Source organism: Geodermatophilaceae bacterium NBWT11, from assembly GCA_014218215.1.
Lineage (GTDB): Bacteria > Actinomycetota > Actinomycetes > Mycobacteriales > Geodermatophilaceae > Klenkia.
Map to the genome: position 1 here is coordinate 2,867,574 of CP043652.1, position 914,382 is coordinate 3,781,955.

General features: G+C 73.9%; 884 protein-coding genes, 16 tRNA genes, 2 other RNA genes and 22 pseudogenes (2 of these 924 running past the window's edge). 518 read left to right on the forward strand and 406 right to left on the reverse strand.

Annotation, left to right across the window (positions count from 1 at the left end):
• A protein-coding gene (locus tag F1C76_13775) for a serine acetyltransferase (protein ID QNG39242.1) crosses the window boundary here: on the forward strand, positions 1–364 show its 3' portion. 125 nt of this gene lie to the left of the window's left edge; only the last 364 of its 489 coding nucleotides appear in the window; its start codon lies beyond the left edge, outside the window; it ends in the stop codon at positions 362–364.
• 107 nt (positions 365–471) lie between these two features.
• Here the strand turns inward: F1C76_13775 and F1C76_13780 are convergent, their stop codons facing one another.
• The 4 genes from F1C76_13780 to F1C76_13795 all read right to left on the reverse strand — a co-directional run bounded on the left by F1C76_13780 (position 472) and on the right by F1C76_13795 (position 8,090).
• Positions 472–2,253, reverse strand: a complete 1,782-nt coding sequence (locus F1C76_13780; protein ID QNG37510.1) for a DEAD/DEAH box helicase — start codon at positions 2,251–2,253, stop codon at positions 472–474.
• 468 nt (positions 2,254–2,721) lie between these two features.
• A complete protein-coding gene (locus tag F1C76_13785) occupies positions 2,722–4,407 on the reverse strand; it encodes a DEAD/DEAH box helicase (protein ID QNG37511.1) in 1,686 nt (561 codons plus the stop codon).
• Positions 4,408–4,471: 64 nt separating this feature from the next.
• Positions 4,472–5,755, reverse strand: a complete 1,284-nt coding sequence (locus tag F1C76_13790; GenBank protein QNG37512.1) for a class I SAM-dependent methyltransferase — start codon at positions 5,753–5,755, stop codon at positions 4,472–4,474.
• 73 nt (positions 5,756–5,828) lie between these two features.
• The gene (locus F1C76_13795; protein QNG37513.1) at positions 5,829–8,090 is read right to left on the reverse strand and encodes a WYL domain-containing protein; all 2,262 of its coding nucleotides are present in this window, start codon (positions 8,088–8,090) and stop codon (positions 5,829–5,831) included.
• Between the two features lie 44 nt (positions 8,091–8,134).
• Between F1C76_13795 and F1C76_13800 the strand changes: the two genes are divergently transcribed.
• On the forward strand, positions 8,135–8,632 hold the full coding sequence (locus F1C76_13800) for a hypothetical protein (protein QNG37514.1): 498 nt from the start codon (positions 8,135–8,137) through the stop codon (positions 8,630–8,632).
• The gene (locus F1C76_13805) at positions 8,629–9,051 is read left to right on the forward strand and encodes a hypothetical protein (GenBank protein ID QNG37515.1); all 423 of its coding nucleotides are present in this window, start codon (positions 8,629–8,631) and stop codon (positions 9,049–9,051) included. The genes F1C76_13800 and F1C76_13805 overlap by 4 nt, the downstream gene beginning before the upstream one ends.
• 95 nt (positions 9,052–9,146) lie before the next feature.
• On the opposite strand, the gene F1C76_13810 is transcribed toward F1C76_13805, so the two are convergent.
• The gene (locus F1C76_13810; GenBank protein QNG37516.1) at positions 9,147–9,722 is read right to left on the reverse strand and encodes a dihydrofolate reductase; all 576 of its coding nucleotides are present in this window, start codon (positions 9,720–9,722) and stop codon (positions 9,147–9,149) included.
• 80 nt (positions 9,723–9,802) lie between these two features.
• On the opposite strand from F1C76_13810, the gene F1C76_13815 reads away from it, so the two are divergent.
• Complete coding sequence (locus F1C76_13815; GenBank protein ID QNG37517.1) at positions 9,803–10,048, forward strand: hypothetical protein; 246 nt, start codon at positions 9,803–9,805, stop codon at positions 10,046–10,048.
• A 1-nt stretch (position 10,049) separates the two neighbouring features.
• Here F1C76_13815 and F1C76_13820 read toward each other — a convergent pair whose 3' ends face one another.
• Complete coding sequence (locus F1C76_13820) at positions 10,050–11,279, reverse strand: MFS transporter (protein QNG37518.1); 1,230 nt, start codon at positions 11,277–11,279, stop codon at positions 10,050–10,052.
• Positions 11,280–11,334: 55 nt separating this feature from the next.
• On the opposite strand from F1C76_13820, the gene F1C76_13825 reads away from it, so the two are divergent.
• From F1C76_13825 to F1C76_13835, 3 genes are all read left to right on the forward strand, one after another.
• Positions 11,335–11,682, forward strand: coding sequence for a DoxX family protein (locus F1C76_13825; GenBank protein QNG37519.1), 348 nt, complete (start codon positions 11,335–11,337; stop codon positions 11,680–11,682).
• A gap of 173 nt (positions 11,683–11,855) precedes the next feature.
• The gene (locus tag F1C76_13830) at positions 11,856–12,083 is read left to right on the forward strand and encodes a hypothetical protein (protein ID QNG37520.1); all 228 of its coding nucleotides are present in this window, start codon (positions 11,856–11,858) and stop codon (positions 12,081–12,083) included.
• Entirely contained in the window at positions 12,080–13,726 is a 1,647-nt protein-coding gene (locus tag F1C76_13835) for an AMP-binding protein (GenBank protein ID QNG37521.1), read from the forward strand. Before F1C76_13830 ends, F1C76_13835 begins: the two co-directional genes overlap by 4 nt.
• Here F1C76_13835 and F1C76_13840 read toward each other — a convergent pair.
• Genes F1C76_13840 through F1C76_13850 form a run of 3 tightly spaced genes read right to left on the reverse strand, consistent with a single transcriptional unit; the run spans position 13,723 to position 14,751 of the window.
• Positions 13,723–14,028 carry a hypothetical protein gene (locus F1C76_13840; protein ID QNG37522.1) on the reverse strand — a complete coding sequence of 102 codons (306 nt, stop codon included), beginning with the start codon at positions 14,026–14,028 and terminating at the stop codon, positions 13,723–13,725. The two genes, F1C76_13835 and F1C76_13840, sit on opposite strands and share 4 nt — an antisense overlap.
• A 34-nt stretch (positions 14,029–14,062) precedes the next feature.
• The gene (locus F1C76_13845) at positions 14,063–14,482 is read right to left on the reverse strand and encodes a DUF202 domain-containing protein (protein QNG39243.1); all 420 of its coding nucleotides are present in this window, start codon (positions 14,480–14,482) and stop codon (positions 14,063–14,065) included.
• Positions 14,410–14,751 (reverse strand): DUF202 domain-containing protein, encoded by a 342-nt coding sequence (locus F1C76_13850; protein QNG37523.1) that lies wholly within the window; start codon positions 14,749–14,751, stop codon positions 14,410–14,412. The genes F1C76_13845 and F1C76_13850 overlap by 73 nt, the downstream gene beginning before the upstream one ends.
• Before the next feature lie 145 nt (positions 14,752–14,896).
• Here F1C76_13850 and F1C76_13855 point away from each other — a divergent pair, with 145 nt between their 5' ends.
• Positions 14,897–15,283, forward strand: a complete 387-nt coding sequence (locus tag F1C76_13855) for a cold-shock protein (protein QNG37524.1) — start codon at positions 14,897–14,899, stop codon at positions 15,281–15,283.
• A gap of 2 nt (positions 15,284–15,285) precedes the next feature.
• Here the strand turns inward: F1C76_13855 and F1C76_13860 are convergent, their stop codons facing one another.
• Both F1C76_13860 and F1C76_13865 read right to left on the reverse strand, forming a co-directional pair.
• Positions 15,286–15,765, reverse strand: a complete 480-nt coding sequence (locus F1C76_13860) for a DUF2771 family protein (protein ID QNG37525.1) — start codon at positions 15,763–15,765, stop codon at positions 15,286–15,288.
• A complete protein-coding gene (locus tag F1C76_13865; protein QNG37526.1) occupies positions 15,762–17,513 on the reverse strand; it encodes an MFS transporter in 1,752 nt (583 codons plus the stop codon). The genes F1C76_13860 and F1C76_13865 overlap by 4 nt, the downstream gene beginning before the upstream one ends.
• Between F1C76_13865 and F1C76_13870 the strand changes: the two genes are divergently transcribed.
• Positions 17,512–18,324, forward strand: a complete 813-nt coding sequence (locus F1C76_13870; protein ID QNG37527.1) for a DUF3027 domain-containing protein — start codon at positions 17,512–17,514, stop codon at positions 18,322–18,324. The genes F1C76_13865 and F1C76_13870 overlap by 2 nt on opposite strands.
• Positions 18,325–18,327: 3 nt before the next feature.
• Here F1C76_13870 and F1C76_13875 read toward each other — a convergent pair whose 3' ends face one another.
• Entirely contained in the window at positions 18,328–18,537 is a 210-nt protein-coding gene (locus tag F1C76_13875; GenBank protein QNG37528.1) for a DUF2530 domain-containing protein, read from the reverse strand.
• A gap of 101 nt (positions 18,538–18,638) precedes the next feature.
• On the opposite strand from F1C76_13875, the gene F1C76_13880 reads away from it, so the two are divergent.
• From F1C76_13880 to thpR, 5 genes are read left to right on the forward strand one after another with little or no spacing between them, the layout of a single operon-like run.
• On the forward strand, positions 18,639–20,153 hold the full coding sequence (locus F1C76_13880) for an NCS2 family permease (GenBank protein QNG37529.1): 1,515 nt from the start codon (positions 18,639–18,641) through the stop codon (positions 20,151–20,153).
• Between the two features lie 41 nt (positions 20,154–20,194).
• Positions 20,195–20,629 carry a MarR family transcriptional regulator gene (locus F1C76_13885; protein ID QNG37530.1) on the forward strand — a complete coding sequence of 145 codons (435 nt, stop codon included), beginning with the start codon at positions 20,195–20,197 and terminating at the stop codon, positions 20,627–20,629.
• A gap of 54 nt (positions 20,630–20,683) precedes the next feature.
• Positions 20,684–22,009, forward strand: a complete 1,326-nt coding sequence (locus F1C76_13890) for an MFS transporter (protein QNG37531.1) — start codon at positions 20,684–20,686, stop codon at positions 22,007–22,009.
• Positions 22,010–22,044: 35 nt separating this feature from the next.
• On the forward strand, positions 22,045–22,503 hold the full coding sequence (locus F1C76_13895) for a hypothetical protein (GenBank protein ID QNG37532.1): 459 nt from the start codon (positions 22,045–22,047) through the stop codon (positions 22,501–22,503).
• Positions 22,500–23,054, forward strand: a complete 555-nt coding sequence (gene thpR, locus F1C76_13900; GenBank protein ID QNG39244.1) for an RNA 2',3'-cyclic phosphodiesterase — start codon at positions 22,500–22,502, stop codon at positions 23,052–23,054. Before F1C76_13895 ends, thpR begins: the two co-directional genes overlap by 4 nt.
• Here thpR and F1C76_13905 read toward each other — a convergent pair.
• Positions 23,042–24,010, reverse strand: coding sequence for an aldo/keto reductase (locus F1C76_13905; GenBank protein QNG37533.1), 969 nt, complete (start codon positions 24,008–24,010; stop codon positions 23,042–23,044). The two genes, thpR and F1C76_13905, sit on opposite strands and share 13 nt — an antisense overlap.
• An 18-nt stretch (positions 24,011–24,028) precedes the next feature.
• On the opposite strand from F1C76_13905, the gene F1C76_13910 reads away from it, so the two are divergent.
• Positions 24,029–24,862, forward strand: a complete 834-nt coding sequence (locus tag F1C76_13910) for a thioesterase family protein (protein ID QNG39245.1) — start codon at positions 24,029–24,031, stop codon at positions 24,860–24,862.
• 79 nt (positions 24,863–24,941) lie between these two features.
• Here F1C76_13910 and F1C76_13915 read toward each other — a convergent pair whose 3' ends face one another.
• Genes F1C76_13915 through F1C76_13930 form a run of 4 tightly spaced genes read right to left on the reverse strand, consistent with a single transcriptional unit; the run spans position 24,942 to position 29,991 of the window.
• A complete protein-coding gene (locus F1C76_13915; GenBank protein ID QNG37534.1) occupies positions 24,942–27,605 on the reverse strand; it encodes an FtsX-like permease family protein in 2,664 nt (887 codons plus the stop codon).
• Positions 27,602–28,237, reverse strand: a complete 636-nt coding sequence (locus tag F1C76_13920) for an ATP-binding cassette domain-containing protein (protein QNG39246.1) — start codon at positions 28,235–28,237, stop codon at positions 27,602–27,604. The genes F1C76_13915 and F1C76_13920 overlap by 4 nt, the downstream gene beginning before the upstream one ends.
• Positions 28,238–28,257: 20 nt before the next feature.
• Entirely contained in the window at positions 28,258–28,995 is a 738-nt protein-coding gene (locus tag F1C76_13925) for an ATP-binding cassette domain-containing protein (protein ID QNG37535.1), read from the reverse strand.
• 30 nt (positions 28,996–29,025) lie between these two features.
• A complete protein-coding gene (locus F1C76_13930) occupies positions 29,026–29,991 on the reverse strand; it encodes an FAD-dependent oxidoreductase (protein ID QNG37536.1) in 966 nt (321 codons plus the stop codon).
• On the opposite strand from F1C76_13930, the gene F1C76_13935 reads away from it, so the two are divergent.
• On the forward strand, positions 29,966–30,859 hold the full coding sequence (locus tag F1C76_13935) for an RNA methyltransferase (protein ID QNG37537.1): 894 nt from the start codon (positions 29,966–29,968) through the stop codon (positions 30,857–30,859). The genes F1C76_13930 and F1C76_13935 overlap by 26 nt on opposite strands.
• Positions 30,860–30,939: 80 nt before the next feature.
• Here the strand turns inward: F1C76_13935 and F1C76_13940 are convergent, their stop codons facing one another.
• The 4 genes from F1C76_13940 to F1C76_13955 form a co-directional block, all read right to left on the reverse strand.
• On the reverse strand, positions 30,940–31,398 hold the full coding sequence (locus F1C76_13940; GenBank protein QNG39247.1) for a hypothetical protein: 459 nt from the start codon (positions 31,396–31,398) through the stop codon (positions 30,940–30,942).
• Between the two features lie 140 nt (positions 31,399–31,538).
• Positions 31,539–33,386, reverse strand: a complete 1,848-nt coding sequence (locus F1C76_13945) for an ABC transporter ATP-binding protein (GenBank protein ID QNG37538.1) — start codon at positions 33,384–33,386, stop codon at positions 31,539–31,541.
• Positions 33,383–35,170 carry an ABC transporter ATP-binding protein gene (locus tag F1C76_13950; protein QNG37539.1) on the reverse strand — a complete coding sequence of 596 codons (1,788 nt, stop codon included), beginning with the start codon at positions 35,168–35,170 and terminating at the stop codon, positions 33,383–33,385. Before F1C76_13950 ends, F1C76_13945 begins: the two co-directional genes overlap by 4 nt.
• Positions 35,171–35,210: 40 nt before the next feature.
• Positions 35,211–36,146, reverse strand: a complete 936-nt coding sequence (locus tag F1C76_13955) for a DUF3071 domain-containing protein (protein ID QNG37540.1) — start codon at positions 36,144–36,146, stop codon at positions 35,211–35,213.
• Between the two features lie 261 nt (positions 36,147–36,407).
• Between F1C76_13955 and F1C76_13960 the strand changes: the two genes are divergently transcribed.
• The 4 genes from F1C76_13960 to F1C76_13975 all read left to right on the forward strand — a co-directional run bounded on the left by F1C76_13960 (position 36,408) and on the right by F1C76_13975 (position 42,867).
• Positions 36,408–38,192, forward strand: a complete 1,785-nt coding sequence (locus F1C76_13960; protein ID QNG37541.1) for an N-acetylglutaminylglutamine amidotransferase — start codon at positions 36,408–36,410, stop codon at positions 38,190–38,192.
• A gap of 74 nt (positions 38,193–38,266) precedes the next feature.
• Complete coding sequence (locus F1C76_13965) at positions 38,267–40,111, forward strand: S9 family peptidase (protein QNG37542.1); 1,845 nt, start codon at positions 38,267–38,269, stop codon at positions 40,109–40,111.
• Between the two features lie 7 nt (positions 40,112–40,118).
• Entirely contained in the window at positions 40,119–41,603 is a 1,485-nt protein-coding gene (locus F1C76_13970) for a circularly permuted type 2 ATP-grasp protein (GenBank protein ID QNG37543.1), read from the forward strand.
• Between the two features lie 79 nt (positions 41,604–41,682).
• Positions 41,683–42,867: a Fic family protein gene (locus F1C76_13975; GenBank protein QNG37544.1), complete on the forward strand. Its 1,185-nt coding sequence runs from the start codon at positions 41,683–41,685 to the stop codon at positions 42,865–42,867.
• Positions 42,868–42,949: 82 nt separating this feature from the next.
• Here F1C76_13975 and F1C76_13980 read toward each other — a convergent pair whose 3' ends face one another.
• Together F1C76_13980 and F1C76_13985 are read right to left on the reverse strand one after the other, a co-directional pair.
• The gene (locus F1C76_13980; protein QNG37545.1) at positions 42,950–44,065 is read right to left on the reverse strand and encodes a phosphoserine transaminase; all 1,116 of its coding nucleotides are present in this window, start codon (positions 44,063–44,065) and stop codon (positions 42,950–42,952) included.
• The gene (locus F1C76_13985; GenBank protein ID QNG37546.1) at positions 44,065–45,189 is read right to left on the reverse strand and encodes a citrate synthase 2; all 1,125 of its coding nucleotides are present in this window, start codon (positions 45,187–45,189) and stop codon (positions 44,065–44,067) included. Before F1C76_13985 ends, F1C76_13980 begins: the two co-directional genes overlap by 1 nt.
• 164 nt (positions 45,190–45,353) lie before the next feature.
• Here F1C76_13985 and pdxH point away from each other — a divergent pair, with 164 nt between their 5' ends.
• The 3 genes from pdxH to F1C76_14000 are packed head-to-tail and all read left to right on the forward strand — an operon-like array spanning position 45,354 to position 48,485.
• Entirely contained in the window at positions 45,354–45,992 is a 639-nt protein-coding gene (pdxH, locus tag F1C76_13990; GenBank protein QNG37547.1) for a pyridoxamine 5'-phosphate oxidase, read from the forward strand.
• Positions 45,989–47,290 carry an MFS transporter gene (locus tag F1C76_13995; GenBank protein ID QNG37548.1) on the forward strand — a complete coding sequence of 434 codons (1,302 nt, stop codon included), beginning with the start codon at positions 45,989–45,991 and terminating at the stop codon, positions 47,288–47,290. The genes pdxH and F1C76_13995 overlap by 4 nt, the downstream gene beginning before the upstream one ends.
• Positions 47,291–47,312: 22 nt before the next feature.
• Complete coding sequence (locus F1C76_14000; protein ID QNG37549.1) at positions 47,313–48,485, forward strand: NTP transferase domain-containing protein; 1,173 nt, start codon at positions 47,313–47,315, stop codon at positions 48,483–48,485.
• A gap of 4 nt (positions 48,486–48,489) precedes the next feature.
• On the opposite strand, the gene F1C76_14005 is transcribed toward F1C76_14000, so the two are convergent.
• Positions 48,490–49,146: a UdgX family uracil-DNA binding protein gene (locus F1C76_14005; GenBank protein ID QNG37550.1), complete on the reverse strand. Its 657-nt coding sequence runs from the start codon at positions 49,144–49,146 to the stop codon at positions 48,490–48,492.
• A gap of 91 nt (positions 49,147–49,237) precedes the next feature.
• Between F1C76_14005 and F1C76_14010 the strand changes: the two genes are divergently transcribed.
• From F1C76_14010 to F1C76_14025, 4 genes are read left to right on the forward strand one after another with little or no spacing between them, the layout of a single operon-like run.
• Positions 49,238–50,143: an ABC transporter ATP-binding protein gene (locus F1C76_14010; GenBank protein QNG37551.1), complete on the forward strand. Its 906-nt coding sequence runs from the start codon at positions 49,238–49,240 to the stop codon at positions 50,141–50,143.
• Between the two features lie 38 nt (positions 50,144–50,181).
• Positions 50,182–51,312, forward strand: a complete 1,131-nt coding sequence (locus F1C76_14015; protein ID QNG39248.1) for an ABC transporter permease — start codon at positions 50,182–50,184, stop codon at positions 51,310–51,312.
• 31 nt (positions 51,313–51,343) lie between these two features.
• A complete protein-coding gene (locus tag F1C76_14020; GenBank protein QNG37552.1) occupies positions 51,344–52,324 on the forward strand; it encodes a TIGR03557 family F420-dependent LLM class oxidoreductase in 981 nt (326 codons plus the stop codon).
• Positions 52,325–52,341: 17 nt separating this feature from the next.
• A complete protein-coding gene (locus F1C76_14025) occupies positions 52,342–53,220 on the forward strand; it encodes an SDR family oxidoreductase (GenBank protein ID QNG37553.1) in 879 nt (292 codons plus the stop codon).
• 56 nt (positions 53,221–53,276) lie between these two features.
• On the opposite strand, the gene F1C76_14030 is transcribed toward F1C76_14025, so the two are convergent.
• Positions 53,277–54,206: an SMP-30/gluconolactonase/LRE family protein gene (locus F1C76_14030; protein ID QNG37554.1), complete on the reverse strand. Its 930-nt coding sequence runs from the start codon at positions 54,204–54,206 to the stop codon at positions 53,277–53,279.
• Between the two features lie 55 nt (positions 54,207–54,261).
• Between F1C76_14030 and F1C76_14035 the strand changes: the two genes are divergently transcribed.
• Both F1C76_14035 and F1C76_14040 read left to right on the forward strand, forming a co-directional pair.
• Positions 54,262–57,060: a phosphoenolpyruvate carboxylase gene (locus F1C76_14035; protein ID QNG37555.1), complete on the forward strand. Its 2,799-nt coding sequence runs from the start codon at positions 54,262–54,264 to the stop codon at positions 57,058–57,060.
• Between the two features lie 137 nt (positions 57,061–57,197).
• Positions 57,198–64,670, forward strand: coding sequence for a hypothetical protein (locus F1C76_14040; GenBank protein QNG37556.1), 7,473 nt, complete (start codon positions 57,198–57,200; stop codon positions 64,668–64,670).
• Between the two features lie 170 nt (positions 64,671–64,840).
• Here the strand turns inward: F1C76_14040 and F1C76_14045 are convergent, their stop codons facing one another.
• Positions 64,841–66,223: an NADP oxidoreductase gene (locus F1C76_14045; GenBank protein QNG37557.1), complete on the reverse strand. Its 1,383-nt coding sequence runs from the start codon at positions 66,221–66,223 to the stop codon at positions 64,841–64,843.
• A 60-nt stretch (positions 66,224–66,283) separates the two neighbouring features.
• Between F1C76_14045 and F1C76_14050 the strand changes: the two genes are divergently transcribed.
• Positions 66,284–66,595, forward strand: coding sequence for an antibiotic biosynthesis monooxygenase (locus tag F1C76_14050; GenBank protein ID QNG37558.1), 312 nt, complete (start codon positions 66,284–66,286; stop codon positions 66,593–66,595).
• Between the two features lie 4 nt (positions 66,596–66,599).
• On the opposite strand, the gene F1C76_14055 is transcribed toward F1C76_14050, so the two are convergent.
• Entirely contained in the window at positions 66,600–67,406 is an 807-nt protein-coding gene (locus F1C76_14055; GenBank protein QNG37559.1) for an Fpg/Nei family DNA glycosylase, read from the reverse strand.
• A gap of 55 nt (positions 67,407–67,461) precedes the next feature.
• Between F1C76_14055 and F1C76_14060 the strand changes: the two genes are divergently transcribed.
• The 3 genes from F1C76_14060 (at position 67,462) to F1C76_14070 (ending at position 69,853) form a co-directional block, all read left to right on the forward strand.
• Positions 67,462–68,298: a hypothetical protein gene (locus F1C76_14060; GenBank protein ID QNG37560.1), complete on the forward strand. Its 837-nt coding sequence runs from the start codon at positions 67,462–67,464 to the stop codon at positions 68,296–68,298.
• A 93-nt stretch (positions 68,299–68,391) separates the two neighbouring features.
• On the forward strand, positions 68,392–68,853 hold the full coding sequence (locus tag F1C76_14065; GenBank protein ID QNG37561.1) for a CBS domain-containing protein: 462 nt from the start codon (positions 68,392–68,394) through the stop codon (positions 68,851–68,853).
• 55 nt (positions 68,854–68,908) lie between these two features.
• Positions 68,909–69,853: a helix-turn-helix domain-containing protein gene (locus tag F1C76_14070; protein QNG37562.1), complete on the forward strand. Its 945-nt coding sequence runs from the start codon at positions 68,909–68,911 to the stop codon at positions 69,851–69,853.
• A 14-nt stretch (positions 69,854–69,867) separates the two neighbouring features.
• On the opposite strand, the gene F1C76_14075 is transcribed toward F1C76_14070, so the two are convergent.
• From F1C76_14075 to F1C76_14090, 4 genes are all read right to left on the reverse strand, one after another.
• Positions 69,868–71,559: an AMP-binding protein gene (locus F1C76_14075; protein ID QNG37563.1), complete on the reverse strand. Its 1,692-nt coding sequence runs from the start codon at positions 71,557–71,559 to the stop codon at positions 69,868–69,870.
• Between the two features lie 66 nt (positions 71,560–71,625).
• Positions 71,626–73,785 carry a molybdopterin-dependent oxidoreductase gene (locus F1C76_14080; GenBank protein QNG37564.1) on the reverse strand — a complete coding sequence of 720 codons (2,160 nt, stop codon included), beginning with the start codon at positions 73,783–73,785 and terminating at the stop codon, positions 71,626–71,628.
• A gap of 115 nt (positions 73,786–73,900) precedes the next feature.
• Positions 73,901–75,256 carry a deoxyribodipyrimidine photo-lyase gene (locus F1C76_14085; GenBank protein ID QNG37565.1) on the reverse strand — a complete coding sequence of 452 codons (1,356 nt, stop codon included), beginning with the start codon at positions 75,254–75,256 and terminating at the stop codon, positions 73,901–73,903.
• Positions 75,257–75,293: 37 nt separating this feature from the next.
• The gene (locus F1C76_14090) at positions 75,294–75,629 is read right to left on the reverse strand and encodes an N-acetyltransferase (protein QNG37566.1); all 336 of its coding nucleotides are present in this window, start codon (positions 75,627–75,629) and stop codon (positions 75,294–75,296) included.
• Between the two features lie 161 nt (positions 75,630–75,790).
• On the opposite strand from F1C76_14090, the gene F1C76_14095 reads away from it, so the two are divergent.
• The 8 genes from F1C76_14095 to F1C76_14130 all read left to right on the forward strand — a co-directional run bounded on the left by F1C76_14095 (position 75,791) and on the right by F1C76_14130 (position 82,161).
• Positions 75,791–75,863 (forward strand) — tRNA-Arg (locus F1C76_14095).
• Between the two features lie 72 nt (positions 75,864–75,935).
• On the forward strand, positions 75,936–76,550 hold the full coding sequence (locus F1C76_14100; protein ID QNG37567.1) for a deaminase: 615 nt from the start codon (positions 75,936–75,938) through the stop codon (positions 76,548–76,550).
• 190 nt (positions 76,551–76,740) lie between these two features.
• Entirely contained in the window at positions 76,741–78,840 is a 2,100-nt protein-coding gene (locus tag F1C76_14105; protein QNG39249.1) for a phosphate acetyltransferase, read from the forward strand.
• A complete protein-coding gene (locus F1C76_14110; protein QNG37568.1) occupies positions 78,837–80,003 on the forward strand; it encodes an acetate kinase in 1,167 nt (388 codons plus the stop codon). The genes F1C76_14105 and F1C76_14110 overlap by 4 nt, the downstream gene beginning before the upstream one ends.
• A 95-nt stretch (positions 80,004–80,098) precedes the next feature.
• Positions 80,099–80,488: a DUF2695 domain-containing protein gene (locus F1C76_14115; GenBank protein QNG37569.1), complete on the forward strand. Its 390-nt coding sequence runs from the start codon at positions 80,099–80,101 to the stop codon at positions 80,486–80,488.
• A 21-nt stretch (positions 80,489–80,509) separates the two neighbouring features.
• Positions 80,510–80,953 (forward strand): SRPBCC family protein, encoded by a 444-nt coding sequence (locus F1C76_14120; protein ID QNG37570.1) that lies wholly within the window; start codon positions 80,510–80,512, stop codon positions 80,951–80,953.
• 27 nt (positions 80,954–80,980) lie between these two features.
• On the forward strand, positions 80,981–81,853 hold the full coding sequence (locus tag F1C76_14125; protein QNG37571.1) for an NAD-dependent protein deacetylase: 873 nt from the start codon (positions 80,981–80,983) through the stop codon (positions 81,851–81,853).
• Entirely contained in the window at positions 81,850–82,161 is a 312-nt protein-coding gene (locus F1C76_14130) for a biopolymer transporter Tol (GenBank protein QNG37572.1), read from the forward strand. The genes F1C76_14125 and F1C76_14130 overlap by 4 nt, the downstream gene beginning before the upstream one ends.
• A 1-nt stretch (position 82,162) precedes the next feature.
• Here the strand turns inward: F1C76_14130 and F1C76_14135 are convergent, their stop codons facing one another.
• The 3 genes from F1C76_14135 to F1C76_14145 are packed head-to-tail and all read right to left on the reverse strand — an operon-like array spanning position 82,163 to position 83,834.
• Entirely contained in the window at positions 82,163–83,035 is an 873-nt protein-coding gene (locus F1C76_14135) for a phosphotransferase (GenBank protein QNG37573.1), read from the reverse strand.
• Positions 83,032–83,439 carry a PaaI family thioesterase gene (locus F1C76_14140; GenBank protein QNG37574.1) on the reverse strand — a complete coding sequence of 136 codons (408 nt, stop codon included), beginning with the start codon at positions 83,437–83,439 and terminating at the stop codon, positions 83,032–83,034. The genes F1C76_14135 and F1C76_14140 overlap by 4 nt, the downstream gene beginning before the upstream one ends.
• Entirely contained in the window at positions 83,436–83,834 is a 399-nt protein-coding gene (locus F1C76_14145) for a VOC family protein (GenBank protein ID QNG37575.1), read from the reverse strand. The genes F1C76_14140 and F1C76_14145 overlap by 4 nt, the downstream gene beginning before the upstream one ends.
• A gap of 47 nt (positions 83,835–83,881) precedes the next feature.
• On the opposite strand from F1C76_14145, the gene F1C76_14150 reads away from it, so the two are divergent.
• Positions 83,882–84,559: a hypothetical protein gene (locus tag F1C76_14150; GenBank protein QNG37576.1), complete on the forward strand. Its 678-nt coding sequence runs from the start codon at positions 83,882–83,884 to the stop codon at positions 84,557–84,559.
• A 148-nt stretch (positions 84,560–84,707) separates the two neighbouring features.
• On the opposite strand, the gene mscL is transcribed toward F1C76_14150, so the two are convergent.
• The 3 genes from mscL to F1C76_14165 all read right to left on the reverse strand — a co-directional run bounded on the left by mscL (position 84,708) and on the right by F1C76_14165 (position 86,392).
• On the reverse strand, positions 84,708–85,145 hold the full coding sequence (gene mscL / locus F1C76_14155) for a large conductance mechanosensitive channel protein MscL (GenBank protein ID QNG37577.1): 438 nt from the start codon (positions 85,143–85,145) through the stop codon (positions 84,708–84,710).
• 56 nt (positions 85,146–85,201) lie between these two features.
• Complete coding sequence (gene cpaB / locus F1C76_14160; GenBank protein QNG39250.1) at positions 85,202–85,846, reverse strand: Flp pilus assembly protein CpaB; 645 nt, start codon at positions 85,844–85,846, stop codon at positions 85,202–85,204.
• A gap of 165 nt (positions 85,847–86,011) precedes the next feature.
• Positions 86,012–86,392 carry an FmdB family transcriptional regulator gene (locus F1C76_14165; protein QNG37578.1) on the reverse strand — a complete coding sequence of 127 codons (381 nt, stop codon included), beginning with the start codon at positions 86,390–86,392 and terminating at the stop codon, positions 86,012–86,014.
• A gap of 132 nt (positions 86,393–86,524) precedes the next feature.
• Between F1C76_14165 and F1C76_14170 the strand changes: the two genes are divergently transcribed.
• Positions 86,525–87,001 carry a MarR family transcriptional regulator gene (locus tag F1C76_14170; GenBank protein QNG37579.1) on the forward strand — a complete coding sequence of 159 codons (477 nt, stop codon included), beginning with the start codon at positions 86,525–86,527 and terminating at the stop codon, positions 86,999–87,001.
• A gap of 4 nt (positions 87,002–87,005) precedes the next feature.
• Here the strand turns inward: F1C76_14170 and F1C76_14175 are convergent, their stop codons facing one another.
• From F1C76_14175 to F1C76_14190, 4 genes are read right to left on the reverse strand one after another with little or no spacing between them, the layout of a single operon-like run.
• Positions 87,006–87,746, reverse strand: a complete 741-nt coding sequence (locus F1C76_14175; protein QNG37580.1) for an AAA family ATPase — start codon at positions 87,744–87,746, stop codon at positions 87,006–87,008.
• Positions 87,743–89,278: an acetyl-CoA carboxyl transferase gene (locus F1C76_14180; protein ID QNG37581.1), complete on the reverse strand. Its 1,536-nt coding sequence runs from the start codon at positions 89,276–89,278 to the stop codon at positions 87,743–87,745. Before F1C76_14180 ends, F1C76_14175 begins: the two co-directional genes overlap by 4 nt.
• Positions 89,275–90,528, reverse strand: a complete 1,254-nt coding sequence (locus F1C76_14185; GenBank protein ID QNG37582.1) for a CoA transferase — start codon at positions 90,526–90,528, stop codon at positions 89,275–89,277. The genes F1C76_14180 and F1C76_14185 overlap by 4 nt, the downstream gene beginning before the upstream one ends.
• Positions 90,528–91,856 carry a hypothetical protein gene (locus F1C76_14190; protein QNG37583.1) on the reverse strand — a complete coding sequence of 443 codons (1,329 nt, stop codon included), beginning with the start codon at positions 91,854–91,856 and terminating at the stop codon, positions 90,528–90,530. The genes F1C76_14185 and F1C76_14190 overlap by 1 nt, the downstream gene beginning before the upstream one ends.
• Positions 91,857–91,966: 110 nt before the next feature.
• Between F1C76_14190 and F1C76_14195 the strand changes: the two genes are divergently transcribed.
• A complete protein-coding gene (locus F1C76_14195; protein QNG37584.1) occupies positions 91,967–92,659 on the forward strand; it encodes a FadR family transcriptional regulator in 693 nt (230 codons plus the stop codon).
• Here the strand turns inward: F1C76_14195 and F1C76_14200 are convergent.
• Positions 92,656–93,234, reverse strand: a complete 579-nt coding sequence (locus tag F1C76_14200) for a 5-formyltetrahydrofolate cyclo-ligase (GenBank protein ID QNG37585.1) — start codon at positions 93,232–93,234, stop codon at positions 92,656–92,658. The genes F1C76_14195 and F1C76_14200 overlap by 4 nt on opposite strands.
• Positions 93,235–93,261: 27 nt before the next feature.
• Between F1C76_14200 and F1C76_14205 the strand changes: the two genes are divergently transcribed.
• From F1C76_14205 to F1C76_14225, 5 genes are all read left to right on the forward strand, one after another.
• On the forward strand, positions 93,262–94,194 hold the full coding sequence (locus F1C76_14205) for a UTP--glucose-1-phosphate uridylyltransferase (protein QNG37586.1): 933 nt from the start codon (positions 93,262–93,264) through the stop codon (positions 94,192–94,194).
• Positions 94,195–94,553: 359 nt separating this feature from the next.
• Positions 94,554–95,786, forward strand: a complete 1,233-nt coding sequence (locus tag F1C76_14210; protein ID QNG39251.1) for a molybdopterin molybdotransferase MoeA — start codon at positions 94,554–94,556, stop codon at positions 95,784–95,786.
• Positions 95,787–95,803: 17 nt separating this feature from the next.
• A complete protein-coding gene (locus F1C76_14215) occupies positions 95,804–96,427 on the forward strand; it encodes a GNAT family N-acetyltransferase (GenBank protein QNG39252.1) in 624 nt (207 codons plus the stop codon).
• Positions 96,428–96,620: 193 nt separating this feature from the next.
• On the forward strand, positions 96,621–97,310 hold the full coding sequence (locus tag F1C76_14220) for a hypothetical protein (GenBank protein QNG37587.1): 690 nt from the start codon (positions 96,621–96,623) through the stop codon (positions 97,308–97,310).
• A 55-nt stretch (positions 97,311–97,365) separates the two neighbouring features.
• Positions 97,366–97,439 (forward strand) — tRNA-Ala (locus F1C76_14225).
• Positions 97,440–97,490: 51 nt separating this feature from the next.
• Here F1C76_14225 and F1C76_14230 read toward each other — a convergent pair.
• The 4 genes from F1C76_14230 to F1C76_14245 all read right to left on the reverse strand — a co-directional run bounded on the left by F1C76_14230 (position 97,491) and on the right by F1C76_14245 (position 101,621).
• Complete coding sequence (locus F1C76_14230) at positions 97,491–98,279, reverse strand: enoyl-CoA hydratase (GenBank protein ID QNG37588.1); 789 nt, start codon at positions 98,277–98,279, stop codon at positions 97,491–97,493.
• Positions 98,280–98,299: 20 nt separating this feature from the next.
• A complete protein-coding gene (locus F1C76_14235) occupies positions 98,300–99,583 on the reverse strand; it encodes an MFS transporter (protein ID QNG39253.1) in 1,284 nt (427 codons plus the stop codon).
• Positions 99,584–99,633: 50 nt separating this feature from the next.
• Complete coding sequence (locus F1C76_14240) at positions 99,634–99,996, reverse strand: MarR family transcriptional regulator (GenBank protein QNG39254.1); 363 nt, start codon at positions 99,994–99,996, stop codon at positions 99,634–99,636.
• Positions 99,997–100,094: 98 nt separating this feature from the next.
• Positions 100,095–101,621, reverse strand: coding sequence for a phospholipid carrier-dependent glycosyltransferase (locus F1C76_14245; protein QNG37589.1), 1,527 nt, complete (start codon positions 101,619–101,621; stop codon positions 100,095–100,097).
• Between the two features lie 52 nt (positions 101,622–101,673).
• Here F1C76_14245 and rsmI point away from each other — a divergent pair, with 52 nt between their 5' ends.
• Entirely contained in the window at positions 101,674–102,522 is an 849-nt protein-coding gene (rsmI, locus tag F1C76_14250; protein ID QNG37590.1) for a 16S rRNA (cytidine(1402)-2'-O)-methyltransferase, read from the forward strand.
• A gap of 81 nt (positions 102,523–102,603) precedes the next feature.
• On the opposite strand, the gene F1C76_14255 is transcribed toward rsmI, so the two are convergent.
• Positions 102,604–103,497 (reverse strand): DUF559 domain-containing protein, encoded by an 894-nt coding sequence (locus F1C76_14255; protein QNG39255.1) that lies wholly within the window; start codon positions 103,495–103,497, stop codon positions 102,604–102,606.
• 200 nt (positions 103,498–103,697) lie between these two features.
• Positions 103,698–104,786 (reverse strand): magnesium/cobalt transporter CorA, encoded by a 1,089-nt coding sequence (gene corA / locus F1C76_14260; GenBank protein QNG37591.1) that lies wholly within the window; start codon positions 104,784–104,786, stop codon positions 103,698–103,700.
• Positions 104,787–104,893: 107 nt separating this feature from the next.
• Between corA and F1C76_14265 the strand changes: the two genes are divergently transcribed.
• From F1C76_14265 to F1C76_14345, 17 genes and pseudogenes are all read left to right on the forward strand, one after another.
• On the forward strand, positions 104,894–106,417 hold the full coding sequence (locus F1C76_14265) for an amino acid permease (protein ID QNG37592.1): 1,524 nt from the start codon (positions 104,894–104,896) through the stop codon (positions 106,415–106,417).
• A 125-nt stretch (positions 106,418–106,542) separates the two neighbouring features.
• Complete coding sequence (locus F1C76_14270) at positions 106,543–107,190, forward strand: hypothetical protein (GenBank protein ID QNG37593.1); 648 nt, start codon at positions 106,543–106,545, stop codon at positions 107,188–107,190.
• A 9-nt stretch (positions 107,191–107,199) separates the two neighbouring features.
• Positions 107,200–108,993 (forward strand): methionine--tRNA ligase, encoded by a 1,794-nt coding sequence (locus F1C76_14275; GenBank protein QNG37594.1) that lies wholly within the window; start codon positions 107,200–107,202, stop codon positions 108,991–108,993.
• On the forward strand, positions 108,990–109,856 hold the full coding sequence (locus tag F1C76_14280) for a TatD family deoxyribonuclease (GenBank protein QNG37595.1): 867 nt from the start codon (positions 108,990–108,992) through the stop codon (positions 109,854–109,856). The genes F1C76_14275 and F1C76_14280 overlap by 4 nt, the downstream gene beginning before the upstream one ends.
• A gap of 48 nt (positions 109,857–109,904) precedes the next feature.
• Entirely contained in the window at positions 109,905–110,744 is an 840-nt protein-coding gene (locus tag F1C76_14285) for a hypothetical protein (GenBank protein QNG37596.1), read from the forward strand.
• Positions 110,745–111,083: 339 nt separating this feature from the next.
• Complete coding sequence (locus F1C76_14290; GenBank protein QNG37597.1) at positions 111,084–112,238, forward strand: DUF348 domain-containing protein; 1,155 nt, start codon at positions 111,084–111,086, stop codon at positions 112,236–112,238.
• 10 nt (positions 112,239–112,248) lie between these two features.
• The gene (rsmA, locus tag F1C76_14295; protein ID QNG39256.1) at positions 112,249–113,118 is read left to right on the forward strand and encodes a 16S rRNA (adenine(1518)-N(6)/adenine(1519)-N(6))-dimethyltransferase RsmA; all 870 of its coding nucleotides are present in this window, start codon (positions 112,249–112,251) and stop codon (positions 113,116–113,118) included.
• Between the two features lie 5 nt (positions 113,119–113,123).
• Entirely contained in the window at positions 113,124–114,077 is a 954-nt protein-coding gene (locus F1C76_14300; GenBank protein QNG37598.1) for a 4-(cytidine 5'-diphospho)-2-C-methyl-D-erythritol kinase, read from the forward strand.
• A gap of 76 nt (positions 114,078–114,153) precedes the next feature.
• Positions 114,154–114,226 (forward strand) — tRNA-Gln (locus F1C76_14305).
• A gap of 37 nt (positions 114,227–114,263) precedes the next feature.
• Positions 114,264–115,751, forward strand: coding sequence for a bifunctional UDP-N-acetylglucosamine diphosphorylase/glucosamine-1-phosphate N-acetyltransferase GlmU (gene glmU / locus F1C76_14310; GenBank protein ID QNG37599.1), 1,488 nt, complete (start codon positions 114,264–114,266; stop codon positions 115,749–115,751).
• Complete coding sequence (locus F1C76_14315) at positions 115,748–116,728, forward strand: ribose-phosphate diphosphokinase (GenBank protein ID QNG37600.1); 981 nt, start codon at positions 115,748–115,750, stop codon at positions 116,726–116,728. Before glmU ends, F1C76_14315 begins: the two co-directional genes overlap by 4 nt.
• 184 nt (positions 116,729–116,912) lie before the next feature.
• The gene (locus F1C76_14320) at positions 116,913–117,608 is read left to right on the forward strand and encodes a 50S ribosomal protein L25/general stress protein Ctc (protein QNG37601.1); all 696 of its coding nucleotides are present in this window, start codon (positions 116,913–116,915) and stop codon (positions 117,606–117,608) included.
• Positions 117,609–117,616: 8 nt separating this feature from the next.
• Positions 117,617–118,270 (forward strand): aminoacyl-tRNA hydrolase, encoded by a 654-nt coding sequence (locus tag F1C76_14325; protein QNG37602.1) that lies wholly within the window; start codon positions 117,617–117,619, stop codon positions 118,268–118,270.
• A gap of 128 nt (positions 118,271–118,398) precedes the next feature.
• Positions 118,399–121,947: a transcription-repair coupling factor gene (gene mfd, locus F1C76_14330; GenBank protein QNG37603.1), complete on the forward strand. Its 3,549-nt coding sequence runs from the start codon at positions 118,399–118,401 to the stop codon at positions 121,945–121,947.
• Positions 121,944–122,390: pseudogene (locus F1C76_14335) on the forward strand (hypothetical protein). The gene mfd and the pseudogene F1C76_14335 overlap by 4 nt, the downstream one beginning before the upstream one ends.
• 568 nt (positions 122,391–122,958) lie before the next feature.
• Positions 122,959–123,873 carry a MazG family protein gene (locus F1C76_14340; GenBank protein ID QNG37604.1) on the forward strand — a complete coding sequence of 305 codons (915 nt, stop codon included), beginning with the start codon at positions 122,959–122,961 and terminating at the stop codon, positions 123,871–123,873.
• Between the two features lie 211 nt (positions 123,874–124,084).
• On the forward strand, positions 124,085–125,263 hold the full coding sequence (locus tag F1C76_14345) for a mechanosensitive ion channel (protein ID QNG37605.1): 1,179 nt from the start codon (positions 124,085–124,087) through the stop codon (positions 125,261–125,263).
• Positions 125,264–125,271: 8 nt separating this feature from the next.
• On the opposite strand, the gene F1C76_14350 is transcribed toward F1C76_14345, so the two are convergent.
• A complete protein-coding gene (locus F1C76_14350; GenBank protein QNG37606.1) occupies positions 125,272–125,544 on the reverse strand; it encodes a hypothetical protein in 273 nt (90 codons plus the stop codon).
• Positions 125,545–126,302: 758 nt separating this feature from the next.
• Between F1C76_14350 and F1C76_14355 the strand changes: the two genes are divergently transcribed.
• The 4 genes from F1C76_14355 to F1C76_14370 are packed head-to-tail and all read left to right on the forward strand — an operon-like array spanning position 126,303 to position 129,622.
• Entirely contained in the window at positions 126,303–127,586 is a 1,284-nt protein-coding gene (locus F1C76_14355; GenBank protein QNG37607.1) for a phosphopyruvate hydratase, read from the forward strand.
• 10 nt (positions 127,587–127,596) lie between these two features.
• A complete protein-coding gene (locus tag F1C76_14360) occupies positions 127,597–128,130 on the forward strand; it encodes a septum formation initiator family protein (protein ID QNG37608.1) in 534 nt (177 codons plus the stop codon).
• A 23-nt stretch (positions 128,131–128,153) separates the two neighbouring features.
• Positions 128,154–128,678, forward strand: a complete 525-nt coding sequence (locus tag F1C76_14365; GenBank protein ID QNG37609.1) for a DUF501 domain-containing protein — start codon at positions 128,154–128,156, stop codon at positions 128,676–128,678.
• On the forward strand, positions 128,675–129,622 hold the full coding sequence (locus tag F1C76_14370; protein ID QNG37610.1) for a Ppx/GppA family phosphatase: 948 nt from the start codon (positions 128,675–128,677) through the stop codon (positions 129,620–129,622). The genes F1C76_14365 and F1C76_14370 overlap by 4 nt, the downstream gene beginning before the upstream one ends.
• Before the next feature lie 31 nt (positions 129,623–129,653).
• On the opposite strand, the gene F1C76_14375 is transcribed toward F1C76_14370, so the two are convergent.
• Positions 129,654–129,959: a DUF4235 domain-containing protein gene (locus F1C76_14375; GenBank protein QNG37611.1), complete on the reverse strand. Its 306-nt coding sequence runs from the start codon at positions 129,957–129,959 to the stop codon at positions 129,654–129,656.
• A gap of 9 nt (positions 129,960–129,968) precedes the next feature.
• On the opposite strand from F1C76_14375, the gene F1C76_14380 reads away from it, so the two are divergent.
• From F1C76_14380 to F1C76_14395, 4 genes are all read left to right on the forward strand, one after another.
• Complete coding sequence (locus F1C76_14380; protein ID QNG37612.1) at positions 129,969–130,778, forward strand: uracil-DNA glycosylase; 810 nt, start codon at positions 129,969–129,971, stop codon at positions 130,776–130,778.
• A gap of 20 nt (positions 130,779–130,798) precedes the next feature.
• Positions 130,799–130,872: transfer RNA gene (locus tag F1C76_14385), tRNA-Leu, on the forward strand.
• 126 nt (positions 130,873–130,998) lie between these two features.
• Complete coding sequence (locus F1C76_14390; protein ID QNG37613.1) at positions 130,999–132,630, forward strand: M20/M25/M40 family metallo-hydrolase; 1,632 nt, start codon at positions 130,999–131,001, stop codon at positions 132,628–132,630.
• Between the two features lie 212 nt (positions 132,631–132,842).
• Positions 132,843–133,652: a Bax inhibitor-1/YccA family protein gene (locus F1C76_14395; GenBank protein ID QNG37614.1), complete on the forward strand. Its 810-nt coding sequence runs from the start codon at positions 132,843–132,845 to the stop codon at positions 133,650–133,652.
• A gap of 115 nt (positions 133,653–133,767) precedes the next feature.
• On the opposite strand, the gene F1C76_14400 is transcribed toward F1C76_14395, so the two are convergent.
• Both F1C76_14400 and F1C76_14405 read right to left on the reverse strand, forming a co-directional pair.
• Positions 133,768–134,988 (reverse strand): acetyl-CoA C-acetyltransferase, encoded by a 1,221-nt coding sequence (locus F1C76_14400; GenBank protein ID QNG37615.1) that lies wholly within the window; start codon positions 134,986–134,988, stop codon positions 133,768–133,770.
• Between the two features lie 82 nt (positions 134,989–135,070).
• The gene (locus tag F1C76_14405) at positions 135,071–136,099 is read right to left on the reverse strand and encodes an SGNH/GDSL hydrolase family protein (GenBank protein ID QNG37616.1); all 1,029 of its coding nucleotides are present in this window, start codon (positions 136,097–136,099) and stop codon (positions 135,071–135,073) included.
• A gap of 167 nt (positions 136,100–136,266) precedes the next feature.
• On the opposite strand from F1C76_14405, the gene F1C76_14410 reads away from it, so the two are divergent.
• A complete protein-coding gene (locus F1C76_14410) occupies positions 136,267–137,532 on the forward strand; it encodes a DUF2252 domain-containing protein (protein QNG39257.1) in 1,266 nt (421 codons plus the stop codon).
• On the opposite strand, the gene F1C76_14415 is transcribed toward F1C76_14410, so the two are convergent.
• From F1C76_14415 to F1C76_14425, 3 genes are read right to left on the reverse strand one after another with little or no spacing between them, the layout of a single operon-like run.
• Positions 137,525–137,974 (reverse strand): GNAT family N-acetyltransferase, encoded by a 450-nt coding sequence (locus F1C76_14415; protein ID QNG37617.1) that lies wholly within the window; start codon positions 137,972–137,974, stop codon positions 137,525–137,527. The two genes, F1C76_14410 and F1C76_14415, sit on opposite strands and share 8 nt — an antisense overlap.
• Complete coding sequence (locus F1C76_14420; protein ID QNG37618.1) at positions 137,971–139,965, reverse strand: hypothetical protein; 1,995 nt, start codon at positions 139,963–139,965, stop codon at positions 137,971–137,973. Before F1C76_14420 ends, F1C76_14415 begins: the two co-directional genes overlap by 4 nt.
• 2 nt (positions 139,966–139,967) lie before the next feature.
• A complete protein-coding gene (locus F1C76_14425) occupies positions 139,968–141,449 on the reverse strand; it encodes a magnesium chelatase (GenBank protein QNG37619.1) in 1,482 nt (493 codons plus the stop codon).
• A gap of 42 nt (positions 141,450–141,491) precedes the next feature.
• On the opposite strand from F1C76_14425, the gene F1C76_14430 reads away from it, so the two are divergent.
• The 4 genes from F1C76_14430 to F1C76_14445 all read left to right on the forward strand — a co-directional run bounded on the left by F1C76_14430 (position 141,492) and on the right by F1C76_14445 (position 146,752).
• Positions 141,492–142,715, forward strand: coding sequence for a threonine ammonia-lyase (locus tag F1C76_14430; protein QNG37620.1), 1,224 nt, complete (start codon positions 141,492–141,494; stop codon positions 142,713–142,715).
• A gap of 131 nt (positions 142,716–142,846) precedes the next feature.
• Positions 142,847–143,842 (forward strand): ATP-binding cassette domain-containing protein, encoded by a 996-nt coding sequence (locus F1C76_14435; GenBank protein ID QNG37621.1) that lies wholly within the window; start codon positions 142,847–142,849, stop codon positions 143,840–143,842.
• Entirely contained in the window at positions 143,839–144,645 is an 807-nt protein-coding gene (locus F1C76_14440) for an ABC transporter permease (GenBank protein ID QNG37622.1), read from the forward strand. The genes F1C76_14435 and F1C76_14440 overlap by 4 nt, the downstream gene beginning before the upstream one ends.
• Positions 144,646–144,676: 31 nt before the next feature.
• The gene (locus F1C76_14445) at positions 144,677–146,752 is read left to right on the forward strand and encodes a M3 family metallopeptidase (protein QNG37623.1); all 2,076 of its coding nucleotides are present in this window, start codon (positions 144,677–144,679) and stop codon (positions 146,750–146,752) included.
• Positions 146,753–146,786: 34 nt separating this feature from the next.
• Here F1C76_14445 and F1C76_14450 read toward each other — a convergent pair whose 3' ends face one another.
• The gene (locus F1C76_14450) at positions 146,787–147,119 is read right to left on the reverse strand and encodes an RNHCP domain-containing protein (GenBank protein ID QNG37624.1); all 333 of its coding nucleotides are present in this window, start codon (positions 147,117–147,119) and stop codon (positions 146,787–146,789) included.
• 5 nt (positions 147,120–147,124) lie between these two features.
• Positions 147,125–147,631, reverse strand: a complete 507-nt coding sequence (gene greA / locus F1C76_14455) for a transcription elongation factor GreA (GenBank protein ID QNG37625.1) — start codon at positions 147,629–147,631, stop codon at positions 147,125–147,127.
• Between the two features lie 182 nt (positions 147,632–147,813).
• Here greA and mca point away from each other — a divergent pair, with 182 nt between their 5' ends.
• From mca to F1C76_14495, 8 genes are all read left to right on the forward strand, one after another.
• Positions 147,814–148,701 carry a mycothiol conjugate amidase Mca gene (mca, locus tag F1C76_14460; protein ID QNG37626.1) on the forward strand — a complete coding sequence of 296 codons (888 nt, stop codon included), beginning with the start codon at positions 147,814–147,816 and terminating at the stop codon, positions 148,699–148,701.
• A complete protein-coding gene (locus tag F1C76_14465; protein QNG37627.1) occupies positions 148,698–149,021 on the forward strand; it encodes a hypothetical protein in 324 nt (107 codons plus the stop codon). The genes mca and F1C76_14465 overlap by 4 nt, the downstream gene beginning before the upstream one ends.
• A gap of 34 nt (positions 149,022–149,055) precedes the next feature.
• Positions 149,056–149,592, forward strand: coding sequence for a hypothetical protein (locus F1C76_14470; GenBank protein ID QNG37628.1), 537 nt, complete (start codon positions 149,056–149,058; stop codon positions 149,590–149,592).
• Positions 149,593–149,700: 108 nt separating this feature from the next.
• On the forward strand, positions 149,701–150,267 hold the full coding sequence (locus F1C76_14475; GenBank protein ID QNG37629.1) for a hypothetical protein: 567 nt from the start codon (positions 149,701–149,703) through the stop codon (positions 150,265–150,267).
• Positions 150,268–150,314: 47 nt separating this feature from the next.
• Positions 150,315–150,836, forward strand: a complete 522-nt coding sequence (locus F1C76_14480; protein QNG39258.1) for a hypothetical protein — start codon at positions 150,315–150,317, stop codon at positions 150,834–150,836.
• Positions 150,837–150,865: 29 nt separating this feature from the next.
• Positions 150,866–152,122 carry a geranylgeranyl reductase family protein gene (locus F1C76_14485; protein ID QNG37630.1) on the forward strand — a complete coding sequence of 419 codons (1,257 nt, stop codon included), beginning with the start codon at positions 150,866–150,868 and terminating at the stop codon, positions 152,120–152,122.
• Between the two features lie 60 nt (positions 152,123–152,182).
• A complete protein-coding gene (locus F1C76_14490) occupies positions 152,183–152,512 on the forward strand; it encodes a PadR family transcriptional regulator (GenBank protein QNG37631.1) in 330 nt (109 codons plus the stop codon).
• Positions 152,509–153,435: a hypothetical protein gene (locus F1C76_14495; protein QNG37632.1), complete on the forward strand. Its 927-nt coding sequence runs from the start codon at positions 152,509–152,511 to the stop codon at positions 153,433–153,435. The genes F1C76_14490 and F1C76_14495 overlap by 4 nt, the downstream gene beginning before the upstream one ends.
• On the opposite strand, the gene F1C76_14500 is transcribed toward F1C76_14495, so the two are convergent.
• Positions 153,432–154,262, reverse strand: a complete 831-nt coding sequence (locus tag F1C76_14500; GenBank protein ID QNG37633.1) for a hemolysin III family protein — start codon at positions 154,260–154,262, stop codon at positions 153,432–153,434. The two genes, F1C76_14495 and F1C76_14500, sit on opposite strands and share 4 nt — an antisense overlap.
• Positions 154,263–154,378: 116 nt before the next feature.
• On the opposite strand from F1C76_14500, the gene F1C76_14505 reads away from it, so the two are divergent.
• From F1C76_14505 to F1C76_14530, 6 genes are all read left to right on the forward strand, one after another.
• Positions 154,379–155,158, forward strand: coding sequence for an isoprenyl transferase (locus F1C76_14505; protein QNG37634.1), 780 nt, complete (start codon positions 154,379–154,381; stop codon positions 155,156–155,158).
• 25 nt (positions 155,159–155,183) lie between these two features.
• On the forward strand, positions 155,184–156,410 hold the full coding sequence (locus tag F1C76_14510; GenBank protein ID QNG37635.1) for a DUF885 domain-containing protein: 1,227 nt from the start codon (positions 155,184–155,186) through the stop codon (positions 156,408–156,410).
• A complete protein-coding gene (locus F1C76_14515) occupies positions 156,407–156,595 on the forward strand; it encodes a hypothetical protein (protein QNG37636.1) in 189 nt (62 codons plus the stop codon). The genes F1C76_14510 and F1C76_14515 overlap by 4 nt, the downstream gene beginning before the upstream one ends.
• Positions 156,596–156,619: 24 nt before the next feature.
• Entirely contained in the window at positions 156,620–157,624 is a 1,005-nt protein-coding gene (locus F1C76_14520) for an ATP-binding cassette domain-containing protein (protein ID QNG37637.1), read from the forward strand.
• The gene (locus tag F1C76_14525; GenBank protein ID QNG37638.1) at positions 157,621–158,379 is read left to right on the forward strand and encodes an ABC transporter permease; all 759 of its coding nucleotides are present in this window, start codon (positions 157,621–157,623) and stop codon (positions 158,377–158,379) included. Before F1C76_14520 ends, F1C76_14525 begins: the two co-directional genes overlap by 4 nt.
• A gap of 204 nt (positions 158,380–158,583) precedes the next feature.
• Positions 158,584–159,879, forward strand: coding sequence for a PhoH family protein (locus F1C76_14530; protein ID QNG37639.1), 1,296 nt, complete (start codon positions 158,584–158,586; stop codon positions 159,877–159,879).
• Between the two features lie 25 nt (positions 159,880–159,904).
• Here F1C76_14530 and F1C76_14535 read toward each other — a convergent pair whose 3' ends face one another.
• From F1C76_14535 to F1C76_14685, 31 genes are all read right to left on the reverse strand, one after another.
• On the reverse strand, positions 159,905–160,156 hold the full coding sequence (locus tag F1C76_14535) for a hypothetical protein (GenBank protein QNG37640.1): 252 nt from the start codon (positions 160,154–160,156) through the stop codon (positions 159,905–159,907).
• Positions 160,153–162,588, reverse strand: coding sequence for a hypothetical protein (locus F1C76_14540; protein QNG37641.1), 2,436 nt, complete (start codon positions 162,586–162,588; stop codon positions 160,153–160,155). Before F1C76_14540 ends, F1C76_14535 begins: the two co-directional genes overlap by 4 nt.
• A complete protein-coding gene (gene flhA / locus F1C76_14545) occupies positions 162,569–164,608 on the reverse strand; it encodes a flagellar biosynthesis protein FlhA (GenBank protein QNG37642.1) in 2,040 nt (679 codons plus the stop codon). Before flhA ends, F1C76_14540 begins: the two co-directional genes overlap by 20 nt.
• A 39-nt stretch (positions 164,609–164,647) precedes the next feature.
• On the reverse strand, positions 164,648–165,787 hold the full coding sequence (locus F1C76_14550) for an EscU/YscU/HrcU family type III secretion system export apparatus switch protein (protein ID QNG37643.1): 1,140 nt from the start codon (positions 165,785–165,787) through the stop codon (positions 164,648–164,650).
• A 4-nt stretch (positions 165,788–165,791) separates the two neighbouring features.
• On the reverse strand, positions 165,792–166,553 hold the full coding sequence (gene fliR, locus F1C76_14555; GenBank protein ID QNG37644.1) for a flagellar biosynthetic protein FliR: 762 nt from the start codon (positions 166,551–166,553) through the stop codon (positions 165,792–165,794).
• A gap of 5 nt (positions 166,554–166,558) precedes the next feature.
• A complete protein-coding gene (fliQ, locus tag F1C76_14560; GenBank protein QNG37645.1) occupies positions 166,559–166,834 on the reverse strand; it encodes a flagellar biosynthesis protein FliQ in 276 nt (91 codons plus the stop codon).
• The gene (fliP, locus tag F1C76_14565; GenBank protein ID QNG37646.1) at positions 166,834–167,664 is read right to left on the reverse strand and encodes a flagellar type III secretion system pore protein FliP; all 831 of its coding nucleotides are present in this window, start codon (positions 167,662–167,664) and stop codon (positions 166,834–166,836) included. Before fliP ends, fliQ begins: the two co-directional genes overlap by 1 nt.
• A complete protein-coding gene (locus tag F1C76_14570) occupies positions 167,661–168,215 on the reverse strand; it encodes a FliO/MopB family protein (protein ID QNG37647.1) in 555 nt (184 codons plus the stop codon). Before F1C76_14570 ends, fliP begins: the two co-directional genes overlap by 4 nt.
• Complete coding sequence (gene fliN / locus F1C76_14575; protein ID QNG37648.1) at positions 168,212–168,949, reverse strand: flagellar motor switch protein FliN; 738 nt, start codon at positions 168,947–168,949, stop codon at positions 168,212–168,214. Before fliN ends, F1C76_14570 begins: the two co-directional genes overlap by 4 nt.
• Entirely contained in the window at positions 168,946–169,866 is a 921-nt protein-coding gene (locus tag F1C76_14580) for a flagellar motor switch protein FliM (protein QNG39259.1), read from the reverse strand. The genes fliN and F1C76_14580 overlap by 4 nt, the downstream gene beginning before the upstream one ends.
• A 183-nt stretch (positions 169,867–170,049) precedes the next feature.
• On the reverse strand, positions 170,050–170,523 hold the full coding sequence (locus F1C76_14585) for a flagellar basal body protein FliL (GenBank protein QNG37649.1): 474 nt from the start codon (positions 170,521–170,523) through the stop codon (positions 170,050–170,052).
• Positions 170,520–171,482 (reverse strand): OmpA family protein, encoded by a 963-nt coding sequence (locus tag F1C76_14590; GenBank protein ID QNG37650.1) that lies wholly within the window; start codon positions 171,480–171,482, stop codon positions 170,520–170,522. The genes F1C76_14585 and F1C76_14590 overlap by 4 nt, the downstream gene beginning before the upstream one ends.
• On the reverse strand, positions 171,479–172,255 hold the full coding sequence (locus F1C76_14595; protein QNG37651.1) for a flagellar motor protein: 777 nt from the start codon (positions 172,253–172,255) through the stop codon (positions 171,479–171,481). Before F1C76_14595 ends, F1C76_14590 begins: the two co-directional genes overlap by 4 nt.
• Before the next feature lies 1 nt (position 172,256).
• Positions 172,257–172,547, reverse strand: coding sequence for a flagellar FlbD family protein (locus tag F1C76_14600; GenBank protein QNG37652.1), 291 nt, complete (start codon positions 172,545–172,547; stop codon positions 172,257–172,259).
• A gap of 140 nt (positions 172,548–172,687) precedes the next feature.
• A complete protein-coding gene (locus tag F1C76_14605; protein QNG37653.1) occupies positions 172,688–173,941 on the reverse strand; it encodes a flagellar hook protein FlgE in 1,254 nt (417 codons plus the stop codon).
• Positions 173,942–173,984: 43 nt separating this feature from the next.
• Positions 173,985–174,326 carry a flagellar hook capping protein gene (locus F1C76_14610; GenBank protein QNG39260.1) on the reverse strand — a complete coding sequence of 114 codons (342 nt, stop codon included), beginning with the start codon at positions 174,324–174,326 and terminating at the stop codon, positions 173,985–173,987.
• A 96-nt stretch (positions 174,327–174,422) separates the two neighbouring features.
• Positions 174,423–175,379 carry a flagellar hook-length control protein FliK gene (locus tag F1C76_14615; GenBank protein ID QNG37654.1) on the reverse strand — a complete coding sequence of 319 codons (957 nt, stop codon included), beginning with the start codon at positions 175,377–175,379 and terminating at the stop codon, positions 174,423–174,425.
• A 434-nt stretch (positions 175,380–175,813) separates the two neighbouring features.
• The gene (locus F1C76_14620; protein QNG39261.1) at positions 175,814–176,719 is read right to left on the reverse strand and encodes a transglycosylase SLT domain-containing protein; all 906 of its coding nucleotides are present in this window, start codon (positions 176,717–176,719) and stop codon (positions 175,814–175,816) included.
• Positions 176,720–176,757: 38 nt separating this feature from the next.
• Positions 176,758–177,204 (reverse strand): flagellar export protein FliJ, encoded by a 447-nt coding sequence (locus F1C76_14625; GenBank protein ID QNG37655.1) that lies wholly within the window; start codon positions 177,202–177,204, stop codon positions 176,758–176,760.
• Positions 177,201–178,508 (reverse strand): FliI/YscN family ATPase, encoded by a 1,308-nt coding sequence (locus F1C76_14630; protein QNG37656.1) that lies wholly within the window; start codon positions 178,506–178,508, stop codon positions 177,201–177,203. Before F1C76_14630 ends, F1C76_14625 begins: the two co-directional genes overlap by 4 nt.
• A complete protein-coding gene (locus F1C76_14635) occupies positions 178,505–179,341 on the reverse strand; it encodes a flagellar assembly protein FliH (GenBank protein QNG37657.1) in 837 nt (278 codons plus the stop codon). The genes F1C76_14630 and F1C76_14635 overlap by 4 nt, the downstream gene beginning before the upstream one ends.
• Positions 179,319–180,377, reverse strand: coding sequence for a flagellar motor switch protein FliG (fliG, locus tag F1C76_14640; protein ID QNG39262.1), 1,059 nt, complete (start codon positions 180,375–180,377; stop codon positions 179,319–179,321). Before fliG ends, F1C76_14635 begins: the two co-directional genes overlap by 23 nt.
• Before the next feature lie 20 nt (positions 180,378–180,397).
• Positions 180,398–181,972 carry a flagellar M-ring protein FliF gene (fliF, locus tag F1C76_14645; GenBank protein QNG37658.1) on the reverse strand — a complete coding sequence of 525 codons (1,575 nt, stop codon included), beginning with the start codon at positions 181,970–181,972 and terminating at the stop codon, positions 180,398–180,400.
• Positions 181,972–182,268, reverse strand: coding sequence for a flagellar hook-basal body complex protein FliE (gene fliE / locus F1C76_14650; GenBank protein QNG39263.1), 297 nt, complete (start codon positions 182,266–182,268; stop codon positions 181,972–181,974). Before fliE ends, fliF begins: the two co-directional genes overlap by 1 nt.
• A 101-nt stretch (positions 182,269–182,369) precedes the next feature.
• On the reverse strand, positions 182,370–182,777 hold the full coding sequence (locus F1C76_14655; GenBank protein ID QNG37659.1) for a flagellar basal-body rod protein FlgC: 408 nt from the start codon (positions 182,775–182,777) through the stop codon (positions 182,370–182,372).
• The gene (locus F1C76_14660; GenBank protein ID QNG37660.1) at positions 182,777–183,124 is read right to left on the reverse strand and encodes a flagellar biosynthesis protein FlgB; all 348 of its coding nucleotides are present in this window, start codon (positions 183,122–183,124) and stop codon (positions 182,777–182,779) included. The genes F1C76_14655 and F1C76_14660 overlap by 1 nt, the downstream gene beginning before the upstream one ends.
• A 136-nt stretch (positions 183,125–183,260) precedes the next feature.
• Positions 183,261–183,554, reverse strand: coding sequence for a hypothetical protein (locus tag F1C76_14665; protein QNG39264.1), 294 nt, complete (start codon positions 183,552–183,554; stop codon positions 183,261–183,263).
• Positions 183,555–183,670: 116 nt separating this feature from the next.
• Entirely contained in the window at positions 183,671–184,054 is a 384-nt protein-coding gene (fliS, locus tag F1C76_14670) for a flagellar export chaperone FliS (protein QNG37661.1), read from the reverse strand.
• Positions 184,055–184,088: 34 nt separating this feature from the next.
• A complete protein-coding gene (gene fliD, locus F1C76_14675; protein QNG37662.1) occupies positions 184,089–185,453 on the reverse strand; it encodes a flagellar filament capping protein FliD in 1,365 nt (454 codons plus the stop codon).
• 196 nt (positions 185,454–185,649) lie between these two features.
• Positions 185,650–186,777, reverse strand: a complete 1,128-nt coding sequence (locus F1C76_14680; GenBank protein ID QNG37663.1) for a flagellin — start codon at positions 186,775–186,777, stop codon at positions 185,650–185,652.
• 136 nt (positions 186,778–186,913) lie between these two features.
• Positions 186,914–187,864: a sigma-70 family RNA polymerase sigma factor gene (locus F1C76_14685; GenBank protein ID QNG37664.1), complete on the reverse strand. Its 951-nt coding sequence runs from the start codon at positions 187,862–187,864 to the stop codon at positions 186,914–186,916.
• A gap of 101 nt (positions 187,865–187,965) precedes the next feature.
• Here F1C76_14685 and F1C76_14690 point away from each other — a divergent pair, with 101 nt between their 5' ends.
• From F1C76_14690 to F1C76_14725, 8 genes and pseudogenes are all read left to right on the forward strand, one after another.
• The gene (locus F1C76_14690; protein QNG37665.1) at positions 187,966–188,451 is read left to right on the forward strand and encodes a flagellar protein FlgN; all 486 of its coding nucleotides are present in this window, start codon (positions 187,966–187,968) and stop codon (positions 188,449–188,451) included.
• Positions 188,448–189,866, forward strand: coding sequence for a flagellar hook-associated protein FlgK (gene flgK, locus F1C76_14695; protein ID QNG37666.1), 1,419 nt, complete (start codon positions 188,448–188,450; stop codon positions 189,864–189,866). Before F1C76_14690 ends, flgK begins: the two co-directional genes overlap by 4 nt.
• A 4-nt stretch (positions 189,867–189,870) precedes the next feature.
• Entirely contained in the window at positions 189,871–190,752 is an 882-nt protein-coding gene (flgL, locus tag F1C76_14700; protein ID QNG37667.1) for a flagellar hook-associated protein 3, read from the forward strand.
• A gap of 141 nt (positions 190,753–190,893) precedes the next feature.
• On the forward strand, positions 190,894–191,190 hold the full coding sequence (csrA, locus tag F1C76_14705) for a carbon storage regulator CsrA (GenBank protein ID QNG37668.1): 297 nt from the start codon (positions 190,894–190,896) through the stop codon (positions 191,188–191,190).
• Positions 191,191–191,348: 158 nt separating this feature from the next.
• Positions 191,349–191,624: pseudogene (locus F1C76_14710) on the forward strand (hypothetical protein).
• A 194-nt stretch (positions 191,625–191,818) separates the two neighbouring features.
• A complete protein-coding gene (locus F1C76_14715; GenBank protein ID QNG39265.1) occupies positions 191,819–192,916 on the forward strand; it encodes a flagellar biosynthesis protein FliA in 1,098 nt (365 codons plus the stop codon).
• A gap of 92 nt (positions 192,917–193,008) precedes the next feature.
• Positions 193,009–193,353: a hypothetical protein gene (locus tag F1C76_14720; GenBank protein ID QNG37669.1), complete on the forward strand. Its 345-nt coding sequence runs from the start codon at positions 193,009–193,011 to the stop codon at positions 193,351–193,353.
• Complete coding sequence (locus F1C76_14725; GenBank protein QNG37670.1) at positions 193,350–194,090, forward strand: hypothetical protein; 741 nt, start codon at positions 193,350–193,352, stop codon at positions 194,088–194,090. The genes F1C76_14720 and F1C76_14725 overlap by 4 nt, the downstream gene beginning before the upstream one ends.
• Position 194,091: 1 nt before the next feature.
• Here the strand turns inward: F1C76_14725 and F1C76_14730 are convergent, their stop codons facing one another.
• From F1C76_14730 to F1C76_14745, 4 genes are all read right to left on the reverse strand, one after another.
• On the reverse strand, positions 194,092–195,630 hold the full coding sequence (locus F1C76_14730) for a hydrolase (GenBank protein QNG37671.1): 1,539 nt from the start codon (positions 195,628–195,630) through the stop codon (positions 194,092–194,094).
• Entirely contained in the window at positions 195,627–195,827 is a 201-nt protein-coding gene (locus F1C76_14735) for a hypothetical protein (protein QNG37672.1), read from the reverse strand. The genes F1C76_14730 and F1C76_14735 overlap by 4 nt, the downstream gene beginning before the upstream one ends.
• Positions 195,828–195,923: 96 nt before the next feature.
• The gene (locus F1C76_14740) at positions 195,924–197,213 is read right to left on the reverse strand and encodes a citrate synthase (protein QNG37673.1); all 1,290 of its coding nucleotides are present in this window, start codon (positions 197,211–197,213) and stop codon (positions 195,924–195,926) included.
• A gap of 18 nt (positions 197,214–197,231) precedes the next feature.
• Positions 197,232–198,626, reverse strand: coding sequence for a class II fumarate hydratase (locus F1C76_14745; GenBank protein QNG37674.1), 1,395 nt, complete (start codon positions 198,624–198,626; stop codon positions 197,232–197,234).
• A 155-nt stretch (positions 198,627–198,781) separates the two neighbouring features.
• On the opposite strand from F1C76_14745, the gene F1C76_14750 reads away from it, so the two are divergent.
• The 3 genes and pseudogenes from F1C76_14750 (at position 198,782) to F1C76_14760 (ending at position 200,680) form a co-directional block, all read left to right on the forward strand.
• Entirely contained in the window at positions 198,782–199,570 is a 789-nt protein-coding gene (locus F1C76_14750) for a hypothetical protein (GenBank protein QNG37675.1), read from the forward strand.
• Between the two features lie 114 nt (positions 199,571–199,684).
• Positions 199,685–199,807, forward strand: a pseudogene (locus tag F1C76_14755) (CD225/dispanin family protein).
• Between the two features lie 642 nt (positions 199,808–200,449).
• A pseudogene (locus tag F1C76_14760) lies at positions 200,450–200,680 on the forward strand (hypothetical protein).
• Positions 200,681–201,244: 564 nt separating this feature from the next.
• Here F1C76_14760 and glpX read toward each other — a convergent pair.
• The gene (gene glpX, locus F1C76_14765; protein ID QNG37676.1) at positions 201,245–202,303 is read right to left on the reverse strand and encodes a class II fructose-bisphosphatase; all 1,059 of its coding nucleotides are present in this window, start codon (positions 202,301–202,303) and stop codon (positions 201,245–201,247) included.
• A 72-nt stretch (positions 202,304–202,375) separates the two neighbouring features.
• Between glpX and F1C76_14770 the strand changes: the two genes are divergently transcribed.
• Positions 202,376–202,993, forward strand: a complete 618-nt coding sequence (locus F1C76_14770) for a DUF4245 domain-containing protein (GenBank protein ID QNG37677.1) — start codon at positions 202,376–202,378, stop codon at positions 202,991–202,993.
• Here the strand turns inward: F1C76_14770 and F1C76_14775 are convergent.
• Together F1C76_14775 and F1C76_14780 are read right to left on the reverse strand one after the other, a co-directional pair.
• Positions 202,978–203,199 carry an exodeoxyribonuclease VII small subunit gene (locus F1C76_14775; protein QNG37678.1) on the reverse strand — a complete coding sequence of 74 codons (222 nt, stop codon included), beginning with the start codon at positions 203,197–203,199 and terminating at the stop codon, positions 202,978–202,980. The two genes, F1C76_14770 and F1C76_14775, sit on opposite strands and share 16 nt — an antisense overlap.
• Positions 203,196–204,416 (reverse strand): exodeoxyribonuclease VII large subunit, encoded by a 1,221-nt coding sequence (locus tag F1C76_14780; GenBank protein ID QNG37679.1) that lies wholly within the window; start codon positions 204,414–204,416, stop codon positions 203,196–203,198. Before F1C76_14780 ends, F1C76_14775 begins: the two co-directional genes overlap by 4 nt.
• Before the next feature lie 63 nt (positions 204,417–204,479).
• Here F1C76_14780 and F1C76_14785 point away from each other — a divergent pair, with 63 nt between their 5' ends.
• Positions 204,480–206,540 carry a penicillin-binding protein gene (locus F1C76_14785; GenBank protein QNG37680.1) on the forward strand — a complete coding sequence of 687 codons (2,061 nt, stop codon included), beginning with the start codon at positions 204,480–204,482 and terminating at the stop codon, positions 206,538–206,540.
• A 16-nt stretch (positions 206,541–206,556) separates the two neighbouring features.
• Here F1C76_14785 and F1C76_14790 read toward each other — a convergent pair whose 3' ends face one another.
• Both F1C76_14790 and F1C76_14795 read right to left on the reverse strand, forming a co-directional pair.
• Positions 206,557–207,951: a LytR family transcriptional regulator gene (locus F1C76_14790; GenBank protein ID QNG37681.1), complete on the reverse strand. Its 1,395-nt coding sequence runs from the start codon at positions 207,949–207,951 to the stop codon at positions 206,557–206,559.
• A 78-nt stretch (positions 207,952–208,029) separates the two neighbouring features.
• Positions 208,030–208,884: a lipid droplet-associated protein gene (locus F1C76_14795; protein QNG37682.1), complete on the reverse strand. Its 855-nt coding sequence runs from the start codon at positions 208,882–208,884 to the stop codon at positions 208,030–208,032.
• An 89-nt stretch (positions 208,885–208,973) separates the two neighbouring features.
• Here F1C76_14795 and F1C76_14800 point away from each other — a divergent pair, with 89 nt between their 5' ends.
• On the forward strand, positions 208,974–209,951 hold the full coding sequence (locus tag F1C76_14800) for a 4-hydroxy-3-methylbut-2-enyl diphosphate reductase (GenBank protein ID QNG37683.1): 978 nt from the start codon (positions 208,974–208,976) through the stop codon (positions 209,949–209,951).
• 33 nt (positions 209,952–209,984) lie between these two features.
• Here the strand turns inward: F1C76_14800 and F1C76_14805 are convergent, their stop codons facing one another.
• From F1C76_14805 to F1C76_14820, 4 genes are all read right to left on the reverse strand, one after another.
• The gene (locus F1C76_14805) at positions 209,985–210,590 is read right to left on the reverse strand and encodes a hypothetical protein (protein QNG37684.1); all 606 of its coding nucleotides are present in this window, start codon (positions 210,588–210,590) and stop codon (positions 209,985–209,987) included.
• A 165-nt stretch (positions 210,591–210,755) separates the two neighbouring features.
• Positions 210,756–211,820 (reverse strand): DNA recombination protein RmuC, encoded by a 1,065-nt coding sequence (locus F1C76_14810; GenBank protein QNG37685.1) that lies wholly within the window; start codon positions 211,818–211,820, stop codon positions 210,756–210,758.
• Positions 211,821–211,855: 35 nt separating this feature from the next.
• Positions 211,856–212,365, reverse strand: coding sequence for a methylated-DNA--[protein]-cysteine S-methyltransferase (locus F1C76_14815; protein QNG37686.1), 510 nt, complete (start codon positions 212,363–212,365; stop codon positions 211,856–211,858).
• A complete protein-coding gene (locus F1C76_14820; protein ID QNG37687.1) occupies positions 212,362–213,870 on the reverse strand; it encodes a DNA-3-methyladenine glycosylase 2 family protein in 1,509 nt (502 codons plus the stop codon). The genes F1C76_14815 and F1C76_14820 overlap by 4 nt, the downstream gene beginning before the upstream one ends.
• 76 nt (positions 213,871–213,946) lie before the next feature.
• Here F1C76_14820 and ychF point away from each other — a divergent pair, with 76 nt between their 5' ends.
• On the forward strand, positions 213,947–215,020 hold the full coding sequence (gene ychF, locus F1C76_14825; protein QNG37688.1) for a redox-regulated ATPase YchF: 1,074 nt from the start codon (positions 213,947–213,949) through the stop codon (positions 215,018–215,020).
• 36 nt (positions 215,021–215,056) lie between these two features.
• Here the strand turns inward: ychF and F1C76_14830 are convergent, their stop codons facing one another.
• From F1C76_14830 to F1C76_14840, 3 genes are all read right to left on the reverse strand, one after another.
• On the reverse strand, positions 215,057–216,160 hold the full coding sequence (locus F1C76_14830) for a site-specific integrase (GenBank protein QNG37689.1): 1,104 nt from the start codon (positions 216,158–216,160) through the stop codon (positions 215,057–215,059).
• A 99-nt stretch (positions 216,161–216,259) separates the two neighbouring features.
• Positions 216,260–216,457, reverse strand: a complete 198-nt coding sequence (locus F1C76_14835) for a helix-turn-helix domain-containing protein (protein ID QNG37690.1) — start codon at positions 216,455–216,457, stop codon at positions 216,260–216,262.
• A 361-nt stretch (positions 216,458–216,818) separates the two neighbouring features.
• On the reverse strand, positions 216,819–217,007 hold the full coding sequence (locus F1C76_14840; GenBank protein QNG39266.1) for a hypothetical protein: 189 nt from the start codon (positions 217,005–217,007) through the stop codon (positions 216,819–216,821).
• 741 nt (positions 217,008–217,748) lie between these two features.
• Here F1C76_14840 and F1C76_14845 point away from each other — a divergent pair.
• From F1C76_14845 to F1C76_14860, 4 genes are all read left to right on the forward strand, one after another.
• Positions 217,749–218,048: a hypothetical protein gene (locus F1C76_14845; protein QNG37691.1), complete on the forward strand. Its 300-nt coding sequence runs from the start codon at positions 217,749–217,751 to the stop codon at positions 218,046–218,048.
• Positions 218,049–218,180: 132 nt separating this feature from the next.
• Positions 218,181–218,693 (forward strand): hypothetical protein, encoded by a 513-nt coding sequence (locus F1C76_14850; GenBank protein QNG37692.1) that lies wholly within the window; start codon positions 218,181–218,183, stop codon positions 218,691–218,693.
• A 13-nt stretch (positions 218,694–218,706) separates the two neighbouring features.
• Entirely contained in the window at positions 218,707–218,955 is a 249-nt protein-coding gene (locus tag F1C76_14855) for a helix-turn-helix domain-containing protein (protein QNG37693.1), read from the forward strand.
• Positions 218,952–219,263, forward strand: a complete 312-nt coding sequence (locus F1C76_14860) for a hypothetical protein (GenBank protein ID QNG37694.1) — start codon at positions 218,952–218,954, stop codon at positions 219,261–219,263. The genes F1C76_14855 and F1C76_14860 overlap by 4 nt, the downstream gene beginning before the upstream one ends.
• Positions 219,264–219,852: 589 nt before the next feature.
• On the opposite strand, the gene F1C76_14865 is transcribed toward F1C76_14860, so the two are convergent.
• The 6 genes from F1C76_14865 to F1C76_14890 all read right to left on the reverse strand — a co-directional run bounded on the left by F1C76_14865 (position 219,853) and on the right by F1C76_14890 (position 225,146).
• On the reverse strand, positions 219,853–220,515 hold the full coding sequence (locus F1C76_14865; protein QNG37695.1) for a DUF4396 domain-containing protein: 663 nt from the start codon (positions 220,513–220,515) through the stop codon (positions 219,853–219,855).
• Between the two features lie 237 nt (positions 220,516–220,752).
• Positions 220,753–221,322, reverse strand: coding sequence for a DUF305 domain-containing protein (locus F1C76_14870; GenBank protein QNG37696.1), 570 nt, complete (start codon positions 221,320–221,322; stop codon positions 220,753–220,755).
• 172 nt (positions 221,323–221,494) lie between these two features.
• Complete coding sequence (locus F1C76_14875; GenBank protein ID QNG37697.1) at positions 221,495–221,953, reverse strand: hypothetical protein; 459 nt, start codon at positions 221,951–221,953, stop codon at positions 221,495–221,497.
• A 175-nt stretch (positions 221,954–222,128) separates the two neighbouring features.
• The gene (gene lspA, locus F1C76_14880) at positions 222,129–222,614 is read right to left on the reverse strand and encodes a signal peptidase II (protein ID QNG39267.1); all 486 of its coding nucleotides are present in this window, start codon (positions 222,612–222,614) and stop codon (positions 222,129–222,131) included.
• Between the two features lie 41 nt (positions 222,615–222,655).
• Positions 222,656–224,755: a cadmium-translocating P-type ATPase gene (gene cadA / locus F1C76_14885; GenBank protein QNG37698.1), complete on the reverse strand. Its 2,100-nt coding sequence runs from the start codon at positions 224,753–224,755 to the stop codon at positions 222,656–222,658.
• Positions 224,748–225,146 (reverse strand): winged helix-turn-helix transcriptional regulator, encoded by a 399-nt coding sequence (locus F1C76_14890; protein ID QNG37699.1) that lies wholly within the window; start codon positions 225,144–225,146, stop codon positions 224,748–224,750. The genes cadA and F1C76_14890 overlap by 8 nt, the downstream gene beginning before the upstream one ends.
• A gap of 177 nt (positions 225,147–225,323) precedes the next feature.
• Between F1C76_14890 and F1C76_14895 the strand changes: the two genes are divergently transcribed.
• From F1C76_14895 to F1C76_14910, 4 genes are read left to right on the forward strand one after another with little or no spacing between them, the layout of a single operon-like run.
• Positions 225,324–225,974, forward strand: coding sequence for a thioredoxin domain-containing protein (locus F1C76_14895; protein ID QNG37700.1), 651 nt, complete (start codon positions 225,324–225,326; stop codon positions 225,972–225,974).
• Positions 225,975–225,976: 2 nt separating this feature from the next.
• Positions 225,977–226,672 carry a vitamin K epoxide reductase family protein gene (locus tag F1C76_14900; protein QNG37701.1) on the forward strand — a complete coding sequence of 232 codons (696 nt, stop codon included), beginning with the start codon at positions 225,977–225,979 and terminating at the stop codon, positions 226,670–226,672.
• 13 nt (positions 226,673–226,685) lie between these two features.
• On the forward strand, positions 226,686–227,363 hold the full coding sequence (locus F1C76_14905; GenBank protein ID QNG39268.1) for a TlpA family protein disulfide reductase: 678 nt from the start codon (positions 226,686–226,688) through the stop codon (positions 227,361–227,363).
• Positions 227,356–228,219 (forward strand): cytochrome c biogenesis protein CcdA, encoded by an 864-nt coding sequence (locus F1C76_14910; GenBank protein ID QNG37702.1) that lies wholly within the window; start codon positions 227,356–227,358, stop codon positions 228,217–228,219. The genes F1C76_14905 and F1C76_14910 overlap by 8 nt, the downstream gene beginning before the upstream one ends.
• 391 nt (positions 228,220–228,610) lie before the next feature.
• Here F1C76_14910 and ccsB read toward each other — a convergent pair whose 3' ends face one another.
• The 3 genes from ccsB to F1C76_14925 all read right to left on the reverse strand — a co-directional run bounded on the left by ccsB (position 228,611) and on the right by F1C76_14925 (position 232,313).
• Positions 228,611–229,630, reverse strand: a complete 1,020-nt coding sequence (gene ccsB / locus F1C76_14915) for a c-type cytochrome biogenesis protein CcsB (GenBank protein QNG37703.1) — start codon at positions 229,628–229,630, stop codon at positions 228,611–228,613.
• Positions 229,627–231,162 (reverse strand): apolipoprotein N-acyltransferase, encoded by a 1,536-nt coding sequence (gene lnt, locus F1C76_14920; GenBank protein ID QNG39269.1) that lies wholly within the window; start codon positions 231,160–231,162, stop codon positions 229,627–229,629. Before lnt ends, ccsB begins: the two co-directional genes overlap by 4 nt.
• A gap of 182 nt (positions 231,163–231,344) precedes the next feature.
• The gene (locus F1C76_14925; protein QNG37704.1) at positions 231,345–232,313 is read right to left on the reverse strand and encodes a cytochrome c oxidase assembly protein; all 969 of its coding nucleotides are present in this window, start codon (positions 232,311–232,313) and stop codon (positions 231,345–231,347) included.
• 247 nt (positions 232,314–232,560) lie between these two features.
• On the opposite strand from F1C76_14925, the gene F1C76_14930 reads away from it, so the two are divergent.
• Both F1C76_14930 and F1C76_14935 read left to right on the forward strand, forming a co-directional pair.
• Entirely contained in the window at positions 232,561–233,250 is a 690-nt protein-coding gene (locus F1C76_14930) for a M23 family metallopeptidase (protein QNG39270.1), read from the forward strand.
• 43 nt (positions 233,251–233,293) lie between these two features.
• The gene (locus tag F1C76_14935; protein QNG37705.1) at positions 233,294–234,070 is read left to right on the forward strand and encodes a motility protein A; all 777 of its coding nucleotides are present in this window, start codon (positions 233,294–233,296) and stop codon (positions 234,068–234,070) included.
• 32 nt (positions 234,071–234,102) lie between these two features.
• Here the strand turns inward: F1C76_14935 and F1C76_14940 are convergent, their stop codons facing one another.
• From F1C76_14940 to F1C76_14950, 3 genes are all read right to left on the reverse strand, one after another.
• Positions 234,103–234,603, reverse strand: a complete 501-nt coding sequence (locus tag F1C76_14940) for a hypothetical protein (protein ID QNG37706.1) — start codon at positions 234,601–234,603, stop codon at positions 234,103–234,105.
• A gap of 70 nt (positions 234,604–234,673) precedes the next feature.
• On the reverse strand, positions 234,674–235,633 hold the full coding sequence (locus F1C76_14945; GenBank protein QNG37707.1) for a M56 family metallopeptidase: 960 nt from the start codon (positions 235,631–235,633) through the stop codon (positions 234,674–234,676).
• The gene (locus F1C76_14950) at positions 235,630–236,004 is read right to left on the reverse strand and encodes a BlaI/MecI/CopY family transcriptional regulator (protein ID QNG37708.1); all 375 of its coding nucleotides are present in this window, start codon (positions 236,002–236,004) and stop codon (positions 235,630–235,632) included. The genes F1C76_14945 and F1C76_14950 overlap by 4 nt, the downstream gene beginning before the upstream one ends.
• 293 nt (positions 236,005–236,297) lie before the next feature.
• Here F1C76_14950 and ctaD (F1C76_14955) point away from each other — a divergent pair, with 293 nt between their 5' ends.
• From ctaD (F1C76_14955) to F1C76_14980, 6 genes are all read left to right on the forward strand, one after another.
• Positions 236,298–238,004 carry a cytochrome c oxidase subunit I gene (gene ctaD / locus F1C76_14955; protein QNG39271.1) on the forward strand — a complete coding sequence of 569 codons (1,707 nt, stop codon included), beginning with the start codon at positions 236,298–236,300 and terminating at the stop codon, positions 238,002–238,004.
• Between the two features lie 51 nt (positions 238,005–238,055).
• Positions 238,056–238,805 (forward strand): copper resistance protein CopC, encoded by a 750-nt coding sequence (locus F1C76_14960; GenBank protein QNG37709.1) that lies wholly within the window; start codon positions 238,056–238,058, stop codon positions 238,803–238,805.
• A 125-nt stretch (positions 238,806–238,930) separates the two neighbouring features.
• Entirely contained in the window at positions 238,931–240,910 is a 1,980-nt protein-coding gene (locus tag F1C76_14965; protein QNG37710.1) for a cytochrome c oxidase assembly protein, read from the forward strand.
• Between the two features lie 461 nt (positions 240,911–241,371).
• Positions 241,372–242,484 carry a M23 family metallopeptidase gene (locus tag F1C76_14970; GenBank protein QNG39272.1) on the forward strand — a complete coding sequence of 371 codons (1,113 nt, stop codon included), beginning with the start codon at positions 241,372–241,374 and terminating at the stop codon, positions 242,482–242,484.
• A 557-nt stretch (positions 242,485–243,041) separates the two neighbouring features.
• Positions 243,042–244,001, forward strand: a complete 960-nt coding sequence (locus F1C76_14975) for a M23 family metallopeptidase (protein ID QNG39273.1) — start codon at positions 243,042–243,044, stop codon at positions 243,999–244,001.
• 73 nt (positions 244,002–244,074) lie between these two features.
• Complete coding sequence (locus F1C76_14980) at positions 244,075–245,001, forward strand: cation transporter (GenBank protein QNG37711.1); 927 nt, start codon at positions 244,075–244,077, stop codon at positions 244,999–245,001.
• Positions 245,002–245,364: 363 nt separating this feature from the next.
• On the opposite strand, the gene F1C76_14985 is transcribed toward F1C76_14980, so the two are convergent.
• Positions 245,365–245,664, reverse strand: coding sequence for a thioredoxin family protein (locus F1C76_14985; protein QNG39274.1), 300 nt, complete (start codon positions 245,662–245,664; stop codon positions 245,365–245,367).
• 220 nt (positions 245,665–245,884) lie between these two features.
• Here F1C76_14985 and F1C76_14990 point away from each other — a divergent pair, with 220 nt between their 5' ends.
• The 5 genes from F1C76_14990 (at position 245,885) to F1C76_15010 (ending at position 249,484) form a co-directional block, all read left to right on the forward strand.
• The gene (locus tag F1C76_14990) at positions 245,885–246,151 is read left to right on the forward strand and encodes a metal-sensitive transcriptional regulator (GenBank protein QNG37712.1); all 267 of its coding nucleotides are present in this window, start codon (positions 245,885–245,887) and stop codon (positions 246,149–246,151) included.
• Positions 246,152–246,180: 29 nt separating this feature from the next.
• Positions 246,181–246,480: a rhodanese-like domain-containing protein gene (locus tag F1C76_14995; GenBank protein ID QNG39275.1), complete on the forward strand. Its 300-nt coding sequence runs from the start codon at positions 246,181–246,183 to the stop codon at positions 246,478–246,480.
• 25 nt (positions 246,481–246,505) lie between these two features.
• Entirely contained in the window at positions 246,506–247,942 is a 1,437-nt protein-coding gene (locus F1C76_15000) for an MBL fold metallo-hydrolase (protein QNG39276.1), read from the forward strand.
• Positions 247,943–248,141: 199 nt separating this feature from the next.
• A complete protein-coding gene (locus tag F1C76_15005; GenBank protein QNG37713.1) occupies positions 248,142–248,711 on the forward strand; it encodes a rhodanese-like domain-containing protein in 570 nt (189 codons plus the stop codon).
• Entirely contained in the window at positions 248,711–249,484 is a 774-nt protein-coding gene (locus tag F1C76_15010; protein ID QNG39277.1) for a sulfite exporter TauE/SafE family protein, read from the forward strand. Before F1C76_15005 ends, F1C76_15010 begins: the two co-directional genes overlap by 1 nt.
• 192 nt (positions 249,485–249,676) lie before the next feature.
• Here the strand turns inward: F1C76_15010 and F1C76_15015 are convergent, their stop codons facing one another.
• Positions 249,677–250,183 (reverse strand): N-acetyltransferase, encoded by a 507-nt coding sequence (locus tag F1C76_15015; GenBank protein ID QNG39278.1) that lies wholly within the window; start codon positions 250,181–250,183, stop codon positions 249,677–249,679.
• A gap of 354 nt (positions 250,184–250,537) precedes the next feature.
• The gene (locus tag F1C76_15020; protein ID QNG37714.1) at positions 250,538–251,656 is read right to left on the reverse strand and encodes a TDT family transporter; all 1,119 of its coding nucleotides are present in this window, start codon (positions 251,654–251,656) and stop codon (positions 250,538–250,540) included.
• 17 nt (positions 251,657–251,673) lie between these two features.
• Between F1C76_15020 and F1C76_15025 the strand changes: the two genes are divergently transcribed.
• Both F1C76_15025 and F1C76_15030 read left to right on the forward strand, forming a co-directional pair.
• Complete coding sequence (locus F1C76_15025) at positions 251,674–252,375, forward strand: uracil-DNA glycosylase (protein QNG37715.1); 702 nt, start codon at positions 251,674–251,676, stop codon at positions 252,373–252,375.
• Entirely contained in the window at positions 252,345–253,340 is a 996-nt protein-coding gene (locus F1C76_15030; GenBank protein QNG37716.1) for a LysR family transcriptional regulator, read from the forward strand. Before F1C76_15025 ends, F1C76_15030 begins: the two co-directional genes overlap by 31 nt.
• Positions 253,341–253,823: 483 nt before the next feature.
• On the opposite strand, the gene F1C76_15035 is transcribed toward F1C76_15030, so the two are convergent.
• Complete coding sequence (locus tag F1C76_15035; protein QNG39279.1) at positions 253,824–254,330, reverse strand: N-acetyltransferase; 507 nt, start codon at positions 254,328–254,330, stop codon at positions 253,824–253,826.
• A gap of 72 nt (positions 254,331–254,402) precedes the next feature.
• Positions 254,403–255,554, reverse strand: a complete 1,152-nt coding sequence (locus F1C76_15040; protein ID QNG37717.1) for an IS30 family transposase — start codon at positions 255,552–255,554, stop codon at positions 254,403–254,405.
• A gap of 224 nt (positions 255,555–255,778) precedes the next feature.
• On the opposite strand from F1C76_15040, the gene F1C76_15045 reads away from it, so the two are divergent.
• The 3 genes from F1C76_15045 to F1C76_15055 all read left to right on the forward strand — a co-directional run bounded on the left by F1C76_15045 (position 255,779) and on the right by F1C76_15055 (position 258,215).
• Positions 255,779–256,342, forward strand: a complete 564-nt coding sequence (locus F1C76_15045) for a recombinase family protein (protein QNG37718.1) — start codon at positions 255,779–255,781, stop codon at positions 256,340–256,342.
• Between the two features lie 191 nt (positions 256,343–256,533).
• On the forward strand, positions 256,534–257,049 hold the full coding sequence (locus tag F1C76_15050; protein ID QNG37719.1) for a hypothetical protein: 516 nt from the start codon (positions 256,534–256,536) through the stop codon (positions 257,047–257,049).
• A 959-nt stretch (positions 257,050–258,008) separates the two neighbouring features.
• Positions 258,009–258,215: a hypothetical protein gene (locus F1C76_15055; protein QNG37720.1), complete on the forward strand. Its 207-nt coding sequence runs from the start codon at positions 258,009–258,011 to the stop codon at positions 258,213–258,215.
• A gap of 435 nt (positions 258,216–258,650) precedes the next feature.
• Here F1C76_15055 and F1C76_15060 read toward each other — a convergent pair whose 3' ends face one another.
• A complete protein-coding gene (locus tag F1C76_15060) occupies positions 258,651–259,112 on the reverse strand; it encodes a hypothetical protein (GenBank protein ID QNG37721.1) in 462 nt (153 codons plus the stop codon).
• Positions 259,113–260,012: 900 nt separating this feature from the next.
• On the opposite strand from F1C76_15060, the gene F1C76_15065 reads away from it, so the two are divergent.
• From F1C76_15065 to F1C76_15080, 4 genes are all read left to right on the forward strand, one after another.
• A complete protein-coding gene (locus F1C76_15065; GenBank protein QNG37722.1) occupies positions 260,013–260,267 on the forward strand; it encodes a hypothetical protein in 255 nt (84 codons plus the stop codon).
• A gap of 103 nt (positions 260,268–260,370) precedes the next feature.
• The gene (locus F1C76_15070) at positions 260,371–260,724 is read left to right on the forward strand and encodes an Lsr2 family protein (GenBank protein QNG37723.1); all 354 of its coding nucleotides are present in this window, start codon (positions 260,371–260,373) and stop codon (positions 260,722–260,724) included.
• A gap of 399 nt (positions 260,725–261,123) precedes the next feature.
• Positions 261,124–261,999: a DUF3800 domain-containing protein gene (locus F1C76_15075; GenBank protein ID QNG37724.1), complete on the forward strand. Its 876-nt coding sequence runs from the start codon at positions 261,124–261,126 to the stop codon at positions 261,997–261,999.
• Positions 262,000–262,242: 243 nt separating this feature from the next.
• On the forward strand, positions 262,243–262,863 hold the full coding sequence (locus F1C76_15080; protein ID QNG37725.1) for a hypothetical protein: 621 nt from the start codon (positions 262,243–262,245) through the stop codon (positions 262,861–262,863).
• Between the two features lie 606 nt (positions 262,864–263,469).
• On the opposite strand, the gene F1C76_15085 is transcribed toward F1C76_15080, so the two are convergent.
• From F1C76_15085 to F1C76_15115, 7 genes are all read right to left on the reverse strand, one after another.
• Entirely contained in the window at positions 263,470–264,216 is a 747-nt protein-coding gene (locus tag F1C76_15085; GenBank protein QNG37726.1) for an alpha/beta hydrolase, read from the reverse strand.
• Between the two features lie 77 nt (positions 264,217–264,293).
• On the reverse strand, positions 264,294–265,964 hold the full coding sequence (locus F1C76_15090; GenBank protein ID QNG37727.1) for a GAF domain-containing protein: 1,671 nt from the start codon (positions 265,962–265,964) through the stop codon (positions 264,294–264,296).
• Between the two features lie 40 nt (positions 265,965–266,004).
• Entirely contained in the window at positions 266,005–267,291 is a 1,287-nt protein-coding gene (locus tag F1C76_15095) for an MFS transporter (GenBank protein QNG37728.1), read from the reverse strand.
• Positions 267,292–267,430: 139 nt separating this feature from the next.
• Complete coding sequence (locus tag F1C76_15100; GenBank protein QNG37729.1) at positions 267,431–268,318, reverse strand: alpha/beta fold hydrolase; 888 nt, start codon at positions 268,316–268,318, stop codon at positions 267,431–267,433.
• Positions 268,315–269,787, reverse strand: a complete 1,473-nt coding sequence (locus tag F1C76_15105) for an FAD-binding protein (protein QNG37730.1) — start codon at positions 269,785–269,787, stop codon at positions 268,315–268,317. Before F1C76_15105 ends, F1C76_15100 begins: the two co-directional genes overlap by 4 nt.
• Before the next feature lie 95 nt (positions 269,788–269,882).
• Positions 269,883–270,512, reverse strand: coding sequence for a methyltransferase domain-containing protein (locus tag F1C76_15110; protein QNG37731.1), 630 nt, complete (start codon positions 270,510–270,512; stop codon positions 269,883–269,885).
• Positions 270,509–271,483, reverse strand: coding sequence for an SDR family NAD(P)-dependent oxidoreductase (locus F1C76_15115; protein ID QNG37732.1), 975 nt, complete (start codon positions 271,481–271,483; stop codon positions 270,509–270,511). Before F1C76_15115 ends, F1C76_15110 begins: the two co-directional genes overlap by 4 nt.
• A gap of 150 nt (positions 271,484–271,633) precedes the next feature.
• Here F1C76_15115 and F1C76_15120 point away from each other — a divergent pair, with 150 nt between their 5' ends.
• Both F1C76_15120 and F1C76_15125 read left to right on the forward strand, forming a co-directional pair.
• On the forward strand, positions 271,634–272,467 hold the full coding sequence (locus tag F1C76_15120; protein ID QNG37733.1) for a helix-turn-helix domain-containing protein: 834 nt from the start codon (positions 271,634–271,636) through the stop codon (positions 272,465–272,467).
• Positions 272,468–272,823: 356 nt separating this feature from the next.
• Positions 272,824–273,024, forward strand: a complete 201-nt coding sequence (locus F1C76_15125) for a hypothetical protein (protein QNG37734.1) — start codon at positions 272,824–272,826, stop codon at positions 273,022–273,024.
• A 4-nt stretch (positions 273,025–273,028) separates the two neighbouring features.
• Here the strand turns inward: F1C76_15125 and F1C76_15130 are convergent, their stop codons facing one another.
• The 5 genes from F1C76_15130 to F1C76_15150 form a co-directional block, all read right to left on the reverse strand.
• On the reverse strand, positions 273,029–273,985 hold the full coding sequence (locus F1C76_15130; GenBank protein QNG37735.1) for a DUF808 domain-containing protein: 957 nt from the start codon (positions 273,983–273,985) through the stop codon (positions 273,029–273,031).
• Between the two features lie 51 nt (positions 273,986–274,036).
• Positions 274,037–274,444, reverse strand: a complete 408-nt coding sequence (locus tag F1C76_15135) for a dihydroxyacetone kinase (protein ID QNG37736.1) — start codon at positions 274,442–274,444, stop codon at positions 274,037–274,039.
• On the reverse strand, positions 274,441–275,019 hold the full coding sequence (gene dhaL / locus F1C76_15140) for a dihydroxyacetone kinase subunit L (protein QNG37737.1): 579 nt from the start codon (positions 275,017–275,019) through the stop codon (positions 274,441–274,443). Before dhaL ends, F1C76_15135 begins: the two co-directional genes overlap by 4 nt.
• On the reverse strand, positions 275,019–276,014 hold the full coding sequence (dhaK, locus tag F1C76_15145) for a dihydroxyacetone kinase subunit DhaK (protein ID QNG37738.1): 996 nt from the start codon (positions 276,012–276,014) through the stop codon (positions 275,019–275,021). Before dhaK ends, dhaL begins: the two co-directional genes overlap by 1 nt.
• A 99-nt stretch (positions 276,015–276,113) precedes the next feature.
• Positions 276,114–277,112: an aquaporin family protein gene (locus tag F1C76_15150; GenBank protein ID QNG39280.1), complete on the reverse strand. Its 999-nt coding sequence runs from the start codon at positions 277,110–277,112 to the stop codon at positions 276,114–276,116.
• Positions 277,113–277,191: 79 nt separating this feature from the next.
• Between F1C76_15150 and fdhA the strand changes: the two genes are divergently transcribed.
• On the forward strand, positions 277,192–278,406 hold the full coding sequence (gene fdhA, locus F1C76_15155) for a formaldehyde dehydrogenase, glutathione-independent (GenBank protein QNG37739.1): 1,215 nt from the start codon (positions 277,192–277,194) through the stop codon (positions 278,404–278,406).
• On the opposite strand, the gene F1C76_15160 is transcribed toward fdhA, so the two are convergent.
• The 5 genes from F1C76_15160 to F1C76_15180 all read right to left on the reverse strand — a co-directional run bounded on the left by F1C76_15160 (position 278,396) and on the right by F1C76_15180 (position 283,789).
• The gene (locus F1C76_15160; GenBank protein ID QNG37740.1) at positions 278,396–278,866 is read right to left on the reverse strand and encodes a GNAT family N-acetyltransferase; all 471 of its coding nucleotides are present in this window, start codon (positions 278,864–278,866) and stop codon (positions 278,396–278,398) included. The genes fdhA and F1C76_15160 overlap by 11 nt on opposite strands.
• On the reverse strand, positions 278,863–280,209 hold the full coding sequence (gene gabT / locus F1C76_15165; protein ID QNG37741.1) for a 4-aminobutyrate--2-oxoglutarate transaminase: 1,347 nt from the start codon (positions 280,207–280,209) through the stop codon (positions 278,863–278,865). The genes F1C76_15160 and gabT overlap by 4 nt, the downstream gene beginning before the upstream one ends.
• Positions 280,210–280,327: 118 nt before the next feature.
• Positions 280,328–281,083 (reverse strand): succinate dehydrogenase/fumarate reductase iron-sulfur subunit, encoded by a 756-nt coding sequence (locus F1C76_15170; GenBank protein QNG37742.1) that lies wholly within the window; start codon positions 281,081–281,083, stop codon positions 280,328–280,330.
• A 13-nt stretch (positions 281,084–281,096) separates the two neighbouring features.
• Complete coding sequence (locus F1C76_15175; protein QNG37743.1) at positions 281,097–283,043, reverse strand: fumarate reductase/succinate dehydrogenase flavoprotein subunit; 1,947 nt, start codon at positions 283,041–283,043, stop codon at positions 281,097–281,099.
• A gap of 17 nt (positions 283,044–283,060) precedes the next feature.
• Positions 283,061–283,789 (reverse strand): succinate dehydrogenase cytochrome b subunit, encoded by a 729-nt coding sequence (locus F1C76_15180; protein ID QNG37744.1) that lies wholly within the window; start codon positions 283,787–283,789, stop codon positions 283,061–283,063.
• Between the two features lie 111 nt (positions 283,790–283,900).
• Between F1C76_15180 and F1C76_15185 the strand changes: the two genes are divergently transcribed.
• Entirely contained in the window at positions 283,901–284,512 is a 612-nt protein-coding gene (locus tag F1C76_15185) for a sulfite oxidase-like oxidoreductase (GenBank protein ID QNG37745.1), read from the forward strand.
• Positions 284,513–284,585: 73 nt separating this feature from the next.
• Positions 284,586–285,215: an oxidoreductase gene (locus F1C76_15190; GenBank protein QNG39281.1), complete on the forward strand. Its 630-nt coding sequence runs from the start codon at positions 284,586–284,588 to the stop codon at positions 285,213–285,215.
• A 21-nt stretch (positions 285,216–285,236) separates the two neighbouring features.
• Here F1C76_15190 and F1C76_15195 read toward each other — a convergent pair whose 3' ends face one another.
• Entirely contained in the window at positions 285,237–287,342 is a 2,106-nt protein-coding gene (locus F1C76_15195) for a catalase (protein ID QNG37746.1), read from the reverse strand.
• Positions 287,343–287,449: 107 nt separating this feature from the next.
• Positions 287,450–287,980 carry a DUF1990 domain-containing protein gene (locus tag F1C76_15200; GenBank protein ID QNG37747.1) on the reverse strand — a complete coding sequence of 177 codons (531 nt, stop codon included), beginning with the start codon at positions 287,978–287,980 and terminating at the stop codon, positions 287,450–287,452.
• A 37-nt stretch (positions 287,981–288,017) separates the two neighbouring features.
• On the opposite strand from F1C76_15200, the gene F1C76_15205 reads away from it, so the two are divergent.
• A complete protein-coding gene (locus F1C76_15205) occupies positions 288,018–288,875 on the forward strand; it encodes an aminotransferase class I and II (protein ID QNG37748.1) in 858 nt (285 codons plus the stop codon).
• Positions 288,833–289,258, forward strand: a complete 426-nt coding sequence (locus F1C76_15210) for a DUF3037 domain-containing protein (GenBank protein QNG37749.1) — start codon at positions 288,833–288,835, stop codon at positions 289,256–289,258. The genes F1C76_15205 and F1C76_15210 overlap by 43 nt, the downstream gene beginning before the upstream one ends.
• Position 289,259: 1 nt before the next feature.
• Here F1C76_15210 and F1C76_15215 read toward each other — a convergent pair whose 3' ends face one another.
• From F1C76_15215 to F1C76_15235, 5 genes are all read right to left on the reverse strand, one after another.
• Positions 289,260–289,565: a 4a-hydroxytetrahydrobiopterin dehydratase gene (locus F1C76_15215; GenBank protein ID QNG37750.1), complete on the reverse strand. Its 306-nt coding sequence runs from the start codon at positions 289,563–289,565 to the stop codon at positions 289,260–289,262.
• Between the two features lie 16 nt (positions 289,566–289,581).
• Positions 289,582–290,301 (reverse strand): phosphoadenylyl-sulfate reductase, encoded by a 720-nt coding sequence (locus tag F1C76_15220; GenBank protein ID QNG39282.1) that lies wholly within the window; start codon positions 290,299–290,301, stop codon positions 289,582–289,584.
• Positions 290,302–290,473: 172 nt separating this feature from the next.
• Positions 290,474–292,111: a nitrite/sulfite reductase gene (locus F1C76_15225; protein ID QNG37751.1), complete on the reverse strand. Its 1,638-nt coding sequence runs from the start codon at positions 292,109–292,111 to the stop codon at positions 290,474–290,476.
• A 137-nt stretch (positions 292,112–292,248) separates the two neighbouring features.
• Positions 292,249–292,785, reverse strand: coding sequence for an adenylyl-sulfate kinase (cysC, locus tag F1C76_15230; GenBank protein ID QNG37752.1), 537 nt, complete (start codon positions 292,783–292,785; stop codon positions 292,249–292,251).
• Between the two features lie 13 nt (positions 292,786–292,798).
• Positions 292,799–293,281: an Rrf2 family transcriptional regulator gene (locus F1C76_15235; protein QNG37753.1), complete on the reverse strand. Its 483-nt coding sequence runs from the start codon at positions 293,279–293,281 to the stop codon at positions 292,799–292,801.
• 26 nt (positions 293,282–293,307) lie between these two features.
• On the opposite strand from F1C76_15235, the gene F1C76_15240 reads away from it, so the two are divergent.
• Complete coding sequence (locus F1C76_15240) at positions 293,308–294,066, forward strand: NUDIX domain-containing protein (protein QNG37754.1); 759 nt, start codon at positions 293,308–293,310, stop codon at positions 294,064–294,066.
• A gap of 52 nt (positions 294,067–294,118) precedes the next feature.
• Here the strand turns inward: F1C76_15240 and F1C76_15245 are convergent, their stop codons facing one another.
• Entirely contained in the window at positions 294,119–294,289 is a 171-nt protein-coding gene (locus F1C76_15245; protein QNG37755.1) for a CsbD family protein, read from the reverse strand.
• Positions 294,290–294,728: 439 nt separating this feature from the next.
• Between F1C76_15245 and F1C76_15250 the strand changes: the two genes are divergently transcribed.
• The 7 genes from F1C76_15250 (at position 294,729) to F1C76_15280 (ending at position 302,221) form a co-directional block, all read left to right on the forward strand.
• Positions 294,729–296,459 (forward strand): ABC transporter family substrate-binding protein, encoded by a 1,731-nt coding sequence (locus F1C76_15250; GenBank protein ID QNG37756.1) that lies wholly within the window; start codon positions 294,729–294,731, stop codon positions 296,457–296,459.
• Positions 296,460–296,635: 176 nt separating this feature from the next.
• Entirely contained in the window at positions 296,636–297,625 is a 990-nt protein-coding gene (locus tag F1C76_15255) for an ABC transporter permease (protein QNG37757.1), read from the forward strand.
• A gap of 20 nt (positions 297,626–297,645) precedes the next feature.
• Positions 297,646–298,602 carry an ABC transporter permease gene (locus F1C76_15260; protein QNG37758.1) on the forward strand — a complete coding sequence of 319 codons (957 nt, stop codon included), beginning with the start codon at positions 297,646–297,648 and terminating at the stop codon, positions 298,600–298,602.
• Positions 298,603–298,648: 46 nt separating this feature from the next.
• Complete coding sequence (locus F1C76_15265; protein QNG39283.1) at positions 298,649–299,887, forward strand: ABC transporter ATP-binding protein; 1,239 nt, start codon at positions 298,649–298,651, stop codon at positions 299,885–299,887.
• The gene (locus tag F1C76_15270) at positions 299,884–300,915 is read left to right on the forward strand and encodes an ATP-binding cassette domain-containing protein (GenBank protein ID QNG37759.1); all 1,032 of its coding nucleotides are present in this window, start codon (positions 299,884–299,886) and stop codon (positions 300,913–300,915) included. The genes F1C76_15265 and F1C76_15270 overlap by 4 nt, the downstream gene beginning before the upstream one ends.
• Before the next feature lie 23 nt (positions 300,916–300,938).
• Complete coding sequence (gene mshB, locus F1C76_15275; GenBank protein ID QNG37760.1) at positions 300,939–301,820, forward strand: N-acetyl-1-D-myo-inositol-2-amino-2-deoxy-alpha-D-glucopyranoside deacetylase; 882 nt, start codon at positions 300,939–300,941, stop codon at positions 301,818–301,820.
• Complete coding sequence (locus F1C76_15280) at positions 301,817–302,221, forward strand: hypothetical protein (protein QNG37761.1); 405 nt, start codon at positions 301,817–301,819, stop codon at positions 302,219–302,221. The genes mshB and F1C76_15280 overlap by 4 nt, the downstream gene beginning before the upstream one ends.
• Here the strand turns inward: F1C76_15280 and F1C76_15285 are convergent.
• Positions 302,175–302,924 carry a GNAT family N-acetyltransferase gene (locus F1C76_15285; protein ID QNG37762.1) on the reverse strand — a complete coding sequence of 250 codons (750 nt, stop codon included), beginning with the start codon at positions 302,922–302,924 and terminating at the stop codon, positions 302,175–302,177. The genes F1C76_15280 and F1C76_15285 overlap by 47 nt on opposite strands.
• 116 nt (positions 302,925–303,040) lie before the next feature.
• Here F1C76_15285 and F1C76_15290 point away from each other — a divergent pair, with 116 nt between their 5' ends.
• Complete coding sequence (locus F1C76_15290) at positions 303,041–303,361, forward strand: ferredoxin (GenBank protein QNG37763.1); 321 nt, start codon at positions 303,041–303,043, stop codon at positions 303,359–303,361.
• On the forward strand, positions 303,232–304,458 hold the full coding sequence (gene dapC, locus F1C76_15295; protein QNG37764.1) for a succinyldiaminopimelate transaminase: 1,227 nt from the start codon (positions 303,232–303,234) through the stop codon (positions 304,456–304,458). The genes F1C76_15290 and dapC overlap by 130 nt, the downstream gene beginning before the upstream one ends.
• Here dapC and F1C76_15300 read toward each other — a convergent pair.
• On the reverse strand, positions 304,455–305,222 hold the full coding sequence (locus F1C76_15300; GenBank protein ID QNG37765.1) for a hypothetical protein: 768 nt from the start codon (positions 305,220–305,222) through the stop codon (positions 304,455–304,457). The genes dapC and F1C76_15300 overlap by 4 nt on opposite strands.
• On the opposite strand from F1C76_15300, the gene F1C76_15305 reads away from it, so the two are divergent.
• Positions 305,146–306,459: an alpha/beta hydrolase gene (locus F1C76_15305; protein ID QNG37766.1), complete on the forward strand. Its 1,314-nt coding sequence runs from the start codon at positions 305,146–305,148 to the stop codon at positions 306,457–306,459. The two genes, F1C76_15300 and F1C76_15305, sit on opposite strands and share 77 nt — an antisense overlap.
• Position 306,460: 1 nt before the next feature.
• Here the strand turns inward: F1C76_15305 and dapD are convergent, their stop codons facing one another.
• The gene (dapD, locus tag F1C76_15310) at positions 306,461–307,429 is read right to left on the reverse strand and encodes a 2,3,4,5-tetrahydropyridine-2,6-dicarboxylate N-succinyltransferase (protein QNG37767.1); all 969 of its coding nucleotides are present in this window, start codon (positions 307,427–307,429) and stop codon (positions 306,461–306,463) included.
• Positions 307,430–307,485: 56 nt separating this feature from the next.
• Between dapD and F1C76_15315 the strand changes: the two genes are divergently transcribed.
• Genes F1C76_15315 through F1C76_15330 form a run of 4 tightly spaced genes read left to right on the forward strand, consistent with a single transcriptional unit; the run spans position 307,486 to position 310,258 of the window.
• Positions 307,486–308,601 carry a succinyl-diaminopimelate desuccinylase gene (locus F1C76_15315; protein ID QNG39284.1) on the forward strand — a complete coding sequence of 372 codons (1,116 nt, stop codon included), beginning with the start codon at positions 307,486–307,488 and terminating at the stop codon, positions 308,599–308,601.
• Positions 308,598–309,398: a TIGR00730 family Rossman fold protein gene (locus F1C76_15320; GenBank protein ID QNG37768.1), complete on the forward strand. Its 801-nt coding sequence runs from the start codon at positions 308,598–308,600 to the stop codon at positions 309,396–309,398. Before F1C76_15315 ends, F1C76_15320 begins: the two co-directional genes overlap by 4 nt.
• 7 nt (positions 309,399–309,405) lie before the next feature.
• Positions 309,406–309,795, forward strand: a complete 390-nt coding sequence (locus F1C76_15325) for a DivIVA domain-containing protein (GenBank protein ID QNG37769.1) — start codon at positions 309,406–309,408, stop codon at positions 309,793–309,795.
• The gene (locus tag F1C76_15330; protein QNG37770.1) at positions 309,788–310,258 is read left to right on the forward strand and encodes an SRPBCC family protein; all 471 of its coding nucleotides are present in this window, start codon (positions 309,788–309,790) and stop codon (positions 310,256–310,258) included. The genes F1C76_15325 and F1C76_15330 overlap by 8 nt, the downstream gene beginning before the upstream one ends.
• On the opposite strand, the gene F1C76_15335 is transcribed toward F1C76_15330, so the two are convergent.
• The 4 genes from F1C76_15335 to F1C76_15350 all read right to left on the reverse strand — a co-directional run bounded on the left by F1C76_15335 (position 310,170) and on the right by F1C76_15350 (position 313,328).
• Positions 310,170–310,670 carry a hypothetical protein gene (locus tag F1C76_15335; GenBank protein ID QNG37771.1) on the reverse strand — a complete coding sequence of 167 codons (501 nt, stop codon included), beginning with the start codon at positions 310,668–310,670 and terminating at the stop codon, positions 310,170–310,172. The genes F1C76_15330 and F1C76_15335 overlap by 89 nt on opposite strands.
• Positions 310,667–311,923 carry a molybdopterin-dependent oxidoreductase gene (locus F1C76_15340; GenBank protein QNG37772.1) on the reverse strand — a complete coding sequence of 419 codons (1,257 nt, stop codon included), beginning with the start codon at positions 311,921–311,923 and terminating at the stop codon, positions 310,667–310,669. The genes F1C76_15335 and F1C76_15340 overlap by 4 nt, the downstream gene beginning before the upstream one ends.
• A 98-nt stretch (positions 311,924–312,021) precedes the next feature.
• The gene (locus F1C76_15345; protein ID QNG37773.1) at positions 312,022–312,678 is read right to left on the reverse strand and encodes a DUF2064 domain-containing protein; all 657 of its coding nucleotides are present in this window, start codon (positions 312,676–312,678) and stop codon (positions 312,022–312,024) included.
• Positions 312,675–313,328 carry a glycosyltransferase family 2 protein gene (locus F1C76_15350; GenBank protein ID QNG37774.1) on the reverse strand — a complete coding sequence of 218 codons (654 nt, stop codon included), beginning with the start codon at positions 313,326–313,328 and terminating at the stop codon, positions 312,675–312,677. Before F1C76_15350 ends, F1C76_15345 begins: the two co-directional genes overlap by 4 nt.
• Positions 313,329–313,378: 50 nt before the next feature.
• Between F1C76_15350 and F1C76_15355 the strand changes: the two genes are divergently transcribed.
• Together F1C76_15355 and F1C76_15360 are read left to right on the forward strand one after the other, a co-directional pair.
• Positions 313,379–314,728: a hypothetical protein gene (locus F1C76_15355; protein QNG37775.1), complete on the forward strand. Its 1,350-nt coding sequence runs from the start codon at positions 313,379–313,381 to the stop codon at positions 314,726–314,728.
• Between the two features lie 34 nt (positions 314,729–314,762).
• The gene (locus tag F1C76_15360; protein QNG39285.1) at positions 314,763–315,650 is read left to right on the forward strand and encodes a DMT family transporter; all 888 of its coding nucleotides are present in this window, start codon (positions 314,763–314,765) and stop codon (positions 315,648–315,650) included.
• Positions 315,651–315,657: 7 nt separating this feature from the next.
• Here F1C76_15360 and F1C76_15365 read toward each other — a convergent pair whose 3' ends face one another.
• On the reverse strand, positions 315,658–317,214 hold the full coding sequence (locus F1C76_15365; GenBank protein QNG37776.1) for a DUF222 domain-containing protein: 1,557 nt from the start codon (positions 317,212–317,214) through the stop codon (positions 315,658–315,660).
• Positions 317,215–317,312: 98 nt separating this feature from the next.
• On the reverse strand, positions 317,313–318,380 hold the full coding sequence (locus F1C76_15370) for an NAD-dependent epimerase/dehydratase family protein (protein ID QNG37777.1): 1,068 nt from the start codon (positions 318,378–318,380) through the stop codon (positions 317,313–317,315).
• Between F1C76_15370 and F1C76_15375 the strand changes: the two genes are divergently transcribed.
• The 5 genes from F1C76_15375 to F1C76_15395 all read left to right on the forward strand — a co-directional run bounded on the left by F1C76_15375 (position 318,373) and on the right by F1C76_15395 (position 323,393).
• The gene (locus F1C76_15375; GenBank protein ID QNG37778.1) at positions 318,373–318,966 is read left to right on the forward strand and encodes a DNA-3-methyladenine glycosylase I; all 594 of its coding nucleotides are present in this window, start codon (positions 318,373–318,375) and stop codon (positions 318,964–318,966) included. The two genes, F1C76_15370 and F1C76_15375, sit on opposite strands and share 8 nt — an antisense overlap.
• Positions 318,967–319,088: 122 nt before the next feature.
• A complete protein-coding gene (locus F1C76_15380) occupies positions 319,089–319,256 on the forward strand; it encodes a DUF3117 domain-containing protein (protein ID QNG37779.1) in 168 nt (55 codons plus the stop codon).
• Between the two features lie 77 nt (positions 319,257–319,333).
• Positions 319,334–320,827 carry a leucyl aminopeptidase family protein gene (locus F1C76_15385; GenBank protein QNG37780.1) on the forward strand — a complete coding sequence of 498 codons (1,494 nt, stop codon included), beginning with the start codon at positions 319,334–319,336 and terminating at the stop codon, positions 320,825–320,827.
• Positions 320,824–322,269, forward strand: a complete 1,446-nt coding sequence (locus tag F1C76_15390; GenBank protein QNG37781.1) for a hypothetical protein — start codon at positions 320,824–320,826, stop codon at positions 322,267–322,269. Before F1C76_15385 ends, F1C76_15390 begins: the two co-directional genes overlap by 4 nt.
• 146 nt (positions 322,270–322,415) lie before the next feature.
• Positions 322,416–323,393 (forward strand): GGDEF domain-containing protein, encoded by a 978-nt coding sequence (locus F1C76_15395; GenBank protein QNG39286.1) that lies wholly within the window; start codon positions 322,416–322,418, stop codon positions 323,391–323,393.
• Positions 323,394–323,397: 4 nt separating this feature from the next.
• Here F1C76_15395 and crtI (F1C76_15400) read toward each other — a convergent pair whose 3' ends face one another.
• Positions 323,398–324,858, reverse strand: a complete 1,461-nt coding sequence (crtI, locus tag F1C76_15400) for a phytoene desaturase (GenBank protein ID QNG37782.1) — start codon at positions 324,856–324,858, stop codon at positions 323,398–323,400.
• A gap of 41 nt (positions 324,859–324,899) precedes the next feature.
• On the opposite strand from crtI (F1C76_15400), the gene F1C76_15405 reads away from it, so the two are divergent.
• The gene (locus F1C76_15405; protein QNG37783.1) at positions 324,900–325,658 is read left to right on the forward strand and encodes an alpha/beta hydrolase; all 759 of its coding nucleotides are present in this window, start codon (positions 324,900–324,902) and stop codon (positions 325,656–325,658) included.
• On the forward strand, positions 325,655–326,632 hold the full coding sequence (locus tag F1C76_15410; GenBank protein ID QNG37784.1) for a DUF2183 domain-containing protein: 978 nt from the start codon (positions 325,655–325,657) through the stop codon (positions 326,630–326,632). Before F1C76_15405 ends, F1C76_15410 begins: the two co-directional genes overlap by 4 nt.
• On the opposite strand, the gene F1C76_15415 is transcribed toward F1C76_15410, so the two are convergent.
• A complete protein-coding gene (locus F1C76_15415; protein QNG37785.1) occupies positions 326,601–327,581 on the reverse strand; it encodes an MsnO8 family LLM class oxidoreductase in 981 nt (326 codons plus the stop codon). The genes F1C76_15410 and F1C76_15415 overlap by 32 nt on opposite strands.
• Positions 327,582–327,638: 57 nt before the next feature.
• Here F1C76_15415 and F1C76_15420 point away from each other — a divergent pair, with 57 nt between their 5' ends.
• The 3 genes from F1C76_15420 to F1C76_15430 are packed head-to-tail and all read left to right on the forward strand — an operon-like array spanning position 327,639 to position 328,770.
• Positions 327,639–327,920: a nitrile hydratase subunit beta gene (locus F1C76_15420; protein QNG37786.1), complete on the forward strand. Its 282-nt coding sequence runs from the start codon at positions 327,639–327,641 to the stop codon at positions 327,918–327,920.
• Positions 327,917–328,183: a nitrile hydratase subunit beta gene (locus tag F1C76_15425; protein QNG37787.1), complete on the forward strand. Its 267-nt coding sequence runs from the start codon at positions 327,917–327,919 to the stop codon at positions 328,181–328,183. The genes F1C76_15420 and F1C76_15425 overlap by 4 nt, the downstream gene beginning before the upstream one ends.
• Positions 328,180–328,770 carry a nitrile hydratase subunit alpha gene (locus tag F1C76_15430; protein ID QNG37788.1) on the forward strand — a complete coding sequence of 197 codons (591 nt, stop codon included), beginning with the start codon at positions 328,180–328,182 and terminating at the stop codon, positions 328,768–328,770. Before F1C76_15425 ends, F1C76_15430 begins: the two co-directional genes overlap by 4 nt.
• On the opposite strand, the gene glgA is transcribed toward F1C76_15430, so the two are convergent.
• Complete coding sequence (glgA, locus tag F1C76_15435; protein QNG37789.1) at positions 328,767–329,939, reverse strand: glycogen synthase; 1,173 nt, start codon at positions 329,937–329,939, stop codon at positions 328,767–328,769. The two genes, F1C76_15430 and glgA, sit on opposite strands and share 4 nt — an antisense overlap.
• A gap of 95 nt (positions 329,940–330,034) precedes the next feature.
• Between glgA and glgC the strand changes: the two genes are divergently transcribed.
• Positions 330,035–331,255 (forward strand): glucose-1-phosphate adenylyltransferase, encoded by a 1,221-nt coding sequence (glgC, locus tag F1C76_15440; protein QNG37790.1) that lies wholly within the window; start codon positions 330,035–330,037, stop codon positions 331,253–331,255.
• Positions 331,252–331,749, forward strand: a complete 498-nt coding sequence (locus F1C76_15445) for a 2'-5' RNA ligase family protein (GenBank protein QNG37791.1) — start codon at positions 331,252–331,254, stop codon at positions 331,747–331,749. Before glgC ends, F1C76_15445 begins: the two co-directional genes overlap by 4 nt.
• Here F1C76_15445 and F1C76_15450 read toward each other — a convergent pair.
• Positions 331,746–332,423, reverse strand: a complete 678-nt coding sequence (locus tag F1C76_15450) for a methyltransferase (GenBank protein QNG37792.1) — start codon at positions 332,421–332,423, stop codon at positions 331,746–331,748. The genes F1C76_15445 and F1C76_15450 overlap by 4 nt on opposite strands.
• Positions 332,424–332,618: 195 nt before the next feature.
• On the opposite strand from F1C76_15450, the gene sigE reads away from it, so the two are divergent.
• The 4 genes from sigE to F1C76_15470 are packed head-to-tail and all read left to right on the forward strand — an operon-like array spanning position 332,619 to position 335,715.
• A complete protein-coding gene (sigE, locus tag F1C76_15455; GenBank protein QNG37793.1) occupies positions 332,619–333,182 on the forward strand; it encodes an RNA polymerase sigma factor SigE in 564 nt (187 codons plus the stop codon).
• On the forward strand, positions 333,179–333,751 hold the full coding sequence (locus F1C76_15460; GenBank protein ID QNG37794.1) for a hypothetical protein: 573 nt from the start codon (positions 333,179–333,181) through the stop codon (positions 333,749–333,751). Before sigE ends, F1C76_15460 begins: the two co-directional genes overlap by 4 nt.
• The gene (locus tag F1C76_15465; protein ID QNG39287.1) at positions 333,748–335,283 is read left to right on the forward strand and encodes a PDZ domain-containing protein; all 1,536 of its coding nucleotides are present in this window, start codon (positions 333,748–333,750) and stop codon (positions 335,281–335,283) included. Before F1C76_15460 ends, F1C76_15465 begins: the two co-directional genes overlap by 4 nt.
• 60 nt (positions 335,284–335,343) lie before the next feature.
• On the forward strand, positions 335,344–335,715 hold the full coding sequence (locus F1C76_15470; protein ID QNG37795.1) for a translocase: 372 nt from the start codon (positions 335,344–335,346) through the stop codon (positions 335,713–335,715).
• 1 nt (position 335,716) lies between these two features.
• On the opposite strand, the gene F1C76_15475 is transcribed toward F1C76_15470, so the two are convergent.
• Positions 335,717–336,877, reverse strand: coding sequence for an Mrp/NBP35 family ATP-binding protein (locus tag F1C76_15475; GenBank protein QNG37796.1), 1,161 nt, complete (start codon positions 336,875–336,877; stop codon positions 335,717–335,719).
• Between F1C76_15475 and F1C76_15480 the strand changes: the two genes are divergently transcribed.
• From F1C76_15480 to F1C76_15495, 4 genes are all read left to right on the forward strand, one after another.
• A complete protein-coding gene (locus tag F1C76_15480; protein QNG37797.1) occupies positions 336,876–337,610 on the forward strand; it encodes a branched-chain amino acid ABC transporter permease in 735 nt (244 codons plus the stop codon). The genes F1C76_15475 and F1C76_15480 overlap by 2 nt on opposite strands.
• Positions 337,607–337,921, forward strand: a complete 315-nt coding sequence (locus F1C76_15485; GenBank protein ID QNG37798.1) for an AzlD domain-containing protein — start codon at positions 337,607–337,609, stop codon at positions 337,919–337,921. Before F1C76_15480 ends, F1C76_15485 begins: the two co-directional genes overlap by 4 nt.
• A gap of 36 nt (positions 337,922–337,957) precedes the next feature.
• Complete coding sequence (locus tag F1C76_15490; GenBank protein ID QNG39288.1) at positions 337,958–338,464, forward strand: SRPBCC family protein; 507 nt, start codon at positions 337,958–337,960, stop codon at positions 338,462–338,464.
• Between the two features lie 83 nt (positions 338,465–338,547).
• Entirely contained in the window at positions 338,548–339,810 is a 1,263-nt protein-coding gene (locus F1C76_15495; GenBank protein QNG37799.1) for a hypothetical protein, read from the forward strand.
• A gap of 9 nt (positions 339,811–339,819) precedes the next feature.
• Here F1C76_15495 and F1C76_15500 read toward each other — a convergent pair whose 3' ends face one another.
• Both F1C76_15500 and F1C76_15505 read right to left on the reverse strand, forming a co-directional pair.
• A complete protein-coding gene (locus tag F1C76_15500; GenBank protein QNG37800.1) occupies positions 339,820–340,377 on the reverse strand; it encodes a DUF1003 domain-containing protein in 558 nt (185 codons plus the stop codon).
• Positions 340,370–341,608 (reverse strand): CBS domain-containing protein, encoded by a 1,239-nt coding sequence (locus F1C76_15505; protein ID QNG37801.1) that lies wholly within the window; start codon positions 341,606–341,608, stop codon positions 340,370–340,372. The genes F1C76_15500 and F1C76_15505 overlap by 8 nt, the downstream gene beginning before the upstream one ends.
• Before the next feature lie 122 nt (positions 341,609–341,730).
• Here F1C76_15505 and F1C76_15510 point away from each other — a divergent pair, with 122 nt between their 5' ends.
• From F1C76_15510 to F1C76_15520, 3 genes are all read left to right on the forward strand, one after another.
• Positions 341,731–342,579, forward strand: coding sequence for a PhzF family phenazine biosynthesis protein (locus tag F1C76_15510; GenBank protein QNG39289.1), 849 nt, complete (start codon positions 341,731–341,733; stop codon positions 342,577–342,579).
• Positions 342,580–342,647: 68 nt separating this feature from the next.
• On the forward strand, positions 342,648–343,508 hold the full coding sequence (locus F1C76_15515) for an EamA family transporter (protein ID QNG39290.1): 861 nt from the start codon (positions 342,648–342,650) through the stop codon (positions 343,506–343,508).
• 52 nt (positions 343,509–343,560) lie between these two features.
• Positions 343,561–344,514 (forward strand): CoA ester lyase, encoded by a 954-nt coding sequence (locus tag F1C76_15520; protein ID QNG37802.1) that lies wholly within the window; start codon positions 343,561–343,563, stop codon positions 344,512–344,514.
• Positions 344,515–344,561: 47 nt separating this feature from the next.
• On the opposite strand, the gene F1C76_15525 is transcribed toward F1C76_15520, so the two are convergent.
• Both F1C76_15525 and F1C76_15530 read right to left on the reverse strand, forming a co-directional pair.
• Entirely contained in the window at positions 344,562–345,080 is a 519-nt protein-coding gene (locus F1C76_15525; GenBank protein ID QNG37803.1) for a DUF4190 domain-containing protein, read from the reverse strand.
• Positions 345,007–345,729, reverse strand: coding sequence for a hypothetical protein (locus tag F1C76_15530; protein ID QNG37804.1), 723 nt, complete (start codon positions 345,727–345,729; stop codon positions 345,007–345,009). The genes F1C76_15525 and F1C76_15530 overlap by 74 nt, the downstream gene beginning before the upstream one ends.
• Before the next feature lie 112 nt (positions 345,730–345,841).
• Between F1C76_15530 and F1C76_15535 the strand changes: the two genes are divergently transcribed.
• A complete protein-coding gene (locus F1C76_15535; protein ID QNG37805.1) occupies positions 345,842–347,041 on the forward strand; it encodes an acyl-CoA dehydrogenase in 1,200 nt (399 codons plus the stop codon).
• A gap of 20 nt (positions 347,042–347,061) precedes the next feature.
• Positions 347,062–347,622: a hypothetical protein gene (locus F1C76_15540; GenBank protein ID QNG37806.1), complete on the forward strand. Its 561-nt coding sequence runs from the start codon at positions 347,062–347,064 to the stop codon at positions 347,620–347,622.
• Positions 347,623–347,632: 10 nt separating this feature from the next.
• On the opposite strand, the gene F1C76_15545 is transcribed toward F1C76_15540, so the two are convergent.
• Complete coding sequence (locus F1C76_15545) at positions 347,633–348,574, reverse strand: L,D-transpeptidase (protein QNG37807.1); 942 nt, start codon at positions 348,572–348,574, stop codon at positions 347,633–347,635.
• 29 nt (positions 348,575–348,603) lie between these two features.
• Here F1C76_15545 and F1C76_15550 point away from each other — a divergent pair, with 29 nt between their 5' ends.
• Together F1C76_15550 and F1C76_15555 are read left to right on the forward strand one after the other, a co-directional pair.
• A complete protein-coding gene (locus tag F1C76_15550; protein QNG37808.1) occupies positions 348,604–351,000 on the forward strand; it encodes a hypothetical protein in 2,397 nt (798 codons plus the stop codon).
• 73 nt (positions 351,001–351,073) lie between these two features.
• The gene (locus tag F1C76_15555; protein ID QNG37809.1) at positions 351,074–351,667 is read left to right on the forward strand and encodes a hypothetical protein; all 594 of its coding nucleotides are present in this window, start codon (positions 351,074–351,076) and stop codon (positions 351,665–351,667) included.
• Between the two features lie 3 nt (positions 351,668–351,670).
• On the opposite strand, the gene F1C76_15560 is transcribed toward F1C76_15555, so the two are convergent.
• Entirely contained in the window at positions 351,671–353,629 is a 1,959-nt protein-coding gene (locus F1C76_15560) for a glycosyltransferase family 39 protein (protein QNG37810.1), read from the reverse strand.
• Complete coding sequence (locus tag F1C76_15565) at positions 353,626–354,930, reverse strand: glycosyltransferase (GenBank protein ID QNG37811.1); 1,305 nt, start codon at positions 354,928–354,930, stop codon at positions 353,626–353,628. The genes F1C76_15560 and F1C76_15565 overlap by 4 nt, the downstream gene beginning before the upstream one ends.
• Positions 354,931–355,025: 95 nt before the next feature.
• On the opposite strand from F1C76_15565, the gene F1C76_15570 reads away from it, so the two are divergent.
• The 17 genes from F1C76_15570 (at position 355,026) to F1C76_15650 (ending at position 369,958) form a co-directional block, all read left to right on the forward strand.
• Positions 355,026–355,985 carry an NADP-dependent oxidoreductase gene (locus tag F1C76_15570; protein QNG37812.1) on the forward strand — a complete coding sequence of 320 codons (960 nt, stop codon included), beginning with the start codon at positions 355,026–355,028 and terminating at the stop codon, positions 355,983–355,985.
• Positions 355,986–356,285: 300 nt separating this feature from the next.
• Positions 356,286–357,524 carry a CpaF family protein gene (locus F1C76_15575; GenBank protein QNG37813.1) on the forward strand — a complete coding sequence of 413 codons (1,239 nt, stop codon included), beginning with the start codon at positions 356,286–356,288 and terminating at the stop codon, positions 357,522–357,524.
• A 2-nt stretch (positions 357,525–357,526) separates the two neighbouring features.
• Positions 357,527–358,384, forward strand: a complete 858-nt coding sequence (locus tag F1C76_15580) for a type II secretion system protein F (GenBank protein ID QNG39291.1) — start codon at positions 357,527–357,529, stop codon at positions 358,382–358,384.
• Entirely contained in the window at positions 358,381–359,322 is a 942-nt protein-coding gene (locus F1C76_15585; GenBank protein QNG37814.1) for a pilus assembly protein TadB, read from the forward strand. Before F1C76_15580 ends, F1C76_15585 begins: the two co-directional genes overlap by 4 nt.
• Positions 359,323–359,353: 31 nt before the next feature.
• A complete protein-coding gene (locus F1C76_15590; GenBank protein ID QNG37815.1) occupies positions 359,354–359,554 on the forward strand; it encodes a hypothetical protein in 201 nt (66 codons plus the stop codon).
• Positions 359,547–359,945 (forward strand): pilus assembly protein, encoded by a 399-nt coding sequence (locus tag F1C76_15595; protein ID QNG37816.1) that lies wholly within the window; start codon positions 359,547–359,549, stop codon positions 359,943–359,945. Before F1C76_15590 ends, F1C76_15595 begins: the two co-directional genes overlap by 8 nt.
• Complete coding sequence (locus F1C76_15600; GenBank protein QNG37817.1) at positions 359,942–360,391, forward strand: hypothetical protein; 450 nt, start codon at positions 359,942–359,944, stop codon at positions 360,389–360,391. Before F1C76_15595 ends, F1C76_15600 begins: the two co-directional genes overlap by 4 nt.
• Before the next feature lie 143 nt (positions 360,392–360,534).
• On the forward strand, positions 360,535–362,283 hold the full coding sequence (locus F1C76_15605; protein QNG39292.1) for an EAL domain-containing protein: 1,749 nt from the start codon (positions 360,535–360,537) through the stop codon (positions 362,281–362,283).
• A 59-nt stretch (positions 362,284–362,342) separates the two neighbouring features.
• On the forward strand, positions 362,343–363,455 hold the full coding sequence (gene prfB / locus F1C76_15610) for a peptide chain release factor 2 (protein QNG37818.1): 1,113 nt from the start codon (positions 362,343–362,345) through the stop codon (positions 363,453–363,455).
• A 62-nt stretch (positions 363,456–363,517) separates the two neighbouring features.
• Entirely contained in the window at positions 363,518–364,207 is a 690-nt protein-coding gene (ftsE, locus tag F1C76_15615) for a cell division ATP-binding protein FtsE (protein QNG37819.1), read from the forward strand.
• A gap of 33 nt (positions 364,208–364,240) precedes the next feature.
• The gene (locus F1C76_15620; protein ID QNG37820.1) at positions 364,241–365,125 is read left to right on the forward strand and encodes an ABC transporter permease; all 885 of its coding nucleotides are present in this window, start codon (positions 364,241–364,243) and stop codon (positions 365,123–365,125) included.
• Between the two features lie 69 nt (positions 365,126–365,194).
• Positions 365,195–365,677, forward strand: a complete 483-nt coding sequence (gene smpB, locus F1C76_15625; protein ID QNG37821.1) for an SsrA-binding protein SmpB — start codon at positions 365,195–365,197, stop codon at positions 365,675–365,677.
• Positions 365,674–366,597, forward strand: coding sequence for an NADP-dependent oxidoreductase (locus F1C76_15630; protein QNG37822.1), 924 nt, complete (start codon positions 365,674–365,676; stop codon positions 366,595–366,597). The genes smpB and F1C76_15630 overlap by 4 nt, the downstream gene beginning before the upstream one ends.
• Positions 366,594–367,487: an amidohydrolase gene (locus F1C76_15635; GenBank protein ID QNG37823.1), complete on the forward strand. Its 894-nt coding sequence runs from the start codon at positions 366,594–366,596 to the stop codon at positions 367,485–367,487. Before F1C76_15630 ends, F1C76_15635 begins: the two co-directional genes overlap by 4 nt.
• Positions 367,488–367,498: 11 nt before the next feature.
• Entirely contained in the window at positions 367,499–368,476 is a 978-nt protein-coding gene (locus F1C76_15640; GenBank protein ID QNG37824.1) for a GNAT family N-acetyltransferase, read from the forward strand.
• Positions 368,477–368,504: 28 nt separating this feature from the next.
• Entirely contained in the window at positions 368,505–369,398 is an 894-nt protein-coding gene (locus F1C76_15645; GenBank protein ID QNG37825.1) for a hypothetical protein, read from the forward strand.
• Between the two features lie 83 nt (positions 369,399–369,481).
• The gene (locus F1C76_15650; GenBank protein ID QNG39293.1) at positions 369,482–369,958 is read left to right on the forward strand and encodes a carboxymuconolactone decarboxylase family protein; all 477 of its coding nucleotides are present in this window, start codon (positions 369,482–369,484) and stop codon (positions 369,956–369,958) included.
• On the opposite strand, the gene F1C76_15655 is transcribed toward F1C76_15650, so the two are convergent.
• Entirely contained in the window at positions 369,900–370,571 is a 672-nt protein-coding gene (locus tag F1C76_15655; GenBank protein QNG39294.1) for a hypothetical protein, read from the reverse strand. The genes F1C76_15650 and F1C76_15655 overlap by 59 nt on opposite strands.
• A gap of 346 nt (positions 370,572–370,917) precedes the next feature.
• Between F1C76_15655 and F1C76_15660 the strand changes: the two genes are divergently transcribed.
• Complete coding sequence (locus F1C76_15660; GenBank protein QNG37826.1) at positions 370,918–372,069, forward strand: magnesium and cobalt transport protein CorA; 1,152 nt, start codon at positions 370,918–370,920, stop codon at positions 372,067–372,069.
• A 91-nt stretch (positions 372,070–372,160) separates the two neighbouring features.
• Positions 372,161–372,537, forward strand: a transfer-messenger RNA (tmRNA) gene (gene ssrA / locus F1C76_15665).
• A gap of 73 nt (positions 372,538–372,610) precedes the next feature.
• Here ssrA and F1C76_15670 read toward each other — a convergent pair.
• Entirely contained in the window at positions 372,611–373,645 is a 1,035-nt protein-coding gene (locus F1C76_15670; protein QNG37827.1) for a 5-methyltetrahydropteroyltriglutamate--homocysteine methyltransferase, read from the reverse strand.
• A 101-nt stretch (positions 373,646–373,746) separates the two neighbouring features.
• Between F1C76_15670 and F1C76_15675 the strand changes: the two genes are divergently transcribed.
• Genes F1C76_15675 through F1C76_15685 form a run of 3 tightly spaced genes read left to right on the forward strand, consistent with a single transcriptional unit; the run spans position 373,747 to position 375,991 of the window.
• Positions 373,747–374,817 (forward strand): alpha/beta fold hydrolase, encoded by a 1,071-nt coding sequence (locus F1C76_15675; GenBank protein ID QNG37828.1) that lies wholly within the window; start codon positions 373,747–373,749, stop codon positions 374,815–374,817.
• Positions 374,818–374,858: 41 nt separating this feature from the next.
• Positions 374,859–375,758, forward strand: a complete 900-nt coding sequence (locus F1C76_15680; protein ID QNG37829.1) for an alpha/beta hydrolase — start codon at positions 374,859–374,861, stop codon at positions 375,756–375,758.
• Entirely contained in the window at positions 375,755–375,991 is a 237-nt protein-coding gene (locus tag F1C76_15685; GenBank protein QNG37830.1) for a DUF1059 domain-containing protein, read from the forward strand. Before F1C76_15680 ends, F1C76_15685 begins: the two co-directional genes overlap by 4 nt.
• Before the next feature lie 5 nt (positions 375,992–375,996).
• Here the strand turns inward: F1C76_15685 and F1C76_15690 are convergent, their stop codons facing one another.
• Together F1C76_15690 and F1C76_15695 are read right to left on the reverse strand one after the other, a co-directional pair.
• Positions 375,997–376,794, reverse strand: a complete 798-nt coding sequence (locus F1C76_15690) for a DUF4240 domain-containing protein (protein ID QNG37831.1) — start codon at positions 376,792–376,794, stop codon at positions 375,997–375,999.
• Entirely contained in the window at positions 376,479–377,930 is a 1,452-nt protein-coding gene (locus F1C76_15695) for a glycogen debranching protein (protein QNG37832.1), read from the reverse strand. The genes F1C76_15690 and F1C76_15695 overlap by 316 nt, the downstream gene beginning before the upstream one ends.
• A gap of 135 nt (positions 377,931–378,065) precedes the next feature.
• Here F1C76_15695 and F1C76_15700 point away from each other — a divergent pair, with 135 nt between their 5' ends.
• Positions 378,066–379,544, forward strand: coding sequence for an adenylate/guanylate cyclase domain-containing protein (locus tag F1C76_15700; GenBank protein ID QNG39295.1), 1,479 nt, complete (start codon positions 378,066–378,068; stop codon positions 379,542–379,544).
• A 1-nt stretch (position 379,545) separates the two neighbouring features.
• Here the strand turns inward: F1C76_15700 and F1C76_15705 are convergent, their stop codons facing one another.
• Positions 379,546–380,550, reverse strand: coding sequence for a potassium channel family protein (locus tag F1C76_15705; GenBank protein ID QNG37833.1), 1,005 nt, complete (start codon positions 380,548–380,550; stop codon positions 379,546–379,548).
• 79 nt (positions 380,551–380,629) lie between these two features.
• Positions 380,630–382,363, reverse strand: coding sequence for a long-chain fatty acid--CoA ligase (locus F1C76_15710; protein ID QNG37834.1), 1,734 nt, complete (start codon positions 382,361–382,363; stop codon positions 380,630–380,632).
• A 64-nt stretch (positions 382,364–382,427) separates the two neighbouring features.
• Between F1C76_15710 and F1C76_15715 the strand changes: the two genes are divergently transcribed.
• The 4 genes from F1C76_15715 (at position 382,428) to F1C76_15730 (ending at position 387,067) form a co-directional block, all read left to right on the forward strand.
• The gene (locus F1C76_15715; protein ID QNG37835.1) at positions 382,428–383,282 is read left to right on the forward strand and encodes a patatin-like phospholipase family protein; all 855 of its coding nucleotides are present in this window, start codon (positions 382,428–382,430) and stop codon (positions 383,280–383,282) included.
• 725 nt (positions 383,283–384,007) lie between these two features.
• A complete protein-coding gene (locus F1C76_15720; GenBank protein QNG37836.1) occupies positions 384,008–384,745 on the forward strand; it encodes a hypothetical protein in 738 nt (245 codons plus the stop codon).
• Positions 384,746–384,883: 138 nt separating this feature from the next.
• Positions 384,884–386,257 (forward strand): sugar porter family MFS transporter, encoded by a 1,374-nt coding sequence (locus F1C76_15725; protein ID QNG37837.1) that lies wholly within the window; start codon positions 384,884–384,886, stop codon positions 386,255–386,257.
• Between the two features lie 45 nt (positions 386,258–386,302).
• The gene (locus tag F1C76_15730) at positions 386,303–387,067 is read left to right on the forward strand and encodes a crotonase/enoyl-CoA hydratase family protein (GenBank protein ID QNG37838.1); all 765 of its coding nucleotides are present in this window, start codon (positions 386,303–386,305) and stop codon (positions 387,065–387,067) included.
• A 50-nt stretch (positions 387,068–387,117) separates the two neighbouring features.
• Here the strand turns inward: F1C76_15730 and F1C76_15735 are convergent, their stop codons facing one another.
• Positions 387,118–387,861 (reverse strand): DUF559 domain-containing protein, encoded by a 744-nt coding sequence (locus F1C76_15735; protein ID QNG37839.1) that lies wholly within the window; start codon positions 387,859–387,861, stop codon positions 387,118–387,120.
• A 116-nt stretch (positions 387,862–387,977) separates the two neighbouring features.
• The gene (locus F1C76_15740) at positions 387,978–389,540 is read right to left on the reverse strand and encodes a long-chain-fatty-acid--CoA ligase (GenBank protein ID QNG37840.1); all 1,563 of its coding nucleotides are present in this window, start codon (positions 389,538–389,540) and stop codon (positions 387,978–387,980) included.
• Between the two features lie 104 nt (positions 389,541–389,644).
• Here F1C76_15740 and F1C76_15745 point away from each other — a divergent pair, with 104 nt between their 5' ends.
• On the forward strand, positions 389,645–390,400 hold the full coding sequence (locus F1C76_15745) for a 3-hydroxyacyl-CoA dehydrogenase (protein QNG37841.1): 756 nt from the start codon (positions 389,645–389,647) through the stop codon (positions 390,398–390,400).
• Here the strand turns inward: F1C76_15745 and F1C76_15750 are convergent.
• Positions 390,397–391,005: a TetR/AcrR family transcriptional regulator gene (locus F1C76_15750; protein QNG37842.1), complete on the reverse strand. Its 609-nt coding sequence runs from the start codon at positions 391,003–391,005 to the stop codon at positions 390,397–390,399. The two genes, F1C76_15745 and F1C76_15750, sit on opposite strands and share 4 nt — an antisense overlap.
• Positions 391,006–391,071: 66 nt before the next feature.
• On the opposite strand from F1C76_15750, the gene F1C76_15755 reads away from it, so the two are divergent.
• The 6 genes from F1C76_15755 to F1C76_15780 are packed head-to-tail and all read left to right on the forward strand — an operon-like array spanning position 391,072 to position 397,813.
• Complete coding sequence (locus F1C76_15755) at positions 391,072–392,316, forward strand: acyl-CoA dehydrogenase (GenBank protein QNG37843.1); 1,245 nt, start codon at positions 391,072–391,074, stop codon at positions 392,314–392,316.
• A complete protein-coding gene (locus F1C76_15760) occupies positions 392,313–393,290 on the forward strand; it encodes an acyl-CoA dehydrogenase (GenBank protein ID QNG37844.1) in 978 nt (325 codons plus the stop codon). Before F1C76_15755 ends, F1C76_15760 begins: the two co-directional genes overlap by 4 nt.
• Entirely contained in the window at positions 393,287–394,147 is an 861-nt protein-coding gene (locus tag F1C76_15765; protein QNG37845.1) for an enoyl-CoA hydratase, read from the forward strand. Before F1C76_15760 ends, F1C76_15765 begins: the two co-directional genes overlap by 4 nt.
• Positions 394,148–394,203: 56 nt before the next feature.
• A complete protein-coding gene (locus F1C76_15770; protein QNG37846.1) occupies positions 394,204–394,725 on the forward strand; it encodes a 2Fe-2S iron-sulfur cluster binding domain-containing protein in 522 nt (173 codons plus the stop codon).
• The gene (locus F1C76_15775; GenBank protein ID QNG37847.1) at positions 394,722–395,747 is read left to right on the forward strand and encodes a xanthine dehydrogenase family protein subunit M; all 1,026 of its coding nucleotides are present in this window, start codon (positions 394,722–394,724) and stop codon (positions 395,745–395,747) included. Before F1C76_15770 ends, F1C76_15775 begins: the two co-directional genes overlap by 4 nt.
• Positions 395,744–397,813, forward strand: a complete 2,070-nt coding sequence (locus tag F1C76_15780; GenBank protein ID QNG37848.1) for a xanthine dehydrogenase family protein molybdopterin-binding subunit — start codon at positions 395,744–395,746, stop codon at positions 397,811–397,813. Before F1C76_15775 ends, F1C76_15780 begins: the two co-directional genes overlap by 4 nt.
• Before the next feature lie 33 nt (positions 397,814–397,846).
• Here F1C76_15780 and F1C76_15785 read toward each other — a convergent pair whose 3' ends face one another.
• Entirely contained in the window at positions 397,847–398,344 is a 498-nt protein-coding gene (locus F1C76_15785; protein QNG37849.1) for a MarR family transcriptional regulator, read from the reverse strand.
• An 87-nt stretch (positions 398,345–398,431) separates the two neighbouring features.
• Here F1C76_15785 and F1C76_15790 point away from each other — a divergent pair, with 87 nt between their 5' ends.
• The 6 genes from F1C76_15790 to F1C76_15815 all read left to right on the forward strand — a co-directional run bounded on the left by F1C76_15790 (position 398,432) and on the right by F1C76_15815 (position 403,428).
• Positions 398,432–398,989 (forward strand): YceI family protein, encoded by a 558-nt coding sequence (locus tag F1C76_15790; GenBank protein ID QNG37850.1) that lies wholly within the window; start codon positions 398,432–398,434, stop codon positions 398,987–398,989.
• A 167-nt stretch (positions 398,990–399,156) separates the two neighbouring features.
• The gene (locus tag F1C76_15795) at positions 399,157–399,633 is read left to right on the forward strand and encodes a DoxX family membrane protein (protein ID QNG37851.1); all 477 of its coding nucleotides are present in this window, start codon (positions 399,157–399,159) and stop codon (positions 399,631–399,633) included.
• A complete protein-coding gene (locus tag F1C76_15800) occupies positions 399,623–400,396 on the forward strand; it encodes a thioredoxin domain-containing protein (GenBank protein ID QNG37852.1) in 774 nt (257 codons plus the stop codon). The genes F1C76_15795 and F1C76_15800 overlap by 11 nt, the downstream gene beginning before the upstream one ends.
• 20 nt (positions 400,397–400,416) lie before the next feature.
• Positions 400,417–400,761 (forward strand): hypothetical protein, encoded by a 345-nt coding sequence (locus F1C76_15805; protein QNG37853.1) that lies wholly within the window; start codon positions 400,417–400,419, stop codon positions 400,759–400,761.
• Positions 400,762–400,868: 107 nt separating this feature from the next.
• Positions 400,869–402,761, forward strand: coding sequence for a translational GTPase TypA (gene typA / locus F1C76_15810; GenBank protein QNG37854.1), 1,893 nt, complete (start codon positions 400,869–400,871; stop codon positions 402,759–402,761).
• 169 nt (positions 402,762–402,930) lie between these two features.
• Positions 402,931–403,428, forward strand: a complete 498-nt coding sequence (locus tag F1C76_15815; protein ID QNG37855.1) for a hypothetical protein — start codon at positions 402,931–402,933, stop codon at positions 403,426–403,428.
• Between the two features lie 10 nt (positions 403,429–403,438).
• On the opposite strand, the gene F1C76_15820 is transcribed toward F1C76_15815, so the two are convergent.
• The 6 genes from F1C76_15820 to F1C76_15845 form a co-directional block, all read right to left on the reverse strand.
• Positions 403,439–404,110, reverse strand: coding sequence for an SDR family NAD(P)-dependent oxidoreductase (locus F1C76_15820; GenBank protein QNG37856.1), 672 nt, complete (start codon positions 404,108–404,110; stop codon positions 403,439–403,441).
• A gap of 93 nt (positions 404,111–404,203) precedes the next feature.
• Positions 404,204–405,181 carry a sulfite exporter TauE/SafE family protein gene (locus F1C76_15825; GenBank protein QNG37857.1) on the reverse strand — a complete coding sequence of 326 codons (978 nt, stop codon included), beginning with the start codon at positions 405,179–405,181 and terminating at the stop codon, positions 404,204–404,206.
• Positions 405,182–405,416: 235 nt separating this feature from the next.
• The gene (locus F1C76_15830; protein QNG39296.1) at positions 405,417–406,742 is read right to left on the reverse strand and encodes an MFS transporter; all 1,326 of its coding nucleotides are present in this window, start codon (positions 406,740–406,742) and stop codon (positions 405,417–405,419) included.
• Positions 406,743–406,884: 142 nt separating this feature from the next.
• A complete protein-coding gene (locus tag F1C76_15835; GenBank protein ID QNG37858.1) occupies positions 406,885–407,886 on the reverse strand; it encodes an inorganic phosphate transporter in 1,002 nt (333 codons plus the stop codon).
• 6 nt (positions 407,887–407,892) lie between these two features.
• A complete protein-coding gene (locus F1C76_15840) occupies positions 407,893–408,510 on the reverse strand; it encodes a DUF47 domain-containing protein (GenBank protein ID QNG37859.1) in 618 nt (205 codons plus the stop codon).
• Between the two features lie 95 nt (positions 408,511–408,605).
• Positions 408,606–409,265, reverse strand: a complete 660-nt coding sequence (locus F1C76_15845) for a sigma-70 family RNA polymerase sigma factor (GenBank protein ID QNG37860.1) — start codon at positions 409,263–409,265, stop codon at positions 408,606–408,608.
• Between F1C76_15845 and F1C76_15850 the strand changes: the two genes are divergently transcribed.
• From F1C76_15850 to F1C76_15895, 10 genes are all read left to right on the forward strand, one after another.
• The gene (locus tag F1C76_15850; GenBank protein QNG37861.1) at positions 409,264–409,902 is read left to right on the forward strand and encodes a hypothetical protein; all 639 of its coding nucleotides are present in this window, start codon (positions 409,264–409,266) and stop codon (positions 409,900–409,902) included. The genes F1C76_15845 and F1C76_15850 overlap by 2 nt on opposite strands.
• Complete coding sequence (locus F1C76_15855) at positions 409,899–411,629, forward strand: copper resistance protein CopC (protein ID QNG37862.1); 1,731 nt, start codon at positions 409,899–409,901, stop codon at positions 411,627–411,629. The genes F1C76_15850 and F1C76_15855 overlap by 4 nt, the downstream gene beginning before the upstream one ends.
• A gap of 29 nt (positions 411,630–411,658) precedes the next feature.
• On the forward strand, positions 411,659–412,396 hold the full coding sequence (locus F1C76_15860) for a YcnI family protein (protein QNG37863.1): 738 nt from the start codon (positions 411,659–411,661) through the stop codon (positions 412,394–412,396).
• A complete protein-coding gene (locus tag F1C76_15865; protein ID QNG37864.1) occupies positions 412,393–413,067 on the forward strand; it encodes an SCO family protein in 675 nt (224 codons plus the stop codon). The genes F1C76_15860 and F1C76_15865 overlap by 4 nt, the downstream gene beginning before the upstream one ends.
• A gap of 16 nt (positions 413,068–413,083) precedes the next feature.
• Positions 413,084–414,142 carry a hypothetical protein gene (locus F1C76_15870; protein ID QNG37865.1) on the forward strand — a complete coding sequence of 353 codons (1,059 nt, stop codon included), beginning with the start codon at positions 413,084–413,086 and terminating at the stop codon, positions 414,140–414,142.
• 58 nt (positions 414,143–414,200) lie between these two features.
• On the forward strand, positions 414,201–414,662 hold the full coding sequence (locus F1C76_15875) for a copper chaperone PCu(A)C (protein QNG37866.1): 462 nt from the start codon (positions 414,201–414,203) through the stop codon (positions 414,660–414,662).
• Positions 414,663–414,711: 49 nt separating this feature from the next.
• A complete protein-coding gene (locus F1C76_15880) occupies positions 414,712–415,719 on the forward strand; it encodes a hypothetical protein (GenBank protein ID QNG37867.1) in 1,008 nt (335 codons plus the stop codon).
• A 105-nt stretch (positions 415,720–415,824) separates the two neighbouring features.
• Positions 415,825–416,568, forward strand: a complete 744-nt coding sequence (locus tag F1C76_15885; protein QNG37868.1) for a M23 family metallopeptidase — start codon at positions 415,825–415,827, stop codon at positions 416,566–416,568.
• Between the two features lie 94 nt (positions 416,569–416,662).
• Positions 416,663–417,844, forward strand: a complete 1,182-nt coding sequence (locus F1C76_15890) for a DUF3494 domain-containing protein (protein ID QNG37869.1) — start codon at positions 416,663–416,665, stop codon at positions 417,842–417,844.
• The gene (locus F1C76_15895; GenBank protein ID QNG37870.1) at positions 417,841–418,437 is read left to right on the forward strand and encodes a class F sortase; all 597 of its coding nucleotides are present in this window, start codon (positions 417,841–417,843) and stop codon (positions 418,435–418,437) included. The genes F1C76_15890 and F1C76_15895 overlap by 4 nt, the downstream gene beginning before the upstream one ends.
• A gap of 255 nt (positions 418,438–418,692) precedes the next feature.
• Here the strand turns inward: F1C76_15895 and F1C76_15900 are convergent.
• Positions 418,693–418,779, reverse strand: a pseudogene (locus tag F1C76_15900) (mismatch-specific DNA-glycosylase).
• A 396-nt stretch (positions 418,780–419,175) separates the two neighbouring features.
• Here F1C76_15900 and F1C76_15905 point away from each other — a divergent pair.
• Positions 419,176–419,248 (forward strand) — tRNA-Ala (locus tag F1C76_15905).
• A 137-nt stretch (positions 419,249–419,385) separates the two neighbouring features.
• Here the strand turns inward: F1C76_15905 and F1C76_15910 are convergent.
• The 13 genes and pseudogenes from F1C76_15910 to F1C76_15970 all read right to left on the reverse strand — a co-directional run bounded on the left by F1C76_15910 (position 419,386) and on the right by F1C76_15970 (position 433,822).
• Positions 419,386–420,213, reverse strand: a pseudogene (locus F1C76_15910) (site-specific integrase).
• Positions 420,214–420,502: 289 nt separating this feature from the next.
• On the reverse strand, positions 420,503–420,763 hold the full coding sequence (locus F1C76_15915) for a helix-turn-helix domain-containing protein (GenBank protein QNG39297.1): 261 nt from the start codon (positions 420,761–420,763) through the stop codon (positions 420,503–420,505).
• A 375-nt stretch (positions 420,764–421,138) separates the two neighbouring features.
• The gene (locus F1C76_15920) at positions 421,139–421,327 is read right to left on the reverse strand and encodes a hypothetical protein (protein QNG39298.1); all 189 of its coding nucleotides are present in this window, start codon (positions 421,325–421,327) and stop codon (positions 421,139–421,141) included.
• Between the two features lie 699 nt (positions 421,328–422,026).
• Positions 422,027–423,775, reverse strand: a complete 1,749-nt coding sequence (locus tag F1C76_15925; protein ID QNG37871.1) for a CocE/NonD family hydrolase — start codon at positions 423,773–423,775, stop codon at positions 422,027–422,029.
• A complete protein-coding gene (locus F1C76_15930) occupies positions 423,772–424,650 on the reverse strand; it encodes a fumarylacetoacetate hydrolase family protein (protein ID QNG37872.1) in 879 nt (292 codons plus the stop codon). The genes F1C76_15925 and F1C76_15930 overlap by 4 nt, the downstream gene beginning before the upstream one ends.
• Positions 424,650–425,765: a DUF3500 domain-containing protein gene (locus F1C76_15935; GenBank protein QNG37873.1), complete on the reverse strand. Its 1,116-nt coding sequence runs from the start codon at positions 425,763–425,765 to the stop codon at positions 424,650–424,652. Before F1C76_15935 ends, F1C76_15930 begins: the two co-directional genes overlap by 1 nt.
• Positions 425,762–426,100, reverse strand: coding sequence for a cupin domain-containing protein (locus tag F1C76_15940; protein ID QNG39299.1), 339 nt, complete (start codon positions 426,098–426,100; stop codon positions 425,762–425,764). Before F1C76_15940 ends, F1C76_15935 begins: the two co-directional genes overlap by 4 nt.
• 10 nt (positions 426,101–426,110) lie before the next feature.
• Positions 426,111–427,259: a flavin reductase gene (locus F1C76_15945; GenBank protein QNG37874.1), complete on the reverse strand. Its 1,149-nt coding sequence runs from the start codon at positions 427,257–427,259 to the stop codon at positions 426,111–426,113.
• The gene (locus tag F1C76_15950) at positions 427,256–428,959 is read right to left on the reverse strand and encodes a bifunctional 3-(3-hydroxy-phenyl)propionate/3-hydroxycinnamic acid hydroxylase (GenBank protein ID QNG39300.1); all 1,704 of its coding nucleotides are present in this window, start codon (positions 428,957–428,959) and stop codon (positions 427,256–427,258) included. Before F1C76_15950 ends, F1C76_15945 begins: the two co-directional genes overlap by 4 nt.
• Entirely contained in the window at positions 428,803–429,735 is a 933-nt protein-coding gene (locus F1C76_15955) for a zinc-binding alcohol dehydrogenase family protein (protein QNG37875.1), read from the reverse strand. Before F1C76_15955 ends, F1C76_15950 begins: the two co-directional genes overlap by 157 nt.
• Positions 429,736–429,804: 69 nt before the next feature.
• Positions 429,805–431,094: a hypothetical protein gene (locus F1C76_15960; protein QNG37876.1), complete on the reverse strand. Its 1,290-nt coding sequence runs from the start codon at positions 431,092–431,094 to the stop codon at positions 429,805–429,807.
• Complete coding sequence (locus F1C76_15965) at positions 431,091–433,295, reverse strand: CocE/NonD family hydrolase (protein ID QNG37877.1); 2,205 nt, start codon at positions 433,293–433,295, stop codon at positions 431,091–431,093. The genes F1C76_15960 and F1C76_15965 overlap by 4 nt, the downstream gene beginning before the upstream one ends.
• A gap of 2 nt (positions 433,296–433,297) precedes the next feature.
• Positions 433,298–433,822 carry a nuclear transport factor 2 family protein gene (locus F1C76_15970; GenBank protein QNG37878.1) on the reverse strand — a complete coding sequence of 175 codons (525 nt, stop codon included), beginning with the start codon at positions 433,820–433,822 and terminating at the stop codon, positions 433,298–433,300.
• On the opposite strand from F1C76_15970, the gene F1C76_15975 reads away from it, so the two are divergent.
• Positions 433,791–434,645: a GntR family transcriptional regulator gene (locus tag F1C76_15975; GenBank protein ID QNG37879.1), complete on the forward strand. Its 855-nt coding sequence runs from the start codon at positions 433,791–433,793 to the stop codon at positions 434,643–434,645. The genes F1C76_15970 and F1C76_15975 overlap by 32 nt on opposite strands.
• Before the next feature lie 151 nt (positions 434,646–434,796).
• On the opposite strand, the gene F1C76_15980 is transcribed toward F1C76_15975, so the two are convergent.
• Positions 434,797–435,507 (reverse strand): TetR/AcrR family transcriptional regulator, encoded by a 711-nt coding sequence (locus F1C76_15980; protein ID QNG37880.1) that lies wholly within the window; start codon positions 435,505–435,507, stop codon positions 434,797–434,799.
• An 81-nt stretch (positions 435,508–435,588) separates the two neighbouring features.
• Here F1C76_15980 and F1C76_15985 point away from each other — a divergent pair, with 81 nt between their 5' ends.
• Positions 435,589–437,046 carry an MFS transporter gene (locus F1C76_15985; GenBank protein QNG37881.1) on the forward strand — a complete coding sequence of 486 codons (1,458 nt, stop codon included), beginning with the start codon at positions 435,589–435,591 and terminating at the stop codon, positions 437,044–437,046.
• A 362-nt stretch (positions 437,047–437,408) separates the two neighbouring features.
• Here the strand turns inward: F1C76_15985 and F1C76_15990 are convergent, their stop codons facing one another.
• The 3 genes from F1C76_15990 to F1C76_16000 form a co-directional block, all read right to left on the reverse strand.
• A complete protein-coding gene (locus F1C76_15990; protein ID QNG37882.1) occupies positions 437,409–438,305 on the reverse strand; it encodes a hypothetical protein in 897 nt (298 codons plus the stop codon).
• A 130-nt stretch (positions 438,306–438,435) separates the two neighbouring features.
• Entirely contained in the window at positions 438,436–439,701 is a 1,266-nt protein-coding gene (locus tag F1C76_15995) for an ATP-binding protein (protein QNG37883.1), read from the reverse strand.
• Between the two features lie 1,179 nt (positions 439,702–440,880).
• Positions 440,881–441,078 (reverse strand): hypothetical protein, encoded by a 198-nt coding sequence (locus F1C76_16000; GenBank protein ID QNG37884.1) that lies wholly within the window; start codon positions 441,076–441,078, stop codon positions 440,881–440,883.
• Positions 441,079–441,140: 62 nt separating this feature from the next.
• Between F1C76_16000 and F1C76_16005 the strand changes: the two genes are divergently transcribed.
• The 3 genes and pseudogenes from F1C76_16005 (at position 441,141) to F1C76_16015 (ending at position 444,179) form a co-directional block, all read left to right on the forward strand.
• Positions 441,141–442,238 (forward strand): SDR family oxidoreductase, encoded by a 1,098-nt coding sequence (locus tag F1C76_16005; GenBank protein QNG37885.1) that lies wholly within the window; start codon positions 441,141–441,143, stop codon positions 442,236–442,238.
• Between the two features lie 119 nt (positions 442,239–442,357).
• On the forward strand, positions 442,358–443,560 hold the full coding sequence (locus F1C76_16010; GenBank protein ID QNG37886.1) for a DUF222 domain-containing protein: 1,203 nt from the start codon (positions 442,358–442,360) through the stop codon (positions 443,558–443,560).
• 184 nt (positions 443,561–443,744) lie between these two features.
• A pseudogene (locus tag F1C76_16015) lies at positions 443,745–444,179 on the forward strand (RNA methyltransferase).
• 4 nt (positions 444,180–444,183) lie between these two features.
• Here the strand turns inward: F1C76_16015 and F1C76_16020 are convergent.
• A complete protein-coding gene (locus tag F1C76_16020; protein QNG37887.1) occupies positions 444,184–444,594 on the reverse strand; it encodes a hypothetical protein in 411 nt (136 codons plus the stop codon).
• A gap of 123 nt (positions 444,595–444,717) precedes the next feature.
• Here F1C76_16020 and F1C76_16025 point away from each other — a divergent pair, with 123 nt between their 5' ends.
• Positions 444,718–445,509: a hypothetical protein gene (locus F1C76_16025; GenBank protein QNG37888.1), complete on the forward strand. Its 792-nt coding sequence runs from the start codon at positions 444,718–444,720 to the stop codon at positions 445,507–445,509.
• A gap of 15 nt (positions 445,510–445,524) precedes the next feature.
• Here F1C76_16025 and F1C76_16030 read toward each other — a convergent pair whose 3' ends face one another.
• Positions 445,525–445,923 carry a TIGR03618 family F420-dependent PPOX class oxidoreductase gene (locus F1C76_16030; protein QNG37889.1) on the reverse strand — a complete coding sequence of 133 codons (399 nt, stop codon included), beginning with the start codon at positions 445,921–445,923 and terminating at the stop codon, positions 445,525–445,527.
• A gap of 30 nt (positions 445,924–445,953) precedes the next feature.
• Between F1C76_16030 and F1C76_16035 the strand changes: the two genes are divergently transcribed.
• On the forward strand, positions 445,954–446,850 hold the full coding sequence (locus tag F1C76_16035; protein QNG37890.1) for an ABC transporter substrate-binding protein: 897 nt from the start codon (positions 445,954–445,956) through the stop codon (positions 446,848–446,850).
• Here the strand turns inward: F1C76_16035 and F1C76_16040 are convergent.
• The 3 genes from F1C76_16040 to F1C76_16050 all read right to left on the reverse strand — a co-directional run bounded on the left by F1C76_16040 (position 446,833) and on the right by F1C76_16050 (position 449,887).
• Positions 446,833–448,074, reverse strand: a complete 1,242-nt coding sequence (locus tag F1C76_16040) for a DUF2786 domain-containing protein (GenBank protein ID QNG37891.1) — start codon at positions 448,072–448,074, stop codon at positions 446,833–446,835. The two genes, F1C76_16035 and F1C76_16040, sit on opposite strands and share 18 nt — an antisense overlap.
• A gap of 101 nt (positions 448,075–448,175) precedes the next feature.
• Entirely contained in the window at positions 448,176–449,030 is an 855-nt protein-coding gene (locus tag F1C76_16045; protein QNG37892.1) for a mycofactocin-coupled SDR family oxidoreductase, read from the reverse strand.
• 29 nt (positions 449,031–449,059) lie between these two features.
• Complete coding sequence (locus tag F1C76_16050) at positions 449,060–449,887, reverse strand: mycofactocin-coupled SDR family oxidoreductase (protein ID QNG37893.1); 828 nt, start codon at positions 449,885–449,887, stop codon at positions 449,060–449,062.
• A 40-nt stretch (positions 449,888–449,927) separates the two neighbouring features.
• Between F1C76_16050 and F1C76_16055 the strand changes: the two genes are divergently transcribed.
• On the forward strand, positions 449,928–450,572 hold the full coding sequence (locus tag F1C76_16055; GenBank protein QNG37894.1) for a TetR family transcriptional regulator: 645 nt from the start codon (positions 449,928–449,930) through the stop codon (positions 450,570–450,572).
• Between the two features lie 55 nt (positions 450,573–450,627).
• Positions 450,628–451,707, forward strand: a complete 1,080-nt coding sequence (locus F1C76_16060) for a winged helix DNA-binding domain-containing protein (GenBank protein QNG37895.1) — start codon at positions 450,628–450,630, stop codon at positions 451,705–451,707.
• On the opposite strand, the gene purT is transcribed toward F1C76_16060, so the two are convergent.
• Complete coding sequence (gene purT, locus F1C76_16065; protein ID QNG37896.1) at positions 451,708–452,898, reverse strand: formate-dependent phosphoribosylglycinamide formyltransferase; 1,191 nt, start codon at positions 452,896–452,898, stop codon at positions 451,708–451,710.
• Positions 452,899–453,316: 418 nt separating this feature from the next.
• On the opposite strand from purT, the gene F1C76_16070 reads away from it, so the two are divergent.
• Positions 453,317–454,495: an acyl-CoA dehydrogenase gene (locus tag F1C76_16070; GenBank protein QNG37897.1), complete on the forward strand. Its 1,179-nt coding sequence runs from the start codon at positions 453,317–453,319 to the stop codon at positions 454,493–454,495.
• Between the two features lie 4 nt (positions 454,496–454,499).
• Here F1C76_16070 and F1C76_16075 read toward each other — a convergent pair whose 3' ends face one another.
• From F1C76_16075 to F1C76_16115, 9 genes are read right to left on the reverse strand one after another with little or no spacing between them, the layout of a single operon-like run.
• The gene (locus tag F1C76_16075; protein ID QNG37898.1) at positions 454,500–455,168 is read right to left on the reverse strand and encodes an SDR family oxidoreductase; all 669 of its coding nucleotides are present in this window, start codon (positions 455,166–455,168) and stop codon (positions 454,500–454,502) included.
• On the reverse strand, positions 455,168–456,346 hold the full coding sequence (locus tag F1C76_16080; GenBank protein QNG37899.1) for a glycosyl hydrolase: 1,179 nt from the start codon (positions 456,344–456,346) through the stop codon (positions 455,168–455,170). Before F1C76_16080 ends, F1C76_16075 begins: the two co-directional genes overlap by 1 nt.
• Positions 456,346–457,146, reverse strand: a complete 801-nt coding sequence (locus F1C76_16085) for an aldolase (GenBank protein ID QNG37900.1) — start codon at positions 457,144–457,146, stop codon at positions 456,346–456,348. Before F1C76_16085 ends, F1C76_16080 begins: the two co-directional genes overlap by 1 nt.
• A gap of 15 nt (positions 457,147–457,161) precedes the next feature.
• Entirely contained in the window at positions 457,162–458,136 is a 975-nt protein-coding gene (locus F1C76_16090) for an aldo/keto reductase (protein QNG37901.1), read from the reverse strand.
• Positions 458,133–458,939, reverse strand: a complete 807-nt coding sequence (locus tag F1C76_16095) for an ABC transporter ATP-binding protein (protein ID QNG37902.1) — start codon at positions 458,937–458,939, stop codon at positions 458,133–458,135. Before F1C76_16095 ends, F1C76_16090 begins: the two co-directional genes overlap by 4 nt.
• Positions 458,936–459,763: an ABC transporter ATP-binding protein gene (locus F1C76_16100; protein QNG39301.1), complete on the reverse strand. Its 828-nt coding sequence runs from the start codon at positions 459,761–459,763 to the stop codon at positions 458,936–458,938. Before F1C76_16100 ends, F1C76_16095 begins: the two co-directional genes overlap by 4 nt.
• Before the next feature lie 17 nt (positions 459,764–459,780).
• A complete protein-coding gene (locus F1C76_16105) occupies positions 459,781–460,746 on the reverse strand; it encodes an ABC transporter permease (protein QNG37903.1) in 966 nt (321 codons plus the stop codon).
• Positions 460,743–461,717: an ABC transporter permease gene (locus tag F1C76_16110; GenBank protein QNG37904.1), complete on the reverse strand. Its 975-nt coding sequence runs from the start codon at positions 461,715–461,717 to the stop codon at positions 460,743–460,745. Before F1C76_16110 ends, F1C76_16105 begins: the two co-directional genes overlap by 4 nt.
• Positions 461,714–463,312: an ABC transporter substrate-binding protein gene (locus F1C76_16115; protein ID QNG37905.1), complete on the reverse strand. Its 1,599-nt coding sequence runs from the start codon at positions 463,310–463,312 to the stop codon at positions 461,714–461,716. The genes F1C76_16110 and F1C76_16115 overlap by 4 nt, the downstream gene beginning before the upstream one ends.
• A gap of 188 nt (positions 463,313–463,500) precedes the next feature.
• Between F1C76_16115 and pdxA the strand changes: the two genes are divergently transcribed.
• From pdxA to F1C76_16130, 3 genes are all read left to right on the forward strand, one after another.
• Positions 463,501–465,762, forward strand: a complete 2,262-nt coding sequence (gene pdxA / locus F1C76_16120; protein ID QNG37906.1) for a 4-hydroxythreonine-4-phosphate dehydrogenase PdxA — start codon at positions 463,501–463,503, stop codon at positions 465,760–465,762.
• Positions 465,763–465,826: 64 nt separating this feature from the next.
• Entirely contained in the window at positions 465,827–466,612 is a 786-nt protein-coding gene (locus F1C76_16125) for a DeoR/GlpR transcriptional regulator (GenBank protein QNG39302.1), read from the forward strand.
• A gap of 67 nt (positions 466,613–466,679) precedes the next feature.
• Entirely contained in the window at positions 466,680–467,480 is an 801-nt protein-coding gene (locus tag F1C76_16130) for a siderophore-interacting protein (protein ID QNG39303.1), read from the forward strand.
• Between the two features lie 46 nt (positions 467,481–467,526).
• Here the strand turns inward: F1C76_16130 and F1C76_16135 are convergent, their stop codons facing one another.
• From F1C76_16135 to F1C76_16160, 6 genes are all read right to left on the reverse strand, one after another.
• Positions 467,527–468,192: an NADP oxidoreductase gene (locus tag F1C76_16135; protein ID QNG37907.1), complete on the reverse strand. Its 666-nt coding sequence runs from the start codon at positions 468,190–468,192 to the stop codon at positions 467,527–467,529.
• A gap of 17 nt (positions 468,193–468,209) precedes the next feature.
• Positions 468,210–468,998 carry an enoyl-CoA hydratase/isomerase family protein gene (locus F1C76_16140; protein ID QNG37908.1) on the reverse strand — a complete coding sequence of 263 codons (789 nt, stop codon included), beginning with the start codon at positions 468,996–468,998 and terminating at the stop codon, positions 468,210–468,212.
• Positions 468,995–469,924 (reverse strand): hypothetical protein, encoded by a 930-nt coding sequence (locus F1C76_16145; protein QNG37909.1) that lies wholly within the window; start codon positions 469,922–469,924, stop codon positions 468,995–468,997. Before F1C76_16145 ends, F1C76_16140 begins: the two co-directional genes overlap by 4 nt.
• Entirely contained in the window at positions 469,921–470,583 is a 663-nt protein-coding gene (locus F1C76_16150; protein QNG37910.1) for a DUF541 domain-containing protein, read from the reverse strand. The genes F1C76_16145 and F1C76_16150 overlap by 4 nt, the downstream gene beginning before the upstream one ends.
• A 347-nt stretch (positions 470,584–470,930) precedes the next feature.
• Complete coding sequence (locus F1C76_16155; GenBank protein ID QNG37911.1) at positions 470,931–472,571, reverse strand: DUF853 family protein; 1,641 nt, start codon at positions 472,569–472,571, stop codon at positions 470,931–470,933.
• Between the two features lie 37 nt (positions 472,572–472,608).
• Positions 472,609–473,061 (reverse strand): antitoxin, encoded by a 453-nt coding sequence (locus tag F1C76_16160; GenBank protein QNG37912.1) that lies wholly within the window; start codon positions 473,059–473,061, stop codon positions 472,609–472,611.
• Positions 473,062–473,176: 115 nt separating this feature from the next.
• Between F1C76_16160 and F1C76_16165 the strand changes: the two genes are divergently transcribed.
• Entirely contained in the window at positions 473,177–473,401 is a 225-nt protein-coding gene (locus F1C76_16165; protein ID QNG37913.1) for a DUF4287 domain-containing protein, read from the forward strand.
• On the forward strand, positions 473,382–474,128 hold the full coding sequence (locus tag F1C76_16170) for a DUF4184 family protein (GenBank protein ID QNG37914.1): 747 nt from the start codon (positions 473,382–473,384) through the stop codon (positions 474,126–474,128). The genes F1C76_16165 and F1C76_16170 overlap by 20 nt, the downstream gene beginning before the upstream one ends.
• Here F1C76_16170 and F1C76_16175 read toward each other — a convergent pair.
• The 4 genes from F1C76_16175 to F1C76_16190 are packed head-to-tail and all read right to left on the reverse strand — an operon-like array spanning position 474,115 to position 475,495.
• Positions 474,115–474,471 carry a hypothetical protein gene (locus F1C76_16175; protein QNG37915.1) on the reverse strand — a complete coding sequence of 119 codons (357 nt, stop codon included), beginning with the start codon at positions 474,469–474,471 and terminating at the stop codon, positions 474,115–474,117. The genes F1C76_16170 and F1C76_16175 overlap by 14 nt on opposite strands.
• Complete coding sequence (locus F1C76_16180; protein ID QNG37916.1) at positions 474,468–474,845, reverse strand: helix-turn-helix transcriptional regulator; 378 nt, start codon at positions 474,843–474,845, stop codon at positions 474,468–474,470. Before F1C76_16180 ends, F1C76_16175 begins: the two co-directional genes overlap by 4 nt.
• 9 nt (positions 474,846–474,854) lie before the next feature.
• Positions 474,855–475,082, reverse strand: coding sequence for a helix-turn-helix transcriptional regulator (locus F1C76_16185; GenBank protein QNG37917.1), 228 nt, complete (start codon positions 475,080–475,082; stop codon positions 474,855–474,857).
• Positions 475,079–475,495 (reverse strand): hypothetical protein, encoded by a 417-nt coding sequence (locus F1C76_16190; protein ID QNG37918.1) that lies wholly within the window; start codon positions 475,493–475,495, stop codon positions 475,079–475,081. The genes F1C76_16185 and F1C76_16190 overlap by 4 nt, the downstream gene beginning before the upstream one ends.
• A gap of 81 nt (positions 475,496–475,576) precedes the next feature.
• Between F1C76_16190 and F1C76_16195 the strand changes: the two genes are divergently transcribed.
• From F1C76_16195 to F1C76_16220, 6 genes are all read left to right on the forward strand, one after another.
• Complete coding sequence (locus F1C76_16195) at positions 475,577–476,023, forward strand: nitroreductase family deazaflavin-dependent oxidoreductase (GenBank protein QNG37919.1); 447 nt, start codon at positions 475,577–475,579, stop codon at positions 476,021–476,023.
• Complete coding sequence (locus tag F1C76_16200) at positions 476,020–476,856, forward strand: SDR family NAD(P)-dependent oxidoreductase (GenBank protein ID QNG39304.1); 837 nt, start codon at positions 476,020–476,022, stop codon at positions 476,854–476,856. Before F1C76_16195 ends, F1C76_16200 begins: the two co-directional genes overlap by 4 nt.
• A 41-nt stretch (positions 476,857–476,897) precedes the next feature.
• On the forward strand, positions 476,898–477,860 hold the full coding sequence (locus F1C76_16205) for an ATP-dependent DNA ligase (protein ID QNG37920.1): 963 nt from the start codon (positions 476,898–476,900) through the stop codon (positions 477,858–477,860).
• Positions 477,860–478,612, forward strand: coding sequence for a LamB/YcsF family protein (locus F1C76_16210; GenBank protein ID QNG37921.1), 753 nt, complete (start codon positions 477,860–477,862; stop codon positions 478,610–478,612). The genes F1C76_16205 and F1C76_16210 overlap by 1 nt, the downstream gene beginning before the upstream one ends.
• 337 nt (positions 478,613–478,949) lie before the next feature.
• Positions 478,950–480,062 (forward strand): biotin-dependent carboxyltransferase family protein, encoded by a 1,113-nt coding sequence (locus tag F1C76_16215; GenBank protein ID QNG37922.1) that lies wholly within the window; start codon positions 478,950–478,952, stop codon positions 480,060–480,062.
• Positions 480,063–480,115: 53 nt separating this feature from the next.
• Complete coding sequence (locus tag F1C76_16220; GenBank protein QNG37923.1) at positions 480,116–480,457, forward strand: hypothetical protein; 342 nt, start codon at positions 480,116–480,118, stop codon at positions 480,455–480,457.
• On the opposite strand, the gene F1C76_16225 is transcribed toward F1C76_16220, so the two are convergent.
• Together F1C76_16225 and F1C76_16230 are read right to left on the reverse strand one after the other, a co-directional pair.
• Positions 480,438–481,970, reverse strand: a complete 1,533-nt coding sequence (locus F1C76_16225; GenBank protein QNG37924.1) for a hypothetical protein — start codon at positions 481,968–481,970, stop codon at positions 480,438–480,440. The genes F1C76_16220 and F1C76_16225 overlap by 20 nt on opposite strands.
• 85 nt (positions 481,971–482,055) lie before the next feature.
• Positions 482,056–482,814, reverse strand: a complete 759-nt coding sequence (locus tag F1C76_16230) for an SDR family oxidoreductase (GenBank protein ID QNG37925.1) — start codon at positions 482,812–482,814, stop codon at positions 482,056–482,058.
• A 108-nt stretch (positions 482,815–482,922) separates the two neighbouring features.
• Here F1C76_16230 and F1C76_16235 point away from each other — a divergent pair, with 108 nt between their 5' ends.
• The 3 genes from F1C76_16235 to F1C76_16245 all read left to right on the forward strand — a co-directional run bounded on the left by F1C76_16235 (position 482,923) and on the right by F1C76_16245 (position 486,585).
• Complete coding sequence (locus F1C76_16235; GenBank protein ID QNG39305.1) at positions 482,923–483,507, forward strand: class I SAM-dependent methyltransferase; 585 nt, start codon at positions 482,923–482,925, stop codon at positions 483,505–483,507.
• A gap of 165 nt (positions 483,508–483,672) precedes the next feature.
• The gene (gene sfnG, locus F1C76_16240) at positions 483,673–484,839 is read left to right on the forward strand and encodes a dimethyl sulfone monooxygenase SfnG (protein ID QNG37926.1); all 1,167 of its coding nucleotides are present in this window, start codon (positions 483,673–483,675) and stop codon (positions 484,837–484,839) included.
• A 126-nt stretch (positions 484,840–484,965) separates the two neighbouring features.
• The gene (locus F1C76_16245) at positions 484,966–486,585 is read left to right on the forward strand and encodes an ABC-F family ATP-binding cassette domain-containing protein (GenBank protein QNG37927.1); all 1,620 of its coding nucleotides are present in this window, start codon (positions 484,966–484,968) and stop codon (positions 486,583–486,585) included.
• Between the two features lie 2 nt (positions 486,586–486,587).
• Here F1C76_16245 and F1C76_16250 read toward each other — a convergent pair whose 3' ends face one another.
• The gene (locus F1C76_16250) at positions 486,588–488,423 is read right to left on the reverse strand and encodes a sugar phosphate isomerase/epimerase and 4-hydroxyphenylpyruvate domain-containing protein (GenBank protein ID QNG37928.1); all 1,836 of its coding nucleotides are present in this window, start codon (positions 488,421–488,423) and stop codon (positions 486,588–486,590) included.
• Entirely contained in the window at positions 488,416–489,300 is an 885-nt protein-coding gene (locus F1C76_16255; protein ID QNG37929.1) for a shikimate dehydrogenase, read from the reverse strand. The genes F1C76_16250 and F1C76_16255 overlap by 8 nt, the downstream gene beginning before the upstream one ends.
• A 95-nt stretch (positions 489,301–489,395) precedes the next feature.
• On the opposite strand from F1C76_16255, the gene F1C76_16260 reads away from it, so the two are divergent.
• Both F1C76_16260 and F1C76_16265 read left to right on the forward strand, forming a co-directional pair.
• On the forward strand, positions 489,396–490,028 hold the full coding sequence (locus F1C76_16260) for a TetR/AcrR family transcriptional regulator (GenBank protein ID QNG37930.1): 633 nt from the start codon (positions 489,396–489,398) through the stop codon (positions 490,026–490,028).
• A gap of 138 nt (positions 490,029–490,166) precedes the next feature.
• The gene (locus tag F1C76_16265) at positions 490,167–491,570 is read left to right on the forward strand and encodes an MHS family MFS transporter (GenBank protein ID QNG37931.1); all 1,404 of its coding nucleotides are present in this window, start codon (positions 490,167–490,169) and stop codon (positions 491,568–491,570) included.
• 49 nt (positions 491,571–491,619) lie between these two features.
• Here the strand turns inward: F1C76_16265 and F1C76_16270 are convergent, their stop codons facing one another.
• From F1C76_16270 to F1C76_16280, 3 genes are all read right to left on the reverse strand, one after another.
• Positions 491,620–492,486, reverse strand: coding sequence for an oxidoreductase (locus tag F1C76_16270; GenBank protein QNG37932.1), 867 nt, complete (start codon positions 492,484–492,486; stop codon positions 491,620–491,622).
• A gap of 26 nt (positions 492,487–492,512) precedes the next feature.
• Complete coding sequence (locus F1C76_16275; protein QNG37933.1) at positions 492,513–493,730, reverse strand: MFS transporter; 1,218 nt, start codon at positions 493,728–493,730, stop codon at positions 492,513–492,515.
• Between the two features lie 112 nt (positions 493,731–493,842).
• The gene (locus F1C76_16280; GenBank protein QNG37934.1) at positions 493,843–495,021 is read right to left on the reverse strand and encodes an alcohol dehydrogenase catalytic domain-containing protein; all 1,179 of its coding nucleotides are present in this window, start codon (positions 495,019–495,021) and stop codon (positions 493,843–493,845) included.
• A gap of 764 nt (positions 495,022–495,785) precedes the next feature.
• Between F1C76_16280 and F1C76_16285 the strand changes: the two are divergent.
• The 3 genes and pseudogenes from F1C76_16285 (at position 495,786) to F1C76_16295 (ending at position 498,549) form a co-directional block, all read left to right on the forward strand.
• Positions 495,786–496,507: pseudogene (locus tag F1C76_16285) on the forward strand (M23 family metallopeptidase).
• Positions 496,508–496,559: 52 nt separating this feature from the next.
• Positions 496,560–497,495, forward strand: a complete 936-nt coding sequence (locus F1C76_16290) for a cation transporter (GenBank protein QNG37935.1) — start codon at positions 496,560–496,562, stop codon at positions 497,493–497,495.
• Positions 497,496–497,610: 115 nt separating this feature from the next.
• A complete protein-coding gene (locus F1C76_16295; protein ID QNG39307.1) occupies positions 497,611–498,549 on the forward strand; it encodes a cytochrome c oxidase assembly protein in 939 nt (312 codons plus the stop codon).
• A gap of 21 nt (positions 498,550–498,570) precedes the next feature.
• On the opposite strand, the gene F1C76_16300 is transcribed toward F1C76_16295, so the two are convergent.
• Positions 498,571–500,019 carry an MFS transporter gene (locus tag F1C76_16300; protein ID QNG39306.1) on the reverse strand — a complete coding sequence of 483 codons (1,449 nt, stop codon included), beginning with the start codon at positions 500,017–500,019 and terminating at the stop codon, positions 498,571–498,573.
• Positions 500,020–500,175: 156 nt separating this feature from the next.
• Between F1C76_16300 and F1C76_16305 the strand changes: the two genes are divergently transcribed.
• Together F1C76_16305 and F1C76_16310 are read left to right on the forward strand one after the other, a co-directional pair.
• Complete coding sequence (locus F1C76_16305; GenBank protein QNG39308.1) at positions 500,176–500,664, forward strand: metallophosphoesterase; 489 nt, start codon at positions 500,176–500,178, stop codon at positions 500,662–500,664.
• 29 nt (positions 500,665–500,693) lie between these two features.
• Complete coding sequence (locus F1C76_16310; GenBank protein QNG39309.1) at positions 500,694–501,506, forward strand: 23S rRNA methyltransferase; 813 nt, start codon at positions 500,694–500,696, stop codon at positions 501,504–501,506.
• A gap of 124 nt (positions 501,507–501,630) precedes the next feature.
• Here the strand turns inward: F1C76_16310 and F1C76_16315 are convergent, their stop codons facing one another.
• A complete protein-coding gene (locus F1C76_16315) occupies positions 501,631–501,900 on the reverse strand; it encodes a GlsB/YeaQ/YmgE family stress response membrane protein (GenBank protein QNG37936.1) in 270 nt (89 codons plus the stop codon).
• 381 nt (positions 501,901–502,281) lie between these two features.
• Between F1C76_16315 and ctaD (F1C76_16320) the strand changes: the two genes are divergently transcribed.
• Together ctaD (F1C76_16320) and serB are read left to right on the forward strand one after the other, a co-directional pair.
• Complete coding sequence (gene ctaD / locus F1C76_16320) at positions 502,282–503,958, forward strand: cytochrome c oxidase subunit I (protein ID QNG39310.1); 1,677 nt, start codon at positions 502,282–502,284, stop codon at positions 503,956–503,958.
• A 102-nt stretch (positions 503,959–504,060) separates the two neighbouring features.
• Positions 504,061–505,302 (forward strand): phosphoserine phosphatase SerB, encoded by a 1,242-nt coding sequence (gene serB, locus F1C76_16325; protein QNG37937.1) that lies wholly within the window; start codon positions 504,061–504,063, stop codon positions 505,300–505,302.
• A 3-nt stretch (positions 505,303–505,305) separates the two neighbouring features.
• Here serB and F1C76_16330 read toward each other — a convergent pair whose 3' ends face one another.
• On the reverse strand, positions 505,306–505,884 hold the full coding sequence (locus F1C76_16330) for an isochorismatase family protein (protein ID QNG37938.1): 579 nt from the start codon (positions 505,882–505,884) through the stop codon (positions 505,306–505,308).
• A gap of 19 nt (positions 505,885–505,903) precedes the next feature.
• Positions 505,904–507,187 (reverse strand): nicotinate phosphoribosyltransferase, encoded by a 1,284-nt coding sequence (locus F1C76_16335; GenBank protein ID QNG37939.1) that lies wholly within the window; start codon positions 507,185–507,187, stop codon positions 505,904–505,906.
• Between the two features lie 36 nt (positions 507,188–507,223).
• Here F1C76_16335 and clpS point away from each other — a divergent pair, with 36 nt between their 5' ends.
• Both clpS and F1C76_16345 read left to right on the forward strand, forming a co-directional pair.
• Positions 507,224–507,520 (forward strand): ATP-dependent Clp protease adapter ClpS, encoded by a 297-nt coding sequence (clpS, locus tag F1C76_16340; protein QNG37940.1) that lies wholly within the window; start codon positions 507,224–507,226, stop codon positions 507,518–507,520.
• A complete protein-coding gene (locus F1C76_16345; GenBank protein ID QNG37941.1) occupies positions 507,517–507,999 on the forward strand; it encodes a DUF2017 family protein in 483 nt (160 codons plus the stop codon). Before clpS ends, F1C76_16345 begins: the two co-directional genes overlap by 4 nt.
• On the opposite strand, the gene F1C76_16350 is transcribed toward F1C76_16345, so the two are convergent.
• Positions 507,938–508,294, reverse strand: a complete 357-nt coding sequence (locus tag F1C76_16350; GenBank protein QNG37942.1) for a hypothetical protein — start codon at positions 508,292–508,294, stop codon at positions 507,938–507,940. The genes F1C76_16345 and F1C76_16350 overlap by 62 nt on opposite strands.
• Positions 508,295–508,397: 103 nt before the next feature.
• On the opposite strand from F1C76_16350, the gene F1C76_16355 reads away from it, so the two are divergent.
• From F1C76_16355 to F1C76_16385, 7 genes are all read left to right on the forward strand, one after another.
• On the forward strand, positions 508,398–508,844 hold the full coding sequence (locus F1C76_16355; GenBank protein QNG37943.1) for a M67 family metallopeptidase: 447 nt from the start codon (positions 508,398–508,400) through the stop codon (positions 508,842–508,844).
• Positions 508,845–508,922: 78 nt separating this feature from the next.
• Positions 508,923–509,198, forward strand: coding sequence for a MoaD/ThiS family protein (locus tag F1C76_16360; protein ID QNG37944.1), 276 nt, complete (start codon positions 508,923–508,925; stop codon positions 509,196–509,198).
• A gap of 4 nt (positions 509,199–509,202) precedes the next feature.
• Positions 509,203–510,153: a cysteine synthase gene (locus tag F1C76_16365; protein ID QNG37945.1), complete on the forward strand. Its 951-nt coding sequence runs from the start codon at positions 509,203–509,205 to the stop codon at positions 510,151–510,153.
• 26 nt (positions 510,154–510,179) lie between these two features.
• Positions 510,180–510,848, forward strand: coding sequence for an HAD-IA family hydrolase (locus F1C76_16370; GenBank protein QNG39311.1), 669 nt, complete (start codon positions 510,180–510,182; stop codon positions 510,846–510,848).
• 4 nt (positions 510,849–510,852) lie between these two features.
• Positions 510,853–511,656, forward strand: a complete 804-nt coding sequence (locus F1C76_16375) for a glutamate racemase (GenBank protein ID QNG37946.1) — start codon at positions 510,853–510,855, stop codon at positions 511,654–511,656.
• On the forward strand, positions 511,653–512,393 hold the full coding sequence (locus tag F1C76_16380) for an MBL fold metallo-hydrolase (protein QNG37947.1): 741 nt from the start codon (positions 511,653–511,655) through the stop codon (positions 512,391–512,393). Before F1C76_16375 ends, F1C76_16380 begins: the two co-directional genes overlap by 4 nt.
• Before the next feature lie 41 nt (positions 512,394–512,434).
• On the forward strand, positions 512,435–513,373 hold the full coding sequence (locus F1C76_16385) for an ATP-dependent DNA ligase (GenBank protein ID QNG37948.1): 939 nt from the start codon (positions 512,435–512,437) through the stop codon (positions 513,371–513,373).
• A 57-nt stretch (positions 513,374–513,430) separates the two neighbouring features.
• Here F1C76_16385 and gndA read toward each other — a convergent pair whose 3' ends face one another.
• From gndA to F1C76_16400, 3 genes are read right to left on the reverse strand one after another with little or no spacing between them, the layout of a single operon-like run.
• The gene (gene gndA / locus F1C76_16390) at positions 513,431–514,867 is read right to left on the reverse strand and encodes an NADP-dependent phosphogluconate dehydrogenase (GenBank protein ID QNG37949.1); all 1,437 of its coding nucleotides are present in this window, start codon (positions 514,865–514,867) and stop codon (positions 513,431–513,433) included.
• A 41-nt stretch (positions 514,868–514,908) separates the two neighbouring features.
• The gene (locus tag F1C76_16395; GenBank protein QNG37950.1) at positions 514,909–515,400 is read right to left on the reverse strand and encodes a thioredoxin-dependent thiol peroxidase; all 492 of its coding nucleotides are present in this window, start codon (positions 515,398–515,400) and stop codon (positions 514,909–514,911) included.
• A gap of 39 nt (positions 515,401–515,439) precedes the next feature.
• Positions 515,440–515,844: a YjbQ family protein gene (locus F1C76_16400; GenBank protein ID QNG37951.1), complete on the reverse strand. Its 405-nt coding sequence runs from the start codon at positions 515,842–515,844 to the stop codon at positions 515,440–515,442.
• Positions 515,845–515,949: 105 nt separating this feature from the next.
• Between F1C76_16400 and F1C76_16405 the strand changes: the two genes are divergently transcribed.
• Entirely contained in the window at positions 515,950–516,672 is a 723-nt protein-coding gene (locus F1C76_16405; protein QNG37952.1) for a ribonuclease PH, read from the forward strand.
• Positions 516,669–517,271, forward strand: a complete 603-nt coding sequence (gene rdgB / locus F1C76_16410) for an RdgB/HAM1 family non-canonical purine NTP pyrophosphatase (protein QNG37953.1) — start codon at positions 516,669–516,671, stop codon at positions 517,269–517,271. The genes F1C76_16405 and rdgB overlap by 4 nt, the downstream gene beginning before the upstream one ends.
• Here rdgB and F1C76_16415 read toward each other — a convergent pair.
• From F1C76_16415 to F1C76_16430, 4 genes and pseudogenes are all read right to left on the reverse strand, one after another.
• A complete protein-coding gene (locus F1C76_16415; protein QNG37954.1) occupies positions 517,268–517,804 on the reverse strand; it encodes a hypothetical protein in 537 nt (178 codons plus the stop codon). The genes rdgB and F1C76_16415 overlap by 4 nt on opposite strands.
• Before the next feature lie 749 nt (positions 517,805–518,553).
• Positions 518,554–520,404, reverse strand: a pseudogene (locus F1C76_16420) (glycosyltransferase).
• A 129-nt stretch (positions 520,405–520,533) separates the two neighbouring features.
• On the reverse strand, positions 520,534–521,241 hold the full coding sequence (locus F1C76_16425; protein QNG37955.1) for a spermidine synthase: 708 nt from the start codon (positions 521,239–521,241) through the stop codon (positions 520,534–520,536).
• Positions 521,242–521,262: 21 nt separating this feature from the next.
• Positions 521,263–521,343 (reverse strand) — tRNA-Leu (locus F1C76_16430).
• Positions 521,344–521,385: 42 nt separating this feature from the next.
• Here F1C76_16430 and F1C76_16435 point away from each other — a divergent pair.
• From F1C76_16435 to F1C76_16460, 6 genes are read left to right on the forward strand one after another with little or no spacing between them, the layout of a single operon-like run.
• The gene (locus F1C76_16435) at positions 521,386–521,634 is read left to right on the forward strand and encodes a hypothetical protein (protein ID QNG37956.1); all 249 of its coding nucleotides are present in this window, start codon (positions 521,386–521,388) and stop codon (positions 521,632–521,634) included.
• A 36-nt stretch (positions 521,635–521,670) separates the two neighbouring features.
• A complete protein-coding gene (locus tag F1C76_16440; GenBank protein QNG37957.1) occupies positions 521,671–521,901 on the forward strand; it encodes a DUF3618 domain-containing protein in 231 nt (76 codons plus the stop codon).
• Between the two features lie 22 nt (positions 521,902–521,923).
• On the forward strand, positions 521,924–522,418 hold the full coding sequence (locus F1C76_16445; protein ID QNG39312.1) for a DUF427 domain-containing protein: 495 nt from the start codon (positions 521,924–521,926) through the stop codon (positions 522,416–522,418).
• Between the two features lie 28 nt (positions 522,419–522,446).
• On the forward strand, positions 522,447–522,752 hold the full coding sequence (locus F1C76_16450; protein ID QNG37958.1) for a metal-sensitive transcriptional regulator: 306 nt from the start codon (positions 522,447–522,449) through the stop codon (positions 522,750–522,752).
• A gap of 29 nt (positions 522,753–522,781) precedes the next feature.
• Positions 522,782–522,988 (forward strand): heavy-metal-associated domain-containing protein, encoded by a 207-nt coding sequence (locus F1C76_16455; GenBank protein QNG37959.1) that lies wholly within the window; start codon positions 522,782–522,784, stop codon positions 522,986–522,988.
• Positions 522,985–525,219, forward strand: coding sequence for a copper-translocating P-type ATPase (locus tag F1C76_16460; protein QNG37960.1), 2,235 nt, complete (start codon positions 522,985–522,987; stop codon positions 525,217–525,219). Before F1C76_16455 ends, F1C76_16460 begins: the two co-directional genes overlap by 4 nt.
• Positions 525,220–525,300: 81 nt before the next feature.
• Here the strand turns inward: F1C76_16460 and F1C76_16465 are convergent, their stop codons facing one another.
• On the reverse strand, positions 525,301–525,921 hold the full coding sequence (locus F1C76_16465; GenBank protein ID QNG37961.1) for a TetR/AcrR family transcriptional regulator: 621 nt from the start codon (positions 525,919–525,921) through the stop codon (positions 525,301–525,303).
• On the opposite strand from F1C76_16465, the gene F1C76_16470 reads away from it, so the two are divergent.
• Complete coding sequence (locus tag F1C76_16470; GenBank protein ID QNG39313.1) at positions 525,920–527,203, forward strand: EAL domain-containing protein; 1,284 nt, start codon at positions 525,920–525,922, stop codon at positions 527,201–527,203. The two genes, F1C76_16465 and F1C76_16470, sit on opposite strands and share 2 nt — an antisense overlap.
• On the opposite strand, the gene F1C76_16475 is transcribed toward F1C76_16470, so the two are convergent.
• Both F1C76_16475 and F1C76_16480 read right to left on the reverse strand, forming a co-directional pair.
• Positions 527,200–527,793: a histidine phosphatase family protein gene (locus F1C76_16475; GenBank protein ID QNG39314.1), complete on the reverse strand. Its 594-nt coding sequence runs from the start codon at positions 527,791–527,793 to the stop codon at positions 527,200–527,202. The genes F1C76_16470 and F1C76_16475 overlap by 4 nt on opposite strands.
• A gap of 4 nt (positions 527,794–527,797) precedes the next feature.
• Positions 527,798–529,018, reverse strand: coding sequence for an MFS transporter (locus F1C76_16480; protein QNG39315.1), 1,221 nt, complete (start codon positions 529,016–529,018; stop codon positions 527,798–527,800).
• On the opposite strand from F1C76_16480, the gene F1C76_16485 reads away from it, so the two are divergent.
• Positions 528,797–530,500, forward strand: coding sequence for an ANTAR domain-containing protein (locus F1C76_16485; protein ID QNG37962.1), 1,704 nt, complete (start codon positions 528,797–528,799; stop codon positions 530,498–530,500). The genes F1C76_16480 and F1C76_16485 overlap by 222 nt on opposite strands.
• An 8-nt stretch (positions 530,501–530,508) precedes the next feature.
• Here F1C76_16485 and F1C76_16490 read toward each other — a convergent pair whose 3' ends face one another.
• Together F1C76_16490 and F1C76_16495 are read right to left on the reverse strand one after the other, a co-directional pair.
• Positions 530,509–532,362: a PAS domain S-box protein gene (locus tag F1C76_16490; GenBank protein QNG37963.1), complete on the reverse strand. Its 1,854-nt coding sequence runs from the start codon at positions 532,360–532,362 to the stop codon at positions 530,509–530,511.
• On the reverse strand, positions 532,337–533,383 hold the full coding sequence (locus tag F1C76_16495; GenBank protein QNG37964.1) for a chemotaxis protein CheB: 1,047 nt from the start codon (positions 533,381–533,383) through the stop codon (positions 532,337–532,339). The genes F1C76_16490 and F1C76_16495 overlap by 26 nt, the downstream gene beginning before the upstream one ends.
• 116 nt (positions 533,384–533,499) lie before the next feature.
• Here F1C76_16495 and F1C76_16500 point away from each other — a divergent pair, with 116 nt between their 5' ends.
• Together F1C76_16500 and F1C76_16505 are read left to right on the forward strand one after the other, a co-directional pair.
• Positions 533,500–534,654, forward strand: a complete 1,155-nt coding sequence (locus F1C76_16500; protein ID QNG37965.1) for an acyl-CoA dehydrogenase — start codon at positions 533,500–533,502, stop codon at positions 534,652–534,654.
• Entirely contained in the window at positions 534,647–535,324 is a 678-nt protein-coding gene (locus F1C76_16505; protein QNG37966.1) for a PaaI family thioesterase, read from the forward strand. Before F1C76_16500 ends, F1C76_16505 begins: the two co-directional genes overlap by 8 nt.
• A gap of 3 nt (positions 535,325–535,327) precedes the next feature.
• Here the strand turns inward: F1C76_16505 and F1C76_16510 are convergent, their stop codons facing one another.
• Genes F1C76_16510 through F1C76_16520 form a run of 3 tightly spaced genes read right to left on the reverse strand, consistent with a single transcriptional unit; the run spans position 535,328 to position 538,298 of the window.
• The gene (locus tag F1C76_16510) at positions 535,328–536,380 is read right to left on the reverse strand and encodes an NAD-dependent epimerase/dehydratase family protein (protein ID QNG37967.1); all 1,053 of its coding nucleotides are present in this window, start codon (positions 536,378–536,380) and stop codon (positions 535,328–535,330) included.
• A gap of 17 nt (positions 536,381–536,397) precedes the next feature.
• A complete protein-coding gene (locus tag F1C76_16515; protein QNG37968.1) occupies positions 536,398–537,468 on the reverse strand; it encodes a winged helix DNA-binding domain-containing protein in 1,071 nt (356 codons plus the stop codon).
• A complete protein-coding gene (locus F1C76_16520; protein ID QNG37969.1) occupies positions 537,465–538,298 on the reverse strand; it encodes an alpha/beta fold hydrolase in 834 nt (277 codons plus the stop codon). The genes F1C76_16515 and F1C76_16520 overlap by 4 nt, the downstream gene beginning before the upstream one ends.
• A gap of 81 nt (positions 538,299–538,379) precedes the next feature.
• On the opposite strand from F1C76_16520, the gene F1C76_16525 reads away from it, so the two are divergent.
• Both F1C76_16525 and F1C76_16530 read left to right on the forward strand, forming a co-directional pair.
• The gene (locus F1C76_16525) at positions 538,380–538,781 is read left to right on the forward strand and encodes a VOC family protein (GenBank protein QNG37970.1); all 402 of its coding nucleotides are present in this window, start codon (positions 538,380–538,382) and stop codon (positions 538,779–538,781) included.
• Positions 538,782–538,847: 66 nt separating this feature from the next.
• Entirely contained in the window at positions 538,848–539,510 is a 663-nt protein-coding gene (locus F1C76_16530) for a uracil-DNA glycosylase (protein QNG39316.1), read from the forward strand.
• Here the strand turns inward: F1C76_16530 and paaZ are convergent.
• Genes paaZ through paaF form a run of 3 tightly spaced genes read right to left on the reverse strand, consistent with a single transcriptional unit; the run spans position 539,496 to position 543,432 of the window.
• Entirely contained in the window at positions 539,496–541,562 is a 2,067-nt protein-coding gene (gene paaZ, locus F1C76_16535; protein ID QNG37971.1) for a phenylacetic acid degradation bifunctional protein PaaZ, read from the reverse strand. The two genes, F1C76_16530 and paaZ, sit on opposite strands and share 15 nt — an antisense overlap.
• On the reverse strand, positions 541,559–542,173 hold the full coding sequence (locus F1C76_16540) for a TetR/AcrR family transcriptional regulator (protein ID QNG37972.1): 615 nt from the start codon (positions 542,171–542,173) through the stop codon (positions 541,559–541,561). Before F1C76_16540 ends, paaZ begins: the two co-directional genes overlap by 4 nt.
• A complete protein-coding gene (paaF, locus tag F1C76_16545) occupies positions 542,170–543,432 on the reverse strand; it encodes a phenylacetate--CoA ligase (GenBank protein QNG39317.1) in 1,263 nt (420 codons plus the stop codon). The genes F1C76_16540 and paaF overlap by 4 nt, the downstream gene beginning before the upstream one ends.
• 270 nt (positions 543,433–543,702) lie before the next feature.
• Here paaF and paaA point away from each other — a divergent pair, with 270 nt between their 5' ends.
• The 6 genes from paaA (at position 543,703) to F1C76_16575 (ending at position 548,264) form a co-directional block, all read left to right on the forward strand.
• Positions 543,703–544,683, forward strand: a complete 981-nt coding sequence (gene paaA, locus F1C76_16550) for a 1,2-phenylacetyl-CoA epoxidase subunit A (protein ID QNG37973.1) — start codon at positions 543,703–543,705, stop codon at positions 544,681–544,683.
• Positions 544,680–545,075 carry a 1,2-phenylacetyl-CoA epoxidase subunit B gene (locus F1C76_16555; protein ID QNG37974.1) on the forward strand — a complete coding sequence of 132 codons (396 nt, stop codon included), beginning with the start codon at positions 544,680–544,682 and terminating at the stop codon, positions 545,073–545,075. The genes paaA and F1C76_16555 overlap by 4 nt, the downstream gene beginning before the upstream one ends.
• 123 nt (positions 545,076–545,198) lie before the next feature.
• Entirely contained in the window at positions 545,199–546,110 is a 912-nt protein-coding gene (gene paaC, locus F1C76_16560) for a phenylacetate-CoA oxygenase subunit PaaC (protein QNG37975.1), read from the forward strand.
• Positions 546,107–546,613, forward strand: coding sequence for a phenylacetate-CoA oxygenase subunit PaaJ (paaJ, locus tag F1C76_16565; protein ID QNG37976.1), 507 nt, complete (start codon positions 546,107–546,109; stop codon positions 546,611–546,613). The genes paaC and paaJ overlap by 4 nt, the downstream gene beginning before the upstream one ends.
• The gene (gene paaK, locus F1C76_16570; GenBank protein QNG37977.1) at positions 546,614–547,690 is read left to right on the forward strand and encodes a phenylacetate-CoA oxygenase/reductase subunit PaaK; all 1,077 of its coding nucleotides are present in this window, start codon (positions 546,614–546,616) and stop codon (positions 547,688–547,690) included. It abuts the gene before it with no gap.
• A gap of 40 nt (positions 547,691–547,730) precedes the next feature.
• Entirely contained in the window at positions 547,731–548,264 is a 534-nt protein-coding gene (locus F1C76_16575; GenBank protein QNG37978.1) for an isopentenyl-diphosphate Delta-isomerase, read from the forward strand.
• On the opposite strand, the gene F1C76_16580 is transcribed toward F1C76_16575, so the two are convergent.
• Positions 548,257–549,231, reverse strand: coding sequence for a sensor histidine kinase (locus F1C76_16580; protein QNG37979.1), 975 nt, complete (start codon positions 549,229–549,231; stop codon positions 548,257–548,259). The two genes, F1C76_16575 and F1C76_16580, sit on opposite strands and share 8 nt — an antisense overlap.
• A gap of 58 nt (positions 549,232–549,289) precedes the next feature.
• Here F1C76_16580 and F1C76_16585 point away from each other — a divergent pair, with 58 nt between their 5' ends.
• Positions 549,290–550,411, forward strand: a complete 1,122-nt coding sequence (locus F1C76_16585; GenBank protein QNG37980.1) for an NAD(P)/FAD-dependent oxidoreductase — start codon at positions 549,290–549,292, stop codon at positions 550,409–550,411.
• A 1-nt stretch (position 550,412) separates the two neighbouring features.
• Here F1C76_16585 and F1C76_16590 read toward each other — a convergent pair whose 3' ends face one another.
• Genes F1C76_16590 through F1C76_16600 form a run of 3 tightly spaced genes read right to left on the reverse strand, consistent with a single transcriptional unit; the run spans position 550,413 to position 554,599 of the window.
• Entirely contained in the window at positions 550,413–552,776 is a 2,364-nt protein-coding gene (locus F1C76_16590; protein ID QNG39318.1) for a SpoIIE family protein phosphatase, read from the reverse strand.
• 5 nt (positions 552,777–552,781) lie between these two features.
• On the reverse strand, positions 552,782–553,402 hold the full coding sequence (locus F1C76_16595) for a biliverdin-producing heme oxygenase (protein QNG39319.1): 621 nt from the start codon (positions 553,400–553,402) through the stop codon (positions 552,782–552,784).
• 45 nt (positions 553,403–553,447) lie between these two features.
• Complete coding sequence (locus F1C76_16600; GenBank protein ID QNG37981.1) at positions 553,448–554,599, reverse strand: PucR family transcriptional regulator; 1,152 nt, start codon at positions 554,597–554,599, stop codon at positions 553,448–553,450.
• A gap of 99 nt (positions 554,600–554,698) precedes the next feature.
• On the opposite strand from F1C76_16600, the gene F1C76_16605 reads away from it, so the two are divergent.
• Both F1C76_16605 and pruA read left to right on the forward strand, forming a co-directional pair.
• Positions 554,699–555,625, forward strand: a complete 927-nt coding sequence (locus F1C76_16605) for a proline dehydrogenase (GenBank protein ID QNG37982.1) — start codon at positions 554,699–554,701, stop codon at positions 555,623–555,625.
• A gap of 100 nt (positions 555,626–555,725) precedes the next feature.
• Positions 555,726–557,351, forward strand: coding sequence for an L-glutamate gamma-semialdehyde dehydrogenase (gene pruA / locus F1C76_16610; GenBank protein ID QNG37983.1), 1,626 nt, complete (start codon positions 555,726–555,728; stop codon positions 557,349–557,351).
• A 163-nt stretch (positions 557,352–557,514) separates the two neighbouring features.
• Here the strand turns inward: pruA and F1C76_16615 are convergent, their stop codons facing one another.
• Positions 557,515–558,051: a gluconokinase gene (locus F1C76_16615; protein ID QNG37984.1), complete on the reverse strand. Its 537-nt coding sequence runs from the start codon at positions 558,049–558,051 to the stop codon at positions 557,515–557,517.
• Positions 558,052–558,083: 32 nt separating this feature from the next.
• On the opposite strand from F1C76_16615, the gene F1C76_16620 reads away from it, so the two are divergent.
• Positions 558,084–559,241 (forward strand): MFS transporter, encoded by a 1,158-nt coding sequence (locus F1C76_16620; GenBank protein QNG37985.1) that lies wholly within the window; start codon positions 558,084–558,086, stop codon positions 559,239–559,241.
• A gap of 6 nt (positions 559,242–559,247) precedes the next feature.
• On the opposite strand, the gene F1C76_16625 is transcribed toward F1C76_16620, so the two are convergent.
• Together F1C76_16625 and F1C76_16630 are read right to left on the reverse strand one after the other, a co-directional pair.
• Complete coding sequence (locus tag F1C76_16625; protein QNG37986.1) at positions 559,248–559,595, reverse strand: hypothetical protein; 348 nt, start codon at positions 559,593–559,595, stop codon at positions 559,248–559,250.
• 69 nt (positions 559,596–559,664) lie between these two features.
• Positions 559,665–559,737: transfer RNA gene (locus tag F1C76_16630), tRNA-Lys, on the reverse strand.
• A gap of 205 nt (positions 559,738–559,942) precedes the next feature.
• On the opposite strand from F1C76_16630, the gene F1C76_16635 reads away from it, so the two are divergent.
• Complete coding sequence (locus F1C76_16635; GenBank protein QNG39320.1) at positions 559,943–561,148, forward strand: L,D-transpeptidase; 1,206 nt, start codon at positions 559,943–559,945, stop codon at positions 561,146–561,148.
• Between the two features lie 62 nt (positions 561,149–561,210).
• Here the strand turns inward: F1C76_16635 and F1C76_16640 are convergent.
• A tRNA-His gene (locus F1C76_16640) sits at positions 561,211–561,286 on the reverse strand.
• A 42-nt stretch (positions 561,287–561,328) separates the two neighbouring features.
• Positions 561,329–561,985, reverse strand: coding sequence for an oligoribonuclease (locus tag F1C76_16645; GenBank protein ID QNG37987.1), 657 nt, complete (start codon positions 561,983–561,985; stop codon positions 561,329–561,331).
• A 74-nt stretch (positions 561,986–562,059) separates the two neighbouring features.
• Here F1C76_16645 and F1C76_16650 point away from each other — a divergent pair, with 74 nt between their 5' ends.
• Positions 562,060–563,265, forward strand: a complete 1,206-nt coding sequence (locus tag F1C76_16650) for a hypothetical protein (GenBank protein QNG37988.1) — start codon at positions 562,060–562,062, stop codon at positions 563,263–563,265.
• A 147-nt stretch (positions 563,266–563,412) separates the two neighbouring features.
• Complete coding sequence (locus F1C76_16655; GenBank protein ID QNG37989.1) at positions 563,413–565,245, forward strand: hypothetical protein; 1,833 nt, start codon at positions 563,413–563,415, stop codon at positions 565,243–565,245.
• A 3-nt stretch (positions 565,246–565,248) separates the two neighbouring features.
• On the opposite strand, the gene F1C76_16660 is transcribed toward F1C76_16655, so the two are convergent.
• Positions 565,249–565,842 carry a TetR/AcrR family transcriptional regulator gene (locus tag F1C76_16660; protein QNG37990.1) on the reverse strand — a complete coding sequence of 198 codons (594 nt, stop codon included), beginning with the start codon at positions 565,840–565,842 and terminating at the stop codon, positions 565,249–565,251.
• A 68-nt stretch (positions 565,843–565,910) separates the two neighbouring features.
• Here F1C76_16660 and F1C76_16665 point away from each other — a divergent pair, with 68 nt between their 5' ends.
• Positions 565,911–567,524, forward strand: coding sequence for a methylcrotonoyl-CoA carboxylase (locus F1C76_16665; GenBank protein QNG37991.1), 1,614 nt, complete (start codon positions 565,911–565,913; stop codon positions 567,522–567,524).
• Position 567,525: 1 nt separating this feature from the next.
• Here the strand turns inward: F1C76_16665 and F1C76_16670 are convergent, their stop codons facing one another.
• Positions 567,526–568,053, reverse strand: coding sequence for a ferritin (locus F1C76_16670; GenBank protein QNG37992.1), 528 nt, complete (start codon positions 568,051–568,053; stop codon positions 567,526–567,528).
• 98 nt (positions 568,054–568,151) lie between these two features.
• On the opposite strand from F1C76_16670, the gene F1C76_16675 reads away from it, so the two are divergent.
• The 3 genes from F1C76_16675 to F1C76_16685 are packed head-to-tail and all read left to right on the forward strand — an operon-like array spanning position 568,152 to position 571,536.
• Positions 568,152–568,331 carry a hypothetical protein gene (locus F1C76_16675; GenBank protein ID QNG37993.1) on the forward strand — a complete coding sequence of 60 codons (180 nt, stop codon included), beginning with the start codon at positions 568,152–568,154 and terminating at the stop codon, positions 568,329–568,331.
• Positions 568,332–568,376: 45 nt separating this feature from the next.
• Positions 568,377–570,374 carry an acetyl/propionyl/methylcrotonyl-CoA carboxylase subunit alpha gene (locus tag F1C76_16680; GenBank protein QNG37994.1) on the forward strand — a complete coding sequence of 666 codons (1,998 nt, stop codon included), beginning with the start codon at positions 568,377–568,379 and terminating at the stop codon, positions 570,372–570,374.
• Position 570,375: 1 nt separating this feature from the next.
• Positions 570,376–571,536 (forward strand): acyl-CoA dehydrogenase, encoded by a 1,161-nt coding sequence (locus tag F1C76_16685; GenBank protein QNG37995.1) that lies wholly within the window; start codon positions 570,376–570,378, stop codon positions 571,534–571,536.
• A gap of 99 nt (positions 571,537–571,635) precedes the next feature.
• Here the strand turns inward: F1C76_16685 and F1C76_16690 are convergent, their stop codons facing one another.
• From F1C76_16690 to F1C76_16720, 7 genes are all read right to left on the reverse strand, one after another.
• Entirely contained in the window at positions 571,636–572,646 is a 1,011-nt protein-coding gene (locus tag F1C76_16690) for an NADPH:quinone reductase (protein QNG37996.1), read from the reverse strand.
• 9 nt (positions 572,647–572,655) lie between these two features.
• A complete protein-coding gene (locus F1C76_16695) occupies positions 572,656–574,332 on the reverse strand; it encodes a DUF885 domain-containing protein (protein QNG37997.1) in 1,677 nt (558 codons plus the stop codon).
• Between the two features lie 54 nt (positions 574,333–574,386).
• Positions 574,387–575,847, reverse strand: coding sequence for a glycosyltransferase family 2 protein (locus F1C76_16700; GenBank protein QNG39321.1), 1,461 nt, complete (start codon positions 575,845–575,847; stop codon positions 574,387–574,389).
• A 35-nt stretch (positions 575,848–575,882) separates the two neighbouring features.
• A complete protein-coding gene (locus F1C76_16705) occupies positions 575,883–576,602 on the reverse strand; it encodes a hypothetical protein (GenBank protein ID QNG37998.1) in 720 nt (239 codons plus the stop codon).
• A 263-nt stretch (positions 576,603–576,865) separates the two neighbouring features.
• A complete protein-coding gene (locus F1C76_16710) occupies positions 576,866–577,294 on the reverse strand; it encodes a cupin domain-containing protein (protein ID QNG37999.1) in 429 nt (142 codons plus the stop codon).
• Positions 577,295–577,311: 17 nt separating this feature from the next.
• Entirely contained in the window at positions 577,312–579,912 is a 2,601-nt protein-coding gene (locus F1C76_16715; protein ID QNG38000.1) for a 7,8-didemethyl-8-hydroxy-5-deazariboflavin synthase, read from the reverse strand.
• 37 nt (positions 579,913–579,949) lie between these two features.
• On the reverse strand, positions 579,950–580,462 hold the full coding sequence (locus F1C76_16720; protein QNG38001.1) for a flavin reductase: 513 nt from the start codon (positions 580,460–580,462) through the stop codon (positions 579,950–579,952).
• Positions 580,463–580,495: 33 nt separating this feature from the next.
• Here F1C76_16720 and F1C76_16725 point away from each other — a divergent pair, with 33 nt between their 5' ends.
• Complete coding sequence (locus F1C76_16725; GenBank protein QNG38002.1) at positions 580,496–581,914, forward strand: NAD(P)/FAD-dependent oxidoreductase; 1,419 nt, start codon at positions 580,496–580,498, stop codon at positions 581,912–581,914.
• Positions 581,915–581,918: 4 nt separating this feature from the next.
• The gene (locus F1C76_16730) at positions 581,919–582,845 is read left to right on the forward strand and encodes an NAD(+)/NADH kinase (GenBank protein ID QNG38003.1); all 927 of its coding nucleotides are present in this window, start codon (positions 581,919–581,921) and stop codon (positions 582,843–582,845) included.
• A gap of 74 nt (positions 582,846–582,919) precedes the next feature.
• Here F1C76_16730 and F1C76_16735 read toward each other — a convergent pair whose 3' ends face one another.
• Entirely contained in the window at positions 582,920–583,675 is a 756-nt protein-coding gene (locus F1C76_16735) for a transglutaminase family protein (protein ID QNG39322.1), read from the reverse strand.
• Between the two features lie 120 nt (positions 583,676–583,795).
• Between F1C76_16735 and F1C76_16740 the strand changes: the two genes are divergently transcribed.
• Positions 583,796–584,566, forward strand: a complete 771-nt coding sequence (locus F1C76_16740) for an SGNH/GDSL hydrolase family protein (GenBank protein ID QNG38004.1) — start codon at positions 583,796–583,798, stop codon at positions 584,564–584,566.
• Between the two features lie 12 nt (positions 584,567–584,578).
• Here the strand turns inward: F1C76_16740 and F1C76_16745 are convergent, their stop codons facing one another.
• Entirely contained in the window at positions 584,579–586,321 is a 1,743-nt protein-coding gene (locus F1C76_16745) for an EAL domain-containing protein (GenBank protein ID QNG38005.1), read from the reverse strand.
• Between the two features lie 173 nt (positions 586,322–586,494).
• Between F1C76_16745 and F1C76_16750 the strand changes: the two genes are divergently transcribed.
• The 3 genes from F1C76_16750 (at position 586,495) to F1C76_16760 (ending at position 589,540) form a co-directional block, all read left to right on the forward strand.
• Positions 586,495–587,256, forward strand: coding sequence for an SDR family oxidoreductase (locus tag F1C76_16750; GenBank protein QNG38006.1), 762 nt, complete (start codon positions 586,495–586,497; stop codon positions 587,254–587,256).
• Between the two features lie 64 nt (positions 587,257–587,320).
• Positions 587,321–588,403: an alkene reductase gene (locus F1C76_16755; GenBank protein QNG38007.1), complete on the forward strand. Its 1,083-nt coding sequence runs from the start codon at positions 587,321–587,323 to the stop codon at positions 588,401–588,403.
• Between the two features lie 111 nt (positions 588,404–588,514).
• Positions 588,515–589,540 carry an LLM class flavin-dependent oxidoreductase gene (locus F1C76_16760; GenBank protein ID QNG38008.1) on the forward strand — a complete coding sequence of 342 codons (1,026 nt, stop codon included), beginning with the start codon at positions 588,515–588,517 and terminating at the stop codon, positions 589,538–589,540.
• 15 nt (positions 589,541–589,555) lie between these two features.
• On the opposite strand, the gene F1C76_16765 is transcribed toward F1C76_16760, so the two are convergent.
• Together F1C76_16765 and F1C76_16770 are read right to left on the reverse strand one after the other, a co-directional pair.
• Positions 589,556–590,149 carry a pyridoxamine 5-phosphate oxidase gene (locus F1C76_16765; GenBank protein QNG38009.1) on the reverse strand — a complete coding sequence of 198 codons (594 nt, stop codon included), beginning with the start codon at positions 590,147–590,149 and terminating at the stop codon, positions 589,556–589,558.
• Complete coding sequence (locus F1C76_16770) at positions 590,146–591,486, reverse strand: FAD-binding oxidoreductase (GenBank protein QNG38010.1); 1,341 nt, start codon at positions 591,484–591,486, stop codon at positions 590,146–590,148. The genes F1C76_16765 and F1C76_16770 overlap by 4 nt, the downstream gene beginning before the upstream one ends.
• Before the next feature lie 91 nt (positions 591,487–591,577).
• Between F1C76_16770 and F1C76_16775 the strand changes: the two genes are divergently transcribed.
• The 7 genes from F1C76_16775 to F1C76_16805 all read left to right on the forward strand — a co-directional run bounded on the left by F1C76_16775 (position 591,578) and on the right by F1C76_16805 (position 599,512).
• A complete protein-coding gene (locus F1C76_16775; protein QNG38011.1) occupies positions 591,578–592,543 on the forward strand; it encodes an oxidoreductase in 966 nt (321 codons plus the stop codon).
• Positions 592,544–592,578: 35 nt separating this feature from the next.
• On the forward strand, positions 592,579–593,550 hold the full coding sequence (locus F1C76_16780) for a methylenetetrahydrofolate reductase (protein ID QNG38012.1): 972 nt from the start codon (positions 592,579–592,581) through the stop codon (positions 593,548–593,550).
• Positions 593,547–594,788 carry a hypothetical protein gene (locus tag F1C76_16785; GenBank protein ID QNG38013.1) on the forward strand — a complete coding sequence of 414 codons (1,242 nt, stop codon included), beginning with the start codon at positions 593,547–593,549 and terminating at the stop codon, positions 594,786–594,788. The genes F1C76_16780 and F1C76_16785 overlap by 4 nt, the downstream gene beginning before the upstream one ends.
• 24 nt (positions 594,789–594,812) lie before the next feature.
• The gene (locus tag F1C76_16790) at positions 594,813–595,694 is read left to right on the forward strand and encodes an ABC transporter ATP-binding protein (protein ID QNG38014.1); all 882 of its coding nucleotides are present in this window, start codon (positions 594,813–594,815) and stop codon (positions 595,692–595,694) included.
• A gap of 32 nt (positions 595,695–595,726) precedes the next feature.
• Positions 595,727–596,614, forward strand: coding sequence for an ABC transporter permease (locus F1C76_16795; protein QNG38015.1), 888 nt, complete (start codon positions 595,727–595,729; stop codon positions 596,612–596,614).
• A 171-nt stretch (positions 596,615–596,785) separates the two neighbouring features.
• Positions 596,786–597,958 (forward strand): ABC transporter substrate-binding protein, encoded by a 1,173-nt coding sequence (locus tag F1C76_16800; protein QNG38016.1) that lies wholly within the window; start codon positions 596,786–596,788, stop codon positions 597,956–597,958.
• A 123-nt stretch (positions 597,959–598,081) separates the two neighbouring features.
• Positions 598,082–599,512 carry an amidase gene (locus F1C76_16805; protein QNG38017.1) on the forward strand — a complete coding sequence of 477 codons (1,431 nt, stop codon included), beginning with the start codon at positions 598,082–598,084 and terminating at the stop codon, positions 599,510–599,512.
• Here F1C76_16805 and F1C76_16810 read toward each other — a convergent pair.
• From F1C76_16810 to F1C76_16830, 5 genes are all read right to left on the reverse strand, one after another.
• Entirely contained in the window at positions 599,487–600,557 is a 1,071-nt protein-coding gene (locus F1C76_16810; GenBank protein ID QNG38018.1) for an acetamidase, read from the reverse strand. The genes F1C76_16805 and F1C76_16810 overlap by 26 nt on opposite strands.
• Positions 600,554–601,918: an amidohydrolase family protein gene (locus tag F1C76_16815; protein ID QNG38019.1), complete on the reverse strand. Its 1,365-nt coding sequence runs from the start codon at positions 601,916–601,918 to the stop codon at positions 600,554–600,556. Before F1C76_16815 ends, F1C76_16810 begins: the two co-directional genes overlap by 4 nt.
• On the reverse strand, positions 601,918–602,994 hold the full coding sequence (locus F1C76_16820; protein ID QNG38020.1) for an aromatic ring-hydroxylating dioxygenase subunit alpha: 1,077 nt from the start codon (positions 602,992–602,994) through the stop codon (positions 601,918–601,920). The genes F1C76_16815 and F1C76_16820 overlap by 1 nt, the downstream gene beginning before the upstream one ends.
• 87 nt (positions 602,995–603,081) lie before the next feature.
• The gene (locus F1C76_16825; GenBank protein ID QNG38021.1) at positions 603,082–604,647 is read right to left on the reverse strand and encodes an NAD(P)/FAD-dependent oxidoreductase; all 1,566 of its coding nucleotides are present in this window, start codon (positions 604,645–604,647) and stop codon (positions 603,082–603,084) included.
• Between the two features lie 123 nt (positions 604,648–604,770).
• Entirely contained in the window at positions 604,771–606,069 is a 1,299-nt protein-coding gene (locus tag F1C76_16830; GenBank protein ID QNG38022.1) for an amidohydrolase family protein, read from the reverse strand.
• A gap of 20 nt (positions 606,070–606,089) precedes the next feature.
• Here F1C76_16830 and F1C76_16835 point away from each other — a divergent pair, with 20 nt between their 5' ends.
• Genes F1C76_16835 through F1C76_16855 form a run of 5 tightly spaced genes read left to right on the forward strand, consistent with a single transcriptional unit; the run spans position 606,090 to position 610,444 of the window.
• Positions 606,090–606,941 (forward strand): creatininase family protein, encoded by an 852-nt coding sequence (locus F1C76_16835; GenBank protein QNG38023.1) that lies wholly within the window; start codon positions 606,090–606,092, stop codon positions 606,939–606,941.
• Between the two features lie 56 nt (positions 606,942–606,997).
• Complete coding sequence (locus tag F1C76_16840) at positions 606,998–607,693, forward strand: SDR family oxidoreductase (GenBank protein ID QNG39323.1); 696 nt, start codon at positions 606,998–607,000, stop codon at positions 607,691–607,693.
• A gap of 17 nt (positions 607,694–607,710) precedes the next feature.
• Positions 607,711–608,430 (forward strand): isochorismatase family protein, encoded by a 720-nt coding sequence (locus tag F1C76_16845; GenBank protein ID QNG39324.1) that lies wholly within the window; start codon positions 607,711–607,713, stop codon positions 608,428–608,430.
• Between the two features lie 8 nt (positions 608,431–608,438).
• Complete coding sequence (locus F1C76_16850; GenBank protein ID QNG38024.1) at positions 608,439–608,876, forward strand: cupin domain-containing protein; 438 nt, start codon at positions 608,439–608,441, stop codon at positions 608,874–608,876.
• A complete protein-coding gene (locus F1C76_16855; GenBank protein ID QNG38025.1) occupies positions 608,873–610,444 on the forward strand; it encodes a DUF3225 domain-containing protein in 1,572 nt (523 codons plus the stop codon). Before F1C76_16850 ends, F1C76_16855 begins: the two co-directional genes overlap by 4 nt.
• 6 nt (positions 610,445–610,450) lie before the next feature.
• Here F1C76_16855 and F1C76_16860 read toward each other — a convergent pair.
• A tRNA-Arg gene (locus F1C76_16860) sits at positions 610,451–610,528 on the reverse strand.
• A gap of 115 nt (positions 610,529–610,643) precedes the next feature.
• Between F1C76_16860 and F1C76_16865 the strand changes: the two genes are divergently transcribed.
• Positions 610,644–611,162: a hypothetical protein gene (locus F1C76_16865; protein QNG38026.1), complete on the forward strand. Its 519-nt coding sequence runs from the start codon at positions 610,644–610,646 to the stop codon at positions 611,160–611,162.
• Positions 611,163–611,281: 119 nt separating this feature from the next.
• On the opposite strand, the gene F1C76_16870 is transcribed toward F1C76_16865, so the two are convergent.
• Positions 611,282–611,357: transfer RNA gene (locus F1C76_16870), tRNA-Arg, on the reverse strand.
• Between the two features lie 178 nt (positions 611,358–611,535).
• On the opposite strand from F1C76_16870, the gene F1C76_16875 reads away from it, so the two are divergent.
• Both F1C76_16875 and ettA read left to right on the forward strand, forming a co-directional pair.
• On the forward strand, positions 611,536–612,033 hold the full coding sequence (locus tag F1C76_16875; GenBank protein QNG38027.1) for a single-stranded DNA-binding protein: 498 nt from the start codon (positions 611,536–611,538) through the stop codon (positions 612,031–612,033).
• A 149-nt stretch (positions 612,034–612,182) separates the two neighbouring features.
• Positions 612,183–613,853: an energy-dependent translational throttle protein EttA gene (gene ettA, locus F1C76_16880; GenBank protein QNG38028.1), complete on the forward strand. Its 1,671-nt coding sequence runs from the start codon at positions 612,183–612,185 to the stop codon at positions 613,851–613,853.
• Between the two features lie 80 nt (positions 613,854–613,933).
• Here ettA and F1C76_16885 read toward each other — a convergent pair whose 3' ends face one another.
• Positions 613,934–614,371 carry a protein phosphatase gene (locus F1C76_16885; protein QNG38029.1) on the reverse strand — a complete coding sequence of 146 codons (438 nt, stop codon included), beginning with the start codon at positions 614,369–614,371 and terminating at the stop codon, positions 613,934–613,936.
• A gap of 44 nt (positions 614,372–614,415) precedes the next feature.
• Between F1C76_16885 and F1C76_16890 the strand changes: the two genes are divergently transcribed.
• Complete coding sequence (locus F1C76_16890) at positions 614,416–614,841, forward strand: acyl-CoA thioesterase (protein ID QNG38030.1); 426 nt, start codon at positions 614,416–614,418, stop codon at positions 614,839–614,841.
• Here the strand turns inward: F1C76_16890 and F1C76_16895 are convergent.
• From F1C76_16895 to F1C76_16910, 4 genes are all read right to left on the reverse strand, one after another.
• Positions 614,838–615,302, reverse strand: a complete 465-nt coding sequence (locus F1C76_16895; protein QNG39325.1) for a sulfurase — start codon at positions 615,300–615,302, stop codon at positions 614,838–614,840. The genes F1C76_16890 and F1C76_16895 overlap by 4 nt on opposite strands.
• Positions 615,303–615,349: 47 nt before the next feature.
• The gene (locus F1C76_16900; GenBank protein ID QNG38031.1) at positions 615,350–615,982 is read right to left on the reverse strand and encodes an energy-coupling factor transporter transmembrane protein EcfT; all 633 of its coding nucleotides are present in this window, start codon (positions 615,980–615,982) and stop codon (positions 615,350–615,352) included.
• Positions 615,979–616,659, reverse strand: coding sequence for an ABC transporter ATP-binding protein (locus tag F1C76_16905; GenBank protein QNG39326.1), 681 nt, complete (start codon positions 616,657–616,659; stop codon positions 615,979–615,981). The genes F1C76_16900 and F1C76_16905 overlap by 4 nt, the downstream gene beginning before the upstream one ends.
• Positions 616,660–616,724: 65 nt before the next feature.
• The gene (locus F1C76_16910; GenBank protein ID QNG38032.1) at positions 616,725–617,288 is read right to left on the reverse strand and encodes a biotin transporter BioY; all 564 of its coding nucleotides are present in this window, start codon (positions 617,286–617,288) and stop codon (positions 616,725–616,727) included.
• A gap of 405 nt (positions 617,289–617,693) precedes the next feature.
• On the opposite strand from F1C76_16910, the gene F1C76_16915 reads away from it, so the two are divergent.
• Positions 617,694–618,062 (forward strand): hypothetical protein, encoded by a 369-nt coding sequence (locus F1C76_16915; GenBank protein QNG38033.1) that lies wholly within the window; start codon positions 617,694–617,696, stop codon positions 618,060–618,062.
• Between the two features lie 53 nt (positions 618,063–618,115).
• Here the strand turns inward: F1C76_16915 and F1C76_16920 are convergent, their stop codons facing one another.
• The 6 genes from F1C76_16920 to F1C76_16945 all read right to left on the reverse strand — a co-directional run bounded on the left by F1C76_16920 (position 618,116) and on the right by F1C76_16945 (position 626,192).
• A complete protein-coding gene (locus F1C76_16920) occupies positions 618,116–619,594 on the reverse strand; it encodes a sugar ABC transporter ATP-binding protein (protein QNG38034.1) in 1,479 nt (492 codons plus the stop codon).
• 94 nt (positions 619,595–619,688) lie between these two features.
• Positions 619,689–621,248 carry a glycoside hydrolase family 13 protein gene (locus tag F1C76_16925; GenBank protein ID QNG38035.1) on the reverse strand — a complete coding sequence of 520 codons (1,560 nt, stop codon included), beginning with the start codon at positions 621,246–621,248 and terminating at the stop codon, positions 619,689–619,691.
• On the reverse strand, positions 621,245–621,676 hold the full coding sequence (locus tag F1C76_16930) for a globin (protein QNG38036.1): 432 nt from the start codon (positions 621,674–621,676) through the stop codon (positions 621,245–621,247). The genes F1C76_16925 and F1C76_16930 overlap by 4 nt, the downstream gene beginning before the upstream one ends.
• A complete protein-coding gene (locus F1C76_16935; GenBank protein QNG38037.1) occupies positions 621,673–622,902 on the reverse strand; it encodes an MFS transporter in 1,230 nt (409 codons plus the stop codon). The genes F1C76_16930 and F1C76_16935 overlap by 4 nt, the downstream gene beginning before the upstream one ends.
• Before the next feature lie 59 nt (positions 622,903–622,961).
• Positions 622,962–623,996, reverse strand: a complete 1,035-nt coding sequence (locus F1C76_16940) for a mechanosensitive ion channel family protein (GenBank protein ID QNG38038.1) — start codon at positions 623,994–623,996, stop codon at positions 622,962–622,964.
• Positions 623,997–624,098: 102 nt separating this feature from the next.
• Positions 624,099–626,192, reverse strand: coding sequence for a S9 family peptidase (locus F1C76_16945; GenBank protein ID QNG38039.1), 2,094 nt, complete (start codon positions 626,190–626,192; stop codon positions 624,099–624,101).
• A 221-nt stretch (positions 626,193–626,413) separates the two neighbouring features.
• Between F1C76_16945 and F1C76_16950 the strand changes: the two genes are divergently transcribed.
• Positions 626,414–626,962, forward strand: coding sequence for an HNH endonuclease (locus tag F1C76_16950; protein QNG38040.1), 549 nt, complete (start codon positions 626,414–626,416; stop codon positions 626,960–626,962).
• Between the two features lie 22 nt (positions 626,963–626,984).
• On the opposite strand, the gene kynU is transcribed toward F1C76_16950, so the two are convergent.
• A complete protein-coding gene (gene kynU, locus F1C76_16955) occupies positions 626,985–628,259 on the reverse strand; it encodes a kynureninase (protein ID QNG39327.1) in 1,275 nt (424 codons plus the stop codon).
• 31 nt (positions 628,260–628,290) lie between these two features.
• Here kynU and F1C76_16960 point away from each other — a divergent pair, with 31 nt between their 5' ends.
• The 3 genes from F1C76_16960 to F1C76_16970 are packed head-to-tail and all read left to right on the forward strand — an operon-like array spanning position 628,291 to position 630,565.
• Positions 628,291–629,712 (forward strand): amidase, encoded by a 1,422-nt coding sequence (locus F1C76_16960; protein ID QNG38041.1) that lies wholly within the window; start codon positions 628,291–628,293, stop codon positions 629,710–629,712.
• Positions 629,713–629,746: 34 nt separating this feature from the next.
• Positions 629,747–630,061, forward strand: a complete 315-nt coding sequence (locus F1C76_16965; GenBank protein ID QNG38042.1) for a hypothetical protein — start codon at positions 629,747–629,749, stop codon at positions 630,059–630,061.
• Between the two features lie 57 nt (positions 630,062–630,118).
• On the forward strand, positions 630,119–630,565 hold the full coding sequence (locus F1C76_16970; protein QNG38043.1) for a DUF5130 family protein: 447 nt from the start codon (positions 630,119–630,121) through the stop codon (positions 630,563–630,565).
• A gap of 96 nt (positions 630,566–630,661) precedes the next feature.
• Here the strand turns inward: F1C76_16970 and pepN are convergent, their stop codons facing one another.
• Positions 630,662–633,223 carry an aminopeptidase N gene (gene pepN, locus F1C76_16975; GenBank protein QNG38044.1) on the reverse strand — a complete coding sequence of 854 codons (2,562 nt, stop codon included), beginning with the start codon at positions 633,221–633,223 and terminating at the stop codon, positions 630,662–630,664.
• Between the two features lie 134 nt (positions 633,224–633,357).
• Between pepN and F1C76_16980 the strand changes: the two genes are divergently transcribed.
• The 4 genes from F1C76_16980 to F1C76_16995 are packed head-to-tail and all read left to right on the forward strand — an operon-like array spanning position 633,358 to position 635,880.
• Complete coding sequence (locus tag F1C76_16980; GenBank protein ID QNG38045.1) at positions 633,358–634,026, forward strand: DsbA family protein; 669 nt, start codon at positions 633,358–633,360, stop codon at positions 634,024–634,026.
• A 28-nt stretch (positions 634,027–634,054) separates the two neighbouring features.
• Positions 634,055–634,822: an SDR family oxidoreductase gene (locus F1C76_16985; GenBank protein ID QNG38046.1), complete on the forward strand. Its 768-nt coding sequence runs from the start codon at positions 634,055–634,057 to the stop codon at positions 634,820–634,822.
• Between the two features lie 14 nt (positions 634,823–634,836).
• A complete protein-coding gene (locus F1C76_16990) occupies positions 634,837–635,304 on the forward strand; it encodes a ribose-5-phosphate isomerase (GenBank protein QNG38047.1) in 468 nt (155 codons plus the stop codon).
• A 3-nt stretch (positions 635,305–635,307) separates the two neighbouring features.
• A complete protein-coding gene (locus F1C76_16995) occupies positions 635,308–635,880 on the forward strand; it encodes a hypothetical protein (protein QNG38048.1) in 573 nt (190 codons plus the stop codon).
• Here the strand turns inward: F1C76_16995 and F1C76_17000 are convergent.
• Positions 635,867–637,111, reverse strand: a complete 1,245-nt coding sequence (locus tag F1C76_17000) for a GNAT family N-acetyltransferase (GenBank protein QNG38049.1) — start codon at positions 637,109–637,111, stop codon at positions 635,867–635,869. The two genes, F1C76_16995 and F1C76_17000, sit on opposite strands and share 14 nt — an antisense overlap.
• Positions 637,112–637,269: 158 nt before the next feature.
• On the opposite strand from F1C76_17000, the gene F1C76_17005 reads away from it, so the two are divergent.
• Positions 637,270–638,913: a hypothetical protein gene (locus F1C76_17005; protein ID QNG38050.1), complete on the forward strand. Its 1,644-nt coding sequence runs from the start codon at positions 637,270–637,272 to the stop codon at positions 638,911–638,913.
• A 67-nt stretch (positions 638,914–638,980) separates the two neighbouring features.
• Positions 638,981–639,934, forward strand: coding sequence for a sigma-70 family RNA polymerase sigma factor (locus tag F1C76_17010; GenBank protein ID QNG39328.1), 954 nt, complete (start codon positions 638,981–638,983; stop codon positions 639,932–639,934).
• A 12-nt stretch (positions 639,935–639,946) separates the two neighbouring features.
• On the opposite strand, the gene F1C76_17015 is transcribed toward F1C76_17010, so the two are convergent.
• Positions 639,947–640,020: transfer RNA gene (locus tag F1C76_17015), tRNA-Gly, on the reverse strand.
• A gap of 69 nt (positions 640,021–640,089) precedes the next feature.
• Here F1C76_17015 and F1C76_17020 point away from each other — a divergent pair.
• The 7 genes from F1C76_17020 (at position 640,090) to F1C76_17050 (ending at position 645,944) form a co-directional block, all read left to right on the forward strand.
• A tRNA-Pro gene (locus F1C76_17020) sits at positions 640,090–640,163 on the forward strand.
• 120 nt (positions 640,164–640,283) lie between these two features.
• A complete protein-coding gene (locus tag F1C76_17025) occupies positions 640,284–641,792 on the forward strand; it encodes a trigger factor (GenBank protein QNG38051.1) in 1,509 nt (502 codons plus the stop codon).
• Between the two features lie 317 nt (positions 641,793–642,109).
• Entirely contained in the window at positions 642,110–642,712 is a 603-nt protein-coding gene (locus F1C76_17030) for an ATP-dependent Clp protease proteolytic subunit (GenBank protein ID QNG39329.1), read from the forward strand.
• Between the two features lie 17 nt (positions 642,713–642,729).
• On the forward strand, positions 642,730–643,356 hold the full coding sequence (locus F1C76_17035; protein ID QNG38052.1) for an ATP-dependent Clp protease proteolytic subunit: 627 nt from the start codon (positions 642,730–642,732) through the stop codon (positions 643,354–643,356).
• Between the two features lie 258 nt (positions 643,357–643,614).
• Positions 643,615–644,889, forward strand: coding sequence for an ATP-dependent Clp protease ATP-binding subunit ClpX (gene clpX, locus F1C76_17040; protein ID QNG38053.1), 1,275 nt, complete (start codon positions 643,615–643,617; stop codon positions 644,887–644,889).
• A 122-nt stretch (positions 644,890–645,011) separates the two neighbouring features.
• Positions 645,012–645,200 carry a hypothetical protein gene (locus F1C76_17045; protein ID QNG38054.1) on the forward strand — a complete coding sequence of 63 codons (189 nt, stop codon included), beginning with the start codon at positions 645,012–645,014 and terminating at the stop codon, positions 645,198–645,200.
• Between the two features lie 75 nt (positions 645,201–645,275).
• A complete protein-coding gene (locus F1C76_17050) occupies positions 645,276–645,944 on the forward strand; it encodes a DUF559 domain-containing protein (protein QNG38055.1) in 669 nt (222 codons plus the stop codon).
• Between the two features lie 55 nt (positions 645,945–645,999).
• Here the strand turns inward: F1C76_17050 and valS are convergent, their stop codons facing one another.
• Positions 646,000–648,570 (reverse strand): valine--tRNA ligase, encoded by a 2,571-nt coding sequence (gene valS / locus F1C76_17055; GenBank protein QNG38056.1) that lies wholly within the window; start codon positions 648,568–648,570, stop codon positions 646,000–646,002.
• Positions 648,571–648,612: 42 nt separating this feature from the next.
• On the opposite strand from valS, the gene F1C76_17060 reads away from it, so the two are divergent.
• From F1C76_17060 to F1C76_17145, 18 genes and pseudogenes are all read left to right on the forward strand, one after another.
• On the forward strand, positions 648,613–650,025 hold the full coding sequence (locus F1C76_17060; protein ID QNG38057.1) for a bifunctional folylpolyglutamate synthase/dihydrofolate synthase: 1,413 nt from the start codon (positions 648,613–648,615) through the stop codon (positions 650,023–650,025).
• Entirely contained in the window at positions 650,022–650,414 is a 393-nt protein-coding gene (locus F1C76_17065; GenBank protein QNG38058.1) for a DUF4233 domain-containing protein, read from the forward strand. Before F1C76_17060 ends, F1C76_17065 begins: the two co-directional genes overlap by 4 nt.
• 10 nt (positions 650,415–650,424) lie before the next feature.
• Positions 650,425–650,844, forward strand: a complete 420-nt coding sequence (locus F1C76_17070) for a nucleoside-diphosphate kinase (GenBank protein ID QNG38059.1) — start codon at positions 650,425–650,427, stop codon at positions 650,842–650,844.
• A 72-nt stretch (positions 650,845–650,916) separates the two neighbouring features.
• Positions 650,917–652,839 (forward strand): annotated as a pseudogene (locus F1C76_17075) (TIGR03960 family B12-binding radical SAM protein).
• Between the two features lie 80 nt (positions 652,840–652,919).
• The gene (locus F1C76_17080) at positions 652,920–653,687 is read left to right on the forward strand and encodes a DUF2344 domain-containing protein (protein ID QNG38060.1); all 768 of its coding nucleotides are present in this window, start codon (positions 652,920–652,922) and stop codon (positions 653,685–653,687) included.
• A 357-nt stretch (positions 653,688–654,044) separates the two neighbouring features.
• A complete protein-coding gene (locus F1C76_17085) occupies positions 654,045–657,164 on the forward strand; it encodes a ribonuclease E/G (protein ID QNG39330.1) in 3,120 nt (1,039 codons plus the stop codon).
• Between the two features lie 217 nt (positions 657,165–657,381).
• Positions 657,382–657,699 carry a 50S ribosomal protein L21 gene (rplU, locus tag F1C76_17090; GenBank protein ID QNG38061.1) on the forward strand — a complete coding sequence of 106 codons (318 nt, stop codon included), beginning with the start codon at positions 657,382–657,384 and terminating at the stop codon, positions 657,697–657,699.
• 7 nt (positions 657,700–657,706) lie between these two features.
• Positions 657,707–657,982, forward strand: coding sequence for a 50S ribosomal protein L27 (locus tag F1C76_17095; protein ID QNG38062.1), 276 nt, complete (start codon positions 657,707–657,709; stop codon positions 657,980–657,982).
• Positions 657,983–658,084: 102 nt separating this feature from the next.
• Complete coding sequence (gene obgE, locus F1C76_17100) at positions 658,085–659,596, forward strand: GTPase ObgE (protein QNG38063.1); 1,512 nt, start codon at positions 658,085–658,087, stop codon at positions 659,594–659,596.
• Positions 659,593–660,726: a glutamate 5-kinase gene (locus F1C76_17105; GenBank protein ID QNG38064.1), complete on the forward strand. Its 1,134-nt coding sequence runs from the start codon at positions 659,593–659,595 to the stop codon at positions 660,724–660,726. The genes obgE and F1C76_17105 overlap by 4 nt, the downstream gene beginning before the upstream one ends.
• A gap of 13 nt (positions 660,727–660,739) precedes the next feature.
• Positions 660,740–661,219 (forward strand): peptide deformylase, encoded by a 480-nt coding sequence (def, locus tag F1C76_17110; GenBank protein ID QNG38065.1) that lies wholly within the window; start codon positions 660,740–660,742, stop codon positions 661,217–661,219.
• Between the two features lie 10 nt (positions 661,220–661,229).
• On the forward strand, positions 661,230–662,507 hold the full coding sequence (locus tag F1C76_17115; GenBank protein ID QNG38066.1) for a glutamate-5-semialdehyde dehydrogenase: 1,278 nt from the start codon (positions 661,230–661,232) through the stop codon (positions 662,505–662,507).
• 20 nt (positions 662,508–662,527) lie between these two features.
• Complete coding sequence (locus F1C76_17120; protein ID QNG38067.1) at positions 662,528–663,418, forward strand: MoxR family ATPase; 891 nt, start codon at positions 662,528–662,530, stop codon at positions 663,416–663,418.
• A pseudogene (locus F1C76_17125) lies at positions 663,418–664,831 on the forward strand (VWA domain-containing protein). Before F1C76_17120 ends, F1C76_17125 begins: the two are co-directional and overlap by 1 nt.
• Before the next feature lie 312 nt (positions 664,832–665,143).
• Positions 665,144–665,740, forward strand: a complete 597-nt coding sequence (locus F1C76_17130; protein QNG39331.1) for a nicotinate-nucleotide adenylyltransferase — start codon at positions 665,144–665,146, stop codon at positions 665,738–665,740.
• A gap of 64 nt (positions 665,741–665,804) precedes the next feature.
• Entirely contained in the window at positions 665,805–666,353 is a 549-nt protein-coding gene (gene rsfS, locus F1C76_17135; protein ID QNG38068.1) for a ribosome silencing factor, read from the forward strand.
• Positions 666,350–667,162, forward strand: a pseudogene (locus F1C76_17140) (histidine phosphatase family protein). Before rsfS ends, F1C76_17140 begins: the two are co-directional and overlap by 4 nt.
• Positions 667,163–667,182: 20 nt before the next feature.
• Positions 667,183–668,041, forward strand: a pseudogene (locus F1C76_17145) (DegV family protein).
• A gap of 11 nt (positions 668,042–668,052) precedes the next feature.
• On the opposite strand, the gene F1C76_17150 reads toward F1C76_17145, so the two are convergent.
• Complete coding sequence (locus tag F1C76_17150) at positions 668,053–669,624, reverse strand: hypothetical protein (GenBank protein QNG38069.1); 1,572 nt, start codon at positions 669,622–669,624, stop codon at positions 668,053–668,055.
• Positions 669,625–669,734: 110 nt separating this feature from the next.
• Between F1C76_17150 and F1C76_17155 the strand changes: the two are divergent.
• From F1C76_17155 to F1C76_17175, 5 genes and pseudogenes are all read left to right on the forward strand, one after another.
• Positions 669,735–670,627: pseudogene (locus tag F1C76_17155) on the forward strand (helix-hairpin-helix domain-containing protein).
• A 23-nt stretch (positions 670,628–670,650) separates the two neighbouring features.
• Positions 670,651–671,294 (forward strand): annotated as a pseudogene (gene bluB, locus F1C76_17160) (5,6-dimethylbenzimidazole synthase).
• Between the two features lie 105 nt (positions 671,295–671,399).
• Positions 671,400–673,181: a ComEC/Rec2 family competence protein gene (locus tag F1C76_17165; protein ID QNG38070.1), complete on the forward strand. Its 1,782-nt coding sequence runs from the start codon at positions 671,400–671,402 to the stop codon at positions 673,179–673,181.
• Positions 673,039–673,839 carry an MBL fold metallo-hydrolase gene (locus F1C76_17170; protein QNG38071.1) on the forward strand — a complete coding sequence of 267 codons (801 nt, stop codon included), beginning with the start codon at positions 673,039–673,041 and terminating at the stop codon, positions 673,837–673,839. The genes F1C76_17165 and F1C76_17170 overlap by 143 nt, the downstream gene beginning before the upstream one ends.
• Before the next feature lie 46 nt (positions 673,840–673,885).
• Positions 673,886–674,858: pseudogene (locus F1C76_17175) on the forward strand (DNA polymerase III subunit delta).
• Between the two features lie 89 nt (positions 674,859–674,947).
• Here F1C76_17175 and F1C76_17180 read toward each other — a convergent pair.
• Positions 674,948–675,208, reverse strand: coding sequence for a 30S ribosomal protein S20 (locus F1C76_17180; GenBank protein QNG38072.1), 261 nt, complete (start codon positions 675,206–675,208; stop codon positions 674,948–674,950).
• A gap of 199 nt (positions 675,209–675,407) precedes the next feature.
• On the opposite strand from F1C76_17180, the gene lepA reads away from it, so the two are divergent.
• From lepA to F1C76_17200, 4 genes are read left to right on the forward strand one after another with little or no spacing between them, the layout of a single operon-like run.
• Positions 675,408–677,246, forward strand: a complete 1,839-nt coding sequence (lepA, locus tag F1C76_17185) for an elongation factor 4 (protein ID QNG38073.1) — start codon at positions 675,408–675,410, stop codon at positions 677,244–677,246.
• Positions 677,243–677,890: an MOSC domain-containing protein gene (locus tag F1C76_17190; GenBank protein ID QNG38074.1), complete on the forward strand. Its 648-nt coding sequence runs from the start codon at positions 677,243–677,245 to the stop codon at positions 677,888–677,890. Before lepA ends, F1C76_17190 begins: the two co-directional genes overlap by 4 nt.
• Positions 677,826–678,629 carry an LppX_LprAFG lipoprotein gene (locus F1C76_17195; GenBank protein QNG38075.1) on the forward strand — a complete coding sequence of 268 codons (804 nt, stop codon included), beginning with the start codon at positions 677,826–677,828 and terminating at the stop codon, positions 678,627–678,629. Before F1C76_17190 ends, F1C76_17195 begins: the two co-directional genes overlap by 65 nt.
• Entirely contained in the window at positions 678,598–680,316 is a 1,719-nt protein-coding gene (locus F1C76_17200; GenBank protein QNG38076.1) for an MFS transporter, read from the forward strand. The genes F1C76_17195 and F1C76_17200 overlap by 32 nt, the downstream gene beginning before the upstream one ends.
• Positions 680,317–680,406: 90 nt before the next feature.
• Here F1C76_17200 and F1C76_17205 read toward each other — a convergent pair whose 3' ends face one another.
• On the reverse strand, positions 680,407–681,372 hold the full coding sequence (locus tag F1C76_17205) for a zinc-binding dehydrogenase (protein QNG38077.1): 966 nt from the start codon (positions 681,370–681,372) through the stop codon (positions 680,407–680,409).
• A gap of 41 nt (positions 681,373–681,413) precedes the next feature.
• Positions 681,414–682,415, reverse strand: coding sequence for a selenide, water dikinase SelD (selD, locus tag F1C76_17210; protein ID QNG38078.1), 1,002 nt, complete (start codon positions 682,413–682,415; stop codon positions 681,414–681,416).
• Positions 682,416–682,442: 27 nt separating this feature from the next.
• On the opposite strand from selD, the gene F1C76_17215 reads away from it, so the two are divergent.
• The 4 genes from F1C76_17215 to F1C76_17230 all read left to right on the forward strand — a co-directional run bounded on the left by F1C76_17215 (position 682,443) and on the right by F1C76_17230 (position 686,064).
• Positions 682,443–682,538 (forward strand) — tRNA-Sec (locus F1C76_17215).
• A gap of 18 nt (positions 682,539–682,556) precedes the next feature.
• A complete protein-coding gene (locus F1C76_17220; protein QNG38079.1) occupies positions 682,557–683,837 on the forward strand; it encodes an L-seryl-tRNA(Sec) selenium transferase in 1,281 nt (426 codons plus the stop codon).
• Positions 683,828–685,573 (forward strand): selenocysteine-specific translation elongation factor, encoded by a 1,746-nt coding sequence (gene selB, locus F1C76_17225; GenBank protein QNG38080.1) that lies wholly within the window; start codon positions 683,828–683,830, stop codon positions 685,571–685,573. Before F1C76_17220 ends, selB begins: the two co-directional genes overlap by 10 nt.
• A gap of 53 nt (positions 685,574–685,626) precedes the next feature.
• On the forward strand, positions 685,627–686,064 hold the full coding sequence (locus F1C76_17230) for a GNAT family N-acetyltransferase (GenBank protein QNG38081.1): 438 nt from the start codon (positions 685,627–685,629) through the stop codon (positions 686,062–686,064).
• Positions 686,065–686,264: 200 nt separating this feature from the next.
• Here F1C76_17230 and F1C76_17235 read toward each other — a convergent pair whose 3' ends face one another.
• Positions 686,265–687,026: an enoyl-CoA hydratase gene (locus F1C76_17235; protein QNG38082.1), complete on the reverse strand. Its 762-nt coding sequence runs from the start codon at positions 687,024–687,026 to the stop codon at positions 686,265–686,267.
• 97 nt (positions 687,027–687,123) lie between these two features.
• Here F1C76_17235 and F1C76_17240 point away from each other — a divergent pair.
• A pseudogene (locus F1C76_17240) lies at positions 687,124–688,298 on the forward strand (coproporphyrinogen III oxidase).
• Here F1C76_17240 and recQ read toward each other — a convergent pair.
• Positions 688,295–690,109, reverse strand: a complete 1,815-nt coding sequence (gene recQ, locus F1C76_17245) for a DNA helicase RecQ (GenBank protein QNG39332.1) — start codon at positions 690,107–690,109, stop codon at positions 688,295–688,297. The pseudogene F1C76_17240 and the gene recQ sit on opposite strands and share 4 nt — an antisense overlap.
• 101 nt (positions 690,110–690,210) lie before the next feature.
• Here recQ and F1C76_17250 point away from each other — a divergent pair, with 101 nt between their 5' ends.
• The 5 genes and pseudogenes from F1C76_17250 to F1C76_17270 all read left to right on the forward strand — a co-directional run bounded on the left by F1C76_17250 (position 690,211) and on the right by F1C76_17270 (position 694,610).
• Positions 690,211–691,098: an ABC transporter ATP-binding protein gene (locus tag F1C76_17250; GenBank protein QNG38083.1), complete on the forward strand. Its 888-nt coding sequence runs from the start codon at positions 690,211–690,213 to the stop codon at positions 691,096–691,098.
• Complete coding sequence (locus F1C76_17255) at positions 691,095–691,838, forward strand: ABC transporter permease (GenBank protein ID QNG38084.1); 744 nt, start codon at positions 691,095–691,097, stop codon at positions 691,836–691,838. The genes F1C76_17250 and F1C76_17255 overlap by 4 nt, the downstream gene beginning before the upstream one ends.
• A gap of 17 nt (positions 691,839–691,855) precedes the next feature.
• Positions 691,856–692,965 carry a sensor histidine kinase gene (locus F1C76_17260; GenBank protein QNG38085.1) on the forward strand — a complete coding sequence of 370 codons (1,110 nt, stop codon included), beginning with the start codon at positions 691,856–691,858 and terminating at the stop codon, positions 692,963–692,965.
• Positions 692,962–693,567 (forward strand): response regulator transcription factor, encoded by a 606-nt coding sequence (locus tag F1C76_17265; GenBank protein QNG38086.1) that lies wholly within the window; start codon positions 692,962–692,964, stop codon positions 693,565–693,567. The genes F1C76_17260 and F1C76_17265 overlap by 4 nt, the downstream gene beginning before the upstream one ends.
• 157 nt (positions 693,568–693,724) lie before the next feature.
• Positions 693,725–694,610, forward strand: a pseudogene (locus tag F1C76_17270) (DUF559 domain-containing protein).
• Positions 694,611–694,675: 65 nt separating this feature from the next.
• Here the strand turns inward: F1C76_17270 and F1C76_17275 are convergent.
• On the reverse strand, positions 694,676–694,999 hold the full coding sequence (locus tag F1C76_17275; GenBank protein QNG38087.1) for a type II toxin-antitoxin system VapB family antitoxin: 324 nt from the start codon (positions 694,997–694,999) through the stop codon (positions 694,676–694,678).
• A 185-nt stretch (positions 695,000–695,184) separates the two neighbouring features.
• On the opposite strand from F1C76_17275, the gene hrcA reads away from it, so the two are divergent.
• The 3 genes from hrcA to F1C76_17290 are packed head-to-tail and all read left to right on the forward strand — an operon-like array spanning position 695,185 to position 698,156.
• A complete protein-coding gene (gene hrcA / locus F1C76_17280; protein ID QNG38088.1) occupies positions 695,185–696,231 on the forward strand; it encodes a heat-inducible transcriptional repressor HrcA in 1,047 nt (348 codons plus the stop codon).
• 15 nt (positions 696,232–696,246) lie between these two features.
• Positions 696,247–697,386 carry a molecular chaperone DnaJ gene (gene dnaJ, locus F1C76_17285; protein QNG38089.1) on the forward strand — a complete coding sequence of 380 codons (1,140 nt, stop codon included), beginning with the start codon at positions 696,247–696,249 and terminating at the stop codon, positions 697,384–697,386.
• Positions 697,387–697,388: 2 nt separating this feature from the next.
• On the forward strand, positions 697,389–698,156 hold the full coding sequence (locus F1C76_17290) for a 16S rRNA (uracil(1498)-N(3))-methyltransferase (protein QNG38090.1): 768 nt from the start codon (positions 697,389–697,391) through the stop codon (positions 698,154–698,156).
• Positions 698,157–698,210: 54 nt separating this feature from the next.
• Here the strand turns inward: F1C76_17290 and F1C76_17295 are convergent, their stop codons facing one another.
• From F1C76_17295 to F1C76_17310, 4 genes are all read right to left on the reverse strand, one after another.
• Positions 698,211–698,753, reverse strand: a complete 543-nt coding sequence (locus tag F1C76_17295; protein QNG38091.1) for a hypothetical protein — start codon at positions 698,751–698,753, stop codon at positions 698,211–698,213.
• 142 nt (positions 698,754–698,895) lie between these two features.
• Positions 698,896–700,491: an ABC transporter permease subunit gene (locus tag F1C76_17300; GenBank protein QNG38092.1), complete on the reverse strand. Its 1,596-nt coding sequence runs from the start codon at positions 700,489–700,491 to the stop codon at positions 698,896–698,898.
• Positions 700,488–701,234, reverse strand: coding sequence for an ATP-binding cassette domain-containing protein (locus tag F1C76_17305; protein ID QNG39333.1), 747 nt, complete (start codon positions 701,232–701,234; stop codon positions 700,488–700,490). The genes F1C76_17300 and F1C76_17305 overlap by 4 nt, the downstream gene beginning before the upstream one ends.
• A complete protein-coding gene (locus F1C76_17310; protein QNG38093.1) occupies positions 701,231–702,160 on the reverse strand; it encodes a putative selenate ABC transporter substrate-binding protein in 930 nt (309 codons plus the stop codon). Before F1C76_17310 ends, F1C76_17305 begins: the two co-directional genes overlap by 4 nt.
• Before the next feature lie 147 nt (positions 702,161–702,307).
• Here F1C76_17310 and F1C76_17315 point away from each other — a divergent pair, with 147 nt between their 5' ends.
• From F1C76_17315 to F1C76_17340, 6 genes are all read left to right on the forward strand, one after another.
• The gene (locus F1C76_17315; GenBank protein ID QNG39334.1) at positions 702,308–702,643 is read left to right on the forward strand and encodes an HIT domain-containing protein; all 336 of its coding nucleotides are present in this window, start codon (positions 702,308–702,310) and stop codon (positions 702,641–702,643) included.
• Positions 702,644–702,672: 29 nt separating this feature from the next.
• Positions 702,673–703,524, forward strand: a complete 852-nt coding sequence (locus F1C76_17320; GenBank protein QNG38094.1) for an enoyl-CoA hydratase/isomerase family protein — start codon at positions 702,673–702,675, stop codon at positions 703,522–703,524.
• A gap of 244 nt (positions 703,525–703,768) precedes the next feature.
• Positions 703,769–704,737 (forward strand): PhoH family protein, encoded by a 969-nt coding sequence (locus F1C76_17325; GenBank protein QNG38095.1) that lies wholly within the window; start codon positions 703,769–703,771, stop codon positions 704,735–704,737.
• A gap of 2 nt (positions 704,738–704,739) precedes the next feature.
• A complete protein-coding gene (ybeY, locus tag F1C76_17330; GenBank protein ID QNG38096.1) occupies positions 704,740–705,231 on the forward strand; it encodes an rRNA maturation RNase YbeY in 492 nt (163 codons plus the stop codon).
• Positions 705,228–706,559 (forward strand): HlyC/CorC family transporter, encoded by a 1,332-nt coding sequence (locus F1C76_17335; protein ID QNG38097.1) that lies wholly within the window; start codon positions 705,228–705,230, stop codon positions 706,557–706,559. Before ybeY ends, F1C76_17335 begins: the two co-directional genes overlap by 4 nt.
• 6 nt (positions 706,560–706,565) lie before the next feature.
• Positions 706,566–706,904 carry a cytidine deaminase gene (locus F1C76_17340; GenBank protein QNG38098.1) on the forward strand — a complete coding sequence of 113 codons (339 nt, stop codon included), beginning with the start codon at positions 706,566–706,568 and terminating at the stop codon, positions 706,902–706,904.
• A gap of 18 nt (positions 706,905–706,922) precedes the next feature.
• Here F1C76_17340 and F1C76_17345 read toward each other — a convergent pair whose 3' ends face one another.
• Positions 706,923–707,516, reverse strand: coding sequence for a hypothetical protein (locus F1C76_17345; protein ID QNG38099.1), 594 nt, complete (start codon positions 707,514–707,516; stop codon positions 706,923–706,925).
• Between F1C76_17345 and F1C76_17350 the strand changes: the two genes are divergently transcribed.
• The 3 genes from F1C76_17350 to F1C76_17360 are packed head-to-tail and all read left to right on the forward strand — an operon-like array spanning position 707,515 to position 710,017.
• A complete protein-coding gene (locus F1C76_17350) occupies positions 707,515–708,492 on the forward strand; it encodes a GTPase Era (GenBank protein ID QNG38100.1) in 978 nt (325 codons plus the stop codon). The two genes, F1C76_17345 and F1C76_17350, sit on opposite strands and share 2 nt — an antisense overlap.
• Entirely contained in the window at positions 708,493–709,242 is a 750-nt protein-coding gene (recO, locus tag F1C76_17355) for a DNA repair protein RecO (protein ID QNG38101.1), read from the forward strand. It begins immediately after the preceding gene.
• A 10-nt stretch (positions 709,243–709,252) separates the two neighbouring features.
• Positions 709,253–710,017: an isoprenyl transferase gene (locus F1C76_17360; GenBank protein QNG38102.1), complete on the forward strand. Its 765-nt coding sequence runs from the start codon at positions 709,253–709,255 to the stop codon at positions 710,015–710,017.
• Between the two features lie 7 nt (positions 710,018–710,024).
• On the opposite strand, the gene F1C76_17365 is transcribed toward F1C76_17360, so the two are convergent.
• From F1C76_17365 to F1C76_17380, 4 genes are all read right to left on the reverse strand, one after another.
• Positions 710,025–711,644: a serine/threonine protein kinase gene (locus tag F1C76_17365; protein ID QNG38103.1), complete on the reverse strand. Its 1,620-nt coding sequence runs from the start codon at positions 711,642–711,644 to the stop codon at positions 710,025–710,027.
• A 101-nt stretch (positions 711,645–711,745) separates the two neighbouring features.
• Entirely contained in the window at positions 711,746–713,422 is a 1,677-nt protein-coding gene (locus F1C76_17370; GenBank protein ID QNG38104.1) for a serine/threonine protein kinase, read from the reverse strand.
• A 42-nt stretch (positions 713,423–713,464) separates the two neighbouring features.
• Positions 713,465–713,881 (reverse strand): transcriptional repressor, encoded by a 417-nt coding sequence (locus F1C76_17375; protein QNG38105.1) that lies wholly within the window; start codon positions 713,879–713,881, stop codon positions 713,465–713,467.
• Entirely contained in the window at positions 713,881–714,282 is a 402-nt protein-coding gene (locus F1C76_17380; protein ID QNG38106.1) for a winged helix-turn-helix transcriptional regulator, read from the reverse strand. The genes F1C76_17375 and F1C76_17380 overlap by 1 nt, the downstream gene beginning before the upstream one ends.
• Positions 714,283–714,378: 96 nt before the next feature.
• Between F1C76_17380 and F1C76_17385 the strand changes: the two genes are divergently transcribed.
• The 12 genes from F1C76_17385 to F1C76_17440 all read left to right on the forward strand — a co-directional run bounded on the left by F1C76_17385 (position 714,379) and on the right by F1C76_17440 (position 726,166).
• Positions 714,379–714,609: an antibiotic biosynthesis monooxygenase gene (locus F1C76_17385; GenBank protein ID QNG39335.1), complete on the forward strand. Its 231-nt coding sequence runs from the start codon at positions 714,379–714,381 to the stop codon at positions 714,607–714,609.
• Positions 714,610–714,669: 60 nt separating this feature from the next.
• Complete coding sequence (locus tag F1C76_17390; GenBank protein ID QNG38107.1) at positions 714,670–716,094, forward strand: glycine--tRNA ligase; 1,425 nt, start codon at positions 714,670–714,672, stop codon at positions 716,092–716,094.
• A gap of 237 nt (positions 716,095–716,331) precedes the next feature.
• Positions 716,332–717,285 (forward strand): ABC transporter ATP-binding protein, encoded by a 954-nt coding sequence (locus tag F1C76_17395; protein QNG38108.1) that lies wholly within the window; start codon positions 716,332–716,334, stop codon positions 717,283–717,285.
• The gene (locus tag F1C76_17400; GenBank protein QNG38109.1) at positions 717,282–718,073 is read left to right on the forward strand and encodes an ABC transporter permease; all 792 of its coding nucleotides are present in this window, start codon (positions 717,282–717,284) and stop codon (positions 718,071–718,073) included. The genes F1C76_17395 and F1C76_17400 overlap by 4 nt, the downstream gene beginning before the upstream one ends.
• Before the next feature lie 53 nt (positions 718,074–718,126).
• A complete protein-coding gene (locus tag F1C76_17405; protein QNG38110.1) occupies positions 718,127–719,236 on the forward strand; it encodes a sensor histidine kinase in 1,110 nt (369 codons plus the stop codon).
• On the forward strand, positions 719,233–719,841 hold the full coding sequence (locus F1C76_17410; protein QNG38111.1) for a response regulator transcription factor: 609 nt from the start codon (positions 719,233–719,235) through the stop codon (positions 719,839–719,841). The genes F1C76_17405 and F1C76_17410 overlap by 4 nt, the downstream gene beginning before the upstream one ends.
• A gap of 25 nt (positions 719,842–719,866) precedes the next feature.
• Positions 719,867–721,030, forward strand: a complete 1,164-nt coding sequence (dusB, locus tag F1C76_17415; GenBank protein QNG38112.1) for a tRNA dihydrouridine synthase DusB — start codon at positions 719,867–719,869, stop codon at positions 721,028–721,030.
• Complete coding sequence (locus tag F1C76_17420) at positions 721,027–721,473, forward strand: hypothetical protein (GenBank protein ID QNG38113.1); 447 nt, start codon at positions 721,027–721,029, stop codon at positions 721,471–721,473. Before dusB ends, F1C76_17420 begins: the two co-directional genes overlap by 4 nt.
• Positions 721,474–721,516: 43 nt before the next feature.
• Positions 721,517–722,134, forward strand: coding sequence for a YdcF family protein (locus F1C76_17425; GenBank protein QNG39336.1), 618 nt, complete (start codon positions 721,517–721,519; stop codon positions 722,132–722,134).
• A complete protein-coding gene (locus F1C76_17430) occupies positions 722,131–722,640 on the forward strand; it encodes a hypothetical protein (protein QNG38114.1) in 510 nt (169 codons plus the stop codon). Before F1C76_17425 ends, F1C76_17430 begins: the two co-directional genes overlap by 4 nt.
• A 131-nt stretch (positions 722,641–722,771) precedes the next feature.
• A complete protein-coding gene (locus F1C76_17435; protein QNG38115.1) occupies positions 722,772–725,615 on the forward strand; it encodes a DNA primase in 2,844 nt (947 codons plus the stop codon).
• A complete protein-coding gene (locus tag F1C76_17440; protein QNG38116.1) occupies positions 725,612–726,166 on the forward strand; it encodes a hypothetical protein in 555 nt (184 codons plus the stop codon). Before F1C76_17435 ends, F1C76_17440 begins: the two co-directional genes overlap by 4 nt.
• A gap of 4 nt (positions 726,167–726,170) precedes the next feature.
• Here the strand turns inward: F1C76_17440 and F1C76_17445 are convergent, their stop codons facing one another.
• Complete coding sequence (locus F1C76_17445; protein QNG38117.1) at positions 726,171–726,380, reverse strand: hypothetical protein; 210 nt, start codon at positions 726,378–726,380, stop codon at positions 726,171–726,173.
• Between the two features lie 116 nt (positions 726,381–726,496).
• On the opposite strand from F1C76_17445, the gene F1C76_17450 reads away from it, so the two are divergent.
• Positions 726,497–726,569, forward strand: a tRNA-Asn gene (locus F1C76_17450).
• A gap of 69 nt (positions 726,570–726,638) precedes the next feature.
• Here the strand turns inward: F1C76_17450 and F1C76_17455 are convergent.
• Positions 726,639–727,610: a transcriptional regulator gene (locus F1C76_17455; GenBank protein ID QNG38118.1), complete on the reverse strand. Its 972-nt coding sequence runs from the start codon at positions 727,608–727,610 to the stop codon at positions 726,639–726,641.
• A 44-nt stretch (positions 727,611–727,654) separates the two neighbouring features.
• Between F1C76_17455 and F1C76_17460 the strand changes: the two genes are divergently transcribed.
• The 12 genes from F1C76_17460 (at position 727,655) to rhaD (ending at position 740,887) form a co-directional block, all read left to right on the forward strand.
• The gene (locus tag F1C76_17460) at positions 727,655–727,864 is read left to right on the forward strand and encodes a hypothetical protein (protein QNG38119.1); all 210 of its coding nucleotides are present in this window, start codon (positions 727,655–727,657) and stop codon (positions 727,862–727,864) included.
• On the forward strand, positions 727,861–728,517 hold the full coding sequence (locus F1C76_17465) for a TetR/AcrR family transcriptional regulator (GenBank protein ID QNG38120.1): 657 nt from the start codon (positions 727,861–727,863) through the stop codon (positions 728,515–728,517). Before F1C76_17460 ends, F1C76_17465 begins: the two co-directional genes overlap by 4 nt.
• A 193-nt stretch (positions 728,518–728,710) precedes the next feature.
• Positions 728,711–729,496, forward strand: coding sequence for a DeoR/GlpR transcriptional regulator (locus F1C76_17470; protein QNG38121.1), 786 nt, complete (start codon positions 728,711–728,713; stop codon positions 729,494–729,496).
• Positions 729,493–730,995 carry a rhamnulokinase gene (locus F1C76_17475; GenBank protein QNG38122.1) on the forward strand — a complete coding sequence of 501 codons (1,503 nt, stop codon included), beginning with the start codon at positions 729,493–729,495 and terminating at the stop codon, positions 730,993–730,995. Before F1C76_17470 ends, F1C76_17475 begins: the two co-directional genes overlap by 4 nt.
• 99 nt (positions 730,996–731,094) lie before the next feature.
• Positions 731,095–732,129 (forward strand): substrate-binding domain-containing protein, encoded by a 1,035-nt coding sequence (locus F1C76_17480; protein ID QNG38123.1) that lies wholly within the window; start codon positions 731,095–731,097, stop codon positions 732,127–732,129.
• A gap of 86 nt (positions 732,130–732,215) precedes the next feature.
• A complete protein-coding gene (locus F1C76_17485; GenBank protein ID QNG38124.1) occupies positions 732,216–733,745 on the forward strand; it encodes a sugar ABC transporter ATP-binding protein in 1,530 nt (509 codons plus the stop codon).
• Entirely contained in the window at positions 733,742–734,776 is a 1,035-nt protein-coding gene (locus F1C76_17490; protein ID QNG38125.1) for an ABC transporter permease, read from the forward strand. Before F1C76_17485 ends, F1C76_17490 begins: the two co-directional genes overlap by 4 nt.
• Positions 734,773–735,861 carry an ABC transporter permease gene (locus tag F1C76_17495; GenBank protein QNG38126.1) on the forward strand — a complete coding sequence of 363 codons (1,089 nt, stop codon included), beginning with the start codon at positions 734,773–734,775 and terminating at the stop codon, positions 735,859–735,861. Before F1C76_17490 ends, F1C76_17495 begins: the two co-directional genes overlap by 4 nt.
• Entirely contained in the window at positions 735,858–736,634 is a 777-nt protein-coding gene (locus F1C76_17500; protein ID QNG38127.1) for an aldolase, read from the forward strand. Before F1C76_17495 ends, F1C76_17500 begins: the two co-directional genes overlap by 4 nt.
• Positions 736,631–737,326 (forward strand): HAD family hydrolase, encoded by a 696-nt coding sequence (locus tag F1C76_17505; protein ID QNG38128.1) that lies wholly within the window; start codon positions 736,631–736,633, stop codon positions 737,324–737,326. Before F1C76_17500 ends, F1C76_17505 begins: the two co-directional genes overlap by 4 nt.
• 1 nt (position 737,327) lies before the next feature.
• Entirely contained in the window at positions 737,328–738,788 is a 1,461-nt protein-coding gene (locus tag F1C76_17510; GenBank protein ID QNG38129.1) for a carbohydrate kinase, read from the forward strand.
• A gap of 59 nt (positions 738,789–738,847) precedes the next feature.
• Entirely contained in the window at positions 738,848–740,887 is a 2,040-nt protein-coding gene (gene rhaD, locus F1C76_17515; GenBank protein ID QNG38130.1) for a bifunctional rhamnulose-1-phosphate aldolase/short-chain dehydrogenase, read from the forward strand.
• 108 nt (positions 740,888–740,995) lie between these two features.
• Here rhaD and rhaI read toward each other — a convergent pair whose 3' ends face one another.
• Entirely contained in the window at positions 740,996–742,156 is a 1,161-nt protein-coding gene (gene rhaI, locus F1C76_17520) for an L-rhamnose isomerase (protein QNG39337.1), read from the reverse strand.
• 35 nt (positions 742,157–742,191) lie between these two features.
• Complete coding sequence (locus F1C76_17525) at positions 742,192–742,545, reverse strand: L-rhamnose mutarotase (GenBank protein ID QNG38131.1); 354 nt, start codon at positions 742,543–742,545, stop codon at positions 742,192–742,194.
• 112 nt (positions 742,546–742,657) lie between these two features.
• Here F1C76_17525 and F1C76_17530 point away from each other — a divergent pair, with 112 nt between their 5' ends.
• From F1C76_17530 to F1C76_17540, 3 genes are read left to right on the forward strand one after another with little or no spacing between them, the layout of a single operon-like run.
• Positions 742,658–743,725 (forward strand): LacI family transcriptional regulator, encoded by a 1,068-nt coding sequence (locus F1C76_17530; protein QNG39338.1) that lies wholly within the window; start codon positions 742,658–742,660, stop codon positions 743,723–743,725.
• Complete coding sequence (locus F1C76_17535; GenBank protein ID QNG38132.1) at positions 743,725–744,963, forward strand: alpha-hydroxy-acid oxidizing protein; 1,239 nt, start codon at positions 743,725–743,727, stop codon at positions 744,961–744,963. The genes F1C76_17530 and F1C76_17535 overlap by 1 nt, the downstream gene beginning before the upstream one ends.
• Positions 744,960–745,427 carry a cupin domain-containing protein gene (locus tag F1C76_17540; GenBank protein ID QNG39339.1) on the forward strand — a complete coding sequence of 156 codons (468 nt, stop codon included), beginning with the start codon at positions 744,960–744,962 and terminating at the stop codon, positions 745,425–745,427. Before F1C76_17535 ends, F1C76_17540 begins: the two co-directional genes overlap by 4 nt.
• 16 nt (positions 745,428–745,443) lie before the next feature.
• Here the strand turns inward: F1C76_17540 and F1C76_17545 are convergent, their stop codons facing one another.
• Positions 745,444–745,971: a GNAT family N-acetyltransferase gene (locus tag F1C76_17545; protein QNG38133.1), complete on the reverse strand. Its 528-nt coding sequence runs from the start codon at positions 745,969–745,971 to the stop codon at positions 745,444–745,446.
• Positions 745,972–746,046: 75 nt separating this feature from the next.
• On the opposite strand from F1C76_17545, the gene F1C76_17550 reads away from it, so the two are divergent.
• Entirely contained in the window at positions 746,047–746,301 is a 255-nt protein-coding gene (locus F1C76_17550; protein QNG38134.1) for a hypothetical protein, read from the forward strand.
• Here F1C76_17550 and F1C76_17555 read toward each other — a convergent pair.
• Positions 746,298–747,533: an acyl-CoA dehydrogenase gene (locus tag F1C76_17555; GenBank protein ID QNG38135.1), complete on the reverse strand. Its 1,236-nt coding sequence runs from the start codon at positions 747,531–747,533 to the stop codon at positions 746,298–746,300. The genes F1C76_17550 and F1C76_17555 overlap by 4 nt on opposite strands.
• Here F1C76_17555 and F1C76_17560 point away from each other — a divergent pair.
• On the forward strand, positions 747,532–748,641 hold the full coding sequence (locus tag F1C76_17560) for a glycerate kinase (GenBank protein QNG38136.1): 1,110 nt from the start codon (positions 747,532–747,534) through the stop codon (positions 748,639–748,641). The genes F1C76_17555 and F1C76_17560 overlap by 2 nt on opposite strands.
• Here the strand turns inward: F1C76_17560 and F1C76_17565 are convergent.
• Genes F1C76_17565 through F1C76_17575 form a run of 3 tightly spaced genes read right to left on the reverse strand, consistent with a single transcriptional unit; the run spans position 748,634 to position 750,829 of the window.
• A complete protein-coding gene (locus F1C76_17565; GenBank protein QNG38137.1) occupies positions 748,634–749,173 on the reverse strand; it encodes a hypothetical protein in 540 nt (179 codons plus the stop codon). The genes F1C76_17560 and F1C76_17565 overlap by 8 nt on opposite strands.
• 53 nt (positions 749,174–749,226) lie before the next feature.
• Positions 749,227–749,727 carry a DUF664 domain-containing protein gene (locus tag F1C76_17570; GenBank protein QNG38138.1) on the reverse strand — a complete coding sequence of 167 codons (501 nt, stop codon included), beginning with the start codon at positions 749,725–749,727 and terminating at the stop codon, positions 749,227–749,229.
• A gap of 31 nt (positions 749,728–749,758) precedes the next feature.
• Positions 749,759–750,829 (reverse strand): serine/threonine protein kinase, encoded by a 1,071-nt coding sequence (locus tag F1C76_17575; protein ID QNG39340.1) that lies wholly within the window; start codon positions 750,827–750,829, stop codon positions 749,759–749,761.
• A gap of 362 nt (positions 750,830–751,191) precedes the next feature.
• Here F1C76_17575 and F1C76_17580 point away from each other — a divergent pair, with 362 nt between their 5' ends.
• Positions 751,192–751,716 (forward strand): gamma carbonic anhydrase family protein, encoded by a 525-nt coding sequence (locus F1C76_17580; GenBank protein QNG38139.1) that lies wholly within the window; start codon positions 751,192–751,194, stop codon positions 751,714–751,716.
• A gap of 59 nt (positions 751,717–751,775) precedes the next feature.
• Positions 751,776–752,165 carry a hypothetical protein gene (locus F1C76_17585; protein ID QNG38140.1) on the forward strand — a complete coding sequence of 130 codons (390 nt, stop codon included), beginning with the start codon at positions 751,776–751,778 and terminating at the stop codon, positions 752,163–752,165.
• On the opposite strand, the gene F1C76_17590 is transcribed toward F1C76_17585, so the two are convergent.
• From F1C76_17590 to F1C76_17600, 3 genes are all read right to left on the reverse strand, one after another.
• Positions 752,145–752,702 (reverse strand): DUF2505 domain-containing protein, encoded by a 558-nt coding sequence (locus F1C76_17590; GenBank protein QNG38141.1) that lies wholly within the window; start codon positions 752,700–752,702, stop codon positions 752,145–752,147. The two genes, F1C76_17585 and F1C76_17590, sit on opposite strands and share 21 nt — an antisense overlap.
• 1,130 nt (positions 752,703–753,832) lie before the next feature.
• Positions 753,833–754,285, reverse strand: a complete 453-nt coding sequence (locus F1C76_17595; protein ID QNG38142.1) for a hypothetical protein — start codon at positions 754,283–754,285, stop codon at positions 753,833–753,835.
• 241 nt (positions 754,286–754,526) lie between these two features.
• Positions 754,527–754,600 (reverse strand) — tRNA-Ile (locus F1C76_17600).
• 39 nt (positions 754,601–754,639) lie between these two features.
• Between F1C76_17600 and F1C76_17605 the strand changes: the two genes are divergently transcribed.
• Positions 754,640–755,143, forward strand: a complete 504-nt coding sequence (locus F1C76_17605; GenBank protein QNG38143.1) for an OsmC family protein — start codon at positions 754,640–754,642, stop codon at positions 755,141–755,143.
• A 65-nt stretch (positions 755,144–755,208) separates the two neighbouring features.
• Here F1C76_17605 and F1C76_17610 read toward each other — a convergent pair whose 3' ends face one another.
• Positions 755,209–755,481, reverse strand: coding sequence for a hypothetical protein (locus F1C76_17610; protein ID QNG38144.1), 273 nt, complete (start codon positions 755,479–755,481; stop codon positions 755,209–755,211).
• Between the two features lie 308 nt (positions 755,482–755,789).
• Between F1C76_17610 and F1C76_17615 the strand changes: the two genes are divergently transcribed.
• On the forward strand, positions 755,790–756,290 hold the full coding sequence (locus tag F1C76_17615; GenBank protein QNG38145.1) for a DUF3145 domain-containing protein: 501 nt from the start codon (positions 755,790–755,792) through the stop codon (positions 756,288–756,290).
• A 119-nt stretch (positions 756,291–756,409) separates the two neighbouring features.
• Here F1C76_17615 and F1C76_17620 read toward each other — a convergent pair whose 3' ends face one another.
• From F1C76_17620 to F1C76_17645, 6 genes are all read right to left on the reverse strand, one after another.
• Complete coding sequence (locus tag F1C76_17620; GenBank protein ID QNG38146.1) at positions 756,410–757,822, reverse strand: acyl-CoA carboxylase subunit beta; 1,413 nt, start codon at positions 757,820–757,822, stop codon at positions 756,410–756,412.
• A 31-nt stretch (positions 757,823–757,853) separates the two neighbouring features.
• Positions 757,854–759,092, reverse strand: coding sequence for a beta-ketoacyl-[acyl-carrier-protein] synthase family protein (locus F1C76_17625; protein ID QNG38147.1), 1,239 nt, complete (start codon positions 759,090–759,092; stop codon positions 757,854–757,856).
• Between the two features lie 63 nt (positions 759,093–759,155).
• Positions 759,156–759,401 carry an acyl carrier protein gene (locus F1C76_17630; GenBank protein ID QNG38148.1) on the reverse strand — a complete coding sequence of 82 codons (246 nt, stop codon included), beginning with the start codon at positions 759,399–759,401 and terminating at the stop codon, positions 759,156–759,158.
• 83 nt (positions 759,402–759,484) lie between these two features.
• Positions 759,485–760,459, reverse strand: a complete 975-nt coding sequence (locus F1C76_17635; protein QNG38149.1) for a ketoacyl-ACP synthase III — start codon at positions 760,457–760,459, stop codon at positions 759,485–759,487.
• Positions 760,456–761,661 (reverse strand): acyltransferase domain-containing protein, encoded by a 1,206-nt coding sequence (locus tag F1C76_17640; protein QNG38150.1) that lies wholly within the window; start codon positions 761,659–761,661, stop codon positions 760,456–760,458. The genes F1C76_17635 and F1C76_17640 overlap by 4 nt, the downstream gene beginning before the upstream one ends.
• Positions 761,662–761,806: 145 nt before the next feature.
• Positions 761,807–762,892, reverse strand: coding sequence for a PucR family transcriptional regulator (locus F1C76_17645; GenBank protein ID QNG39341.1), 1,086 nt, complete (start codon positions 762,890–762,892; stop codon positions 761,807–761,809).
• A gap of 132 nt (positions 762,893–763,024) precedes the next feature.
• Here F1C76_17645 and F1C76_17650 point away from each other — a divergent pair, with 132 nt between their 5' ends.
• Together F1C76_17650 and F1C76_17655 are read left to right on the forward strand one after the other, a co-directional pair.
• Entirely contained in the window at positions 763,025–763,705 is a 681-nt protein-coding gene (locus F1C76_17650) for a phosphatase PAP2 family protein (GenBank protein QNG39342.1), read from the forward strand.
• On the forward strand, positions 763,693–764,250 hold the full coding sequence (locus tag F1C76_17655; GenBank protein ID QNG38151.1) for a hypothetical protein: 558 nt from the start codon (positions 763,693–763,695) through the stop codon (positions 764,248–764,250). The genes F1C76_17650 and F1C76_17655 overlap by 13 nt, the downstream gene beginning before the upstream one ends.
• Position 764,251: 1 nt before the next feature.
• On the opposite strand, the gene F1C76_17660 is transcribed toward F1C76_17655, so the two are convergent.
• Positions 764,252–764,734, reverse strand: coding sequence for an SRPBCC family protein (locus F1C76_17660; protein ID QNG38152.1), 483 nt, complete (start codon positions 764,732–764,734; stop codon positions 764,252–764,254).
• A complete protein-coding gene (locus tag F1C76_17665) occupies positions 764,731–765,045 on the reverse strand; it encodes a winged helix-turn-helix transcriptional regulator (GenBank protein ID QNG38153.1) in 315 nt (104 codons plus the stop codon). The genes F1C76_17660 and F1C76_17665 overlap by 4 nt, the downstream gene beginning before the upstream one ends.
• Positions 765,046–765,105: 60 nt before the next feature.
• Between F1C76_17665 and F1C76_17670 the strand changes: the two genes are divergently transcribed.
• A complete protein-coding gene (locus F1C76_17670; GenBank protein ID QNG38154.1) occupies positions 765,106–766,326 on the forward strand; it encodes an amidohydrolase in 1,221 nt (406 codons plus the stop codon).
• An 86-nt stretch (positions 766,327–766,412) separates the two neighbouring features.
• On the opposite strand, the gene F1C76_17675 is transcribed toward F1C76_17670, so the two are convergent.
• From F1C76_17675 to F1C76_17685, 3 genes are all read right to left on the reverse strand, one after another.
• Positions 766,413–767,426, reverse strand: a complete 1,014-nt coding sequence (locus F1C76_17675; GenBank protein QNG38155.1) for a hypothetical protein — start codon at positions 767,424–767,426, stop codon at positions 766,413–766,415.
• A 220-nt stretch (positions 767,427–767,646) separates the two neighbouring features.
• Positions 767,647–770,448, reverse strand: coding sequence for a pyruvate dehydrogenase (acetyl-transferring), homodimeric type (aceE, locus tag F1C76_17680; protein ID QNG38156.1), 2,802 nt, complete (start codon positions 770,446–770,448; stop codon positions 767,647–767,649).
• A 436-nt stretch (positions 770,449–770,884) separates the two neighbouring features.
• Positions 770,885–771,169 (reverse strand): hypothetical protein, encoded by a 285-nt coding sequence (locus F1C76_17685; protein ID QNG39343.1) that lies wholly within the window; start codon positions 771,167–771,169, stop codon positions 770,885–770,887.
• A 123-nt stretch (positions 771,170–771,292) separates the two neighbouring features.
• On the opposite strand from F1C76_17685, the gene F1C76_17690 reads away from it, so the two are divergent.
• From F1C76_17690 to F1C76_17700, 3 genes are all read left to right on the forward strand, one after another.
• Positions 771,293–771,718 carry a DUF3052 domain-containing protein gene (locus tag F1C76_17690; GenBank protein ID QNG38157.1) on the forward strand — a complete coding sequence of 142 codons (426 nt, stop codon included), beginning with the start codon at positions 771,293–771,295 and terminating at the stop codon, positions 771,716–771,718.
• Between the two features lie 34 nt (positions 771,719–771,752).
• Positions 771,753–772,214, forward strand: a complete 462-nt coding sequence (locus F1C76_17695; GenBank protein ID QNG38158.1) for a peroxiredoxin — start codon at positions 771,753–771,755, stop codon at positions 772,212–772,214.
• Between the two features lie 34 nt (positions 772,215–772,248).
• Positions 772,249–772,320, forward strand: a tRNA-Val gene (locus tag F1C76_17700).
• Between the two features lie 216 nt (positions 772,321–772,536).
• Here the strand turns inward: F1C76_17700 and F1C76_17705 are convergent.
• Positions 772,537–774,477, reverse strand: a complete 1,941-nt coding sequence (locus tag F1C76_17705; GenBank protein QNG38159.1) for an FUSC family protein — start codon at positions 774,475–774,477, stop codon at positions 772,537–772,539.
• 102 nt (positions 774,478–774,579) lie between these two features.
• On the opposite strand from F1C76_17705, the gene F1C76_17710 reads away from it, so the two are divergent.
• The 4 genes from F1C76_17710 to F1C76_17725 all read left to right on the forward strand — a co-directional run bounded on the left by F1C76_17710 (position 774,580) and on the right by F1C76_17725 (position 781,658).
• Entirely contained in the window at positions 774,580–778,293 is a 3,714-nt protein-coding gene (locus tag F1C76_17710; protein QNG39344.1) for an ABC transporter ATP-binding protein, read from the forward strand.
• Positions 778,294–778,414: 121 nt separating this feature from the next.
• Entirely contained in the window at positions 778,415–779,773 is a 1,359-nt protein-coding gene (locus F1C76_17715) for a Nif3-like dinuclear metal center hexameric protein (GenBank protein QNG38160.1), read from the forward strand.
• Positions 779,774–779,826: 53 nt separating this feature from the next.
• Positions 779,827–780,567 (forward strand): hypothetical protein, encoded by a 741-nt coding sequence (locus tag F1C76_17720; protein ID QNG38161.1) that lies wholly within the window; start codon positions 779,827–779,829, stop codon positions 780,565–780,567.
• Positions 780,564–781,658: a bifunctional RNase H/acid phosphatase gene (locus F1C76_17725; protein ID QNG38162.1), complete on the forward strand. Its 1,095-nt coding sequence runs from the start codon at positions 780,564–780,566 to the stop codon at positions 781,656–781,658. The genes F1C76_17720 and F1C76_17725 overlap by 4 nt, the downstream gene beginning before the upstream one ends.
• Before the next feature lie 49 nt (positions 781,659–781,707).
• Here F1C76_17725 and F1C76_17730 read toward each other — a convergent pair whose 3' ends face one another.
• From F1C76_17730 to F1C76_17740, 3 genes are read right to left on the reverse strand one after another with little or no spacing between them, the layout of a single operon-like run.
• A complete protein-coding gene (locus F1C76_17730; GenBank protein ID QNG39345.1) occupies positions 781,708–782,445 on the reverse strand; it encodes an amino acid ABC transporter ATP-binding protein in 738 nt (245 codons plus the stop codon).
• An 8-nt stretch (positions 782,446–782,453) separates the two neighbouring features.
• Positions 782,454–783,299: an amino acid ABC transporter permease gene (locus tag F1C76_17735; GenBank protein ID QNG38163.1), complete on the reverse strand. Its 846-nt coding sequence runs from the start codon at positions 783,297–783,299 to the stop codon at positions 782,454–782,456.
• A gap of 29 nt (positions 783,300–783,328) precedes the next feature.
• Complete coding sequence (locus F1C76_17740; protein ID QNG38164.1) at positions 783,329–784,198, reverse strand: amino acid ABC transporter substrate-binding protein; 870 nt, start codon at positions 784,196–784,198, stop codon at positions 783,329–783,331.
• Between the two features lie 124 nt (positions 784,199–784,322).
• On the opposite strand from F1C76_17740, the gene nadA reads away from it, so the two are divergent.
• On the forward strand, positions 784,323–785,342 hold the full coding sequence (gene nadA / locus F1C76_17745; protein ID QNG38165.1) for a quinolinate synthase NadA: 1,020 nt from the start codon (positions 784,323–784,325) through the stop codon (positions 785,340–785,342).
• Between the two features lie 66 nt (positions 785,343–785,408).
• Here the strand turns inward: nadA and F1C76_17750 are convergent, their stop codons facing one another.
• Positions 785,409–786,659, reverse strand: coding sequence for an arsenic transporter (locus F1C76_17750; GenBank protein ID QNG38166.1), 1,251 nt, complete (start codon positions 786,657–786,659; stop codon positions 785,409–785,411).
• Positions 786,659–787,411 (reverse strand): sulfite exporter TauE/SafE family protein, encoded by a 753-nt coding sequence (locus F1C76_17755; GenBank protein ID QNG38167.1) that lies wholly within the window; start codon positions 787,409–787,411, stop codon positions 786,659–786,661. Before F1C76_17755 ends, F1C76_17750 begins: the two co-directional genes overlap by 1 nt.
• A 24-nt stretch (positions 787,412–787,435) precedes the next feature.
• Here F1C76_17755 and F1C76_17760 point away from each other — a divergent pair, with 24 nt between their 5' ends.
• From F1C76_17760 to rnpB, 5 genes are all read left to right on the forward strand, one after another.
• Positions 787,436–787,789, forward strand: a complete 354-nt coding sequence (locus tag F1C76_17760; protein QNG38168.1) for a hypothetical protein — start codon at positions 787,436–787,438, stop codon at positions 787,787–787,789.
• 61 nt (positions 787,790–787,850) lie between these two features.
• The gene (locus F1C76_17765; protein QNG39346.1) at positions 787,851–789,368 is read left to right on the forward strand and encodes an MFS transporter; all 1,518 of its coding nucleotides are present in this window, start codon (positions 787,851–787,853) and stop codon (positions 789,366–789,368) included.
• Between the two features lie 19 nt (positions 789,369–789,387).
• A complete protein-coding gene (locus tag F1C76_17770; GenBank protein QNG38169.1) occupies positions 789,388–790,086 on the forward strand; it encodes an alpha/beta fold hydrolase in 699 nt (232 codons plus the stop codon).
• A gap of 16 nt (positions 790,087–790,102) precedes the next feature.
• Complete coding sequence (locus F1C76_17775) at positions 790,103–790,822, forward strand: PIG-L family deacetylase (GenBank protein QNG38170.1); 720 nt, start codon at positions 790,103–790,105, stop codon at positions 790,820–790,822.
• A gap of 29 nt (positions 790,823–790,851) precedes the next feature.
• Positions 790,852–791,254: RNase P RNA component class A (gene rnpB, locus F1C76_17780), an RNA gene on the forward strand.
• A gap of 6 nt (positions 791,255–791,260) precedes the next feature.
• On the opposite strand, the gene F1C76_17785 is transcribed toward rnpB, so the two are convergent.
• Positions 791,261–792,106, reverse strand: a complete 846-nt coding sequence (locus F1C76_17785; protein ID QNG38171.1) for an NAD(P)H-binding protein — start codon at positions 792,104–792,106, stop codon at positions 791,261–791,263.
• Positions 792,107–792,187: 81 nt separating this feature from the next.
• Here F1C76_17785 and F1C76_17790 point away from each other — a divergent pair, with 81 nt between their 5' ends.
• From F1C76_17790 to F1C76_17800, 3 genes are read left to right on the forward strand one after another with little or no spacing between them, the layout of a single operon-like run.
• On the forward strand, positions 792,188–792,889 hold the full coding sequence (locus F1C76_17790) for a helix-turn-helix transcriptional regulator (GenBank protein ID QNG38172.1): 702 nt from the start codon (positions 792,188–792,190) through the stop codon (positions 792,887–792,889).
• Between the two features lie 19 nt (positions 792,890–792,908).
• Positions 792,909–794,870 carry a glucosamine-6-phosphate deaminase gene (locus F1C76_17795; GenBank protein QNG39347.1) on the forward strand — a complete coding sequence of 654 codons (1,962 nt, stop codon included), beginning with the start codon at positions 792,909–792,911 and terminating at the stop codon, positions 794,868–794,870.
• A complete protein-coding gene (locus F1C76_17800; GenBank protein QNG38173.1) occupies positions 794,867–795,592 on the forward strand; it encodes a GntR family transcriptional regulator in 726 nt (241 codons plus the stop codon). The genes F1C76_17795 and F1C76_17800 overlap by 4 nt, the downstream gene beginning before the upstream one ends.
• 1 nt (position 795,593) lies before the next feature.
• Here the strand turns inward: F1C76_17800 and F1C76_17805 are convergent, their stop codons facing one another.
• The 7 genes from F1C76_17805 to F1C76_17835 all read right to left on the reverse strand — a co-directional run bounded on the left by F1C76_17805 (position 795,594) and on the right by F1C76_17835 (position 801,532).
• Positions 795,594–796,541, reverse strand: coding sequence for an ROK family protein (locus F1C76_17805; GenBank protein QNG38174.1), 948 nt, complete (start codon positions 796,539–796,541; stop codon positions 795,594–795,596).
• The gene (locus F1C76_17810) at positions 796,538–797,278 is read right to left on the reverse strand and encodes a copper homeostasis protein CutC (GenBank protein QNG38175.1); all 741 of its coding nucleotides are present in this window, start codon (positions 797,276–797,278) and stop codon (positions 796,538–796,540) included. Before F1C76_17810 ends, F1C76_17805 begins: the two co-directional genes overlap by 4 nt.
• Complete coding sequence (locus F1C76_17815; GenBank protein ID QNG38176.1) at positions 797,275–798,237, reverse strand: asparaginase; 963 nt, start codon at positions 798,235–798,237, stop codon at positions 797,275–797,277. The genes F1C76_17810 and F1C76_17815 overlap by 4 nt, the downstream gene beginning before the upstream one ends.
• Positions 798,230–799,102 carry an amino acid ABC transporter permease gene (locus tag F1C76_17820; protein QNG38177.1) on the reverse strand — a complete coding sequence of 291 codons (873 nt, stop codon included), beginning with the start codon at positions 799,100–799,102 and terminating at the stop codon, positions 798,230–798,232. The genes F1C76_17815 and F1C76_17820 overlap by 8 nt, the downstream gene beginning before the upstream one ends.
• The gene (locus tag F1C76_17825; GenBank protein QNG38178.1) at positions 799,099–799,743 is read right to left on the reverse strand and encodes an amino acid ABC transporter permease; all 645 of its coding nucleotides are present in this window, start codon (positions 799,741–799,743) and stop codon (positions 799,099–799,101) included. The genes F1C76_17820 and F1C76_17825 overlap by 4 nt, the downstream gene beginning before the upstream one ends.
• A gap of 33 nt (positions 799,744–799,776) precedes the next feature.
• Entirely contained in the window at positions 799,777–800,730 is a 954-nt protein-coding gene (locus F1C76_17830) for a glutamate ABC transporter substrate-binding protein (protein ID QNG38179.1), read from the reverse strand.
• Between the two features lie 73 nt (positions 800,731–800,803).
• Complete coding sequence (locus F1C76_17835) at positions 800,804–801,532, reverse strand: amino acid ABC transporter ATP-binding protein (GenBank protein ID QNG39348.1); 729 nt, start codon at positions 801,530–801,532, stop codon at positions 800,804–800,806.
• 172 nt (positions 801,533–801,704) lie between these two features.
• On the opposite strand from F1C76_17835, the gene F1C76_17840 reads away from it, so the two are divergent.
• The 7 genes from F1C76_17840 to F1C76_17870 all read left to right on the forward strand — a co-directional run bounded on the left by F1C76_17840 (position 801,705) and on the right by F1C76_17870 (position 804,968).
• The gene (locus F1C76_17840) at positions 801,705–802,877 is read left to right on the forward strand and encodes an ROK family protein (GenBank protein QNG38180.1); all 1,173 of its coding nucleotides are present in this window, start codon (positions 801,705–801,707) and stop codon (positions 802,875–802,877) included.
• Positions 802,878–802,949: 72 nt separating this feature from the next.
• Positions 802,950–803,183 carry a hypothetical protein gene (locus F1C76_17845; GenBank protein QNG38181.1) on the forward strand — a complete coding sequence of 78 codons (234 nt, stop codon included), beginning with the start codon at positions 802,950–802,952 and terminating at the stop codon, positions 803,181–803,183.
• A gap of 24 nt (positions 803,184–803,207) precedes the next feature.
• Positions 803,208–803,588, forward strand: coding sequence for a hypothetical protein (locus F1C76_17850; GenBank protein QNG38182.1), 381 nt, complete (start codon positions 803,208–803,210; stop codon positions 803,586–803,588).
• A gap of 87 nt (positions 803,589–803,675) precedes the next feature.
• Positions 803,676–803,861, forward strand: a complete 186-nt coding sequence (locus tag F1C76_17855; GenBank protein QNG38183.1) for a hypothetical protein — start codon at positions 803,676–803,678, stop codon at positions 803,859–803,861.
• Positions 803,862–803,903: 42 nt separating this feature from the next.
• Positions 803,904–804,116: a hypothetical protein gene (locus tag F1C76_17860; protein QNG38184.1), complete on the forward strand. Its 213-nt coding sequence runs from the start codon at positions 803,904–803,906 to the stop codon at positions 804,114–804,116.
• Positions 804,113–804,526, forward strand: a complete 414-nt coding sequence (locus tag F1C76_17865) for an acyl-CoA thioesterase (GenBank protein QNG39349.1) — start codon at positions 804,113–804,115, stop codon at positions 804,524–804,526. The genes F1C76_17860 and F1C76_17865 overlap by 4 nt, the downstream gene beginning before the upstream one ends.
• A gap of 10 nt (positions 804,527–804,536) precedes the next feature.
• Complete coding sequence (locus F1C76_17870) at positions 804,537–804,968, forward strand: cation transport regulator ChaB (GenBank protein ID QNG38185.1); 432 nt, start codon at positions 804,537–804,539, stop codon at positions 804,966–804,968.
• Positions 804,969–805,083: 115 nt separating this feature from the next.
• Here the strand turns inward: F1C76_17870 and F1C76_17875 are convergent, their stop codons facing one another.
• Both F1C76_17875 and F1C76_17880 read right to left on the reverse strand, forming a co-directional pair.
• Complete coding sequence (locus F1C76_17875) at positions 805,084–806,406, reverse strand: aminopeptidase P family protein (protein ID QNG38186.1); 1,323 nt, start codon at positions 806,404–806,406, stop codon at positions 805,084–805,086.
• Between the two features lie 24 nt (positions 806,407–806,430).
• Complete coding sequence (locus tag F1C76_17880; GenBank protein QNG39350.1) at positions 806,431–807,468, reverse strand: GGDEF domain-containing protein; 1,038 nt, start codon at positions 807,466–807,468, stop codon at positions 806,431–806,433.
• A gap of 286 nt (positions 807,469–807,754) precedes the next feature.
• Between F1C76_17880 and F1C76_17885 the strand changes: the two genes are divergently transcribed.
• Both F1C76_17885 and npdG read left to right on the forward strand, forming a co-directional pair.
• A complete protein-coding gene (locus tag F1C76_17885) occupies positions 807,755–807,946 on the forward strand; it encodes a hypothetical protein (protein QNG38187.1) in 192 nt (63 codons plus the stop codon).
• 86 nt (positions 807,947–808,032) lie between these two features.
• On the forward strand, positions 808,033–808,743 hold the full coding sequence (gene npdG, locus F1C76_17890) for an NADPH-dependent F420 reductase (GenBank protein QNG38188.1): 711 nt from the start codon (positions 808,033–808,035) through the stop codon (positions 808,741–808,743).
• A 13-nt stretch (positions 808,744–808,756) separates the two neighbouring features.
• Here the strand turns inward: npdG and panB are convergent, their stop codons facing one another.
• On the reverse strand, positions 808,757–809,605 hold the full coding sequence (panB, locus tag F1C76_17895) for a 3-methyl-2-oxobutanoate hydroxymethyltransferase (protein ID QNG38189.1): 849 nt from the start codon (positions 809,603–809,605) through the stop codon (positions 808,757–808,759).
• A 166-nt stretch (positions 809,606–809,771) separates the two neighbouring features.
• On the opposite strand from panB, the gene F1C76_17900 reads away from it, so the two are divergent.
• The 6 genes from F1C76_17900 (at position 809,772) to F1C76_17925 (ending at position 817,702) form a co-directional block, all read left to right on the forward strand.
• Complete coding sequence (locus F1C76_17900; GenBank protein ID QNG38190.1) at positions 809,772–810,989, forward strand: L,D-transpeptidase family protein; 1,218 nt, start codon at positions 809,772–809,774, stop codon at positions 810,987–810,989.
• Positions 810,990–811,039: 50 nt separating this feature from the next.
• On the forward strand, positions 811,040–812,380 hold the full coding sequence (gene glnA, locus F1C76_17905) for a type I glutamate--ammonia ligase (GenBank protein QNG38191.1): 1,341 nt from the start codon (positions 811,040–811,042) through the stop codon (positions 812,378–812,380).
• A gap of 9 nt (positions 812,381–812,389) precedes the next feature.
• Positions 812,390–813,124: a type 1 glutamine amidotransferase gene (locus F1C76_17910; protein ID QNG38192.1), complete on the forward strand. Its 735-nt coding sequence runs from the start codon at positions 812,390–812,392 to the stop codon at positions 813,122–813,124.
• A 5-nt stretch (positions 813,125–813,129) separates the two neighbouring features.
• Positions 813,130–816,234: a bifunctional [glutamine synthetase] adenylyltransferase/[glutamine synthetase]-adenylyl-L-tyrosine phosphorylase gene (locus F1C76_17915; GenBank protein ID QNG38193.1), complete on the forward strand. Its 3,105-nt coding sequence runs from the start codon at positions 813,130–813,132 to the stop codon at positions 816,232–816,234.
• 68 nt (positions 816,235–816,302) lie between these two features.
• Entirely contained in the window at positions 816,303–817,409 is a 1,107-nt protein-coding gene (locus F1C76_17920) for an LLM class flavin-dependent oxidoreductase (protein QNG38194.1), read from the forward strand.
• Between the two features lie 35 nt (positions 817,410–817,444).
• Complete coding sequence (locus F1C76_17925) at positions 817,445–817,702, forward strand: CDGSH iron-sulfur domain-containing protein (GenBank protein ID QNG38195.1); 258 nt, start codon at positions 817,445–817,447, stop codon at positions 817,700–817,702.
• Between the two features lie 54 nt (positions 817,703–817,756).
• On the opposite strand, the gene F1C76_17930 is transcribed toward F1C76_17925, so the two are convergent.
• The 3 genes from F1C76_17930 to glnA (F1C76_17940) form a co-directional block, all read right to left on the reverse strand.
• Positions 817,757–818,779 carry an iron-containing redox enzyme family protein gene (locus tag F1C76_17930; GenBank protein QNG38196.1) on the reverse strand — a complete coding sequence of 341 codons (1,023 nt, stop codon included), beginning with the start codon at positions 818,777–818,779 and terminating at the stop codon, positions 817,757–817,759.
• 62 nt (positions 818,780–818,841) lie between these two features.
• Positions 818,842–820,119 (reverse strand): GAF domain-containing protein, encoded by a 1,278-nt coding sequence (locus F1C76_17935; protein ID QNG39351.1) that lies wholly within the window; start codon positions 820,117–820,119, stop codon positions 818,842–818,844.
• A gap of 370 nt (positions 820,120–820,489) precedes the next feature.
• A complete protein-coding gene (gene glnA / locus F1C76_17940) occupies positions 820,490–821,926 on the reverse strand; it encodes a type I glutamate--ammonia ligase (protein QNG38197.1) in 1,437 nt (478 codons plus the stop codon).
• A gap of 166 nt (positions 821,927–822,092) precedes the next feature.
• Here glnA (F1C76_17940) and F1C76_17945 point away from each other — a divergent pair, with 166 nt between their 5' ends.
• On the forward strand, positions 822,093–822,512 hold the full coding sequence (locus tag F1C76_17945) for an RDD family protein (protein QNG38198.1): 420 nt from the start codon (positions 822,093–822,095) through the stop codon (positions 822,510–822,512).
• A 3-nt stretch (positions 822,513–822,515) separates the two neighbouring features.
• Here the strand turns inward: F1C76_17945 and F1C76_17950 are convergent, their stop codons facing one another.
• The 3 genes from F1C76_17950 to F1C76_17960 form a co-directional block, all read right to left on the reverse strand.
• Positions 822,516–823,340: a DUF4191 domain-containing protein gene (locus tag F1C76_17950; GenBank protein QNG38199.1), complete on the reverse strand. Its 825-nt coding sequence runs from the start codon at positions 823,338–823,340 to the stop codon at positions 822,516–822,518.
• A 45-nt stretch (positions 823,341–823,385) separates the two neighbouring features.
• Positions 823,386–824,363 carry a lipoyl synthase gene (gene lipA, locus F1C76_17955; protein QNG38200.1) on the reverse strand — a complete coding sequence of 326 codons (978 nt, stop codon included), beginning with the start codon at positions 824,361–824,363 and terminating at the stop codon, positions 823,386–823,388.
• A 92-nt stretch (positions 824,364–824,455) separates the two neighbouring features.
• Positions 824,456–825,895, reverse strand: coding sequence for a hypothetical protein (locus F1C76_17960; protein ID QNG38201.1), 1,440 nt, complete (start codon positions 825,893–825,895; stop codon positions 824,456–824,458).
• Between the two features lie 276 nt (positions 825,896–826,171).
• Here F1C76_17960 and F1C76_17965 point away from each other — a divergent pair, with 276 nt between their 5' ends.
• The gene (locus F1C76_17965; GenBank protein ID QNG38202.1) at positions 826,172–829,030 is read left to right on the forward strand and encodes a leucine--tRNA ligase; all 2,859 of its coding nucleotides are present in this window, start codon (positions 826,172–826,174) and stop codon (positions 829,028–829,030) included.
• Here the strand turns inward: F1C76_17965 and F1C76_17970 are convergent.
• From F1C76_17970 to F1C76_17985, 4 genes are read right to left on the reverse strand one after another with little or no spacing between them, the layout of a single operon-like run.
• Positions 829,011–829,436 carry a PPOX class F420-dependent oxidoreductase gene (locus tag F1C76_17970; protein QNG38203.1) on the reverse strand — a complete coding sequence of 142 codons (426 nt, stop codon included), beginning with the start codon at positions 829,434–829,436 and terminating at the stop codon, positions 829,011–829,013. The two genes, F1C76_17965 and F1C76_17970, sit on opposite strands and share 20 nt — an antisense overlap.
• Positions 829,433–830,077, reverse strand: coding sequence for a lipoyl(octanoyl) transferase LipB (gene lipB, locus F1C76_17975; protein ID QNG38204.1), 645 nt, complete (start codon positions 830,075–830,077; stop codon positions 829,433–829,435). Before lipB ends, F1C76_17970 begins: the two co-directional genes overlap by 4 nt.
• Positions 830,078–830,117: 40 nt before the next feature.
• Complete coding sequence (locus tag F1C76_17980; GenBank protein ID QNG38205.1) at positions 830,118–830,867, reverse strand: peptidase E; 750 nt, start codon at positions 830,865–830,867, stop codon at positions 830,118–830,120.
• Positions 830,864–832,108, reverse strand: coding sequence for an FAD-dependent oxidoreductase (locus F1C76_17985; GenBank protein ID QNG38206.1), 1,245 nt, complete (start codon positions 832,106–832,108; stop codon positions 830,864–830,866). The genes F1C76_17980 and F1C76_17985 overlap by 4 nt, the downstream gene beginning before the upstream one ends.
• Before the next feature lie 119 nt (positions 832,109–832,227).
• Between F1C76_17985 and F1C76_17990 the strand changes: the two genes are divergently transcribed.
• Positions 832,228–833,871, forward strand: a complete 1,644-nt coding sequence (locus F1C76_17990) for a protein kinase (protein ID QNG38207.1) — start codon at positions 832,228–832,230, stop codon at positions 833,869–833,871.
• Positions 833,872–833,882: 11 nt separating this feature from the next.
• Here the strand turns inward: F1C76_17990 and F1C76_17995 are convergent, their stop codons facing one another.
• The 3 genes from F1C76_17995 to lpdA all read right to left on the reverse strand — a co-directional run bounded on the left by F1C76_17995 (position 833,883) and on the right by lpdA (position 838,262).
• On the reverse strand, positions 833,883–834,788 hold the full coding sequence (locus tag F1C76_17995; protein ID QNG38208.1) for a TIGR01777 family protein: 906 nt from the start codon (positions 834,786–834,788) through the stop codon (positions 833,883–833,885).
• Between the two features lie 159 nt (positions 834,789–834,947).
• Complete coding sequence (gene sucB, locus F1C76_18000; GenBank protein ID QNG38209.1) at positions 834,948–836,756, reverse strand: 2-oxoglutarate dehydrogenase, E2 component, dihydrolipoamide succinyltransferase; 1,809 nt, start codon at positions 836,754–836,756, stop codon at positions 834,948–834,950.
• Positions 836,757–836,798: 42 nt separating this feature from the next.
• Positions 836,799–838,262 carry a dihydrolipoyl dehydrogenase gene (lpdA, locus tag F1C76_18005; protein QNG39352.1) on the reverse strand — a complete coding sequence of 488 codons (1,464 nt, stop codon included), beginning with the start codon at positions 838,260–838,262 and terminating at the stop codon, positions 836,799–836,801.
• A gap of 136 nt (positions 838,263–838,398) precedes the next feature.
• Between lpdA and F1C76_18010 the strand changes: the two genes are divergently transcribed.
• Positions 838,399–838,728 (forward strand): oxidoreductase, encoded by a 330-nt coding sequence (locus F1C76_18010; GenBank protein QNG39353.1) that lies wholly within the window; start codon positions 838,399–838,401, stop codon positions 838,726–838,728.
• Between the two features lie 31 nt (positions 838,729–838,759).
• Here F1C76_18010 and F1C76_18015 read toward each other — a convergent pair whose 3' ends face one another.
• Positions 838,760–840,268 carry a leucyl aminopeptidase gene (locus tag F1C76_18015; GenBank protein QNG38210.1) on the reverse strand — a complete coding sequence of 503 codons (1,509 nt, stop codon included), beginning with the start codon at positions 840,266–840,268 and terminating at the stop codon, positions 838,760–838,762.
• A gap of 52 nt (positions 840,269–840,320) precedes the next feature.
• On the opposite strand from F1C76_18015, the gene gcvT reads away from it, so the two are divergent.
• The gene (gene gcvT, locus F1C76_18020) at positions 840,321–841,439 is read left to right on the forward strand and encodes a glycine cleavage system aminomethyltransferase GcvT (GenBank protein ID QNG38211.1); all 1,119 of its coding nucleotides are present in this window, start codon (positions 840,321–840,323) and stop codon (positions 841,437–841,439) included.
• Here the strand turns inward: gcvT and F1C76_18025 are convergent, their stop codons facing one another.
• Genes F1C76_18025 through F1C76_18035 form a run of 3 tightly spaced genes read right to left on the reverse strand, consistent with a single transcriptional unit; the run spans position 841,440 to position 843,356 of the window.
• Positions 841,440–842,582, reverse strand: coding sequence for a YihY/virulence factor BrkB family protein (locus F1C76_18025; GenBank protein ID QNG38212.1), 1,143 nt, complete (start codon positions 842,580–842,582; stop codon positions 841,440–841,442).
• Between the two features lie 55 nt (positions 842,583–842,637).
• A complete protein-coding gene (locus F1C76_18030; protein ID QNG38213.1) occupies positions 842,638–842,919 on the reverse strand; it encodes a DUF3618 domain-containing protein in 282 nt (93 codons plus the stop codon).
• Positions 842,916–843,356: a phage holin family protein gene (locus F1C76_18035; protein ID QNG38214.1), complete on the reverse strand. Its 441-nt coding sequence runs from the start codon at positions 843,354–843,356 to the stop codon at positions 842,916–842,918. Before F1C76_18035 ends, F1C76_18030 begins: the two co-directional genes overlap by 4 nt.
• A 112-nt stretch (positions 843,357–843,468) precedes the next feature.
• On the opposite strand from F1C76_18035, the gene F1C76_18040 reads away from it, so the two are divergent.
• Positions 843,469–843,693 carry a hypothetical protein gene (locus F1C76_18040; protein ID QNG38215.1) on the forward strand — a complete coding sequence of 75 codons (225 nt, stop codon included), beginning with the start codon at positions 843,469–843,471 and terminating at the stop codon, positions 843,691–843,693.
• Between the two features lie 33 nt (positions 843,694–843,726).
• On the opposite strand, the gene F1C76_18045 is transcribed toward F1C76_18040, so the two are convergent.
• Both F1C76_18045 and F1C76_18050 read right to left on the reverse strand, forming a co-directional pair.
• Entirely contained in the window at positions 843,727–844,710 is a 984-nt protein-coding gene (locus F1C76_18045) for an aldo/keto reductase (protein QNG38216.1), read from the reverse strand.
• An 11-nt stretch (positions 844,711–844,721) separates the two neighbouring features.
• Entirely contained in the window at positions 844,722–845,327 is a 606-nt protein-coding gene (locus tag F1C76_18050; GenBank protein ID QNG38217.1) for a DUF3043 domain-containing protein, read from the reverse strand.
• A 178-nt stretch (positions 845,328–845,505) separates the two neighbouring features.
• Here F1C76_18050 and F1C76_18055 point away from each other — a divergent pair, with 178 nt between their 5' ends.
• Positions 845,506–845,877: an iron-sulfur cluster assembly accessory protein gene (locus tag F1C76_18055; GenBank protein ID QNG38218.1), complete on the forward strand. Its 372-nt coding sequence runs from the start codon at positions 845,506–845,508 to the stop codon at positions 845,875–845,877.
• 120 nt (positions 845,878–845,997) lie between these two features.
• On the opposite strand, the gene asnB is transcribed toward F1C76_18055, so the two are convergent.
• From asnB to F1C76_18070, 3 genes are read right to left on the reverse strand one after another with little or no spacing between them, the layout of a single operon-like run.
• The gene (asnB, locus tag F1C76_18060; protein ID QNG38219.1) at positions 845,998–847,932 is read right to left on the reverse strand and encodes an asparagine synthase (glutamine-hydrolyzing); all 1,935 of its coding nucleotides are present in this window, start codon (positions 847,930–847,932) and stop codon (positions 845,998–846,000) included.
• A gap of 52 nt (positions 847,933–847,984) precedes the next feature.
• Positions 847,985–848,290: a DUF3817 domain-containing protein gene (locus F1C76_18065; protein ID QNG39354.1), complete on the reverse strand. Its 306-nt coding sequence runs from the start codon at positions 848,288–848,290 to the stop codon at positions 847,985–847,987.
• 40 nt (positions 848,291–848,330) lie between these two features.
• On the reverse strand, positions 848,331–848,690 hold the full coding sequence (locus F1C76_18070) for a metalloprotease (protein QNG38220.1): 360 nt from the start codon (positions 848,688–848,690) through the stop codon (positions 848,331–848,333).
• Between the two features lie 291 nt (positions 848,691–848,981).
• On the opposite strand from F1C76_18070, the pseudogene coxB reads away from it, so the two are divergent.
• Together coxB and F1C76_18080 are read left to right on the forward strand one after the other, a co-directional pair.
• Positions 848,982–849,820 (forward strand): annotated as a pseudogene (gene coxB, locus F1C76_18075) (cytochrome c oxidase subunit II).
• A 33-nt stretch (positions 849,821–849,853) separates the two neighbouring features.
• Positions 849,854–850,255 (forward strand): cytochrome c oxidase subunit 4, encoded by a 402-nt coding sequence (locus F1C76_18080; GenBank protein QNG38221.1) that lies wholly within the window; start codon positions 849,854–849,856, stop codon positions 850,253–850,255.
• Between the two features lie 729 nt (positions 850,256–850,984).
• Here the strand turns inward: F1C76_18080 and F1C76_18085 are convergent.
• The 5 genes from F1C76_18085 to F1C76_18105 form a co-directional block, all read right to left on the reverse strand.
• Complete coding sequence (locus F1C76_18085) at positions 850,985–852,646, reverse strand: cytochrome bc complex cytochrome b subunit (protein QNG38222.1); 1,662 nt, start codon at positions 852,644–852,646, stop codon at positions 850,985–850,987.
• A complete protein-coding gene (locus F1C76_18090; protein ID QNG39355.1) occupies positions 852,646–853,653 on the reverse strand; it encodes a Rieske 2Fe-2S domain-containing protein in 1,008 nt (335 codons plus the stop codon). The genes F1C76_18085 and F1C76_18090 overlap by 1 nt, the downstream gene beginning before the upstream one ends.
• Positions 853,654–853,748: 95 nt before the next feature.
• On the reverse strand, positions 853,749–854,474 hold the full coding sequence (locus F1C76_18095) for a c-type cytochrome (GenBank protein QNG38223.1): 726 nt from the start codon (positions 854,472–854,474) through the stop codon (positions 853,749–853,751).
• Positions 854,474–854,680, reverse strand: coding sequence for a hypothetical protein (locus tag F1C76_18100; protein ID QNG38224.1), 207 nt, complete (start codon positions 854,678–854,680; stop codon positions 854,474–854,476). Before F1C76_18100 ends, F1C76_18095 begins: the two co-directional genes overlap by 1 nt.
• Positions 854,641–855,255: a heme-copper oxidase subunit III gene (locus F1C76_18105; protein ID QNG38225.1), complete on the reverse strand. Its 615-nt coding sequence runs from the start codon at positions 855,253–855,255 to the stop codon at positions 854,641–854,643. Before F1C76_18105 ends, F1C76_18100 begins: the two co-directional genes overlap by 40 nt.
• A gap of 128 nt (positions 855,256–855,383) precedes the next feature.
• On the opposite strand from F1C76_18105, the gene F1C76_18110 reads away from it, so the two are divergent.
• Both F1C76_18110 and trpD read left to right on the forward strand, forming a co-directional pair.
• Entirely contained in the window at positions 855,384–855,803 is a 420-nt protein-coding gene (locus tag F1C76_18110; GenBank protein ID QNG38226.1) for a hypothetical protein, read from the forward strand.
• 8 nt (positions 855,804–855,811) lie between these two features.
• Entirely contained in the window at positions 855,812–856,867 is a 1,056-nt protein-coding gene (gene trpD, locus F1C76_18115; protein ID QNG38227.1) for an anthranilate phosphoribosyltransferase, read from the forward strand.
• 18 nt (positions 856,868–856,885) lie between these two features.
• Here trpD and F1C76_18120 read toward each other — a convergent pair whose 3' ends face one another.
• Positions 856,886–857,170: an Lrp/AsnC family transcriptional regulator gene (locus F1C76_18120; protein QNG38228.1), complete on the reverse strand. Its 285-nt coding sequence runs from the start codon at positions 857,168–857,170 to the stop codon at positions 856,886–856,888.
• Entirely contained in the window at positions 857,167–859,107 is a 1,941-nt protein-coding gene (locus F1C76_18125) for a DEDD exonuclease domain-containing protein (GenBank protein ID QNG38229.1), read from the reverse strand. Before F1C76_18125 ends, F1C76_18120 begins: the two co-directional genes overlap by 4 nt.
• Between F1C76_18125 and F1C76_18130 the strand changes: the two genes are divergently transcribed.
• The 5 genes from F1C76_18130 to F1C76_18150 all read left to right on the forward strand — a co-directional run bounded on the left by F1C76_18130 (position 859,093) and on the right by F1C76_18150 (position 865,275).
• Positions 859,093–860,901, forward strand: a complete 1,809-nt coding sequence (locus F1C76_18130; GenBank protein QNG38230.1) for a D-alanyl-D-alanine carboxypeptidase — start codon at positions 859,093–859,095, stop codon at positions 860,899–860,901. The two genes, F1C76_18125 and F1C76_18130, sit on opposite strands and share 15 nt — an antisense overlap.
• Positions 860,902–861,001: 100 nt before the next feature.
• Complete coding sequence (locus F1C76_18135; protein ID QNG38231.1) at positions 861,002–861,346, forward strand: hypothetical protein; 345 nt, start codon at positions 861,002–861,004, stop codon at positions 861,344–861,346.
• Positions 861,347–861,846: 500 nt separating this feature from the next.
• Positions 861,847–862,860: an NlpC/P60 family protein gene (locus F1C76_18140; GenBank protein QNG39356.1), complete on the forward strand. Its 1,014-nt coding sequence runs from the start codon at positions 861,847–861,849 to the stop codon at positions 862,858–862,860.
• 49 nt (positions 862,861–862,909) lie between these two features.
• Positions 862,910–864,145 carry a M48 family metallopeptidase gene (locus F1C76_18145; protein ID QNG38232.1) on the forward strand — a complete coding sequence of 412 codons (1,236 nt, stop codon included), beginning with the start codon at positions 862,910–862,912 and terminating at the stop codon, positions 864,143–864,145.
• Entirely contained in the window at positions 864,142–865,275 is a 1,134-nt protein-coding gene (locus F1C76_18150; GenBank protein ID QNG38233.1) for a glycosyltransferase family 4 protein, read from the forward strand. The genes F1C76_18145 and F1C76_18150 overlap by 4 nt, the downstream gene beginning before the upstream one ends.
• On the opposite strand, the gene F1C76_18155 is transcribed toward F1C76_18150, so the two are convergent.
• Entirely contained in the window at positions 865,260–867,056 is a 1,797-nt protein-coding gene (locus F1C76_18155) for a long-chain fatty acid--CoA ligase (GenBank protein ID QNG38234.1), read from the reverse strand. The two genes, F1C76_18150 and F1C76_18155, sit on opposite strands and share 16 nt — an antisense overlap.
• A gap of 167 nt (positions 867,057–867,223) precedes the next feature.
• Here F1C76_18155 and F1C76_18160 point away from each other — a divergent pair, with 167 nt between their 5' ends.
• The 4 genes from F1C76_18160 to F1C76_18175 are packed head-to-tail and all read left to right on the forward strand — an operon-like array spanning position 867,224 to position 870,087.
• Entirely contained in the window at positions 867,224–867,655 is a 432-nt protein-coding gene (locus F1C76_18160; protein ID QNG38235.1) for an SRPBCC family protein, read from the forward strand.
• A 7-nt stretch (positions 867,656–867,662) separates the two neighbouring features.
• Positions 867,663–868,784, forward strand: a complete 1,122-nt coding sequence (locus F1C76_18165) for an ion transporter (GenBank protein ID QNG38236.1) — start codon at positions 867,663–867,665, stop codon at positions 868,782–868,784.
• Positions 868,781–869,104, forward strand: a complete 324-nt coding sequence (locus tag F1C76_18170) for a hypothetical protein (GenBank protein QNG38237.1) — start codon at positions 868,781–868,783, stop codon at positions 869,102–869,104. The genes F1C76_18165 and F1C76_18170 overlap by 4 nt, the downstream gene beginning before the upstream one ends.
• Positions 869,104–870,087: an ROK family protein gene (locus F1C76_18175; protein QNG38238.1), complete on the forward strand. Its 984-nt coding sequence runs from the start codon at positions 869,104–869,106 to the stop codon at positions 870,085–870,087. Before F1C76_18170 ends, F1C76_18175 begins: the two co-directional genes overlap by 1 nt.
• A gap of 4 nt (positions 870,088–870,091) precedes the next feature.
• Here the strand turns inward: F1C76_18175 and F1C76_18180 are convergent, their stop codons facing one another.
• Both F1C76_18180 and F1C76_18185 read right to left on the reverse strand, forming a co-directional pair.
• Positions 870,092–871,321 carry a TIGR00300 family protein gene (locus tag F1C76_18180; protein ID QNG38239.1) on the reverse strand — a complete coding sequence of 410 codons (1,230 nt, stop codon included), beginning with the start codon at positions 871,319–871,321 and terminating at the stop codon, positions 870,092–870,094.
• 28 nt (positions 871,322–871,349) lie between these two features.
• Positions 871,350–872,045: a DUF308 domain-containing protein gene (locus F1C76_18185; protein ID QNG38240.1), complete on the reverse strand. Its 696-nt coding sequence runs from the start codon at positions 872,043–872,045 to the stop codon at positions 871,350–871,352.
• A gap of 84 nt (positions 872,046–872,129) precedes the next feature.
• Between F1C76_18185 and F1C76_18190 the strand changes: the two genes are divergently transcribed.
• Positions 872,130–872,888: a 1-acyl-sn-glycerol-3-phosphate acyltransferase gene (locus F1C76_18190; GenBank protein QNG38241.1), complete on the forward strand. Its 759-nt coding sequence runs from the start codon at positions 872,130–872,132 to the stop codon at positions 872,886–872,888.
• Here F1C76_18190 and F1C76_18195 read toward each other — a convergent pair.
• Genes F1C76_18195 through F1C76_18205 form a run of 3 tightly spaced genes read right to left on the reverse strand, consistent with a single transcriptional unit; the run spans position 872,885 to position 875,801 of the window.
• Entirely contained in the window at positions 872,885–873,865 is a 981-nt protein-coding gene (locus F1C76_18195; protein ID QNG38242.1) for a TetR/AcrR family transcriptional regulator, read from the reverse strand. The genes F1C76_18190 and F1C76_18195 overlap by 4 nt on opposite strands.
• Complete coding sequence (locus F1C76_18200; GenBank protein QNG38243.1) at positions 873,451–874,473, reverse strand: alpha/beta hydrolase; 1,023 nt, start codon at positions 874,471–874,473, stop codon at positions 873,451–873,453. The genes F1C76_18195 and F1C76_18200 overlap by 415 nt, the downstream gene beginning before the upstream one ends.
• Positions 874,371–875,801 carry an NAD(P)/FAD-dependent oxidoreductase gene (locus F1C76_18205; protein ID QNG39357.1) on the reverse strand — a complete coding sequence of 477 codons (1,431 nt, stop codon included), beginning with the start codon at positions 875,799–875,801 and terminating at the stop codon, positions 874,371–874,373. The genes F1C76_18200 and F1C76_18205 overlap by 103 nt, the downstream gene beginning before the upstream one ends.
• A gap of 202 nt (positions 875,802–876,003) precedes the next feature.
• On the opposite strand from F1C76_18205, the gene F1C76_18210 reads away from it, so the two are divergent.
• Complete coding sequence (locus F1C76_18210; GenBank protein ID QNG38244.1) at positions 876,004–876,900, forward strand: SDR family oxidoreductase; 897 nt, start codon at positions 876,004–876,006, stop codon at positions 876,898–876,900.
• An 81-nt stretch (positions 876,901–876,981) separates the two neighbouring features.
• Here F1C76_18210 and F1C76_18215 read toward each other — a convergent pair whose 3' ends face one another.
• Positions 876,982–877,227: a hypothetical protein gene (locus F1C76_18215; protein QNG38245.1), complete on the reverse strand. Its 246-nt coding sequence runs from the start codon at positions 877,225–877,227 to the stop codon at positions 876,982–876,984.
• Positions 877,228–877,557: 330 nt separating this feature from the next.
• On the opposite strand from F1C76_18215, the gene F1C76_18220 reads away from it, so the two are divergent.
• Positions 877,558–878,034: a polyadenylate-specific 3'-exoribonuclease AS gene (locus tag F1C76_18220; GenBank protein QNG38246.1), complete on the forward strand. Its 477-nt coding sequence runs from the start codon at positions 877,558–877,560 to the stop codon at positions 878,032–878,034.
• Here the strand turns inward: F1C76_18220 and F1C76_18225 are convergent.
• Positions 878,027–878,923, reverse strand: coding sequence for an NAD(P)H-binding protein (locus F1C76_18225; GenBank protein QNG38247.1), 897 nt, complete (start codon positions 878,921–878,923; stop codon positions 878,027–878,029). The genes F1C76_18220 and F1C76_18225 overlap by 8 nt on opposite strands.
• A gap of 73 nt (positions 878,924–878,996) precedes the next feature.
• Here F1C76_18225 and F1C76_18230 point away from each other — a divergent pair, with 73 nt between their 5' ends.
• Together F1C76_18230 and F1C76_18235 are read left to right on the forward strand one after the other, a co-directional pair.
• Positions 878,997–880,334 carry a 3-deoxy-7-phosphoheptulonate synthase class II gene (locus tag F1C76_18230; GenBank protein QNG38248.1) on the forward strand — a complete coding sequence of 446 codons (1,338 nt, stop codon included), beginning with the start codon at positions 878,997–878,999 and terminating at the stop codon, positions 880,332–880,334.
• A pseudogene (locus F1C76_18235) lies at positions 880,331–881,333 on the forward strand (low specificity L-threonine aldolase). Before F1C76_18230 ends, F1C76_18235 begins: the two are co-directional and overlap by 4 nt.
• Positions 881,334–881,535: 202 nt before the next feature.
• On the opposite strand, the gene F1C76_18240 reads toward F1C76_18235, so the two are convergent.
• The 3 genes from F1C76_18240 to F1C76_18250 all read right to left on the reverse strand — a co-directional run bounded on the left by F1C76_18240 (position 881,536) and on the right by F1C76_18250 (position 886,098).
• Positions 881,536–882,708, reverse strand: coding sequence for a S8 family peptidase (locus tag F1C76_18240; protein QNG38249.1), 1,173 nt, complete (start codon positions 882,706–882,708; stop codon positions 881,536–881,538).
• 210 nt (positions 882,709–882,918) lie between these two features.
• Positions 882,919–884,907, reverse strand: a complete 1,989-nt coding sequence (gene pknB / locus F1C76_18245) for a Stk1 family PASTA domain-containing Ser/Thr kinase (GenBank protein QNG38250.1) — start codon at positions 884,905–884,907, stop codon at positions 882,919–882,921.
• Between the two features lie 57 nt (positions 884,908–884,964).
• The gene (locus F1C76_18250; protein ID QNG38251.1) at positions 884,965–886,098 is read right to left on the reverse strand and encodes an alpha-hydroxy-acid oxidizing protein; all 1,134 of its coding nucleotides are present in this window, start codon (positions 886,096–886,098) and stop codon (positions 884,965–884,967) included.
• Positions 886,099–886,121: 23 nt separating this feature from the next.
• Between F1C76_18250 and F1C76_18255 the strand changes: the two genes are divergently transcribed.
• Complete coding sequence (locus F1C76_18255; GenBank protein ID QNG38252.1) at positions 886,122–886,445, forward strand: helix-turn-helix domain-containing protein; 324 nt, start codon at positions 886,122–886,124, stop codon at positions 886,443–886,445.
• On the opposite strand, the gene F1C76_18260 is transcribed toward F1C76_18255, so the two are convergent.
• The 4 genes and pseudogenes from F1C76_18260 to F1C76_18275 form a co-directional block, all read right to left on the reverse strand.
• Complete coding sequence (locus F1C76_18260; protein QNG38253.1) at positions 886,414–887,346, reverse strand: phytoene/squalene synthase family protein; 933 nt, start codon at positions 887,344–887,346, stop codon at positions 886,414–886,416. The two genes, F1C76_18255 and F1C76_18260, sit on opposite strands and share 32 nt — an antisense overlap.
• Positions 887,343–888,822 (reverse strand): annotated as a pseudogene (gene crtI / locus F1C76_18265) (phytoene desaturase). Before crtI (F1C76_18265) ends, F1C76_18260 begins: the two are co-directional and overlap by 4 nt.
• Positions 888,819–889,799 carry a polyprenyl synthetase family protein gene (locus F1C76_18270; protein ID QNG39358.1) on the reverse strand — a complete coding sequence of 327 codons (981 nt, stop codon included), beginning with the start codon at positions 889,797–889,799 and terminating at the stop codon, positions 888,819–888,821. The pseudogene crtI (F1C76_18265) and the gene F1C76_18270 overlap by 4 nt, the downstream one beginning before the upstream one ends.
• Positions 889,800–890,028: 229 nt before the next feature.
• The gene (locus F1C76_18275) at positions 890,029–890,706 is read right to left on the reverse strand and encodes a hypothetical protein (GenBank protein QNG38254.1); all 678 of its coding nucleotides are present in this window, start codon (positions 890,704–890,706) and stop codon (positions 890,029–890,031) included.
• 68 nt (positions 890,707–890,774) lie between these two features.
• On the opposite strand from F1C76_18275, the gene metF reads away from it, so the two are divergent.
• Positions 890,775–891,818 carry a methylenetetrahydrofolate reductase [NAD(P)H] gene (gene metF / locus F1C76_18280; GenBank protein ID QNG38255.1) on the forward strand — a complete coding sequence of 348 codons (1,044 nt, stop codon included), beginning with the start codon at positions 890,775–890,777 and terminating at the stop codon, positions 891,816–891,818.
• Positions 891,819–891,825: 7 nt separating this feature from the next.
• On the opposite strand, the gene F1C76_18285 is transcribed toward metF, so the two are convergent.
• Complete coding sequence (locus tag F1C76_18285; GenBank protein QNG38256.1) at positions 891,826–892,467, reverse strand: hypothetical protein; 642 nt, start codon at positions 892,465–892,467, stop codon at positions 891,826–891,828.
• A gap of 150 nt (positions 892,468–892,617) precedes the next feature.
• On the opposite strand from F1C76_18285, the gene F1C76_18290 reads away from it, so the two are divergent.
• The 14 genes and pseudogenes from F1C76_18290 (at position 892,618) to F1C76_18355 (ending at position 907,782) form a co-directional block, all read left to right on the forward strand.
• Positions 892,618–893,688 (forward strand): transcriptional regulator, encoded by a 1,071-nt coding sequence (locus tag F1C76_18290; protein QNG39359.1) that lies wholly within the window; start codon positions 892,618–892,620, stop codon positions 893,686–893,688.
• On the forward strand, positions 893,685–894,608 hold the full coding sequence (locus tag F1C76_18295) for an ATP-binding cassette domain-containing protein (protein QNG38257.1): 924 nt from the start codon (positions 893,685–893,687) through the stop codon (positions 894,606–894,608). Before F1C76_18290 ends, F1C76_18295 begins: the two co-directional genes overlap by 4 nt.
• Complete coding sequence (locus F1C76_18300) at positions 894,605–895,417, forward strand: ABC transporter permease (protein QNG38258.1); 813 nt, start codon at positions 894,605–894,607, stop codon at positions 895,415–895,417. Before F1C76_18295 ends, F1C76_18300 begins: the two co-directional genes overlap by 4 nt.
• Positions 895,418–895,426: 9 nt before the next feature.
• Positions 895,427–896,230 carry a hypothetical protein gene (locus F1C76_18305; GenBank protein QNG38259.1) on the forward strand — a complete coding sequence of 268 codons (804 nt, stop codon included), beginning with the start codon at positions 895,427–895,429 and terminating at the stop codon, positions 896,228–896,230.
• Between the two features lie 218 nt (positions 896,231–896,448).
• A complete protein-coding gene (locus F1C76_18310) occupies positions 896,449–896,850 on the forward strand; it encodes a hypothetical protein (GenBank protein ID QNG38260.1) in 402 nt (133 codons plus the stop codon).
• Positions 896,851–897,179: 329 nt separating this feature from the next.
• Positions 897,180–898,127, forward strand: coding sequence for a glycosyl transferase family 28 (locus F1C76_18315; protein ID QNG38261.1), 948 nt, complete (start codon positions 897,180–897,182; stop codon positions 898,125–898,127).
• Between the two features lie 142 nt (positions 898,128–898,269).
• Positions 898,270–899,406, forward strand: coding sequence for a polysaccharide pyruvyl transferase family protein (locus F1C76_18320; GenBank protein QNG38262.1), 1,137 nt, complete (start codon positions 898,270–898,272; stop codon positions 899,404–899,406).
• Complete coding sequence (locus F1C76_18325; GenBank protein QNG38263.1) at positions 899,031–900,188, forward strand: polysaccharide pyruvyl transferase family protein; 1,158 nt, start codon at positions 899,031–899,033, stop codon at positions 900,186–900,188. The genes F1C76_18320 and F1C76_18325 overlap by 376 nt, the downstream gene beginning before the upstream one ends.
• Positions 900,185–901,378, forward strand: coding sequence for a glycosyltransferase family 4 protein (locus F1C76_18330; GenBank protein ID QNG38264.1), 1,194 nt, complete (start codon positions 900,185–900,187; stop codon positions 901,376–901,378). Before F1C76_18325 ends, F1C76_18330 begins: the two co-directional genes overlap by 4 nt.
• Complete coding sequence (locus F1C76_18335; protein ID QNG38265.1) at positions 901,230–902,372, forward strand: glycosyltransferase; 1,143 nt, start codon at positions 901,230–901,232, stop codon at positions 902,370–902,372. The genes F1C76_18330 and F1C76_18335 overlap by 149 nt, the downstream gene beginning before the upstream one ends.
• Positions 902,369–903,505: a glycosyltransferase family 1 protein gene (locus F1C76_18340; GenBank protein ID QNG38266.1), complete on the forward strand. Its 1,137-nt coding sequence runs from the start codon at positions 902,369–902,371 to the stop codon at positions 903,503–903,505. Before F1C76_18335 ends, F1C76_18340 begins: the two co-directional genes overlap by 4 nt.
• On the forward strand, positions 903,502–904,623 hold the full coding sequence (locus F1C76_18345) for a glycosyltransferase family 1 protein (GenBank protein QNG38267.1): 1,122 nt from the start codon (positions 903,502–903,504) through the stop codon (positions 904,621–904,623). Before F1C76_18340 ends, F1C76_18345 begins: the two co-directional genes overlap by 4 nt.
• 1 nt (position 904,624) lies before the next feature.
• A pseudogene (locus F1C76_18350) lies at positions 904,625–906,313 on the forward strand (glycosyltransferase).
• 431 nt (positions 906,314–906,744) lie between these two features.
• A complete protein-coding gene (locus F1C76_18355; protein ID QNG38268.1) occupies positions 906,745–907,782 on the forward strand; it encodes a glycosyltransferase in 1,038 nt (345 codons plus the stop codon).
• 2 nt (positions 907,783–907,784) lie between these two features.
• Here the strand turns inward: F1C76_18355 and F1C76_18360 are convergent, their stop codons facing one another.
• The gene (locus F1C76_18360) at positions 907,785–908,669 is read right to left on the reverse strand and encodes a hypothetical protein (GenBank protein QNG38269.1); all 885 of its coding nucleotides are present in this window, start codon (positions 908,667–908,669) and stop codon (positions 907,785–907,787) included.
• Positions 908,670–908,752: 83 nt separating this feature from the next.
• On the opposite strand from F1C76_18360, the gene F1C76_18365 reads away from it, so the two are divergent.
• The 6 genes from F1C76_18365 to F1C76_18390 form a co-directional block, all read left to right on the forward strand.
• Entirely contained in the window at positions 908,753–909,397 is a 645-nt protein-coding gene (locus F1C76_18365) for a hypothetical protein (protein ID QNG38270.1), read from the forward strand.
• A complete protein-coding gene (locus F1C76_18370; GenBank protein ID QNG38271.1) occupies positions 909,394–909,852 on the forward strand; it encodes an acyltransferase in 459 nt (152 codons plus the stop codon). The genes F1C76_18365 and F1C76_18370 overlap by 4 nt, the downstream gene beginning before the upstream one ends.
• Positions 909,849–911,255 carry a hypothetical protein gene (locus F1C76_18375; GenBank protein QNG38272.1) on the forward strand — a complete coding sequence of 469 codons (1,407 nt, stop codon included), beginning with the start codon at positions 909,849–909,851 and terminating at the stop codon, positions 911,253–911,255. The genes F1C76_18370 and F1C76_18375 overlap by 4 nt, the downstream gene beginning before the upstream one ends.
• Positions 911,252–911,932 (forward strand): hypothetical protein, encoded by a 681-nt coding sequence (locus F1C76_18380; GenBank protein ID QNG38273.1) that lies wholly within the window; start codon positions 911,252–911,254, stop codon positions 911,930–911,932. Before F1C76_18375 ends, F1C76_18380 begins: the two co-directional genes overlap by 4 nt.
• Positions 911,929–913,416 carry a lipopolysaccharide biosynthesis protein gene (locus F1C76_18385; protein ID QNG38274.1) on the forward strand — a complete coding sequence of 496 codons (1,488 nt, stop codon included), beginning with the start codon at positions 911,929–911,931 and terminating at the stop codon, positions 913,414–913,416. The genes F1C76_18380 and F1C76_18385 overlap by 4 nt, the downstream gene beginning before the upstream one ends.
• Before the next feature lie 157 nt (positions 913,417–913,573).
• Positions 913,574–914,382 carry the 5' portion of a sugar transferase gene (locus tag F1C76_18390; GenBank protein QNG38275.1) on the forward strand. It continues 706 nt past the right edge of the window, so the window shows 809 of its 1,515 coding nt (coding positions 1–809); the start codon lies at positions 913,574–913,576; its stop codon lies off the right edge, out of view.

The window sequence follows — 914,382 nt, forward strand, 5'->3', positions numbered from 1 at the left end:
CCGGCTGACCCCGTTGCCCTGGGCCCTGCGCGCCCTGCTCCGGGCCCTGTGGCGGCCGTTGCCCACGCTGCACCTCAACGCCGCGGTCATCGGGCCGGGGCTGTTCATCGAGCACGGGTTCGCCACCACGCTCACCGCCGCCGCGGTGGGGGCCGACTGCTGGGTCAACCAGCAGGTCACCGTGGGCCACACCGGCCGCGGCCAGCCCGTGATCGGCGACCGGGTGCGGATCGGGGCCGGCGCCGTCGTCGTCGGGCCGGTGCACGTGGGCGACGACGCGGTGATCGGGGCCAACGCCACCGTCGTCCGCGACGTCCCCGCCGGCGCCGTCATGCTCGCCCCCGAGGCCGTCCGGCGCTGCTGAGCGTGGATCAGGTCCCCTGATCGAAAGCTGTCCTCCCTCACGAACGTCGGTGAGGGCGGAGAGTCTTTGATCAGGTCACCTGATCGAAGCTGGGAGCGCGGGGCGGGTCAGAGCATCGTGCGCAGGCGCTCCCGGCGCATCCGCAGCACGTCCACCGAGGCCGAGGCGGACGGCGGGCCGGGGACCGACTGGCGCAGCTGGGTGTGCACCACCGCGTGCGGGGTGGACGTCTTGGCCGAGACGCGGGAGACCAGCCGGTTGATCTCCCGGCGGAGGTCCGCGGCGTCCCGCCAGCCGGCGGCCTCCTCCTCGGGGGGCTCGTCGACGACCATGAAGTCCTCGGCGTCCCCGGCCCGGTGGCTGGCCGCGATGCGCAGCCGCAGGTCGTCGTCCCGCTTGGAGAGCAGCTCGGCGGTCTGCTCGGGGGTGAGCAGCCCCGGGATGCCGATGAAGTCCTCGGCGTCGCCGTCGACCAGCGCCGGGCGGTTGCCGGCGCCGGTGTGCGCGGTGCCCCCGTGCAGCACGTGCGCGAAGCGGGCGTCGGCCTCCAGCGCCTCCCACTTCTGCAGCTCGCCCTCGCGGGGCTCGCGCTCGGGCAGGTCTAGGGCCTCGAGGTCCTCGTCCTCCACCCGCTTGGGCGGGGGCATGACGTGGTTGCGCTCGGTCTCCATCGCCGCGGCCAGCGCCAACAGCGGCCGGACGGCGGGCAGGAACACCGTCGCCGACTCCCGCGGGTCCCGGGCCCGGACGACACGCCCGACGGCCTGGGCGAAGAACAGCGGGGTCCGGTAAGAGGTCATCCAGGCCAGGACGGCGGCCCGCGGGATGTCCACGCCCTCGGACACCATCCGCACGCAGACGGCGATCCGGGCCGAGCCGGTGGCGAACCGCTCGATCTTCTTCGACGCCTTGGGGTCGTCGGAGAGGATCAGCTCCGGCGCCTTGCCGGTGATCCGGCGGACGATCTTGGCGTAGGCGCGGGCGTCGTCCTGGTCCGAGGCCAGCACCAGCCCGGCGGCGTCGGGGATGCCGTGCTCGCGCAGGTGGGTGATCCGCTCGTCCATCGCGGCGATGACGTGCGGCACCCACTGGCCCTTGGGGTCGAGCACCGTGCGCCAGGCGGCCATCTCCACGCTCTTGGTGCCGGCCTCGGTGAGCGAGGCGGCGACCACCTCGCCGGCGGAGTTCCGCCAGCGTGCGGTGCCGGTGTAGGCGGCGAACACCACCGGCCGGACGACGCTGTCAGCCAGCGCCTCCTTGTAGCCGTAGGTGTAGTCCGCCCGGGAGGCCAGCCCGACGCCGCGCTCGCCGTCGTCGGCCTCGAACACGTCCTCCTCGTAGCGCACGAAGGGGATCCGCTCGTCGGCCTTGGTGCGGAACGGGGTCCCGGTCAGGCAGACCCGGCGGCGGGCGCTGCCGAAGGCCTCGGCGACCGCCTCGCCCCAGGACAGGCCGTCCCCGGCGTGGTGGATCTCGTCCAGGATCACCAGCGTCTTCACCGAGGTGGAGCGGGCGGCGTGCAGCATCGGCTTGCCGGCGACCTGGGCGTAGGTGGTCACGTAGCCCGAGGTGCCCGCCCGGACCGGACCGACGGCGTTGGTCAGGCCGGGGTCCAGCACGATGCCCGCGCGGTCGGCGGCGTCGGCCCACTGCAGGCGCAGGTGGTCGGTCGGGGCGACGACGACGACGCGGGCGATCTCGCGGCGCTGGAGCAGACGGGAGGCCAGCGTCAGGGCGAAGGTGGTCTTCCCGGCACCGGGGGTCGCGGTGACCAGGAAGTCCTTGGGCGACTCGGTCTCGTAGCGCTCGAGGGCCTCCTGCTGCCAGGCGCGGAGGGGGCGTGCGCCGGCGGCGTAGACGGGTGCGGGGGAGGCCATGACGGGCTCCATACTGACCCGCCACCGGCCGACACGCCCAGCCCGATCTGCCCGGCGTGTGCGGCGTCCGGTCGTGTAGAGGAGCGGGCGGCGAGGCGTTGACCTGCACGTTCGCCGCAGCCGGGTCGGGTGCTGTGGTCAGCGTCTCGCCACGGGTGGACCGGTCCGTCCCGGACTGCGCGGGACCGCTACCGTCCCAGCCCGTGACGGGCTTCGTCGTGGACGCCCCGACGCTGCTGCACCTGGTGACCGGGGGCCCGCCGGTCGCGCCTGAGCGCCAGCTGGTGGCCCCGAACCGATCCGCTCCCAGGCCCTGGCGCTGCTGTTCGCCGCGGCCTGGACGATCGCGCGCGACCACGAGGCGCCGCCTGCACGCTGAGTCCGGTCCTGGCCCCGACTCCGGGGAACGAGGGGTCACGGACGCACTCTGGAGCCCCCGTTCCCCGAACCAGGCCCCGGATGCGCGAGGGGACCCGGCGTTCAGTCGGTGGACTCGTCGACCCAGTCGGGACCGTTGACCTCGCCGCGGCCGGCGAGGTCCGCGGCGTCGACGATCGTGTACGCGTAGCCCTGCTCGGCGAGGAAGCGCTGGCGGTGCGCGGAGTACTCGCTGTCCAGGGTGTCCCGGCTGACCACGGTGTAGAAGTGCGCCGTCCGGCCGTCGGCCTTGGGGCGCAGCACCCGGCCCAGCCGCTGGGCCTCCTCCTGGCGCGAGCCGAAGGTCCCCGACACCTGCACGGCGACGGCTGCCTCGGGCAGGTCGATGGAGAAGTTCGCGACCTTGGAGACGACGAGGGTCTTGATCTCACCCGTGCGGAACGCCGCGAACAGCCGCTCCCGCTCCTTGTTGGTCGTCGAGCCCTGGATCACCGGGGCGTCCAGGGCGACACCGAGCTCCTCGAGCTGCTCGAGGTAGGCGCCGATGACCAGCTTCTGCTCGTCGGGGTGCCGCTCCAGGATCCGCCGGATGACCGGCATCTTGGACTGCGCGGTCGCCGCGATCTTGTACCGCTCCTCGGGCTCGGCGACCGCGTAGGTCATCCGCTCCTCGTCGTCGAGGGAGACCCGCACCTCGATGCACTCGGCAGGGGCGATGTAGCCCTGGGCCTCGATGTCGCGCCACGGGGCGTCGTACCGCTTGGGCCCGATGAGGGAGAACACGTCGTCCTCCCGGCCGTCCTCGCGCACCAGCGTGGCGGTGAGGCCGAGCCGACGGCGGGACTGCAGGTCGGCGGTCAGCCGGAAGATCGGCGCGGGGAGCAGGTGCACCTCGTCGTAGACGATCAGGCCCCAGTCCTGGGCGTCGAAGAGGTCCAGGTGCCGGTACTCGCCCTTCCGGCGGGTGGTGATCACCTGGTAGGTCGCGATGGTGACGGGGCGGATCTCCTTGCGCTCCCCGGAGTACTCGCCGATCTCGTCCTCGGTCAGCGAGGTGCGGGCGATGAGCTCGCGCTTCCACTGCCGCCCGGCGACCGTGTTGGTCACCAGGATCAGCGTGGTGGCCTTCGCCTCGGCCATGGCCGCGGCGCCGACCAGGGTCTTCCCGGCCCCACAGGGCAGGACGACGACGCCGGAACCGCCGGCCCAGAACCCGTCGACGGCCTCCTGCTGGTAGTCGCGCAGGTGCCAGTCGGCCTGGTCGAGCTCGATCGGGTGCGCCTGCCCGTCGACGTAGCCAGCGAGGTCCTCGGCCGGCCAGCCGATCTTGAGCAGCGCCTGCTTGAGCCGGCCGCGCTCGGAGGGGTTCACCACGAAGGTGTCCTCGTCGATGCGGGAGGACAGCATCGGGGCGACCTTCTTGCTGCGCGAGACCTCGGTGAGCACCGCGCGGTCGGTCGTGGTGAGGACCAGGCCGTGCACCGGGTTCGTGGACAGCGTGAGCCGGCCGTAGCGGTCCATCGTGTCGGCGACGTCGACCAGCAGCGCGTGCGGCACCGGGTAGCGGCTGAACCGCACCAGGGCGTCGACGACCTGCTCGGCGTCGTGCCCGGCGGCGCGCGCGTTCCACAGCGCCAGCGGGGTCACCCGGTAGGTGTGCACGTGCTCGGGGGAGCGCTCCAGCTCCGCGAACGGGGCGATCGCGGCCCGGCACTCCTTGGACCGGGGGTGGTCGACCTCCAGCAGCAGGGTCTTGTCGGACTGGACGATCAGGGGTCCGTCGGTCACAGGTGTCCTTCGGTCAGGAGCAGGTCCTCCACGGTAACCACGCGCACGCCCCCGGGCTTCCGGGTCAGACCCAGTCGGTCCGGCGCAGCGGGGGCTGCTCGCCTCCGGGCTTGACCGCCAGCACCTGGTCCACGCCCATCGCGCCGCTCTCGAAGGCCAGCGCGCAGGCGGCCATGTAGAGCCGCCACACCCGGGCGCGGCCCTCGGTGGTGGTCGCGACGGCGGCGTCCCAGTTCTCCTCCAGCCGCTGGACCCAGGCGCGCAGGGTGAGCGCGTAGTGCCGGCGCAACGCCTCGACGTCGACGACCTCGAGGCCACCGGCCTCCACGGCGCCGACCATCTCGCCCAGCCCCAGCAGCTCCCCGTCGGGGAAGACGTAGCGGGCGATGAAGGTGTCCTCGCTCCAGGACGCCTCGCCGGCGTTCCAGGCGATGGCGTGGTTGAGCAGCCGGCCGCCCGGGCGCAGCAGCCCCGACAGCTGGGCGACGTACTCCGGCAGCCGGGCCCGGCCCACGTGCTCGGCCATCCCGATCGAGCTGATCGCGTCGTAGGGGGCGTCCGCGGTCTCCCGGTAGTCCTGCACCCGGATCTCGATCCTGTCGGTCAGGCCGGCCTCGGCCACCCGCTTGCGGGCCAGCGTGGCCTGCTCCTCGGAGATGGTGATGCCGACGACGGTGGCGCCGTACCGGCCGGCGGCGTGGATCGCCATCGAGCCCCAGCCGCAGCCGACGTCCAGCAACCGGGAGTCCTCGGTCAGCCCGAGCTTGCGGCAGACCAGGTCGAGCTTGGCCTCCTGCGCTGCGTCCAGGCCGACGTCGGGGGAGTCCCAGACGGCGCAGGAGTAGACCATCGAGTCGCCGAGCACGAGCTCGTAGAAGTCGTTGCCGACGTCGTAGTGGTGCGCGATCGCGGCGGCGTCGCGGCGGCGGGAGTGCCGCAGCCCGTGCCCGCCCAGGTCGGCCTCCTCGGCCGGCGGCGCGGGGTCCGGGCCGATCGCCCCGAGGCTCGCGGCGGTGCGCACCAGGGTCAGCCGGTCGGCCAGCGTGGGCGGGCGCATCGGGCCGGTCTCGGACAGCTTGCCGACGGAGCTGAGCGCGGAGAAGGTGTCGAAGACGTCGTCCTCGATGTCGATCTCGCCGCTGACGTAGGCCCGGCCGAGGCCGAGCTGGCCCGGGGACCACAGCAGCCGGCGCAGCGCCCGGCGGTCGCGGACGGCCAGCACCGGTGCGTCGGGCGGGCCGGCGATCGAGCCGTCCCAGCCGCGCAGGCGGACGGGGAGCTCCGCGCTGCCCAGGACGGTGCCGAGCACCGTGGTGAGTCGGTCTGCGACGGTCGTGCGCTGTGCCATGCCGGTGTCCTTCGTCCTGACGCCCTGCTGGTTGCAGGGACCAACGACCTCGACAAGGCGTCCGGGGGTCAGCTCATTCCGGCCCGTCGGCGAGCGTGACCGAGGTGATCCGGTGCACCGCGAACGTCCGGCTCTCCCCGCGGCCCTCGTCCCAGCCCTGCAGGAACCCCCCGACCAGCGACGCCGGGCGGACCAGCCGCTGGCTGCCGGTGCCCTGCGCGTCGACGTAGCCCAGCTGCACCGACAGCTGCTCGCGGACCGCCCGGGACAGCAGCTCGAGCGTGCCCGCCGTCGTCACGCCCGGGACCTGCCTCGCCGGGTCGGTGCGCCGGGCGGCCAGTGCGGCGTCGCCGGCCCGGATCTCCCGCACGGTGGCCTCGACGTCCCCCGGTGCCAGCGGCCGCGGGCCGGTCGGACCGGCGGTGCTGCCCGGTCGTCGTCCAGCGGCCCGGGGCTTGGCGGGCGGCCGGGTGAGGACGGCGCCCCCGGCGGACTCCCCGGCCGGGGCGTAGCCGCAGGACCGCAGCACCGAGAGCACCTCGTCGGCCGCCAGCCCGCTGACCAGCACGCCCGGGGCCAGCCGGCGCAGCTCGGCTCCGGCGGTGCGCCGGTCGGACAGCACCTGGGACAGCAGGCCGTGGTCGTCGCTGCGCACGTAGGACTCGATCGCCCCGACCCTGAGCCGGCCGTGCTGGCGGGCGACGTCGTCGACCAGGAAGTCCAGCGCCTGCGGCACCGGGGTGCGGGAGGCGCGGGCGAAGAAGTCGTGCAGCTCGGCCGCGGACCACCCGCCGTCCAGGGCGCGCCGGATGCTGGCGTCGCTGACCCGGAAGACCGTGGCCCCGCCGGAGGACTCCACGTCGGCGACCGCGCCGAGGGTCTGGGCGAGCTCGGCGACCAGGGGGCCGGGGGCGACCAGGGACAGGTCGGGCTGGGCCAGCACGTGGTCCACCGGGTCGGGCAGCAGGCCGCGCATGCCGTCGCTGGCGCCGTCCTCGCCGTCGGCCAGCACGCCCCGTCCCCCGCGGGACAGCACCCCGCCGACCACGATGCCCAGCCGGCCGGCCTCGGCGAGCAGCGCGGGCACCGGGGCGAGCCGGTCGGCCCGCCGGGGGGTGCGCCAGCGCAGCACCGACACCAGGTCGTCGGGGGCCAGGCCCCGGCCGGGTGGGTGCTCGGCGAGGGCGACGAGCGCCGAGCGGCGGATCGCCGGGGCGGTCTGCCGGACGACGTCGGGGGACAGCACGTTCACCGCCTTGCCGGCGAGGTCCCGCTGCCCGACCAGGGCGATGAGCCGGGTGGAGTCCAGCCAGCCCGCGGCGAGCACCGACCAGCGGTCGGGCAGGTCGAGCTCGCGCCAGGTGTCGTAGGCCCGGGTGGGCAGCCACTCGTCGCGCTGGGCGCCGCCGACGTCCAGCAGCCCGGCGGCGTGCGCGAGCTCCACGTAGAAGGCGGCCTCGGGCTCGCCCACGCCCAGCAGCTTGGCCAGCCGCTTGTGGTCGCGCACGCTCATCCCGCCGCTGCGCAGCAGCCCGGCCGGCTCCTCCTCCAGGGCGACCAGCAGCTCGCCGACCCGGCCGATGACCTCCATCGCGGCACCGGCGGACTGCCGGTCGACCACGGCGGGGTCGCGCTGGACCTCGGTGACGTCCGGGCGCACCCGGGCCGGGCCGAAGGGCCGGTCCCCGCGCAGTGCGAGGCCGATCTCCCGGGGCAGCTCGACGTTGACCGCGTCCACCCGGGCGAGCAGGCCGCGGCGCAGCAGCCGGCGGGCGGGGGAGTCGGTGGCCGGTCCGCGGTCGTCGGGCAGGTGGCCCACGGGACGGTCCCCGGCAAGGCGCTCGAGCACCGCCCGCTCGTCGTCGTCGAGCTCGGCGAGCACCTCGGCGACGTCGGCGGGGGGCGGGACCCGCAGGTCGGCTCCCCGTCGTCCCAGGCCCGCGGGGTGCCGGACGGCGCGGCGCACCGGCTCGGGGGCGTGCAGGTCGTCGTCGCCCCAGAGCAGGGCCCGGGTGGTGAGGGTCGCCAGCGCCGCCTCGACGGTGGCGGCCGGGACGTCGGGGAGCGCAGCGGCGATGTCGGCGCGGGCCACCCCGTCGGTGGCGGCCAGCAGCACGACGTCGAGCACCTGCAGGGTCGAGGCGTCCAGGTCGTCCAGCGCCCGGTCGACCGACACCGGGACGGCGAGCCGGGTGGCCAGGCCCACCACGTCGGCCGGCGCCGGGCGGGCCACGTCGGGCCGGACGGCGAGGAGCGCGCCCAGCTGCTCGTCGGAGCGGGTGCGCAGCCAGGCGGCGAGCGTGGCCGGTCGGGCTGACTCCTCGGTGCTGGGCATCGGGACGACGCTACGTGCCGGTCGGGGTGGCAGCATCGTCGAGCGTGCCGAGTGCCCTGGACCACCCGCAGACCCGCACCGACCTGGCCGCGACCCGGGCCGGCGCGCTGCGCTGGATCGGCGGCGGCGCGGTCGCCCTGGTGCTGGCCGTGCTGCTGGGCATCGCGACCACCCGGGTGACCGAGGACGGCGGGCAGCGCGTCCCGTTCGCCGGTCTGCTCGTCGTCGCGCTGGTGCTGCTGGGGGTGGCCGGTCTGGTCGCCGGGGTCGGCTCGTGGCTGCGGGTGCGGGCCTGGACCCGGGCGCTGGGCGAGACCGGGTGGCGCACCGGCCGGCTGCGGATCGCCGGGCCCGCGCTGATGCGGATCAGCCCCGACGACAGCGCCGAGGACGTCGACCTGCGGCTGCTGTCCACCGCGACCTGGCGCACCCGGGCCGTGCAGCGCCTGGACGGCGGAGAGGTCCGCTTCGCCCCGGTCTCCCCGGGCCGCTGGGTGCTCACCGCCGACGGCACGGGCACCCTCTACGGGGCGAAGTCGTGAGCTGGTTCCGGCGCGGCCCCCGCCCGCCGCTGGAGCTGCCCGAGCTGTCCCCGCCGTGGCAGACCTGGGCCGCCCGGCTGCGCGACGCCCTCGTCGTCGTGGAGACGCACGGCTCCGACGCCTGGCTGGTGTTCTCCGCCGACCCGCACGTGGGGGTCGCCCGGCTCGGCGACGGGTTCGCCGTGTCCTCGGGGAAGGTGACCGTGCCCCCGGAGCACCTGCGGTTCTTCCCGCCGTCCGCCGGTGCCTGGCAGTCCCCGCACGACCTGACCACCGCCGAGGCCGCGCACGCCTGCGCCGCGCTGCTCTCCTACGTGCTGCCCGACCCCTCGGGGGTGGCCGTGGCCTTCGAGACCACCGACGCACCGCTGGACCCGGCCACCGCCGACGCCGTCCGCCGCTCCCTCACCGCCCGCTGACCCCCTCCCGGGCGTCGATCAGCTCCGACGACCTGCGTGCGTCCTCCTCCACCGACGTCGGTGGCTGAGGACGCACGCAGGTGGCTGAGGACCGGTCAGCGGCGCACCCGGAAGCGCAGCATCGTCACCGGGCCCGACGTCTGGACCTCGACGGGCTCCAGGTCGACCCGGCCCAGCGCCGAGGTGGAGAACCGGACGCCGTCTCCCAGCAGGACCGGCAGCACGTAGACGAGCACCTCGTCGACCAGCCCCTGCTGCAGGCACTGGCTGGCCAGGTCGGCGCCCAGGACCTCGAGGGCCTTCCCGCCGGCGGCGGCACGAGCGGTGGCGACGGCGTCCGCGAGCGCGCCGGTCAGGAAGGTGACGCCGGGGTGCCCCTCGGCGGGCGGGCGGTGGGTGAGCACGAAGACCGGGCCGCCGTCGTACTCGGTGTCCTCGGGCGCCATCGCACTGCTCACGTCGTGGGTGCGCCGCCCGATCAGCATCGCGCCGGTCCGTGCCTCCACCTCCGGGAACCGGTCCTCGTGCATGAACCGGATCGCCCAGCTCATGTCGTCGCCGGGGCCGGCGATGAACCCGTCCACCGAGACCGACCGGTTGACCACGACCGCGCCGAGACCTGCCTGCGTTGTGCTCACGTCGAGCAGACTCCGCCCGCTCGGCGGACTCATCGGTGCCTCGGCGCGCGACGGTCGAACAGCGCGAGACCGGCTGGACTCGGTACGGTGTCCCACCGAGCAGAGGAGCTCCCGTGGCGTGGTTGGTCTGGTCCGTCGCAGGCGTCCTGGTGCTGGCGCTGGCGACCTCCTGGTGGTTCGACCGGGACGCCCGGCGGCGCGGCGCGAACCCCCGGTCGGCGGCCGGGATGGCGTCCTCGGCCCGGTCGCACCGCTGGGAGACCGTCCGGCGGGAGAGCCAGATGGTGCAGGGCGGCGCCACCCCGGGCACCGCGGACGCGCACGCCGCCACGTGGAAGGGCAAGCAGGAACCTCGCTGAGTCAGCTCTCGTCGGCGTGCGCCACGTGCCGCAGCGGCCGCCAGATGGCGACGACGAACACCGCCGACCCCACGAACGCGAACCAGAACGGCGCGGTCACCCCGTAGCGCTGGGCGAGCACCCCGCCCAGCAGCGAGCCGATGACCAGCCCACCGGTCGTGCCCACCATGTTGACGCTGCCCACCCGGCCCTGCAGGTGTCGCGGCACGGCGCGCTGCCGGATGGTGATCGAGGTCGTCCCCCAGACGAAGGCGTGCACCCCGAAGACGAAGAACACCGGCATCGCCACCCACGGGCTGCGGGTCAGCGCGAGTGCCAGGTGGGTCAGGGTCTCGATGACCAGCCCGACGCGCAGCAGGTCGCTGAGGCTCACCCGCCGGGTGATCCAGCCGTAGGCCGTCGTCCCCAGCAGGCCGCCGGCGGCGATCACGGTGGTCACCAGGCCGTAGCCGATCTCGCCGAGGTCGAGGCGTTGCGTGGCGTAGAGGACCAGCACCGCCCAGGCCGCGCCGAAGGTCAGGTTGAAGACGAAGATCGTGATCACCAGCGTCCGGACGGCGGGGTGGTGCCGCACCCAGCGGGCGCCCTCCTCGATGTCGGCGCGCAGCCGGGCGGGGCGGCCGGCATCCCGGCCCGTGGCGGGCAGCGAGATGCGCGAGACCAGCACCGCGGCCAGCGCCACCAGCACCGCGGTCGCGCCGAACGCCCAGGCCGCGCCCACGGTGAACAGCGCCGCGCCCACCGGTGGACCGGCCAGCTGGTTCATCGTGATCAGGCCGGTCTGCACCCGGGCGTTGCCGACCGCGAGGTCGTCGCGGACCACCAGCGTGGGCAGCAGGGTCGAGGTCGCGTTGTCGGCGAACACCTCGGCCGTGCCCAGCAGGAACAGCGCCCCGAGGACGGCGGCGATCGGCACCGCGGCGGTCGCCAGCGCGGCGGTCAACACGGCCAGGACGACGACCCGCACCCCGTTCACCGCGACCACCAGCAGCCGCCGGTCGACTCGGTCGGTCACCGCCCCGGCGAACAGCCCGAAGAGCATCGGCGGCAGCCACTGCACGGTCGCGGCCAGCGACACCAGGAAGGCGTCCCGGGTCAGCGCGGCGACCAGCAGCGGCCCGGCGGCCAGCGCGATCCCGTCACCGAGGTTCGACGTCCACGACGACGCCAGCAGCCAGCGGAAGCTGCGACCCAGCCGCGCCGGCGCCACGGCTTCGCTGAACGCCCCCACGAGGAGTGGACCCTAGGCCCGTCACCCCTCCGCCCGACCTGCCCCGGGAGTCCCCGTGTTCATCGCCACCGTCGCCGTCAGCGTCCTGCTGTCCCTCGCCCTGCTCGCCTCCGCCGTCGGCAAGCTGACCAAGAACCCCGGCGCCACGGCGGCGGTCACCGGCGTCGGGGTGCCGGCCGAGCGGATCCCGGTGCTCGCCGCCCTGGAGATCGCCGGTGCGGCCGGCCTGCTCGTCGGTCTGGCCTGGGCTCCGCTGGGCATCGCAGCCGCGGTCGGCGTCGTCCTCTACTTCCTGGGTGCGGTCGTCGCCCACCTCCGGGTGAAGGACGGCGGGTACGGCCCGGCCGCCGGGCTGCTCGTGTTCGCGATCGTCGCGCTGGTGCTGCGCAGCCTCACCGCCTGACCCGGGGGTCTCCAGCCGGACCTCCGGCTCGTGCGTGGCGCCGGCTGCACCACTTCCGGCACCCCACCCCTGAGCGGGGGTGGCGTGGGGTGTCGCGGCCGGGGTGGGATGCACGGGAAGATGACCCTCGAGCGGCCCGCACCCACGAGCGGGCTCGAGCACCGGAGGCGACCGTGGCCAAGAAGAACGAGAAGCACGCCCACCTGGTGGAGCCCACCTGGGGCCAGTCCGAGGACGGCGGCCCGCCGCTGACCGAGCTGGTCAGCGAGATGACCGGGTCCCTGTCGCCGTTCGGTGAGGACCACGCGTTCCCGCTGCCCGCCGACCGGCTGCGCTACGCCCACCCGACCGACAAGCCCAACCGCGCCGGCGTCCAGCTCCGTCCGGGCGAGAAGGCATGACCGCCCCCGCGCTGCCGTCCTACAGCAGCGGCACCTCCACGGTGCCCCTGCTCGGCGACACCATCGGGGCCAACCTCGACCGGACGGCGGCGCGGGTCGGCGACCACGAGGCACTCGTCGAGTGCGCGACCGGTCGCCGCTGGAGCTACACGCAGCTCGTCGACGACGTCGACGCCTGCGCGCTCGGCCTGGACGCCCTCGGCGTGCAGAAGGGCGACCGGGTCGGCATCTGGGCGCCCAACTGCGCCGAGTGGGTCTTCGTCCAGTACGGCACCGCCAAGCTCGGCGTCGTCCTGGTCAACATCAACCCGGCCTACCGCACCCACGAGCTGTCCTACGTGCTGGAGCAGGCCGGCATCTCGGTGCTGGTCGCGGCGCCGGAGTTCAAGACCAGCGACTACCGGGCGATGGTCGCCGACGTGCGCGGTGACTGCCCGGACCTGCGCGAGGTCGTCTTCCTCGGCGACCCGGAGTGGGAGCAGCTGATGGCCACCGGCCGGGCCGCCGACCGGTCGCTGCTGGCCCGCCGCGAGGCCGAGCTGTCCCCGGACGACGCGATCAACATCCAGTACACCTCGGGGACGACCGGCTTCCCGAAGGGCGCCACCCTCACCCACCACAACCTGCTCAACAACGGGTTCTTCGTGGGGGAGGGCTGCAGCTACACCGAGGCCGACCGGGTGTGCATCCCGGTGCCCTACTACCACTGCTTCGGCATGGGGATGGGCAACCTGGGCTGCACCTCGCACGGCTCCACGATGGTCATCCCGGCGCCCGGGTTCGACCCCGCGCTGACCCTGCAGGCCGTCCAGGACGAGGGGTGCACCTCGCTGTACGGCGTCCCCACGATGTTCATCGCCGAGCTCGCGCTGCCGGACTTCGCCTCCTACGACCTGTCCAGCCTGCGCACCGGGATCATGGCCGGCTCGCCGTGCCCGGTCGAGGTGATGAAGCGCGTGGTCGCCGAGATGCACATGGAGCAGGTGACCATCGCCTACGGGATGACCGAGACGTCCCCGGTGTCCACCCAGACCGGCGCGGACGACGATCTCGACCGCCGCACCGCCACGGTCGGGCGCACCCACCCGCACCTGGAGAGCAAGGTCGTCGACCCCGAGACCGGTCTGACCGTGCCCCGCGGGACCACCGGTGAGCTCTGCACCCGCGGCTACTCGGTGATGCTGGGCTACTGGGACGAGCCGGCCAAGACCGCCGAGGTGCTCGACGCCGCCCGCTGGATGCACACCGGCGACCTCGCGGTGATGGACGAGGCCGGCTACGTCAACATCGTCGGCCGGATCAAGGACATGGTGATCCGCGGCGGGGAGAACGTGTACCCGCGCGAGATCGAGGAGTTCCTCTACGCCCACCCCGACATCACCGACGTGCAGGTCATCGGCGTCCCGGACCAGAAGTACGGCGAGGAGCTGATGGCCTGGGTGCAGCTGCGCCCGGGCGCCGAGCCGATGACCGCCGAGGCGCTGAAGGCCTACTGCACCGGCAAGCTCGCGCACTACAAGGTGCCCCGCTACGTCAAGGTCGTCGAGGCGTTCCCCATGACGGTGACCGGCAAGGTCCGCAAGGTCGAGATGCGCCAGGTCTCCAGCGAGGAGCTCGGCCTCACCGAGGTCGCGACCGCCTAGCGGGCGAGGCGGGTGATCGCTTTGGACAGCAGGTTGCCCACGACGACCCACACGATCGCGGCGATGAGCGCGTTCACCGTCTCGGCGATCTTCGGGTCCTCGGGGTTGAACAGGGCGACGGTGAACCACCCCAGGTCGTCGCGCACGCCCGCGGTGAACTGCACCAGCGGGTTGGCCGGGTTCGCCTCGAAGAGGGTGAACACCGCGTAGAGCACGATCAGCCCGCCCACCACCGAGGTGACCAGGCGGATCGCCGCGGCCAGGGTGGTCACGACGCGGGACGCAGCGGTGCGGACAGCCATGCCGGGCATCGTCGCATCCGGCGGCCCCCGGGAGCTACCGGCCGGTAACGTCCCCGGTCGGCCCGGCCAGGTCGACGGCCAGCGCGGCGACGGCGGTGAGGACGACGAGACCGGTCGCCCACCGCACCGAGGTCCGGTCGGCACCGGGCCCCGCGGTCTCCGCGGCCTGCCGCACGCCGCGGGCCCGCCGGGGGGCGAGCACCCCGAGCAGGGTGAGCCCAACCAGGGCGACGAGCCCGGCGGGCAGGGCCAGCAGCGGCTGGTCGCGCACCACCGCCGTCCGCACCAGCAGCGCGGCCACCACCAGCACCGCCAGCCCGGTCCGTTGCCAGGCCAGCGCGGTGCGGGCCGGCTGGGTCTCCCCGGCGCGGCGCACGTCGGTCAGCGGACCGCCTCCACGACGACCAGCACGAGCACCAGGACGACGAGGGCCGCCAGCGCGCCGGTCACCCAGCCGGCGATCGCGCTCACCGGCAGCGGCTCGTCCGCGGCGATCGCCGCCTCGGCCCGCGACCACCGGCGGTACCCCAGCAGCGCGGTCAGCAGGCCGCCGGCCATGAGCCCCACCGACACCGCCAGGCTGCCCCCCGGGACACCGAGCTCGGGCACGAACTGGGCCACCGCGACCCCGCCGGCGACCAGCGCCAGAGCGGTCCGCAGCCAGGCCAGCAGGGTGCGCTCGTTGGCCAGGCTGAACCGGTAGTCCGGGTGGGGCGCGGGCACGCGGCCAGGGTAGGGCGGGGTCGAGGAACCCGCGGGCCCGGCGGGTCGGCGCCGACTACGGTGGGACGACGGCGGCCCGGAACCGGGCCGCCGTCCTGCGTCCGGCCCCGGCCGGCAACGACCCAGAGCGAGTGAGGGACCCGACGTGCCCAGCGGCAAGGTGAAGTGGTTCAACCCGGAGAAGGGGTTCGGGTTCCTGTCCCAGGAGGGCGGGGGTCCCGACGTGTTCGTGCACCGGGACTCGCTGCCCGAGGGCACCACCGAGCTCAAGCCGGGCCAGCGGGTCGAGTACGGCATCGTCCAGGGCCGCCGCGGCGACCAGGCGCTGCAGGTGCAGGTGCTCGACCCGCTGCCCTCGGCGGTGGCGGCCACCCGGAAGAAGCCCGACGACCTGGTCCCGATCATCGAGGACCTCATCCGGCTGCTGGACACCGTGGGCAACGGCCTGCGGCACGGCCGGCACCCGGACAAGGCCTCGGCCGGCAAGATCGCCTCGGTGCTCCGCGCCGTGGCCTCGGACCTCGAGGGCTGAGGTCAGCCGGCGGGGGCCGTGAGGTCCCCGCCGGCCCGCACGAAGCCGATCGGCCAGGCGCCGGACAACCCGTCGCACTGGTCGTCCACGGAGTCCTCGACGAGCACCAGGTAGAACGCCGCCGGGACGACGTCGGAGCTGTTGATGCCGGTGAACGTCGTGGTGTCGGCCTCGACGTCGACGGTGCCGATCGTCTCCTCCAGCTGGTCGTCGAAGACCTGCACGCTCCAGCCCCGTTCTGCGACGGCGGGGTCCACGCGCAGGGTGATGGTGCTGTCGGCCTCCACCTCCACGATGGGCGGGGTGACCTGGTAGCGCTGGCCCTCCCCGCCCAGGCAGTACTGGGTCGGCTGGACCTCGACGGTCTGGTTGCCGGCCTGCACCCGGGCGGTGGGTGCGGTGTCGGGGGTGTCGTCGCCACAGCCGGTCAGCACGACCGCCGCACCGGTCACCGTCGCCAGCAGCAGCGCGCGTGCCCTCATCGTGTCCACTCCTGGTCTGGGGTCGCGGGCCCGTCGACCCGTCCGGTGCCGCCGCCCCGACGTCCGCGTCGGAGCAGGCCGCGACCGCCGGGCGCCCGGTCGACCCGGGGTGCCGGGCGGGGCGGGCGCTGCCCGCGCAGCTGCCCCCAGAGAACCAGGCCCACCGCGAGCACCAGCAGGGAGGCCGCGACGGTGAAGCCCAGCCAGCCGATCGTGGGCAGCGCGATGCCCAGCGCACCGCCGAACACCCAGGCCAGCTGCAGCAGCGTCTCCGACCGGGCGAACGCCGAGGCCCGCAGCGACTCCGGCACCTCGCGCTGGACGATCGCGTCGAGGGCGACCTTGCCCAGCCCGTTGGCGATCGCGGCCACCAGCGCGACCAGCCCGGCCATCGGCAGGCTGTAGAACACCGCCGCGCCCACCGTCACCACCGCCGCGACCGAGGCGGCGACCAGCACCAGCCGGTCGGGGCTGGTGGCCTGCAGCCGGGAGCCGATCGCCGTGCCGATGAAGCTGCCGATCCCGGCGGCCGCGGCGATGCCGCCCAGGGCCAGCGTGGCGTCCCAGGCGTCGTCGACGGTGGCCTGCACCAGGAACGCGGAGAAGATGGTGAGGAACCCGGCCAGCCCGCGCAGCGCCGCGGTGGCCCGCAGCGCGGTGACCACGTAGGAGCCCAGCGCCCGGCGGCGGCGCTCGCCGGTGGCGTCGTCCCCGCTGGTGAGCACGTCGGCGGGGAGCCCGGGCAGGGCGACGTCGACCCGGTGCGGCAGCGCCACGGCCAGCAGCCCGGCGATCACGAAGACCGTGGCGGTGGCGTAGAGCAGCCAGTCGAACCCGGCGTACCGGGCGATCCCGGCCCCGATGCCGCCGAGCACCCCGGCGGTCAGCAGCCCGAACACCGAGAGCCGGGCGTTGGCCGAGGTCAGCGACATCTGCTCGGGCAGCACGCGGGGGACGACGGCGGCGCGCAGCACGTTGAGGCCCTTGGAGAGCACCAGCACCCCGAGGGCGGCCGGGTAGAGCCAGATCCCGTCGTAGTTGGCGGCCATCACCACCGCCAGCACGGCGCGACCGACCAGGCTCCCGGCCAGCGCCCACCGGCGGCCGCGCTGCAACCGGTCCAGCATCGGCCCGATCACCGGTGCGACCACCGCGAACGGCGCCATCGTCACCAGCAGGTAGAGCGCCACGTTGCCGCGCTGGGCGTCGGTGGAGGCCGCGAAGAACAGCGTGCCGGCCAGCGAGACGGCGATCATCGCGTCCCCGGCCATGTGCAGGGCGTTGACCCACAGCAGCCCGGCCAGCCCGCTGTCCCCGGCGCCGTCGGCCCGGCTGGCGGCGTTCACCCGACGCACCGCGGCCCCGGTGAGCTGCCTGGTGCGGCGGGCGGCGACCCGGGTGACGGTCACCTTCTGAGGCCGGGCGCCGAGCACCGTGGTCGGCTGGGTGGCCTCGACGGGGTCCGTCGGCGGCCGCCAGGTCTGCGGCGCGACGACGGGGGTGGTCACCGTGGGGGAGTCGTCACCCGGGCGGGCGGACGGCGCCACCGGCATCGGCCGGGTCTGGGAGCGGGGCACCTCGACCGGGGCGGTGTCGTGCCGGACCGCCGGGGACCCCGGGGCGCGCCGCAGGGCCCACCGCCGTCGTCGCGGGGGAGTGGAGGCGGACGGCACCGGTCCATGGTGCCCCACCCGGACGACGCTCCCGGTCACCTCGCCGCCCCCGCCCGGCCCCTGGTGGGGCACCATGGGGTGCGTGTCCGAGCCCGTGCCCACCCCTGTGCCCGCCTCCTCCTCCCTCGACGTGCTGACCGCTGCCGTCGAGGAGGCCCGGGCCGCTGCGGTCGAGGTGGCCGGCGCCGAGGTCGAGGTCGGGGACCACGTGGGCACCTCCCGCGAGGCCGAGGGCGACCCGGACGCGCTGGGCGAGGTGCTCACGCACACCTTCGAGGCAGCCCTGCCCGGCTACGTCGGCTGGCACTGGGCGGTCACGGTCGCCCACGTCCCCGGTGACGCCGAGGTGACCGTCGACGAGGTCGTGCTGCTGCCCGGCGACTCGGCCCTGCTGGCCCCGGCCTGGGTGCCCTGGCACGAGCGGCTGCGCCCCGGTGACCTGTCCGTCGGCGACGTGCTGCCCTCCACCGAGGACGACCCGCGGCTGGTACCGGCCTACCTGGCCGAGGACGACGCCGCGTCCGACCCCGCCGCGATGGCGGTGGCCGAGGAGCTCGGCATCGGCCGCGAGCGGGTGCTGTCGGTCGAGGGTCGGCTCCTGGCGCTGACCCGCTGGACCGAGGGCGAGTTCGGCTCCTCGTCGTCCATGGCCCGGCACGCCCCCGGCCCCTGCGGCAGCTGCGGGTTCCTGATGCCGCTGGCCGGGTCGCTGCGCGGGGCCCTCGGGGTCTGCGCGAACGCCTACGCCCCGGCCGACGGCCGCGTCGTCCCGGTCGGCTACGGCTGCGGCGCGCACAGCCAGGCCACCCTGGAGGTCCAGGACGGCCCCCCGGCCGAGATCGTCACGTCCTCGCACTACGACACCAACCAGTACGACCAGCTCTGAGGTCTAGCGCTGGCCCTGCCAGCGCATGATCCCGAGGCCGCCGACGGCCAGTGCGATCGCGCACAGGCAGGTCCAGGTCCACACCCGGTCGACCCGGTCGCCGAGCAGCAGCACCACCACGAGCGCCACGACCCACAGGGCGATGCCCACGAGCACCACGCGGGCGGTGTCCACCCGCAGCGGGGGCGGTGAGGGACGGGTCGGGCGGGGCACGGTGCAAACAGTAGGGGGAGCGGCCCCGCGGTGTGGCACGCTGTCGCCGCTCGTCGTCCGACGCGCCGGGTGTCGACCCGGTGCCGCACCCGGGGGTCACCATGGCCGAGAAGTCGCGTCCCAGCACGAGCACACCCGCCGGGGACGACGCCGCAGCCGCGCGACCGGCCGGCAGCACCCGCCGGGGCACCGGCCCGAAGGTGCGCCCCAAGAACGGCCTCGACCGCTACTTCTCGATCACCGAGCGGCGCTCCACGGTCACCCGGGAGCTGCGCGGCGGCCTGGTCACCTTCTTCACGATGGCCTACATCGTGGTGCTCAACCCGATCATCCTGTCCGGCGCCGACATCGACGGCACGACGCTGCCCTTCGCCTCGGTCGCCGCCGTCACCGCGCTGGTCGCCGGGGTGCTGACGATCCTGATGGGCGTCGTCGGCCGCTACCCGTTCGCGCTGGCCGCAGGCCTGGGCATCAACGCCATCGTCGCGGTGTACGCGGCCACCCAGCTGACCTGGCCGGAGATCATGGGCCTGGTCGTGCTGGAGGGCCTGCTGATCACGGTGCTGGTGCTCACCGGCTTCCGCCGGGCGGTCTTCGAGGCCATCCCCGGCCAGCTCAAGACGGCGATCGCGGTCGGCATCGGCTTCTTCCTCACCATCATCGGCCTGGTCGACGCCGGCTTCGTCCGCCGCGCGCAGTCCGGCAGCGTGCCGCTGAGCTTCGGCATCGACGGGTCGCTGGCCGGCTGGCCGTTGCTGACCTTCGTCGTGGGCCTGGCGCTGACCAGCGTGCTCGTCGTCCGCAGGGTCCGGGGCGGGCTGCTGATCGGCATCGTGGCCACCACGGTCTTCGCCATCGTCGTCGAGGCGATCGCGAACGTCGGCTCCAGCAACGGCGGCACCAACCCGCGCGGCTGGGCGCTGCAGGTGCCCACGCTGCCGGAGAACATCGTCGAGCTGCCCGACTTCTCGGTGATCGGCAACGTGTCGCTGTTCGGCGGGTTCTCCCGGATCGGCGTCGTCGCCGCGCTGCTCATCGTCTTCGCGATCATGATCGCCGACTTCTTCGACACCGTCGGCACGGTCACCGCCGTCGGTGCCGAGGGCGACATGCTCGACGAGGACCGCAACCTGCCCCGCTCCCAGCCCGTGCTGCTGGTCGACTCCCTGGCCGCCGCGGCCGGCGGGGCGGCGAGCGTCAGCTCGAACACCACCTACGTGGAGAGCACCGCCGGGGTCGCCGACGGCGCCCGCACGGGCCTGGCCAGCGTGGCCACCGGGGTGCTGTTCCTGGTGGCGGTGTTCTTCACCCCGCTGGTCCAGGTGGTGCCCTCGGAGGCCGCCGCCCCGGTGCTGGTGATCGTCGGTGCGCTGCTGATCAGCCAGATCCGCGACCTCGAGTGGGGCGACCTGTCGCTGGTCATCCCGGCGTTCCTCACCATCACGCTGATGCCCTTCACCTACTCGATCACCAACGGCATCGGCGCCGGCGTCCTGAGCTACGTGTTGCTTCGGGTCGCGACCGGCCGGCGACGCGACGTGCACCTGCTGATGTGGGTGATCGCGGTGCTGTTCCTGGTGTACTTCGCCCTCGAGCCGCTGCAGCAGCTGTTCTGAACCCGCTTTCCTTACCCGCCCTAAGTAGATAGGCTCCGCCCGTGGCTCGGACGACGCTGGACACCGCGGCGCTGGCCCACGACCTGCGACTGGCGGTCATGCGGTTCTCCCGCCGGCTGCGCAATCAGCGGGTCGACACCTCCGTCACCCTCACCCACCTCGCGGCGCTCTCCACGCTCAAGCGGCACGGGGCGATGAGCCCGGGCGAGCTGGCCGGGCACGAGCGGGTGCAGCCGCCGTCGATGACCCGGGTGGTCGTCGCGCTGGAGGGCAAGGGCCTGGTCACCCGCACCCCGCACCCCACCGACGGCCGGCAGGTGGTCATCGACCTGACCCCCGCCGCCGAGTCGCTGCTGACCGAGGAGGCCCGGGCCCGCGAGGCGTGGCTGTCCGGCCGGTTGCACGAGCTGTCCGCCGAGGACCGAGCGACGTTGCGGGAGGCCGCCCGGATCATGGACGACCTCGCCAGCGGCTGAGCGGAGCGCACGACGCCTGACAGCCCGACCGCACCACCCGCGCGACGCGCGGGGATGTTCCGCGCGCTGCGGGTGCACAACTTCCGGCTCTACGTCTCGGCCAACCTGGTCTCCCAGACCGGCACCTGGATGCAGCGGATCGGCCAGGACTGGCTGGTGCTCCAGCTCTCCGGCGGCAGCGGCGTCGCCCTGGGCGTGGTCACCGCGCTGCAGTTCGCCCCCACGCTGCTCTTCAGCTTCTACGGCGGGGTGCTGGCCGACCGGTTCGACAAGCGCTGGCTGCTGATGGTCACCCAGGCGCTGATGGGCGGGGTCGCCCTCGTGCTGGCGGTGCTGGTGGCCACCGGCGGCATCCAGCTCTGGCAGGTGTTCGCCCTGGCCGCGGCCCTGGGGGTGGTCAGCTCGCTGGACACCCCGTCCCGGCAGGCCTTCGTCTCGGAGATGGTCGGCCGGGAGTACCTGGTGAACGCGGTCAGCCTGAACTCCACCGTCTTCAACGGCGCGCGACTGGTCGGTCCCGCGGTGGCCGGCGGGCTGATCGCGTTCGCCGGCGGCAACACCGCACCGGCCTTCTTCGTCAACGCGGCCAGCTTCGGGGCGACGATCGTCGCGTTGTCGCTGATGCGCGACGCCGAGCTGCAGCACAGCACCCCGGTGGCCCGGGCCCGCGGCCAGCTGCGGACGACGCTGGCCTACACCCGGGCCCACCCGGACCTGCAGCTGGCGATGCTGCTGGCCTTCGTCGTCGGCACCTTCGGGTTCAACTCCCAGATCACCATCGCGCTGATGGCCCGCGAGGTCTTCGGCCTGGGTGCCGGCGCGTTCGGGCTGCTGTCCACCGCCTACGCGGTCGGGTCGCTGTCCGGTGCGCTGCTGTCCACCCGCCGCGAGGCGCGGCCGCTGCAGCGCTTCCTGCTGCTGGCCGCCGGCGGCTTCGGGGTGCTGCTGGTGGTCAGCGGGCTGATGCCGACCTACTGGAGCTTCGCCGCCCTGCTGGTGCCCACCGGGGCGGCGGCGCTGGTGTTCAGCGTGGCCTGCAACTCCTTCGTCCAGCTGGGCGTGGACCCGCAGATGCGCGGGCGGGTGCTGGCGCTCTACTTCATGTGCTTCATGGGCGGGACGCCGGTCGGGGCCCCGTTGATCGGCTGGGTCTCGGAGACCTTCGGCGCGCCCTGGGGGCTGATCTCCGGCGGCGTGGTCGTGGTGGTCGCCGCCGTCGTCGCCGGGGCGCTGCTGTCCCGGGGCAGGCACGTGCGGCTCGAGGCGCACGTGACCCCGCCGAGCCTGCAGCTGCACGTCGACGCGCTGCCGCCGCTCGCCGCCGGGCTCGCGGACGAGGCCGACGGGGAGGTGCCTGGCGAGCAGCCCGTCCGCCGCTGATTGTGGGCCGGCCCACCGGGGCCTACCGTGCGGACGTGCCCTCGTTCACCACCGTCGCCGGCTCCTGGCCGGTGCAGCTGGGGCTCACCGTCGTCATGGTGCTGGTGGCCTGCTGGCTGATGGACCTGTCGATGCGCGGCTTCACCGGGCAGTGGCGGCGGGAGCGTCGCCGCCGGCCGGTGCGCTTCCGGGCGCCGCTGCCACGCACCCCGCCGGTCGAGCCCCGCCGCCGCGCGCTGCAGGCCGTCGCGGCCGACCTCCGGCGGCTGCGCCGGGAGCTCGCGCTGGTGTCCACCGGCGCCTCGGCCGCGCACCGGGCCGGGCTGCAGGCCGCCTACGACGACCTGCTGGTCGAGGCCGCCGAGGCCCTCGACGTGCCGCACCGGCTGCGTCAGACCGTCCCCGGCGAGGCCCGGGAGATGGAGCGGCTCCGGCTGGGCACCGCGCTGACCGATGCCGGGCTGGTGCTCGGCGACCCCGGGGCCCGCGGCTGAGCGTCGGCCGGCTCTTCGTCGCGGTCAGCCCGCCGGCACCGGTCGTCACCGCGCTGACCCGTGCCGTCGACGCCGTGCGGGACGCACCGGGCGCCCCGCGCTGGGTGAGCCCGGAGAGCTTCCACGTCACGCTGGCCTTCCTGGGCGACGTCCCCCGGGCGAGGTTCGCCGGGCTGATCGGTGCGCTGGGCCCGGTGGTCGACGGGGCGTCGCCGATGACCCTGCAGCTCGACGGCGCGGGGCGGTTCGGGCGTCGTCGTCCGCGCGTGCTGTGGGCCGGGGTGGCCGGCGACGTCGACGCGCTCTCGGTGGTGGCCGACCGGCTGGCCGCGGCGGCCCGGCACGCCGGGGTGCCGGTGGAGGACCGGCCGTTGGTCCCGCACCTGACCCTGGGGCGGTGGCCGGGGACGGCACAGGCCGACCCGCAGCTCACCGACGCACTGGTCGGGGAGCACGGGCCGGCCTGGGCGGTCAGCGAGGTCGTGCTGTGGCGGTCACCGCTGGGCCGCCCCTACGAGCGGGTCACCAGCTGGGCGACTCACCAGGCGTAGTCCTCCGGGGCGGTCTCGTGACCGGGGAAGACGTCGTCGAGGGCGGCGAGCTGGGCGTCGTCCAGGGTGATCTCGACCGCGGACAGCGAGGACTCGAACTGCTCCATGGTGCGCGGGCCGATGATCGGCGCGGTCACCGCGGGCCGGCTCAGCAGCCAGGCGATCCCGACGTCGGCCGGGGCCAGGCCCCACTCGGCGCACAGGTCCTCGTAGCGCTGCAGCTGCGGGCGGACCTCCTCGATCCGGGCCTGGTTGCGCTCGCTGGTGCGCCGGTTGCCCTCCTGCTTGGCCAGCACCCCGGCGAGCAGACCGCCCTGCAGCGGGCTCCACGGGATGATGCCGATGCCGTAGTGCTCGGCGGCCGGCACGACCTCGCGCTCGATGTCGCGGACCAGCAGGTTGTAGATCGACTGCTCGCTGACCAGGCCGGTGAAGTGCCGGTTGCGGGCGGCCTCCTGCGCGGCGGCGAGCTGCCAGCCGGCGTGGTTGGACGACCCGACGTAGAGCACCTTGCCCTGCGCGACGAGGGTCTCGCAGGCCTGCCAGATCTCCTCCCACGGAGTCTTCAGGTCGACGTGGTGGAACTGGTAGAGGTCGATCCAGTCGGTCTGCATCCGCTTCAGCGAGGCGTCGCAGGCCCGCACGAGGTTGCGGGCGGACAGGAAGGTGTCGTTGGGCCAGTCGGTCATGGAGCCGTAGACCTTGGTGGCCAGCACCGTCTTCTCCCGGCGCTCGCCGCCCTGGGCGAACCAGGTGCCGAGGATCTCCTCGGTGCGGCCCTTGCCGGCGGCGAAGCCGTAGACGTTGGCGGTGTCGAAGAAGTTCACGCCCTCCGCGTGGGCGCGGTCCATGATCGCGTGCGCGTCGGGCTCGGAGGTCTCGGGACCGAAGTTCATCGTGCCCAGGCAGAGTCGGGAGACCGACAGTCCGCTGCGGCCGAGGTGGGTCTGTTCCATGTCTCCCACACTGGCACCCTGTCGGCCGTGCCGCAGAGCTTCGAGACCGCCACCGCGCTGACCCGCACCGACGCCGGCTTCTCCGCCTCCCTGGACCCGGGGTGGGACGTCGGGGGCGGGGTGCTCAACGGCGGCTACCTGCTCGCCGTGGCCGCCCGGGCCGCCGTCGAGGTGTCCCCGCACGAGCACCCGGTGGCGCTGTCGGCCAGCTACCTGCGCGCCGCCGCCCCCGGGGCCGCGACGCTCACCGTCACCGCCGGTCCGGCCGGCCGGACGCTGCAGCACGCCGTCGTCGTCCTCTCCGACGCCACCGGCCCCGCGGTCTCGGTGCAGACGACCACGGCGACCCTGGTGCCGGGGGAGTCCTCCTACGCCGTCGCGATGCCGGCGGCGACGCCGGTGGAGGACTGCCTCTCCATCGCCGAGCACGCCCACCTCGCCCCGCCCGGGATGCCCGTGCCCGGGCTCTCCGAACGGGTGGACACCCGGCTCGACCCGGTCACCGCCGGCTGGGCACTGGGTGAGTTCTCCGCCGAGCCGGTGATCCGGGCGTGGGTGCGCTTCGCCGACGGCCGCGAGCCCGACCCGCTCGGCCTGGTCGCCTTCACCGACGCGCTGCCGCCCACCTCCTGGGCGATCGGGCAGCTCGGCTGGGCCCCCACCGTCCAGCTGCAGACCCTCGTCCGCGCCCTCCCCGCTCCCGGCTGGTGCCTGGTCGAGGCCCGCGCCACCGAGATCGCCGGCGGCTGGATCGACGAGGACTACCGCATCTGGGACTCGACCGGCCGCCTGGTCGCCCAGTCCCGCCAGCTGGCCCGCTCGCCCCGGCCCAGCGTGGATCAGGTGACCTGATCCAAAGCTGGCCGTCCTCAGCAACGCTGGTGAGGGCGGCCAGTCTTGGATCAGGTCACCTGATCCACGCTGAGGGTGCTCAGGCGTCCTCGCGGAGGACGGTGGCCGGGTCGGCGCGGTCGGCGGCGCGCTGGGCGTAGAGGGCGGCGAGGCCGGCGACGGCCACGGTGACGACGACGGTGGCGGCGAGCGCGGTCCAGGGGACGTCGAGCAGCGGCGTCGGCGGCCGCACGAGGTCGACGTCCAGCCGGCGGTAGACGACCGCGACCGCACCGGCGGCCAGCACCCCGCCGAGGACGATGCCGGCGACCGCGACGCCGCCGAGCTCGACCAGCAGCGACGTCAGGTGCGCGCGCCGGGAGAGCCCGAGGCGGCGGGCCATCACGTAGCCGGAGACCCGGCTGCGGGAGCGGGCCTCCAGGTACAGCAGCAGGCCGCCGAGAGCGATGACGCCGACGAAGACCGCCAGCGCGGAGAGGTAGCCGAAGGTCCAGGTGATGCCCAGGAAGTTCGCCGTCGTCTGCACGTCGGCGGGCTCGACGGTCCGGTTGCGGTCGCTCCCGGCCGCGGTGAAGGCCTCCTGGGCGGCGGAGGTGTCGCCGTCAGTCCACAGCTCGGCGGTGCGGTCGGCGCCGGCGGTGCGGGGGACGTCGGGCAGCCGGTCGGCGGCGACCAGCAGCACCGGGTCGGCGGTGCGCCGCCCGGGGAGCACGTCGGCGGTGGCCACCACGTCGACGGGCACGTCCTGCGTGCCGAGCCGGAGGTCGGTCTCCCCGGTCGGCAGCCCGGCGGCCACCACGGGCAGACGGCCGTCGACGGCGGGGCCGTCGAGGCGGGCCAGCAGGTCGGGCAACGACTCGGCGGCGAAGGAGTCCACCCAGAACGCGGTGCCGGCGAAGTCGGCCGGGTCGACCGCCAGCACCTGGACGTCGGCGCGACCACGGCTGTCCCCGGCGCCCTCGGCCGCGGTGACGCTGGCGTCGCCGTAGCGCACCACGTACGTGCCGGCCGCGGCGATCTCCGGGGTGGGGTCGAAGCGGGACACCGACAGCACGGCCGCTCCGGCGCCGATCTGCACGCCCACCTTGGCGTCCAGGGTGGCCTGCGAGCTGGCGGTCAGCGTCGCCGTGTACCCGAGCACCGCGACCGGCAGGGCGACGGCGACCAGCAGGGTGGCGGTGGCCAGCCGCGCCGCGGCCAGCCGGTTCACCGCCAGGAACACCGCCGGACGACGGCGCGCGGCCCACCGCCGCACCCGGGGCAGCAGTGCGGTGAGCACCCGGGCGAGCAGCACCGCGGCACCGGCCAGGCCCAGCAGCGGGAAGGCGACCAGCAGCCCGTCGACCTGCGCGACGTTGCCCTCGCTGACCACGCCGGGCCGGCCCTGCAGCGCCACCCAGCAGGCACCCGCGGCGAGCAGCAGCGTGAGCTCCCACGGCACGCGCGAGGGCCAGCGGGGTGCGGCGCCCAGCGGGCGTTCGGCGGACCCCCGGGCGCGCAGCCCGGCGACCAGCGCGGCGGCGCCCAGGCCGACCACGAACGCGCCGACCCCTGCCCACAGCGCGGCCGTGGTCGCACCGGGGTCCAGGTCGTCGGCCGGGCCCAGTGTGGCGATCAGCGCCCGGGAGGCGCCCCAGCCCAGCGCGGCGCCGACCAGCGCGGGCAGACCCAGCTCCAGCGCCGCCTTGCCGGCCAGTGGCACGGGGCCCACGCCGCGGGCGGCCAGCAGCCGGACCTCGGTGGCCCGGCGGTCGGCCCAGAAGCTCCCGGCCGCCGCGACCAGCACCAGCGCCAGCAGGGCGCCGGCCACGGCCACCGGGACGACGGGTCCGCGCAGCCCGGACTCCACCAGCTCGGCCCGGTCGATCGCCTCGACGAGTCGGGTGTTGGGCACCCCGTACACCTCGGTGAGACCCAGCCGGTCCAGGGTGTCCGCCTGGGCCCGGGCCTGCCGGTCCAGCAGCGCCCGCGCCTCGCTCACCGTGGTGTCCTCCGCCCGCACCGGGACCTGACGTCGGAGTTCGGTGTAGGCCGTCCCGGGTGAGACGGCGTCCAGGGTCGCCGCGTCCGCGGTGAGGAGCAGCGCCGGCGGAGGGGTGTTCGCGTTGCTGTCGTTGGCGTACAGCAGGCGGTAGTCGCACCAGTAGTCGTCGGCGTCGTAGGCGAACAGGTCGGTGTAGACCCCGGCGACGGTCACCGGGGCGGACCCGACCGTGATCGTGTCGCCGGCGACGATGCCGGCCTGCTCGGCCCAGCTCGCCGGCACGGCCACCCCGGTGGTGTCCGTCGTGGGCGGTTCCACCCACCGGACGTGGTCGAACGAGGCCGGCCGGAAGAGGAGCTGGGCGGGGAGGGACACCGGCGCCCCGTCCCCGGTCCGCACGCCACTGGCCGAGGCGTAGCCGACCGGGTCGCTGCCGGTGTCACCGACCGCGTCCCACGCCGAAGCGAGCGCCTGGTCGGTCGACCGGTCGGGGGTCTGCTGCCCGGTGGGGTCGCCGTTCTGGTCCAGCAGGCCGACCCCGACCCCGGTCTGCCCCCACCCGACCTCCGCGCACCCCGCGGCCAGCTGCTGCTGCAGCGCCGCCGACCGCGCCGAGGACAGGAACAGCGGAGCCGAGGCCACGGCGCAGGCGAGGATCGCCGTCGTCACCAGCACGGCGACGACGGCCGCGGGCTGCCGCAGGCCCAGCAGGGGAGCGCGGGTCCACGGGGCCAGCCGCCAGAGCGGGGGCCGGCTCACGACGGGGCCCCCTCGGTCAGCTGGCCGTCGCGCATCGACAGCACCCGGTCGGCGCGGGCCCAGGCCAGCTCGTCGTGGGTGGCCAGCAGCACCGCGGCCCCGTCGTCGGCCCGCTGTCGGACGGCGTCGAGCAGCCGGTCGACGTGCCCGCGGTCCTGGTGGGCGGTGGGTTCGTCGGCCAGCAGCACCGCCGGGCGCAGCAGCAGCGCCCGGGCGACGGCGACCCGCTGCTGCTCACCGAGCGAGGCCTGGTGCGGGTACCGGTCGGCCAGGTGGGCCAGGCCGAAGCCGGCGAGCAGCTCGCCGGCCCGGTCGTGCTCGTCGACGCCCCGCAGCCGGGCCGGCAGCAGCACGTTGTCGGCCAGGCTCAGGTCGGCGACCAGGCCCAGGGCCTGCGGCACCAGCGCGAGCTCGGCCCAGCCCAGGGCGTCGGGACGACGTCCGGCGAGGTCCCCGTCCAGGGTCAACGCGCCCTCGTCGGGGGTCTCCCAGCCGCAGAGCACCGCCAGCAGGGTCGACTTCCCCGAGCCGGACGGGCCCACCAGCGCCACGAACTCCCCGGGTGCCACGGCGAGGTCGACGCCGTCCAGCGCGGTGACCGTCTCCACCCCGCGGGTGAACCGCTTGACCAGCCCGGTGGTGCGGAACCCGCTCACGGGACCCGCTGCCCGCGGTCCAGGTGCACGAACCCGTCGGCGACGGCCATCACCCGCGGGTCGTGGCTGGAGACGAGGAAGGCCACGCCGTCGGCGGCCAGCTCGGTCATCGCAGCGAGCACCCGCTCGGCCGCGGCGGTGTCCAGCTCGGCGGTCGGCTCGTCGGCCACCACGAGGGCCGGCCCGCCCACCACGCCGCAGGCGACCGCGAGCCGCTGCTGCTCCCCGCCGGACAGCTGGGCGGGTCGGTGATCGGCGCGGTCGCCCAGACCGAGACGCGCCAGCAGGTCGTGCACCTCGTCGTCGTCGACCGGCGCCCCCCGCAGCTGGGCTGCCAACCGCACCTGCGCGGCGGCGTCCAGGTAGGGCAGCAGGTTCTCCCCGGGCCGCTGGAACAGGTAGGCGACCTGCCGCTGGCGCAACCGCCGGCGGCCCCGGGCACCGAGGGTGTCCACCCGCGCACCGCCGACGGTCACCGCGCCGGAGTCGGGGGAGTCGATGCAGGCCAGCAGCCGCAGCAGCGAGGACTTGCCCGACCCAGACGGCCCCACGACGACGGTCACCTGCGCGCGGGGCACGTCCAGCGACACCCCGGCCAGCGCGGTGACCGTCTCGGTCGCCGTCCGGTAGGTCTTGACCACGTCGGTGCAGACCGCGGCCGGGGCGGGCGTCTCCCGGAAGACGTCGGCGGTGAACGGGTCCGCGTCGAAGCGGAACGCCCCCGGCCCGGTCATCGTGAGGCAGCCTAAGGGTCCCGCCTGGCGTCAGCCCGCCAGCCGGCGGGCGAGTTCGAGGCCGAGCTGGTGCCCCGAGGTCCAGGCGCTCTCCACCTTGGACGGCGCCGCCCAGCCGTCGCCGCACAGCCCGATGCCGTCGGCCAGGTGGAACGGTGCCTCCCGAGGGTCGGTCGGCTTGGCGAACGTCCAGCGGTGCACGTACGTCCACTCCGGCTCCACGTCGATGCCCAGGGCCCTCCGGACGGCGGAGGCGACGGCAGGCCCGGCCTGGGCGGGGTCGTCGAGGTGCCCGGAAGCGAACTCCGCGGTGGTGTGCGCGACCAGCACGGGGGCGCCGTCCCCGCGGCGGTCCCCGTCGTCGGCGATCCAGTCGACGGTCGGGTCGTCGTGGACGAAGGCGCCGTGCAGGTCGGCGGCCCACTGGCGCTGCGACCAGCCCAGCGCGACGGCCAGGGTCGGCTGCCAGCCGCGCGGGTCGAGCACGGTCTCGGCCGGGGACCCGACGGCGAGCAGTCGTCGGGCCTGGGGGTCGGGCAGGGCCAGGACGACGGCGGCTGCTGGCTCGCCGTCCACGGTCGGACCGTCGTCGACGCGGACCTGGGCGACCGTGCGTTCGGTGACGAGGTCCAGGCCCGTGGCGAGGTCGACGACCAGCGAGCGCAGCCCGCGGACGGCGCCGTAGCGCATCGGGCCGGTCTTGGACTCGCCGATCCCGTCGGGGCCGGCGACGGAGAACGTGTCGGTCCACTCCCGGGCCAGGCCGCGCTCGACCCAGTCGGCGACGACCGGCGCGAAGTCCCCGTCGTCGGCGACGGTGAGGTAGGAGGCACCGAGGTCGACGGCGCGGCCGTGCAGGGTGCGCCCGGCCATCCGCCCACCGGGGGCGCGACCCCGGTCCAGCACGCGGACCGTGAGGCCGGCGTCGGTGAGCGCTCGGGCGCAGGCGATGCCGGAGATGCCGGCGCCGATGACGGTCGTGGGGGAGTGGCTCACCCGTCGATCCTGCTCGCAGTGCCGCCGACCTGCAGTCCGACACCGTCCGGGAGGATCTGCGGTCGTGCCCCAGCTGATCACCGACCCACGCGACGAGCGGGTCGCCGACTTCCACGACCTCTTCGCCGGCGACCGCCGCCCGGGCACCGAGCGCGGCACCGGCCCGGTGATCGTCGAGGGCGTCACCGCGGTCGAGCGGCTGCTGGAGACCGGCCTCCCGCTGCGGGCGGTGTACGGCGTCGCCGGCCGGTTGGCCGCCCTCGACCTGCCCGACGGGGTGCCCGCCTACGAGGCCGACAAGTGGGTGGTCTCGGAGACCATCGGCTTCCGGCTCACCCGGGGCGTGCTGGCCTCGGCCGAGCGGCCGGAGACCCCGGACCTCGATGCCCTGCTGGCCGGGCCGGACCCCACCGCACCGCGCCGGATCGCGGTGCTCGAGGGGCTCAACGACCACGAGAACATCGGCTCGATCGGCCGCTCCGCCGTCGCCCTCGGGGTGGACGCGTTGCTGCTGGACCCGACCTGCGCCGACCCGTACTACCGGCGGTCGGTCCGGGTCTCGATGGGCCACCTGCTCACCCTGCCGGTGCGGGTGCTCACCGACTGGCCCGGCGACCTCGACCGGGTGCGGGCTGCGGGCTACACCACCGTGGCGCTCACCCCGGCCGCCGACGCCGTCGACCTGGGCGCGCTGGACCCCACCGCCCACCCGCGGACGGCGCTCCTGCTCGGCGCCGAGGGCCCCGGGCTGTCCGCCGCCGCCCAGGCCGCGGTCGACGTCCGCGCCCGGATCCCGATGCGCTCGGGCGTGGACTCCCTCGGCGTCGCGGCAGCAGCCGCCGTCGCCTTCGCCACCCTCCGCTCCTGACGAGGAGCGCCCTTCTCGTCAGGGGTCCTGACGAGAAGGGCGTTCGTCGTCAGGACCGGGACGGCGGTCCTGAGCGGGGCTCAGCCGCGCAGCGAGAGCCGGGCCAGCAGCTCGCGGGCCTGCTCGGCGGCCTGCGGCTGGCACAGCACGTCGTAGCGGCCGGCGACGATGCGCTGCGGAGCGGCAGCGAAGTCCCGGCGGCCACGGGTGGCCGCGAAGCTGGCAGCGCCGAAGAGGGCACCGAAGACCAGTCCGATGACCAGGCCGGTGAGCACTGAGCTGATCCAGCTCGAGCCGTCCGGGGCGAAGATGCCCAGCAGCAGGCCCACGAAGAGGCCGAACCAGGCGCCCGAGGCGGCCCCGGCCATCGCGGCGCGGGCCAGCGTGAGCCGGCCGACGACCTGCTCCACCGTGCGGAGGTCGGTGCCCACGATCTGGACGTTCTCCACCGGGAACTGCTCGTCGGAAAGGAAGTCGACCGCCCGCTGGGCCAGGGCGTAGTCCCCGTAGGAACCGACCTGCACGCCGCCGACGGGCATCGAGACCGATGCAGCCATGTCCGTTCTCCGTTCTGTGTGCGGTCGGGGGTGACGCGAGGAAGACCCTCCGGGTGCGTCGAGCTCCCCGTCCAGGGCCGAACTACCCTTCCCGCCCAGGTCAGACACGTGATCCGGACCGCTCAGACGAGGCTGTCGGCCCAGGCGCGGTGCAGGTCGGCGAACCGGCCGGTGCCCCCGACCAGCTCCGCCGGAGCGCCGTCCTCGACCAGCCGGCCGGCGTCCATGACGAGCACCCGGTCGGCGAACTCCACGGTGGACAGCCGGTGGGCGATGATCACCGCGGTCCGGTCCGCCAGCAGAGTCTGCAGCGCCTGCTGCACGAGCTGCTCGCTGGGAACGTCGAGGGAGCTGGTGGCCTCGTCGAGCACGAGCACCGCGGGGTCGGCCAGGAACGCCCGGGCGAAGCTGACCAGCTGGCGCTGCCCGGCCGACAGGCGCCCGCCCCGTTTGCGGACGTCGGTGTCGTAGCCGTCGGGGAGCGCGGCGATGAACTCGTGCGCCCCGATCGCCGCGCAGGCCGCCTCGATCTCGGCGCGGGTCGCGGAGGGACGCCCGAAGGACACGTTGTCGGCGATCGACCCGGAGAACAGGTGGCTCTCCTGGGTCACCATGACCACCGCCCGGCGCAGGTCGTCGTCGGCCAGCCGGTCCAGCGGGACGCCGTCGAGCCGGACCTGCCCCTCCTGCGGGTCGTAGAAGCGGGCGGCCAGCCGGGCCAGGGTCGACTTCCCGGCTCCGGTGGCCCCGACGAGGGCCACGGTCTGCCCGGCCGGGATCGTCAGGTCCAGCCCGGGCAGGACGGTCGAGGCGCCGTACCCGAACCGGACGCCGTCGAAGACCAGCTCACCGGCGGCGTGCGGCAGCGGGGTGGGGTCGGCCGGCTCGGCCACCGTGGCCGGCTCCTCGAGCACCCCGGACAGCTTCTCCAGCGCCGCCGACGCCGACTGGTAGCTGTTGTAGAACATCGCGATGTCCTGCAGCGGGTCGAAGAAGCGGCGCAGGTACAGCAGGAAGGACACCAGGGTGCCGACGGCCAGCCCGCCGTCCATCACCCGCAGCGCGCCGTACCCGAGCACCACGACGACCACCAGGTTGCCGATCAGGGTGACCGCCGGGACGAAGACCGCGATCAGCCAGTAGGCCCGGTCGGTGGCGTCCCGGTTGACCTCGTTCAGCTCGGCGTGCAGCTGGTCGTTGCGGCCCTCGCGGCGGAAGGCCTGCACCGCGCGGATGCCGCCGAAGGTCTCGGTGAACTGGACGATCAGCGCCGCGATGGTCTCCCGGGTGCGCCGGTAGGCGACCACCGAGTTGCGTTGGAACCACCGGGCGACCCAGAACAGGAACGGGAACCCGGCCAGCGCGACCAGCCCCAGCGGCAGGTCCAGCACCAGCAGCACGACCCCGATGGAGAGCACGCTGAACAGCGCGGACAGCAGACCGTCCAGGCCCTCGTCGAGCAGCTCGGCGAGGGTCTCGACGTCACTGGTCAGCCGGCTGATCGTCTTGCCCGACGTGTAGCGCTCGTGGAAGGCCAGCGGCAGGGACTGCACGTGCCGGAAGACCCGCCGGCGCAGCGTGAGCAGCACCGCCTGCCCGACCCGGCCGGAGCCCAGCAGGAAGCGGTACCGGAGCCCGGCGTCGGCGCAGGCTGCCGCGACCATCGCGACCGTGACCCAGACCAGCGGCCACGGGTCACCGGCCAGCAGGGCGGGGACGGCGACGTCGATCCCGACCCCGATGAGGAACGGCCCGGCCAGCCACGCCGCGTTCTGCAGCAGGAGCACACCCAGCAGCAGCCAGAGGGCGCGGCGGTGCGGGGACAGCAGCTCGCCCATCAGCCGGCGGGACCGGTCGCGGAGGAACAGCCCGGCCGAGGTCGACAGGTCCTCGTCGCCCTCGGTGGCCACCCCACGCCAGGACGCGGAGGCGTCCGGCGCGGACGGCGGCGGGGGAGCGGTGGTGGTCATCGGGGAGCCGCCGAGGAGAGCTCGGACCCGCTGGAGAGCAGGTCGCGGTAGGCCGGCACCTCGGCGAGCAGGTCGGTGTGCCGGCCGACGGCGGTGATCCGGCCGTCCTCCAGCAGCGCGACCCGGTCGGCGAGCAGCACCGTGGAGGCCCGGTGGGCGACCACCAGTGCGGTGGTCGCGGCCAGCACCTCCCGCAACGCGGACTCGACCAGGGCCTCGGTGTGCACGTCGAGGGCGGACAACGGGTCGTCCAGCACCAGCACCGAGGGGCGGCCCAGCACGGCCCGGGCCAGCGCGAGGCGCTGTCGCTGCCCGCCGGACAGGGACAGGCCCTGCTCGCCGATCCGGGTGTCCAGGCCCCAGGGCAGGTCGTGCACGAAGCCGGCTTGGGCGACGGCGAGGGCCTCGGTGACGTCGGCGTCGGTGGCCTCGGGCCGGCCCAGGGTGAGGTTCTCCCGGACGCTCATCGAGAACAGCGTGGCGTCCTCGAACGCGGTGGCGACGACGGTGCGCAGCTGGGCCAGGGGCAGGTCGCGGACGTCGTGCCCGTCGAGGGTGACCCGCCCGGAGGTGACGTCGTAGAGCCGGCCGACCAGGGCCGTCACGGTGGTCTTGCCCGACCCGGTGGCCCCGACGAGCGCGACGGTCTCGCCCGGTGCGACGTCGAGGTCCACCCCGCGGAGCACCGCCTCCCCGGCGCCGGGGTGGGCGAACCCGACGTCCTCGAAGCGCAGCCGGGCGGGTCGGGCGACCGGTCGGTCGGTGACGCCGGGGGTGTCGGCGACGGTCATCGGGGCGTCGAGCAGCTCGCCGATCCGGTCGCAGGCGCTGGCGGTCTCCTGGGCCTGGGCGAGCAGCCAGCCCAGCGACAGGATGGGCCACTGCAGCACCGTGAACAGGGTGACGAAGCCGACCAGCCCGCCCACGGTGAGCGCCCCGGTGGAGACGCCGACCGCCCCGCCGACCAGGACCAGGGCCAGGGTGATCTGCGGGTGGAACTCGAAGACCACCCAGAGCTTGGCCAGCGTGCGGACCTTGCGCAGCTGCAGGCCCCGCAGCGACACGGCGGTGCGGTCGTAGCGGTCGAAGACCAGCCGGCTGCGGCCCAGGGACTTGACCACCCGGATGCCCTGGACGGCCTCCTCCACGTCGGTGGCCAGCTCGCCCTGCTCGTCCTGGACGGCCCGGGACTCGGTGTTGTACCGACTCTCCAGCCGGAGCCCGACCGACACCAGCGGGACCGTGGTCACCAGGACGGCGACGCCCAGCGGCCACCAGGTGGCGATCAGCAACCCGCCGACGACGACGCAGGTGATCAGGTTGACCACCAGGAACACCGCGCCGAACCCGACGAACCGGCGGACGGTCGCGATGTCGGTGGTGGCCCGGGAGAGCAGCTGCCCCGAGGACCAGCGGTCGTGGAACTCCACGGGCAGGCGCTGCAGCCGCTGGTAGAGGGTGTCGCGGAGGTCGCGCTCGATCTGCAGGCTGGAGGAGTTCATCGCCCAGCGGCGCAGGAAGAACAGGAACGCCTCGGCGACGCCGAAGGCCAGCGCGAGGCCGAGCAGCGGGACCAGCCCGCTGCGGTCGTCGTCGGCGATCGGACCGTCGACGACGGCCTGCACCACCAGGGGCGCGACCAGCTGGGTGAGCGTGGCCAGCAGGGCCGCGACGAACGTCAGCACCAGCAGCCCGGTGTAGGGCCGGGCGAAGGGCCACAGCCGCCACAGCGCCGAGAGCCGCCCCCGCTCGGGGGGCGGCGCGGGCGGGGCGGTGGCGGTCACCCCCCGAGGCTAGGTGCGACCTCCGACAGTTCCGAGCGCTTTACCTGTGCCGGCGGACGCCGAAGACGATGTCCTCCCAGGCCGGGATGGCCGCGCGCGGGTCCTCCGCCTCGCCGTCCACCCGGTCGAAGACGACGGTGTCGTGGGTGTCGGGCCCGCCGTCGCCGGAGAGCAGCACGTCGACCGGGTTGCCGTCGGTGGGGACGACGTTGCGCACGTCGGCGTCGAGGTCCTCGTCGGGGGCGAGGTCGGCCTCGTCGGCGCGGTCGCCGGCCAGGTCACCGGCCCACTCGTCGTCGTCGGCCTCCTCGCGCACCACGGCGATCGAGCGGCGCGGGGCGGGTGCGGCGGGCAGACCGGCCGGCACGTCGGGGACGACCCGGACCAGCCGGGTGCCCTCGGCGAAGTCCATCGTGGTGGCGTCGACCGGGGTGACGGTCTTGGTGGCGGTGTCGTAGCTCCACTTGGTGACCCCGGACTTGTGCCCGGCCCGCCAGGCGGCCCGGACCTGCCAGGTGCCGTCCTCGGTGCGGTGGGAGTCCCAGCGGACGGCGTCGAGGTCGGCGCCGAGCAGTCGCAGGCGCTCGGACATGAACTGCTCCAGCGGCACGCTGGGGGTGCCCTCGGAGAGCCGGACCCGGGCGGTCTGCGCCTGCTGGGCGACCCGCTCCCGCTCCTGGAGCACCGGGTGGGCGAAGCGCATGATCCGCTCGACCGACGTGCCGGAGGCGTGCGCGACCTGCTCGGGGGTCTCCCCGGCGCGGATGCGGGCCTGGATGACCCGCGGGGGCAGGGCGTTGCCCTGGTCGAGCTCGATCTGGCCCATCCGCTGGGCGTCGCCGCGGACGGCGGCCTTGAGCCGGTCGTCGATGGGCAGGTGGAACCGCTCACCGTTGTCGATGGAGTCCGGGACGTCGGCGGCGAGGACCAGGCTGCGTCCGTCGTCGGAGAGCGCCACGAGGCGCAGGGTGCGCATGGGGGCGACCTCCAGGGGAGCCGTCGGGACGGTCCCCGGACGAGGACCAGCGCCGAGGTTATCCGGGCAGGTGGGGACCCTCCGGTCGACACGCCACACCCCGCGGGTCTGCCCGACGGGGGGCACCCAGGGTCACTGTCCGGACGCTGTGAGTGTCTCCCGCGCGGCGCCCGCAGGTCGTCGTGACATGCCGTGGCAACACGGACGGGGGAGGGTGGGCGCTCGACGTCACCGGCCCCGCGCCGGTGGGAGGAGGCGCTCGTGTGCGGCATCTCGGCCGAGATCCGGTTCGACGGCGGGGTCGCCGACGTCGGCGCGGTCGCCGCGATGTGCGACGAGCTGGCCGCCCGCGGCCCGGACGGGTCGGGGGTCTGGCAGTCCGGCCCGGTCGCCCTCGGTCACCGGAGGCTGAAGATCATCGACCTCACCGAGGCCGGGGCCCAGCCGATGGTCGACATCGAGCTCGGGCTCACCTGCGTGTTCAACGGGATCGTCTACAACTACCGCGAGCTGCGCGAGGAGCTGCGGTCGGCGGGCTACCGGTTCGCCTCCACCAGCGACACCGAGGTGGTGCTCAAGGCCTACCACCGCTGGGGCGCGGCCTGCGTGGAGAAGTTCCTCGGCATGTTCGCCTTCGTCGTGGTCGAGCGCGGGTCGGGTCGCGTCGTCGTCGCCCGGGACCGGCTCGGCATCAAGCCGGTGTACCTCAGCCGCGGGCCGGGCCGGGTGCGGATCGCCTCCAGCCTGCCGGCGCTGGTCCGCGCCGGGGGCGTGGACACCTCCATCGACCCGGTCGCCCTGCACCACTACATGTCCTTCCACTCCGTCGTCCCGGCGCCGCGGACGATCCTGGCCGGCGTCGGCAAGCTGCCCCCGGCCACGGTGCGCACCTACGAGGCCGACGGCCGGGAGTCCGACTGGACGTACTGGTCCCCGGTGCACGAGCGGCGGGCCGACCTCGCCGACCTGGACCCGGTGCAGTGGCAGGAGCGGGTGCTGGAGCAGCTGCGGCTGGCCGTGCGCCGCCGGATGGTCGCCGACGTCCCGGTCGGGGTGCTGCTGTCGGGCGGACTGGACTCCAGCCTGATCGTCGGGCTGCTGGCCGAGGAGGGCCAACGCGACCTGGCCACCTTCTCCATCGGCTTCGAGGCCGTCGGCGGCCGGCAGGGCGACGAGTTCGCCTACTCCGACGTCATCGCCGAGCACTTCTCCACCGACCACCACCGGCTGCTGGTGCCCACCGCCGAGGTGCACGCCGGCCTGGACGGCGCGGTCGCGGCGATGAGCGAGCCGATGGTCAGCCACGACTGCGTGGCCTTCTACCTGCTCGCCCAGCAGGTCAGCCAGCACGTGAAGGTGGTGCAGAGCGGACAGGGCGCCGACGAGGTGCTGGCCGGCTACGACTGGTACCCGCCGCTGGACGGCGTCCCGACCGACCGGGCCGTGGACGCCTATGCCTCGGTGTTCGTCGACCGCCCGCACGCCGAGCTGGCCGGCATCCTGAGCGACCGCTGGCTGGTCACCGACGACGTCAGCCGGGCCTTCGTCGCCGACCACTTCGCCCGCCCGGGCGCGGACACCACGCTGGACCGGGCGCTGCGGCTGGACTCCACGATCATGCTGGTCGACGACCCGGTCAAGCGGGTCGACACCATGACGATGGCCTGGGGCCTGGAGGCACGCGTGCCGTTCCTGGACCACGAGTTCGTCGAGCTCGCCGCCGCCGTCCCGCCGGAGCTGAAGCTGGCCCAGGGCGGCAAGGGCGTGCTCAAACAGGCCGCCCGCGCCGTCATCCCGGCGCACGTGATCGACCGGCCCAAGGGCTACTTCCCGGTGCCGGCGATCATCCACCTCGAGGGCGAGTACCTGGCCAGCGTGCGGGAGGCCCTGCAGGCGCCGGAGGCCCGCGAGCGTGGGCTCTTCCGCACTGACTACACCGCGCGGTTGCTGGCCGAGCCGAACACCCACCGCACGACGCTGGGGAGCAACCAGCTGTGGCAGGTGGGGTTGCTGGAGCTCTGGCTGCAGCGCCACGGCATCCGCTGACGGGCAGCGGAACACCCGCCGGCCGTCATCTGCTGCACTGGCCCGACGTGTCCGCGATCCACCGAGGAGGTGGCATGACCCGCACCATCGAGGACTCCCACGGCCTCGGCACCGACGTCCGGCTCGCCGTCACCGAGATCGCCGCGGCCGCCGGGGCCTGGTGCCCCGCGCTGGCCCCGACCGGCGACCGGGTCGCCTACGTCAGCGACCGCTCCGGCCGACCGCGGCTGGAGGTGGCGACGCTGGACCAGCAGACCCCGCCGGCGGTGGTCTCCGGCCCCGACCAGGAGGTCGTGTCGGTCGCCTGGTCGCCCGACGGCGAGTGGCTGGCCTTCCTGATCAGCCCCGGCGGCTCCATCTGCGCCCAGCTCTGGGTCGCCCACGCCGACGGCTCCGAGCCCCGGCTGGTCGCCGGGGAGGACCTCCGCTGCACCGTCTTCGCCGGGGGCTGGACCGCCCGGCCGGGCCACTACGCGTGCACGATCGCCGACGGCCCCGGTGCCGACGTCGTCCTGGTCGACGTGGTCAGCGGGGCGCACCGCACGTTGGCCACCGGCGGCTTCCTGGCCGTCACGGCGGTCGCTCCCGACGAGGGCCGGCTGCTGGCCCGCCGCGGTCCGCGCGGGCACCGGCACGTCGTGCTCGTCGACGTCCCCACCGGGCAGCAGACCCGGGTCGTGCCGACCGGCTCGCCGGGGTGGCAGCAGAGCGAGGACGGCCGGTTCGGTCCCGACGGCCGCTCGGTCTACCTGCGGGCGGCGCTGCCCGGGCCGCCGGGGGAGGACCGCACCGGGCTGCTCGTCGTCCCCCTGTCCGCGGACGGCGCACCCGGCGTGGCCGAGGTGCTGGTCAGCCGGCCGGACGCCGACCTGGACGGCTACGCCGTGCGCGCCGACGGGTCGGTGTTGTGCTTGTGGAACGTCGGCGGGGTGAGCGAGCTGGAGCTCCGCCGGGTCGACGACGGCGCCCTGGTGCGGGCGGTCGAGCTCCCGCTGCCGGTGATGCCCGGCTGGTCGCTGGCCGCCGACGGCGGGTCGCTGGTCGCCGAGCTCACCGGCCCGGGTGCCCCTCGCGGGCTGTGGGTCGTGGACCTGGCCGACGGCACCTCGCGTCCGCTGCCCAGCGCCCCGCGACTGCCGAACCCCGACCTGCTGGTCACCCCCGTCCGGCACCCCTACCGGGCCGCCGACGGGCTGGCACTGGAGGGCTGGCTCTACACCCCGCCCGACGTGCACGGCCCCAACCGCACGGTGGTCGTCTTCCACGGCGGGCCCGAGGGTCAGGAGCGGCCCTCGTGGTCGCCGGTGGCCCAGGCGCTGGTGGCGGCCGGGCTGACCGTCTTCGCGCCCAACGTGCGCGGCTCGGGCGGACGGGGAGCGGCGTTCATGGCCGCCGACGACGTCGACGCCCGCGAGGCCTCCTTCGCCGACGTGCCCGCGACAGTCGAGCACCTGGTGCAGGCCGGCATCGCGACCCCGGGCCGGGTGGGGGCGCACGGCTGGTCCTACGGCGGGTACCTGACGCTGGTCGCGCTGACCCGCTGGCCCGACCTCTTCGCCGCCGGGGTCTCGCTGGCCGGGATGAGCGACCTGCGCAGCTTCTTCGCCGGCACCGAGCCGTGGATGGCCGCGGCGTCGACCACCGAGTACGGCGATCCCGTCACCGACCGTGAGATGCTTGCCACGATCAGTCCGATGACGGCACTGGAGGCCTTGCGGTCACCGGTCCTGCTGGCGCACGGTGACCGGGACACGAACGTCCCCGTCGCGGAGTCGGTCCAGGCCCACCAGGCGCTGACCGCCCTCGGCGCCCCCACCGAGCTCCTGCTCCTGCCCGGCGAGGGCCACACCGTGGTGGGCCGGGAGAACCTCGTCGAACTGACCGAACGGACCACCGCGTGGTTCGACCGCTGGCTGTGAGGGACACGTGACCGAGGCGACCGGGGTCTTCGCGCGGTACCCGAGCACACCGGCCGACGAGGCCGTGGGCCCCGACGGGACCCTGGCCCCGGGTTACGTCCCCGTGGCCCCGGCGCTGGAGGAGCTCGGCGGCGTGGGCCTGGCCTCCGCCGTGGACGAGATGGGCCGCGAGCGGCGGGCGCGCGGCGTGGTCTTCGGCGCCTTCGTGGACGGCGAGATGCGCGAGCACCCCTTCCCGCTGGACCCGGTCCCCCGTCTGGTGCCGGCCGCGGACTGGGCGCACGTGGCTGCCGGCGTCGAGCAGCGCACCCGCGCGCTCAACGCCTTCCTCACCGACGTCTACCGCCCGGTCGGCCGGCGCCGCTCGGACCCCGAGGCGCAGCTGCCGGAGTCCGTCCGCGCCGGGGTCGTCCCCGAGTGGCTCGTCACCCGCAGCCCCGGCTTCCGACCCGGCGCGGTCGGCCTGGCCGCCCCCGGGCAGCAGCGGGTGACCGTGGCCGGCCTGGACCTGCTGCACGGCCCCGACGGCTGGGTGGTGCTGGAGGACAACCTCCGGGTGCCCTCGGGCATCGGCTACGCCATCGTCAACCGGGACAGCAGCCGGGCCGCGCTGCCCGGGCTCTTCGCCGGGGTCGGCGGGCTCGCCGAACCGCACGGGGCCGTCGACGTCCTCAGGGCCGCCCTGGCCGACGCCGCGCCCCCCGCCTGCACCGGGGTCCCGCAGATCGCGCTGTTGAGCGACGGCCCGCTGAACACCGCGTGGTTCGAGCACCGGCTCCTCGCCGAGGCGATGGGCGTGCCGATCGCGACCCCGGACACGCTCTGGTCGACCCCCGCCGGCGGGGTCGCCGTGGAGGTGGACGGCGAGCGGGTCGCCGTCGACGTGCTCTACCGCCGTTTCGACGAGGACGACCTCGCCGCACACCTCAACGCCCACGGCACCCCGTTGGACGTGCTGCTCGGCGAGGCGGTGCGGGCCGGGAAGCTGGCCATCGGCAACGTGCCGGGCAACGGGGTGGCCGACGACAAGGCCACCTACTGCCACGTGCCGGCGATGATCCGGTTCTACCTGGGCGAGGAGCCGGTGCTGGCCACCGTGCCCACCTGGGTGCTCGCCGACGCGGGCGACTACGCCGCGGTGCGCGACCGGTTGCACGAGCTCGTGGTCAAGCCGGTCGACGGCTACGGCGGGCGGGGCGTCGTCTTCGGCCCGACCTGCTCGGCGGCCGAGCTGGCGCAGCTGGAGGCCGAGGTCGCCCTCACCCCGCACCGCTTCGTCGCCCAGGAGCCGGTCGACTTCTCCACCGTGCCCACGCTGGTCGACGGCGTCGTCGTCCCCCGGCACGCCGACCTGCGGGTCTTCGCCGTCGCCGGGTCCTCGACCCGGGTCGTCCCCGCGCCGCTGACCCGGGTGGCGCTGGAGGAGGGCTCGCTGCTGGTCAACTCCAGCCGCGGCGGCGGCAGCAAGGACACCTGGCTGCTACCGGCCTGACGGTCTACCAACCGGATGGTTGTCATTGTGACGTGTCATGGGGGGTGAAATGAAACCCTGAGACGTATAGAGTTACATTGTGCGGGCCGAACTCTTTCAGAACAGTCCTTCAGGTTCACTCGTACCCATCAGCGGTACAGATCCGCGTTTCGGTCCATGGCAGCACGTGGCCTTCGTGCCGCTGCCGCTAGAGCGAGTCACACCCCCTTTGAGCGCGACGACGTTCAACGCGGTCGCCAGAGCGAGGGCGGCGCTCGCCTCTTTGGACAGTTCTGCGAAGCGGTTGCCGAACCCGGCGCTGCTCCGGCGGTCGTCTCTGTCCCGTGAGGCGCAGAGCACGTCTGCACTTGAGGGCACCTACGCCCCCCTCCAGGAGGTCCTCGCGGCTGATGAGGACGAGGACCAGTCGGACGAGGAACTCCGAGAAGTCCTCAACTACCTCCGGGCGGCTGAGCACGCCTTCGCGTGGGTCGGCGAGGGGCGCCCACTCACTTTGGGGCTGTTGATCGAGCTTCAGGCGCGGTTGGTCAGGGGGACGACAGCAGAGACGGTGAGCTCCGGCCGGGTGCGGGACATTCAGGTGGTCATCGGGGCCCGACGAGGTGCGAGAGTCCAGGATGCTCGGTTCATCCCCCGGCCGCCGGGGCCGGAACTCGAGGCCCAGGTCCGGGACTGGCTCGACTGGGTGGGCGCGGACCACGGAAACGAGATCGACCCGGTCGTTGCCGCAGCGATGGGCCACTACCAGTTCGAGACCCTCCACCCGTTCAACGACGGCAACGGGCGTATCGGTCGTCTCTTCATCGTCCTGCAGCTGCTCCACGAAGGTGTGTTGACCGAACCGACCCTCACGGTGTCCCCGTGGTTCGAGGCTCGCCGAGCGGACTACTTCGATCGGCTCCTGGGAGTGAGTTCGGCTGGCAACTGGAACGACTGGGTGCGGTTCTTCGCCGATGGCCTCACAGCCTCAGCGGTCGAGACAGCCGCGCAGCTGGAGGACCTGTTGTCGGTGCAGGCGGATCTGAAGGACCGGGTGAAGGCGGCGGGCCTACGCGCCGACACCGCGATCTCCCTTGTCGACTTCGCGCTGGCCCGGCCCATCTTCACAGTGCGGCAGGTAGAGCGTCGCCTGGGTGTCACCTACGCTCGAGCCAATGGTCTCGTCGCGCAGCTGGTCGAAGCCGGGGTGCTCGCCCCCCACGACGAGGCTCGGTACAACCGGACGTTCTCAGCGCCCGACGTGCTGGCGGTTCTTCTGCGCTGACCGCTCGCCACGGTCAGCCCCTGGCTGCTACCGGCCTGAGCGGAGGGTGGGAGCGCAGCTTCCCTGCGCTCCCACCCTCCGCTCAGAGCTGGCCGACGACGTGGTCGATGCAGGCGGTCAGCGCGGTGACGTCGTCGGGGTCGACGGCGGGGAAGCAGCCCACCCGCAGCTGGTTGCGGCCCAGCTTGCGGTAGGGCTCGGTGTCCACGACGCCGTGGGCGCGCAGCGCCGCGGCGATCGCGGCGGCGTCCACCGACTCGTCGAAGTCGATCGTGGCGACGACGAGGGACCGCTCTGCCGGCTCGGTCACGAACGGGGTGGCGAAGGAGGAGGCCTGCGCCCACTCGTAGAGCCGACCCGAGGAGTCCGAGGTGCGGGCCACGGCGCCCGACAGCCCGCCGAGGCCGTTGAGCCAGTCGAGCTGGTCGGCCAGCAGGAACAGGGTGGCGACCGACGGGGTGTTGTAGGTCTGGTCCTTGCTGGAGTTGTCGACGGCGATAGACAGGTCCAGGAAGCCGGGGATCCAGCGGCCGGAGGCCTTGATCTCGGCGACCCGGGCCAGCGCCCTCGGGCTCATCAGCGCGATCCACAGACCGCCGTCGGAGGCGAAGCACTTCTGCGGGGCGAAGTAGTAGACGTCGGTCTCGGCGACGTCGACCGGGAGCCCGCCGGCGCCGGAGGTGGCGTCCACCAGCACGAGGGAGTCCTCGTCGGCCCCCTCGGGGCGGACGACGGGGGCCATCACGCCGGTGCTGGTCTCGTTGTGCGCCCAGCCGTAGGCGTCGACGCCGGCCACCGCGGTGGGCAGCGCGAGCGACCCCGGTGCTGCCTTGGTGATGACCGGGTCGGCCAGGAACGGGGCCTCGGCCACGCCGGAGGCGAACTTGGCGGAGAACTCGCCGTAGGTGCCGAACGCCGAGCGGTCGCGGATCAGACCGATGGCCGCGGCGTCCCAGAAGGCCGTCGTCCCGCCGTTGCCGAGCACGACCTCGTACCCCTCGGGCAGGTCGAAGAGCTGCGAGATCCCCTCGCGCACCCGGCCGACGAGGTTCTTGACCGGCGCCTGACGGTGCGAGGTGCCCATCAGCCCGGCGCCCTCGGACGCGAGCGCGGCCAGGGCCTCCGGACGGACCTTGGACGGACCGCAGCCGAAGCGGCCGTCGGCGGGCAGCAGCCCGGTCGGGATCGTGATGGCCATCAGGCGGGCTCGCCGATCTCCTTGGTCGAGATGGAGTCCCAGCCCTCGACGTCCTCGGGCTTGCGCGGGTCGGGCCCGATGTAGCGGGCCGACGGGCGCACGAGCCGGCCGGTCTGCTTCTGCTCGAGGATGTGGGCACACCAGCCCGCGGTGCGGGCGCAGGTGAACATCGAGGTGAACATGTGGCTGGGCACCTCGGCGAAGTCCAGCACGATTGCGGCCCAGAACTCGACGTTGGTCTCGACCGGCCGGTCGGGACGGCGCTCGCGGAGCTCCTTCAGCGCGGCGTTCTCCAGGGCGAGAGCGGCGTCGAAGCGGGGGGCGCCGAGCTCCTGGGCAGCGCGGCGCAGCACGCGGGCGCGGGGGTCCTCGGCGCGGTAGACCCGGTGGCCGAAGCCCATCAACCGCTCCTTGCGGTCGAGGAGGTCCTTGACGTACTTCTCCGCGTCGCCGGTGCCCTCGACCTCGTCGAGCATGTGCAGCACCCGGGAGGGGGCACCACCGTGCAGCGGGCCGCTCATCGCGCCGATGGCGCCGGAGAGGGAGGCCGCGACGTCGGCACCGGTGGAGGCGATGACCCGGGCGGTGAAGGTGGAGGCGTTCATGCCGTGCTCGGCGGCCGAGGTCCAGTAGGCGTCGACGGCGGCGACGTGGCGGGGGTCGGGCTCGCCGCGCCAGCGGACCATGAAGCGCTCGACGATGGAGGACGCCTCGTCCACGCGCTTCTGCGGGACGGCCGGGATGCCGATGCCGCGGGCGGACTGGGCCACGTAGGACAGCGCCATGACGGCGGCCCGGGCGAGCTCGTCGCGGGCCTCCTCGTCGGTGATGTCCAGCAGCGGGCGGTAGCCCCAGATCGGGGTCAGCATCGCCAGCGCGGCCTGGACGTCGACCCGGACGTCGCCGGTGTGCACCGGGATCGGGAACGGCTCGGCGGGCGGGAGGCCCTCGCCGAACTTGCCGTCGACCAGCAGGCCCCAGACGTTGCCGAAGGTGACCTTGCCGACGAGGTCCTCGATGTCCACGCCCCGGTACCGGAGTGCGCCACCGTCCTTGTCGGGCTCGGCGATGGTGGTCTCGAAGGCGATGACGCCCTCGAGGCCGGGTACGAAGTCGCTGGACATCCTGCAGGCTCCTCTGCGCGCGGGACCCGTGGCTGGTGGGCGCACGGCTGCGGCACAACCTAGGCGGTCACCTGCGGTGGAGCCCAACCGGACCGTCCCGCCCAGCGGGACCTGCGACCGGCGTCACACCGGGCAGGGTGGTTGCGGGGTGGGAGCATGACGGCGTGCCCGACCTGACCACCATGCGCCGCGACTACGACGACTCCGTCTTCTCCGAGGCCTCGCTGGCGCCCACCTGGCACGAGCAGCTCGAGCGGTGGTTCGCCGAGGCCGTCGCCGCCGAGCTGGTGGAGCCCAACGCGATGGTCGTGGCCACCGCCGACGCCGACGGCGCCCCGGATGCCCGCATCGTGCTGATGAAGGGCCTGGACGCCGACGGGATCGTCTTCGTGAGCAACCACGCCTCGGCGAAGGGCGCCCAGCTGGCCGCCGACGACCGGGTCGCGCTGGTGTTCCCGTGGCACGCCCAGCAGCGGCAGGTGCGGGTCACCGGCACCGCCGCCCGGCTGGACGACGCCGCCTCCGACGCGCTGTGGGACGCCCGCCCCCGCGGTGCCCAGCTCGCGGCCGCCGCCACCCCGCAGTCCTCGGTCGTGGCCTCCCGCGAGGCCCTGGTGGACGCCTTCCGCGAGCTGGGGGAGCAGACCGAGGGCAAGCTGCCCCGCCCGGCGTCCTGGGGCGGCTACCGGGTGACGCCGCAGGCCGTCGAGTTCTGGCAGGGCGGGCACGACCGGCTGCACGACCGGCTGCGGTTCTCCCGGGACGACGCCGGCACCTGGGCCGTCACCCGACTCGCACCGTGAGCTCGCCGATCGACGGGCCGGCACCGGAGGAGACGCCACCGCGGTCGAGGCGCCGCGGGTTCGCCATCGACACCACCCCGCTGCGCAACCCGGCCTACCGGCGGCTCTTCGGCGGCATCACCGTCACCATGCTCGGCCAGCAGATGACGCTGGTCGCCGTCCCGTTCCAGGTCTACGCGATGACCGGCTCGTCGCTGCTGGTCGGCGTCACCTCGGTGGTCGCCCTGGTGCCGCTGGTGGTGTTCGGCCTGCTGGGCGGGGCGATCGCCGACGCGATGGACCGCCGCAAGCTGATGCTGGTCACCTCGATCGGTGCCGCGGTCACCAGTGCCCTGCTGGCGGTGCAGGCGGGCCTCGGGATGGACTCCCTGGCCGTGCTGTGGGTGCTCACGGCGCTGGTCTCGGCGTTCTCCGCGGTCAACCAGCCCACCCGCAGCGCCGCCATCCCGGCGATCGTCGGGGCCGACCTGGTGCCCGCGGCGAACGCGCTGGCCATGACCGTGCGCCAGGTCGGGGTCATCGCCGGGCCGCTGCTGGCCGGGGTGCTCATCGGCCAGGGCGAGCTGTTCCTGACCTACGTGGTCGACGCCGTCGGCTTCGCCGTCGCGGTCCTGCTGGTGCGCGGGCTGCCGCCGCTGCCCGTCGCCGGTGCGGCCGACCGGCTCCGGCTGGGGGCCGCGGTGCGCGGGGTGGGGGAGGGCTTCGTCTTCCTGCGCACCCAGCCCGTGCTCCTGATGACCTTCGTCGTCGACGTCATCGCGATGCTCTTCGCCTGGCCGCAGGCGGTCTTCCCGCAGCTGGCCGCCACCGCCTACAGCGGTGACGCCAACAGCCTGGGCTGGCTGTACGCGGGCATCTCGATCGGCTCGCTGGTGATGGGGCTGACCTCGGGCTGGGTCAGCCGGGTCGACCGGCAGGGCGCCGTCGTCCTCGGCGCGATCGCGGTGTGGGGTGTGGCGATCGTCGGGTTCGGCCTCGCCGGGTCGCTGTGGGTCGCCGTCCTCTGCCTGGCCGTGGCCGGTGCCGGTGACATGGTCAGCGCGGTGCTCCGCTCCTCGATGCTGCAGCTGGCCGCCCCGGACGACATGCGCGGCCGGATGCAGGGCGTGTTCATCGTCGTCGTCGCCGGGGGCCCGCGGCTGGGCGACCTGCGCGCCGGGGCCGTCGCCAGCGCGTTCGGGGTCTCGATCGCGATGTGGACCGGTGGGGTGGTCATCGTCGTCGCGATGGCGGTCGTCGCGGTCGCCGTCCCGTCCTTCTGGGCCTTCCGGGCCTCGCGGGTCACGCTTCACCCGTGACCGACCGGGGCACAGCTGGCTCATGGCCCTCCCCAAGATCCTCGTGCTCGTCCTGGCCGGTGGTGCCGGCAACCGGCTGGAGCTGCTGACCGAGAACCGGGCCAAGCCGGCCGTGCCGTTCGCCGGTGCCTACCGGTTGATCGACTTCCCGCTGTCCAACTGCCAGCACTCGAAGATCGCCGACGTGTGGGTGTCGGTGCAGTTCCACCCGGCGTCGCTGTCGGACCACCTGGCTAACGGCCGGCCCTGGGACCTCGACCGCACCTACGGCGGGCTGATGACCCTCCCGCCCTTCCGCGGCACCGACCGGGGCGGCTGGAACACCGGGACCGCCGACTCGCTGTGGCGCCAGGCCGACCTGATCCGCGGCTTCGACGCCGACGCCCTCGTCGTGGTCAGCTCCGACGCGGTCTACAAGCTGGACTACCGGGAGGTCGCCGAGGCCCACCTGGACTCCTCCGCCGAGGTCACCATGGTCACCACCGAGGTCGCCGCGGACGACGCCTCCCGCTACGGCATCGTGTCGACCGACGGCGAGAAGGTCACCGACTACGCCTACAAGCCCGACGACCCGGCGACGACGACGGCGACCAACGAGGTGTTCGTCTTCACCCCCGGCGCTACGCTGGACCGCCTCGAGGCCCTCGCCGACGAGGCCGGGGAGGACGGGCTGGAGGACCTGGGCAGCCACCTGCTCCCCGCCCAGTCCCGGGACGGACTGGCCCGCGCGCACCGGCTCGAGGGGTACTGGCGCGACGTGGGCACCGTGGACGCCTACTGGCAGGCCCACCAGGACTTCCTGGACGACGAGCCGCCGCTGGACCTGGACGACGCCCGCTGGCCGGTGCACTCCCGCGGCGGCCGGATGTCGGCGGCCCGGCTGATGACCGGCGCCTCGGCCGAGCGCAGCCTGGTCTCCGGCGGCACCCACGTCGCCGGTCGGGTCTCGGGCTCGGTGCTCAGCCCGGGCGTCGTCGTGGAGGCCGGCGCCGAGGTCACCGACTCGGTGCTCCTGCCCGGCGCGGTCGTGCGGGCCGGCGCCCGGGTGCACCGCGCCGTGCTGGACGACGGCGTGACGGTGGGCGAACGCGCCACGGTCGGTGGGGACGGCGACGTCACCCTGGTGGGCCGCCGGGCGCAGGTCGAGCCCGGTTCCACCCTGGCCGCCGGCGCCCGGTTCCCGGAGACCGACTGATCGCTCAGGCCAGGGCGGTGGCGACCACCCGGAGGTCGGCGACCATGGCGTCGAAGGCGGCCGGGCGCTCCTCCTCGGGGGTGCGGAGGACGGCGGAGGGGTGCGTCGTGGCGATCACCCAGGTCTGCGCGGGGGCGCCGTCCTCGTCGTCCTCGTGCCAGGTGGCACCCGGGGGTGTCCACGGCAGCAGCTGCCCGCGCTCCCGGGTGATCCGGAACGACGGCGAGATCAGCGCCTTGGCCGCCACCGCACCCAGGCAGACCACCACCTCGGGCTGGAGGACGGCGAACTCCGCGGCCAGCCACGGACGGCAGGCCTGCAGGTGCTCGGCGTTCGGCGACTGGTGGATGCGGCGCTTGCCGCGCGGCTCGAAGCGGAAGTGCTTGACCGCGTTGGTGACGTAGGCGTCCCGGCGGTCGATGGCCGCGGCCTCCAGCGCCCGGTCGAGCAGCTTGCCGCTGGGGCCGACGAACGGCTCGCCGGCGCGGTCCTCCTGGTCACCGGGCTGCTCGCCGACGAAGACCACCCGCGCGGTCTCCGGGCCCTCGCCGAAGACGGTCTGGGTGGCCGGCTCCCACAGCTCGCACGCCTGGCACCCGGCGGCGGCGTGGCGCAGCTGGGACAGCCCGGCGTCGGTGGGCACGGGGGCGGTGGAGGGCATGGTGCGATGACACCCCAGTGACGCGGGCTGCGCCGGGTGAGGCCCCACTCGATACGGTCTCGGCCAGGAACAGCCGCGAGGAAGAGGTGTCGTGCTCGAGTTCGACGGACTGGTCAAGACCTACGGCGACAACCGGGTGCTGGACGGCGTGGGCTTCACCGTCGCCCCCGGCCAGATGTTCGGCTTCTGCGGGTCCAACGGGGCCGGCAAGACGACGACGATGCGGATCGCGATGGGACTGGCCCGTGCCGACGCCGGGCAGGTGCGCTGGCAGGGCACCGCGCTGACCGAGGCCACCCGCCGACGGATCGGCTACATGCCCGAGGAGCGCGGCCTCTACCCGAAGATGAAGGTGGTCGAGCAGCTCGTCTACTTCGCGCGGCTGCACGGGCTGGGCAGCGCCGAGGCCAAGGCCGCCGCCGAGCACTGGACCGAGCGGCTGGGCCTGGCCGAGAAGCGTGACCAGCGGGTGGAGAAGCTGTCGCTGGGCAACCAGCAGCGCGTGCAGCTGGCCGCCGCGCTGGTCAGCCGGCCCGACGTGCTCATCCTCGACGAGCCGTTCTCCGGCCTGGACCCGGTCGGCGTGGACTCCCTGGCCGACGCGCTGCTCGAGCAGTGCCACCGCGGCGTCCCCGTCGTGTTCTCCAGCCACCAGCTCGACCTGGTCGAGCGGCTCTGCGACGCCGTTGGCATCCTCGCCCGCGGGCGGATCGTGGCCAGCGGCACGGTGTCCGAGCTGCGTGCGGCCGAGGCCGGCCGGCAGCTGCGGGTCGTGGTCCCCGACGCCCCGGCCGGCTGGGCCGGCGCCGTCCCCGGCGTGCGGGTGGTCAGCGAGCAGCGCGGGGACACCGTCCTGGACCTCGCCCCCGGCACCGACGACCAGGCCGTGCTCGCCGCGGCCCTGGCCACCGGCCGGGTGACCCACTTCGCCTGGCGCGAACCCACGCTGGTCGAGCTGTTCCGCGAGGCCGTGTCCGACCGGGCGGTGGCGGCGTGAGCGCGTTCGGGCAGGTGAAGCTGGTCGCCGGCCGGGAGATGTCGACCCGGGTCCGGGACAAGGGCTTCATCGTCAGCTCGGTGGTCATCGTGCTGCTGGTCCTCGGGCTGATGGTGTTCCAGCTGGTCAGCGGCTCGCAGACCAGCACCAGCACGATCGGCGTCGTCGGCGGGACCCCGCAGGTCGAGCAGGCGCTGGTGCGCTCGGGGGAGACCGTCGGCGTGCAGGTGGAGGTGACCGAGCTCGCCGACGAGGCCGCCGCGCGGCAGGCCGTCGCGGACGAGGACGTCGACGCCGCCCTGCTCGGGGCCACCGGTGACAGCCCGCAGGTCGTCGTCCAGGACAGCTCGGACGACGGCGCCAGTGCGATCGCCGAGTCCGCCGTCGGCGCTCTGTCGGTGGCCCAGCAGCTCGGGGAGCAGGGCGTGGACCTGCAGCCGGCGCCGGCGATCGACTTCGTCGTCCTGGACCCCGAGGCCGACGGCGACACCACCGCCGTCCTCGTCGCCCTGCTCGGCGTCGTCGTGCTCTACGGGCTGCTCATCCTGTTCGGGCAGTTCGTGGCCCAGGGCGTGGTGGAGGAGAAGTCCTCCCGGGTCGTGGAGATCCTGCTGTCCACCATGCGGCCGTGGCAGCTGCTCACCGGCAAGATCGTCGGGCTGGGCCTGCTCGGGCTCGCGCAGCTGGTCACCATCGCGGTGATCGGGGTGGTGGGAGCGCTGGCCCTGGACGTGGTGTCGGTGCCCAGCGCGGTCGTCCCGACCGTCGTCTCGGTCGTGGCCTGGTTCGTGCTCGGCTACACCTTCTACGCCGCGGTCTTCGCCGTCGCCGCCTCGCTGGTCAGCCGGCAGGAGGACCTGGGCAGCGTGCTCACCCCGACCACCCTGCTGCTCGTCGTCGGCTTCATCGTCTCGCTGCAGGCCGCCCAGGACCCGGGCTCGACCCTGGCCACGGTGACCTCGTTCGTCCCCGGTCTGTCCCCGCTGGTGATGCCGGTGCGGATGGCCGCGGGGGAGGCCGCCGTGTGGGAGATCGTCGCCGCGGTGCTGGTCAACCTGGCGGCCATCGCGGTCGTCGTCCGGATCGGCGGCCGGGTCTACTCCGGCGCCCTGCTTCGCACCAGCGGCAAGACCAAGCTGCGGGAGGCCCTGGCCGCCGAGCGCGGTTGAGGGGGGCCGCCCCGGGGGTAGCCGGGGCGGCATGAGCATGCAGCTGGGCTACACGATGATGACCGAGCAGGCGGGCCCCAAGGACCTCGTCGCGCACGTGGTGGGGGCCGAGCGGGTCGGGTTCGACTTCGCGGTCAGCAGCGACCACTTCTTCCCCTGGCTGGACTCGATGGGCCACGCGCCCAACGCCTGGGTGACCCTGGGTGCCGCGGCACAGGCCACGTCCACGATCGACCTGATGACCTACGTGACCTGCCCGACCTTCCGGTACCACCCGACCGTCGTGGCCCAGCAGGCCGCCACCCTGCAGATCCTCGCCGACGGGCGCTTCACCCTGGGCCTGGGCACGGGGGAGAACCTCAACGAGCACGTCGTCGGGGAGGGCTGGCCGGCGGTCGCCGTGCGGCAGGAGATGTTCGCCGAGGCGGTCCAGATCATCAAGGAGCTGCTCGCCGGGGACGACTACACGACCTTCCACGGGGAGTTCTTCGAGGTCGACGGCGCCAAGATCTGGGACCTGCCCGAGGGCGGGGTGCCCATCGGCATCGCCGTGTCGGGCAAGAAGAGCTGCGAGCTGGCCGGTGAGTACGCCGACGTCATGATCGGCACCGAGCCCAAGCCCGAGCTCGGCGAGATGTTCGACGCCGCGGGCGGGGCCGGGAAGAACAGGGTCGGCCAGATGCCGATCAGCTTCGGCACCGACAAGGCCGCCGCGGTCACCCGCGCCCACGAGCTGTTCCGCTGGTTCGGCCTGGGCTGGAAGGTCAACGCCGACCTGCCCGGCACGGCGGGCTTCGAGGCCGCCAGCGCCTTCGTCCGGGAGTCCGACGTCGAGGAGTCGATCCCCTGTGGGGACGACGTCGACGCGGTGATCGAGGCCGCGCAGGAGTACGCCGACGCCGGCTACACCCACCTCGCCCTGGTGCAGATCGGTGGCGACCAGCAGCAGCCCTACCTGGAGTGGACCGAGCGCGAGCTGATGCCGGCCTGGCGATCCGCCTTCGGTTCCTGAGACCTGGAGACCACGAGATGACCCTGATCGACCCCCGCACCAAGCACCCCACGTCCACCGCCATCCCCGGCCTGCAGATCGAGCACCCGGGCGGGACGGCGGAGCTCACCCCCGCGCCCGACCACGGCGAGGAGTCCTACCGCGGCTCCGGCCGGCTCGCGGGCCGCCGGGCGCTGATCACCGGCGCCGACTCCGGGATCGGCCGCGCCGTCGCGATCGCCTACGCCCGGGAGGGCGTCGACGTCGCCATCTCCTACCTGTCCGAGCACGCCGACGCCGAGGAGACCGCGCGGCTGGTCCGCGAGGCCGGCCGCGCGGCGCTGCTGCTGCCCGGTGACATCTCCGACGAGACCGTCGCCAAGGGCCTGGTCGCCCAGACCGTCGAGGGCCTGGGCGGGCTGGACCTGCTGGTGCACAACGCCGCGTTCCAGAACGTGGTCACCGACGTCCTGGAGTTCTCCACCGCGGAGATCGACCGCACCTTCCGGACGAACGTCTACGCGTTCTTCTGGCTGCTGCAGGCCGCCAAGCCCGAGCTGGCCCCCGGCTCGTCGGTGATCGTGACCAGCTCGGTGCAGGCCTTCACGCCGTCCCCGAACCTGGCCGCCTACGCCGCGACCAAGGCCGCGCTGGTGAACATGACGACGTCCATGGCCGAGGAGTTCGCGCAGGTCGGGGTACGGGTCAACTGCGTCGCCCCCGGCCCGGTCTGGACCCCGCTCATCCCGGCGACGATGCCCGAGGACATGGTCGAGGGCTTCGGCGAGCAGTCCCAGCTCCAGCGCGCCGCCCAGCCCGCCGAGCTCGCCGGCGCCTACGTCTACCTGGCCAGCGAGGACGCCAGCTTCACCAGCGGCGAGGTCATCGGCGTCACCGGCGGCTCACCCATCAACTGACGAAGGAGGCTCTGCACCCCCCATCCGGCCGTGGACGGGGTGCAGAGCCTCCTTCGTCAGGCCTGGTGGAGGGCGTCGACCGGGCCGCGGTAGACGCCGGCGGGGGTGCCGGTGACGCCGGGGCGGACGACGAAGAGCCGTCCGGCGTCGGGCTGGGCGGCCCTCGCCCCGTCCGACAGGCCCTGGGTCGAGGTGCTGATCACCAGGTGGTCCAGCTCCGGGCCGGCGAAGGCGCAGCTCGAGGTGTTCTCGGTGGGCACCCGCACCACGGTGAGCAGCTCGCCGGTGGGGGAGTAGCGGCGCACCTGGCCCCCGCCCCAGACGGCGACCCACAAGTGGTCCTCGTCGTCGATGGCCATCCCGTCGGGGGCGCCGGCGTCGTCGTCGGAGAGGTCGACGACCACCCGGCTGGCGCCGAAGGAACCGGTCTCGACGTCGTAGTCGTAGGCCCGCACGGTGGCCGCGCCGGAGTCGGCCAGGTAGACGGTGCGGCCGTCGGCGGTCCACTCGATGCCGTTGCTGATCGTCAGGTCGGTGAGCACGGTGTGCACCGACCCGTCGAGGTCGACGCGGTACAGCGAGCCCGCGCCGGTCCGCTCGTCGAAGGCCATCGTCCCGCCGAACAGCCGGCCCACCGGGTCGACGGCGCCGTCGTTCATCCGGGTGCCGTCGGGGGCGGTGCCGCCCTCCCGGTCCAGGGCCACCAGCACCCGGGGCTCGCCCTCGGGGTCCAGGTGGGTGAACCCTCCGTCGGCGCCCAGCAGCCAGCCGCCGTCGGCAGCCGGGACGACGAAGCCGACCGTGGCACCACCGCGGTGCACGCCGACCTCGGCGACCACCCCGGCCGGGGACACCGTGGCCCTCCGGACCTCGCCGGCGTCGATGTCCACCCAGACCAGCTCGCGGCGGGTGGCGTCCCAGGTCGGTCCCTCCCCGTGGACGGCGGGGCGGACGTCGGTCACGGGAGTTGCGGTGAGGGTGTCCACCGGGTCATCCTCCCCGCGTCACGGAGACGTCACACGTGCTCGGCATGATGCGCACGTGTCTGAAGCCACCGTCGACGTCACCGACCTGCGCCCCACCGGCGGACCCGAGGACCCGGAGGACGAGCGGTCCGGGGACGCCCCGCTGCGCGAGGACATCCGGCTGCTGGGCCGGGTGCTGGGCGAGGTCGTGCGGGAGCAGGCCGGCCAGGAGGTGTTCGACGTCGTCGAGGCCGCCCGGGTCGAGGCGTTCCGGATCCGCCGCTCCGAGGTCGACCGCACCGGGCTGGCCGACATGCTGGCCGGGCTCGACGAGCGCAGCGCCAACCACGTGATCCGCGCGTTCAGCCACTTCTCGCTGCTGGCGAACCTGGCCGAGGACGTGCACCACGAGCGCCGCCGCCGCTTCCACCGCCGGGAGGGCTCCCCGCCGCAGAAGGGGACGCTGGACGCGACCTTCGACCTGCTGGACGCCGCGGACCTCGACCCCGCCGTCGTCGCGCACGAGCTGGCCGGCGCGCTGGTCTCCCCGGTGGTCACCGCGCACCCCACCGAGGTCCGCCGGCGCACCGTCTCCCAGGTGCAGCGGCACGTCACCGAGCTGATGCGCACCCGGGAGACCGCCGAGGACGAGCGCGTGTGGTCGGCGCACCTGTGGCGGGAGGTGCTGACGCTCTGGCAGACGGCGCTGCTGCGGTTGTCCCGGCTACGGCTGGAGGACGAGATCGACGAGGCGCTGCGCTACTACGACCTGTCGCTCTTCGCCGTCGTCCCGGCGATCAACACCGAGCTGCGGACGGCGCTGCGGCAGCGCTGGCCCGGGGCGGACCTGCTGGCCACCCCCATGCTGCTGCCCGGCTCCTGGATCGGCGGGGATCGCGACGGCAACCCCTTCGTCACCGCCGACGCCGTCCGTCGCGCCACCACCCGGGCCGCGGAGACCGCACTGGGCCACCACCTCGGCGAGCTGGTGTGCCTGGCCGACGAGCTGTCCATGTCGGCGCGGCTGGTCACCCCGACCGAGGAGCTGCAGGCCCTCGCCGACGCGGCCCGCGACGACTCCCCGTTCCGGGCCGACGAGCCCTACCGGCGGGCGCTGCGCGGGGTCTACCGGCGGCTGGCCGCGACCGCCGTCCGCGCGGTGGGGCACGTGCCCGGTCCGCTGCCGGACGTCGAGCTGGAGCCCTACGACGAGCCGGCCGAGCTGATCGCCGACCTCGACGTCGTCGACGCCTCGCTGCGCACCCACGGCGCCGGTGCACTCGCCGACGAGCGGCTGGCCGCGCTCCGCGCCTCGGTGGAGGTCTTCGGGTTCCACCTCTCGGGGCTGGACATGCGGCAGAACAGCTCGGTGCACGAGGAGGTGCTGACCGAGGTCCTCGCCTGGGCCGGCGTCTGCCCGGACTACTCCGCGCTGGACGAGACCGCCCGGCGCGAGCTGCTGACCGGTGAGCTCCGGCTGCGTCGTCCCCTGGTACGGGCCGATGCCGACCTCTCCGAGCTGGCCCGGGGCGAGCTCGACCTGCTGGCCGCGGCGGCCGAGCAGGTGCGCGTGCTGGGGCCGCGGGCGATCCCGAACTACGTGATCAGCATGTGCGAGTCGGTCTCGGACGTGCTGGAGGTCGCCGTCCTGCTCAAGGAGGTCGGCCTGGTCACCCTGGACGACCACGGGCTGCCCGCGTCGCCGATCATGATCGCCCCGCTGTTCGAGACGATCGGCGACCTGCAGGGCGGCGGCGAGACCCTGGCCGCGATGCTCGCCGAGCCGCTGTACCGCTCGATGGTCGACGGCCGGGGCGGCACGCAGGAGGTCATGCTCGGCTACTCCGACAGCAACAAGGACGGCGGTTACCTCGCCGCGAACTGGGCGCTGTACCGGGCCGAGCTGGCGCTGGTGGAGGTGGCCCGCGAGGCAGGGGTGCGGCTGCGGCTCTTCCACGGCCGCGGTGGGACGGTCGGCCGTGGTGGTGGCCCTTCCTACGAGGCGGTCCGGGCGCAGCCGCCGGGGTCGGTGGCCGGGCAGCTGCGGATCACCGAGCAGGGCGAGGTCATCTCCGCGAAGTACGCCGAGCCGCACCTGGCCCGGCGCAACCTGGAGGCGCTGGTCGCCGCGACGCTGGAGTCGACGCTGCTCTCGCTGGAGGGCCTGGACGGCGACGCCGAGGAGGTCTACGCGCTCTTCGACGACCTGGCCGCGCGGGCACAGGGCGCCTACCGGGCGCTGGTGCACGACACCCCGGGCTTCGTGGAGTGGTTCCGCGCGGCCACGCCGGTGCGCGAGCTCGCCGAGCTCAACATCGGGTCCCGGCCGCCGTCGCGGAAGGCCGGGGACAAGATCAGCGACCTGCGGGCCATCCCGTGGGTGTTCAGCTGGTCGCAGGCCCGGATCATGCTGCCGGGCTGGTTCGGCACCGGGACGGCGCTGGAGTCGTGGGTGGACGGCGACCCGGCCCGGCTCGCCCGGCTGCAGGAGCTGCACGGCCGCTGGCCGTTCTTCCGCACCGTGCTGTCGAACATGGGGATGGTGCTGGCCAAGACCGACCTGGAGCTGGCCGCCCGCTACGCCTCGCTGGTGCCCGACGAGGAGCTGCGGCACCGGGTGTTCGACGTGATCACCGCCGAGCACGAGCGGACCGTGCGGATGCTGCTGGCGATCACCGGCGACGACCACCTGCTGGCCGACAACCCCTCGCTGGCGCGTTCGATCCGCAACCGCTTCCCCTACCTGGAGCCGTTGCACCACCTGCAGGTGGAGATGCTGCGCCGGCGCCGCTCGGGCAACGACGACGAGCTGGTCAAGCGCTGCATCCAGCTGGCGATCAACGGGGTGGCGACGGCGCTGCGCAACAGCGGCTGACCGCCCCCCGCACCACCCGGGAGCCCCCCGTCGACCTGGTCGACGGGGGGCTCCTGTGCGTCCGGAGCGACCACGACCGGTGACGGCGCGAGCGGTCGGGTGAGCACCGTCGGACTCATTCACCCCATCGAACGCATGTGTCCCACCCGTCTCCACGAACGGGCGGTCTTGTTCCGGATCCCTTCCGTCCCGACCGATGGTCTTACCGAAACGGACTGAGCCGTATTCGTGCTGCCCCGGACGGGGCGGTGGGACCGGCTGGACGACGGAGGACCTCTGTGACGTGGAAGACCTGGTCGCGCACCGGCGCGGCCGTGCTTGTGGGAGCGGTGGTGGCGCTGACGGCGACCCCCGCGTACGCCGCTCCCGGTGACGCCCGCGCGCAGGCGTTGGACATCGACCTGAACGCCACCGTGACCGTCCCGGGCATCCCCCCGTTGACCCCGGCCCTCGTGGTGCCGGTGCTCAACGCGAACGTCGACCTCGTGCAGTCCAGTGCTCCCCCCGGTGGCCAGGCAGCCGTCGTGGACCTCGCGGCCGGCCTGGGCGCCGGCCTGCTCGGCGTGGCGGCGACCGACGGGACGCTGACGGCGTCCTCGTCCTCGAACCAGGGCGGCTCGACCGCCGCCTCCGGTGTGGAGGACCTGGCGCTCTCGGTCCTCGGGCTCCCGATCCGGGCCGCCGCGCTGAGCGGCACCGTCACCTGCCCGGCCGGTGGCACCCCGACCGCGGACACCGTGGTCGCCGGGCTCAACGTCCTCGGCACCCAGGTCTCGGCCACGGCCGGCGCGGTCGTGTCCGTCCCGGTGAGCGTCGTCGGGCTGCCGGCCGCCACCCTGGTGGCCACCGTGACGCCCTCGACGGAGGTCGTCTCGGCGACCGCCGCGTCGGCCACCGCGGTGACGATCGCGCTGCGGCTCGACGTCCTGGGTCTGACCTCGGTCAACGCCGGGTCCATCGTCATCGGCGCAGCGACCTGTGAGTCGCCGGCTGCGGTCGCACCCACGGCCACCAGCCTGACCCCGGGCTCCGGGCCGGAGGAGGGTGGTACGTCGGTCACCGTCACCGGGTCCGGCTTCTTCGAGGGCCTGACCTCCGTCACCGTCGGCGGGACCGTCGTCCCCGCCGACCAGGTCGTCGTCACCAGCCCGACCACGCTGGTCTTCGCCACCCCCGGCGGACCTGCCGGCCCGACCACGGTGAGCGTGACCAACACCCCCGGCGGCACCTCGACCCCCGGGCTGCCCTTCACCTACCTCGCGGTGCCCGGCCTGACCGGCATCGACCCGGCCGTCGGACCCGTCGCCGGCGGCACGACGGTGACGCTGACCGGTGACGACTTCGTCACCGGAGCCACCACGGTGACCATCGGGACCGACACGGTCCCGGCGACGGTCGTCAGCCCCACCCAGCTGACCTTCGTCACCCCGGGTGACCCCGCCGGTCTGGTGGCCGTGCGGGTGACGACGCCGGACGGCGTGTCCGGCCCGCTGGGCTTCACCTACCAGGCGCCGGCGGCCCCGACCCTCGTCACCATCGACCCGACGTCGGGGCCCGTGGGCGGGGGCACCCCGGTGACCCTCACGGGGACCGGCTTCGTCGCGGGCCAGACCACGGTGAGCATCGGCACCGACACGGTGGCCGCCGAGGACGTCACGGTCCTCTCCGCCACCAGCCTCTCCTTCCTGACCCCCGGTGACCCCGCCGGGCTCGTCCAGGTCAGCGTGACCACCCCGGCGGGGACCTCCGCGCCGCTGGGCTTCACCTACCAGGCGCCCGTCGTGGTGGCCCCCACCGTCACCGGGATCGACCCGTCGTCCGGACCGGTCGCCGGCGGGACGCAGGTGACCCTGACGGGCACCGGGTTCGTCGCCGGTGGCACCTCGGTGACGATCGGGACCGACACGGTCCCGGCGACCGCGGTGACCTTCGTGTCGCCGACCGAGGTGTCGTTCCTGACCCCCGGTGACCCGGCCGGCCTGGTCGACGTCTCGGTGACCACCCCCTCGGGGACCTCGGTCCCGGTGGGCTTCACCTACGTGGCCCCGGTCGTCCCGGCCGGGCCGACCCTCGCCGACATCGACCCCGACTCGGGCCCGGCTGCGGGCGGCACGTCGGTGACCCTCACGGGCACCGGGTTCGTCGCCGGCGCGACGTCGGTGACGATCGGGACCGACACGGTCGCCGCGGCGGACGTCACGTTCGTGTCCCCGACCGAGGTGTCGTTCCTGACCCCGGGTGACCCGGCCGGACTCGTCCAGGTCACCGTCACCACCCCCGACGGCACGTCCGGGCCGGCCGGCTTCACCTACCTCGCGCCCCCTGCCCCCACCGTCGTGACCCTGGCCCCCTCCTCGGGTCCGGACGCGGGCGGGACGACGGTCCTCGTGACCGGCAGCGGCTTCGTCGACGGCGCGACGTCGGTGACGATCGGGACCGACACGGTCCCGGCCGGTGACGTGACGTTCGTGTCCCCGACCCAGATCTCCTTCTCCACGCCCGGTGACCCGGCCGGCCTGGTGCAGGTCACGGTGACCACGCCGAACGGCACGTCGGCCCCGGCCGGGTTCACCTACCTGGCCCCGGTCGTGGTCGCCCCCACCGTGGTCGGGATCGACCCGGTGTCCGGCCCGGCCGTCGGCGGGACGACGGTGACCCTGACGGGCACCGGGTTCGTCGCCGGTGCGACGTCGGTGACCATCGGGACCGACACGGTCCCGGCCGCCGCGGTGACCTTCGTGTCCTCGACGGAGGTCTCGTTCACGACCCCCGGTGACCCGCCCGGCCTGGTGGCCGTCGCCGTGACGACCCCTGCGGGCACCTCCGGGCCCGTCGGCTTCACCTACGTCGCGCCCGTCGTCCCGACCGTCACCGCCGTCTCGCCGACCTCGGGCCCGGTGGCCGGCGGTACGCCGGTGACCCTCACCGGCTCGGGCTTCGTCGACGGTGGCACCACGGTGACGATCGGGACCGACACGGTCCCGGTCGCCGCGGTGACCGTCGTGTCCCCGACCGAGCTCTCCTTCTTGACCCCCGGTGACCCGGCCGGTCTGGTCCAGGTCACGGTCACCACCGTCAACGGCACGTCGGCCCCGGTGGGCTTCACCTACGTCGCACCTGCCGCCCCGTCGGTCACGGGCATCGACCCCTCGTCCGGTCCGGTCGTCGGTGGCACGCCGGTGACCCTCACGGGCACCGGGTTCGTGGACGGGGCCACGTCGGTGACGATCGGCACCGACACGGTCCTGGCGGCCGACGTGACGTTCGTGTCCCCGACCGAGGTCTCGTTCACGACCCCGGGTGACCCGGCCGGTCTGGTCGACGTCACGGTCACGACCGGTGCGGGCACGTCGGCCCCGGTGGGCTTCACCTACGTCGCACCCGCCGCCCCCACGGTCACGGGCATCGCGCCCTCGTCCGGTCCGGTCGCGGGCGGTACGCCGGTGACCCTGACGGGCACCGGGTTCGTCGCCGGGGGCACCTCGGTGACGATCGGGACCGACGTGGTCCCGGCCACCGCGGTGACCTTCGTGTCGTCGACCGAGGTCTCGTTCACGACCCCGGGTGACCCGGCCGGTCTGGTCCAGGTCACGGCCACGACGCCGGCGGGCACCTCGGCGCCGGTGGGCTTCACCTACGTCGCCCCGGCCGTGGTCGCTCCGACGGTCACGGGCATCGACCCCGTGTCGGGTCCGGCCGACGGCGGGACGCAGGTGACCCTGACGGGCACCGGGTTCGTCGACGGGGACACCTCGGTGACCATCGGGACCGACACGGTCCCGGCCGGGGACGTGACGTTCGTGTCCGCCACCGAGGTCTCCTTCCTGACCCCCGGTGACCCGGCCGGGCTGGTCGAGGTCACCGTCACGACGACGGCAGGCACCTCGGCGCCGGTGGGCTTCACCTACGAGGCGCCCGTCGTCCCGGGTGCCCCCACCGTCGCGGACATCGACCCGGTGTCGGGTCCGGTGGCCGGCGGTACGACGGTGACCCTCACGGGCACCGGGTTCGTCGCCGGGGACACCTCGGTGACCATCGGGACCGACACGGTCCCGGTCGAGGACGTGACCTTCGTGTCCGCCACCGAGGTCTCCTTCCTGACGCCGGGTGACCCGGCCGGCCTGGTCGAGGTCACGGTGACCACGCCTGCGGGGGTGTCGGCTCCGGTCGGCTTCACCTACCTGGCTCCGGTCGTGGTGGCCCCGACGGTCACGGCCATCGACCCGTCGTCCGGTCCGGTGGCCGGCGGTACGACGGTGACGCTGACCGGCACCGGGTTCGTCGACGGCGGCACCTCGGTGACCATCGGGACCGACACGGTCCCGGCAGGGGACGTGACGTTCGTGTCCGCCACGGAGGTCTCGTTCCTGGCCCCGGGTGACCCGGCCGGTCTGGTCGACGTGACGGTCACGACCGGTGCGGGCACGTCGGCGCCGGTGGGCTTCGCCTACGTCGCACCCGCCGTCCCCACGGTCACGGGCATAGCCCCGTCGTCCGGTCCGGTCGCGGGCGGTACGCCGGTGACGCTCACGGGCTCGGGCTTCCTCGACGGTGCGACCACGGTGACCATCGGCGCCGACACGGTCCTGGCGGACGACGTGACGTTCGTGTCCGCCACGGAGGTCTCGTTCCTGACCCCGGGTGACCCCGCGGGTCTGGTCGACGTGACGGTCACGACCGGTGCGGGCACGTCGGCCCCGGTGGGCTTCACCTACCTGGCGCCGGCGGTGGTCGCCCCGACGGTCACCGGCATCGACCCGGTGTCCGGTCCCGTGGCCGGCGGGACGCCGGTGACCCTCACGGGCACCGGGTTCGTCGACGGCGGCACCTCGGTGACCATCGGGACCGACACGGTCCCGGCCGGGGACGTGACGGTCGTGTCCGCCACCGAGATCTCGTTCTCGACCCCCGGTGACCCCGCGGGTCTGGTCCAGGTCACGGTGACCACGCCGTCGGGCACGTCCACCCCGGTCGGGTTCACCTACGTCGCACCCGCCGTCCCCACGGTCACGACCATCACCCCGGCCTCCGGTCCGGTCGCCGGCGGTACGCCGGTGACGCTGACCGGCACCGGGTTCGTGGCCGGGGCGACGTCGGTGACGATCGGGACCGACACGGTCCTGGCCGAGGACGTGACGGTCGTGTCGGCCACGGAGATCTCGTTCCTGACCCCGGGTGACCCGGCCGGTCTGGTCGAGGTGCGGGCGGTCACGGCCGCAGGCACCTCCGGCGCGGTGGGCTTCACCTACCAGGCCCCGGCAGTCGTGGCCCCCACGGTCACCACGATCACGCCGACCTCCGGTCCGGCCGCGGGCGGTACGCCGGTGACCCTCACGGGCACCGGGTTCGTGGACGGGGCCACCTCGGTGACCATCGGGACCGACACGGTCCTGGCCGAGGACGTCACGGTCGTGTCGGCCACGGAGATCTCGTTCTCGACCCCGGGTGACCCCGCGGGTCTGGTCGAGGTCACGGTGACGACGCCGTCGGGGACGTCGGCGCCGGTCGGGTTCAGCTACCTGGCCCCGGTCGTGGTGGCCCCGACGGTCACGGGCATCGCCCCGTCCTCGGGTCCTGCCGCGGGCGGTACGCCGGTGACGCTGACCGGCACCGGGTTCGTCGACGGCGCGACGTCGGTGACGATCGGGACCGACGTGGTCCCGGCCACTGCGGTGACGGTCGTGTCGGCCACGGAGATCTCGTTCTCGACCCCGGGTGACCCCGCGGGTCTGGTCGAGGTCACGGTGACGACGCCGTCGGGGACGTCGGCGCCGGTCGGGTTCAGCTACCTGGCCCCGGTCGTGGTGGCCCCGACGGTCACGGGCATCGCCCCGTCCTCGGGTCCTGCCGCGGGCGGTACGCCGGTGACGCTGACCGGCACCGGGTTCGTCGACGGCGCGACGTCGGTGACGATCGGGACCGACGTGGTCCCGGCCACTGCGGTGACGGTCGTGTCGGCCACGGAGATCTCGTTCTCGACCCCGGGTGACCCCGCGGGTCTGGTCGAGGTCACGGTGACGACGCCGTCGGGGACGTCGGCGCCGGTCGGGTTCAGCTACCTGGCCCCGGTCGTGGTGGCCCCGACGGTCACGGGCATCGCCCCGTCCTCGGGTCCTGCCGCGGGCGGTACGCCGGTGACGCTGACCGGCACCGGGTTCGTCGACGGCGCGACGTCGGTGACGATCGGGACCGACGTGGTCCCGGCCACTGCGGTGACGGTCGTGTCGGCCACGGAGATCTCGTTCTCGACCCCGGGTGACCCCGCGGGCCTGGTCGAGGTCACGGTGACGACGCCGTCGGGCACGTCGGCTCCGGTCGGGTTCAGCTACCTGGCCCCGGTCGTGGTGGCCCCGACGGTCACCGGCATCGCCCCCTCCTCGGGTCCGGTGGCCGGCGGCACGCCGGTGACCCTCACGGGCACCGGGTTCGTCGACGGGGCCACCTCGGTGACCATCGGGACCGACACGGTCCTGGCCGAGGACGTCACGGTCGTGTCCGCCACGGAGATCTCGTTCCTGACCCCGGGTGACCCCGCGGGCCTGGTCGAGGTCACGGTGACGACGCCGTCGGGCACGTCGGGTCCGGTGGGCTTCTCCTACGTGGCGCCCGCACTGCCCACGGTGGGCGGCATCACCCCGGCGAGCGGTCCCACCGCGGGCGGTACGCCCGTGACCCTGACCGGTACCGGGTTCGTGGCGGGGACGACGGTCGTCATCGGCGGGACCACCGTCCCGGCCGCCGACGTCGAGGTGGTCTCCGACACCGAGCTGACCTTCCTCACCCCGCCCGGCACGGCCGGACTGGCGCAGGTCACGGTCACCACGCCGGCGGGCACGTCGGCGCCGGTGGGCTTCACCTACGTGGCCCCGGTGGTCGTGCCCGTCGCCCCGACGGCCACGTCCCTCACCCCCGCCACCGGGCCGCTGGTCGGCGGCACCACGGTGACCGTCGCGGGCACGGGCTTCGTCCCGGGTCAGACCACGGTCACCGTCGGGGGCACCCCCGTCCCGTCCACCGTGCTCAGCCCGACCCAGCTCACCCTCGTCACCCCGCCCGGGCTCGTCCCCGGCACGGTCGAGGTGGTGGTCACCACGGTGGGCGGGTCGACGGCTCCGCTCGGGTTCACCTACCTCGAGCCGGTCGTCGTCCCCGGTGCCCCGACGGCCGACTCGCTGACCCCGGCGACCGGCCCGGTGGGCGGGGGTACGACGGTGACCGTGACCGGGACGGGCTTCGTGCCCGGCCAGACCACGGTGACCGTCGGCGGCGTCGACGTGCCGGTGACGGTGGTCAGCCCGACCGAGCTGACCTTCGTGACGCCTCCGGGCGTCGCGGGCCTGGTCGACGTGGTCGTGACCACGCCGGGCGGTTCGGCCACTCTCGGCTTCACCTACCTCGCCGACGCCCCGGGTGGCCCCGGGACCGGTGTCGTGGGTGCGGGTGGTCCGGGCTCCGGGACCCCGGTGACGGGCAGCGGCCCGCGGACCGGGGGCGGCTACCTCGCCTACACCGGTGTGGACACCCTGGTCCCGCTCGTCGGCGGGTTCCTCGTCCTCCTGGTCGGCTCCGCGCTGGTGCTGGTCGGCCGACGTCGGCGCACCGAGGGGTGACCCACCCGCCGGCTCACCCCGGCACCTGACGACGGCGCCGTCCGACCCACCCGGGTCGGGCGGCGCCGTCGTGCGTGGTCCCCCCCGGCGTCGATCAGGTGGGACGATCACCGTGCGTCCTCAGCCACCGACGCCGGTGGAGGAGGACGCACCCTGGTCGTCGGAGCTGATCAACGCCGAGGGGTGGCGTGCGCGTGGGCGAGGAGGGCGGCGCGGTCGTGGATCGTCGTCCGGGCGCGGCCCTGGGTGGCTCCCAGCGCGGTCTCGGCGTCGTCGATCGCCCGCCAGTGGTCGAGCAGGACCGGGTGGGCGCCACGGGCGAGGAGGGTGTCGACCAGGTCGTCCTCGGGGCCGCCGTCGCCCAGTCGACCCGCCGCGGCGTCCTCGAGCAGCGCCGCGACGGTCTCCCGGGCGTCGTGCTTGTTGGTGCCGACCACCCCGGTCGGCCCGCGCTTGATCCAGCCGGCCACGTACTCCCCGGGGCTGGCCATCCCGTCGCGCAGCACCCGGCCGGCCTCGTTGGCCACCACGCCGGTCCGGTCGTCGACCGGGAGCCCGGGCAGGCTGCGGCCCTGGTAGCCGATGGAGCGCACGACCAGGTCGGCCGGGACGGTGTCGATCTCCCGGGTGCCGGTCAGCCGGTCCGCGGCGTCCACGGTGGTCCGCTCGACGACGACGCCGGTGACGCGGTCGGTGCCCTCCAGGCGGACCGGCCGGGCGAAGAACCGCAGCCGCATGCTCACGCTCCCGGCGAGGGGCTCGTGGTCGGCCCACTCGCGGAGGGTGGCCAGGTTCCGGGCGACGGCACGCACCGCGCTCTCGTCGTCGAGCCCGGCGGTGTCGACCAGCGCGACCGCGGCCTCCAGGTGGCCCAGTTCGCGCAGCTCCTGGGTGGTGAACGTGGCCTGCGCCGGTCCGCGCCGGCCGAGCACGGTGATCCGCTCGACCGGGGCGGCGGCGAGGGCGTCGAGCACGTGCTGGGGCATGTCGGTGTCGGCGAGCTCGCCGGGGGAGCGGGCCAGCACCCGGGCGACGTCGAGGGCCACGTTCCCCACCCCCACGACGACGACGTCGTGCGCCCGGGCCAGCGCGGTCTCCACGAGCTCCCGGTCGGCGTCGGGGTGCCCGGTGTACCAGGCCACGAGGTCGGTGGCGGCGATGCTCCCGGGCAGGTCCTCCCCGTCGATGCCCAGTCGGCGGTCACCGGAGGCCCCGTGGGTGTAGACGACGGCGTCGGTGTGCGCCCGCAGGTCGGCGACGGTGAGGTCGGAGCCCAGCTCGGCGTTGCCGACGAAGCGGACCCGGTCGTGGTCCAGGGTGCGGCGCAGGGTGTCGGCCAGCGCGCGCATCTTGTGGTGGTCGGGGGCGATGCCGTGCCGGACCAGTCCGAACGGCGTGGGGAGCCGGTCCACCAGGTCCACCGCCACCGGGACGTCGTCCTGGTCGGCGAGGGCCTCCGCGGCGTAGATGCCGGCCGGGCCCGCACCGACCACCGCCACCCGGAGCGGACGGGAGCGGTGGGCAGGACCTGCGGCGTCGGTCACACCTGGCATCCTGACCCCGCCGGTGCGGTCTGCACCAGGCCAGCACCCCCGTCTCCTGGAGGACCACCCGTGTCGGTCACCGTCATCGCCACCATCACGCCGAGGCCCGAGCGGTTCGACGCCGTGCGGGAGGCCTTCGAGCAGGTGGTCCCGCTGGTGCACGAGGAGCCGGGGTGCGAGCTCTACGCGCTGTACGCCAGCAAGACCGTGCTCGTCATGGTCGAGCGCTGGGCCGACGCCGCGGCGCTGAACGCCCACGGGGGCGGCGCGACCTTCACCGGGCTGGCCGCGCGGGTGCAGGACGACCTGGCCGCGCCGTTCGACGTGCAGGTGGTGCGCCCGGTCCCCGCCGGCGATCCCGCCAAGGGCCAGCTGGCCTGAGGGCTCAGACCGCCTGACAGGTCGGGCACCAGAACAGGTTGCGGCCGACCATCACCTCGGTCGCGATCGGTGTCCCGCACCAGCGGCAGGGCTGGCCGGTGCGCCGGTACACGTAGGAGGCGTCGCCCCGGGTCGGGGTGCCGCGCTTCTTCGTCCGGTCCTCCGGGCGGGTCGTGACGATGCGGCCCGAGCGCACGCCGGCCTTCATCAGCGTGACGAGGTCGGCCCACATCGCCGTCCAGGTCTCGTGGTCGATCTGCTTGCCCGGCCGGAACGGCGACACGTGGTGCCGGAAGAGCAGCTCGGCCCGGTAGACGTTGCCGACACCGGCGAGCACGGCCTGGTCCATCAGCAGCGCGCCGATGGTCACCCGGCTGCGCGAGATGCGGGCGTACGCCTTCTCCGGGTCGGACCTGCGCAGCGGGTCCGGACCCAGCCGGTCCAGGATCAGCTGCACCTCGCCGTCGGTGATCAGTTCGCAGGCGGTCGCCCCGCGCAGGTCGGTCCAGACGCCCTCGCCGTCGTCCCCGGGGCCCTCCCAGCGCATCCGGAGCGCGCCGCGCGGCTCGGGCGGCAGGCCGGTGCCGGTCGTGTACTTGCCGTACAGACCCAGGTGCACGTGGACGACGTCGGGGCCGAACGCGGCGAACAGGTGCTTGCCCCAGCTGGTGACCTCGTCGAGCACCCGCCCGTCGACGAGCTCGGCCTCGGAGGCGAAGCGGCCCTGCGGGCTGGTGACGTGCACCTCGCGCCCGGCGAAGGCGCGGTGCTGGTCCCGGGCCAGGCGGAACAGGGTGTGGCCCTCAGGCACGTGCGCTCACACCTCCCAGTCTGAGGGTTCTGCCGGGCCGGGGCAGGATCGGGGCATGACCGTCACCCCCGCCCTCGCCCGCCGCGCCTGGGGCTCGCTGGAGACCCTGCACGTGGTCGGCTTCTTCGCCCCCGAGGTGAACGAGGCCTACGACCGGTTCGGCGTCCCCGCGACCCGGGCCGGCTACTTCGCCGCCCGCGGCTCGGCCTTCGGCCCCTGCGGCCCCGAGCTCGTCGTCGCCACCTTCTACGTGTTCGCCCCGTCGCTGGTGTCCGCCGCCGTCCCGGCCGTGTGGGGGGCCGGCACGCCCGAGCAGTGGGCCGCGGCCCGGGCCGACGGCGTCGCCACCCGGCTGCACGACGTGCTCGGCGAGCCCGACGTCGCCGAGGCCGTCGAGCTGGCCCGGGAGGCCTGCGCGGGGCTGTCCGCCGCCGGGCGCCCGGTCTACGGGGCGTGGTCGGCCCAGCCGTGGCCGGAGGACCCGCTCATGCAGCTCTGGCACGCCGGGCTGCTGCTGCGTGAGCACCGCGGCGACGGGCACGTCACCGCGCTGCTGTCCTCGGGTCTGGACCCGGTCGAGGCGCTGGTCACCGGTGGGCTGGCCTCGAACTCGCTGGAGTTCGTCCGCACCACCCGCGGCTGGAGCGACGAGGAGTGGACCGCCGGCACCGAGCGGCTGCGGGCCCGCGGCCTGGTCGGGGACGACGGCCTGACCGACGCCGGGAAGGCCCTGCGGGACGACGTCGAGACCGTCACCGACTTCCTCGCCGTGGACGGCTGGGCGCACCTGGGCGCGGAGGGGACGGAGCGGCTGGTCGAGATGGTCACCCCGCTGCGCGAGCGGGTGCTCGACGCCGGCGTCCTGCCCGACTGGATCCGCTCCCGCGGCTGAGGCCCGGGCCCCGGGTGTGCCGAGCGACAAGGGCACGGCACGCAGGGCCAAGACCGCCGTCGCCCCGCCGGGCAGGCTCGCCGTGAGGACAGCGTGGAGGGAGGGGACGCCGTGACCGGACCGTGCCGGGGGACGACGACGCACGGCGTGCCCGTGTCGGAGGCGGCGCTGTCCGCACCCCGCACCAGCCCCCCGGACACCACCGTGGGTCAGGCGCGGGCCCTCTTCGACGACGACCACCTGCACGCCCTGCTCGTCGTCGACGGGGGCCGGCTGCTCGCCGTCGTCGAGCGCGAGGACCTGGTCGGTGCCGCGGCGGACACCCCGGTCGGCGGGCTGGGCCGGCTCCGGGGACGCACGGTGTGCCCGGCCGCCGACCTCGGGCGCACCCACGCGCACCTGCTGGCCCAGGGCCGCCGCCGGCTCGCCGTCGTCGACGCCGAGGGCCGGCTGGTGGGTCTGCTGTGCCTCAAGCGCAGCGGTCTCGGGTTCTGCAGCGACGCCGACGTCCGGGCCCGGGCCGAGGAGCGGGAGGTGCTGGCGCTGGCCTCGTGAGACGCCGGACACGTCCGCGTAGTGACAGCGTGATGTTCGTGGGCCACGATCGGGCATGGCCATCACCACCATCGACACGTCGACGGTGGCCGGCCCGGACCGGGCGGAGTTCTGGCGCGAGGCGGTCTGCGACCAGTTCGTGACCCTCGACGTCCGCCCGCTGGAGGACGTGCCCAGCCGGGGGCGGGTGACGGCGGCGGACGTGGGGGACACCCTGGTCCGCAAGATCGAGGCCGGTCCGCACCGCTTCGCCCGCACCGAGAACCTGGTCCGGCGGGCCGACGAGGACTACCTGCAGATCGCGCTGGCCCGGCAGGGCACCACGCTGGTCGTCCAGGACGGCCGGGAGGCGGTCATCGGGCCCGGGGACTTCGTGCTCTACGACAGCAGCCGGCCCTTCGTCTTCGAGACCACCGGCTCGTTCGCCTACTCGGTGTGCCTGCACCCCAAGCGGCTGCTGCCGCTGTCGGCCGCCGAGATGGCCCGGGCCACCGCCGTCCGGTTCGACGGCCGCTTCGGCGTCGCCGCCACGGTCCCGCCCTTCCTCTCCGCGCTGCACCGGCTGGACGGCGACGAGCTGGCCGGGCCGGTCGCGGCGGCGATGGCGCAGACCGTGGGCGACCTGATCGTGGCGCTGGTGCGCAGCGAGGCACCGGCCGCCCGCAGCACCGACCTGCACCTGCACCGGGCCGAGCGGTTCGTCGAGCAGCACCTCGGCGAGGCCGAGCTGACCCCCCAGGACATCGCCGACGCCTGCGCCATCTCGCTGAGCTACCTCAACCGGGTCTTCCGGGCCTCGGGGACGACCGTGGTCGAGCACCTGCGGGAGCAGCGGCTGCAGCGCTGCTGGCGCGCCCTGGTCGACCCCGCCGCAGCGGCGCTGCCCATCGGGGCGGTCGCCGCCCGGCACGGGCTGCCCGACCACGCGCACTTCTGCCGGGTGTTCCGCGCCCGGTTCGGCATGACCCCCAGCGCCCGCCGGGCCCAGCTCGGCGGCTGAGCCCGGCGGTCTCCTCAGCCGCGCAGGTCGGGGAAGTCGGTGTCGCTGTACTCCGTGGACCCGCCGTCGCCGGCCTCCTCGCGCCGGCGCAGCTCGACCCGGCGGATCTTGCCGCTGATGGTCTTGGGCAGCTCGTAGAACTCGATCTTGCGGACCCGCAGGAACGGGGCCAGGTTCGCCCGGGCGTGGGCCAGGATGGACCGGGCGGTCTCCGCGGTGGGCTCGTGGCCGGCGGCCAGGGCGATGTAGGCCTTGGGGACGGCGGCGCGCACCGGGTCCGGGGCGGGGACGACGGCGGCCTCGGCGACGGCGGGGTGCTCGATGAGCACGCTCTCCAGCTCGAACGGGCTGATCTTGTAGTCGCTGGCCTTGAAGACGTCGTCGGTGCGCCCGACGTAGGTGATGTAGCCCTCGGCGTCCTGGGTCGCGACGTCCCCGGTGTGGTAGTACCCGCCGGCCATGGCGTCGGCGTTGCGCTGCGGGTCGCCGGCGTACCCGGTCATCAGCGGCAGCGGGTGGGCCGACAGGTCCAGGCAGATCTCGCCCTCGTCACCGACCTCGCCGGTGACCGGGTCGACCAGCACCACCGGGCAGCCCGGCAGTGGCCGGCCCATCGAGCCGGGCTTGACCGGGGAGCCGGGGGTGTTGCCGACCACGGCGGTCATCTCGGTCTGCCCGAACCCGTCGCGCAGGGTCAGTCCCCAGGCCCTCTCCACCTGGGAGATCACCTCGGGGTTGAGCGGTTCACCGGCCGCGATGACCTCGCGCAGGGAGCCCGGGCCGCCGGAGAGGTCGGCCTGGATCAGCATCCGCCACACCGTCGGCGGGGCGCAGAACGTGGTGATCCCGGCCGAGCGGATCCGCTCCAGCAGCGCGGGGGCGTCGAAGCGGGCGTAGTTGTAGAGGTAGATCGTGGCGCCGGTGATCCACGGGGCGAAGAAGCAGGACCAGGCGTGCTTGGCCCAGCCCGGTGAGCTGATGTTCAGGTGCACGTCGCCGGGCTGCAGGCCCAGCCAGTACACCGTCGACAGGTGCCCGAGCGGGTAGCTCACCTGGGTGTGCTCGACCAGCTTGGGCCGCGACGTCGTCCCCGAGGTGAAGTACAGCAGCAGCGGGTCGCCCGGGGCCGTCCCCGGGTGCTCGACCGGGCCGTCATCGGCACCGTCGGCCTCGGCGTAGGACAGCCAGCCCTCCACCGGGTCGCCGACCGCGATCCGGGTGTAGTCGCCCGGGACGTCGGCGAACTTGGCGGCGTCGGCGGCGTTCGCGACCACGTGCGCGGCACCCCCGCGCTCGATCCGGTCGACCAGGTCCGCCGGGCCCAGCGCCGTCGTCGTCGGCATGATCACCGCGCCGAGCTTCATCACCGCCAGCATCGACTCCCACAGCTGCACCTGGTTGCCCAGCATGAGCACCACCCGGTCACCCCGGCCGACGCCCACCGAGGAGAGCCAGCGGGCCACCTGGTCCGAGCGGCGGACCATCTCGGCGAAGGACCACCGCGCCTCGCTGCCGTCGGCCTCGGCGATCCACAGCGCGGTGCCCTGGTCCTGGCGGGCGTAGGCGTCGAACCAGTCGTGCGCCCAGTTGAAGCGCTCGCCCAGGTCGGGCCAGGCGAACTCCTCGACGGCGCGCGCGTGCTCACCCCGCAACGCCAGCAGCTGGTCCCGGGCGGCCCGGTAGGTCTCGGTGGCCGTGCTCGTCATGCGGCTCCTCCTCGGTGAGGTGCGTCGGTCAGGGGTCCATCGTGCACCGCGCCCCCACCCGGCGGCTCAGGCGATCTCGACCTCCACCAGGGTGTCGGAGAACGTCGGGGCGTTGCCCAGGTCGGCGAACGCGGTCGGGTTCACCGCGGCGAGCGTGGCGCCGGCCCGGCTGTGCTTGCGCCACGAGCCCATCGCGCTGACCACCACCCCGGGCAGCAGGGTGCGGTCGAGCTTGGCGACCACGGTGAACCGGCCGCGGTCGTTGAACACCTGCACCTGGGCGCCGTCGGTGATGCCGCGGGCGGCCGCGTCGTCGGGGTGCAGGACGAGGGTGGCCTCCTTCTGCACCTTCCGGTGGAACTCGTGGTTGCCGAAGCTGGAGTTCAGGTAGGCGTGCGACTTGGGCGTCAGCAGGTTCAGCGGGTACCTGGTCGACAGCGACGGGTCGCCGGCGGCGTTCTCCCGCGGCGGGATGTAGTGCGGCAACGGGTCGACGGCCTGCCCGGGCTGGTGGTCGTTCGAGCCCTGCCGGAACAGCGGGACGACGAAGTTCCCGCCGGCCGCCGCGGAGGCGAGGAACTCGACCTTGCCCGACGCGGTCGGGAAGCCGCCCTCGGCGTGCGGGGCGTACGCGTCGGGCGAGGGCACGTTGAGCCGCATCCAGCCGAGCTCCTGCAGCTTCTCGACGGTGATGCCCTGCATGTGCGGGTGCGACCAGTCGAAGGCCTCGGCGATCATCTCGGCGTCGGTGCGCCGGAAGACCGGGTCGTCGAAGCCCATCGCCGCGGCCAGCCGCCGGAACACCTCGGTGTTGGGCACCGCCTCGCCCAGCGGCTCGATCGAGCGGTGGTTGTAGGTCACGAACAGGTGGCCCCAGCTGAACATGACGTCGTCCTGCTCGAGCTGGGTGGTCGCCGGCAGCACGATGTCGGCGTAGTCCGCGGTGTCGGTCATGAACTGCTCGCTGACCACGGTGAACAGGTCCTCGCGCTGTAGCCCGGCGATCAGCTTGTCCTGGTCGGGGCAGACCACGACCGGGTTGGAGTTGTAGACGAACAACGCCTTCAGCGGTGGTCCGTCCAGCTCGCCGGCCAGGGCCGAGCCCAGCCGGAACTGGTTCACCACGCGGGTGCCGGGGGTGAGCATCTCCGGGTGCATGAACGCACCCCAGTTGACCGGGAAGGCCCACAGCGGGAGCTGCAGGATGCCGCCGCCGGGCTTGCGCCACGCGCCGACCAGGCCGGGCAGGCAGGACAGCGCGCGGACCGCCTGGCCGCCGCCGGCGTGCCGCTCGACGGCGACCCCGATCCGGATGACCGAGGGCTGGGCGGTCGCGTACTCCCGGGCCAGGGTGCGGATGGTCTCGGCCGGGACGCCGGTCTCGCCCTCGGCCCACTCCGGGGTGTACTGCTCCACGCGCTCGGCGAACTCGGGGTAGCCGACGGTGAAGTGCTCGACGTAGTCGTCGTCGGTCAGCCCCTCGGCGATGACCACGTGCGCCATGGCCAGCGCGAGGGCGCCGTCGGTGCCCGGGCGCAGCGCGATGTGCTGGTCGGCGGCGGCCGCCGTCCGGGTCTTCACCGGGTCGACCACGACGACCTTGGCGCCGCGCTTGCGCGCCTCGGTGATGTAGGGCCACAGGTGCAGGTTCGTGCTCTGCACGTTGCAGGCCCAGATCAGGATGAACCGGGAGTGCACCAGGCTCTCGGGGTCCACCCCGGCGGTGTCGCCGATCGTCATCGCGTAGGCGGTGCAGGAGCCGGAGTCGCAGTAGGTGCGCTCGGCGACCGTGGCACCGAGCTTCGCGAAGAACGGGTCGCCCACGTTGAGGCCGTTGAGGATGCCCTGGGTGCCGAGGTAGCTGACCGGCATGACCGACTCGGGCCCGAACTCGGCGACGGTGTCCTCCAGCCGGGTGGCGATCTCGGCGATCGCGTCGTCCCAGCTGATCCGCTCGAACTGGCCGCTGCCCTTCGGGCCGGTGCGGCGCATCGGGAACAGCACGCGGCCGGGGTCGTACACCCGGTCCAGGTAGTTGTTGACCTTCACGCACAGACCGCCGGCGGTGTACGGGTGGTCGGGGTCGCCGGCCACCTTCACGGCGCGGCCGTCCTCGACGGTCACCAGCATCGCGCAGGTGTCGGGGCAGTCGTGCGGACAGGCACCCCGGACGACGGACCTCGTGCCCGGCGTCGTCGTGGTGGGGTCTGGCGGCGCGATCGTCATGGGGGCCTCCGAGCGTGGGCGGACCGTCGTGTCGTCGTCCACCCTGTCGCCGGGCACCGCCCGGGTCTTGGCTCAGCTGACCCGCTCGTTGTCGCAGCGGGCACAGCCCCCGGCGCTACTTCCCGCGGGCCTTCGCGTAGCGGTCCAGGGCGACCTCGCGCTCGTGCTTGTGGTCCACCATGACCTCGGGGTAGCCCTCCGGGACGCCGTCCGGGGCCTTCCACGGCTCGTGCACGTGCTTGGCGTCCAGGTCGCGCAGCTCGGGGACCCAGCGGCGCACGTACTCGCCGTCCGGGTCGAACTTCTTGCCCTGGGTGACCGGGTTGAAGACCCGGAAGTAGGGCGCGGCGTCGGTGCCGGTGCCGGCGACCCACTGCCAGCCGTGGTTGTTGCTGGCCAGGTCGCCGTCGACCAGGTGCTGCATGAAGTACCGCGCGCCGCGAGTCCACTCCTGGTGCAGGTCCTTCACCAGGAAGCTGGCGGTGATCATCCGCATCCGGTTGTGCATCCAGCCCTGCGCCAGCAGCTGGCGCATCGCGGCGTCGACGGCGGGGAAGCCGGTGTGGCCGGTGGCCCAGGCCTCGAAGTCCTCGTCGGCGGCCTTCCCCGTCGCGTACGTCATGCCGGCGAGCTCGTCGTTGTAGTACTCACGGGCGGTCTCGGGCCGGTGCCACAGCACGTCGGCGTAGAACTCCCGCCAGCACAGCTCGGTGACGTAGGTGTCGACCCCGGCACCCTTCTGCCCGGACTCCGCGATGTCGTGCAGCAGGGTGCGCGGGTGGACGGTGCCGAAGTGCAGGTGCGCCGACATCCGGCTGGTGGTGTCCAGGTCGGGGCGGTCGCGCTGGTCGTCGTAGTCGGCGATCCGCTCGTCGAGGAACCGCTTCCACTGCTTCCGGGCCGCCTTCTCACCGGCTTCCAGCACCTCGGTGTCACCCAGGTCGGGGGCCTCGGGGAGGTCCTCGCTCTCGGCGTGCGCCCAGCTGACCTTCGTGGGCCGGGGCGCGGGGTCGGGCCAGCCGTGCTCGCGCCAGCGCCGGGAGAACGGGGTGAACACCTTGAAGGGGGTGTCGTCGTCCTTGGTGATCGTGCCCGGGGCGACGGCGTAGGCCGAGCCGGTGCGCACCAGCTCGACGTCACCGAGGGCCTTCTCCACGGCCCGGTCCCGCTTGCGGCCGTACGGGCCGGTGTCGCCGGCGACGTGCACGCTCTGCGCGCCCACCTCACGGGCCACGGCGGGGACGACGTCCTCGGGCCTGCCGCGCCGGACCACCAGGCGCCCGTCGGTGGCCTCGTGCAGCTCGGCCAGGCAGCCGGCCAGGAAGTGCCGCCGCGGGTCGCCGGACTTCTCCCAGATCGCCGGGTCGAGGACGAACAGCGGGAGCACGTCGCCGACGTCGCGGGCGGCGAGGAGGGCGGGGTTGTCGGCGAGGCGGAGGTCGCGGCGGAACCAGGAGACGGCAGTCGGCACCGGTCGACGGTAAACGGCGGTTCCGGGCCCTGCCCGCTCAGTTGGAGGTGAGCTCCAGGCCGAAGTGCGGGCGGTCGGCCTCGGCCACCAGGTCGACCTCGGCCGGGTGCTCGTGGAGGTAGTGCCGCACGAAGGAGCAGTAGGGGAGCACGGTCAGGTGCCGCTCACGGGCACTGGCGAGGACGGCGGCCACCAGCGTGGTGCCCAGGCCCTGACCGGCCACGGCCGGCGACACCTCGGTGTGCGGGAGCGTCATGACGTCGCCCTCGACGTGGTAGCTGGCCAGCCCGACGACCTGGTCGTCGACGCTGACCTCGAAACGGTTCCGGGCCGGGGCGTCCTCGACCCGGATCTCGCGGGTGCTGCTCGTCATGCGTTCCACCTCCTGCCGGCGTCGTCGCCGGAACGTGCACCGGACAGAAAAGGTAACCGTTGGACCCGGATCCCGCCCCTGTCCGTTCTGACGATCATGGTCGGCCAGACGTTCCCCGGCGCGGCGCGACGCGCCCGGTAGCCTCTGCCGGTACTCCCCGGGCCCCCATAGCTCAGGGGATAGAGCATCGGTTTCCTAAACCGTGTGTCGCAGGTTCGAATCCTGCTGGGGGCACCCCGCTCCGATGAGTCCTCCCGCCCGGCTCGGTCTCCACCGCAGAGACCACCGAGACACCGGGAGCCGGCCGTGGGCACCATCCAGATCGAGCTGTTCGCCACCCTCGACCTCGTCGCGCAGGCGCCGGGCGGCCCCGAGGAGGACACCGACGGCGGCTTCCGCTTCGGCGGCTGGCAGGCGCCGTTGGTCGACGAGGTCGCGGGCGCACAGGTCGCTGCCGCCTACGAGGGGTGCGACGCGCTGCTGCTGGGCCGGCGCACGCACGCCATCTTCAGCGCGTACTGGCCGCACCAGGACGACGAGTTCGCGCAGCTGTTCCACCGGATCCCGAAGTACGTCGCCTCCCGCGGCACGCCGGATCTCTCGTGGGCCGGCTCGGCGCAGCTGGGCCCGGACCTTCCGGCCGCCGTCCGCGAGGTCCGGGACCGGCACGAGAAGGTGGTGGTCGTCGGCAGCGTGGACCTGGTGCAGACACTGCTCCGCGAGCAGCTGTTCGACCGGCTCGACCTCTGGCTGCACCCGATCGTGCTCGGCACCGGCAAGACGGTGTTCAGCGGCGGTGCGGTGCCGACGAACCTGACCCTCCTGGCCCCGCCGGTGGCCAGCCCGAAGGGCAGCGTCCACCTGCAGTACGGCCTGGCCGCGGGCGTCCCGGCGACCGGGGACATGACGACGGCCGGCTGACCCCTCGGCGTTGATCAGCTGGGACGACCAGAGTGCGTCCTCCTCCACCGACGCCGGTGGCTGAGGACGCACGGTGGTCGTCGGAGCTGATCAACGCCGGCCGCGGGCGCTCGGTACCGTCGACCACGTCACCGACCCCCGCTCGCCGGTGCTCCCGCGCATCGAGAGCACGGCCCGAGGGAGCCTGACCGTGGCCCGCAGCGTCTACGTCGCCTCCGTCGAGGGGCACTCCGGCAAGTCGATCGTCGCCCTGGGTCTGCTGACCACGCTGGCCCGCGAGGTCGGCCGGGTCGGGGTCTTCCGGCCGATCGCCCGCAGCACCACCGAGCCCGACCACGTGCTGGACCTGCTGCTGCAGCACGCCACCGCCGAGGTCGACCCGGCCGACGCCGTCGGGGTGGGCTACGACGACGTGCACACCGACGGCGACGCCGCCCTCGCCCGGGTCGTCGAGCGGTTCAAGGCCGTGGAGGCCCGCTGCGACGCGGTCGTCGTCGTCGGCTCGGACTTCACCGACGTCAGCTCCCCGACCGAGCTGTCCTACAACGCCCGGATCGCGGCGAACCTGGGCACCCCGGTGGTGCTCGTGCTGGGCGGGCGGGACGCCGCCGGCGCCGAGCACCTCGGCCAGGCGCCCGCGCGCCCCCCGGCCGACCTGGCCGCCGTCGCCGAGCCCGCCCTGCGCGAGCTGGCCGCCGAGCACGCCGGGGTGCTCGCGGTGGTGCTCAACCGGGCCGACCCCGATCGGCTCGAGGAGGGGCTGGCCGCCGTCCGCGGCGTCACCGACCTGCCGGTCTGGGGCATCCCGGAGGAGGCGTTCCTCATCGCCCCGACGTTCGCCTCGGTCGCCGCGGCGGTCGACGGCGAGCTGGTCGCCGGTGACCCCGAGCTGATGAGCCGGGAGGCGATGGCCGTCGTCGTCGCCGCGATGTCGATGGTCAACGTGCTGCCCCGGATCACCGAGGGGTCGGTCGTCGTCGTCCCCGGCGACCGGCCCGACGTCGTGCTGGCGGTGATGACGGCGCACGCCTCGGGCACCTACCCCTCACCGACCGGCATCCTGCTCAACGGCGGCATCGACCTGCCCGAGCCCTTCGTGCGGCTGATCGCCGGCATCGGCTCCTCGTTGCCGATCGTGCGCACCGCGCTGGGCACGTTCGACACCACCGCCCGGGTCATCCGCACCCGCGGGCTGATGGCCGCGGACTCCCCGCGCAAGACCGAGACGTCGATCGCGATGTTCGACGAGGCGGTCGACACCCGGGAGCTGCTCGACCGGCTGGCCGTCGTCCCCTCCGACGTGGTGACGCCGCTGATGTTCGAGCACGTGCTCACCGAGCGCAGCCGTGCGGCCCAGCAGCACGTCGTGCTCCCCGAGGGGGACGACGACCGGGTGCTGCGCGCCGCGGCCATCGTGCTGTCCCGCCGGATCGCCCGGCTGACGCTGCTCGGCGAGGAGAGCAGGGTGCGCGGCCGGGCCTCCGAGCTGGGCCTGGACATCGCCGAGGCCGCGGTGGTCGACCCCTTCGACGAGGAGCTGCGCGGACGCTTCGCCGAGGAGTACGCCCGACTGCGCGCGCACCGCGGGATGACCGTGGAGGCCGCCCGCGACGTCGTCCCGGACGTGTCGTACTTCGGCACGATGATGGTGCAGCTCGGCCTGGTCGACGGGATGGTCTCCGGCGCTGCGCACACCACCGCGCACACCATCCGGCCGGCGTTCGAGGTCATCCGCACCCGGCCCGGGGTGTCCGTGGTGTCCAGCGTCTTCCTCATGGCGCTGGCCGACCGGGTGCTGGTCTACGGCGACTGCGCGGTCAACCCCGAGCCCGACGCCGCCCAGCTGGCCGACATCGCGATCAGCTCGGCCGCCACGGCCAGCCGGTTCGGCATCGAGCCGCGGATCGCGATGCTGTCCTACTCGACCGGGGACAGCGGGTCCGGTGCCGACGTGGAGAAGGTGCGGGCCGCCACCGCGCTGGTCCGCGAGCGCGCCCCGGAGCTCGTCGTCGACGGGCCCATGCAGTACGACGCCGCGGCCGACCCGACGGTGGGTGCGTCGAAGATGCCGGGCTCGGCCGTCGCCGGGCGGGCCACCGTGTTCGTCTTCCCCGACCTGAACACCGGCAACAACACCTACAAGGCGGTCCAGCGCTCGGCCGGTGCGGTCGCCATGGGCCCGGTGCTGCAGGGCCTGAACAAGCCGGTCAACGACCTGTCCCGAGGGGCCACCGTGCGCGACATCGTCAACACCATCGCCATCACCGCGGTGCAGGCGGCCGGCTCGTGAGCGTCGTCCTGGTGCTCAACAGCGGCTCCTCCTCGCTGAAGTACCGGCTGCTGGACATGGCCGACGAGCGGGTGCTCGCCCACGGCCTCGTCGAGCGGATCGGCGCCGGCGGCTCGATCCGGCACCGCACGGGCGACGTCGACGTGACCGTGGAGACCCCGCTGGCCGACCACGCCGCCGCGCTGGAGCTGATGACCGCGACCTTCGCCGAGCACGGGCCGGACCTCGCCCCCGGCGTGGTGGGTCACCGGGTGGTGCACGGCGGGTCCCGCTTCAGCGCCCCGGTGGTGGTCGACGACGACGTCGAGTCCGCCGTCGACGAGCTGTCCTCGCTGGCGCCGCTGCACAACCCGCCCGGGCTGCTGGGCATCCGGGCCGCCCGCGCGGCCTTCCCCGCCGTCCCGCAGGTGGCCGTGTTCGACACCGCCTTCCACGCCACGATGCCGGCGGAGGCCTCGACCTACGCGATCGACGTCGACGTCGCCGCCCGGTTCGGGGTGCGCCGCTACGGCTTCCACGGGAGCTCGCACGAGTACGTCTCCCAGGTGGCGGCCGGGCTGCTGGGTCGGCCCGACGCCAAGCTGGTGGTGCTGCACCTGGGCAACGGCGCCTCGGCCTGCGCGGTCGACGCCGGCCGGTCGGTCGCCACCTCCATGGGGCTCACCCCGCTGGAGGGCCTGGTCATGGGCACCCGCGGCGGTGACCTGGACCCCGGCGCCCTGCTGCACCTGATGCGCAACGGCCTGGACGCCGACGACCTGGACACGCTGCTGAACCGCCGCAGCGGGCTGACCGGGCTGACCGGCAGCGGCGACCTGCGCGACGTGCTGGGCGCAGCCGCGGACGGCGACGACCGGGCCGAGGCCGCGCTGCGCGTCTACGCGCACCGCATCCGCGGCTACGTGGGCGCCTACCTGGCCCACCTCGGGGGACTCGACGGGCTGGTCTTCACCGCGGGCGTGGGGGAGAACAGCCCCGAGGTGCGCGCCCGGGTGCTCGACGGGCTCGGGCACCTGGGGCTGGCCCTCGACCCGGCCCGCAACACCGCGGCCGACCGGGGACCCCGGGTGGTCAGCCCGGACGGCGCGGCGGTGCCCGTCCTGGTGGTGCCCACCGACGAGGAGCTGCAGATCGCCCGGCACGCGGTGGCCCTCGCCGGCTGAGGGCGCCTGTGGACGGCAGGCCGGGCTGTGGACGACGGCCCGCTCCCGTCGGTGGGGGGTGGTCGGCTCGGCCTCCCACACCCCAGGAGGCACATATGACCCACACCCCCGCGACCGAGGCCGAGGAGTTCGTCGCCGAGCTCGCCGAGGCCCTCACCGCACCCGACCCCGGCGAGTGCGTCTTCTGCTACCTGGCCCGGATGACCGGCCAGTTCGGTTGCGACACCACGCCGCGCTGGGCCCGGCGCTGGCGCGAGCGCTGCGCACCGCGGGCCACCGCGCTGCTGCGCCGGCTGGCGGCCCGCGGCGGGTTCTGCGACTGCGAGGTGTTCCTGAACGGCTGGTCCTACCGCGCCGACCTGCTGGTGCTCGACCCCGACAGCGGCCTCCTCGACTGGCCGCTGGAGGACCCGGCCTGCGAGGGGGTGCGGGCCGGTTCGACGCAGGGGTGCGCGCTCTGGGTGCCCCGTCGGCGGGACCGGTGACCCGCGCGGGAGACTGGGCGCATGGGTCAGGTCGTCGCCACCGCAGAACGAGTCGTGCACGCCCCCGCCGCGCGGGTGCACGCCGCCCTCGCCGACTACGCGGGCACCCGCCAGCGCATCGCCGGCCCGCAGTTCAGCGAGTACCGGGTCGAGTCGGGCGGGCAGGGCGCCGGAACCCGGGTGCACTGGAAGCTCGCCGCCACCGAGAAGCGGGTCCGCGACCAGGTCATCTCGGTGTCCGAGCTCCCCGACGCCGGTGGCCTCGTGGAGAGCGACGCCAACTCCTCCATGGTCACCACCTGGACGGTGCGCCCGGCCGGGGCGGACAGCTCGACCGTGGGGGTCCGCACCACGTGGCAGGGCGCCGGCGGGATCGGTGGCTTCTTCGAGCGCACGTTCGCGCCGAAGGGCCTGCGCCGGCTCTACGACGGGATGCTCGAGAGGCTGGACGCCGACCTGACCTGATGGCGCGCGGTCTGCGCACCGGGGACGATGGACCGTGTGGGTGCTCCGCTGACCGATGCCGGTCCCGTCGTCGCCGGGCTGGACGACCTCGCCGCGCTGGTCGGCAACGGCAACGCCGTGGTGCTGTCCGGGGCGGGGCTGTCCACCGACTCGGGCATCCCGGACTACCGGGGCGCCACCGGTTCGCTGCGTCGGCACACCCCGATGACCTGGCAGACCTTCACCCGCGACCCGGCCGGTCGGCACCGGTACTGGGCGCGCAGCTTCGTCGGCTGGCGGCAGATCGCGCACGCCCGCCCCAACGACGGGCATCGCGCGGTCGCGGCCCTGCAGCACGCCGGGCTGCTCGGCGGGATCGTCACCCAGAACGTCGACGGCCTGCACCAGGCCGGGGGCGCCTCGGACGTGCTGGAGCTGCACGGCGGGTTGGACCGCACGGTCTGCCTGCAGTGCGGGGACGTCGCCGACCGGGCCGCCCTCGACGTCCGGCTGCGGGAGGCCAACCCCGGCTTCCGGCCCGAGCCGGTGGAGGGCGAGGTCAACCCCGACGGCGACGTCGAGCTGCCCGAGGAGGCCCTCGACGGCTTCGTGATGGTCGACTGCCTCGTCTGCGGCGGGGGACCGCTCAAGCCCGACGTCGTCTTCTTCGGCGAGACCGTGCCGCGCGAGCGGGTCGACACCGCCTTCGACCTGGTCACCTGCGCCCGCTCGCTGGTCGTGCTGGGCTCGTCGTTGACCGTGATGAGCGGCTACCGCTTCGTGCTGCGCGCGGCCAAGGAGGGCATCCCGGTCGCGATCGTCAACTCCGGGCCCACCCGGGGTGACGAGAAGGCCGACGTGCGCGTCGACGCGCCCCTGGGCCGGGTGCTGCCCGAGCTGGCCCGCCGGCTCGCCCGGTGACCCGCGAGGTCGAGCACACCGCCGACGGTCGCTGGATCGTCGTCGACGGCCGGCGCTGGCGCACCCAGGACCCCCAGCTGCCCGACGACGTGCGCGAGCAGCTGCTGCACCACCTGGGCGTGGGACGCAGCGGGGTGCGGACGGCGAAGAAGGCCGGCGACGACGACGCGGTGCGTGCGGCGCGGGCCCGGGTGCAGGCGGCTAAGACCGGGCTGGGGGAGCGCGGCACGGCGTGGTGGGAGCAGTCCGACGACGAGCGCCGGACCCGCTGGGAGCACGCGCTCACCGAGCTGGCCGCGCTGGACTGAGTCACGCCCGCAGGCGCCGGCCCACCTCGGCGACGGCCGCGGCCAGCCGCTCGTCGGCCTGTCGGCGGTACCCGGGGTCCCGGGACGCCACGACCTGGGACCAGGCCGCCCCGTGCAGCAGGCGCAGCAGCAGGAGCGGCTCGAGGTCGGCGTCCGACAGCGGGTGCGGGGTGGCGTCCACCGCGGCCCGGCCGTCCAGCCGGCCGGTGGAACGCAGGCAGGCCAGGTCCCAGCCGACCGGCCCGGGTGAGGTGTCCTCCAGGTCGGTCCACCGCCAACCCGTCGTGGTGCCCAGCAGGTTCCCGGGGTGCGCGTCCCCGTGCAGCGCCCCCGACGGTCCGGCCAGCCGGGGGCGCACCGCCTCCAGCAGTGCACCGACCCGCTCCACGTGGTCCGGCCGTGCCCCGAGGTCCGCGCCGGTGGCGGCGAAGACCGCGACGTCCTCGAGCGGGGTGTCCAGGAAGGCGCCCGCCGGCGCGGGCAGGCTCGCGAGCACCTCGTGCAGCTCACCGAGGGCCCGGCCGGCCACCTGCGCGGTCGGCTGCTCACCGGTCAGCTCGGCAAACCGCCAGAAGGACAGCACCAGGCCGTCCTGCACGTGGGGGCCGGGCGGGAGCAGGTCCGACGGGGGGACGACGGCGGCGCCCGCGGCGGTGAGCGCCGTCGCCAGCGCCACCTCCCGGCCGAACGTGCGCGAGACGTCGGGTCGGAGCAGTCGGGTGGCCGTCGCCACCCGGGCGACCACCGGGGCCGGCGCCAGGTGGACCACCGCGTTGACACCGTCGGAGAGCAGCCGGGGATCCGCGCAGGTCAGTCCGAGCCGGCCGGCGCAGGCGACCGCAGCCGCGACCGCCGCGCCGGCCGGGGTGCTCACGCGCCGGGCAGCGGGACGTTCTGCAGCCGCACCTGGCCGCGGGCCACGGTCTTGCCGTCCTCGGCGCGGGTGAGCGTGACCAGCCACAGCTGCAGGGTGCGACCCTGCTGCACCGGCTCGGCCAGCACGTCGAGCCGGCCCTCGGTCGCAGGGCGGAGGAAGTCGGTGGAGTTGTTCACCCCGACGGCGAACTGGCCCCGGTCGGCGACCGCGGCGCTGGCCCCGATGCTGGCCGCGGACTCGATCACGGCCGCGTAGACGCCGCCGTGCACCACGCCCCAAGGGGTGTGCTGGTCCGGGCCGAGCTCCACCGTGCCGGTGACCCGGGTGCCGGTCATCTCGGCGGGGGTGAAGCCGGTGGCGGTGACGAAGGCACTGGCCTGCGCCAGGTCGGGCCGGGTCATCGGGTCTCCTCGGGTGCGGGCGGCGGGAGCGGGGCGTCCCAGACCAGGCAGAAGGGGTGTCCGACCGGGTCGGCGTAGACCCGGAAGTCACCGCCGGCGCCGGGGAGCCGGGTGGCGCCCAGGGCGAGCACGGCGGGTTCGGCGGTGTCGATGTCGGCCACCCGGACGTCCAGGTGCGCCTGCTGCGGGCGGGCCGGGTCGGGCCAGTCCGGGGGCTGCAGGTCCGGGGCCTGCTGGAAGGCCAGCCGGTAGCCCGCGCCGGTGACCACCACCCAGTCGTCGCCGGGCTCGCCGCGCACCTCCATCCCGAGCAGCTCGGCGTAGAAGCCGGCCAACGCGTGCGCGTTTGGGGCGTCGATGACGTAGGAGTGCAGCTGGCCGATCACGACCGTCATCCTGGCCCGGCCGGCCGCTCCCGGACAGTCGGGGGCACGATCAGGCCATGACCGCACCGCAGCTCGGGAGCCTCACCTGGGTCCCCGCCGCCGACCGCCCCGACCTGCTCGGCGCCCCGGTGGCCGCCGCCCTCGCCGGACTCACCGGTCCGGCGTGGGTGGCCGAGATCGAGGACGACCTGGCCGACACCGCCGCGTTCAGCGAGGCCTACGCCGTGCCGTTGGCGGCCTCGGCCAACTGCGTGGTGGTCGCCGCCCGGCGCGGTGCGGAGACGACGCTGGCCGCCTGCCTGGTGCGGGCCGACACCCGCGCCGACGTCAACGGCCTCGTCCGCCGCCACCTGGGTGCCCGCAAGGCCTCCTTCGCCCCGCAGGACGTCGCCGTCGCCGAGTCGGGGATGACGTACGGCGGCATCACCCCGGTCGGGCTGCCGGGGGACTGGCCCGTGCTGGTCGACGCCGCCGTGGCCGCCGGCGAGCTGCTGGTCGTCGGCTCGGGCACCCGGGGCAGCAAGCTCGCCGTCCCCGGGGCGGTGCTGGCCGCGCTGCCGGGCGCGGTCGTGCTGGAGGGCCTCGGGCAGCCGGTGACCCCGCCCGCTGCGGCGGCACCGGTTCGCGAGCGGGCGCCGGACGACAGCGACGTCGGCTGGGGGGAGCGGCCCGAGGAGCACGACCGGGACGCCCGGTACATGGAGGACCGGCCCCCGCACTGGGGCAGCGACTGAAGGAAGGACCTGGTCGCCCTCACGGCACGCTCCGCGCGCCACGGGGCCCTGCGACCGGGCCGACCAGCCGCCAGACCAGAAGGCGGCACCAGAACGGCCCCCGCGCTGCGCCGCGTGGGGGCCGTCGGTGGAGCTGGGGGTGCTGGGGTCAGAGCTGGCCGGGCAGGGCCGTGGTCCCGGGGCCGATCGGGTTCTCCTTCTGGCTCATGCCCTGCTGCGAGCGGAGCAGGTCGCGGATCTCGACGAGCAGCTCGACCTGGGTCGGGCCGACCGGGCCGGCCTCCTCGCCGGACTTGCGGCGCTCGAGGATCTTCTTCATCGGGAGCACCACGACGAAGTAGACGACCGCCGCGGTGAGCGCGAACGTGATGACCTGGTTGACGAAGGCGCCCCAGGCGAACTCCTGGCCGTCCACGAAGAACGAGCCGCCGTCGACGCCGCCCCCGCCGATGAGCCCGATGAGGGGCTCCAGGAACGCGGTGGTGAACGAGGTGACGACCGCGGTGAACGCGGCACCGATGACGACGGCGACCGCGAGGTCGACGATGTTCCCGCGGAGCAGGAAGTCCTTGAAGCCCTTGAGCATGGAGTGGTGTCCTCAGTCGACGCAGGGTGACCGGTGGACCACCGGGGGTGGGCCGGTCATGGCGGGCCGAGGGTAACGGTCAGTGTCGCTTCGGTCGACGCCGCGGCCAGCCGCCCCGCGTCACCCTCGGCGACGGCCAGGACCAGCAGTCCGGCGTCGTCGGACAGCCCGTCGTCGGCCGCCGCGGAGGCGGGGACGGCGAGCACCACCGCGTCGTCGACCACCACCTCGGTGGGGAGCCCGGGGCGGGACGCCAGCACGTCGACCCGGTCCCCGCTGCGCAGCAGCGCGGCGACGGCCAGGTCGGCCAGCCGCACGGGCGCTGCCACGTGCCCGGCCGGCACCTGCGACCACAGGCCCGCCCCGACCAGCCGGGCGTCGGTCAGCACCTCACCGGCCCGCACCGCCGAGGCGAGGGCGACCCCGTCGACCGTCCCCGGGTCGGGCACGGCGCCGCCGGGCACCAGGTCGGCCGGGAGCTGCCGCACGGTCACGTCGTCCGGGCCCAGGACGGTGCCCGCCGGCAGGTCGCCCGCGGCGACCACCACCGGGTCGGTGACGGTCTCCGGCGGTGCAGACCCGGCCGAGGTCGGCACCGGGCGCAGGGCCAGGACGAGCGCCGCCACCGCCAGCAGCCCGGCCAGCACCCGGCGCAGCTGGTGCACCGGGTGCCGGGGTCGACGGCGCCACCAGGCGACCACCGACGCACGACCGGGCGGTGGGGCGTCCCGGCGGCGGGACCTCGAGTCGGACACGGACCCAGCCTGGGCCCGCGAAGCGCCCGTCGGCGCCGGCCGGGCTCGGCTGTGGACGGGTGGGTCGGTTGTGGACGGCCGCGAGCGCGGCCGGCCCGGTTCGTGCTGGGGTCAGGCGGGCTTGGCCGGCGAGCTGCTGCTGGAGCCGCTGGAGGAGGAGCTCGACCCGGAGGTGCTCGAGGAGGTGCTCGAGGACGAGGAGTCCTTCGACGGCGACGAGCTGGACGAGGAGTCCGAGCTCGTGGAGGACGAGGACTCCTTGCTCCCGGAGTCCTTGCTGCCCGAGGAGGAGGTGGCCTTCTTGCCCGACTCACGGCTGTCGGTGCGGTAGAAGCCCGAGCCCTTGAAGACCACGCCCACCGAGCCGTAGACCTTGCGCACCGGGGCGCCGCACTCGGGGCAGGTCGCGACCGCCGGGTCGGTGAACGACTGGACCACCTCGAACTCGTGCTTGGTCTCGGGGTTGGTGCAGGCGTACTGGTACGTGGGCACGGCGGTGTTCACTCCTCGTCGCGGGTGGTGGCCGGGCTGGCACTCCCACCCGGCGACTGCCAATCATGCGCCTCGGTCGATCCGTCGTCCACGACGGGCCGGTCCCGGGTCGGTGCCGTTACCGTCCGCGGCGTGGCATCACCGTGGCTCGACGAGGAGCAGCAGCAGACATGGCGGGCGTGGCTGGCCGTGGCCGAGCTGCTGCCCCGCTCGCTGGACGCGCAGCTCCAACGCGACGCCGGGCTCACCCACGCCGCCTACGTCGTGCTCGCGATGCTGTCGGAGGCACCCGGCCGGAGCCGGCGGATGAGCGAGCTGGCCCGGGCGGCCAACCAGTCGCAGAGCCGGCTCTCGCACACCGTCGCCCGGTTGGAGGACCGGGGCTGGGTGCGCCGGGAGCGGGCCACCGACGACGGCCGGGGCAACGTCGCGGTGCTCACCGAGGAGGGGTGGGACGTCGTCCGCACCGTCGCCCCGGGCCACGTCGACGCCGTCCGGGAGGGCCTGTTCGCCGCGCTCACCCCGGAGCAGACCACCCACCTGCACGACGCGCTGACCGCCGTCCTGGAGCGCCTGGACCCCGACGCCAGCCGCCGCGCCACCGGCTGACCCCTCAGGTCAGGTGCCGCAGGAACGACTGCGGGTCGCCGAGGAACTGCCGCCACGAGGCGGTGAGCTCCAGCTCCTCCCACACCGCCGGGCGGAGGCCCCACGGGCCGACCTCGAGCAGCGTCGCGCCGGGGAGCGCGGCGACGACGGGGGAGTGGGTGGCCACCACGAGCTGTGCGCCGACGGCGACCAGGTCGAGCACCCGTGCGACGAGGGAGAGCGACCCGGTGAACGACAGGGCGGCGTCGGGTTCGTCCAGCAGGTAGAGACCGGGCTCGGCCACCCGTTCGGCGAGCAGGGTGAGGAAGGCCTCGCCGTGGCTGAGCTCGTGGAACACCGGCTCCGGCGGCCCGAACGGGTTCGTGTTCTGCTCCAGGTGGCTGTAGAGGCCGTGCAGCGTCTCGTCGCGGAGGAAGTACGACCAGCGCGGGGCGCCGGGGCTGCGCTCCACGACGAGGCCCAGCGGTGGTGGCTCGCTGGGGCGGGTCCGCATCCGGGAGCCCACCGACCCGCCCTCGGGGTTGAGCCCCAGCGTGACGGCCAGTGCCTCGACCAGCGTCGACTTCCCGGAGCCGTTCTCGCCGACCAGGACCAGTGCGCCCGCCGGCAGCTCGAGGCCCTCGGTGAGCAGCTGCTCGACCGCGGGGACGGTCCGCGGCCAGACCCCGGCCGGCAGCGGGGGTGCACCCGGGTCGGGGCGCACCCGCCGCACCGGCCGGCGGTCCGGCCGCGGACGGGCCCTCACCGGCGGCCGAGCTCCCGGTAGCGGGCCATCCGGCTGCGGCGTCGTTCGGTGTCGTCCCGGCCGAGCAGCCCGGCGAGCTCCTCGGCGAGCACCCGGCCCAGCCGCAGGCAGAACTCGGTGGGCTCGTCGGCGGCGTCGGGTCGCTCGGGCACGACCCGGTCGACGATGCCCGCCCGCCACAGGTCGGTGGCCCGCACGCCCTGCGCGGCGGCCATCTCCCCGGCGTGCTCGGTGTCCCGGTGCACGATCGCCGAGGCGCCTTCCGGGGGGAGCGGCCCGAGCCACCCGTTGGCCGCGGCCAGCACCCGGTCGGCCGGCACGAGCGCCAGTGCGCCACCGCCGGTGCCCTGGCCGAGCAGCACCGCCAGCGTGGGGGCACGCAGCATCACCAGGTCCGACAGGCAGCGGGCGATCTCCGCGGCCAGGCCGCCCTCCTCGGCCTCCACCGACAGTGCCGCGCCGGGGGTGTCGATGAGGGTGAGCAGCGGCAGCCGCAGCTCGGCGGCCAGCCGCATCCCGCGTCGGGCCTCGCGCAGCGCGGCCGGGCCGAGCGGGGCCGACAGCGACTGGCCGCGCCGGTCCTGCCCGAGGACGACGCAGGGCGCGCCGCCGAAGCGGGCCAGCGCCAGCAGCAGCCCGGGGTCGGACTCCCCGGCCCCGGTGCCGTTGAGCGCCACGACGTCGGTGGCCGCGGTGCGCAGCAGCCGGCGCACGCCGGGTCGGTCGGTGCGGCGCGAGGCGGTGACGACGTCCCAGGCGGAGCGGCCGTCCTCGGGGTCGTCGGCGTCGGTGCCGTCGCCGTCGACCGGGCCCTCGACCTGGCCGTCGCGGTGCCAGGTGGCCCGGGCGGCGAGCACCCGCAGCGCCCGGTCGGCGACGTCGGCGACCTGCTCGGCCGGGACGACGGCGTCGATCAGCCCGCGCTCGGCAAGGTGCTCGGCGGTCTGCACGTCGGCCGGGAAGGGCTCGCCGTAGAGCTGCTCGTAGACCCGCGGGCCGAGGAAGCCGATGGCCGCCCCGGGCTCGGCGATGGTCACGTGGCCCAGCGAGCCCCAGGAGGCCAGCACCCCGCCGAACGTCGGGCCCCGCAGGTAGACGAGGTAGGGCAGCCCGGCCTCCTTGTGCCGGGCGATGGCCGCGGTGATGCCGATCATCTGCAGGAAGGCGACCGTGCCCTCCTGCATGCGGGTGCCCCCGGAGACGGGGGAGGCCAGCAGGGGCAGGCCCAGCGAGGTGGCCCGCTCGACCGCGGACATCAGCCGCTGGGCCGTGGCCACCCCGATCGAGCCGGCCAGGAAGCCGAACTCCCCGGCGACGACGGCGACCCGTCGACCGCGCAGCAGTCCCTCTCCGGTGACCACGGCCTCGTCCTGGCCGGTCTTCTCCCGGGCCCGGGCGATCTCCCGGGCGTAGTCGTCGTCCTCGGTGCGCGGGGGCACCGGGGTGTCCCAGCTGGTCCAGGAACCCGGGTCCAGGACCAGGCCGCGCAACGAGCGGGCGTCCAGCCGCTTCGCCTTCTGCGGCGCGGTCACGTGGCGTGCCCGTCCTCGACGTCGTCCTCGGCGGGCTGGGCGACACCGGCGGACGACGACGCGAGCCAGGCCCGGATCGCGTCGCCGTCGGCGCCGAGCACCGGGGGAGCGGTGTGCTCCCGGCGGGTGGTCTCGGTCTCGCCCTCGGCGGAGGGGGCGAAGAACCGCAGCGGCGGCCCGGGCAGCTGCACCGCGCCCAGGGTCTGGTGCTCGACGTCGACCAGCAGGCCCTGGGACAGCGCCTGGTCCCAGCCGTAGACCTCGTCGATCGTGCGCACCTTGCCCGCGGGCACCCCGGCGGCGGACAGCCGGGCGAGCAGCGCCTCGGCCTCGATGCCGGCGAAGGCACCCTCGAGCAGCTCGATCACCCGCTGCCGGTTGCCCACGCGCTCGCCGTTGGTGGCCAGCCCGTCGGCCTCGGCGTCGAGCCCGAACTCCGTGCAGAGCCGGCGCCACAGCGACTCCGACCCGCAGGACAGCTGGACCGACCCGCCGTCGGCGCAGCGGAACAGCCCGTACGGCGCGATCGAGGGGTGGTGGTTGCCCTGGGCGTGCCCGACCTTCTCGGCCACGGTCCAGGCGGTGCCCTGGAAGGCGTGCACGCCCACGACGGCGGCCAGCAGGGAGGTGCGCACCACCTGCCCGCGGCCGGTCCGCTCCCGATCCAGCAGGGCGGCCAGCACCCCGTAGGCGCCGTACATCCCGGCCAGCAGGTCACCGATCGGGACACCGACCCGCTGCGGGTCGTCGGGGCCGGACCCGGTCAGCGACATCAGCCCGGCCTCGCCCTGGGCGATCTGGTCGTATCCGGCGCGGCCGCCCTCGGGACCGTCGTGGCCGAACCCGCTGATCGCCAGCGTCACCAGCCGGGGGTTGAGCTCGGCGAGCACGTCGGTGCCGAAGCCGAGGCGGGCGAGCGTGCCGGGGCGGAAGTTCTCCAGCAGCACGTCGGCCCGGCGCAGCAGCTCGGTCAACGTGGCCTTGTCCGCCTCGTCCTTGAGGTCGAGGGTGATCGACTCCTTGTTCTTGTTCGTCGACAGGAAGTAGGTGGACTCCCGGCCGCCCTCGGGCGGGTCGACGAAGGGCGGACCCCAGCCGCGGGTGTCGTCCCCGCTGCCGGGGTTCTCCACCTTGATCACGCGGGCGCCCAGGTCGCCGAGCATCATCCCGGCGTGCGGGCCGGCGAGCGCCCGGGTGAGGTCGACGACGAGGGTGCCGTCGAGGGGGCCGGTCATGGTGTCTCCGTTCATCAGAGCCACCCGGGGACGACGAAGACCAGCCAGGCGATGAGCGGCCCGACCAGCACGACGACCCCGGAGTAGCCGAGGATCTGCTTGTAGAAGCGGTCGCGGTCGACGTCCTGGGCGTTGGCCAGCACCAGGGCGCCGTTGGTGGAGAACGGGCTGACGTCGACGATCGTGGCCGACACGGCCAGCGCGACGACGACGCCGACGGCGCCGATCTCCCCGGCCAGCAGGAACGGCACGGCCAGCGAGATGGCCACCCCGATGATCGCCGTGGAGCTGGCGAACGCGCTGACCACGGCGCCGATGTAGGCCAGCAGCAGGGCCACGAGCAGCGGGGCGCCGATGGAGGTGACGCTCTCCCCGACGTACTCGATGGTGCCCGCGGCCTGCAGCACCGAGACGTAGGTGAGCACGCCGGCGATCAGCAGCACCGTGGTCCAGCTGATCTGCATGACCGCGCCCTTGTGCCGTGCGGCGGAGAACAGCGCCAGCACGGTGGCGATGGTGATGGAGACGAAGCCGATGTCCAGGTCGAAGACCAGGGCGAGGAGCACCAGCGCGGCCAGCCCGACCAGGGTCAGGACCTGCTCGACGGTGACCTTCGCCGTCGCCGTCAGGGTGTCCACCCCGCTGCCCGCGGACGCGCCGTGGCCGCTGACCGCGACCGACGTGTCCGGCCCGGTGGCCTCGGTGGCCTCGGGGGCCACGTCGTCGGTGACCTTGCGGCCCACCAGCTTCCGCCCGCCCAGGACGACGAAGAGGATCGCGCCGATCGCCAGGTTGAAGAACAGGCTGCCCAGGAACACCGTGACCGGCGAGGAGGGCAGGTCGTTGTCGGCGACGATCGTGTTGACCGTGACGCCGTAGACGCTGATCGGGGAGAACCCGCCGGCCTGCGCGCCGTGCACGACCATCATGCCCATCAGCAGCGGGCTGATCCGGTACCGCGCGGCGAAGCCCAGCGCGATCGGGGCGATGATCGCCACGGCCGCCGGACCGAGCGCGCCGATGGCGGTCAGCACGCCGGTGACGGCGAACATGATCCACGGGATGAAGGCGACCCGGCCGGCCACGAGCTTGACCGCGCCGCGGACCAGCAGGTCGACGGTGCCGTTGTTCTGGGCGATGGCGAACAGGTAGGTGACCCCGATCAGGGTCAGCACCAGCTCCCCGGGGAAGCCGGCGATGATGTCGTCGGTGGTCATCCCGACGGCGAGGGTGCCGACCAGGAAGGCCGCCACGAAGGCCAGGGCGCCCATGTTGATCGGCAGGAAGGTGGCGATCGCGAAGATCGCCACCAACGCCAGGATCGAGATGATCTCGGGTGACACGAGGTGCTCCCACGTCGTCGGAGGGCTGGGGGGGTCTGGATCAGTGGCCTAGCCTCTCGACCAGTGGCTAGTGTGTCAACCGTCACGGCGCGTCGAGACGGGAGGTACCGGTGAGCACTGGTCCGGGCCCGCTGCGCCGCAACCGGCTCTACGAGCAGGTGGTCCGGCAGGTCGTCGGCTGGGCCGCCGAGGCCGGGCTGGCCGCCGGCGACCGGCTGCCCCCCGAGCGCGAGCTGGCCGCCTCCCTCGGCGTCAGCCGGGCCACCGTCGCCCAGGCGCTGGTGGCCCTGGAGGTCACCGGGGTCGTCGACGTGCGGCACGGCGACGGCACGGTGCTGCTGGTCGCGCCCCGGTCGGAGGCGGTGCTGGCGGCGCTGGACGCCCGCCGCGAGGACCTCGGGGACGTGATCGAGGCGCGGGAGGCCCTCGAGGTCCACCTCGCCGCCCTGGCCGCCCGCCGGCGCACCGACGCCGACCTCGCCGAGATCGACGCGGCGCTGGCCGCGATGGCAGCCGACCTCGCCGCCGGTGGCCGCGGCGTCGACGGCGACGAGCGGTTCCACGCCGCCGTCACCGCCGCGGGGCACTCGGCCCTGCTGGCCCGCTTCATGGCCGAGATCGCCGACCGGGTGCGGGAGAGCCGGATCGAGTCCCTCGCCCAGGAAGGCAGACCGCACCGGTCGCTGCACGGGCACCGGGCGATCGCCGAGGCCGTCCGCGCCGGCGACCCCGAGGCGGCCGCGGCCGCGATGGCCGCGCACATCCGGATGGTCTCCGACGTCCCGCTGCTCGGCGGCGGCTAGCCCAGCTCCAGCCAGCCGCCCGACGGGGTGACGACCGCGTGCAGCCCGACGTCGTGCGCCTCGGTGGGGACGGCGTCCACCAGCTCCTCGTCGAACACCACGCCCACCAGCACCGCGTCCGGGCGGGCGTGCGCCAGGGCCCGGTCGTAGTACCCGCCGCCGCGGCCCAGCCGCGAGCCGTCGCGCCCCACCGCCAGTGCCGGGACGACGACGACGTCGGCCAGCCCCAGCTCCGACGCCGGCCACCGTGGGCCCACCGGCTCCAGCAACCCGTACCGGCCCGGTGCCAGGTCCGCGCTCCGGTCGGCCCAGGACAGCACCCGACCCGACGCGGGCACGACCGGCAGCAGCACCCGCACCCCGGGGAGCGCCGCGGGCAGCTCGCCGTGGCCGGGCTCCTCGGCGGTGGGCACGAAACCGGCCACCACCCCCGTGTCGGACAGCCGGGCGCGCAGGTGGGCGGCCAGTGACCGGGCCGCCGTCGTCCGCACCTCGAGAGGCCGGTCGCGGCGGGCGGCGAGCAGCGCTGTGCGCCGGACCACCTTGCTGTTCACCACGACGGGGGAGTCTGACACCGGCCGGTGCTGGATACGCTCCCCGGCATGTCGAGCCCGTCCCGCCCTGCCCGCAAGGCCGTCATCCCCGTCGCCGGGATGGGCACGCGCTTCCTGCCGGCCACCAAGGCCGTGCCCAAGGAGCTGCTGCCGGTCGTGGACCGCCCGGCCCTGCAGTACATCGTCGAGGAGGCCGCCCGCGCCGGTCTCGGCGAGGTGCTCATGGTCACCGGCCGCAACAAGAACGCCATCGAGGACTTCTTCGACCGCGCCCCGGAGCTGGAGGCGGCGCTGGAGAAGAAGGGCGACCAGTCCCGGCTGGACGCCGTGCACGCGTCCACCGACGTCGCCCAGGTGCACTTCGTGCGCCAGGGCGAGGCCAAGGGCCTGGGCCACGCGGTCCTGCAGGCCGCGGCCTTCGTCGGTGACGAGCCCTTCGCGGTCATGCTCGGCGACGACCTCATCGACGCCCGCGACCTGCTGCTCGAGCAGATGCTCGCCGTGCAGGCCGAGCACGGCGGCTGCGTCATCGCACTGCTGGACGTGGGTGCGGAGAACATCGACAAGTACGGCGCCGTGGCCATCGAGGAGGCACCGCAGACCTCCGCCGGCGACGGCGACCAGGTCGTGCGGATCACCGGCATGGTCGAGAAGCCCCCGAAGGAGGAGGCGCCCTCCTCCCTGGCGATCATCGGCCGCTACGTGCTGGCGCCGGAGGTCTTCGACGCCATCCGGGCCACCCCGCCCGGCCGCGGTGGGGAGATCCAGTTGACCGACGCGCTGCTCAAGCTGGTCGAGGACGGCGTCCCGGTGCACGGCGTGGTGTTCTCCGGCCGCCGCTACGACACCGGGGACAAGCTGGACTACCTCAAGGCCGTCGTCCGGCTGGCCGTGGAGCGCGACGACCTCGGGCCCGCGCTGCGCCCCTGGTTGCGTGACTTCGTCGCCGACCTGCCCGCCGAGGGCGCGTCGCCGGCCTGACCCGGCGCCCGAGAGGGCACCATCGAGGGCCGGTGCGGTCGGTCAGGACCCACTCCGCGGGCGCGAGGCGCCCCGGCGACGGAAGTCCGCAGAGCTCGCAGACGGTGGTGGGGATGTCCGAGGACAAGACACGTGGGTGGTTCCGGGGGTCCCGGGACACCACCCAGATCGACCTCGGCACGGGTGCGGCCGTCGGTGTGCAGCACACCCAGCAGATCGCCCGGGGTCCGGCGGCACCGGTGCACCACGAGACGGTGCAGGTCGACCTAGAGCGGGTGCCCGCCCCGGCGGTGTCCTCCGGTGACCGCGACCCCGACCCGGCGGCCGACACCAGGTCCATCGCGCTGGAGGACGTCCGGGTGCGCTCGGTCGAGGAGCACCTCGACCTCATCCTCGCCGCGGCGCCGACCCCCGACCCCATCGAGCTCGCGGTCCTGGACGCCCAGGGCCTGCTGTGCGCCGAGCACGTGGTCGCCGTCCGCGACCTGCCCGCCTTCGACCAGGCCGGGCTCGACGGCTACGCCGCCCGCTCGGTCGACCTGTTCGGGGCCTCCCTCGAGCAGCCGGTGCCGCTGGCCGTCGTGGGGGAGTCCGTCGCCGGTCCCGCCGAGCCCACCTCCATCGCCGCGGGCCTGACCCAGAAGGTCGCCGTCGGCTCGATGCTGCCCACCGGTGCCGACGTCGTCGTCCCCGCCGTGTGGACCGACCAGGGCCAGGCCCGGGTCGGCGTGCACGCCGAGCTCGCGCCGGGCAGCTACGTGCGTCTGGCCGGGGACGACGTCCGCGCCGGGGACACCGCCGTCGGTGTCGGCACCCCGATCGGCCCGGCCCAGATCAGCCTGCTCGCCGCCGTCGGCCGCGAACGCGTGCTGGTCCGGCCGCGCCCCCGGGTGGCCGTGCTCTGCGCCGGCAGCGAGCTGGTCGACGTGGGCGTCGTCCCGGTGCCCGGGCAGGTCGTCGACGTCAACAGCTACGCCCTGGCCGCTGCCGCCCGGGACGCCGGCGCGGAGGCCTACCGCTCGGGCATCGTGCCGCGTGACCGCCGCCGGCTGGTCGAGCTGCTGGAGAGCCAGCTGCTGCGCAGCGACGTGGTGCTCATCGCCGGCACGTTCGCCGGCGGCGGCTTCGACCTGGTCCAGGAGGCCCTCGCCGAGCTCGGCCAGGTGCAGTTCACCCAGGTCGCCATGCACCCGGGCCCGGTGCAGGCCTTCGGCCGGCTGGGCCGGGACGGCGTGCCGGTCATCTGCGTGCCGGGGGAGCCGGTCGCCGCGCTGGTGGCCTTCGAGGTCTTCGTCCGGCCGGCGATCCGGCTGATGCTCGGCAAGCGGCAGCTGTTCCGCCGCACCGTGCAGGCGGTGTCGGCCCAGCACCTGGTCTCCCCGCTGGGCTACCGGCAGTACGTGCACGGCCAGGTGATGCGGCACCCCGACGGCGGCTACGTCGTCGAGCCGGTCGGTGGTGGCGACCCCGGTGGCGACGCCGTGCTCGCCCGGATGGCCCGCGCGAACTGCTTGATCGTGGTCGACGAAGACGTCACCGAGGTCGAGCCCGGCGGGCTGGTCACCGTCATGCCCATGCTGCTCGGCGGCTGAGCCGGCCGGTGTCCGCGTTGTGGGACGACCCGGCCCAGCACCCCGGGTGGCCGGCGACGCTGCAGCACGGGGACGTCGAGCTGCACCCGTTGCGCCGCTCGGACGCCGAGGCCTGGTCCCGGCTGCGCCGGGAGAACGAGGCCTGGTTGGCGCCCTGGGAGCCGACCGCCCCGGCCGGGTGGGCCGCCCGCCACACGCCGCAGGTCTACCGGGCGATGCGGCGCGCCGCCGCCCGGCGGGCCCGGCTGGGCAGCGCGCTGCCCTTCGCCGTCCGGCACCGGGGGCGCCTGGTGGGCCAGGTGACCGTGGACAACGTCGTGCGCGGCGCGCTCCGCTCGGCCCACCTGGGCTACTGGATCGACCGGGGGGCGGCCGGGCAGGGCGTGGCGTCGCTGGCCGTGGCCCTGGTGTGCGACCACGCCTTCGGCCCGGTCGGGCTGCACCGGCTGCAGGCCGACGTCCGGCCCGAGAACGGCCCGAGCCGCCGGCTGGTGCAGCGCCTGGGCTTCCGCGAGGAGGGCCTGTTCCGCGGCTATCTGGACATCGACGGCGACTGGCGGGACCACATCGGTCACGCGCTGTTGTCGACCGACCTGCCGGGCAGCGTGGTCGCCCGGTGGCAGCGGTCCGCGCCGTCCTGACCGCGGCCGGCGACACGCCGGTGGGGCGACACGCCGCCGCCACGCGACACGACACGACAGAACTGCTGCGCGCCTCCCCCGTCGGGGGGGAGGGGCCCCCTACCGTGCAAGGCGAGTGACCCGTGTGACTCGTGTGACGCCAGGGATCGGCGTTGCACACGCGGGTGCCAAGGACGGATGCGGGGTGGGTGCGATGGGTTCGGGTGTTCTGCTGGCCGCTCTGGTCGTGTTGTGGTTCGTGGTGCTGGTGCCGATGGTCGTCACTCGGGGTGACGCGACACCGGCCCGCACGGGCGCGGTCGGCGCGGGCCGCACGTTGCAGCGACGACGGGTCGTGGACCCGGTGGTCCACGCCGGCACCGAGCGGGTCGAGATCGACCGCGCGGCGCTGCTGGCCACCGGAGAGCTCACCGTCGACGTCCACGCGCTGCGTCGGCGCACGCTGGCCGGCCTGGCCGGGCTCGCGCTGCTGACCCTGGTCGGCGCGCTGGTCTACCGGCCCTGGCTGTGGGCCCCGCACCTGCTGCTCGACGTCGCCACCGTCGGCTACCTGATGGTCGTGCGGGCCGCCGCCGAGCGCGAGCGCCGTACCGCCGCCCGTCGGCAGTACCGGGCCGCCGCCCGGCCTGCGGCAGCCCGTCCGGCCGCGCGGCCCGCGCCGCGTCCGGCCCCGGCTCCCGAGCCGGTCGCCGTCCCCGCCGCCCGGGTCCCGCACCCCAGCCTCCCGCTGGCCCCGGTGCACCCCATCCGGCCCGCCCGGGTGCCCGCCGCCCGCACTGCGGGTAGTGCCGCGTGGCAGCACAGCGCGGTCGTGGGCCTGGACGACGACGACATCGGCTTCGCCGACATCGACGTCTACGCCCCCCGCGCCGCGACCGGCTGATCCGTCCGGCCCCCCTGTGGGGCCGGGGCCGGTGGGCGGTAGGCTCACCGGCGAAGGGGCTGTGGCGCAGTCCGGTAGCGCACCTCGTTCGCATCGAGGGGGTCAGGGGTTCAATTCCCCTCAGCTCCACCCCGACACCACCCAGGCCGGGTCCCGCGAGGGGCCCGGCCTGGGTCGTTCTCAGCCCGCGCTGCGGAAGTCCGCCGGGCGCTTGGCGCGGAACGCCCCGACGCCCTCGACCGCTTCGGCGTCGGCCGCGGACTCCACGATCAGCCGGGCCTCCTCGTCGAGCTGGGCGTCCAGCGTGGTGGTGGCGGCCCGGCGGACCAGCCCGCGGGTGCGCACCATGGCCCGGATCGGACCGGCCGCCACCTGGTGGGCCAGCGCGACCGCTGCCGAGGTCAGCTCCTCGTCGTCCACCAGCCGACCGACGAGGCCGTACAGGTGGGCGTCGGCGGCGCTCAGCGTGCCGTTGGTGAGCATCAGGTCCAGCGCCCGCGGCGCGCCCAGGGTGCGGGCCAGCGCCCACGAGCTCCCGCCGTCGGGGGAGAGCCCGATCGCGCCGTACGCGGGGCGGATCTTCGTCGAGCGGGCGGCGAGCACCAGGTCGCAGGCTCCGAGGAGCCCCACGCCGGCCCCGGCCACCGCGCCCTGCACGCCGGCGACCACGGGGACCGGGCAGCTCACCACCCGCCGGACGACGTCGTGCCAGCGGTGGGCCAGCGTGCCGATGAACGCGGCCATGTCCGCCGCGGCCGACATGCCGGCGATGTCCCCGCCCACGCAGAACCGGGTGCCGGCCCCCAGGAGCAGGACGGTCCGGGTGTCGGCGGGGCGGTCGTCGAAGGCGGCCACCAGGGCGTCGGCCATCGGGACGTCGATCGCGTTGCCGGCGTCGGCCCGGTCCAGGGTCACCCGCCAGACGTCGCCGTCGACCGCGGTGCTGACTCGTCGCTGAGTGCTGTCCATGGTGGGGACGGTAGGGGAGCTCAGCGGCGTCGGGCGAGGTCGGCCTCGACCTCGCCGTCGATCGCCGCCGGCGCGCCGCCGAACTCGTCGGCCACCTCGCCCGCGACGTCGTCCGGACCGCCGTGGTCGGTGCTCGGGTGGCCGTCCTCGTCCAGGCCGGCGTCGGCCTGGGTCAGCATCCGGTGTCCGGTCGACAGCACCGCGACCCCGGCCAGGACGGCGACGGCGGCGACGTAGAACGGCACGTGCACGTCGAAGGCCTCGACGAGCTTGCCCGCGGCGAAGGGCGCGAGGCCACCGCCCAGGAACCGGACGAAGCCGTAGGCCGCCGACGCGACCGGGCGCTCGACGGGGGAGACCAGCATGACGGCCTGGGTGGTGAGGGTGTTGTTGATGCCGATGAAGGCCCCGGCCACGACCACGCAGGTGATGAGCGCCCACTTCGTGTCGGTGAAGACGGCGATCAGCAGCAGGTCGACGGCGAAGAGCCCGAGCGCGCCGTACAGGCTGCGGGCGGTGCCGAAGCGGGCCTGCAGGCGCGGGGCGCCGACGACGGAGAAGAACGCGACGAGCAGGCCCCAGCCGAAGAACACGAAGCCCAGCTGGATCGCCGACAGCTCCATCGGGAAGGGCGCGTAGCCCAGCATGGTGAAGAAGCCCCAGTTGTAGAGCAGGGCGGTGATCGCCATGATCAGCAGCCCACGGTGCCGCAGCGCCTTCAGCGGGGCCGACAGTGGCGTCTTGTGGGTCGGCTTGGGGGTCTTCTCCAGCAGCACGACGGTGGCCAGCAGGGCGATCGCCATCAGCACCGCGACGCCGAAGAACGGGCCCCGCCAGCTGATGCTGCCCAGCAGCCCACCGACCAGCGGGCCGGCCGCGATGCCCAGGCCCAGCGCGGCCTCGTAGAGCACGATCGCCCCGGCGAACCCGCCGGACGCGCTCGCCACGATGACCGCCAGCGAGGTGGCGATGAACAGCGCGTTGCCCAGGCCCCAGCCGGCGCGGAACCCGACGATCCCGCCGATGGAGTCGCTGAGCCCGGCCAGTGCGGAGAACACCACGATGATCGCCAGGCCGGTGACCAGGGTCTGCTTGGCCCCGATCCGGCTGGACACCCAGTTGGTGCCGAGCATGGCGACGGCGGTGACCACCAGGTAGCTGGTGAACAGCAGGGTCACCTGGCTCTCGCTGGCGCCGAGCTGGGTCTTCAGCGAGGGCAGGATCGGGTCGACGAGGCCGATGCCCATGAAGCTCACGACACAGGCGAAGGCGACGGCGTACACCGCCTTCGGCTGGCCGAGCATGCTGCTCTTCTGGTGCGTGCTCACGGGTTCACTCCGGTTCGGTGGGTGGGTCAGGGCTGCAGCGCCGCGGTCAGGCGGGCCAGCGCGGGGAGGGCTGCGGTGATCGAGGCGACCTCGTCGTCGTCGAGGTGTGCCAGCGGCTCGGCGAGCCGGGCCGCCCGGGTCTGCCGGCGGCGGTCGAGCAGGGCGGCGCCCTCGTCGGTCAGGGACAGCACGACGACCCGCCGGTCGGTGGGGTCGCCGGAGCGGGCCACCAGTCCGGCCGTGGTCAGCCGGGCGACCAACGCGGTCATCGAGGGCTGGCTGACGCCCTCGGTCGCCGCCAGGTCGGTCAGTCGTGCGGGCCCGGTCTGGCGCAGGGTCGACAGGGTCGCCGCCGCGGTGAGGCTGAGCTCGGTACGGGTGCTGGTCAGCTGCCGCAGGCCGACGACGACGTCGTCGAGCCGCTCGGCCAGGTCCGTCCGGTCAGTGGGCACCCATCAGTTGTACAACGCAACTATGGATCGCGCCATCAGAACCAGGAGGGGAACCACATCCGCTGGACCCACTCGGCGTAGGAGAGCGGCTGCCCGGTGAGGACCGGGTAGAAGAAGACGAAGGTCATCGCGACCACGGCCAGGTAGAGGCTGACCGCGCCGAGCCCCAGCCAGCGGCGGAACTGGGTCGCGCGCGGGGAGCCGAGCACGTCCTGCAGCACGAGCACGACGGCGAGGATGAAGAACGGCACGACCGGGGCCATGTAGAAGACGAACATCGTGCGCTCGAGGTTGACGAACCAGGTCAGCCACCCGGCGGCGATGCCGACGGCGATGGTGATCGCGGCCGGGTCGCGGCGGGCGACGATCCGCCACACCAGCCAGAGCATCGCCGGGGCGAACGCGAACCACAGCGTGGGCGTGCCGACCATCAGGATGTAGCGCACCACCTGGTCACCGGCGGAGTCGGTGAGCCCCTGCGGGTTCCACAGCAGGATGGGCCGGCCGTCGACCAGCCAGGACCACGGCCCGGACTCCCACGGGTGCGGCGTGGACAGCCCGCTGTGGAACGTCAGCCACTCCCCGTGCATGTGCCACAGCGACCGCAACGCACCCGGCACGAAGCCGAACGACGTGTCCGGGTTCTGCTCGGCCCAGTGCCGGCCCTGCGCGTTCTCGGCCAGGAACCACTGCGTGAAGCTCGCCAGGTAGGTCAGCACCGGGACGACGGCCAGGGCCCACAGCGCCCCGGGCAGGCCGCGGCGCAGCACCGTGCGGGTGGGGCTGGCGACACCGGCCTTCCGCCAGGCCGCCCGGTCCCAGAACAGGGTCAGGACGGCGAAGAACGCCAGGAAGTAGACCCCGGACCACTTCACCGACGCGGCACAGCCGAAGAGCACCCCCGCCGCGATCCGCCAGCCCCGCGGGCCCAGCGCGAACTCCCGGACCGGCCTGGTCAGCCCCGCCGTGCGGTCGCGCACCCGCTGTCGGGTGCGGTCGCGGTCGACCACCAGGCAGGCCACCGCGCAGACCACGAAGACCTGCAGGAAGACGTCGAGCAGCCCGATCCGACCGAGGGTGAAGGAGAACCCGTCCAGCGCGAGCAGCAGGCCGGCGATCAGCCCGAGCAGCGTCGACCCGGTGAGCCGGCGGGCCAGCCGCACGAGCACGACGACGGCGATCGTGCCGGCGATCACGCTCGGGATGCGCCAGCCGAAGGAGTCGTAGCCGAAGAGCCGGATGCCCCCGGAGATGAGGATCTTGCCCAGCGGCGGGTGGACGATGAACGTGTAGCCGCGGTTGTACTCGTAGCCCCACTCGATCATCTCGTTCGCCTCGGGCGGGTAGTACGCCTCGTCGAAGAGCAGGTCGCCGGGGTAGCTGAGGTCCCACAGCCGGGCCACGAACGTCGCGATGCCGAGCACCGCGGTCAGCACCCAGGACAGCAACCGGTCGGTGGGCAGCGGTGGGGTCCACTGCCGGGCCGGACGGCGCGGGGCCCGCCGGTGCGACGGCGGTGGCGGCGCCCCGTCGTCCACCCGTTCCGGGGCCAGCACCGCCATGCGGCCAGGGTAGGTGGCGGGTACGACACGGCCGCCGTGACAGGCTCCTGAGGTGGCAGGACGACTGGTGCTCGGTGGCGCCCCCCTGGGTCAGCCCGGCGACGTCGGACCCCGGCTGCGGCAGGCGATGGCCGACGCCGACGTGCTGGCCTGTGAGGACACCCGCCGCCTGCACCGGCTGGCCCAGGACCTCGAGGTGCGTTTCACCGGTCGGGTCGTGACCTTCCACGAGACCGTCGAGACCTCCCGGCTGCCCGGGCTGGTCGCCGCGATGGAGGCGGGCCAGACCGTCCTGCTGGTCACCGACGCCGGCATGCCCTCGGTCTCCGACCCCGGCTACACCCTGGTGCGCGCCGCCGTCGACGCCGGCATCGAGGTCACCTCGGTGCCCGGCCCCTCCGCCGTCACCACCGCGCTGGCGGTCTCCGGGCTGCCCTGCGACCGGTTCTGCTTCGAGGGCTTCGTGCCCCGCCGCGGCCGCCGCACCGCCTTCACCGCGCTGCTCACCGAGCCCCGCACGATGGTCTTCTTCGAGTCCCCGCACCGGCTGGCCGACGCCCTGGCCGACGCCGCCGCCGTGCTGGGGGAGGACCGGCCCGCCGTCGTCTGCCGCGAGCTGACCAAGACCCACGAGGAGGTCGTCCGCGGCACCCTGGGCTCGCTGGCCGCCTGGGCCGCCGAGGGTGTGCGCGGGGAGATCACCCTCGTCGTCGCCGGTGCCCCCGCGGGCCCGGTCGACCTCACCCCCGCCGAGCTCGCCGCCGAGGTCGCCCGCGAGGAGGCCGCCGGTGAGACCCGCAAGGACGCCATCCGCGCCGTCGTCACCCGCACCGGCCTCCCCAAGCGCGTCGTCTTCGACGCCGTCGTCGCCGCCAAGCCCCCACCCCCCACCCGCGGCTGACCCTGTTCGCGGCAAAGGAACCTCTGCCCCCCACGAGAGCTCGTCGAGGGGGTGTATAGGTTCCTCCGTCGAGCCTCCGCGTCAGCCGGCGCGCAGCTGCTGCAGCCGCATGGCGTACACGGCCAGCACCTTCGCCCGGACGCCGTCCGGGTCTCGCAGCACCTCCGCGTACGTGAACCGCAGCACCAGCCAGCCCGCGGCGGCGAAGAGCGCATCCCGTGCGAGGTCGTCGGTCCGGTCGCGGGCGGACGAGTGGAACGCGGCCCCGTCCAGCTCGACGCCCAACATCACCTCCTCCCAGGCCCGGTCGAGGTGGCGGGTGATGCCGTCCGGACACTGCACCGCCCGCTGACCGACGCTGCGCGGCAAGGACCTGTGCCGGAAGACGGCCAGCACTCCCATGGCCTCGAGCTCGCTGCGGACGCCGTCAGCGACGAGCGCGATGGTCTGCGCGAGCTCCCGTCGTCCACCGAGGGTGGGTCGGCTCGCGAGGGCTGCGACGAGGGCCGCTGCGTCCAGCCCCGTCGTCCGCACCGCGTCGACGACGGCCGGCCGTCGCTCTCTCCGGGGGAGCAGCGGCCACGCGGCCACCAGGCTGTCGGCGAGCGGCGTGACGGGCAGCCCCCGGACCCACGTCACGTCAGCGTCGGAGAAGCCGTTCCGACGGTGGACGACGAGGCCCTGCGTCCCGGCGCTCTTCCGGGACGCCGTGATCGTGGTGTGCACGACGCCGGAGAGCTCGCGCTGGCCGTGCACGGCCAGCGCGGTAGTGTGGCTCAGCGCCGTCGTCCCGCCGACGCAGAGGACGGCTGCCCGCAGCCGTCGGTCACCTGCCGCCGGGTTGCCCCGCGCGGTGTAGACGTGGGGGAAGACCCGCTGCAGGCGTCCGCTGTCCACGTGGTTGTCGACGATGCTCCGCGGCGCCACCCGCAGCAGGTCCTGCCTGGTCGCGAGCCCGTGCTGACGGCCCAACAGCTCGTAGACGGCTCGGTGGTGGACGTCGTCCTGGGGCACGGCTCGATCGTGGCGTCCGACGAGTCGCCGCAGACCGCTCGTGGGAGATCTGTGGACAACTCCGGCGCCCCCCGGGATCAGTGGCAAAGGAACCTCCGCACCCCCTCTGGGCGCAGATCGGGGGTGTAGAGGTTCCTTTGTCGGGGGGTGGGGGTGGCGCGCTACAGCCAGCCGCTGCGCTTGAAGCCGCGCCAGAGCAGGGTGCAGGCGCCCAGCATCACGAGGAGGACCAGCGGGTAGCCGAAGGTCCAGTGCAGCTCAGGCATGTGGTCGAAGTTCATCCCGTAGATCCCGGCGATGGCGGTGGGGACGGCGATGATGCCGGCCCAGGCGGAGATCTTGCGCATGTCCTCGTTGTCGGCCAGCGAGGTGCGGGCCAGCGACGCCTGCAGGATCGAGGTGAGCAGCTCGTCGAGGGCCGAGATCTGGTCGCGCACCCGGATGGTGTGGTCGTGCACGTCGCGGAAGTACGAGCGCATCTCGTCCGGGACGACGTCGCCGGTGCGCTCGGACAGCGCGTGCAGCGGGAGGTCCAGCGGGGTGACCGCCCGGCGCAGCTGCATCAGCTCGCGCTTGAGCTGGTAGAGCCGCGGGATGTCGTCGGTGCGCTGGGGGGAGAAGACCGAGGCCTCGAGCTCGTCGACGTCCTCCTCGACGGCGGCGGCGACCTCGACGTAGTGGTCGACGACGAGGTCGGCCACGGCGTAGAGCACCGCCGACGGGCCGTGGCAGAGCAGGTCGGGCTGTTCCTCCAGCCGCTTGCGCAGCTCGGCCAGCCCGCCGTGCTGCCCGTGCCGGACGGTGATCACGTGGTGCTCGCCTAGGAAGACCATGACCTCGCCGGTGTCCACCACCTCGCTGGTCGACGTCAGCTCCTCGTGCTCCACGTAGGCCGCGGTCTTGAGCACCATGAACAGGCCGTCGTCGTACCGGTCGAGCTTGGGGCGCTGGTGGGCGTAGACGGCGTCCTCGACGGCCAGCGGGTGCAGCCCGTACTGGGCGGCGATCGACTCGAACTCGGCCTCGCTGGGCTCGGCCAGCCCCAGCCAGACGAAGCCGTCCCGCTCGGTGGCGACCCGCAGGGCCTCCTCCACCGGGACGTCGGGCACGCGCGCGCCGTCGACGTAGACGCCGCAGCCGACGACGGGTCCGCCGGACTCGCGCAGCGGGGCCGCGTGCAGGGGCTGTCCGGCGGGCCGCGGGACGTGCCGGGGACGCGGGCGGGGGGCCCGCGCGTCGGTGCTGGTCATCGTTCTCCTCCGACTGCGGGACGACGGCGAGCGTAGGCGTGCGGGGTGGGGTGACGCATGGCACTCTCCCGTTGCACCGATCAACCACGGGTCCGAGGGGGAGTCACATGGCCGTCGCCAACGGCAGGCGGGTCAAGAGCGTCGAGGACTCGATCGCCGACACCGAAGAGCCCGAACACCAGCTCAAGAAGAACCTGTCCGGTCTGGACCTCACGGTCTTCGGCGTGGGCGTGATCATCGGCACGGGCATCTTCGTGCTCACCGGCGAGGTCGCCCAGACGACGACGGGGCCCGCGGTCGCGATCTCCTTCGTCATCGCCGGGATCGTCTGCGGGCTGGCCGCCCTCTGCTACGCCGAGTTCGCCTCGACGGTGCCGGTCGCGGGCTCGGCCTACACGTTCTCCTACGCGACGTTCGGCGAGCTCATCGCCTGGATCATCGGCTGGGACCTGGTCCTGGAGCTCGCGCTGGGTGCGGCCACGGTCAGCGTGGGCTGGTCGGGGTACCTCAACCAGCTGCTGTCCGACATCGGCATCGGCCTGCCGGAGACCATCGCGGGGGAGACCGCCCGCTTCAACATCCCGGCCATGTTCATCGCGCTGCTGATGACCGGTGTGCTGATCCTGGGGATCAAGCTGTCCTCGCGGATCACCTCGATCATCGTGGCGATCAAGGTCGCGATCGTGCTGCTGGTGATCGTGGTCGGCGTCTTCTACGTCAAGGCCGCCAACTACACGCCCTTCGTCCCGCCGGCCGCGCCCGGTGAGGGCGAGACCGGGTTGACGCAGCCGTTCATCCAGCTGCTGTCCGGGTTCACCCCGAGCACCTTCGGGGTCGGCGGCATCATCGCCGGTGCGGCCATCGTGTTCTTCGCCTTCATCGGCTTCGACATCGTCGCGACCGCCGCCGAGGAGACCAAGGACCCGGCCAAGGACCTGCCCCGCGGCATCTTCGGCTCCCTCGCCGTCTGCACCGTGCTCTACGTCCTGGTCAGCCTGGTCGTCGTGGGCATGCAGAACTACACCGAGCTCAACGCCGAGGCCCCGCTGGCCGGCGCCTTCTCCAGCGTCGGACTGCCCTTCTTCGCCGGCATCATCAGCGTCGGGGCCCTGGCCGGGCTGACCAGCGTCGTGATGATCCTGATGCTGGGTCAGTCGCGGGTGCTGTTCGCGATGAGCCGCGACCACCTGCTGCCCCCGAGCCTGGCGAAGGTGCACCCCACGTACGGCACGCCCTACAAGATCACCCTGATCACCGGTGTCATCGTGGCGATCATGGCCGGGCTCATCCCGCTGGGCACGCTGGCCGAGCTGGTGAACATCGGCACGCTCTTCGCCTTCGTGCTCGTGTCGGTCGGGGTCATCGTGCTGCGCCGCACCCGGCCCGACCTGCCCCGGTCGTTCAGGGTCCCGCTCATGCCGGTCATCCCGATCGTGGCGGCGCTGGCCAGCTTCTACCTGATGCTGAACCTGCCCACCGACACCTGGATCCGGTTCGCCGTCTGGATGGCGCTGGGCGTGGCCGTCTACTACCTCTACGGCCGCAAGCACAGCCGGCTGGCCAAGGGCGGGGACCACGACCACAGCGTGGCCACCGGCGACGGCACCGCCGGGCAGGGCCACCAGCGCTGACGTCGCAGGACCCCCGACGGGGCCGTCTCACCCAGCCGGGTGAGGCGGCCCCGTCGTCGTCTCCGGACCCGCCCCGGGTGTGACGACCTCACCGGTGACCGCCCGTCACCGGCCAGGGAGTCCCGTTGTCCAGCACCGTCGCCCTCGACGACACCGTCGCGTTCGCGCGCGTGCTGGTCTCCGGCAGGGGACGGCGACGCCCGCCGGTCACCGCCGTCGCCGCGGGGTCCCTCGCCGTGCTGGAGGCCGTCGGGCTGCTCGCGGTGGGGCTCACCTCCCTGGACGGGCTGTGGGGCAGCGGCCTGCGGCCCCCGGTCGGACTGGTCGTGGTCACCCTCGTGGCCCTGGCCGGCTGGGTCGTGCTGGCCGCCGGCGGTGGCGCCGGGCTGGTCGACGGCAGCGGCGGCCGGTTGCTGGTCGCGGTGGCGCTCGGCGAGCTGGGCGTGCTGGTGGTCGGGGGACTGACCCTCGGGTTCGACGGGGACGGCGTCCGGCACGTGCCGGCCGGGGCGTTCGCCGTCCCGGTGCCGGCCCTGGTGCTGCTCGCCCTCGCCGTCCCGCTGGGCAAGCTGCTGCTGGCGACGACGCCGTCCGCCCAGGCCTGGAGCGAGGCCGCCGCCCGCCGTCCGCCGGCCGTGCGCACGCCGGCGGCGCGCCCGCGGGTGCGGGTCGCGACCCTCCTCGCGATCGCCGCGGTGCTCACCGCGGTCGCGCTGACCGGGCCGACGACGGCCGACGGGACGGCGACGATCACGGTGGACAGCGCTCCGTAGTCTCGTGCCGTGAGTGATCGGCACATCCTGACCGCAGTCGCCTGGCCCTACGCGAACGGCCCGAGACACATCGGGCACGTCTCGGGCTTCGGCGTCCCCTCCGACGTCTTCAGCCGGTACCACCGGATGGCCGGGGACCGGGTGCTGATGGTCAGCGGCACCGACGAGCACGGCACCCCGATCACGGTCGCCGCCGACGCCGAGGGGGTCACCCCTCGCGAGATCGCCGACCGGAACAACCGGGTCATCGTCGGTGACCTCACCGGCCTGGGGCTGAGCTACGACCTCTTCACCAGGACGACGACGGCCAACCACGCCGCCGTCAGCCAGGAGATCTTCACCGGCCTGCTGAAGAACGGCTACGTCTTCCCGCAGACCACGCTGGGCGCGATCAGCCCGTCGACCGGGCGCACGCTGCCCGACCGCTACATCGAGGGCACCTGCCCGATCTGCGGCTACGACGGCGCCCGCGGGGACCAGTGCGACAACTGCGGCAACCAGCTCGACCCGATCGACCTGGTGAACCCGGTCAGCAAGATCAACGGCGAGACGCCGAGGTTCGTGGAGAGCGAGCACTGGTTCCTCGACCTGCCGGCCTTCGCCAAGGCCCTCGGCGACTGGCTCGGGACCCGGAAGAGCTGGCGCCCGAACGTGCTGAACTTCAGCGTCAACCTGCTCGAGGACCTCAAGCCGCGCAGCTACACCCGCGACATCGACTGGGGTGTGCGCGTCCCCCTCGACGACTGGCGCGACCGCGACGACAAGCGGATCTACGTCTGGTTCGACGCCGTCGTGGGTTACCTGTCGGCGTCCATCGAGTGGGCCCGCCGCTCGGGTGACCCCGAGGCGTGGCGCCAGTGGTGGCAGACCCCGGACTCTGACGCCTACTACTTCATGGGCAAGGACAACATCGTCTTCCACTCCGAGATCTGGCCCGCCCAGCTCCTCGGTTACAACGGCGAGGCCGCCAAGGGCGGGACGCCGGGCTCCTACGGTCGGCTGAACCTGCCCACCGAAGTGGTGTCGAGCGAGTTCCTGACCATGGAGGGCAAGAAGTTCTCCTCCTCGCGCCGGGTCGTCATCTACGTGAAGGACTTCCTGGCCCGCTACGACCCCGACGCGCTGCGCTACTTCATCGCCGTCGCCGGCCCGGAGAACCAGGACACCGACTTCACCTGGGCGGAGTTCCTGCGCCGCAACAACGACGAGCTCGTCGCCGGCTGGGGCAACCTGGTGAACCGGTCGATCTCCATGGCGGCCAAGAACGTCGGCGCCGTGCCGCAGCCGGGCGAGCTCACCGACGCCGACCGCGCGCTGCTGGCCACCACGTCCGGGGCGTTCGCCCCGATCGGTGAGCTGCTGTCGCGCAACCGGCAGAAGGCCGCCGTCAACGAGGCGATGCGGGTGGTCGGCGAGGCCAACAAGTACCTGTCCGACCAAGCGCCGTGGAAGCTCAAGGAGGACCCGGCCCGCCGGGACTCGGTGCTGTTCACCGCCCTCCAGGCGATCAAGGACTGCAACGCGCTGCTGTCGCCGTTCCTGCCGCACTCGGCCCAGCAGGTGCACGAGCTGCTCGGTGGCGAGGGCACCTGGTCGGTGCAGCCGCGCATCGAGGAGGTCACCGACCTCGACGACGGGTCGCCGTACCCGATCATCACCGGCGACTACGAACAGGGGCAGGCCGTCTGGGCGTCCACCCCGGTCGTGCCGGGCACCCCGCTGGCGCCGCCGAAGCCGGTCTTCACCAAGCTCGACCCCTCCATCGTGGAGGAGGAGCTGGCCCGGTTCGAGGCGGGGGAGTGAGCCGCTCGGCGTCCTCGCGGGCGAACAGGCGCGGTGAGCCGCCGCCGTCGCCGGAGGCGTTGCCCTCCCCGGCGCTGGACAGCCACACCCACCTCGACATCGCCGTCGGCGGGGAGGAGCGGCTGCCCACCGAGGCGGAGGTGGACGCCGAGATCGCCGCCGCGGCCGCCGTCGGCATCCCGAAGCTGGTGCAGGTCGGGGTGGACGTCGCCAGCTCGCAGTGGTCGGCCGCGCTGGCGGCCCGGCACCCCTCGGTGCTCGCCGCCGTCGCGCTGCACCCCAACGAGGCGGGAGCGGGTGCCGCCACCGACGAGGCGCTCGCCGAGATCGACCGGCTGGCCGCGCTGCCCCGGGTGCGGGCGGTGGGGGAGACCGGCCTGGACCGGTTCCGCACCGGACCCGAGGGGTGGGCGGCGCAGGAGGCCTCGTTCCGGGCGCACATCGGGATCGCCAAGCGGCACGGCATCGCGCTGGTCATCCACGACCGCGACGCCCACGCCGAGGTGCTCCGGGTGCTGGACGACGAGGGCCTGCCCGAGCACACCGTCTTCCACTGCTTCTCCGGGGACGCCGCCTTCGCCCGGCAGTGCCTGGACCGGGGGGCCGTGCTCTCCTTCGCCGGCACGCTGACCTTCGCCAACGCCGGCAACCTGCGGGAGGCCGCGGCCCTGGCCCCGCTGGACCAGCTGCTCGTGGAGACCGACAGCCCGTTCCTCACCCCGGTCCCGCACCGCGGCCGCCCCAACGGCTCCCGGCTGGTCCCGCTGACCGTGCGGGCCCTGGCCGAGACCACCGGGGTGGAGCTGGACCGGCTGTGTCAGGCCCTGACGACCACCGCGGAGCGTGTGTTCGGGCAGTGGTGAAGGACCTCGCCGTGGCGGTGGGGTGGCGCGCAGGGGGACACTGACGGCGTGGGTCGCCTCATCGCCGTCGTGCTGTTCATCGCCGTGATGGTGCCCGCCGGGCTGCTCGCCCGCGGCTGGGCGCGTGCAGCCGACCGGCGGGCCGTGGCCGGTGGGGGTGTCGAGCTCGTGCCGCCGTCCGAGGCCGGTGCCGCGGTGCTCGCCCGGCAGGCCCGGCACGGCCGCCGGGTGCGCCAGCTCGGGTTCGGCCTGGGGCTCGTCGCCGTGATCGCCAGCGTGGTCCTGTTCGCCGAGGCCTCGGTCTTCCTGTGGCTGCCCGCCCTGGTCGTCGGCCTGTTGGCCGGTGTCGTCCTGGCCGAGGCCACCCGCCCCCGCCCGCGCTGGGCGGTGTCCTCCCCGGCCCGCCGGCCCCGGCGGTCCGAGCAGGTCTCGCCCTGGCTGCTCTGGGCGATGCGGGCCGCCGTGCTCGGTGAGGTCCTCGCGGCCGGTGCCCTCTGGCGGTCCGGGGACCTGGACGGGCCCGTCGCCGCGGTCGCCGTCGGCGTGCCGGTGGTCGTGTGGCTGCTGGCCGAGACCGCGCTGCTGCGGGTCCTGGTGCGCCCGCTGCCCGCCGAGGGTGCCGACGTCCCGGTCGACGAGGCGCTGCGGACCTGGACGGCGCACCTGGTCACCGCCGCGGTGAGCGTGCTGGCGCTGCTGCCGCTGGGCGTGCTCCTGCTGGTCGCGGGTCTCGGCCTGGGCGACCGCCCCACCGACGGCATCGACCTGCTCCCGGTGGCCCTGGTGGCCGGCGGCTTCTCCGCCCTCACCGCCGGCCTCGCCGTGGCCGTGTTCCTCTTCACCTGGCTGAAGCCGGTGCGGCACACCGAGCCCGCGCTCGCCGGCTGAGCCCGGACCCGCACCGTGGGTCTGCTCACACGGGCAGCGCCCGCCTGGTCCCACCCACCCCGCCCGTCACCTGCGCGGTCGTGACGCGTGGTGTCGGCGTGGCGACTGTGAGTCGACTCGTCGACCTGCTTTCCTGCTGTCGCACCATTGCCTTCCGTTCCAGGTTCGTTATCGTGTCGTGACCGACCAGTCGGGGTGGGGAACACCTCGGACGGCGCCTCGGGAGACCCCCGGACGCTCCCGTCGGACACAGTCAGACGCGGCCGCCGTCCCCACGGTGTCCGTGCCGCCTGCCGTCCGGAGTTCCCCTGCCCGGGCCCCGTGACCCGTGGATGTGTTGTGCGCCGTTCCCTGAAGCTCTCGCTGTTCGCCCTCGTGCTCGTGGGCCTCCTCGGCGGCTCGTTCGCCTACGTGCTGGCCCAGAAGTCGGTGACCCTGACCGTGGACGGCGAGTCCCGCCAGGTCGACACCTACGCCGCCACCGCGGGGGAGCTGCTCTCCGACGAGGGCCTGCAGGTCTCCGCCGACGACGTCGTCCTGCCCGGCACCGACGCCGCCGTGGACGACGGCGACACCGTCGTCCTGAACCGCGCGCGTCCGCTGCAGCTGACCGTCGACGGCGTGAGCCGCGAGGTCACCACCACCGCCCTGTCGGTGGACGAGGCACTGGACCAGCTCGGCATGCGTGAGGAGGGCTACGTGCTCTCGGCCTCGCGCAGCGAGCGCCTGCCGCTGGACGGGATGGCCCTGGAGGTCACCACGCCCAAGACCATCACCGTGGTCGCCGACGGTGCGACGCAGAGCATCACCACCACCTCGGCGACCGCCGGGGACCTGCTGACCGAGCAGGGCCTCACCCTCGGCGAGACCGACCGCATGACGCTCTACCCGACCACCCCGCTGATGGACCGGATGGTCCTGCAGGTGTTCCGGGTGCAGGTCAGCGAGGTCACCGAGACCCAGCCGATCGAGTTCGAGACCGTCGAGACCGAGGACCCGGCCTCGCCCGAGGGTGACGAGACGGTCACCACCGAGGGCGTCGCCGGCGAGCGCACCGTCACCTACACCGTGACCGTCACCGACGGTGTCGAGACCGGGCGCGTCGTGGCCAGCGACACCGTCACCCGGGAGCCGGTCGCCGAGCAGGTCAGCGTCGGCACGATGGAGGCCCCGGCCCCCGCAGCGGCCCCGTCGTCCTCCTCCACCAGCAGCTCCGGTGGCGGCAACACCGGTGCCGCCCCGCCGGCGTCCAGCGGTGGCCTGGACTGGGACGCCCTGGCGCGGTGCGAGGCCGGCGGCAACTGGTCGATCAACACCGGCAACGGCTACTACGGCGGCCTGCAGTACAACATCAGCACCTGGAACGCCTACGGCGGTCAGGACTTCGCGTCGCGGCCGGACCTGGCCACCCGCGAGCAGCAGATCGCCGTCGGCGAGCGCACCTACGCCGCGCGCGGTGCCTCGCCGTGGCCGTCCTGCGGCCGTCTGCTGTAACGGTCACCCGCTGAGCGCCACCCCCGACGTCGGCGACGGGCTGCTGGGCCCGGCTGCGATCCGCAGCCTGGCCCAGCAGCTCGACCTGCGTCCGACCAAGCAGCTCGGGCAGAACTTCCTGCACGACGCGAACACCATCCGCCGGATCGTGCGGACCGCCGACCTGCGCCCGGACGACGTCGTCCTGGAGGTCGGCCCCGGCCTGGGCTCGCTGACCCTGGGCCTGCTGTCGGCCGCCGCCCACGTCACCGCCGTGGAGATCGACCCCCGGCTGGCCGACCTGCTGCCGACCACCGTCGCCGGGCGCACCCCGCACCTGGCCGACCGGCTCAGCGTGGTCACCGCCGACGCGCTGCGGCTCACCGAGCTGCCCGGCCCGGCGCCCACCGCGCTGGTGGCGAACCTGCCCTACAACATCTCGGTGCCGGTGCTCCTGCACCTCCTGGAGCGCCTGCCGACCATCCGGACGGCGCTGGTGCTGGTGCAGCTCGAGGTCGCCGACCGGCTGGCCGCGAAGCCGGGCAGCGACGCCTACGGCGTGCCCAGCGTCAAGGCCGCCTGGTACGCCGACGTCAAGCGCGCCGGCGCAGTCGGCCGGCCGGTGTTCTGGCCGGTGCCCAACGTCGACTCCGGGCTGGTCCAGCTGGTCCGCCGCGAACCGCCCGCCGGTGACCGTGCGGCCACCTTCGCCGCCGTGGACGCCGCGTTCGCCACCCGCCGCAAGGGCCTGCGGGCGGCGCTCGCCGGCTGGGCCGGGAGCCCGGCCGCCGCGGAGACCCGGCTGCGGGCCGCGGGCATCGACCCCACCTGGCGCGGCGAGCGGCTCTCGGTCACCGACTTCGCCCGGCTGGCCGCCACCGACCCCGTCGCGGCAGGCTGACCGGCGTGGCGAACGCGACCTCCGGTGGGCCCGGACGGATCTCCGGGGACGGCTCGGTCACCGCGCACGCCCCTGCCAAGGTCAACGTGCACCTCGGCGTCGGACCGTTGCGCGAGGACCGGTTCCACGAGCTGACCACGGTGTTCCTCGCCGTCTCGCTCTACGACTCGGTGACGGCGTGGCCCGACGAGGGGCTCTCGCTGACGGTGTCCGGCGAGGGCGCCACCGACGGCGCGGTGCCCACCGACTCCCGCAACCTGGTCTGGCAGGCCGCCGAGCTGCTCGCCCGGCACGCCGGGGTCGCTGCCGACGCCGCGCTGCACGTGGACAAGTCGATCCCCGCCGCCGCGGGCCTGGCCGGGGGCTCGGCCGACGCGGCCGCCGCCCTGGTCGCCCTCGACGCGCTCTGGGGCACCCACGCCACCCGCGGTGACCTCGCCGGTCTCGCCGCCCAGCTGGGCAGCGACGTCCCCTTCAGCCTGCTCGGGGGGACGGCGGTGGGCACGGGACGGGGGGAGCAGCTCTCCCCGGTGCTCGCCCGACGCCGCACCGACTGGGTGCTGGGGATCGCCGGGGAGGGCCTGTCCACCCCGTCGGTCTACGCCGAGCTCGACCGGCTGCGCGCCGCGGGGGAGCTGCCGGCCGCCTCGACCGCAGGCGCACCCGACGACGTCGTCGCGGCCCTCGGCGGCGACCCGGGCGCCCTCGGTGCCGCCCTTGCCAACGACCTGCAGGCCCCGGCGCTCGCCCTGCGCCCCGACCTGCGCGGCGCCCTGGACGCGATGACCGCCGCCGGTGCGCTCGGGTCGCTCGTCAGCGGCTCGGGACCGACCGTTGCCGGGCTGGCCACCGACGCCGAGGCGGCCGAGTCGCTGGCCGACGCGCTCGCGCGCACCGGGCTGTTCCGCGCGCTGCGCGTCGTGCACGGGCCCGTGCCCGGTGCGCGCCTGGTCGGCTGACCCCGGTGCCCGTGCTCGCCCCCGCGGACCCGGCGCCCTAGGCTCGGGCCCTGCCTCCCGGGCGTGCCCGGAGCGGTGGGGGATGGGGTAATCGGCAGCCCGCCGGCCTTTGGAGCCGTGCAGTCTCGGTTCGAGTCCGAGTCCCCCAGCTGGTCAGACCGTCGTCCCGCCCGTGGAGGAAACCGCTTGTCCGAGCCCCTCGTCCCGTCCGCACCCGGCGGGTCGCTCGTGAGCGCCGTCGTCGTCCTCGCCGCCGGACAGGGCAGCCGGATGAGGTCCGGCACCCCCAAGGTGCTGCACCCCCTCGGCGGGCGGTCGATGCTCGGGCACGTGCTGGCCGCCGCGGCCCCGCTGGGCGCCGAGCAGACCGTCGTCGTCGTCGGGTCCGGCCGGGAGGCCGTCACCGCCCACCTGGCCCAGATCGCACCGCTCGCGCTGCCGGTCGTCCAGGAGCAGCAGAACGGCTCCGGGCACGCCGCCGCGGTCGCCCTGGACGCCGTCCCCGGCCTCAGCGGTGCCGTGCTCATCGTCAACGGCGACGCCCCGCTGCTGCGCACCAGCACGGTGCAGGCCCTGGTCGAGGCGCACCGCGCCGCCGGGGACCTGCTGACCGTGCTCACCGCGACCGTGCCCGACCCCACCGGCCTGGGCCGGATCGTGCGCGACGAGCAGGGCCGGGTCACCGCCATCGTCGAGGAGCGGGACGCCACCGACGAGCAGCGGGCCATCACCGAGGTCAACGCCGGGGTCTACGTGGGGGACGCAGCCAGCGTGCGCGAGGCCCTCACCCGGGTCGGCGCGGCCAACGACCAGGGCGAGCAGTACCTCACCGACGTCCTCGGCCTGCTGGTCGGGGACGGACGCCCGGTGGGCGGTCACCGCGCCGCCGACGCCGCCGACACCCTGGGCTGCAACGACCAGCGCGAGCTCGCCGCCCGCCGCCGCACCCTCAACGACCGCGTCCTCGACGACCTCATGCGCGCCGGGGTCACCGTGGTCGACCCCGACACCACCTGGGTGGACGTCACCGTCGAGGTCGCCGCCGACGCCGTCCTGCAGCCCGGGACCCAGCTGCTGGGCGCCACCGTGGTGGCCACCGGCGCCGTCGTCGGACCGGACACCACGCTCACCGACTGCGAGGTGGGGGAGGGCGCCCGCGTCGTCCGCACGCACGCCGAGCTCGCCGTCGTCGGCCCGGACGTCTCCGTGGGGCCCTTCGCCTACCTGCGGCCGGGCACGAGGCTCGCCCGCGGCTCGAAGGTGGGCACCTTCGTCGAGACCAAGAACGCCTCGCTCGGGGAGGGCTCGAAGATCCCGCACCTGTCCTACGTCGGGGACGCCACGATCGGCGAGGGCACCAACATCGGCGCCGCCACCGTGTTCGTGAACTACGACGGGGTCGCCAAGCACCACACCACGATCGGCAGCCACGCCCGCACCGGCGCCGACAACATGTTCGTGGCCCCGGTCACCGTGGGCGACGGTGCCTACACCGCCGCCGGCTCGGTGATCACCGATGACGTCCCCGCGGGGGCCATGGGCGTGGCCCGGGCCAAGCAGCGGAATGTGGCAGGCTGGGTCGGCCGCCGCCGTCCCGGGACGCCCGCGGCCGACGCAGCCGCTGCCAGCAGCACCCCACCACCGGCCGACGACCAGCAGGGGCCTCAGTCATGAGCTCGATCAGCCAGACGCCCACCAAGAACCTGATGCTCTTCTCCGGCCGCGCCTACCCGGAGCTCGCCGAGGAGATCGGTGGCCACCTCGGCGTCGCGCCCACGCCGACCTCGAGCTACGAGTTCGCCAACGGGGAGCTCTTCGTCCGATTCGAGGAGTCCGTCCGCGGCTCGGACGCCTTCGTCGTGCAGAGCCACACCGCGCCGATCAACACCTGGCTCATGGAGCAGCTGATCATGGTCGACGCGCTCAAGCGCGCCTCGGCCAAGCGGATCACCGTCGTCGCGCCGTTCTTCCCCTACGCCCGGCAGGACAAGAAGCACCGCGGCCGCGAGCCCATCTCCGCCCGCCTGGTCGCCGACATGTTCAAGACCGCCGGCGCGCACCGGCTCATGTCCGTCGACCTGCACACCGCGCAGATCCAGGGCTTCTTCGACGGCCCCGTCGACCACCTCTTCGCGATGGACCTGCTCATCGAGGAGGTCAAGCGCAAGTGGGGTGGCCGCGACCTCACCGTCGTCTCGCCCGACTCCGGCCGCGTCCGGGTGTCCGAGCGCTGGTCGGACAAGCTCGGCGGCACCCCGCTGGCCTTCATCCACAAGACCCGCGACGTCACCCGGCCCAACGAGGTCGTGGCCAACCGCGTCGTCGGTGAGGTCCGCGGCCGGGTCTGCGTGCTCGTCGACGACATGATCGACACCGGCGGGACGATCACCAAGGCCGCCGAGACGCTCTTCGCCGAGGGTGCCGCCGACGTCGTCATCGCCGCGACCCACGGCGTGCTCTCCGGTCCCGCCGTCGACCGGCTCAAGAACAGCCGGGTCAGCGAGGTGCTCATCACCAACACGCTGCCCATCGCCGACGACCAGCGCTTCGACAAGCTCACCGTGCTCTCCATCGCCCCCCTGCTGGCCCGCGCCATCAAGGAGGTCTTCGAGGACGGCTCGGTGACGAGCCTCTTCGACGGCGCCTCCTAGACCGCGCGCGTCCCCGACGAGGAGCGCCCTCCTCGTCGGGGTCCGTGGGGGTGTGTAACCTGGCTCCTGTTGCCCGGCGAGGGAGGCGGACCCGGTCCGCTCTCCGTGATCGACGTGCGTGTGCCCTCGGGCCTGCCGCGTCCGCGCCGGCGATGAGACCCCGACCTGCAAGGAGCACACCACCGTGGCTGACTTCCGCCTCGACGCCGAGACCCGCACCGAGTTCGGCAAGGGCAGCGCCCGCCGCACCCGTCGCGCCGGCCGCGTCCCCGCCGTCCTCTACGGGCACGGCCAGGCCGTCCAGCACCTCTCGCTGCCCGCCCGCGAGTTCGCTGCCGCGCTGCGCAACGGCGGCACCAACGTGCTGCTGACCGTCACCCTCGAGGGCACCGAGCACCTCGCGCTGACCAAGTCCATCCAGCGCGACCCGCTGACCCGGGTCCACGAGCACGTCGACCTGCTCGTCGTCCGTCGTGGCGAGAAGGTCACCGTCGACATCCCGATCACCACCACCGGCGACGTCGCCCCCGAGACGATCATCAACTTCGAGCTGAACACCGTCTCGATCGAGGTGCCCGCCACCTCCATCCCCGAGACCATCGAGGTCGACATCGAGGGCCGCGCGGCCGGCGAGGGCATCTCCGCCGCCGACCTGACCCTGCCCGAGGGCGCCGAGCTCCTCACCGACCCCGAGGCCCAGGTCATCGGCTTCCTGGCCGCCCCGACCGCCGAGGCCCTCGAGGCCGAGCTCGCCGAGGCCGAGGCCGAGGCCGGCATCGAGCGCGACGAGTCCGACGCCGACGGCGACGTCGTCCCGGAGCCCTCCGACCAGGGCAGCGGCGAGTCGATGGACGCCGCCAGCAACTCCGCGGACAACTGAGCGGTCTCTTGACCGAGAGCACGACCCGCAGGGGCGCCGGCACCGCCGGCGCCCCTGCGGCGTCTCCCCCCAGTCCGCCCGAGGGCCCCTTCCTGCTCGTCGGGCTGGGCAACCCCGGACCCGGCTACGCCGGCAACCGGCACAACGTCGGCGCCATGGTGCTGGCCGAGCTCGCCGCCCGGGCCGGCACGAAGCTCACCCCGGGCAAGGGCCCGCGGGCGCGGTCGCTCTCCGGAGACGGACGACTGGCCGGACGACGGGTCGTGCTGGCCCAGCCCACGACGTACATGAACGAGTCCGGCGGCCCGGTGCAGGGCCTGCTGGGCTACCACTCGATCGACCCCACCTGCCTGGTCGTGGTGCACGACGAGCTCGACCTGGACTTCGACGTCGTCCGGCTCAAGCGTGGCGGGGGAGAGGGCGGCCACAACGGCCTGCGCTCGATCTCCCGGTCGACCGGGACCAAGGACTACCTGCGGGTGCGGGTGGGCATCGGCCGCCCGCCCGGGCGCCAGGACCCCGCCGACTTCGTGCTCAAGGACTTCTCGGCCACCGAGCGGAAGACCCTCGAGCTGCTGATCGGCGAGGCCGCCGACGCGACTGAGCTGCTCCTGGAGAAGGGTCTCGAGCCGGCGCAGAACCAGGTGCACCCCCGCACCTGAGACCGGGCCCACTGCGGGAGCACGCGGGGCGCGTCGGGACTAACCTCGTCGGCGGCCCCCCGCGCACCCGTGCGTCCGCCGGTGAGCGTGAGCGGTGCGGCCACCGGACCACCAGGAGTTCCCCCACCGTGACGCTGCGCGGCGTGCTCGACGTCGTCCTGTCCGACCCCGGCCTGGCCCGGGTGGTCGAGCAGGCCGGCGCTGCCGACCTGACGGTGACCGCCCCGCCGAGCGTGCAACCGCTGGTCGCCGCGGCCCTGGCCGCGCAATCGCCCGGGGCCGGGGTGCCGGTGCTGGTGGTCACCGCCGGCGAGCGGGACGCCGACCGCACCGCCGACCTGCTGCGCTGCTTCCTGCCCGACCGCCGGGTCGAGGTGTTCCCGGCCTGGGAGACGCTGCCGCACGAGCGGCTCAGCCCCCGCCCGGACACCGTGGGCCGCCGGCTCGCGGTGCTCCGCGACCTCACCCACCCCGAGGCGGCGACCGGGCGCATCGACGTGGTCGTCGCCCCGGTGCGCAGCGTGCTGCAGCCGCTGGCGCCCGGGCTGGGTGACCTGGTCCCGGTCGAGCTCGCCGCCGGCGACACCGCCGAGCTCGGCGAGATCAGCAAGCAGCTCGCCGATGCCGCCTACACCCGGGTGGAGCTGGTGGAGAAGCGCGGGGAGTTCGCCGTCCGCGGTGGCCTGCTCGACGTCTTCCCGCCCACCGAGCCGCACCCGGTCCGGGTCGAGTTCTGGGGCGACGAGGTCGACGAGCTGCGCTACTTCTCCGCCGCCGACCAGCGCTCGCTCGACGAGCGGCCCGACCGGCTGTGGGCCCCGCCCTGCCGCGAGCTGCTGCTCACCCCCACGGTCCGCGAGCGGGCCCGGGCGCTGACGCTGGAGCACCCCGAGCTGGCCGAGGTCACCGACGCACTCGCCGAGGGCATCGCGGTCGAGGGCATGGAGGCGCTCACCCCGGCGCTCATCGGCGGGGAGCACATGGAGCTGCTGACCGACCTCGTCCCGCGCGGCACGCACGTGCTCGTGTGCGACCCCGAGCGGGTGCGCAGCCGGGCCGCGGACCTGGTGCGCACCGCCGAGGAGTTCCTCGCCGCCTCCTGGCAGACCGCGGCCGAGGCCGGTCAGGCCCCGATCGACCTGGGCGCGTCGTCCTTCCGCGACCTGGAGGACGTCGCCGACGACGCCCGCGGCCGCGGGTTGCCCTGGTGGACCACCGGCGCCTTCACCCTCCAGACCGAGGACGACGACACCCACGTCACCCTGGCCGCCACCCCCGTCGAGCGCTTCCACGGCGACCAGGACGCCGCCCTGGGCCAGCTGCGCGACTGGGGCCGGGACGACTGGCGGGTCGTGCTGACCTTCGCCGGCCCCGGGCCCGCCCAGCGCGCCGCCGACCAGCTCACCGAGGCCGACCTCGGCGTCCGGCTGCTGCCCGACCTGGCCGCGGCACCCGAGAGCGGCCTGACCCACGTCACCCAGGCGAACCTGGAGGCCGGGTTCGCCTTCCCCGGCATCAAGCTCGCCCTGCTCACCGAGCACGACCTCACCGGCCAGCGCGGCACCAGCATGCGCGACGCGCAGAAGATGCCGGCCCGGCGGCGCAACGCGGTCGACCTGGTGCAGCTCCAGCCCGGGGACGTCGTCGTGCACGAGCAGCACGGCGTCGGGCGCTACGTGGAGATGGTCAGCCGCACCGTGCACGGCGGGCAGCGCGACTACCTGATCGTCGAGTACGCGCCGGGCAAGAAGAACCAGCCGCCGGACCGGCTGTTCGTCCCCACCGACGCCCTGGACCAGCTCACCCGCTACGTCGGCGGCGACGCCCCGGCGCTGTCCAAGCTGGGTGGCGCCGACTGGGCCAAGACCAAGGGCCAGGCGCGCAAGGCGGTCAAGCAGATCGCCGCGGAGCTCATCCGGCTGTACTCGGCGCGGATGGCCAGCAAGGGCCACGCCTTCGGCCCGGACACCGTCTGGCAGCGCGAGCTGGAGGACGCCTTCCCGTTCCAGGAGACGCCCGACCAGCTGGCCGCCATCGACGAGGTCAAGGCCGACATGTCCCAGCCGGTGCCGATGGACCGGATCATCTGCGGCGACGTCGGCTACGGGAAGACCGAGATCGCCATCCGGGCGGCGTTCAAGGCGGTGCAGGACGGCAAGCAGGTCGGCGTCCTGGTGCCGACGACGCTGCTGGCCAACCAGCACTTCAAGACCTTCTCCGAGCGGATGGCCCAGTTCCCGGTCACCGTCGCGGTGCTGTCCCGGTTCCAGTCCAAGACCGAGTCCGACGAGACGCTGCGCAAGCTGGCCGACGGCGAGGTCGACATCCTGGTCGGCACCCACCGGCTGCTGCAGCCCACCACCCGGTTCAAGGACCTGGGCCTGGTGATCGTCGACGAGGAGCAGCGCTTCGGGGTCGAGCACAAGGAGTACCTGAAGACGATGCGGACGGCGGTCGACGTGCTGTCGATGTCGGCCACCCCGATCCCGCGCACCCTGGAGATGTCCCTGACCGGCATCCGGGAGATGTCGACGATCCTCACCCCGCCCGAGGAGCGGCACCCCGTGCTGACCTACGTCGGGGCGTGGGAGGACAAGCAGATGGCCGCGGCCATCCGCCGCGAGCTGCTGCGCGACGGTCAGGTCTTCGTGATCCACAACCGGGTGCAGTCCATCGACAAGGCCGCGGCCACGATCCGCCGGTTGGTGCCCGAGGCCCGGGTGGCGGTGGGCCACGGCCAGATGAAGGAGCACGAGCTCGAGAAGATCATGGTCGGCTTCTGGGAGAAGGAGTACGACGTCCTGATCGCCACGACCATCGTGGAGTCCGGGCTGGACATCCCCAACGCCAACACCCTGATCGTCGACCGGGCCGACACCTTCGGGCTCTCCCAGCTCCACCAGATCCGTGGCCGGGTCGGCCGTGGGCGGGAGCGGGCCTACGCCTACTTCACCTACGACCCCAACCGTCCGCTCACCGAGACCTCGGTGGACCGGCTGACCACCATCGCGAACAACACCGACCTCGGGGCCGGCATGGCCGTGGCGATGAAGGACCTGGAGATCCGCGGCTCGGGCAACCTGCTGGGCGGCGAGCAGTCCGGGCACATCGCCGGGGTCGGGTTCGACCTCTACGTCCGCCTGGTCGGCGAGGCCGTCAGCGACTACCGCGCGCAGGCCACGGGGGAGTCCCCGGCGGTCGAGCCGGCCGACGTCCGGGTCGACCTGCCGGTCGACGCGCACCTGCCGCACGACTACGTCCCCGGCGAGCGGCTGCGGATGGAGGCCTACCGCAAGGTCGCCTCCGTCCAGGACGACGACCAGGCGCAGGCCGTGCTCGACGAGCTCACCGACCGCTACGGCCCCGCGCCGGCGCCGGTGCTCAACCTGCTCGCGGTGGCCCGCTTCCGCGCCGCGATGCGCCAGCTGGGTGTGACGGAGGTGTCCATGGCCGGGCGCAACGTGCGCATCTCACCGGTGGACCTGCGGGAGTCCCAGCAGATGAAGCTGACCCGCCTGGCCGAGGGCGTCAGCTACAAGTCCACCGTCAACACCGTCTCGCTCAAGGTGCCGGTCGGACCGGACCGCCGGACGCCGCTGCGGGACGTCGCGCTGCTGGAGAAGCTGCACGCCCTGATGTCCTCGGTCCTGGAGCCCGCCGTCGCCGCCGCGAGCTGAGGGTGTGGCAGGGTCGCGGTGTGGCCCGTCGCACACTCGCCTCCCTGCTCGCCCTCGGTGTCGCCGTGGCGGGTCTGGCCGGCTGCCGCACCTCACCCGACGTCGCCGCCTACGTGGGTGAGGCGCAGGTCGGGGTGCAGGAGCTCGACGACGCCGTGGACGAACGGCTGGCTGACGACGCCGTGGCCGGCTACGCCGCGTCGCTGCCGACCGGCGACTTCACCCGGCAGGTGCTGAACCTGATGGTCGGTGAGCGGGTCTACGACCTCGTGGAGCAGCGGTACGACCTCGAGGTCGACGACGCCGAGGTCACCGAGCGGATCGACGAGCTGCTCGGCGGGCAGAGCCAGGACCAGCTCTTCGCGCAGCTGGCCGAGCAGCAGGGCCTGCTCCCCGACGACGCCCGCGAGATCATCCGTCAGCTGCTGCTGCGCGAGGAGCTGGCGCAGGCCGAGGGCCTGGCCGACCTGTCCGACGAGGGCATCGCGGCCGCCTACGACGACGCGCGCACCGCCGGGGACCAGTTCGAGCTGGGCTACATCACCGTGCCCGACCAGGCCACCGCCGACGCCGTCGTCGCCCAGCTGCGGGCCGACCCCGCCGCCTACGAGGGCCTGGCCCTGCAGTACCCGGGCGCGTACACGTTGGAGGCCCCGCAGCTGCGCACGCCCGACGAGGTCCCCGGCGTGCTCGCCGAGGCCGTCGCGGGGGTGCTGCCCGAGGGCGTCTTCAGCCTCCCGGTCGCCGAGACCGGCGGCGTCCTGGTCGGCCAGGTGGGCTTCCCGGCCATCGAGGACCTCACCGCCGACCTCACCTCGCAGGCCCGGCAGGCCGCCTCGGACGCCGCCCAGCCGCTGGTCGACGCCCTGGAGGCCGGCCTCGACGTCGTGGTCAACCCCCGGTACGGCTCCCTGGAGGACGGCGCGGTGGTCGCCGGCGACGGGGGTGTCGTCCAGGTGCTCCAGGGGGACGCCGACAGCGACACCGGGGCAGCTGCCGGAGACTGACCCGGTGCCCGACCCCACCGCACCCACCCTGCTCACCGTCAGCACGCGGCTGCCCGGCCTGCTCGGCCCGGCCGGCTGGCAGGCCCTCGCCGGCGGCCCGGTCCTCGCCCTCCCCGGTGCCGCCGCGACCGCAGCCGTCCTGCGGGAGGCCGGCGTCGACGTCCGGGACGTGGCCGACCTGGCCGACGCCACCGGCGGGGACGTGGTGCTGCTGACCGCCGAGGAGGCCGGGGACGCCCCGGTCGTCGTCGGCACCCCGGAGCCGACCGGCTCGCGGCTGCTCGACGTCGTCGCGGTGATGGACCGGCTGCGCTCGCCCGGCGGGTGCCCCTGGGACGCCGAGCAGACCCACGCCTCGCTGCGCGGGTACCTGCTGGAGGAGGCGCACGAGGCCTACGACGCGATCACCGACGAGGACCCGGTCGCCATGCGCGAGGAGCTCGGGGACGTGTTGCTGCAGGTCGCCTTCCACGCCCGGGTCGCCGCCGAGGCGCCGGCCGACCGCCGCTTCGACGTGGACGACGTCGCCGACGAGCTGGTCGCCAAGCTGGTCCGCCGGCACCCGCACGTGTTCGCCGACGCCGGTCCCCGCGACGTCGCCGCCGTGGAACGCGGCTGGGACGAGATCAAGAAGACCGAGAAGAAGCGGACCTCGCCCACCCAGGGCGTCTCCAGCTCGCAGTCCGCCGCGGCCTGGGGCGCCGCGCTGGCCGGCCGCGCCCGCCGCGCCGACCTGCCCACCCCGGCGGCCGCCGACCTGACCGGCACCCCGGAGGACCTGGGGCAGCAGCTGCTGGCCCTCGTCGTCGCCGCGCAGCAGCGCGGCTGGGACGCCGAGGACGCGCTGCGCACCGCCGTCCGCGGCTACGCCGCCGACCTGGACGCCGCCGCCGCGGCCCGGGCCGCCCGCGGGGTCTGACCCGGCGCTGGGGAGTCGCACAGGTGTGGTTCGACGCACGCGCCTGAGACCTGACGGGCTCCCGGAGCGCCCCTAGCGTGGGGGACGGCCCGCCGTCGGTGTCGAGGCCACCCCCCACCGCTGGAAGGAGCGCCCCCTGCTGTCCGCACTCACCGACACACCCTCGGCCGCCGAGGTCGTCGACGGCGTCGTCCCCGGCGGGACCTGGCTGATGCTCGTGGTCCTCGCCGGCGCCGCCGTCATCGCCTGGCTGCTCGCCGTCGGACTCGGCCGGCTCCTGGCCAGGCTCGCCCGCCGGTCCCCGGTGCTCGCCGACCTCTCCGCCCGCGGCCGCAAGCCGCTGCGCGTGCTCTTCGTGCTGATCGCGGTCACCGCCGTCCTGGACGCCGCCACCGACGTGGGCGCCTGGCGTGACCTCGTCGTCCGGGTGCTGGGCCTGGCGCTGATCGCCACGGCGGGCTGGCTGGTCGCCGTCGCCGCCTTCGTGGTCGAGGACATCGCGCTCTCCCGCTACGACGTGGACGTCGAGGACAACCGGCACGCCCGCCGCGTGCGCACCCAGGTCTCGCTCATCCGCCGGCTGACCGTCGTGGTCATCGCGGTGATCGCGATCGCGGCGATGCTGCTGACCTTCCCCTCCGCCCGGGCCGCCGGGACGTCGATCCTGGCCAGCGCCGGGGTCATCTCCATCGTCGCCGGCCTGGCCGCGCAGACCTCGCTGGCCAACGTGTTCGCCGGCCTGCAGCTGGCCTTCACCGACGCCATCCGGGTCGACGACGTCGTGGTGGTCGAGGAGGAGTGGGGCCGGATCGAGGAGATCACCCTCACCTACGTGGTCGTGCACGTCTGGGACGACCGCCGACTCGTGCTGCCCAGCACCTACTTCACGACGACGCCCTTCCAGAACTGGACCCGCACCGAGTCCGCCGTGCTGGGCGCGGTGGAGCTCGACGTCGACTGGACCGTCCCCTTCGAGGAGATGCGTGCCGAGACCACCCGTCTCGTGCAGGGCAACCCGCTGTGGGACGAGCGGGTCGAGGTGCTCCAGGTGACCGACGCCGTCGGCTCGCTGGTGCGGGTCCGCGTGCTGGTCAGCGCCAAGGACGGGCCCACCCTGTTCGACCTGCGGTGCGAGGTCCGCGAGGGCCTGGTCGTCTGGCTGCAGCGCGAGCACCCCGGTGGGCTGCCGCGGGTCCGCAACGAGGGGCCGGCCGGCTTCGAGGCCGCGGCAGACCCGCACCCGCAGACCACGCTGATCCCGACCCAGGCCGGCCCGCGCACCGCCGGGCTGTTCACCGGGAGCATCGAGGCCCGCGAGCGGTCCCGGGCCTTCACCGGCCCCGCCGACGACGAGCAGGCCCGCCGCGAGCAGGACCGCTCGCAGCCCTAGGTGTACACCTAGGTCAGCGGCTGGTCGCGCTCGGGTCGGACCCCAGCAGCTGGGGCAGCCAGAACAGCACCGCCGCACCCAGCGCGGTGGCGACGGCGAACCCGGCCGCCCCGCTGCCGTCGACGTAGGCCCAGAGCAGACCGAGCACGGGGGCGAGCACCGCGACGACGACGTCGCCCCGCACCTGCCGGCCCATCCCGACCGGCCCGGCCCCGGGGTCCACCGGCGCCTGGCGGGTGTCGCCCCGCGGTGCCGAGCGGCGCAGCCTCCCCGACGGCCACAGCTGCTGGCCCCCGACCACCGGCACCACCAGGGACGACGAGGGGTCCCCGTGAACCTGGGCCGCCGAGTCCGGGGCGAGCCGGTCGAGCTCGGGGGCCCAGTGCACCGGCAGCCAGCGGACCCCGGTCGGGGTGACCAGCTCCAACCAGCTGCGCACCAGCAGGCCCCGGCCCACGAGGAGGTGGGTGGCGGTGACCGCGGTGGCCGGGCGGCGGGCGAGCCGGGAGCGGGTGAGCAACCGCCACCCGGTCAGCCCGGTCACCACGAGCAGGACCAGGACCACCAGCACCAGGCCGAACACGACGTCCCCGACCGCGCCGTGCGCGGCGTCCCCGTCGGTGTAGACGGGGTTCGTGCCCGTCCCCAGCGCGGTGGGGTCGTACTGGACGGTCACCGGGGTGTCCGCGGCGACGTCCTGGGCGCTGCGCAGGACCAGCAGCCCGGTGCGGTCGGTGCCCCCGGCGTCGGTGAACGCGACCTCCACGCCGCGGCCGGCGGGGTCGAGCCCGTCCTGCACGACGGTCGCCTGCGCGGTGCTGCCGGCGGCGGCCAGCGGCGCCTGGACGGCGGGCAGCCGGACGGCGAGGACCACGAGCAGGACCACCCCGACGAGCAGGACCGGGACCAGGCCGAGCAGGAGCTGGGTGCGGGCGCGGGTGTGCGGGCGGGGGGCGGGTGTGCCGGTCATCGCCGTCCATGCTCCCGCACGGCGGCGCGGGGCGGTCCGGCCGCCGCGGGAGGTCGCTAGGCTGCCCGCGTGGCCAGCATCGATGCAGTAGGCGCGCGAGAGATCCTCGACTCGCGCGGAAACCCCACCGTGGAGGTCGAGGTCGCCCTCGACGACGGCACGATCACCCGGGCAGCCGTCCCCAGTGGTGCCTCCACCGGCGCGTTCGAGGCCGTGGAGCTCCGCGACGGCGGTGAGCGCTACGGCGGCAAGGGCGTGCAGAAGGCCGTCGACGGCGTCCTGGACGTCATCGGGCCCGAGCTCGTCGGCTTCGAGGCCAGCGAGCAGCGCCTCGTCGACCAGGCCCTCATCGACCTCGACGGCACCCCCGACAAGTCCCGCCTGGGCGCCAACGCGATCCTCGGCGTGAGCCTCGCCGTGGCCAAGGCCGCGGCCGAGTCCTCCGGGCTCCCGCTCTTCCGCTACGTCGGCGGCCCCTCGGCGCACCTGCTCCCCGTCCCGATGATGAACATCGTCAACGGCGGCGCCCACGCCGACAGCAACGTCGACGTCCAGGAGTTCATGATCGCGCCCATCGGCGCGGCGACCTTCGCCGAGGCGCTCCAGATGGGCACCGAGGTCTACCACTCGCTGAAGTCGGTCCTCAAGGGCCGCGGCCTGGCCACCGGCCTGGGCGACGAGGGCGGCTTCGCCCCCTCGCTGCCGAGCAACCGGGACGCGCTGGACCTCATCACCGAGGCCGTGGAGAAGGCCGGGTACACCCCGGGCACCGACATCGGCTTCGCCCTGGACGTTGCGGCGACGGAGTTCCACTCCGCCGACGGCTACGCCTTCGAGGGCAAGACCCTCACCGCCGGTGACCTCACCGAGTACTACGCCACCCTGCTCGACGCCTACCCGATCGTCTCGATCGAGGACCCGCTGTCGGAGGAGGACTGGGAGGGCTGGGTCGACCTGACCGCCGCCCTCGGCGACCGCGTGCAGATCGTCGGCGACGACCTCTTCGTCACCAACCCCGCCCGGCTGGCCGACGGCATCGCCCAGGGCGCGGCCAACGCGCTGCTGGTCAAGGTCAACCAGATCGGCACGCTCACCGAGACCCTCGACGCGGTCAACCTGGCGCACCGCTCGGGCTACCGCTCGATGATGAGCCACCGCTCCGGCGAGACCGAGGACACCACGATCGCCGACCTCGCCGTCGCCACCGACTGCGGGCAGATCAAGACCGGTGCCCCGGCCCGCTCCGAGCGCGTGGCCAAGTACAACCAGCTGCTGCGCATCGAGGAGGAGCTCGACGACGCCGCCCGCTACGCCGGCGCCGCCGCCTTCCCGCGGCACAGCACCGGCGCCTGAGAGCACCCCCGTGGCCACCGCCCGCAACCGGCGCCCCGAGTCCGGCGGCACCCGCCGCCGGACCCCGGCGCGACCGGCGCGGGCGGGGGCCCGGGGGAGCGCCGACAGCCGGCAGGGCCGGCGGCGCACCCGTCGTCCGGCCCGGACGGCGACGACCACGAGGCGCACCCCGCTCTTCACCGGCCGCGCGGTCCTGCTCGGGGCGCTCGTGCTGCTGCTGGCCCTCACCCTGGCCGGCCCGGTGCGCTCCTACGTCGCCGGCCGGCAGGAGCTGGCCGAGCTCGCCGCCGACAGCCAGGCGCTCTCGCTGCGGGCGCAGCAGCTGCAGACCGAGCTCGACCGGCAGTCCGACCCCGCCTACGTCGCCCAGCAGGCCCGGGAGCGGCTCAACTACGTGCTGCCCGGCGACCGGCTCGTGGTGATCGCCGACGGCGAGGTCGGCGAGGACGAGCAGCCCACCCAGACCCCGGGCGCCGCGGACGACGCCGAGCAGCCGCCCTGGTACGAGGGCCTGCTCGAGTCCATCACCACCGCAGACAGCTGACGGGCGTGGGGCAGACTCACCCGGTGAGCACCCCCGTGAGCCCCGAGGACCGGGACGTCGTGGCCCGGCAGCTCGGCCGGCCCCCGCGCGCCCTGGTCGGCGTCGCCCACCGCTGTCCCTGCGGGCAGCCCGACGTCGTGCAGACCGCCCCCCGGCTGGAGGACGGCACGCCGTTCCCCACGCTGTACTACCTGACCTGCCCCCGGGCCACGGCCGCGGCGAGCCGGCTGGAGTCCGAGGGCGCGATGAAGCAGTGGCAGGCCGACCTGGCCACCGACCCCGAGCTGGCCGCGGCCTACCTGGCCGCGCACGAGGCCTTCCTGGCCACCCGGGACGCCGTCGACGTGCTGCCCACCCGGGCCACCGCCGGCGGGATGCCCGACCGGGTCAAGTGCCTGCACGCTCTGGCCGCGCACTCCCTCGCCGCCGGCCCCGGGGTGAACCCGATCGGTGACCGGGCACTGGCCGGCATGGGGGAGTGGTGGGCGGCTGGTCGCTGCGCGGCGCCCTCGCCGCAGGACCCCGCCGACGTGCGGACGACGCCGTGACCCGGGTCGCTGCGATCGACTGCGGCACCAACTCCCTGCGCCTGCTGGTCGCCGACGTGCCCGCCACCGGCCCGCACGTGGAGGTGGTCCGCCGGATGGAGGTGGTCCGCCTGGGGGAGGGCGTCGACGCCACCGGGCGGCTCGCCCCGCAGGCGATCGAGCGCACCCGCCGGGTGTTGGCCGAGTACGCCGCGACGGCCCGCGACCTGGGCGTCGAGCGCACCCGGATGGTGGCCACCAGCGCCAGCCGGGACGCCGCCAACCGGGCCGACTTCGAGCAGATGGTGCAGACGACCCTCGGCCAGCTGCCCGACGTCGTCCCCGGGCTGGAGGAGGCGGGGCTCTCGTTCGTCGGCGCGACCGGCTCGCTGGCCTCGGCCGCCGCGGCGCACGGGGGGGCCGTCCCCGCGGCCCCGTACCTGGTGGTCGACATCGGCGGTGGGTCCACGGAGTTCGTGCTGGGCGACGACGCCGGGGTGCGGGCGGCCCGGTCGGTGGACATCGGGTGTGTGCGGCTCACCGAGCGGCACCTGCACTCCGACCCGCCCACCGCCGACGAGATCCAGCGCGCGGAGTCCGACATCCGCGAGGCGCTGGTCTCCGTCGTCGCCGAGGTGCCCGTCGGGGAGGCCGCGACCCTGGTCGGGCTGGCGGGCTCGGTGACCACGGTCGCCGCGCTCGCCCTGCGCCTGCCCGGCTACGACGCGACCGCCGTCCACGGTGCCCGCATCCCGGTCGGCGCGGTGCGCTCGGTGGCAGCCGGCCTGCTGACCGCGACCCGCGCCCGCCGGGCGACGCTGCCGGTGATGCACCCGGGGCGGGTCGACGTCATCGGCGCCGGTGCACTGGTGCTGCGGGTGGTGATGGACGCCCTCGACCTCGACGAGGTCGTGGTCAGCGAGCACGACATCCTGGACGGGATCGCGCTCTCGCTGGTGAGGTGAGGGAGGGCCCCGCCGCGGCGGGGCCCTCCCGTCACGCCGCGCTGTCGGCGTTCGCGCCGGCCGGGATCTTGCCGGTCAGCTTCGTGTAGGCCTTGGCCGCGCCGCGGGCGGCGAACAGCCGGCCGAAGGCCACCAGGACACCGGACACCGCGGCCCACGCCAGGGCATCGCCCCAGCCCACGCCGGGGACGTCGGGGTTCTTCGGCGGCGGCGTGCCGCGGACCTTCAGCCAGGCGGCGTCGGCCACCTTCTTCACCACGATGCCGGTCGGGATCGCCAGCGCGGGACCCAGCAGCTTGTACAGCGCCGGGGTCTTCACCTTCTGCTTCTTGGCCACCAGACGATCATGCCGCCCCGGACCGCCGCGCGCCGGACGGGCATCATCACCGGGGTGGCACGCGACGCCGACGGCTTCTCCGTCACCCGCACCCCTGCCGGCGTGGCCCGGGGGGCCCGGACCGCCCTGGACCTGGCCGCGGTCGACGAGCGGGTGTCCGGCTGCCGGGCCTGCCCCCGGCTGGTCGCCTGGCGCGAGGAGGTCGCCGTGGTCAAGCGGGCCTCGTTCCGGGACCAGGAGTACTGGGGGCGCCCGGTGCCGGGCATGGGGCCGGCCGACGCGCGGATCGCCGTCGTCGGGCTCGCGCCGGCCGCACACGGGGGCAACCGCACCGGTCGGGTCTTCACCGGGGACCGGTCCGGCGACTGGATCTTCGCGGCGCTCTGGCGGGCGGGGCTGGCCAACCAGCCCACTTCGGTGAGCAAGGACGACGGGCTCGAGCTCACCGACGTGCGGGTCGTCGCCGCCGTGCGGTGCGCGCCACCGGCCAACGCACCCACCCCGGCCGAGCGCGACACCTGCTCGCCCTGGCTGGCCCGGGAGCTGGAGCTGCTGCCGCGGTTGCGGGTGCTGGTCGTGCTCGGCGGGTTCGGCTGGCAGGCGCTGTGGCCGGTGCTCGCCGCGGCAGGGGTGCCCCTGCCGCGTCCCCGCCCCGCGTTCGGGCACGGGGTGGAGGTGACCCTGCAGGGCCCGAACGGGCCGCTCACCCTGCTGGGGAGCTACCACGTGAGCCAGCAGAACACCTTCACCGGGCGGCTCACCGAGCCCATGCTGGACGCCGTGCTGACCCGGGCCACCGAGCTCGCGGCGACCCGCTGACCACTACGGTCAGCGGGTCCGCCCCCGTAGCCCAACCGGCAGAGGCAGGCCCCTTAAAAGGGTCACAGCGTGGGTTCGAACCCCACCGGGGGCACTGCGTTGCTTCGCCCCTCTAAGGGTTTCCGCGCCTGAGGTCAACCCTTGTTCTCGCGGGACGAGTGGGTCACGGTCGTCACAGGAGACCCACAGGGTGGTGGGTCCGGGCGGAGAGGCTGACACCGTGGACGCACTCGAGGACCACCGGCGACGCAGCCGGTCACGATGGACGGCGGTGGGCGCTGCGGTGCTGCTGGCCGGCAGTGGGCTGCTGGCGGCGACGCCGGCGCTGGCCGCCCCGGGCGGCGGCGGTCCGGGCGGCGGGCCCGGGGGAGCCCCGGCCGGCTGCGAGCGGCGGGTGAACGCGAGCGTGGAGAAGCTGCTGCGCTGTGTCACGCCGGAGGGCGTGACCGAGCACCTGCAGGCGCTCCAGGACGTCGCGGACGCCAACGGCGGGAACCGGGCCTCGACGACGCCGGGCTACACGGCGTCGATCGACTACGTGCAGGACACCCTCGAGGCGTCGGGTTACGAGGTCAGCGTCACCGACTTCTCCTACGACGAGGTGTCCTATCCCGGCGGGTTCGCCCAGGTGTCGCCGACGCCGACCACGTACGAGCAGGGCGTCGACTACCTCCCCGCCGATGGCACGGGCGAGGGTGACCTGCAGGGGGTCACGGTCACCGCCGTCGCCCCGGGTACGGGAGCCAGCGGGTGCACGGGCACCGCGATCGGGGTGCTGACCGGGACCGTCGCCCTGATCGAGCGGGGGACGTGCTCGTTCGGGGAGAAGGTCACCAACGCGGCCGCGGCAGGCGCGGTCGGCGTGATCCTGGTGAACAACGTCGAGGGCCCGCTCAACGCGACTCTCGGCGGACCGGCGACCATCCCGGCTGTCGGGGTGCCCACCACGGTGGGGGCGGGCCTGGCCGGTGCTGTGGTCGACCTGTCCGTCGCGGTCGAGACGACCACGCAGACCACGCAGAACCTCACCGCCGAGCTGCCCGGTCGGGTCTCCGACGGTGTGGTCGTCGTCGGCGGTCACCTGGACTCCGTGCCCGAGGGTCCGGGGATCAACGACAACGGCTCGGGTTCGGCGACCATCCTCGAGGTGGCGCAGAACCTGGCCAACACCCGGCTGCAGCACCCGGTCCGCTTCGCGTTCTGGGGGGCCGAGGAGCTCGGCCTGCTCGGGTCGCAGGCCTACGTCGACAGCCTGTCGGAGGAGGAGCTGGCCCGGATCGGCTCGTACCTGAACTTCGACATGCTCGGCTCGCCGAACTACGCGAACTTCGTCTACGACAGCGACGGCTCCTCGTTCCCCGCGCCCGAGGGCTACGTGAGCCCGGAGTCCGCCGCCATCGAGCAGACCTTCGAGGACTTCTACGGCTCGCGGGGCATCGCGTTCGAGGACACCGAGTTCGACGGCAGGAGCGACTACCAGGCGTTCGCCGACGCGGGCATCCCGTCCGGCGGTCTCTTCTCCGGCGCCGAGGGTCTGAAGACCGATGCCCAGGCGGCTGCGTACGGCGGGGTGGCCGGGCAGCCCTACGACGCCTGCTACCACCAGGCCTGCGACGACATCGACAACGTCAGCGCGGTCGCCCTGGACCAGAACTCCGACGCGGTCGCCTACGCCGTCCTGACGATCGCCCAGGCCGGCTCCGGTCCGGGTCAGGGTGGACCGGGCCACGGTGGCGGACCGGGTCAGGGCGGTCCGGGCCACGGTGGTCCCGGTGGTGGGGGCGGTCCGGGCCACGGTGGCCCCGGCCACGGTGGTCCCGGCCACGGGCACGGTGGCGGGCCCGCGGCCTGACCCCACGGCACGCACGGCAGGTGGGGCCCCCGGACGACCGTCCGGGGGCCCCGCCTGTCGTCCGGCTCACCCGTACGGGTGCGCAGGTCACGCCGCGGTCACGTCCAGAGGACTCTCAGGAACGCTTCCCGGGCACGGGGCGTTGTGCAGGACGAGTGGGGTGCCGAACAGGCAGTCCACGCACCCGACCGAGTCACCTCGAGGAGATGACGATGCCCAGCAGCAACCCGGCGTTCAGTCGCGGCTTCCCCGGCGCGACGAACAGCGCTCCGAACGCCACCTGGGGCCAGGGGCCCCAGCAGCAGTACGGCGCGCCCGCGCAGCAGAACCCGTACGCCCAGCCCTCGCCGTACGCGGCCTCGGGCACGCAGTACATGACGATGGACGACGTCGTCACCAAGACCGGCATCTCGTTCCTGGTGACCGTCCTGGCCGCCGCGGCCGTCTGGGCCCTCCCGGGCCAGGCAGCCTGGGGCCTGGCGATGCCGGCCGCGATCATCGCGCTCGTCGTCGGCCTGGTGATCTCGTTCAAGCAGATCGCCAACCCCGTCGCCACGCTGGCCTACGCCGCCCTCATGGGTGCCGCCGTCGGCGCGATCAGCGAGGCCTTCAACACCGTCTACCCGGGCATCGTCGTCCAGGCCGTGATCGGCACGTTCGGCGTCTTCTTCGGGATGCTGGTGGTCTACAAGACCGGCGCCATCCGGGTCACCCCGAAGCTCACCCGCTGGATCGTCGGCGCCATGTTCGGGGTCCTGGCCCTGATGCTGGTCAACCTGGTCGCCAGCCTGTTCGGCTTCAACACCGGCCTGCGTGACGGTGGCCCCATCGCCATCGTGTTCAGCCTCGTCGTCATCGGCGTCGCTGCGTTCTCGCTGCTGCTGGACTTCGACATGGCCGACGAGGCCATCCGTCGGGGCGCCCCGCCGAAGTTCGCCTGGTACATCGCGTTCGGCCTGCTCGTCACGGTCATCTGGCTGTACCTGGAGATCCTGCGTCTCCTGAGCTACTTCCGCGAATAAAGGACCACGTCCCACCCCACGACGCGCTTCGCACGCCGCGGGACCCTGGGACGCGGCCGAACACGAATCGAGGCCCGGTCCCCGTCAGGGGGCCGGGCCTCGGTCCGTTCTCAGGTCAGCTGAGGCGCTCGAGCACCATCGCCATGCCCATGCCGCCGCCGACGCACATGGTCTCCAGGCCGAACGTGCCGTCGGTGGAGCGCAGGCCGTTGAGCAGGGTGCCGGTGATCCGGGCGCCGGTCATGCCGAAGGGGTGCCCGACGGCGATGGCCCCGCCGTGCACGTTCAGCTTGTCGATGTCGATGCCCAGGTCGCGGTAGCTCGGGATGACCTGCGCGGCGAAGGCCTCGTTGATCTCCACGAGGTCCATGTCGTCGACGGTCATCCCCGCGCGGGCCAGGGCCTGGCGGGACGCCTCGACGGGGCCGTAGCCCATGATCTCCGGGGAGAGCCCGGTGACGGCGGTGGACACGATCCGGGCCAGCGGGGTGATGCCCAGCTCGGCGGCCTTGGTGTCGCTCATGACCACCAGCGCCGCGGCGCCGTCGTTGAGCGGGCAGGCGTTGCCGGCGGTGACCCGACCGTCGGGACGGAAGACCGGCTTGAGCCCGGAGATGCCCTCCAGGGTGGTGCCGGCGCGCGGGCCGTCGTCGGCGGAGACCACGGTGCCGTCCGGCGTGGTCACCGGGGTGATCTCCCGGGCCCAGAAGCCGTCGGCGATGGCCTTCTCGGCCAGGTTCTGCGAGCGGACGGCGAACTCGTCCATCTCCGCGCGGGAGACGTCCTTCAGCAGCGCCAGGTTCTCCGCGGTCTGGCCCATCGCGACGTAGACGTCGGGGATGCCGCCGTCCTCGCGGGGGTCGGTCCAGGAGTCCGCGCCGGACTCGGCGACCGCGGCGATCTGGGCCTTGCGGTCGGCGAAGACCGGGTTCTCGGTGTCCGGCAGGCCGTCGGAGTTGCCCTTCGCGAAGCGGGAGACCATCTCCACGCCCGCGGAGATGAACACGTCGCCCTCACCGGCCCGGATCGCGTGCATGGCCATCCGGGTGGTCTGCAGCGAGGAGGAGCAGTACCGGGTGATCGTGGTGCCGGGCAGGTGGTCCATGCCCAGCAGCACCGAGACGACCCGGCCCATGTTGAAGCCCTGCTCGCCACCGGGCAGACCGCAGCCGAGCATCAGGTCGGAGATGTCCCGCGGGTCCAGCGAGGGCACCTGGTCCAGGGCCGCGCGGACGATGGTGGCGGTCAGGTCGTCGGGGCGCAGGTCCTTCAGCGACCCCTTGAACGCCCTGCCGATCGGGGAACGGGCAGCGGCGACGATGACGGCTTCGGGCACAGGGACCTCCACGGTGAGGCGCCACCCGCGTGGTGGCGTCCGGTCGCCGTCGAACGTACCCCCGGTGGCTACTGGCCAGTAGCTAGCGGTCGACCTGCACGCCGTCGGCAGCGACCGCGCCCACCTCGGCCGGGCTCGCCATCTCCGGCGGCCGTCGGCGGCGCAGGCGCGCCCACGGTCCGCGGGGTCCGGCGTCCTCGCCGCGCACCTCGGTGGCCTGCACCTCGGTGCCGGTGCGGCCTGCGGCGCGGGCCGCGGCCTGGGCGACCGGGCGCACGGTGTCCCGACGCAGGGAGCGCAGCCCACGGTCGGCGGAGGCGGGCCAGACACCGAGCGAGTCGGCGATCGAGGGGAGCAGCGACGCGGCCGCCGCGGCGTACCCGGCGGCCGAGGGGTGGAACTCGTCGCTGGAGAACATCGTGCGGTCGGTCGCGAACGCCGGGCCCAGCACCGACCCCAGCGACACCGTGCGCCCGCCCTCGGCGACCACGGCGATGGTCTGGGCCGCGGCCAGCTGGCGGCTCCACCGGCGGGCCAACGTGCGCAGCGGCTGGGCGATCGGCCGGATGGTCCCGAGGTCGGGGCAGGTGCCCACGACGACCCGGCAGCCGGCGGCCTCCAGGGTGCGGACGGCCTCGGCCAGCCGCCGGACGGCGATCGCGGGCTTGGTGCGGCTGGTGACGTCGTTGGCGCCGATCATCACCATGGCGATGTCGGGGGAGTGCGGCAGCACCCGCTCGACCTGGCCGGCCAGCTCGGTGGAGCGCCCGCCGGAGCGGGCCACCTTGACCAGCCGGACCGGGCGTTCGGCCAGCTCGGCCAGCGCCGCGGCCACGAGCACGCCGGGGGTCTCCGCGGCGGTCTGCACGCCCAGCCCCACGGCGCTGGAGTCACCCAGCACCGCGAGCACGAGCGGGGCGCCGCGGTAGTGGCCGTACACGCCCTCGCCGGTGGGCGGGTCGGCCTGGGCGGTGCGGCTCTCGATGCCCCGCCGGGCCCGCCGGGCCTCCTCGCGCAGGAGCTGCACCAGGGCGGCCCCGGCCAGCCCGACGCCGCCCCCGCCGTAGACGGCAGCCGTGGCGAGCTTCCGTGCCCTGCTCGCCCGCGTCACGTCGTCCTCCGGTTCGTCGTCGTCCTGACCTGCAGGCTAGCTCCCACCCCGGCGGGGGCCGCTCCCCCTACGGTGGGGTCGTGACCCAGGAGCCGCCCACCCCCGCCGCCGACGACGCGCGGCGCGCCCAGATCGTGGCCGTCCTCGTCGAGGCGTTCTCCGACCTGATGGCCAGCGACGCCGACGCCTTCCGGACCAAGTTCCGCAAGATGGCCGCCGACCCGTTCGCCTTCTACCGCGGGTCGGCCTGTCTGTTCTACGCCGACCTGGCAGACGCCGAGGACCGGTGGAGTGACGAGCAGACGTCGCGGACGTGGATCCACGGTGACCTGCACGCCGCGAACTTCGGCAGCTACATGGACGGCTCGGGTCGCATCGTCTTCGACGTCAACGACTTCGACGAGGCCTACCTCGGTCACCTGTCCTGGGACCTGCGGCGCTTCTGCGCCAGCTTCGCGCTGCTCGCCTGGCGCAAGGCGCTGTCCGACGACGCCATCAGCGCTCTGCTGCGGGTGTACCTGGAGGCCTACCTCGACCAGGTGCGGCTGTTCGCCCGGACCGCGGACGACCGTGAGTTCACCCTCGACCGGCACAACACCAGCGGCGCGGTGCTGGACCTGGTGCTCGCCACGGCCGAGCAGACCCGCATCTCGCTGCTGGAGCGGCTGACCGTCGTCGAGGACCACCAGCGCCGCTTCGCCGACATGCCCCGGCACCGCCGGCTCGAGGACGACGAGCGTGCCGAGGTGCTGGCCGCGGTCGCCGCCTACCGGGAGACGGTGCCGCAGTCCAAGCGCCGCCGGGAGGTCGCCTACGACGTCAAGGACCTCGTGGGCACCGGCGGGTTCGGCATCGGCAGCGCCGGCCTGCCCGCCTACACGGTGCTGCTGGAGGGCTACGACCAGGCGCTGGAGAACGACGTCGTGCTGTCGCTGAAGCAGGCCGCCCGGGCCGCGCCGAGCCGGATCGTCACCGACCCCGAGGTGCGGGCGCTGTTCCAGCACGAGGGTGAGCGCACGGTCTCGGCCCAGCGGGCCATGCAGTCCCACGCGTCGCCGTTCCTGGGCCACACCGTCATCCGCGGCGTCGGCTTCCTGGTCTCCGAGCTCTCGCCCTACGAGGAGGACCTGGACTGGGAGGAGCTCACCGAGCCCGACGAGATCGCCCCGGTGGTGGCCCAGCTCGGGCGGGCCACCGCCAAGATCCACTGCATCGGGGACGCCGACGCCGACCACGAGGCCGTCGACGTCCAGGTCGAGGAGGCGGTGCTCGCGATGGTGGGCGACCGGCAGGAGGAGCTGATCGCCGACCTCACCGCCTTCGCCCACGGCTACGCGGCGCAGGCGCGGGCCGACCACCGGTCCTTCGTCGACGCCTTCCGCGCCGGGGAGATCCCCGGGATCAGCTCCAGCGGGGACCACCCGCTCAGCTGACCGGCAGGCCCACCACCATCCCGTGGTGCGGACCCACCAGCGGGACGTCGAACACGTCGGTGACGACGACGAAGCCCAGCCGCTCGTAGAAGCCGACCGCGGCGGCCCGGGCGTCGCACCACACCAGGTCCGCACCGGCGGCGGTGAGCCGGGCGAGGGCGTCGGTGACCAGGGCCCGCCCGGCCCCGGTGCCCCGCACGGCCGGGTCGGTGGCCATCGCCCGCAGCTGCCAGGGCCGCTCGGCCGTCCGCCACGCACAGGCCTGCGGGTGCAGCCGGAGGACGCCGACCACCTCACCGGACGGCAGCCGGGCGGCCAGGTGCAGCGTCGCCGGGTCGTCGTCCCCGGCGATCTCCACCGGGCGGCCCTGGCGCAGCAGGGTCGCCCGCAGGGGGTGCGTCGCCGCGGCCCCGACCTGCTCGACGACGACCGGTGCGCTCACCGCGCCCGCCGCCCCCTCCGGGCCCGGAGGTAGTCCGAGACCACGTACTCACCGAGACGTTCGCTGTCGGGCAGGAACACCCGGCCGCCGGCCCGCTGGGCGATGTCCTCGACGAAGTGCACCAGCGAGGGCTCGGGGTCCAGGGCGAACACGTTCATCGTGGCGCCGGACCGTGCCACCCGCTCCACCTCCGCGACGGTCTTGGCGATCGTCATCGGCATCGGCGGCCAGCAGAAGAACGGCGTCCCGTCGGCCTCCAGGTGCGCAGTCGGTTCGCCGTCGGTGACCACCAGGACGACCGGTTCGGCGTCGTGGTGCCGGGCCAGGAAGCGGCGGGCCAGCATCAGACCGTGCTGCAGGTTGGTGCCCTGCAGGGTGTCCACGGACAGCTCGGCCAGCGCCTCGGGCCGGAGCACCTGCGCGGTGGAGGAGAACCCGATGATCTCGATCGCGTCCTGGGGGAAGCGGGTGGTGACCAGCGAGTGCAGGGCCATCGCGGTGGACTTGGCCGCGCCCCACGTGCCGCGCAGCGCCATCGAGTAGGACAGGTCGACCAGCAGCGCGACCGCGGCCCCGGTGCGGCGCTCGGTCTCCACCACCTCGAAGTCCTCGACCGCGATCTGCACCGCCCGCTGGTCCTCGGCACGCGGCGTGCCGGCCGAGCGCAGCACCGCGTTGCGGACGGTCTTGACCACGTCGAGGGGCTGCTCGTCGCCGAACCGCCACTCCCGGGAGGCCCCGGTCAGCTCGCCGGTGGCCCCGGCGTCGGCGACGTCGTGGTCGCCCCGGCCGGTGGCGTCGAGCTGGGCGAACACCCGCCGCAGCGCCGTCGCGCCCAGTCGCCGGACCGCCTTGGGGGAGAGCTCGAGCTTCCCCTCGGTGCGGCTGAGGTGCCCCTGGCGCTCCAGCTCGCGCTCCATCTGGCGCAACGCAGCCAGGTCGTCGACCGCGGGACGGCCGAGGGCCTGCTCCAGCAGCTCCTCGTCGACGTCGGCCAGGCTGGCCCCGGCGTACCCCTGGGAGAGCTGGTTGTTCAGCGCCTCCAGGTCGGCGAGCTCGGCCACGGCCGTCGTGGCGTCGCCCATGCCCAGGCCCTGCTCGCCGTCGGGCACCTGCCCACGCTGGCCCCACGGCAGGTCGGGTCGGGCCTGGCGGAGGGCGTCGTTGAGGTGCGCCATCTCGCTGGCCAGGCCCATGTCCTGCATGGCCTGGCCCATCAGGTCCGACAGCTCGGCCCGTTGCTCGGGCGACAGCCCGGCCATCATCCGTTCCTGCGCGGCGGCCCGGCGGGCCAGGGAGTCGACCAGCTCGTCCACGGTCTGCGGGTCGTCGGGGAAGAACTGTCCGTGCTTGCCCATGAACTCGGCGAACTGCTGGTCGGTGTCCTCGCCGCGGTTGTGCGCGTCGAGCAGCGCGGACAGGTCGGCGACCATGTCCTTGACCGCCTGCGTGCCGTCCTCGCCGGCGGCGTTCATCTGCTGCAGGGCGGACTTCATGTGCTGGAACTGGCTGTCCAGCACCTCCTTCTGCAGCAGGTCCTGGATCTCCTGGTAGGCCGCACGGGCCTCCTCGGAGCGCCACTGCTTGTCCTTCAGCGCCCGGACGGCGCCGGCGGTGTCCTCGGGCAGCGCGTCCAGCTCGGCCTCGGCCAGCCGGGCGGCGTCGTCCGGGTCGGGGAACAGCTCGCGCCGCTCGGCCTCCAGTGCGCGGTCCAGCAGCTGGCGGACCTCCTCGAGCGTGCCGTCCATCCGGCCGGCCTTTCGGGCCTGCTTCAGCCGGTCGCGCACCGACCGGCGCAGGTCGTCGAGCCCCTGCCGGCCGTCCATGCCCCGGCGCAGCAGGTCGCGCAGCGCCTCGCGCACGCTGCTGCCGGCCAACACCTGGTCGCCGATCTCGTCGACGGCACTGCCCAGGTCGTAGGGCGGGGCCAGCGGGTCGGGCCCGCCGCGCCACCGCCCGTACCGGGCCCTGCCGTGTCGTCCGCGGGGCACGGTCAGGCCCCGTAGACCGTGCGGTTGCCGTCGGTGTCCTTGGCCAACCGGCGGGTCAACCACAGACCCTCCAGGGCGAACTCCACGGCGGCAGCGGCCTGTTCGGCGGACTCCTCGCCCTCGGGCACCCCGACCCGGCCGAGCAGCTGGGCCAGGTTGGGGACGGTGCCCACCTGGCCCATCAGCTCGGGTGCGGACACCAGGTCGCCGGACTCCACGACCTCGCCGCCGGTGAAGTGCTCCTGCAGCCCGGTGAGGTCCAGCCCGCCGCAGCGGGCCCGGAAGGTCTGCGCGGTGGCCTGCCGCAGCAGGTGCTCCAGCACCTCCAGCTCCCGCTCGTCCTCGGGGTCGGAGCTGGCGTCGGCGAACTCGACCTTGCCGCGGCTGGCCGGCACCACGCTGGGCAGGTCGACCACCCGGGCGACCGGGCGGGTCTCCCCGGCCACGGCGGCCCGACGGACGGCGGAGGCCGCGATGGTCTCCAGGCCGGCGATGGCGAACCGGGCGCTGACGCCCGAGCGCTGGTCGACGTGGCTGGACTCGCGGACCAAGCGGGTGAAGCGGGCCATGATCTCGACCAGGTGCTCGGGCACGACCGGGGCGTCCAGCCCCGCGCCGCCCAGGCCCCAGGAGGTGTTCGCCTCCTGGTGCAGCAGCCGGACCTCGTCGGCGAGCTCGATCGGGTAGTGCGTGCGGACCTCGGCACCGAACCGGTCCTTGAGCGGGGTGATGATCCGCCCGCGGTTGGTGTAGTCCTCCGGGTTGGCCGAGGCGACCAGCAGCAGGTCCAGCGGCAGCCGGACCCGGTAGCCGCGGATCTGGATGTCGCGCTCCTCGAGCACGTTGAGCAGGGCCACCTGGATGCGCTCGGCGAGGTCGGGCAGCTCGTTGATGCTGAAGATCCCGCGGTTGGTGCGGGGGACCAGGCCGTAGTGCACGGTCTCCGGGTCGCCCAGGGTGCGGCCCTCGGCGACCTTGATCGGGTCGACGTCGCCGATCAGGTCGCCGACGCTCGTGTCGGGGGTGGCCAGCTTCTCCCCGAAGCGGTCGCTGCGGTGCAGCCAGCCGACCGGGGTGGCGTCGCCGTGCTCGGCGACCTGGCGCAGGCCCCACACGCTGACCGGGGCCAGCGGGTGCTCGTTGAGCTCGCTGCCGACCAGCACGGGGGTCCACTCGTCGAGCAGGCCCACCAGGGTCCGGATGAGGCGGGTCTTGCCCTGGCCCCGCTCGCCGAGCAGGACCAGGTCGTGGCCGGCGATGAGGGCCCGCTCGACCTCGGGCACGACGGTGTCCTCGAACCCGACGATGCCGGGGAGGGAGGGCTCGCCGGCGGCGAGCCGGGCGAGCAGGTTGGCGCGGATCTCGGCCTTGACGCCGACGGGGGTGGCTCCGCTGTCGCGGAGCTCGCCCAGGGTGGTGGGAGCAGGGGCGTTCTGCAGTGCGGCGTCCGTCACCTCGTCCACGGTACGACGGGGGTGTGACATCCGGGAGGCGTCGGCCGGAGCACTGCCTGTCAGGATCGGGGTGTGACCGAACCCGCGGTACCCCTCGTCTCCGGCGCCGACGTCGAGTCCGCCGCCCGGCTGCTGGCCGGGGTCGTGCGGCGCACCCCGCTGGAGCACTCCCGGGCGCTGGCCGAGCGGGTCGGGGGCCCGGTCTGGCTCAAGTGCGAGAACCTGCAGCGCACCGGCTCGTTCAAGATCCGCGGCGCCTACACCCGGATCGCGCGGCTCACCGACGCCGAACGGGCCCGGGGCGTGGTGGCCGCCAGCGCCGGCAACCACGCGCAGGGGGTCGCCCTGGCCGCCCGCGAGCTGGGCGCCGAGGCCACCGTCTTCATGCCCGAGACGGCCCCGCTGCCCAAGCTGGCCGCCACCCGGGGGTACGGCGCCGCCGTGCACCAGCTGGGCGACTCGCTGACCGAGCCGCTGGTGGCCGCCCGGGCCTTCGCCGAGGAGACCGGCTCGGTGTTCATCCACCCGTTCGACCACCCCGACGTGATCGCCGGTCAGGGCACCGTCGGGCTGGAGATCGTGGAGCAGTGCCCCGAGGTGGCCACCGTCGTGGTCTGCACCGGCGGCGGGGGACTGGTGTCGGGCATCGCCGCGGCCGTGAAGGCAGCCCGTCCCGACGTCCGGGTGGTGGCGGTGCAGGCGGCGGCCGCGGCGGCGTTCCCGGCCTCGCTGGCCGCCGGGGTGCCGGTGCCGCTGACGGCGATGACCACCATGGCCGACGGGATCGCCGTCGCGGCCCCGGGCGACCTGACGCTCGCGCACGTCGCGGGGCTGGTCGACGAGGTCCGCACGGTGACCGAGGCGCAGCTGTCGCGGGCGCTGCTGTTCTGCCTGGAGCGGGCCAAGCTCGTCGTCGAGCCCGCCGGCGTGGCGGCGGTGGCCGCCGTGCTCGCCGACCCCGGGGCGTTCCGGGCGCCGGTGGTGGCGGTGGTGTCCGGCGGCAACATCGACCCGGTGCTGATGCTCAAGGTCGTCCAGCACGGCATGGCCGCCGCCCAGCGGTACCTCTCGCTGCGGGTCCGGGTGCCCGACCGGCCGGGCTCGCTGGCCGCGCTGCTGCGCGAGCTGGCGGCGGTGTCGGCCAACGTGCTGTCGGTGGAGCACGAGCGGACGACGGCGCAGCTGGACCTGGGGGACGTGGAGATCGCGGTGGTCCTGGAGACCCGGGGTCCCGACCACGCCCAGGAGGTCGTGGCCGCCCTCGGGCGGGCCGGCTACACCGTCGCGGGCGGCTGAGCGCCCCGGCACCGATGAGTCTGCCGGGTCCGGCGGGTCTCCACCCCGAGAGCACCCCGTACGGGGGTGCCCGAGCGTGAGGACGTCGTCGTGCACCCGTTCTGTCGGTACCCCGTCCTACGGTGCACAGCATGAGCACAGCCACCGGTGGCAACGCCGTCGTCGTCGAGGGCCTGGTCAAGCGGTTCGGTGACTTCACCGCCCTCGACGGGGTCGACCTCACCGTCCCGGAGGGCAGCGTGCTGGGCCTGCTCGGCCCCAACGGCGCGGGCAAGACCACCGTGGTGCGCATCCTGTCCACGCTGCTGCAGGCCGACGCCGGCCGGGCCACCGTCGCGGGGCTCGACGTGGCCACGCAGGCCGCCCAGGTGCGCGGGGTGATCGGTCTGACCGGGCAGTACGCCGCGGTCGACGAGTACCTCACCGGCGAGGAGAACCTGGAGATGGTGGGGCGGCTCTACCGGCTGGGCAAGAAGGAGGCCCGGTCCCGGGCGACCGCCCTGCTGGACCGCTTCGACCTGTCCGAGGCCGCGCGCCGCCCGGCCAAGACCTACTCCGGGGGCATGCGGCGCCGGCTGGACATCGCCGCCAGCCTCATCGCCCGGCCCCGGGTGCTCTTCCTCGACGAGCCCACCACCGGGTTGGACCCGCGCAGCCGGCTGGGCATGTGGGAGTTCATCGCCGACCTGGTCAGCGACGGGACGACCATCCTGCTCACCACCCAGTACCTCGAGGAGGCCGACCGCCTCGCCGACGCGATGGTGGTCATCGACCGGGGCAGGGTCATCGCCCGCGGCACCGCCGACGAGCTCAAGGCCCAGGTGGGTGGCGAGCGGCTGGAGCTGACCGCCGGTTCGGTCGAGGGCCTGGCCCGGGCCGCCGAGCTGCTGCGGCCGCTGGCCCTGGAGGAACCACGGCAGGACACCCAGACCCGCCGGCTCACCCTCCCGGTCACCGGGGGCGCCGCGACCCTGGCCGACGCGTTGCGCCGGCTGGAGGGCAGCGGGGTGGAGGTGCTCGACGTCGGCCTGCGCCGGCCCGACCTCGACGACGTCTTCCTCACCCTCACCGGCCGTTCCGCCGAGGACGCCGAGCCCGGCACCGAGAAGCAGGAGACCCCCCGATGAGCTCCCTGTCGCACACCGTCTCCGACAGCCTGGTCATCACCCGCCGCAACCTCATCAAGGTCAAGCGGGTGCCCGACCTGATCGTGTTCGCGACGTTGTCGCCGATCATGTTCGTGCTGCTGTTCCGCTACGTCTTCGGTGGCGCGATCAACCTGCCCGACGGCATCACCTACGCCGAGTTCCTGCTGCCCGGGATCTTCGCCCAGACCGTGGTCTTCGGGTCCACGACCACCGGGGCGAGCATCGCCGAGGACCTGCAGAAGGGGCTCATCGACCGGTTCCGGTCGCTGCCGATGTCCCGCGCGGCGGTGCTCATCGGGCGCACGGTGGCCGACCTGGGGCTCAACGCCATCTCGATCGTGGTCATGGCGCTCACCGGGCTCGTGGTGGGCTGGCGGATCACCAGCTCGGTGCCCGAAGCCATCGGCGGGTTCCTGCTGCTCCTGCTCTTCGCCTTCGCGGTCAGCTGGATGATGGCGCTGGTCGGGCTGCTGGTGCGCACCCCCGAGGTGGTCAACAACGCCAGCTTCATCGTGATCTTCCCGCTGACGTTCGTGGCCAACACGTTCGTCCCGCTGGAGAGCTTCCCGTCGGTGCTGCGCACCTTCGCCGAGTGGAACCCGGTCTCCTCGGTGGTGCAGGCCGCGCGCGAGCTCTTCGGCAACCAGCCCGCCAGCGCTCCCGTGCCCGACGCCTGGGCGCTGCAGAACCCGGTGCTCTACACAATCATCTGGGCCGCGGTGATCCTCGCGGTGTTCGTCCCGCTGGCCGTGCGGGCCTACCTGAAGACGTCCACCCGGTGAGCGCCGGCGGGGCCGACGATGATGGGCGGCGATGACTGACCAGCCGACCTCCGCCCTGTCCGTGGACAACCCGCTCGCGCAGCCCTCGACGCTGCCGCACGGGCTCCCGCCCTTCGCCGACCTGACCCTGGAGCACTGCCGCGAGGCGCTGCTGGCCGGGATGGCCGAGCAGCGCGCCGAGGTGCGAGCGATCACCGCCCGCGAGGGGGAGCCGACGTTCGAGGACACCGTGGTCGCCCTGGAGCGGTCCGGTGCGCTGCTCGACAGGGCCCGGGCGGTCTTCTACGCCCTGGCGTCCTCGAACTCCTCCGACCGGTTGCGGGAGATCGAGCGGGAGATCGCCCCGCTGGCCGCTGCGCACTCCGACGCCCTGCGGCTGGACCCGGCGTTGTTCGCCCGGATCGACGCGGTGCACCGTGCGGTGGCCGCGGGCGGGCACGACCTGGACGCCGAGTCCGTCCGGCTCGTGGAGCGCTACCACCTGGACTTCGTGCTCGCCGGCGCGCAGCTGGACGGGACCGGCCGCGACGAGCTGCGGGCGCTGAACCTGCGCCTGTCGGAGCTGTCCACCACGTTCGGGCAGAACCTGGTGGTCGCCACCGAGGCCGCGGCCGTGCTCGTCGAGGACGCCGGTCAGCTGGCCGGCCTCAGCGACGCCGAGATCGAGGCCGCTGCGGTGGCGGCCGCCGAGCGTGGCCGGGAGGGCTTCCTGCTCACCCTGGTGCTGCCCAGCGGCCAGCCGGCGATGGCCAAGCTGCGTGACCGGGAGCTGCGCCGCCGGCTGCACGAGGCGTCCATCGGGCGGGCGTCCTCCGGGGAGCACGACAACGGCCCGGTCGCCGCCGAGATCGCCCACCTGCGGGCACTGCGGGCCCGGTTGCTGGGCTTCCCCACCCACGCCGACCTGATCGCCGCCGACCAGACCGCGAAGACCTCGGCCGCCGTCGACGAGCTGCTCGGCACGCTGGTGCCCCCGGCCGTGGCCAACGCCCGGGCCGAGGGGGAGGTGCTGGCCGAGCTGGCCGCCGCCGACGGGGTCGAGCTCGCCGCCTGGGACTGGGCCTTCTACTCCGAGCGGGTCCGGGCCGAGCGGTACGCGGTGGACAGTGCGGCACTGCGGCCGTGGTTCGAGCTGGACCGGGTGCTCGTCGACGGCGTCTTCCACGCCGCCCGGCTGCTCTACGGGTACTCCTTCACCCTCCGACCGGACCTGCTGGCCTACCACCCCGACGTCCGGGTCTGGGAGGTCACCGATGCCGCGGGGGAGGAGGTCGGGCTGTACCTGGGCGACTTCTTCGCCCGCGACGGCAAGCGCGGCGGGGCCTGGATGAGCTCCTTCGTCAGCCAGTCGACGCTGCTGGACACCACCCCGGTGGTCTTCAACGTCCTCAACGTCACCCGGGCCGCCGCCGGTCAGCCGACGCTGCTGACCCTCGACGAGGTCACCACGCTCTTCCACGAGTTCGGCCACACCCTGCACGGGCTCAGCTCGGCGGTCACCTACCCGCGCTTCAGCGGGACCAGCGTGCCGCGGGACTTCGTGGAGTTCCCCAGCCAGGTCAACGAGATGTGGGCGCTGTGGCCCGAGGTCCTCGACCACTACGCCCGGCACACCCGGACCGACGAGCCGCTGGGCCGCGAGGTGCTCACCGCGATCGAGGCGGCGTCCTTGTGGGGCGAGGGGCAGGGCACGCTGGAGTACCTGGCGGCGACGCTGCTCGACCAGGCCTGGCACCGGATCGGCCCCGACACCGTGGTCGAGGACCCGCAGGCGTTCGAGACCGCTGCGCTCGAGGCCGCCGGGGTGGCCTCGGACCTGGTGCCCCCGCGCTACCGCACCACGTACTTCCAGCACGTGTTCGCCGGCGGCTACTCGGCCGGGTACTACTCCTACATCTGGTCCGAGGTGCTCGACGCGGACACCGTGGAGTGGTTCAAGGCCAACGGCGGGCTCACCCGGGCCAACGGCGACGCGTTCCGCACCAAGCTGCTGGCCCGGGGCGGTTCGGTCGACCCGCTCGGCGCCTTCCGGGACGTCGTCGGCCGGGACGCCGACACCGGTCCGCTGCTGCGCCGCCGCGGTCTGGACGGGGCGGCACAGGTCTGACCCGCCCTGGATCCGGGTCGCCCGACCGGGCGGCTCAGATCCAGGGCAGGGACAGCACCAGGTCCAGGTCGTCGGGCGAGGCACCGTCCCGGACGAGCCGGTTGGGCTGGTGGTGGCCGCAGGCCGTGCACCGGTGCACCACCTGCCAGCCCTTCCCCGACTTCTCCACCAGCCCGATCGGCTCCATCAGCTGCCGGCACTCCGACGCCCGGTCGCCCGGCAGGTCGTCGACGTGCAGCGACCACAGGCAGAACGGGCAGTGGTTGCGGTAGTGGCCGTCGGTGTTGGCCGGGACCAGCACCGCGCAGTGCCCGCACACGAAGTCGGTGTTCTCCGCCCGGCGTGACCGGGCCCGGGGAGGTGCCACCGGGCTCAGGGGACGAAGGGCTCGACGGCCAGCACCTTCACGGTGATGTCCTTGCCGTTGGGCGCCTGGTAGGTGACCGTCGCGCCCGGGGAGGCACCGAGGATGGCCGAGCCCAGGGCGGACTCCGGCGAGTAGACCGAGACCCCGGTGGTCCCGGCGATCTCCCGGGAGCCCAGCAGGAACTTCTCGGTGTCGTCCTCGTCGCCGTCGAAGGCGATGGTGATGACGGTGCCCACCGCGGCGTCGGTCGCGGTCGTCGGCGGCTCGCCGACCCGGGCCTTGCGCAGCAGGTCGGTCAGCTGGCGGATCCGGCCCTCCTGCTTGCCCTGCTCGTCCTTGGCGGCGTGGTAGCCGCCGTTCTCCTTGAGGTCGCCCTCCTCGCGGCGGGCGTTGATCTCGGCGGCCATCGCGGTGCGTCCGGCGATGAGCCCGTCGAGTTCGCCCTTGAGCCGGTCGTGGGCCTCCTGGGTCAGCCAGACGCCCTGGTCCTGCTCGTCAGTCGTGGACACGATGAGACGGCTCCTGTAACTCGAAGAGCCGCCCCCCGATCAGGGAGCGGCCGCGTGATCGGCCAACCTAACACCGGGGACGCCGGTCCCGCACGCACGGCGCCCCGTTGCGAGACCGGTCGGGCTCCGAGGGGGTGTGGGCGGGGTCGCCGTCGTCCGCCCGCGGCTGGTGGGACCATGGGGACGTGACGGACCCGGACCAGCTGCGCCTGCTCGCGGTGCACGCCCACCCTGACGACGAGTCCAGCAAGGGCGCGGCCACCATGGCCAAGTACGTGGCCGAGGGCGTCGACGTCCTCGTCGCCACCTGTACCGGTGGTGAGCGCGGCTCGGTGCTGAACCCCGCCATGGACCGCCCCGAGGTCTGGGAGCGGCTCCCGCAGATCCGCTCCGAGGAGATGGCCGCGGCCCGCGAGGTCCTCGGCGTCGGCCAGGAGTGGCTGGGGTTCGTGGACTCCGGGCTGCCCGAGGGCGACCCGCTCCCGCCCCTGCCCGAGGGCTGCTTCGCCCTGGTGCCCGTCGAGGAGGCCGCCGCCCCCCTGGTCGCGCTGATCCGCCGGTTCAAGCCGCAGGTGGTCACCACCTACGACGAGCGCGGCGGCTACCCGCACCCCGACCACATCAAGACCCACGAGATCTCGGTGCTGGCCTTCGAGGCCGCCGGTGACCCCGACCGCTACCCCGAGCTGGGTGAGCCGTGGCAGCCGAGCAAGCTCTACTACCACATGAGCTTCACCTTCCCCCGGACGACGGCGCTGCACGAGGCGCTGCTGGCCGCCGGTCTGGAGTCCCCCTACGGCGAGATGCTGGAGAAGTGGGACCCGGCCAAGGACATCTCGCACCGGGTGACCACCAAGGTGCCGTGCGGTGAGTACTTCGAGCAGCGCGACCGTGCGCTGATCGCGCACGCCACCCAGATCGACCCGACCGGGCGCTGGTTCTCCACCCCGATGGAGCTGCAGCGCGCCACGTGGCCCACCGAGGACTACGAGCTGGCCCGCTCCCTGGTCGACAGCCCCACCCCCGAGGACGACCTGTTCGCCGGGATCCGCAGCGAGGTGGGGGTCCGATGACCGGCGCGATGCTGGTGCTGGCGGCGAACGAGCAGCTGCCCGAGGACGTCGGCAAGTCCGGCCCGTTCGGCCTGCTGCTGGTGGTCGTGCTGCTGGTCGCGATCCTGCTGCTGGGCCGCTCCATGGGCAAGCACCTGAAGAAGCTGCCGCGCAGCTTCGACCCCGAGGACGCCCCGGTCGTCGTCCCGGACGACGCCTCGGAGCTCTTCGAGCAGCGCCGCCCGGGCGAGGAGCTGCTGGAGACCCTGCGTCGTCAGCCGCTGGCCATCGAGCCGCCGCGCGCCGAGGACCCCGACGAGGGACCCCGCACCACCTCCTGAGGCAGTCCGGCACGCGGTGTCCGATGATCTCGGCGTGGCACAGCCGGAGCACAGCAGCAGCCCCCGCGACGACGACCGGCCCCCGGGCTTCGGTCGGGCTGGCACCCGGGTGCTGGAGTTCGCCGAGAACGTGGTCTACGCGGGGATCGCGTTGTTCCTCGTCGTCATCGCGCTGGTGCTGCTCGCCCTGGCCGGGAAGACCACGTACTCGCTGCTGAGCGACTTCTCGCAGACGCCGGTGCTCGAGCTCCTCGACGTCCTGCTGCTGGTGTTCATCGTGGTCGAGCTGCTGTTCGCCGTCCGGACGACGGTGGAGAAGCGCGAGCTGATCGCCGAGCCGTTCCTGCTGGTCGGGATCATCGCCTCGATCAAGGAGATCGTGGTGCTCAGCGTCGAGGCGGCGTCCGTGGTCGGCAAGGACGGGTTCGCCGACCGGATGGTGGTCATCGGCGTCCTCGGGGTGCTCGTCCTGCTGCTGGGCATCACCAGCCTGTTGCTGCGGCGCAAGGAGCGGGAGCCCGACGAGGGGCAGAACGCCCCCGCCGACCCGGAGACCGCCGACGCCGGCTGACCCTCACGCCGAGCTGCAGACGCCGGTTCGCCCAGAGCGCAAGAAGGGCGCTTCTCGTCGGGTGATTACAGGATTACGGTGATGCACATCGTGACCTGAGGAGGCACCGTGTTCCCCCACCACCGTTCCGCGAGAGGCCCCGGCCGCGGCCGGGGCGCCGACACCGCCCCACCCGTGGACCGCACCGAGGTCGCCGGCTGGTTCGCCGGCCGACTGCCCGACGACTGGTTCACCGGCCCGGTCGAGCTGCAGGTCGATCGGGACGAGATCACCGTGGTGGGCGCCGTCCCCACCCCCGACGCCGGGGAGGGCGACCCGGCTGCCGCGCAGGCCGGCCGGATCGCCCGCTTCCGCGAGCAGACCCGCGAGCAGCGGATGGCGATCGCCGACGCCGCGCAGGCCCGGTACGGCCGGTCGGTTGCGTGGGGGGCCAGCTGCGGGGACGCCCGGGAGCTGTTCACCACGCTCTCGGTCCCGGTGATGACCCGGCTGCGCCAGCCCGAGCGGCAGGTGCTCGACACCCTGGTCGACGCCGGGGTCGCCCGCTCCCGCTCCGAGGCGCTGGCCTGGTCGGTGCGGCTGGTCGGTGAGCACACCGAGGAGTGGCTGACCGAGCTCCGCCGCGCCATGGAGAGCGTCGAGGAGGTCCGCGGCCGCGGTCCCGCGGTGGGCTGAGCACCCGCAGGGGTGCCAGGGTGGTCGCCGTGAGCGACCCCCTGGCACTGCTGCGTCGGGCCTACGGCGACCTCGGCGGACTGCTCGCGGAGCTGACGCCCGACCAGGCGTGGACGCCGACCGGCTGTCGGGGGTGGGCCGTGCTCGACCTGGTGCAGCACCTCCTCCACGACGCCCGGCGCGGCCTCGTCGCGCTGTGCACGCCCGCCACCGGGCCGGCGGACACCGACGCCGTGGAGTACTGGCGGGCCTGGCAGCCCGAGCCCGGGGACGGCGGGGTGTGGCGCACCCAGGGCCACGTGCTCCCCGTCGCCGACCTGCTGTCCAGCCTCGTGGTCGAGACCGCCGTCCACCACCTGGACGCCGTGGCCCACCTCGACCGGCCCGGCCCCGCCGACGGCCCGCTGGCCGAGGTCCGCCGCGTGCTGGTGGGCCTGCGCGGCGGAGTCCTGCCGGAGCGCTGGGACGACCGGACGGCGGCGCTGCGGGGGACCGGCCGGGCCCCGCTCACCGACGCCGACCGGGCCGACCTCGGTGCCGCTGCCGGGCGGTTCCCGCTGTTCGGCTGAACCGCCTGCACACCAGGGACACTGGGGTGGTGACGACCCCCGAGAGCACCGACGTCCTGGTGGTGGGCGCCGGTCCGGCCGGCTCCGCCGCCGCGGCCTGGGCCGCCCGCGCCGGACACGACGTGGTGCTGGCCGACGCCGCGGTGTTCCCCCGCGACAAGACCTGCGGTGATGGACTGACCCCCCGGGCCATCGCCGAGCTCGACCACCTCGGACTCGGGGACTGGGTGCGCTCGCACGGCACCAACAAGGGCCTGCGCGCGGCGGGCTTCGGCCAGGAGCTGCTGCTGCCGTGGCCCGGGGGAGCGCTGCCCGACCACGGGGGCGCCGTCCCGCGCACCGAGCTGGACGCCCGGATCCGGCAGGTCGCCCTCGACGACGGGGCCCTCGGTGTCGAGGACGCCCGTGCCGTCGACGTGCACCGGGACGGCGACCGGGTCACCGCGGTGGACTTCACCCGCGGCGACGGCTCGATGAGCACCGTGCGCTGCCGCCGGCTCGTCGTCGCCGACGGGGTCCGCTCCCCGCTGGGCCGGCTGCTCGGCCGCGAGTGGCACCGGGAGACCGCCTACGGCGTCGCCGCCCGCGGCTACGTGACCAGCGGCCGCAGCGACGACCCGTGGATCTCCAGCCACCTGGAGCTGCGCGGCACCCAGGGCGAGCTGCTGTCCGGGTACGGCTGGGTCTTCCCGCTGTCCTCGGGCGAGGTGAACATCGGCGTCGGCACGCTGGCCACGGCCAAGCGCCCGGCCGGGGTGCAGCTCAAGCCGCTGCTGGACTTCTACGCCGAGCAGCGTCGTGCGGAGTGGCAGCTGTCCGGCGACGTACGGGCCAAGGCCTCGGCGCTGCTGCCGATGGGGGGCGCCGTCTCCGGGGTGGCCGGGCGCAACTGGGCGCTGATCGGGGACGCCGCGGGGTGCGTGAACCCGCTCAACGGCGAGGGGATCGACTACGGCATGGAGACCGGTCGCACCCTGGCCGGGCTGCTCGACGAGGACGACTGGACGCTGGCCTGGCCGGCGACCCTGCGCCGGCACTACGGGGAGGCGTTCAGCATCGCCCGCCGGCTCGCCGGGCTGCTGACCGTGCCGCGGCTGCTGCCGGCGGCCGGCCCGGTGGGCATGCGCTCGCGAGCGCTGATGACCGTAGCGCTGCGGGTCATGGGCAACCTGGTCACCGAGTCCGACCGCGACGTCACCGCCCGGGCCTGGCGGCTGGCCGGCCGGCTCAGCGTGCGGCTGGACGAGCGCCCGCCGTTCCCGGCTGCGGACCTGCGCGCCGCCTGACCCGACGCGCCGGTGTTCTCCGTCCCGGGGTAGTGCGCAGTGCGCGGTACTGTCCCGCCCGTGGACACCACGCAACTGCTCAAGGGGGTGCTCGACCTCGCCGTGCTCGCCGTGCTGGACGGTGCGGACGGGTACGGCTACGACGTCGTCCGTCGGCTGCGTGCCGGCGGTCTGGAGGACGTCGGTGACGCCTCGGTCTACGGGACGCTGCGCCGGCTGTACGCCGCCGGGCACCTGACGTCCTACGTCGTCCCCTCGGTGGAGGGCCCGCACCGCAAGTACTACGGCCTCAACGCCTCCGGGCGGGCCCAGCTGGAGACCTCGACCAAGACCTGGTCGGGGTTCGCGGACACGATGGCGGCGCTGCTCGCCGGGCAGGTGGCGGCATGACGACAGCCCAGCAGACCGACCCCGAGGTCGCGGCCTACGCCCGGCAGGTCCGCGAGGCCCTCGCCGACGTCCCGCCGGCCCGGGTGGAGGAGCTGCTCGAGGACCTGGAGGAGCACCTCGTCGAGGTCGCCTCGGAGACCCCGGGCCCGCTGACCGACCGGCTGGGACCGGCGGCGGAGTACGCGGCCGAGCTGCGCCGCGCCGCCGGCCTGCCCGAGGGCCCGACCCCGGAGACCGCCGTGCTCGACGGCTGGCGCTGGGACCTGCAGCGGTACCGGGCCCGCTGGGCCGACCACCCGGCCGTCGTCCAGGCCCGGGGTTTCCTGCCCGAGCTCCGTCCGGCCTGGTGGGTCCTGCGCGGGTGGGCGGCCGTGGCGGCCGTCGGGGTCGTCTTCCTGGGGGCCGGGGTCTCCCTGCTGCCCACCCTGGGTGTCGGCGTCCTCGGCTGGCTCATCACGGGGGCGGCCGTGGTCCTCTCCGTGCGGCAGGGCCTGCGCGACCGGGTCGCGGCCCGCCCGCTGAGCCACCGGGCGGCCGCGGTGAACCTGGTGCTGGCGGTCTGCACGCTGATCGCCCTGGTCGGGCTGGTCTCGCGGTCGGCCGAGGCCGCCTACCCCGAGCCCGCGTCCTACGACTCGGGTCCGAGCACGCTGGTCCACGAGGACGGCACGCCGATCACCAACATCGTCCCGTACGGCTCCGACGGCGAACCGCTCACCGGGGTGCTGCTCTACGACCAGGACGGTCGGCCGATCGAGGACCTCAGCACCTACGACGACCAGGGCCAGGAGATCGCCCCGCTCGAGGAGGTCGCGCCCCAGCCGGGCAACGCCTTCCCGCAGCAGCAGGGCGTGGTCGTCTACGACGAGTACGGCAACCGGTCGGTGGAGCCGGTCCTGCCGCCGGGGGTCGTCGGTCCCTAGACGAAGGGGGAGTTGTAGATGGCGAACCACACGGCGATGTAGTGGCAGGCGGCCGCCACGATCGTCATGGCGTGGAACACCTCGTGGTAGCCGAAGGTGCCCGGCCACGGGTTGGGCTTCTTGATCGCGTAGGCCACCGCGCCGATCGTGTACAGCACGCCGCCGGCGGCCAGCAGCACCATCGCGGTCACGCCGGCCAGGGCGAGGATGTCGGTGAGCACGAACACTGCGACCCAGCCCAGCGCCACGTAGATGGGCACGCCGAGCCAGCGGGGTGCGGTGGGCCAAGCCAGCTTGAGGGCCACGCCGCCCAGGGCCCCGGTCCAGACGACGCCGAGGATCCACCAGTTGGTCGGGGCGTTCACCGCGAGGGCGGCGAACGGGGTGTACGTGCCGGCGATGAAGATGAAGATCATCGAGTGGTCGAGCCGCTTCATCAGCTTCCACCCGCGCGGTGACCAGCGGCGGCGGTGGTAGGCGGCGCTGATCCCGAACAGCCCGAGGATGGTCAGGCAGTAGAGGCTGACCGGGAGCCCGGCCCGGGGGCCGCCGTGCGACCAGGCCATCGGGATGAGCACGGCGCCGGCCACGACGGAACCGAAGGCCGCGAACAGGTGCAGCCAGCCCCGGGCCCGCGGGCGGGTGTCGGGGTGGTCGTAGTCGTCGTCGGCGTAGTCGGCGTCGACCCACTCGCCGGGCTGCCGGACCGACTGGACCTGCTCGCCCTCGGCCAGCACGGTGGCCACGCCCTCGCGGGCAGGTGCGGTGAGCTCGGCCCCGTCCGAGGTCACCAGGACGGCCTCGGTGGGATCGTGCGGTGCGCTCATGGGCCGAGGTTACGGTCGCGCGCGCGGGCGTGGCACCCCGTTGCGCTGTGAGGTCGCCCAGGCTCGGACCCCGGTGCCCTGCCGCTGCGCGGTGCGGAGTCCTAGGGTGGCTCTCCGTGGGGGCGCGCGAGCAGGTGCGGACGGGCCTGACGGCTCTCTACGAGCGTCGGCTGGTCCGTCGGCTGGACCGCGCCGCCGTGCCGCACCACGTCGGGGTGATCGTCGACGGGAACCGGCGCTGGGCCAAGGCGATCGGCCTCGAGGACGTCAACGACGGCCACCGCCGGGGCGCGGACAAGATCGCGGACTTCCTCGGCTGGTGCGACGAGACCGGCGTCGGCGTGGTGACCCTGTTCCTGCTGTCCACCGACAACCTCACCCGCCCGGAGCCCGAGCTCACCCCGCTGCTGCGGATCATCGAGGGGGTCGCCACCGACCTGGCCGGCCCCGGCCGCCGGTGGCAGCTGAACGCGGTCGGCGCGCTGGGCCTGCTGCCCGGGGAGACCACCACGGTGCTCAAGCAGGCCGAGGAGGACAGCCGCGGCCGCACCGGCGCGACGGTGAACCTGGCCGTCGGCTACGGGGGACGACGGGAGATCGCCGACGCGGTCCGCTCCCTGCTGGCCGAGCACTCCGCGCGGGGGACGACGCTGGACGAGCTGGTCGGCAGCCTCGACGTCGAGCACATCGCCGAGCACCTCTACACCCGCGGCCAGCCCGACCCGGACCTGGTGATCCGCACCAGCGGTGAGCAGCGGTTGAGCGGCTTCCTGCTCTGGCAGACCGCGCACTCGGAGTTCTACTTCACGGACGTCTACTGGCCGGAGTTCCGCCGGGTGGACTTCCTGCGGGCGCTGCGTGACTACGCGGCCCGGCAGCGCCGCTTCGGCGGCTGACCGCACGGGTGTGAGACTGGCCGCCATGACATCCGGCAGGGCATCCGGCGCGGTCGACGTCCCCCTCGAGTACGTCCGGCTCGGGCTGCGGTTCGACCGGCTGGAGGAGGGCTTCGTCGACGCCTACACCGGCGACCGGCGGATCCGGGCCGCCGTGCAGGCCGAACCGGCCCCCACGCCGCGGGGACTGCGCGACCAGGCCCGGGGCCTGCTGCGCGAGCTCGACGCCTCCGCCCTCCCCGCCGACCGGGCGGACTTCCTGCGCGGTCAGCTCACCGGTCTGGAGTGCACCGCCCGGAAGATGGCCGACGAGCCGGTCGGCTACGTCGAGGAGGTGCGGTCCTACTTCCAGGTCGACGTCGACCTGGGTGACCCGGCGACCTACGCCGCCGCGCACACCGAGCTCGAGGACCTGCTGCCCGGCACCGGCACCCTGGCCGAGCGGTACGCGGTGCACCGGCGCCGTGAGGAGTGCCCGCCCGCCCGGCTGGAGGAGGCGGTCCACGCGCTGTCCAGTGCGCTGCGCGACCGGGTGCGCGGGCTCTACGGCCTGCCCGAGCAGGAGACCGTGACCTACGAGGTGGTCACCGACCAGCCGTGGTCGGGCTTCAACTACTACGAGGGCGACTACCGCTCGCGGGTGGCGATCAACGCCGACCTGCCGCACCGGCTGGGGCAGCTGCCGCACCTGGTCGCCCACGAGGCCTACCCCGGCCACCACACCGAGCACTGCCGCAAGGAGCGCGGGCTGGTCGAGCGGGACAGCCACCTCGAGCACACCGTCTTCCTGGTCAACACCCCCGAGTGCCTGATGGCGGAGGGGCTGGCCGACCTCGGCGTCCAGGCCGCGATCGGCGCGGGCTGGGGACCGTGGGCAGCCGAGGTGCTCGGCGACCTGGGGCTGCGCTTCGACGGCGAGCTGTCCGAGCGGGTGTCGGCCGCGGCCGCCCCGCTGAACCGGGTGCGTCAGGACGCCGCGCTCATGCTGCACGACCGGGGTGCCGCGACCGACGACGTGCTGGCCCACCTGCAGCGCTGGTCGCTGGTGAGCAACGACCGGGCCGTGCAGCAGCTGCGCTTCCTGACCCACCCGTTGTGGCGGGCCTACATCACCACCTACGTCGAGGGCTACGACCTGCTCGCCGGCTGGCTGGCTGCCCGGCCGGACGACGTCCCGGTCGCCGACCGCTTCCTCCGGCTGCTGGACGAGCCGCTGACCCCGGCGCGGATCACCGCCGAGCTGCGGCGGTGAGGCACACCCCGGGGGAGGCGCGCGCGCTCGGGCTGTGGTCGGCGGGCTGCCTGGCCGTGTTCCTGGTCCTCGGGCTGCTGTGGGTCGGTGACCTGTCGCTGCAGTGGCCGGTCCTCGTCGTCCCCCTGGTCTGGGCGCTGGTCGCCGCCCGTCCGCGGCGAGCGGAACGCACTCGACTCGACTGACCCACCGGGTCCATGATCACGGGCGTGATCCACGCCCGCGGGCTGTCCCGCACCTTCCGGAAGAAGCGCGGCAAGCAGTCCGCCGAGGTCCGTGCCGTCGCGGGTGTCGACCTCGACGTCGAGGCCGGGGAGATCGTCGGGTTCCTGGGCCCCAACGGGGCCGGCAAGACCACCACGATGCGGATGCTCACCACCCTGCTCGCCCCGACCGCCGGCACCGCGACGGTGGCCGGCTGCGACCTGCTCACCGACCCGGTCGGCGTCCGCCGGCGGATCGGCTACGTGTCGCAGGCCGGGTCGACCGCGCCGGAGAACCGGGCGGGGGAGGAGCTGGTCAGCCACGCCCGGCTCTACGGCGTGAGCACCGCCGAGGCCACCTCCCGGGGGAAGCAGCTGTTCGCCGAGCTGGACCTGGACGGGCTGTGGGAGCGCCAGCCCAAGGCGATGTCCGGCGGGCAGCGCCGCCGGCTGGACATCGCTATGGGCCTGGTGCACGTGCCCGGGCTGGTGTTCCTCGACGAGCCCACGACCGGGCTGGACCCGCAGGCCCGCGCCAACCTCTGGGGCCACATCGAGGCACTGCGCCGGGACCGGGGGACGACGGTCTTCCTCACCACCCACTACCTGGACGAAGCCGACGCGCTGTGCGACCGCGTGCTGGTGATCGACAAGGGCACCATCGTCGCCTCGGGCACCCCCGACGCGCTGAAGAGCTCGGTCGGCGGGGACCTGCTGACCGTCACCGCGGCCTCCGCCGGGGAGTCCGCCGGGATCGCCGACCGGATGGCCGGGCTGCCCGGCGCCGAGGCGCCCCAGGTCGACGGCGACCGGGTCACCTGCCGGGTGCCGGCCGGCGGGTCGGCGCTGGTCGCGCTGCTGCGCGACCTGGACGCCGCCGGGATCGAGGTGGCCGGGGTGGAGAGCCGCCGGCCCAGCCTGGACGACGTCTTCCTCACCGTCACCGGACGCTCGCTGCGCGACGGCGAGCACCCGGCCGAGCCCGCACTCGCCGAGGAGGCGCTCCCGTGAGCACCCTGGTCCGCGACACCGGCACCGTCTTCCGCCGGGCCCTGCGCACCTCGCTGCGCAACCCGGCCTGGCTGGTCATCAGCCTGCTGCAGCCGGTGCTCTACATCGTGCTGTTCGGCCCGCTGCTGGAGCCGATCGCCGGCCAGCTCGGCGGCGCGAACGCCTACCAGGTGTTCGTGCCCGGCATCCTGGTCCAGCTGGGCCTGTTCGGCACCGCGTTCGTCGGGTTCAGCCTCATCGCGGAGTACCGGGCCGGGGTCATCGAGAGCCAGCGGGTGAGCCCGGCGCCGCGGGCGGCGCTGCTGCTGGGCCGGGTGCTGCGCGACGTGCTGGTGCTCGCCGTCCAGGGCGTGGTGCTGGTGCTGGTCGCCGTCCCGTTCGGACTGGACGCCTCGGTCGGCGGGGTCGCGCTGACGATCGTGCTGGTCGCCGTCCTCGGCGGGTCCTTGGCCGCGGTGTCCTACGCGCTGGCCCTGACGCTGAAGAGCGAGGACGCCTTCGCCCCGCTGCTCAACGTGGTGCTGTTCCCGGTGCTGCTGCTGTCGGGGATCCTGCTGCCGATGACGTTGGCGCCGGGCTGGCTGCAGACGGTCTCCGACCTGGTGCCGTTCAAGCACGTCGTGGACGGCGCGCGGGCGCTGTTCGCCGGGGACTTCGGTGCCCCGGACGTCGGCTGGGGCGTGCTGTTCACCGTGCTCTTCGCCGGCCTGGGCGCCTGGTACGGGACCTACCAGTTCCGCAAGGAATCGGGCTGAGCCGCGACACGACGGCGTGTAGCAACCTCCCGGACACCTGGCGGGCCTAGTTTCCGGGTGTCCGGGGGGCCCGTCCCGCCGGACACGGGAGGCCCGGTTGGCGCGATGCGAGTTGTCGAACCAGGGGGCCGAGCACCGGCCTCTGCGCCGGGGCCCGGCCACCATCGAGTCGGGGTGCGCCAGCACCCCATCGGGAGTCGACCTGTGACCACGCGCCGCACGTACGTCCTCGACACCTCCGTCCTGCTCTCCGACCCGGGCGCGCTGCTGCGCTTCGAGGAGCACGAGGTCGTCGTCCCCCTCGTCGTCATCGGCGAGCTGGAGGAGAAGCGGCACCACCCGGAGCTGGGCTGGTTCGCCCGGCAGACGCTGCGGATGCTCGACGACCTGCGGGTCCAGCACGGCCGGCTCGACGCGCCCCTCCCGGTCGGTGACCAGGGCGGCACGCTGCGCGTGGAGCTCAACCACTCCGACGCCTCGGTGCTGCCGGCGGGGTTCCGCAACGACAGCAACGACAGCCGGATCATGGTGGTCGCGCTCAACCTGCGCGCCGAGGGAGCCGACGTCTGCCTGGTCACCAAGGACGTGCCGCTGCGGGTGAAGGCCGCCGCGGTCGGTCTGGACACCGACGAGTACCGGGCGCTGGGCGCGGTCGACGCCGGGTGGACCGGGATGGCCGAGCTCTCGCTGGGCGAGGACGAGATCTCCGCGCTCTACGACGGCGGCACCCTGTTCCTGCCCGCCGCCGCGGAGCTGCCCACGCACACCGGGCTGGTGCTGCTGTCCTCCCGCGGGTCGGCGCTGGGCCGGGTCACCGCGGACAAGCACGTCAAGCTGGTGCGCGGCGACCGGGAGGCGTTCGGCCTGCACGGGCGCTCCGCCGAGCAGCGGGTCGCGCTGGACCTGCTGCTGGACCCCGAGGTCGGCATCGTGTCGATGGGCGGGCGGGCCGGCACCGGCAAGTCCGCGCTCGCGCTGTGCGCGGGCCTGGAGTCGGTGATGGAGCGCCGGGCGCACAAGAAGGTGGTGATCTTCCGCCCGCTCTACGCCGTCGGCGGCCAGGAGCTGGGCTACCTGCCCGGCTCCGAGGGCGAGAAGATGGCGCCCTGGGCGCAGGCGGTCTTCGACACCCTGGGTGCGCTGGTCAGCAGCGAGGTGGTCACCGAGATCCTGGCCCGCGGGCTGATCGAGGTGCTCCCGCTGACCCACATCCGCGGCCGCTCGCTGCACGACTCGTTCGTGATCGTCGACGAGGCGCAGTCCCTGGAGCGCGGGGTGCTGCTGACCGTGCTGTCCCGGCTGGGCACCAACAGCCGGGTGGTGCTCACCCACGACGTCGCCCAGCGGGACAACCTGCGGGTCGGCCGGCACGACGGCGTCACCGCGGTCATCGAGGCGCTCAAGGGCCACCCGCTCTTCGCCCACGTCACGCTGACCCGCTCCGAGCGCTCCCCGATCGCCGCCCTGGTCACCGAGATGCTCGAGGACCTCCCCGTCTGACCTCGGGTTCGATCAGCTCAGCTGATCACCGTGCGTCCTCAGCCACCGACGTCGGTGGCTGAGGACGCACGCCGGTGGCGGAGGACCGGCGGGGGGCGGCCGGCCGGGGGCTGACCGCCGCGCGCAGCAGCGAGCTGGCGACCCACCCGGCGAGCAGGCACCACGGCAGCCGGGTGGTCACGTCGTCCAGGTCGAAGGTGCCCTCCGCCCCCAGGAGCAGCACGGGGACGGCGAAGAGCAGGGCTGCGCCGAGGACGTCCCAGCGCAGCGGGTTCACGACCGGCCGGCCGACCGCTCACACAGCAGCGCCGCCCAGCGGTGCGGGGTCGCCCGCGCCCCGTCGACGACGGCCACCGGCACGGTGAGCCCGTCCAGCAGCGCGGCCGGGTCGGCCGAGGACTCGGTCTCGGTGACCACGACGGCGTCCACCCGGGGCAGCGCCCGGACCCAGCCGGCCAGGTCGGCGGGCTTGCGGGTCGCGTCGAGCACGCCCCACACCGCGGTCGGTGCGAGGGCCTCCAGCACCTGGGCCACCCAGGGGGACCCGGCGTCGCGCAGCGGGACGTCGAGGGCCACCACCGTGGGCACCCCCGCGCCGCGGGACTGCGCCCGGCGCTCGGCGGCGACCGCCGCGGTGGGCACCCGCAGGTCCTGGGCGGTCAGCCCGGCGAGCTCGCCCCGGGTGGCCCACTGCACGGCGGCCGGGTCCAGCCGCAGCGAGGTGGCCAGCGTGCGGGCGCTCGCCAGCGCCTCCGCACCGGGGCCGGCGACGACCAGCACGTCCCCGGCCCCGGTGGGTGCGGTGGGGGCGGCCGGGAGCGTCTCGGTCAGCGAGGCGACCAGCGCGGCGAAGGTGCCCTGGGTGCGCGCCCGGGCGGCGAAGTCCGGGCCGAGGAGCCGGGGGGTGAGTCCCAGGCCGGTGAGGCCGTCCGGGTCGACGGTCTCGGTCGCCGCGGGGGACGGGGCGCTCGGGGTGGCCGCGGGCGGGACCAGGTGGGTCACGGTCGCCCAGCCCTCGTCACGGCCGCGCGTGGTGGGGTGCGGCGGCACGGCCCGGGTGCGACCCCCGCGTGCCGGGGGCACCGGCGGCTTGGTGCCGCGGACCCGCGGGGCCGGGGCAGCGGTGAACGCGGCACCCAGCACGCTGGCCAGGGAGGGGAGCACGGTCGTGCCGTCGCGCAGGGGGGCGGGGTCGCTGGCGGTGCGGGCCAGCACCTCGGCCATGCCCGCGGCCATCTCGGCGGCCATCTCCTCGACCAGGTCGCTGCTGACCTCGGGCGCCAGGTCGGCCTCCACGACCGGGATGCCGGAGGTCACGTACTCGCTGTCGGCCAGCGCGGCCAGGCTGTCGGCGAACCCCGTCGCGGTGCGGCCGGTGGCGTCGTCCTGCGTGGGGGTCGACGGCGCGGGCGGCCCGGCGTCGGCAGGGCGGTGCCGGCCGGCCCGGTCGGAACGGCGGCGGCGCGGGGTGAGCGAGACCCCGGCCATCGCCGCGGCACGCAGGGCCTCGAGCTGCTGCAGCCGGGCGAGGTCGTCCTCGGTCGGTGCCGGTCGCTCGGGCACCTCGACGCGGGTCGCCTCGAAGGAGGCGGGCGCGCCCACGGGCCGGTGCCGGCCGTGGTCGTCCACCTCCGGGGCGGGGGGCGGCACCGGGGCACCCCACAGGTCGAGCGCGGCCGGCGCGGGGACGGCGGCCGGGGGCAGCGGACGGCGGACGGGGTGGGCCTCGTCGGCGCCCGTGGGGGCGGACGACTCGACGAAGGGCTGGTCCATCGACACCTGCTGGTCCTCTTCCCGGGTGGTGGGGGTGGTCGGGTGGAGCGGGGGTGCCGGCGGCGGGGCGGGCGGGACGACGGGTGTGGTGCCCAGCCCCGGCAGCAGGGACGTCGACGTCGGTGGCGGCGGTGGCAGCGCGGCGAGCTCGCCGGCGGCCTGGATCGCGGCGGCCCGCAGTCCGGCGGCGGCCGCCAGCGCGGCGGACACCCGGCTGGGCGCGGGGGGTGCCTCCGCGAGGGCGGCACGCCGGTCCTCCTCGGCCTGGGCGGCCTGGATCTGCCGGGCCGCGGCGCGTTCGGCCTCGAGCACGGCGGCCTGCCGGGCGGCCCGCTCCTCGAGGTCGAGGGCGGCCGACGTCGCCACCGCGGTCTGCACCTCGGCGTCGTGGTCGGTCATCCGCATCAGCGCGGCGGCGAACGGGGAGACCGCGGGCTCGGTGTCCACCGGGGCCTCGACGGCGGCCGGCGGGGTCTCGGGGAGGGCCCGACGGGTCCGCTCCCACACCGGCGCCGCCGGGGCGGGCCGGGCCACCGACGCGGGGGAGTAGACGGCGACCTCGGCCGGACCGGACCCGAACAGGTCGGCCAGCTCGGCGACGGGGTCCACCGCCGCGGGCGCGGCCGCCTGCTGGGCCCGGGCGACCTCCTGGGCCACCGCGAGCAGGTCGTCCACGCTGAGCCCGGCGGCGGGCCACTGGGCCAGCGCGTCCTCGGTCGACAGCGACGGCGCAGGGGCGGCGACGGCAGCGGGGACGGCAGCGGGCACGACGACGTCGGCCACGTACCGCTCGGAGCTGAAGAACCCGGCCACCCCGCCCGAGCGCACCCGGCGGACGCCGCGGATGCGCACGTCGGACCCGTACTCCTCACGGGCGGCGGCGATGGCCTCGTCCCGGGTCGCCCCGGACGGCGGCTCAGGCGATCGCGACGGCACCGTCCACCACCCCGATGGTCTCGATCTGGGCGGTGCGCGACACCTCGGTGTAGGAGATGACGGTGCACCGGGCGACGACCTGGCGCATCAGCCGGGACAGCGCGGGGCGCACCTGCGGGGAGCAGACGAGCAGCGCGGTGATGCCCAGCTTCTCGGCGTCGTCCAGCAGGTCGCTGGTGCCGCGGGCCAGCGCGTCGACCGAGCCCGCGTCCAGCGCGAGCACCGCGCCCTGCTCGCCCTGCCGGACGGCGGCCAGCAGCCGCTGCTCGAACCCGGGGTCCAGGGTCATCACGTACAGCTTGTCGTCGGCGGTGACGTAGGCGTGGCTGATCGCCGGGCCCAGCGCGGCGCGGGCGGCCTCGACCAGGCTGTCCAGGTCGGTGGCCGTGGTGGCCCGCAGGGTGAGGGCCTCGAAGATCCGGACCAGGTCGCGGATCGAGACGCCCTCCTCCAGCAGCGCGGCCAGCACCTGCTGCACCTGGCCCAGCGACAGCACCGAGGCGGTGACCTCCTCGACCACGACGGGGTGCGAGCGGCGGACCATCTCCATCAGCAGCTTGACGTCCTCGCGGCCCAGCAGCTGCGCGGCGTTCTGCCGGACGACCTCGGCCAGGTGCGTGGTGATCACCGAGGAGCGGTCCACGACGGTGGCGCCGGCCATCTCGGCCTGGCGCTGCAGCTCGGCGGGCACCCACTTGGCGGCCAGCCCGAACACCGGCTCGCGGGTCGGCTTGCCGGGCAGGGCGTCCAGGCCGTCGCCGATGGCCAGCACGGTGCCGGCCGGCGACGTGCCCCGGGCGACCGGGACGCCGTTGAGCCAGACGACGTACTGGGAGGCCGGGAGGTCCAGGTTGTCCCGGGTGCGCACCAGCGGGATGACCAGCCCGGTGTCCATCGCGACCTTGCGGCGCAGCGCCTTCACCCGGTCCAGCAGGTCCCCGCCGCGGGCGGCGTCGACCAGCTCCACCAGGTCGAAGGCGACCTCGAGCTCCAGCGGGTCGACCCGCATCTTCGAGGCGATCGCCTCGGGGGAGTCCGGGGAGGGCTCGGGCGGCAGCAGGGCGGCAGCCTCGTCGTCCTCGCTGGGCTCCGGGGTCTCGTCGACCCGGGAGGCCAGGAACAGCAGCAGCCCACCGACGACCAGGAAGGGCAGCTTGGGCAGGCCGGGGATGAGGCCCAGCGCGATCAGCCCGCCGCCGGCGATCCGCAGCGGCTGCTTCTTGCGGCCGAGCTGGGCGATCATGTCGTTGCCCAGGTCGCCGTCGGCGGCCGAGCGGGTGACCACGATGCCGGTCGCGGTGGACAGCAGCAGCGCCGGGACCATCGAGGTCAGACCGTCACCGACGGCCAGCAGCGAGTAGGTGCTGACGGCGTCCCCGGCGCTCATGCCGTTCTGCATCATGCCGACGGCGAGGCCGCCGACCAGGTTGACCAGCACGATGATGATCGCGGCGATGGCGTCGCCCTTGACGAACTTGCTCGCGCCGTCCATCGAGCCGTAGAAGTCGGCCTCGGCGGTGACGTCGGCGCGCCGCCGGCGGGCCTGGTTCTCGTTGATCAGCCCGGCGTTGAGGTCGGCGTCGATCGCCATCTGCTTGCCGGGCATCGCGTCGAGGGTGAAGCGCGCGCCGACCTCGGCGACCCGCTCGGCGCCCTTGGTGATCACCACGAACTGGATGACCACGAGGATCAGGAACACCACCAGGCCGACCACCAGCGAGCCGCCGATGACGAAGTGCCCGAAGGCCTCGATGACCTCCCCGGCGTAGCCGTCGGAGAGCACCAGGCGGGTGGAGGAGACGTTCAGGGCCAGCCGCAGCAGCGTCGCGATGAGCACGACGGAGGGGAAGACGGCGAAGTCCAGCGGCCGCTTGATCGACATCGCCACGAGCAGGATCAGCAGGCTGACGCCGATGTTGATCCCGATCAGCAGGTCCAGGACCATCGCCGGCAGCGGGACGACGAGCATGAGGACGATCGAGACGACCCCGATGGGGATCGCTGCCGTCGTCCACTTCACGGAGACACCATCGGCAGCCGGTGGTGCGGGTGTGACTGGTCAGGCGGCCCGTCGTCGTCCGGCGACCGGGAGGTCGGTGGTGTCCGGGGCGGTGAAGCCCGGGCGGTGCGTGCCGCCGCGGATCCCCTGGTTGCCCAGGTGCATCACGAAGGCGAGCACCCGGGCGACGGCGGTGAACAGCTGCGGGGGCACCTCCTGACCCAGCTCGCAGCTGCTGTGCAGGGCCCGGGCGAGCGGGACGTCCTGCACCATCGGCACGTCGGCCTCTGCGGCGAGCTCGCGGAGCCGCCGGGCCACCTCGCCGGCGCCCTTGGCGACCACCCGGGGGGCGCCGAACGCGGCCTCGTACTTCAGCGCCACGGCGACGTGCGTGGGGTTGGTGAGCAGCACGTCGGCGGTCTGGACGTCGGTCATCATGCGGTTGCGGGCCTGGGCGAGGGCGACCGAGCGGCGGTGGCCCTTGACGTGCGGGTCGCCCTCCTGCTGCTTGTGCTCGGTCTTGATCTCGTAGTGGCTCATCTTGAGCTTCTTCATCGTCTGCATGCGGACGACGAGGTAGTCCGCGACGGCGAGCACCAGGCCGGTCAGTGCGGCCACCCGCAGCATCAGCAGGGCCGCGTCGGTGAACACCCCGGCGACGACCGAGAGCGGCATCGACCCCGAGGAGGCCACCAGGGTCCGCGCGGTGTCGACGGTGAGCACGATGGCCACCCCGATCGCGCCGGTCTTGATCAGCGCCTTCGTCGTCTCCCAGAGGCCGTGGCCGCCGAACATCCGCTTGATCCCGGGGAAGGGGTTGAGCTTGGCGAAGGTGGGCTTGAGCGGCTTGCTGGCGAAGACGATCCCGCCCTGGCTCGCCGAGGCGAGCACCCCGACGACCAGGACCCCGGCGGCCAGCGGGAGGACGGCGGTGAGGAACGCCGACAGCGCGTCGCCGAGCAGCGCGGTGATCGCCGAGGCCTCCGGTCGCCGGGCGACGCTGCCGATCTGGGCGAAGAGGGTGCGGGCGGCGTCGAAGGAGCTGCCGACCATCACCGGCAGCAGGAAGCTGGCCGCCGCGACCCCCAGCCAGGTGCCGAGCTCCTGGGTGCGCGGGACCTGCCCGTCCTTGCGCGCCTTCTTGAGGCGCTCGGGAGTCGGCTTCTCGGTCTTCTCCCCGCCGGGTCCCTCCTTGGCCACGGCGTCAGCCCCGCAGGGCCAGGAAGGCCGAGGTGGCGTTCTCCAGCAGCGCGTCCAGCGCGACCGGGAGCAGCGGGAAGGTCAGCCCGAGCATCGCCAGGGTCAGCATGATCTTGACCGGGAAGCCGAGGGCGAAGACGTTCATCATCGGCGAGGCCCGGGACAGCAGCGCCAGCGCGACGTCGGAGAGCAGCAGGACGGCGACCAGCGGCCCGGCGATCTGCATCGCGGCCAGGAACATCGTGGACACCGCCGCCACCAGCGTGGGTCCGAGCTGCTCGGTGGGCAGCACCGCGCCCAACGGCAGGCCCTCGTAGGAGGTGAAGAGCCCGCGGACGAGCAGCAGGTGCCCGCCGCTGGTGAACAGCAGTGCCATCGCCAGCAGGTTGTGCAGCCGGCCGATGCTCGAGCTGGTGGTCATGGCGAGCGGGTCGTAGGCCGGCTGCAGGGAGAACCCGCCGGCCACGTCGAGCACGTCGCCAGCCAGCTGCACCGCGGCGAAGAACAGCTGCACGATGAAGCCCAGGGCGGCCCCGATGACCACCTCGGTGAGCGCGGTGAGCACCAGGTAGCCGACCGACAGCTCGCCGAGGGTGGCCTCGACCTGCCGGAAGACCACGAGGGCCAGGGCGACCGACAGCGCGCCCTTCACCGCGGCCGGGATGGCCCGGGAGTTGAACGGCGGGGACAGGATCACGAACCCGGCGGTGCGCGCGGTGGCCAGCAGCAGGGCCGCCATCGTCGCCTCGGGGACGGTGACGTCCACGGCGCCTACGTCCGGCCGAGCAGCGCCGGCAGCGAGGCGAAGAGCTGGTCGGTGAAGGAGACCAGCTCGGCGAGCACCCAGTTGCCGGTGACCACCAGGGCGATCGCCACGGCGATCATCTTGGGCACGAAGGACAGCGTCGGTTCCTGGATCTGCGTCGCGGCCTGGAACAGCGAGATCGCGAAGCCGACCAGCAGCGCCGTCAGCAGGATCGGGGCCGACACCTTCGCCGCGACGATCATGGTCTGCACGGCGAGGTCGGTGATCTGGGAGTCGTCCATCAACCGCTGCCCGAGTAGGAGCCGACGAGTGCGGTGGTGATGAGCGCCCAGCCGTCGACGACGACGAACAGCAGCAGCTTGAACGGCAGCGACACGATGACCGGCGGCACCATCATCATGCCCATCGCCATCAGCGCGGCGCTGACCAGCATGTCCAGCACCAGGAACGGGATGAAGACGACCAGCCCGATGATGAACGCGCTCTTGAGCTCCGAGAGCACGAACGCCGGGACCAGGGTGAGCATGGTGGTCGACTGCGGGTCGGCCGGGGCCTCCTCGCCCGACAGCCCGACCATCAGCTTGAGCTCGTCGCTGCGGGTGTTGGCCAGCAGGAAGTCCTTGAGCGGTTCGACGCCGGTGTCGTAGGCCTGGCCCACCGAGAGCTGACCGTCCAGGTAGGGCTGGACGGCGATCTCGTTGATGTCGCTGATCACCGGGCCCATCACGAACAGGGTCAGGAAGAAGGCCAGGCCGGTGAGCACCTGGTTGGGCGGTGCGCTCTGCAGGCCCAGCGCGTTGCGGGTCAGCGACAGCACCACGGCGATCTTGGTGAAGCTGGTGACCAGCAGCAGCAGGGACGGCGCCACCGACAGGACGGTGATCGCCAGGATCAGGGTGATCGCGCTCGACGGGTTGTCCCCACCGATCGAGATGTCCAGCCCGCCGGTGCCCGCGCCGTCCACGACGGGGGAGACCGGGGCGGTGGGGTCGGTCGGGTCGACCGGGGCGGCCAGTGCCGCGGTCGCGGCCAGGGCGAGCAGGGTCGCCCCTCCGGTGAGGACGACCCCGGCCCGGGCGGCCCAGCGGGCCGCGTGCGGGGAGGGGGTCACGGGCGGCGCACCGTGCGGTCGCGCAGACCCTCGACGACCGAGGTCCAGGCGGCCCGGTCGAAGACCGACCCGGCGAGCAGACCGGTGCCCTGGGCGACCCCGCCGTGCCGGCCGGCGGCCGGGGCGTGCCGGGTGCGCCGCGCACCGGGCACCGGGGGCAGCCCGACGACGGGGGTCTCGCCGGTGCCGAGCTCACCGGCCGGCCGGCGGGCCGCTGCCCGCGCGGCGACGGCGGCCTGCCGGGACTCCCGGTGGGCCAGCGCGCGCGCCTCCCGCTCGGCATCGGCCTCGGCGAGGGCGTCCTCGACGACCTCGGCGTCCATCTCGGCGAGCAGGGTGACCTGCTCCTCGGTGGCCCCGACCACGAGCACCCGGTCGGCCACCCGCAGCACGCTGACGGTGCTGCTGCGGCCCATCCGCTGGCGCGCGACGACCTCGATGAGCCCGTGGCCGCCGCCGAGCCCGCGCTTCTTGGCCAGCCGGGCGGCGAACCACAGCACGCCGGCGACGAAGGCCAGCGACAGGACCAGCCGGACGATCATCCAGGTCATGCGGACTGTCGCCCCAGCTCGACGGCGGCGGCGTCGGTGACCACCTCGGTGATCCGCAGCCCGAACTCCTCGTCGACCACGACCACCTCGCCGCGGGCGATCAGCGTGCCGTTGACCAGCAGGTCGGCCGGTGCGCTGGCGGCGCGGTCGAGCTCGACGATCTCGCCGGGGTAGAGGGAGAGCAGCTCCTGCACCGTCATCCGGGTGCGGCCGATCTCGACCGTGACCTCCATGGCCACGTTGCGCAGCAGCTCCAGGCTGCCGCGCTGGGTCTGCGGCCGGGGCAGGGTGACCTGCAGGGCGAGGGTGGCCTGGTGCTCGCCGTCGGCCAGCAGCGGGACGGCGAGGAACACGCCCTTGTCGCGCAACCCGTCCAGGGCGGCCTCGGGCTCCTCCATCCGCTCGCTGGTCACCGTCACCCGGCCGAGCACGGCGGCGGCCGCCTCCAGCGCCGGACGCATGGCGGCGGCGACGTCGAGCTTGCCGACGGGGGAGTTGGCCAGCGCCTCCACGAGGGGGCCGGCGACGACGAGGACGACGTCCCCGGAGACCTCGCCGGAGAGCCGGGCGGTGATCGCGGCCGGTGCGCTGCCGGGCAGCGGGGCGATGTCGGGGTCGTCCACGGCCGAGCCGGTGGTCAGCCGGGACGTCGAGGGCAGCAGCGCGCCGGCGGCCTGCGCGGCGGCGACGACGGCGGCGGAGATGGTGGCGGCGTCGTCGGTGCTGGTGCTCACGGGGTGTCCTTCGAGGTGGGGGTGCCGGTGGGGGTGGCGACGATCTCGGCGGCCAGGCGGCGGCGGTGGTTGCCGGCGACGGCGTGGGCGAACACGACGTCGTTGGTGGTGACCTCCAGCGGGCTGTCCCGCGGGTGGCGCAGCAGCAGGACGTCGCCGACGGCGAGGGTCAGCAGGTCGGCGCTGGGCACGCGCAGCGGCCGGAACCGGGCGTTGACCTCGACCGGCACCGCGCCCAGCCGCGCCGAGAGCAGCGCGGTGGCCTGGGTGCGCTCCCGCTGGGCCTGGCTGGACAGCTGGGGGGAGGTGGCGTCGTGCAGCGCGGGGGCCAGCGGGGCGAAGGGCAGCATCACGGTCGCCTCGGTGACCCGGTCGCCCAGCGACAGCGAGAACGAGGCGACGACGACGGTCTCCGAGCCCACGGCCAGCTGGGCGAGGTGCGGGTTGTACTCGAAGCCCTCGAGGCCGAAGTCCACCCGGACGATGGGCCGCAGCGCCAGGGCGAGCTCGTGCAGCACCCGCTCGACGGGGTAGCGGGTGAGCCGCGTCTCCATGCCGGTCATCGGCCGCTGGGGCTGGTCGGCCGCGCCGGAACCGCCGAGCAGCTGGTCGATCATGGCCATCGCCACGTCGAGGGACCAGGTGAGCAGCCCGCGGCCCTCCAGGGGCTCGAAGCTGAGCACGCTCATGAAGACCGGGTTGTCCAGGTGCTCGACGTAGTCGTCGTAGGCGAACTGGTCGATGCCGCCGAGCTCGAGCTTGACCTCGGTGCGCAGCACCTGGGTCAGGTTGGTGGCGCACTGCCGCGCGAAGGTCTCCAGCGCGTTGTGCAGCACCCGCACGTGGTCGCGGGAGAGCTTGGTGGGCCGCCGGAAGTCGTAGCTGCGGGCCTCCCCGCGGCGGCGCCGGGACGCCATGAGCGCCGCCCCCCGGGGGGCGGGAGCGGCGTCGGCGAGGGTCACGGTCACCTCATCGGCGGTGCGCGACGCGATCCTGACCGCCGTCCGCCGCGGCCCACACCACAGGCAGGGGAAGCCCCGCACCCACCTGCGGGGCCCACAGGTGGGTGCAGGGCTTCCCCTGCCGAGGGTGGGACGGTGCTACTGGGTGACGTACTCCGTGTAGTAGATGCCCATCACCACGTGCTCGCCGTCGTGGTTGTAAGCCTCCTCGATGCGCTGCTCGAGGGCGGTCTTCAGCGCCTCGCGGTTGCCGGTGACGTCGGCGAGCTGGGCGCCGGAGAAGGTCTCGATCACGAGGTCGGTGGCCATGGCGCCGTCGGGCACCTCCTCGCCGACCTCCTCGGTCAGCTGCAGGGTGATCCCGACCTTGAGGTAGCCGCTGCCGGCCAGGTTGACCGCCACGGAGTCCAGCGCGAGGACCGCACCGGGCACCGGGGCGGGCTCGGCCTCGGCCTCACCGCCGGCGAAGACGAAGAAGTACAGCGCGGCACCCACGGCGAGCAGGGCGACCAGCACGATCGCGACGAGCTTCTTCTTCCCACCCCCGGCGGCCTCCTCCTCGTCGGTCTCGGCGGCCGGCTTGGCGGGCTTGGTCTTCGTGGCTGCGCTCACGGGGTGCTCTCCTGGGCGGTGACGGTCTGGGGGGTGACGGTCTGGGGGGTGGTGGCGCGGCCGGCGGCGGCCGCGAGGCCGGGCAGCTGGGCGTTGGCCTCGGTGGAGGCGTCGGACAGGACGACGATGTCGACCCGTCGGTTGACCGAGACCGACGCGGGGTCGGAGTCGGGCAGCAGGGGGTGCGTGGCGGCGAACCCGGCGGCGGACAGCCGGACCTCGGGGAGGCCGTCGGACTCGGCCAGGTGCCGCAGCACCGTCGTCGCCCGGGCGGTGGACAGCTCCCAGTTGCTCGGGAACGGGCCGCCGGCGGTGACCGGCAGGGAGTTGGTGTGCCCCTCGATGCGCAGGTCGTTGGGCAGCGCGGCCAGCGTGGGGGCCAGGGCGTCGAGCACCCGGCCGCCCTCGGCGCGCAGGTCGGCCTGCTCGGGCCCGAAGAGCACCTGGTCGGCCACGACGTGCACGACCAGGCCGCGCTCGTCGATCTGGAACTCCACCGAGTCGGGCTGACCGGCGGCGGCCAGGGCCGCGGCGATCGCGGCCTGGGCGGCCTGCAGCTGGTCGAAGGTCGCCTGGGCCTCCGCGGCCACCTGGGCGCTGTGCTGGGCGGCGGCCTCCGCGGCGGCGCTGTCGACCTCCGACGGGTCGGCCTGGGCGGTCGGGTCGAAGGTCGTGTTGATCTGCATCGGCGAGTCCAGCGCGTCGAGCACGCCCGGGTCCTGGGTGGGGGAACCGGTGTCCAGCACGCTGGTGGGGGCGCCGAAGCTCTCCGACAGGCCCGAGGCCAGGGCGGCGAACTTGAGCTGGTCGACCTGGCTGATCGAGTACAGCACGATGAACACGGCGGTCAGCAGCGTCATCATGTCGGCGAAGGAGACCAGCCACCGTTCGTGGTTCTCGTGCTCCTCCTCCTCGTGCGGCTTGGCGCGCCGGCGGCCGGCGGGCGCGTGCCCGCTCATGCCGCAGCTGCCGCGGCGGCGACCTCGCTCGGCGGGACCAGGGAGGTCAGCTTCTGCCGCACGGTGCGCGGGCTGGTGCCGGCCTGGATCTCCGAGATGCCCTCGACGAGGAGGTTCATCTGGGCGGCCTGGAGGTCGCTGGTGCGGGTGATCTTGGCGGCCATGGGCAGCCAGAAGACGTTGGCCGACAGCACGCCCCACAGCGTCGCGACGAACGCGGCGGCGATGAGGTGGCCCAGCGTCTCGGGCTTGTTCAGGTTCTCCAGCACGTGGATGAGCCCGATGACGGTGCCGATGATGCCGATGGTCGGGGCGTAGCCGCCCATGGCGGTGAAGAACTTGGCCGCGACCTTGTCCTCGCTCTTCTTGGCGGCGATCTCGCTGTCCAGGACGGTGCGCAGGTCCTCGGGGTCGGTGCCGTCCACGGCCATCTGCAGACCACGCTGCAGGAACGGGTCCTCGATGGCCTTGATGGAGGACTCCAGGGCCAGCAGGCCCTCCTTGCGGGCCTTCTCGGCCAGCGTCACCAGGGTCTGGATCTGCTCGGTGGCCGGGGGCACGGCCGCGGGGGTCAGGCCCATCTTGAACCAGGTGCCGAGCTTCTTGACGTCGGCCATCGTGGAGCCGGCGATCGCGGCACCGAAGGTGCCGACGAAGACCAGGATGATGGGCGGCAGCAGGATGATGGCCATGGGGGACGAGCCCTCCATGATCATCGAGGCGATGATCGCGACCAGTGCGATCGCGACGCCGATCAGGGTTGCCGGGTCCATGTCAGCGCTCCTCGCGGATCGGGAAGGCCAGCACCGAGTGGTCGGCGGTGGCCGTGGGGCGCGGCTGGGCGACCAGGGCCGGGTAGGCGCCCCGGTCCATGGCGTAGGCGGTGGCGAGCACGTCGGCGCGGTAGTCCCGGATGGACCGCAGGACGTCGTCGAGGCTCTCCCGGACGAGGAAGCGGACGTCGTCGGTGAGGGAGATGACGGTGTCGGGGTGTGCCTCGACCCGCTCGATCAGATCGGGGTTCAGCGCGAACGGCTCCCCGTTCAGGCGGGTCAGGCAGATCACCGGAGGCTCCAGGTCGGTCGGGGGTTGGCCCAGCTGGGCACCGGTGACATCGGTCCGGCGCCGGACCCCCTGAAGCCGAACGGCCCGGCCCCCCCGAAGGGGTGACCGGGCCGTGCGGTGCAGCGCTGTTCGTGGTGGGGCTACCGCTTGAGGTTGACCAGGTCCTGCAGCAGCTCGTCGGAGGCGCTGATCACGCGGCTGTTCGCCTGGAACCCGCGCTGGGCGATGATCAGGCCGGTGAACTCCTCGGAGAGGTCCACGTTGCTCATCTCCAAGGCGCCCGAGGCCAGCGTGCCCAGCGAGCCCTCGCCGGCGGCACCGATCAGCGCGACCCCGGAGTTGTCGCCGATCGCGAAGCTGGTGTTGCCCATGTTGACCAGGCCCGAGGGGTTGTTGAACGTGGCCAGCGCGAGCTTGCCGATGGCCTGCCGCTCGCCGTTGGAGTAGACGCCCATGATCGTGCCGTCCTCGTTGAGCGCGAAGCTCTGCAGGCTGCCGGCGGTGTAGCCGTCCTGGTCGGCGACGTTCAGCGGGCTGCCGCCGTTGACGTGGGCGAGCGCGGCGAGGTCGGACGTCACGGCACCCCCGCCGACCCACGGGGCGGTGAACGACAGGCTCTTGTCGGTGGAGCCGCTGACGCCGGCGACGGTGCCGTTGTCGGCGAAGGTGACCTGCGCGGGGGTGTAGGCCGCGGCGGGCAGCGGGGTGCCGTCCACCGCGATGCCGACGGTGAACACCTGGGAGTTCGTGGCGTCCCGGGTGAAGGTGTAGGTGACCTGGTGCTCGGCACCCTGGGCGTCGAACATCGTCGCGGTCGTCACGCTGGGGTTCTCGGTGGCCCCGGCAGCGGTCGGCGGCAGGGCGAGGCTGCCGGCGATCGTGGCCGTCGCCGTCTGGTTGGGGGACTTGACGCTGCCGTAGGACACGGCCAGGGGCTGCAGCGGGCCACTCGTGCTGACCGCGCCGGTCGTGGGGTCGGCCATCCAGCCCTGCAGGACCGCGCCGTCGGCGGTGATCAGCTTCCCGGCGCCGTCGAAGGTGAACGACCCCGCGCGGGTGAACAGCTGCTGGCCCTTGGACTCGGTGACGAAGAACCCGTCGCCCTGGATCATGAAGTCCAGCGCGCGGCCGGTGTTCTGCGTCTTGCCCTGGCCGAAGTCGGTGGTGATCGCGGCGAGCTTCACGCCCAGGCCGACCTGCGCCGGGTTGGCGCCGCCCTCGAGCCCGTCGGGGCTCTTCCCGCTGCGCAGCACCTGGGTCAGCGTGGTCTCGAAGACGGTGTTGGAGGTCTTGTAGCCGACCGTGTTCACGTTCGCGATGTTGTTCGCGACCGTGTCCATCTTGGTCTGGTGGGCGCGCAGGCCGGAGATGGCCGAGAACATCGAACGCAGCACGGGGGACTCCTGGGGTCGGGGGAGCGGGTCAGGCGGTGGTCGGTCAGGCGGTGATGGTGGTGAGCCGGCCGACGGGGACGGCGACCCCGTTGACGGTGGCCTGGGCCTCGGTGGAGGCGGTGGCGATCCGCACGGAGCTGACCGTGCCGGTCGTGGTCGTCCCGTCGGTGGCCGTGTAGCTCACGGACTTCCCGACCAGGGCGCCGGCGCTGGTGGCCCGCTGCATGGCGAGCATCGAGGTGTTCTGGTCGGAGATGTTCTGCAGGGCCTCGACCTGCGAGTACGCCGCGGTCTGGGTGATGAAGGCGCTGGAGTCGGTCGGCTTCTCCGGGTCCTGGTACTTCATCTGGGCGACCAGCAGCTTGAGGAACGTGTCCTTGTCCATGCCGGTGTCGCCCACCGAGGTGGTCGGTGTGGTGCCGATCAGGTTCGCGATCGGTGTGGCGCTCCCGGTGGTGACGGGGGTGGTCACGGTGCCTCCTCAGACGCGGACGTCGACACCGGCTGCAGCCGACCGGTCACGGGTGTGGCCAGTGGTGCGGGTGGTGCCGGAGTCGTCATCGGCAGTCGGGACGCCGGTCGGCACCCTCGACGCCCATCTGTCTGTGCCGTCGGGCCGGCCGCCCCAGCCCGACCCGGTCTGCGGGCCACCGGCCGTGCTGCCCGTGACGTCCGCGGTGGTGACGGTGAGGCCCGCCGTGGCGAGGTCACGGCGCAGGTCGGGCAGGGCCTCTGCCAGCGCCGCCCGGCCGTGCTCCTGCCCGGACGCCAGCGTCAGCTGCACCTGGTCGCCGGTCACCACCAGCTGCACCCGCACCTCGCCGAGGGACTCCGGGGCGAGGACGACGGTGACGGTGTGCGTGCCGTCGGTGCTGGTCAGGTCGAGCAGCTGGGGGGTCAGCTGGGCGGCGACCGGGGGTGCGTCGGCGCGCGGTGCCGGCACGGGCGCGGACGACGACGCGGCGGGCGCGGGGGTCGCCGGTGCCGCCGGTGTGCCACCCACGGTGGCGGTGCTGGGGTCGGAGCCGCGGTCGTCCGCCTGGTCGTCGGCTGCGGGTCCTCCGCTGCCGCCCGGGACGGCGACGGCGACGGCGGCGACGACGGCGGTGGCGACGGCAGCCGTCACCGCGGTGGTCTCGACGGGCGCCGGTGCCGGGGCGTGCGTGGTGGCAGCGGCCGGCACCGGGGTGGCCGGTGTCGCCGCCGCGGCGGCGGGCAGGACGGGGTCGGTGGGCGCCGGGCCACCTGGCGCAGGGGCCGTCGGCCCGGGGGTCGACGGGACCGCGGGGTCCACGCGGGGACGCGCAGGGCCCTCGACGGACGGGGTGGCCCCCGGCTCGGCGGCCTGCACGGGCGGGGCGGTCGAGGACGGCGCCGGGGCCGGGGCGGGCCCGGCCGCGACCACGTCCGGGAGCGGGGTGACGCCATGAGCGTGCACGCCCTCGGCGGGTACGACCCCACCCGGCCGGGCAGGGACCGCAGCCGGCGTCGCGACCTCGACCGGCTGCCCGGTCGACGGCTCCGCGGACACGACCGGGGGCGCCACGGCAGGGGTCGGCACGGGAGAGGTCGCCACGGCAGGGGTCACCACGGGAGGGGTCGACACGGGAGAGGTCGGCACGGGAGGGGTCGCCACCGGAGGGGTCGACACGGGCGGCTGCAGCGCCAGGAGCCACGCCGGCACCAGGGCGGCAGGCGGCGGAGGGGCCGTGGTCGCCGTGTCCACCGGCTCGTCGGCCGGCTGCTCCTCGGTGCCCGGCTGCTCGGCGACCGCCCCCTGCAGCAGTGCCGCGAACGCGTCGTCCGGCCCGGTCGGGCGAGCGGTGCCGCGGGTCGTCGCCGGAGGGGTCGCCGGCGCACCGACGGGCAGCGTCACGCGTAGGCCGCCGCAGCCGCGGTGACCTTGCGGACGTAGGCCTGCGTCTCCGGGTACGGCGGGATGCCGCCTGCCGAGGACACCGCGCCCGGGCCGGCGTTGTAGGCGGCCAGCGCGAGGTCGGTGGAGCCGAACTGGCGTGTCAGCTGGCTCAGGTACTGCGCGGCGCCGTTGACCGCCGACGCCGGGTCGAGGGCGTTCACGCCCAGGCCGGCCGCCGTCCCCGGCATGAACTGCATGAGCCCCTGGGCCCCGGCACCGCTCACCGCGGTGGAGTCGAAGCCGGACTCGACCTTCGCCACCCCGGCGAGCAGGGCGGGGGAGACGCCCCATCGGGCACCCGCGGAGGCGAACAGGTCGCTGTACGGGACGCCGGCGAGGCCGCTCCCGCCGGCGGCGGGCGTGGCCACGGACGTCGTGGGCAGCACCCGGCGGATGACGGTCGGCGTCCCCACGTCCTGGATCTTGACCACGTCACCCTGCTGCGGGGCGGCGATCATCTTGCCGTCGCCGAGGTAGAGGCCGACGTGGTCGATGCCGGCCCGCGAGGAGCTGTTGTCGAAGAAGACGAGGTCACCGGGCCGGGCGTCGGCGAGGCCGGCGACCGCGGTGCCCGCGGTGGCCTGCTGGGACGACGTCCGCGGGATGGAGATGCCCAGGTCGGCGAACACCCGCTGGGTGAACCCGGAGCAGTCCAGGCCCTTGGCCGGGTCGGTGCCGCCCCACAGGTAGGGCACGCCGAGGTAGTTCTTCGCGGCGTCGACGACGGCGTTCTCCCCGGAGACCGACCCGGTCGCCGTCGGTGTCGCGGCCGTGGTCGCCGAGGTGCTCAGGCCCGCGGCGGAGGCTGCCGACAGCCAGGCCTGCGCGGAGGCGGGGGAGGCACCGGCGAAGGCGGCCATCCGGCTCTGGATCTCCGAGATCCGGCCCTGGACGGCGGTCAGTCCCTCCACGACTCCTCCTCCTCCCTCCTGCTGTGTCGTCCGGTCACGATGTCGTCCACGGCCCGCTCCTCGGCGGCGAGCTCGGCGCGCAGGGCGGCCAGTCGGTGGCGTTCGGCGAGCCGTTCCAGCGCCGCGGTGCGCTGGGCGGCGGCGGTCCAGGCCGCACGCACCGCCTCGGCCTGTTCGGCCGTCGCGGTGGCACTGGCCCGGGCGTCGTCGGCGTCGGTGGCCAGGGTCTGCAGGCCGAGCATCGCGGCCAGGAACCCGGCGCCGTCCACGCCCGAGGGCGGGCGGGCCCGGCCCAGGCTGGCGGCCACGGCGAGGGCGTGCTCCTCGCCCGCCGCCGCGGTGCGCGCGGCGTCGGCGGCGGCCACCCCGGCCGTGCGCTCCTGCGCCCGGCGCAGCTCGAGCACCGGCTGCAGCCGGAAGGCGGTGCGCTTCACCCGCCGCTCACGATCGCGTGCAGCCGGGCCCAGGAGTCCTCGGGGTCGGTGGTGTCCTCGACGGACTGGCGCAGGAAGCCGGTCAGCTGGGGCTCGAGAGCGCGGGCGCGGTCGACCAGCGGGTCGCTGCCGGCCTGGTACGCGCCGATCTCGACGAGCTCCTTCACGTCGCGCAGCGCACCGAGCAGCCGGCGGGCCTCCCGGGCGTCGGCCATCCGGTGCGGGGCGGTCACCGACGAGGCGACCCGCGAGATCGACTCGAGCACGTCGATGGCCGGGAAGTGCCCGGCGGTCGCCATCGCCCGGGTGAGCACGACGTGCCCGTCGAGGATCGAGCGGGCGGTGTCGGCGATCGGCTCGTTGTGGTCGTCGCCCTCCACCAGCACGGTGTAGAGCCCGGTGATCGAGCCGACCGTGCCGGTGCCGGCCTTCTCCAGCAGCCGCGGCAGCATCGCGAACACGCTGGGCGGGTAGCCCCGGGTGGCCGGCGGCTCGCCCGCCGAGAGCCCGACCTCGCGCTGGGCCATCGCGGTGCGGGTGATGGAGTCCATCAGCAGCAGCACGTCGCGGCCCTCGTCGCGGAAGGACTCCGCGATCCGGGTGGCCACGAACGCCGCCCGCAGGCGCACCAGCGGGGGCTCGTCGGAGGTGGCGACGACGACGACGGTGTTGGCCATCCCCGCCTCGCCGAGGTTCTCCTCGAGGAACTCGCGCACCTCGCGGCCACGTTCGCCGATCAGCCCGATGACCCGCACGTCGGCGTCGGTGCCGCGGGTGATCTGGGCCAGCAGGGTGGACTTCCCGACGCCGGAGCCGGCGAAGATGCCCAGCCGCTGGCCGCGCCCGGCGGGCACCAGGGTGTCCAGCGCCCGGACGCCGAAGGACAACGGCTGCTCCACCCGGGTGCGGGTGAGGGCGTGCGGGGTCTGCGTGGCCAGGTCGACGAACCGGGCGCGGCCGACCAGGGGCGGGCCGCCGTCGACGGGTCGGCCGAGGCCGTCGAGCACCCGGCCGAGCAGCGCGTGCCCGACCGGCACCTGCAGCGGTCGGCCGGTGGGCCGCACGCGGGCGCCGACGTGCACGCCGGTGACCTCGCCCAGCGGCATGCAGGTCAGCCGGTCCTTGTGCAGCGCGACGACCTCGGCCCGCAGCGGCTCCGGGCCCTCGCCGATCTCGACGACGTCGCCGACCGCGGCGGTCACCCCCTCCACGGTGATGGTCAGGCCCATCGCGCCGGTGACGGCGCCGGTGCACAGCGGCCGGGCCGCGACACGGGCGCGCTCGAGCACGTCGGTGAGGCTCATGCCGACAGCACCGCGCGCACGCGGTCCATGGCCGGGCCGAGCTGGGCGTCGACCCGGCGCACCCCGGTCTCGGCGATCGCACCGGCCCGCTCGACGGTGTCGTCGCCGACGACCCGGACGGTGTCGGGCACCTGGTCGAGCACCGCGGCGGGGATGCGCTCCAGGTCGTCGGGGTGCAGCCGGACGACGGTGGGTCCGTCGGCGGGGGACAGTGCCAGCGCCCGGCGCAACGCGTCGATGCCCGGCCGGCGGACGACGGCCAGCTCCCGGGCGAAGACCTCCTCGACCAGCGTCAGCGCCGTGCGCAGCAGCAGCTCGTGCAGCTCCTCGCCCCCCGCGGGCGGGGTGGCGTCGACCTGGGCGCAGGCGGCGGTGAGCGCGGCGACGGCCGAGGCGGTCCGGCCCTCCCAGCGCTGCTGAGCCACGGCCGCGCGCTGGGCGGCCTCGGCCTCGGCGCGGGCCACGGCGTCGGCGGCGACCGCCGTGCCCTCGGCGTGCCCGGCGGCCCAGCCCTGCTCCCGGGCCTCCTGACGCAGCCGGTCGAGCTCGGCGGCGTAGACCTCCTCGAGCCGGGGCGCCGGGGCGTCGCCGACCCGTCGTCCGGCCGTCGTCGTCCGGCGGTCGGGCACGTACGCGGTCACCGCGTCGGACCCGCCGCGCAGCACCGCGCCGGCCGGCGCGCCGTCGGGGACCGGGTACAGCACCGGCGGGGCCGGCTGCTGGGTGCGGACCGCGGGGCGACCGGGGCCGCGGGCGGAGCGGTCCCAGGCGACGGCGCGGGCGGTGGACTCCCCGCGCAGCACGGCTCCCTCAGGCGATGAGATCGTCCTCACCCCCTCGGTCGATGACGATCTGGCCGGACTCCTCCATGGCGCGCAGCGCGGCCACGACCCGGGCCTGGGCCTCGCCCACGGTGGCCGCGCGGACCGGGCCGAGCAGCTCGATCTCGTCGCCGAGGTCCAGCGCCGCCCGCTCGGAGAGGTTGCGCATGACCTTGTCGCGGACGTCGTCCCGGACGCCCTTGAGCGCAGCGGCGAGGTCCGCGGTCGCGACCTCGCGCAGCACCAGCTGCATGGACCGGTCGTCGACCACGACGATGTCCTCGAAGACGAACATCTGCGAGCGGACCTTCTCGGCGAGCTCGGGGTCCGAGGCCGACAGCGACTCCAGGATCGACTTCTCCGTGGGCCGGGACGCGCGGTTGATGATCTCGACGAGGGTCTCGACACCGCCGGCGGAGGAGAGCTCCGGGCTGGCCAGCAGCGAGCCCATCCGGCGGCTGATCTCGTCCTCGACCAGCCGGATGACCTCGGGGGAGGTGCGGTCCATCATCGCGATGCGCAGCGCGACGTCGGCCTGCCGCTCGGGGGCCAGTCGGCTCATCAGCTCGGCGGCCTGCGTGGCGGGCAGGTGGGCCAGCACCAGCGCGATGATCTGCGGGTGCTCCTCGCGGAGGAAGGACAGCAGCTGCCGGGTGTCGGCGTTGCGCAGCGAGGTGAACGGCGGGTCGACGTAGACGGTCTGCAGGCGGCCCAGCACGGCCTCGGCCGCGGCGTCGCCGAGGCCGGCGGTGAGCGCCTCGCGGGCGAACTCCAGCCCGCCGGCGCCCAGCGCGCTCGGGTTGACCATCCGCTCGTGGAACTCGAAGAGCACGTCGTCGACGTCGGTGGGGGCCACGTCCTTGAGCCGCATGAGCTCGCCGGTGAGGGCGTCGATCTCCGCGGGGGTCAGCTGTGCCATGACGGTGCCGGCCTCCTCGCGGGACATCTGGGCGAGGAACAACGCGGCCTTGCGCAACCCGGACAGGTCGCGGCGGGGCAGCCGGACGGGAGCCCGGTCCAACTCGCTCCCGGGCTCCAGGCCGACCATCTGCTCGACGCTCGTCAGGCTCACGTGCGGCTCTCGGCCAGCCAGCCGCGCAGGGTCGAGGCCACCGCGTCGGGCTGTGCCTCGATCATCGAGGTGATCTCACCGCGCAGCCGCTGCCGCTCCAGGGCCTCGATGGCCGCCGAGGTGCGCAGGTCCAGGCGGGCGTCGCGGGTGCTGGTGACCATGAGCGGGTCGAGGTCGTCGCCGGCCTCCAGCTCCAGGGCCTCGTAGTCCTCGTCGGCGAGGGCCTCCTGGCGCTTGCGGTTGCGCCACCAGACCAGCAGCACCAGCAGCAGCAGGCCGCCCACGATCGAGCCGGTCTTCACCAGCGACCACATCCGGTCGCTGGCCTCGGCCGCGGCGGAGGCGGCCAGGTCGGCGGCGGCAGCGTCGGCGGCGGAGGTGTCGAAGGCCATCGAGGCCACGGTGATCGCGTCGCCACGGGCCGGGTCGAGGGCGACGGCGTTGCTCACCAGGTCCTGCACGGTGCCGGGGGCGACCGTGGCGCCGCCGGCGGAGTTCATCAGCACCGAGACGGTGAGCCGCTCGACCGAGCCGGGGGCCGCGATCGTCGTCGTCGTCGTGGTGTCGACCGGGTTGTTCGCGGTGGTCGACTCCCGGTTGTACGAGCCGTCGCCACCCTGCCCGGCGGCCGCGCCGTCGGTGCCGAGCACGCCGGCCGCGGCACCGCCGGTGCCGGTGTACTGCTCGGTGCTGGTGGTCTCGGCCAGCGCCGGGAGCTCCTGGGGGTAGCTGTAGGTCTGCGAGGTGCTGTTGCTCTGGTCGAAGTCCAGCGAGGCGGCGACGGTGACCACGGCGTTGCCGGCACCCAGCGCGCGGTCGAGCATGTTCTGGGCGTTGGTGGCCAGCCGCTGCTCGAAGGCAGAGGTGTCGTCGGCCTGGGCCTGGCTGCCGGCACCGGCGCCGTTCTCCGAGGACAGCAGGCGGCCGGTGGAGTCGCTGACGGTGACCTGGTCGGGCTCCATGCCGTCCACCGAGCTGGAGACCAGGTGGGTGACCGACTGGACCTGCTCGCCGGACAGGTCGGTGCCCGGGCGCAGCTGCAGCAGGACCGATGCCTTCGGCTTGCTCTCGTCGGTCACGAAGACCTCGTCCTTGGGCATCGCGATGTGCACGGTGGCCGCGGTGACGCCGTCGATCGCCTCGAGGGTGTTCGACAGCTCACCCTCCAGCGCCCGCTGGTAGGTCGTCTGCTGCTCGAACTCGCTGGTGGTGATGCCCTGCTCGTCCAGCAGCGAGTAGCCGGTGTCCGAGCCCGCGGGCAGGCCGAGGCCGGCCATCGTCAGGCGCAGCGAGTAGACCTGGTCCTTCGGGACCATGATCGTCCCGCTGCCGTCGGGCAGCTGGTAGCTGACGCCCTCGGCGTTGAGCTCGTCGACGATCGCCGAGGCGTCGGTCGAGGACAGGTTGGAGAACAGCGGCTCGTAGGTGGGGGCGGTGACCCAGCGGACGAAGACGAACCCGCCCACGGCGATCCCGAGGACCAGGGCGATGACGGTGGCCTTCTGCGCGAAGGTCAGGGTGGCCAGCGTGGCGCGGACGCGGTCCAGGGGACCGGCGAGGGCGGCGGGCATCAGACCGGCATCCGCATGATCTCGTTGAAGGCGTCGACGGCCTTGTTCTTGATCGTGACGACGGCGTCGGTGGCCAGGCGGGCCTCGGACGCGGCGATCATGTAGTCGTGCACGTCCTGCAGGTCGCCGGTGGCGGCCTGGGTGGCGTAGGTGTCGGCGGTGCTCTGCAGGCCCTGCAGCTGCCCGATCGACTGCGTGAGGACGTCGGCGAACGTGCTGCCCTGCGCGTTGACCGGGGCCTGCACCGCGGAGGTGGCCGAGCCGCCGCCCAGTCCGCCGACGCCCTGGGTCAGCAGACCGCTGACGTCGGTGGCCGGGACGCTGTTGCTGGCGCCGTTGGCGATGTAGCCGGAGTTGAAGCCGACCCCGTAGCCGGTGGTCAGGGCGATCGGAGAGGTCACAGGTTCTTCCCGAGCTGCAGGGCCGCCTGGTAGGCGTCGGTGGCGCGCGAGATCGCGCTGATGTTGGCCTGGTAGCCGCGCTGGGCGATGATCAGGTTCGTCATCTGGGTGCCGAGGTCGATGTCGGGCATCCGGACGTAGCCCTCGTCGTCGGCCAGCGGGTTGTCGGGGGAGTAGACGAGCTTGCCCTCGGCGCTGCCGAAGGCCGCACCGGCCACCCGCACGCCGCCGGAGCCCGAGCCGTAGTCGACGGCCTGGGCGACGATGAACCGCTCCTTGAAGGCCTCCTGGTCCGGCGCCGCCGCGGTGTTGATGTTGGCGATGTTGTCCGAGACCGCGTCGAGGTACTTGCGGTGCAGCGTCATCCCCGAGCCGGAGATGGAGATCGAGTCGAAGACGGCCATCACTGCGTCCGGAGCGCGCTGCGCAGGAGGTCGTACTTGCCGTTGAGCGCCGACAGGGCCAGCTGGTAGCGCAGCCCCGTCTCGGTGGCGATGACCGTCTCGGAGTCCAGGTCGACGTTGTTGCCGTCGGTCCGGGTGGCGGCCAGCGAGCGGGTCACGGTGCCCCCGCCGGCGGTCGGGGTCTCGCCGTCGGCGAGCTCGGTGCGCAGCATCGACTCGAAGTCGGTGCGGCCGGCGAGGAAGCCCGGGGTGTTGACGTTCGCGATGTTGTCGGCACTGACGCGCTGCCGCTGGGAGAGCCCGGAGAGTGCTGCGTGCAGCGTGCTCATCGTGGCGTCCGCGATCATCTTCGAGCCTCCGACTGGTCCGCGTCAGGACCCCGGGGAGGGGGCCGTCTCTCGCGCGAACCGTTCATCGGCAGTGCTCGGTGGCACCGTGACCACCGGGGCCGAACGGACTGCTGTGACTCGTGTGGTTGCTGCGTCAGACCGGTCGGTCGATGAAGGAGGACTCCGGGCGGCTGGGGGACTGCGACATCCGGGCCGCCACGTCGCGCTGACGGCGGGACTGCACGATGCCCTCCACGAGGGCCTCGGCGACCGCCAGCTGGTGCTGCAGGAGGCGCGCGGCCCGCTCGCGCAGGTCCGCCGGCATCGGGCCCAGGCCGGTCGGGGGGACCCAGTCCGAGGAGCGTCGTCCCCAGGCGGCGATCTCGGCGGCCGACGCCCCGGCCAGGGTGCGCTCGGCGTGGTGGGTGTCGGCCTCGATGACGTCCAGGGCGTCGGCCCAGGCCTGCCGGCGTTCCTCGCGGCCCCCGGGGTGCCGGTCCTCGGCGCGGTTGGCCGGGGCGGACCGGAGCTCGCCGGGGCCCACCCTGCGGAGCCCGGGGACGGTCACACCGGGCCGGAGCTCAGCAGCGCCGCGGCCTCGGACCAGGCGTCGCGCAGCGGCTCGACGACGGTGCGGCAGTCGGCCACCCGGCGGGCGTCGCCCTTCACGTTGGCCATCACCAGCTCGCTGTGCACCCAGGTGTACAGCGAGGACAGCGCGGGGCCGCCGTCCCAGTCGTCGACGTTCAGCGTGCCGTGCAGCTCCAGGACGATGTCCTGGGCGTGCATGAGCTGCTCGCTGGCGGCCACCCGGTCGCCCTCGCCGAGGGCGGTCTGGGCGCGCTGGAGGTCCAGGGCGAGGCGGTCGTAGAGCATGACGAGCAGACGCTGGGGGGACGCGGTCGCGACCGACTCGTTCACGTAGCGGGCACGCAGGGCGGCAGTCATTCGGGGTTCTCCTGGGCTACGGGGGAGCGGGCGGTCAGGACGACGCGTTGGGGTTGTAGAGCTGGTTGATCTGCGAGCTCAGCCACGAGGACTGGTTCTTGATCGTGTTCAGCGCGGTCTCCAGGGCGGAGAACTGTCGGGTGAGCGTGGCCTTGCGGGCCTCGAGCCGGATGTCGAAGGCGTCGACCTTGTCCTGGATCGCCTTGGCCAGGGTGTCCCGGCCGGTGGCCAGCTGGACCAGGGTGCCGGTCGAGGAGTCGCTGGCGGTCTTGGCCAGGGCGGCCAGCCTGCCGGCGATGCCGGTGGTGCTGCCCGCGCCGGACAGCAGGGCCGAGGTGCCGGCCGGGTCGCTGCTCAGCTTGGCGGTGAACACGGCGGCGTCGAAGGTGAGCTTGCCGTCCCGGGTGAGCTGCAGGCCGATGGTGCTGGCGCTGGTGCCGCCGATGGCCGTGGAGATCGCGTCGAGCACCTGGTCGGACAGCTGGACCAGCGCCCGGTCGCCCTGCAGCGTGGCCGTGGCCTGGCCGGCGGTGGAGGTCGTGTAGCCCTTGATGACGCCGAGGGCGCCGTTGGCGGCGTCGACGAGCGCCTGCACCTTGGCCGTGATCGACGCCGCGTCGCTCCCGACCCGGACGGTGGTGGAGGTGGTCGGGTCCGCCGCGGAGACGGTCACCGAGACCCCGGCAACCAGGTCGGTGAAGGTGTTCGTGGCCGACGTGGCCAGCACGCCCGCCCCGAGGTCGAGCTCGGCGTCCTGGGCGGGCGTGGTGGTCAGGAACGACGACCCTGCGCTCGCCTCGTCCTCGTCGGCCGACACGACGGTCCGCCCGCCGGCGGCCCCGGTGGCGTCGCTGCTGATCTGCAGCCGGAACTGGTTGGCCCCGACCTGGACGATGGTGGCGCGGACCCCGTAGCCGCTGCCGTTGATCGCGGTGACCGCATCGGCCAGCGTCGCGTCGGCCGGCAGGTCGATGCTCCCCAGGGTGGCGCCCGTGCTGTCGCGGATCTCGATCGGCCACGCGGGCTGGGCCTGGCGGGCGGGAGCGGTGGCCGAGCTCCACGTGCCGGTGCTGATCGACTGACCGGCCGAGGCGAGCCGGGTGACCGAGAAGGTGATGGCCGTGCCGTTGACGGCTGCCGCGGAGGCGCTGGCCGTGACCGACGCGGTCGAGCTGGTGGCGTTCTTCGCCGCGGAGAGGCTGCTGCTGGTGAGCGCCTCGGCCGCGGTGCGGATCGCGTCGAAGCGGGTGTTGACCGCCCGGTAGGCGGTGGCCTTGGCCTGGGTGGCCGTCAGCTGGTTCTTCAGCAGCGTCTGCGGACGGGCCTCGACGGCCATCAGCCCGCTGATGATCGAGGTGGTGTCCAGACCGGAGACCAGTCCGTCGACTCCGAGTGCCATCGCGTTCTCCCTCCGGTGCCGGATCAGGTGAGTGGTGCCCCCCTGTCATCGGCGGTCGGGGGTGCTTGTTGAGCCGAGCGGTCGGTGTGACCCCTCCGGGGGACCGCGCGGTGCCGGAACAGCAGTGAGGGGGGCGGCCGGCTGGCCGCCCCCCTCACCGGGAGTGCTGTCGTGCGGGTGTCGCCCCCGCCTCAGCTCACTGGAGGAGCTTGAGGACCGACTGGGCCGACTGGTTGGCCTGGGCCAGCATGGAGGTGCCGGCCTGGACCAGGATCTGGTTCTTGCTGAACTCGGTCATCTCCGAGGCCATGTCGACGTCGACGATCCGCGACCGGCTGGCGGTCAGGTTCTCGACGGCGATGTTCAGGTTGGCCGTGGTCTGCTCGAACCGGTTCTGGATGGCACCCAGGTCGGCACGGGAGGTGGAGACGGCGCTGATGGCCTTGTCCAGGGCGACGAGAGCGGCGTTGGCACCACCGGCGGCGGTGACGTCGATGCTGTTGACACCCAGGGCGGTGGCCGAGAAGCCACCGGTGGCCGCGGCGGCCGCGGTGTTGGTGCCGGCGGCGTTGATGCCACCACCGGCGGTGATCGCGCCGGTGACCGAGGAGTCCTTGGCGCGGACCTCCAGGCCACCGGTCTGGTTGACCGTCGCGGTGTAGGAGAGCTTGAACGCGGCGTCGTTGTTCAGCTGGGTGGCGATGGCGTTGGCGTCGCTCGAGACCGTGAGGGCCGCGGTGGTGACGGTCACCCCGCCCTGGGTGAAGGTGGCGGCAGCGGCGGTGGTCGCGGCCGCACCGTTCGCCCAGGTGCTGACCGAGCCGGAGGCGCCGGTGGACTTGACGCTGGCGGTGATGACCTCGGTGGCGTTGGCGCCGACCTGGAAGGTGCCGCTGTAGGCGCCGTCCAGGAGCTTCTTGCCGTTGAAGGTGGTCGTGTCGGCGATCCGGGTCAGCTCGGAGTTGAGCTGGGTGATCTCGGACTGGATGTTCTTCTTCGCCTCGGTGGACAGACCGCCGTCGTTCGCCGCCTGCACCGACAGGTCGCGCATGCGCTGCAGGATGCCCTGGCTGGTGGCCAGCGCGCCTTCCGCGGTCTGCACGACGCTGACGCCGTCCTGGGTGTTGCGGACGGCGACCTTGAGGCCACCGATCTGGGACTTCATGCCCTCCGAGATGGCCAGGCCCGCAGCGTCGTCCGCAGCGCGGTTGATGCGGAAGCCCGAGGACAGCTTCTCCAGCGACTTGTTCATCGCCGAGTCGTTGACCGACAGGTTGCGGTAGGCGTTCATCGCGGCGGTGTTGGTGTTGATGCGCATGCCCATGGTGATCCTCCTGGATTAAGGCTGTGCTGGTGTGTCCCGCTGCATCCGTGCTGCGGGGGGTGCAGTGACCACTACGGCTGGGGGGCCGGCGGTCTTGAGCCGAAACGAGGAGATCTGCAGACCTCCCTCGAAGGGGTCAGGCGGGCTGGGTGAAGGCGGTGCGCACCTGGTCGGCCGAGCGCGGGGGAGGGGGCCACATGCCACGGCTGCCGCGGGGGCGGCTGCGGGTGACGACCTGCTCCACGTAGGCGGCCTGCTGGTTGCGGGCGCGCACGCCGCCCTCGGGGGCGACCGGCGTCTCCTCCCACACCTCGCTCATCGCGGCGTGCAGCAGCGTCAGGGCCCGGGCGCGCATCTGCGAGACCCGGGAGAGCGTCACCCCGAGGTCGGCCGCGATGTCGGTCAGTGATTCGTCACCGAAGAAACTGCGCTCGACGACCTCGCCGAGTCGGTCGGGCAGCGCGTGCATCGCCTCGTGCAGGTGGCGGGCCCGCTCGTTCTTCACGACCGTCTTCTCCGGGGAGTCCCCGGTCGAGGGCAGGTCGAAGGTGTTCCCGTCGTCCCCGCTCTCGGCGTCGATGCTCACCATCACGGCCCGGTGGACGTCGACCTGCAGGGAGGACAGCTCGCTGAGCGGCACCCCGAGCTCGGCGGCCAGCTCGGCCTGCGTCGGCGGCCGGCCCAGTCGCGCAGCGAGGACGTCGGCGGCGGCGTCCGAGCGCCGGGCCGCGGCCCGCACCGAGCGGCTGGCCCAGTCACCGGACCGCAGCTCGTCGAGCACCGCGCCCTGCAGGCGGGGGAGGGCGTAGGTGGCGAACGTGGCGCCCGCGGTCGAGTCGAACCGGCGGGCCACCTCGACCAACGCGATCTGGGCGCAGGACAGCAGGTCCTCGCGGCTCACGTGCGCGGGCAGCGAGATGCGTGCAGCGACGGCGTTGACCGCGTACTGGGCGAGCGCGAGGTGCTCGGTCACCAGCCGGTCGGTGTCACGGCGCTGCTGGGGACCCGCCTGGGGAGGCGACGGGCGCGAGGGGTTCACGGGCTCTATCTCGGCGTCCCACGAGCCCCATCTGACCCTTCTCGGCAACTTCCTGCTTCGACTTGAGCCCCGACCTGCGGTGCCGAAGTCAGAGGGGAGAACCGGGTGCGCAGCCGTGCCCCGGGAACCGAGGACGAGAGGAGCCAGCGGTGGACTACCAGCACCTGTCGACCCTGCTCTGGCGCGAGCAGGAGCTCCTGGACCTGCTGCTCTTCAAGGCCGAGGAGAAGCAGTACCTCATCATCAGCGGCAAGAACCGCTGGCTGCCGCGGATCGCGCACGAGATCGAGGTCGTCCTCGAGCAGATGCGCACCCTCGAGGTGGAGCGCGCCGCGGTCACCGAGGTCATCGCCGCCACGCTGGGCCTGGAGCCCAACCCCTCGCTGCGCACCATCGCCGAGCACGTGCCGGCCCCGTGGAACGACCTGCTGGTCAAGCACCACGAGACACTGCTGGGTCTGGTCACCGACCTGCGCGGGCTCTCCGACGCCAACCGCGAGCTCATCCAGAGCGGCCTGGCCGCCATCGACGAGGCGCTGCTGTCGGTCCGCCCGGACGCCGCCCCCACCTACACCGCCGCCGGCCGCACCGCCTCGCGCGGCAGCCGCTCGATGACCCTGGACGGCACGCTGTGAGCGGCTTCTCCTCCCTCAACATCGCCAGCAACGTCCTCTCGGCGCACCAGCGGGCCCTCGAGGTCACCGCGCAGAACGTCGCCAACGCCGCCACCGTCGGCTACACCCGCCAGCGGGCGGACCTGCAGTCGCTGTCGGCCACCTCGGTGTCGGGGCTCTACTCGACCTCCGAGGGCGTCGGCGAGGGCGTCTCCGCCGACGTCGTCACCCGCATCCGGGACGCCTTCCTGGAGCGTCGCGGCCAGCTCGAGCACGGCATCTCCGCCCAGGCCGCCGCCGTGGACGTCGCCTGGTCGCAGGCCGAGCTGTCCTTCAACGAGCCGGGCTCGTCGGGCCTGCAGGCCACGCTGACCAAGCAGTGGTCGGCCTGGGGCCAGCTGGCCACCACGCCCACCGACCCCGCAGCCCGGACGGCGGTCGTCGCCGCCAGCCAGGCCGTGGTCAGCTCGCTGAACAGCACCGCGAAGGCCCTGGACGCCCAGTGGTCATCGACGAGGGTCGACCTGCAGGACGGGCTCGGCGAGGTCAACGCCGCCGCCCGCCAGATCGCCGACCTCAACCGGGCCATCGTGGCCTCGACCGCGGGCGGCCTGGACTCCAACGAGCTGCAGGACAAGCGGGACGTGCTCATCGGCACGCTGGCCGACCGGATCGGCGCCATCGGGGTGCCCAAGGCCGACGGCAGCGTGGACGTCGTCGTCAACGGCGCGGCCCTGGTCGCCGGCAAGACCGCCAGCCAGATCACGCTGTCCGCGCCGACGGCGCCCAGCGGTGCCACCACGGCGACGTCCGCGCTGTCCCTCGCACCCGGCGGCGCTGCGGTGACGCCCGGCGGGACCATGGGCGGCCAGCTGCAGGCGATGAACGAGATCCTCCCCGGCCTGCAGGGCCGGCTCGACGCGGTCGCGGCCGACGTCGCGGCCCGGGTGAACGCCGCCCAGCAGGACGGCTCGACGGCCGCCGGGGTCCGGGGGCAGGCGCTCTTCCAGACCGAGGCCGGGTCCACCACCGGCATCACCGCGGGGAACATCCGGCTGTCGGGGGTGAGCGGCTCGGGGCTCGCGACCGGGCTCCTCGACGCCGACGGCAACGCGTACGCCAGCAGCAGCGGCGCCAACGCCGACCGCATCGCCCAGCTGGGCTCCTCCACCACCGGCCCGGACGCCACCTACCGGGACCTCGTCACCGACCTCGGCGTCAAGGCCCAGAGCGCCACCTCCTCGGCGGCCTCGGCCCGGGCGATCGTCACCCAGGTCGACGCCTCCCGGCAGTCGGTCAGCGGGGTCAGCCTCGACGAGGAGATGACCAACATGCTCGTCTTCAAGCAGTCCTACGCCGCGATCAGCCGGGTCATCACGGCGATCGACGAGATGCTCGACGTCCTGATCAACAAGACCGGATTGGTCGGCAGGTGACCTGATGCGCATCACCCACCGCGCCATCGCAGAGCGCAGCTCCCAGAACATGCAGACCAACCTCGCCGCGATGGCGAAGCTGCAGGACCAGATCTCCTCGGGCAAGGCGATCGGCAAGCCCTCGGACTCCCCGAGCGGCACGTCGACGGCCATGCGCTCGCGCGCCGAGCTCACCACCAACGAGCGCCACACGGCCAACATCTCCGCGGCCACCACGACGCTCAACGCCGCAGACTCCGCGTTGGACGCGATGGGCGACCTGGTCCGGCGGGCCCGCGACCTGGTCACCCAGGGCGCGAACTCGGGGGCCAACAACGCCGTGAACGACGCCGCGCTGGCCACCGAGATCGCCGGCATCCGGGAGAGCATGCTCGCCGTCGCCAACCGCACCGTGGGCGGCGTCCCCGTCTTCGGGGGGACGACCGCGGGGGGCGCTGCGTACAGCGCCGCCGGCGGGTATGAGGGCCAGCCCCTCGGCCAGCAGCAGGTCCGGGTGTCGGCGTCGGAGACCGTGCAGACCAGCCTGAACGGCCCGGACGTCTTCGGCGCCGCCCCCGACGACGTGTTCGCCCTGCTCGGCACGATCGCCGCAGAGCTGGCCGCGGGCTCCACGACCATCGGGTCCCGCCTCACCGACCTGGACACCGCCGCCCAGCGGATGACCACCACCCGCGCCGAGATCGGCGTCCGCACCCAGCGCCTGGAGCAGGTCGCCTCGATCAACGCCGGCCAGGCGCTGTCGATCAGGGCGCAGCTGTCCGAGGCCGAGGACGTCGACCAGGCGAAGACCTACCTGGAGCTCACCGTCCGGGACACCGCCTACAAGGCGGCGCTGCAGACCACCGCCTCGACCATCCAGCTCTCCCTGGTCGACTACCTGCGCTGACTCATCTGACCGTCGCGTCCCGCCCGCCCCAGGGGTGTCCCGAGCCGTTGCCGGGTTGCCGATCATGAAGCGGACGGGGCACGGCACGTGCTCCACCCGGCCAGGGAACGGCCGGCCACCGAGACCCATGGAGGGGTACTGGTGCTCACGCTCACCCGCACGATCGGCGAGACCATCCGGATCGGCGACGACATCGAGGTGCACGTCGTCGAGGTCCGCGGCAACACCGTCCGGCTCGGCTTCAAGGCCCCCCGCGAGGTGTCCATCCACCGCGAGGAGGTCTACGAGCAGATCGCTGCCGCCCGTCGGCTGGCCGTCCGGGTGGCCGCCGACGCCGTCGGGGCGCTGACCGCGGCCCTCGGTGGCACCCGCGGTCCCGCGACCGCCACACGCGCACCACGCGAGGACGGCGACACGGCCGCACCCGCCTTGGCGTGATCTGCCCAGCAACGCCCGTGTAGTTGGGCGAGACGCACCCCGTTTCGGCTCAACTCCAGCCCCACCATGCGCAAAGCTCTCCCCTGAGCACGTGACAGGGGGCGACGGAGATGCAACGCAGCGCGATCAGCACGCCGAGTGGCGATGTGCAGGACCCGACCGTGGTGATCCACGTGCAGTTGCGCCCGCGGCGGGCCGCGGCCCGCAAGTGCCTGGCGGCCCTGGCCCAGCTCGCGACCGAGCACGCCGGCGTGCCGGTCGGGCTGGTCGGGCTGAGCAAGGACGCCCGGGTGCTGCGGGTGACCGTGGCCGTCGACCTCGGCCCGCGGGCCGACGTCGCCCGGTTCTCCCCGGCCGCCCAGGCCGCCTACGGGTTCGTGTCCGACCTGTTCACCGTGCTCTACGAGCACATGCCGGTCTACGCGACCGAGCCCACCGTCGAGGAGTCGGCCGCCGTCGCCCCGTTCCTCCAGTCCGCCGACGCCGTCGGGCACTGGGTGGACGCCCGCGCCTGGTCGCCGGACGCCGTCAGCGCCTGAGGCACCCCAGCACCGTCGCACTCGTCCTCTCACCGAGTCGCGATCCCGCGGCCGCCCCGGCATCCCCGGAGCGGTCGTCTTCCCCCGAGATCGACGACCGACGACAGGAGTCCCCGGTGTCCGAACCGTCCCGCAGGTCCACCGGCCCCCTGGTCCTGGGTGGCATCACCGAGGACCAGGCCTGGGCCGACACCCCCATCACCGTCCGCGACCGGGTGCACTTCCGCACCGAGCGGGAGCTGCCGCTCGAGGAGTTCCGGGCGTTCCTGCCGGCCGGGGTGACCGTGACCCTGGACGAGGGGGAGGGGCTGTACCGGGTCGACGGCGACGCCGGCCAGGCGACGGCCCTGTCCACGCTGGTGAAGAGCTGGTGCGCGGTGCACGACCACCGCACGGTCGGCCTGCGGGCGGAGACCGGCGTCCGCCGGCGCGCGCCCAAGGACCTCCCGCCGGCGTTCCTGGCCGACCTGTGCCGGCACTACGGCCCGGTCAGCCTCAAGCGCCTGCAGCGGAACATGAGCACCATCCGGCTGCACATCCCCGACAACGACGACGTCGTCCAGCAGGTCAGCGAGTGGGTGCTCAAGGCCGTCGCGCAGTACGACGAGACCAAGGGCGTGCCCTTCGGGGCGTTCCTGGCCACCCAGCTGTCCAAGTGGGTGCACGACCTGGGCCGGGCCGCGTTCGGCCGCACCGCCACCGACACCGAGAACCGGCAGCAGAAGGCGGTGGCCACGTTCGTCGCCGAGCACCGCCGCCGGCCCACCGAGCGGGAGCTCGCCGACCTGCTGGGGCAGAGCGTCGCGGTGCTGCGCAAGAACGCGCAGTCGGTCGCCACGCTCAACGGCCTGCGCAACCTGCAGTCCCTGGACGGCGTGCCCGACGGCGCCGACCACCTGCTCCCGGACGCAGCGCAGGCACCCGACGAGATCCTCGGCGAGGCCGAGCAGAGCCTGCTCTCCCACGCCCTCACCGCCGCCTGCGCACCGGACCCCACGGCCCGGCCCGACCAGCGCGCCGGGCAGCCCAACGTGCTCGGGTGGGTCACCTGGTACCAGACCACCTGGGGTGGGCAGACCAAGACGCAGCTGGCCGCCGACCTGGGCACCTCGGTGCGCAACATGAACGTGCACGCCGACCGGGCCGAGCGCGTGCTCAAGGACCGGCTCACCGAACTGACCGGCTGATCCGGCTCCACCGGGGCTCGCGACTGCCGATACAGGTGTGACAGGAGAGGCGGGGGCGCACGGCCCCGCGGACGAGCAGGGAGCGTGACGCGATGACGATGGTGTCCGAGCCGTCGACCGGGGTGGTCCTCGTGCCGCACTGGTTGTCCGCCGTCGACCGCACGGCCCTCGCCGCCTCGCTCGAGGCCGCCCTGGCCCGCCCCGACCTCCCGGCGACCACCGGCGACCGGCTGCTCGACGTCCTCACCGAGCTGCACGTGGCCCGGGCCCGCGACGTCGTCTGGCCGAGCTCGGCCGCCCGGGTCCGCCTGGTCACCGGGTGGGACCCCGACACGCTGCCGGTGCGCCTGTCGGCGATGGAGCTGGCCTGCACGCTGAGCCTGCCCGAGCTGCCCGCTGCCGTCCGCGCAGCGCTCACCGGCGGCCGGAGCGCGTGAGCGGTCCCGGCCTGCGCCTGCTGCCCCGACTGACCCGACGCACCTGCGACCCCGGCGACCTGCTCGACGCCGCCCACCGGCTCTGCGCCGACGCCCCGGCCGGCCTGCGGGTCGAGCTGGACCACGACCGCCGGGACCCGGCGCTGCGGGTCGAGGAGGGCGAGCGCAGCCACCGCACCGGTCTCGGCGCGCTGGCCGGACAGATCACCCGCGACGGGCACGACGGCTCGCCCGCCGCGCTGGACCGTGCGCTGCAGGCGTGGCTGGACCACCGGCCGGTCACCGATGCCGAGGCCGCCCGGCGGGGGATCGCCGTCCTGGTCTGGGCGGACGACACCGAGTCGGCCCTGGGCTGGCAGGTCGTCGTGCACCGCGGCGACGTCGTCGTCGGCTGGGTCCCGCACCCCTTCACCCACGCCGACACCATCATCTCGGTGCGCGCGGCCGCCGCAGCACGGGCCGCCGACGTCGTGGTGCGCTGCAGCACCGAGGGCCCGGTGCTCCTGCTGGACGCCGACGACCCCCTGCTGGCCACCGCCGCGCTGAGCGCCCCCGAGCAGGTGCTGGCCACCGCGGGGGAGCTCGGGCTGCGGCTGGCCGACGCCTGCGTCGTCGTCACCCCCGGTCGCCCGGTCGCCTGGGCAGAGCCGGCCGTCGCAGCCCGACTGGCCGGGGAGACCGTCGAGCCCTCGGTCACCCTCCCGTGGAGCGCGTTGCCCGACCTGCCCTGGCTGTAGCTCAGGCCAGCGAGCCGTACTCCCAGTGCCACGGCTCGGGGTTGCTCCCCGCGGCCCGGGCCCAGTCCGGCGCGGTCCAGCCGAAGGTGGGTGCCCAGCGCGCCATCCAGGCGTGCTCGGGGGTGTCGAAGCCGTTGACCCCGCCGCACAGGTCCACGGCCAGCCCCCAGCCGTGGTTCGAGGTGCCCGGGACAGCGGTGATCGCGGGCTTGCGCTCGTGGGCGTCGACCTGGGCGGCCAGTGACCGGTAGGAGTCGGTGATGCAGATCGGCCGGTGGAAGGCGTTCTGGAAGGCCTCGGCGAGTCCGGCGTAGGCCGCCGCCGCGTCGCAGCGCAGCCGGTGCCCGGCGCCGATCGCGCACAGCGCCGACGTCGGGATCTGCCCGTTGGCCCAGCCGCCCCAGGCCGGGGAGACCGGTCCGGTGGCCGCGCTGACCGGCGCTGCGCCGCAGACGGTCGCGGTGCTGCCGTCCGAGGGCGGCGGGGTGTTCGGGACGGCGGGGGGCACGGTCACCCGCACGGCGGCAGCACCGGGCGCGGCCGGGAGGACGGCGACCTGGTGGGCCGTCGCCGAGGCGGTGACCACCTCGCCCGCACCGACGTAGACCCCGACGTCGTCCAGGCCGGCGTCCGGGTGCGACCCGAAGACGAGGTCGCCGGGCTGCCACTGGCCCTCGGGCACCACGGTGCCCGCCGACCACTGGGCGGCGAAGGTGGTGCCGACCGCCCGCCCGAGGCCGGCCCACACGGTCGCGGTCAGGCCGGTGCAGTCGGTCCCGGCCGGGGAGGTGCCGCCCGGGACGTACGGCGTGCCCAGCGAGGCCAGCGCCGTGCCCACCGCCAGGGCCGCCTCCACGGTGGGCACGGCGACGACGCGGCCGCCCACCACGCCCTCCACGACGCCGGGGACCATCAGACCCAGCGCGTCGGTGGCCGGGCTCAGCCCCTCGGGCAGGTCACCGGCCGCCACCGCGGCGGCGGTCGGCAGCTCGATCCCGGCTGCGGCCAGGTCGGCGAGCCGGGTCTGCCAGGCCACCCGGGCGGCGTCGTCGACGGCCTGCTGGTCCGGCGAGGTCGGTGCGGCGCGCAGCCCGGCGAGGGCGGCGGTGAGGGCGAGGTCGGTGCTCGTCGCCGGGGCGTCCGGTGTGCTGCCGGCCAGCACGGCGGCGGCGGTGCCGGCCAGCTCGGCCCGCAGCGCGGTGGCCGCGGCGGTGAGTTCCAGGGGTGCCGAGGCCGCGGCGGGGGTCTCGGGGCGGACCCCGGCCAGCGCGACCGAGACGGTGAGGGTCAGGGCGAGGACGCCAGCCACCGCAGCGCAGCGCCGGAGCAGCCGCCCGAGCGCGGCCCGGCGCAGTGCCCGGGCGCGGGCCCGCCGTTGCGCCCGCGCGCGACGGGCGGCCACCTGGGCACGCGCGCGTGCGCGGGCCCGGGCCCGGGCCTGCGCGACCGCGCGGGGGTCGGAGGGCGCGGGCACACCGGAGACATCGGGCGCACCGGCGACCGTGTTGAGGCCGGCCCACGGACGGGTCGGCCCGGTCACCCCTCCGGGGGAGGGGTCGGCGCCCACCAGGCGCCGTGCTCGGGACGCAGCTCCACGCGGGTCTGCGCGCCGTCTTCCGTGGTCACGACCAGGGCGACGGCGGTGATCCGCCGTCCGTCGGGGTCGGGCAGCCGCGCGCCGGTGGCCAGGGGCAGCGGCGGCAGCACCAGGTCGTCGTCGTCCGGCACGCGCGGCACGCTACGGGGCGGGGAGGACGCCCGCCCACCCGTCGTCCCCCGGACGAGCGAGACCCCGCCGTCCCAGCAGGGACGACGGGGTCGGGTGCGCTCGGGTCAGCGGGCGTCGAGCGGGACGAACGCGCGCTCGGTGGGCCCGGTGTAGAGCTGCCGCGGACGGCCGATCTTGGTGGCCGGGTCCTCGATCATCTCCCGCCACTGGGCGATCCAGCCCGGCAGCCGGCCCAGCGCGAAGAGCACGGTGAACATCCGGGTCGGGAAGCCCATGGCCCGGTAGATCAGGCCGGTGTAGAAGTCGACGTTCGGGTAGAGCTTGCGCTGGACGAAGTAGTCGTCGGTGAGCGCGATCTCCTCGAGCTGGCGGGCCAGGTCGAGCAGCTCGCTGTTGCCGCCGAGCTTGTCCAGCACGTTGTCCGCCGTCGCCTTCACGATGGCCGCGCGCGGGTCGTAGTTCTTGTAGACCCGGTGCCCGAAGCCCATCAGCTTGACGCCGGGCTCCTTGTCCTTGACCCGCTGGACGAACTTCCCGATGTCGCCGCCGTCGGCCTTGATGGCCTCCAGCATCTCCAGCACCGACTGGTTCGCCCCGCCGTGCAGCGGGCCGAACAGCGCGTTGATGCCGGCCGAGACCGAGGCGAAGAGGTTCGCGTGCGAGGAGCCGACGAGCCGCACGGTCGACGTGGAGCAGTTCTGCTCGTGGTCGGCGTGCAGCACGAAGAGCATGTCCAGGGCCTTGACCAGCTCCGGGTCGGCCTCGTACGGCTCGGCCGGGAACCCGAAGGTCATCCGGAGGAAGTTCTCCACCAGGCCCTTGGAGTTGTCCGGGTACAGGAACGGCTGCCCCACGGACTTCTTGTAGGCGTAGGCCGCGATCGTGGGCAGCTTGGCCAGCAGGCGGTAGGTGGACATCTCGACCTGGGCGTGGTCGAAGGGGTCCAGCGAGTCCTGGTAGAAGGTCGACAGGGCGCTGACCGCCGAGGAGAGCACCGGCATCGGGTGCGCGTCCCGCGGGAATCCCTTGAAGAACTGCTTCAGGTCCTCGTGCAGCAGGGTGTGCCGGCGGATCTTCTGGTCGAAGTCCTCCAGCTGCGCCGGCGTCGGCAGCTCACCGTGGATGAGCAGGTAGGAGACCTCGACGAAGCTGGCCTTGCCGGCCAGCTGGTCGATCGGGTACCCGCGGTAGCGCAGGATCCCGGCGTCTCCGTCGATGTAGGTGACGGCCGACGTGCAGGCCGCCGTGTTCACGAAGCCGATGTCCAGGGCGACCTTGCCGGTCGTGGCCAGCAGCTTGCTGGTGTCGATGCCCTCGGCGCCCTCGGACGAGGGGACGACGGGCAGGTTCAGGTCCCCACCGGGGTAGGCCAGGCGTACGTCTGTGTCGGTCATCGTCGTGGACGCTACCGGTCAGGGGTGCGTCATCGACAGCACGTCCAGGGCGGCGTCGAGCTGCTGCTCGGTCAGCTTCCCGGCCTCGACGTAACCGCGCTCCACCACGACCTGGCGGATCGTCTTCTGCTCCTTGAGCGACTGCTTGGCCACGACCGCGGCCTCCTCGTAGCCGATGTACTTGTTCAGCGGCGTCACGATCGAGGGGCTGGACTCGGCGAGGGCGCGGCAGTGCTCGACGTTGGCGGTGATGCCGTCGATGCAGCGGTCGGCCAGCAGGCGGCTCACGTTGGCCAGCAGCCGGATCGACTCCAGCACGTTGCGGGCCATCAGCGGCAGCGTCACGTTGAGCTCGAAGGAGCCGGTGGTGCCGGCGAAGGTCACCGCGGCGTCGTTGCCGATCACCTGGGCGGCGACCTGGATGGCCGCCTCGGGCAGCACCGGGTTCACCTTGCCCGGCATGATCGAGGAGCCCGGCTGCAGGTCGGGCAGCGCGATCTCACCGAGTCCGGTGCGCGGCCCCGAGCCCATCCAGCGCAGGTCGTTGCAGATCTTCACCAGGCCGACGGCGATGGTCTTGAGCTGCCCGGAGGCCTCCACCAGACCGTCGCGCGAGCTCTGCGCCTCGAAGTGGTCGCGCGCCTCGGTGAGCGGCAGGTCCATGTCGGCGGCCAGCGTGGAGATGATGGCGGCGGCGAAGCCGGGCGGGGTGTTGATCCCGGTGCCGACCGCGGTGCCGCCCAGCGGCAGCTCGCCGATGCGGGGGAGCGAGGCCTGCAGGCGCTCGACGCCGTAGCGGACCGCCGCGGCGTAGCCGCCGAACTCCTGGCCCAGGGTCACCGGGGTGGCGTCCATCAGGTGGGTGCGGCCGCTCTTGACCACGTCGCCGAACTCGGTCGCCTTGCGCTCCAGCGAGGCGGCCAGGTGCTCCAGGGCCGGCACCAGGACGGCGACGACGGCGCGGGTGGTGGCGATGTGGATCGCCGAGGGGAACACGTCGTTGGAGGACTGCGAGGCGTTGACGTGGTCGTTGGGGTGCACCGACAGCCCGGAGGCCTCGGTGGCCAGGGTCGCGATCACCTCGTTGGTGTTCATGTTCGACGAGGTGCCCGAGCCGGTCTGGAACACGTCGATCGGGAAGTGGGCGTCCCAGTCGCCCCGGGCGACCTGGGTGGCGGCGTCGCCGATGGCCCGGGCGATGTCCTCGGGCAGCACGCCCAGGGAGGCGTTCACCGTCGCGGCCGCGCCCTTGATGGCGGCCAGGGCACCGATCAGCTCGCGCTCGATCGGGGTGCCGCTGATCGGGAAGTTCTCGACCGCGCGCTGGGTCTGCGCGCGCCACTTGGCGTGCGCCGGGACGCGGACCTCCCCCATGGAGTCGTGCTCGATGCGGAAGTCCTGCTCGGTGGCCACGCTGCGCTCCGGGGTGTCGGTGTCAGGGCGTTCGGGGGTCGACGGTAGACGAGCCGGTGCACCCGCCCGGGTGACCCTCGGCCCGTCGGATGGCGGCACGGGGGCAACCGTCCCTAGTCTTCCGACGCCTGCCCCCGGACCGAGGAGTTCCCGTCATGAGCCAGCCTCCACAGCCTCCTGCCGGTGGCGACCGTCCCTGGGAGCCCTCCTCCCCGGACCGGGACCCGACCTCGCAGTTCCCCGAGCAGAGCCAGTACGGCCAGCAGGGTCAGTACGGGCAGCAGGGGCAGCAGGGGCAGCAGGGTCAGTACGGGCAGCAGGGCCAGTACGGCCAGCAGGGCCAGTACGGCCAGCAGCCCGCGTACGGACAGGACCAGTACGGCGCGCAGGGCCAGTACGGCCAGCCCGGCTACGGCCAGGACCCGTACGGGCGGCAGGGTCAGTACGGCCAGCAGCCCCCGAAGAGCAACAAGAACACGATCATCGCGCTGTCGATCGCCGGTGTCGTCGTCGTCGCCGCCGTGGTGACCGCGCTGGTCCTCCTGCTCGGTGGGGACGACGAGGAGACGACGACGGCCGGCGGCAGCACCGCGGCGGCCACGACGACCAGTGCGTCGTCGTCCTCGAGCTCGTCGTCCAGCTCGTCGTCCTCGAGCTCGTCGTCGTCCAGCTCGTCGTCCTCGGAGGACGAGACCGCCTCCAGCCCCTCGACGACCGAGGCGCCCGGCGGTCCGGTCCCGGCGCCGACCATCCCGCCGACCGGGCTGGGCACGGACCCGGCCCTCGACGCCTTGGCCCAGGCTTGTTACGACGGCGACATGGGCTCCTGCGACGACCTGTTCTTCTCCTCGGACTTCGACTCGACCTACAACGACTACGGCGACTCGTGCGCCGGTCGGCAGGAGGTCGGCACCGGCCGCACCTGCAACAGCGCGTTCGGCTGAGCCCGACCCCACCGCACCTGGAACCGAGGAGTCCCCCGCATGTCGCAGCCACCCCACCCGCCGAACGACGGTCAGCAGCCCTGGCAGGGCCAGCAGCCCGACCCGGGCCAGTGGGGGCAGCAACCGCAGTACGGGCAGCCGTACGGGCAGCCGTCGTACGGCCAGGACCCCCACGGCCAGCCCCAGTACGGCCAGCCGCAGCAGTACGGCCAGCAGTACGGCCAGCCCCAGTACGGCCAGCAGCCCTCCGGCAGCAACAAGAACACGGTCATCGCGTTGGCCGTCGCGGGTGTGGTCGTGGTCGCCGCGGTCGTGACCGCGCTGGTCCTGCTGCTCGGTGGGGACGACGAGGGGACGACCGCAGCCCCGGCCCCGGCGACGACCACCAGTGCCTCGTCGGGGTCCTCGAGCTCGTCGTCGGGTTCGTCGTCGTCGGGTTCGTCGTCCAGCTCGTCGGCCTCGGACGACGACGACAGCCCCTACGCCGACGAGACCATGGTCGGCGGTACCCCGACCTCCCCGGAGGGCCTCGGCGCCGAGCCCGAGCTGGACGAGTACGCCCAGCAGTGCTTCGACGGCGAGCTCCAGGGGTGCTACGACCTGTACATCAACTCCGACTACGACTCGGCCTACGAGATGTACGCGCAGAGCTGCGGGGGTCGGTTGCCGTGGACCCCGCAGTCCTCGGTGGTCGACTGCATCGCCGGCTGACCCGCCCGGGACCACCCCGGGCGGGTGGCCCCAGGTCACCGTCCGGTCACGGTCGGTTGGCCCACCCCCCGGCAGTACCTACGATCCGCAGGCCAGAGCCCGGAACCGAGGAGTCCCCGCATGTCGCAGCCGCCCTACCCGCCCAACGACGGCCAACAGCCCTGGGGCCAGTCCGGGCAGGGTGACCAGTACGGCCAGCAGTCCGGTCAGGGCCAGTGGGGCCAGCAGCAGCCCCCCTACGGACAGCAGCCGCAGTACGGGCAGCAGCCGCAGTACGGCCAGCCCGGCCAGGGTCAGGACGCGTACGGCCAGCAGCAGTACGGCCAGCAGCAGTACGGGCAGGGTCAGTACGGCCAGCCGCAGTACGGCCAGGACCAGTACGGGCAGCAGTACGGGCAGGGCCAGTACGGCCAGCAGCCCCCGAAGAGCAACAAGAACACGATCATCGCGCTGTCGATCGCCGGCGTCGTGGTGGTCGCGGCCGTGGTGACCGCGTTGATCCTGCTGCTCGGCGGGGACGACGAGGACACCAACGTCGCCGACCCCACCACGGCCACCACGACGAGTGCGTCGTCGGAGTCCTCGAGCTCGTCGTCGAGCTCCTCGAGCTCGTCGTCGGGTTCCTCGTCGTCGGCCTCGGAGTCCGGTGGCGGGGGCGGCACGGGCGGGGACAACCCGTTCTTCCCGACCGTCAACGAGCCGGGCGACCCGTCCGGTCTCGGTGACGACGCCGAGCTCGACGCGCTGGCGCAGAGCTGCTTCGACGCCGACTACGACGCCTGCGTGGACCTGTGGGCCCAGTCCGACGTGGGTTCGGCCTACGAGGACTACGGCTACACCTGCGGCGGGCGCATCCCCGAGGCCGACGCCAGCGTCTTCCTCTGCGGCACCCTCGCCGAGTAGCCCCCGAAGACGACGGACGGCCCGGACCCCTCAGGGGTCCGGGCCGTCCGTCGTCGTGGGTCAGTGGTCGAGGGGCACCGCGGAGTACTGGTTGAGCTTGTCCAGGGAGTGCAGGCTCTCGATCGAGCGGATCGTGCCCGACCGCGAGCGCATCACCAGCGACTGGGTGGTGCACCCGCCGGAGCGGTACTGCACGCCCCGCAGCAGCTCGCCGTCGGTGATCCCGGTGGCCACGAAGAACACGTCGCCCCGCACCAGGTCGTCGATGTCGAGCACCCGGTCCAGGTCGTGCCCGGCGTCGATGGCGCGCTGGCGCTCGTCGTCGTCCTTGGGCATGAGCCGGCCCTGCAGCGCACCGCCCATGCACTTGAGCGCGCAGGCGGTGATGATGCCCTCGGGCGTGCCCCCGATGCCCAGGAGCAGGTCGACGCCGGTGCCCTCGCGGGCCGCTGCGATCGCACCGGCGACGTCGCCGTCGGAGATGAACTTGATCCGGGCGCCCGCGTCGCGGACCTCCTGGGCCAGCTTCTCGTGCCGCGGGCGGTCCAGGATGCAGACGGTGACGTCGGCCGGCCAGGCCTTCTTGGCCTTGGCCACCCGGCGGATGTTCTCCTTCACCGGCAGCCGGATGTCGACCACGTCGGCCGCGATCGGGCCGGTGGCGATCTTGTCCATGTAGAACACCGCGGACGGGTCGTACATGGCGCCCCGGTCGGCCACGGCGAGCACCGCGACGGCGTTGGGCATGCCCTTGGCCATCAGCGTGGTGCCGTCGACCGGGTCCACCGCGACGTCGCACTCGGCGCCGGTGCCGTCCCCGACCTCCTCGCCGTTGAACAGCATCGGGGCCTCGTCCTTCTCGCCCTCCCCGATGACGACGGTGCCGCGCATGCTCACGGTGCCGATCAGCGCGCGCATCGCGTCGACGGCCGCGCCGTCCCCGCCGTTCTTGTCACCGCGGCCGACCCAGCGGCCGGCGGCCATCGCGCCGGCCTCGGTGACCCGGACCAGCTCCATCGCCAGGTTGCGGTCCGGGCGCGGCCGGCCGGTCGGCGGTGGCTGCGTCCCGTACGCGGTGGGGTGCGCGAGCGGGGGGCCGTCAGGGACGGGCAGGGACAACGGGGGACCTCCTCGTACGACCGCCGGTGGAGCGGCGGCGGGGTGGGGGAGCTGTGCTGCGATCCTAGGGGCATGGCCGACACCGCACCTCAGGGTCAGCGCGCGCCCGAGCCCGACCCGGCGCCCGCCGCACCGTCGGCGGCCCAGGTGCGCGCGCAGAAGTTCAACGCCGCCAACATGGTCCGCTCGCTGCTCCCGCTGACCGTGATCGTCCTGGTCGTGGTCGGCCTGGTGACCCTGCGCCAGACCCCCGAGGACCCGGTCCGCACGGTGGAGACCGCCTCCACGATCCAGCTGGCCGCGGCCCGGGCCGGCTACGAGCTGCTCGTGCCCCAGGACCTCTCCGACCAGTGGCGGCCCACCAGCGTCCGCACCGACGCCGGCGACGCCGTCGAGGACGGCGACCCGGTCACCCTGCAGATCGGCTGGTTCAGCCCCGACGACCAGTACGCCGGCTACGTCGTCACCGACGACAGCGGTGCCGACGCCGTCACCGACGTGCTCGACGACGCCACCGCCGAGGGCACCAGCGAGCTGGGCGGGCGCACCTGGGAGCGGTTCACCACCGCCCGCGAGGAGACCGCCCTGCGCTTCGAGGGGGACGGCGTGGTCGCGCTGGTCACCGGCTCGGCCGCCGACGGGGAGCTGGAGACCCTCGCCGCCTCGGTCGGGCCCTACTCCGCGGGCTGAGCCTGGTCGGGTCCGGCGGCGGCCAGCCGCTCGCGGGCCTCGTCCAGCCAGTGCTGGCAGACCCCGGCGAGCTCCTCGCCGCGTTCCCACAGCGCCAGGGACTCCTCCAGTGTGAGCCCGCCGCCCTCCAGCCGGCGGACGACGTCGGCGAGCTCCTCGCGGGCCTGCTCGTAGCTCTGCGTCGGGGCGGGCTCGGGGGTGCTCACGAGGACCCATCCTGCCGGTCGACCCGCACCGGGATGCGTCCGCCGGCCACCCGGACCACCAGCGCCTCGTCGTCGGCCACCTGACCCGGATCGCGGACCAGGCCGCCGTCGGCGGTCTGCACGAGGGCGTAGCCCCGGTCCAGGGTGGCCGCCGGCGACAACGCGGTGACCCGGGCCCGGGCGTGCTCGAGGTCGCGGACGGCGACGTCGACGCGGTGGGTGAGGGTCCGGGTGGCCCGCTGGCGCATCGCGGCTACGTCCTCGGCCCGGCCCGCCAGCAGCCGCTGCGGGTCGGCCAGCGCCGGGCGGCTGCGCACCGACTCCAGCCAGCGCTCCTGCTGGTCCAGTCGGCCGGTGACCAGCGAGCGGGCCCGGGCGCGCAGGCCGTCGACCAGGCGGCGCTGCTCGCCGATCTCGGGCACCACCCGGTGCGCGGCGTCGGTCGGGGTCGCGGCGCGCACGTCGGCGACGTGGTCGACCAGCGTCGTGTCGGTCTCGTGCCCGACGGCGGTGACCACCGGGGTGCGGCAGGCGGCGATCGCGCGCACCAGCCCCTCGTCGGAGAAGGGCAGCAGGTCCTCCACCGAGCCGCCGCCCCGGGCGACCACGATGACCTCCACCGTCGGGTCGGCGTCCAGCCGCTGCAGGCCCTCGATCACCCCGGCCGCGGCGGACGGTCCCTGGACGACGGTGTGGTGCACGGCGAAGCGGACGGCGGGCCAGCGGCGCCCGGCGGTGACCAGGACGTCCCGCTCGGCGGCGCTGCCCCTGCCGGTGACGAGCCCGACCACGGCGGGGGCGAAGGGCAGCGGCCGCTTGCGGTGGGCGTCGAAGAGGCCCTCGGCGGCCAGCAGCGCGCGGATCCGCTCGATCCGGGCCAGCAGCTCACCCAGGCCGACCGCGCGGATCTCGGTGGCACGCAGCGAGAACGAGCCCCGGGCGACGTAGTAGTCCGGCCGGGCGCGCACGACCACCCGGGCGCCCTCGGTCAACGCCAGGCCGGGCCGGTCGGCGACGTCCCGGTGGCAGGTGACCGGCACCGACAGGTCTGCCGCGCCGTCGCGCAGGGTGAGGAAGACCGTCGCGCTGCCGCGCCGGGAGAGCTGGGCGACCTGGCCCTCGACCCACACCTCGCCGAGGCGGCCGATCCAGTCGGCGACCTTGCGGGCCACGGTGCGCACCGGCCACGGCTGCTCGGGGGAGGAGGGCGCCGTCACGGGTCCGAGCGTGCCAGGTGGGTTCCCAGCAGACCCCCAGGCCCGGGGCGCAGCCTCACCGGCGTGCGGCTGCGGACGTGGGGTGGACTGGTCGGAGCGGTGCTGACCGCTGGGGTGCTCGTGGCGGCGGGGGCGGCGCCGTGGGTGGTGGGCGCCGGGTTGGCCGGGCGGGCGGCGACAGCCGGCCAGGGGCCGCTGTCGGCCGAGGCCGTCGCGCAGGTGACCCAGCAGCTGCCGGGGGTCACCCGGGTGCTGGCGTCGGACGGCTCGCTGATCACCGACTTCTACACCCGGGACCGCACACCGGTCACCGCTGACCAGATCGCCCCGGTCGTGGGCACGGCGCTGGTCGACGTCGAGGACTCCCGCTTCTACTCCCACGGCGGGGTCGACCCGATCGGCACGCTGCGCGCCCTGGTCGCCGACGTCACCTCGGGCGGGGCGGCGCAGGGCGGGTCCACGCTGACCCAGCAGCTGGTCAAGCAGACCCTGCTGCAGGAGGCCACCAGCACGGCCGGCCAGCAGGCCGCCACCGCCGACACCCTGGGCCGCAAGCTCACCGAGGCCCGACTGGCCCTGGCCCTGGACTCCCGGCTGAGCAAGTCCGACATCCTCACCCGCTACCTGAACACCGTGTACTTCGGACACGGCGCCTACGGCATCCAGGCCGCGGCCCGGACCTACTTCTCCACCGACGCCGCGCACCTGGACACCCTGCAGGCCGCCACCCTGGCCGGGCTGGTGCAGGACCCCTCCGCCGACGACCCGATCGCCGACCCGCAGGCCGCCCGGGCCCGCCGGGACGTCGTCCTCACCCGGATGCACCAGCTCGGTGACCTGTCGGGCGCCGACCTGGCCACCGACACCGCGACCCCGGTGACCACCACCCCCGGTGCGACCCCGCCGCAGGGTTGCGCGCAGGCCGTCGTCGGCGGGTTCTTCTGCGACTACGTCCGCACCTACCTGACCGGCACCCTCGGCCTGACCGACGCGCAGCTCGACGCCGGCGGGCTCACGGTCCAGACCACGTTGCGCCCGGACGTGCAGCGGGCCGGGGACGCCGCGGTCTCGGCCACCGTGCCCGACTCCAGCCGGCTCGCTGCGGTCGACGACGTCGTGCAGCCGGGCACCGGCCACGTGCTGGGGATGAGCGTGGACCGACGGTTCGGCTGCACCGACCCCGACTGCACGTCGGTCGCGCTGCCGACGGCCGCAGCCCGGGGCTCCGGGTCGACCTACAAGCTCTTCACCGCGGCCTACGCGCTGGAGCACGGCTACACCGCGTCGTTCACCCAGACCACCTCGGACCCCTACACCTCCACGGTCTACAAGGAGAACGGCGGCACCCGTGGCACCCCGTACCAGGTGGTCAACGCCGGGCACTACCCGGAGACGCTGGATCTCGCCGACGCCCTGGTGGAGTCCTCCAACACCTTCTTCGTCGGCCTGGAGGACCACCTGGGCAGCGTCGCCGGCCCGGTGCGCACCGCCCAGGAGATGGGTCTGGCCTCGCTCACCGACGACGACGCCCAGCAGATCGTGGACGGCGAGTACGGCTCCTTCACCCTGGGCCCGCAGGCCACCAGCCCGCTGGACCTGGCCGACGCCTACGCGACCGTCTTCTCCGGGGGCACCCAGTGCGACCCGACGCCCGTCACGGCGGTGCTCGGGCCCGACGGGACGCCGCTCACCGCCGCCGACGGGTCCGCCCTGGACACCGGGGACCACTGCACCCCCGGCGCGCTCTCCGCCCCGGTCGCGCGCACCCTGGCCCAGGTGATGCGCGGGGACGTGCAGTCCTCCCTCGGGACGGCGCGCCGGGCGGACGTGCCCGGCCACGACATCGCCGGCAAGACCGGCACCAGCCAGGGCAACGTCTCGGTGGCCTTCGTCGGCTCGACCCCCGAGTACACCTCCAGCGTGATGGTCTTCGACCCCGAGCGGCAGACCGACGTCGGCGGCTTCGGTGGCGGGAAGAGCGCCCAGATCTGGCACGACGCGATGGCCCCGGTGCTCGCCGAGGCGCCGACGGCCACCTTCCCGGCGGCGGACCGGACGGTGCTCGGGGTGCCCGAGGGTGGGGACTGCCCCTTCCGGGAGGGCGACCTGACGCTGGTCTGCTGATCCGGTGCCGGCGGGCTCAGTCGATGCAGGAGGTGGCGTCGTAGGTCTGCGCACCGACCGGCGCCGGGGTGGCCGGAGCTGCCGCGGCTGGTGCCGACTCGGCGGTCGCGGGGGACAGGCCGTCGGTGCCCAGCGTCAGGGTGACCCCTGAGACGCCGGCGGACTCGGCGATGCCGACGCCGGGGACGGCGGCGGCGACCGCGCGCGCAGCTGCCTCGCTGCCCGCCGGGTACGTCACCGTGGTCAGCCCGGTCGTCGCCGAGGCGTCGCCGGTGCCGGTCGTGAACCCCTGTGCGTCCAGGGCCGTCGCGGCGGCACCTGCCCGGCCGGGGGTGCCGGTCCCGTTGAGCACCTGCACGGTGACGGTTCCCGGGGCCGCCGGGGTGGCCGCGGTGTAGGCCGCCGGGTCGCCGACCACCGAGTCGATGAACGCCGGCAGGGCCAGCGTGTCCACGGCCACGATGGACACGTCGTGGCCGGCCACGCGGATGGTCGGGGTGCCGGTGATCGGGAGGTGGGTGAACCGGATGGCCCCCGGGTCGGTGTGCGAGAGGCGCTGGGCGAACTGCAGCAGGTCCAGTCCGGGGTCGGTCTCGACGGCGGACCCGACGGCGGTCAGCAGGTCGTGCAGCCGGCCGGGGTGCAGCAGCAGCCCGCTGGAGGTGATCGCAGCTGCCTCGGCGGACAGGAAGTACTGCTGGCGGACCTCGCGGTCCAGGTCGCCGTGCGGCAGGCCGTGCCGCTGCCGGACGAACGCCAGCGCCTGGGAGGCGTCCAGCGTCGACACCCCGGCCGGCAGCATCAGCCCGGAGTACGGGTCGTCGACGGCGGCGTCCAGGCAGACCCGGACCGGGCCGAGAACCCGGGCGACCTCGTAGAAGCCGAGCAGGGAGACCCGGACGACGTGGTCCACGGTCAGCCCGGTGAGCTCCTGCACCGCGCCGACCAGGGTCTGCAGACCTCCCGCGTCGCCCCCCGAGACGGCACCGTCGGCGAAGGCGGAGTTCAGCTTGGCGGTCCCGTGGCCGGGGACGTCCACCCAGGAGTCGCGCGGGAGGGAGACCGCCGTCGGGGCGCCCCCGTCGGCGGGCAGGTGCAGCAGGATCATCGTGTCGGTGTTGGTGCTGCCCCCGTCCTGCTGGGTGCCCAGCTGGGCGAGCAGCTGCGGGCTGGCGTCGGCAGGACGGTGGTCGTCGCCGACCAGCAGCACGTTCTCCGCAGCCCCGTCGGCGCCGGCGCCCTGCCCGGCCGGGACGGCGGCCACCCGGGTGACGCTGGCGTCGAGCGTCCGGTAGGCGTTCCAGCCGTACCCGCTGCCGACCAGCACCGCGAGGGACACCACGGCGGCCAGGCCGCGTCCGGCCCGGGTGACACCTCGGGTGCGGGTGGGTGGCCGGTCTGCTGCGCTCACCACTCGCAGGGTGGGTCGGCGGGGTGGGAGCGGGCTGGACGCCGCCTGGGAGGCCCCGTGCAGGTCTCCCGGTCCGGGTCAGCCCTGCTCGCGGGCCAGCTTCTCCTGGCGGTTGCGCAGCAGGGTGAGGAAGGGCTGCCGGGCGCGGGTGGCCTGCTCGTAGGCGAGCAGCTCCTCGACGGTCACCGGCTGGTAGCCACGCAGGCGGCCACGGAGCTGGGCGATGGAGAAGCCGTCGTAGCCGTCGATCGGCTCGGTGGGCTCGGTGTCCTCGGTCGGCCCGGACTCGTGCCCGGCGGTGATGGCCTGCTCGGAGGCCGCGATGACGGCGTCGTCCTCCGCGGCGTTGTCGCCCATGGTGACGGCGAGCTCGTCGACGGTGGCGGTGATCTCGTCGGCGATCGGGTCCTCGGGGAGCGCCGCGACGTCGTCGTCGGTGAGGTCGGCACCACCGAGCTCGCCGGTCAGGCCCTCGGCGAGGATCTCCTCGGTGGCCAACGTCTCGTCGGTGAGGTCGTCCTCGCCGATCGCCGCGGCCTCGTCGACCACGTCCAGGGGTGCCTCGTCCACGTAGACCTCGACGGCCTCGTCGACGGCGTAGCCCGGCTCCTCGTCGAAGGTGTCGACCGGGTCCTCGGCGACCCGGTCGAAGGACGACGTCCGGGAGCCCAGCGGGCCGGTGGCGGCGGGGAGGTCGTCGTCGAAGGTGGCCAGGCCCGGCTCGCGGTCCCCGCGCAGGCCGGTCAGCAGCTCGTCGCCGCGGGCCACCAGGCCGGAGTACTCCTGCTGCAGCTTCAGCGTCGTCTGCATGGCCAGGCCGATGGCCCGGACCGGGAGCGCCGGCAGGGTCTGCGGCAGCTTGCGGGCCTCGTCGAGCAGGGTGGCGGTGAGGCCGGCGGCGGCGCGCACGACCTCGGGGATCTCACGGGACATGGCTCCAGCGTGCCCCAGTGCCAGCCGGCACGCTCCCCGGCCGCCCGCGCCCACCCGGCCGGGTGGCGCCGCCCTCCTACGATGGGGTCATGGTTGAACAGCGCGGACGGGTCCTGCTCGCCGACCCCCGGGGCTACTGCGCCGGCGTCGACCGGGCGGTCATCGCCGTGGAGAAGGCGTTGGAGATCCACGGTGCGCCGGTGTACGTGCGCAAGCAGATCGTCCACAACAAGCACGTCGTGGCCACCCTGGAGCGCCGTGGGGCGGTCTTCGTGGAGGAGACCGACGAGGTGCCCGAGGGCGCGGTCGTCGTCTTCAGTGCGCACGGGGTCTCCCCGGCCGTGCACGAGCAGGCCGCGGCCCGCTCGCTGCGCACCATCGACGCGACCTGCCCGCTGGTCACCAAGGTGCACAAGGAGGCCCAGCGGTTCGCGAAGGACGACTTCGACATCCTGCTGATCGGCCACCGCGGGCACGAGGAGGTCGAGGGCACGATGGGCGAGGCGCCCGAGCGCACCCAGCTCGTCGACGGCGCCGAGGACATCGCGAACGTGCAGGTGCGTGACCCGGAGAAGGTCGTCTGGCTCTCCCAGACGACGCTGTCGGTGGACGAGACGCTGGAGACCGTCGACAAGCTCAAGGGCCGCTTCCCCGGGCTGCAGGCCCCGCCGAGCGACGACATCTGCTACGCCACGCAGAACCGTCAGCAGGCCGTGAAGCAGATGGCCGACGAGTGCGACCTGGTGCTGGTGGTCGGCTCGACCAACTCCTCGAACTCGGTGCGGTTGGTCGAGGTGGCCCTCGAGGCCGGCGCCCGGGCCTCCTACCTGGTCGACTACGCCTCCGAGGTCGACGAGGCGTGGCTGGAGGGCGTGCGGACCGTCGGGGTCACCAGCGGTGCCTCGGTGCCGGAGATCCTGGTCAGCGAGCTGCTGGACTGGCTCGGCCAGCGGGGCTTCCCGGACGTGGAGACCGTCAAGGCCGCCGAGGAGCGTCTGGTCTTCGCCCTCCCGCACGAGCTCAAGCAGCGCAAGCAGGCTCTCGCCGTGGACACCGCCGCCGACTGATCCCGGCAGCGAGGACGCCCGCCGGGGACCGCACTACCGGCGGGCGATGAGCCGGACGACGCAGACCACGAGCGCGGCGACCACGGCGATCGCCATCGCCGGGAAGCCGCGGATGAGCAGCGTGGCGATCGTGGGCAGGCTGAAGGTGGCCGAGGGGGCCAGCGCGATGTTGACCCCGGCGACGGCGACGAACACCAGCGGCGGGGCCACCAGCACGGTGACCAGGTCGCGGCGGCGGACGACGGCGGCGGCCACCACGGTGGACGCGACCAGCGCGATCAGCGTGAGCGTGCCCAGCCCGACCCCGACGAAGGAGTCGGCACCGGCGCCCAGGACGGTGACCAGGAAGACCCCGAGCACGGCCAGCCAGCCACGCACCTGCGGGCCGGTGGTCTGCGCGGCACGGGCCGGTGCGCGCCGTTCACGGCGGTCCCGGTCGAGCGCGTCGGCCGGTGGCCGGCGGGTGCGGGGCGCGGGGCCCCGCTCACCGGACGGGCGGCCCGTCTGCAGGGACTCCCGAGCCAGCCGACGCTCCTGGCGTTCGCGCTCGGCCCGTTCGGCGGCGCGGCCCCGGGGCGCACCGGCACGGGGACGGGGGTCGGGACCACCCAGGTCGCCGGGATGGCGTTCGGCTCGCACCGCACCCTCCCGACTGTCGACAGCACTGACCGGTGCGATGGGGCACCTCCTCGCCTGCCGGCGGTGCGTACCCGCTCCACCGGTCGGGCCACGGTAACGGCCTGGCCTGTCCGTGACCTGTAGGCGGCCGGGAGTGGCGGGTCACTCCGCGAGCGGGGCGGTGCCTCAGCCCCAGGCGTCCCCCCGCTCGTCGTTCGCCGGGTCGGGGACCGAGCGCAGCGTGCGCACGGTGGCCTCCGTCGCCGGCGGCACCTGGACCGGGGACTCGGCGACCCCCAGCTCGTCGAAGCGTCGGCTGGCGACCAGCACCGAGCGCTCGTAGCTGCCCACCGTGTCGTTGTAGCGACCCACCGCCGACCCCAGCGCAGCACCCAGCTTGGTCAGGTGCGCCGACAGCGTGCCGAGCCGGGCGTGCACCGTGCGACCCACCTCGAGCACGGCGGTGGCGTCGCGGGCCAGCCGTTCCTGACGCCAGGAGTAGGCGACCGTGCGGAGCAGGGCCAGCAGGGTGCTCGGGGTGGCGATCACGACGTCCCGGGCGAAGCCGTGCTCGAGCAGCCCCGGCTCGGCCTCCAGCGCGGTGATGAGGAAACCGTCCGAGGGGACGAAGAGCACCGTGAAGGGCGCCGAGGGCTCGAACGCCGAGGGGTACCGGCGGGCGGCGAGGGCGTCGACGTGGGTGCGCAACTGCCGGGCGTGCTCGGCGACCCGCTGCACCCGCACCACCTCGTCGGTGGCCTGCACCGCCTCGATCCAGCCGGCGAAGGGGACCTTGGCGTCGACCACGACCTGCTTGCCGTCGGCCAGGGTGACCACCAGGTCCGGGCGCACCCCGGCACCGGCGTCGTTGCGGGCCGAGGGCTGCTCCACGAAGTCGCAGTGCTCGAGCAGGCCGGCGACCTCCACCACCCGGCGCAGCTGCACCTCGCCCCAGCGTCCCCGCACGTGCGGGGTGCGCAGCGCCGTCACCAGCGCTGCGGTCTCCTGCCGCAGCCGGTCGGACGTGGTGCCGACCGTGCCGACCTGCTCGCGCAGCTCGCCGTGCGCGGTGGCCCGGTCGCGCTCGATGCCGGCGAGCAGCCGGTGCAGGTGGTCCAGCGACTCGTGGACCGGCTCCAGCCCCTCGGTGCGTGGGGTGCGCCGGCCGAGGAGGGCGACGACGCCGAGGGTGACCGCGGTGGCCAGCAGCGCGCCGACGAGCAGCCCGACGAGCAGGGAGGAGGGGTCCATGCCCGCAGGCTGCCCCAGGGGTACGACAGTTCTGCTCAGACCCGCGCGGGGGAGTGCGCCGCCTCGTGGTCGAGCAGCCAGCGCTTGACCGGCGTCCCCCAGCGGAAGCCGCCCAGCCCGCCGCCGGTGGCCAGCACCCGGTGGCACGGCACGAACAGCGCCGCGGCGTTCCGGGCGCAGGCCCCGGCGGCGGCGCGCACGGCGGCCGGGCGACCGCAGCGGGCGGCGAAGGCGGCATAGCTGTCGGGCTGCCCCGCCGGCACGGTGCGCAGCACCTCCCAGGCCCCGGTGAGGAACGGCCCGGACCGCTGGGCGACCACGACGTCGTCGATGACGCCGATCTCCCCGGCGTGGAAGGCGTCCACCACGTCCAGGACCGGCAGCCGGTCGGCCTCCACCACGGTGGTGGGTCGCAGCGACCGGTGCACCACGGGGAGGAGGTCGCCGACGTGGGCCGTCCATCCGCTGGCCAGGACCGCGCCGCCGTCGACGAGCACGGTGAAGGGACCGATGGGCGTCTGGGTGGTGGCGTGCAGCGCGGTCATGACGGGTCCTCCCGGACGACGGGGTGGCGGGTGAAGAGAGCAGGTGCCGACATCGCCCACAGGTGCATGACGGCGTAGGAGCGCCAGGGCCGCCACCGGGTAGCGGCGTCGGCGTCGGAGCTGCCCAGGGCGACCAGGCTCTTGCGCAGGGCGAGGTCACCGGGCAGCCAGACGTCGGGGTCGCCCAGTCCGCGCAACGCCACCAGGGCGACCGTCCACGGCCCGACCCCGGGGACGGCGAGCAGCGCCTTCCCGGCCGCGGCGCGGTCGGTGCCCGGCCCCAGGTCGATGTCGCCGCCGGTGAGTCCCCCGGCCAGGGCGTGCACGGTGCGGCGGCGGGCCTGGGTGAGGCCGATGGCAGCGAGGTCGGCGTCCGCCAGCGCCTCGGGCCGGGGGAAGACGTGGGTGAGGGTGCCGACGGGCTCGGCGAGCGGGGTGCCGGCCGCGGTCACGAGGCGGGCGGTGAAGGTGCGCGCGCCGGCGAGGGAGACGTGCTGGCCCAGCACGGAGCGGACGGCGGCCTCGGCGGCGTCCGGCGCGGCCGGGACCCGGCGGCCGGGGGCGGCCCGCACCAGCTCGGTCAGCGCGGGGTCGGTCGCCAGGACGTCGTCCACCGCGGTCGGGTCGGCGTCGAGGTCCAGCAGCCGCCGGCAGCGCGCGACGGCGACCCCGAGGTCGCGCAGCTCGGTCAGCTGCAGCCGGGCGGTGACCGAGGAGCCGTCCGCGCCGGGGGAGAGCCGGACGACCCCGGGCCCGTGCGGCAGGTCCAGCACCCGGGAAAACGTCTCGCCGTCCCACTCCTCGAGCCCGGCGACGGCGTGCCCGCCCAGGAAGAGCAGCACCTCGTCGGCGGCGAACGGGGCGCGGGCAGCCAGCCTCAGGGTGAGCCACCCCGAGGGTCCCGACGCCGGGGTCGCCGAGCCCCGCAGCTCCGAGGGGGTGGTCGCGAAGACCTCGCGGACGGTGTCGTTGAACTGCCGCACGCTGGCGAAACCGGCGGCGAACGCGACCTCGGCCATCGGCAGCGTGGTGGTCTCGACGAGCACCCGCGCCGTCTGGGCCCGCTGGGCGCGGGCGAGCGCCAACGGCCCGACCCCGAGCTCGCCGACGAGCAGCCGGTGCAGCTGGCGCTCGGAGTACCCGAGGGTCGCGGCGAGCCCGGCGACACCGGTGCGCTCGACCTCGCCGTCCCCGATCAGCCGGACGGCGCGGGCGACGACATCGGCGCGCACGTCCCACTCCGGGGAACCGGGGACGGCGTCCGGGCGGCACCGGCGGCAGGCCCGGAACCCGGCGGCCTGGGCGCCGGCGGCGGTGGCGTGGAAGGAGACGTTGCCCGGCAGTGGGGTGCGGGCCGGGCAGGAGGGCCGGCAGTAGATGCCGGTGGTGTGGACGGCGGTGAAGAACCAGCCGTCGAAACGGGCGTCCCGGCTGGAGACCGCGCGGTAGCAGCGCTCGTCGTCGAGGGCTCGGCCCTCCAGCAGCTCGGTCACGGCACCGAGCATGCCAGCGGCCACCGACCGGGTCTGGCGGGTTTCGGACGTGACGGCAGGTGTCCCGGACCCCGTACCCTGGTCCGACGTGGCTCTCTCCATCGGCATCGTCGGCCTGCCCAACGTCGGCAAGTCCACGCTGTTCAACGCGTTGACCAAGAACGACGTGCTCGCAGCGAACTACCCGTTCGCGACGATCGAGCCCAACGTCGGCGTGGTCGGCGTCCCCGACGAGCGGATCGCGAAGCTCGCCGAGGTGTTCGGCAGCACCAAGCAGATCCCGGCCACGGTGTCCTTCGTCGACATCGCCGGCATCGTCCGCGGCGCCAGCGAGGGGCAGGGGCTGGGCAACAAGTTCCTGGCCAACATCCGCGAGTCCGATGCGATCTGCCAGGTCATCCGGGTGTTCAGCGACCCCGACGTCGTCCACGTCGACGGCAAGGTCTCCCCGAAGGACGACATCGAGACCATCAACACCGAGCTCCTCCTCGCCGACCTGCAGACGCTGGAGAAGGCGGTGCCGCGGCTGGAGAAGGAGATGCGCAAGGACAAGGACCGCAAGGCGCTCTACGACGCCGCGGTCGCCGCGCAGGAGGTGCTGGACACCGGGAAGACGCTCTTCTCCGCAGGGGTGGACTCCGAGCCGCTGCGCGAGCTCGGTCTCATGACCACCAAGCCGTTCCTCTACGTCTTCAACGTCGACAGCGACGAGCTCACCAACACCGAGCTGCTCGACGAGCTGCGGGCCCTCGTGGCGCCGGCCGAGGCGATCGTGCTGGACGCGCAGACCGAGGCCGAGCTGGCCGAGCTCCCGGACGACGAGGCCGCCGAGCTGCTGGCCGCGGTCGGCCAGGACGAGCCCGGCCTGCACCAGCTCGCCCGGGTCGGCTTCGCCACCCTGGGCCTGCAGACCTACCTGACCGCCGGCCCGAAGGAGTCCCGGGCCTGGACGATCCCGGTGGGGGCCACCGCGCCCCAGGCTGCCGGGGTCATCCACACCGACTTCCAGCGCGGCTTCATCAAGGCCGAGGTCGTCTCCTTCGACGACATCGTCGCCGCCGGGTCGATGGCCGCGGCCAAGACCAAGGGCCAGGTGCGCATCGAGGGCAAGGAGTACGTCATGGCCGACGGCGACGTGGTGGAGTTCCGCTTCAACGTCTGATATGGGACAAACCTGCAGGTCAGAGACTCGCAAGGGTCATCTAGTCCGCAGATAGTCCGCAGAAAAGTCGAGAGAGGCTGCCATCAGACCCTCCGTGGCAGCCCGGGTGCGGTCTTCTGCGTCTGGCCACAGGTGGCCGTAGGTGTTCAGAGTGGTGGTCGCTGAGGCGTGCCCCAGGGCCCGCTGGACCGTGACGACGTCGCACCCTGAGGCGATCAGCCCGGACGCGAAGAAGTGCCGGAGGTCGTGCAACCGGACGCCGGTCAGACCGGCCGCCGTGCACGCCCTGCGCCACTGGTGACCGACGGTGTTCTGGTGCGGCGGCGAGCCGGTCGGGGTGGCAAAGAGCCATCTGTCGCGGCCGCCGTCGGGAACGTGTGCCTCGATGTGCGCAGCGAGCAGGGTCAGCAGTCGCTCCGGGACGACCACTGTGCGTTCGGACCCGTGCTTCGGCGCCCGGATCTCGGCGGCGCCGTCCGGGCCTCGCTGCACTTGGCGAGACACCAGGACCCGCCGCCGAAGGAAGTCGACGTCACCCACCTGCAGGGCGGCGGCCTCCCCCAGCCGAAGGCCTCCGAAGGCGCAGATCGCGATGAACGCGGCAAATCGCTCGTGGGCCACTGCCAGGAGTCGGCCGACCTCCGGCGGCGTCGGGATGGTCATCGCGTGCTCGTGACGTCGCCGGCGAGGGAGTGTCACCCCGTCGCTGGGGTCGGTCGCGATGACCCGGTCGCGGACGGCTCCCCGCAGCACGGACCGGACGTTCTGGACGCGCGTGTGGACGGTCCCCGGTGCCAAGCCGCGAGCGGACATCTGCTTGACCCACGACTCGAGGTGCGAGCGCCGGAGCAGGCGGAGCTCGACGTCAGCGAACGTCGCTGTCCGGACCGCGAGGTCCATCGCCAACTCGGTGCCAGGGGCCCAGACCTGCCGGGCGGACCACACGGCGTAGAACGCCGAGAGGGTGACACGACCGGCTCCGGGGTCGACGTACATGCCGGTGACGACGGTGGCGGTGACCTCGTCCAGCCAGCGCTGGGCATCGGTCTTCCGGCCGAAGTGCCGGGCGTGCTCCTTGTCAGCGTCGTCCCGGTAGCGGGCTCGCCACCGACCGTCCTCCCGGCGGGCGATGCTGGCCACGACGCTCCCTCTGTCGCTCAGGTGCCGGTAGTCGGACCGGCCAGATCAGCGTGCCCGGCCGGTCCGACAGTCGCTAGGCCCGACGTGGGATCGGTGGAGTCAGGAAGTGCTGGGGGTGACCTGAGCAGCCACCTTCTCCTGCCACCAGCGGTCGCAGACGGTCTCGTCGTAGAGCACCCGACGGCCGACCCGGACGCCGCTCGGGCCGATGCCGACGTGCCTCCAGTAGCGGACGGTGGCCGGGCTCGTGCGGAAGCGGGTCGCCACCTCTTCGGTGGTCAGCAGTCGAGCGGACACGGGCAGCTCCTCGATCTGAGACGACGCCGCTCGCCAGATGAGGAGCGGGACTCGCAGCAGGCGTCGACCGGCATCAGTCGCTGTCAACCAGCCGCGGTCAGTCGCCTCCGCGGGGACGTCACCCCGATGTCACCCCACGTCCATCGAGGCCGGCCAGAGCTGAGAGCCACCATGCCGCTCCCGCCCAGCGAGGCCCACTGACCGTCCCGCGCCCGCAGGTTCCGTCCGCGCAGCTGCGGTCGAGCGCCTCATCCCTGCTCCGCCAGGCGGCCAGTGGCGCTGCGCGGGGCCCGACCTGTTCTACGGCTGCGGGGCCTCGTTCTCCCGTCCAGCGAAGACCGGAGCCCCGGGTCACGAGCTTTCATCGGCCTCGCCTCCCAGCGGGCCATCGGCGCTCGAGAGCTGCGTAGAGATCACGCACAACGGTGGACAACTCGGCCAAATGCCGGTCGTAGATCAGACCCCGGTCCAGCTGACGGGTGAGCTCGCTGAGCAAAGCCGGCCAGTCCCGGCGACCTGACGAGGGTGGGGGCTCAGACCGTGCGGGCACCTCGACCACCCGCTCGATGATCGTGACGGCACTCAAGCCGGCGGCAGCTGCTCGCCGTTGCTCCCAGGCCCGTTGACGGCAGGCTGCCGAACACCACTTCGCTACGGGTCCCCGTGACTTGGGTGTGATGGGTCCGGTGCACCACCCACAAGCCGTTGCCGCTTCGCGGCGGCGGTCGGCTGGGACGGGCCCATCGGCAAAGCGTGCGCCTGTGGCGGGTTCGACGAGGGTTTTTGGCAACTCGGTGCGGCGCTTCCTCTCCCGCTCGCGGCGATTCTCCTGCTGACGACGGGAGTAGGGACTGGGCATGCCCAGAGGGGGTGCCGGAAAGCCCGACAACCTGTCACGACGAGTGGTTGTCACCCGTGGTGCATGAGGTGTGTCGTCGCTGGTCTTGGTCTTGGTCTTGGTCTTGGTCTTGGTCTTGGTCTTGGTCTTGGTCTTGGTCTTGGTCTTGGTCTTGGTCTTGGTCTTGGTCTTGGTCTTGGTCTTGGGTCTTGGGTCTTGGGTCTTGGGTCTTGGTCGTGGTCTTGATCGTGGTCTTGGTCTGGAGTCCTAGTTCTCGTCGTCTCGGGTGGACTCAAGCTCACCTCGAGGGTCGGACAGGCCACTAGCACCAGTCCCTTCCCGCCACCCCGGCCGCTCCACGTTGTCACCCCGATTGCGCGGCGGTGCGACTGCTGCTGCGGTGGAAAGGGTCGGTCCGGCCGCTGTCGGACCCCGGCCCTACGGTCCCCGCCGATGGACAACCGCACCGTGGACCCACCCCGCCCGGTGTGGGTCACCAAACCGCGGTTCTCCAGCGTCGACGACGTCCAACCTGGGCTGCTCTACGCCTGGGAACGCGACCGGTACGCACCCATCTGGCGGGCCCGGGTGTGGTGTCTGCGGGAGACCGCACCGGGCTTCCCCGGATCAGACTTCCGCGGCACAGTCGTCGCCAGCCGCGTCGCCCCTCGCGACCCCATCACCCACTGGTCGGTGGCCATCGACGGCGCACCCCAGGCCGCAGTCGCCGTTCCGGCCGGCAGCTTCGCCTGACCGGTCTGGGCACCCAGAGGGGTGGCGTCCATCCACAGACCCGCCCTGATCGGCCCGCGATGTCAGCAGGGACGGGCAGACTCATCAGCGACCAGGCCGCCAGTTCCACCCGGAGTGAATCGAGGACCCGCTGTGCTGTTCGACCCCAAGGCCAGCGACTTCGAGGCCACCGACCTGGAGAACGCGCTGCTGCGCACCGCGGTCGGGGACTACGCCGCCGAAGCTGCCGTGCTGCTGCTGGCCAACGCCGGGCACTGGCTACCCCAGCTCGCCGCCGCCGGCCTCATCGCCGTCGACTACGACGACGACCCCACCGGTCCACCCACCGGACAGGCTCCCGGTGTGGGGTGGGCGTCGGTCACCTGGGTCGACATCGACGCAGCCCTCCGCGACGGGCGCATCCACGGATCCAGCGGACAGCTGCGGATCCTGCGAGCAGCGGCGTCCATCGCCGACGGCCAGGCCCTCGACCTTGGTGACGTCGCCTCCGGCCTAGACCGCCGGCACCTGCAGCTGCTGCTGGCCGCGATCGCCCACACCGGCGGCAGCCATGAACACCGCACGCAGGACGTCTACCCCGACACCGGTGCGGTGTTCCTCAGCGATCCGTTGCCTGCGCTGCAGTCCTGGCCACCCCGCGACTGAGCCGGCCGCACCGATGCCGCGCACCCCGAAGCCGACCTGGGCGCCCCTGCCGGAGTTCGCCGGCACCTCCACCACCGGCCCCGCCAGAGACCGGGCGCTGCAGGACCGCCTGGAGGCCTACGTCGTGAAGGCCTACCGGCAGGGCATGTCCATCCGCGAGATCGCCCAACTCGTCGACCGCGCCCCCACCACCGTCCACGGCGTGCTCAAGGCCCACCAGGTGCCCCGCAGTATCCAGGGTCGACCACCGGCCCAGCCATGACCGCGCCACCCGCAGCGCCACAACCGGGCAACCGCGCCGGTAGGGGAGTGCTGCGGGAGCTGGAGAACGCAGCCGCGGTCAAGCGGGCCGCCCGCCAGCGCATTGCAGACGCGGTCGCGCACCCGAGCGGCGACACGGCTGAGCTCGCAGAGCACCGGGCCGCCCACGACATCGCCACCGCGCGCTGGGTCAGCCTGCTGCGCGCGGCCGAGCACGACGGGCACCCGGTGGCCGTCATCGCCCGCGCTGCCGGCGTCACCGCGGCATCGGTGCACTACCGACTGGCGGCTACCCCGCCGGCGGTCTAGCTGGTGGCGATGTCACCGGGGGACAGGCCCAGGCGCAACCGCACGAAAGCAGAGGATGCCGCGACACCCAGCGGTCAATGCTGGGTCCGCCGATACCTCGACCCACCGCCGTTGGGTCGACCCGGGGTCTTGCGGCTACGACGACTTCCAGATCGGCACCTGGCGCACCTTCCAGCTCTAGGCCCAATTGTGCGTCTAACGGCTCAAGCAGCGGTGAGATCCCGGCGCTGGAAGCACATCTGCACCCCCCCCGCGGCGGCGGCCAGTCGAGCGGCAGGTCGACTATGACCGGCGTCCCGCAGAGCGCGACCAGGTGCTGCCCCTCGCAACTGGCGATCCCCACAGCATGGGCCGGCCCGACCATGACGTTTCGCCGGTATGTATCCCCACCAGCAGCACCGGCGTTTTGGGGCCTCGAAGGCGCGGGTTCGGAGCCACCGACGCACGCGAGGACTGTGCGCCACGCTTGTTCAGAGGTCACCTACATCGCTTCAGGCAAGAACCATCAGGAGGCATCTGAACCCCTTGGCGGGGCGTGACCTGGGTGACCACGCCCCGCCGCGGGCCTTAATTCCCGGTGGTTCGTGGCTCAGGCGGCTGTGGGGAGGCGTGCCGGAGTGCGCCGGAGTGCGGCGACGGCGGGTGCGCCGGTGAGCAGGCCGGCGAGGACGCCGATCTGCATAAGGAACCAGAACTGCACGTCGGCGGCCGGGCGCATGAGGTCGTTGAAGTGCAGGAGGAGCATCCAGCCGCCCATTCCGATGTCGAAGGCGACCACGGTGAGGGCGGCGCGAGCGACCGCGGTCAGCGTGGTGGCGCCATCGGTGGTGCGCTCGTGGACGGCGAGCAGCGCGATGGCCACGACCGCGATGACGGCGATCATGACCCACAGGTCGGTGCCGGCGATGGTGAGCCCAGAGGCAATCACCAGGGGGACACCGACGAGGTGGGCCAGGGCTGAGGCGGTGCCACCGGGCAGGCTGTCCACGACGACGGGCCGGGCGTCTGTGGGTCGGGCGCCGGGCTGGGGCTGTCGGCCGTAGCGGCGGTAGAGCACGAGGGCAGCCGGCCCCAGGAATAGAGCTGCACCGACCCAGGTGATCTCGGCAGTAGCGGTGCGATGGCGGTGCCCGCGGGCCCACACGTCGAGGGCGATTACTGCCGCGCTCAGCAGCGCCAGCAGGCCGTAGGTCCAGGCCAATGGGGTCAGCCAGTCCGGCAGTGCCGCGCCCATCGTGGTGTTCATGTCCATGTCAGTTGTGGTCCTTCAAGTGGGGTCAGTTGTGGGGAGTGCGGGTGAGGCATCGGACGCCGGCGAGGACGGCGGTGCCTCGGGGTGCAGGCCGGGGACGGCATGCAGGTCGTGTCGCGGTGGCGCACGTCGAGGGCTTGGAGGTCATCGAGGGCCGCGGTTCTCGGCGTCCACGGCCATCGGGTGACCGCGGGCGGGGGCTGCGCCGGGCTGGCCGCAGCCCCCGCTGTCGGGGGGTTACTGCGTGGACAGGCCCTGCAGCAGCTGTTCCATCTCGGTGATCTCGGCACCCTGGGAGGACTTGATGTCCTGGGCGAGCGCGATCGCCGCGGGGTCCTCGCCGTCGGCGATCTCGGACTGGGCCATGCCTACAGCGCCGGTGTGGTGCTCGAGCATCAGCTGCAGCCACATGCGGTCGAAGTCCACGCCGCTGGCTGTCTCCAGGGAGGACATGTCGTCCTCGGTCATCATCCCGCTCGTGCCGGAGTGAGCCATTCCCGAGGTGACGTCTGAGCTGTTGGCGCCCCAGCTGTCCAGCCAGCCGTTGAGAACGTCGATCTCGGGCCCCTGAGCAGCCTGGATGCGGCCGGCCAGGTCCAGCACGTCGGGGTTGGTGGAGCGGTCGGCGACCAGGTCGGCCATCTCGACCGCCTGCTCGTGGTGGGGGATCATCGACTGGGCGAAGGTGACGTCGGCGGTGTTGAACGTGGCCTCTGCCGGCACGGACGTCGAGGACCCCGCCGACGAGGGGTCTGCGCCGCCAGAGCAGGCCGACAGGGCCACCGAGGCGGCGATGAGGGCACCCACGAACCCGGCGGCGCGGGAGCGGTGGGGGGAACGGGTCGAAGCATGGTGGCTGAGCACAGGGGTCTCCGGAAAGGTGTGCCGCACCCGATATGAGCCGGGCACGAAGAGGGCATGGAAGGTCGAGCACGCGACTCCGGGCCACACGTGGGCCGCGGGTGTCAGGTGGTTCGGCCTAGACCCTCAGCACGCAGAGACGACTGAGCTCGGGAGGTGCTGGGTGAGGGAGCGCCTGGTCGAGGGCGCTGCGCAGCAGCACGGTGGGACGGGGCACAACGGTGAGGAGGCGCCGTCGCGACAGCCATGAGGCCAGCACTGCCAGTGCCGTGCCGATCCCGCCGGCCAAGACGGCCATGCACACCATCAGGGCGTGGGCCATGGCCCCATGACCGTCACCGGTCTGGCCGTCGTCGATCCAGGTGGGTGCAGCTACCAGCGATTGCGGTAGCGCGGAATCACGGGCGTTGGTCCCCGCATCAAGTTCGGGCCCCGCTTCCCCCGTCTGGTCGGGTGAGGCGGGCGTCGCGTGCGAGGGCATGTCGGTCATGGCCGCGTCGCTGTCGGTGCAGCTGAGGCCGTGCATGCTGAACACTGCGCCGAGCACGAGCAGGGCCCAGAGCAAACGTGCCCGCATGACACCCCCCACCGCTAGCCGATACCCCACCAGGGTAGGCACGTGGTGCATCGGACCGCTTCCGGCGCTGGTGCAGGTGGCCTGCAGGCGCGAGTGCGCGGGCATCGGCGACCGCACGGCGGCGCAGCCGCAGACCGCAGATGGGGCAGGCAGAACTCCCCAGTGGCGATCGTCGTCATCTCTGGTCTGTAGCCATCGGCCGCGCCTTGGTGGCTGCGGTGTCCTCGATGTCGGGGTTGAGGACGGTACTTGCGGCGAAAACGACCGCCCCGCAGGTGATGAAGACATCGGCGAGGTTGAAGGTGGGGAACCAGCCGGTGTGCAGGTAGTCGGTGACGCGTCCGTCGCCCGCGCGGTCCACCAGATTGCCCACAGCGCCTCCGACCACGGCGGCCAGCCCAGCAACGAGCCACCCGGAGGTCCGCGCACGACCTGCCATGACCCAGGCGAATCCGGCGACGAAGACAGTGACCGCCGCAGTGACGGCCAGGACCAGCCAGCCGGGCAGGTCGGACCCCACACTGAACGCGGCGCCTGTGTTGTAGCCCAGTCGTAGGTCCAGAATCCCGACATCCAGGGTCCGCCCGTCGCCCAGGCGTTGTTCGATATGGGCTTTGACCCCCAGATCCACCCCCACCAAGACTGCAGCGACCACAGCCATCACCAACCGAGCTCCCGACAGCCAGGTCAACTGTCGGATGTTCATTGGTGTGACCTGCCGGCTCGGATCCCGTTGGCGATCACGAACACCTCGGCGACCTCGTGGATCACGATCACTGCGGCCAGGGACAGCACCCCCAGGGCGGCCAGCGGGATGAGCACGATGAGGATCGCAGCGGACAACGCCAGGCTCTGCAGCATGATCGTCCGGGCCCGGCGGGCGTGGGCCAGGGTGCGGGGCAGCTGGTGCAAGCTCTCGCCCATCAGGGCGACGTCGGCGGTCTCGATGGCGACGTCGGCGCCCATCGCGCCCATGGCGATGCCGACGTCGGCGGTGGCCAGGGCGGGGGCGTCGTTGATGCCGTCCCCGACCATCGCCACCCCACCTCGGGTCCTCGAGCGCAGCTGGTCGACCAGGGTCGCCTTGTCCTCGGGGCGCAGCTCGGCGTGCACGTCGGTGATGCCGGCGGCCCGGGCGAGGTGGGCGGCCGTGCGGGCGTTGTCGCCGGTGAGCATCGCCGTCGCCACGCCCATCGCGGTCAGGCGAGCCACGACCTCGGCGGCCTCGGGCCGGAGCTCGTCGCGGATGGCGAGGGCGCCCAGCAGCTGGCCGGCGGACTCGACGAGGACGACGGTGGCGCCGGCGTCCTGGTGGTCCCGCACCTGCCCGGTGAGGGCGCCGGGGTCGAGGAAGCCGGGCTTGCCCAGCCGCACCGGGGTGCCGTCCAGGACCCCGGTGAGGCCCTGACCGGCCAGCGCCTGCACGTCTGTGGCGACCGGGGCCGGGGCGCGGTCGTGCCCGGCGGCCCACCGGGCGAGGACCGCGGCGGCCAGGGGGTGCTCGCTGCGGGCCTCGAGAGCTGCGGCGACGGTCAGCACCTGCTCGGCGTCGTGGCCGTCGGTGGTGAGGACGGCGACGACGGCGGGGGAGTTGCGGGTCAGGGTGCCGGTCTTGTCCAGCGCCAGGGTGCGGACGGCGCCGAGCGACTCCAGGGCGGCGCCGCCCTTGACCAGCACGCCCTGGCGGGTGGCGGCACCGATCGCGGCCACCACGGTGACCGGGACGGCGATCGCGAACGCGCACGGGGAGGCTGCGACCAGCACCACCAGCGCACGCTCGATCCACACGCCCGGGTCGCCGAGGAGGGAACCCAGGACGGTGATCGCGGCGGCGACGACGAACACCGCGGGCACCAGCGGTGCGGCGATCCGAGCGGCCAGGCGCTGGGCTGCGCCCTTGCGGTCCTGGGCCTCCTCGACGATGTGCACGACGCGGGCCAGGGAGTTGTCGGCGACGGTGGCGGTGACGGTGACCTGCAGGACCCCGCCGCCGTTGACCGAGGCGGCGAACACCTCGGTGCCGGGCTGCACCTCCACGGGCAGGGACTCCCCCGTAATCGCAGAGGTGTCCAGGGTCGAGCGGCCGTCGGTCACGGTGCCGTCGGTGGCCAACCGCTCCCCGGGCCGGACCACCAGCACGTCGCCGACGCGCAGGTCGGCCGGGTCGACCTCGGACTCCACGAGCCCGGCGGGGCCGGGGCGGAGCACGGTGGCTCGGGCGGGCACCAGGTCAAGCAGGGACCGCAGGCCGCGGCGGGTGCGGTCGACGGCGTAGTCCTCCAGCGCCTCGGCGAGGGAGAACAGGAAGGCCAGCATCGCGGCCTCGCGCACCTCGCCCAGGGCGATGGCGCCGACCATGGCCACGGTCATCAGCGTGCCCACGCCCAGCCGGCGGCGGGCCAGCGCACGCAGGGTGCCGGGCACGAAGGTGGCGCCGCCGGCAACCACGGCACCGAAAGCGAGCAAGGTCCCGAGCACGACCGGTCCACCGGTCCAGGCCGTGGCCTGCGAGGCCACCAAGAACAGCCCGGCGGCGCCGGCCAGCTGGACCGACCGGGCCCGCCACAGCGGCAGGGCCGGCTCGTCGACCGGGGTGCTGGGTGCCGAGCAGGTGGGGTCACCGCAGCCATCGCCGACCGCGGCCACCTGGGCGACGGTGCTGGGCGCGCAGCAGGCGCAGCCCTCACCGCACCCCGTCACCGGTTTCGTGGGATGAGCCGAGGTGAGGGGGATGGTGGCAAGTGCTCGCGCCGGCGTCCGGGGCGTCGGCTCGTCATCGGGGCCGCAACACAGGTCAGACACCGGGCGCCGCCGAGACGACCGGGCGGCCGGCGTCCGGGACAGCCGCGGGCGGCACGATCCCGGCCATGGCCAGCAGGGCCCGGCCGACGTCGGTGAGCCGGTACATGACCAGCTTGCCGTCCTTACGGGATGCAGCCATCCCCGCCGTCCGCAGCACCCGCGCGTGGTGGGACACCAGGTTCTGACTTGTCCCGACGATCCAAGCCAGATCGCACACGCACAACTCACCGCCGGCTTGCAGCGCTGCAGCGATACGCAGGCGCTGTGGGTCGGCCAGGGCCCTGAACTGCTGAGCCGGCCCTGCGGCCTGTTCGACGTTGGGGAGCCCTCCGCGTACGGCCTCAGCATGAGGCAGATCCAGGCACAACAGGTCGCAGCGGTCCTCAGTCACAGGTCACTCCACATCGCAGCACTTCGACACCCCTAGCGGGCTACGGCTAAGTGACACTACAACATACTGACGCCTGTAGGTATGTTCACCCGGTTTGATGCACAGGTTTCCTATCCTGGATAGTAGGAAGCATCCGTCCTGCGGCCCGTCTCGTGGCCGCCATCTCGAGGAGTCACCCTGCGGTCCAACACCATGATCTCGGTCCTGCTCGTAGCGGTCTTCGCTGCCGTGGTCGCTGTGGCGGTGATGGTGTTCGGCGGTGGGGGCTCAGACGCCACCGCGGACGGTCAGGGCGGCGAGGACCTGGTGGTGCGGGAGAACAGCCACCGCCTGGACACAGCCCCGGGGGAGGTGACCCTGGTGGAGTTCCTGGACTTTGAGTGCGAGTCCTGCCTGGCCGCCTACCCGGTGGTGGAGCAGCTGCGCGAGGACTACGCCGGACAGGTCACCTTCATCGCTCGTTACTTCCCGGTCGAGGGTCACTTCAACGGGCAGAACGCTGCGGTTGCCGTGGAGGCAGCTGCCCAGCAGGGGCAATTCGAGGCGATGTACCAGCAGATGTACGCCACCCAGACCCAGTGGGGTGAGCAGCAGACCTCCATGGCCGAGTTGTTCCGGGAGTTCGCGACCGACCTGGGGCTGGACATGGACGCCTACGACAGCGCCGTCGCCGACCCGGCGACCCTGGAGCGGGTGCTCGCCGACCGCGACGACGGGCTGGCCCTGGGCGTGCAAGGCACTCCCACGTTCTTCCTCAACGGGGAGCAGCTGACAGTCGGTTCGGCCGAGGAGCTCATCGCCGCCGTCGACGCAGCCGTCAACGAGTAGGCATGTCCACCTCGGTATCGGCTCCGGCCGCCGACCCAAGAGCCCGGAACAGCACGCCTGAGTCAGCCGGCCGCACGCCGACTTCGCACCCGGTCGGGCCGGGGCATCCCAGCCGGGAGCGGCGGCTGGGGGCGGGACTGATCCTGGGTGGCGCGCTGGGATTGCTGGCGGCATTCGTGCTCGCGGTGGAGAAGTACCGACTGCTCACCGACAGCGCCTACGTCCCGACCTGCAGCATCAACCCCGTCTTGAGCTGCGGGTCGGTGATGACCAGCCCGCAGGCCGAGGCATTCGGGTTCCCCAACCCCCTGCTGGGTCTCATCGGATTCAGCGTCGTGCTGGTCGTCGGCGCGGCTCTGGCCGGGGGGGCGGTGCTCCCGGTGTGGTTCTGGGCTGGGCTGCAGGTCGGGGTGAGTGCTGCGGTCGTCTTCGTGCATTGGCTGATCGCGGCCAGCCTGTACCGCATCGGGGCGCTGTGTCCCTACTGCATGGTCGTGTGGGTCGTCGTCATCGCCCTGTTCGTCGCCGTCACCGCCCGCAACCTCACGGCTGTCACGAGGCGCCAGCCCGGGCCGGCGGCGACGGCGGCCGGCGTCCTGCATCGGCGGCAAGGGGTGATCGTCACGGCGTGGCTCCTGGTGATCGCCACCTTGATCACCGTCCGGTTCTGGACCTTCTGGAGCGTCTCCCTTGGCTGAGAGCCGGGCGGGGATCTCCAGACGGACGGTTCTGACAGTCGGGGCCTCCGGGGTGTTCGGGCTGCTGGTCGCCGGCTGCGGCAGTTCCGGTGTCAACCCGAGCACGAGCGGTGCCGGCGGGGATTTCGACTTCACAGCGGCCACCCCGGCGGCCCAACTGATCCCCGCCGAGGATCGGCAGAGTGCCCCGGAGTTCGGCGGGGAGCTCCTCGACGGGACGACCTTCGAGTCCTCCTCGCTGGCTGGGGACATCGTGGTGATCAACTTCTGGGGTTCGTGGTGCGCACCGTGTCGGGTGGAGTCACCGGAATTCCAAACCGTCTTCACCGACGTCGCCGAGGCCGGCGTGGCCTTCCTGGGAGTCGCCGTCCGGGACCAGAGGCAACTCGCCCAGGCCTTCACCACCGACTTCGGCATCACCTACCCCTCGTTGTTCGACCCCTCCGGGGAGGTGGCGCTGGCGTTCAACGGGTTCCCCGCCAACGTCGTCCCCACGACGATCCTGCTGGACCGGGACAACCGGGTCGCCGCCGTCTACGTCTCCGCCGTCGCCGAGGACGACCTGCGGACCAGCCTGCAGACCCTGCTCGCCGAGGACCCCGCCCCACCCCCGACCACCCCACCCCCGACCACCCCACCCCCGACCACCCCACCGTCGGCCCCACCTTCGACCGGCGCGCCCGGTGAGTGAGTTGGGGTCGCTCTTCGCCGGGCTGGTCACCGATGGTTCCCTCGTGGTGGCCGTGGCCGTGGCGGCCCTGGTGGGTCTGATCAGTTTCGCCTCGCCCTGCGTGCTGCCGCTGGTCCCGGGTTACCTGGGCTACGTGGCCGGGCTCAGCGGCAGTCAGGCTGCCCGACCGGGCGTCCCGGCCACGGCCGGGGCGACCCTGCCCACCCGAGGCGGGGCAAGCGCGGCTGCACTGGGGCAGGAGGAGCCCGGACCCGATGCTCCTCAGGGCGGGCGCGGGCGGGTGCTGGCTGGGGCCGTGCTGTTCGTGGCCGGGTTCACGGTGGTCTTCATGTCCTTCGGCGCCGCGTTCGGGGGCCTGGGCCGGCTGTTGCTGGAATGGGCGCCAGTGATCACCCGGGTCATGGGCGTGGTCACCATCGTCATGGGTCTGGCGTTCCTGGGCGGGTTGGGCTGGCTGCAACGCGAGCGACGGCTGCACCGCCGGCCACCGGCCGGACTGCTCGGGGCACCGCTGCTGGGCATGGTGTTCGGGCTGGGGTGGACCCCGTGTCTGGGTCCGACCCTCTCGGCGGTCAACGCCCTGGCCTACAACGAGGCCTCAGCGACCCGCGGTGCCATCTTGGCCTTGGCCTACTGCCTGGGTCTGGGATTGCCGTTCGTGTTCATCGCCAGCGGAGCTCGGCGGGCCCTGACCCTGTCCCGGTACGCCCGCCGCCATGCCCGCACCGTCACCCGTATCGGCGGCGGCCTCCTGGTCCTGCTGGGAATCCTGCTGCTCACCGGCACCTGGGACGCGATCATGATCTACACCCGAGCCTGGTTGGCCACGACCGGACTGGGCTCTTCGTTCGTCTGACGGCCACCATCGGCCGACGTCTACTGCGCCTGGGTCGGCCGTCGGTGTCACCAGATGCAGGGGCACCCGGGTGACCTCATAGCGTGGCGGTTCCAGATGGGTTCGCAGCGTGCGCTGCTGGGTCCGACGTCGAAGCCGCCGATGCCCTTCGATGCCTGTCCCCACCAGGAGGGCAACCACAATGCCGACGGCCGCGGATGCTGCGACGTACCCCGTCGACCACCCGCCTGCGACCACGTCTGCAGCGGCCTGGCCGTTACCGGGGGTCACCGTGGCCTGGGCGGGGTGTCCGTGCGTGGCCACCCGGGTCAGCAGGCCGACCACCAGCACGGTGGTCGCTGCGGTCGCCGTCAGCACGACCGCTCGCCGCCGGGGGCGGCGCCTAGGAATCTCAGACACCGCCGTAGGAGTGCAGGCCGGTGGAGACGAGGTTGACGAAGAGCAGGTTGAACACCAGCGAGCCGAAGCCCACCAGGTTGATCCACGCCGCCGGCGCACCCCGCCACCCCGCAGTGCTGCGGGCGTGCAGGTAGGAGGCGTAGGCCACCCAGGAGATGAACGCCCACGTCTCCTTGGGGTCCCAACCCCAGAACCGGCCCCATGCGCTCTCGGCCCAGATCGCCCCGGCGACCACGGCGAACGTCCAGATGGGGAACGCGAACACCGCCGCCCGGTGGGCTACCCGGTCCAGTGCGACCGATGAGGGAAGTCGGTCCAGCACGCCCATCCGTGCGCGGGGCGGGCGTCCCTCGCGGCGTCGTTGGAGCAAGAACAAGACGCTGGCGGTGGCACTGACCAGGAACACCCCGAAGGAGATGATCGCCGCCGAGACGTGCACGACCAGCCAGTCCGAGCGCAGAGCGGCGATCAGCGGGCCGGCCTCGGCGTAGAGGAAGAAGCCGATGAGCACCAGACTGACCATCACCGGGCCGGTCACGAACAGCCCGATGTGACGCATCGCAGGCACCCGGAACGCTGTGACCAGGTAGGCCAGGACACCGATCAGCACCGCCGCGGTCCCGAACTCGTACATGTTGCCCCACGGGGCGCGACCGGTCCCGAAACCCCGCAAGGCGAGCACAGCGGTCTGCACGACCGCGCCCAGCACCGTCAGCGCCAGGGCCAGCGTGCTCCAGGAGAACCGGCGTGCGGGCCGGACGAAGGGCGAGTCAGCGGAGGGCGGGTCGGCGGCCGGCGGCTCGGCGGCGGGCGAACCGCCCTGTCCCGGCGGCGCCGTCCTCGATCCAGCCGGGATGAGCACCGGGGACCGGGACTCGGCGTCGGCTGCGGTGGCCCGTTGCCGCGATCCGAACGCGAGCTGGGCGCAGAAGGCAAGGGTGGCCAGGCCATAGGCGAGCACGGAGACCGTGAAGAGCTGGTCGGACAGGGAGGCCATCGTCTGGGTGCTCATCGGGTCAGGTGTCCTCGGGGTCGTCGGTGGGGGAGCTGAGCGGTGCGATCAGGGTCGCCAGCAGCAGGAGAAGGAGCGGGGGCAGCGGCGTGAGCTGTGCGCCGTCTCCGCACAGCGGGCCGGGTCGCCGCGACGAGTGCTGCCAGGGCAGCCAGGCTCAGTGCCGCCTCGGGGGCCGCACCCACACGGGTGGCCAGCGTGGTGCTCTCAGCCAGGGTGACCGGGCCGACGAACTGCCAGGGTCGGAACAGCTCGGACTCATCGACCACTGTGCCGTCGGGGTCGATGACCGCGGACAGGCCACTGGTCGCGGACACGACGACCGTCCGGTCGTGCTCGATCGCCCGCAGGCGACTCATCGCGAGCTGCTGCGGGCTCTCATCGGTGAACCCGAAGGTCGCGTTGTTGGTCTGCACCACCAGCAACCGGGCACCTTGCTCGACGACGTCGCTGACGAGTCCGTCGTAGGCGACCTCGAAGCAGATGACGTCCCCGACCGGTACGCCGGCGATGTCGAGCAGCCCCACCTCCTCACCGGCCACGAAGTCCCGCTCGAGCAGGTCGACCTGGTCGCTGAAGAGCCGGAAGAACGACCGGGCGGGCATGTACTCCCCGAAAGGCACCGGGTGGCGCTTGGCGTACTGCTGTCCCGGCCCAGTGACGGGGTCCCAGACGATGCCGGCGTTGGTGAGGTTCTCCCCCGGTCCTTCCAAGACCGCCCCGATGAGGATGGGAACACCGATCGCCTGCGCCGCCCGAGTGATCTGGGCGGCCGCGTCGGGGTTGATCAGGGGGTCGATGTCGGAGCTGTTCTCCGGCCAGATGACCAACCGGGGGGCCGGCTCGGTCCCTGCCTCCACAGCTGCAGCCAGGTCGAGGGTGGCCTGGACGTGGTTGTCCAGAACCGCGCGTCGTTGGGCGTTGAAGTCCAGGCCCGCTCGGGGCACGTTGCCCTGGATCACCGCGACGGTCACTGCCCGCCCAGTGTCGGTGGAGGAGGCCGGACTGAGATGGAATGCCGAGGCCCACAGGGGGACGCTGACCAGCATCGGGAGCATGGCCACCAGCAGTGCCGGCCCACCGCGGGGCCACGCACTGCGGTCGGGTGAGGGCCGTGGCTGGCTGCGGCTGACCATCACCGCAGCGATCTGCGTGCCGGTCAGCGCGACCGCGAAGCTCACCAGCGGTACCCCACCCACGGCGGCGAGCTGAGCCAGTGGGGAGTCGGCCTGACTGAAGGCCAACCGTCCCCACGGCAACCCACCGAAGGGCCATCGCGACCGGGCAGCCTCCACGGCGACCCACAGACATGCCGACCACCACGCTGCGCCCGGAAGCCTGCTCAGGGCAGCGCATCCTGCGCCCAGAGCGGCGTAGAACAGGGCTTGGGACACGGCCAGAGCCACCCACGGCACAGCGCCGACGAACACCCCAGCCCAGCTCAGCAGCGGCAGCATGAACGCCAGACCGAAGACCATGCCCAGGACGGCGCCCTGCCAGGGCGAACGCCGGTGGGTGGCCCACGACAGCATCGCCGGGGCCAGCAGGGCCAACGGCCACAGGTTCCAGGAGGGGAAGGCCAGCCACAGCAGCGCCCCGCCGGCGCCCGCCACGGCCAGACCGGCGAGCGCGCCTGTCCTGGTTGGACTTCTCCACCGGGGAGCACCTGGGGCGGGGGCTGTCGAATCTCGGCCCAGTAGGGCCGGCGCCCCGGTCACCGGGAGGGCACGGCGTCAGGACCGGGGGAGCGCGCCGACTGCTGGGCCAACTGGGCCAGGTGAGCGTTGTAGGCGGCCAGGTCCAGATCCCCCGAGCGAGCCTCAGCTCGGTCAGCGGCCCGGTTGCGGCGCTCATCTGATGCCACCCAGGAGAAGAACACCACGCCCAGCACCAGGATCGTGGGCAGTTCGCCGAACACCCAGGTGAGGCTGCCGGCGGTGGACTGGTCGGCCATCGGGTCGATGTCCCAGGCAGCAGGGGGGTCACTGAAGACCCGAACTAGGGGGGTGCTGGCCATCATGATCGCGACGCCGAAGAAGGCGTGCATGGGCATCGGGAGCAGCAGCTCGAGCATCCGCACCGGATGACGGGAGGAGTGTGGCCACGGGTCCACGGCCAGCACCCCTCCGAAGAACAGCAACCCGGTGACCAGGAAATGGCCCAGCATCACGATGTGACCGACGGCGTTCTCCATCATCAGGTCCACCAGCGGGGTGAAGTAGATGCCGTACAGCGACGCGATGAACAACGGCATCGTGAAGCCCGGGTGTGACACGACGGCCGCGAACCGGCTGTGCAGCGCCACCAGGAGCCACCGGCGGAACGCCCCCGCCCGGCCGTGCCCCCGAGGCAGGGTGCGCAACGCCAAGGTCACCGGCGCCCCCAGCAGCAACAGAATGGGGGAGACCATGGACAGCACCATGTGCTGGCTCATGTGGATGCTGAACAGCACCATGCCGTAGCCCTGGACCCCCGTCGCAGTCACGGCCAAGACGCTGAGCACACCCAGGGTGAACGTCATCGTCCGGTACCAGGCCCAGCCGACGCCCGAGCGCCGCAGCCGGATGACACCCAGCAGGTACAGCGCCAGCGCCAGGACAGCCAGAGCGGGAATGACCGATGTCCAGTCCAGCTGGATGGCCATGAGGCGGGCCAAGGTCGGCGGCTGGGTGGGCATCCACATCACGCCGCTGTGATCTGCACCCACATCTACTCCTGCCGCCAGTGTGTCGCGGTCCGCCTCCGGGGCGGGCAGCCGCTCGACTCATAGTCTCCTATGCGGGATCGTAGATGACCGCGGTCCCCGCTGCGACGACCGACCGAATCGCAGGGCGCGCCAGTGCGACCGGACACCACGTGAGGGGTTACTGCAGGTGAAACACGCCCCAGACGATGCCGTGGCGGCACCGCAGGCCCAGGCAACTCCCCGTCTGAACGTGGGTCGCAAGGGCATCCATGGACGACCACAGGCCCTTCTCGGCGCCCTGATCACCGGCGCCCTCCTGGCCGCCATCGGAGCAGCCCCCTGGTCCAGTCGCGGGGTGGAAGCCTTGCCGGACGGCGGGATCAGCGTGGCTGCCGCCTTGGAGCTCAGCGGGGACAGCGCGGACGCGGATTCCGAGGTCTTCGCCCAGGCCCAGGCTCAGGCCCAGATCAGCCAGAGCGAGGCCGCAGCCCGGTTGGAGCTCCTGGCGGCCTCGAGGGCCGAGCGCGTCGAGCGGGAGCGACCACAGGCCGTGCTTCCGGTTCAGGGCGTACTGACCAGCAGTTTCGGTGCCCGATGGGGAACGACACACAACGGGCTGGACTTCGGGGCGCCCATGCTCACCCAAGAGGTCGCGGCCGCCGATGGTGTGGTGGTGCGGGCCGGGACGGCCAGCGGGTTCGGGCTCGCCGTCTACATCCAGCACCCCAACGGCGACGTCACCGTCTACGGCCACATGGAAACCATCCAGGTACGCGCCGGTGACATCGTGGCCGCCGGAGACCCGATCGCCCTGCTGGGCAATCGGGGTCAGTCAACCGGGCCCCACCTGCACTTCGAGGTCCACCAGGGCGGCATGAACGGACCACGCCTGGACCCGGCGCAATGGCTGGCCGACCGCGGAGTGCAGCTGTGAACGCACAGTCCGTTCAGTCCACCCGCCCGACGGGGGGGCTGACATGGACCCGGCAACCCTGATCGGCGTCGCGATCGCCCTGGTCGCGATCATCGCCTCGATGATCATGGAGGGCTCGTCCCCCATGGCCATCGTCCTGCTGCCCCCGATCATCCTGGTCTTCGTCGGCACCTTCGGCGCCGCGATCGCCGGCTCCACGATGGCCGACGTCAAGAAGCTCGGCACCTGGTTCAAGATGGGCCTGACCCCGGCCGCGGTGCCCCCGGCCACCGAGCAGATCCAGACCCTGGTGACGCTGGCCGAGAAGGCCCGCAAGGAGGGCCTGCTGGCCCTGGAGTCCTCCATCAAGGCCATCGAGGACCCCTTCCTGCAGCGCGGCCTGCAGATGGCCGTCGACGGCACCGACCCCGAGGACCTCCGCACCGTCCTGGACAGCGAGATCGCCGCCAAGAAGAGCGAGGACAAGGTCGCGGCCAAGTTCTTCACCGCCATGGGCGGCTACGCCCCGACCATCGGCATCATCGGCACCGTCATCGGGCTCATCCACGTGCTGGAGAACCTCAACCAGCCCGAGACGCTCGGTGAGCTGATTGCCGCCGCGTTCGTCGCGACGCTATGGGGCGTGCTGTCGGCCAACGTGTTCTGGCTGCCCATGGCCGCCAAGATCACCCGCACCAGCGACCTGCAGGCCGCCCAGATGAACCTGCTCGTCGAGGGCATCTCGGAGATCCAGGCCGGCACCAGCCCGCGCACCGTCCGGCAGGTGCTGACCAGCCTCGTGCCGCCCAGTGAGGCCGCGTCCCTGCGGGTGGTGTCCTGACCTCGTAACCGGTCGCTGCTGCTACTGGCAGCTCAGCCGGATGTCACGGTCATGGTCCCCACCTGGCCGAGGGCCAGGTGGAAGGAGCACTCGAAGGGGTAGTCACCGGGGGCGGTGACGTCAAAGTCGATGGTGGCCTCATCACCTGGCCCGAGGATGGGGATCTCCTCGGTGATGGCGGCGGGCCCCTGGCCTGCGCTGAAGAGGAAGTTGTGGGTCATCTGGGTCGCTTCGCTGGACAGGGTGAGCCGTACGGGTCCTGGTGCGACCGTGAAGGCGTCGGGGAGGAAGACAAAGTCGTCGTTGACGACCAGGGTTACTTCCTGGGTCCCGTCGGCTGCGGTGGTCACCGCGGCCGGGGAAGAGGCGTTGCCGCCGCTGACCGAGGAACTGGCGGGTTCATCACCGCCGCCGGAGCAAGCACCCAGCAGGGGGGCACTGGTACCGAGGGCAACCGCTGCCAGGAACCCGCGGCGGGTCAGGGGCAACCCGACGGTGGCGCCCAGTAGTCCTGTCCCGCTGGTGGTGGCCATGGCCCCCACTCAACCATCTGCGACTAACAGCCTTAGTAGGAGCGGGTGGGGCAGCAGGTGGCAGTCGGGATCAGAGCGACACGGCGCACAGGTGATTGAGTGCCGCCACGACCGTCGGCGCCACGGTCACCAGCAGTGGAACGCCGACCAGGGCCACGACGCCGACCAGCACCATGCCCTGGCGTCCCCGTTCCAGCGGGAGGGCTGGTGCGAGCAGGCGGCCGACCCGGGCGGTGGTGGCGTGGGTGGCGGCTCCCCCGGCCATGGCGAATGCGGCGCCGGGAGCCTGCATCGAGGCCAGACGGACGATCGCTGAGGCGACGCTGAGGCGGTCGACCCGCTGGACGGCGCTGTCATCGGCAGCCATCTCGATCAACCGACGAGTCTGGGCGGTGGCGGTGGCGAAGAGTCCCACGTGCGGGAAGGCGCGCTGCAAGGACTGGGAGAGCACCACGGCGATGTGGTGACGGGCACTGAGGTGCGCCCGTTCGTGGGCCAGCACCCCGGCCAGCTCGGCGGGGGTCAGAACCTCCAGCGCCCCTGAGGTGATGACCACCTGCGCCGAGCGGCCGGGCACGCAGAAAGCGGCTGGGGCCGCGGCCTGCACTACGTGCACGCCCAGCCGGGGGTCCGCGGCACTGATCAGGGCCAGGGAGTCTCGGACCCGCCGCCGGGCCCGGTGCGCCCCGATGGCTTCCACGGTCACCCACCCCACCGTCCACGCCACCGTCGCGGCGCTGATCAGCAGCCCGATCGCCGGCTCCAGGGAATCGCCGTGGAAGCCGTAGGCGTCCTGGATGCTCTGAGCGCAGGCGTGCACCCACCCGGCGATGTCGGTGACCCAGACAGTGGCCGGGACCAGCAATGTCAGTCCCATCAAGACCGGCACGGCCACTGCCGACAGGCACAGGGCCTGCCACAGCCCGATCGCCAGTTTCGGGGACCTCTCCACCCACCCCGCATGGCGCAGGCGAGGCCCCAGCAGCAGGAGAGTCACACCCGCAGCACCCAGGATCCAGGTGGCGGTCACGCCGGAGTGTCCTTCTCGGTCTGGGCGGCCCGAACAGCCTGTTGCAGCTGCGTGACGACCGCGGGGTCGAGGTCGGCGACGAAGTGCATCAGCACGGCACCGGGGTCCCCGGCGTCTTGCAGCACACCCTGCAGCAGGGCCGCTGAGTGCTCGGCGCGAGACCGCAGGGGGCGGTAGCTCCAGGCCCGCCCGTGCATCTCCCGGGTCACTTCGTTCTTGCGGTGCAGGTTGTCCAACACGGTCATGACCGTCGTGTAGGCCAGGGTCTTGGGTGTCTGCAGGGAACCCAGGACGTCGCGGACCGTCGCCGGCTCCCCGCGGTCCCACAGCACCTGCATGATCGCGGCCTCGAGGTCTCCGAACGGGCGCACGTGTCTCCCTGCAGATCGTTGTCGGTCTAGCGGTCGGTCCCCGGGGCGGCACGGTCGGTGACCAGGGTGTGCGGCCGGGCCGACGTCCTCATCCTGCCCTGTCGGTCGGCAGGGGGCGATGACCTCGGTCTCGCGCCGTTCCTGACGGCACGGGTCGGGCAACTGACACATCTACTATGCTGCCTAGCAGACGGGGAGACCCGTGGCCGCCCCGCTCGGTGCGGCTAGAGCTGTGGAGAGAGGTCGCCGTGACCATCGCGCCGGTGCAGATCATCAGTCGTCCCAGCCCCCCGATGCCGGAGGGCAAGGGCTCCCGACTGGCGGATCTGCTGCGCACGACCGACCACAAGAAGATCGGCGTGATGTACATGATCACGTCGTTCACCTGGTTCATGGTCGGTGGCCTGATGGCCATGCTCATGCGCGGTGAGCTGGCCCGCCCCGGGCTGCAGTACCTGTCCAACGAGCAGTACAACCAGCTGTTCACCATGCACGGCACCGTGATGTTGCTGTTCTTCGCGACGCCGCTGTTCTTCGCGTTCGCGAACTTGATCCTGCCGCTGCAGATCGGTGCGCCCGACGTCGCGTTCCCCCGCTTGAACGCCTTCTCCTACTGGCTGTTCCTCTTCGGCGGGTTGATCGCCATGTCGGGGTTCCTGACCCCTGGTGGGGCAGCGGATTTCGGGTGGTACGCCTACAGCCCGCTTTCTGATGCCACCAACTCACCCGGCGCCGGCGCCGACCTGTGGATCGCGGGGCTGGCAGTGTCGGGCCTGGGCACGATCCTGGGTGCGGTGAACTTCATCAGCACCATCGTCTGCCTGCGGGCGCCGGGGATGACGATGTTCCGGATGCCCATCTTCGTGTGGTCTTCCCTCATCACCAGCGTGCTCATCCTGCTGGCCTTCCCGATCCTCACCGCAGCCCTGTTCGCGCTGCTGGCCGACCGGCATCTCGGTGCGTTGATCTTCTCCGCCGCCAACGGCGGGCCGATGCTGTGGCAGCACCTGTTCTGGTTCTTCGGCCATCCCGAGGTCTACATCATCGCGTTGCCGTTCTTCGGGATCATCTCCGAGATCATCCCGGTGTTCAGCCGCAAGCCGCTGTTCGGCTATAAGGGCATGATCTTCGCGATCATCGCCATCGGCGCCCTGTCGCTGACCGTGTGGGCGCACCACATGTTCGCCACCGGCGCGGTGCTGCTGCCGTTCTTCAGCTTCTTGACCTACCTGATCGCGGTGCCCACCGGGATCAAGTTCTTCAACTGGATCGGCACCATGTGGCGGGGGCAGCTGACCTTCGAGGCCCCGATGCTGTTCTCCGTCGGCTTCCTGGTCACCTTCCTCCTGGGTGGGCTCACCGGCGTGCTGCTGGCCTCCCCGCCCCTGGACTGGCAGCTCAACGACTCCTACTTCGTGGTCGCGCACTTCCACTACGTCGTCTTCGGCACCGTGGTGTTCGCCGCCTACGCCGGCATCTACTTCTGGTTCCCCAAGATGTGCGGCCGGATGATGGACGAGCGGCTGGGCAAGCTGCACTTCTGGCTGACGTTCATCGGGTTCCACGCCACGTTCCTGGTCCAGCACTGGCTGGGCTCACAGGGGATGCCGCGCCGGTATGCCGACTACCTGGCCAGTGACAACTTCACCACGCTGAACACGATCTCCACGGTCGGGTCTTTCATCCTGGGCGCCTCGACCATCCCGTTCCTCTACAACGTGGTGCACTCCTGGAAGTACGGGCAGCTCGCGCTGCGCGACGACCCGTGGGGCCACGGCAACTCCCTGGAGTGGGCGACGTCCTCCCCGCCGCCGCGGCACAACTTCATCGAGATCCCGCGGATCCGCTCCGAGCGGCCGGCGTTCGAGCTGCACTACCCGCACCTGCAGCGACGGCTCCAAGAGGAGGCGCACGCGGGCAAGAAGCACGGGCCCTACGCCAGTGAACTGCTCGAGGGCACCGGCGCCCGACAGGGTGCCAACGACCCCGACCCGACCTGACCTGACACCAGGGGGGAACCACAGGTCGCCAGCTGGCGACTAGACGAGGGGATCGCCGAGGCGGTCCCCGAGCACCCCGCAGCCCACCAGCCCAGGAGCCACCCTGTGACCGTGCAGTACACCGCCCGAGCCCTGAGCCCCCGCAGCCTCCAGGCGGGTCAGGGCGCATGGGGGTCTGGCACCAGAAGAACGTCGCTGCGTGCAGCGGTGGTCGTGGCATCGGTGCTGTTCGCTGTTCTGCTCGGGGCGCCCTCCGCGCAGGCGCACAGCGACCTGGAGTCCGCCAGCCCCGCGGTCGACGGCACCGTCGAGGAGGCCCCCGGCGCCTTGGAGCTCACCTTCACCGACGGGGTGCAGCCCGGGTTCGCCCAGATCGCTGTCCTGGACCCCAGCGGCACCGACGTGACCGATGGTGAACCCACCGTGCAGGGCGATGTCGTGACCCAGCCGGTCTCGATGGGTGGCGGCGGTGCCTACGGGGTCTCCTACCGGATCGTGTCCGCCGACGGCCACACCATCCAGGGCACCTACGGCTTCACCTTCACCCCAGCGGCGGTCACCGCCGACCCCGCAGACCCCGCTCCCGCCGAAAGCACGGCCCCCCCGAGTGCGGACTCGACGCCTGCTGCATCGGCACCGACTACGCCGAGCGCGGCCACACCTGCTGTCGATGAAGCAGCCCAGACAGGCGATTCAGGGGGCATCTCGGTGGCCACGATGATTGGTCTGGCCATCCTGGCGATCCTGCTGATCATCAGCTTCACCCTCGCGCGCCGCCGCCGGCTCAGTCACAAGGCGTGAGCGCCGGCCCCGACGAGGCACCGCACGGGTCAGCGGCGGGCGAAAGGCCACCCGCGCGGGCGGGACGAGTAGAACCTGCCGACCCCGGGGCGGCGCCGGCACCAGCGGACGCCCATTCAGTAGAGATGTCCTCAGGGGACGTCATGGTGGTCGCCCCCGCTGTGTTCATGGGGCGGCAGCGGGGGTGGCCTGTGCCGGCGGGACCGGTCATCGCACTCGGCGCCTTGATCATCGGGGTCGGCACCACCCTGGCGCTGTTGTGGGCGTCGGGTTCCCTCGTCGCCGAGCCGCTGCCCGGGATACCGGCCACCTCGGCCGCGGTCACCTGGGCCATCCCGGTGACCCGGGTCGTGGGCGACCTGGCGGCGGTGGCGACAGCGGGGTGCCTGATGGCCGCTGCGCTGCTGGCACCTGGGCACCGGCAGATGAGTGTCGCGGGTTACCGCTGGACACGGATGGCGACCTGGCCGGCAGCCGTGTGGCTGCTCAGCTCGGTTCTGGTGGCACCCCTGCAGCTGGCGGATTTTCTGGGCACCGACCTGGGGTCGGTGAGTGCACGCGGCCTGTTCTCCTTCACCACGACCATCCCGCAAGGCCAGGCCCAAGCCGCAGTAGCGGCCTTGACCCTCGTCCTGGTCATCGGGTCCCGGCTGGTGCTCACCACAGCAGGCAGCGCGGCGCTGCTCCTCATCGCCTTGCTCGCCAGCCTCCCCCCGGTGTTCACCGGACACGCCGCCGGATCGGGCAGTCACCAGGCCGCGATCTCCGGTCTGGCGCTGCACGTGCTCGGGGTGCTCGCCTGGGCCGGCGGGGTGCTCTCCCTGATCCTCATCCGCCGGGTGCCCATCGCCGCCTTGCAGGTGGCAGTGACCCGGTTCAGCGCGGTTGCACCGCTGCTCGTGCTGCTCGTCGCCCTCAGTGGTGTGCTCACAGCCGCGACGCGGCTGACCGGCGTCGCTGATCTGGTTGACACCGACTACGGCCGACAGGTCGTGATCAAGACAGCTGCGCTGCTGGCGTTGGGCGGGCTGGGGTGGGCCCACCGGCGCCGGACCCTCCCCAGCCTGGCCCGGGGAGACCACCGTGCCTTCCGCCGCTTGGCGATCAGCGAGGTGCTCGTCTTCGCAGCGACGATCGGTGTCGCGGTGTCCCTGTCGCGCACTCCTACCCCGCAAACCACGCCAAATCCGGGGGAGGAGGAGGGGAGCGCCTTCGACGCTCTGGGTTTCCCTCTCCCACCCGACCCCACCGCAGGACAGTGGTGGACCCAACTGTGGCAGCCCTACCCCGATCCGCTGTTTCCTGTTCTGATCGCCGGCGCGGTACTGGCATACGTGTGGGCAGTGCGCAGGAGGACCCAGGCCGGGCAGTCGTGGCCTTCTTGGCGCACTGCACTCCTACTGGGCGGTGCCACCGTGCTCCTGGTGGCAACGACCAGCGGGCTGGCTCGCTATGCCCTGGTCTCTGCACCCGCCCACGCCCTGCAGTACCTCCTGCTCGGCCTGCTCGGGCCGGCGTTGGTTCTCGGGGCAGCACCGGGTCAGCTGCTCACCGACCACCTCGACCGTCGATCGCCCGCGACGGAACCAGCGATGGATGACAGTCGGGGGGCCGCCCAGTGGCTGGAGGCGATCACCTCCAGCCGCGCCGCCCTCGTCCTGCGCCGGCCCGCACCAGCCCTGGCCCTCTTCGTGGTCGTTGTCTACCTGGGGTACACCGGCCCCGTGCTGGAGATCGTCATGCGATCCCACGCTGCCCACGTGGTGTCTGTGATCGCGACCTTCACCGCGGGCATGGTGCTCGTGCGGTCCTGGTTCGACATCGACATCCCCCGCAGGCTGCGGGGGTGGTGGATCGCGGGCTGGGCCGCCATTCACGTGGTTGCCTCGGTCGCTCTGCTGACCTGGCCCACCGCGCTGGCGGTGGACTGGTGGACTGAGATCGACCCGGCGTGGCGCCCTTCAGCACTCACCGACCAACGACATGCCGCCGTGGTGTTCCTGCTGGTGGGGCTGATGACAGCCGGAGCGATCGCGGTCTGGGCCCTGGCTCGAGCGTCACGCTCCCCGAGTCCGGTGCTGCAGGCAGGAAACTCGGACTCCTGACCGGCGGCTACGCCACGCTGAGCCATCAGGACCCGACCCTGCGCGACAACACGACGCCGGGGGACACAGGCGGTCGTGACCGGAACGTGACCTCTACTAGTCAATCTAGTAGCTTGATGGCGTCTGTTCAGGCCACGCGCCCTTCCTGGGTCCTTGGGCAGACCCGCCTAATCGTCGCCTGACCTCTGCGGGTCAGTCGGCGGGCCGGGGACCCATGTGTTCCTGGGGTGAATCTGCCACCGCGCAGTAGGGCTCCTTCCAGCCCGAACCCGTCAGCTAACTCGGTCGGCGGAAGGAAGAACGGAGCCCGCTGCACTGTGGCGACCCTGCACGACCCTCCCCAGAAGCTCAGCAACCTCCACGACGCCCGCAGCACGCGGGGCGCCCGCAGCTTGAGACCACGGGGGCGTCCGGCTGTCCTGGCCCTGCTCTGGGCTCTCGTAGCGACCGCAAGTCCCGGCATCGCATCAGCGGCACCGGCAGAGCCCACGGACAGCGCAGCAGCCCCGTCCCTGGAAACGCCCACCGGCGTGCCCGGTGAGGAGACTGCCCCGCAGGAGGCGGCGCGTCTGGAGAGCCTGCTCGAGGCAGCCCAGCAACGACTGGACCAGGCCACCGTCGAGGCCGAATCGACGGTCGAGCTGACCCGACTGGCCGCCGCGGAGCTGGACACAGCGACCGCCGCCGCCGCAGCGGCGTCTGCAGCAGCCCAGACCGCCCAGGCGGCGACGGACCAGGCGCAGAGCGAGGTGGCCGCCGCAGGGAGGGCGGCGTTCATGAGCTCGGGTGACCTCGCCCAGGCTGGGCTCCTGCTGGAGGCCGATGATCCCGAGGACCTTCTGGCCCGCGCCACCACGCTGGCGCTGCTGGCTGATGACCGCGCCGAAGACATCAGCGCATTGGAGGCGGTCCAGGGACAGCAGGAGACGGCCGACGCGAGCGCCCAAGAAGCCGTCCTGCGCCAGCAGGAGGCGCTGGGTGCAGCCCAGCAGGCCGATGCTGATGCCGCAGCCAGATTGGCTGAGGCTCAGCAGAGCTACGCCGCAGCATCGGCGGAGCGCGCTGCCCTCCAAGAGCAGCTGCAGGCTGCCCAGGTCGCAGCCCTCACCGAACAGGGCGTGGATGATCCCGAATCGGTCGTCGCCGCCGGTCAGGCCGCGGTGGCCGCCTCGGGCGGTGATCTGGTGGCCGGCCAAGTCACGTCCTGTTACGGAGCGCGGGGGGGCACCAACCACAACGGCATCGACATCGCCGCCCCGATCGGCACGCCCATCTACGCCCCCGAGGGGGGCGTCGTCCTGAACGCCGGACCGGCCAACGGGTTCGGGCTCGCCGTCTACATCCAGCACTCCGACGGCACCATCACCCTCTACGGACACATCAACCAGTTCTTCGTCACCGCCGGTCAGGTGGTCGAGGCTGGGGAGCTCATCGCCGAGGTCGGTAACCGGGGCCAATCCACCGGCCCGCACCTGCACATCGAGACCCATGTGGGTGGCCTCTATGCCACCCGCACCAATCCGGCTCCCTGGCTCGCCCAGCGTGGCATCACCTTGGGGGGTCGCTGCGCTTGACCATCAGACGCCCGGCCAGCAGTGCCGACCGAGGTCCAGCCGGTGACCGACCCGGGTGACCCGTTCGGGGTGAGGACTCAAGGACGCCACCACGCCGGCCGTTAGTACTACGACAGGTAGTTGTCGTATCCGCTGGAGGCCAGGCCATCGTGAGCACTGCAACAACCCCACCCCGGGAAGACCACGGCCCGGGCCGGCGGCGACCTCGGGTGGGCGTGGCGGTCGGCGTGCTGGTGATCGCCTTGACCTGGTCGGCCGGGCCGGCGCAGGCGGCACCGCTCAACCCCAGCGACACCGAGATCTCGGCCGCCCAGGACGAGCAGGACGCCGCGGCCGCCGAGGTCGGACGTCTGGCCGCCACCATCGCCGACGCCCAAGCCCAACTCGAGCAGACCAACGCCGTCGCTGCAGCCGCCGCGGATGCCCAACTCGTCGCCGAGGCCGACCTGCTCCGCGCCCAGGAGGCCGCGGTCGTGGCTGCGGTGGAGCTGGAGGCAGCCACGCTCGCCACGCAGACAGCACGAACGGCGGTGGGGGACCTTGGTGCCGAGACGTACATGCGTGCCGGGGACCTGGGCGGCATCAGCGCCCTGCTCGCCGCCGAAGGACCCTCCCAGATGCTGCAGCAAGCCGTCACTCTGGAGTACCTGGCCGCTGACCGGGTCAGCCTGCTGGAGGACCTGGAGACCGCTCAGCTGCGACAGGCCAATGCGACGTCACTGGCCGATGCAGCGGTCGAGGACAGCGCCGAAGCGCAGGCCGCCGCAACCGCGGCCGCTGACACCGCGACCGCTGAACTCGCGCTGGCGCAGTCGGCCCTGGACGGACTGACCACCCAGCAGGCCGACCTGCAACAGCAACTCCAAAACGCCCAGATCCGGCTGTTGGAACTGCAGGGCCAGCGCGACGGGTACGCCGCCTGGCAGGCGCAGCAGCAGGCCGCCCAGCAAGAGGAAGCAGATCGAGCCGAGGCAGCTGCCCAGGTACTGGCCCAGACGGCAGCCCAAGCACGCGCCGGCAACGGGCAAGGCGCCGAAGGCGGTGCTGCAGCCACCGCGGTCCCCCCTCGCCCCGGGCCCGCCACCACGGCCCCGCGCCCCCCGAGTGCAGGTGGCGGCGTGGCACCGACCAGCGGGCGCTTCACCTCCTGCTATGAGATGAGGTGGGGCCAGATGCACAACGGGCTCGACATCGCCGCACCCATCGGAACCCCCATCTACGCCCCGGTCGCCGGCCGGGTCGTGCGAGCCGGACCGGCGACAGGCTTCGGACTGGCCGTCTACATCCAGCACGACGACGGCACCGTGACCGTCTACGGCCACATCAACGACTTCTTCGTCACCACCGGCCAACGCGTCAGCGCGGGACAACTCATCGCCGAGGTCGGCAACCGCGGCCAGTCCACCGGCCCCCACCTGCACTTCGAGGTGCACAGCCAGGGCATGTACCAGGGGCGGACCAACCCGATGCCCTGGCTGCGGGCCCGGGGGATCGAGATGGGCGGCCCCTGCACCTGAGGCCCCTTCCATCACCACGCACCTTGAGGCATGCTGACATGCGCACACCGGCATGTTAGAGGGAGATCGCGTCATGGGCCACGACCACAGCCACGCACCCGCACCGGGGGCAACGGTCTCGGCCGACTACCGCAAACGCCTGGTTGCCGTCCTGGCCATCACCGTCACCGTCCTGGTCATCCAGGTCGTCGGGGCGCTGATCTCCGGCTCACTGGCCCTGCTCGCCGACGCGGGCCACATGGCCACCGACAGCCTGGGGGTGGTGCTGGCGCTGGTCGCGGTGACCCTGGCCCAGCGAGCTGCCTCGGCTCGGCGCACCTACGGCTGGCAGCGCGTTGAGGTGCTGGCGGCCCTGGGAAACAGCCTGCTGCTGCTCGGCATCGGGCTGTACATCGTGGTGCAAGCCGTCCAGCGCATCGGGGACCCCCCGGAGATCCGCTCCGGAGTGATGCTGGCCGCCGCTGTGCTGGGGTTGGTTGCCAATGGGGTCTCTCTGCTCATCCTCAAGGGCGGGCAGGACAAGTCGCTGAACATGCGCGGGGCCTACCTGGAGGTCCTGGGTGATGCGCTGGGCTCGATTGCCGTCATCGTCGCGGCGATCCTCATCATCACCACCGGGTGGACCGGTGCTGACGTCGTGGCATCGCTGGTCGTCGGGGCCCTCGTCCTGCCGCGGGCCTGGTCGTTGCTGCGCGACGCCCTCGACGTGCTGTTGGAGAACGCCCCTCGCGATGTCGACATGGCCCAGGTGCGCCAGCACATTCTCGAGACCGATGGAGTGCTCGACGTGCACGACCTCCACGCCTGGACCATCACCTCGGGCTCCAAGGCGCTGTCGGCTCACGTGGTGGTCAGCGAGGACGCACTCGCCAACGGCCATGGCGGACGGGTGCTCGATGCGCTGGGGCGCTGCCTGGGTCAGCACTTCGACATGGAGCACTGCACCTTTCAGCTGGAGTCTGCATCCCACCGGACGCACGAGGCCCCAGTTCACGATTGAGGCTGGGCCAGTCCTACGCGAAGTCCCGATACCCAACTCGGGCGCCTTCGGTGCCGCCGCGGTGAAAGACGCGGAGGTGGTGGGGTTGAGCTCGGGGAATGCCTGGGCTGAGGTGGACGGTGGCGTCAACGAGCAGCGCGCTTACCGGGGCGCAGCGGCCGAGGCGTCTGTGCCGCAGGAGCGGAGGCGGCCGGGGGCTTCACCCTCGGCGGAACGCCGTGCGGAAACCCATCCACAGAGCACAACGCCAGCAGACAGCGACGCCAGGCGTCGCCCCCAGGTAATGGACACCAGTGCGAGGTCGGTCGCGGCCGCAGCAACCGCAGCCGACAGTCTCCGGTCGACCGTCGGGAGCTGGTGGCGTCACGTCAGCACGGCCAGCAGTTGTTCGACAGTGGGGGACCCGGCTAGTCCCGTGTCTGTGCGGTAGACCCGGCACGACAGGCCGACGGGTGCGTCTGGGTCGGCGAATGGGTCGACACCATCGATGAGCAGCGTGGGGGAGCCGCGGAAGCCGACGGCCGCGGCTTCTTCGGGAGTCGAGACCAACCGGTGGTCGACCTCCGTGTCGTCGCGACCGGACAACCTCAGAGCCTCCAGCAGTCGGCCGTCAGCAACCTGCCAGTTGGGGCAGCCATCGAAGTGCTGAAGTGCGACGTCCACGTCGACCTCCCAGACCATTGAGGCGGATCGACCCGCGTGGTGGGCCCACGATGGCTGACACCGCGGGTGCGTGTCCATCGCTAGGTCTTGACCGCGGCATCCCAAAAACCCCCGTTTTCGGACGGTCCGTAACAAGCCGTTTCTGGTCCTGTGCGGTCGTGACGCAGTGCACGACGAGCTGGCTTGCTAGATACCCCTGGGGGTATCTATCGTCTGAGGCGTGGACATCCCTCAGGGCGAGCTCGCCGACGTCATCAAGCGCCTGAACCGCATCCAGGGCCAGCTCGGCGGCATCGTGAAGATGATCGAGGACGGCCGTGACTGTGCGGCTGTGGTCACCCAGCTGGCTGCGGCCTCCAAGGCGCTGAACAAGGCGAGCTTCGCTGTGGTCGGTGCCGGGATGCGCTACTGCTCGATCAACTCGGCTCCTGAGGAGCGAGACATTGACCTCGCGCAGCTGGAGAAGCTGCTGCTCACGCTGGCCTGAAAGTGCCCACCAACCCGGAAGGAACCGAGATGACTGTCTCTCAGCTCGCCCCCACCCAGGTCGCCGCCGACACCGCCCGCACCGTGGTCGACGTCCGCGAGCCCGATGAGGTCGCCACCGGCGCCGTCGCCGGCAGTACCGCCATCCCACTCGGTGAGCTGGCTGCTCGGGTCGGCGAGCTGGACCCGTCGGTCCCGGTCATCACCGTGTGCCAGAGCGGGCGCCGTAGTCAGCAGGCTGCCGAGGCCCTCGTCGCCGCCGGCTACGACGTGGCCAACATGGCCGGCGGCATGAACGCCTGGCGCGACGCGGGTCTCCCCACCGCCTGAGAAGCACCCCCTGATGAGCCCGGTTATGGGCGTCACCAGGACCCGCATATACCCCTACCCCGTACCGTATGAGAAGGAGTCAGCTGTGCAGATCGACGTCATCGAGACCACCAGCCTGGGCGACCGGAGCTACCTGGTCAGCCAGGCCGGAACCGGCATCGTGATCGACCCCCAGCGCGACATCGACCGCGTGCAGGCCCTCGTCGCCGAGCGCGGCGTGGTCGTGACCCACGTGCTGGAGACCCACGTGCACAACGACTACGTCACCGGCGGCCTCGAGCTGGCCCGGGTCACCGGGGCTGCCTACCTGGTGCCCGCCGGCGATGACGTGGCCTACGAGCGAGTGCCGGCCGCGGATGGCGACGTGCACACCGCGGGCGACCTGCAGATCACCGTCCTGCACACTCCCGGCCACACTCACCACCACGTCGCCTACGCCCTGGCCGGGGCGGACGGGCAGGTGCAGGCGGTGTTCACCGGCGGCTCGATGCTCTATGGCTCTACCGGGCGCACTGACCTGCTCGGCGCCGAGCACACCGACACCCTCACCCACGCCCAGTTCCACTCGGTGCACCGCCTGGCCGAGGAGCTGCCCGCGGATGCGGCGGTGTTCCCCAGCCACGGGTTCGGCAGCTTCTGCGCCGCCACCCCGACGAGTGGCACCTCCTCAACCATCGCCGAGCAGCGGGCGGTCAACCCGGCGCTCACCCAGGACGAGCAGACCTTCGTCGACCAGCTGATCGCCGGGCTGGGCGCCTACCCGGCCTACTACGCCCACATGTGCCCGATCAACGCCGCCGGCCCCGCGCCGGTGGACCTGTCGGCTCCCCGCGAGGTGGACGCCGAGGAGCTGGCTGGCCGGCTGGCGGCGGGGGAGTGGGTCGTGGACCTGCGCACCCGCACCGCGTTCGCCGCCGGTCACCTGCCCGGGGCGCTGAACTTCGAGCTGGGCAACAACTTCCTCACCTACCTGGGCTGGCTCTACGACTGGGACGCCCCGCTGACCCTGATCGGTGACAGCGCCGAGCAGGTCGCCACTGCCCGCCGGGAACTGGTCCGCATCGGGGTCGACCGGATCGCCGGCGCCGCCGTCGGCACCTCCGAGGACCTCGCCGCCGGCGCCGGCCTCGGTTCCTACCCGGTCAGCGATTTCGCCGGCCTGGCCACCCAGCTGGGCGAGCACCCCGACACCGTCGTCCTCGACGCCCGCCGGGATGACGAGCGGGCCACCGGCGGGGTGCGGGGATCGGTGCACGTGCCCATCCACGAGCTGCGTGACCGGATGGAGGAGATCCCCGACGGAGAGGTGTGGGTCTACTGCGGCTCGGGCTACCGCGCCTCGATCGCTTCGTCCCTGCTGGCCCGGGCCGGACGTCGCCCGGTGCTGGTCGACGGCGGCTACGGCGACCCCGAGACCGGATCGGCCGCAGCTGGTCTGCACGCCCAGCCCGTGGCGGTCTGACATGTGCCGCGCCACCACCTGCCGCACCTGCGGGAAGACCACCTGGGCCGGCTGCGGCCAGCACGTCGACCAGGTCATGCGCGGGGTGCCCACCGCCCAGCGCTGCCCCGGCCACGCTGCTGAGCCCCGTGAGCCCGGCCGCCTCCGTCGGCTCTTCACACGTTCCTGACCGACCCCACTCCTGCGAGGACCACGCTCCATGACCAGCCCGACCCTGATCGCCCCCACCGAGGTGGCCGCCACCACGGCCACCGTGGTCGACGTCCGCACACCCGCGGAGTTCGAGACCGCGCACATCCCCGGCGCAGTCAACGTGCCCCTGCCCCTGGTGCAGGCCCACGCCGACACCCTCGCCGACGCCCTGGCAGGCCCGGTCGTGCTGGTCTGCCAGGCCGGATCGAGGGCCCGCACCGCCCACGACGCGCTCGCCTCGGCCGGGGCCGAGCAGCTCGCCGTGCTCGAGGGCGGCATGAACGCCCACACCGCCAACGGCCACACCGTTCGCCGGGGGAAGCAACGATGGGCTCTGGAGCGTCAGGTCCGCCTGGTCGCCGGCACCATCGTCGCCGGCAGCGTGCTGGCCTCGATCCGGTTCCCCCGGGCCCGCTACCTCGCCGGCGGCATCGGTGCCGGCCTGGCCGGCGCAGCGGTCACCGACACCTGCGCCATGGGCGCCGCCCTGTCCGCGCTGCCCTACAACCGCGGCGGGACCCCGGTGCACCTCGACGACGTGTTGCAGGTGCTGCGCAGCGCCACCACCACCCGGTGATCGCCGCAGCGATCGGCCTCGGCCTGGTCATCGGCGCCCTCGTCGGACTCCTCGGCGGGGGCGGGTCGATCCTGGCCGTGCCTGCCCTGGTCTACGTCGTCGGACAACCGCTGCCCCAGGCCGTGGCCACGTCGCTGCTGGTCGTGGGCATCACCGCCGTCGTCGCCCTGTTGCCCCGACTGCGAGCTCGGCAGATCGCGTGGCGCATCGCCATCGTGTTCGGGGCCGCCGGGGCGGCGACGGCCTTCGCCGGGGCGGCGGTGAACCGGCTGCTGCCTGACGACGTCGTCCTGACCTTGTTCGCGGCCCTGATGATCGCCGCCGGCGTGCGGATGCTGCAGGACAAGCCCGCTACCGGGGCCGCGTGCGCCACCGACCACGGGACCGTCAACTGGCGGCGGTGCCTGACCCGCACCATCGCCGGTGGTCTGGTCGTCGGGTTCCTCACCGGCCTGCTCGGCGTCGGGGGTGGGTTCCTCATCATCCCGGTGCTGGTGATCGTGCTCGGGCTGCCCATGACTACCGCGATCGGCACCTCGCTGGTCATCGTGGCCGTGAACAGCGCCGCCGGGTTCGCCGCCCACGCCGGCGAGGCCCCCATCGACGTGCCCATCACCCTCGGCTTCACCGCGGCCGCCGTAGTCGCCGCACTCGTCGCCGGGCGTCTGGGTGCCGGCCTGGACACAACACGACTCAAGCGCTGGTTCGCTTGGCTGGTCTTCGCCGTAGCGGTCCTGGTGCTCGGCCAAGTCGTCGTGAGCCTCGTCCGCTGACCATCTCAGCCGGCGTCTGCAGACCTGGACGTAGCGGCTTTCGGCACTGTGACACCGCGTGACCACAAACGGGTGCCGCAACTGCGTTCCAGAACCGCCGGTATGCGGTCCTACAAGATCCGGCCCAGAACCAGGTTCACATCCATCTCTTGGCTAGGTCGAGAGGGGTGACCTCGTTCGGGCCGGGCGCTGTCAGATCCCGAAGGCCGGTGCGTATTGGAAGTTGCCGGACTGGTCGTTCCACGCCTGGAGGGTGCGTACCTGGAAGTGGTCGGCCCACGTGGGGTCGGGTGCCTTGATGCCGAGCGGTTCGGCGGGGCGGAAGCCGAAGCGCTGGTAGTAGCCGGTGTCTCCCAGTAGGACGGCTTCGGGAAAGTCGAGGGCGTCGGTCGCCGCGAGGACGGCGTGCATGAGCGCGCTGCCGATGCCTGTTCCCTGCAGGCGGGGGAGGACTCCCAGGGGCGCCAGGCCCACCGACGCTGCACCGTTCAGCTGCGCACGGCTGCCCAGGACGTGTCCCACGACCACGCCGTCCCGTTCGGCGACCAGGGACAGCGCCGGGATGACGTCTCCGGCGGCGCGCAGGTCGTCGACCAGGGTCGCCTCGGACGCGGTCGAACCGTCCTCGGTTGCGAACGCTGCGTTGTGGACGGCGTGGACCGCGGCGTGGTCGTTGGGGGTCTCTCTGCGGATCAGCACCCCGAGCACGATGCAGGCGCTAGGACCGCTCCACAACTCGTTTGCCCCGTCGTGTCACAAACCCCCGTATATGGATCGACGGATTCCGTGTCACAACTAGGTCCGAAACCGCTAGGGCCCTGGTCTGCGGGGTCGATGCAGTGCTCGGCTCCGACGGTCGTCGTCCCCGATGTGCATGGATCGTCCGTGGTGCAGTGGTGTCAGGAGCGGGCTGGTCGGATGTGACTGCGGGAACCGTGGATAGAGCTCCGCTGCGCGTCCGAGGCCCATTCTGTGGGCCGGAACTGGCTGTCCTGCCAGGCGACGCCCGGGTCCGGCCCAGTCGGGTGCCTGGCATGTCCCGGGGGTCGACGGTCAGCGCAGCAGGGCCCCGGTGAGGACCCCGCGCGCCGTGCGCAGGGCGACTGTCGCCCAGGCCCCCAGCAGCGCGGCGAAGAGCATGACGGCCGCGACCTGCAGGAAGGTCTCGCCGGTGTGCAGGGCGAGCCCGGACGTGCCGGTGACGACGGTGCCGACGGGGAAGGTGAAGGACCACCAGGTGAGGGTGAAGGGCAGGTGCGCCCGGGCAGTGCGGACGGTGACGGCGAGGGCGATGCCGGCCCACATCAGCGCGAACCCCCACACCGGGAGCCCGTAGACCAGCCCCATGGCCTGGAAGGCGGTGGCGTAGGGCTCGGGGACGGCGAGGTGGGCCTGGCTGCCCAGGTTGTTCGCGGCGGTGATCGACTGGCCCAACGGGCCGAGCACGATCCACAGCGTGGGCACCATGGCGGCGGCGCCGATCTTGTGCCGGGCCAGTCGGCCCCACACCAAGGTGATCACCACGAGGCTGGCCAGCAGTGAGAGCCCGAACATCGACCAGCACAGGGTGAACAGGGTGGTGCGCAGCTGTCCGGCGGGCAGTTCGGGGACCAGCAGGGCGCCGGTGGCCGCGGACACCATGGGCGGGACGACGGGCATCAGCCACCCACCGAACGCGGCGTCCTCTGCGACGTCGTGGCGGGTGAAGACCAGGTACGGGAGGCCGACGGCGGTGACCAGGCCGTAGACGGTGCCGGCGACCCACAGGACGGCGAACACCCACAGTGCTGCGGTGGCGCCGATGAGGTCGGCGCCGACGAGGTGGGTGGCGACGCCGAAGGCCAGCAGGCCCATCGGTGGGGCGCCGTAGAAGTGCGCCATGACCGGGTTGTCGGCGTGCCCACGGGCGGTGTCGGGGTGGTATCGCCAGTGCGCGATGGTGGCGGCCGAGACGGCCAGCAGCAGCACCCCGGCCAACACCCACACCACCTGTGCCAGGACCTGCAGGCCCGGGACGGTGACGGGCAGGGTGGCTGCAGCGGTGGCCACGATGGAGGTGCCCATGACCGAGGCGAACCAGTTGGGGCCGATGTTGGCCACGGCCAGTCGCCGGTCGTCGTCACTGCCGAACAGGCCGGGTCCGGGGGTGGGCTGGGTCGCCGTGCTGGTCATGGGTCCATCGTGCGCTGGTGCAGACCCTGCCGGTAGCCGCCGCGTCGTTGTGCATGCACAAGCCCAGCTTGTGGCGCTCGGTGCCAGGGCCTAGCGTCCCACCGGTGCAGGAGACACTGCGAGAGCTCAAGCTCGCCCGGCTGGACGACCCGCACGTCGCGCCGCTGAACGCGCTGGTCCGGCGGTGGCGGGGCCGAGGTCGGGCGGTGCCGTGGTTCGACCCGCACGGCGGGGGCACCGGTGCGCGGGTGCTGCTGCTCCTGGAGAGCCCGGGTCCGGCGACGATGGCGCTGGGGGAACGCGGGTTCTCCTCCGAGGACAACCCCGACCCCACGGCGCGGGTGCTGCGGGCCGCGCGGGAAGCGTCCCCGCTGCGGGCCGTGGACTGCCTGCGGTGGAACGTCGTCCCGTGGGCGCTGGGCACCCCCGAGGCCTGGCGCAACCCACGGGCCGCCGACCTGGCGGAGGCCGGTCCAGCATTGGCCGAGGTCCTCCAGCTGGTCCCGCGGTTGCGGGTCGTCGTCCCGCTGGGGACGGCGGCACTGGCCGGCTGGATGCGGTACCTGACGATGCACCCACCCGTGCACCCGGTGGTGACCCTGGCGGTGCCGCACCCCTCCCAGCGCAACACCCACGCCCGAACCGAGGCCGACCAGCGGTTGCAGCATGCCCTGGGCGCCGCAGCAGCATGGCTGCCGGAGCTGACGGCGTGCCGCTGAGTCCGCACGTGCCCGAGCTGGGGGCGTTGGAACTGTTGTTGGACGTGGTGGCCACCGGCAGCATCGGCGCCGCGGGGCGCCGGCACGGTGTCAGCCAGCAGGCCGCCTCGGCCCGGCTGCGCACCCTCGAGCGGCAGGTGGGCGTCGCCGTGCTCGATCGCCGGGCCCGCGGCACCGGACTCACCGACGCCGGGACTGCGTTCGCCGCCTGGGCGGCCCGCGTGGTCGAGGCCGCCACCGACCTGGACGCCGGGCTGACCGCACTTCGTCACCGGGGATCGGCGCGATTGCGGTTGGCGGCGAGCATGACCGTGGCCGAGCACCTGGTCCCGGGGTGGCTGGCCGCCCTGCGGGCGCACGGGGGCGTCGAGCAGATCACCTTGACGGCCACCAACAGCGCCGCCGTGGCCGACCTGGTTCGCGCCGGGGCAGTGGACGTGGGTCTCGTCGAGGGACCGGACCCCCTGGCCGACCTCTCCCAGGTCGTGGTGGGCACCGACGACCTGGTGCTCGTCGTCGCTCCGGACCACCCCTGGGCCCGTCGGCGACGGCCGGTGGCCGCCGCCCTGCTGGCCCGCACCCCGCTCGTCACCCGCGAGGTCGGCTCGGGCACCCGCACCGCTCTCGAGCAGGCCCTGGGCCCCCCGGGCCCGACGCCGGTGCTCGAGCTCAGCACCGCGACCGCCGTCCGGGAGTCCGTCCGGGCCGGGCTCGGCCCGGCCGTCCTGCCCCGACTGGCGGTGGCCGGTGACCTGCGCGACGGCCGGTTGGTCGCCATCGGCGTCACCGGGGTGGACCTGCGCCGACGGTTGCGGGCCGTGTGGGTGGGGCCCACCGACCGACCCCCCGCCGGCCCGGCCCGCGACCTCGTGGCCACGGCGACCGCACGAGTCCACCCGCCCGGACCGCGGAGGAAGAGTGACGCGGGCGGGGTGACACACGCCAGTCGGCAGGACCACCGCTGAGCCCGGCGATGGAACGCCGCCGAGATCGCGACGCCTGAACCGTCCTCCAAGGCTGACGGACCCCCGGACAACGGGAGAGGACCGCTCGACCATGGACCACCCGACCAGTGCCCAGAGCTGGTGTCCGACCCCGACGCACCGGTGCCGGGACGGCGGTGCGCAGGGGTCGGCGCACCTCGCATCCGGCGTTGCCGGCCCCGTCACGATCGGCACGCTTGCACGGTCGTCGTGGCCACCCACCCCCCGAGACCGGGCCAGCCCATTGCCTGCCCTGGTCGACGACCCCTGGACACCAGGGCCACCCCGGTGCGCGTCGTCCCGCCCCACTGACTTCCCGGAGCACACACCGCAACCCGTGTCGCAGTGCAGTCAGTGCGGACAACAAACCCCGGTGTGCGGTCCTACCGAATCGGGCCCAGAACCAGGTTCACATCCAACTCCTGGCGAGGCCGAGAGGGGTGACCTTATTCGGGCTGGGCGCTGTCAGATGCCGAAGGCCGGTGCGTAGTGGAAGTCGCCGGGCTCGCCGCTCCACGCCTGGAGGGTCCGTACCTGGAAGTGGTCAGCCCACGACGGGTCGGATGCCTTGATGCCCAGCGGTTCGGCGGGGCGGAAGCCGAATCGCCGGTAGTACCCGGTGTCTCCCAGAAGGACGGCTTCGGGAAAGTCGAGGGGGTCAGCTGCCGCGAGTACAGCGTGCATGAGCGCGCTGCCGATGCCGGTCCCTTGCATGTCGGGGAAGACCCCCAGGGGCGCGAGGCCCACCGAGGTTGCGCCGGCGAGCTGCGCACGGCTGCCGAGAACGTGCCCCACGACCGCGCCGTCCCGTTCGGCGACCAGGGACAGCGCTGGGATGACGTCTCCGGCGGCGCGTAGGGCGTCGACCAGGGTTGCCTCAAACGCGACCGATCCGTCCTCGGTGGCGAACGCGGCGTTGTGGACAGCGTGTACGGCGTCGCGGTCGTTCGGGGTCTCTCTGCGGATCAGCACCCGGAGCACGATGCAGGCGCTAGGGCTGCGCCACAACATGTTTGGCCCGTCGTGTCACAAACCCCGGCGGTCTCAACGGGTGTGTGCAACGGCCTCGTTGAATGCTTCGGCGGGAGTCTTCCAGTCCAGGGTCTGTCGGGGTCGGCCGTTGAGTCGTGCGGCGATGGCGTCGAGGTCGTGCTGGGTGAAGGCCGTGAGGTCGGCGCCCTTGGGCAGGTACTGGCGGAGGAGGCCGTTGGTGTTCTCGTTGCTGCCCCGCTGCCAGGGGCTCTTGGGGTCGCAGAAATAGACGTCGACGCCGGTGGCCACGGTGAACTGTGCGTGGGCGGCCATCTCCTTGCCCTGGTCCCAGGTCAGGGACCGGCGCAGCTGGGCTGGCACCCGCCTGATCGCTGCGGCCAGAGCCGGGTGGACCTGCTCGGCCTTCTTGCCTTCCGGTAGCGCCACCAACGCCACGAACCGGGTGGTGCGCTCCACCAGGGTGGCCACTGCACTGGGCAGCTTGCCCAAGACGAGGTCGCCCTCCCAGTGCCCGGGGACCGCCCGGTCGGTGGCCTCGGCGGGTCGTTCGGAGATCGGGACCATCCCGCGCAGCTGCCCACGCCCGGAAGGCAACTTGGCCCCGCGCGGGTGCCGGGTCGCCCGACCGGTGCGCAACGACCGGGTCAACTCACGGGCCAACCCGCCCCTGGCCTGCACGAACAAGGTCAGGTAGATCGTCTCGTGGGAGACCCGCATCGCCTCATCGTCGGGGAAGTCCACGACCAAGCGTGACGCGATCTGCTGCGGTGACCACTCCAGGGCCAGCCCACGCTGCACCTCCGCGCGAAGCCGCCCGTCGATCGCCAGCTTCGCCGGCTTGGGTCGCAGCGCCCGACGATCGGCCGCGGCATCGGCTGCTGCGGCCCGGTAGGCCTCCCGCCCGCCGTTGCGGGCCAGCTCCCGGCTGATCGTGGAGGGCTCCCGCCCCAACACACGCGCGATCGCCCGCACCGACGCCTCGGCGGCGATCCCGCGGCTGATCTCCTCCCGCTCGACCACGCTCAACGCCAGCGGCCCCCGCCGCCGCGCTACCGGCCGTCTGCCACCACACGCCGTGACATGCCGGTGCACCGTGGCATGCGACAGCCCCAATGACCGGCCGATGCCACGCAGTGACTCACCGGCCCGCCATCGCGCCCACAACTGATCCTGCTGCTCCACCGACAACCCCGACGACCTCACCGGACCACCCCTCAGACCACGACACCGTGATCATCTGCAGAGGCTGTTGCATCCACCCGTTGAGACCGCCCCCGTTTGTGACACGACACCGGCCAGGCCACCCGCCGGTCGCGAACACCAGGTCGGTAGTCGCACCAGCAGGACCGAAACCCGTTCCGAAATCAACGGCCCACAAACCCTGCCTTAGCGTCTTTTGGATCGACAGCTCAGCTAGCTTCGTCGGCATGACGGTCGTCGGGTACGCGCGGGTGTCCACGCTCGAGCAGGACCCAGCCCTGCAGCACGACGCGCTCACCGCAGCCGGCGCGGCCAAGGTGTTCACCGACTTCGCCTCCGGCGCCACGGCCCAGCGACCTCAGCTGACCGCCTGCCTGGAGTACCTGCGCTCCGGCGACACCCTCGCGGTGTGGCGCATCGACCGGCTCGGACGATCGGTGGAGGACCTGACCCGCATCGTCAACGACCTGGCCAACCGCGGCATCCAGTTCCGGTCGACCACCGAAGCCATTGACACCACCACGGTGGGTGGGGAGCTCGTCTTTCACGTCTTCGCCGCGGTGGCGCAGATGGAGCGCCGACTCATCCGCGAACGCACAGTGGCTGGGCTAGCCGCGGCGCGGGCTCGCGGCCGAAAGGGTGGCCGGCCCAGCGTCATGACTGACCAGCGCCGAGCCGCGGCGCTCGCCATGCGCGCCCAGGGGCTCACCCTCAACGAGATTGCAGCCTCGCTGGGGGTCGGACGCTCGTCCATCGTCCGGGCCCTCGCTGAGCCGGTCAGCTCCTCCTGATCGGCCGCTGCCGAGAGGCAGTACAGGTGTCCCGTATGACGCCCCTTAGTGAGAAATCAAATCGGACGGGTCTAACGGGACGCTAAGCGTCTTTGCTGGTCAGAGGTTCGGGCCGACCTGGCGATGTCCCGGCAGACGGCCGCTTGTGGGATGGCAGGGACGGGGCTCCATCTGAGGGCCATGATGTGAGGATGGGCTCGGAAGAAGAACTAGACGTCAGATCGGCCGTGGATCGAGAGGGGATCCGAGCGCTCCTCTCTGAGGTCTACGACCACGGTCTCCTGTATCACGCATTCACGCCCTACATGCGCGATTACGAGTTAGTCATCACCGCCAGCTCGGACCCTCGGCTGGGTCGTCCCATCGAGTACATCAGCTACTTGTTCGTCAATTGTGTGTTCGCAAAAATCGACTCGACCGTCTCCCCAGCCATCTGGGGGCGGTCGTTGGACGACGAGCTAGTGCGCCCCCGCCCTGACCGCACCTACGACGCATTCGTCTGGGGCGTGAATTGGCAACCCCTATACCCGGCATTCGACCTGGCCGACCAGTCTGACAGAGCCCTGGCGTGGACGGCTAGTTTGGGGATCCCGTTCCATCAGTTGGAGTTGGAGTCGAACGGTCACCAAATGACCGTGGTGTTTTCCGAGCTCCGCGTGCGGAATGTGGCCGAGGGCTACACCCCATTTGTTGTCTCATCAGAGTGAGGCAGGGGTGCGTCTCGGATCCATCTTCGGCACAGGACTCGGGTGATGTCCCGGTAGACGGTCGATGACGGACGTGCGGGGGCCGGCTCTTGTTGGACCGCACCGATCGGCCAAACTGACGTCGTGGCCACTGTCGACAGGGACAAGTTCGGATGGGCTCGTTCCCCAGTCGCATTTGCTGTCTACGTTCTGGTCGTCATCGCCGTGGTCCTTAGGCAGGGGTTCCGCTCGGACTGGGGCTGGGCGCTCATCTCGGCCATCGTTCTCGGTGTTGGCGTCTTCCGGTATTGGCGCTGGCGAACAGACGACCAAGACTCGCCGTCCCGGTAGCCGGTCAACACCGGTCACCCGGTCTGGCCCGTAGCGCCCTCCTCGCGCGGGGTGGGTGTCCGTGCAACCCTCCGGCCGTGACCGATGACAAGCCCCGGTGGGACTGGATCTTCGGGTGGGGCTATCTGATTTGCGCCCTGATGACGGTCGGAACTGGGGCCGCGAACGGGGCGGGCGGGAGTAGCTGGGCCATCGGCGCAGGTTTCGTTGGCCTAGCTGCCTTGTCCTTTCGTAGGGATCGACGGGAGCAGGTTGGTCCAGACCGCAATGAGTCGTCCCAGTAGACGGTCCTCAGTCGGAACGCTCCGGCCCAGCGTGTCGTCGGCGGTCACGACGCTGCATAAGGCTGAAAGCCAGCAGGAACACGAGGCCAAGAGTGAGCAGACCCCACCAGGCTGGTCGGGACCACGATCGATCCAGGTAGGTCGCGAGGCCCATGCCGAAGAGGCACACAAAGGCCGCTACCCGAAGAGCGAGTTGGGCGGGCGAGACTCCTGCGCCGAGCTTCACTCGGCTGACGGTACTGAGCCGTCCCGGTAGACGGTCCCCAGCGGACGCTCTGAACTCCGCCTCCCCGTTGATTCGAATCGCCCTAGTCGTCGGTGCACGGGCTGACCTACGCTCCTGTGGTGAACGCCTGGCAGCCCTTGATGCCTCGGCTGTACTTTCGCTGGATCGATGACATCTTCTTCACCCTCGTGTTCTTGGGCATGTTCATCTTCAGTGCTATCCGCGAGGACTGGGTCTGGCTGGCGATGGCGGTGCTTTGGCTCGGCTCCATAGTCGCGCAGGCCCGGTACGCGGCCGTGCGCATTCAGCGAGGCGGCAAAGCCTGAGGGGTTGAGCGCCTCTCAGCGCCGCCACCGTCAGCGGGCGGTCAAGCTACTGGCCGTCCCCTGACTCCCCGTCACGATAGTGAGCTTTGGTCCCGATAGACGGGCGGTGGCGTGACACTCTTGGCCATGGGTGAGCAGTGGGTTCAGGAGGAGGTCGACGCGGCGCGGCGGATTCTTGGTTCGGTGTCGTGGCTAGTCCCGGCTGATCGTGTCGCGGGGATCGTTGAGCTACTGGAGAACGACGAGCCGCAGGAAGCATTGCTCAGCTTGGCGTGGACTCTGGGAACGACTCAGGCCCAGGTGCCAGCCGACGCCGCGGCGTCGATCCGGGCGCGAGTGGGCAGCCTGTCCGGGGTTCATCCTTCGTTCCGCTGCTAGTGCAGAACCGCACGGTCGTTGTCCCGGTAGACGGTCATGACCGGTCGTCCGGGCGGTCTATGAGCCGAGGCCGCGGAGCTCGTCCTCGGCGCGCCACGGCCATAGCTCGATGATCTGGTCGCGTGTCCGCTGAAGGTCGTCGATGGTCAGGGTGGTCGTTGCCGGGGCGATGTCCTGAGCCGGCCAGGCGACACCGAGTTCCAGGGTCGTGGCGGGAAACGGGTAGAGCCACAAGCGGCTGGTCATGTGGTCACCGTTTCCTTCGCCCCCGGGCACGAACAGGGTGGGGCGGTCGGCGAAATCATCGAGCTGGTCGAATAATTCGCGGCCCTGAAGTACGACAGAGGGCGTGCCGTCTGCGGCAGTCAGGCTGATGTCGGGGGTTGGTGCGACCGGAACGTGGAGGCGGTCGGCAAGCCTCTGGTCCGTTGGCAGGAACGAGGTGGCTCGATCAGCGCGGCCATGGAGGGCGAGTTCGATCTCTACCCCCGTTGTGTAGGCACGCATCTCCACCAACACGACGAACGTCGTCGGCGAACTAGCGATCAGGTGACGCCGAGGAAGGAGCCCGGGAACCTGGTTCTGGGGCGGCCGGGACCGAACATGCCATCGGAGCATCCTGGCCTGCGCGTCCGCGTGGTCCACAGCGTCCATGATGCGTAATCGGCGGACGTCCCGGTAGACGGTCGTCAGCGGTCGGCCGGCACGACTCTGGCACCTACCACTCACCTAGGAGTCGGCTCCTACTGGCCACCTTGCACGGTCGTCGCGCCCCGCCGCGCGTCGCATGGCACTCGCGAAAGCTATAGGTGCAACACACAAGAGAGCGCCAGCAGCTAGGAACGCGACCCCTGAGGCGACCAGAGCCACAGCTGCGCCGAGGTGCGTGAATGCCGCCACCAGGAGGAACCCGGCACGCTGCCACCTGCGGAGCAGGCCGACACCGGCAGTGAACGAGCTGAAGGCCATCAGAAGAACCAGGACCACCGACAGTGCGACAACGTGATCGGTCTCAGCCCGTTGGGCGGAGCTGGCGGGTTCATCAGCAGGTCCAATGCCGGCGATCAAGAACGGAGACATGGCTGCCACCCACGTCTGCACCGCCCCTTGTAGGAGAAGCAGCAGGCCTAGTGCGTGGCCCCGGCGGTCTCGGAACATCCTGCGAAGGTAGTCAATTGCAAGGTTGCGGTCAGGCCGCCCCCATCAACCCCAGCAGCGCGGGCCAGAACATGACCCCGGGTGTGGGGTCGACGGCCCCCAGGTGTGGGGCCATGAGGCGGCCCCGAGGTGTTGTCTGTTCAACCCCCGAGGCCTGACTGCGTCAACCGTTGACAACAGCCGCGGCGCTGATGCCCACGTACCAACCGCCTGGAAACGAGGTCGGCGGGTCCATCGCCGACGTCATCCGACGTCGAAGAGGTGACCTTGTTCCCCGCGGGATGGCCGGTTCCTCGACCTGGGCTGAGCTTCTCGGTTCTGCAGGACCCGGAGGTCGTCCTCGGCTCCCTCGAGTTCCAGCAGGAGAGCGTCGGCTCGTCGGTGGGCGTTGGCGGCAGCGGCCGCAGTGCGGGCTTGGCCGACGGCCCGTTCGGCACGGTCCAGTTTGCTGCCCAGAACATCGATGCGCGCCTGGCACAGAGCCATGTCGGTGAGGACGTCACCCGCGGGCTCTGATGCGGCTGCCATGACACCATTATCCCGCCCGAGAGCTATTCGGGGAGCCGGTTTCGGCTGCTGTCGGGAAATGTCCTGCCCGTGTTGAGTGAATGAGGTTGTCGTGGCTCGTAAGACCCAGATCATGCTCGAGGATGACCTGACCGGTGACCTGCTGGAGGACGGTGCCGGTGAGACGGTGTCCTTTGCTCTGGATGGCACGTCGTTCGAGATCGACCTGTCTGCAGAGAACGCGACCGAGATGCGCGAGGCCCTGTCTCGGTACGTCGAGGCGGCCCGCAAGGTGAGCGCGCAGACCCGGCGGACGTCGGCGTCGGCATCACCGAGGAAGGCGGCCGGCACAGGTCGGTCGGACTTGACCGAGATCCGGGAGTGGGCGAAGTCCCACGGCCACGAGGTGTCTGAGCGGGGCCGGATCGCCAACGCGGTCGTCGAGGCCTACGACGCCGCCCACTGACCTTTCGGTCGGCTGACAACGCGGGTAGGTGCCAAGCGCCGGGTGGCGGTGACGACGTATCGGGCGGTGCTGCCGGTCGCCGCAGTGGCCGGGCGGTCACCGGCGCACCAGCAGCCCAGCACAGGGTCCCCGACCGGCGCCACAGCCGTCGGCTGAGGCCTGCAGAAGGTGAGTGGGGAGGGGGATGAGCGGCTGGCGCCCTCTCCTGCACCCTGCCCGGCGCTGTTCGACTGAGCACTTGGGGCGGTGGGACCGTCGGTGGTCGATGGCCCCAACGGGGTGGGTTCCGGGAACGACGTCGGTCAGTGTTGGACAGCTGGGACCAGGTGACCTACCTTGGGCATGCGTCCATGACGCACCCGCTGCACTTTGTGCAGCAAGTCCTAAGGCCGCCTTCGGGTGGCCTTAGTTGCGTCTGGGGGAGGTTCGTGGGTGCACCTGTGTTACCTGGATGAATCTGGCAGCGCCGAGACCTACACCCAGCAGCACCCGGCCAGCACCCCGGCGTTCGTTCTGGTCGGGCTCAGCGTCGCTGCGGCCCGGCAGAAGAGCCTGTCGATGGAGTTCATCCGGCTCAAGCAGGAGTTCGAGCCGCATTTGCTGGCGCCGGAGTCCCGGCTTACCGACAGCATCCAGTTCGAGGTGAAGGGCAGCACGCTGCGCGCTGACCTGCGCCGCACGAGTGGTGGGCGCAACCGGCGCCGACGTGCGATTGGGTTCCTGGACAAGACCATCCGCCTGCTGGAGGACCACGGCTGCCGGCTGATGGGCAAGGTGCAGATCAAGGAGCAGGACCGGGTCTACCGGGACGCCGACATCTACCCGCGGGCGGTCGCTGAGCTGGCGACCACGTTCAACAGTCAGCTCGGGGCCTCCATGACCCAAGGCATCATGATCTTGGACGCGCGGACGAAGGTGAAGAACGAGGGCAACGTGCACACCATCACCACCCGCCGGTTCGCCAGTGGGGGAGATCAGCTGCCTCACCTGGTCGAAGCACCGGTGTTCGGTCACAGCGACACCCACGTGCCGTTGCAGATCGCAGACCTCATCGCCTCAGCAGTCATCTTCCCTTCGGCTTGCTTGGCCTACTGCGGGCAGGACACGTGGAGTGCGCACCACTGCGAGCGGTACAGCGACATCCGGGAACGCTTCGGGGCCCGTATCGCCCGCCTGGAGCATCGCTACATCGACGATCAAGGCGCCACCCGTGGCGGCTTCCACGTCATTGACCCGATCAACCGTCGACCCACCCACCTGCTTTTCCGCGACTGATTGCCTACATGCCGGCTACGACGCCGCTTGATGACCTCGGGCGCCGGCCGACGGCCCTGAGGCGCCAGCTACCCGGCTGACATGGCCCAGGTGCGGCGATGCCCGTGACGAGTTGTGGTCGCCTACCGCCGGGATCCCTGTCATCGGCCACAGGCTCGAGGAGCCGTTGGCTGAACGGTCGCCCTGAAAACTGTCGGACCGGGCGGGCACTGTGGGTGTGTGGACGGTGTGCGTGCGGCGTGGGTGCCCGAGCGGGACGGCATGGATTGGGATGAGGCCATCGACATCGCCGTCACCTGGGTGCGGGCCGAGTGCGTCGCGCAGGGCAGGCGAGGTGTGCTGGTGACGGTTTCCAAGAACAGCCTGGGTGGTGGACCGCTGGAGGCGTTCGCCCGCGCGGGTGACTGGATCACGCCCCGGTCTGGTCGAGCTGGGGTCGACATCGGGCGTCCAGTGCTGGCCTACGTGCCCGATGAGCAAGCCCTGCAGCTGGCGACCAGGTATGCCCGCGGTTCTTCACTGTGCGCGGTGGAGGGCTTTGGGACCTCACTGTCGGGGTGGGCCAGGTCGATCGGCGCGCTGAACTTGCTGGGTGAGGGCCCTGGGCCCGAACTGGATGCCCGGCTGCTGGAGGCGCTGGACCATCTGCATTTCGTGGGTAACAACGGGTGGGGTGATGGGTTTGGGCAGCACCGCGCGCAAGGGACGTTGCTGGGTCTGCGCGAGCAGGGGCTGTTGGACCAGGACGCGATCGTGGGAGACATGCTGGCTCGCGGGCATTCCCCGCGGTCGGTGAAGCAGTTGACCGCCCTGATCGACAAGCTGAATCGCGGAGACCTGCGGCCACCGCGTCGCCGCTACTGACAACTCACCAAGGCCAGCCCACCCCGGGCCCGGAGTGGGCTGACTCGCGGGCGGTCGTCTCCGGTGGTGGGCCAGTACGGGGCTCAGGTGTGTCGAGGGTGGTGGTGGCCAGCCTGGCGGCTGGAGCTTCGCCGGACCTTCACCGTCGGCATGACCCCGCCCAACGGTGAGCCCACTGACCTCTACTCCTGGCCGTAGACCGGCGAGGAAGCCCCTGGCGGTCTGTGGGTCAGGTGGGGTGACACCCACTTCTCGTCTGGCTCGGCCGTCACCCCGTCCGGCGTCGGCGCGTCTGCGCGACGTCTTTCTGTTTCTGAATCTCGGCGTGCTACCAGCACTCCGGACTCCCTCACCGAGCGGTGTCCCCGGGAAGGGATCTTGGACGGCACCGTGCGGTCGTGGGTCGAGATGGGTGACTGCGTCGCCGCTTATACGAAGGCGGCCTGTCGGGTTCTAGTCCGCAGAAAGTCCGCAAAAAGTCCGCAGGAGGATCGAAACCAGCCGACATCGCCCAGTCACGTCAAACGCTGAAACCGCAGCTCAAAGGCTTGTTTCCGGTCGTTTCCAACACTTCTCGAACATGCCATCTACGTTCCGCTTCAACGTCTAGCCGGCCCGCTCGCCGAGCAGCACGTCGCGCACCGCCGCCCAGGTGCGGTCGGCGTCCTGGAGCCAGAAGTCGTGGCCGACCCCGGTCACCCGCCGGACCTCCCAGCCGAGTGCCTCCAGGCGCTCCGCCGTCGCGTCCGGGAGCACGGCGCGGGAGTCGTCCGACAACACGAGGGTCGAGGGGACCGGGGGTGGGGCGACCGGCGCGGGGGAGTGGGTGACGTCCCGGAAGACGCCGAAGGCCATCCCGCGGTCGAACCGTGAGGTCGCCGCGTCGCGCAGCCGGGCGTCCTCGGGGGACGGGGCAGGTCTGCCTCGGCTGCGCCACTTCTGGGCGAGTGCGGCCACCGTGAGACCCACCGGTGCGGTGGCCCAGAACAGCCGGCCCGTGAGGCCCTCGGTCGGCAGTCCGAGCCGGAAGCCGGGATCGAGGTAGACCGCGCACTCCGGTGCCAGTCGCTCGACCGCCCGCTCGAGCACCGAGCCGCCCAGGGAGTGACCGACGACGACGTCCAGCCCGGCCGGCAGGGTCTCGACGAGGTCGTCGGCGAACGCGCGGACGGAGTAGTCCTCGGCCCGGTCGCTGGCCCCGTGCCCGCGCAGGTCGACCGTGGTGACGGTGACGCCCCCCGCGGCGACGAGGCGGTCGGTCAGGCCGCGCCACGTCGCGCCGTCGGCACCCAACCCGTGGACCAGGGCCATCCGGCGCGGACCGGCACCGTGCACCTGCGTCGCCAGCTCCATGGGTCCGGACGCTATGCGGACCCGGGCGTGGTCGGGATGGACGCTTCCTCCCTGTTTCGGCGGTGGAGATGGAGGTGTCAGTCGGCCCGCTCGGCGATCAGCCGGTGCAGGCGCAGGGCCACCTGGAGCTCGAGGGCCCGCCCCGGCTCCTTCCACTGCGGCCCGAGGACCTCGGTGATCCGGTCGAGCCGCTGGTAGAGCGTGTTGGCGTGGACGTGGAGCGCCTCGCAGGTCCGCGCGTGGTGGCGGGCCAGCTCGAGGTAGGTCTCGAGCGTCACCGCCAGGTCGCGCTGCCGCTCGCCGTCGTAGTCGAGGAGGGGGCCGACCGTGGCGCGCACGAACGCGGTGAGGTCGGCGCGGCCGGAGCGGCTGAACAGCGACCGGTACAGCCCGAGGTCCTCGCTCGCGGCGCAGGAGCCGGCCCGGTCGAGCGCGATCAGCAGCGCTGCGGTCTGCCGGGCCTCCTCGTGGCTCGCCCGGACACCGGCGGGTCCGCCCGCGCCGGCGGCCAGTCCCGTCGTCGGCGTCCCGCCGTCCGCCGCGGACATCCGGGCCACGGCAGCACGTGCCTGCTCGACGGGCGCGGGGAGGAGCACCACGACCTGCCCGGCGTGCGCGGCGGACCACCCGCGCAGCTCGGCGGCGAGCCGGGCGGCGAACGTCCCGGCCGCGGTGGCCCCGACCGGCTCCGGCTCCACGACGGCCACGGTGACGACGGCGTGCAGGTCGATGCCGTTGGCCCGGGCCCGGCGCACCAGGCTGGCCTCGTCGGCGCCGGAGGAGAGCAGCGCGTGGACGAACTCGCCGCGCGTGCGCAGCTCGGCCTCGGCGACCGAACGCTCCGAGGCCAGCAGCACCGCCACCGTGGTGGCCCCGATCCGGAGCAGGCGCACGGCCTCCTCGTCGGGCACGGTGGTCGGCGCGGCGACCAGGTCGCCGCCGTGTCCCCCCGGCAGCTCGACCGGGACGACGAGCCCACCGTCGGTCGGCGGCTCCCCGGCCAGGGTCCGGCCGTCGTGGTCGCGGACCGAGACGACGAGGCCGGCCGACCGGTCCAGCGCCGCCACGACCGCCGCGAGCCCCCCGCCGTGGAGCACGATCTCGTTGAGCACGTCACGCAGGTCGCTGGCGCGTTCCCGGCTCGCGTTCACCTCCCGCAGCGTCGCGTTGGCCGCCCGGAGCTCGGTCGCCGCGGCCCGCTCCCGGTCGAAGAGGTCGGCGGTGCGCAGGGCCAGCGCGGCGTGCGCGGCGAGCCCGGCGAGGAGCTCGACGTCGTGGGCGACGAAGGCCCGGGCCCGTCGCTCTGCGGCGAGCAGGACACCGATCGTGTCGTCCCCGACGAGGAGGGGGACGGCGAGGATGCCGCCGAGCTGCTCGCTGCTCGCCGCCGAGTCGACGCCCTCGCTGTGGGGGAAGCGGTCGTCCTGGAGGTAGCTCTCACTCCACAGCGGGCGGCCCGCCGCCAGGACCTGGCCGCCGAGGCCCTGTCCCCGCTCGAGCTCGATGCCGCGCATCGCCGAGCCCATGGCGCCGTCCACGACCTCGATCCGGAGCACCTCGCCGCGCAGCAGCATGATGTAGGCGACGTCCACACCGAGCAGCCGCCGTGCCTGCCGGGCCACCTCGTCGAGCACGTCCCGGGTGTCGTGCAGTGCAGCCAGCCGACGAGCGAGGTCGTTGAGGACGACCAGCTCGTCGGCCCGGCGACGCAGCTCGGCGACCGACGGCGCGGCGTCGTTGGGGGCCATGACCTCATCCTCACCCACGACGCCGGCCCCGGGGGTCACGTCACCGCACGGCCTTGACCGGCCGGATGGCGACCGCGCCGAGCATCACGAAGACGATGCCGGAGACGAAGAGGACGGGGTAGCCACCGGTGAGCGTGACGAGGCCGGCGGCGATCGAGGGGCTCATGGCCTGGGGGAGGGTGGTGGCCAGACCCAGGATGGCCAGGTCACGCCCGGCGCTGCTCCCGCCGAGGCGGGCGGGCAGCACCTCGGTCATGAGGGCGAGGTCGATGGAGATGTAGGTGCCGAACCCCAGACCCAGCAGGAAGGCGTAGACCAGGATCCCGGTCGTCGTCGGCACGAGGAGCGGGACGGCCAGGGCGATCGCCATGACGACCGAGGACCAGACGATGAAGGGCTTGCGCCGGCCGACGCGGTCGGAGAGCCAGCCGCTGCCCGACGCCGAGACCAGGACACCCACGAGCAGGACGATGCCCATCGTGGCGGCGAAGGCGTTGGACTCCTCGTCACCCAGGCCGATGTAGTCGCGCAGGATGTAGAGCCCGTAGGTCTGTGCGCCGTAGAACCCGATCACCATGAGGAAGCGGGAGAGGAAGGCCCAGGCGAAGTCGGGGTGCTGGCGGGGGCTGACCCAGAACCCGCGCAGGAAGTCCCGGGCACCGGTGCGCTCGCGGGGCAGGTGCGTGCTGGGCTCGTCCCGGTTGACCAGGACGAAGGCGCCGACGAGGACCAGGACGAGGACGGCCAGGACGACGTAGGGGAGGGCGCCCTGGGTGGCGGTGCTGCCGGCGACGGCCACCCCGACCGCGTTCCCGATGGTGATGCCGACCCCGATCATGGCGGAGACACCGCCGCGTCGGGCCGCGGGGTAGCGGTCGGGCACGACGGCCGTCGCGGCCGCCTGCAGGGCGTTGACGCCCACCTGCACGACGAGCCACACCAGCGCGACGGTGAGCACCGACTGCGCCATGGGCAGGCCCACGAGGAACCCGCTCGTCAGCAGGGCGCCACCGACCATCCACGGCGTGCGGCGGCCGAAGCGCGACCGGGTGGCGTCGGACAGGGCGCCGGCGACGGGCTGGGCGAAGACGTTGGCGATGAAGGCGACGGTCGTGACGATCGCCAGGTTGCCGATCTTCCCGGCCTCGTCGATGCCCGCCACGATGTTCGGCAGGAGGATCCCGTTGCCCCCCGAGTTGACCGCGAGGATCGCGACGTAGACGAGCAGCAGCCCGAACGACATCCGTCGCATGCGGGGCGCGGGTGCCGGGGCCGCGTCGGTCGGGTCGCCCGGCAGGGCGGTGGTGGGGATCTCGCTCGTGGCCATGGTGTGGGTGCTCTCCTGGTCCGGGGCCGGCTCGTCGCCGCTCTGCGGTGTGACGCTAGGCACTCCGAGCAGGCCGCACGATGGGCATCACATCCATGAGAACCGGCCCCGGACGGAGGAGAGGTCTACACCCCGCGGCCTAGGCCCCGAGGTTGGCGCGCAGGGCCGCGACGCAGGCCGAGGCGCCGTGGTCGGTCATGACGATCGCCGCGTGGTCCACCCCGGCCACCAGTTCGGCGGAGACGAGGGACGGGGTCGTGGCGACGACGTGCGCCACGTGCGCGGACGCGTACATCGGCGGCGAGTCGGCACCGGTGCTCCACGGCGCGTGGACCAGCCTGATCGGCGCCCGGACGGCGGCGAGGGCCGCGGCCGGAGCGGCGGAGGCGAAGACGGAGACCGCGTCGTCGACGACCGAGTCGAGGTCGCGCTGCACCGCCACCCCTCCGTCGACCGCCGCGAGGTCGTGCGACACCAGGGTCCGCATGCGCGGGTCGTCGGCCCCGGTCAGCGGTGCCACGCTGCCGCGGTAGTGCTCGAGGTAGGCCCCCACGTCGGCCCAGACCCGGTCGGAGGCGTACTGCGCCCGGAGCTTCGGCGCCACGGCGGCTGCCGGCGGCGGACCCTGCTCACCGACCTCGAGCGGCAGCCCGCCGTCGACCAGGGTGATGGTGCGGACGCGGTCCGGGTGCCGGGCGGCGAGCTCGCTGACGACGAAGCCGCCCAGCGACATGCCCAGGAGGTGGACCCGGTCGAGCCCCAGGGCGTCCAGCAGGGCCACGAGCTGCTCGGCGTGCGAGGCCACCGAGGACGGTCCCGGTCGTGCCGGCGTCCCGCCGCGACCGGCGAGGTCGGGGGCGACCACGCTGACCTCCGGCGCGGCCTCGAGGACCCACGACCACAGCCGGTTGTTGCTCGACACGCCGTGCACCGCGAGCACCGGCTCGGTCGTGCCCGGCCGGGTCAGCACCTCGAACGGCCCGGCCGCGGTCGGGACCACCTCGATCGTGGTGGAGGGACGGGTCACGGCAGGTCTCCTGTCAGGGCTGCGGTCGGGGGCGTGGTCGGGTGTGCGGAGAACACCTTGCCGGGGTTGAGCAGGTGGGCGGGGTCGAGGGCGGCCTTGACGGCCCGGTGCATCGCGAGGACCTCGGCGGACAGCTCGGCGGTGAGGCCGTCCCGCTTGAGCAGACCGACGCCGTGCTCGCCCGTGACGGTGCCCCCGAGCGCGAGGGCGTCGGCGATGATGTCGTCGAACGCCGCCTCGGCGCGGACCCGGGCGTCCTCGTCGCCCGGGGGCGTCACCAGCAGCGGGTGCAGGTTCCCGTCGCCGGCGTGGGCGATGTTCGCGATGACGACGCCCCGCCGGACCGCGGTGCGCTCGATGCGCGCCAGCATCTCGGGCACCTGCTCCTTGGGCACGCACACGTCCTCGGTCAGCACTGGTCCCAGGCGCTCGAGCGCCGGGTAGGCCAGCCGCCGCGCGGCGAAGAGCGCCTCGGCCTCGGCCTCGTCGGTGGAGCGCTCGGCCCAGGTGGCACCGGCGGCGCGGAAGCACGCGACCATCTGCTCGGCCAGGCCCTCGCCGAGCTCGCCCGGCTCGTCGAACCGGCCCAGCAGAACGACCTCGGCCTCGGTGGACAGGCCCATGTGCTTCCACTCGTCGACGGCCCGGAGGCAGTGCCGGTCGACCAGCTCCAGCGCCGACGGCACCAGGCCGGCCTCGCCCACGGCCCGCACGGCGGCGCCGGCGGCCACGACGGAGGAGAAGAAGCCGGCGACGGTCACGGCCGGGGCGGGCAGGGGGCGCAGGCGGACGGTGACCTCGGTGACGATCCCGAGCGTGCCCTCCGACCCGATGAGCAGGCCCATCAGGTCGTAGCCCGCCACGCCCTTGGCGGTGCGCCGGCCGAGCCGGACCACCTCGCCGCGGCCGGTGACGACCTCGAGCTGGAGGACGTAGTCGCGGGTGACGCCGTACTTGACGCAACACAGGCCCCCGGCGTTCGTCGCCACGTTGCCGCCGATGGTCGACCAGGGCGAGCTCGCGGGGTCCGGGGGGTACCAGAGACCGTGCTCGGCCACCGCCGCACGCAGCGCGTCGTTGACGACGCCGGGCTGCACGACGGCGAGGCGTTCCAGGGGGTTGATCTCGAGCACCCGGTCCATCCGCTCGAGCGACACGACGACGCAGCCCTCCAGCGCGTTCGCCCCGCCGGAGAGCCCGGTGCCGGCACCACGGGCGACCACCGGGACCCCGTGGCGCAGGCACGTCCGCACCACGTGGACGACGTCCTCGGTGCAGGTGGCACGGACCACCGCGGCGGGCCGCCCGTGCGGCGCCCACGCGGCCTGGTCGCGGCTCATGCCCGCCACGACGTCGGGGTCGGTCAGCACGGCACCGGCCGGCAGCAGGGCGGCGAGCTCGTCGGTGAGCTCGGCGGTGAGCGTGGAGCCCGCGACGTCGTGGGTGGCCGGTGCCACCGGAGCTGTCATCGTCATGAGTGCACCAGATCACGGCCGTGGCCCCGGCGACGTGGAGACCGTCCCCGTCGTCCCGGGGCCCCGATGGAGGTTCCGACCCGGCGGGGTCAGCCGTGCGGTCGCAGCCGGGTGACCCGAGCGGGCGGCAGGTTCGCCCACACCGTGGCGCTGCTGCCTCCCAGCGAGGCGAGGTGCCGCTGCACCGCGCGGTGCCGGGCCGTCGACGCCGGACCGGCGGTCAGCGCCCGGGCCAGGGCGGTGCCGCGGTACCCGAACCAGGTGAGGACGCCGTCGCGCCGGGTGTGCCGGTACAGCCGGGCCAGGACCGCGGTGACCTCGGGGAGGGGGAGGTTGGTGAAGGGCAGGGCGGCGACGACGACGTCGTAGTCGGTGTCGAGCTCCACGTCCTCGATCCGGTCGTGGTGGACCCGGACGTCGGCCGCCGCCCCCCGGGTCAGCTCGACCAGCCCGGGCACGAAGGCGCCGTTGGCCTCGACGACGTCCAGGCGGCTGCGCGGGCCGAGCAGCCGGGTGAGGGTGCGGGTGACCGAGCCGGTGCCGGCACCGACCTCGAGCACCCGCAGGTCGGTGCCCGACCGTTCGAGCACCGGTGCGGCCAGGGCGTGGGCCAGTGCGCGTCCGCTGGGTGCGATGGCCCCGGTGGTGACCGGGGCCCGCACGGCCTGGCCGAGGAAGACCAGGCCACCCGGGCGGGTCGGGCAGGCCGCTGCGGTCACGACGCGTCCTGCGGGCGGGCGCCCGGGGTGGCGTCGAGCGCGGTGAGTCCGGTCATCCGCAGGGACACGTCCCAGATCCGGGCGGCCTCGGCGGGGTCGGTCAGCCGGCTGTAGAGCTCCTGCCGGGCGGGCGGCCCACCGAGGTGGCCGGGGCCACGGGGGCCGAAGAACCGACCGCCGTCGGCAGCCGGGTCGGTCGCGGCCAGCAGGGCGGGCAGGCCGGCGGACTCGACGGTGCCGACCAGCACCCCGCGGGCCGACAGCACGCGGATCAACCGACGGCCCAGGGTGTCCTTGCTGCGCCCGACCTCCGGTCGGGCGGCGAGCAGTGCCGTCGGGGCGACCCCCGGGTGGGCGAGGTTGCTCGTGATGCCCCAGCCGGCGGCCTTGCTGCGCCGGTCGAGCTCGAGGCCGAAGAGCCCGAACGCGATCTTCGACGAGCTGTAGGCCTTCATCCCGTCGTAGCTGCGCTCCCAGTCCAGGTCGTCCCAGTGCACGGCGTGCTGGTTCGCCGCGACGCTGATCTGGGAGACGACCCGGGCCCGACCGGCGACGAGCAGGGGGAGCAGGTGGCCGACGAGGGCCACGTGGCCGAGGTGGTTGGTGCCGAACTGCAGCTCGTGTCCGTCGGCGGTGGTCTGCCGGTCCGGCGGCGTCATCACCCCGGCGTTGGCCACGAGGATGCCGATGGGCGTCCCCTCCTCGCGCAGGGCGGCCCCGAGGTCGGCCACCGACTGCAGGGAGGACAGGTCCATCGTGCGGAGGGAGACGTCCGCGCCCGGCACCTCGGTGCGGATGGCGGCGACCGCGGCCTGGCCCTTGGACGGGTTGCGGACCGGCAGCACCACCTCGGCGCCGGCGGCGGCCAGCCGGGCGGCGATGTGCCGGCCCATGCCGTCGCTGGCGCCGGTGACGACGGCGCGGGTGCCGGTCAGGTCGGGGACGGGGACGTCGATCGGGGTGCGTGCCACGGTGTGCTCCTCGGGTCGGGGTGGGTCTGCCGTCGAGCGTGGACGCTCCCGGGAGGGAGAACCAGGACCGGTCCAGCCGGGGATCGGCAGGCCCTGCCTGGGACGCGTCGGGCACGGTAGGAACGGGTCTCACCGACAGGAGGAGGGCACGTGGACATCGACCGCAGCGGTCTGGCTGAGTTCCTCCGCTCGTGCCGGGAGGCCCTGCAGCCCGAGGACGTCGGCCTGCCCCGCGGGCAACGCCGGCGGACCACCGGGCTGCGGCGGGAGGAGGTCGCCGTCCTCGCGCACATGTCCACCGACTACTACGCCCGGATCGAGCGCCAGCGGGGCCCGCAGCCCTCGGAGGCGATGATCGCCTCGATCGCCCAGGGCCTGCACCTGTCCCTCGACCAGCGGGACCACCTCTACCGACTCGCCGGGCACCACCCGCCGGTCCGGGGCGCGGAGAGCTGGCACGTCGGTCCGGGCCTGCTGCGCATCCTGGACCGGCTCGACGACACCCCCGCCGAGGTGGTCAGCGAGCTGGGGGAGACGCTGCGCCAGACCCGGCTCGGGGTGGCCCTGCTCGGGGACGCCACCCTGCGCACCGGTCTCGCCCGCAGCCTGGGCTACCGGTGGTTCACCGACCCGACCACCCGCGAGCTGTACCACCCCGACGACCACGCGCACCTGTCCCGGGTGTGGGCCTCGGGCCTGCGCAGCGTCATCGCGGTCCGGGGACCGCGCTCGCGCGCAGCCCGGATCGCCGAGGAGCTGCTGGAACGCAGCGCGGAGTTCCGCGGGGTCTGGGCCACCCACGAGGTCGGCGTCCGCCCCGCGGAGTCCAAGCGGTTCGTGCACCCGGACCTGGGGCTGCTGGAGCTGCAGTGCCAGACCCTGCTCGACCCGCAGCAGTCGCACACGCTGCTGGTCTACACCGCCGTCCCCGGGAGCGAGACCCACGAGAAGCTGCAGCTGCTGGGCGTCCTGTCATCCCGGTGATTCCAGGTCGGGCCACGACCTGCCGATACGAGGGCCATGACGACGACGGTGTGCGACGCCGTGCGGTCGGCCTCGGTCTCCGCGGCCACCCTGTCCTCGACCTCCGAGGGCGCCCTCGACCTCTTCCAGGCCGCCGGCTGGTTGTCCACCGCCGTCACCGAGGCCCTCGAGGCAACCACCCCGCCCGCACCGGTGCCGCTGGGCTGAGGCGCGACGGCGGTGCGTACCGTCGTCGGCACGTCCTCCGCCCACTCGCCATGAGCGGGGGGAACAGGCCCCGCTCCCGGTCGTTTCACGCGTCCGGGGCGGGGCTGCCTGCATCCCGGGGCACGAGCGTGGGTCGTAGCGTGGAGCACGTGCCGAACGTGTTCACCGACTACGCCGAGACCCACTGGGTGCCGATCAACGAGGACATGGTCACCGTGCAGACGGTCGACGCGACCGGGCAGCGGGATAACCACGTGCTGTCGGTCGCCGACGCCCTGGCCCAGTTCAAGGTCAAGTACCCCTTCGTGGACGACGCCCAGGCCGCCGAGCTCTTCGCCCGCGGCGGCTGACGCCTCAGTGCGCGGCGGCCTTGGCCCCGCGCCTGGGGACCACGTGCAGCACGGCCACGAGCACCGCGCCGACGACGACGCCCACCACGGCGGACATCGCGGTGTTGGTCAGCCAGCCGAGCACCCCGCCCAGCGCGCCGGTCGCGTCGTGCACGATCTCCTCGACGTGGTGCACGAACCCGTAGGGCCCGGTCCAGCCGAGCTCCTCGGCGCCGACGAGCAGGATGTGCCCGCCGACCCAGAGCATGGCGGCGATCCCGACGGTGGCCAGCGTGGCCAGCACGATGGGCATGGCCTTGACCAGGCCGCGGCCGAACGCGGCGACGCCCTTGGAGCGCTTCGCGGCCAGCGCGACACCGGCGTCGTCCATCTTCACGATGAGCGCGACCACGCCGTAGACCAGCGCGGTGATCAGCAGCGCGACGACGACCAGGATGATCGCCCGGGTCACGAAGGGCTCGGTGTCGACCTCGTTGAGCGCGATGACCATGATCTCGGCGCTGAGGATGAAGTCGGTGCGCACGGCCCCGGAGACCACGGTCTTCTCGTGCTCGGCCGGATCGGTCGTGGTGTCCGTCGCGGCGGCGGTCTCCTCCGGGTGGTGCCCGGAGACCTTCTCCCACAGCTTCTCCGCGCCCTCGTAGCAGAGGTAGGCGCCGCCGATCATCAGGATCGGGGTGAGCAGGAACGGCAGGAACTGCGACAGCAGCAGGATCGCCGGCAGGATGATCAGCAGCTTGTTGCGGATCGAGCCCTTGGCGATGCGGCCGATGATCGACAGCTCGCGCTTCGGCTCGAGGCCCTGCACGTACCGCGGGGTGACCGCCGCGTCGTCGACGACCACGCCGGCGGCCTTGATGCCGGCCCGCCCCGCGGCGGCGCCGATGTCGTCCAGGGACGCCGCCGACAGCCGGACCAGCGCGGCGACGTCGTCGAACAGGGCGAAGAGGCCGCTGGCCATCAGCGGGTCCCGGGGAGGCTCAGCGCGGTCACAGGAAGAGGCTAGGACATCTCACCGGAGCTGGGCCTCCTTCGGCGCCAACCCGCGGGCGGCCTCCGCGGCCACCTGGTCCCGGCCCGCGCCCCCGGCAGCGACGACCACGGCGCCGACCAGCCCCTCGACCAGCGGTGCCGCGGACAGGGTCACCCGTTCCCGGACGTCCTCGTCGAGGAACTCCATCGCGGTCTCGGCCGACAGCACGGCACTGCCCAGGTCCATCAGGACGACGACGCCGTCGCCGGTGTCGGCAGCGGTGATCGCCGTCGCCACCGCCATGGCGTCGGTGCCCAGCGACCCGTCGTCCATCCCGGCGGCCACCTCGATCGCCAGCTCGCGGCCGGGGAGCATCTGCCGGGCCAGTTCCACCGCGGCGTCGGCCAGCGCCCGGCTGTGCGAGACGACCACGATCCCGACGCTCACGCGAGCGTCTCGGCGGCCGCGCGCAGCAGGAGGGCGGTCGAGGTCGCGCCCGGGTCCTGGTGCCCGGCGCTGCGCTCGCCCAGGTAGCTGGCCCGGCCCTTGCGGGCCACCAGCGGCACGGTCGCGTCCCGGCCGTCGGCGGCGGCCTGCGCGGCCTCCGCGATCGACCCCCCGGCGTCCAGGACGTCGCAGGCCGGACCCAGGGCGTCGACCATCGTCTTGTCACCCGGTTCGGCCTTGCCGCGGGCCAGCACGCCCTCGTAGCCCGCCCGCAGCGCCGGTGCGAAGCCGCCGTCGGCTGCCCCGGCCATCCGGAGGAACAGCGTCCCGTAGAGCGGGCCGGACGCGCCGCCGACCTTCGACACCAGCGTGGCGCCGGTCTCCTTCAACAGCGCCGCGGGGTCGGCCGGGGGAGCGTCGGCCAGGGCCGCGACGACGGCGGCCATCCCGCGGTCCATGTTCGAGCCGTGGTCGGCGTCCCCGATGGCCGAGTCCAGCGCGGTGAGCTCGTCCTTCTGCTCGTGCACCAGCTCGGCGAAGCGCTGCACCCAGGCGGTCAGGTCCGCGAGGTCCATCAGGCGCCCCACCGCAGGCCGGGGGTGTCGACGGGGGCGTCCCACAGCCGCAGCAGCTCGTCGTCGGCCTGCAGCAGGGTGACCGAGCAGCCGGCCATCTCCAGCGAGGTCATGTACGGGCCGACCAGCGAGCGGGCGATGCCGATGCCGGCCTTCTCCAGGATCGCGGCCACCTCGGCGTAGACCACGTACAGCTCGATCAGCGGGGTGCCGCCCAGCCCGTTGACGAAGCAGATGACGCCGTCGGTGAAGGAGCGGTCGGCCAGGATCGGCTCGACCAGCATCGCGGCGACCTCACGGGCGGGGGCGATCGGCACCCGGCGGCGACCGGGCTCGCCGTGGATGCCGATCCCGATCTCCATCTCCCCGTCGGGCAGGTCGAACGTGGGCCTGCCGGCGGCCGGCACGGTGCACGAGGTCAGCGCCATGCCCATCGAGCGCCCGCTGTCGTCGATCCGGCGGGCCAGGTCGGCGACCTCGGCCAGCGGGCGGCCCTCCTCGGCCGCCGCACCGACGATCTTCTCCAGCAGCACCGTGGTGCCCACGCCGCGGCGGCCGGCGGTGAACAGGCTGTCCTCGACCGCGACGTCGTCGTCCACGACGACCGTGACCACCTCGGTGCCGCTCTCCGCGGCGACCAGCTCGGCGGCCATCTCGAAGTTCATCACGTCGCCGGTGTAGTTCTTCACGATGTGCAGCACCCCGGCACCGCCGTCCACGCCCTGGGTCGCGGCGACCATCTGGTCGGGCACCGGGGAGGTGAACACCTCACCGGCACACGCGGCGTCCAGCATCCCGACGCCGACGAAGCCGCCGTGCATCGGCTCGTGGCCGGTGCCACCGCCGGAGACCAGCCCGACCTTGCCCGCCCGCGGCGCGTCCCGGCGGAACACCACCCGGTTCTCGTGGTCGACCCGCAGCTGCGGGTGCGCAGCCGCCATCCCGCGCAGCGCGTCGGCGACGACGTCGGCCGGGTCGTTGATCAGCTTCTTCATCGGGCGGTCCTGACGTGGGAGGGGTGGAGCGGACGCTAGAGCGAGGTGACGCCGGGCACAACCAGAGGTCGTGCCCGGCGTCGGGGGTGGTCGGGTGGGTCAGGTGGACGAGGAGGTGTGCTCGTCCCGATCGACGTGCACCCGGCGGACGTCGGTGGCCTCGGCGTCGTGCCGCCCCTGGGGCACGTCCGGGTCGGTGGGGGTGCGACCCGGCTCGGCATCGGCGTCGGCCACCGGAAGGAAGCGGCCCACCACCTGGTCGTAGAACACCGCCCCGACCAGCGCGCCGATCACCGGGGCGATGATCGGCACCCAGAAGTACAGCTGTCCGTACTGGTCCTGCCACGCCGTGCCGTACCCGGTCAGCCAGGAGACCAGCCGGGGACCGAAGTCGCGGGCCGGGTTGATCGCGTACCCGGCGTTCGTGCCCCAGGCCATCCCGATCGCGACGACGATCAGCCCGATCACGAAGGGGGCGAGGTTGACCCCGGGAGAGCTGTTGCGCAGGTCGGTCACCGCCAGGATCAGCAGCATCAGGATCGCGGTGCCGATCACCTGGTCGCGGAAGGCCCCCCAGGTGCCCACCGGCAGGGTGCCGTTGCCCGGCAGGGTCGAGAACACGCCCTGGGTGGCGATGGTGTGGTCCGGGTCCATGGCGGTGAGGACGTCGTCGTAGTTCCAGCGGACGAGCAGGGCCGCGACGGCCGCCCCGGCCGTCTGGGCCAGGGCGTAGGGCCCGACCTTCCGCCACGGGAAGCCGCGGAAGGCGGCCAGCGCGATGGTGACGGCCGGGTTGAGGTGGGCCCCGCTGATCCGGGCGGCCAGGTAGACGCCGAAGGTGACGCCCAGCCCCCAGGCCCAGGCGATGCTGTCGTGGTCGCCGATCCCCCCGGCCACGACCTGGGCGACGACGCCCAGGCCGAACAGGATCAGGATCAGCGTGCCGGCGAACTCGGCGGCGAGCTCCCCGGCGAGGGTGTGGGGCTTGAGAGGGGCGGTCACGGTTCCTCCTGGTGGTCCGCAGCGGCCGGTCGGGCGGCCGGACAGGAGCACGCTAGGAGTGACCCCGGTCACCCCGTTGGGGTCGAAAGTCCCCATCTCACCGGTCCCCGGCGCGAGCAGACTCGACGCGCGCTGCCGGTCGGGCAGCCGCCGCCGAGCACCCAGGAGCACCCCCATGGCCAGCAACAGAGGCGTTGCCTACATCTCACCGGGGAAGGTCGAGGTGCAGACCATCGACCACCCCGAACTCGTCCTGAAGGACGGGCCGGGGGTGAACCCGGCGAACGTGGGCCGCAAGCTCGACCACGGCGTGGTCCTGAAGGTGGTCACCACCAACATCTGCGGCAGCGACCAGCACATGGTGCGCGGCCGGACGACGGCGCCGCCGAACCTGATCCTGGGTCACGAGATCCTCGGCGAGGTGGTCGAGGCCGGCCCCGGGGTGGAGTTCATCCACGTCGGTGACCTCTGCTCGGTGCCGTTCAACATCGCCTGCGGCCGGTGCCGCAACTGCAAGGAGGGCAAGACCGGCATCTGCCTGAACGTCAACCCGGCACGCCCCGGCGCGGCCTACGGCTACGTCGACATGGGTGGCTGGGTGGGCGGGCAGGCCGAGTACGTGACCATCCCGTACGCCGACTGGAACCTGCTGCGCTTCCCCGACCGGGACCAGGCGATGGAGAAGGTCCTGGACCTCACCATGCTGTCCGACATCTTCCCGACCGGCTTCCACGGCGCCTACACCGCGGGCGTGAAGCCGGGCTCCACCGTCTACGTGGCCGGCGCCGGTCCGGTCGGGCTCGCCGCGGCGGCCAGCGCCCAGCTGCTCGGTGCCGCGGTGGTCATCGTCGCCGACCTCAACCCGCAGCGGCTCGCCCAGGCCCGCAGCTTCGGCTGCGAGACCGTGGACGTGTCCCAGGGATCCCCGGCCGACCAGATCGAGCAGCTGCTGGGCGTGCCCGAGGTCGACGCCACGGTGGACGCGGTCGGGTTCGAGGCCCGCGGGCACGGCGCGGGCGCCGGGGAGGCGCCGGCGACGGTGCTGAACTCCCTGATGGACGTCACCGCGGCCGGGGGGAGGATCGGCATCCCCGGGCTCTACGTCACCGGCGACCCCGGTGGTGTCGACGACGCGGCCAAGGTCGGCGCGCTGAGCCTGAGCCTGGGCACCGGTTGGGCCAAGTCGCTGTCGTTCACCACCGGCCAGTGTCCGGTGATGCAGTACAACCACGGCCTGATGATGGCGATCCTGCACGACCGGGTGCAGATCGCGAAGGCGGTCAACGCCACCGTGATCAGCCTGGACGAGGCGCCGCAGGGCTACGCGGACTTCGACGAGGGCGCGGCGAAGAAGTTCGTCATCGACCCGCACGGCCTCGTCAGGCGCTGAGCGCGGGCAGCGGCCGGGACCAGGCCCGCCAGGTGCGGGTCGGGTCCCGGCGGCTGACCACGGTCACGTCGTCGGCGACGAAGCCGAGGGAGGTCCACAGCGCCGTGGCGGCCGCGTTGTCGTCGAACACCCGGGCCACGACCGCGGTGGCGCCCTGCGCCACCGCCCAGTCCTCGACCGCGGAGACCAACCGGCGGGCCTGGCCCGTGCCCCGCGCGGTCGGGGAGACCCAGAGCCCGGACAGGGCCACCCGCGACGGCTCTTCGACCGCACCGCACACCAGCCCCAGCGGGTGCGACAGGAACCAGGCCGACCCGGTCACCCGCTCCCGCCAGGCCGCGGCGTCCAGCGGGAGCTCGCGGTCCAGCGTGGAGCCGAACGCGTCCGGGTCGGCCCGCAGTGCCCGCAGCCGGACGTCGCGCAGCAGCGCGGCGTCGTCGGCGTCCAGGCGCTGGATCAGGAGCCGGTCACCTCGGCGAACGCGGCCTCGAGGACGTCGAGGGCCTCGTCGAGCAGGTCGTGCCCGATGACCAGCGGCGGCAGGAAGCGCAGCACGTTGCCGTAGGACCCGGCGGTGAGGACGACGACGCCCTGCGCGTGGCAGGCCTTCGCGACCGCCCCGGCGAGTGCGGCGTCCGGCTCGGTCGTGCCCGGGCGCACCAGCTCCAGGGCGATCATCGCCCCGCGCCCGCGGACGTCACCGATCTCCGGGTGCCGCTCCGCCAGCGTGCGCAGGCGGGGCAGCATCCGCTCGCCGATGGCCCGGGCGGCCCCGGCGAGGTCCTCCTCGCGCATGGTGGCGATGGCCCCCAGCGCCGCGGCGCAGGCGACCGGGTTGCCGCCGTAGGTGCCGCCCAGCCCGCCCGGGTGCACGGCGTCCATCAGCTCGGCGCGGCCGGTGACCGCGGCCAGCGGCAGCCCGCCGGCCATGCCCTTGGCCGTCGTCACCAGGTCGGGGACGACGCCCTCGGCGTCGACGCCGAACCAGTCGCCGGTGCGGCAGAAGCCGGACTGGATCTCGTCGGCGATGAACACCACGCCGTTGGCGGTGCACCACCGGCTGATCGCGGTGAGGAAGCCCGGGGCGGGCTCGATGAACCCGCCCTCGCCCTGCACCGGCTCGATCAGCACGGCCGCGGTGTTGCCGGCGCCGACCTGCACCTCGATCTGGGAGATCGCGCGGGCAGCGGCGTCGGGGCCTGCGAGGCCGTCGCGGTAGGGGTAGCTCATCGGCACCCGGTAGACCTCACCGGCGAAGGGCCCGAAGCGGTGCTTGTAGGGCATGTTCTTCGCCGTCAGCGCCATCGTGAGGTTGGTGCGGCCGTGGTAGGCGTGGTCGAACACCACGACGCCCGGGCGACCGGTGGCGTGCCGGGCGATCTTGACCGCGTTCTCCACGGCCTCGGAGCCGGAGTTGAACAGCGCGCTCTTCTTGGCGTGGTCGCCGGGGGTCAGCTCGGCCAGCGCCTCGCAGACGGCGACGTAGCCCTCGTAGGGGGTGACCATGAAGCAGGTGTGGGTGAAGTCCGCGACCTGGGCCTGGACGGCCTCGACCACCCGCGGGGCGCTGTTGCCCACGCTGACCACGGCGATGCCCGAGCCGAGGTCGATGAGGGTGTTGCCGTCGACGTCCTCGATCACGCCGCCGCCGGCCCGGGTGACGAAGACCGGCAGAGTGGTGCCGACCCCGGCGGAGACGGTCGCGTTGCGGCGGGTCATCAGCTCACGCGAGCGCGGGCCGGGGATCTCGGTGACCAGCTGCCGGCGCTGCTGCAGCGCGGTCTGGTCCAGCACATCGGTCATGCCGACATGGTGGCACTGATCGAGCGTCCGTGGGGAATCCGTCGCAGTGAACCTCCCGGACGACGGAAAAGGGCGGTGGACCCGCAGGTCCACCGCCCTTCTCGTCCGTGCAGGTGGGTCAGCTCGTCGGCACCGCGTTGGCGCGCAGGGCGCCGAGCAGGTCGTGGTTGAGCCGCGAGATGGTCTCCATCGAGATGCCCTTCGGGCAGACCGCGGAGCACTCGCCGATGTTGGTGCAGCCACCGAAGTCCTCGGCGTCCTGCTGGGCGACCATCTTGAGCACCCGGCTGTCCCGCTCGGGCTGGCCCTGGGGCAGCAGGCCGAGGTGGGTGACCTTGGCGGCGGTGAAGAGCATCGCCGAGCCGTTCGGGCAGGCGGCCACACAGGCACCGCAGCCGATGCAGGTCGCCGCGTCGAAGGCGGCGTCGGCGTCGACCTTGGGCACCGGGGTGGCGTGTGCGTCCGGGGCGGTGCCGGTGGGGGCGGAGATGAACCCGCCGACGGCGATGATGCGGTCGAAGGCCGACCGGTCGACGACGAGGTCCTTGACCACGGGGAAGCCCCCGGAGCGCCAGGGCTCGATGTCGATGGTGTCGCCGTCGGAGAAGGACCGCATGTGCAGCTGGCAGGTGGTCGTCTGCTCCGGCCCGTGCGCGATGCCGTTGATCATCAGACCGCAGCTGCCGCAGATGCCCTCGCGACAGTCGTGGTCGAAGGCGACCGGGTCCTCGCCGTCCAGGATGAGCTGCTCGTTGAGCACGTCGAGCATCTCGAGGAACGACATGTCCTCGGAGACGTCGGTGAGGTGGTAGTTCGCCATCTTCCCCTTGACGTGCGGGGAGGGCTGACGCCAGACCCTGAGGGTCATCTTCACGAGTGGCTCCCGACTACTTGTAGCTGCGCTGAGCGAGGTGGACGTACTCGTACTCGAGGGCTTCCCGGTGCAGGATCGGGGGCTCACCCTCGGGGGTCCAGCCCCAGGCGGCGACGTAGGCGAACTCCTCGTCGTTGCGCAGGGCCTCGCCCTCGGGGGTCTGGCTCTCGGCGCGGAAGTGGCCGCCGCAGCTCTCCTCGCGGTGCAGGGCGTCGATGCACATCAGCTCGGCGAGCTCGATGAAGTCGGCGACCCGGGCCGCGTGCTCGAGGTTCTGGTTGAACGTGTGCGCGTCGCCGGCGACCTTGACGTTGGTCCAGAACTCCTTGCGGATCTCCGGGATGCGGTCCAGGGCCTTGCGCAGGCTCTCCGCGGTGCGCTCCATGCCGCAGTAGTCCCAGACCAGCCGGCCGAGCTCGCGGTGGAAGGAGGCCACCGTGCGGGTGCCGTTGATCGAGAGGAACTTCTCGACCTGGGCCTGCACGCCGGCCTCGGCCTCGACGATGGCCGGGTGGTCGGCGGGGACCTTCTCGAAGGGCCCTGCGGACAGGTAGTCGGTGATCGTGTTCGGCAGCACGAAGTAGCCGTCGGACAGGCCCTGCATCAGGGCGCTGGCCCCGAGGCGGTTGGCGCCGTGGTCGGAGAAGTTGGCCTCACCGATCACGAACAGGCCGGGGATCGTCGACTGGAGGTCGTAGTCGACCCACAGGCCGCCCATCGTGTAGTGCACGGCCGGGTAGATCCGCATCGGCGAGGCGTACGGGTCCTCCCCGGTGATCCGGGCGTACATGTCGAAGAGGTTGCCGTACTTGCTCTCCACGGCCTTGCGGCCCAGCCGCTCGATGGCCTCGGCGAAGTCCAGGTACACGCCCAGCCCGTTCGGGCCGACGCCGCGACCCTCGTCGCAGACGTTCTTGGACTGGCGGGAGGCGATGTCGCGGGGGACCAGGTTGCCGAACGCGGGGTACTTGCGCTCGAGGTAGTAGTCACGCTCGTCCTCGGGGATCTCCGCCGGGGGACGGCTGTCGCCGCGCTCCTTGGGGACCCAGACGCGGCCGTCGTTGCGCAGCGACTCGCTCATCAGGGTCAGCTTCGACTGGTAGTCGCCGGAGACCGGGATGCAGGTCGGGTGGATCTGGGTGTAGCAGGGGTTGGCGAAGTACGCGCCCCGCTTGTGCGCCCGCCAGATCGCCGTGGTGTTGGAGCCCTTGGCGTTGGTGGAGAGGTAGTAGACGTTGGAGTAGCCACCGGTGCCCAGCACGACCGCGTCGGCCAGGTGGGTGGTGACCTCGCCGTTGACCAGGTCGCGGACGACGATGCCGCGCGCCTTGCCGTCCACGACCACCAGGTCGAGCATCTCGGTGCGCGAGTGCTGCTCGATGTTGCCGGCCGCGGCCTGGCGCTCGAAGGCCTGGTAGGCGCCGATCAGCAGCTGCTGACCCGTCTGGCCCCGGGCGTAGAAGGTGCGCGAGACCTGGGCGCCACCGAAGGAACGGTTGTCGAGCAGGCCGCCGTACTCGCGGGCGAAGGGCACGCCCTGGGCCACGCACTGGTCGATGATCTGGGTGCTGATCTCGGCCAGGCGGTGGACGTTGTCCTCGCGGGAGCGGAAGTCCCCGCCCTTGACCGTGTCGTAGAACAGCCGGTGCACGCTGTCGCCGTCGTTGCGGTAGTTCTTGGCGGCGTTGATCCCGCCCTGCGCGGCGATGGAGTGCGCGCGCCGCGGGCTGTCCTGGAACCAGAAGGACTTCACGTTGTAGCCGGCCTCGGCCAGCGTCGCGGCGGCGGCGCCACCGGCCAGACCGGTGCCGACGACGATGATCGTCATCTTGCGGCGGTTGGCCGGGTTCACCAGCTTGCCGCGGAACTTGCGCTCGCTCCAGCGCTCCCCGATGGGGACGTCGCGGGGGGCCTTGGTGTCGGCGATCGGGTCGCCTTCGATGAACAGCTCGAGTGCCATGTCTGCGGACTCCTGTCTCAGGCGATGATGCCGAAGGAAACGGCGAGCGGGATGGTCATGTACCCGCCGATGAGCACCACCGCGAAGACGATCGCGAAGACGTTCAGTGCACGCTCACGACGCTTGTTGCTGTGCCCGAGGGTCTGGGTGGCGCTCCAGACCCCGTGCCGGATGTGGAAGCCGAGCGCCAGCAGCGCCAGCAGGTACCAGGCGGTGACGAACGGGTTCGAGAAGCCCTCGACGAGGCGGCCGTAGGGCAGCGAGTCCCGGCCGGCCGGGTTCACCGCACCCAGGGTCAGGTCGAGGATGTGCCAGATGATGAAGAGGATGAGGATGACGCCGCCCCAGCGCATGGTCCGCGAGGCGTAGCTCTGCTGGACCCGCTTCTTGGTGACGTAGCCGACCGGGCGGGCCCGCTTGGCCTGGCGCCACAGCGAGAACGCGGCCCAGATGTGCGCGGCGACGGCGACCAGCAGGACGACGCGGATGATTGTCAGCACCGTGAGGCGGGGGACGATCGGCTCGCCGAGGTCGCGGAGGAACTCCGAGTAGGAGTTGAAGGTCTCCGCGCCGGCGAACGCCTTCAGGTTCCCGACCATGTGGGCGATCAGGTAGAGCAGGAAGATGATCCCGGTGACCGCCATCACCGACTTCTTGAACACCGAGGAACTCCACCGCCCCGTCTTCGGGGTCCGGTTCGGAGCGGACTTGTGTCCGGCCTGCTGCTGCGTCGTCACTGTCGCCACGGGCCCACGGTACGACGGTGCACAGATCACACCCAGATGAACGCGGTATGACACGGCTCATGTTAGGGGACCCTGATGGAACGATCCGCCCGATGAGGAGGTTCCCCGACCATGCCCACCACCACCCGAGGCTTCTTCGGTCGCAGCCGTGAACCGCGCGACCCCCGGCTGCCCCCCGGTCAGTACGACGTGGGGGCCGACTGGCCGGTGCTCACCGCCGAGCCCACACCCCGGATCAGCGCCGAGACCTGGGACGTCACCGTCTCCGGCCAGGTGGAGAACCCGACCACCTGGGACTGGGACGGCGTGCACGCTCTGCCCGGCAGCGAGTACCGCGGGGACATCCACTGCGTGACCACCTGGTCGAAGTTCGACACCCGGTTCGCCGGGGTCTCCCTGGACGCGTTGTGGGACGTCGCGAAGCCCACCGCGGAGGGCCAGTTCGTCATGGCCACCTCCAAGTCGGGCTACACCACCAACCTGCCGATCGAGGACCTCACCGGCGGGAAGGCCTGGCTGGTCTGGGAGTTCGACGGCAAGCCGTTGACGGTCGAGCACGGCGGGCCGGTGCGGCTGCTGGTGCCGCACCTCTACTTCTGGAAGAGCGCCAAGTGGGTCACCAAGCTCGACGTGCTCAGGCGCGACCAGCAGGGCTTCTGGGAGCGCAACGGCTACCACGACCGGGGCGACCCGTGGCGTCAGCAGCGGTACCAGGGGGACTGAGCAGGTGACCGCTCCCGTCACCCGCTGGACGACGGCGACGATCTCCGGGCTCAAGCGCCCGCTGCCCCGGTCGGTGCAGCTCCGGCTGGACGTCACCGACCGGGTCGACCACCTGCCTGGTCAGCACTACGTGCTCCGGCTGACCGCGCCCGACGGCTACGTCGCGCAGCGGTCGTACTCGGTCGCCTCGGCGCCGGGTGACCCGCTGCTCGAGCTGTTCGTCGAGCGACTGGACGACGGGGAGGTGTCGACCTACCTGGCCGACGTCGCCGAACCGGGGGACCAGCTCGAGGTGCGCGGCCCCATCGGCGGTTGGTTCGCGTGGGACGGCGAGACCCCGGCGCTGCTGGTCGGCGGGGGCACCGGCGTCGTCCCGCTGGTCGCGATGGTGCGGCACGCGGTGGCGACCGACCGGCTCGACCTGCTCCGGGTCGCGGTGTCGGCCCGGACGCTGGCCGAGCTGCCCTACGCCGACGAGCTGGTCGCGGCCGGGGCGATCGTCGTCCTCACCCGGGAGCAGCACGGCATCCGGCCGGCGGCGCGGTTGACCGCGATGGACCTCTTCCCGTTGTGGGAGCCCGGCCAGACCGCGTTCGTCTGCGGCTCGACCGGTTTCGCCGAGTCGGCCAGCCAGCTGCTGGTCGGGCTCGGGTTCGCACCGGGCGCGGTGCGGGTGGAGCGGTTCGGCCCCAGCGGGACCTGAGACCGCTCCACCCGCGTCCGGTCAGGCCGCCGGCGGGACCGCGGAGGCCGTGACCAGGTCGGCCCGCTCCCAGACCCGGTGCAGGCCCATCGTGGTGAGCAGGTCGGCTGCGACGTCCGACGCGTCGGCACCGGTCAGCACGCCCGGGGAACCGGTGTCGATGCCGGCTGCGGTCAGGACGTCGACGCCGTCACCCCAGGCCGCGAACGGCTTGAGCTGGCGGAACGCCTCCTGCAGCAGGACGACGGCCTTGATGTCGCCGTCCTTCGGGGCGCCGCCGGCGACGACGATCGCGTCGAACTCGATCGAGCGGGCGGTGACGTTCGTCCGCTCGACGACCTCGGTCGAGGCACCGGTGCCGATCAGGCCACCGCGGGGCGCGATCACCTTCACCTGGGCGCCGGCAGCCTCCAGGGCCGCCCGCAGGGTGGCGATCCCGGCGATGTCGGCGTCCGGTCCGGCGACGACGCCGACCTGGCGGCCGTCGGCCGGGAACGACTCGCCCGTGACCTGGGCGAGCGCGGGGGAGGGGGCCAGGTGCTCGGCCGTGGCGCCCTCGGGCACCGGGAGGCCGAGGCCCTCGGCGACCTGGGCCGCGAGGTCGGCGTCGATGTTCACCAGCACGCCGAGCACGCGCTCCTTGATCGACTGCTCGTACACCTTGCCGAGCTCGAAGGTGTAGGCCTCGATCGTATGCGTCTTCTCCACGTCGGACAGCGAGGCGTAGAACATCGCCGGCTGGCTGAAGTGGTCGTCGAAGGACGCGTCGACGCCGCGCACGACCTCGCCGCTGACCGGGCGCGGCACATTCGTGTAGCCGCCCTGCTCCGCCGGCGCCGGGCTCCCGCCGTCGATCGAGTTCGGGTGGTAGCCGGTCCGGCCGGTGGGGATGCCCTGCTGCATGAACCCGTCGCGGTGGTTGTCGTTGACCGACACCTGCGGGCGGTTGATCGGCAGCTGGGTCCAGTTGGGTCCGCCGAGGCGGGTCAGCTGGGTGTCCTGGTAGGAGAAGTTCCGCCCCTGCAGCAGCGGGTCGTTGGAGAACTCGATGCCCGGGACGACGTGGGCGGTGTTGAAGGCGACCTGCTCGGTCTCGGCGAAGTAGTTCGTCGGGTTGGCGTTGAGCACCAGCCGGCCGATGGGCTGCACCGGGACGAGCTCCTCCGGGACGATCTTCGTGGAGTCGAGCAGGTCGATCCCCTGGAAGGTCTGCTCCTCGTTGTCCTCGAACACCTGCACGCCGAGCTCCCACTCGGGGAACGCGCCGGCCTCGATGGCGTCGGCGAGGTCGCGACGGTGGAAGTCGGGGTCGACGCCCGCGGCGATCTGCGCCTCCTCCCAGGTCAGGGAGTGCACGCCGAGCTTGGGGGTCCACTTGAACTGCACCAGCACGGTCTCGCCCGCGGCGTTGACCAGGCGGAAGGAGTGGACGCCGAAGCCCTCCATCATCCGGTAGCTGCGCGGGATGCCGCGGTCGCTCATGTTCCAGAGGGTGTGGTGGGTCGCCTCGGTGTGCAGCGAGACGAAGTCCCAGAAGGAGTCGTGGGCCGACTGCGCGGACGGGATCTCCCGATCCGGGCTGGGCTTGGCCGCGTGGATCAGGTCGGGGAACTTGATGGCCTCCTGGATGAAGAAGACCGGCATGTTGTTGCCGACCAGGTCCCAGTTGCCCTCCTGCGTGTAGAACTTCACGGCGAAACCGCGGGTGTCCCGCACGCTGTCGGCCGCGCCGCGGGAGCCGAGCACGGTGGAGAACCGGACGAAGACCGGGGTCTCCAGGTCCTTCTCGGCCAGCACGCCGGCCCGGGTGAGGTCACCGGCCGTGCCGTAGGAGGTGAAGACCCCGTGGGCGCCGGCGCCCCGGGCGTGCACGGCGCGCTCGGGGATGCGCTCGTGGTCGAAGTGGCTGATCTTCTCGCGGAGGTGGAAGTCCTCCAGCAGGATCGGGCCTCGACGGCCGGCCTTCAGCGAGTGGTCGGTGTCGGGGATGCGGACGCCCTGGGGCGAGGTGAGGACGTCGCCGCTCTGGGCGCGGGGGTCGCGGTCACCGTCGGCTGCCACGAACGGGGCGCCGGAGGCGCTGACCTGGGCGGGCGCGGACTGGTCGGGCTGCTGGACCGGAGGCATGGCTCTCCCTGGGGGAGTGGTGCGCGGGGGTGCTCACGGGCGCCGGTGTCTCGACGCGAGCAGGGACTGCCTCCCCGGGCCCCGGGGGGTCCGAAACGGTCCCCAGGTCAGCCGCGCGTGGCCCGCCGGACGGCGCCGGTGTACCGGGTCAGCGCGATCGACTGCAGCACCCGGCTGACCGGTCCGCCGAGCCGGGCCGCCCGGGTGGCGAGCCGGGAGAACGCCACCATCTCGAACACGACGTCCGCGCCGTCCCGGGAGACGAGGAAGGACTCCTCACCGCTCTCCGGGTGCCCGGGCAGCGTGCCGTAGGCGTACCCGCGCCTCGGCCCCGTGGTCAGCGACCAGACCACCCGGCACGGGATGCGCAGGCCCACCGGCGGGAAGCCCGCGGTCATGAGCACCACCGCGCCCTCCTCGCTGGCCGGGCCCGACGCGCGCACCCGCAGGCCCGCGTGCCGCTGCGGTGCCCAGTCGAAGACCGCCGCGACGGCCCGGTCGAAGGCGTCGTCACCCTGCCCCACGACCGTCCGGCGCCGCACGACGTGCACCCCGGCGGGCAGGTCGCCGTCCCGGGTCGCGCCGACCTCGGGGTAGGTGAAGGGGACGGCGGTCAGCGCGGCGAGGTCGGGGGACACACGGCTGAGTGTCGGCGCCGGTACCGTCGCCCGCACTGTGCTGCCCTCCGTCACCGCCACCCGCTACGTCCTGCCTCTGCGCGAGGGCGGGTCCCTGCCCGGCCTGGTCGAGGGCGACGACCTGGGCACCTACGTGGTCAAGTGGCGGGCCGCCGGGCAGGGCGTCCCCGTGCTGGCCGCCGAGGTGGTCTGCGGCGAGCTGGCCCGCGCGCTGTCCCTGCCGGTGCCCGCGCTGGTCACCGTGGACGTCGCCCCCGAGCTGGCCGTGGGGGAGCCCGACCAGGAGGTGCAGGAGCTGCTCCGGCACTCCGCCGGGGTCAACCTGGGGATGGACTACCTGCCCGGCGCGCTGGACTTCTCCGCCGGCAGCACCGAGGTCGACGCCGAGCTCGCCGGCCGGGTGCTGTGGTTCGACGCCCTGGTGGGCAACGTGGACCGGTCCTGGCGCAACCCCAACATGCTCTTCTGGCACGATCGGCTGCAGCTGATCGACCACGGTGCCGCGCTGACGTTCCACCACCACTGGCCCGGGGCCCCGGCCGCGGTGGCCCGGCCCTACGACGCCGCCCAGCACGCGCTCATCGAGTCCCACCCCGACGTGGCCGGCGCCGACGCGGCGCTGGCCGGGCGGGTGACCCGGCCGGTGCTGGAGCGCGTGCTGGCCCTGGTGCCCCAGGCCTGGCTGCGGGGCCCGGACCCCGACGAGCCGGCCGACGCCGTCCGGGAGCGGTACGTGGCCCAGCTGCTGGGCCGGCTCGAGGCCCGGGACGCCTGGCTGCCGGCGCTGGTCCGGGCCGCGGCCGAGGGCTCGGCGAACCGACCCCCGGCACCCCGCGGGCAGAACCGGCCGGGGTGGCTGGGCCCGCCGCCCCCGCCCGGGGTGCAGCAGCGGTGAGCGACACCTACGAGTACGCGGTGCTGCGGGTGGTGCCGCGGGTGGAGCGGGGCGAGTCGATCAACGCCGGGGTGCTCGTCTACTGCCGGCAGCGCGACTTCCTGGGCTCCCGCGTGCACCTGGACCCGCACCGCCTCGCGGCGCTGGACCCCACCGCCGACGCCGTCGCCATCGCCTGGGCCCTGCAGGCCGCAGCCGACGTGTGTGCCGCCGACCCGGCGTCCGGTGCCGCCGGCCGCGAGGTGCTGGGGTCGCGCTTCCGCTGGCTGACCGCGCCGCGGTCGACCGTCGTCCAGCCGGGCCCGGTGCACACCGGGCTCACCGTCGACCCCGCCGCCGAGGCCGACCGGTTGCTGGACCTGCTGGTGCTGCCGCCGGGCTGAGTCAGGCGGCGGGGTCGGCGGGGAACAGGGCGTCGACCCGGCGGGCCAGTTCGACGTCGAGCACGGTCACCCCACCGGCGTCGTGGGTGGCCACCGACACCCGCAGCGAGCTGTAGCGGACGTCGATGTCGGGGTGGTGGTCCATCTCCTCGGCGATGTCGGCGATCGCCACCACCGCGTCGATCGCGGCCCGGAAGGTGGGCAGGTCGACCCGGCGGTAGATCCCCTGCGGGTCACCGTCCCAGTGGGTCAGCTCGGCGACCGCAGCCGCCACCTCGTCCGGTGACAGCGCCTGGGGTCGGGACATGCGCCGATGGTGGCACTCAGGAGTGCAGGCCGCACTCCACCTTGGCCCGCCCGGCCCAGCGGCCGGCGCGGGGGTCCTCGCCGGGGGCGACGGGGCGGGTGCACGGTGCGCAGCCGATCGAGGCGTAGCCGATCTCCACCAGCGGGTTCACCGGCACCTGGTGCAGGGCGACGTAGGTGTCGACGTCGTCCTGGGTCCAGGCGGCCAGCGGGTTGACCTTGACCATGCCGCGCTTGGCGTCCCAGTCCACGACCCGGGTGCCGCGTCGGGTCTCGGACTCGTCACGGCGCACCCCGGAACCCCAGGCGTCGAACCCGGCCAGGGTGCGGGCCAGCGGCTGCACCTTGCGCATGTCGCAGCACAGGTCGGGGTCGCGGTCGTGCAGCGCGGGCCCGAACTCGGCGTCCTGCTCGGCGACGGTCTTCTCCGCCTCCACCGAGAGCACCCGGATGTCGAGCACGGAGGCGATCCAGTCACGGGTGCCGATGGTCTCGGCGAAGTGGTACCCGGTCTGCAGGAAGACCACCTGCACACCCGGGTGCGCCCGCGCGGCGAGGTGGGCCAGCAGCCCGTCGGCCATCGAGGAGGTGATCGCGAAGGAGTCGCCGAAGGTCTCCCCGGCCCAGCGCAGCACGGCGAGGGCCTGCTCGACGGGGTCGGCGATGCCCTCGAAGCGCGCGTCGGCCTCGGCCGCGAGCTCCGGTGTCGGCTGGGTCGTGTGCCCCGGGTCGGTCACCGTCACGGTCGCGCCACCCCTGTCCCGGTCCCTCGGAGGACGAAGGTCCGCAGGCAGGACCCGCAGTGCCACTCGTCCTCGGTCTCGCGCGGCCGGAGGGTCTCCTCGCCGCAGTACGGGCAGTAGAACGGCGGGAGCCGCCGTGTTCTTCCGGCGCCCGCGGGGGAGTCGGTCAGCGCAACCAGTCCTCGTCGGCCCGGGCTGCGTAGGCGGCGAACGCCTCCCCGTCGGTGCGGTGCTCCAGGTAGCCGGTCAGCACCCGCTCGACGTAGTCGGCGGTGTCGGTGGCGGCGACCTTGTGCCCGCGCAGCTTGCGACCGATGGAGGAGGTGAAGCCCAGGTGCCCGCCGAGGTGGACCTGGAAGCCCTCCTCGCCGCCGACCATCATCCCCTTGAAGCCGATGTCGGCGGTCTGGAAGCGGGCGCAGGAGTTCGGACAGCCGTTGACGTTGATCGTGATCGGCTGGTCGAAGTCGGGCAGCCGGCGCTCGAGCTCGGCGGTGAGCTCCTTGGCGTGGCCCTTGGTCTCGACGATCGCGAGCTTGCAGAACTCGATGCCGGTGCAGGCCATCGTCGCCCGGCGGAACGCGCTGGGGCGCACCTGCAGGTCGTGCTCGGCGAGTGCGGCGACCAGCTCCTCCACCGACTCGTCCGGGACGTCGAGGACGACGAGCTTCTGGTCGGCCGTCGTCCGGATGCGGCCCTCGCCGAACCGGTCGGCCAGGTCGGCGACGGTGCCCAGCAGCTCGCCACCGATCCGGCCGGTGTTCAGCGCGAAGCCCACGGCGTTGCGGCCGTCGCGCTGCCGGGCGACCCCGACGTGGTCGCGCTGGTCGGTCGCGGGCTGCGCGGGGGCGACGCCGTCGGGCAGGGCCTCGTGCAGGTACTCGTCCTGCAGCACCTGGCGGAACTTCTCGGTGCCCCAGTCCGCGATGAGGAACTTGATCCGGGCGTGGGTCCGCGAGCGCCGGTAGCCGTAGTCGCGGAAGACCGAGCAGACCCCGGCCCAGACGTCGGCGACCTGGTCGGGGCGGACGAAGACCCCGATCCGCTGCGCGAACATCGGGTTCGTCGACAGCCCGCCGCCGACCCACAGGTCGTACCCGGCCTCGCCGGCGGCGTTGCGCACGCCGACGAACGCGACGTCGTTGATCTCGTGGTTGGTGCAGTGGTGCGTGCACCCCGAGATCGAGGACTTGAACTTGCGCGGGAGGTTGGAGAACCGCGGGTCGCCGACGTACTGCTCCACGACGTCGGCGATCACGTCGGTGGCGTCGAGCAGCTCGTCGTCGAGCACCCCGGCCAGCGGGCAGCCCAGCACGACGCGGGGGGTGTCGCCGCAGGCCTCGGTGGTGGACAGGCCCACGGCCTCCAGGCGCTCCCAGATCGTGGGCACGTCCTCGATCCGGATCCAGTGCAGCTGCACGTTCTGCCGGTCGGTCACGTCGGCGACGCCGCGGCCGAACTCGGTGCTGATGCCGGCGACCACCCGCAGCTGCTCGGAGGAGAGCTGCCCGCCGTCGATCCGCACCCGGAGCATGAAGTACGGCGCCTCGAGGTCCTCGGGCTCCAGCACGGCGGTCTTCCCGCCGGGGATGCCCGCAGCACGCTGGGTGTAGAGCCCCATCCAGCGCATCCGGCCGCGCAGGTCACCGGGGTCGATCGAGTCGAACCCGCCCTTGGCGTAGACGTCGATGATCCGCTGCCGGACCTCCAGGCCGTCGGAGTCCTTCTTCATCCGCTCGTTGGGGTTCAGCGGCTCGCGGTAGCCGAGGGCCCACTGGCCCTGCGCCTTCTGGGTGGGGGGCATGGGGGTACTCCATCTGGTGCTGCGGGGGAGAGGGGGCGCGGCTGCTCAGACGGGTCGACAGGCGGCGCTGGTGATGCGGCCCAGGTCGACGTGCAGACGGGCGACGAGGCGCGCGTCGAGCACGGCGAGGGGTCCGGTCACGGCGCCGAGTCTCCCACAGCGCCCATCGCCGTCCTGACCTGCGCGACCGCCTCGGCCAGCGGCACGAGCGAGGTGTCGACCCGCAGCTCGGCGCGCACCGGGACCTCGTAGGGGTCGCTGACCCCGGTGAACTCCGGGATCTCGCCGCTGCGTGCCCGGGCGTACAGGCCCTTGACGTCGCGGGCCTCGCACACCTCCAGCGGCGTGGACAGGTGCACCAGCACGAACCGGCCGTGTGCCTCGACCAGCGCCCGGGCCTGCTCGCGGGCCTCCTCGAACGGGGCGATCGCGGCGATGACGACGGTGCCGCCGTGCCTGACCACCTCGCCGGCCACCCAGCCGATCCGCCGGATGTTGAGGTCCCGGTCGGCCCGGCTGAAGCCGAGCTCGGAGGACAGGTGCGTGCGGACGACGTCGCCGTCCAGCACGGTCACCGGGGTGCCCCCGGCCTCCAGCTCGGCGACCAGGGCGTCGGTGATCGTGGACTTGCCGGCGCCGGAGAAGCCGGTGAGGAGGACGGCGACACCACTCATGCCCTCGATCTTCTCAGTCGACCGGCACGGCCCCGAAGGAGCGCCAGGCGCTCTCCACCTCGGCGAGCTCGGCGACCGCGGTCGGCAGCTTCCCGGCCACGACGTCGGCGAGGGTGACCTGCTCCAGCACGCGGCGGTAGGAGTCGCGCGCGGCGACCCAGACGCTGGTCAGCTCGGCGGCGACACCGGGGTAGGTGGCGTCCTCGGGCCGCTGGCCGTGCACCTCGGCGAGGAAGCCCTGCTCGACCCGCATGACCCGGGCGATGGACACCTCGGCCGGGGGGAGGGCGAGCCGGTAGCCGCCGTCCCGGCCGCGCTGGCTGGTGACCAGGCGGGCGTGCTGGAGGTCGCCGAGGATCGCCTGCAGGAACCGGGCGGGGATGCCCTGGCGCTCGGCGATGCGGTCACAGGTGAGGGCGTCGGGACTCGCCGCGGCCAGCTCGATGGCCGCTCGTACCGCGTAGTCGACCCGAGCAGAGATGCGCACGAGGGCCATCCTGCCCGGTCTGGGAAGCTGCTGCCGTGTCCCAGCTGCGATTCACCACGCTGGTGGACGCGCCGCTCACCGTCACCCACGACGTCGCCCGAGGTCTGGGTCGGCCCTGGCCGTGGCCGCTGCGCGAGGTGTCCTCCCGGCGGCCCGACGTCGACGTCTTCACCGGCGGGGGCGGGCTGATCGGCACCGTCACCCACACCCGGCGCTTCCACCCGACCGGAGCGGGCACCCTGGTCGAGGAGCAGGTGGACTGGACCTCCCGGGTGCCCGGGGTGCTGGGTCGGCTGCTGGACCAGACCGTCGTCCGGGGGAGGCTGCTGCGCGCCATGCAGGCGCACCTGGACCTGGTGGCCGCCGCCGCCCAGCGCCGCGCCGAGGACGTCGTCCAGGTGGTGGGTGCCGCGCTGGTGGCCGACGGCCGGGTGCTGGTGGCCCGCCGGGGGTCGGGGTCGCTGGCCGGGCTGTGGGAGTTCCCCGGCGGCAAGGTCGAGCCGGGGGAGTCCGAGCTCGCCGCGCTGGTGCGGGAGTGCCGCGAGGAGCTGGACGTCGAGATCGCGCCGGCGGCGTTCCTGGGGGAGGTGCCGCTGCCCGGTGTGGTCGCCGGGGGAACACCGGGTGCCTCGACGCTGCGGGTGTTCTGGGGGCGGGTCCTCGCGGGGGAGCCGGTGGCCCACGAGCACAGCGAGCTCCGCTGGGCCGCGCCCGATGAGCTCGAGGACCTCGACTGGATCCCGGCCGACCGCCCGCTGCTGCCCGCCGTCCGCGCGCTGATCGCCCGCCTGTAGACACGCGAGAGCCCCGACCCGCGGTGCGGATCGGGGCTCTCGGCGGGGCGTCCTACTTGAAGACGTCCTTGATCTTCTCGCCGGCCTGCTTGGCGTTGCCGCTGGCCTGGTCCTTCTGGCCCTCGGCGCGGAGGTCCTCGTTGCCGGTGTGCTCGCCGGCCTTCTCCTTGCCCTGGCCGAGCAGCTCCTCGGCCTTGTTCTTGATCTTGTCGATGCCGCTCATGGCGTTCTCCTCCGGTCGGTGGATCAGTCCACCCCCTCCTACCCGGGGGACCCGGGCACACACATCGCACGCCTGGCAGTTGCCTGGGAGTGCCCGGGACGGGTCGCGTGGGGCGGGTGTGGCGGTCCGGGGGGACCCTCGCCGGACGAAACGCGCGATCGACCTGCAAACACCGGAAAAAATCCGGTCGGAACGTCCGTGTTGCGCTGATGTTGCGGCCAGCTGGGAGCCGTCTTCCCAGGTCGTGAGCCCAGGTCACAAATCGGTGACGGTCGTGGACTGCCTTCTCCGGGGGTGCCTAGTGTCCTGCAGGTCGTCCCTGGTCGGCAGCTGTCTCCCAGGTGCGTGTCCATCCCAGTCCGGTCCGGACGCCGATCGTGTCCGACCGGGCAGACCAGGTCAGTCCCCCCGCATCGCGGGTCGAGGGAGGCAGTTGAACGTGAAGTTGAGCAAGCGCAGTGCAGTGCTCATCGCATCCGGCATGGCCGGCGCGATGGCGCTGTCGGCGTGCGGTGGCGGCAGCAGCGACGGCGGCGGTGGGGGCGGCGACGCGGCCTCCGGTTCCGGTCGGGTCGTCTTCGGTGAGTCCACGGACTTCCCGGAGAACCTGTTCCCCTACATCGCGGCCGGCAACGCCACCTCCGTGGCCAACCTGCTCATCCGCGTCCTGCCCGGCCCCTACGTGGTCGAGCCGGACTTCAGCGTGAACTGGGACCAGGACCTCCTGGCCTCCGAGCCCGAGCTGGACACCGCCGACGGCGGCCAGGTCAACACCTACGAGATCAACCCCGACGCGGTGTGGAGCGACGGCACCCCGATCACCGCCGACGACTTCGAGTTCACCTACCGGGCCAGCCGGTCCGGCGACCCGGCCGACGGCGGCTGCGCCTCGCTGCTGTCGACCACCGGGTACGAGCAGATCGCCTCCGTCGAGGGGTCCGGTGACGACAACAAGACCGTCACCGTCACCTACGAGACCCCGTTCTCGGACTGGCAGTCGCTGTTCGGCAACCTGCTGCCGGCCCACCTCATGGACAACGAGGACCCGGTCGCCCTCTGCGACACGATCACCGCCGGCTGGGCGATCTCCGACGGCATCGTCGACGACATCTCCGCCGGCCCGTGGCAGATCAAGGCCGAGAACATCGACGTCGGCGGCCAGATCGTCGTCCTGACCCCCAACCCCCAGTGGTGGGGCGAGCCGACCGGGCTGGCCCAGCTGGTCGTGCAGAACATCGGCAACGACCCGACCACCGCGGTCCAGGGCATCCAGTCCGGTGAGCTCGGCGTGATCTACCCGCAGCCGCAGCTCGACCTCGTCGACCAGATCGAGGGCCTGGCCCCCAACGTCGACTCCAACGTGACGTTCGGTCTGTCCTTCGAGCACCTGGACTTCAACACCACGACCCCGGTGCTGAGCTCGCTCGCCGTCCGCCAGGCCTTCACGATGGCCCTGGACCGGCAGGAGATCGTCGACCAGACCGTCGGGCAGTTCTCCTCCGACGCCGAGGTCCTGCAGAACCGGATCTACTTCAACAACCAGCCGCAGTACCAGGACACCGCTCCCGAGGAGTACAAGGAGCAGAACGTCGAGCAGGCCAAGGCGCTGCTCGAGTCCGACGGCTGGGCCCTGGGCTCCGACGGCGTCTACGCCAAGGACGGCGAGCGGCTGACGGTCCAGATCGACACCACGGCCAACAACCCGCTGCGTCAGACGACCATCGAGGTCATGATCCCGCAGCTGGCCGAGGCCGGCATCGAGGCGACGTTCAACGCCAACCCCGACATCTTCGCCGGTGCCGAGGCGCCGACGTCGCTGGAGGCCGGTGGCTTCCAGGCCGCCGTCTTCGCCTGGGTCGGCTCGCCGTTCCGCGGTGCCACGCAGTCGATCTACCAGACCCCGCAGGGCGACAACATCGGCCAGAACTACTCCCGTCAGGGCACGGCCGAGATCGACGAGCTGTTCGCGCAGTTCCAGGTCGAGCCCGACCCCGACGCGCAGGCCGAGCTGGGCAACCAGATCGACGCGCTCCTCTGGGGCCAGGTCGCCACGGTGCCCCTGTACCAGAAGCCCACCTTCATCGGCTTCCAGAGCTCGATCGGCAACGTCGAGGACAACTCGACCCAGGCCGGTCCGTTGTGGAACTCCGACCTGTGGACGGTGCAGTGACCCCGAGCCGCTGAGGCTCTGATCCACCCGCACCACCAGCACGACCGCTCGCACACCGCGGCCCCCGGGGGCACACCCCCGGGGGCCGCGCTGCGTCCAGCCCCGACCGGGCAGGACGAGCTGCTGAACTGGTCGTTCCGACCGGACGACTTCCGCTCTCGGCGTAAGGTCCCCGCATGTTCTTCTTCACGATCCGACGCATCATCGCGTCCGTCTTCGTGTTGCTCGCCAGCTCGCTCCTGGTCTTCGCGCTCTGTGCCGCGAGCTTCGACCCGTTGCAGCGCTTCCGGCAGCGGCAGCCCCCGCCGAGCCAGGCCTACCTCGACGGCATCTCCGAGCAGCTGGGCCTCAACGACAACTTCTTCGTCCGCTACTGGCGGTGGTTGTCCGGGGTCTTCACCGGCGACTTCGGCGACACCATCAACGGCACGCCGGTCATGGACCAGCTCCCCGGCCGCCTGCTGGTGACCGGCCGGATGATCATCCTGGCCATCGTCATCGCCGTGGTGCTGGCGATCATCGTGGGCGTGGTCGGCGCCGTCCGGCAGTACAAGCCCTCGGACTACGCCTTCACGTTCCTGGTCTACCTGCTCATCGCGCTGCCGACGTTCTGGTTCGCCGCGATCCTCAAGGAGTTCGTCGCCGGCGGGGTGAACGACATCTTCGGCAGGCAGGTGCTCTACACGATCGGTGAGGAGACACCGGGCATCGCGCTGTACGCCACGGACTCCGAGATCTGGGCCGACCGGCTGGGTCACCTCGTGCTGCCGACCGTGAGCCTGGCGCTGCTGTCCTTCGCCGCCTGGAGCCGCTTCCAGCGCTCGGCGATGCTCGACGTGCTCGGCTCGGACTACATGCGCCTGGCCCGCGCCAAGGGCCTCACCTACCGCCGGGTCGTGGTCAAGCACGGTCTGCGCAACGCGCTGATCCCGCTGACCACCGTCGTCGCGCTGGGCATCGGCACGCTGTTCGGCGGTGCGGTCATCACCGAGCAGGTGTTCGTCTGGCACGGCATGGGCGAGTACCTGATCAAGAACGGCATCGGGGCGAACGACATCAACGTCGTCCTGGGCTGGCTGCTCATCAGCGCCGTCTTCGTCGTGGTGTTCAACCTCGTCGCCGACGTCCTCTACGCGGTCCTCGACCCGCGCATCCGTCTCGCCTGATCGGCAGAGGAGAAGCCACCATGGCCACCACCCAGGCCGCCGCGTCGGCGGCCCTTCCCGCCGAGCCCGGCGCCCCGAACGGCGGCGGCGTCGAGCGCGAGTTCACCGTCAAGGCGCGCAGCCAGCGCCAGCAGATCGTCCGCCGCTTCACCCGCAACAAGGTCGGCATGACCGGCCTGGTCGTCTTCGTGCTGCTGCTGGTCTTCGGCTTCCTCGGCCCGCTGGTCTACACGACCGACTACGCGACCCAGAACTCCGGCGCCCAGTCGGTCCCCCCGGGGTCGCAGGGCTACCCGCTGGGCAGCGACGCCATCGGCCGCGACCTGCTCGCCGGCCTCATGCAGGGCGTGCAGCGCTCGCTGTTCATCGTCCTGCTGTTCGTGGCCATCGCGCTGCCGCTGGGTCTGCTCGTCGGGGCGCTGGCCGGCTACTTCGGCCGCTGGATCGACAGCGTGCTCATGCGCTTCGTCGACCTGATCCTCACCGTGCCGCTGCTGGTCGTGCTGATCGTCGTGGCCAGCAACTTCCCCAGCTCCCGCACCCCGCTGGGCGTCGGCATCATCCTGGGGCTGTTCGGCTGGCTGGACCTCGCGCGGATCGTCCGCAGCCAGTTCCTCTCCCTGCGGGAGAAGGAGTACGTGGAGGCCGCGCACGCCCTGGGCGCCTCGAACAGCCGGATCATCTTCAAGCACCTGATCCCGAACGCCCTGGGGTCGCTGATCGTCTGGACGACGCTGGCCGCGGCCACCGCGATCATCCTCGAGGCCTCGCTGACCTACCTGGGCTTCGGCGTCAACGGCGCCAACCAGACGTCGCTGGGCCGCCTGGTCTCCGACGGGGTCCAGGCCACGACGACGCGACCCTGGCTCTTCTACTTCCCCGGCGTCACCCTGCTGATCATCGTGCTGTCGATCAACCTGATCGGCGACGGGATCCGGGACGCCTTCGACCCGAGCAACCGCCGCGTGCGGGCCTAGGGGGATCACCGTGTCCACAGCCGTCTCGTCCCAGTCCTCGGGTGCCCTGTCCCAGGGCGGCACCCGCGCCACCAGCCTCCCCGGCTTCGACGCCTCCGCGCCGCTGCTCACCGTGGAGGACCTCAACGTCCGCTTCCCGACCGAGGACGGCGTCGTGCACGCCGTCCGCGGGGTGGACTACACGCTGCGTTCCGGGGAGGTCCTCGGCATCGTCGGGGAGTCCGGTTCGGGCAAGTCGGTGACCTCGCTGGCCGTCATGGGCCTGCTGCCCGGCTCCGCCCGGGTCAGCGGCTCGATCCGCTACCGCGGCCAGGAGCTGCTCGGCCAGAGCGACCGCTCGATGTCGCGGGTCCGCGGCAAGGGCGTCTCGATGATCTTCCAGGACCCGATGACCTCGCTGGACCCCGTCTACCGGGTGGGCTTCCAGATCGAGGAGACCCTGCGCTCGCACGACAAGTCGCTGTCCTCGAAGGCGGCTGCCGGTCGCGCCGGTGAGCTGCTGGAGATGGTCGGCATCCCGAACGCCCGGGAGCGGGTGCGGTCCTACCCGCACGAGTTCTCCGGCGGCATGCGCCAGCGCGTGGTCATCGCGATCGCCATGGCCAACCAGCCCGACGTGATCATCGCCGACGAGCCGACGACGGCCCTGGACGTCACCGTGCAGGCCCAGATCCTCGAGGTGCTGCAGACCGCGCTCACCGAGACCGGCGCGGCGATGGTGCTCATCACCCACGACCTCGGCGTCGTGGCCGGGATCGCCGACCGGGTGCTGGTCATGTACGCCGGCCGCCCGGTCGAGATCGGCTCGGTCGAGGACATCTACTACGAGCCGCGGATGCCCTACACCCTCGGGCTGCTTGGCTCGCTGCCCCGGCTGGACTCCTCCACCAAGCAGCGGCTCACCCCGATCAAGGGCTCGCCCCCCTCGGTGGTCAACATGCCCCCCGGGTGCCCGTTCGCCCCGCGGTGCCCGCTGCACCAGCCCGAGTGCGACGTCGCCGAGCCCGACCGGGTCGACGTCGGCCACGGCCACACCGCGGCCTGCATCCGCACCGACGAGGTGGCCCGCGCCCACGGCGAGGCGGCCCGGATCTTCGACGAGACCCCCACGGACGACGTGCTGGGCTCCGCGGCGCCGGTGGACCCCGCCGGTGAGGTCGGTGTCACCGACTCCGGTGCCCCCGGTGTGCCGCTGGCCGACCAGAACCAGACCCCGACCGCGGACGGGCGCACCGGCTCGCTGCTGGACACCCCGGCCATGCCCCAGGACGGAGACCGACGATGACCGCCACCCGTGAGCCGATCCTGAGCGTCCGCGGTCTGGAGAAGCACTTCCCGATCAAGGGCGGTGGCCTCATCAAGCGCACCGTCGGCGCCGTCCGCGCGGTGGACGGCCTGGACCTGGACCTCTACCCCGGCGAGGTGCTCGGCCTGGTCGGCGAGTCCGGCTGCGGCAAGTCCACGACCGGGCGGGCGATCCTCAACCTGCAGCCGGCCACCGGCGGCTCGGTGGTCTTCCAGGGCCGGGAGATCGTCGGGCTCGGGCGCAAGGAGATGCGCCCGCTGCGCCGGGACATCCAGATCGTCTTCCAGGACCCGTACGCCTCGCTGAACCCGCGGCTGCCGGTCTTCGACATCGTCGCCGAGCCGCTGATCATCCACGGCCTGACCAAGGACGAGGCGGAGCTGCGCGAGCGGGTCCGCACCCTGGTGGAGACCGTCGGCCTCAACCCCGAGCACACCAACCGGTACCCGGCGGAGTTCTCCGGCGGCCAGCGCCAGCGCATCGGCATCGCCCGGGCGCTCGCGCTGGAGCCGAAGGTGCTGGTGCTGGACGAGCCGGTGTCGGCGCTGGACGTGTCGATCCAGGCCGGTGTCATCAACCTCCTCGAGGACCTGAAGAACCGGTTGGGCCTGTCCTACCTGTTCATCGCCCACGACCTCTCGGTGGTGCGGCACATCTCCGACCGGGTCGCCGTGATGTACCTGGGCAAGATCATCGAGGTGGCCGACCGGGACGACCTGTTCGAGCGGCCGACCCACCCGTACACCCAGGCACTGCTGTCGGCGATCCCGCTGCCCGACCCGCGCCTGGAGCGCAGCCGGCAGCGGATCATCATCACCGGCGACGTGCCCAGCCCGGCGAACCCGCCCTCGGGCTGCCGGTTCCGCACCCGCTGCCAGAAGTTCGCCAACGAGCTCTCGGAGACCCAGCGGGAGAAGTGCATGACGCTGGAGCCCCCGCTGGAGTCCCGCGCGACGGCGAGCCACCTCAGCGCCTGCCACTACGCCGAGGCCACCAAGGTCCTCTGAGGCCGGTCGGGGATCATGGCCGCGTGATCCCCGACCGCCGCCTGCTCCTGGTGCACGCCCACCCCGACGACGAGACGATCAACAACGGGGCGACCATGGCCCGCTACGTCGCCGAGGGCGCCGGGGTCACGCTGCTCACCTGCACGCTGGGCGAGGAGGGCGAGGTGATCGTCCCGGAGCTGGCCCAGCTGGCCGCCGACCAGGCCGACCAGCTCGGTGGCTACCGGATCCTGGAGCTGGCCGACGCGATGGCGGCCCTGGGGGTCACCGACCACCGGTTCCTCGGCGGGGCCGGCCACTGGCGCGACTCCGGCATGGTGGGGACGACGGCCAACGACCACCCCCGCGCGTTCTGGAACGCCGACCTCGACGAGGCCACCGCCGCGGTGGTGGCCGTGCTGCGCGAGGTGCGGCCCCAGGTGGTGGTCACCTACGACGAGCACGGTGGCTACGGCCACCCCGACCACGTCCAGGTGCACCGGGTGTCCATGCGGGCCGTCGAGGCCGCCGCCGACCCCGGCTACCGGCCCGACCTGGGCGCCCCGCACGACGTCGCCAAGGTCTACTGGACCTGCGTGCCGGTCTCGGTGCTGCAGCGGGGCATGGACGCCCTGGCCGCCGCCGACGCGGACTACGACGGCGCGACCGACGCCCGGGAGATCCCCTTCGCCGCCGAGGACGCCGACGTCACCTGCGAGCTGGACGGGACGGCGTTCCGGGCGCAGAAGACCGCCGGGATGGCCGCGCACGCCACCCAGCTGACGATGGAGGGCGACTTCTACGCCCTCTCCAACAACCTGGGCCAGGAGGTGCTGGTCACCGAGTACTACCGGCTGGTGCGGGGCGAGCGGGGCCCCGGCAGCGGCCCGCACGGCTGGGAGTCCGACCTGTTCGCCGGGCTGTGAGGGGGCTCCGGCTGCTCGGCTGGGGGCTGCTCGCCGTCGTCGTGGCGGCCTGGCTCGCGGTGGTCGAGGTGTTCTGGCTGCCGCTGCGGGTGGGCCCGGTGCCCGTGCCGGTGTCCCTGGTCGCCGCGGTGGTGGGCAACCTGGTGCTGGTCTCGTGGGCGCACCGGTTGTCCGGGTCGCGGGTGGTCGCCGTCCTGCCGGCCGTCGTCTGGCTGGTCGTCGCGATCGCTGCGTCGGTGCGCCGTCCCGAGGGCGACCTGCTGATCACCGGCGCGACGACGGCGACCCAGCTGGTCGGGCTGGGGTTCCTGCTGGTCGGGGTGCTGGCGGCGTCCTTCGCCGTCGGCCGGGCGCTCAGCCGGCCGGTGCCCAGCGGTAGTGGTAGCGGTGGTGCTCGATGAGGCCCAGTCGCCGGTAGAGCGCCCGTGCCGGGGCGTTGGCCTCGGTGACCTGCAGGTAGCACCAGCGGGCGCCCTCACCGAACGCCCAGCCCTGCAGGGTGCGGGTGACCGCGCCGCCCAGCCCGCGCCGTCGTGCCGACGCCGCGACCTCGACCGCGGTGACCCCGAGCCAGTCCCCGACGAGGACGCCGCGGGCGACGGCGAGCACGTCGCCGTCGGGGGAGCGGACCGAGGCGAAGCGCACCCGGTCGGCCCCGGTCAGCACGTCGAGGGCCGCGTCGGGCAGCGGCGCCCCGTTCAGCCGGGCGGTGGCCAGCCAGGCGGCGTCCGGGGCGACGTCGAGCAGCACCCGGTCGTCGGTGCCGTCGTCCTCCAGCGGGGCGGTGAGCACGAGGGTGTCGGCGTCGCGCTCCCAGCCGGCGGCGGCGAGGGCCGCGTCCGCGGCCCGGGACTGCCGACCGGGGAGCTGGGCGCAGGGGGTCAGGCCCCGGTCGGCGTACCAGTCGACGACGGCGGGGACGGCGTCGGTGAGCGGGCGGCCGGGGTCGCCCACGACGAGGACGGAGTGCGCCCGCTTGGTGAAGCCGCCGCCCCCGGCCCGCAGCAGCCAGTCGCCCAGCGGCTGGACCTCGGCACCGCGCCAGCCCCGGGCGGCCAGGTGCTCCAGCTCGACCACGTCGAGCGGACTGCGGCGCTGGCCCACGGGGGTCCTCCTCGGTTCGGGGTGTCGCGGGCCCACCCGTCGGGGCGGGGCCGGTCACCACGGTCCATACTGACGCGGAGCCCAGAACGCCCTGGTCGTACCCCGGAGGGACCCCCGTGACCTACGTCATCACCCAAGCCTGCGTCGACGTGCTCGACAAGGCGTGCATCGACGAGTGTCCGGTGGACTGCATCTACGAGGGCGACCGGATGCTGTACATCCACCCCGACGAGTGCGTGGACTGTGGCGCCTGCGAGCCGGTCTGCCCGGTCGAGGCCATCTACTACGAGGACGACGTCCCGGACAAGTGGAAGGACTTCTACAACGCCAACGTGGAGTTCTTCTCCGACCTGGGCAGCCCCGGCGGTGCCGCGAAGACCGGCAAGATCGCCAAGGACCACCCGCTGGTGGCGGCCCTGCCGCCGCAGGGGGAGTGAGCTCCACCCAGCTGCCCGACTTCCCGTGGGACTCCCTGCGCCCCGCTCGTGAGCGGGCCGCAGGGCACCCCGACGGGGTCGTCGACCTGTCCATCGGGACCCCGGTCGACCCCACGCCGGCCCTGCTGGGTGCGGCGCTGGCCGCGGCGTCCGACGCCCCGGGCTACCCCACGGCGCTGGGCACGGCCGACGTGCGCACCGCGGCTGCCGGGTGGCTCTCCCGCCGGCTCGGGGTGACCCTGGCCGACCCGCTGGGCACGGTCCCCTCGGTGCTGCCGACGGTCGGGTCCAAGGAGCTGGTGGCTCTGCTGCCGACACTGCTGGGGCTCTCCGGCCGCGGCACCGTGGTCATCCCCGAGGTCGCCTACCCGACCTACGAGGTGGGTGCCGTCGTCGCCGGGCTCGACGTGCTGCGCAGCGACACCCCGCCGCCGAGCTCGGACGGTGTGGTGCTCGTCTGGGTGAACAGCCCGGGCAACCCGCACGGTCGGGTGCTCACCGACGACCAGCTGCGCGCCTGGGTCGCCTGGGGGCGGCAGCACGGGGTGCCCGTGGTCGCCGACGAGTGCTACGTCGAGCTGGGCTGGGACGTCGTCCCCCGCTCGGTGCTGCACCCGGCCGTCGCCGGGGACACCCACGCGGGCCTGCTCGCCGTGCACTCGCTGTCCAAGCAGTCCACCGCGGCCGGTTACCGGGCCGGGCTGCTGTCCGGCGACCCTGCGCTCGTCGCCCGGGTCTGGGAGACCCGCCGGCACCTGGGTCTGCTCGTGCCGACCCCGGTGCAGGCCGCGATGGCCGCGGCGCTGTCCGACGACGCGCACGTCGAGCACGCCCGTGCGCTGTACGGCGCCCGCCGGGACCGACTGCGCGCCGCGGTCACCGCGTCGGGGCACCGGGTCGAGCACTCCGAGGCCGGGCTGTACCTGTGGGTCACCCGGGACGAGGACTGCTGGCGGACGGTCGACCGCTTCGCGGGGCTCGGCATCGTCGTCGCCCCAGGCGCCTTCTACGGCCCGGCCGGCGAGCGGCACGTGCGGATGGCGCTCACCGCGACCGACGAGCGCATCGACGCAGCCGTCGCCCGGCTGACCTCCTAGACGGCGAGCTGCAGGAGCAGGGCGCCGGCGTCCTCGCCGGTCTGCGCCCAGCCGTCCCCGGGCGTCCAGGTCCAGTCGGCGAAGCGCACCTGGGTCAGCTGCAGCCGCTCGGCGTGGGCCACGGCCCAGGTGGCCTCGGGCCACCCGGTGCCGGCCACGGAGACCACGCCGCCCTCGAGCACCGTCGGCGGGCCGGCCTCGGCGCGCACCACGTCGGCGACGGCGGCCGCGCGCTGGTCGAGCGGGCCGGACGCGTCCGCCGGGCTGAACGTGCAGGAGAGCCGGGCGGGGGAGTCGGCGAGCAGGGCCGAGGCCAGCGTCTGTGCCATGCCCTCGTGCTGCTGGTAGGCCTCGGGGAAGCCGGAACGCTGGACCGCCTGCGCGACCTCGGTGAGCCGGCCGGTCTCCCAGCCGGGCACCTCGACCAGCCCGTCGAGGAACTTCCCGGCCGAGTACACCGGGTCCTGGACCTGCTCCTCGGTGCCCCAGCCCTGCGAGGGGCGCTGCTGGAAGAGCCCCAGCGAGTCCCGGTCGCCGTAGGCCAGGTTGCGGATCCGCGACTCCTGCTGCGCGGTCGCCAGCGCGATGACGGTGGCCCGCTCGGGCAGGCCGCGGGAGCGGGCGACGGCGGCGATGGTCGCGGCGTTGGCGGCCTGCTCGGTGGTCACGGTCAGCGCGGCGTCGGCGATGGTGCAGCGGCCGGACACCGCGGGCACGCCCTGGCTGTCGGTGTCCCAGGCCAGCCCGACGACGGCGACGGTCACGACCAGGAGGGGGGCCCACAGGCCGGCCATCCGAGGGCCGCTGCGAGGGCGTCTGCGCCGGGCCGGGGTCGGTCGGGCCCCGGGCCGCGCGGTGGTCACCGAACCCAGGGTAGTGGCTACGGTGTGCCGCGTGACCGTCGTCCCGCCGCTCCTGCCCGGCATCGCCGCCACCTCGGTGCGCACCCCGCGACTGACCCAGCAGGTGCTGCACCCCGACGCGGTCGACCCGCGGGGCGGCGGCGAGGCGGTCCTCTTCGTGCACGGCAACGTCAGCTCGTCGGTGTTCTGGCAGCGGGCGCTGCTGGACCTGCCGGCCGACCGGCGGCCGCTCGCGGTGGACCTGCGCGGGTTCGGCGGCACCGACCCCGAGCCGGTGGACGCCTCCCGCGGGGTGCGGGACTGGTCCGACGACGTCGCGGAGCTGGTGATCGAGCTGGGGCTGGAGCGGGTGCACCTGGTCGGGTGGAGCATGGGCGGTGGCGTCGTCCTGCAGCTGCTGCTCGACCACCGCGAGCGCGTCGCCTCGGTCACCCTGGTCGCGCCCGTCTCGCCCTACGGCTTCGGCGGGACGACGGGCCTGGAGGGCGAGCTGGTCCACCCCGACGGCACCGGCTCGGGCGGGGGAGCGGCCAACCCCGACTTCGTCGCCGCGCTGGCCGCCGGCGACACCACCGCCGACGCCCCGACCAGCCCCCGGTCGATCCTGCGGGCGTTCTACCTGGCCCCGGACGCCCTGCCGCTGGACCCGGCCACCGAGGACGCGTTCGTCGCCTCGATGCTCACCACCCGCACCGGCGTCGACCACTACCCGGGCGACGCGACACCCAGCGACCAGTGGCCCGGCGCGGCCCCCGGTGCCCGGGGCGTGCTGAACACCATGGCCCCGACCGTGCTCGACGTCTCCGGGATCACCGAGCTCGCGGTCAAGCCCCCGGTGCTGTGGGTGCGCGGGGACGCCGACCAGGTCGTCAGCGACACCTCGGCCTTCGACCTGGCCTTCCTGGGCTCACTCGGAGCGGTGCCGGGGTGGCCCGGCGTCGACGCCTTCCCACCCCAGCCGATGGTCGGGCAGACCCGCGCGGTGCTGGACCGGTACGCCGCCAGCGGGGGCGCCTACCGCGAGGTGGTGCTCCCCGACGTCGGGCACTCCCCGCACGTCGAGCGCCCCGCGGAGTTCGTCGCCGTCCTCGTCGAGCACCTCACGACGCCCCCCGCGGAGCCCGCCGGGCTGACCTGAGTCAGTTGGCGTGCAGGGCGGCGTTCAGCGAGCCCCAGTCGCCGTCCCGGGGCAGGGCCTCGAGTGCCCCGGACACCGAGTTGCGCCGGAACAGCAGCCCCGGTCGACCGGACAGCTCGACGGCCTTCACGACCGAGCCGTCGGGCAGCGTGACGCGCGAGCCGGCGGTCACGTAGCAACCGGCCTCGACGACCGAGCGGTCGCCGAGGGAGATGCCGATGCCGGCGTTGGCGCCCAGCAGGCAGCCCTCGCCGATCGAGACGACCTGCTTCCCGCCGCCGGACAGCGTGCCCATGATCGAGGCGCCGCCGCCGATGTCGGAGTCCGCGCCGACGACGACGCCGGCGGAGATCCGGCCCTCGACCATCGAGGGGCCCAGCGTGCCGGCGTTGAAGTTGACGAAGCCCTCGTGCATGACCGTGGTGCCCTCGGCCAGGTGGGCACCGAGCCGGACCCGGTCGGCGTCGCCGATCCGCACGCCGGTGGGCAGCACGTAGTCGACCATCCGGGGGAACTTGTCGACGTGGGTGACGGTCACGTGGCCGTGCGCGGCCCGCATCTTCGCGGCCCGGACCGGGGTCCAGTCGGCGGCCTCGACCGGACCGGCCGACGTCCAGGCGACGGTGGACAGCAGCCCGAACTGCCCGTCCAGGCTCAGCCCGTGCGGACGGACCAGCCGGTGGGAGAGCAGGTGCAGCCGCAGGTAGACGTCGTGCGCGTCGACCGGGGCGGCGCCCAGGTCGGCGATCGTCGTCCGGACGCCGACCACCTCGACACCGCGGGCGTCGTCGTACCGGGCGAGGGCACCGAACTCCGTGCCCAGCGCGGCCTCGACCTCCAGGGTGCCCAGCCGCTCGGTGCCCGTGGCGTCGGCGGTGCCGAGCTCGGGGGCGGGGTACCAGGTGTCCAGGACGACCCCCGCGGTGGTCACGGTGGCGAGTCCGACGGCGGTGGCTCCGGGAGTGGTCACGGCTGCCGAGGTTACCGAGCCCGTCTCCGTAGGCTGCGGGCGTGACCGTGCCCCCGCTGGACCTCACCGCCGACGTGCTGACGCTGACCCGGGCCCTGGTCGACGCCCCGTCGGTCTCGGGCACCGAGGAGCCGCTCGCCGACGCCGTCGAGGCGGCGCTGCGCGCCCTCGGCGGGCTGGAGGTCGAGCGGATCGGCAACAACGTGCTGGCCCGCACCGACCTCGGCCGGGACACCCGCGTGGTGCTCGCCGGCCACCTGGACACCGTGCCGATCGCGGACAACCTGCCCAGCCGGCTGGAGACCGTGGACGGCGAGGAGCGGCTCTACGGCTGCGGCACCAGCGACATGAAGGCCGGTGACGCGGTGATGCTGCGGCTGGCCGGGCGCTTCGGCGTCCCCGGCGCGCAGCCCGCGCACGACCTGACGTTCGTCTTCTACGACAACGAGGAGGTCGAGGCGGTGAAGAACGGCCTCGGCCGGGTCGCGCGCGAGCGTCGCGGCTGGCTCTACGGCGACCTCGCGATCCTGCTCGAGCCCACCGACGGCGACGTCGAGGGCGGCTGCCAGGGCACCCTGCGCGTCGTCCTCACCGTGCCCGGCACGCGCGCGCACAGCGCCCGCTCGTGGCTGGGGGTCAACGCGGTGCACGGGGCGGCGCCGATCCTGGCGACGCTGGCCGCCTACGAGGCCCGCGAGGTCGACATCGACGGCCTGCACTTCCACGAGGGCCTCAACGCGGTGCGGATCGAGGGCGGGGTGGCCGGCAACGTCGTCCCCGACGAGTGCCGGGTGACGGTGAACTTCCGGTTCGCCCCCGACCGCGACGAGGACGACGCCGAGGCGCACGTGCGCGAGGTGTTCGCCGACGTCCTGGCCGCCGGCGTGACGCTGGAGGTCACCGACCTGAGCCCGGGTGCCCTCCCGGGGCTGTCCGAGCCAGCGGCCGCCGCCTTCGTCGCCGCCGTGGGCCGGCCGGCCCGGGCCAAGCTCGGTTGGACCGACGTCGCCCGCTTCGCCGCCTTCGGCATCCCGGCGCTGAACTACGGCCCCGGCGACCCGAACCTGGCCCACCAGCGCGCCGAGCACGTCCGGGTCGACCGGCTGCAGCCCGCCGAGGACGCGCTGCTGGCCTACCTCTCGACCACCACCGACACGGGGAGCACGGCATGAGCGACAACGGCACCCGGCGGGCCCGCACCCGCGGGCCGGTCCAGATCCGCGGCGGGGAGCCCGACCCCCGCCAGGAGGGGACGACGACCGACCAGCGGCTGCTCGATGCGCGAGGCCCGTCGGACTGGGTGCACGCCGACCCGTGGCGGGTGCTGCGCATCCAGGCCGAGTTCGTGGAGGGCTTCGGGCTGCTGGCCGAGCTGCCGCGGGCGGTCAGCGTGTTCGGCAGCGCCCGGACCAAGCCCGGGACGCCCTACTACGAGGCAGGGGTCGCGCTCGGTGCCGCGCTGGCCGAGGCCGGCTACGCGGTGATCACCGGCGGCGGCCCGGGTGCCATGGAGGCGGCCAACAAGGGCGCCTGCGAGGCCGGTGGCATGTCGGTGGGGCTGGGAATCGAGCTGCCGTTCGAGCAGGAGCTCAACGAGTGGGTCGACGTGGGCATCGCGTTCCGCTACTTCTTCGTGCGGAAGACGATGTTCGTGAAGTACGCCCAGGCATTCGTGATCCTGCCCGGTGGCTTCGGGACGCTCGACGAGCTGTTCGAGGCGCTCACGCTGGTGCAGACCACCAAGGTCACCCGCTTCCCGGTGATCCTGTTCGGCAGCAGCTACTGGGCCGGGCTGCTGGACTGGATCCGCACCACGCTGGTCACCGAGGGCACGGTGTCCCCGCACGACCTGGACCTGATCACGGTCACCGACGACGTGGCCGAGGCCGTCGCCGTCATCGCCGCCGCCGAGGCCGCCCGGGAGGCCGCCGGCCAGCCCGGTGGCGAGCCCGCCCCGACCGAGGGCTGAGCGACCGGTGGTCTCCGTCGTCGTCTTCGTGGTCGGGTTGCTGCTGGTCGGCGGCCTGCTGTTCCTCGGCTCGGCGGTGCTGCTGGGCCGGGGGGAGACCCAGCCGCCGGCCGAGCTGGACCGCTCCCCGGTCGAGCTGCCCGACGACCGGCCGGTGGTCGGGGACGACGTCCGGGCGCTGCAGGTGTCCGTCGCCGTCCGCGGCTACCGGATGACCGAGGTGGACTGGCTGCTGGACCAGCTCGCCCAGACGATCGACGAACGCGACGTCGAGATCGCCCGGCTGCGGGCCGGTGGGGGCGCCCACGCTGCGGTCGAGGACGACAACCCGGAGGCTGGTGGCGTGGAGCCGGTGTCACCGGCCCCCGCCGACGTCGAGGAGACCCCCCGTGCCTGAACTCGTCCTCACCGTGGACGTCGACGCACCCCCGGAGCAGGTGTTCGCGGCGTTGGTCGACTGGACCACCCAGGGCGAGTGGATGCTGCTCACCGACGTCCGCACCGTGTCCGGGGACGCCCAGGGGGTCGGCGGGCAGATCGCGGCGACCACCGGCATCCCGCTGCCCGGCGGGCGACGCCTCGGAGTGCTGGACACCATGACGATCACCAGCTGGGACCCCCCGCACGCGGTCGACGTGGTGCACACCGGCCGGGTCGTCAAGGGCACCGGCAGCTTCCAGGTGCGCGAGCGGTCCGGCGGTTCGACCTTCGTCTGGGTGGAGAACCTCGATCTGCCGCTGGGTGCGCTGGGCCGGCTGGGGTGGCCGCTGGTCAAGCCCGGGTTCGTGGCCGGGGTGCGGCTGTCGCTGAAGCGGTTCGCCCGCTACGCAGAGTCGCGACCAGGCACCACGCGGCCGTGACGGCCAGGACGACGCCGACCACCACGAGCAGCGTCGTCCCGTAGTCCCGCGGCAGGAACGAGTCGTTGCCCTCCTGCGCGCCGTAGCCCAGCACGAAGGGCAGCGCGACGACGACCAGCACCCCGCTGACGGCGGCGCCGACCACCGCGGGACCGCGGGCCGGGCGGGGGAGCACCTTCGTGGCGACCCAGCCCAGGCCGATCCACAGCGGGGCGATCACCAGGTCGTGCACCAGGGCGCTGCCGACGAACCAGGTGAGCCAGGAGCCGATCGGGACCCGGCCGCCTGCGGTGAGCAGGCCGTAGAAGCCGTAGGCCACCGCCAGCAGGCCCGGGGCGAGGAACAGCCAGCGCCACCAGGGGGTGAGCGCGGACGTCACGGGGCGCGAGACGTCGCTGGTGTAGCCGCTCACGAGCCGATCCCCCCGGTGCCGGGGGCGATGCGGGTGATCCACTTGGTCTGCATGACCCCGGGCCGGTTGGGGGCGATGAGCCGCAGCGGGTAGCCGTGGTCGAGGGCGAGCTCCTCGCCGTTGAGCCGCAGTGCCAGCAGCGTCTTCGGGCTGCGCACGTGCGGCGGGGAGACGGTGGCGACCCGGTAGAGCCCGCCGGTCTGCAGGGACTCCACGGTCACCTCGGTGTCCGGCGCCAGGCCGGCCGCCTCGAGCACCTCGGAGAGGCGCACCCCGGTCCAGTCGGCGTTGGACGACCAGCCCTCGACGCAGGCGATCGGCAGCCGCTCGGTGCGCTGGGTCATCCCCTGCAGGTCGGCCAGCGTGAGCGACAACGGGGTGGGTCCGTCGACGGTCAGCCGCCAGGCGGGGTCGACGGCGGTCTCGGTCACCCCGGCGCGCTGCGCGGTCTGGTTGACCGGCAGGCCCTGGGGTCCGACGCCGGGGATGCGGGGGGCGAGGACCGAGACCTGGCCCAGCGGGCTCACCGTCTGGCCCCACTGGGTGAGCGCGACGGCGCCGGTGGCCAGTCCGGCGGTGAGGACGAAGGCCCGCCGGCTGACCGCTGCGTGCTCGGCCGCCTCGTCGTCGGCGACGACACGGGCGGCGTCGTCCTCGTCGAGCCCGACCACCGCGGCGGGCGAGCCGCGCCGGGCGAGGCCGCGCCGGATCTGCGGGGCCAGCGCGCCGACGTGCACCAGCACCGCGCCGACGGCGATCCAGCCGGTCCAGTAGTGCGTGGTGGTGAAGAAGAAGCCGAACGGGTACCACTTCGCCAGGTTCAGCAGGCCGGTGAGCAGCTGGAACACCGCTGCGCCGACGAGCACCAGCACGGCGAGCCGGGCGACCAGCTGAGCCGGGGTGCGGGCCGGCGGCCAGGTGAACAGCTTGGGGTAGACCGTCCACAGCTTGACCAGCAGCAGCGGGATGAGTGCGAGACCGACCGCGACGTGGGTGCCCTGGGTCCAGCGGTACAGCCACACCGGGGACGCCGGCCAGTAGAACCAGCCGGGCGGGTTCTGCACGAGGTGGCTGATCAGCCCGGTCAGGAAGCAGACGACGAAGCCGACGCCCAGCCAGACGCCGACCCGGGAGGCCCGGCGCTCGGTGTGCAGCGGGCTGGGGAAGGCGTCCTCGCCGAACGGCCCGCGGCGCAGTGCCGCCGGGGGGTCGGGCAGCCGGGCCCCGAGGACCCGGTCCAGCGGCTTCGTCACGGGTTCCTCTCACGGACGTCAGGTCGTGCTGTGGTGTCCATCGGCACGACCGGAGCAGTGCTGGAGGGGGTTCGCCCCGAGCCTGGTCGCCGGACGGGTCAGTCCGGCAGGGTCGCCGCGACCTCGGCCACCACCCGGCGCATCCGGCTGGTGGGCGGGCAGAGCTCCGCGACGGCGAGGGCGTCGGGGAAGTGGTCGACGTCGGTGAGCACCGGCAGGTCCAGCACGGTCAGCCCGGCGGCCTCCAGCGCGGCGCGGGTGTTGACCGCGGTGTCGTCCCGGGACATCGGCACGTCGGGCAGCACCGCGGCGGCGTCGGGGGAGTGCACGCCGAGGGACCACCAGCCACCGTCGGGGGCGACCCCGAGTGCGGCGTGCCCCGGGCCGGCCGCGACCAGGCGGTCGAGGCAGTCGGTGAGCAGCCCGGGGGAGATCTGGGGGGTGTCCATGCCGACCAGCAGGGTGGGCAGGTCGCCGTCCCCGGCCATGGCGTCGGCGAACGCGGCGGCCAGCCGGGTGCCCAGGTCGCCCTCGACCTGGGGGACGACGACGAGGTCGTGCAGGTCCAGGTCACCGGGTGCGCCGTCCAGGGCGACGACCCGACGGGTGACGGGGGTGGCGCGGACGACGTCCAGGGTGTCGCCGACCGCGGCCGCGGCGATGGTGCTGGCCTGCAGCGGGGTGCAGGGCGGGGTCAGCCGGGTCTTGCTCTTCCCGGGGACGGGCGCCTTGGTGATGACCAGCAGCTGCGTCACCGGTTCAGCACCCCGCTCATGTCCTTGATCGTCTTGACCGTGCCCAGGACCGTGCCGGTCACCTTGGACTTCGTGCCCTCGGCGCGGGGGTGGTAGTCGACGTCGACCTCGCGGACCCGCCAGTGCGCGTCCGAGGCCTTCGTGACCATCTCCAGCGGGTAGCCGAAGCGCCGGTCGGTGATGCCCAGCCCGAGCAGCTCGGTGCGCCGGGCAGCCCGCATCGGGCCCAGGTCGTGCAGCCGCAGGCCGGTGCGGCGCCGCATCATCACGCTGAGCGCGGTGTTCGCGACCCGGGCGTGCACCGGCCAGGCGTCCCGCGAGCTGGGGCGCCGCCGGCCGAGCACCAGGTCGGCCTCGCCGGCGAGCACGGGGTCGGCGACCAGGGGCAGCTGGGCGGGGTCCATCGAGGCGTCGGCGTCGCAGAAGCAGACGACGTCGTCCGTGGCCGCCTCCAGGCCGGCGTGCGCGGCGGCGCCGAAGCCGCGTTGCGGCACGTGCACCACGGTGGCGCCGTGGTCGGCGGCGATCTGCGCGGAACCGTCGGTCGAGCCGTTGTCGGCGACGATCGCGCGGTAGCCGGCGGGCAGGCGGGTGAGGACCCAGGGCAGTGCCCCGGCCTCGTCCAGGCAGGGGAAGACGACGTCGGGCACGCACGGACGGTAGCCGGGGCACCGCGGTGTCGCCTCTACAGTCCGGGGTCGTGAGCAACGCCGCGCCCGTCGAGGACGAGACCACCCGGACGCGCAGGCTCCCTGGCGCCGCGGTCGGCGCCGCTGCCGTGTTCGTCGTCGTGGTGGGCGTCGTGGGGTGGCGGCTGGCCGAGGGCGGCACGGTCCTGCACCTGCTGGGCGGCTACGTGCTCCGCGGCGCGTTCGGCGTGGTGGTGACCCCGCAGACCGTGCTGCCGGTGCTGGTGGGGGTCGCCGGCGTGCTGTGGGGACCGGGGTTCGCTGCCCGCCTGCGCTGGGGGGTGCTGCTCCTCGGCTCGACCGCGGCCGCAGCGCTGTGGACGGTCACCCTGGCCCTGTCCAGCGGCTGGCACCGGCTGCCCGAGCCCCTCGCGGTGCGCTACGAGTACCCCTTCGACGTCCCCCGGGTCGGGTCGATACCCCAGTTCCTGTCCACGTTCACCGACTTCGTGCCCGCCGACTCCGCCGACCCGTGGACCACCCACGTGGCCGGCCACCCGCCGGGTGCGCTGCTGTCCTTCGTGCTGCTGGACCGGCTCGGGCTCTCCGGGCTCGGGTGGGACGCTGCGCTGTGCATCGTCGGCGGCGTGCTGGCGGTGCCCGCGGTGCTGGTCACCGTGCGCGCGGTGACCGACGAGGCCCGCGCCCGGGTGGTGGCGCCGTTCCTCGTGCTGGCGCCGTTGGCGCTGTGGGTGGCCACCAGCGCCGACGCGCTCTTCGCCGGTGTCTCGGCCTGGGGCGTCGCCGGGCTCGCGACGGCGGCGGTGTCGACCGGCTGGCGGCGCGATCTCCGGGCGCTGCTGGGCGGGCTGCTGCTGGGTGCCGCGCTCTTCCTGTCCTTCGGGCTGACCGCCCTGGGGCTGGTGGCGCTGGTCGTCGTCCTGGTGCACCGGCGGGCGCTGGGCTGGGGCGGCGTCGTCCGGGTGCTCGGGGTCGGTGCGGTGGGCGTGCTGCTCGTGGTCGGGGCGTACGCCCTGGGCGGCTACTGGTGGCTCGACGGCTTCCACGCCGCCGGCGACCGGGTGCGCTCGGGCCCCTCCTACGCCAACCGGCCACTGGGCTTCTTCGTCTTCTCCAACCTGGCGGCCGGCCTGCTCGCCGTCGGCCCGGCCGCCGTCGCCGGCCTGGCCTCGCTGCGCCGCCACCGGCTGGCGCTGCTCGCCCTGGCCGCGCTCGTCGGCATCCTGGCCAGCGACGCCACCGGGCTCGTGCGCGGGGAGACCGAGCGGATCTGGCTGCCGTTCTACGTCTGGGTGCTGACCGCGACCGCGTTCCTCCCTCCCCGTCAGCGCCGGCTGTGGCTCGCGGCCGGTGTCGTGCTGGCGATCGCGATCGAGGTGACCGTCCGCACCGAGTGGTGACCGTCCCCGGGTGACCGCGGAGCAGGATGGCGCCGTGAGTTGTCGCGGCTGGGGCCTGTTCGTCGTGATGAGCGTCATCTGGGGCGTGCCGTACCTGCTGATCAAGGTCGCGGTCGGTGAGCTTGACCCGGTGCTCGTCGTCTTCGGGCGGTGTGTGCTGGGCGCGGCGATCCTGCTGCCCTGGGTGGTGGCCCGCGGTCAGCTGCGCGGGATCACCCGGTACTGGAAGCCGCTGCTGGCGTTCACCGTGCTGGAGATGACCGGCCCGTGGCTGCTGCTGTCGATCGCGGAGCAGACGCTGTCCTCCTCGCTGACCGGGCTGCTCGTGGCCACCGTCCCGTTCGTCGCCGCGCTGGCGGGGCGGCTGGTGGGGGAGGAGGAGCGGCTGTCCCCGGTGCGGATCGGCGGGATGGTGCTGGGCGTCGTCGGGATCGCCACGCTGCTGGGCCTGGACGTCGCGGGTGCCCAGTGGCTCGCCCTGGGTGCCGTCGTCCTCACCGTGATCGGCTACGGGACGGCGCCGTTGATCATCAGCCGGCAGCTGTCGGCGGTGTCCGGGGTGGCCGCGAGCGCGGTGGCGCTGTCGATCACCACCGTGGTCTACGCCCCCTTCGCGCTGCCCCGGCTCGACCAGGTCGGCGCGGCGTCGGGGCGGGCGCTGCTCGCGGTCGCCGCGCTCGGGGTGGTGTGCACGGCCCTGGCCCTGGCGCTGTTCTTCGCCCTCATCCGGGAGGTCGGCCCGCAGCGGGCGCTGGTGATCACCTTCGTCAACCCGGCGGTCGCGGTGCTGCTGGGCGTGCTCCTGCTGGGGGAGCCGTTCACCCTCGGGATCGCCGTGGGGCTGCCGCTGGTGCTGGTGGGCTGCGTGCTCGCCACCCGGCGGACCCGCGTCACCGACCCCGCCCCGGTGGCCGCGGCCTGACCCGCTGTCAGGCGGCCCGGGACGCGGCGGCGTCCTCCCGTTCGACTCGCTGACGTCGGCGCAGGGCAGCGCGGTTGCCCAGCACCGTGCCGACCACGTGCCGCAGGTCCATCCGCTCGCCGTTCGCCCGCCAGTAGGGCGGCAGGGGCACCGGTCCGGGTCCCGCCCGCTCCGGGGAGGCGTCCCCGTCCGTGGGCAGCCATACCCCCGTGCCGTCCTGCAGGTGCGCCCGCAGACCGTCCGGGCCGCGTTCCACGGTGAGGTCGAGGTCGTGCACCAGCCCGTGGCACCGGTCGCACAGCAGGACGAGGTTCTCCACGTCGGTGCGGCCGCCGAGGAGCCACGGCACGACGTGGTGGGCGTGCAGCCGCTCGGGCCGGGTCTCCGCGCAGCCCGGCCGGGCGCAGCCGCCGTCGCGCAGCAGCAGGGCTCGCCGTTGCGCACGGCTGGCGTACCTCCGGCGGCGTCCACAGGCCAGCACCTGCTCGCCCTCGACGAGGACGGTGGTGACCGCCGCATCGCAGGCCAGACGGCGCGCCTGGGCCGCGCTGAGCGAGGCGACCCCGTCGAGGGCCGCCTGCCCCGCGGCGAGGTCGTCGGCGAGCACCGCGGCGTCGACCCGCACCAGGACCTCCCGCGGGGCCGGGTCGCCGGGCCGGGTGTCGACCGTCGCGACCCCGGCCCGCAGCAGGTCGAGCAGGGCGTCGGTGCGGGCGACGGTCACCCGGGCGCGGCGGACCCGGTCGGCCTCCCGGGTGTTCTCGGACGGGCCCTCCTGGCCGCGGGCGGCGACCCGGTCGCGCCGGGTCAGGACCTCGGCGCGGTTCTCCACCGCGGCCACCACCTCGGCGGCGTCCTCGGCCGACAGGCGCAGCCGCAGGCTCACGCTGCCGTCGCCCTCGTCGTGCCAGTCGAAGCGCTGCTCCCACCGGCGTGGGGGAGCGTCCGGGTCGGCGCCCTCGGGCCACCACGCCGCCCACACCGCGGCAGCAGCCGCACGGCCGGCCTCGTCGCCCTCGTCGTCGTCCCCGCCGGCCGCGATCGCGGCACCGCGGGCAGCGGACCGGGCCCGGTCGGCCTGGGCCCGGGCGGCGTCGGTGGTGGCCTCGTCGGAGCGGCGCCAGCCGGCCACCACCCGTTCCAGCTGGGCCGCGGTGCAGGTGGCGGCCACCTCCAGGAGCCCGGCCTCGGTGTCGGTGTCGGCGACCCGGGCGATGGCCCGGGCCTTGGCGTAGGAGATGCGCCCGGCGCTCAGCTCGCGGGTGGTGCCGGGCAGGCCGGGGAGCGCGCGGGCCGTGCGGACGTGGTCGCGCGCCGTGCCCGGGGCCATCCCGCACTGCCAGGACAGCCACTGCGCACACGAGGTCACCCCCGGTACCGCCCAGCCCTCGCGGCGGTCGAACTCGGCGACCAGCAGCAACCACGCCCCCGTCGCGGCCGAGATCGCCACCGCGCCGGCGCAGAGCCGGACCGCCAGCTCCGGCAGCGGGAGGGCGTCGTCGTCCGGCCGGTCGGTGGCGCAGTTCATCGCACGGACCGTGGCCGGGTCTGTCGTCGTGGACACGGGGACCCCTCTCGCTCGTCGAACACCTGATCGAAGAGTGGCACCGGGGTACGACAGAACCGGCGCGGGGTGTTTCCGCGGAAACACCCCGCCGAGGGTCAGGGCTGCTGCGGGGCGGCCCGGAGGGTGGCGGTGGCGAACTCGCGCATGCCGTCCTCGAAGGCGACGGCGGCCTGGTAGCCGAGCTCGACGCGGGCCCGTTCGGGGCTGGCGACGACGTGCCGCACGTCCCCGATCCGGTACTGCCCGGTGACCTGGGCGTCCGGCCCGCCGAACGCGGTGGCCAGCGCGCGGGCCATGTCCCCGACGGTGTGCGGCACCCCGCTGGCCACGTTGTACGTGCGCAACGTGGACTCCTCCGGCGGGTGCTCCAGGGACCGCAGGTTGGCCTGGGCGACATCGGTGACGTGCACGAAGTCGCGCATCTGGCCGCCGTCCTCGTAGACCTGCGGCGCCCGCCCGGACTCCAGCGACGACCGGAAGATCGACGCGACGCCGGCGTAGAAGGTGTCGCGCGGCATCCGCGGGCCGTAGACGTTGTGGTACCTCAGCCCGACCGCGGTGCCACCGGTGGAGCGCGCCCAGGCCGAGGCGAGGTGCTCCTGGGCGAGCTTGGTCGCGGCGTAGGTGTTGCGCGGGTCGGTGGGGGTCTCCTCGCCCACCTCGCCCCAGGCCAGCTGCTCCCCGCAGACCGGGCAGGGAGGGTCGAACCGTCCGGCGTCCAGGTCGGCCTTACGGCGCGGCGCAGCGGGGACGACGCCGTGCACCGCGCACTCGTAGCGGCCCTCGCCGTAGACCACCATCGAGCTGGCCATGACCAGCTGACCGACGTCGGCGCGGGCCATCCCGGCCAGCAGCACCGCCGTCCCCAGGTCGTTGATGCCGGCGTAGAGCGGCATGTCCTGCACGTCGATGCCCAGCCCGACCATCGCGGCCTGGTGGTTGACCGCGTCCACCCCGGCCAGCACCCGGTCGACGGTGTCGGGGTCCCGCACGTCACCCACGACCAGTTCGACGCCGTCCAGTCCGGGCGGGCCGTCGTGGTAGGCGGGGTGGACGGCGGGCAGCAGGGCGTCGAGGACCCGCACCTCGTGCCCGGCCTCGAGGTGGGCGGCGACGACGTGCGAGCCGATGAACCCGGCCCCACCGGTGACGAGGATGCGCATGGGCGCCGACGCTAGCCTCGGCCCCGTGGAGCTGCAGCGGTGCGCCTGGGCCACGAGTGCGCCCGACTACGTCACCTACCACGACGAGGAGTGGGGCGTCCCGGTCCGCGGGGACGACGCCCTGTTCGAGCGGGTGTGCCTGGAGGCCTTCCAGTCCGGGCTGTCCTGGATCACGATCCTGCGCAAGCGGCCGGCGTTCCGGGCCGCGTTCGCCGGCTTCTCCATCGACGCGGTGGCCGACTTCACCGACGCGGACGTCGAGCGGCTGATGGCCGACGCCGGGATCGTGCGCAACCGGGCCAAGATCGAGGCCGCCCGGCGCAACGCCCGCGCCGCCCAACAGCTGCCCGAGGGGTTGTCGGCGCTGCTGTGGTCCTTCGCACCCACCGGGGAGCGCCCCAACCCGGCCACCCTGGCCGACGTCCCGGCCGTCACCGCCGAGTCCACGGCCCTGGCCAAGGAGCTCAAGGAGCGTGGGTTCGCCTTCGTCGGCCCGACGACCGCCCACGCCCTCATGCAGGCCACCGGGATGGTCGACGACCACGTCGCGGACTGCTTCCGGGCGGGTGTCGCGCGTCTCGGTTGAGGGCTCATGTTGGTCTCATCCCGATCATGCGGGAGAATGGTCGACAGCTCTGGTTCGCAGACGGAACGACAGCCACACCGCACCCAGCACGGGGCTGCGGGTGGCCGGTGAAGGAGGCACGCATGGCGGCCATGAAGCCGCGTACGGGTGAAGGTCCCCTCGAGGTCACCAAGGAGGGTCGCGGCCTGGTCATGCGCGTTCCGCTCGAAGGTGGCGGACGGCTCGTCGTCGAGCTCTCCGCCGACGAGGCAGCGGCGCTCTCCGAGGCACTCCAGGGCGCGATCAGCTGACCAGCACGACTCAGACGGCCCCGGCCGCCGGCCCCGCGCCGGCGACCGGGGCCGCTGCGTGTCCCGGGGTCGACGTCGTGGCGGCCCTGCCCCCGCTCACCGACACCGACGTGCTCGTCGTCCCGGTGGGCGCCCGCGGAGCACTGCCGTCGTGGCTGGTCGACGCAGCCGACCCCGTCGTGGACCCCGGGTGGCTGGCCGGCGCGCTGGCCGACACCGGCAACGGCGGCCGGCCCGGGGGCATCACCAACCTGCCGGTGCCCGGACGCCGCCCCCGCTCGGTGGTGGCCGTCGGCATGGGTGACGGCACCCCCGCCGAGGTGCGCACCTGCGTCTCGATCGCCGTCCGGCGGGGTCAGACGCTGGCCGAGCACGGCGCCACCCGGCTCGTCGTCGCGCTGGACAGCGCCGCCGGACCGGCCGGACCCGAGCAGCTCCGGGCGGCCGCCGAGGCGGCCGTGCTCGCCGGGTACCGCTTCCGGGACTCCTCCGCGCCACACCCGCCGCGGCTGGCGTCGGTGCTGCTGGTCGCGTCGTCCGCCGGCGAGGGCGCGGTGGAGCGGGGCCGGGTGACCGGTGGGTCCGTGGCCTGGGCCCGCGACCTGGTCGCCACCCCGCCGAACACGGCCGACCCCGCGTGGCTGGCCGACCGGGCCGTCGGCCGACTGGGCGACCACGACCACGTGCGGACGACGGTGCTGGGCCCCCGCCAGCTGCGGGCCGGCGGCTTCGGCGGCGTGCTGGCCGTCGGCGGTGGTTCGGCGTCCGCGCCCCGGCTCGTGGTGGCGGCGTACGACCCGCCCGGTGCCGGGACCGCCCACGTGGTGCTGGTCGGCAAGGGCATCACCTTCGACACCGGCGGCATCTCGGTCAAGACCACCGCCGGCATGCGCGAGATGAAGACCGACATGGCCGGCGGCGCCGTCGTGCTCGCCGCGCTCGACGCGGCTGCGGCGCTCGGGCTGCCGGTGCGGGTCACGGCCGTGGTGCCGTTCGCGGAGAACCACCTGTCGGGGTCGGCCTACCGGCCCGGGGACGTCGTCACCCACGTCGGCGGGCGCACCACCGAGGTCCGGAACACCGACGCCGAGGGCCGGATGGTGCTGGCCGACGCGCTCGCCCACGCCCACCGCGAGCTCGCAGCGACCGCGCTCGTCGACGTCGCCACCCTCACGGGCGCGGCGAAGACCGCACTGGGCGCCCGCACCGGCGCGCTGTACGCCACCGACGACGCCCTGGCCGACGGACTGCTCGCAGCCGGTCGGGCGGCGGGGGAGCCGTGGTGGCGGATGCCGCTGGCCGAGGAGCACGTCGCCCACCTGCGGGCCCAGCTGGACTCACCCGTCGCCGACGCGAACAACGCCCCGGGCAACCCGGGCGCGACGACCGCGGCGCTGTTCCTGCAGCCGTTCACCGGCGGGCTCCCCTGGGCGCACCTCGACGTCGCCGGACCCGCCCGGGCCGGCGCCGACCACGGCGACACGGTCAAGGGCGGCACCGGCTTCGCCGTCCGGACGCTGCTGCGCTGGTTGGAGTCGGGAGCCCCCGGGGGTGGGACAGTTCCCGGGTGACCGACCAGCAGCACGGCGTCGTCTTCCCCACCGGACCGGACGGACGGCGCAGCACGGCTGCGGTCGGGCGCGCGGTGGTGGCCGACGCGCTGCGCCCGGTCGACCCCACCGGTGCGCGAGCCGCCGAGCAGGAGACCAACTGGCGTGCGGGCTACCTGCGGCACGTGCGGCGGACGACCGAGGCGGCCCTGGGCTCCCGGGACGCCGCGCTCGCGATCGCCGACGCCGGCCTGGACGCGGTGCACACCCGGATGCGCGTGGCCACCGGCGGCGGCGAGGCCGACCTGCGTGAGCTGGGCACCGCCCCGGCCGGCCGCGAGCTGCACACCGAGACGGTCACCGGGACGGCCGAGCCCGAACGCGAGCTCTCCCTGCCCTTCCGGGGTGGCCGGCTGCGCGGGGAGGAGCTGACCCGGCGGATGGACGACTGGGTCGCCGCCGGGGTGGTCGAGCCCAGCTGCGCCGAGGCCGTGCGCACGGTGCAGGCCCACCCGGAGTGGCTGGCCCTGCCCGGCCGCACCGTGGCGGTGCTCGGCGCCGGTGCCGAGATGGGGCCGCTGACCGCGCTGCTGCGCTGGGGGGCCACCGTGGCGGCGGTCGACCTGCCCCGCCCGGCGATCTGGAGCCGCGTCCGGGAGACCGCCGGCCGCAGCGCCGGGACGCTCCTGCTCCCGACCGGGGACGGCGGCGTGGGTGCCGACCTCATCGGCGAGGTCCCCGCGGTCGCCGACTGGCTCGGCGGGCTGGACGGCGTCCCCGTGCTGGGCAACTACGTCTACGCCGACGGCGCGACCAATGTGCGGGTCTCGGTCGCCGTCGACGTGCTCACCCTGCGGCTGCAGGCGCTGCGCCCGGACCTGGCACTGGGGTTCCTGGCCACCCCCACCGACGTGTTCGCCGTCCCCGGGGAGGCGGTGGCGGCCTCGGTCGCCGCCTACGCGGACCGCTCCCGGGCGGCCAAGCTGCTGGGCCGGCCGCTGCGCACCCTGTCGGGGGGCCGTCTGCTGCAGCGGGCCTACCTGCCCGGCACCGACCCGGGCATCGCCGACAGCCTGGTGCCCCAGCAGGGTCCGAACTACGCCCTGGCCAAGCGGCTGCAGCGCTGGCGGGCCACCACCGCCCGCGCCGCCGGGGCCACCGTCTCGATGAACGTCGCGCCACCCACCCGCACCCGGTCGGTGCTGAAGAACCGCGCGCTGGCCGCGGCCTACGCCGGGGCGCACCGGTTCGGCGTCGAGGTGTTCGAGCCGGCGACCTCGAACGTGCTGATGGCCGCCCTGCTCGTGCACGACCTGCACACCGCCGGCGGGCCCACCCACGACGAGCCGTGGCAGGACGAGGCGTCCGGCGCCGCACACGGCGGGCTGTGGCGGACCGCCTGGGCCCCGCGCAGCGCGCTGGGGCTGGCCGCGGTGCTGGGGCTCGGCGGCGCGCGGGGCTGACCCGGCGGCCCACCCCAGGGGGTGACGCGCCCGCTCGCCTGCTGCACCCGGGGCCCGCACCCGCCGATGGACCGGACGTGAACCCGTCCGTGCCCGCCCGGCTGCGCTCCCGGGACGCCGTCGCCGCTGCGCGCACCGCGTCCTGGGTGATGTCGGCTGCCGCCCTCGTCGTGGCCGGGTTCGCGCTCTTCGACCCGCTGACCGTGACCCCGACCCAGCAGGTCGGGTCGTGGGTGGTCGTCGTCCTGCTCGCGGTCGGGGTGGCCGCGTGCCGGTCCACCGACCCGCACCGGCTCGACCGGGCCGGGGTGCTGCTGGTCGTCCCGGCACTCGGCGTCCTGGCGGTGTCCGGGCTGAACCTGCTCACCGCGGACACCTCGGCCGCCGCGCAGTCCTTCCTGGTGCTCCCCACGCTGTGGGCCGCCGTCCAGCTGCGCACCGCCGGTGCCTGGACCGTGGCCGCGGTGGCGATCGGCTGCAACGCCGGCGTCGTGTTCGGCCTGGAGGACCCCGGCCCGGCGGTCACCGATGCGGTCTTCGTGGGGTGCGTCCTGACGGTCAGCACCCTGCTGCTCTCGCACGCCGGGGACCGGACCGAGCGGCTGCTGGCCGCACTCCGTGACCAGGCGGCGATCGACCCGCTCACCGGGCTCGTGACGCGCCGCGTGCTCGACGAGGCGATGGCCGCCGCGCTGACCGCCACCTCCGTGGGCACCGGCACCGCGCTCGTGCTGGTCGACGTGGACTCCTTCAAGTCGGTCAACGACGTGCACGGCCACCCGGTGGGGGACGACGCCCTGCGCCACCTGGCCCTCGTGCTGCGCGACGCGGTCCGCCACGGGGACGCCGTGGTCAGCCGGATGGGCGGCGACGAGCTGGCCGTGCTGCTGCCCGGCTGCACCCCCGACGTGGCCGAACGGCGGGCCGCCGACCTGGTCGCCGCCGTCCGGGCCACACCCCTGCCGCTGCCCGACGGGACGCTGCTGCCCCTGACGGTCAGCGTCGGGGTCGCCCACGCCCCGCGGGACGCCGCGGACCTGCGCCCGCTGTACGCCGCGGCCGACGGGGCCCTCTACCGGGCGAAGCGGTCTGGCCGCGACCAGATGGCGGTCGCCGGTCCCTGACCTGTCAGGCCGGGCCCACCAGCCCGGAGACGATCTCGGCGGACAGCGCCACCAGCGGCAGCCCGCCCCCGGGGTGCGCCGAACCGCCGACCAGGAACAGCCCCGGCAGCGGCGAGGCGTTCGCCGGGCGCAGGAACGCCGCACGCGCGCCGTTGGACGACGTCCCGTAGATAGAGCCGCCCACGCTGCCGGTGGCCCGGCCCAGGTCGGCCGGGGTGCGCACCTCGCGCCAGCGCACCCGGTCGCGCACGTCCAGCCCACGGTCGGCGAGCACCTGCAGCACCCGGTCGGCGTAGGAGTCGGCCAGCCCGGGGGCGTCCCAGTCCACCCCGCGGCCGGGCTCGTGCCGCGGGGCGTTGACCAGCACGAACCAGGACTCGCTGTCGGCGTCGGGGCGGGTGGCCGGGTCGTCGGGGGAGCTCACGTAGACCGTCGGGTCGGCCAGGGGGCGGGGGTGGGTGAACAGCCCGTCGAACTCGGCGTCGTAGTCGGCCGGGAAGAGCACCGTGTGGTGGGCTGCGCCCGGTGTCCGCCCGCGCAGCGCGAGCAGCAGCACGAACCCCGAGGACGACGGCGTCGCCCGCGCCAGAGCCGCCCGGGCCCGGCGGACCGGGGCGTCGCGGGGGAGCAGGCGGTCGTAGAGCGCGGTGGCGTCGGCGTTGGCCACCACCACGTCGGCGGGCAGCCGGGACCCGTCGGCCAGCTGCACCCCCGTCGTCCGGCCGCCCTCGACGAGCACTCGGGTGACCGCGGTGGACGTGCGGACCTCCGCACCCCGTTCGACCGCGCGGTCGGCCACGGCGAGGGCCAGCCGGCGCAGCCCACCGCGGACGTACCAGGAGCCGAAGGCCTGCTCGACGTACGGGACGGTGGCCAGCGCGGCCGGCGCGCGGCGGGGGTCGGAGCCGGAGTAGGTGGCGTAGCGGTCCAGCAGCACCCGCAGCCGGGGGTCGGTCAGGTAGCGGGTGCCCAGCCCGCGCAGCGAGGACCACGGCGCGACGGTGCCGACGTCGGCGGTCGAGCGGGCCAGCCGGGCCAGGGTGCGGGCGCCCTCCAGCGGTGAGCGCAGGAACGGCTGCTCCGTGACCCGCCACATCTCCGCCGCCCGGTCGAGGAACGCCGCCCACTCCGGACCCAGCGCCGGGCGCACCCGCTCGAGGTCCCCGGGGACGGCGAGCCGGGTGCCGTCGGCGAACCGGTAGGACACCGCGGGGTCGAGCCGGACCAGGTCCAGGACGTCGTCCAGCGGGGCCCCGGTGGCCGCGAACAGGTCGCGGAACACCTGCGGGAGCGTGACCAGGGAGGGGCCGGTGTCGAAGCCGTGCCCGTCGCGGGCGAACCAGCCCAGCTTCCCGCCCACCTCGGGGGTCTGCTCCAGCACCGTCACCCGGTGCCCTCCGGCGGCCAGCCGCGCCGCCGCGGCCAGCCCACCGAGCCCGGCTCCCACCACCACCACACGAGCCACGCCCCCCACGGTAGGAGGGGCGCGCTCACTAGGCTGCACGGATGCCCAGCGACGTGTGGACCCCCGTCGGGCTGCGGCGTGGCACGACGGTGCGCATGCACCACCGGGAGGCCGGCCACGGCGGCCGGCCCCTGGTCCTCGTCCACGGGCTCGGGATGTCCGGGCGGTCGATGAAGCCGGCGCTGACGGTCCTGGCTCGCGGTGGGCGGACGCTGGCCCCGGACCTGCCCGGCTACGGCCGCACCCGCGGCGGTGGCCGCACGCTGGGCATCGCCGGGCTGGCCGACGCGCTGGTCGGCTGGCTGGACGCCACCGGGCTGGACGACGTCGAGGGCGGGATCGACCTGGTCGGGCACTCCCTGGGCGCCCAGGTGGTGGCCGACGTGGCCCGCCGGCGTCCGGACCTGGTGCGGCACCTGGTGCTGGTCGGCCCCACCCGCGACCCCAGCGCCCCGCGGTGGTGGCAGCAGGCCGGTCGGCTGGCCCTGGACGCACCGCGGGAGCGGCCCGGGCTGCTGCTCGTGGCGACCGTGGACTACCTGCGGGCGGGCCCGCTGACGATGGTGGCGGTGCTGCGGCACGCGCTGCGCCGACCCGAGGAGCGCGCGATGTCCGACGTCGACGTCCCCACCCTGGTGCTGCGCGGCAGCCGGGACCCGGTCGCCGGGCAGCAGTGGTGCGAGGACCTGGCCGCGGTGCTGCCGCAGGGCCGGTTGCAGGTGCTCCCCGGCGCCGCGCACGGGTTGAACTTCTCCCGCCCCGAGGCGTTCGCCGCTGCCGTCACGGACTTCTGCCGGTGACCACGCTGCTGGGCGTGGCCTACCGCGTCGAGACCGGACTGCGTGACCTGGCGGCCCGGATCGCCCGGGGTCGCGGGTGGGTGCCGGTGGCCATCCCCTTCCCCGGCTACGGCAGCGGCGGGCGGGTGCGGGTGCTGGGCCGGGTGCTGTTGGCCCCGGCCGGCACGCACCCGGAGTCCCGGCTGCGCATCCCGGGCTGGCAGCGCTTCCTCACCCTGGAGGCCCCGCGCACCGGGGTGGACGTCGAGGTCGCCGGCGTCCGGTCGCACGTGGTCAGCGACGCCGACGGCCTGGTCGACACCGTGCTCGACGTCGCCCGCACCCTGGACGGCCGCCCCACGGTGCCCGTCCGGATGCGCACCGGCGCCCGGTCGGCCACCGCGCCGACGCACCTGTCCTCCCGGGACGCCCACCGCGGGGTGGTCTGCGACATCGACGACACGGTGATCATCACCGAGATCGCGCACCCGCTGCGGGCGGCCTACCGCACGTTCGTGCAGCGCAGCCGCAACCGCCGGGCCGTGCCCGGGATGGCCGACCTGCTGCAGGAGCTGACCCAGGGCCGCGAGCACGTGCCGGTGCTGTACCTGTCCAACGGCCCGTGGAACCTGATCGGGCCGCTGTCGGCGTTCCTCGAGCGCAACGGCTTCCCGCCCGGCCCGCTGCTGCTCACCGACTGGGGGCTGCAGCCCGACCGGTGGTTCCGGGACGGGCAGGCGCACAAGCGCGGCTCGCTGCTCCGGCTGGCCGAGGACATGCCCGGGGTCGACTGGACCCTGGTCGGGGACACCGGCGAGCACGACCCGGCGCTCTACGAGGAGTTCGCCCGGGCCCACCCCGACCGGGTCACCGAGATCCTGCTGCGCGACGTCGGCGTCGGCGGGCCGGTGGTCGGCCGGGTGGGGACGACGCCGGTGGTGCGGGCCGCGGACGGTGCCGGGCTCAGCCGCGGACGGGCGACGCTGCAGCGCTGACCAGCTCGGCCAGGGCGGCGTCGGACTCGGCCAGGGCGCCCCGGTCGTGGGTGCTGGAGGAGGCGACCAGCTCGGCTGCCCCGGTGCGGGCCACCAGCTCGGCCAGCTGCTCGGCGACGACGTGCGGGCTGCCGGCGACCGCGCCGGCCACGGTCTGCTCGACGTACCGCTGCTGCGTGGGCGTCATCGGCCCGATCGCGGCCACCGGCTCCAGGGCCGGGAAGACCCCGGTGGTGCGGGCCCGGGCCATCGCCCAGGCCTCGGGCAGCAGCAGCTCGCGGGCCTGGGCGTCGGAGTCGGCGACCAGCACGTCCAGGCTCACCGCCACCCAGGGCTCCGCTGCCTGCGCGGAGGGCCGGAACGCCTGTCGGTAGCGGTCCAGCGGTTCCTCCGGCGCGCGCAGCAGCGGCCCGCCGACGACGACGGGCAGCCCCAGCGCGGCGGCGACGTCCAGACCGTGCCCGGTGGCCAGCACGAAGAGCGGGACGGCGGCGGCCGGGCGGGGGTGCGCGGTGATCTCGGCCGTGCCCTCCAGGTGGGCGCGCAGCTCGGCCAGGTCGGTGGCGAAGTCGGTGTCGGCCTGCCGCAGCGCGCGGCGGACCGGGGCGGTGAACCCGGGGGAGCGGCCCACCCCCAGGTCGACCCGGCCCGGGGCGACCGCGGCCAGGGTGGCGAACTGCTCGGCGACGACCAGCGGCTGGTGGTGCGGCAGCATGACGCCGGCCGAGCCCAGCCGGATCGTCGTCGTCCGGCCGGCGAGCACCGCCAGCAGCACCGCCGGCGCGGACCCGGCCACCCCGGGGACGCCGTGGTGCTCGGCCACCCAGAACCGGTCGTAGCCCAGCTGCTCCGCGCGCACCGCCCGCTCCAGGGTGTGCCCGATGGCGGTCGCGTCGCTCGCGCCCACCCGGGTGCGGGTGCGGTCCAGCAGGGAGAGCGCGACGTCCATGGCGGGTGCAACGCCGGTCGGCCCCCCGGGGAGTCCCGGACGCGGTAGGAAGGACGGGTGAGCCGAGTCAACGACGTGGGCGGTGCGATCGGGTTCCCGGCGGTCGTGGAGGAACCGGACGAACCGCGTTTCCACCACGACTGGGAGGCCCACGTGGTCGCGCTGAACGGGGCGCTCATCCGCCGCGGCGTCTACAACCTGGACGAGTTCCGGGACGCCCAGGAGCGGCTGCCGGTCGAGCAGTTCCGCAGCTCGGGCTACTACGAGCGCTGGTTCGCCGCGATCGGCACGCTGCTGGTCGAGAAGGGCGTCTGCGCGCCCGGGGAGCTGGCGCCGTGACCTTCGCCCCCGGGGACGCCGTGCGGGCCCGGACCGTCGACGTCGCCGGGCACACCCGGCTGCCCGGCTACGCCCGCGGCGCCCGCGGGGTGGTCGTCGAGGTCGCCGGGGCGCACCCGCTGGCCGACGACCGGGCCCGCGGCCTGGACGTGCCGGCCCAGCCGGTCTACCACGTGCGGTTCGCCGCCCGGGAGCTGTTCGGCGAGGGCGACCACTCGGTCGTCGTCGAGCTGTGGCACGACCACCTGGAAGGGCCCGCATGAGCGCCGACCACGCCAGTTCCACGATCTCCGCGGAGGTCCGGCACCTCGAGGCGCTGCTGGAGGCCCGCGGCCTGCTCGACCCCGGGGAGATCGACACCCGGATCGACGAGTTCGCCGCCGGCGGCACCCCGGCCAACGGCGCCCGCGTCGTCGCCCGTGCCTGGACCGACGACGGCTTCCGCGCCCGGCTGCTCGCCGACGCCAACGCCGCGTTGCCCGAGGTCGGCCTGTCGATGGCCGGGGGACTGCAGGAGCAGCGGCTGAAGGTGGTCGCCAACAGCGCCGACGAGCACCACGTGCTGGTCTGCACCCTCTGCAGCTGCTACCCGATCGCCCTGCTGGGGCCCTCGCCGAGCTGGTACAAGTCCGAGGCCTACCGCTCCCGGGTCGTCCGCGACCCGCGGTCGGTGCTGGCGGAGTTCGGCGTCGAGCTGCCCGCCGACACCCGCATCTCGGTCTGGGACGCCTCCGCGGAGTCGCGCTACCTGGTGCTGCCCCGCCGGCCCGAGGGCACCGCGGACCTCACCGAGGAGGCCCTCGCCGGGCTGGTCACCCGCAAGGGCCTCATCGGCACGGCACTGGTCTAACCGCGCGCGGCGAGCGCCCGGGCGTAGACGTCGACGGTCTGCCGGGCGATCGCCGGCCAGCCGAACTCGGCCAGCACGCGCTCGCGCCCGGCGGCACCCATCCGGGCGGCCCGGTCGGGGTCGGCGAGCAGCTCGGCCATGCGGGCGGCCAGGCCGGCGGCGAACGCGACCGGGTCGGCCTCGTCGTAGGGCACCAGCAGCCCGGTCCGGCCGTCGTCGACGACCTCGGGGATGCCGCCGACGGCCGAGGCCACCACGGCGGTGCCGCAGGCGGCGGCCTCCAGGTTCACGATCCCGAGCGGCTCGTACACCGAGGGGACGACGAACACCGTCGCCCCGGTGATCAGCGGGACGAGCTTCTCCCGCGGCAGCATCTCCTCGATCCAGACCACCCCGGTACGCCGGGCCTGCAGCTCGGCGACCGCGTCGGCGACCTGCTGGCGCTCGGCCGGGGTGTCCGCGGCGCCGGCGCACAGCACCAGGCCGGCGTCCTCGGGCAGCTGCTCGGCGGCGGCCAGCAGGTGCACCAGGCCTTTCTGGCGGGTGATCCGGCCGACGAACAGGGCGTAGGGCCGGGCCGGGTCCACGCCCACCGAGCGGACGACGTCGTCGTCCGGCGTGGGCCGGTAGGCCTGGGCGTCGACGCCGTTGCCCACCACGAGGACCTTCGCCGGGTCGAGGTCGGGGTAGGCGTCCAGCACGTCGGTGCGCATCCCGTTGCTCACCGCGACGACGGCGTCGGCGGCGAGGTAGGCGGTGCGCTCGACCCAGCTGGAGAGCCGGTAGCCCCCGCCCAGCTGCTCGGCCTTCCACGGCCGGCGCGGCTCGAGGGAGTGCGCGGTGACCACGTGCGGGATTCCGTGCACGAGCGAGGCCAGCTGCCCGGCGTGGTTGGCGTACCAGGTGTGGGAGTGCACGAGGTCGGCCCCGGCCAGCGCGGCGGCGATCTCGACGTCCACCCCGACCGCCTGCAGCGCGCCGTTGGCGTCGGCCAGCCCGGCCGGGACGGCGTGCGCGGTGGCGTCGGAGCGGGGACCGCCGAAGCAGTGCACGTCCAGCTCCGGTCCGTCGGGCAGCTCCCGCATCGCGGCCACGAGGTGCTCGACGTGGACGCCGGCACCCCCGTAGACGTCCGGCGGCCATTCCCGGGTGACGACTCCCACGCGCATGCGGCAGACCCTAGAGCGGGGGTGGACGGACGCGCAGCGCGGTCGGTGCGACGACCGGGTGCGCACGGGTGCGTCCCGGGCATTAGGTTGATCACATGCGTGGCAGCCCGCGGGTCCTCGGCATCGTCCTCGCCGGTGGAGAGGGCAAACGACTCTCCCCGCTGACCCAGGACCGGGCCAAGCCCGCCGTCCCGTTCGGCGGCAACTACCGGTTGATCGACTTCGTGCTGTCCAACCTGGTGAACGCCGAGATCCGGCAGATCGCCGTGCTCACCCAGTACAAGAGCCACTCACTGGACCGGCACATCACCACCACGTGGCGGATGAGCAGCCTGCTGGGCAACTACGTCACCCCGGTGCCCGCCCAGCAGCGCCTGGGCCCGCGCTGGTTCACCGGCAGTGCCGACGCGATCTTCCAGTCGCTGAACCTCATCTACGACGCCCGCCCGGAGATCGTCGTCGTCTTCGGTGCCGACCACGTCTACCGCATGGACCCCTCGCAGATGATCGACCAGCACCTGCAGACCGGGGCCGGCGTCACCGTCGCCGGGCTGCGCGTGCCGCGCCACGAGGCCACCGAGTTCGGCGTCATCGACGCCACCGCCGAGGGCAAGGTGAAGAGCTTCCTGGAGAAGCCCGCCGACCCGCCCGGCCTGCCCGACAGCCCCGAGGAGAGCTTCGCCTCGATGGGCAACTACGTCTTCACCACCGACGCGCTGCTCGAGGCGCTGCGGGCCGACGCCGAGGACGAGTCCTCGGTGCACGACATGGGCGGGTCGATCATGCCGATGCTGGCCGACAAGGGCGAGGCCTGGGTCTACGACTTCTCCACCAACGTCGTCCCCGGCGCGACCGACCGCGACCACGGCTACTGGCGCGACGTGGGGACGATGGACTCCTACTACGACGCGCACATGGACCTGCGGTCGGTCACCCCGGTCTTCAACCTCTACAACGACCGGTGGCCGATCTACACGCTGCCCCCGCAGCTCCCGCCGGCCAAGTTCGTCCTCGGCGGCCGCGCCGAGGACTCCATGGTCAGCGCCGGGGTCATCGTCGGCGGCGGGTCCGTGCGTGGCTCGGTGCTCAGCCCCGGCGTGCGCGTGGACCGGGCCAGCACCGTCGAGGACAGCGTGCTGATGGACGGCGTGCACATCGGGGAGGGCGCGGTCGTCCGGCGGGCGATCCTGGACAAGAACGTCGTCGTCCCGCCGTGGGCCCGGATCGGGGTGGACCTCGAGGAGGACCGCACCCGGTACCACGTCAGCGCGGGCGGGGTCACCGTCCTGGGCAAGGGCGCCCGCGCGATCGTGTGAGCGCGCCCCTGGTGGTCACCCTGCTCCTCGCCGAGGAGGCGCAGGGCCGCTTCGACCGGCTGCGCGAGCAGCACTTCCCGGCCGACCGGAACCACCTGGCCGCCCACGTCACGCTGTTCCACGCGGTGCCCGGTGAGCACTTGGACCGGGTCACCGCCGACCTCGGGACGACGGCCGACCGGGCACCGTTCGACGTCGAGGTCACCGGGCTGCGGCTGCTCGGTCGCGGCGTCGCCTACGACCTCGCCGCCCCCGAGCTGACCGCGCTGCGGGCGGACCTGGCCCGGTCCTGGGCGCCGTGGCTCACCCGCCAGGACGCCTCGTGGAAGCACGCGCACGTCACGGTGCAGAACAAGGTGCGACCCGAGCAGGCGAAGGCCCTGTACGACGACCTGGCCGGCTCGTTCGCCCCCGAGCGGGTGCCCGCGGTCGGGTTGGGGCTCTGGCGCTACCTGGGCGGCCCGTGGGAGCCGGTGGAGCGCTTCGCCTTCTAGTCCGCGCGCTTGGTGGCCACGAGCAGGCCCGCGCCCACCGGGACGACGGCGCACACCAGCGCCTCGTCGTCCTTCACGCCGCGCACCATCTCCCGCCAGGCGACCGTCTGCGGGTCGCGCTGCTTGCGGTCCCCGACGTGGGACTCGGAGATCCCGTGCAGCACCAGCGAGCCGCCCGGGCGCACCAGGCCCAGCAGCGCCGGCAGCTGCTTGGAGTACTCCGCCGGCGGGCCGGCGCAGGTGACGATGTCGTAGGCCTCGGTCGACAGCCGGGGGAGCACCTCGCCGACGGTGCCGAAGATCAGCCGGGTCCGGCCGTTGGCGATGCCCGCGTCGGCGAAGGTCCGGCGGGCCGCGCGCAGCTCGGTGGGGTCGGCGTCCAACGCGGTGAGGACGCCGTCGGGTCGCATGCCCTGCAGCAGCCAGAGCGCGGCGACCCCGCCCCCGCCGCCGATGGTGACCACCGAGCGGGCACCCGCGGTGGCGGCGAGCACGGCCAGCGTGGCGCCCACGGCGGGCTCGACGGGGGGCACCGTGCCCAGCGCGCCGACCGCGGCGGCGGCCCGGTGGCGGGCGGCGACCAGCGCGGGGGACTCGGCGGCGAAGGTGGCCGCGTACGCCGCGGCGTCGGTGGGGGAGCCACCCACGGGCGGCGGTCCGGCGGCGCTGGTCACCGGGCGAGGGTAGTGGACGGGCACCTGTGGGGTGTCTGTGAGCTGGGCGGACGGGGAACACCGGGGGCCTCGTCGTCCGTTGGGGCGGGTGTGCGGCTGAAGCGTGCGTCCTCGGATCCCGGCTCCACCACCCGTGTGGGCGGCACCGCCCCCCGTGGGGAGGTCGCGGGGGCCGCCGTCTGCGATCCTGGGGACGTGACCGAGCCTGCCGCCGCCGCCGACGTCTGGGTGGCGCCCACCTGGGAACAGGTCGTCCGCGACCACTCCGCCCGGGTGTACCGGTTGGCCTACCGGCTCTCGGGCAACGCCCAGGACGCCGAGGACCTGACCCAGGAGACGTTCGTCCGGGTGTTCCGCTCGCTGGCGGACTTCACCCCGGGCACCTTCGAGGGCTGGCTGCACCGGATCACCACCAACCTCTTCCTGGACATGGTCCGGCGCCGGCAGCGGATCCGCTTCGACGCCCTGCCCGAGGACACCGAGCGGCTGCCGGGCACGGCCCCCTCGCCCGAGCAGGTCTACGCCGACACCCACCTCGACCCGCAGGTCCAGGCGGCGCTGGACGCCCTGTCCCCGGAGTTCCGGGTGGCGGTCGTGCTGTGCGACATCGAGGGCCTGACCTACGAGGAGATCTCGGCGACCCTGGGCATCAAGCTCGGCACCGTCCGCAGCCGCATCCACCGCGGCCGGGTGCAGCTGCGCGAGGCCCTGGCCCACCTGGCCCCCCAGCGCCGTCCGGTCGCGGAGGGCGCACGGTGAACGTCCCGGAGAGCCACCTCGCACAGGAGGCCATCGCCGCGCTGGTCGACGGCGAGCTCTCCGGGGGAGCCGCCGGCCGTGCGGCCCGGCACCTCACCGGCTGCCTGCAGTGCCGGCTCGCCGTCGCGGCCCAGCGGGAGGCGAAGGCCGCCCTGCACGACAGCGACGACGTGGTCGTGCCCGGTGACCTGATGTCCCGGCTGCGCGCCATCCCCTTCACCGCCGACGTGTCGGCCTCCGGTGGCTTCGGCGGGTCCACGCCGCTGTTCGCCACCTCCGACCGGGTGCTGGGCAACGGGTTCTCGGTCTCCCTGGCCCCCGACGCCCCCGCCCGCGCGGGCCAGGCCCGGTGGCTGCGCCGCGGTGTGGCTGCCGGTCTCGCGGGGTTGGGTCTGGGCGTGGTCGCGCTGGCCGCGTCGCTGCCGGCCACCGACGCGGCCCAGGTCGCCCGGCCCGCGGTCGTCGTCGACACCGTCGAGGGGCTCTCCGAGCGCACCGAGGTCGTCCCGCCCGTCGTCCGCACCGAGACCGTGGGCGCCACCACCGAGCTCACCGGCGGGACCCCCTGAGCGAGACCCCCGAGCGGCCCGACGACGGCGGCTACGGCCGCCCCACCGGCGCCGAGGGCTCCTTCGACCGTGGCCCGTCGGTCCCGGCACCGGCCCGCCGCGCCCCGGAGCCCGCCCCGGAGCAGCGGACGGCGTTCGGCCGCCCCGACCAGGTCGAGGGCTCCTTCGCCGAGGACCGCCCCACGCCCCGCCCCCGACCGCTGCCCGCCCCGCCGCCGGAGGCCGTGCTGCGCGCGTTCGCCCCGCGCGCCGGCCAGTCCGGGATCGGCGAGCCACCCGGTGGCCGCCCCGGCCGGCGACGCACCGCCACCGGCCCGTGGTGGAAGTCCGACGCCGCCGACGACCCGTGGCGCGACCCGGCCTCCCCGGCCCGGCTCGGCGCCCCGGCCGTCTACGCCGAGGAGGCCGCCGAGGACGACGGGCCGCTCGTCGTCGACCCCCGCGGCCGCCGGCGGCTGCGGCTGGGCGACGTGTCGATCCGGTTGGGCGCCCTGGCGCTGCTGGCCCTGGTCTTCGTGGCCGCCCTGGGTGGTTCGCTGGGCTGGTACCTGGGCCGGACCGCCGACGAGGAGCCGCTGCTCTCCCCGGGCACCTCGATCACCCAGGTGTCCCCGGGCATCACCCGCGAGCCGGGGTCGATCTCGGAGATCGCCGCTGCGGTCAGCCCGGCCGTGGTCTCGATCGAGGTGCGCGTCGGGGAGGCCGGCGGGTCGGGTTCCGGCGTCGTCATCGACGCCGACTCCGGCTACATCGTCACCAACAACCACGTGGTCTCCGGCGCCGACGGGGTCGAGGGCGCCGAGATCCGCGCCGTGTTCTCCGACGGCAGCGGCTCGGCGGCGACCATCGTCGGGCGCGACCCGGCCAGCGACCTCGCCGTCCTCCAGGTGGACAAGCCCGGGCTCGTGCAGGCCACCCTCGGCACGTCCGACCAGGTCGTCGTCGGGGACCCGGTCGTGGCGCTGGGCTCGCCGCTGGGTCTGGCCGGCACGGTCACCAGCGGCATCGTCAGCGCCCTGGACCGCCCGGTGCGGCTCTCCGGCCAGGGCAGCGACACCAACGCCGTGATCAACGCCGTGCAGACCGACGCCCCGATCAACCCGGGCAACTCCGGCGGTGCCCTGGTGGACGCCACCGGCGCGCTGATCGGCATCAACACCGCCATCGCCTCCCTGGGCAGCGGCTCGATCGGGCTGAGCTTCGCGATCCCGGTGGACACCGTCGACCGGATCGCCGAGCAGCTGATCAGCACCGGCACCGCCGTGCACGCCTCGCTGGGCGTCCAGGCCCGCTCGGTCACCGACGGTGCCCGGGACGGCGCGCTGGTGGTCAACGTCGAGCCCGGCAGCCCGGCCGAGCAGGCCGGCATCGTCGAGCAGGACGTCGTCATCGCCGTTGACGGTCAGCGGGTGGGCAGCAGCGAGGAGCTCGTGGTCGCCGTGGACGCCCGGTCCCCGGGCGACGTGGTCACCATCGAGGTGGTCCGCGGTGGCGGGTCCACCGAGGTGCAGGCGACCCTCACCACGGCCTGAGCCCACGCTCAGGCGGCCTGCCTACAGTGGGTCCGACGGCTTCACGGGAGGGGGTGGCAGGTGTTCGACTCGATCGGCTGGGGCGAGATCATCGTCCTCGGGCTCGCCGCCCTGTTCATCTTCGGGCCCGAGCGGCTGCCCTCGCTGGCCAAGGACGCCGCCCAGGGGCTCAAGCGGGTCCGCGAGGCCGTGACCGGCGTGCGGGGCCAGCTGCACGACAGCCTGGGCGAGGACTTCGACCAGCTGCGCGACCTGGACCTGCGGCAGTACAACCCCAAGACCTTCATCCGGCAGCAGCTGGTGGGGGACGACGAGTCCCCGGTGCGCCGGGCGTCGGGGCCGCGGTCGGCGACCCCGGCAGCGGCCGCCGTCGGTGCGAGCAGGGCGCGGGACCGCACGCGGCCCGCGCCCTACGACACCGACGCGACCTGATCTACCGTCGGACGGGCGTGAGCCCCAGCGACATGCCCGACAGCCCGCGGGAGCGCACCGCCAGGCCCTCGGCGATCTTCTCCATCGCCTGCGCGGCCGGGGCGTCGGGCTGCGCCAGCACGATCGGGGCACCGGCGTCCCCGGCCTCGCGCAGCCGCGTGTCCAGCGGGATCTGACCCAGCAGCGGCACACGGGCGCCCAGGGTCTTGGTCAGCGCGTCGGAGACGGCCTGGCCGCCACCGGAGCCGAAGAGCTCCATCCGGGAGCCGTCGGGCAGCTCGAGCCAGGACATGTTCTCCACGACCCCGACCACCTGCTGGTGGGTCTGGGTCGCGATCGCCCCGGCGCGCTCGGCCACCTCGGCAGCGGCCTGCTGCGGGGTGGTCACCACCAGGATCTCGGCGTTCGGGACCAGCTGGGCCACCGAGATGGCGACGTCGCCGGTGCCCGGGGGGAGGTCCATGAGCAGCACGTCCAGGTCGCCCCACCAGACGTCGGCGAGGAACTGCTGCAGCGCGCGGTGCAGCATCGGGCCACGCCACACGACGGGGGTGTTGCCCGGGGTGAACATGCCGATGGAGATGACCTTCACGCCGTAGGACTGCGGCGGCATGATCATGTTCTCGACCTGGGTGGGCTTGTCGTCCACGCCCAGCATGCGGGGCACCGAGTGGCCGTAGATGTCGGCGTCCACGACGCCGACGGAGAGGCCGCGGCGGGCCAGCGAGGCGGCCAGGTTGACCGTGACGCTGGACTTGCCCACCCCGCCCTTGCCGGAGGCGACCGCGTAGACCCGGGTCAGCGAGCCCGGCTGGGCGAAGGGGATCACGGCCTCGGGTGCGTCGGTGCCGCGCACGGTCTTGCGCAGCTCGGTGCGCTGCTCGTCGTTCATCACGTCCAGGCCGACCTGCACGGTGGTCACCCCGGGCACCCGGGTGACGGCCTCGGTGACCCGGTCGGTGATGGTGTCGCGCATCGGGCAGCCGGAGACGGTCAGGTACACCTCGACCCGGACCGCGCCGGGGTCACCGCCCACGCCCAGCTGGACGTCCTTGATCATCCCGAGCTCCGGCAGCGGCCGGTTGATCTCGGGGTCCTGGACGGTGGCCAGGGCTGCGTTGACGGCGTCGAGCGCCGGCGTGCCGGTCATCGTCTCGGTCATGGCGCCACTGTACGACCGCTGTTCCGGGCCCTCCCTAGGCTGCGCGGTCGTGACGACCGACGCGACCCGCGCCTCCACGCTGCGCGACGCGATCGGTCTCGGCGTCGCCGTGGGTCTGTACGGCGTCGCCTTCGGTGCGGCCGCGGTGACGGCCGGGCTGGACCCCTGGCAGGCCTGCGCGCTGTCCCTGCTCATGTTCACCGGGGCCTCCCAGTTCGCGCTGGTCGGCGTGCTCGGCGCCGGTGGGGGAGCGCTCGCCGCGGTCGGCAGCGCCCTGCTCCTGGGCACCCGCAACACCGTCTACGGGGTCCGGCTGGTGCCGCTGCTGCAGACGCGGGGCGCGGCGCGACGGGCGGCGACGGCGCACTGGGTGATCGACGAGACCACCGCGCTGGCCGTGGCCGCCCCGGACCGGGAGCTGGCCCGGCTGGCCTTCACCGCCGGTGGCGCGACCATCTACCTCGGCTGGAACGTGATGACGCTGGTCGGCGCGCTGGGCGCCGAGGGGCTGGGCGGCACGGCGCAGGCCGCGCTGGACGCCGTCGTGCCGGCGGCCTTCCTCGCGCTGCTGTGGCCCCGGCTGCAGCGGGCCTGGGCCGAGCCCGCCGCCCAGCGCCGGGTCGCCCTCGGCGGTGCGGTGGTGGCGCTCGCGCTCACCCCGTTCGTGCCGGCCGGGGTGCAGGTGATCGCCGCGGTGGTGGCGGTCGCGCTGGCCGGGAGGTGGCGGCGGTGAGCACCGGGACGCTGTGGACGGTGGTGCTGGTGGCCTCGGTGGGCTGCTACCTGCTGAAGCTGGCCGGGCTCAGCGTGCCCGCCGCCTGGGTGGAGCACCCGGTCGTGCGCCGGGTGGTCGAGTTCGTCCCGGCCGCGCTGCTGGGCGCCCTGGTCGCCGTGCAGGCGGCGACCTCCGGAGCGCAGCTGGTCGTGGACGGGCGGCTGGCCGGTCTCGCGGTCGCCGCGCTCGCCCTGGCCCTCCGGGCGCCCTTCGTGGTGGTCCTGCTGCTGGCCGGCCTGACCGGTGCCGCCGTGCTCTGGCTGACCTGAGGAGCGACGGTGTCGGACCTTCCCGAGCAGTGGGGCGTGACCCCGGCCGAGGTCGCCGCGACGTACGGCTGCGACGGGCTGCGACCCGGTGCGCCGCTGCGCTGGCTGCGCGGGGTGGACGTCGCCGCCCCGCGCGAGGTGGCGTTCCGCTGGCTCTGCCAGCTGCGCGCGGCGCCCTACAGCTACGACCTGGTGGACAACCTCGGCCGGCGCAGTCCGCAGACCCTCACCCCGGGTCTGGACGAGCTGGCGGTGGGTCAGCGGGTGGCCACGGTGTTCCGGGTGCACGCGTTCGTGCCGGGGGAGGAGCTGACCCTGGTGCTCCCGCCCGGCCCGGTCGCCCGGGCCTCCGGTGACATGGCGGTCAGCTACGCCGCCCTCCCCGGGGACGACGACGCGACGAGTCGGCTGGTCGCCGTCCTGCGCGTGCAGGCGCTGCCGAGGCCGGTGGCCGCGGCGCTGTGCTGGGGGGACCTCGTGATGATGCGCCGGCAGCTGCTGAACCTGGCCCGGCTGGCTGCCGGGGGCCGAGGAGCGGACTGACCGGTCTTCTGGTCGGCTGTCCGCGAACGTGGCACCGCTCACAGCCGGTCGGGCCGCACCGTCGAGCCCGAGGAGGCTGCTCCGTGTCACCGGAGGTCCTGTCCCTGCTGGTGCTGCTGGGGATCCTGGTCATCGCCACCCTGCTGCCGATCGACATGGGCGTGCTCGGCTTCGGCGCCGCGTTCCTGGTGGGCGCCGTCGTGCTCGGTCTGAGCACCGACGAGGTGCTGGCCGGGTTCCCGGCCGACCTCGTGGTGACCCTGATCGGGATCACGTACCTGTTCGGCATCGCGCAGGTCAACGGCACGGTCGACCTGCTGGTCGCCGGGGCGGTCCGCGCGGTGGGTGGCCGGGTCGCCCTCGTGCCGTGGGTGATGTTCGCCGTCAGCGCCGTGCTGATCGGGATCGGTGCGCTCTTCGCCGTCGCCATCGTCGCGCCGATCGCGCTGCGCTTCGCCGCGCGGCACCGGATCGACCCGCTCTACATGGGCATGATGGTCGTCCACGGCGCGCTGGGCGGGGCGTTCACGCCGATCAGCGTCTACGGCAGCTTCGTCAACGGCCTGGTGCGCGACAGCGACCTCGCCGGCAGTCCGCTCGCCCTCGCGCTGGCCCCGCTGGGCTTCAACCTGGCGATCGCCGCCGCGCTGACCGTGTGGCTGGGCCGCCGGCGGGTCCCCGTCGCCGTCGGTGCCCCGGGCGCTGCGGCCGAGCCCGACGCCGACGCGGTCCCGGGGGCGTCCCGGGTGACCCTGGTGCAGGCCGCCACGGTGGCGGGCATCCTCCTGCTCGCGGTGCTGACGGTGGTCTGGCAGGTCGACGTCGGGTTCGCCTCGCTGCTGATCGGCGCGGGTCTGGCCCTGCTGGACCCGAAGGGCACCCGTCGGGCGGTGGACTCGGTGGCCTGGTCGACGGTGCTGCTGATCGCCGGGGTGCTCACCTACGTCGGCGTGCTGCAGGCCGCCGGCACGATCGACCTGGTCAGCAGCGGCATCGCCGGGCTCGGCGTCCCGCTGCTGGCGGCGCTGCTGATCTGCTACCTGGGCGGCATCGCCTCGGCGTTCGCCTCGTCGGTGGCGATGCTCGGGGTCATGGTGCCGCTGGCGCTGCCGTTCCTGCAGCAGGGCGGCATCGGCCCCATCGGCTTCGTCGCGGCGCTGGCCGTGGCCACCACCGTGGTCGACGTCAGCCCCTTCTCCACCAACGGGGCACTGGTGCTCGCCAACGCCCCGGCCGGCACCGACCGGGAGCGTTTCTACAAGCGGATGCTGGGCTACGCCGGCACGGTCACCGTGCTGGGCCCGCTCCTGGCGTGGGCGGTGTTCGTGCTGCCCGGGTGGGGCTGACGCCGTCGGTCAGCTCTTCCCGGCGTCCTCGCGGGCCTGCTCGCGCTTGCGCTTGCGCTCCTTCTTGCGCCGCTCCGCGGTCTCCTCGCTGAGGTCCTCGGGCACCAGCCGGGCCAGCTCGCCGCGGATGAAGTCCCGGGTCGCGAGCTCACCGACGGCCACCCGGAGTGAGGCCAGCTCGCGGGCCAGGTACTCGGTGTCGGCGCGGGTGGAGGCGGCCCGGCTGCGGTCCTCCTCGGACTGCACCCGGTCGCGGTCGGCCTGCCGGTTCTGGGCCAGCAGGATCAGCGGCGCGGCATAGGCGGCCTGGGTGGAGAACGCCAGGTTGAGCAGGATGAACGGGTAGGGGTCCCAGCGCAGCTGCACCGCGGTCACGTTCAGCACGATCCAGACGATCACGATGATCGTCTGGACGGCCAGGAACCGGCCGGTGCCCAGGAACCGGGCGATGCCCTCGGCGAACTTGCCGACCGCGTCGGGGTCCAGCCGCAGGAACTGGAACGCCGTCCGGCTGCTGCGCGGGACGTCGAGCCGGCCGGTCTCGGGCCGGCGGTCGCCGTCAGCCACGGCGGGCACGCTCCCGCCAGTCGGTGGGCAGCAGGTGGTCCAGCACGTCGTCCACGCTGACCGCACCGACGAGACGGCCCTGCGGGTCGACCACCGGGGCGGCGACCAGGTTGTAGGTGGCGAAGTAGCGGGTCACCTCGGCCAGCGGGGTCTCCGGGCGCAGCGGCTCGAGGTCGTCGAGCACGCCGGACACCAGCGTCGAGGGGGGCTCCCGCAGCAACCGCTGGATGTGCGCCAGCCCCAGGTAACGACCCGTCGGGGTCGCCGAGGGTGGGCGGCAGACGTAGACCTGGCTGGCCAGCGACGGGGTGAGCTCCGGGGCCCGCACCCGGGCCAGTGCCTCGGCGATCGTGGCGTCGGGGGAGAGGATGACCGGCTCGCTGGTCATCATCCCGCCGGCGGTGTCCTCGGAGTACTTCAGCAGCTGGCGGACCGGCTCGGCCTCGTCGGGCTCCATCAGCTCCAGCAGCCGGTTGCGGTCGACGTTGGGCAGCTCGGCGAGCAGGTCTGCGGCGTCGTCGGGGTCCATCGCCTCGAGCACGTCGGCGGCCCGGTTCTCGCTCAGCGTGCCCAGGATGACGATCTGCTCGGCCTCGGGCAGCTCGCCCAGCACGTCGGCCAGCCGGTCGTCGTCCATCGAGTCCGCGACCTCGTGCCGGCGCTTGAGCGGCAGGTCCTGGAGGGCGTGCGCCATGTCGGCGGGGTTGAGGTCGCGGTAGGTGGCGATCAGCGTCTCGGCCGACTGCCCCACCTGCGGCAGCCCCAGGCCGGTGACCTCGTCCCAGGCCAGCTGGTGGGTGTGCCCGCGGCGGCCCAGCCGCCCGGGCTCCTGGACGGCGAGCCGGGAGAGCACCCAGTCACCGGTCCGGGTCTGCTCGATCGCGGCGTCGGTGACCGTCGCCGGACGCCCGGTCTCGGTGACCGTCACGCTGCGGTCGGCCAGCTCGCCGAGCACGAGCGTCTCCCCGGCGCGCTGCTCGAACCGCTTGAGGTTGACCGTGCCGGAGGCCAGCATCACCGCGGTCGCGTCGACGGCGGTGACCCGGCCCATCGGGCAGAAGATCCGCCGTCGGGCCACGACCTCGACGATCAGCCCGAGCACCCGGGGCGCCGCGGTGCCCACCCGCAGGGCCACCAGGACGTCGCGGACCTTGCCCACCCGGTCGCCGTTGGGGTCGAAGACGGTCAGCCCGGCGAGCCGGGAGACGTAGGCCCTGGTCACCGTGGTCACAGCGGCCTCCTCGTCAGGTCTCGCGCGTCAGGTCACGGGGCCACCGCGCGGCCCACGACCACACGACGGTGATCACCAGCGGTGAGGCTACCGTCGCGCCCGTGACACCCCGGACCGCCGAGCTGGCCTACGAGGTCGTGGACGTCTTCGCGCCCCGTCCCTTCGCCGGGAACCCCCTCGCGGTCGTCCTGGACGCCGGGGCGCTGAGCACGGAGCAGTGCCAGGCGCTCGCCCGGGAGTTCCACCTGTCGGAGACCACGTTCGTCTCCGACGTCGGGGACGGCGGCTACCGGGTGCGGATCTTCACCACCGACACCGAGCTGCCCTTCGCCGGGCACCCCAGCGTGGGCACCGCGCACACCCTGGTGCGCCTGGGCCTGCTGCCGGCCGGCGTGGTGCAGCAGCACTGCGGGGTGGGCACGGTGCCGGTCGCGGTCACCGGGGACGGCGCCCGGCTGACCGGCGGGCCCGTCCAGCTGCGGCCCGGACCGTCCGCGGCCGACCTCGCGCCCGCCGTCGGCCTCACCCCGGACGACGTCACCGGGCGCCCGGCGCACCTGGTCGGCTGCGGCCTCGAGTTCGCCCAGCTGGACGTGCGGCCCGGCGCGCTGGACCGGGCCCGGCCCGACCGCCGGGCCCTGGACGCCCTGCTGCCCGAGGTGCGGGGCGGGATCTCCCTGCTCGAGCGCGGGACCGGCACCGAGCACACGGTGCGGGTCTTCGCCGGGGGGCTGTCGTGGGAGGAGGACCCGGCCACCGGGTCCGCCGCGCTGGGCACCGGGGTCTGGCTGGCCACCGAGGGCCTGGCCGGGGAGGGGACGACGGGCTACCGCCTGCACCAGGGTGCCGTGCTGCGTCGTCCCTCGGTGCTGGACGGGACCGTCACCGTCGTCGACGGGCAGCCGGTCGGCGCCACCGTCGAGGGCACCGTGCACCCGGTCGCCCGCGGCACGATCGCCGTCCCGGCGTGACAGCCGAGCCGACGACGGCCGACCCCGCCTGGGCGCTGCACCGGCCCGGCACCCGCGACGTCGTGATCATGGCCGTCGCGGTGGTCGGGGTCTCGCTGTCGGGGCCGATGACCGCCCTCGTCGCCGCACCCGCGCTGGCCATCGCGTTCTGGCGCAACGCGGCCGGTGCGGCGGCCCTGCTGCCGGTGCTGCTCACCCGGGAGCGCAGCACGCTGACCGGGCTGCGGCTGCGCGACCTGCGCAGCTCGGTGGTGGCCGGGCTCTTCCTGGCCGCCCACTTCGCCGCCTGGCTGCCCAGCCTGTCGATGACCACCGTGGCGGCCTCCATCGCGCTGGTCACCACCACCCCGATCTGGACGGCGCTGGCCGCTCGGCTGTCCGGGGTGCGGCTGCCGGCCCAGGTGTGGTGGGGCCTCGCCCTGGCCGTCGCCGGCGCCGCGCTCATCGCCGGGGTCGACGTCACCGTCTCGCTGCGCGCGCTGGCCGGGGACGGCCTGGCCCTGCTCGGGGCGATCGCCGCCGCCGGGTACGTGCTGGCCGGGGCCAAGGCCCGGGTGCGGCTGTCCACCTCGGCGTACGCGGTGGTCTGCTACTCCACCTGCGCGGTGGTCGTCGCGGCCGCGGCGCTGCTCGTCGGGATCCCGCTCACCGGGTTCAGCGCCCGCGACTGGTGGCTGATCGCCGGCATCACCGTGGTCGCCCAGCTGCTCGGGCACACGCTGTTCAACCTGGTGCTGTCCACGGTCGGGCCCACCGTGGTCGGGCTGGCCATCCTGCTCGAGGTGCCCGGCGCGCTGCTCGTGGCGCTGGTGCTGCTGCAGCAGCTGCCCCCGCTGCTGGCGCTGCCGGGGATGGTGCTCGTCGTCGTCGGCGTCGCCCTGGTGGTGCGGGCGTCCCGGCCGGTGGCGGCCACCGAGCCCGTCACCTGAGGGCCGCTGGTTAGTCTCCGTTCACGTCCCATCCCCGATCAGCGGAGGCACCGTGGCCGAGCTCCGATCCCGTCGTTCCAACCTGGCCGTCCCCGGCAGCAACCCCCGGTTCCTGGAGAAGGCCAAGGGCCTCCCCGCGGACCAGGTGTTCCTGGACCTGGAGGACGCCTGCGCGCCGCTGGCCAAGCCCGGCGCCCGGAAGAACATCGTCGCCGCCCTGAACGAGGGCGGCTGGGGCGACAAGATCCGCACCGTCCGGGTGAACGACTGGACGACGGAGTGGACCTTCCAGGACGTCATCGAGGTCGTCGGGGGCGCCGGGGCGAACCTGGACGCGATCATGCTGCCCAAGGTCCAGGACGCCGGCCAGGTGCAGGCCCTGGACATGCTGCTCTCCCAGATCGAGAAGGCCAACGGCCTCGAGGTCGGGAAGATCGGCATCGAGGCGCAGATCGAGACCGCGCAGGGCCTCATCAACGTCAACCAGATCGCGTTCGCCAGCCCGCGGATCGAGACGATCATCTACGGCCCGGCCGACTTCATGGCCTCGATCAACATGAAGTCCCTGGTCGTGGGGGCGCTGCACCCGGACTACCCGGGCGACCCGTTCCACTACATCCTCATGCAGATCCTGATGGCCGCCCGCGCCCGCGGCGTGCAGGCCATCGACGGGCCCTTCCTCCAGGTGCGGGACGTGCCGGCCTTCGAGGAGGTCGCCAGGCGCTCGGCGATGCTCGGCTTCGACGGCAAGTGGGTGCTGCACCCGGGCCAGATCGACGCCGCCAACGAGATCTACGCGCCCTCGCAGGAGGACTACGACCACGCCGAGCTGATCCTGGACGCCTACGAGTGGGCCACCAGCGAGGCCGGGGGCAAGAAGGGCTCGGCGATGCTCGGCGACGAGATGATCGACGAGGCCAGCCGCAAGATGGCCCTGGTCATCTCCGGCAAGGGCCGGGCGGCCGGGATGAGCCGGACGTCGTCCTTCACCCCGCCGGAGGACTGAGCGGGCTGCCGGGCCGGACCCCCTCGCCGTGCGGCGAGGGGGTCCGCCTAGAAGGAGCTGGTGACCGACACCAGCGCGACGACCCAGATGACGATGAAGACGGCGTAGAAGGCGGCCGCGATGCCGCCGATGATGATGCCGGCCAGCGCCATCCCGTCGCCCTCCTCGCCGGTCTGCCGGATCTGCCGGCGGGCCACGATGCCCAGGACCAGCCCCACCGGCGCGAACACGAAGGCGAACACCAGCGCGAGGATCGCGGTGGTGTTGGTCGGGCGGCGCACCACGAAGACGGGCTGGCCGTACCCCGGGGGAGGGCCGTACCCGGGCGGGGGGCCGTAGCCGGGGGGTGGGCCGTAGCCGGGGGGAGGGCCGTACCCGGGGGGAGGGCCGTAGGAGGCCGGCGGCGCGGCGCGCTGCACCGGCGGGTCGCCCCGGTAGAAGCCGTCCTGGGGCTCGCTCACGTGGGTCCTCCTCGCCGCGGGGTGGTGGAGCTCAGGCCCCGATGACCGCCGCCGGCAGCTGGGCCATCCGGGCGGCGATCGAGCGGGCCGCGGACAGGGTCGCATCCGGGTCGTCCCCGATGACGACGGACACGACCGTGCCGCGCGCCTGCGCCACGATCACCTGGGGCGTGCCGGTGGACAGCTGGTACTGCACGACGACGGAGTCGGCGGTCAGTCCCTCCGCGGACGGCGGGGTCACGAAGGTGCGGTCGGCGGACTCGCACCCGGCGAAGGCGGTCCGCAGCTCGGCCAGGGCCTGGGCGGCGGCGTCGGCGCCGTCGTAGGAGATCGACTCGCTGGTCAGCTGGGGGGACCCGGTCTCGTCCACCGCGACCACCGGGAACTTCGCCGTCCGGCGGGCCTCGGAGGGGAACGAGGTCTCACAGAGGCCCTCGAAGCTGGGGTTGTCGCTGAGGTCGCCGTCCTCGACGGGGTTGGACTGCACGTCCCAGCCCTCGGGCAGGTCCGCGACCCGCAGGGCCGAGGCCAGGGCGGCCTCGTCCGGGCTGGTCACCGCTGTCGGGTCCAGCGCGGCCGCGGCGGACTCCTCGGCCTCGGCCGGGGCCGGCTCCGGGGACGTCGCGGCCGGTGAACTGCTGGTTGCGCTGCTGGCGGCCGGGCTGGCGTCCCCGTCGGTGCTGCTGCAGCTCGTCACGAGCAGGGCCGTGGCCAGGGCGAACGGGGCGAGCAGGCGCAGGCGGCGGGTCGTCACGGAAGCGACGGTAGTCGGCTCCGGGTGTGGTCGAGGCCACGCCTGGACCGTCGGTGTCCTGCCGCATACTCCCCGGTGACAGGACACCGTCGTCCCCGAGGAGTGCAGAGCGATGACCCGCCTGGCGCAGACCGCCGACCTGACCGAGATCCAGACCGAGATCCTGTCCACGGTCCGGACGTTCGTGGACCGGGAGATCATCCCGCGGGCCCAGGAGCTCGAGCACTCCGACACCTACCCGCAGGAGATCGTCGACGGGATGAAGGAGATGGGGCTCTTCGGCCTCATGATCCCGGAGGAGTACGGCGGCCTCGGCGAGAGCCTGCTGACCTACGTGCTGGTCGTGGAGGAGATCGCCCGCGGCTGGATGAGCGTCTCGGGCGTCATCAACACCCACTTCATCGTCGCCTACATGCTGATCCAGCACGGCACCCCGGAGCAGAAGGAGCGCTACCTGCCCCGGATGGCCACCGGCGAGGTGCGCGGGGCGTTCTCCATGAGCGAGCCGGGGCTGGGCTCCGACGTCGCCGCGATCCGCACCCGGGCCAAGAAGGACGCCGAGGGCGGCTACACGATCGACGGCGAGAAGATGTGGCTGACCAACGGCGGCAGCTCCACGCTGGTCGCCGCGCTGGTGCGCACCGACGAGGGCGGGGAGAAGGCCCACCAGAACCTGACCACGTTCCTCGTCGAGAAGCCCACCGGGTTCGGCGAGGTCAAGCCCGGGCTGAGCATCCCCGGCAAGATCGACAAGATGGGCTACAAGGGCGTGGACACCACCAGCATGGTGTTCGACGGCTACCAGGCCAGCGCCGACGACATCCTGGGCGGGGTGCCCGGCAAGGGCTTCGCGCACATGATGGACGGCGTCGAGGTCGGCCGGGTCAACGTCGCGGCCCGGGCCTGCGGCATCTCCATCCGCGCCTTCGAGCTGGCCGTCGAGTACGCCCAGCAGCGCGAGACCTTCGGCAAGAAGATCGCCCAGCACCAGGCGATCGCCTTCCAGCTGGCCGAGATGGCCACCAAGGTCGAGGCCAGCCACCTGATGATGGTCAACGCGGCCAAGCTCAAGGACAGCGGCAAGCGCAACGACGTCGAGGCCGGCATGGCCAAGCTGCTGGCGAGTGAGTACTGCGCCGAGGTGACCACCCAGTCCTTCAGGATCCACGGCGGCTACGGGTACTCCAAGGAGTACGAGATCGAGCGGCTCATGCGCGAGGCGCCCTTCCTGCTCATCGGCGAGGGCACCAGCGAGATCCAGAAGACGATCATCAGCCGGGGTCTGCTCAAGACCTACGCCAGCAAGCGCTGAGTCCCCCGGGCGGTGACCTGATGGCGCGACGCGGGTGGGTCTCGGTCACCGACCCGGCCGGGGACCGCTGGCGGCTGGCGGTCTTCGACGACGGCTGGGTCGAGCTGCCCGGGTTCGGTCCCGCCCCCTCCGACGGACACATCGTGCAGCGCACCCTGCTCCTGCTGCTGGGCTCCCTGGGCGTCCTGGTGCTGCTGTCCCAGCTCGCCGGGCGGCTGGACTCCGACAGCAGCGAGACGTCGCTGGTGCTGTCGGCGGCAGCGCTGGCCGCGGTGCTGGTGTCGGTGCTGCTCTTCGCCCGGCTCCGGGCCCGGGACCGGTCCGCGCGCGCCCCGCACCACCGGGTCACCCGTCGGCGCGTGCCGGTGCTGCGGCCGGTCGGCAGCTCCGCCGAGTACGTCGCCCGGGTGTCCCCGGGGGTGCGGGTGGGCGCCGACGACGTCCGGGCCGTGGACTGCCGGACGCCGGCCACCCCCGCCGACCCGGTGGTGGTGTCGGTGCTGCTGCAGGACGGCTCGGTGCGCACGTACCGCACGCCCGACCGGGGCGCCGTCGAGCTGTTCGCGCCCTGGACCCGGTGATCCGCTCGGCTCAGGCGACGATGGTCACCGGGGTGCCCAGCGGCAGCCCGATCTCGTCGACGAGCTGGGTGACGACCTCGTTGGTCACCCGGATGCAGCCGTCGCTGACGTCGGTGCCGACGGTCTCGGGGGCGTTGGTGCCGTGGATGCCGATGACGCCCTCGCCGCCGGAGTAGCTGGTGAAGACGTCGGAGAAGCCGGACAGCCCGTAGGCGTAGGGCCCGTACCCGCCGGCCGGGTTCGGGGGCTGGAGGAGCTCCTTCAGGTAGTACGTGCCGCCGGGGGTGGGGGCGTCACCGGTGCCCACGCCGATCGGGGTGTCCAGCAGGGTGAGCTCGCCGCGGTAGACCAGCATCCGGTGGTCGGACAGGCGGACCTCGATGCTGAAGTCGTGCTCGCTGAGCGAGGCGTCCTGGGCGCGGATCCAGCCGGTGGACCCGTTCGGGCGCACCGGGAGCTGCACCTGAAGCCAGTCGTCCTGCTGCTCGGTGACCACGAAGGTGAGCTGGCCGGACAGCTCGTCGGCCGCGTCCAGCGTGCGGCTGGGGTCGGCATCGGCGTCGGGTGCGTCGTACACGTCGACCTGGTCGGTGGTCGCCGAGGCGACGGTGGTCGGGAAGACCGGACCGGCGAGAGCCTCCGTCGTCGGGGCCGCCTCCGGCGAGCTCGACGACGGGCTGGTGGTGGCCGGTGCCTCCGCGGTCGTCCTGTCCCCTCCGCCGGGCAGGACGACTGCGAGGACCACGGCCAGCACGAGGACGAGCACCACGCCCAGGGCCGCCAGCCGGCGACGGGGGGTGCCCAGCAGGGACTGGAGTCGGTTCACCGGGGTGACGATAGGGGTGGGGCGGGTGTTCACCCGGCAGCGCGGAAACTCCGGTGTCGGGTGAACGCAGTACCGATTCCCTGCGTAAGTGCCGATAGGTTCCTGCGAGCACGCTGTGAACGCCATCGCCCCGATGCAGAGACGAGACGAGCTCCATGCGCCGTACCACCCCTGTCCTGAGCACCGCCGCAGTCGTCTGCGGCCTGCTCCTCATCGCGCCCCTGCCGGCCAACGCCGCCGAGACCACCGCGAACACCCTGGCCGAACTGCGGACGCAGATCGCGACCGCCAACACGAACGACCCGGCCGAGGTGGACGTCATCGACCTCGTCGACGCGACCTACGTCCTGGACGGGGCAGCCGGGAACGCCGACGTCGCATCCGGTGACCTCGACATCACCGGCGACCTGACCGTGAACGGCAACGGCGCCCTCCTGGACGCGGCCACGATCGACCGGTTCTTCGACGTCGCCAGCGGGACGCTGACCCTCGTCGACGTCACGATCGTCAACGGCGTCGCCCCCGGCACCGAGAACGGTGGAGCGGTGCGGGTCGCTGCCGGAGCGTCGCTCGTCGTCAGCGGTGGGGCGATGAACGACAGCACCGCGGTGAACCCGGACGCGCCGGCCGCCACGGCCGGCAGCGGTGGCGCGATCGCCACCGCCGGTGCCACGACGGTCACCGGTGCCTCCTTCGAGGGCAACCGCGTCTCGCGCGCCGGTGGCGCCATCGAGGTCCTCGCCGGCGGCTCGGCCACGGTGTCGGACTCGGACTTCACCGACAACGCGACGGCTGCCGCGCCGGGCAACGGTGGCGCGCTGCACATCACGGGTGCCGCGGCCGCGACCGTCACCGGTGGCACGTTCAGCGCCAACGCCGCTGCCGAGGGCGGTGCGTTGTGGAACTCCGCGGGGGGCACGCTCACCGTCACCGACGCGACGATCCAGGGCAACACCGCCAACGGTGCAGCCGCCGACCAGGGTGGCGGTGGCGTCTTCACCGAGGGCGGTGCCGTCACGATCACCGGCGGCATCATCGAGGGCAACGACGCCACCGGGACCCTGGGGTCCGGCGGTGGCATCCAGAACGTCAACGGCACCGTGACCGTCACCGGCACGGAGATCACCGAGAACACCGCGGTCCGCGCCGGCGGTGGCGTCGAGGCCGGTCCGCTGCTCGCCCCGGGCACCGCAGCGGCCACGACCACGACGCTGACCGACGTGCTGCTCGGCGGCAACACCGTCTCCGGCCCGCCCGGCAACGGCGGTGGCCTGCACATCACCGGCGCCGGCACCGTCGACGTCGTCGACTCGACGGTCGTGGACAACACCGCGGTCGAGGGCGGTGGCCTCTGGAACTCGGCCGCCGGCGTCCTGACCGTCTCCGGCACCACGATCTCGAACAACACGGCGACCGGTGCCGCGGCCGACCAGGGTGGCGGTGGCGTCTTCACCGAGGGCGGCGACGTCCTGATCGACACCAGCGACATCAGCGGCAACGACGCGACCGGCGCGCTCGGTTCCGGCGGCGGCATCCTGAACCTCAACGCCGCGGCGGCCGAGGACGGCAGCACCGTGGGCGTCGTCGTCATCGACTCCGCCATCAACGGCAACACCGCGGTGCGCGCCGGCGGTGGCATCGAGGCCGGTCCGCTCGTCGGGGCGGTCGAGCCGACCAGCACGGTCCTCACCGGGGTCGCGCTGACCGGGAACACCGCCACCGGCGTCGGGGCTCCCGGCAACGGCGGTGGGTTCCACCTGACCGGTGAGGGCACCGTCCTCGTCGACACCACCCTGGTGGCCGACAACACCGCCGTCGAGGGCGGTGGGCTCTGGAACTCCGGGGCGGGCTCCATGGCCGTCACCGACTCGACCATCGCGAGCAACACCGCGACCGGTACCGACGGTGGTGGCGGTCTCTACCAGGACGGCGCCGGCACCATCACCCCGGAGAGCGGCCTGGTCGCGATCAACGTGACCATCACCGACAACACCGCGGACGCAGGGGCCGGTGGCGCCGTGCTCAACGCCGGCACGGCGGTCGTGGGCCTGCTGCACGCCACGGTGACGGGCAACGGGTCGGGCATCGCGGGTGCGGTCGAGATCGGCAACACGGTCCTGACCGACAACGGCGGCGCCGACGCGGACGCCGGCGTCACGTCGGTGGGCGGCAACGTCCTCGACGACGCGCTCCCGTTCTCCACGAACACCCTGCCCGGGGCCACCGACACCACGGGTGTCTCCGACCCCCAGCTCGGTGAGCTCGCCGACAACGGCGGCCCGACCCCGACCCTGCTGCCGGCCACCGGCAGCCCGGTCATCGACGCCGGGCTCCCCGTGCTCGGCGACGACATGGAGGAGATGGGCGGCACGCTCATCGACACCGACCAGCGCGGCGTGACCCGTCCCCTGGACGGCAACGGCGACGGTCGGGCCGACGTCGACGCCGGTTCGGTCGAGGCGCCGGCGATCGCCGTCACTCCGGCTCCCGGTGGCGGCGGCGTCACCCCGCCGGCCCGCCCGGTGCCGGCGCAGCCGAACTACACCGGCTGACCGACCCACCCACCAGTGGCGCCGTGACCCTCGGGTCACGGCGCCACTGCCGTCTCCGGGGCACGATGCTGCGGTGGGCAGACGGGGCTGGGTCGCAGCCGAGGACGCAGCGGGGGACTGGTGGCGGCTGTCGGTGTTCGACGACGGCTGGGTGGAGCTGCCGGGCTTCGCCCGCGGGCTCTCCGACACCCGGTCCCAGCTCCGGCAGCTGCTGTTCCTCCTCGCCGCCTTCACCGGCCTGTTCGTGCTGGGCGGGCTGCTGGAGGACACCGCCCCCGCCCTCGCCACGGGGCTGCGGGTCGCCGCGCTGGTGGTGCTGGTGGGATCCACCGTCCAGATCGCCCGGTTCCGGGCCCGGGACCGCCGCCAACTGCACGGGGACCTGGACCAGGCGGCCGCCGCCCGCGGGGCCGGACGGCAGGTGCGGGCTCGAGCGGGCGCGCGGCTGTGGCGGGTGGCCGGCTCCTCGCAGGAGATGGCCGACGCGCTCGAGGGCGTCCGCCGGGTGGGCAGCGAGCAGGTCAGCACCGTCGAGGTCACCGCTCCCGACCGGCCCAGCGAGTCGGACCCGGTGGTCGTCGTCGTCCGGCTGCACGACGGGGAGCAGCTCACCTACCGGACCCCCGACCGGGTGGCCGCGGACCTCTTCGCCCCCTGGACCCCCTGAGCCTCAGCTGGTCGGCGGCCGGCTCAGGTCGTAGAGGGTCACCCCGTCGACGACGGTGGACGCGTAGTGCGCCTCCACCCAGGTCTGCACGTGGTGCGCCTCGTCCGAACCGCTGGAGCTGGCCATCCCCACCCCGCCGGCGATGAACCAGTGCACCTCCCCGTCGGCCACGTCCTGCTGGAACTCGGTCAGCGTCGGCGCCGGGTCGCTGCCGTTGAAGCCGCCGAGGGCCATCACCGGGTGCCCGCTGGCCAGCTGGAACCCGGCCGCGCTGTTGGAGCCGATCGTGGCGGCGACCCAGGTGTAGGACGAGGCGTTGCGGCGGAGCAGCTCTGTGACCGCCGCGCTGGGGGTGCCGGCGTCGAGCAGGTTGCCGATGCCCGAGCCCGCGCGCGGCACGCTGGACGTGGTGACCGGGTGTCCCGCCGTCCCCCCGCTGGTGTGCGGGACCCGCGGGACGAACGCGACGTGCCCGCCGTGCAGGAAGCCGCCGGACGCGGTCGGACCGGCGCTCGGGATGGCGCCGGTGTGCGGGGTGACCGCGGTCTGTGCGGCGTAGGCGGCCGGGCCGCCCAGCCCGGCCAGCAGCGCGGTCGCGACGACGCCGACCAGCAGGGACCGGCGGCGCAGGTGCGCGAGGAGCAGCCCCAGCCCCGCGACCACTCCGGCGACCAGCACCACCCAGCGCAACCAGGGCAGGAAGAGCGGTGTGCGGGACAGCAGCACCCACGACCAGGCGGCGGTCGTCACGGTGGTCACGGCCAGCACCACCCGCGGCCCCAGCGCGCTGCGCCGCTCCCACAGCAGACCGCCGCCGATGCCGACGAGCACCGCGACGGCCGGGGCCAGCGCGACGGTGTAGTAGGCGTGGAAGATGCCGGCCATCAGGCTGAACACCGCGCCGGTGACCAGCAGCCAGCCGCCCCAGGTCAGCAGCGCGGCCCGGGTGCGGTCGGTGCGCGGCGCCCGGCCGACGGCGACCAGCCCGCCGACCACCAGCAGCAGCGCGGCGGGGAGCAGCCAGGCGACCTGCCCGCCGATGTCGACGCCGAACAGCCGCCCGACGCCGGTGGAGCCCCACCCTGCGGCGCCGCCGACGCTGCCGGTCTCGTCGCCGGTCAGCCGGCCCAGGCCGTTGTAGCCCCAGACCAGCTCCCACACCGAGTTGGTCTGCGACCCGCCGATGTAGGGCCGCCAGTCGGTGGGCACGAGTTCGACCACCGCGACCCACCAGCCGGCCGCGGCCACCAGGGCGACCCCGGCGAGCAGGAGGTGGCCGATGCGGGCACGCAGCGTGGTGCGGGCAGCGACGAGGTAGACCAGCGCGAACCCGGGGACCACGAGCAGTGCCTGCAGCATCTTGGCCAGGAACGCGAACCCGATCAGCACCCCGACCGCGACCAGCCAGCGCCGGCTCGCCGTCTCGGTGGCCCGCACCAGCGCGTACCCGGCGGTCGTCAGCAGCAGGACCAGCAGCGCGTCCGGGTTGTCGAACCGGAACATCAGCGCGGCGACCGGCGTGGTCGCCAGGACCGCACCAGCCAGAAGCCCGGCCCCGGGCCCCACCACGCGGCGCACGGCGAGGTACACCACCCCGACCGTCGCCACGCCCATCAACGCCTGGGGCACCAGCACCGACCACGAGCTCAGCCCGAACAGCCGGACCGACGCCCCCATCACCCACAGCGATGCCGGCGGCTTGTCCACGGTGATCGCGTTGGCGGCGTCGGAGGAGCCGTAGAAGAAGGCCTCCCAGCTCTGCGACCCGGCCTGGGCGGCGGCGGCGTAGAACGCGTTGGCCCAGCCGGAGGCGCTGAGGTCCCACAGGTACAGCAGTCCGGTCGCCGACAGCAGCGCGACCAGCGAGGGGCGCACCCACCGGGGGTCGGCCGCGGCCGCCTCCGGCTGCTGCGGGGAGGCGGCCGGGTCGAGGGCGACCGGCGGGTCCAGGACGGCACTCACCGGGCGAGGGAGGGCAGGGCGATCGGCGTGGGGACGACGACGGTCCGCCGCACGGCCGACCCGGAGCGGAACACCCACGCCCGCATCAGCACGAACCGCAGCAGCGTGGCCAGCCCGTTCGCGGTCACCAGCAGGCCGACCTCGGCCAGCCGGGAGGCGTGCGGGTCCCAGGCGTGCAGCCCGGCGAGCACCCCGCTGGTCAGGGCGAGTCCCAGCGCGAACACGGCCAGCCCCTGCAGCTGGGCTCGTCCTGCGCCGTCCCGACCCCGGACGCCGAACGTCAGCCGCCGGTTGGCCGCGGTGTTGGCGACCGCGGTGACCAGCAGTGCGACCAGGTTCGCCGGCTGGGCCTCGACGACCCCGCGGAGCAGCAGGAACAGCGCCAGGTACGCGGCGGTGGACAGGGCCCCGATGGCGGCGAAGCGGACCAGCTGGCCGACCAGGCCGGGTGGGACGCCGTCCACGGCGGGTTCCACCAGCGGGCCGCGGCCGATCTGGGCCCGCAGGTCGGCGACCGGCAGCCGACCACGGGCCAGTGCCCGGGACATCCGGACGATCCCGGCCAGGTCCGCCCGGGCGGTGGCCACGATGTGCACGCTGCTGTCGGGGTCGTCCACCCAGTCGACCGGCACCTCGGCGATCCGCAGCCCGCTGCGCTCGGCGAGGACCAGCAGCTCGGTGTCGAAGAACCAGCCGGTGTCCTCGACCAGGGGCAGCAGCCGCCGGGCGACGTCGGCGCGCACGGCCTTGAACCCGCACTGCGCGTCGGACACGTGCGTGGCCAGCGTCCCGCGCAGCAGCAGGTTGTAGCTGCGCGAGATCAGCTCCCGCTTCGCGCCCCGGACCACCCGGGCCGAGCCGGCCAGCCGGGTGCCGATCGCCAGGTCGGAGTGCCCGCTGATCAGGGGCGCGACCAACGGCAGCAGCGCGGCGAGGTCGGTGGAGAGGTCGACGTCCATGTAGACCAGCACCGCGGCGTCGCTGGCCAGCCAGGCCTCCCGCAGCGCCCGGCCCCGGCCGGGGTCGCTCTCGACACGGACGACGACCCCGGGCAGCTCGGCGGCGACCCGGCGGGCGACGGCCAGGGTGCCGTCGGTGCTGGCGTTCTCGGCCACCGTGATCCGGGACGGCCAGGGCAGCCGGGCCAGGTGCGCGTGCAGCCGGCGCAGGCACGGCTCGAGGCCGTCCTCCTCGTCGTGCACCGGGACGACGACGTCGAGCACCGGGGTCGGCGGGACCTGGTCGGTGGCCCCGTCGGCGGGGTCGGGGCGGGCCTCGGCCGGGGCCGTCAGCGTGGACATGGGGGCACTGTCGGTCCGGTTGCTGGTCGTCGACCGCGATGTCGCTGCACGCCGGCTGTGGAATCCCCGGACCCGGTCACCGCCTTGCACCGGACATGAGAGCAGCCGGAGTGACCGAGTTCGGAGGGCCCGAGGCCCTGCACGTCATCGACGTCCCGGAGGTGCACGCCGGCCCCGGGGAGGTGCGGCTCGCCGTCCGCGCGGCCGCCGTCAACCCCACCGACACGTACGCCCGCAACGGCACGTACGCCCAGCGCAAGGGCGCCCCGCAGGAGATGCCGTGGATCCCGGGCATGGACGTCGCCGGGGTGGTCGACGAGATCGGCCCGGACACCGACACCCCGCTCGCCGTGGGCGACGCGGTGATGGCGATCGTCGTCCCCGAGGGTGCGCACGGCGGGTACCGCGAGCAGATCGCGCTGCCGGCGGACTCCGTCGTCCCGGTGCCGGCCGGGGTCGACTTCCCGGCCGCCGCGTCGCTGCCGATGAACGGCCTCACCGCGCGCCTGGCCCTGGACAGGATGGCGCTGCAGCCGGGCCAGGTGCTCGCGGTGACCGGAGCGGCCGGCTCGTTTGGTGGCTACGTCGTGCAGCTGGCCGTCGCCGACGGGCTGACCGTCGTCGCCGACGCCAGCGAGGCCGACACCGAGCTGGTCCGCTCCCTCGGGGCGCAGGTCGTGCTGCCTCGCGGCGAGGGCTTCGCCGCCGAGGTGCGCGAGCAGTACCCCGACGGCGTCGACGGGCTGGCCGACGGCTCGGTGCAGGGTGCACAGGTGCTGCCGGCGGTCGCGGACGGCGGCGTGGTCTCCACCGTGCGCGGCTACCGCGGTGAGGACGCCGAGGAGCACCTGGGCCGGGGCATCCGGATGGAGCCGGTCATGGTGCGTGACTACGGGCAGAACCGGGCCGCCCTGGACCGGCTGCGCGAGCAGGCCGAGTCCGGTGCGGTCACCCTGCGGGTGGCCGACGTGGTGCCCGCCGCCGAGGCCGCCTCCGCGCACGCCCGGCTCGAGGCCGGCGGGGTGCGCGGCCGGCTGGTGCTCGACTTCAGCTGACCCCTCGTCGTCGCGCCGCGTGTGCGGTCGGACGCGCTGCGTCCCCGCGCCGCGGCGTGGCGCACCGGTCAGGATGTGCACGGCGTGCACCGACCCCACCGTTGAGGGACCGACGACGTCGGGGCCCTGCCCCCGTCCCGATGTCCGAGGCACTTGACCCGCCGGTCGCGGTTCACCCGTTCGAGTGGTGACCCATCGTGAGTTGTCCACAGATGCCCTGGTCAGGCTCCCGTAGCGCCTTCTGGACCCGTACGGTCCCGGCAGTCCCACCGTCTCGTCGACTGGTCTCCCGGGGGTGCCGTGCCGACCGTCTCCAGCGCGCTCGACGTCGTCGACGGCGAGGTCCGGGAGCTGATCCGGCGGCGCGGGCTGGATCCCTTCACCGACCCCGCGCCCATCCGGGTGCTGGTCCGCGATGTCGTCGCCGACTACTCCGAACGTTCGATGTCCTCGGCGCTGCCGCCGATCGTGGACGCCGAGACCGTGGTGCGCGACGTGCTGGACCGGGTGGCCGGCTTCGGCCCGCTGCAACGGTGGCTCGACGACCCCGAGGTCGAGGAGATCTGGGTCAACGAACCGGGCCGGGTCTTCATCGCCCGCCGCGGCCGCAGCGAGCTGACCACCACCATCCTGGGCGCGGGACAGCTGGCCGACCTGGTCGAGCGGATGCTGCGCACGTCGGGCCGACGGATCGACATGTCCACGCCCTTCGTCGACGCCACGCTGCCCGACGGTTCGCGGCTGCACGTGGTCATCCCCGACATCACCCGCCGGCACATGGCGGTCAACATCCGGAAGTTCGTGCTGCAGGCGCACTCCCTCGATGAGCTGGTGGCGCTGGGCACCCTGCCGGCGCAGGTCGCCCGCTTCCTGGAGGCCTCGGTCGCGGCGGGGCTGAACATCCTGGTCAGCGGTGGGACGCAGGCGGGCAAGACCACCTTGTTGAACTGCCTGTGTGCCGCGATCCCGGCCCGGGAGCGGGTGATCACCGCGGAAGAGGTCTTCGAGCTGCGGGTGCCGCTGCCCGACGTGGTGGCCATGCAGACCCGGCAGGCCAACCTCGAGGGCGCCGGGGAGATCCCGCTGCGCCGCCTGGTGAAGGAGGCGCTGCGGATGCGGCCCTCCCGGCTCGTCGTGGGCGAGGTGCGCCAGGAGGAGTGCCTGGACCTGCTGATCGCCCTCAACAGCGGGCTCCCCGGCATGTGCACGTTGCACGCGAACAGCGCCCGCGAGGCCGTGGTCAAGATGTGCACGCTCCCGCTGCTCGCGGGGGAGAACATCGGGCACGCCTTCGTGGTGCCGACGGTGGCCAGCAGCGTCGACCTGGTCGTGCACGTGGGCAACGACCCCTCCGGGCAGCGCCGGGTGCGGGAGGTCGTGGCACTGCCCGGCCGCACCGAGGGCACCGTCGTGGAGACCGCCGACGTGTTCACCACCCGGGACGGTCGGCTGGTCCGCGCCGACGGGCACCCGCCGCACCCCGAGCGCTACGCCGCCCTCGGCCTGGACCTGCCCGCCCTGCTCGGGGACCGCCGGTGAGCGTGTCCGGTGCACTGCTCGGGCTCGGCCTGGGCGTGGGCCTGCTGCTGGTCTGGCGCAGCGGACCGCGGGCACCGCAGAAGCGGACCGGCCCCCGGCGTCCCGGACGCCGGCAGCAGCTGCTGTCCGCCGCCGGGCTCACCGGCATCAACCCCGCCCAGCTGGTGGCCCTCCAGGTCGCGCTCGGGCTGGCCGTCGCGGTCCTGGTGCTGGTCACGACCAGCACCGTGACGATCAGCCTGGTCTTCGGCGGGTTCGGGGCGGCGACGCCGCACCTGCTGGTGAAGCGGTTGGCGGTCAAGCGCCGCGCGGACCTGCGTGAGGTCTGGCCCGAGGTGGTGGACAACCTGGCGTCCGCCGTCCGGGCCGGCCTGAGCCTGCCCGAGGCCCTCGGTGCGCTCGCCGTCCGCGGCCCCGAGGCGCTGCGCGCCCCGTTCGGCCGGTTCGCCGCCGACCACCGGGCCACCGGCCGGTTCGCCGACTCCCTCGACCGGCTGAAGGCCGACCTGGCCGACCCGGTCGGTGACCGGATCGTCGAGACGCTGCGGGTGGCGCGCGAGGTCGGGGGCAGCGACCTGGGCCGGGTGCTGCGCACCCTGGCCGGCTTCCTCCGCGAGGACGCCCGGGCCCGCGCCGAGCTGGAGACCCGGCAGGGCTGGGTCGTGCAGGCGGCCCGGCTCGCTGTCGGTGCCCCCTGGGTCGTGCTCCTGCTGCTCGCCACCCAACAGCAGACCCTCGCCGCCTACGACAGCCCGGTCGGGACGGCGATCCTCGTGGCAGGCGGGGTGGTCTGCGTGGCCGCCTACCGGCTCATGCTGCGGATCGGTCGACTGCCCCAGGACCTGCGGGTGCTCCAGTGAGCGCCGGTCTGACCGGTGTGCTGCTGGGTCTCACGGCGGCCACCGGGCTGGTCCTGTTGCTGGCCTACGCACCGCCGGCCCGCCCGGTCCGGCTGGTCGACCGGCTCGCCCCGTACGTGCAGGACACCCCGCCGCCCTCCCGGCTGCTGGGCACCGCCACCCAGCCCGGACTCCTCTCCGCGGCCCGGCGGGTCTTCGGGCCCGCGCTGGGCGACGGCGCCCGGTTCGTCGACCGGCTGCTCGGTGGCCGCGTGGCGGTCCGCCGGCGGCTGGACGCCCTGGCCGCCGAGAGCACCGTCGAGGACTTCCGGGTGGAGCAGGTGGTGTGGGGCGGTCTGGGCCTGCTCGGCGGTGCCGTGCTGACCGCGGTCGGGTCGGTGCTCGCCGGCAGCGTGAACGTGCTGTCGGCGGTGCTGCTCTGCGTCGCGGGCCTGGTGGGTGGGGTGCTGGGCCGGGACTGGTGGCTGACCCAGCAGGTCGGCAGGCGCGAGGAGCTGTTGCTCGCCGAGTTCCCCGTGGTCGCCGAGCTGCTCGCGCTGGCCGTGACCGCGGGGGAGAGCCCCACCGCCGCCATCGCCCGGGTCACCCGTCTCTCCGGGGGCGAGCTGGCCCGTGAGCTCGGCGGCGCCCTGGGCCGGGCCCGCGCCGGCGTGCCGCTGGTCGAGGCCCTCCAGCAGGTGGCCGACCGGACGTCGTTGGACGCCCTGGCCCGCTTCGTCGACGGCGTCATCGTGGCCGTCGAGCGCGGCACGCCGCTGGCCGAGGTGCTCCGGGCCCAGGCCGCCGACGTCCGCGAGGCCGGCAAGCGCCGACTGCTGGAGGCGGGTGGGGCCAAGGAGATCCAGATGATGGTCCCGGTCGTCTTCCTCGTCCTGCCCGTCACCGTCCTGTTCGCCCTGTTCCCGGGGCTGATCAGCATCGTCACCCTCGCCCAGTGAGGGCGTCCGTGGAACCCGAGGAGAGCACCGCATGCCCGTCCTGACCGTCCTGCTCGCCGCGCTGGTCACCCGCCTGCGCGGCGGGGACCCCGAGCGGGGCGACGTGCCCGGCTGGGTGATGATCACCGTGATGACCGCCGCCCTGGTGCTGGCGATCCTCGTCCCGTTCCGCGAGGCCATCGTCACCGCGGTGCAGAACGCGCTGTCCTCGGTCACCAGCGGCGGTGGCTGAGCGGGAGGACCGCGAGCGCGGCAGCGCCGTCGTCGACTTCGTGTTCGTCTCGGTGCTGGTCGTCGTCCTGCTGCTGGCGGTGCTGCAGGTCGCGGTCTACGTGCACGTCCGCAACGTGGTCACCGCCAGCGCCCAGGAGGGTGCCCGGTACGCGGCGAACGCCGACGTGCCGGCCGCCGGCGGGGCCGACCGCACCCTGGAGGTCGTCGCCGCGGCCACCAGCGCCCAGACCGCAGCCGGGCTGCGGTGCACCAGCGTCCCGGAGACCGACGGCACCGGGCTGACCCTGGTCGTCGTCCGCTGCTCCGGTCAGGTGCCCACGCTGCTGGCCGCCCTGGGGGAGCTGCTGCCGCTGCAGGTCACCGGGCGGGCCGTGGAGGAGGGCGCGTGAGGCGCGACGACGACGAACGCGGCTCGGCGATCGTCGAGTTCGTCTTCATCGCCCTGGTCGTGTTCGTGCCACTGGTCTACCTGGTCGCCGGGTTCAGCGCCGTCCAGCGCGGGGTCTTCGCCGCCGACGCCGCCGCCCGGGAGGCCGGCCGCGCGATCGGCACCGCGCCCGACCCGGTGACCGGCGCCGCCCGGGCCGAGGCGGCGGTGGCCCTCGCCGTGGAGGACCAGTCGGTGGACGCCACCGACGTCCGGATCGCCTACCTGCCGGCCGGGGTGGAGTGCACCGCCACCAACGGCGGCTACCAGCCGGCGCTGGTGCCGGGGGAGGAGTTCAGCGTCTGCGTCACCGTGACCGTCCGGGTGCCCCTGCTCCCGGAGTTCATCGACGCCAACACCGCCACCGGCCAGTTCGTGGTCGAACGGGACCGTTACGTCGACCCGTGAGGCTGGTGGGACGGGTGGGGTGACGGGTCGGTGACTCGTCCGGGCGACACACCGACGGGGCATGCGTGAGCGGACGGTGACAGAGCGAGAGCGGGCTGCGCTTCCCTACGCTGGCCGCCGTGTCGTCACCTGCCGTCCCGCTCGTGGACGGCCCCCGCGCAGGTGGACACCGCGCGCGGGAGACCCCCGCGGCACCCCCGCCGATCGGCGCCGTCCTGGATGCCCTGCCCGCACCGGCGGTGCTGCTGCACCCCGACGGCACGATCCTGCAGGTCAACGCGGCGTGGACCGACCAGCTGCAGCACCGGCCCGGGCTCCCGGTCACCGTCGGCGACGACTACGGCGAGGCCGTGCTGGCCGTCCGGGACGACGGCGACGTCCGCAGGCTGCTGGCTGCGCTCGGCGAGCTCTCCGCCCACGGCGGCGACCCGGTGTCCGTCGACTGCGCGCTGGCCCCCGGGCAGACCGGGCGCTGGGTGCACGTGCAGGCCGCCCGGGTCGACGCCGCCGGGCTCCTCGTGGTCACCCACACCGACATCACCGCCCGGGTCGAGGCCGTCCGGGCCACCGCCCGCCGCGACCGGGTCGACCACCTCACCGACCTGCCCAACCGCCGGCACCTGCAGGAGCTGATCGACGCCGAGCTCGCCGGTGACGCCGACCGGCCGGTCGCCGTGCTGTTCCTCGACGTCGACGGGTTCAAGGCGGTCAACGACAGCCTCGGCCACGACGCCGGCGACCAGCTGATCCGCGACGTCGCGCTGCGGCTGGCCGAGCACACCCGCGAGGAGGACACCGTGGGCCGGCTGGGGGGAGACGAGTTCGTCGTCCTCGGCCGGGGCTGCACCGAGTCCGACGCCGCCGCCCTCGCGCTGCGCTGCCAGGACGCCTTCACCGAGCCCTTCCGGGTGGCCGGGTCCGTCGTCCCGCTGACCGTCAGCGTGGGCATCGCCGTGGCCACCGCCCGCCAGGTCGACCGGGCCACCGACCTCGTCCGCGACGCCGACCTCGCCGTCTACGCGGCCAAGGCCGCCGGCCGCAACACCGTGCGGCTGTTCTCCCCGGACCTGCGGGTCGCCGCCGAACGCCGGCTCCGGGTGGCCTCCGAGCTGCACGACGCCATCGCGGCCGGGCAGCTCGTCGTGCACTACCAACCGCTGATGCACCTGCGCACCCGCGCGGTCACCGGCGTCGAGGCGCTGGTCCGCTGGCAGCACCCCGAGCGCGGGCTGCTGCCGCCGGGGGAGTTCATCCCCGACGCCGAGGCCTCCGGGCTGGTCGGTGAGCTCACCCGCTGGGTGCTGGGCACCGTGGCCCGCGACGCCGCGGCCTGGGACGCGATGGGCCTGCCGCTGACCGCGGCGGTGAACATCAGCGCCACCCACATCGGGGCCGGCACGCTGGTCGCCGACGTCACCGCGGCGCTGGTCGAGTCGGGCCTGCGGCCCGAGCGGCTGGTGCTCGAGCTGACCGAGACCAGCGTCGCCGAGGACCCCGAGCGGGCCGCCGAGCAGTTCGCCGAGCTGCGGGTGTCCGGCATCGAGGTGTCCATCGACGACTTCGGCAGCGGCTTCTCCTGCCTGGGCCAGATCGTGTCCATGCCCGCCGGCATCCTCAAGATCGACCGCAGCCTGGTGGCCGGGGTGGCCGGTGCCGGCCACCGGCGGGCCAGCCAGTCCGCGGCCGCGGTGGAGACGGTGGTCAGCCTGGCCCGGGCGTGCGGCATGCGCAGCGTCGCCGAGGGTGTGGAGACCGAGGAGCAGCTGGCCACGGTCACCGCGCTGGGCTGCACCTACGGCCAGGGCTTCTTCATCGCCCGCCCCATGCCCGCCGCGGACCTGCCCCGCTGGCTCGGCTCCCGCAGCCGGCGTCGGGCCGTCGTCCCCGGCTGAACCGTCGCGGACCGTCCTGCGCTGTCCAGGGTGGTGGGCGACCACTACCGTGGTCAGACGTGGCCGCTGACTTCTCCTCCCGCCTGGACGACCTGAACGGGACGCTGCGGTCGATCGAGACCGTGCTCAAGCTCGACGACCTGCGCGACGAGATCCGTGACCTCGAACAGCAGTCCGCCGCCCCGGACCTCTGGGACGACGTCGAGACCGCCCAGAAGCTCACCTCGCGGCTGTCCTACCTGCAGGGCGACCTGCGCCGGGTCGAGGACCTCCGCAGCCGGATCGACGACGTCGGCGTGCTGTGGGAGATGGCGGCCGAGGAGGACGACGAGGCCACCCGCGCCGAGGCCGAGCGCGAGATGGAGGGCCTGCACAAGTCCATCGAGGAGCTCGAGGTCCGCACCCTGCTGTCCGGGGAGTACGACGCCCGCGAGGCCCTGGTGACCATCCGCTCGGAGGCCGGGGGCGTGGACGCCGCGGACTTCGCCGAGATGCTGCTGCGCATGTACCTGCGCTGGGCCGAGCGCAAGGGCTACCCGACCGAGGTCTACGACACCTCCTACGCCGAGGAGGCCGGCATCAAGTCGGCCACCTTCGCGGTCAAGCAGCCCTACGCCTACGGCACGCTCTCGGTCGAGCAGGGCACGCACCGCCTGGTGCGCATCTCGCCCTTCGACAACCAGGGACGACGACAGACCTCCTTCGCCGGTGTCGAGGTGCTCCCCGTCGTCGAGCAGACCGACCACGTGGACATCCCCGACAACGAGATCCGGGTCGACGTCTTCCGCTCCAGCGGCCCCGGTGGCCAGTCGGTCAACACCACCGACTCCGCCGTCCGGATGACCCACATCCCCACCGGCATCGTGGTGTCCTGCCAGAACGAGAAGTCCCAGATCCAGAACCGGGCCGCGGCGCTCCGGGTGCTGCAGGCGCGGCTGCTCGTCGTCCGCCAGCGGGAGCAGAAGGCCGAGATGGACGCCCTGAAGGGCGAGGGCAGCAGCTGGGGCAACCAGATGCGCTCCTACGTGCTGCACCCGTACCAGATGGTGAAGGACCTGCGCACCGAGACCGAGTCGGGCAACCCGTCCAACGTGCTCGACGGCGACCTCGACCCGTTCATCGAGGCCGGCATCCGCTGGCGCAAGGAGCAGGAGGACGCGCCCGCCGTCTGAGCGGCGGTCCACCCCGGCGAGCCGACCAGGATGCCCAGGTCCGACGGGTACGGTCAGTCCCCGTGATCGAATTGCAACACGTCACCAAGCTGTACCCGACGAGCAGTCGGCCGGCTCTGGACGACGTCTCCATGGAGATCGACAAGGGCGAGTTCGTCTTCCTCATCGGCGCCTCGGGGTCGGGCAAGTCGACCTTCCTGCGGCTGCTGCTCAAGGAGGACGACCCGACGACCGGCACCGTCACGGTCAACGACAAGAACCTGGGCACGATGAGCAAGTGGCAGGTGCCCAAGCTGCGCCGGACCATGGGCTGCGTCTTCCAGGACTTCCGGCTGCTGAAGAACCGCACCGTCGCCGAGAACGTGGCCTTCGCCCTCGAGGTGATCAACAAGCCGCAGAAGACGATCAAGCGCGTCGTCCCCGAGGTGCTGGAGATGGTCGGCCTGGAGGGCAAGGCCGAGCGGCTGCCCACCGAGCTCTCCGGTGGTGAGCAGCAGCGCGTGGCCATCGCCCGCGCGTTCGTGAACCGCCCGCTGGTGCTGCTCGCCGACGAGCCCACCGGCAACCTCGACCCCGAGACCAGCCAGGGGATCATGCTGCTGCTGGAGCGGATCAACCGCACCGGCACCACCGTGGTGATGGCCACGCACGACTACCACATCGTCGACTCCATGCGCCGTCGCGTCATCGAGCTCAACGAGGGCGTCGTCAGCCGCGACCAGTCGCGCGGCGTCTACGGCGTCGGTCGCTGACCGCCTCCCCGCACAGGAACTCCTGAGGAACACATGCGCGTCAACTTCGTCCTCTCCGAGGTGGCCACCGGGCTGCGTCGGAACCTGACCATGACGGTCGCCATGATCCTGACGACCGGCATCTCGCTGGCGCTCATGGGGACCGGCCTGGTCATCGCCAACATGATCAGCGACATGCGCGCCATCTACTACGACAAGGTCCAGGTCTCGATCTTCCTGGCCGACGACGTGACCGAGGAGCAGCGCCAGTCGATCTCGGAGGAGCTGTCCGCCTCACCGGAGGTCGCGAACTTCATCTACGAGTCCAAGGCCGAGGCCTACGAGCGGTTCACCGAGCAGTTCAGCCAGCAGCCGGCCCTGGTCGAGAACACCGACCCGAACGCCCTGCCGGAGAGCTTCCGGGTCGAGCTGGTCAACCCCGAGCGCTACGAGGTCATCGCCGCGGAGTTCCCCGACGGCCAGAACGGCGTGGACCAGGTGCGCGACGAGGGCGACTTCCTCGACCGGCTGTTCAGCCTGCTCAACGGGGCCCGCAACGCCACCATCGCGGTGGCCGTCGTCCAGGCCCTGGCCGCGTTGCTGCTGATCTCCAACACGATCCAGCTCGCGGCCTTCAACCGGCGCAACGAGACCAACATCATGAGACTCGTCGGCGCCTCCCGCTGGTACACCCAGCTGCCGTTCATCCTCGAGGCCGCGCTCGCCGGCCTCCTCGGTGGCCTGCTGGCAACCGTCGGGCTGGTGCTCACCAAGGTGCTGTTCATCGACCGGACGCTGGCCGGGCCGATCCGGGCGGGCATCATCCCGCCGGTCGACTGGGGCGTCATCGCCACGATCAGCCCGGTGATCACCGGCGCCGGCATGCTGCTGGCCGCGATCGCCGCCTACGTGACGCTGCGGTTGTACGTGCGTCTGTAGTGCCGTCCGAGGGGCCGGTGCCGCGTCCGCCGCGATTCCGGGTGGCGCGGCGCCGGTAACCTGGGGGGCATGCCGCGTGAACAGGGGCGGAAGTTCATCGCCCAGAACAAGAAGGCGCGGCACGACTACTCGATCCTCGACACCTACGAGGTGGGCCTGGTGCTCACCGGCACCGAGGTCAAGAGCCTGCGCATGGGTCGTGCCTCGTTGGTGGACGGCTTCGCCATGGTCGAGGACGGCGAGGTGTGGCTGCACCACGTGCACATCCCGGAGTACACCGAGGGCACCTGGACCAACCACACCCCGCGCCGCAAGCGGAAGATCCTCATGCACCGCTCGGAGATCGAGAAGCTGATCGGCAAGACCAAGGAGGGCGGGCTGACGCTCGTCCCGCTGGACATGTACTTCAAGGACGGCAAGGCCAAGGCCACGCTCGCCCTGGCCAAGGGCAAGAAGACCTACGACAAGCGCCAGGACCTCGCCGAGCGGGACAGCCGCCGGGAGATGGAGCGCGCGTTCGGGCAGTACGTGAAGCGGGGGGGCCGGAAGTGAGGGGCATCGCGTACGACGCCTTCGGCGGTGTCGAGGTGCTGCAGCTCCGCGAGGACCTGCCCACCCCGCCGGTCGGACCCGACGTCGTGCTGGTCCGGGTGCACGCGGCAGGGGTCAACCCGGTCGACGTCGGCATCCGCTCCGGCGGGCTGGCCGAGCTGTTCCCGCACCACTTCCCGATCGTGCCGGGCTGGGACGTCTCCGGCGTCGTCGAGCAGGTCGGGCCGGCGGTCACGTCGTTCACCGTCGGCGACGAGGTGTTCGGCTACGTGCGTCGGGACGACGTCGGCCTGGGCACCTGCGCCGAGCTGGTCGCCGCCCCGCAGCGGTGCCTGGCGCACAAGCCGCCGTCGCTGTCCTTCGCCGAGGCCGGGGCACTGCCGCTGGCCGGGCTGACCGCCTACCAGGCGCTCACCGAGACCCTCGACGTGGGCGAGGGCGACCGGGTGCTGGTGCACCGGGCCTCGGGCGGGGTCGGCTTCAACGCCGTCCAGATCGCCGTCGCGCTGGGGGCGCACGTCATCGGCACGGCGTCGGCGAAGAACCACGGGTTCCTCCGCGAGGCCGGCTGTGCCGAGGTCTACGACTACGCCGATGGCCCGCTGAGCGAGCAGCTGTCCGAGCCGGTGGACGCCGTCCTGGACCTGGTCGGCGGACCCACCCTGGCCGACGCGCCCGACCAGGTGCGCGACCCGGCCCGGATCGCCTCGGTCGTCGACCCGGCGGTGAACGACCTGGGCGGTCGGTACGTGTTCGTCCGGCCCGAGGCCCACGACCTCGAGGAACTGGCCCGGCTGGTCGAGGACGGCCAGCTGCGGGTGCCGATCGCCAAGGCGTTCCCGCTGGAGCGCACCGCCGAGGCGCACGAGCTGGTCGCCGCCGGACACGTGCGCGGCAAGGTCGTCGTCACGCTGCGATGACCGTCCCGCCCCCGGTCGACGACGCCGACGTCCCCCGGTTCTGGGGCGAGCTGGGGCTGCCCGGGCTGGTCGACGTGCACGTGCACTTCATGCCCGAGCGGGTGCAGGCGGCGGTGTGGGCGTACTTCGCCGACGCCGAGAGCCACTACGGCGCGCCCTGGCCGATCAGCTACGAGGGGCCCGTCGAGCAGCGGCTGGACCGGCTGGCCGCGCTCGGCGTCCGGGCGTTCTCCGCACTGAACTACCCGCACAAGCCGGGCATGGCCGCCGGGCTCAACGACTGGTCGGCCGCGTTCGCCGCCGCCCACCCGCAGGTGCTCCAGTCGGCCACGTTCTTCCCCGAGCCCGAGGCCGCGCACTACGTGCCCGAGGCGATCGAGGCCGGGGCTCGGGTGTTCAAGGTGCACGTGCAGGTCGGCTCGTTCGACCCGCGGCACGAGCTGCTCGACCCGGTCTGGACCCGGCTGGAGGAGTCCGGCACCCCGGTGGTCATCCACTGCGGGTCCGGCCCGCTGGCCGGGGAGCACACCGGGCCCGCGCCGATGGCGGGTCTGCTGGAGCGGCACCCGGACCTGCAGCTGGTGATCGCCCACCTCGGCATGCCCGAGTACGCCGAGTTCCTGACGCTGGCCGAGCGGTACGCCGGCGTGCGGCTGGACACCACGATGTTCGCCACCGACTTCACCGAGCGGCTGATGCCCTTCGACCGGGCGCTGCTGCCCCGCCTGGCGGCCCTGGGCCACAAGGTGCTGCTCGGCAGCGACTTCCCGACGATCCCCTACCCGTACGCCCACCAGCTCGCCGCGCTGCACGGGCTCGGGCTCGGCGAGGACTGGCTGCGGCGGGTGCTGTGGCAGAACGGGGCCGACCTGTTCGGCCTGCCCCGCTAGCCTCGGCACCCGTGATCTTCCCCGCCGGCCTCACCGACCGACCGCTCACCGCTGCGGACCTGCCCGCGGTCGCCGCGCTGTACGCCGCGGCCGAGGCGGTCGACGACACCGGTGAGCACCACGACGCCGACGACCTCGCCGAGTACTGGTTCGCGCCGTTCATCGACGTCGCCGCCGACACCCGGGTGGTGCTCGACGGCGACGAGCTGGTCGCCGTCGGTGTCGCGGTCGCGCCGCCCACCTTCCGGGACGCCTACGGCGTGCACCTGGACGGCCGGGTGCACCCGGCGCGCCGCGGCGAGGGGATCGGCCGGGCCCTGCTGGGCTGGCAGCTCGAGCGGGGGACGGCGATCCACGCCGAACGGCACCCCGAGGCACCGGCCCGGCTGACCGTGCTGGCCCAGGCCTCGATCACCGGCCAGGAGGGCCTGCTCCGGCACGCGGGCCTCGAACCGGTGCGCTGGTTCCAGCAGATGTCCCGGCCACTGGCCGACGTGCCCCCCGCGCGCACCGTCGAGGGCGTGGACCTCGTCGCCTTCGACTGGTCCCGCGACGAGCAGGCCAGGCACGCGCACAACGCCGCGTTCACCGAGCACTACGGCTCCAGCGAGCGGGACCGGACCTCGTGGGAGTCGATGTTCACCGGGCAGCGGTCGTTCCGGCCCGACCTGTCGGTGCTCGCCCTGGACCACGACGAGGTCGTCGGCTACGTGCTGGCCTACGTCCACGAGGCGGACACCGCGGCGACCGGGGTCACCGACGCCTACTACGGGCAGATCGGCGTCGTCCCCACTGCCCGGGGCCGCGGCCTGGCCAAGCCGGTGATCATCGCCGCGCTCCGGGCCGCCGCAGCGGCCGGTTGCGACACCGCGAGCCTGGAGGTGGACAGCGACAACGTCACCCAGGCGCTGGGGCTGTACGAGTCGATCGGCTTCACCACCCGGCGCACCCAGGTCTCCTGGTCGACGCACCTCGCCCCGCGCACCTGATCGGACCGCTCGCCAGTAGGGTCCGGCCATGGTCAGTGTCGATCAGCTCACACCCGCCGCCCCGCCGGACGTCGACCGTCGGCTCGCCAGCCGGGCGCACCGGACGGTCGAGCCGCTGCACTCCCACACCTACTTCGCCCCCGAGCTCGACGAGCACCTGACGGCAGCCGGGCTCCGACCGGGCCGGATGACCTACTTCGCCGGCCGGGCCGCCCCGATGGGCGCCGTCGGCCCGGGCGTGGTGACGGCGACGTTCTACAACTTCCACCCCGGCCTCGTCGCCCGGCACGTGCCGCGCTGCTGGACGCTGGCCACCCCCGAGGCGGTCGCCGCGGCCCGGTTCGACTCCGCCCGGGCGTCGCTGACGAGGCTGCTGGGCGACACCGCCACCGATGACGTCGTCGAGCTCGGTGACCTGCTGGCCGAGGCGTGCACGGTGCTGGCCCCCGAGGCCCGCCCGCTCTACGCCGGGCACGCCGACCTCGCGTGGCCGACCGACCCGGTCACCCGGCTCTGGCACGCCGTCACCCTGGTGCGCGAGCACCGCGGCGACGGGCACCTCATGGCGCTGCAGCAGCACGGTCTCTCCGGGCTCGAGGCGCTCATCACGCACACCGCGACCGGACGGGGGTTCACCGTGCAGGCAGCCCAGAAGACCCGAGGGTGGTCCGAGCAGGAGTGGGCGGAGGGCTGGCAACGGCTCGCCGACCGCGGGCTGGTCGACGACGCCGGGCTCACCGACGAGGGCGAGGCCCAGCGCCGGGCCGTGGAGGACCTCACCGACGACCTGTCGCTGGCGCCCTTCACGCACCTGGGCACCGAGCGCACCGAGCGGGTGGTGGACCTGGCCCGTCCGATGGCCCGCACCCTGGCCGCCCACGGCGCCTACCCCGCCGGCGTCCTCGCGGGGGCCCGGTCGTGAGCGCCCACGAGCACGAGGCCACCGGCCCGGCCCGGCTGCCCTTCCCCGAGGTCGGTGCGGACGACGCGGCGATCGCCGAGCGGATGGCCGCCCGCCGTGGTGGCGAGCTGTCCGCGCTGGACAAGCTGCTGCTGCACAGCCCGCCGGTCGCCGACGGCTGGAACGAGCTGCTCGGCGCGCTGCGGCACCGCTCCTCGCTGGGCGCGGACCTGCGCGAGCTGGCCATCCTGCGGGTCGCGGTGCTCAACAACGCCGCCTTCGAGTGGGTCGCGCACAAGGCCGCCGCGCGCCGGGCCGGCATCACCGAGGAGCAGATCGACGCCCTCTACGAGCAGGACCCCTCCGCGCACTTCGACGCCCGGCAGAACCTGGTCCTGGAGCTGACCGATGCCTCGACCTGGGGCATCGAGGTCCCCGAGCTGCTCTTCGAGCAGGTCCGGGCCACCTTCAGCGAGCGGGAGATCGTCGAGCTGATGGTGACCATCGGCGGCTACGCGATGGTCAGCCGGTTCCTCGTCGCCCTGCAGGTGCCCCCGCCGGAGGGCGAGGTCGCCGGCTGACCGGCGGGTGCGGGGTGCGCCCGGGCAGCCGGACGGCGACCAGCGGCAGGAACAGCTGGACCAGCGGCCCGATGGCCACCGCGTAGAGCACCGTGCCGATGCCGACCGTGCCGCCCAGCAGCACGCCGACGCCCAGCACGGTGAGCTCGATCAGCGTGCGGACCAGGCGGACGCTGCGCCCGGTGCGGGCGACCAGGCCGGTCATCAGCCCGTCCCGCGGACCGGCGCCGAACGAGCTGGCCAGGTAGGTCGCGCCGGCCAGCCCGTTCGCGACCACCCCGCCCAGCAGCAGCGCGATCCGGACCGGCAGGGAGTCCACCGGCGGCAGCAGCCAGAGCCCGGCGTCGACCGCGACCCCGATGACCACCACGTTGCTGACCGTGCCGAGCCCCGGCCACTGGCGCAGCGGGATCCACAGCAGCAGCACCAGGGCGCCGACCACGATGGTCACCGTGCCGAACGACCAGCCCAGCTGCTCGCCGAGACCCTGGTGCAGCACGTCCCACGGGTCCAGGCCCAGGCCGGCCTCGATCACCATCGCCATCGAGAAGCCGTAGAGGGCGAGGCCGAGGTAGAGCTGGGTGAGCCGGCGGGGGAGCCGGCCGGCGCGCAGCTGCTCGCGGGGGGTCAGCGAGGGGAGAGCGGTGGGCACCGGCCCAGCCTGACGCAGTCCACCGTCGTCCCGGGCAGTCCACTGCGGCCGGTGGACCGCAGGCCACCGACCCACCCCGGGGGTGTGGTGTTCACCTCCCCGACCGGGACCGGTCGTGCGGCGGGTCGCCCCGGCGTGTCACGATGGTCGGCGGTCCACCCGGGCCCGACGACGATGCTCCAGGACAGGGAGGTGGCCGCGATGCGCAGCAGCGAGCCCCCCAGTCACAGTCCCGAGGTCCCCGCCGCCTGATGCGCGACGGGGCCTCTGCCGACGTCCCTCGTCCGCACCACCCCGGGAGTCCGCCGTGACCGACCGTCGCCGCACCCAGCTCACCGCGCCCCTGACCGCGCTGAGCACCCTCACCCGCCGTCCCCGCCCGGGCGGTGCCGCGCCCGCGCCGGCACCCCGTCTCGAGCTGCCCGGACGGGCGTCCAAGCTGATCGACAACGCCGTCTACGAGAACGGCCGGCGGATCGCCACCCCGGAGTCCCCGGCCGAGAGCCGGGAGTGGCTCACCGACGGGTTCGCCGAGGACCGGTTGGCCTGGCTGGGCCTCTACCGCCCCGAGCCGCACGAGCTGGGGGATCTCGCCGAGCAGTACGACCTGCCCGAGCTGGCCGTCGAGGACGCGATCCACGCCCACCAGCGGCCGAAGTTCGAGCGCTACGGGGACACGCTGTTCGTCGTCCTCAAGGCCGCCCGGTACCTCGACGCCCGTGAGGAGGTCGAGTTCGGCGAGCTGCACCTGTTCCTCGGCCGGGACTTCGCGATCACCGTCCGGCACTCGGAGTCCCCGGACCTCGCCCGGGTGCGCCGCCGGTTGGAGAGCGACCCGGAGCTGCTGGGCAAGGGCAGCGAGGCGGTCCTCTACGCGATCCTCGACGCCGTGGTCGACGGGTACGCCCCGGTCGTCGAGGGCCTGGACAAGGACATCGACGAGATCGAGCTCGAGGTGTTCGGTGGGGACCCGCGGGTGTCCCGGCGCATCTACGAGCTCTCCCAGGAGGTTCTCGACGTCTCCCGGGCGACCGCGCCGCTGGCCGGGATCTGCGCCGCCATCGCCGCCGGCTTCGAGAAGTACGGCGTCGACGAGGACCTGCGGGCCTACCTGCGCGACGTCGCCGACCACGTCGCCGGGATCAACGAGCGGGTGGAGGGCTTCCGGCTCCAGCTGCGCGACATCCTCACCGTGAACGCGACCCTGGTCGCGCAGCGGCAGAACGAGGAGATGAAGACGCTCTCGGAGACCTCGATCGCCCAGGGCGAGGAGGTCAAGAAGATCTCGGCCTGGGCGGCCATCCTCTTCGCCCCGTCGCTGGTCGGAGGCGTGTACGGGATGAACTTCGAGCACATGCCCGAGCTGGGCTGGGTGTTCGGCTACCCGTTCGCGTTGGCCCTCATGTTCGGGGTCAGCTTCACCCTCTACGTGATCTTCAAGCGCCGCGACTGGATCTAAGGAAGGACCCCGTCGCCCCCCAGCACTCGCAAGCTCGCACCGGGCCCCTGCGACGGGGCCGACAGGGCTATGCTGGATCTACAACTGCACAGGGGGTGATTGGTCTCGACTTCGGTCGTGGCATCAGGGGAAGCGGGCCGAGGAAGGCAACGATGAGCTCGTTAACCACGCGTTGCAAAACACACAAGCGCCGACTCCAGTCAGCGCGACTTCGCACTCGCTGCCTAAGCAGCCAGTGTGAGTCTGTCAGCCCGGGTTCTGCCATCGGCCCGGATCCTGGCATCAGCTAGATGGCTCCACCGTGCGGATCGGCCGCGGATCTGCACGGGACACCACACAGCGGCTGGGCCTGTCGTCCTGACTTGTTCGTGTGATCAGGAAGGCCAAGCAGGGACAGAGCGGACTGCGCTCGGAGAAGCCCTGGTGATGCGTCGAAGGACGCGGGTTCGATTCCCGCCACCTCCACCATCAGCACCACCCAGCCACCACCCCTGGCAGGACAGCGCCCGCACGGTCACCGACCGTGCGGGCGCTGTCGCGTCTACAGCTCGGTGCGCAGGACGGCGGCCGCCTGCGCGAGGGCACGCATCTTGCCGGCCGCGGCGGCACGGGGCAGGTACTTCAGCCCGCAGTCGCTGGACAGCAGCAGCTCGTCCACGTCCACGTGGTCCAGCGCCCGGCGCACCCGGTCGGCGATCACCTCGGGGGTCTCCACCTCCGGCGTGGACAGGTCGAGCACGCCGAGGGCGATGCCCTTGCCGCGCAGCGGGGCGAGGGTGGCCGGGTCCAGGTGCGACTGCGCGGTCTCCACGGAGATCGCGTCGGCCGGGACGTCGGCCAGCTCGGGCAGGAACGAGTAGCCCTCGGGGCGCTCGGCGACCATGGCGGCGTAGCCGAAGCACAGGTGCACGTGGGTGGTGCCGGCCGCGCCGGCCAGCGCCCGGTCGAGCACCTCGACCCCGTAGCGCTTGGCGACCTCGGGCCGGGCCTGCAGCCAGGGCTCGTCGAGCTGCACGATGTCGGCGCCGGCGGCGAACAGGTCGGCGATCTCCTCCCGGACGACGTCGGCGTAGGCCAGCGCCAGCAGCCGGTCGTCGCCGTAGAAGTCGTCCTGCGCCTGCTGGGCCATGGTGAACGGGCCCGGCACGGTGATCTTGACGGCCCGGTCGGTGTGCTCGCGGAGGAACCGGACGTCCTCGACCTGCACGGGCGAGGGACGGCGCAGCTCGCCGGTCACCCGGGGCACGTGCACGTCCAGGCCCGACCGGTTGCGCACCGTGCCGGGGTGGTCCAGGTCCAGCCCTGCGAGCGCGGTGGCGAAGTGGTTGGAGTAGGACTCGCGGCGGATCTCGCCGTCCCCGATCACGTCCAGCCCGGCCGCCTCCTGGGCGCGGATGGTGACCAGGGTGGCGTCGTCCTGGGCCTCCAGCAGGTGGTCGGCGGGGATGCGCCACAGCTCGGCGGCCCGCACCCGGGGCGGGAACTGGTGACCCAGCCGGTCGCGGTCGATCAGCCAGTCCGGCTGGGGCAGGCTGCCGACGACGGTCGTGGGCAGCGGGGGCAGCGTCGGGGGCATGGGGCGATCCTGCCGCAGACCGCGCGACCGGGGGTGGTCAGCGGGGGGTGGAGACGGGAGGGTGAGCCCCGTCACCCCGACTGCTCGACGAGGAGCTGCTCGTGATCGAGAACGCGTTCTACACACCCGAGGCCCAGGGGGCCTACCAGCTGCACTCGCTGGGCAGCTTCGCGCTGGAGGAGGGCGGGGGCATCCCCGACCTGCAGCTGGCCTACGCCACGTACGGCGAGCTGAACGCCGCCAAGGACAACGCGATCCTGATCCCGACGTGGTTCAGCGGTACGCACGCGACCTGGGAGCAGGTCTACATCGGTCCCGGCCGGGCCCTGGACCCCACCCGGTGGTTCATCGTCGTGGTCAACCAGATCGGCAACGGGCTGTCGACCTCCCCGCACAACACCGACGACGCGTCGATCGCGATGGCCGCCTTCCCGAAGGTGCGGATCGGGGACGACGTCCGGGCCCAGCAGCAGCTGGCCGCCGAGCTGTTCGGCATCGAGCGGTGGGCGCTGGTCGTCGGCGGGTCGATGGGTGCCCAGCAGACCTGGGAGTGGGCGGTCCGCTTCCCCGAGCAGGTCGCCCGGGCGGCCCCGATCGCCGGCACCGCGCAGAACACCCCGCACGACTTCCTCTTCACCCGGGCTCTCCTGGACGCGATCACCTCCGACCCGGGGTGGGCCGGGGGTGCCTACCGGTCGAACACGGAGGTGGCCGACGGGCTGCGCCGGCACGCCGACATCTGGGCGATCATGGGCCTGTCGACCGAGTTCTGGCGCTCGGGGTTCTGGAGGGGCATCGAGCTGCCCGACGTCACGTGGGACACCTTCGAGGAGTTCCAGGAGCGCTTCGTCCAGGCCGTCTTCGGCGCGATGGACCCCAATTCGCTGCTGGTGCAGGGCTGGAAGTGGCAGCGCGGCGACGTCGCCCGCAACACCGGCGGAGACCTGGCCGCGGCGCTGGGCCGGGTCACCGCGACGACCTTCGTGATGCCGATCGACGAGGACATGTTCTTCCCGCCGCGGGACTGTGCCGCCGAGCAGGCCCTCACCCCGAACAGCGAGCTGCGGGTGCTGCCCAGCATCGCCGGGCACTTCGGGCTGTTCGGGTTCGAGAAGACCTACCTGGACGCCGTCGACACGAACCTGTCCGAGCTGCTGGCCCGGCCGGCCTGAACTCGCTGGACCACGGCGGCGGGGTCGGGCACGGTCGGGGGATGCCCCGCGAACAGCTCGTCCCCGTCGCCCCCGGCGTCGACCTCTGGGTCGAGGAGCGGGGGGATCCCGACGCCCCCGCCGTCCTGCTGGTCATGGGTGCTGCCTCGTCTGGTCTGCTGTGGCCCCCGGAGCTGGTCACCGCCCTCGCCCGTGAGCACCGCGTCGTCGTCTACGACCACCGGGACACCGGCCGCTCGACCGGGGGGAGCACCTACGCCCTGCGCGACCTGGCCACCGACGCGGTGGCCGTCCTGGACGCGCTCGGGATCGAGCGGGCGCACGTCGTCGGCATGTCGCTGGGCGGGATGCTGGTCCAGCTGCTGCTGCTCGACCACCCCGACCGGCTGCGCAGCGCCACGTTGATCTGCACCGGCGCTCTCGGGGGCGCGCCGGGGGAGGAGTCGGCCGGGCCGTCGGCGGAGCTGCTCGCGTTCTGGGCCACGATGGCCGAGCCCCGCGACGACGACGCCGAGCTGGCCTGGCGGGTCGAGCACTGGCGGCTGCTCAACGGCACCGGCACCCCGTTCGACCCTGCCGAGTGGGCGCGCACCGAGCAACGGGCAGCCGCGCATGCCGGTGGGTTCCGGTCCGCGCTGCCGCACGCCACCGCTGACCAGTCCGGCCTGGAGCGGGGCGCCGAGCTGGCCTCGGTCGTCGTCCCGAGGCTGGTGGTGGAGGCGCCGGCCGACCCGGCCTACCCGCCGCCGGCCGCGGGGCACCTGGCCGCGGCCCTCGGGCCGGCCGCACGGCTGGTCACCGTGCCGGGCATGGGCCACGCGCTGGCCGGGGCGGTGCTGCCGGAGTTCCTCGCCGTGCTGACCGACCACCTGTCACGTTCCGGGCGCGCCGCACGTCAGCACGGTGAGGACGCCACCGACCACGAGGAGCACCGACCGTGAAGACCATGACCTGCCGCCAGCTGGGCGGCCCCTGCGACACCGCGCACCGCGGCGAGAGCGCCGACGACGTGATCAACGCGCAGGACCAGCACCTCAAGGACGCCGAGAAGGCCGGGGACGCCGCCCACCAGCCGGCCCGGGACGACATGAAGAGCCGTTGGCGGCACCCGAAGAAGGCGATGGGTTGGTACCGGGGCGCGAAGCAGACCTTCGCCGAGCTGCCTGCGGACTGAGGGCCTCAGAGACCGCCGGACCGCGCCCAGAGCCGGGGGAGGTGCTCGGCGAACCAGGCCCGGTCCTCCTCCGGGAACTCCTCGCCGGTCGGGTCGGCGAACAGCGAGACGCCGTCGGCGGGCACGCTGGTCCCGCGGGCGGTGAGCACCTCGTCGGCGACGTAGCCGAGGTCCTCGGCGTGCTCGAACTCCTCGTCGGTCCAGCTCAGCCCGGCCAGAGCGTCGGGCTCGGCGAGCACGGCGTCGACGGCGGCGCGGCCCTGGTGCACCAGCCAGAAGCGGAAGTCCAGGAACGAGTCGTCGCTCATCCCGCCGTGTGCCAGGTAGCCCGCCGCCCAGACGCCCCAGTCGTTGGCCCGGGCGACCTGGGCGCGCAGCAGGGCGCGGAAGGCGACCACCTCGTCGTCGGGCAGGCCCTCCAGCGCGGCGCGCACCCGGTCGGGGGTGGGCCCGGCGGTCTCGACCAGCTCCCAGAACGCGTCCTCGGTCACCGGGTCACCGTAGGACCTCCGAACTCCTGGGTCGGCGGGCGCCCGGCCGGCGTGACCCGGGGCAGCTCGCTGGTCAGCAGCCGCACCGGGCGGCGCCGGCCGGGGCGCCGCGCGGCCAGGAAGTCCAGCGCGATGGCCGCCGTCCAGGACTGGTCCCGCGAGCCCAGCTGCTCGCCGGTGAGCGGCTCGTAGTACTCGGCGAAGTCGCAGTCCACCAGCTGCGCGAGCCCCGCCAGCCGCAGCGAGTTCGCGGCCTCCTGCTCCCCGGACCGGTTCAGCGCCCAGGCCATCAGCCAGTTGAGCACCGGCCACTGCGGCCCACGCCAGTAGGTGCGCTCCCGGAAGTGCGGGGACGCCGGGGACACCGAGGGGACGACGGGCCAGCGCAGCCGGGAGTGCCCGCACCAGCGGGGGCCCAGCAGCAGGTCGCGCTGGCGGCGGATCAGCGCGTCGTCCCCACCGCACAGCAGCGGCGCGAACCCGGCCGCGGAGTCGACGTCGAGGTACGTCCCGGTGCGCAGGTCCAGGTCGCGGGCCAGGTCGGTGGCCGGGTCGACCGAGCGGAGCACCCCGGTGCGGAACCGGCGGGCGATCGCGCGGGACTCCTCGACCCCCTCGACGATGCCCAGCTCGGTGCCGATGTCGGCCAGCAGGTCGCTGGCGGCGGCGAGCAGCGCGCTGACCAGCACGTCGCCGACGACGAAGTCCCCGGTCGCCCGGTAGGCGGCGTCGTCGTAGCGGGCCCGGACCTTCTGCTCCAGCAGCCACAGGTAGCGGGCGTACTCGGCGTCCGAGGGGCGCTGCGACGGGTCGGACACGTGGGCCAGGTCCCGGCGGACGAACGGCGGCATCCCCGGGCCCGGGTGCACGTGGGAGTAGGGCTCGTCCCAGCGCGGGGAGTCGTCCATCCCGGACTCCCAGCCGTGGTGGATCTCCACCAGCCCGTGCGCGTAGGGGTCGCGGGCGGTGGCCAGGTAGCGGTGCCAGGCCAGCCACTGCGGGAAGGTCTCGACCACGAACTGCTCGGCCAGCTCCTGGTCCGGACCCCCGCGGCGCCGGGCGTCGTGCAGGATCCGGGACAGCGCGATGACGTGGATCGGCGGCTGGGTGATGCCCGAGGTGAGCACCCCGGCCGGGCGGGCCGCGGCGACCTGGGTGCGCCAGCGGTCCGGGTCGGGGAAGTAGTCGCTGGGGGAGTGGAACAGGATGTGCGGGAGCATCCCGGTGGCCCACTGACCCGAGAGCAGCGTGCGCAGCTCGGTCAGCGCCCGCGGCACCGAGACCGTCGCGATGCCCAGCGCCACGAAGCCGGCATCCCAGCTCCACATGTGCGGGTAGAGCGTGGGTGAGGCGACGGTGAAGTCCCCGCGGTCGTTGCCCTTGAGCACGTAGCCGGCACGCCCGGCCATCAGCGCGACGTCGTTCGGGGTGGGCTGCGAGACCGTCATCGTGCTCCTCAGCGGTGGCCGAGTGCCGATCCTCGCCCGCGGCCGGGCCCTGACCAACCCGGGGTGGGTGCGAGCCGGGTCACGTGTCCCGGCGGCGACCTGCTCGTTGGGACGTCCGTGAGGGTCACCGGGGTCGTGCGCGCGGTGCGCCGCGTCGCCCCGGCCGACCGGGTCGTCGTCCCGGTCATCGTGCTGCTGGTCGTGGTGGCGAACCTGGTCGGCGCCGGCGTGGTGACCCTGCTGCTGCTCGGGGTGACCACCTCGGACTCCACCACCGCCCGGTTGGTCACCGCGGTCAGCGGCGCCGGCTACCTGCTGCTCGCCGTCCCGGTGGGCACGGTCTGGGGGCTGCGGCGCCAGCGGCGCACCAACGCCTGGTTGTGGTCCGGCCGTGAGCCCATCCCCGAGGAGGCGCTGATCGCGCTGCGGCTGCCCGCCGACGTGGCCCGGATCGTCGCGGTGGTCTGGGCGGTCGGGGCGGTGGGCATCGGCGTGGTCGCGGCGTCGGTCTACCCGCAGCCCCTCGTCGGGCTGCGCACCGGGCTGTCGGTCGTCCTCGGCGGGGTGGTGACCGCGGGCGTCACCCACCTGCTGGTCGCCCGGGCCGGCCGGCACGTGACCGCCCGGGCCCTGGCCGCGCACCCGCCGGAGGTGCCGCGGACGCTGTCGGTGCGCCGACGCCTGCTGCTCACCTGGGGCCTGACCAGCGGGGTCCCCATGGTCGGGTTGGTGCTGCTGGTCCTGGACCCCACCGGGACGGGCACGCCGGGACGGTTCACCGCGCTGTTCCTGCCCGGGGTGAGCCTGGTCGTCGGGCTGTTGGCCACCCTGCTGGTCGCCCGCTCGGTGGGCACCCCGCTGGTGGTGCTGCGGCGGGCCGTCCAGCGGGTGGGGGAGGGGGAGACCGACGTCCGGGTGCAGGTCGACGACGCCGGCGAGATCGGGTTGCTGCAGACCGGGGTGAACTCGATGGCCGCCGGACTGGCCGAGCGGGAGCGGATGCGCGACCTGTTCGGCCGGCACGTCGGGGCCGACGTCGCGGCCCGGGCGTTGGAGAACGGCGTCGAGCTGGGCGGGGAGACCCGCACCGTGGCCGCGCTGTTCGTCGACGTCTCGGGCTCCACCACGCTGGCCGAGCAGGTCGGCCCGCAGGAGATGGTCGGCCTGCTCAACCGGTTCTTCGCCGTCGTCGTGGACGCGGTGTCCGCCGAAGGGGGCTTGGTCAACAAGTTCGAGGGCGACGCCGCGCTGTGCGTCTTCGGCGCCCCGGCGGCACTGCTCGACGCGGCCGGCTCGGCCCTGCGGGCGGCCCGGGCGGTCTGCGCGGCCGTGGCCGAGGCGGGGGAGGTCGACGTCGGCGTCGGGGTGGCCTGGGGCGACGTCGTCGCCGGTCAGGTCGGGGCGGCCAGCCGGCTGGAGTACACCGTCATCGGCGACGCGGTGAACACCGCGGCCCGGCTCACCGAGCTGGCCAAGGACCACCCGGGCCGGGTCGTCGCCTCCGACGCCGCGCTGGCGGCCGCGGACCCCGCCGAGCGGCGCTGGTGGTCCCGCGGCGAGGACGTCGTCCTGCGCGGGCGCTCCGAGCCGACGAGGACCTGGGTGGCCGCCTGACTCAGGCGTGCGAGCGGACGACGACGAGCACGTCCTCGCTCTGCAGGGTGCCGATCTGGGGGTCGTCGAAGCGCAGCGTGCGCCCGCCCCGGGTCACCGACAGCACCACGTCGCGCAGCTGACGGGCGCCCATGCCCACCTCGGAGGAGGACACGGTGCGCTGGGTGAGGTCCAGGCCGTGCCCGGAGGTGAGCAGGTCCTCGACCACGGCGACGACCCGCGGGCTGTCGGTGGCCAGGCCGAGCAGTCGGCCCGAGGTGGAGGAGGAGGTGATCACCGAGTCGGCGCCGGACTGGCGCAGCAGGCTGGCGTTCTCCTCCTCGCGCACGCTGGCGGTGATCGGCACGCTGGGGTTGAGCTGGCGCACGGTGAGGGTGATGAGGACGGCGGTGTCGTCCCGGTTGGCCGCGACGATGACCGCGCGGGCCTTCTCGATCGACGTCCGCTTGAGCACGTCGGCCCGGGTGGCGTCCCCGACGATGCCGGTCAGCCCGATCGAGTTGGCCTCCTCGATCATCGCCGGGCTGGGGTCGACGACCACGATGTGGTCCGGCGCGGTGCCGGTGGAGACCAGGGCGCGGATCGCGCTGCGGCCCTTGGTGCCGTAACCGCACACGATGACGTGCTGACGCACCGAGGACCTCCAACGGCGGACCCGGAACTCCTCGCGGGAGCGCGCGGTGAGCGCCTCCAGCGTGGTCCCGATGAGGATGAGCAGGAACAGCACGCGCAGCGGCGTGATGATGAGGATGTTGACCAGCCGGGCGCCCGGGGTGACCGGGGTGATGTCGCCGTAGCCGGTGGTCGAGAGGCTCACCGTGGCGTAGTACGTGGCGTCGAGCAGGGAGAGCTCGCCGCCGTTGTTGTCCCGGTAGCCGTCCCGGTCGAAGTACACGAGCAGCACGGTGGCCACCAGCACCACCGTGGCGATGACCACGCGCTTGCCGACCTGGCGGAACGGGGACTGCTCGGTGTGCGCCAGCTGCACGCCACCGTGGTCGTTCATCACCGACGCCGCCCCGTTGCCACGGCGAGGACGGTAGTGGGCCCCGGGCCCGTCGGTGCGCGGGGCACACCCCTCCGGGTCACCCGACCCGGGACCTCTCCAGGTCGCTGAGCTGGCGCTTGAGCACCTTGCCCGCGGCCGAGACCGGGATCGCGTCGGTGAACACGACGTCGCGCAGCCGCTTGTACGGCGTCACCCGGTCGTTGACCGCGGCCATCACCGACGCCGCGGTCAGTCCTGCCCCGGCGTCGTCGGCCCGGCGGACGACGTAGGCGACCGGCAGCTCCCCGGCAGCGTCGTCCGGACGGCCGACGACGGCGGCACCGGCGACCCCGGGGACGGCGTGCAGCAGCTCCTCGAGCTCGCGGGGGAAGACGTTGTAGCCCTTGTGGATCAGCATGTCCTTCGTCCGGTCGACCACCGCCAGGTAGCCGTCGGCGTCGAGCACCCCGACGTCCCCGGTGCGGAACCAGCCCTCGGCGTCGATCGCCCCGTCGGGCCTGCCGGCGTAGCCGCGCATCACCTGCGGCCCGCGCAGGTGGATCTCCCCGCGCTCCCCGGTCGGGACCGGGGCGCCGTCCTCCAGCGAGCGGATCTGCACCTCGGTGTCGAAGACCGGCAGCCCCACGGTGCCCGGCTTGCGCACCCCGGACCGGCTCACCGGGTTGCCGGTGGCCTGCATGGTGACCTCGGTCAGCCCGTACCCCTCGCCGATGACGACGTCGGGCAGCAGTGCCTGCAGCCGCTCGATCAGCGGCACCGGCAACGGGGCGGCCCCGCTGGACAGCCCCCGCACCGACGACAGGTCGGCCTCGCCGATGCCCGGCACCTGCAGCAGTGCGGCGAAGACCGGCGGTGCGCCGCCGATCGAGGTGACCCGGTGGGCGACGGCGTCGGCGACGTAGGCGACCGGGTCGAAGCGCTCGTGGATGACGACGCTGGCCCCGGTGAGCACCTGGCCGTTGAGGTAGCCGATCACCCCCATCGCGTGGAACCACGGCGTCAGGTTGATCGAGCACGCGGTGCCCAGCCGGGTGGGGAACTCCTCGGCGCCGACGACCTGCTCGAGGGTCACGTCGCCCTCGTCGTCCCGGGCGGGGACCGAGCCGGAGGACCAGCACGCCGACTGCAGCACGTTGGTGACCACCTGGGCGTGCGGCAGCTCCACGCCCTTGCTGACCCCGGTGGTGCCGCCGGTGTAGGCCAGGTGCGCGAGGTCGGCGACCGGGTCGACGCCGGCGTCGCGGTGGGCGTCGGTGGGGTCGGCGCGCAGCAGCTCGGCCAGGCTGACTGGCCGGTCGGTGCGGCCGAGGTCGGGGAGCTCGACCGCCGCGTCGGGGTCGGCGACCTGCTGCGGGCCGGTGACCACCACGGTGGCCACGGCGGTGTCGGGCAGCGCGGCGCGCACCGCGGGCAGGCACGGCTCCCAGGTGACCAGCACCCGCGCCCGGGCGTCGGCCAGCTGGTGGGCGAGCTCGGCCGGGGGCAGCAGCGGGTTGGTGGGGGAGAACGTCGCGCCGGCCAGCAGCACCCCGTAGTAGACCGCCGGGTACTGCAGGCAGTTGGGCAGGTGCACCGCGACGACGTCGCCGCGGCCCACGCCCCGCTCGGCCAGCCCGGCCGCGACCGCGTGCGCCCGGCGACCCAGCTCGGCGTAGCTCAGCGCCACGCCGTGCTGGGTGAACGCCGTCCGGTCGCCCCAGCGGCGCACGGCGGCGCGCAGCACCGACCCCACCGGGGCCAGCGGGTAGTCCAGGCTGCGCGGCAGTCCTGCGGGCCAGTGGTCGGTGGTGCTCTCCGGTGCCGCGGTCATGGACCCCAGCGTGGCCCGCGTCACACCAGCTGTCGAGCGGTGGACGGCGGGTGAGGATGGGCCGATGAGCAACGGGCGCACGGCACTGGTCCTCGGCGGCGGCGGCATCACCGGGATCGCGTGGGAGATCGGCGTGGTCACCGGGTTGGCCGACGCCGGGGTCGACCTGCGGACCGCCGACCTCGTCGTCGGCACCTCGGCGGGGTCGGTGGTGGGCACCCAGCTGCGCAGCGCCCTCGACGTGCACGAGCTGTTCGACCAGCAGCTGGCACCCCCCGTGGAGACCGGGCCGCCGGCGGCGATGGGCCGTGGGCTGGTGCTGCGCTTCGGCCTGGCCGTGCTGCGCCACCGCAAGCACGAGCAGGCCTTCCGTGCCCAGGTGGGCCGGCTGGCGCTGCAGGCCGAGGCCGCCGGGAAGACCCCCACCGAGCAGCAGCGCCGCGACGTGATCACCGCCCGGCTGCCGTCGGTGTCCTGGCCGGACCGCCCGCTCACCCTCACCGCCGTGGATGCCGAGACCGGCGCCTTCGAGACCTTCACCCGCGACTCCGGGGTCGACCTGGTGTCCGCGGTCGCGGCCAGCTGCGCCGTCCCGGGCGTCTACCCGCCGGTGACCATCGGCGTGCGGCGCTTCGTCGACGGCGGGATGCGCTCGGTGGCCAACGTCGACCTGGCCACCGGCTACGACCGGATCGTCGTGCTCGCCCCGATCACCCGGGGCATCGGCCCGATGACCAGCGTGGACGCCCAGGTCACCGGGCTGGTCTCCCGGGTCGCGGTGGTCAGCCCGGACGCCGGGTCGAGGGCCGCGATCGGCAAGAACGTGCTGGACCCGGCCGCCCGCGCGGCCTCGGCGCGGGCCGGCCGGGCCCAGGCCGCAGCCGAGGTCGACCGGGTCCGCGAGGCCTGGACGGGCTGAGGACCCACCCCCCGATCGGGTGAGGTCACGTGCACCGAGCGTGACCACTCGCGGACACGGGTGTGGCGACTCGCTGTCGGTGTCCACCGGTGGTGGGACTGGGGTTGGCCGAGCGGCACATGTGGTGTCACGTTCCGTGTCCGCGGGGACGCCATGTCCCCGCTGTGCCCCCGCGAGGGGCTGAGGACGGGACGGGGTTCGTGCGGGTCGACGTGGTGCGTGCAGTGACGGCAGTGGTGCTGACAGCGGGAGTGCTGGTCGGGGGTGCAGGAGCGGCCTGGGCGACCGGTGTCGAGGCCTCTCCGGCGGCGGAGGTGACGACGGCTGACCCGGGACCGGCGACCGGCGGTGCACCGGACGAGCTGCCGGGCACCTCGGCGCCCGCGTCCTCCAGCGAGTCCTCTGCGCCGTCGACGTCGGCCGCCCCGACGACCGAGGCCCCGACGTCCGAGGCTCCGACGACCTCCGCTCCCGAGACCTCTGCTCCCGAGACCTCTGCTCCCGGGACCTCTGCTCCCGAGACCTCTGCTCCGGAGACCACCGCACCGACCGGGACCACGCCCCCTGCGCCGCCGTCGGGGACCCCGGGGCCCACGGACGGGGCCGAGCCCTCGACCGGTCTCCCGTCGACGGGCGGGACCACGGCCACCGCGTCCCGAGGGTGCCTCGGTGAGACGGCCGTCGTCGTCACGGTCCCCGGCCTGGAGGTCGGCACCCCGGTCACCGTGCTCGTCGAGGGCCTCGAGCCCGTGGCCGCCGAGGTCCTGCCCGACGGCCGGATCGTGGTGCAGACCGTGGGGCTGCTCGACGACGCGACGAGCGTCGCGATCACCGTCCGGGTGGAGGACCTCGTGTTCACGACCTCCGCGACGGTCGCCGACGTGTGCACGGCCACCGGCACGATCACCGTCTCCCGGGACTGCCTGACGCCCGACCTCGTGACCGCGACCGTCGACGTCACCGGACTGCAGGACCGCGTGTACGGGGTCGCCGTGATCGGGTCCTCGGCCTCCGGGCAGGACGTGCTCCTCGCCAGCGCCGACGTGCGTCCCGTCGCCGGCCGCCTGACCGGCACGCTCCCGCTGGTCAGCGCCACCGGCACGGTCCCGCTGGAGGCCGTCTCCGGGCTCTCCCTCGTCGTCGACGGGGTGACCTACGCGTCGGTCGCCGGAGACCTCGTCGAGCTGGGCAGCTGTGTCCCGGTGACGCCGCTCCCCGTCGCCCCGGTCCCGGCCGCACCGGCCCCGGTCGTGCCGACGACCGGTGGCTCGACGCCCGCCCCGCACCCCGTCACCCGCCCGGCGGCGACCGGCACCGCTCCGGCGTCGACGACCGTGACGGCCCGCCCGACGACGCTGGCGACCACCGGCGACGAGGTCGGCAGCCTCGCTCTCCTGGGTGGCCTGGTGCTCGCCCTGGGTGTCGGCGCGACCGTCGCCGCCCGCCGTCCGGCGGCTCGCTGACCGGTCGGGTCGCGGGCCCCACGGCCCGCGGCCCGGCCCGGAGCGGAGCGGCCCCGCCCTCCGGTAGCACTCCTGGCACCCCGGGCGGATGATCACGTGGTTGAGAGTTGCAACGAACCACCCGGGGGAGAAAGCACCATGAGCGAGACCCAGTCCTCGGCGGCCGCATCGGCCACCCACCGGCGGGCGGTGACCAAGGCCGCGGCGCTGACCGCGGTCGGCGGCATCCTGTTCGGCTACGACACCGGCGTCATCGGCGGCGTCCTGCCGAACATCAGCGACGACTTCACCCTCGACACCCCGTTCCTGCAGGGGACGGTCGTGTCGATCCTGCTCGTCGGTGCCGCGGTCGGAGCGCTGATCGCCGGACGGGTGGCCGACACCCTCGGCCGGCGCCGGGCGATCATCGTGACGTCGGTCGTCTTCGTGGTCGCGCTCCTGCTGTCGATCGTCGCGCCCTCGTTCTGGGTGCTCCTGCTCTCCCGGTTCCTGATCGGTGTGGGCGTGGGGTCGGCGTCCTTCGTCGTCCCGGTCTACATCGGGGAGATCGCCCCGCCCGAGCGCCGGGGCGCCCTGGTCAGCCTCAACCAGCTGTCGGTGACCATGGGCATCCTGGTCAGCCAGCTGGTCGCCTACTTCCTGGCCGGCAGCGGCGACTGGCGGATCAGCGTGGGCCTGGCGCTGGCCCCGGCCGTCGTCCTGGGCCTGGGCATGATCCGCGAGCCGGAGAGCCCCGCCTGGCTGGTCCGCCAGGGCCGGGACGACGAGGCCCGGACGGTGCTGCGCACGCTGCGCGACTCCGAGGAGGCCATCGAGGCCGAGATCGACGAGATCCGCGGCACCGCCACCGAGGAGGAGAAGGGCGCCAAGCGCTCCTTGCTGGCCCCCAAGCTCCGCCCGGCGATGATCCTGGGGATCACGCTGGCCGTCGTCCAGCAGATCACCGGCGTGAACACCGTCATCTACTTCGCCCCCACCGTGCTGGAGAACGCCGGCCTGGGCGCGCAGGCCGCGCTGCTCGCGCTGCTCGTCGTCGGGCTCACCAACGTGGTCATGACGATCGTGGCGATCAAGGTCATCGACCGGGTCGGCCGCCGGGCGTTGCTGATCTGGGGCATGAGCGGCATGACCCTGGGCCTGATCGGGCTCGCCGTCGCGTTCCTCTTCGATATCAACGGCGCCGGGGCCATCGCCACCACGCTGGTGCTGGCGTTCTACGTCGGCTCGTTCGCGGTCAGCCTGGGCCCGGTGGTCTGGTTGCTGATCAGCGAGATCTTCCCGCTGGCGGTGCGGGGGCGGGCGTCCTCGGTGGCCACGATGGCCAACTGGATCGCCAACTTCGTGGTCGCGGTCAGCTACCTGTCGATCATCTCCGCGATCGGGGAGACCGCGACGTTCGGCGCCTACGCCGTCGTCACGGTGCTCTCGCTGGTCTACGTGGTGAAGGCGGTGCCGGAGACCAAGAACCGGAGCCTGTCCGACATCGAGCGCGAGCTGTCGCCGTCGTCCTAGCGGTCAGGGTTGACCGTCAGCCCGCGACCTGGCACACATGTCGCCATGGCTGACACGGTGCTCACCGAGGTGTCCGACGGCGTCGGGGTCCTCACCCTCAACCGCCCCGAGGCGAAGAACGCGGTCGACCTCGCGACCACGGAGGCGCTCGCCGCGGCGGTGGACGACTTCGACGCGCGGGACGACGTCACGGTCATGGTGCTCACCGGCGCCGGCGGGGTGTTCTGCGCCGGGATGGACCTCAAGGCCTTCGCCCGCGGCGAGCGGCCCTCGCTGCCCGGGCGCGGGTTCGCCGGGCTCACCGAGGCCCCGCCGGCCAAGCCGTTGATCGCCGCCGTCGAGGGCTGGGCGCTGGCCGGCGGGTTCGAGCTCGTGCTGGCCTGCGACCTGGTGGTGGCCTCCCGCGAGGCGCGCTTCGGCATCCCCGAGGTGAAGCGCTCCCTGGTCGCGGCCGGCGGCGGGGTGCTCCGGCTGCCCAAGACTTTGCCCTACCAGCGGGCGATGGAGCTGGCGCTGACGGGTGACCCGATGGGCGCCGAGGAGGCGCACCGGTTCGGCCTGGTCAACGCCCTCACCGAGCCCGGCGGCGCGCTCGCCGGCGCCCGCGAGCTCGCCGCCCGCATCGCCGTCAACGGGCCGCTGGCGATCAAGGCCACCAAGAGCCTGGTCGCCGGGGCCGTCCGCTGGACCGACCGGGAGCTCCTGGACCACCAGGCCACCGTGACCGAGTCGGTGTTCTCCTCCGCCGACGCCCGCGAGGGTGCCGTCGCCTTCGCCGAGAAGCGCCCCCCGGTCTGGCGCGGCGTCTGAACGTCGTCGAGTGACAGCTGAGGGGGCGCACCACCCGCTCCGGTGCCCCTTCAGCTGTCACTCAGTGCGGCAGCGATGCGAGCGATGAGCTCGGCCGGACGGAGCAGGTCGGCGGCGGTCACGAAGAGCACCCGCCAGCCTGCTGCCTGCAACGCCTCGATGCGCCGACGGTCCGCGGCCACCTGACGGGTGTGCCACGCGCCCTCGTACTCCAGAGCGAGCCGACGTCCCGGCCACGCGAAGTCCGTCCGGGCCACGAAGCAGCCGCCGATCCGTACCTCGTGCTGCGCGACGGGCCAAGGGAGCCCGGAGAACCGGATGACGAGCCGCAGCCTGGTCTCCTGAGGTGATCCGGCCAGTCCGTCAGCGAGGTCCAGGGCCGCCCGAGCCCCTCGGCACCCGCGGCCGGTCGTCACCGCCACCCCGGACCGCTGGGTCACCGATGCGCGCGGCAGGGTGCGGCGGCGGACCCGGACGGCCGGGCAGTCCGCCCGGGGGGCACCGGGGCGGACGGTGAGCTCGACTGGGTCGGTGGGCCCGGCGAGGTCGTGCAGCCCCCAGAGGACCCCGGCGCTGGCACCGGACACCACGGCGTGCGGGAGGAGCAGCCCGGCCGCAGCACGGACGAGGAGCTCGTGGTCGACCACCGCACCGGCCGCAACGTGGATCCCGGGGAGGATCCGCCGCCATCGGGGCCCGCGCAGGTCGTCGACGGTCAGGAGTCCACCGTCGACCGCCGTCCGACCCCGGAACGGCTGGTCGCCGAACGGGTGCGCTCGACGGGCCGGGGTCACCGGGGCAGCGTCCCCGAAGCGGGCCCGCCCGGGAGACCGCCTGTGGACAGGCCGCCGAGTGACTGCTGAGGGGGTGCGCGACGAGCGCCTGCGCCCGCTCAGCTGTCACTCGGTGCTCAGACCGCCGGGTGGGCGACCAGGGAGCCGGCGGAGTGCTCCTGGCGGAGCTGGGTCTTGAGCACCTTGCCGCTGGGGTTGCGGGGGAGGGCGCCGACGACGGAGAACTCGCGGGGGCACTTGTAGCCGGCCAGCCGCTCGCGGCACCAGGCGGTCAGCTCGGCCGGGGTGGGGGGAGCGGAGGGGTCGCGCGGGGCGACGACGGCCAGCGGCGCCTCGCCCCAGCGGGTGTCGGGCACCCCGATGAGCGCGACCTCGGCGACGCCGGGGTGTGCGGCGAGCACGTCCTCGACCTCGGCGCAGTAGACGTTCTCCCCGCCGGAGATGATCATGTCCTTCACCCGGTCGACGACGAAGAAGTAGCCGTCCTCGTCCTGCCGCACCAGGTCGCCCGAGTGGAACCAGCCGCCGGCGAAGGCCTCCGCGGTCTCTGCGGGCTTGCCCCAGTACTCGCGCATGACCATCGGCGAGCGGTAGACGATCTCGCCGACCTCCCCGCGCGGGACGTCGACCATCGCCTCGTCCACGACCCGCACCTCCACGTTGAGGATCGGGGTGCCGACGGAGCCGATCTTGCGCAGCGCGTCCTCCCCGCGGAGCAGGCAGGTCACCGGGGAGCACTCGGTCTGGCCGAACGCGGTGACCATCTCGGCCTGGGGGAAGGCCGCCAGCATCGCGCGCAGCAGCGTCGTCGACGCCGGGGCCGCACCCCACGAGATCCGCCGCAGCCGGGAGAGGTCGCGCCCGGCGAGGTCCGGGACGGCGACGACCGCCTGCCAGGCCGCCGGGACGAAGAAGCAGGAGGTGACCTGCTCGGCCACCATCTCGTCCAGCGTCGCCGCCGGGTCGAAGGCGCCGGACCGGGTGATCACGAACGTGCCGCCGATGAGCAGGTTCGGCAGCATCCCGGCCACCGCGGCGATGTGGAAGAGCGGGGCCCCGTAGAGGGTCGTCCGGTCGTCGGGGGACCAGCCCAGGTGGGTCATGTGGCTGACGGCGTGCATCAGCAGGTTGCGGTGGGTGAGGACGGCGCCCTTGGGCTTGCCGGTGGTGCCCGAGGTGTACATCAGGAACGCGGGGTCGGCCTCCTCCACGACGGGGTCCACCGGGGTCGGGTCGGCCGCGGCCAGCGCCGCCTCGTACTCCGGACCGACGGTGAGCACCGAGGTGACCGCGGGTGCCCGGTCCCGGGCCTTCGCAGCGGTCTCGGCGGTCGCCGCGTCCACCACGAGCGCGACGGCACCGGAGTCGGCGAGCACGTAGGCCACCTCGTCGGCGACCAGCCGGAAGTTCACCGGGACGGCGATCGCCCCCAGCCGCACGGTCGCGAGGTACGTCTCCACCACCTCGAGCCCGTTGAGCGCGAGCACCGCGACCCGGTCGCCGTGCCCGACGCCGGCGGCGGTGAGCACGGCGGCCAGCCGGGTGACCCGCTCGTCCAGCTCGGCGTAGGTGCGACCGGTGCCGGCGAAGCGGAGGGCGACGGCGTCCGGGGTGGACCGGGCGTGCCGGGCGACCTGGTCGGAGATCGTCATCCCGCGCCAGCTCTGGGTGGTGGTCATCGCGGTGGGCTCCCTGCTGCACGGCGGGCGGGTGACGTGGGCCATGCTGTCGGCAGCGTTGTAGACGGTCAACCCTGACTGTCGCCGATCGAGGAGGAGAGCTCGTGGACGTCACCGATGCCGTCGCCGTCGTCACCGGAGGGGCCTCGGGTCTCGGCCTGGCCACCGCGAAGCGGCTGCGCGCCGCCGGCGCGCAGGTCGTGCTGCTGGACCTGCCCGGCTCGGCCGGGGAGCAGGTCGCCGGCGAGCTCGGCGCGCACTTCGCCGCCACCGACGTCACCGACACCGCCCAGGTCGAGGCGGCGCTGGACCAGGCCGTCGAGCTCGGTCCGCTGCGCGTGGTGGTCAACTGCGCCGGGATCGGCAACGCGGTGAAGACCGCGGGGAAGAAGGGCCCGTTCCCGCTGGAGGCCTTCCAGAAGGTCGTCGCGGTCAACCTGTTCGGCACGTTCAACGTCATCCGGCTGGGCGCCCAGCGGATGCTCGACGTGGACCTGCTCGGCGAGGAGCGCGGCGTCATCGTCAACACCGCCTCGGTGGCCGCGTTCGACGGCCAGATCGGGCAGGCGGCCTACTCCGCGTCCAAGGGCGGCATCGTCGGCATGACGCTGCCGATCGCCCGCGACCTGGCGCAGTACGCGATCCGGGTGGTCACCATCGCGCCCGGGCTGTTCAACACCCCGCTGCTGGCCGGGCTGCCCGAGGAGGCCAAGGCGTCCCTGGGTGCCCAGGTGCCGCACCCGGCCCGGCTCGGTGAGCCCGACGAGTTCGGCGCGCTGGCCGCGCACATCGTGGCCAACCCGATGCTCAACGGCGAGACGATCCGGCTCGACGGCGCGATCCGGATGGCCCCCCGCTAGGACTCCAGCAGCTCCCTGGCCAGCGACTGCCACATCGCCACGTGGGGGTCGGTGGCCGGGGGGCGGTCCTCGAAGGCGTAGGCGATGGCCACCCCGCGCATCGAGGTGAAGAGCAGCTCGGAGACCACCGCGTAGCGGGGCGACGACGTCACGGTCGGGCCCCAGATGCGGTCCCCGACCCCGCGGATCGCCGCCCGCAACCGGCGCTCCTGCGGGCGCAGTGCCGCCCGCAGGGTCGCGTCGGTGCGGGCGGCGTTCCACAGCTCCATGGCCGCCCAGAACGGCGGCTCGAAGAACGTCGCCCAGATCAGCTCCACGCACCGGTCGACCCGCTCGGCCGGGTCGGTGATGGCCGCACCCACCTCGACGGCGTGGTCGGCGGCCTCGGTCAGCATCGTCTCGGCCAGGTGCGAGGTGGCCGCGACCAGCAGCTCCTCCCGGGACGGGAAGTGGTGCAGCAGTCGGCCGCGGGACACCCCGGCCCGGGCCTGCACGGCCAGCGTCGAGGCCCCGGCGTAGCCGTCGGAGACCAGGCAGGCGACGGCGGCGTCGAGGATCAGCGCGCGGCTGTCGGCGCTGCGTTCGCTGCGGCTGCGGGTCTGCACCTCGCCAGCCTACGCAGGTGACAGTCAGGGTTGACCGTTCCGTGACCCGGCCGGAGGATGCCCGACGTGGACTTCGACGACACACCCGACGAGGCCGCCTACCGGGCGCGCGTGCGGGACCTGCTGGCCGAGCACGCCGCCGACCTGGTGCACCTCGATGCCGGCGAGGAGGCCGGGGACGCCGCCGAGCAGGAGCAGGCGCTGCGCCGCACGCAGCGGGTGCTCGCCGACGCCGGGCTGGTCGGGGTGGCCTGGGCCGCCGAGCACGGGGGACAGGCCGGCAGCCTGGCCCAGCAGGCGATCGTGGGCCAGGAGCTTGCCCGCGCCCGGGTGCCCGCGCTGATCAACCACATCGGGCTGGGCATGTGCGGGCCGACCGTGGTCGCGCACGGCACCCCCGCGCAGCACGAGCGGTACCTGGCCCGGCTGCTGCGGGCCGACGACGTCTGGTGCCAGCTGTTCAGCGAGCCGGCCAGCGGCTCGGACCTCGCCGCACTGCGCACCACCGCCGTCCGCGACGGCGAGGACTGGGTGGTCAACGGCCAGAAGGTCTGGACGACGCTCGCGCACGTCGCCGACTTCGGCATCCTGCTGACCCGCACCGACCCCGGGAAGCCCAAGCACGCCGGGCTGACCATGTTCGTGGTCGACATGCACGCCCCCGGGGTGACGGTCCGGCCGCTGCGCCAGATGGGCGGGCAGTCGGACTTCAACGAGGTGTTCTTCGACGACGTCCGGATCCTCGACAGCGAGCGGCTCGGCGAGCCCGGGGAGGGCTGGCGGGTCGCGCTGACCACGCTGCTCAACGAGCGGGTGGCGGTCGGCGGCGGCGGCAACGACCTGGGGCTGTCGGTGGAGTCGCTGGCCCGGCTGGCTGCCGCGAAGCTGCCCGGGCTCACCCCCGAGCGCCGGGTGCTGGCCCGGCAGGCGGTCGGTCGGGCCGCCGTCGCCGCGCTCGGCAACCGGTACACCGGCTACCGCCGGCTCACCGCGATCAGCCAGGGCGGGCTGCCCGGGCCCGAGGCCAGCGCCGGCAAGCTCGCCGGCACCGCGGCCTCCCGGCTGGTCTCCGACGCCGGGGTCCGGTTGCTGGGCGACGACGCCGTCTTCGCCGTCGGCACGGGGGACGACGGCACTGGGGAGGACGGAGCCGGCCGCTGGCAGCGCAACCAGGCCTGGCTGCCCGGCATCGCGATCGCCGGGGGCACCGACGAGGTGCTCCGCAACATCATCGGCGAGCGGGTGCTGGGGCTCCCGCCGGAGCCGCGCGAGGACAAGCACCGTCCCTTCGACGCCGGGAGCCGGGCGTGAACTTCGACCTCGACCAGGACCAGCTCGACGCCGCCGCTGGGGCGCGCCGGTTCTTCACCGACCAGGCCTCCCCGGCCGCCGCCCGCGCGGCGCTGGAGGAGGGACCGGTGCAGCCGGGCCGGCAGGCGCTGGCCGACATCGGGTTCCTCGGGATCACCGTGGCGGAGTCCACCGGTGGGGGCGGCGGTGCGCTGCTGGACCTCGCCGTCGTCGCCGAGCAGGCCGGTGCGGTGCTGGCCGGTCCCTCGCTGGTCACCGCGGCCCGTGCCGCGGTGCTGCTGGCGGAGGAGCCCGAGCTGGCCGCCGCGCTGGCCGACGGGTCACGGGCCTTCTGCGTGGTGGACGGCTCGTCCCCGGCGCTGGACGCGGTCGGGGCCGACACGTTCCTGGCGCTCGTCGACGGCGACCTCGTGGTGGGGGGCGGCACCGTGGTCACCGGGCAGCCGATGGACGCCACCCGGGGCCTCGGCGTCGTCACGCTCACCGACCCCCGGGTGCTCGTGCCCGACGCCGCGGCGCTGTGGGCCCGGGCCCGGGACGTCGCCCTGGTCGTACTGGCCGCCGAGGACCTGGGCACGGCCGGGAGGGCCGTCGAGGTGGGCGTGGCCTACGCGAAGGAGCGGCACGCCTTCGGCCGGGCGATCGGCAGCTACCAGGCGGTCAAACATTCCCTGGTCGACGCCTGGGTCGGGGTCGAGCAGCTGCGCTCGCTGGTCTGGTGGTCGGCCTGGGCCGCCGACCGCGCCCCCGACGAGCTGCCGTTGGCCGCAGCCGCCGCGAAGGCGTTCGCCGCGGAGACCCTGGAGCGCGCCGCGGAGACCTGCATCCAGGTGCACGGCGGCACCGGGTTCACCTGGGAGCACGACGCGCACCTGTACTGGCGGCGGGCCAAGGTCGACCGGCTGCTGCTGGGCGACGCTGCCGAGCACCACGACGTCGTCGCCGGGCTCGTCCTGGCCGGGGCGCTGTCGTGAGGCAGTGGGAGCAGGTCTCCTGGGCCGTGGACGGCGGGGTCGGCACGTTGACCCTGGACCGGCCGGACCGGCGCAACGCCTACACCCCGGTGATGGCCCGCGAGCTGGGCGAGGTGGCCGCGGTGGCCGATGCCGACGACGCGGTCCGGGTCGTGGTGGTGACCGGCACCGGACGGGACTTCTGCGTCGGGGCCGACCTGCAGGGGGCGGGCACCTTCGACCGCAGCGCCCAGGCCGCGCAGGCCGGCACCATCGACGGGGTCGCCCGCGACTGGGGTGGCATCGGTGCACTGCCGTTCGCCGCGCTGCGCAAGCCGGTGATCGCCGCGGTCAACGGTGCCGCGGTGGGCATCGGCGCCACGATGATCCTGCCGATGGACGTCCGGATCGCCGGGGAGTCGGCCCGCTTCGGCTACGTCTTCGCCCGCCGCGGGATCGTCCCGGAGGCCGCCTCGAGCTGGTTCCTGCCGCGGGTGGTGGGGATCAGCCAGGCCATGGAGTGGGTGGCGACCGGGCGGGTGTTCGACGCCGCCGAGGCGCTGCGCGGCCGCCTGGTGTCCCGCGTCGTCCCCGATGCCGAGCTGCTGGACACCGCCTACGCGGTGGCCCACGAGATCGCCGACAACACCTCCGGGGTCTCCGTGGCGGCGTCCCGGCAGCTGCTGTGGTCGATGTTGTCGGCGTCCAGCCCGTGGGACGCGCACCGGGCCGAGTCCCGGGCGCTGGTCGAGCTCGGCGCCGGGGCCGACGCCGCGGAGGGCGTGGCCTCCTTCCTGGAGAAGCGGCCCGCGGTGTTCACCGCCCCGCTGGACGGCATCGGCGAGGGCTGGCCCGCACCCCCGCCGGACCTGGCCTGACCAGAGACCGGGTGGTCCCCGGTTCAGCCTGGGGGGCCTGGGGCACCTGTGTTGCCGTGGACAACGAGATCACCCTGCGGGTGGACGGCGCGGTCACCCCGCTGACCGTCGACACCCGCACCTCCCTGCTGGACGCCCTGCGCGAGCGCCTGGGCAACACGAGTGCGAAGAAGGGCTGCGACCACGGCCAGTGCGGGGCCTGCACGGTCCTGCTCGACGGCCGCCGGGTCAACAGCTGCCTGGTCCTGGCGGTCACCGCCGAGGGCCAGGAGGTCACCACCTCGGACGGGCTGGCCGGCGACGGACCGCACCGGCTGCACGAGACGTTCGTCGACCACGACGCCTACCAGTGCGGCTACTGCACCCCCGGCCAGATCACCTCGGCGGCCGGCGTGCTCGCCGAGGCCGCGCAGGGCTGGCCCAGCGCGGTGAGCGAGGACCTCGTCGCCGAGCGGACCGACCTCACCGACGCCGAGATCCGCGAGCGCATGTCGGGCAACCTCTGCCGCTGCGCCGCGTACGCCAACATCGTCCCGGCGGTCGCCGAGGTCGCCACGGAACAGGGAGTGCGCGCGTGAGGGAGTTCCGGTACGAGAAGGCCGCCGACCCGGCCAGCGCGGTCGCGCTGCTGGCCGACGAACCGACCGGGGCCTACCTGGGCGGGGGCACCAACCTGGTCGACCTCATGCGGCTGGGCGTGGCCACCCCGGACCTGCTGGTCGACGTCCGGCAGCTGACCTCCACCGAGGTCACCGACCTGCCCGACGGCGGGCTGCGCATCGGTGCCGCGGTGCCCAACGCCGACCTCACCGGCGAGCGCCGGGTCCGGGAGCGCTACCCGCTGCTGGCCCAGGCGCTGCTGGCCGGGGCGAGCGGGCAGCTGCGCAACCGGGCCACCACCGGCGGCAACCTGCTCCAGCGCACGCGGTGCACCTACTTCACCGACGTGACGATGCCGTGCAACAAGCGGGAGGCGGGCTCCGGCTGCGCCGCCGTCGGCGGCTACCACCGCAACCTCGCCGTGCTCGGCGCCACGAACGAGGGCGGGGAGTCCCCGCACACCTGCGTGGCCACCCACCCCTCCGACATGGCCGTCGCGCTGCGCGCCCTGGACGCCACCGTGCAGGTGCTGGGCCGGGACGGCGAGCGGAGCATCCCGATCGCCGAGCTGCACCGCCTGCCCGGGGACGACCCGACCCGCGACACCACGCTCGCGCACGGGGAGCTGATCACCGCGATCGACGTCCCGGCTCTGCCGTGGGCGACCCGCTCGCGCTACCGCAAGGTCCGGGACCGGGCCTCCTACGCCTTCGCCCTGGTCAGCGTGGCCGCGGCCATGGACCTGCAGGGCACCGGCCCGGACGCCGTCGTCGGTGACGTCCGGATCGCCCTGGGCGGGGTCGCGCACAAGCCCTGGCGGGCCACCGTGGCCGAGGACGCCCTGCGTGGCGGGCCGGCCACCGAGGCCGCCTTCACCGCGGCCGCCGAGGCCGAGCTGGCCGCCGCCGACCCGCTCAGCGACAACGCGTTCAAGATCCCGATGGTCACGAACATGATCACCCGCACCCTGCTCCAGATCTCCGCGGAGGCCCGCGCATGACCGCCACCACCGAACGGGCCGTCGGCAGCGACGTCCGCCGCATCGACGGACCGGACAAGGTCCGCGGCCGCGCGCCCTACGCCTACGAGCACGAACTGGGCGCGCAGGCGGTCTTCGTGGCCCTCGTCCAGTCGACCGCGGCCAGGGGACGGATCACCTCGATCGACGTCAGCGCGGCCGAGGCGCTGCCGGGGGTGCTCGCCGTCCTGACGCACGAGAACGCGCCGCGGCTGGGTGACGTGGCCGACGAGATCGTCGTGCTGCAGTCCGACCGGGTGCAGTACGTCGGCGAACCGGTGGCCGCCGTGGTCGCGGAGTCCTCCGAGGTCGCCCGGGACGCCATCGGCCGGGTCGTCGTCACCTACGACGCGCAGCCCGCCGACGTCCGGCTGGCCACCGACCGAGACGACCTGTACCCGCCGGAGGAGCTGATGGCCGGCTTCGAGACCGACTCGGTCATCGGGGACGTCGACGCCGCGCTGGACGCGGCACCGGTGAGCATCGACGTCACCTACGAGACGCCGAACCAGCACAACAACCCCATCGAGATGCACGCGACCGTCGCCCGCTGGGACGGCGACGTGCTGCGCATGTGGGACGCCAACCAGGGCCCGCACAACCTCGTGCCGGTGATCACCGAGGCGTTCGGGATCACCGAGGACCAGCTGCACATCACCTCGCCCTACGTGGGCGGTGCGTTCGGGTCCAAGGCCTACACCCACGTGCACCAGCTGATCGCGGGGATGGCCGCGAAGGTCACCGGGCGCACGGTCAAGCTGGAGCTGACCCGGCCACAGATGTTCACCCTGGTCGGGCACCGCACGCCCACCATCCAGCGGTTGCGCCTGGGCGCGCAGCCCGACGGCACCCTGACGGCGATCAGCCACGAGGTCGTCGAGCACACCTCGCAGAACGCCGAGTTCGCCGAGCAGACCGCCACCGCGACGCGGTTGATGTACTCGGCGCCGGCCCGCCGGACGACGCACCGGCTGGCCAAGCTCGACGTCCCGGCGCCGACGATCATGCGGGCGCCGGGGGAGACCCCGGGCATGTACGCCCTGGAGTCGGCGATGGACGAGCTGGCCGCCGAGCTGGGCATCGACCCGATCGAGCTGCGGCTGCGCAACGAGCCCGACCGCGACCCCGAGCGCGGCGTGCCGTGGAGCACCCGCAATCTGGTCGCCTGTTTGCGCCAGGGGGCGCAGCGGTTCGGCTGGGCCGACCGCGACCCGCGCCCGGGCGTCCGGGAGGACGGCCGCTGGTTGGTCGGCACCGGCGCCGCCGCGGCGACCTACCCGACCCGTCGCCGTCCGTCTGCGGCCCGGATCGAGGCCGTGGAGGGCAAGCCGTACGTGGTGAGCATCGACGCCTCGGACATCGGCACCGGCGCGTGGACCGCGCTGACCCAGATCGCCGCCGACGCCCTCCGGGTGCCGATGGACCGGATCGACCTGCGGATCGGCGACAGCCGGCTGCCGAAGGCGTCGGGGGCCGGCGGCTCCACCGGGATCACGTCGTGGGGTCCCGCGATCATGGCCGCGGCCGAGCAGCTGGCCGACCGGGAGGTCCCGGCCGGTGGGCTCACCGTCACCGGTGAGGCCGGCCCCGGTGACGAGGCCGAGCAGTACTCCAGCCACGCCTTCGGGGCGCACTTCGCCGAGGTCCGGGTCGACCAGGACTCCGGGGAGGTGCGGGTGCCGCGGATGACCGGGGTGTTCGCGGCCGGGCGGATCATCAACGCCACGACCGGCCGCTCACAGTTCCTGGGCGGCATGACGATGGGCCTGTCGATGGCGCTGCACGAGGAGTCGGTGCTCGACCAGACCCGCGGGCACTACGCCAACCACGACCTGGCCGAGTACCACATCGCCAGCAACGCCGACGTCGGCGAGATGGACATCAGCTGGATCGACGAGTCCGACGACCTGCACAACCCGCTGGGCGCCAAGGGCATCGGCGAGATCGGCATCGTCGGGTCCGCGGCGGCGATCGGCAACGCGTACTGGCACGCCACCGGACGCCGGGTCCGCGACCTGCCCATCACCCCGGACAAGTACTTCCGCTGATCCTGCCGACCGGCTCCCCCGCGGGGGAGCCGGTCAGCGGGGCGGGTCGAGGTGGGCCAGCAGGGTCTGGCCGATGTCGGTCATCGCCGCGACCTGCGCCGGGCTGAGCTGGTCGAACAGGTGGGTGCGGACGCTCTCCACGTGCACCGGGGCAGCAGCCTCCAGGGCGCGGAACCCCTCCTCGGTGAGGACGGCGAGCTGGCCCCGGCCGTCGTCCGGGCACACCTGCCGGCGCACCCAACCGCGCTCCTCGAGCCGGGACACCGCGTGGGAGAGCCGGCTGCGGGAGGACAGGCAGCGCTCGGCGAGCTCGCTCATCCGCAGCGAGCGGCCCGGGGTCTCCGACAGCTGGACGAGGATCTCGTAGTAGGCGTGCGAGATGCCCGTCTCCCGGGTCAGCTCCCGGTCGAGGCGGTCGGCGAGCAGCTGGGTGCTGTACAACCAGGCGCGCCAGGCCTGCTGCTCGGACTCGTCCAGCCAGCGGGGGGCGGGCGCGGTGGCCGGTGACGGGGACGACACCTCTGCGGTCATGCCCCGAGGGTACTGGCGGAATGCTCAAGGGTTCAACTACGCTACGGTCCAGCGAAGCAGTCAAGCGCTCAACCACTTGGAGGAAGCATGAGCAGCACCACGCAGATCCCCGGCTACCTGGCCGGCACCTGGGACATCGACGCCACCCACTCCACGGTCGGCTTCTCCGTCCGCCACATGATGGTCAGCAAGGTCCGCGGCTACTTCACGAAGTTCGACGGCGTCATCGTCACCGCCGCCGACCCGGCCGCCTCCACCGTCGAGGCCTCGATCGACATGGACTCGATCGACACCCGCCAGGAGCAGCGCGACGCCCACATCAAGTCCGCCGACTTCTTCGACACCGGCAACCACACCGTGATGACCTTCCGGTCCACCGGCATCAAGGCCAAGGGCGACGACTGGACCGTCGAGGGCGAGCTCACCATCAAGGGCATCACCAAGCCCACCACGCTGTCGCTGGAGCTGAACGGCTTCGGGCCGGACGCCTACGGCGGCACGCGCGCCGGCTTCACCGGCAAGACCGACATCTCCCGCAAGGAGTTCGGCGTGGACATCGACATGCCCATGGACGGTGGCGGCGTCGTCGTCGGCGACAAGATCTCCGTCGAGCTCGAGATCGAGGCCGTGCTCCGCGCCGCCTGACTGAAGGACCTCGTCCCACCCCACGACACGCTCCGCGCGCCGCGGGCCCCTGGGACGAGGCCGAGAGGGCCCCGGGGTGACGACACCCCCGGGGCCCTCCGTCGTTCCCGGGAGATCCACAGCTGAGCTGCGGGAACCTCCGACGGTCCCCGGACGACTGTGGGGGAGTGCGGTCCGACCTGCGTCCCTGGCTGGCTCTCGCCGCCCGGCTGCTGCTGGGCGGCGTCTTCGTCGTCGCCGGCCTGCTGAAGCTGCCCGACCCCGCCGCGGCGGTGCGGGCCGTCCGGGCCTACCGGCTGCTGCCCGAGGTGCTGGTCGGCCCGGTCGCCTTCGGCCTGCCCGTCGTCGAGGTCGCCGTCGGTCTGGCGCTGCTCGCCGGGGTGTTCGTCCGGACGGCGGCGGTGGCCTCCGCGCTGCTGCTCGCGGTCTTCCTCGTCGGCGTCGGCTCCGCCTGGGCGCGCGGCCTGCAGATCGACTGCGGCTGCTTCGGCGGCGGGGGTCAGGTGCAGACCGGGCAGACCGCCTACCCGGCCGAGGTCGCCCGGGACACCGCCCTGCTGCTGGTCGCCCTCGCACTGGCCCGGTGGCCGCACTCCCGGTTCTCGCTCGCCCCCTCCCGTCAGGAGCCCATCCGTGTCCAGTGACCCCACCCGCGGCCGCGCCGCCGCCCAGCGCCGGATCGCCGAGAGGCGTGCCGCCGAGGCCGCCGTCCGCGCCGCGGAGCAGAAGCGCCGACGCACCCTGGTCGGCGGGGTCGTCGCGGCGGTGCTCGTCGTGGTGGCCGTGGTCGCCGTCGTCCTGGTGCAGACCGCCCGGACGTCGACCGCCGCCGACGCCGCGGTGCCCTCGGGGACGGCGCCGGGCAGCTCGCAGACCGCCTTCGCGGTCGGCAGCGCCGACGCCCCGGTCACGGTGGACCTCTACGAGGACTACCAGTGCCCCAACTGCCGGGACTTCGAGGCCGCCGCCGGGTCGACGCTGGAGGACCTCGTGGACGCCGGGACGGTCCGCGTGGAGTACCACGGCATGGCCTTCCTGGACTCCGACCGGAACGACGACTACTCCACCCGGGCGCTGAACGCCGCGGCCGTGGTGGCCTCGACCACCGGCCCCGAGGCGCTGGAGCGCTTCCACGACCTGCTCTACGCGAACCAGCCCGACGAGGCCACCGGCAGCGGGCTGACCGACGACCAGCTGGTCTCCTACGCCGAGCAGGCCGGGGCCACCGGCGACGCGGTCACCGCGGGGATCGAGGACCAGACCTACCGGGACTGGACGGTCACCGCCACCGACCAGGCGTCGAAGGACGGCGTCACCGGCACCCCGACGGTGTTCGTCGACGGGACGGCGCTCACCGACCTGTCCGCCGACGGGCTGACCGCCGCGGTCGCCGCCGCCCAGCAGTGAGCGGCGGGGACACTGGGCCCATGTCGACCAGCACGCTGAACCGCTCCCGGCTCGCCGCCCTGCCCTCCGCCCTGCCCGTCGCGATCGGCCTGGCCGCCGGGTTCGGCATCGCCCAGGGCACCGGCGTCCGGGCCCTGGGTGGCGCCGTCTTCCTCGCCGGCGGGCTCGCGGCCGGGTGGCTGTGGCGGCGCCGGCGCGGCTGGGCGGTCACCGCCGGGCTGGCGGCGGTCTACCTCGTGGCCTTCGTGCTCGCCCACGTGCTGGCCATCGGCGTCGGCTGGCCGGCCTGGCTGGCTGTGGGCGTCGTCACGATCGTGGCCGCGGGCATCGCCTTCGGGGTGGCTGACCGGTCACAGCCGGCCTGAGGTCGGGCCGGAGCGCCTACCATGGGAGGGTCGCCGGTCGGCGACGGGCGGTGCTCGGGGGATCCCACCAGTGCCGCGAACCCCGATCTCCTGAGGTGCCTCTCCGCATGCCCACCCGTAATGACCTGCGCAACGTGGCGATCGTCGCCCACGTCGACCACGGCAAGACCACCCTGGTCGACGCCCTGCTCCGGCAGGCCGGCGCCCTCGGTCGCTCCAAGGGCGAGGGCACGGACAACGACTCGACCCAGGACCGGGTCATGGACTCCATGGACCTCGAGCGCGAGCGTGGCATCACCATCCTGGCCAAGAACACCGCGATCCGGCTCGCCGACGCCGACGGCAACCCCGTCGTCGTCAACATCGTCGACACCCCCGGTCACGCCGACTTCGGCGGTGAGGTCGAGCGTGGTCTGTCCATGGTCGACGGCGTCGTGCTGCTCGTCGACGCCTCCGAGGGCCCGCTGCCGCAGACCCGCTTCGTGCTGCGCAAGGCGCTGGCCAAGGGGATGCCGGTCATCCTCGCCGTCAACAAGACCGACCGTGGCGACGCCCGGATCGAAGAGGTCGTCGACGAGTGCTACGAGCTCTTCATGGAGCTCCTCGAGGACGCGGGCCTCCCCGCCGAGACCCTCGAGTTCCCGATCGTCTACTGCAACGGCCGCACCGGCCAGGCCTCGCTGAACAAGCCGGAGAACGGCACCGTCCCGGACAGCCCGGACCTCGGTCCGCTGGTCCAGACGCTGCTGGACACCATCCCGGCGCCGGAGTACGACGCCGAGGAGCCGCTGCGCGCGCAGGTCACCAACCTCGACGCCTCCCCGTTCCTGGGCCGCCTCGCCCTGCTGCGCATCCACTCCGGTGAGATGAAGCGCGGCCAGCAGGTCGCGTGGTGCAAGGTCGACGGCACGATCACCAAGGTCAAGATCACCGAGCTGTTGTCCACCGAGGGCCTGACCCGCGTGCCGGCCGAGAGCGCCGGCCCCGGCGACCTGGTCGCCATCGCCGGCATCGAGGACATCGGCATCGGCGACACGCTCGCCGACCCTGACGACCCGCGCCCGCTGCCGGCGCTGACCGTCGACGAGCCCTCCATCTCGATCACCATCGGGATCAACACCTCGCCGCTGTCGGGCAAGTCGGGCAAGAAGGTCACCGCCCGTCTGATCAAGAACCGCCTCGACCAGGAGCTCGTCGGCAACGTCTCGGTGCGCATGCTGCCCACCGAGCGCCCCGACACCTGGGAGATGCAGGGCCGTGGCGAGCTCGCCCTCGCGATCCTGGTCGAGCAGCTGCGCCGCGAGGACTTCGAGCTCACCGTCGGCCGCCCGCAGGTGGTCACCAAGGAGATCGACGGCAAGCTGCACGAGCCGGTCGAGCGGGTCACCATCGACACCCCCGGTGAGTACGTCGGCACGCTGACCCAGGCCCTGGCGATCCGCCGCGGCCGCCTGGAGAACCTGGTGCACCACGACACCGGCTGGGCGCGGATGGAGTACGTCGCTCCCTCCCGTGGCCTGATCGGGTTCCGCACCGAGTTCCTCACCGAGACCCGCGGCACCGGCGTCTTCAACCACGTCCTCGAGGGCTACGAGCCGTGGCTGGGCGACATGCGCGCCCGTCCGACCGGCTCGCTGGTCGCCGACCGCACCGGCGTCGCGACCACGTACTCGATGTTCTCGCTCCAGGAGCGCGGCTCGATGATGGTCGAGCCCGGCACCGAGGTCTACGAGGGCATGCTCGTGGGTGAGAACTCGCGTCCCGACGACATGGACGTGAACATCACCAAGGAGAAGAAGCTCACCAACATGCGCAAGTCCACCTCCGAGGAGCTGGAGCGGCTCATCCCGCCGCGCATCCTCAACCTGGAGCAGGCGCTGGAGTTCTGCGCCGAGGACGAGTGCGTCGAGGTCACCCCGGCCACCGTGCGGGTGCGCAAGGTCGTGCTGGACCAGACCGAGCGCGGCAAGAGCAAGAACCGCAAGCCCAAGCCGGTCTGATCGACTGGCTGTCGTCGCCCCCGTCACCCTCGTGGTGGCGGGGGCGTCGTCGTTCCGCGGTGGTCGCGGATCGGTGACGGTGGGTGAGGACCGGCCGTGTGACGGAGGGGTCCGGTGGGGCGCGGCGTGTCCGTCGGGACGGCGTCCCCGGGCTGCCTAGCGTCGTCCCGTGGAGAACCCGAGGACCAACCGCGCGGCATGGGTCGGCGAGCAGGAGCTGCCCGGTTTCCGCGGTGGGATCGACGTGCGGGTGAGCCTGCGCACCGATGCCGGCGAGGGTCTGCACGGCGCCTGGTGGCCCCGCTCCACCGACCTGGCCCTGGAGCTGCCCGAGCTCGTCGCCGCCCTGGACCGCCGCGGGGTCGGCGTCACCCGGTTCACCTACCCGTTCTCGGCCTGGCACCGGGTGCCGCGCAAGCTGGCCGTGGGGGAGCGGGTGGTCCGGGTCGGCGGCTTCGCCACCGGTGACCCCCAGGTCGTCACGCTCACCTGCGGTGACCGGCAGCTGCAGCTCCAGCTGCTCGTCGTCCCGCCGGCCACCGAGGCGCTGCTCAGCGCGCGGGCGCTGCGGCTGGCCGCGCACCCCGGCCGCGCCCGCACCCCGGTCGCCGTCCTCGACGACGCCGCCCGGCACCCGGCGCTGCAGGTGGTCCGCAGCGCCGGGTGAGCGCCTCGTCTCAGTCGGTGCCCTCGACCTGGAAGCGGAAGGCGTCGCGCTTGCTGTGCAGGTCCCACAGGTGGCCGGCCATCACGTCGGGGCCCTTGACCGGGTCGCCGTCGACCATCGCGCCGGGGATGACCAGCTGGGAGACCTGGATGCCCTCGTCGGTGAGCACCTCGTTCAGCAGCTGCGCGTAGGCGGTCAGTCCGGCGAAGGCGACGCTGGTGCCGGCCACGCCCTTGTTCGGGACGACGGCCGAACCGCCGTTGACGAACAGGATCGATGGCTTCGAGCCCTCGGGCAGGTAGCGCATCCCGGGCAGCACCTGCCGGACGGCGGCCACCGGGCCGTAGATCGAGAACTCCACCGGGCCGACCAGGTCGGCGGCGGTGGTCTCCAGCACCGGGCGCAGGAAGGTCTTGTCCGGCAGCGGGCTGTACTGCAGCACCTCGATCGGGCCCATGGTCTCCCCGATCTGGGCCAGGGTGTGGGCGATCGAGTCGGGGTCGCGCACGTCGGCGACGAAGCCGCCGGTGGTGATGCCCTCGGCGGCCAGGTCGGCGGCGAGCTCGGAGACCCGGGTCTGGTTGCGGGCGACCAGGGCGATGTCGTAGCCCTGTGCCCCGAACACGCGGGCGGTGGCGGCGCCCAGTCCTCGACCGGCTCCGATGATGGCCATGACGCTCATTGCGGTGGTACCTCCTGCGGTGTCGCGCCGTCCGGGTGACGACGCCGTCCTCCGTCCCCTACCCGGTTGTGCGCAACCCACCCGTCCGTCGGGCTAGTCGCGGGGGTCCTGCGGGCGACCGGCGCCGACGGACCCACCGTCGGAGAGCTGCCGCACCAGGGCGTCGCGGCGCTCCTGCTCGAGCTCGGCGGCGGCCTCGACCGACTCGGACTCGGTGTCGGCCCGGTAGACCCGCCAGGAGTGCACGACCGCGGCGATCCAGCCGACGACGATGACCGCGTACACCGGCCAGCGGACGGCGTCGGCGACCTCGAAGGCGTTGAACAGCGAGCGGGTGTTGGTGAAGACGATGATCCCGCCGACCGCGGAGCCCAGCAGCCGCGGCGGGACGTGCCGGACCAGCCAGGCGGCGATCGGGGCGGCGATGACGCCGCCGATGAGCAGGCCGGCGACCCAGGTGGCGTTGATCCCTTGCGAGCCGAGGGCGAACAGGAAGCCCAGCGAGGCGGCGAGCGCGACGATGAACTCCGAGGTGTCGATCGAGCCGATCACCTTGCGGGGCTCCATCCGGCCGCTGGCCAGGATGGCGGGCGTGCCGACCGGGCCCCAGCCGCCGCCGCCGGTGGCGTCGACGAACCCGGCGACCAGGCCGAGCGGGCCGAGGAAGCGCTTGCGCATCGGCTTGCCGAGGTTCTGCTTGTTCAGGCCGCGGAAGGTGAAGCGGATCAGCACGTAGAGGCCGAGCACCAGCAGGATGCCGCTCATCAGCGGCGCGGCGACCGAGGTGTCCAGCGAGGACAGGAAGGTCGCTCCGGCGAAGGCGCCGACGCCGCCGGGGATGCCGATCTTGGCGACGACCCTCCAGTCGACGTTGCCGAACTTCCAGTGCGAGGCGCCGGAGACCAGCGTGGTGCCGATCTCAGCGAGGTGGACGGTGGCCGACGCGGCGGCCGGGCTGGCGCCGACGGCCAGCAGCAGCGTCGTGGACGTGACGCCGTAGGCCATGCCCAGGCTGCCGTCGACGAGCTGGGCGCCGAGGCCCACGAGGGCGAAGAGGATCAGGGTGCGCACAGGGGTGCTCCGGGGTGAGGGGTCTGGCGGGGGAGGGGCCCGGCTGCGCACCCGCGCCGGGACGGGGGTCGTCGAGGACCCCGGGTCGTTCAGCGAGCCAGACAGGCTGCGGTGGTGACGCGCACCAGGTCGACGTGGATGCGGGTCACCAGGAGGTCACCTGGGAGCACACCGGTCGCCGACACGGGGCAATGTCTACCAGCCCGATGCACTTAGGAGGTACACCGGCGTCCCGTCAGGTGGGATCGGGTTCCAGGACGTCGGCCCGGATGGTCACCAGCGAGATCACGCCGCCCAGTGCGATGAGCCCGGCGCACAGCCGCATGGCCAGCGCGTACCCGTCGGTGAAGGCGTCCGGGCGGGCGTAGTCGTCCCCGGAGAGGCCGACCGCCAGGGGCAGCGCGGCGACGGCGAGCAGCTGGGCGGCCCGGGCGACGGCGTTGTTCACCCCGCTGGCCACCCCGGCCAGGTGGTCCGGGGCCGCGCCCAGCACGGTCGCGGTCAACGGGGCCACGGTCAGCGCCATGCCCAGGCCGAACACCAGGGAGCCGGGCAGGATGCCGGTCGCCCACCGGGTGCCGGCGTCGACGAAGGACAGGTACAGCACCCCGGACGCCGCGACGAGCGGACCGACCGTCATCGGGATCCGGGGGCCCAGCCGGGTGGCCAGCGCTCCGGCGCGGGAGGACAGCAGCGAGATGACCAGGATCGAGGGCACGACCGCAGCACCGGACTGCAGCGCGTCGTAACCGAGCACGGTCTGCAGCTGCAGCACCAGGAAGAAGGAGAACCCGCCCATCGCGCCGTAGACGGCCAGCGTGGTCAGGTTCGCGCCGGTGAACTGCCGGTCGGCGAAGACGCCCAGGGGCAGCATCGGGTCCGCCGTCGTCCGCTCCCGGGCGACGAAGCCCACCGCGCCGGCCACCCCGAGCGCCAGCGCCACCCAGGTGCCCGGGCCGGAACCGGCGTCGATCAGCGCGTACGTGACACCGCCGAGGGCCAGTGCGGTGAGCGCGGCACCGGGGACGTCGAAGCGCCCGTGGTGGGCGGGGTCCCGGCTCTCCGGCACGTGCCGCAGGGCGACGACCACGACCGCGACCGCCAGCGGCACGTTGACCAGGAACACCCACCGCCAGCTGACGGCGTCGACCAGGAACCCGCCCAGGAACGGCCCGCCCAGTCCGGCGACCCCGCCCAGCCCTGACCACAGCCCGATGGCGCGGGCCCGGTCGACGTGCCGGAAGGAGGACTGGATGAGCGACAGGGAGCCGGGCACCAGGAGCGCGCCGCCGATGCCCTGCAGCACGCGGGCGGCGACCAGCAGCTCGGTGGTGGGTGCGAGACCGCAGAGCAGGGAGGTGGAGGCGAACCAGACGACGCCGACCAGGAACACCCGGCGGCGGCCGTACCGGTCGCCCAGGGCGCCGCCGAGCAGGATCAGCGAGGCCAGCGCGAGGGTGTAGCCGGTGACGGTCCACTGCAGGCCCGACAGCGAGGACCCCAGGTCGGCGCCGATGGTGGGCAGCGCGACGTTGACCGCGGTGGAGTCCAGGAACGCCATCGCCGAGGCGAGCACGGTGGCCAGCAGCACCCAGCGGGCCGACGTCGTCCCCAGTGCCAGGGGGGCCGGGGCGGTCGTGGTCGGCGGGTGGTCGACGGGGTTCCCGACGGGGTCGTGCGCGGACACCCGGGCCCCTCCCTGTTCAGCCGACGATCGCGTGCGTCACCCAGTACACCGCGGCGGCGACGAGACCGGCGGCCGGGAGCGTCAACACCCAGGCGACGACGATGTTCCCGGCCACGCCCCAGCGGACGGCGGACAGCCGGCGGGTGGCACCCACGCCCATGATCGAGGTGGTGGTGATGTGCGTGGTCGACACCGGGACGGCGAAGACCGTGGCCGTGGTGATCATGACGCTGGACGCCACGGTCTGGGCGGAGAAGCCCCCGGCCGGGGTGAGCTGGATGATCCGCCGGCCCAGCGTGCGCATGATCCGGAAGCCACCGGCGTAGGTGCCCGCGCTGATCGCGAGAGCGGCGGCCAGCACCACCCACAGCGGCACCTCGAAGGTGTCGATCTGCCCGGCGGTGACCAGGGCCAGGGTGATGATGCCCATCGTCTTCTGGGCGTCCTGCAGTCCGTGGCCCAGTGCCATGGTGGCCGAGCTGACGATCTGGGCGTACCGGAAGCCGCGGTTGGCCCGGGTGACGTTGGCGCCGCGGAAGGACCACAGCACCGCGAGCATCACCAGGTAGCCCAGGCCGAACCCGACCAGCGGGGACAGCACCATCGGGACGACGACCTTCTCCACGATGCCCAGCCACTGCACCGAGTGGACGGCGGACAGCGCAGCGCCGACCAGGCCGCCGATCAGGGCGTGCGAGGAGGAGCTGGGCAGGCCGAAGTACCAGGTGATCAGGTTCCAGGTGATCGCGCCGATGAGCGCGGCGAAGACGATCTGCAGGCCGTCGCTGCCGCTGGGGGTGTCGATGATGCCGGCGCCCACGGTCTGGGCGACCTCGGTGGAGATCAGCGCCCCGACCAGGTTCATCACCGCGGCCAGCGCCAGGGCGACCCGCGGGGTGAGCGCCTTGGTGGAGACGGCGACGGCGATGGAGTTGGCGGCGTCGTGGAAGCCGTTGGTGTAGTCGAAGGCCAGCGCCACCACCACGATGACGACGAGAGCCAGGAAGAGCCCGTCCACCGTCGGTCAGGACTCCTTGACCGAGATGGTCTCCACCACGTTGGCGACGTGCTCGAAGGCGTCGGCGGCCTCCTCGAGCTGGTCGGCCACCTCCTTGAGCTTGAGGATCTCCAGGGCGTCGAACTCCCCGGAGTACAGCCGGGACAGCAGCCGGCGGTACAGCTTGTCCGCCTCGTTCTCCAGGCTGTTGACCTCGATCCAGTAGTCGGCGAGGTCCTTCATCGCCCGCAGCCGGGGCATCGCGTCGGCGGTCACCTGGGCGCAGCGCTGCAGCAGGGCCACCTGCTGGCCCATCTCGGCCGGGAGGGTGCCCAGCCCGGTGAGCACGACCAGGTCCGCGGCGGCCTCGATCGCGTCCATCACGTCGTCGAGGTCGCTGGCCAGGGCGTAGATGTCCTCCCGGTCGAACGGGGTGACGAAGCTGGAGTTGAGCTGCCGGAACACCGCGTGGGTCAGGTTGTCCCCGGCGTGCTCCAGGTCGCGCAGCACGCCGCCGAGCTCCTCGCGGCGGGAGACGTCGTGCACGAAGTCCCCGAGCACGGTCGTCGCCTCGACGAGGTTCTGCGCCGAGGCGGTGAACATGTCGTAGAAGCGGGTGTCCTTGGGCGTGAGGCTGAAGGCCACGAGCAGAGACTCCGGGGGGAGGACGGGGACGGCCGGACGGCCGCGGCAGAGCTTAGGTCCCCTTGCGTTCACCAACCGTCCACCGGGCCGTCATCTCAGCCGTGGGTGCGTCGTCCCCCGTGCTCGTCGTCGGCCGCGGTGTCGGCGCCCAGCGCCTCGACCAGGTCGGCCCGGGCGCGGGCGACCCGGGAACGGATCGTGCCGACCGGGACGTCGGCCACCGCGGCGGCCTCCGCGTAGGGCAGGCCCATCAGCTGGGTGAGCACGAAGGCCTCGCGCCGGTCGGGGTGCAGCCGGGCGAGCAGGTCGCCGACGACGGCGTCCTCGCCCACCCGGTCGGCGGTGGTGCCGGTGTCGGCGCGCTCGAGGAGCTCGTCGTCCCCGACGAGGGTGAGCCGCCGGCGGCCGGTGCGGCGGATGGCGTCGGCGCACGTGCGGCGGGCGATGGAGAACAGCCAGGTGCGCACGGTCGACCGGCCGGCGAAGCGGTGCAGCGAGCCGAAGGCCCGCAGGTAGGTCTCCTGGGTCAGGTCGTCGGCGGACTGCCGGTCGCCCAGGTGCGCGCACAGCCGCCACACGTCGGCCTGGGTGGCCCGGACGAAGGCCGCAGCGGCGAGCGGGTCCCCGTCGGCGGCGGCCGCGGCGACCCGCGCCAGCTCGTCGACCGGGGGCTCCACGTCCCCCAGTCTGACCTGTGACCGGGCCCATGCGGACCCCGGGAACTGGGGGTGCCCCGGGAGCGACTCTCCTCCCATGCACTGCGAGCGCTGGCGCGAGGCGGCTTCTGCCCGGATGGACGGCGAGGGGTCCCCGGTCCCCGCGGCGGCCCTGGACGCCCACCTGGCCGGGTGTGCGGCCTGTTCGGCCTGGGTGGAGACCGCGGGGCTGGTGACCCGGCGCGCCCGGCTGGCGCCCGCCCCGGCCGTCCCCGACCTCACCGCGGCCGTGTTGTCCGCGCTGCCCGACCGGCTCCCCGGTGCGGCTGCCGCGGCCCGCTCCCGGCTGGTGACGACGGCCCTGCGGCTGGCGCTGCTGGCCGTCGGGGTCGCCCAGGTCGGGCTGGCCACGCCGTCGCTGGTCAGCGGGGCCGGCGCGATGAGCGCCCCGGTGCACGTCGCGCACGAGACCGGGGCCTGGAACCTCGGGCTGGCCGTGGCCTTCCTGGCCTGCGCTGCCGCCCCGCGGCTGGCCGCCGGCGCGCTGCCGTTCCTGGCCACCTTCACCGCGGTGCTCACCGTCGTCACGGTCACCGACCTCGGCGCCGGGCACGTGCACGCCGACCGGGCGGTGGGCCACCTCCTGCTCCTGGCCGGGCTGGTGGTCACCGCGGCCCTGGCCTGGCGAGGACGGCGCCGCGGGACGGCATCGGCCGGGGTGCGGGTGCTCGCGTGAGGCGCCTGGTCCTCCTCCTGCTCGCCGCGCTGCCCCTGGCCCTGCTGGTCGACGTCGGCACCGCGGCCCCGGCCAGCGCGCACGCCACCCTGGTCACCACCACCCCGGCCGAGAGCGCCCGGCTGGAGACCGCCCCGACCGAGGTGACCCTGGAGTTCGACGAGGGGGTCTCGCTCGGGGCCGGCTACGCCCGGGTGCTCGACAGCGTCGGCGAACGCGTCGACACCGGTGCCGCGACCGCCAGCGACGGCACGATCACCGTCCCGCTGCGGGCCGACCTGCCCGACGCCAGCTACGTGGTGACCTACCGGGTCGTCTCGGCGGACTCGCACCCGATCAGCGGGGCCTACGCCTTCGTGGTCGGGGACGGGGAGCTCGTGCCCACCACCGGTGCCGAGGCCGGCAGCGACGTCGACCCGGTCGTCGGGGCGCTGCTCCCGGTGGCCCGCTGGCTCGGCTTCGCCGGGTTGGCCCTCGGCGTCGGCGTCCCGGTCTTCCTGCTCGCCTGCTGGTCGGCCGGCTGGCGCTCCCGCCGGGTGCGCACGCTGACCCTCTCCGGGCTCGGTGCCGTCGCCGCCGGGGCAGTGCTGTCCTTCCTGCTGCAGGGCCCCTACGCCGCGGCCACCGGGCTGGCCGACCTGGTCGACCCGCAGCTGCTCGCCACCACCGCGGGCTCGGCGTTCGGCCTCACCCTGCTGGCCCGGGTCGTGCTGGCCGCCGGGCTCGCCGCCCTGACCGTCGTGGCCTTCCGGGCCGCTGCCCCGTCGCGGGGGCTGGTCGTCGCCGGGGGGGTGCTGGCCCTGGGTCTCGTGGTCACCACCGCGGCCGTCGGACACCCCGTCGCCGGCCCGCTGCCGGGTCTGGCCGTCGTCGTCACCGCCGTGCACGTGGCCGCGATGACCGTGTGGCTGGGCGGGCTGACCGCCCTGCTGGCCGGCGCGCTGCGGCGCGGGGTGCCGGCCGGTGAGCTGGCGACCGCGCTGCCCCGCTACAGCCGGCTCGCCGCCGGATCGGTGGCCGCGCTGGTGGTCACCGGGGTGGTCCAGTCGGCGCGCGAGGTCGGCTCACCGGCGGCGCTGGTGTCCACCACCTACGGCTGGGTGCTGGTCGCCAAGCTCGCGCTGGTGCTCGGGCTGCTCGCCGTCGCCGGGGTCAGCCGGGTGTGGGTGCAGCAGCAGCTGGGCGCCCCCCGCACCACCCGGCGCCGGGTGGTGGCGCACGCGTTCAGCGCCGAGGACGAGGACAGCGCTGCCCGGGAGCGGGCCGGTGCCGCGGTCGCCGACGTCGCCCCGTTCCGCCGCTCGGTGCTGATCGAGGTCGCGGTCGCGGCCGTGGTCCTCGCCCTCTCGGCGGTCCTGGTGGGCACCCCGCCGGCCAAGGCCGCCGTCGCCGACCCGGTCGACGTCACGCTCCCGCTGCAGGGTGCGACCGGCGCCGACGGCAGCGTGCAGCTGTCGGTCGACCCCGCGCAGCCCGGCCCGAACACCCTGCACGTCTACCTCTTCGACGCCGACGGCCAGCTGGCCCAGCCGCAGTCGCTGCGGGTGACCCTCACCGAGGCCGAGCAGCAGATCGGCCCGCTCGACGTCGAGCTCCAGCCGGCCGGGCCGGGCCACTCCGTCGGCGACGCGCAGCTGCCCACCGCGGGCAGTTGGACGGTCACCGTCACCGTCCGGCTCGACGAGTTCACCGCCCTCACGGCGTCCACCACGTTCCCCGTGCGCTGACCTGCGCACACCCCTCTGACAGGAGAAGCATGTCCACCACCCCCCGTCGTCTCGCCGTCCTCACCCTGGCCACCGGCATCGCCGTGGCCGCCGGCGGTGGCGTCGCCTCCGCGCACGTCCGGGTGTCCTCCGACGAGGCCGCCCCGGGCGGCTTCGGCGTGATGACCTTCCGGGTGCCCAACGAGAGCGACACCGCCAGCACCGTCTCGCTGCGCATCCAGCTGCCCACCGACACCCCGCTGACCTTCGTGCAGGCCGAGCCGGTGGCCGGCTGGACGATCACCCCGACCACCACCCAGCTCGACCCGCCGGTGGAGTCCGACGGCGAGGAGATCACCAGTGCGGTGACCGTCGTGCAGTTCACCGCCGACGCCGGTGGTGGCATCGCCCCCGGCCAGTTCCAGGAGTTCTCCCTGCTGGGCGGGCCGTTCCCCGACGCCGAGACCGTCTCCTTCGGCACCGTGCAGACCTACAGCGACGGCACCGAGTCCGCCTGGATCGAGCCGACCGTCGAGGGCCAGCCCGAGCCGCAGTACCCGGCCCCGGTCCTGGACCTGGGCGGCTCGACGGCCGCCAGCGGTGACGCGCACGGCTCGGACGGCGGCACCGACACCGCCGCCTCGGGCACCGATGCCACCGCGGCCGAGGACGGCAGCGGCAACGGGATCGCCGTCACCGCGCTGGTGCTCGGTGGGCTCGGGCTGGTCGCCGGTGTGGCCGGACTCGCCCTGGGCCTGGCCGCACGCCGTCGTACCGTGGCCTCGTGAGCTCCCTCCCACGTCGCACGTCCCTGGCCACGATCGCGCTGACCGCCGGGCTGGTGCTGGCCGGCTGCGGTGGGTCCGCGGAGGCCGACCAGGCCGCGGCGGGCGGGCACGGCGACCACACCTCGGGCGAGGCGCCCGCGACGGTGTCCGGGCCGGACAACCCGTACGACGGGCTGTTCCTGCGGGATGCGTACCAGAAGCCGTCGTTCACCCTGACCGACCAGGCCGGGGCGCCGTACGACTTCGCGGCGCAGACCGCCGACGGGCCGACGCTGCTGTTCTTCGGGTACACCAACTGCCCGGACATCTGCCCGACCACGATGGCCGACGTCGCGATCGCGCTGCAGACCTCGGACCCGGAGGTCGCCGCGGCGACCACGGTGGTCTTCGTGACCACCGACCCGGCCCGGGACACCCCCGAGGTGCTGGGGGACTACCTGTCCCTGTTCTCCACCGCACCGGCCCCGGCGATCGTCGGGCTCACCGGCACGCAGGCCGAGATCGACGCCGCCCAGCTGGCGGCGGGGGTGCCGCTGGCCGAGGAGATGGGCCAGCAGCACTCCTCGCTGCTGCTGCTCTACGGCACGGACGGCGAGGCCGACGTGGCCTTCGACGCCGGGAACACCTCGCGGGACATCGCGCACGACCTGGCGGTCGTCGCCGGCGAGTGAGGGCAGACTGGCCGGCGTGACCGCGGGGCTGCGCCGGGTGGGGGCACGGGCGCTGCTCGTGCTCCTGGCCGTGGTCGCGGCCGGTGCGCTGGCCGGTCCGGCCGCGGCGCACGTCGGCGAGGGCGTGGCCGGCAGCGACTTCGACGGCGCGGTGACCTCGGTGCGTCCGGACCTGCCCGGGGTCGACGTCCGGGTGCTGCAGTTCGGCGACGAGCTCGAGGTCGTCAACACCACCGACACCGAGCTCACCGTGCCCGGCTACTCCGGGGAGCCCTACCTGCGGATCGGCCCCGACGGGGTCTGGCGCAACGCGCACAGCCCGGCGACCACGATCAACCTGGACCGGTTCGGCCGGACGCCGCTGCCGTCCGACGCCGACCCGCTGGGGACGCCGGACTGGGTGCAGGTCTCGACGCAGCCGCAGTACGCCTGGCACGACCACCGGACGCACTGGATGAGCGAGGGTCAGCTGCCCCCGGTGGTCACCGCCGACCCGAGCGTGTCGCACACCGTCATCTCCTGGACGGTGCCGATGGCGCTGGGGGGCACGCCGGTGGACGTCGCAGGGGTGCTGACCTGGTCGCCCCCGCCGCCGGGCTGGCTGGTGTGGCCGCTCTACGCGCTGGTGCTCGCCGGCGTCGTCGCCGCCGGCTCGCTGGCCCGCACCGCCGGTCCGCTCGCTGCCGCGCTGGGGCTGGGGGCGTCGGCCTCGCTGGGACACGCCGTGGCCACCCCGGCCCCCTCGGTGACCGTCGGGTCGCACCCGGGCGCCGTGCTGTCCGCGCTGGTGCCGGCGCTGCTGGTGCTGCTCGTGGTGGTGGCCGCGGTCCGGGCGGCGGCGCGGGGGCGGGGGTCGCTGACCGGCGTGCTGGCCGTCGTCGTCGGCTGGCTGCTGCTGGTGCAGGGCCTGCCCGACGTCGACGTGCTGTGGACGGCGAACCTGCTCGCGGCCGGCCCCCCGGTGCTGGCCCGGGCCTCGGTCGCCGTGCTGCTGGCCGGGGGGCTGGGCCTGGTGGTCGGCGGGGCGCTGGCCGCGCGCCGGTTCCGCGACCGGCCCGTCGTCGTCCCCGTCTGAGCCCCGGAGAGGACGGTCACGGGTTCGACCACCTCGACCGGGGGCACCTCCACCACTCGTGACCCGTTCCCTGCTGGCCCTCCCGCTCGCCGCCCTCGTGCTCACCGGGTGCGCCGGCAGCGGTGACCTCGGGCAGACCGCTGCCGAGGAGGCACCGGGCGGGGAGACCTCGGCGCAGGTCGAGGTGAGCAAGGACGTCACGGTGCTGCGGGCCTCGATCGCCGACGCGAGCGACGGGGCGCTGGACGCCGGGGACGACGCGGTGCTGCGGCTGGACGTGCAGAACGCCGGGCCCGACGACGACACGCTGCAGACGGTGAGCGGCACGGGCTTCGGCGCCGTGGACGCCGGGCCGTGGACCGTGCCGGCCGAGGGGGTGCTGCACCTGGGCCTGGACGGCACGGCCGCGGTGGTGCTCCCGGACACCGAGCGGCCGGTGGCGGTGGGCGACGAGGTCGAGGTGACGTTCGTGTTCGACCGGTCCGGCGAGGTCACCGTGACGGTGCCGGTCACCGACTGACCGGGCGTCCCGCGCGACGTCGACCCCGACCCGTGGCAGGCTCGGGCCCGTGCTGGACACGGGGGTGCGCGCCGGGTCTCTGGACACCCACGCCCTGGCGGTCCTCGCCGCCCAGGGCCCTCCGCCCGGTCAGCAGGGGCACCTCGGGGCGTCGATCCTGCTGGCGCTGCTCTCGGCGTGCGCCTTCGCGGTGTCCACCGTCGTGCAGCACCGGGCGGCCACGGATGCCGCCGCCGACCTCCCGCAGGGGGCGGTGCTCCGCCTGGTCGGCAAGCTGGTGCGCAACCGGGCCTGGATCGGCGGTCAGGGTGCCGCGCTCTGCGGGTTCCTGCTGCACGCCTCGGCGCTGAAGTTCGGGCCGGTCGTGGTCGTGCAGCCGCTGCTGTCCGGCGGTCTCGTCATCTCCCTGGCGCTCGGTGCCCTGGTCGACCGGCGGCACGCCGACCGGCTGCTGCCCGAGCGCGGGCAGTGGATCGCCGCCGGCGTCGTCGCGGTGACCCTGGGCCTGTTCGTCGTGTCCGCCCGGCCCCAGCACGGCAGCTCCTTCGCCGAGCCGAGGGCGCTGCTGCTGTGCGCCGGTGGGGCTGCGGCGGTGATGGTGCTGGCTGCGCTCTGGTCGCTGCGCCCGGCCGCCCCGCACAAGGCGCTGGCGCTGGGCCTGGCGGCCGGAGGCGGGTTCGGCATCACCGGGCTGCTGCTCAAGGACGTGGTGGCCCACCCGCCGGCCGAGCTGCTCGGCAGCTGGACCACCTACCTGCTGCTGGCCTCCGGTGCCGCCTCGATCGTGTTCGCCCAGTGGGCCTACCAGTCCGGCGCGCTCATCGAGTCCTTGCCGGTGATGGCCGTGCTCGAGCCGCTGGTCGCGGTCGGGCTCGCCGCACCGGTCTACGGGGAGGTCCTGGCCCCGGGTCTGCTGGCCACCATCGGCCAGGTGGTCGGTGTGGTCGGGCTGGTCGTCGGGGTCGCCGTCCTGGCCCGGCGCACCGCGGCGCGGGAGACCACCGGGGTGCCCCTCGCCGTCCCGGCGCCCGCACCGGCACCACACCCGCACCACTGACCGACCTCCGCGGGCGGCCCGAATGACACCGGTGTGGTTTGCCACACGGCGTGTCAGCGAAGACGCGCCGAGCGGGGGGTCACAGACCGGTCACGGCTCGTTAGGTTGCCTGCTGTCGAGCCAGGCGCAGCAGACGACGGGGGAGCACGGGTGGCGGTAGTAACGGGTGCTCGACGGCGACCGGCGGTCCTGGTGGCGGCGCTCGCCCTGGGCGGGGTGCTCGCCGCGACCCTGGGGCTCCCGGGCACACCGGCCGAGGCCACGTCCGACGACAGCGTCGCCCAGGCGCTGGCCGCCTCGGAGAACGCGGCGTTCCTCGACGAGGCCGAGCTCATGCCGCAGATGGCGATCACCGAGGCCCAGGCCCAGCAGCGGCTGGCCGAGGTGGCCGCCAGCCGGGCCGAGCGCGCCGAGGCCGAGGCGGCCGCGGTCGCCGCTGCCGAGGCGGCCCGCCCGAAGGTCGTCGTCCCGGTGGACGGCGCCCGGATGACCACCTGCTTCTGCCAGCGCTGGGGCACCATGCACTGGGGCATCGACCTCGCCGCGCCGATGCTGACGCCGGAGTACGCGGCCGAGGACGGCGTCGTGCTGCGGGCGGGTGCGGCCAGCGGGTACGGCCAGGCCGTCTACGTCCTGGGTGTTAGCGGTGACGTGACGATCTACGGCCACATGGAGGAGATCGAGGTCTCCGCCGGCGACGTCGTCGAGGCCGGGCAGACCATCGCGCTGCTGGGCAGCCGGGGACAATCCACCGGCCCGCACCTGCACTTCGAGGTCCACTCGGGCGGCCTGGACGGCCCGCCCGTCGACCCGGTCGTCTGGCTCCGCGAGCAGGGCGCAGACATCTGAGGCGTGCTCACCCACGGTGAGCCGCCGGACCGAGAGTCACTCGACGAGTGGAATCACTCCACTCGTGTGACGACACGCCGCTGATCCTGCCGGGATGGGACCGCCAGGGAGTCAGGCTGATCCCACGAAGGTCCCTCGTGCCTCGGCATCCACGCCGGCGTCGTCTTCTGTGAACGACGCGAACCGGCCCACGAGGGTCGGAGACAGGAGTGCCGACATGACGTCGGTCCTCGACCACGGGCGTCAGCCCACCCGAACCACATGGCTCGCCGGCGGGGTCGCCTCCACGATCCTGCTGGCTGCCGTCGGACTGATCAGCACGGCCGGCACCGCCGAGGCGGCGGCCGCCACCGCGGTACCGCAGGGGACGACGCAGTCGTTCGCCGTCCTGGCGGCCACCGGGATCACCAACACCGGCACGACCACGATCAACGGGGACACCGGGAGCTTCCCGGACGCGAGCCTCACCGACAACGGGACGATCGTGCAGACCGGCGTGGCCCGGGGCGGTGACGGTGTCGCCCAGCAGGCGCAGAGCGACCTGGACGTCGCGTACCTGGACACCGCGGGTCAGGGGCCGGCCGACCAGGTGCCGGCCGACCTGGCCGACGTGGACGCCCGCACCCTCGTGCCGGGGGTCTACACCAACCCGACGTCACTGTCGCTGACCGGCCCGCTCACCCTCGACGCGCAGGGCGACCCCACGGCCGTCTTCGTGTTCCAGTCGGGCTCGACGCTGATCACCGCCTCGGACAGCACCATCACGCTGATCGGCGGGGCGCAGGCCTGCAACGTCTTCTGGCAGGTCACCAGCTCGGCGACGCTGGGCACCAACAGCACCTTCGTCGGGACGGTCTACGCGAACACCGCGATCGAGGCCCAGACGGGTGCCGTCGTCCAGGGGCGGCTGCTGGCGCGCAACGCAGCGGTCACCCTGGACTCCAACGTGATCACCGCCCCGGCGTGTGCGACCACCCCGCCGACGTCCTCGGCGCCGGTCACCACGTCGGCGGCCCCCACGACCTCGGCGGCCCCGACCCCGGCCGGTCCCACGACGACCCCGGCGGGCGGCCCCGGGTCCCCGGGCAGTACGACCGGCGGCGGCACGAGCGGGACCCCGGGCGGGGGCACCCCGACCGGAGCCGGCCCCACGGGCGGCAACGGCGGCGGGAACGGCACCCGCGGCACGGGGGTCTTCTCCCAGGTGGGCACGGTCCCGGTCGGCTCGGTGGACACCGGCGACGGCAGCGCCGCCGGACCCCCGTCCACCCGGTGACCCCGCTGCGGGGGCGCCGGGCCCGGCTGGTCGGCGCCCTCCTGGGCGCAGCGGTCCTGGCGGGGTGCGGCTCGTCGGCGGCGCCCCCGCCGGTCGCGGCACCCTCGGCGACCAGCGTCGCGCCTGCGGCGTCGTCCCCGGTGCTGCCGGCGTCGGCACCGGTGCGCGTGCAGGTGCCGGCGATCGGCGTGGACTCCGAGCTGATGGACCTCGGTCTGCAGGCCGACGGCAGCCTCGAGGTGCCGCCGGACGGGTTCCCGGCCGGCTGGTTCACCGGCGCGCCCACCCCCGGCGAGCTCGGTCCCGCGGTGCTCGCCGGGCACGTGGACTGGGCCGGTGAGCCCGGGGTCTTCGCCGACCTCGCCCAGCTGGTCGCCGGCGACGAGGTGGTGGTCGACCGCGCCGACGGGAGCACCGCGCGGTTCGTGGTCGTCGAGGTCGACCAGATGGCCAAGGAGGACTTCCCGACCGCGGAGGTCTACGGCGACCTCGACCACGCCGGGCTGCGGCTGATCACCTGCGGTGGGGACTTCGACGCCGCCACCGGGGACTACCTGGACGACGTCGTCGTCTACGCCGACCTCGTCGGCTGAGACACCGAGCAGTCCTACCCAGGGCGCACGACCTCGGGCCGGGGAGGGTGGAGGGCATGGTCTCCTCCGTCCTCCTCCGGTCCGTCGTCCTGGCCCTGGTCTTCGCCTTGCCCCGGTTGCTGCCGGTGGGCGCGGAGGACGGGCTCGGTCTCGGGCTCGCGGTCTTCACCGTGCTGGCCGCGGTCTCCCTGGTCTGGGCGTTCCTCGACGGCCGCCGGGCCGGGCTCACCGCGGTCGCCGTGCGGTGGGCCGTCGTCGCGGTCGTCGTCGGGCTGGCGACGTCGGTGCTGGTGGCCGTCCCGGGCGCCGGCTGGTCGGACGTCGCCGCGGTGACGCCGGTGGTCGCTGCGCTCGTCGCCGTGCCGGCCGCGGTCGGCCTGCTCGTCGGGGCTCTCGTCCGTCGGATGCGGGTGCGCTGACCCGACGGCGTCAGGCCTCCGCCCTCCCGTTACAGCGACTGCAAGCACCGCTGTCGCTGTCCAACGGGTGGTCGAGGTCGAGTCGTCCATCGCCTCGCGGTCTGGCCGGCACCGGCTCCCGTCGCCGGCCGTCCCGCAGCCCGACCCGGGCCTGGACCGCGCGTCCCGGTGAGTGACAGCTCAGCGGGCGTCCAGGCCGTGGGCCTGCCCGCTCGGCTGTCACCCGGTGACGTGCCGGTGGCCGGGACCCCCCGCGGGGACGACGCCGCGGGGACTGTATGGTTGGTGACGGCTCGGACGCACCAGACCGGGTCGGCAAGGGGCTGTGGCGCAGCTGGTAGCGCACCACACTGGCAGTGTGGGGGTCAGGGGTTCGAGTCCCCTCAGCTCCACCCGAATGACCAGGCCGTTCTCCATCCGGAGGACGGCCTGAGTCGTCTCTGGTTGCAGTTGTGGTTGCAGTTGGCTCCACTCGGCCGGGCATCAGGAGGCCGCTCATCCGGTCGGCGGCCTCTCTCGCCAGGGCCGGCATGACGTGGCTGTAGATGTCCATCGTGGTGCGCATCTGGCTGTGGCCGAGCAGTTCCATGACCACCCGCGGGTGCACGTTCTCGCTCAGCAGCAGGGTGGCCGCGGTGTGCCGGCCGTCGTGCAGCCGGACGTGGCGGACGCCGGCGGACTGCAGCAGCCGGGTCCAGTCGTCGTAGTCGACCTTCTTGTCGATCGGCCGGCCGTTGGCCTGCGCGAAGACCAGGTCTTCCTCGTGCCACTCGGAGCCGGCCAGCATCTGCACGCCCAACTGGGCTGCCTTGTGCATGCCCAGGTCGGCGACCAGCGGGAGGGGCAGCGCCAGGGTGCGCTGGCTGCGCCGGGTCTTGGGCTCCTCGTAGACCAGGCCGCCCCGGACCCGGTGGATGCTGCGCCGCACCGTGAGGGTGCCGGTGAGCAGGTCGATGTCCTTCCACTGCAGGGCCAACGCCTCGGACTGCCGCAGGCCCAGCGCGAGGGCCACGGTCCATCGGGCGGAGTTCCGGACGTGTCGGGCGGCGGTGAGGACGGCGCGCGCCTCGTCGAGGTCCAGAGCGGTGGCGATGTCGCTCTGCTTCTGGGCGGGCGGGTCGACGAGGGTGGCGACGTTGCGGGGGACGTGCCCGCGCTGCAGGGCGACCGTGAGCGCGCGCGACAGGATGCGGTGCTGGCGGAGGACGGTGGCGGGGGAGTAGTCCGCAGCGAGCTTCGCGGTGTACAGCTCGTCCAGGTGCTCGGGGCGCAACCGGTCCAATCGGTGCCGGCCGAGCCCGGGGATCAGGTGCTTGCGGACGGCGGACTCGTAGCTCTCCAGCGTGCGCTGGCGCACCCGGCGCGGCGCGATGGTGGTGAGCCAGTGCTCCAGCCACTCGGCGACGGTCGGGGTGGAGACAGCCCCGACGGTGCCGGCCGCACGCTGCCGCTCGAGCTCGCGCACCTTCGTCACGACGACCGCGCGGGTCTTGCCGGTGACGTGCCGGCGGTCGAGCTTGCCGGCCGCGGTGAAGCCGACCGAGATGTAGCCGTGCCACCGCCCGTCCGCGGACTTGTAGATCGTCGACTCGCCGTTCGCTGCCCTGCTCGCCATCACGTGGTCCCGTCGTCGGTCTGGGCAGTGTTCAGCAGCCCGCGGCCGGGAGGCCAGTGGGCGCTGTGAACAGGGCGGGCTGGTCCACAAGAGGGCGCCCACGCGAGGCGGATGGCTGTTGAGCGGTGGTCGGGGGAGTGTCCAGGCGGCGGACGAAGCGCTCGAGCTCAGCCCGGGTGATCCGGCAGCTGCGGCCGATGTGCACCGGACGCAGCCGACCCTCCTTCATGAGGGCGTAGACCGTGGTGCGCCCGATGCAGAGGACGTCGGCCGCTTCCTCCGCGGTCAGCAGCAACCTCTCGCCGCTCACGTCGACCGACCGTTCGGGATCTGGGTGCACGGCGTCCTCCTCGTTCGGCAGTTGCTCCGTGTTCGGCAAGAGGCGCCGTTGCCCACGTCCTGCTGACGACGTTCCGTGCGGCGGAGGGCCGCAGGGAACGGTGGCGAACGGCCCGGTGCCAGCACGTCGAGGGGGTGACGTTCCTGACGGGCTCTGTCACCCCCGGACTCCTGACGTCACCCCGCTGGCACTGCCAGCGATGGTGTGGCGTGGCCCTACCCGAACGATCACGCGCTGGGCTGGAGGGGCTCTGAATGGTTCTGTCGCCCGCCTGTCCCCGTTCTTCGCACCGGTCGGCGCAGACCAGGGTGCGTGCGTCATGTGCGTTCACCAGCGTCGCTTGGAGGCGCCCCTCCGACGCTCGAGGGCTGCGTGGAGCCCACGCACCACGGCGGAGATCTCGGCCAGGTGCCGGTCGTACACCAGCCCCCGGTCGAGCTGACGGGTGAGCTCGCCGAGCAGGGCCGGCCAGTCCTGGCGACCTGTCGCGGGTGAGGCCGTGGCTTGCGCCGGCACCTCGACGACCCGCTCGACGACCGTGACGGCGCTCAACCCGGAGGCGGCGGCACGCCGTTGCTCCCAGGCTCGTTGACGGCAGGCCGCCGAGCACCACGTCGGCACGGGTCCCCGTGACTTGGGTGTGATGGGCCCGGTGCACCACCCGCACGTCGCGGCCGCCGCGCGCCGGCTCGCGGCTGGGAGGGCTTGATCGGCGACGCGTGGGCTTGTGGGGGCCTCGCTCGTCTCTGGCCTGGGCGGCTCGGTGCGGCGCCTCTTCTCCCGCTCGCGACGGCGTTCCTGCTGACGACGGGCGTAGGGACTCGGCATGCAAGGAGGGGGTGCCAGAGAGCCCGGTCACCTGTCACGACGAGTCGTTGTCACCCGTGGTGCATGAGGTGTGTCGATGCTGGTTCTGGTCGGTCGGGTCTTCGTCCGATCCGGGTTGCCTGTCGTCAGGGGACGGGGGAGGTGGTCCTGCGCAGGTGCCGTCGAAGCTCGCTGAGACGCTGTCTGGAGGGGGTCCTCCGCCCCTCCCTCCCCACGTCACCCCGGCCGCCCGTCAGGCCGCCGTGTGGTCCCCACCTGCTCGACGTTCTCGGGCTGACCGCGGGACCAGAGCCGCGCTCCACTGCTCCCCGGCGAGCTCCACGCCACGTCGTGCGGCCCACCTCGCGGCCCGCACTCGCCGGTGCGGGCCGCCAGGCGGGTGAGCCTCTACGGCTGAGGATGCGTCTGCAGCGGCAGCTGCAGGTACGACGCCCGGTCCCCGCCGGTGTGGATGACGTGCTGACCGGCGTTGGCCGGCTCGTACTCCCGGATGCCGGGCATCAGGGTGCCGAGGAGGTTCTTGCCGCTGACGACGAACCGCAGCTGCTGGCCGGCGGTGAACGACAGGCCCAGCGGCATGAGGTCGATCTGGACGTCGACGACCTCTCCAGCGGACAGCTTCTCGACCCGGTCGAAGGTGTGCGCCGGGACGTCCTCGGTGGACAGCTCGGCGTCCAGGTGGCGGGCGGAGACCCGCAGCCGTCCGTCGGACCCCTTGTACTTCAGGATCGTGGCGCCGTGGTCGGTGAGGTCGTGGGCCATCGCGCTCTGGTTGGGCACGGTGAACGCCTGCAGCGGGGTGCCGTGCGCATCGAGCTTCTGCACCAGCACGAACAGGTCCAGGTCGTCGCTGCCGCGGGCCTCGACCCACAGGTGGGCCTTGGGGTAGCCGACCAGCACGGTGTCCTCGGCGAACCGGTGTAGGAAGGAGACTGCAGCCGGGTTGCCGGTGGACAGGTACCCGGCCTCGGCGGCGTCGGCCGGGGCCGTCGTGGAGAGGCTGCGGGTGCGGGCGTCGAGGAAGAACTTCGTGTTCGTGACGTCGGCGGGCGGGAACTCCGAAGCCGGCACGCCCACCTGGTCGCCGCCCTGCAGGTCCAGCACGGAGTAGCGCACCCGCGGGGTCTGCTCCCAGTCGTTGTCGACGCCCTTGAGGTACCGGTCGAAGAACCGGCGCAGGTCCTCGACGTTGGCCTCGTCGTAGTAGTCGGGCCACTCCTGGGTGTTGTGCACGCGCAGCCACCTGTCGGCCGAGGCCATCCGGCGCCAGGCGCGGAAGGTGCCGGCGGTGTGCAGGGTGTTGGAGTAGCTGGCCACCACGTAGGCGGGCACGGTGATCTGGTCGAACGCCGGGACCTTCTCGGCCCACAGCTCGTCGAACAGCGGGTGCGCCTCGACCTCGCCGAGGATGTCCTCCTTCTGGTTCTTGCCGAAGAAGCTGCCGTCCTGAAGCTGCTGGGCGAACCCGGTGTCGGGCATGCCGCCGCGCAGCACCAGGTCGCGGTAGACGTCGCTGACGCCCTCCCACGGGTTGATCGCAACCAGGTGCGGGGGCTGCTCAGCAGCGGTGAACCACTGAGCGACGGCGAGGTAGGAGGTGCCGCTCATGCCGACCTTGCCGTCGCACCACTCCTGCTCGGCCAGCCACTCGACCAGGTCGTAGCAGTCGAGGCCCTCCTGGCGGTCCCAGAGCACGCTGTCGCCTTCGGAGTCCACCACCCCGCGGATGTCGGGGTTGCAGATCGCGTAGCCCTGCGCGCACCAGTAGGCCGGGTCCGGGGCCTCGAACTTCTCCAGGCCGGACACTGCGCTGTTCTGCAGGCCCACCAGGCCGAAGACGCCCATCACGCTGACCGAGGTGCCCTGGCCCTTGCCGTACGGGCTCCAGCACACGATCACCGGCACCGGCTCGGTGGTCACCGGGCGGAAGACGTCGACGTGGATGGTCACGCCGTCCCGCAGCTGGACGGCGACGTCCTTCTCGAACACGACGTCCACCGGCAGCGGTTTGAACATGGGCGCGACCTGGTAGCCGGCTTCCAGCGTGCGGGTGCCCGGCTCGAAGGCGGTCAGCAGGCCGGTGCGCGGCGGCGGAAGCGGGCTGGAGGGGACGTAGGTCTTCAGGTCGGTGCTCATCGTCGGGCTCCTCGGGCGGCGGTGGCGGTGGTGGTGCGGTGGTCGTTGGCGACGACGGGGTTGGTGAGCACGCCGAGGCGCTCCACCTCGACCTCGACGACGTCGCCGGGGTGCAGCAGCCAGGGGGGCGTTCGGGCGTAGCCGACGCCGGACGGCGTGCCGGTGGCCAGCAGGTCGCCGGGGTGCAGCGTCAGGGTGTGCGAGACCAGGGACAGGACGTCGCCGACGGTGTAGGCCATCTCGGCGGTGCTGCCGTCCTGCACGGTCTGCCCGTTGACCCGGGTCTGCACGTGCAGGCCGTCGCGCAGGTCGCCGACCTCGGCGGCGGGCACCAGCGGACCCAGCGGCCCCGAGGCGTCGCCGTTCTTGCCCAGGATCCACTGGCTGGTCAGCTTCTGCGCCCGCCGCGAGGTCAGGTCGTTGAACGTGGAGTAGCCGACGACGCCGGCCAGCGCCTGCTCCGGGGTCGCGTCGACCAGGGTGGCGCCGACGTAGGCCACGACTTCGCCCTCCCAGTCCACGCCGTCCTCGTTGGCCGGCACGGGCACCGGTGCGCCGCTGACGGACAGGGACGCCGTCCAGCGAGCGAACAGTGACGGGTAGGGCGGCAGGTCCTCGTTCGCGAACGAGCCTTCCGCGACGTGCTTGAGGTAGTTCAGCCCGATGCACAGCACCCGGGCGCCGGGCAGCACCGGCGGCACCTGGACGACGTCCGCCAGCGGCAACGCGGGGCCGTCGGGGGTACGGGCGAGCCACGCGGGGGCGTCGGCCCAGAACTCCTCCAGCCCGGTCAGCACGGTGACGTGCTCGCCGTCGGGGGACAGGCCGGCGACCTCGACCGGTCCGCCGTCGCGACGGATGCCGACCATCGCCATCAGTGCGGCCCTCCGTGGGGGGTGTCCAGGTGGTGCTGCAGGAGCAGGTCGTCGGCGAAGTCGTGCGAGGGGGACCGCCAGACGCTATGCACGTGGTTGGCGTCGTCCTCGGCGTTGTCGAACTCCACCAGCGTCGCCCCGCCCTGGATGCGGAAGTAGTGCGGCTGGTCGATCGTCAGCCCGCCGGCCCAGGCGAACCGGAGCTCCTCGACACCACCGGCGGCGGCGATCCGGTCCATCTCGACGTCGACCAGGCCCGGGCGGGCGCGGTGCACGAAGAGGGCCAGCAGCTCGTCGAACCCGGCGCGCTGGGTGGCCGACAGGTCCCCGACCCGCACCCCGCGGGGGTGGTCGCGGAAGTAGGCCAGCGCCCGCCGGTCCTCGTCGGTGATCATCGCGTCGCGGCGGCCGACCCCGTGGTGGGCGGGGTACTCGACCTCGCCGATGCGGGCGACGGTGCGGGTGACGAAGTCCGCCGGCGGCTTGGTGTGGATGACGGCCTCCCCGCGCTGGGCGCCGGTGAGGGAGTCCAGCAGCACGAAAGCTGCGTCCTCCTCCTCGCCCAGGATCCGGAACGGCCCGATGCGGGCAGGCTCGGCGCCCATCAGGAACGGGGTGGCGGTGAGCAGGTCGCCGTCGACGACGGTCACGTTCAGCGACAGGTGGTGCCCGACCAGCCGCCAGCCCCAGGTGGAGTCCGGCTGGGGCTGCCCGAAGAAGGAGAGGAAGTAGCCGCGGGCGTCGCGAAAGGTGGCCGCGACGTGGCCGAACACCGGCAGGTTGAGCTCACGCAGCACGTGCTCGTTGCTCATCACCTGCACGACCCGGGCGTAGGCCGGCAGCGACATCGACTCGGCGATCAGCCGGTGGGCCAGCACCTCCTGCGCGCGGGTCAGCTCACCCAGGGCCAGGCCGTGCCGGCCGGACTCGGGGAGGAAGTTCCAGTGCGTGCGGCCGGCATCGGTGTGCGGCAGCAGCACCTGGGCGCGCTGGTCGCCGTCGAGGGAGTCGAACAGGCCCATCGCGGCGAAGGTGACCACGGTGGCGTCGAAGGACCCGCCCTGTCGTGGCTGGTGCTCGGCCGGCAGCTCGGGCAGGTGCGGCAGCTCGGTCACGACGCGACCGGCCGGATGACGAGCATGCTGGCCGGCAGCTGGCTGCGGTTGACCACTGCGCGCTCGGTACCGGGGGTGAAGTGCACGGAGTCGTAGGGCCGCAGCACGGCCTCCTCGCCGTCGGCGATCATCGTCAGCTCTCCGCTGACCAGCACGTACACGGTCTCGACCGGCTGCGGGGACAGTGCGGCCTCGCCGCCTGGCAGGTAGTGCGACAGGACGACGGTCACCGTCTCGGTCGGGGTGTCGGTGCCGCCCTGCAACCGCAGCGGGCCGACGCCGGTGTGCCCGGGCGGGGAGAACGCCTCGGCGTCGGTCAGTCGGGTGATGCGCATGCCCATCGGGTCAGTGCTCCTTCGTCGGGAGGGTCGCGGTGGTGGTGGCGACCTGGGTGAGCCGGTCGATCCAGGCGCCGATCCGCACGGTGCTGGCCGCCGGTGGCAAGCCAGTCATCCGCAGCGCCAGCGGCGGCTGACCGGGCCCGGTCAGGACCGGGACGACGATGTTGGCCAGGTCGTAGAGCGTGCCCGGGTGCAGGTCGGGGCAGAACAGGTCGGCCAGCTCGGACGTCGCGGCCGCGACGGCGCGCTCGTGCCGGGGCAGCCGGTCGGAGGCCTCAAAGGAGTCCAGGGCCTGGCGGTGGCGGCGGTGGGTCTCGGCGTCGGCCAGCAGCATCGAGTGGCCGCGCTCCCGGACCCGTTCCAGGTGGGCGTGGCCCACCCCGGTGCCCGGGCCCCGGGCCAGCCACTCGTCGACCTCGGTGTCGGGCGCCCCAGCGAAGAACACGGCGCCGAAGGGCGGGATGAGCGGCTGACGGTGGCCCAGCGGGAACGCCTCGTCCACCGCACTGCGGTTGGCGGCCAGCACCTGGACGGCGTCCCAGCCGACCCGGGCCACCACGCTGCAGTTCACCCCCAGCTCGGCGCTGAGCGCCTCGACGGCCGGCCGGATGCCCTCGGCCAGCTGGGCGGCGGCGATCAGTTCGGGGTCGGGGGTCGCGACGAACGAGCCGGGGGCGAAGCGGCCGTAGCCGCCCTGGAAGAACAGCAGCGGCAGGGTGGAGCGCTCGACGGCCAGGGACTGCACCCGTCCCAGGACGACGAGGTGGTCACCGGCGGGCCGGACGTCCTCGAACGAGCACTCGACCCAGGAGACGGACCCGGTCAGCACCGGGGAGCCCAACGGGCCCGGTCGCCAGTCGACGCCGGCGAACTTGTCGGCCCCGCCGGTGGCCAGCTGCCGGCACAGGCCCTCCTGGTCGGCGGCCAGCACGTTGACGCAGAACGCCGGGGCGCTGCGCACCCGGTCGAAGCTGTAGGAGCCGGCCGTGGGGTAGAAGGCGATCAGCGGTGGGTCCAGGGACACCGAGGAGAAGGTGCCCACGACCATGCCGGCCGGCTGCCCGTCGTCGGCGATCGCGGTGACCGCCGCGACGCCGGTCGGGTAGTGGCCGAGGGTCTCCCGGAACAGCGCCGGGTCGATGGCCAGCGTCATCGCCCGGCCACCGTGAGCGCGACGCGCAGCTGGGTGAGCAGGGCGGGGACGTCGGCAGCGACGCCGACGCCGAAGACGTAGAAGTCCGGCCGGGCGAGGACGACGTCGCAGTCGTGCGCGTCGAACCAGGCCCCGTACGCGCCGTCGACATCGACGACGGGACCGGCGGGGGAGACGGCGGTGACCGTGCCGCCGAGGCCGGCGAACCAGGCCGCGGTGTCGTCGTCCAGCTCGGGCGTGGTGGCCCGGCCGATCAGCTGCCAGTCGCCGCCGACGATGTCGTCGAACAGGCTGGTGACGCCATCCACCCGGACCCGGGCCTGCGGGGCGAGCCGGCCAGCGGCGTCCTGGCCGGGGACGGTGATCGAGGGGTGCCCCAGCCGGGGGTGCGGCGGCTCCTTGGTGTCGCTGGGGTCGGCCAGTGCCCGGCGCATCTCGGCGTCCCGGGCCGCGGCGCGGGCGGGGTCGAGCTCGCAGATGACCCGGCCGGCGGCGACGGCCTCGTCGATGATCTCCCGCACGTGGCCGGCGCGTTCGGGGCCGTAGCTGTCCAGCACGGCCGGGTCGGCCAGCCCGCGGTGCACCAGCGCCAGCCGCCAGGCCAGCGCCCGGGCGTCCCGCAGCCCGGCGCACAGGCCCTGGCCCATGAACGGCGGCATGAGGTGCGCGGCGTCCCCGGCCAGGAAGGTGCGGCCGACCCGCCAGGTCTGCGCCCAACGGCCACGGAAGGTGTAGACGGCGTGCCGCTCCAGCTCGGCGGTCTCGGGGGTGACGCCGAAGGGGGCCATCAGCGCCCAGGCGGTCGACTCCTGGCCCAGCTGCTCGGGAGTGACGTCGTCCCGGCGCATGAACTCGAACCGCCGACGGCCGGGGCCGCTCTTCACCGCGGTGGCCGGCTGCCGGGGGTCGCAGTGCTGCACGACGAAGGCGTCCCACTCCTGCTCGACCAGCGGCCGGTAGTCCACCACCAGCCAGTCGGCCTCGAATCCGGAGTCGCCGACCTCGATGCCCAGGTGCGTGCGGACGGCGCTGTTGGCCCCGTCGGCGCCGATCACCCAACGGCTGCGCACGCTCACCGGGTGCTCACCGGTCAGCAGCGTGGTCGCGCCGTCGTCGTCCTGGTCGGTCGAGGCAAACGACCAGCCGCGGTGCACGGTCACCCCGGGGGTGGTGACGGCGAGGTCCTCCAGCACCGCCTCCAGGGAGGGTTGGTGGAAGCCGTTGGTGTTGGCCCAGCCGGACTCGGCGGGCCGGTTCCAGTCGATGGCCATGAGCAGTTCGCCCTCGCCGTTGCGGAACTGGTAGCCACCGCGCGCACCGACCGAGGGTTCGAACAGGTCGGCGTGGTCGGCCATGACGCCGGCGGCCTGCAGGATGCGCAGCGCCTCGTGGTCGATGGTGCAGGCGCGGGGGAGCGGGTATCGCTCCGGCCAGCGCTCAACGACGGCGACCTGCAGCCCGGCCCGGCCGAGCAGGATGCCGGTGAGGAGCCCGACGGGGCCGCCGCCGACGACGAGGACGTCGACGTCGGTGGGGGGTGCACTCACGGTCGGCTCCTGCCGGTCAGGTGGGGGTTGGGGAGGACGACGCACTTGGCATGCGGCGAGTCGGCCTGCTGCTGCCACGCGGCGGGCAGCTCGTCGAGGTCGAAGGTGCGGGTGGGCACCTGCAGGCCGTCCGTGAGCGCGGCCCACAGCCAGGTCAGTGCCGGGGCCTTGGCGGCGAGACCGAGGTGCAGGCCGGCGAAGCCGGTGAGGGTGAGCTGCCTGCCGCGCAGCAGGCCCGCGGGGATCTCGGCGGTCGGTCCGGCGAGGTTGCCGATGTTCACGATCCTGGCGCGCGGTGCGCAGGCCAGGAGAGCAGCCTCCAGCGGGGTCCCATACACGCCGTCCAGGACGACGTCGAAGGGCCCGCCCAACCGGGCGGCCATGTCGTCGCGGCTCTCCCCGGGGAGGAGCTCGACGACGGCGTCGGCGCCGAGCTCCTGGACCCGGTGGAGAGCGGTGGTGCTGCGCCCCACGCCGACCACCCGCCCGGCGCCCAGGCGCCGGGCGATCTGGACGGCGAGCTGGCCGACGGCGCCGGTGGCACCCAGCACGAGCACGGCCTCCCGGGGCTGCAGCCGGGCCTCGGTGACCAGCGGCAGGTAGGCGGCGGTGCCCGAGTTGCCGACCGCGGCGGCCAGCACGGGGTCCACCCCGTCGGGGAGGGGGAGGACGTCGTCGTCGGGCACCAGCACCTGGGTGGCCAGCGATCCCGGGGTCGACGGCGAGGCGTGCACCTCGGCATACACCCGGGTGCCTGGCGCGTGACGGTCGGACTCGACGACGACGCCGACGCACTCGCTGCCCGGGACGTAGGGCTGCTCGTGCCGGGCGGAGTGGAACCCGCCGGAGGCGATGAGCAGGTCCAGCGGGTTCAGCGGTGCGGCGAGCACCTCGAGCAGCGTCGTCCCGGCCCGGCGCGGGGGAAGCATCAGCGGTCCCACCCGGGGCGGTGCCCCCGGGGCGTCGATCGTCGCTGCTCGAGGTGCACCCACGTCGGCTCAGCCGGCCTTCTGCACCGGCGCGGGGGCGAACCGGTCCAGGGTGGTGATGCCGGCGAAGGCGTGCGGCTGGATGCCGGCCATCAGGCGGCCGTAGTTCTCCGACAGCGCCTCGAGGTTCAGGGCACCGTGCAGGGTGATGATCCGGGCGTCGCGCCACGAACGCTGGATGGGCTCGAAGTCCATGATCGCGGTGGAGCCGGAGTTGCGCTGCAGCAGCTCGATCGCCTCGGCGCACCACTTGGCGGCGTAGGCGGTCTCGGCCAGCACCCGGGCGCTGAAGTGCTGCATGTACTCCGGGCTCTCCGGGGTGCCGGCCGCGTTCAGCCGGCCGAGGCGGTCGGTCTCCTCGGCGTTGGCCCGGGCCATCAGCTCGGCCGAGCGGATCTTGCTGTGCACCTCGGTGAGCATCAGGTGGGTCAGCGGCGCCTCGAGCTGGTTCTTGTACGTGGTGCCGCGGATCGGCCGGCCGGCCGAGCGCTCGACGAAGCGGTCCAGGGCGCCCCGGGCGATGCCGATGCTCATGCCGGCCATCAGGCTGAACGCCCAGCCCAGCGACGGCACCTTCCACAGCGACCCGGCCAGGCCGTGGTCGATGCTCTGGGAGGTGACCAGGCGGAAGTCGGTGACCCGGTGGTCGGGGACGAAGAGCTCGTCGCCGGGCAGCTCGATGGAGACGCTGCCGGTGGCGCGCATGCCGGCGACGTTCCAGTCGTCGAGGAACCGCAGCTGGTCGCGGGGGACCTGGACGCCGACCAGGTACTTCCCGTCACCGTCGTCGGCGATGCAGCCCAGGTTGGTGTAGGGCGCCCAGAGGGCGTCGCTGCCGAACGTCCACGGGCCGCCGGTGATGAGCCACCCACCCTCGGTGCGGGTGGCGCGGCCCTTGGAGGCGGGGAAGTGGCTGGAGCCGGCGACGCGCGGGCCGACCCAGTCGTGCCCGTAGACCTCCTCGACCACCTGCGGGCCGCAGCCGGCCGGCAGCCAGTTGGTGGAGGCGGCCACCCACACGGTCCACCCGGCCGAGCCGTCGTACTCAGCGACGGTGCTGACGACGTCCAGCTGCTGGCGGACGGTCAGCTCGTCGCCGCCGTACTCCGCGGGGCTGGCGATGGCGAAGACCCCGGCCGCGTCGAGGGCGGCGATGGTCTCGTCGGAGTGCCGGCCGGCCTTCTCCGCGGCCAGGGCGCCGGCCCGCAGCGCCGGGCCGAACTCGCGCACCTGCTCGAGGATCTGGGCCAGGCGCGCGGGCTTGTCTGCCGCTGTCGGGGCGTCGAGGGTGAGGGTCACTGGGTGTCTCCGGAGGTCGCGGGGATGACGGGCAGCTGCACGTAGCTGGGGTGGTCGGGCCCCGTGTAGACCGTGTTGCGGGCGCCGGCGTGGTAGCTCTCGTCGTACTCGCGGACCGGGATGCCGGACGGGGTGTAGGGCTGGACGTCGATGCGCAGCCGGGAGCCGGCCCGGACCAGCGCGGTGCTGGGGTAGAGCCCGACCTCGACGAAGACCGGCTCGCCGGGCTCCAGCGGCTGGGCATCGGCCTCGGCGTGCGAGGGCACGGGCCAGTAGTCGGTGGTCCGCTCGGGGTCCAGGGCGCGGCGGGAGACCTTGAGCGGGCCGTGCCCGACCGGGTGGACGTGGTTGGGGTCGATCGGCAGGACGACGGACTCGTAGCGGACCTCGCGGTCGTGGGCGTCGATCACCCGCAGCGACACGAACACGTCCATGTCGGTGCTGGTGGAGGACACCCACAGCCCGGCCTTCATGTAGCCGGCCAAGGTGAGGTCCTCCATCAGCGGGTCGCTGATGAAGGAGACCCCGGTGGACCAGCGGGGGGTGCCGCCGACGTAGCCGATCGGGGCCGGGATGGGCATGCCCAGGTCCAGGTCGGCGGCGTAATCCGCGCTCGTCTCCGCGGTCGGGACCTCCTCGACGATCCGCAGCAGGTCGGTGCGGTTGGCGTCGCCGGTCCAGTCGGTGGGGCTCGCGTCGAGGTACCAGCGCCGGTACTGGGTGCGGGCGATCGGCCACTCCTGCTCGTGCAGCACCAGGTGCGTGCCGTTGCCGGCCCGGACCTGCACCCGCACGGGCGGGGCGTCCATGACGCCGTTGTCGGTGCCCTTGAGCCAGTGGTCGAAGAACGCCTGGTGGTCGGCGATCGAGGACTGCTTGTAGCTGCCCGGGAACCAGGCGTCGACGAAGTCGAAGCGCTTGGCCTCAGCACCCGTGGAGTGGATGTAGGTCTCGCTGCTGCCCAGCTGGTGGATGGTGACGCCGGTCTGCGGGCCGACGACCCAGACCGGCGCGGTGGCCTTCTCCAGCTCCGGGCGCATGAAGATCGTGCCCTGCGGGCCGTAGGCGGCCGGGTCGTTGAACGGCGTCGCGCGGAGCTGGGCCATCCAGTCGGTCTGGGGGCGCTCGGTGCCGACGAAGTTGTGCCCGGACATGGTCTTCCACCACCAGTCCCAGAAGCCGATCCCGAACAGGCCGCCGCCGTAGGTGGCCTCGTTGTAGAGGTCGGCGTCGGTGCCGATGGCGACCATGGCCTTCAGGTGCGGGGGCTGGAGGCTGGCGACCATGTGCTGGGTCATGGCCAGGTAGGACATGCCCCAGAGGCCCACGTTGCCGTTGGACCAGAGCTGGGTGCCGGCCCACTCGATCGCGTCGTAGTAGTCCTCGGACTGCTGCACGCTGAAGGGGGCCTGCCGGCCGGGGCTGCGGCCGACGCCGCGGCTGTCGACCCGGATGCACACGTAGCCCTCGGGCACCCAGACCGCGGAGTCGACGCTCTCGTGGTTCTCGTACTGCTGGCCGCGCGAGTTGCCGGAGAAGAAGAGGTCCTCCAGCACCTCCTTGGCCTGCGCCTGCTCGTCGTCGCCGATGCAGTCGTGGTCGAAGGCCTTGCCGTAGAAGCCCTTGTTCAGGATCACCGGGTACGCGCCGTCCGCGGCGGGACGGAAGACGTCGGCGTAGACGAAGGAGCCGTCGCGCAGCGGGATCTGCACGTCGGTGGTCTTGACGATGCCGCGCAGCTCGCGGCGCAGCTGGTTGCGGGCGGCCTCGGGGGAGCGGAGCGCCCGGTCCAGGGTGTCCAGCAGCCCGGTGACGACGGCGTCGGCAGCAAAGGCGGCCTCGGGCTGTTCGAACGCGATGAACCGTGCCTGGACCAGGTCGTGCACCTCGGGGGCGATGGTGACGCCGGACTCGACGTCGCCGTCGGCGTCCAGGGTCTGCACCAGCCGGGCCAGGTTGGTCACGGCGGGGTCGTGCAGCTTGTCGATGCGGCCGTCGACCCGGTGCACCAGGTGGGCGAGGGTGACGACGTCCGCACCGGGTGCTGTGCCGAGCACGACGTCACCCAGCAGGAAGGACACGACCTCGCCCTCGGCGAACTCGAACCGGCCGCGCTCGTCGGTGACCCCGCTGCAGGTGGCGGTCTGGAACTTAAGGCCGGCGGTGGGGCCGGCGAGCACTCCGGTGCGGACGTCGGCCACGGCTACTTGCCCCGGACCGCGGTGAGGTAGGCGACCTTGCCGGCCTCGGCGTGCTCCTTGAGCACGTTGAGCTGCATGTCGGGGCGGTGCTCGGCGTTGGGCACGGGCACGAAGGGGTTGCCGGTCCAGCCCTGCAGGCGGCAGACCCGGTGCTTGATCCGCCAGCCGTCCGCGGTACGCACGAGCTCGTCGTCGTACCAGCCGGTGCCGGTCCAGGTGGCGCCGTCCTCGGCGTCGTTGCGGATGAGCAGCCAGTTGCCGTAGGCGAAGGCGTTGGCGGTGTCGCCGTCGACGTGGACCAGCTGGCCCATCATCGTGTGCTGGTGGCTGTCCAGGGTGGCGTGGAACTCGGCGAAGGAGCGCTTGAACTCCTCCAGGCCCACCCAGGCGTTGCCTGCGGGGCCGAACTCGGCCACCACGTCCTCGGCGAAGACCTGGTCGAACAGGTCCCAGGCGTGCGCGTCGAGGGCGAACCCGTACAGGTTCAACAACTGGATGATCGCGGTCTTGTCGTCGTGGTCAGCCACGGTGCTGCTCCATTCACTGGCGATCGGTGAAATGTCTCCGATGCGGTGGTGTCATGTTGGAGCCCCGGTAGGATGTGTGTCAAGCACCACTCCCCGGAGAATTTCTGGGGCGCTGACGAGAGCTGAGGGGATGTCCGTGAGCGAGGCGACCGAGCCACGCATCTCGCTGAACGAGGCCGCCTACCAGCGGCTGCGGGCCGAGATCATCGCCTGCCGGCTCGCCCCCGGGCAGCGCCTGACGGAGAAGGGGCTGGCCGCCGACTTCGGGTTCAGCTTCGCCCCGCTGCGCGATGCGCTGACCCGGCTGGACCACGAGGGCCTGATCCGCACGGTGCCGCGGCGGGGCTACCAGGTGGCGCCGTTGACGCCCAAGTCGATCGACGACCTGTTCGTGCTGTGGGAGATCGTCGGGCCCGAGCTGATCCGGCTGGGGTTGCAGCGCGCCACCGAGGAGCAGATCGCCGACGCCCGAGCGGCGTTCGACGACCTGGACCGAACGTCGGCGGCCCAGGACATCGATGTCGTCACCGGGACCTTCACCGCGCTGGCCGAGGCGACCGGGAACAGCTACATGATCGCGCTGCACCAGCGGCTCATGGGCGACATGAGCCGCATCCGGGCGCTGCGCCTCACCTCCGCCGAACCCGCCGACTCCGTGCCCACCCAGCACTGGGTTCGCGAGGTGCTCGTCGAGCGCGATCCGGACCGCGCCGCCGAGCACGCGCGGCGCCACATCCGCGAGGTGCACCAGGCCGTGCTCCAAGCCGTCGTCCGCTGGCCGTCGGTCATGACCAGCGAGGTCAGCGTCGGCTCACCTCGCTGAGCCCCCGGTCCACCCTCCCAGGACGCCCTGCTCCGCCACACCCGCGGTCTGGACCGCGTGGACGCGTCCCTACGAGCCAGTCATCAGGCCTGGACGGTCTTCCGCGGTACCTGCCTGGAGGCTCGCCTGCTGGCCCGGGGCTGCTCGTCCATCACGTCCGGGCCCGGACCTGGATGCCGGCGAGGAGCAGGTCGAGTCCGGAGCGGAAGACGTCCTCGTCGTCGTGGGCGGCGAACTCGTCGGCGACGTGGTGGGCGAAGGGGTACTCGTCGGGGTCGAGGGCCCGCCACCGGTCGGCGTACATCGCCAGGAACTCCGTGGGTTCCAGGCCGCTGTCGAGGAACTCCGGGGGTGGTGGCTGCGCCATGTCCGCCGCCACCCCGACCACGTAGCTCACCAGTGACGACACGGCGTGGAACCGCTGTCTGGGCGTGAGGTCCAGGCGCATCACCTGCTGTCCCAGCCGGTCGAACATCGACATCGAGTTCGGTTGCAGTCCGGTGTTGCGGAGCATGTAGGAGCCGAACCACGGCCGCCGGCGCATCTCCTCGAACAGGGCGAGGGAGAGCGCCCGCAGGTTCTCCACCGGGTCCGGCCCCGTACCGAGGTCCGCTGAATCGTCGAGCAGGCGACCCATGATCTGGTCGGTGGCCCGGTCCAGCAGCTCATCGCGGCTGGCCACGTACCAGTAGATGCTGGCCACGCCACCGCCCAGGCGGGTCGCGAGCGCCCGGAAGGTCAGGGCTGGCTCGCCGCCCTCGTCGAGGAGGGCGATGGCCTCGGCCAGCACGGCGTCCAGGGAGTGGGTCACCCGGCGACGCGACCCGCGTGACCGGGCGGGTCCAGCTGTGGGGTCCGTCATGCTTGCACTCTATCGAACGGCGTTCTAGTCTTCGAACCGCGTTCGGTTCTCGAACGTCGTTCGATCTCCCGGAGGTGTGGCATGGCCACCACAGACACCAGTACGAGCACCACCGCACCCACGCACACGTCGCTGCGGGCGGCTGCTCTCCCGCTCGCCGCCCTCTGCCTCGCGTTCTTCGTCGAGATGGTCGACAACACGCTCCTGACCATCGCACTGCCGACCATCGGCCGGGACCTGGGCAGCGGCACCACCGCCCTGCAGTGGGTCACCGGGGCCTACTCCTTGACCTTCGGGGGGCTGCTGCTCACAGCCGGCTCGGCCGCCGACCGGCTGGGACGCCGACGGGTGCTGTTGACCGGGCTCGCCGCCTTCGGCGTCATCAGCCTCGCCGTCGTCTTCGTCTCCACTGCGGGGGAGCTGATCGCCCTGCGGGCCGCCCTCGGTCTGGCTGCCGCGGCGATGGCGCCAGTCACCATGTCACTGATCTTCCGGCTCTTCGACGACGAGAAGCTGCGCATGCGCGCCATCACCGTCGTGATGATCGTCGGCATGTCCGGCTTCGTGCTCGGTCCGCTGCTGGGCGGCACCGCCCTGGCACACGTGAGCTGGACCTGGCTGCTCGTGGTCAACGCCCCGATCGCGCTCATCGCGTGGGTCGGCGTACGCCTGGGCGTGCCCGCCGACCGTCGGGAGGACCTGACCTCGGACCCGCTGGACCTGCCCGGCGCCGTGCTCACGATCGCCGCGATCGGCCTCGGCTGCTACACCCTCACCAGCGGTGTCGAGCACGGCTGGCTGTCCCTGATCACCATCGTCTCGGCTTTGGGCGCCCTCGCCGCCGGCACCTGGTTCGTCCGGCACGAGCGCGCGACCGAGTTCCCGATGCTCGACCTGCGCCTGTTCGCCTCAGGGCCCGCCCGCGGCGCGGCCATCACGCAGATGGCCGCGTCCATCACGATGGCCAGCGTCATGTTCGGGCTGATCCTGCACTTCCAGTACGCCTACGGCTGGAGCCCGGTGCGGGCCGGCCTGGCCAACCTGCCCCTGATCATCACGATGATCGCCGCCACCCCGCTCTCCGAGTGGCTGGCGGCTCGGTTCGGCCACCGCATCGCGTGCCTGATCGGTTCCGCGCTGCTCGTGGTGTCCCTGCTGGGCATGGCATGGGGCGTCGAGCACGGCTACACCGCCATCGCAGTGGCGATGGTCGTCCTGACCGTGGGTCTGCGCACGATCATGACGATCTGCGCCGTTGCTCTGGTCCAGGCGATGCCGGCGAACCGCACGTCCATCGGTGCTGCCCTGAACGACACCGCCCAGGAAGTCGGCTCCAGTCTGGGGACCGCCGTCGTCGGCACCATGATCGCCGCCCTGGTCACCTCCAGGCTGCCCGCCGGTGTCTGGACCTCCGACCTCGTCCACTCCTTCTTCAGCGGTGAACGGACCACCTACCTGGTGCTGGCCGGGGTCGTCTGCCTGGTCGCCACCTACGGCGCACTCACCCTCACCGACTCCCGCGCCACTGAGGACCACTGACCGGGTCTGGCCGGGCGCGCTCGTCGGAGCATGGAGGGGCGGTGTCGAGATCGACGTCGGTGCAGGTGATCAGGTCAGCGCCCTCAGGCAGGTGCTGACGGGGCGGGCATCGGTGTTCTCGGTGCTGCTCGGCCGCGGGCATCCTCATCAGATGGCTGGACCGACGCGGGCGTGCAGGATGCGGTCAATCACGGGGGCACGTACACCCTGCCGGCCACGGGACAGCGGTTTCCGCGGGTGCAGGTGATCGCGGTTTACGACCTGCTACGTGACATGCGGCCGAAGATGCCGTTGACCTTGGTGCCCTAGATCCAGGCCAGCCGGCCCAAGCTGCGGACGCAGGACAAGAGCATGTTCGACGACTAGTTCAGCCGCACCGTCTGCGTCTCCTCGTAGGGGTTGCCATCCTCTTCCCAGCGGATGATGGCGTCCCACTGGAAGGCGCTCCCCATGTGCGCCATCAAGGACCAGCTCAGGCTGCCGCCGGGGGCGAGGCGACTAACCGGGGTGATGTTGTAGGGCTCTGGTGGATCATCACCTTCCGCCAGCGGTACGAACTCAAAGATGAGGTTCTCGGCTGCCGCGGTCCCCTGGTTGGTGATAACGAAGTGGTACCTGGTCGAGAACTTCGGCTTGCCCTTGTTGTCGACGCCCGTCATCTCGCGCTCAGATCGGGCCGATCCGATGGGGTTAGCTCGGGGGACCGTGCGCGGCGTGGAAGTCACAACGCTGAACGCCGACACATCCTTGGCGAAATACTCGCGGGCGATCAGCGTCAGGTGCGCGGTGACCTTCCGGCTCAGCTCAGCCTCGCTGTCATACGAGTCATAGATCGAACGACTCTTCAGTTCCTCTTGGAATTTCAGCAGGCGGGCGTACTGCTCAGGGTCAACGCTGCCGGGAACCACGGGCTGGCTGGAGAAGTAGATGAGTGTCGGCTTCCTGGCGTCGTGAGAGCGACGGATCTCTTCGGCGGTACCAGATGCGTCTGTCTCGGTTGCCGTCCCGAGCCGGGTCCAGAACGTGCCGATCAGGACATCAGCCTTGTCGACCAGCTGCTGGTTGATGATCGCTTGAGGGTGCGCGCCAACGCCGGGAAGGACGTCGCGCTCCCACAGGCGCGGCTGAAAGGCGATCTTGGTTGCCTCGCTGTTAAGTGCGTTCCAGTCTTCGATGGCGGTACGAATGACCGTCCTCGCGGCCCCTGTGTCGCCGGGGGATGCGATCAGCACTTGAACCATCAGTACCTGGTAGGTCATGTGGGTGGCTCCCTCGTTAGCAAAACTTGACTGGTGCCAACTCACGCCGGTGTGAGTCGCAGGGCACTTTCGATAAGGGACAGTTCGGTGGCCAACCGAGTGTTTGGGAGAACCCTTCGGCCCGGATTGACTAGCTCAGCGGGGTTGGTGGCTCCAGGTGGTGCTTCACCCGCTCATAGCTCCCGAGCGACCAGACCAAGCCCTCCGCGAGCCGGTGCCCCACGTCCCAAGGCTGTCCGGTCAGTTCCTGCGTGGTTGCAGTCGTCGCAGCTTCGTACGAGGGCGAGGAGTACCTCGTGGGGCTGTAGAAGTCCGTCTCGTCTATGAAGGCGCTCGACGTGCCACCGGCCAACTTGTCGACATGTAGACCTAAGGCCCAGGTGCCCCGGAAGCCGATGGCCTGGCCGTACTTGCGTACCCAGTCGAGCAGCCGGCGGGCGTACAGCACGATCATGACGTCGATGACGTACCAGCGGCCATTGCGGCCCTCCTTCGTGGCGCGGCCGACAAGAACGCGCAGGCCACCCGATTCGAGGAACTCGACGTCGAGCAGTCCCGGCTCCTGATCCCTCTCAGCGATCTCCGGGTTCAGCTGCCGGCCACTGTGCGCCAAGCTCCGAGCGACGTTCGCCATTGCACCGCCGCGGCGTTCGACGCTTTGTAGGTAGGGCGGGCTCGGTGCGATGCCCACCTCCCGCTGGGTCATCGACGACAGGCGCTCAACCATCGTCACCTGCCGGATCCAGTCCTCAATGCCCGGTCGACGAAGGAAGGGCACGGCGACGCCTGGGGGCGCGGCCATCGGCTCGGCAACTAGGTAGACGTGGCCGGTCTGACGGTCAGCAGGTGGGATCGGGTCACGAGCGATCTCCCGGTCGAGCAGCAGCCGGATGCGGTTGGTTACAGACTCCCGACGTTGATGGAGTCGTTGAACCTCGCCGTCCGACAGGTAAACGTTCTTCTTGTCGCCCCGACCGTAGTAAGTCCCGTCGACCTGATGCGGGGCACGAGGGCTGGGCGGTATCTCCACGACGATGTATCCGAGCGTTGCGTCAGCGGCAGAAGCGATAGCCGTCGTCTCGATGTACAGCGGCGGATCGACGGCCGAGGCAGCGATACTCTCGATCTTCTCGGGCACGCCGAGGGTGGGCTGCGGTGCGAGCGAGAATTTGCCCGTCGACTTGTCCTCGTGCAGCCCGATGAGGATCGAGCCGCCATCGACTGAGAAGGCAGCTAGGTCAGCTGCCAGCCCACGGTTGGCTGGCTTCCCGGTGTTGAGCTGCTGCTTGGCGTCCCACCAGTGCGTCTCTTCGAGGATGTCGTCTGCGATCGCGCGCTCGATGTCTGCTTCAGACTTGGGGGTCCACCGCGGACGATCAGAGGTCGGAAGGGTCACCCAGCGAGGATAGCGAGACGGACCGACAAAACTCAGAAGCTCATGAGGGTTTGGCGTTAGCTAATCGAGCGGACTACAAGGTGGCGCTGGCTGTCCGCTGCCAGATGTTGGTAGCGGTCTAGACGTAGATGTCAGCTGGCGCCCCAAGCGACTTGACCGGCTACGCCACAGGATGTCGCCGTTCCTGAAACCGCTGAGGTTGACGTTCCCTAGACCGACATCACCCTGGTCGAGTTCGACAATGCCTGCCTTCCGGCGACGTTCGTGACAAGGTTAGAGGCGGCCCCGGGAGGGCACTGTCTAGCGATGGCGATTACGTCAATCTGTTCATCACCAGTCATGACGACGGTCGCGCCTGGGTCGTTTCTATAGTTTCAGGCATGTAGTACGCCTCCTCGGTGCTGAGACGTACTCTGCTGCCCTGAAGAATCCCCTGCGCTTCCGGTTCGCTAGGAACAATCTCCAAGTCGTAGCGACCGATGTCGAAGCTCATAGCCGCAGTGGTGATGGCGGAGATGGAAATGGTGATGGTGCCAGCGGTTCCGTCGACCACCTCGAGGCGCCCGCTGGGACAGCGCGGCTGACAACTCCCGCTGCAGGTACTCCGAGATGGGTGGAGTCCCTTACTTGTTCGACGGTAGGTGCGGCGTGAGAGCGTCGACGTGCAACGGGGAGATGTGAGACCGAGTGCAGATGGAGGCCCGAAACCGGCTCGTCCGCATCGAGCGCGGTGAGACGACAGGGCCGGCTCAGGTGGTCCGCGTGTTGGGGGGACTACCTAGGTCCGGTTGACTCCTTGGCTGTGAGGCTATGGCCCCTCTCCGGACGTCGCTCCGCCGGCCCGCCAGGGGCACGTCGTCGCGCTAGCTCGGCCAGTGCTCACGGCGACGAACCGCGATGGGGCCGGTCCTGCCGACTACTAATCAGCCAAGCTAACGGGAGGCCTTCTTGGTGGCAGTTCTGGTTGCAGTTGGCTCATGTCGATCTTGGTTCGCGCTTGTTCGTTGGCGTCCGGCGAAGCGGCGAACCCGCTGCTCACCAGGCGTTTCGGATCCCGACGGACGTCGGTGAACGCCGTCAGGTCGGCCTGGCAGTGTGGGGGTCAGGGGTTCGAGTCCCCTCAGCTCCACCCATCACGACAGGCCGCTCTCCCACCGGGAGAGCGGCCTTCGTCGTTCCTCAGCGGTTCTGTCGGCGGGCGACCACGACGAGACCGACGAGGACCAGCGCCAGCGGCGCCCAGCCGGGCAGGCCGAACGGGCCCAGGATCAGCTCGGCCACGAAGATCAGCAGCCGGAAGGCGACCCAGAAGCCCACCAGCAGGACGATCCAGAACACGACGGGTCGTTCGGTCTGCAGTCGGCGCAACATCTCCATGTGGCCAGCATCCCAGCCCGCGCGGCGGAACAGGGCGACGCCGAGGGGTGCTGCCCCTGTCGATGAGCATCGAGCAGAACGCACCCACCCCGCCCTTCCTCGGCGCGCACGCCCTCGTGGTCGGCGCCAGCGGCATCACCGGCAGCGCGCTGGTCGAGAAGCTGACCGCCGGCGGCTGGGAGGTCTCCGGACTCTCCCGCAACCCCATCGAGGGCTCCACCGCCCGGCACGTCAGGGCTGACCTGCGCTCCGCCGAGTCCCTGGCCGCCGCGCTGGGCGAGCTGCGGCCCACCCACGTGTTCTTCTGCGCCTGGTCCAAGCAGGACACCGAGGCAGAGAACATCGTCGTCAACAAGGCCATGGTCGCCGACCTGCTGGCTGCGCTGGCCCCGGGCCGCAGCGTCCGGCACGTCGCGCTGGTCACCGGGCTCAAGCACTACCTCGGGCCCTTCGAGGCCTACGCGCAGGGCGAGATGCCCGACACCCCGTTCCACGAGGACGCCGAGCGTCTCCCGGTGGAGAACTTCTACTACGCCCAGGAGGACGCGCTCTTCGCCGCGGCCGCCGAGCAGGGCTTCACCTGGAGCGTGCACCGCTCGCACACCGTCATCGGGCACGCCGTCGGTAACGCCATGAACATGGGCTCGACGCTGGCCGCCTACGCCGCGATCTGCCGCGCCGACGGGCGTCCGTTCGTGTTCCCCGGCTCGGAGACGCAGTGGAACTCCCTGGTCGACATGACCGACGCCGGCCTGCTCGCCGACCACATGATCTGGGCCTCCACCACCGAGGCCGCGGCCGACGAGGCCTTCAACGTGGTCAACGGCGACGTCTTCCGCTGGCGCTGGATGTGGCCCAAGCTCGCCACCGCCCTGGACGTCGAGCCGGTCGGCTTCTCCGAGGCGCCGCGGCCCCTCGAGGAGCAGATGGCCGACGCCGAGCCGGTGTGGGCCCGCGTGGTCGCCGAGCACGGGCTGGTCGAGCCCGACCTGTCCCGGGTGGCCTCCTGGTGGCACACCGACTCCGACCTCGGTCGCGACATCGAGGTGCTCGCCGACATGAGCAAGTCCCGGCTGCTGGGCTTCACCGGGTACGTGCGCACCGAGGACTCCTTCTACCGCCTCTTCGACCGCTACCGGGCGGACGGCGTCCTGCCCTGACCTGGCGCGTGACGGCCCCATGACCGTACGAACAGGCGTCTGACCTGGGCATACGGGTTGTCGGGCACCGCCTCGCGCGGTAAACTTCGAACACACGTTCGAAGAGCGAGGAGGTCGTCTTGAGCGAACTGCAATCGGCTCTCGACGGCCTCCTCGGCGAGGACCTGCACGACCTGACGAGCGGCCAGACCCTGGACCGGACGGCGCTGCTCGTCGCCGCACGCAACCGGTTGGACGCGGAGGTCACCCGCACCGTTCGGCACGCCGAGCTCACCCAGGCTGCCGAGCACGACGGGCTCCGGTCCATGAGGTCCTGGCTCATCGGGCACGTCCGGTTGTCCGCCGGCGAGGCGCAGCGGATCGTGCGGTCGGGCCGCGCCCTCGAGCACCTCCCGGCCCTGGCTGCGGGGTTCGCGGCCGGCGCGGTGACCGCGGCCCAGTTCGACGTCGTCGCCTCCGCGGTCGGGGAGTCCGAGCGCGCCCGGGCCGACGAGCAGGGCATCGACCTCGCGCCGTTCGACGAGGCGTGGACCGCTGTCGCCGTCGAAGAGACGCACCAGACGCTCACCGTTGCCGTCCGGGCGTTCGCGGACGCCCTCGACCCCGACGGCGCCGAGCCCGACCCCACCGAGGAGCGTCGGCTGTCGATCGCCCAGCACGCCGACGGTACCGTCACCGGCCGGTTCGACCTCGACGCCGTCGGCGGGGAGAAGGTGCGCGCCGCGATCGAGTCGATCGTCCAGGCCAACCGCCCGAAGGGCGACCTGCGCACCCGCACCCAGCAGAACGCCGACGCGCTGGTGCAGCTGTGCGACAACCAGCTCGCGGCGGGCGACCTGCCACTGCTGCGGACGGTGAAGCCGCACGTCGTCGTCACCATCGGCATCGGCGACCTCGTCGACCCGGCCACCGGCGCCGGGACGTCGACCACCGGCTTCGGCGCCGTCATCTCGGCGGCACGGGCTCGGTGGCTGGCCTGCGATGCCACGGTCTCCCGGGTGGTGATGGGGCCTGACGGCGCCCCGCTCGACCTCGGCCGCGAGCACCGGGTGGTCAATGCGGCGCTGCGACGGGCGGTCGTGCAACGGGACAAGGGCTGCGTCTTCGCCGGGTGCACCGCTCCGCACCACTGGGCCGACGTCCACCACCTCGTGCACTGGATCAACGGCGGCGCGACCTCGCTGGAGAACTCGGCCCTGCTCTGCGAACTGCACCACACGCAGGTGCACCACGGCTTCGAGGTCGGGCGAGAACCCGGTGGACGATGGCGCACCTGGCGCCCCGACGGCACCGAGATCGTCCACGAACCCCTGCTGGTCTGAGCCCAGGCGCGGCTACGCTCCCCACCTGCACGTCCCTCGACGATGGCCCCGGCGCGCCGCGAAGCGCCGTCCCGATGAACCCGGAGAGCACCCCCGCGCGCCGGTGACCGGCCCGCGGCTCACCCCACCCCGCGAGCTCCGCCGTCAGCGCCGGCCCGGATCGCATCCCTGCTGGGACCACCTGGTGGTCGCCCCGCTGTGGCCCCTGCACGGCGTCAACCTCGGCACGCTGCTGCGCACCACCGACGCGGTCGGTGCCTGCCTGGCCGTCCCGAAGCTGCCGTGGGTGCCGGAGGCGCTGGCCCGAGGCAACACGCTGCGCCGACCGACCTGCGTGCACTGAACCGGCGACCAGCTCACCTGGCTGGTCCGGCAACGTGCAGCGGACTCGCACGTCGTCGGCGTCGAGCTCACCGACGAGTCGGTGCGGCTCGGCGACCTGCCCGCCGCCCGGCGGCGGACCGTCGTCGTGCTCGGCCATGAGCAGACCGGCATCCCGGCCGACGCGCTGGCCCTGGTCGACCTCGCAGTGGAGATCCCGATGGTCGGCATCGGCTCCAGCCTGAACGTCGCCGTCGCCGGGTCCCTGGTGCTCTACCGGCTGGCCGGCCTCGTGTGACCGGTCAGCCGGCAGAGGTCTCCTCCAGCTCGGCCAGCACGGCGGCGGTGAGGGCCTCGACGTCGTCTGCGGACGGGGCGATCTCCGAGCCCACCGCCAGACCCAGTACGGCGGTCGCGGCGTCGTACCTCGCCACCGTGCTGGCCGGCAGCTGCCCATCGCACATCAGGCCGTCGGTGACCAGCTCCAGTTCGTTGAGCGGGGTGCCCTTCTTCCCGGCCAGTCCTCGGGTGCGGTGCACGAACCGGCGGTCCAGGGCCAGCAGCACCGCCGAGGCGAAGCGGGGCTCCAGGGCGTCGCGCTCCGGGCCGGCAGGCACGGCGCGGAAGGTCGCCAGCTGACCGGCGACGTCGGTGCGGGCCGCGTCGATCTCGGCGGCGGTGAAGGAGTTGCGACCGAGCACGGGGATCTCCACGACGGGACGACGACGCGCGGAACCTACCGCCGTCCGACGGTGGCCGGACCCCCGCAGCGCCCTGACAGCTGTCTCCCAGGCCTCGGACCGATCCTGGCGGTGGACAGCGGAGCAGGGGGGCGGATGAGGTCGAGGTCGTTCGTGGTGCTGGCCCTGGCGGCCGCAGTCAGCCTGCTCGCAGGGTGCACCGGAGGTGACGAGAGCACGGCAGCTCCGGCCGCGACCACCACGGCGGCCGCCGCGTCCACCGGTGCCGCCGCCCCGGTGACCAGCACCAGCACGGCGGCCTCGGCACCGGTGACGTCCGGCACGGGCTGCGCGCCCGTCGGGAACGGGGTTCCCGCCGACGCCGCCAGCGCACCCACCCTGGATGTCGACGGTGACGGGCGCGCCGACACCGCCTGGCTGGAGGGGAACACCTCCACCGCCGTCGTGGTCGTCGGCGTCACCACGGCGAGCGGGGCGACGTTCTCGGCCGACTACAGCTCGGCGAGCCCCGTCAGCCGGCAGATGCTCATCGCCGACGTCGACGGGGCCGGCACCATCGCCGCCATCGTGTCCGACGGCCGGACGGCCAGCCTGTTCTCCGTCTCCGTGTGTGCGATGGTCCCGGCGCTGAACGTGCAGGGCTCGCAGTACACCTTCGACCTCACCGGGACCGGCGGCACCGGTGTCGGGTGCTCCCGGGTGGCCGGCGAGCCGAGCACCGAGCTGGTCGGACTGCAGCTGGACCAGGACGCGGACGGTCAGCCCGTCAGCATCACCCGCACCGCCGTCCTCCTCGACGGGACGACGGCCACCAACGGCGCCAGCGACACGATCGACGTCGCCGGGGACCCCACCGGTCCGGCGGTCGCCTCCGCCACCCGGATCAGCTGCGGGGACCTCGTCTCGACCGTGCACGCCTCCAGCTGAGATCAGGCGCGGTGCTCAGCCCTGGGGGGAGTGGACCGTGTCGGCCTCGATGGTGAGGATCAGCCGCTGCTGGTCGCGTCCGCCGTACCAGGGGTAGGGCCCGCCCAGGTACTTCTGCGCCAGTGCCTCGATGTGCTCGACCGCGCCGTCGGCGGTGATGTCGACGACCCGACCGCGGACCCCGTAGTAGCGGGCCGGGGCCTGTGGGTCGGCGATGTTCAGCGCCACCCGCGGGTCGCGCTCCATGTTCTTCACCTTCTGGAACCCGGCGACGGTGTTGATGACGATCCGGCCCGCGTCGTCGGTGGTCACCCACGTCTCGGTCATCTGCGGCCCGCCGTCGGGCATCAGCGTCGCGATGAAGCAGGGCGCGGGGGAGCGGAGCAGCTCGAGCAGTCCGGCAGGCAGGTCCATGAGTCGACGCTACGCACCTACCGTGGGGTGGTGCGCCTGGTCTCGCTCCTCCCGTCCGCCACCGAGATCGTCGACGCGCTCGGGTTGTCCGGTGACCTGGTCGGGGTCAGCTTCGAGTGCGACCAGCCGCCGGGGATCCGAGAGCGCGCGGGCGTCGTCGTGGGCGGGCTGGACACCGTCGGGCTGTCCCCGGGGGAGATCGACGCCGCCGTCCGGGCCCGCGTGGCTGCCGGGGAGGACCTCTACACGCTGCACGCCGGTGCGCTGGCCGAGCTCGCCCCCGACCTCGTCATCACCCAGGACCTCTGCCAGGTCTGCGCGCTGCCCGCCGGTGCGGTCACCGACGCCCTCGCCCACCTGGGGACGACGGCCGACGTGCTCACCCTCGACCCGCACACCCTGGACGACGTGCTGGCCACGATCACCGCGGTCGGTGCCCGGGCGGGCGTCCCGGACCGTGCCGCCGAGGTCGCCGACGCACTCCGGGCCCGGTTGGCCGCCGTGGCCCGTGCCGTCGCAGGACGCCCGCGACCCCGCGTCGCCGTGGTCGAGTGGGTGGACCCGCCGTTCACCGCCGGGCACTGGGTGCCCGACCTGGTCACCGCCGCAGGCGGGGAGCCCGTGGGCGCGGTCGCCGGCACCCGCAGCGTGCCGACCACCTGGGACGCGATGGAGGCCGGGGACCCCGAGGTCGTGCTGGTGGCGCCGTGCGGGTTCGGGCTCGAGGCTGCAGTCGAGCAGGCCCGGGAGGTCGCCGCGCACCTGCCCGGACGCACCGTGTGGGCGATCGACGCCGACGGGCTCGTCGTCCGGCCCGGACCGCGACTGGTGGACGGGGTCGAGGCGATCGCCTCGGTGCTGCACCCCGGCGCCGTGCCGGCGTCGGCCGCGGTGGCCCTGGTCGCCGGCTCACCCGCGCAGCGGTGACCGTCCCGACCCCAGGTCGGCCCGGTCGGCGGCCTGCCGGCCGGCGTGCCAGCCGGCCGGGTCGACGGTGCGCCCACGCCTGACCCGCAACCGCGGGAACAGCTCCTCGACCCGTTCGGCGACCGCCTCCTCTCGCCGGGCCAGCACCGGCACCAGCGCCGACCCGTACTCCCCGGCCGCCTCCCGGGTGGCCCGCTCCCGGGCCTCGGTCAGCCGCTCGCCCACCCGGGTCGCGTAGGAGTAGAGGAAGCCGCGTCGGAACACCGCCGCCCGGGTGTGGGCACTCCCGCCCCGGGTCGCGTCGGCCAGTGCGCGGGTGGCCTGCAGCAGCAGCGAGGTGAAGAGCAGGTCGACCAGCTCGAGGTCGACCGGCTGCCCCACGACCGTGGCGATGCCCAGGTCGGGCAGCAGCACCACCCGGGCGCCGTTGGCCGTGGCGACCGCCTGCAGGAGGTGTGCCTTCGGCTTGGCGTACGGGTCGTCCAGGTGCAGGCGGCGGGCGACCACCCCCGCCTCGGCACCGGCCGGCCGACGGTCGGCCAGGACCGCGGCGTCGATGGCGTGCCGGCTCATCAGCTGCTGGGCCTTCGCGGTGAGCGCGTCGGCCTCCTCGGGGAACTCGGTGCGCTCGGCCTTCGCCAGCAGCCCGCGCACCCGGCCCAGGACCTTCTCGTCCACCGGCCCGGCCGGCACGGCCGCGCCCTCGACACGGCGCTGCGGCCAGCCGGCCGGGGTGGGCAGGAGCTGCTCCAGCGCCGGGAGCTGCAGCAGCAGCGCGAGCAACCGGACGACGTCCCGCCAGGCGGTGGCCGGCTCGACCCCGGTGGAGCGCCACCAGCCGGGCAGACCCGTCGTCGTCCCCAGTGCGTCGAGCTGGTCGACCCACTCGCGGGGCGCCCGCCGGGCCGCACCGCTGGACGAGGCCTCCGCGGTGACCACGGCAGCGGCGAGCTTGCCGGCCCGCTGGCTGAGCCGGCGCCGCGCGACGTGGGCGACGTCGGAGGGCTGCCACCCCCGGCCGTAGAGCGTCGTGACCGCATCGGCCAGGGAGCCGGGCACCTCGGGCAGGTCCAGGTCGGGGGAGAGCCCGGCGAGAGCCGTGGTCAGCGCGTCGAGCACCTCGACCGGGACGTCCTGCTGTCGTGCGGCCCCGACGGCGTGGGCGAACACGACCGACGGGTCGTCCTCGGGAGGACGGCGGGAGGTCCGCCACGGGGTGCGCATGCCGGTCAGCCTGCCCGTCGGGTCCGACACCGGACACCCCGCGGGGCGGGTCTGTGGACGACGGCCCGGGCTGTGGACACCCGGGCCGTCGTCGGGACCGACTACTTCACCGGCGCCTGGTTGAACCCGGTCAGCAGCATGTGGCCGGCGTCCACCGGGATGGTCACGCCGGTGACGGCCGCCGCCAGCTCGGAGTTCAGGTACAGCGCGGTGTTCGCGATGACCTCCGGCGACAGGAACGTCATGCCCTTGAGCGCGTGGAAGTGGTACCCGCCCTCCAGCATGTCCGCCTCGGTGCCGCCCTCGTGCCCGGCGAACATGTCCCACGCACCCTGGTGGTCGGTCATCGGCGTCTTGATCGCCCCCGGGTTGATGGAGTTGCAGCGGATCCCGTGCGGGGCCAGCTCCAGCGCGATGTTCTTCATCAGCCCGATCACGCCGTGCTTGCTGGACACGTAGTGCGCGTAGTCCGGTCCCGGCTCCAACCCGTTCACCGACGACGTGATCACGATCGAGCCGCTGCCGCGTTCGATCATGTGCGGGGCGATCGCCTTGGCCGACTTCCAGACGCCGGTCAGGTTGGTGCCGATCATGTCCTCCCACGCCTCGTCGGTGATCTCCCAGAACGGGGCCTGGGTCCAGATGCCGGCGTTGGCGATGAGGATGTCGATCTTCCCGAACTCGGCGATGCCGCGGCTCACGGCGTCGTCCATCTGCTGTTGCGAACGCACGTCGGCGGTGACCGCGATCGCGCGCCGGTCCAGCGCCTCGACCTGGCGGACGGTCTCCGCGAGGTCGTCCTGGGTGGCCATCCGGTAGGGCACGCTGGCGATCTGGTCGGCCATGTCGACCAGGACGACGTCGGCGCCCTCCTTCGCCGAGACCAGTGCGTGCGCCCGGCCCTGGCCGCGTGCGCCGCCGGTGATCAGGGCGACCTTGCCGTCGAGCAGTCCCATGTTGTTCTCCTCCTGGTGGGTGGGGTGGGTCAGAGCTGGCCGCCGGCGTCCACCACGTGGGTGGTGCCGGTGACGTAGCGGCCGTCGTCGGAGACGAGGTAGAGGACGGCGTTGGAGATGTCGACGGCCTCGACGGCCGGGATCGGCAGCTTGTTCAGCGTCAGCGCCGCCTCCTCGAAGTCCGCCCGGGTCGGGTGCTCCAGGTCGGGGCGGAAGAGCTTGTAGGTGGGCTCGTTGAGGATCATGTCGGTGGCCACCGTCGTCGGGTGGATCGTGTTGACCCGGATGCTCTGCGGGGCCAGCTCCTTGGCCAGCACCTTCGCGAACATGACCAGGCCCGCCTTGGCCGCGGAGTAGTGCGCGGTGTTCGGGTTGGCGTAGATCGCGGCCAGCGAGCTGGTGATGACCACCGAGCCGCCGCGCCCGCCGGCGATGACGTGCGGGACCGCCGCCTTGACCGTCTTCCAGACGCCGGTCAGGTTGACGTCGATCATCGTCTGCCAGGTCTCCTCGTCCATGTCCAGCGTGGACGCGGGGGTGGAGATGCCGGCGTTGGCGAGCACGACGTCGAGCCGGCCCAGCTGGGCCACGCCGTCCGCGACGGCCTTCGTGAGGCCGTCGAGGTCGCGGACGTCGACCTGGCTGGCCACGATCCGGCGGTCCAGCGCCTCGACCTGGCGGACGGTCTCCGCGAGGTCCTCGGGGGTCGCGGTGGGGTAGGGCGTGGTCTCGATCTGCCGGCAGGCGTCGACGGCGATGACGTCGGCGCCCTCCTGGGCCAGTCGCAGCGCGTGGCTGCGGCCCTGCCCGCGGGCGGCTCCGGTGACGAAGACGACCTTCCCGTCCATGCGACCCATGTCGGTTCCTCTCCTCGGTGTGTGATCTGGGTCGCAGGTTATGGCACTGGGTGTCACAACGGAAGGGGATCGTTCCCACCGACCGGTGCGGCACCATCGGAGCGTGACCACGGGGGAACGCGGCGGACGGCCGGCGGCCACGTCGGCGCACGAGCTGGCCGGGGTCGCGCAGGACCTCTTCCTCTCCCGCGGGTACGAACGGACCAGCATCGACGACGTCGCTGCGGCCGCGGGCATCGGCCGACGGACCTTCTTCCGGTACTTCGCCACGAAGGCCGACGTGCTCTTCCTGGAGTCCCCGGCCGACGTCGCCCGGCTGCGTGCGGCCCTGGATGCCGCGCCGGCCGACGAGCCGGTCGCTGCCGCGGTGCGCCGCGGGGTGGTCGCCGCCCTCGCCGTGGCGCCGGGGGACGAGGTCTGGGCCCGCCAGCGGGCGCAGCTCATCCTCGAGGTCCCGGCGTTGCGGGCGTACGCGCACACCACCTTCGACGCCTGGCGGGCTGCTGCGGCGGACTTCACCGCCCGGCGGCTCGGACTGCCCGCGGACGACGTGGTGCCGGTGGCCGTCGGCCACGCCGCGCTGGCCGCGTCACTGGCCGCGCACGAGCACTGGATCGCCCACCCCGACAGCGACCTCGGCGAGGTGCTGACCCGGGCTGCGGAACTGCTGGTCCCCGACCTCTGAGCGGTTCTGTCGGATCTCCCCGCTACGGTCGCCGCCCACCGACCCGGGAGGCTGCATGGACGTCGACACCCCGACCCTGCGTCGGATGCGGCTGGCCGGCCAGGGCCTCACCCGGCCGCTGGGTGGTGTCGCCGACGTGGTGCGGGGCCTGTTCGCGCTGCAGTCCCAGGACCTCCGGCAGGCCGAGTGGGCGGTGGGCGCCCGGCTGGCGGGTGGGACGGTGCAGGACGTGTGGGCGGCGTTCGCTGCCGGTGAGGTCGTCCGGTCGTGGCCGATGCGCGGCACGCTCTTCACCCTCGCTCCGGCCGACCTGCGCCTGCTGCTGTGGCTGACCGCGCATCGACAAGTCGCCGAGTCGACACCGCGACACCGGCAGCTCGGGCTCACCGACCACGACTGCGCCCGGGCCGCCGACGCCGCGCAGGTGGCACTGGCCGGGACCTCGGCAGCGGGTGGGCTGGGTCGGGCCGACCTGGTGGCCACGTTCGTCGACGCCGGGATCGACACCGCCGGTCAGCGCGGCGTGCACCTGATCGGCCGACTGGCCCACGACGGCCTCCTCGTGCTCGGGCCCCCGCTCGGGGAGCTGCCCGGTGGGCCCGCACAGGGCTTCGTGCTCCTCGACGAGTGGGCCCCGGGGGAGCCGCCGACCGACCGGTCGGCCGCGGTAGCCGAGGTGGTCCGCCGCCACCTGGCCGGGCACGGGCCGGCGACGGAGCGGGACCTCGCCTGGTGGACCAAGCTCACGCTCACCGAGGTCCGGGCCGGGTTCGCCGCCGTGCGTGACGAGCTGACCGAGGTGACCTGCGGGGGCGCCTCGTACTGGACGCTGGGCGAGCCTCCGGACCCCGTGCCCGACGGCGTCCGCGCCCTGTCCGGCTTCGACGAGTGGGTGCTCGGCTACACCGACCGGTCGCCGGTGCTGGCCCCGCGGTTCTTCGAGCGGGTGGTGCCGGGGATGAACGGCGTCTTCTTCCCGACCCTGGTCGAGGACGGCGAGGTGGTCGGTACCTGGAAGCGGGTCGTCACCCGGGGGCAGGCGGGGGTCACGGTCGACCCCTTCCCCGGCGTCCGGGCCCGCGTGCGCCACCGGGAGGCCGCCGCGGCGGTGCTGCCCTTCCGCGGGGAGGGGTGATCAGGCGTGCGGGCGGATCCTGCCGGCGGCCTCGCGGGCCGTCGCCCGGGCGGTGTCGACGTCCTCGCCGCGGGCCAGCGCGACCCCCATCCGCCGCCGGGTGAAGCTCTCCGGCTTGCCGAACAGCCGGACGTCGACGCCCGGCACGGCCAGGGCCTCGTCCACGCCGTCGAACACGATGCCGGTGGCCTCGACCCCGCCGTAGACGACGGCCGATGCCCCGGTGGTGCGCAGCGTGGTGTCCACCGGCAGGCCGAGCAGGGCGCGGGCGTGCAGCTCGAACTCGTTCTGCCACTGGGTGGTCATCGTGACCATCCCGGTGTCGTGCGGACGCGGGCTGACCTCGGAGAACCACACCTCGTCCCCGCGGACGAACAGCTCGACCCCGAACAGGCCCAGGCCACCGAGGTCGTCGGTCACCGCGGCGGCGATCTCCCGGGCCCGGGTCAGCGCGACCTCCGACATCGGCTGGGGCTGCCAGCTCTCCACGTAGTCCCCGGACTCCTGGCGGTGTCCGATCGGGGCACAGAAGTCGGTGACCGGCTCACCGTCGCGCAGCGAGCGGACGGTCAGCAGGGTGATCTCGTAGTCGAAGTCGACGAACCCCTCGACGATCACCCGGGTGCCGGCGACCCGGCTCCCGGCCATCGCGTGGTCCCAGGCGCGCTCGACGTCTGCCTCGGTGCGCAGCGTGCTCTGCCCCTTGCCCGAGGAGCTCATCACCGGCTTGACCACGCACGGGAACCCCACGGCGTCGGCGCCGGCGCGCAGCTCGTCCAGGGAGTCGCAGAACCGGTAGGGGCTGGTCGGCAGGCCCAGGGTCTCCGCGGCCAGCCGCCGGATGCCCTCCCGGTCCATGGTCAGCCGGGCCGCGCGGGCGGTGGGCACCACCCGCACGCCCTCGGCCTCCAGCTCCACCAGCGTCGGGGTGGCGATGGCCTCGATCTCCGGGACCACGACGTCGGGCCGCTCGGCCTCGATCAGCGCCCGCAGCTGGGCGGGGTCGCTCATCGTGATCGTCCGCTCGTGGTGGGCGACCTGGTGGCCCGGCGCGTGCTCGTACCGGTCGACCGCGATGGTCTCCACGCCCAGCCGCTGCAGCGCGATGAGCACCTCCTTGGCCAGCTCACCGCTGCCCAGGAGCATCACGCGGGTGGCCGAGGGAGACAGCGGGGTGCCCAGGGAGACCATGGGGGCGAGGTTAGTGGCGGGCCGGGCTCACCCGATCTCGGCCCGGAGCACGGTGCCGTCCGGGCTCGACCACACCCTCGCCCCGGCCGAGCCGTAGCTGTCGCTCACGGTGAGGAGCACCTCGCCGACCCCGGACCGCAGCCGGTCGGGCCGCTCCAGCGCCCGGGGCAGCACGTCGGGGGCCGGGTCGCGGGCCCGGAAGCGGCCCGAGGTGTCGATGCAGCGGCGACGACCCAGCCGATCGCCACCCCCAGCAGCAGACCCTGCGCGAGGCGCACGCGGTCTCCCGGGATCGGTGGGCTATGGCCGCGCAGCCTGGGGGGAAGGTCACCCGGGCCAGGGGCGGGTGGAGTGGCTACCGGCGGGTAACAAGCGGACGATCGAAGAAGACGCCGTCGTCACCGAGGAGTGCTGCACCATGACCGCTGACCTGTTGACCGGGGACTTCTTCGGCTACGAGACCCTGCTGTCCGACCAGGAGCGCAAGGAGCTGCTGACCCTGCGGCAGTTCCTCGCCGAGAAGGTGACGCCCCGGGTGAACGAGGCCTGGGCCGCGGCGGAGTTCCCGATGGACCTCATCCCGGAGTTCGCCGCCATCGATGCCGTCGGCCGCGCCTACGAGTGGGACGGGCGGGTGCCGGCGTCGAAGATGTACGGCGGCTTCCAGGCCCTCGAGCTGGCCCGCGTCGACCCCTCGATCGCGACCTTCCTCGGGGTGCACAACGGCCTGGCCATGGGCTCGATCATGATCCTGGGCTCGGAGGAGCAGCGGCAGCGCTGGATCCCCGAGATGATGGCGATGACCAAGATCGGCGCGTTCGCGCTGACCGAGCCCGAGGGCGGTTCCGACGTCGCCCGCGGGCTGCGCACCACCGCCCGCCGCGACGGCGACGAGTGGGTGCTCAACGGCGCCAAGCGCTGGATCGGCAACGGCACCTTCGCCGACCACGTCATCGTCTTCGCCCGCGACGAGGCCGACGACGCGGTGAAGACCTTCGTCGTCGACAAGGGCACCCCGGGGTTCACCGCCTCGAAGATCGAGGACAAGTTCGCGCTGCGCACCGTGCAGAACGCCGACCTCGTGTTCACCGACTGCCGCATCCCCGCCGACCACAAGCTCGAGGGCGGCAACACCTTCAAGGACGTCAACAAGGTCCTCAAGGTCACCCGTGGCGGGGTCGCCTGGTCCGGGGTGGGCTGCCAGATGGGGGCCTACGAGTACGCGGTGGCCTACGCCAAGGAGCGCGTCCAGTTCGGCAAGCCGATCGGCAGCTTCCAGCTCATCCAGGACCTGTTGGCCAAGATGCTGGGCAACGTGACCGCCTCGCTCGGCATGGTCGTCCGGATCGCCCAGCTGCAGGAGACCGACGACCTGCGCGACGACCAGGCCGCACTGGCCAAGAGCTACGTGACCGCCCGCGGCCGGGAGACCGTGGCCATGGCCCGCGAGCTCTTCGGGGGCAACGGGATCGTGCTGGAGAACAACGTCATCCGGTACTTCAACGACGCCGAGGCGCTCTACTCCTACGAGGGCACCCGCGAGATGAACACCCTCATCGTCGGCCGCTCGATCACCGGTCTCAGCGCCTTCGTCTGAGCACTCAGAGGGACGCGCCGCCGCAGACGACGAGCTGCTGGCCGGTGACCATCCCGCCCTCGGGGCCCAGCAGGAACGCGGTCAGCCCGGCCACCTCGGCCGGGCGGACGAAGCGGCCCAGCGGAGGTGCCTTCGGCGGGGTGGCCGCCCGGCCGGGGTCCAGCAGCATCGGGGTCTCGGTCGGGCCCGGGGCCACCACGTTGACCGTGATCCGCCGGGGCGCCAGCTCGATCGCCCAGGACCGGGCCAGCCCGACCAGCGCGGCCTTGGTCGCGGCGTACTGGCTCTTGCCGGCCACCCCGACCGCGGTGCGGCTGCCCATCAGCACCACCCGCCCACCGTCGACCACCCGGTCCACCACGCTGTCCACGACGGCGGTCGCCGCGTCCACGTGCAGCCGCCACATCAGCGCGCCGTCGGCCAGGGACAGCGTGCCCAGCGGGGCAGACCGCTGGACGCCGGCTGAGTGCACCACGGCGTCCAGCGGTCCGATCTCGGCGAGCAGACCCGGCACGGCCTCGACCTCGGCAAGGTCGGCGCGCAGCCAGGTCAGCCCGGGGCGGGGCTCGGGGGCGGTGCGGCTGACCCCGGTGACCGACCAGCCGTCGGCGAGCAGCCGGTCGACGACGGCGGCGCCGATGCCGGAGCTGACGCCGGTGACGAGGGCGTGCATCAGCCCGCGGTCACCCAGTCCGGGGTGACGACGACGTGCTCGATCGCCGTTCGGTGGTAGGTGAACGCCAGGTGCAGCGCCCCGTCGGGGGTCTGGTGCACCGAGGGGTAGGACAGCTCCCGGTTCACCCCGTCGCGGCTGTTGTTGGACAGGCAGTACCCGTCGCCGGTCCCCACGTCCCGGCGGTCCGGCCAGGTCACCCCGCCGTCGGCGGACAGCGCCAACGTCATCGGCGCCCGCGGGGTGCCCCAGAACGCGTGCCGCTCGCCGTCGTCCACGACCGGCTCGGCAGCGCTCTGCTCCGACGCCAGCCCGGAGTCGTCGATCTCGTCGTAGAGCGACAGCCGACGCGGGGTGTCCGGGCCGGCCTGGGTCGGGTTCAGCACCATCGCCAACCGGCCGTCGGCCAGGGCGGTCACCTGGATCGAGCTGTTGTTGTTGGGCAGCTCGGTGGGCACCGGCGCGGTCCAGGTGTCCCCGTCGTCGGCGGACGTGGAGCGGTACACCCAGTCGGCCCAGCGACTCCGGTAGAAGGCAGCCAGTCCGCCCTCGACCGGGACGACGTCCATGTGCACGCAGCCGGTCGACGCCGGGACGGCGACCTCGCGCCAGGTGGCCCCGGCGTCGTCGGAGACCATCACCGAGCTGGTGTCCACGTCGCCCACCCACTTCTGCCCGGGCACGGTGACGCAGGAGAACACCGGCAGCAGCCAGCGGCCCGAGGGCAGCACCACGACGGGTTGGCGGACGAAGACGCCGCCGGTCGACGTCGCCGGGAACAGCGTGCGGGTCTCACCCCAGGTCGCACCGGAGTCCGGCGACACCCGGCAGCGCACCTCGGCGGAGTCCTGGTCGCCGGCGTGCTGGGCGGTCCACAGCAGCCAGAGCGAGCCGTCCGGGGCGGGGAAGAGCACGGGGTTCTGCTCGGACCGGGCGCCGTCGTCGGACAGCTGCTCGGCCGGTGTCCAGGTGTCGTCGACCAGCCGGGAGAACCAGATCGAGATGTCCGGGACGCCCTCCTGGGTGCCGCCGAACCACACGCAGCCCAGCCTGCCGTCGGGCAGCGTCATCAGGTTGGCCGCGTGCACCTGCACGGTCGTGCTCGGCAGGAACGCGTCGCGGCGTCCGGGTCCGGCGTCCCGGAGGACGCCGTCGCGGACCAGCTGAGCAGTGGTCATCAGTACCCCGATCCGGCGTCGGCGGAGGAGGCGGCCTCGTTCGAGCGGGCCGCGGCGAGGTGCCCGGCGGCGGCCTGCTCGAGGTGGGTCAGGTCGGAGGAGACGGTGGCGAAGGTGTAGCCCTCGGCCAGTCGCCGGGCGGCCTGCGAGCCCGCGGCGGTGTGGATGCCGGCGGCGACGCCCGCGGCGGCGGCGGCCTCGCGCACGGTCACCAGGGCTGCCTCGAACACATCGGCGACGGCCGGGTCGTTCGGGAACGCGCCGCCCACGGCGAGGCACAGGTCCGACGGGCCGACGTAGACGCCGTCCAGGCCCGGGGTCGCGCAGATCTCGGCCACGTTCGCCAGGCCCTCGGGGGTCTCGATCATGGCGAACACCAGCGTGGTGTCGTTGCTGTCGGCCGGCGTCGGGCCGACCCGCAGCGCAGAGCGCATCGGGCCGTAGCTGCGTCGTCCGAGCGGGGGGTACTTGGCGGCGGCCACGGCGGCGGCGGCCTGGGCGGCGTCGTCCACCAGCGGCACGATCACCCCGGAGGCCCCGGCGTCCAGCGCCTTGCCGATGTAGGTCGGGTCGTTGGCCTCCACGCGCACCCAGGCGACCCCGCCGACGGCGTCGACGGCGGTGATCCCGCGCAGCATGCCCTCGTAGGAGAACAGGCCGTGCTGGGCGTCCAGGGCGACGTAGTCCCAGCCGGTGCGGGCGATCCGTTCGGTGGAGACGGGGGAGTCCAGGGTGATCCAGTAGCCCAGGACGCGCTCGCGGGCGCGGATCGCGGTGGTCAGGTCGGTGTGGCGGGTCAACTCGGGCTCCAGGGATCAGCGGTTGTAGGCGGGCATGGGGCCGCGCAGCGTGGCGCCGACCTCGTCGCAGGCGGCCACGACGTCGGCCGGGAGGGGGCCGGCCGCGGCGGCCGCGACGTTCTGCTGCAGCTGGGCGGTCTTGGAGCCCCCGAGCAGCAGGGCGGCGACGTCGGGGGAGCCGAGCAGCCAGCGCAGCGACAGCTCGGCCAGTGGGATCCCCGCGCCGTCGGCGACGGCGGACAGCCGGCCGACGGCGTCGAAGAGCTCGGGGTTCCAGTAGCGCTGCTTGTACATCGCGGCGAGCTTCGAGTCCCCGAACCGGCCGCTGGTCGCGGCCTCGTCGAAGGAGTGCTTCCCGGTGAGCAGCCCGCCGCCGAGCGGGTTGTAGACCATCGTGGCCAGCCCGTTCACCCGGGCGAACTCCAGGTACTCCTCCTCGACCCGGCGGGCCAGCAGGTTGTAGAGCTGCTGGGCGACGACCGGCCGCGGGCAGCCGACCTCGTCGGCGGCGGCGTTGAGCTCGGCGATCTGCCAGGCGGCCAGGTTCGAGACGCCCAGCGCGCCGACCCGGCCGTCGGCGACGAAGCCGGCGATCGTCGTCAGCGTCTCGCGGATCGGCGTCGCCCGGTCGGGCTGGTGCAGGTAGTAGAGGTCCACCCGGTCGACCTGCAGCCGGGACAGCGACCCGGCCAGCGAGGCCTCCAGCGCGGCTGCCGACAGCGGCGCGTGGTCCCCGGCGTCCGGGTGCGGGATGCCGGCCTTGGTGGCCAGCACGACGGAGTCCCGACGGGTCTGCAGCAGGGGGCCGAGGATGGTCTCGGTGGCCCCGCCGGCGTAGCCGTTGGCGGTGTCCAGGCCGGTGATCCCGGCCTCCAGGGCGGCGTCGAGCATCGCGGCGGAGCCGGCGGCGTCCACGGTGTCGCCGAAGGTCATCGTGCCCAGGACCAGGCGGCTCATCGGGACCGGGGCCCCGGGGATCTCGAGGGTCATGCGGGGGCTCCCTGCAGCTGTCGGACGACGTCACGGGGCTTGCGGCCGCGCATCGTGGTGGGGTCGAGCGCGGCCTTGCGCAGCGCCCGGGTGTACTCCTCGGTGGGGGCGCGCAGCACGTCGGCGGTGGACCCGGTCTCCACGAGCCTCCCGGCCCGCATCACCACGATCCGGTCGCTGATCTGCTTGACCACCCCGAGGTTGTGGCTGATGAACAGGTAGGTCAGGCCGCGCTCGCGCTGCAGGTCGGTCAGCAGGGTGAGCACCTGGGCCTGCACGCTCACGTCCAGCGCGCTGGTGGCCTCGTCGAGCACCAGCAGGTCGGGGCTGGTGGCCAGCGCCCGGGCGATGCCGATCCGCTGGCGCTGCCCGCCGGAGAACTCGGCCGGACGGCGGTCCAGCGCGGAGGCCGGCAGCCCGACCAGGTCGATGAGCCGCGCGGCCTCCCGGTGCCGGTCGGCCTTGGAGCGGTCCCGCATCGGCTCGGCGACGATCTTCTCGGCCGTCAGGTGCGGGTCCAGGGAGCCGTAGGGGTCCTGGAAGACCATCTGCACCCGGTGCCGCAGCGGGCGCAGCTGCTTCTCCTTCAGCTGGGCGATGTCGGTGCCGTCCACGACGATCGCGCCCGAGGTCGGGGTGACCAGCCGGACCAGGGCCCGGGCGATCGTGGACTTCCCGCAGCCGGACTCGCCGACCACGGCCAGCGTCCCGCCCTTGGGGATGTCGAAGCTGACGCCGTCCACGGCCCGGAAGTCGCCGTAGCTGACGACCAGGTCCTGCACGGACAGGAACGGGGCGGTCATGCCGACACCTCCGCGGGGGTCTCGTCGAAGGTGCCGAGCTGGGGGACGGCGGCCAGCAGCCGCCGGGTGTACTCCTCGCGCGGGTCCTCCACGACCTGCTCGGCCTCGCCGGACTCCACGAAGCGGCCGTCCTTCATCACGTGGATCCGGTCGCTGACCAACCGGGCGACCCCCAGGTCGTGGGTGATCATCAGGATCCCGATGCCGGTGCGCTCCTGCAGCTCCATGAGCAGGTCCAGGATCCCGGCCTGCACGGTGACGTCCAGGGCCGAGGTCGGCTCGTCGGCGACCAGCAGCACCGGGTGCCCGGCCAGGGCGATGGCGATCAGGACGCGCTGCAGCATGCCGCCGGAGAGCTGGTGCGGGAACTTGTCCAGCTGCTCCTCCGGCCGCGGGATGCGCACGGCCTCCAGCAGCTCGACGGCCCGGGCCCTGGCGGTCGAGCGGGGGTGGCCGGCCAGCCGGATCGCGCCGGTGAGCTGCTTGCCCACCGAGTGCACCGGGGACAGCGCGGTCATCGGGTCCTGGGGGATGAGGGAGACCATCCGGCCGCGGATCCGGCGGGCGGCGTCCCGGTCGACCAGCAGGTCCACCCCGCCGACCTTGACCGAGCCCGACAGCACGGCGAGGTCGTCGGGCAGCAGCTGCAGCACGCCCATCGCCGTCGTCGACTTGCCCGAGCCGGACTCGCCGATGAGCGTGACCGTCTCGCCGCGGGAGATCCGGAAGGAGACGCCGTCCACGGCGCGGACGACGCGGTCGGCGGTGACCAGCTCGACCTGCAGGTCGGTGACCTCGAGGATCGGGGTGCTGTCGAAGGGGATCGGGAAGACCACGGTGCTCACGCCTCCGTCTTCGTCGCGGCGGGGGTGCCGGCGGCGGCCCGGCGGCGGGGGCGCCGGGTGCGGTCGCGCAGGCCGTCGCCGAGCAGGTTGACCCCGACGACGAGCAGCACGATGAACAGGCCCGGGAGCGTGACCAGCCACCACGAGGTGGTGATGTAGTCCTGCCCGTCGGAGATGATCCGGCCCCAGGTGGCGAACGGGCGCTCCGGCCCGGCCCCCAGGTAGGACAGCGCGGACTCCAGCAGCACGGCCTGGGCCAGCAGCAGCAGGACCACCAGGGTGGCCTGGGAGAGCACGTTGGGGACGACGTGGCGGACCAGCACCGAGGTGCGGCGCAGCCCGAGCACGGTGGCGGCCGAGACGTAGGGCTTGCCCCGCTCCACGAGCACCAGCGAGCGGGTGAGCCGGGCGACCTCGGGCCACTGGGCCAGCGCGATGACCACGGTGATGACCAGGATCGACGGGCCGAACAGCGCCACCACCAGCAGCAGCATGAGCAGCAGGGGGAGCGAGAGCTGGGCCTCCAGGAGCCGGGAGACCACGGTGTCGACCCAGCCGCCGAAGAAGCCGGCCGCGGCGCCGAGGGCGATGCCGATCAGCCCGGAGACCACGATCGCCAGCAGGCCGATCATCAGCGAGGTCTGCCCCCCGTGCAGCACCCGGGAGAGCAGGTCGCGGCCCAGCTGGTCGGTGCCGAAGAGGTGCCCGTCGGTGAACGGGGCCAGCCGGCGGGCGCCGAGGTCCTGCTCGTCGGGGCCGGGCAGCGGGAGCACCGAGGCCAGCAGCACCGGCAGCACGACCAGCAGGGTGCAGACCCCGCCGACCCAGAGCTTGACCCGGGAGCTGCGGGCCCGGCGGCGGGCGCCGGCGTTCTTGAGGTCCGCGGGGGTGACCGCGCTGGGCCGCTCCGCGGGTGCCGGGCTGGGCACGGTCGCCGGCCCGGGCGTCAGGGTGGTGGTCACGCGAGGGCTCCCTCGGGGGCGGCGACCGCGGGCGCGGTCTTCGGGGTGGTCTTCGCCAGCCGCACCCGGGGGTCCAGCAGCGGGTAGGCCAGGTCGATGAGCAGCTGCACCAGCACCGTCAGCGCGGCGGTGACCAGCACGGTGGCCTGGATCAGCGGGTAGTCCCGGGTCTCCAGCGCCCGGACGACGAGGCTGCCGACGCCGGGCCAGGCGAACACGACCTCGACCACGACGACGCCGTTGAGCATCGCGGCGAACCGGGTGCCCAGGGCGGTGAGCACCGGGATGGCCGAGTTGCTCATCGCGTAGCGCCAGGTCAGCGAGCGCTCGGCGACCCCGCGCGAGCGGGCGACGGTCAGGTAGGGCGCCGCCATGTTGGTGCTCATCTCGCGGCGGACCATCCGGCTGATCAGCGCGATCTGCAGGATCGCGATCGTGATCGTGGGCAGCACCAGGCCGCCCCAGCTGGTGAAGCCCGACGCCGGGAACACCGGGACGACCACGGCGAAGACGGTGAGCAGCATGATGCCGCTCCAGAAGTCGGGCATCGACTGGCCGGTGATGGTGAGCAGGTTGGCGCCGAACTCCTTGGCGGTGTCGGCCCGACGGGCCATCCACACGCCCAGCGGGATGGCGACGACTGCGGTCACCAGGATCGCCGAGAGCGCCAGGGTGATCGTGTACGGCAACCGCTCGAGGACGACGTCCAGCGCCGGTGCCTGGAAGGAGAACGACGTCCCCAGGTCGCCGGTGACCAGGCCCTTCAGGAAGGTCCCGTACTGGACGAGGATCGAGTCGTCGAGGCCGAACTGCTGGCGGATCCGCTCGAGGTCCTCGGTCGTCGGGTTGGGCCCGGCGTAGGCCGCCGCCGGGTCGCCCGGGGCCAGCCGGAGCAGCACGAAGACCGTGGTCAGGGTCAGGAAGAGGGTCAGGACGCTCTGCCCGACCCGCTTGAGCACGTACCGGGTCATGCGCGGGCCGCCAGCTTCGTCGAGGACAGTTCGAAGGAGTTCGAGGGCTTGAGGAGCAGGTCGCTGACCCGGTCGCGCCGGGCGAGCACCGCGTTGGGCACGAAGGCCCACATGCACGGCCAGGTCTCCCAGACCGCGTCCTGGGCCTCGGCCAGCAGGGTCTGCCGGCGGCTCGGGTCGACCTCGGTGCCGGCGGCGGTGATCACCTGCTGGATCTCCGGGAACACGTACCCGTGGTAGGTGTCGCGGGTGGCCTCGCGCTCGGCGGTGCCGCCGTACATGCCCTGCAGCATGGTCAGCGCCAGGCCGGTGGGGGAGGCGAAGCCGTTGCCCAGGACGTCCCAGTCGCCGCCGCGGCCCTGCCGCCACAGCGAGATGTCGCCGCCGGGCTGGAACTGCACGAGCCGGGTGCGGACGCCGATGTCGCCCATCATCTGGACGACGGCCTCCATCACCGAGGTGTCGTTGGCGAACTCCCCGGTCTCCCAGATCATCGTGAGCTCGAGGTCGGTGACGCCCTCGGACTCCAGCAGTTGCCGGGCCCCGCGCGGGTCGAAGGCGTACTCGTGACCGCCGGTGCCCCCCGACAGCCCCTCGGGGACGACGCCGGTGGCTGCGGTGACCGAGCCGACGAGCACGTCGTCGACCAGCGCCCGCCCGTCGATGCCCATCGACAGCGCCTGGCGGACCCGGACGTTGGCCAGCGGGTGGTCGGCCGGCTTGCGGAAGTTGTAGAACAGCTGGCTGATCCGCAGCCCGTCGGTGCGCTCGATGGTGACGTCGCGGACGCCGGCGAGCTGGTCGGCGGAGTCGGGGGAGATGGTGTCGATGACGTCGACCTCGCCCGAGCGCATGGAGACCACCCGGCTGGACTCCTCGGGCACGAACCGCACCTGGACGGTCTCGATCGCCGCGCGCGGGCCCCAGTAGGCCTCGTTGCGGCGCAGCGTGTAGTCCCCGGTGCCCCGGTTGCTGGCGGTGACCACGTACGGGCCGCTGCCCACGCCGGACTGCAGCTCCTCGGGCAGGTTGGCCGCCGCGGGGGTGATGAGGATGTTGGCCATCAGGAAGTCGAGGTTGGGCTCGGGGAGCTCGGTGTTCATCGTGAACGTGCGCTCGTCGAGCACCTCGACGGTGGGCCACTCGCGGAAGAAGGAGGCCAGGAAGGAGCCGTTCACGCCCTGGTACATCTCCAGCGCGGTGGCGACGTCCTGCGGGGTGACCGGGGTGCCGTCGGAGTAGACGACCCCGTCGCGCAGCTGCACGGTCCACTCGGTGTCCCCGGTGAGCTCGAAGCGCTCGGCGAGCACCAGCTCCGGGGTGAGGTCGGCGCCGATCCGGGTCAGGCCCTGCCGGACGGCGCGCTGCACGGTGACCGCGGCGTCGAACTGGTTGAGCTTGTTGTCCAGGCTGACCAGCGAGCGGTTCAGCGCCATCGTCATCGTGCCGGGGCCGGGGGTGCCGGTGGGGCCGGCGCAGGCGGAGAGCGCGGGGCCGAGGGCCAGCCCGGCCCCCACCACGCCACCCAGCCGGAACAGGGACCGCCGGGAGATCTCCCGGCCCACCCGTGCCCCGCTGCTCGAACTGCTGGTCATCGTCGACCTCTCGCGTCATCGGCCGGCAGGACGCCGGGCCAGGTCGGTGTTGCGTGGGTCACCGTGCCATTCATGCGTGTTCTGCGCAAGCGTCTGGCGCGTTGTGCGCATTCTGTGTCACGCTGCACACCGCACCGACCTGCCGGTCGGACGTCGACGAGCTCCCCGGGAGGTGCCAGGTGACCCACGTGCCCGGCCCTGCGGTGCTCGCCCTGGCCGATGACCTCTCCGGTGCTGCAGAGACCGCTGACCTGCTGGGACACGATGCGGACGGCGTCGCCCTGCTGCTCGCCGGGGACACCCCGCCGGTGCTCGCCGGGCGGGTCTGCGTCGTCGACCTGCACGCCCGCCACCATGCCCCGGAGGCCGTCGTGGCCCGCGTCCGGGCCCTCGTTGATCGTGCGCAGTCCGCGCAGGTGCTGCTGAAGATCGACTCCCTGCTCCGCGGCCCGGTCGCCGCCACCGTGGGCGCCGTCGGCCCGGTCGTCGTCGCCCCGGCACTGCCCGCACTGGACCGGGTGGTCGTGGACGGCACGCCCACCGCGGACGGCCGCCCGCTGGCCGAGGTGCACGCCTGGGCCACCGAGGGCCGCCCTGCACCCGTCTCGGTCACCGCCGCCCTCGCCCCCCTCCGGGTCACCGTCGTGGCCCTGGGCACCGTGCGGTCGGCCGCGCTGGCGGGCGTGCTCGCCGACCTGCTGGCCGCCGGCCGGGTGCCGGTCTGCGACGGCGTCACCGACGCCGACCTGGACGCCGTCGTCGCCGCGGTGGCCACCCTGCCCGGCGTCGCGCTGGCCGGATCCGGCGGCCTCGCCGCCGCCCTCGGTCGCACCCTCCCTGCTGACGAGGAGCGCCCTTCTCGTCGGGTCCAGGACGTGCCGCGGCAGGGCCCGCTCGTCGTGGTGGGGACGGCGGAGGCCGTGGCCGCCGAGCAGGTCACCCGGCTCGTCGCCACCGGCGTGCCCGAGCTCGTCGTCCCGGTGGCGGCGCTCGTCGAGCCCGCGGCCGAGGCGCGGTGGGCCGCCGAGGTCGCCGCCGCCGTCGCACGCGGACCGCTGGTGCTGCGGCCCGACCCGGCCGACGCCGTCGACCCCACCGCCTCCCGCGCGCTGGCCGCCGGGCTGTCCCGGCTCGTCGCCGACGCCCTCCAGCTCACCGACTCCCTCGTCGACCTCGTCCTCACCGGCGGGGAGACCGCTCGCGGGGTGCTCGACGCCCTCGACGTCGTCCGGCTGACCCCCCGGGGCGCGGTGCACCACGGCGCCGTCGTCTCCACCACCGACGACGGTCGCACCGTCGTCACCCGGCCCGGCAGCTTCGGCGGCCCGGACTCCCTCGTCTCGATCCTGCACTCCCTGCGACCAGATGCAGGGCACCCCCGCACCCCGACGGAAGGCACCCTCCCGATGAGCACCCTCACCACCCCCGCCGCCCAGCCGGAGACCGGCACCGACCAGCGGCCGTGGATCGCGGTCACCATGGGCGACGGCGCCGGCGTCGGCCCCGAGGTGGTCGTGGGTGCGCTGATCGAGGAGACCGCCTACGCCGCGTGCCGCCCCGTCGTCGTCGGCGACCTCGCCCGGCTGCAGCAGGCCGCCGACGTGCTCGGCCTGGCCCCGGAGCTGGTCGCCGTCGAGGGCCCCGAGCAGGCGGTCTTCACCCCGGGCCGGATCAACGTGGTCGACCTCGGTCTGCTGCCGCCCGACCTGCCGTTCGGGCAGCTGTCCCCGGTCGCCGGGCACGCCGCCTACGAGTACATCCGGGTCGCCGCCGAGCTGGCCATGGCCGGCCGGGTGCAGGGCATCTGCACCGCGCCGTTGAACAAGGAGGCGCTGCACGCCGCCGGGCACGTCTACCCCGGGCACACCGAGCTGCTCGCGCACTTCTGCGGCATCGAGGAGGTCTCGATGATGCTCAGCTCGCCCAAGATCCGGGTCATCCACGTGACCACCCACATCGGGCTCATCGACGCCATCGCCAAGATCGAGCCCGGCCTGGTCGAGCGCACCGTCCGTCGCGGCCACGACGCCCTGGTCCGCGCCGGCATCGAGAACCCGCGGATCGGCGTCTGCGGCATCAACCCGCACGCCGGGGAGAACGGCCTGTTCGGCTACGGCGAGGAGGAGGAGAAGATCGTCCCCGCCATCGAGGTGCTGCAGGCCGACGGCATCGACGCCCGCGGCCCGATGCCCGCCGACACCGCCTTCTTCGTCGCCGGCCGCGGTGACTACGACCTGATCGTCGCGATGTACCACGACCAGGGCCACGGCCCCGTGAAGATCCTGGGCATCGAGGCCGGGGTGAACATCACCGTCGGGCTCCCGGTCATCCGCACCTCGGTCGACCACGGCACCGCCTTCGACATCGCGGGCACCGGCAAGGTCGACGTCCGCAGCATGATCGAGGCACTGCGGCAGGCTGCGCAGATGTCGCCCGCCCCGGCGGCCTGAGCCCGGAGGAGGACCCGTGCACGACGACGTGCCGACCGACGACGACACCGCCACCTCCCGGCAGCTGGGCTCCCGCGCCCGGCGGGAGGAGATCGTCCGGCTGGCCACCACCAGCGGGCTGGCCTCGGTGGAGGAGCTGGCCGGCGTCTTCGAGGTGACCGCCTCCACCATCCGCCGGGACCTCGCCCAGCTGACCGGCGACGGCCGGCTCGCCCGCACCTACGGCGGGGCGATGGCGCTCATCGCGCACCCGGAGACCTCGCTGCGCCAGCGCACCGGCGAGGCCTACAGCGCCAAGCGGGGCATCGCCCGGTGGGCGGCGGCGCAGGTGCGGCCGGGGGAGACGGTGCTGCTGGACGCCGGGTCCACGGTCGGCGCGGTCGCCCACGAGCTGCGGGCCACCACCCCGCTGACCGTGGCCACCACCGGGCTCACGGTGCTGGAGGCGCTCGCCGACGTCGAGGACGTGCACGTGGAGTGCCTCGGCGGCACGCTGCGCCACCTCTCGCAGGGGTTCGTCGGCCCGCTGACCGAGGCCGCGCTGGAGCGGATGACCTTCGACCGGGTCTTCCTGGGCGCCGACGGGGTGACCGCCGACAGCGGCATCTGCGAGGCCGCGCTCGAGCAGACCCGGCTCAAGGAGCTGATGGCCCGCCGGGCCCAGCACGTCTACGTGCTCGCCCACGCGGCCAAGCTCGGCCGGCGGCCCTTCCACGCCTGGGCGCGGCTGACCGACCCGTGGACGCTGGTCACCGACGACGGCGCCGAGCCCGCCGCACTGGCCCCGTTCCTCGCCGCCGGGGTGTCGGTGGTCGTCGTGGACCCGCAGGGCCTCGCCGAGGCACCCTGAGGGCGGCGTACGGTTAGGGCACCCTAACTGAGGAGAGCACGTGACGCAGGCACCGAGGAAGCGGCGGGTGACCCGGGTGGGCACCGTCGTCCGCACCGAGCGGGTCACCCCGCACCTGGTCCGGGTGGTGCTGGGCGGGGAGTCGCTCACCGGCTTCGGCGCCGGCGACTTCACCGACCACTACGTCAAGCTGCAGCTCCCGCCGAAGGGGGCTCCCTACGACGCGCCCTTCAACGCCGAGGCCGTGCAGGCCGAGCACCCCGCCGAGCTGTGGCCGGTCAGCCGCACCTACACCGTCCGGGAGTGGGACGCCGCCGCCGGCGAGCTCACCATCGACTTCGTCACCCACGGGGACGACGGGGTGGCCGGGCCCTGGGCCTCGGCGGCCCAGCCGGGTGACCAGCTGCAGTTCGCCGGCCCCGGCGGCGCCTACGCCCCCAGCCCGGACGCCGACTGGCACCTGCTCGTCGGCGACGACTCGGCGCTGCCGGCCATCGCGGCCGCGCTGCCCCGGCTCCCCGCCGGCGTCCCGGCCGAGGTGTTCGTCGAGGTGGAGGGCCCGGCCGACGAGCAGGACCTGCCCGGGGTCACCTGGGTGTACCGGGGCTCGCAGCCGGTCGGCGCGGCGCTGACCGCGGCCGTGCTGTCGGCCGAGCGCCCGGCCGGCACCCCGCACGCGTTCGTGCACGGGGAGGCCGGGTTCGTCCGCGAGCTGCGCCGGTTCCTGCGGGCCGAGCTGGACCTGCCGCGGGAGCGGATGAGCGTGTCGGGGTACTGGCGGCTCGGGCGCACCGAGGACCGCTGGCAGGCCGAGAAGCCGGAGTGGAACGCCGCCGTCGAGGCCGACGAGGCCGCCCTCACCGCCTGAGCGGAGGGCAGGAGCGCAGAGAAGCTGCACTCCTGCCCTCCACTGCTCACATGTCGCGGTAGCGCTTGGCCTCCGCGGTCGCCTGGCGCAGCTGCTCGACGTGGAACTCCGGGCCGTAGCCGGGGGTGTCCCGCTGGATGCGCCAGCCCTCGGCGAGCGGGCCGACGTCGAACGTGTCGAAGCCGATCCGGTCGATGTACTCGGCGACCCACGCCTTGGCGTCGGCGTCGTCCCCGGCGATGACCAGCGCGCGGCGGTGCTCGGTGCCGGTCGCTGCGCGCTTGCTGGTCAGGTGCTCGGAGTAGATGTGGTTGAAGGCCTTGACCACGTGCGAGGTGGGCAGGTGGGCCTGCGCCATCTCGGCGGTGGTGGTGGTCTCCTCGTCGAGGGCGGCGATGTGGCCGTCCCGCTCGGGGTAGTAGTTGTTGGTGTCGATCACGGTCTTGCCGGCCAGCGGCTCGACCGGGACGTCGCCCAGGTTCTTCAGCGGCACGGTGACGACGACGACCTCGCCGGCGGCACCGGCCTCGGCGGCGGTGGCCGCGGAGATCGAGCCCTGGCGGGAGTCGCGGGCCTCGATCTCGGCGACGAGGTCGGCGAGGGTCTCCGGGCCGCGGGAGTTGGCGATCACGACGTCGTAGCCGGCGTCGGTGGAGATGCGGGCGAGCTGGGAGCCGATCAGGCCGGCCCCGATGATGCCGATGGTGGTCATGTGGGGCCCAACAACGGTCAGCTGCCGCCCGTTCCGGCCCATCCGAACCGGGGCGGACGACGCTCGGCGAAGGCGGTGACGCCCTCGGCGAGCTCGCCGCTGGCGATGGTCTCGCCGTACCAGCGCCGGGCCACCGCATCGGCGTCCGCGCTGTGGGTGAGGGCGGCGAGGACCTCCTTGCTGGCGCGCTGCGTGAGCGCGGACCGGGAGGCCAGCACGTCGGCGAAGCGGCGCACCTCGGGCTCCAGCGCGTCGGGGGCCAGCAGCTTGTCCACCAGGCCGACCCGCAGGGCCTCGGCGGCGTCCAGCAGCTCGCCGCTGAACAGCAGCAGCTTGGTCGTCGCCGGTCCCACCAGGTCCAGCAGTGCCCGGGTGGGCTCGGCCGGGTAGACCACGCCCACCTTGGCCGGGGTGACCCCGAAGACCCCGGTGTCGTCGGTGAACCGGAGGTCGCAGCACGCCGCCAGCTCCACCCCGCCGCCGATGCAGTGCCCGCGCACCATCGCGATGGTGGGGTGCGGGAAGGTGCGCAGGGCGTGCTGGGCGGCCAGGTTCGCCGCCCGCAGCTGGGCCATCGGGTCGGCCGGGTCGGGTCCGCCGAGCAGGTCGGCGATGTCGGCCCCGGCGCAGAACGACGGGCCCGCGCCGGTCACCACCAGCACGCGCACCCGGGGGTCGGCTGCCAGGTCGGCCAGCAGGCCCGGGACGGCGGCCCACATGGCGCCGGTCATCGCGTTGCGCTTGTCGGCCCGGTCGACGGTGAGCGTGGCCAGGGAGCCCTCGACGGTGACGGAGAGGTCGCTCATCCCAGGTCGTCGGTGCCGAACGTGTCGCACGCGTTCGGGTCGCCGCTCTGGTAGCCGGTGGTGAACCAGCGCTGCCGCTGCTCGGAGGACCCGTGGGTGAACGCGTCCTGGTCCACGGTGCCACCGCCCAGCTCGGTCTGGATGAAGTCGTCACCGATGCGGCCGGCGGCGTCCAGCGCCCCGTCGATGTCGGCCTGGGTGATCTCGGCGATCAGCGGCTGACCCGACGCGTCGGGCACGGTCTCCGCGTGGTTCGCCCACGTGCCGGCGTAGCAGTCGGCCTGCAGCTCCAGCCGCACGGTGCCGCTGGTCGGGCCGGTCTCCCCGGGCTGCACCTGCGCGTTGGTGCCCAGCAGGTTCTGCACGTGGTGGCCGTACTCGTGGGCGATCACGTAGGCGTTGACGAACAACCCGCCCTCGGCGCCGAACCGGCTCTGCAGGTCGTCGAAGAACGACAGGTCGATGTACACCAGCTGGTCGGCCGGGCAGTAGAAGGGCCCCGACCCGGAGGTCGCCCCGCCGCACCGGGTCTGCACCTGGTCGGAGAAGAAGACGGTGTCGGTGCGGACGTAGCCCTCCAGCGTCTGCTCCCAGTAGTCCTGGATCGAGTCGATGTTGGCCGCGGTGGCGCAGTCGACCGAGGAGTTGGCGTCCGCGCCGTCCTGGCAGGCCGCCTCGAGGTCGGTGTTGTCGGCGGTCTGGCCCTGCTGCAGGCCCCCGAGCACGTCGGACAGCCCGGCGGACGACCCGCCCCCGCCTCCCCCGCCGCCGCCGAGGACCTGGAACAGCACGACCACGATCAGCCCCACGACGCCCAGCCCGCCACCGCCGACGGCCAGCCCGCGGCCACCGCCCCGACCACCGCCGCCACCGCGGCGGTCCTGCACGCCGGACGTGTCGACGTCGGCACCCTCGCGGTACCTCATGCCAGTGCGTCCAGGTCGGGCGGCGAGAGGGTGAACACGGCCTCGACGGCGCCGTGCACCTCCTGCAGCGCGGGCTCGAGGTCCAGCTCGGGTGCCGCGGCGGCGGCACCACGCATCCGTGCGCCCCCGGCGGCGAAGGCCATCGGCGCCATCGCCCCGGTGCCCACGTCGCGCAGCTCGACGAGACCGGTGACGCTGCTGCCGACGGCGGCGGCGTACCCGCGGGCCCTGCTCAGGGCCTCGCTGATCGCCTCGGTGCGGGCCTGCCCGTACTCGGGGGCGTCCCGGTCCAGCCGCCAGCTCGGGCCCCACAGCGAGCAGCCCTCGAGACCGGCCGCGGCGACCGCCACCTCGCCGACCCGGTCGACGTCGTCGATCCGCACCTGGGTGGTCACGCTCGCGACGTACCCGGTGACGCGGTTCTTCTCGGCGAGCTCGGGACGTACCGACACCCCGGCGGTCGAGTGCCGGGTCACCCGGTCGCTGAACCGCTGGAGCAGCTCGGTCACCTGCTGCTGGTGCTCGCCCAGCTGGGCCAGTGCGCGGTCCTGCCGGCGGTCGCGGCCGGTGGCGGTGATGCTCAGGGTGGCGTGCGAGGGCGGCACCCGGAGGGTGACCTCGCCGCGCACGACCACCCGGGGGGTGGGGCTGGGTTCCAAGGTTCCTCCTCCTGCTGTGCCGACACCGGATCGTCCCGCCTGCCGGCCCGGCCCGCTCGACGGGCCCCCTCAGGTCACGGGTCGGTGACGCTCTCCCGGTCGTGACGGGCCTGTGACCCGCCGGTGACAGGCTGCGCTCTCACCCGGTGGGAGGAGCAGCGATGGCGCTGGCAGAGGGCAGGTTCGTCACCCTCGCGGTCCTCGGCGTGGTCTGCCTGCTGGGTGCGGTGCTCACCTCGTGGCTGCTGGGGCAGCCCTCGATGCTGGTGTTCGGGGTCGTCTTCGCCGGGCTGGTGCTGGTCAGCCTGATCCGGCCACCGAACGACTGACCCGACGACCGACCCGGGTCAGCGCCGCCGGCGGGTGCCGAAGACGCCGCGGGTGATCTCCCGGCCCAGCGCCGAGGCGGCCGACCGGGTGAACGACCGGAACGCCGAGGAGCCCAACACGCGGCTCACCAGGTCCGGCTCGGGCTCGGGGGCGCGCTCCCGGCGGCGGGGTGCCGGCTCGGCGCGCCCGAGGTCGGGCTCGCGCCAGCTGTCCGGCTCGGGGGCGGACCGCGGTGCGGGTGCCGGGGCCGGGGGAGCGGGCGGCGGGGCGAGCCGGGCGGCGAGCTGCTCGTAGGCCGACTCCCGGTCCACCGCGGTGGCGTACTTCGCGTGCAGCGGGGACGACGCCACGGCCTGTTGCTGGACGGCCGGGTCGATCTGGCCCATGAAGGAGCGCGGCGCCCGGACCATCGTCCAGGCGACCGGGGTCGGGGCGCCGCGCTCGGAGAGCACGGTGACCACCGCTTCGCCGGTGCCCAGCGACGTGAGCGTCTCGGCGACGTCGTAGGCCTCCGACGTCGGGTAGGTCTTCACCGTCTTCTTCAGCGCGGTCGCGTCGTCGGGGGTGAAGACCCGCAGCGCGTGCTGCACCCGGTTGCCGAGCTGCCCGAGCACCGGGGTGGGCACGTCGGTCGGGTTCTGGGTCACGAAGAAGACCCCGACGCCCTTGGACCGGATCAGCCGCACGGTCTGGGTGACCGACTCCAGGAAGGCCTTGCTGGAGTCGGTGAAGAGCAGGTGCGCCTCGTCGAAGAAGAAGACCAGCTTCGGCTTGTCCACGTCCCCGACCTCGGGCAGCTCCTCGAACAGGTCGGCCAGCAGCCACATGAGGAAGGTGGAGAACAGCGCCGGGCGGTCCTGCACCTCGGTGAGCTCGACGGAGCTGATCACCCCGCGGCCGTCGGGGGCGGTGCGGATCAGGTCGGTGGTCTCCCACTCGGGCTCACCGAAGAAGACGTCGCCGCCCAGGTCGTCCAGGGCGATCAGGTTGCGCAGGATCACCCCGGCGGTGGCCTTGCTCAACCCGCCCAGGCCCTGCAGGTCGGCCTTGCCCTCGGGGCTGATCAGCCAGGAGATGACCGCGCGGAGGTCCTTGAGGTCCAGCAGCGGCAGGCCGGCCTGGTCGGCGTAGTGGAACACCAGGCCCAGCGAGCTCTCCTGGGTGGCGTTGAGGTCCATCACCTTGGCCAGCAGCACCGGGCCGAAGTCGGTGATCGTCGAGCGCACCGGCACCCCGGTGCCCAGCCCGCCCAGCGCCAGGAACTCGACGGGGAACCCGGTGGGCGTCCACGCGTCGGCGGTGTCGGTGGCCCGCTGGGTGACCCGGTCGCTGGTCGCGCCGGGCTGGGCGAGGCCGGTCAGGTCGCCCTTGACGTCGGCGAGCACCACCGGCACGCCCTGTGCCGAGAGCTGTTCGGCCAGCAGCTGCAGGGTCTTGGTCTTGCCGGTGCCGGTGGCCCCGGCGATGAGGCCGTGCCGGTTCATCATCGACAGCGGCACCCGCACCTGGGCGCCGGGGTGCGGCTTCCCGCCGTGCACCACGGCGCCGAACTCCAGGGCCGGACCGGTGAACGCGTAGCCCGCGGCGATCTCCGCCGCGACCGGGTCCACCCCCTCGGTGGGGGACGGGTCGGTCGGGGGCTGCTGCGGTGCGGTCACGTCGTCGTCCGGCCCTGGTCGTCCGTCGTCGACCGGGTCAGCCCTGGTCGCGCACGACGCGGTCGACCTCGGGCGTGGGCGAGGGAGCCGGCGGGGCGAACCCGGCGCTGGACGGCGAGGTCGACTGGACCCCGGCGGCCTCGGCGGCGGTGCGGTCGACCTCGGGGGTGGCCGAGGGGTCCGGCGGGGTGTCCGTCGGCAGGGTGGTCGTGGGCGCGGTCTCGACCGGGGTGGGCACGCTGCTCAGCGGCGAACCCGGGGCGGACGTGCCGGTCGCGTCCTCGTGCCTGGGGACGGCGCCCTTGGCCTTGCTCGCGGCCTGGTCGATCTGTGCGGCCTTGTCCGGGAACTTGTCCTTGGCGAACTGCCCGGCCTTGTCGACCGCGCCCTCGATCTTGCCGGCGTTGTCCTTCACCGCGGTCTCGAGCTTCTCGGCGCTGTCGCTGAGTGCCTGCTGCGCCTGCTTGGCGATCTTGCCGAAGTCCACCATGTCGCGCTCCTCCACTCGTCGGGCTGTCCGGCCTCAGCCTGCCGGTCCCGGGGAAGACCGACAACAGCGGGAGGGGCTGGCCCCCGATGTCGGTGGGGTCGGTCAGGATGCCCGCATGAGCGAGAAGGTGCAGGGGCCGGCGAGCTACTTCCCGTCGATCGAGGCCAAGCACGGCAGACCGATCGCGGAGTGGCAGGGGCTGGTCCGGGAGCGGCGGGCAGCCGAGCCCGGGATCAGGCACATGGCGCTGGTCGCCTGGCTCAAGGCCGAGCACGGGATGGGCCACGGGCACGCGAACGCCCTGGTCGCGCACACCCTCGCTGAGGACACCGCCGGCTGAGCCCGTGCCCTTCACGCTGAGCCACCCCGCCGCCGTCCTGCCGTTCCTGCGCACCGGTCTGCCGGCGTCGGCGCTGGTGGCCGGCAGCACGGTGCCCGACCTGCCGTACTACCTGCCCGTCGACCTCGGCGTGCGCACGCACACCGCGCCGGCCCTGGTGACCGTCGACCTGGCGGGCGGGTTGCTGCTGTGGGCGCTGTGGCACGGGGTGCTGGCCGCGCCGGTGGTGGCCGGTGCCCCGGCCGCGCTGCGGGCCCGGCTGGGCGCGGTGCGGACCGGGCTGCCGGTGGCCGGTCCCCGCGGGGCCGCCGGGGTGGTGGGCGGGGTGCTGCTGGGCGCCGGCACGCACGTGCTCTGGGACGAGTTCACCCACCCCGGCCGCTGGGGCACCCGACACCTGGCGTTCCTGGCCGACGACGCGGGTGGGCGCCCGGGGTGGAGCTGGGCCCAGGAGACGAGCAGCCTGATCGGCGGGCTCGTCGTCCTGGGCTGGCTGGTGCTCTGGTGGCGGCGCGCGCCGGTCCGTCCGGTGCCGGCGCGGCGCCCGTGGGCCTGGCTGCTGGTGGCCGCGATCGCGGTGGTGGCCGGTGCGGCCGGAGCCGTGGGTCAGCCCGACCTGCGCAGCGTGGCGGTGCTGGCCGCCTTCACCGGCGGGACGGCCGCGCTGGTCACCACGGTCGTGCTGGCCCTGGGCTGGCACGTCCGGCGGCGAATCAGCTCCGGGTGAGCGCCCGCTCGATGCGCTCGGCGGTGGCCCGGGCGTCGGGGGCGCCGAGCACGAGGCGGGCGTAGCGCTGCCCGGCCAGCTCGACCACCACCGGCTCCAGGGAGGCGCGCAGGTTCCAGAACACCCGCTCGCCGCCGCGGAAGTACGTGCCCGCCGTGATGACGCGGGGGAGGTGGGTGCCCGGCGCCCGGAGGCCGGCGGGCTCCCGGCTCATGCCGGGGTCGGCGGTGGCGCCGCGGACGGCACCCAGCGGGACGGCGATCCGGCGCTTGAGGGCCCAGACCCGGTCCCAGCCGTGCAGGGTCACCACGAGCTGGTCGGTGGTCACGTCGATCTCGGTCATGGTTCCTCCGGTCGTCGGGTGGCGTGCGCGATCAGCTCCCGGCCCAGCAGGCCGGGCAGGTCGTCGGTGGTGGGGCGCAGCCGGTCGAACCCGGCGGAGACCAGGACGGCGACGTCGTCGTCGACCGGTGCTCGTTCCACCGCGGCGCGCAGCAGGAGGGTGAGGTCGTCGTCCGGCAGGGCCTGCACGTGGTCGCCGAGCACCCGCAGGTACAGCGCCCGCTTGCTGCCGAAGGCCGCGTAGAGCGAGCCCCGCTGGATCCCGAGGGCGGTCACCAGGTCGTCGACGCTGGTGCCCTCGTAGCCCCGGGCGGCGAACACGGCGGCCGCGGCACGCACGGCGACCGCCTCGTCGAAGCTGCGGGGGCGGGCCATGCACCCACCCTAGCCCAGTTCTTGACCGATCGTTCCAGAAACCAGCTCGTCCGGGTGGAAGAGGCTCTCGATGGGCCGCTCGAACAGCGCGGAGATGCGGAAGGCCAGCGGCAGGCTGGGGTCGTAGCGCCCGGTCTCCAGCGCGTTCACGGTCTGCCGGGAGACCCCGAGGGCGTCGGCGAGCGCGGCCTGGCTCCAGCCGCGCTCCTCGCGGAGTGGTCGCAGCGAGTTCCTCACCGGGCGTTCAGCACCCCGGTCGCGACGGCCCAGCCGGCCATCCCCGCGGCGAAGACGAACCAGGGCGCCAGGAGCAGGGCCACGCCGGCCACGGCCAGCATCCCGAGCACGACGGCGGCGAGCATGGCGACGGCGAAGCCCACCGCCAGTCCGCGCAGCAGGACGAGCTGCTCGTACTCGTCGACCCGGCGCAGGTGGCGCAGCACCGCCCAGCCGATCCAGATCGCGGGCAGCACCGGCAGGAGCGCCCAGCCGAAGCGGGCGGGCGAGTCGCCGTCCAGGTCGCCGAACGCGCCGACCAGCCCGATCACCACGACGTAGCCGACCACCCCGGGCAGGAAGTCACGCAGGTAAGCGGTGGCGCGGGAGCGGTCGCCGGCGCTGCGGCGCGGGGTGTCAAGGTCGCTTGTCATGCCCCCACCGTGTCCCGGGCGGCGCTCGGTGTCAAGCGTCCTTGACAGGCAGGTCGCGCCGCGGGGTCCTAGGGTCGGGGCATGCCACTGGAAGGCGAGTACGAGCCCAGCCCCGAGAAGTGGGTCCGCGACCAGGTCGAGACCTACGAGCGCACCGGCGGCCGGGAGGCCAACACCCTCCCGAACCGCCCCGAGCCCGTCGTCGTGTTCACCACGCGTGGGGCCAAGAGCGGCAAGGTCCGCAAGAACCCGTTGATGAAGGTCGAGCACGACGGCGTCTACGCGATGGTCGCCAGCCAGGGCGGGGCGCCCAAGCACCCCACCTGGTACTTCAACCTCAAGGCCCACCCCGACCAGGTGACCGTCCAGGACGGCGAGCAGGTGTGGGACGGCCAGGCCCGCGAGATCAGCGGGGAGGAGAAGGCGGTCTGGTGGGAGCGCGCCGTCGCGGCCTTCCCCGACTACGCCGACTACCAGCGCAAGACCGACCGGGAGATCCCGGTCGTGCTCGTGGAGCCCCGGGCCTGAGCGGCGACGGGCGGGTCGTCGTCGTCACCGGTGCCTCCGACGGCATCGGCGCGGCGGCGGCCCGCCGGCTGCACCGCGACGGCGCGCACGTCGTCGTGGTCGGCCGCTCCCCGGAGAAGACCGCCGCGGTGGCCGCCGAGCTGCCCGGTTCCGAACCGCTGACCGCGGACTTCGCCCGGTTGGACGACGTCCGCGCGCTCGCGGCGGCCATCGCCGCACGGCACCCCCGGGTCGACGTGCTCTGCAACAACGCGGGCGCGTCCTTCGGCAGGCGCCGGCTCACCGTGGACGGCCACGAGACCACGTTCCAGGTCGACCACCTCGCCGGTTACCTGCTCACCCGGCTGCTCGAGCCCCAGCTGCGCGCCGCTCGCGGGAGGGTGGTGCACACGGCCTCGTTCATGCACCGCTTCGGCTGGGTCCCGCGCGGCCGGCTGGCCCGGGCGTACGAGTCGCGCCCGCCGTACGTGGCCAACCGCGCCTACGCCAAGGCCAAGTTCGCCAACGTGCTCACCACCCGGGAGCTCGCCCGCCGGTGGGCCCCGGACGTGAGCAGCACCTGCTACGACCCCGGCGCGGTGGCCAGCTCCTTCGGGGTCGCCTCGGGCGGTGTCGTCGGGCTGACGTTCCGCACCCCGCTGACCGCGTTCTTCCGCACCCCGGCGCACGGTGCGGACACCATGGTCTGGCTGGCCACCGCCCCCGAGGGCTGGCGCAACGGCGGCTACCACGTCGACCGCTCGATCGGCCTGACCCTGCTCGCCGCGAAGGACGACCGCCGCGCCCGCGAGCTCTGGGACCTCTCCGCCGACCTCGTGGGCCTCGCCCCCTGACGAGAAGCGCCCTTCTCGTCGGTCGCGGCTAGGTTCTGCCCATGGCGAGCAAGGCCGGCGATGCGGTCGAGATCGACGTCGACGGGCTGGACGTGCGGCTGTCCAGCCCCGACCGGGTCTACTTCCCCGCGCGCGGGGAGACCAAGCGGGACCTGCTGGAGTACTACCTCGCCGTCGGCCCCGGGATCGTGAACGCGCTGCGCGAGCGGCCCTGCATGCTGCACCGCTTCCCGACGGGTGTGGACGGCGACAAGGTGCACCAGAAGCGGGTGCCGGCCGGGGCGCCGCCGTGGCTGGAGACCGTGCGGGTGTTCTTCCCGCGCTACAAACGGACCGCCGACGAGCTCTGCGTGACCCACCTGGCGCACGTGGCCTGGGCGGTGCAGATGTCCACGGTCGAGTTCCACCCGTGGAACAGCCGTCGGCCCGACGTCGAACTGCCCGACGAGTGGCGGATCGACCTCGACCCGATGCCCGACGCCGACTGGGGCACGGTGCGGCGGGTGGCCGGCGTCGTCCAGGAGGTGCTCGAGGAGCTCGGCGCCGTCGGGTACCCGAAGACGTCGGGCGGCAGCGGCCTGCACGTCTACGTCCGGATCCCCCCGGTGCACGGGTTCACCGACGTCCGCCGGGCCGCGCTGGCCTTCGCCCGTGAGGTGGAGCGCCGCTCGTCGGACGTGACGACGACGTGGTGGCGCAAGGACCGCGACCCCAGCGCCCTGTTCGTCGACTACAACCAGAACGCCCGCGACCACACCCTCGCCGCCGCCTACTCGGTGCGCGGCAACCGCGAGGCCACGGTCTCCACCCCGGTCACCTGGGCCGAGGTCGCCGACGTCGAGCCCGGCGACTTCACCATCGCCACGGTGCCCGCCCGGTTCGCCGAGCTGGGCGACCTGCACGCCGACATCGACGCGCACCCCTTCGACCTGGCGCCGCTGCTGGAGTGGGCCGACCGCGACGAGGCCGCCGGTGCCGAGGTGCCGCCGGAGCCCGAGGCCTGATGGACCTCAACTCCGACCTCGGCGAGGGCTTCGGCCAGTGGGTGCTGGGCGACGACGACGCCCTGCTCGAAGTCGTCACCAGTGCCAACGTCGCCTGCGGGTTCCACGCCGGGGACGCGGTGACGATGCGCCGGGTGACCGCCCGGTGCGTCGAGCGGGGCGTGGCGATCGGTGCCCAGGTGGGCTACCGCGACCTGCCCGGCTTCGGCCGCCGGTTCATCGACGTCGAGCCGTACGCCCTCACCCAGGACGTGCTCTACCAGCTCGGGGCGCTGGACGGGTTCGCCCGGGTGGCCGGTGACCGGGTGCGCTACGTCAAGCCGCACGGGGCGCTCTACAACGCGATCGTGCACCACGAGGAGCAGGCGGCGGCCGTGGTCGCTGCCGTCGTCGACTACGACGCCACGCTGCCGGTGCTCGGCCTGCTGGGCTCGGTGTTCCTCCGGCTGGCCGCCGAGGCGGGGCTCACCACGATCGCCGAGGCGTTCGCCGACCGGGCGTACACCCCCGAGGGCACGCTGGTCTCCCGCCGGCTGCCGGGGGCCGTGCTGCACGACGCCGCGGAGATCGCCCGCCGCTGCGTCGCGATGGCCACCGGGCGGACGGTCGCCGACGTGGACGGCGGGGAGCTGACCCTGCAGCCCGGCTCGATCTGCGTGCACGGCGACACCCCCGGGGCCGTCGACATCGCCCGGCAGGTGCGCGACGCCCTCGCCGGGGCCGGCGTGGGGCTCGCCCCCTTCGCCCGCTGATGCGGCTGCTGCCCAGCGGGGACGCCGGACTGCTGGTCGAGCTCGACGACCTGGACGCCGTCCTCGCCCTGCACCGGACGCTGGCGGCCGACCCCCCGGCCGGGGTGCTCGACGTCGTCCCGGCCTCCCGGACGGTGCTGCTCGTGCTGGACCCGGCGGCCACCACGGTCGGCACGGTCGCCGCCGCTGTCCAGGCGGCGCGGCCGACCGCGGCGGACCGGGCCGGGGGAGAGCTCGTCGAGCTGCCGGTGGTCTACGACGGTGAGGACCTGGCCGACGTCGGCGAGCTGCTCGGCTGCAGCTCGGCCGAGGTGGTCACCCGGCACACCGGGACCGAATGGACGGTGGCCTTCGGCGGGTTCGCGCCCGGGTTCGGCTACCTGACGGCGGCCGACGGCGGCTGGGACGTCCCGCGCCGTTCGACCCCGCGCACCCGGGTGCCGGCCGGTGCGGTGGCGCTGGCCGGGGAGTTCAGCGGGGTCTACCCGCGGGAGTCCCCGGGCGGCTGGCAGCTGCTCGGGCACACCGACACCGCCGTGTTCGACCTGCACCGGGAGCCCGCGGCACTGCTGCGGCCCGGCGTGCGCGTGCGGTTCGTGGACGCGCGGTGAGGGCGCTCACCGTCCTCGCCCCCGGGCCGCTGACCACCGTGCAGGACCGCGGCCGTCCCGGCCGGGCGGCCGAGGGGATCGGCCGGTCCGGGGTCTGCGACCGGGCGGCGGCGACGCTGGCCAACCGGCTGCTGGGCAACGACCCCGAGGCCGCCGTCCTCGAGGTCACCGCCGGTGGCCTGGCCGTGCGGGCCGAGACCGGGCTCTGGCTGGCGCTCACCGGCGCCCGCTGCGCGGGACCCGCCCCCCACGCCGCACCGTTCTGGCTCGCGGCGGGGGAGGAGCTGCGCCTCGGTCCCCCCGTGAGCGGGCTGCGCACCCACCTCGCCGTCCGGGGCGGCATCGCGGTCGACCCGGTGCTGGGGTCGCGGTCCACGGACCTGCTGTCCGGACTGGGCCCGCCGGTGCCCACCGCCGGTGACGTGCTGCCGGTCGGTGCGGCCCGGGGCGAGCCGGGGACGGTGGACGTCGTCGGTGTCGCCGATCCGCCCGCCGGCGAGGTCAGCGTCACCGTGCTGCCCGGCCCGCGCGCCGACTGGTTCACCGACGAGGCGCACGCCCTGCTGACCGGCACCGGGTGGACGGTCACCGGCGACGGCAACCGGGTGGGCCTCCGGCTGGCCGGACCCGAGCTGACCCGCGGCCGCACCGGGGAGCTGCCCAGCGAGGGCATGGTGCGCGGTGCGCTGCAGGTGCCGCCGTCCGGGCAGCCGGTGCTGTTCCTCGCCGACCACCCGGTCACGGGCGGCTATCCGGTGATCGGCTACGTCGCCGAGCCCGACGTCGACCGCTGCGGTCAGCTGGCCCCGGGGCAGCCCCTGCGGTTCCGACGCCGCTGACGGGCGGTCGACGGGTGTTGACGCACCCCGGCCGGCCCGCCACGATCCTGTGCGTGGACGTCCTCGACCGCCCCCGGTGGCGCACGGTGCCGACGGCGGCGCTCGTCGTCCTCCCCGCCCTCGCCTACGCCCTGGTCGTGCTGACGCCCTGGCTCCTCGACGACCGGGCCCCGCGGGAGACCGGCAACCTGGTGGCGGTCGTGGTCACCGCGTTGGCCCTGCTGGGTGCGGTGGTCGCCGGCGCCGTCAGCCTCACGGTCCTCATGGGGCACGCGCGGGGCGGCGATCGAGTGGACCTCCTCCGGTGGTCGGCCGTCGCGGTGACGTCCGCCGTCGTCCTGGCGTGGCTGCTCACCCCCACGGCCGGCGCGCTGGTCACCGCCGCGCTGGACTAGGTCCCGCCGGGCCCGAGGTCGCTGACCACCCGGGCGGCGAGCACCTGCTCGAGGTGGGCCTCCCCGCGGGCACGGGTGCCCAGCAGACCCCAGCCCAGGTCGGCGGTCCACCGGCCGCGGCGCAGCCAGGCTCCGGTGCCCGGGGCCGGGCGCAACTCCGCTCGTGAGGCGGTCGCGATCTCGTGGAGCAGCAGCAGCGCGTCGTGCAGGGCGGGCTCCGTGGTGCGGCCCTCGACGAGCCCGCGCACCCGGTCGCCGGCGGCCCCGACCACGCCGGGGAGGCGACGGCTGGCCGACCGGGGAGCAGCAGGAGGCCTGCGGCCAGCGCCAGCACGATGCCGACGACGGTCTCGGCGAACCGGGTGGTGATCAGCTCCAGGCCGGTGCGTTCGGGCACCCCGACGTGCACCAGCATCAGCGACAGCGGGGTGATGAAGGAGACCGCCAGCACGTACTGGTGGGCGATGAGCAGCTCGACGCCGACCAGCAGCAGCCCGACCGCCACGATCTCGGCACCCACCGGGAGGTCGGCGGCGAACAGCAGTGCGGCCACGCCGATGCCCAGCAGCGTCCCGGTCACCCGGTGCCCGGCCCGGGCCCGGGTGTTGCGCGCGTCGGTGCCCAGCAGCACGGCGACCGCGGTCGTGCAGGCCCAGTAGGTGCTGGACAGCCCCAGCAGCCCGGCCACCAGCCCGGCGGTCATGACGCCCGCGCCGATCCGCAGCGAGGTCCAGACCCACGGCGGCACCGGGCGGACGGCGAGCGCGGCGCCGGGGGGCGGCGGACCGGGGGAGTCGGCCAGCGGGAGCTCGTGCAGGAAGCGCTCCTCGACCTCGGCCAGCGCCGGTCGCAGCGACGGCCGGCGGCGGCTGCCCCGGGACACCGCGGCGTCGGCCACCCGGACCGCCCGGGCCACCACGGCGGGCCGCACGGAGCGGTCGCCGGAGACGGCGGCACGGGCCGCGGCGAGGGCGCGCCGTTCGGGGCCCGCCGGGTCCCAGACCCACGGCAGCATGACGACGAGCCAGGCCAGCGTCGCCCCCGCGGCCGCGGCGGCGACGTGCTCGGCGAGCACCTCGGCCGTGGCGCCCAGCGCACTGGCGCTGCCACCGACCAGCACCACCCCCAGGGGGCCGGGCGGGCCGACCCGGAACACCGCGGTGGCTGCCGTCGCCGCGGCCGCCAGCACACCGAGCAGGACGGCGAGCAGCAGCGGACTGCCCCCGGTCAGGCCGCCGGCCGCGACGGCCAGCACGAGCACCAGCCCGCAGGCGGCGACCACCCCGGCCCGTCGGCGGTACGGGAGGGTGCTGCCGTAGATCGCAGTCAACCCGCCCAGGGCCGCCGCCGAGCCCAGGTCGGGGTGGCCCAGCGCCACGCCCAGGGCCAGCGGGAGGGACACCGAGACCCCGGCCGACACCGCCTTGCGACCACCACCGGCCCACAGCGCTGCGGCAGACGGCGGTCGGGACCCCAGCAGGTGCGGCACGGCACGGCGGACGGGGGAGGACACCCGGGCATCCTCGCCGTCCGCGCGCCGCGCCGTCGCCGGTCGGCCTCCGCTCACCGGAAGACCGCGACCACCGTCACGGCGCGCCTCAGCGGGCGAGCAGGCCGCCGTCGAGGGGGTAGTACGTGCCGGTCGCGAAGGACGACGCGTCGCTGGCCAGCCAGGCCACCAGCTCGGCGACCTCCTCCGGGGTGCCCAGGCGGCCCTGCGCGTGCTGCGAGGCCAGCCCGGCGCGGGCCTCCTCGCTCATCGACGAGATCAGCAGGGGGGTGCTGATGAAGGCCGGGCCCACCGCGTTGACCCGGATGCCCTCGGTGGCGTGCGCGAGGGCGGCGGCCTTGGTCAGCCCGACCACGCCGTGCTTGGCGGCCACGTAGGCCGGTGCGGTCTCGATGCCGACGGCCCCGAAGACGCTGGCCATGTTGATGATCGACCCGCCGCCCCCGGCGAGCATCGCCCGCGTCTCGGCGCGCACGCCGTAGAAGACGCCGTCCAGGTTCACCGACAGCACCTTCCGCCAGTCGGCGGTGGAGTACTCGTCCACGGTCTGCGCCGGGCCGCCGATGCCCGCGTTGTTCACCGCGACGTGCAGCCCGCCCAGCTGGGTGACGACGTCGGCGACGAGGGTGTCGACGGCGTCCGGGTCGGAGGAGTCGCCGCCGAACGCGAGCGCCCGGCCGCCTGCCCCGGTGATCTCGGCCGCGACGGCCCGCGCCTTCTCCTCGGCCAGGTCGGCGACCGCGACGGCGGCGCCGCTGCGCGCCAGGGTGAGCGCGACGGCGCGGCCGATGCCCGACCCCGCCCCGGTCACCAGCGCGACCTTGCCGTCCAGTTCGTAGTGCACCACGTTGATCTCCTCCCACCCGGGGCGTCTCTCGTCCCGCTCACCTCCTCCCTGCCCACCTCCGCGCGGGACGGCACTGTCTCGTCGGACACCGTGCGTAGCGTGCGCGGTGTGCAGGCACAGGACTGGGACGCCCGGTACGCCGAGAAGGCCCAGTGGTCGGCCGAGCCGAACGCACTGGTCGCGCAGCTGTGTGCCGATCTCGAGCCCGGGACGGCGGTCGACCTGGCCGCCGGGGAGGGCCGGCACGCGCTGTGGCTGGCCGGTCGGGGCTGGCAGGCCACCGCCGTCGACTTCTCCGCCGTCGGCCTCGACCGCGGCCGCACCGCCGGGCACGGGGACGACGTCACCTGGGTGGTCGCCGACGCCACCACCTGGACGACGGCCGAGGGCAGCCTGGACCTGGTGCTCGTCGTCTACCTGCACCTCCCCGAGCCCGAGACCGTCGCGCTGCTCACCCGGGCGGTGGCGTGGCTGCGGCCCGGCGGCCGGCTGCTGGTGCTCGGCCACGACGTGGACAACGTGGCGCGCGGCGTCGGCGGCCCCCAGGACACCGCGATCCTGCACTCGGTCGAGCGGCTCGCCCCGGTGGCCGCCCTGCTGGACGTCGACCGGCTCGAGCAGCTGCCCCGGGAGACCCCGGCGGGCACCGCGCTGGACACCCTGCTGTGGGGGACCCGACCCGTCTCGGGGTGAAGAGCACCAGGTCGGTGTGGTTTCCTCGACCCGTGCCCACCAGCGAGCTGACGCGTCGCCGCGTCATCGACTACGCCCTGGTCTGCACCTCTGCCTGTCCGCGCTGAGCGTTCGCTCCCGGACCCGCCCCCGCACGTCCCCCACCTCCCCGAGGACACCCCTGCCATGAGCGCACCCACCAGCCCGGCCGACGAGCTCGCTGCCGCGAAGTTCGCCTACTGGGTCCCCAACGTCAGCGGCGGCCTGGTCACCTCGACCATCGAGCAGCGCACCGACTGGGGCTTCGACTACAACAAGAAGCTCGCCCAGACCGCTGAGGCGGTGGGCTTCGAGTACGCCCTCTCCCAGGTGCGCTACATGTCCAGCTACAGCGCCGAGTTCCAGCACGAGTCGGTGTCCTTCTCCCTCGGGCTGCTGCTGGCCACCGAGCGGATCAAGCTCATCGCCGCCGTGCACCCCGGCATGTGGCAGCCCGGCGTGCTGGCCAAGCTGGGCGCCACCGCCGACATCATGAGCAACGGCCGGTTCGCCGTGAACGTCGTCTCCGGCTGGTTCAAGGGCGAGTTCACCGCCATGGGCGAGCCGTGGCTCGAGCACGACGAGCGCTACCGCCGCAGCGAGGAGTTCATCTCCGCGCTGCGCGGCATCTGGACCGAGGAGGGCTACACCCTCGGCGGGGACTTCTACCGGTTCCGCGACTTCGACCTCAAGCCCAAGCCGCTCACCGTCCCGGGCCGGCCGCACCCGGAGATCTTCCAGGGCGGCAACTCCACGGCCGCCCGGGCGATGGCCGGTCGGGTCTCGGACTGGTACTTCTCCAACGGCAAGGACCTGGCCGGCATCGACGAGCAGATCCGCGACGTCCGCGCCGTGGCCGACCCGCTGGGCCGCCGCGTCCGGTTCGGGCTCAACGGGTTCGTCATCGCCCGCGACACCGAGGCCGAGGCGCACGACACCCTGCGCGAGATCGTCGCCAAGGCGAACAAGCCCGCTGTCGAGGGGTTCCGGGACGCCGTCCAGCAGGCCGGCAACTCGACCGGGGACAAGAAGGGCATGTGGGCCGACTCCTCCTTCGAGGACCTGGTCCAGTACAACGACGGCTTCAAGACCAACCTGATCGGCACCCCGGAGCAGATCGCCGAGCGGATCGTGGAGTTCCGCCGGCACGGGGTCGACCTCTTCCTCTGCGGTTTCCTGCACTTCCAGGAGGAGATCGAGTACTTCGGCGCGAAGGTGCTGCCGCTGGTGCGTGAGATGGAGGCCGCTGCCGGCTTCGCCCCGACGGAGTTCCAGCCGCCACCACCGTCTGAGCCCGGTACGGTCCGGGCGTGATGAACCGGGACCGTCAGCGCTGGGTGGCCGGCGTCGTCGTCCTGGCGATGGTGCTGGCCGCCGGCGCCGTGGTGTTCTCCATCCTGCTGACCTGACCCCGCCACGGCGTCCGGGACACTGGACGCCGTGGGATACGTCGACGTCACCGGGATCCGGTTCACCCTGCCCGACGGACGGGTCCTGCTGGACGACGTCTCCTTCCGGGTGGGGGACGGCGCGGTCGCCGCGCTGGTCGGGGAGAACGGCGCCGGCAAGACCACGCTGCTGCGGATCATCACCGGCGACCTGACCCCGGACGCGGGCTCCGTCGCCCTCGTCGGCGGGCTCGGTGTGATGCGCCAGTTCATCGGCTCGGTGCGCGACGCCACGAGCGTGCAGCAGTTCCTCGTCGACCTGGCCCCGCCCGCGGTCAGCGCCGCCTGGCACGCCGTCGAGGCCGCCGAGCTGGCCATGATGGAGGCCGACGACGAGCCCACCCAGATGGCCTACGCCAACGCGCTGGGCACCTGGGGCGACGTCGGCGGCTACGACGTCGAGGTCACCTGGGACACCGTCACCGTCGCGGCCCTCGGCGTGCCCTACGAGCAGTGCAAGTACCGCGAGCTGCAGACGCTGTCCGGTGGCGAGCAGAAGCGGCTGGCCCTGGAGTGCCTGCTGCGCGGCCCCGACCAGGTGCTGCTGCTCGACGAGCCGGACAACTACCTCGACGTCCCGGGCAAGCGCTGGCTGGAGGAGCGGCTGCGGGAGACCCGCAAGACCGTGCTGTTCGTCAGCCACGACCGGGAGCTGCTGGACACCGTGGCCACCCGGGTGGTCACCGTCGAGGGCGGGACGGCGTGGGTGCACGGCGGCAGCTGGGCGGCCTACCCGGCCGCCCGGGACGCCCGGCACCAGCGGATGGCCGAGCTGCGGCTGCGCTGGGAGGAGGAGCACCAGCGGCTGGTCGACCTCACCCGCACGATGCAGCAGCAGGCCGCGAACTCCCCGGACATGGCCAACCGGTACCACGCGATGCAGACCCGGCTGGCCAAGTTCGAGGCCGCCGGGCCGCCCCCGGAGCGCCCGCCGCAGCAGGAGGTGGCGATGCGGCTCAAGGGCGGTCGCACCGGCGTCCGGGTGCTCGTCGCCGAGGACCTCGAGCTGACCGGGCTGATGAAGCCCTTCGACGTCGAGCTGGACTACGGCGACCGGGTCGCGGTGCTCGGCTCCAACGGGGCGGGCAAGTCGCACTTCCTGCGGCTGATGGCCGGGCAGGAGGTCACGCACACCGGCAGCTGGAAGCTCGGCGCCCGCGTCGTCCCCGGCTTCTTCGCCCAGACCCACGCGCACCCGGAGTGGATGGAGCGCACCCTCACCGACCTGCTCTGGCACGGCGAGCCCGGACGACCGGGCATCGACCGCGGCCGGGCGATGGCCGTGCTGCGCCGCTACGGCCTGGCCGCGGCCGGCGACTCGCTGTTCCGGTCGCTGTCCGGCGGGCAGCAGGCCCGGTTCCAGGTGCTGCTGCTGGAGCTGTCCGGGGCGACGTTGCTGCTGCTCGACGAGCCGACCGACAACCTCGACGTGCTCAGTGCCGAGTCGTTGGAGCAGGCGCTGGCCGCCTTCGACGGGACCGTCGTCGCGGTCACCCACGACCGCTGGTTCGCCCGCTCCTTCGACCGGTTCCTGGTCTTCGGCTCCGACGGCCGGGTGCGCGAGACCCCGGAGCCGGTCTTCGACGAGGCGCGGGTGCAGCGCACCCGCTGAGCTCAGCCGCCGGTGCGGGCCCGCCGGTGGGCGGCCATCCGGACCGGGGAGTTGACCGCCCCGTACCCGTCGTAGCCGGTCAGCCGCTGGACCACCTCGAAGAACACCCGCCCGCCGAGCACCTCGGTGTAGAGGTGCAGGAACGCACCCGTCGCGTCGGCGTCGTAGAACAGCCCGTGCTCGCGCAGGTCGGCCAGCAGGCCGGGGTCCAGCTCGAGCCGGTCGTCGAGGTCGTCGTGGTAGTTCGCCGGGACGGCGAGCAGCGGTGCGCCGGCCGCGCGCAGCGCCCGGGCGGTGGCGACGACGTCGTCGGTGGCGAACGCGACGTGCTGCGGGTCGGGCACCCCCGGTGCCCAGCCGCCGCCGCGGCGCAGCAGGGACACCGACAGGGCCAGCCGGACGTCGCGGCCGGGCGTGGTGACCCCGCGGGAGCGGACCAGCCCGAACGGCGCGGCCACCTCGGCGCCCGCCTCGGGCAGCAGGCCCAGCACCGAGCGGTAGAACAGCCCGGCCTCGTCGTAGGCGTCGAAGGGCTGGGTGAGCCCGACGTGGTCGGTGCCGGTGAGCCCGGCGCCGGCCGCGGTCTCCCCGGTGGCGAGGAAGTCCGCCGGCCAGCCGTCCGGGCCGGTGCGGGCGAAGAACACCTGGGTGCCGTCGGGGGCGGCGACGGCGGACAGCTCGGCCTCGGCCCGGCCCCGGGTGCGGGGGAGCACCGGGGCCAGCAGTGCCTCGGCGCGGGCCGCCGAGCCGGTGGGGTCGGTGGACTCCAGGGCCAGCGCGACGACGGCGGCCTCGCCCGAGCCGGCCGACCGCGCGGCGCCGGCGTTGAGCAGCACCCGGGCGGTGCCCTGCTCCCACAGCTGCACCGGCTTGGAGCGGTGCTGGCCGGTGTGCGCGAAGCCCAACCGGTCGAGGACGTCGGCGACCACGGGACCGGAGACGCCGTCCACGGCCAGCTCGGTGAAGGCGTGCCCGGTCAGCGCCGGCGCGGTGGGCAGCACCAGCGGGTCGACCGGCAGCGCCTCCTCCAGCGCCAGCAGCGAGCGCATCGCGTCGACCGCGGTGCGGGCCGGGTCCGCCTGCCGGAAGACGTCGTTGAAGACCTCCAGCGACAGCGGGCCGGTGTACCCGGCGGCCAGCACGTGGCCGAGGAAGGCGGGCAGGTCGAAGGCGCCCTGGCCCGGGAAGAGCCGGTGGTGCCGGGACCACTGCAGCACGTCCATGTCCAGCTGCGGGGCGTCGGCCAGCTGCAGGAAGAACAGCTTGTCCGCCGGCACCGCGGCGAACCCGGCCGGGTCCCCGCCGCGGGAGAGCACGTGGAAGGAGTCCAGGCACAACCCGAGCGCGGGGTGGTCGGCGCGGGCGACGACGTCCCAGCTGTGCTCCCAGGTGGACACGTGTGTGCCCCAGGCCAGCGCCTCGTAGGCCAGCCGGAGACCGCGGTCGGCGGCGAGCTCCGCGGTGGCGTGCAGCTGGGCGGCGAGCTCGTCGTCGTCGGTGACCGCGGTGGGGGAGACCGCGGAGCAGACCAGCACGGTGTCCACGCCGAGGGCGGCCATCACGTCGAACTTGGCCCGGGCCCGGCGCTGGTTGCGGGCGACCGTGGCCGGGTCGGTCGAGTCCAGGTCGCGGAAGGGCTGGTAGAGGTCGATCGACAGGCCGAGGTCGGCGCACCGGGCGGCCAGCTCGGCCGGCGCCCACGGTGCGGCCACCAGGTCGGGCTCGAACACCTCGATGCCGTCGAAGCCCGCCCCGGCCGCGGCGGTGAGCTTGTCCTCCAGCGTCCCGGACAGGCAGACGGTGGCGACGGCGCGCCGGCGGGTGGACCGGTCAGCCAACGGGGGAGTCCGCGGGGTCGACCAGGGTGGCGAAGTGGGCGAGCATCCGGTCGGCGTCGGGCTCGAGCCCGGTGAACAGCCGGAAGGAGTCCACGGCCTGGAACACCGCCATCCCGCCGCCGTCGAGCACCCGGCAGCCGTGCTCACGGGCGGTGCGCACCAGCTCGGTCTCCAGCGGGCGGTAGACGATGTCGGCCACCCACAGCTCGGGACGCAGCAGCTCGGCCGGCACCGGGGAGCCAGGGTGGGCCGCCATGCCGGTGGGGGTGGCGTGCACCAGTCCGTCGGCAGCGGCCAGCGCGCTCGCCAGCCCGGTGAGGTCCCCGCCGTCCGCCCGGCCGGGGCCGAACCGCTGCTGGAGCGCACCGGCCAGGGCGGTGGCCCGCGAGGCGTCGACGTCCAGCACGGTCAGCCGACCGGTGCCCAGGGTGAGCAGCGCGTGCGCGACCGCGGCCCCCGCCCCGCCGGCGCCCAGCAGCACGACCCGGTCCATCGCGGCGTCGGGCAGCCCGCGGTCGACGTTGCGGGCGAAGCCGGACCAGTCGGTGTTGTGCCCGACGGCCCGGCCGTCGGTGAAGACCACCGTGTTGACCGCACCGAGGGCCTCGGCATCGGGGGACAGCTCGTCCAGGTGCTCGATCACCAGCTGCTTGCACGGGTGGGTCACGTTGAGCCCGTCGTAGCCCGCCAGCTGTGCGGCCCGGACCAGCTCGCCGACCTGCTCGGGGGCCCTGCCCAGGACGTCGATGTCCAGCCGGCGGTAGACGTGGCGCAGACCCAGCGCGTCGGCCTCCGCCTCGTGCAGGGCCGGGCTGAGGGAGGGCCCGATGCCCGAGCCGATGAGTCCGACGACGATGCCGGGACGGGCTGGGCTCACGAGCGACCTCCGTATGTACCAACTGGTGAGTTGACTGGCTCCAGGACACCACACCGTGACGCCGGGCACCACCCCCCGGGCCTAGGCTCGCCCCCGTGACCGAGACCCCCGAGCGGACCCGGGACGCCGAGCGGACCCGGGCGGAGATCCTCGCCGTGGCCACCGAGGAGTTCGCGCACTCGGGCTACGCCGGGGCCCGGGTGGACGTCATCGCGGCGAAGACCAGCACCACCAAGCGGATGATCTACTACTACTTCGGCGGCAAGGAGCAGCTGTACGTGGCAGCTCTCGAGGCGGCCTACACCCGCATCCGCGGCCTGGAGCAGCAGCTCGACGTCGAGCACCTGGACCCGGTGGAGGCCATCCGCGAGCTGGCCGGGCTCACCTTCGACCACCACGAGGCCCACCCGGACTTCATCCGGCTGGTCAGCATCGAGAACATCCACCACGGCGAGCACATCGCCGGCTCCGCGGTGCTGTCGAACCTGGCCAACCCGGCCCTCGACGTCCTCGGCGCGATCCTGGACCGCGGGCGCGCGGCGGGCCTGTTCCGGGCCGACGCCGACGCCCTCGACGTCCACCAGGTGATCAGCAGCTTCTGCATCTTCCGGACGGCGAACCAGCACACCTTCGGCGCCCTCTTCGGCCGCGACATGCTCGCCCCCGAGCTGCGCCGACGCCAGCGCGCGCTCCTGACCGACCTGGTGACCGACTACCTGGTGGTGTAGCTCCGCGGACACGCGGGACGCGGACCGGGCCTTGACACCGTGACCGGCACCACCCCATCCTCTGCGTCGTACTAACCAGTTGGTACATAGAGCCGACCGGTCCCCGGCACCGACGCCACCGATCCAGGAGCCCTGCGCATGAGTGCGACCTCGAGTCCCCCGGCCACCCCACCCGTGAAGCGGACACCCGTGAAGGCTGCGCTCAGCAGCTGGCTGGGCAGCGCCCTGGAGTACTACGACTTCTTCATCTACGCCCAGGCGGCCGCGCTGGTCTTCCCGACGGTGTTCTTCCCGGCCGACGACCCGCAGGTCGCCGTGGTGGCCTCGTTGGCCACCTTCGGAGTCGGCTACGTGGCCCGCCCGATCGGTGCCTTCGTGCTCGGCCACTGGGGCGACACCCACGGTCGCAAGAACATGCTGGTGCTCTGCATGCTGATGATGGGCATCTCGACCCTGCTGGTGGCGGTGCTGCCCACCTACGGCCAGGTCGGCGTGCTGGCCCCGGCGCTGCTGGTGCTCATGCGGTTAATCCAGGGCTTCGCCGTCGGCGGCGAGATCGCCGGTGCCAGCACGATGACGATGGAGCACGCGCCCTTCGGCAAGCGCGGCTTCTACACCAGCTTCACCCTGCAGGGCGTCCAGGGCGGGCAGCTGCTGGCCGCCGCGATCTTCCTGCCGCTGGCCGCGGTCCTGCCCGAGGACGACTTCCAGAGCTGGGGCTGGCGGATCCCGTTCCTGCTCAGCGCCGTGGTCATCGTCATCGGGCTCGTCGTGCGCCGCAAGGTCGAGGAGACCCCCGCCTTCCAGGAGAAGGCCGCCACCGGCGAGGTGCCCAAGGCCCCGATCGTGCAGGTCGTGCAGGAGAACGGCGCCGACATGCTGCGGGTGGTCGTGATGGCGCTGATGAACGCCGTGCCGCTGACCGCCACCGTGTTCGGTGCCACCTACGCCACCAGCGAGGCCTACGGCGTCGGGTTCTCCACCGCCACCTACCTGTGGATCTCGGTCGCCGGCAACCTGGTCGCGATGGTGCTGATCCCCTTCATCGGCAACCTGTCCGACCGGATCGGCCGCCGGCCCTGCATCATCGTCGGCTCGCTGGGCTCCACGGCGATGGCCTACGCCTACCTGCACGCCATCAGCATCGACAACGTGACGCTGGCGTTCGTCTTCGCGATCCTCATGTGGGGCACGGTCTACCAGGGCTACAACGCGGTGTTCCCGAGCTTCTACCAGGAGCTCTTCCCGACCCGGACCCGCGTCACCGGCTTCGCGGTCAGCCAGAACATCGGCACCATGATCACCGCGTTCCTGCCCTCGCTGTTCGCCGCGATCGCCCCGCCGGACTCCAACGTCCCGCTGATCGTGGGCAGCATCGTCTTCGGCATCGGCATCGCGGTGGCCGTCGCGGCGCTCTCCGCCCGCGAGACCTTCCGGGTGGCCCTGGACGACCTGGGCAAGCCGTCGGCGGTCCCGATGGAGAAGGCGGAGTACGAGCGGCTGCGCAGCGGTCAGGAGGAGCGCGTCGCCGAGACCGTCTAGGGCGAGGACGACGAGGACCCGCAGCCCAGGGCTGCGGGTCCTCGGTCGTTCAGCCCCCGATCCGGTCCAGCTGCTCGAGCTCCACGGGGCCGAGCACCCGGGCCGCCGCCTCCAGGTTGGCCTCCAGGTGGGCCACCGACGACGTCCCGGGGATGAGCAGGACGTTGGGCGAACGGGCCAGCAACCAGGCCAGCGCGACCTCCATCGGGGTGGTCTCCAGCGACCGGGCCACCTCCTCCAGGGCGTGCGACTGCAGCGGGGTGAACCCGCCGAGCGGGAAGAACGGCACGTAGGCGATGCCCTCCCGGGCCAGCGCGTCGATCATCGCGTCGTCGTCGCGGTGCACCAGGTTGTAGTGGTTCTGCACGCAGACCACCGGGGCGACCTCCTGGGCCTCGGCCAGCATCGAGGTGCTCACGTTGCTGATCCCGATGTGCCGCACCAGCCCCTCGGCCTGCAGGGCGGCCATGGTCTCCATCGGGCCGGTCACCGAACGCTCCACCGGCTCGGCGAACCCGGGCATCCGCAGGTTGACCACGTCCAGGACGTCGAGACCCAGGTGGTCGAGGTTGTCGTGCACGGCCTGGCGCAGCTCGTCGGAGCCCAGCGCCTCCGGCCACTCGCCCTCCGGCGTCCGCCGGGCCCCGATCTTGGTCACGATCGTGAGGCCCTCGGGGTAGGGGTGCAGGGCCTCGCGGATGACCTCGTTGGTCACGTGCGGCCCGTAGTAGTCGCTGGTGTCGATGTGGTCCACGCCGAGCTCCACGGCCCGGCGCAGCACCGCCACCGCCGCCTCGCGGTCGGCGGGCGGGCCCATCACGTGCGGTCCGGCCAGCTGCATGGCGCCGTAGCCCGTGCGGTGCACGGTGCGGTCACCGAGCTGGAACTGCCCGGAGCGGTCTGCCGTCGTCGTCATGTCCCCGGTGTACTCCGGGGCAGGCGTCAGCGCGCGCCGATGTCGGCGGTCGCGCGCTCCCAGGTGTCCACGTCGGTGACCACGGGGTCGGGGCTGGCGGTGTCGGCCCGCTCGGTGCGCATGGCCGCGAGGCAGACGACGGTGCCGGCCAGCGCCAGCGCGGCACCCACCCAGATGGGCGCCGTGTAGCCGTAGCCCGCGCTCAGCACGGCCGCGCCCAGGGCCGCGCCGAGGGCGTTGGCCACGTTGAAGGCGCCCTGGTTGGCGGCGGAGACGAGCGAGCCACCGCGCACCCGGGCGGCCTCGATGACCTTGTTCTGGACGACCGGTCCGGCGGCGAAGGCGACCGTGCCGAAGAGCACCAGCAGGACGACGGCGGAGGCCGCCGTGCGCGCGGTCAGCGCGAAGCCGACCAGCAGTGCGGCGCTGACCAGCAGGCCGATGGCCACGAAGCGCAGGCCGTAGCGGTCGCCGAGCTTGCCGCCGGCGAGGGTGCCGATCGTCGTCCCGACGCCGAACAGCGCCAGCACCGGCGTCACCCAGCCCTCGGTGAGCCCGCCGAGCTCGGTGAGGATGGGGGAGACGTAGGAGTAGACGGAGAAGAGCGCGGCGAACCCGATCATCGTCAGCCCGAGCACCATCCACACCTGGCGGCGGCGGAAGGCCCGCAGCTCGCTGCGCAGGTCGGTCTTCTCCCCGCTGACCGCGGGCATCCAGGCCACCAGCCCGGCGATGGTGACCAGGCCGATGACCGCGCAGCCGGCGAGCACCAGGCGCCAGCTGGTCTGCTGGGCGACGAACGTGCCCAGCGGGACGCCGATGACGTTGGCCAGGGTGAGCCCGACCATCATCAGCGAGATCGCCTGGGTGGCCTTGTCGCGCGGGACCAGCCGGCGGGCGGCGACCGCACCGACTCCGAAGAACGAGCCGTGCGCCAGGGCGGTGAGCACCCGGGCGACCACCAGCAGGCCGTAGCTCGGGGCCAGCGCCGAGAGCACGTTGCCCACGACGAACACGACCATCAGCCCGATCAGGGTCTGCTTGGGGGTGAACCGGACGCCGAGCGCGGTGAGCGTCGGCGCACCGATCACGACGCCGACCGCGTAGGCGCTGATGAGGAGGCCGACGGCGGACACCGAGACCCCGAGTCCGTCGGCGATCTCGGGCAGCATGCCCATGACCACGAACTCGGTGGTTCCGATGCCGAAGGCACCGATGGCCAGGGCGAGCAGGGCGCGGGGCACAGCAGTCCTCTACGAGGGAGACGTCGGGGGTTCCTCCCCAGCCAAGGGCACGGGACCCCCGACGCCATCCCGCGACCGGCATGAGACCGGTCACGTCACTCGGACGTGCAGGTCAGGGCTGCAGGAGCACCTTGACCGTGCCGTTCCGCTTCTGACGGAAGTCCTCGTAGGCGGTGGGCGCGTCCTCCAGCGACACGTGGTGGGTCGCGAAGTCGTCCACGCCGAGCACGTCGGCGTCGGTGAGCAGCGGCAGGATGTCGGGCACCCACCGCCAGACGTTGGCCTGGCCCATGTGCAGCCCGATCTGCTTGTCGAACATGTTCATCAGCGGCAGGGGGTCGGTGGCCCCGCCGTAGACGCCCGAGAGCGACACGGTGCCGCCGCGGCGGACCGCCTCGATCGCGGTGTTCAGCGCGGCGAGCCGGTCGATGCCCGCCACCGTCATGACCTTCTCCATGATCGCGTCGGGGACCAGGGCCGAGGCCTTCTGGGCGAGCTTGGCGCCGGGGGAGCCGTGCGCCTCCATGCCGACCGCGTCGATCACGCTGTCGGCCCCGCGTCCGGCCGTCTTCTCCCGCACCGCGGCCACGACCTCGGCCTGGTCGGTGCTGGCGATGACGTCGATGCCGCGCTGCCGGGCCCGGCTGAGCCGCTCGGGGACGACGTCGGAGGCGATGACCTGGTGGCCCAGGTGCGCGGCGATGCGGGCGCACATGTCGCCGATCGGGCCCAGCCCGAGCACCAGCACGCTGCCGCCCTCGGGGATCTTCGCGTACTGGACCGCCTGCCAGGCCGTCGGCAGCACGTCGGAGAGGTAGACGAACCGGTCGTCGGCCGGGCCCTCGGGGACGACGATCGGCAGGGTGTTGCCGAAGGGCACCCGCAGGTACTCGGCCTGCCCGCCGGGCACCTGGCCGTAGAGCTTGGTGTAGCCGAACAGCGAGGCGCCCATCCCCTGGTCGCGGTTCTGGGTGGTCTCGCACTGGCTCTGCAGCCCGCGCTCGCACATCCAGCAGGTGCCGCAGGAGATGTTGAAGGGGACGACGACCCGGTCACCGGGCTTGACCGCGGTGACCTCGGGACCGACCTCGCGGACGACGCCCATCGGCTCGTGGCCCATCACGTCGCCGACGGACATGAACGGGGCCATCACCTCGATGAGGTGCAGGTCCGAGCCGCAGATGCCGCTGGAGGTGACCTCCACGACGATGTCGGTCGGGTCCTGGATGGTGGGGTCGGGGACGGTGTCGACGCGGACGTCGTCGCGACCGTGCCAGGTGACTGCGCGCATGGTGGAGGTCTCCTCCGGTTGCGGGGTCGCCACCGCGGGTCGCACTGCACTCCCGTGGTCTCCAGGCGGGCAGCGGCGCGTGTGGCGTCTGTCGCACCTACCCGACACGGCGAGGCGCATGCGTTCCCGCTGTGCGATCACCACCTCACGGAGGGTGTCGAACTGGCAGCTGTTGTCGTGACCTGCGCCACCATCGCCGTGTGATTCGGTCGGAACGCTGGTCACGGTCGGGTCACGGCGTGTTTACATGGGTCCCGCTCCCCAGCCGGCCGACGAAAGACAGGTGCATGAAGTCGCAACACCCGCAACGACTCCTCGGGCACGACCTGGAGCCACGGAACGGTGCCGACGGCACCGCCGACCGTGGCTCCGTCGCTGTCGAGGGGCCGCAGGGCACGGTCACGGCTGGGGGAGCCGACACCGCCTTCGAGACCACCTCCCACACCGCCCACGGGCAGTCCGACACGGCCGTCGTGTCCCTGCTCGTGGCCGCGACAGCCGCCCCGGAGCGGGACGCCCTGGTGCGTGACCTCGCCGGGCGCGCGGCCGCCACCCTGGACGCCGAGGTCCCGGCCCCCGACGCCGCCGTGGTGGACCGCGCCGCTGCCCGGGACGGGGACCTCGTCGTCGCCGACAGCCCGCGGGAGGACGTCGAGGTCTCCGCCGCGGAGATCATCGCCGCGATCGCCGAGGGCCGCGTCGCCCGTGGCCGGCACCGCCAGGCCCGCAGCCCCCGCACCCGGGTGCTCACCGGCCCGGCCCGGATGCGCCGTCCCACCCTGTACCTGGCCGCGGCCCTGGTGGGTGCGACCGGCATCGGCCTGGTCACCACCGGCGACCCGCAGGCCCAGGCCGACCAGCCGCAGACCGCCACCGCCAGCGAGGCGGTCAGCGTGGCCGACGCCCTCGGCCTGCAGGCCGCCGCGCCCAGCACGGCCGCCGTCGAGTCCGACGCGGTCGGTCAGCTCCAGCAGATGGCCGCCAGCCGCGCCCAGCGCGAGACCGAGCAGGCGGCCGCCGCGCAGACCCAGGCCGCCGCCGACCAGGCCGTGCTCGACGCGCAGGCCGCGGCCGCGGCCGAGGCCGCCCGACCCACGGCGGTCGCCCCGGTCGCCGGCGCCCGGCTCTCCAGCCAGTTCGGGTACCGGTGGGGCACGCTGCACGCCGGCATCGACCTCGCCGCCCCCATGCTCACCCCGAGTACGCCGTCATGGACGGGGTCGTGCTGCAGGCCGGTCCGGCCAGCGGTTTCGGGCAGGCCGTCTACATCCAGCACGAGAACGGCGACGTCACCGTGTACGGCCACATGGAGGAGATCCTGGTGACCGCCGGTCAGGTGGTGCAGGCCGGCGAGACCATCGCGCTGCTGGGCAACCAGGGCCAGTCCACCGGACCGCACCTGCACCTCGAGGTGCACGTCGGCGGCATGAACGGGGAGAAGATCGACCCGATCCCGTGGCTCGCGGAGCGTGGCGTCACCTTGTAGCCACCAGGTGGCACACTCCTGGCATGCGAACTGCTGCATGTGACCCGGGGGAGTGCTGATGGGGCACGACCACGCGCACGGGCACGCGCACGGGACGGCCACCGCGGGTGCCGGCTACCGGCGCCGGCTGGCCCTCGTGCTCGGCATCACCGGCACCGTCCTGGTCGTCCAGGCCGTCGGTGCGGTCGCCTCTGGGTCGCTGGCGCTGCTGGCCGACGCCGCGCACATGGCCACCGACACCCTGGGCATCGCCCTCGCCCTGGGCGCGGTGACCCTGGCCCAGCGACCCGCCTCGGGACGACGGACCTTCGGCCTCCAGCGCATCGAGGTTCTCGCCGCCGTCGCCAACGGGCTGCTGCTGCTCGGCGTCGGGGCCTACGTCGTCGTCGAGGCGGTCCGCCGGATCGGGGACCCCCCGGAGATCCGCTCCGGGCTGATGCTCACCGTCGCCCTCGTCGGCCTGGCCGCCAACCTGGTCTCCCTGGCACTCCTGCGGTCCGGTCAGGGCGAGTCCCTGAACGTCCGGGGCGCCTACCTCGAGGTGCTCGGGGACACCCTGGGCTCGATCGCGGTCATCGTCGCCGCGGTGGTCATCGCGACCACCGGGTGGACCGGCGCCGACGTCGTCGCCTCCTTCGTCGTCGGGGCGCTGGTGCTGCCCCGGGCCTGGTCGCTGCTGCGCGATGCGCTCGACGTGCTCCTGGAGGCCGCCCCCCGCGGGGTGGACCTCGACGACGTCCGCCGGCACGTGCTCGGCGTCGAGGGCGTCACCGAGGTGCACGACCTGCACGCCTGGACCATCACCTCGGGCCTCCCGGTGCTGTCGGCGCACGTGGTCGTGGAGGACGCGGTGCTCGCCGACGGGCACGGCGGCCGCGTGCTGGACGCGCTGTGCGCCTGCCTGGGCAGCCACTTCGACGTCGAGCACTGCACCTTCCAGCTGGAGAGCGCCTCGCACCGCGGGCACGAGTCACCCGTCCACGATTGAAGGACCCCGGTGCCCCCCACAGGACGCTGCGCGCCCTGCGGGACCCTGCACCGGGGCCGTGCCGTCACCTCACCGACATCGGGTGCACCATGGGGGCGTGCACGACCACTCCGACATGTGGATGCCCACCGATCCGCCGACCTGGGCACGGCTGTTCACCCCGCACCTGGACGGCTGGTCCTGGATCGCCGGGCTGACGATCCTGGCGCTGGTCGCCTACCTGGTCGGGCTCGCGCGGCTGCACCGCGCCGGTGTCCGCTGGCCGTGGTGGAAGACGCTGTCGTTCACCTTCGGCGCGGTCTCGCTGTTCGCCGTCACCGGCACCGAGCTGCACGGCTACTCGATGGTGCTGTTCAGCGTGCACATGGCCCAGCACATGGTGCTGTCGATGGTGTCGCCGCTGCTGCTCCTGCTCGGCTCCCCGGTGACCATGGCGCTGCGCACCCTGCCCCGCGGCAAGGGCACCGCCGGCGTCCCGCGGGCGCTGCTGCTGGAGGCCCTGCACAGCAGGCTCGCCCGGTTCCTGTCGCACCCCGGGTTCACCATCCCGCTGTTCATCCTCAGCCTCTACGGCGTCTACTTCACGCCGGTCTTCGACGACCTGATGGCCGACCCGCTGGGCCACCAGTTCATGCTCGCCCACTTCACCGTGACCGGGCTGCTGTTCTTCGGGCCGATCCTGGGGGCCGACCCCTGGCCGCGCACCGTCGGCCACGCCGGCCGGATGCTCGAGCTGCTGCTGCCGATGCCGTTCCACGCGTTCTTCGGCGTCGCGATCATGATGAGCAGCTCGCTGGTCGTGCAGACCTTCGCCAACCCGCCCGAGAGCTGGGGCGTGGACCCGCTGGCCGACCAGACCACCGCCGGGTCCATCGCCTGGTCCTTCGGCGAGCTGCCGACCGTGCTCGTGCTGGCCGTCGTGTTCTTCCAGTGGGCCAACTCCGAGAGCCGGAAGAACAAGACCCGGGACCGCACCATCGACCGGGTCGGGGACGCCGAGCTCGACGCCTACAACGCCCGGCTCAGGGCGATGGCCTCCACCCGCACCAGCTGAGGCCGGTGCGGGTGGCCACGGTCAGCCCGCGTGCACGGCCATCTCGCTGGGCAGGTCGTCCTTGCTGGCCTTGATGAGCACGGCCGAGGCGACCGCGGCGACCAGCAGGAAGCCCGCACCCCAGGTGAAGGCGGTGGTGTAGCCGTCGATCTGGGCGACGAGGGCGGCCGTCGGGTCCTCCGGCGTCGGCGGGCGGTCCTGCAGGGCGTTGGTGATCGCGGTGACCGAGAAGGTCGCCAGCAGGGCGGTGCCGATCGAGGCACCGACCTGCTGCACCGCCTGCAGCACCGCGCTGGCCGCGCCCGCGTCGTGCTCCCCGACGCCGACCAGCGCCAGGTTGGACAGCGGCACGAAGGTGAAGCCCAGTCCGAGGCCGAGCAGCACCTGCCCGGGCAGGGCCACCTGCCAGAACGGGGTGTCCAGGCCCAGGAAGGACAGCGTGAAGAGCCCCACCGCCGCGAAGAGCCCACCGGCGACCATCAGCGGCTTGGGCCCGATGCGGGGCACCAGCTGGCTGGCCGAGCCCGCGGCGATGAGGACGCCGACGGTCACCGGCAGCGAGGCGAAGCCCGCCGTCACCGGCGTGTAGCCGAGCACCTGCTGGAAGTAGAGGCTGAGGAAGAAGAACGAGCCGATCAGCCCGGCCCCGACCAGCGTGGCGGTCAGGTAGGCACCACCGCGGTTGCGGTCCAGGACCAGCCGCATCGGCAGCAGCGGGTTGCGCACCCGGAACTCGACGACCACGAACACCACCAGCAGCGCGACCCCGATCAGGATGAAGGTCAGCGCCGTCCCGTCGCCCCAGGGGCTGCCGCCGCCGTCGGCCTGCGCGGCCTCGGCGACCTTGGTGAAGCCGTAGACCAGCGAGGCCAGACCCAGGGTCACCAGCACCGCCCCGGGGACGTCGTAGGACGTCTCACCCGACGCGCGGCTCTCCGGCACGATCCGCCAGGCGAACACGACGGCCAGGACGGCGATCGGCACGTTGACCCAGAAGCACCAGCGCCAGTCGGCGTACTCGGTGAGCACCCCGCCCAGCAGCAGGCCGACCGCGGAACCACCACCGGCGATGGCGCCGTAGACCGCGAAGGCCTTGGACCGCTCGGTGGCGTCGGTGAACAGCACCGTGATCAGCGCCAGGGACGCCGGGCCGAGCAGCGCGCCGAAGGTCCCCTGCAGGGCGCGGGCGGCGAACAGCATGGCCTCGTTCTGGGCCAGACCGCCCAGCGCGGAGGCCAGCGCGAAGCCGACGGCACCGACCAGGTAGGTGCGCTTGCGGCCCCAGAAGTCGGCGATCCGACCGCCGAGCAGCAGGAACCCGCCGAAGGTGAGCGTGTAGGCGGTGACGATCCACTGCTGGTTGGCCTCGCTGACGTCGAGGTCCACCGAGACGGCGGGCAGCGCGATGTTCACGATGGTCGCGTCGAGCACGATCATCAGGACGGTGACGGCGATGACGGCCAGAGCCAGCCACCGCCTCGGGTAGGGCTCCGCGTGGGTGGGTGCGGCTGCGGTCACGGTCGGTCCTCGGTGTCGGGGGATGGTGCGGGGGAGCGGACGACGGTGGCCGACAGCGCGAACGTAGCGCCCTGCAACGATGTGTGCGTGCCCGTCCAGCTCGCCGTCGTGGCCGACACGCACCTGCCCCGTCGGGCCCGCGACCTGCCTGCGCCCGTCTGGGCCGCGATCGAGGCCGCAGACGTCGTCCTGCACGCCGGGGACTGGGTCGACGTGGCCCTGCTCGACGAGCTGACGGCGCGCTCGCGGCGCCTGGTCGGCGTGCACGGCAACAACGACCACGGGGAGCTGCGCACCCGGCTGCCCGAGGTGGCCCGGGTGGAGCTCGGCGGCGTCCGGTTCGCCGTGGTGCACGAGACCGGGGACGCCGCCGGGCGCGAGGAGCGCTGCTCGGCGCTGTACCCCGACGTCGACGTGCTGGTGTTCGGGCACAGCCACATCCCGTGGGACACCACGACCGCGACCGGCCTGCGGCTGCTCAACCCCGGCTCGCCCACCGACCGCCGCCGACAACCGGCCTGCACCTACCTGACCGCGACCGCGGAGGACGGGCGGCTGTCCGACGTCGTCCTGCACCGGCTGCCGCCGCGCACGTGAGCCCGTCCCTGCCGGCGCGCGCGGTCGCGCTGTTGGCCTGCCCGGTGTGTGCCGCGGGCCTGACCGAGGTGGGCGGCGCCCTGGTCTGTGCGAGCGGGCACTCCTTCGACCGGGCGAAGCAGGGGCACGTGACCCTCCTGCCGCCCGGCGGGGCGAGGCACGACGGCGACTCCGCGGCGATGGTGGCCGACCGTGCCGCCTTCCTGGGGGCGGGGCACTACGCCGGCGTGACCGAGGCCCTGGCCGACGCCGTGCTCGACGCCGGCGAGCCGGAGACCGTGCTGGACCTGGGTGGCGGCACCGGCCAGCACCTGGCCGGGGTGCTCGACCGGGCACCCGGGGCGGTGGGGGTCGTCCTGGACGCCTCCCGGTACGCGGCCCGGCGTGCGGCCCGGTCGCACCCCCGCGCGATGGCGGTCGTGGCCGACAGCTGGTCGAGGCTGCCGGTGGGATCGGCGTCGGTGGACCGCGTGCTGGTGGTCTTCGCCCCGCGCAACGGGGCCGAGACGGCGCGGGTGCTGACCCCGCACGGACAGCTGGTGGTGGTCACCCCGGCGGCGGCGCACCTGGGGGAGCTGGTCGGCCCGCTGGGCCTGCTGTCGGTCGACCCGGACAAGACGACCCGGCTGGCCGACTCGCTGGAGCCACACCTCGTCCCGCTGTCGGAGCGACGGCGGGAGGACGTCCTGGTCCTCGACCGCGCGGCGGTGGCGACACTGGTGGGGATGGGGCCGCACGCCCGGCACCTGTCGGTGCCCGAGCTGGCGGAGGCGGTGTCCCGGCTGCCCGAGCGGGTGCCGGTGACGGTGGCCGTCGACGTCCGGACGTACGGCCGGCGCTGAGAGACCGACGGGGGTCCGGCGGTGCCGGGGCGACGCTGCCCCGGACACGCACGAGGGCCCGGCCTGACGGCCGGGCCCTCGTCGGAGGTCCTGCGTGGGAGGCGGTCTGTGGGACCGCCGCGGGTCAGCGCCGGACGGACTTGCGGCCGGTGACGGCCACGTACACGCCGAGCACGATGATCGCGCCGACGATGGAGCCGATCCAGCCGGCGGTGCCGAGCTCGAAGCCGTTGCCCGAGATCAGGCTGCCGAGCAGGTTGCCGACCAGGGAGCCGATGATGCCCAGGGCGATCGTGGCGACGATGGAGAGCTTCTGCGAGCCGGGGATGACGGCGCGGGCGATGAAGCCGGCGACGAGACCGATGACGAGCAGGACGATGATGTTCCAGATCACGGGGACCTCCAGGAGTTCGCGGCGGGTGTGCCGTGCGTGCTGCGCCGGTCTCTCCGACGCAGATGATCATGTGTCCAGGACGGCGGCGGGCCAAACGCCCCGCGGGTCACGATCTGGTCCCGACGGGGGAGCGCCACCGACCTGCGGAAGGGCCGTTTCGGGCGGTGTTCGCGCAGGTCAGACGGCAGGTGGGTCTGGTCACAGCGCCCACTGGGGCGGTGCTGGGGAGCCGCCCGGGCCGACGTCGCGGACGGACCTCGCCGATCCCACGCACCAACGCGTGCACCACCGTCTAAGCTCCCGAACGTGACGATCGCACCAGCGCCGATCGTGAGCCGGCCCAGCCCGGCTCACGTGGCTGAGAAGGGTTCGCGGCTCTCCATGCTGCTGCGGACCACTGACCACAAGACCATCGGCCTGATGTACATGGCCACGTCGTTCAGCTGGTTCATGATCGGTGGCCTGATGGCCATGCTCATGCGCGGTGAGCTGGCTCGTCCGGGTCTCCAGTACCTGTCGAACGAGCAGTACAACCAGCTGTTCACCATGCACGGCACCGTGATGCTGCTCTTCTTCGCGACGCCGCTGTTCTTCGCCTTCGCGAACCTGATCCTGCCGCTGCAGATCGGTGCGCCGGACGTCGCGTTCCCCCGCCTCAACGCGTTCAGCTACTGGCTGTTCCTGTTCGGCGGGCTGATCATGATCTCCGGCTTCTTCACCCCCGGCGGCGCGGCGGACTTCGGCTGGTTCGCCTACAGCCCGCTCTCGGACGTGACGAACTCCCCGGGCGCCGGTGGTGACCTCTGGATCGCCGGTCTGGCCGTCTCCGGCCTGGGCACGATCCTCGGTGGCGTCAACTTCATCGCCACGATCGTCTGCCTGCGGGCCCCGGGCATGACCATGTTCCGGATGCCCATCTTCGTGTGGGCCGCCCTGGTCACCAGCGTCCTGATCCTGCTGGCCTTCCCGATCCTCACCGCCGCGCTGATGGCGCTGCTGGCCGACCGCCACCTCGGTGCGCTGGTCTTCTCCGCAGCCAACGGCGGGCCGATGCTGTGGCAGCACCTCTTCTGGTTCTTCGGCCATCCCGAGGTCTACATCATCGCGTTGCCGTTCTTCGGGATCATCTCCGAGATCATCCCGGTGTTCAGCCGCAAGCCGCTGTTCGGCTACAAGGGCATGATCTTCGCGATCATCGCCATCGGCGCCCTGTCGCTGACCGTGTGGGCGCACCACATGTTCGCCACCGGCGCGGTGCTGCTGCCGTTCTTCAGCTTCCTGTCCTACGTCATCGCCGTGCCCACCGGGATCAAGTTCTTCAACTGGATCGGCACCATGTGGCGCGGACAGCTGACGTTCGAGACGCCGATGCTGTTCTCGGTCGGCTTCCTGGTCACCTTCCTGCTGGGTGGGCTGACCGGCGTGCTGCTGGCCTCCCCGCCGGTCGACTGGCACGTGTCGGACACCTACTTCGTGGTGGCGCACTTCCACTACGTCGTCTTCGGCACCGTCGTGTTCGCCGCCTACGCCGGCATCTACTTCTGGTTCCCCAAGATGTGCGGCCGGATGATGGACGAGCGGTTGGGCAAGCTGCACTTCTGGCTGACCTTCATCGGCTTCCACGCCACGTTCCTGGTGCAGCACTGGCTGGGCAACGAGGGCATGCCGCGCCGCTACGCCGACTACCTGCCCACCGACGGCTTCACCACGCTGAACACGATCTCCACGGTCGGGTCCTTCGTGCTGGGCGCCTCGACGATCCCGTTCCTCTACAACGTGGTGAAGTCCTGGAAGTACGGGCAGCTGGCGCTGCGCGACGACCCCTGGGGCCACGGCAACTCCCTGGAGTGGGCGACGTCCTCCCCGCCGCCGCGGCACAACTTCATCGAGATCCCGCGGATCCGCTCCGAGCGCCCCGCGTTCGAGCTGCACTACCCGCACCTGCGGGAGCGGTTGGAGGCCGAGGCGCACGCCGGCAAGAAGCACGGTCCCTACGCCAGCGAGCTGGTCGACGGCACCGGCGCCCGGCAGGGCGCCAACGACCCGGACCCGTTCTAGGTCGTCGCAGCGCACGAGGAACGCCCCGCAGGCCACCGGCCGGCGGGGCGTTCCCGCGTCCGGGGCAGGTGTGTGCGGGGCCGCACCGGCCGGTCGGGCACCATGACCGCCGTGACCGGCCCCGCGCAGGACGCCCCGACCGTCGACGTCCCGCACGCCGGGGCGCTCCTCACCGTCACCGGGGCAGACCGGCCCGGCGTCACCGCCCGGCTGTTCGCGGCCCTGGCCACCGTGCCCGCCCTCGAGGTGGTCGACGTCGAGCAGGTCGTGGTGCACGGCCAGCTCGTCCTCGGGGTCGTGGTGCACGAGCACGGCGGTGCCGACGACGTGGCGCTGGTCGACCGGCTGACCCCCCTGGCGGCCGAGGTCGGCGCGCAGACCGGGGTGCACGTGCTCGTCGAGGCGGCCGGCGGGATCACCGGCCTGGTCGACGACGGCGTGCTGCGCCACCACGTGATCGTGCTGGGCCGTCCGGTGCCCCCGGACGCCGTGGGCGGTGCCGCCCGGGCGATCGCGGAGGTGGGCGGCAACATCGACGCGATCCGGCGGCTCTCGGACTACCCGGTCACCAGCTTCGAGCTCACCGTCTCCGGGGCGCAGGCCGGACCGCTGCGGGCCGCCCTCGGTGCGGTGGCCGCCGCGACCGGAGCCGACGTGGCCGTGGAGCAGGTCGGCCTGGCCCGGCGGAGCAAGCGGCTCATCGTGCTCGACGTGGACTCCACGCTGGTGCGCGGTGAGGTCATCGACGAGCTGGCCGCCCGGGCCGGACGCGCGGCCGAGGTCGCCCGGATCACCGCGGCGGCGATGAACGGCGAGCTGGACTTCGAGCAGTCCCTGCGGGCCCGGGTCGCCGCCCTGGAGGGCCTGCCGGTGGGCGTGCTGGACGAGGTCCGTGAGCACCTGGTGCTCACCCCCGGTGCCCGCACCCTGATCCGCACCCTGCAGCGGCTGGGGTTCCGCTGCGGCATCGTCTCCGGCGGGTTCACCCAGATCACCGACCCGCTGGCCGCCTCGCTGGGGCTCGACTTCGCTGCGGCCAACACCCTGGAGGTCGCCGACGGGCTGCTCACCGGCGGCCTGGTGGGGGAGATCGTCGACCGGCCCGGCAAGGCGCGGGCGCTGGCCCGGTTCGCCGCCGAGCACGGCATCCCGCTGGAGCAGACCGTCGCGGTGGGCGACGGCGCCAACGACCTGGACATGCTGGCCACCGCGGGACTGGGCATCGCGTTCAACGCCAAGCCGTTCGTGCGCGAGCAGGCGCACACCGCGCTCAACCAGCCCTACCTGGACGCCGTCCTGCAGGTGCTCGGCTTCACCCGCGACGAGGTGCTCGACGCCCGCTGAGGGTCAGAACCGCTGGCGCTCCCCGGACAGCTCGACCCCGGCGGCGGCCAGCTGGGTCAGCGCGGCCTCGGTGCTGGCCTCGGCGACCCCGACCGTGAGCGGGAGCAGCACACGGGTGGCGAACCCGGCGCCCACGGCGTCCAGCGCGGTGGCGCGCACGCAGTGGTCGGTGGCGATCCCGACGACGTCGACGGCGTCCACGCCGTGTGCGCGCAGCCAGTCGGCCAGGCCGGTGCCGTCGGCGGCGCCCTCGAACCCGGAGTAGGCGGCCACGTGCTCGCCCTTGTCGAAGACCGCCTGCAGCAGCCCCCGGTCCAGCGCCGGGTGCAGCTCCACGCCGTGGGTGCCGACCACGCAGTGCCGCGGCCAGGAGTCAAGGAAGTCCGGGGAGTCGGAGAAGTGCGCGTCCGGGTCGACGTGGTGGTCCCGGGTGCCGACGACGTGGGCGTACTGCCCGGCCTCCAGGCCCTGCCCGGCGTGCGCGGTGATACCCGCGGCGACGGCGGCACCCCCGGCGACGGCCAGGCTGCCCCCCTCGCAGAAGTCGTTCTGGACGTCGACGACGATCAGCGCTCGGGACATGCCCCCATCCTGCCCCGGGTCAGGAGGTGAGGGTGTCCAGGGCCGGCTCACCCCGGGACAGCGACCAGGCCTCGGTGGGCAGCGCCTCCCGGACCCGGGCGTGGTGCTCCCGGGCGTCCCGCAGCGTCTGCGCAGGGGACGCGTCGGACACGGGCACGCCGCTGCGGACCAGGGGCACCAGCAGGTCCCGGTCGCCGTCCCGGGACTCGATCGGGTGCGGGCTGACCACCTCGGCGGTCGCCGTCCCCCCCGCGTCGTGGCGGCGCACCGCGGACTTGCGGCCGCCGACCGAGCGCTTGCCCTCGGAGTTCTTCGCCACCGGCACGCCGTCGCGCTCGACGAGCTTGTAGACCATGCCGACCGTCGGGGCGCCGGAGCCGGTGACCAGCGAGGTGCCCACGCCGTACCCGTCGACCGGGGCGACGGCGAGGGCGGCGATGGCGAACTCGTCGAGGTCGCTGGTCACGGTGACCCGGGTGTCGTGCGCGCCCAGGGAGTCCAGCAGCTCCCGGGCCTGCACCGCCAACGACCCCAGGTCGCCGGAGTCCAGGCGCACCGCGCCGAGCCCGGTGCCGGCCACCTCGATCGCCGTGCGGATGCCCTGCATCGTGTCGTAGGTGTCCACCAGCAACGTCGTCCCCACCCCGAGGGCGTCGACCTGGGCGCGGAAGGCCGAGGCCTCGTCGTCGTGCAGCAGGGTGAAGGCGTGCGCGCTGGTGCCGGCGGTGGGCACGCCGTAGCGGGCGCCGGCGGCGAGGTTGGAGGTGGAGGCGAACCCGGTCAGCCACGCGGCCCGGGCGGCGGCGACCGCGGCATCCTCGTGGGTGCGCCGCGAGCCCATCTCGATGCACGGGCGGCCGCCGGCGGCGCCGATCATCCGGGCCGCGGCCGAGGCGATCGCGCTGTCGTGGTTGAGGATCGACAGCACCAGGGTCTCCAGCAGCACCGCCTGCCCGAAGGTCGCGCGGACGGTGAGCACCGGGGAGCCGGGGAAGTACAGCTCGCCCTCGGCGTAGCCCTCGACGTCCCCGGTGAAGGAGACGTCGGCCAGCCAGTCGAGCAGGGCGGGGTCGGTGAGCCCCTGCTCCTGCAGTGCGGCCAGCTCGTCGTCCCCGAAGCGGAACCCCGCCAGCGCCTCCAGGAACCGGCCGGTGCCGGCGACCACGCCGTAGCGGCGGCCGTGCGGCAGCCGCCGGGCGAAGACCTCGAACACGCAGTCCCGGTCGGCGGTGCCGTCGGCGAGAGCCGCGGCCAGCATCGTGAGCTCGTAACGGTCGGTGAGGAGTGCGGGGCCCAGCGGCATGGGGGCAGAGCGTAGGGCCCGTCCTAGAGTGGGCGCGTGGCCGCACCCATGGCTCCCGCGCGGACGCCCGACACCACCGTGCACGAGGAGCACGACCTCGACCGGCCCTGGGTCACCGTCGTCTGGGACGACCCGGTGAACCTGATGACCTACGTGACCTTCGTGCTGCAGGAGCTGTTCGGCTACGACGAGCCCACCGCCACCACGCTGATGCTCCAGGTGCACCACGAGGGCAAGGCAGTCGTCAGCTCCGGTCCGCGGGAGAAGATGGAGCACGACACCTCGCGGCTGCACGCCTACGGCCTGTGGGCCAGCTACCAGAAGGACGCATGAAGCCGTTCCGCCGGAAGGGTACCGAGCTGGTCGGCCGGCTCGAGGCCGCCGAGGTCGGCATCCTGGGCCTGCTCGTCGACCAGCTCGAGCAGCTGCTCGCCGGGGACGGCCCGGCCGGTGACCCCGTCGTCGAGCGGCTGCTCCCGCCCGGGCACGCCTCGGACACCCAGATCGCGGCGGACTACCGCGACCTGACCGAGTCAGCGCTGCGGGAGGGCAAGGCCGACGACATCGCGCTGCTGCGGGCGACCCTGCCGGTCGACGGCGGAGAGGTGCGGCTCGACGACGACCAGGCGCGGGCCTGGCTGCGGACGACGAACGACCTGCGCCTGGCCCTGGGCACCCGCCTCGGCGTCTCCGCCGACCGCGAGCTGCCCGAGGACCCCGCCGACCAGCAGGTGGCGGTCTACCACTGGCTCACCGCCGTGCAGGGGTCCCTCGTCGACGCGATCGCCGCCGCGGGCCGCCGCCGCTGGTGAGCACGACCAGCGCCGACAGCAGCAGGGCGAGCACGAAGAACACGTAGACCAGGTCGGGGACCTCCCGGTCGCGCACCAGCCCGCCGACCGCGGCGACCAGCACGAGCAGCGTCAGCGCCAGCAGGAACAGCAGGCCCAGCACCCGGCCGACCACGATGAGCGCGTACTCGCGCTTGTCGGCACCGGTGGGGCGCAGCACCCGGCCCCCGTGCCGGTTCACCCGACGCACGCCCAGCACCAGTGCGGGGACGGCGACCAGCACCGAGCCCGCGATCATCAGGACCTCGATCAGCACCCGCGCACCACCATGGGGCGGGACCGTACCGTCCCGGGCCGCAACCGGTGCCCGCTCCACGGGCCCCGCACCCCGGCCGGGGGTGGCCCGTAGACTCCCGGCCGTGCTGCGCATCGACCGTGGGACGTACGACGCGATCGTCGCCCACGCCCGCCGGGACCACCCGGACGAGGCCTGTGGCGTCGTCGCCGGGCCCGAGGACAGCGACCGCCCCGAGCGGTTCGTCCCGATGCTCAACGCGGCCCGCTCGCCGACGTTCTACGAGTTCGACAGCGGGGACCTGCTGCGGCTGTACCGCGAGATGGACGACCGCGACGAGGTGCCGGTCGTGGTCTACCACTCGCACACCGCCACCGAGGCCTACCCCTCGCGCACCGACGTCAGCTACGCCTCGGAGCCCTTCGCGCACTACGTGCTCGTCTCCACCCGCGAGCACGGCGCCCAGACCGGGCTGGTCGACGACGAGGTCGAGTTCCGCAGCTTCCGCATCGTCGACGGGCAGGTCACCGAGGAGGACGTCGAGCTCGTGGCGTCGGAATCCCAGCCCTGACTCCCGCGTTCCCCCAGCAACGACCCTCGCTGCCTGCTGCGCGAGGCCACTCCACCACCGACGGAAGAGGCGACCACCATGGCCATCGAGGTCCGGATCCCGACCATCCTGCGCACCCACACCGGCGGCAACAAGACCGTCTCGGGGTCGGGTGACACCCTCGGTGCCCTGGTCGACGACATCGACGGCCAGCACCCCGGCATCAAGGGCCGACTGGTGACCGACGAGGGCAAGCTGCACCGCTTCGTCAACGTCTACGTCAACGACGAGGACGTGCGCTTCACCGGTTCGCTGGACACCGCGGTCAAGGACGGCGACTCGGTCACCATCCTGCCCGCGGTCGCCGGCGGCTGACCCGGTGGCGCGCTTCGCCTCCCTGGTCGACTCCCTCGGCGGCACGCCCCTGGTGGGGCTGCCGTCCCTGTCGCCCACGCCCGACGTCCGGCTGTGGGCCAAGCTCGAGGACCACAACCCGACCGGGTCGATCAAGGACCGCGCGGCGATCGCCATGATCGACGCGGCCGAGAAGGAGGGCCGGCTCCACCCGGGGTCGACCATCCTGGAGCCGACCAGCGGCAACACCGGCATCTCGCTGGCCATGGTCGCCCGGCAGCGCGGGTACCGGCTGATCTGCGTGATGCCGGAGAACACCTCGGTCGAGCGACGTCAGCTGCTCGAGATGTACGGCGCGCAGATCATCGGCTCGCCGGCCGCCGGGGGCAGCAACGAGGCGGTCCGGCAGGCCAAGGCGCTGGCGGCGGAGAACCCCGACTGGGTCATGCTCTACCAGTACGGCAACCCGGCCAACGCGCTGGCGCACTACACCGGCACCGGCCCGGAGATCCTCGCCGACCTGCCCTCCATCACCCACTTCGTCGCGGGGCTGGGCACCACCGGCACGCTCATGGGCGTCTCGCGCTACCTGCGCGAGCACAAGCCCGACGTCCAGGTGATCGCCGCCGAGCCGCGCTACGGCGAGCTGGTCTACGGCCTGCGCAACATCGACGAGGGGTTCATCCCCGAGCTGTACGACGCCGACCTGCTCGACAGCCGGTTCTCCGTCGGGCCCGACGACGCCGTGCACCGCACCCGCCAGCTCGTCGAGCGCGAGGGGATCTTCGCCGGCATCTCGACCGGGGCGATCCTGCACGCCGCGCTGGGCATCGCGGACAAGGAGGTGGCGGCCGGACGCGCGGCCGACATCTGCTTCATCGTCTGCGACGGCGGCTGGAAGTACCTGTCCACCGGCGCCTACGCCGGGACCCTGGACGAGGCCACCGCAGCCCTGGAGGGCCAGCTGTGGGCGTAGCCGGGGCGGCCGACCTGGCCCCCGACCTGCACGTGCCGGCCCGCGGGCTGCTGTTCGACAACGACGGCGTGCTCGTGGACTCCCTGGCCGCGGTCGAGGTGTCCTGGGCCCGCTGGGCGCGGGCGCACGACCTGGAGCCCGAGCACGTCGTGGGCGTGATCCACGGGCGCCGCGCCGCCGACAGCGTGGCGCTGCTGCTGGAGGACCCGTCGCTGCGGGCCGCTGCAGTCGACCAGATCGAGGCCTTCGAGATCGAGGACTCCGAGATCTGCCCGGCGATGCCCGGGGTCCCCGCGCTGCTGGCCATGCTGCCGGCCGGCACCTGGGCGGTGGTCACCTCCGGGACCCGGGCGCTGGCCACGGCCCGGCTGCGTGCCGCCGGCATCCCGCTGCCCGAGGTGGTGGTGACCGCCGACGACGTGGAGGTCGGCAAGCCCGACCCGACCGGCTACCTGGCCGCGGCCCGCGCCCTGGGCGTGGACCCGACGCAGGCACTGGTGCTCGAGGACAGCGGCAGCGGCATCGCCGCCGGCCAGGCTGCCGGGTGCCGGGTGCTGGGCATCGGGGAGGCCGCGCTCGACACCCCCGCCGACCTCGTCGTCCGGGACCTCGCCGGGGCGCGCTGGGCCGGGGACGGCCTGCTGCTGCCCGCAGCCACCGTGCTGCGGGGCCCGGACGCCCGTCAGCCCCGCTGACGTCGTGGGGGAGCCGGGGAGCAGTGCGCCGATCGGGGTCTTCGACTCCGGCGTGGGTGGGCTGACCGTCGTCCGGGCGGTGCTCGACCAGCTGCCGCACGAGGCCGTGCGCTACGTCGGCGACACCCGCAACGGGCCCTACGGCCCGCTGCCCATCGCCGAGGTCCGCCGGCACTCCCTCGCCGTGATGGACGACCTGGTCGAGGCCGGGGTGAAGATGCTCGTGGTGGCCTGCAACTCCGCCAGCGCGGCCTGCCTGCGCGACGCCCGCGAGCGCTACGACGTCCCGGTGGTCGAGGTGGTGCTCCCCGCCGTCCGCCGGGCCACCGCGGCCACCCGCACCGGGCGGGTCGGCGTCATCGGCACCCAGGCCACGGTGACCTCGGGCGCCTACGCCGACGCGTTCGCCGCCGCCCCGCAGATCACCGTCACCAGCGCCGCCTGCCCCAGCTTCGTGGACTTCGTCGAGCGCGGGGTCACCAGCGGCCGGCAGCTGCTGGGCCTGGCCCAGTCCTACCTCGACCCGCTGCTGGCCGCCGACGTGGACACCGTGGTGCTGGGGTGCACGCACTACCCGCTGCTCACCGGCGTGCTGTCCCTCGTCCTCGGCGACGGGGTGACCCTGGTGTCCAGCGCGGAGGAGACCGCCAAGGACGTCTACCGGGTGCTGACCAGGGCCGACCTGCTGCGCCCCGAGGGCGCCGGCCCGCCGCAGCACGCCTTCCTCGCCACCGGCGACCCGGAGCCCTTCGCCCGGTTGGGCCGCCGGTTCCTCGGCCCCGAGATCGAGACGGTGAGCGCCGCGTGAGACTGACCGTGATCGGCTGCTCGGGGTCCGCGCCGGGCCCGGACTCCCCGGCGTCGTGCTACCTCGTCGAGCACGAGGGCTACCGGCTGCTGCTGGACCTGGGCAGCGGGGCCTTCGGCACCCTGCAGCAGGTCGTGTCCCCGGGGGACGTGGACGCCGTCTTCCTCTCCCACCTGCACGCCGACCACTGCCTGGACGTCGCCCCGTTCGTCGTCTGGCACCGGTACTCCGGGCAGGCCACCCGCGACCGGGTGCCGCTCTACGCCCCGGTGGGTGCCGACCGGCGGCTGCGGCTGGCCTACGACGCCGCCGACGGGCCGATCGACGACGTGTTCGAGACCTTCGCCATCGGCCCGGGGGAGTGGGAGCTGGGCCCCTTCCACGTCGCCACCGCCCGCACCGCCCACCCGGTGGAGTGCCACGCGGTCCGACTGACCGCGGGCGGCCGGTCGCTGGTCTACACCGGCGACACCGGCGTCTGCGCGGCCGTCGTCGACCTGGCCCGCGGGGCCGACGTGCTGCTGGCCGAGGCTGCGTACCCCGACGTCCCCGACCTGCCGCCGGACCTGCACCTCACCGGTCGCGAGGCCGGCGAGCACGCCCGGGACGCCGGGGTCGGTCGGTTGCTGCTCACCCACGTGCCGCCGTGGGTGGACCCCGCCGGCCAGCTCGCGGACGCCGCCGCGGTCTTCCCGGCGACCGAGCTGGTGCAGCCGTTGGGCGTCTACACCGTCTGAGCCCGGTTGCCGCGCGGGCTCCCGGTGGGCACGGTGGGCCCATGACAGCCGAGGAGGTCGAGGGCGTCCCGCTCTCGCACCTGGACGACCCGTTGGGTGACGACCTCGGGGTGAGCAAGCGCGACCTGCTCGACCACCTGCTGGCGCACGCCGACCGGATGCTCCCGCTGCTGGCCGACCGGGCGCTGTCGGTGGTGCGGGTGCGTCCCGGGTCGGCGCCCTTCATGCAGAAGAACGCCCCGAAGGGCGCCCCCGAGTGGCTGCGCACCGAGGCGGTCTGGTCACCGGGGTCCAAGCGGACCGTGCACTTCGTGGTGTGCGACGACGTGCGGACGCTGGTGTGGCTGGCCAACCAGCGGGCGGTGGAGTTCCACGTGCCGATGGGCCGGATCTCCGACGAGGAGCCGACCACGCTGCTGCTGGACCTCGACCCGCCCGAGGGTGCCGACTTCTCCGCCGTGGTCGCCGTCGCCCGGCTGGTGAGGCAGGCGCTCACCGACGTCGGACTGGCCGGCGCGGTGAAGACCAGCGGGTCCAAGGGGGTGCACGTCGTCGTCCCGGTCACCGGCAGCGGGTACGCCGACGTCGCGGCCGCGACCCGGGCCCTGGCCGGCCGGGTCGCGGCGCTGGACCCCTCGATCGCCACCGTGGCCTACCTGAAGGAGGAGCGGGAGGGGAGGGTGTTCGTCGACTCCACCCGCTCCGGCGGCGGCACGGTGGCCGCGGCGTACAGCCCGCGCGCCCGGCCGGGTCTGCCGGTGTCCACCCCGCTGTCCTGGGACGAGCTGGGCGACGTCGTCCCGGCCGACCTGACGATCGCCACCGTCGCCGGCCGTGGCGACCCGTGGGCCACCGAGCTGCCCGACCTGCAGCGGCTCCCGGCCGACGTCGTCGCCGAGGGCCACGAGATCCCGGTGGCCCGGGTGGCCGCGATGCACGAGGGCAAGCGCCGCAAGAAGGCCGCCCGCGACGCCGGGTGACGGCTCAGCGTGGTCCCGGAGCCCCCGGGACCACGCCCGGCCGTCACCGGGTGCGGATCAGGCGTCGACCTCGCGGGAGTCCTCGGACCACACCGTGTGGAAGGAGCCGTCCTTGTCCACCCGCTTGTAGGTGTGCGAGCCGAAGCGGTCGCGCAGGCCCTGGATGAGCGCGGCCGGGGAGCGCTCGGCACGCAGCCCGTCGTAGTAGGACAGCGCGCTGGCGAAGCCCGGGGCGGGCACACCGTGCCGGGCGGCGCCGGCCACGACCTGACGCCAGCCCTCCTGGGCGTCGGCGACGGCGTCCCGGAAGTACTCGTTGGTCAGCAGCGTGGTGAGGTCGGGCTCGTCCCGGAAGACCTCGCGCACCCGGTCGAGGAAGGCGGCCCGGATGATGCAGCCGTCCCGCCAGATCGCCGCGAGCGCGCCGCGGTCGACGTCCCAGCCGTTCTCCTCGGCGCCCTTGGCGATCATGTCGAAGCCCTGGGAGTAGGCGACCACCTTGGCGGCGTACAGGGCCTGCCGGACGCTCTCGACGAAGGCGTCCCGGTCCTCCACCTGGTCGTCCCAGTCCCTGCCCGGGCCGGGCAGCACCTCCTGGGCGGCGGCGCGCTGGTCGACGTGGCCGGACAGCGCCCGGGCGAAGACCGCCTCGGCGATGCCGGAGACCGGGGTGCCCAGGTCCAGCGCGGACTGCACGGTCCAGCGGCCGGTGCCCTTCTGCTCGGCCTCGTCCAGGACGACGTCGACGAAGGGCTTCCCGGTCTCGGCGTCGGTGTGCCGGAGCACCTCGGCGGTGATCTCGATCAGGTAGGACTGCAGGTCGCCCTCGTTCCAGGTGGCGAACACGTCCCCGATCTCGGCCGGCGTCAGGCCCAGACCCTGGCGGAGGAGGTCGTAGGCCTCGGCGATGAGCTGCATGTCGGCGTACTCGATGCCGTTGTGCACCATCTTCACGAAGTGCCCCGCGCCGTCGGTGCCCACGTGGGTGCAGCAGGGCTCGCCGTCGACGTGGGCCGAGATGTCCTCCAGCAGCGGGCCGATGATCGCGTAGGCCTCGTCGGAGCCACCGGGCATGATGCTGGGGCCGTTGAGGGCACCCTCCTCGCCACCGCTGATGCCGGTGCCGACGAAGTGCAGCCCGCGGGCCTCGAGGTCCTTCGTGCGGCGGATGGTGTCGGTGTACCGGGCGTTGCCGCCGTCCACCAGCACGTCGCCCTCGTCCAGCAGCGGCGCGAACTCGTCGATCACGGCGTCGGTCGGCGCGCCGGCGGCGACCATGACGATCAGCTTGCGGGGGCGCTCGAGGGCGTCCACCAGCTCCTGCGCGGAGGAGACCGGCACGAAGTCGCCCTCGTCGCCGTGCGCCTCGATCAGCGCGTCGGTCTTGGCCTGGGTGCGGTTGTGGACCACGACGTGGTGTCCGTGCCGGGCCAGGTTGCGGGCCAGGTTGGCGCCCATGACGGCGAGTCCGGTGACACCGATCTGTTCACTCATGAGATCGGTCGTGCCCCACCGATCTGGTGGCTACACCAGGGTCAGCTGAGACCCAGGTCGCGGCGCAGCTTGGCGACGTGGCCGGTGGCCTTGACGTTGTAGCCGGCCCGCTCGACCTTGCCGTCGGCGTCGATGACGAAGGTCGACCGGATGACCCCGACGACCTCCTTGCCGTACAGCTTCTTCGGGCCGTAGGCGCCGTAGGCCTGCAGCACCGCCTTGTCCGGGTCGGAGACGAGCGTGATCGACAGGGACTCCTGCTCCCGGAAGCGGGACAGCTTCTCCGGGGCGTCGGGGGAGATGCCGATGATGTCCAGCCCGGCCTCGGCGAACTCCCCGGCCGCGGCGGTGAAGTCCACCGCCTGCGTGGTGCAGCCCGGGGTCAGCGCAGCGGGGTAGCAGTAGACGACGACCCGGCGGCCGCGCTGGTCGGCCAGGGACACCGGGTTGCCGTCGGCGTCCGGCAGCGTGAAGTCGGGGGCCTGGTCGCCGGGGGCGAGCCGGAACGGGGTGGCGGTGTCGCTGTCGGTCACGGGTGCATGGTGGCAGACCCCGCGACCCGGGTGCGCAGCTCAGCCGGGCAGGAAGCTGAACCGCACGTGCCGGGTCGGGTTGTCCCCGTTGGTGTCCACGAAGCAGACCCGCTGCCAGGTGCCCAGCGCCATCCGGCCCTCGAGCACCGGGACGGTGGCGTGCGGCGGGACGAACGCCGGCAGCACGTGGTCCCGGCCGTGCCCGGGGGAGCCGTGCCGGTGCCGCCAGCGACCGTCGGTGGGCAGGAGCACGTCCAGCTGCGCCAGGAGGTCGTCGTCGCTGCCGGCGCCGGTCTCGATGATCGCGATGCCGGCGGTGGCGTGCGGGACGAACACCTGCAGCAGGCCGTCGCCCTCGCCGCGGACGAACGCCGCGCACTCCTCGGTCAGGTCGACCACGCTGGGGACGCCGCCGGTGCGCACCTGGCGCAGTTCCGATCGCATGCGGTGATCGTCCCCGACCGCGGGCGGAGCAGCACGGTGGCGGCCTCGACCTGCTGCCCCGGGACGACGGGGCCGGCCGCGGCCGCCCCACTACCCTCGACCCCCGTGACCCGCCCCGACGGCCGTAGTGCCGACCAGCTCCGTCCGGTGACCATCACCCGCAACTGGCTCGACCACGCCGAGGGCTCGGTGCTGGTGGAGTTCGGCCGCACCCGGGTGCTGTGCGCGGCCAGCGTCACCGAGGGCGTCCCCCGCTGGCGCCGTGGCTCCGGGCTGGGCTGGGTGACCGCCGAGTACTCGATGCTGCCGCGGGCCACGCACACCCGCAGCGACCGGGAGTCGGTCAAGGGGAAGATCGGCGGCCGCACCCACGAGATCAGCCGGCTGATCGGCCGCTCGTTGCGCGCCTCGATCGACCTCTCCGCGCTGGGGGAGAACTCCATCGCGCTGGACTGCGACGTGCTGCAGGCCGACGGCGGCACCCGGACCGCGGCGATCACCGGCGCGTACGTGGCCCTGGCCGACGCCGTGTCGTACCTGGGCGAGCGGAAGAAGCTGGCGAAGAAGGAGCCGCTGGTGCAGTCGGTGGCCGCGGTCAGCGTCGGCGTGATCGACGGGGAGCCGCGGCTGGACCTGGCCTACGAGGAGGACGTGCGGGCCGGCACCGACATGAACGTGGTCTGCACCGGGGACGGCGGCTTCGTCGAGGTGCAGGGCACCGCCGAGGGCGCGGTGTTCGACCGGGCGACCCTGGACCAGCTGCTGGACCTCGCCGTCGCCGGGTGCGCCGACCTGACCCGCCTGCAGGCCGAGGCGCTCGCGCGATGACGCAGCTCCTGCTGGCCACCCGCAACGCCGGGAAGCTCCTGGAGCTGCAGCGGCTGCTGGCCACCGCGGTGCCCGGGGTCGAGGTGCTCGGGCTGCGGGACGTCGCGGAGTACCCGGAGGCGCCCGAGACCGGCGCGACCTTCGCCGAGAACGCCCTGCTCAAGGCGCGCGAGGCGGTGCGGTACACCGGCCTGCCCGCGGTGGCCGACGACTCGGGGATCACCGTGGACGCCCTGAACGGCATGCCCGGCGTGCTGTCGGCCCGCTGGTCGGGCCGCCACGGTGACGACCCGGCCAACACCGCACTGCTGCTCGGCCAGCTCGCCGACGTGCCCGACGAGCGCCGGGGCGCGGCCTTCGTCTGCGCCGCCGCGCTGGTCACCCCCGACGGCGTCGAGCGGGTGCTGGAGCGGGAGTGGCGCGGGGTGGTGCTGCGCGAGGGGCGCGGCACCAACGGCTTCGGCTACGACCCGGTGTTCGTCCCGGCCGGCGGGGACCGCAGCTCCGCCGAGCTGACCCCCGAGGAGAAGGACGCAGCCAGCCACCGCGGCCAGGCGTTCGCCGCCCTGGTGCCGGTGCTCGCCGAGCTCCTGGGCTAGCCGCGGTGCTGGGTCCAGGTGATGAACGCCAGGGCCCCGGTGACGAAGACCGGCGGGAAGGCCAGCACCAGGAAGGCCGCGACCACCCGGTCGGTCCGCCACAGCACCCGCAGCCGCGACGGCAGCCCGCTGCCCGGTGACGTGTCGCCGGGGGCCGGCTCCAGCGGCGCCCCGGTGGAGCGCGCGGCCTGCCAGGCCTCGACGCGTGCCCACCCCGGGGCGACGCCGCAGACCAGTGCGACGACGACGAGCACCAGCAGCGTCGACAGCAGGTGACCGGGCTCCAGCACCACCAGCCCGGCGGCCCCGGCCCCGGCGGCGAACCCGGCGATGGTGATGGCGCCGAGGCTGAACACCAGGCCGAAGAGCAGCACGAGGGTGGCGCAGACCCCGACCAGGGTCAGGTGCAGGTCGGTGGTGGTGAGCAGGGCGACGACGAGCTCGACGGCCACCAGCGCCAGCGCCACCAGGAGCACCGCGGTCATCGGGATCCGGATGGGGTGCCGGGGTGCGGCCGGCGCGAGGGCGGTCACGGCCGCTCCAGCCAGCCGAGGAGCCCGGTGGACGGTTCGGGCTGACGGTGCCGCGCAGCGTGCCGGGCGGTCGGCCGGGCGCTCGGTCGGGCGCGAGGCGTGCCGGCGCTCGCGGGCACCGGCGGCAGGGTCGGCTGGGGGTTCGTCGAGGGCGGCACCGGCGGCGTGGCCAACGGGTGGACGTGCTCGGGCCCGGGGGTGCGCGGCGCGACCGGGGGCAGCGGGCCCGACCGGCGCACCGGGTCGGGCTCGCTCGGCGCGGAGGGGACCGGGGGACGGTCCCGCTGCGGCACCGGGGCCTCGTCCGGCTCGGAGAGCACCGGCACCGGTGTCGGCGACGGGGGCGCCAGCAGCACCGGTGGGGTGGTCGGCGTCGCCGGTGCCAGCAGCACCAGCGAGGAGTCCGGCCGGGCCCGCTGTGGGCTGCCGGGGTCCCGCGGGGCGAACTCCACCAGCAGGTCCCGCTCGTCGAGGACCTCCAGCTCGGCACGCAGCAGCGCGAGGTCGTCGAGGTCGAGAGGGGGCACGGGGTCCTCCGCGGGCGTGGGGGTCGGGTCGGTGGGGGACTGCAGGGCGGCCGCAGCGGCCACAGCGGCCACAGCGGCCGCAGCCGCGGCCAGGGCGGGCACGGCGAGGGCGGCGGGGACCCGCTCGCGCACCGGGCCGGCGGCGGCCGTGGCGCTCTCGCCGACCGCGGGGGTGGCGGGCTCGGCGGGGGACGCGTCGTCGTCGGCGTCCTGGGTGTGGCTGGTCAGCCCGTGCTGGGTCTTCTCCCAGTAGAAGGGGTTGGTGACCAGCTGCCAGGCCGCCTTGTAGGAGGCCACCGAGTGCAGCATCCAGTAGAACGGCGAGAGCAGCGCGTAGCCGACCAGGCCGTACGTGCGCCGCTTGAACCCGGCCAGCAGGCTCAGGTAGACGATCATCCCGTTGCCGATGAGCAGGTTGGCCAGGCTGACGTACATCAGCCACGGCGGCAGCACCGGGGCGAACCACTGCGGCATCGCCAGGTACAGCACGAACAGCACCCACAGCAGCGGGGTGAGCAGGAAGGTGGCCGGGGTGCCGCCGATGGTCAGCAGGAACCCGATCGCCTGACGCAGACCGATCTGGCGGACCAGCCGCAGCGGGTGCCGGGTGTGCACCAGGAACGTCTGCATGTAGCCCTTGATCCAGCGGCTGCGCTGCCGGATCCAGTTGCCGACGGCCATGTTGGCCTCTTCGTAGGTGGTCGAGTTGACCACCGTGACGCGACCGCCACGGGCCGAGGAGCGGACACCCAGGTCGGCGTCCTCGGTGACGTTGAAGGGGTCCCAGCCGCCGAGCTCGCGCAGCATGTCGGCCCGGAAGTGGTTGCTGGTGCCGCCCAGGGGGATGGGCAGCCGCATCGCGTCCAGGCCGGGCAGCGTGTAGTCGAACCACGAGGAGTACTCGAGGGTGAACATGCGGGTGAGCAGGTTCTCCTCGGCGTTGAAGTAGTTCAGCGCCGCCTGCACGCAGACCAGGTCGTCCCCGCCCTTGGCGAAGGCCACCACGGACTTCTTGAGCTGGTCGGGGTCGGGGCGGTCCTCGGCGTCGTAGATGACCACGAGGTCACCGCGGGCGAAGGCCAGGCCCACGTTGCAGGCCCGCGGCTTGGTCTTGGGCAGCGAGTGCGGCACCACGAGGATGCGGACGATGTCCGGCGGGGCGGCGGCGAGGGCGGCCTGCAGGGTCTCCGGGTCGTCCTCCTCCAGCAGGAGCAGGATCTCCAGCTTCTCCCGGGGGTAGTCCAGCGAGGACAGGTTCTTCATCAGCAGGCCGACGATCCCGGCCTCCCGGTAGACCGGCACCAGGATCGTGTACCTCGGCAGCTCGGCGTCGACCAGCGCCGCGACCTCCTCCTCGGTGACCTGCTCGACGGTCTCCGAGGCCGTCCCCACGGTGCTGATCAGCGCCTTCGCCCCGACCGAGAGCCCGATGGTCACGTTCACCACCGCCAGCAGGACGACGATCGTGGTGGGGGCGTCGAGCAGCAGCCCGACGACGACGGCGAGGAGCGCGACCCCGGCCGCGGCCACCTGCTGCCAGGTGAAGACGGTGGAGGCCGACTCGTCGGGACGACGCTCGGCCAGCGAGGACACCGCCTCGTGGACGACCTCCTCGCGCCAGACGGTCCGCAGCGCGCGCTGGACGTCCCAGTCGGTGGTGACGACCTGGTGCACCCGGTCGATCCCGGTGCGCTCGACGACCTCCTGGGCGATGTGCGCCGAGGGGCGGCCGGCGGTGGCGACGACGACCTGCAGCTCGCCGTCCTCGTCGCGTTCGGTGCGCAGCGGCACCCACGTCTCGCGGGCCAGCATCGGGTACGGGAAGAGCTGGGCCAGGTCGGGGTCGACCTCGACCGGGTCGACGAACGCCATCTCGGCGCCCCACACCTCGGCCAGGGCCACGTAGAGCTGCCGGCGGGTGATCCACTGCTTGGCCAGCAGGACGCTGCCCAGGGGCTCGCCGACCCGGGCGGCCTGCCGCAGGCCCTCGGCGAGCTGCTCCTCGGTGACGACGTGGGTGTCGACCAGCACGTCGCCCAGTCGACGTTCCCGGCCGACCGGGGTGGCCGGCAGGGGGCCGCGCACCAGGGTGGCGTCGTCCTCTCCCGGGTCGGGGCGCACGGAGGTGGTCACCCGTACGGGGTCGGCATCCCGGGACGGTGACCGGAGGTGAGCACGGGCCGGCTCACCCGCCCGGGGGAGTCAGGGGCGGGCGGTGAAGACCACGTTGGACGACGTCCCGCCGGTCAGCGGGTTCGCGAAGACCACCTCGTGGACGGCGGAGTGGGTGGCGACGCCGGCCAGGGTGGCGGCGAACGCGTCGTCGCCGACGTCGGACCACAGCGCGAACACCCCGCCGGGACGGAGGAGGGCGAGGAGCCGGCGCAACCCGTCGGGGGAGTAGAAGCCGGCGTGGCTGGGGTGCAGGTGGTGCGTGGGGGTGTGGTCGACGTCGAGCAGGACGGCGTCGAAGCGCCGGCCCGGCTGCTCGGGGTCGAGGTCGCCGGCCGCCACCCGGGCGAAGAAGTCCCCCTGCACCAGCCGCACCCGGGGGTCGGCGGCCAGCCCGACGGTGTCGGGGAGCAGGTCGCGGCGGTGCCAGTCGACGACGTCCTCGAGCGCCTCGACCACGGTCAACGAGGCCACCCGGGGGTCGGCCAGTGCAGCCCGGGCGGTGTAGCCCAGGCCCAGCCCGCCGACGACGACGTCCAGCGGCCCGGGGCCCGCCTGGGCCAGACCCAGCCGGGACAGCTGCACCTCGCCCTCGGTGAAGGCGCTGGACATGAGGAACTCCTCGCCCAGCTTCACCTCGTACACGTCCACCCCGAGCTGCGGGTCACGACGGCGGCGCAGGCTGATCTCGCCCATCGGGGTGTCGCGGAAGGCCAGCTCCTGCAGACGTGCGCTCACGGGTGCCTCTCCGTCGCCGGGTGCGGGAGGCGGGAGTCGAACCCGCACGCCCGAAGGCACCAGCTCCTAAGGCTGGCGTGGCTGCCGTTACACCACTCCCGCGTGCCGGGGATCCTACGAGGTGGGGGAGCTACCGTCGGGCGCATGGCTGACCTGGAGGCGCTGCGTCGCTTCGGTGTGGTGCTGGAGATGGCCGAGGCCGCCGGGGACGGCGACTGGGCGGGCTGGACGACGATCATCGCCGGGCTCGACGAGGACCTGCGGGCCGACGTGGTGCGGCAGTCCTCGCTGGTGGTGGCGATGTTGTGCGAGCGGGAGGCCGAGCGCCGCGGTGTCACCCGGGACCAGTTCCTCGCCCAGTTCCGCGCCGAGGTGATGGAGCAGCTGGGCTGAGGGGTGCGCGCGGCCTGCGCATGGCAGGCTGTGCCCGTGCCACGCAGCCCCGAGCAGATCCAGCAGGAGATCGACGCCGCCCGCGAGTCGCTGGCGGCCACTCTCGACCAGCTCGTCTACCGGGGCAGCCCGAAGCGGCTGACCGCCCAGGCCCAGGCCCGGGCACAGCACTTCCTCACCACCCCGGCCGGGCAGGCGGCGATGGCCGCCGTCGGGCTGCTGGTCAGCGTGGTCGTCGTGCAGAAGATCCGGCACCGCAACCGCTGACCAGGCGCACACTCGAGGCGTGATGCACCCGCGCCCCGACCCCGTACGCCCCGGCCAGGAGTCCGTCTGGGACTACCCCCGGCCCCCCTCCGCCGACGTCACGCCCCGCCGCGTCGAGGTCGTCCTCGGCGGCCGCACCATCGCCAGCACCACCGGCGCCGCCCGGGTCTGCGAGACCAGCCACCCGCCGGTGTTCTACGTCCCCCGCGCCGACATCGCCGAGGGCGTGCTGGAGAAGGCGTCCGGCGCCAGCTGGTGCGAGTGGAAGGGCGTGGCCACCTACTGGGACGCCGTGGTCGACGGCGTCCGCTTCCCCGCCGTGGGCTGGAGCTACGAGAACCCCACGGACGGGTACCGGCACCTGCGGGGAGCCGTGGCGTTCTACCCCTCGAAGCTGGACCGGGCGACCGTGGACGGGGAGACGGTGCGGGCCCAGGCCGGGGACTTCTACGGCGGCTGGATCACCGACGACGTGGTCGGTCCGTTCAAGGGCGAGGCCGGCACCCGCGGCTGGTGACGGGTCGACACCCCTACCCCCTAGGGGTATGTTCGGTGGTGTGACCGGATACGAGGGCAACAAGGACCAGGTGCTGGCCCGGCTCAAGCGGGTCGAGGGGCAGGTCCGGGGCATCGCCCGGATGGTCGAGGACGACACCTACTGCATCGACGTCCTGACCCAGGTGTCCGCGGCGACCAGTGCGCTGCAGGCCGTCGCCCTGGGCCTGCTCGACGACCACCTGGGCCACTGCGTGCGCGACGCCGTCGCCAGCAGCGCCCAGGACGACGGTGCCGCCGCCGACGCCAAGATCGCCGAGGCCTCGGCCGCGATCGCGCGCCTCGTCCGTCGCTGACCCCCCCCCCGAGAACCCAGGAGACCCCCGTGCAGACCCAGACCTTCACCGTCACCGGCATGACCTGCCAGCACTGCGTCGCCTCCGTCACCGAGGAGGTGTCCGAGCTCGACGGCGTCACCGGCGTGGACGTCGACCTGGACAGCGCGACCCTGCGGGTCACCGGGCAGGACGTCACCACCGAGCAGGTCCAGGCGGCCGTGGTGGAGGCCGGTTACACCGCGGACCCGGCATGACCGCCGCGGCCGGCACCCACGACGAGGTCCGCCTCGACATCACCGGGATGACCTGCGCCAGCTGCGCGAACCGCATCGAGCGCAAGCTCAACAAGGTCGAGGGCGTGCAGGCCACGGTCAACTACGCCACCGAGGCCGCCACGGTGCGCTTCGACCGGGACACCGTCGACACCGACCAGCTGCTCGCCACGGTCGCCGCCGCCGGCTACGCCGCGTCGCTGCCGGCCCCGCCCGCGGCCGACGACGAGCCCGGGCCCGACGACGACGCCCCGACGGCGGAGGACCGTGCGCTGCGCCAGCGGCTCGTGGTGTCCGCCGCCCTGGCCCTGCCGGTGCTCCTGCTGTCGATGGTCCCGCCGCTGCAGTTCGAGAACTGGCAGTGGCTGGCCCTCACCCTGGCCAGCCCGGTCGCGGTCTGGGGGGCCTGGCCCTTCCACCGGGCCGCGGCGGTCAACGCCCGGCACGGCGCCTCCACGATGGACACCCTGGTGTCGATCGGCATCGTCGCGGCCTTCGTGTGGTCGCTCTATGCACTGTTCCTCGGCGACGCCGGGGCACCCGGCATGCGGATGGAGTTCCACCTGCTCGCCGAGCAGGGCGCCGGGACCAGCGAGCTGTACCTGGAGGTCGCCGCCGCCGTCACCGTGTTCCTGCTGGCCGGCCGGTACGCGGAGTCCCGGGCCAGGCGCCGGTCGGGCTCCGCGCTGCGGGCGCTGCTGACCCTGGGCGCCAAGGACGCCGCCGTGCTCCGCGACGGCGTCGAGGTCCGGGTGCCGGCGGACCGGCTCGCCGTCGGGGACCGGTTCGTCGTCCGGCCGGGGGAGAAGGTCGCCACCGACGGCGTCGTCGTCTCCGGGTCCTCGGCCGTGGACGCCTCGATGCTCACCGGGGAGTCCGTGCCCGTCGAGGTCGGCGTCGGCGACCGGGTCACCGGGGCGACGGTGAACGTCGGCGGCCGGCTGGTCGTCGAGGCCGACCGGGTCGGTGCCGAGACCACCCTGGCCGCGCTCGGCCGGCTGGTGACCGCCGCGCAGAGCGGCAAGGCCCCCGTCCAGCGGCTGGCCGACCGGGTGTCGGCGGTGTTCGTCCCCGTCGTGCTGGTGATCGCGCTGGCCACGCTGGTGGTCTGGCTGCTGGTCACCGGTGACGTCGCCGCGGCGTTCACCTCCGCCGTCGCCGTGCTGGTCATCGCCTGCCCGTGCGCGCTGGGCCTGGCCACCCCCACCGCCCTGCTGGTGGGCACCGGCCGGGGCGCCCAGCTCGGCATCGTGATCAAGGGCCCCGAGGTGCTGGAGTCCACGCGCCGGGTCGACACCGTCGTGCTGGACAAGACCGGCACCGTCACCACCGGGGAGATGGCCCTGGTCGAGGTGGTCGGGCACCCCGACACGCTCCGGTTCGCCGCGGCTGTCGAGGCGGCCTCCGAGCACCCGATCGCCCGGGCCGTGGTGCGCGCCGTCGCCCAGCCGCTGTCCGAGGTGCACGACTTCGCGAACCGGCAGGGCCGGGGGGTCTCCGGCACCGTCGAGGGCCGCCTGGTCGTCGTCGGGCGGGTCGGGGAGATGCCCGCCCCGCCGTCGGCCGAGCTGGCCGACGCGGTGGTGCGCGCCGAGGACGCCGGCCGGACCGCGGTGCTGGTCTCCGTGGACGGCGAGGTGGTCGGGCTCTGCGTCGTCGCCGACACCGTCAAGCCCAGCAGTGCTGCGGCGATCGCCGCGCTGCGGGACCTGGGGTTGGCCCCGGTCCTGGTCACCGGCGACAACGCCGGGGCCGCCGCGGTGGTCGCCCGGACGGTGGGGCTGGACCCCGACGCCGGCGAGGTGGTCGCCGGGGTGCTGCCCGAGGGCAAGGTCGACGTCGTCCGCGGCCTGCAGGTCCGGGGGCGGGTCGTCGCCGTGGTGGGGGACGGGGTGAACGACGCCCCGGCCCTGGCCCAGGCCGACCTGGGTCTGGCCATGGGGACCGGCACCGACGCCGCGATCGAGGCCGCCGACCTGACCCTGGTGCGCGCCGACCTGTCCGCGGCCGTCGACGCCGTCCGGCTGTCGCGGCGGACGCTGGCCACCATCAAGGCCAACCTGTTCTGGGCCTTCGCCTACAACGTGGCGTTGGTCCCGCTGGCCGCGCTGGGGTTCCTCAACCCGGTGCTGGCCGGGCTGGCGATGGCGGCGTCCTCGGTGCTCGTGGTGGGCAACAGCCTGCAGTTGCGGCGGTTCACCGCCGGCGGCTGACCCCGGACGTGGCAGCGACCCGCCCCCCGGGGGAGAGGACGGGCCGCGCCGGATCGTGCGGGCCTCGCGGCCCGGGTCGGGTCAGTTGCTGCAGCGCTCCCGGACCAGCGGGAGGACGACGGTGTCGACGATCGAGTCGGCGTAGGCCTCGTCGAGCGGCTCACCGGTGAGCAGCCACCGCTGCACGACCAGGGCGGAGGCGGCGTCGGCGACCGTCGAGCCGACCAGGCCCTCGCGGACCTCGCCGCGGGCCTCGGCCCGACCCCAGACCTCGCGGAAGGCCTCGGTCCACTGGCCCAGCGGGCCGTTGCGGAAGGCGTCGGCCAGCGCCGGCTGGTGGGGGAGCGTGGACAGCAGCGACATCGTGGCCGCACCGAGGGGGCCGTTGACCACGTGCACCAGGGAGCGCAGCAGCCCGCGGAGGTCGCCCTCGAGGGAACCGGTGTCCGGGGTGGAGGTCTCGGCCCGGTTCATCTCGGCGATCGTGTCCACGACGAGGTCGGACTTGGTGCGCCAGCGGCGGTAGATGGTCGCCTTGCCGACACCGGCCTCGGCAGCCACGGCGTCCATGGTGAGGGCGTTGTAGCCGACGTCGGCGAGGAGTCGCAGGATGGCCGCTCGGATGACGCCGTCACGGGAGGGGTCGCGCGGGCGGCCGCCGCGGCTGGAGCGCGGGGCCTCCGTGGAGATGAGAGCTGCCATGGCCAATACTTTAGACCGAAAGATCCTCGACGACCGTCCGAGCTGGCCTGCTGCGTTCCGACACGCCGGTGTTCGTGGGGCAGTTCACACGAGGGGGGCCGTTGCCGCCAACGCTCGTGTTGACCGTCCCCCGAGTGTGGCACCCGCGCGCCTGGCGAACGCGCCCGGGCGTGTCGAGCATCCTCCAGGGGTGACCGGACCCGCGGAGGACCTGCGCCCGGGCTGGCTCACGCCGCGCCGGGTGCGCCGGCTGCTGCTGGCCACGCCCGTCGAGCACGTGCTGCCGATGGTCGCCCGGTCCGCGACGGCGCTCGGCCTGAACGCGGAGTCCACACCGGGCCTGCTCGACGTGGTGGAGGACTCGCGTCCCCTGGACGGGCGGCGGTTCGACCAGCTCTTCGCCCGGCTGGCCCGTGAGCTGACCGCGGCGGAGACCGACGCGGTGCGGGTGGCGACCGACCCCGACTCCGACGACGGGGCCGTGCTCGCCGCCCAGCTGCTGGCCGCGCCCTCGCTGTCGGTCGAGCTGGCCCGGCGCGGGGTGACCGTGGAGGTCGGCCTGCTCACCGAGGCCGCGCTCTGGCCGGTCTACCAGCCGGTCGTCGACCTGACCGACGGCCGGGTGGTGGGTCACGAGGCGCTGCTGCGCGGTCGGGTGGACGGCCGCGAGGTCGGCGGCGGTGACCTGTTCTTCCTCGCCGCGGCCGCCGGGTGGACCGACCGGCTGGACCGCCTGGCCCGGGAGGCCGCGGTCCGCGGGGCGGCCGGCTGGCTCGGAGACGCCGACCTGTACGTCAACAGCTCGCCCGAGGCGGTCTACCGGCCGCAGGTCTGCCTGGAGGGCACCGAGGCGGCGGTGCACGAGGCGGGCCTGCGCCCCGAGCAGGTCGTGGTCGAGGTGGTCGAGGCGCACGCCGCCCGCGACCGGGGGCACCTGCTGGCCGTGCTGGAGCACCAGCGCTCGCTGGGCTGGCGGGTGGCGCTGGACGACGTCGGGGTCGGCTGGTCCAGCCTCGCGCTGGTCTCCGCGCTGCGCCCGGACGTGGTGAAGCTGGACAAGGCGCTGGTCGGTCGGCTCGACGACGCTGCTGCCCAGGCCGTCGTCGGCGCTCTGGTGGAGCTGGCGCACTCCCTCGACGCCGTCGTGGTCGCCGAGGGCGTAGAGAGCGAGCAGCGGGCCGAGCAGGTGCGCACGCTGGGCGTGGACCTCGGGCAGGGGTGGCTGTTCGGCCGCCCGGTGCGGCCGGCGGTCGCGCTGCCCGAGGAGCTGGCGGTCCCCTAGCCCTCGGGGGTGCTCACGTTCCAGCCGGTGAGGGCCGGGCGGTCGTGTTCGTGGCCCAGCACGCCGTAGGAGCCCGCGTGCAGCGCGAACAGCGACCCGGCCTCCGGTGCCAGGCCCAGCCACCGGGCGGTCAGGACCCGCAGCACGTGCCCGTGCGCGACCAGGGCCACGTCACCGTCGGTCAGCAGCGGGCGCACCCGGGACAGCACCCGGTCCACCCGGGCGCCGACCTCGGCGAGGGTCTCCCCGGGGGTGTCGCCGGGCTCGGTGCCGTCGGTCCACAGCGACCAGGTGCGGCCGAGCTCGGCGGAGATGTCGGGGGTGGTGCGGCCCTCCCACCGGCCGTAGTCGACCTCGACCAGGTCGGGGTCGACGGCGTCGGTGGACAGCCCGGCGAGCTCGGCGGTGCGCCGGGCCCGCTCGCGGGGGCTCACGAGCACGGCGGTGAACCGGCGGGCGGCCATCGGCCCACGCAGCCGACGGGCCTGCTCCTCGCCCTCGGGCAGCAGCGGCAGGTCGGTGACGCTGGTGTGCTGCCCGCTGCGGCTCCACTCGGTCTGTCCGTGCCGCAGCACCACCAGCTCGTGCAACGTCTCAGCCACGTCCGGCCCCCTCCGTGCGTCCACCGGCGGACAGCCCGCCGGCCACCGCCATCACGGCGACGGCGCCCAGGATGACCAGCATCGGGACGGTCCAGCCACCCGAGAGGTCGTGCACCGCGCCGATGACCAGGGGCCCGGTCGCCGCGATGACGTACCCGCCGCCCTGCACGGTCGCCGAGGTGCGCCGGTTCTCCACCAGGTCCCGCGAGCGGGCGACGATCGCGATGAAGACCACGGTGATCCCCCCGCCCTGGGCGACCCCGGCCAGCGAGGACCACACCGCCCACAGCCCCGGCGCCACGATCAGCCCGACCGGCAGCGTGGCCCAGGCGGCCGTGACGGCCAGCAGCACCGCCGCGGGCCGCTTCCACCACGCCACCAGCGCCGGGACGGCGAAGGCGCCCACCACGGCGAACACCTGGAACAGCGACGAGCTGGCCCCGGCCGCGGCGCGGGTGAGGCCCTGCTCGTCGGCCAGCAGGCTGGGCAGCCACGCCGTCACCCCGTAGTAGCTGAAGGCCTGCATGCCGAACGCCAGGGTGAGCCCCCACACCGCGGGCTGCCGCGTGACCGGGCGGTGCGGGACGGTCGGGGTCGGCGGTCCGGGGACGTCCCCGGCCGCGGCCTGGGCGGCGCTCACCGCGGCGGTCCGCACCCGCTGCCGGCGCAGCGCCGCCGTCCACACCCCGGCCGCGGCGAGCACCAGCAGCCCCCAGGAGGCCAGCGCCCAGCGCCAGCCCACCAGGTCGGCCAACGGGGCCGTGGCGGTGGTGGTCAGCGCCGACCCCACGTTCAGTGCCGCGGTGTAGGCCGCGGTGACCACGTTCCGTGCGGTGGGGAAGTCCTGGCCGATGACCACCGGCAGCACCACGTTGCCCACCGTGATGGCCAGGCCGATCACCACCGTGCCGGCGATCGCGGTGCGGGCGTCGCCGACCGAGCGCAGCACCGTGCCGGCCAGGATCCCGGCCAGCGCGACCAGCACCGCCCGGTGCGGCCCGGTGCGGGCGATGACCGCGGAGGCCAGCGGGGCGGCCAGACCGAAGCAGAGCACCGGGATGGCGGTGAGCAGGCCGATCGTCCCGGCGTCGACGTCGAGGTCCACCTGCAGGTCCCCGACCACCGGGGCGGTGGCCACCAGGGGGCCCCGCAGGTTGAGCGAGACCAGCAGCACGCCGGCGAGCAGCAGTCCGGGGACCGCGACGGCCGACAGCCGCCGTGGGGTGCGGTCCGGGGCGGTGGGGGCCGGGGTGGTCACCCCGACACCTTCCTCCCCGCCTGCCGGGCACCCTCGTCGGAGGGGTCCCGGGACCCCGGTCACCGACTACCCTGGGGGGCTCGACGACCTCCTGGGAGGGCACCGTTGTCCGACCTCCCCGGCTCCCACACGCCCCTCGGGCTGGCCGCCAGGCTCGTCCCCGCCGAGCCCGGGGCGGCCACCGGTGCCGTGTACGCCGACGTGGTCACCGCCCTGGGCGAGCTCGACGTCGCCCAGGAGGAGCTGCGGGTCGCCGACGAGGCCCTCCGCGACCAGCAGTCGACCCTCACCGCCCTGGTCGCCGCCCACCAGGCCGAGGAGCGGTGGCGCGACCGGGTCACCGCGCTGCTCCCCGCGGGCACCTTCGACACCGACGCCCAGGGCGTGGTGCTGCGCGCCGACGCCCGGGTGGCCTCGCTGGCCGGACGGGACGCCGGGCGGTTGGTGGGCAAGCCCTTCGTCGTCCTGCTGCCCCCTCGCTCCCGCACGCCCTGGCGCTCGGCACTGACCCGACTGGCCCGGGGCGCCGAGGAGGTCCGGGTGACGGTGCACCTCGACCCCGGCGACCGGCCCGGCACCACGGTGGAGGCCGTCGGGCTGGCCGAGTCGCTGCCGGACTCCCCGCGCGTGCGCTGGGTGCTGCTCCCCGCGCCCACCGCGGCCGTCGCCCCCGTCTCCGAGCGGAGCGCCGGCACCTCGCGGCCCGCCGGTGCCGACGTCACCGTGGCCGAGGCCGTGGCGCGGCTGTGCCTGCTGCCGCTGGGGGTGCTCGACAGCCAGCGCCTGCTCACCGAGGTGGCGCGGATCGTGCGCGACGCGGTCCCGGGTGCGACGGCGGCCAGCGTCACGCTCGGCACGCCCGCGGCCCCGACGCGGCTGGCCGCGGACTCCTCGACGGCCCAGCAGGTCGACGGGCTGCAGCTGCGCGAGGGCCAGGGCCCCTGCGTCAGCGCGCAGGCCACGTCGGTCCCCGTGGTCTCCGCCGACCTGGCCGTGGACGTCCGGTGGCCGGCGCTGGCCGCCGCGATGCGCGGGCACGAGGTGCGCTCGGCCCTCGCCCTGCCGCTGGTGGGCCGGGGCGAGTGGGTGGGCGTGCTGAACGTGTACGGCACCGACCAGGGTGCCTTCGACGAGCACGCCGTCCTGGTCGGCGGGCTCGTGGCGGCCGCGGTGACCGCGGTGCTGCAGGACGTCGAGGAGAAGCTCGCGCTGCAGACCACGACCGGCAACCTCGAGGAGGCACTGCGCTCGCGCGCGGTGATCGAGCAGGCCAAGGGCATCGTCATGGCCCACCACGGCGGCAGCCCGGACGAGGCGTTCGCCCGACTGGTGAAGCTGTCCAACCAGCACAACGTCAAGGTGCGCGACCTCGCCGGTCTGCTGGTCGAGGGCGGGGCGGCGTCCGGTCTGCGTCCCTGGATGTCCGAACCGGGCTGACCCGGACCTCAGTCGAGCAGCTCGGTGACCAGCACGGTGCCCTGGAGGTCACCGAGCAGCGCCGCCACCGGGCTCTGCGTCGCCCGTACCCGCACGGTCCGCCCGCGTCGGTTGACCGCGCTCACCTCGACGGTGCGGTGACCGCCCTCGGCGTCCGAACCGGCCAGCCGCTCGGCGAGCTCGGTGACCGGGAGCCCGATGTCCAGGTCGACCAGCCGCTGCCCGAGCACCTCGTCCTCCCGCAGGCCCCACAGCTCCTCCGACGCGGGGTTCCAGGCGATCAACCGGTCCTCGTCGTCGGCGACGACGACACCGGCCCGCATGCCGGCGAGCACGGCCGAGACCATGTCCCGGCGGCCGGTCGCCAGTTCCGAGGCCTCCCGCAGCTCGTCGTTGCCGGAGTGGAGCTGGTCGTTCATCGACTGCAGCTCCTCGTTCATCGTCTCCAGCTCCTCGTTGGTGGACTGGAGCTCCTCGTTCGTCGTCTCCAGCTCCTCCACCGTCGACTGGAGCTCCTCGTTGGTGGTCTCCAGCTCCTCGTTGGTGCTCTGCAGCTCCTCGTAGGCCACCGCGAGCTTCCGGTTCGCCGCCTCCAGCTCGTCCTGCAGGCGGTGGTAGCGGGTCACGTCGTCGAAGACCACGGTCGCGCCGAGCAGCGTGCCGTCGGACTCCACCAGCGGCACGACCTGGACGTCGAGGACCACCAGGTCGGTGCCCACGCGGGTGAGCTCCACCCCGCGCACCCACTGGCTGCGCTGCTCGGCCAGCGCCCGGTCCAGGTGCGAGCGCAGCTCCAGCGGGCGGTAGGAGAGCTCCAGGTCCTGGAAGGGCCGGCCGAGGTCGCGCGGACCGGTGCCGAAGAGCCGGTCTGCCTGGTCGTTGGCCAGCGCCAGCCGGCCCTCCCCGTCGATGACCACCTGGGCGGTCGGCGCGGTGCGCAGCGCCTCGTGCGCCAGCACCTCCGGCCCGTCGTCGGCCGCGGCGGCCCGGGGCGCGCTGCTGAAGCCCTCCAGGACGGGCTCGGCCCGGCGCCGGAAGAGCCGGCGGGGCAGGTCGACGGGGGTGAACAGGGGGGAGTGCGCCAGGAGCATCTCGGCCTTGCCGAGCATGAGGACCCCGTGTGGCTCCAGCGCGAAGTGCAGTCGCCCGACGACCCGGGCCTGGGTCTCGGCGTTGAGGTACATCAGGGTGTTGCGGCACATCAGGACGTCGATGTGGCTGATCGGGGCGTCCTGCACCAGGTCGTTGCGGCCGAAGACCACGGCCCGGCGCAGCGGGGCGATCACCGTCCAGCGGTCGCCGTCCCGGACGAACCACTTCTCGACCTGCTCGGGCCGCAGCCCGGCGAGCTCGGCCTCGGTGTAGCGGGCCGCCCTGGCCGCAGCCAGGGCCTCCTCGTCCACGTCGGTGGCGTAGATCTTGACCCGGCGGCGGAACTCCTCCACCCCGAGCGCCTCGGCCATGACGATGGCCAGGCTGTAGGCCTCCTGGCCGGAGGCGCAGCCGGCGCTCCACGCGCGCACCGGCCGATTGCGGGCCAGCAACGGCGGCAGCAGCACCTGGGTGAGGTGGTCCCAGGACTCCTGGTCGCGGAAGAAGCTGGTGACGTTGATGAGCACGGTGTTGAAGAGCGCGGTGAACTCGGCGGGGTGCAGCTCGAGGTGGTCGCGGTAGGCGGCTACGTCGGTGATGCCGACGTCGGACATCCGGCGGGCCACCCGGCGCACCAGGCTGGGCCGCTTGTACCCGGTGAAGTCGAAGCCCCGGCTCTCCTTCAACCAGACGAGGAGGTGCTCGAACCCTGGGTCGTCGTCGGGCACCGCGCTCGCCGTCGGGTCAGTCACCGGTCGATGGTCCCTCATCACCGCCCGCTCGGGGTACCGACAGCGCAGCACCCTCCAGGAGGTCGCGCAGCACCAGGGCCGCCTGGCGGGCGTCGCCGGCGTGCTCGGTGAAGCGGTCCGCGGTCAGCAGGTGGCCCCGGGACACCGCCGACTCGCTCATCCGGTCGGCCAGGTCGGCCTTCTCCTCCAGGCTGCGCAGTGCCGCCCACAGGGCCGACTCCACCGCGGAGGTCTGAGCACCCACCAGGGTGTCGGCCGACCACGCGTGCCCGACCCGGCACCGGAAGCGGTGCATCGGCCCCACGGCCGAGCCGTACAGCGGGCCACCGCAGTCCGGGCAGCTGATGCCGGTGGGTGCCCCGGGCCGGTCGGCGGAGGCGAGTGCCGCGCCCTCCATTTCGGCGAGCGCGTCCTCCAGCGGCCGGGGTCCGCCGTCGCCGGCACCGGGGACCGCGGGGACGTCGAGCCCGACGAGCGACCCGAGCAGGTCCCCGAGCTCACCGACCGGCGCGACGTGGTCGGCACCGGCGATGTGCAGCGCCGCCTCGGGCATCCCGCTGTAGGCGGCGTCGGCCGGGTCCTGGACCACGGCCAGCCCGCCCCGGCCGCGCACCCGGCGCAGTCCGGCGGCACCGTCGTCCAGGCTGCCGGAGAGCACGACCCCGACCACCCGGGCGCCGGCGACGTGGGCCGCGCTGCGGAACAGCGGATCGGCAGCGGGCCGGTGGCCGTTCTCCCGCGGCCCCCGGGACAGGTGCGTCCGGAGCACCCCCTCGTCGTCGACCACCAGCAGGTGCCGGTCCGGGGGTGCCACCCGGACGGTGCCGGGTGCCAGCACCTCCCCGTCGACGGCCGGGGCGACGTCCAGGGCCGTCTCCCGGGCCAGCACGGCGGCCAAGGCGCTGGCGCCCTGCGCCGGCACGTGCAGCACGACGAGCACGGCGGCGGGCAGTCCGGCGGGTAGGGAGCCCACCAGCGTGCGCAACGCCTCGACGCCACCGGCCGAGGCGCCGACGACGATCAGGTCCCTCTGCGGCACGGTGCCTCCCGGTTTACGGAACAGCCTCCCCCAGCCGGGACGACCCCGCCCGCCCGACGGGCGCGCCGGGGCGTCCGCCGGTGGCTCCCGTGCCGGTCGCGGGCCACGATGGGCCCGTGGACGCCGAGGACTTCAGCCAGGTCAGGGATGCCGTGCGCCGGCTCGTGCGGGACGTCGTCGTCCCCCGGGAGCAGGAGATCGAGGACACCGACGCGGTGCCCGACGCACTCCGGCGGGCCGCGGCCGGGATGGGGTTGTTCGGCTACGCGCTGCCCGAGGAGTTCGGCGGGCTGGGCGTGACGATGAGCGAGGACGTGCAGCTGGCCTTCGAGTTCGGCTACACCTCGCCGGCGTTCCGCTCGCTGTTCGGCACCAACAACGGCATCGCCGGTCAGGTCATCGCCCGGTTCGGCAGCGAGGAGCAGAAGAAGGCGTGGCTGCCCGGGTTGGCCGCCGGTGAGCTGATCGGGTCCTTCGCCCTCACCGAGGCCGAGGCCGGCTCGGACCCGGCCGGGCTGCGCACCAGCGCCCGGCGCGACGGGGACGACTGGGTCGTCGACGGCGGCAAGCGGTACATCACCAACGCCCCGATCGCCGACCTCTTCGTGGTCTTCGCCCGCACCGAGCCCGGCGAGACCGGGGGCCGGGGGATCTCGACGCTGCTGGTCCCCGCGGCGACGCCCGGGGTGAGCGTGGGCCCGCACGACCGGAAGACCGGGCAGTCCGGGGCGTGGACGGCGGAGGTGTTCTTCGACGGCGTCCGGGTGCCGGCCGACGCACTGGTGGGCGAGCCGGGCCGTGGGTACGCCAAGGCGCTGACCGTGCTCTCCCGGGGACGGCTGCACGTGGCGGCGCTGTGCGTGGGGATGGCCCAGCGGGTGCTCGACGAGTCGGTCGCCTACGCCGCCACGGCCAAGCAGGGCGGGGCGCCCATCGGCCGGTTCCAGCTGGTGCAGGCGATGCTCGCCGACGTGCACACCGAGCTGCTGGCGGCCCGCGCGATGGTGGTCGACGTCGCGGCGCGCTACGACAGCGGCGAGGACACCTCGGTGGGGCCCTCGGCGGCGAAGCTGTTCTGCTCGGAGATGGTCGGGCGGGCCACCGACCGTGCGGTGCAGGTGCACGGCGGGCTGGGCTACCTGCGCAGCACCCCCGTCGAGCGGTTCTACCGGGACGCCCGGCTGTACCGGCTGTACGAGGGCACCAGCGAGGTGCAGAAGGTGATCATCGGCGGGGCGTTGCTGCGGGCGGCGGGGATGCCGCGTGGCTGAGCTGCTCACCGGGGCGGCCCGCGATGCGCGGCGCGAGGCCGTCGGCGTGCTGGGCGAGGCACTGCGTGAGCTGGTCGACGCCACGGTGCGCACCGAGGTCGACGCCGACGAGCTCGCCGCGGTCGCCGTCGCCGCCCGGGAGCTTGCGGCCCGGCTCCGGGTGGCCGAGCGGGGCCTGCGGGACATCGCCACCGTGGACGACCCCGCAGCCGGCGAGCGGTGGTACTCCCCGGTGTACGGCCCGGGCAGCCCGATCGCACCACCCCTGTCGGTCGACACGTCGGCCGACGGTCGGGTGACGGCGCACGCCACGCTGCCCAAGGCGCACGAGGGCCCGCCGGGGCTGGTGCACGGCGGCACCATCGCGACCCTGCTGGACCACGTGCTGGCCCGGGCGCTGCGGACCGCCGGGCACGGCGGGCTGACCGCGACGCTGACCGTCACCTACCGCCGCCCGGTCCGGCTGGGGGTGCCCGTCGTGCTCACGGCGGCCGTCACCTCCACCGAGGGACGACGGGCCACCGCGCACGCCACGATCGCCTCCGCCGAGGACCCCGACACGGTGCTCGCCGAGGCCGACGGCCTGTTCGTCGCGCTGCGTCCGGACGCCGCGGCCAGCACGTTCGCCGGCATGAGCCACGCGGTCTCGGCCTGGTCGGCCCGCCCCTGAGTCTCAGGGGTGCAGCACCGGTCCCTCACCGCCGTCGCCCCGGCCGAGGGCGGCGACGAACTCCGGGAGCAGGCGGTCGCTGGGGTGCCGGGGGTCCCAGCCGAGCACCTCGCGGGCCCGGGTGGTGTCCAGCGCCGGCACGCTGAGGCCCAGGTCGAGCCAGCCCGGCTCGGTGGGCACCAGGTGGGCGTGGAAGGCCGCCGACAACCCGGCCCGCAGCAGCGCGGCCGGCACCGGCACCCGGCGGGTGCCCAGCGCGGCGGCGAACGCGTCGGGGTCCAGCACCGGCTCGGCGGAGAGGTTGAACGCCCCGCCGGCCCGGCGGTCCACGATCCGCAGCAGCGCGTCGGCCACGTCGTCGGCGTGCACGAAGCCCAGGTGCAGGTCCTCCGGCAGCGGCAGGGGCAGCTTCGAGGCCACCGACCCGGGCAGGGCCTGCGCCCCACGCAGCAGCAGCGGCCCGAGGAAGTAGCGGCCGATCGCGCCGGCCGCGTCGGACTGCAGCACCAGCGTGGGCCGGACCACGGTCACGGTGACGTCGGGGTGGGCGGCGGCGAACTCGCGGGCGAGTGCCTCGACGGCGACCTTGTCCCGGCTGTACTGCGAGCTGGGCACCCCGGTGGTGGGCCAGTCCTCGGTGATCCGGTCGGCCGGGTTGCCGGGGGCGTAGGCGCCCAGGGAGGACACCAGCACCACGTGGCCCACGCCTGCCGAACCCGCCGCGTCCAGCACCCGGCGGGCCCCGTCGACGTTGATCCGGTGCAGCAGCTCCGGGTCCCGGCCCGGCTGCAGCGCCCAGGCGGTGTGCACCAGCGTGGTGGCGCCGGTGAGGAACTCGGTCAGCGGGGCCGAGCTGGCCGCCGTGCCGATGTCGGTGTGGGTCCAGAAGACGTTCGAGTACGGGGCGGTGTCCGGGGCCTGGCGGCGGGAGAGACCGCGCACCTGGTGCACCCCGGTGAGGAAGAGCTGCCGCAGGAACGCTGTCCCCAGGTTGCCGGTGGCGCCGGTGACGGCGACCGTCTGTCCGTCGAGGTGGCCGGTGTCGGGGGAGGTCATCCACCGGCCCTACCCGGTCAGCCCAGGGTCACGCCGCCCGGCGTCGAACCGCGGGCCTCGGCGAGTCGCGCCGCCTGGTCCTCCACCGCTGCCCGTTCGGGTCCGGTGAGCTCCCGCCAGGGGGTGACGGTCAGGGCCAGCCGCCTCCCGGCCGACCGCGGTCGCCACACCCCGGCCACCTCGCCGTCCACCAGCACGGCGCCCGGGCGGCCGAGGACCGGGAACAGCTCCTTACGGCGGTCGGCGTCGGGGACCAGCAGCTCCCGGTCCCGCACCTGCAGGAACGGGTCGAAGGGCGCGAGCAGCCAGGTGCCGCGGACCGGGTCGGTGGACGGGAGGTCGAGCACCCAGCGGGTCCCACCCGCCACGTCCACCTCGTCGGCGTCGGCGGGCCAGTGGGCGCGCACCTCGCGCACCGGGGCGTCGAGGTACGCCGCGACCATCGCCGGGGTGGACGGTCCGAACAGCCGCAGGTGCGCCCGGACGACGTCGAGCCGGTCGGGCACCTCGGTGGCCGGCACCAGGTCCGGCACCGGGCGGAGCACCGGCGGTGAGGTGCCCGGCTCCAGCTCGAGCCCGGCGCGCAGCGCGGCGAGCCGGAAGGGCTGCTCGAACACGTGGGTCGTGCCGCAGGGCCTGCAGTGCCGCAGGAACGGCGCGGGCAGGGCCGCGGTCAGGCCGGCGGACAGCTCGCCCTTGACGGTCGGCCCGGTGACGATCGTGCGCATCGCGTCGGCGACGACGTCCAGGGCGCCGAGCACCCCGAGGCCGGCCGCCGTCAGCGGCGTCGCGGCGTCGAACACCCGCTTCGCGGCGTCCGCGTCCGACCACGGGGCGGTGGCCGCGGCGACGCCGGGCAGGTCGGCCCGCCGGTACACGTGCGGGGCGCCGCGGACCGACCAGACCAGTGCCAGCTCCGCCGCGGCGGGCCGCGCCAGGCCGCGGAGTGCCAGGGCCCAGCGGGCCGCCCCGGGCGGGCCGGTGCCCTGGACCCCGAGGTCGAGCACCGCGGTGTCGTCGACCGTGCCCTCGTCGCGGTCCAGCTGCTGGGCCCGCACCCGGGCGGCCAGCAGCTCGCCCCGGTTCACCCGTGGGCCCGCACGTGCTCGGCGACCAGCTCCCCGAGCCGGGGGCCGGCGGTCTCGGGCACCCAGTGCGTGACCCCGGGCAGCACCTCCAGGCGGTACTCCCCGGTCACGTAGGGCGCGGTCGCCTCCGTGCCGGCCCGGCCGAGGAAGCCGTCCCGGTCGCTCCACACGTGCAGGGTGGGCACCCGGACCCGGCCGACGCCGTCACCCGCACCCAGCGGCAGCGCGCGGTACCAGTCCAGCGCGGCGGTGAGCGCGCCGGCCGGACGCAGCCGGGCCACGGTGTCCTCGGCGTCGGGGCGGGGCATCCCGGCGCGCACCAGGAGGTCGCGCAGGAACACGCCGTTGCCCCGGGTGAGCAGCCTCTCCGGCACGACGGGCAGCTGGAAGAAGGCCATGTAGGCCGACTTCACGCCCTGCGAGCTGGTGAGGAACGAGCGGGTGAACGCGGCCGGGTGCGGCACCGAGACGGCGGTCAGGCTGCTGACCCGGTCGGGGTGCCAGGCCGCCGCGGACCAGGCGACCATCGCACCCCAGTCGTGCCCGACCACGTGCGCCCGCTCCAGACCGGCGGCGTCCAGGAGCGCCAGGACGTCGTCCACCAGCTCGCGGACGACGTAGGACCGGCGGCCGGTGGGCCGGGCCGCGGGGGAGTACCCGCGCTGGTCGGGGGCCAGCGTGCGGAGCCCGGCCTCGTGGAGGGTCGGCACCACCCGGTCCCAGCTCCCGGCGTGCTGCGGGAACCCGTGCAGGAGCACCACCGGGGTGCCGTCGCCCGGGCCGGCGTCGCGCACGTCGAAGGTCAGGCCGCTGCGGGTGAAGGTGTCCACGCCGACAGGATGCCGGGTGGGTCGGACAGATGCGTCCGCCTGCACCCGGTTGAGCACGGTCGGATCGGGCACTGCAGGACCATGCCGATCACCACCAGCCACTACGCGCACGTCCGTCTGACGGTCACCGACATCGACCGCTCGCGGAAGTTCTACGACGACGTGTTCGCCCTCCCGGTCGCCATCGACGGCCAGACCGAGGACGCCCCCGACTTCGCCTTCGGCGGTGTCATCTACGCCCTCGGTGAGTCACTGCTGGGCCTGCGCCCGGTCGCCGACGACACCTTCAGCGAGGACCGCACCGGCCTGGACCACGTCGCGTTCGCCGTCTCCTCCAAGGAGGCCCTGGACGAGGCCGCCGCCCACCTGGACTCCCTGGGCATCGCCCACGAGGGCGTCAAGGACATCGGTGCCGGCTACATCCTGGAGTTCCGCGACCCCGACAACATCGCCCTCGAGCTGATGGCCCCGCCGGCGAAGTGAGCCCTCGGGTGCCCACCTAGTCTCGGCCGGGTGGGCACCCTGCAGGACCTCGCCGACCGCGGGCTGATGGCCCCCGACTGGGCCGCGGCCCTGACGCCGGTCGAGGAGCGCATCGACGCGGTGCTGGCCTTCCTGGCCGCCGAGACCGCCGCCGGCCGACCCTGGCTCCCGCACCCCGACCAGGTGTTCCGGGCCTTCGCCACCCCGCTGGCCGACGTCCGGGTGCTGGTCGTCGGGCAGGACCCCTACCCGACCCCGGGCCACCCGATCGGGCTGAGCTTCGCCGTCGACCGTGACGTCCGGCCGCTGCCCCGCAGCCTGGTGAACGTCTACCGAGAGCTGCGCGACGACCTCGGCGTCGAGCCCCCGCCGCACGGTGACCTGACCGCCTGGCGGGACCGCGGGGTGCTGCTGCTCAACCGGTGCCTGACCGTGCGGCCCGGGGAGGCCGGCTCGCACCGCCGCCGCGGCTGGGAGCAGGTGACCGCGCACGCCATCGCGGTGCTGGTGGAGCGGGCCGCGGCCGGGCAGCCGATGGCCGCGGTGCTGTGGGGCAAGGACGCGCAGGGGCTCACCGAGGCCCTCGGTCCGGTGCCCTCGGTGGCCTCGGTGCACCCCTCCCCGCTGAGTGCCTCGCGGGGGTTCTTCGGTTCGCGGCCGTTCAGCCGGGTCGACGCCCTGCTCGTGGCGCAGGGCGCCGACCCGGTCGACTGGTCACTGCCCGCCTGAGGCCTCTGCGGGAGGCCACTGCTTGGCCACCATGGTGAGCACGTCGTACGTGGCCACCGGGTCGCCGGCGGAGTTGACGACGACGGCATCCCAGCGGACCTCGCCGTGGTCGGCGCCCCCGCGCGGGGTGATCTGCTTGGCCGTCAGGGTCACCGTCACGCTGTCGCCGGGCTTGACCGGGGTGAGCAGCCGCAGCGAGTCCAGGCCGTAGTTGGCCAGCACCGGGCCCGGGTCGGGGTCCACGAACAACCCGGCGGCCCAGCTGAGCACCAGGTAGCCGTGCGCGACCCGGCCGCCGAACAGCGGGTTGGCCCGGGCTGCCTCCTCGTCCATGTGCGCGTAGAACGTGTCGCCGGTGAACGCGGCGAAGTGCTCGACGTCCTCCAGCGTGATCTCCCGGGGCCCGGCGGTCACCGAGTCCCCGATGCGGAGCTCGGCCAGGGACTTCCGGAAGGGGTGCACGCCGTCCTCGCTGCGGGCGGCGCCGGCGACCCAGCGTCGGCCGACCCCGGTGAGCAGGTCCGGCGACCCCTGCACGGCGGTGCGCTGCATGTGGTGCAGCACGCCGCGGACGCCGCCCAGCTCCTCGCCCCCGCCGGCCCGTCCGGGGCCGCCGTGCACCAGCACCGGCAGCGGGGAGCCGTGCCCGGTGGACTCCCGGGCGTCGTCCCGGTCCAGCACGTGCACCCGGCCGTGTGCCGACCCCGCGCCCAGCACGAAGGCCCGGGCGACGGCCGGGTCGTGGGTGACCAGGCTGGCCACCAGCGATCCCTGGCCGCGGCGGGCCAGGGCGATCGCGTCGTCCAGGTCGGAGTAGGACAGCACGGTGGACACCGGGCCGAAGGCCTCGACGTCGTGCGGTTCGGGCGCGCCTGCGTCGTCGCAGCGCAACAGCATCGGGGGCAGGAACGCCCCCCGGTCGCGGTCGGCGCCGGTGACGGTGAAGTCGGTCGGGTCCCCGACGACGAGCTCGGCGTGCGTGCGCAGCCGGTCGACCGCGCGCAGCACCTCGTCGCGCTGGTCCCGGGAGGCCAGCGCGCCCATGGTCACGCCGTCGCCCCCCGGGGCGCCGACGACGACCTGCTCGAGCGCGGCCCGGGTGGCCTCGACGACGGCGTCCACGTGCTCGCGCGGCACGATCGCCCGGCGGATCGCGGTGCACTTCTGACCGGCCTTGACCGTCATCTCGGTGACCAGGCCGCGGACGAACAGGTCGAACTCCGGGGTGTCGGGGCCGGCGTCGGGGCCCAGCACCGAGCAGTTGAGCGAGTCGGCCTCGGCGTTGAACCGGACCGCCCGCTCGGTGACGGCCCGGTGGCTGCGCAGCAGGGCCGCGGTGGTGGCCGAGCCGGTGAAGCCGACCAGGTCCTGGCCGTCGAGGTGGTCCAGCAGCCCGGACGCCGAGCCCGCGAGCAGCTGCACCGAGCCCTCGGGCAGCAGGCCTGTCTCGACCATCGCCCGGAACACCGCCTCGGTGAGGTAGGCGGTCTGCGAGGCCGGCTTGACGATCGTGGGCATCCCGGCGAGGAAGGCCGGGGCCAGCTTCTCCAGCATCCCCCAGACCGGGAAGTTGAAGGCGTTGACCTGCACCGCGACGCCGGTCAGCGAGGTGTAGACGTGCTGGCCGAGGAAGGTGCCCCGCCGGCCCAGCGGGGTGGGCGGGCCGTCGAGCACCAGGGTGTCGTCGGGCAGCTCGCGGCGTCCGGTGGAGGCGTAGGACAGCACGGTGCCGAAGCCGCCGTCGATGTCCACGGCGTTGTCGCCGTCGGTGGCGCCGGTGCGGTGGGAGAGGACGTAGAACTCCTCCTTGCGGGCCATCAGCTGCAGCGCGACCGCCTTGAGCAGACCGGCGCGCTGGTGGAACGTCAGCTCGCGCAGCGCCGGGCTGCCGACCGTGCGGGCGTGGGCCACCATCCCGGCGACGTCCAGCCCGCGACTGCTGATCCGGGCGACGGTCTCCCCGGTGACGGCGTCCGGGAGCGGGGTGCCCTCGTCGGCGCTGGACCACCAGGCACCGGCGGCGTAGCTCTCGAGCAGGGGTGCAGCGGTCATCGGTGCTCCTGGGGTCGGGTCGGGGCGCGCAGGCCGGCGAAGAGGGTGGTGACCAGGCCGTCCGCGAGGTCGGACGGCGACAGGCCGCCGCCCGGGCGGTACCACTCGGTGAGGGAGTTGACGGTGCCGAAGAGCAGTCGGCTGGTGACCCGGGGGTCGACGTCGGGTCGGACGGACCCCTCGGCGACGGCCTCGCGCACCAGCTCGGTCACCCGGTGGTCGAAGTCGCGACGGCGGTGCAGGGCGTGCGACTCGACGTGGGAGTTGCCGCGGACCCGCAGCAGCAGGGTGACGAAGGGCAGCCGGTCGGTGAGCACGCCGACCGAGCCGCGCACCACGTGCTCGAGCCGGTCGATGGCCGGCCCCTGGGCCGCCCCGGGCTCGGACAGCACGGCGAACAGCCCGTCCAGCGCCCGGTCCAGGGCCAGCCGCAGCAGCTCCACCTTGGAGGGCACGTGGTGGTAGATCGCGGACTTGGTGACGCCCAACCGGTCGGCCAGGGCGTCCATCGAGGTGGCCTCGAAACCGCGTTCGATGAAGAGCGCGACGGCGACGTCGAGCAGCGAGTCCAGCGAGTGTCCGGGCCGGCCGCGCCGGGTGGGGGCCGTCATGCGCGCTCGCGCCGGTCGGTGAGCCGCTGCAGCTTGCCCATCGAGCGGGCCAGCGTGGCCGGGTCGACGACGACCACCTCGACGCTGGTGCCCACGGTCTCCTTGACCAGCACCTGCACCTCCTGGGCGGCGACCGCGCGGCGCTCGGGCGGGCAGTCCGGGCGGGCCTCGACGGAGACCACCAGGTGGTCCATCCGGCCGCGGGTGGACAGCTCCAGGGCGAAGTGCGGGGACAGGCCGGGGGTGCGGAGCACGACCTCCTCGATCTGGGTCGGGAAGAGGTTCACCCCGCGCAGGATGATCATGTCGTCGGTGCGGCCGGTGACCTTCTGCATCCGCCGCATCCCGGGCCGGGCGGTGCCGGGCAGCAGCCGGGTGAGGTCCCGGGTGCGGTACCGGATGATCGGCAGCGCCTCCTTGGTGAGGGAGGTGAACAGCAGCTCGCCCTCGCAGCCCTCGGCCAGCGGCTCGACCGTCGTCGGGTCGACGACCTCGGGGTAGAAGTGGTCCTCCCAGACGTGCAGGCCGTCCTTGGTCTCCACGCACTCCTGGCTGATGCCGGGGCCCATGACCTCGCTCAGGCCGTAGACGTCGACCGCGTCGATGTCGAGCCGGTCCTCCATCTCCTGGCGCATCTGCTCGGTCCAGGGCTCGGCGCCGAAGATGCCGATCTGCAGGCTGCTGGAGCGGGGGTCGATGCCCTGCCGCTCGAACTCGTCGACCACGGCGAGCATGTAGCTGGGGGTGACCATGATGATCCGGGGCTCGAAGTCCCCGATCAGCTGCACCTGCCGCGGGGTCATGCCCCCCGAGACCGGGACGACGGTGCAGCCCAGCGCCTCGGCGCCGTAGTGCGCGCCCAGCCCGCCGGTGAACAGCCCGTAGCCGTAGGCGTTGTGCAGGGTGTCCCCGGGCCGACCGCCGGCGGCCCGGATGCTGCGGGCCATCACGCCGGCCCAGGTGGCGATGTCGCGCTCGGTGTAGCCGACGACGGTGGGCTTGCCGGTCGTGCCGGAGGAGGCGTGCACGCGGCGCACCTGCTCCTGGGGGACGGCGAACATCCCGAACGGGTAGTTCTCCCGCAGGTCGGCCTTGGACGTGGTGGGGAAGCGCGCGAGGTCCTCCAGCGAGCGGCAGTCGTCGGGGTGCACGCCGTGGGCGTCGAAGGCCCGGCGGTAGTGCGGCACGTTCTCGTAGGCGTGCCGCAGGGTCCACTGCAGCCGCTCGAGCTGCAGGGCGCGCAGCTCGTCGACCCCCATCCGCTCGGCCGGGTCGAGGGTGGCCGGGTCGGGGGCCGTGCCCAGGCGCTTCGCGGTCGGGCTGGTGGTCGGTGCGCTCACGAGGGGGCCTTCCCTGGTACTCCGGCGGCGGTGCGCGGTCACGTGCGACGGACGATTTACCGACCGCCCGGTCAGTAACCAACTACCGCAGGGCGTGGGCTGTCAAGACGGGGTTGTGGAGCACGTCCACCTGCGGCACACTCATTACCGACCGCTTGGTCAGTAAATGACCGCAGGAGGCTCATCCCGATGTCCGCACCGACGCTCGACCGCTCCGCCGACGCTCCCGTCGCCGCCCCCGTCCTCGACGAGGCCGCGCTGCAGGCGCACTTCGACGCCACGATCGCCGCCGACCACCGGGTCGAGCCGCGCGACTGGATGCCCGAGGCCTACCGCAAGGGCCTGGTGCGCCAGATCGCCCAGCACGCGCACTCGGAGATCATCGGGATGCAGCCCGAGGGCGACTGGCTGCTCGCCGCGCCGTCGCTGCGCCGCAAGGCGGTCCTGCTGGCCAAGGTGCAGGACGAGGCCGGGCACGGGATGTACCTGTACTCCGCGGCCGAGACCCTCGGCGCCGACCGGGCCGATCTCACCGACATGCTCATCGAGGGTCGGCAGAAGTACAGCTCGATCTTCAACTACCCCACGCTGACCTACGCCGACTGCGGCGTCATCGGCTGGCTGGTCGACGGCGCGGCGATCTGCAACCAGGTCCCGCTGTGCCGCAGCAGCTACGGCCCCTACGCGCGCGCGATGATCCGGGTCTGCAAGGAGGAGTCCTTCCACCAGCGGCAGGGCTACGAGCTGCTGATGACGATGATGCGCGGCACCGACGCCCAGCGCGCCATGGTGCAGGACGCCGTGGACCGCTGGTGGTGGCCCTCGCTGATGATGTTCGGCCCGCCGGACGACGACAGCCCGAACTCGGCGCAGTCGATGGCCTGGGGCGTCAAGCGGCACAGCAACGACGAACTGCGCCAGCGCTACGTCGACATGTCCGTCCCGCAGGCCGCGGCCCTGGGCGTGACGCTGCCCGACCCCGAGCTCGCGCTGGACCCCGAGACCGGCCGCTACCGGTTCGGCCAGATCGACTGGGCCGAGTTCAAGCAGGTCATCTCCGGCAACGGCCCCTGCAACGAGGAGCGGGTCTCCCGTCGTCGGGCCGCCCGCGACGACAACGCCTGGGTGCTCGAGGCGGCGACCGCGTACGCGGACAAGCACGCGTCGTGAGCGAGCCGACGACCCCGTCGGCCGGTGAGACCACCGCCGAGGGCGGCCACGGCGCCGTCCCCACCGGGCCGGACATCCCCAGCGGCGCAGAGCCGACCGCGGCCAACACCCGGCGGGACTGGCCGCTGTACGAGGTGTTCGTCCGGGGCAAGCGCGGGCTGAACCACGTGCACGTCGGCTCGCTGCACGCCCCTGACGACGAGATGGCCGTGCACGCCGCGCGGGACCTGTTCACCCGCCGCAACGAGGGCGTGAGCATCTGGGTCGTGCAGGCCAACGACATCACCGCGTCCAGCCCGGACGAGAAGGACCCGATGTTCGCCCCCGCCGGGGACAAGGTCTACCGGCACCCGACGTTCTACGAGATCCCGGACGACGTACCGCACATGTGAAGGACCCCCTCGTCCCCCCACCTCCCTCGTTCCTCGGGAGTCGGGGCCCCTACGAGGGGGCCGCAGTGCCCGCACCCGTTCCGGGCGCGTGGCCGACTGGCCCATGGAAGAAGGAGCACCGCGGTGGCTCACGAAGAGACCGTGTACGACGCGTTGGACACCGCGCACGGGGGGGAGGGGCAGTGGGCGTTCGGGACCGGGTTCGACGATCCGTTGGCCGGCGTGGACACCACGGTCCCCGACGGGGTCGACGCGGCTGACCTGGGTGCCTACTGCCTGATGCTCGGGGACGACGCGCTCGTGCTGTGCCAGCGGCTGACCGAGTGGGCGACCCGGTCGCCCGAGCTGGAGGAGGAGGTCGCGATCGCCAACTGCGGGCTGGACCTGCTCGGGCAGGCCCGGCTGCTGCTGGCCCGCGCCGGCTCGGCCGGGGTGCTCGGGCGCAGCCGGGAGCACGCGACCGACTCGATCCCCGACGAGGACGCGCTGGCCTACTTCCGGGACGCCGACGAGTTCGTGCACCACCACCTCGTGGAGGCCGACGGCGGCGACTTCGCCCAGACGATGGTCCGGCTGCTCGTGGCCAGCACGTTCCGGCTGGCGCTGTTCGCCCAGCTGCGGGAGTCCCGCGACCCGGTGCTGTCCGCGATCGCGGCCAAGGGCGTCCCCGAGCTGACCTACCACCGCGACCACGCGGCCCGCTGGGTGCTGCGCCTGGGTGACGGCACCCCGGAGTCCCACCGCCGGGCGCAGGCCGGGGTGGAGGCCGTCTGGCCGCTGCTGGCCGACCTGTTCACCGCCACCGAGGTGGAGACCCGGCTGACCGCCGCCGGTGTCGCCGTCGACCCCGCCGGGGTGCGCGAGGAGGTGCGCGGCGTGCTGACCATGGTGCTCGAGCGCGCCACCCTCGCCGTCCCCCCGTGGCCGACCGAACGCCCCAGCCCCGGGCGCGCCGGGCAGCACACCGCCGAGCTGGCCCCGCTGCTGGCGACCCTGCAGGGCCTGGCCCGCGAGCACCCGGCGGCGACCTGGTGAGCGCCGTGCTGACCGACCCCCGGGACGTCGCCGAGACGGTCACCGACCCCGAGCTCCCGATGCTGACGCTGGCCGACCTCGGCGTGCTGCGCGACGTGCGCACCGCCGAGGACGGCACCGTGGTCGTCACCATCACCCCGACCTACTCCGGCTGCCCGGCGATGGGCGTCATGCGCGCGGACCTGGTGCACGCCCTGCACCGGGCCGGGTTCGCCGACGTGGACGTCCGCACGGTGCTGTCCCCGCCGTGGAGCACCGACTGGATCAGCGAGGACGGCCGGCGCAAGCTCGCCGAGGGCGGCATCGCCCCGCCCGGGCACGCCCCCGTCCGCGCCGCCGGGCCCGTGCCCCTGTCGCTGGGCCCCACCCGGCGCACCGCGGCCTGCCCGCTGTGCGGGTCCGCGGACACCGAGGAGCTCTCGGAGTTCAGCGGCACCGCCTGCAAGGCACTGCGTCGCTGCCGCACCTGCCGCGAGCCGTTCGAGCACGTCAAGGAGATCTGAGTGAGCGCCCCCGCGCGTCGCCGCCCGCAGTTCCACCCGCTGACCGTCGCCCGCGTCGACCAGCTCACCGATGACGCGGTCGCGGTCACCTTCGACGTCCCCGCCGAGCTGGCCGAGGACTACGCGTTCGCCCCCGGCCAGGCGCTCACCCTGCGCCGGGTCGACGGCGACCGCGACGAGCGCCGGTCGTACTCGATCTGCGCGCCGGTCGGTGAGGCCCCCCGCGTCGGGGTGCGCGAGGTGCCCGGCGGCTACTTCTCGGCGTGGCTGGTCAACGAGGTGCGCCCCGGCCAGCAGATCGACGTGCTGCCCCCCAGCGGCACCTTCACCGCCGACCTGTCCACCGCGGCCGACCACGTGTTCGTCGTCGCCGGTTCCGGGGTCACCCCGGTGTTGAGCCTGGCCGGCAGCGTGCTGAAGGACGACGAGTCCACGGTCACCGTGTTCTACGGCAACCGGCGCACCAACACCGTGATGTTCGCCGACGAGCTGGCGGACATGAAGGACCGCTACGGCCACCGGCTGCAGCTGGTGCACGTGCTCTCCCGCGAACCGCGCGACGCCGAGGTGACCAGCGGTCGGCTGGACGGCGAGCGGCTGCGCACCCTGGTGGCCGCGCTGGTCGACGTGCCCGACGTGGAGCACTGGTGGCTGTGCGGGCCGCACGGCATGGTCACCGAGGCCCGGGACCTGCTGGCCGAGCTGGGGGTGCCTAGGGAACGGGTGCACCAGGAGCTCTTCTTCGTCGACGACGCGCCGCCGGAGCCGGTGCGCCGGGAGGAGAAGGGGGCGGAGGGACCGACCAGCGAGGTCACGATCGTGCTGGACGGCCGGTCGACCACGCTGTCCCTGGAGCAGGACGTGCCGGTGCTGGACAGCGCCCAGCGGGTGCGTTCGGACCTGCCGTTCGCCTGCAAGGGCGGGGTCTGCGGCACCTGTCGGGCGAAGGTCACCGAGGGTGAGGTCGAGATGCGCCGCAACTACGCCCTGGACCCCGACGAGGTCGCCCGGGGCTACGTGCTCACCTGCCAGACCGTCCCGCTGTCCGACCAGGTCACCGTGGACTTCGACGCCTGAGCGAGCACGTCGCCGGGCAGCGTCGTGGGACGATGGCGGTGTGGCCGAAGAACTCATCGTGCTCGTGGACGACGACGGCCGGCAGGTCGGCACGATGCCCAAGCGGCTCGTGCACCACGGGGAGACCCCTCTGCACCGCGCCTTCTCGGCCTACCTCTTCGACGAGGCCGGTCGGCTGCTGGTGACCCGCCGGGCCCAGGTCAAGCAGACCTTCCCCGGGATGTGGACCAACACCGTCTGCGGGCACCCCGGTCCCGGTGAGGACGACGGGGCTGCCATCGCCCGCCGCGCCGACGACGAGCTGGGCCTCACCGTCACCGCCCTGGAGCCGGTGCTCCCGGGCTACCGGTACCGGGCGGAGTTCGCCGGGGTCGTGGAGAACGAGATCTGCCCGGTGTACGTCGGGGTGTTCCACGGCGACCCGCGCCCGGCCGACGACGAGGTCGGCGACTGGGAGCTGCTGTCCTGGTCGGCCTTCCGGGCCCGGCAGGACGTCGAGGGCGACGCCTGGTCCCCGTGGTGCCGGGAGCAGGCCCGGCTGATCGAGGAGGCCGGGGCCGTCCCCGTCAGCTGACCCGGTCGGCCGAGCGCAGCCGCGGGTCGATCGACAACCGGACGACGCAGCCCTCGCCGTCGGCCTCCAGCGGTCCGGTGGTCATCGAGTCCACCGCCCGGCGGGCCAGCCACAGCCCCATCCCGCCGACGGACAGGTCGCCACCGTGGGCCGGGCCGTAGCCCGTGAGCGGCTCGTCGAAGCCGGGCCCGTGGTCGCTGACCACGCACAGCACCTGCTCCGGGGTCACCCAGAGGCGCACGTCGACGGGCGGGACACCGTGCTCAGCGGCGTTGGCCACGACCTCGTCGATGGCCAGCACCAGGTCCTCGGCGTCGTCGGCGGGCAGCGGACCGTCGGCGAACAGGCCCTGCAGCGCCCGGCGGAGCACCCGCATGTCGCTGACGTCCTGGAGGGCGAGGGTGGGCGGGGCGTCCTCGAGCGGGTCGGCCAGATCGACGCGGCCGAGCTCCCGCAGCAGGTCGGCCGGTTCGCGGTACCCGGCGTTGGCCACCACGCCGTCGACCCGGAGCAGCCGCGGGTGGCAGGAGGACGCGCGGTCGACGTCGTCACCGAGGTCGGCGTGGTCGAGCAGGCAGACGTGGTCCAGCGCCCGGTCGGCCAGCACGTGGTTCAGCAGCGCCTCGGTCTGCAGCCAGGCGAGGCGGCCGGAGCCGTGCGAGCTGTCGGTGACCAGCAGCAGACGGGAGCCCGCCGCGGGCGCGTGCTCGTCGATCAGCGCGGTGTAGCCGGCCAGGGCGTCCGACGTCCGCCCGCCGAGCACGTCCTCGTCGACCACGGCGACGGACGCACCGGAGGGCAGACGGGCCTGGAGGGCGTCGCGGAGGGCTGCCGAGCAGGCCAGCACGAGCGGGTCACCGGCCTCGAGCCGGGGGCGGAGGTGGTCGGCCAGCGCCGTGGTCGTCGGGGCGTCGACGGTGCCGAGGCACCCCACGTGGCGGTAACCGACCGAGGGGTCACCCGACACGGTGACGTCTCGCCCTTGCAGCACTGTCCGGTCATGCCCGCAGGTGGCGCGCGCAACCATGGCGTTGGACACCGTTCCGCCGGGCTCCCCCCGCGGGGTCGGGCATGACCGGACCGTCGGTGGTGTTGCGCCGGCCGTGCACGCGGAGGTGGTGGTCGTCGGAGCGGGCCAGGCGGGCCTCTCGGCGGCGTATGCGCTGCACCGTGCGGGCACCGACTTCGTCGTCCTGGACGCCGACGACGGGCCCGGCGGAGCGTGGCAGCACCGGTGGGCCTCGCTGCGGCTCGAGCGCGCCAACGGCATCGCCGACCTGCCCGGGATGGCGCTCACCGGGGACCCGGACGAGCGGGCCTCCGTGGCGATGGCCCGCTACTTCGCGGCCTACGAGGAGCACTACTCGCTCCCGGTGCACCGTCCCGTCGCGGTCCGCCGGGTCACACGCACCGACGACGGCTACCGGCTGGAGACGTCGGCAGGGGAGTGGACCGCCCGTGGGCTGGTCAACGCCACCGGCACCTGGTCCCGCCCGTTCTGGCCCGCCTACCCCGGTCGGGAGACCTTCGGCGGCCGGCAGCTGCACGCCGCGGACTTCCGGACGGCGGCGGAGTTCGCCGGGCAGCACGTGGCCGTCGTCGGCGGGGGCATCTCGGCGCTGCAGCTGCTCGTGGAGATCGCCGAGGTCACCACGACCAGCTGGCTGACCCGTCGTCCCCCCGTCTGGCGGGAGGACGACTTCGACCAGGACGCCGGCCGGGCCGCGGTCGCGATGGTCGCCGAGCGGGTCCGCGCGGGGCTGCCCCCGGCGAGCGTGGTCAGCGTGACCGGGCTGCCGGTCACCGACGAGGTCCGCCGGGCCCGGGCGCGCGGCGTCCTGGACGCGCTGCCGGTCTTCGACCGGATGACCCCCGCGGGACTGGCCTGGGACGGTGTCGACGGGTCACCGGCCCGCACGCTGGACGTCGACGTCGTGCTGTGGGCCACCGGCTTCCGGGCCGCCCTGGAGCACCTGGCGCCCCTGCACCTGCGGGCCCCCGGCGGCGGCATCGCGGTCGAGGGCACCACGGTCGTCGGCGAGCCCCGGCTGCACCTGGTCGGCTACGGGCCCTCGGCGAGCACGATCGGGGCGAACCGGGCCGGCCGGTCCGCCGTCCGGGAGCTGCTCGCCACGCTGGCGGGCTGACTCAGCGGTCGGGGCGCGGGCGGTCCTGCTCGTGCAGCCGGACGGCGAGCAGCGCCACGTCGTCCTCCGCGCGGTCGGGCAGCATCCGCTCCAGCAGCAGGTCGACCAGCTCCTCCACCGGGGTCTCGCCGTGCCCGGCGATCTCGGTCAGCAACCGGGCGATGCCCTCGTCGAACACCTGGTCCCGGCGCTCGACGAGCCCGTCGGTGTACAGCAGCACGGTGGATCCGCGCTCGACCACGGCCTCGTGCTCGTGCCGGGTCGTCCCCGGGGCGACCCCGAGCAGCAGGTCGGCCCGGGTGTCGGTGCCCAGCAGCACGGCGTCCCCGGACGCCGGGAGCACCAGCGGGGGCAGGTGGCCGGCGTTGGACCAGCGGATCCGGCTGACGCCGCGCTCGCGCTCCTCGTCAGTCTGCTCGAGCCGGGCGACGAGCACCGAGGCCATCGCGGCCACCCGCAGGCCCTCGATCGCCCGGTCCAACCGGCTCAGCACGCCCGCGGGTCCGACCTCGGCGTCGAAGGCGATCCCACGCAGCAGGCCGCGCAGCTGGCCCATGACCGCCGCGGCCTCCACGTCGTGGCCGACCACGTCGCCGATGACGAGCACGGTCGCCCCGTCGGGCTGGGTGAACACGTCGTACCAGTCGCCGCCGACCTGGGCCTCGCGGGCGGCGGGCACGTAGCGCACGGCCATCTGCAGGTGGTCGGGCTGCGGGGGCTCGGACAGCAGACTGCGCTGCAGCGTCTCCGCGGCCCGGGCCACCCGGCGGCTGCGGGCGTACAGCGCCTCGAGCAGGTTGGTGCGCAGCGCGGTGGCCTCGGTGACCTCCTCGGGGGTCCACGGCTGCGACCGGTCGCGCACGGCCTCCTGCCAGCGGGCGAAGGACTTCCGGGGGGAGATGCGGACGTCCTCGCCCTCCTGCAGGGTGATCACCTTGGCCCGCGGGTCGCCACCCCAGTCGACGGTGCGCAGGTGCTCGCCCCGGGCCCACAGGACGTACTGCCCGTCCGGCAGCGGCACGACGAGCGCGCCGCACGCCAGGTGACGGGGCACGTCGAGCTGCGGGGCGACGGCGGGCAGCGCGTCGGAGTGGGCGACGTCGACGTGCTGGTCGGCGGCCCAACCGGCGATCGCCGCGGCGGTGCCCGGGTCCAGCGGCGCACCGCGCACGGCGGTGCGGCCCTGCAGGTGCACCACGACGGTGTCGGCCTCGACCAGGTCGAGCAGGTCGGGGGTGCCCAGCAGCGACTCGGCCAGCGGGCGGTCCTCGTCCAGGGTGGCCGCGGTCAGCCACGCCAGCGTGGACCGGGCCCGCAGCGCCCGGCGCACCTCCTCCTCGGCGGCGCGGTCGACCAGGCGCAGCGACAGCGTGGAGGCCAGGAACTCCGCGGCCGCGCGGGTGGCGTACGGCGGGGCGTGCGGTCCGGAGTAGTGGTGGCAGGCGATGAGGCCCCACAGCTTCTCGTCGCGCAGCAGGGAGATCGACATGGACGAGCGCACGCCCATGTTGTGCAGGTACTCCACGTGCAGCGGGGAGACGCTGCGCAGCGTGGAGTAGGTCAGGTCCAGCGGTTCACCGGTCGCCGGGTGGGCGACCGGGTGCAGGCGGGCCGGGAGGTAGGAGACGTCGGAGATGAGCCGGATCCAGCTCTTCTCGTACAGCGCCCGGGCCTGCGGCGGGATGTCCGAGGCCGGGTAGTGCAGCCCGAGGAACGGCTCGAGGTGGCCGGCGGCGGCCTCGGCGACGACCTCGCCGTTGAACTCGGCGTCGTACCGGTAGAGCATCACCCGGTCGAACCCGGTGAGGCTGCGGACGGCGGCGACGGTGGTGTCGTAGAGCTCCTGCAGGTCGGTGGCGCGGTTGAGCTCGGCGATGGTCCCGCGGACGGCCTGGTAGGTGTTCGGGAAGCTGAAGGGGCGCGGGCCGAAGGCGGGCTCGAGCTCGATCACCAGGCTGCTGGCCGGGGCGTCCGCGGCCTCGGGCACCCCGATGGGCGGGCCGGCCTCGCCGTGCAGGGCGCGGTGCAGGATCGCGTCCACCGGCACGGGGCTGCCGTCGAGGTCCAGGGTCAGCTCGACCGGGTTGCGCTCGCGCAGGTCGCCGAAGGCCGCGGCCGACCGGGCCACCGCCTGGGCGGGCACGGTGCCCAGCACGTCGGCCAACGGCCGGCCCAGCGCCGCGGTCCAGTCCACCCCGGTGACGTCGGCGAGGTTCTCCGACACCTGCTCGACGACGAGGTCGGGCTCGCTGACCGCGATCAGCACCCCGCGCGGCTGGATGCTGCCGGGCACGTGGATGGGCTCGCGCTCGCAGTTGGTGAGGTCGACCGGGGTCTCCGGGTCCAGCCACGGCGACGGGCGCAGATCGGTCACGCGGGGACACCTCCCGGAGGGGACGACGACGGGACGGCCGGGTGCGACGCAGGCTGCTCTACGTCGGTGCACCACGCGGCCAGTCCGTGAAAGGTACGGCGTGCGGCTGACACGGCGGTGTCGGCGTCCGGGCCGGATGCGAGCCGGTCGCGCACGACCCGGCGGAACGCCGCCCACATCGCCCCGGTCCGCTCGCCGTAGGGGGAGAACGCGTGGAGCCGTGCCGCGCCGGCCAGCGTCGGCAGCGTGGCCAGGTGGGCGTCGATGAACTGCCCGCCCAGCGTCGAGCCCTCCAGCACGTACAGCCGCCCCAGCGCCGTGGCCGTGTCGACGACCGGGTCCAGCGCCGGCGCGTCGCCCTCCGGGGCCCGGCCCAGGGCGGCCAGGTCGGCGGCGAACAGGTGCGCCCGGCGCCGGGCCGGCCAGTCCAGCGCGGTGGCGGTGTCCGGGTCGGCGGCCGCCCAGTCGTCCAGGCCGGCCTCGGCGGCGACCCAGAACCCGTGCATCCGGTCCAGCACGTGCCCCAGCCGGGCCGCGTCGAGAGCCGGGTCGAGCAGGTCGAGGGAGTCCTCGAGCTGCTGGTGCTCGGTGGCGGTGCCGGTGCGCAGGGCCAGCATCACGTCGACGCCCGCCGTCCCGTTCCGTGCCACGACCAGCAGACCCTAGGGCACCACCGGCGCCGGGCGGTCCGCTCGCGCCGGGTCCGCCGCGGGGGCGCCCAGCCGGGCCGCCCGGACGGCGAGGTGCAGCGCCAGCCGGTCGGCCCCATCGGCGAGGTCCAGCCCGGTCAGCTCCGCGATCCGGCCCAGCCGGTAGTACAGCGTCTGCCGGTGCACGGTCAGCAGGGCGGCTGCGCGCTGCGGGGAGGCGGCGGCGTCCAGCCAGACGTCGGCGGTGCGGCTGAGCACCGGGTCGGCCAGCAGCGCGGCGAAGGCCGGGTCCGGGCCGTCGAGCCGGACCACCTGCCGCCACGCCCCGAGCTCCGACCAGGAGGCGACCGGAGCCAGCCGCGGCTCCACCGCCGCCACCCGCGCGGCGTCCCGGGCCTCCTGCCACTGCACGGTCAGCGCGCTGCAGCCCAGGCGCGCGGTCGCGACACCGGCCGTGCTGCCCGCCGGCAGGTCACGCAGCGCAGCCGCGGTCAGTGCCCCGGCGGGCCGTGCGTCGGCGGTGCCCGGCAACGGCAGGAGCACCGCGACCCACCGGCCGGTCACGACGCCGACGGCGCCGGCCCCCGGGGGCGTCCAGCCCGGCAGGAGCGGGCCGGCCGGGCGGAGCGCCACGACGGTGACCGGGGTGTCCGGGCCCAGCGCCACCCCCAGGGCTGCCGCGGCCGGTGCGTCGCCGGTGAGGGCGGTGCGCAGGGTCGCGGGCAGGTCGTCGGCGCCCGGGCGGGTCGCCGCGAGCAGCGCGCCGGCCCGGGCGGCCAGCGCCATCGCCGCGGCCAGGGCGGGGGAGTCGGCGTCGGTGGTGTCGGTGCGGCCCTCGTCGAGCAGCCACAGCCAGCCGTGCAGCCGGCCGTGGTGCCGGACCGGCAGGCAGAGCCGGGTGAGGATCCCGGCGACCGGGTCGGCCGGGGTGCGCAGCGGTGCCGTGGCCGCGGCGATGCCGAAGTCGGTGAACCAGCGCCGGGTGGCCTCGGGCGAGCCGCGGGTCAGGATCGACCGGGTGCGGACGGCGTCCAGGGCCGTGCCGGCGGTGTCCTCCCCCTGGGCGCAGAAGGCCAGCAGGGTGAAGTCCGGGTCCTCCAGCGTCGCGGGCGCGCCCAGCAGCCTCGACACCTCGTCAACGAGGTCCTGGAGGTCGTCCCGCATCAGACGATCGTACGAAGGAGTCCGGACGTCTGTCGCTGGTGCCCGCGCGGTCCGCGCTCCTAGCGTCGTCGGCACACCACCCCGCCCCCGGAGGTCACCGTGCTCGGTCAGGCCCTGCTCGCCGCGTCCCGCCGTCCGGCCCTGCGCAGGGCCGTCGTCGGCACCCCGGTGACCCGCCGCGTCGTCGACCGCTTCGTGGCCGGGGAGACCCTCCCCGACGCCCTCGCCGCCGTGGAGTCACTCCGCGCCGAGGGCCTCGCGGTGACCCTGGACCACCTCGGGGAGGACGTCACCGACCGCGCCGAGGCCACCCGTTCGCGGGACGCCTACCTCGCCCTGCTCGACGGCCTGGCCCCGCTGCGGCTGGGGCGGGCGGCCGAGGTGTCGGTGAAGCTGTCGGCCTTCGGGCAGGCGCTGCCCGGCGGACACGACGTGGCCCTGGAGCTGGTCCGCCCGGTCGTCGAGGCCGCCACCGCGATCGGCACGACGGTCACGCTGGACATGGAGGACCACCGCACCGTGGACTCCACGCTGGCCGTGCTCGCCGAGCTGCGCCGCGACCACCCCGGCACCGGCGCGGTGCTGCAGGCCGCGCTGCACCGCACCGAGGACGACGCCCGCGCGCTCGCCGTCGCCGGCTCCCGGGTGCGGTTGGTCAAGGGTGCCTACGCCGAGCCGGCCGCCGTCGCGCACACCGAGAAGGCCGACGTCGACGCCGCCTACCGGCGCTGTCTCACCACGCTCTACCGGGGCGACGGGTACCCGATGGCCGGCACCCACGACCCCGCGATGATCGCCCTCGCGCTGGAGCTGGTGGCCGAGACCGGCCGCGCCGCCGACAGCCACGAGTTCCAACTGCTGTACGGCATCCGCACCGGCGAGCAGCAGCGGCTGGCCCACGAGGGGCACACCGTGCGGGCCTACGTGCCCTACGGCGCCGACTGGTACGGCTACTTCATGCGCCGGCTGGCCGAGCGCCCTGCCAACGTCCAGTTCTTCGTCCGATCCCTGCTCACCCGATCCTGAGGAAGGGAAGGACCCCCCTTCCCCCCACGACTCGCACGCTCGCCGCGGGCCCCTGAAGGGCGGCCGCGCCACCACTCGATCCCAAGGAGCTGCTTCTCCCGTGGACGGCATCACCCAGGTCCCCAGCCCGCGCAACGAGACGGTGCTGCAGTACGCCCCCGGCTCTCCCGAGCGCGCCGAGCTGCAGGCCGAGCTGACCCGGCTCGCCGCCGCGCCGGCCGAGCTCACCGCCACCATCGGCGGCGTCCAGCGGATGGCCGGTGGGGAGTCCTTCGACGTCGTCGCCCCGCACGCCCACGCCCAGGTGCTGGGGACGTCGGCGCACTCCACCGCCGCCGACGCCACCGACGCGCTGGCCGCCGCGCGGGCCGCCGCCCCCGGGTGGGCCGAGCTCTCCCAGGACGACCGGGCCGCGGTCTTCCTCAAGGCCGCCGACCTGCTCGCCGGACCGTGGCGGCAGACGCTCAACGCCGCCACCATGCTCGGGCAGTCCAAGACCGCGTACCAGGCCGAGATCGACGCGGCCTGCGAGCTGGCCGACTTCTGGCGCTACAACGTGCACTTCGCCCGGCAGATCCACGCCGAGCAGCCGGTGAGCTCACCGGGGGTCTGGAACCGGATCGACCACCGCCCGCTCGAGGGCCCGGTCTACGCCGTCACCCCGTTCAACTTCACCGCCATCGCCGGCAACCTGCCCACCGCGCCGGCGCTGATGGGCAACACCGTCGTGTGGAAGCCCGCACCCACCCAGCAGTTCGCCGCCCACCAGCTCATGCGGCTGCTCGAGGCCGCCGGCCTGCCCGACGGCGTGATCAACATGCTGCCCGGGGACGGCGTCGCCGTCTCCGACGTGGTGCTCGCCGACCGCGACCTGGCCGGCATCCACTTCACCGGGTCGACCGCGGTGTTCCAGCACCTGTGGCGCACCGTGGGCACCCGGATCGCCGAGTACCGCTCCTACCCGCGCATCGTCGGGGAGACCGGCGGCAAGGACTTCGTCGTCGCGCACCCCTCGGCCGACGTCGACGTGCTGCGCACCGCGCTGGTCCGCGGCGCCTTCGAGTACCAGGGCCAGAAGTGCTCGGCGGCCTCCCGGGCCTACGTCCCGCGCAGCGTGTGGGACCGCGTCCGCGACGACCTGGTGGACACCGTGGACTCGCTGCCGATGGGGCCGGTCACCGACTTCTCGAACTTCCTGGGCGCGGTGATCGACCGGAAGAGCTTCAGCAAGCTCTCCGGGGTGCTCGACCGGGCCCGCTCGGACTCCTCCCTGTCGGTCGTGGCCGGTGGGACCGCCGACGACAGCGAGGGCTTCTTCGTCCGGCCCACCCTGATCGAGGGCACCGACCCCACCCACGAGGTGTTCCGCACCGAGTACTTCGGCCCGGTGCTCGCCGTGCACGTCTTCGACGACGCCGACTACGACACCGTGCTGCACCAGATGGAGTCCGTCGCGCCCTACGCGCTCACCGGGGCCGTGATCGCCCGCGACCGGGCGGCGATCGCACACGCCTCACGCGTGCTGCGCAACGCCGCGGGCAACTTCTACGTCAACGACAAGCCCACCGGCGCCGTCGTGGGCCAGCAGCCCTTCGGCGGTGCCCGCGCCTCGGGCACCAACGACAAGGCCGGCGCCGCGCAGAACCTGCAGCGCTGGACGTCGACGCGAGTGGTCAAGGAGACGTTCGACGCCGCCCGCGACCACCGCTACCCGCACATGGCGTAGGTCGGCCTCCGGCCTCCAACCGCGGCCAGGAGCCGTGCCCCGGCTGCGCTGAGCGTGGTTGGTCCCGCCTCGGGGAGGGGACCTCGTTCCTCGGCCCCGCCCGTCGGCGGGACGGGGACGAGTCCTTCCTCGGGGAGGGGCTCGTGCCTCGCCCCTCCCGTCGTCAGGACGTGCCGCGCTCCTCGGCGAGCTCGCGGAGGAGGGTCTGGACGGTCTCCTCGATGGAGCCCTCGCCGTCGTAGCGGTGGCCGGGCTCGTCGTCGGTCAGGGGCTCGAGGGTGGCGAGCTGGCTCTCCAGCAGCGATCCGGGCATGTAGTGGCCGGTCCGCGTGCGCAGCCGCTCGACGAGGACCTCCTCGCGGGTGTCCACGTGGGCGAACCAGACCGAGTCGTGGCCCTCGCGGAGCAGGTCGCGGTACTCGTGCTTGAGCGCCGAACAGGTGATGACCATGCTCCGGCCCGCCGCCTCGTGCTCCCCGATGGCGGCGGCCACCGCGCGCAGCCACGGCCAGCGGTCCTCGTCGGTCAACGGGGTGCCCGAGCGCATCTTCGCGACGTTGGCCTCGGGGTGCAGGTCGTCGCCCTCGACGAACTCCCAGCCCAGCCGCTGGGCGATCTGCTCGCCGACCGTCGACTTCCCGGTCCCCGACACCCCCATCACGACGACGGTGGTGGACGGCGGGAGGGCGGCGTCGGGCATCTCCTGAGTCTGCGGCATGCTCGACGACGCCGATGGACGGGGGAGCAGAGCAGCAGACGGGCCCGGTGTGGCGTCTGCCCGCCGTCCGCGCCCTGCTGGCTGCCTCCGTGCTCGGCTTCACCAGCTACGCCGTCACCCTCTCCGCGCTGCCCTCCTACGCCGTCCAGGGCGGCGCGGGGGTCGGTGGGGCCGGGCTGGTCACCACCGTCTTCCTCGCCGCGACGGTGCTCACCCAGCTCGTCGTGCCCCGGCTGGTCGCCCGCTTCGGCCTCGGCCCGGTGCTGGCCGGTGGACTGCTCTCCCTGGGCGCTCCCGCGCCGCTGTACCTGCTCGGCGACGGTCTGGTCTGGCTGTCGGTCGTCTCCGGGGTGCGCGGCACCGGCTTCGGGGTGATCACCGTGCTCGGCGCCACGATCGCGGCGAGGGCGGTGCCGGTGGCCCGCCGCGGGGAGTCCCTCGGCCTGTACGGCCTCGCCCTCGGGCTGCCCACCCTGGCCGCGGTGCCCGGTGGGGTGGCGCTCGTCCTGTCCGGGCACCTGCTCGTCGTCGTCGCGCTGGCCACCCTGCCCGTGCTCGGCCTGCTCGCCGTCCCCGCCCTGGTCCGCGCGGTCCCGGCCGCGGTCACCGCCCCCTCGGGTGACCCCACCGGCCCGGCCGCACGGGCCGCTGCGCCACCGGCGCTGGTGCTCCTCGTGGTCACCCTCGCCGGCGCCGGGCTGGTCACGTTCCTGCCGATCGCCCGCCCGGACGGGCTCATCGCCACGCTCGCGCTGCTGCTGTTCGGCATCACCGGCGCGCTGTCCCGCTGGGGCGGGGGAGTGCTGGCCGACCGGGTCGGCACCCGGGTGCTGCTCCCGGCGTCGCTGCTGGTCGGTGTGGCCGGCCTGGTGGTGCTGGCCCTCGGTCTGGACGTCGACGCGCTGGTGCTCCTCGGCGCGACGGTGTTCGGGCTCTCCTACGGCGGGGTGCAGAACACCTCGCTGGTCGTCGCGATGGCCCGGGCCGGGGAGCGGGGGACGACGACGGCCAGCGCGGTCTGGAACGCCTCGTTCGACGCCGGCACCGGGGTGGGCGCCCTCGTCGTGGGGGTCGTCGCCGCGGCGGTCGGGCTGGACCTCGCCTACGCCGTCCTCGCCGCGCTGCTGGTGCTCGTCCTGCCGTTGGCCGTGCGGGTCACCCGGCCGGGCTGAGCCGCGTCAGGCGGTCCCGGCGGCCCGGGCGGCCGTGTTCGCCTGCATCTGCCGGACGAACACCGCCTCCGCGGCCGAGGCGGCCAGCCAGGTGCGCAGCGCCTCCGGGTCGCGGCGGGCGCTGTCGCGCAGCGCGCTGATCCGCATGTGCCGGCCGGTGGCCTGGGCCCGCTGGGCGGGGGAGAGCTCGCGGGCGCCACCGCGGGAGACCGCGGTGAACGCAGCTCCCAGGTAGGTCATCGCCGGCAGGTCGACGGCCTCGTCGAGCACCCGCTGGGCGCCCTCGGTGTCCCCGGCCGCGGCGAGTGCGAGGTGCTCCTCGGCGCGTCGGTGGCCTTCTGCTGCGGTGCTCATCCGGTCTCCTCCGTCGGCCTGCCCCGAACGCAGAACGGCCCCGCCGAAGCGGGGCCGGACTGGGGTGGGTGCGCCATCAGGGACTTGAACCCCGAACCCGCTGATTAAGAGTCAGCTGCTCTGCCAATTGAGCTAATGGCGCGGCGTCGCGGTGGTGCAGCGACTCCGAAGACACTACACCGGCCCCAGGGGTCACGGCACCGTGGGGTCGGACACGCGGTGACAGTGACTTGTCAGCATCGGCGTGGACACTGGTGAGCGGCGTGTGGTCGGTACCGGGAACGCCCCGGGTGCCCGACCGGCGCCGGCTGGGGGCAGGGGTGCGTGCACGACAGCGGTGGGCCGCGGTGGCGGTGGCCGGGGGGCTGATGCTGGTGGCCGGGTGCACCGGGGGCTCGTCGTCCTCGGGGCAGGCCGACGGGAGCAGCGCCCCCACGAGCGACGCGCCGGCCGCGCAGCTGGCGGTCTCGCCGACCGACGGCACCGCCGACGTCTCCCCGACCACGCCGGTGCAGCTCGCGGTGATCGACGGGGCGATCGGCGAGGTCACCGTGACCGACGCTGCCGGCACCGTCGTCCCCGGCGCTGTCGCGGAGGCCCCGGCCGACCCCGCGGCGCCGACGACGGCAGCCCCGGGCGCCACCACCTCGGTGTGGACGCCGACCGACCCGCTCGCCTACGGCACGACCTACACCGTCGACGCGACCGCGACCAACGCCGACGACGCGGAGACCGACGCCTCGACGACGTTCTCCACCGTCACCCCGGCCTCGGTCACCACCCCCTCGATCGGCCCGCTGGACGGCACCACCGTCGGCGTCGGCATGCCGATCCGGGTGTTCTTCGACCAGCCGGTCACCGACCAGGCCGCCGTGGAGAGCCACCTGCTGGTCACCAGCTCGACCCCGACCGACGGCCGGTGGAACTGGGTCAGCAGCAGCGAGGTGCACTTCCGCCCCTCCACCTACTGGCCGGCGAACACCACGGTGACGCTGGACGCCGACCTGTACGGCGTGGACACCGGCGACGGCATCTGGGGCGAGAAGGACCGCACGGTCACCTTCACCGTGGGCGAGAAGCACGTCTCGGTCGCCGACGCCGGCACGCACACCCTCACCGTCTACGACAGCGACCAGGTCGTGCAGACCTACCCGATGAGCGCGGGCAGCTCGGAGAACCCGACCCGCAACGGCGCACACGTCGTGCTGGAGAAGTACGAGGACATCACGATGGACTCCTCCACCTTCGGCCTGGCCGTGGACGCCGCCGGCGGTTACCGCACCGACGTGCAGTACGCCACGCGCATCTCCAACAACGGGGAGTTCGTGCACGCCGCCCCGTGGTCGGTGGGCCAGCAGGGGTCCAGCAACGTCTCGCACGGCTGCATCAACCTGTCCACCGACCGCGCGCAGTGGTTCTACGACTTCAGCCAGCCCGGCGACGTCGTCGAGGTGGTCAACTCCATCGGCCCGACCCTGGGCCCGGTGGACGGCGACATCTACGACTGGGCCATCCCGTGGGACCAGTGGGTGGCCGGCAGCGCGCTGAGCTGACCCGCACCAGCCGCGGAACGACGAGAGGCCGTGACCCGAACCGGGTCACGGCCTCTCGTGCGTGGGGTGAGTGACGGGACTTGAACCCGCGACATCCAGGATCACAACCTGGCGCTCTACCAGCTGAGCTACACCCACCGTGCGGCCCGCGAACGGGCCTCGTGAAGGGTACCGGAGCACTCAGCCCTGCGGTGCGGGGGCCTGTCCGTCGGCCAGCAGCTGGGCGTAGCGGTCGACCACCAGGGCCGACCCGGCCTGGGCCTGCTCGCTGGTCGGGCCCGGCGCCGGCACGAAGGCGACCTCGCGGTAGTAGGCCAGCTCGCGGATGGACTCCAGGATGTCGGCCAGCGCCCGGTGCGCCAGGCCCTTGGGCGGCTGGCTGAAGTACACCCGGGGGAACCAGCGGCGGGCCAGCTCCTTGATCGAGGAGACGTCGATCATCCGGTAGTGCAGGTGGTCGTCCAGCTCGGGCATGTCCCGGGCCAGGAAGCCGCGGTCGGTGCCGATCGAGTTGCCGCACAGCGGGGCGGTCCGCCGGTCGGGCACGAAGCGCTTCACGTAGGCCAGCACCAGCTGCTCGGCCTCGGCCATCGTCACCGTGGAGGCGCGCACGGCCTCGGTCAGCCCGGAGGTCGCGTGCATCTTGGTGACCACCTCGCCCATGCCGGCCAGGACGTCGTCGTCGGCGTGGATGATCACGTCCAGGCCGTCGTCGAGGACGTTCAGGTCGGAGTCGGTGACCACGACCGCCACCTCGATGAGCGCGTCGGAGCCGATGTCCAGCCCGGTCATCTCGCAGTCGATCCAGACCAGGTTCCGTGTTCCGCTGTCCGCCACGACCGGCGACAGTACGCACCGGAGGCCCCCCGCGCCGATACGCTCCGGGCTCGCCACCGGCCGAGGAGCTGCCCGTGTCCGCCGACACCCGCACGACCCAGACGACGGTGACGCCCGCACCGGCCTCGCCCCGCGCCGTTCTGCGCCACCCGGTCCGCGCGGTGCGGTGGCTGTGGGCCTACGCGATGACCCCCGGCGCCCCGGGGCGGGCCACCAGCCAGACCGAGCTGCGCTGGCTGTACGGCGGCTGGCTGCTCGCCTTCGCGCTCAAGATGCTCGGCTCGAGCTGGGACGTCTCCTGGCACTTCCGGTGGCTGCGCGACGACCTCGCCCCGCCGCACCTGCTCAACTCCGCGGGCACCGTGCTGGTGGTCGGCCTGGTGGTCGTGCACAGCTACAGCGGACGGGGCGTGGACCGGCGGGCGCTGCGCTGGATGCAGGCCGGCACCGCGGTCTTCCTGCTGGCCGTCCCGATCGACATCGTCAACCACCGGGTCAACGGCCTGGACATCACCAGCTGGAGCCCCAGCCACGTGCTGCTCTACCTGGGGACGGCGGTCATGCTCGCCGGCGCCGCCCGGGGGTGGTGGCTGTACGCCGCGCCCGGGCGGGCCCGGCTGTGGGTGGGCCTGGGCCTGTGGTTCTTCGCGCTGGAGAACGTGCTGTTCCCCAACCAGCACCAGGAGTACGGCGTGCTCTCCCTGGCCGCCTACCGGGCCGGGAACACCACCGCCGAGCCCCAGCTGCTGGACTTCGCCGCCGCCCAGGGCTCCTCCCCGGCGGACTTCATGCTCCCGGTGCCGCCGTGGGTGCACCCGGCCTGGCTGGTCTGCGTCGGCCTGCTGACCCTCGTCGTCGCCCGCCGGGTGGTCCGGTGGCGCTGGACGGCGACGCTGCTGACCGCGGCCTACCTGGGCTACCGCGCCGTGGTCTGGGGGCTGCTCGTCGCCACCGGCTTCCCGCCCTCGGTCCTGCCGGTGATGCTGCTGGTGGGCGCGGTGCTGGTCGACTGCGCGGTGACCTGGCGGGTGCCCGGCTGGATCGCCGGGGTCCCGGTGGCCGCCGCGGTGTTCCTCGCCGCCTTCCTGCAGGAGTTCTGGGCGGTCGTCCCGCCCTGGGAGTGGTCGGTCGCGCCGGTGGTCTGCCTGGGCTTCGCGGTCCTCTGGACGGCGGTCGACCGGACCGCGGGCAGCCGGGCCTGGGCGCGGTGGCGGCGACCGGTCGGCACCCCGCCGGAGCGGGCCCGTGTGACGGTGCCGGGCGGCGCGTCCCGGGGCTGAGTGCCCGGCGCGGGGGAGCCCGTGTCGTACCGTCGGGGTCGACCGCGGCCGCCGTGCCGCTCTGCCGACCGGTGCTGCGAGCCGGTCGACGTGGCTCCCCGCCAGCCCGCCAGGGGCCACCCCCGACGTGCGTGACGAGGAGGCCCGGTGCTCACCCTGACCCCCTCGGGTCTGGAGACCCAGGCCGAGCTCTCCTTCTTCCGGGAGCTGACCGGTTGGGACACCGGCGGTGCCGTGCGCGGTGCCGTGGTGGCCTCGCTGCCGCTGACCGACGGCGCGATGAACCGCCGGGTCTCCGACGCCGTGGTGTTCGTCCCCGAGGGCCTGGCCGTCATCCGGGTGGTGGAGGTGGTCCGCCAGTCCGGCGTGGTCACCGCGCTGCCCGAGGGCGCCTGGACGATCGGGCCCGGTGCCGGCCCCGGCGACGTGCTGCGGCTGGCCGGGGGCGGTTCGACCACCCTCGACGGGCTCATGCGGGCCGGCATGGAGGCCGCCGTCCGGCTGCGCAAGGTGGGCCTGGAGCCCGGCCGGATCGCCCGCCTGACGGTGCTGTCCGGGGACCTGCACGGGCTGCTGCCGGCCGACGGCGACCTCGGCGAGGGCGACCAGGTCGCGCTGCTGGACCCGCGCTCCCTGCTGCTCGGCATCGCGCGGGCCAGCCGGTACGCCGGCACCGACAACCCCCGGCTGTGGACGACGGCCGACGTGCGGGCCGCGCTGGAGGCCCTCGGGGTCGGCGGGCGCAGCCCCTCGGTCGAGGAGCTCAACGGCGAGGGGTTCCCGTACTCGCCCTACGTGCTGCGCCGCCGGGAGCTGCTCGCCCCGGCCACGCTGGCCCAGCCCGCCGTCCGGACGGCTGCCCCGACGGCCTCGCCGCACACCGCCGGCCCGACCGACCACCGCCCGACCGACCTGCCGGCCACCGGGCCGGGGTCCTCCGGTGCGCCGGTCGGCAGCCCGGACGGCCCCCTCGTCGACCCGGCTGCCGCGGCCGCGCTCGCCGCCGCCGCGGTGGCCGACCAGGAGAGCCGGGAGTCCGCCGCCCGGGCCGGGGTCCCGCTCGCCTCGGCCCAGGACCCGCTGCCCGAGCAGCTGCGTCGGCCCACCCGGGACACCGTCGCCCTCGCCGACCGGGACGAGGCGCCGCCGGTCCAGGAGACCCAGCAGATCCGGCCCGTCGCCCCGGAGCAGCGCCCGGCCCGGGACGAGAGCGGTGGCATCGGCGGGCTGTTCCCCGGTGGCCCCCCGGTGGCCACCCCGCCCCGGCCGACCGCCGCGCACGGGTCGGAGTCCCCGCCCCCGTGGTCCCCGCCGGTCGCCCTGGACGAGGAGTCCGGCCCCGGCCGCCGGCGCGGTCTGCTCGTCGTGCTCGCCGCGCTCGCCCTGGTCGTCGTGCTCGGGGTGGGGGGCTTCCTGCTCACCCAGGGCGGCGACGACAGCGACGGCGGCACCGACCCGGCCGCGCAGACCACCTCGGTGGCCCCCACCTCGACCGCGCCGCCCACCCCCGAGGGGCTGCCGGTCGGCAGCACCCAGCAGGTGGGGGACACGACCTACACGCTGCAGGCCTTCGCCTACGACGACTCCTGCGCCGACCACTCCTACGGCGCGGCTGCCGGGTTCTTCGGCACCTCCGACTGCGCGGGCCTGGTGCGGTCGCTGTGGTCGGCCGAGGCCGACGGGCAGTCCGCCGTCGTCTCGGTCGCGCGGGTGACCATGCCCGACCCGTCCCGCGCCCAGGCCCTGCTGGCCCTCACCGACACCTCGGGCACCGGCAACATCAGCGACCTGCTGCGCGAGGGCGTGCGCTACGCCGGCGGCCCGGACGGGCTCTCCGGCGCGGCGTACGAGAGCGCGGTGACCGACGACGTCGCCACCATCGTGGAGAGCTCGTGGACCGACCCCGCTGCCGCGGGCACCCCGGAGGGCCTGGACGGCCTCGCCCTCGGGGGTATCGAGCTGGACGCCCAGGCGACCTGAGGCTCAGACGGTCGCGGCGGCCCGGGCCATCGCGGTCAGCAGGGCCGCCATGGCCGGCCGGGACAACCGGCCCGCGCTGTGCGGGGTGGAGTTGATCAACCCGAACACCGCGTGCGCCCGCGCCCGGCAGTCGGCGGTGGCGGCGGCCGGGTCGCGCCGGCCGAGGACGGCGACCCACTCCTCGACGTAGCGGCGCTGCAGCCGGCGGACCTTCGCGGCGTCGGACTCCTCGAGGGCGCCGAGGTCACGGTCCTGCACGGTGATCAGCGCCGGGTTGTCCAGGGCGAAGTCGACGTGGAAGGCGATCAGCGCGTCCAGCTGGGCCTCGGGGTCGTCCCCGGCCCCGGCGACGACGGTGGCCCCACCGGCCTGCAGCCGCTCGCTGATCCGCACCAGCATCTCGGCCAGCATCGCGTCCTTGCTCGCGAAGTGCCGGTAGATGGCCGGGCCGGTCACGCCGACGGCGGCCCCGACGTCGTCCACCCCGACGCTGCGCGAGCCGCGCTCGGCGAACAGCTGGGCGGCGGCGCGCAGGATCTGCTCGCGGCGCGAGGGCCGCCCGGCGTCGACGTGCAGCGCACTGTCCTGCTCGGCCATGCCCACAGGTTAACCGCTGTTCACCCCGGGGGTGGTCACGGACGTGAACCACGGTTAACATCGACGCCGTGGATGCACCGGTGCTCGCCAGCGCCCCGCCCGCCGACCCCGAGGCCCCCGCCCGCAACGCGGCGGCCCACCGGGCCCTGGCCGACGACCTCGCCGCGGCCCTCGCGCAGGTCGCCGAGGGGGGAGGGGAGCGCGCCCGCGCCAAGCACGTGGCCCGCGGCAAGCTGCTGCCCCGCGACCGGGTGGACGCCCTGCTCGACCCCGGCAGCCCGTTCCTGGAGCTCTCGCCGCTGGCCGCACACGGCCTCTACGACGGTGCCGCCCCCGGGGCCGGGATCGTCACCGGGGTCGGCCGGGTGTCTGGTCGCGAGGTGGTCGTGGTGGCCAACGACGCCACCGTCAAGGGCGGCACGTACTACCCGATGACGGTGAAGAAGCACCTGCGGGCGCAGGAGATCGCGCTGCAGAACCACCTGCCGTGCGTCTACCTGGTCGACTCCGGCGGGGCGTTCCTGCCGCTGCAGGACGAGGTCTTCCCCGACCGCGAGCACTTCGGCCGGATCTTCTACAACCAGGCCCAGATGTCCCGCCGCGGGATCCCCCAGATCGCCTCGGTGATGGGCTCGTGCACCGCCGGCGGGGCCTACGTGCCGGCGATGAGCGACGAGGCGGTCATCGTCCGCGACCAGGGCACGATCTTCCTGGGCGGCCCGCCGCTGGTGAAGGCCGCGACCGGCGAGGTGGTCACCGCCGAGGACCTGGGCGGGGGAGACCTGCACAGCCGGGTCAGCGGGGTCACCGACCACCTGGCCGACGACGACGCGCATGCCCTGCAGATCGTCCGGCAGATCGTCGGCACGCTCGGCCCGGTCACGCCCCCGCCGTGGGACGTCGAACCCGTCGAGGAGCCCGCCTTCCCGGCGGAGTCGCTCTACGACGTCGTCCCCCCGGACAGCCGCACGCCCTACGACGTCCGCGAGGTCATCGCCCGGCTGGTCGACGGCAGCCGGTTCCACGAGTTCAAGGCCCTCTACGGGCAGACCCTGGTCACCGGCTTCGCCCGGATCCACGGCCACCCGGTGGGCATCGTGGCCAACAACGGCATCCTGTTCGGGGAGTCCGCGGTCAAGGGCGCGCACTTCATCGAGCTGTGCGACAAGCGGAAGGTCCCGCTGCTGTTCTTGCAGAACATCAGCGGCTTCATGGTCGGCCGCGACTACGAGGCCGGCGGCATCGCCAAGCACGGCGCCAAGATGGTCACCGCGGTCGCCTGCGCCCGGGTGCCCAAGCTGACCGTGGTCATCGGCGGCTCCTTCGGGGCCGGGAACTACTCGATGTGCGGTCGGGCCTACTCCCCGCGCTTCCTGTGGACCTGGCCCAACGCCCGGATCTCGGTGATGGGCGGGGAGCAGGCCGCCAGCGTGCTCGCCACCGTCCGCCGTGACGGGCTGGAGTCCCGCGGGGAGGGGTGGTCGGCCGAGGACGAGGAGGCCTTCAAGGCCCCGGTCCGCGAGCAGTACGAGGCGCAGGGGCACCCGTACCACGCCACCGCCCGGCTCTGGGACGACGGCGTGATCGACCCCGCCGACACCCGGACCGTGCTGGGCCTCGCGCTGTCGGCGGTCTCCCACGCCCCCCTCGAGGAGGTGGGTTATGGCGTCTTCCGGATGTGACCTAGACGCCCGCGGCGCGCGGTGCGGTCGGGTCGACGCCCTCGCCGGCGGCGGCCTCGCGCTGCACGTAGTCCTCGATCTGCTCGACGTCGTGCGCGCTCCGCTTGGCCACGGCCAGCAGGTCGCTCATCTTGCTGACCTCCTCGACCTGCTCCTTGATGAACCACTGCATGAACTGGTCGGAGGCGAAGTCGAACTGCTCGCGGGCGATCCGGGTCAGCTCGTTGATCTGCTGGGTGACCCGCTTCTCCTGCTCCAGGGCCAGCGCGATCGGCGCGACCACGTCGGAGAAGTCGTTGATCGGGGCCGGCAGCGCCGGGATGCGCACCTCGGCGTCGGCGTCGAGCAGGTAGCGCACCATCATCATCGCGTGGCTGCGCTCCTCGGCGGCCTGGTCGAAGAACAGCTGCGCGGTCTGCTGCATCGTCTGCTGGTCGTAGTAGACGGCGCAGGCCACGTACTGCTGGTGCGCGGCGAACTCGTGGCCGATCTGCTGGTTGAGCTGGGCGATGAAGGCCTCGGCTGCCACGGGGGCTCCTCTGTCGGTGCGGCGGACGTCGCGACGACCGTACCGGGCACCGCCGACGGCCCCTGGACGCCGGAGGTAGGCATGGCTAACCTCACCGTGTGTCCTCCAAGGCCAAGCAGCGCATGCCGAAGAAGAAGTGCTGTGTCGACAAGCCGCGCTGCGGCCGCTGTCCGCTGCGGATGCTCGCCGAGGGGACGCTCCCCGCGGGCTACACGGTCAAGAAGCGCCAGCTGGTCAAGGTGGGCAAGGCCGACGCGATCCTCCGCAAGGCGGCCTGAGCCCGCACTGCCCGCGTCGTCCGGCCCCGAGTCGGGAGACGCGTGATGTTCCAGACCGTGCTCGTCGCCAACCGCGGGGAGATCGCCGTCCGGGTGATCCGGACCCTGCGGTCCATGGGCATCCGCTCCGTCGCCGTCTACAGCGAGGCCGACGCCGGGGCGCTGCACACCCGGGTCGCCGACGTCGCCGTGCCCATCGGCCCGGCCCCGGCCGCGCAGAGCTACCTGTCGATCGAGCGGGTGCTCGAGGCCTGTCGACGCACCGGCGCCCAGGCCGTGCACCCCGGCTACGGCTTCCTGTCGGAGAACGTCGAGTTCGCCCGCGCCCTGGAGGCCGCCGGGATCACCTTCATCGGCCCGCCGGTCGCCGCGATCGAGGCCATGGGCGACAAGATCCGGGCGAAGGCGACGGTGCAGGCCGCCGGGGTCCCCGTCGTCCCCGGGTCCAGCGAGCCCGGCATGGACGACGACGCGGTGGCCGCCGCCGCCGTCGAGGCCGGCTTCCCGGTGCTCCTCAAGCCCTCGGCCGGCGGCGGCGGCAAGGGCATGCGCGTGGTCCGGTCGGCCGACGAGCTGCCCGAGCAGATCGCCGGCGCCCGCCGCGAGGCCCGCGGCTCCTTCGGTGACGACACGCTGCTGGTCGAGCGGTACGTCGGCAACAGCCGGCACGTCGAGGTGCAGGTCATGGGCGACACGCACGGCAGCGTCGTCCACCTCGGGGAGCGGGAGTGCTCCCTGCAGCGCCGGCACCAGAAGGTGGTCGAGGAGGCGCCGTCCCCGCTGCTGACCCCGCGGATGCGCGCGGCGATGGGCAAGGCCGCCGTCGACGCCGCGGCCGCGGTCGGCTACACCGGCGCCGGCACGGTGGAGTTCATCGTCGACGCCGACAACCCGCGGGACTTCTTCTTCCTGGAGATGAACACCCGGCTGCAGGTCGAGCACCCGGTCACCGAGCTGGTCACCGGGCTGGACCTGGTCGAGCTGCAGGTGCGGGTCGCGGCGGGGGAGCAGCTGCCCTTCGAGCAGGCCGACGTGTCGCTGGACGGGCACGCCGTCGAGGCCCGGCTCTACGCCGAGGACCCCTCCCGGGGCTTCCTGCCGCAAGCCGGCACGGTGCTCGCCCTGACCGAGCCCACCGGCGAGGGCGTGCGGGTGGACAGCTCGCTGGTCGAGGGCGGCGTGGTCGGCACCGACTACGACCCCATGCTGGCCAAGGTGATCGCCTGGGGCCCCACCCGGGAGACCGCCCGGGCCCGGCTGGTCGCCGCACTCGGCCGCACCGTGGTGCTCGGGCTGACCACCAACACCGTCTTCCTCCGCGCCCTGCTGGCCGACCCCGACGTCGTCGCCGGCGACCTGGACACCGGGCTGATCGAGCGCAGGGGTGCGGCACTGACCCGCACCGACGACCCGCCGCCGACCGCCTTCGCGGCCGCTGCGCTCGCGCTGCTGCTGGAGTCCGAGCCCACCGGTGCCGTCGTGGACCCGTGGACGGTGCCCGGTGGGTGGCGGGTCGGCGAGCACGCCTGGACCCCGCGCACGCTGACGGTTCCCGGCGGCGAGCCGGTCGTCGTCCGCACCCGGGGGCGGGCGGCCGCCGCCGAGGTCCGGGTCGGCGACGGCGCCCCGCAGCGGGCCCGGGTCTGGCGGGAGGACGGCCGGCTCGCGGTCGCCCTGGACGACGTCACCACCCGGTACGCCACCGCCCGGGACGGCGGCACGGTGTGGCTGGGCGTGGAGGGGTACGCGCTGCCCTTCCGCGAGGTCGAGCGGCTGGCCCCGGCCGGTGCGGCGGCCGGCGGCGACGGGGCGGTGACCGCACCGATGCCCGGGACGGTCACCGTCGTGCGCGCGAGTGTCGGCGACGAGGTGACGGCGGGGACCCCGCTGCTCGTCGTCGAGGCGATGAAGATGGAGCACGTGTTGACCGCGCCGATCGACGGCACGGTCACCGAGCTCGCGGTGACGACCGGCCAGCAGGTCCGGTTGGACGAGACGCTGGCCGTGGTGACCCCACCGTCGGCGTCCGAGCAGGAGAGCTGAGATGGCACTGGACTACCGGCTGGACACCGAGACCGAGGCGCTGCGGACGATGGTCCGCGAGTTCGCCAACGAGGTCGTGCGCCCGCAGATCGGGGCCTTCTACGAGGCCGACGAGTTCCCCACCGCGATCGTGCGGCAGATGGGCGAGCTCGGGCTGTTCGGGCTGCCCTTCCCGGAGGAGTACGGCGGCTCCGGGGGCGACTACTTCACCCTCTGCGTGGCGCTGGAGGAGCTGGCCCGGGTCGACTCCTCGGTGGCGATCACGCTGGAGGCCGGGGTGTCGCTGGGCGCCATGCCGCTGTTCCGGTTCGGCACCGAGGAGCAGAAGAAGGAGTGGCTGCCGAGGCTCTGCGCCGGTGAGGCGCTGGGTGCCTTCGGGCTCACCGAGGCAGGCGGCGGCTCCGACGCCGGCTCCACCCGCACCACCGCCCGGCTCGAGGACGGCCACTGGGTGGTCAACGGGTCCAAGTCCTTCATCACCAACTCCGGCACCGAGCTCACCGAGCTGGTCACCGTCACCGCGGTCACCGGCACCCGGCCCGACGGCGGCAAGGAGATCTCGGCGATCCTCGTCCCGTCCGGCACGCCGGGGTTCGTCGTCGGACAGCGGTACTCCAAGGTCGGCTGGAACGCCTCCGACACCCGCGAGCTGTCCTTCACCGACGTCCGGGTGCCCGAGGAGAACCTGGTCGGCGAGCGGGGCCGCGGCTACGCCCAGTTCCTGCAGATCCTCGACGAGGGCCGGATCGCGATCGCCGCGCTGGCCGTCGGGCTGTGCCAGGGCTGCGTGGACGAGAGCGTGAAGTACGCCGGCGAGCGCGAGGCGTTCGGGCAGGCGATCGGCAAGAACCAGGCGGTCGCGTTCATGATCGCCGACATGGAGGTGCGGGCGTCGACCGCCCGGCTGGCCTACTACCGGGCCGCGGAGAAGATGCTGCGCGGCGAGCCGTTCAAGCGCGAGGCCGCCATCGCCAAGCTCTACAGCTCGGAGATGGCCATGGAGAACGCCCGGTACGCCACCCAGGTGCACGGCGGCTACGGCTTCATGAACGAGTTCCCGGTCGGCCGGTTCTACCGCGACGCCAAGATCCTGGAGATCGGCGAGGGCACCAGCGAGGTCCAGCGGATGCTCATCGCCCGCTCCCTCGGCGTCGGCGCCTGACCCCGCCCGCCCGCAGCGTGGATCAGGTGACCTGATCGAAGCCTGGCCGCCCCCACCAACGCTGGTGAGGGCGGCCGGTCGTTCGTGAGGGCGGCGCGCTCAGGCGGTGACGTCGATGAGCACCTTGCCGACGACGGCGTCCTGCACCGCCTGGTGCGCGGCGGGGGTCTCGGCCAGCGGGTGGGTGTGCAGCGGCAGCCCGGCGTCCTCGCCCACCCGGATCGCCCCGGCGGCCAGCGCGGCGGTGATGTCGGTGACCGCCTGGGCCTTCGCCTCGGCCGGGGCCGTGTAGACCATCACGAACTGGAACCGGGTGTTGAGCGCCATGAACGCCCGGGTGGGGGCGCTGAACTCCGGGCCGCCGTCGTCGGCGTAGACCGCGATCGAGGCGTGCTGAGCGACGACCTTCGTGTCGAGCTCGGCGTTGGCCCGGATGGACACCTCGACCACGGCCTGCACGCCGTCGGGGGCGATCTCGCGCACCCGGGCGGCGACGTCCTCCTGCCGGTAGTCCACGACGTGCTCGGCGCCCGCGGCGCGGGCCAGCGCAGCCTTCTCCGGCGAGCTGACGGTGGTGATGACGGTGGCCCGGGCCCAGCGGGCGAGCTGGATCGCCGCGTTGCCCACCGCGCCGGCCCCGCCCTGCACCAGCACGGCCACCCCGGCCAGCGACCCGGGAGCCAGGTGGCGGGGCAGGTGCTCGGCCACGGTCAGGCACCGGTGCGCGGTCATGAACGGGATGCCCAGTGCGGCACCGAGCTCGAAGGAGTGCTCGCCGAGCGGTACGGCCTGCTCCTCGCGGACGACGGTCTGCTCGGCCGCGGTCCCGGTCGGGCGTTGCCAGGCGGCCTCCCAGACCCAGACCCGCTCGCCGACCCGGTCGGGGGACACGCCCGCACCGACGGCGTCGATCGTGCCGGCGCCGTCCTGGTTCGGGGTCTTCCCGGCCTCGCCGGGGTCGGCGGTGCTGCGGGACTTCCAGTCGGTCGGGTTGACCCCGGAGAACGCCAGCCGCACCCGCACCTCCCCGGGCCCCGGCTCCGGGGTGGGTCGGTCGGTCAGCTGCAGGACGTCGGGGCCACCGGTCTCGGTGTAGGTGATCGCTCGCACGGGACCTGCCTACAGCCGGTCGAGCTCGTCGGCCAGCTGACCCAGTCCCAGCGGGCCGAGGTCCAGCACGGCCTGGTGCCAGGCCTTGAGGTCGAAGGCGTCCCCGTGGCGGGCGCGGGCCTGCTCGCGGCAGGTCAGGAAGACCCGCTCGCCGACCTTGTAGACCGGCGCCTGGCCCGGCCAGCCCAGGTAGCGGTGCAGCTCGTCGACCAGCATCTGGTCCTCCATGGAGACGTGGTCGCGGAGGAACTGCAGCGCGACGTCGTAGCCCCACCGGTCGGCGGTGATGCCGTGGCCAGGGGGGATCGGCAGGTCCAGGTGCACCCCGATGTCCAGGACCACCCGCGCGGCGCGCAGCTCCTGGGCGTCGAGCATGCCCAGCCGGTCACCGGGGTCGTCGAGGAAGCCGAGCTCGCCCATGAGGCGCTCGGCGTAGAGCGCCCACCCCTCGCCGTGCGCGGAGCAGAAGAAGAGCACCCGCTGCCACCGGTTGAGCAGCGCGGAGTTGTAGACCGCCTGCCCGATCTGCAGGTGGTGCCCGGGCACGCCCTCGTGGAAGACCGTGGTCGTCTCCCGCCAGGTGGTCATGTCCTCCACGCCTTCGGGCAGCGACCACCACATGCGTCCCGGTCGGCTGAAGTCCTCGGTGGGGCTGGAGTAGTAGACGCCGCCGCCGGCGGTCGGGGTCAGTCGGCCCTCGATCACCCGTACGGGCTCGGGGACGTCGACGTGCACCCCGTGCAGGGCGGTGATCGCCGCGTCCGCCGTGTCCTGCAGCCACTGCTGGAGGGCCGCGCGGCCGCGGACCTGGCGGGCCGGGTCGGCGTCGAGCACCTCGACCGCGCCGGCGAACCCCCGCCCGGGCGCGATCGACTCGGCGACCGCCGCCTTCTCCGCCACGATCCGGGCCAGCTCCTGCCAGCCCCAGGCGTAGGTCTCCTCCAGGTCCAGCGCGGTGCCGGTGAAGTACCGGGACTCCATCTCGTAGCGCTCACGGCCCACCCCGTCGCGCTCCGGGGCCAGGGGCAGCAGCTCGCGCTCGACGTGCTCGGCGAAGCGCAGGAACGCGTCGTGCGCGCCCTCGACCGCGCGGTCGAGCTCGGCGCGCAAGGTGGCGGGGGCCGGGGCGGTGAAGGTGGTGAAGAAGCCCGGGACGTGCGGGGTGCCGGCCCAGGTGCGGGCCAGGGCGGCGGTGAGCCGGACCTGCCGGGCGGCGGTGACCTTCCCGTCGGCCGCGGCGGCGTCCAGACCCTCGAGGTACTGCTCCATAGCGGCGGGGAGGGCGGTCAGCCGGCGGGTGACCACGGCCCAGTCCTCGTCGGTGTCCACGGGCATCACGTCGAAGGTCTGCCGGAAGTCCTGCAGCGGGCACTCCATGCTGTTCAGGCTCGCCGCGGCCCACCCGGAGTCCAGCAGGGCCAGCTCGGAGGACAGCTGCTCGACCATCGCGGTGCGGGCCACGGCGTCCCGGTGGTCGACCGGCTCGCAGGCGCGCACCTGCTCGATCGTCGTCCGCAGCAGGTCGGCCAGCGCGGCCCGGCCCGCGGGGGAGTGGTCGCTCCACCGGTCGTCGTGCCCGGGGACGCCGATGTACGTGGCGACCTCGGGGACGGCGGCGGCGTACGCGTCGACGAAGGAGTCGGCGACGGCGTCGAGTGCGGACGGGGGTCGGGCGGGAGCGCTCACGCCCCGCACGCTATAGAGCCCGGCCGGCCCGTGGGGGGCCGGCCGGGCGACCGCTCAGACCTGGAAGCCGCGCTGGCGGCGGACCAGCTTCTTGAGCATGAAGACGGTCTGCAGCACCGTCAGCAGGTAGAGCACCGGCCAGCCGATGGAGAGGATCGCAGACTGCAGCTGCACGCTCTGCTGGCTCCAGGCGAAGATCAGCACCGCGAAGGTGACGACGGCGCAGATCAGCGGCATGACGTAGGCCGAACCGCGACCACGCTCGGCGGCGGCCTGGGCGGCCCAGTTGTCCTTGTCCGAGCGGGCGAAGAACTGCGTCCACGCGGTGAGGAAGTGCCCCATCCGCAGCCACATGTAGGCCTCGGCGGGCACCACGAGCAGGGCGTAGAAGATGTCCGACCCGCTCTTGTCGTGCATGGAGGCCGCGATCCGCAGGTTCAGGCAGGTCGCCACGACCGGCGGGATCAGCCAGATCGGGTTGAACACGAAGGCGTCGATGCTCAGGGCCGCGGCCAGCAGCAGGAGGAAGGCCATCCGGCTGAAGATGTTGAAGACCATCGCCAGGTTCTCGTACCAGCGCAGCCGCAGGTTCGGGTGCATGGGCTGGCCCTTGGTGTCCCCGCGCTGGCCGGGCCACAGCAGGTCGATGCCGCCGTAGTTCCACTTCACCTGCTGGCCGTGCAGCGACCGGAGGGTCTCCATCGGCCCCACGTTCGCCCGGGCGCGGGCGCTGATCTTGGTGCTGTACCCGGCGTCCTTGATCTGCAGGGAGAGCTTGGAGTCCTCGACCTCGGAGTCGCGCACCCAGGGGGCGGCCTGGTGGTTGAGGTACATGACCTGCTCGAGGGCGCGCACGCTGAACAGCGAGCACTGCCCGCCGAGCACGGCCATGTTCCGGCCACGGACCAGGTTGTCCATGTTGAAGCCGGCGAACTGGGCGCGCTGCCCGGCGACCAGGAACCGCGCCATCGGGCCCTTCACGGTGGACTTGTCGAAGGAGTAGATGGCCGACAGACCGCCGATGCGCTGGTCGGTCACCATCTCCTTCTCCATCCACTCGACGCAGAAGCGGTCGAGGGTGGTGTCGCCGTCCACGCCGAGGATGTAGTCGTGGCCGCGGCTGACGTAGTAGCCGAAGTTCAGCGCGCCGACCTTCTTGTCCGGGTTGACCCCGATGTCGTGCACGTGCACGACGGTCGAGTAGGTCTGGCCCTTGACGGTGCGCTCGTGCTCGCCGACGAACTCCGCGGCGATCTCGCCGGTGTCGTCGTCGGTGTTGTTGATGACGACGTGGATCGTGTCCGGCGGCCGGGTCTGGGACAGGATCGAGGTCAGGACGGCGTGGATCGTCGACTGCTCGTTGTAGGCCGGGATGACGCAGGCGATGGTCGCGTGCCGGCGGGAGGCCATCCCGCGGCGGTCGGCGAACTGCTCGGGCACCAGGGTCGACACGTCGGGGACGTCGGCCCCTCCGCTGCGGGCCAGCAGGGTGACCCGGTCGGTGGACCGGCGCATGCCGCGCGTGGTCACGTCGGGGACGGCGATCTCGGTCACGGGGTCTCCTGCTCGGCTGCAGTGGTGGTGAGGGGGAGGACGAGGGTGTCCATCACGGTCTGGCGGAAGTAGCGCTCGGAACCCGGCTCGGTCTCCACGAGCAGGTCGAACTGCAGGGACACCGACAGCGACGTCGCCGCGGAGTCCGAGGGCGGCAGGGTCAGCACCGTGCCGTAGGTGTAGGGCGCGGAGATGACGAACTCCCCGAGGTCCTCGTCGACCTGGGTGCGGGTGACCCCGTCGTCCAGCACGGCGGCGAAGCGGGTGACCAGCACCAGGACCTCGTCGTCGGAGCCGCCCTCGAGGTGCGCGGACAGCTGCAGGGTCTTCGGGTCGCCGGCGGTCCAGTCGACGGCCGTCTGGTCGGTCCACCAGTCCACGACGAGGTCGCGGTCACCGGCGGGCACCACGTGGGTGGTCGAGCCGACGTCGAGCTCGCCCGGCGGGCGGACGGGGGTGGCGGCGGCCTCCAGGGCGGCGGCCTCGGCTGCCGCGGCGTCGACCTCGGCGGCGTCGGCCGTCGGCGTGGCGGTGGCCGTGGGGGAGGCGGTCGCGCGGGGTGTGGCCGCGGGCGTGCTGTCGGACATCGGGGGGCTCATGCTGACGTCGGGCAGCTGGCAGGCGCTGAGCGCGCCTGCGGTCAGCAGCACGACGCCGGCGCGCACCAGCACCGGGCCGAGTCGGGTCGGTCGGGTGCGACCGGCACGTGGGATCACGGGACGTCCTCTTCGGTCGCGACGCGGGTGCGTCGCTCGGAGATGAGCGACGGGGGCGACGGCGACCCCTGCTCCACCTGCGGTAGCAGGCGTTCAGTGAGCAGGGTGTGACACAGCGTGAGACGGCGTCAACGGTGCTGGAGCGACTCCAGCCTTTGGGGGGAGGTTGCCGGCCCAGGTGCACCCGCGGGCGTCACGGTGACCGCCGCCGACGGCGCCGGGCGCTCACGCCCGGTGACCGCGCCGGGCGCAGACGTGTGGCGTCAGTCCCCCGCAGGGGGCTCGACGGCGATGAGCCCGGGCAGGTTGACCACGATCGCGTCCTGGCTGCTGCGGGCGATGACGACCACGGCCTCCTCGCCGGTCGGGTTCTCCTCCCGGTGCGGCACGAAGGGCGGCACGAACACGTAGTCCCCGGGCGAGGTCTCGAGCCGGACCTCGGCGCCGTCCCGGGCGAAGACGAACACCGGGTGGCCGACCGCGACGTAGATCGAGGTCTCGGAGTCCCCGTGGTGGTGGTCCCCGGAGTTCGTGTGCGGCGCGACGTGCGTCTGGCCCATCCACAGCCGCTGTGAGCCGACGGTGCGCGCCGACACCGCCTCGCGGCGGCGCATGCCGCCGGTCTGGCCGGTGTCCTCGGACAGCTCGGTGGCCCGCACGTGCCGCAGCGGCTGGTGCCAGGGATCGGTCATCGCGGGTCTCCGGGGGCTCAGGCGGGGGTGATCTGCAGGGTCAGCGCACGGCGGCCGGCGTCGCTGCGGGCGGTGGCCAGCCGCTCGGCCGACGGGGCGCCGTACTCGGTGGTGCGCTGGCGGGCCGGGCGGCCGATCGCGGCGGCCATCGCCTCCAGCTCGGCGATGGTCTTCAGCGACCCGTTCTCGCTGCCGGCCATCCGGCTGATGGTCTCCTCCATCAGCGTCCCGCCGAGGTCGTTGGCCCCGCCCTGCAGCACGGCGTGCGTGCCGGCCTCGGCGAGCTTGACCCAGGAGGTCTGCACGTTGTCGATCCGGCCGTGCAGCAGCAGCCGGGCGACCGCGTGCACCGCCCGGTTCTCCCGCATCGTCGGGCCCGGGCGGGCGACCCCGGCCAGGTAGATGGGGGAGTTGTGGTGCACGAACGGGAGCAGCACGAACTCCCGGAACCCGCCGGTGCGGTCCTGCAGCGCGGCCAGCGTGCGCAGGTGCGCGACCCAGTGCGCGGGGGTGTCGACGTGGCCGTACATCATCGTGGAGGTCGAGGGCAGGCCCACCGAGTGGGCGGTCTCCACGATCTCCAGCCAGGTCGCGCTGGGCAGCTTGCCCTTGGTCAGCACCCAGCGGACCTCGTCGTCGAGGATCTCCGCCGCCGTCCCCGGGATCGAGTCCAGCCCGGCCTCCTTGGCCGCCAGCAGGAACTCCCGGAACGACAGCCCGGTGCGGGCGGCGCCGTTGACGATCTCCATGGGGGAGAAGGCGTGCAGGTGGATGCCCGGCTGGCGGCGCTTCACCTCCCGGGCGAGGTCGAGGTAGGCGGTGCCGGGCAGGTCGGGGTGGATCCCGCCCTGCATGCAGATCTCGGTCGCCCCGCCGGCCCAGGCCTCGTCCACCCGGTCGCCGACCTGCTCCAGGGACAGCGTGTAGGCGTCGGCGTCGGTGCGCCGCTGGGCGAACGCGCAGAACCGGCAGCCGGTGTAGCAGACGTTGGTGAAGTTGATGTTGCGGTTCACGACGTAGGTGACGTCGTCGCCGTTGACGTCCCGGCGCACGGCGTCGGCCAGCGCGGTCAGCGCCTCCAGGTCGTCGCCGTCGGCCCCGAGCAGGGTGAGGTACTCGGCGTCGGTGAGCCCGGCCGGGTCGAGCTCGGCGCGGCCCAGGGCGGCGTGCACCGCGGGGTCACCGACCCGCAGCGCGGAGGACGACCCGTCGCGGGCGGCGGTCGTGCGGTCGCGCAGCTCGGACCAGTCGCCGTAGACGGCGTCGAAGTCGCTGCGCCGGTCCCCGGTCCGCCCGGTGGTGTCGATCTCGGTGTGCAGGTCGACCCGGCCGGTCCCGCCCCAGGCCTCGTCGGGCTCCTGCCAGGGCAGCCCGACGGGCAGTCGGCCCTCCACGGCCAGCCCGTCCGGGCCGGCGAGCGCGGCGACGTGCGGGCGCACCCGCGGGTCCAGCCAGGGCTCGGGGGAGCCCACGTAGGGCGGCTGAGCAGCCAGCCGCTCGCGCAGGGTGAACCCGGCCTCGGCGGTGAGGGTGGCGAGGGTGTCGATGTGCGGCCAGGGGCGCTCGGGGTTGACGTGGTCCGGCGTCAGCGGGGAGACCCCGCCCCAGTCGTCGACCCCGGCCCGCAGCAGCAGGCCCAGCTCGGCGGGGTCGGTCAGGTTCGGCGGCGCCTGCACCCGGTGCTTGGGGCCCAGCAGCAGGCGGGTGACGGCGACCGCGGCCACGTACTCCTGCAGCGCCAGGTCCTCGGTGGCGGCCATCGCGGTCCGCCGCTTGGCCCGGAAGTTCTGCACGATCGTCTCCTGCACGTGCCCGTGCCTCTGCGCCGAGGCCCGGATCTCCAGCACCGCGTCGACCCGCTCGGCCGGGGTCTCCCCGATGCCCAGCAGGACGCCGGTGGTGAAGGGGACGGCGGAGCGGCCGGCGTCCTCCAGCACCCGCAGTCGGACGGCGGGGTCCTTGTCCGGGGAGCCGAAGTGCGGGCCGCCGGGCTCGGTGAACAACCGGGTCGCGGTGGTCTCCAGCATCATGCCCATCGAGGCCGACACCGGCTTGAGCCGCTGGACCTCCTCCCACGACAGCACCCCGGGGTTCAGGTGCGGCAGCAGGCCGGTCTCCTCCAGCACCCGGACCGCCATCGCCCGCAGGTAGCCCAGCGTGGAGTCGTAGCCGTGCTCCTCCAGCCACTGCGCCGCGACCGGCCAGCGGTCCTCCGGGCGGTCGCCGAGGGTGAACAACGCCTCCTTGCAGCCCAGCGCGGCGCCGGCCCGGGCGACGTCGAGCACCTCGTCGGGGGACAGGAACGGCGCCTTGCCCTCGGCCCGCAGCTGCCCCGGGGTGGTGACGAACGTGCAGTAGTGGCAGCGGTCGCGGCACAGGTGGGTCAGCGGGATGAACACCTTGCGGCTGTAGGTGACCACCCCGGGGCGCCCGGCCGAGGCCAGGCCGGCGTCGCGGACCCGGGAGGCGGCGGTGAGCAGCCGGTCCAGCGGCTCGCCCTCGGCCAGCCCGCGGGCGTGCAGCAGGGTCTCGGCCTCGACGGCGTCCAGGGTCGCGCCCCGTTCGGCGCGGACGACGGCGCGGCGGACGGCGGACTCGGAGAACGGGGAGTCGGTCATCGCCCCTGAAGTTAGACCTCCGGTACGACACCCGGTGTCACGAGCGGCGGAACGACCGCCCCGCACCGTCGGTCCACCGGCCGCGCAGCCGCAGCAGCGGGTCGCGGGTCTCCTCCAGCACCGGCACGCCGACCACCTCGAGGACGGCGAGGGTGTGGTCCCCGGCCGGCACGAGCTGGGCGACCCGGCAGTCCAGCGCGGTCACCGCGTCGTCCAGGACGATCCCACCGCTGTGCTCCGCGCGCTGCCACGGCACGGTCTCCAGCAGGTGCCGGGCGCTGGGCCGACCGGCGGAGGCGAACCGGCTGGCCAGGATCTCGTGCTGGACGCCGAGCACGTTCAGCGCGCACGAGCCGACGCTCTCCAGCACCTCGTGGGGGTAGCCGTCGGTGGTCAGGGCGACCGCGACCAGCGGGGGGTCCGCCGAGACGCTCATCGCCGAGGTCACCGTCGTCCCCACGTCGTCGATGTCGTCCCGCACGCACATCAGCACCACGCCGGCGGCGTACTGCCGCATCGCGGCGGCGAACTCGGACCCCTCGACCGGCATGCGGCCAGTCGACCACACCCGGAGACTGGAGCGGTGACTGCAGACCAGACCTTCGACGTGATCGTGATCGGCGCCGGCTCGACCGGTGAGAACGTGGCGGACGCCGTCGTCAAGGGCGGCCTGAGCGCCGCGATCGTGGAGAGCGAGCTCATCGGGGGCGAGTGCTCGTACTGGGCCTGCATGCCGAGCAAGGCGCTGCTGCGCGGCACCGAGGTGCTCGACGAGGCCCGCGCGGTCTCCGGTGCCGCCGCGGCCGTGACCGGTGACCAGGACGTCGCCGCCACCCTCGAGCGCCGCAACTCCTTCACCAGCAACTGGGACGACTCGAGCCAGGCCGAGTGGGTCACCGGCGCCGGCATCACCCTGGTCCGCGGCGCCGGCCGGCTCGACGGGGAGAAGACCGTCGTGGTCACGGCCGCGGACGGCACGACCACGACGCTCACCGCCCGGCACTCGGTCGCGGTGTGCACCGGCTCGGACGCCGCCGTCCCGCCGCTGGAGGGCATCGAGGACGTCGAGGTCTGGACCGCCCGCGAGGCCACCAGCGCCCAGCAGGCCCCCGGTCGGTTGGTGATCCTGGGCGGCGGGGTGGTCGGGGTGGAGATGGCCACCGCGTGGTCGGCGCTGGGCTCGCAGGTCACCCTGCTCCAGCGCGGCGGGCGGCTGCTGGCCGGGCAGGAGCCCGAGGCCGGGGAGGCCGTCGCCGAGTCGCTGCGCGGCCGCGGGGTCGACGTGCAGCTGAACACCTCGGTGTCCGCCGTGCGCAAGGACGGCGACGACGTGGTCGTGGTGACCAGCGCCGGCGAGGTGCGCGGGGACGAGTTCCTCGTCGCCGCCGGCCGGAAGGCCCGCACCGAGGACATCGGCCTGGACACCGTCGGGCTGAGCGCGGGGGAGTACCTGGACGTGGACGACACCCTGCGGGTGCGCGGGGTCGACTGGCTGTACGGCGTCGGCGACGTCAACGGCCGGCGGCTCCTCACCCACATGGGCAAGTACCAGGCCCGCCAGGCCGGCGCCGCGATCGTCGCGCGGGCGACCGGGGAGCAGGTGTCGATGGCCGACTGGTCGCCGTTCGTGGCCACCGCCGACGCCGCCGCCACCCCGCAGGTCACCTTCTCCGTCCCGCAGGTCGCCTCGGTCGGGCTCACCGCGGCGCAGGCGGAGGAGCAGGGCCTGGCGCACACCGTCGTCCGGTACGAGCTCGGGAACGTCGCCGGTTCCGCGCTGTTCGCCGACGGCTACAGCGGCAAGGCCGTCGCCGTGGTCGACACCGACCGGCAGGTGCTGGTCGGGCTGACGTTCGTGGGCCCCGGGGTCTCGGAGATGCTGCAGGCGGCCACCATCGCGGTCGTCGGCGAGGTGCCGATCAGCCGGCTGTGGCACGCGGTCCCGGCCTACCCGACGATGAACGAGGTCTGGCTGCGGCTGCTCGAGACTCTGAAGGGCTGACCGGGTGCACGCCTCCGGGCGGATCGGTCTGGTGCTCCACCCGCGGCGGGACTGCTCGACCGCGGCCCGCCAGGTGGCGGCCTGGACGTCGACGCACGACGTCGACCTGGTCGCCGCCGAGCCCGACGTGGCCCGGCTGGGCGTCGAGGGCGTCCGGCCGGTCGCGCTGGCCGAGCTCGCCGAGGAGTGCGACGGCCTGATCGCCCTCGGCGGGGACGGCACCCTGCTGGGCGCGATGCGGCTGGTCGTCGACCGGCCGGTGCCGGTGCTCGGGGTCAACCTGGGCCGGCTGGGGTTCCTGGCCGAGGTGGAGGGCCGCGAGCTCGACGACGCGCTGGCGGCGATGGCGGCCGGCCGGTCGACCACCGAGTCGCGCACCTGCCTGGTGGTCCGCGGGCCCGGGTGGGAGACCGTGGCGTTCAACGACGTGGTGCTCGCCCGGGTGCCCGGGGAGGGCCTGGTCGAGGGCGACCTGGCGGTGAGCGGTCGGCGGTACGGGCACTACCGCTGCGACGGGTTGATCATCGCCACCCCGATGGGCTCGACCGCCTACAACTACGCCGCCGGCGGGCCGGTGATGAGCCCGGGCGCCGAGGGCATCCTGGTCACCCCGTCGGCGCCGATGAACGGGATCAGCCGGTCGCTGGTGCTCGGTCCGGGGGAGCCGCTGCGGGTGACGTTGACCGCCGGACGCCCGGCGGTCGAGGTGGACGGGCTGCTGGCCGGCCGGGTCGCCCCCGGCGACGTGCTGGAGGTGACCAGCCGGGCCGAGGCCGGCCGGCTGGTGCGCATCGACGACTCGGTGGCCGCCGACCGCAGCCGGGTGAAGCTGTCGCTGCTGGACCTGCCGCTGCTCCCGGAGGAGCTGCTGGAGCTGGTGCCCGAGGAGCTGCGCCGCCGGCACCCCGGCGGCGCGTCCACCCCCGGGTGAAGGACCACGCCGCCCCCCACCCCTCGCAGGCTCGCGGCGGGCCCCTGCGGCGTGGCCGAGAGGTCCCTACGGGGCTATGACATCGCGAACGGCTCGTCGGAGGGTGCCGGGAGCTGGCCGTCGACGGTGGCGGTGACCGTCATCCGGCCCAGCGTGGCGCGGCCGCCGAACAGCGACAGGAACGCGGTGTCCGCGGCGTCGCGGCCGTGGCAGATCCGCACCAGGGACGACGTGGGCGCCAGCCGGGTGGGGTCCACGGTCCTCCAGACGCCGTCGACGTCGGCCTCGACCACCGCGTGGAAGTCCATCGGCGCCAGGCCCGGGGCGTAGACGGCGACCAGCCGGGCGGGCACCTCGAGGGCCCGCAGCAGCATCACGGTCAGGTGGGTGTAGTCCCGGCAGACGCCGGAGCCGGCGAGCAGGGTGTCGATAGCGGTGTCCACCGGACGGCTGGCCCCGGCGACGTAGACCAGCCGGTTGCCCACCCAGGAGGCGACCTGCCCGACCAGCTCGGCCCGGTCGACCGTCTGGTCGAACTCGGTGGAGGCGAACCCCTCGATCTGGTCGGAGGGGCAGTAGCGGGAGGGGCGGAGGTACTCGGCCCGGTCGGCCGGGGTGACCTCGCGGGCGGGACCGCCGGACTCCACCGAGGCCGAGTAGGCGATCGTCGTCTCCCCGGCCGCCAGCTCCAGCTCGTGCACGCGGGCCCCGAGCACCTGGGTCTCGATCGCCGTCCGGGCCGTGCCGGCCGAGACGATGGTCAGCTCCTCGGTGGTGGGGGTCGCCACCGCCACCTGGAGGAAGGCCGTCGCCGGGACGGGGGCGGAGATCGTGAGGGTGCAGGCGACGTCGGTGCGCATGGGGGCAGATGATCCCGGTCCCGGGGCCCGGGCGACGAACCCGCCCGGGTGTGTGTTCGGCCACCGTGGCACTCCGGCGATGATGGGCACGTGCGCGACGAGTGGCAGCGGTACGTGGCGGTCGGGGACTCCTTCACCGAGGGCGTCGGTGACCCCGGCGACCGGCCCGACGAGTTCCGTGGCTGGGCCGACCGGCTGGCCCAGCACCTGGCGACCGCGCAGGGCGAGATCGACTACGCCAACCTCGCCGTCCGCGGCCGGCTGCTGGCCCAGGTGCTCGACGACCAGCTGCCCGAGGCGCTCGCCGCAGCACCGGACCTGGTGAGCATCGTGGCCGGTGGCAACGACCTGCTCCGGCCCGGCGCCGACCCCGACGCGCTGGCCGCGCTGATGGACGAGGCGGTGGCCGAGGTCCGCTCCACCGGTGCCGACGTGCTGCTGGCCACCGGGGTCGACCCCCGGCAGACCCCGCTGATCGGGCGCACCCGTGGTCGCTCGGCGACCTACAACGCACACCTGTGGTCCATCGCCCGCCGGCACGGCGCCGTGGTGCTCGACCAGTGGGGCGCGGTCTGGGTGCAGGACGCCCGCATGTGGGACGTCGACCGGCTGCACCTGAACACCGAGGGCCACCGGCGCACCGCGCTGGCCGCGGCCGCCGTGCTCGGGCTGGAGGTCGAGGACGACTGGGCGACCCCGCTGCGTCCGGCCGACCCGCTGCCCCGCCGCGAACGGGTGGCTGCCGAGGCCGCCTGGGTGCGCTCGTTCGTGGTGCCGTGGGTCGGCCGACGGGTGCGCGGCCGGTCCTCCGGGGACGGCCGGAGCGCCAAGCGCCCCGAGCTGACCACGGTCACCGGCTGACCGGCGCGCCCCTCAGGCGGGGGTGGGTGCCGGCAGCGGGGCCGGCCGGCCGAACGCGTAGCCCTGGGCCATCAGGCAGCCGTGCTCGCGCAGCCAGGTCGCCTGATCGGCGTCCTCGATGCCCTCGGCGATGACCTCCAGGCCCATGCCCTGCCCCAGCTGCAGCAGGCCCTGCACGAGCGCCGCGGTCGAGGGCTCGGTGACCACGTCGGCCACGAAGGACCGGTCGATCTTCACCGTGTGGATCGGCAACCGGTGCAGCGCGGTGATCGCGGAGTAGCCGGTGCCGAAGTCGTCCAGGGCCAGGGTGACGCCGCTGGCGGTCACCTCCGACACCGAACGCAGGGTGGCCTCGGCGGCGAACAGCGCGGTCGACTCGGTGATCTCCAGCTCGAGCCGGCCCGGCTCCAGGCCCGACTCCTCCAGCGAGGCCGCGACCAGCTCGGAGAAGCCGGGCTCGGCCAGGTGCCGGGAGGAGATGTTGACGTGCACCCGCAGGCTGGGCTCCCAGCCGGCGGCGTCCCCGCAGGCCTGCTTGAGCACCCAGGCGCCGAGCTTGGAGGTCAGCCGGTTGTTCTCCGCGGCGTCCAGGAACGCACCCGGCGGGAGCAGCCCGCGGGTGGGGTGCTGCCAGCGGATCAGCGCCTCGTAGCCCAGCAGCCGCTCGTCGCTCAGGGCCACGATCGGTTGGTAGAACAGCCGCAGCTCCCCGGCGTCCACGGCGTGCCGCAGGTCGGTCTCCAGCTGGAGCTGGTCGACGTCCCCGCCGCTGAGCGCCTCGTCGTGCACGACGACCCGGCCCCGGCCGCCGTTCTCCTTGGCCCGGGTGAGCGCGCCGTGCGCCTGGCGCAGCAGCGCGTCGGGGGCGGCGTCGGAGCCCAGCGTCAGCCCCATGCTCGCCGACAGCACGATCTCCCGGTCGTTCACGTGGAACGGGTCGTCGAGCACCCGCATCAGCCGGTCGGCCAGGGTGCGCAGCGCCTCGACGTCGTCGACGTCCTCGGCCAGGATCAGGAACTCGTCGGCCCCGAGCCGGACGGCGGTGTCCTCCACCCGGGTCGACCAGCGCAGCCGGTCGGCGACCTGGCAGAGCAGCTGGTCGCCGGCCTCGTGACCCAGGGAGTCGTTGACCGACTTGAACCGGTCGAGGTCGAGGTAGACCAGCCCGACCGGGCCGCCGCGGCGACGGGACAGGTTCAGCGCGTGCTGCAGCCGGTCGGTGAGCGAGCGGCGGTTGGGCAGCCCGGTCAGCGGGTCGGTGAGCGCCCGGCGGACCAGGTCCTCCTCGGCACGTCGCCGGTCGGTGACGTCGACCAGGGAGAGGACGACGAACTGCGGGTCGCCGTTGGTGCGGCGGACCAGCTCGCGGGCCTGCTGCACCCAGAGCGTGCTGCCGTCGGCGCGCTGCAGCCGGCGCTCGCCGACCACCTCGAGGTGCGGGTCCAGGGCCGGCTCGCCGGCGGTGTGCGGCGGTGCGAGGTCCTCGACCGGGATGTCGTCGGGGTGGGCGAGCAGGTCCAGGTGCCGGCCGACGAGCTCGTCGGCGGTGCGGCCGGTCAGCGCGCACAGCGCCGGGTTGACCACCTGCAGGTGGCCGTCGAGGCCGACGACGGCCTTGCCGATCGGGGCGGAGAGGAACAGCGCGCGGAACAGCTGGCCGCGGTCGGCCAGCAGGGCGTCCACGGCCCGCGGCCCGCTGGGGGATCCCGGCGGGGTGGGCGGGGCGGAGAGACTCACCCGGACAGCCTCACCCATGCACCCGCAGTAACCGCGCAACTGAACCGGGAGCGTCGTGGTCGAGTCGTGACACCGCGTCACGGCTGGCGGGGTGCGGTGGCCGGTGGGGCGGCTGTGGTGCGGCTGTGGCGCGGTCCACCCGTCCACGCCCGTGTTGACGGCGCCCGGCGGGCCCGGCGACGATCCCGGGCATGGGCATCCTCGACCGCTTCCGTCTCGACGACCGCGTCGCCGTCGTCACCGGCGCCTCCTCCGGGCTGGGCGTCCGGTTCGCCACCGCGCTGGCCGAGGCCGGCGCCGACGTCGTCCTGGCCGGCCGCCGCGCCGACCGGCTGGAGGAGACCGCCGTCGACGTGCGGGCCACCGGGCGCCGCGCCCTCGTCGTCCCCACCGACGTGGCGGACCCCGACGCCTGCACGGCGCTGGTCGCCGCCGCGACCGCGGAGTTCGGCCGGCTCGACGTGCTGGTCAACAACGCCGGCGTCGGGACCGCCGTGCCGGCCACCCGGGAGACCCCCGAGCAGTTCCGCGCCGTGCTCGACGTGAACCTGATGGGCGCCTACTGGATGGCCCAGGCCTGCGGGCGGGTCATGCAGCCCGGTGCGGCGATCGTGAACATCAGCAGCGTCATCGGCCTGCACCCCCAGCCGCTGCCGCAGGCGGCCTACGCCTCCAGCAAGGCCGGGCTGATCGGCCTGACCCGCGACCTGGCCGCGCAGTGGTCGGGCCGCAAGGGCATCCGGGTCAACGCGGTGGCGCCGGGCTTCTTCGAGTCCGAGATGGGGGAGTCCTACGCCGAGGGGTACGTCGAGCGGCAGCTGGAGCGGATCGTGCTGGGCCGGCAGGGGCGGCTCGACGAGCTCGCCGCGACCGTCGTGTGGCTGGCCGGGGAGGGCGCCGGCTACGTCACCGGGCAGACCGTCGTGGTGGACGGCGGCTACACGATCGGCTGAGGTGTGACCGGGCTGACGGCACCGGGACGGAATGGTCCCGGTGCCGCGGCGGCTGACCGGTCACATGGACCTGTTCTCCCCCGTGCAGCTCGGTGACCTCGAGCTCGCCAACCGCATCGCCATGGCCCCGCTGACCCGGATGCGCTCGGGCGCCGACGGCGTGCCGGGCGACATCGTCGTCGAGCACTACGCCCAGCGCGCCAGTGCCGGCCTGATCGTCACCGAGGGCACGTACCCCAGCCACGAGTCGCGGGGCTACCCCGGCCAGCCCGGCATCGTCACCGACGAGCAGGCCGCCGGCTGGGCCCGCGTCGCCGACGCCGTGCACGCCGCCGGCGGCACCGTGGTCATGCAGCTGATGAACGCCGGCCGCGTCTCGCACACCGACATCACCGGCACCGACCGGATCGTCGCCCCCTCGGCCATCGCCATCGACGGGGAGGTGCACACCGCCGACGGCAAGAAGCCCTACCCGGTGCCGCACGCGCTGACCACCGAGGAGGCCCTCGCGGTCAAGGCCGAGTTCGTCGCCGCCGCCCGCCGCGCCGTCGACGCCGGTCTGGACGGGGTCGAGGTGCACGGCGCCAACGGCTACCTGCTGCACGAGTTCCTCGCCGCGGACACCAACCTGCGCACCGACGTCTACGGCGGCAGCCCGGAGGCCCGGGCCCGCTTCGTCGTCGAGGTCGTCACCGAGGTGGCCGCCGAGATCGGCGCCGGTCGCGTGGGCCTGCGGATCTCCCCGTCGCACGGCGTGCAGGGCGTGGTCGAGCCCGACGCCGCCGACGTGCACGAGACCTACGGGATCCTCGTCGACGCGCTGGCCCCGCTGGGCCTAGCCTACCTGTCGGTGCTGCACGCCGAGCCCGCCGGCGAGCTGGTGCAGGACCTGCGCACCCGCTTCGGCGGCCCGCTCATGGCCAACACCGGCTTCGCCTCGCCGACCGCCCGCGAGGAGGCCATCGGCTTCGTCGAGTCCGGGCAGGCCGAGGTCGTGGCCGTGGGCCGCGCCCTCATCGCCAACCCGGACCTGGTGCAGCGCTGGGTCGGCGGGCACGAGGAGAACGAGCCCGACTCGTCCACGTTCTACGGCGGCGGCGCCGAGGGCTACACCGACTACCCGGCCCTGCACACCGCCGGCGTCTGACCTCTCGCACGTCCCCTCGGGCCCGATCGCACACCGCGGTCGGGCCCGAGCTGGTGCTGGAACAGGTCGTAGTGGTTGAGTGTTCAAGTGAGTGACCGAGGAGGTCTCGACATGGACAAGAAGATCGGTTTCCTGAGCTTCGGGAACTGGAACCCGGGCCGTGGCTCGCAGGTGCGCACCGGGCGCGACGCCCTCGTGCAGAGCGTCGAGCTCGCCGTCGCCGCCGAGGAGCTCGGCCTGGACGGCGCCTACTACCGGGTGCACCACTTCGCCCGGCAGCTGGCCGCCCCGTTCCCGCTGCTCGCCGCGGTCGCCGCGCGCACCAGCCGGATCGAGATCGGCACCGGCGTCATCGACATGCGCTACGAGAACCCGCTGTACATGGCCGAGGAGGCCGCGATCAGCGACCTGCTCAGCGACGGCCGGCTCCAGCTCGGCATCAGCCGGGGGTCACCGAAGACGGCGCTGCGCGGGGCGGAGTCCTTCGGGTACTCCTTCGCCGGCGACGCCGAGGGCGGTGACCTCGCGCGGGCGCACACCGAGGTGTTCCGGGCCGCCCTGGCCGGTGCCGGGGTGGCCGACGCCAACCCCGCGATGACCGGCGGGGTCAGCGGCAAGCTCGCGATCCAGCCGCAGGCCCCGGGCCTGGGCGACCGCATCTGGTGGGGTGCCGGCACGCGCGACACCGGCGTGTGGACCGCCCGGCAGGGCATGAACCTGATGAGCTCCACGCTGCTCAGCGAGGACACCGGCATCCCGTTCGACGAGTTGCAGGCCGAGCAGATCGAGCGCTACCGGGCCGCCTGGGCCGAGGCCGGCTGGGAGCGCGAGCCGCGCGTCTCGGTCAGCCGCAGCGTGATGCCCGTGGTCACCGACGAGGACCGGATGTACTTCGGCGACCGCAGCGGCGAGGACCAGGTCGGCCTGCTCGGGGGCGTGCGCTCCCGCTTCGGCAAGACCTACGCCGGCCCCCCGGACCAGCTGGCCGAGGAGCTGAGCAAGGACGCCGCGGTGCGCGAGGCCGACACCCTGCTGCTCACCGTGCCGAACATGCTGGGCGTGGACTACAACACCCGGCTGCTGGAGACCGTCGTCCGCGAGGTCGCCCCGGCGATCGGGTGGACCCCGAAGCGCTGAGTCGCCCCGCTGGTCTCACCCGGCCAGGTGCTCCCACCGCCAGCCGTCGTCCTGCCGCGTGTAGCGCAGGCGGCGGCTGGCGGTGTCCGCGCCCCCGGCCCAGAAGGTGAGCTCCACCGGCTGCAGCCGGTAGCCCACCCAGGACGGCGCCGGGGCCGATCCCGCGTCGGTGGGGACGTCGGCGGCCCACCCGCTGCGCCGCCCGGCGAGGTCGAGCCGGGCCAGCTCGTGGGTGTTCAGCCAGGCCAGCCGGCGCAGGTGGTCCGAGCGGGCCGCCCACGCCCGGGCCTCGTCGGGGTCCGGCACCACCTCGCCACGCAGCACGAGCTGCCGGGTGAACCCCGGCCAGGTCGCCGTCATCGCCGCGCGGGGTGCGGCCGCCAGCTGCTCCACCTTGCGGCTGGGGCGGGCGGTGTGGAAGGCGAACCCGGTCGTGTCGAACGCGGTCAGCAGCACGGTCCGGGCGTCGGGGACGCCGTCGGTGCCCAGCGTGGACAACACGACCTGCGGCCGGTCGGGCTCGTCGTCGCCGGGCAGCCAGCTGCGGGCGACGTCCATGGGGTCCGGAGGCGGCCGGCCGTCGGCGTGCAGGTCGAACGGCCGGGTCACCGCACCGCGCCCTTGGTGGGACCGCCGTACTCCGGGTTGAGCTTGCCGGGGTTGAGCAGTCCGCGCGGGTCGGTGCGCTTCGCGGTCTCGACCGTGCGCTGGAGCTGGAAGTCCACGTTCCACTGGTGCGGGTCGTGCACCCCGACGCCGAGCTCGTTCAGCGCCAGGATGCCGGCGGCGACCTGCTCGGGGCTGCGGTAGACCCCGGCGAGCATGCCGATCGGCCCGGAGTTGCCGATCTCGCAGTGCAGCTGGCCGCCCTCGTAGACGGCCTCCACCTCGGCGAGCCGGTCGATCAGCGCCGCCCCGCCCACCTCGAGGTGGAAGTAGACGCCGGGCGCGCTCTTCTGCAGCCACTCGATGGGGTGGTTGTAGCTGAGCACGCTGATCGCCAGCGGCACCTGCGGTCCCTCGCGGACGTCCTCGAGCCGCCCACCGGCGGCCTCGACCAGCTCGGTCGCCCGGGCCACGGTGCTCGCCTCGGCGATCACCCGGACGCTGGCCCGGCCCGCCGGGTACGCCGGGTCCTCGGGCAGGGCGGCGGTGATCACCGGGTTGTCCGCCGAGACCAGCCGCGGGGTCGGGGTCATCGCGCCCAGGTCGCGGAGCACCGACTGGGCCGAGGGGAAGTCCGGGAAGCTGGCGTAGACCCCGCGCCACTCCTGCAGCGGCTCCAGCCGCACGGTGGCCCGGGCGATCACCCCGGCGGTGCCGTAGTTGTGCACGTACTGCTGGGCCTCGTCGCCCTCGACGTGGTGCAGCTCGGGGGAGCCGTCGGCGTGCACCACGTCCAGCGCCGCCACGAAACCGGCGTCGTTGGTGCCGTGCACGATGCTGCCGGTGCCGCCCGACCCGCCGGCGAGGAAGCCGCCGAGCGAGGACTGCACCGTCGAGGGGTACATCCACAGCTGCTGACCGGTCGCCTGGGCGGCCCGCTCGCAGGTCACCATCGGTGCCCCGGCCTCGGCGGTCAGCCAGCCCTCGCCCACCTCGACGACCGCCCGGGCCCGGGACAGGTCGAGCACCAGCCCGCCGGACATCGGGATGCCCTGCCCGTAGTTGCCGGTGCCCTTGCCCCGCGGGGTGACCGGGACGCCGTGCCGGACGGCGGCGGCCACGGCCTGCCCGATCTGGGCGGCGTCGGTCGGGAACGCGACCACGTCGGCGACCCCGAGCGGCAGCAGCTCGCTGATGATCGGGCTCATCCGGGCGCCGTCGACCGAGGCGCGCTCGCGGGCCCGCAGCTCGGTGCTCACGTTGCGCTCGCCCAGCAGGTCGGTGAGCTCGGCCTCCAGGGCGGCGACGGCGGCAGGGCGCGTGGTGTCGGTGAGGGTCACACCGAGGATGGAAACGCGCGGCGGTTACGTCCGTGTGACCTCTTCGGGTCATCGGTGACCCGGGGGCTCCCGGGGTGCTTCCATCCGGCGCGTGAGCTTCTTCTCCGACGTCGAACGCGACCTCGTCGTGGCCGACCGCACGCTGCTGGCCGACGGCGTGGTGGCCCTGGACCTCCGGTCGCACAACGGCCGCGACCTGCCCGCCTGGACCCCCGGTTCGCACCTGGACGTGCTGCTGCGCCCCGGCCTGGAACGGCAGTACTCGCTGTGCAGCGACCCCGCCGACCGCTCCCACTGGCGCATCGCGGTGCTCCGCGAGGCCGACGGCGGCGGCGGGTCGCTGGCCCTGCACGACGAGGTGGCGGTGGGCGACCGGCTGCGCATCCGCGGGCCGCGCAACCACTTCGCCTTCGAGGTCACCCCCGGCACCCGCTACCGGTTCGTCGCCGGCGGCATCGGCATCACCCCGCTGCTCGCGATGGTCACCGCGGCCGAGGCGGCGGGGGCCGACTGGGAGCTGGACTACGCCGGGCGGTCCCGGTCCTCGATGGCCTTCGCCGACGAGCTGGTCACCGCGCACCCCGACCGGGTCCGGCTGCACGCGGCCGACGAGGGCTCCCGGCTGGTCGTGGACACCCTGCTGGAGACCCCGCCGGCCGACACCGCCGTCTACGTGTGCGGCCCGACGAAGCTGCTGGACGCCGTCGAGGCCGCCGGTGCGGAGTGGCCGGCCGGCACGCTGCACGTCGAGCGGTTCGAGGCCAAGGAGTTCGGCGCCCCGGTGTGGCCCGGTGCCTTCGAGGTGGAGCTGGCGCTGACGGGGGAGACGGTGACGGTGGAGCCGGGCACCTCGGTGCTGGACGCCGTGGCCGGGGCGGGCGCCGTGGTGCTGTCCTCCTGCCGGGTGGGCACCTGCGGCACCTGCGAGACCCCGGTGCTGGAGGGCGCGGTCGAGCACCGCGACTCGGTGCTCAGCCCCGGCGAGCAGGCCGAGGACACGATGATGATGGTCTGCGTGTCCCGGGCGGCCGGCCCGCGCCTGGTGCTGGACCTCTGAGCGCGCCCGCGGGCGCCCCGGCCTGCCCGAAGGCGATGACCTTCGGGCCCTGCGGCGGGGTCACCGACGACGGCGGCTGCGAGGTGGGGCACGGGCCGTGCGCCTTCCTGCCCGTGCCGACCGTCCGGTGGCCCGGGGCGGCCCGGCCCCGCACCGGACCCGAACCGCACCTGCTCGCCCTCATGCGCCAACGGCCGGTGGTGGTCGCCGACCTCCCCGCCGTCGCGCTCGACCGGGACTCCCTGGAGCGGGCCGCCGACCGGGTCGTCGGCCACGTCGACGCGGTGCTGCTCGGGGACCACGGGGCTGCCCGGGTGCAGTTCTCCCCGACCTACCGGGCCTCGCTCGTGCAGGCCCGCGGCCTGCCGGTGTGGCAGGGGCTGAACTGCCGGGACCGCAACCGGGTGGCCCTGGAGGGCGAGCTCGCCGGGCTGGCCGACCTGGGCGTGGGCGCCGTGCACTGCGTGACCGGCGACCACACCGCGACCGGTGACCGGCCCGACGCCCAGCCGGTCTTCGACCTGGACTCCACCCAGCTGGCCGCCGCCGCCCGGGCCGCCGGGGTGCTGGTGTCGGTGGGGGAGACCCCGCACGGACCACCGGCCGAGCGCCGACCGCACCGGCTGGTGGAGAAGGTGCGGGCCGGTGCCGACGTCTGCTTCGTCAACCACGCCGGCTCGGTCGAGGCACTGCGCTCCTTCGTCGAGCGGGCCACCGACGCCGGCGCCGACGTCCCCTTCGTGGCCTGCGTCGCGGTGGCGCTGGACCCCGGCTCGGCCGACCAGCTGCGCCGGTTCACCAGCCTCCGGCTGCCCGCGGGCCACCTGGCCGGCATCGAGTCCGCCCGCGACCCCCGCCGGGCCGGCATCGCCGCGGCCATCGCGCTCGCCGAGTCCTACCTGTCGGTCCCGGGGGTGCGCGGCGTCGACCTGTCCGGCGTCCCCACGCCCGGCGCCGAACTGACCACCGCCACGGCCCTGGCCGAGATCGGACGCGCTCTCACGTGACTCTCCTGCTCCAGTCGGTCACCGACCTCGACGGTCGGTTCCTCGACGTCCGGATCGACGGGGCCACCGTCGCCGACGTCGCCCCCGCCGGCACGCTGGCCCCCCGGCCGGACGACGAGGTGCACGACCTCGCCGGGCACCACCTGCTGCCCGCCCCGGCCGAGCCGCACGCGCACCTGGACAAGGCGCTGACCAGCCACCGAGCGCCCAACGCCACCGGCGACCTGGCCGGGGCGATCGTCGCCATCCGGCAGATCAGCGAGGGCTTCACCCACGGGGACCTCGTCGACCGGGCCACCCGGGCGGCGTACGAGTACCTGGCCAACGGGACGACGGCGATCCGCACGCACGCCGACGTCGGGGCGCACGCGGGCACCCGGCACGCCCGTGCGCTCGTCGAGGTCCGCGAGGCCCTGGCCGGGCTCGTCGACGTGCAGGTGGTGGCCCTGGCCAGCGCGCCGTGGGCGCCGGGGGAGGCCGAGCTCAACGCCCGGCTGCTCGAGGAGGCCGTCGACCTGGGCGTGGACCTGGTCGGCGGGGCACCGCACATGTGGGCCGACCGGGCGGCCGGGCTCGACCTGTCCTTCGGGGTCGCGCAGCGCCGCGGGCTGCCGCTGGACCTGCACACCGACGAGACGCTGGACCCCACCGCGCAGGGCCTGCTGCACCTGGCCCAGCGGGTGCGGTCCACCGGGTTCGCCCACGGCGCCACGGCCAGCCACTGCGTCTCCCTGGGCGTGCACCCGCTCGACGTCGCGCGGGCCACCGCCGCCGAGGTCGCCGCGGCCGGGGTCGGCGTCGTCGCGCTGCCGCAGACCAACCTGTACCTGCAGGGCCGGGACGCACCGGTGGCGACCCCGCGCGGGCTGACCGCCGTCCGCGCGCTGCTCGAGGCCGGGGCCACGGTCGGTGCCGGCGGGGACAACCTGCGCGACCCGTTCAACCCGATGGGCCGGGCCGACGCCACCGAGGCCGCCTCGCTGCTGGTCACCTCCGGTCACCTGTCCACCCGGGAGGCGTGGGACGCGGTGTCGGCCGGGGCCCGCCGGTGCATGGGGCTGCCCGTGCCGGCGGTCGCGGTCGGGGCCGCGGCGGAGTTCGTGGCGATCGCCGCGGAGAGCCTGGACGCCGCCGTCGCCGGCGCCGGCACCGCCCGGGTCGTGCTGTCCCGTGGCCGGGTCGTGGCCAGCACGCAGGTGCAGCGCGTGGTCACGGGGCGTGCCGTGTCCCAGTCGTGACGAACCGGTCGGCTGCGTTCACCGATGGCACACGCAGGCGAAACAGACCCACCGGAAGGTGACGTCGTCGGCCGGACACCCGGTCGAGCCACCGACACCGAGCCCCCGGAGGTGCCCGTGAGCGCACCCGCGCCCACCCTGTCGTCCGCCCGCCCCGCGACGGGCCAGCCCGGTGACCTGGTGCTGCGGTTCCGCGACGTCGCCAAGGCCTTCCCCGACGGCACCGTCGCGCTGGAGGGCGTCGACCTCGACGTCCGCCGCGGCGACTTCGTCACCGTCGTCGGCCCCTCGGGCTGCGGGAAGTCGACGCTGCTGCGGATCGCGTCGGGGCTGTCCCCGGCCACCGCCGGCACCTCCCAGGTCGACGCCGAGCGGATCGGGTACGTCTTCCAGGACGCCACGCTGCTGCCCTGGCGCAGCGTGAAGAAGAACGTGGAGCTGCTCGCCGAGCTGCACGGGATGAGCAAGACCGCCACGAACCAGGCCGCCATGGACGCCATCGAGCTGGTCGGCCTGCGCGGGCACGAGAAGAAGCTCCCGCGGGCGCTGTCGGGCGGCATGAAGATGCGCGCCTCGCTGGCCCGCTCGCTGACCCTGGACCCCGACCTCTTCCTCTTCGACGAGCCCTTCGGTGCCCTGGACGAGATCACCCGCGAACGCCTCAACGACGAGCTGATCCGGCTCTTCGCGGCCAAGGGCTTCGGCGCGCTGTTCATCACCCACTCGGTCAGCGAGGCCGTCTACATGTCGACCAAGGTGCTGGTCATGTCCGGCCGGCCGGGCCACATCGTGGAGTCCTTCGACGTCCCGTTCGGCCCCGAGCGCACCCCCGAGCTGCGCTTCACCCCGGAGTTCGCCGCGCTGGCCGGCGAGGTCTCCCACGCCCTCCGCGAGGGCCACTCGTGACCACCACCGCGCACCCTGCCGAGGAGACCCTCGTGACCACCACGGTCGACACCCCGCCCGCCGCGCCGACCGCGGACCCGGTGCTCACCGGCGCCGGCACCGCGCCCCTGGTCAAGCGCCGCGGCAAGGGCCGCAAGCGGGTCACCGACTCCCTGCTGCCGATCGCGGTCTTCCTGGGCCTGATAGCCGTCTGGTACGCCATCACCTACCTGGTGCTGGACCCCAACCGGCGCTTCCTCATGCCCGCCCCGCACACGATCGTCACCGACGCCCTGTTCGACGGCCCGACGATGGACAAGATCCTCCCGGCGCTGGGCCGGTCGATCGTGGTGACCTTCACCGGCCTGGCGATCGCGATCGTCATCGGCATGGTCTGGGCGATCGCCATGAGCCAGAGCCGGCCGATCGAGCGTTCGCTGTTCCCCTACGCGGTCGCCCTGCAGTGCATCCCGATCCTCGCCCTGGTGCCGCTGATCGGGTTCTGGTTCGGCTACGACTTCCCGTCCCGGGTGATCGTCTGCGTGATGATCGCGCTGTTCCCGATCGTGTCGAACACGCTGTTCGGCATCCAGTCGGTGGACCGCGGCATGCACGAGCTGTTCACCCTGCACAACGCCAGCCGGACGACGCGGCTGCTCAAGCTGGAGCTCCCGGCCGCCATGCCGGCCATCTTCGCCGGCTTCCGGATCTCCGCCGGGCTGTCGGTGGTGGGCGCGATCGTGGGCGACCTGTTCTTCAAGCAGGGCGACCCCGGGCTGGGGATCCTGCTGGACAACTTCCGCGCCCGGCTCCAGGGCCAGGAGCTCTTCCTCACGATCATCATCACCGCGGCCCTCGGGTTCGCCGTCTTCGGCCTCTTCGGCTGGCTGGCCAAGGTCGCCGTCGGGCGCTGGTACGACCAGTCCCGCGACGCCGGCTGACGCACCCCCCTCCACGCCCGACCCGGAGCCACCCCCGGTGGCCCCGGTGGTCGGTGCTGTCCAGCACCACCCGCACCACCCCCGCACCACCGGGTCCGCGCACCGCCGCCGGCCCCGACACGACCCCCCGATCCTGAGGGGCCGTGCCTCTCCCCACCCCTAGGAGCACGTGTGCGCATCACCCGGACCACGTCGGCCCTCGCGGCCACGACCGTGCTGGCCCTCTCCCTCGCCGCGTGCGGCGGTGGCGACAGCGACACCGCCTCGGCCGGCCCCTCGGGCGAGGTCGGCGCCAACGACCTCTCCGACGTCTGCCCGGCCAACGTCGTCGTCCAGACCGACTGGAACCCCGAGGCCGAGCACGGGGGCCTCTACGAGTCCCTCGGTGACGACTACGTGGTCGACGCCGGCAGCAAGATCGTCAGCGGCACCCTCATCGACTCCGAGGGCGAGAGCACCGGCGTCACCCTGGAGATCCGGGCCGGCGGCCCCGCCATCGGCTTCCAGACCGTGACGGCGCAGATGTACACCGACACCGACATCAACCTGGGCTACATCGCCACCGACGAGGCCATCCAGCTCTCGGACACCCAGCCCACCACCGCGGTGCTGGCCCCGCTGGAGATCTCCCCGACCATGATCATGTGGGACCCGGAGACCTACCCCGACGTCACCTCCATCGAGGACCTCGGTGCCGCCGGCACCACGGTGCGCTACTTCGAGGGCTCGGCCTACATGGCCTACCTCACCGGTGCCGGCATCCTGAACGCCGACCAGGTCGACGGCTCCTACGACGGCACCCCGGCCGGCTTCGTCGCCGCCGCCGGTGAGGTCGCCCAGCAGGGCTTCGCCTCCGCCGAGCCCTACGTCTACGAGAACGAGGTCGAGGCCTGGGGCCGGGCGGTGGACTACCAGCTCGTCTACGACGCCGGTTTCCAGCCCTACCAGTCCTCCATCTCGGTCCGCTCGGACGACCTGGACGGCATGAGCGACTGCCTCTCCGAGCTCGTCCCGCTCATGCAGCAGGCCGACGTGGACTACCTCGAGGACCCGGCTCGGGTGAACGACATCATCTTCGACCTGGTGGAGCAGTACGACACCGGCTGGGTCTACACCCAGGGCGTGGCCGACTACTCGGTGGAGACGCAGAAGGAGCTCGGTCTGGTCGGCAATGGCCCGGACGACACCCACGGCAACTTCGACACCGACCGCGTGGACACCCTGATCGAGCAGACGACGCCGATCTTCACCGAGCAGGGCACGCCCCCGCTGGACGGCATCACCGCCGACGACCTCGTCACCAACGAGTTCATCGACGACTCCATCGGCGTCCCCGCCAGCTGACCCCCCCCCGGACGACAAGCGCCCTTCTCGTCAGCCCCGCTGACGAGAAGGGCGCTTCTCGTCGGGTACGGCCCCGCCAGCGACCGGTCACGACCCGGGAGCCCCCCGGAGACAGGAGTGAGCGTGCAGACCGATGCGGCCGTCCTCGGCGACATCGACGTGGACACCCTCGCCGACGGGACGACGATGCTGGCCGCCCTGGCGGCCGGCGAGGTGTCCGCGGTCGAGCTGGTCCGGGCGCACCTGGACCGGATCGCCGGGCCGGGGGCCGCGCTGAACGCCGTCGTCGTGGTCGACGCCGACGGCGCGCTGGCCGCGGCCGCCCGGATCGACGCCGACCGGGCCGCCGGCCGGCCGCTGGGCCCGCTGGCCGGGTTGCCGATCACGGTCAAGGACTCCGTCGACGCGCTCGGGTTGCCCACCTCGCACGGCCGGGCCGAGGACCGGCGGGTCGCGGCCTCCGACGCCCCGAGCGTGCGGCGGCTGCGGGACGCCGGGTGCGTGGTCCTCGGCAAGACCAACGTGCCGGTGTGGCTGGCCAGCATGCACAGCGAGAACGAGCTGTTCGGCGCCACGTTCAACCCGTGGGACCTCGCGCGGTCCAGCGGCGGGTCCAGCGGTGGGTCCTCGGCCGCGGTGGCCGCCGGGCTGGCGGTGGCCGACCTGGGTAGCGACCTGGCCGGGTCGCTGCGGGTTCCGGCGGCCTGGTGCGGGCTCTTCGGGCACCGGCCCAGCAACGGCGCGGTGTCCAAGCTGGGCAACATGCCCTGGCCCGACGGCGGGCTGCTCGAGCCGATGGTGTCCGCGATCGGGCCGTTCGCCCGGTCGGCGGCGGACACCGAGCTGTTCAGCGAGGTGCTGTTCGGGGCCGAGGGGCTCGACGCGGTGGGCTGGCAGCTGCGGCTGCCCCCGGCCCGGGTCACCGACCTGGCCGGCACCCGGGTCGCGGTCTGGACCGAGGACCCCGTGCTGCCCGTCGACCCCGAGGTGCGGACGGCGGTCCGCGCCTTCGCCGACCGGCTGGCCGACGCCGGCGCCCGGGTCACCGAGCTGACCGCGCCCCCGGTGAGCGGGGCCGAGGACCTCGCGCTGTACCACCGGTTGCAGGCGGCCGAGGTGGTGCACGGCTTCTCGGCGCAGGACCTCGCCGACGCCCCCGCGCAGTACCACCAGTCGGTGTGGGCGGCGCTGCGCGACCTGGAGTCCGCGCGAGCGGCGACCGCGCGGTGGGCGCAGGTGTTCGGCGGGGTCGACGTCGTCCTGTGCCCGGCGGTGTCCCGCGCCGCCACGGCCTACACCGCCGACCGGAAGGCCCCGGAGTCCGTCGAGGTCGACGGCCGCACGCTGCCGATCGACACCGTCTGCGACTGGGCGCGGATGTCCAGCCTGGGCCGGCTGCCGGCCACCGTCGTCCCGCTCGGACCTGGCGCCGACAGCGGCCTGCCCGTCGGGGCGCAGCTGCTGGGCGCCTATCTGGAGGACCGCACCCCGCTGGCCGTCGCCCGCCTGGCCGAGGAGGCGGGGCTGGTCAGCTTCGAAAGTCCGCCTTCCTGATGGTGGCGTGCACGCCCTTGACCACGTCGACGACCTGGCTGATCCGGAAGTCCGTGGCCGCCGAGAGGTAGGCGTAGGCCAGGGAGGCGTCCATCCCGAAGGCGGCCTGCAGCAGTGCGACGGCGGCGCGGACGCAGTCGGCCACCGCCGCGTCGAGGTCCTTGTCCAGCCCGGTGGGCACCAGGAACTCAGCCGTCTCCGCGAGCGGACCGGCGAGCTCGCCGAACCGGGCGAGGGCGTCCTCCCGCGGCACCACGTCGAACCGGACGGTGGCCCGCAGGCTGGCCTCCATGGCAGTGAGGGACACCTCGCCGTCGCCCTGGGCGAAGTGCGGGTCGCCCACGTAGGCCAGTGCCCCGTCGACCTGCACCGGGAGGTACAGCGTGCTGCCGGTCGTCAGCAGGGCGATGTCCAGGTTCCCGCCGTGCCGCCCCGGCGGGACCGAGTGCGGCCGATCAGGGCCGGGGACGGCGACGCCCATGATCCCCAGGAACGGGCGCAGCGGGAACCGCACCGTGGGCGGCGCGCCGGGGGTGAGCGGCAGCAGCCCGTGGCCGCCGTCCGCGGACACCGCGGCGAACGCGCTGAACACCGGGGCGCCGCCCAACGGGTGCTCCCCGGCCAGCGCGCCCTTGCCGTGCCGGTTGGAGATGACGCCGTAGGGCACCCGCGGCGTCGTGTCGAGCACGGTCATCGCCAGCAGGTCGCCGACCCGGGCGCCGTGCACCGCGACCGGGCGGCTCACCACGTGCGGGCCGTCGACGCCGAACGCGTGCGGGTGCGCGCTCGCGGCCAGGGCCACGGCGTCCTCGAGCACCTCGGTCACCCCGTGCCGGCCGAAGAACGCGGCCGGGTCGCGGCCCTGGTCCTCCAGGACACCCTCGTGGCTGACCGTGTCCAGGGTGACCGCCGTCCCGGGCTCGACGGTGAGCACCGGCTCGTCCGCCGCGCACGGCAGCCTGCCCCAGAGGACGTGCTCGGGGGTCGAGGGCAGGTAGGTGTCGGCCGCGATCGGCCCGCGCCCGGGCTGGAGGACCGCCGTCACCGGGCCGCGACCTCCGCGGCCAGCCGGGCCATCCGCTCGTGCACCTGGTCGACCACCTCGTCGGCCTGCGGGTCGGTCAGCTCCGCGCCGTCGGCGACCATGCGCCCGCCCACCCAGACCGAACGCAGGTTGCGCAGCGAGCAGGCCAGCACGTAGGTGCCGACGGCGTCCCAGACCGGCCCGGTGTCGGGCCTGCGCGGGTCGACGACGCAGAAGTCGGCGAACCGGCCCACCCGCAGCGAGCCGACGTCGCCGTCCAGGCCCAGGGCCTCGGCACCGCCGCGGGTGTGCATCATCAGCACGTCGGCGACCGGGGCGGCCATCGGGTCCTTGTACTGCGCGCGGAGCATCGCGATGCCGGTGCGCATGTTGTTCCACGGGTCGGCGACGTCGGTGCAGGACTGGTCGTCCAGACCCATGCCGACCCGCATCCCGGCCGCCCGCAGCTCCGGGATCGACGCCACCCCGCTGGCCAGGCGGCCGTTGCTCATCGGCTGCCAGCTCATCCCGCACCCACCGGCCGCGGCGGCGGCGATGATCTCTGGCGTCGTCTGGATGAAGTGCCCGAACACCAGCTGCGGGGTCAGCGCCCCGGCCTCGGCGTACCAGGCGAACTTGGACCGCTGCAGGTCCAGCATCTCGGCGGTCTCCAGGAAGTGCGCCTGGTTGACCAGCCCGTACCGCCGCATCACCTCGACCTCCAGGGCCGCGGTGTCCGGGGTCGGCGCCCACTGCACGGCGCCGCTGACCGCGACGCCCAGCAGCAGCGAGGGATCGGCGCCGGCCGTGGCCGCGACGGTGTCCTCGACGTGCGCCAGGGCGTCGGCCCGAGGGACGTCGCCCTGGGCCAGCATCACCGAGTGCAGGCTGCGCAGCCCGGCGTCCAGCTTCGCGCGCAGCTGCGCCTCCTGGCGGGCCACCGAGGGGATCCGGTCGCCGAAGCTGGCGATCGTCTTGTCGAACTGCAGCCCGCCGTCGGTGAAGTCGTAGGCGGTGGTGATCCCGTTGCGCAGGAAGTCCTGGGCGCCGTGCCGGGTGGACCAGTACATGTCCTCCGGGGTGGCCGGCATGACGTAGCGCAGCATCGCCTCGATCCAGCCGTACAGCGTCTCGTCCATGCCCAGCCCGCGGCTGCCCGAGGTGAACAGGTGGCTGTGCGCGCTGACGAACCCCGGTCCGATCAGGGTGCCGGTGGCGTCGAGCACCTCGTCGGCGGCGGCGAGCTGCTCCGGGGTCGGCGTCCCCGGCTCGACGTCGGTGAGCCGGCCGTCGGCGCCGACGGCGAACCAGCCGACGAACGGCGCCGGGCGGTCGGGGTCGACGGTGAGCAGGGTGGCGCCGTGCACGAGCAGGGTGGTCATCAGGAGGCCTCCGGGGTCCACTGGCCGGTGACCAGTTCGGTGTACATGCGGCGCAGCAGCAGGCTGTTCTTGTCCGCCTTGGCGTGGGCGTTGAGGTGCTGGGCCAGCGGGAACGCGTCGGGCAGCCGGTCCAGCAGGTCCTTGTCCTCCAGCTCCACCTGGTGGTCGAAGGCGCGGATGTCGGCGGCCGGGCGGTCGGCCTCGGTGTCGGTGCGCAGCACCACCTGGTGGATCACGCAGCTGCGGTCGTCGACCGGGGTGATCGCCTTGAGCATCACGTGGCCCAGGCCGTCGGGGTAGCGGATGAGCAGGTGCATGAAGAACGGCAGGTGCACCTGGCTCCAGGTGTGCCGCACGGTGGAACCGGTCTCCCCGGGGCGGCCCTCGACCGGGACGTCGGTCCAGGTGACGAGCCCGTACGGCGTCCGCTCGACGTTCTGGTCGGTCAGCTCGGGGTTGTCCGGGTTGCCGAAGGAGTTCCGGTGGACGAAGGCCACGTGCCCGGGGTCGATGTTGTTCTCCACCAGGTGCATGGCCGTGCAGTCGAAGTCCCAGGAGCCCTCGGGCACCTGGCGCCAGGCGGGGTCGTCCCACTCGGCCACGTGCGGGACGTCGGCGATCGGGCCGCCCTCGTCCGCGCCGGCCAGGCAGACCCACACCAGCCCGTAGCGCTCGGTGCTGGCGACCATGGTCAGCCCGGACTTCGTGGGGTGCGGGGAGTCGGGGAACTGCGGGATCCGCCGGGTCGTGCCGTCGGCGTCCCACTCCCAGCCGTGGTAGGCGCAGACCAGGCGGCAGTCGGTCACCCAGCCCATCGACAGCGGGGCGTCGCGGTGCGCGCAGCGGTCGTGCGCGACGCTGACCGGTCCGTCGGGGTCGGGCCGCCAGACGACGAGGTCGGTGCCGAGCACCCGGCGGTGCAGCGGGGCGGCGCCCCGTCGGCCGGGCTCGGGCTCGGTGCGCACGTCCTCGACGGCGCACACCACGTACCAGAACCGTCGGAAGACGGGGTGCTCGGAGAGCACGAGGTGGTCGGGTCCGGCGTGCCGGGTGGTGCGCTCCTGCAGTGCGGTCATGGGTCGTCGTCCTGGTCTCGCACGGGCCGCTCGCGCCGTTCGCGCGGCCCCGGGGGCACGCTGCCCGCCGCGGGTTGCGGTGCCGTTTCAGCCCCGTTGCACGTCCGCGAGGACGACGGCCGCGGCATTGCGGCCCGAGGCGCCCCACACGCCGGCGCCGGGGAAGGTGCCCGCGCCGGTGAGGTAGAGCCCGCGCACCGGGGTGGCGTACCGGGTGAGCTCGGGGTCCCGGCCGACGAGGGCGGCCAGCGGCCCGCCGGAGAAGGACGGCGCCCACCCCCGCGGCATGCCCAGGTCGCGCTCGTAGTCCTCGGGGGTGACCACCCGCCAGCGCCGCACACCGGCGGCGAACCCCGGGCCCACCTGGGCGGCCAGCAGGTCCAGCCACCGCTGCGGCTCGGCCGACGCGGCCCAGCCGCCGGGTACGGCGTACGGCGTCCAGAGCACCTCGAGGGAGAGCACGTGGTCGGCACCGACGCGCATGGTCGGGTCGAGCACGGAGGGCGTGTTGACCAGCGCCATCGGCCGGGCAGCGACGGCACCGCTCGGCAGGGCGGCGTGCGCGGCCTCGACGGCGGCCAGGGACGGCGCCAGCGTCGTCGTCGGCACGTGTGGGTCGAACGGGCCGACCCGCTCCTGCAGGTCGTGGACCTGGGGGAACGCCGGGAGCGTGCCCACGACGGCGTCGAGCTTGGACTCGTAGCCGTCGGGCTGAGCCCGGTCGGTCCACCGCGCGACCATCGCCTCGGCCCCGGACGGCGGCTGCGGACCGAGCCAGTCGACGACGGTGGTGCGCGGGTCGATCGAGCTGACGACGACGTCGGCCGGGACCTCCTCGCCGCTGTCCAGCAGCACCCCGCGCACCCGCGGACCCTCCGCCAGCACGCGGACGACCCGGGCGCCGGTCCGGACGACGCCGCCGGCGGCCTCCAGCGCACCGCGCAGCGCCGTCGGCAGCGCACCGGAGCCGCCGACCGGGCGGCCGATCCCGACCAGGTGCCGCATCGCGATCCCGGTGGCACCCAGTCCGGTGCCCGGGGTCGACGGCGCGACGCCCCAGACCGCGGGCCCGGTGGTGAACGCGCCGGCCACCAGGAACTCGTCGGTGAGGTAGCGGCCGAGCACGTCGGCCACGCTGCGCCGGGACCAGTCCAGCAGCCGGGGGAGCGCGAGCGCCTTGCGGTCGGCCAGCTTCCGCAGCACCCGGCCGGGGGTGGGCGGGGTGGAGGTGAGCTCGACCAGCAGCCGGGCCACCGGGGTGGCGTCGGCCAGGTAGCGCCGGTAGCCGGCGACCTGGGTGGGGTGGGTGACCGCGAGGGCGTCCAGGGTGCGCTCGGCATCCCGGAACTGCACGAACGCCGGGCCCGCGGCGTCGTCCCAGCCCACGTGCAGGGCCTGCGGGTCGACGTCGAGGTAGGCCAGGCCGTGCGCGGCGAGGTCCAGCTCGTCGGCGATGGTCGTCGTCCGGACCATCGTGTGGTCGCAGTTGCAGGTGTTGACCCGGGCGCCGTCCAGCGCGTCGACGGTCGCCGCGCAGCCGCCGGTCTCGGAACCGGCCTCCAGCACGGTGACCGCCAGCCCGGCCCGGGCCAGGTACGCCGCGCAGACCAGCCCGTTGTGACCGCCGCCGACCACCACCACCACCGTCGTCATGACCGCACTGTCGCCCGCGACCGTGACGGAGGCGTTACGGCCGACGCTCGTCCTCCGCCACCACCGTGCGTCCTCCTCCACCGACGTCGGTGGAGGAGGACGCACGATGGTCGTCGGAGCTGATCAACGCCGGCGGGCGGTGAGCAGGGTGGTGAGCTCGCGGACGACGTCGGACTCGTCGCGGGCGACCAGCCGGCCGTCCCGGACCACCACCCGGCCACCCACCACCACGTGCCTGGGCCGTCGGCCGGGGGAGGCCCACAGCAGTCCGGCGACGGGGTCGGCCACCCCGGCATCGGCGACCCCGGTCACGTCCCAGCAGACGAGGTCGGCCCGGGCGCCCACCTCGAGGCGGCCCAGGTCGGGTCGGCCCAGCCCGTCGGCCGAGCCGCTGGTGGCCCAGCCCAGGACCTCGCGGGCGCTCACCGGCCGGCCGACCAGCGGGGCGACCTGCATCGCCAACCGGGCGTCGGCGAGCAGGTGCCCGGCGTCGTTGGACCCGCCGCCGCTGGTGCCCAGCCCGACCGTCACTCCGGCGTCGGCCAGCGCGGCGACCGGGGCGATGCCCCAGCCCATCGGCAGGTCGCAGCCGGGCGCGTGGGTGGCGGTGACGCCCGTCGCGGCCAGCCGGGCGACCTCGGCGTCGGTGACCTCGCACAGGTGGGCCAGCGTGACGTCGGGGGCCAGCCAGCCCCACTCGTCCAGCAGCTGCAGGGGCCGCCGGCCGTACCGCTCGACCGCGATCGCCACGTCGACCTGCTCGTTCGCCTGGGTGCGCCGGCGCAGCCCGCGAGCGGCAGCGACCTCGGCCATCAGCCGGAAGGTCTCGGGGGAGTCCGAGTGCACGCCGGCCGGGCCCACGGCGACCTGGACGACGCCGTCCTCGGTCACGCCGTCGCCCCCGACCCCGGAGTGCGGCACCAGGGCCGCGGCGATCGCGTCGGCCGAGGCGGCGGCGGTCTCGGCGTCGTCCCGTGCGCTGCCGCGGACGAACGCCACCCGGGCGCCGAGCTCACGGGCCGCCGTCGCGGTGGCCGAGGCGATGCCCACCCCGCCGTCGGTGAGCGTGGGCCAGGTCAGGTGGTGGTCGGCGACCGTGGTCACCCCGCACAGGAGGGCCTCGGCGAGCCCGGCCGACGCGGCGGCGTGCGCCAGCTCGGCGTCCACCCCGACCGCGGCGTAGGCCGCCGCCATCGTCGGCAGCCACTGCGCCATCGGCACACCCCGGGTGGCCGGCAGCGTGCGGAAGGCGGTCTGCAGCAGGTGGTGGTGGGCGTTGACCAGACCCGGGGTGACGACGCAGCCGGTCGCGTCGAGCACCTCGCCCCCGGACGTCGCCCCGAACCGGCCGTCGTCCCCGCAGGTGAGGTCCCCGGTCCCGTCCTGCCCCAGCACGGCCACGGCTCCTCGCACGGTCAGCATGCGGCGACCCTGGCAGCCCCGTGTTCCGCCCAGGTGACAGCTGGAACGCCGCCGTCACCGGCGCGCAACGACCCGCCCCTAGCGTCCGCCGGGTGACCGTCCGACTGCTCACCGAGCTCTCCGCCCCCGCCATCGCCGACGCGCTCGGCCCGGACTCGGTGCTCGTGCTGCCGACCGGTGCCATCGAGCAGCACGGCCCGCACCTGCCGGTCGCGACCGACCTCATCACCGCGCAGAGCATGGCCGAGCTGGCCGTCGCGGAGTTCGGCGAGGAGCTCGACCTGTGGCTGCTGCCGCCGCTGGCCTACACCAAGAGCAACGAGCACCACTGGAGCTGCGGCACGTTCTGGCTCTCCGCGCAGACCATGCTCAGCGTGCTGCACGACCTCGGCTCGTCGATGACCAAGACCCCGGCCCGCCGGTTGGCCTTCCTCAACGGGCACGGCGGCAACTCCGCGCTGCTGCAGGTGGCCGCCCGCGACCTGCGGATCGCGTACGGCCTGCGCACCTTCACGCTGCACCCCTCGCTGCCGGCCGACCATGGCGGGAAGAGCCCGGAGAGCGAGCTGGGCCTGGGCATCCACGGCGGCCACGAGGAGACCTCGCTGATGCTGCACCTGCGCCCCGAGCTGGTGGACATGGAGAAGGCGCAGCGCTGGGTGCCCGAGCAGCTGACCGAGTACCGGCACGTGCGCTTCGGCGGGTCGGTGAGCTTCGGCTGGACGTCGGACGACTTCGGCCCCGACGGCGTGATCGGCGACGCGAGCACCGCCACCGCCGAGCACGGCAAGGAGAAGACCGAGGCGATGCTGGCCTACCTGGGGGAGGCGTTCGCCGAGGTCGCCGCCTTCGACCCCGGCCCGCGGTCGTGAGGCTCGCCGGCAAGCGGGTCGTCGTCACCGGCGGGGCCCGGGGGATCGGGGCGGCGATGGTCCGCACGTTCGCCGCCGAGGGTGCCGTCGTGGCGATCGTGGACCGGCTGGCCGACGAGGCAGGGAAGCTGGCCGCCGAGGTGGGCGGGCACGCCGTGGAGGTCGACCTGGCCGACGTCGCAGCGACCCGGACGGCGACGACGACGGCGATCGACGCCCTGGGCGGGGTCGACGTGCTGGTCAACAACGCCGGCATCCTGCGCTTCGCCTCGTTGCTGGACCTCGAGCCGCACGAGTGGGACGAGGTCTTCGCCGTCAACGTGCGGGCGATGCTGGTGACCACCCAGGTCGCCGTCACCGCGATGGTGGCCGAGCGGGCCCCGGCGCACCCCGGCGACGTCGTCGGCAAGATCGTCAACACCGCGTCCATGGGCGGCAAGGCCGGCGGCGCGGGGCAGGCGCACTACGCGGCGTCCAAGGCCGCCGTCATCGGCCTCACCCGGGCCACCGCCGAGGAGCTCGGCCCGTTGGGCATCACCGCCACCTGCCTGTGCCCGGGCTACGTGCTCACCGAGATGGGCGCCGGCACCCGGACGCCTGCGGACGTCGCCCGCTGGTCGACGAGGTCGCCGTTGGGCCGGCTCGGCGAGCCCGAGGACGTCGCCCGGGTGGCGCTGTTCCTGGCGTCGTCGGACTCGGACTACCTGACCGGGGACGCGCTCAACGTGGCCGGCGGGATGATCACGCATTGAGCCGCAACGCCTGGGGGTTGAGCCCCGACGCCGTCGACCTGCGGCGCCCGGTCGTGGAGTCCCGGCCGGTCGAGGTGGCCGCGCTGCCCCAACGGCTGACGCTGGACCTGGCCCGCACCGCGCTGGTGGCGGTCGACCTGCAGAACGACTTCTGCCACCCCGACGGCTGGCTGGCCTCGATCGGCGTCGACGTCTCCGGAGCTGCCGGACCCGTCGCCGCCCTGACTGCTGCGCTGCCCCCGCTGCGTTCGGCCGGCGTCCCGGTCGTGTGGCTGAACTGGGGCAACCGGCCCGACCGGGCCAACCTGCCGCCGGGCGTGCGGCACGTCTACGACCCCGACGGCGCCTCGACCGGCATCGGTGACCCGCTGCCCGGCGGCTCGCACGTGCTGGAGCTGGGGTCCTGGTCGGCCGGGCTGGTGGACGAGCTGGTGCCCGAGCCCGGTGACCTGCACGTGGCGAAGTACCGGATGAGCGGGTTCCCCGACACCCCGCTGGACTCGGTGCTCCGCAACCTGCGCGTGGACACCCTGCTGTTCGCCGGCGTCAACGTCGACCAGTGCGTGCTGGCCACGCTGATGGACGCCGCCAACCTGGGCTACGACGTCGTCCTCGTGGAGGACCTCTGCGGCACGACGTCCCCCGACTTCTGCACCGCCGCGACGCTCTACAACGTGCGGCAGTGCTTCGGCTTCACCACCACCTCGGCCGAGCTGCTCGCCGGCCTGCACCCGTAGGAGATCCCGTGGCCATCGCCCCCGTCGTCAGGTCCCTCGCGGACATCACCCCGCACTACATCGGCGACAACCGCACCGTCCGGCTGGCCGTGCTGTCCGGTCCGGCCGACGGGTCGGGCACGACCGTCGTCCTGGAGATCTGGGAGCCCGGCGGCTCCCAGCCGGACAACTCGCACGAGGAGTCGACCGAGACCTTCGTCGTGCTGCGCGGGACGGCGCGGGCGCACAGCGACGAGCACGTCGCCGACCTCGGCCCCGGTGACGTGATCGTGCTGCCGGCCACCTCGGTGCACCACATCGTGAACACCTCGGCCACCGAGCGGCTGTACACGATCACCGTGATGGAGAACGACGGCGGTTTCGCCGACCTGATCTTGACCGGCCCGCAGGCCTCCCTGGACGCCGCGGACGCCGCGGTGCTGGGCGCCGTCCTGACCGCGGCGTGAGCGTCCCGGACGAGGTGCGGGCCGCGGTCGCCCGGTACGAGACCGCGCTGGGGGCCAACGACCTGCCCGAGCTCGACGCGCTGTTCGCCCCCGGGGACGACACGCTGCGCGCCGACGCCGGGGGAGTGCTGGTCTCGCACGCCACGATCAGCGACTACCGACGCGGTCGGGGTGGTGCCCCGGCGCGTACGGTGACCGCCCTGCACGTGGTCGAGCACACCGCCGACCTGGCGACGGCGGTCGCCGAGACGCTGCGCCCGGACGGCACCCGGGGCCTGCAGACCCAGGTGTGGGAGCGGGGTGCGGCGGGCTGGCAGGTGCGGGTGGCGCACGTCAGCTCCGGCCCGACGCCCTCTGCCCGGACGGCGGCCGACGCCTCGTCCGAGCGGGCCGACCCGGCGACGTGGCGGGTGGTCGGATCGCCGCTGGTGGCTCCGACGTCGGCCGGTCCGCTGGACGGGGTCTCGGTCGCGGTGAAGGACCTGCTGGACGTCGCCGGGCACCCGGTCGGCGCGGGCAACCCGGTGCGGCTGGCCCAGGCCGTGCCGGCGGCTGGACACGCCCCGGTGCTGGCCGACCTGCTCGCCGCCGGCGCGCACGTGCGGGGCATCGCGCGCACCGACGAGCTGGCCTACAGCCTGTCGGGGACGAACGTGCACCACGGCAGCCCGAGGAACCCCTGGGGTGCGGGGCTGGTGGTCGGGGGCTCCACCAACGGCCCGGCGTCGGCCGTCGCGCGCGGGCAGGCGGACCTGGGGTTGGGCACGGACACGGCGGGGTCGATCCGGGTGCCGGCGTCCTACTGCGGGCTGCACGGGCTGCGGCCCACGCACGGGTCGCTGCCGCTGGACGGGGTGCTGCAGTTGGCTCCCGGGTTCGACACCGTGGGCTGGCTGACCCGCGACGCCGGCCTGCTGCACGAGGTGGCGTCGGTCCTGCTGCCCGGTGCCGCGCCGATCACCTCGCTGGTGCTGGCCACCGACCTGCTGGCCCTGGCCGACGCGGCGGTGGGGTCGGCACTGACGTCGGCGGCGGCCGAGCTGGCCGCCGCCTCGGGGCTGCCGGTGCGCAGTGCGCAGCTGGTGACGCAGGAGGAGCACGAGCGGTGGTTCACCGCGTTCCGGACCGTGCAGGGCGCCCAGGCGTGGGCGGCGCACGGGGCGTGGATCGAGGCGAACCCGGGCGTGCTGGGGCCCGGGATCGCGCAGCGCTTCGCCGACGGGTCCGCGGCCGGGCCGGACGCGGTCGCCGAGGCGGAGGTGGTGCTCGCCGAGGGCCGCGCCGCGCTGCGTGCCCGGGTGGGGGAGGGCGTCGCGGTGCTTCTGCCGGCGGCCAGCTCGACCGCGCCCCCGGTGTCGGTGCCGGCGGAGCGGAAGGCGGTCTACCGGGCGGCCACGTTGCGGCTGACCTGCCTGGCCGGGGTGGCCGGACTGCCGTCGGCGGTCGCGCCGGCCGCGCTCGTGGACGGACTGCCGGTGGGGCTGGCGCTGCTGGGCGCTGCGGGCAGCGACACGGGCCTCACCGCGGTGCTGGCCTCCTGGGACCGGCGCCTCGCGCCACCGTCCTGACCTGCGTGGTGCGCCCGGCAGGAATCGAACCTGCGACCAAGGGATTAGAGGTCCCAACCGTGCGGCCCGCCGACCTGCGGTCGCGTGTCCACGGTCCACTGACCTGCGGATTGTCCGACGGGCAACGCTGGCCCACGTTGGTCGTTGTGGGCAGTTTTGCGGCCAAGCTGCGGCGGGGTCCTCATGGCAGCCTGAGCCGGTGGACCTGCAGACCCTGCTCAGCTTGGCGACGGCGTTCGGTCTCGGTGGCGCCGTCACGTCGGTTGTGTCCGGGGCTGGTGACCGACGCAAGGCCAGGGCCGACGTCCGCCGATCGCTACTGGTGGTCGAGCGGTTGCGCTGGCTCACCGAGGACGACGATGTCTGGCGGGCGGCCGTTCGTGAGCTGATCGCCACCTGCCTCACCGCGCGGGTTCCGCGGGGGATGACTGACCGGTACGTGCAGGCGGTGCGAGCATCCCGGGCCATCGTCAGGGACGATGCCGACCAAGGGCGGAAGGCTCAGATGGGCCTCGAACTCAGCGACTACATCGAGGCCGTGGGTGTCTTGATCGTTGACCACCTGTGGCACCCCTGGCGTACCCGGGTGCAGCGGCGGGGGCGCCTGCGCAGGCTAGACGCAGAGAAGGCCAGGCTTGTGGCAGATGGCGCCAATGCCGTGCGGGTGGCGGACGGGCACAGGGGCGCCTACCTCGCTAACCGGTACTGGGATCAGTGAGCGCTGAGCGACCGGACGACCTTGCCCAGCTGGCCGGGGTCGACGATGTACTCGTCTTCCCGGCCGGTCTGTTCGACGACGATCTCGACGGCCTGCTGGCCCGGATGGATGCGGTTTCGTGGTGCGCCCGGCAGGAATCGAACCTGCGACCAAGGGATTAGAAGGCCCCTGCTCTATCCGCTGAGCTACGGGCGCTCGGCGGCGCCGATCATCCCATCCGCTCCTAGCCCGTCCCGGTGCGACGTGCTCGTCGCCGTCCACATCCGGGGTGGTCGTCCACAGAACGGTCCGGGCAGGCCGCCGGCGGGCCGGGTGGACCCAGGGTCGGGGGGAACCGGCGGCCGTCGCCGGCGACACCACCCGGAGGACCGCCATGAGCCAGACCCAGATCACCGTCGTCGGCAACGTCGTCGACTCACCCGTCCGCCGCCGGGCTGGCACCGGTGAGGTCACGAAGTTCCGGATGGCCGCGACCGACCGCTACTTCGACTCCGCCGCCGGCCAGTGGGTCGACGGCGACACCTTCTACGTCGACGTCGACGCCTGGAGCGCGCTGGGAGCGAGCGTGTCCTCGAGCGTCTTCAAGGGCGACCCGGTCGTGGTGACCGGGAAGATCGCCACCTCCGAGTACGAGGTCGACGGCGCCAAGCGCAGCCGCCCGGTGGTCCGGGCGTTCGCGGTCGGGCACGACCTGGGCCGCGGGAGCGCGGTGTTCAAGCGGACCCCGAAGGCCGCCGAGCAGCCCGCCAGCGGTCCCGAGGGCGGGGACACCGGTGAGGTCGACCCGACGGCCTACACGACGACCGAGGACGGGGAGTCGGTGGACACCCGCACCGGGGAGCTCGCCGACTCGGCCGCGGCCCCGTTCTGAGGCCGGTGCCGGGGCCGGGTCTCCCGGTCCCGGCGCCATCGGGGTTGCCGGGGGCTGGGAGACTGGGGCGCAGGTGTGGCGTGCGGACCCTGGTCGGTCGCCCCCACCGCTGAGACCAGCACGATCCCCGATCCCGACGGAAGGCTCCCGTGGCCCAGTACATCTACTCCATGGTCCGCGCGCGCAAGGCGCACGGAGACAAGGTGATCCTCGACGACGTGACCCTGGCGTTCCTGCCGGGCGCCAAGATCGGCGTCGTCGGCCCCAACGGCGCCGGCAAGTCCACCGTTCTGAAGATCATGGCCGGGCTGGAGCACGCCTCCAACGGCGACACCACGCTGGCCCCCGACGCGACGGTCGGCATGCTGCAGCAGGAGCCGCCGCTCAACGAGGACCTCGACGTCCGCGGCAACGTGGAGGAGGCCGTCAAGGAGGTCCGCGACGCGCTCACCCGCTTCGAGCAGGTCAGTGCCGCGATGGGCGAGCCCGACGCCGACTTTGACGCGCTGCTGGCCGAGCAGGGCGACCTCATGGAGGTCATCGAGAACGCCGACGGCTGGGAGCTCGACAACCGCATCGAGCAGGCCATGGACGCCCTGCGCTGCCCGCCCGGCGACGCCGACGTGCGGGTCCTCTCCGGTGGTGAGCGTCGCCGCGTGGCGCTGTGCAAGCTCCTGCTCGAGGCGCCGGACCTCCTCCTGCTCGACGAGCCCACCAACCACCTGGACGCCGAGTCCGTGGCCTGGCTGGAGGCGCACCTGGAGAAGTACGCCGGCACCGTCGTCGCCGTGACCCACGACCGGTACTTCCTGGACAACGTGGCGCAGTGGATCCTCGAGCTCGACCGCGGTCGGGCCTACCCCTACGAGGGCAACTACTCCACCTACCTGGAGACCAAGGCCGCCCGCCTCAAGGTCGAGGGGGCCAAGGACGCCAAGCGCGCCAAGCGGCTCAAGGACGAGCTGGAGTGGGTCCGCTCCGGCGCCAAGGCCCGCCAGGCCAAGAGCAAGGCCCGCCTCGCCCGGTACGAGGAGATGGCCGCGGAGGCCGACAAGTTCCGCAAGCTGGACTTCGAGGAGATCCAGATCCCGCCGGGCCCGCGGCTGGGCAGCGTGGTCATCGAGACGAACAAGCTGGTCAAGGGCTTTGGCGACCGGGTGCTCATCGACGGCCTGTCCTTCTCGCTGCCCCGCAACGGCATCGTCGGCATCGTCGGGCCCAACGGCGTCGGCAAGACCACGCTGTTCAAGATGCTGGTCGACCAGGAGACCCCCGACGGCGGCGAGATCAAGGTCGGCGAGACGGTCAAGATCAGCTACGTCGAGCAGAACCGCAGCGGCATCGACCCGACCAAGAGCCTGTGGGAGGTCGTCTCCGACGGCCTGGACCACATCAAGGTCGGCAACGTCGAGGTGCCCTCCCGGGCCTACGTGTCGGCGTTCGGGTTCAAGGGCCACGACCAGCAGAAGAAGGCCGGGGTGCTCTCCGGTGGTGAGCGCAACCGCCTCAACCTCGCCTTGACGTTGAAGCAGGGCGGGAACCTGCTGCTGCTCGACGAGCCCACCAACGACCTGGACACCGAGACGCTCACCAGCCTGGAGAGCGCGCTGCTGGAGTTCCCGGGCTGCGCCGTGGTCGTGAGCCACGACCGCTGGTTCCTCGACCGGGTGGCGACGCACATCCTGGCCTACGAGGGCGACTCCCAGTGGTTCTGGTTCGAGGGCAACTTCGACGACTACGAGAAGAACAAGATCGAGCGCCTGGGCGCCGACGCGGCCCGCCCGCACCGCGCGACCTACCGCAAGCTCAGCCGCGACTAGGGGCCGTTCCAGTCGGTTCGCTCGGGCTTGTCCTCGCCGAGTGACAGCTGAGCGGGGTCATCCGGGCGCCCGGACCCCGCTCAGCTGTCACTCGACGTGCGGGCGGTGCGGGGGAAGTCCTGCACGAACCGGCGCTGGGCGGGGGTCTCCACCGCCCGGCGCCGGTACGCCGTCCGCACCCAGGCGACCGCCTCGGCCGGCGGCACGCCGTCCAGGACGGCCAGGCAGGCGAGGGCGGTGCCGGTGCGGCCGGTGCCCCCGGCGCAGGCCACCTCCACCCGCTCGGTGGCTGCCCGGGACAGCAGGTCGACCAGCGCGTCCCGCAGGTCGGCGGGGGAGCGGGGGAGCCGAAAGTCCGGCCACGCCACCCAGCGGTGCGGCCAGGCCACCGGGCGGTCCCGGCCCAACAGCACCAGCCCGAACGCGGGGTCGAGGAGCTCCTCGCGCAGACCGCGTCCGCGCACCAGGCGGCCCGATGGCAGCTCCACGACGCCGGGGGCGCCCGCCGTCCAGGTCACCCCCGCACCGTAGGGCGGGCCGGGGTACGGCAGGGTGTGCGTCCGTGAGGTTCTCGGTGCAGGTCCCGATGCGCTGGTCGGACATGGACGCCTACCAGCACGTCAACAACGTCGCCTTCCTCGGCTACTTCGAGTCCGCGCGGGTGGCGCTGTTCTTCGACCAGCCCACCCACGACGAGATCACCGGGCTGCGCCGCGGCATCGTCGTCGCCAAGCACGAGATCAGCTACAAGCGGTCGGTGGTCTACGACGCCGCGCCGCTCGAGGTGCAGATCTGGTGCTCCGACGTGCGCGCGGCGGCCTTCACCTGCCACTACGAGCTCTTCGACCACGGCCGGCTGGCCGTCACCGGCAGCACGCTGCTCGTCCCGGTGGACTTCGCGCTGAACCGGCCGCGCCGGCTCACCGCGGACGAGAAGGAGTTCATCGGCGCGCACCTGGACGAGGGCCCGCTGCCCACCAGCAGCTAGACCGGCACCGGGCGGTCGGCCGGAGCGCCCAGGGAGGCGGCCTCGGCGTCGGAGACCACCCGCACCGCACTGCCGACCGCGATGGTCCCGGCCGAGTAGACCCGGACGTTGATGCCGCCACGGTGGGCCATCGGCCTCACCAGCGGCAGACCGGTCAGCGTGGCGAGGTGCCGGCACGGCGGGCAGCGCTTCATCCCGAAGGCGAGCACGTCGCCGAGCACGAACCACCGGCCCACCAGGCCGGGCAGGTCGATGCCGCGCGTCACCACGTTGCGCCGGGTGTCGGCCGGGGTGAACGGCACGCCCAGCTCGGCGGCCACCTCGGCGACGGCGTCGGCGTCGACGAGGGTCAGCTGCTTCTCCCCGTCGGGCCAGTCCGCCCAGGTGCCGCCACCCAGGGCGTAGCGGTCACCGGCCAGCCCCACCCCGGGCAGCGCCTGCGCGGCGGACACCGACACCATGGGCGCAGCCGCCTCGGGGGCCAGGTGGATGGCGACGACGGTAGGGGTCACGCCTCGGAGTCTGCCCCGCGGGCGTCCAGCGCCTCGGCGAGGGTGTGGGCCAGCACCAGCACCTGCACCAGCAGCGGGACGACGATCCTGGCCTGCGCCCGCGGCCCCCGGCCTGCCCCACCGCGGGCGGCCTGGGCCTCCCGGATCCGGGCGGCGCGTTCGCTGATCACCGGGATGAAGCGCAGCGTCATGGCGACGAGCAGGCCGATCCGGGCCGGGCGCACCCCGAACACCCGCAGCGGCGAGCAGACCCGCTCGACCACCTCGACCATCTCGCTCACCCGGCTGGTGGCGGTGACGACGGCGGCGGCCAGCACGAGGGTGAGCAACCGGGTCACGGCCAGCCCGCCCTCGGTCAGGCCCACGCGCCAGCCGTCCACGAGCACGTGCACGACGAGCAGGGCCAGCAGCACCCAGAGCACCGCCCGGGCCTGCTGCCACAACACGGCCGAGGGGAGTCCGGCCAGGCCGAGGCCGACCAGCAGCACGACGGCCAGCCCGCCCAGCACGACCGGCCAGGACGCGAACACGAACAGCAGCAGGCTGCCGGCCGCCAGCAGGGCGAGCTTGACCCCGGCGGGCACCCGGTGCACCGGGCTGCCCGAGGCGACGTAGAGCGCGAGGGTCACCGGCGGGCGTCCATCAGGGCCCGGTAGGCCGCCAGCGCGGGTGCGGGGGCGTCGTCGGCGGCGATCCGGCCGCGGTCGACGACCAGCACCCGGTCGAAGTCGGTCAGCAGGTCCAGGTCGTGGGTGACCACGACGACCCGTTCCTCCAGGGTGGTGATCAGGTCGGCGATCCGGCGGGTGTTGAGCAGGTCGAGCAGCGTGGTGGGCTCGTCGAAGACGATCCGGTCCGGGCGCATCACGACCACCCCGGCAATCGCCAGCAGCTGCTTCTGCCCGCCGGACAGCAGGTGGGCGGGGTGGTCGGCGTGCCCGTCGAGCCCGAACCGGACCAGCGCCTCGGCCACCCGGGTGGCGCGCTCGGCCGGGGGCACGCCCTGGTTCTGCAGTCCGTAGGCGACGTCCTCGGCGACCGTCGGGTGCACGATCTGGGCGTCGGGGTCCTGGAAGACGAAGCCGACCCGGCGGCGGACGGCGCGCAGTTCGGTGGTGGTGGACAGCCCGTCCACCAGCACCTCGCCGCTGGTGGGGAGCACGAGGCCGTTGAGCAGCCGGGCCAGGGTGGACTTGCCCGAGCCGTTGGCCCCGACGACGCCGACCCGCTGCTCGTGCAGGGTCACCGTCAGGTCGGTGAGGACGGTCCGCTCGCCGTAGGCGTGCCCGACGTCGCGCAGCTCGATGCCCCGCGCGGGGTCGGCGGCGGCGGCCGGGGCGGTGCTGCCGTCGGACGCCGACCGCCGGCGTCTCACGGGGCCGTGGCCGCCCGGCGGGGCCGCTCGATCACCGGGTAGGCCCGGCGCACCTGGACGGCGACCACGCTGGCGATGGCGACCTTGACCGCGTCGCCGATCAGGAACGGCACCGCGCCGGAGGCGAGGGCGGCACCGAAGGACAGGTCCAGGACCAGGGCGAGCACCGTCACGCCCACGGCGTAGACGACCACGATGCCGCCGACGACGTTGGCCACCACGGCCCAGGCCAGGTTGTAGTGCGACCACACCCGCTCGGTGACGAACCCGATCACGGCGGCACCGACGGGCCAGGCCAGCAGGTAGCCGGCGGTGGGGCCGGCGAAGACGGCCAGTCCGCCCCCGCCACCGGGCAGCACGGGCAGCCCGACGGCCACCAGGACCAGGAACAGCAGCATGGCCAGGAAGCCGCGGCGGGCGCCCAGCACCGAGCCGGCGAGCATCACCCCGAGGGTCTGGGCGGTGATCGGCACCGGCCCGACGTCGATCGCCGGCACCAGGCCGAGAACGGCGGTGAGGGCGGCGAAGAGCGCGACGAGTGCGAGGTCCCTGGTCTTCACGAGGTGTGTGCCTCCGGCTGCGACGACGGGGTGGGACCGTGCGTCCCGGTCGGCGGAAAAGTACCCGACCACGCCGGGGTCGCCGCCCGGTGGGGCGGGGCCCGCCGCGCTGACCTGGGCATCCGAGACAGGAGTTGCACCCATCGGCGGAGCGCAGTTGGCTGGTCACGCACGGGGGTCGACAGGGCAGGTGGATCGACGATGGCGACCGGCTGGCGTGCTGCGTGGCGGTCCTGGTGGGACCCCGCAGCGGACCCGGCGGCTCCCCGTCCGTCTCCCGCGCCGCCCCGGTCGGCCCCGGCACCCCCTGACCCGTCCGGCTCCACCGGACGTCCCGGGTCGCCCGTCGACCCGGACCGCGGCGCACCGCCGCGACCCCCCACCCCGACGACAGGAGCACTCCCCGTGGCACAACTGGACACCGTCATCGCCGACCTGCTGGCCATCGAGGGCGCCAGCGGCGCGGCCATCGTCGACGTCGAGAGCGGCATGGCCCTCGCGTCCGGCGGCAACCCCGGCTTCGACCTGAACGTGGCTGCGGCCGGCAACTCAAACGTGGTGCGCGCCAAGCTGCGCACGATCACCGACATCGAGCTCGACGACGAGATCGAGGACGTGCTGATCACCCTGCGCACCCAGTACCACCTGATCAACGTGCTCAAGGGTGCGGGCACCAGCGGCCTGTTCGTCTACCTGGTGCTGAACCGGACGACGGCGAACCTGGCGCTGGCACGGCACAAGCTGCGCAGCGTCGCCGGCGCCATCGCGGTCTGACCCTGGGGGGTCGTCCCGGACCGGGGGGACCGGGACGACCCCCACCGCACCGCTCAGCCGGTCGGTGCCAGCACGAGGTCGCGGACGGCGGTCGGGTCCGACCCGACCGGGTCGACCCACCGGACGAGCCGGCCGCCGGCCAGCACCCCGACCCGGTCGCAGAACTCCACCAGCTCGTCGGGGTCCACCGAGACCACCACGACCGCGGTGCCGCGCGCGGTGGCCTCGTCGACGACCCGCCGCACCTCGCGCCGGGACCGCAGGTCCAGTCCGCGGGTCGGTTCGTGCACGACCACCACCTCGCCCGCGTCGGCCATCCACCGGGCCAGGGCCAGCTTGTGCTGGTCCCCGCCGGAGAGCGCCCCGAACACGGTGCGGATGCTCCCGGTGTTGACGTGCAGCTCGTGCACGGTCTTGATCACCCCGCGCAGCGAGGCGATCTCGGTGCTGAGGTCGGTAGGCCGGCCCCACGGCTCGTCGACCAGGGTGCGGACGATCGTCTCGCCCGGGTCCACCCCGTAGGCGTCGTCGTCCGGGGCGTAGGTGGGCAGCCGCAGGGTGAGCGGGCCCTGCTCGGTGCTGGCGGGCACGAGGCCGGCCAGGGCGGCGGCGAGCTCGCGCAGCCCCGACGTGCGGTCGCCGGTCAGGCCGAGCACCTCGCCCCGGTGCACGTCGAGGTCCACCCCCTCGACGTGGCCGGCCACCCGGAGACCGCGCAGGCGCAACGCCACCTCGGCGGTGGCGGTGGAGACCCGCTTCGGGCTCCGCGAGGGCAGCCGGACGGGTGCGGCGTCGACCGGGGGGCGGGGGCGCGGGACCAGGGCCGCGCCGTCCAGGGTGGCCGCGGCCAGCCGGGCGGGGTCCAGCCCGGCGGCGGGGCTGTCGGCGGCGATGACGCCGTCCCGCAGGACCAGCACGCGGTCCACGACCTCGAGCATCTCGGGGAGCCGGTGGCTGATGTAGAGCACCCCGCGGCCCTGGGCACGCAGCCGGCCGGCGACGGCGTGCAGCGCGGCGACCTCGGACCCGGTGAGCGCCGCGGACACCTCGTCGAGCACCACCACCCGGGTGTCCTCGGCCAGCACCCGCGCGGCCTCCACGAGGCCGTGCACGAAGCGGGGGAGGTCGCCGACGGGCAGGTCGGGGTCCAGGTCCAGCCCGACGGTGGCGAGCACGGCGGCCGCCTCCTCGCGGACGGCCTCGGGCGTGAGCCCGGCGGTGCCCGTGCGACGGGTGAGGGCCTGGGCGACGGTGAGCGTCGGGTCGATGCGCACCAGCTGCTCGACCACCCCGACCCCCAGGTGCCGGGCGTCCTCGGGCGACAGCGGGGCGTAGGGCCGTCCGGCCAGGCTCATCGACCCGCCGTCGGGGGCGGTGATGCCGGCGACGACGTCCCCGAGGGTGGACTTGCCGGCGCCGTTGGCGCCCACCAGGCCGACCACCTCGCCGGGCTCCACGGTCAGGTCCACCCCGCGCAGCACGCGGCGCGGGCCGAACGAGTGGGTCAGTCCGACCACCTGCAGCAGGGCCATGCGGGCGGCCTTCCGAGAGGGTTGTCGTGACGTCCTGTACCGGTACGGATGCTACCCGTGCCGGGTCCCGCCGCCCGTCGGGACGGCGGTCCGCTCAGCCCTCGAGCCAGGCGGCCGCGTCGTGCGGCAGCAGGCCCTCGACCACCGGTGCGCTGGCCAGCACGAGGCGTCCCTCCGGCAGCGCCACGGGGGCACCGGACAGGTTGAGCCAGAGCACCAGTCCGCCGTCCCGGCGCAGGGCCAGGCAGCCCTCCGGCGCCGTCAGCCAGTGCACGTCCCCGCTGGCCAGCGGCGTGCGACGCAGCTGGAGCGCAGCTCGGTACAGCGACAGCACCGAGTCGGGGTCGGCCGCCTGGGCCGCCGCCGTGAGACCGGCCCAGCCCTCGGGCATGGGCAGCCAGGTCGTCGTCCCGGCGGTGAACCCGTAGGGCGGGGCGTCGCCGGACCACGGCACCGGGATGCGGCAGGCGTCGCGGCCCCGCTCGGTGTGCCCCGAGCGGGTCCAGACCGGGTCGGTCAGGGCCTCGTCGGGCAGGTCGACGTCGGGCATGCCGAGCTCGTCGCCGTTGTAGACGAACGCCATCCCGGGCAGGGCCAGCTGGAGCAGGGCCGCGGCCCGCGCCCGGCGGGTGCCCAGCTCGCCGTCGCCGTAGCGGGTGACGTGCCGGGGCCGGTCGTGGTTGGACAGCACCCAGCACGGCGGGGCGGGGGTGTCGGCCACCGAGGCGAGGGAGTGCACGACGGCGTCCCGCAGCTCCTCGACGTCCCAGTCGGCGGTCAGCAACCGGAAGTTGAACGCCGAGTGCAGCTCGTCCGGGCGCAGGTACCGGGCCAGCCGCTCGTCGTCGGCCACCCACACCTCACCGACGGTCATCGCGCCGGGGTGCTCGTCCAGCACGCGGCGGATCATCCGGTGCACGTCGTGCACACCGTCGACGTCCAGCCGCGGGTCGGTGGGGCCGTGGTCGTCGAAGAGACCGGCCTCGTCGAAGTCGACGTCGGGCAGCCCGTCGGCCTTGACCATCCCGTGCGCCACGTCGATCCGGAAGCCGTCGACCCCGCGGGCCAGCCAGAAGCGCAGCGTCTGCGCGAGGTCCTCGAGCACCTCGGGGTGGGTGAAGTCCAGGTCGGGCTGCTCGGGGGCGAACAGGTGCAGGTACCACTGGCCGTCGGGCACCCGGGTCCAGGCCGGGCCACCGAAGATCGAGGGCCAGTTGTTCGGCGGCTCGGCGCCGTCGGGGCCGGTGCCGTCCCGGAAGACGTAGCGCGCCCGGGCCGGTGACCCCGGACCGTCGGCCAGCGCCTGGACGAACCAGTCGCGCTGGTCGGAGGTGTGGTTGGGGACCAGGTCGATGGTCACCCGGATGCCGTGGCCGTGTGCCTCGGCCAGCAGCGCGTCGAACTCCCCGAGGTCGCCGAACACCGGCTCCACGTCCCGCGGGTCGGACACGTCGTAGCCGTGGTCGGCCATCGGCGAGGGGAAGAACGGGTTGATCCACAGCGCGTCGACACCGAGGGCCACGAGCTCGGGGAGCCGGGCCCGCAGCCCGGCGAGGTCGCCCACCCCGTCGTCCCCGCCGTCGGCGAAGGAGCGGATGTAGACCTGGTAGAAGACGGCTTCACGCCACCAGTCGGTGGACGGTGCGGTGCTCACGGCGACAGATCACCCTCGGTCGGCTCGGTCCAGCGGTTCTGCATGCTGCGGGCGGCCATCTCCAGGTACCCCCACAGCTGGGCGTCCTGCTCGGGCGTCAGCGACAGGGAGTCGACTGCCGCCCGCATGTTCGACAGCCAGGCGTCGCGCTCGGCCTCGCCGATGGCGAAGGGGGCGTGCCGCATCCGCAGCCGGGGGTGGCCCCGCTGCTCGGAGTAGGTGGTGGGTCCGCCCCAGTACTGCTCGAGGAAGCGCCGCAGCCGTTCCTCGGCGCCGTCCCAGTCGTCCTGGGGGTACAGCGGTGCGAGCACGGGGTCCTGCCGGACCCCGCGGTAGAAGTGCGCGACCAGGTCGTGGAACACGGGGGCCCCGCCGACCTCGGCGAAGAAGCTGCGCGCCGAGGGGAGGGGCCGACTCGACTCGCTCATGCCCCCGATGGTCCCGCAACGCGGGCGTCGGCGGGCGGGCGGGTGCGGCGCAGGGCCACCAGGGGAGCCACGGCCACGACGGTCCCCACGACGCCGGCGCAGGCGACCACCACGCTGGGTGCGACCACCTCGGCCAGGGCCCCGCCGGCGAAGATCCCCGCCCCCGACGCCGCGGACAGCCCCGCGACCGCGATGGCGAACGCCCGGCCCCGGTACTCCGGTGGCACGGCCTGGACGAACAGGACGTTCAGCGGGATCGACCAGGCCGACCCCACCCCGGACACGAACAGGGCCACCACGGCGCCGGCGTCCCGCGCCACCCCGTCGGGCGCCAGCAGGGCGAGGGCGCCGGCGACCGCGGTGCCGAGGAAGGACGTCGCCACCAGCCCGGGCACCAGCCGCTCCCGCAGGGACGGCGGGCAGAACCGGCCGATGAGGACCCCGCCGAGGACGGCGCCCACCGGGTTGGCCGCCAGCAGGAGCCCGACGGCCGCGGTGCTCCCGGTGAGTTCGACCGACCACGGCGTGACGATGCCCTCGGGTGCGCTGAGGAAGACCCCGCCCACCCACAGCAGGACGACGATGGACAGCAGCCGCGGGGTGCGGAGGACCAGCCGCAGCCCCTGGACCGCGGCGGCCAGCGGGGACGCCACCTCCTCCTCGTCGTCGGGGACCGGTGCCGGCCGCTGGGTCAGCCCGGCGCGCAGCCACAGGGCGGAGACGGCGAAGGTCGCGGCGTTGACCAGCAGGGCCGTCGACGGTGAGAAGACCGCGATGAGCACACCGCCGGCCAGGAAGCCCACCGCCTGCGAGAGCTGCAGCACGATGCCGGTCAGCGAGGTGGCGACCGCGTACCGGTCGTCGGTGAGGATGTCGGCCGTCAGCGCGGACCGGGCCGCCTCGAAGGGCGGCGCGCAGAAGGAGACCAGCACCAGCAGCCCCAGCAACGCCGGCAACGGCGTGCCCGGCAGCGCCATGCAGGCCACCAGGAGGGCGCGCAGCACGTCGGAGGCCACCAGCACGGTGCGCCGCGGGAACCGGTCGGCCAGCACGCCCAGCACCGGCCCGCCGAGCACCCAGGGCAGGTAGCTGACCGCGAAGGTCGCCGCCGAGAGCAGCGTGGACTGGGTGCGCTGGTAGACCAGCACGGTCAGCGCCAGGCGGGCCAGCTCGTCGCCGATGGTCGACAGCAGGTAGGACCCGAAGAGCGGACGGAACTCACGCACGGCGAAGACCGCCCGGTACGTGGCCGGTCGGTCTGCCGTCTCGTCCGCTGCGCGGTGGCTCAGGGCGCCTGGCCCCCCACGGGCCCGCCGAGCGAGGGCAGCGGGATCTTGATGCCCTCGACGGCGAACCGCTCCTGCAGCCGCATCCGCAGCTCCCGGCCGACCCGCCACTGGTCGGCGTTCGTCGTCCGGACCTGCAGCCGCATGACGATGCCCTGGGCGGCGATGGACTCCACGCCGAGGGACTCCGGCTGCCCGAGCAGCACCTCGGCCCACTCGGGCTCGGCGTAGACGGCGTCCCCGACCTCCTGCATGACCGCCTTGCAGCGCTCCAGGTCGGTGTCGTGGGCGACCGGCATGTCGATGACGACCTGGGCGTAGCCCTGGCTCTTGTTGCCCACCCGGAGCACCTCGCCGTTGCGGGCGTACCAGACCACCCCGTTGACGTCGCGCAGCCGGGTGATCCGCAGGCCGACGGCCTCCACGGTCCCGCTGGCCTCGCCGAGGTCCACGACGTCACCGACGCCGTACTGGTCCTCCAGGATGATGCCGATCCCGGCGATGAAGTCCTTGATCAGGTTCTGGGCGCCGAAGCCCAGCGCGACGCCGACCACCCCGGCCGAGGCCACGATCGGGGCCAGGTTGATGCCCAGCTCGCCGAGGACCAGGACGATGGCGATGAAGAAGACGACGATCGAGGCGAAGCTGCGCAGCACCGAGCCCACCGCCTCGGCGCGCTGGGTGCGGCGGGCCGCCACCTGCTCGACCACCTGCTGGTGGGACTCCCCGTTCTTGGTCCGCCGGGGCTTGAGGATGGTCGGCACCTGACCGGTCGCGGTGCGGTCGGTGAGCCGGTGGATGGTGCGGTTGATCAACGCTCGGGCGATCAGCGCGACCACGACGACGAGCAGGATCCGCAGCGGCGTCGCGACCAGGGTCTGGGCGTTCGCGGCCAGCCAGTCCAGTCCGAACCACTCGTAGAGCCGGGCGCACAGCGACGTCGAGTCCTCGGTGACGCAGCTGGGCACGTCCAGGTCGGTGAGTCCGTCCAGGCCGTCGGTCGCCGCCGCGGTGACGGTGAGTGCGTTGGTCATCACGGCGGAGTCTCCCAGGTCGGCTGCGGTGGTCGGGGGGTCCCCGGGTCGGTCCGCGTGCCGATGCCGAGGCGGTCCCGGATCGGAACGCGGACGACTGGATCAGCCGGCGACGAGCCCGGTGTGCTCGGCCAGGAACGCCAGTTGGTCGGCAGCCAGGCCGACGGTCCGGGAGACCGCGCGGGCGCCGTGCCCGACCGCCACCTCCCGGCGCAGCACCACCGGCGCACCGGACGACGTCGCGTGCTGCAGTGCCGCGGCGAGCTTGCGGGCGTGCAGCGGGTCGACCCGGGTGTCGGACTCGAAGGTCGTGAACAGCACGGCCGGGTAGGCGGTGCCCTCGACCACGTGGTGGTAGGGCGAGTACCCCAGCAGCCAGCCCAGTTCCTCCGGGTCGGCGGCGGTGCCGTACTCGTCGTTCCAGGTCCGGCCCAGCCCGAACAGCTCGTACCGGACCATGTCCAGCAGCGGGGCGCTGCAGACGACGGCCGCGGCCAGGTCGGGCCGCTGGGTCGTGGTGGTGCCGACCAGCAGCCCGCCGTTGGACCCGCCGAAGACGCCCAGCTGTCCGGGCGTCGTCCAGCCCTGCGCGACCAGGTGCTCCCCGGCGGCGGCGAAGTCGTCGAACACGTTCTGCTTGCGCTCGCGCATCCCGGCGCGGTGCCACTCCTCCCCGCGCTCGGAACCGCCGCGCAGGTTGGCCACCGCCCACACCCCGCCGGCGGCGACCCAGGCCAGGGTCTGCGCGCTGTAGCCGGGGGTCAGCGAGACGTTGAAGCCGCCGTAGCCGTAGAGCACGGTCGGCCGCGGCCGGTCGGGGGCGGCCGCCGCGGCGACCACGAACAGGTGCACCGGGGTGCCGTCGGGCGAGGTCGCGTGCGTCTCGGTCACCACGACGTCGGGGACGGCGCCGGCCACCGGGGCCCGCTCCCAGTCGACCAGCGCGGTCGGGTCTGCGGCGTCCCAGCGCAGCACGGACGGCGGGGTGGCGTGGTCGGTGTAGCCGACCCAGGCGCTGGTGCCGCCCTCGGGCGGGGTGCTGACCCCGGAGATGCTGCCCGGCGGGACGGCCACGTCGGCCAGCCGGCCCGAGCCGTCCGCGGCCCAGAGGGAGAGCCGGTCGGTGGCGTCCACGGCGTGCACCGCGAGCACCCGCAGGTCGCCGTCCACGCCGTCGACCAGGGCGACGTCGGACAGCACGCCGGACTCCTGCTCGGCGATCACCGGGGTCCAGGAGGCGGGCTCCCAGGTGGCCGGGTCGGCCGGGTCGGCGACGGCGAGCCGGCCGCGCGGGGCGTCCCGGTCGGAGAACAGCCAGAGACGGCCGTCCCGGGCCACCCAGGCCGAGGTCTGTGCGTCCACGCCCACCTGCAGCGGGCGCAGCTCGCCGTCGCCCTGCAGGTCGGCCAGCCAGACGTCGTCGCGCGGGGCGGTGCCGGCCGAGGCCGAGACCACCAGCCAGCGGCCGTCGGCGGAGACCCGGACGCCGTAGTAGTTCGTCGGGTCCAGCCCCTCCCCGTGCACCAGCACGTCGGTGGCCGGTTCGCTGCCCACCCGGTGCCGCCAGACGCGGCGGTGGAACTGCTCCTCGCCGGCGGGCACCTGGTCGGGAGCGAGCCGGCGGACGTAGAAGAGCTCCTCACCACCGGGCAGCCAGGCCACGGGGGAGTAGCGGCACCGGTCGACCGGGCCCTCCAGCAGCTCGCCGGTCGCGACGTCCAGGACGTACAGCGCGGACTCCTCGTCGCCGCCGACCGACACCTGGTAGGCCAGCCGGGTGCCCTCCCAGGAGGGTGACCAGGCGTCCAGCGTGGTGGTCCCGGCCGGGTCGAGGCCCATCGGGTCGACCAGCACGCGCGGGGACCCGTCGGCCTCCCGCACCCGCAGCACGGCGTGCTCCTGGCCCGGGTCGCGGCGCAGCGAGAACGCCCGGCCGGCCCGCCACGCGGGTGTGCCGACGACACCGGAGCGCACCAGCTCGCCCAGCCGTGCCGCGAAGGCCTCCCGGGTGGGCAGCCCGCCCAGCACGGCGGTCGAGTACGCGTCCTGCGCCTGCGTCCACGCCGTCGTCCGGGGGTCCGCACCGTCCTCGAGCCACCGGTAGGGGTCGGCGACCCGGTGTCCGTGCAGGTCCTCGACCAGGTCGAGGCGGGGGGCGAGCGCGGAGGTGTCGGGCAGGGGAACGGCAGACGTCACACCGGCGACGGTAGCCACCCTCACACCCGGGTCGGAGAACCCGCTTGCCCTTAGCACACCCCCGGGGGGCAGGATGAGGGTGCCCGTGGGTCGTGCACACCCCGGCGGTCCGGGGCAGACGGAGGTGCCCCGTGTCGCTCGCCGCACTCGGGTCGTCGACCGCATCGGGCCCGCCGGGCCCGCGGCGCGACCCCCGCCCTGGAACCCGCACGCCCGCTCCCGTGACGCCCTCACCGGCGACCACCGCGTCCTGTCTCCTGTTGAACGCCACCTACGAGCCGCTGTGCGTGGTGTCCAGCAGGCGCGCGATCGTGCTGGTGATCGCGCGCAAGGCCGAACCGGTCGACGTCTCCGACGTGCTGTGCCACGCCGAGGTGTTCGCCCTGCCGGTGCCGGTCGTCGTCCGGCTGACCCGGTACGTGCGGGTGCCCTACCCGGCCCAGGTGCCGCTGTCCCGCCGCGCGGTCTTCACCCGCGACGAGGGCACCTGCGTCTACTGCGGGGCGGCGGCGACCAGCATCGACCACGTCTGGCCGCGCAGCCGCGGTGGCACCCACACCTGGGACAACGTGGTCGCGGCCTGCCGGCGCTGCAACCACACCAAGGCCGACCGGTCGCTGGCCGAGCTGGGCTGGACGCTGCCCCGCCCGCCCGGTGCGCCCAGCGGCGCGGCCTGGCGGCTGCTCGGCCACCGCACCGTCGACCCCCGCTGGCGCAGCTGGCTGGGAGAAGGACCCCCTGCCTCTCACCCCACGCTCCGCGCGGGGTGAGCCTCTGCAGGGGGCCGTTCCATCAGGTCACCCGGGCCCGCTCGGTCGGGAAGGCCTCGTGGGCGTCGGTGGCCAGGATGTCGGCCAGCCGGTCGACGGCGTCCCAGACGTCGACGAAGCGGGTGTAGAGCGGGGCCGGGCCGAACCGCACCCGGTCCGGCGTCCGGAAGTCCGGGACGACGTCGCGGGCCAGCAGCGCCTGGGTCAGCTGCCAGGCCTGTGGGTGCGCGAGGCTCACGTGCGCCCCCCGGCGGTCGGCGTCCCGGGGCGAGGCCAGCCGCAGCTGCGGCAGCCGCTCGTCGGCGAGGGCCACCAGCAGGTCGGTCAGCGCCCGGCCCTTGGCCGCGACCGGCCCGATGCCCGCCTCGGCGGTCAGGGCCACGCCCACCTCCACGGCGGCGGTGGCCACCACCGGCGGGGTGCCGACGGCGAACCGGTCGACGCCCGGAGCCGGGTCGTAGGCCGGGCCCATCTCGAACTGGTCGCGCTGCCCGAACCAGCCCCAGACCGGTTGGCGCAGGTCGGCCTGGAGCTCGCGCCGGACGTAGAGGAAGGCCGGGGCGCCGGGCCCGCCGTTGAGGTGCTTGTAGGTGCAGCCGACCGCCAGGTCCGCCCCGCCGGCGTGCAGGTCGACCTCGACGGCGCCGGCGGCGTGGCTGAGGTCCCACAGCACCAGCGCGCCGTGCTCCCGGGCCAGCGCGGTCACCGCGGCCAGGTCGACCAGCGCGCCGGACCGGTAGGCCACCAGCGAGAGCACGACGACCGCGACCCGCTCGTCCAGCGCCGCGGCCAGCACGGCGGTGTCCAGCCCGGTGTCGGGGTCGGCGGGGACCTCGCGGACGGTCATCCCCTTCTGCCCGGCGACCCCGGCCACCACGTAGCGGTCGGTGGGGAAGTCGTCGGCGCAGCACACCAGCACGTCCCGGCCGGGGCGGGCGTCGCAGCCGGCGACCAGCAGCTTGAACAGGTCGACCGAGGTGGAGTCCGAGACCAGCACCTCGCCCGGCCGGGCGCCCAGCACCCCGGCGGCCAGGGCGTCCCCGACCCGGCCGGCCTGCCCGACCCACTGCGACCAGGAGCCGACCAGGCCCTGCCCCCACTCCTGCTCCACCACCCGGGCCAGCGCGGCGGGGGTGGCGCGGGGCAGGCGGCCCAGGGAGTTGCCGTCCAGGTAGAGCCGGCGCCCGGGGCCGTCGTCCCAGCTGCCGTCGGGGCCGTCGCCGACGAAGCGCTCCCGGAACGGCGCCAGGGGGTCGGCGGCGTCCAGCGCCTGGGCATCGGCACGGGTCAGCACCAGGGCCATGATCCACGGGCTAGCGTCCCCGGGCATGACGCAGCTGCACGAGCTGACCGCGCTGGAGCAGGCCGCGGCCGTCCGGTCGGGGCAGACCAGCCCCACCGAGCTGGTCGACCACCACCTGGCCCGCATCCAGGCCCTCGATGCCGGGATCGGCGCGTTCGTCACGGTGACCCCCGAGCGGGCCCGGGCCGCCGCGACCGCCGCCGAGCGCCGTCTCGCCGAGGGCGGCGAGCTGCCCCCGCTGCTCGGGGTGCCGACGGCGATCAAGGACCTCAACCTCACCGCCGGGGTGCGCACCACCTTCGGGTCGGCCGCGATGGCCGACCACGTGCCCACCGTCGACGACCACGTCGTGACCGCGCTGGCCGCCGCCGGGACGATCAGCCTGGGCAAGACCAACACCCCCGAGTTCGGCTTCCCCTGCTACACCGACAACGACGTCGTCGGACCCACCCGGTGCCCCTGGGACACCACCCGGCTGGCCGGTGGGTCCAGCGGGGGAGCGGCCGCCGCCGTGGCGGCGGGGATGCTGCCCTTCGCCCAGGGCTCGGACGGCGGGGGCTCCATCCGCATCCCGGCCGGCATCAACGGCCTGGTCGGGATCAAGACCGCCCGCGGCCGGGTGAGCAGCGCCCCGCTGGGTGCCGAGATCACCGGCCTGGGGGTGCAGGGCCCGCTGGCCCGCACCGTGCGCGACGCCGCCGCGATGCTCGACGCGATGGCCGGCCCGGTGGCCGGCGACCCGACCTGGGCGCCGCCGCTGCCGCCGGGGGAGACCTTCCTGGCCGCAGCGGAGCGCCCCGTCGGCCGGCTGCGGGTCGGCCGGTACCGGGACTCGGGGATGCCCGGCGCCGAGCTGTCCCCGGAGGTGTCCACCGCCTTCGACGAGGCCTCGGCGCTGCTGGAGTCCCTCGGCCACGACGTCGTCGACCTGCCGGCAGCACCGCTGACCGAGCAGGTGCTGGCGGCCTTCGAGACCACCTGGTCCCTGGGTGGGGCCACCCTGCCGGTCACCCAGGAGCAGGTGCCGCTGCTGCGCCCGCTGACCCGGTACCTGCGCGACCGGGGCCTGGCGCTCAGCGCGGCGCAGGCGATGGACGCGCTGTTCACCCTGCGGGTGTTCAGCCGCCGCTTCGTCCAGGCCACCGCGGCCTTCGACGTCCTGCTCGCCCCGATCTGCACCGACACCCCCCGGCCGCTCGGGTGGTTCGACCACGACGGGGACGGCGCCGCCGACTTCGAGCGGCAGAAGCAGTACGCGGCGTTCCCGGCCGTCTACAACGTGACCGGCCAGCCCGCGGTGAGCGTCCCGCTGCACTGGACCCCCGACGGCCTGCCCATCGGCACCATGCTCGTGGGTCGACCCGCGGACGAGGTCACGCTGATCGCGCTGGCCGCGCAGCTGGAGGAGGCCCTGCCCTGGGCGCACCGGCACCCCCCGGGCTGGTGAGCCGCCCGGTGGTGGCCCCGGTAGATTGCGCGGCGTGACCGTGGTCGAGACCCTGCTCGTCTTCGTCGTGGCACCGCTGGCGTTCTTCGCCGTGGTGGCCGCGCTCGTGATGCTCCCCGCCCTGAAGAACCGGGACCGGTACAAGCCCGGCAAGCCCTGGGGCCACGGCCCGGTCTGGTACGAGCCGCACCGGCCCGGTGCGGCCGCGCACGACGAGCACGACGACCACGCCTCCATCACCCCCGGCGCCCGCGCGTCGGCCCTGGCCATCGGCCAGGCGCCGCACGCACCGGCCGCCGTCCCCACCGTGGCGCGCACCGCGTCCGGTGGCGCCCGCGGGACCTGGTGACCCGAGCGTGAGCACCCCCACCCGTCCCTGCGTCACCGCCTCCGGAGGCACCGCCTGATGGCCACCGAGCTCGCCGGCACCCACGAGCCGATCGTCGACGACCAGGAGTCCCCGGACGCCGGGGCGCCGCCGTTCACCCCGGCGGAGCTGCTCCGCCTCGACGAGGCGCTGACCATGTCCTCCCGGGAGACCGGGCTGCGCTTCACCCTGTTCCTCGGGGAGCTCCCCGCCGACACCCGGGCCGGCGCCGAGGACCTGCACGCCCGCTCCGGCGGCGACACGGCGAGCTCCGTGCTCATCGCGATCTCCCCGGACCAGCGGGTCATGGAGGTCGTCACCGGCGCCGCTGCCGCCCGCCGCCTCCCCGACCGGGCCTGCGCCCTCGCGGTGCTGTCGATGACCACGTCCTTCGGCTCCGGTGACCTCGTCGGTGGCATCGTCAACGGCCTGCGCCAGCTCTCCGACCAGGCCGGCCACCCCGCCGCCCACCGCTCCCGCCACTGACGACGACCTGACGAGGAGAGCCCTCCTCGTCAGCCCCGAACGCGAGAAGCGCCCTTCCCGTCAGGACTCCTGACAGGAAGGGCGCTCTTCGTCGTCTCAGGCCCGGGTGCGCCCGGCCTCGGCGTCTCGCTGCTGGGCGTGCAGGGCGCGGGCGACGCCGTCGCGGCCCTCGCTGACCAGCCGCCGCAGCGGGGCCGGGTGCGAGGGGTCGGCCAGCCAGGCGTCGGCCGCCTCGACGGTGGCCGGGGAGACCTGCTTCGGGAACAGGTACTCCACCGCGTTCTTCGCGATCTCGCCCGGACGGCGGTCCCACAGCGGGGCGATGTCGGCGAAGTACCGCTGCACGTAGGGCTCGGTCAGCGCGCGCTGGGCCGGGTGCCAGAAGCCGGCCACCATCGCCTCGTGGATCGAGTTCGCGATCGACTCGTCGGTGAACGCGCGCCGCCACGTGTCGGCCTTGGACTCCGCGGTCGGGCGCAGGGCCCGGGCGGTGGCGGTGCGGCGCGCACCCGTGGCGGTGGCGTCCCGGGCTGCCTCGGCGTCGATCTCGGCGTCCCCGGCCGCGCCGACGGCGACCAGCCCGTGCAGGAACGCCCAGCGGGCGTCGGCGTCGACCTCGAGCCCCGGCACCTCCTGCGAACCGTCCAGCAGCCCGCGCAGCAGGCCGATCTGCTCCTCGGTGCGGGCCGAGGAGGCCAGCGTGCGCGACCACTGCAGCTGGGCGTCGGAGCCCGGCTCGGCCGCGTGCAGGGCGGTGACGGACTTCTCGCCCAGGGCCGCCCAGCCCTCGTCGGCCCAGGCCGGGTCGGCGTAGTTCGACAGCGCTGCCTGCACCCGGGCCAGCAACGACTGGACGACGGAGTTCTCGCTCTCGGCGTCCACCCCGGCCAGCACGAGGGCGACCCAGTCGCGGGCGGGCAGTTCGCCGTCCCGGGTGGTGTCCCAGGCCGCCGACCAGCACAGCGCACGAGCCAGCGGGTCCGACAGCGCGCCGATGCCGGTGCGCAGGGTGGCCAGCGACCGCTCGTCCAGGCGCAGCTTGGCGTAGGTGAGGTCGTCGTCGTTGACCAGCACCAGGTCCGCGGCCGGGTGGCCGACCAGCTGGTCGACCACGGTGCGGGCACCGGAGACGTCGAGCTCGACCCGGTGTGTGCGGGTCAGCCCCTCCGCCCCTGAGGAGTAGAGCCCGACGGCCAGCCGGTGGTCGCGCAGCACCGGGTGCTCGCGCACCGCGGTCTGCTCGATGGCGAAGGACGAGTAGCGGCCCTCGTCGTCGGTCTCGAACACCGGGCGCAGGGTGTTGACCTGGCTGGTCTGCAGCCACTGCTGGGCCCAGGCGGACAGGTCCCGGCCGGTGGCCTCCGACAGCGGGCCGAGCAGGTCGGCCAGCGTGGTGTTGCCGAAGGCGTGGGCCTTGAAGTACTGGCGCACCCCGGCCAGGAACGCGTCCTGCCCGACGTAGGCGACCAGCTGCTTGAGCACCGAGGCGCCCTTGGCGTAGGTGATCCCGTCGAAGTTCACCTCGACGGCGGCCACGTCGACCATGTCGGCGGCGATGGGGTGGGTCGAGGGGAGCTGGTCCTGGGCGTAGGCCCAGGACTTCTCGGTGTTGGCGAACGTCGTCCAGGCGGTCGTGTACTCGGTCGCCTCGGCCTGGCAGAGCGTGGAGATGTAGGTGGCGAAGGACTCGTTGAGCCACAGGTCGTCCCACCACCGCATGGTCACCAGGTCGCCGAACCACATGTGGGCCAGCTCGTGCAGGATCGTCTCGGCGCGGCGCTCGTAGCGGGCCCGGCTGGTGCGCGACCGGAAGACGTAGTCCTCCAGGAACGTGACCGCCCCGGCGTTCTCCATCGCCCCGGCGTTGAACTCCGGCACGAAGAGCTGGTCGTACTTGTCGAACGGGTATGGGTAGTCGAACACCCGGTGGTAGAAGTCGAACCCCTGCTTGGTGACCTCGAAGATCGCGTCCGGGTCGAGGTGCTGGGCCAGCGAGGCGCGGCAGTACAGCGCCAGGGGCAGGCCCTCGTGGGAGTCGGTGACCTTGGCGTACGGGCCGGCGATCAGCGCGACCAGGTACGTCGAGATGGGCTCGGTGGGCTCGAAGTGCACCAGCTGGGAGCCGCCGGTGCCGGCCTCGATCGTGCGCCCGCCGGTGTTGGAGACGACCTGCCAGTCGAAGGGCGCGGTCACGTGCACCGTGAACGGGGCCTTGAGGTCGGGCTGGTCGAAGCAGGCGAAGACCCGCTTGGCCTCGGCCGGCTCGAAGTGGGAGTAGAGGTAGACCGCGTCGTCCTCGGGGTCGACGAAGCGGTGCAGGCCCTCCCCGGTGCGCGAGTACCGGCAGTCGGCGTCGACGACGAGCTCGTTCTCCGCGGCCAACCCGGGCAGCGGGAGGCCGTGCTCCTCGGTGTAGGTGGAGACGTCCAGCGCGGTGCCGTTCAGCGTGGCCGAGTGCAGGCGCTCGGCGACCAGGTCGACGAAGGAGTCCGCTCCGGGGGTCGCGGCCGAGAAGCGCACCGTCGTCGTCGAGCGGAACACGTCCTCGCCGGCGTGCCCGGCGCCGTCGCTGACGTCCAGCTGCAGGTCGTAGGCGTGCACGGTGAGGAGCTGGGCGCGCGCGGCAGCGTCGTCGCGGGTCAGGTTGGGAACAGCCACCGGTGGAGCTTCCCACGTGGCCGGGACGGCGGGCGGGGCGACGGTTGTGCCGGGCCCCCCGCGGGGAATGCCGGGGGAGGCCGTCGGACTTGTCCGCGGCAGACCACCAGCACCACCGATCACGAGGAGACCGCATGTCCGAGGCCGTGCAGACCGCACCCACGAAGGCCCGGGTCGACGTCTGGGTGGACCCGCTGTGCCCCTGGGCCTGGCTGACCAGCCGCTGGGTCATCGAGGCGTCCACCGTCCGGGACATCGACGTGCACTGGCACGTGATGAGCCTGGCCGTGCTCAACGAGGGCAAGGACCTGCCCGAGGAGTACCAGCAGATGATGGCCGAGGCCTGGGGCCCCGTGCGGGTGCTGATCGCCGCCGCCCAGCAGCACGGCGACGAGGTGATCGGCGACCTGTACACCGCGATGGGCACGCTGCGGCACCAGGAGGGCGCCGAGCTCACCGACGTCATCGCCCCCGCCCTGGAGCGGGTCGGCCTCCCGGCCTCGCTGGCCGAGGCCGCCGACTCCACCGAGTACGACGAGGCGCTCAAGAAGAGCCACCACGAGGGCATGGACCCGGTCGGCGAGGAGGTCGGCACCCCCGTCCTGCACGTCGACGGCGTCGCCTTCTTCGGCCCCGTCATCAGCCGCGTGCCCACCGGTGAGGACGCCGGCAAGGCCCTCGACGGGGCGATCCTGCTGGCGAACCTGCCCGGCTTCTGGGAGCTCAAGCGCACCCGCACCGAGGGCCCGGACTTCTCCACGGTCCCGGCGTCGGCGCTGGAGATCACCCGCGCGCAGGCCTGAGGCCACCCGGGTGCGGCATCCTGACCGGGTGCCGCACCCGACCCGCCAGCGCATCCTCATCACCGGGGCCAGCTCCGGACTCGGCGAGGGCATGGCCCGCCGGTTCGCCGCCCTCGGCCGCGACCTGGCGCTGGTCGCCCGCCGCACCGACCGGCTCGACGCCCTCCGGGAGGAGCTGACCGCCGCCCACCCCGGCGTCACCGTCCTGACTGCCGCGCTGGACGTCGACGACCCGGCCGCGGTCGCCGAGGTCGTGCCCCGGCTGGCCGCCGAGCTCGGCGGCCTGGACCGCTTCATCGCCAACGCCGGGCTGGGCAAGGGCGTCCCGGTGGGCACCGGGGGAGCCGCACCCAACCGGGCGGTGCTCACCACCAACGTGCTCGGCACGCACGCCTGCTGCGAGGCCGCGGTCGCCCTCTTCCGGGCCCAGGGGCACGGCCACCTCGTGGTGGTCTCCTCGGTCGCCGGGGTGCGCGGCATGGGTGGCACCCGGACGGCGTACGCCACCTCCAAGGCCGCGGACGCCGTCCTCGCCGAGGGCATCCGGGCCGACCTGCTGTCCTCCCGGGCCACCCGCCGGATCCGGGTGACGACGATCCACCCCGGCTTCATCGAGACCGACATCAACACCGGACGACGGGGCCCGTTCACCGTCGACCTGGACACCGGGGTGGACGCGATGACCGCCGCCGTCGAGCGCGAGCCGGTGCGGGCCTACGTGCCGGAGTGGCCGTGGCGCCCGGTCGCGGCCCTGCTGCGCGCGCTGCCCCTCCCGGTGGCCGCGCGCCTCTCCTAGGGGAGGATCGCGGCATGCGCGTCTTCCTCGGCACCGACCACGCCGGACTCGAGCTCAAGGCCCACCTGCTGGAGGCGGTCGCCGCCGCCGGGTACGAGCCGGTCGACTGCGGGGCGTTCGACTTCGACCCCGAGGACGACTACCCGCCGTTCTGCATCGAGGTGGGCGAGCGGGTCGTGGTCGAGCCGGGCAGCCTCGGCGTCGTCATCGGCGGGTCGGGCAACGGCGAGCAGATCGCGGCCAACAAGGTCCCCGGCGTCCGCGCGGCACTGGTCTGGAACCGGTCCACCGCCGAGCTGGCCCGCCAGCACAACGACGCCAACGTGGTCGCCGTCGGCGGCCGGCAGCACAGCGTCGAGGAGGCCACCGAGCTGGTGCTGCTCTTCCTGGCCACCCCGTTCAGCGACGAGGAGCGGCACGTGCGCCGGATCGGCCTGGTCAGCGCCTACGAGCAGGAGCGCCACCACCCCGCGGGGGGCTGAGCCGTGACCGGGGACGACGTCCGCACCGCGGTCGACGAGGCCGCCGCCTTCCTGGCGATGGCACCGGACCCGTCGGCCCCGGTGCCGCTGGTCGACACCGACGTCGCCGGCGTCGTCTGGCACGTGGGGGAGACCCTGCACTGGTACGGCCACGACCTGCTGGTCGGCCGGGTGGACCTCACCGCCGGCCGGTACGAGCGCGACCCTGAAGCCGGCTACGGCCGGTTGATCACCGGACTGACCAGCTGGGGCGAGGTGCTCGCCCGGGTGCTGGACGGCGCCGACCCCGGCGAGCGCGGCTTCCACGGCTGGGGCTCACCCGACCCGGCCGGCTTCGCCGCGATGGCCTGCGCGGAGGTCCTGGTGCACACCGGGGACGTCGCCGAGGCGACCGACCGGTCGTTCGGGGTCCCGGCCGACCTGGCTGCCGCGACGCTCGCGCGGCTCTTCCCCGAGGCGCCGACCGACACCGACCCGTCCACCACGCTGCGCTGGGCGACCGGGCGGGCCGACCTGCCCGGCCGCCCGCGCCCGGCCACCTGGCGCTACCGGGTGGAGCCGCTCAGAACTCCGTGACGCACCAGGGCGCCACCGGCCAGGAGAACGACGTCGAGGCCAGCGTGACCGCCCCGGGGCTCACCTCGGTCACCCGGCCCGCGGCGTGCAGCGCGGCCAGCGACGTGCCGCCCAGGTAGGCCGCGCCCAGCTCCTCGACGCCCAGCACCAGGTCCGGGTCGCGGTCGGTGCGGCCGCAGTACCCACCCGCGGGGTGTCCCGACAGCCGCCAGCGGCCTTCGTTCCACGGGCAGAACGGGTCGCGCACCTCGATCACCAGGTCGATCGGCGCGGGGTAGCGGCGGGCAGCCAGCGCCCGGTCGACGTCGACCAGTCGCACCCACAGCCCGTCGAAGGGCCGGGAGGCCAACGGACGCGGGTCGACCAGCAGGTGCTGCACCGGCTCGCCGACCGGCCCGGCCTCGTAGGTCAGCCGGCGCACCAGGTCGTGGCCCAGCAGGAAGCGCCACAGCGCGGCGTGCGCGGTGGGGGTCGCCGACCGGACCTCCTGCACCGTCATCGTCCCGTCGGGCAGCCCGCCGTCGGTCCAGGTGCCCTTGAGCCGGTAGGTGGCGTACCCGGTCACGGTGCCGTCGGGCTCGGTGTGCAGGGCGAGCTGACGGGGGGTGGCGCCGTGCCGCTGCTCCTCGTCGTCGCGCAGGGTGCGGGTCCACCAGCGGTCGTCCCGGGCCATCGTCCCGGGCACCTCCCGGCGCACCCGGTCGTACAGCGCGACCGCCGCGGGACGGAACTCCTCGACGTCGACCAGGGTCACCCGACCCTCGCCAACCGGTGCGTCCGGGCGCAGCCGCAGTCGGGTCGGGTCGGCGCTCCAGCCGCCCTTGACGCTGGCCGGGGCGTACCCGAACCGGCCGTAGATGCCGGCCTCGGCCGCCCACAGCGCGGCGACGGGCTCCCGGCCGGCGGCGTGCACCTCGTCGAGCTGCCGGCGCATCACCGCGGTGAGCACGCCCTGCCGGCGGTGGGCGGGGGAGACGGTGACCCAGGTGATCCCGGCGGTGGGGACGGCGGCCCCGCCCGGCACGGTCATCTCCAGGCTGTAGACCCCGGCGGTGGCGTGCACCCGGCCGTCCTCGCCGAACAGGCCCAGCGAGCGGTCCAGCTCGGCCAGCGGGGTGGGGGTGTCCAGGTACGGGCCGGTGGACTGCTCGCCGAAGACGACGTCCATGGCCCGGCCGAAGCGGGGCCAGTCCTCGACGGTGGCGGGGCGGAGGTCAGCGGGGTCGATCACCGGTCAGGTGTACCCGGCGCGGGCGGGCCGCCGCGACCCGGTTTCCGCGGCACGGGACCGGCACCGGTGTCACCGGACGGTCACCTCGGCGGACCCGGTCGTGTCGGTGGTGGCCGCTAGGGTCGACCCGTCGTTGCTCTGCCGTTGGAAGAAGGTCCATGCGCTCCGCCGTCGTCCCCTCCGCCGCCCTCGCCGGGCTCCTGCTCCTGTCCGGCTGCACCGGGTCCTCCGGTGGGGGTGGTGGTGACGCCGCACCGGCCGAGCCGGTGACGGCGGCCCCTGACGCGGCCAGCACGCTGGTCGCCGACACCGACCCGGCGGCCTCCGCGGTCTCCACCAGCCGGGCGCTGTTCACCAGCTCCCCGGTGGTCGTGGTCGCCGGTGCCGACGACGAGGCCGGTCAGCTGCTGGGCGCCTCGGCCGCGGTCTCCCTGGGCGTCCCCCTGCTGCTGACCTCCGGCGGCGCCGACGACCCGGTGGCCGACGAGCTCGAGCGGCTCGGCGCCACCGACGTGCTCGCCGTGGACGCCGAGCTGCCGGCCACCGAGGGCCTCGACGTCGTCTCGGTCCCGGCCACCGCCGAGGCGGTCGCCGAGGCCACCGGGGTCGAGCTGGGCGCGGCCGACGAGGTCGCCGCCGACGGTGCGGTGGCCGCGGTCGCCGGCCTGGACGGCGACGCCCCCGTGGCGCTGGTGCCCGCCGACGGCTCGGCCGCCGAGGGGGAGTCCGAGGGCGGCGAGCTGCCCGAGGTGACCCGCGCCGAGCCCCTCGAGGGCGTGGTCGTGCTCGCCAGCGGGAGCGCCGAGTCCCTCGCCGGGGTCGCCACGGCCCGGGCCGCCGGCGCCACCGTCACCCTCACCGACGGCCAGACCGACCCGCGGGCCTCGGCCTCGGTCGTCGACTCCCTCGCCCAGGCCCAGCCCGACGCGGTAGTCGTCCTCGGCGCCGACTTCGCCGGCGTGGCCGGCCTGGACTGGAAGACCGCCACCGCGGCCTCGGGCACCCAGCTGCCCGGCGGTGGGCAGCTGCTGTTCCCCGAGCACTTCTTCGTCGCGCTCTACGGCTACCCCGACGGCGGCGCACTCGGCGTGCTCGGCGAGCAGCCGCTGGAGCAGTCGATCACCCGGGCCGAGGAGACCGCCGCCCAGTACGACGCCCTGGTGCCCGACCGCACCGTCGTCCCGATGTTCGAGATCATCGTGACCGTGGCCTCGGCCTCGGCGGGCCCGGACGGCAACTACTCCACCGAGGCCGACCTGGAGACCCTGCGGCCCTACGTGGAGGCGGCCGGCGCGGCCGGGCTCTACGTGGTGCTCGACCTGCAGCCCGGCCGCACGGACTTCCTCACCCAGGCCCAGCAGTACCAGTCGCTGCTGGAGCTGCCCTACGTCGGTCTCGCGCTGGACCCCGAGTGGCGGCTGCAGCCGAACCAGGTGCACCTGACCCAGATCGGCCAGGTCGGCATCGACGAGGTCAACCAGGTCGTCACCTGGCTGGCCGACCTGACCCGGGCCAACGCGCTGCCGCAGAAGCTGCTGGTGCTGCACCAGTTCCAGGTGCGGATGATCGTCGACCGCGAACGGCTGGACACCAGCCGCGACGAGCTGGCGATCATGGTGCACGTGGACGGCCAGGGCTCCCAGCCGGCCAAGCAGGACACCTGGAACGTGCTGCACCAGGACGCGCCGAGCCCGCTGTACTGGGGCTGGAAGAACTTCTACGACGAGGACGAGCCGATGCTCACCCCCGAGCAGACGATCGAGCAGGTCCTCCCCGTGCCGGAGCTCGTCACCTACCAGTGAACCGAGGGACGCCGTGACCGACCTGCTGGGCCCCACCACCGAGGACCGAGCCGACCTCGAGGCGAGGATGGCCACCCACCGCCCCGAGCTGACCGGGTACTGCTACCGGATGCTGGGCTCCTCCTTCGACGCCGAGGACGCCGTCCAGGACACGATGGTGCGGGCCTGGCGGTCGCTGGAAAAGCTGCAGGGTCCCGGTGCCCTGCGCTCGTGGCTGTACCGGATCGCCACCAACGTCTGCCTGGACGTCCTCGACGGGCGCAAGCGGCGGGCACTGCCGGTCGACCTCTCCGACGAGCCCTCGGCTCCGGTCGAGGCGTCGCTGGCGGGCACGCTGCCCGACGGTGCCTGGGTCGAGCCGGCGCTGACCGGCCAGGTCGTGGCCCTCGGGACCGACCCGGCCGAGGTCGCGGTGCAGCGGGACTCGGTGCGGCTGGCGTTCGTGGCAGCGCTGCAGGTGCTGCCCCCGCGCCAGCGCGCCGTCCTGGTGCTGCGCGAGGTGCTGCGCTGGAAGGCCGACGAGGTCGCCGACCTGCTCGACACCACGGTGCCGGCGGTCAACAGCGCACTGCAGCGGGCCCGGGCCACGCTGGCCGGGCACGACGGCAAGGCCCGCCCCGGCGAGGTGGACGCCGAGCAGGCCGAGCTGCTGGCGCGCTACGTCGACGCCTTCCAGCGGTACGACATGGAGGCCTTCGTCGCGCTGCTGCACGCCGACGCCGTGCAGGACATGCCGCCGTTCACCATGTGGCTGCGCTCGGCGCAGGACGTGGTGGCCTGGATGGTCGGGCCGGGCTCGGCCTGCCGCGGCTCGGTGCTCATGCCGGTGGAGCTCAACGGGTCGACCGCGTTCGCGCAGTGGAAGCCCAGCGGGCCGGGCGGGGCGTACGAGCCGTTCGCGTTCCAGGCCCTCGAGGTGCACGACGGGAAGATCAGCCGCATCACGTCGTTCCTGGACACCCGGCTCTTCGAGCTCTTCGGGCTGCCGCAGACCCCGCCGGCGGAGCTGCTGCCCCGCTGAGGGTGGGATGTGTGGAGCGGGTGACCGGGATCGAACCGGCATGGCCAGCTTGGAAGGCTGGGGCTCTACCATTGAGCTACACCCGCGAGGTGTCGTGCGTCCTGCTGCCCGGCCACAGTACCGGTAGCCCGAGGCGCCTAGACTCGCCCCGGCCACGGGGTGTGGCGCAGCTTGGTAGCGCACCTGCTTTGGGAGCAGGGGGCCGCAGGTTCAAATCCTGTCACCCCGACACCGTCACCGGGTCTCTGCGAGACTCGGGGGCATCCCGGCGTGTCCCGCCCCGTCGTCCTGCGACGGGCCGGCCACGCCGACCACCACCTGACGTCTGCACACCGAGGAGCGCTGCGCTGTGAAGAGCACCATCGAGAACCTGGGCCCGACCCGGGTCCGGCTCGCGATCGAGGTGCCGTGGGGCGACCTGGACCACGCCTTCGGCGAGGTCTACAAGGAGCTCGGCCGGCAGGTCAAGGTCCCCGGCTTCCGGCCGGGCAAGGTCCCCAACCGCATCCTCGACCAGCGGGTCGGCCGTCCCGTCGTCCTGGAGCAGGTCGTCCAGCACGCCGTCCCGGAGGTCTACTCCGAGGTCGTCCGGGAGAACCAGGTCCGGCCGCTGAGCCAGCCCGACGTCGAGGTCACCCGCATCGACGACGGCGACACCCTGGCCTTCACCGCCGAGGTCGACGTCGCCCCGCAGCTCGAGCTGCCGGAGCTGGACTCCCTGGCGGTGACCGTCGACGACGTCGAGGTCACCGACGAGGAGATCGACACCCAGGTCTCCACCATGCGGGAGCGCTTCGCGATGCTCACCGGCGTCGAGCGCGCCGCCGAGGACGGCGACTTCGTCTCCATCGACCTCGTCGCCACGCTGAACGGCGCGGAGCTCGAGGACGGCAGCACCAGCGGCATGTCCTACGAGGTCGGCACCGGCACCCTGATGGACGGCCTCGACGAGGCCGTGCGCGGGCTGTCCGCCGACGAGTCGGCCACCTTCACCTCCCCGCTGCTGTCCGGTGACAACGCCGGCGAGGCCGCCGAGGTCACCGTGACCGTGCGCTCGGTCAAGACCAAGGAGCTCCCCGAGCTCGACGACGAGTTCGCCTCCACGGCGAGTGAGTTCGACACCCTCGAGGAGCTGCGCGGCGACGTCCGCACCCGGCTCTCCCGGGTGAAGGTCCTGCAGCAGGGCAGCCAGGCCCGCGACAAGCTGGTCGAGCAGCTGCTGGAGACCATCGAGGTCCCCGTCCCGGACAAGCTCGTCGAGCGCGAGCTCGAGTGGCGCACCCGTGCCATGGAGCAGGAGCTCGCCCAGGCCGGCATGGACTGGGACGCCTACTTCTCCGCCGCCGGGGTCGACAGCCGCGAGGCCTACGACGCCGACATGAAGTCCAACGTGGAGAACGCCGTCCGCACCCAGTTCGTGCTGGACGCGATCGCCGACGCCCGTGAGGTCACCGTCGACAACGACGACCTGTCGGCGCAGATCATGGCCCAGGCCCAGCGCAACCGGGTCAGCCCCGAGCAGTACGCCCAGCAGCTCCAGCAGGGCAACAACATCGCCGACTTCGTCGCCGACGTGCGCCGCACCAAGGCGCTGGCCCAGCTGCTCGAGCAGACCACGATCACCGACGCCTCGGGCAACCCCGTCGACCTCGAGGCCCTGGCCCCGAAGACGGTCCAGGCTCCTGCTGTCGAGTCGGCCGAGGACGAGGACGCTGCGGAGTCCGTGGAGGAGACCCCGGTCGAGGCCGAGGCCCCCGCCGTCGACGAGGCCCCGGTCGAGGAGGCCCCGAAGGCGAAGAAGAAGGCCGCGCCGAAGAAGAAGGCGGCCGCTGCCGCCGAGGACGACGCGGAGGCCTGATCCCGAGGCCTGATCCACCCGCACGCACCGACGCCCGTCCCCCCGCACCGCGGAGGGGCGGGTGTCGTCGTCGGTGGGGGAGGGGTGAGGTCGCTGCGCCCTCGGCGAACACCGGCCGTCACGGGAGTGGGCCGTCGGACCTCCGCGTTAGGGTCGACGTGACACCGAGAAGGCACCCGGGTCCGGCTCCGGCCGGTGCCCGCGCCGTCCCCGGCGGACGACCAGCATCACCGCTCCACCCGAACCCAGACCGCCAGCACGCCAGTCCCACGGAGGTCACCGCACACGTGAACACCGCACACCCGTCCGCGCCCGTGATGCGCGGCTCCGGGACCATGATGAACCTCGGCGACTCGGTCTACGAGCGTCTCCTGCGCGAGCGGATCATCTTCCTCGGCAGCCAGGTCGACGACCAGATCGCCAACCAGCTGGCCGCCCAGATGCTGCTGCTGTCCGCCGAGGACCCCAAGCGCGACATCCACCTGTACATCAACAGCCCCGGCGGCTCGGTCACCGCGGGCATGGCGATCTACGACACGATGCAGTTCATCGACTGCGACGTCGCCACCTACGGGATGGGCCTCGCTGCCTCGATGGGGCAGTTCCTGCTCACCGCCGGCACCGCGGGCAAGCGCTACGCCCTGCCGCACGCGCGGATCATGATGCACCAGCCCTCGGCCGGTGTCGGGGGCACGGCGTCGGACATCGCGATCCAGGCCGACCTGTTCCGCCGTACCAAGAAGGAGCTCAACGAGCTCCAGGCCCAGCACACCGGGCAGACCGTCGAGCGCATCGCCGAGGACTCCGACCGCGACCGCTGGTTCACCGCGGCCGAGGCGCTGGAGTACGGCTTCGTCGACCACGTGGTCACCAAGGCCTCTGCCACGACCGAGACCGACAACCCGGTCACCGAGAACTGACGGTCGGAGGACCTGACATGAGCTTCGAGATGCCGCAGAGCCGGTACATCCTGCCTTCCTTCACCGAGCGCACCAGCTACGGGATGAAGGAGTCCAACCCCTACAACAAGCTCTTCGAGGAGCGCATCATCTTCCTCGGGGTGCAGGTCGACGACGCCAGCGCCAACGACGTCATGGCCCAGCTCATCACGCTGGAGTCCAACGACCCCGACCGCGACATCACGATGTACATCAACAGCCCCGGTGGCTCGTTCACCGCGCTGATGGCCATCTACGACACGATGATGTTCGTCCGCCCCGACATCCAGACCGTCTGCATGGGCCAGGCCGCCTCGGCTGCCGCCGTCCTGCTGGCCGCCGGGACCAAGGGCAAGCGACTGGCACTGCCCTACTCGCGGGTGCTCATCCACCAGCCCTCGGGCGAGGCCGGCGGCCAGGTCACCGACCTGGAGATCCACGCCGCGGAGATCGAGCGCGTGCGCACCCAGATGGAGCAGATCCTGTCCCGGCACACCGGCCGCTCCCAGGAGCAGGTCCGCAAGGACATCGACCGCGACAAGATCCTCACGGCCCAGGAGGCCAAGGAGTACGGGATCGTCGACGAGGTCATCCAGAGCCGGAAGCTCAACGCCCTCCCGGCCTGACGCTCGACCCGGCAGCGCGGTCGGCGGGGTCCTCCGGGGCCCCGCCGACCGCGTGACCGGAGCACGTCCCCGACCCCCGGACCCCCGGGTGCGTCACTGCCCGAGAACGTCGGTGGTGGCCGGTACGGTCGGCGGAACGCCCGATCCCCGGCTCTCGCCGGCTCCCGCCAGAGGCCCGCTGCCCGGCGGGCGGTCATCGACACAACGAACGAGGGCCCTGCCTCCCCGCAGGCCCGCAGTGACTCGGAGGTCAGCCAGGTGGCACGTATCGGTGAGAGCGGCGACCTGCTCAAGTGCTCGTTCTGCGGGAAGAGCCAGAAGCAGGTCAAGAAGCTCATCGCGGGCCCCGGGGTCTACATCTGCGACGAGTGCATCGAGCTGTGCAACGAGATCATCGAGGAGGAGCTCAGCGAGTCCTCGGACCTCAAGTTCGACGAGCTCCCCAAGCCCAAGGAGATCCACGACTTCCTCGAGCAGTACGTGATCGGCCAGGACAAGGCCAAGCGCACGCTCGCGGTCGCCGTCTACAACCACTACAAGCGGATCCAGTCCGGCGGTGAGCGCGGCTCCCGCGACGAGGGCGTGGAGCTGGCCAAGTCCAACATCCTGCTGATGGGGCCCACCGGGTGCGGCAAGACCCACCTGGCGCAGACCCTCGCCCGGATGCTGAACGTGCCCTTCGCGATCGCCGACGCCACGGCGCTGACCGAGGCCGGCTACGTCGGTGAGGACGTCGAGAACATCCTCCTCAAGCTGATCCAGGCCGCCGACTACGACGTCAAGCGCGCCGAGACCGGGATCATCTACATCGACGAGGTCGACAAGATCGCCCGCAAGAGCGAGAACCCCTCGATCACCCGGGACGTCTCCGGTGAGGGCGTGCAGCAGGCGCTGCTGAAGATCCTCGAGGGGACGACGGCCTCGGTGCCGCCGCAGGGCGGTCGCAAGCACCCGCACCAGGAGTTCATCCAGATCGACACCACGAACGTGCTCTTCATCGTGGGTGGCGCCTTCGCCGGCCTGGACAAGGTCATCGAGCAGCGGATCGGCAAGCAGGGGATCGGGTTCGGCGCCGAGGTGCGCGGCAAGGCCGAGGTCGAGGAGGCCAACGCCCTCGCCGAGGTCATGCCCGAGGACCTGCTGAAGTTCGGCATGATCCCCGAGTTCATCGGCCGTCTGCCGGTCATAACCAGCGTGCAGAAGCTGGACCGCGAGGCGCTGATCAACATCCTCACCGAGCCGAAGAACGCCCTGGTGCGCCAGTACCGCCGCCTCTTCGACCTCGACGGCGTGGAGCTCGAGTTCACCGAGGACGCGCTGGAGTCGATCGCCGACCAGGCCATCCTGCGGGGCACCGGCGCCCGTGGGCTCCGGGCGATCATGGAGGAGGTCCTCCAGTCGGTCATGTACGACATCCCCGGCCGCGAGGACGTCGCCACCGTCGTCATCACCCGCGAGGTCGTGATGGACCGGGTCGCCCCGACCATCGTCCCCCGCAAGCCCGTCCGCGAGCGCCGCGAGAAGTCCGCCTGACCTGATCAGCATGTGAACCCCGGAGGCCCAGGACCCACGTGGTCCTGGGCCTCCGGCGTTCGAACCCCGGGCTGTCCACAGGGGGTGCGTCCGGGCGTCCCTCGTCGGCCAGGGTCTGTCCCGTGCACATGCTCTCCGCCCTCGTCCCCCACGGAGCCGGCCGGCGCGACGAGGTCACCCTGGCCAGCAGTTCCAGCAGCGTCGCGCGCTGGCTGTCCGACGGTGACCTGGTCCTGCTGCACCCCGGGGTGGTCGCCCTCCCCGAGCGGGTGCGGGAGTGGGACGTGCGGGCTCGAGCCGCCACGCTGTGAACGCGAGGTCCGCTGAGTCACGGGTCGGCCCTGATCCACCTGGGTCTGCTCCCTCGCGACACAACCCCCGTCCGCGTGACGGTGCCCGCCGACCGGTGGCCGCGGGGCGCAGCTGGCGTCCTGGCGCACCGGACCACCCTGCCGATGCACGTCGTGGAGCACGAGGGGGTCCCGGTGCCGGGCCTGGCTCGCAGCCTGGTCGATGCCTGGGCCTGGGCGTGCTCGACCCGGCTGAACCCGCGAGCGGCCCAGGACCTCCCGGTGGTCCGGCACGCGGTGATCGCCGCATGTCGAGAGGGACGGGTCCGGGTGCAGGACCTGCGGGGGGAGTCAGCAGCCCAGCGGATCCACGCCGGCCGGGTCACGCTGACGACACTGCTCGACCTGGTCGAGCAGGGGTGCCAGAGCGAGCTCGAGGTGTTCGGCGTGCTCCACGTGCTCCGGGCGGCGTCGCTGCCGCGGTGCGTCCAGCAGCACCGGGTGACCCTCCTCGACGGGCGTCGGGTGGTCCTGGACGCCGCCTGGCCGGAGCTCCGGGTGGCCGTGGAGATGGACGGCCACCGCTTCCACGGCGATCGGGCAGCCCGGGAGCGAGACATGCGGCGGGACACGGGCCTCGCGGCGCTGGGATGGATCGTCCTGAGGTTCAGCTACCGGCGGCTCACCTCGGACCCGGAGGGCTGCCGCCGGGAGATCGAGGCCGTGCTGCGGCGCCGGGCTCTCGAGCTCGAGCCCATCCGCTGAACGTGGGTGGCCCAGAACCGACGCGGTCCTGGGCCACCCACGTACAGAGGCCGGGCTACTCGATCGGGGCGAGGACGACCTCGACGGTCATCGGGCCGTCGCCGGCCGACACGGTGAGCTCGGCGATGATGCCGGCGGCCACCAGGTCGCGGCGGACGGCCTCGACCAGGGCGACCTGGGCCGGGGGAGCGTGCACGACCGCGGTCTGCACCGGGGCGCGCATCGACACCTTGGCCTCGCTCTTGGCCTTGCGGACCGCGGCCAGCGCCTCGGCAGCGACGGTCACCAGCTCCGGGTCGCCGTCCCCGGCGAGCTCGTCGGTGGTCGGCCACGGGGCGCGGTGCACCGAGCCGGTCTGCCACCACGACCAGACCTCCTCGGTGGCGAAGGGCAGCACCGGGGCGAGCAGCCGGTTCAGCACCGACAGCGCCGTCGCGAGCCCGGCCTTGGCCGACGCCGCGCCCTCGGCCGGGCCGCCGTCCTCGCCGTAGGCCCGGGTCTTGACCAGCTCGACGTGGTCGTCGCAGAACTGCCAGAAGAAGGTCTCGGTGACCTCCAGCGCCCGGGTGTAGTTGTAGGCCTCCATCGCGGCGGTGGCCTCGGCGACCACCCCGCGCAGCCGGGCCAGCAGGGCGGCATCGACCGGCTCGGTGACCGGCGCTCCGACCAGGTCGGCGGTGGCGCCCAGGCTGCCGAGCACGAACTTGCCGACGTTGAGCAGCTTGATGGCCAGCCGGCGGCCGACCTTCATCTGCACCTCGTCGAAGGGGGAGTCCGCACCCGGGCGGGCCCCGGCGGCGCGCCAGCGGACGGCGTCGGTGCCGTACTTCTGCAGCACGTCGATCGGGGTGGTGGCGTTGCCCTTGGACTTGCTCATCTTCTTGCGGTCGGGGTCGACCACGAACCCGGAGATCGCGGCGTGCGTCCAGGGCACCTGGCCCTGCTCGTAGTGAGCACGGACGACGGTGGAGAACAGCCAGGTGCGGATGATGTCGTGCGCCTGGGGCCGCAGGTCCATCGGGAAGACGTGCGCGAAGAGCTCCGGGTCGGTGTCCCAGCCCGAGGCGACCTGGGGCGACAGCGAGGACGTCGCCCAGGTGTCCATCACGTCGGGGTCGGCCATGAACCCGCCGGGCACGCCGCGCTGGTCGGCGGTGAACCCGTCGGGCACGTCGGAGGACGGGTCGACCGGCAGTGACCCCTCGGGGGCCAGCAGCGGCTGGTCGTAGACCGGCTCACCGGCGTCGTCCAGGCGGTACCAGACCGGGAACGGGACGCCGAAGAACCGCTGCCGGCTGACCAGCCAGTCGCCGTTGAGTCCCTCGACCCAGTTCTCGTAGCGGTGCCGCATGTGCTCGGGGACCCACTGGATCTCCTTGCCGCGGGCCACCAGGGCGGCGCGCAGGTCGGCGTCCCGACCGCCGTTGCGGATGTACCACTGACGGGTGGTGACGATCTCCAGCGGGCGCTCGCCCTTCTCGAAGAACTTCACCGGGTGGGTGATCGGGCGGGGCTCGCCGTCCAGGTCCCCGGACTCGCGCAGCAGCTCGACCATCCGGGCCTGCGCGCTGAACACGGTCTTGCCGGCCAGCTCGGCGTACGGCGCAGCCGGGACGCCGCTGGGGGCGTCGGGGACCAGCCGGCCGTCCCAGCCGACCACCGGGCGGGTGGGCAGCTGGAGCTCGCGCCACCAGGTGACGTCGTTGAGGTCGCCGAAGGTGCAGATCATCGCGATGCCCGAGCCCTTGCCCGGCTCGGCGAGGCGGTGGGCGACCACCGGGACCTCGACACCGAACACCGGCGTGGTCACGGTCTGCCCGAACAGCGGCTGGTAGCGCTCGTCGTCGGGGTGCGCGACCAGGGCCACGCAGGCCGGCAGCAGCTCGGGGCGGGTGGTCTCGATGTGCACCGGGCCGCTGGGGCCGGCGAAGGCGATCCGGTGGTAGGCGCCGGGGCGCTCCCGGTCCTCCAGCTCGGCCTGGGCGACGGCGGTGCGGAAGGTGACGTCCCAGAGGGTCGGGGCCTCCTGGGCGTAGGCCTCCCCGCGCTCCAGGTTGTGCAGGAAGGCCCGCTGGGCGGTGGCCCGGGAGGTCTCGGAGATGGTCCGGTAGACGTTGGACCAGTCGACGGACAGCCCGACCTGGCGCCACAGCTCCTCGAAGGAGTCCTCGTCGACGGCGGTCAGCCGCTCGCACAGCTCGACGAAGTTGCGCCGGCTGATCGGCAGCTGCTCCTTGCCGGGCTTCTCCGGGGGCTCGAACGCCTCGTCGTAGGGCAGCGAGGGGTCGCAGCGCACGCCGTAGTAGTTCTGCACCCGGCGCTCGGTGGGCAGGCCGTTGTCGTCCCAGCCCATCGGGTAGAAGACGTGCTTGCCGGTCATCCGGTGGTAGCGCGCCACGATGTCGGTGTGCGTGTAGCTGAACACGTGCCCGACGTGCAGGGACCCGCTCGCCGTCGGCGGCGGGGTGTCGATCGCGAACGTCTGCGCGCGGGGGGCGGCCAGGGCGGCGGCCCGGTCGAAGCCGTAGACGTCGTCCTCGGCCCAGGCGGCCACCCACTTGGCCTCCAGGCCGTCGAGGGTGGGCTTGTCGGGCACGGTGCCCGGGGCGGTGACGTCTGTGGACATGCCCTCATCCTAGGAAGCCCCGCGACTGGCATCCTGGGCAGGATGACCACCTCCCCGTCCCAGCCCAGGTCCGCCGGGACCGCCCGAGAGCTGGCCCGGGTCGAGGCCGCCCTCCTGGCCCGTTGGCCGGAGACCCGGCTGGAGCCCAGCCTCACCCGCATCTCGGCCCTGCTCGACCTGCTCGGCTCCCCGCACCGGGCCTTCCCCGTCGTCCAGGTGACCGGCACCAACGGCAAGACCACCACCGCCCGGATGGTGGACGAGCTGCTGCGCGGCTTCGGCCTGCGGGTCGGCCGTTTCACCAGCCCGCACCTGGAGACCGTCCGCGAGCGGATCGTCATCGACGGCCGCCCGATCAGCGAGGAGCGGTTCGTCGAGGTCCACGACGACATCGCGCCCTACGTGCAGATGGTCGACGCCGGCAGCGAGGTGCCGCTGTCCTTCTTCGAGGTGGTGGTGGCGATGGCCTACGCCGCCTTCGCCGAGACCCCGGTCGACGTCGCCGTCGTCGAGGTCGGCATGGGCGGCACCTGGGACGCCACCAACGTCGCCGACGCCCGGGTCGCCGTCGTCACCCCGGTCTCGATGGACCACGCCGAGTACCTCGGCCCCGACGTCGCCTCGATCGCGACCGAGAAGGCCGGGATCATCAAGCCCGCGCCGCCGACCGAGGAGGGCGTCCCCGGTCCGGACGTCGTCGCGGTGCTCGCCCACCAGCCCGCCGGCGCCCTGGAGGCCCTGGTGCGCCGGGCCGTCGAGGTCGACGCCACCGTCGCCCGCGAGGGCACCGAGTTCGGCGTGCTCGAGCGCCGGGTCGCCGTGGGCGGCCAGCAGATCCGCGTCCAGGGCCTGGGTGGGGAGTACCCCGAGGTCTACCTGCCGCTGTTCGGCGCGCACCAGGCGCAGAACGCCGCAGTCGCCCTGGCCGCCGTCGAGGCGTTCCTGGGGGCCGGCTCGGCCAGCGGCCCGGTCGACCCCGAGGTGGTCCGCGCCGCGTTCGCCGCCGTCCGCTCGCCGGGGCGGCTGGAGCGGGTGCGCACCTCGCCGTCCGTGCTGGTCGACGCCGCGCACAACCCGGCCGGCATGGCCGCCACCGTCGAGGCGGTGCGGGAGTCCTTCGACTTCACCCGGCTGATCGGCGTGGTGGGCTGTGTCCGGGGCAAGGACGTCGCCGCGATGCTCACCGAGCTCGAGCCGCTGTGCGCCGAGCTGGTGGTCACCCAGAACAGCTCGCCCCGGTCGATCCCGGCCGACGAGCTGGGCGCGATCGCCGTCGACGTGTTCGGGGCCGACCGGGTCAGCGTGCACCCGCAGCTGTTCGAGGCGCTGGAGTCGGCGATCGAGCTGGCCGAGGCCGGCGCCGACCACGCCCTCGGTGGTTCCGGCGTGCTGGTCACCGGCAGCGTGATCACCGCCGGTGAGGCCCGCCGGATGATGGGCGGGAAGAAGAAGTGAGCGCCCCGCAGGCGGCCGACCCGGCCCGGGCGGCCAAGGCGCTGTCGGGGGCGGCTGCGGCCACGGTGCTGCTGGAGGGGATCGCCGTCCTCTTCGTGCCCCGGGCCCTGGCGCCGACCGAGGGGCTGGGCGGGGGAGTCCTCGCCGCGCTGGTCGTGCTGTCGATCGTGCTGATCCTGGCCAGCGGGGTGCAGCGTCGTCCCCAGGGCCTGCTGATCGGCACCGTGCTGCAGGTCCCGCTGCTGGCGACCGGCTTCTTCTCCAGTGCCATGTGGTTCGTTGGCGGGGTCTTCGTGCTGGTGTGGCTGTACCTGCTGCAGATACGCAAGGACCTGGTCGGCACCCGCTTCGGACCGGTGCCGGAGTCCCCGGTCGTCGAGGGCCCGTAGCCTCTCGGGCGTGTCCGAACCCACCACCGAACGTTCCCTCGTCCTCGTCAAGCCCGACGGCGTCGCCCGCGGCCTGGTCGGCGAGGTCGTCAGCCGCCTGGAGGCCAAGGGCCTGCGCCTGGTCGCCGCCGAGCTCCGCACCCTGCCCCGCGAGGTCGCCGAGCAGCACTACGCCGAGCACAGCGAGCGGCCGTTCTTCGGCTCGCTCGTCGAGTTCATCACCGGCGGTCCGCTGCTGGCCCTGGTCGTCGAGGGCCCCCGCGCCATCGAGGCCTTCCGCGCGCTGGCCGGCGCCACCGACCCGGTCAAGGCCGCCCCCGGCACCATCCGGGGCGACCTGGCCCTCGAGGTGCAGAACAACATCGTGCACGGCTCGGACTCGCCCGAGTCGGCCACCCGCGAGATCGGCCTGTTCTTCCCCGCTCTGTGAGCTGATGGAGTGCCAGGGACGCGGATTCCGCGCCCTGGCACTCCACCTCGGGCGGCTACCCTCGACTCCGCTATGACTGTCGAGAGCCTGTACCCCCGTCTCGAGCCGCTTCTCGCCCAGGTGCAGAAGCCGATCCAGTACGTCGGTGGTGAGCTCAACGCCCAGACCAAGCCGTGGGACGACGTCGCCGTCCACTGGGCGCTCATGTACCCCGACGCCTACGAGGTCGGCCTGCCCAACCAGGGTCTGATGATCCTGTACGAGGTGCTCAACGAGCGCACCGACGCCCTGGCCGAGCGCACGTACGCCGTGTGGCCGGACCTCGCCGGGCTGATGCGGGAGGCCGGGGTCGGTCAGTTCACCCTGGAGAACCACCGCCCGGTGCACGACTTCGACTTCCTCGGGGTCAGCTTCGCCACCGAGCTGGGCTACACCAACCTGCTCGACGCCCTGGACCTCGCCGGCATCCCGCTGCACGCGGTCGACCGCGACGAGCGCCACCCGGTCGTCGTCGCCGGCGGGCACGCCGCCTTCAACCCCGAGCCGGTCAGCGACTTCGTCGACTGCGCCGTGCTGGGGGACGGCGAGCAGGTCGTCGGGGACATGACCGACGTGCACAGCGCCTGGCAGGCCGAGGGCAGGCCGGGTGGCCGCACCGAGCTGCTGGCCCGCCTCTCCCGGGTCGAGGGCGTCTACGTGCCGCAGTTCTACGCGGTCACGTACCAGCCCGACGGCACCATCGCGGCCTTCACGCCCACCCGGGACGACGTCCCGACCCGGGTCGCCAAGCGCACCGTGATGGACCTCGACGAGTGGCCCTACCCCAAGCAGCCGCTGGTCCCGCTGGCCGAGAGCGTGCACGAGCGGATGAGCGTGGAGATCTTCCGCGGCTGCACCCGCGGCTGCCGCTTCTGCCAGGCCGGGATGATCACCCGCCCGGTGCGCGAGCGGACCATCACCGGCATCGGCTCGATGGTCGACGCCGGGCTCAAGGCCACCGGGTACGAGGAGGTGGGCCTGCTCTCGCTGAGCAGCGCCGACCACTCCGAGATCGGGCAGCTGGCCAAGGAGCTCGCCGACCGGTACGAGGGCACCAACACCGGCCTCTCGCTGCCCTCGACGCGGGTGGACGCCTTCAACGTCACGCTGGCCAACGAGCTCTCCCGCAACGGACGGCGCTCCGGGCTCACCTTCGCCCCCGAGGGCGGCAGCGAGCGGATCCGCCGGGTGATCAACAAGACCGTGTCCAAGGAGGACCTGGTCCGCACGGTCACCACGGCCTACGCCAACGGCTGGCGCCAGGTGAAGCTGTACTTCATGTGCGGTCTGCCCACCGAGACCGACGAGGACGTGCTGGAGATCGCCGAGCTCGCCGTCGAGGTCATCCGGGCCGGCCGGGAGGCCGCGGGCAACCGGGACATCCGCTGCACGGTGTCCATCGGCGGGTTCGTGCCCAAGCCGCACACCCCGTTCCAGTGGGCCGCCCAGGCCTCGGCGGAGACCATCGACCACCGGCTCAAGGTGCTGCGCGACGCGATCAACGCCGACCGCCGGATCGGCCGCTCCATCGGCCTGCGATACCACGACGGCAAGCCCGGGGTCATCGAGGGACTGCTGTCCCGCGGCGACCGTCGGGTCGGCCGGGTCATCGAGCGGGTCTGGCGCGACGGCGGGCACTTCGACGGCTGGAGCGAGCACTTCTCCTACGACCGCTGGGCCACCGCCGCTGCCGAGGAGCTGGCGCCCTTCGGGCTCGACCTGGCCTGGTACACGACCCGGGAGCGCGGTGAGCACGAGGTGCTGCCGTGGGACCACCTGGAGTCGGGCCTGGACAAGGAGTGGCTCTGGGACGACTGGCAGGACGCCCTGGACGAGGACGAGGTCGCCGACTGCCGGTGGACCCCCTGCTACGACTGCGGGGTCTGCCCGACCATGGGCACCGACATCCAGATCGGGCCCACCGGTCGTTCGCTCATCCCGCTCACGCCCATCGGGGCCGGCCCGCGGCCCCAGGTCACCGCCCAGGTCGACGTGGGTGTCGAGGCGAACGCCGCGGACCCGGTCCACACGCACTGATGGCGCGCACCCCCGACGGTCCGCCGCCCCCGCCGACGGTCCAGAAGCTGCGGCTGCGCTACACCAAGCGCGGTCCGCTGCGGTTCGCCTCGCACCGGGACCTGGCGCGCGCCCTGGAACGGGCGCTGCGCCGGGCCCAGGTGCCGATGGCGTTCTCCGCCGGCTTCAGCCCGCACCCCAAGATCAGCTACATGGGCGCGGCCCCCACCGGGGCCGCCTCGGAGGCCGAGTACGTCGAGATCGGGCTCGCCGTCCGGTGCGACCCGGAGGCCGTCCGGGTGGCCCTGGACGCCTCGCTGCCCCCGGGCATCGACGTGCTGGAGTGCGTCGAGGCGGCCGAGGGGACCGGGGGACTGGCCGACCGGCTGGACGCCACCGTCTGGCGGATCGACCTGGCCGGCGTGGACGTCGCCGAGCTCGCCGCAGCGACCGAGGCCCTGCTCGCCGCCGAGGTGGTGACGGTCTCCAAGCGCACCAAGAACGGCCCGCGGGACATCGACGCCCGGGCTGCCGTCGTCTCCGCCTCGGTGTCGGAGGGGGCAGGTTGTGCCATACTGCACATGGTGGTACGGCAGCTGACGCCGACCGTACGACCGGACGACGTGTTGGCCGCTCTCGCTGCCGTCGCCGACCTGCACCCGCCGTTGCCCCCACGGGCCGTGCGTGAGGCGCAGGGCCGGCTCGACGACAGCGGTGAGGTGGCCGATCCGCTCGGGCCCGACCGCGAGGCCGGCTCCCGCTGCCAGGGGGAGCCCCAGCCGGTCTGACCCCTGGGGAGCCGGCTGCGCGACCGACACAGCACCGTCGCCCCGCACCACGTCTGCCAGCCGTGGCGCACCCCGTCTCCGTGCAGGACCGCTCCACCCGTGAGCCAGCTCCGCCGAACGCGTACCGCCCGCACCACCCAGACACCGCACCACCAGCACCATCCCCAGACTTCAGTGGGTCGGACGCACTGCCGATCACCGGCAGTCCGACCTGCCCGACCCGCGTCCCTGCGCGGCCGCCAGTCGTCGAGGAGACGATCGGCGCCCGGGGGCGCACCAGGAGGCGAGCCCTCAGTGGCCGACGACCAGACCACCCCCGAGACACTCGACACCACCCCGGAGAACGACCCGGCGCAGGTGCAGCCCGAGCAGCTCGACCCGCAGGCCCCGGCCGACGCCGAGGGCGACGAGGAGGCCCCGGCCGACCTCGAGGTCGACCCCGAGGCCCCCGCGGACGCCGACCCGGCCGCCGTCCTGGCCGAAGAGCCGTCCTCGGAGGCGCCCGCCGAGCCCGAGGCCGAGCCCCGACTGCGGGCGGACGCCGAGACCCTCGAGGCCGCGGCCATCCCGCCCTCGCGTTCCACGGAGGCCCCCTCCGACGCCGAGGCCCCGCGCTTCGGCGCCCAGTTCAGCTCCCCGGAGCCCACCAGCGTCACCGCCCGTCCCCGCCGCCGGGCCACCCGCCCCGCGCTGGCTGCCGACCCCGACTCCGTCGAGCCGGCCCCCGCTGCCGCCCCGACCCGGCCGGCGTTCGTGAGCTTCGTGGCCCCGGCCGCCGAGGCAGCCGAAGCAGCTCCGGCCCCCCGCCGGCGCAGCCGCCGCGCGCAGGCCGAGACGCCCGCCGAGGCCCCGGTCGACACCCCGACCCAGGACGACGCCCCCGCCGCCGAGCGGGACGACGACCAGCCGGCCGAGAAGCCCGCGCGCCGCAGCCGGTCCCGCCGCAAGACCGCCGCCGAGCGGGCCGCGGAGGCCGCCGAGGCGCAGGAGCAGGAGGAGACCGAGCCGGTCGTCCTGCCCGCCCCCGGCGACGACACCGCAGCCGAGGACACCACGGCCGAGGAGTCCGAGGACTCCGACGACGACACCGAGGACTCCGACGACTCGTCGGCCGGCAGCCGGCGCCGGCGTCGTGGCCGCCGCGGCCGCGGCCGGGGCCGCACCGACGAGGACGACGCCGACCGCGACGAGTCGCCCGACCAGGGCACGGCCACCGACGAGCAGCCCGGCACCGACGGCGACTCCGAGGACGACGAGGACGGCGCCGACTCCGAGGACGGGCAGGGCTCCAGCACCCGCCGTCGCCGCCGTCGTCGCCGCCGTGGCGAGAGCACCGGGGCGACCGCCGACACCACCGACAGCTCCGACGACGACCGGCCCGAGCGCGCCGGCCGCAACGGCCGGGACTCCAGCGACGACGCCGTGCGCGGTGTGGCCGGCTCCACCCGGCTGGAGGCCAAGCGCCAGCGCCGCCGGGACGGCCGGGACACCGGTCGCAAGCGCGCCCCGATCCTCAGCGAGTCCGAGTTCCTGGCCCGCCGCGAGGCCGTGGACCGGGCGATGGTCATCCGCCAGCAGGGCGACCGCACCCAGATCGCCGTCCTCGAGGACGACGTGCTGGTCGAGCACTACGTGACCCAGGCGCAGTCGGCGTCCTTCGCCGGCAACGTGTACCTGGGCCGGGTGCAGAACGTGCTGCCCTCGATGGAGGCCGCGTTCGTCGACGTCGGCAAGGGCCGCAACGCCGTGCTCTACGCCGGTGAGGTCAACTGGGAGACCGCCGGGCTCTCCGGCAAGTCGCGCTCGATCGAGCAGGCCCTGAAGTCCGGGGACAAGGTCCTGGTGCAGGTCACCAAGGACCCGATCGGCCACAAGGGTGCCCGGCTGACCCAGCAGATCAACCTGCCCGGCCGCTTCCTGGTCTACGTGCCCGGCGGCTCGATGACCGGGATCAGCCGCAAGCTGCCCGACAACGAGCGCCAGCGGCTCAAGGACATCCTCAAGAAGATCGTCCCCGAGGACGCCGGCGTGATCATCCGGACCGCCGCGGAGGGTGCCTCGGAGGAGGAGCTCACCCGCGACGTGGCCCGGCTGCAGGCGCAGTGGGAGGTCATCCAGACCAAGGCGAAGTCCACCAGCACCGCTCCGACGTTGCTCTACGGCGAGCCCGACCTGGCGATCCGGGTCATCCGCGACGTGTTCAACGAGGACTTCAAGCGGCTGGTCGTCCAGGGCTCGGACGCCTGGGACACCGTCGAGGCCTACGTCGCGCACGTCTCCCCGGAGCTCTCCGAGCGGCTGTCGCGCTACACCGGCAACGGCGACGTCTTCCGCGAGCTGCGGGTCGACGAGCAGCTGCTCAAGGCACTGGACCGCAAGGTCTGGCTGCCCTCGGGTGGCTCGCTGGTCATCGACCGCACCGAGGCCATGACCGTCGTCGACGTCAACACCGGGAAGTTCACCGGCTCCGGCGGCAACCTGGAGCAGACCGTCACCCGCAACAACATCGAGGCCGCCGAGGAGATCGTCCGCCAGCTCCGGCTGCGCGACATCGGCGGCATGATCGTCATCGACTTCATCGACATGGTGCTGGAGAGCAACCGGGAGCTGGTCCTGCGCCGGCTGACCGAGTGCCTGGGCCGGGACCGCACCAAGCACCAGGTCGCCGAGGTGACCTCGCTGGGTCTGGTCCAGATGACCCGCAAGCGGGTGGGCCAGGGTCTGCTCGAGGTCTTCTCCGAGCCCTGCGAGCACTGCCGCGGACGCGGCGTGGTCGTGCACCTGGACCCGGTCGACGAGAAGAAGCGCTCCGGGGGCAGCCCGGCGCCGGCGCCGTCCGCCCCGAACGGCAACGCCTCGAACGGCAACGGCTCCACCGGCAACGGACGACGGGGCAACGGCTCGACCCCGGCTCCCGAGGTCGTCGAGGAGGCCCCGGCCGCCGAGGCGCCCGCCGCGTCCACCGACGAGGAGCAGCCGCAGGAGTCCTCCGGGCGCTCCGGCCGCCGCAGCCGGGGTCGCCGCAACCGCGGTCAGTCCGGTGAGGCCCGGGCCGCCGAGGACGCCGCCGTGCTGGCCGGTGCCCGCGGGGACGACGGGGACACCCCCGCGCCCCCGGTCGAGGAGGAGGACGGCCAGCTGGCCGTCGACACCTCCGAGACCGAGCTCGAGCTGCCCCCCGCCGCGGACGCGGTGACCGAGGACATCGCGGCCACCTCGCCCGAGGGCGACGCCGCCCCGGAGCCCGACGAGCAGCCGCAGGCCGAGCTCCCGGTCGAGGAGGTCCCGGTCGAGGAGGCCCCCGTCGAGGAGGCCCCGGCCGAGGCGGAGGTCGAGGCGGAGGTCGAGGCCACGGCCGAGCCGGAGGCCCCGGTCGAGCAGGAGCCCGAGCCCCAGCCCGCGCCGGTCGAGGCAGCCGCCCCGGCCCGGCCGCGGCGCCGTCGGGCAGCCAGCCGCCCGGCGGGCCCGCCGGCCTGATCGGACGCCCCGGCGGGTGGGACCACGGTCTCCCGCCGGGGGTTCGACCCGGACGGTCGGCCTCGGGTACGCTGTCAGGGTTGCTCCGTCCGGAGCGGCTGCTGCCCTGCGCCCCGTGCGCCGCCGGCGGCGCCCCCGGATCGTGAACAGCCCGTCCCGCACACCGGTCCCGACCGGGGTGCGCCCAGGACAACGAAGACCTATCGAGGAGTCAGTGGTGTACGCAGTCGTCAAGGCCGGTGGCAAGCAGCACAAGGTGGTCGTGGGTGACACGTTCACCGTCAACCGCCTGTCCGGAGCAGCTGGTGACACCGTCGCCTTGCCCGCCGTGCTCCTGGTCGACGGGGACACCGTCACCAGCGAGGCCGGTGCCCTCGCGGGGGTCACCGTGACCGGTGAGATCGTCGGGCACGCCAAGGGCCCGAAGATCAAGATCCACAAGTTCAAGAACAAGACCGGCTACCACAAGCGTCAGGGACACCGTCAGCCCCTGACCGACGTCGTCGTCACCGCCATCGACACGAAGAAGGGCTGAGCACCTCATGGCTCACAAGAAGGGCGCATCGTCGTCCCGCAACGGTCGTGACTCGAACTCCCAGCGTCTGGGTGTGAAGCGCTTCGGCGGCCAGGTCGTCAAGGCCGGCGAGATCATCGTCCGCCAGCGCGGCACCCACTTCCACCCGGGTCTCGGCGTCGGCCGCGGCAAGGACGACACCCTCTTCGCGCTCGCCCCGGGCGCCGTCGAGTTCGGCCGCCGTCGTGGCCGCCGCGTCGTCAACGTGCAGGCCGTCGAGCCCGCGCTGGCTCCCGCCGTCTGACCTCAGCACCAGCGTGATCCGGGCCCGGCGGGATCTCCCGCCGGGCCCGCTCGCGTCCCACCCCGCACACACCGCGCCACCGATCAGAGAGAGGCGGCGATCATGGCCGCTTTCATCGACCGTGTGACCGTGCACGTGTCCGCCGGCAACGGGGGGCACGGCGTCAGCTCCGTGCACCGCGAGAAGTTCAAGCCCCTGGGCGGCCCCGACGGGGGCAACGGCGGGGACGGCGGGGACGTCGTCCTCGAGGTCGACTCCGGCGTCCACACCCTGCTGGACTTCCACCACCACCCGCACCAGAAGGCCCCCAACGGCAAGCCGGGCGCCGGCAGCAACCGCAACGGCGCCCGCGGCGAGGACGCCGTGCTGCGCGTCCCCGAGGGCACCGTCGTGACCACCGCCGACGGTGAGGTCCTCGCCGACCTGATGGGCATCGGCACCCGGGTCGTCATCGCCGCCGGCGGACGGGGCGGGCTCGGCAACGCCGCACTGGCCAACGCCCGGCGCAAGGCCCCCGGCTTCGCCCTGCTCGGCGAACCCGGCGAGACCGTGGACGCCGTCCTCGAGCTCAAGAGCGTCGCCGACGTCGGCCTGGTCGGGTTCCCCTCGGCCGGGAAGTCGTCGCTGGTCGCGGCGATGAGCGCGGCCAAGCCCAAGATCGCCGACTACCCGTTCACCACCCTGGTGCCCAACCTGGGCGTCATCCGCTCCGGTGGGGTCACCTACACGATGGCCGACGTCCCCGGCCTGATCCCCGGTGCCTCCACCGGCCGCGGCCTGGGCCTGCAGTTCCTCCGGCACGTCGAGCGCTGCGCCGTGCTGGTGCACGTGGTCGACATGGCCACGATGGAGCCCGGCCGCGACCCCGAGACCGACATCGCGGCGCTGGAGCACGAGCTCGCGCTGTACTCCACCGACCAGTCGCCCGAGGGCGAGGACGCCGGCGAGGGCATCGACCTGGTCGGCCGGCTGAAGATCGCCGTGCTGAACAAGATCGACGTCCCGGACGGCCGCGAGCTGGTCGACCTGGTGCGCACCGCCCTGGAGGCCCGCGGACTGCAGGTCTTCCCGATCAGCGCGGTCACCGGCGAGGGCCTGCCCGAGCTCGGCTACGCCCTGGCGTCCGCGGTCGAGGCGCACCGCGCCTCGCTGCCCGCCCCCGAGGCCACCCGGATCACCCTCACCCCCCGCGCGGTCGACGACGGCGGCTTCACCGTCGAGCCCGACCCGCGCACCGACGGCTGGATGGTCCTGGGCGTCCGCCCCTCCCGCTGGGTGCGGCAGACCGACTTCAGCAACGACGAGGCCGTGGGCTACCTCGCCGACCGGCTCAACCGGCTCGGCGTGGAGATCGCGCTGGCCAAGGCCGGGGCCAAGCCCGGCGACGCGATCACCGTCGGCGACGTCACCTTCGACTGGGAGCCCACGCTGCCCGCCGGAACGCTCACAGTAGAGGAGACCGCCGGCCTGGGTGGCCGTGGCACCGACGTCCGGCTGGAGAACAACACCCGGCCGCGTGCCGAGGACCGGCTCGCGGCCAAGAAGCTGCGCCGCACGCCGTACGAGCTCATCGAGGAGTACCCCGACGAGCTGTGGGACGACGACCGGGCATGAGCACCCGGGCCGACGTCGCCGGGGCGCACCGGGTCGTGGTCAAGGTGGGGTCCTCCTCGCTGACCACGCTGGCCGACGGGCTGGACACCGAGCGCCTGCGTGCCCTGGTCGACGTGCTCGCCGCGCTGCGGGCCGACGGCCGGGAGGTCGTGCTGGTCTCCTCCGGGGCGATCGCGGCCGGCCTTGCCCCGCTCGGGCTCACCGGGAAGCCCCGTGACCTGGCCACCGCCCAGGCCGCGGCCAGCGTCGGTCAGCTCCGGCTGGTGCAGACCTACGCCGACGCCTTCGCCGCGCACGGGGTCACCGTCGGGCAGGTGCTGCTCACCGCCGACGACCTGACCCGCCGCGGGCACTACCGCAACGCCCGGCAGACCGTCGACCGGCTCCTCGCCCTCGGGGTGCTGCCGATCGTCAACGAGAACGACACCGTGGCCACCGAGGAGATCCGGTTCGGCGACAACGACCGGCTCGCCGCCATGGTCGCCCACCTCGCCGTCGCCGACGCCCTGGTGCTGCTGTCCGACGTCGACGGCGTCCACGACGGCGACCCGCGGACCGGCCCGACGCAGAGGATCGACACCGTGCACACCGCCGAGGACCTCGCCGCGGTCGCGCTGGGCTCGGCCTCGCGCAACGGCGTGGGCACCGGCGGGATGGCCACCAAGGTCGAGGCCGCGCTCATCGCCGCCAACGCCGGGGTGCCCGTCGTCGTCACCTCCACCCCCCAGGCCGGCGCCGCGCTGGCCGGGGAACCGGTGGGCACGCTGTTCGCCGCCCGCGGCCGCCGTCCGTCGGCCCGGCAGTTCTGGCTGCGGTACGCCACCCGCCCGCGGGGTCGGGTGCTGCTGGACGCCGGTGCGGTCACCGCGGTGGTCGAGCGGGGCGCCTCGCTGCTGGCCGCCGGCATCACCGGCGTCGTGGGGGACTTCCTGGCCGACGACCCGGTGGAGCTCGCCGGACCGGACGGCGTCGTCGTGGCCCGGGGCCTGGTGTCCTACGACGCACGCGAGCTGCCCGCGGTGCTCGGCCGCAAGACCGCCGACCTGGACCCCGAGCACCGCCGCGAGGTCGTGCACCGCGACGAGATGGTGCTGGTCCGGGCACGGCTCTCGACCGATCCGGTCGCCTGAGAGACTGCTCGGCGTGGCACTCCGTCCCATCCGTGAACTCGGCGACCCGGTGCTCCGCACCCCCTGCGACCCGGTCCGGTCCTTCGACCGTCAGCTGGCCGACCTGGTCCGCGACCTCGAGGAGACCGTCGACCACCCCGGCCGCGCCGGGCTGGCCGCCAACCAGATCGGCGTCTCGCTGCGGGTCTTCTCCTACAACGTGGACGGCGTCATCGGCCACCTGGTCAACCCGGTGATCACCGAGCGGTCCGAGGAGACCCAGGACGGCGACGAGGGCTGCCTGTCCGTCCCCGGGTTGTTCGCCCCCACCGTGCGGGCGATGCACTGCGTCGCCGAGGGCGTGGACGTGCACGGCGAGCCGCTGCGGCTGGAGGGGGAGGGCCTGATGGCCCGCTGCCTGCAGCACGAGGTGGACCACCTCGACGGGAAGGTCTTCCTCGACCGGCTGGTGGGCGACGCCCGCAAGCAGGCCTTCCGGGCGCTCCGCGGCTGAGCAGTCAGCCCTGACGGCTGAGTACATTGCACGAGTGCCCGACGTCTCCGCCCTGCCGCTGATCGGTGCCGCGGCCCTGCAGGCCCGTGCGGCCGCCCGGGTGCTGCGCACGCTGCCCACCCAGACCAAGGACGCCGCGCTGCTGGCGATGGCCGACGCGCTGGTGGCGCACACCGAGGACGTGCTGGCCGCCAACGCCGCCGACGTCGAGACCGCCCGCGCCGGTGGCACCCCGGAGTCGGTGCTCGACCGGCTGCGGCTGGACGCCGACCGCGTCGCCGGCACCGCGGATGCGCTGCGCCAGCTGGTCACCCTCCCCGACCCGGTGGGCGACGTCGTCCGCGGGTCCACGCTGGTCAACGGGCTGCAGCTGCGGCAGGTCCGGGTGCCCCTCGGTGTGGTCGGGATCGTCTACGAGGCCCGCCCCAACGTCACCGTCGACGCCGCCGGGCTGTGCCTGAAGAGCGGCAACGCGGCCCTGCTGCGGGGCTCGGCCTCGGCGTACCGCACCAACGAGGCGCTGGTCGCCGTCCTCACCGAGGCCGCCGAGAAGGCCGGCCTGCCCGCCGGGTCGATCGCGCTGCTGCCGGCCGACCGGGCCTCGGTGGGGGAGCTGCTGCACGCCCGCGGCCTGGTCGACGTGGTGATCCCGCGCGGGGGAGCGGCCCTCATCCAGCGGGTGGTCACCGAGTCCACCGTCCCGGTGATCGAGACCGGCGTCGGCAACTGCCACGTCTACGTGGACGCCTCCGCCGACGGCGCGATGGCCGAGGCGATCGTGCTCAACGCCAAGACCCACCGGGTCAGCGTCTGCAACTCCGCGGAGTCGCTGCTGGTGCACGCGGACTCCCCGCACCTGGGTCGGCTGCTCACCGCGCTGGTGGACGCCGGGGTCACGCTGCACGGGGACGACGCGGCGCAGGCGGCGCACCCGGCCGTCGTCCCGGCCACCGACGAGGACTGGGCCACCGAGTACCTGTCGATGGACATGGCCGTGCGGGTCGTCGCCGACCTGCCGACGGCGCTGGACCACATCGCCACCTGGGGCAGCGGGCACTCCGAGGCCATCGTCGCGGACTCCGCGACCGCGATCGCCGACTTCACCGCCGGGGTCGACGCCGCTGCCGTGCTGGTCAACGCCTCCACCCGGTTCACCGACGGCGGGGAGTTCGGCTTCGGTGCCGAGATCGGCATCTCCACCCAGAAGCTGCACGCCCGCGGCCCGCTCGGCCTGCCCGAGCTGACCTCGACCACCTACGTCGTGACCGGTTCCGGTCACACCCGCTGAGCCCGTCCCCGAGGAGCCCCGTGCCCGCGCAGCCGCTGCAGTCCGCCCAGTTCGCCGACGTGGCGGACGTGACCGCCCGGCTCTCGGCCGCGGGGTACCTGCCCGACGCCCAGATCGCGACCACCGTCTTCCTGGCCGACCGGCTGGGCAAGCCGCTGCTGGTCGAGGGCCCCGCCGGGGTGGGCAAGACCGAGCTGGCCAAGGCGCTGGCCACCGCGACGTCCTCGGAGCTCATCCGGCTGCAGTGCTACGAGGGGCTGGACGAGGCCCGCGCGCTGTACGAGTGGAACTACAAGAAGCAGCTGCTGCGCATCCAGGCGTCCCAGAACAGCGCGGACGGCGGTGACTGGGGCGACCTGCACGACGACGTGTTCGGCGAGGAGTTCCTGCTGTCCCGCCCGCTGCTCACCGCCATCCGGCGCACCGGGCCGACCGTGCTCCTCATCGACGAGACCGACAAGGCCGACGTCGAGGTGGAGGGCCTGCTGCTGGAGGTGCTCAGCGACTTCCAGGTCACCATCCCCGAGATCGGCACCATCGTGGCCACCCGACGTCCGCTGGTGGTGCTGACCTCCAACGCCACCCGCGAGCTCTCCGAGGCGCTCAAGCGCCGTTGCCTCTACCTGTCACTGGACTACCCCAGTGCCGAGCGGGAGCGGGAGATCGTGCTGTCCCGGGTGCCCGACCTGGCACCCGCGCTGGCCGACCAGCTGGTCCGCACGGTGCGGGCACTGCGGGCGCTGGAGCTGAAGAAGTCCCCGTCGATCTCGGAGACGCTGGACTGGGCCCAGACGCTGCTGGCCCTGGGTTTCGACACCCTGGACTCCGACGCGGTCAAGGCCACGCTGGGCGTCGTCCTCAAGCACGCCAGCGACCAGACCCGGGCCGCGGCCGAGCTGCGGCTGAACTGATGGACTCCCCGGCCACGGGCGGGCTGGTCGCCCACCTGGACGGGTTCGTCCGGGCGGTGCGCGAGGCCGGCATCCCGGTCGGCATCACCGGCGCGGTCGACGCCGCCCAGGTGCTCACCGTGGTGGACCTGCTCGACCGGGAGCAGCTGCGGCACGGCCTGGCCGCGGTGCTGCTGCAGCAGGCGGCCCAGCGGGCGACCTACGACGTGCTGTTCGACCTGTGGTGGCCGCTGTCGGACCGGCCGGTGGTTCCTGCCGCCGAGGACGAGCCGGCCGACACCGACCCGGACGACGGGGTTCCCGACGCCGACCGGATGGCCGCGCTGGCCGCGGAGCTGCGGGCCGAGCTCCTGGCGAAGCTGCAGGACGGCGACGACGAGGAGCTGCGCCGCTTCGCCCGGCTCGCCGTGGAGGTGCTGGGTCAGGGGCAGCCCTCGCCGTCCGGGCAGTCGTTCTTCTCCTACCGCGTGCTGCGCGCGCTGTCCCCGGACACGCTGGTCGCCCAGCTGCTGGCCGGCCTGCTCGGGGACGCCCCCCGCGGCGGGCTGGACGAGCAGGTGGCCCGGCAGACCGTCCGCGAGCGGCTGGCCACCTTCCGGGCTGCCGTGGAGGCCGAGGTGCGCCGCCGGTCGGCCGCCGAGCGGGGGCGGGACCGGGTGGCCCGCACCGCTGTCAAGCCGCTGGCCGACCAGGTCGACTTCCTCCGCGCCCAGTCCGCCGACCTCGCCGAGCTGCGCCGGTCGGTGGCCCCGCTGGCCCGGCGGCTGGCCGCGCGGCTCTCGGCCCGCCGCCGGCTGGGGCGTGACGGCCGGCTGGACTTCCGGAAGACCGTGCGCGCCTCGCTGGCCACCGGCGGCGTCCCGGTGGTCACCCACCACAAGCCGCGGGCGGTGCACAAGCCCGAACTGGTCGTGCTGTGCGACATCAGCGGCTCGGTCGCCGGTTTCAGCCACTTCACCCTGATGCTCACCCAGGCGCTGCGCGAGCACTTCTCCGGGGTGCGGGCCTTCGCCTTCGTGGACTCCACCGACGAGGTCACCCGGTTCTTCGCACCCGGTGCCGACGTCGCCGACGCCGTGCAGCGGATCGGCCGGGAGGCCGACGTGGTGTCGTTCGACGGGCACAGCGACTACGGCAACGCCTTCGAGGTGTTCGCCGAGAAGTGGCCCGGCGCCGTCGGTCCCAAGACGTCGCTGCTGGTGCTGGGTGACGGCCGCACCAACTACCGGCAGCCCGGCCTGCCGGTGCTCGCCGACCTGGTGCGCCGCTCCCGCTCGGCCTACTGGCTCAACCCGGAGCCGCGCCGGTTGTGGGGGGAGCGGTGACTCCGCGGCCGACCGGTACGGCGAGGTGCTGCCGATGATCGAGGTGCGCACCGCGGCCCAACTGGCGGACTTCGTCACGACGCTCTGAGCAGGTCGTTCGCCGTGGCAACGGTCCCGCTGACGAAATACCGGCCGTGGGCGTATCCAGAACCCCCCCGGTGCCGTTTCTCAGGACGGATCCGGCAGCTGCACCGCCGATCCGCTGCAGGACCCGGGACGGCGCGAGCCGGCCGCTCCGGGCGATCGGCGACACGGGGGCGCCGGTCGCGGCGCGAGGCCCGGTCGGGGTGGCGGTGACGCCCTCCGGCCGGGCTGCTGTCGTCCCTGCCGTCTCGCTGTCCGACCCCCGCGCGCCGTCCCGGGCTAGGCTCGGACGGTGGCAGGCAGTCGACTGGGCGTGATGGGCGGGACGTTCGACCCCGTGCACCACGGTCACCTCGTCGCCGCCAGCGAGGTCGCGAGCCTGTTCGGGCTCGACGAGGTGGTCTTCGTGCCGACCGGTGAGCCCTGGCAGAAGGCCGACCGCGAGGTCAGTCCCGCCGAGGACCGCTACCTGATGACGGTCATCGCCACCGCCTCCAACCCGAGGTTCTCCGTCAGCCGGGTCGACGTCGACCGCGGCACCACCACCTACACGATCGACACGCTCACCGACCTGCGCCGGCAGCGGCCCGACGCCGAGCTGTTCTTCATCACCGGCGCCGACGCCCTGGCCCAGATCGTGGGCTGGCGGGACACCGAGCGGCTCTTCGACCTGGCGCACTTCGTCGGGGTCACCCGGCCCGGCTACCAGCTGGCCGACGCCGACCTGCCGCACGGGGCGGTGAGCCTGGTCGAGATCCCCGCCCTGGCGATCAGCTCCACCGACTGCCGGGAACGCGTCGCCCGGGGGATGCCGGTCTGGTACCTCGTCCCCGACGGCGTCGTGCAGTACATCGAGAAGCGCGGCCTCTACCAGGACGGCCGCCCGCCGACCCCGCCCGGGCGTCTCTCGTGACGCCCACCCCCCACGCTGGGCCCACCCCGGGCACCGGCACCACCGAGCTCCAGGAGACACCCCGATGACCGCCTCGACAGAGGCCCGCGACACCGCGCTGTGGGCCGCCCAGGCTGCAGCCGACAAGCTCGCCACCGACGTGTCCATCGTCGACGTCAGCGACCGGCTGGCCATCACCGACGCCTTCGTGCTGGCCTCGGCACCCAGCGAACGCCAGGTCCAGGCCATCGTCGACGGCGTGGAGGAGGCCCTGCGCGAGCACGGCCTCAAGCCCGTCCGTCGCGAGGGCGTGGCCGAGGCCCGCTGGGTCCTGCTGGACTTCGTCGACGTCGTGGTGCACGTCCAGCACGCCGAGGAGCGGGCCTACTACTCCCTCGAGCGGCTCTGGAAGGACTGCCCGACCATCCCGTTCACCGACGCCGCGCTCGCTGCCGCCGGCCGCTCGCAGCCGGTGACCGAGGACGTGACCGTCGATGGCGTGACCGACGACGTGGCGCCTGCCGACGAGGCCGGGGACGTGGTCTCCGGTGGCGTGTCCGGGGAGGGCGAGTCGGCCGAGGCCGCGCTCGACCCGGCGACCGCGCACGCGCCCGAGGCCGACACCACCCGATGAGCCAGGGCGCCCCCGTCGCGCCCCCCGCCGTCGCACCACCCCGGGTCACCCGGCTGCTGGTGTGGCGGCACGGGCGCACCGAGTGGAACGCCAGTGGTCGCTTCCAGGGCCAGCTCGACCCGCCGCTGGACGCGACCGGCCGACGGCAGGCCACCGACGCCGCCGCCGACCTGGTCACCTCCGGTCTGCCCGCCGACGCACTCGTGGTCAGCAGCGACCTGGTCCGGGGCCCGGGAGACCGCCCAGGCCCTCGGCGACCGGCTCGGCGTCCCGGTGCGGGTCGACGAGCGGCTGCGCGAGCACGGGCTGGGCAGCTGGGAGGGCCGCACCCGCGACGAGGTCGCGTGTGACCTGCCCGAGCAGTACGCGGACTGGATGGCCGGTCGCCCGGTGCGCGGCCGCGGCGGCGAGGACCCGGCCGAGGTCGCCCGCCGCGCGCAGGCGGCCCCTGGCCGACCTCCCGGCGGCACCGGTGGCGGGTGGTGGTCACCCACGGTGGCACCGGTGGCCGGCTGATCGAGGCGCTGCTGGGCCTGGGCCCGGAGCACCGCCGGGTGTTCGGCCCGCTGGCCAACTGCCACTGGACCGAGCTGGCCTTCCAGGGCACCCGCTGGCGGGTGCTGCGGCACAACGTCGGTGCCCCGTCGGCAGGCCCGGGCGAGGGTGCGGCCCGGCGCTCGGGCGCCGACACCGGACCCGACGTCGCCGAGGCCGCCGGGGTCTCCGATGCGCCGCTGGACCGTGGCGCGACCCCCGACGACGCCGCCCCTGCTGCCGGCACGCCCACCGACGCCGACGCCGGGCTCTGAGCGACGGCTAGCCTCCGGGCATGTCCGTCGCCGTGGTCACCGACTCCACGGCGTACCTCCCCGACGACCTGACCGCCGCGTTCGGCATCGAGGTCGTCCCGCTCTACGTGGTGCTGACCGGGCGGTCCGGCCGTGAGGGCCTGGACGTCAGCCCGGCCGACGTGGCCGGCACCCTGGCGGTGCGGGGGCAGCACGTCACCACCTCGCGGCCCACGCCGGGGGACTTTCGTCGCGGCCTACCGTCGCCGCCTGGACGCCGGTGCCGACCGGGTGGTGTCGGTGCACCTGTCCAGCGAGCTGTCGGGCACCTGGGACGCCGCGCGGCTGGCCGCCGCCCAGGTCGGGACGCACGTGGTGAGCGTGGTCGACAGCCGGCAGGCCGCGATGGGCTCGGGCTTCGCGGTGCTCGCCGCGGCCCGCGCCGCGGCCGCCGGCCGCTCCGCGGAGGAGGTCGCCGCGGCCGCCCGCCGGACCGCCGCGGCCACCCGGACGCTCTTCGTCGTCGACACCCTGGAGCACCTGCGCCGCGGGGGCCGGATCGGCCCGGCCGCAGCCGCGCTGGGCACCGCACTGGCCGTGAAGCCCGTGCTGCACGTCGAGGACGGTCGCATCGTCGCCCTGGAGAAGGTCCGCACGACGACGCGGGCGGTGGCCAAGATGGTCCAGCGCGTCGTCGACATCGCCGCCGGTGCGCCGGTCTCGGTGGCGGTGCACCACCTCGCCGCCCCGGAACGGGCCCGGGCGCTGGCCGAGGAGCTGCGGTCCCGGTTGCCCGCGCTGCGTGGCGAGGTCCATCTGGCCGAGCTCGGTGCCGCGATCGGTGCCCACGTGGGCCCCGGTGCCGTGGGTGTGGTCGTCGACCCGACCGACCGGGACTGAACCGGCGGCGTTCAGCCCGCGCAGTGCCCCCGGGGCCGCCAGGCACTGCTGAGCGTCACCGGGCCCGGTGCGCCGACCCGGAGCAGGACGGTGCCCGGGGTCGGACCGGGTGCCACGCAGGCGTCCCCGGCGGTCACGTCCAGGCGGTCGGACCAGAAGAGCGACAGCTCGACCCGTCCCGCCCCGGCGGCGGTCAGCGTCACCGACCGTCGGTCGCTGCCGGTCAGCACCGCGTCGCCGGCCAGCACCAGCCCGGGTCCGTCCACCGCGTAGAGCGTCCACGTGTCGTCGGACCACACCGGGGACAGCCCGGGCACCCCGCGGCGCACCAGCGCGGCCTCCTGACGGGCTGCCCAGTCCGGACGCCGGTCCGACAGCGCCACCCAGGAGACCCCTCGGTCGCGCAGCCAACCCAGGTAGCTCCCGGCGTCCAGCGACCCGTCGTAGAAGACCGGGTTGCGGGCCAGGTCGAGCTGGCGCGTCCAGCCGCGGGCCAGGGGGACGGTGGCGGCCAGCAGCGACTCCTGGTGGGTGGCCAGCGGCACGACCTCGACCCGGCCGACCGGCCCCCGACGCTCCAGCTCGGCCAGCAACCCGGCGCTGCCGGTCCGGGCCACCGCGTCGGCCGGGCCGCCCCGGGCGGAGAGGTCGCCGGGCACCAGCGGGGGGAGCAGCCAGGTCACCAGCGCGGCGGCCAGCGCCACCAGCACCCGGTCCCGGCGGGCCAGCCCCACCAGCACCGGCACCGCGAACAGCAGCACCAGCCGCGTCGCGTTCGACCCGACCGGGTCCGGGACGGCCCAGGCGAGCAGCAGCCCGGCCGCGGTGAGCCCCGCGCCCACCCGGGCCACCGGCTGGTCGGGGCCCAGCACGGCCGCGACCACGAGGGCGGCCAGCACCGCGGCGGCCATCTGGTGGGCCGAGCCGGTCATCGGGCCGCCGGCCGCGCCCAGGCCCACCATCGCCGCCAGCGGGAGGCCCGCCCCGATCGTCAGGGCGACCGCGTCGGCGGTGTGGCGCAGCGGTCGCCCGGAACCGCAGACCCAGGCGACGGCGGCGAGCCCCAGGAACACGGCCACCACCGGGCTCAGGCCCCCGGCCACGGCGGCCAGGACGGCCGTACCCATCCGCCGCCGGACCGGCGGCCAGCGGCGGCCGGCCGCGCAGAGGGCGAGGAGTCCCACGGCGAGACCCAGGGCGAACGTCGTCCGGCCCGACAGCTGGTCGGCCCCGAACGCGAGTGCCGCGGTGGCCCCCGCCGCGATCGGACGGCCCGCACCGGCCCGCCGGAGCAGGGCCGTCGTGGCGGTCGCCCCGACCACCGTGGCGAGGACGCCGGGCACCGCCGGGCCGGCCCAGGACATCAGCCACGGCGAGAGCAGGCTGTAGGAGACGGCGGGCGAGCCGGCGTACCAGCCCAGGTCCACCGGGTGGTCGCCCCCGAGGCCGCCCAGGAGGCCCACCACTGCTGGGCCACCAGGTCGGCCCCCACCCAGGGCAGGAGCTCGACCCAGCACGGCCACGGCCAGCGCGAGGACGGCGGTCGTGCGCAGCGGGTCGAGAGGTCGGGTCCACGTGCGCACGCTGACCCCCTCCCGCCCGGTCCTGCTGCCCGTCGTCCACACCAGGGTGCGTTGTCCACAGATGTGCCGGGGGCAGCAGGTGGGCCCCCACGCCGTCCTAGCGTGCCGCCGTGTTGTTCTCCTCGCGCCGCGACGACGACGCCGACGTCATCCGGGCCCGCCTGCGTGCCCTGCTCGACGACGGGTCCGCCCGCCGGGGCTGGCTGCCCCAGGACGACGCCGAGGACGACCCGGCCGACGCGTGGGGCGACGACGTGGTGACGGTGCCCGTTCCGCCCCACGGGCGCACCCCGGGTCGGGTCGCACCGGTCGGCGCCCCCGACACCGCCGACCCCTCCGAGGGCCCTGTCGACCGCGTGGGCCGGCACCGCGCGGCCGGCACCGAGGTGCGGGTGCCCCCCGGTCGCACCGGGGCGCGGGCGATGTGGATCGCGGCCGTCCTGGCCGGGGCGCTGGTCGTCGGGTGGAGCTGGCTGGGCCGGCCCGCCGTGGACCCTGCGCCGGTCCTCGGCGCCGCCGTGTCCTCCGCACCCGCTGCGGCGACCGTGCCGCCATCCCCGAGCACGGCCGCCGCCGCGGGATCCGTGGTGGTCGTCGCCGTGGTCGGGCAGGTGGTCTCCCCGGGCCTGGTCACCCTGCCGGCCGGGTCGCGGGTGGCCGACGCGCTCGCCGCGGCGGGCGGGCTGCTGCCCGAGGCCGACCCGGCGTCGGTCAACGCCGCTGCCCTGGTGACCGACGGCCAGCAGATCGCGGTCGGGGTCCCGGCGCCGGGCCCGCCCCGGCCGCCGACGGCACCCCGGCGGTGGCCGGGGGACCGGTCGACCTGAACACCGCCACGGTCGCCGACCTCGACACCCTGCCCGGCATCGGTCCGGTGCTGGCCCAGCGGATCGTCGACCACCGCACGGAGTCCGGGGCGTTCACCTCCGTCGAACAGCTCGACGACGTCAGCGGCATCGGCCCCGCCCTCTACGCCGAGGTCTCCCCACTGGTCACCGTCTGAGGGGCGCGCGGTGGGATGGGGGCATGGGCGACGGGCTGCACGATCTGTACGAGGTCATCCACTCCCGGCGGGACGTGCGCCGGGAGTTCGTCGGGGGACCGGTCGAGCCGGCGGTGCTGCGGCGGGTGCTGGAGGCTGCGCACGCGGCACCGAGCGTCGGGCTGACCCAGCCCTGGGACTTCGTGCTGGTCCGTGACGACGGGCTGCGGTCCGCGTTCCAGACCCACGTCGCGGCCGAGCGGGAGGTCTTCGACGCGACCCTGGACGCCGGGCAGGCAGCGACCTTCGCCCGCATCTCCGTCGAGGGGTGCTCCAGTCGTCGCTGGGCGTCGTCGTCACCTACGACCCCACCCGTGGTGCACCGGCGGTGCTGGGTCGGCACGCGATCGCCGACGCCGGCCTCTACTCGACCTGCCTGGCGATCCAGAACCTGTGGCTGGCCGCGACCGCCGAGGGTTGGGGAGTGGGGTGGGTGTCCTTCTACCGGGAGCCCTTCCTGCGTGAGCTGCTCGGGATCCCCGCGCACGTCCGCCCGGTCGCCTGGCTCTGCGTCGGCCCGGTCGAGGGGCTGCAGGACGTCCCCGACCTGGAGCGGCACGGCTGGCGTCGGCGGCGGTCGCTGGACGAGGCGCTGCACGCCGACCGCTGGGGCACCCCCGCCCCGTAGCAGCCCGGCGGTGCCCGTGCCGGCCGTCGTCCACACCGGGGAGCGGCGTCCACACCTCCCGGGAGACCGCACCGGGCGACCGAGGCTCTCCCTAGCGTCCGATCCGTGCAGCGGCGACGGGTCTGGGAGCGCTGGTCGTGGGTCGACCTGCGGCTGGTCCCGCCCGCCCTCACCGTCTGGTCGCTCACCCTGCTCCTCCCGGTGCTCCCGCCGCCGGTGCTGCTGGTCCTGCCGGCGGCCGCAGCCCTCCTCGCACTGACCACGGGCCGACTGCTCCGCGGCCCCCGCCGCTGGGCCGTCGTGGCCTGTCTCGCGGCCGTGGCGGTGACCGCGGTGCTGGCCTCGGTGCGGGCGGGGGAGCGGTCGGCGTCGCCGCTGCCCGCGCTGGCCGACCGCGGCGGTGTCGTCGAGGTGGTCCTCACCGTCGACGAGGAGCCCCGGGTGCTCACCGGGGGCGCCGGGCCGGCCCGGGTGCTCGTACCGGGCTCGGTCACCGCCGTCGTCGGTGGCCCGGCGATGCGCCCGGCCCGGGTCCTGGTCTTCGGGCCCGCCGACGAGTGGGACGCGGTGCTGCCGGGCACCGCGGTCACCCTGCGCGCATCGCCCGGTCGGGCGGAGGACGGCGACGACGTGGTCGCCGTGCTGTCCGCCCGGAGCCCGCCGAGCACCGTGGCGCCCGCCGGGGCGGGGCTCCAGGTCGCGGCGGACCTGCGGCGCGGGCTGGCCGACGCCGGCGCCCGGGTGCTGCCGCCGGCCCCGGCCGGTCTGCTGCCCGGCCTCGTCGTGGGCGACACCTCGGGGATGGACCCCCAGGTCACGGCCGACTTCCGCCGCGCCGGGCTGGGCCACCTGACGGCCGTGTCCGGGGCGAACGTGGCCATCGTGCTGGCCCTCCTGCTGTGGCCACTGCGCCGCAGGCTCGTCGACCGGCGGTGGCAGGCAGTCGTCGGCGCTCTCGGGCTGCTCGGGTACGTGGTGCTGGCCCGGCCGAGCCCCAGCGTGCTGCGGGCCGCCGCGATGGGGGCGGTCACGCTGCTCGCCCTGGCCTCCGGGCGCTCCCGGGTCGCGGTGCCCGCCCTGGGCGCTGCGGTCGTCGTGCTGCTGCTGGTCGACCCGCGGCTGGCCGCCGACCCGGGCTTCGCGCTGTCGGTGGTCGCGACCGCGGGCATCGTGCTGCTCTCGCCGGGCTGGTCCCGGTCGTTGCGGCGGCGGGGCACCCCGGTCCTGCTGGCCGACGCCCTGGCGGTCAGTGCCGCGGCCGGTCTCGTCACCGCGCCGCTGGTCGCGGGCTTCTCCGGACTGGTCAGCGTGGTCTCCCTGCCGGCCAACCTGCTGGTCGCCCCCGCCGTCGCCCCGGCCACCGTGCTGGGCCTGCTCGCCACCCTGGCCGGCCCGGTCAGCCCACCGGTCGCCGACCTGCTGGTCTGGGCGGCCGGCTGGCCCACCCGCTGGCTGGTGCTGGTCGCCGACCGGGCTGCCGCGGTGCCCGACGGTGCCGGCGGGTGGCCGGGAGGCGTGGGTGGTGCGGTGCTGTTGACCGCACTGCTCGGCGTCGCGGCCGTCGTGCTGGTGCGCTGGCCGTGCACCCGCCCGCTGGCGCTGGCAGCCGTGGTCGGGGGTGGTGGTGCTCGGCTGGCCGGTCCGGCAGGTCACCAGCGGGTGGCCGGTGCCCGGCAGCGTGCTCGTGGCCTGCGACGTCGGCCAGGGCGACGCCCTCGTGCTGCCCACGGGGCCGGGCGAGGGCGTGCTCGTCGACGCCGGCCCCGACCCCGGACTCGTCGACGACTGCCTCCGGCGGCTGGGCATCGACCGGCTGCCGCTGGTGCTGCTCTCCCACCTGGATGCCGACCACGTCACCGGGCTGGCGGGGGCGCTGGAGGGCCGTGAGGTCCTCGAGGTGCTCACCGGGCCGCTGGCACCCACCGACGACCGGCTGCCCGCGGTCCGGGGGATCGCGGAACGGGCGGGGGCGGCGGTCGGTGTGCTGGCCGCCGGAGAGTCCCGCACCGTCGGCAGCGCTCTGGTCGAGGCACTCGCGCCCGATCCGTCCGACGCGGTGCCCTCGGCGGACCCGAACGGCCTGTCCCTCGTGGTCCGGGTGACCCAGCACGGCCTGCGGCTGCTCCTCACCGGTGACCTGGGGGAGGAGTCCGAGACCCGGATCCTGCGGCGCGGGTCGACCTGCGCGCCGACGTGCTCAAGGTGCCCCACCACGGCAGCGGGGACGCCGACCCGGACTTCCTCGCCGCCACCGGGGCCCGGGTGGCGCTGGTCTCGGTCGGGGTGGACAACGGCTACGGGCACCCCACCGGCCGGCTGCTCGACTGGCTGGCCGCCGACGGCATGCGGGTGCACCGCACCGACCTCGAGGGCGACCTGGCCGTCGTGGGCTCCGCCGGCTCCTGGGGGGTGGCGGTCCGCGGGCCCGACGAGGTCCAGCGCGCCGTCGCGGCCGGGCCGCCGGACGGCGTGTCCGGGACCGGACGGAGGACCTCCCGGGGCCGTCCCGGCCGGGCGTCGCTGTCGGTCCCCCGTGACACGATGAGGTCGTGCCCGTCGCCGCCCCTCCGCCGCCCACGTCGCGCCTGCGGATCGTGGTCGGGGAGGAAGAGCTGCTCCGCTCCCGCGCGGTCTCCGCCGTCCGCGCCGCCTCGCTGGAGGCCGACCCGGGCACCGAGGAGCACGAGCTGACAGCCCTCGGGCTGCCCCCCGGGCAGCTGGCGGACGTACTGGCGCCCTCGCTGTTCGGCGGGCACCGGCTGGTGGTCGTCTGGGGGGTGCACGAGGCCGCCTCCGGGCTGGTCGACTCGCTGCTCAGCTACGCGAAGGAGCCCGACCCCGAGCTGACGCTGGTGCTCGTGCACCACGGCGGCAAGCGCAACGAGGCCCTGCTGACCGCCTTCCGCAAGGCCGGCGCCGCCGTGGACGAGTGCCCGAAGGTCGCCTCGGCCGGGGAGCGGATCGCCTTCGTGCGCAACGAGGTGCGGCGGGTCGGCGGCCGGATCACCCCCGACGCCGTGACCGCGCTCGTGGAGGCCGTCGGCAACGACCTGCGCGGGCTGTCGGCGGCCGCCAGCCAGCTGGTCAGCGACTTCGGTGGCTCCATCGACGCCGACGCCGTGGCCCGGTACCACCGCGGGCAGGCCGAGGTCACCGGGTTCACCGTGGCCGAGCGGGTCCTGGTCGGGGACCACACCGGGTCCATCGAGATGCTGCGCTGGGCGCTGGACCGCGGGGTCCCGCACGTTGCTGCTCGCCGATGCCATCGCCGACGGGGTGCGCACCGCCGCCCGGGTCGCCTCGCTCAACACCACCAACATCGGCGAGCTCGCGCGCACCCTCCGGCTGCCGCCGTGGAAGGTGAAGAAGGCCCAGGCGCAGGCCCGGGGCTGGACGATCGACGCACTGCAGCAGGCCATCGGGGTGGCTGCCTCGCTCAACGCCGACGTCAAGGGCGTGGCAGCCAGCGCCGACTACGCGCTGGAGCGAGCGGTCCGCCGGATCGTGGCCCTGCGGGTCGAGGCCGGGGCCGGTCGGGGGTCCCGGGTGCCCGCCCGGCGCTGATCACGCCGTGGAACGCGACGAGCCCCCGTCCCCGGTGGGGGAGGGGGCTCGTCGGGAGCGCGCCGCGACCGGGGGCCGCGGACGTCGCGTCAGATGCTGGCGGCCTGCTTGGCCAGCGCCGACTTGCGGTTCGCCGCCTGGTTCTTGTGGATGACGCCCTTGCTCGCGGCCTTGTCGAGCGCCTTCGAGACGGTCAGCAGCGCCGCGTTGGCAGCCTCGGCGTCGCCGGTGCCGGCAGCCTTGTGGAAGCGTCGGACCGACGTCTTCAGGGCGGAACGGACCGCGACGTTGCGCTTGCGCGCGATCTCGTTGGTCTTGATCCGCTTGATCTGGGACTTGATGTTCGCCACGCGTGAGCCTCAGGGTGTTCGGAGGGAGGGGTACTTCTGACAGTGCGTCCGCGGCAGCGCAGGACGCACCACAGGACCGGTCTCACAAGATACCAGGGACCCGGGAGCACCCACCAGGTCGCACCGGGTGCTCCGGCCCACGGCGACACCGGAGGTGAGCGGTCACGTCGTCGTCGGGACGTGGGACCATGGCAGCACTGTGACTGCACCCGCCCGCACCGACCCGACCCGCATCCGGAACTTCTGCATCATCGCCCACATCGACCACGGCAAGTCGACGTTGGCCGATCGGATGCTCGAGGTGACCGGCATCGTCGAGGGGCGCAACATGCGCGCCCAGTACCTCGACCGGATGGACATCGAGCGCGAGCGCGGGATCACCATCAAGAGCCAGAACGTGCGGCTGCCGTGGACCCCGCGCACCGGCGAGCACGTGGGCACCGAGTTCGTGCTCGACATGATCGACACCCCGGGCCACGTGGACTTCACCTACGAGGTGTCCCGCTCGCTGGCTGCCTGCGAGGGGGCCGTGCTGCTGGTCGACGCCGCCCAGGGCATCGAGGCCCAGACGCTGGCCAACCTGTACCTGGCCATCGAGAACAACCTGACGATCATCCCGGTGCTCAACAAGATCGACCTGCCGGCGGCGCAGCCGGAGAAGTTCGCCGCCGAGATCGCGCACATCATCGGCTGCGACCCCGACGACGTGCTGAGGGTCAGCGGCAAGACCGGCGAGGGCGTGCCCGAGCTGCTGGACATGATCGTGGAGAAGATCCCGGCCCCCACCGGCAAGGCCGACGGTCCGGCCCGGGCGCTGATCTTCGACTCCGTCTACGACATCTACCGCGGGGTCATCACCTACGTCCGCGTCGTCGACGGCCGGATCTCCGGCCGCGAGCGGATCAAGATGATGAGCAACAACGTCACCCACGAGCTGCTCGAGATCGGGGTCATCAGCCCTGAGCCCAAGCCGGTGGAGAGCCTCGGCGTCGGCGAGGTGGGGTACTTCATCACCGGGGTGAAGGACGTGCGCCAGTCGCGGGTCGGGGACACCGTGACCCTGCAGCACGCGGCGGCGACCGAGTCCCTCGGCGGTTACCGCGACCCCAACCCGATGGTCTACTCGGGGCTCTACCCGATCGACGGCAGCGAGTACCAGCTGCTGCGTGAGTCCCTGGACAAGCTGCTGCTCAACGACGCCGCGCTGGTCTACGAGCCCGAGACGTCGGCGGCGCTGGGCTTCGGCTTCCGGGTCGGCTTCCTGGGCCTGCTGCACCTGGAGATCGTCCGCGAGCGTCTCGAGCGCGAGAGCGGACTGAGCCTCATCTCGACCGCGCCCAACGTCGTCTACCGGGTGGTGATGGAGGACAGCAGTGAGCGCGTCGTCACCAACCCCAGCGACTGGCCGCACGGGAAGATGGAGAAGATCTACGAGCCGATCGTGAACGCCACGGTGATCGCCCCCAGCGACTACACCGGCACGATCATGGAGCTCTGCCAGGGCCGCCGCGGTTCGCTGACCGGGATGGACTACCTGTCCGAGTCCCGCGTCGAGCTCCGCTACACGCTGCCGCTGGGCGAGATCATCTTCGACTTCTTCGACTCGCTGAAGTCCCGCACCCGCGGCTACGCCAGCCTGGACTACGCCGAGGCCGGCGAGCAGGAGGCCGACCTGGTCAAGGTCGACATCCTGCTGCAGGGCGAGGCCGTCGACGCGTTCTCCGCGATCGTGCACCGGGACAAGTCCTACGGCTACGGCGTGATGATGGCTGGCAAGCTGCGCGAGCTCATCCCGCGCCAGCAGTTCGAGGTGCCCATCCAGGCCGCCATCGGCGCCCGGGTCATCGCCCGCGAGACCGTCCGCGCGATCCGCAAGGACGTGCTGGCCAAGTGCTACGGCGGTGACATCACCCGCAAGCGCAAGCTGCTGGAGAAGCAGAAGGAGGGCAAGAAGCGGATGAAGATGGTCGGCCGCGTCGAGGTCCCCCAGGAGGCCTTCGTGGCCGCGCTCTCCAACGCCGAGCCCGCGAAGAAGTGACCGGCCGGCTCGAGGCGGTCTGCGTGTCCGGCGCGGACCTCCACCCGCTGCCGGGCAAGCGCCCCTCGACGTCGGGCATCCACAAGCGCCCGGTCGACGGCCGGGTCGCCGTCCTCGAGGAGACCCTGGACGGCGACCGGCAGGTCAACCGCAAGCACCACGGCGGCGAGGGCCAGGCGGTCTACGCCTACGCCCAGGCCGACGCCGACTGGTGGCAGACCGAGCTGGACCGGGAGCTCCCGGCCGGTGCGTTCGGGGAGAACCTGCGCACCACCGGCCTGGACCTGACGAACGCCGTCCTCGGCGAGCGGTGGGCCGTCGGCTCGGCGGTGTTCGAGGTGACCGCACCGCGCATCCCGTGCGCGAACTTCGCCCGCTTCTGGGACGTGCCCGACCTGGTCAAGCGGTTCACCGCGCACGGGGCGTCGGGTGCCTACCTGCGGGTGCTGCAGACCGGGGAGATCGGTGCCGGCGACGCCGTCGAGGTGCTCTCCCGTCCCGACCACGGGGTGACCACGGGCCTGCTGTTCCGGGCGCTGACCACCCAGCGCGCCCGCCTGGTGGAGGTCGAGCCCGCGCTTGCCGCCGTCCCGGACAAGGACCGCGCCAAGCTCTCCGCCCGGATCGCGGCCCTGCAGGCCTGAGCCCGCGCTACTGTCCGCCCGGGCCCCAGCGGGGGGCGCGGGGGAGGGACACGTGCGGGTGCGGACGACGGCGGTGCTGCTGCTCAGCGCCCTGGTGACGGCGGCCTGTGGCGGCGGCAGCGACGAGTCGGCCGGCGACCTCCTCGCCCGGGCCAAGACCACCCTGGACGCCGCGTCCAGCGTGCACTTCGTGCTCACCAGCGACGGCGCGCCCAGCGGGGGCACCGCGGTGCTCGGCGGCGAGGGCGACATCGCCCGGCCGGCCTCCTTCGAGGGCACCCTGCAGGTCCAGGCGTTGGGCAGCTCGGTCGACGCGCAGGTCGTGTCGGTCGACGGCACCGTCTACGCCCAGCTCCCCCTCACCAGCGGCTTCAGCGTGGTCGACCCGGCGACCCTCGGCTTCGGCGACCCCGGCGCGCTCATCGACCCCGACGACGGCATCTCCCAGCTGCTGACCGCGGTCGAGTCCCCGGAGCTGGGTGAGGAGTCCCGGGTGGACGGCGAGGTCGTCCGGGAGGTCACCGGGTCGCTGCCCGGTGACCTGGTGGAGTCGCTGCTGACCACCGAGGACCCGTCGCAGCCGGTGGACGCGGTGTTCTCGATCGCGACGGACTCCGGCGAACTGCGCGAGGTGGCGCTGACCGGGCCGTTCTTCACCGCCGACGACGCGGGCGGCTACACGATCGTCCTGTCCGACTTCGGGGCCGATGTCCAGATCACCGCACCCCCCACCGGCTGACGTCCGGGCGCCCGGGCGGGGCACCCTCGCCCTGGCGACCCTCGCCGTCCTGGTCTCGGCCGCCGACACCTACGTCGTCGTCCTGGCCCTGCCCGACATCCTCACCGGCGTCGGGGTGGGACTGGACCAGCTCCAGCGGGCCACCCCGATCGTCGGCGGGTTCCTGCTCGGCTACACCGCCACGCTGCCCCTGCTCGGCCGGCTCGCCGACCTCCGCGGACGGCTGCCGGTGTTGGTCGGCTGCCTGCTGCTGTTCGCACTCGGCTCGCTGCTGACCGCCACCGCGGTCGACCTGGGGCCGGCGGTGCTCGGCCGCGGGCTCCAGGGCGTGGGCGCCGGCGGGCTGGTGCCGGCCACCCTCGCGCTGGTCGCCGACCGGTGGCCGCCGGAGCGCCGGGCGGTGCCGTTGGGCGTGGTCGGTGCGGTGCAGGAGGCCGGCGCCGTCCTCGGGCCGCTGGCCGGGGCCGCCGTGCTGGCCGTCACCGACTGGCGCGGGATCTTCTGGCTCAACCTCGTCCTGGGGGTCGCGCTCGCGGTCGCGCTGCGGGTGACCGGGCCACCCCGGGAGGGCCGGGACGTCGTCGGCACGGCGCTCGCGGTGCTCGCCGCGGCGGCGCTGGCCCTGCAGCTCGGCGAGCCCGACGCGCTGGCCACCGACGTCACCCTCGGGCTGGCCTGGGTGCCGCTGGTCGGTCCGGGCTGGACGACGCCGCTGGTGCTCGTCACTGTGCTCGCGACCGTGGGGGTGCTGGTGCGGTCGGCGACCGCGGCGCACCCCGTGCTCCCGGTCCGCGGGCTGCCGCGGCTGGCTCGCGAGGTGGACCTGCTCGGCGCGGTGCTGGTCGTCGTCGCGCTCGGCAGCCTGGTGTGGGCGTTCGCCGCTGCCGACCCGGCGTCGGAGGTGGTCGCGCACGGGCCATTGCTCCTGCCGCTGGCGGCGGTCGCGGCGGTGGCGTTCGTGCTGCACGAGCGCCGGACGGCGGACCCGCTCGTGCCCCTCGGTGACCTACGGCCGGTCGGCGCGTGGGGGGCGCTGCTGGTGAACCTGCTGGTCGGCGTCGCGCTGGTGGCGGCGCTGGTCGACGTCCCGCTGTTCGCCCGGGCCACCACCGCGACCGATCAGCTGGGCGCCGCGCTGGTGCTGGTGGAGCTGCTCGTCGCCGTCCCGGTCGGCGCGGTGGCCGGTGGCTGGCTGTGCCGGGTCGTCGGCCCGCGGTGGGTGGCCGGTGCCGGGATGGCGCTGGCCACGGTCGCCTTCCTGGCGATGGCCCGCTGGGACGCCACGGCGCTGGACTCCTGGACGTCGACCGCCGCGCTGCTGGTCGCCGGGCTCGGCTTCGGGCTGGCGGTCGCCCCGGTCAGCGCCGTGCTCCTGGCTGTCACCCCGCAGCGGGTGCACGGCAGCGCGAGCGCGCTGGTCGTCGTCTCCCGGACCGTCGGGATGCTCGTCGGGCTGTCGCTGCTGACCGCGATCGCGCTCCGCCGGTTCACCGCCGCGGTGGCCGAGATCCCCAGCCCGCTGGTCACGTGCCCGACCAGCCCCACCGCGTGCCCGGCCTACGAGGCGGCGACCGACGCCGCCGTCCTCACCCAGCTGCACACGGTCTTCGCCGGCGCCGCGATCGCTGCCGCCCTGGCCGCCGTCGCCGCTGTTCTCCTGCTCCGGGCGCCCCTACCGGAGCGTTGATCAGGGTCCTGCACCGACGTGCGTCCTCCCTCGTGGACGTTGGCGCGGGAGGACGCACGTTGATCAGGGACCCTGATCAACGCTCAGGGGTCAGACGGTGAAGACGATCTTCCCGGCGGTGCGGCCCTCGACCATCCGGGCGAAGCCGTCGCGGGCATCGGCCAGCGGCATCTCGACGTCGATGAGCGGGCGGACGCCGGAGGTGGCGCAGAACTGGATCAGGGACTCCAGCTCGGTGCGGGTGCCCATGGTGGAACCGACCACCGAGAGCTGGGTGAAGAAGACCCGGTTGAGCTCGGCGGAGGGGTCGAAGCCGGTCGTGGCACCCGAGACGACGAGGGTGCCACCGGGCTTGAGGGACTTGACGCTGTGCGACCAGGTGGCCTTGCCGACGGTCTCCATGACCGCGTCGACCCGGCCGGGGAGCCGGGCGCCGGTCTCGAAGGCCTGGTCGGCGCCGAGCGCGACGGCTGCGGCGCGCTTGTCCTCGCTGCGCCCGGTCACCCACACCCGGAAGCCGGCGTGCGAGCCGAGCACGATGAGCGCCGTCGCCACGCCGCCGGAGGCGCCCTGCACCAGCACGGTCTGCCCCGGGCGCAGGCCGGACTTCACGAACAGCATCCGGTAGGCGGTCAGCCAGGCGGTGGGCAGGCAGGCGGCCTCCGCGAAGGACAGCTCGGCCGGCTTGGGCAGCACGTTCCCGCGGGGGACGACGACCTGCTGGGCCAGCGTGCCCTGGTGCTTCTCGCTCAGCAGCGAGCGCTTGGGGTCCAGTGTCTCGTCGCCCCGCCAGTCGGGGGAGCTGATGACCGCGTGCACGACGACCTCGTTGCCGTCGGGGTCGGTGCCCGCGGCGTCGCAGCCCAGGATCATCGGCATCTTCTCCGCGGGCAGGCCGACCCCGCGCAGGCTGAAGACGTCGTGGTGGTTGAGCGAGGCGGCCTTGACGTCGATCGTCACCCAGCCGTCGGGGGCCTCGGGGGCCGGGCGTTCGCCGACCTCCAGCACCGAGAGCGGGTCGTCGGGGGACGGGGTGGACACGAAGGCTGCCAGCATGGCCCGACGCTAACGCCCGGCCCGACCTGGTGCGACGTGGGTCACCTGATGACGACGGCGTGCTCCTGGGCGGGCACGAACTCCCCGATCACCGGGGCGCCGGGCACCTCACCGGCCAGCAGCAGCCCGCCGGAGGTCTGCGCGTCGGCGAGCAGCAGCGCGTCGTCCTCGGAGCAGGCGGTGAGGTCGGTGTGCGGGCGCACCCAGTCCAGGTTGCGGCGGGTGCCGCCGGAGACGTACCCGTCGGCGACGGACTGCCGGGCGCCGGCCAGGTAGGGCACGGCGGCAGCGTCCACCACCGCGGTGACCCCGCTGGCCCGGGCCATCTTGTAGAGGTGGCCGAGCAGGCCGAACCCGGTGACGTCGGTGCCGGCCCGGATCCCGGCGGCGACCGCGGCGACCGACGCCTCGGCGTTCAGCCGGGACATCGAGTCGATGGCCTCCGGGGAGGGCTCCCCGGTGGCCTTCATCCGGTTGTTCAGGGTGCCCACGCCGAGGGCCTTGGTCAGCGAGATCGGGGTGCCGGCCACGGCGGCGTCGTTGCGGATCAGCCGTTCCAGGTCGACCAGGCCGGTGACCGCCATGCCGTAGGTGGGCTCGGGGGAGTCGATGGAGTGCCCGCCGCCGACGTGGCAGCCGGCGGCCTGGGCGACCTCCAGCCCGCCGCGGAGCACCTCGGCGGCCAGCTCGACGGGCAGCACGTCACGGGGCCAGCCCAGCAGGTTCACCGCGACCACCGGGGTGCCGCCCATGGCGTAGACGTCGCTCAGCGCGTTGGCCGCGGCGATCCTCCCGAAGGTGTACGCGTCGTCGACCACGGGGGTGAAGAAGTCGGTGGTGAGCACCAGGCCCTGCCCGCCGGCGATGCGCACCACCGCCGCGTCGTCGCCGTCGTCCAGACCGACCACGAGCTCGGCGGAGGGGTCGGTGGGTCCGGTGTGGGTGAGGCCGGCGACGACGGCCTCCAGCTCACCGGGCGGGATCTTGCAGGCGCAGCCCCCGCCGTGGGCGAACTGGGTCAGCCGGATCGCGGTCGCCGTCATGACCCGACCGTACGTACTCTCAGCAGTGGAGGCGTCAGGGTGTCTGGTGACCCCCGCGGCCTCTAAAGCCGACGTGGCCCGGTACCCGGGTCAGGCGGGTTCGATTCCCGTCCGCCTCCGCCACAGCCCACCCCGGGAGAGATGACGACCGACCCCCGCCGCCTCGTGCCGCGCACCGACGCCCTGCTCGCCGAGCCCCGGGTGGCCGCCGCCGCCGACCGGCTCGGCCGCGACCTGGTCAAGGCCGTCGTCCAGGACGTGCAGCAGCGGGTGCGCACCGGTGACCTGCCGCCGGACGACGCCGCCGACGCGGTGCTGGCCGCCCTGCCCGGGACGGCGTCCAGCCTGCACCGGGTGCTCAACGCGACCGGGGTGCTGGTGCACACCAACCTCGGCCGGGCCCCGTGGTCGGCGGCCGCGGTCGAGGCGGTCGTCGCGGCCAGCGGCACCACCGACGTCGAGCTGGACCTCGGCACCGGCCGCCGCGGGCCGCGCGGGGAGGGCGCGATCGGTGCCCTGCTGGCCGCGGTGCCGGCCGCCGAGGCGGCGATCGTGGTCAACAACTGCGCCGCCGCCCTCGCCCTCGTCGCCACCGCGCTCGGCGGTGAGCTGGTCGTGGCCCGCGGTGAGCTGGTGGAGATCGGCGACGGGTTCCGCATCCCGGACCTGCTGGAGTCCACCGGCGCGCGCCTGCGCGAGGTGGGGACGACGAACCGGGTCACCGTCGACGACTACACCGCGGCGGTCGGGCCGCAGACCGGTGCAGTGCTGAAGATCCACCCGTCGAACTTCGTCGTCCGCGGCTTCACCCGGTCGGTCGAGGTCGCCGAGCTGGCCGCCGCCGTCGACGTGCCGGTGGTCGCCGACGTCGGCTCGGGACTGCTGCGTCCGCACCCCGCGCTGCCCGACGAGCCCGACCTGCAGACCACCCTCGCCGACGGCGCGGACCTGGTCCTGTGCAGCGGGGACAAGCTGCTCGGCGGTCCGCAGGCCGGACTGGTCTTGGGCCGGGCCGACCTGGTCCAGCGGCTGCGCCGGCACCCGCTCTACCGGGCACTGCGGGTGGACAAGACGACGCTGGCCGCACTGGAGGCCACGCTGCGCGGCCCGCAGCCACCGGTGCAGCGGATGCTCGTCGTCGACGTGTCCGAGCTGCGCACCCGGGCCGAGGCGGTGGTCGCGGCCCTGAGCGGCGATGCGCTCGTGGTCGAGGCGGGCGCCCGCGTCGGCGGGGGAGGGGCGCCGGAGTTCGAGCTGCCCAGCGTCGCGGTCTCGCTGCCGGCGTCGTTCGCCGAGCCGCTGCGGCACGGCAGCCCGCCGGTCGTCGGCTACACCGCCGAGGGCCGCACCCTGCTCGACCTGCGCAGCCTCGACCCGGCCGACGACGAGGCCCTGGTCGCAGCGGTGCTCGCGTGCAGGTAGTCGCCACCGCCGGGCACGTCGACCACGGCAAGTCGACGCTGGTCCGGGCGCTGACCGGCATGGAGCCCGACCGGTGGGAGGAGGAGCGTCGCCGTGGGCTGACCATCGACCTCGGGTTCGCCTGGACGACGCTGGACTCCGGCCGCACGGTGGCCGTGGTCGACGTCCCCGGCCACGAGAGGTTCGTCGGGAACATGCTCGCCGGGGTCGGCTCGGTGCCCGCCGCGCTGGTCGTGGTCGCCGCCGACGACGGCTGGAGCGCGCAGACCGCCGAGCACGTCGCGGTCCTCGACGCCCTCGGCGTGCGGCACGGGCTGCTGGTGGTCACCAAGGCCGACCTGGGCGACCCCGCGCCGGTGCTCGCCGACGCACGTGCCCGGCTGGCCGAGACCTCGCTCGGGGAGGTGCCCGGCGTCGCGGTCAGCGCCCGCACCGGGGACGGCGTCCCGGCCGTCGCCGCGGCCCTGGAGCAGCTGCTCGCCGGGCTGCCCGCGCCGGACACCACCGCGCCGGTCCGGCTCTGGGTCGACCGGGCGTTCAGCATCCGCGGCGCCGGCACCGTCGTCACCGGCACGCTGGCCGCCGGCACGGTGCGCACCGGCGACCGGCTGGTGCTCGGTGGGCGGGACGTCGCCGTGCGGGGTCTGCACTCCCTGGGCGAGCCGGTCGAGGAGGCGAGCGCGACCGCCCGGGTGGCACTGAACCTGCGCGGGGTCGCCGTGGAGGACCTGTCCCGGGGCGACGCACTGCTCACCCCGGCGGCGTTCCGCGAGACCGACGAGCTCGACGTGACCCTGGTGCACCCGGTCGAGGACCGGCTGCCCGCCCAGCTGGTGGTGCACGTCGGCTCGGCCACCGTGGCCGCCCGGGTCCGGCCGCTGGACGACGCTGCGCTGCGGCTGCGGCTGGTGCACCCCCTGCCGTTGCGGGTCGGTGACCGGCTGATCCTGCGTGACCCCGGTGCCCGCCGGGTGCACGGCGCGGACGTCCGGGACGTCGACCCGCCCGCGCTCCGCCGCCGGGGGGCCGCCGCCGCCCGGGCCGGCGACCTCGCGGCCTCGGACACCGCGGAGGCCGGCGCGCTCGCCGATCTCACCCGCCGACGGGTGGTGGTGCGCGCCGAGTTCGAGGCGATGGGCTGGCCGGTGCCCGAGGGTGCGACGACCGTCGGCCGCTGGCTGCTCGCACCCGGCCTCGCCGACGAGCTGGCCGCCCGGGTGCCCGCCGTCGTCGCCCGGTACCGCCAGCTGCGCCCGTTGGAGCCCGGCCCGCCGACCGCGGTGCTGCGCAGCGCACTGGACCTGCCCGACGCCGAGCTGGTGGCCGGGCTGGTGCGGGCCCCGCTGACCCTGCGCGACGGCCGGGTGGTGGCCGCGGACTCCGGTCTGCCCGAGCCGGTGCAGCGAGCGGTCACGGGGATCCTCGCCCGGCTGGCCGCCGAACCCTTCGCGGCTCCGGACACCGAGGCGCTCGCTGCCGCCGGGCTCGGTGCGCGCGAGCTGGCCGCGGCCGTGCGCGACGGGCAGCTGGTCCGGATCGCCGACGGCGTCTACCTGGCGCCGGGCGTCGAGCAGCGGGCCCGGACGGCGCTGGCTGCCGTGCCCCAGCCCTTCACCCTCAGCCAGGCGAAGCAGGCGTGGGGCACCAGCCGCCGGGTCGCCGTCCCGCTGGCCGAGTGGCTGGATGCCCGCGGGGTCACCGTGCGCCTCGGCGACGCGACCCGGCGGCTGCGCTGAGGACTGTCGTCCGGCTCGGTGCACCTACTGAGGCCGACTCACTGACGCGTGCGATGGCCGCACCGGCTGACGTCTACCCAGCGCACCTCGCCGCTCAGGCCGAGGGCTCCTGTCTGCTGCTGGTCGCCGAGGTCGGCGGGCGGGTCGTGGGCACCGGGCTGCTCCGCTGGGCGCCGCGCGACGCCGTCGTCGCCGAACGGTGGCCCGGGATGCCCGAGCTCAGCAACCTGCAGGTGCACCCCGACGAGCGGGGGAGCGGACACGGCACCGAGCTGGTCGAGGACGCCTGCACGCGCGCCTCCGCAGCCGGACATGCACGCATTGGCATCGGGGTGGGCTCGGACAACCCGGACGCTGCCCGGCTCTACCTCCGGCTGGGGTTCCTCGACACCGGCCTGGCCTACGCCGATGCGTACTCCTACACCGACGCGGACGGCGTGGAACGCGACGCAGTGGACGACGTCCGCTACCTGGTGCGCCGGCTGGACTGAGGCTCAGCCGCCGCTGCCCAGCAGCGTGGTGCGCCAGGCCCGCTCGAGCTCGCCCTCGTCGGGGACCGGGACGGCCGGGGGCGCGGCGGACGTCTCGACCAGCTCCTCGGGGTGCACCGGGCCGGGCAGGGTGCGGAACGCCGCCCGCGGGTCCTCGCTCATGCCCGCAGGGTCCCGCTGCCGCCGCCCCAGGGCAAGGGTCAGTCGGTGGGCACCCAGGACGCCGGGCGCTTCTCCCGGAACGCCGCGATGCCCTCCTGGCCCTCGGCGGAGGCGAAGAACCGGGCCGAGGTCGCCAGCAGCGGCTCGAAGTCCAGCTCGGTGCCCGAGCGCAGCAGCCGCTTGGTCTCGGCCAGCGCGAGCGGGGCGCCGGCCGCCAACGCCTGCACCTGCGCCAAGACGGTGTCGGTCACCGCGTCGTCGGCGACGGCGAGGTCGACGAGGCCGGCCTGCGCGGCGGTGGCCGCGTCGAACACCTCGCCGGTGAGCATCAGCCGGTGCACGGTGTGCGCCGTCATCCGCGGGCGGCACACCGCGGAGATGACGGCGGGGACGACGCCGATCCGCACCTCGGCGAACCCGAACGTGGCCGACGCGCCCGCCACGACGACGTCGCACGCCGCGAGCAGGCCCACCCCACCGGCCCGGGCCGGACCGCGGACGGCGGCGAGCACGGGCTTGGGGGAGTGCCAGAGCGTGGCCAGGAGCTCGGGGAACTCGTTGACCCCCTGGTCGGCGGCCGCTCCGCCGGTGGCCTCGGACAGGTCCATCCCGGAGCAGAAGACCCGGCCGGTGTGGTCGAGCACGACGACCCGGACGGCGTCGTCGGCCAGCGCATCGGCCAGCGCCTGCCGCAGCTGCGCCCGCATGGCCCGGGAGAGGGCATTGCGGTTCGCGGGGGAGTCCAGGGTGAGGGTGGCGACGCCGCGGGACACCTCGACGTGCAGCACTGAGTCGGTCACGCGACCCATCCTGCCGGGGGAGGGGACACTGGGCCCAGCGATGACCACCACCCTGCCCGTCCTGGGCCAGACCCCCGTCCTGCCGCCCGGCCCGGCGATGCTCTCCGACGCCGCCCGCGCGGAGCTGCCGACGACGCCGTTCGGGCTCTACCTGCACGTCCCGTTCTGCGCGACCCGCTGTGGCTACTGCGACTTCAACACCTACACCTCCGACGAGCTGGGCCCGGGCGCCAACCGCAGCGAGTACGCCGCGACCGCCATCGCCGAGGTCGAGCTGGCCGCGCGGGTGCTCGGCCCCACCCCGCCGACGATCAGCACGGTCTTCGTCGGCGGCGGCACCCCGACCCTGCTGCCGGCGGCCGACCTGGTCGCCGTGCTCGACCGGGCCCGGGACCTCTTCCCGGTCGCCGAGGACGTCGAGGTCACCACCGAGGCCAACCCCGAGTCGGTCACCCCGGAGTCCCTCGCGGTGCTGCGCGCCGGTGGCTTCACCCGGATCAGCCTGGGCATGCAGTCCGCCGCACCGCACGTGCTCGCCGTCCTCGACCGCCGGCACACCCCCGGACGCGCCGCCGAGGCCGCGCGCGAGGCCCGCGCCGCCGGCTTCGAGCACGTCAACCTCGACCTCATCTACGGCGCCCCGGGGAGACCGACGCCGACTGGGACCTGTCGTTGCAGGCCGTGTTGGACGCCCCCGTCGACCACGTCAGCGCCTACGCGCTCATCGTCGAGCAGGGCACCAAGCTGGCCCGCCGGGTGGCCCGGGGCGAGCTGCCGATGCCCGACGACGACGTGCTCGCCGACCGGTACGAGCAGGCCGACCGGGTGCTCCGCGGCGCCGGGCTGGACTGGTACGAGGTGTCGAACTGGGCCCGCGGGGACGCCGCGCGCTGCCGGCACAACGAGCTGTACTGGGCCAACGCGCACTGGTGGGGCATCGGGCCGGGTGCGCACAGCCACGTCGGCGGGCTCCGTTGGTGGAACGTCAAGCACCCCGCGGCCTACGCCGGGCGGCTGGCCGCCGGTGAACACCCGGCGGCGGACGCCGAACAGCTGACGGCCGCCGACCGTGCGCTGGAGCGGGTGATGCTCGGTCTCCGGCTGCGCGACGGCCTGCCGCTGGACGCGCTGTCCGACGTCGGTCGGGCCCGCGCCGCGGGCGCAGTGGCGCAGGGTCTCCTGGAGGGGGGCCCGCACGCCGAGGGCCGCGCCGTCCTCACCGACCGCGGCCGGCTGCTGGCCGACGCCGTCGTCCGCGACCTGACCGACTAACCCCGCAGGGCCTCCAGCAACTGGTCGCCGTACTTCTCCAGCTTGGCCGCACCCACCCCGCTGATCGTGCCCAGGGCGGCGACGTCGGCCGGCTCGTCGGTGGCGATCTGGCGCAGCGTCGCGTCGTGGAAGACCACGTAGGCCGGCACGCCCTGCTCCTTGGCGGTGGCCGCCCGCCAGGCGCGCAGCCGCTCGAACGCCGGGGCCGCCGCGGCCGGCAGGTCCACCGCGGCCTTGGTCGAGCGGGAGGACCGCGACCGCACCGGGCGGTCGGGCTCGCGGCGCATCAGGACGGTCTGCTCGCGGCGCAGCACCGGCCCGCTGGCCTCGTTGAGCGCCAGGGTGCCGTACTCGCCCTGCACCGCCAGCAGCCCCTGGGCGAGCAGCTGCCGGACGACGCCGCGCCACTGCCCCTCGGCCAGGTCGGTGCCGATGCCGAAGACGGTCAGCTCGTCGTGGGAGTTCGCGGTGACCTTCTCGGTGCGCTTGCCCAGCAGGATGTCGATCGACTGCCCGGCGCCGAAGGACTGGCCGCGCTCGCGCTGCAGCCGCAGCACCGTCGACAACAGCATCTGCGCCGGGACGGTCGCGTCCCAGGACTCCGGCGGGACCAGGCAGGTGTCGCAGTTGCCGCACGGCTCGCTCTGCTGCCCGAAGTGGGCCAGCAGCCGCACCCGTCGGCACTCCACCGTCTCGCAGAGCGCGAGCATCGCGTCCAGCTGCGCGGAGAGCACCCGGCGGTGGGCGAGGTCGCCGTCCGAGCCCTCGATCATCTTGCGCTGTTGGACGACGTCGGCCAGCCCGTAGGCCAGCCACGCGGTCGAGGGCAGCCCGTCGCGGCCGGCCCGGCCCGTTTCCTGGTAGTAGCCCTCCACCGACTTGGGCAGGTCCAGGTGGGCGACGAAGCGGACGTCGGGCTTGTCGATGCCCATGCCGAAGGCGATGGTCGCGACCATCACCAGGCCGTCCTCGCGGAGGAACCGGGACTGGTTCTGCGCCCGCACCCGCTGGTCCAGCCCGGCGTGGTACGGCAGGGCGGCGATCCCGTTCTTGACCAGGAAGTCCGCCGTGGTCTCCACCGAGGAGCGGGACAGGCAGTAGACGATCCCCGCGTCGCCGGGGTGCTCGGTGCGCAGCAGGTCCAGCAGCTGCTTGCGCGGCTCGTTCTTCGGCGCGATCCGGTACTGGATGTTCGGCCGGTCGAACCCGGCGACCACGTGCAGGGCGTCGTCCAGCTGCAGCCGGGTGCTGATCTCGGCGTGCGTGCGCGGGGTGGCCGTCGCGGTGAGCGCGATGCGGGGGACGTCGGGCCACTTCTCGTGCAGCATCGACAGCGCCAGGTAGTCCGGGCGGAAGTCGTGGCCCCACTGGGCGACGCAGTGCGCCTCGTCGATGGCGAACAGCGCGATCGTGCCGCGCTCCAGCAGCCGGGAGGTGGGGGAGTTGCCGCCACCGAGGGACTCCGGGGCCACGTAGAGCAGGTCGAGCTCGTTCGCGAGGAAGGCCTGCTCGACGGTCCTGCGCTCGTCCCGGTCCTGGCTGGAGTTCAGGAACCCCGCCCGGACGCCGAGGGCCTGCAGGGTGTCGACCTGGTCCTGCATCAGCGCGATCAGCGGGGAGACGACGACGCCCACGCCCTCGCGCAGCAGCGCCGGGACCTGGTAGCAGAGCGACTTGCCGCCGCCGGTGGGCATCAGCACCAGGGCGTCCCCGCCGGCGACCACGTGCTCGACCACCTGCTGCTGCGGGCCACGGAAGGCGTCGTAGCCGAAGACCCGGCTCAACACCTCGAGGGCAGGGTCCGTCGCCAGGGTCACGAGCCGAGGGTAGGGGGACGGTCTGACATCCGTCAGAGGGTGTGGACGACGTCTCGCACTGTCGCCGGGGCACCCCACCCGGCCAGGCTCGGGGCATGCCCGAGACACCCGCCCTGGAGATCCGGGGCCTCACCGTGACCTACGGCGCCACGACCGCCGTGCACGCCCTGGACCTGCAGATCCCCCGCGGGGAGACCGTGGCGCTGCTGGGCCCCAACGGCGCCGGCAAGTCCTCGGCGGTCAACGCCGCGCTGGGGCTGTTCCGGCCCACCGCGGGCACCGTGCAGCTGCTGGGCCGCGACCCGCAGGATGCCGTCCGCACCGGGTCGGTCGGCGCGATGCTGCAGCACGGCGGGCTGCCCAGCGAGGCGCGCGTGGGGGAGGTGCTGCGGCTGGTCGCCGGCCGGTACGCCGACCCCTGGCCGCTCGCGGACCTGGTGGCCACCACCGGCATCGACGGTCTGCTCGACCGGCGCACCGAGGCGCTGTCCGGCGGTCAACGGCAGCGGGTGCTGCTCGCCCTGGCCCTCGCGGGCACACCGCCCCTGCTGGTCCTGGACGAGCCCACGAGCGCGATGGACGTCGAGGGCCGCCGAGCCTTCTGGACGACGATGCGCTCGCTGGCCGAGCGCGGGCACACCGTCGTCTTCGCCACCCACCACCTCGACGAGGCCGACGCGGTGGCCGACCGGGTGGTGGTCGTCGACGGCGGCCGCATCGTGGCCGACGGGACCTCCGCGCAGGTCAAGTCCGGGATCGCCGGGCGCACCGTGCGCTTCTCCTGCCCCGACCGCGCCGGGCTCGACCGCCTGCCCGGGGTGACCGCCGTGGGCGGCAGCGGCGGGGTCGTCGAGCTCGCGACCACCGACGCCGAGGCCACCCTGCGCGCACTGCTGGCCACCCGCGACCGGCTGCCCGACCTGGAGGTCCGGGGCGCCAGCCTCGAGCAGGCCTTCCTCACCCTCACCGGAGGCACCCGATGACCGACCTGTTCCTCTTCCAGCTGCGCCGGGTCACCCGCTCCTGGCAGTACCTGTTCTTCACCGTCCTGCTGCCGGCGCTGTTCACCGTCTTCTTCACCAAGGTCTTCGGCGGGCAGGCCGTCAGCGCCGCGGAGTACCAGGACTACGCGCGCGACTACATGGTCTCGATGATGTGTTACGGCGGGCTGGGTGCGGCGCTGGGCGCCACCATCCGGCTCTCCTTCGACCGGGCCTCGGGCTGGCTGCGCCAGCTTCGGGTGCTGCCGATCCCCGGCCGGACCGTGGTGGCCGTCGACGTCGCCGTCGGGATGGTGCTGGTGCTCCCCAGCCTCGTCGTCGTCGCGCTGGTCGGCCGGTTCGTCAACGACGTCCAGCTGGGGCTGGGCACCTGGCTGGGTCTGCTCGGGGTGCTGTGGCTGGGCTCGGCTGCCTTCGTGGCGCTGGGCATGCTGCTGGGCCTGGCGCTGGAGGAGAAGGCCGCCGGGGCCGCCATCGGGATCCTCTCGGTGGTGCTGGCGGCGCTGGGCGGGCTGTGGATCCCGGTCTGGCTCTTCCCCGCCGGCCTGGAGCTGGTGGCCCACGCGACCCCCTCCTACTGGTACGGCGAGCTGGGTCGCGACGTGGTGGTCGGTGGCCAGCCGCTGCTGGCCGCGGTGGTGCTCGCCGGGTTCACCGCGCTGTTCGCCGTGGCCGCGCTCGCGGTGGCCTCGCGCCGTCCGCTGCACGCCGTCGCCGGCTGAGCGGGACACTGACCCCCGTGGAGCCCCTCGAGGACGTCCGGCCGCCCCTGTGGCGGCGGTTGGCCTGGTCGGTGCCGTGGCTGGTCTTCCAGGTCTTCCCGGTGCTCGACCTGGTGGGCACGCCCCGTCCGCTGGCCGCCCGGCTGGTGATCGCGGTGGCGCTGATCGCCTTCACCGGTGCCTACCTGAGCGTGCTGGGCCGCTTCGCCCGCCCGACCGGGGTGCGGCCGGACTTCGTCGTGGTCGTCGTCCTGGCGCTGGCGTTGTCCGCCGGCCTGGGCACCAGCTACGCGGGGCTGTGGATCTACGTCTCGGCGGCAGCCGCGGCCTCGCTGCCGCACCGGCTGGTCTGGCCGGTGACCGGCGCGGCGACGCTGGCCTCGCTGGTGGTCATCGTGTCCTGGCAGGACTGGACGTCGCTGTTCCTGCCGGTGCTCTGCCCGCTGACCGCGGCGACCCTGTGGGGCACCCGGCACCTGATCGTGGTCAACGCCGAGCTCCGCGAGGCCCGCGAGGAGCTCGCCCGCAACGCCGTCGCCGAGGAGCGGCTGCGCTTCGCCCGCGACCTGCACGACCTGCTCGGCCACTCCTTGTCGCTGATCGCGCTCAAGAGCGAGCTGGCCCGGCGGCTGGCCGGCGCCGACCCGGTGCGCGCGGCGGCCGAGATGGCCGACGTCGAGACCGCCGCGCGGCGCGCTCTGGCCGAGGTCCGCGACGCCGTCAGCGGCTACCGCCAGGTGAACTGCGCACAGGCGCTGGCCGAGGCGCGCGCTGCGCTGTCGGGGGCCGGCATCTCCTTCCGCGGCCCCGAGCGGGTCCCGGTGCTGCCCGGCCCGGTCGACGCGACGCTGGGCTGGGTGGTCCGCGAGGCCACGACGAACGTGCTGCGGCACAGCGGCGCCCGCCGGGTGGTGGTCACGCTCACCGAGGACGGCGTGAGCGCCACGCTGACCGTCACCGACGACGGCCGCGGCCCGGCCGAGGACACCGCGCCCGGGTCGGGGCTGCTCGGCCTGCGGGAGCGGACGACCGCCGTCGACGGCACTCTCGTCGGCGGCGCGGCCGACGGCGGCGGCTACCGGCTCGCCGCCACGGTCCCGCTGGTGCCCGCGCAGGTGACCGCGTGATCCGGGTGCTGCTCGCCGAGGACCAGCAGCTGGTCCGCGGGGCCCTGCGCGCCCTGCTGGAGCTGGAGCCCGACATCACCGTGGTCGCCGAGGTCGGTCGGGGCGACCTCGTGCTCGACGCCGCCCGGCAGCACACCCCGGACGTGGCGCTGCTGGACATCGAGATGCCCGGCAAGGACGGCATCGAGGCCGCCCGCGACCTGGCCGCCGAGCTGCCCTCGGTCAAGGCGGTCGTGCTCACCACGTTCGGCCGGCCGGGCTTCCTGCGCCGGGCGATGGAGGTCGGTGCCCAGGGCTTCCTGGTCAAGGACTCACCCGTCGCCGAGCTGGCCGCCGCCATCCGGTCGGTGGTGGCGGGGGAGCGGGTGATCGACCGGGACCTCGCCGCCGCCGCGCTCGCCCTGGGCGCCACGCCGCTCTCGGCCCGGGAGGCCGACGTCCTGCGCGCCGCCGCCGACGGCGCCACGGTCGCCGACATCGCCGGCCGGCTGTTCCTGTCCGAGGGCACGGTGCGCAACTACCTGAGCAACGCGATCGGCAAGACCGGCGCCCGTACGCGCGTCGAGGCCGCGCGCGTCGCCGCGGACAAGGGCTGGCTCTGACCCGCGTGCGTTGCCAGGCCGCTCTCGGCCCTCGGAGAACGGCCTGGGACAGCACGGACGTCGTGGGGGCGCAAGGGGCGCCGGTGGTCTGTGGACGGGGTCGCCTGGTGGGGACGACGCGGTACGCGTGCCGCCCGGAGCCGCGAACGTCGCCGGCATGCCTCGAGTCCCCCGCGTCGTCCCCGAGCTGGGGTCGGTCCCCTTCCGGGGGACCGCCGCCACCGCCGCCGGCCTGCTGACCCGGCACGAACTGGCGGGACCGGGCTGGGTGCGGCTCTTCCGGGACGTCTACGTGGCGGCCGGCACGCCGGTCGACCTGCCGGTCCGCGCCCGGGCCGCCCTCGTGCTCCTGCCCGGAGCGGTCGTCAGCGGCCGCACCGCTGCCCGGGTCTGCGGGGTGGACCTCGGACCGGACACCGGTGAGCCCGTCGAGGTGACCGTGCCGCGCGGTCGCGGGGGGGTGCGCTCCGGTCGGGGTACGCGTGCGCCGGCGCGACCTGCCCCGCCGAGCCGTCAGCTGGTGGAACGGGATCCGGGTCACTGCTCCATCGACGACGGCCTGCGACCTCGCCGGGGAGCTCCCGCATGCCGCCGCCGTCGAGGTGCTCGACCAGTTCGTCGCGGCCGGTCTCACCGGCCTCCGGGCGATCCGTGCCGAGTCGGCTGAGCGGACGGGCCGGGGATCCGCTCGCGTGCGGGCAGCTGCCGACGCCGCCGACGGGCTGGCCGCGTCGCCACCGGAGACCAGAGTGCGGTTGTTGCTGCTGGCCAGTGGGCTGCCGGCGCCGACCGCCCAGCACGAGGTGTTCGACCAGCGGGGCCGCTTCGTCGCGCGGGTCGACTTCGGCTGGCCCGGGCTCCGGTTTGCCGTCGAGTACGACGGCGCCGGACACGTGCACCGGCTGGCCCGGGACCGTCGACGGCTCAACGCCCTGCAAGCCGCAGGGTGGCGGGTCTTCTTCGTCACCGCCACCGACCTGCACGACCCGCAGCGGCTGCTGCTCCGCATCGCCGCGGCGATGGCGCAGGCCGCAGCGGTGTGACGAGTGCTGCCGGGCGCGGCCTTCGCGCCGCGGAGACCGGCCTGCGGACGCACTCGCGCCCGGGCCTACTGGGGTGCGGGGGCGCCCGGCATGAGGCTGTCCAGGTCGAGGACACGGACGTGGATCACGTTGCGCTGCTGCAGGGCCGCGCGCAGGGCGCGGTGCAGGCCGTCCTCCAGGAACAGCTCGCGGTGCCACTGGACGGCGTGCGGGAACAGGTCCCCGTAGAACGTCGAGTCGTCGGCCAGCAGGGCGTCGAGCTCGAGGGTCCGCTTGGTCGTGACCAGGGTGTCCAGCCGGATCTGCCGGGGCGGGATCATCGCCCAGTCCCGGGTGGAGAAGCCGTGGTCGGGGTAGGGACGTCCGTCGCGCACCGCCTTGAAGATCAGTGCCCGACTCCTCCCGACGCGGCTCCGTGACCCGGAGCACTCGACCGCCGACCACCTTAGTGCGCCCGGTCCGGCACTCCCGGGAGCGCCTCGGGTGCACCGGCGGTGTCGTCGCCCGGTCGTATGCTGAGCGCTGGCACTCAGCGTCGGGGAGTGCCAGTCCGGCAGCGAGGGAGGGGTTCGACGTGGCGCACGACGAACGCCGCCTGCAGGTGCTGCGGGCGATCGTCCAGGACTACGTGTCGACCAACGACCCGGTCGGCTCCAAGGCCCTGGCGGCCCGGTACGACCTGGGGGTCTCCCCGGCCACGATCCGCAACGACATGGCCGTGCTGGAGGAGGAGGGGTACATCACCCAGCCGCACACCAGCGCCGGCCGGGTGCCCACCGACAAGGGCTACCGGTTCTTCGTCGACCGGCTCTCGGCGGTCAAGCCGCTGTCGGCGGCGGAGAAGCGCGCGGTCGAGCGGTTCCTGGACGGCGCGCTGGACCTCGACGACGTGCTGGGCCGCACGGTCCGGCTGCTGGCCCAGCTCACCCGGAACGTCGCGGTGATCCAGTACCCGACGCTGGCCCGCTCCGCCGTCCGGCACCTGGAGGTCGTGCAGCTGGCCAGCACCCGGCTGCTGGTGGTGCTCATCACCGACACCGGCCGGGTGGAGCAGCGCTCCATCGAGGTCCCGCCGGTGCTCGACGCCCCGGCCGGGTCCGACCCGGTCGCCGAGCTGCGCACCCTGCTCAACGGGGCCTTCGTCGGCGCCAAGCTCGCCGAGGCCTCGCTGAAGGTGGCCGACCTGCTCGACACCGCCCCGCCGCACCTGCGCGGGCTGGTGGCGGCGGTCAGTGCCACCCTGGTGGAGACCCTCGTCGAGCCGGGCGAGGACCGGCTGCTCGTCGGGGGCACGGCGAACCTCGCCCGCGGGGGCGCGCTGGACTTCCCGGGCAGCCTGCGTCCGCTGCTCGAGGCGCTGGAGGAGCAGGTCGTCGTCCTCCGGTTGATGGGCGAGGTCGCGCCGAGCACCGTGCTGGTGAGCATCGGCGAGGAGAACGAGCACGAGGGGCTGACGGGCGCGTCCGTGGTCTCGGTGGGTTACGGGTCGGTCGGTGGCACCGGCGACCTGGCGCTCGGCGGGCTGGGGATCGTCGGGCCCACCCGGATGGACTACCCGGGGAACATGGCCGCGGTACGAGCCGTGGCCCGCTACGTCGGCCAACTGCTGGCCGAGAGCTGAGGACTGAGAAGAAGCATGGCAACGGACTACTACGGCGTGCTGGACCTCTCCGCGGGGGCCAGCGACGCGGACATCAAGCGCGCGTACCGCCGCAAGGCCCGCGACCTGCACCCCGACGTCAACCCCAGCCCCGGGGCCAAGGAGGAGTTCCAGCAGGTCAGCCGGGCCTACGAGGCGCTCACCGACCCGGAGAAGCGGCGCATCGTCGACCTCGGCGGTGACCCCTTCGAGACCGGTGGCGGCGGCGGGGGCAACCCGTTCGGCGGCGGGGCCGGCTTCGGCGGTCTCGGCGACATCATGGACGCCTTCTTCGGGGGTGGTGGCGCCACCCGCGGGCCGCGCAGCCGCACCCGGGCCGGCGGCGACGCGCTCATCCGGGTCGACCTCGACCTCGACGAGACCGTCTTCGGCACCACCACCGACATCACCGTGGACACCGCGGTGCTGTGCACCACCTGCACCGGGGCCGGCACCGCGCCGGGCACCCACCCGCGCACCTGCGACACCTGCGCCGGGCGCGGTGAGGTGCAGAGCGTGCAGCGCTCCTTCCTCGGCCAGGTCGTGGCCTCTCGGCCCTGCCCCACCTGCGCCGGCACCGGCCAGGTCATCCCCGAGCCCTGCCCCCAGTGCGCCGGCGACGGCCGGGTCCGGGCCCGTCGCACCATCCCGGTGAAGATCCCCGCCGGGGTCGAGGACGGCATGCGGATCCGGCTCTCCGGGCACGGCGAGGTCGGCCCCGGTGGCGGTCCTGCCGGCGACCTCTACGTCGAGGTGCACGAGCGCCCGCACGACGTCTTCACCCGGGACGGCGAGGACCTGCACTGCCGGGTCACCCTGCCGATGACCGCGGCCGCCCTGGGCACCACCCTGACGCTGAAGACGTTGGACGGCGACGAGCCGCTGACCGTCAAGTCCGGCACCCAGTCGGGCTCGGTGCTCACGCTGCGCGCGCACGGCGCCCCCCGGCTGCGTGCCACCGGCCGCGGCAACCTGATGGTGCACATCGACGTGCAGACGCCGACCCGGCTCGACGACGAGCAGGAGGAGCTCCTCCGCAAGCTCGCCGCCGTCCGCGGGGAGGACCACCCCGAGGCCAGCCGCGCCCAGCACAACGGGCTGTTCTCCCGGGTGCGCGACGCGTTCAACGGTCGCTGAGCATGAGCGAGGTCGTCACCGACACCGCCGTACCGCCGCTGGACGGCACCCCGCTGTTCCTGCTCGACGCCCTGCCCGAGACGCCCGAGGTGCTGGTCGACGGCGGCGAGGGCCGGCACGCCGTCGAGGTGCTCCGGCTGGTCGCCGGTGAGCGGGTCCGGGTCGGGGACGGCGAGGGCACCCTGGTCGAGGGCGTCGTGGTCGCAGCCGGGCCGGCCGGTCTGCGGGTCGAGGTCACCGCCCGCCACGAGGTGCCCGCACCGCAGCCGGAGCTGGTGCTGGTGCAGGCGCTGCCCAAGGGCGACCGCGGCCCGCTGGCCGTGGAGCTGGCCACCGAGCTGGGGGTCGACCGGATCGTGCCGTGGTCGGCGTCCCGGTGTGTGACGAAGTGGCGGGAGGACCGGGTCGACAAGGGCCTGGCCAAGTGGCGCTCGGCGGCCCGGATGGCCAGCAAGCAGGCCCGCCGTCCGCGGGTGCCGGTGGTCACCGACCCGATGACCACCCGCCAGGTCTGCGGCCTGCTCGGTGACGTCGACCTGTCGCTGGTGCTGCACGAGCAGGCCACCCGGCGGTTCTCCGCCATCGACGTCCCCAGCACCGGGGCGGTCGCGGTGATCGTGGGCCCCGAGGGGGGCATCTCCGACGGCGAGGCGGTGGCCTTCCGGGCCTCCGGCGCGGTGGTCGTCCGGCTCGGGGACGAGGTGCTGCGCACCTCGACCGCCGGGGCCGCCGCGCTGGCCGCGCTGGCAGCCCGCACCCGCTGGAGCTAGCGGACCGCCCTTCGGGTACGCGCGCTTCGGGTGCTCATCGCCGGGACTCGGAGGTCAACCACCCTCGCAGATGGGCGTTCCGTCGGGGAGGACGTCACACGAGATGACCGGGTAGTCGGGCTCGGTGGCCTCCGGCTCGTACTCGGTCTCGTTGACGTCGGCCACGCCGTTGTCGTTCAGGTCGGAGCCTGGGCCGAAGCACTCCTCGATGGAAGCTGTGCCCTGAGCACAGGCGCTCTCCAGGCCGTCGGTGACGTACCCGTCGTCGAAGTCACCCTCGTCGTCGGACGAAGACGCGGCGGCCTCTTCGGCCGCAGCCTGCTCTTCAGCCTCGGCTCGGGCGGCTGCTTCGTCGGCCAGGCGCTGGCTCTCGGCGGCCGCAGCGTCGGCGGCAGCCTGAACCGCAGCCGCTTCCTGGAGGTCCACAGCCTGACCCGAACTGATCTCCTCCTCGACTGCCATCCCGGACGGGCCCACGAAGACAGGGGTCACGGCAGGTGGCGAAGCCGCCTCGATGGACGCCGCCGGTTGACCGGAGCAAGCCGAGAGCACAACAGCTGTTCCGGCCACGGCAAGCGAGTAGATGGTCTTGCGCACAGTGCTGCCCCGTGTTCACCAGTGGATGTCGGCGTCACTGTGTGCTGCTGCGCGGCGCGGGTCAAGTACTGCAGTGTCTCGATACTCAGATGGGTGACCGGCTCTCTCAACCGCGTGTCGCACGCCCCTGAGGTAGCTGGAGCTAGCGGACCGCCTCCCGCGCGCGGGCACTGACCAGGTCGACGGCCCAGGTCAGCAGCACCATCGCGGCCAGCACGGTGGCCACGGCCGGCCAGTCGAACGAGGAGATCTCGGCCGACAGCAGGACCCCGATGCCGCCGGCGCCGAGGAGCCCGACCAGGGTCGCGTCGCGGATGGCGACCTCCCACCGGTAGAGCGCGAACGCCAGCACCGGACCGACCGCCCGGGGGGCGGTGCCCACCAGCCACGCCCCGGCGGGCCGGGCGCCCAGCGCGGTGAGCGCGGCCCGGGGGCGCGGGTCGAGGGACTCGGTGGCCTCGGCGGTCAGCCGGCCCAGCACGCCCAGGGTGTAGACGCCCAGCGCCAGGGCCCCGGGCAGCACGCCGGGCAGGAACACGAACAGCAGCACCAGCGCCCAGACCGGCGGCGGCACCGCGCGCAGCAGCACCAGCGCGAGCCGGACGACGACCCCGGCCGCCCGCCGGCCGATCCCCGCCTCGGGGCCGGGGTGGGCGGCGAGCCCGGCCAGCGCGACCGACCCGACCAGGGCCACCGCGATCGCGACCACCGACATCTGCACGGTGTCCACCGAGAGCACCAGCACCCGCCGCAGCAGGTCGCCGTCGGTGGCGGGCGGCCACGCGGCACCCAGCACGTAGCCCAGCTGCTCTCGGGCCCGCGGGCCGACGAGGGTGGCCGCGTCCAGGGCCAGGTACCAGGCCGACCAGCCGATGAGGGCGACCGTGCCCAGCACCGCCCCGGTGACCACCGGGTCGCGGCGGAGCACCCCGGCCGCGGCGGGCACGGGGGAGGCCACCCGGCGGCGCACCGACCGGCCGGCCACGTCGGCCAGCAGGCAGAGCCCCGCGATCGCGTAGACCGCCGTCCACACCTGGGGCCAGCGCAACGAGGAGAACGACAGCAGCAGCTCGTAGCCCAGCCCGCCGGCCCCGATGAGCCCCAGGACGACGGCCGAGCGCACCGCGCACTCCACCCGGTAGAAGGCGTAGGACAGCAGCCCGCCCGACGCCGCGGGCAGCAGCCCGTAGACCACCGCGGTCGTGCGGGTGGCACCCGCGGCACGCAGCGCGTCGTGGCTGCCGCGGGGCACCTCGTCGACCAGGTCGGCGAACACCCTGGCGGTCACGGCGCCGTACGGGATGCCGATGGCCAGCACGCCCACCCAGGGGTCCAGCCCCAGCACGTTCACCAGCAGCAGGCCCCAGACGGCCTCGTGCAGCCCGCGGGGCACGGCCAGCGCGCCACGGGTGAGCGTCCACCCCAGGCGCCGTCGTCCCCACGTGGTGCGGGCGACGGCCACGGCACCGAGCGCGCCCAGCGCGAGAGCCAGCCCGGCGCCGAGTGCGGCGTAGGCGACGGTGACCAGCGCGGCCCGGGCGAGCACGACCAGCAGGTCGGCGTCCAGCGCGGGGTGGAGGGCGCCGACGGCGAACCGGCCGAACTGGGCCAGGCCGGCCGGGTTGAGCACCTCGCCGGAGAAGACACCCGCCCCAGCGAGCGACCAGGCCAGCACGACCAGCGCACCGACCCCCCACGTCCACCGCCGCCGGTCCCGGCGCAGTGCCGGAGCGGTCACCGGGTCACGCCGTAGAACGCCTCCAGGGCGGGCAGGGTCAGCTCGGTCGCGGGGGCGTCGAGCACCACCCGGCCGGCGGCCAGCCCGACCACCCGGTCGCAGTGCCGCAGCGCCAGCGCCGGGTCGTGCAGGCAGACCACCAGCGCACCCCCGGTGTCGGCGGCGAGCTCACCCAGCAGCTCCAGCGCGGTGTCGGCCAGCGCGGGGTCCAGGGCGGAGGCCGGCTCGTCGGCGAGCACCAGCTCCGGGCGCTGCACCAGCACCCGGGCCAGTGCCACCCGCTGCTGCTGCCCCCCGGACAGCCGCTCGGTGCGGTCGTAGACCCGGTCGGCCAGCCCCACCCGGTCCAGGGCGGCGACCACCTCCCCGACCCCCTGCGGTCGGACCAGCGACCAGGCCGCACGGCCGGCCGACCAGCGGCCCAACCGGCCGGCGTTGACGTTGTGCACGACCCGCAGCGGTCCGACCAGCTCCAGGTGCTGGTGCACCGTGCCGACCCGGGCGCGCAGCCGGCGCAGCGCGGCACTGGTCAGCCCGGCGGGGTCGGTGCCGAGCACCTGCACCCCCCCGGCCGTGGGGACGACGCTGCCGTTGGCGACGGCGAGCAGCGTGGACTTGCCGGCCCCGGACGCCCCCACCACCGCCACCCGCTCACCGGCGCGGACCGTGAGGTCCACACCGGCGAGCGCGGTGGTGCGGCCGAGGGTGACCGTGACCTCGTCCAGCTGCAGGACGGCGGTCAGTTCACCAGCCCCAGGTCGCGGCCGATCTCCTCGATCTGGTCGTAGTTCGCGGCCTCGGTCGGGATGAACGACCCGGCGCCGAACAGCTCGAGCACCTCGTCGTCGACGGGCAGCCCGGTGAGCCAGTCGAGCACCCGGTCGGGGAGGTCGTCCCCGACCCGGTCGACCGCCTGCGGGCCGAGCAGCCAGTGGTAGTCGTGGTAGCCGGGGCTGCGGGCGTACAGCACGACGGCGGGGTCGACGGTGCCCTCGGCCTGCCGGGAGGTCCAGACCTGCTCGTTGAGCACGCCGGCCTGGTAGCTGCCGGAGGCGACCAGGGCCAGCGTCGCGTCGTGCGAGCCGGAGAAGCCGGGTCCACCCGGGAAGCCCTGCGGGTCGACCCCGGCCTCCTGCAGGTAGTACGCGGGCATCAGCCGACCCGACGTCGAGGTCTCGCTGCCGTAGGTGAACCGCAGCGGCGCCAGCGGGGCGAGGTCGTCGGACGGCGCCAGCCCGGTCGCGGCGTTGACCACGAAGACGGAGTGGAAGTCCTCGTCGATGTCGCGCTGGGCGACCGGGACGGCGCCAGGGGTCTGCAGCCGGGCCTGCACGCCGGTCAGGCCGCCGAACCACACCAGGTCGAGGTCGCCGGTGCGGAAGAGCGAGACGGCCGCGGCGTAGTCGGTGACCGGCTCGTAGGCGACGTCGAGGTCCAGGGCGGCCGAGGCGGAGTCGGCGACGGCGCCGTAGAGGCGGGCGAGCACCTCGGGGTCCTGGTCGGGGATCGCGCTGATGGTCAGCGACCCGCGGGAGCTGCTGGAGACGGGGGACTCGCGCCCTCCGCAGGCCGCGAGGGCGGCGGTGAGGGCGAGGCCGGTGCCGGCGAGGAAGGAGCGACGGTTCACGAGAGCGGGACCACCCGACCGGGCGGCGCGGTGCACGGTCACTACGACCGACCGGTGGGACGTGGGGGAGCGGGCGTGGTCACGGTGCCTCCTGCGGGGGTGGGGGTGTGGGTCCCATCCTCCGGGCTGGCGCCGTCCGCTGCCCGGTCCCTAGGGTCCGGGCCTGTGACCGACTGCCTGTTCTGCCGCATGGTCGCCGGGGAGATCCCCGCCGACGTCGTCCACGAGACCGACCGGACGTTCGCCTTCCGGGACATCAACCCGCAGGCGCCCACCCACGTGCTGGTGATCCCGAAGGACCACCACGCCACCGCGGGCCTGCTGGTCGGCGCCGACCCGGGCCTGCTGGCCGAGGTGGTCGCCGCCGCGCACGCCGTCGCCGTGCAGGAGGGGCTGGCCACCGCGGACGGCGCGGAACCCGGCTACCGGCTGGTCGCCAACACCGGCCCCGCCGCCGGGCAGAGCGTGCACCACGTGCACCTGCACGTCCTGGGCGGCCGCGACCTGGCCTGGCCCCCCGGCTGAGCACCCCGGGCGGGTGTCACGATGCGCGGGTGACCGAGAGCAGCGCAGCCCCCGCCACCCCGTCCACCCCGTCGCCCGGTGTCCGGATCGAGCGGGACGGCGACGTCGCCGTCCTCGTGCTGGACGACCCGCCGCTGAACCTCTTCCACGACTCCACGTTCGACGCGCTGGAGACCTGCGTGGACGAGCTGGCCGAGCTCACCGCGCCGGGACGGGCCGACCGGGCGCGGGCGGTGCTCGTGCGTGCCGAGGGGAAGATCGTCTCCGGCGGGGTGGACGTGCAGCTGTTCTCCGACATCGCGAACGGCCCCGACCCCACGGCCGTCGGCGGCTGGCTGTGGAAGCGGCTGCTGCGCACCGTGCAGACGCTGGAGGACCTCCCCGTCCCCACCGTGTTCGCCGCGCACGGGCTCACGCTGACCGCGGCGTTCGAGCTGGCGCTGGCCTGCGACGTGCTGCTGGCCACTGAGAAGGCGTCCTTCGGGCTGGTCGAGATCGTCGTGGGGCTGACCCCCTCGATGGGCGGGCCGCAGCGGCTGGCCGAGCGGGCCGGCACCGCCCGGGCCAAGGAGCTGGTGTTCACCGGCGACCGGTACGACGCCGCGACCCTGCAGACCTGGGGCGTGGTCAACCGGGTGCTGCCGGTGGAGGGCTTCGCCGAGGCCGCGCGGGACTTCACCCGCCGGGTCGCCGCCGGCCCGACCGTGGCGCACGCGGCCACCAAGACCCTGGTCGCGACGGCGGCCCGGGAGGGCGTGCGGGCCGCCGACGCCGTCGTCCCCGCGGTGTCCGGTGCGCTCTTCGGGACCGCGGACCTGCGCGGTGCGGTCGCCTCCTTCCTGACCGACGGTCCCGGGAAGGCCACCCACCAGGGCCGGTGAGTGGCGGAAGTGGGGAGCCCCGGACCCGTCGCGCGGGTACGCTCGCTGCGTTCCCACCCCCGTCGCAGGAAGGCAGGGTCGAGCGTTCTTGCCCGACACCTCACCGAGCGCCCCGCAGCCCGGTGCCAGCGCGTCCCGAGAGGCCTCGGCGCGCGCCGCAGGTCACGGTGACGCCGGTACCGCACCTGCCACGGCAGCCGCAGAGCCCGTCCGCACCTCCATCACCGTCCCCGAGTCGATCTCCATGGTCGGCCTGCTGGGCTCGGCCGACGAGCTCCTCCGACTGGTCGAGAGCGAGTTGGCCGCCGACGTCCACGTCCGCGGCAACGAGATCTCGCTGACCGGGCAGCCCGCCGACAACGCCTTCGCCGTCCGCGTCTTCGACGAGCTCATCGCCCTGCTGCAGACCGGTCAGGCACTGCGCCCGGACTCCGTGCGCCGGGTCGTCGGGATGCTGCGCAGCGGGGAGAGCGCCCGGCCCGCCGAGGTGCTCAGCCTGGACATCATCAACCGGCGTGGTCGCACGATCCGGCCCAAGACGCTGAACCAGAAGCACTACGTGGACGCCATCGACGCGAACACCGTGGTCTTCGGGATCGGCCCGGCCGGCACCGGCAAGACCTACCTGGCGATGGCCAAGGCCGTGCAGGCCCTGCAGACCAAGCAGGTCGACCGGATCATCCTCACCCGCCCCGCGGTCGAGGCCGGCGAGCGGCTGGGCTTCCTGCCCGGCACGCTCAGCGAGAAGATCGACCCCTACCTGCGGCCGCTCTACGACGCGCTGCACGACATGGTCGACCCCGAGTCGATCCCGCGGCTGATGGCCTCCGGGACGATCGAGGTCGCCCCGCTGGCCTACATGCGCGGGCGCACGCTGAACTCGGCGTTCGTGATCCTCGACGAGGCGCAGAACACCACCGCCGAGCAGATGAAGATGTTCCTCACCCGGCTCGGGTTCGGCTCCAAGATGGTCGTCACCGGCGACGTCACCCAGGTCGACCTGCCCGGTGGTGCGCCGTCCGGGCTGCGGGTCGTGCGGGAGATCCTCACCGGCATCGACGACGTGCACTTCTCCCTGCTCACCAGCTCCGACGTCGTCCGGCACCGGCTGGTCGGGGACATCGTCGACGCCTACGAGCGCTGGGACACCGTCCAGGCCACCCGCCCCGACCCGGTGCGCAGCCCCGGCCCGCGCCGGCAGAAGGGGAGCTGACCGTGGCCGTCGAGGTCGCCAACGAGTCCGAGATCGCCGTCGACGAGACGTCGCTGACCGGCGTCTGCCGCTACGTGCTGGGCGAGCTGGACGTCAGCCCGCTGGCCGAGCTGTCGGTGCTGTGCGTGGACGTGGACCACATGGCCAGCCTGCACGAGCGGTGGATGGGCGAGAAGGGCCCGACCGACGTGCTGGCCTTCCCCATGGACGAGCTGGACACCGCCCGGCCCGACGACCCCGAGGCCGGCCCCGAGCTGCTCGGCGACGTCGTGCTGTGCCCCGCGGTCGCCATCCGCCAGGCCCGCGCGGCCGGGCACACCATGGACGACGAGCTGCTGCTGCTGGCCACGCACGGCGTGCTGCACCTGCTCGGCTACGACCACATGGAGCCCGACGAGGAGAAGGAGATGTTCGGTCTCCAGTCCTCCCTCCTCGAGGGGTTCCGGTCCGCTCCCCGGCACCAGGTCACGGGCGAAGCCCTCCCCGAGCGATGAGCGCCACCGCGGTCACCCTCCTGGTGATCGCCGTCCTGCTGGTCCCGGTCGCGGGGCTGTTCGCTGCCGTCGACTCCGCCCTGGCCCGGGTCTCCCGGGCCCGGGTGGAGGAGATGCGCCGCGAGGGCGTCGCCCGGGCCGGGGTGCTGCTGGAGGTCGTCGACGACCGGCCGCGGCACGTCTCGCTGCTGCTCCTGCTGCGGATCGCCTGCGAGATGACCGCCGCCGTGCTGATCGCGGTGATCCTGTTCGTCGTCTTCGACGGTGTCGGGGCCGGTGTGGTCACCGCGGCCGCGGTCATGACGGTGGTCAGCTACGTGCTGATCGGCGTCGGCCCGCGCACCCTGGGCCGCCAGCACGCCTACCCGGTCGCGCTGCGCGCCGCCGGGCTCACCCGGCTGCTGGGCAGGGTCCTCGGGCCGGTCTCCACCCTGCTGATCCTGCTGGGCAACGCGATCACCCCCGGTCGCGGCTACCGGGACGGCCCGTTCAGCACCGAGGTCGAGCTGCGCGAGCTGGTCGACATGGCCGAGGAACGCGGCGTCGTCGAGTCCGGCGAGCGCAACATGATCCACTCGGTCTTCGAGCTCGGGGACACCATCGCCCGTGAGGTCATGGTGCCCCGCCCCGACGTGGTCTGGATCGAGCAGACCAAGACGCTGCGGCAGGCCCTGGCGCTCGCGCTGCGCAGCGGGTTCAGCCGGCTGCCGGTCATCGGGGAGAACGTCGACGACGTGGTCGGCGTCGTCTACCTCAAGGACCTGGTCAAGCGCACCCAGGGCAGTGGGGACGGCGGGAAGCAGCGCGTCGAGGACGTCATGCGACCGGCCTCCTTCGTCCCGGAGTCCAAGCCCGTCGACGTCCTGCTGCGCGACATGCAGGCCCGCCGCATCCACATGGCCGTGGTCGTCGACGAGTACGGCGGCTCGGCCGGACTGCTCACGATCGAGGACATCCTCGAGGAGATCGTCGGGGAGATCCAGGACGAGCACGACACGGTCCAGCGGCCGCCGATCGAGGAGCTGCCCGACGGCTCCTACCGGGTCATCGCCCGGCTGCCGGTCGAGGACCTCGCCGACCTGTTCCGGGTCGAGCTGCCCGACGACGACGACGTCGAGACCATCGGCGGCCTGCTGGCCCGGGAGATCGGCCGGGTGCCCATCGAGGGCTCCGAGGCCGTCGTCGGCGGCCTGCGGCTGGTCGCCGAGAGCACCGGCGGACGGCGCAACCAGATCGACACCATGCTCGTCTGCCGCGTCACCGACGACGACCCGGCCGAGTCCACCGAGCCCGCCCGCGCCGAGCCGCCGCTCGTCGTGGAAGGCTGACCGCCCGTGAGCGCACCCGCACTGCAGCCCGAGGACGCCAAGCTCGTCACCCTCGCCCGGTCGGCCCGCGGCCGCACCGGTGCGCCGGAGGGGGCCGCCGTCCGGGACACCGACGGCCGCACCTACCTGGCCGCCACCGTGTCCCTGCCCTCGCTGCAGCTGTCGGCGCTGCAGGGCGCCGTCGCGGCCGCGGTGAGCAGCGGCGTCGAGGGCCTGGAGGCCGCGGCCGTGGTCAGCGCCGCCGGCGAGGTGGAGCCGGCCGGGCTGGCCGCCGTGCACGACCTCACCGCCGCCGCGCCGGTCCACCTCGCCGCCCCCGACGGCACCCTCGTCGCCACCTCCTGACGAGGAGCGCCCTCCTCGTCAGAGGGGGCGGTCGACGGCCTCGGCGAAGGCCTCGGGGTCGCGCACCCAGACGGTGAACGCCTTGTCCGCGACGCCGTCGGAGTCCAGGTGCCGGACGACGACCCGGGTGCGGCCGGGCCACCAGCCCCCGCGGCGCCTGGCCCTGGGCCAGTCCGCCGGGGCCGGGGCGAGGACCACGTCGTCCAGCAGCACCAGCGGGACGACGCCGAAGGACGACGTCTGCCGGAGCCCGGCGATGTCGGTGGACAGCGCGTGGTCGGAGACGGTGAACCGGCTGGTGGCCAGCACGAGCACCAGCAGGCCCAGCCCGATCGCCAGCGGCGCCTCGTCCCCTGCGTCGGCCCACCCGCTGATCAGCCCCAGGGCGACCAGCCACACGACGACGGCGGAGACCGTGGCCAGCGCGACGCCGGGGCTGACCGGGTTGTACTGCCAGTACCGCAACGGCCGGGGGACCACGGTGACCGACCGCTTGGGCCCGCGCCGGGCGAGGAAGCCGTAGCTGGTCACCTGGCTGACGTGCCGCTCCCGGTCCCGGGCGGCGCGGACCGCCGGCGGCTCGTCGTTCTCTCGTCGCTGTCGGCGGGCCATGACCCCATCGTCCCAGGGCCGGTGGACCGGGACTGTCGGTGGCCGGTGGGAGACTGACCCGGTGAGCACCCCCGCACCTCCGCACCGCAGTGGCTTCGTCGCCCTGGTCGGCCGCCCGAACGCGGGCAAGACCACGCTCACCAACGCCCTGGTGGGGGAGAAGGTCGGGATCGTCAGCAACCGGCCGCAGACCACCCGGCACGCCATCCGCGGGGTGGTGCACCGCCCCGCCGGGCAGATCGTGCTGGTCGACACCCCCGGGCTGCACAAGCCCAAGAGCCTGCTGGGCCAGCGGCTCAACGACGTCGTGCGGGACACCCTGGCCGACGTCGACGTGATCGTGTTCTGCATCCCGGCCGACCAGCCGGTGGGTGCCGGGGACGCGTTCATCGCCCGCCAGCTGAAGAACGTCACCACCCCCGTCGTCCTGGTGGTCACCAAGACCGACGCGGCGCCGAAGAAGGAGATCACCGCCCAGCTGATCGCCGCCAGCGGCCTGGTCGAGGCCCGCGAGGTGGTGCCGGTGAGCGCGGTGGCCGGTGACCAGGTCGAGCTGCTGGCCGACCTGCTGATCGGGATGCTGCCCGAGGGGCCGCTGCTCTACCCCGAGGACCAGACCACCGACGGCGACGTCGAACGGCAGATCGCCGAGCTCGTCCGCGAGGCCGCCCTGGAGAAGGTCCGCCAGGAGGTGCCGCACTCCCTGGCGGTCAGCGTCGAGGAGATCATCCGCAAGCCCGACCCGCGGGACGCCTCCGCGGTGTTCACCGAGCTGCACGTGCTGCTGCACGTCGAGCGGGCCAGCCAGAAGCCGATGCTGTTGGGCAAGGGCGGGTCGACGATCAAGGCGATCGGCAGCGAGGCGCGGGTCGGCCTGGAGACGCTGCTGGGCGGCCGGGTGCACCTGGACCTGCACGTCACGGTGCTCGGGGAGTGGCAGGACGACCCGAAGAAGCTGAACCGGCTGGGCTACTGAGTGTCCGCGCACACCCCGCAGGCGCTCTACCGCGACGAGGGCGTGGTGCTCCGGGTGCAGAAGCTCGGTGAGGCCGACCGGATCATCACCGTGCTCACCCGGCGCACCGGCAAGGTGCGCGCGGTCGCCAAGGGCGTGCGGCGCACCAAGAGCAAGTTCGGCGCCCGGCTGGAGCCGTTCAGCCACGTGGACCTGCAGCTCTACACCGGCCGCAACCTCGACATCGTCAGCCAGGCGGAGTCACTGCGCTCCTACGGCCCGGCGATCGTGGGCGACTACCCCTGCTACACCGCCGGCACCGCCGTGCTGGAGACCGCCGACCGGCTGACCGCGGAGGAGAAGGAGCCCTCGCTGCGGCTGTTCCTGCTGGTCATCGGGGCGCTGCGGTCGCTGTCGGAGCGGAGCCACCCGCCGGGCCTGGTGCTCGACGCGTTCCTGCTGCGGGCGATGTCGGTGGCCGGCTGGGAGCCCGCGCTGTCGGACTGCGCCCGCTGCGGGGAGCCCGGCCCGCACCGGCACTTCTCCGTCCCCGGCGGCGGCATGGTCTGCCCGGCCTGCCGGCCCACCGGGTCCACGATGCCCAGCCCGGTCACCATCGGGCTCCTGGAGTCGCTGCTCACCGGTGACTGGCAGGCCGCCGAGGCCAGCCAGGGGATCAACCGGCGCGAGGGCAGCGGCCTGGTGGCGGCGCTGCTGCAGTGGCACCTCGAGCGCGGCCTGCGCTCGCTGTCCCTGGTCGAACGCACGTGAGGGAGCACCGGTGAAGCGCGAGGTCAGGCAGCCCACACCGCACCCGTCGGGGGCCCGGCCCCCGGAGATCCCGGCCGACAAGGTGCCGCACCACGTCGCCGTGGTGATGGACGGCAACGGCCGGTGGGCCAAGGAGCGCGGGCTGCCGCGCACCAAGGGCCACGAGGCGGGGGAGTCCAGCCTGTTCGACTGCGTCGAGGGCGCCATCGAGCTCGGGGTGCGGGCGATCAGCGCCTACGCCTTCTCCACCGAGAACTGGAAGCGCAGCCCCGACGAGGTCCGCTTCCTGATGGGCTTCAACCGCGACGTCATCCGGCGCCGGCGCGACGAGATGCACGAGCTGGGGGTGCGGGTCCGCTGGGCCGGTCGTCGTCCCCGGTTGTGGCGCAGCGTCATCGACGAGCTGCAGGTCGCCGAGGAGCTGACGAAGGACAACGACGTGCTCACGCTGACCATGTGCGTGAACTACGGCGGCCGGGCCGAGATCGCCGACGCCGCGGCCGCCATCGCCCGCGAGGTGGCGGCGGGGCGGATCAAGCCGGACAAGGTGGACGAGAAGACCGTCGCCCGGTTCCTCGACGAGCCCGACATGCCCGACGTCGACCTGTTCCTGCGCAGCTCGGGGGAGAACCGCACCAGCAACTTCCTGCTCTGGCAGTCGGCCTACGCCGAGCTGGTGTTCCAGGACGTGCTGTGGCCGGACTTCGACCGCCGCGACCTGTGGCGGGCCTGCGAGGAGTACGCCTCCCGGCAGCGGCGGTTCGGCTCGGCCTGACCGCAGGTCAGTCGGTGAACCGGCTGTTGTCGGCCTCGGACCACCAGTCGTAGAGGTCGTCGAGGCCGTCCGGTCCGCCGCCGGGCACGGTCAGCACGGTGACGGTGCTCGAGGCCTCCTCGGTCCAGAACAGGACGGCGTCCTGCCGGGTCGTCAGGTAGCAGCCGATCCGCCCCGACGTCTGGCCCTCGTAGGTGTAGTACTTGTAGCCGAGGTCCCCGGGACAGTCCTGGTCCGAGCTCAGCGGCTCGAGCTCCTGGTCGTCGACCACGGACAGGAACTGCGCATCGGCGTCCTGCTCGTCCCCGTACTGCCGGACGTCGGCCTCCTGCGGGCCGGGCTGGACCGAGCTGGGTCCGCAGCTCAGTGCGGCGACCTGGCCGCTGTCGGTGGACGGCGCCGGGGCACAGTCGGCCAGCCCACCCGGCAGCAGCGCGATGAGCGCGGCCTGCTCCGGGGACGTGGACGGCGCGGTCGAGCTGCTGGTGGGGGTCGGCGACGTGGGCTCGTCGCCGCCCCGGGTGACGACGACGGCGACCACCCCGGCGACCGCGACCGCGGCCACCGCGGCCGCGGCGACCGGGACCCACCGGCGGGACTGCTGCCGCGGCGGTGGGGGTGGGGGTGGCTGCCAGCCGGGCTGGCGCGGGCCGGCGGGAGGCAGCGGGGTGCCCGGGCGGGACGGGCCACCCCAGACCCCGGCCGGACCGGGGTCGGAGAACCCGACCGCCTGGGGGCGCGGCAGCGGCTGCGAGGGGCCGGGCGGACGGGAGGCCTCGGCCTGCGGCGCGACCCCGCCGGAGGTCAACGCGGCGCGGGCGGCCTGGGCGAGCGCACCGGCCGAGGACCACCGCTGGTCGGGGTCCTTGGCCAGCCCGCGGGCCAGCACGTCGTCCAGCGCCGGCGGCAGGCCACCGCGCAGGGACGAGGCCCGGGGCGGGGCGGTGTTGAGGTGGGCGTACATCATCTTGGCCAGGCCGTCGCCCACGAAGGGCCGCCGACCGGTGAGGCACTCGAAGAGCACGCAGGTCAGCGCGTAGACGTCGGTGCGGGCGTCGACCGGCCGCTCGAGGAACCGCTCGGGGGCCATGTAGTCGAAGGAGCCCAGCGCCGAGCCCGTCGCGGTGAGCGACGGGCCCTCGGTGGAGTCCGCGGACCACGCGATGCCGAAGTCGACCAGGTAGACGAACTCGTCGTCCCCGCTGCCGGTGACCAGCACGTTGGAGGGCTTGACGTCGCGGTGCACCAGGCCCTCGGCGTGTGCCGCGTCCAGCGCGCGGGCCACCTGTCCGACCACGGCGACGGCCCGGGCGGGGTCCATCGCGCCGTCGCGGTGCAGCAGGTCGCCGAGGTCGGTGCCGTCGACCAGGCGCATGTCCAGGAAGAGCCGGCCGTCGACCTCGCCGTAGCGGTGGATGGGCACGACGTGCGGTTCGGACAGCCGGGCGGCGGCGTGCGCCTCGCGGCGGAAGCGCTCGCGGTAGGCGGTGTCGCCGGCCAGACCGGCCGACAGCACCTTGAGGGCCACGGTGCGCCGGTGCTCGGTGTCGTAGGCGCGGTACACCTCGCCCATGCCGCCACGGCCCAGGAGACCCTCGATGCGGTAGGCGCCGAACTGACCCTCCACCGCGACCTGCCCCCGTCCCCGGCCCCGGCCGGTCCGGTACCGGGGCCGAGCTTAGGTGGCGGACGGGGGCCGGACCGGCATCCCGGCCGGTCCACCCCCCGTCAGGGGGTCTGGAAGTCGCTCAGGTCGGCGTCGTTCCACCAGGCCCAGAGGGTCGCGATGTCCTCCTGGTCGCCCGACACCTGGACGAAGCCCTCGGCCCGGGCGTCGAGCTGGGTCCACAGCACGACGGCCTGGTCCTGGATGACCGCGCAGCCGACCTGGCCGGCCAGCTCGCCTCCGGCGGTCCAGTCCCGGTAGCCCAGCGTCCCGGCCTCGTCCGGGCAGTCCGAGCCGCTGGTCAGCTCGACCAGCCCCTGCGATCCGGCGTCGGAGGCGAACACGTCGGTCAGGGTGTCCTCGTCGGGGTAGAGGTAGAAGGCGGACTGCTCCGGCCCGCTCCCCGACACCGACCCACCGCAGTCCAACGCCGCGATGGCCCCGTCGGCGGGCAGCGCCCGCGACTCGCAGGCGTCGGCGTCGAAGTCCGCGGGCAGGATCGCCCGCAGCTCGTCCTCGGGGCTGGCGGCGGGCGGGTCGGTGGGCGTCGACGTGGTCGTCTCCTGGGTGGTCGTGGGGGACGGCGGGACGTCCGTCGTGGGGTCCGCGGCCACCGAGCTGCCACCCCCACGGGTCAGCGCCACGGTGACCACCACGACCAGCGCGAGGACGACGACCGCCGCGAGGGCGACCACCAGGACCGGGTTGGTGCCGCTCCCCGCCGGCGTCGGGGGCGGTGGTGGCGCGCCCCAGCCGGGGCCGGTCGGCGGCGGGCCGGTGACGACGGGGGCCGGCGGCCAGGACGGCGGGGACTGACCGCCACCCGAGGGCCCCGTGAAGCCCAGCGTCTGCACCCGCAGCGGCGGGCCGGGCGCCGGTCCGGGCGCGGGGACCACCGGTCGGGGCCGTAGACCACCGGACCGCAGGGCCTCGCGGGCGGCCCGGGCCATGTCCCCTGCGGTGGCGAACCGGTCGGCCGGGTCCTTGGCCAGGCCGCGGGCGACCACCGCGTCCAGCTCGACGGGCACGTCGGTACGCAGCGTGGACGGTGCCGCGGGGACGGTGTTGAGGTGGGCCCACATGACCGCGGGCAGGCCCGTCCCGGTGAACGGACGGCGGCCGGTCAGGCACTCGTGGAGCACGCAGGCCAGGCCGTAGACGTCCACCCGGCCGTCGACCGGGCGGTCGAGGAACCGCTCGGGGGCCATGTAGTCGAAGGAGCCCAGCGCGGCCCCGGTCTGGGTCAGCCCGCCGGCGTCGGCGACCGAGCGGGCGATGCCGAAGTCGACCAGGTAGGCGAACTCGTCCTCACCGGTGCCGGTGAGCAGCACGTTGGAGGGCTTGACGTCCCGGTGCACCAGTCCCTCGGCGTGCGCGGCGTCCAGCGCCTGGGCGACCTGGCCGACGATCGACACGGCCCGCTCGGGGGAGAGGGGCTCGCGGTGCAGGACGTCGGCCAGGTCGTCGCCGCGGACCAGCCGCATGTCCAGGAACAGCCGGCCGTCGATCTCGCCGTAGCGGTGGATCGGCACGACGTGCGGCTCGGCCAGGCGGGCCGCGGCGTGCGCCTCGCGGCGGAACCGCTCGCGGTACTCGGCGTCCTCGGCCAGGTGCGGGCTCAGCAGCTTCAGCGCCACCGTGCGCTCGTGCTCGGTGTCCCAGGCGCGGTGGACCTCGCCCATGCCGCCCCGGCCGATGAGCTCCTCGAGCCGGTAGGGGCCGAACCGATCCGCTGCCACGACCTGACCTCCTGGGGCCGGTGGGCCCGGCTGGCGGGGAGTCTAGGGCCGGGGGGCGTCGGATCCCGGGCGCGCGGCGGTGGCTCGGCAGTCCGCGCAGGTGCCGAAGATCTCCAGCGTGTGGCTGACGTCGGCGAAGCCGTGCTCGTCGGCGACCCGGTCGGCCCAGCGCTCGACGGCGGGGCCGGCCACCTCGACCGTGCGGCCGCAGCCCCGGCAGACCAGGTGGTGGTGGTGCTGGGTGCTGCAGCGCCGGTACAGCGCCTCACCGGAGTCGGTGCGGATCGAGTCCAGCTCGCCGTCGTCGGCCAGGGCCTGCACGGCGCGGTAGACCGTCGACAGGCCCACCGAGTCACCGTCGGCCCGCAGCCGGGCGTGCACCTCCTGGGCGCTGTGGAAGCCCTCGAGGTCGTCGAAGACCGCCGCGACGGCGGTGCGCTGACGGGTGGTGCGGACCATCAGGCGATGGTGGCACGCGCGGTGCCGGCGGTCTCGTGGTGCTCGGCGTCCGGACCCTGGTCCAGGGTGGGGTCCGCGGCCGGGACGGCGGAGTGCGCGGCGTGCTCGATCGCGTCGCGCACGATGTGCCCGACGTGGGAGTCGGTGAGCCGGTAGTGCACCTCGCGGTGCTGACGGTCCCCGACGACCAGGCGCGCAGCGCGCAGCACCCGCAGGTGCTGGGAGACCAGCGGCTGGGGGACGCCGAGGGCGTCGACGAGCTCGTGCACGCAGCGGGTGCCGTGCTCGTCGAGCAGGGCCACGATGGACAGCCGGAGCGGGGCGGCGAGGGCCGACAACAGCTCGCTGGCCGCCACGACGTCGTCCGGGAGCCTGCGGGTGGAGGGGAGCGCGGCGGACATCGCCCCATCGTCCGCGCATGTGAGAACCGTTGTCAACTGGAGGTGTCCGTGTTCGTCGTGACCAGGTTCCGGGTCGACCCCGCCGTCCGCGCCGAGGTGGCCGGGCACGGCGCCGCGTTGCTCGCTGTCCTCGAGACGCTGCCCGGCTTCCGGTCCGGGGAGCTGGGTGCGGCCGCCGACGACGAGGGGCTGCTCGCACTGCTCACCACCTGGGACGGCGTCGGCGCCTACCGCCGGGCGCTCGGCCAGGCCCAGGTCAAGATCGTCGGTGCGCCGCTGTGGGTGCACGCGGTCGACGAGCCCGGGGTCTACGTGTCGGGGGAGTGACCGGCGGCGACTACCGTCGACGGGTCAACCGCCGACCGCCAGCCGGATGGAGCCCACCCCGTGGCCACCGAGAACGACAGCACCCCCCGCAGCGACGTCCGCCGAGCCGACCCCGCCCGCCTGGACAAGGTGGTCAACCTCTGCAAGCGCCGGGGCTTCGTGTTCCCCGCCGGGGAGATCTACGGCGGCACGCGCTCCGCCTGGGACTACGGGCCGCTGGGCACCGAGCTCAAGGAGAACATCAAGAAGCAGTGGTGGCGCACGGTCGTGCAGAGCCGCGACGACATCGTCGGCCTGGACTCCTCGGTCATCCTGCCGCGCCAGACCTGGGTCGCCTCGGGCCACGTCGGGGTCTTCACCGACCCGCTGACCGAGTGCCAGAACTGCCACAAGCGGTTCCGCGCCGACCACCTCGAGGAGGCGTTCGAGGCCAAGAAGGGCCGCGCGCCCGAGGGCCTGACCGAGATCACCTGCCCCAACTGCGGGGTGACCGGCTCGTGGACCGAGCCGCGGGACTTCAACATGATGCTGAAGACGTACCTGGGCCCGGTCGAGGACGAGTCGGGGCTGCACTACCTGCGCCCGGAGACCGCCCAGGGCATCTTCGTGAACTTCGCCAACGTGATGGGCGCCGCCCGCAAGAAGCCGCCGTTCGGCATCGGCCAGATCGGCAAGAGCTTCCGCAACGAGATCACCCCCGGGAACTTCATCTTCCGCACCCGGGAGTTCGAGCAGATGGAGATGGAGTTCTTCGTCAAGCCCGGCGAGGACGAGCAGTGGCACGAGTACTGGATCGAGCAGCGGAAGAACTGGTACACCGACCTCGGCATCGACGAGGACAACCTGCGGCTCTTCGAGCACCCCGCCGAGAAGCTGTCGCACTACTCCAAGCGCACCGTGGACATCGAGTACCGCTTCGGCTTCCAGGGCTCGGAGTGGGGCGAGCTCGAGGGCATCGCCAACCGCACCGACTTCGACCTGAAGACCCACACCGAGCACTCGGGCACCGACCTGTCCTACTTCGACCAGACGACGAACGAGCGCTGGACGCCCTACGTCATCGAGCCCGCAGCCGGCCTGACCCGCTCGCTGATGGCCTTCCTGGTCGAGGCCTACCGCGAGGACGAGGCGCCCAACGCCAAGGGCGGCGTCGACACCCGCACGCTGCTGGCGCTGGACCCGCGGCTGGCCCCGGTCAAGGCCGCCGTCCTCCCGCTCTCGCGCAACGCCGACCTCTCGCCCAAGGCGCGTGACCTGGCGGCGGCGCTGCGGAAGAACTGGAACGTCGAGTTCGACGACGCCGGCGCCATCGGCCGCCGCTACCGCCGCCAGGACGAGATCGGGACGCCGTTCTGCCTCACCGTCGACTTCGACACCCTCGAGGACGACGCGGTGACCGTGCGCGAGCGGGACACGATGACCCAGGAGCGCGTGGGCCTGGACTCCGTCGTGGGCTACCTGGCGCAGCGCCTGCCCGGCTGCTGACGCCGGGGGTGAGCCGCCCTGCCGTGGGGTGAGCCGCCGTTGAACGCGGCTCATCCCACACGGCCGCGGCCGGGCCCCGAAGCAGGTCCGCCCAGCTGGGGGAGGGGCCGCGGTAGACCGCGGACTTCCCCCCAGCTGCGCGGACCCACCTGCAGCGGAGCGCCGATGACAGGTGTCACGGTGGGGTCGTGATGCTCGGCCCAGGGACGAACTCCCCAGTCGGGCCACGGTGGGTCCATGACCGAGACCACCGTGGCACTGGGGACGGCGCCGACAGCACCTGCCGCGGGTCCGCCCGCCGTCCGGCTCGCCGGGCTGACCAAGCGCTTCGGAGCCGTGACCGCCGTCGACGGTCTGGACCTCACCGTCCAGGCCGGTGAGATCGTCGCCTTCCTGGGCCCGAACGGCGCCGGGAAGACCAGCACCATCGACCTGCTGCTGGGGCTCAGCCGACCCGATGCCGGCTCCGTCGAGGTGCACGGGATGCCCCCGCGCACCGCCGTCGCCCACGGCCTGGTCGCCGCCGTCATGCAGTCCGGTGGCCTGCTGAAGGACCTCACCGTCGAGGAGACCGCGCGGCTGACCGCCGGCCTCTTCGCGCACAGTCGACCGGTCGCCGAGGTGCTCGAGCGGGCCGGGATCGCCGACATCGCCGACCGCCGGGTCGGCAAGTGCTCTGGCGGCCAGCAGCAGCGGCTCCGCTTCGCGATGGCCCTGCTGCCCGAGCCCGAGCTGCTGGTGCTCGACGAGCCCACCACCGGTATGGACGTCGAAGGCCGGCGGGACTTCTGGACGGCGATCCGCGCCGATGCCGGGCGCGGCCGCACCGTGCTGTTCGCCACCCACTACCTGGAGGAGGCCGACGCCTACGCCGACCGGATCGTGCTGGTCGCCGGTGGGCGGGTCGTCGCCGACGGCACGGCCGCGGAGATCCGGGCGCTGTCGGCCGGCCGGCTGGTCACCGCCACCCTCCCGGACGGCGCGGACGAGCTGGACCGGCTGCGTGCACTGCCCGGCGTCGAGGACGTCGAGCTGCGCGGGCAGACCGTGCACGTGCACAGCGCCGACTCCGACGTCGTCGCCCGGCACCTGCTCACCGCCACCGCCGCGCACGACGTGCAGATCAGCTCGCGCGGCCTCGAGGACGCCTTCATCGCGCTGACCGGCCGTCACCAGGGAGAGACCCGATGACCACCGCCGCCGCCACCACCGTCCCCGTCCGGCGCGCCCCGGCGGCCGGCGGCTTCTCCCTGGGCTTCCTCCGCCTGGAGGTCCGTCGGCTGCTGCGCAACAGGCGGACCCTGGTGTTCACCGTCGTCCTGCCACCGGCCTTCTACTTCCTGTTCGGCGGGGCGGGCTACTCAGGGGAGACCGCCGGGCGGGGCAACGTGTCGGCGTACGTGATGATCAGCCTGGCGGTGTACGGCGCGATGATCGCCACCACGTCGGCCGGGGCGTCGGTGTCGGTGGAACGGGCGGTCGGCTGGTCGCGGCAGCTGCGGCTGACCCCGTTGCGCCCGGTCGCCTACGTCGTCACCAAGCTGCTGGCCGCCATGGTGATGGGCGCGCTCGCCGTCGCGGTGGTCTTCCTGGCCGCCGGGGTGTTCGGCGGGGCCCGGATGGACCTCTGGGTCTGGGTCGTCTCCGGGCTGGTGGCCTGGCTCGGCGCCCTGGTGTTCGCCGCCCTGGGGTTGTTCGCCGGGTACCTGCTGCCCTCGGAGAACGTCATGCAGCTGATGGGCCCGTTGCTGGCGGTGCTGGCCTTCCTCGGTGGGCTGTTCGTGCCGCTGGACGTGCTGGGCGAGACCTTTCGGACCCTGGCCGAGTACACCCCCGCCTACGGGGTGGGCGCGCTGGCCCGGATGCCACTGACCGATGAGGGCTCGCTGCTGACGGCGGTGCTGAACGTCGTCGCCTGGACGGTGGTCTTCGTCGCCGGCGCGGCCTTCCGGTTCCGTCGCGACACCGCGCGCGTGTGACCAGCACTGACACCGACCTCCGGGGGCCAGACTGGCCCTCGGAGGTGGTCGTGGTGCAGCAGGTCGAGGACGTGCTGGGTCGGCCCCGGCTGGGGCGTTGGGGGTCGGTCTTCGCCGTCGCCTGGCTGGTCTACCTCCTGCAACCGCTGCACGCAGCCCTCGGGGAGCCCGACCTCGTCCTCCGGGTCCTGGGCCTGGCCGCCCTGATGCTCTTCGCGGCCGGGTTCGCGGTCTTCTTCGGCTGGCTGCGGGCCCGCCGGATCGCGGCCCGCCCGGTGGCCGAGCCCGTCGTCCTCGCGTCGCTGGCGACCGGGGGCCTGCTGCTCGGGATCGCCGCCCCGGCCACCGGGCAGGACGTGCTGGTCGGCGTCGTCTACCTCGGGGTGGCCTCGGTGATGGCACTGCCGCTGCGCCGGGCCCTGGTCGTGGTCGCCGTGCTGGTCGTGAGCACCGTGGGGCTGCCCCGGGTGGTGCCGGGGTGGGAGGGCACCTGGGACGTCCTCCCCGAGCTGCTGCTGGCCTGCTTCGCTGCCTACGGCGTCGGCCAGGTCGTGCTGCGCAACGGCGAGCTGGCCCGGGCGCGCGAGCAGATCACCGAGCTGGCGGTCAGCCGGGAGCGGGAACGGCTGGCCCGCGACGTGCACGACATCCTCGGGCACTCCCTGACCGTCATCACGGTCAAGAGCGAACTGGTCGGACGGCTGCTGGAGGGCACCGAGCACGACCGTGCCCGCCGCGAGGTCGCCGAGCTCGAGCAGCTGGCCCGCGGAGCGCTGGCCGACGTCCGCTCCACCGTCGCCGGGACCCGGGAGGTGTCGCTGGCCGGTGAGCTGGCAGCGGCCCGCCGTGCCCTGGACGCCGCGGGCATCGACGCCGACCTGCCGGGCTCGGTGGAGCTAGCCCCGCCCGCCCACCGCGAGCTGTTCGCCTGGGCGCTGCGCGAGGGAGTCACCAACGTCGTCCGGCACTCGGCGGCCCGGCGGTGCGTCGTGACGCTGGACGGCCGCGCACTGGAGGTCTGCGACGACGGCCGCGGGGTCGGTGTCGCCGGGGGCGGGGGCACCGGGCTGGACGGCCTGCGGGCCCGGGCCGAGGCCACCGGGGCGACGCTGCACTGCGGGCCCACCCGGCCCGGCTTCCTGCTGCGGGTGGAGGTCCCGTGATCCGGGTGCTGCTCGCCGACGACCAGGCGCTGGTCCGTGGTGCCCTGGCCGCGCTGCTGGACCTGGAGGCCGATCTCGAGGTGGTCGCCGAGGTGGGGCGCGGTGACGAGGTGGTCGATGCCGTCCGCGAGAACCGGGCTGACGTGGCGCTGCTCGACGTCCAGATGCCCGGGCTGGACGGGATCGCCGCCACCGCCGCGCTGCGCGACGCCGTCCCCGGCTGCCGGGTGCTGGTGGTGACCACGTTCGGCCGGCCCGGTTACCTGCGCCGGGCGATGGACGCCGGGGCGGCCGGCTTCGTGGTCAAGGACACCCCGGCCCGGCAGCTGGCCGACGCCGTCCGCCGGGTGCACGGCGGCCTGCGGGTGGTGGACCCGGCGCTGGCCGCCGAGACCCTCACCGCGGGGGACAGTCCGCTCTCGGCGCGGGAGACCGAGGTGCTCGGTGCGGCGCGGGACGGCGGCACGGTCGCCGACCTGGCGAAGGCGCTGCACCTGGCCCCGGGAACGGTGCGCAACCACCTGTCCGCAGCGATCGGCAAGACCGGTGCGCGGACCCGGGCCGAGGCGGTCCGGTTGGCCGATGGGAACGGCTGGCTGACCTGAGCACCGGCCCGCCTACCCTCGAGGGGTGACCGCCGTCCTCGAACGCCCCACCGGCGTGCCCGCGCCGCTGCGGCTGGGCGCGCTGACCGTGGACCCCGCCGTCGTCCTCGCCCCGATGGCCGGGATCACCAACCCGGCCTTCCGCACGCTGTGCCGTGAGTTCGGGGCCGGGCTCTACGTCTGCGAGATGATCACCACCCGTGCGCTGGTCGAGCGCAACGAGAAGACGCTGCGGATGGTGCGCGCGACCACCGAGGAGGCCGACGCCTTCTCGGTGCAGCTGTACGGCGTCGACCCGGCGACCGTCGAGCGCGCGGTGCAGCTGCTGGTCGACGAGTGCGTCGCCGGCACGCGCCCGGCGCACATCGACCTCAACTTCGGCTGCCCGGTCCCCAAGGTCACCCGCAAGGGCGGCGGCTCGGCCCTGCCCTGGCGCCGGCGGCTGTTCGGCGACATCGTCTCCCGCGCGGTCCGGGCCGCCGGGGACGTCCCGGTCACGGTGAAGACCCGGGTGGGCATCGACCCTGCGCACCACACCTACCTCGACGCCGGCCGGATCGCCCAGGACGCCGGCGCCGCCGCGATCACCCTGCACGGGCGCACCGCCGACCAGCTCTACAGCGGGACGGCGGACTGGTCGCACATCGCCCGGCTCGTGGAGACCGTCGACATCCCGGTGCTCGGCAACGGCGACGTCTGGGAGGCCGACGACGCGCTGCGGATGGTGGCCGAGACCGGTTGCGCCGGCGTCGTCGTGGGCCGCGGGTGCCTGGGCCGGCCGTGGCTGTTCGGCGACCTCGCCGCGGCGTTCGCCGGCTCCCCGCAGCGGGCGCTGCCGACGATGCGCGAGGTGGCCGCGGTGATGCACCGGCACGCCACCCTGCTGGCCGCCGAGCACGGTGAGCAGCACGGCTGCTCGGACTTCCGCAAGCACGTGGCCTGGTACACCAAGGGCTTCTCGGTCGGCTCGGACACCCGCCGGGCGCTGGCGATGGTGAGCTCCCTGGACGAGCTCGCCGAGCTGCTGGCCGGCATCGAGGACCAGCCCTATCCGACCGCCGTGCTCGGCGCGCCCCGTGGGCGCACCACCCCGCCGCGGCCGGTCGCCCTCCCCGAGGGCTGGCTCGAGGGCGACCGGGACGACCCCCGGCCCCCGCGCGGTGCCGAGCTGGAGGTCAGCGGCGGATGAGCGAGCCCTACCTGTACGACGACGACCCGCAGCCGCTGCACGCCGGTGCCGGCCGCTCCCGCAAGGGCCTGCTGCTGGCCATCGGCGGCGGCACCGTGGTGGTCGCCGTCGCCGCGGTGTTCAGCCTCAACGCCCTGCAGGGCTCCCCGGAGGAGCAGGTCGAGCAGGTCGCCGACGTGTTCACCCGGGCGCTCGTCGCCGGGGACGAGGAGACCGCGTGGGGCCTGCTCTGCGACGCCGAGCAGGACCGGATCGACGCCAGCCAGGTCGCCACGGACTACCTGCGGGCCGGCACCCCGCAGGTCGGGACGGCGACGGAGGCCGAGCTGGACGGCGTCCAGGCCCGCACGGTGACCGTCCGCTGGGACGACGACGGCGTGGTGACCACCAGCGAGCTGACCCTCGTCGCCGAGGACGGTCCGAAGGTCTGCGCGGGGAGCTGACCTCCCCGGGACCGTCAGGGTCGCGTGGTACCCATGACCCGTGATCGGTGGCTTCGTCTCGCGCACGGTGGGCGCCCTCGTGCTCGCCGCGGGCCTGGTCGTCGTCTCCACCGCCACCGCGATCTGGTGGACGGCGCGGCAGGACTCCCAGCCCACCTCCGACGCGATCGTCGTGCTGGGCACCGCGCAGTACAACGGCGTGCCCAGCTCGATCTTCGAGGCCCGGCTGGAGCACGCGCTGGCGTTGTGGGAGCAGGGCGTCGCCCCGGTCGTGGTGACCGTGGGCGGCCGGGCCGAGGGCGACGTGTTCAGCGAGGCCGAGGCCGGCCGGGACTACCTCGCCGCGGCCGGGGTCCCCGACGACGGGCTGCTCGCCGTCCCCGAGGGCGTGGACACCCTGGAGAGCATGCGCGAGGTCGCTTCCGCCTTCGACGAGCGCGGCTGGTCCACCGCGGTGCTGGTCACCGACCCCTGGCACGCGATGCGCGCGGAGCGGATGGCCGAGGACTCCGGCATGGAGGCCAGCAGCTCCCCGACCCGGCAGGGCCCGGCCGTGCAGACCCGCGCCGTGCAGTTCCGCTACATCCTGCGCGAGACGGCGGCCTACCTGCTGTACCGGGCGACCGGGGAGAGCGTGGCCGGGGCACCGGGCATCTCGTGACGCTCTACACGCTCACCGGCGCCGGGCACCGCGGGATGGAGGCCGGCGTGCGTGCCGTCGTCGCCGGCGGGGACGGAGACAAGGCGGCGACCGGGGGAGTGGTGGTCGCGACCCTGGAGCAGGGGTTCTGGCGGGAACGCGCCCGGGCCCTGGTCGGTGGTCAGGAGTGGGTGTTCGGCAAGGAGACCGGGGACCTCGGGGCGCGGCTGTCGGCCGACCCGGAGCACACCACGCGGATGCGCGCCGTCCGCACCTCGTTCTGGACCTCCCGCCACGAGGTCGACCTGGAGGGCGTGCTCGTCCAGGTCCAGGGCGGGGCCCGCAACCGGGTGTGGACCGTGGACGGCCAGCAGATCGGCACCAGCGGGCGGATCGGCTTCTGGAGCCCCACGCCCACCCTGACGCTGCGCGAGGACGTCCCGCTGCACCACGCGGTGTTCCTGGTCTGGCTCGACTTCACCTTCACCCGGCGCAACAACCAGGCGGCGGCTGCTGCTGCCACCTGACCGGTGTGGACACCGCCGTGACGTCGTCGTCCCCGCGCGGGATGATGGGGACGGCGACCCGGGTCGGGCCGTCCGGGAGGGGGAACGGTGCTCGAGCTGAGCAGGGCCGCAGCGCACGGGACGGACGTCTGATGGCCGGTGAACGCCGCGGCCGCATCCGCGCCGCCGACATCGCCACCGTGCGCGAGCGCAGCAAGATCGACGAGATCGTCGGGGAGCACCTGCAGCTCAAGCGCGCCGGCGGTGGATCGCTGAAGGGCCTGTGTCCCTTCCACGACGAGAAGTCCCCGTCCTTCCAGGTCACCCCGACGAGAAACCTCTTCCACTGCCTGGCGGGCGAGACCGGGGTGCTGACGGAGGACGGCACCGTTCCTATCCGGGAACTGGCCGGGAAGACCGTCCGGGTGCTCAACGGGAACGGCGGCTGGGTCGAGGCCCCCTTCCGTTCCTACGGCGAGCAGCGCCTGATGAGGGTGACGGTGACCCGGAACGGACGGGTGAAAGAGCTGTTCGCCACCGACGAGCACCGGTGGTTCGTGCCCTCGGGGGCTCTCCGGCAGAACCGCCGGGAGAAGCTGACGACTGACCTCCGGCCGGGCGACCGCCTCTCGCACTCGTTCCCCATGAGCAGGGTGCTCAACCCGGCCACCCGCCCCTCGCCCTTCGGCATCGCACGTGGCCTGGTCTACGGCGACGGCACCCGGGCAGGGGCCGGTTCGATCGCCGTCCTCTACGGGGAGAAGGACGCCGAACTCGCGCCTTACTTCGACGGGTGTCGATCGTGGTCCGAGGAGCGGGGCACCCGCTACTACGGCCTGCCTGCCTACTTCAAGGAGCAACGGCCGGCCCTGGACGAGGACGCCTCGTACCTCCTGGGGTGGCTGGCCGGCTACTTCGCCGCCGACGGGTGCGTCGCTGACGACGGGGACGCCGTCCTGAACTCGGCCGACCCCGCGAACCTGGAGTACGTCCGCACGCTGTGCACCCGCCTGGGCATCGGCACCTTCGGTGTCGCCAAGCAGACCCGGCTGGGCATCGACGGCGTGATGAGCGACATCTACAACGTCCGCTTCATGACCAAGGGCCTGCCCGAGTCCTTCTTCCTGCTCCGCCAGCACCGGGAGCGGCACATCGGGCGGACCAAGAAGTACGAGCGCAAGAACTGGGTCGTCCGGTCGGTGGAGTGGTCCGACCGGGTGGAAGAGGTCTTCTGCGCCGAGGTCCCCGGCACCCATGCGTTCACGCTCGAGGACAACATCCTCACCGGGAACTGCTTCGGTTGTGGAGAAGGCGGCGACGTCATCTCCTTCGTGCAGAAGATCGACCACCTGACCTTCAGCGAGGCCGTCGAGCTGCTGGCCGGCCGGACCGGCGTCCAGCTGCAGTACGAGGACGACGGCGGGCGCCCCACCGGGGCGCCCAACCGGGCAGCGGCCGGACAGCGCGCCCGGCTGGTGGCGGCCAACACCGCGGCCGCGGACTTCTACCAGTCCCAGCTGGCCACCCCGGACGCCTCGATCGCCCGCACCTTCCTGGCCCAGCGCGGGTTCACCCGGGAGATGGCCGCGGACTTCGGCTGCGGCTTCGCCCCCGCCGGCTGGGACACCCTGACCAAGCACCTGCGGCAGGCCGGGTTCAGCCAGGAGGAACTGGAGCTGGCGGGGCTGAGCAAGCAGTCCAGCCGGGGCTCCTACATCGACCGGTTCCACCGCCGGCTGCTGTGGCCGATCCGGGACATCACCGGTGACGTCATCGGGTTCGGCGCCCGCAAGCTCGCCGACGACGACCCGGGCCCCAAGTACCTCAACACCCCGGAGACCCCGCTCTACAAGAAGTCCACCGTGCTCTACGGGGTCGACCGGGCCAAGCGCGACATCGCCCGCCGGCACCAGGCCGTGGTGGTCGAGGGCTACACCGACGTGATGGCCTGCCACATCGCCGGCGTCACGACCGCGGTCGCCTCCTGCGGCACCGCGTTCGGCGCCGAGCACATCAACGTGCTGCGCCGGCTGCTGATGGACCAGGACGAGTTCCGCGGGGAGGTCGTCTACTGCTTCGACGGCGACGCCGCCGGCCAGGCCGCGGCGATGAAGACCTTCGCCGAGGACCAGCGCTTCGTCGGCCAGACCTTCGTCACCGTGGAGCAGGAGGGCATGGACCCCTGCGAGCTGCGCCAGGCGCACGGTGACACCGCCGTGCGCGACCTGGTCGCCCGCCGGGTGCCGCTGATCGCCTTCGTGCTGAAGACGACGCTGGCCGGCTACGACCTGGACACCGTCGAGGGCCGGGTGCAGGCGCTGGAGAAGGCCGTGCCGATGGTCGCCGGGATCAAGGACCACGCGCTGCGCCCGGCCTACGCCCGCCAGCTCGCCGGGATGCTGGGCAACACCGACGAGGCCGAGGTGTTGGCCCGGGTGCGTGCGGCGACGGGGGAGGACAAGCCGACGGCGGGCCCCCGTCCGCGGCAGAAGGCGCCCACCCGGTCCGCCGACGACGCCGCGTTCTTCATCGAGCGCGAGGCCGTCAAGGCCGCCCTGCAGTCGCCGGAACTGGCCGGGCCGGCGTTCGACGCCGTCCCCGAGGCGGCCTGGACGCACCCGGACTACGCCGCGATCGCCGCCGCGGTCACCGCCACCGGGGGCGCCGCGGCCGCGACGATCACCGGCATGGCGTGGCTGGACGTCGTCCGCGAGCACTGCGACCGGGACAGCGCCCAGGCGCTGCTCACCGAGCTCGCCGTCGAGCCGATGATGGCTCCCGGCGAGGAGGTGGACAGCGGCTACGTGCAGGCCGTCGTCGCCCGGCTGCTGGAGATGCACGCCGTCCGCCGGGTGGCCGTGGCCAAGGGCAAGCTGCAGCGGATGAACCCGGTCGAGGCCCCCGAGGAGTACACCCGGGTGTTCGGCCAGCTCGTCGCGTTGGAGCAGGAGGCCCGGTCGTTGCGCGAGCGGGCCATGGGCGGCGTGGTCGGGTGAACCCGCTGGCCCGGCTGAGACAGCGCTTCGGGCGACCGCCCGAGCAGGTCGCCGCGGCCGCGGGTGCCGAGGACGTGCTGGCCTGGGGCGTGCGGTCGGCCGGGGGCTGGCTGGCCGCCACGTCGGCCGGCCTGCGCGCGGTGCCGGCCGGACCCGACGACGGCGCACCGGACCTGCTGCCGTGGCACCTGGTCGGGCACGCCCGCTGGGCGGCCGCGGCCACCGGGGGGACGTTCGCCGTCACCCCGCTGGTCGAGGTGGAGCCCGGGGTGCAGGCCCGCGGCGCGGTGATCCGGCACGTGCTCAGCGACGCGGGGGAGCTGCCCGCGGTGGTGCGCCGTCGGGTGGACCAGACCGTCGTGGCCAGCCAGCGGCACCCGCTGCCCGCCGGGGGCGGTGTGGTGCTGGTCGCCCGTCGGGTGCCCGGTCAGGCCGCCCGGGAGTGGAGCGTGGTGTTCGACGACGACGCCGACCGGGACGACCCTGCCGCCCGGCAGGTCGCCCGGGAGCGGCTGGCCGCCGCCGTGGACTCCGACGACGCCAGCCGCTGACGCCTCAGGGCCGCTCGGACCCACCCCGTCGTCCGACGAGGGAGCTGACGGCCGCCTGGGCCTGGGCCTGCGCGACGCCGGCGGCCGACTGCAGCCGCGGGTCGTCCTTGGCGTGGTCGTAGGCGCGGCGGATCTGGTCGTACCGGCCGCGGCCGGCCTTGGCACCCAGCACGTAGCCGGCACCGAAGCCGGCGAGGAAGGACAGCTTGGCCACGAGGGACCTCCTGGGTGGGGGCTGGGAAACCGCCGACGCTACCGGCCCGACACCCGCGGGGGCCCCTCCCGGGGAGGCGGCTGCCGTGGGGTAATCTCGTCCCGCGCACGACGCCTTCCCCCGTAGCTCAATTGGCAGAGCATTCGACTGTTAATCGAACGGTTTCTGGTTCGAGTCCAGACGGGGGAGCAGCAGAGCCTGGTCAGACCCCGGTCTGACCAGGCTCGTCCTGTTCCTGGGCCGGTCCCCGCTGCGCGGTCACCGGTCGAGGAGGCCGCAGAGGGCGCTGCCCCGGGCCGTGCGCACCACCCACGTCTGCTTGGCGTGGGACACGGTCTCCACCAACCCGGCGTCGCGGAGACGGCTGCAGTGGTGGCTGACGGTGCTCGGCGCCTTGTCCAGCGTCCGGGCGAGGGCCCCGACCGTCCTCGGCCGGTCCAGGGCGCGCAGCAGCTGGGCGCGGGCGGCGCCCATGACGATCACCAGGGGGTCGCGGCGGGGCAGGTACGTCTCCTGGCTGACGGCCGGCAGGGCCCCCCGGACGGCGTAGCCCAGGCACAGGCAGTCCGCGTCGTCCGGTGTGACGCTCCAGGCGTCGGGCCCGCTCAGCATGGGCGCCAGGCGCAGCCGCCGCGGCGGCGCGAACGGCCGCACGTCCCGGAGGTAGGGCATCCGCAGTTCACCGTCCCGGACGGTGACGTGCCGGGACAGCGATCCCAGCACGACCGGGAAGGCCGACTCCCGGAGCGCGGCGGCGATCAACGGCCCCTCGACGTCGAGCCGGGCGCGGGCGCGGTCCCAGGCGACCGACAGCACGGGGGAGGCGGCCGTGAGGGTGCCGGCCACGGCACCGAGCCAGGCTCGAGGGTCCTCGGCGGCGGCCGACCACCGCGCGGGCGGTCGGCCCGCGTACTGGTCGTGGATGCGCTCGGCGACCGCATCGGGATCGGCGTCGGCCACGGCGGCGGCCATCTCCTGGACCCAGTGGGACGTGTCGGCGACGACCGGGGCCATCGCCTCGGGGAAGAACGGGTCCGCGCTGAGCCGCAGGGGGGCGTACGCCGTCAGCAGCTCGCGGCCCACCAGGGAGGTGATGCCGTGCCGGATGCCGGTGGGCACGCTGCTGTCCTGCAGCCACATGCGGCGCAGCAGCGAGTGCGCGGTGAGCCCCGGCCGGTGGATGATCTCCGGAGCGGCCTCGAGCTCGGTCATGTCGACGATGACCGCCATCTGACCTCCCAGGTCGTGGGATCGACACCTGCAGACCGCTCATCATGACCGGCGACCGCGCCGGGGGAGAACCCTTCGACCGTCGTCGAAGCGTCTCGGCCGCACCGACCGGCGCCTCCGCCCGGACGGCGCCGGAGGTCGGCGCCGCGGCGGTCACCGGGGACCCGTCGACCGGCGTCGAAGGGATCGTCGGCCGGGAGAGCACCCGCCACGGTGGGGAGGTGATGACCCGCGACGCCGTCGACGACCGGTGAGCCCCCTGCAGGGCCCCGCCGACGCGGCCGCCCCGCCCCCGGGCTGCGGGAGGGAGGTGGCCACCGGGCGCCGGCGGGGGCGACCGCGGAGCCCGGAGCTGACCGAGCGGTTCCTGGTGGCGGTCGAGGAGCTGCTGGCCCGTCGCGGCCTGCGGGCCCTGTCCTCGGACGGACTGGCCACCGACGTGGGGGCCGGGAAGGCGGCCTTCTACCGGCGGTGGCCCGACGTGGTCGCCGCGGCCGCGGAGGTCGTGTCCAGGACCCGGCTCCTGGCCTGCCCGGCCGACCAGGGGTCCATGACCGCGGACGTGGCCCAGCTGTCGGTGTTCCTGACCCGACCGCTGTCGACGCCCGAGCGGGCGGTCGGCGCGCTGGTGGGCGTGCCCGACGACCGGGTCCGCTCCGCCTTCCGGGACGCGCTGGACGGCCCGGCGGAGCAGGTCCTGCGCGAGCTGCTCGGCCGCGCGGGCGACCGGGGCGAGACGGTGGGTGGCACGGAGCCGACCGCGGTGGCGGTCTTCTTCCTCCGGTCGCTGGTCCTGAGCCGGCTGGCCTCCGGGCCCGTGGAGGAGGAGACGGCTGCCGGCGCCGCCAGCGTCCTGCGCAGGCTCCTGGCCGGACCCGTGGTGCCGTCCGACCCGGGCCCTCGCTGACCCGACCGCCCGCCTCCCGAGGCGTCGGTCCCCGGTCGGGGCGACGTCCGCAAGTCGAGGCTTTCGCACGACAAGCACCAGGCTTTCGTGATGCTTTCGTTGTTTGACGTTCGCTTTCGGTCACTCGTAGATTGCGCCCTGGGTCACAGAGACCCAGCTCACGCAGCCCCCCGGCCGAGAGGACCCCCGCACCGTGGTCGCACTGGACGAGTTCGCCCGCTCGGAGGTGATCCTCAACGAGCTGGAGAGCCGGGGACGCGTCCAGGTGACCGACCTCGCGACCCAGCTGGGCGTCTCCACGGTGACCATCCGCAAGGACCTCGAGGCCCTCGAGCAGCGGGCCGCGCTGCGCCGGGTGCGGGGCGGCGCCGTCTCCACCCGGACCGCCGACGAGGGCGCCTTCGAGACCCGGCTGCGGCACCGGCAGGCGGCCAAGACGGCCATCGCCGAAGTAGTCGCGCCGCTGGTCCGCGACGGCGACGTCATCGCCCTGGACTCCTCCACCACGTGCTGGTACCTCGCCGCGCAGCTCGTCGACCGGCGCGGCCTCGTCGTCGTCACCACCAGCCTGCCCACCGCGACGCTGCTCAGCGAGCGCACCGACGCCACGATCGTCATGCCCGGCGGGGTCGTGCGGCGCTCGGCCCGCTCGCTGGTCGGCCACGTCGGCGACGTGCTGGCCGGACGCGGCCGGATCGACCGCGGCTTCCTCGGCGGGCACGGCATCTCCGCCGAGCGCGGCCTGCTCGACCTGGCCGGCGAGGAGGCCGCCGCCAAGGCCCAGCTCGCCGAGGCGTGCGACGAGGTCTACGGCCTGCTCGACGCCAGCAAGTTCGGCAGCTTCTCCATCCACACCTGCGTCCCGGTCGAGCGGCTCACCGCCGTCTACACCGACTCCGGCGTCGACCCCGCGGCCGCCGCCGCGGTCAAGGACGCCGGCGTGCCCGTGCACGCCGTAGAGCTCGAGGCCCTCCGATGACCGCGGGGAGGACCGTTGCCGCCGTCGACCTCGGGGCCGAGAGCGGTCGGGTCGTCGCCGCCACGTTCGACGGTGCGAGGCTGCACCTGGACGTCGAGGGCCGCTTCGCCAACGGCGCCACGGTGGCCGCGGACGGCCTGCTGCGCTGGGACGTGGACACCCTCTGGACGCACGTGGCGGACCTGCTGGCGGCCCTCGCCGCACACACCCCGGTCGCCTCGGTCGGGGTGGACACCTGGGGCGTCGACTACGGCCTGCTCGCCGCCGACGGGTCGCTGGTCGACCAGCCCACCTGCTACCGCGACCCCCGCCAGGCCCGGGCCATGCGCGAGGCGGTCGCCCGGATCGGCGCCGACCGGCTCTACGGCGCCGCCGGGATCCAGACCATGGAGATCAACACGGTCTTCGCGCTCATGGACGACGCCGCGCACACCGACCGGCTGGACCGGGCGCAGACGCTGCTGATGATCCCGGACGTCTTCCACCACCTGCTCTCGGGCACCCGCGTCACCGAGTCGACCGCGGCGTCGACCTCAGGGCTCTACCGCAGCGACACCCGGGCCTGGGCCACCGACGTCGCCGAGTCGCTCGGCATCCCGGCCCGGCTCTTCCCCGAGGTCGTGGACCCCGGCACGGACCTGGGCCCGGTCACCGGGGCCCTGGCCGACCGCGGGCTGGCCGGTACCCGGGTCATCACGCCCACCGGCCACGACACCGCCGCGGCCGTCGTCGGCACCCCGTTCGCGACCCCCGGTGGGCTCTTCATCTCCTCGGGCACCTGGTCGCTGATGGGCGTCGAGCGCGACACCCCGCTGATCACGCCGGGGACCCTGGCGGCGAACCTGACCAACGAGGGCGGGTACGCCGACACCACCCGGCTGCTGCGCAACGTGATGGGCCTCTGGGTGCTGCAGGAGTGCCGACGGCAGTGGGCCGCCGAGGGACCCGACCTGGACTACGCCGAGATCGCCGAGCTCGCCGCGGCCGAGCCGGCGCTGCGCAGCATCGTCAACGTCAACGCCCAGGACTTCCTGGCCCCCGGTGACATGCCGGCCCGGATCCGCGCCTACTGCGCCCGGCACGGCGACCCGGTGCCCGAGGGGGTCGGTGCGGTCGCCCGCTGCGTCGTGGACAGCCTCGCACTGGCCTACCGGCTCACCGCCGAGGACGTCGCCACCGTGACCGGGCAGGCGCCCGCCTCGGTGAACGTCACCGGCGGCGGGGCCAACCACCGGCTGCTGGCCCAGGCCACCGCCGACGCCACCGGGCTCCCGGTGCACTGCGGGCCGGTCGAGGCCACCGCGCTGGGCAACGCCGGGGTCCAGCTCATCTCCCTGGGCGAGCTCGCCGACCTGGCCGACCTGCGCCGCGTCGTCGCCGCCTCGACCGAGCTGCGCACCCACGAACCACGTCCCGACGACCGCTGGGACGCAGCCGCCGCGCGGCTGCGCGACCTGGTGGAGCGCGACGACCACGCCCGGGGACTCCGCAGTCCCTGACCCAGACCACCCGGGGAGCCAGTGCCCGGGAGACCCACCCGCCAGCCCACAGGTGGCGGCCCCTCAGCGGGGACACCCCGCTTTCACGATGGAGTGATCATGAAGGCAGTGCACTACAAGAGCCTGGTGGCCGGGATCGGCCTGTCCCTGGCCCTCACCGCCTGCGGGCAGGGCGACGGCGGTTCGGCCGGCGGCGACAGCGGCTCCGGCGGCGGCGACGCCAGCGGCCCCACGGTCGCCTACGTCCCCAAGCTGCAGGGCATCCCCTACTTCGAGGCCATGAACGCCGGCGGCGAGGCCGCCTGCGAGGAGCTCGGCTGCACCTGGCTGTACCAGGGCCCGGTCGAGGCCGACGCCGCCGCGCAGGCCGACATCGTCCGCTCGTTCATCCAGCAGGGCGTCGACGTCCTCTTCGTCGCCCCCAACGACCCCGACTCGATGGCCCCGCTGCTCCAGGAGGCGCGCGACGCCGGGATCGCCGTCGGCACCACCGACACCGACGCCCCCAACTCGGTGCGCGAGGTCTTCGTCAACCAGGCGACCGCCCAGGGCATCGGCGAGACCCTCACCGACCAGATCGTCGAGGCCATGGGCGGCAGCGGCCGCTACGCCATCGTCTCCTGCGGTGAGACGGCCGAGAACCTCAACAGCTGGATCGAGGTGCAGCGGGAGTACACCGCCTCGGAGTACCCCGACGTGGAGCTGACCGACGTCGTCTACGCCGGTGAGGACCAGGCCGCGGCCACCCAGATCGCGACCGACCTGCTCAACGCCGACCCGACCCTGACCGGCCTCGTCGGCGAGTGCACCTCGGCCGCCCCGGGCGTCGCGCAGGCCGTGCAGGACGCCGGCCGCGTCGGCCAGGTCTCGACCGTCGGCCTGGGCACGCCCATGTCGATGGCCGACTACCTGGAGGACGGCTCCTCCTCGGCCAGCGTGCTGTGGGACGTGCAGAACCTGGGCTACCTGACCGCCTGGGCCGGCACCCAGCTCGCCGAGGGCACCGCCTTCGAGGCCACCAACGACGTCAACTCCGACCTCTCCGGGATCGAGTACGACGAGGCCACGAAGACCCTCCTGCTCGGCCCGCCGCTGGTCATCACCTCGGACAACGTCGGCGACTTCGACTACTGAGCACCACCCGTCGTGGGCGGGCCGACCGGCCCGCCCACGACGGGGCACCACCCACCCCAGAGACCACCCCCGGAGGACCCCCGGACATGACCGCAGACCCCGCTCCCGCGACGCCCGCCCGGCTCGAGGTCGCCGGCGTCGCCAAGCGCTTCGGCGCGGTGCGCGCCATCCGCAACGCCGACATGCGGGTCGAGGCCGGCAGCGTGCACGCCCTGGTCGGGGAGAACGGCGCCGGCAAGTCCACGCTGATCAAGATCCTGTCCGGCGCCGAGACGGCGGACACCGGCACGATCGAGTTCGACGGCGCCCCGGCCAGCATCGCCACCACCGGCGACGCGATGGCCCTGGGCATCGCCACCGTCTACCAGGAGCCGCAGCTCTTCGCCGAGCTCACCGTCTCCGAGAACGTCTTCACCGGCCGCGAGCTCACCCGCGGCGGCCGGATCGACTGGGCCGCGCAGAACGCGAAGGTCGTCGACCTGCTCGAGCTGATCGGGTTGCCCGGGCGCTACGCCACGGTCGCCGTCGGACAGCTCTCGATCGCCGAGCAGCAGCAGGTCTCCATCGCCAAGGCCCTCGCCGGGGACGCCCGGGTGCTGATCCTCGACGAGCCGTCGGCGATCCTCACCGACACCGAGGTCGAGGTGCTCTTCGGCGTCGTCCGTCGGCTGGCCGCCTCCGGCGTCTCGATCATCTACATCTCGCACCGGCTCGACGAGCTGTTCACCATCGCCGACACCGTCACCGTCATGCGCGACGGGCAGACCATCGGCACCCACCCGATCGGCGAGCTGACCGTCCGGAAGATCGTCGAGCTGATGGTCGGCGGCATCCTGGACGACGCCCGCCACGAGCGCACCGTGCCCGAGGGCGAGCCGCGGCTGGAGCTGCGCGGCCTGGGCCTGGCGGGCCGGTTCCACGACGTCGACGTGACGATCCGGCCGGGGGAGATCGTCGGCCTGTACGGCCTGGTCGGCTCCGGCGTGGCCGAGATCGGCGCGACGGTCTACGGGATGAGCCGGGCGACGTCGGGCTCGATCGTCATCGACGGCCGCGAGGTCAGCCCGCGCTCCCCGCGGCAGGCCCAGAAGCTGGGCATCGCGCTGCTGCCGGCCAACCGCAAGCAGCAGGGCCTGTTCGGCTTCCAGCCCATCTCCTTCAACATCTCCGCCGGCCACCTGCCGCTGCTGTCCCGGCTGGGCTGGCTGGACCGCCGCAAGGAGCGCGAGGTCGCCCGCTCCTCGATCACCCGGCTGTCGGTCAAGACGCCGAACGAGAAGCAGGCCGTCTCGATGCTCTCCGGCGGCAACGCCCAGAAGGTCGTGCTGGCCCGCCAGCTCGTCGAACGCCCCCGTCTCCTGGTCCTCGCCGAGCCCACCCAGGGCGTCGACGTGGGGGCCAAGGAGGAGATCCACCGCATCATCACCCAACTCGCCGACGACGGGACCGCCGTGCTGATCGTCACCTCCGACCTCGCCGAGGCCATCCGCATCTCCGACCGGCTGCAGGTCGTCCGGGCCGGGACCACCACCGTCGAGTTCGGCCCGGGCGCCACCCAGGTCGACGTGCTGGCCGCCGCCGCCGGCGCCGTGGACGAGGCGGGGGTGCCGGCATGAGCGCCCCCACCGCCACCCCACCCGCCGGCCCGGTCGGCGAGGTGACGCACGAGGCGAAGGCCCGCGGTCGGGTGCTGCCCAGCCCGGTCACCGGCCAGGAGGTCGTGCTGATCGTGGTGATCTCGGCGCTGTGGCTGGCGCTGAGCCTGGCCACCCCGGCGTTCTTCACCAGCGGCTCGATCATCCCGCTGCTGGTCTCGATGAGCCCGATCGCGCTGATCGGCGTCGGCATGACCATCGTGATCATCACCGGCGGCATCGACGTGTCGGTCGGCAGCGTGGTGATGGTGTCCTCGGTGGTCACCGCCCAGGCGCTGGTCGGCAACGGCCTGTCGCTCCCGCTGGCCGTGCTGCTCTCCGTCGTCGTCGGCGGGGTGCTCGGCCTGGTCAACGGCGTGCTCATCGCCTACGGCCGGGTGCAGGCCATCATCATCACGTTCGGCACGCTGAACCTCTTCAAGTTCCTCGGCCTGCAGTTCTTCGGCTCCTCCACCGTCGAGGGCATCCCCGCCACGCTGGCCTTCTTCGGCCGCGGCGAGGCCGGCCGCACCCTCGGCGTCCCGCACAGCTTCCTGATCATGCTGGTGATCGCCGCGGCCGCCTGGTGGTACCTGCGGCACACCGCCGGCGGGCGGCACTTCTACGCCATCGGCGGGGACGCCGTCGCTGCCCGGCTCGCCGGGGTGCAGGTCCGTCGCCGGGTGCTGCTGGCCTACGTGCTCACCGGCCTGCTGTCCGGGCTGGCCGCCTGCTTCGTGATCGCCCAGGGCACCTCGAGCCTGGCCGCGTCGGTGGGGGCGGGCACCGAGCTCGCCGTCATCGCCGCCGTGGTCATCGGCGGCACCTCGATCACCGGCGGTCGCGGGTCGGTGCTGGGCACCGTGCTCGGCGCGCTGCTGGTCCAGACCGTCAGCACCGGCGTCACGCAGCTCGGCTGGCAGTCCCAGCTGTCCGACCTGTTCGTCGGGATCTTCATCGTCATCGCCGTCGGCGCCGACATCGTCCGCCAGCGGACCCGGAGGACCTCATGAGCACCATCGCTCCCGCTCCCGTCACCGAGAAGGCCGCGCCCGGCGGGCCCTCGCTCGGTGCCCGGCTGCTGAAGATCGCGCTGACCCAGCGGATCGCCCTGCTCGTGCTGCTGCTGGTCGCCGTCGTGCTCACCATGACGACGCTCAGCCAGAACAACTACCTCAGCGCCCCGTACAGCCCGTCGTACATGGCCTCCACGCTGATCAACCTCGTGCCGCTGGTGCTGCTGGGCCTGGCCCAGCTGCTGGTCATCACCTCCGGCCGCGGCGGCATCGACCTGTCGGTCGGCGCGATCGTCTCGCTGACCGGCATGGTGTTCGGCTTCGCCTACGGCGAGTGGGGCTGGTCGCTGTTCCCGGCGCTGCTGCTGGCGGTCGCCTTCGGTGCGCTCTGCGGCGCCCTGAACGGCGTCCTCGTGGCCTACGTCGGCTTCCCGGCACTGATCACCACGCTGGCCACGTACTACGCCTTCCGGTCCCTGGCCCTGGTGATCAACGACCAGCAGCCGATCAGCACCCAGCCGATCCAGGACCTCTACTCCACGGCCGCGACCGTGCAGCTGCCGTTCCTGCCCGAGTCCTTCCCCCGGGTGCCGCTGGGCATCTTCACCTTCCTGATCCCGACGGTGATCGTGGTGTGGCTGGTGCTGGCCCGCACCACCTGGGGTCGCCGGCTCTACGCGGTGGGCACCAACGACGTGGCCGCCGAGTGGACCGGCATCGACGTCCGCCGCACCCGGTTCACCGCCTACGTCGCCGCGGGCGCCATCTCCGGCCTCGTCGCGGTGGTCACCGTCGCCCAGTTCGCCTCCGCCCGGCCCGACGCCGGGGTCTCCGGCACGGGCATGGCGCTGCCCGCGATCACCATCGCCGTCCTGGGCGGCGTCGCCATCACCGGCGGCATCGGCCGGGTCGCCGGCGTCGTGCTCGCCGCCCTGCTCATCGTCTGGCTGAACGCCGGGATCCTGCTCGCCGTCCCGGGCAACACCGGCAGCCAGCTCCAGCTCCTGGCGCTCGGCGCCGTCCTCGTCTTCGCCGCGCTCCTCAACGGCATCACCAACCGCCGCTACGGAGGCACCCAGTGACCGCGACGTGGGACCCCTCACTCGTCAGCCCCGAACTCGTCCAGCTCACCCGTGACCTCGGCGAACCCGCCCGCGACCTGGTGATCCTGGCCGAGGGCAACACCTCCCAGCTGCTCGCCGACGGCCGGGTGGTCGTCAAGGCCTCCGGGTCGAACATGCGGACGTCGACGGCCGAGGACTTCGTCGTCGTCGACGTGCAGCCGCTGGTCGACCTGATGCGCGACCCCCGCTCGACCCAGGCCGACCTGACCGCCGCCCTGGACGCCGGGGAGCACGAGGGCCGCCGCCGCCGCGCCTCGATCGAGACGCTGGTGCACGTCGCGGCCCAGGCGTTCGCCCCCACCGCGTTCGTCGGGCACACCCACCCCACCCCGGTGGTGGCGCTGCTGGCCAGCGTGCACGCCGCCACCGCCTACGACCGGTTCGTCTACTCCGACGAGGCCGTGGTCATCGGCCGCCCGCTGTTCGTGCCCTACGCCCAGCCCGGTGTGAAGCTCGGCCGGGTCTACCTGGAGGGCCTGACCCGGCACTGGGAGACCCACGGCGAGCTGCCGCAGCTGGTGCTGCTGGGCAATCACGGGATCGTCGCGCACGCGCCGACCCCGGCCGGCATCGAGGGCGTCTCGCAGATGGCGGTCAAGGGCGCCCAGGTGCGGACGGCGGCCTACGCGGCCGGCGGTGTGGCCCCGCTGCCCACCGACTCCGTCGAGGAGTTCTTCGCCCGCGACGACATCGAGGAGCGCCGGCGGAACCTCGCCGGGGGCGTGCTGTGACCCTGCCCGCCGAGCTGCGGGCGGTGTTCCTCGACGTCGGGGGGCCCGTCTACGACGACGAGAACTTCGTGGCCGCCGTGCTCACCGCCCTCGACGAGATGCGCGCCGCCGCCGGGCAGCCCGCGGTGGAGCGGGCCGCGTTCCGCGCCGTCTACGACCGGATCCGGGCCGCGCAGGGCGGGTCGCTGCGCACCGCGCTGGCCACCGAGCTGCTGGGCGACCCCGCGGCCCGCGGCGAGCTGCACGAGCGCACCCGGGAGCACTGGCTGCACCCGGCGGGCACCGCCTACGACGACGTGCTGCCGTTCCTGGAGTCACTCCCCGACGACGTGGTGGTCGGGGTCCTGGCCAACCAGGAGGCCACCGTCGTCGACGCGCTCACCCGCGACGGCGTCGCCGAGCACGTCGACGTCTGGGGCGTCTCGGCGATCGTCGGGCACGAGAAGCCCAGCCCCGAGCTCTTCCGGTGGGCGCTGGCGCAGGCCGGCACCGACCCCGCGCACGCGGTGCACGTCGGCAACCGGCTGGACACCGACGTCCGGCCCGCCGCCGCCCTCGGCCTGGGCACCGTGTGGGTGCTGCGCGGCGAGGCCCCCGACCACCCCACCCCCGAGCAGCTGGCCGAGCCCGACCTCGCCGTCCGCGGGCTGACCGGGCTGGCCGACCTGCTGCTGCACCCCGCGGGGGTCTGAGGTGTCTGCAGCCGGCCCCGTCGTCCTCGGGGTGGACCTGGCCACCGCCGCCGTGCGGGTGGTCGCCGTCGACGCCTCGGACGGCAGGGTGCTCGCCCGGGCCACCGGCCCGCTCGGCGCCCCGCGCACCCCGCGACCGGGCTGGGTGGAGCAGGACCCCGGGCACGCGGCCGGCGCCCTCATGGCGCTGTCCCAGGTCGTCCGGGACCTCGGTCCCCGGGCCGCGGCGGTCGCTGCGCTCTCGGTGACCGGCACCTCGGGCAGCGTGGTCGCCATCGACGACACCGGCCGTCCCGTCGGTCCGGCGCTGCTCTACTCCGACGACCGGGGCCGGGGGCTGGCCGAGGCCGCCCTGGGCGGTCCGGCCGGGTCCTCGTCCACCATCGGCCGGCTGCTCTGGCTGCTGGGGCAGCCGGGCACGGCCCCGGCCCCGGGACGCCGCTACCTGCACGTGCCCGACCTGGTGGTCGCCGCGCTGACCGGGGAGCTGGTCACCGACACCTCGCACGCGCTGAAGGCAGGCATCGACGCGGCTGCCGGCAGCTGGCCCGACGTCCTCACCGCCGCGGGGGTACCGGCCTCCTGCCTGCCCCCGCTGGTGCGGCCGGGCACGCCCGTGGGCACCGTGCTGCCGGCGGTGGCCACCGGGCTGGGGCTGCCGCCGGGGGTGGTCGTCGTCGCCGGGATGACCGACGGCTGCACCGCGCAGATCGCCGCCGGCGCCGTCCTGCCCGGCCAGACGATCGGCGTGCTGGGCACCACCCTGGTGCTCAAGGGGGTCAGCGACCACGAGGTCGCCACCGCCGGCGTCTACTCCCACCTCGCGCCCGACGGCAGCTGGTGGCCCGGGGGCGCCTCGAACACCGGGGCCGGCACGCTCACCGCCGACGACGACCTCGCCGGCCTGGACGCCGCGGCGCTGGCCGCCGGTCCGTCCCCGCTCACCTGTTACCCGCTGCCCGCTCCGCCCCGGCGCGGCGAGCGCTTCCCCCTCACCGACCCGGACGTGACCGCGTTCCTGGTCGGCCCCGGCGCGGACACCGCGGACCCGGTCGCCCGGCACCGTGCCGAGCTGGACGGCGTCGCGTTCGTCGAGCGGCTCGGGCTCGAGCGGCTGGCCGCCCTCGGCGTGGCCAGCACCGACCACCGGGTGGTCGGCGGCGGAAGCGGATCCCGCGAGTGGCTGGTCGTCCGGGCCAGCGTGCTCGGTCGGCCGGTCACCCGGCCCGCCGAGCCCAGCAGCGGGTCCGGGGCCGCCCTGCTCGCCGCGACCGCGCTGGAACCCGTCGCCGGGCGTGCCCTGGGTGACGTCACCTCCCGCGCGGTGCGTCCGGAGCTGGTGGTCGACCCCGACCCCGCCCAGGTCGCCGGGCTGGAGGAGGGCTACCAGCGCCTCCTCGCCGAGCTGCGCTCCCGCGGGCTGCTCGACCCCCACCTCCTCCCGCCTGCGGTGCCCGCGTGAGCACCGCCCACCCCCAGACCCCCACAGGCGGCCCCGCCGCCAGGACGGAGCACGACACGATGACCTCCCTGCCCGAGGGCGTCCAGGAACTCCTGGCCCGGTCCCACCGCTACGGCAGCGACCCCACCGTCACCAACTACGGCGGCGGCAACACCTCGGTGAAGGTGACCGTGACCAGCCCGGCCACCGGCCAGGACGTCGAACTGGTCTACGTGAAGGGCTCCGGGGGCGACCTGGGCACCCTGCGCGCCGAGGGGCTGGCCGTGCTGCGCCGCGAGCCGTTCCTCGCCCTGGACGACGTGTACCGCGGGGTCGAGCACGAGGACGAGATGGTCGGGCTCTTCCCGCACGCCGCCTTCGGCGCCGGCGGTGCGACGCCGTCCATCGACACCCCGATGCACGGTCTGGTCGACTGCCCGCACGTCGACCACCTGCACCCCGACTCGGTCACCGCGCTGGCCTGCGCCGCCGACGGCCCGGCCCTGGTGGCCGAGCTGTGGGGCGGGAAGGTCGCCTGGGTCGACTGGAAGCGCCCGGGCTGGGAGCTGGGCCGGCAGGTGTCCGCGCTGGCCCAGGACCCCGAGGTCATCGGGGCCGTGCTCGGCGGGCACGGCCTGACCAGCTGGGGCGCCACCTCCGCGGAGGCCCAGGAGCGCGCGCTGGGCATCATCGACCAGGCCGCGGAGTTCCTCGCCGCCCGCTCGGTGGCCGAGCCGTTCGGCCCCGTCGTCGCCGGCCGCGAGGCCCAGCCCACCGAGGTGCGGCGCACCCGGGCCGCCGAGCTGTTCCCGCTGCTGCGCCGGGTCGCCTCGGCCAGCAGCCGGCAGGTCGGCCACCTGACCGACTCCGACGTGGTGCTGGACTTCATGTCCCGGGAGAAGCTCGACCACCTGGTCTCGCTCGGCACCTCCTGCCCGGACCACTTCCTGCGCACCAAGATCCGCCCGATGGTGCTCGACACCGCCGTCGACGCCCCGCTGGCCGACGTCGAGGCCCGCCTCGTCGAGCTGCTCGCCGAGTACCAGGCCGAGTACAGCGCCTACTACGAGCGGCACGCGAAGCCGGAGTCCCCGGCGATGCGCGGCTCGGCCCCGGCGATCGTGCTGGTGCCCGGCATCGGGATGTTCTCCTTCGGCGCCGACCACCAGACGGCCCGGGTCGCGGGGGAGTACTACGTCAACGCGATCAACGTGATGCGCGGCGCCGAGGGCGTCAGCAGCTACGCCCCGATCAGCGAGGCGGAGAAGTTCGCCGTGGAGTACTGGCAGCTGGAGGAGGACAAGCTCGCCCGCCGGCCCAAGCCCAAGGCCCTCTCCGGCCGGATCGCGCTGGTCACCGGGGCGGCGTCGGGCATCGGCCTGGCCACCGCCCGGCTGCTCGCCGAGCACGGCGCCGACATCGTCGTCGCCGACCTGGACCTGGCCAAGAGCGAGGAGGTCGTGGCCGAGCTCGGGGGCCCCGACCGTGCCGTCGCCGTCCGGATGGACGTCTCGGACCCGGCGGCCGTCGCCGCCGGTGTGCAGCAGGCGGTGCTCGCCCTGGGCGGGATCGACATCGTGGTGAACAACGCCGGGTTCGTGAAGCCCGGGTCGCTGGCCGACACGGAGTTGAAGGACTGGGACGCCCAGTTCGCCGTCATGACCCGGGGCAGCTTCGTGGTCACCCAGGCCGCCGCGGTCGTCCTGCGCGGGCAGGGCCTGGGCGGCGACGTGATCAACATCTGCTCGAAGAACGCGGTGTTCGCCGGTCCGAACAACCTGGCCTACTCCTCGGCCAAGGCCGCCCAGGCGCACATGGTGCGGCTGCTGGCCACCGAGCTGGGCGAGGACGGCATCCGGGTCAACGGGATCAACCCCGACGGCGTCGTCCGCGGCTCGGGGATCTTCTCCGGCGGCTGGGGCGCCTCCCGGGCGGCCACCTACGGCGTGCAGGAGGACGACCTGGGCAAGTACTACGCCTCGCGCACCGTGCTCAAGGAGGAGGTCCTCCCCGAGCACGTCGCCGGGGCGGTGCTCGCGCTGACCAACGGCACCCTCGCCGTCACCACCGGGCTGCTGGTCCCGGTCGACTCCGGGGTGGCGGCGGCCTTCCTGCGCTGACCCACGGAACGCAGACGGCCCCGTCTCCCATCGGGAGGCGGGGCCGTCCGGCCTCCTGCAGGGTCCCGCCGCGGCCGGAGGCCGTGGTGGGGGGCAGGAGGTCCTTCTTCATGCGCCCCAGCCGGCCTGCTCACCGCCGACGCGCTCGGCCGCGACCTGCTCGAAGTACCCGGAGCGGGCGTAGGCGGCCGAGGGGTCGGGGTCCAGCCCCAGGTCCTCGCGCAGGTCGCCCAGCAGCGGCCGGACGTCGGTGTCGTAGGCGTCCTTGACGATCGAGTACGCCGCCAGCACGTCGCCCGAGCGCTGGGCCGCGGTGAGCGCCTCGGTGTCGACCAGCAGGGCCTTGGCGGTGGCCTCCTGGACGTTGGTGACCGAGCGGATCATCGCCGCGACCTTGGGCTCGATGTTGTGGCACTGGTCGAGGAAGAAGGAGATCGGCTGGCCCGTCGAGGACCCGGTGGCCGGCACCCCGGACACCGCGTCGGCCTGCACCAGCTCGTGCATGATCCGGAAGAGCTGGAACGGGTCGGCGGCGCCGGCCATGAGGTCGTCGTCGGCGTAGAACCGCGAGTTGAAGTCGAAGGCACCCAGCCGCCCGTGCCGCAGCAGGGTGGCGACGATGAACTCGATGTTGGTGCCGGGGGCGTGGTGCCCGGTGTCCAGCACGACCTGGGCCTGCGGGCCGAGGGCGACGCAGTGCGCGAACGAGGTGCCCCAGTCGGGCACGTCGGTGGTGTAGACGGCCGGCTCGAAGAACTTGTACTCCAGCAGCAGCCGCTGCTCCCCGGTCAGCCGGGCGTAGGTCTCGGCGAGGGCCTCGGCGAGCCGGTCCTGGCGCTCCCGGATGGAGTCCTGACCGGGGTAGTTGGTGCCGTCGGCGAACCACAGCTTGAGGTCGTCGGAGCCGGTGGCGTCCATGATGTCGATGCACTCGAGCAGGTGGTCGGTGGCCTTGCGGCGCACCGCCGGGTCGGGGTTGCAGACGCTGCCGAGCCGGTAGGCGTCGTCCTGGAAGACGTTGGCGTTGATCGCGCCGAGCTGCACGCCGCGCTCCTGGGCGTGCGCGGCCAGGGCGGCGTAGTCCTCGACCCGGTCCCACGGGATGTGCAGGGAGACCAGCGGGGCGACGCCGGTGAAGCGGTGCACGGTGGCCGCGTCGTCGATCTTCTCCTCCGGCGTGCGGGGCACCCCGGCCTGGGCGAAGACCTTGAAGCGGGTGCCGGAGTTGCCGTAGCCCCACGAGGGGGTCTCGATGCGCTGCTCGCGCAGCACCTGCTTGGCGTGCTCGCGGCGGTCGGGGCTGGTCACGGGGTCTCCTCGGGGGTCGGGGTGGTGTCGAGCTGGGCGTCCAGGTCGAAGACGAGCTCCAGGGGCGCCTTGTCGCTGCCGTCGCCGGTGCCGGGCACGAAGAGCGGGCCCATGGCGGCCTCCCAGCGGGCGCTGACCTCCGTGGCGCCGACGGCGGCCTGGGCGGCGTCGAGGTCGTCCACGTCGGCGGTGCCGACGAGCAGACCGTCGGCCCGCAGGAAGAGCTGGTAGTCCCGCCACCCGGCGTCGCGCAGGGCCTGGAGCATCTCGGGCCAGACCGCGGCGTGCGCGGCCCGGTAGTCGGCCAGCCGCTCGGGGCGTACCTGGAGGGTGAAGCACACGCGGGGCAACAGACGTCCTCTGAATCGTTTCACAAGTGGTGTGCCGCACACTAGGATCGACACTGGTCCGGGGTCAACCGGTCCCCGCCACGGCCTTCGAGGAGTCCCGCTGACCGCCAGCATCCGCGACGTCGCCCGCCGGGCCGGGGTCTCGCTGGGCACGGTCAGCAACGTGCTCAACCGGCCCGACCAGGTGAGCGCCGGCAGCCGCGAGCGGGTGCTGGCCGCGATCGCCGAGCTGGGCTTCGTGCGCAACGAGTCGGCCCGCCAGCTGCGAGCCGGGCGGAGCCGGACGATCGGACTGGTCGTGCTGGACATCGCCAACCCCTTCTTCACCGACGTCGCCCGCGGCGTCGAGGACGTCGCCAACGAGGCCGGCCTGTCGGTCATCCTGTGCAACTCCGACGACCTGCCGGGCAAGGAGGCCGCCTACCTGGACCTGCTCGCCGAGCAGCGGGTGCAGGGCGTGCTCATCACCCCGACCGCCGAGCTGTCCCCGCACCTGGCCGCGCTGCGCCGGCGGGGCACCCCGGTGGTGCTGCTGGACCGCCGGGCATCCGGGCCCGGCCAGTGCACGGTCGCGGTGGACGACGTCCTGGGTGGCCGGCTGGCCGCCGACCACCTGCTGGAGCGCGGGCACCGGCGGATCGCCTTCGTCGGGGGTGCCTCCGGGCTGCCCCAGGTCGAGGAACGGCACGCCGGGGTGGTGGCCGCCGTGCGCGAGGCCCGGGGGAGCGAGGACGCGCTCATCGTGTTCTCCCCGTCCCGTCTCACCGTCGAGGCCGGCCGGGAGGCCGCCGCCTCGATCAACGCCATGCCCGCCGACGTCCGGCCCACCGCGGCGGTCTGCGCCAACGACCTCCTGGCGCTGGGCATGCTGCAGGAGCTGCACCGGCACGGCGTGGCCGTGCCCGCGGAGTTCGCCCTGGTCGGCTACGACGACATCGACTTCGCCGCGGCGGCCGCCGTGCCGCTGACGTCGGTCCGCAAGCCCCGACGGGAGCTGGGCCGGCGCGCCGCCCAGCTGCTGCTGGACGAGGCCACCCGGGGCACGGACCACGTCCACGAACAGCTCGTCTTCGAGCCGGTGCTCGTGGTCCGGGAGTCCTCGACGGGCCGGGCACCGCCCGTGCGCCCGCTCCCCGGAACCGAGCACGTCCCCCGTCCCGACCACCCCGAGGTCCCGTGATGACACGCACCCGCCGTCAGGCCCCCCGTCCGGCCGAGCTCCTGGAGCTCGTGAAGTTCAAGAAGCCCGAGCTCAACGGCAAGCGCCGCCGCTTGGACGCCGCGCTGACCATCGCCGACCTGCGCACGATCGCGAAGCGGCGCACCCCGCGGGCGGCGTTCGACTACACCGACGGCGCCGCCGAGGGCGAGCTGTCCCTGGCCCGGGCGCGGCAGGCCTTCGCCGACGTCGAATTCCACCCCGACGTGCTGCGGCCCGCCGTCGACGTCGACACCTCGGTCCAGGTCCTGGGCGGGCCCAGCGCGCTGCCCTTCGGCATCGCGCCCACCGGGTTCACCCGGCTCATGCAGACCGAGGGCGAGAGCGCCGGGGCCGGCGCCGCGGCCGCCGCGGGGATCCCGTTCACGCTGTCCACGCTGGGCACCACGACGATCGAGGACGTGAAGGCGGCCAACCCGCACGGCCGCAACTGGTTCCAGCTCTACGTGATGCGCGACCGGTCGATCTCCTACGGGCTGGTCGAGCGGGCCGCGGCTGCCGGGTTCGACACCCTGCACTTCACCGTGGACACCCCGATCGCCGGGGCTCGGCTGCGGGACAAGCGCAACGGGTTCTCCATCCCGCCGCAGCTGACCGCCGGCACGGTGCTCAACGCCGCCGTGCGGCCCTGGTGGTGGTGGGACTTCCTGACCACGCCCAAGCTGGAGTTCGCCTCGCTGTCGAGCACCGGCGGCACGGTCGCGGAGATGCTGGACTGGGCGATGGACCCGACCATCAGCTACGAGGACCTCGACGTCGTCCGGGGCATGTGGCCGGGCAAGCTCGTGGTCAAGGGCGTGCAGTCGGTGGCCGACGCCGCGAAGCTGTTCGACGCCGGGGTCGACGGGATCGTGCTGTCCAACCACGGCGGGCGGCAGCTGGACCGGGCCCCGGTGCCGTTCCACCTGCTGCCGGCGGTGCGCAAGGAGGTCGGGGACGACGCCTGCGTCATGGTCGACACCGGGATCATGAACGGCGCCGACGTCGTGGCTGCCTGCGCGCTGGGCGCCTCCTTCTCCCTCATCGGCCGGGCGTACCTGTACGGCCTGATGGCCGGCGGCCGGGAGGGCGTGGACCGCGCCATCGAGATCCTCCGCACGGAGATCGTGCGCACGATGCGGCTGCTGGGCGTCAGCTCGATCGCCGAGCTCGAGCCCCGGCACGTCACCCAGCTGCACCGCCTGCTGCCCCGCGACTGACCGTGCCGGGGACAGCAGGGCAGCCGGTGGTGGTCCGCAGCGGTGCGGGCGAGCTGCTCGACGTCGGGGGCATCCGGCACCTGTTCGCCCTCACCGCCGAGCACACGGAGGGGCGTCTGGGCCTGGAGGAGTTCGTGCTCCCGCCCGGCACGCTCGGTGCGCGGCCGCACGTGCACGGTGCGCACGACGAGTACTTCGTCGTCCTGTCCGGGGAGCTGACGCTGAGCACCGCCGGGGACGACGTCGTCCTCGGCCCCGGGGACGTCGCGGCCGCCCTGCGGGGCACCGCACACGGCTACCGCAACGACAGCGGCACGGAGCCGGCGCGGGCGTTGTGCCTGTACACCCCTGCCGGGTACGAGCAGTACTTCCGGGACGTGCACGCCGCCGTCGCGGCCGGCGCCGAGCCCACCGACGACCTGCTGGCGCTGCTGCGGTCGCGCTACGACACCACGACGAGCTGATCCCCTCGGCGACTCGTCAGCCCAGCTGCCTCTCGAACGCGTACAGCCGGTCGAGCACCGGCAACGCCCGCAGCTCCTCGACGTCGGTGGGTCGCAGGGAGTCGAACAGCGGCGTCCACCCGGCCCGGGTGTACAGCTCGCGCGCCTCGGGCTGCAGCGGGCCGGTGGTCAGGTACATCCGGGAGTAACCGGCCGCCGCCGCGTGCTCCTCCAGCTCGGCCAGCACCCGGCGGGCCAGGCCGCGGCGGCGGTGGTCCCGGTGGGTCCACATCCGCTTGACCTCGGCGGTCCCGGCGTCATCGTGCGGGCGGTAGGCGCCGCCGGCGACGGGCGCGTCGTCCTCGAGCAGCAGCAGGAAGGCCCCGGTGGGCGGCAGGAAGTCACTGGCCGGGTACAGCGACATCTCGTCGGCGGCGCTGCCGAAGAGGTCGCCGTACCGGGCGTCGTACTCCCGGAGCAGGTCGTCCAGGAGCGGGCGGGCCCGCGGGTCGTCGGGGTGCACGCGCACGGTGACGATCCGGTCGCGGTGGGGGTCGGCAGCCACGGGACACGACGGTAGGCCGTCCCCGGGGCCGACGATCCGGTGGCAGGCGGTTGTGATCGGGGGCACACTGGGGACGTGGACAGCTACGCCGTCGGGTTCTCCCGACCAGACCGCTGGTCGCAGTCGCGACCGGTCCAGACCACCAGCACCTGGCACGCCGTCGAGGCGCACCGCCCGCCGGGCGAGCTCGACGGGGAGGTCGAGCTCGCCGCGTGCGGGGCGATCGTGCAGGTGTGGGGATCCCAGCGCTGGGAGCGGGTGGGCGCCTCGCGCACCGCGTGCGCCGAGTGCCAGTCGATCGCCGACCGGGAGCTCAGCCGCGCCGGCTAGTCCCGCTTCGGGCGGCGGCCGGTGATGGCCGACAACCCGGTGACCTCCCGGCCGACGATGAGCGCCTGCACGTGGTCGGTGCCCTCGAAGGTGTAGATCGCCTCGATGTCGGCGTGGTGCCGGGCGATGTGGTGCTCGAGCAGGATCCCGTCGCCGCCGAACAGGTCGCGGGCGTCGGCGATGATCGTGCGGGCCTTCTTGCAGCAGTTCATCTTCGCCAGCGAGGCCATCGCCGCGGTCATCCGGCCCTGGTCGGCCAGCGTCGACAACCGCCAGCACATCAGCTGCATGGTGGTGATCTCGGCCAGCATCCGGGCGAGCTTCTCCTGCACCAGCTGGTAGCCCGCGATCGGCTGACCGAACTGCTCGCGCTGCAGGGTGTGCGCCAGCGCCAGCTCGTAGGCCGACTGCGCGACCCCGAGCGCCCGCCAGGCGACGGTGTACCGGGTGCGGTCGAGCACCTGGGACACGTCCTTGAAGTTCCGGCAGTTCTCCAGCTTGTTCTCCGCGCCGACCCGGCAGTTCTCCAGGGTGATCTCGGCCTGCCAGACCGCCCGCAGCGCCGTCTTGCCCGTCATCACCGTGGCGGTGAAGCCCGGCGTGCCCTTCTCCACGACGTACCCGCCGACGTTCCCGTCCTCGTCGCGGGCCCAGATCAGCACGATGTCGGCGATCGAGCCGTTGCCGATCCACTTCTTCGCCCCGTTGAGCACGAAGCCGTCGCCGTCCCGGGTGGCCGTCGTCCCCAACGCGACGGCGTCGGAGCCGTGGTCGGGCTCGGTGAGGCCGAACGCGCCGATGGTCTCCATCCGGGCCATGCCCGGCAGCCAGCGCTCCTTCTGCTCCTCGCTGCCCAGCAGGTCGATCGACTGCATGGCCAGGAAGGAGTGCACGCCGTGGAAGGTGCCCATCGAGCCGTCGGCCCGGGCCCACTCCGCGGCGACCAGGCCGGCCGCCACGGCGCTCATGCCGGCCGAGCCGTGGCCCTGCACGGTCCCGCCGGCGATGCCGAGGTCGGCGAGCATCGGCACCAGGTGCGCGGGGAACTCCGCGCGCTCCCAGTAGTCGTTGATGATCGGGGTGACCTCGCGGGCGCAGAAGTCACGCACCCGGTCGCGGATCTCGAGGTCACCGGGGTCGATGAGGTCGTCGACGGCGTAGAAGTCGGTGGCGGGGGCGAGGGGGTCAGCGGCGGTGCTCACGTCGTCGGACGGTAGGCCGGAGTCGGGCATGCTGCCCGTCGTGCGCATCGTCATCGCCCCGGACAAGTTCAAGGGCACGCTGGACGCCGACGGCGTGGCCGACGCGGTGGCCGCGGGCATCGCCCGGGTGCGGCCCGACGCCGAGGTCCTGCTGCGTCCGATCGCCGACGGTGGCGACGGCACCGTGGCCGCGGCCCTGCGCGCCGGGTGGCGCGCCGTGACCGCGACCGTGTCCGGTCCGGACGGCGCTCCGGTGACTGCGGTGTTCGCCGTCGACGGCGACACCGCCCTGGTCGAGCTGGCCACCGCGGCCGGGCTGCACCTCGCGCCGCCGGCGCCGCACACCGCGACCACCCGGGGTGTGGGCGAGCTGCTGGTGCGGGCCCTGGACGAGGGCTGCCGGCGGTTGGTCGTGGGCATCGGCGGCAGCGCCACCACCGACGCCGGCACCGGCATGCTCGCCGCGCTGGGCGTCCGGTTCACCGACGCCGACGGCGTCGACCTGCCCCCGGGCGGCGCGGCGCTGGCCCGGCTGGACCGGATCGACCCCACCGGGCTGGACCCCCGGCTGGCCGGCGTCGAGCTGTTGATCGCCACCGACGTGGACGCCCCGCTCACCGGCCCCCGCGGCGCCGCCCACGTGTTCGGCCCGCAGAAGGGCGCCGACCCCGGTCAGGTCGCCGACCTCGACGCCGCCCTGGCCCGCTTCGCCCTCGTGGTGCTGCGCGACCTGGACCTCGACGTCGTCGACGTGCCCGGCGCCGGGGGAGCGGGCGGCACCGCGGCCGGGGCGCTGGCCGTGCTCGGCGCCCGGATCACGTCCGGCGCGGACCTGGTCTGCGACCTGGTCGGACTGGACGAGGCGCTGGTCGGTGCCGACCTCTGCGTGACCGGCGAGGGTGCGCTGGACGCGCAGACGCTCACCGGCAAGGGCCCGGCCGTCGTCGCCCGTCGCGCCGCGGCCGCCGGGGTGCCGTGTCTCGGGCTGGCCGGTGTCGTCCGGCTGGCGCCCGAGGAGCTGGCGATCGCCGGGTTCACCGCCGCGCACGGGCTGACCGAGGTGGAGCCGGACGTGACGACCTGCCTGGCCGAGCCGGCCAGGCTGCTCACCGAGCTGACGGTCCGCGCCCTCAGCTGACCGGCTGGCGCAGGATCGTCCGGCGCTTCTCGGGGGCGGTGCGGCGGGGGTCGGTCAGGTAGACCTCGTGGTGCTTCCCCGAGGGTCGGAACCCGGCGCCGGGCAGGACCTCGCGGTGCAGCCGGTGCAGCACCGGGCCCTCGTCGTCGAACGGGCCGACGTGCAGGGTCTGCATGCACAGTCCCTCCGCCAGCGGTTCGAGCCGGACGTCGTCCAGCCGGGCCGGCGCCTTGGCGCGGGTGCGGTCGACCGCAGTCTCGACGTCGGCGGCACCGAGCCAGTCGGGCACCAGGAGGAGCAGGGTCCACTCCCAGACGGCCTTGTCCCGGCGGCGGGTGAAGGTGTCCATGTCCTCGGCCCACCACAGCCCCTCCAGCGGCGGGACCACGTAGTCGCGGCCGGCGTCCTTGCTCGCGAACTTCAGTGCGTAGGCCACCGGGTAGAGCGCCTGGACCGCGACGCTGAAGACCTCGGTGTCCGGGTCGCCGTGCCCGTCGATCGCCAGGTAGGTCCGGTCGGGCACCTGGAGCATGCGGAACTCGCCGCGGTGGGCCCGGTAGACGTCGTCGTCCTCCAGATCGGTCGTCAGGTCACCAGCCCCCGCACGTAGGCGGCCTGCCCGGCGTGCTGCAGGTCGTCGGTGACCACGCTGACCAGTCGGACCCCGAGGGTCACCGGCGGGTCCCACTGCTCGTCGACCACGCGGTCGAGGTCGCCGTCGGACAGCGTGCGCAGGTAGGTGGCCGTCGCAGCGTGCACCGCGCGGTGGTAGTCGAGGAGGGTGACGGCCTCGGCGCGGAGCCGGGCGACGTCCTCGACGTCCATGCTGTAGCCGGTCTCCCGGTCGTCGAAGGGGAGCGCGAACCGCTGTGCGAAGCCCTGCGCGGTGTAGACCTGCTCGGTGCCGGCGACCTCGGCGACGTGGTCGTCCTGGACCCGGGTGAGGTGCCAGACCAGCCAGCCGATCGTGTTGGCCCCCGGCGCCGGGGCCTGGGCGAGCTGGTCGACGGTCAGGCCGTCGACGGCCCGGGTGACCACGCCCTCGATGTTGTCTAAGGCGGCTGCGAGCAGTTCGTCGGTGCGCATGCGCGGTGGCCTACCCGGTGGTGGACGCCGGTCAACCGTTGAGCAGCTCGCCGCCCTCGACGAGCAGCCACCAGCCGCCCGCGACGAGGGCGATGGCGACCAGCACCAGGAGGATCGTGGGCACGACCACCCAGCGGCGCTTGAACCGGAACCGCGGCTTGGGCGGGGGCGGAGCCTGCTGTGTGGTCGGGGCCGTGAGCTGCTCGGACAGCGAGCGGAGCTTCTCCTTGGCCCGGTGGGCGCGGCGGCGCAGGTCCTGGGGGTCGAAGCGCTGCACCTCGCCGCCGGCGTCGGCCCGGGGGGCCGGTTGCGGGGGAGTGGGGGCCTGGACCGGGGGCGGCGGTGGGGCTGCGGCCTGCGTCGCCGACTGCAGGGCGACCCGGGCCTGCCCCGGGGTGGCGCGCTGCTGCGGGTCGCGGGCCAGCATCGCCGTCAGCACCGGCTGCAGGGCCCCGGACCGGACCATCGGCGCGGGGTGGTCGGAGACGACCGCGAGCAGGGTGGCCATCGGCTCGCCCCGGTCGAAGGGCGGTCGGCCCTCCACCGCGGTGTAGAGCGTGGCGCCGAGTGACCACAGGTCGTCCTGCGGCTGGGGGTCGTGCCCCGTGGCGCGCTCGGGGGACATGTAGGCGGGGGAGCCCAGCACCGTGCCGGTCGAGGTCAGCGTGCTGTCCCCGGTGGTGGTGGCGATGCCGAAGTCGGTGAGGTGCGCGCGCCCGGCATCGTCGACCAGCACGTTGGCGGGCTTCACGTCGCGGTGCACGATCCCGGCCTGGTGCGCGGCGGTGATCGCGTCGAGCAGGTCCAGCCCGATCCGGGCGACCAGGTCCACCCGCAGCGGGCCGTACTCCTCGACCAGCTGGAGCAGGGTGCGGGACCGCACGTGCTCCATGACCAGCCAGGGCTTGCCGTCCTCCTCGAAGACGTCGTGCACCGTGGTGACGGCGGGGTGGTCGAGCCGGGCGGCGGCGCGGGCCTCGCGGAAGGTGCGCTCGCGCAGGACGGCGCGCTCCTCGGCGGTCACGTCGACGCCGAAGGTGACCTCCTTGACCGCGACCTCGCGGCCCAGCATCCGGTCCTCGGCGAGCCAGACGACGCCCATCCCGCCGCGGCCGATCTCCTCGCGCAGCAGGTAGCGACCGGCCACGACGCGCTCGCCGGTGCCGGAGGGGTCCACGGGGCAGAAGTTACGCGGTGCGGGCGGTGGCCACCCGCCGGACGGGACCGCCTCGGATGGCCGGCGGCGGTGACCGGCGGGTGCCGGTCACCGCCGGAGCGGTCACTCCTGCTCGGGCTCGCTCTGCTCCTCGAGGGAGGCTGCCTGCTCCTCGGTCTCCTGCTCCAGGGCGATGTCGCGGGGCTGCGGCTCGCCGGATTCCATCTCGTCAGGGTGCGGTGTCGACATGCCGCCCACCCTGCGCCCGGACCTCGTCGTCCGCACCCCGGGTGTGTGAGGCTCGCCGCATGCCGCTGTTCTCCTTCGAAGGCAAGCACCCCCAGGTGCACCCCGACGCGTGGATCGCCCCCACCGCGACGCTGGTGGGCGACGTGACGGTCGAGTCCGGTGCCTCGGTCTGGTACGGCGTGGTGGTCCGGGCGGACTTCGGCGCCATCGTGATCCGAGCCGGGGCCAACGTGCAGGACAACTCGGTGCTGCACGGCGGCGACGACCCGGTCACCGAGGTCGGCCCCGGGGCGACCATCGGCCACCTGTGCGTGGTGCACGGCTGCGTGATCGGGGCCGAAGCGCTGATCGGCAACGGGTCGACCGTGCAGGACGGCGCCCGGATCGGCCGGCGCGCCCTCATCGGCGCGGGCTCCCTCGTCCCGCCCGGGATGGTCGTGCCCGACGAGGTGCTCGCCCTGGGCTCCCCGGCCAAGGTGCGCGGGCCGCTCACTGCCGGCGCCGCGCAGTGGGTGGACGGCAACCCCTCGATCTACCAGGAGCTGGCTCGCCGGCACGCCGCCGGCGTCGAGCGGCTGGACTGACGCCGAGCCGTCGTGCGGACCGTATGGTCTCGGTCTCAGCCGGTGACGAGGGGGCGGGCGTGCGCAGAGCGGTCTTCGGGGTGCTGACGGTGGCGCTGTTCGTGTGGATGGTGCTGCTCTTCGCAGGGTCGCCGGGCACCCGGGACTTCGAGTACGACGGGGACGAGCCCGGGACAGCGACCGTGACCTGCGGGTCGACCGCCGCCGTGGGGTGGCCCTTCCGGACCCAGCCCGAGAGCGCCCGGTCCGAGGCCGGTGGGCCGCTCTCCGACGACTACGTCGACGGTGGGGTGCTCCCCGGCGACGTCACCCAGCAGTCGATCCTCGACCAGTGCCAGGACCTGCGCGCCACCCGGCTGGGCTTCATGACGCTGCTGGCCGTGCCCACCGCGCTGTGCGGGGTCGGCGCGCTCCTGCCGGGCCGCCGATCAGGCCAGCCGGCGCTGTAGCGACTCGGCCTCCTTGCGGAGCACGACCACCGCGAGCTGGTCGACCGCGCCCTCGGCCTTGCGGCCCACGAACGGCGCGTCGACCTTCGAGGTGCCGGTGCTGTCGATCTGGCTGCCCGCTCCTGCGGCGGTGACCCGGCGCTCGCCCTCGAGGCGGACGTCGCGGCCGAACAGCTTCGAGGTGACGACGACGGTGCCGGTCGCGCCGTCGCCGGTCGCCGTCCAGGTGCGGACGTCGAGGAGCTCGACCCGGTCGCCGACGAACTTCGCGAACGCCTCGGGGATGCCCTGCGTCGGGACGGTGTACCGCGCGGTCGTCGTCGTGCCCTCGACGGACACCTCGCGCACCTCGGCGCCGAGCGCGGCCAGTGCCTCGCGGACGAAGGACTCGTCGGTGAGCGTGGCGATCAACTGGGCGGGCGGGGCGGGGACGGTGACGTCGTGGGTGAAGGACACCCGCTCATGATCGTCGCGGTGCGCCGGGGCCGCTGGCCAGGGGAGTGGGGCGGGTGGGGCTCGAACCCACGACCCAGGGATGTGAGTCGCCGGGTGGGCAGTGCAGCGTCATTCCACCTTGTGCGCCTGCCCTGCTCAGATGAGGGTTGGGACCCAAGCGGCGTCCCACACCGTCCGACCGCGTGTGACCCCGCTGCTACCGCTGGCAGTCCTCGGTGCCGGTCGGCCCAGACTTGTCCGGACGGTCTCCAACCCCGCGTCGTCGCCAACGTCGGGCCCGCACGATGAGGACCAACAGCAGCAGGAGGTACCCGCCGAGGATCAGGAGGATCCACAACTCCGGAGGAGGCGCTCCGCCGATCAGGGGTGAGAGGGCTGCGGCGCTCACCCTTCGTCCATCCGTCGGAGGCGGCTCTGGACCGCACGCCGGACCCGCACCATCCGGCTCGTCGCGATCAGGTACGAGCCCAGCGCGGCGCCAGCGGCCCCGACGACCACGGCCAGGAGGTCTCCCTCGGTCACGCCACTCAGTCTGTCGGCCCCCCGACCTAAGGGCGCGGCATGGACCGACGGGCACCTCGCCGTGCTGGACGTCGGCTCGACACCATGCTGTTCGCCATGGCGCCGAACGGAGGTCAGGCGATCGCGCAGGAAAATGCGTGGTGGGCAGCCGGTACCCCGTGCACTGTGACCGCAGGAGGTTCGCTGGTCAGTGGATCTCTACAGGGTCGCGGGTTCAAATCCCGTCGGCCTTGTCCGCAAGGCCGTAGCTCAGTCTGGTAGAGCGGCAGCGTGCCTGGTCGACCCTGTCGGCCAGGCACGCTGTGGATGACAGCAGACGCTTCTGGCAGAAGTCGGGGATGCCTGAGACGCTCATCGGGTCGATGGAGTTGGTGGCCGTCGACCTTGGCCGCGGCCTCGATGCATGCGTTGCCACGCCTGGCGCGTGCGTCCGTTGTGGAGGGGAGCTGCCCGTTCGAGACGGGCCCGTGCAGGCACCCGGGGCGGGCGCATGAGATCGATCAAACGCCCGCCCCGGCCACCGCTCCAGTAGCGCGACCCCGCGCGATGTCGACTCTCGAGAGCACCGCGGCGCCTGGTTGACGATCATCGATGCATCCGTTGCCGTGCAACGGTCATGGCGACGGTGGCGAGACGGGCAGGCGCTTGTCTCGCCGGTTGCAGCAGTGCAGACATGGCCGCAAGGGGGTTCAACCGGGACCGACTGTGTCGGCGGCCCCAAGAAGCCGTCCGATCCTGGCTAGGTGGACCAGGTCGATGGTCAGCTCGACTACCCAGCTGGCGGCGCCGGTGGTGACCAACTGCTCGTGATCCGGGAATGTTCGAGGCTCTCCGAGAAGCCCTAGGGGCCAGGCGATGCACAACAGGGCAGCGTCGCGCGAATCCCGCAAGCTGCGGGCTCGTTCCGGCAACTTCTCGTCCTGAGCAGTGCGTTCGCGCTCGTGGTCGACGTAAGGCTGTCGTCCTGGCCATCGGCGGGGGCGTTCGGTCCAGTTGCCCGATCGAACTTGCTCGTCACGCAGGTCGAACTGATCCACGCCCGGCCGCAGAACTGCGGCCCGGAGGGACCCGCCGGTGCTGACCCAATCGGTGACCCACTGATCGGCCGGCCCGAAGCCCGTCGGGCTGGTGTCGAGCTCCACTGAGTCGGGCCACCTCGGCGAGCCGGTTCAAGAGAACTAGCTCGACAGCGATTGCACCCCTCACCGCGATCGGGGTCACTAGGTCGTCGGTGAGGCGCCCACGAGGGTCGAGGGCCAGGCTGGCCAGGCGCATGGGAACGGAGTCGGCCCACGTCATGGCTACATGGTCTCGTAGAGGATGTGCTGCCGGGCGCATCAGCTTCGCGACGATGCAGGAGCATGAACGCCGGGACAGCGACGGTGGGGCGGGTGGGGCTCGAACCCACGACCCAGGGATTATGAGTCCCATGCTCTGACCGGCTGAGCTACCGCCCCTCGTGTGCGGACAGCCTGCCATGCGGGTTGACTCGGGCCATGGACGCCGCCGCCCTGCGCGAGATGCAGGCCCCGATCAAGCAGACCTACAAGGACGACCCGTCGGCGGCGATCGCCGACCTGCACGCCGTCGGTGACTTCCGGGACGACGGCATCACCGCCACGATCGACACCTGGTCGGGCCCGCAGCGCGCCGGGTTCCACCCCACCACCGGTGGGGACGGCTCGGACGCGTGCTCCGGGGACATGCTGCTGCAGGCCCTCCTGGGCTGCGCGGGGGTGACCCTCCGCTCGGTGGCCACCGCGATGAGCATCGAGATCCGGGGCGCGAAGCTGACCGCCCACGGGAAGATGGACGCCCGCGGCACCCTGGGGGTCTCCCGGGAGGCGCCGGTGGGGATGACCGGCATCGAGGTGGTCGCCGAGGTCGACACCGACGCCGACGACGCGAAGCTGGCCAAGCTCGCCGAGCTGACCGAGCGCTACTGCGTGGTCGCCCAGACCCTCAAGGACACCCCGACGATGACGGTCCGCCGGGCCTGACCCCCGAGACCGAGAACGCCCCGCCGCGGAGCTCCGCGGCGGGGCGTTCTGCGTGCTGGGGGAGCTCAGTCCTCGGCGAGGGCCGTACAGACCCCGCAGGCCGGCGTCCGGCGCGGGCTCGGCCACTCGACGGCGGCGTCGGCCCGGGCGACCTGACGGCCGCACAGGGAGAAGACGACCCCCGCGGGACCCTCCTCGACGGCGTGCCAGGGACCGCTGGAGTCCACGATCCCGGTGTTGACCGCGCCGTTCCAGAGCACCTGGACGGCGGCCTGCCCGCAGACGAAGGTCTCCCGGGTGGCGGTGGCGTGCCGCCCTCGGCGCTGCGTCGATGTCACCCGGAGACAGTCGCACCGACACACACCGTGACCCGTCGTCCGACACGCACGATGCGTAACGAGAAGGTCACGAGCGGCAACTGCCCAGGTGAGCTGGGTGTGCGCTGTGACGGTGAGTCCCACCAGTCACACGAGCAACATCTGGCACTTCTGGCCCAGCGATCCGAACCTGCGCTGGCGCATCGGCGTGGTAGTCGGGCACACTGCTCGGAGCACGCTGAACCGCCCGTACACGTACTGCTGCGCCACCATCCGAGTCAGGTCCGTTGGGGAAGACGAGACCCGTCTTGATCCGATGGAGGTGCGCTGTGCAACGACGGTCGACGCAGGGTGTGGTCTTCGTGCACGCGTGCCCGAAGGCCCTGTGCCAGCACGTCGAGTGGTCCCTCGAGAGGGTCATCGGCGCGCCGGTGAGTTTGACGTGGGCCGAACAGCCCGCGACGCACGGCTCCTACCGGGCCGAGGTGTCCTGGACCGGCAGTGCCGGTACCGGCTCGAAGCTCGTGGCTGCCCTCAAGCAGTGGCCGATGCTGCGCTTCGAGGTCACCGAGGAGCCCAGCCAGGGCTGCGACGGCGAGCGCATGTCCTACGTGCCCGGGCACGGCGTCTTCCGCACGCCGATGTCCGCCAACGGCGACCTCATGATCACCGAGCAGCAGCTCCGCCACCTGGCCGCCACCGCGACCAGCGTCGAGGCCTTCCGGCACGGCGTCGACGACCTCCTCGGCGCAGCCTGGGACGACGACCTCGAGTCGCACCGGCACGCCGGCGACGGCGCTCCCCCCACCTGGCTGCACCAGGTCGTCTGACGACCCGGCGCAGTCCGCCTGCACCGTCGGCCCCCTGACCCCGGACCGATCCCGCGCAGGCCAGCACGACACAGCGGCCCGACACCCTCACGGGTGCCGGGCCGCAGTGTCGTCCGGGGTCAGAGCGGGATGTTGCCGTGCGCCCCTCGACCGGCGGGGGCGGCCGCCAGCGCGGCGACCAGGCGGCGCTTGGTCTGCGCGGGCTCGACGACCTCGTCGACCACGCCGATCTCCTGGGCGCGGGCGACACCGCCGGCGATCCGCTCGTGCTCGGTGGCCAGCTGGGCGTGCAGCGCCTCCCGCTCGCCGGGCTGGGCGGCGGCGAGCTTCTTGCGGTGCAGGATGCCGACGGCTGCCTTCGCGCCCATGACGGCCACCTCGGCGCCCGGCCAGGCGTAGACGGCGGTGGCCCCCAGCGAGCGGGAGTTCATCGCGATGTAGGCGCCGCCGTAGGACTTGCGGGTCACCAGCGTCACCCGGGGGACGACGGCCTCGGCGAAGGCGTGCAGCAGCTTGGCGCCGCGGCGCACCACGCCGTCCCACTCCTGGCCCACGCCGGGCAGGTACCCGGGGACGTCGACCAGCACCACGAGCGGGACGCCGAACGCGTCGCACATGCGGACGAAGCGGGCCGCCTTCTCCGCCGAGGGGGAGTCCAGGCACCCGCCCAGGCGCAGCGGGTTGTTGGCGATGACGCCCACGGTGCGACCGGCCATCCGGCCCAGCGCGGTGATGATGTTGGGCGCGTACCGGCTCTGCAGCTCCAGCGGCGGGCCGTCCAGGATCGAGGCGACCAGCGGCTTGACGTCGTAGGCCCGCTGCCGCGCCTCGGGCAGCAGGGCGGAGAGGTCGACGTCGGGCTCGCCGTCGGCCGGGGCGAAGGTGCCCTGCGCGGCCAGCAGGTCGACCGCCCGGCGGGCGGTGTCCAGGGCGTCCTGCTCGGTGTCGGTGACGATGTGCACCACGCCCGAGCGGCGGCCGTGGGTGTCCGGGCCGCCCAGGGACTCCATGTCGACCTGCTCGCCGGTCACCGAGCGGACGACGTCCGGACCCGTGACGAACACGCGGCCGGCCGGGCCCATGACCACCAGGTCGGTCAGCGCGGGGCCGTAGGCGGCACCGCCGGCGGCCGGGCCGAGCACGACGGAGATCTGCGGGATCCGGCCCGAGGCCCGGATCATCCCGGCGAAGACCTCACCGACGGCGTGCAGGGCGGTGACGCCCTCGGCCAGCCGGGCACCGCCGGAGTGCCAGATGCCGATGACCGGCACCCGCTCGCGCAGCGCCGCGTCGATGGCGTCCACGACGTGCCGGCAGCCGTCCACGCCCATCGCGCCGCCCATGATCGTGGCGTCGGTGCAGTAGGCGATCGCGGGGGAGCCCTGGACCAGCCCACGGGCCGCCATCACCCCGGAGGTGTCCCGGGCCGCGAGCGGCTGCATGGTGCCGGTGTCGAAGAACCGGGCGAGCCGGTCCTCGGGGTCACGCGGGTCGGGGGCGACGGCGGTCGGGGCGGGGTGGACGGTGGTCATGCAGGCCTCCAGGAGACGGGGCGCAGGGGGGTCAGGCCGTGAACACGAGCGCGATGTTGTGGCCGCCGAACCCGAAGGAGTCGTTGACGGCGGCGGAGAAGGTCGCCTTGCGCGGCTCCCCGCGGACGATGTCCAGGGCCTGGACGGCGGCGGCGTCGTCCAGCTGCTCGATGTTCGCGGTGCCGGGGACGACCTGGTCGCGCAGCGCGAGCAGGCAGAACACCGACTCCAGGGCGCCGGCGGCACCGAGCAGGTGGCCGGTCTGGCTCTTGGTGGCCGTCACCGCGGCGTGGTCGCCGATGGCGCCGAGGATCGCGGCGGCCTCGGCGACGTCGCCGACCGGGGTGGAGGTGGCGTGGGCGTTGACGTGGCCGATGTCGGAGGCCGAGAGCCCGGCGTCGCGGAGCGCGGCGCCGATGGCGCGCTGGGCGCCCTCGCCCTCGGGGTGCGGGGCGACCAGGTCGTAGCCGTCGGAGGTGGCCCCGGCGCCGGCGACGGTGCCGTAGACCTTGGCGCCCCGGGCCTTGGCGGCGTCCGCACGCTCGAGCACCAGGCAGGCGGCACCCTCGGCGAGCACGAACCCGTCGCGGCCGGCGTCGAAGGGACGCGAGGCGTGCTCGGGGTCGTCGTTGCGGGTGCTCATGGCGCGCATCGAGGCGAAGCCGGCCATCGGCAGCGGGTGCACGCAGGCCTCGGCGCCGCCCACGAGGACGACGTCGGCGCGGTCCAGGCGGAGCATGTCCAGGCCCCAGCGGATCGCCTCGGCGCCGGAGGCGCAGGCGCTGACCGGGGCGTGCACGCCACCGCGGGCGCCGATCGCCAGGCCGACGGCCGCGGCCGGGCCGTTGGGCATGAGCATGGGGATGGTGAAGGGGGAGACCCGCTTGGGGCCTTTCTCCTCCAGGATGTCGTCCTGGTCGAGCAGGGTCATGGCGCCCCCGATGCCGGTGCCGATGACGACGGCGATGCGCAGCGCGTCGTAGCCGGCGTCCCCGGCGCCGGAGTCGGTCCAGGCCTCCTCGGCGGCGACGACGGCGACCTGCTGGCTGCGGTCGAGGCGGCGGGAGCGGACCCGGTCGATCTTCTCCGAGGGCTCCTGCGCCAGACGGGCGACGAGCTTGGCCGGGAAGGGGTCGACCCAGGAGTCGGTGATGCGGGTGACCCCGGACCGCCCGGTCAGCAGTGCGTCCCAGGTGGAGGCGACGTCGGCCCCGAGGGGCGTGGTGGCACCGAGTCCGGTGACGACGACGTCTGTGGTGTTGACGGGCATGGTGCTTCCTCCTGGGACGTGCTGGCCGGGGCGGCCGGGATCAGGGACGAGCCGGAGGCTCGGTCAGCCGTTGTTCTTCTCGATGAAGGAGATGGCGTCGCCGACGGTCTTGATGCCGCCGAGCTCGTCGTCGGGGATGGCGACACCGAACTTGTCCTCGACGGCGGTGGCGATCTCCACCATGGAGAGCGAGTCGACGTCGAGGTCCTCGGTGAAGGACTTCTCCGGGGTGGCGTCGGCGGGGGCGACCCCAGCGACCTCCTCCAGGATCTCGGCCAGGCCGGTCTGGATCTCCGCGGTGCTGCTCAAGGCGTTGTCCTCTCTCGAGTGTGGGCCGGCAGCAGGGTGCTGACCGACGGTCCGGGGCAGGTGCCCCGGGGGTCTGGGGTGGGTCAGGGCATCCGGAGGACCTGACCGGCGAAGGTCAGGCCGGCGCCGTAGCCGAGGACCAGGCAGAGGTCGCCGGTCTTCGCCTCGCCGGACTCCTGCAGGGCGGCCAACGCCAGCGGCACGGACGCCGAGGACGTGTTGCCGGCCTGCACGATGTCGCGGGCGATGACGGTGGACTCCGGCAGGCCGAGCCGCTTGGCCATCAGCTCGATGATCCGCAGGTTGGCCTGGTGCGGGGCGAAGACGTCGATGTCGGCGGCGGTGACGCCGGCACGGTCCATCGCCTCCTGCAGCACGTCGGTGAGCTTGGTGGTGGCCCAGCGGTAGACCGCCTGGCCGGCCATGGTGATGTGCTCGGTGCCCTGCGGGATCGCGATCGCGTCGCGCTGGTCGCCGTCGCTGCCCCACACGACCGGGCCCACGCCGGGGGTGTCGCTGGCGCCGAGGACCATCGCCCCGGCCCCGTCGGCGAAGATCACCGCGGTGCTGCGGTCGGTCTGGTCGGTGACGTCGGAGAGCCGCTCGGCCCCGACCACCAGCGCGTTGCGGGCCGACCCGGCCCGGATGGCGTCGGCGGCGGCGGACAGCGCGTAGCAGAACCCGGCACAGCCGGCGTTGACGTCGAAGGCGCCCGGTCGGCCCAGGCCCAGCCGGTTCGCGACCTCGGGTCCGGCGCCGGGGATCTGGGTGGCGAGACTGGCGCTGGCCACGATCACCAGGTCCACCTCGGCGGCGGTGAGCCCGCTGGCGTCGAGCGCCTGCTGCCCCGCGGCCACCGACATCTCGACCAGGGACTCGCCGTCGCCGGCCCAGCGCCGCTCGGCGATGCCGACCCGGGTCTGGATCCACTCGTCGTTGGTGTCCATCACCTGGGACAGCTCGGCGTTGGTCACCACGCGGCGGGGCCGGTAGGCCCCGATGCCGAGGACCTGGGCGCCGGGCGCACCGGTGGGGAGCTGGATGGTCGCGTCGCTCATGCCGACACCTCCGGGTAGAGCCGGGCCAACGGGTCTCCGGCGTCGACGAGGTCGCCCTCGGCGACCAGCCACTCGGCGAGCACGCCGTCGTAGCCGGCCGCGACGTCGACGGTCTCCCGTCGTCCGGTCACGGTGGCGAGCTTGGTGCCGGCCGGGAGGCGGGTGCCCTCGGCGACGTCGGCGGGGGAGATCGAGCCGCGGGCGGGGGAGACGACGACCCGCCAGTCGGGCAGGTGCTCGGCCTCGGCCCGGCCGCGCTCGGCGGCGATCAGCTCGCGAGCCCGGTCGAGGTCGGCCGGGCTGGTGATGGCCAGGACCTCGACGTCGTGCCGGCCCTTCCAGTCGCGCTTGGCCAGCCCGGCCAGCGCGCCGGCGGGGGGCAGCTCGATGACGGCGGTGACGCCCAGCTCGCGCAGGGTGTCCAGGCAGGCGTCGAAGCGCACCGGGTTCGTCACCTGGCTGACCAGCCGGTTCAGCACGCCGGCGCCGGTCTCGACCGCCGAGCCGTCCTTGTTGGACACCAGCAGCCGGGAGGGCTGGGCCGGGCGGAGTCCACCGATCAGGCCCTCGAGCGTCGTCCGGGCGCTGGCCATGTACTCGGTGTGGAAGGCGCCGGCGACCGACAGGGGCATGACCCGGGCCTTGGCGGGCGGGTCGGCCTTCAGCGCGGCGAGGCCGTCGAGGGAGCCGGCGGCCACGACCTGGCCGGCGCCGTTGACGTTGGCCGGGGTGAGCCCGTGCGCCTCGATCGCGGCGAGCACCTCGGCGGGGTCGCCGCCCAGCACCGCGGACATCCCGGTGGGGGTCTGCGCGCACGCGGCGGCCATCGCCCGGCCGCGGACGGCGGTCAGTGCGATCGCGGCCTCGATGCTGAGGACCCCGGCGAGCACCGCGGCGGTCAGCTCGCCGACGCTGTGCCCGGCGATGACGACGTCGCGGCCGGCCTGCGGGGTGTGCGCGACCGGGCCGGGCAGGCCCCCGAGCTCGCGGGCCACGAACAGCGACATCGCGACGACCAGCGGCTGGGTGACCGCGGTGTCCTTGATCGCCTCGGCGTCCCCGGTGGTGCCGAGCTCGAGGAGGTCGGCGTCGGCGATGGCACCGGCCCAGCGGAAGAAGGACTCGGCGCCGGGCAGCTCCAACCAGTCGGTGAGCATCCCGGGCTTCTGGGCCCCCTGACCGGGGGCGAGGACGGCGAGCACGTGCTCCACCGTGCCAGTCGGGGGCGTTTCCCGGGCGCGTGGGGACCACGAAGATCATGGGCTGTCTCTTGGAGGATCCCCACAAAGGGCCCACCGTCAACCGGGGTGGTGCCGGTGTGTCTGGTGGGGGAGCCCACAGGAGGGGTCAGGACCAGAGCGACCGGCTGCCCTCCAGCTCGGCCAGGGCCAGCGCGATCTGCAGGGTCCACCCGCCCCGCGGGTCGGTGGCCGACCACCCGGTCAGCTCGGTGGCCCGCTTGAGCCGGTACCGCACGGTGTTGGGGTGCACGAACAACGTGCGCGCGGTGGCCTCCAGGTTGCCGCCGCTGGCCAGCACCGCCCGCACGGTGTCCAGCACCTCGCCGCCGGCGGCCTGCAGCGGCAGCGCGACCCGCTCGGCCAGCGCCACCCGGGCCAGCGGGTCACCGTCCAGTGCGCGCTCGGCGAGCAGGTCGTCGGCGGCCACGGGGCGGGGTGCGCCGGGCCAGGCGGCGGCCGCCCGCAGCCCGGCCAGGGCGACGGTGGCCGACTCCCCGGCGGCCGAGAGCGAGTCCACCACCGGGCCGCTGACCACCGGGCCGGGGCCGAACTCGCGGGCGACCCGCGCCGCCACCGGCGCCAGGTCGGGGAGGCCGCCGAGGACGACGACGAGCTGCTCGGCGTGCACCCCGACGAGCACCTCGGCGCGCAGCGAGCGGGCGGCCCGGCGGACGGTGGTGTGCAGGTCGTCGACGTCCGGGGCGGTGCGGCCGACCAGGACGACGACCGGTGACGTCGTCCCCCAGCCCAGGGCCGCCGTCCGGCCGGGCAGCTCCTCGGAGCGTTCGCCGCGCACGAGCGCGTCGACGACGAGGGCCTCCAGGCGGGCGTCCCAGGCGCCGCGGCTCTCGGCGTACGTGGCGTAGACGTGGGCGGTGGCGAAGGCGACCTCGCGGCTGAACTGCAGCACCGCCAGCCGCAGCGCGTCGGCCTCACCGGGGAGGGCGACCTGCTCGATCCGGTCCTCCATCACCTCGACGGTGACCTTGATGAGGTCGACGGTCTGCTTGAGCGGGACGGCGCGGACCAGCTCGCGCGGGGCGGCGCCGAACACCTCCCCGGTCAGCCGCGGGGGCCGCTCGGGGTTGCGGCACCACTCGACCAGGGAGGCCACCCCGGCCTGGGCCACCAGGGTCACCCAGGAGCGCTGGTCTGCGGGCATCGCGCGGAACCAGGAGAGGGTGTCGTCCATCCGGGCCACCGCTGCCGTGGCGACCTGACCGGAGGCCCGCTCCAGCCGGCGCAGCGTCGCCTCGGACGGTCGGGGCGCGCTCACCGGGTCAGCGTGTCACGCACCGGGGGCGTGGGGGAGGCTTGGCCGGTGATCACGGGGCCCGGACGGGTGAGGACCCGCGCTGCCGGTGCAGCCGTGCTCGGCTGCGTCGCGGTGGTCCTCCTGCTCGGCCTCGGCGTGCACCTCGGCTTCGCACCGCAGTTGCGGTTGGACGCCGTGGTCAGCCGGGCGCTGTACGCCGGGGACGACCGGTCGTCGACCGTGTCGGTGCTGCTCGAGGTGGTGACCACCCCCGGCTACTCCTGGTTCCGGGCGATCGTGTTCGTCCCGGTGCTGGTCTGGCTGGGCGTCCGGCGACGCTGGGCGACCCTGGGCTGGGTGGCGGTGGCGACGGTGCTGGTCAGCCCGCTCAACGAGGGGCTCAAGCAGCTCGTCGACCGGACGCGTCCGGACTACGCCGAGGGCGGGTCGCAGCTGGCGTCGCTCTCCTTCCCCTCCGGGCACGCCGCCGGCATCGCCTGCCTGGTGACGACGGCGCTGGTGCTCGCCTGGCCCCGGCTGCGCGCCCGCTGGTGGTGGGTGCTCCTCGGCGTCCTGGTCGTGGTCCTCGTCGGGCTCAGCCGGGTGTGGCTGGGTGTGCACTTCCCGACCGACGTGCTCGCCGGCTGGGCCGTCGGGGTCGGCTGGACCCTGCTGGTCGCGCTGCTCCTGGGCGGGCTCCCCGGCGGCCGCGCCGCCCTGCCGGCCCGGGAGGCGTCGTGGACGGCCTGACCTCCGTGGTGCTGCTCGCCCCGCTCGACGGCTCGACCGGGCCGCTGCTGCGGATCGCCGACGACCGGCTCGACGCCGGGGCCGGCTACGGGGCGCACCACCACGCCGACGTCGACGTGGTCGCGGTGCTCGTCTCCGGGTCGCTGGCGCACGGCTGGGGCGGCCGCGGGGTGACGTTGCGCCCCGGTGACGTCGCCGTGCTGCGGGCCGGCACCGGGCTGACCCACGACGAGATCGCCGGCGCGGACGGTGCCCACGTGCTCCAGACGTACCTGCGCTCGGACGTGACCGGCGTGGGCCCCCGGCACGGCGTGGTGCGCTGGACGGCGGAACAGCCGCGCGGGTGGGTCGACCTGGACCGGCCCGACGCCCGGCTGTGGACCGCCCGGCTGCGGGCGGGGGAGTCGGTGACGCCGCCGGACGGGCTGCGCGTCGTCGTCGCCCGGGACGGCGGCGCGGTCAGCGGCGGGGAGGGTCCGGTCGCCGGCCCGGCGACGGTCTGCGTGTGGCAGCTGGACGCGAGCCGGCCCTCCTGGGCCTCCTGAGTCAGCCGGCGAGGACGCGGTACCGGGGGAGCTGGTCGGCGAACGCGGCGTCCCAGTCGTGGGTCGCGCCCGTGAGGCGGGCGGCCAGCGCGTCGAGGTGGGCGTGCCACCCGGCCCCGTACCCGGGGGCCTGCCCGGACTGCAGCAGCCGGTGCACCAGGGTGAGCTCGGTGCCGCCGTCGACCGCGCGCAGGTCGTAGCGCACGACGGAGCGGTCCTCGCCGGTGTGGTGCCACTCGTGCTCGAGGGTGTGCGGCGGGTCCCAGGTCAGCACGGAGCCGGTGGTCAGGTCCTCACCGCCGAACTCGATCCGCACCGCCCCGCCCACCAACGGCTCGATCGTCGCCGGCGCCAGCCAGACGCCGAGGTCGGCCGAGGACGTCAGTGCCGTCCAGACCCGTCCCGGCGGGGCCGGGAGGACGCGGACGAAGGTGACGGTGCGGCGGTCGTCGCTGACCGCGGAGTACGTGCCGGTGCTGGTCATGATCGGTCCCTCTCGTCGGTGAGGTGCTGGGCCAGTCGGTCCAGGGCGCCGTCCCAGTGCCGGCGGTAGCGGTCGACCCAGGCGTCGACCTCGGCCAGCGGGGCCGGGTCGAGCCGGTAGACCCGGTGCTGGCCGGCCACCCGGACCCGCACCAGACCGGCCTCCCGCAGCACCCGCAGGTGCCGGGAGACGGCCGGTTGGGTGAGCCCGGGGGCTGCGGCGGCGAGCTCGCCCGCCGTCCGGTCGCCTCCGGCGAGCAGGTCGAGCACGGCCCGGCGGGTGGGCTCGGCGAGCACGGTGAAGACGTCCACTCCCGCACTGTATGACTGCTGCGGCATATGACGCAAGGGCGATCTATCGAGTGGTGAGCGGTGCTACAGACTGTCCCGGTGACTGACGCCGCTCCGCTCCTGGCCGCTGCCCGCGCCGACGCCGACCGCACCGTCGACCTGCGCCGACGGCTGCACCGTCGTCCCGAGGTGGGTCTGCGCCTGCCCGAGACCCAGGCCGCGGTGCTCGAGGCGTTCGCCGAGCTGCCGCTGGAGGTGCGCACCGGCACGACCACCACGTCGGTCGTGGCCGTGCTGCGCGGTTCGACGCCGGGCCCCACCTACCTGTTGCGCGGCGACATGGACGCCCTGCCGCTGCAGGAGGACACCGGGCTGGACTTCGCCTCCGAGATCGACGGCGTCATGCACGCCTGCGGCCACGACACGCACGTCGCGATGCTGGTCGGGGCCGCCCGGCTGCTGTGCGACCGGCGTGACGAGCTGGCCGGGCAGGTCGTCTTCATGCTGCAGCCGGGGGAGGAGGGCCACCACGGCGCCCGCTTCATGCTCGAGGAGGGGCTGCTCGACGTCGTCCCCGAGGCGCCGGTGAGCGGGGCGTTCGCGCTGCACATCAGCACTGCCTTCGAGACCGGCACGGTCAACGTGCGCCCCGGTCCGCTGATGGCCGCCGCCGACCACTTCCGGATCACCCTGCGCGGCGCCGGCGGGCACGCCTCGACCCCCTGGGTGACCGCAGACCCGGTCCCGGCCGCCGCGGAGATCGTGCTGGCGCTGCAGTCGATGGTCACCCGCCGGGTCGACGTCTTCGACCCCGCCGTCGTCACCGTCGGGCACATCAGCGCCGGGACGACGAACAACGTCATCCCGGCCACCGCCTTCCTCGAGGGCACCGTCCGCACCCTGTCGGCTTCTCGACGCGCGGACGTCGTCGCCCGGGTGGAGCGGGTCGCCCGCGGGGTGGCCGAGGCCCACGAGCTGGTCGCGGACTTCGAGCGGGTCGAGGGCTACCCCGTCACCGTGAACGACGCCGAGGTCGCCGCCCAGGTCTCCGCGGTGGCCACCGAGCTGCTCGGAGCTGCGGCCAGCATGCCGATGCCCGACCCGCTGATGGGCGCCGAGGACTGGTCCTACGTCCTGGAGCGCGTCCCCGGCGCGATGGCCTTCCTCGGCGCCTGCCCGCCCGACCTGGTCGTCGGCGAGTCCCCCGGCAACCACTCCAACCTCGTGGTCTTCGACGAGGCGGCGCTGCCGGCGGGGGTCGCGATGTACGCGCAGATGGCGCTGCAGGCCCTCCGCCCCTGAGCGATGATCAGGGTCCTTCACCGCTGTGCGTCCTCCCTCGTGGACGTTCCCAGGGGAGGACGCACGACGGTGGGGTTGGACAGGGGTCAGGCTGGATTCTGGGACCGCGGCGTCGTCCTGAGGCCGCTCTTCCACTGCTCGATCCGGTAGCGGAGCGGCCCGGCAGTGGCTCCCGCTGCGAGCAGCGACCTCACCCGCTCGACCTTCGCCGGCAGCGGCGCGTACAGGTCGGCCGGCCTGATCCGGACCCCGCGCAGGTCGAGGTCGAGCAGGGTGTCGTGCCGGGACTTCTCCGCCCACAGCGCCTCCGCTGGCGTCCCCCGCCAGGGGTCGTCTGTCTTGACCTTGCCGTCGCACTCGCCAAAGACGCCCGCGGCCTCCCACAGCATGTCCAGGATCGCGACCAGACGTCGACCCAGGAGGACGGCGGCCTGCAGGAGCGGCTCCGGGAGTCCCGCGCCCACCAGGGCGAGTCGACTGCGGGTCTCGTGCGGAGAGTGCGCGCCGACCCGGGCGAGGTCGGCGGCGCGGGCTGACCGACCGATGGCCGGCCAGTGCGTCTGACGCAGCACAGCTGTCGTGAGTTCGGCGCGCGTGACGCGACCGTCGGCCAGCGCGTCGTCCATGGCCACGACGGTGTCGGCGACGTCCCACTCGCGGCCGACGTCGACGAGCGTCCGTGCAATCGACGTGAGACGCAGCGGGCCCACCCGGACGATCTCGTCGGCGTCGACGGACGCCTCGGCTACCCGGTAGCCGCGGCCGCTGCGGAACTGGGTGGGATCGGTGAGCCGCACCTCCCGGTCCAGGCCAGGGGGGACGACGAGACCGTGTAGGCGAGCCGCCGACCCGTGGCTGATAGTGACGCCTGATCCGAGCCGGAGGAGGACGGCGGCGCACTCGAGTCGGTGGGCGTCGTCGTCCGCCTCGGCCTGCCGCCAGGCCGCCCCCGAGGTGAAGACGCCGTGCCGGATCCGCCACCACTCACCGGAGCGGAGCAGCGGGCGGATGGCGGTGCGGGGGACGCCGGAGCGGACCGCGTCGCCGGTGGCGAACACCCCGCCGTGACGTTCCATGGCTGCGCGGATGAAGGGGTCCATGCGGGCAGGGTGACCCTGCCCCGACGTCCGTGGCGCCCTCGTCGTGGAGTTGTGGAGGACGCCGCCGTCGGTGGAGAGGCGGACACGGTGGAGGGGCGGGTCGTGCTATCGGGACCGTCCTCCTACGCGAGAGTCCGTCCTCCCCCGTGCACGTTCGCGGGGGAGGACGGACTCTCGTGAAGGACCCTGATCAACGCTCAGGGTGGGCGGGCACCCAGGGTCAGGTGGCCGGGGTGTCCTGGGACTCGTCGACCGGGGCGGCCTCGACCTCGGTGGTCTTGTACTTCTCCACCGCCGAGACGACGACGGAGCGGTCGATCTCGCCGCGGTTGGCCAGCTCGGCCAGGACGCGGACGACGATGGACTCGGCGTCGACCCGGAAGTGCCGGCGCAGGGCCGGGCGGGTGTCGGAGAGACCGAACCCGTCGGTGCCCAGGGAGACCATGCCGGGGACGTAGGGCGTGATGAGGTCCGGTACGGCCTTCATCCAGTCCGACACCGCCACGACCGGGCCCGGGGCGTCGGCGAGCGCGCGGGTCACGTAGGGCACCCGCTGCTCCTCGGCCGGGTGGTCGTGGTTCCAGGCGTCTGCCTCGACGGCGTCGCGGCGCAGCTCGGTCCACGAGGTCACCGACCAGACGTCGGCCGAGACCCCCCAGTCCTGGGCGAGGAGCTCCTGGGCCCGCTGGGCCCACGGGACGCCGACGCCGGAGGCCAGGATCTGGGCCTTCTTCGCGTCGTCGATCCACGGGCCCTGGCTGAGCCGGTACAGACCGGCCAGCAGACCGGAGACGTCCAGGTCCTCGGGCTCGGCCGGCTGCCGGTAGGCCTCGTTGTAGACCGTCAGGTAGTAGAAGACGTTGGGGCTGCGGTCCCCACCCAGCGGGGCACCCGGGTCCTCCCCGTACATCCGGGCCAGGCCGTCCTTGACGATGTGCCCGACCTCGTAGCTGAACGCGGGGTCGTAGGTGACGACGGCGGGGTTGGTCGCGGCCAGGAGCAGCGAGTGCCCGTCCTCGTGCTGCAGGCCCTCGCCGTTCAGCGTCGTCCGGCCGGCGGTGGCACCGAGGGCGAACCCGCGGGTCATCTGGTCGGCCGCGGCCCAGAAGGCGTCGCCGGTCCGCTGGAAGCCGAACATCGAGTAGAAGATGTAGAGCGGGATCATCGGCTCGCCGTGCGTGGCGTAGGAGGACCCGACGGCGGTGAACGACGCGGTGGAACCCGCCTCGTTGATGCCCTCGTGGAGGATCACCCCCGACTCGGACTCCTTGTAGGCCAGCATCAGCTCGCGGTCCACCGAGGTGTAGCGCTGGCCGTGCGGGGAGTAGATCTTCTGCGAGGAGAAGAGGCTGTCCATCCCGAAGGTGCGGGCCTCGTCGGGGATGATCGGCACGAAGCGCGGGCCGAGCTCGGGGTCCTTGAGCAGCTCCTTGAGCAGCCGGACGAACGCCATGGTGGTGGCGACCTCCTGCTTGCCCGAGCCCCGCTTGAGGACGTCGAACGCCTTCTCCTCGGGGGCCTTCAGCGCCTTGGCCGAGGACCGCCGGCGCGGTACCGAGCCACCGAGCTGACGACGCCGCTCGAGCATGTACTGCATCTCGTCGGAGTCCTCGGCCGGCTTGTAGTACGGCGGCAGGGTCTTGTCGAGGGCCTCGTCGGGGATCGGCAGGTACAGCCGGTCGCGGAAGTTCGCGAGGTCCTCGGCGGTCAGCTTCTTCATCTGGTGCGTGGAGTTGCGGCCCTCGAAGTGGCTGCCCAGCGTCCAGCCCTTGATGGTCTTGGCGAGGATGACCGTGGGCTGGCCCTTGTGCTCCAGGGCGGCCTTGTAGGCGGCGTAGACCTTGCGGTAGTCGTGGCCACCGCGCTGCAGGGCCCAGACCTCGTCGTCGGTCATGCCCTCGACCAGCTTGCGGGTGCGGGGGTCGCGGCCGAAGAAGTGCTCGCGGACGAAGGCGCCGTCCTCGGCCTTGTAGGTCTGGTAGTCGCCGTCCGGCGTCTGGTTCATCAGGTTGACCAGCGCGCCGTCGCGGTCGGCGGCCAGCAGCTTGTCCCAGCCGCGGCCCCAGACGACCTTCAGCACGTTCCAGCCGGCGCCGCGGAAGAAGGACTCCAGCTCCTGGATGACCTTGCCGTTGCCGCGGACCGGGCCGTCGAGGCGCTGCAGGTTGCAGTTGATGACGAAGGTGAGGTTGTCCAGCTCCTCGCGGGCGGCGATGCCGATCGCGCCGAGGGATTCTGGCTCGTCCATCTCGCCGTCGCCCAGGAACGCCCAGACGTGCTGGTCGGAGGTGTCGGCGATGCCGCGCCCGTGCAGGTAGCGGTTGTAGCGGGCCTGGTAGATCGCGTTGATCGGGCCCAGGCCCATCGACACGGTCGGGAACTCCCAGAAGTCCGGCATCAGCCGGGGGTGCGGGTAGGACGACAGGCCGCCGCCGGGGTGGCTGACCTCCTGGCGGAAGCCGTCGAGCTGGTGCTCGGTCAGCCGGCCCTCGAGGTAGGCGCGGGCGTAGATGCCGGGGGAGGCGTGGCCCTGGAACCAGATGTGGTCGCCGCCGCCGGGGTGGTCCTTGCCCTTGAAGAAGTGGTTGAAGCCGACCTCGTACAGCGACGCGGAGGACGCGTAGGAGGAGATGTGGCCGCCGACGGCGACGCCCGGGCGCTGCGCCCGGTGCACCATGATCGCGGCGTTCCAGCGGATGTAGGCGCGGATCCGGCGCTCGACGTCCTCGTCACCCGGGAACCACGGCTCCCGCTCCGGCGGGATCGAGTTGATGTAGTCGGTGCTGCGCAGGGCGGGGACGCCGACCTGCTGCTCCCGGCTGCGCTCCAGCATGCGGAGCATCAGGTAGCGGGCACGGCCCTTGCCGGCGTTGTCGACGACGGCGTCGAAGGACTCGAGCCACTCACCGGTCTCGTCCGGGTCGTTGTCGATCAACTGGCTCGGCAGGCCGTCGGTGATGACCGCGCGGGGGGTGCCGATCTCGCGGGCGGGGTCTCCGTCCGACTGCTGCGTGGCGCTCATGGGACACATCGTCTCCTGTCGCTCCCGCGCACGTCACGCCGCCTCGCCTGACAGGGCCTTTCGTCCGCAGTGGTCACGGCGGGGATGCCGGGACGACGGGCCGGTGGTCGGCGTGGCAGTCACCTACTGTGACCCGGAACCGGACCGTCTCGGGTGCGGACGACGGGGCCGTGGGCGGCCCGGGACGGGGGCCGCGTGGGCCGGACCAGGGTGCTGCTGACCGGTGGGCTCGCGGTGGGCCTGCTCGGCCTGACCGGTTGCACGAGCACGGTGCCCGGCACGGCCACCGCGGCAGGGACGACGACGAGCAGCGCGCCGTCCAGCCCGTCCACGTCGTCCAGCTCGTCGGCGCCGTCGTCCTCGTCCTCGTCCGCCCCGACCATCGCCGACGAGGACCTCGACGAGACCCTCGTCTGCGTCCTCCTGAACCTGGGCTTCATCGACGCCAACAGCCAGTACCTCGACTGGCAGGCCGCCACCGCCGCCGGCACCCCGCCGCCGGTGCCCACCGAGCAGGTCGCCGCGACGCTCGACCAGGCGGTGGCCGACAACCAGGGCTCGGTCGCCGGGGCCCGCGAGGGCGCCGTCCGCACCGCCGGGCAGGCCGTCCTGGACCAGGCCACCGCGCTGGCCGCGGCCATGCGCGCCGGGGGCGGCCTCGACGCGTCCGCGCTGGGCGCGGCCTTCGACCAACTGGACGCCGCGTGCCCGGACTGAGCAGGCTCGGCTACCGCTGGGGCGCTCCGTCGGACACACTGACGCACCGACCCGGGCGCGTCGCGGCACAGCGACGCACCCCGGACACACGCAACGGGTTCACTGAGCACATGGAGGACGAGCAGGGATGAGCGTCGACTCGGGCAGCGCCAGCATGGCGGCCCGGCTGGGGATCAAGTCGGGCATGGTCGTGCAGGAGCTCGGCTGGGACGAGGACGCCGACGAGGACCTGCGCGACTCCGTCGTGGACGTCTCCGGCGGCGAGATGGTCGACGAGGACTCCGACGAGGTGGCCGACGTCGTCCTGCTGTGGTGGCGCGAGGAGGACGGCGATCTCATCGACGCCCTCGTGGACTCGCTGGCCTCCCTCGCCGACGAGGGCGTCGTGTGGCTGCTGACCCCCAAGTCCGGCCGCGCCGGACACGTCGAGCCCGGGGACGTCACCGAGGCCGCACCCACCGCTGGACTCCAGCAGACCAGCAGCATCTCCGCGGCCAAGGAGTGGGCCGGCATCCGCCTGGTCACCCCCAAGGCCGCCCGCTCCAAGCGCTGACCCACGGCAGGGGCTCGTGCGGCAGGATCGCCGCATGAGCCTCTCCGTCGGTGACACCGCCCCCGACTTCACGCTGCCCGACTCCGACCGCCAGCCCTTCACGCTGTCCGAGCACCGTGGCAGCCCGGTGCTCGTGGTCTTCTACCCGTTCGCCTTCTCCGGCATCTGCACCGGCGAGCTGTGCCAGCTGCGCGACGACCTCGCCACCTACACCGACGCCGGCGTCACCGTCGTCGCCGTCTCCTGCGACCCCGCTCCCACGCTCAAGGCGTGGAAGGACGAGCAGGGCTTCGACTTCCCGCTGCTCAGCGACTTCTGGCCGCACGGCGAGGTCGCCAAGGCCTACGACGCGTTCTTCGACGTCGCCGGCATGGCCAACCGCGGCACCTTCCTCGTCGACGCCGACGGGAAGATCGCCTTCACCGAGGTCAACGGCCCCGGCGACGCCCGCGCCCAGACCGGCTGGAAGGACGCCGTCGCCGCGCTGGCCTCCTGAACACCGACGGCCCCGCTACGGTGGGGCCGCTCCCGGGCGCGTAGCTCAGCGGTAGAGCTCTCGCCTTACAAGCGAGCGGTCGCAGGTTCGAACCCTGTCGCGCCCACTGGTTGATCGGTCGGCCTCCGGCCTCCAACCGCGCCCAGGATGCGGTGCGGGCTGCGTAGAGCTGCCCCTGCGCTCCTCGGGGAGGACTTCGTCCCCCCGCTCGTCGCGCCCGCTCGCCTCCGGCTCGGGGTCCGCTGCTGTCTGGTCGCCTCGAGTCGTCCTTCGGGGGGACCCTGCGGGCCCCCCGCTCACGACGACGGCCCTTCGGACCCTATTAGTCGCGATGGGCTGGGGTGGTCTGGCGGATCAGCCTGCGGGCGCTGTCGACTTCTCTGGCCACGGGTTCCAGGACTCCGTCGGCGTGGATCTCGGCGTCGTCGGGGAAGAGGTGGAGGCGGAGGTCGTCGGAGAGCTCGCGGATGGAGCGGCGGAGGACGTCGACCTGGCCCTTCGGGGGGATCTCGGCGCCGGCGCGCATCGCGATCACCGCCTCGGTCACCGCGTCCGAGGTGCGCTCCAGCTGCACGATCACCGGGTACCAGGCCGCGGCCCGGGTGCTGATCGGCGGCGGCTCGGCCAACCGGCGCTGCAGCTGGGTCTGCAGCTCGGTCAGCGCCCGGTAACTGGCCCGGCGGGCGCGCCGGGTCGCCTCCGGGGTGTCCCCGAACGCCGCCGCGACGAAGCGGTCCAACGCCGTCGCCGCGCCCCGCAGGGCGTCGTCCAGCGGGGCCTGCCACGTGCCGGGCCACAGCAGGTAGCCGAACACCAGCACGATCGCGCAGCCGATCAGGGTGTCCACCAGCCGGGCGCCCACCAGACCCGAGCTGCTCGGCGCCGCCAGGTCCAGCAGCATCAGCACCAACGGGGTCAGGAAGACCGAGAACAGGCCGAAGTTGGCGTTGCGCGCCCACGGCAGCACCGCCGCCGAGACCGCCATGGCCACCAGCACCCACTCCCGGCCGGGCAGCACCGCCAGCAGCGCCGATCCCAGCAGCACACCCAGGACCGTGCCCACCCCGCGCTGCACCGCCCGGGTGAAGACCGACCCGAAGTCCGGCTTCAGCACGATCGCCACGGTCAGCAGCACCCAGTACGGCCGTTCGATCGGCAGCAGCTGGCGTGCGGCCTCCGCCACCACCATGCACAGCGTCAGCCGGACGACGAAGGCCCTCGAGTCGGCGTTGCCGTAGGTCCGGTCGGCCAGGTCGTGCGCCCGCACCCGCCAGCCCAGGTGCTGCCGGTCGACGGCCGCCCGGGCCCGCTCCTCCGGGTCTCCCACCACCCGCCACACCAACCGCACCGCGTGCCGCACCGCGCGCCGCGTCGTGGGGCCCTCCTCCAGTGCCGGGGGCTGCTCCCCGACCAGTGGACGGCGGGTGCCGACCGCCGCGGCCAGGGCGTGCGTGGCCGTCACGTCCGCCGGGTCGGCGGCCACCCCGGCGCGCGCCGAGGCCACCGCGCCCTCGACCAGGGGGGCCGCGGCGTTCAGCAGCCCGGCGAGCTCGGCCAGCTCCCGGCTGCGCCCCGCCGACGTGCTCCGGCTGTGGATCACCCGGTCGTAGCCGGTGTTCAGCGCCTCGGTGAGCGTGCGTCGGGCGTCGTCGGTGCGGGGGGTGCCGACCGCAGCCAGCAGGTCGCCCAAGGCGGTGAACACCGCCCCGACCGCGCCCCGGTCGGGGTCGGTCTGCTCGGTGCGGGCCTGGACCAGCACCGGCAGGGTCGCCCAGACCGCACCCAGCAGGAAGAACCCGATCTCCACCCCGGGCGACAGCGTGGTCACCAGCCCCGAGGACAGCGCCGTGTAGACCAGCAGCTGCAGGGCCCCCAGGCTCAGCGCGGCGTCGATCGAGCTGATCAGCGCAGCCAGCGCCGAGAGCACCCCGATCACCACGAGCGGCTGCCAGCCCTCGCCGGAGGCGAACTCCCCGGCCAGCAGCCCGACCGCCCCGAACCCGACGGCCGCCACGATCCGGCGCAGCTTCGTGCGCAGCGGACCGGCCTGGGGGGCCAGCGTCGTGGCCAGCGCCCCCGTGGTGCCGAAGACGCCCGCGCCGAGCAGGGCGGGGTCGCTCAGCCCACCGAGCAGGAGCACGAGGACAAGCGGCCCGGGGATCGTGACGGCGAACCGGACGACGTCGCGCCAGGGGACGGCGGGGCTGCTGGTGCGCACCAGCTCCTCCAGCCAGGCCGGCGCGTGCAACCCCCTGTCCGCCACCAGCGCAGCTTCCCACCCGGGAGTGTCAGACCCCCGGCGCACACTGGTGACGTGCCGCCCACCGACCTCCAGACCCGTCCCGGAGCGGCACCCCCGGCCGAGATCGTCGCCCCTCCCGCCGAGACCGGGGGCTGGCTGCGCCGGCTCACCGGCTACTGCCTGCGCCACCGGGGCGACCTGGTCGGTGCCTTCGCTGCCGCGCTGCTCGGCTCGGTCATCGCCGCCGGGGTGCCGCTGGTGGTCCGCGCCGTCGTCGACGACGTGGTCGCCGGGGGCACCGGGTCGGTCGCGGCCTACGTCTGGCTGCTCGTCGCGGCCGGTGCGGTGCGCTTCGGCGCCGGGTTCGTGCGCCGCTTCCTGGCCGGGCGGCTGAGCCTGGACGTGCAGTACGACATGCGCAACGACGTCGCGACGGCGCTGTCCCGCCTCGACGGCCCGGCCCAGGACCGGCTGCAGACCGGGCAGGTGGTCAGCCGGTCGATCTCCGACGTGACCCTGGTCCAGGGCCTGCTCGCCTTCCTGCCCAACCTGGCCGGCAACGCGCTGCTCTTCGTCGCCTCGATCGTGGTCATGGCCTGGCTGTCCCCGCTGCTCACCCTGGTCGCCCTCGCCGTGGGCCCGGCGCTGTGGTGGCTGGCGCTGCGCTCGCGCCGCGACCTCTTCCCGGCCAACTGGGCCGCCCAGCAGCAGGCCGGGGCGGTCGCCGGGGACGTCGAGGCCGCGGTCACCGGTGTGCGGGTGGTCAAGGGCTTCGGCCAGGAGGACCGCGAGCTCGACCGGCTCGACGGTGCCACCCGGCGGCTCTTCGGCGCCCGGATGCGGGTCGTCCGGTTCACCTCCCGCTACAACCCGGCGCAGCAGGCGGTGCCCGCGCTGGGTCAGGTCGGCGTCCTGGGGTTCGGCGGCTGGCTGGCGCTGGAGGGCCAGATCAGCCTGGGCACCTTCCTGGCCTTCGCCACCTACCTCGCCGCGCTGGTCTCCCCGGTCCGCCAGCTCGCCGCCGTCCTGGTCATCGGCCAGCAGGCCCGGGCCGGCGTCGAGCGGGTGCTGGAGATCGTCGACACCCGCCCCGTGCTCACCTCGGGCACCGCACCGGTGCCGGCCGGCCCGTTGTCGGTCGAGCTCGACGACGTCACGTTCGCCTTCGGGGACGGCGACCCGGTGCTGTCGGGGGTGTCGCTGGCCGTCCGGCCGGGGGAGACCCTGGCGCTGGTCGGCACCGCGGGCTCGGGCAAGTCCAGCGTGGTCACGCTGCTGCCCCGGTTCTACGACCCGACCGGCGGCACGGTGCGGGTGGGCGGGGTCGACGTCCGGGAGCTGGACACCGAGGCGTTGCGTGGGGCGCTCGGCGTGGTGTTCGAGGACAGCTTCCTGTTCTCCGACACCGTCCGCGCCAACATCGCCTTCGGTCGGCCCGACGCCACCGACGCCGAGGTGCAGGCCGCGGCCCGGGCCGCCCAGGCCGACGGGTTCATCGCCGAGCTGCCGCTGGGCTACGACAGCGTGGTCGGCGAGCAGGGGCTCACGCTGTCCGGCGGGCAGCGCCAGCGCGTGGCCCTGGCCCGGGCCCTGCTCACCGACCCGCGGGTGCTGGTGCTCGACGACGCCACCTCCGCCGTCGACGCCGCGGTCGAGGCCCGCATCCACACCGCGCTGCGCACCGGCGCGCACGGCTCGGCCAGCCGCACCACGCTGCTGGTCGCCCACCGTGGGTCCACCCTCGCGCTGGCCGACCGGGTCGCGGTGCTCGATGCCGGCCGGGTGGTCGACGTCGGCACGGCGGCCGAGCTCGAGCTGCGCTGCCCGCTGTACCGGCTGCTGCTGTCCGGGCGCACCGAGGGCGGCGAGCCCGAACCCGAGGCCGTCCCCACCGGCACCGACCCGGCGGCCTGGCCCGACGTCGCCGAGGACGTCACGGCCCGGGAGGTGCAGGGCCCGGCGGACTCCATCGGCGGACGCGGCTCGGCCCAGGCGGCCGCGGCGCCGACGCCGGGCCTGCGGGCCCTGGTCGCCGCACTGCCGCCCACCGACGACGACCCCGAGGTGCCGGCCGAGCGGGCCCGCGCCGCGGACCCCGGTTTCACCCTGGGCAGCCTGCTCAAGCCCTTCCGCTGGGTGCTTGCGGTGGCCCTGCTGCTCACCGGGGCCGACGCGGTCGCCCAGATCGCGGTGCCGGCCCTGGTCCGCAGCGGCATCGACGACGGGGTCTCCGGCGGGTCGCTGAGCGCGCTGCTGGTGATCACCGGCATCGCGCTGGCCGTCGTGCTGGCCGACTGGGCGGTGACGATCGGCTCCACCTGGCTGACCGGCCGCACCGGTGAGCGGCTGCTCTACACGCTGCGGGTCAAGACCTTCGCCCAGCTCCAGCGGCTGGGGCTGGACTACTACGAGCGCGAGCTCGGCGGCCGGATCATGACCCGGATGACCACCGACGTCGACGCGTTGTCGGCGTTCCTGCAGACCGGGTTGACCACCGCGGTGGTCAGCGTGCTGACCCTGGTCGGGGTGCTGGTCGCCCTGGTGCTCCTGGACGGCGAGCTCGCCCTGGTGCTGGTGGCCACCCTGCCGGTGCTCCTGGTGACCACGATCTGGTTCCGCGCGCGCTCGGTGCCGGCCTACACCGAGGCCCGGGAGCGGGTCAGCGCCGTCAACGCACGGCTGCAGGAAGACGTCGCGGGCGTCCGGGTCACCCAGGCCTCGGTGCGCACCGACCTCTCGCTGGCGGTCTTCCGGGAACGGGCGAAGGCCTACCGTGACGTGCGGCTGCGGGCCCAGCGCTACATCGCCACCTACTTCCCGTTCGTTGAGTTCCTCTCCGAGATCGCCGTCGCCGCGGTGCTCGTGGTGGGTGCGGCCCGGCTGTCGTCGGGGACGATCACCGCCGGCGTCCTGGTGGCCTTCCTGCTCTACGTGGGCACGTTCTTCTCACCCGTCCAGTCGCTGTCCCAGGTCTTCGACAGCTACCAGCAGGCAGCCGTGGGCCTCCGCCGGTTGCGCGACCTGCTGCGCACCCCGACGTCCACCCCGGCCGCCGCCGACCCCCGCCCGGTCGGCCGGCTGCGCGGTGAGGTCCGCCTCGACGGCGTCACGTTCGCCTACGCCGGGGCCGACACCCCGGCACTGCGCGACGTCTCGCTGACCATCGCACCGGGGGAGACCGTCGCGCTGGTGGGGGAGACCGGGGCCGGCAAGTCCACCGTGGTCAAGCTGATCGCCCGCTTCTACGACCCCACCGCGGGCAGCGTCCGGGTCGACGGCGAGGACCTCCGCGAGCTGGACCTGCTCGGCTACCGGGCACGGCTGGGGGTGGTGCCCCAGGAGGCGTACCTCTTCGAGGGGACGGTCCGGGACGCCGTGGCCTACGGCCGACCCGGGGCGACCGACGCCGAGGTCGAGGCCGCCGCCCGCGCCGTCGGGGCGCACGCGATGGTCGCCGCCCTGCCGCAGGGCTACCGCACCCGGGTGGGCGAGCGGGGCCGGTCGCTGTCGGCCGGCCAGCGCCAGCTGCTGGCCCTGGCCCGGGCCGAGCTGGTCGACCCCGACGTGCTGCTGTTCGACGAGGCCACCGCGTCGCTGGACCTGGCCACCGAGGCCGCGGTCAACCGGGCTGCCGACGCGCTGGCCCAACGGCGCACCACCGTCGTGGTCGCCCACCGCCTGACCACCGCGGCCCGCGCCGACCGGGTCGTGGTCCTCGACCACGGCCGGGTCGTGCAGGTCGGCCCGCACGCCGAGCTGGTGGGGGTGGAGGGCCCGTACGCGGTGCTCTGGGCCGCCTTCTCCGCCAGCGAGGACGACGACCCGTTGATGGACTGAGTGCGCCGCCGGGGCCGGGCGACACGTCGGTCGCCGTGGATCGCGGACGGTGAGGTCACCCACAACCGGAGTGCGCGACACCCACCCGTCCAGGAGGCGTCCGGCGCGCGAACACGGGGAGATGACCACCGCCCGCCGTGAACCCGCTGAGAGCCACCCCACCCCGGGGAGGGCAGACCGACACGTCATGACGAGCCGAGCCCAGCTCGCTCACCTACAGTCCGGTCCTGTGGCACTCCCGGCGCACGAAGGCGCGCACTCCGACCCGTTGGCGACGGTCCGTGAGCTCCCGCTCCCGGGCGCGCCGCTGAGCGAGGTGGTCGCGGCGCTGGACGCGCGGTACGACCCGGCCCTGGCCGAGAGCTGGGACGCCGTCGGCCTGGTCTGCGGCGACCCCGCCGAGGCCGTCCACTCGGTGCTCTTCGCCGTCGACCCGACCGACGCGGTCGTGGACGAGGCCATCGAGGCCGGGGTCGACCTGGTCGTCACCCACCACCCGCTGTTGCTGACCCCGGTGCACGGTGTGCCCGCTGACGACCCCAAGGGCCGCATCGTCCACCGGCTCATCCGGGCTGGGATCGGGCTCTTCGTCGCCCACACCAACGCCGACCGGGCCGCCGACCACGGCGTCAACGACGCGCTGGCCTCCGCCCTGGGCGTGGCCAACGCCGTCCCGCTGGAGTCGGTCGCCGCGCCGCTGACCGACACCCTGGTGGTGTTCGCCCCCGTCGAGGAGGGCGACCGGCTCGTCGACGCGCTCTCCGCGGCCGGCGCCGGCGTGATCGGCGACTACACGCGGTGCGCCTGGCAGACCACCGGCACCGGGACCTTCATCCCCGGCAACGAGACCAACCCGGCGATCGGCACGCACGGCACCCTCGAGCGCGTCCCGGAGACCCGGCTGGAGATGGTCGTGCCCCGTGCGGCCCGCGCCGAGGTGCTGCGCGCCCTGCACGAGTGGCACCCCTACGAGGACCCGGGCTACGCGGTCTTCGAGAACTCCTCCACCCCCACCCGGGCGGGCCTGGGCCGGGTCGGCGAGCTGACCCACCCGATCACGCTGCGCGAGTTCGCCGAGCGGGCCGCCGCCGTGCTCCCCGCCACCGCCGCAGGCGTGCGGGTCGCCGGTGACCCCGACCGGGTCATCCGCACCGTGGCCCTCTGCGGGGGCAGCGGCGGGTCGCTCATCGACACCGCGCGGGCCGCCGGCGCCGACGTCTTCCTCACCAGCGACCTCAAGCACCACCCGGTCGTCGACGCCGGCGAGGTGTCGGGCCCGGCCCTGGTCGAGGTCGCGCACTACGCGACGGAGTACCCGTGGCTGCCGGTCGCCGCCGACGTCCTGTACCGGGACCTCGGCGCCCGCGTCGAGGTCACGGTCTCCCGGCGGCGCACCGACCCGTGGACGATGCACGTGTCCCAGCAGGTCGCCGAGGTGCCGGCTCCCGGCGTCTACGCCGCCTCCGACACCGCCGACTGACCCTCCGGTCGGAGGCGGTACGGCACGCCCTCCGCCGCGGGTAGGTTGGACGGGTGCAGGCCGACCACTTCGACCAGCAGAAGCTGCTGGCACTCGCCGCGGAGGACGTCGCGCTCGCGCAACTCGCCCACCGCCGGCGCACCCTTCCCGAACACGCTGCCGTCGCCGAGGCAGAGGACGCCCAACGGGCCTTCTCCGCCGACGTGGTGCGCGCGCAGACCGAGGTCCGTGACCTCGACCGCGAGCAGAAGCGGCTGGAGGCCGACGTCGACACCGTGCGGGCCCGGTCGGCCCGTGACCAGCAGAAGCTGGACTCCGGGGCGGCCTCGCCCAAGGAGATGACCAGCCTGCAGCAGGAGATGGAGTCCCTCGCCCGGCGCCAGGGCGACCTGGAGGACCAGGTCCTCGAGCTGATGGAACGCCGGGAGGCCTCCGACGCCACGCTGGCGACGGCCCAGACCGGTCTCGACGGTGCCCGGGCCCAGCAGGACGAGGCCGAGGGCCGCCGCGACGCCGCGCTGGCCGAGATCACCGAGGGCGAGCAGGAGCACGGCGCCAAGCGCGAGGAGATCGCCGGCACCGTCAGCGCCCCGCTGCTGGCGCTGTACGAGCGGGTCCGCACGCAGACCGGGGGCACCGGGGCGGCTGCGCTGCACGCCCGCCGCTGCGAGGGGTGCCGGATCGAGCTCTACGGCACCGAGCTGGCCGCGGCCCGTAACGCCGACCCGCACACCGTGCTGCGCTGCGAGAACTGCAACCGGATCCTGGTCCGCACCGCCGAGTCCGGTCTGTGAGCCGCCGTCTCGTCATCGAGGCAGACGGCGGGTCCCGGGGCAACCCCGGTCCGGCCGGCTACGGCGCCCTGGTGAAGGACGCCGACACCGGGCGGCTGCTGGCCGAGCGGGCCGCGTCGGTCGGCCGCGCCACCAACAACGTGGCCGAGTACGGCGGTCTGGTCGCGGGGCTCGAGGCCGCGTTGGGCATCGACCCGACCGCGACCGTCGAGGTGCGGATGGACTCCAAGCTCGTCGTCGAGCAGATGTCGGGCCGCTGGCAGATCAAGCACCCGGACATGAAGAAGCTGGCCGTCCAGGCCCGCGACCTGGCCCGGCAGCTCGCCCAGGTGCGCTACACCTGGATCCCGCGCGCGCAGAACTCCGCCGCCGACGCGTTGGCGAACTCCGCGATGGACGGCAAGCCGGTGCACCGCGACCTCGGGACCGACGCGGTCGCCGTCGAGGAGCCCGCGGCCCCGGCCGGCCCCCCGCCGCCGGTGGTCACCACCACCACGCTGCTGCTGCGGCACGGCCGGACGGCGCACACCCCCGAGCGTCGGTTCAGTGGCAGCAGCGACCTGGACCTGTCGGACCTGGGCCGGGCCGATGCCGCCGCCGCCGCGCAGGCGATGGTGGGTCGCGGCATCGAGGCGATCGTGTCCTCCCCGCTCAAGCGCTGCCGGCAGACCGCCGGCGCCGTCGCCGAGGTGCTCGACACGGGCATCGAGGTCGACCGCGACCTGCGCGAGCTGGACTTCGGTGGCTGGGAGGGGATGACCGGCACCGAGGCGCTGGCGGCCAACCCGCTGGCCTTCCGGCGCTGGCGCACCGCGCTCGACGTCCGCCCGCCCGGTGGGGAGTCGATCGTCGACGTGTCCACCCGGGTCGCCGCGGCCCGCGCCCGCATCCTCGAGCGGCACGCCGGGAAGACCGTGCTGATCGTCAGCCACGTGACGCCGATCAAGCTGATGCTCGCCGCCGGCCTGGGCGTGGGCGACGAGGTCGTCTACAAGGTCTTCCTGGAGGCCGCGTCGCTCTCCACGGTCACGTGGGGCACCGACGGTTCGTCGTCCGTCCGCCTGGTCAACGACACGTCGCACCTGGCCTGACGAGAAGCGCCCTTCTCGTCAGCACGGCTGACGAGAAGGGCGCTTCTCCTCAGAGGCGGCCGGCGTCGATGACGCGGGAGAGGAACTGGCGGGTGCGGGCCTCGACCGGCTCGCCGAGCACCTGCTCCGGCGGGCCGGACTCCAGGACGACGCCGTCGGACAGGAAGCACACCGTGTCGGCGACCTGCTTGGCGAAGCCCATCTCGTGGGTGGCCATCACGATGGTCATGCCCTGCGCGGCGACCTCGCGGACCACCCGCAGCACCTCACCGACCAGCTCGGGGTCCAGCGCCGAGGTGATCTCGTCCAGCAGCAGCACCCGGGGGCGCACCGCCAGGGCCCGGGCGATGGCCACCCGCTGCTGCTGACCGCCGGAGAGCCGGTCGGGGTACTCCCCGGCCTTGTCGGCCAGCCCGATCCGCTCCAGCAGGCCGAGTGCCTCCTCGCGGGCGTCGGCCTTGGAGCGGCCGTGCACGCGCACCGGGGCCAGGGTCACGTTGTCCAGCACGGTCATGTGCGGGAACAGGTTGAACGCCTGGAACACCACGCCCAGGCGCCGGCGGACCGCGTCGGCGTCCACCCGGGGGTCGGTGACGTCCTCGCCGTCGAGCAGCACCTGACCGTCGTCCACGGTCTCCAGCAGCGACGTGCAGCGCAGCAGGGTCGACTTGCCCGACCCCGAACCGCCGATCAGCGCGACCACCTGGTGCTCGCCGACGGCGAGGTCCACCCCGCGGAGCACCACGTTGTCCCCGAACGCCTTCACGACGCCCCGCACGTCCAGCACCGGCTCGGTCACAGGACGCTCCCGCTCTGCTGACGACGACGGGCCCGGGCGGCGACGCCGTCGGCGATCCGGGCCGAGGGGACGGCGAGCAGCACGAAGAGCAGCCCGGCGACGACGTAGGGCGTGAAGTTGAAGGTCTGCCCGACGATGATCTGCGCCTGGCGGACGGCGTCGATCGCGCCCAGCACCGAGATGAGCCCGACGTCCTTCTGCAGGGCGACGAAGTCGTTCAGCAGCGCGGGGGTCACGTTGCGGACGGCCTGGGGCAGCACCACGATCCGCATCGACTGCCGGTGCGAGAGACCCAGCGAGCGGGCGGCGGCGCGCTGGCTGGGGTGCACCGACTCGATCCCGGCGCGGAACACCTCGGCGACGTAGGCCGAGTAGGTCAGCACGATCGCCGTCGTCCCCAGCACGAAGGGGGAGGTGGGCAGCCCCTGCAGCTGCAGCGCCGGGAAGCCGAAGCCCACCAGGTACAGCGTGATGATCAGCGGCATGCCGCGGAACAGGTCGACGTAGCCGGTGGCCAGGATGCGCAGCGGGGCGAACGCCGGGCCGCGCAACGTGCGCAGGACCGCGATGCCGAGGCCCAGCACCAGCACGCACAGTCCGCCGACGACGAGCACCTGCACGTTGAGCCACAGGCCCTGCAGGATCTCGGGGAAGGAGTCTCGGGCGACGTCCAGGGAGAAGAACGTGGCCTGCACCCGGGGCCAGCCCGGGGACCGGGTGACGACGAGGTAGGCGACGACGAAGAAGACCAGCGTCGAGCCCAGCGCCACCAGGGTGGACCGCCGGGAACGGCGGGCCCGGAAGGCCCGCCGTCCCAGTTCAAGCTCCGAGGGCGCCGGCATGCCCGGCGCCCCGCCGGTGACGGTGGCGGTCAGTTCAGGACCGGTGCGTCGGCGGCCTGGGACAGCCACTGGTCCTGCAGGTCGGCCAGCGTGCCGTCGGCCTCCAGGGCGTCCACGGCCTGGCTGACGCAGTCGGTCAGCGGGGAGTCCTTGGCCAGCAGCAGTCCGAACTGGTCGCCGCTCTCGCCGGAGTCGGCGACCTGGCCGACGATCAGGCCGTCGTCCAGCTCGGCGCTGGTGATGAAGAAGGCGGTGGGCAGGTCGACGACGATCGCGTCGACCTGACCGTTCTGCAGCGCGAGCTTGGCGTCGTCGTTGGTGTTGAACACGACCGGGTCGGTGGTCGGGTCGATGACGTCGGTCAGCACGGTGAGGCTGGTGGTGGCCACCTGGGCGCCGAGGCGCAGGTCCTGCAGGTCGGCCAGGCTGGTCGCGCCGTCTGCCGCGGAGCCCGCGGTGGTGATCACGGCCTGGGTGGCGGTGTAGTACGGCGAGGAGAAGTCCACGGCCTGACGGCGCTCGTCGTTGATCGTGAACTGGTTGATGTCGAAGTCGAAGGACTTGTCCCCGGGGGAGATCGCGGTGTTGAACTGCACCCGCGTCCACTCGACCTGGTCCTCGGTGTAGCCGAGCTGCTCGGCGACCGCGTAGGCCACCGCGGACTCGTAGCCCTCGCCGTTCGTCGGGTCGTCGTCGACCATCCACGGCTCGTAGGCCGGCTGGTCGGTGGCGATGGTGAGGGTGTCGTCGGCGACGGTGTCCAGGTCGGCCGGGGCGCAGGAGCCGCCGCCGCTGCTGCCGGACGCGCCGGCGTCGGAGGAGGACTCCTGGGGGGCGCAGGCGGTGACCGCCAGGGCGGTGGTGGCGAGCACGGCGAGAGCGAGCGGGCGACGGCGCATGAGGTCCTCAAGAGCTTGAGCATCGGGGGGAACGCGCAGATCGTAAGGGCAGGCTGGGCACCGGCGGTCGGCGGCGACGGGGGATCATGGTCACCGTCAGCGCCGTCGACCCCCGGGAGCTCCCATGACGATCGCCCCAGCCGCCCCCATCGGTGACGAGCGGACGCTGTCCCCGGCGCAGTACGAGGAGTGGGCCGCCGAGGTCCGCCGGCTGGCCGACGAGCGCGGCGCCGTCGTCCTGGCGCACAACTACCAGGTGCCCGAGATCCAGGACGTCGCCCACCACACCGGTGACTCGCTCTACCTGTCCCGGGTCGCCGCCGAGACCGACGCCCGCGAGATCGTCTTCTGCGGCGTCCACTTCATGGCCGAGACCGCCAAGATCCTGTCCCCGGACAAGACCGTGCTGCTGCCCGACCTCGACGCCGGCTGTTCCCTGGCGGACTCGATCACCGCCGACCAGCTGCGCGAGTGGAAGGCCGAGCACCCCGGCGCCGTCGTCGTCAGCTACGTGAACACCACCGCCGCGGTGAAGGCCGAGACCGACGTCTGCTGCACCAGCTCCAACGCCGCCGACGTCATCCGCTCGATCCCCGAGGACCGCGAGATCCTCTTCTGCCCCGACCAGTTCCTCGGCGCGCACGTCAAGCGGGTCACCGGTCGGCAGGACATCCACATCTGGGCCGGGGAGTGCCACGTGCACGCGGGCATCTCACCCTCCGACGTCCGCTCGCAGATCGCCGCCCACCCCGACGCGGAGATCCTGGTGCACCCCGAGTGCGGCTGCACCACCTCGGTGCTGGACCTGGTCAGCAACGGCGACCTGCCCGCCGACCGCACCCGGGTGCTGTCCACCGGGGGCATGGCCGAGGCCGCCCAGGCGACGACGGCCAAGCAGGTGCTGGTGGCCACCGAGATCGGCATCCTGCACCAGCTGCGCAACCTCAACAGCGTCACCGAGTTCCTGCCGATGAACTCCCGCGCCGCCTGCCGCTACATGAAGATGATCACCCCGGCCAAGCTGCTGCGGACCCTGCAGACGGGCAGCGGCGCGATCGAGGTGCCGACGGAGATCGCGACGAAGGCCCGCCGCGCTGTGGAGGCGATGATCGCCATCGGCGACCCCGGCCGCGGCGGGGAATGACGAAGGAACCTCTGCACCCCCTGACGAGCCGCTCAGGGGGTGCAGAGGTTCCTTTGTCAGGGGGTGTCAGACCTGCAGCGCGGCCCAGAGGGCGACGGTGGCCAGCACCAGGGTGATCGGCACCGTCGCCAGCCCGACCAGGCTGAAGCGGGCCGGGCTGGGGGACTCCTCACCGGTCGCGGCGAACACCCGGCGCCACAGCAGGTTGGCCAGCGAGCCCACGTAGGTCAGGTTGGGGCCCACGTTGACCCCGATGAGGACGGCGAGCAGCGTCGGCGGGCCACCCACCGCGGCGGCCGGCAGCAGGGCGAGGGTGGCCGGCAGGTTGTTGAGCAGGTTCGCGACGACGGCGGAGACCGCGGCGACGGCCAGCAGCGCCAGCAGGCTCTCGCCGTCCGGCAGCACGGCGGTGAGCAGCCGCTCGAGGCCGTTGAGCTGCAGGCCCAGCACGATGACCGCCAGGCCGAACACGAAGAGCGCGAACGGCAGGTTGGCCGCGGCGAGCAGGTCGGCGGGGCGGGTGCGCCGGGTGGCCAGCTGCTTGCCGGCCAGCACGAGCACCCCGATCAGCGCCGGCCAGACGGGGGAGAGGTCGACCAGCGAGGAGACCCCGAACCCGATCACGGTGAGGACGACGACGGCCAGCGCGAGGCGGGGTGTCGGCGGGACGTCGTGCACCGGCTCGCCCACCGGGACCCGCAGGTCGGCCCGGAACAGCCAGCGCAGCACCACGTACTCGACCAGCACGGCGACCACCCAGGGCCCGGCCATCAGCGCGGTGAAGTGCAGGAACGTCAGCCCGGTCGCGGCGAAGGCGAGCAGGTTGGTCAGGTTCGACACCGGCATCAGCAGCGAGGCCGAGTTGGCCAGGTGCCCGGCGGCGTAGGCGTGCGGGCGGGCCGGCACCCGCATCCGGGCGGCGGTGGCCAGCACGACCGGGGTGAGCAGCACGACGGTCGCGTCGAGGCTGAGCACGGCGGTGACGACGGCGGACAGCGCGACCACCCGGACCAGCAGGCCCTGCGACGAGCGGCCGGCCCGGCGGGCGGTCACCGCGGCCGACCAGGAGAACAGGCCCTCCCGGTCGGCCAGGTCGCTCAACAGCAGGATCACCACGAGGAAGCCGACCGTGGGGGCGATCTCCCGCACGGTGGCCTCGGCGTCGGGCCAGCCGACCACGCCGAGCACCGCCAGCAGCAGCGCGCCGGGGACGGCGACGGCGGCACCGGGCAGCCGGGGCGAGTCGACGACGGCCGCGACCAGGGAGGCCACGAGCAGCACACCGGCGACCAGGAGGGCCACCACGTCCACGTCCATCAACGGAGGAAGAGGTAGGCCGCGACGGCGACGCCGAAGACCACGATGAACACCCGCAGCGGGGTGGTCGGGATCCTGGAGGCGACCCGGGCACCGAGGAAGCCCCCGACCAGCGCGGCCGGGGCGCAGACGGCGACCAGCAGCCAGTCGACGGGGCCGAAGAAGCCGAAGACCACCACCGTGGTGCTGGCGGTGACCAGGGCGAGCAGGCTCTTGACCGCGTTGGCCAGCTTCAGCCGGCCCAGCCCGATGGCCAGCACCGCGGTGAGGATGACGCCGAGCGCGCCGCCGAAGTAGCCGCCGTAGACGCAGGCCAGGAACACCACGACGTAGAGCCACAGCGGGTCGCGGCGCTCGCCGTCGGTCTCCCGGGCCTTGAGGCGCTTGGTGAGGAGCGGCTGCAGCCCGATGAGCAGGCTGGCCAACAGCACCAGCACCGGCACGATCGTGTCGAAGGCGCTCGAGGGGGTGGTCAGCAGCAGGATGCTGCCCGCCGTCCCGCCCAGGGTGGCGACCACCGACATCGCGACCAGCCGCCGGCGCTGGCCGGCGTAGTGGTCCCGGAAGCCGATGACCGCGCCGAGGTACCCCGGCCACTGGGCGACGGAGTTGCTGACGTTGGCGGCCACCGTGGGCAGCCCGAGCGCGACCAGGGTGGGGAACAGGATCAGGGAGCCACCGCCGGCGATGGAGTTGATCCCACCGGCCAGCAGGGCGACCCCCGCAGCGATGAGCAGGTCGACGACGGACACGAGCGGCGAGCCTACGGTTCCCGCATGGGGATCGACGTGCGCGCAGCGGGACTGGCCGTGGCTCTGGGTGGTTCGGGGGTGCTGCACCTGGTCCGGCCCCGAACGTTCACGTGGATGGTGCCGCCGGAGCTGGGTCCCGGGCGGCCCTGGGTGACCGGCAGCGGGGTGGCCGAGCTGGCCACCGCCGCGCTGCTCGCCGTCCCCGCCACGCGGTCGGTGGGCGGCTGGGCCGCCGCCGGCCTGCTCGCCGCCTTCCTCCCAGCGCACCTGCACACCCTCCGGGTCACCTCCGGCCGGGCCCGGGCCGTCGCCGCGGCGCGGATCCCGTTCCAGGCTCCGATGATCGCGACGGCGCTCCGGGTGGCCCGCGGGGTGTGACCAGCGCCGCTTCCGCAGGCGGAGAGGTTGGGGTGAGCAACTGCCGGGCATGACCGGCGCCATGCGCAAGTGGTGGCCGCTCGTCGCGGTCTGTGCCGGCACGTTCATGCTCCTCATCGACGTCACGATCGTGAACGTCGCTCTGCCGGACATCGCGACGTCCCTGGGCACCTCGTTCGACCAGCTCCAGTGGGTGGTCGACGTCTACGCCCTGGCCCTGGCCGCCCTCGTGCTCGGAGCCGGGTCACTGGCCGACCTGTACGGGCGCAAGAAGCTCTACCTCGGCGGGCTGACGCTCTTCGCGGTCAGCTCGCTGGCCTGCGGCCTCGCCCCGAACGCCGAGCTGCTCATCGCGGCCCGCGCGGTGCAGGGCATCGGTGCCGCCGCCATGTTCAGCACCACGATCGCGCTGCTGAACGCGATCTACCGCGGCCGCGACCGGGGGACGGCGTTCGGCATCTGGGGCGCCGTCGTCGGTGCCGCCGCTGCGGCCGGCCCGATCCTGGGCGGGCTGCTCACCGAGCTGTCCTGGCGGTGGATCTTCCTGGTCAACCTGCCGGTGACGCTGTTCGCCGTGCTGCTGACCCTCAAGGTGGTGGAGGAGTCCAAGCAGTCCGGCGCCCCGCACCCCGACGTCCCCGGCATCGCCACCTTCACCCTGGGCGCCGGCGCGATCGTCTACGGCCTGGTCGAGGCCGCCGCCAACGGCTGGGCCGACCTCGGCTCCTGGGGCCCGATCGTCGCCGGGTTCGTCGTCCTCGCCGGCTGGGTGGTCATCGAGCTGCGCCGCGAGGCCCCGATGCTCGACCTCCGGCTGTTCCGCACCACCCGGTTCACCGGCATCATGATCGGCTCGCTGCTGCTCAACCTGGCCGCGTTCGCCAACTCGATCTACCTGTCGCTGTGGCTGCAGTCGATCCTCGGCCTCAGCCCGCTGCAGGCCGGTGCGGTCTTCATCCCGCTGTCGGCGGTCAGCTTCGTCGCCGCCGCGGTCGCCGGGAAGAAGCTCACCGACCGGTCCCCGCGGGTCGTGCTGGCCGTCGGCCTGGCGATCATCGGTGCCGGCGCGCTGCTGATGGCCCGGGTCGACGGGGGAGCGAGCTGGGGGATCCTCGTCCCCGGGCTGGCCGTGCTGGGCCTGGGTGTCGGCATCTGCAACCCCGTCGTCACCTCCGCCGCGCTGGCCTCGGTGCCCCGCGAGCGCAGCGGGATGGCCTCCGGGGCGGTGAACACCGCCCGCCAGCTGGGCTTCGCCGTCGGGGTCGCCGTCCTCGGGTCGGTGTTCGCAGCCGGCACCACGCGCGCGCTGACCGAGGCCGGCGCCGACGACCCGACCGGGACGGCGTCCGCGCTGTCCGGTGGGCAGGCCCAGCAGGTGATCGGTTCGGCCCCCGCCGACGCCCGCGGGGGGCTCACCGAGCTGCTGTCGGCTGCCTACGCCGACGGCCTGCGCGACGTGCTGCTGGTCGCCGGTGCCGCCGGGCTGGTCGGCGCCGTGCTGGTCGCCCTGCTGGTGCGCGGGCCGAGCCCGCAGACCGAGTCACCCGCCCCCGAGCGCGCGGAGGCCGTCCGCAGCTGAGCCGGGCCATGATGGCCCGATGAGGGACGTCGTGCTGGTCCACGGTGCGTGGCACGGGGCGTGGAGCTGGCGGCGGGTGCTGCCGCTGCTCTGGGCCGAGGGTGCGCGCGCGGTCACCGTGTCGTTGAGCGGGGTGGGGGAGCGGCCCGGGGTCACCGGGGTGACGCTGCAGACCCACGTGGACGACGTCGTCGCCGTCGTCCGGGCCGAGGAGTGCCGGGGGGCCGTGCTCGTCGCGCACAGCTACGCCGGGGTGTCGGTGACCGCCGCCGCCGACGTGCTCGGGGACGCCGTCGGCCCGCTGGTCTACGTCGACGCCGTGCTGCCCGAGCCGGGGGAGTGCTGGTCGTCGCTCAGCCCGCCCGACACGAAGGCGGAACGGCGCGCCCAGATCGCCGCCGACGGGGTGCTGCCCGCACCGCCCGCGACGGTCTTCGGGCTCACCGGGGACGACGCCGCCTGGGTGGACCGCCGGCAGACCACCCACCCCGGCGGGGTCTACGACGACCCGGTGCACTTCGACGCCGCGCGGTGGTCGGCCCGCCCGCGCACCTACGTCAGCTGCACCGCTCCGCCGCTGGCCAGCATCGACCCGTCGCGGGCCCGGGTGGCCGGGCAGCCCGGGTGGTCGATGGTGGAGCTGGCCACCGGGCACGACCCGATGATCAGCGCGCCCGGGGAGCTGGCCGCCGTCCTGCTCGACGTCGCCCGGAGCTGAGGACCAGACTCCGGGCATGCCTGCCCCGTTCCCCACCGACTGGTCCCGCGCGCTCGTGGTCGCCGCGCACCCCGACGACATCGAGTACGGGGTGGCCGCCGCCGTCGCCGTGTGGACCGCGGCCGGCAAGGAGGTGCACTACCTGCTGGCCACCCGCGGGGAGGCCGGGATCGCCGGGATGCCCCCGGCCGAGGCCGGGCCGCTGCGCGAGGAGGAGGAACGCCGCTCTGCCGCCGTCGTCGGGGTGACCGAGGTGGAGTTCCTGGACCACCGCGACGGCACCCTGGTCGAGGGCCCGGCGCTGCGGCGTGACCTGGCCGCAGCGATCCGCCGGCACCGCCCCGAGCTGGTGGTCACCCTGCACGGCGGGGACACCTGGACCGGACCCGACGTCACGCCGGCCGCCTGGAACTCCGCGGACCACCGGGCGCTGTCCCGCTCGGTGCTGGACGCCGTCGCCGACGCCGGGAACGAGTGGATCTTCCCGGAGCTGACCGGGGAGCCGTGGTCGGGTGCGGAGTACGTCGCGGTGCAGACCATCGGCGACCCGCCGCACGTCGTGGACGTCGCCGACGGCGTGGAGCTCGCCGTCGCCTCCCTCACCGAGCACCGCCGGTACCTGGAGGTGCTGGCGCCGGACGTGCCGGTCGAGGAGCAGGCGCGGCAGGTGGTCGACCAGGCCACGCTCACCGAGGACGGCGACCGGCGGGTCGGGTTCCGGCTCTTCTGGGGCTGAGTCACCGGTAGGCTGCCCAGCACGACGGACGAGTCGGCTGGGCGGCCGCGTGGCGCGGGGGAGACCCCGGGTCCCGAGGAACGTCCGGGCTCCACAGGGCAGGGTGGTCGTCAACAGCGACCCGGGGCGACCCGCGGGACAGTGCCACAGAGAACAGACCGCCAGTGCTCGCACTGGTAAGGGTGAAACGGCGGTGTAAGAGACCACCGCACACCGGGTGACCGGTGTGGCTCGGTAAACCCCACCCGGAGCAAGGTCAGGAAGGTGCGGCGGCTCGCCGCCGCACTGCGGAGGCGTTCGAGGGCTGCCCGCCCGAGCCTCCGGGTAGACCGCTCGAGCCTGCGGGCAACCGCAGGCCTAGATGGATGGCCGCCCATCGGGAGGCCGTGAGGCACCCGGGGACAGAACCCGGCGTACAGGCCGACTCGTCCGTCGCCCTCAGCCCGCCAGCTGGTCGCGCACCGTGCGCGGCTCCCGGCCGAGCAGCTGACCCAGCAGCGGGTCCGTGCCGGCGAAGAAGCCCTGCTCGGCCGCCTCGTACATGCCCAGCGTGAAGCGGGCCACGCCCTCCGGGCGACCCGCGGCCAGCTGCCCGGCGAGCCACGCGTCCCGGCCCACGACGGCGAGCTCCACCGGACTCCCCGACACCTCGGCGGCCTTGCGGGCGACGTCGGCGAACGTGGGGGCGGCGCCGGCGGTCATCGTGACCGGGCCGTCGTACCCGCCGCCGGCGGCCAGCACGACGGCGGCGGCCTCGGCGGCGTCGTCCCGGGCGGTCCAGGAGACGGGGCCCTCCACCGGGACCGTGACGACCCCGGTCTCCCGCCACGGTCCGGCCAGCCAGTCCAGGCTGTGCGCGTAGAAGCCGTTGCGCAGCGACGTCCAGGCCAGCCCGGAGTGCTCCAGCAGATCCTCGGTGGCCGCGTGCACGCGGGCGGGGGCGAAGGGCGATCCGGCGGCGGCGCCCTGGTGGCTGGTGTACAGCACCCGCCCGACGCCGGCGGCCACCGCGGCGTCCACGGCCGCCCGGTGCAGCGCCACGGCATCGGCGCCCGGGTCGTTCGAGGACACCAGCAGCACCTGGTCGGCCCCGGCGAAGGCCGCGCGCATGGCAGCCGGGTCGTCGTAGCCCGCCTGCCGGACGGCGACACCCCGCTCGGCGAAGCGCTGGGCCCGGGCGGGGTCGCGGACGGCGACGGCGACCTGCTCGGCCGGCACCTGCTCCAGCAGGTGGTCGACGGTGGCGCCGTTGAGCGCGCCGGTGGCCCCGGTGACGACGATCATGGAGTGCTCCTCGTATCGCTGGTACCTCGTTGGTGTTATCGACGATAACCACGATGCCGGACCGGCGCTATCGTCGGCGGCATGACAGCGGCGACCACGACCCGGGCGGCGATCGTCGAGGCGGCAGCGCGCCTGCTGCACGAGGCCGGGCCGGACGCGGTGACCACCCGGGGGGTCGCCGAGTCGGCCGGGGTGCAGGCCCCCGCGATCTACCGGCTCTTCGGGGACAAGGACGGGCTGCTGGAGGCGGTGGCCGAGCACGTGCTCGCCGGACACGTAGCGAGCAAGGCGGCGGTCGTCCGGGCGGCCACCGACGAGGGCGTCGACCCGGTCGAGGACCTGCGGGCCGGCTGGCGGGCGCAGGTCGAGTTCGGCCTGGCCCACCCCGGGGTCTTCGCGTTGCTCAGCGACCCGGGCCGGGCACCCCGCTCGGCGGCGGCCCGCGCGGGGCGGGAGGTCCTCGCCGCCCGGGTGCACCGGGTGGCCCTCGCCGGCCGGTTGCGCGTCGGCGAGCACCGGGCCGCCGAGCTCGTGCACGCCGCCGGCACGGGGCTGGTGCTGGCCCTGCTCGCCACCCCGCCGGCCGACCGGGACCCCGCGCTCGTCGACACGATGATCGAGGCGGTGCTGGCCCGGGTCGTCGTGGCCGGCCCCGCCGCGGACGGCGACGGAGCGGCCGCCGCGGTGGCGCTGCGGGCCCGGGCCGCCGACCTCGGGGTGCTCACCCCGGCCGAGCAGCGGCTGCTGGTCGAGTGGCTGGACCGGGTGGTCGCGGCGGGCTGACCGGTCTGGTCTACTGGTCATGACCGGTCAGACCAGGAGGTGCCGTGCCGACCACCCTGCGCGGACGTCTCGTCTCCGGCGGCACGAGCACCGACGACGCGGTGCTGGTCCTGGACGGCGACCGGGTCACCGCCGTCCTCGACGCGGTCGACCACCCCGACCCGCCCCCGCCGACCGGCCACCTCCTGCTGCCGGGCCTGGTCGACGTGCACTGCCACGGCGGCGCCGGCGGCTCGTTCCCCGACAGCGACGAGGCCGGCGTCCGGCGCGCCGCGGCCCACCACCGGTCCCGGGGGACGACGACGCTCGTCGCCTCCCTGGTCTCCGCGACACCCACCGTGCTGCGGGACCGGCTGGCGCTGCTGGCCCCCCTGGTCGGCGACGTGCTGGCCGGCGTGCACCTGGAGGGGCCGTACCTCTCCGCCGCCCGGTGCGGTGCGCAGGACCCCGCGGCCCTGCGCCCGGGGGACCCGGCAGAGCTCGAGACGCTGCTGTCGACCGGGGCCGTCGTGTCGGTGACGTTCGCCCCGGAGACCGACCACGCCGCCGAGCTGCTGGCCGTCTGCCGGGCGCACGGGGTGCTCCCCAGCCTCGGGCACACCGACGCCGACGCGGCCACCACCGCCGCGGTCGTCCGGGCCGCCGGGCCTCCGGTGAGCGCCACGCACCTGTTCAACGGCATGCCCCCGCTGCTGTCCCGGGCCCCCGGTCCGGTGGCCGCCTGCCTGGCCGCGGCCGCCCGGGGCGACCTCGTGGTCGAGCTCGTCGCCGACGGCGTGCACCTGGCCCCCCAGACGGTCGCGACGGTGTTCGACCTGGTGGGCCCGGACGCGGTCGCGCTGGTCTCCGACGCCATGGCGGCCGCCGGGGAGCCCGACGGCGCCTACCGCCTCGGCGCCCTGGACGTGACCGTCCGGGAGGGGGTCGCCCGGCTCGCGCACGACCCGACCGCGATCGCCGGGGGCACCGCGACGCTGTCGGACGTGCTGCGCCGCACGGTCCGCGACGCCGGCGTCGACCTCGCCGCCGCGGTCACCGCGGCCACCCGCACCCCCGCCCGGCTCTTCGGCCTGGATACCGAGGTCGGCGAGCTGACCCCGGGCCGGCGCGCCGACGTGCTGGTCACCACCCCCGACCTGGTCCCCGTCGCGGTCTACGCCGCCGGGGTCCGGGTGCACCGAGAGGAGAACTGACCGTGGAGGTCGTCGTCCTGCCCACCCCCGAGGACTGCGGACGGGTGGTCGCCGACGTGGTGACCGTCGCCGTCGAGGGCGCCGCCGGCGAGGTGACCATCGGCCTGGCCACCGGCTCCTCACCACTGCTGGCCTACCGCGAGATCGTCGCCCGGCACGCGGCCGGGCTCCGCTTCGACGCCGTCACCGCCGTCCTGCTCGACGAGTACGTCGGCCTGCCCGCCGGGCACCCGGAGTCCTACCGCGAGGTCATCCGGCGCGAGCTCACCGACGCCCTGGGCATCGACCCGGCGCGGGTGCACGGGCCCGACGGGTCGGCCGCGGACCCGCTGCAGGCCGCCCGCGACTACGAGGCGCTGGTCACCGGGTTGCGGCCGGTCGCCGTCCAGGTGCTGGGCATCGGGGCCAACGGGCACGTCGGGTTCAACGAGCCGGGCTCCTCGCTGGCCAGCCGCACCCGGGTCAAGACGCTCACCGAGCAGACCCGCCGGGACAACGCCCGGTTCTTCGGCGGGGACGTCGACGCCGTCCCGCGGCACGTGCTCACCCAGGGGCTGGGCACGATCTCCGCGGCCGAGCACCTCGTGCTCGTGGCCACCGGCGAGGCCAAGGCCGCCGCCGTCGCCGGCGCGGCCGAGGGACCGGTGACGACGTCCTGCCCGGGGTCGGTGCTGCAGCTGCACCCGCACGTCACCCTGGTCGTCGACGAGGCCGCCGCCGGGCGCCTGCAGCGCGCGGACTACGCCCGGTACGTCCTGACGCACAAGCTGGTCGGGCAGGGCTGGTGACCGACCCCCTCACCCGGGGTCCGCAGGCACTGCACGAGCAGCTGCGGGACCGGTTGTTGGCATCGGCCCGGGGCCTGCCTCCCGGCGCCGCGCTGCCCAGCGAACGGCAGCTGTGCGAGGTGCACGGGGTCAGCCGGATCACCGTCCGCGAGGCCGTGGGTCAGCTCGTCGCCGACGGGGTGCTGGTGCGCGTGCCCGGGTCGGGCACCTTCGTGGCCGAGCGGCCCGCCCGTTCCCGGCTCCACCTGGCCTCCTTCGCCGAGGACATGCGACGGATGGGCCTGCAGCCCTCCACGGTGGTGCTCGAGGTGGCCTCGGCCGTGCCGCCCCCGCCGACCCGGGCGGCGCTGGCCCTCCGGGCGGACGAACGGGCCTGGCACGTCCGCCGGCTCCGGCTGGCCGACGGCGAGCCCATGTCGGTCGACGACGGCTGGTGGTCGGCGACCGTGGCCCCCGACCTGGACGCCCACGACCTCACCGGCTCGCTGTACACCCTGCTGACCGACGCGTACGGGGCCACCGTCGACCGGGCCGAGCAGTCCGTGCGTGCCGCCGAGGCCGACCCCGGGACGGCGACCCTGCTCGGCCTGGCGCCCGGACGGGCGGTGCTGTCCTTCGACCGCGTCGGCCGCGCGGGCGGGCGGCCGGTGGAACACACCCGGTCGGTCTACCGCGGCGACCGCTACGAGGTGGCGACGACCCTGGAGCTGGGGCGCGACTGACTCACCGGGCCGGGACGGCCCGCCAGCCCACCAGGTCGGCGGAACGGCCGACGTGGGTCATCGCCATCGCGGCGGCGCCCAGCGACCCGGCCAGCGACCCGAGCCGGGTCAGGTGCACCGGAGGCGCCGGGCGCCAGGTCAGCCCGGCCGCCAACCCGGCCCGGACCGGGTCGAGCAGGTCGGCGGCGGCCGCGGTCAGCCCACCACCGAGGACGACGACGGAGGGGTCCAGGAGCAGGGTGGCGGTCACCAGGGCATCGGCCAGCGCGGACGTCGCGTCGGCCCACACCTCCCGGGCCACCGGGTCCTCGTCCAGCCGGCCGACCACACCGGCGGCGGACCGGGCCTGCCCGGCGCGGGCCTCGTAGCGGCGGGCCACCCCGGCGCCGGAGGCGTAGACCTCCAGGCAGCCGCGCTGCCCGCAGGGGCAGGGCTCCCCGCCGGGCCGGACCGGGGCGTGCCCGATCTCGCCGGCCGCCCCGGTGCCCCCGGCCAGGGGGCGTCCACCGCTGACCAGCGCCGCGGCGATCCCGGTGCCGATGGTCACCAGGAGCACGTCGTCCACCCCGTGCGCGGCGCCCAGCAGCTGCTCGGCCAGACCCGCGGCCCGCACGTCGTGGCCGGTGGTGACCGGGACGCCGGCCCGGGCCTGCAGGGCCGCGCGCAGCGGCAGGTCCCGCCAGCCCAGGTTGGAGGCGTACCGGACGGTGCCGGTGGCCTCCTCGATGAGCCCGGGGGTCACCACCCCGGCACCGACCACGGTGAGCCCGTGGCCGGCGGCGAGGACGGTGAGCCGGTCGAGCTCGGCGACCAGCCCGTCGACCGGGTCGGCCGCGGGGACGGTGGCCCGGCGCTCCTCGTGCACCACCCGGCCGTCGGTGGCGACGAGCAGGGCCTTGGTGGTGGTCCCCCCGACGTCCAGGCCGAGCACGGCGGACCCGTCGCTCACCCCGCCCGCCGTCCGCGCAGGGCCGCGACGACCGCGGCCACCTCGTCGGTGGAGGTGATCGTGCGGGTGCCGGTGTCGTAGACGACCGGGGTGGCGCTGCGGTGGCCGGGGGAGCGGACGGTCCGGGCGGCGCGCAGGTGCACCGCGGGGACGCCGGTGTCCGCCACCAGCCGGGCGACGTGGTCGGCCCGCACGCCCCCGCCGGCCATGACCTCGATCCGCCCGGCGGCCTGCTCCACGAGCGCCCGGAGGGTGGCTGTGCCCTCCCGCGCCGTGGTGGCACCGCCGGAGGTGAGCACCCGGGCGACCCCGGCGGCGACCAGGTCCTCCAGGGCCGCCGGCTGGTCGGCCAGGGTGTCGAAGGCGCGGTGGAAGGTGACCGGTGCGCTGCCGGCGGCGGCGACCACCGCGTCCAGTGCCGCCCGGTCGACCCACCCGCCGGGGCTCAACGGGCCGACGGTGACCCCCACGACCGGCAGGGTGCGACGGGCGGCGGCCACGTCGGCGCAGACGACCTCCAGCTCGACGGGGGAGTGCACGAAGTCCCCGCCCCGCGGGCGCACCAGCACGGTCACCGACAGCGCCGGTGCCCGGCTCGCCAGCGCGGCCAGCGTGCCGGCGCTCGGGGTCACGCCCCCCTCGCCGAGGGCTGCGCAGAGCTCGACCCGGTCGGCCCCGACCGAGGCCGCGGCCAGCGCGCCCTCGACGTCGTCGACGCAGATCTCGACGGTGGTCACCGGCCGACCACCGTGGCCCCGGGTCGGACCTCACCCACGGGCACGCCGCCGCCGAGCACGGGCACGGTCTCCAGGTCGGCCACCGGGGAGGTGTCGACCCCGAGCCCCCGGAGCACGGCCAGCGCGACGACGGTGGTGGCCCGCGGGCTCCCGTCGACCACCTTCATCGCCACGGCCCGACCGTCGGGACCGGCGACCCCGATGACGCCCTCGGCGCCGCCCTTGGCGACCACCCCGGGCAGCTCGGCCATCAGCCGGCTGTTGACGTGCCCGCGGCCGCCGACGAACTCCGGGTGGGTCCGCATCGCCGTGGCGACCCGGGCGGCCGGGCCGTCGGCGGCCAGCGCCAGGGACCGGAAGGCGGTGGCCAGGCCGCGCACCGTCGTCCCGAAGAGGGCGGCGCCGCAGCCGTCGACGGCGGTGTGCCCGACCGGCCGACCGGTCTCCCGGGCGACGACGTCGTGCACCAGCCGCTGCAGCGGGTGGTCGGGCTGCAGGTGGCCCTCGGTGGGCCACCCGTTGACCGCGCAGGCCAGCAGCATCGCCGCGTGCTTGCCCGAGCAGTTCATCCGCACCCGGGAGGGGCCCTCGCCGGCCCGGAGCAGCCGCAGGCGGGTCTCCTCGTCCTCGGGCAGGTCCGGCGGGCAGCGCAGCGCGGACTCGTCCAGCCCGGCCTCCGCCAGCACGGCCCGGACGACGTCGACGTGCCGGTCCTCGCCGGTGTGCGACCCGGCCGCGATGGCCAGGGCCGGGCCGGCCAGCGGGGCGCCGGCCTCCAGGCAGGCCAGCGCCTGCAGCGGCTTCGTCGTCGACCGCGGCAGGACGACGGCATCGGGGTCGCCCAGCTCCAGGGCGACGGACCCGTCGGCGGCCAGGGCCACCAGCGAGCCCAGGTGCCGGCTCTCGACGAGACCGGAGCGGACGACGACGGCGAGCTCGGCGAGCACGGGGTCAGACACGGGGGGCCTCCACGGCGGGTGCGCCCGGCTGGGCGGGGGTGGCGGGGGCGATCGGGGCGGCCGTCCTCGTCGTCCGGCGCCTCAGGCGGGAGGCCAGCGCGGAGAGCAGGCCGTTCACCACGAGGTAGACGAGCGTGACGACGAGGAACGTCTGGATGAGCAGCCGGTTGTAGGCGCTGAGCACCTGCGCCCGGTACAGCAGCTCGGTGAAGGCGACGACGTAGCCCAGCGAGGTGTCCTTGAGCAGGCTGACCAGCTGGACGACCAGCGACGGGGTGACCGCGCGCAGCGCCTGCGGCAGCACCACCGCGCGCATCACCTGCAGCCGCCGCATGCCCAGGGAGTACCCGGCCTCGGTCTGTCCGCGGGGCAGGCTGAGCACCCCGGCCCGGACGATCTCGGCGAAGGCGGCCGCGTTGGCGATCGTCAGCGGGACGACGAGCTTCCACAGCACCGGCAGGTTGATCCCGTAGGCGGGCAGGCCGAAGAGCATGAGGTAGATCAGCAGCAGCACCGGCAGGGTGCGGAACACCTCGATGAACCCGGTGCACAGCCAGCGCAGCGGCCGGATCGGGCTGAGCCGGCCCAGGGCCAGCAGCACGCCCAGCGCACCGCCCAGGACGGCGACGACCGCCGCCGCGAGCAGGGTGCCGCGCAGCCCGACGAGCAGGTACTCCCAGATGGGCCAGGACAGGAACGGCGTCCAGCGGTCGGCGTCCAGCTGCCCGCGGGAGGCGAACTGACGGAGCATCAGCGCCACGACCCCGGCGAACACCAGCACGCTGACCACGGAGGCGATGCGGATCCGGCGGCGGCCGCGCGGACCGGGCTCGTCGTAGAGGTGGGCGGTCTCGGGCTGCCTCATCGGCGGATCGCCACCCTCTTCTCGATGCGGCCGGCGCCCAGCCCGATCACCAGCGCCAGGGCCATGTAGACCAGCCCGGCCGCGCCGAAGATCGGGATCGGCTGGGCCTGGACCAGGTTGACCTTGTTGGTCGCGCTGGTCAGCTCCACGACCCCGACGGTCGCGGTCAGCGCGGTGTTCATCAGCAGCGCGATGAGCACGTTGCCCAGGGGCTGGACGACGGTCCGCGCGGCCTGGGGGACGACGACGAGCCGCAGGGTCTGGGAGAGCGTGAAGCCCAGTGCGCGGGCGGCCTCGACCTGCCCGCGCGACACGGTGTGGATGCCGCTGCGCAGCGCCTCGGCTACGTAGGCGGCCTCGTAGACGGTGAGCACGACGATCGCCGTGGTCACCAGCGGGGCGATCAGCCCGGCATCGGGCAGGGCGAAGACGGCGAGCAGCAGCAGCGCCAGCAGGGGGACGTTGACCAGCACCTGGACGTACCCGAACGCCGCGGCGCGCAGGACGGGGACCGGGCTGACCCGGGCCACCGTCACCAGGGTGCCGAGCACGAGGGCACCCACGGCGGAGGTGACCAGGACGAACACGGTGGTGCCCAGGCCCGAGAGGAGCTGGGGCCAGGCGTCGACGAGGGCGCTCAACGGATCCTCCTGCCGGCGCTGCTGCTGATCAGGTCAGGAACCCGGGACGGAGCCGATGGCCGGCGGCTCGGGCGTGCTGCCGTCACCGACCGTGCCGAGGGTGGCGTCGAAGACCGCGGCCCAGGAGCCGTCGGCGTAGATCTGCTCGAGCCAGTCGTTGACGAAGTCCTTGAAGTCCGGGTCGTTCGGCGGCAGGCCGATGCCGTAGGCCTCCTCGGTGAACGGCTGGCCGACCACCTTGATCCCGTCGTTGGACTCCGCGTCGGCGGCCAGCAGGGTGTAGTCCTGCACGTAGGCGTCGCCGCGGCCCTGGGTGAGGGCCTGCACGCACTGCGGGTCGGTGGCGAAGCTGACCACCTCGGCCGTGGGCTGCTGCTCGGGCACCGCGGTGACGGCGGGGGTGTTCGCCCCGACGATGACGGTGCGGCCACCCAGGTCGTCGATCCCGGCGATGTCCTCGTTGTCCGCCGCGACGGCGACGGCCAGGCCGGAGACGAAGTACGGGCCGGCGAAGGAGATCTGCTCGGCCCGCTCCTCGGTGATCGTGTAGGTGTTGAAGACGACGTCGACGGTGCCGTTGGTCAGCAGCGCCTCGCGGGTCTCCGACGCCGGGGGCACGACCTCGATGTTCGGCTCGCCGATGATGTAGATCGCCAGCATCTTGGCCAGGTCGATGTCGAAGCCCTGGATGTCGTCGGGGTTGCTCGGGTCCTGCTGGCTCAGCAGCGGGGCGTCCAGGGCAGCGGCCACGCGCAGCACGCCGCGCTCGCGGATCGCGGCCATCGTGGAGTCCGACAGCAGGGCCGCGGCCTCGGCGACGGGCGCGTTGTCGTAGACCTCCTGCAGGGCGTCGTCCCCGCCGCCGCCGGCGGAGGGCGGCACCGCGGAGGAGCCCGAGTCGGAGCCCCCGCAGGCGCTCAGCGCGAGGGACGCGACCAGCGCGAGGGAGGCGGCGATCGTGGAGCGTCGCCGGAGGGTGCGGCTCATTCCTTGCCTTTCGACGGACCCGCCGGGGCGGGGGAGGACCGGCGCCGCGGACTCGCGCGCCGGAGCTGAGGGGTCAGTGCGTGAGGACCGCGGACAGGAAGCTGCGGGTGCGCTCGCTGCCGCCGCCGGCGAAGAACTCCTCTGGCGGGGCGACCTCGACGATGCGCCCGGCGTCCATGAAGACCACCCGGTCGGCCGCCCGGCGGGCGAAGCCCATCTCGTGGGTGACCACGACCATCGTCAGGCCCTCGTCGGCCAGCGCGGTCATCACGGCCAGGACCTCGGCGACCATCTCGGGGTCCAGCGCGGAGGTGGGCTCGTCGAAGAGCAACACCTTGGGCTGCATGGCCAGGGCGCGGGCGATGGCCGCCCGCTGCTGCTGGCCGCCGGAGAGCTGGGCGGGGACGTGGCCGGCCTTGTCGGCGATGCCGACCCGCTCCAGCAGGGCCATCGCCTCCCGGCGGGCCTGCGCTCGGGGGGTCTTGCGCACCATCACCGGCGCCAGGCAGACGTTCTCCAGCACGGTCTTGTGGGCGAAGAGGTCGAAGGACTGGAAGACCATCCCGACGTCGGCGCGCAGCCGGGCGAGCGCGGCGCCTTCCGCGGGCACGAGGACGCCGTCCACGCGCACCTCACCGGAGTCGACGGGCTCCAGCCGGTTGATGGTTCGACACAGGGTCGACTTGCCCGAACCCGAGGGGCCGATGACGACGACCACCTCCCCGGCGGCGACGTCGAGGTCGACGTCGCGCAGCACGTGCAGGGCACCGAAGTGCTTCTGGACGCCGCGCAGGCTGACCATCGGGGTGGCGCTGGGCGCGGTACCGGACACGGCTGACTCCTCCGGGGCAGGGGCGGGGTGTGACGCCGCGAACAGTAAGCACCCGGGGGTTGCACGCAAAAGACCCAGGAGTTAATCCAGAAAGGTTTTAACGGGCGGGACATTCGAGCCGATCGCGTGCTCTACTGCCGTCGTGCCTCCCGCCTCCCTCGCCCGCCCGGGGTCGCCGACGTCGCTGGTCTCCCTGGTCCGCCGTGGCCGGGCGTCCTCGCGCGCCGAGCTGTCCCGGCTGACGGGGGCGTCCCCGACCACGGTGGCGGGCCGGGTCGACGAGCTGCTGGGTGCGGGGGTCCTCGCCGAGGTCGCCGGGCCGGTGACCGGCAGCGGCCGCCCACCACGACGGCTGGCCCTGCGGCCCGGGCTGGGGGTGGTCGGGGCGGTCGGCCTCGGGGAGCAGCACGCCGACTGCGCGGTGCTCGACGTGACCGGCGGGCTGCTGGGGGAGCGCCGGGTGCCGGTCCGGGTCGGCGACGGGCCCGACGTCGTCCTGGCCACCGTGTCGGGGGTGCTGGGCGAGCTGCTCGCCGACCAGGGCCCCGCGGCGGGTCCGCTGCTGGGCCTGGGCCTGGGGGTCCCCGGGCCGGTCGCCTTCCCCGGTGGCGTGGTCACCTCCCCGGCTCGGATGCCCGGGTGGAACGGTGCCGACGTCGCCGCGGTCGCCCGGCCGCACCTGCCCCCGGGCACGGTGGTGGTGGTGGACAACGACGCCAACCTGATGGCCCTGGGCGAGCACGCGACCGACCCGACGGCCGAGCACCTGGTGCTGGTCAAGGCCGGGTCGGGGATTGGCTGCGGGATCGTGGTGGACGGCGCCCTGCAGCGCGGGGCCCGCGGGTTCGCCGGGGACATCAGCCACGTGACCGTGCCCGACGCGGAGCCGGTGGCCTGCTCCTGCGGGCGGGTGGGCTGCCTGGACGCGGTGGCCAGCGGGGCCGCGCTGGCCCAGCGGCTGCGCGACGAGGGGGTCACCGTCGCCGGGGTCGACGACCTGCTCGACCTGGCCCGGGACGCCCACCCGCAGACCACCCGGCTGCTGCGCGAGGCCGGCGGCCGCACCGGCACCGTGCTGGCCACCATCGTCAACCTGGTCAACCCCGACCGCCTGGTGCTCGCCGGCTGGCTGAGCCAGGCCGAGGCCTTCGTCGCCGGCGTCCGCTCGGCGGTGTACGCGCAGAGCCCCCCGCTGGTCACCGACGGCCTGGAGGTGCGGGTCAGCCAGGCCGGCCCGCGCGCCGGCCTGCTGGGCGCGGCCCACTCCGCCCTGGACGCCGTCTTCGCCGACCTGCCCCGGCTCACCTCCCGCTGACCCCGGGGTGGCGCGCTGTCCCCGGGCCGACCCCAGGCAGCGGGACGGACGCCGAACGCGCAGGGTCGGGGGATGAGCGACTACTGGACCGGCCGCGAGACGACGCCGGTGACCCTGCCCGACGCCGACGACGGCCGGACCGCCGAGCAGCTCGCCGGGCCCTGGCACGCCGTCGAGGCCGGCGGTGCCGACCTGTCCACGACCACCTCGTTGTGCAACGTCACCGTCCGGGTGTGGGGCGAGCAGGCCTTCGACCCCGGCGCCGAACAGGCCTGCCCGACCTGTGCGGAGCGCGCCTCGAGCTGACGCCGGGGTGCGGTGACGGCCAGCGTGGCGCAGCGGTCCGCCGACCTGCACCGTGTCACCCTCCTGGCCGTGGACCCGATGCTCGTCGCCGTCGCCGGCGCGGTGGGCGTGCTCGGGCTCGCGTGGGGACGGGCGGCGACCGAGCTGGCCCCACGGCTCGTGCGTGACCCGAAAGGGTCCGGTGGGACGACGACGCGGACCCTGACCCTCGCCCCGGTGGTGGCGCAGGTCGGCACCGGGTTGCTGGTGGCCGCCGTCGTCCTCCGGGTGGGGTTGGTCCCGGCACTCCCGGCCTGGCTGTGGTTCGCCGCCGGGGCCGCGCTCCTGACCGTCGTCGACCTGCGGTTCGCGGTGCTGCCCAACCGGCTGCTGGGCCCCTCGTCCTCGGGGCCCTGGGCCTGCTGACCGCCGCCAGCGTGGCCACCGGCACGTGGTCGGGTCTGGTCCGGGCCCTGCCGGGCGGTCAACCAGGCCGACGAGTTCGGCATCTCGATGGCCGACGTGCTGCGCGTGCAGGCCGACGAGATGCGGGTCAAGCGGCGGCAGCGGGCCGAGGAGAAGGCGATGAAGATCCCGGTCAAGGTGCTGTTCCCGCTGATGCTGTGCATCCTGCCGGCGCTGATGATCGTGCTCGTCGGGCCGGCTGCCCTGGGTCTGGCCGCCAGCTTCGGGGGGTGAGGCCGCAGAGCCCAGGACGCCGGTGGCACCTAGGTTGCTGGCATGACCTCTTCCCAGGACCCCACCCCCGAGGCGCGCGCCAACGTCACCGAGCACAACGTCGAGACCCGGGCCGACCTGCTCCCCGAGGAGCGGGCCGCCGGCAGCGCGGACCCCGAGGCGCAGGCCGCGGCGATCCTGGCCGAGTCCGAGGAGCGCACGCTGCACCCGGACGCCGACGAGGGCGGGCACCGGACGTCGGAGGAGACGGTCTGACCGTGCGGCACCAGCACGCCGTCCAGCTGCGGTGGTCCGACCCCGACGTCTACGGCCACGTCAACCACGCCCGGGCACTGAGCCTGGTCGAGGACGCCCGGTTGACCATGGCCTCGGAGACCGCCGCGGGCGGCGACGGGTCGGCGCACCCGCCGGTCATCCTCGCCCGGCTCGAGGTCGACTACCTGCGCCAGCTGTACTACCGCCCCCACGAGCAGGTGACCATCGAGAGCTGGGTGACCCGGCTGGGCACAAGTTCGGTCACCACCCGCCAGGAGCTGCGCCAGGACGGGCACGTCGCGCTGTCCGTCGTCGCCGTCCTGGTGATGACCAACGGGGCGTCGTCCCGGCCGCTCACCGACAGCGAACGGGCCTTCTGGACGACGTTCCTCGAGGAGCCTGCCGGGTAGGAGCGCCCGCATGGCGAAGACCGACGACCAGGGCAGGCCCATCGAGGACGAGCTGCCCAGCACCCTGCAGCGCTCCGACGACAAGGCCAAGGACACCTACGCCCAGGCGCACGACAGCGCCGAGGAGACCTACGACGGCGACCCCGCGGCCGCCAACCGGGTGGCGTGGGCGGCGGTGAAGCACACCCACGAGAAGGTCGGCGACCACTGGGAGCCCAAGGACGAGGCCGGCCCGTCGGACGAGCAGTCGGCCCGCGGGAACCGGGACACCGACCTGGGCACCGCCGGCGGTGTGGACGCGAACGCCACCAAGGAGCACCTCTACGAGGTCGCCCAGCGCCTGGACGTCGAGGGCCGCTCGTCGATGACCAAGGACGAGCTGGTGGAGGCGATCGAGAAGGCCAACGACGCGGCGACGGCTGAAGCGCGCGAGCAGGGGTGACCGCCCGCCCCGGCCCTGCTCGAGAGTGCAGTTCCGGCTGCCGACACGCAGCGGCGCGACGGTCGGGGCGACCGCAACTGCACTCTCGGCGACGGTCGGCGCCGGTCGATGCGCCCTAGATCGTGATCAGGGACGTCTGCCGGGCGTCCAGGTAGGAGACGCCCTCGGCGGTCAGGGCGATGCCCTGTTCCAGGGCCATCCGCACCAGCTGGCCGTCCCACTCGGGCACCGCGACCCGCACGCACAGCTCCAGCGCCCAGGTCGTGGACTCCCGGACGGGGGCCTGCCCGGTCCCGGGCACCCCGCCCTGGGCGTCCCACATGCCGATGGCCGGGCCGGCGCCGTGGCCGTAGAAGCCGACCGGGTGGGAGTAGACGTCGCCGTCCACGCCCTCGGCGGCAGCCGCGGCGCGCGCGGCGGCGAGCACCTCGTCGCCGGTCCGGCCGGGGGTCATCGCCGTCGTCACCAGGTCCTGCATGCGGTTGCCCACGGCCAGGGCGTGCACGAGCCCGGCCGGGGGAGCGGTCTCCCCGGGGCGCAGCACGTAGCCGTTGCGCTGGGTGTCGGTGGTCAGCCCGAGGGTCTTGAGCCCGACGTCGCAGTGCACCAGGTCGCCGGGCTCGACCACCGCGTCGTGCGGCACCCCGCCGACGATCGTGCCGCGCTCGTCGAGCAGCGGGACGCCCGCGCGCTGCAGGCCGACCGTCGGCTGGAACCACGGCTCGACGCCCAGGTCGTGGAACCGCTGCCGGATCCACCACGCCACGTCCAGCGCGGTGGAGTCCCCGACCCGCAGCACCGCGGGGGAGTACGCCTCGGCGATGGTCTCGTGCACCAGCGCGTTCATCGCGTGCAGCGCCGAGATCTCCTCCGGCAGCCGGGTCTCCAACCAGCGGACGGCGAGCTGCTCGGCCGGCACCAGCCGCTGCGCCCACGGGCCCAGCGCCTCGACGAGCAGGCCGTGCTCGGTGTGCGAGAGACCGTCGGCGTGCGCGAACGTGTCCGACACGTCGATCCCGATCGCCCGCGGCCGGGCCTGCTCCACGACCCGGCGGACGGCGGCCCACTGCGACTGCTCGGCCGAGGCGCCCGGCTCGTCGTCGTCGGGGTCCCAGGCGGAGACGAACTGGCCCACCGGGTACCGCGCGACCGCCATCGGGGTCACGCCGTCGTCGCTGCGGTGCAGCAGCAGGATCGTCCGGCGGCGGGCCGACAACCAGGACGCCGGGAGCATCGTGGGCAGCACCGGGTCCTCGTTGTACTCCCGGCCCACGACCACCCACAGGTCGATGCCCGCGTCGTCCATCAGGTCGGGCAGCAGGTCGCGCACCCGCTCGGTCAGCCACCGGTCCCGGACCTCGGCCTGGTCCCGCAGGGGCAGCGGGACGGTGCGGGTGGGATCGATCCCGTGCGGGCGGTGGCGCAGCGCGGTGGTCATGCCCCCATCAGAGCAGAGCCGCGCTCAGGCGGGGCGGTCGAGCCGGACGACCGGGTGCGCCGCCCGCGGCAGCGGCACGAGGGGCGGGGCGAGCTCCACCCGGTCCCGGCCGGCCTGCTTGGCCTCGTACATCGCCGCGTCCGCACGGTCGACCAGGCGCCACACGCCGGCGGCGGGATCGGTGTCGGAGGACGGTCGGTCCAGCGCGATGCCGATCGAGGCCGTCACCCCCGGGTGGTCCACCCAGGCCTGCCGGACGGCGCTGCGCAGCCGCTCGCCCAGCCGGTGCGCCTCGGTGCGGTCCGCGGCCAGGCCGACCACCACGAGCTCCTCGCCGCCGATCCGGGCGAGCACGTCGGTGGGTCGGACGACGGCCCGCAGCGCCTGCGCGACGGCACGGAGCACGGCGTCCCCGGTGGCGTGCCCGTGGGTGTCGTTGAGCTGCTTGAAGTGGTCGAGGTCCAGCACCAGCGCGACGACGTGGTCGCCCCCGCGGTGGGCCTGCCGCCACAGCCGCTCGGACTGCGTGACCAGCGAGCGCCGGTTGGCCAGGCCGGTCAGCGGGTCGGTGGAGGACAGGGCCTCGGTGGCGGCGAGCAGGCCCTGCACCCGGCGGCGCAGCACGAAGACGCCGAACGCGGCCACGTCCAGCATCCCGGCGTTGACCAGCACCTGGACGCCGAGGCCCGGCGCGTCGGTGAAGCTCGGGGCCAGGGCCGACCAGCACGCGAACGGGACGACGGCCATGTGCACCCCGAGCATCCAGGCGTCCAGGAACCAGGCCGCCACGAAGGCGGCGAACAGCATCATCAGCGGGGTGGCGTGCCGCAGCGGGTCCGCCACCGAGGCGGCGACGACGACGTAGACCAGGTCGCCGAGCAGGACCAGGGCGAAGGTCGACCGCACCCCGGCGCGGGGGCGGGCGATGAACCAGAGCCCGAGCACGGCCAGCAGTGCCATCGTCGCGGCGTAGACCCCGCGGGGGGCGCCGTCCCGGAGGACGCCGGCCACGACGAGGTTGACCGAACCCGCCGCAGCACCCAGGAGCATGAACGCGGCCATCCACCGGGCGGCGGTGCGCGGTTCCCGGGCACGGGGCGGCACCGACACCACGGCATCGGTGTAGTGACTCCAGCCCAGGGACACGGGGGCAGTGTCCTGCTTCCAGGCCCGCGCTGCGAGCCCTGTGCACACCTCAGGTGACGCGGTGCTGACCTTCCCCGGCGTGTCGTGCGGCGTGTCGTCGACGACCGCGGCGACCGACGCCGAGGAGGCGGACGGTCACCGGTGGTGTCAGGGTGGGTCCGCGGGCGCCGACGCCCGCCCATCACCGACGAGGAGGCCCACCGTGGCCGAGGGTCCCTGGTACTTCTGCCTCAAGCACCGCACCGTCGAGGACCGGGACGGGTGCGCCGAGCGCCACCGGCTGGGCCCCTTCGACACCCGCGAGGAGGCTCAGGCCGCGCTGCAGACGGTGGCCGAGCGCAACGAGCAGGCCGACGCCGCCGACCGCGCCTGGGAGCGGGACGGCGAGCGCTGACCCGCCCTGCTGGGCAGCCTCCCCGGGGGCATGATCGAACCGAGGTGGCCGCGTCCGGGCGCCCGTGACACGAGGAGACGACCCAGGTGACGGACACAGGACAGACCACCGAGCGAGCCGTCGAGGACCTCGTCATCGGGGTGCTCGGCGGGACCGGGCCGCAGGGCCGGGGCCTGGCGGTCCGCTGGGCGGCCGCGGGTCAGCGGGTGCTGCTCGGGTCCCGGGACGCCGACCGCGCTGCCGAGACCGCCCGCGCCGTCGCCGCACGCGCCGAGGCGGCCGCCGGCGGCGTGGAGGTGTCGGTGCAGGGCGGGTCCAACACCGACGTCGCGGGTGCCGCCGACGTGCTCGTCGTCGCCGTCCCCTTCGCCGGGCACGCCGACACGCTGGCCGAGCTGGCCGCACCACTGGCCGGCAAGGTCGTCGTCGACTGCGTCGTGCCGATGGGCTGGGACGAGCTGGGCGCCTACGTGCTCGACGTGCCCGAGGGCAGCGTCACCCAGCAGGCGGCGGCGCTGCTGCCCGACAGCTCGGTGGTCGGGGCGTTCCACCACCTGTCCGCGGTGAGCCTGGAGGACCTCTCCCACCCGACGCTGGAGGGCGACGTCATGGTGGTGGGTGACGACCGCGCCGCCACCGACCTGGTGCAGGCCCTGGCCGGCCGGCTGCCCGGCATGCGCGGGGTCTACGCCGGCCGGCTGCGCAACGCCCGCCAGGTGGAGGCCCTGACGATCAACCTGGTCTCGGTCAACCGCCGGTACAAGGTCCACGCCGGCATCCGCGTCACCGACGTCTAGGGGGACGTCCGGCCTAGAACGAGTGCTCGGGGCCGGGGAACTCCCCGGACCGCACCTCGGCCGCGTACTCCTGCGCCGCCCGCAGCAGCTCACCGCGCAGGTCGGCGTACTTCTTGACGAACCGCGGGACCCGGCCGCCGTTGAGCCCGGCCATGTCCGGCCAGACCAGCACCTGGGCGTCGCAGTCCGGGCCGGCGCCGATGCCGACGGTGGGGACGGCGAGCTCGGCGGTGACCCGGGCGGCGACGTCGGCGGGCACCATCTCCAGGACGACGGCGAAGGCCCCGGCGTCGGCGACGGCGCGGGCGTCGGCGAGCACCTGCTCGGCGCCGTCCCCGCGACCCTGCACCCGGAAGCCGCCGAGGGCGTGCTCGGACTGCGGGGTGAACCCGACGTGGCCCATGACCGGGATGCCGTTCTCGGCGAGCAGCCGCACCTGCGGGGCGACCCGGGCGCCGCCCTCGAGCTTGACCGCCTGCGCCCCGCCCTCCTTCATCATCCGCACGGCGGTCTGGAACGCCTGGGTGGGCGAGGCCTCGTAGCTGCCGAAGGGCAGGTCGGCCACGATCAGCGCCCGGGAGGTCGAGCGGGTGACGGCCTTGGTGAACAGCAGCAGGTCGTCCACGGTGACCGGGACGGTCGAGCTGTGCCCCAGCACGACGTTCCCGGCGGAGTCCCCGACGAGCAGCACCGGGATGCCGGCCTCCTCGAACACCCGGGCGGCGTAGGTGTCGTAGGCGGTGAGCATCGCCCACTTCTCGCCGGCGGCCTTGGCGGCCTGCAGGTGGTGGATCCGCACGCGGGCGGTGGAGGTGCCGCCGTAGAGGACGGACTCGGGCTCGGGGGAGGACGTCGTCGTCACGCCGTCATCCTGCACCCGGAGGTGACGGGACAGACCTGCCAGTGGATCGGCGGATCTCTCGTCGGTTCTCGACTCCAGTCGTCCGGGACCCTTGCGTTTCGCATGTCAGACTCTGGGTGAACCGGGGTGTCGCCCGGCCCGACCGACAGACGCACGAGGTCACGCCATGCCCGGTGTTCGCCCGCTCCGCACCCCGCTCCTCGTCCTCACGGTGCTCTCGGCCGTGCTGCTGTCCGGCTGCCAGTCCGGCACGGAGACCGACGCCGCGGCACCGACCACGACCACGGCGGCCGCACCCAGCACCGCCGAGGTGCCCACGGCCGTGGTGAGCGTCGACCCCCCGCTGGGCTCGACCGAGGTCGACCCGGTCACCCCGCTGCGGGTCAACGCCGGCCACGGGACGCTCACCTCGGTGACGGTCACCGCAGCCGACGGCACCCCGCTGGCCGGGGCCCTCGATCCGACCGGGGTGACCTGGACCGCCGCGGCCGACCTCGCCTACGCCACCGAGTACTCCGTCTCGGCCACCACCACCGACGCGGCGGGCCGCACCGGCACCACCAGCGGCACGGTCGGCACCGTCAGCCCGCGCACCCTGACCATGCCGACGGTGTTCCCGAACGCCGACACCGGCGTCGTCGGCGTGGGCCAGCCGATCGCGATCACCTTCGACGAGGACGTCACCGACCGGGCCGCGGTCGAGCGCCGGCTCTCGGTGGTCACCACCCCGGCGGTCGCCGGCTCGTGGTCGTGGCTGTCCGACCGCAGCGTGCACTACCGGCCGGCCGAGTTCTGGCCCGCGTACACACACGTCGCCGTGGACGTCGACACCTACGGCCTGGACGTCGGTGACGGCGTGCACGGCGAGGCCAGCAAGCACGTCGAGTTCGACATCGGGCCCAAGCGGGTCGGGGTCGTCGACGCCGACGAGCTGGTGCTGCGGCTGTACGTCGACGACGCGCTGGTGCGCGAGATGCCCACCTCGCTGGGCAAGGACTCCAGCCCCACGCCGAGCGGCACCTACGTCGTCATGCAGCAGTCCCGCGAGTACACGATGGACTCCTCCACCTACGGCGTCCCGATCGACCAGCCCGGCGGGTACCGCACCCCGGTCCAGTACGCCTCGCGGCTGAGCAACTCGGGCATCTTCGTGCACGGTGCGCCGTGGTCGGTGGGCGACCAGGGCCGCCGCAACGTCAGCCACGGCTGCCTGAACGTCTCGGTGGCCAACGCCGGCTGGTTCTACGAGAACTTCGGCCGTGGGGACGTCGTCCAGGTGAGCAACGCCGGCGGGCAGCTCGACGCGACCGACGGGTTCGGCGACTGGAACGTCTCCTGGGAGGAGTGGGTGGCCGGCTCCGCCTTGCCCCCGCCCGCCGCCTGACCCACCCCCGCGTAACGACCCGGACACGCTCGGAGGCGAGGATGACCGGCATGGACCGACAGCAGGAGTTCGTCCTGCGCACCCTGGAGGAACGCGACATCCGCTTCGTGCGGCTGTGGTTCACCGACGTCTCGGGCTACCTCAAGGCCGTGGCGGTCGCGCCGGCCGAGATCGAGGCCGCGTTCGCGGAGGGCATCGGGTTCGACGGCTCGGCGATCGAGGGCTTCGCCCGGGTCTACGAGTCCGACATGCTCGCCAAGCCCGACCCGGGCACCTTCCAGGTGATGCCCAGCGCCAAGGGCGGGGTCAGCGAGACCGCCCGGATGTTCTGCGACATCACGCTGCCCGACGGCTCGCCCGCCTGGGCCGACCCGCGGCACGTGCTGCGCCGCGCCCTGGGCAAGGCCGCGGACATGGGGTTCACCTTCTACACCCACCCCGAGATCGAGTTCTTCCTGCTCAAGGACCTCCCGGACGACGGCACGCCGCCCACCCCGGCCGACACCGGCGGCTACTTCGACCTGTCGACGCACAACGTGGCCCACGACTTCCGCCGCGAGGCGGTCTTCGCGCTGGAGGCGATGGGCATCTCGGTGGAGTTCAGCCACCACGAGGTCGCCCCCGGCCAGCAGGAGATCGACCTGCGCTACGCCGACGCCCTGTCGATGGCCGACAACATCATGACGCTGCGGCACGTGGTCCGGGAGGTCGCGCTGGCCCAGGGCGTGCACGCGACCTTCATGCCCAAGCCGTTCACCGACCTGGCCGGCTCGGCGATGCACACCCACCTCTCGCTGTTCGAGGGCGACCGCAACGCCTTCCACGACGCCAACGACCCGATGCGGCTGTCGACCACCGGCAAGCAGTTCATCGCCGGGCTGCTCCGGCACGCCCGCGAGGTCACCGCGGTCACCAACCAGACGGTGAACTCCTACCGGCGGTTGCTGGCCGGCACCGAGGCCCCGACGGCGGCGACCTGGGGCAAGGCCAACCGCTCGGCCCTGGTCCGGCTGCCCTCCTACAAGCCGTCCAAGGCCAACTCGGCCCGGGTCGAGGTGCGCTCCCCGGACAGTGCCTGCAACCCGTACCTGACCTTCGCGGTGCTCCTGGCCGCCGGGCTCAAGGGCATCGAGGAGGGCTACGAGCTGCCGCCCGAGGCCGAGGACGACGTCTGGTCGCTCACCGACACCGAGCGGCGCGCCGCCGGGTACGAGGACCTGCCGGTCAGCCTGGGCGAGGCGCTCACCGCGATGGAGAGCAGCGAGCTGGTCGCCGAGACCCTCGGCGAGCACGTCTTCGAGTTCTTCCTGCGCAACAAGTGGGAGGAGTTCAACTCCTACCGGCAGAACGTCACCCCCTTCGAGCTCAGGCGCTACCTCCCCGGGCTCTAACCTGTCGGGGTGACCCGCCTGCTCGTCGTCGTCCCGTCCGACACCGACCCGCCGGGGCGGTTGGGGCAGTGGCTCACCGATGCCGGGCTGGAGCTCGACGCCCGGCACCTGGACCGCGGCGACGAGCTCCCGGTCGACCTGTCCGGGCACGACGGGCTGCTGGTGCTGGGCGGCCCGCAGTCCTCGCTGGACGATGCGGCCACCAGCCCCGAGCTGGTCGGCGTCCGCACGCTTCTCGCCCAGGCGCTGGCCGACGACGTCCCCACGCTCGCGGTGTGCCTGGGCGCGCAACTGCTCGCCCAGGTCGGCGGCGGCAGCACCCGGGTCGGGGCCGAGGGGCCCGAGGTGGGCGCCACGCTGGTGGCCAAGCGGGATGCCGCCGACGTCGACCCGGTGTTCACCGGCCTGCCGCTGAGCCCCGACGTGCTCGAGTGGCACCACGACGAGATCGACCGGCTGCCGGCCGGGGCCACCCTGCTGGCCAGCAACCCGGCCTACGAGAACCAGGCCTTCCGGGTCGGCCGGCACGTCTACGGCCTGCAGTTCCACATCGAGACGACGCCGGAGATGGTGCGCACCTGGGCCACCGGCGACCCGGTGGGCGTCGCCTCCACCGGCCGGGACGTCGAGACGGTGTGCCTGGCCGCGACCGACGTGCACCCCGACCTCGAGGAGGTCTGGGCCCCGTTCGCCGGCCGGTTCGCCGCCCTCGTCGAGTCCCGCGCCAGCACCTCCGCGGGCTGAGCGCGGTGACCGAGCCGACCGAGATCCCGCGTCGGGCCGTCGTCCGGTTGGTCCGGTTCGGCTTCGAGGACGGCGCGCGCGCCGCCCGACTGCTGTCCCACCCCGACCTCGGCCTCTGGGACCTCGAGCGCAACGAGCCCGCCGACCCCGAGGCCGCGCCGGTGGTGTCCGCGCTGGCCCGGGCCGGCGACCCCGACCTGGCCCTGCTCTCGCTCTCCCGGTTGGTGGAGGCCCTCGACCGGGAGGACCCCTCCGGCGAGCTGGCCGCCCAGCTGCTCGCCCGGCTGCGCGGATCGGCGCTGCTGCGCGGCCGGCTGCTCGCCGTCCTCGGCGCCAGCGCGGGGCTCGACGACCACCTGGCCGGGTTCCCCGAGGACTGGGTCGTGCTGGACACCGAGCCGGGGCTGGCCCGCCCGACCCCCTACGCCCTGGAACAGCAGATGCTGCTGGCCGTCGGGGCCGATCCCGACGACCCGCCGTGGGGCGTCGGGCTGGGCACCCCGGCGCCCGACGCCGACGTCTCGCGGGTCCGCGACCTGCGCCGCGCCTACCACCGGGCGGTGCTCTCGATCGCCGGCCGCGACCTCGGTGACGGCGTCAGCGCCGAGGAGGTGGCCGGCGAGCTGGCCGACCTCGCCGCGGCCGTGCTCACCGCAGGCCTCGCCCTGGCGCTGGCCGACCAGACCGCCGCGGCCACCCCCTGCCGGATCTCGGTGATCGCGCTGGGCAAGGCCGGGGGCCGGGAGCTCAACTACGTCAGCGACGTCGACGTCGTCTTCGTGGCCGAGCCGTACCCGGCAACGGGGGAGGAGCCCGACGAGGCCGGCGCGATCGCCACCGCCACCCGGGTCTGCAGCACGCTCATGCGGGTCTGCCACGAGGCGGCCTGGGAGGTCGACGCGGCGCTGCGCCCGGAGGGCAAGGCCGGGCAGCTGGTGCGCACCCTGGCCCACCACGTCGCCTACTACGAGCAGTGGGCCAGCACCTGGGAGTTCCAGGCGCTGCTGAAGATGCGTCCGGTCGCCGGGGACCCCTCCCTGGGCCGGGAGTACGTCGACGCGCTGTGGCCGCTGGTCTGGACCGCGGGCGACCGGCCCGGCTTCGTCGCCGACGTGCAGGCCATGCGCCGCCGGGTCGAGTCGCTCATCCCGCCCGCCCAGGCCGGCCGGGAGCTGAAGCTGGGCCGCGGCGGGTTACGCGACGTGGAGTTCAGCGTCCAGCTGCTGCAGATGGTGCACGGCCGGGTGGACGTCGCACTGCGCACCGGCGGCACCATCCCGGGGCTGCTCGCGCTGTCGGCCGGGGGCTACGTCGGCCGCGACGACACCGCCACGCTGGTGGCCTCCTACCGGTTCCTGCGCACCGTGGAGCACCGGCTGCAGCTGCTGAAGCTCCGGCGCACCCACCTGCTGCCCACCGACCAGGTCCAGCTGCGCTGGCTGGCCCGCTCGATGGGCTACAAGCCCGACCACCGCGGGGACGCCGTCGCGGTGCTGCGCGCCGAGCTCGCCCTGCACACCCGCGAGGTGCGCCGGATCCACGAGAAGCTCTTCTACCGCCCGCTGCTGTCGGCGGTGGCCCGGGTGCCCGGGGAGCAGCTGGCGCTGGGTCCGCAGGCCGCCGGCGCCTGGCTCCGCGCGCTGGGGTTCGCCGACCCCGAGGGCGCACTGCGGCACCTGGCCGCGCTCACCGGCGGGGTGTCCCGCTCGGCGTCGATGCAGCGCTACCTGCTGCCGGTGCTGCTGCAGACCCTGGCCTCCTGCGCCGACCCCGACGCGGGGCTGCTGGCCTACCGGCAGGTGTCGGAGTCCCTGGGCGGGAACCAGTGGTACCTGCGGCTGCTGCGCGACGAGGGGCAGGTCGCCGAGCGGCTGGCCCAGCTGCTGGGCTCCAGCCGCTACGTCTCCGGGCTGCTCACCCGCACCCCCGAGGCGCTGCGGCTGCTGGCCCGGGACGAGGAGCTGGTCCCGCGCAGCGCCGATGCGCTGGCCTCGGCCTGGCGCCAGTCGGTGGCCCGCGCCGGCACCGCCGCCGAGGGCGTGCGGGTGCTGCGCGCGCTGCGGCGCACCGAGCTGCTGCGGATCGCCTGCGCCGACCTGCTGGGCATGCTCGACGTCGTCGCCGTGGGGGTGGCGCTGCGCGACGTCGCCGTGGCCACGCTGCGCGCCGGGCTCGACGCCGCCGTCCGCAGCTGGGCGGCCGACGCCAAGGTGGCCGTCGCCGACGTGCCGGTCGACATGGCCGTCATCGCCATGGGCCGGCTCGGGGGAGCCGAGATGAGCTACGGCTCGGACGCCGACGTGCTCTACGTGCACCGGGTGCGCCCGGGCGCCGAGGACGCCAAGGCCGCCGCGGCCGCCAACGCCATCGCGCACGCCCTGCGCCGGCTGCTCGGCGAGCCGGCCCCCGACCCCGCCTTCGACGTGGACGCGAACCTGCGACCGGAGGGCCGGCAGGGCCCGATGTCGCGCAGCCTGACCTCCTTCGGCGAGTACTACGACCGGTGGGTGTCGGTGTGGGAGGTGCAGGCCCTGCTGCGCGCGGAACCGGTCGCCGGTGACGAGGAGCTGGGCCGGCAGTTCTGCGACCTGGTCGACCCGCTCCGCTGGCCGGTCGACGGGCTCACCGACGCCCAGGTCGCCGAGATCCGCCGGATCAAGGCCCGGGTCGAGAGCGAGCGGCTGCCCCGCGGCGCCGACCCGGCCACGCACACCAAGCTCGGTCGGGGCGGGCTGGCCGACGTCGAGTGGACCGTGCAGCTGCTCCAGCTCCAGCACGCCGGCACCCACCCCGCGTTGCGCACCACCCCGACCACCGACGCGCTGACGGCGCTCGGGGCGGAGGGGCTGCTGGCCGCGGAGGACGTCGACGCCCTGCGGGAGGCCTGGGAGCGGGCCAGCCGGGCCCGCAACGCGGTGTTCCTGGTCCGCGGCCGGCCGGGCGACCAGCTGCCCCGGCCCGGCCTGGAGCTCTCCGGGGTGGCCCGGGCCAGCGGGTACGGCGCCGACGTCGACCCCGGGGAGTTCGTCGACGACTACCGGCGGGCCACCCGGCACGCCCGGTCGGTGGTCGAGCGGGTCTTCTACGGCATGGAGCCCGACGCGTCCTGACCCGGGAACAGGACACCCGGGCCGTGCGCTGGCCGAGGGGACGACGTCGCCAGCCACCGGGAGTCACCATGCCGATCGAGTTCCTCGGGATCGCCGCCACCAACGACGCGTCGGAGACCACCCCGCGCTCGGGGGCGTCCTTCGACCGGGAGTACACGATCCGGCTCGGCCGGGCACACGAGGACTTCGGCTGGGACCGGGTGCTGTTCGCCTACGGCTCGGGCGCCCCGGAGCCCTCGGCGGCGGCGGCCTGGCTGCTGGCGCACACCGAGACGCTGCAGGTGCTCCTGGCCCACCGGCCCAACGTCAGCTACCCGACCTTCGCCGCGAAGACCTTCGCCACGCTGGACCAGATCGGGCAGGGCCGGTTGACCGTGCACGTCATCACCGGCGGCACCGACCACGAGCAGCAGCGCGAGGGCGACTTCCTCACCAAGGACCAGCGGTACTCCCGCACCCGGGAGTTCATGCAGATCGTGAAGAAGGCGTGGACGTCGCACGAGCCCTTCGACTGGGACGGCGAGCACTACCGCTTCGCCGACTTCGTCTCCGACACCTTCCCGGTGCAGCAGCCCCGACCGGACCTGTCCTTCGGCGGCTCCTCGGAGGCCGCCTACGCCGTCGGTGGTGCCGAGGCCGACGTCTTCGCGCTCTGGGGCGAGCCCCTGGAGGAGACCGCGAAGCAGATCGAGCGGGTGCACGCCGCCGCCCGTGCCGCCGGGCGCACCGAGATGCCCCGCATCCAGGTCGCCTTCCGCCCGATCATCGCCCCCACCGAGGAGCTGGCCTGGGAGAAGGCACACCGCACGGTCGCGCGGATCGAGTCGATGCGCTCGGGCACCGGGCGGGCGCCGCTGTCGATCAGCCGGCCCCCGGCCGACGGCCCGGAGAACACCGGCTCGCAGCGCCTGCTGGAGATCGCCGCCCGCGGAGAGCGCTTCGACCGGGCACTGTGGACGCCCACCGCCGCCGCCAGCGGGGGAGCGGGCAACTCCAACGCCCTCGTCGGCACCCCGGAGACCGTGGCCGCCGCGCTGCTGGACTACGTCGACCTGGGCGTCGACATCATCTCGATGCGCGGTTACGACCTGCTCGGCGATGCGATCGACGTGGGCCGGTACGTGATCCCGCTGGTGCGGGAGGAAGTCGGCAAGCGGGACGCCGCCGCTGCCTGAGGTTCGGCCTGGGTGCGGCCGGGCACCGTCCTGTCGTGCCCGAGGACCGCGAACGCGCCACCATCACCCCCTACCGGGACGGCCCGCTGATCGTGCGGGGCGACTTCCGGCTGGTCGACACCGACGGCAACGAGATCGACCCGGGCCGGGACACCGTCGCGCTGTGCCGCTGCGGCAAGTCCGGCCTCAAGCCGTTCTGCGACGGCAGCCACAAGAAGGCCGGCTTCCACGCGCCGTCCGCCCCGCGCAGCGAGCGCCCCACCACCCGGCTCGAGGCGCTCGACACCGAGTGAGACACGACGGAGCCCCTCCCCGCCGCAGCGGGGAGGGGCTCTGTCGTGCGTGCGTCAGACGTGGACGGCGACCCGGGCGCGCAGCGCGCTGCGCCCGGCTGTCCACTCCTGCAGCGCCAGCGCGCCCGCGCGGGCCTCGAGCTCCAGGGCCACGGCGGCACCGAAGAGCAGGTCGGCCCGCAGCGACTCGTCGTCGGCGACCAGCGAGCCGCACATGTCCACCGAGGCGACCTGCTCGTGCACCGCGTCGGCCTCCACGTGCTCGTCGTAGAAGAGCGTCGCGTCCTCGCCCTTGCCCAGCCGGCGCAGCCCAGAGGCGTAGCGGCGGCTGGGCACCGTGGAGGTCATCTCCAGCGCCGCCAGGTGACCGACGGTGGCTGCGCGGTGCCGGCGGTGCAGCCCGAAGAAGCTCATCGCGTTCAGCGTGGCCAGCTGCTCGGCCGGGGCGACGTCGACGTGCGCGCCGTGCGTGGCGTCCAGCCCGAAGGCGCCCATGACCCGGGCGAAGAGCGCCGAGTGCATCCGGACGGCGGAACCGCCGCCGTACTCGTCGGCCTGGATCTCCACCACCGCGGCCTTGGCCCGGCCGTCCAGGCGGGGGATCACCCAGGTGTGCGGGTCGGCCTCCTTGAGGTGGTAGACCGAGCGCAGGGTGAGGAACTCGGCCCACTGCGTCTCGTCGGCCCGCTTGGCCATGTGCTCGGACATCGACGGGCCGTCGTCGGCGGCGACCATCGCGGCCAGCTGACGGTCCACGGAGTCCGCGGGGTCGACGAAGGAGCGCACCCACGGGTCGGCCGCAGTGTGCAGGCCGGCCTCGAAGGCGTCCTCGAGCACCGCGCGCAGGCCCAGCAGCGTCGGGTCCCACTCGAACCGGTCGTCGACCTCGGGGAAGCCCCGGTAGTGCAGCTCGTAGCAGACGTAGAGCGCGATCTGCAGGTCGTCGTCGGACAGCGGCACGGGGGTGGCGGCGGCCTGGTCGGCCAGGGCGAGGGTGGCCGGGGAGATCGTGGCCCCGGTCGTCAGGTCGGAGAAGAGAGCGTCGGACAGCGGCCCGCGGGGCGTCGGCAACGGCATCATCGGTCCATGCCCACCCCCCGGGGGGTCCGGAACATCCGGTTCCGCTGGTCGGAGGGGTTTCAACCCTCGAACGCGGTGGCCATCCGGGCCTGTTCGGCCAGCACGTCGTCCATCCGGGCCTGGACGGCGTCCAGCCTGCCGATCTGCCGGCTGGTCTCGGCGATGCCGGCCGACACGGCTCGGGTGGTCTCCTGCATCCCGGTGACCTGGGCGGCCACCCGCTTGGTGGCGCCGGCGGTCTCCCGGGCCAGCTCCTTGACCTCGTTGGCGACGACGGCGAACCCGCGGCCCAGCTCACCGGCCCGGGCGGCCTCGATGGTGGCGTTGAGGGCGAGCAGGTTGGTCTGGTCGGCGATGCCGGAGATGATCCGGATCACCTCCCCGACCGCGGCGGAGGCGGCGTCCAGCGCCTGGACCTCGGTGGTCATCGACCCGGCCTGCTCGACCGCGCCGACGGCCACCCGGCCCGCGTCGTCGGCGGCCTGCCGCAACCGGGTGACGGTGTCCAGCAGTGCCCGCGCGTTGGCGGCGTCGCTGTCGCTGCGGCGCAGCACCTCCATCCGCTGGGAGACCAGCTGGGCCACGTTGCGCAGCGCCGAGGCCCGGGAGTCCGACAGCTCGATGGTCTCGGTGGTGAAGAAGTCCATCGTCCCGATGACCTGGCCGCCGACCGTGACCGGGAAGCAGACCCCGGAGCGCACCCCGGCCCGCTGCGCGGCCGGTGCCCGCACGCAGTCGGTGAGCTCGGCGAGGTCGGAGACGAAGACCAGGTCCCGGGCCCGCCAGGCGCGCCCGGACAGGCCCACGCCCTCGGCGAAGCTGGCGGCCAGGGTCACCTCGCGGAACTCCGGCCCGGCCGACCCGGACTCGGTGTCGAAGCGCAGGACGCCGGTGCCGGTGTCCAGGGCCCAGTAGGACCCGTACGCCCAGCCGAAGGCGGTGCGGACGGTCTCCAGCGCGGTGCGCAGCGCATCGGACTGGCTGTCGGCCGCGCCGATCTCGGTCACCACCGTGGTGACGGCGGCCCGGTCGTGGATGGTCTCGGTCAGCTGCGCCTCCACCAGGGCGCGGCGGTGGGCCTGCGCCGTGATCCGGGCGACGGCCTGCCAGGTCCCGACGCTCGGCAGGTCGGCCCGACCGAGGTACTCGTGCACCGCGACCACCTCGTCGTCCACCAGCACGGGGAGGACGCAGCCCTGCCGGGCACCGGCGGCGACGGCGGCGGCCCAGCGGGCGCACCCGGCGGGGTCCGTCGACGGACCGGCGAGCACCGGCTCCCGGCGCAGCAGGGCCTGCCCGCCCAGCCCGCCGGCCGCGGCCAGCGCGGTGCCGGCCATCGCGGGTGCCAGGGGTCCGGTCTCGTGGGCGAGGGCGAACCCGCCGCGCACGGGCAACCATACCGCGCCGTGGTCCAGGGCCAGGGCGTCCACCAGGGCCGCGACGACGACGCGGTGGGCGTGCGCCTCGTCCGGCACGCCGGCCTCGAGGGCGGCGAGCACCTGCTCCAGGGCCTCGAGCCCGCGGGGCGGGGCGGTGACCGGGGTGTCCTTGGTGCGGCGCAGCACGGTGTCTCCTCGACGGGTCCGGGTTGGCCGGGGAAACCAACAGATCTCGTATCGGAACCGGACCGGGGGAGTTGAGCCGAGCCCCCGACGCACTGCGGCCCCCGACCTCGGGTGAGGTCGGGGGCCGCAGGGGAGCGGTGGATCAGATGTCGTAGTACATCGCGAACTCGTGCGGGTGCGGGCGGAGGCGGATCGGGGTGATCTCGTTCTCCCGCTTGTACTCGATCCAGGTCTCGATCAGGTCGGGGGTGAACACGCCACCGTCGAGCAGGTAGTCGTGGTCGGTCTCGAGCCGGTCGAGCACGGCGTCGAGGGAGGCCGGGACCTTCTCGATGCCCAGGGCCTCCTCGGGCGGCAGCTCGTAGAGGTCCTTGTCCACCGGGGCCGGGGGCTCGATCTTGTTCTTCACGCCGTCCAGGCCGGCCATCAGCATCGCCGAGAAGGCGAGGTAGGGGTTGGCCGACGGGTCGGGCACGCGGAACTCGATGCGCTTGGCCTTCGGGTTGTCACCCGAGATCGGGATCCGGGTGCAGGCCGACCGGTTGCGGGCGGAGTAGACCAGGTTGATCGGGGCCTCGAAGCCGGGCACCAGGCGGTGGTAGCTGTTGACCGTCGGGTTGGTGAAGGCCAGCAGCGACGGGGCGTGCTTGAGCAGACCACCGATGTAGTGCCGGGCCATGTCCGACAGGCCGGCGTAGCCGGTCTCCGCGGCGAACAGCGGGACGCCGTCCTTCCACAGCGACTGGTGGCAGTGCATGCCCGAGCCGTTGTCGCCGAACAGCGGCTTGGGCATGAAGGTGGCCGACTTGCCGTGCGCCCAGGCGGTGTTCTTGATGATGTACTTGAAGAGCATCAGGCTGTCCGCCGAGCGGAGCAGCGTGTCGAACTTGTAGTTGATCTCGGCCTGGCCGCCGGTGCCCACCTCGTGGTGGCCACGCTCGAGCTCGAGGCCGGCGTTGGCGAGGTTGACCATCATCGCCGAGCGCAGGTCGCTCTGGTGGTCGGTCGGCTCGACGGGGAAGTACCCGCCCTTCTGCCGCGTCTTGTAGCCCAGGTTCGGGCCGACGCCGTTCTCACCGGTCAGCGAGCCCGAGTTCCAGGAGCCCTCGACCGCGTCGATGTGGTAGTAGCCCTCGTTGATCGAGGTGTTGTGGCGCACCGAGTCGAAGACGTAGAACTCGGCCTCGGGGCCGAAGTACGCGGTGTCGGCGATGCCGGAGCTGGCGAGGTAGGCCTCGGCCTTCTTCGCCACGTTCCGCGGGTCACGGGAGTAGGCCTCACGCGTGATCGGGTCGTGGATGAAGAAGTTGACGTTCAGCGTCTTGTAGGTGCGGAACGGGTCCACGAAGGCGCTGTTCGGGTCGGGCAGCAGCAGCATGTCCGACTCGTTGATGGCCTGGAAGCCACGGATGGACGAGCCGTCGAAGCCCAGTCCGTCGGTGAAGGTGTCCTCACCGAAGGTCTCCGCGGGGATGGTGAAGTGCTGCATGACGCCGGGGAGGTCACAGAAGCGGACGTCGACGAACTTGACGTCGTTGTCCTGGATGTACTTCGTGACGTCATCGGGACTGGTGAACATCGATCCTCCGAGGATGGGCGGACGGCTGGCAGGGAAGCTACGAGCGGGGAGTTGCCCGCCGGTGTCTCGCGTGTTTCCGAGCGGTAACACCGGCCCCGGCGTGTCGCGGGTCTCGATCGGCCCGCCGGCGGGCGGCACGCGCGGTCGACCCTCTTACGCTGGGTGCATGGTCAGGGACGAGACACCACCCTCTCAGGGCCGGGTGCGCGGCGCCTCCCTGGGGCTGCCCGCCGAGGGACCCGGTTCCGTCGCGACCTTCGGCGTGCGGGCGGTGGCGTTCCTGGTGGACGCCGCGGTCTCCGCCGCGGTCGCCGCAGTCGTCGTCCAGGGCATCCCGGCCAACTGGAGCCTGCTGTCCTTCGGCCTGATCACCGTGGTCTCGCTGGTGCTCGTCGGCCGGACGCCGGGGCAGGCCCTGCTCAAGCTGCAGCTGGCCCACCCGCGCCCCGAGGCGCGGGTGGCGCTGTGGCGGGCGGTCGTCCGCACCGGTCTGCTGATGCTCCTGGTGCCGGCCCTGGTGGTCGACGGCGACGGCCGCGGCCTGCACGACCGGCTGACCGCGACGGCCGTCATCCGGACGACCTGAGGGCTACCGCCGGCGGAGCTGCCGCTGGCTGACCGACATCTGCTTGCCACCGGGCATCGGGCCGCCGGGAATCGGCATCCGCGCGCCACCGAGGGCGTTCATCCGCTTGCCCAGGCTGTTGACCTCGGCGCCGTCGAGGTTGCGGGGCAGCTTCATCACGTGCGAGCTGAGCTTCTTCAGCGGGACCTGGCCCTCGTCGTCGCCGACGGTGATGTCGTAGATCGGGGTGTCGCCGACGACCTTGGCGATCCGGCGCTTCTCCCCGGCGATGAGCGGGCGGACCCGCTGCGGGGAGCCCTCGGCGACCAGGATGATCCCGGGCCGGCCCAGCACCCGGTGCACGGCGTCCATCTGCGGGGTGCCCGCGACACCGGAGCTGACCCGCCAGTCACCGCGCATGCCCTCGAGCACCCAGGCAGCAGCACCGGGCTGTCCCTCGACCTGGCGGTAGGCCGAGCCCTGCGCCCGGCGGCCGAAGACGACCAAGGCGGCGAGCAGGCCCAGCAGGACCGCGATCGGGATGAACAGCAGGGGAGCCCCGAACAGGACCGCCACTAGCTCGACCACGGCCGCGACCACCACGAAGGCGATCAGCATGACCCACGGGAGCTTGGGGTCGTTCTTGTACGTGAGGGTGTAGGCCTGCTTGATCTGGCCGCCCTGGGTCTTCATCCGCGTCCAGCGGCCGACCTTGGGCTTGCCGTCCTTGCCGAGCTTCGGGGCCTTCCCGGCCTTGGCGCTCGTCGCGCCCGCCTTGGTGGACCCGGTGGCGCCCTTCCCGGCCTTCGTCGGCGGGGTGGGGGGGTCTGTGGGCTTGCTGCGTGCCATGACAGGAGGGTAAGCCCCCGGGGTGGGACCCCGGGGGCACCCGCCTCAGACGGCCGGGGTGAGCCCGCGGGCCTCGACGGCCTGCTGGTAGAGCCGGCCGGCCCGGTAGGAGCTGCGCACCAGCGGCCCGGCGAGCACACCGGGGAAGCCGATCTCCTCGGCCTGGGCGGCGAAGTCGACGAACTCCTGGGGCTTGACCCAGCGGACCACGGGGTGGTGCCGCGGGCTGGGGCGCAGGTACTGGGTGATGGTCAGCAGGTCGCAGCCGGCGTCGTGCAGGGCCTGCATGGTCTCGGTGACCTCGTGCGGCTCCTCGCCCATGCCCAGGATCAGGTTGGACTTGGTGACCAGACCGGCCTCGCGCGCGGCGGTGATGACGGCGAGGGACCGGTCGAAGCGGAACCCGGGCCGGATGCGCTTGAAGATGCGCGGCACCGTCTCCACGTTGTGCGCGAGCACCTCGGGGCGGGAGGAGAAGACCTCGGCGAGCTGGTCGGGGTCGGCGTTGAAGTCCGGGATGAGCAGCTCGACGCCGCAGCCGGGGACCTGGGCCTTGATCTGGCGCACGGTCTCGGCGTAGAGCCAGGCGCCGCCGTCCTCGAGGTCGTCGCGGGCGACGCCGGTGATCGTGGCGTACTTCAGCGCCATCGTCGCGACGCTCTCGCCGACCCGGCGGGGCTCGTCGCGGTCGAAGTCCGCGGGCTTGCCGGTGTCGATCTGGCAGAAGTCGCAGCGGCGGGTGCACTGGTCACCGCCGATGAGGAAGGTGGCCTCGCGGTCCTCCCAGCACTCGTAGATGTTGGGGCACCCCGCGGACTCGCAGACCGTGTGCAGCCCCTCGCTGCGGACCAGCGACTTCAGCGCGGTGTACTCCGGGCCGGTCTTCAGCTTGGTCTTGATCCACTCGGGCTTGCGCTCGATGGGGGTCTGGGCGTTGCGGACCTCCAGGCGCAGCAGCTTGCGACCCGCGGGGTCGATGCTCGCCGTGCTCGCCGGGGTGGCTGTCGTCGGCGCGTCGCTCATGGTCTCGACGGTACTCCCGGGGCGCTCGGCCCCGGACGCGACGGAGGGGCGCCCCGCGTGCTGCGGGACGCCCCTCCTGGGTGCTGTGGCTGCTAGGCCTGGTGCTTGCCGCCTTCGGTGTCGTCGGCCTCGCGGCCCAGGGCCGGCTTGGCCAGCGTCTCGGCGGAGGGGACGGTGTTGACCTGCGGCGGGGTGTCGTCGCGCGAGTCGGACTCGGCGGTGTCCTCGTGGCCACCGTCGCGCCAGCCCAGGTCGGTGTTGGCCGGGGTGGCGTCCCCGGCGGCGTCCTCGGCCGTCGAGACGGCGGTGCCGCCGTCGGTCTCGGTCACCCCGGTGTCGGCCGGGTTCTCGTCGGAGGTGCTGGGGGCGTTGCTGCTCGGGCTGCTGGGCACGGGGTCCTCCCGGTAGGCGGGGACGGGGCCGTCGCCGGTGGGCGCGGGCGTCCAGGGGTCGTTCGAGGAGGTCGAGCGACGGACGACGGCGAAGACGGCGCCACCGACGGCCAGGGCGAGGAGCACCCAGGGCCAGCGACGCGGCTGCTTCTCCAGGCCGACGGACCGCTTGACCGAGGTCGAGGTCTTCTCCAGGTCCTTGCCGGCCTTGTGCGCGGCCTTGGCGAGCTCCTTGCGGCGCTTGTCCGCCTTCTTCGAGAGCTTGTCGGCCTTCTTGCTCACGGCCTTGCGGTTGCTGTCGGCGGCGTCGCGCAGGGCCGCCACCCGGGCGGCGGCCTGGTCACGGGCGGCCTCGGCGGTGGCGACGGCGTCGGCCCGGGAGGACTTGGCCCGCTCGGCGACCTTCTCGGCCTTCTTGCCGGCGTCCTTCTGCAGGGCGGCGGCCTTCTTGCCGGCGTCCTTCTGCAGGGCCGCGGCCTTCTTGCCGGCGTCCTCCTGCAGGTGACCGGCCTTCTTGCTGGCCTCCTGCGTGGCGGCGGCGATCGTGCCACCGGCGGCAGCCAGCTGGCCGCGGGCGTTCTCCAGCACCGGCGTGGCGGCGTCGCGGGCAGCGGCGACCCGCGGGGCCGCGTAGCCCACGGCGGACTCACGGGCCGCCTCCAGACGGGGGGTGACGTCCTTCTCCAGGGTCTTCTGCGCGCTCTTGACCGCCGACTCCAGCTTCGGACCGGCGGTCTCGCGGACCTCGGCGAGCTTGGGACCCGCGGTGGCGACGGCCGTGGCGAGCCCGGCCGCGGCGGTGCCGCGAGCGGCCTCCAGGCGCGGCACGAGGTCCTTCTCGTAGACCTTCTGGGCGTTCTTCAGCTGCGGGGCCAGCGTCTTCTGCGCGGCCTCGATGCGGGGCTCCAGCGCGTCCCGAGCGGCCTCCAGCTTGGGGCTGACGGCGGCGACGGCGGCCTCCAGCCGCGGCGTCACGTCCTTCTCGAGGGTCTTCTGCGCGGCCTTGCTGGCGGCCTCGTAGCGCGGGCCGAGCTGCTCCGCGGTGGCCCGACCGGCCTCGGTGACCGCCGAACCGATGTGGGCGAGGCCCTCTTGCAGTTCTGCGCCGATGACCTGGGCATGGCTCTTCTTGCGGAACACTGACGCACCTCCGGGTTGATCGTCTCGGCGGCCATCCTGCCCGGATCGGGCTCCGGGCACACCCCGAAGCGCCAGGTGTGACCCGTGGCGCTGCCGGGGCGGGCGCCCAGGCGTTCGGCGGGCCGTCCGTGCCGGGGTAATCTCGCGGCGTGTCCGGTGGACTGCTCCTCCCGAGGCCGTGCTGACCGCTCCCGCCCAGGTCACCACGGTCACCCCTCCTGCGTGAGGGGTTTTTTTCTGCCCACCCACCGGCACGCAGCCCCCAGGAGTCCCGCGATGAGCCAGCCCAGCCCCGACGCCGTCCCCGCGCACCGCTACACCCCGGCGCTCGCCCAGCAGATCGAGCTGGCCTGGCAGGACCGCTGGGAGGCCGAGGGCACGTTCCACACCCCGAACCCGACCGGCCACCTGGCCGCGGGCTTCGAGCGCGTCGCCGACCGGCCCAAGGCGTTCGTGATGGACATGTTCCCGTACCCCTCGGGGGCCGGGCTGCACGTCGGGCACCCGCTGGGCTACCTGGGCACCGACGTGACCAGCCGCTTCCTGCGGATGGACGGGCACAACGTGCTGCACCCGATGGGCTACGACGCCTTCGGTCTGCCGGCCGAGCAGTTCGCCGTCCAGACGGGGCAGCACCCGCGGGTCACCACCGAGGCCAACATCGCCGCGATCTCGGCGCAGCTGCGCCGGCTGGGCGTCGACCACGACACCCGCCGCACCTTCGCCACGATCGACCCGGGCTACTACCGGTGGACCCAGTGGATCTTCACCCAGGTCTTCGGTGCCTGGTTCGACACCGCTGCGGACAAGGCCCGGCCCATCGAGGAGCTCGTCGCCGAGCTGGACGCCGGCACCCGCGAGCCCGACACCAACCCCTTCGACCGCCCCTGGGCGCAGCTGACCGAGGTCGAGCGCCGGCAGGTCGTCGACCTGCACCGGCTGGCCTACCTGAACCAGGCCCCGGTCAACTGGTGCCCCGGGCTGGGCACGGTGCTCTCCAACGAGGAGGTCACCGCCGACGGGCGGTCCGAGCGCGGCAACTTCCCGGTCTTCCGGCGTCCGCTGACCCAGTGGATGATGCGGATCACCGCCTACTCCGAGCGGCTGCTGGCCGACCTGGACCGGCTGGAGTGGTCGGACTCGCTGAAGCAGATGCAGCGCAACTGGATCGGCCGCTCCACCGGCGCCCGGGTCCGGTTCGGTGACATCGAGGTCTTCACCACCCGCCCGGACACCCTGTTCGGCGCCACCTACCTGGTGCTGGCCCCCGAGCACCCGCTGGTCGACGCACTGACCGCCGGGTCCTGGCCCGCGGACGCCGACCCGCGCTGGACGGCCGGCGCGGCCACCCCGGCCGAGGCGGTCGCGGCCTACCAGCTGCAGGCCTCCCGCCGCTCGGAGATGGACCGTCAGGCCGAGGGCCGGGACAAGACCGGAGTCTGGCTGGGGACGACGGCGGTCAACCCGCTGACCGGCCGCGACCTGCCGGTCTTCATCGCCGACTACGTCCTGACCGGCTACGGCACCGGCGCGATCATGGCCGTGCCGGGGGAGGACACCCGCGACTTCGAGTTCGCGGAGGCGTTCGGGCTGCCCGTGGTCCGCACCGTGCAGCCCCCGGAGGACTTCGCCGGCGGTGCCTACACCGGGTCCGGCCCCATGATCAACAGCTCCAACGACCAGCTGTCGCTGGACGGGCTGGACAAGGCCACCGCGATCGCCACCGTCACCGAGTGGCTGGTCGCGGGTGGGCACGGTGAGTCGACGACGACCTACAAGCTGCGCGACTGGCTGTTCAGCCGGCAGCGCTACTGGGGCGAGCCGTTCCCGATCGTCTACGCCGTCGACGGTCCCGACGCCGGCCTGCCGGTCGCCGTCCCGGCCGACCAGCTGCCGGTGCTGCTGCCCGACGTCGACGACTACTCCCCGAAGACCTTCGCCGACGACGACGCCACCTCCGCCCCCGAGCCGCCGCTGTCCCGGGCGACCGAGTGGACGACGGCCACCCTGGACCTGGGCGGCGGGCCGCGGGAGTACCGGCGCGAGACCAACACGATGCCCAACTGGGCCGGCTCCTGCTGGTACTACCTGCGCTACCTGGACCCGGCCGACGACGAGCAGTTCGTCGACCCGTCGCTGGAGGCCTACTGGATGGGCCCCCGCTCCGAGGGCGACGTCGGTGGCGTGGACCTGTACGTCGGCGGTGTCGAGCACGCCGTCCTGCACCTGCTGTACGCCCGGTTCTGGCACAAGGTGCTCTTCGACCTGGGCCACGTGTCCTCCGAGGAGCCCTTCCGCCGGCTGGTGAACCAGGGCTACATCTCGGCCTACGCCTACACCGACTCCCGGGGCTTCTACGTGCCCGCGGCCGACGTCGTGGAGCGGGACGGTGCCTTCTTCTACGAGGACCAGCCGGTCGACCGTGAGTACGGGAAGATCGGCAAGAGCCTGAAGAACATGGTCACCCCCGACGAGATGATCGGGGCCTACGGCGCCGACACCTTCCGGGTCTACGAGATGTCCACCGGTCCGCTGGAGCAGTCCCGCCCGTGGGACACCAAGGCCGTCGTCGGGTCGCAGCGGCTGCTGCAGCGGGTCTGGCGGGTGGTGGTCGACGAGACCACCGGTGAGGTCCGCGCGGGCGAGGACGCCCTGCCCGTGGACACCGCCAAGGCCCTGCACCGCGCGGTGGACGGGGTCCGGGACGGGCTGGCCACGCTGCGCTTCAACGTGGCCATCGCCCGGATCGCCGAGCTGACCAACCACCTGACCCAGGCCTACGGGCAGGCCGGGCCGGTGCCGCGGCAGGTCTGCGAGTGGCTGACCCTGCTGGTCTCCCCGCTGGCCCCCCACGTGGCCGACGAGCTGTGGTCGAGGCTGAGTCACGACGGGTCCGCTGCCTGGACGCCGTTCCCGGTCGCCGACCCGGCGCTGCTGGTGGACGACACCGTGACCGTGGTCGTCCAGGTCAACGGCAAGGTGCGGGCCCAGGTCGCGGTGCCGGCCGACGCCGATGCCGCGGCACTGGAGGCAGCAGCCCGGGCCGACGAGCGGATCGTCGGTCAGCTGGAGGGGAAGACCGTCCGCCGGGTCATCGCGGTGCCCGGGCGGCTGGTCAACTTCGTGGTGGGCTGACCTCGGCCCCCTCGGGGGCCGGGTCGGCCGGGCGGACCTCGATGCCGACGCCGAGCGGCCCCCGGCGCCCCGCGCGCCGGGCCGCCAGGCTCGAGCCGAGCCGGGAGAGCCGGTACTGCCACCCGTAGCGGTCGGCCATCGCCGCGTCCAAGCGGGGCCAGGCGTCGGCGGGCAGCAGCGTCGCCGTGCCGCGCACGTGCGGCCCGCGGACCCGGCCGCGGGCGTCGCAGTCGGCGAGCAGCACGTCGACCGTGTGCCGGATCCGCTTGACCTTGCCGGCCCCGGGGTTGGTCCAGACCAGGCGCGCCTCGCCGTCGAGGGCACACCAGACGGGGGTGGTGACGGGCGTCCCGGTGCGGCGGTAGGTGGTCAGCGCGACGTAGCGGCCGGCCGGGAGCCCGCTCATCCGACGAGAGTCGGGGTGAGCACGGCGCGCATCGCGGCCTCGACCGGGTCCAGCAGCTCGGCCACCGGGACGTCGCGACCCAGCTCGGCGGTCAGCGAGGTGACCCCGGCGTCGACGATCCCGCACGGGATGATGCTGCCGAAGCCGGCGGACAGGTCGGGGTCGCAGTTCAGCGCGAAACCGTGCATGGTCACGCCCTTGGCCACCCGGACGCCGATCGCGGCGATCTTGCGGTCGGGCCCGCGCTCGTCGGCCCGCACCCACACCCCGCTGCGGCCCTCGACCTGCTCGACGGTGACGCCGAGGTCGGCGCACACGCCCATGAGGGCCACCTCGAGGCGGCGGACGTGGGCCACGACGTCGACCGGGTCGGGCAGCGCCACGATGGGGTAGCCGACGAGCTGACCGGGGCCGTGCCAGGTGATCTTGCCGCCCCGGTCGACGTCGACGACCGGGGTGCCGTCCTGGGGCTTCTCGTGGTCCAGCGTGCGGCGGCCGGCGGTGTAGACCGACGGGTGCTCCAGCAGCAGCATCGTGTCCGGGCCGGTGCCGGCCACCCGCGCGGCGTGCAGCTCGCGCTGGCGGGCCCAGGCCTGCTCGTAGTCGACGGTCCCTGCCCGCACCACCTGCAACTCGGTCACGGGGTCCAGCCTAGGCCCGGCCCGAGGCCGGTGGGCCGGGTCACCGCAGCCGCCGGGGGACGATCCGGGTCTCGGTCACCTCGGTGCCGTCCTCGGGTTGGCCCGGGGTGCGCTCGACGTGCCAGCCCGAGACGCCCGGCCGGTCGGCGACCGCCTCGACGAGCTCGGTGCCCATGTAGACCAGACCCACGCCGTCCTCGCTGGCGTACCCGGCGGGCAGCGTCCGGTCCCCGACCCACTGCCGGTAGCGCGGCCTGCGGTGGGGCTCGGAGTCGTGGTGCACCGAGGTGGAGAACGGCAGCAGCCCCAGGGCGTCGGTCACCGGTGCGAGGTCGGGGCCGAAGGAGTCGGTGCTGCCCCCGGTGTGCCAGCAGATCGCCCCGGCGGACACCCCGCCGAGCACCACCCCCGCCCGCCACGCCTCGGCGAACACCTCGTCCAGCCCGTGGGCGCGCCACACCGCCAGCAGGTTCACCACGCTGCCGCCACCCACCCACACCACGTCCTGGGCGAGCAGGTGCGCCCCCACGTCGGCCACCGTCGGCATCGGGAACAGGCTCAGGTGGGAGACCTCGACGTCCCGGCCGGCGAAGGCCGCGTAGAAGGCCCCCACCCGGGCCGGGTCGTCGCCGGTGGCGGTGGCCAGGTGGCAGATCCGTGGCCGGGAGGGGGCTCCGGCCAGGGAGAAGGCCAGGTCGAACACCGGCCCGGGGGACCAGTCGTACGGGCCGCGGCCGCGGGAGTCGAAGCCGATGCTGGTGGCCAGCACGGTCGGGGCGGACGCCGTCACCGGCCGTCCCCCACCGGTCGCAGCCGCCGCAGCACGGCCCGCGCCGTCCGCGCACCACTGGCCATCGCGCCCTGGATCGACGGGGTGTCCCGGTGGTCGCCGCAGACGTAGAGCCCACCGCCCAGGTCGATCGGCTGCCGGGAGCGCAGCGGGACGGTGACCGCCGGCTGGGCGCCGGTGACGGTGACGCTGGTGAGGTGCTCGAGGTCGGCCACGGACACGCCCTGGGCCTGCGCCACCTCGGCCCGCACCTCGGCCTCGCTGGTGGGGGCCAGCGTGGAACTCGCGACCAGGGCGCGCCCGTCGGGGCTGTAGGCCGGCTGGGCGTCGCTGACCACGACGGAGTTCACCAACCGCCCGCCCGGCTGCCCCAGCACGATCAGCGGCTCGTCCCACGGTGAGGCGGGCAGGACGTGCAGGTGCGTGGTGACCTGGCGGGGTGCCGAGGCGGGCAGGGGGGCGAGCAGGCGGGCCGCGGTGTCGGGGTCGGTGGCGACCACGACGGCACCGGCGGTGATCGTGCCGGCGCTGGTGCGGACCCGGTCGCCGGACACCTCGAGCACCTCGGTGGACAGGTGCCGGACCTCGGGGGGCAACCGGTCGGCCAGCTGCTCGCCGATCGCCCGCATGCCCCGGGCGGGCAGCCCGATGCGGCCGCGGACGAAGCTGCGCCACAGCAGGTCGAGGTAGCGGCTGGAGGTGGTCAGCTCCGACTCCAGCAGCACGCCGGACAGGAACGGCCGGAAGAACCGTTCCAGGGCGTCCTCGCCGACCCGGGCCCGGCGCAGCGCCTCCTCGGCGGTGCGCTCGCGGGCGTGCAGCAGCCGGTCGACGGGCAGGTACCCGGCCCGGGCGGAGAACGCCCCGATGGCCGCCTCCTGCAGCAGGTTGCCCAGGGGGGCGCGCACGGTGTCCAGCGTCGCCTGCGGGTGCTTGCGGGGGTCGACGACCCGGTGCGGGGTGCCGTCCACCCGGACGATCGCCCCGGTCCAGAACCAGCCCAGGTCCAACGCGGTCAGGTCGAGGTCCGCGGCCACGCGGGGGTAGCCGGTGTTGAGCACCTGGAAGCCGCGGTCGACCAGGAAGCCGTCGACCTCCTCGGTGGTCACCCGCCCGCCCACGTGGGCGGCGGCGTCGACCAGGTGGACGTCGCGGCCGGCCGCGCTCAGCCGGGTGGCCACCGACAGCCCGGCGAGCCCGGCACCGACGACGACGACCTCGGCACGACCAGGCAACGACATGCCCCGAACCTAGGCGTCCGGACGCCGGACGACCTCCCGGCGCAACCGGTCTGTGGACGGCGCCGGGACCTGTGGACGACGGACGACGGGTGTCTGCCCGGGGCCCTAGCGTCCGGCCGGTGTCCACCCCTGAGGCTCCCGACCCGGTCCGGCGCCGGACCCCCGTCGTGCCCGGCTACGTGCTGGAGGAACGGCTGGGCCGCGGCGGCACCGGGGAGGTCTGGCGGGCCCGCCCCCGTGGCGGTGGACCCCCGGTGGCGGTCAAGGTGCTGGTACGAGGCGACCCCGACCGGCAGACCCGTGAGGCCGAGCTCCTCGGGCAGCTGGACCACCCGCACCTGGTGGCGCTGCACGAGGTGGTCCGGCGCGAGGTGCGTGGCGGCCCGGCCGAGGTCTCCCTGGTGCTGGACCTCCTGGAGGGCGGCAGCCTGGCCCAGCTGCTGGCGCGGCGGGGCCGGCTGCGCCCGGGGGAGGTGGTCACCGCCGTGGCACCGGTCGCCGCGGCGCTCGCCCACGCCCACGAGCGGGGCATCGTGCACGGGGACCTCGCGCCGGGCAACGTCGTCTTCACCGCCGAGGGGCGTCCGGTGCTCACCGACCTCGGCGTCGGACGGGTGCTGGGGGAGGACGGTGACACCGGGGGCGTCACCCCGCCCTACGTCGACCCGGTGGTCGCCCGGGGCGGGGCACCGGGTCCGGCCTCGGACGTCTTCGGGGTGGCCGCGGCCGCCTTCCACGCGCTCACCGGGGTGCCGCCGTGGAACGCCGCGGGGCCGGCGGACACCCTCACGGTGGCGGCGGTAGGGGAGGTGCCCGACCTGGCCCTGCTGGCCCCCGAGGCGCCTCCCGAGCTGATCGCGGTGGTCGTCCGCGGTCTGTCACCGCACCCGCACCTGCGGGGAACGGCAGCCGCGTTCGCGTTGGACCTGCGGCACGCCTGCAGACCCGAACGGATCGCCATGCCCCGCACCGGGGTGCCCGACGCCGACCTGGCGCGCACCGGGCAGGTCTCCCGGACGGAGCTGACCCACCAGGTCCGGCGGCCCCAGCGGGCGCACGCAGCCCCGGCGGGGGAGGGGCGGGTGGCCCGGTGGCGGCGGACCGGTGCCGACCGGGTGGACGGACCCCGGGTGGTCGCGGTCACCCGCCGCGTGGGCGGCGCCCTGGGGGCGGTGGCACTGGTGGTGGGTGCCGTCTGGCTGGGGGTGCAGTGGGGAGGCACCGGCCGGGCCGACCCGGTGCCGGCGGCGCAGCAGGCCGCGGTGGCCCCGACACCGACAGCGAACCAGGCCACCACGAGCGCACCCGCTCCCACCCCGGGGCCCGTGCCGACAGCCACCCCTGCGCCGGCCGACGACACGGCGACACCGACGGACGAGGCGGGGTGGCGGGCCGTCCTCGAGCAGCTGTACCAGCGCCGGGCCACCGCCCTGGTGGACGGGACCGCGGACCGCTTGGACGGCGTCTACACGGCTGACAGCCCGCTGGGGGCCCAGGACACCGCCTGGCTGGAGGAGCTGACGGTGTCGGGGGCGGACCTGCAGTCGTTCTCACCCCGGGTGCTGGCGGTGACCGGCGTCCAGGTGCTGCCGGACGGGTCGGGGGCCACGGTGCAGCTGGTGGACGAGGTGCCCGGCTACGCGCTCCGGGGTGCCGACGGCGCGCACCAGGACGTCGCTGCCCGGGGAGGGGCCGCGGTGGCCCTCACCCTGGCCCGCACCCCGGACGGCTGGCGCATCGACACCGCGGTGGCCACCGGGTGACGCCGCCGGGGTCAGGACTGGGCGACGGCCCAGCGCAGCGCGGACTCCACGTCCCCGTGGGTGAACGTGTAGCCGGCGTCCATGAGGACGCGGGGGAGTGCCCGCTGGCCGCCGAGGACGCCGGCCTGGGCGAACTCACCGAGCACCAGGGACAGTGCGAAGCCCGGGACCGGGATGAGCGTGGGCCGCGAGAGCACCCTGCCCAGGGCCGCGGTGAAGGCCGCGTTGGTGACCGGCTCGGGACCGGACAGATTGACCGGGCCTGCGGCCTCCGCGGTGAGCAGGAAGCGGATCGCGTCGACCTCGTCCCGCAGGCTGATCCAGGGCCACCACTGGTCGCCCGAGCCGAGCTTGCCGCCCACGCCGAGTGCGAACAGCGGCTTCAGCTTGGCCATCATCCCGCCCTTGCCCAGCACGAGACCGGTGCGCAGGTGGGCCACCCGGATGCCGGCCTGCTCGGCGGGCTCGGTGGCGGCCTCCCACTGCACGCAGACGTCGGCGAGGAAGTCGCCCCCGGCCGGGGAGGTCTCGTCGAGCACCTTGTCGCCGCCGTCCCCGTAGTACCCGACGGCCGAGGCCGAGAGCAGCACACGGGGGCGCGAGGGGTCGGCTGCCGCGGCCTGGGCGAACGCCGAGCTCACGGTGCGGGTGCTGTCGACCCGGCTGGTGACGACCTCGCGCTTGTAGTCGTCGGTCCAGCGCTTGTCCCCGATGCCCACTCCGGCGAGGTTGACCACCGCGTCGACGTCAGCGAGGACACCGTCGTCGAGCTGGCCGTGGGAGGGGTCCCACCGGTGCTCGTCGGCCGTGCGGGGGGTGCGACGGACGAGCCGTCGGACGTCGTGCCCGTCGGCGCGCAGGGTGCGGACGAGCTCGGTACCGACCAGACCGGACGAACCGGTGACCGCGATCTGCATGGTGGGGAGGACCTCCGGGGCGGGGACGGGGCTGGGGTCGTGCGGCGCGGCACCGGGCCGGACGGTGGTGAGACCCGTTCGTGCCCGCGGCCGCCCGACCTGACACCTCGGGCCCCGGCAGTCGACTGCCGGGGCCCGAGGTGTGCGGTGCGGGGTGGCTCAGCTCAGGCCGAGCTCCCCCTGGAACTGACCGGCCTCCAGCCGCTCCTTCACCGTGGTGAGGAAGCGGGCGGCGTCGGCGCCGTCGACGATGCGGTGGTCGTAGGACAGGGCCAGGTAGACCATCGACCGCACGGCCACGACCTCGCCGAGGTCGGCGTCCTGCACGACGACCGCGCGCTTGACCACCGAACCGGTGCCCAGGATGGCGACCTGGGGCTGGTTGATGATCGGGGTGTCGAACAGGGCGCCCCGGCTGCCGGTGTTGGTCAGCGTGAAGGTGCCGCCACCCAGCTCGTCCGGGGTGATCTTGTTCGTCCGGGTCCGCTCGGCCAGGTCGGCGATCTTGCGGGCGATCCCGGCCAGGCTGAGGTCACCCGCGTCGGCGATCACCGGCACGAGGAGACCCCGCTCGGTGTCCACCGCGACGCCCAGGTTCTCCGCGTCGTGGTAGGTGACCGTGCCGGCCTCCATGTCCAGCGAGGAGTTCACCGTCGGGTGCGCCTTGAGGGCCTCGATGGCCGCCTTGGCGAAGAACGGCAGGAAGGACAGCTTGACGCCCTCGCGGGCGGCGAAGTCGTCCTTGGCCTGGGCGCGGAGCTTGGCCACCCGGGTGACGTCGACCTCGACCACGGTGGTCAGCTGGGCGCTGACCTGCAGCGACTCGACCATCCGCTTGGCGATGACGGTCCGCAGACGCGACAGCTTCTCCGTGCGACCGCGCAGGGCGGACGCAGCGGGAGCCGGGCTCCCACCGGCGGCGGGCTTGGCGGCCGCCGCCGGGGCCGCCGCGGCCGGGGCAGCGGGGGTCTCGACGGGCGCGGGCTTCTCGGCCGCGGCGAGCACGTCCTGCTTGCGGATCCGCCCACCGACGCCGGTGCCGGTCAGGGTGGACAGGTCCACGCCGTTCTCGGCAGCCAGTCGCCGGACCAGCGGCGTGACGTACGCACCGCCGCCGTCACCGGAGGGGGCCGGAGCCTGCTTCGGCGCCGCGGCCGGGGCGGAGACGGCAGCGGGGGCGCTGGCCGCCGGTGCCGGCTCGGGCTCCGGCTCGGCCTGGGTGGTCTCGGCCGAGGCCGGGGGACCGCTGTAGTCGTTGGTGCCCGAGGCGTCGGTCGCCGAGGGCTGCTCGGGAGCGGCGGGCTTCTCGGGCTCGGCCGCCGGGGCGGACTCCGACGACCCACCCGACCCACCCGACCCGCCGATGATCGCCAGGTCGGCGCCGACGTCGACGGTCTCGTCCTCGGCGACCAGGATCTTCGTCAGCACGCCGGCGGCGGGCGAGGGGATCTCGGTGTCGACCTTGTCGGTGGAGACCTCGAGGAGGGGCTCGTCGAGCTCGACGGTGTCGCCCTCGGCCTTCAGCCAGCGGGTGACGGTGCCCTCGGTGACGCTCTCGCCCAGGGCCGGCATGGTCACCGGGGTGCCCTCACCGGACCCTCCGGAGTCGCCACCGGAGGCAGCAGCCGGTGCGGCCGGTGCCGGCTCGGGCTCGGCGGCGGGCTCCTCGGCCGGGGCCTCGGCAGCCGGCTCCTCGGTCGCCGGCTCGTCCGCAGCGGGCGAGCCGCCGTCCTCGCCACCGATCACCGCGAGCTCGGCGCCGACCTCGACGGTCTCGTCCTCGGCGACGACGATCTTGGTCAGCACACCGGCGGCGGGCGACGGGATCTCGGTGTCGACCTTGTCGGTGGAGACCTCGAGGAGGGGCTCGTCGACCTCGACGGTGTCACCCTCCTGCTTGAGCCAGCGGGTGACGGTGCCCTCGGTGACGCTCTCGCCCAGGGCGGGCATGGTGACGGACGTCGGCATCGAGTGCAGTTCTCCTCAGGTCAGGGGTGGGGTGGGGCAGGGTCAGCTGTGCGAGTGCAGCGGCTTGCCGGCGAGGGCCATGTGCGCCTCGCCCATGGCCTCGCTCTGCGTGGGGTGCGGGTGGATGAGGGAGGCGACCTCGTCGGGCAGGGCCTCCCAGTTGTAGATGAGCTGGGCCTCGGCCACGAGCTCACCGACCCGGGCGCCGACCATGTGCACGCCGACGACGGGGCCGTCCTTGGCGCGGACGAGCTTGACCGCGCCGGCGGTCTTGAGGATCTGGCTCTTGCCGTTGCCGCCCAGGTCGTAGGTGAGCGCCTCGACCTCGCCGTACTTCTCCTTGGCCTGGGCCTCGGTGAGACCGACCGAGGCGACCTCGGGCTCGGAGTAGGTCACGCGGGGCACACCGGCGTAGTCGATCGGGACGACGGGGAGCCCGGCCAGACGCTCGGCGACGAGGATGCCCTCGCCGAAGCCGACGTGGGCCAGCTGCAGGGTGGGGATGAGGTCACCGACCGCGGAGATCGTCGGCACGTTGGTCTGGCAGTACTCGTCGGCGAGGACGTAGCCGCGGTCCATGGCGACCCCGGCCTCCTCGTAGCCCAGGCCCTGGCTGACCGGGCCGCGGCCGACGGCGACCAGGACGATCTCGGCCTCGTAGGACTTGCCGTTCTCCAGCTCGACGCTGACGCCGTTCTCGGTGGTGGCGACCTTGGAGACCCGGCTGCCCAGCGAGAAGTCGATCTTGCGGCGGCGGTAGGCGCGCTCCAGCAGCTTCGAGGAGGACTCGTCCTCCAGCGGCACCAGGTGCGGCAGGCCCTCGATGATGGTCACGTCGGCGCCGAAGGACTTCCAGACGCTGGCGAACTCGCAGCCGATGACGCCGCCCCCCAGGATGATCACCGAGGCGGGGACCCGCTCGAGCTCGAGGGCCTGGTCGCTGGTGATGACCTTCGTGCCGTCGATCTCGATGCCGGGCAGGCTGCGGGCGTAGGAGCCGGTGGCCAGCAGCACGTGCTTGCCCTCGTAGGTGGTGTCCCCGACGGCCACGGCGGTGGGGGAGACGAGCTTGCCCTCGCCCTCCACGTAGGTGATCTTGCGGCTCTTGATGAGGCCCTGCAGGCCCTTGTAGAGCTTGGCGGTGACGCCGGCCTTGTAGGCGTTGACGCCGTCCATGTCGATGCCGGCGAGGGAGGTCTTGACGCCGAACTGCTCGCCCTCGCGGGCGCTGTCGGCGACCTCGGCGGAGTGCAGCAGGGCCTTGGTGGGGATGCAGCCGCGGTGCAGGCAGGTGCCGCCCACCTTGTCCTTCTCGACGAGGACGACGGAGAGGCCGAGCTCGGCGCCCCGCAGGGCGGCGGCGTACCCACCCGATCCACCACCGAGGATGACGAGGTCGGCGGTCTGGTCGGGTGCGCTCACGGGGTCTCCTCGGTGCTGGGCGGCTCGGTCGGCGACGCGCAGGTCGTGCTCGTCGGACCGGTTTCGGGCCTGTGCTCGCCCCATCCTGCCACCTGCGGGGAACGGGCGATCGGCCTGCTCCGTTGACCGGCCGGGTGCCGTGTCGGCACCCGCGACGACGACGGTGCGAGCCGGGTCGGCGCCGGGTGGGAGGAGCACGTCGGTGGGTCTCATGGACAGGCTGCGGGGCAGGCGACCGCAGAGCGGGCAGGGCCCGACGGGCGACCGCAACCGGACGCTGGACCGGGCCTCGGGGAAGGCCGACCTCGCCCACCTGGAGCAGTTCGTGGCCACCCGGCGCGGCGTGGAGGGCTTCGTCGAGCCGCGCACCGCGGTCACCGAGACCACGATCGTGCTGGTCGCGGCCGACGGCGAGTGGACCCGGCGGCGGATCGACGGCCCGGGCGTGGCCCGCAGCCTGAGCAAGGACCTCGCCGTCCCGGTGTACGACGCCCAGGTGACCGGTTACCCGCAGCGGATGCGCGACTGGAACCGCGACCACAAGCGGTGACCCCGCCCGGGGGCAGGGTCACCGCCGGGGGTCAGGCGATCAGCGCCTCGATGGTCGCCAGCAACGTGCGCACCGGGACGCCGGTGCCGCCCTTGGTGGTGTAGCCCCAGGGCGAGCCGGTGTTGTAGGCCGGTCCGGCGACGTCGATGTGCGCCCAGGGCAGGCCGGCCGGGACGAACTCGGACAGGAAGTGCCCGGCCACGAGCATGCCGCCGAGGCGGTCGGCGTTGGCGTTCACGAAGTCCGCGGTCGGGGAGTCCAGCCCGCGGCGCAGCTCGGGCGGCAGGGGCATGGCCCACATGGGCTCACCGGAGCGGACGCTCGCCGCGACGACGGCATCGCGGAGGTCGTCGCTGCCCATCACGCCGGACGTGCGGGCACCCAGCGCCACGGTCTGGGCGCCGGTGAGGGTGGAGGTCTCCAGCAGGAAGTCGGGGGAGTCCTCCGCCGCACGGGCGATGGCGTCGGCCAGGACGACGCGACCCTCGGCGTCGGTGTTGGTGATCTCGGCCTTCTTGCCGTTGCGGAAGGTGACCACGTCGGCAGGCCGGTAGGCCGAGCCCGAGGGCAGGTTCTCCGCGATCGGCACGGTGGCGGTGACGTCGACGGCCAGGCCCAGCTCGGCGACGAGGCAGACGGTGGCGATCACGGCGGCCGCACCCGCCATGTCGCTCTTCATGTCCTCCATCTTGGCGGCGGGCTTGATCGAGATGCCGCCGCTGTCGAAGGTGATGCCCTTGCCGACCAGCGCGACCGACGTGCTGGCCCGGCGGCCCTTGTAGGTCAGCCGCAGCAGGCGGGGACCGCGGGTCGACCCGCCGCCTACGGCGAGGATCCCGCCGTAGCCACCGGCGGTCAGTGCGGCCTCGTCCAGGATCTCGACCGACAGGCCGGCCTTCTTGCCGGCGGCGGCACCGCGGGCGGCGAGCTCGGCGGGGTACAGGTCGTTGGGCGGGGTGTTGACCAGGTCACGGGTCAGCGCGACGGCGTCGGCGACGGCGCGCACCCGGGCCAAGGCGGCCTTGGCGGCGCCGGCGTCCGGGACGACGAGCTCCACCGAGGAGGGCGGGGTGGGGCGGTCGGCGGGCAGGTTCTTGTAGGTCGTGAACTCGTAGGCGCCCAGCAGCGCGCCCTCACCGACGGCGTGCAGCCGCTCGGCGTCCGGGGGGCCGCCGACGGCGGCGAGCAGGCTGACGACCGAGGCCCGGCCGACCAGCGCCCGGCTGGCAGCACCGGAGGCACGGCGGACGGCTTCGGCCGGGTACCCGCCGTCGGCCTGCGGGGCACCGAGACCGGCGACGGCGACCACCGGGAAGGGTCCCTGACCGAAGGTGGGCAGCCGGGTGACCTCGTCCTCACCGCCCCGGGCGCCGAGGTCGGCGAGGGCGGCGAGCAGCTTGCCGCCCAGGAGCCGGTCGACGGCGTCGGCACCGGGGGTGGTCAGCAGCCCGTCGGGGCCCTTGCCGACCCCCACGACGACGGCGTCGGCGGAGAGCTTCTCAAGGGGGCGGTCGGTGGCAGAGATCGTCGGCGGCACCAGGGCAGCTTACGAGGACACCGGTGGTCGGCGACCTCGGCGATACGGTCGGGGCATGAGCCCCCTCACCTCCCCGCTGCACGACCGGCACCTCGCGGCCGGCGCGAAGCTCGCCGACTTCGGGGGCTGGTCGATGCCGATCGAGTACGCCGGCGGCGGGGTGATCAGCGAGCACACCGCGGTGCGCGAGGGCGTGGGCCTGTTCGACGTCTCGCACCTGGGCACCGGCACCGTCCGGGGACCCGGTGCCGCGGCGTTCGTCGACTCCTGCCTCACCAACGACCTGTCCCGCATCGGCCCCGGTCAGGCGCAGTACACGCTGTGCTGCCGCCCGGACGGCGAGGAGCACGCCGGTGGCGTCGTCGACGACCTGATCGTCTACCTGCACGGTCCCGACGACGTCCTGCTGGTGCCCAACGCCGCCAACGCCGCGGAGGTGCTCGCGCGGCTGGCCGCCGCGGCCCCCGCCGGGGTGACCGTCACCGACCGGCACACCGAGGTCGCGGTCCTCGCGCTGCAGGGCCCACGCTCGGCCGAGGTGCTCGCGGCCGTCGGGCTCCCGGGCGAGCTGGACTACATGGCCTTCGCCGACACCCCGGGCCGCGACGGCGACGAGGTCACCGTCTGCAGGACCGGCTACACCGGCGAGCACGGCTACGAGCTGCTGGTCGCCGCCGAGCGGGCCGGCGCGCTCTGGGACGCGCTGCTGGCCGCCGGGGAGCCCGAGCAGATCCGGCCCTGCGGGCTGGGCTCCCGGGACACGCTGCGCACCGAGATGGGCTACTCGCTGCACGGCCACGAGCTCTCGGTGGACATCTCGCCGGTGCAGGCCCGGGCCGGTTGGGCGGTCGGCTGGAAGAAGGACGCGTTCTGGGGCCGCGAGGCGCTCACGGCAGAGCGCACCGCTGGGCCGGTCCGCCAGCTCTGGGGACTGCGGGCCCCCGGCCGGGGGATCCCCCGCCCGGGCATGGCCGTCCTGGACGCTGACGGCGCTCGGGTCGGGGAGGTCACCAGCGGCACGTTCTCCCCGACCCTGCGGGCCGGCATCGCCCTCGCGCTCCTGGACACGGCAGCCGAGCCGACGCCCGGCCTGGAGCTGGCCGTCGACGTCCGCGGGCGGACCTCACCGGTCGAGGTGGTCAAGCCCCCGTTCGTGCCGTCCCACGTGCGCTGATCAGGCGCTCCGCGCCGACTCCTTCGTGGGGACGGCGGGGTCGGGCAGCTCGTCGGCCACGGTGGCGCGGCGGTCGCCCATCGGCAGCTCGTCGCCCTTGGTCGTGTCCTGCGCCGTCTGGTGCTCGGCCTCGGCGTTGATCTCTGCGCCCAGCAGCACCAGGAAGCAGGTCAGCTGCAGCCACAGCATCAGCACGACGACCCCGGCGATCGCCCCGTACGTGGCCGAGTACGAGCCGAAGTTGCTCACGTAGAAGCTGAACGCGATCGAGACGACCACCCAGGCCACGGTGACGACCCCGGAGCCGAGGCTCACCCACCGGAACTTCGGGGCGTCGCGGTCGGGGGCCACGCGGTACAGGATCGACAGCGCGCCGGCCATCAGCCCGAGCAGCAGCACCCACCGCAGGACCTGCGCCAGGACCGTGCCCACGATGCCCAGCGGCAGCGCGTCCAGCACGATCGGGGTGACGGCGACCAGGGTCAGCGTCAGCAGCACGAAGACGATGGCGCCGAAGGTGAGCAGCAGGGCCAGGGCGCGCAGCTTGATCGCGTTGCGCGTCTCCACCTCGTCGTAGGCCAGGTTCACCGCGGTGATCAGGTTGTTCACCCCACCCGACGCCGAGAACAGCGCGGCCAGGATCGAGATCACCAGGCTCACCGACAGCGCCCCGGTGCCGGCTTCGGCCACCGAGCTCAGCTGGTCGTTGATGATCGTGAGGACCTCTTGCGGCACCGTGCCCCGGAGACCGTCCACCTGCTCCTGCACCGTGGCAGGCGAGGCCACCAGGCCGTAGAGCGAGATGGCGGCGATCAGCGTCGGGAAGATCGCCAGGAAGCCGAAGAAGGCCACGCCGCCGCCGATGATCGGCATGTTGTCGGCCTTGTTCTCCGCCCACGCCCGCTTCAGGATCTGTTTCCACCCCCGGGCCGGGATGTCGGTCGGCTTCTCGGCGCCCACACCGGGCAGACGGGCGTCCTCCGCCGCCGGCCCGGGCCGGGACGACGGCGAGTCGCCGCCGGGTCGGGCGGGGGAGTCCTCACCGGACTCCCGGGCGGCCGCGGCGGCCCGCCGGGCGGCCTTCTCCGCCACCCGCTCGCGGATGCGGTCCACGGCGCTGTCGGGCCGTCGGGTGTCGACCATGGCGTCGTGTCTCCTGGGGTGTGGGGTGTGGGGCGTGCGGGGTGGGCGGGGTGGCTCAGCGCCGGGAACGCCAGACGACGATCCCGACGATCGAGGCCACCAGGGCGACCGCCACGCCGATGACGACCGGCGGGTTCTCGCGGTAGGTCTCCACGGCGGTGTCCCGGGCCTGGAAGGCGGACTCCTTGGCGCGTGAGGGGACGTCGAGCCGGTGGCTGAGCTCGTCCACGGTCGCCGCGAGCTGCTCCCGGGTCGCCTCGATGTCAGCCCTGATCTCGTCCGGGTCCGACGGGTCGAGTGCGGAGCCGTCGTGCGGGGTGGCGGTGGGTCCGGTCATCGGGCTGCGCTCTCCTTCACGGTGGCCACGTCGGCCTTGAGGCTCTCGATCGTCTCGGTGGGCAGCGGGGGCGCGGCCTGCGAGACGTCCTTCTTGCCGATCAGGCCGAGGACGGCGGCGATCAGGAACAGCACGACGGCCACGAGGATCCCGGCCAGCCACCCGGGGATGACGTTCGCCAGGCCGAGGATGCCGGCGGTGATCAGGGCGTTGAGGCCGAGCAGGGCGAGCACTCCGGCACCGCCGAAGAGTCCGACGCCGAGGCCGAGCTTCTTGGCCTTGCCCTTGACCTCGGCCTGGGCCAGCCGGACCTCGTCGCGGACGAGACGGGTCACCAGCTCGGGGAGCTCACCCACCAGTTGGCCGGTCGAGGCCTTTGCGGGGTCGAGCGGCACGTCGGCGCGGTGTGCGCCGTCGGCCACGGGGGACGTGCTCATGGGTGCTCCCGGGTACGCGTGGACAACAGATCGAAGGCGTCCCATGCCCCGGGGGGCGGAGGCTGAACCCCAGGACGCGCGCGGCGTGCTGCACCCCACCTAGGGTGCGGCCATGACCTCACCGTCGATCTGGACCTGGCGCCTGTTCGACCCGGCAGGAGAGACCCTCGACCCCGCCGAGGTGGGCGTGGTGGTGCCCGCCGAGGACGCGCAGTCCGAGGCGGAGTCCTGGCTGGGGGAGCACTGGCGGGAGCTGCTGGAGCGCGGTGTCGCCACCGCGAGCCTGCTGGAGGACGACGAGGTCGTCTACGGCCCGATGGGCCTGGCCGCGAGCTGAGGTCGGGGGCGCCCGCGGGCGCCCCCGACCCGGTCAGCCCCGGCTCGTCTTGCCCGGGTCGCGCTCGACGACGTCGCCCAGCGCGTCGTCGATGCGGGTCATCAGCTCGGCGGGGATCTGCACCCCGGCGGCCTTGACGTTGTCGTGCACCTGCTCGGGTCGGGTGGCCCCGATGATGGCTGCGGCCACGTTGCCGTTCTGCAGCACCCAGGCCAGCGCGAGCTGGGCCATCGTGAGGTCGAGCTCCTCGGCGATCGGGCGCAGCTGCTGGACCCGGGTGAGCACGTCGTCGGTCAGGTACTGCTTCATCGACCCGCCCGCCGTGGGGTGGCCCCCGCGGCTGTCGGCCGGCGGGGCCTGGCCGGGCTGGTACTTGCCGGTGAGCACGCCCTGGGCCAGGGGCGACCAGACGATCTGGGACAGCCCCTCCTGCTCCGACGTCGGCACGACCTCGCTCTCGATGACCCGCCACAGCATCGAGTACTGCGGCTGGTTGCTGATCAGCTGGATGCCGAGGTCACGGGCGAGCGCAGCACCGGCCGCGATCTCCTCGGCCCGCCACTCCGAGACCCCGACGTAGAGCACCTTGCCGGCCCGGACCAGGTCGGCGAAGGCGGTCATCGTCTCCTCCAGCGGCACCGTGGCGTCGTACCGGTGGGCCTGGTAGAGGTCGATGTGGTCGGTCTGCAGTCGCTCGAGCGAGGCGTGGCAGCTCTCGATGACGTGCTTGCGGGAGAGCCCGCGGTCGTTGGCCCCGGGGCCCGTGGGCCAGTAGACCTTGGTGAAGACCTCCAGGCCCTCCCGGCGCTGGCCCTTCAGCGCGCGACCGAGCACGGACTCGGCCTTGGTGCCGGCGTAGACGTCGGCGGTGTCGAAGGTGGTGATCCCGGCGTCGAGGGCGGCGTGCACGCAGGCGTGCGCCGCGTCCTCCTCGACCTGGCTGCCGTGGGTGAGCCAGTTGCCGTACGCGAGTTCGGTGATGTTCAGGCCGGAACGGCCCAGGCGACGTGTGTCCACGACGCCCGACGTTAGACCTCGGCGCCGAGCTGCACCTGGGGCTTGGGGAAGCGCCAGCGGCGGACCATCGTGGCGCGGCTGATGCCGTACCAGATGAGGCCCTTGGTCTTGGTGACGGCCGGGAACCGCTCGGCCAGCTTCTTCTTGATCTTGCGTCCCAGGACGACGGAGTCCGCGATGATCAGCAGGAAGAACGCGAACCAGATGTAGACGGTGTAGCTCTGCACGGCGGTGTTGGGGATGAAGTAGCCCACCAGCACCAGCGCCGCGACGATGAGGAAGAGGCTGCCGGCGTTGCGGCGGGCGTCCACCAGATCCCGGACCAGGCGCTTCTCCGGGCCGCGGTCACGGACCGGCAGCGCGCTCTCGTCGCCACGAGCGGCGGCCTCGCGGGCGGACCCGCGGTTGGCCGCGTTCTGCTCGCGTTGGCGCTTGTAGGCCTCCTTCCGCGTGGTCGGCGGCGGGGGCGGCGGGCCGGGACGGCGCCCCTGGGCCGCACTGCGGCGCGGCGTGGGCCGGCCCTTGCCGACCGCGGTCAGCTGCTGGGCGGTCAGGTCGGTGGTGGCGTCCGGCGTCGACTCGTCGTCGCGGCGGCGGCCGGGCAGGCGGAGCTTCACGGGTGGGAGTCTACGGGGCCGGATCGGCCCTCCGGGCCAGCTCGTCGACCCGACCGACACCGGAACCGACCTCTGGACGCCTACAGTGGGAAGCAGCTCCGCCACGGCGGTGTTGGTCGTACCGGGAGCGTCTGGTGCGACACCGGTGCACCAGCACCTCGATGTGGGAGGACAGAACATGACCGTGCAGGACACCACGACCCTGGACGCTGGTACCCCCGGCGCCACGGGCGTCAGCCTCAGCGACACCGCAGCCGGCAAGGTCAAGGCCCTGCTGGACCAGGAGGGCCGGGACGACCTGCGCCTGCGCATCGCCGTGCAGCCGGGTGGTTGCTCCGGTCTGCGGTACCAGCTCTTCTTCGACGAGCGCTACCTGGACGGCGACCAGACCCACGAGTTCGGTGGCGTCGAGGTCATCGTCGACCGCATGAGCGGCCCCTACCTCGGCGGCGCGACGATCGACTTCGTCGACACCATCGAGAAGCAGGGCTTCACGATCGACAACCCCAACGCCGGCAGCTCCTGCGCCTGCGGGGACTCGTTCTCCTGAGGAAGGACCCCTCCGCCCCCCACGACGTGCTCCGCACGCCGCGGGACCCTGCGGAGGGGCCGTCCCAGCACTGACGTCACGAGGCCCGGTCCCCCCCGGGGGGCCGGGCCTCGTCGCGTGTCAGAGCCGGACGGGGTACACGGTCTCCGGGACGTCGACGACGATCCGCTCCTCCACGAAGATCCCGTGCCAGACCATGAAGACCAGCACCTCCCACAGCTGACGCGCCGTCCGCTTGCTGGGCACCTCGGCGGTGCGCAGCGAGGTGAGCAGCTCGGCGACGCGGGCCCGGTCCAGCCACTGGTCGGTCTGGCTCTCGGCCACGATCTGGTGCGCCCACTCGTGCAGCGGGCCGGCGAGGAACTCCGCCGTCGGCACCGGGAACCCGAGCTTGCGGCGGTGCAGGATCGCCGGCGGCACGATCTGCTCCATCGCCCGGCGCAGTGCGTACTTGGTGGCGTCGGACCCCCGGGGCACCCGCTGGTCCAGCGGGATGGTCCGGGCCAGGTCGAACACCTCGGTGTCCAGGAACGGGACCCTCAGCTCGAGGCTGTTGGCCATGGTGATCTTGTCGGCCTTGACCAGGATGTCCCCGCGCAGCCAGGTGAAGAGGTCCACGTACTGCATGGCGGTCACGTCGTCGTACCCGGCCTCCCGCGCCTGGCGGTAGAGGTCCTCGGTCACCTGGACGTGCGAGACGTCGGCGTCGTGACCGCGCAGCACGCGGGCCAGCTCGGCGCCGGAGAAGTTGCGGGCGTTGCCGTAGTACCGCTCCTCGAGCGGGATCGACGCGCGACGGAGCAGGTCCTTGCCCCGCATGCCCTCGGGCAGTCGGCCCGACAGTGCGGCCATCGCCCGCTTGCCCACCCGGGGCACCCGCTCGGCCCAGGCCAGGCTCAGCGGCTCGCGGTAGATCGTGTACCCGCCGAACAGCTCGTCGGCCCCCTCGCCGGACAGGACCACCTTGACGTGCTTGCGGGCCTCCCGGGCCACGAAGTACAGCGGCACGAGCGCGGGGTCGGCGACCGGGTCGTCGAGGTACCAGACCACCTCGGGGATCGCTGCGGCGAACTGCTCGGCGGTGATGACGACCGGCACGTGCGCGACGCCCAGGTGGGCTGCGGACTCCGCGGCGATGTCGACCTCGGAGGTGGCCTCCCGCTCGAAGCCGACGGTGAACGTCATCAGGTCCGGGTTGTACCGGTGTGCCAGCGCGGCGATGGCCGTCGAGTCGATGCCACTGGACAGGAACGACCCGACGGTGACGTCGGCCCGCATGTGCTTTGCGACGGACTCGTCGAGGGTGGCGGCGATCCGGTCGTAGAGGTCCTGCTCGCCACCCGCCGGCACCGGCCGGGGGGTGAAGGCGGGGTGGAAGTACCGCTCGGTGGCCAGCTCGCCGCCGACGACGGTGAACCGCGTCCCGCTCTCGATCCGTCGGATGCCGCGGTGCAGCGTCGCGGGCTCGGGGACGTACTGCAGGGTCAGGTAGTGCTGCAGGGACGCCGGGTCCACGCCGCCGGCGCCCTCGGAGCCGCCGAGCAGCTCGAGCACGGCCTTCTTCTCGCTGCTGAAGACCAGGCCGCCGTCGGCCAGCCGGGCGGTGAACAGCGGCTTGATGCCGAAGGGGTCCCGGGCGCCGAAGGCCGTGCGCGTCTCGGTGTCCCAGATGACGAAGGCGAACATGCCCCGCAGCCGGGAGACGACGTCGGGGCCCCAGTGGTGGAACCCGGCGACGATGGCCTCGGTGTCGCCCTGCGTGGCGAACTCCGCACCCAGCGCGGCCAGCTCCTCGCGCAGCTCCAGGTAGTTGTAGATCTCCCCGTTGAACAGGATCCGGTAGCGACCGCCGGCGTAGGGGAGGGGCTGGGGGCTGCCGTCCACGTCGATGATCGACAGCCGGTTGAAGCCGAGGACGGCGTTCCCGTCGTCCCAGACGGCGGTGTCGTCGGGTCCGCGGTGGTGCAGGCAGTGCAGCGCGTGCCGCACCCCGCCCACGGTGGACTCGGTGACCCGTTCGGCGTCGGTGGACAGGTAGGCGAGCAGGCCGCACATCAGGCGCAGGTCTCCGGGTGGTCGGCGGGGCGCCCCTCGCAGGGGGCGCGGGTCAGATGGGCTGTCCGGCGCGGACGCGGGCGGTGACCCGGCGCTCGGCCCAGAAGGACAGCAGGGGGACGACTCCGGCCAGCAGCACGAGCAGCGTGCCCTTGGCGGTGAACCGGGCCCGCAGCGCCAGGTCGAACGCGGCGACCAGGTAGACGATGAAGAGGAAGCCGTGGATCGGGGACACGACCATCGACACCTCGGGGATGCCGAAGCCGTAGCGCAGCGGGATGGCGATCACCACGAGGACCAGCAGCATCACGCCGACGACGTAGGCCATGACCTGGTACCGCTTGAGGGCGCCGGGGATCTTTGCCTCGTCCCGCCGGGGGGACCGCGGAGACGACGTCTCAGCTGCCACTTCGACCTCGCAGGGCGCGCTCGTTCAGCTCGGCGAGGTAGGCGTTGTAGGCCGCCATCTCCGGGTCGCCGGTGGTGTCGATGCGGGGTCGCTGGTAGAGCACGACCTCGTTGCCCGGCTCGTCGGCGTCGGGGTCACGGGCCAGCTCGTCCCGGACCATCTTCGAGTAGAACCACAGGCCCATGAAGCCGTAGAGCGGCCACTGCAGGGCGTAGCTCCAGTTCACGGCGCCGCCGCCGTTCTCGGCCTTGCTGAGCTGCCAGTAGCCGAGGAAGAAGGTGGCCACGAAGAGCGCGGCCACCAGCAGGTGCAGCAGCACCCACCTGGGGGTCAACAACCGGGGGAGCACGCCCCCGACTGTAACCGTCACCGTCCTGTGACCGGGCCGCCCCGACCGGTCGCGAGGTGGTCGGTCGGGTGGTTCTCGACACCCCGGCCACCCGCCCTCCGACCAGGGCTCGCCGCGCGAGGGCACTCGGCTACGCTCGCCCCAGACTGTGATCGGAGTGGGACGGACCTGTCGGGACACCGAGGGGCCACCACGTGCCGGACCGCCGGGCGCACGCCCGGTGGAGGAACAAGGAGGCAGCGGGCAGTGGCTCGACAGAGCAAGCTCGCGCGGGGAGCCGCGCTCGGCGTCCTGGCGCTGCTCACCCTCACCGGGTGCGACCTGAACAACGAGTTCTGGCGGTTCGGCTGGCCCGAGGGCATCACCGACCAGGCCCAGGACATGCGTCAGCTGTGGACCGGTTCGGTCATCGCCGCGCTCGTCGTCGGCATCGCCGTGTGGGCGCTGATCTTCTGGTCGGTCGTCCGGCACCGCAAGCGCGGTGAGGAACTGCCCAAGCAGACCGCCTACAACCTGCCGCTGGAGATCGTCTACACGATCATCCCGTTCGTCATCATCGCGGTGCTGTTCTTCTACACCGTGGTCGTGCAGAACCGGGTCCAGGAGCGCAGCGACAACCCCGACGTGACGATCGCGGTGAACGCGTTCAAGTGGAACTGGCAGTTCGTCTACCCGGAGACCACCGAGTCCAACGGGGGACGCCGGTCAGCACCGTCGGCTCCAGCACCGAGATCCCGATCCTCGTGGTCCCCACCGACCAGACGATCCGCTTCGAGGTCGCCTCGGCCGACGTCATCCACTCCTTCTGGGTGCCGGAGTTCCTCTTCAAGCTCGACGTGATCCCGGGCAACGAGAACGGCCGCGACAACGTGTTCGAGGTGACCGTCCGCGAGGAGGGGGCCTTCGTGGGCCGCTGTGCCGAGCTCTGCGGGACCTACCACGCGAACATGAACTTCGAGGTCCGCGCCGTCTCCGGTGAGGACTACGACGCCTACCTCGCTGCCCGCGAGGACGGCCTGTCCACCTACGACGCGCTGGAGAGCATCGGCCAGCCCGGTGCCGCCACCACGACCGAGCCCTTCGACCAGCTGACGGAGTCCCAGCAGCTGGACGCGGCAGGCAGCAACTGACGTGACGACGACCCAGCAGCAGGAGGTCCGGCCGTGAAGGTCGAAGCGCTCATCTTCAACGTCATCGCGGCGTTCTGCATCGTGGCCGCCGTGGTCTACGGGATCTGGTCGCGGGAGCCGATCGGCACCACCGCACTGGCTCTCTCGGCCGGTCTGATGGGCCTCATCGGCGGGTTCTTCTGGTTCGTCGCCCGCCGCATCGACGCTCGCCCCGAGGACCGCAAGGACGCCGAGATCGCCGACGGCGCCGGCGAGCTGGGCTTCTTCTCCCCGGGCAGCTACTGGCCCTTCGGCCTGGCCCTCTCGGCCGCTCTCATGGGTCTGGCCCTGGCGTTCTTCTACGTCTGGCTGATCCTGCTGGCTGCTGCCGCGCTGCTGATCACCATCGGCGGGCTGCTCTTCGAGTACTACACGGGTCAGAACGCCACGACCTAATCCCACCTGCTCGGTCCCCAGGGCCCCTCCCGCCAGCGCGGGAGGGGCCCTGTGGTGTTCCTGGGCCTCTCCCGGTCCTCTCCGGCCATGTCGGGTACGTCCACGTGACGAGGGCCCGCTGGGAGGGCATCCCATCGGGCCGGCCACGACGGGGATGCGTGGGTACCGGGCGTGCCCACGAGACCCACGCAGGCGCCACGTCCGGGTCTCCTGGGTCGACCCACGGGAGCCTCACACGGGTCGGGCCTGGACGACGACCGTGGCTGCCTCTGGGATCCGCGCCCCCGGTTGCCTCCACAGCGGCGCTGCCCGTGCGTCAGGCCCGGAGGCGCTCCGTTCGAGCCTTGCTGGGCATCCCCGAGGACGGGGAGCTCCAGCTGACCGCCGCCGGTCGGCGTCCTCAGGCGGTCGTGCCGACGCGTCTCCTGGCTCGCCGTGACCGGGGGAGGTGGCTCGAGCACCGGTTGCGCCGTCGCGCCCGCTCAGGCGCCCTGTTCGGGTCTCCTGGTCGTGACCGAGCCAGCTGGAGACCCAGAGCCCGGCCTCGGTCGAGCCCCGGTGGGTCATCGACTGGGTCGTGCAGCCGGCTCACGCCCGCGGGGACGGGGTCGGCCGACGGGCCCCCGGGGGGCGCGGCCGGGGGAGCGGCTCGCCGCACTGTCTGGGGCTGGACGCACGAAGGGCCCCGACGGACGATGCCGTCGGGGCCCTTCGTGTGGTGCGGGTGGATCAGTCGCGCGGGTCCTGCGGTCGACCACCATCGGAGGGGCGACCCGAGCCGACCCTGCGGTCGTCCTCGGCTGCCTCCAGGCCACGCTGCTCCTGCTGCGCCTCGAGCTGCACCTGGCTGGGCTGCTCGATCGGCTTGAAGAAGCCCTTGACGGCCCGCCGGGCGCCGCCGACCTGGTTCATCCGCTTGGGCACGGGGGCGCCGCCGTAGGTCAGCTGGCCGTGGCCGTGCTCGTCCACCGGGCCCAGGGGCTGGTGGACCTCGATGAACTCGCCGGAGGGCAGGCGACGGATGACGCCGGTCTCGATGCCGTGCTCGAGCACCTCGCGGTCGTGCCGCTGCAGGCCCAGGCAGATGCGGTAGCTGACCATGTAGGCGATGGGCGGCAGGATCACCACGCCGATGCGGCCGACCCAGGTCATGGCGTTGAGGCTGATGTCGAACTTGTCGGCGATCAGGTCGTTGCCACCGGACATCCACAGCACGGCGTAGAAGGTCAGCGCCATGACGCCCACCGACGTGCGCACCGGGACGTCGCGAGGACGCTGGAGCAGGTGGTGCGAGGCGGTGTCCTTGGTCAGCTTGCGCTCGAGCTGGGGGTACAGCGCGAGCACCGTGAACATCGCGCCGGCGACGACGACCGTGGGCCAGAAGAGCGCCGGGATCGTGTAGTCGCCGGGGAGGTTGATGTCCCAGGCCGGGAACAGGCGCGTCGACCCGTCGAGGAAGCCGATGTACCAGTCCGGCTGGGAGCCGGCGGACACCTGGGCGGGGTTGTAGGGGCCCCACAGCCAGAACGGGTTGATCTGCACGAGGCCGGCGAGGGCCGCGACCAGACCGAAGACGATGAAGAACAGCGCCGTGGCCTTGCCCGCGAAGGCGGGGAAGAGCCGGTTGCCGACCACGTTGTGCTCGGTGCGGCCCGGCCCGGGGAACTGGGTGTGCTTCTGCTTGATCAGCAGCAGCAGGTGGACCGCGATGAGGGCCAGCACGATCGCCGGGATGATCAGCACGTGCGCGATGTAGAAGCGCCCGATGATCACGTCACCGACGAAGTCGCCGTCGAAGACCGCCCAGTGCGCCCAGGTCCCGATGACCGGGATGGACAGGATGATCGCCGAGATGATGCGCAGGCCCGTGCCCGAGAGCAGGTCGTCGGGGAGGGTGTAGCCGGTGACGCCCATGAGCAGGGCCAGCACCAGCAGCACCACGCCGATGCCCCAGTTGGTCTCGCGGGGCTTGCGGAACGCACCGGTGAAGAAGATGCGCATCAGGTGCACGACGATCGAGGCGACGAACAGCAGCGCTGCCCAGTGGTGGATCTGCCGGATGAACAGACCGCCGCGGACGTCGAAGCTGATGTGCAGCGAGGACTCGTAGGCCCGGGACATCTCCACGCCGCGGAGCGGGGCGTAGCTGCCGTCGTAGGCCACCTCGGACAGCGAGGGGTCGTAGAAGAACGTCAGGTAGGTGCCCGAGAGCAGCAGGATGACGAACGAGTAGAGGGCGATCTCCCCGAGCAGGAACGACCAGTGGTCCGGGAAGACCTTGTTCAGCGTGCGGCGCAGCGGACCGGCGACGATCAGGCGCTCGTCGATCTCGGTCGCTGCCTTGCCGATCTTCGTGGCCGGTTGCCCCGGCGAGACCGCAGTCGTAGCCATCAGATCCGCTCTCGGTTCCAGTAGGTGGGTCCCACGGCCTCAATGTAGTCGCTGCGCGCGACGAAGTACCCCTCGTCATCCAGCGTAATCGGCAGTTCCGGCAGCGAGCGGGACGCCGGACCGAAGACCGGCTTGGCACCCTGGATCACGTCGAACTGCGACTGGTGGCACGGGCAGAGGATCCGGCTGGTCTCCTGCTCGTACAGCGACACCGGGCAGCCGGCGTGCGTGCAGATCTTGGAGTAGGCCACGTAGTCGCCGTAGCCGAAGTCGGCCTGACCCTCGCGGGGCTCCAGGACGGCCATCTGCTCGGGACGCAGGCGGATCAGCATGGTCGCGGCGTCCGCGGCCAGGTTGCCGCCCTCGACGGCCGGGAACACCGTCTCCAGCGAGCCGGGCTCCTGGTCGCCGGGGCGGATGGGGCTGCCGTCGTCGCGGACCAGGCGGATGCCCTCGGCCCACGGCGTGGTGCCCAGCGGGTTCCCCTTGTTGGGGTTCTTGATGAGGCCACCGAGCGGGGCGATGAGCATGAGGCCCAGCGCGCCGCCGGCGAAGCCGAGGCTGCGGCCGATCATCTTGCGACGGGGGAAGCCGGTCTTGTCCAGCCCGCCCATCAGGGTCGCGGCGGTGGTGGTGCGGTCGAACTGCGAGCCGTCGTGCTTGTCCTGCACGGCGGTCTCGTGGGGGAGCAGCTTCTTGACGAAGAGCACCAGACCCACGCCGATGAAGGCGAGGGCGCCGCCCATCGTCAGGCCCAGCAGCGGGGTGTAGAAGACGCTCCAGCCGCTGGCGTCCGACGTCCACTGCCAGTCGGGCAGGAACCAGTCGGAGCCGAAGTAGACGACGGCGAAGGCGAGGGCGAAGAGACCGGCGAGGCCGAAGGCCAGGGAGACCTGACGCTCGGCCTGCTTCTCCAGGCCCGAGCCCGGCGCCGGCGGCGGGTCGACGTGCAGGACCTCGACACCGTCGTAGCGGGCGCCCAGGCGGTTGAGGGCTTCCTTGTCCATCCCCGCCAGCTGTTCGGGGGTGTAGTCGTCGTCCGGTCCGCCGTGCAGCGGTCCGGCGTCGGACTCCGGTGCAGAACCGGCCTTGTCTCGCGCGCTCACGCCTTGGTTCCCATCCAGAAGATGCCGAACAGCAGGGCGCCGATGCCGACGACCCAGATGACCAGGCCCTCGGAGACCGGCCCGGCGCGGCCGATGCCGGCGCCACCGGGGTCGGCCTGCTCGTTCAGGGTCTGGACGTAGTTGATGATCGAACGCTTCTCCTCGGGGGTCAGCTGGTTGTCCCCGAACACCGGCATGTTCTCCGGGCCCGACAGCATCGCCGTGTAGATCTCGAGGTCGTTCGCGTCGCCCAGGCTGGGGGCGGCCTTGCCCGAGGACAACGCACCGCCCGCGCCGACGAAGTTGTGGCAGGAGGCGCAGTTGAGCCGGAAGAGCTCGCCGCCCTCGGCGACGTCGCCCTCACGGAGGTCGCCCGACGGGAGGGTCGGGCCGCCGCCGTTGGCCTGGACGTAGGCCATCAGCTGCTCGATCTCGGCGTCGTTGAACACCGGGGGCTTGCGGGCGGCGTCGGCCTCCTGGCGGACCAGCGGCATGCGGCCGGTGTGCACCTGGAAGTAGACCGAGGCCTCACCGACGCCGATGAGCGAGGGGCCGCGGTCGGAGACGCCCTGCAGGTTGCTGCCGTGGCAGCTGATGCAGCTGCGCTCGTACAGCGCCTGGCCGGCCTCGACCGCGCTGGACTCGCTCGCGGTGGTCTCGGGGGCGGCGTTGGCCGGGGCGACGGCGGAGTAGCCGACCCCGGTCAGCACGAGGGCGGCCATCAGGCCGGCGACGTTGGTGAGCCGCCGACGCTGCTTGGACCGACGACGGGCCCGGGCGGCGGAGGCGGGGGTCCCGTCGGCGGAGCGACGGAGACGGGCACGCAGACCGACGCGGCCGGACTCGGCCGGGGCGTCGGGGGTGGGGTTCGTGGAGGACACCGGTTCCCTAGCGGATCAGGTAGATCGTGGCGAAGAGCCCGACCCACACGACGTCGACGAAGTGCCAGTAGTAGGAGACCACGATCGCCGAGGTCGCCTGGGCTGGCGTGAATCGGCCCATGGTGGACCGGATGAGCACGAACACGAAGGCGATGAGGCCGCCGATGACGTGCAGACCGTGGAAGCCGGTGGTCAGGAAGAAGACCGATCCGTAGGTCGACGAGGAGATGCTCGTCGCGTGCTCGGTCACGAGCACGCGGTACTCGTTCGCCTGGCCCAGCACGAAGACCAGGCCCATCACGAAGGTGATCGTGAACCAGCGTCGGAGGCCGTAGACGTTGCCGTTCTCCGCCGCGAAGACGCCCAGCTGGCAGGTCACCGAGGAGGCCACCAGGATGATCGTGAAGACCAGGGCGTAGGGCAGGTCCAGCTCCGTCGGCTCCGGTGGCCACGGGTCGCCTGCGCGGGCGCGGGCGGTGAAGTACATGGCGAACAGGCCGGCGAAGAACATCAGCTCACTGGCGAGCCAGATGATCGTGCCGACGCTGACCATGTTCGGTCGAGTCAGGGAGTGCACCCGCGAGGTGTCGAAGGTGCTGCTCGCCACGGGGGCCGTTGTCACCGGCTCATCATGGCACCGGTGCACGGGGGAGACGACTGCGGGTCGCCGGTGTGGCGAAGCCGTGATCGACCTGTGTTCTGCCTCCGAGTCTGGCCGGGTGTCCGAGGTCGGGCACTAGGGTCGCCTGCGTGAGCGCAGCCGCTGCACCGGCCACCGTCCTGGTCTTCAGCCACCGGCCCGAGGTCAGGGACGCCGTCCGGACCGCCCTGGGCACCTTCCCCGCCGCAGACGTGGGGCCGGTCTCCTACCTGGAGTGCGCCACGGGGGCCGAGGTCGTGGCCGCCGTCGACGCCGGGAGCGTCGACCTGTGCGTGCTCGACGGGGAGGCCCAGCCGACCGGTGGCATGGGCATCGCCCGACAGCTGACGCACGAGATCACCGACTGTCCGCCGCTGGTGGTGCTCATCGCCCGGCAGGCCGACCGCTGGTTGGCCCACTGGTCCACCGCCGACGCCACCCTGGCCCACCCGGTCGACCCGCTGGTCGCCCCGGACGTGGTCGCCGGTCTGCTCCGGGACCGGGCCGCACGGCCCGCCGTGCACGGCTGACCGTGTCGATGACCCCCACCCCGACCTGGTCGGGGCTGCTGACGCGCCTGATCGCCCGCCAGGACCTGACCACGCAGGACACCGCCTGGGCGATGGGCGAGATCATGGGCGGTGAGGCGACGCCGGCCCAGATCGCCGGTTTCGTCGTCGCCCTGCGCGCCAAGGGCGAGGCACCCGAGGAGGTGCGGGGACTGGCCGACACCATGCGCGACCGCGCCACCCCCGTGGACCTGCCGCTGGCCTGCGTGGACGTCGTGGGCACCGGTGGCGACGGCGCGCACACGGTGAACATCTCCACGATGGCCTCCATCGTCGTGGCCGCGACCGGGGTGCCGGTGGCCAAGCACGGCAACCGGGCAGCGTCGTCCTCGTCCGGTTCGGCCGACGTGCTCGAGGCCCTCGGCGTGGTCATCGACCTGCCGGCGGCCGGGGTGGTCCGGTGTGTGCGGGAGGCCGGGATCGGCTTCTTCTTCGCCCCGGTCTTCCACCCCGGCTTCCGGCACACCGGGGCGCCCCGCCGGGAGATGGGCATCGGCACCGTCTTCAACTTCCTGGGACCGCTGACCAACCCGGCGCGTCCGGTGGCCGCGGCCATCGGGTGCGCCGATGCCCGGATGGCCCCCGTGCTGGCCGCCGTGGTCGCCGGACGCGGCAGCCGCGCGCTGGTGTTCCGCGGCGACGACGGGCTCGACGAGCTGACCACCGCCACCACGTCGGCGGTGTGGGTCGTCCGGGACGGCGAGGTCGTGCCCGACCGGGTCGACCCGGCAGCGCTGGGTCTGAGCACCCCCGCGGCGGACGCGCTGCGCGGCGGGGACCCGGCGTTCAACGCCGACGTCGTCCGCCGGCTGGTCGCCGGGGAGAGCGGGCCGGTGCGCGACGCGGTGCTGCTGAACGCCGCCGCCGCGTTGACCGCCTTCGACGAGCACGGCGGGCGGTTGCACGACCAGCTCGCCGCCGGCCTGGCCCGCGCGGGTCAGGCCGTGGACGACGGGCGGGCCGCCGAGGTGCTCGACCGCTGGGCCCGGGTCAGCCAGCAGGTCCGGACCGACAGCCCCCGCTGACGGTCGGGCCCGGGAGGGTCAGGAGCCCTCGAGGCCCAGGGAGAAGGCCGACTCCAGGTCGTGCTTGGAGTAGGCCCGGAAGGCGATGTGGGTGGCGGTGTCGATGACGCCGGGCACCTTGTTGATCCGCCCGGCCACGACCTCGGCGACCTCCTCGAACTCCCGGACGCGGACCAGGGCGACCAGGTCGACGTCCCCGGCCACGGAGTAGACCTCGCTGACGCCCTCGAGGTCGGCGATCGCTGCGGCGACCTCGCCGATGGAGTCGGTGGCTGCGTCGATCATGACGATGGCGGTGATCACACCCGGGAGGCTAGCGCCGCCCGACGGCGCGGACCGGGCTCACCGGCCCGGACCCGTTCGGGCCGGGCCCGGGTGCCCAGGCTGCGGCCGTCGGCGAACGGGTCGCGGGCCCCGCGGCCGGCGTCGACCCGCTCCAGGAACGAGCTGAAGGCGCCGGTACCGGGCAACGGGCTGGCCAGCGTGCCGGTGACCTCGACCAGGCGGGTCCCGGGCTTCTCCAGCCACCGCAGCACCAGCTCGGTCTCGTCGACGGTGGCGGCGAGCTCGCCGTCCGGGCCGACCGGCGTCTCGGCGGTGACCTTGAGCGAGGCCAGGTGGTCGCGGACCGAGGTGCCGCGCTCGGCGACGCCGGCGGCCACGAGCCGACCGCGGCGGACCACCGCCAGCGCCCAGCCGCCCGCGCCGTCGGGGCGGGCCAGGGACAACTCGGTGACCCCGGCCAGCAGCTCCAGTCGTTGACGGCGGCGCACCGCCCGGACCAACACGGCCACCCGGTCGCGCAGCACCGCGGCGTCCTCGAAGCGGCCCTCGCCGGCCAGCCGCTCGACCCGCTCCAGCAGCGGCGAGCACAACCGGACCGGGTCCGAGGCCACGGCGGCGGCGAAGACCTCGGCCACCGAGGCGTACTCCTCCCGCGACTGGGCGCCGGTGCAGGGGGCGCCGCAGCGGCCCATGTCGGCCAGTGCGCAGGCGGTGCCCTGCGGGCGTACGGCCAGCCTGCCGCTGCACTGCCGGATGGGCAGCGCCTCGTGGACGGCGGCGACGGCGGCATCGGCGGCCCGCCGGTCGGGGAAGGGGCCCAGGAACACCCCGGCGCCGGGCCGGACCCGGCGGACCACCGACAGCCGCGGGAACGGCTCGTCGGTCAACCGCACCCACAGCGCCCGTTCGGGGAACCGGGACCTCTTGTTGTAGCGGGGCTTGTGCTCGGCGATCAGCCGGAGCTCGCGGACCGAGGCCTCCAGGTCGTGCGCGCAGGGCAGGGCCTCCACCCGCTGGGCCAGCCCGACCATCTCGGTCATCCGGGTGCGTTGCTCCCCGGCGGAGAAGTAGCTGCGCACCCGGGAGCGCAGGTCGGTCGACGTCCCCACGTAGAGCGGCTCGTCGCGGGGACCGCGGAAGACGTAGACCCCGGGGCCGTGCGGCACGTGCGCGCCCAGGTGGCGCTTCTTGCGGCGCTGCGGGTCGACCTGCCGGGTGAGCCCGGTGAGCTCCTCCAGCGAGGTCACCCCCAGGGGGCCCAGCCGCTCGAAGAGCCCGTGCAGAACGTCCACGGTGGCCTGGGCGTCGTCCAGCGCGCGGTGCGTGGGCGTGGTGCGGGCGGAGAAGAACGGCGCCAGGGTGCCCAGCTTGCAGTTGGGCACCTCGTCGCGGGTGAGCAGCCGCCGCGCCAGCACCGCGGTGTCCACCGAGGCGAACGCCGGCCAGGCCAGCCCCGACGCCGCGCACGCCGCCCGGAGGAAGCCCAGGTCGAAGGGGGCGTTGTGGGCCACGAGCACGGTGCCCCGGGCGAACTCCAGGAAGTGCGGCAGCACGCTGTCGATCCGGGGGGCGGCGGCCACCATCATCGAGGTGATGCCGGTGAGCACGCTGATGTAGGGCGGGATGTCGCGGCCGGGGTCGACCAGGGTCTGGAACTCCCCGACGACCTCCCCGGCCCGGACCTTGACCGCGCCGATCTCGGTGATCGCGTCGGTGTGCGCGGAACCGCCGGTGGTCTCCAGGTCGACGACCACGAAGGTCACCTCGACGAGCGGGGTGCCCAGGTCGTCGATCGACACCTGCTCGAAGCGACGCGGGAGCACGGGCTGGGGGAGGAGTGGACCGGGCACGTCGCGGACGCTAGGTCGGGGGTCCGACAGTCCTGGCCCCGACGCGCCGTCGGGTCGAACACACGTGCGGGTGAGGTGCACCCTCCCCGCGTGCGTGGCGGGCATCACCCCGGCACCGTCTGCTCGTTGTGCCCGGAGGTCGACGACGCCGTCGCCGCGGGTGAGCAGGAGGTGGACGGGGTGCGAGGTCGTCGGGTGTCCTCGGTGCTGGTCGTCGGGACGGTGCTCGCCGGGCTCGGCCTGGGCGCCCCCACCGCCACGGCGGCCCCCAGCTCGCAGCCCGGTGGCACCACCGGTGTCCTGGACAGTGCCGAGCTCACCGACCTGCAGACCCGGGCCGCCGAGGTGCAGGGCGACCTGCAGGAACGCCAGGCCGCCGTGGCCGCCGCGCAGACCGAGCTCGCCCGGGCCCAGCAGACCGCGGACGCCGCCGCGACCCGGGTGGCCGCTGCCGAGACGGCCCTGGCGACCGAGCAGGTCGCCGTCGGCCGCTACGCCGCGGCCGTCTACCGGGACGGCGGTGCCCCGACGGCGCTCTCCCTGTTGCTGTCGGGCAGCGACCCCGGCGACGTCGTGGCGGCCATGGGCTACCTGGACCTCGTCGACGACGCCGCCGACGACGTGCTCACCGCGGCTGCGGCCCAGCGGCAGGCGGCGCTGGCCGAGCAGGCAGCCGCCGACCAGGCCCTGGCCGGCAGTGCGGCGCAGGCCGACCAGGTCGCGGCCCAGGTGGGCGAGCTGGAGGCCGCGGCGTCGGCGGTGACCGCGGACCTGGACCGGGCGCTGGGCGCGGTGGACCGCCAGCTGGCGCAGCTGCAGGCCGGACAGGTCGAGGTCAACGCCCGGACGGCGGCCAACTGGCAGGCCTACGTCGACTCGCTCACCGCGGCGGGGGTCGCCCTGCCGGCGGCGGCCGCGCTGCGGGACCCGGCGGTCGGCCTGCCGGCGGGGCTCGTGCCGGTGGGCGGTTCGACCGGGGCGGCCCAGCCCGGGGCCGCGCAGCTGCCCCGCCAGCCCAGCTCGCTGCTGGTGCTGCCGGCCGAGACGGTCGCTGCGGTCAGCACCGCGATGGGCGCTCTCGGCCTGCCCTACGCGCCGGGCACGGCGGGCCCGGCGTCCTACGACTGCGGGTCTCTCGTCCAGGCCTCCTACGCCGCCGGCGGGATCGCGCTGCCGGCGACGCAGGGCGAGTTGTTCGCCACGACCACGCCGGTGGCCACGGCCGACGTGCTGCCCGGCGACCTGGTCTTCCTGGGGACGGCGGAGTCCGGTCTGGGCCACGTGGGGATCGCCCTGGACCCGCAGACCATGCTCGCCGCCGACGGACGGGCCGGTGCCGTGGTGGTCCGCTCGGTGCCCGTCGACCAGCTGCTCGGGATCGGCCGACCCAGCCTGCCGCCCCGGGCGGCGGTCGCCGTGCCGGGCACCACTGCCGGTGCGCTGCCGGTGGAGTGCGGCAACTCCCTCTACCCGGCCAGCTACGACGGCAGCCGGTCGTGGGGCGGCTACCCCAACGGGCTGATCCCGCTCTCGGCGCTGTGTCCCCTGGGCGTGGCCGGCCACGCGCTGCGGTGTGACGCCGCGGCGGCCTGGCGGGCCCTGTCGGCGGCCTTCGCCGGCCGGTTCGGCAGCCCGCTGTGCATCACCGACTCCTACCGCGGCTACGCCGCGCAGGTGACGCTCTACGGGCAGAAGCCGGCGCTGGCGGCGGTGCCCGGCACGAGCAACCACGGGTGGGGCCTGGCGGTCGACCTGTGCGGCGGCGTCGAGTCCTACGGGACGGCGCAGTACGCCTGGATGGTGGGCAACGCCGGGCGCTTCGGCTTCGTGCACCCGACCTGGGCCGACCAGGGCAACGGCCGCGAGGAGCCCTGGCACTGGGAGTTCGCCGGGACCTGAGCGGGCGGGTGTGCACCTGCGCACCCGGAAATGTCGGTGGGGACACCTAGCGTCCGCGGCGACGGACCGACCGGTCCCGCGACCGCCGCCAGGAGGCACCGTGCTCATCGACTGCGACACCTGCACCGTCCGAGGCCAGGGGTGCGACGACTGCGTCGTCACCGTGCTGCTCGGGGCCCCGCCGGGGTGGCGGGGGAGCGACCCGACCGTGGTGCCGATGACCCGGCGGCCGGCGGTGGGCCACCCCCGGGAGGACGTGGTGGCCGACCTGGGCAGCGCCTGGGTGTCCGGGCCGACCGACACGCCCGGCGGGTCCGGTTCTCCCGCCCTCGGGGTGGTCGTGGAGCTCGACGACGTGGAGCGTCGCGCGGTCCGGGCGTTGGCAGAGGTTGGACTGGTCCCGCCACTGCGGCACCAACCCCCGACGAGGCGCGAGGTCGGCTGAGTGGGGGCGCGCCGCGCTCCCGTCGCGCCGGGCAGAACGTGCCGAAGGAGAGCGGTCCGAACTGGCACCTCCTGTGCGTTCGGGATCCGGATCGACCTCTCCACGGAGGCCCCCGGCGTCGATACGGTGGGGTCGTCCGGTCGGCTGGACGTCGCCCCACCGGGTGACACCGACCGGTCACCGCCGAACTGCCCACCCTCCGGGGCGGGCGGACCGGGGACCCACCGCAGCACTGGGGTGAGTTCTCCGCGGGTGCCACGAACGGTGGTGCGTGCGGGGATAGGGCGTCGTCTTCCTGCCCGAACCCGTCAGCTAACCCGGTAGGCGGTCGAGGAGGATGAGGAGCACGCGCACACGTGTCGTCCCACCGCACCGCCCGAGGACCGATCCCGTCCTCGACCACCCGCCCGCACACCCCCGCGGCATTGATCGTCCCGGCGCTCCCCGACCTGCCGACCGGTCCGCGGCGCACCCGGCTCTCCGGTCGCCTCGGCCGCGGGATGCTGCTCGGCGCCGTCGCCGGGCTGACCCTCACCGTCCTGCCGGGGACCGCCTACGCGGCGCCGGGTGACCCGGGCACCGCTGCCACCGGGTCCACCGGGTCCACCACGGAGGCCACCACCCCCGAGCAGGCCACCGCACTGGTCGCCGAGGCCAACCACCAGCTCGAGGTCGTCACCGAGCAGGTCAACGACGCGCAGGTGCAGCTCGCCGACCACCAGGCCGCCGCAGCCTCCGCCGCGCAGGCCGTCACCGCCGCGCAGACCCAGTTGGCCACGCTCAGCACCCAGCTCGACACGGTCGCCCGCAGTGCGTACACGACCAACCCCTCCAGCTTCAGCGCGCTGATGACCAGCAGCTCACCCGAGGACTTCCTGGCCCAGGTCAGCACCCTGGACGTCATCGCCGGGCACACCAACGACCTGGTCACCCAGGTCGCCGCGGCCGGCCGCACCGCGACCGAGGCGCAGACCGCCGCCGACCAGGCCGCCGCCACCGCGCAGCAGGCCCTGGACACCGTCACCGCCCAGCAGGCCGACCTGCAGGAGCAGATCGCGGCCTACCAGGCGCAGTACGCGGCCCTGACCGCCGCGCAGCAGCAGGTCGTCGTGACCGCGCACAGCGGCCCCGAGGTGGAGGCACCGGCGACCGTGGTCGCCGACGGCGCCGCGGCGCAGACGATCGTGGACACCGCGATGGCCCAGCGCGGCGACCCCTACGTGTGGGGTGCCGGCGGCCCGAACAGCTTCGACTGCTCCGGCCTGACGTCCTACGCCTACGCCGCCGCCGGCATCTCCCTGCCGCACTCCAGCGCGGCCCAGGCGCGGATGGGCAGCCCGGTCGCCCGCGGGGACCTGCAGCCCGGTGACCTCGTGTACTTCTACAGCCCGGTCAGCCACATCGGGATCTACATCGGCAACGGGATGATGGTGCACGCCCCGACCTCCGGCGACGTGGTCAAGGTCGGCAGCGTGGACATGTCCGGCTACGCAGGGGCGCGCCGGCTCGTCTGAGGCGCGGCACCGACGGGGACGCACAGCCGGGCTTCCTAGGATCACCGGCGTGGGTCCCCGTCGTCGTGCCCTGCTCACCGCTGCCGTCCTCGGCGTCGCCCTGGTGGTGGTGCTGTGGGTGCGGATCCCGTGGGCGGCCACCCCCGAGGTCACCGACCCCACCGGCGGGCTGACCGCCGACCAGCTCTCCCGGGCCGACGCCTTCGTCGGGGCCCTGCGGCCGGCGTCGCTGGCGAACCTGGCGCTGGGCCTGCTCGTCGCCGGGGTCCTGGGTCTGACCCCGCTGGGCGCCCGGCTGGTCACCGCCGTGGCGCGCCCGCTCGGCGGCGGCTGGGTGTGGCGGGTGCTCCTGGGCACCGTGGCGCTGACCGTGGTGGGCCGGCTGGTCTCCCTCCCGCTGTCGGCCTACGGCGAGGTGGTCCGGCACCGGTACGGCCTGTCCACCCGCAGCTGGCCGCTGTGGGCCCGGGACGTCGCGGTGGACACCGGGATCACCGCGGGACTCACCGCGCTCGGCATGCTGCTGCTGGTCGGGCTCGCCCGCCGGGCGCCCCGCACCTGGTGGGCCTGGGCCGGGGCGGGTGCGGCCGGGCTGGTCGTGGCCGGGTCGTTCCTCTACCCGGTCGTCATCGAGCCGGCGTTCAACTCCTTCACCCCGTTGCCGGCCTCCCAACTGCGCACCGACCTGCTCGACCTGGCCGAGCAGTCCGGCTCCCCGGTGCAGGACGTGCTGGTCGCCGATGCCAGCCGGCGCACCACCGCGCTCAACGCCTACGTCTCCGGGTTCGGCTCGACGCGACGGATCGTCGTCTACGACACCCTGCTCACCGAGCTCCCCGACGCCGAGATCGAGTCCATCGCCGCGCACGAGCTGGGCCACGTGGCCACCGACGACGTGCTCACCGGCACCCTGGTCGGCGCCCTGGGGGCCGGGGCCGGGGTGGCGCTGCTCGGCTGGCTGCTCGGCTCGGCCCCGCTGCTGCGCCGGGCCGGTGCCGACGGGCCGGGTGACCCCCGGGTGGTGCCGCTGGTGCTGTTCCTCGTGGCGGCCGCGACCCTGCTGTCGACGCCGGTGCAGAACGGGGTGTCGCGCCAGCTGGAGGCCCGCGCCGACCAGCACGCGCTGGACCTCACCGACGACCCGGCCGCCTTCGAGGACGTGATGCGCCGGCTGGCGGTCGCCAACCTCAACCAGCCCGACCCGCCGGCGGCCTGGCAGTGGTTCTTCGGCTCGCACCCCACCACCGCCCAGCGGGTCGCCGCGGCCCAGGACTGGCGTCCGTGACCCGGGTGCTGGTCGTCACCAACGACTTCCCGCCCCGGCAGGGCGGCATCCAGACGTTCGTGGCCGCGCTGCTGGACCGGCTGCCGGCCGCGGACCTGGTGGTGCTGGCCTCCACGTCCCCCGGGGCCGCCGAGCACGACGCCACGCTGCCCTACCGGGTGGTCCGGATGCCCACGGCGATGCTGCTCCCCACCCGCGGCGCGGCCCGGGCGGCACAACGGCTGGCCCGGGAGCACCGGGCGGAGACCGTGGTCTTCGGCGCCGCGGCACCGCTCGGGCTGCTCGCCCCGGGGCTGCGCCGGGCCGGGGTGCGCCGGCTGGTCGGGATCACCCACGGGCACGAGACCGGGTGGGTGAGGCTCCCCGTCGCCCGCCGGCTGCTGCAGCGGATCGCCGGTGGACTCGACGTGCTCACCTACATCTCCCGGTACACCCACGACCGGCTCGCCCCCGCCGTCGGCAGCCGGACGACGATGGCCCAGCTGTCCCCGGGCGTCGACGTCGAGCTGTTCCACCCCGGGGTGGACGGCGCCGGCGTGCGGGCCCAGCACGGGCTGGGGGACGCCCCGGTGGTGGTCTGCGTGTCCCGGCTGGTGCCCCGCAAGGGCCAGGACGTGCTGGTCGAGGGCTGGCCGCAGGTGCTCGCCCGGCACCCCCGCGCCCGGCTCCTGCTCGTCGGCGGCGGACCGTCGGAGGAGCGGTTCCGCCGGGCGGTGGCCGACGCCGGGCTGGGGGACTCCGTCGTCCTCACCGGGGGCGTGCCGGCGGCCCGGCTGCCGGCGTACTACGCAGCAGGCGACGTGTTCGCCATGCCCTGCCGCACCCGCCGTGGCGGGCTGGACGTCGAGGGCCTGGGCATGGTCTTCCTCGAGGCCGCCGCGTGCGGCCTGCCGGTGGTGGCCGGCACCTCGGGGGGTGCCCCCGAGGCGGTGCAGGAGGGCGTCACCGGGCACGTCGTGGACCCCCGGTCGGCGTCCACGGTGGCCGCGACGATCGCCGACCTGCTCGACGACCCGGCCCGGGCCGCGGCGATGGGCGCCGCGGGCCGGGCCTGGGTCGAGCAGCGCTGGTCCTGGACGACGATCGCCCAGGACCTCACGCGGCTGCTCTCGACTCAGCCCTTGGCGTAGAGCTCCTCGACCTCGGCCGAGTACTCCTTCAGCACCACGTTCCGCTTGAGCTTCAGGCTCGGGGTGAGCGTCCCGTTGGTCTCGGTGAAGTCGATGTCGAGCACCCGGAACTTGCGGATGCTCTCGGCGTGCGAGACCGCCTTGTTCGCCTCGGCGACGGCCTCGTCCAGGGCCGCGAGCACGTCGGGGTCGTCCCGCAGCTGGGCCACGGTGAGCGAGGTGTCCTTGCCCCGGGCCTTCAGCCAGCCGGGCAGGGCCTCCTCGTCGAGGGTGACCAGGGCGGCGATGAACGGCTTCTGGTCCCCGACCACGATGCACTGGCTGACCAGCGGGTGGGCGCGCAGCCGGTCCTCCAGCACCGCGGGGGCGACGTTCTTGCCGCCCGCGGTCACCAGGATCTCCTTCTTGCGCCCGGTGATCTTCAGGAAGCCCTCGCTGTCGAGCTCACCGATGTCCCCGGTGTGGAACCAGCCGTCGGCGTCGATGGCCTCGGCGGTGGCCTCCTCGTTCTTCCAGTAGCCGCGCATGACGATCCCGCCACGCAGCAGCACCTCGCCGTCCTCGGCGATGGCGGCGTCGGTGCCGGGCAGCGGGCGACCGACGGTGCCCATCCGGAAGGCCGCGTCGTGGTTGACCGCGGCCGCCGCGGTGGTCTCGGTGAGCCCGTAGCCCTCGAAGACGGTGACGCCGATGCCGCGGAAGAAGTGGCCCAGCCGCTCGCCGAGCGGCGCGCCGCCGGAGATGGCGCCCACGCAGTTGCCACCGAGCGCGGCCCGCAGCTTGCCGTAGACCAGCTTGTCGAAGACCCCGTGTGCCAGCTTCAGCTTCAGCGACGGGCCGCCGGTGTCCTGTGCGCGGGACCAGTCGATCGCCGTCTGCGCGGCCTTGTCGAAGACCTTGCCCTTGCCGCCGTCGTCGGCCGTGGCCTTGGCGGTGTTGTAGACCTTCTCGAACACCCGCGGGACGGCGAGGACGAACGTGGGCTGGAACCGGCCGAGGTCGCCGACCAGGTCCTTGACGTCGGGGGTGTGCCCCAGCACGGTGCGGGTCTTGATCGCCCCGACCTGCAGCACCCGGGCCAGCACGTGGGCCAGCGGGATGAACAGCAGCAGCGAGCCGTCCGTGTTCATGAACCGGCCCAGCAGCGTCATGCCGTTGCCGATCTCGAACAGGAAGTTCGCGTGCGTGAGCTCGCAGCCCTTGGGCCGGCCGGTCGTGCCCGAGGTGTAGATCAGGGTGGCCAGGCTGTCCGGGGACAGCGTGGCCCGGCGGGCGGCCAGCTCGCTGTCGGGCACCTCGTCGCCGGCGGCGGACAACGTGCCCAGCGCGTCGTCGTCGATCACCCAGACCGGGCCGAGCTCGGGGGCCTGGTCTCGGACGGAGTCCACCGAGGCGGCGTGCTCCCCGCTCTCCACGACCACCGCGCGGGCCCCGGAGTCGGCCAGGATCCAGGCGATCTGGTCGGGGGAGGAGGTCTCGTAGACCGGGACGACGACGGCGCCCGCGGTCCAGATCGCGAAGTCCAGGACCGTCCACTCGTAGCGGGTCCGGGCCAGCAGGGCGACCCGGTCACCGGCCTCGACCCCGCCGGCGACCAGGCCCTTGGCCACCGCCTGGACCTGCGCGGCGAACTCGGCGTGGGTCACGTCGACCCACCGGTCACCGACCTGACGGCGCAGCCCGACGCGGGAGCCCGCCTCGGCGGCGTTGGCCGTCACCATGTCGGGCAGTGCCTCGTCGGGGCCCACCGTGTAGGTGGGGGGAACGCTCAGCTCGCGCACGCCGGTCCTCTCCTCCCCGCGTGGCGGCGGCGTCGTCGCCGTACCGTCTGCGGACGCGGGATCGTGGCTCCCCAACCTACCGGCTGGGGGCTACCGGTGAGTAGGTGACCTGGGGCAACGAGTCCTGCCCCGCTGGTGGGAGGGGGTCCCCGCGTACCCTCCCGCGCATGGCCGACCAGTCCACCCAGTCGATCGTCGTCGACGCCCCGGCGTCCGACGTGATGGCCGTGATCGCCGACTTCCCCGCCTACCCGCAGTGGGTCGCCGCCGCCCGAACCGTCGAGGTGCTGGGCGCCGACGCCGACGGCCGCGCCGAGCAGGTGCACTTCGTGCTCGACGCCGGCGCGGTCTCCGACGACTACGTGCTCGCCTACACCTGGGACGGCGACCGGCAGGTGCGCTGGACCCTCGTGCAGGGCCAGATGCAGAAGCGCCAGGACGGCAGCTACACCCTCGTCGAGACCGACGGACGCACCGAGGTCACGTACGCGATCACGATCGACCTCTCCATCCCGATGATCGGCATGATCAAGCGCAAGGCCGAGAAGGTCATCCTCGACACCGCGCTCAAGGAGCTCAAGAAGCGCGTCGAGGCCTGACCCGGCGGTGCGCACCCTCCTCGTGACCGGCCCCGGCGGGGCCGGCACCTCCACCGTCGCCGCGGCCACCGCGCTGGCCGCCCAGGACGCCGGCCACCGGGTCGCGCTGCTGAGCACGGCCACGCCGGCCGTCCCCGGGCTCCCGGTGACGGTGGTCGACGGGCAGCGGGCGCTCGCGGAGGCGTGGTCCTCGCACGCCGGGGAGCTGGCCGCACTGGCCCCGCTGCTGACGCTGCCCCCGGCCACGTCGGTCGTCGCCGTCCCCGGCGTGAGCGAGGTGGCCGTGCTGGTCGCCCTGGGCCGGGTGGCCGCGGCGGGGGAGACCGACCTGGTGGTGCTCGACGTCGGTCCGCTGCCCGCCGCGCTGGGGCTGCTCGCGCTGCCGGAGACGGTCCGCTGGTGGCTGGCCCAGGCGGCCCCGCCCCGGCTGCGGGTGCTCGCCCAGGTGCGGACGACGGTCGCCCGCGGGCGCCCCGGCGCGCTGGAGGCCGCGCTCGCCGCGGTCGGGGCGCTGGAGGAACTGCTGCACCTGTTGCCCACCGGGTCCGACGTCCACCTGGTGCACGCCCCCGAGCCCGGGGCGGCCGGCACCGTCCGCCGCGCCGCCACCGCGCTGGGCCTGCTGGGCCACCCGGTCGCCTCGGTGACGCTGTCCCGGGTGCTGCCGGCCGGCACGGGGGAGTGGTCGGCCCGCCGCGCTGCGCAGACCGACGACGTCCGGACGGCGCTGGCCGCCACCGGGCTGCCGCTGCGCGAGGTCGCCGAGGCCGCCCTGGCCCCCCGGGACGGCACCGCCCTGCGGGCCCTGCAGGCCGGGGTGGACACCACGCCGTCCGCCCCGCTGCCGGCGTCCGGACCGGTCCCCGACGACGGCGACTGGCTGCTCGCCCTACCGCTGCCCTTCGCCGAGAAGGGCGCCGTCTCGCTGACCCGGTGGGAGGACGACCTGGTGGTCGACGCGGCCGGGGTGCGCCGGTCGATCCCGCTGGACTCCCTGTTGCGCCGCTGCACCGTGGTCTCCGGCAGGGTCACCGACCCGGGCACACCCGGGGCCGCGCTGACCGTGCGCTTCACCCCCGACCCGGCCCAGTGGCCCACCGCGCTGCTCACCCGGGGCGGGCGCGGGTGACCGCGCCCCCGCCGGACTGGGCGGCCACCCTGCGTGCCCTGGCCGACGGCGCCACCCGGCTGCTCACCGGCATCGCCGGGGAGGACGCCGGCGCGGACCACCCGGGCGCCGAGTGCCGCAGCTGCCCGGTCTGCACCGCGCTGGCCGTGCTCCGCGGCCGTCGTCCCGACCTGTCCGTGGCCCTGGCCGACGTGCTCACCGCCGCGGCCGCCGCGCTGCGGGAGCAGGCCGGCACCCCCGAACCGACCGACCCACCCGAGGAGACCGTGCCTGCCACCCCGCCGCCGCCCGCCCCCGTCCAGCACGTCGAGGTGGCCTGATGACCGCTCCCGAGCAGCTGCCGGCCCTGGGCATCGACATCGGCGGCACCAAGGTCGCCGGCGGCGTGGTGCTGCCCGACGGCACCATCACCGCCACTGCGCGCCGGGCGACCCCCGGGAAGTCGGTCGAGGCCACCGAGGACGCGATCGCCGCCGTCGTCGACGAGCTGGCCGAACGGCACGGCGGGCCGCTGGTCGGCGTCGGCGTCGGGGCGGCCGGGTGGTTCGACCGCACCGGGGACACCGTGCTCTTCAGCCCGCACCTGGCCTGGCGCAACCAGCCGTTGCGCGCCGACCTCGGGGCCCGGCTGCAGCGCCCGCTCTGGGTGGGCAACGACGCCGACGCCGCGGCGTGGGCGGAGTACCGCTACGGCGCGGCCCGCGGCTCGGACCTGGCGCTGGTCATCACCCTGGGCACCGGCATCGGCGGCGGCATGGTCATCGACGGCCGGCTGCAGCGCGGGGCGCACGGGGTGGCCGGCGAGTGGGGCCACATGCGGGTGGTGCCCGACGGCCGGCTCTGCGCGTGCGGCAACCGCGGCTGCTGGGAGCAGTACGCCTCGGGCAACGCGCTGGGCCAGACCGCCCGCGAGGTGGCCAGCAGCTCCCCGGCCGCCGCCGCCCTGCTGCTGGACCGGGTGGGCGGCCGCGCCGAGCGGCTCACCGGTGAGGACGTCGCCACCGCCGCGGCCGCGGGTGACCCGCTGGCCCTGGAGCTGCTCGCCGAGGTGGGCACCTGGCTGGGGCAGGGGATCGCCGACCTCGCCGCGGTGCTCGACCCGGGCGTCGTCGTCATCGGCGGCGGGGTGAGCGTGCTGGGGGAGATGGTGCTGGGCCCGGCGCGCGCTCGGCTGGAGCGGGCCCTGCCCGGTCGCGGCTTCCGCCCCGGACCCCGGGTGGTGGCCGCCGAGCTCGGCGCCCAGGCCGGCCTGGTGGGTGCTGCCGACCTGGTGCGCCGCGCGGTCGCCGAGGGCGAGGCCTAGCCGCTCAGCACAGCTCGCGGGCCAGCTGCTCGAGGAACAGGCCGATGTCGGTGACGATGCCGACGGCCTGGGCCGAGCCGCGGTCGGCCAGCTTGGTCACCGTGGCCGGGTTGATGTCCACGCAGACCAGCGGGATCGAGGCCGGCAGCAGGTTCCCGGTGGCGATCGAGTGCAGCATCGTGGCGACCATGATCGTGAAGCCCACGCCGGGGAGCTGGGCGCGCATCGCGCGCTGACCGTCGATGACGTCGGTGACCACGTCGGGCAGCGGGCCGTCGTCGCGCACCGAGCCGACCAGCACGAACGGCTTCCCGGCCCGCACCATCGCGTGCATGACGCCGCCGGTCAGCACCCCAGACCCCACGGCCGCGGCGATCGAGCCCTCGGCGCGGATGGTGTTGATCGCCCGGATGTGGTGCTCGTGGCCGTGCGGGACGCCGGAGCCCTTCGCCAGGTCGACGCCGAGGGAGGTGCCGTACAGCGAGGACTCGATGTCGTGGGTGGCCAGCGCGTTGCCGGCGAAGAGGACGTCGACGTAGCCGGCCTCGACCAGCCGCACCATCGCCGGGGCCGCCCCGGTGTGCACCACGGCCGGGCCCCCGACCCACAGCACCTTCTCCCCGCGCTCCTTGACCTCGCGCATGGTGGCTGCGATCTGGCGCACCAGGACCGCCTGCGGCTTCTCGCTCGAGGCCGCCGAGGACATGAAGCCGAAGTCGTCGCCGGCCTCGCGGGCGGCCTGCTGCGGCAGCTCCACCCGCACCCCGGCCGCACCGCACACCACGGCGTCCCCGGCGCGCACGTCGCTCACCGGCACGGTGTCCACGACGGTCTGGCCGTCCTCGACCGACACGACCAGCCCGCAGTCCATCTCCGGGCGGCGCACCCGCAGCCAGGTGGCGTCCAACCGGACCAAGGTCTCCAGGTTGGTGGTCGAGTAGAACGTCGCCGGGAAGACCCCGTCCCGGGGGGCGGGCTCGGTGGTCGCCGTCCCCGGGTCGACGGCGTTGGCGCCGTGCACCTGGATGCGCATGAGGATCCGCTCGAGCTGCTCGGCGGTGTCGGCGGTGACCTCGACCAGCGCCCGGGACTCGTCGGCGTGCTGGCGGCCGAGGTCCAGGCTCTGGATGCGGTGGTCCCCGCCGTACTCCAGGACGTCGTCCAGCACCCGGGCCAGGATGCCGGTGTCCATCAGGTGGCCGGACAGCGCGACCGTCGTCGTCTGGGAGCTCATGCCCGCAGACGCTAGCGCCGTGCCGGCGTCAGACGACGGCGCCGTCGTCGCCGTCGTCGGTGCGGTCGCGCATCCGGGAGACCAGCAGCGCGACCCCGCCGACGACGGCGAGCACCCCGATCAGGATGCCGACGTCGGCGCCGAGCCGGACCGCACCCGGGGCGATGATGCAGACCGCGCCGGCCGCGATGAGCAGCACCGCGTAGAGCGTGTGCGGCGAGGGCGCGGGCAGCGGGGGCGGGGCCGGGGGCTCGTAGTGCTCGTCGGGCCGGTCGAGCACGTCGGGCTCCGCGGGCGGCGGCGGGGGGTCGTCCCGGGGCCGTTCGGTGACCGCGGCGGCCGGACCGTGCTCGGCCTCCCAGGCGGCCACGATGCGGGCGAACTCGGCGTCGGTGGCCTCGGAGTCGGCGCGGGCGGGCTCCACGGGGGCGGGCACCGGCTCGGCCGCGTGCTCCTCGACGTGCTCGTCGCCCCAGGTGTCGACGACGGTGCGGGCCTCGGCCCGGCGCGACCGGTCGACGAAGAGCCGGTCGGTCGGCGGGGAGGGCAGGAACTGGGTGCGGGTGTACGGGCCGAGGTCCTGGGAGGGCGCCAGGTAAGCCGCGATGCCCTCCTCGCGCAGGACGTCGAGCAGGTGCTCCCCGACCCGGGGGTCCACGTCGCGCAGCGGGTGCCACAGCGGGGCGTCCAGGCCGTTGTCCCGGCGCCCACGTCGTCCGCTCACCGGGTGCCCCCTCCGCTCGCTCGGGCCCCCGATTGTGGTGGGGGCCTCGTGCTCCCTAGTCTGACAGTCCCTGAGGGAGGCGCGTTGTTCTACTGGTTCCTCAAGTTCGTGGCCATCGGGCCGATCGTGCGTCTGGTGTTCCGTCCGCAGGTCACCGGGGCCGAGAACGTGCCGCGCACCGGTGCCGCCGTGCTGGCCAGCAACCACCTCTCGGCATCGGACTGGGTGTTCATGCCGCTGATGCTGCGTCGCCGGGTCACCTTCCTGGCCAAGGCGGAGTACTTCACCTCCCCGGGCGTCAAGGGCTTCCTGCAGCGGGTCTTCTTCTCCGGTGCCGGCCAGGTGCCCATCGACCGCTCCAGCGCCGACGCCGCCGAGGCCGCGCTGGCCACCGGGGTGCGCATCCTGCAGCAGGGCAAGCTGCTGGGCATCTACCCCGAGGGCACCCGCTCGCCCGACGGGCGGCTCTTCCGCGGCAAGACCGGGGTCTCCCGGATGACCCTGGAGACCGGCTGCCCGGTCGTCCCGGTGGCGATGGTGCCGGTGAGCAGCTTCCGGGTCCTGGGCAAGAAGATCGAGCGGGTGCGGGTGGTCGTGGGGGAGCCGCTGGACTTCTCCCGCTACGAGGGGATGGCCGGCGACCGCTTCGTCGAGCGGTCCATCACCGACGAGATCATGTACGAGATCATGCTGCTGTCGGGCCAGGAGTACGTGGACCTGTACGGCGCGAAGGTCAAGAAGTCGATGGACACCACGGGCGCCAGCGCCGTTGAGGTGGTCGGGAGGCTCCAGCCCCCGGCGCACGAGACCGCCGACCGGCTGCCGAGCAGTCTCGCGGGCTAGCGCGAGGTGATCCGGTCCAGGACGTCGGCGGCCAGGGCCAGGACGTCGTCCCGGGTCATCGTGCTGGGGTCGGCGGTCCAGCCGACCACCAGGTCCTCGGTGAAGGCGAACCACGAGCGCACCAGCTGGCGGTGGCGGGCATCGTCGGGCAGGCCGACCGCGGCCAGCGTGCCGTCGACGAGTTCCTCGCGGGCGTCGGTGTAGACCTCGGCGACCCAGGGGTCCCCGCCCGAGGCGCCGCCGACGAAGGCCACGTAGCTGTCCCGGTAGGTCTCCACCCACTGCACGAAGCGGTCCAGCATGCCCGCGTGCGCCCCCGACCCGGGGGTCCCGCCGGCCGGGCCCAGCACGTGGTCGCACAGCAGCCGGGCGGCCGCCGTCGTCACCGCGGTGTAGTAGTCGCGCTTGGTGGCGAAGTAGTGGAACAGCAGGCTGCGGCTGATGCCGGCCCGGCGGGCCACCTCGTCGATGGTCAGCTCCTGCACCGGGGTGGTGGGCAGCAGCTCCAGGCCGATCTCGACCAGCTGGGCCCGCCGGTCGGCGGCCGACCGGCGGGCCGCGGTCACCGGTTCTCCAGCAGCCGCCGCAGCGCCGCGGCCACCAGGTCGGGCCGCTCCTGGGGCAGCATGTGCCCGCAGCCGGGCACCACCTGCAGGTGCGCGTCGGGCAGCGCCCCCACCAGCCGCTCCGAGTGCCGCACGGGCGTCAGCTTGTCGGTCTCGCCGACCAGCACCTCCACCGGCACGGCGCGCAGCGTCGCCAGGGCCTGCGCCTTGTCGTGCCGGCCCAGGGCCGGGTAGAAGGCCGCGAAGGACCGCACCGAGGACGCCGACATGATCTCCGCGCCGCGCAGCACCATCGCGTCGGTGGCCGCGCTGCCGTAGAGCAGCCCGCGCACCATCGCCTGGTGCCGGGGCGAGGACGGCGGCACCCGGCGGCGCCAGCCGTCCACGCGGCGGCTGTGCGCGACCGCCCACGCGCCGACCCGGGGGAGCAGCCGCTGCTGCAGCCGCTCGGCCGCCGTGCGCGGGGGCTTCGCGAGCTGACCGGCGGAGGTGTCGACCAGGGCCACGCCGCGCACCCGGTCGCCGACCAGCTCGGGGTGCGCCGCGGCCAGCGCCATGATCGTCATGCCGCCCATCGAGTGCCCGCCCAGGACGACCGGGCCGGTGGGCGCCAGGGCGGTGAGCACGGCCGCCAGGTCCTCACCGAGCAGGTCGATCTCGACCTCGTCGTCGGCCACCTCGCCCCAGGTGGAGCGGCCGTGCCCGCGCTGGTCGTAGCGCACCAGCCGGACCGACCCCGCAGCCACGTCGGGGGCCAGGTCGTCGGCGACGTCGTCCCAGGAGGCCTGCGACAGCGTCCAGCCGTGCGCGAGCACCAGGGTCACCGCGGCGTCGGGGGAGCCGGAGACGGTGGCGTGCAGCCGGGCGCCGTCGGTGGTGGGGACGGCGTGCACGGTCCGCTGCACGGTCGCCGTGGTCATGCCGACACCTGCTCGCGGTCGTCGGCCGTCGTCCCCACGTAGTTCTCCCGGTCCAGCGTCCGGGTGAGCCTGCGGAACCGGAAGGTGAAGTCCGGCCACAGCGTGGTGTTGTGGCCGTGCTCGTCGAGGTACCAGGAGCCGCAGCCGCCGTCGAGCCAGACCGTGCCGGCCGAGCGCTCGGCGACCAGCGCGCGGTAGTCGTCCTGGGCGGCCTGGGTGGTCTCCAGGGTGGCCAGGCCCTCGTCGTCCATGGCCTGGACGGCGTTGCCGACGTAGGCGACCTGGGACTCGATCATGTAGACCATCGAGGTGTGCCCGACCCCCACGTTGGGGCCGACCAGCAGGAACAGGTTCGGGAAGCCGGCCACCGTGCTGCCCCGGTTGGTGGCCATGCCCTCGGTCCAGACCTCGGCCAGGGTGCGGCCGTCCTTGCCCGTGATGCGGTGCGCGATCGGCAGGTCGGTCACGTGGAAGCCGGTGGCCAGCACCAGGGTGTCGGTGGGGCGCTCCACGCCGTCGAGGGTGACCACCGAGTGCGGCCGGATCTCGGCGATCGGTGCGTTGACCACCTCGGCGTTGGGCGCGGTGACCGCCGGGTACCAGTCGTTGCTGATCAGGATGCGCTTGCAGCCGATCGTGTAGTCCGGGGTCAGCGTGGCCCGCAGCTGCGGGTCGCGGACCTGGCGTTCGAGGTGCGTGCGGGCCAGCTTCTGCACCGGGGCCAGGAAGCGCCGGTCCTTGGTGATGCCGACGGCGAGGAACTCCCGGCCGGCGTAGAGCAGCCCGCGGACGGCCTTCTGGGCGAGCGGGAAGCGGCGGTACAGCGCCCGCTCGAAGGCCGTCGTCGGCCGGTCACCGCGGGGGATGACCCACGGCGGGGTGCGCTGGTAGACCGTCACCGACCCGGCGACCGGCTGTATCGAGGGCACCACCTGGATGGCCGAGGCCCCGGTGCCCACGACGGCGACCCGCTCGCCGCTGAGGTCGTGGCCGGCGTCCCAGCGGGCGGAGTGCATGACGGTGCCGGCGAAGTCCTCGATGCCCGGGATGTCGGGGTAGGAGGGGTCGGCGAGTGCCCCGGCGGCGCTGATCAGCACCTGGGCGGAGAAGTCGCCGGCCGTCGTCCGCACCTGCCAGCGGGCGGCGGTGGCGTCCCAGCGGGCCTCGGTGACCTCGGCGCCGAACACGTGGTGGCGCAGCACGTCGAAGCGGCGGGCGACGTCCTGGAGGTAGGCCAGGATCTCCGGCTGCTCGGAGTAGGTGCGCGGCCAGTCCGGGTTGGGGGCGAAGGAGAAGGAGTAGAGGTTGGACTGCACGTCGCAGGCCGCGCCCGGGTAGGTGTTGTCCCGCCAGGTGCCGCCGACGTCGTCCCCGCGCTCGAGGACGACGAGGTCCTCCACGCCCTGCTCGCGCAGCCGGATGGCCATGCCGAGGCCGGCGAACCCCGATCCGATCACCGCCACGCGGACGTGCCGGGTCTGCTGGTCGGACTGGGGCTGGCTCTCGATCGTGCTGGTCACCGGTGCGCTCCCTTGCGGACGGCTGGGCTTGCTGAGCAGTGCTCAACACGGTACAACAGCCGTTGAGCAGTGCTCAACAGCACGCGTCACCGACGACGAGGAGCCCGCCATGCCCCGCACCACCCGTCCCCTGGCCGGCCAGGCCGTGCTGATCACCGGCGCCGCCCGCGGCATCGGCGCCGAGCTGGCCCGCAAGGCCGCCGGGCGCGGCGCCCGGGTCGCCCTCGTCGGCCTGGAGCCCGAGCTGCTCGCCGCCGTCGCCACCGAGCTCGGTCCCGAGCACCTGTGGGTCGAGGCCGACGTCACCGACGCCGACGCGATGGCCGCCGCCGTGCAGCGCGCCGTGGACGTCTTCGGCGGCCTCGACGTCGTCGTCGCCAACGCCGGGATCGCCCCCATGAACACCGTGGCCACCGCCTCGGCCCGGGCGCTGGCCCGCACCATCGAGGTCAACCTGACCGGCGCGATGCTCACCGCGCACGCGGCGCTGCCGGCCATCAGCGAGCGCCGCGGGCACGTGCTGCTCATCTCCTCGGCCGCCGCGTTCTCGCTGCTGCCGGGGCTCTCCGCCTACTGCGCGGCCAAGGCCGGGTTGGAGCGCTTCGGCGACGTGCTGCGCCTGGAGGTCGCGCACCGCGGCGTCACCGTGGCCAGTGCGCACCCGGTCTGGATCGACACCGACATGGTGCGCGACACCAAGGCCGCGCTGCCCACCTTCAAGGCCACCCTCGACCGGCTCCCCGGCCCGCTGGGCAGCTACACCTCGGTCTCGGACTGCGCCGACGCGCTGCTGCGCAACCTGGAGACCCGCGGCCGCCGGGTGTTCGTGCCCCGCTCGGTCGGGTTCTTCTCCGCCTGGCGGCAGGCCGTCATCGGCGCCGTGGGGGAGAAGCTGGTGCTCGCCCAGTCCAAGGTCGCAGTCCCTCACCTGGAGCAGGAGATCGCGGCGCTGAACGGCGAGGAGTTCGGCGCCAACTCCGTCGAGCGGGGCCGCGCCCGCGGCTGACCCCGCCGGCCGAGAGTGCAGCTGCAGTCGTCGGGACCGGCGTGCCGACGCGTGTCGACGACTACAGCTGCACTCTCGGCATCAGCGCAGCCAGCCGACGACGGTGACTGCTCCGATCACCACGAAGGCTGCCAGGACGGCGACGACGACGAAGCAGCCGGCGGGGACCAGCGCATCGGCCAGCGTCGACGGTGGTGGTGTCGGTCGGGGGCGCGCGGTCGTCCAGCTGACCGGACCACCCGTGTCGGTCTCGGCCGCCGTCCGGAGACCGAGCAGCAGGGCCTGCACGGCGGGCCCGGACGCGTCCTCGGGTCCGGACCACCGCATGGCCCGGACCCTGGCGACCGGGGCGGGGTAGGCCTCGAGGAACGCCGCGGTCTCGGCGGGGGTCGCTGTCCGGGAGGAGGTACCCCCACCGGCCGGCCTGGATGCGGTCCCCGTCGGCACGCTGGGTCTCGGCCAGCGCAGACCGCACGTCCAGCCGGTGGGGGTAGGTGGCAAGCAGCCCGTGCAACCGCTCCCGGGCGCGAGCAGTCTCGCCAGCGGCGAGTTCCCCCCGGGCGCGGGCGAGGGTCTGGTCGGCGGGCACCGGGAGAGGCTGCCCCACCGCCCGACGGGGGCGCACCTGGTTTCCCGCCACCGCCTACCGTTCGGGCCGTGCGGCGCTACTTCTACGACACCGAGTTCATCGAGGACGGCACCACGATCGACCTGGTGTCGATCGGGGTCGTCGACGAGACCGGGCGGGAGTTCTACGCCGTCTCCACGGAGTTCGACGGCTCGCGGGCCATCCCCTGGGTGAAGCGCAACGTGCTGGACAAGCTGCCGCCGCCGGCGGACAAGGCGTGGCGGTCGCGGGCCCAGATCAGGACGTCGCTGCTGGACTTCCTCACCGCCCCCGGTGAGGAGGTCCAGCTGTGGGCCTGGATCGCCGCCTACGACCACGTCGTGCTGTGCCAGCTGTGGGGCGCGATGCCGGCGCTGGCCAAGCCGGTGCCGCGCTTCACCCACGAGCTCAAGCAGCGGTGGGAGGACGCCGGTTCCCCACCGCTGCCGCCCAAGTCGCCCGACGCGCACGACGCGCTGGTGGACGCCCGGCACGGCCTCGCCGTCTGGCGGTCGCTGACTACCTGAGCGGCGCCCAGTCCTCCGGGTGCCGGGCCAGGTGCTCGGCGACGGTCAGGGCGGGGGAGCCGGTGAGCTCGGCGACGACGTCGCTCACCGTCCCCATCTCGCCCGCGGCGATCGCGGTGTAGCTGGTCACCCAGCCCTCGACCTCCCAGTCGGGGGCGCCCGACGGTCGACGGGTCGCCCAGGCCTCCTCGACCGTCTGGTCGCGGTAGGTCACCTGCCGGCCGGTCACCTCGGTGAGCACCTCGGCCGCCCGGGTCAGCGTGATCGCCTCCGGGCCGGTCACGTCCAGCACCCTCCCGTCGGTGCTCGGGTGGTCCTCCAGCAGGACGGCGGCGGCGACCGCGGCAGCGTCGTCCCGAGAGACGAAGGAGACCGCGCCGGTCCCGGCGGGGGCTGCGATCTCCGCCGTCCCCTCGCCGGTGACCGTGGCGAAGAACGGCACGAAGTCGGCGTACATGGCGTTGCGCAGCACCGTCGTCCGCAGCCCGCTGTCACCGAGCGCGGCCTCGGTGGCGGCGTGCGTGGCCGTGAGGGTGAACGTCGCGCCGGGCTCGCTGCCCTGGAAGGACGTGTAGACCACCCGCTCCACCCCCGCGGCCACGGCGGCCCGGACGGCGGACAGGTGCTGCTCGGTGCGGTCCTCGGCCTCGGCGGCGCTGACCAGGAACAGGGTGTGCACGCCCTCCAGCGCCTCGGCCAGCCCGGCCTCGTCGGAGTAGCCGCCGGGGTTCGCTACGACCTCGGCGCCGGGCAGCTCCGGGGCGCGGGCGGCGTCCCGGACGACGAGGCGCAGCGCGACGTCGTGGTCGGCGGGGGCGTCGGCCAGCAGCCGGGCGACCCGGCCCCCCAGCGCGCCGGTGGCTCCGGTGAGGGCGATGAGACGGGTCATGGGGTGATCCTCGCCCAGCCGGTGGGGGACGGCAGGCGGGGACGGGTGATCACCGGCGCCGTACCCTCCTGTCGTGAGTCTGACCGAACCCGCAGAGCTGGTCCCCGGCCTGGACAGGTGGCGTGAGCTGCCCATCGCCCAGCAGCCGGAGTGGCCCGACCGGGCCGCCCTGGACGCCGTGCTGTCCACCCTCTCGACCGTCCCGCCGATCGTCGCGCCCACCGAGGTCGACGCGCTGCGCGCGCAGCTGGCCGACGTCGCCCAGGGCAGGGCGTTCCTGCTGCAGGGCGGTGACTGCGCGGAGACCTTCGACCTCAACACCGAGCCGCACCTGCAGGCCACCACCCGCACGCTGCTGCAGATGGCCGTCGTCCTCACCTACGGCGCGTCGGTGCCGGTGGTGAAGGTCGGCCGGGTCGCCGGGCAGTACGCCAAGCCGCGCAGCTCCAACACCGACGCGCTGGGCCTGCCCTCCTACCGGGGCGACATGGTCAACTCCCTGGACCCGGTGCTGGCCGACCGCATCCCCGACCCGAACCGGTTGGTGCGTGCCTACGCCAACAGCGCGGCCGCGATGAACATGATCCGGGCCTACGCCCGGGGTGGGCTGGCCGACCTCAACGCGGTGCACCACTGGAACCAGGACTTCGTGGCCAACTCCCCGGCCGGGGTGCGCTACGAGGTGATCGCCCGCGAGATCGACCGCGCCCTGGCGTTCATGCGGGCCTGCGGCGTGGACGACTCCGTGCTGCGCGGCGTCGAGCTCTACAACAGCCACGAGGCGCTGATCCTGGACTACGAGCGCGCGCTGCTCCGGATGCACGAGGGCCGGCCCTACGCGCTCAGCGCGCACTTCGTGTGGGTCGGCGAGCGCACCCGCCAGATGGACGGCGCGCACATCGAGTTCGCCTCGCGGCTCGCCAACCCGGTCGGGGTCAAGATCGGCCCGACGACGACGCCCGAGCAGGCCACCGAGCTGGTCGAGCGGCTGGACCCCGAAGGCCTGCCCGGCAAGCTCACGCTGATCAGCCGGATGGGCAACGGGAAGATCCGCGACGTCCTGCCGGCGATCGTGGAGAAGGTCACCGCAAGCGGCCACCAGGTCGTCTGGCAGTGCGACCCGATGCACGGCAACACCCACGAGTCGACGTCGGGCTACAAGACCCGGCACTTCGACCGGGTGGTCGACGAGGTACTCGGCTTCTTCGAGGTGCACCGCGGCCTGGGCACGTGGCCCGGCGGCATCCACGTCGAGCTCACCGGCGAGGACGTCACCGAGTGCCTGGGTGGCGCCCAGGAGATCAGCGACGAGGACCTCAACAGCCGGTACGAGACCGCCTGCGACCCGCGGCTGAACACCGGGCAGTCGCTGGAGCTGGCGTTCCTGGTCGCCGAGATGCTCCGCGGATGATCGACCTGCGCTCAGACACGGTCACGCGCCCCACCGCGGGCATGCGGGCGGCGATGGCCGACGCCGAGGTCGGAGACGACGTCTACGGCGAGGACCCGCAGGTCAACGCGCTGGAAGAGCGGGTCGCCGCGCTCTTCGGGCACGAGGCGGCGCTGTTCGTGCCCAGCGGCACGATGGGGCAACCAGATCGGCATGCGGCTGGTCTGCCAGCCCGGCCAGGAGGTGCTCGGGGACGCCGACGCCCACGTCGTCACCTACGAGATGGGTGCCGCGGCCGCCGTCTTCGGGCTCAGCACCCGCACCGTCGTGGGTCCCGGCGGACTACTGGACGCCGACCAGCTCATCGCCCAGGTGCGCCCGAAGGGCGACTGGCACCTGACCGCCACCGCCGCGGTCGCGGTGGAGAACACGCACAACCGTGGCGGCGGCCGGGTGCAGCCCCTCGCGGAGCTGGAGAAGCTGTTCGCCTGGTCCCGCGATGCCGACGTCGCCGTGCACCTGGACGGCGCCCGCATCTGGAACGCGCACATCGCGTCCGGGGTGTCGCTGGAGACCTACGGCCGGCTGGCCGACACCGCCTCGGTCTGCCTGTCCAAGGGCCTGGGGGCCCCGGTCGGCTCGGTGCTGGTCTCGTCGTCGGCACGCATCGGCGAGGCGCGGCTGTGGCGCAAGCGCCTCGGCGGTGGGATGCGCCAGGCCGGCGTCCTCGCCGCGGCCTGCAGCTACGCGTTGGACCACCACCTCGAGCGGTTGGCCGACGACCACGCCCGGGCCCGCACGCTGGCCGACCGGCTCGGCGTCGACCCGGCCACCGTGCACACCAACATGGTCGTGCTGGACGACGTCGACGCCCCGGCACTCGCTGCCGCGGCGAAGGCCGAGGGCGTGCTGGTGAGCCAGGTCAGCCCCCGCCGGGTCCGGGTGCTCACCCACCTCGACGTCGATGACGCCGCCGTGGACCGAGCCGCCGCCGTCCTCGGGGCCCTGCTCGCCGGCTGACGTCTCCCGAGCGTCGATCAGGGTCCTGCCCCGATGTGCGTCCTCCCCCGCGAACGTCCACGGGGGAGGACGGACGACGGTGCAGGACCCTGATCAACGCCCAACCGGGCGCCGCCCTCACCAGAGACTGGCCGCCCTCACCAGCGTTGGCGAGGGCGGCCAGTGTTCGATCAGGTCACCTGATCCACGCTGGGCGCGGGGATCAGTAGGAGCTGAACAGCAGGTCGTTCTGCGCCGTGCGGCTGGTGGGCACGATGCCCTGGGTGGCGGTCGAGGTCAGCTGGCCGGCGACGGTGGCGGGGCTGGCCGAGGGGTTGGTCTGCAGGTAGAGCGCGGCGACGCCGGCGACGTGCGGGGTGGCCATCGACGTGCCGCTGATCGTGTTCGTGGCGGTGGTCGAGGTGTACCAGTCGCTGGTGATGCCCACGCCGGGGGCGAAGAGGTCGACGCACGAGCCGTAGTTGCTGAAGGACGCCGGCTGGTCGCTGCGGTCGGTGGCACCGACGGTGATGGCGCCGGAGACCCGGGCGGGGGAGTTGCCGCAGGCGTCCTGCGGGATGCCCAGGGCGTCGCCGTTGCCGGCGGCCACCGCGTAGGTCACGCCGTCGGCGATCGAGTTCTGCACGGCCCGGTCCAGGGCGCTGCTGACCCCGCCGCCCAGGCTCATGTTGGCCACCGCGGCCTCGCCGGTCTGGTGGTCGGCGGTCACCCAGTCCACCCCGGCGATGACGCCGGAGGTGGAGCCGCTGCCCTGGCAGTCCAGCACCCGGACGCCGACCAGGGAGACCTGCTTGGCCACCCCGTACGTCGTCCCGCCCACGGTGCCGGCGACGTGGGTGCCGTGCCCGTTGCAGTCGGTGGCCGCCCCGCCGTCGATGGTGTCCACACCGGTGCTGGCCCGCCCACCGAAGTCGGTGTGCGCCAGGGCGATGCCGGTGTCGATCACGTAGGCGGTGACCCCGGCGCCGGTGGCCGCGTAGCTGAACGAGCCGTTCAGCGGGAGCTGGCGCTGGTCGGTGCGGTCCAGGCCCCAGGTGGCCCCGGTCTGGGTGGCGGCGAGCTCGACGGGGGCGTCGGGCTCGACGGCGACGACGCCGGGCAGGGTGCCCAGCCGGTCGGCGAGGGCGGTGGGCAGGGTGACGGCGAACCCGGTCAGCGCGCTGGAGTACACGTGGCTCACGTCGCCGCCGAGGGCGTCGGTGAGGGCGGCGACCTGGGCGGGCAGGCTGCCCGGGGCCAGGGTGACGATGTAGGAGCCCAGCGGGCCGGCGGCGGGAGCGGCGGTCGCGGCGCCGGCGGTGGCGCCGACCCCGGCGGCGGTGAGGACGGCGACCGCGGCGAGTGCGGCCGGGCGGGACAGAGAGCGTGTGGGCACGGGCGTCACTCCAGTGTGAGGCGGTGCCCCGGCGTGCACGGTGCGCCGCACAGCCGGGACTCAGGTGTGCACACCTGATCACGGCTAGTGACCTCGGCGAAAGACCCGCAGCGATGACATCGATCCCGCAACACAGCGTTCATGCAGGTCAGAGGCGTGCCGGAACGACCGGGTCGGGCCCCGCCGGAGGGGACCGGACCGGAACGGTTCTCAGATGAAGCTGAGGAGGAGGTTCACGGTGGTGCCCTCGTCGACGACCTCGCCGGCCCCGGGGCTCTGCCGCACCACCCGGTCACCGGTGATGAAGGTGCTGGAGGTGACCTGCAGACCGGCCGCGGTGAGGGTGGCGGTCGCCTCCGCCAGGGTCTGCCCGCCGACGTCGGGCACGGTGACCTGCACCGGCCCCTGGGAGACGGTGAGGGTGACGGTCGAGCCGTAGGGCTGGTTGCCGGTGGGCGACACGTCCATCACCAGACCGGCGGCGACGTCGTTGCTGCGGCCGTCGACCCGGACGACGTCGAAGTCCAGGTCCTCCAGCGCGCCCTGGGCGTCGTCGGCGTCCATCCCGACCAGGTCCGGGACGTCGGCGGTGGCCGCGCCCTCGGAGACGGTGAGCGTGACGGTGTCCCCCCGGCGCAGCTCGGTGCCCGGCACGGGGTCGATCCCCATCACCGAGCCCGCGGCCACGCTGTCGCTGCGCCCGGGGGTGGTGGTGACGACGAGGTCGCCGCCCAGGGCCTCGATCGCGGCCTGCACGTCACCGGAGGGCTGGCCGACCAGGGCGCCGTCCACCGCGAAGCGCTCGGGCCCCTTGGAGACCACCAGCTCCACGTCGGAGCCGATCACGGCACGGCCGCCGTCCGGGTCGGCGGAGATGACCGTGCCGGCCGGCACGTCCTCGCTGAACTGCTCGTCGCCGAAGACCGGGTCCAGCCCGGCCTCCTGCAGGAAGCCGACCGCCTGCTGGCTGCCCTGCCCGCTGACGCTGGGCACGTCGGTCCACCGGCCCGAGCCCAGCCACCAGCCGACGGCCCCGATGGTGATGGCCAGCAGCACGACGATGGTGATCGCGAACCGGGCCCGTCGGCGGCGGATGTGCGCGGGCACGCCCGGACGCGCACCGGGCGGCCGGGGGGCGGTGTGCTGCACCGGCGGGGGACGACGACCGTGCACCGCGCCCGTGGGGGGCAGCGGCACCATCGCGGTGCGCCCGCTGGCGCGCTGGGCCGCCAGGACCTCGGTGCGCGGGTCGCCGGAGGTCGGGCGGGGCTGGGTGGCCCGGTTGGTGGGCCGCAGCGTGGCCGGGTTGACCGTCGTCCGGCCGGTGGGCACCGGGGTGCGGCCCAGGCCGAGGTCGCGCTGCACCTGGTGGATCTCGGCGAGGAAGGCACCGGCGTCCAGCGGACGGGCGCCCGGGTCGCGGCGGGTGGTGCGGGCGACCAGCTCGTCGACCTGCCACGGCAGGCCGGGGGACTCCAGCGACGGGGCCGGGACGTCGTGGTGCACGTGCTGGTAGGCCACCGCCAGCGGGGTGTCCCCGGCGTAGGGCGGGTGGCCGGTGAGCAGCTCGTAGAGCACGACGCCGGCGGCGTAGACGTCCGAGCGGGCGTCGGACTTCCCGCGCTCGAGCTGCTCGGGGGAGAGGTAGGCGACGGTGCCGATGAGCACACCGCCGGTGTGGCTGGTGTGCCCGGTGCCGGCGACGGCCCGGGCGAGGCCGAAGTCGGCGACCTTGACCTGGCCGTCGGTGGAGATCAGCACGTTCTCGGGCTTGACGTCGCGGTGCACGATCCCGGCCCGGTGCGCAGCGGTCAGCCCGGCCAGCACCGGCTCCAGGACGGCGAAGGCCTCGCCCACGGTCAGCCGGCCGCGGGCCTGCAGCAGGTCGCGCAGGGTGCGCCCGCGGACCAGCTCCATCACCAGAAAGACAAGCCCCTGGTCCTCGCCCTGGTCGCTGACCCCGACCACGTTGGGGTGGTTGAGCATCGCCGCGGCCCGGGCCTCGCGGGTGAAGCGGTCGACGAAGGCGGGGTCGCGGGCCAGGTGCTCGACCATCACCTTCACCGCGACCACCCGGTGCAGCCGCAGGTCGGTGGCGGCGTAGACGGTGGACATGCCGCCGCGGGCCACCCGCTCCTCGAGCCGGTACCGACCCTCGAGCACGAGGCCCAGGACAGGGTCGGTCACGGCGGTGTCCACGGCGCGCAGTCTACGAGCGGACCCTGGGGGCGGGCTGGCACGACGCGGGGGCCCCCGTCATGCCCGGACGACGAGATCGGCGCCGATCTCGTCGACATCTGCCAACCCGCACAGCGCCATCGTGTGCGCCAGCTCGTCAGTGAGCCCGCCCAGCACCCGGGCCACGCCGTCCGCGCCGCCGGTCGCCAGGCCCCACGCGGTGGGCCGGCCCAGGAACACCGCGCGGGCGCCGAGGGCCAGGGCGGTGAGCACGTCGGAGCCGGTCCGCACCCCGCCGTCGGCGTAGACCTCGACGTCCGAGCCGTCCGGGGCGGTCTCCCCGCGGACGGCGGTGACCACCTCGGGGAGGGCGTACGCGCTGGAGACGGCCGGGTCGACCTGCCGCCCGCCGTGGGTGGACACCCACACCGCCGACGCCCCGGCCTGCACGCACCGGGCGGCGTCGTCCCCGCGCAGCACGCCCTTGACCACGACGGGGAGGCCGCTGAGCTCGGCGAACCGGCCGATGTCGTCGAAGGTCCAGGTGGCGCTGGCGTTGGCCGACAGCCCGGGCCGGTCGGAGGCGGTGGGGTGGTTGGCCATCCGCAGGTCGGCCGGGAGCGCGAAGTCGTGCACCAGGTCGCGCTTGCGGCGGCCCAGCAGCGGCAGGTCGACGGTCAGCACCAGCGCCCGGTAGCCGGCCTCCCCGGCGCGGCGGGCCAGGTCGGCGGTGTGCTCGGAGGAGTGCAGCCGGTACAGCTGGTACCACTTCGGCGCCGCAGGGACGGTCCGGCCGACCTCCTCGACGGTGTGGTTGGCGCTGGTGGACACGCACATCATCGAGCCGGTCGCCGCGGCGCCGCGGGTGGTCGCCAGCTCGCCCTCGGGGTGGGCCATCGCCTGGTAGGCCCAGGGCGCGACGCCGACCGGCGTGGCCACCGGGCTGCCGAGCAGGGTGGTGGCGGTGTCGACCTCGGACACCCCGCGCAGCACGTGCGGGCGCAGCCGCCAGCGGCGCCAGGACCCGGGCGCCTCGGCCAGGGTGGTCTCGGTCTCGGCGCCGCCGGCGTAGTAGTCGTAGACGCCGGGCTCCAGCACCCCCCGCGCCTCGCGCTCGAGCCGGTCCAGGTCGAGGAAGGGCGGGTCGCGGTCCGGGTCGTCGGGGAGGGGCTCCTCGCCGGGGTCGCGGCGACGCTGGGTGAGACCGGTCATGGCACCGACCTAAGCTCACCGTCGTGGAGACGTACACCCCCGCCGAAGTGGCCCAGCTGATCGGCGTCTCGGCCAACCGGGTCCGCCAGCTGGTCAACGACCGCAAGCTGATGGCGGTCCCCGGCAGCGGCAAGGGCAAGATCCCGGTCGACTTCGTCCTGGACGGCGAGATCCTGCGGCACCTGCCCGGCCTGATCACCGTCCTCGCCGACGGCGGGTTCGACGAGCAGGAGATCTTCGAGTGGCTGTTCCGGGAGGACGAGTCGCTGCCGGGCACCCCGGTGCAGGCGCTGCGCGACGACCGGCACACCGAGGTCACCCGGCGGGCGCAGGCCTCCGCGTTCTGAGCCGCGCCCGGGCGACCTGGGCGGCGGTCAACCGCCGGGCGAACACCGCGGCCCGGCGGGGCTTGGACACCGTCACCCGCTGGTCGAGCACCCGGTAGTCCGCCCGCTCGATGGCACCCAGGATGCCGCCGTACAGGTCGGTGGCGGCCCGCACGCAGTCCCTCGACTCCGGGGCGAGCATCGGGGTGCCCGGCGCCGCGTCGTCGTACCGGCGGCGGACGACGTCGACCATCTCCCGCATCAGCTGCCGGAACCGGTCGTCGAACCGCTTGGCCTCCAGCTGCTCCCGGGTGACCCCGTGGGCGGCCATCAGGTCCTCGGGCAGGTAGACCCGGCCGCGGTCGACGTCCTCGCCGACGTCGCGCAGGAAGTTGGTCAGCTGGAACGCCTCGCCCAGCGCGATCGCGTGCGGGGCGGCCTCCTCGCGGCTGACGCCTCGCGCCGTCCCCAGCACGGGCAGGACCTGCAGGCCGATGACCGAGGCCGAGCCCCACATGTAGCGGTCCAGGGCGTCGAGGTCGGCGTAGCCGGTGACGTCGAGGTCGCTGGTCATCGCGGCCAGGAAGTCGATGAAGTGCTCGAGCGGGATGTCGTAGCGGCGCACGGTGTGCACCAGCGCCAACCGCACCGGGTCGTCGGACCAGCCGGCCTCGACCTCGGCGAGGGCGGCCTTCGACCAGGTGAGCAGCTCGCCCTCGGGGTCGCGACCGGGGAGGTCGGCGCCCACGTCGACGATGTCGTCGGCGACCCGGGCCGCGGCGTAGAGCGCGTGGACCGCGGGACGGCGGTCCGGGGTGAGCAGCCGGGTGGCCAGGAAGTAGGACTTGCCGTGCTCGGCGGCGATCCCGCGGCAGACCGCGTAGGCGGCGTCGAGCTGCTCCTGCCGCTGTGCCTGGTTCACCCGGTGATCCGCTGCGCCGCGAGCCGACCGCTGACCAGCACCATCGGCACCCCGACGCCGGGCTGCACCGACGAGCCGGCCAGGACCACGTTCTCCGGGCCCCCGCGGGGTAGGTCGAGGGCCGGAACGGGCCGGTCTGGGCGAAGGTGTGCGCCAGGGCGAACGGGGTGCCGGCGGCCATGCCCTGGGCGGCCCAGTCGGCCGGGGTGAGCATCTCCTCCACCTCGATCGAGCCGGTCAGCCCGGTCCAGCCGCGGGCCTCCATCGTCTGCAGCACCTCGTCGCGGTAGCGCGGCCCGAGGGTGGACCAGTCGATGTCGGGGTTGCCGCCGGAGTGCCGGTCGGTGTTGGGCGTCGGCGCCACGATGCTGATCACCTGGCCGCCCTCGGGGGCCAGGCTGCGGTCGGTCTTGCTGGGCATCGAGATCAGCAGGCTGGGGTCGCTCATCGGCCGGCCGGTCTTCGTCAGCTCGGTGAAGACCTGCTCCCAGGACTCCCCGAAGCTGATCGTGTGGTGCGCCCGGTCGGCGAACTCCTGCTGCACGCCGACGTGGATCGCCACGCAGCTGGGCGAGTACACCGGCTTGACCCGCCGCTGCCGGCGGGGCACGAGGTCGTCGGGCCGGTCGATGGTCACGACCACGGCGTCGGCGGGCAGCAGCTCGCCGTCCACCAGCCGGACGCCGACGGCCCGGCCGCCGCGCAGGTCCAGCGAGGCCACCGACGTGTCGTACCGGAAGACGACCCCGGCGTCGGCGGCCGCAGCCGCCAGCGCGGCCGGGACGGCGTGGATCCCCCGACCGGGTGCCACACGCCCTTGCCGATGTCGAGCTCGGCGATCACCGCGTAGGCGGCGATGGCGGTGAACGGGGAGACCCCGGCGTAGAGGGCCTGGAAGCTGAACAGCCGGCGCAGCCGGTCGTCGGTGAGCCGCTTGTCCACGTGCGGGGCCAGCCGGCCGAACCCGCCCTTGCGGGCCAGCTCGATCATCGGCCGCCCGACCAGGTCCAGCGGGGAGTCCAGGTTCCGGTCGATGAACACGTCCCACTGCAACCGGTCCAGGTCGCGGATGTGCTCGAGGTACGCCCGCACCTCCGCGCCGGCCCCGGGCCCGCAGACCCGCTCGGCCTCGGCGGCGAAGGCGTCGGGGTCGGCGTGCACGTCGATGGTCGAGCCGTCGGCGTACTGCGCGCGGTAGGTCGTCTCCAGGGGGAGCAGCTCGAGGCGGTCCTCCAGCACGTCGCCCACGCAGGCCAGCGCGTCGCGGATCAGGCCGGGTGCGGTGAGCACCGAGGGGCCGGTGTCCAGGGCGTAGCCGCCCCGCTCGACCCGACCGGCACGGCCGCCGGGCGCGGGGCCGCGCTCGACGACGGTGACCTCGCGGCCGGCTCCGCGCAGCCGCAGGGCGGCCGACAGCCCGGCCAGGCCCGCACCGACCACGACGACGCGGTCGGTCCTCCCCGGGACGGTCCTCACGTCGTGCGGGTGGTGGCAGCGACGGCGAGGGCGTCCAGCGCGGCGCGGGCGTCGTCGAGGACGGGTGCCTCGGCGATGGCCTCGCGGGCGGTGGCGGTCTGGGTCGTGATCCGGTCCTCGACCCGCTGCAGCGCCCCGGTGGAGCGCATCAGGTCCCGGACGGCGTCCAGGGCCGCGGCGTCGGCGGTCGGGTCGCCGAGCACCCGGCCCAGCAGGGCGCGGCCGGCGTCGTCGGTGGCCTCCTCCGCCAGGGCCACGAGCAGGGTCTGCTTGCCCTCCATGAGGTCCTCGTCGACGGACTTGCCGGTGACGGCGGGGTCGCCGAAGACGCCGAGGACGTCGTCGCGGAGCTGGAAGGCCTCACCCAGGGGCAGTGCGATCTCGGTGTAGGCCTCGACCAGCTCGGGGCCGGCGTCGGCCAAAGCGGCGCCCAGGTGCAGCGGGCGCTGCACGGTGTAGCCGGCGGACTTGTACCGGGCGACCTTGAGCGCGCCCTCGGGGCCGGGCAGCCCACCGGCGGCGCGCAGGAGGTCCAGGTACTGCCCGGCGGTGACCTCGGTGCGCATCGTGTCCCACACCGGGCGGGCCCGGGCCAGCGCCTCGGCGGAGATCCCCGAGCGGCGCAGCAGCTCGTCGGACCAGACCAGGGCCAGGTCGCCGACCAGGATCGCGGCGCCGGTGCCGAATAGCTCGGTGCTGCCGGACAGGCCCAGGGCGGTGTGCCGGTCGCCGAAGCCGATGTGGGTGGCCGGGCGGCCGCGTCGGGTGCGGGCGGCGTCCATCACGTCGTCGTGCACCAGGGCCGAGCCGTGCACGAACTCCAGGGCGGCGACCGCGCGGAGCACGGCGGCGTCGTCCTCGGGGGCGGCGGTGGTCACCGCGCGCCAGCCCCAGTAGGCGAAGGCCGGGCGCAGCCGCTTGCCGCCCTCGGCGACCGCGGCCACCTCCTCCAGGACCGGCACCAGGGAGGGGTCCATCCCGGCCAGCACGGCGCGCTTCTCGGCCAGGAAGGCGTCCAGCGCGTCGCTGACCGCCCCCCGCAACCGGATGAGATCGGCGGCCAGGGAGACCGGTCCGAGGTCAGCATCGTTTGCGCTGGTGGACGGGTGGCGCGCTCGGGTCCCTGCAGTCACCCGTCGAGTATGACCAGCGCCGGGGAGTCCCACAGTCCCACCCGAGTCACCGCGGGGTCGGATGGGTGTGCTCTCAGGCGGTGACGCCGTCGTAGACCCAGGCGCCGACCGCGGTGCCCTCGGCGGTGACCACCTGGGTCCAGACCAGGCTCACGGTGTACACCTGGTGGTCGGTGGCGTTGCTGTCGGTGCTGGTCACGGCCGCGTCGGTGGAGTCGGCGGCCGTGTCGTCGGCGGGCTCCGTGGAGGTCCGCTGCACGGTGCCCACGATCTGCACGGGCAGGAAGTCGGCGTCGTAGGTGATCACCGGCACCCCGATGAACTGCTCGTCGATCTGGTAGGCGTCGTCCGGGCCGGTCCCGGCCGAGGCGCGGTAGGCGTCCTGCCGGGCGGCGACGGCGTCGGCGGTCGAGGTGGTGACGTCGACGGTCTCCTGGACCTGGGTCGCGTCGGCCCAGGCGTAGCCGAAGTCCTGCTTGGCGACCAGACCGGCGAGGACCCGCTGGGCGAAGGGCAGCTCCTCGGCGGGGGCGAGGCCGTGGTGCTCGGTGACGGGCCCGGGCCGCTCGGGGGCGACCGGTGCCGCGACGGCCTCGACGGTGGGCTCGGCCGAGGTCGGTGCGGCCGAGGTGCTGGCCGCGGACGTGGAGCTGGGGCTGCTGAACAGGGAGTCCGGGAGCACGGAGCAGCCCGAGAGCAGGGTCGCGGCGGCGAGGGCGGCAGCGGCGGCGGCGAGACGGGGGGCGCGCATGGTGACTCCTGGTGAGCAGAACGGGGTGCGTGGGGGATCGACACCCACGTCGGTGCGACACGACGACCATGGCAGGACCCGCCCCGATCACCCAGGGTCACGAGCGCCGGGCACCCTCCCGGGTGAGCGGGACCCGCCGGGTGGGTGAACGCGCGCCCAGCCGCCCGGCTCCCGTCCCCGGCCCCGTGCAGTCCGTACCCTCGTCAGGCGTGACCGGGACCGTGCGTGAGCTGCTCGCCGAGGGGCGGCCGACCTGGTCGTTCGAGTTCTTCCCGCCGAAGAACGCGGCGTCCGAGGCCCAGCTGTGGACGGCGTTGCGGGAGCTGGAGCGGCTGCGGCCCTCGTTCGTCTCGGTGACCTACGGCGCCGGTGGGTCGACCCGCGAGGGCACCCTGGCGGTGACCGAGCGGATCGCCACCGACACCACGATGCTGCCGCTGGCGCACCTGACCGCGGTGGACCACTCCGTCGCCGAGCTGCGCAACGTGGTGGCCCGGCTGGCCGCCGCCGGGGTGCGCAACGTGATGGCGCTGCGCGGTGACCCGCCGGGGCTGGACCCGCAGGCCGACTGGGTCGCCCACCCGCAGGGCCTGCGGTACGCCGCCGAGCTGGTCGAGCTGGTGAAGGACGTCGGGGACTTCTCGGTCGGGGTCGCCGCCTTCCCCGAGTCGCACCCCCGGTCACCGGACGCCGAGGCCGACGCGGACATGTTCGTGGCCAAGTGCCGGGCCGGGGCGGACTTCGCGATCACCCAGATGTTCTTCCGGGTCGAGGACTACCTGCGGCTGCGGGACCGGGTGGCCGCCCGCGGTTGCGACGTCCCGGTGCTCGCCGGGGTCATGCCGGTGACCAGCGCGAAGCAGATCGCCCGGATCGTCCAGCTGTCGGGTCAGGCGTTCCCGGCCGACCTGGCCGAGCGCTTCGCCGCCGCCGACGGCGACACCCCCGAGGCCAAGCAGGCCCAGCGCGACCTGGGGGTGGAGGTGGCGACCGAGATGTGCCGGGAGCTGCTCGCCGAGGGCGTGCCCGGGATCCACTTCATCACCATGAACCGCTCCACGGCGACCCGTGAGGTGTACGCGGCGCTGGCGGAGCTGGCGCCCACCGCCTGAGCCGCGGTCAGACCCGCTGCGGGGCCGTCCCGGAGAGCACCGCGTCGGCCTCGGCGGCGGCCCGGCGCAGGGCCTCGTGCTCGCTGGCGTACCCGCCGAGCACCCCGACGACGGGGATGTTCGAGAGGGCGCGGTGCCGCCACTTCCCCTTCGGGCGGGCGTCCAGTGCGTCGTCGATGCGGGAGAGCAACCGGGCCATCCGCCACACGGTGCGTGCGGTGCCCTTGACCCCACCGCGCTCGCCCTTGCGACCGAGCACCTCCTCGGCGTAGGCACCCCGCTGCCGGTCCAGCAGCGGCTGCACCTGCACGGTGGTCATCGGGCGGTCGAGCAGCACCTCGGCGAGCAGGGCCACCCGGCGGGCCGGGTCGGTGACGTCGTGCTCCCCGGCCACGCCCAGCACGACGACGGCCTGCACGGCCGCCCCGACCGAGTTCTGCAGCGGGAGCAGGTCGGCGAGCTTGCCGGCGAAGCGCGGTGCGGCCGACACCGCGGCGGCCACCCGGCTGGCCCGGTCGGCCCACCAGGCCGCCCGTGCCCCGGCGGGCAGCGTGGGCGGGCGGCCCAGCTTCGCGACCACCGGACCGCTCAGCCGGTCGAGCCTGCGGAGGACGTCGACGACCACGGCGTCGGAGATGGGGGCTGCCACGCGGGGCAACCTAACGGCGCCCGGCGGGGGCCGCCCGTCGACTGTGCGGACCCTGTGGAAGTGCTTGAAGGCGACACCACCGGGCTGCACGCACGTACGGTGGTCGGGATGCGCAACGGGGGACGACGGCTCGGCTGGCGGTGGGTCGTCGTGGCCCTGGGCCTCGCCCTGCTGGTCGCGCTCCCGGTCGTCGTGTCCGCGCTGCCGGCCGGCGACCGGGACACCACGGCTACCGAGCTGCGGGCCCGGGTGCTGGCCAGCACCGCGCAGCCGTTCTCCGGCTACGCGATCTCCACCGGCGGCCTGACCCTGCCCGTCTCCGACGCACTCACCCCGGTCGCGGACCTGCTCAGCGACCAGACCACGATGCGTGCCTGGTACCGCGCGGAGACCGACTGGCGGGTCGACGTGGTGACCGCCACCGGGGAGACCGGCACCCACCGGGACGCCGACGGCACCTGGACGTGGGACTACGCCGACCAGCGGGCCAGCCGCGGCAGTGCACCGGACCTCGCGCTGCCCACCGCCCCGGACCTGCTGCCCAGCGCGCTGGGGGTGCGTCTGCTGTCGGAGGCCACCGACGCCGAGCTCAGCCGGGTCGACCCGGTCCGGGTGGCCGGCCGGGACGCCCTGGGCCTGCGCTACACCCCGGCCGCCGAGGCGGCCTCGGTCAGCGCCGTCGACGTCTACGTCGACGAGGAGACCGGGCTGCCGCTGCGCGTGGTCGTCCGCAGCGCCGACACCACGATCCCGGCGCTGGACACCCGTTTCCTGGACCTCGACACCGCGACCCCGGCGGCCGCGACGACGGCGTTCGTCCCGCCCGCGGACGCCTCGATCGGCTCCGACCGGGACCTCACCGACGTCGACCTCGGCCGCGGCGACCGGGCCGCGCTGCCCGACGTGCTGGCCGGGCTGTCCCGTCGGTCCTTCGACGGCGTGCCCGCGCAGATCGGCGTGTACGGCTCGGGCATCACCGTGCTGTCGGTGACCCCGCTGCCCGGCCGGTCCTCCCAGGGCCTGCGGGCCCAGCTCGAAGCCACCCCGGGTGCCGTGGTCGACGACCTCGGCGTCCGGATCACCTCCGGCCCGCTGGCCCTGATGGTCGCCGGCACCAGCCAGCGCCAGGGCGGCGGCGGGGTCTACCTCCTCGCCGGCACCGTCACCCTCGACGCTCTCGGGGCCGCGGCCACCGACCTCCAGACGGCAGGAGCCCGATGACCGAGACCGTGATCGCCACCCACGGCCTGCAGAAGCGCTACGGCGCGGTGCACGCCGTGGACGGCATCGACCTCGACGTCCGGGCCGGTGACGTCTACGGGTTCCTGGGCGCCAACGGCTCGGGCAAGACGACGACGGTCCGGATGCTGCTGGGCCTGGTGCTGCCCACGAAGGGCGAGGTCCGGGTGCTCGGCCAGCGGATGCCGAAGGCCTCCCGGGAGGTGCTGCCCCGGGTGGGTGCGCTGATCGAGGGCCCGGCGGCCTACGGGCACCTGTCGGGCACCGCCAACCTGCGCCTGCTGGACGCCGCCGGCCCCGGTGGCTCGCGCCGGTCGCGGAAGCAGCGGGTCGGCGAGGTGCTCGAGCAGGTCGGGCTGGGCGGGGTGGGCAAGCGCCCGGTGCGGGCCTACTCCCTGGGCATGCGCCAACGGCTCGGGCTGGCCGGGGCGCTGCTGCGTCGTCCGGACCTGCTGATCCTGGACGAGCCCACCAACGGGCTGGACCCGCAGGGCATCCACGAGATCCGCACCCTGCTGCTGGACCTCAACTCCACCGGCACCACCGTCTTCCTCTCCAGCCACCTGCTGGCCGAGATCGAGCAGCTGGCCACCCGGGTCGGCGTGCTCGACCGGGGGCGGGTGGTGGTGCAGGACGACCTGGCCACCCTGACCGCGCCCACCGGCGCGACGGTGGTCGAGACCCCGGACCCGGCCCGGGTGCGGGCGGTGCTGGGCGACCGGGTGCTGAGTGCGGACGGGAGCACCGCCGTCGTCCGCGGCACCGACCCCGCCGAGGTCAACGCCGCGCTGGTGTCGGCGGGCGTGCCGGTCACCGGGCTGCGGCTGCAGCGGCCCTCCCTGGAGGAGGTCGTGCTCGCCGCGGCCGGCACCTCCGCCGACCGGGTGGAGTCGCACCGGTGATCCGCGTCGAGCTGACCAAGCTGTTCCGCCGTCCGCGGACCTGGATCACCATCGGGCTGCTCAACGCCCTGCCGGTGCTGGTCGCCGTGCTGCTGGTGCTGACCGACCTGGCGCCCCGGCCGGGGGAGGGGCCGGCGTTCCTCTCGGCCGTCCTCACCAACGGCACGCTCTTCCCGCTCGCCGCCCTGGCGATCGTGCTGCCCCTGTTCCTGCCGATCGCGGTCGCCGTCGTCGCCGGTGACTCCATCGCCGGGGAGGCCCAGGGCGGCACGCTGCGCTACCTGCTCGCCCGCCCGGCCGGCCGCACGCGGCTGCTCGTGGCCAAGCTCGTCGCCGTCATCGCGTTCGTGCTGGTCACCGTGGTGATCGTCGCCGCGGTCGGCTACCTGGTGGGGACGACGCTCTTCGAGGTGCAGCCGCTGGCCGCCTCGACCGGGCTGTCGGGCACCGTGCTGACCCCCGAGCAGGTGGCCGGCCGCACCCTGCTGGCGATCGGCTACGTGACGATCTCGATGCTCGGGGTGGCGGCCTTCGCGCTGTTCTTCTCCACCCTCACCGACTCCCCGCAGCTGGCCACCCTGGGTGCGCTGGCGGTGCTGATCGGCTCCTCGCTGCTGTTCACCCTGGACGCCGCCTCGGCCATCGCGCCCTACCTGCCCACCCGCTACTGGCTGGCGTTCGTGGACTTCTTCCGGGACCCGATCCTGTGGCGGGACGTGGTGCGCGGCATCGGGCTGCAGGCCGTCTACGTGGTCGTGCTGCTCGGGGCGGCGTGGGCGAACTTCACGACCAAGGACGTCACCTCATAACGTGAGGGCGTGAGGATCAGCCCGTCCGAGCTCGACGCGATCCTGGCCGGCACCGTCGACCTGGCCTTCCGCCGCTGGGACCGCCCGCGGGTGTTGCCCGGCACGAGGATGCGCACCCGGGTCGGGCTGGTGGAGGTCACCGCGGTGGACCAGGTCGACCCCACCGACCTGACCGAGGACGACGCCCGCCGGGCCGGGGCCACCGACCTGGCCGCGGTGCACCGGGGGCTCGCGGCGCAGCCCGGGCGGCCGGTGTTCCGGGTGGGCCTGCGCTTCGCCGGGGAGGACCCCCGCGCGGTGCTGCGCCGGACCCCGCCCACGCCCGCCGAGGTCACCGAGCTGCAGGCCCGGCTGGACCGGCTCGACCGGGCCTCGCCGATCGGCCTCTGGACGGCCCGGACCCTGCAGCTGGTCGACGCCCACCCCGAGCGGCGGGCCCCGGACCTGGCCGCCGAGGTGGGCCGGCCGGTGCCGGAGTTCAAGCGCGACGTCCGCAAGCTCAAGGAGCTGGGGCTCACCGAGTCCCTGGACATCGGGTACCGGCTGTCGGTCCGTGGCGAGGCGGTGGTGGACGCCGCCCGCCGGGCCGCCGGGGGACGGGCGCGGCGTCGGGCGCCCCGGCCGGAGGGCACCCCGTTGCCCAGCATCGGCGCCCCGGCGACGCGGGCTCTCCGGGCGGCCGGGCTGACCACGCTGGAGGCCGTCGCCGGGTCCAGCCGGGCGGAGCTGCGGGCGATGCACGGGGTGGGGCCGATCGCCCTGGCCCGGTTGGACACCGCGCTCGGGGCGGCCGGGCTGGTCCTCGCGGACTGACCCCACGGGGGGACGCCGCCCGGCCGCGGGTGGAGGTCGGCGCCCGCTGACCCGATGTCACCGGCATGGCCCCGCACAGCTCGCCCTCCGCCGACCACGCCGCGACGGTGCGCGACGACGTCCCGTCGACGGCCGTCGACGCGGACCGCCAGAACCGATCCGCGGCGGGCTCGTTGTCCGGCTGTGTCAGTGTGTCCGAGCCCCGGGGTGGGCAGGTCGTGAGCGGTGAGGGGGACGTCGGGGTGGTCGGGGGAGTCGACGGCCTCGAGTGGTCGGTGGAGACCGCCCTGGACCCGCAGGGGATCCGCGCCGCGGGCCGACGGGCGCTGTCCGGCGGGCCGCACGACGGCGCGGTGCGCGAGGACCTGGCCAACGCAGGCTCCGTGTCCTACGCCGTGGTCGACCCGGGCTCCCTCGCCACCCAGATGACCGTGGTGGTGTCCTGGCACGAGCTGGGCGCCGGCCGCCGTCGGGTCACCCTCAGCGTCCGCGGGCACGTCGTCCGGCGCACGCGGCTGCTCGGCGTCCTGCCGGTCGGCCGGCCCGAGGTGCCCGCCGAGGAGCCGGCCCGGTCGTTCTCCTCCGCCCTCCGCGACGGGCTCACCCGCTCCGCCGGCTGACCCCGGACGGCCACGGACGGTGGTCAAGTGCTCAACAGTGCGTGATCGGCTGATCACGGTGTGTGATGTCCATCACGACCGCGTGACCTCGTCGGGCCGGGCTCGTTCGTGTCCGCCAGGTGACGTCGCAGGTGGGTGCGCGGATCCCGGCGGGTTCCTCTCTCGATGCAACGAGATCCACAGCGTGTGACGGCTGTTCACAGCTGCGTGAGGACTGGACAGAGGGGGTCCCCTCCACGGTGTACTGCCTCCGCGCCCGTCCGACCCGCTCATCGTCGAACGTCCCCGGGAGGCGCACAGCCCCACGCCCATCCCGAGAGGACAGCCCGATGACCGCTCTGCTGGTCGCCAACGACGGGGGTCACCTCATGCAGCTGGTGACCCTGGCCCCCCGCCTCCCGGTCGCCGACGACCGCCTCTGGATGACCGTGCCCACCGCGCAGAGCCGCTCCCTGCTCAGCGAGGAGCGGGTGCAGTGGATGGCCCCGGCCCCCACCCGCGACTGGGGGGCCCTGTTGCACAACGCCTGGTCCTCGCGCGGCACGTTCCACGACGAGCAGATCACCTCGGTGGTCAGCACCGGGGCCAGCCTGGCCCTCTCGGTGCTGCCGGTCGCCCGCGCGCACGGCATCCCCTGCTACTACCTGGAGAGCGCGACGCGCGTGCACGGTCCCTCCCTGTCGGGCCGGCTGCTGCGCCGCGTCCCCGGCATCCGCATGTTCACCCAGCACGAGGCCTGGGCCGACCGGCACTGGTCCTACGGCGGCTCGGTGTTCGACGGCTACGAGGGCGTCGGGCTCGAGCGGGCCGACGACGCCGTCCGGCTGCAGAAGATCGTCGTCTCCCTGGGCACCTCGGAGTCCTTCGGCTTCCGCCGGCTGGTCGAGAAGCTGCTGGCCGTGCTGCCCGCCGACGCCGAGGTGCTCTGGCAGACCGGGTCCACCGACGTGACCGGCCTGCCCGTGGACGCCCGGCCCCGGGTGCCCGCCGCCGAGCTGTTCGCCGCCATGCGCGAGGCCGACGTCGTCGTCGCCCACGCCGGGACGGGCAGCGCGCTCGCCGCCCTGCAGGCCGGCCGCTTCCCGGTGCTCGTGCCGCGCCGGCCGGAGTTCGGCGAGCACGTCGACGACCACCAGCTGCAGATCGCCGCGATGCTCGGTGAGCGCGGCCTGGCCGCCACCGCCGAGGTCGACGGTGTCACCCACCAGCTGCTCCGTGCGGCCAGCGCCACCCGGGTCCGCCGTCGCGTCGACGCGGCCCCGTTCGTGCTGGCCTGACCCACCCCACACCGCACGACCCGTACGACCCCGCCGGACCCGCGCCCACGACGGCTGCCGCTCCGCGCCCCGGCCGTGCCCCGCCGGCCCCTCCCGCCCTGCTCCGCGGGTCTCCCACCGACCCCACCCGAAGGGCCTCCTCATGCCTGCCTCCGCCCGTGCGCTTTTCCACGGGGCCCGCGCCACCGGCCGGGTCTGGCGGTCGTTCCCGCCGCCGCCGGCCGACGCCCGCCGCCGGGTCGCCTACGTCGGCTGGTCGGGCAACGGCAACCTCGGGGACGACGCGATGATCGCCGCGCACCGGCTGCTGCTGCCGGGCTGGGACGTCGTGCAGGTGCCCAACCACGCGGGGCTGACCCGGCTCACCGACGCCGCCCTGCGACGGGTCTCGGTGGTCTGCCTGGGCGGCGGCACGCTGGTGCTCAACGGGCACTTCCGGGAGACCCTGGAGCGGCTGCTGCACGCCGCCCCCGACGCGCCCCGGGTGGTGCTGGGCGTCGGAGTCGAGGACCTGGGGTTCCGGGAGGGGCGCCGGGCGGGGGTCGGTGCCGAGGTCGAGGCCTGGCGCCCGCTGCTCACCCAGTTCGACCGGGTCCGGGTCCGTGGGCCGCTCAGCGCCGGCACGCTGGACTCCACCGGCATCGAGGCCGTGGTGACCGGTGACCCGGCGCTGGCCCTGCCCCCGCAGTCCCCGGCGGCCCACGGCGTGGCGACCGGGACCACGGCGGGCACCCGGGTGGGGGTCAACTTCGGGGTCACCGACGACCTGTGGGGCGGGGACCACGCCGCGTTCCGGGCCGCCGTGGTCGCCGCGGTCGGCCGGCTCGTCGCCGCCGGCCACCAGGTCGCCCTGCTGGCCACCACCACCGAGGACCACGCGCACCTCACCCGGGTCGCCGCCGAGTGCCGCGCCGCGGGCACACCCGTCGAGGGCCCCAACGCCGTGACGCTGGCCGCGCTGGACACCGCGCTGGCCGGCTGCGCGGTGGTGGTGGGGGAGAAGCTGCACGCCCTGGTGCTGGCCGCGCGGCTCGGCATCCCCACCCTGGCCCTGGAGTACCGGCCCAAGTGCCGGGACTTCCAGCTCTCGGTCGGGCGGGGGGACCGGGTGCTGCGCACCAGCGACCTGGACGTCGACACCCTCGTCACGTTCGTCACCGCCGGTCTCGCGGCCGCTCCCACCGAGCGGGCGCCCCTGCTGGCCGCCGTGCGGGAGCGGACCACCGCACTGGGGCACGCCGGCGAGCAGATGCGGCTGGCCATGGCGGTCGCCGCGTGAGCGCCGCGGTGGGCACCCCCGGGGTGGAACTCGTGCACTGGAACCCGCGCCGCCGGGTCTCCCGGCTGCTGCCGGCCCGGGTCACCCGCCCGGTCGACAACTTCGGTGACCTGCTCGGCCCGCTCGTGGTGCGGGAGCTGCTGCGCCGGTCCGGTCGGGAGCACCCGGTGACCGACGCCCGGCTGCTGTCGATCGGCTCGGTGCTGCACTTCGCCCGGGACGGCGACGTCGTCTGGGGTTCCGGGGTCAACGGCAAGACCCTGGCCACGCCGGTCACCGCCACCCGGCTGGACGTGCGCGCCGTCCGCGGCCCGCGCACCCGGGCGGTCCTGGCCCGGCACGGCATCGACGCCCCCGAGGTCTACGGCGACCCCGGCCTGCTGGTGGGCGAGCTGTGGCCGCGGGAGTCCTTCGGCGGCCGACCGGCCGGGGTGACCGTGCTGCCCAACCTGCACGACGTCCCGGCGTACCGCCGGCACCCCGGGTTCCTGGACCCGCGCACCCCGGTCCGCCGGGTGCTCGCCCGGATAGCCGCCAGCTCCCTGGTCGTGGGCTCCTCGCTGCACGGGATCGTGGTCGCCGAGAGCCTCGGCGTCCCGGCCCGGCTGGTGCTGCCCCGGGCCGAGCCGCTGTTCAAGTACGAGGACCACTACCTGGGCAGCGGGCGGGACGGCTTCACCCCGGCCGCGACCGTCGCCGAGGCCGTCGCCGCCGGCGGGGAACCGCCGGCCGTGCTCGACCCCGCGCTGCGGACCGCGTTCCCGGTGGACCTGTGGCGGTGACCGGCGGGGGGCTCACCGTCGGCGTGGTCGCCACCGGCGACGCCACCGACCCGGCCGAGCGGTCGGGCACCCCGTACGGCGTCGTCACCGGCCTGCGGGCGCTCGGTGTGCAGGTGCCTGTCGTGCGCGCAGCGCCGCCGGCGGCGCTGGAGCGCGGGCTCGCCCTGCTGACCGGCAGCCCCGCGCCGGACGCGGTCGGGGCGGTCGGCCGGCTGCGCGCCCGTGGCTCCCTCGGGCTGTACGGCGCCCCCGTCGCCGGGCTCCGCGGCCTCGTCTCCACCCGGGCGGCACGGGGCCTCCGGGTGGACGCCTGGGTGCAGGTCGGCGCCGGCTTCCGGCTGCGCACGACGGCCCCGGTCGCGGTCTACGACGACATGACCGTCCGGCAGGCCCGGGCGCACGGCTACGGGCACTGGGCCGGCGTCGACGTCGGCACCGTGGAGCGGCGCGCGGCCCTGCAGCGCACCGTCTACCGGGCTGCCCGGGTGTGCTGCACCGAGTCCTCCTGGGCTGCTGCCGCCGTCGCCGCGGCGGCCGACCTCCCCGCGGACCGGCTGGCCGTCGTCGGCACCGGGACCGATGCGCCGGTGCCGGTCGGCGACCGCGACTGGTCCACCCCCCGCTTCCTGTTCGTGGGGCTGGACTGGCAGCGCAAGAACGGCGACCGGGTGGTCCGGGCCTTCGAGGCCGTCCGTGCGCTGCACCCCGACGCGACGCTGGACGTCGTCGGCGGCCACCCGCCGCTGGCCGTGCCCGGGGTGCGCACCCACGGGGTGCTCCGCCGCGGCGACGCCGGCGACCGGGCCCGGCTGGCCGACCTGTTCGCCCGGGCCACCTGCTTCGTGATGCCCTCGACCTTCGAGCCGGCCGGGATAGTCTTCACCGAGGCCCTCGCGGCCGGACTGCCCGCGATCGCCGGCACCGTCGGCGGGTCGGCCGACCTGGTCGGGGACGCCGGGCGGGTGGTCGACCCCACCGACGACGTCGCGCTCCGCGACGCGATGCGCGCGCTGGCCGACCCGCTGGTCGCGGCCCGGCTCGGTGCCCTGGCCCGGGCCCGCGCACCGCTGTTCACCTGGCGCGCGGTCGCCGCCCGGCTGCTCGCCGCCCTGGCCCTCCCCGCCCCGGACGGCACGCCACCGACCCCCCTGCCCCTCGTCCTGCCCACCCCGGAGGAGACCCGTGTCTGACCCCCGACCCGTCCGGGTGCTGCAGTCGGTGCTGCTCGGCGGCGCCCACCTCAGCTACGCCGACCACGTCGCCGGCCGGCTCGACCCGACCCGGGTGCAGCCGCTGTCGTTCAGCTACCGGACGGCGCTGACCGGCCGCTGGGACGTGCTGCACGTGCACTGGCCGGAGAACCTCGTCCGGCACCGGTCCCGGCCCCGCCGGGTGCTGCGGACCGTGCTGTTCGCGCTGCTGCTGGTGCGCATCCGGGTGCTCCGGCCCGTCGTCGTCCGCACCGTGCACAACACCACCCCCCACGAGGGCGGCCGGCCGGTCGAGACGGCCCTGCTGGGCGCGCTGGACCGGGCCGTCACCTGGCACGTCCGGCTCACCGACGAGACCCCGGTGCGCGCCGGCGCGGCCGCGGTGACCATCCCGCACGGGCACTACCGGGCCGAGCTGGGCGACGCCGGCACCCCCGCCGACCCGCGGTGCCTGCTCTTCTTCGGCTACCTCCGCCCCTACAAGGGCCTCGACGTGCTGCTCACCGCCTTCGCCGGCACCACCGACCCGCAGCTCCGGCTGGTCGTGGCCGGGGAGCCCGCGTCGGCCGAGATGCGGTCGCTGGTGACCGACGCGGCCGGCGCCGACCCCCGGGTGACCCCGCACCTGGGCTTCGTCGCCGACGACGCGCTGGCCGCGCTGGTCGGCGGGTCCGCGGTCGTGGTGCTGCCCTACCGGGAGATCCACAACTCCGGCGTCGTGTTCGCCGCCCTGAGCCTGGGCCGTCCGGTGCTGGTGCCGGAGAACCCGGTCACCGCGGCCCTGCGGGCCGAGGTGGGGGAGGAGTGGGTGCGGGGGTTCACCCACCCGCTGACCGCGACCGACCTCACCGACGCCCTCGCCGCGGCCGCCGGCCGCGACCCCGCGGCCACCCCGGACCTCGCCGGCCGCGACTGGTCCACGGTGGCCGAGTCCTACACCGGGGTCTTCACCTCCCGGCCGGTGGCCGCGTGAGCACCGACGTGGTGGTCGCCCTGGTGTCGGACACCTGGACCGACGCGGTGCGCCGCGGCTTCTACTCCACCGCGGACCAGACCCTGACCACGCTGCTGGCCGAGCCCGCGGTGGGCACCGTGCTGGTCGCCGACCACCCCCGCGGGGTCGCCTCGCAGGTGCGCCGCCGGCTGGCCGGGGACCGTCCGGCCCCCCGCCGTCCCGGGCTGCGCGGGGTGCGGCCGGTCACCCTGCGCACGCCGCCGCCGCTGGACGAGGCCGCGCTGCGCCGCCGCTACGCCGGGTACGACCGGCAGACCGCCGCGGCCGCACGCTGGCACGGCCTGCGTCGTCCGGCGCTGGTCACGTTCAACCTGTGGCACGCCGCGCACGCCGCCCACGGGTGGGCCGGCACGCGGGTGTTCTACGCCCAGGACGACGAGTCGGCCATCCCCTCGCACGCCCCGCACCGGGCACAGACCCTGGCCGCCTACCGGGCCATCGCCCGCAGCGGGATGGCCGTGGTCGCCGTCTCGGAGGTGCTGCTGGAGCGGATCGACCCCACCGGGACCGGTCTCGTGGTGCCCAACGGGGTGGACGCCGCCCTCTGGTCGACGCCCCCGCCGCAGCGGACCCCGCACGGGGCCCCGGTCGCCCTCTACGCGGGCACGGTGGACGCCCGGCTGGACCTGGACGCCTTCCGGGCGCTGGCCGCGGACGGGTTCGCCGTCCGCGTCGCCGGGCCGCTGGTGGACGCCGACGTCCGAGCGGCGCTGGCCGCGGTGCCCGGGGTGGAGCTGCTGGGCCCGCGCCCGCGCGCCGAGGTGGTCCGGCTGGCCCAGACCGCCGACGTCTGCGTCCTGGCCCACCACCGCACCCCGCTCACCGAGGCGATGTCCCCGCTCAAGCTCTACGAGTACCTGGCCTCGGGCACCCCCGTCGTGGCCACCCGGCTGCCCGGCAGTGCCGTCGCCGGGGACCGGGTGGTCTGGGTCGAGCCCGGTGGCGACCACGTCGCGGGCGCCCGGGCCGCGCTGGCCCTGGGCCGCCGGGCCGAGACCGACCGGCTCGCCGACGTCGCGGCGCTGTCCTGGCGGGCCCGGCACCGGCCGTTGCTGGAGTTGCTCGGCGTCGGTGCGGGGGTGGCCGCGTGAGCACCGCCCCGGACACCGTCGTGCTGCTGGCCTCCACGCCCTACGCCGGGCACCAGCTCTACGACCAGCGCCTGGCCCGCGCCCTGGCCGCCGAGCGTGCCGTGGTCTACGTCGACCCGCCGGTGCCGGTCTTCGGGCTGGGCAAGCCCGGCCCGCCCCCGCCGCACCGCCGGTCGGTGGACGGGGTGACCGTGCTGGCCCCCCGCATGCTGCCCTTCGGCCGGCGCCGCGGGCTGGCCACCCTGACCGGCCTGTGGGTCGGTCTGCTGGCCCGGCACGCCGGGCGGCGGGCACCGGGGGTGCCGGGCGTGCTCGTTACCTCGGCGCACCCGGTGTCCCTGCGGCTGCTGCGCGGCTGGCGCTCGGAGCTGCTGCTCAAGGACGACTACGTCGCCGGTGCCGCGCTCATCCGCGGTGCCGCCGGCCGGATCGCCCGGCACCGCCGGCAGCTGCTGCGCGGGGTCGACGCGGTCGCCGTGGTCTCCCCGGTGCTCGCCGAGGCTGCCGCCGCGATGGGCGCTCCCGCCGAGGTGCACGTGGTGCCCCCGGGCTGCGACCCCGGTGCCGGGCGGGTCGACGTGGCCGCGCTGCTGGCCGCCGTGCCCGGGCCCCGGGCGGTGTTCATCGGGATGGTCAGCGACCGGATCGACGTCGACCTGCTGGCGGCCACCTGCGCCGCCGGGGTCACCGTCGTCGTCGTCGGCCGGCAGCAGGCCACCTTCAGCCAGCAGGACCGGTGGGCCTGTCTGGTCGCCACCGGCCGGCTGGTGCTGCTCGGCGAACGCACCCCCGACGTGGTGGCCTCCCTGGTGGCGGCCTGCGACGTGGCCCTGGTGCCCTACACGCAGAGCGACTTCAACCGGGCCTGCTTCCCGCTCAAGCTGCTGGAGTACCTCGCGGCCGGCACCCCGGTGGTGGCCTCGGACCTGCCCGCCGTGCGCTGGCTGGACGCCCCGCACGTCCACCTGGTGGCCGACGCCGTGGGGCTGCCGGCCGCGCTGGCCGCCGCGCTGGCCGACGCCGCCGACCCGGCCACCACCGGTCGCTGCCGGGACTTCGCCGCCGGCCACACCTGGGCCGACCGGGCCCGCCGCCACGTCGCGCTGTTGGGCGGCTGAGGTGTCCGTCGCAGGAGCGCCCTCAGGCGGTGCGGACCACCGGGGCCGGTGCGCCCGTGCCGTCCATGACGTTGTCGGCGGTGACGGTCACCGAGGCCGGGGCCAGCACCGGGCCGTACTTCGCGTCCGCGGTGAAGGTGTTGCCCGACAGGGTCACCCCCGCGATCGTGGCGTCGCCCCGGACGTTGACCGTGTAGTTGCCCCCGCTCATGCGGTTGCCCGACACCACGACGTCCTGCAGCACGTTGGGCCGCAGCTCGCTGCCCAGCATCACCGAGGCGTTGCCCTGGTCGCCGGTCGTGTAGTTGCGCGGGTCGAGGGTGTTGTTCGTGATCCGGATGCCGATGCCGCTGGTGCTCTGCACCGCGTCGGGGTGCAGCGCGCCCTTGCGGACCATGGCGTGGATCCAGGAGCTGTCCACGGTGGTGTTGCTGCCCACCCGGGCGCCGTCGTTGGTGCCACGGATCTCCACCCGGCGCAGCGTGTAGTTCTGCCAGCCGATCCCGATGTCGACGATGCCCAGTCCGTCGAGCTCGCTGTCCTCGACCACCAGGTTGCGGAAGCTGCCGTTGGTGGCCACGACCATCGTGGTGGCCGAGCCGCCGCAGGTGATCCGGCTGTTGCGGATCACCACGTCGTGGGCGCGCACGGTGATGCAGCCGGTGAGGTCGATCCCGTCGACCACGGTTCCACTGGTGGTGATCAGCAGGTCCCCGGTCTGCGGGGTGAGGGTCACCCCGGCGGGCACGCCGGTGGTGTCCGGGCCGGCGACGGTCGTGGGGGGTGCGACCGGCTGCGGTGCCGGCGGGACGGCGCGCAGCGTCTTGTCCACCGTGGAGCTCACCGGGCCGTTGGTGAAGCGGGTGCGCACCACGGTCAACCCGGAGCGACCGGTGAGGTCGACGGTCGCGGTCGCCCGCCAGGTGCCGGCGTTCTCCAGCACCGTCGTGGTGCTGGCGACGACGGTGCCCCCGACCGCGAAGGACACCGCGGTCAGCCGGGACGAGGAGACCGCGGTCAGCTCGACCCGGGTGGCCGGGACCGGCGCCAGGCTGACCGACCTGCCCTCGTAGGCCACCCACATCGAGGCCGCGTCGGCCCGCTGCAGCGGCAGCGCCGACAGCACGGCGACGACGGCCAGCAACAGGGTCAGCGCGCTGCCCGCCCACCGCGCGCCGCGACCGACGGTGCGGGACGAGAGGTGGTGGGACCCGGCTCCGGAACTCATGAGCTGAGGGTGAGCCACCAGAGACCCTCTGTAACCGCCCGGTCGGGTGAAGTCGTGTTGCGACTGCGTCACACCCCCCGTTCCACCCGAGGAGAGCACCCCGTGACCGCACCCCGCCCCCTGGCCTCCGTCGTCGTGCCCGCGCACGACGAGGCCCGGGTGATCGACCGCTGCCTGGCCGCCCTGCTCGAGGGCGCGGCACCCGGGGAGTTCGAGGTCGTGGTGGTCGCCAACGGCTGCTCCGACGACACCGCTTCCCGGGCCCGCCGGCACGGGCCCGACGTCACGGTGCTGGAGCTGCCGGCCGCCGGCAAGACCGGTGCGCTCAACGCCGGGGACGACGCCGCGGCCGCCTTCCCGCGGGTCTACCTGGACGCCGACGTCGAGCTGGGCACCGCCGCGGCCCGGGCCGTCGTCGGGCAGCTGACCGGCGACACGGTGCAGGTCGCCGGTGCCCGGCCCACCCCGGACCTGACCGGCTGCTCGGTGTGGGTGCGCGCCTACACCCGGGTCTGGGCGGCACTGCCGGTGCTGCAGGACCGGTACGTCGGCTCGGGGGTCTTCGCGGTCTCGGCCGCCGGGCACCGGCGGCTGGCCCCGTTCCCGCCGGTGGTGGCCGACGACCTCTGGGCCCGGCGGGTGTTCGCACCGGCCGAGCGGGCCACCGCCGCCGTCGGGTTCACCACGCACCCGCCACGCGGGCTGGCCGACCTGCTCCGCCGGCTGGTGCGGGTGCGGGCGGGCAACGTGCAGCTGGAGTCGGGGTCGGCGGGTGTGGCGCTGGCGGACGGTGAGGGGCCGCGCGGGGTGCGCGGTCTGCTCGCCACCCCCGGTGTCGCCGTCGGTGACCGGCTGGTCTTCGTGGGGGTCTCGGTGCTGGTCCGGGTCGCGGCGTGGGTGCGGGTGCGGCGCGGCCGCACCGCGGTGTGGAGCCGGGACGAGTCCTCCCGGGTCGCCGCGTGAGCGCCCTCGACCCGTCCCGGGTCAGCGTGCTGGTGGTCGGCTACGGATCGCCGGAGTGGCTGGACCGCTGCCTCACCACGGTCGCCGAGGTGCTGCCGCCCGAGGTGCAGGTGGTCGTGGTCGACAACGCCTCGGACCCGCCGCTGGCCCCGGCGCTGCGCCCGCACCTGGACCGGGTGACTGCGCTGCGCTCGGAGGTCAACACCGGGTTCGGCCGGGCCGCCAACCGGGCCCGCCGGCTCCTCACCGGCGAGCTCCTGCTGCTGCTCAACCCCGACGCGCTGCTGCGACCGGGTGCCCTGGAGGCCCTGGTCGCCCACCTGGACGCCGACCCGCGCCGGGGCATCGTCACCGGTCGCCTGGAGCGCCCGGACGGCTCGCTGGACCCCTACTCGGCGCTGGGCCGCCCGACGCTGTGGAGCGAGGTCTGCTTCGGCACGGGCCTGTCCACGGCGTTCCCCCGCTCGGCCTGGGCCAACACCTTCGACCTGCACGGCTGGGCCCGGGACTCCGAGCGCGACATCGGGGTGGTGTCGGGCTGCGTGCTGCTGGTCCGCGCGTCGCTCTACGACGCGCTCGGCGGCTTCGACCCGCGCTACTTCATGTACGGCGAGGACGTCGACCTGAGCACCCGGGCCGGCGAGCTGGGGTCCCGGCGTTCCTTCCTGCCGATCGTGGTGGCCACCCACGCCGGCGGGGCGTCGTCGTCCTCGGCCGGGAAGACGGTGATGGTGCTGCGCGGCAAGGCCACGCTGCACGCCCGGCACCCGCGCGCGGTGCGCCGGGCGGTCTCCACGCTGCTGCTGCACACCGGGGTGGGGCTGCGCGCCCTGCTGGAGGGGCGACGGCCGGTGGCCGACCGGGTGTGGCGGGCGGCGTGGTCCCGCCGGTCCGAGTGGCGCAGCGGCTGGGCGCCGGTGCCGGCCGACGTGGACGCCGACCTCGAGCTGACCCCGGTGACGGCGTGAGCTCAGCCGACCTCGTTCAGCGTCCAGTCCTCCCCGGACCCGGCCATGGACTCGCCCTCGAACAGCACACCGGCCGGGGCCTGGGCCGGGCCGTAGCGGCTGTCCGGTCCGTAGACGTTGTCCCGGAAGACCACGTCGTCCAGGGTCGCGTCCTGCCGGACGTTGACGGTGTAGTTGCCGCCGTTGAACCAGTTGCCCTCGACCAGCACCCGCTCCAGGCGGCGGGAGCCGGTCTCGCTGCCCAGCATCACCGCGGCGTTGTTCAGGTCGCCGGTGTCGCGGGCGTAGACGTCCAGGGTGTTGCCGCGGACGACGATGTCGCTGCCCTGGGTGGCCTGCACGCAGTCGGGGTGCAGGTCGCCCTGGCGGGTCATGTCGTGGATCCAGGAGCGCTCGACGGTCACGTCGTCACCGAGCCGGACGCCGTCGTTGGTGCCGTGGACCTCGACCCGCAGCAACGTGTAGTCGTTCCAGCCCACCCCGATGTCCGCGGTGCCCAGGCCGTCGATCTCGGTGTCGCGCACCAGCAGTCCGGTCACCCCGTCGCCGACCTGGACGACGTTGGCGGTCTCCGGGTCGCCGCACCGGATGCGGGTGTTCTGGATGGTCACGTCGGAGGCGAGCACCTGCACGCAGCCGTCCACGTCCAGCCCGTCGACGACCTCGCCGGCCTCGGTGAGGACCAGGTCGCCGCTGGGTCGCAGCGTGACACCGGCGGGCACACCGGTGTTGTCCGGCCCCGGCGGCTGCGTGTCGTCCGGCTCGCCGACCGCGGCCGACGCGGTGGGCCGGACGTAGTCGGTGTCGGTACCGGCGGCGCACCCGGCCAGCAGCAGCACGGTCGTCGGCGCGGCGAGGAGGGCCACGGCGCGGCGGAGGCTCAGCACCCGGTCGACGGTGGCACGCCCGAGGGCCTCCCGGGTGTGACCTTGCACTCCGTGTCGGTCCGACGACGGTCGGTGGTGACCCGGTGGACCTGACCGAGGTGGTGGCCGGCTGTCTGCGGCGCTGGTACGTGCTGTTGGTCGTCGTCCCGCTCTTCGTGCTGCTCGCCGGACACCTGGCCCAGGGCGCCCAGCCGTCCTGGACGGCGACCGCGACGCTGGTCGTCGTCCCCTCACCGGGGCTGGCCGTGGCCCGCGACCCCGCCGTCGGCGAGGACGGACCGGGCGACACCAACCCGTTCGGCTCCCCGGCCACCCTGGCCCTGCTGGTCAGCCGCACCGTCGACGTCGGCGACCGCGGGATGGACCTGCCCGCCGGCGCCACGACCTCGGCCAGCTGGGACGGTCTGCGGCCCAGCCTGGTGCTGCTCTCGGCCACCGCGGCCGACCCGGCCGGTGCCCGGACCGCCCTGGCCGCGGCCCGGGACGCCGCCCGCGCGGCGCTGGCCGACCTCCAGGACCGGCAGGGCGTCGGTGCCGACGCCGCCTTCCTCGCCGTCTCCGGGTCCGGCCCGGACGCACCCGGTCTCGACCGGCCCGCCCGCACCCGGATGGCCGTCGTCGTGGTCGCCGCCGGGGGACTGGCCGCGGTCACCGTCGCCGTCGCCCTGGACACCGCCCTGCTCCGCCGCCGCAGCACCTCCACCCCCGACCGAGGAGTGCCCCAGTGAGAAGCCTCAACCGGCTGCGCCTGCTCCGCTCCGCCCTGCAGGGGGCCAAGCGGCAGTACTACAACCGCGTCTGGGGGATGCACATCGACCCCACGGCGATGTTCTCCCTGTCGGCCTACTTCGACCGCACCTACCCGCGCGGGGTGCACGTCGGCCCGGACAGCTACGTCGCGATCGGGGCCACCGTGCTCTGCCACGACCGCACCCGCGGGATCAAGGCCGACACCGTCGTGGGCCGCAACTGCTTCGTCGGCGCCCGCAGCATGCTGCTGCCCGGGGTGACCGTCGGCGACGGCAGCATCGTGGCCGCCGGCGCCGTGGTGACCAAGGACGTGCCGCCGGGCACGATCGTGGCCGGCAACCCGGCGGTGGTCATCCGCCGGGACATCGAGGTCGGCCGGTACGGCCGGTTCCTGTCCGCCGACTCCCCCTGGGTCGCGGGGCCGCGGGAGTGACCGCGCTCCTGCCGGCCCCGACCCGCCGCGCCCGGGGCAGTCACCGGCGCTCGCTGGAGGACCGGCTCACCCCGCCGCCGGGCGCCGGCCCGCCCGCGGCGCTGGCCGCGGTGTTCTGCGCGCTGCTGTTCGTCTTCCCCAGCGAGGTGGTGCTGGCCGGCCCGCTGAAGTCCAACGGGTCCCCGGGGCGGCTGCTCGGCTTCGCCGCGCTCGCCCTGGTCGCCCTGGGCCTGGTCCGCGGGCGGAGCCGTCCGGCCACCCCGCGCCGGGTCGACCCGGTCGTCGTCCTGCTGCTGCTCTTCCTGGCCCAGGCGCTGTTCTCCTACGGCGTCGAGGCCGGCCGGACCCTCAGTGCCACGGCCGCGGCGACCAGCCTGCGTTACGCGCTGGTGCTCACCGCCGGCGTCGGCATCGCCCTGCTCGTCGCGGTCGCGGTCACCGACCTCGCCGGGGCCCGGCGCCTGCTGGGCTGGCTGCTGGCCGGCAGCGTGCTCAACGCCGGCGTCGGCCTCGTCCAGGCGGTCGGGGCCGACCTGTCCTGGGCCGACGTGGTCCGGGTCCCCGGCATGGCGTTCACCTCCAACCCCGGGGTGCTGCGCGAGCGGCTGGACTTCGTCCGGGTGCTGGGCACCACCTCGCACCCCATCGAGTTCGCCGTCTGCCTGGCCGTCACCCTGCCCCTGGCGATCCACCTGGCCCGCTTCGCCACCACCCCCGGCCGGCGGGTGGCCAGCGCCGCGGCGGCCGGGGTGATCGCCCTGGCGACCCCGTTCGCGCTGAGCCGCTCCGGGCTGCTGTGCATCGCGGTCGGGCTGCTGCTCTACGTGCCCTTCGCCACCCGGGCCCAGCGGTGGTCGGTGCTGGCCGGGGCGCTGCTGGCCCCCGCGCTCGCGGTGCTCGCCGTCCCGCGGGTGGTCGACGCCTTCGTCGAGCTGTTCAGCGGGGTGGCCACCGACGCCGCGGCCGCCGACGACAGCATCTCCGGCCGGCTCGCCGACTACGTCGGTGTCCAGCGGGTGTTCGCCGAGAGCCCCTGGCTGGGCGGTGTGCTCACCAGCGGGGACGGCGTGCTGGACAACCAGTGGCTGGGCTTCCTGGTGCGCGGCGGGGTGGTGTCGGTGCTCGGGTTCCTCGCCCTGCTCCTGGTCCCCTCGGTCTGCGCGGTGGTCGCGGCCCGCCGACGGCCCCGGGACGACGAGCGCGCCAGCCTCGCCGGGGCCCTGCTCGCCGGCCTGGTCGCCTCCGGGGTGGCCGCCTACACCTTCGACACCCTCGCCTTCCAGCAGAGCGCGCTGCTGGTCTTCGTCCTGGTCGGGCTGACCTCCGTCGTCGTCCGCAGCTCCTGGGGACCCATCCCCGATCCCGCACCCCCCACTCCGATCCCGAAGGCAGGGGACCTGTGACCTTCTCCGACGTCCTGCGCGCGTGCGCCCGACGCTGGTACGTGCTCGTCGTGGTCCTGGCGCTGGCCGCGGCCGGTGCCGTGCAGGCCCACCGCGAGTCCCGACCCGAGTACACCGTCACCGCCTCGCTGGTGGTGCTGCCCTCCCCGTCGCTGGTCGCCGCCCGGCTGCCCACCTCGGGCAGCGGTGGCCTGACCACCAACCCGTTCAACGCCCAGACCGGTGGCTCCACGCTGGCCGCGGTGCTCGCCGACGCGCTGAACACCGCCACCGTCCAGGACGAGGTGCTCACCGGCGGGTCCGGCCGGGCCAGCGCGCTGTGGGACTCCCAGGCCGCGCAGCTGGTCGGGCTGACCACGGTCAGCGACACCCCGGAGGGCGCCACCGACCTGATGGTCGCCCTCGTCGACGGCGCCGGCACCGTGGTCGAGCGGGTGCAGCTGGAGGCCGGTGCCCCGGCCGACCAGCTGTTCACCACCGCCGTGGGCTCCCCGGCGGACTACCCGCTGCGCGACTACCCCGACCGGCTGCGCTCGGTGGTCGGCCTCGCGCTGGCCGGGCTGGTGGTCGCCGTGCTGGCCGCGGTGCTGCTGGACCGGCTGGTGCTCGCCGCGGTGCGGGTGCGCGGCCGGCGCCGCCGCCGGCGGGCGGCCCGGGCCGAGGAGCCCGCCGCGTGACCGGCGTGGGGACCGCACCCGTGCCGCCCGGGGACCTCCGGGGCCGGACGGTCACCTCCGCCCTGTGGGTCGCCGCCGACAAGTGGGTCAACCGGCTGGCCTCGCTGCTGGTCTTCGCCGTCATCGGCCGGCTGCTCGACCCGGCCGAGATCGGTGTGGCCGCGCTGGCCGCGACCTTCGTGGCGCTGTTCCAGGTGCTCGCCGAGCAGGGGTTCTCCGACGCCCTCGTCCAGCGCCGCGACCTGGACCGGGAGCACCCCGAGGCTGCGTTCTGGGTGTCGCTGGGCAGCGCCGTCGTCCTGGCCGCGGCCCTGGCCGCCTGCGCCGGGCCGATCGCCGCGGCACTGGACGCCCCGCAGCTGGCCCCGGTGCTGCAGGTGCTGTGCCTGACGCTCGTGCTGTCCGCGCTCAGCCTCACCCCGGCCGCGCTGCTGCAGCGCGACTTCGGCTTCAAGCGGCTCACCCAGCGGCGGGTGACCGCGAACCTGCTCGGCGGGGTGGTCGGCGTGGTCGCCGCGGTGCTCGGTGCCGGGGTGTGGGCGATCGTGGCCCAGAGCCTGACCTCGGCGGTCGTCGGCGTCCTGGTGCTGTGGACCGTGCTGCCCTGGCGCCCGCGGCTGCGGGTCAGCCGCGCCGCCGTGCGGGACCTGCGCGGGGTGGGCACCAGCGTGATCGGCATCCAGCTCTTCGCGTTCCTCAACGCCCAGGCCGACAAGTTCGTCATCGGCGCGGTGATCAGCCCCGCGGCCCTGGGCTACTACTACATCGGCACCCGGATCATCAGCATCCTGTCCGACGTCCAGACCGCGGTGATCCAGAGCGTCTCGCTCACCGCGTTGTCCCGGGTGCAGGACGACGCGCCGCGCTTCCGCCGGGCCTTCCTCTCCCTCACCGGGGCCTCGGCGGCGATCGGGGTGCTCACCTACGCCACGTTCGCCGCCCTGGCGCCCGTCGTCGTCCCGCTGGTGTTCGGCGACCAGTGGGGCCCCAGCGTGCTGATCACCCAGGTGCTCTGCGCCATGGGGGCGCTCAACAGCGTGCTCGTGTTCGACCGCACCGCGCTCATCGCGGTCGGCCGTTCCAAGCTGGCGCTGCTGGTCACCGCGGTGCAGTGCGTGGTGGGCGTGGTCGCCGTCGTGGTGGCCGTGCCGTTCGGCATCCTCGCCGTGGCGGTCGCGGTGACCGTGCGCCAGTACCTGGTCTGGCCGCTGCGCCTGCGCGCCCTGCACCGCGCCCTGGGCCTGCCGGTGTGGGCCTACCTGCGGCAGTGGCTCGCCCCGGCCGCCGCGGGGCTGCTCGTGTTCGGGGTGCTCACCGGGCTGCTGGCGGTGCTGCCGACGTGGGAGGGCACCTGGCCGCGGGTCGGCGTCGTGCTGGGCGGTGGCGTGCTGGCCGTCGGGCTGTACCTCGCCGCGGGTGCGGTGCTCTTCCGCGGCACCCTGCGCGAGCTGGTCGGCGTGCTCCGCGGACGGCGGACGTCGTGATCCTCGACTCCGGACAGTGTTCGAACTGTGACACAGCGTTCACCATGCACCTGTTCTCTTCCCGTCCCCGGTGGTCCAGGGTGGGGGAGCCGCACAGCGTCGTCGGCACCGTCACGGGGGATCGGCAACGGGGGACGACCCACCGACGGAGGACTCTGTGACGACGACCCGCAGCACCACCCCAGGCCGCACGGCCACCCCGGACCCGGCGTTCGCCGCTGCCGCCCGCCGCTGGCGGGTGGGTCGCACCCGGGGGTCGGGCACCGAGGCGCGCCGCGCCTGGCGGGCCCGCTACGTGCGCAGCCTGGTCGCCGCCGACCTGCTCTGCGCCGCCGTCGGCGCGGTCGTCGGGCACGCGGTGCGCTTCGACCCCACGGTCGCCGGACTGGTCACCGCGGCCCCGACCTGGTCGGTGCTGGTGCTCCCGTTCGCCTGGATGGTCGCCATGCTGCTGTCCCGCAGCTACGAGGAGCGCTTCCTCTGGGCCGGCGCGGAGGAGTTCCGGCGGGTCTTCGTGGCCGCGCTGGTGCTGCTGGCCGGGGTGGCCACCGTGTCCTGGGCGTTCCGGCTGGAGGTCGCCCGCGGCTTCGTCGTCGTCGCCATCCCGCTGGCCACCGTGCTGACCCTCGTCGTCCGGTACTCGGTGCGCAGCTGGCTGCACGGACAGCGCGACCGCGGCCGCTACCTGCAGACCACCCTGCTGGTCGGGCACCGGGCCGGGGTGGCCGCGCTGCACGAGCAGATCGACCGGGAGCGCTACCAGGGCTACGACGTGGTCGGCTGCTGCCTGCCCGGGTCCGGACCGGTCAGCGCCTTCGACGGGTTGCCGGTGCTCGGCGGGCTCGACGAGGTGGTCGCCGTGGTCGAGCGCTACGAGGTGGACACCGTCGCGGTGCTGCCCAGCCCCGAGCTCGACGGCGGCGCGCTGCGCCGGCTGGGCTGGGACTTGGAGAAGACCCGCGCCGA

Excerpts from the sequence above, each read along its gene's own strand:
- F1C76_13780 (QNG37510.1), bottom strand. The coding sequence starts at position 2,253 with ATGGAGCCCGTCATGGCCTCCCCCGCACCCGTCTACGCCGCCGGCGCA.
- F1C76_13790 (QNG37512.1), bottom strand. The coding sequence starts at position 5,755 with ATGGCACAGCGCACGACCGTCGCAGACCGACTCACCACGGTGCTCGGC.
- F1C76_13795 (QNG37513.1), bottom strand. The coding sequence starts at position 8,090 with ATGCCCAGCACCGAGGAGTCAGCCCGACCGGCCACGCTCGCCGCCTGG.
- F1C76_13810 (QNG37516.1), bottom strand. The coding sequence starts at position 9,722 with ATGAGTCCGCCGAGCGGGCGGAGTCTGCTCGACGTGAGCACAACGCAG.
- F1C76_13835 (QNG37521.1), top strand. The coding sequence starts at position 12,080 with ATGACCGCCCCCGCGCTGCCGTCCTACAGCAGCGGCACCTCCACGGTG.
- F1C76_13840 (QNG37522.1), bottom strand. The coding sequence starts at position 14,028 with ATGGCTGTCCGCACCGCTGCGTCCCGCGTCGTGACCACCCTGGCCGCG.
- F1C76_13860 (QNG37525.1), bottom strand. The coding sequence starts at position 15,765 with ATGAGGGCACGCGCGCTGCTGCTGGCGACGGTGACCGGTGCGGCGGTC.
- F1C76_13870 (QNG37527.1), top strand. The coding sequence starts at position 17,512 with ATGGGGTGCGTGTCCGAGCCCGTGCCCACCCCTGTGCCCGCCTCCTCC.
- F1C76_13865 (QNG37526.1), bottom strand. The coding sequence starts at position 17,513 with ATGGTGCCCCACCAGGGGCCGGGCGGGGGCGGCGAGGTGACCGGGAGC.
- F1C76_13880 (QNG37529.1), top strand. The coding sequence starts at position 18,639 with ATGGCCGAGAAGTCGCGTCCCAGCACGAGCACACCCGCCGGGGACGAC.
- F1C76_13890 (QNG37531.1), top strand. The coding sequence starts at position 20,684 with ATGTTCCGCGCGCTGCGGGTGCACAACTTCCGGCTCTACGTCTCGGCC.
- F1C76_13905 (QNG37533.1), bottom strand. The coding sequence starts at position 24,010 with ATGGAACAGACCCACCTCGGCCGCAGCGGACTGTCGGTCTCCCGACTC.
- F1C76_13925 (QNG37535.1), bottom strand. The coding sequence starts at position 28,995 with ATGACCGGGCCGGGGGCGTTCCGCTTCGACGCGGACCCGTTCACCGCC.
- F1C76_13935 (QNG37537.1), top strand. The coding sequence starts at position 29,966 with ATGACGGTCGTGGGGGAGTGGCTCACCCGTCGATCCTGCTCGCAGTGC.
- F1C76_13940 (QNG39247.1), bottom strand. The coding sequence starts at position 31,398 with ATGCCCGTCGGCGGCGTGCAGGTCGGTTCCTACGGGGACTACGCCCTG.
- F1C76_13945 (QNG37538.1), bottom strand. The coding sequence starts at position 33,386 with ATGACCACCACCGCTCCCCCGCCGCCGTCCGCGCCGGACGCCTCCGCG.
- F1C76_13955 (QNG37540.1), bottom strand. The coding sequence starts at position 36,146 with ATGCGCACCCTGCGCCTCGTGGCGCTCTCCGACGACGGACGCAGCCTG.
- F1C76_13965 (QNG37542.1), top strand. The coding sequence starts at position 38,267 with ATGACCCGCACCATCGAGGACTCCCACGGCCTCGGCACCGACGTCCGG.
- F1C76_13980 (QNG37545.1), bottom strand. The coding sequence starts at position 44,065 with ATGGCCATCACGATCCCGACCGGGCTGCTGCCCGCCGACGGCCGCTTC.
- F1C76_13985 (QNG37546.1), bottom strand. The coding sequence starts at position 45,189 with ATGTCCAGCGACTTCGTACCCGGCCTCGAGGGCGTCATCGCCTTCGAG.
- F1C76_14000 (QNG37549.1), top strand. The coding sequence starts at position 47,313 with ATGGCCCTCCCCAAGATCCTCGTGCTCGTCCTGGCCGGTGGTGCCGGC.
- F1C76_14005 (QNG37550.1), bottom strand. The coding sequence starts at position 49,146 with ATGCCCTCCACCGCCCCCGTGCCCACCGACGCCGGGCTGTCCCAGCTG.
- F1C76_14015 (QNG39248.1), top strand. The coding sequence starts at position 50,182 with ATGTCGACCCGGGTCCGGGACAAGGGCTTCATCGTCAGCTCGGTGGTC.
- F1C76_14020 (QNG37552.1), top strand. The coding sequence starts at position 51,344 with ATGAGCATGCAGCTGGGCTACACGATGATGACCGAGCAGGCGGGCCCC.
- F1C76_14025 (QNG37553.1), top strand. The coding sequence starts at position 52,342 with ATGACCCTGATCGACCCCCGCACCAAGCACCCCACGTCCACCGCCATC.
- F1C76_14045 (QNG37557.1), bottom strand. The coding sequence starts at position 66,223 with ATGCCAGGTGTGACCGACGCCGCAGGTCCTGCCCACCGCTCCCGTCCG.
- F1C76_14060 (QNG37560.1), top strand. The coding sequence starts at position 67,462 with ATGACCGTCACCCCCGCCCTCGCCCGCCGCGCCTGGGGCTCGCTGGAG.
- F1C76_14070 (QNG37562.1), top strand. The coding sequence starts at position 68,909 with ATGGCCATCACCACCATCGACACGTCGACGGTGGCCGGCCCGGACCGG.
- F1C76_14075 (QNG37563.1), bottom strand. The coding sequence starts at position 71,559 with ATGACGAGCACGGCCACCGAGACCTACCGGGCCGCCCGGGACCAGCTG.
- F1C76_14080 (QNG37564.1), bottom strand. The coding sequence starts at position 73,785 with ATGACGATCGCGCCGCCAGACCCCACCACGACGACGCCGGGCACGAGG.
- F1C76_14090 (QNG37566.1), bottom strand. The coding sequence starts at position 75,629 with ATGACGAGCAGCACCCGCGAGATCCGGGTCGAGGACGCCCCGGCCCGG.
- F1C76_14115 (QNG37569.1), top strand. The coding sequence starts at position 80,099 with ATGACCCACACCCCCGCGACCGAGGCCGAGGAGTTCGTCGCCGAGCTC.
- F1C76_14120 (QNG37570.1), top strand. The coding sequence starts at position 80,510 with ATGGGTCAGGTCGTCGCCACCGCAGAACGAGTCGTGCACGCCCCCGCC.
- F1C76_14125 (QNG37571.1), top strand. The coding sequence starts at position 80,981 with ATGGACCGTGTGGGTGCTCCGCTGACCGATGCCGGTCCCGTCGTCGCC.
- F1C76_14140 (QNG37574.1), bottom strand. The coding sequence starts at position 83,439 with ATGACCCGGCCCGACCTGGCGCAGGCCAGTGCCTTCGTCACCGCCACC.
- F1C76_14145 (QNG37575.1), bottom strand. The coding sequence starts at position 83,834 with ATGACGGTCGTGATCGGCCAGCTGCACTCCTACGTCATCGACGCCCCA.
- F1C76_14150 (QNG37576.1), top strand. The coding sequence starts at position 83,882 with ATGACCGCACCGCAGCTCGGGAGCCTCACCTGGGTCCCCGCCGCCGAC.
- mscL (QNG37577.1), bottom strand. The coding sequence starts at position 85,145 with ATGCTCAAGGGCTTCAAGGACTTCCTGCTCCGCGGGAACATCGTCGAC.
- F1C76_14185 (QNG37582.1), bottom strand. The coding sequence starts at position 90,528 with ATGAACGGAGACACCATGACCGGCCCCCTCGACGGCACCCTCGTCGTC.
- F1C76_14205 (QNG37586.1), top strand. The coding sequence starts at position 93,262 with ATGTCGAGCCCGTCCCGCCCTGCCCGCAAGGCCGTCATCCCCGTCGCC.
- F1C76_14220 (QNG37587.1), top strand. The coding sequence starts at position 96,621 with ATGGGTTCGGGTGTTCTGCTGGCCGCTCTGGTCGTGTTGTGGTTCGTG.
- F1C76_14230 (QNG37588.1), bottom strand. The coding sequence starts at position 98,279 with ATGGACAGCACTCAGCGACGAGTCAGCACCGCGGTCGACGGCGACGTC.
- F1C76_14235 (QNG39253.1), bottom strand. The coding sequence starts at position 99,583 with ATGCTCGGCCAGCCGAAGGCGGTGTACGCCGTCGCCTTCGCCTGTGTC.
- F1C76_14245 (QNG37589.1), bottom strand. The coding sequence starts at position 101,621 with ATGGCGGTGCTGGCCCCGGAACGGGTGGACGACGGGGCGCCGCCACCG.
- corA (QNG37591.1), bottom strand. The coding sequence starts at position 104,786 with ATGACCAGCACCGACGCGCGGGCCCCCCGCCCGCGTCCCCGGCACGTC.
- F1C76_14265 (QNG37592.1), top strand. The coding sequence starts at position 104,894 with ATGGCCGTCGCCAACGGCAGGCGGGTCAAGAGCGTCGAGGACTCGATC.
- F1C76_14315 (QNG37600.1), top strand. The coding sequence starts at position 115,748 with ATGAGCTCGATCAGCCAGACGCCCACCAAGAACCTGATGCTCTTCTCC.
- F1C76_14345 (QNG37605.1), top strand. The coding sequence starts at position 124,085 with ATGCTCGTGGTCCTCGCCGGCGCCGCCGTCATCGCCTGGCTGCTCGCC.
- F1C76_14380 (QNG37612.1), top strand. The coding sequence starts at position 129,969 with ATGCCGCCCCGGACCGCCGCGCGCCGGACGGGCATCATCACCGGGGTG.
- F1C76_14395 (QNG37614.1), top strand. The coding sequence starts at position 132,843 with ATGCCCAGCAGCAACCCGGCGTTCAGTCGCGGCTTCCCCGGCGCGACG.
- F1C76_14410 (QNG39257.1), top strand. The coding sequence starts at position 136,267 with ATGGCCAGCGACGCCGACGCCTTCCGGACCAAGTTCCGCAAGATGGCC.
- F1C76_14425 (QNG37619.1), bottom strand. The coding sequence starts at position 141,449 with ATGTCACACCCCCGTCGTACCGTGGACGAGGTGACGGACGCCGCACTG.
- F1C76_14435 (QNG37621.1), top strand. The coding sequence starts at position 142,847 with ATGAGCACAGCCACCGGTGGCAACGCCGTCGTCGTCGAGGGCCTGGTC.
- F1C76_14440 (QNG37622.1), top strand. The coding sequence starts at position 143,839 with ATGAGCTCCCTGTCGCACACCGTCTCCGACAGCCTGGTCATCACCCGC.
- F1C76_14445 (QNG37623.1), top strand. The coding sequence starts at position 144,677 with ATGACTGACCAGCCGACCTCCGCCCTGTCCGTGGACAACCCGCTCGCG.
- F1C76_14465 (QNG37627.1), top strand. The coding sequence starts at position 148,698 with ATGACCGGCGCGATGCTGGTGCTGGCGGCGAACGAGCAGCTGCCCGAG.
- F1C76_14495 (QNG37632.1), top strand. The coding sequence starts at position 152,509 with ATGACGACAGCCCAGCAGACCGACCCCGAGGTCGCGGCCTACGCCCGG.
- F1C76_14500 (QNG37633.1), bottom strand. The coding sequence starts at position 154,262 with ATGAGCGCACCGCACGATCCCACCGAGGCCGTCCTGGTGACCTCGGAC.
- F1C76_14510 (QNG37635.1), top strand. The coding sequence starts at position 155,184 with ATGACATCCGGCAGGGCATCCGGCGCGGTCGACGTCCCCCTCGAGTAC.
- fliQ (QNG37645.1), bottom strand. The coding sequence starts at position 166,834 with ATGGACGACTCCCAGATCACCGACCTCGCCGTGCAGACCATGATCGTC.
- F1C76_14570 (QNG37647.1), bottom strand. The coding sequence starts at position 168,215 with ATGACCTGGATGATCGTCCGGCTGGTCCTGTCGCTGGCCTTCGTCGCC.
- F1C76_14580 (QNG39259.1), bottom strand. The coding sequence starts at position 169,866 with ATGGCGTCCCGGCGCCGCCGCGGGGAGGCCCGCAGCTACGACTTCCGG.
- F1C76_14590 (QNG37650.1), bottom strand. The coding sequence starts at position 171,482 with ATGAGCGGGCACGCGCCCGCCGGCCGCCGGCGCGCCAAGCCGCACGAG.
- F1C76_14595 (QNG37651.1), bottom strand. The coding sequence starts at position 172,255 with ATGGACCCGGCAACCCTGATCGGCGTCGCGATCGCACTGGTCGCGATC.
- F1C76_14610 (QNG39260.1), bottom strand. The coding sequence starts at position 174,326 with ATGGACAAGGACACGTTCCTCAAGCTGCTGGTCGCCCAGATGAAGTAC.
- F1C76_14620 (QNG39261.1), bottom strand. The coding sequence starts at position 176,719 with ATGGCCGCCTTCGCCGGTGCCTCCCCCGCCTCCGCGCAGGCCTGGCTG.
- F1C76_14630 (QNG37656.1), bottom strand. The coding sequence starts at position 178,508 with ATGAGCCTCACCGACGTGCTCGAGCGCGCCCGTGTCGCGGCCCGGCCG.
- fliG (QNG39262.1), bottom strand. The coding sequence starts at position 180,377 with ATGGTCGGCCTGGAGCCCGGGAGCGAGTTGGACCGGGCTCCCGTCCGG.
- fliF (QNG37658.1), bottom strand. The coding sequence starts at position 181,972 with ATGCCCGCCGCCCTCGCCGGTCCCCTGGACCGCGTCCGCGCCACGCTG.
- F1C76_14655 (QNG37659.1), bottom strand. The coding sequence starts at position 182,777 with ATGGCCGTCTTCGACTCGATCTCCATCTCCGGCTCGGGGATGACGCTG.
- F1C76_14660 (QNG37660.1), bottom strand. The coding sequence starts at position 183,124 with ATGATCGCGGACGCCACGATGAGCACGCTGCACGCAGCACTCTCCGGG.
- fliS (QNG37661.1), bottom strand. The coding sequence starts at position 184,054 with ATGACTGCCGCCCTGCGTGCCCGCTACGTGAACGAGTCGGTCGCGACC.
- fliD (QNG37662.1), bottom strand. The coding sequence starts at position 185,453 with ATGGCACTCGGAGTCGACGGACTGGTCTCCGGTCTGGACACCACCTCG.
- F1C76_14680 (QNG37663.1), bottom strand. The coding sequence starts at position 186,777 with ATGGGCATGCGCATCAACACCAACACCGCCGCGATGAACGCCTACCGC.
- flgL (QNG37667.1), top strand. The coding sequence starts at position 189,871 with ATGCGCATCACCCACCGCGCCATCGCAGAGCGCAGCTCCCAGAACATG.
- F1C76_14720 (QNG37669.1), top strand. The coding sequence starts at position 193,009 with ATGACGATGGTGTCCGAGCCGTCGACCGGGGTGGTCCTCGTGCCGCAC.
- F1C76_14740 (QNG37673.1), bottom strand. The coding sequence starts at position 197,213 with ATGACCGACACAGACGTACGCCTGGCCTACCCCGGTGGGGACCTGAAC.
- F1C76_14750 (QNG37675.1), top strand. The coding sequence starts at position 198,782 with ATGAGCCAGCCTCCACAGCCTCCTGCCGGTGGCGACCGTCCCTGGGAG.
- F1C76_14770 (QNG37677.1), top strand. The coding sequence starts at position 202,376 with ATGGCCGACACCGCACCTCAGGGTCAGCGCGCGCCCGAGCCCGACCCG.
- F1C76_14795 (QNG37682.1), bottom strand. The coding sequence starts at position 208,884 with ATGTCCCGTGAGATCCCCGAGGTCGTGCGCGCCGCCGCCGGCCTCACC.
- F1C76_14800 (QNG37683.1), top strand. The coding sequence starts at position 208,974 with ATGGTTGAACAGCGCGGACGGGTCCTGCTCGCCGACCCCCGGGGCTAC.
- F1C76_14810 (QNG37685.1), bottom strand. The coding sequence starts at position 211,820 with ATGGACCCCTCCTCCCTGCTCGTCGGGCTGCTCGTCGGCGCGCTGCTG.
- F1C76_14815 (QNG37686.1), bottom strand. The coding sequence starts at position 212,365 with ATGACCGCGCTGCACGCCACCACCCAGACGCCCATCGGTCCCTTCACC.
- F1C76_14820 (QNG37687.1), bottom strand. The coding sequence starts at position 213,870 with ATGCTCGGTGCCGTGACCGAGCTGCTGGAGGGCCGAGCCCTCGACGAC.
- F1C76_14845 (QNG37691.1), top strand. The coding sequence starts at position 217,749 with ATGGACAACCGCACCGTGGACCCACCCCGCCCGGTGTGGGTCACCAAA.
- F1C76_14855 (QNG37693.1), top strand. The coding sequence starts at position 218,707 with ATGCCGCGCACCCCGAAGCCGACCTGGGCGCCCCTGCCGGAGTTCGCC.
- F1C76_14860 (QNG37694.1), top strand. The coding sequence starts at position 218,952 with ATGACCGCGCCACCCGCAGCGCCACAACCGGGCAACCGCGCCGGTAGG.
- F1C76_14865 (QNG37695.1), bottom strand. The coding sequence starts at position 220,515 with ATGGACATGAACACCACGATGGGCGCGGCACTGCCGGACTGGCTGACC.
- F1C76_14875 (QNG37697.1), bottom strand. The coding sequence starts at position 221,953 with ATGCGGGCACGTTTGCTCTGGGCCCTGCTCGTGCTCGGCGCAGTGTTC.
- lspA (QNG39267.1), bottom strand. The coding sequence starts at position 222,614 with ATGGCTGTGGTCGCTGCAGTCTTGGTGGGGGTGGATCTGGGGGTCAAA.
- F1C76_14900 (QNG37701.1), top strand. The coding sequence starts at position 225,977 with ATGTCCACCTCGGTATCGGCTCCGGCCGCCGACCCAAGAGCCCGGAAC.
- ccsB (QNG37703.1), bottom strand. The coding sequence starts at position 229,630 with ATGAGCACCCAGACGATGGCCTCCCTGTCCGACCAGCTCTTCACGGTC.
- lnt (QNG39269.1), bottom strand. The coding sequence starts at position 231,162 with ATGCTGTCGTGGGCCACCCACCGGCGTTCGCCCTGGCAGGGCGCCGTC.
- F1C76_14925 (QNG37704.1), bottom strand. The coding sequence starts at position 232,313 with ATGTGGATGCCCACCCAGCCGCCGACCTTGGCCCGCCTCATGGCCATC.
- F1C76_14935 (QNG37705.1), top strand. The coding sequence starts at position 233,294 with ATGGACCCGGCAACCCTGATCGGCGTCGCGATCGCCCTGGTCGCGATC.
- F1C76_14940 (QNG37706.1), bottom strand. The coding sequence starts at position 234,603 with ATGGCCACCACCAGCGGGACAGGACTACTGGGCGCCACCGTCGGGTTG.
- ctaD (QNG39271.1), top strand. The coding sequence starts at position 236,298 with ATGCCGGAGGGCAAGGGCTCCCGACTGGCGGATCTGCTGCGCACGACC.
- F1C76_14965 (QNG37710.1), top strand. The coding sequence starts at position 238,931 with ATGTCCTCAGGGGACGTCATGGTGGTCGCCCCCGCTGTGTTCATGGGG.
- F1C76_14975 (QNG39273.1), top strand. The coding sequence starts at position 243,042 with ATGCGTGCCGGGGACCTGGGCGGCATCAGCGCCCTGCTCGCCGCCGAA.
- F1C76_14980 (QNG37711.1), top strand. The coding sequence starts at position 244,075 with ATGGGCCACGACCACAGCCACGCACCCGCACCGGGGGCAACGGTCTCG.
- F1C76_14995 (QNG39275.1), top strand. The coding sequence starts at position 246,181 with ATGACTGTCTCTCAGCTCGCCCCCACCCAGGTCGCCGCCGACACCGCC.
- F1C76_15000 (QNG39276.1), top strand. The coding sequence starts at position 246,506 with ATGGGCGTCACCAGGACCCGCATATACCCCTACCCCGTACCGTATGAG.
- F1C76_15005 (QNG37713.1), top strand. The coding sequence starts at position 248,142 with ATGACCAGCCCGACCCTGATCGCCCCCACCGAGGTGGCCGCCACCACG.
- F1C76_15020 (QNG37714.1), bottom strand. The coding sequence starts at position 251,656 with ATGACCAGCACGGCGACCCAGCCCACCCCCGGACCCGGCCTGTTCGGC.
- F1C76_15030 (QNG37716.1), top strand. The coding sequence starts at position 252,345 with ATGGCTGCCGGAGCTGACGGCGTGCCGCTGAGTCCGCACGTGCCCGAG.
- F1C76_15045 (QNG37718.1), top strand. The coding sequence starts at position 255,779 with ATGACGGTCGTCGGGTACGCGCGGGTGTCCACGCTCGAGCAGGACCCA.
- F1C76_15050 (QNG37719.1), top strand. The coding sequence starts at position 256,534 with ATGGGCTCGGAAGAAGAACTAGACGTCAGATCGGCCGTGGATCGAGAG.
- F1C76_15085 (QNG37726.1), bottom strand. The coding sequence starts at position 264,216 with ATGGAGCTGGCGACGCAGGTGCACGGTGCCGGTCCGCGCCGGATGGCC.
- F1C76_15090 (QNG37727.1), bottom strand. The coding sequence starts at position 265,964 with ATGGCCCCCAACGACGCCGCGCCGTCGGTCGCCGAGCTGCGTCGCCGG.
- F1C76_15095 (QNG37728.1), bottom strand. The coding sequence starts at position 267,291 with ATGGCCACGAGCGAGATCCCCACCACCGCCCTGCCGGGCGACCCGACC.
- F1C76_15105 (QNG37730.1), bottom strand. The coding sequence starts at position 269,787 with ATGACAGCTCCGGTGGCACCGGCCACCCACGACGTCGCGGGCTCCACG.
- F1C76_15130 (QNG37735.1), bottom strand. The coding sequence starts at position 273,985 with ATGGCCAGCGGCCTCTTCGCCCTGTTCGACGACGTCGCCGCGCTGGTC.
- dhaL (QNG37737.1), bottom strand. The coding sequence starts at position 275,019 with ATGGACCTCGCGGACCTGACCGCCTGGGTGCAGCGCTTCGCCGAGCTG.
- dhaK (QNG37738.1), bottom strand. The coding sequence starts at position 276,014 with ATGAAGAAGCTGATCAACGACCCGGCCGACGTCGTCGCCGACGCGCTG.
- F1C76_15150 (QNG39280.1), bottom strand. The coding sequence starts at position 277,112 with ATGGGGACTTTCGACCCCAACGGGGTGACCGGGGTCACTCCTAGCGTG.
- fdhA (QNG37739.1), top strand. The coding sequence starts at position 277,192 with ATGGCCAGCAACAGAGGCGTTGCCTACATCTCACCGGGGAAGGTCGAG.
- gabT (QNG37741.1), bottom strand. The coding sequence starts at position 280,209 with ATGACCGATGTGCTGGACCAGACCGCGCTGCAGCAGCGCCGGCAGCTG.
- F1C76_15175 (QNG37743.1), bottom strand. The coding sequence starts at position 283,043 with ATGGCACTCGAGCTGTTCATCGAAGGCGACCCGATCGCCGACACCAAG.
- F1C76_15185 (QNG37745.1), top strand. The coding sequence starts at position 283,901 with ATGCCCACCACCACCCGAGGCTTCTTCGGTCGCAGCCGTGAACCGCGC.
- F1C76_15195 (QNG37746.1), bottom strand. The coding sequence starts at position 287,342 with ATGCCTCCGGTCCAGCAGCCCGACCAGTCCGCGCCCGCCCAGGTCAGC.
- F1C76_15215 (QNG37750.1), bottom strand. The coding sequence starts at position 289,565 with ATGTCCCGACCCCAGGCGCTGTCACCGGACGAGGTGGCGGCTGCGGTC.
- F1C76_15225 (QNG37751.1), bottom strand. The coding sequence starts at position 292,111 with ATGCCCCCCACCCAGAAGGCGCAGGGCCAGTGGGCCCTCGGCTACCGC.
- cysC (QNG37752.1), bottom strand. The coding sequence starts at position 292,785 with ATGAGTGGTGTCGCCGTCCTCCTCACCGGCTTCTCCGGCGCCGGCAAG.
- F1C76_15235 (QNG37753.1), bottom strand. The coding sequence starts at position 293,281 with ATGGCCCTCGTGCGCATCTCTGCTCGGGTCGACTACGCGGTACGAGCG.
- F1C76_15245 (QNG37755.1), bottom strand. The coding sequence starts at position 294,289 with ATGAGCGGCATCGACAAGATCAAGAACAAGGCCGAGGAGCTGCTCGGC.
- F1C76_15255 (QNG37757.1), top strand. The coding sequence starts at position 296,636 with ATGTTCTTCTTCACGATCCGACGCATCATCGCGTCCGTCTTCGTGTTG.
- F1C76_15260 (QNG37758.1), top strand. The coding sequence starts at position 297,646 with ATGGCCACCACCCAGGCCGCCGCGTCGGCGGCCCTTCCCGCCGAGCCC.
- F1C76_15270 (QNG37759.1), top strand. The coding sequence starts at position 299,884 with ATGACCGCCACCCGTGAGCCGATCCTGAGCGTCCGCGGTCTGGAGAAG.
- F1C76_15305 (QNG37766.1), top strand. The coding sequence starts at position 305,146 with ATGGTGCAGCGGCCGGACACCGCGGGCACGCCCTGGCTGTCGGTGTCC.
- F1C76_15320 (QNG37768.1), top strand. The coding sequence starts at position 308,598 with ATGAGCGACAACGGCACCCGGCGGGCCCGCACCCGCGGGCCGGTCCAG.
- F1C76_15375 (QNG37778.1), top strand. The coding sequence starts at position 318,373 with ATGCGCATGGGCGCCGACGCTAGCCTCGGCCCCGTGGAGCTGCAGCGG.
- F1C76_15370 (QNG37777.1), bottom strand. The coding sequence starts at position 318,380 with ATGCGCATCCTCGTCACCGGTGGGGCCGGGTTCATCGGCTCGCACGTC.
- F1C76_15380 (QNG37779.1), top strand. The coding sequence starts at position 319,089 with ATGGCGGCCATGAAGCCGCGTACGGGTGAAGGTCCCCTCGAGGTCACC.
- F1C76_15405 (QNG37783.1), top strand. The coding sequence starts at position 324,900 with ATGCCCAGCGACGTGTGGACCCCCGTCGGGCTGCGGCGTGGCACGACG.
- F1C76_15415 (QNG37785.1), bottom strand. The coding sequence starts at position 327,581 with ATGGACGTCGCGCTCTCCCTGCTGGACCGCACCCGCACCCGGGTGGGC.
- F1C76_15430 (QNG37788.1), top strand. The coding sequence starts at position 328,180 with ATGAGCGCCGACCACGCCAGTTCCACGATCTCCGCGGAGGTCCGGCAC.
- glgA (QNG37789.1), bottom strand. The coding sequence starts at position 329,939 with ATGCGCGTGGGAGTCGTCACCCGGGAATGGCCGCCGGACGTCTACGGG.
- glgC (QNG37790.1), top strand. The coding sequence starts at position 330,035 with ATGCGTGGCAGCCCGCGGGTCCTCGGCATCGTCCTCGCCGGTGGAGAG.
- F1C76_15480 (QNG37797.1), top strand. The coding sequence starts at position 336,876 with ATGGCGCCACTGTACGACCGCTGTTCCGGGCCCTCCCTAGGCTGCGCG.
- F1C76_15475 (QNG37796.1), bottom strand. The coding sequence starts at position 336,877 with ATGACCGAGACGATGACCGGCACGCCGGCGCTCGACGCCGTCAACGCA.
- F1C76_15515 (QNG39290.1), top strand. The coding sequence starts at position 342,648 with ATGGCCGTCGCGGTGGTCGGGGTCTCGCTGTCGGGGCCGATGACCGCC.
- F1C76_15525 (QNG37803.1), bottom strand. The coding sequence starts at position 345,080 with ATGCGACCCTGTCCGCGGCCCGCTCGATCGCCGCCCGGATGGCCCAGC.
- F1C76_15535 (QNG37805.1), top strand. The coding sequence starts at position 345,842 with ATGACCCGCCTGGCGCAGACCGCCGACCTGACCGAGATCCAGACCGAG.
- F1C76_15540 (QNG37806.1), top strand. The coding sequence starts at position 347,062 with ATGGCGCGACGCGGGTGGGTCTCGGTCACCGACCCGGCCGGGGACCGC.
- F1C76_15545 (QNG37807.1), bottom strand. The coding sequence starts at position 348,574 with ATGGCGTTCACAGCGTGCTCGCAGGAACCTATCGGCACTTACGCAGGG.
- F1C76_15550 (QNG37808.1), top strand. The coding sequence starts at position 348,604 with ATGCGCCGTACCACCCCTGTCCTGAGCACCGCCGCAGTCGTCTGCGGC.
- F1C76_15565 (QNG37811.1), bottom strand. The coding sequence starts at position 354,930 with ATGTCCACGCTGACGGCCCCGGCCGAGGCCCGCCCCGACCCCGCCGAC.
- F1C76_15570 (QNG37812.1), top strand. The coding sequence starts at position 355,026 with ATGAGAGCAGCCGGAGTGACCGAGTTCGGAGGGCCCGAGGCCCTGCAC.
- F1C76_15590 (QNG37815.1), top strand. The coding sequence starts at position 359,354 with ATGCCCGTCCTGACCGTCCTGCTCGCCGCGCTGGTCACCCGCCTGCGC.
- F1C76_15620 (QNG37820.1), top strand. The coding sequence starts at position 364,241 with ATGCGCGTCAACTTCGTCCTCTCCGAGGTGGCCACCGGGCTGCGTCGG.
- smpB (QNG37821.1), top strand. The coding sequence starts at position 365,195 with ATGCCGCGTGAACAGGGGCGGAAGTTCATCGCCCAGAACAAGAAGGCG.
- F1C76_15635 (QNG37823.1), top strand. The coding sequence starts at position 366,594 with ATGACCGTCCCGCCCCCGGTCGACGACGCCGACGTCCCCCGGTTCTGG.
- F1C76_15645 (QNG37825.1), top strand. The coding sequence starts at position 368,505 with ATGGTCAGTGTCGATCAGCTCACACCCGCCGCCCCGCCGGACGTCGAC.
- F1C76_15650 (QNG39293.1), top strand. The coding sequence starts at position 369,482 with ATGGCCGCCCGCCGTGGTGGCGAGCTGTCCGCGCTGGACAAGCTGCTG.
- F1C76_15670 (QNG37827.1), bottom strand. The coding sequence starts at position 373,645 with ATGCCCCCGACGCTGCCCCCGCTGCCCACGACCGTCGTCGGCAGCCTG.
- F1C76_15680 (QNG37829.1), top strand. The coding sequence starts at position 374,859 with ATGCCCCGCGAACAGCTCGTCCCCGTCGCCCCCGGCGTCGACCTCTGG.
- F1C76_15695 (QNG37832.1), bottom strand. The coding sequence starts at position 377,930 with ATGACGGTCTCGCAGCCCACCCCGAACGACGTCGCGCTGATGGCCGGG.
- F1C76_15705 (QNG37833.1), bottom strand. The coding sequence starts at position 380,550 with ATGAACGACCACGGTGGCGTGCAGCTGGCGCACACCGAGCAGTCCCCG.
- F1C76_15710 (QNG37834.1), bottom strand. The coding sequence starts at position 382,363 with ATGACCGCGGCACCGGAGAGCACCACCGACCACTGGCCCGCAGGACTG.
- F1C76_15715 (QNG37835.1), top strand. The coding sequence starts at position 382,428 with ATGAGCAACGGGCGCACGGCACTGGTCCTCGGCGGCGGCGGCATCACC.
- F1C76_15725 (QNG37837.1), top strand. The coding sequence starts at position 384,884 with ATGAGCGAGACCCAGTCCTCGGCGGCCGCATCGGCCACCCACCGGCGG.
- F1C76_15730 (QNG37838.1), top strand. The coding sequence starts at position 386,303 with ATGGCTGACACGGTGCTCACCGAGGTGTCCGACGGCGTCGGGGTCCTC.
- F1C76_15740 (QNG37840.1), bottom strand. The coding sequence starts at position 389,540 with ATGACCACCACCCAGAGCTGGCGCGGGATGACGATCTCCGACCAGGTC.
- F1C76_15780 (QNG37848.1), top strand. The coding sequence starts at position 395,744 with ATGACCGCCACCACCGAACGGGCCGTCGGCAGCGACGTCCGCCGCATC.
- F1C76_15785 (QNG37849.1), bottom strand. The coding sequence starts at position 398,344 with ATGACCGCAGAGGTGTCGTCCCCGTCACCGGCCACCGCGCCCGCCCCC.
- F1C76_15790 (QNG37850.1), top strand. The coding sequence starts at position 398,432 with ATGAGCAGCACCACGCAGATCCCCGGCTACCTGGCCGGCACCTGGGAC.
- F1C76_15805 (QNG37853.1), top strand. The coding sequence starts at position 400,417 with ATGTCGACCAGCACGCTGAACCGCTCCCGGCTCGCCGCCCTGCCCTCC.
- typA (QNG37854.1), top strand. The coding sequence starts at position 400,869 with ATGCCCACCCGTAATGACCTGCGCAACGTGGCGATCGTCGCCCACGTC.
- F1C76_15820 (QNG37856.1), bottom strand. The coding sequence starts at position 404,110 with ATGAGCGTCATGGCCATCATCGGAGCCGGTCGAGGACTGGGCGCCGCC.
- F1C76_15830 (QNG39296.1), bottom strand. The coding sequence starts at position 406,742 with ATGGCGTTCCTGGACTCCACCGCGGTCAACGTCGCGCTGCCCACCATC.
- F1C76_15850 (QNG37861.1), top strand. The coding sequence starts at position 409,264 with ATGCACTGCGAGCGCTGGCGCGAGGCGGCTTCTGCCCGGATGGACGGC.
- F1C76_15845 (QNG37860.1), bottom strand. The coding sequence starts at position 409,265 with ATGGGAGGAGAGTCGCTCCCGGGGCACCCCCAGTTCCCGGGGTCCGCA.
- F1C76_15860 (QNG37863.1), top strand. The coding sequence starts at position 411,659 with ATGTCCACCACCCCCCGTCGTCTCGCCGTCCTCACCCTGGCCACCGGC.
- F1C76_15890 (QNG37869.1), top strand. The coding sequence starts at position 416,663 with ATGGGACCGCCAGGGAGTCAGGCTGATCCCACGAAGGTCCCTCGTGCC.
- F1C76_15925 (QNG37871.1), bottom strand. The coding sequence starts at position 423,775 with ATGAGCACCGACCTGAAGACCTACGTCCCCTCCAGCCCGCTTCCGCCG.
- F1C76_15930 (QNG37872.1), bottom strand. The coding sequence starts at position 424,650 with ATGGCGATGGTCGGCATCCGTCGCGACGGCGGACCGGTCGAGGTCGCC.
- F1C76_15940 (QNG39299.1), bottom strand. The coding sequence starts at position 426,100 with ATGCGCATCACCCGACTGACCGACGCCGAGGCGTTCTCCCCGCCCGGG.
- F1C76_15945 (QNG37874.1), bottom strand. The coding sequence starts at position 427,259 with ATGACGCTGGCCATCGACCCGGCGCTGTTCCGGGAGACCCTCGGCCAC.
- F1C76_15955 (QNG37875.1), bottom strand. The coding sequence starts at position 429,735 with ATGCTTCCCCCGCGCCGGGCCGGGACGACGCTGCTCGAGGTGCTCGCC.
- F1C76_15975 (QNG37879.1), top strand. The coding sequence starts at position 433,791 with ATGATCGCGGTCTTGTCGTCGTGGTCAGCCACGGTGCTGCTCCATTCA.
- F1C76_15980 (QNG37880.1), bottom strand. The coding sequence starts at position 435,507 with ATGACGGACCCCACAGCTGGACCCGCCCGGTCACGCGGGTCGCGTCGC.
- F1C76_15985 (QNG37881.1), top strand. The coding sequence starts at position 435,589 with ATGGCCACCACAGACACCAGTACGAGCACCACCGCACCCACGCACACG.
- F1C76_15990 (QNG37882.1), bottom strand. The coding sequence starts at position 438,305 with ATGACCTACCAGGTACTGATGGTTCAAGTGCTGATCGCATCCCCCGGC.
- F1C76_16000 (QNG37884.1), bottom strand. The coding sequence starts at position 441,078 with ATGGAGATGTTGCGCCGACTGCAGACCGAACGACCCGTCGTGTTCTGG.
- F1C76_16005 (QNG37885.1), top strand. The coding sequence starts at position 441,141 with ATGAGCATCGAGCAGAACGCACCCACCCCGCCCTTCCTCGGCGCGCAC.
- F1C76_16025 (QNG37888.1), top strand. The coding sequence starts at position 444,718 with ATGAGGTCGAGGTCGTTCGTGGTGCTGGCCCTGGCGGCCGCAGTCAGC.
- F1C76_16030 (QNG37889.1), bottom strand. The coding sequence starts at position 445,923 with ATGGACCTGCCTGCCGGACTGCTCGAGCTGCTCCGCTCCCCCGCGCCC.
- F1C76_16040 (QNG37891.1), bottom strand. The coding sequence starts at position 448,074 with ATGCGCACCCCGTGGCGGACCTCCCGCCGTCCTCCCGAGGACGACCCG.
- F1C76_16045 (QNG37892.1), bottom strand. The coding sequence starts at position 449,030 with ATGGGACTGCTCGACGGCAAGGTCGCCCTGATCACCGGCGGCGCACGC.
- F1C76_16050 (QNG37893.1), bottom strand. The coding sequence starts at position 449,887 with ATGGGTCGCATGGACGGGAAGGTCGTCTTCGTCACCGGAGCCGCCCGC.
- F1C76_16055 (QNG37894.1), top strand. The coding sequence starts at position 449,928 with ATGGCACTGGGTGTCACAACGGAAGGGGATCGTTCCCACCGACCGGTG.
- F1C76_16060 (QNG37895.1), top strand. The coding sequence starts at position 450,628 with ATGGACGTCGACACCCCGACCCTGCGTCGGATGCGGCTGGCCGGCCAG.
- purT (QNG37896.1), bottom strand. The coding sequence starts at position 452,898 with ATGGTCTCCCTGGGCACCCCGCTGTCTCCCTCGGCCACCCGCGTGATG.
- F1C76_16070 (QNG37897.1), top strand. The coding sequence starts at position 453,317 with ATGACCGCTGACCTGTTGACCGGGGACTTCTTCGGCTACGAGACCCTG.
- F1C76_16075 (QNG37898.1), bottom strand. The coding sequence starts at position 455,168 with ATGCACGCCCTCGTCACCGGCGTCAGCTCCGGCATCGGCGCCGCCGTC.
- F1C76_16080 (QNG37899.1), bottom strand. The coding sequence starts at position 456,346 with ATGACCACTGCTCAGCTGGTCCGCGACGGCGTCCTCCGGGACGCCGGA.
- F1C76_16090 (QNG37901.1), bottom strand. The coding sequence starts at position 458,136 with ATGACCCTCGAGATCCCCGGGGCCCCGGTCCCGATGAGCCGCCTGGTC.
- F1C76_16095 (QNG37902.1), bottom strand. The coding sequence starts at position 458,939 with ATGACCGCCCCGTTCCTGTCCGTGCAGGACCTGGTCGTCAGCTACGGC.
- F1C76_16110 (QNG37904.1), bottom strand. The coding sequence starts at position 461,717 with ATGACCCGGTACGTGCTCAAGCGGGTCGGGCAGAGCGTCCTGACCCTC.
- F1C76_16115 (QNG37905.1), bottom strand. The coding sequence starts at position 463,312 with ATGACCAGCAGTTCGAGCAGCGGGGCACGGGTGGGCCGGGAGATCTCC.
- F1C76_16135 (QNG37907.1), bottom strand. The coding sequence starts at position 468,192 with ATGACCACCATCGGCATCATCGGGGCCGGCCTGATCGGCTCCCAGCTC.
- F1C76_16140 (QNG37908.1), bottom strand. The coding sequence starts at position 468,998 with ATGAGCGACCTCTCCGTCACCGTCGAGGGCTCCCTGGCCACGCTCACC.
- F1C76_16145 (QNG37909.1), bottom strand. The coding sequence starts at position 469,924 with ATGAGGTACCGCGAGGGTGCCGACGTCGACACGTCCGGCGTGCAGGAC.
- F1C76_16160 (QNG37912.1), bottom strand. The coding sequence starts at position 473,061 with ATGGTGGACTTCGGCAAGATCGCCAAGCAGGCGCAGCAGGCACTCAGC.
- F1C76_16165 (QNG37913.1), top strand. The coding sequence starts at position 473,177 with ATGAGCGAGAAGGTGCAGGGGCCGGCGAGCTACTTCCCGTCGATCGAG.
- F1C76_16175 (QNG37915.1), bottom strand. The coding sequence starts at position 474,471 with ATGACCGAGATCGACGTGACCACCGACCAGCTCGTGGTGACCCTGCAC.
- F1C76_16180 (QNG37916.1), bottom strand. The coding sequence starts at position 474,845 with ATGGCCCGCCCCCGCAGCTTCGACGAGGCGGTCGCCGTGCGTGCCGCG.
- F1C76_16190 (QNG37918.1), bottom strand. The coding sequence starts at position 475,495 with ATGACAAGCGACCTTGACACCCCGCGCCGCAGCGCCGGCGACCGCTCC.
- F1C76_16195 (QNG37919.1), top strand. The coding sequence starts at position 475,577 with ATGCCACTGGAAGGCGAGTACGAGCCCAGCCCCGAGAAGTGGGTCCGC.
- F1C76_16205 (QNG37920.1), top strand. The coding sequence starts at position 476,898 with ATGGCGAGCAAGGCCGGCGATGCGGTCGAGATCGACGTCGACGGGCTG.
- F1C76_16210 (QNG37921.1), top strand. The coding sequence starts at position 477,860 with ATGGACCTCAACTCCGACCTCGGCGAGGGCTTCGGCCAGTGGGTGCTG.
- F1C76_16215 (QNG37922.1), top strand. The coding sequence starts at position 478,950 with ATGGACGGTGGCCTTCGGCGGGTTCGCGCCCGGGTTCGGCTACCTGAC.
- sfnG (QNG37926.1), top strand. The coding sequence starts at position 483,673 with ATGAGCGCACCCACCAGCCCGGCCGACGAGCTCGCTGCCGCGAAGTTC.
- F1C76_16265 (QNG37931.1), top strand. The coding sequence starts at position 490,167 with ATGAGTGCGACCTCGAGTCCCCCGGCCACCCCACCCGTGAAGCGGACA.
- F1C76_16270 (QNG37932.1), bottom strand. The coding sequence starts at position 492,486 with ATGACGACGACGGCAGACCGCTCCGGGCAGTTCCAGCTCGGTGACCGC.
- F1C76_16280 (QNG37934.1), bottom strand. The coding sequence starts at position 495,021 with ATGCGCGCAGTCACCTGGCACGGTCGCGACGACGTCCGCGTCGACACC.
- F1C76_16295 (QNG39307.1), top strand. The coding sequence starts at position 497,611 with ATGTGGATGCCCACCGATCCGCCGACCTGGGCACGGCTGTTCACCCCG.
- ctaD (QNG39310.1), top strand. The coding sequence starts at position 502,282 with ATGCTGCTGCGGACCACTGACCACAAGACCATCGGCCTGATGTACATG.
- serB (QNG37937.1), top strand. The coding sequence starts at position 504,061 with ATGACCGCCGTGACCGGCCCCGCGCAGGACGCCCCGACCGTCGACGTC.
- F1C76_16330 (QNG37938.1), bottom strand. The coding sequence starts at position 505,884 with ATGTCCCGAGCGCTGATCGTCGTCGACGTCCAGAACGACTTCTGCGAG.
- F1C76_16335 (QNG37939.1), bottom strand. The coding sequence starts at position 507,187 with ATGCCGCTGGGCCCCGCACTCCTCACCGACCGTTACGAGCTCACGATG.
- F1C76_16345 (QNG37941.1), top strand. The coding sequence starts at position 507,517 with ATGAAGCCGTTCCGCCGGAAGGGTACCGAGCTGGTCGGCCGGCTCGAG.
- F1C76_16360 (QNG37944.1), top strand. The coding sequence starts at position 508,923 with ATGGCCATCGAGGTCCGGATCCCGACCATCCTGCGCACCCACACCGGC.
- F1C76_16385 (QNG37948.1), top strand. The coding sequence starts at position 512,435 with ATGACAGCCGAGGAGGTCGAGGGCGTCCCGCTCTCGCACCTGGACGAC.
- gndA (QNG37949.1), bottom strand. The coding sequence starts at position 514,867 with ATGAGTGAACAGATCGGTGTCACCGGACTCGCCGTCATGGGCGCCAAC.
- F1C76_16400 (QNG37951.1), bottom strand. The coding sequence starts at position 515,844 with ATGCGATCGGAACTGCGCCAGGTGCGCACCGGCGGCGTCCCCAGCGTG.
- rdgB (QNG37953.1), top strand. The coding sequence starts at position 516,669 with ATGACGCAGCTCCTGCTGGCCACCCGCAACGCCGGGAAGCTCCTGGAG.
- F1C76_16435 (QNG37956.1), top strand. The coding sequence starts at position 521,386 with ATGGCTGACCTGGAGGCGCTGCGTCGCTTCGGTGTGGTGCTGGAGATG.
- F1C76_16445 (QNG39312.1), top strand. The coding sequence starts at position 521,924 with ATGCACCCGCGCCCCGACCCCGTACGCCCCGGCCAGGAGTCCGTCTGG.
- F1C76_16450 (QNG37958.1), top strand. The coding sequence starts at position 522,447 with ATGTTCGGTGGTGTGACCGGATACGAGGGCAACAAGGACCAGGTGCTG.
- F1C76_16460 (QNG37960.1), top strand. The coding sequence starts at position 522,985 with ATGACCGCCGCGGCCGGCACCCACGACGAGGTCCGCCTCGACATCACC.
- F1C76_16470 (QNG39313.1), top strand. The coding sequence starts at position 525,920 with ATGGCCAATACTTTAGACCGAAAGATCCTCGACGACCGTCCGAGCTGG.
- F1C76_16465 (QNG37961.1), bottom strand. The coding sequence starts at position 525,921 with ATGGCAGCTCTCATCTCCACGGAGGCCCCGCGCTCCAGCCGCGGCGGC.
- F1C76_16490 (QNG37963.1), bottom strand. The coding sequence starts at position 532,362 with ATGAGGGACCATCGACCGGTGACTGACCCGACGGCGAGCGCGGTGCCC.
- F1C76_16510 (QNG37967.1), bottom strand. The coding sequence starts at position 536,380 with ATGACCTCCCCCGACACCGGCCACCTCGACGGACAGACGGTCGCCGTC.
- F1C76_16525 (QNG37970.1), top strand. The coding sequence starts at position 538,380 with ATGCCGATCACCACCAGCCACTACGCGCACGTCCGTCTGACGGTCACC.
- F1C76_16530 (QNG39316.1), top strand. The coding sequence starts at position 538,848 with ATGGCCCCCGACTGGGCCGCGGCCCTGACGCCGGTCGAGGAGCGCATC.
- paaZ (QNG37971.1), bottom strand. The coding sequence starts at position 541,562 with ATGACCGCTGCACCCCTGCTCGAGAGCTACGCCGCCGGTGCCTGGTGG.
- F1C76_16540 (QNG37972.1), bottom strand. The coding sequence starts at position 542,173 with ATGACGGCCCCCACCCGGCGCGGCCGGCCCGGACACTCGCTGGACTCG.
- paaF (QNG39317.1), bottom strand. The coding sequence starts at position 543,432 with ATGGGGGTCGACGAGCTGCGCGCCCTGCAGCTCGAGCGGCTGCAGTGG.
- paaA (QNG37973.1), top strand. The coding sequence starts at position 543,703 with ATGTCCGCACCGACGCTCGACCGCTCCGCCGACGCTCCCGTCGCCGCC.
- F1C76_16585 (QNG37980.1), top strand. The coding sequence starts at position 549,290 with ATGGCGTTGGACACCGTTCCGCCGGGCTCCCCCCGCGGGGTCGGGCAT.
- F1C76_16595 (QNG39319.1), bottom strand. The coding sequence starts at position 553,402 with ATGCTGGCCCTGCGCACCGGCACCGCCACCGAGCACCAGCAGCTCGAG.
- F1C76_16600 (QNG37981.1), bottom strand. The coding sequence starts at position 554,599 with ATGCGGGACGACCTCCAGGACCTCGTTGACGAGGTGTCGAGGCTGCTG.
- F1C76_16615 (QNG37984.1), bottom strand. The coding sequence starts at position 558,051 with ATGCCCGACGCCGCCCTCCCGCCGTCCACCACCGTCGTCGTGATGGGG.
- F1C76_16620 (QNG37985.1), top strand. The coding sequence starts at position 558,084 with ATGGACGGGGGAGCAGAGCAGCAGACGGGCCCGGTGTGGCGTCTGCCC.
- F1C76_16625 (QNG37986.1), bottom strand. The coding sequence starts at position 559,595 with ATGAGCACCGCAGCAGAAGGCCACCGACGCGCCGAGGAGCACCTCGCA.
- F1C76_16660 (QNG37990.1), bottom strand. The coding sequence starts at position 565,842 with ATGGCCGAGCAGGACAGTGCGCTGCACGTCGACGCCGGGCGGCCCTCG.
- F1C76_16680 (QNG37994.1), top strand. The coding sequence starts at position 568,377 with ATGTTCCAGACCGTGCTCGTCGCCAACCGCGGGGAGATCGCCGTCCGG.
- F1C76_16685 (QNG37995.1), top strand. The coding sequence starts at position 570,376 with ATGGCACTGGACTACCGGCTGGACACCGAGACCGAGGCGCTGCGGACG.
- F1C76_16700 (QNG39321.1), bottom strand. The coding sequence starts at position 575,847 with ATGCGCCGGTCCACCGACCGGGTCACCCTGCTGGCCCGCAGCGGAGGG.
- F1C76_16710 (QNG37999.1), bottom strand. The coding sequence starts at position 577,294 with ATGACCGATCCCTGGCACCAGCCGCTGCGGCACGTGCGGGCCACCGAG.
- F1C76_16715 (QNG38000.1), bottom strand. The coding sequence starts at position 579,912 with ATGACCGACTCCCCGTTCTCCGAGTCCGCCGTCCGCCGCGCCGTCGTC.
- F1C76_16720 (QNG38001.1), bottom strand. The coding sequence starts at position 580,462 with ATGCCGGTCGAGGGGTCCGAGTTCGCCGCCGCGATGCGGCAGTACGCC.
- F1C76_16745 (QNG38005.1), bottom strand. The coding sequence starts at position 586,321 with ATGGGTGAGGCTGTCCGGGTGAGTCTCTCCGCCCCGCCCACCCCGCCG.
- F1C76_16750 (QNG38006.1), top strand. The coding sequence starts at position 586,495 with ATGGGCATCCTCGACCGCTTCCGTCTCGACGACCGCGTCGCCGTCGTC.
- F1C76_16755 (QNG38007.1), top strand. The coding sequence starts at position 587,321 with ATGGACCTGTTCTCCCCCGTGCAGCTCGGTGACCTCGAGCTCGCCAAC.
- F1C76_16760 (QNG38008.1), top strand. The coding sequence starts at position 588,515 with ATGGACAAGAAGATCGGTTTCCTGAGCTTCGGGAACTGGAACCCGGGC.
- F1C76_16780 (QNG38012.1), top strand. The coding sequence starts at position 592,579 with ATGACCTTCGGGCCCTGCGGCGGGGTCACCGACGACGGCGGCTGCGAG.
- F1C76_16790 (QNG38014.1), top strand. The coding sequence starts at position 594,813 with ATGGCACACGCAGGCGAAACAGACCCACCGGAAGGTGACGTCGTCGGC.
- F1C76_16815 (QNG38019.1), bottom strand. The coding sequence starts at position 601,918 with ATGACCACCCTGCTCGTGCACGGCGCCACCCTGCTCACCGTCGACCCC.
- F1C76_16820 (QNG38020.1), bottom strand. The coding sequence starts at position 602,994 with ATGACCGCACTGCAGGAGCGCACCACCCGGCACGCCGGACCCGACCAC.
- F1C76_16825 (QNG38021.1), bottom strand. The coding sequence starts at position 604,647 with ATGACGACGGTGGTGGTGGTGGTCGGCGGCGGTCACAACGGGCTGGTC.
- F1C76_16830 (QNG38022.1), bottom strand. The coding sequence starts at position 606,069 with ATGCTGACCGTGCGAGGAGCCGTGGCCGTGCTGGGGCAGGACGGGACC.
- F1C76_16840 (QNG39323.1), top strand. The coding sequence starts at position 606,998 with ATGGTCCGCACGTTCGCCGCCGAGGGTGCCGTCGTGGCGATCGTGGAC.
- F1C76_16875 (QNG38027.1), top strand. The coding sequence starts at position 611,536 with ATGAGCCAGACCCAGATCACCGTCGTCGGCAACGTCGTCGACTCACCC.
- F1C76_16895 (QNG39325.1), bottom strand. The coding sequence starts at position 615,302 with ATGGTGTCGGTGTCCGCCGCGCAGGCGCTGCCCGGGGTGGGGCTGGCC.
- F1C76_16920 (QNG38034.1), bottom strand. The coding sequence starts at position 619,594 with ATGGCCCTGCTGCAGGTGGTCGGACTGACCCACTCGTTCGGCCCGCGC.
- F1C76_16930 (QNG38036.1), bottom strand. The coding sequence starts at position 621,676 with ATGAGCGAGTCGAGTCGGCCCCTCCCCTCGGCGCGCAGCTTCTTCGCC.
- F1C76_16940 (QNG38038.1), bottom strand. The coding sequence starts at position 623,996 with ATGACCAACGCACTCACCGTCACCGCGGCGGCGACCGACGGCCTGGAC.
- F1C76_16960 (QNG38041.1), top strand. The coding sequence starts at position 628,291 with ATGACGCAGCTGCACGAGCTGACCGCGCTGGAGCAGGCCGCGGCCGTC.
- F1C76_16970 (QNG38043.1), top strand. The coding sequence starts at position 630,119 with ATGGCCACCGAGCTCGCCGGCACCCACGAGCCGATCGTCGACGACCAG.
- F1C76_16980 (QNG38045.1), top strand. The coding sequence starts at position 633,358 with ATGTCCGAGGCCGTGCAGACCGCACCCACGAAGGCCCGGGTCGACGTC.
- F1C76_16990 (QNG38047.1), top strand. The coding sequence starts at position 634,837 with ATGCGCGTCTTCCTCGGCACCGACCACGCCGGACTCGAGCTCAAGGCC.
- F1C76_17005 (QNG38050.1), top strand. The coding sequence starts at position 637,270 with ATGCGCTCCGCCGTCGTCCCCTCCGCCGCCCTCGCCGGGCTCCTGCTC.
- F1C76_17010 (QNG39328.1), top strand. The coding sequence starts at position 638,981 with ATGGCCACCCACCGCCCCGAGCTGACCGGGTACTGCTACCGGATGCTG.
- F1C76_17030 (QNG39329.1), top strand. The coding sequence starts at position 642,110 with ATGCGCGGCTCCGGGACCATGATGAACCTCGGCGACTCGGTCTACGAG.
- F1C76_17035 (QNG38052.1), top strand. The coding sequence starts at position 642,730 with ATGAGCTTCGAGATGCCGCAGAGCCGGTACATCCTGCCTTCCTTCACC.
- valS (QNG38056.1), bottom strand. The coding sequence starts at position 648,570 with ATGTCCACAGACGTCACCGCCCCGGGCACCGTGCCCGACAAGCCCACC.
- F1C76_17060 (QNG38057.1), top strand. The coding sequence starts at position 648,613 with ATGACCACCTCCCCGTCCCAGCCCAGGTCCGCCGGGACCGCCCGAGAG.
- F1C76_17080 (QNG38060.1), top strand. The coding sequence starts at position 652,920 with ATGGCGCGCACCCCCGACGGTCCGCCGCCCCCGCCGACGGTCCAGAAG.
- F1C76_17095 (QNG38062.1), top strand. The coding sequence starts at position 657,707 with ATGGCTCACAAGAAGGGCGCATCGTCGTCCCGCAACGGTCGTGACTCG.
- obgE (QNG38063.1), top strand. The coding sequence starts at position 658,085 with ATGGCCGCTTTCATCGACCGTGTGACCGTGCACGTGTCCGCCGGCAAC.
- F1C76_17105 (QNG38064.1), top strand. The coding sequence starts at position 659,593 with ATGAGCACCCGGGCCGACGTCGCCGGGGCGCACCGGGTCGTGGTCAAG.
- F1C76_17130 (QNG39331.1), top strand. The coding sequence starts at position 665,144 with ATGGGCGGGACGTTCGACCCCGTGCACCACGGTCACCTCGTCGCCGCC.
- rsfS (QNG38068.1), top strand. The coding sequence starts at position 665,805 with ATGACCGCCTCGACAGAGGCCCGCGACACCGCGCTGTGGGCCGCCCAG.
- F1C76_17200 (QNG38076.1), top strand. The coding sequence starts at position 678,598 with ATGTCCAGATCACCGCACCCCCCACCGGCTGACGTCCGGGCGCCCGGG.
- F1C76_17205 (QNG38077.1), bottom strand. The coding sequence starts at position 681,372 with ATGCTGGCAGCCTTCGTGTCCACCCCGTCCCCCGACGACCCGCTCTCG.
- selD (QNG38078.1), bottom strand. The coding sequence starts at position 682,415 with ATGACGGCGACCGCGATCCGGCTGACCCAGTTCGCCCACGGCGGGGGC.
- F1C76_17220 (QNG38079.1), top strand. The coding sequence starts at position 682,557 with ATGACGACCGACCCCCGCCGCCTCGTGCCGCGCACCGACGCCCTGCTC.
- F1C76_17230 (QNG38081.1), top strand. The coding sequence starts at position 685,627 with ATGGCCGCACCGGCTGACGTCTACCCAGCGCACCTCGCCGCTCAGGCC.
- F1C76_17250 (QNG38083.1), top strand. The coding sequence starts at position 690,211 with ATGCCCGAGACACCCGCCCTGGAGATCCGGGGCCTCACCGTGACCTAC.
- F1C76_17255 (QNG38084.1), top strand. The coding sequence starts at position 691,095 with ATGACCGACCTGTTCCTCTTCCAGCTGCGCCGGGTCACCCGCTCCTGG.
- dnaJ (QNG38089.1), top strand. The coding sequence starts at position 696,247 with ATGGCAACGGACTACTACGGCGTGCTGGACCTCTCCGCGGGGGCCAGC.
- F1C76_17290 (QNG38090.1), top strand. The coding sequence starts at position 697,389 with ATGAGCGAGGTCGTCACCGACACCGCCGTACCGCCGCTGGACGGCACC.
- F1C76_17315 (QNG39334.1), top strand. The coding sequence starts at position 702,308 with ATGGTCGCCGGGGAGATCCCCGCCGACGTCGTCCACGAGACCGACCGG.
- F1C76_17325 (QNG38095.1), top strand. The coding sequence starts at position 703,769 with ATGGTCGGCCTGCTGGGCTCGGCCGACGAGCTCCTCCGACTGGTCGAG.
- F1C76_17335 (QNG38097.1), top strand. The coding sequence starts at position 705,228 with ATGAGCGCCACCGCGGTCACCCTCCTGGTGATCGCCGTCCTGCTGGTC.
- F1C76_17350 (QNG38100.1), top strand. The coding sequence starts at position 707,515 with ATGACCCCATCGTCCCAGGGCCGGTGGACCGGGACTGTCGGTGGCCGG.
- F1C76_17345 (QNG38099.1), bottom strand. The coding sequence starts at position 707,516 with ATGGCCCGCCGACAGCGACGAGAGAACGACGAGCCGCCGGCGGTCCGC.
- F1C76_17375 (QNG38105.1), bottom strand. The coding sequence starts at position 713,881 with ATGGTCCGCACCACCCGTCAGCGCACCGCCGTCGCGGCGGTCTTCGAC.
- F1C76_17380 (QNG38106.1), bottom strand. The coding sequence starts at position 714,282 with ATGTCCGCCGCGCTCCCCTCCACCCGCAGGCTCCCGGACGACGTCGTG.
- F1C76_17395 (QNG38108.1), top strand. The coding sequence starts at position 716,332 with ATGACCGAGACCACCGTGGCACTGGGGACGGCGCCGACAGCACCTGCC.
- F1C76_17400 (QNG38109.1), top strand. The coding sequence starts at position 717,282 with ATGACCACCGCCGCCGCCACCACCGTCCCCGTCCGGCGCGCCCCGGCG.
- F1C76_17420 (QNG38113.1), top strand. The coding sequence starts at position 721,027 with ATGAGCGAGCCCTACCTGTACGACGACGACCCGCAGCCGCTGCACGCC.
- F1C76_17435 (QNG38115.1), top strand. The coding sequence starts at position 722,772 with ATGGCCGGTGAACGCCGCGGCCGCATCCGCGCCGCCGACATCGCCACC.
- F1C76_17455 (QNG38118.1), bottom strand. The coding sequence starts at position 727,610 with ATGGCGGTCATCGTCGACATGACCGAGCTCGAGGCCGCTCCGGAGATC.
- F1C76_17460 (QNG38119.1), top strand. The coding sequence starts at position 727,655 with ATGACCGGCGACCGCGCCGGGGGAGAACCCTTCGACCGTCGTCGAAGC.
- F1C76_17475 (QNG38122.1), top strand. The coding sequence starts at position 729,493 with ATGACCGCGGGGAGGACCGTTGCCGCCGTCGACCTCGGGGCCGAGAGC.
- F1C76_17480 (QNG38123.1), top strand. The coding sequence starts at position 731,095 with ATGAAGGCAGTGCACTACAAGAGCCTGGTGGCCGGGATCGGCCTGTCC.
- F1C76_17485 (QNG38124.1), top strand. The coding sequence starts at position 732,216 with ATGACCGCAGACCCCGCTCCCGCGACGCCCGCCCGGCTCGAGGTCGCC.
- F1C76_17490 (QNG38125.1), top strand. The coding sequence starts at position 733,742 with ATGAGCGCCCCCACCGCCACCCCACCCGCCGGCCCGGTCGGCGAGGTG.
- F1C76_17495 (QNG38126.1), top strand. The coding sequence starts at position 734,773 with ATGAGCACCATCGCTCCCGCTCCCGTCACCGAGAAGGCCGCGCCCGGC.
- rhaD (QNG38130.1), top strand. The coding sequence starts at position 738,848 with ATGACCTCCCTGCCCGAGGGCGTCCAGGAACTCCTGGCCCGGTCCCAC.
- F1C76_17535 (QNG38132.1), top strand. The coding sequence starts at position 743,725 with ATGACACGCACCCGCCGTCAGGCCCCCCGTCCGGCCGAGCTCCTGGAG.
- F1C76_17560 (QNG38136.1), top strand. The coding sequence starts at position 747,532 with ATGCTGCCCGTCGTGCGCATCGTCATCGCCCCGGACAAGTTCAAGGGC.
- F1C76_17555 (QNG38135.1), bottom strand. The coding sequence starts at position 747,533 with ATGCCCGACTCCGGCCTACCGTCCGACGACGTGAGCACCGCCGCTGAC.
- F1C76_17565 (QNG38137.1), bottom strand. The coding sequence starts at position 749,173 with ATGCTCCAGGTGCCCGACCGGACCTACCTGGCGATCGACGGGCACGGC.
- F1C76_17570 (QNG38138.1), bottom strand. The coding sequence starts at position 749,727 with ATGCGCACCGACGAACTGCTCGCAGCCGCCTTAGACAACATCGAGGGC.
- F1C76_17575 (QNG39340.1), bottom strand. The coding sequence starts at position 750,829 with ATGGGCGTCGTCTGGCTCGCCGAGGACCGGATGCTGGGCCGCGAGGTC.
- F1C76_17580 (QNG38139.1), top strand. The coding sequence starts at position 751,192 with ATGCCGCTGTTCTCCTTCGAAGGCAAGCACCCCCAGGTGCACCCCGAC.
- F1C76_17605 (QNG38143.1), top strand. The coding sequence starts at position 754,640 with ATGGACGCCGCCGCCCTGCGCGAGATGCAGGCCCCGATCAAGCAGACC.
- F1C76_17620 (QNG38146.1), bottom strand. The coding sequence starts at position 757,822 with ATGACCACCGTCCACCCCGCCCCGACCGCCGTCGCCCCCGACCCGCGT.
- F1C76_17625 (QNG38147.1), bottom strand. The coding sequence starts at position 759,092 with ATGCCCGTCAACACCACAGACGTCGTCGTCACCGGACTCGGTGCCACC.
- F1C76_17635 (QNG38149.1), bottom strand. The coding sequence starts at position 760,459 with ATGAGCGACGCGACCATCCAGCTCCCCACCGGTGCGCCCGGCGCCCAG.
- F1C76_17645 (QNG39341.1), bottom strand. The coding sequence starts at position 762,892 with ATGGACGACACCCTCTCCTGGTTCCGCGCGATGCCCGCAGACCAGCGC.
- F1C76_17660 (QNG38152.1), bottom strand. The coding sequence starts at position 764,734 with ATGACCAGCACCGGCACGTACTCCGCGGTCAGCGACGACCGCCGCACC.
- F1C76_17675 (QNG38155.1), bottom strand. The coding sequence starts at position 767,426 with ATGGACCCCTTCATCCGCGCAGCCATGGAACGTCACGGCGGGGTGTTC.
- aceE (QNG38156.1), bottom strand. The coding sequence starts at position 770,448 with ATGAGCGCCACGCAGCAGTCGGACGGAGACCCCGCCCGCGAGATCGGC.
- F1C76_17690 (QNG38157.1), top strand. The coding sequence starts at position 771,293 with ATGAGCGTCGACTCGGGCAGCGCCAGCATGGCGGCCCGGCTGGGGATC.
- F1C76_17695 (QNG38158.1), top strand. The coding sequence starts at position 771,753 with ATGAGCCTCTCCGTCGGTGACACCGCCCCCGACTTCACGCTGCCCGAC.
- F1C76_17715 (QNG38160.1), top strand. The coding sequence starts at position 778,415 with ATGACCACCGCCCGCCGTGAACCCGCTGAGAGCCACCCCACCCCGGGG.
- F1C76_17735 (QNG38163.1), bottom strand. The coding sequence starts at position 783,299 with ATGCCGGCGCCCTCGGAGCTTGAACTGGGACGGCGGGCCTTCCGGGCC.
- F1C76_17740 (QNG38164.1), bottom strand. The coding sequence starts at position 784,198 with ATGCGCCGTCGCCCGCTCGCTCTCGCCGTGCTCGCCACCACCGCCCTG.
- nadA (QNG38165.1), top strand. The coding sequence starts at position 784,323 with ATGACGATCGCCCCAGCCGCCCCCATCGGTGACGAGCGGACGCTGTCC.
- F1C76_17750 (QNG38166.1), bottom strand. The coding sequence starts at position 786,659 with ATGGACGTGGACGTGGTGGCCCTCCTGGTCGCCGGTGTGCTGCTCGTG.
- F1C76_17760 (QNG38168.1), top strand. The coding sequence starts at position 787,436 with ATGGGGATCGACGTGCGCGCAGCGGGACTGGCCGTGGCTCTGGGTGGT.
- F1C76_17765 (QNG39346.1), top strand. The coding sequence starts at position 787,851 with ATGCGCAAGTGGTGGCCGCTCGTCGCGGTCTGTGCCGGCACGTTCATG.
- F1C76_17770 (QNG38169.1), top strand. The coding sequence starts at position 789,388 with ATGAGGGACGTCGTGCTGGTCCACGGTGCGTGGCACGGGGCGTGGAGC.
- F1C76_17775 (QNG38170.1), top strand. The coding sequence starts at position 790,103 with ATGCCTGCCCCGTTCCCCACCGACTGGTCCCGCGCGCTCGTGGTCGCC.
- F1C76_17785 (QNG38171.1), bottom strand. The coding sequence starts at position 792,106 with ATGATCGTCGTCACCGGGGCCACCGGCGCGCTCAACGGCGCCACCGTC.
- F1C76_17790 (QNG38172.1), top strand. The coding sequence starts at position 792,188 with ATGACAGCGGCGACCACGACCCGGGCGGCGATCGTCGAGGCGGCAGCG.
- F1C76_17795 (QNG39347.1), top strand. The coding sequence starts at position 792,909 with ATGACCGGTCAGACCAGGAGGTGCCGTGCCGACCACCCTGCGCGGACG.
- F1C76_17820 (QNG38177.1), bottom strand. The coding sequence starts at position 799,102 with ATGAGGCAGCCCGAGACCGCCCACCTCTACGACGAGCCCGGTCCGCGC.
- F1C76_17830 (QNG38179.1), bottom strand. The coding sequence starts at position 800,730 with ATGAGCCGCACCCTCCGGCGACGCTCCACGATCGCCGCCTCCCTCGCG.
- F1C76_17835 (QNG39348.1), bottom strand. The coding sequence starts at position 801,532 with ATGGTCAGCCTGCGCGGCGTCCAGAAGCACTTCGGTGCCCTGCACGTG.
- F1C76_17845 (QNG38181.1), top strand. The coding sequence starts at position 802,950 with ATGAGCGACTACTGGACCGGCCGCGAGACGACGCCGGTGACCCTGCCC.
- F1C76_17855 (QNG38183.1), top strand. The coding sequence starts at position 803,676 with ATGGCCGACGTGCTGCGCGTGCAGGCCGACGAGATGCGGGTCAAGCGG.
- F1C76_17860 (QNG38184.1), top strand. The coding sequence starts at position 803,904 with ATGACCTCTTCCCAGGACCCCACCCCCGAGGCGCGCGCCAACGTCACC.
- F1C76_17870 (QNG38185.1), top strand. The coding sequence starts at position 804,537 with ATGGCGAAGACCGACGACCAGGGCAGGCCCATCGAGGACGAGCTGCCC.
- F1C76_17875 (QNG38186.1), bottom strand. The coding sequence starts at position 806,406 with ATGACCACCGCGCTGCGCCACCGCCCGCACGGGATCGATCCCACCCGC.
- F1C76_17880 (QNG39350.1), bottom strand. The coding sequence starts at position 807,468 with ATGGCCGCGTTCATGCTCCTGGGTGCTGCGGCGGGTTCGGTCAACCTC.
- F1C76_17900 (QNG38190.1), top strand. The coding sequence starts at position 809,772 with ATGCCCGGTGTTCGCCCGCTCCGCACCCCGCTCCTCGTCCTCACGGTG.
- glnA (QNG38191.1), top strand. The coding sequence starts at position 811,040 with ATGGACCGACAGCAGGAGTTCGTCCTGCGCACCCTGGAGGAACGCGAC.
- F1C76_17920 (QNG38194.1), top strand. The coding sequence starts at position 816,303 with ATGCCGATCGAGTTCCTCGGGATCGCCGCCACCAACGACGCGTCGGAG.
- F1C76_17930 (QNG38196.1), bottom strand. The coding sequence starts at position 818,779 with ATGCCGTTGCCGACGCCCCGCGGGCCGCTGTCCGACGCTCTCTTCTCC.
- F1C76_17935 (QNG39351.1), bottom strand. The coding sequence starts at position 820,119 with ATGGCCGGCACCGCGCTGGCCGCGGCCGGCGGGCTGGGCGGGCAGGCC.
- glnA (QNG38197.1), bottom strand. The coding sequence starts at position 821,926 with ATGTTCACCAGTCCCGATGACGTCACGAAGTACATCCAGGACAACGAC.
- F1C76_17945 (QNG38198.1), top strand. The coding sequence starts at position 822,093 with ATGGTCAGGGACGAGACACCACCCTCTCAGGGCCGGGTGCGCGGCGCC.
- F1C76_17950 (QNG38199.1), bottom strand. The coding sequence starts at position 823,340 with ATGGCACGCAGCAAGCCCACAGACCCCCCCACCCCGCCGACGAAGGCC.
- lipA (QNG38200.1), bottom strand. The coding sequence starts at position 824,363 with ATGAGCGACGCGCCGACGACAGCCACCCCGGCGAGCACGGCGAGCATC.
- F1C76_17965 (QNG38202.1), top strand. The coding sequence starts at position 826,172 with ATGAGCCAGCCCAGCCCCGACGCCGTCCCCGCGCACCGCTACACCCCG.
- F1C76_17970 (QNG38203.1), bottom strand. The coding sequence starts at position 829,436 with ATGAGCGGGCTCCCGGCCGGCCGCTACGTCGCGCTGACCACCTACCGC.
- F1C76_17985 (QNG38206.1), bottom strand. The coding sequence starts at position 832,108 with ATGTCGTTGCCTGGTCGTGCCGAGGTCGTCGTCGTCGGTGCCGGGCTC.
- F1C76_17995 (QNG38208.1), bottom strand. The coding sequence starts at position 834,788 with ATGCAGATCGCGGTCACCGGTTCGTCCGGTCTGGTCGGTACCGAGCTC.
- sucB (QNG38209.1), bottom strand. The coding sequence starts at position 836,756 with ATGCCGACGTCCGTCACCATGCCCGCCCTGGGCGAGAGCGTCACCGAG.
- lpdA (QNG39352.1), bottom strand. The coding sequence starts at position 838,262 with ATGGGGCGAGCACAGGCCCGAAACCGGTCCGACGAGCACGACCTGCGC.
- gcvT (QNG38211.1), top strand. The coding sequence starts at position 840,321 with ATGAGCCCCCTCACCTCCCCGCTGCACGACCGGCACCTCGCGGCCGGC.
- F1C76_18025 (QNG38212.1), bottom strand. The coding sequence starts at position 842,582 with ATGGTCGACACCCGACGGCCCGACAGCGCCGTGGACCGCATCCGCGAG.
- F1C76_18030 (QNG38213.1), bottom strand. The coding sequence starts at position 842,919 with ATGACCGGACCCACCGCCACCCCGCACGACGGCTCCGCACTCGACCCG.
- F1C76_18035 (QNG38214.1), bottom strand. The coding sequence starts at position 843,356 with ATGAGCACGTCCCCCGTGGCCGACGGCGCACACCGCGCCGACGTGCCG.
- F1C76_18040 (QNG38215.1), top strand. The coding sequence starts at position 843,469 with ATGACCTCACCGTCGATCTGGACCTGGCGCCTGTTCGACCCGGCAGGA.
- F1C76_18055 (QNG38218.1), top strand. The coding sequence starts at position 845,506 with ATGACCGTGCAGGACACCACGACCCTGGACGCTGGTACCCCCGGCGCC.
- asnB (QNG38219.1), bottom strand. The coding sequence starts at position 847,932 with ATGTGCGGCCTGCTCGCCTACCTGTCCACCGACGCCGAACGGGTCACC.
- F1C76_18085 (QNG38222.1), bottom strand. The coding sequence starts at position 852,646 with ATGGCTACGACTGCGGTCTCGCCGGGGCAACCGGCCACGAAGATCGGC.
- F1C76_18090 (QNG39355.1), bottom strand. The coding sequence starts at position 853,653 with ATGGACAAGGAAGCCCTCAACCGCCTGGGCGCCCGCTACGACGGTGTC.
- F1C76_18095 (QNG38223.1), bottom strand. The coding sequence starts at position 854,474 with ATGGCCGCCCTCGTGCTGACCGGGGTCGGCTACTCCGCCGTCGCCCCG.
- trpD (QNG38227.1), top strand. The coding sequence starts at position 855,812 with ATGACCCCCACCCCGACCTGGTCGGGGCTGCTGACGCGCCTGATCGCC.
- F1C76_18125 (QNG38229.1), bottom strand. The coding sequence starts at position 859,107 with ATGCCCGCCACGCACGCGGGGAGGGTGCACCTCACCCGCACGTGTGTT.
- F1C76_18140 (QNG39356.1), top strand. The coding sequence starts at position 861,847 with ATGCTGCTCGGCGCCGTCGCCGGGCTGACCCTCACCGTCCTGCCGGGG.
- F1C76_18160 (QNG38235.1), top strand. The coding sequence starts at position 867,224 with ATGGCCGACCAGTCCACCCAGTCGATCGTCGTCGACGCCCCGGCGTCC.
- F1C76_18175 (QNG38238.1), top strand. The coding sequence starts at position 869,104 with ATGACCGCTCCCGAGCAGCTGCCGGCCCTGGGCATCGACATCGGCGGC.
- F1C76_18180 (QNG38239.1), bottom strand. The coding sequence starts at position 871,321 with ATGAGCTCCCAGACGACGACGGTCGCGCTGTCCGGCCACCTGATGGAC.
- F1C76_18205 (QNG39357.1), bottom strand. The coding sequence starts at position 875,801 with ATGGCCATCCGGCTGCGCGAGCAGGGCGTGGAGGACCTCGTCGTCCTC.
- F1C76_18210 (QNG38244.1), top strand. The coding sequence starts at position 876,004 with ATGCCCCGCACCACCCGTCCCCTGGCCGGCCAGGCCGTGCTGATCACC.
- F1C76_18215 (QNG38245.1), bottom strand. The coding sequence starts at position 877,227 with ATGCGGTGGTCCGGACCCGAGGACGCGTCCGGGCCCGCCGTGCAGGCC.
- F1C76_18225 (QNG38247.1), bottom strand. The coding sequence starts at position 878,923 with ATGACCCGTCTCATCGCCCTCACCGGAGCCACCGGCGCGCTGGGGGGC.
- F1C76_18250 (QNG38251.1), bottom strand. The coding sequence starts at position 886,098 with ATGACCGGTCTCACCCAGCGTCGCCGCGACCCCGGCGAGGAGCCCCTC.
- F1C76_18270 (QNG39358.1), bottom strand. The coding sequence starts at position 889,799 with ATGGACCCCTCCCTGGTGCCGGTCCTGGAGGAGGTGGCCGCGGTCGCC.
- F1C76_18275 (QNG38254.1), bottom strand. The coding sequence starts at position 890,706 with ATGCGCGCCCCCCGTCTCGCCGCCGCCGCTGCCGCCCTCGCCGCCGCG.
- metF (QNG38255.1), top strand. The coding sequence starts at position 890,775 with ATGGCAGGACCCGCCCCGATCACCCAGGGTCACGAGCGCCGGGCACCC.
- F1C76_18295 (QNG38257.1), top strand. The coding sequence starts at position 893,685 with ATGACCGAGACCGTGATCGCCACCCACGGCCTGCAGAAGCGCTACGGC.
- F1C76_18315 (QNG38261.1), top strand. The coding sequence starts at position 897,180 with ATGACCGCTCTGCTGGTCGCCAACGACGGGGGTCACCTCATGCAGCTG.
- F1C76_18320 (QNG38262.1), top strand. The coding sequence starts at position 898,270 with ATGCCTGCCTCCGCCCGTGCGCTTTTCCACGGGGCCCGCGCCACCGGC.